This is a genomic window from Enterobacter sp. T2, from assembly GCF_010692925.1.
GTDB classification, from domain to species: Bacteria; Pseudomonadota; Gammaproteobacteria; order Enterobacterales; family Enterobacteriaceae; genus Enterobacter; species Enterobacter kobei.
Genome location: NZ_CP048736.1, coordinates 2,749,385 through 3,672,130 on the forward strand (window position 1 = coordinate 2,749,385; position 922,746 = coordinate 3,672,130).

Here is a 922,746-nt window from a genome sequence, read left to right on the forward strand (position 1 = left end):
GGCTGGTTCTGCAAGGCTTTGCTCTGCTGATCCAGCAGCGGCACCTTCGCATCCACCTCTTCCAGATAGGCCTTATTTTTGGCATAGCTGGTCAGCCACAGTCCGCCGAGTATCACCAGCAGGGCCAGCAGCGCCGCATAGCCGGACCAGATCACCGCCCGGTTACGCAGTTCCCACCAGCGGTTTTCTCCGGCAATGCCGGCTTCCTGGAAAATGACGTTTTGCAGCAGGTTTTTAATAAAGAAGCTTTGGCCTTTCGCCCCAGGGATCGGCGCGTCTTTACTTACCGAATCCCAGTTATCACTCTCTCCCCCTTCCGGCAGAGAGAGCGCACGGTTCAGTTCGCCCATGACGCGGTCAAACGGCATCCCTTCCTGGGTGCCGCTGGCAAAGTAGATCCCACGCGGAGAGAACTCGGTTTCAAAGTTGGAGCGGGCGAAGACCGTGCTCAGGTAATCCGCCAGCAGGGGACGCAATGCGGCGAACTCCTGCGGGAAGAGATACGCTTCGGCACGGGTTTTCGCGTCATGCTCTTTCAGCATGGTTTCCGGCAGCCCGGCATCGAGGCGCTGCTGCAAGAGCGAGAACTCTTGCTGGAAGTTGCCCATCAGGTCGTAATCGGCGTGTTTAGTCTGCTCCCACGGCAGCGTAAAGCCCCAAATCTGGTCCCGCTGCGCTTTGTCGTAGTCGGCAAACCACGCACGGAAGCCTTTGAGCAGGTCAGCTTTGGTGACCATCACGTAAACCGGGAAGCGGATACCCAGCTGCTCATGCAGCTCAGAAAGACGCTGGCGCAGATTCACCGCCTGCTGGCGTGACGCCTCGGCAGACTGGGTGAGCAGATCAGAGATGCTGATGGTGACAATGACGCCGTTGATCGGCTGACGACGACGGTACTTACGCAGTAACCCCATGAACTGCAGCCATTCACCGGCGTCCTGCACCTGCTCGCTTTCTTGCGTGGTATAGCGGCCCGCCGTGTCGAGCAGCACAGCCTCGTTGGTGAACCACCAGTCGCAGTTGCGCGTACCGCCGATACCGCGCAGCGCGGTCTTACCGAAACGGTCAGCCAGCGGGAATTGCAGTCCGGAGTTAACCAGCGCCGTGGTTTTACCGGAGCCCGGTGCGCCAATAATCACGTACCACGGCAGTTGATACAGGTATTGCGTGCTGAAGCGTTGCGTCCACTGGGCGCTCTGTCCTGCTTTGCTGAAGTGCGCTTTTTTGAGCATCTGCGCGGCTTCATCGAAACGGCTGGCAAGGATTTGCTCCTCGCTGTTCAGGCGTTTCTGCGGATCCGCCGCTTCCGGGCTGGTGGTGTTCTCGTTGAGCTTGTCCATCAGCTTGCGGTTCAGCCAGGCGTTATAAAGACGCGGCAGAATGTGTCCCTGCGCCCAGAGCAGATAGACCACAGCAATACTGATAATGCGGTTCTGTTCAGATTCCAGGGGTCGGGTATCCACAATGGACAACAGCGGACCAATCATCCAGATCACCGCCGCAAGCGCGGTTACGCCCAGGAAGCTCCACAGAATGCGGTTGGTCAGAATGGAAAGAAGTGTAGTCAGCATCCTTAGTTTCCTTGCGGCAATCCGTTCAGCTCAGCCTGAGTGTTTTCAGGCGACACCAGCAGAGTAATTTCCACACGGCGGTTACGGGCGCGGTTTTCCGGCGTCGTGTTCGGTGCTACCGGGTTAATCTCACCCCGCCCTTCCGCTTTCACGCGGTCTGGCTGAGAGAGGCTTCCTTGCAGCATTTTCTGTACCGAGCGGGCGCGTTCCAGAGAAAGCTCATAGTTGGAAGCGAAGCGCGCGCTGCGGATTGGAACGTTGTCGCTGTATCCCACCACCAGAATTTTGCCGCTGACGTTGTTCATCGCCTGCGCTATGCGGTTAATAACCGGTTCATAACGGTCACGCACCACCGTCGAGGCGGAGGCAAACAGCCCGTCTCCTTTCAGGATAACGACGCTGCGATCCGCTTCATCTTTTACCGCGACCAGACCTGCCTCGATTTCAGGCTTCAGGAAGCCGCGCAGGTTTAGCACTGCGGGCAACTGACGGGCCGGTTGCTGAATGGTGGTTTCCGGCAACTGGGACTGATAAATCTTCGCCAGGACCGGACTGGTGTTATCGCCAAGACGCCAGTTAAGGACGATATAAAACAGGCAGGCGATAAACCCGGCCAGCGCCACGCAGGCCCACAGGGGAACCATCGGCCGCCACAGCTTACGCAGCACCGGGCGATCTTCCGGGTGGGGAGACAGCGGTGGCGGATAGCTGCCCCGCACGCCGCGAATCATCTGCCACAGCCGCTGCTTGATGGTCTCAAGCTGGGTGCGACCATTGTCCAGCACACGGTAACGCCCTTCGAAACCGAGCAGCAGGCAGTAGTTGATCATCTCCAGCAGGAGGATATGTTCGCGCGGGTTCTGCGACAGACGCGCCAGCAGCTGGAAAAACTTCTCGCCGCCCCAGGTTTCGTTATGGAACGTCACCAGCAGGCCATTGCTTGACCAGACGCCGCTGCTGCCCCAGGGGGTAAGCGCAGCGGCCTCATCCAGCGCCGTGCAAAGGCAGTAACGCGCCCCGACGATCACTTCGTAGGGTAGCCCCGCCTGCTGACAGCGGACTTCAAAACGGCGAATCTCATCGATCAGGCGCTGGCGTAACGCCACCTGATCGTCATGTGAAACCGAATGACGGATCTGCGGAATCGCATTGAGCAGCGGATTAGCGGCCGCCACCAGCTGATTGTTGCTACTGGCTCCGGTAAACGCGGCATCACTGCCGGTATCCTGTCGTTCCTGCATATTAAGCGCTCGCTTTATTATTCTGTCGGGCTACGGATGGCCCAAAACTCCATATCCAGCCCCGGGAACTCCCCTGCCAGGTGCAGGGCGAAGGCGCCGGACTTATCCATCTCGTGCCACAGCTCGCTGCCCTTCTCCAGCTCGAAATAGCTGTAGCCTGCATGCCACGGGATCTGCGGCGGCGCGACCGGCATGGCGCGCAGCATAATGCCCGGCAGCTGAAGCTGGACCAGATCGCGGATTTTCGACACCGGCGCGATTTTCATCTGCGCAGGGAAATGGGTTTGCAGGTGTTCGCCGGGCACATTCGCTTTGACGGCCAGCACGAAGCCAAACTCGCGTACCATGCTGGTTTCAGGAACGGTGGCAATGTTAAGACCATGCGAGCGCTCGTTAAGCGGCAGCTGAATAGCGTGGTCTTCCATCACCAGCGACAGCCCCTGACGCAGCATCAGCATCAGCTTACTGAAGCAGTTCGCCAGATCGTCGTGATCGTAGACCGGCAGCACGCTCTCCGTGGTCCGTTGCGGGGTCCAGGTGGCGAGCTCGGACGCAAACGGCAGCCAGCTGCGCCAGAGGGTTTCCGGGTGCAGCAGCGGCAGCGTTTTTAAATGCGAAACCTCGCCAAGATGACGGTTCACCAGCGACAGTAACGTAAATTCAATCAGTTCCGAGGTGTTAAAACGGCCAGGCTGGCGCAGACGGCCGCCGATCTGCTGGCTGCGCTGCACCAGTAAGCCGTGCAGATCGTTAATCATGCTGTAGATCTGCGGACTGTTATTGGCGTTCAGCATCGGCGGGATGTAGCTGTTATCGAGCCGGACGTGGTTGTCGTGGCGTTTTTCAGTGACAAACGCCACGCCGATAGCGGTCCATTCTGCCGTGAGATCTTTTTCCAGCATCAGCGTCAGGCGCAGGCGGCCAAACTGTACGGTGGCATCCCCCACCGACATGGCGTTATCGTCTTCGACCTCTTGCTCGAACGCGATGAAGCGCGCCAGCGAGGCCGGCTCTTCGCTAAAGATCACCTCTTCCCGCTCGCCACGACGTACCGGCAGCGCGAGCACCACCTTTTCGTTGATGAGATTGTCAGGGATTTTAAGCGGCACAGGACCATTGCGTCCGTTGCGCACCTGGAAGAAGGTCCCGTCTGGCAGAAGCCCACTGCAGTAGCTCAGGGCAATGCATCCCTGACGAAGCATCGCTTCGTCGAGTTCAACATCAAGAAAGCCCCAAAGATAGGAACGCTGCAACGCACCCCATTCACGAACGTGGTTGAGCAGATAACTTTCAGTCCGCTGAAAATGGTGTGGACGCAGGAACATGCCTTCGGTCCAGACGACCTTTTCTGCTTTCGTCATGATGATGTGTTTCCTGTTGTGAAGCGCGTTACTGGCTGATGACCCGAATGCCATTTACGTCGAGAAAAACGTTGGCCTGGAGTTCATCCGCGGACCATTTCCAGAACTGGTAGATATGATTGTCGCCTGGCACAGGCAGAGGGAGAGACACGCGCCATTTTTTACCATCCAGCTTCTGATATTCCGCCATCACGCCGATGTAGCGCGCCTCGGGATCGCTCTGACCGCTGAGGGTTTTCGACAGCTGTCCCGGCATCAGGAAGAACACATCGCTGTTCAGCAGATTCGCGCCAAGGGTTGCTGACGCGTTGTTCTGCAGGGAATAGAAGTCGCTGGACATGAAATCCGCATCGGATTTCAACAACAGCACACGGACTTTAAGCGGCGCAGAATCATTGATTTGTGGATGAGCCTGAAACTGCAGATTGTAGCGGGAGGGGTCGCTGTGTGAAGACGACGTACAACCACTCACAAGGGCGAAAAACGCCGCGTAAAAGACCAACCACAGCTTATGAAAATTTTTATTATTCATAAAAATACGCCCACGAAAGCCGTTTAGTTCAGGATCCAGGTACCGTTAGCGCTGTCTTTGCAGGCTTTGCTGTTGCCATCGACATCAACGCAGGTCGCTTTTTTACGCGCCTTAGGACGAATGGCCTGTTTACGGACGGTCGCTTCATACTGGTCGGCTTTGATAACTGCACGCATCGGGACGTAACCAATCAGTTGGTCATTACCCTCATCGGCAAGCGCCATCCAGTAGTGTTCAACCTGACCCAGCACCACGTAGGTTTTTCCGGTTTCCAGCGTACGGATAACCTTTCCGCCAAAGTCAGGACGGCTCATCAGGGAAGCCGGATACATGGCACGATAAGGCTCGTTGAGCGGAGTGAATTCCGTCGGCGGCAACACGGCGTGACGGTGCGTTAAGGTGACACCGTTGACCTGACTGGTCACGATCGTGTCGTCGTTGATTGCAGGTTTCTGTGGCGCTTTACAGCCCGCCACCGCCATGACAAACAGAAGTGAAAACAGTACGCGCATTTTCATATGCTTTTCCGTAGCGATATTTCGATAATGGAGATAAGGGGATGAAATTTGACTTAGGTGCTATTGTTAAAATAGTCAGGATAATTTCGGGGTGTTACTATTTTGAGGGCATAGCTACCGCACGAACCTTTCAGAATAAGGCCCAGCGTCTTCCTGACATATTTTGACAAACGGTAAACAAGTTTACATGAGCTTCGCATCAATTCAATATTTACCGCTACGTAAGTGGCGGTTAATGAAGCAGTCGAAACATTATAGGATTTATCTGATAAAAAAACCCGACATGGCCTACTTTCACTTATTTTCACTCCACACACAGACTTAAGTTATTGTTTTAAAAATAAAAAACACAAAAGAGAACGACTTTCATTAACGCAATAAAGCTATTATCGCCACTACCATAATTAGTAGAATTCTCCTATTGGTGATGTCAAAACAATATATCGCCGATGAATTATTTGTTGCACTAACAGGGTATCTTTAATATTAACCGTACTGTCCGCTCGCAGGACGCCTATTTCACTTATGACGCGGGCGTTAATTTTACTACTCAAAATAACTTTATATTTCACGCTGTGATAATTACCGCATAAGACTTCAAAACAGTCATTAATCATTAAGCGAGAATAAACATTCAGGTCCCTATTTTAATCCTGAAGGTGCTATACCCCCTGCCAGCCGTGGCATTTCTGTTTCTGATCGACCTGAGCCTTCATTCGAAATTTTATCGGTGCTACATCCTTCCTCGCCCACCGCTATCTACCCCACCTACTGGATGATAGATATAATTTATTATTAAAATGATAAAAAAACGTTATAATTTCATTAAATATTTAAGCCGCCTGTCAAGTAAGCCGCTGTAATAAATAGCATTTAAGATAAGCAATTATGTTGCGTCGCGTGCACTTCCCCACCCAACCCTCATTGCTTTAACTTATTGCCCTTTGCAGTGGATTGACGGGCGCAGGCGCGGTATGACCGAACAAGTCAGGAGTAGGTATGAACAAGAAAAGACGCTCAGTTCCCGGTATCAGACACTATGATGGCCCTGCCGGCGGCTGGGGTGCGCTAAAAGCGACAGCCATTGCGGTACGAACCCAGATGGATACCTTTGATGCCCCCGCCACGCTGCTGCGCACCAACCAGCCTGATGGTTTTGACTGCCCGGGCTGCGCGTGGCCCGATAAAGAACACAAATCGACCTTCCAGTTTTGTGAGAACGGCGCCAAAGCGGTAACCTGGGAAGCCACCAGCAAGCGCGTTACCCCCGCGTTCCTGGCGGAAAACACCGTCTTTTCTCTGCTGGCTAAATCTGACTTTGAGCTGGAAGGGTATGGTCGTCTGACGCATCCTCTGCGCTATGACCGGGTAAGCGACACGTTCAAACCGGTTGAGTGGGACGAGGCGTTTCAACGTATCGGCGAGGTGTTGCGCGAGCTTGAACCGGACCAGGTCGAGTTCTATACCTCCGGGCGAGCCTCTAATGAAGCGGCATATCTTTTCCAGCTGTTTGCACGCGAATACGGCACCAATAACTTCCCCGACTGCTCGAATATGTGTCACGAGGCCACCAGCGTCGGTCTACCCCGCTCCATCGGGATCGGGAAAGGCACCGTCTCACTGGACGACTTCGATAACACCGAGCTGGTGATCTCCATCGGCCATAACCCCGGCACGAACCATCCGCGGATGATGGGTACGCTTCATGAGCTGGCGCGACGCAACGTGCCGATTATCGTCTTTAACCCGTTACGCGAGCGCGCCCTGGAACGTTTTGCTGACCCGCAAAGCGTCATTGAAATGGCAACCTATAGCTCAACGGACATCGCCTCGACCTACTTCCAGGTGAAGGCCGGAGGCGATGCCGCCGCGCTGAAAGGTATGGCCAAACACCTGCTGGAAATGGAGGCCGAACGCGGTAACGTGCTCGACCACACGTTTATCGCAGAACACACCCAGGGCTTTGATGACTTTGCCGCCGACATCGCGCAGACGCGCTGGGATGACATTGAGCGCGAGTCCGGGCTCAACCAGGCTGCGCTCAAAAAGGTGGCCGAGGCCTATGCGAAATCCAACGCCACCATCATTACCTACGGGATGGGGATTACCCAGCACAATAAAGGCACGGCAAATGTCCGGCTGATCGCTGATGTGCTGCTTCTGCGCGGAAATATCGGCAAGCCCGGTGCGGGAATATGCCCTCTTCGCGGCCACTCTAACGTTCAGGGGAACCGTACCGTCGGGATTAGCGAGAAGCCCACCCCGGCCTTCCTGAACCGTCTGAAAGAGGTGTTTGGCTTTGAGCCGCCTTCTCACCATGGGCATGATGCGGTGCAGGCGACCCAGGCCATGATCGACGGTCGGGCGAAAGCGCTTATCTGCCTCGGCGGTAACTTTGCCGTCGCGATGCCCGACCACGAGAACGGCTTCCCGGCAATGGGTAACCTTGATTTGAGTGTTCACGTTGGTACTAAGCTGAACCGTACCCATCTGCTGGTGGGTAAAGAGACGTTTATTTTCCCGTGCCTTGGCCGTACCGAGCTGGATGTTCAGGCCACCGGTCGTCAGTCCATCACCGTCGAAGACTCCATGTCGATGGTGCACGCCTCCTCCGGCAAGCTGAAACCCGCCTCACCGTTACTCCGTTCAGAACCCGCCATCGTCGCCGGCATGGCGAAAGCCACCCTGCAGGAGACCCGCGTGGACTGGATGACGCTGGTTGAAGATTACGACCGTATCCGCGATCTGATCGAGCAGACCATCCCGGGCTTTGAGGACTACAATGCGCGGATCCGTATTCCGGGCGGCTTTCGAATGCCGCTTCCCCCAACGAAACGCGTCTGGCCAACGGCGACGGGAAAAGCGATGTTCTCCGTATTCGACGGCGTACACGAGAACGCCAGCGGTGAAGGCGAGCATGTTCTGCGTCTGATTACGCTGCGCAGCCACGATCAGTACAACACCACCATTTATGCTCTGGACGACCGCTACCGTGGCGTGTTTGGCCGCCGCGACGTGCTGTTTATGAACGAAGAGGATATGGCCCTGTCAGGGCTGGAACACGGCGACCGCGTGGATATCGAAACCGCCCTGCCCGGCAGCGTTCAGCGTCTGGAAGACATTACCGTAGTGGCATACCACATCGCGCGGGGTTCAGTCGGGGCTTATTACCCGGAGGCCAACGTGCTGGTGCCGCTCGATTATCTGGATAAGGACAGCGGTACACCGTCTTACAAATCCGTTCCGGTTCGCATCATCCTGCGCTCGAAAGAGATCCGCATGCTGTAAGGCTGTTCGCGAAGAGTCATCCATGGATATTAAACAGTTAAAATACTTAATTGCGCTCGACGAGACCCGCCATTTTGGTAAAGCGGCCTCGCAGTGCAACATCACCCAGCCGACCCTCTCCATGCGCATCCGCAACCTGGAAGAGGAGCTCGGTCTGGTGCTGATTGCGCGCGGGCAGCGCTTTGAGGGTTTTACGCCAGAGGGCGAACGGATCCTGGCGTGGGCGCGTGCTCTGCTTGCCGCTCACGACGGACTACAGGCGGAAGCCGCGCTGTGCAAAGGCCAGGTGGTGGGTGAATTACGCCTGGGGATGGTTCCGCTGGCGAGCGTCGATCCGATGATCTTTATCCGCCAGTTGACGCAAAAATACCCGGAGCTGACCTACAGCCTCTATTCCATGTCCTCTGCACACATTGCCGATGGCGTCAGCCGCAACCAGCTGGAGCTGGGTATTTGCTATCTCAACAGCATCGATACCAGTCTGTTTGACATTATTCAGTTGCCTGAGACGAAGATGGGCCTGCTGCATGATATTCGTCATTTCCAGCTGGACCCGACGCCGCTGACCTGGCAGGACCTGACGGATTTTCCGCTGGGGTTCCTGACAAAAGGGATGCATTACCGGGCGCATATGGAGGCCAGCTTTGCCGCCGCCGGAATCGAACCCAGATCCGTTTTCGAGAGCGACTCTACGTTCCAGATCATTCAGGCGGTTCAGAGCGGCGTTTGCTGCGCCGTGATGCCGCTGAACAACGGGCTTGAGGCGCTAAACAACCATTTCAGGATTGTCCCCATCGCCGACGCGAACATTGAGGCACCCATCGGCCTGATAATGCGCAGGCAAAAACCCCTCTCCTCCCTGGCGCTGCGCTGTTTTACCGACGCGCAGGAGATTTATCATGCGGACAATGACGCATAAGCCTGGCGCGTGACCACGCTAAACCCGCCGATCAGCACCGCATCACAGACCGCCCGGTGCTCCGGGACGGTTACCAGCGCGTGAAGCGCATCGCGGATGGCGTTAAGCGTGTCAGGAGGTGTATGAGGCGACGTGATTAAGGGCAGGCCCGGCGTTAGCGGAGTTTGGTCAATCACCGTCAGACCCGCCAACGCTTCCGGCTCATGACGCTGCAGGAGTGCCCAGGTGACACAGTCGATAGCGGCGATATCACCCTTCCCACGTTTGACGTCAATCAGCGACTGACGGTGGCTGCCGCTGAATGACGTTTGCGAAAAGAAAGGGGCGCGGGTCACCCACGGTGCCACTTTTTTTCGCAGCGCGTGATAGCCGGACTGCGAGTCAGGAGAATTACAGACCGCCCGGCGTCCGCGAAAATCCGCCAGCGTAAGAGGCCGCTCCTCCGAGCGCGTCACCAGAAAGCTGCGGTAGTGGCTCCCTTCGCATCCCGCTGCCGTGTAGTGAAAACAGCCCACCACCTGCACCTCCGGGAGCTGCGTGACCAGCGGGTAGCCGCAGGTCTGGCTGAGAATCAGCGCCGGCTGCTGCCAGTGGTTCAGCAGGTCCGATTCGGGCCAGCGGGGGACACGCTCAACGTACACGCCCCGGTCGGCCAGACGTTGTTGTACCGCCAGCCAGAGCGCTCGAGTGTCGGCGCGATCCACGGCATACATGGGAAACGCCAGCAGGTTACTCATATCTTTCCTCTTGTTTTCCGGGGTGAACGGTGACCGCCACTGGCCGGGTCGAGAACTGGCGTAGCCATTCGCCATAGCCCCTGACTACAAAACCGTGGTTACGCTGCCGGTACGCCTCGCGGTTTTGGTGGTAGATCGTCTGTAACCCATACCAGGGAACGCCCGGTAAATCGTGGTGAATGGAATGGTAGTTGAGATTTAAAAACAGTACCCGCCAGAATAGCCCAGCCTCGTTAATGACGGAACGCGCCAGCGGATCGTCCGCCGCGCGATGTTCGTAAAAGGAACGGACCTTGGTCAGCGCCAGCGCCGGATAGCTTACCGCCAGCACAAACCAGACGGGTGAAAAGCCGTTATGCGTCATCCAGGTGAAAAGCGCCGCCAGAAGCACAGCGTGAACCAGCCACATCGCCATCGCCCGCCGTTGACGCTGACGAAAGGCCGCCACGGCGATCCCCAGCGTCTGCAAAATATCCAGCAGCGGTGCCAGCACTATCCGCCCGCAGAAGGTATTGCGAGCCTGGATCATGCGCTTCTGCCAGGGGGAAAAGCGCGCCCAGCTCGCCTCTGTAAAATAGTACGACTCCGGGTCATCCACCGGGATGGTCAGACTGTCGTGACGATGATGCGCCAGATGGGAATCCCGGTACAGGCCATAGGGATACCAGACCGCCAGCGGGAGCGTGCCAAACAGCTGGTTAAGCCAGGCAAAACGCGTGGGATGCCCGTGGATCAACTCATGCTGCAGGGACATGTACCAGGCGGTAAACCAGATAAGCAGCAGCGTGGCGGGCAGCAGGCCGAGCGTTTGCCAGAACGTCAGCGTGGTAAACCAGCCAGCGTAAATCGTCAGGATCAGCAGCCATGTGGGCAATTCGCTTCGCCACAGAAATCCTGAGGCAAGATGGTGGATGCGATCGCGCTGTTGCGGATGCAAATAGAGAGATCTTCGTTTACCCATTCCTTCAGACGCCGTTTCGCCAGAGACACTACCCTGACGATCGGGGATAACGTCTGAAATGACAAAGAACTTAAATCGCTTTGCTTTGCCAGAAACAGAGGCCCACGCTCGGCTTGACTTATTCTGTGATAAAGGTACTTTTCAGGACATGAAGAAGATCTTAATTATCGTCCCTGACGGCGGCATGCTGTTTGAAGCCGCCGGTATCGCCGACATTCTGATGCAGGCTAACCGGCTGCACCCGGAAGGGCTTGCGCACCCCCGCTACCGCATTATTATCGCCACCACGCAGCCGCACCAGGTGATCCACGGTCAGTCCGGCCTGAATCTGCTGGCGGATTATCGTCTGCCTGAACTGGATCCGCGTGAACCGCTGGACACCATTATCATCACCGGACGCGGGATGAACGAGCAGGAGAGCACGGCGGTGGTGGACTGGCTGCACCTTGCTGCGCCGCATGCCCGGCGGATAGCCTCCATTTGCGGCGGCGCGATGCTGCTGGCCCAGAGCGGCCTGCTGGATGGTCGTCGCGCAACCACCCACTGGCGGTTGCTGGAGACCATGCAAACCCAGTATCCGGCTATCCGCGTCGAAGGCGGTCCACTGTATATTCAGGATGGTCCCGTCTGGACCTCCGGCGGCGTGAGCTCGGGGTTTGATCTCACTCTGGCGCTGGTGGAGGATGACTATGGTTTCACCCTCGCCCGCGACGTGGCGCAGGATATGGTGATGTACCTGCGCCGCCCCGGCGGTCAGCTGCAGTTTAGCCGCTATAGCCTGCAGCCGTCCGGCGCGTCCGGGCCAATAAGCGACCTGCAGGGCTGGATACTACAGAACCTCACTGCCGACCTGTGCGTAGAAAATCTGGCCGAGAAAGTGGCGATGAGCCCGCGCAATTTCACCCGGGTCTTTACCCGGGACACAGGCGTTCCACCTGCCCGCTACGTAACCGAAGCGCGCCTGGCCGCCGCCAGACAGCTGCTTGAGCAAACCCCTGATTCCCTTGAGCGCATTGCTGAGCAAAGCGGGTTTGGCACCAGCATTAACCTGCGCCGCGTGTTTGAGAAACAGCTCCAGCTTACCCCGGGCGAGTACCGCCAGCGCTTCCACTGTCGCAAGATGGCGTAATCTGATCCTTTTTTGTCGTTTACGCCAATCGGCCTGACGCCTACAGTGACTCCAGACAACAGAGATAAGGAGTGCACCATGGTTAAGGTCGGTATTAACGGTTTCGGCCGAATCGGACGTAATTTCCTGCGCGCAGCGCTGGGTAACCCGGCTCTTCAGATTGTGGCCATTAACGATCTGACGGACAGCAAAACCCTCGCCCACCTGCTGAAACACGATTCCCTTCTGGGTAAATTGCCCGCACCGGTTGAAGCGGCTGACGGCGCATTGCAGGTTGATGGCCAGCGGATCGTGGTGTTTAGCGAACGCGATCCGGCAAATATTCCGTGGCGTGAAGCTGGCGTGGATGTGGTAATTGAAGCCACCGGCTTCTTTACCGAGCGGGAAAAAGCGGCGGTGCACGTCACGCACTGTGGTGCAAAGCGCGTCATCATCTCCGCGCCCGGCAAGAACGACGATCTGACCGTCGTCATGGGCGTGAACCATGATCGCTATGATCCGGCTCAGCACGTTGTCGTGAGTAACGGGAGTTGTACCACGAACGGTCTGGCTCCGGCCGCGCAGGTACTGCATCAGCAGTTCGGGATTGAGCATGGCCTGATGAATACCACGCATGCCTATACCAACAGCCAGGCACTGCACGATCAGCCGGAAAAAGATCTGCGCGGTGCACGCGCGGCGGCGCTGTCGATTGTGCCCTACTCCAGCGGCGCGGCAAAAGCGCTCGGCAAAGTCATCCCCTCTCTGGACGGTAAGCTGACCGGGTATTCCCTGCGCGTGCCGGTTCCGGTGGTATCGATCGTCGATTTGACGGTCACCCTGAGCCGTAACGTGACTGCCGAAGAGGTGAATGACGCATTCCGCAGTGCGGCAGCCAGTGGGCCACTGAAAGGCATTCTGGGGTATAGCGATGAACCGCTGGTTTCCAGCGATTATCAGGGCGATCCGCGCTCCTCCATTATCGACGGGCTTTCCACGCTGGTGATTGGCGGGAACATGGTGAAGATCCTGGCGTGGTATGACAACGAGTGGGGATTCTCCAACCGCCTGGTGGACTTGGCGGTGCTGATGGATAAAAAAGGGCTGTAAGCCTCAAGCCGGGTGGGATAAGCACCCACCCGGCATAAAATCACGCCGCTTTGACCTTCACGCCCATAAATACAATGACCATCGCCGTCACCAGCAGGAAACCACTTCCGGCAAACACGCCGCTGGCCCCGTTGAGGTCAAACACCACCCCGCCCCCGGCCGCGCCAGCGCTAATCGCCAGCTGAATGGACGCCACCAGCAGCCCTCCGGCACTTTCCGCTTCATCCGGAACGGTGGTGGCAAGCCAGGTTGACCAGCCCACCGGCACCAGACCGAACGCAAAGCCCCACAGCGCCACCAGTAATCCGTCCAGCATCGCCAGATGACCAAACGCCACCATCATCAGCGCGAGTATGCCCATGCCGAACGGCACGAGGGCCAGCGTCAGGCGCAGATTACGGGCCAGCAGATGCCCGGCAATGGAGGTGCCGACAAAGTTGGCAAGCCCGAAGCCCAGCAGGATCAGCGAAATGGTTTCAACATTTGCCTGTCCGACGGTTTCAAGGAACGGGCGCAGGTAGGTAAAGAAGGCGAAATGGCCGCTAAAGATCAGAATGGTCGCCAGCATGCCGCCAATCATGCCAGGACGGCGCAGCACGCGGAACAATGTGCCAAGGCTACCGCTACTCTCTGGCTTCATGGACGGCAGCACCCAGATCTGCCACAGCAGCGCCAGCATGCTCGGCAGAATGCAGAGAATAAAGACGTTGCGCCAGCCTATCAGGCTTCCCAGATAGCTCCCCAGCGGGGCCGCGACCACGGTGGCGATCGACACGCTGGAGAAGATCACCGCCAGCGCTTTCGGCACTTTGTCCGCCGGAACCAGACGCATTGTTGTGGCCGTCGACATCGCCCAGAACCCACCGATGGCAACCCCTAACAGCAGACGCCCCATCAGCAGAACGTGCAGAGTGGGCGCAAAGGCTACCAGCAGGCTGGAGATAATTTGCAGCACGGAGAAAAACATCAATACCCAGCGACGATCGATTTTCCGGGTCGCCGGGGTGATCAGCAGTCCGGTGACTAACGCCACCAGCGCAGTGGCGGTCACGGCCTGCCCGGCCATCCCCTCACTGACGCCCAGGCTCGCGGCCATCGGCGTCAGCAAACTGGCGGGCAGGAACTCCGCCGTTATCAAACCAAAAACCCCCAGCCCCAGTGAATAGACGGCTCGCCAGGCGGGTTTGGCAGGCGCGACGGCCTCTCTCGCCTCGACACATGCATTCATCTGTTGATCTCCCGTTATAAAAGTGTGACAACTGTCGCAAAAGCATAGAGGGTTCACCCTGGACGATCTATGACATATAATCTCCACTTATTGATTATTCGTCCGGAGTTACGCCATGACCGCACAGTCACCCGATTTGATCAGCGAACTTTTACGCGGCATGCGTCTGTCGGGGGTGAAATACCGCCGGATTGAAGCCAGTGCACCGTTTGGCGTCGCGTTCCATCAGGCACCGGGCAAGGCGCAGTTCCATTTTGTGAGCCACGGCAACGCCCTGCTGCGAATGGACAGCGGTGCAACCTTCGAACTGAGCAGCGGCGATGCGCTGTTTATTCCTGGCGGTAATGCCCATGCCCTGCTCTCTGACGAAAAGGCAACCATCACTCCAGTCAACGCTTTCCCCAGCGAGCCCATCTGTAGCTCGGTCTGTGCCATTACCTGTGAGCCCTGCCCGGAGAGCGAAAACACCATCATCTTTAGCGGGTGTATGGATTTTGAGCTAGGCGGCATGCAGCCGCTGATCAAAGCGATGCCGGAAGTGATGATGGTCAGCCGGTTGATGTCCACCTGGCCGGAAATTCATCCGCTACTGGCCGCGATGGAGCGCGAGTCAATGACGCGTCAGGTCGGGTTTGCCGGGATCCTCGCCCGTCTGGCTGACGTGGTGGCGGCATTGATTGTTCGGGGCTGGGTTGAAGCAGGCTGTGGTAAAGCGACGGGCTGGGTGCAGGTCTTACGCGATCCGCGTCTGAGCCGGGCCATCTACGCCATGCACCAGCAGCCGGGCCTGAACTGGAGCGTGGCGGATCTGGCGAAAGAAGCGGGCACCTCCCGCTCCGTGTTCGCTGAACGGTTTCTGGCGGCGACGGGGACGACGCCGGCAAAATATCTCAGCGAGCTCAGAATGCGACTGGCTATTCAGTATATTCGCCATGAAAATCAACCGATTGAAACCGTCGCGCTGCGGCTCGGTTACGGGTCTCTGGCGGCGTTTAGCCGGGCATTTAAGCGCATCATCGGCCATGCGCCGGGCACGCTTCGGGAAGTCAGCCAGACCCCTGAAGAGGTCTGACCGACTGACAGGACATCAGAAATAGTATTTAAAGCGCACGCGACCACCGTAGCGATCGTCATTTTTATTGTCACCCTCTTTCGGGGATGCATTGACCCATGACGCATACGCGCCCAGATAGATGTTGAAGTTTTTCATCTTCATGACGTTCGGGATCAGGTACGAGGTATGAATAGTATGGATGTCATACTCGCCCGGGTCGGTTATCCAGCAGTCGTTTTCACACTCTGCGTCAAACGTTGAGGAATTAAACTCGTCGATTTCGTTATGGGCATAGATGTAACCCAACTCAAAATTACGCCAGAGGGCATTAATAGCTGAGGTAAAGTCGGTTTCGCCCGTCGCGTCCAGATAAGCCGTGTTGAGATTCATGACCACTCCGTTTTCCGGATCGGTTTTGAGCCCGTCCCAGGTCATCGTGAACCCGTAGCCCGTTCTCTCTGACTGGTCTACCCAGCGCCCGGCATCGTCGCGATAGCCATAAGCGTTGTTGACCAGGTTGGTCTCCATGGCAACCGCGCTGGAAAACGGCCCATTCTGCCACGAGATGACCGGGCGCACGTAGGCCACATTTTTGTCGTTCTCAAGTTCTGCACCGTGATAACGCTGGTCGACATACAAATCGCTGCCGTCTTTAAACAGGGTATTCAGCTCAAAATACCAGTTATCCAGCGTCTTGTTCATCAGGAAGTTGCCCCCGCTGTCGGTTCGCCCACGCCCCTCCTTCAGCATATAGATATAGCCGTAGCCGTCGCTGTAGAGATCGTCTGCGGTATTCCCGGAGTATTCCACAAACGTATCCTGGTTGAGCGGGAACATGTCATAGGCCTCAAAGCGTCCGACTTTTATTTCCCAGTCATTCTCAGTGCCAAAGAAGAATACCGCATCATCCAGGTACATTTGCCCGGCGAGGTCGCCGAGCGGCTGGACGGAGAATCCGGCAAAATTGCCGTTATCCATTTTACGATAACCATCAAAGCCTAATAAAATACGCCCGTTAATATCCCAGCGTTCTTTATCGCCCGGCGCCCAGTCGCTATTAGCACTTTGCTTAACAGACGTGAGGCTACCCGTTTTACTGGCGGCATCCATATTAAATTCCACATCACCGTAGAATTTAATATCACCAAACCCTGAGAGCGTCAGTTTTGGCGGAGCGGTTTTGCTCACCGGCTCTTCCGACTGCACCACAACGGCTGGCGCAGCCTGCGTCGCGGCGGCCTGCTGCTGTTTAAGCTCCTGAATTTGCGCTTCCAGTTGCGCCAGCTTTTCTTCCACGTTCATTGAGGGTTGTGCCGCCAAAAGTGCACCGGAGTAGAATGCGCTTATCAGAATTACCGTTTTCTTTAATTGCATAGAATCCATCCTGATTATAAAAGTGAATACCCAAATATCGAGCACAGCCATTTCCACCAAATACCCTCAACGGTGCTATTATGTTTTTTCACAACGTAATTATGATTTTTAACTTGTGTGATCGGCACAGAGAAAACTTGCGGTAATGAAGAGAAGAAAGACCACCCGCTTCACACTCTTATTTCATTAAGTTTATGTATATTTTAACGTGCAATATATATGATTATTTAAAGGCATAATTCTTTTAATTTCATTTGCACAACAAATTTCTCCCGACAGACCTGGACGGGCGAAGCGGTAAATTGTCTGGTTCTGCGCAAAATGGGATATTGAACACGCGAAGCGGGCGATATTCGTCTAAGGTTTTCAGGTGATTGATAACAGCGGTCACGCTGCTGAGCGAATACAGGAGACGAACAGATGATAAGACCTCGCACTTTACGCCCTGCTCTTTTGCACCTCGCGCTGGGAGGCGCGCTGCTCGGTGCGACGACATTGAGTTATGCTGATGAACAGCCTGCGTTCCAGAAAAATTCCCCCGATATTTTACTTGGCCCTCTCTTTAATGATGTGCAAAGTGCCAAACTGTTTCCCGATCAGAAAACCTTCGCTGATGCCGTCCCCAAAAGCGATCCGCTGATGATCCTGGCGGATTACCGGATGCAGCACACCCAGTCCAGCTTTGATCTGCGCCACTTTGTAGAGATGAACTTCACGCTGCCTGCGGAAGGCGAAAAGTATGTTCCGCCCGCAGGACAAAGTTTACGCGAGCATATTGACGACCTCTGGCCCGTACTAACGCGTACCACCGATAAAGCCAGTAATAAATGGGATTCCCTGCTGCCGTTACCGAAGCCTTACGTTGTGCCCGGCGGACGCTTCCGCGAGGTCTACTACTGGGACAGCTATTTCACCATGCTGGGTCTCGCGGAAAGCGGCCACTGGGACAAAATCAGCGATATGGTGGATAACTTCGCCTGGGAGATTGATACCTTTGGACATATCCCCAACGGCAACCGCAGCTACTACCTGAGCCGCTCCCAGCCGCCGTTCTTCTCCATGATGGTGGAACTGCTGGCGACGCACGACAGCGATGCGCTAAAGAAATATCGCCCGCAGATGGAAAAAGAGTACGCCTACTGGATGGAGGGCGTCGATTCTCTTCAGCCAGGGCAAGCTAACCAGCGCGTGGTGAAGCTGGATGACGGTTCGGTGCTCAACCGCTACTGGGATGACCGCGATACTCCGCGCCCCGAGTCCTGGCTTGACGACGTCAATACCGCCAAAAACAACCCTAACCGACCCGCGACTGAGATCTACCGTGATTTGCGCTCCGCAGCGGCCTCGGGCTGGGACTTTAGCTCTCGCTGGATGGACGATCCGCAAAAACTCGGCACGATCCGCACCACCAGCATCGTGCCCGTCGATCTGAACGCACTGATGTTTAAAATGGAAAAACTGCTCGCGCGGGCAAGCCAGGAGGCAGGCGACAGCGCCGCGGCGAGTAAATACGAGGCGCTGGCAACCGCGCGTCAGAAAGCCATCGAGAATCACCTGTGGAATGATAAAGAGGGCTGGTATGCCGATTACGACCTCAAGAGTAAGAAGGTGCGTAATCAGCTTACCGCGGCCGCTCTCTTCCCGCTCTACGTGAAGGCGGCGTCGCAGGAGCGTGCCGATAAAGTTGCCGCGGCGACCTCCGCGCGCCTGTTGAAACCGGGCGGCATTACCACCACCACTATCAACAGCGGACAGCAGTGGGATGCGCCAAACGGCTGGGCTCCGCTGCAGTGGGTGGCGACGGAAGGGTTGCAGAATTACGGGCAGAATAAGGTGGCGATGGATGTCACCTGGCGCTTCCTGAAGAACGTGCAGCACACTTACGACCGCGAGAAGAAACTGGTGGAGAAATATGACGTATCAACAACCGGTACGGGCGGCGGCGGTGGCGAGTACCCGCTGCAGGATGGGTTCGGCTGGAGTAATGGCGTGACGCTGAAAATGCTGGATCTGGTCTGTCCGAAAGAGAAACCGTGTGACAGCGTACCGGAAAATCAGCCTGCGGCGAATGACGAGGCGGCGCCGGTGAAAGCGACGGCGCAGTAAGTAGGTATTGCCGGGTGGCGGCTACGTCTTACCGGGCCTGCGTTGGGTTTGCAGGCCCGGTAAGCGCAGCGCCACTGGGCAGTCAGAAGCTGTAGCTCGCCCCTAGCTGATACGTCCTGTCACGCCCAATCCAGCAGTTGGTTGCGTCGTAGCAGGTCAGCGTCTCTTTATTGGTGATGTTCTGCATACTCGCCTTAAGCGTCAGTCCCGCCAGCGAAGGCAGGATTTCGCCCATCCGGTACGAGGCCGCCAGATCGTACTGCGTGGTGCCGCCCAGTTTATCCGCATCGTTAGCCGGTGAAATTTCCATCGGACCGGTGTAGCGTGCCCCAGCCCCCAGCATCAGCCCTTTCAGCGGCGTACTCTCGAAAGTGTAGTCCCCCCACAGATTGAAAGCGTTCTCCGGCACCTGAGTTGGACGTTTACCCTGGTATTTATCATCTTCGGTATTGATCGCATGGGTGTAGGCATAGTTGGCAATCAGCGTCAGGTTGTCCGTCGGACGGCTGATGGCGGAGAGCTCTGCCCCTTTGGATTCCACTTCCCCGGTCTGACGATAATTCAGGAAGCCCGGATCGGAGGTGACAACGTTTTTCTGCCGGATGTTAAACACCGAGGCGGTAAAGGTGGTGGCGTATTCAGCCAGCAGATATTTTACCCCGCCTTCCACCTGCTTGCTGGTGGTCGGTTTGACGTCTTTTGCCGTAAGCGTTCCCTGCGGTGACACCGGTGCAAAACCTTCGGAATAACTGATAAACGGTGAAATACCGTTATCGAAGGCGTAAAGCGCGCCCAGACGTTTGGTGACGCGGTCCTGCGACACCCAGGCTTTATCCCCGTTTTTCAGGTAATCGGTGGTGACGGAGCGGTAATCGTCGTAGCGCAGGCTACCCAACAGATTTAAGCCACCGAATTCCACCTGATCCTGCAGGTAGTAACCGTTCTGCTGATAGCTGAGGCGATTCTTCTGGGCGGTGTAGAGCCCCAGTGCGCCTTCGCTGATTTGCGCATAGTCAGGATCGCGCATATCCATGCCTGGCGTGGCCGATGCGTAACGATAGTGGAAATGAGAGTTCATCTTCTGATAGTCAAACCCGGCCAGCAGATGGTGCTGCCATTCACCCAGCGCAACGGTTTTCGTCACCTGGTTGTCGATGTTGAAGCTCTTAAGATCTTCAGCGGTGGTGTAAGCAAAGCGGTTGAGCTGATAAACCTCACTCCCCGTTCCTGTCGCATAGACGCTGCGCTGGTGGGTATCGACGTCAAAATAGCGCGCTTTCTGGTTAAAGCCCCAGCCGCTGTCAAACTCGTGTTCAAAGCTATAGCCCAGCATCCACTGGCGCTGCTTAAACCCACTCCATTCATCTCCGGCGTAATCACGGCGATCGGCATATTTCGAGCGCAGATAAGACAGCGGGAGCGGATTTGACGGCGTCAGGCTCGGGGAGTTTTGCGCCAGCGCATCCAGCGTGAGACGGGTTTTGCTGTCGGGCTGCCAGGTGACGGACGGGGCGACCAGGTAATTTTCATACCGGGTGGTGTGCGGCTGATCGTCATTCTCCGTCGCCTTGCCCAGCAGACGGTAATTCCAGTCGCTGTCGGCTATCTGCCCCGTTGAGTCGAGATAGCCCTCTTTCAGGTTGCGGTTACCGGTATTAAAACCGACCTCCGTTCGCGCTTCCCGCTGCGGTTTTTTACTTTGAATATTCACCAGCCCGCCCGGCGAACCACCGCCGTAAAGCACCGATGAAGGCCCTTTCAGGATATCGACGCTGTCAATCAACAGCGGATCGATACGAGCCTTGGTATTGCCGGTGACGTTATAGGGCAACTGCAATCCGTTATAGAACTCCTGATCGACGGTAAAGCCACGAATTTTGTATTCGCTCATGTAGGAGGTATTACCGCGCACTTCGGTTGAGACGCCCGGGGCATAGCGCAGGATTTCATTCACGGAGTTCGCATGACGCTTTTCAATTTCCGGGGCAGAAAGCGTATTGATGACCTGGGGCGTTTTACTTTCGGCAACGGCCGATTTCGTGGCGCTGTTCGTCCAGGCCGGCAGCGCGCTGCCCTGCTCTGAGCCCGTGACGACGATGGTAGATTCTTCGGCGAAAGCCTGGACCTGCAATGCCAGCGTGACGGCACCGGCCAGAGCGCATAACGTAAAACGTGAGGAGTTCATAATGTCGTCTTATTGTTAGATGCAATACGGAACGACAATTATTATCATTTCGATTAACAAATCAAGATTCAGGCAAAAAAAACGGCCCTCCGCAGAGAGCCGCTATGTCATTTTAGGCTCGTCGCAGTAACCTGAATATGCCCAGCACAACAATGGCGCCGACGACAGCAACGAGGAAACTGTGCATGTCAAAACCACTGATATTGCCTCCAAAGCCAAACATCGTCGCCAGCCAGCCGCCCACAACCGCACCAACAACCCCGAGAACACAGGTCAAAATGAAGCCGCCGCCATCGTTTCCCGGCATGATGAGTTTAGCGATAGCGCCAGCGATAAGACCAAAGATAATCCAGGCGATGATACCCATAGCGATGCCCTCTTTCAGGTTTAACGCATGTGCAGAAAACCTTCTGCGCAGCTAAGGTAAGTATAGGTCATCAGCATAAAACCATTTTCCTCTCACCGACTTATCTTGCGTGCAGCAATAAAAAAAACTCACCGGTTTGTATTAAGTTTGAGTGTGGATTGCCGATAACGCTCAGACAGTCTGTCATTAATCAAGGAGCCATCCGGCGTGAGTCATTACAGTGAGCAGTTCCTCAAGCAAAATCCGCTGGCTGTATTAGGGGTATTACGCGACCTGCAAAAAGGCGAAGTGCCGTTGCGCATCAGCTGGTCAAATAATCAGTTTATCAGCAAGATCCTTGACGTTTCGCAGGAGCGACTGATTGTAGACTTGGGCAGCCAGGAGTATGAAAACCGCGCTGCGCTCAGAGCGGAACATATTGCGGTGATGGCCGAAACCCATGGAGCCAAAGTGGAGTTTGTCCTGCCGCGACTGGAACTGAGCGAATATCAGGGACTTCCCGCTTTTGTGACCCCTCTTCCGGGCAACCTCTGGTTTGTCCAGCGTCGTGAATACTTCCGCATCAGCGCCCCGCTTCACCCTGCCTATTTTTGTAAGGCCAAAATGCCGGACAAAAAAGAGCTTCGCTTCCGTCTCTTTGACCTGTCGCTGGGCGGTATGGGCGCGTTGCTGGATTCAGCGAAACCGGACGGACTGGTAGAAGGCATGCGTTTTACCCAAATTGAGCTCGATATGGGCGGCTGGGGTCGCTTTTATTTCGATGCACAGCTGATTGCCATCAGCGAGCGCACGGTGGTGGACAGCAAAAACGAAACGATTACCACGCCGCGTCTGAGCTTCCGTTTCCTGAACGTCGGGCCAGGCGCTGAGCGCGAGCTGCAGCGTATTATCTACTCGCTGGAGCGTGAAGCACGGGAACGTGCAAATAAAGTCTTGTGAAAAAATCGGGCAGCGCAACCGCCGCCCGTTTGCGGCATTACATGGCATCCATCGCTTTCTGTACTTTCCAGATATAACGAGGCGCCTGTGGTGCCGGATGATTTTTCGCGACATGCTCGACGAACTCATCTTTGTCCATGCCGTTGATCTCGTCTATCGCCTCTTTGCGGTCAGAGGAGAAAGTTCTGAGCAGCGCCCCTGCACCGTTCACGTATGAGACCACCAGCGCGTATTGCATCACTTCCGGATCCTCGATGCCCTTAAGCACGCCATGTTCCAGAATGCTCAGATACGCGGTACCCATGGAAATGTTGCGTTCCGGGTTCTTCAGCTCGCTGGTCGACGGCTGTCCGCTCCAGCCCATGTAGCGGTAGACCTCTCTCCCCGCCGTTGAAGCCTTAAGCTGCATCAGTCCCACCGCGTTGGATTTGCTGACGAGCGTAGGATTACCGCCGGACTCCACCGCAATAATCGCGGTGATCAGACGCGGGCTCACGCCCCAGGCCTTCCCGGCTTGTTCACTGATTGGCATCCACTGCATAGCCCGTTTCACCGGCACTTCCGGGTTCCAGGGCGGGTTTTGATAATCATGTTTTGAACTACAGCCAGCCAGCAGCACAATCAAAAAAGCAAACCATCTCAATTTCACGTCATCTATCCTTATAGCCGGTCATCGCGGTGCGCCGCCCTTGAAGCAGGCAGCGTATACGCGGCATGATATAGACAATTAGTTTCTCATTCAGCAAGGAATTGCCATGTCTCAGTTTCATCTCATCGCGCCGTCGGGCTACTGCATTAACCAGGACGCGGCACAGCGGGGCGTTCAGCGCTTACTGGAATCTGGCCATCAGGTAGAAAATCAGACAATTATCCCCCGCCGCCAGCAGCGTTTTGCCGGAACGGAAGCGCAGAGGCTGAATGATATCAATAGCCTGGTGAGTCTGAAGGGTAAGGATCGCATCGTCCTTGCCGTGCGCGGCGGCTACGGGGCGAGCAGGCTGCTGGAGAGCATTGACTGGCAGGGCCTGGCGCAGCGCCAGCAGCAGGATCCGCTGCTGATTTGCGGCCACAGCGATTTCACCGTCATCCAGCTAGGTCTTCTGGCCCTGCATAATGTCATCACGTTTAGCGGCCCAATGCTGGTCGGTAACTTCGGCGCGCCAGAGCTGGATGCGTTTACCATGGAACACTTCTGGCGCGCGCTGCGTAATCCTGCCTACAGCGTGGAGTGGCAAGGCAATGGACCGCACTGGGAGTGTGAAGGCCAGCTCTGGGGCGGAAACCTGGCGATGCTGGTCTCGCTCATCGGCACGCCGTGGATGCCGGATATCGAAGACGGCATTCTGGTGCTGGAAGATATCAACGAACATCCGTTCCGCGTCGAGCGCATGCTCTTGCAGCTCTATCATGCCGGTATTCTTGCGCGTCAGTCCGCGATTGTGCTGGGCAGCTTTAGCGGCGCTGCCCCCAATGACTATGACGCGGGCTACTCGCTGGAAACCATGGTCGATTTCATCCGCTCCCGGCTGGACATTCCCGTCATCACCGGGCTGGATTTCGGCCATGAGCAGCAAACCGTTACTCTTGCGCTGGGGGCGCACGCCAGGCTGAAGCATGATGATGGCGGAAGCCTGCTCACCATCAGCGGCCATCCGGTCATAAAGGGGTAAAAAATCCGTTAAACCGCCTTAATAAAACGCTGTTACCGACGTTAATATGTTAGGGTTTTAGTAACAGCGTTAACATTGAGGTGGGAGTAAGAGAACATTGGATGCCGCAGCGATAATCAGCCTTTTCATTTTGGGTTCTGTCCTTGTAACCAGCAGTATTTTATTAAGTTCATTTTCATCGCGTCTCGGCATACCTATTCTTGTTATTTTCCTTGCTATCGGCATGCTGGCTGGCATTGATGGCATCGGCGGTATCCCATTCGATAACTACCCTTTTGCCTACATGGTGAGTAACCTCGCCCTGGCGGTGATCCTGCTTGACGGCGGCATGCGTACGCAGGCGAGCTCCTTCCGTGTGGCCCTGGGGCCTGCGCTTTCACTTGCCACGGTCGGCGTGTTAATTACCTCTGGCCTCACCGGGATGATGGCTGCGTGGCTTTTCCATCTGAATATCATGGAAGGTTTGCTGATTGGCGCGATTGTCGGCTCAACCGACGCGGCAGCCGTGTTTTCCCTGCTCGGTGGAAAAGGGCTTAACGAACGTGTCGGCTCAACGCTTGAGATTGAATCCGGCAGTAACGACCCGATGGCGGTGTTCCTGACCATCACGCTGATCGAGATGATTCAGCAGCACGAGACCGGGCTGAGCTGGATGTTTGCGTGGCATATCCTGCAGCAGTTCGGCCTGGGGATACTGATAGGTCTGGCGGGGGGTACCTGTTACAGCAGATGATTAACCGCATCTCGCTCCCCTCGGGGCTGTACCCACTGCTGGCGCTGAGCGGCGGGATCCTGATTTTTGCCGTGACCACCGCTCTGGACGGCAGCGGTATTCTCGCGGTCTACCTCTGCGGATTCCTGATGGGTAACCGCCCTATCCGCAACCGTCACGCTATTTTGCAAAACTTCGACGGTCTTGCCTGGCTGGCACAAATCGGCATGTTCCTGGTGCTGGGCCTGCTGGTTACGCCCTCGGATCTGCTGCCGATTGCCATTCCGGCGCTGCTGCTGTCTGCGTGGATGATCTTCTTCGCCCGTCCGCTGTCGGTGTTTGCCGGTCTGCTGCCGTTTCGCGGCTTCAACCTGCGCGAGCGTGTCTTTATCAGCTGGGTGGGCCTGCGTGGCGCGGTGCCGATCATCCTTGCCGTCTTCCCGATGATGGCCGGGCTGGATAACGCACGACTGTTCTTTAACGTGGCGTTCTTCGTGGTGCTGATTTCACTGCTGTTCCAGGGGACGTCGCTCGGATGGGCGGCGAAAAAAGCCAAAGTGGTGGTCCCGCCCGTGGGCTGGCCGGTGTCCCGCGTGGGGCTCGATATTCATCCGGAGAACCCGTGGGAACAGTTCGTCTATCAACTGAGCGCCGACAAGTGGTGCGTAGGGGCATCGCTGCGCGATTTGCACATGCCGGCCGAAACGCGTATTGCCGCGCTGTTTCGCGATAATGTCCTGCAACACCCTACCGGCAGCACCCGGCTTCGCGAAGGGGATATTTTGTGCGTGATTGGCCGCGAGCGCGATCTGCCCGCGCTGGGCAAGTTGTTCAGCCAGTCGCCTCCGGTGGCGCTGGACCAGCGTTTCTTCGGTGATTTTATTCTGGAAGCCAGCGCCAAATTTGCGGATGTGGCGCCGATTTACGGTCTGGATGAAGGTGCTGAAGACGGTGATAACCAGCAAACGCTGGGCGAAATCATCCAGCAACGACTTGGCGCTGCGCCGGTCGTCGGCGATCAGGTGGAATTTGCCGGGATGATCTGGACCGTTGCCGAAAAAGAAGATAACGCGGTGCGGAAAGTCGGTTTGCGGCCGATGGAAGAGGACGCAGAGTAGCGGGTTTATGCCGGGTGGCGGCTGCGCCTTACCCGGCATAAGAACACGTTACACCGTTACAACCGGCACTCTCGGCGCCAGGGCGCACATGAGTTCATACCCCACCGTTCCCGCCGCCGCGGCCACGTCATCAATTTTGACTTCATTGCCCCACAGCTCAACCGGTGAACCGATGCCCGCCTGCGGACACGGCGTGAGGTCAACCGCCAGCATATCCATTGACACGGTCCCCACCGTGCCCGTACGGACGCCGTCCACCCAGACAGGCGTACCGGTTGGCGCGATGCGCGGATAGCCGTCGGCATACCCGCCTGCCACAATACCAATTCGCTGTTCGCCCTGCGCCCGGTAGCGGCTGCCATAGCCCACCGTGTCGCCCGCCTTCAGCGTCTGCACGCCGATTATCTCACTGCGTAGCGACATCACCGGCTTCAGGCCGCTGTTGGCGATATCCTGCCATTGACCGGACGGGGATGCACCATACAGAACGATCCCCGGACGCACCCAGTTATAATGCGCTTCGGGATGCCAAAGCGTCGCCGCAGAGTTCGACAGCGAGCGCGGACAGTCCAGCCCTTCTGCCGCCTGCTCAATGCGGACCATGGCATCGGCAATGCCGTCCGGTTTTTCCGCATCGGCAAAGTGCGCCATCAGCGTCATTTCGCCCACATTTTTCAGGGCGCGCAGCTGTTGCCAGACCGTATGCACCCGCTCAGGCTGAAAGCCCAGACGGTTCATGCCGCTGTTTACCTTGAGATAGATATCCAGCGGCGCGTGGAGTTTTGCATCCTGAATCGCTTTAATCTGCCAGTTGCTGTGAACGCTGGTGGTCAGACGATACTTATCCAGCAACGGCAGATCCTCGGGATGGAAGAACCCTTCCAGCAGCAAAATCGGCCCTTTCCAGCCGCGTTCGCGCAGCAGGATAGCCTCTTCCAGATTGAGCAACGCAAAACCGTCGGTGGCGCTGAGCGCGCTCCAGATACGGTCAATACCGTGGCCGTAGGCATTCGCTTTGACTACCGACCAGACGCGCGAACCAGGTGCTGCCCGGCGAACAATTTGCAGGTTTTCCTTCAGGGCCTGCAGATCCAGCTGAGCCAGAACAGGACGGGACATGACAACTCCTTAGTTATGCGCGCCGTGCAGATGTTGTGGACGCGATGGCGTGAACCCTGATTGATAGCGCGCCGCACTTAAATCGTCAAATGGAATGGCTGGCGTGCGCCCGGAAATCAGGTCGCTCAGCAGCTGGCCGGATCCGCAGGCCATCGTCCAGCCCAGCGTGCCGTGTCCGGTATTGGTCCACAAATTTTTAAACGGCGTACGGCCAACAATCGGCGTACCGTCCGGGGTCATCGGACGCAGACCGGTCCAGAATGTCGCCTGCTCAACAAAGCCCCCGCGCGGGAACAGGTCCCCCACCACCATCTCCAGCGTTTCACGACGCGGCTGCAGGAGGTCGGTGTTGAAGCCGACAATTTCCGCCATGCCGCCCACGCGGATGCGGTTATCGAAGCGGGTAATGGCGATTTTGTAGGTTTCATCCAGGATGGTTGATACCGGGGCGCCGCTCTCTTCTTTCACCGGAATGGTCAGCGAGTAGCCCTTCAGCGGATAAACAGGAATATCGAGAATGCCTTTCAGCATGGCGGTGGAGTACGAGCCAAATGCCATCACGTAGGCATCCGCTTTGATCACCTCGTCGCCACACTTCACGCCGTAAATTTTTTCCCCTTCCGACAGCAGCTTGTCGACAGCGGTGTTAAAGCGGAATTTCACCCCCGCCTGCTCGCACATGTGCGCCAGACGCTGGGTAAAGAGCTGACAGTCGCCGGTTTCGTCATTAGGAAGACGCAGGCCGCCCGTCAGTTTATGCGCCACTTCCGCCAGGGCAGGCTCCACCTGCCCCAGCTGGCTGGCCTCCAGCAGCTGGTAAGGTACGCCGGCATCTTCCAGCACGGCGATATCGCGGGTGGCGTTTTCATACTGTTGCGCGGTGCGGAACAGCTGCAGCGTGCCGCCCTGACGGCCTTCGTACTCAATGCCGGTCGACGCGCGCAGGGTCTTAAGACAGTCACGGCTGTATTCCGCCAGGCGCACCATGCGCCCTTTGTTTTCCATGTAGTGGCGGGTATCGCAGTTGCGCAGCATCTGCCACATCCACTTCAGCTGGAACGGCGTGCCATCAAGGCTGATGGCCAGCGGCGCATGGCGCTGGAACATCCATTTGATCGCCTTCAGCGGTACGCCAGGGGCTGCCCACGGCGCCGCATACCCCGGAGAGATTTGCCCGGCATTCGCCGCACTGGTTTCAAGCGCCGGGCCGGATTCACGATCGATAACGGTAACCTCATGTCCTGCCTGACTTAAATACCAGGCGCTGGTTACGCCAACGACACCACTTCCCAGTATGACAACACGCATAGCCACTCCATAATGTGCAAAAGAACAATCTTCTAATTACAGATTGATAACCTAGTTGAAAATATTATTCAACATACGACTTTTTTATGGTGACTTGCCTCACACATCCCCCAGTATCAGGCGACGGTGCTAATTTGGGATCTCATGCTGAGCTTTATTTTTAACCAGCATAAAATGCTGAAGGAATCGCTTTTTTTGCCGTATCAAAAACGGGAAATCGCAAAGAAAAAATTTCTTGTCGGGCACGCTTTTTAACACGTTGATCTATGCTTGAAAGGAGGCTCTCCAGACAGAGAGAGCACCCACAACGAGGGCGCGCTAATGGCTACTATTGATTCCCTGAACAAGGACAACACACGTCTGAGCGATGGACCCGACTGGACCTTCGAGCTGCTGGATGTCTACCTCGCCGAAATCGACCGGGTGGCAAAACTGTATCGCCTGGATACCTATCCCCATCAAATTGAAGTGATTACCTCTGAACAGATGATGGACGCTTACTCCAGCGTCGGGATGCCGATCAACTATCCGCACTGGTCGTTTGGTAAAAAATTCATTGAAACGGAGCGCCTGTATAAACACGGTCAGCAGGGGCTGGCGTATGAGATTGTGATTAACTCCAATCCGTGTATTGCGTATTTAATGGAAGAGAACACCATTACCATGCAGGCGCTGGTGATGGCCCACGCCTGTTACGGCCATAACTCGTTTTTCAAAAATAACTATCTCTTCCGAAGCTGGACGGATGCCAGCTCCATCGTTGATTACCTGATCTTCGCGCGTAAATACATCACCGACTGCGAAGAGCGTTATGGCGTGGATGAGGTGGAGAAACTGCTCGACTCCTGCCACGCCCTGATGAACTACGGCGTGGACCGCTACAAACGCCCGCAGAAAATCTCCCTGCAGGAGGAGAAAGCCCGACAGAAAAGCCGCGAAGAGTATCTGCAAAGCCAGGTGAACATGCTGTGGCGCACCCTGCCGAAGCGTGAGGAAGAGAAAGCCGTCGCCGAGACGCGTCGTTATCCCTCCGAGCCGCAGGAAAACCTGCTCTACTTTATGGAGAAAAACGCCCCGCTGCTGGAGCCGTGGCAGCGTGAGATCCTGCGCATCGTGCGCAAGGTCAGCCAGTATTTCTATCCGCAGAAACAGACGCAGGTGATGAACGAAGGCTGGGCGACATTCTGGCACTACACCATCCTCAACCATCTGTATGACGAGGGGAAAGTGACCGAGCGGTTCATGATGGAGTTTCTCCACAGCCATACCAACGTCGTGTTTCAGCCGCCTTATAACAGCCCGTGGTACAGCGGGATTAACCCGTATGCGCTTGGCTTTGCGATGTTTCAGGACATTAAGCGTATCTGTCAGTCGCCAACGGAAGAAGACAAGTACTGGTTCCCGGATATCGCCGGTTCAGACTGGCTTGAAACGCTGCATTTTGCGATGCGCGATTTTAAGGACGAGAGCTTTATCAGCCAGTTTATGTCGCCGAAGATCATGCGTGATTTCCGCTTCTTCACCGTGCTGGACGATGATCGTAACAACTACCTGGAGATTTCTGCGATTCATAACGAAGAGGGGTACCGCGAGATCCGCTCACGGCTCTCTTCTCAGTACAACCTGAGCAACCTTGAGCCCAATATTCAGGTCTGGAACGTCGATTTACGCGGTGACCGTTCTCTGACGCTGCGTTATATCCCGCACAACCGCGCGCCGCTGGATAAAGGACGTAAAGAGGTGCTGAAGCATGTTCACCGCCTGTGGGGCTTTGACGTGCAGCTGGAACAGCAGAATGAGGACGGCAGCGTAGAACTGCTGGAACGTTGCCCTGCGCGGTTGAATACGTTGTAATGTTTTTTGCCGGGTGGCGGCTACGCCTTACCCGGCCTACGGGTTTTGTAGGCCCGGTAAGCGAAGCGCCACCGGGCGAAAAAAAACCTCTCACTTGAGAGGTTTTTCTTTCAGCGACTCTGAATCGCTAAATCGCCCGGCAGCGTTTTTTGCATGCGATGCCAGATTTCACCGGAATCATGACCGTAGCGACGCACGGTTTCATAAACCTGATCGTGCAGCCCTTCAGTGCAGAGTTTGCTGAGCTTATGGTAGAAACCCAATGCCAGACTGCGCGCTTCGGGATTGGCAAAGTAGTGACGACCAATGCGGGTATAGAGCCCTTTCATCCCGTTGAGGATAAGACCGTAAATCGGGTTGCCGGAGGCAAACGCCAGACCGCGGAAGACGTTGTAATCGAGGGTGGCAAAGGCATCGGCATGATCTTCGACCTCGTTTGCGCTGGCCAGCACTGCAAGCGCATCTTCCGGGTGCTGACGGAAAGCGGTACGAATAAAGATCGTCGCGATGTTGGTACGCACGGAGAGCAGATTATCAATGAGCTGCGGTACGCTTTCGTGGTCGAGGCGCGCCAGCGTTTCAAGAATGTTCAGCCCCGAGGTTTCCCAGAAGTTGTTTACTTTTGTTGGCTTGCCGTGCTGGATCGTCAACCATCCATCACGCGCCAGTCGCTGAAGCACTTCACGCAGAGTGGTGCGAGTGACGCCAATCAGTTCAGAGAGTTCGCGTTCAGCCGGAAGAATGGACCCTGCAGGGAAGCGATTATTCCAGATGCTTTCAATGATGTACTCTTCCGCGAAACCCGCCGGGCTCTGCGCCTTAATGACCATAGTGAGATTTCCATTACACAGCTTTAGCAAATTGCACTCATCATACCAGAGGCATGCAGCGGCAGGTAGCGCGGTAAAGAGAGAAAAGAGGGATCGCCGTTTCATTTTATGAAATTTACAATGCTCGCTTATCCGTCGCCGGGCCGCAATTTTGCGTATACTGATGTTTTGTTTTACGTGACGGGGAAGGACGTCTGTTGTGGAAATTTCTTTTGGGCGCGCGCTGTGGCGCAATTTTTTAGGTCAGTCTCCTGACTGGTACAAACTGATACTGCTGGTTTTCCTGGTCGTTAACCCCCTTATTTTTAGCATGAACCCGTTTATCGCCGGATGGCTGCTGGTGGCGGAGTTTATCTTCACCCTGGCAATGGCGCTAAAATGTTACCCTCTGCTGCCTGGCGGTCTGCTGGCTTTTGAAGCAGTGGTCATCGGGATGACGTCCGCTGAGCATGTAAAAGCAGAGCTGGCGTCAAATCTGGAAGTGCTCCTGCTGCTGATATTTATGGTGGCCGGGATCTACTTTATGAAACAGCTGCTGCTGTTTATCTTCACTCGCCTGTTGCTCAGCATTCCGTCTAAAACGGTATTGTCGCTGGCGTTTTGCCTTGCTGCTGCCTTTCTTTCGGCCTTCCTGGATGCCCTGACCGTTGTTGCGGTGGTGATCAGCGTCGCCGTCGGGTTTTACGGGATTTATCACCGCGTGGCCTCGTCCCGCCCGGGCGAAGACTTGCAGGATGACAGCCACGTTGAGGCGCATAACCGTGAGGTGCTGGAGCAGTTCCGCGCGTTTCTGCGCAGTCTGATGATGCATGCTGGCGTAGGGACTGCGTTGGGCGGCGTGATGACCATGGTGGGTGAGCCGCAAAACCTGATCATCGCCAAAGCGGCTGAATGGCATTTTGGCGAGTTTTTCCTGCGCATGGCCCCCGTGAGCGTGCCTGTCCTTATCTGCGGGTTAGCAACCTGCATTCTGGTCGAAAAGTTCAGGGTATTCGGCTACGGCGCGCAACTGCCTGAGCCGGTCCGCAGTGAGCTGCATAAATTTGACGAGCAGAGCCGCAAACAGCGCACCCGGCAAGAGACGCTGCGTCTGATTGCGCAGGGTATCATTGGCGTCTGGCTTATCGTCGCGCTGGCGTTGCATCTTGCAGAGGTTGGGTTGATTGGCCTCTCCGTCATTATTCTTGCGACCACCTTTAGCGGCGTAACGGATGAGCATGCTATTGGCAAAGCGTTTACGGAAGCCCTGCCATTTACCGCGCTGCTGGCCGTCTTCTTCGCGGTTGTGGCGGTGATTATCGATCAGCATCTGTTTGCCCCCATAATTACCTTTGTGCTGCAGGCTGCACCAGACGCGCAGCTTACGCTCTTCTATCTGTTTAACGGCCTCCTGTCGTCCATCTCCGATAACGTCTTTGTCGGGACGGTCTACATCAACGAAGCCAAATCCGCGATGGAAGAAGGCATTATTAACGCAGGACAGTTTGAGCTGCTGGCCGTGGCCATCAATACCGGCACTAACCTGCCGTCGGTAGCGACGCCAAATGGACAAGCCGCCTTCCTGTTCCTGCTGACCTCTGCCCTTGCGCCACTGATACGTCTTTCTTATGGAAGAATGGTCTGGATGGCGCTGCCCTATACGCTGGTACTCACAATTGTGGGATTGCTTTGCGTCAAAATTACCCTCATTCCCTGTACGCAATGGCTGATACAAGCGGGTATACTTGCGGCGCACTAAATGAGGCCTCTCGGGCAGTTCGCTGCCCGTTTGCCTTTTCGCACGATAAACATCCGATTACGTTTTATTTCGTCAGGTACAGGTGGCGCGAAAAACGAATTCGTTTACACTGCGCTTTCTAAGCATGTTCCAGGGAAATGATTATGTTGAGATTTTTAAACCAGTGCTCTCGCGGTCGCGGAGCGTGGTTGTTGATGGCCCTGACCGCCTTTGCGCTGGAAATGGTCGCGCTGTGGTTCCAGCATGTGATGGGGCTGAAACCCTGCGTGCTCTGTATCTACGAGCGCTGCGCCCTGTTTGGCATTATGGGTGCGGGCCTGGTAGGCGCCATCGCCCCGAAATCGCCGTTGCGCTACGCGGGTATTGCAATCTGGCTGTACAGCGCCTGGAAGGGAATTGAACTCTCCTGGCAGCACACCATGATGCAGCTGCATCCGTCACCGTTTATGACCTGTGATTTTGCCGCCCGCTTCCCGAGCTGGCTGCCGCTGGATAAATGGCTGCCGCAGGTGTTTGTCGCATCCGGTGACTGCTCTGTCCGTCAGTGGGAATTCCTGACGCTGGAGATGCCACAGTGGCTGGTGGGGATTTTTGTCGCCTACTTCGTCGTGGCGTTGCTGGTGCTGATTGCCCAGCCGTTCAAGCCGAAGAAACGTGATTTGTTCGGAAGGTAAAAGCAAAACGGCAACGTCAGTTTTGTAGGTCGGGTAAGCGCAGCGCCACCCGACACAACAGCGCACAATAAAAACCCCGCCTCGGCGGGTTTTTTATTGTCACCGATTAGGGTGATTCATAATATGGTCTTCCCAGTCCCGCACCTCGGACTCTTTCACCGCGATGTGGCGCACCGAAATGCGCTCGCCGTGCATCGCCGCTTTCGAACCGGTCAGCAACGGATGCCAGTCTGGTAACCCTTTCCCTTCCGCCAGCAGGCGATACGCGCAGGTATGGGGCAGCCATTCAAAGGTGGGCAGATTATCACGGGTTAACTTGATGCAGTCCGGCTCAAATTCGAACCGACGTTCATAGTTGCGGCACTGGCAGGTTTTAATGTTCAACTGCTTGCAGGCCACGTTTGTGAAGTAGATTTCGTCCGTATCTTCATCCATCAGCTTATGCAGGCAGCACTGCCCGCAGCCGTCGCACAATGATTCCCATTCCGCGTCAGTCATGTCGTCAAGAGTTTTGCTTTGCCAGAAAGGGATGTCGTTCATCAGGATGTCCACACGTCAAAAGAAAGCGCACCTTATAACGAGTCTGGCACGTTGTTGCAAGTTTTGCCGCCCTCTTCAGGCGGCAAGATGTGGTTACAGCACGCGGGTTTTCAGCGACAGGCCGTTAAAACCGACCTCCAGCTCATCGCCGCTGAGGAGCGGGCCAACCCCTTCAGGCGTACCGGTCAGGATCACATCTCCGGGTTTCAGGGTGAAGAAGCGGCTCATGTAGGCGATCAGCGGCACAATCTTATGGATCATGTCCGCGGTGGTGCCCTGCTGGCGGATCTCGCCGTTAATCTTCAGGCTGAGCGGCGTGTCCTGCGGATCGCCGGTAAATTCGCTCACCGGCACAAACGCCGAGATGGGGCAGGAATTATCAAACCCTTTGGCTTTTTCCCACGGCTGCCCTGCTTTCTTCATTTTGCCCTGCACGTCACGCAGGGTGAGGTCCAACGCCACGCCGTATCCGGCAATCGCTTTTTTAACATGTTCTTCTGAGGCCTGGCGCAGCGTCGCGCCGATCAGCACCGCGAGCTCAACTTCGTGATGCACCGACCCCAGCCCCTGCGGCAACGCCAGCGGCTGGCGGATATCGCAAAGCGCCGTCTCTGGCTTAATAAACAGAACCGGCTCTTCTGGTGTTGCGCTGCCCATCTCCTGAATATGCTTTGCGTAGTTACTGCCCACGCAGACCACTTTGCTGACGGGATAATCCAGTAACGCACCTTGCCAGTTATGATGTTGATACATGCTCGACCCCTAATCGGTTGATGTGATGCGCCCGAAACAGCTGAGACTATTTTTTCCCGTTCGCCTCAAGGTGCTGTTTTAATAAATTCTCAGGCGGTGGTGGAAGCTGTAAATAATAGCCTTGCTCGGCTAATGCCGTTTTCACTTTATCCAGATCGGCATTGACCAGTTTCTTACGACCATCCAGCGGCAGCAGCATCGCCAGCTGTGGTCGGCCAAAGCTCTTCATTAATTCTTCAGGCACGCGTGAAAAATCGTCTTTCTTTTCGACATAAAGATAGGTCTGGTCACGGCTTGTACTTCTGTAGATCACACAAAACATGTTTTTACTCTGAATTAATGGGTGGTTGCTTGCCTCAATATACTCCTGACTATAACATGCCTGATACTCTTCGGAATATCGCAGCGAATGGTTGCGGTTAATAGCAAATTGAGTAAGGCCAGGATGTCAAACACGCCCATCGAGCTTAAAGGCAGTAGCTTCACCTTATCAGTGGTACATTTGCATGATGCAAAACCCGAGGTTATTCGTCAGGCGTTAGAAGACAAAATCGCGCAGGCTCCCGCTTTTCTGAAACACGCCCCTGTTGTTATCAACGTGAGTGGTCTTGAGGCTCCGGTTAACTGGAAACTTCTCCAGCAGGCCGTCTCCTCTACTGGCCTGCGAATTGTCGGCATCAGTGGCTGTAAAGATAGCGAGCTGAAAGCGGAAATCGACCGTGCCGGGCTGCCCCTTCTTAATGAAGGTAAAGAAAAAGCCCCGCGTGCAGCCTCTGCTGCCGTGCAGGCGCCCCCTCCTGTAGTGCAAAACGTTACTCCCGTCACAAAAACGCGAATGATTGACGTACCGGTTCGTTCCGGTCAGCGCATTTATGCACCAAACTGTGATCTGATTGTTACAAGCCACGTCAGTGCTGGCGCAGAGCTTATTGCAGATGGCAATATTCACGTTTACGGTATGATGCGTGGACGTGCGCTCGCAGGCGCAAGTGGCGATCGGGACGCGCAAATATTTTGTACTCACCTGACGGCGGAACTGGTGTCCATCGCAGGTGAATATTGGCTGAGCGACAAGATCCCAGCCGAATTTTATGGCAAAGCGGCTCGTCTGCGACTGGCAGACGACGCGTTGACCGTTCAACCGTTGAATTGATCCCTTTTTAACAAGGAATTTCTATGGCACGCATTATTGTTGTTACTTCGGGTAAAGGAGGCGTTGGCAAGACCACCTCCAGCGCGGCCATCGCTACTGGTTTGGCCCAGAAGGGAAAGAAAACCGTCGTTATCGACTTCGATATCGGTCTGCGTAACCTCGACCTGATTATGGGATGTGAGCGTCGCGTCGTGTATGACTTCGTCAACGTCATTCAGGGCGATGCCACGCTGAACCAGGCGCTGATTAAAGACAAGCGCACCGAGAACCTCTACATCCTCCCGGCCTCTCAGACGCGTGACAAAGACGCCCTGACCCGTGAAGGTGTCGAAAAGGTACTCGAGGAGCTGAGAAAAATGGAGTTCGACTTCGTTGTCTGTGACTCCCCTGCCGGCATCGAAACCGGTGCCCTGATGGCACTCTACTTTGCTGATGAAGCGATCATCACCACCAACCCTGAAGTCTCATCCGTGCGTGACTCCGACCGTATTCTCGGCATCCTCGCCTCCAAATCCCGTCGTGCGGAAAATGGCGAAGAGCCGATCAAAGAGCACCTGCTGCTGACCCGTTATAACCCGGGTCGCGTCAACAAAGGTGACATGCTGAGCATGGAAGACGTACTGGAGATCCTGCGCATTAAACTGGTGGGCGTCATCCCGGAAGACCAGTCCGTGCTGCGCGCCTCTAACCAGGGCGAGCCCGTGATCCTTGATACGACGGCAGATGCAGGTAAAGCGTATGCTGATACTGTTGACCGTCTGCTGGGAGAAGAACGTCCTTTCCGCTTCATTGAAGAAGAGAAGAAAGGTTTCCTCAAACGCCTGTTCGGAGGATAAGTTATGGCATTACTGGACTTTTTTCTCTCGCGGAAAAAGAACACCGCCAACATCGCAAAAGAACGTCTGCAAATCATCGTTGCGGAGCGTCGTCGTAGCGACGCCGAGCCTCATTACCTGCCGCAGCTGCGTAAGGACATCCTGGAAGTGATCTGTAAGTACGTACAGATTGACCCGGAGATGGTCACGGTGCAGCTGGAGCAAAAAGACGGGGATATTTCGATTCTGGAGCTGAACGTGACGCTACCGGAAGCGGAAGAGTCGCGCCCGTAGGGTTGTGATTTTGTAGCCCCGGTAAGCGCAGCGCCACCGGGGGAATATGCCGGGTATATCGCCCGGCATATTTTTTACCGCGGATACCCTTCCAGCAGGGTATTCAGACGATCGGCCATCAATTCCCCACGCCAGCCCGCCATCAGTTCCGGCAGGCCATTCTGCGGTTTCAGCTTCCAGTGCCAGTTCAGCAGCTGGTTAATCTGACGACGCGATGCCAGCAGCTCAGCACTCAGCTTACTTTCAGTGGCGACGTTCTGCACCAGCGCTTTGATATCCTTAAACGCTTTGCGGTAACCCGGCATATCCATCAGATTCAACAGCGGTTCCGGCAGCGTATCTTCCGGCAACGCCTGCGCTTTTGCGACCAGCGCCAGCAGGGTTTTACCGTGGAAACGGATCTCACTGCCCGAAAGCCCAATGCTGTCCAGCTCCCCCAGGCTACCCGGCATATAGCGCGCAACTGCCCAGAGATGTTCCTCGCGCACCACAAAGTTAACCGCCAGATCGCGCTCGCGCGCTTTGCGTAAACGCCAGTCAGCTAACAGCTGCAGGCACGCCAGCTGACGCGTACGCAGCTGCCAGGCGTTGCTGATATCACGCCAGGCGTCTTTCGGATCAACCACTTCCTGGCGACGCAGCTGCGTCATACGACACTCGTCCAGCGCGGCAGAGAGCCAGCCGGAGGCCTCCGCCTCTTTCATCAGTTGTCCGGCAATCGGCAGCAGGTAAAACACGTCTGCCGCCGCATATTCCAGCTGACGTTCGGTAAGCGGGCGCGCCAGCCAGTCAGTACGGGATTCACTTTTGTCCAGCGTCAGGCCCGTATACTCCTCCACCATGGCGGCAAAGCCCCAGGAGAGCGGACGACCGCTAAAAGCCGCGAGGATCTGCGTATCGATCAGCGGCTGAGGCATGATGCCAAAGGTATTCAGAAAAACTTCCAGATCTTCACTGCCTGCGTGCAGGTATTTTGTTACTGCCGTATCCAGCAGCAGGTCACGCATCGGCGTCCAGTCGGTGATGCCGAGCGGGTCGATCAGCGAGACGTGCTTGCCGTCATACATCTGAATCAAACCCAGCTGCGGATAGTACGTCCGGGTACGGACAAACTCGGTATCCAGAGCGATGGCAGGAAAGTCGCGCGTCACTTCGCACAGCGAAGCCAGCTCGTCGTTGGTCGTGATCATCTGGTAATTCAAATCGGATTCTCTTTTGTTTGCGCCCATAAAAAACGCCGGCTTAACCGGCGTCAGGGCGATTAACGTGAAGCTCAGGCCTTATTGTCTACTTTGGCACGGGCTTCGTCACGTAATTCTCGTCGTAATATCTTCCCGACGTTGGATTTCGGCAGCTCATCGCGGAATTCCACCAGCTTCGGCACTTTATAGCCCGTCAGTTGACGACGACAGAACGTTATCAGCGCTTCCTCGGTGAGTGAAGGATCTTTTTTGACCACAAATATCTTCACCGCTTCCCCGCTGCTGCCGGAAGGCACGCCCACTGCCGCAACTTCCAGCACGCCGCTGTGCTGCATGACCACGTCTTCGATTTCGTTCGGATAGACGTTGAAACCGGAGACCAGAATCATATCTTTTTTGCGATCGACGATGCGCAGGAAGCCTTCGTCATCCATCACCGCAATATCGCCGGTATGCAGCCAGCCGTCTTTAATGATTTCGTCTGTTGCATCCGGGCGTTGCCAGTAGCCCAGCATCACCTGCGGCCCTTTCACGCACAGCTCGCCCGGTTCGCCCGGCGCGACTTCGTTATCGTTGTCATCGACCAGTTTGGCCTCCGTGGAGGGAACCGGCAGGCCAATGCTTCCGCTGTGGTAGTCAATGTCATGCGGGTTGACGCTGACCAGCGGTGCGCATTCCGTCAGGCCATAACCTTCCAGCAGATACTGCCCGGTGAGTTTCACCCAGCGCTCGGCGACCGCCTGCTGAACCGGCATACCGCCTCCCGCAGAGAGGTGCAACGTTGAGAAATCCAGCTGCTGGAATTCTTTATTGTTGAGCAACGCGTTGAACAAGGTATTTACCCCGGTCATGGCGGTGAAGGGGTATTTTGCCAGCTCTTTCACCAGCCCCGGAATGTCTCGCGGGTTAGTGATCAGGACGTTTTGACCGCCCAGCTCGATAAACAGCAGGCAGTTCATGGTCAGCGCGAAAATGTGATACAGCGGTAGCGCCGTGATCACCAGTTCTTTGCCCGGATGCAGCAGCGGCCCGTAGGTGGCATTGACCTGTTCAAGGTTTGCCAGCATGTTGCGGTGGGTTAGCATCGCCCCTTTGGCCACGCCGGTTGTGCCACCGGTGTATTGCAGAAAAGCGAGGTCCTCAGAGACCACTTCCGGTTTGACGTATTGCATGCGATAGCCCGCATGCAGCGCACGGCGGAAGGAGATGGCATCCGGCAGATGGTATTTTGGCACCAGGCGCTTGACGTATTTAACCACAAAGTTAACCAGCGTCCCTTTGGCGGTGGACAGCTGATCCCCCATGCGCGTCAGGATGACGTGTTTAACCTGGGTTTTGTCGACCACTTTTTCCAGGGTATGGGCAAAGTTAGAAACAATAACTATCGCCACCGCACCGCTGTCGTTGAGCTGGTGTTCCAGCTCGCGCGGGGTGTAAAGCGGGTTGACGTTGACGACAATCATCCCGGCACGCAGGATGCCGAACAGCGCCACCGGGTATTGCAGCAGGTTCGGCATCATCAGCGCGACGCGGTCTCCTTTTTGCAGCCCAAGCCCTTCCTGCAGATAGGCCGCAAACGCCCGGCTACGCTCCTCAAGCTTACGGAACGTCATTACCTCGCCCATATTCACAAATGCGGGCTGGTCTGCGTAACGCCTTACCGAGTGTTCAAATAATTCAACCAGGGATTGATAACGGTCAGGATTGATCTCGGCAGGAACATCTGCGGGATAACGGTTAAGCCAAACCTTTTTCAATGCATCACCTCTGAAATGAGTGTTCGTCGTCATCACAACCCCGATAATAAACAGTTTGTTAACATTATATTAACTCAGCGTACCAGTTTATTAATTGTTCAGATTTAAGGTTGCGAAGCGCGTCACTCTTTTTTTTCGTATTATCCGTAAAAAAACAGAGACAGCGGCTAAGCCGCTGTCTCTTTCCTAGCAATAACAGTAAGTTACTCAGTTACGATCGTCTGGACCTGCGCAGGACCGGGGTTATACCAGCCCCAACCCGGGTAACCATAACGATAAGGATGCGGACCCCACATCCACGGGTCAATCGGCTGAGGCGGCATGATCACCTGCTGTGCCAGACGCCAGCGTTTATACCCACTGACCTGCATGGTCATGAATTTATAAGGCGTGTTACCGATTTTACCCTGCACGGCGCCGGTTATCGGTCCGACGACGGTCACCAGTTGCCCACGGAAATCAACGGGATCGAGGAAACCACTGACATCCGCATAGATGCGTCCCCGGGAGGCCTCACCCAGTACGGGTCGCGCACCGCTGTCCAGCGGCACGGTAGCAATCTCCAGCCGGGTTTTCCCCTGCTGGTTCTGCACCTCGATCACTTTCCCGCCGAAGCGCGCTTCCTGGCCGACGTAAAGCTCAGGCGCATTCATCACCCGAACCAGATCCTGCTGGGGCGTCGGGCTACTGCCCTTGATCGCATCAGGGACGGATACGCATCCGCTCAGTGCTATGGCAACCGCGCCTGCCATAAAAAGGCGTACTACTTTAGTCTGAACCGCCATGATGCGACTCCTTTTTCTCAGTTCCTGTTACTGAGATTCACTCGCGGCCCGGAAGTTTCTTCCACGCGACGGTGTTTCGCAAATAAACCGGCTCCGCGTGTTCAACGGCAACGGTTTTTCCTGCTGCGAGCAGCTGAGTGGCAATCGGAAGCATGTCTTCCGCCGCTGGCAGCAGCATGTTGCCGTCCACCAGCGTCACGCCAGTGTCGTTCGCCATGTCTGGCCATGCCGGCCAGCCCGTCCCCACGGTCGCCCACTCGCCGGACAGTTGCTTAAGACGTTCAGTGACCGCGTCAGGTTTAAGTACCGCTTCCGTCTCTTCGCCGTGCCAGACGCCGTTCTCATCACGGGTATATTCCGCCCAGTAAACTTCCCCCATGCGGGCATCAATGGCAGCCAGCACGCGGGTGGCGCCCATCATACGCCAGGCCCCCTGCGCCATCGTCGCAAGCGTAGAGACGCCGATCATCGGCAGGTCAGCGCCCAGCGCCAGTCCCTGAGCAATGCCAATACCAATACGGACGCCCGTAAAGCTGCCGGGCCCGCGGCCAAAGGCCAGGGCATCAAGGTCGGTTAAGGCGGTGTTGCCCTGAGTTAAAATGTCTTTTACCAGGGGCAGAATACGTTGGGTGTGTTCCCGTGGGCACTCTTCGAAATGAGCAGAAACAGCACCATCACTCAGCAGAGCAACAGAGCAAGCCTCTGTTGCGGTATCAATAGCCAGAATTCGCATCAGTCGTCGCGCTCTCGCAAGGGTCAGTCACAAAATGGCGCGCATCTTAGCACACTCCGGGGCAAATTACTCCGCCGTTGGGTTTGCCAGAAAACGCACCGCGCGTTTTATATCCCGCGTCCGTGGCGCTGGAGGGAGGCTCGCAAGGAAGGTTGCGCCGTAAGGGCGCATGACCAGCCGGTTATCGCAGATAACCAGCACGCCGCGATCGGTCACGTCGCGGATTAAGCGCCCTACCCCTTGCTTGAGCGTGATGACCGCCTCAGGCAGCTGAACCTCGTCGAACGGATCGCCTCCGCGCAGGCGGCAGTCTTCCATCCGCGCTTTCAACAGCGGGTCATCCGGGGAGGTAAACGGTAGTTTGTCGATAATGACCAGCGAGAGCGTATCGCCACGCACATCCACCCCTTCCCAGAAGCTGCTGGTCGCCACCAGCAGGGCATTACCGGCGCTGACAAACTGCTGGAGCAGTTGTCCTTTGCTGGTTTCCCCCTGCAACAGCACCGGCAGGGTCATGGTGGCACGGAACTGCTCGGCGAGGTCACGCATCATGGCGTGCGACGTGCAAAGCATAAAGCAGCGGCCGTTGTTGGCCTCAATCATGGGCTTTAGCATCGCCGCCAGATGACGCGCCGCACCCGGCTGGTTTGGCAGCGGTAAATTGCGCGGGACGCAGAGCAGCGCCTGCTTTTCATAATCAAACGGGCTTGGCAGCAGCAGCGACTCCGCCTGCTCAATGCCGAGGCGCTCGGTAAAGTGGTGCAGATCGTCATTCACCGACAGGGTTGCCGAGGTAAAGATCCAGCTTCCCGGTTTCTGCGCCATCACCTCTTTAAATTTATCGGCCACGGTCAGCGGCGTAAGCGCCAGGGTGAAGTGGCGCGAGGTGCATTCATACCAGTAGCTGTACCCTGGCTGGTTGATTTCTTTCAGCCGTTTCAGCCGTCCGCGGTACAACGTGGCGCGTTCGAAGGCGGCATCCAGCAGTGCGGAGCGACCAAGCGACAGCTTCGCGACGTCATAACAGAGTTCAAGGGCATCGTCGAGCAGCAGCAGCGCGCGCTGGATGTTTTTGTCCGCCAGCAGCTCGCGCAGGTTACCGCGATAGCCGGGTTCACCAAGCTGTAAACGGAAATCCTGCGCGCTTTGCGCCAGGCGGTCGGCACACTTCTGCAACTGCTGGGTATCTTTGAGTTCGGTCCGGTAGGCGATGGTGAAATCTTTTGCCAGGTCCTGCAGCTGGCGGCTGGAGAGCGACTGGCCAAAATACTGGCTGGCGATATCCGGAAGCTGGTGGGCTTCATCGAAGATCATGACATCCGCTTCAGGGATCAGCTCACCGAAGCCGCTGTCCTTAACCACCATATCTGCGAGGAACAGATGGTGGTTGACCACCACCACATCGGCATCCATCGCCGTTTTACGCGCTTTCACCACAAAGCAATCTTTATACAGCGGACAGTCGCTGCCGAGGCAGTTGTCGTTGGTGCTGGTCACCAGTGGCCAGGCAGGAGAGTCTTCCGGCACGCTCGCACAGGTGCTGATATCCCCCTCTTCCGTCTGGTTGGCCCAGGCGCGAAGGATAATCACGTCGCTCAGGGTCTGAACCGGCAGATCGCCGCCCGCCAGCGCCTGCTGTTCAAGGCGTTCCAGGCAAAGGTAGTTAGAACGGCCTTTCAGCAGCGCCAGTCGGCCCTTGTATTTCAGCGCTTTCGCCACGGTGGGCAAATCGCGGCTGTAGAGCTGATCCTGCAGCGCTTTTGAACCGGTGGAGATAATGACCTTCTTTTTTGCCCGCAGCGCCGGAGCGAGGTACGCGTAGGTTTTCCCCGTGCCGGTACCGGCCTCGACCACCAGCGGCTGCGCCTTGTCGATAGCGTGCGCTACGGCATGCGCCATCTGCCGCTGAGGTTCACGCGGTTTGAAGCCGGGAATCGCTTGTGCTAACTGACCTTCAGGGGAAAAATCGTCTGCCACGGTGCTCTCTCACTGTATTTTTGCACAGGGATTATGTCAGTCCCGCCTCTCCAGTGCCACCCCAAATAGTGACGACGCCGGCACAATATGGCAGTCTTGCCGCCTGATGACGAAAAATAACGAGGAAACGTTTATGACGATTAAGCGCATTGATGCCGAAGCCCGCTGGTCTGATGTGGTGATCCACAACCAGACGCTCTACTACACTGGCGTACCGGCTAACCTGGACGCGGATGCCTTCGAGCAAACGGCCAACACGCTGGCGCAAATTGATGCCGTGCTGGAAAAACAGGGCAGCGATAAATCCCGCATTCTGGATGCGACCATTTTTCTGGCCAATAAAGATGATTTTGCGGCGATGAACAAAGCCTGGGATGCATGGGTGGTGGCGGGTCACGCGCCTGTACGCTGCACTGTACAGGCCACGCTGATGAAACCGGAGTATAAGGTCGAAATTAAGATTATCGCGGCGGTTTAAGCCCGATCACTCCTCTTGATCTTCTGGATCATCATCTTCGAATCGCGCCACAATCCGCTCGCCGGAATGACTGGCGCGAATCTCCTGAGCGACGACGGTAATCGCCTGTCCGCTGCTCATTCCCTGGGACATCAGTTCCTGAATTCGCTCAACCGCTTTCTGCTGCTGTTCATGGCTCAGAGAAGGTAAACCTGCAAACATCGTCAACTCCTGCTAAATTATTCGCGCTAATTATTTCACGCTGCCCGGTAGTATGCCACACATGAACATGCGCTTCCCCACTGTATTGACGTTGCCCTGGCGTGCTGACGCCGCGGAGTTCTGGTTTGCCCGCATAAGCCACCTTCCCTTTGCCATGCTGCTGCATTCTGGCCATGCGGATCACCCCTACAGCCGCTTTGATATTCTGGTTGCCGACCCGCTTAAAACGCTGACAACCGATGACCTGGCGCCGACGGATGATCCCCTGATGCAGCTTCAGCAAGCGCTCAACGCGTTGGGCTTATCCGCCACCCCAGACCCGGATCTCCCTTTTCAGGGTGGCGCGCTTGGTCTGTTTGGCTACGATTTGGGTCGCCGTTTCGAAACGCTGCCCGAGCATGCGCAGGCTGATATTTCCCTGCCAGACATGGCCGTGGGGCTGTATGACTGGGCGTTAATTGTCGATCACCAGAAAAAAACGGTTTCTCTGCTGAGCCATAGTGACGTGCAGGCGCGACTGGCCTGGCTTGAAGCGCAACAGCCCGCCCCGGCCCAGACGTTCAGGCTGACCTCCGGCTGGCGCTCGAATATGAGCGAGACGGAATACGCTGAAAAATTCGCGCGCGTTCAGGCGTATCTGCAAAGCGGCGACTGTTATCAGGTGAACCTTGCCCAGCGTTTCCAGGCGACTTATCACGGAGATGAGTGGCAGGCGTTTTCCCGACTTAATGCCAGCAACAAGGCGCCGTTCAGCGCATTCGTACGTCTGCCTCAGGGCGCTATCCTCAGCCTGTCGCCAGAGCGCTTTATTCATCTGGCCGAAGGGGTCATTCAAACCCGCCCGATTAAAGGCACACTACCGCGTCTGGCGGACCCCAACGCCGATCGCCAGCAGGCGGAGAAACTCGCCGCATCGCCGAAAGATCGCGCCGAGAACCTGATGATCGTCGACCTGATGCGTAACGATATTGGCCGCGTCGCCGAACCCGGCAGCGTGCGCGTGCCGGAGCTGTTTGTCGTCGAGCCTTTCCCGGCGGTACATCATCTGGTCAGCACCATTACCGCGCGCCTGCCCGCCACGCGCACCGCCTGCGATCTGCTTCGCGCAGCGTTTCCGGGCGGCTCCATCACCGGAGCCCCCAAAATTCGCGCGATGGCGATCATCGACGAACTGGAACCGCACCGCCGCAACGCCTGGTGCGGCAGTATCGGCTATATCAGCCTGTGCGGCACCATGGATACCAGCATCACCATTCGTACCCTGACGGCCTGCGACGGCAATCTGTACTGCTCTGCAGGCGGTGGCATTGTGGCGGATAGCCAGGTCGAGGCGGAATATCAGGAAACCTTTGATAAAGTTAACCGTATCCTGAAACAACTGGAGAACTAACGGTGGAGAAAGAGAACCTGACGCTGGATGATTTTCTGTCGCGCTTTCAGCTTTTGCGACCGCAGGTCAACCGCGCCACGCTGAATCAACGTCAGGCGGCGGTGCTGATCCCGGTGGTGCGCCGGGAGCAGCCGGGGCTGTTGCTGACGCAGCGCTCGCCGCATATGCGTAAACACGCCGGTCAGGTTGCTTTTCCCGGAGGCGCGGTGGACAGCACTGATGCGTCGCTGATCGCCGCCGCGCTGCGGGAAGCCCAGGAAGAAGTGGCCATCCCGCCTGAGGCGGTCGAGGTGATAGGCGTGCTGCCGCCGGTCGACAGCGTGACCGGTTTTCAGGTCACGCCCGTGGTGGGTATTATCCCGCCGGGCCTGCAGTATCACGCCAGCGTCGATGAAGTGTCAGCCGTGTTTGAGATGCCGCTTGAAGAGGCGCTCCGGCTGAGCCGTTATCATCCGCTGGATATTCAGCGTCGAGGGCATGATCATCGGGTCTGGTTGTCCTGGTATCAGCATTATTTTGTCTGGGGCATGACGGCGGGGATCATTCGTGAACTGGCGCTGCAAATCGGCCTGAAACCTTGACTATACTTTACATTCCATCCTTTTTTGCAGGTTTGCGATCCGCGTCGCGCTATTAGCAAAACCCATCGTTAACCATTAGTTTAATTCATGTGAATAGTTAAGCCGAGGTCGGTGTTCCCTCTTACACTATGCGCAGTTATAACATCGTTACTGGAACCCCGGTAACCCTGTCAGGAGTGTGAAAGTGATTAGTATATTCGACATGTTTAAAGTGGGAATTGGCCCTTCGTCTTCCCATACTGTTGGGCCTATGAAGGCCGGTAAACAGTTCGTCGATGATCTGGTCGAAAAAGGATTACTGGAAAGCGTTACCCGTGTCGCCGTAGACGTTTACGGATCACTGTCATTAACGGGTAAAGGCCACCACACCGATATCGCCATTATTATGGGTCTGGCAGGCAATATGCCGGACACTGTTGATATTGATGCCATCCCGGCATTTATCCGCGACGTGGAAACGCGCGGACGCCTGCTGCTGGCTAACGGCCAGCATGAAGTGGATTTCCCGCAGGATGACGGCATGCGTTTTCGCAGCGACAACCTGCCGCTGCATGAAAACGGCATGACCATTCATGCCTGGAGCGGTGAAAAAGAGATTTACAGCAAAACGTACTACTCCATCGGCGGTGGCTTCATCGTGGATGAAGAGCATTTTGGCAAAGACAGCGTTGGCGACGTCAGCGTCCCGTATCCGTTTAAGTCGGCTACCGAGATGTTGGGGTACTGCAAAGAGACCGGTCTTTCCCTGTCCGGTATGGTTATGCAGAACGAACTGGCGCTGCACAGCAAAAAAGAGATTGAAGACTATTTTGCTAACGTGTGGCAAACCATGCGCGCCTGTATTGACCGCGGGATGAACACCGAAGGCGTATTGCCTGGGCCACTGCGCGTGCCGCGTCGTGCCTCTGCCCTGCGCCGTATGCTGGTGACCACGGATAAATTCTCGAATGATCCGATGAACGTGGTCGACTGGGTAAACATGTTTGCCCTGGCGGTTAACGAAGAGAACGCCGCCGGTGGCCGTGTCGTGACGGCGCCAACCAACGGTGCCTGCGGCATCGTTCCAGCGGTACTGGCCTACTACGATCACTTTATTGAGCCTGTCACGCCCGATATCTACATCCGCTATTTCCTCGCGGCAGGGGCCATCGGCGCGCTGTACAAGATGAACGCGTCCATCTCCGGTGCGGAAGTGGGCTGTCAGGGTGAAGTGGGCGTTGCCTGCTCGATGGCTGCCGCCGGTCTGGCTGAACTGTTGGGTGCAAGCCCTGAACAGGTTTGCGTGGCGGCAGAGATTGGTATGGAGCATAACCTCGGTCTGACCTGTGACCCTGTCGCGGGCCAGGTACAGGTACCGTGCATTGAGCGTAACGCGATTGCCTCTGTCAAAGCGATCAACGCCTCACGCATGGCGATGCGCCGTACCAGCGAACCGCGCGTGTCGCTGGATAAGGTCATCGAAACCATGTACGAAACCGGCAAAGACATGAACGCGAAGTACCGTGAGACGTCTCGTGGTGGTCTGGCTATTAAGGTGCAGTGCGACTAATACTCGCTTTCGCCCATCTGCAACGGATGGGCGAATTTCCCCCCTCTTTCTCGTCTCCTTTCGCTTTCCCCACTACACTTTTACTGTTGCGTCCGGCTTTTGGGGCTGGTGGCTTATCAGGCGACCGTTCATGCAAACTGCACAAACGATCATTAAACACTACCGCCGAAAACGCGTTATCGTCTGTGTGACGGTTGCGATCCTTACGCTCATTCTGACCCTGGGCGCTCGCTTTATTTCTCAGCGCAACGTTAACCAGCAGCGGGTACTCGACTTCAGCAGCCATACCGTTCGCTCTCTGGATAATCTTCTCCTTTCGCTGGAAAAACGCCGCAGCGTGTTCCAGCAGCTGGTGGGTCAGCCCTGCCCTCAGGCACATTTGGCCCTGCGAAAACAGGCGGCCATTTTGCAAACGGTACGCTCCATTGCCCTGATCAAAGACGGTATCCTGTATTGCTCCAGCGTTTTCGGCAGCCGTAATATTCCCATCCGCGACTTTCTCCCGGAATTACCCGCCAGCACGCCGAAGCTGATTTTATCGACCGATCGGTGGCTGATGAAGGGCAGTCCGATCTTGATCCAGTGGAACCCGGTGTCCCAGGACGGGGAAGATGGCGTCATTGAGATCATTAATATTGATTTGATCACCAGAATGATACTGGAGCCCGAGCGTCCACTTATTGATGATGTGGCGTTATCCGTGGGCGATCGTTTTTTGCGCTATGGTCAACGGGTCACCGATAGCCTGACTTTCGGAAAGGCTGGCGCGCTTGTTCAGCTGTCATCCACCCACAACCCCTTCTCCATCATCGTCAGCGGGCCAGGTCCAGGAGAGCTGGCCCTGAAGACCCTGCCCGCGCAGCTTCCGTTGGGTCTTATGCTGAGCCTGCTGCTGGGCTATCTCGCCTGGCTGGCGACGGCGAACAGGATGAGTTTCACGTGGGAGATTGATATGGGCATTGCGGCCCGGGAATTCGAGCTTTTCTGCCAGCCGCTGGTGAATGCCCGTACTCAGGCGTGCGTCGGCGTTGAAATTCTGCTGCGCTGGAATAACCCGCGACAGGGGTGGATCTCCCCGGAAGTGTTTATTCCTCTGGCGGAAGAACATAATCTGATTGTCCCTCTGACACGCTATGTCCTCGCCGAAACCGTACGTCAGATAGGCTACTTTCCTTCCAGCGCCGGTTTTCACATCGGCATTAACGTCGCAGCCAGCCATTTCCGTCACGCGGTGTTGTTACAGGACCTGAACCGCCTCTGGTTCAGCGCTAACCCGCGTCAGCAGCTGGTGATTGAATTAACGGAACGGGATGCCCTTCCGGATGCGGAATATCGTATTGTGCGCGAACTGCATCGCAAAGGGGTGAAGCTTGCCATCGACGATTTTGGTACCGGAAACAGCTCCCTCTCCTGGCTTGAAAAGCTGCACCCGGACGTACTAAAAATCGACCAGTCGTTTATCACCGCCATTGGCACCGACGCCGTGAATTCAACGGTGACGGATATCATCATTGCACTGGGTCAGCGACTCAATATCGAACTGGTGGCTGAAGGGGTCGAAACAGAGGAGCAGGCGCGATATCTGCGCCGCCATGGCGTATCGGTCCTGCAGGGATTTTACTATGCGCGGCCGATGCCGCTGAGAGACTTTCCACAATGGCTGGCGGGAAGTGCTCCCCCGCCATCACAGCATAACGGACACATTGTGCCCTTAATGCCCCTGCGTTAAGCAGAGCTATTCTTCTTCATCGTGGACAGATTGTTCTTTAACAATACGGACCATATCAACGCGATAGTCGTTGGCTTCAACAATGGTAATGTGCAGCGGCGGCAACTCAATCACATCCCCGATACGCGGGATTTGCCCGTTCACGGCGATAACCAGACCGGCAACGGTCGCGATGTCTTCTTCATCGTTGACCACGTTTTCCACCCCGAGCGTGTGCGAGAGCGCGTGCAGGTCGGTCGTGCCTTTAACCAGCCAGCCTTCGCCGTCGGCGACGATCTCAGGCGTTTCGTCGGCATCCGGGAACTCACCGGCAATCGCTTCCAGCACGTCCAGCGGCGTGACCAGCCCCTGCACCACACCGAACTCGTTGGTGACGATAACGAAGCTACCGCGTGCGCGTCGCAACACGCCCAGCAGGTTGATCGGATCCAGCGTTTCCGGCACGACAATCGCAGGCGATGCAGCCGCAATGGCTTCGACGTTGACGCCCTCTTCCAGGGCCACCAGCATCTCTTTCGCGCGCACGACGCCGATGATCTCATCCAGCTCACCGCGACACACCGGGAACAGGCTGTGCGGTGAAGAGAGCAACTGCTGACGAATTTCATCCACGCTCAGGTTCGCATCGACCCAGCTGATTTCCCCGCGCGGGGTCATGATTCCGCGCAGCGAACGGGAAGCAAGGGAGAGCACGCCGTTGATCATGTAGCGCTCTTCTTCTACAAACGCCCCTTCCGGAACCGGCACCGGATTACGGTTTTCAGTATCAGACTGAACGTTCACCTGGCGACGACCGCCCATCAGACGCAGAATGGCATCCGCGGTACGGGCACGCAGCGGCTGATTCGACTGCTGCTTAATAAAGTTCCGGCGCGCAATCTGGTTGAACAGTTCAATCAGGATCGAGAAGCCAATTGCGGCGTACAGATAACCTTTCGGAATATGGAAGCCAAAACCTTCCGCTACCAGGCTCAGACCAATCATCAGCAGGAAGCTCAGACAGAGCACAACCACCGTCGGATGTTGGTTGACGAAACGCGTCAGCGGTTTCGACGCCAGCAGCATGACCGCCATTGCAATGACCACAGCCGCCATCATCACCGGGAGATGGTTCACCATGCCGACCGCCGTGATTACCGCATCCAGCGAGAAGACCGCATCCAGCACGACGATCTGCAGCACCACCACCCAGAAACTGGCGTAGCCCTTACCGTGTCCATCGTCGTGCTGACGGTTTTCCAGCCGCTCGTGGAGTTCCGTGGTCGCTTTAAAGAGCAGGAATATCCCCCCGATCAGCATGATTAAATCACGCCCGGAGAAGGTGTAATCCATGACGGAGAACAGCGGTTTTGTCAGCGTGACCATCCAGGAGATGACGGAAAGCAGTCCCAGTCGCATGACCAGCGCCAGCGAGAGGCCAATCAGACGCGCTTTATCACGCTGTTTTGGCGGCAGCTTATCCGCAAGGATGGCGATAAACACCAGGTTATCGATGCCGAGAACGATCTCCAGCACCACCAGCGTGAGCAATCCCACCCAGATTGACGGGTCCATTAAGAATTCCATGACAAGCTCCTGCTAAAGGAATGACGAAACGGTGCCCCACTCAACGTGGGCAAAACAGAGGAAGACAGAGTCGTTACATGGCGAGGATCGCCGGTGAAAAAGGCGCAAATTGGCCTGAAAGATGACTGACGTCGGTGACGGTCCATATAGTGGGCTGTAGCCCTATACTCCTGAACAGGTAAACGGAGGCTAAACATATCAGAGACACCAGGTTTTAAGCAAAGATTTACGTTCTTTTGCAAAAACGCAATAAGACTAAATTTGTGTTGAGAATTTTCTCGATCGGGAAAGCTAAATTACGGATCTTCATCACATAAATTATTTTTTCACTGTCTAAAATAATTCGCGGAAGTCTTAGTTTTTTGAACTCTAACCCTTATCTGAATCGATTCGGTTCGCCAATACGATTCTCAGTACGTCTGCCCGGCAGGCGTATTAATGATAATAAAAGGAGGTAGCAAGTGACCATTGCTATTGTCATAGGCACACATGGTTGGGCTGCTGAGCAGCTACTCAAAACGGCAGAGATGCTGTTGGGCGAGCAGGAAAACGTCGGCTGGATCGATTTCGTTCCCGGTGAAAACGCCGAGACGCTGATTGAGAAGTACAACGCTCAACTCTCGAAGCTGGATACCAGCAAAGGCGTGCTGTTTCTCGTTGATACATGGGGCGGCAGCCCGTTCAATGCTGCCAGCCGTATTGTCGTCGATAAAGAGCATTATGAAGTCGTCGCCGGCGTTAACATTCCCATGCTGGTGGAAACCTTTATGGCGCGCGACGACAACCCGACGTTTGATGAGCTTGTCGCCCTGGCGGTTGAAACGGGCCGTGAAGGCGTGAAAGCCCTGAAAGCACAGCCGGTTGAGAAACCCGCTCCCGCGGCAGCAGCACCGAAAGTGGCTACACCGGCAAAACCCATGGGTCCGAATGATTATATGGTCATCGGCCTTGCACGTATTGATGACCGCTTAATCCACGGCCAGGTGGCAACGCGCTGGACTAAAGAGACCAACGTTCGCCGCATTATCGTCGTCAGCGACGAAGTTGCCGCCGACACCGTACGTAAAACCCTTCTGACTCAGGTTGCTCCTCCTGGCGTCACCGCGCACGTGGTGGATGTCGCCAAGATGATCCGCGTTTACAACAACCCGAAATACGCGGGTGAACGCGTAATGCTGCTGTTTACTAACCCGACAGACGTTGAGCGCATTGTTGAAGGCGGCGTGAAAATCACCTCCGTGAACATTGGGGGTATGGCGTTCCGTCAGGGCAAAACGCAGGTCAACAACGCCATTTCAGTCGATGCGAAAGATATCGAGGCATTCAACAAGCTGAATGCACGCGGTATTGAGCTGGAAGCCCGTAAAGTTTCCACTGACCAGAAACTGAAAATGATGGATTTGATCGGTAAAGTTGGGAAATAAGCCCGCGCCGGTTTTTCACATAAAGCTTATGTAATAGGAGAAGTACAATGGAGATTACCACTCTTCAGATTGTGCTGGTGTTCGTCGTCGCATGTATTGCGGGTATGGAATCCGTACTTGATGAATTTCAGTTCCACCGTCCTCTGGTGGCCTGTACGTTGATTGGTGCCGTACTGGGTGATATGAAAACCGGTATCATCATCGGGGGTACGCTGGAAATGATCGCCCTCGGCTGGATGAACATCGGTGCTGCCGTTGCGCCAGATGCCGCGCTGGCCTCCATCATTTCGACCGTTCTGGTTATTGCCGGTCATCAGAGTATCGGTGCAGGTATCGCTCTGGCCATCCCTCTGGCCGCAGCAGGCCAGGTTCTGACCATTATCGTACGTACCATCACCGTTGCTTTCCAGCACGCGGCGGATAAGGCGGCCGAAAACGGCAACCTCACGGCACTCTCCTGGATCCACGTTTCATCCCTGTTCCTGCAGGCGATGCGTATCGCCATTCCGGCGGTTATCGTTGCGATCTCAGTCGGTACCAGTGAAGTCCAGAGCATGCTGAACGCCATTCCAGAAGTGGTCACCGGCGGTCTGAACATCGCGGGCGGTATGATCGTGGTCGTTGGTTATGCGATGGTCATTAACATGATGCGCGCAGGCTACCTGATGCCATTCTTCTACCTTGGCTTCGTGACCGCAGCATTCACCAACTTCAACCTGGTTGCACTGGGTGTCATTGGTGCCGTCATGGCGATTCTCTACATCCAGCTCAGCCCGAAATATAACCGCGTTGCGGGTACCCCAGCGCAGGCTGCTGGTAACAACGATCTCGATAACGAACTGGACTAACAGGTGAGCGAAATGGTTGATATGACAAAAACTACCACCGAGAAAAAACTCACTCCGGGTGATATTCGTGGCGTGTTCATCCGTTCTAACCTGTTTCAGGGTTCATGGAACTTCGAACGTATGCAGGCGCTGGGCTTCTGCTTCTCCATGGTACCGGCGATCAAGCGCCTGTACCCGGAAAATAACGAAGCACGACGTCAGGCGATTAAGCGTCACCTGGAATTCTTCAACACCCATCCATATGTAGCCGCGCCGGTTCTGGGCGTAACGCTGGCGATGGAAGAGCAGCGTGCCAACGGCGCAGAGATTGACGATGGTGCGATCAACGGTATCAAAGTCGGTCTGATGGGTCCTCTGGCCGGTGTAGGTGACCCTATCTTCTGGGGTACGGTTCGTCCGGTCTTTGCAGCACTGGGGGCGGGGATCGCCATGAGCGGCAGCCTGCTCGGTCCTCTGCTGTTCTTTATCCTGTTCAACGCGGTGCGACTGCTGACACGTTACTACGGCGTGGCCTACGGCTACCGCAAGGGCGTGGATATTGTTAAGGATATGGGCGGCGGCTTCCTGCAGAAACTGACCGAGGGGGCGTCAATCCTCGGCCTGTTTGTGATGGGGGCACTGGTGAACAAGTGGACGCACGTGAACATCCCGCTGGTGGTATCGACCATCACCGGCCAGGATGGTCAGACCCGCGTCACCACCGTGCAGACTATCCTGGATCAGCTGATGCCGGGCCTGGTACCGCTGCTGTTGACCTTCGCCTGTATGTGGCTGCTGCGTAAGAAGGTGAACCCGCTGTGGATCATCGTTGGCTTCTTCGTCATCGGTATCGCGGGCTACGCTGTCGGCCTGCTGGGTCTGTAAAGCAGTAACGTGAGACGCCGGGGGCTTGCCCCCGGTTTTTTATCGGTTATCCGGAGGATGAATGACTGTCACGGACATCGTACTGGTTTTATTTCTTGTTGCCCTTCTGGCTTACGCTATCTATGACGAGTTCATTATGCCTCGCCGCCACGGCGAGACGCTGCTGACCCTTCCCCTCTTACGCCGCGGACGCATTGATGCGTTTATCTTCGCGGGTCTGGTGGTCATTCTGATTTACAATAACGTCACCAGCCACGGTGCAATATTAACCACATGGTTATTATGTGCGCTGGCATTAATGGCGATTTACCTTTTCTGGATCCGTTCGCCAAGACTCATTTTTAAAAAACACGGATTCTTCTTCGCCAATGTATGGATAGAATATAACCGCATTAAAGAGATGAATTTATCCGAAGACGGTGTGTTAGTGATGCAATTAGAACAACGCCGCCTGCTCATCCGGGTTAAGAATATTGATGACCTCGAGAGAATTTACACATTACTTCTTAAAACTCAATAAGTTAAATTTATAGCATCGGCTATGTATTACGCTATTTTCTCACCAGGAATATAGCCGTTGCTATATCTGCCTTCCTCTTTTTACTTATATTCATTAACGATATTTTCACGCATAAACCCAAATGAAAATCGTTATCAAGAAAGCGAGTAAATTAAGCCTTCCTCGATGTTGTTTTATATTCTCAAAATATGTTAAGGTTGCGCCCGTCGTTGGGGAGTAGCCGATTTCCTGCACGCAGGAAATGTACGTGTCAACATACTCGTTGAAAAACGTGGCACGTACGGATCGCTTTCAGCACGCTTACGGTGCAAAAGAGATCAGGCGAGACCATAGATACATCAACTGCTGTTTACTGGGGGCAGTGATGTGTCATATGGATATCCCCGGTCTGGACGCTGTTATGAATATCTCCGCTACGATCCTTCTCGCTTTTGGCATGTCCATGGACGCTTTTGCTGCCTCCATTGGCAAGGGTGCCACGCTCCACAAACCTAAATTCTCAGAAGCACTGCGTACCGGGCTGATTTTTGGCGCCATCGAAACGCTGACACCGCTCATCGGTTGGGGTCTGGGTATGCTCGCCAGCCAGTTCGTGCTCGAGTGGAATCACTGGATCGCGTTCGTTCTGCTGGTGTTTCTCGGTGGCCGAATGGTCATCGAGGGTTTTCGCGGCGGGGATGATGAAGATGCGGAACCGCAATACCGCCATGGATTCTGGCTGCTGGTGACAACCGCTATCGCCACAAGCCTTGACGCCATGGCCGTCGGGGTGGGTCTGGCTTTCCTGCAGGTTAACATTATCGCCACTGCGCTGGCCATTGGCTGTGCAACACTTATTATGTCCACGCTGGGCATAATGGTCGGACGCTTTATCGGCCCGCTACTGGGTAAACGCGCCGAGATCTTAGGCGGTATCGTTTTGATCGGCATTGGTGCCCAGATCCTCTGGGCACACTTCGCGGGTTAAGCGTCGCGCTGCCAGACATGGATACTGAAATCTGTCTGGCAGCTAAACGTCGTCCGGGCCGCTAGCGCCGCCCAAACTTCCGGTTTTGCCCGCCACGCGAACGGCGTCATCTGCAACAGTGCTACCGCCTCCTGCCCCTCCAGATCCATTTGATACGCCACTGACTGCTCCTGCTTCAGCGTAAAACCGGCCAGCTGTTCAGAATGGGGGGCATGCAGACGCACGTCATCATAGATGAGCCCTTTCAGTTCCATCAGGTGACGCGGGCCGGGTGTGACGGTGATGACCCATCCGCCGGGTTTCACCACCCGTGCAAGCTCTTGCGCTTTACAGGGAGCATAGATGCGGATGATAGCGTCCATACTGGCATCTTCGAACGGCAACCGGTGGCTTGAAGCCACGCAGTACGTCACGCCAGCGTAGCGTTTAGCCGCCGCGCGAATGGCCACTTTCGACACGTCGAGACCGAATGTTACGGCCCCCTTCTCACGCGCCACTTCCGCAAACCGCGCGGTGTAGTATCCTTCTCCACAACCGATATCCAGCATGGCGGACGCCGAATCAGGCAACATATCATCCAGCATCTGCGCAACTGTCTCCCGCAGCGGCAGATAGTGTCCGGCATCGAGAAATGCACGGCGTGCCTGCATCATCTCCGCACTATCGCCCGGATCGCGGGAGCGCTTATGCTGCACCGGCAGAAGATTCACATATCCTTCTTTCGCCATATCAAACTGATGTCCCTGCGGACAACGATAACTTTTATCTGAGCGCATCAGCGACGCATGACAAAGGGGGCAACTGAAGGACATGGCAACTCCGGGGCATAAACCAAAGGGCGAAGTGTACCGCTATTCGCCCCGCTATAAAACGGCTGGATTACCGCATGACGATAAGGTGGTCAGAACCGGCCGGGAGGCCATCAGGTTTTATATTCTCCAGGCGCAGCACGTTGCCCATGATTTCGCTGAAAACCGGCGCTGAAACCGCCCCACCGTAGTACGCCCCGTTTTGAGGCTCGTTAATCACCACGACCAGCGCAAAACGCGGATCGCTCGCAGGCGCGACGCCCGCGGTATAGGCGACATATTTATCGACATATTTGCCGCTGTCATCAATCTTCTTCGCCGTACCGGTTTTTACCGCCACGCGGTAATCACGCACCGCGGCCTTAACGCCACCGCCACCGGGTAGCGCAACGCTCTCCATCATATGCTCCACCTCATGCGCGATCTCCTCCGGCATAACGCGGTGCCCGATAACGGGGGGATCGATGCGGGTGATCGACAGGGGACGCTCCAGTCCAAATCCGCCAATCGTCGCATAGACGTGGGCAAGCTGGAGCGGCGTCACCATCAGGCCATAGCCGAAGGCAAAGGTCGCGCGGTCGAGCTGGCTCCAGTACTTACGCTGTGGCAACAGGCCCGCGCTCTCCCCCGTTAAGCCAAGACCCGTGTTCGTGCCAAAACCAAAGTTCCGGTAGGTATCAAGAAGGTGCTGTATGGGCATCGCCAGCGAGAGCCGGGAGACTCCGGTATCGCTCGATTTCTGCAGGATCCCGGTCATCGTCAGCTCCGGGTAGTAGCCCACGTCGCGAATACGGTGTCCATCAAGTGTATAAGGATGGGTGTCAATCACGCTGTCCGGCTGGACCAGCCCCTGCTGCAGCGCCGTCATCAGCACCAGCGGTTTAACGGTCGAACCGGGTTCGAACGTATCGCTAATAGCCCGGTTACGAAAATCGTTAATTGTCGCGCCTTCCCGGTTATTGGGGTTGAAGTCCGGGTAACTCGCCATGGCGAGTATTTCGCCGGTTGGGATATTGATCAATACCGATGCCCCTGACTCGGCCTTATTCCAGGCCACGGCATTATCCAGCGCGTCTTCGGTAATGGTCTGTAGCCGCTCGTCGATGCTGAGCTGAATGTTATGCGCTGGCGTGGGCGCAACTTCCGTCAGGTTTTCAACCACCCGGCCGTAGCGATCCTCCCTTACCTGTCGGACACCCGCTTTACCCGTCAGCTGAGTATTAAAGCTTTTTTCCACCCCTTCAATGCCCTGCCCGTCAATATTGGTGAAGCCAATCAGATTGGCCGCCACGTGGCCTGCCGGGTAAAAACGGCGCGATTCATCACGCAGGTTAATTCCCGGCAAATTCAGTTTATCAATCCATTTGGCCTGCGCAGGATCAACCTGACGAGCCAGGTAAATGAACCGGCCCCTGGGATTGGCGTTAATGCGCGAAGAGAGGGTATTCAGGGAGAGGTGAAGCGCGCTCGCCAGCGCCTGCCAGCGATCGTCAAAACCAACGCCCCCTTTTGCGAGTACCGTTTTAGGGTCGGCCCATACGGCTCTGACGGGCACGCTGACCGCCAGAGGTCGGCCTTCACGATCCGTGATCATCCCTCGTGGAGCATCAATCGTCAGCTGACGCAGCGATCGCATATCTTCCTGCTTCACCAGGTTGTCTGGTTTGATGATTTGTAGCCAGGCAACACGACCCAGTAAAAAAGCCAGACTGCAGAAAATAGCAAAACAGAGCAGCGCAAAACGCGCTGGTGTGAAATTGCCAGCGCTCATAATTAATTTCTTTTTCACCTGAACCCCAGAGCTGTTAAACAACGCTCTGATTTAACGGGAAAAGATGCGCTGAGGGAGGCGAAACTGTGCTTCTAACCTCGCAGCTTTGCAACAAGTTGCTAACGAGACAGAGGATAGTCATATTTTGAAAGATAAGGGCATAAAAAAGCCCCGCATTGTGCGAGGCTTTATGTCTGAGATTGAAGTGCTACGCGCTTCAGTCAGCAGCGGTTCGATCAGATAGCAGTTACGTTAACTGCAGCTGGGCCTTTCTGGCCGTCCTGAATTTCGAACTCAACGTTCTGGCCTTCAGCCAGAGTTTTGAAGCCGTTACCCTGGATTGCAGAGAAGTGTACGAACACGTCTTTGCTGCCGTCAGCAGGAGTAATGAAACCAAAACCTTTAGACTCGTTGAACCACTTAACTTGACCTTTAATCTTTGCCATTTGCAAAATTCCTTAGAGTGTTTTCTTAGCCCGCAGGCATTGACTGAGATAAAACTGAGACATTACTGCATGAGGCACTAATATAAGGTTCGGCAGAGAAGCGGTATTCAACGACAACGTGTTTACTCAGGACTTCTTTACTGAAAATGCCACACATAAACAGAACTGTACCTCGTTTGACCCAAAACGTGTTATCACACACTATGTTTAATATGGCAAGCCATTTTTAAACATGTCTCGATCCGCCGCACAAATTCGAACACTGTCTGTAAGGATTTGCACAATTATGCGCGATACACACAGACAGCTTAACGCCCTTACACAGGCTCTACGGTGCTTTCGCAAGCACTGTAATCTAAGACTTTTTTAACATAGCTCAATCATTACAATGCGTCCAGCAACCGTGAAAAGAAATCTTCGGAATTGATTGAGTTAGAACAAATTGTGAAAACTTATGCTTAAATCATTGCAACGGGGGCGTATTGTTTCAGGAAAAACTCAATGTTAATAATCCGCACCGAACTGTATTAAAATGCAGCAGGTAATAAGGAGGGTTATGCACCAAAATAATGAAATTTTTATGACGCTGCATCAAAACAAGGCAAGCAAAACGTTTCGATAAAAATAAAACATTTTTGAGCTTAGATACATACAGAATATATGCAACAATTCATCGCTTCGTTTATAAGGATAAATAATCGCCAGTTTTCAGTATCCTGAAAGTACTATTAACTGGTGCTAAATTATCTGCCTTACCACTTAACGCGTTTTCAGGGAGGGATTACACCTGGACTGAACCAGACCACAGTCCCTCCCGGGACACGGCAATCAGCGCTCAGCCACCAGACGGATAAAATCGTCCTGATCCTGGTTGTTTTCAGCGACAGCCTCTTTTGACTCGTCTTTCCCTTCCGGTTCGTTAGCCTCGCACAGACGACGCAGCAGCGCATTCTGACGCTTTTGCTGATCGAGCAGCGCTTCCAGCAGTTCAATCTGCTCGTTTGTACGGGAACTGGCACGGTTCACGAAAAACCACATGACCAGACCCACCAGCAGAACAACCAAAGAGATCATCAGGGATGCTACATTCAGCAACCCTGAGTTCAGTAACTCGCCCATTTCACCACCTCAATAAAAACGCCTATTTTACCACTGGTGCGAAGGAAGGAAATCACCTTAAGAAAAAATGCGTGCTACCACGGGATAAACTTATTGATTGCGCAAACGCCGCTAAAAAACTGTACATCCTGATCGCACATCACATTGATCGTCTGCGTCCATAACACCACGCACGCTATCAGTACGACAATCAGAATCACCCAGCGTATTTTTTTCACTCCACACTCCGTCTAAAGACCTGATACAACCAGGTTATCACGGTGACCTTAAACAAGGACTAACTGTACCAACATCAGGTCTTTTTCAGAATCCTGCACTTGTTTCATTACGTAAACCGTTTAGGCTAGCCTCATGATAACAACGATAAAAGAGGTAACAATGCGCGTAATCATTCGAACGATTATAGTACTGGCGATACTCTGGATTGGACTTTTGTTAACCGGCTACGGTGTGCTTGTGGGAAGCACCGAAAATGCAGCAGGCTTAGGTATTCAGTGTAAGTACGTAACAGCACAAGGCGTAAGCACGGCGCAGTATCTCCATTCTGACAGCGGCATCATTGGTTTAACCAACTGCCCGGTACTGAGGAAGATGTCCGTCGTGGTTGATAATGGCTAACTGGCCTGGTTAACCACTGACGAAAAACGCCGCAAAAGATGCGGCGTTTTTTTATGCTAAAACGCGTTAAAAGGGATAGTCGTGATAGCCCATCTGCTCGGAAATCTTACGCGCGGCAGTGTGCAGAACAGCCACATACTCGTGCAGACGCTCTTCTGAGAAGCGCAGGGTTGGGAAAGAGATACTTAAACCCGCGATCACCACGCCAAACCGGTCAAACACCGGAACGCCGATGCAGCGCAGCCCTTCTTCCTGCTCTTCGTTATCTTCGCCGTATCCTTGTTCACGCACCTTGTCGAGTACCGTTAATAGTTCATCAGTATTGGTAATGGTTCGTTCCGTACTGCGTTTATATTCCACACCATCAAGGATCTGCTTCACCTCTTCGCGATCGCGCCACGCCAGCAGAACCTTGCCAATTGCCGTGCTATAAAGCGGGTTGCGGCGGCCAATGCGCGAATACATACGCAGGTTGTACATGGAGTCGATTTTATGGATGTAAACAATGCTGTCTTCATCCAGTGCACCCAGGTGGATGGTCTCTTTGGTCAGACGGGAGATCTCACGCATCTGAATGTCCGCGCTGCGGATCAAATCAACGTTTTGCAGCGCCCGGGCACCCAGTTCGAACAGCTTTAGCGTCAGAGAGTATTTTTCAGACTCTCCTTCCTGCGCTACATAACCCAGTGACTTCATGGTTTGCAAAAAGCGGTAAACGGTGCTTTTCGACATCATCACACGCTGCGACAACTCTGTAATACCAATTTCACGCTCTTCTCCGAGCGCCTGTAAGATGCCAAACACCTTCAGCACGGAAGAAACAGAATCTGGCTGTTTATCCAAATCCGCAATTGCCATTTACCACCTCATAGAGAGTGTTTTATAAAAATCAGAACCGGTTTTTATTATAAATTCCTGTGATGTTACCTGCAATCAATGCGCGTTTGTTTCGTTACAAATCTGCGACATATAACGGCGTTAACAGTGCTAAAATCGTTACCCTGAGAATAATTTCACCCTGAGCTTTTTATCCCCGATGGAAAAGAACCTTTCCGATGGTCTGCCTTTGCCCCTGCGGTATGGCGCCATTGCTACGATTATTATTGGGATCTCAATGGCCGTCCTCGATGGCGCGATTGCGAACGTTGCCCTGCCCACTATCGCCAGCGACCTGCAGGCATCCCCGGCCAGCTCGATATGGATTGTTAACGCCTATCAGATTGCGATTGTGATTTCCCTGCTCTCCTTCTCTTTCCTCGGCGACATGTTCGGCCACCGTCGGGTCTATCAGTGCGGCCTGGTGGTGTTCACCTTTACCTCGCTGTTATGCGCCCTGTCTGACTCATTGCACACGCTGACGCTGGCGCGCATAGCGCAGGGCTTTGGCGGTGCGGCGCTGATGAGTGTAAATACGGCATTGATCCGCTTGATCTATCCGCAGCGCCACCTTGGACGCGGGATGGGGATAAACTCGTTTATTGTCGCGGTTTCCTCCGCCGCCGGACCAACAATTGCAGCAGCCATACTTTCTGTCGCCTCATGGCAATGGCTCTTTGCCATAAACGTGCCGCTGGGTATCGTGGCTATCTTCTTTGCCCTGCGTTTTCTTCCTGCTAACGGCCCCAAAAGTACCATGCCGCGTTTTGACGTCCCCAGCGCAGTGATGAATGCACTGACCTTTGGTCTGCTGATTACAGCCCTGAGCGGCTTTGCTCAGGGGCAATCCATGGCGCTTACCGGCATCGAGCTTATCGCCCTGCTGGTAACAGGATTCTTCTTTGTTCGCCGTCAGCTCGCCCTGCCCGTTCCTTTGCTGCCGGTAGATCTGCTGCGTATCCCCCTCTTTTCGCTCTCCATCTGTACGTCCATTTGCTCGTTCTGCGCTCAGATGCTGGCGCTGGTTTCTCTGCCCTTCTTTCTGCAAAGCGTGGTAGGACGTTCGGAGGTGGAGACCGGGCTGCTGCTAACGCCCTGGCCACTGGCGACGATGGTGATGGCGCCGCTGGCGGGTTACTTAATTGAACGTATCCATGCCGGTTTGTTGGGTGCGGTGGGACTGGCCGTCATGGCAACCGGCCTTTTCGCGCTGGCACTGTTACCGTCATCACCCAGCGATCTGGACATCGTCTGGCGCATGATCCTCTGTGGTGCGGGGTTCGGCCTGTTTCAGTCCCCCAATAATCACACCATCATCACCTCTGCGCCCCGTCACCGCAGTGGCGGCGCCAGCGGGATGTTGGGAACTGCGCGCCTTCTGGGGCAAAGCAGCGGCGCGGCGCTGGTTGCCCTGATGTTTAACCTTGCCGGGCAAAACGGTAACCACGTTGCGCTGCTCACCGCCGGCGCGCTTGCCACCCTCGCGGCCATCGTCAGCGGTCTGCGCGTTACCCAGCCCAGGGTTCAGGCATAAAAAAAGCCGGGCGGAGAATACGCCTGCCCGGCTTATTGTGACGCTTCGCGTTACTTCAGGTATTCCCCACTGCGCAGCGCTTCAATACGTTTATCCAGCGGCGGGTGAGACATAAACAGCTCACTGAGCGACTTTGATTTACCGTTGATGCAGAAGGCCATCATGCTGTTCGCTTCCTGCGGCTCGTAGCTGGTTTTCAGGCGCTGCAGGGCAGCAATCATCTTCTCGCGTCCCACCAGTTTCGCAGAGCCGGCATCCGCGTGGAATTCACGGTGGCGCGAGAACCACATGGTGATAATACTCGCCAGAATACCGAACACCAGTTCCAGCACCATCGACACGGCGAAGTAGATCAGCGGGTTACCGTTGCTCTCTTCACCTTCATCACGGTTGCCGCCCATAAAGCCCGCCGCAATCTGCGCCAGGATACGGGAGATAAAGATAACGAAGGTGTTCACCACGCCCTGAATCAGCGTCATGGTCACCATGTCGCCGTTGGCAATATGGCTGATTTCGTGAGCGATGACCGCTTCGGCTTCGTCACGGCTCATGTTTTGCAGCAACCCGGTGCTGACAGCAACCAGCGATGCATCACGACGGGCACCCGTGGCAAACGCGTTAATATCGGGCGCATGATAAATGGCCACCTGCGGCATGGCGATCCCGGCCTGACGGGATTGCTGAGCCACCGTATTCATCAGCCACTGTTCCATATCGTTACGCGGCTGCTCAATCACCTCACCGCCGACGGATTTCAGCGCCATCCACTTTGACATCAGCAGGGAAATGAACGAGCCACCAAAACCAAACAGCAGCGCCATAATCAACAGACCCTGAACGCTGCTCGACTGAATTCCTGTCAGGCTTAGCACGAGCCCGAAAACCACCATCACCGCCAGGTTGGTGAGCAGGAAGAGCGCGATTCGCATCATAATTTTCTTTTAACCTCAGTTTAACAAAGCGCACTATGCGATTACCCACATCGTATGGGTATTGCGGCTATTTTCAAGCATCCGGAGGGCGTAAGTCACCAGAAAGACACAACTTTACACAATTGGAAATCTGCCTGACGGAAGGATGCGGAACAAAAAGAAACAGGCACAATTTCTTGTGCCTGTTGGGGGATTATTTCGCCGGAGCGGGTTGCTCGGCAGGCTTATCTTTTTCCAGATTCGCCAGGTCGAGGGCAATATGCACCGTCTCGTCCAGGTAAGGATCCGGCTCCTGGTAATCTTTTGGCAGATCGTCCAGTTTCTTGAGCAGAGGCTTACCTTCACGCTTGAAGCGGTCGTTGATGCGGGCCAGACGCGTGGCATCGTCTTCGTTGTTCTCTTTCTCACGCTGGGCGTAGTTCAGAGAAACAATATTCCGTTTATCCTTCAGGGCATTGAAACGCGCAATGTCCTTCATGATGTACTGGAATTCCGGATCTTTCGCGATGCGGTCGTTATGCGCTTTCAGCAGTTCAGGGCCAAATTGCGTCATATCACCCGCTTTCACGTAGGTCGCAGCATTGATGCTGTCCCACGGTAACGCGTTATCTTCAAACTTCTCGCCAGTTTCGGTCTCTTCCGTTCCTGTCGGCATCATGATATCCGGCGTGACGCCTTTACGCTGCGTACTGCCGCCGTTGACGCGGTAGAACTTCTGAATGGTGTACTGCACTGAACCCAGCGCAGGCCATTCCGGACGCAGCATCTGATCGTAGATACGGTTCAGCGATCGATACTGCTGAACGGTGCCTTTACCAAAGGTTGGCTCACCCACGATCAGCGCACGGCCGTAGTCCTGCATTGCCGCGGCAAAGATCTCAGACGCAGACGCACTGAAGCGGTCGACCAGCACGACCAGCGGGCCTTTGTAGTAGACCACACCATCGTTGTCGGCATCTTCACGGACTTTACCGTTGTTATCACGCACCTGAACCACAGGGCCAGACGGGATGAAGAGGCCAGAGAGCGATACCGCTTCTGTCAGCGCACCACCGCCGTTGCTGCGCAGGTCAATGATGACGCTGCTGACGTTCTGTTTCTCAAGTTTCTGCAGCTGAACCTTCACATCGTCGGTCAGCCCTACGTAGAAGCCAGGGATATCCAGGACACCCACCTTCTCTTTACCCACGGTTTTCACCGACATTTTCACCGCGCGGTCTTCCAGACGGATACGCTCACGGGTCAGGGTAACGATACGGGTTTTAGTGCCTTTACCCGCTGGCAGAATTTCCAGACGAACTTTGCTGCCTTTCGGACCTTTAATCAGTGCAACCACGTCGTCAAGACGCCAGCCAATGACATCGACCATGCCTTTACCGGTTTGTCCGACCCCGACAATGCGGTCGCCTACGCTGATCGCTTTGCTTTTGGAGGCAGGGCCACCCGCCACCATGGAATTGATCACGGTGTAATCATCATCCATCTGCAGTACCGCACCGATACCTTCCAGAGACAGGCTCATTTCGGTATTGAACTGTTCGGTGTTGCGCGGGGAGAGATAGTTGGTGTGCGGATCGATTTCGTGCGCAAAGGCCGTCATTGCCAGAGAGAAGACATCCTCACTGTTGGTCTGCGCCAGACGACGAATGGCAAATTTGTAACGACGCGTCAGCGTGTCACGGATCTCTTTTTCATCTTTGCCGGTCAGCTTGAGACTCAGTTCGTCGTATTTAACCTTTCCGTCCCACAGCGCATTCAACTCGGCTTCATCTTTCGGCCACGGCGCTTTGCTGCGATCAAGATTGAAATTGTCGTTGCCGGTGAAGTCCATCGGACGTTCGAGCACTTTCAGGGCGTACTGATAGCGTTCAAAGCGGCGCTTTTGCGACAGGTTGTAGAGGTCGTAGAAAAGATCCAGCTTGCCTGACCGCAACTCATCACCCACCTCGGATTTGCGCTTAGCGAATTGCTCGACATCACTGGCGAGCAAAACGTTATGGCTGTAATCCAGCAAGTTCAGATAGCGGTCAAAGATTTTGGCCGAAAAGGCCTGATCGAGATCGAACTGACGATAGTGCGAGCGGGTGAAACGAGACGTCACGCGCTCGCTCACCGTCGCGTGCTGCGTCTCTTCCTTGAGTACCGGAATTTGATCAACACGCGTGATATCGTCCACTGCGAAAGCATGGCCTGTTATAGCAAACAGACCCGCCAGCGCGGTGAGCTTAAAAAAAGTGTTCATGCCAGGCTTGGCCTCCGTTTCAGAACAACAAGTGTTCTGCGCGTACAATCATTGACATACCAGAAGTCAGCTGTACACGAACGCCATCTTTGGTGATTTCCAGTACGGTGGCGTCCATAGCATTGTTGCCCGCTTTGACCTTCAGCGCCTGACCCACGCTCAGCGCGTTGATGTCAGAAACCGGGGTATGGCGCGGCTCTTCACGAGGCGCACGTGGGGCTTTGGCTGCTGGTTTGTCTGCACGCGGTTTGCGATCGTTATTATCGTGACGACGCGGCGCAGGGCGCGGTTTACGCTCACGACGAGGCGCTTCTTCCTGGCCGTTTGCCGCTGCGGCTTCGCGTTTTTTCGCTTGCTGTTCTGCACGTTGTGCCTGAACGCGTGCTTTGGCTTCTTCAAGCTGCTTGCGTGCGTGTTCAACGTGCTGCTCGTCCAGCTCACCACAAGGGTTGCCGTCGAGATCCACGCGAGTTGCGCCCGGTTTGATACCGTACAGGTAACGCCAGCTCGAAGTATAAAGACGTAAGGCAGAACGCAACTGAGTTTTGCTGAGGTTCATTTCCCCCTCAACGCGCGCTACCAGATCCTGAAAAATACCGACTTTCAGGGGACGAGCTTCACCTTCCGCGCTGAAGCACTGCGGGAAACGCTCGGCCAGAAATGCGATAACTTCTTTACTGCTATTCAACTTAGGTTGATTTTCCATGAAATTTCCTGATTACAACGGACGTTGCCAACAAGCGCAGGCATGAACAGGCGTCATTATAATGACGCTATCAGTAAATGCTACGTTATCCGTTGATTATCCTGCGACGCTCGCAAAGAATTTTTGATAATCGGTGCCGGCAAGGACGTTTTCCAGATTCGCCACCAGCTCGCGCAGCCCTTGCTCGTCCTCGGTTGTGAAGCGACTGAAGACGGTGCTGTCGATATCCAAAACGCCAATAATCTGATTTCTTACCACCAGCGGCAGTACGATCTCAGAATTACTGGCGGCATCACAGGCGATATGCCCGTCAAACGCATGAACATCTTCCACACGCTGTACCTGATTCTCGGCCACCGCAGTACCGCATACACCGCGCCCTACCGGAATACGCACGCAAGCCAGTTTGCCCTGGAACGGGCCAAGTACCAGCGTGTCACCTTCCAGGAGGTAAAAGCCAGCCCAGTTCACGTCAGAGAGACGTTCGAACAACAATGCGCTAGTATTTGCCAGAGTGGCTAAGAAGCTGGTCTCACCCGCCATCAATGCCTTAAAATCGCGGTTCAGATCCGCGTAGAATTCTGTTTTGTTCATTATTCAATCACTTAGTTGTCTTACAAAATTACCGCATAGCCTATTAAAATAAGCATTAAATGCGCTCATGCTCAAGATGAATCCGTTCATGAGTTAATATAACGTTCAACAATACTTATTTGTGCGCAGCTGATGGCCTTAAAAACAACCAAAATTACGCCGACAAAAAAGATAACGGTCCATACGGTAAGAGACGCTTTGCCTCGTGCACATTATCAGCGTTGCCCCCAGTGCGATACGCTTTTTATGTTGCCGAAGATGAAATCGCACCAAAGTGCCTTTTGCCCCCGATGTGACGCGAAAATTCGTGACGGCCGAGACTGGTCGTTAACCCGTCTGGCCGCCATGGCCGTCACCATGCTGCTGCTGATGCCCTTCGCCTGGACCGAGCCCCTGCTGAAGCTCTACCTGCTTGGCGTACGCATTGATGCCAACGTGCTGCAGGGGATCTGGCAGATGACCCGCCAGGGCGATCCGATTACCGCTGCCATGGTGCTGTTTTGCACCGTTGGCGCGCCACTGGTGCTGGTTGCAGCCATTGCCTATCTGTGGTTTGGCAACATCCTGGGGATGAATCTTCGCCCGGTGCTGCTGATGCTGGATAAACTCAAAGAGTGGGTGATGCTGGATATCTATCTGGTCGGTGTGGGCGTGGCATCAATTAAAGTGCAGGATTATGCTTTTCTGCAGCCGGGCGTCGGGCTTTTTGCCTTTATCTGCCTGGTGCTGCTCAGCATCCTGACGCTGATCCACCTGAACGTTGAGCAACTCTGGGAGCGTTTTTACCCTCAGCGCCCTGCCACCCGTCCGGATGAGAATCTCCGCGTCTGTCTGGGATGCCATTACACCGGGTTGCCCGATCCCCGTGGGCGCTGTCCGCGCTGCCACATACCCTTGCTGCATCGACGCAATAACAGTCTGCAAAAATGCTGGGCGGCGCTGATTGCCTCCCTGGTGTTCTTGATCCCCGCCAATATGCTGCCGATTTCCATCATTTACGTGAATGGTGCCCGTCAGGAGGATACAATCCTCTCCGGCATTATCTCCCTGGCACACAGCAACGTTGGGGTGGCGGCCATCGTCTTTATCGCCAGTATCCTGGTTCCTTTTACCAAAGTCGTGGTGATGTTCACCCTGCTCATCAGCATTCACTTTAAGTGTGAACAAGGATTACGAACCCGAATACTGCTTCTGCGATTTGTCACCTGGATTGGCCGCTGGTCCATGTTGGATCTGTTTGTGATTTCGCTGATGATGTCGCTAATAAATCGCGACCAGTTACTTGCTTTTACTATGGGACCCGCAGCTTTTTATTTCGGCTCTGCGGTGATATTGACTATTCTTGCTGTGGAATGGCTGGATAGCCGCTTACTTTGGGATGCACATGAGTCAGGAAACCCCCGCTTCGCCGACTGAAGCGAGAATTAAAACTAAACGCCGCATTTCGCCATTCTGGTTGCTGCCTGTCATCGCCCTGATGATTGCAGGCTGGCTTATCTGGACGAGCTATGAAGATCGCGGAAGTACCGTCACCATTGATTTCCAGACCGCCGACGGCATCGTCGCCGGACGAACCCCCGTTCGTTTTCAGGGGGTTGAAGTCGGTACGGTTCAGGACATCTCACTCGGAAAAGGGCTGAACAAAATTCAGGTGCGGGTCAGCATTAAATCGGACATGCAGGACGCGCTGCGCAGCGAAACGCAGTTCTGGCTGGTCACGCCGAAGGCGTCTCTGGCGGGTGTCTCGGGGCTGGATGCGCTGGTTGGCGGTAACTACATCGGTATGATGCCAGGCAAGGGCGAACCGCAGGATCACTTTGTCGCGCTGGATACGCAGCCAAAATATCGTCTCAATAACGGCGATCTGATGATCCATCTGCAGGCGCCGGATCTCGGCTCACTGAACAGTGGCTCGCTGGTCTATTTCCGAAAAATTCCGGTGGGTCGCGTTTACGATTACGCCATCAATCCGAACAAACAGGGCGTGACCATCGATGTGCTGATCGAACGCCGATTCACCAACCTGGTGAAAAAAGGCAGCCGCTTCTGGAACGTGTCTGGCGTAGATGCCGACCTCAGCCTGAGCGGTGCTAAAGTGAAGCTGGAGAGCCTGGCCGCGCTGGTAAACGGGGCGATTGCCTTTGACTCCCCGGAGAACTCCAGCCCTGCTGCTGCCGATGATACGTTCGGGTTGTATGCTGATCTGGCGCACAGCCAGCGAGGGGTGATCGTCAAACTTGTTCTGCCCGATGCGAAAGGTCTGAAAACCGGATCAACACCGCTGATGTATCAGGGTCTGCAGGTAGGTCAGCTCACCAAAATGACGCTCAACCCTGGCGGCTCGGTGACGGGCGAAATGACCGTCGACCCCAGCGTGGTCGATCTCCTGCGCGAGAAAACGCGTATCGAGATGCGCAGTCCGAAGCTCTCTCTGAACGATGCCAGTCTCAGCACTTTGCTGACCGGCAACACGTTTGAACTGATCCCCGGTGAAGGAAAGCCAAGCAACAACTTCGTGATCGCCCCGGCGGATAAAGCCCTGCTGCAAAAACCGGGCGTTGTGACGGTTACGCTAAATGCACCCGAAAGTTATGGTATTGAAGCCGGTCAGCCGCTAATCCTCCACGGTGTCCAGGTGGGTCAGGTTCTGGAGCGAACGCTTTCCGAAAACGGCGTGAGCTTCTCGGTAGCGATCGATCCGCAATACAGCAACCTCGTCCATGGCGACAGTAAATTCGTGGTAAACAGCCGCGTCGATGTAAAGGTAGGCCTGGACGGCGTAGAGTTCCTTGGTGCCAGTGCCAGCGAATGGGTTAACGGCGGCATTCGCATTTTGCCGGGCGATAAAGGCCCCATCCGCGAAAATTACCCGCTGTATGCCAACCTGGACAAAGCGATTGAAAACAGCCTGAGCGATCTGCCGACGACCACGCTGACCTTGAGCGCCGAGACGCTACCGGACGTCCAGGCAGGTTCTGTGGTGCTGTATCGCAAGTTTGAAGTCGGGGAAGTGATCGCCGTTCGCCCGCGTGCGGACGCGTTTGATATCGAACTGCATATCAAGCCGGAGTATCGCAAGCTGCTGACGCCAAACAGCGTCTTCTGGGCCGAAGGCGGCGCGAAAGTTCAGCTTAACGGTAACGGGCTGACCGTGCAGGCATCCCCGCTCTCACGCGCGCTGCGCGGCGCCATTAGCTTCGATAACCTCAGCGGTGCAGGCGCAAACCTGCGTAAGGGCGATAAGCGTATTCTCTTCCCGTCCGAAACCGCCGCGCGTGCCGTGGGTGGGCAGATTACCCTGCACGCGTTTGATGCCGGTAAGCTGGCGGAAGGCATGCCGATTCGCTACCTGGGCATTGATATCGGCCAGATCCAGAAGCTGACGCTGATCACCTCCCGCAACGAGGTACAGGCCACCGCGGTGCTCTACCCGGAATATGTGCAGACCTTCGCCCGCACCGGTTCCCGCTTCTCGGTGGTGACGCCGCAGATTTCGGCCGCAGGCGTTGAACATCTCGACACTATTCTGCAGCCCTATATCAACGTCGAACCCGGCCAGGGCAATGCACGGCGTGATTTCGAACTGCAGGAAGCCACCATCACCGATTCGCGCTACCTCGGTGGCCTGAGCATTGTGGTGGAAGTCCCGGAAGCAGGCTCACTTGGCATCGGCACGCCGGTTCTGTTCCGCGGTATTGAGGTAGGTACTGTAACGGGTCTGACGCTTGGTACGCTCTCCGATCGTGTGATGGTGGCGTTACGTATCAGCGACCGTTACCAGCACCTGGTACGAAATAACTCGGTATTCTGGCTGGCATCTGGCTACTCGCTGGACTTCGGCCTGACGGGGGGCGTGGTGAAAACCGGTACCTTCAACCAGTTCATCCGTGGTGGTATTGCGTTTGCCACCCCGCCGGGCACGCCACTGGCGCCAAAAGCGCAGTCAGGGAAACACTTCCTGCTGCTCGAAAGCGAACCGAAAGAGTGGCGTGAATGGGGAACGGCCCTGCCGCGTTAATCTGAAAGGCTCCGGTGTCAACGCGCCGGAGCCTTTATGTTACACTGCACACCTGAACTTTTCCCTGTGGTGTGCACGTGGCTCAAAACTCCGTATTTCTTCCTGAACAATTCCTTGCGCAAATGCGCGAGGCGCTTCCCTCTCACCTGTCGTTAGATGATTTTATCGCCGCCTGCCAGCGTCCGTTACGCCGGAGCATTCGCGTCAACACGCTGAAAATCAGCGTCGATGATTTTCTGACGCTGGTTTCCCCCTACAACTGGCAGCTTACGCCGGTGCCCTGGTGTGCAGAGGGGTTTTGGATCGAGCGCGATGACGAAGATGCCGTGCCGCTGGGAAGTACCGCAGAACATCTGAGCGGTCTGTTTTATATTCAGGAAGCCAGTTCGATGCTGCCGGTTGCCGCCCTGTTCGCAGAAGGCAACGCACCTGAACGCGTGATGGACGTTGCCGCCGCGCCCGGCTCGAAAACAACACAAATTGCCGCCCGGATGGGTAATCACGGGGCGATTCTTGCCAACGAATTTTCCGCCAGCCGCGTGAAAGTCTTGCATGCCAACATCAGCCGCTGCGGTATCCAGAATGTCGCCCTGACGCATTTTGACGGACGCGTGTTTGGCGCCGCCTTGCCGGAAGCGTTCGATGCCATTCTGCTCGACGCCCCCTGCTCCGGTGAGGGGGTGGTGCGTAAAGATCCCGATGCGTTAAAGAACTGGTCTGTGGAAAGCAATCTTGAGATCGCTGCCACGCAGCGCGAACTGATCGACAGCGCCTTTCACGCCCTGCGACCCGGCGGCACGCTGGTGTACTCCACCTGTACCCTCAACCGCGATGAAAACGAAGACGTCTGTCTGTGGTTGAAAGCGCAATACCCGGATGCCGTTGAGTTCCTGCCACTTAACGATCTGTTTGCCACGGCAGATGAGGCCGCCACGCCGGAAGGTTTCCTGCACGTGTTCCCACAGATTTACGACTGCGAAGGGTTCTTTGTGGCTCGTCTGCGCAAAACTCAGGCGGTGGCTCCCCTGCCAGCCCCGAAATTTAAGGTCGGCAATTTCCCGTTCGCCCCGCTGAAAGGCCGCGATGCTGTGCAACTTAAAGCCGCCGCCAATAAGGTTGGGCTGATCTGGGATGAGAATCTGCACCTCTGGATGCGTGATAAAGAGATATGGCTGTTCCCGGCACCCATTGAGCCGCTTATTGGTAAAGTCCGTTTTTCACGTATCGGGATCCGCCTGGCGGAAGTGCATAATAAAGGGTACCGCTGGCAGCACGAAGCGGTCATCGCCCTGGCGGACAGCGATAACACGTTTGAACTGACGCATCAGGAAGCCGAAGAGTGGTATCGTGGTCGCGACGTTTACCCGGAAACTACCCCGTCTCAGGATGAGGTTATTGTGACGTATCAGGGCTTCCCGTTGGGTCTGGCGAAAAAGGTCGGCTCGCGGCTGAAAAATAGTTATCCGCGGGAGTTGGTCCGCGATGGCCGGTTGTTTACGGGTAACAGTCCCACCGACTAAAAAAAAGCGCATTTTTTTACTGGCGATTTTGCTCTCCTTGTCTACGATCAAAAATGGATGCCCATACTGGTCATACCAGATTCTGAAAACCGACCCGGAGAGCACTATGACGAAAACCAGCGTGCGTATTGGCGCTTTTGAGATCGACGACGCAGAGCTGCGCGGCGAAGCACAAGGCGATCGAACGTTAAGTATTCCCTGCAAATCCGACCCGGATTTGTGCATGCAACTCGACGCATGGGATGCGGATACCAGCGTCCCGGCGATACTTGATGGCGAACACTCTGTTCTTTACCGTGAGCATTACGATAGCAAAACCGATGCCTGGGTCATGCGCCTTGCCTGACCTAAAGAGAACCCGCCCGAAGGCGGGTTATTTATTACTGTAGCTGTGCCAGCGTGAAGTAACCGTCGAACACCGCTCCGGTATCAATATAGTGCAGGTTATCAAAATCATACCGCCTGTCGACGGGCGTATGCCCGAACCAGAAATGATCCGCACCGCTAATCCCCTGCCCTTTGCCCACCATAAAGCCCATCAACCTGTCGCGGTCCCACAGCACGCGCTGGGCGCTCACCGGTTTTTGCCAGCAGTATTCCGCGGCCGGGTAATCTGCGTGCGCAATAACATTGAGGCCGTTTGCGCAGGTTATCTCGATAATATGCGGCAATTCGCGGCAGGCGTTTAGTAACGTTCGCGCCAGCGCCTGCTGCTCGCGATCAAGGCGCGTAAACCACACTCCACCATTCATCGCCCACAGCGCAGAATCGTTATTGTCCAGACTATCCATTGCCATTTGCTCATGGTTACCCCGCACGGCTCTGAACCATTTCTCATTGATGAGCTGCAGTGTTTTTACGCTGTCAGGACCGCGATCGATCAAATCGCCAACGGAAATAAGCAAATCCTCATACGGATTAAAATGGCGGCGTTTCAGTTCGTCCATAAGCCAGTGATAACAGCCATGTATATCGCTGACAACCCAGACGTGACGCCACATCCCACCCTCTATTCGCTGATACATAAGGCCTCCTTTAAACAGTATAGCCGCCGTATAAAAAGCAAAAGACGGGAGCGGTTCTTACAAAGTCAAACAAACGGTAAACCAACCAGAAATAAAGATCCTCACACTATTAATCCCTTATTCCTGGCTCCTTAGAATAGAGGCAGAAAAAAACGAGGGATCTTCACGTGTCTAATACACACCTGCATAACGATGTGTTCTACCCACATCGCACAAATATTATTTCCGAGCTGGTGAACGGCGAACGTGTCCCGGGACCCATCTGGCGAAAACGCGATTATCGGCTGAAGTTCCTTTTACGTTCGCTTCTGTTCTGGTCTTCCACCCGTCGCATGCTGGAAGCCCTTTCAGGGCGTGACGATTTCGACAAACTGCTCGCCGCTCAAATTACATTGCCCAGCAAGACCCATCGGCAGTATCTGATGCGTGGCCTGACCGCGAACGATCGCGCCGACGCTATCGTTAACCATTATTACTGGATCGATAGCCTGAAAGAGCGCGCCCTCGCCCAGGCGCTGACCAGCCCGCAGGAACAAACCGTTGTTCAGTTCCATGCAAAAGAGGGCGTGATCTATACGGTTAATGCATCCTCTGCCGGGAAAGCCGAGCGCGAAGGTGAGAGCACGCTGTGGCTGCGCGATAACGAGGATACGCTGCTTGCCAGCCTGACCTTTAGCGTAGCCCGCAGCAACGGACAACGCGTAATAGTGATTGGCGGGCTTCAGGGCCCCCGCCGCTGCGTGTCGCGGGACGTCATTAAACAATCCACCCGCGCCTGTCACGGCCTGTTTCCTAAACGCGTGCTGATGGAAGTTCTTTTCCAGCTGGCCTTACAGTCATCTGTTAAGGCGATTTTTGCCGTCAGCGACGAGGGACACGTTTTCCGCGCATTGCGCTATCGCCTCAGCAAAGGCCGCCATTTCCACGCCAGCTATGACGAATTCTGGGATTCTCTGGGCGGTAAAAAGGTCTCCGGCTTCTGCTGGCAACTCCCGCTGCAGATGGAACGCAAATCTCTCGACGAGATCGCGAGCAAGAAGCGTGCGGAATACCGCCGTCGTTTTGAATTGCTTGATGAAATTGAGGCGTCGGTAAAATCCCGCTTTTAAGCACGGCGCTGACTTTCCTTAATTGCTCACAAAAATTTAACAAAACAGGCAAAAAGGGCTGGACTTCCGCCTGCGGTGTTGTGATATGTTTTACGAAGTCGCACAGGATGCATCCGCTGCATAAAGATGATAAAAGGCGTAACGTATTGTCTTTCATACAGATAAAAAGAGACCGAATACGATTCCTGTATTCGGTCCAGGGAAATGGCTCTTGGGAGAGAGCCGTGCGCTAAAAGTTGGCATTAATGCAGGCTAAGTCGCCTTGCCTTTTAAGAATAGATGACGACGCCAGGTTTTCCAGTCCACAGTTAAAGCGGCCAGAAAAAAAGCGTTAAATCATCATCAAAAACAAAAAACCGCAGTGCTTTCGCGAGCATCTGCGGTTTTTTATTGGAAACCTGAACGCTAGCAGAGCTTGTCAGCGCGTTCGATAAATGGTGTCAGGCTCATCTTCTGCCCTGGGTGAGCCGGGTCATCAATCTGGATCACGCTGATGGGCTGGCCGCTGCTCTTGCCGCTGGCCACCTGCTGCTCTGCAACCTCATTCAACGGGTATTGCACCAGCGTACTCGGGTTGATCGCGTATAACGCATGGCCCGGACGACAGGTCAGCATCACCTCTTCGCGATTAAACGCCCACTTGTCTTTACCCACTTCAAAACGGCTGACGGTGATCACCTGCGGCGCGGCCAGAGCGCTCCCCGTGCAGGCCAGCAATAAGAGCGAAAGTACTGTTTTTTTCATATATTAGTTAACCTTGTCAGAAGGGTTCCCAGGTGGCGAACAGGCTGACCGCTGCCAGAACCAGCGCTCCCAGCACCACTTCTGCCTGTGTCATCCTGATAAAAAGCTGTTGTGCCCACCCGGAATCCGGACGAAACCGTGGCACCAGAAAATACCGATTTGCCAGCGCAATTGCCACCATCAACGCCACCAGCGCACATTTGAACAATAAAAGCTGCACGTAGCCAGCCTGCCAGGGAATATGGACGCCCAGAATCAAGAGCGAATTGATCGTCCCTGTGAGCAGCACGCCCGCGACGGCATAGTGGCCTACGCGTGAGAAACGCATCATGGTGTAGATGGCCGCGTTCTGCCAGCGCCCTTTTGCCAGACGCATGCAGAATAGCAGCGGCAGTAATCCGCCGAGCCAGGTTGCGGCACATAACAGATGAACGGCATGATTGAGACGCTGCACAGCCCCCAACGGACCTTCGTTCATCGTCGCGTGGCCTACCCCTGCCAGCAGGACAAACTGCCCCATTGCGAGCAGTAGCAGCCGGGAGCCTTTCAGCGGCGCAAGCCACGCGGCTGCAACCGTAATAGAAGCCAGGATAATTTGCCACAGCCAGACGCTGCCAAACTGCGTCCCCAGTACGCCGTGCCAGACTTGCGGGTTAAACACATCTCCCCAGCCATCGCCCATTAATCCGCCCTGAAGCATGAACATCAGAAGCGCAGCGGCCAGGGTGATTAAAGATGCCACCCGCTGCTGTAGCGCGAAACGCAGAGCCATCAGACGATGGAGAGAGGAAGGCGCCAACCAGACGCTGTATAGCGCATTACCAAAAACGAGCATCAGCGCCGCAAAATGGATAAAGCGAAACCCAACATAGACCAGTGCCAGCATGCTATTTCACGCTAAAGTGATAGCTGCCTTTGGTTTTGTGGCCGTCGACGGAAACCACATGCCAGTCCACCCGGTAGGTTCCGGTCACCAGCGTTTGCGCCAGCGGAACGATCAGTTGAGCCTTGTTCTTTTCGTCTCGCGTTACGGCTCCCGTTTTGACGACCTGCTTGTGCGCATCCGTCACCACCACACCGCTAAATCCCGGTTCGATACCTTCCGAAAAATTCAGCGTCAGTGACTGCGGAGCGCTCACCACGCTGTCTGCTGCCGGGCTCTGCTGTTTAAGATGCGCATGCGCCAGCACAGTAGGTGAGATAACGACTGATGCCAGAAAAACCAGCGCGCATACCGTGCGTGAAGTGGATAATCCCATCGCGATCATTCCTTTTTGTTATGTCTGTATGCTAAAGAATAACGCTGTATAATAGACGAGTCGAGGATCATCCCACCTCCGCTTGTCATCGTCGCGCAATCGCGGTAACGTTGCCGCCGCATAAACAGGAGAAGGAAATGAAAATCAATCTGGCCGCCCTTCCTCAGGACGAGATGGATAAAGTGAATGTCGATCTCGCAGCCGCTGGCGTTGCGTTCAAAGAGCGTTACAACATGCCCATCGTGGCTGAAGTTGTGGAACGGGAACAACCCGCCCATTTGCGCGACTGGTTCCGGGAAAGATTAATTGCTCACCGTCTCGCTTCGGTCAACCTCTCTCGTCTGCCGTACGAGCCTAAAGTTAAATAAGCTTAACGAGTCGTTACACTTCCTTACGCGAAATCTGGCAGGATAAGAAAACCCTGATTAAATTAGGTGTATTCTTAAATCCCTGCGACTCAGTGTATAAGGAAGTCACGATGTCACAATGGAATATAGCGGCAGCCCAGTATGGCGGGCAGTATCACAGTGTTGATGAGCACGTTACCCATCACCTACGCTTCATTGCCGAAGCGGCACAGCAGCAGTGCGATCTGCTGGTCTTCCCGGAACTCTCCTTAACCGGCTCAGGCACAACGACGTTACCTCCCCCACCGTGCGACGCGCAGCTGGAACCCTTGCTTGATGCGGCACATTTGTACCAGATTAGCGTTATTGCCGGGCTTCCCCTTGAGCGGAATGGCCAGCGTCAGAAAGGTCTCGTGCTCTTTACGCCCTCTCGGCCGAGCATCGTGCGCTATCCGCAAGGCGGCGGTGCGAGCCTGGTTCCGGGGGATAAACAGCTCACCATCATTGATGCGCAGGGCGATTCCCCCAATCTCGATCCGCAGGCAACGCTGTTCACCAGCAGCCAGTCGGTAAGGGACAACCGCTGGCGGCAGTCCATCAGCACCCTGCAACGCTTTGCACACAAATATGCCATTGCGGTATTAATGGCGAACGCCAGCACCGGCAGCGCATTATGGGATGAAAAAGGCCAGTTGATCGTGCGGGCGGATAAAGGCGAGCTGCTGTTGACCGGCACGCTTAACCGACAGGGTTGGCAAGGCGATATCATTCCTTTAGGCTAAGCGTTTTAAGCTCAGGAGATTTTCATGCTGCGCGTCATTGATACCGAAACTTGCGATCTTCAGGGCGGAATTGTGGAGGTGGCCTCGGTCGACGTCGTTGACGGAAAAATAGTCAACCCGATGAGCCATCTGGTGCGGCCCGATCGCCCTATTAGCCCGCAGGCCATGGCTATCCATCGCATCACTGAATCAATGGTGGCGGATAAACCCTGGATAGAAGACGTTATCCCACACTACTATGGCAGCCCGTGGTATGTCGCCCACAATGCCAGCTTCGACCGTCGGGTTCTCCCCGACATGCCCGGGGAATGGATTTGCACCATGAAGCTGGCGCGTCGCCTGTGGCCGGGGATCAAATACAGCAATATGGCGCTGTATAAATCCCGCAAGCTCAGCGTCAGAACGCCTGAAGGGCTGCACCATCACCGCGCCCTGTATGACTGCTATATCACCGCTGCGCTACTGATCGATATTATGAATACTTCCGGCTGGACACCGGATGATATGGCGACGATTACCGGCCGTCCTGCACTGCTGACGACGTTCACCTTCGGAAAATACCGCGGGAGAGCAGTATCGGATATTGCAGATAAAGATCCGGGCTATCTGCGCTGGCTGTATAACAACCTCGACAAGATGAGCCCGGAGCTACGCTTAACCCTGAAGCATTATCTGGGTGAAGATTAACGTTCAGCCTGGCCTGGAAGCGTATCCTGCGCCAGGCCGATCAAAAAGGCGTATTCCAGCGCCACCCCTTCATAAGATTTAAACCGCCCCGACTTCCCTCCGTGTCCGGAGTCCATATCGGTACAGAGCAGCAGCAGGTTGTCGTCGGTTTTCAGTTCCCGAAGCTTTGCCACCCATTTCGCCGGTTCCCAGTACTGCACCTGTGAATCGTGCAAACCGGTGGTCACCAGCATGTGCGGGTAGGCTTTCGCTTCCACGTTATCGTACGGGCTGTACGCTTTCATATAGCGATAATAGGTTTCATCCTGTGGATTCCCCCACTCTTCAAACTCCCCGGTCGTGAGCGGGATAGATTCGTCGAGCATGGTGGTGACCACATCGACAAACGGTACCTGCGCAACGATGCCCTTAAAACGCTCGGGACGCTGATTGATCACAGCGCCCATCAGCATGCCGCCCGCGCTGCCGCCCATGCCAAAGCAGAGCTGCGGATCGCCATAGCCTTGTTCAATTAAGGCGTCGCAAACGTCGAGATAATCATTGAACGTGTTTTGCTTTTTCAGAAATTTCCCGTCTTCATACCAGTGCTGGCCCAGCTCACCGCCGCCGCGAATATGAGCGATGGCAAAAACAAAGCCGCGATCGAGCAGACTTAATCTGCTGCTGCTGAAGTCGGCATCCATGCTGGAACCATAGGAGCCGTAGCCGTAAACCAGGACAGGGTTTTTACCTTTCTGAAAATGCGCCTTGTGATACACGAGCGAAACCGGCACCTCGACACCATCGCGCGCGGTAACCCACAGGTGTTCGCTACGATAATTGTCGGATTCAAATCCCTTCACTTCTGTTTGCTTCAACACCTGGCGCTGGCCGGTATCCATATCCAGTTCGAACAGCGTATCCGGCGTGGTCATCGACGAGTAGCCATAGCGCAGCCGGGACGATTCAGGCTCAGGATTAAAACCAATCCAGGTGACGTAGGCCGGGTCGTCAAACGCGATCCCTATCACCTCGCGCGTTTTGCGGTTGATTTGCCGGATACTGGTCAACCCCCGCTGACGCTCTTCCACCACCAGCCAGTCGGTAAACAGCGTGAACCCTTCGAGCATCACCTGCTCCCGCGCGGGAATAAGCACCTCCCACTTGCGCTCGTCGCGCACCTTGGTCTTATACAGGCCAAAGTTTTTTCCCTCGCGGTTTGAGCGCAGATAAAAGCTGTGCTGGAAGTGATCCAGACTGTACTCATGGTCTTTTCGGCGCGGCAGAAAGCAGAGCGGCTGGGCATCAGGCAGCTCGGCATCCAGCAGTAGCACCTCTGAGGTGGTAGCGCTGGCAAGGAAAATAATCACATAGTGGCGTGAGGACGTTTTATGCAGGCTGACATAAAACGTTTCGTCTTTCTCTTCATAGACCAGTTCGTCATCGGCGGAGTCCGTGCCTACACTGTGGCGCCACACCTGATAAGGCAGCAGCGTGGCGGCGTGCTTTTTAACGTAGTAGACCGTCTCGGAATCGTTCGCCCAGACAAAATCCGGGGAGACGTTTTCCAGCATTTCCGGATACCAGTTACCGGTTTCCAGATTGCGGAATCGCAGGCCATACTGACGACGGGAGAGATAATCCTCCGCCAGCGCCATAATGGTGTTATCCGGGGAGATGGACATACCGCCCAGCGTATAAAACTCGCTGTGGGCGGCACGCTGGTTGGCATCCAGCAGAATATCCCATTCATCCCACTCGGCGCTTAATACCGACTGTCGCTGATAGATGGGATATTCACTGCCGGGCTCGTAGATATGCCGATAACGATAGCCGTTTTTGGTCCAGGGCGCGGAGATATCGCGCTGAGGAATGCGCTGCACCATTTCGTTCAGCAGTTGGTCCTGAAGCGCCTGCTGGCTGGACATGACCTTGCGACCGTAATCGTTTTCTTCATGCAGGTAGTCGAGTACCTCTGGGCGGGAACGTGAATCGTCCCGTAGCCAGTAATAGTTATCTATACGCGTATCGCCATGGGTGGTAATCGCATACGGAGTACGTCGGGCTTTCGGTGGCATGACATCATTCTTTTAAGTTTTACACCCTATAAGGTTGGCAAAACCCGCGCATGATGCAAGCGAAACATGGCTACATCAGCGATAGCTAGCCCTGTAGCGTCTGTTTTTGCTCCCGGATATCCTGCTCGATCCCCTCGCGAACATCCTGAGGAATTTTCAACGCATCGCCCAGGGCGTTGAGATAGCTGCGTTCCATAAAGTGGTCAATATCAATGGTGGCACAGCTCAGGAAATAGAGTTCCAGCGCCTCTTCCTCATTCTGCACGCTTTGCGCCAGACGCTGCGGATCGAGCGGCTGCTCAATGGCCTGCGCCACCAGCGTTCTGCCCTGCTCCTCCACGCCGGCTTCTCGCATCTGCTGCTCGATAGCCGCTCGTTCTTTATCATCAATATGCCCGTCGCTTTTTGCGGCAAACACCAGCGCAAGAATGAGCCGCTCCGTACGCAGATCCAGCGGCGAAGTCTCCTCCCCAAAGTGGGGTTCATCCTGGTGCGCCGCGCGTACCCTGTCCTTGTACTTATTCCACAGCACGGTACCGGCGATAGCGCCGCCACCGGCCAGCAACGCGCCGGTACCGTACTTTGCCAGCAGCTTACGTGAGGATTTATTGGCGACCAGCAGCCCTGCCAGCCCTCCGAGCGCCCCCGGTACCAGCAGTTTGCTGAGCCCCTGGTCGCCTGAACCTGATGTTTTCTGCCCTAACATGGATTGCAGTTGATTTAACCAGCCTGACATGGTTTCCCTCACTTAACGGTTAACATTTTCACAGCGTAAGCGAGCAGGCGTCAGGAAATGTCCGTCGAGGCTAAAGAAGCGCAAATTTCTCGTCGGCCCTTTTGCCCTGCGCAAGACAGACGCAAACGTTTTCGTTTATACTGCGCGCATCTTTTTCAGGGGGAATGTTATGACTCGTTTAGGAACCGCGCTGCGACCTGCGGCGACGCGTGTGATGCTGTTAGGATCGGGCGAGCTGGGGAAAGAAGTCGCCATTGAGTGCCAACGTTTAGGGGTAGAAGTGATTGCCGTAGACCGCTACGCCGACGCGCCCGCCATGCATGTTGCCCATCGTTCTTATGTGATTAACATGCTGGACGGAGAAGCTCTGCGGACACTCATCACGCAGGAGAAACCGGATTTTGTGGTGCCGGAGATTGAAGCTATCGCGACCGATACGCTGATCGCGCTTGAGCAGGAAGGTCAGCGCGTGGTGCCTTGCGCCAACGCAGCGAAACTGACCATGAACCGCGAAGGCATTCGCCGCCTGGCGGCAGAGGAGCTGGGGCTGCCCACTTCAAGCTACCGTTTTGCGGGCGATAAAACCGCATTCCTGCAGGCCGTCGACGAGATGGGTTACCCGTGCATCATTAAGCCGGTGATGAGCTCCTCCGGAAAAGGACAGAGTTTTATCCGCGACAGCAGCACGCTGGACAAAGCCTGGGATTATGCGCAACAGGGTGGCCGTGCCGGAGCAGGCCGCGTGATCGTCGAGGGGGTGGTGAAGTTTGATTTCGAAATCACCCTGCTTACCGTCAGCGCCGTGGATGGCGTCCATTTCTGCGATCCGATCGGTCACCGCCAGGAGGATGGCGATTACCGCGAATCCTGGCAGCCACAGCAGATGAGCGCCCTGGCGCTGGAACGTGCCCAGGATATCGCCCGCAAAACCGTTCTGGCGTTAGGTGGTTACGGTCTGTTCGGCGTGGAGCTGTTTGTCTGCGGCGACGAGGTGATTTTCAGCGAAGTCTCCCCTCGCCCGCATGACACCGGGATGGTGACGTTGATATCGCAGGATCTCTCCGAGTTCGCCCTGCATGTTCGCGCCTTCCTTGGCCTGCCGGTTGGCGGTATTCGTCAGTACGGCCCGGCGGCCTCGGCGGTGATCCTGCCGCAGCTGACCAGTCAGAACGTGACGTTTGATAACGTCGAGGGCGCAACGGGCGCCGGGTTACAGGTACGTTTGTTCGGTAAGCCCGAGATCGACGGCACCCGTCGTCTGGGCGTGGCGTTAGCAACCGGGAATAACGTCGACGAGGCCATCGCACGCGCTAAAGCGGCGGCAGCGAACGTTAAGGTAGCAGGATAAAAAAAAACGGGCCGAAAGGCCCGTTTTTCATACGATAAAAAACTTATTGCTTCGCGCCTTCAACCGCTTCGCGAGCCAGTTTCGTGATGCGATCCCAGTCGCCCGCTTCCAGCGCATCCGCTGGCACCAGCCATGAACCCCCAATGCACAGTACGCTTTTCAGCGCCAGGTAGTCACGGTAGTTCGCCGGAGAGATACCGCCCGTCGGGCAGAAACGCACCTGAGAGAATGGACCTGCAATCGCCTGCAGCGCTTTGGTGCCGCCGTTGGCTTCTGCCGGGAAGAATTTGAACTCTTTCAGGCCGTAGTCCATACCCAGCATCAGTTCAGACACGGTGCTGATACCCGGGATCAACGGAATAGTGCCTTCGGTCGCTGCTTTCAGCAGCGGCTCGGTCAGGCCAGGGCTGATAGCGAACTGAGCTCCGGCCTCCGTGACTTCTGCCAGCTGTTGCGCGTTGAGAACAGTGCCCGCACCGATGATGGCGTCCGGCACTTCTTTGGCGATAGCGCGAATCGCATCCATCGCGCAGGCGGTACGCAGGGTCACTTCCAGAACACGAACGCCACCCGCAACCAGCGCTTTCGCCATTGGCACAGCGTGCTCCAGCTTGTTTACCACGATAACCGGCACGACAGGGCCAGTGGTCAGGATTGCTTCTGCACTTGTTTTCCAGTTTTTCATCAGAGTTTTCTCTCGCCAGATCGTTAAAATCAAGTCGTCTTAAAACGTAATACAGGTCGCGCCCTGCTCCGCACCGGAGAGTTTCTCACGCAGCGCGCTGAACATTTCGCGTCCGGTCCCCACGCGCGATGCGCTCAGGTCAGGAATATGTGGCTGACGTGCCGCCAGCTCTGCCTCATCCACCAGCAGGGTTAACTCACCTGTCTGACCGTTCACGCGGATCATGTCACCGTCGCGCACTTTCGCCAGCAAACCGCCGTCATAAGCTTCCGGCGTGACGTGGATAGCTGAAGGCACTTTGCCGGATGCACCGGAGAGGCGTCCATCGGTCACTAACGCAATTTTGAAACAGCGGTCCAATAATACACCAAGTGGTGGCATAAGTTTATGTAATTCTGGCATGCCGTTCGCTTTTGGCCCCTGATGACGCACTACCACCACGCAGTCTTTATCAAGCAGACCCGCGTCAAAAGCGGGTAATACGTCGTGCTGGCTTTCAAACACCACAGCCGGCGCTTCAATAACCTGGTTCTCTTCCGGTACAGCAGACGTTTTCATCACCGCACGACCGAGGTTGCCGCTCAGCACTTTGGTGCCACCATGAGGAGAGAACGGTTTGTCGATGGTGGCAATCACCTGCGCATCGAGAGATGCGGTCGCCCCGTCGCGCCAGTCCAGCTCGCCATTGTTCAGCCACGGCTCCTGGGTATAGCGCTGCAGGCCAAAGCCTGCCACGGTGTTGACGTCTTCATGCAGCAAACCGCCTTTCAGCAGCTCGCGCATCAGCAGCGGTACGCCACCCGCAGCCTGGAAGTGGTTGATGTCCGCCGGACCGTTCGGGTAAAGACGTGCCATCAGCGGCACCACGGAAGAGATCTCAGAGAAATCATCCCAGTTGATCAGAATGCCCGCCGCGCGCGCCATGGCCACCAGGTGCATGGTGTGGTTGGTCGAACCGCCGGTGGCCAGCAGAGCCACGATACCGTTGACGATCACTTTTTCGTCGACCATTTTGCCCATCGGCATCCATTCATTGCCGTTTCCGGTCAGACGCGTCACCTGACGGGCTGCGGCCTCAGTCAAGGCCTTACGCAGTGGTGCATCCGGCTGGATAAAGGACGAGCCCGGCAACTGCATGCCCATAAATTCCACCACCATCTGGTTGGTGTTGGCCGTGCCGTAGAATGTACAGGTACCCGGCGCATGGTAGGACGCGGCTTCCGCCTCCAGCAGCGCCTGACGGTCTGCTTTTCCTTCCGCATACAGCTGGCGGATACGCACTTTTTCTTTGTTCGGCAGGCCGCTTGCCATCGGGCCAGACGGCACAAAGATCGCGGGCAGATGGCCAAACGACAGCGCTGCCATCACCAGTCCCGGAACGATCTTGTCGCACACGCCCAGGTACAGTGCGCCATCAAACATGTTGTGTGACAGGCCTACTGCAGCAGACATCGCAATCACTTCGCGGCTGAGCAGCGACAGCTCCATACCATCCTGCCCCTGGGTCACACCGTCGCACATTGCCGGCACGCCACCCGCGACCTGACCTACCGCATTCACGCTGTGCAGCGCGTTACGAATGATATTGGGATAGACCTCATACGGTTGGTGGGCGGAGAGCATGTCGTTATAGGAGGTAATAATGGCGATATTGTTACGCAACATGCTTTTCAGGGAGGCTTTATCATCGGGCTGGCAGGCCGCGAAGCCGTGCGCCAGGTTACCACAGGCCAGCTGGGAGCGATGGACGGTATTGCTCTTTGCCTGTTCAATCCGGGCGAGGTAGGCCGAACGGGTCTCCTTCGAGCGCTCAATAATGCGTTGTGTTACGCGTAACAATGTCGGATTCATAAAAGCTCCTCTAATTTATCTGTCCGGGCTCAGGAGTTTACAACGTCGCTGGCAGTTGTTAACACCGCTGAAACGCTTGCCGTCCGGAGCTCTGGGGCAAAATCACTTCCGGCAGTGTAATAAAAAAAGCGCCGCGGGGAAATCCACGCGGCGCTTAAAAGAATAAAAATTGTGCCACTAGCTGTGTTAGATCATGTTACCGGTAAAATAACACTTTCGGGCTAGTGGATTATCCTACTCAAACTCGTTCCAGGAGCGGCCATCACGGGTGATCATGGCCACCGATGCAACCGGACCCCAGGTGCCCGCCTGATACGGTTTTGGCGCATCCTGATCGGCTGCCCAGGCTTCGGTAATGGAATCGACCCATTTCCACGCCTCTTCCACTTCATCACGACGCACGAACAGCGCCTGGATACCACGCATGGTTTCCAGCAGCAGACGCTCATAAGCATCCGCGAGGTGCGTCTGGTTGAAGGTTTCGGAGTAGCTCAGATCCAGTTTGGTGGTCTGCAGGTTATGCTTGTGATCCAGGCCCGGCACTTTGTTGAGGATCTGGATATCAACCCCTTCGTCCGGCTGCAAACGAATGGTCAGTTTGTTCTGCGGCAGTTCCTGCCAGGACTCTTTAAACAGGTTCAGTTCCGGGTTTTTGAAGTAGACGACGACTTCGGAACATTTGGTTGGCAGACGTTTACCGGTACGCAGGTAGAACGGCACGCCCGCCCAGCGCCAGTCATCGATGTCCACGCGGATCGCTACAAAAGTCTCGGTGTTGCTGGATTTGTTCGCGCCCTCTTCTTCCAGGTAGCCCGGCACTTTTTTGCCTTGCGCAAACCCGGCGGTGTACTGGCCGCGAACGGTCTTCTCACGCACGTTGGAGCGGTCAATGCGGCGCAGCGACTTGAGCACTTTGACTTTGGCGTCGCGAATGCTGTCTGCCGTCAGGTCAGACGGCGGTGACATGGCGATCATGCACAGAATTTGCAAGAGGTGGTTCTGGATCATGTCGCGCATTTGGCCTGCCTGGTCAAAGTAACCCCAGCGGCCTTCGATACCTACCTCTTCCGCCACGGTGATTTCCACGTGGTCGATAGTGCGGTTGTCCCAGTTATTCACAAACAGGGAGTTAGCAAAACGCAGCGCCAGCAGGTTCAGTACCGTCTCTTTACCGAGATAGTGGTCGATACGGTAAACCTGGCACTCTTCGAAGAACTCTCCCACCTGGTCGTTGATTTCACGCGAGGTTGCCAGAGAGGTACCCAGCGGCTTCTCCATTACCACGCGCGCCGGTTTGGCGTTCAGTTTGGCTTCGCCGAGACCTTTGCAGATGGCGCCGAAAGTGCTTGGTGGCATGGCGAAATAGTTAATGGTGACACGGTTTTTCTGATCCAGCATGGCGCCCAGGCGGTTAAACGCGCTGACGTCATTGACGTCCAGGTTGCAGAAATCAAGACGACCGCTCAGGGTATCCCACAAACTTTCATCAATTTTTTCCTTCATGAAAGTTTCGAGCGCCTCGCGGACGACTTTGGTATAAGCGTCCTTATCCCAGTCGGCGCGCCCTACCCCCAGGATACGGGTATCCGGATGAATTTGGCCCGCTTTCTCCAGTTGATACAGGGAAGGCAGCAATTTTCGGCGTGCAAGATCGCCTTTCGCGCCGAAAATGACCAGGTCACATGCCTGGGCTGTTTGCGTTACCGCCATGTCATTCTCCTCAGTTGGATCACCTGGTACTTCTGCCAGGTATCGTTGTAATTTTATTACAATGCACTGTACTGCTTTTACGTCATTCCCGAAACCATTAGCACTTATCGTCTCGTGCGATACGGCAATTTTTCGCCTTGCAGCCGATTAAGGGGGCATTATGACGCAACAAGCGTCGATAATTTGCGCAACAGGGTCATAGCAAAACCCGACATCGATCAAGTAATGAAAAAAAACAACAACATTATCTTGTCGACTGTTACCCTTTATGGAAGCCACAGGGGTAATATCGGCTAATCGAATGAAGATTTCATCCATTTATGAAATCGTTTCCACCCCCACGAGCGCCCTGTTAACAATGAATATGCTTGAAAAAATCCAGTATCAACTGGAACACCTTAGCAAATCCGAGCGAAAAGTGGCTGAAGTCATTCTTGCCTCTCCCGCTCAGGCGATTCATTCAAGCATCGCCGCGCTGGCTCAGGAAGCAGGCGTTAGCGAACCGACCGTTAACCGCTTCTGCCGTAGCCTGGAAACGCGCGGCTTTCCTGATTTTAAACTGCATCTGGCACAAAGTCTGGCAAACGGCACCCCTTATGTTAATCGTAATGTGGATGAAGACGACAGCGTAGATGCCTACACGGCGAAAATTTTTGAGTCAGCTATGGCCACGCTTGACCACGTTCGTCAGTCTCTGGATATGAGTTCGGTGAACCGTGCGGTGGATTTACTTACCCAGGCCAAGCGGATCGCGTTCTTCGGACTTGGGTCGTCGGCCGCCGTGGCGCACGATGCCATGAATAAATTCTTCCGCTTCAACGTGCCGGTGATTTATTCCGATGACATTGTGCTGCAACGCATGAGCTGTATGAATTGCAGTGAAGATGACGTCGTGGTACTCATTTCGCATACTGGCCGCACCAAAAGTCAGGTGGAACTGGCGCAGTTGGCCCGTGAAAACGATGCCATGGTGATCGCCCTCACCACCGCCGGTACGCCGCTGGCACGAGAGGCGACGCTCGCCATTACGCTGGACGTCCCGGAGGATACCGATATGTATATGCCTATGGTTTCCCGTCTGGCACAGCTCACGGTTATAGACGTGCTGGCGACCGGTTTTACCTTGCGCCGGGGCGCAAAATTCAGAGATAACTTGAAGCGAGTCAAGGAAGCGCTGAAGGAATCGCGTTTTGATAAAGAATTGCTCATAAAGAGCGATGTTTCCTTAAAGTAGATAACGAAGACGTAACCAATAATTACGATGTAATGATTTACGGCATTCGGTCCACTCTTTGCTGCCTTGCGGCAGATGAAGGCCGATTCAATGTTCACGCAACACCAAAGTTGTTTCAGTCAACGGAGTATTACATGTCCAGAAGGCTTCGCAGAACCAAGATCGTTACCACCTTAGGCCCGGCCACCGACCGCGATAATAACCTTGAAAAGATTATCGCCGCGGGTGCCAACGTGGTGCGCATGAACTTCTCTCACGGTACGCCAGAAGACCATAAATTACGTGCCGACAAAGTGCGTGAGATCGCCGCTAAACTGGGCCGCCATGTCGCTATCCTCGGCGATCTGCAGGGTCCTAAAATTCGTGTCTCCACCTTCAAAGAAGGTAAAGTTTTCCTCAATATCGGCGATAAATTCCTGCTGGATGCCAACCTGGGCAAAGGCGAAGGCGATAAAGAAAAAGTCGGGATTGACTATAAAGGCCTGCCAGCTGACGTGGTGCCTGGCGATATCCTGCTGCTCGACGACGGACGCGTACAGCTGAAGGTGCTCGAAGTTCAGGGGATGAAAGTGTTCACCGAAGTCACCGTCGGCGGCCCGCTCTCCAACAATAAAGGTATCAACAAACTGGGCGGCGGCCTCTCTGCGGAAGCGCTGACCGATAAAGACAAAGCGGACATCGTTACTGCGGCTCTGATCGGCGTTGACTACCTGGCAGTCTCCTTCCCACGCTGTGGCGAAGATCTGAACTATGCACGCCGTCTGGCCCGTGATGCAGGCTGTGATGCCAAAATTGTTGCCAAGGTTGAACGCGCGGAAGCCGTTTGCGATCAGGACGCCATGGACGATGTGATCCTGGCTTCTGACGTGGTGATGGTGGCCCGCGGCGATTTGGGTGTGGAAATCGGCGATCCTGAGCTGGTTGGTATCCAGAAAGCGCTGATTCGTCGCGCACGTCAACTGAACCGCGCGGTGATCACCGCGACCCAGATGATGGAATCCATGATCACCAACCCAATGCCAACCCGTGCGGAAGTGATGGACGTCGCTAACGCCGTGCTGGATGGTACCGATGCGGTAATGCTGTCTGCGGAAACCGCTGCGGGCCAATATCCTGCTGAAACCGTGGCCGCGATGGCGCGTGTCTGCCTGGGCGCAGAGAAGATCCCAAGCATCAACGTCTCTAAACACCGTCTGGACGTGCAGTTCGACAACGTGGAAGAAGCGATTGCGATGTCTGCCATGTACGCGGCAAACCATCTGAAAGGGGTTACCGCGATCATCACCATGACCGAATCAGGCCGTACCGCGCTGATGACTTCCCGTATCAGCTCCGGTCTGCCGATCTTCGCCATGTCCCGTCATGAACGTACGCTGAACCTGACGGCGCTGTACCGCGGTGTGACGCCGGTGCACTTCGACAGCACCAATGACGGCGTGGCAGCCGCGCACGATGCCGTCAATCTGCTGCGCGACAAAGGTTACCTGGTGTCCGGTGATATCGTTATCGTGACGCAGGGTGATGTGATGAGCACCATTGGCTCAACCAACACCACCCGCGTTATGACCGTCGAGTAACAACGTCTGTGTTAAAAAGCCCTCTCCAGATGGAGAGGGCTTTTTTTATTTCCTCGGATAAAGCTCTTTGCGTTTATAAGGTTCCGTTTCACCCGGCTTTCGCGTTTTAAGCAGCTTCAATATCCACGTGTACTGTTCGGTATGCGGCCCCACCAGGATTTCCACCTCTTCGTTCATGCGACGCGCAATGGTGCGATCGTCAGCGGTCAGCAAGTCATCCATCGGCGGGCGGACTTCAATGCTCAGACGGTGCGTTTTACCATCATAAACCGGGAAGAGTGGGATCACGCGGGCGCGACACACCTTCATCAGGCGGCCAATCGCCGGAAGTGTGGCTTTGTAGGTCGCAAAGAAGTCGACAAACTCACTGTGCTCCGGTCCGTGGTCCTGATCCGGCAGATAGTAGCCCCAGTATCCCTGACGTACGGACTGAATAAACGGCTTGATACCATCGTTACGCGCATGCAAACGACCGCCAAAACGACGACGTACGGTATTCCAGACAAAGTCGTAGATTTTGTTGCCCTGGTTATGGAACATGGCCGCCATCTTCTGACCCTGAGAAGCCATCAGCATCGCCGGAATGTCGACACCCCAACCGTGAGGAACGAGGAAAATCACCTTCTCGTCATTGCGACGCATTTCGTCAATGATTTCCAGCCCTTTCCAGTCAACACGGTCAACGATTTTTTCCGGCCCTTTCAGCGCCAGCTCTGCCATCATTGCCATTGCCTGCGGCGCGGTGGTATACATCGCATCGATGATAGCCTCGCGCTCGGCATCGCTTTTTTCGGGAAAACAGTAATAGAGGTTGATCTGCGCACGGCGACGCGCGCTTTTGCCTAAACGCCCGGCCAGACGGCCAATTTTCCCCAGCAGGGGATCGCGCAGCGCAGCAGGCAGCATAGCGATGCCTGCAAAGGTGTAGACCCCGAGCCAGGCGCCCCAGTTGCGCGGATGGCGAAAGGATTTTTCAAACTCAGGAATGTATTCAATATTATTTTTTTTTGTTTCCATGCTGGTTCCAGGGTCTGGTGACGCAAAATTTTATTGATAGTGTAGCGAGGCAGTCGTCCACGCACAAAAGAAAAAGCCGGCGCATACTGACACCGGCTTTTTTCACAAAAACAGAAGGCTTAGTTTAAGCTCAGCTGCGGTATCACCTCTTTCACCTGCGCCAGGTAATCAGAACGATCTTTACCCGTCAGGCCTTCGGTGCGTGGCAGTTTCGCCGTCAGCGGGTTTACGGCCTGTTGGTTAATCCACACTTCATAGTGCAGGTGCGGGCCGGTCGAGCGTCCGGTGTTGCCGGAGAGCGCGATACGGTCGCCACGTTTCACTTTCTGTCCAGGCTTAACCAGCAGTTTACGCAGGTGCATATAGCGGGTGGTGTAGGTACGACCGTGACGCACCGCGACATAGTAGCCTGCGGCACCGCTACGTTTAGCCACGACCACTTCACCATCACCCACAGCCAGCACCGGCGTGCCCTGCGGCATGGCAAAGTCAACGCCACGGTGTGGTGCGACGCGCCCGGTAACCGGGTTCAGACGACGCGGGTTAAAGTTAGAGGAAACGCGGAACTGTTTAGCCGTCGGGAAGCGCATAAAGCCTTTCGCCAGTCCCGTACCGCTGCGGTCGTAGAACTTACCGTCTTCGGCACGGATGGCGTAGTAATCTTTGCCATCAGAGCGCAGACGTACGCCCACCAGTTGGCTCTGCTCACGCTTGCCGTCGAGCATTTCGCGAGACATCAGCACGGAAAACTCATCGCCCTTCTTCAGCTTGCGGAAATCCATCTGCCACTGCATGGCTTTGATCACCGCACTGATTTCAGAGCTGGTGAGACCGGCATCACGGGCGCTGGAAACGAAGCTTCCGCCTACTGTGCCTTTCATCACGCTGTTCACCCAGTCGCCCTTCTGCATTTCACTGGTCATTTTGAAACCGTTTGCAGTGCGATCGTAGGTGCGGGTTTCACGGCGGGACATCTCCCAGGTTAACCGCTGGAGATCGCCATCCGCCGTTAAGGTCCAGGAGAGCTGTTGCCCTATTTTCAGGTTACGCAGGTCTTTATCTGCAGCAGCGAGCTGACTGATATTCCCCATGTCGATACCGTACTGATTGAGCACGCTGCTCAGCGTGTCACCGGTAGAGACAACATACTCGTGGATCCCGGCCTCGTTCTCGATTTTATCGTCCAGCTCATCCTGGGGAATCGCTTCATCTTCCTGAGCAGCCTGGTCGATAGGCTCACTGGCTTCAGGCAGTAAAGAACGGATCTCGCTCTTTTCAAGCTCGATGGTTTTGATGATAGGGGCAGAACTCGGGTGGTAAACATAGGGCCGCCAGACGGCGACCGCTAAGGTGAGTACTGTAAGCGACCCCAGCATAACGCGGTGGGGTCGAGGCAGATTGTTAAATGCCAGGGCGACAGAGCGGGCTATCTGTTGCACGTATTCACTTCCTCGTTAATCTCCTTTCAGGCAGCTCGCATACTGGTCCGCCAGTTGGCTGAGGAACTGCGAATAGCTCGCTTTGCTCAACTGGATATTCGTTCCTAGCGGGTCAAGGGTCCCCATGCGCACGGATGTCCCCCTGGCCACGGCTTCTACGACCGCTGGCCTGAACTGTGGCTCAGCAAAAACGCATGTCGCTTTTTGCTCAACCAACTGTGTTCTGATTTCATGTAAACGCTGCGCACCAGGTTGAATTTCAGGGTTGACGGTGAAGTGCCCAAGCGGGGTCAAACCATAGTGTTTTTCATAGTAGCCATAGGCGTCATGAAAAACGAAATACCCTTTTCCTTTCAACGGTGCGAGCTCATTACCTACCTGCTTATCGGTTGCGGCTAATTGCGCCTCAAAATCCTTCAGGTTGGCGTCTAGTTTGGCTCGACTTTGCGGCATAAGTTCCACTAATTTGTCGTGGATTGCAACCGCTGAAAGCCGCGCTATCTCTGGGGAAAGCCAGAGATGCATGTTGTACTCACCATGATGGTGATCTCCATCACCTTTTTCACCCTCTGCCGCGTGATGGTCATGTTCATCACCGTCGTCATCCGTGCCTTTCATGAGCAACGGTTTCACGCCGGAAAGCCCGGCAATCGCAACCTGTTTATCGCCTGAAATCTGTTTGGCCGACTTCTGCATAAACGCTTCCATCTCTGGTCCAATCCAGACGACTAAGTCCGCGTTTTGTAAGCGTTTTACATCTGAAGGGCGAAGAGAATAGTCATGCTCAGAGGCCCCGTCAGGCAGCAAAACCTGGGTTTCCGTCACCCCATCGGCAATGGCCGACGCGATGAATCCAAGCGGTTTAAGCGAAGCGACAACCGCCGCGTTAACATCTTGTGCGGTTGTACCCCAAAGGGCAGCGGATAATGCTGCGAAAAGAAGCGTATTTTTATGTAACATAATGCGACTAATCATCGTAGTGAATGCGTGGAATGTGATATTATAACATTCGTTGACTTCTTCAAGCTTAAATTGACATGACGACACTGGTTTCTCTCGATAATATTTCGGTCTCTTTCGGCCAGCGCCGCGTCCTCTCTGACGTGTCGCTGGATCTGAAGCCCGGCAAAATTCTGACGCTGCTTGGTCCTAATGGCGCAGGTAAATCCACGCTGGTACGGGTTGTACTGGGTCTGGTGACGCCCGATGAAGGTGTTATCACCCGCGAGGAAAAATTGCGTATCGGCTATGTGCCTCAGAAATTACATCTGGACGCCACGCTGCCTTTAACGGTGAGTCGCTTTCTGCGCCTGCGCCCCGGCACGCGGAAAGCCGATATTCTCCCGGCGCTGAAACGCGTACAGGCGGGCCACCTGATTGACGCGCCGCTGCAAAAACTTTCCGGGGGTGAGACGCAGCGCGTTTTGCTGGCGCGCGCGCTGTTGAGCAGCCCACAACTGCTGGTGCTTGATGAGCCTACCCAGGGGGTGGACGTTAATGGTCAGGTCGCGCTTTATGATTTGATCGATCAGCTTCGCCGTGAGCTGAATTGCGCCGTGCTGATGGTCTCCCACGATCTCCATCTTGTCATGGCGAAAACGGACGAAGTGCTGTGCCTTAACCATCATATTTGCTGTTCCGGCACGCCTGAAGTGGTCTCGATGCACCCGGAGTTTATCTCCATGTTTGGCCCTCGTGGCGCTGAACAGCTGGGAATTTACCGTCATCATCATAATCACCGCCATGATTTACAGGGACGAATTGTCCTGCGCCGGGGAAATGGACACTCATGATTGAACTGTTACTGCCCGGCTGGCTGGCCGGGATTATGCTTGCCTGCGCCGCGGGTCCACTCGGCTCATTTGTGGTCTGGCGCAGAATGTCCTATTTCGGTGATACCCTCGCGCACGCCTCTTTGCTGGGCGTGGCTTTTGGTTTACTGCTGGATGTAAATCCCTTCTACGCGGTGATTGTCGTCACCCTGCTGCTGGCAGCCGGGCTGGTCTGGCTGGAGAAACGTCCGCACCTCGCCATTGATACGCTGCTTGGCATTATGGCCCACAGCGCGCTCTCGCTGGGTCTGGTGGTGGTGAGTCTGATGTCGAATATCCGCGTCGACCTGATGGCCTATCTGTTTGGCGATCTGCTTGCCGTGACGCCGGAAGATTTAATTTCCATCGCCTTCGGTGTGGTGGTGGTACTCGGTATTCTGCTCTGGCAGTGGCGTAACCTGCTGGCGATGACCGTCAGCCCGGACCTGGCCTTCGTCGACGGCGTGAAGCTGCAGCGGGTTAAGCTACTGCTGATGCTGGTGACGGCATTAACCATCGGCGTGGCGATGAAGTTCGTCGGGGCGCTGATTATTACCTCGCTGCTGATCATCCCTGCCGCCACGGCGCGCCGTTTTGCCCGCACGCCGGAGCAGATGGCCGGTGTGGCCGTGATTATCGGGATGATTGCGGTAACGGGTGGGTTAACCTTCTCGGCGTTCTATGACACGCCTGCGGGGCCGTCAGTGGTGTTGTGTGCGGCGGTGTTGTTTATTTTTAGTATGATGAAAAAACAACCGAATGCCTGAATGAACGCTTGGCGCTTCCACAGAGGGTGGCGCTTCGCTTCATGTGCTGTGATCAACGCATGGCGGGACTTAAACCTCTGGAGTGCGCCCATGTTGGGTGCCAACGTAAATAAGCACCGATAAAATTATCGGTGCTTATTTTATTACCTGGTACACGTTGCTAAATGCAATTTGGCACCTGGGACGTTTATACCGCCTTCCATATCAAGACACTTGACAATACCATCGGTATCAACTTTTTTCAGCTGTCCGTTAACATAGTCCCAATGACTCGCAATAGGTTCATATTCGCGTATATAAACTTTGCCGCTTGCTGGTGCGAAGGCATATTCTGGATATGTTTCAAGCATCAGCATCCCATTCATAGCGAAATTGAGCTCACGAATATTCTGCAATTCTGGATTAGAACCACATGGCTCCATCACCGCCTGCTGGTAAGCAATGCCAGTCATACATAATTTTCGTCCGTTACTGGTATTTTCAAGTTTATTATCCACCATTTTCCATGTTTGGGTTCCGGAAATAGCGGCATTCGCGGCGCCAGACAAAGCCGCCATAGTCAGAGCGGCAATAGTCAGAGCCGTCATTGTTTTCATTTTGTTATTCCTGATGTGATGATGAAATTTATTCATAGCATGGATATCGCTATAAATTCATCATAGAGGGAATAAGCGAATTATCTAAAATGATAGGTAGGATAAATTTATCCAAAATAATATGGATGATAAATCAGATGAGGTAACTAATCGGTCAGCGTCGCAGGCGAAATTTAACATCCCGCCTGCTCATCATTACGGCATTGACGGTGGCGTAATGCCGAAATGATTCCACGCCCGCACCGTCGCCATACGACCACGCGGCGTACGCTGTAAGAATCCCTGCTGGATCAAATACGGCTCCAGAACATCCTCGATAGTTTCACGCTCTTCACCGATCGCCGCCGCCAGGTTATCCAGGCCGACCGGGCCGCCAAAGAATTTATCCAGCACCGCCAGCAGCAGTTTGCGGTCCATATAGTCAAAGCCTTCGGCATCGACGTTAAGCATATCCAGCGCCTGGGCGGCAATCTCTGCCGAAATGGTGCCATCGTGCTTCACTTCGGCAAAGTCGCGCACGCGACGCAGCAGGCGGTTGGCAATACGCGGCGTACCGCGCGAACGCTTCGCCACTTCAAAAGCGCCCTCTTCGCTCATCTCCAGCCCCATATAGCGCGCGCTACGACCGACAATATGCTGCAGGTCCGGCACCTGATAAAACTCCAGACGCTGCACGATACCGAAGCGGTCGCGCAATGGAGAGGTCAACGATCCGGCACGGGTCGTTGCGCCAATCAGGGTAAACGGCGGCAGATCGATCTTGATGGAGCGAGCAGCCGGGCCTTCACCAATCATGATATCCAGCTGGTAATCTTCCATTGCCGGATAGAGCACTTCCTCTACCACCGGAGACAGACGGTGGATTTCATCGATAAACAGTACGTCATGCGGTTCAAGGTTGGTCAGCATCGCCGCCAGATCGCCGGCTTTCTCCAGCACCGGGCCGGAGGTCGTGCGCAGGTTGACGCCCATTTCATTGGCAACGATATTCGCCAGCGTGGTTTTCCCCAACCCTGGCGGGCCAAAAATCAGCAGGTGATCGAGCGCATCGCCGCGCAGCTTTGCCGCCTGGATGAAAATCTCCATCTGGGAACGTACCTGCGGCTGGCCGATATACTCATCAAGCAGTTTCGGGCGGATCGCACGATCCACCACGTCTTCTGCCTGAAGGGTGCCTGCCGATACCAGGCGGTCTGCTTCAATCATCCTTTACCTCACAATGCAGCGCGCAGCGCTTCACGAATCAGGGTTTCACTGCTGGCATCCGGTTTGGCAATTTTGCTTACCATCCGACTGGCCTCCTGAGGTTTATAGCCCAGCGCCACCAGCGCGGCAACCGCTTCCTGCTCAGCGTCATCATCTGTTGACGGCGCCCCCGGTGACGTCAGAACCAGATCGGTCGCCGGGGTGAACAGATCGCCATGCAGACCTTTAAAGCGGTCTTTCATCTCAACAATCAGACGCTCGGCGGTTTTCTTACCAATCCCCGGGAGTTTAATCAGCGCCGCAGGATCTTCGCGCTCAACGGCATTCACGAACTGCGGAGCAGACATACCGGACAAAATCGCCAGCGCCAGCTTCGGCCCCACGCCGTTGGTTTTAATCAGCTCGCGGAACAGAGTACGTTCCTGCTTGTTGTTGAAGCCGTAAAGCAACTGAGCATCTTCACGCACCACGAACTGTGTAAAGACAATCGCCTCTTTACCCGCGTCCGGCAGCTCATAGAAGCAGGTCATTGGCATGTGGACTTCATAGCCCACGCCACCCACTTCCAGCAGCACTAACGGGGGTTGTTTTTCAATGATGATGCCTCTGAGTCTGCCTATCACGTGACGCTCCTGCGTTCTGGAAAATGTTTGACTGGCGACATAATAAAAAAAGGCTGGATGTTTATCCAGCCTGATTTCTCTTTATCGTAACCTGCCTCGCGCCAGATTGAGCCGCGATTCACTCATTTGCATCGCGTTCTGGCTGACGTGACAGTGGGTAATCGCAATGGCCAGCGCATCGGCGGCATCGGCCTGCGGGTTCGCGGGAAGCTTCAGCAAGGTACGCACCATATGCTGCACCTGGCTTTTCTCCGCGCTACCTATCCCCACCACCGTCTGCTTTACCTGACGTGCGGCATATTCGAACACCGGAAGATCCTGGTTCACGGCGGCAACAATCGCCACGCCGCGCGCCTGCCCCAGCTTTAGCGCCGAATCGGCGTTTTTTGCCATAAAGACCTGCTCAATGGCAAAAAAATCAGGCTGAAACTGGGTGATGATTTCCGACACGCCCGCATAAATCAGCTTCAGGCGCGACGGCAGATCGTCCACTTTGGTGCGAATACAGCCGCTGCCGAGGTAGGTTAGCTGGCGTCCCACCTGGCGGATAACGCCATAACCGGTGACGCGCGAGCCGGGGTCAATCCCAAGGATAATCGACATCACGCGTCTCCCGTAAACGGCTTATACGCTCTCATCAGAGAGTCGCTGCAACCTCATCAGAGATTTCACCGTTGTGATACACTTCCTGCACGTCGTCGCAGTCTTCGAGCATGTCGATCAGACGCAGCAGTTTTGGTGCAGTTTCCGCATCCATGTCCGCTTTGGTGGACGGGATCATGGAGACTTCAGCGTTGTCCGCTTTCAGACCCGCGGCTTCGAGTGCATCGCGCACGGCGCCCATCTCTTCCCACGCGGTGTAAACGTCAATTGCGCCATCATCGTAGGTCACCACGTCTTCCGCACCGGCTTCCAGGGCGGCTTCCATGATCACATCTTCGTCGCCTTTCTCGAAGGAGATGACGCCTTTTTTGCTGAACAGGTAAGAAACGGAACCGTCGGTACCCAGGTTGCCGCCGGTTTTAGTGAATGCATGGCGCACTTCCGCAACGGTACGGTTACGGTTGTCGGACAAACACTCAACCATTACGGCAGTACCGCCAGGGCCGTAACCTTCATAAATGATGGTTTCCATGTTCGCGTCTTCATCACCGCCTACACCACGTGCGATGGCACGGTTCAGGGTGTCACGCGTCATGTTGTTAGACAGCGCTTTGTCCACCGCCGCGCGCAGACGCGGGTTAGAGGCCGGATCGCCGCCGCCCAGACGTGCCGCTGTCACCAGCTCACGAATGATTTTGGTAAAGATCTTACCGCGTTTGGCATCCTGTGCCGCTTTACGGTGTTTGGTGTTGGCCCACTTACTATGACCTGCCATAAAAAGTTCTCCAAAAATCGCGCCTTCTCAGGCAGCGTTAATTACAAATTCTTCAATCGCCTGCCGGTTGCTCCACGACTTGGTCAGTGCGGCGGCATCCGTCGCATCCACCCAGCGGTAGTTCAGGTGTTCGGTAAACACGATCTCCCGCTCATGGGGGAGCGCGAGACAGAACCACGATTCCGTATTGCGCTCAATACCCGGCGCGTAGCGATGACGTAAATGGCTAAAAATTTCAAACTCCACCGTGCGCTGACAGTCCTTCAGGGTCAGTTGCTCGCGAACAACATCAATGGTGACCTCTTCCTTTACTTCACGCGCGGCGGCCTGCGGCGCGGTTTCCCCCTCTTCCAGGCTGCCGGTAACCGACTGCCAGAAATCAGGATCGTCGCGCCGCTGCAACATTAGCACCCGCTTCGTGTCCTGGGCATAAATGACAACTAAGACAGAAACGGGAAGCTTGTATGTCATATCAGTTTTTCTCTTCCTTCTTCACCACCTCAATGCCCAGCTCAGCCAGTGCAGTCGGGTTAGCAAAGCTTGGCGCTTCGGTCATCAGACACGCTGCGGCAGTGGTTTTCGGGAAGGCAATAACATCACGAATGTTATCGGTGCCGGTCAGCAGCATGGTCAGACGGTCAAGACCGAAAGCCAGACCTGCGTGTGGCGGTGTACCGTATTTCAGGGCGTCCAGCAGGAAGCCAAATTTCTCGCGCTGCTCCTGTTCGTTAATGCCCAGGATGCCGAACACGGTCTGCTGCATTTCGCCGCTGTGAATACGCACGGAACCCCCGCCCACTTCGTAGCCGTTGATCACCATGTCGTAGGCGTTTGCCACCGCATCTTCCGGAGACGCTTTCAGCTCTGCCGCCGTCATGTCTTTTGGCGAGGTGAACGGGTGGTGCATCGCGGTCAAGCCGCCTTCACCGTCGTCTTCAAACATCGGGAAGTCGATAACCCACAGCGGTGCCCATTTGGTTTCGTCGGTCAGGCTGAGGTCTTTGCCCAGCTTCAGACGCAACGCGCCCATCGCATCGGCAACCACTTTCTTGTTGTCTGCGCCGAAGAAGATCATGTCGCCATCCTGCGCGCCGGTGCGCTCAAGGATCGCTTCCACGATGTCCGCATTCAGGAACTTCGCAACCGGGCTGGTGATCCCTTCCAGACCTTTCGCACGCTCGGTTACTTTAATATAGGCCAGACCTTTCGCGCCGTAGATCTTAATGAAGTTGCCGTAGTCGTCGATCTGCTTACGGCTCAGTGCCGCACCGCCCGGTACGCGCAGGGCTGCAACACGGCCTTTCGGATCGTTAGCCGGGCCGGCGAATACCGCGAACTCAACGGATTTCACCAGGTCTGCAACATCCACCAGCTCCATCGGGTTACGCAGGTCTGGTTTGTCGGAACCGTAACGACGCTCGGCTTCGGCGAAGGTCATGATCGGGAAATCGCCCAGCTCGACGCCTTTCACGTCATTCCACAGGCTACGCACCAGCGCTTCCATCACTTCACGCACCTGCTCGGCGGTCATGAAGGAGGTTTCCACATCGATCTGGGTGAATTCTGGCTGACGGTCAGCACGCAGGTCTTCGTCGCGGAAACATTTGACGATCTGATAGTAGCGATCGAAACCGGACATCATCAGCAGCTGTTTGAACAGCTGTGGAGACTGTGGCAGCGCGTAGAATTTGCCTTTATGTACGCGGGATGGGACCAGATAATCGCGCGCACCTTCCGGTGTGGCTTTGGTCAGCATCGGGGTTTCGATATCGAGGAAACCGTGGTCATCCATGAAACGGCGCACGAGGCTGGTGATTTTCGCACGGGTTTTCAGGCGCTGGGCCATCTCCGGACGACGCAGATCCAGGTAGCGGTATTTCAGACGCGCTTCTTCCGTGTTGACGTGGTTGGAGTCCAGCGGCAGCGCTTCAGCACGGTTAATGATAACCAGATCGGACGCCAGCACTTCAATGGCACCCGTCGCCATGTCTGCGTTGACGTTTTTCTCGTCACGCGCACGCACGGTACCGGTGACCTGAATGCAGAACTCATTACGCAGCTCAGAAGCCAGCTTCAACGCATCCGCACGATCCGGGTCGAAGAACACCTGAACGATACCTTCACGGTCGCGCATATCGATGAAAATAAGGCTACCAAGATCACGACGACGGTTGACCCAACCACACAGGGTGACCTGCTGTCCGACGTGGGACTGACGCAGCTGCCCGCAATATTCTGTACGCATGAGATATCCCTTAATTAGCCGCAGGCTAAATGTCGCCTGGAATGCAGGCTACTATGTCGCAGCTTTCTGTATGTCACAACTGGATGAAAAAAGGCGGCTATTATACTGGAAATTCCGCCGGACGATAAGAGCGAACCACGGCCTGACGGTCGTTTGCTGCACTCTTATTGCGCATTCTCACAAAAATTAACAAAATTATCCGACCCATTACAGGTCATCACGTCGTATGGTGTTACGGAAGTGATTCATTTAACGGGAGTAACGATGTTAACACTGGATGCCAGCAAAACCGCGCTTGTGGTGATTGATTTACAGGAAGGGATCCTGCCCTTTGCCGGTGGCCCGCACGCTGCGGATGATGTGGTTAGCCGCGCCGCTCGTCTGGCGGAAAAATGCCGTGCCAGCGGTGCCCCTGTAGTCATGGTGCGCGTCGGCTGGTCCGCTGATTTCGCCGAGGCGTTAAAACAGCCCGTTGATGCACAGGCGCCCGCCCATGCCCTGCCGGAAAACTGGTGGACGTATCCGGTGTCGCTAGGCAAACGCGACAGCGATATCGAAGTGACCAAACGTCAATGGGGCGCATTCTACGGAACCGATCTGGAACTGCAGCTCCGCCGTCGTGGTATCGACACCCTTATCCTGTGCGGCATTTCCACCAACATCGGCGTGGAGTCTACCGCCCGTAACGCCTGGGAGCTGGGCTTTAACCTGGTCATTGCAGAAGATGCCTGCAGCGCGGCTTCCGCGGAACAGCATCAGGGCAGCATGACCCATATCTTCCCGCGTATCGGACGCGTGCGCAACACGGACGAGATCCTCAGCGCGCTATGATGTATGTGGGGTTACCCCAGTGGTCGCACCCGAAATGGGTGCGCCTGGGCATCACCGGCCTGGAAGAATATGCCCGACACTTCAACTGTGTCGAGGGCAACACGACCCTCTACGCGCTGCCTAAAGCGGAGATTGTTGAACGCTGGCGGGAGCAAACGACCGACGATTTCCGGTTCTGCTTTAAGTTTCCGGCGACCATCTCCCACAACGCCGCGCTGCGCAACTGCGGGGATTTAACCGAAGAATTCTTTTCGCGCATGTCGCCACTGGCGAACCGGATTGGGCAATACTGGCTCCAGCTTCCCGCCACGTTCGGCCCTCGCGATCTGCCTGCCCTGTGGCAGTTTCTGGATAGCCTGCCCCGCGAGTTTACCTACGGCGTGGAGGTCAGGCATGCTGAATTTTTTGCCAAAGGTGAAGCAGAAATAGCGCTCAACCGCGGCCTGCTGGAACGTGCGGTCAACCGTGTCATTCTTGACAGTCGCCCCGTCCACAGTGCAATCCCGCACAGTGAAGCGATTGTGGATGCACAACGCAAAAAACCGAAAGTGCCGGTCCACGCCATCGTCACCGCGCAAAACCCGATGGTCAGGTTCATCGGTAGCGACAACATGCAGCAAAATCAGGCGATGTTCGCCGTCTGGCTGCAAAAATTAGCAAAGTGGGAGCAAACCACTACGCCCTATCTCTTTTTGCACACACCGGATATTGCGCAGGCACCCGAACTGGTCGATGCTCTCTGGCAGGCCTTGCAGGCCGCGGTTCCCGCCGTGGGCAACGCCCCCTCCATTCCACAACAATCTTCTCTTTTCTGATATCACCCCCTATCATAGTGAAGTGCCATCTGCCAAAAACAGGGAGTTTGTATGGTCAGCGCGCTGTATGCGGTGTTAGGTGCATTACTGCTGATTAAGTTTTCATTTGATGTTGTGCGTCTGAGAATGCAGTACCGCGTTTCTTATGGTGACGGCGGTTTTTCGGAACTGCAAAGCGCTATCCGCATTCACGGTAATGCGGTCGAATACATCCCCGTCGCCTTGATTTTACTGCTGTTTATGGAGATGAATGGCGCAGAAACCTGGATGGTTCACGTCTGTGGCCTGCTTCTGATTGCTGGCCGGCTAATGCATTATTATGGCTTTCACCACCGCTTATTCCGCTGGCGTCGTTCCGGCATGAGCGCGACCTGGTGTTCGCTTTTGCTGATGGTGCTGGCTAACCTTTGGTATATGCCGTGGGAGTTGGTTTTCTCCCTCCATTAGCGCACAATACGCCACTTTATTTTTCCCGGATTTTTACGTTATGTCAGATCGCGACACGCTTTTTTCCGCGCCTATCGCCAGCCTGGGCGACTGGACCTTCGATGAACGGGTAGCCGAAGTCTTCCCGGATATGATCCAGCGCTCTGTTCCCGGTTATTCCAATATTATCTCTATGATCGGTATGCTGGCTGAGCGCTTCGTTCAACCCGGCACGCAGGTCTATGACCTGGGCTGCTCGCTCGGCGCGGCAACGCTGTCGGTACGTCGTAACGTTCATCATGAAGATTGCCGAATCATTGCCGTCGACAACTCCCCGGCGATGGTAGAACGCTGCCGTCGCCATATTGATGCGTATAAAGCCCCTGTACCGGTGGACGTCGTCGAAGGCGATATTCGTGAGATTGAAATTCACAACGCGTCGATGGTCATCCTGAATTTTACCCTGCAGTTCCTGGTGCCTGAAGACCGTCAGCTGCTGCTGGACAAAATTTACCAGGGGCTAAATCCCGGCGGCGCGCTGGTGCTTTCCGAGAAATTCAGCTTTGAGGATGCCGACGTTGGCGAACTGCTGTTCAATATGCACCACGATTTTAAACGTGCGAACGGTTACAGCGAGCTGGAGATCAGCCAGAAGCGCAGCATGCTGGAAAACGTGATGCTGACAGACTCCGTAGAAACCCACAAAGCACGCCTGCGCAAAGCCGGATTTGAGCATAGCGAACTGTGGTTCCAGTGCTTTAACTTTGGCTCACTGGTGGCGCTAAAAGCCGGAGATGCAGCATGATTGAGTTCAGTAATTTCTATCAGCTGATAGCTAAAAACCATCTGTCTCACTGGCTGGAAACTCTGCCCGCGCAGATTGCCGCCTGGCAGCGCGATCAGCAGCACGGCCTGTTAAAGCAGTGGTCAAATGCGGTGGAGTATCTGCCAGAGCTGACCCCGCATCGTCTGGACCTGCTTCACAGCGTCACCGCAGAAAGCGAAGCACCGCTCCCGGCCGGGCAGATCAACCGCATCGAAACGCTGATGCGTAACCTGATGCCGTGGCGCAAAGGGCCTTTCTCGCTCTACGGGGTGAACATCAACACCGAATGGCGCTCCGACTGGAAATGGGATCGCGTTCTGCCTCATCTGTCTGACCTGACCGGGCGCACTATTCTGGACGTGGGCTGCGGCAGCGGTTACCACATGTGGCGCATGATTGGCGCAGGCGTGCATCTGGCAGTCGGTATCGACCCAATGCAGCTGTTCCTTTGCCAGTTTGAAGCAGTGCGTAAACTGCTGGGCAACGACCAGCGCGCCCACCTGCTGCCGCTGGGAATTGAGCAACTTCCTGCCCTGAAAGCGTTTGATACCGTATTTTCCATGGGCGTGCTCTATCATCGTCGCTCCCCGCTTGAACATCTGTGGCAGTTGAAAGATCAGCTGGTCAGCGGCGGCGAACTGGTACTGGAAACGCTGGTGATCGAAGGTGACGAACATGCTGTTCTGGTGCCGGGCGATCGCTACGCCCAGATGCGTAACGTCTACTTTATCCCGTCCGCGCTGGCATTGAAGAACTGGCTGGAGAAGTGCGGTTTTGTGGATGTGCGGATTGCCGATGTCAGCGTGACGTCACTCGAGGAGCAGCGCCGCACCGACTGGATGATCACCGAGTCGCTGGAGCAGTTCCTTGACCCGGCCGACCACAGCAAAACCATCGAAGGCTATCCGGCGCCGATGCGTGCGGTATTGATCGCGACGAAGCCGTAACCCTTTAGCTGGGTGACGGCTACGCCTTACCCGGCCTACGCGTCGCACGTTTTCTCCAAAATAGTTCAAGTTGCAGCAAGGCGGCAACGCAGCGAATCCCCGGGAGCTTACATCAGTAAGTGACCGGGGTGAGCGAGGCGGCCAACGCGGCTGCGGCTTGAAATATGAAGGAGAAAAAAAGGCCCCTGTGTAATTTGCAGGGGCCTGGTACAAGCAAGCATCATATTGGGCGACATGATGCGCGGTAAAAATCGGTACGTTGCTACACGTGATAGCGCTCAATCAGCGACTTCATTTCCGCAACCGACTCTCCATCTACACCGTAGCGTGAATACTCATCCGCTTCAGCATCCGTCGACATTGACAGCCCTGTATTGCGATAACGCATGGGTGAAGGTATCCATTTCCCCGCAGAGCTGTGAAGCTCTTCCACCCCGGCGTTTAAAAACCGTTCCAGATTGCCGGCACGGACTCCCGCACCCGCCATTATTATTGGAACACCGGAATGGGCTTTTAGTTCCATAATTAATTGCAGACCTTTTTCAGCAGAAGACTGTTGCCCTGATGTCAGAACGCGCGCCACACCCAGTTCGGCAAGGGTATCAAACGCTTGCAGTGGGTTTTTGCACATATCAAACGCACGATGAAACGTCACGGCCATTCCTTTTGCGGCGTCCATCACCTGACGCATACGCGGCAGATCGACCTCACCGTCTTCATCCAGCAGGCCGGTCACCAGCCCGGGGAACCCGAGGTCACGAACAAGGGCGATATCTTCAAGCATGGCACTGAACTCACCCGACGTATAACAAAAATCACCGCCGCGAGGACGAATAATGGGGTGTACCGGAAGGGTGACGGCCTTACGGGCCGACGTCAGCACGCCGTATGAGGGCGTTAACCCTCCTTCTTTCGGGGCGGCGCACAGTTCAATGCGATCGGCCCCTTTCCGTTGCGCGGTGACGGCACACTCCACGCTATAACAACAAATCTCCAGCAGCGCCATCGACTCCTCCTTAAAATCGGCTTAACGCGCCATCATGGCACGCCTCTTGTTTTGGGTCTCAGCGACGAGTCACAACTCTCAGGCTTCGCTGGCAACGATCTGCTCAATGGTCCACGGATGAAATTTCACCGTCACCTGCCCGTCAGTCACGGCCAGCGTCGGATTAGGCAGACGCTCACGCTCGCCTTTGGGCGAACTTGTCTTCACAAAAATGCCCGGCTGGCTTAAGCCCTCGTCTGAGAGCAGGGCCAGCGCGCGCGCGTTCAACGTTTCCGGCTCACCCGGCAGGACGATTTCGATATGCTCCCAGCCTTCGTGCGGGTAACGTTTTTCACCCGGCCATGGCAGTTCTACAACGGTGAATTGCCAGTGCGCCACGCAGACCGGTTCATGCAGTTTGAACAGACAAATGGGACGACCATTAATCATGTTCTCAGAAAGCAACTCACCACACTGTTCAAACCCGCGACGCCAGCGCTCGGCAGTCGCATTTTGATGGCAGCGCAAAGAGATGTGATCGGCCTCAAGCGGCGCGATATCCAGACCAAGACGGGTGGCAAGTTCTGTGAACGCCTGGGTGAAGCGCGGTAAATCTGCGGAAATATCATGCAGTTCGTCAATGGATTGCCAGTTCGCCATACGTCAGTCTCTTTTCATGTCGCAAAGCCGCTAATTTACTCTGTTGCCCTGTTTCGACCAACCTCTGAATCGCGGTTTTTACGACTGCATGTTTATGCACCTCTTCTCTGGCTGGATTCTGAGCAATCTTCGGGCCCCGCAATGCTGACGGCAGAAGGCATTTGCAGTATACTCCCGCCCTAAATTCTTTAACTGGCGCGGGCGGTTGTAGGCCCGCATCAAAAACGTAAGGTATCCAGGTGAATATTCAGGCTCTTCTCTCCGAAAAAGTCAGTCAGGCACTGATTGCCGCAGGTGCGCCTGCGGATTGCGAACCACAGGTTCGTCAGTCAGCAAAAGTACAGTTTGGCGACTATCAGGCTAATGGCGTGATGGCAGTGGCTAAAAAACTGGGCATGCCGCCGCGACAGCTCGCTGAGCAGGTATTGACGCATCTGGATCTCACCGGTATCGCCAGCAAAACCGAAATCGCTGGCCCGGGCTTTATCAACATTTTCCTGGAGCCTGCATTCCTGGCAAGCCACGTTGACGCGGCGCTGAAATCAGACCGTCTGGGTGTCTCCCGACCACAAGCGCAGACGGTGGTGATCGACTACTCTGCCCCGAACGTGGCGAAAGAGATGCACGTTGGCCACCTGCGTTCCACCATCATTGGTGATGCCGCGGTGCGCACGCTTGAGTTTCTCGGTCACAAGGTAATCCGCGCAAACCACGTTGGCGACTGGGGTACCCAGTTCGGCATGCTGATTGCTTACCTGGAAAAACAGCAGCAGGAAAACGCGGGCGAAATGGCGCTGGCGGACCTGGAAGGGTTCTACCGCGAAGCGAAAAAGCATTACGACGAAGACGAAACCTTTGCCGAGCGCGCGCGCAGCTACGTCGTCAAGCTGCAGGGCGGGGATCAATACTTCCTCGAGATGTGGCGCAAGCTGGTGGACATCACCATGTCCCAGAACCAGCTTACCTATAACCGTCTGAACGTGACCCTGACCCGTGATGATGTGATGGGTGAGAGCCTTTATAACCCAATGCTGCCGGGCATTGTGGCGGACCTGAAAGCGAAAAACCTGGCGGTTGAGAGCGAAGGTGCAACGGTCGTGTTCCTTGATGAGTACAAAAACAAGGAAGGTGAACCGATGGGCGTGATCATCCAGAAAAAGGATGGCGGCTATCTCTACACCACCACCGATATCGCCTGCGCGAAGTACCGTTACGAAACCCTGCATGCTGACCGTGTGCTGTACTACATCGACTCCCGTCAGCACCAGCACCTGATGCAGGCCTGGACTATCGTGCGTAAAGCCGGTTACGTACCGGATTGCGTTCCGCTGGAACACCACATGTTCGGCATGATGCTCGGTAAAGACGGCAAGCCGTTCAAAACCCGTGCGGGTGGTACCGTGAAGCTGTCTGACCTGCTGGATGAAGCGCTGGAGCGCGCCCGTCGTCTGGTGGCAGAGAAGAACCCGGACATGCCTGCCGACGAGCTGGAAAAACTGGCTAACGCCGTCGGTATCGGCGCGGTGAAATACGCGGATCTCTCTAAAAACCGTACCACCGACTATATCTTCGACTGGGATAACATGCTGGCGTTTGAAGGCAACACGGCGCCTTACATGCAATATGCTTACACCCGCGTGCTCTCGGTGTTCCGTAAGGCGAACATTGATGAAAACGTGCTGGCGAATGCGACCGTGACCATCACGGAAGATCGTGAAGCCCAGCTGGCGGCGCGTCTGCTGCAGTTTGAAGAGACGCTGACGGTTGTCGCCCGTGACGGTACGCCGCACGTTATGTGCGCTTACCTGTACGATCTGGCGGGTCTGTTCTCCGGCTTCTACGAGCACTGCCCTATTCTGTCTGCGGAAAATGAATCGGTCCGCAACAGCCGCCTGAAGCTGGCGCAGCTGACGGCGAAGACCCTGAAGCTGGGTCTGGATACCCTGGGTATCGAAACCGTAGAGCGTATGTAATACAAAAAACCCGGCAGCCGCCGGGTTTTTTATTATCAGAAATACTTCCGCAAATACTCCGTCAGACACAGAATCGCCATGGCCTGTCCGTAGGGCATCGACGTCAGCGGGATTTGGCGATAAAACGCCTGGTCACTGCCCATCCCCGTGCCGAACGAGGTTTGCAATAACTCCCCTTCCGGCGAGATATTTTTCACGATGCCGCGAATCGCTTTTTCAGCAACGTCAGCATACGCAGGCGCAACATAGCGCTTACGCACCGCTTTCAGGATCCCGTAGGCAAACCCGGCCGTCGCGGACGCCTCCAGGTACGAGCCCGGATCGTCCAGCAGGGTATGCCACAAGCCGCTCTCGTCCTGACACTTTGCCAGCGCGGCAATTTGCGCATTCAATACCTGCACCAGATAACGGCGCACGGCGTTGTTTTCCGGCAAATCAATCAGTTCGAGGAAATCCGGAATCACGATGGTGAGCCAGCTGTTGCCCCTCGCCCAGCGGGCATGAGCAAAGTTATGGTTGCCGTCGTAACTCCAGCCGTGGAACCACAGGCCCGTCTCCCGGTCCATCAGGTTCTGCACGTGCAGCAGGAACTGATACACCGCCTCTTCAACGTACTCCGGTTTGTTGAGCAGTTTGCCGATTTTCGCCAGCGGCAACACCGTCATCATCAGCGTGTCATCCCACATCTGCTGATGATTCTCTTCCGCCAGGGTGATGTGCTGCATGCCACCGTGATCGGTGCGCGGCATCTCGGTCATCGCCCATTCCGCCCAGCTTTCCAGCCACGGCAGCCAGGCCGAGTTTTTGGTCTCTTCATAACGACAGGCCAGCGTCAGGAACGGCGACATCGTATTGACGTTTTTGGTGGTGGCACCTTCAGCAAAACGGTCAGCAAACCAGCTGTCGATAATGTCGCGCATGCCTGCGTCACCGGTCTGGCAGTAATACTGCCAGATACCGTACAAACCAACGCCGTGCGTCCATTCCCATCCGGCCCAGCCTTTGGTGTCGATCACGCGCCCGTCGTCCAGCCGCAGCAAAAACTCACCCGTCTTGTCGTGGATATTGACCAGGTTATGCGTCACCTTTTGAATCAGTGCTTTCAGCTCATCTCTGGCAATAAAGCGTTCAGGTTGACGCAATAACGGGCTATGTTTGACAGGCCAAACTTTCATCATCTTAACCTCTGTTGTATGTCGAATTCAGTACTTCACGATCCTTCAGCGAAGGTGCGGCTGGCTTATTGCGATTCAGATAACCGATGTTGTTATTACCCCACAGTGACGCATACGGCATACCGGCCAGCATCTCGACAGTGGCGCGGGCGTGCGGCGTCGCTGATTCCGGTATCGCATGACCCCACGCACGCATTTTCGCGGTCTCCTCGCGCAGCGTGCTGTGGGTCTGTAAATTCAGTCTGAAGCGCAGAGAAACGAGGAATCCGCAGAACAGCACCAGGAGGGTGCCCACACTCAGGATCATCAAAATGGTATGGCTCACTTCCGCAGGCTGTACTTTCTGACCGCTGACAAAGCCGGACATCTGCATCACGATGCCCACCAGCATCACCGCACCGGCCTGAGAGGCTTTACGGGTGAGGGTCATGATGCCGGCGAAGATCCCTTCGCGGCGCTGACCGGTGATCACTTCGTCCACATCAGCGATGTAGGTATAGGTATTCCACGGCACGTAGTTGATACCGCCGCGGCCAAGACCGGCAATGGCAGAAACCAGCAGCAGCAGAGAATAGATGTCGCTCAGCCCGGCATAATAGAGGACGGCGTAAGAAAGAGAGGCCAGGCCAAACAGTAACACCACCATGCGGTAGGACGGCGCAGGACCAAAGCGAATGCACAGCGGGATCATCCCGAGCACGGCGAGAAACTGGAAGATGGCCATCGTACCGAGCAGGTTAGAGGCCATTGAGGCTTCCTGCATCAGCACAAACACCACGTAGTAGGTGAAGACCGCGTTAAATACATCCTGCGCAATGTAGCCGCCGAGATACATCCCCAGATGCTGGCGGAAAATTTTAATTCGCAGCGTAGAACTCAATTCCACGAACAGACGATTGAGGCTCTGGCCCAGCGTCAGCTTCTTCTTCTCTTCTTCAGCCCGCAGCGCCGCTTCGGACCATTCCTCACGCGGACGTTCCCAGGTAAAGCACCAGACGAAAATGAGCATCAGGGCGCACAGAACGGAGAAAACCAGGCTTGAATAGAAGAAGGAGACCGCATTGTCTTTACCGAAATGCGTGAGCAATATCCCGGGCAGAAAGGAGGCCAGAATGGCGGACATCTGCGCCATGGAGATACGCGCCCCGGAGAACTTGGTTTTCTGTTTGAAGTCATCGGTCATTTCCGGCACCAGCGTCTCGTACGGCACCAGAATCATGGTGTAGACAATATCAAACACCAGATAAGTCAGCAGGTAATACCAGAAATTCATGTCCCCCACCCACATCAGCGAGTAGCTGAACACGCACGGGATCCCCAGCAGAATAAAGAATTTACGGCGACCAAAGCGCTTTCCGAGCCAGGTCGTACCGAAGTTGTCCGTCAAAAACCCCATTAACGGACTGACAACGGCATCCAGCACCCGTGCCGCGGCAAAAATGAACGTTGCTTCAATCGGTGTGAGTCCACAGAAGGTGGTGTAAAAATACAAAAGCCAGGCCGCCGTCAGGGCGGTGGTACCCGCCCCGAGGAAATCACCTGACCCGTATGCAAGATAATTTGCGAGTCCAATTTTACGTGTTTTCATTGCCGTCAACCCTAATCAATGTTGGGAGACTCCCTGTAAGCAAACCTCGTCCGGGAGCTTTTACACGGCTACAGTAAAGGCATCGACTTCCTGATACCTTTCTGTTTCTGCCATCACGCAGGGGGTGAATGGCAAAAATGCAAAGAGTATCGTCACGCGTGTCACTGATTTATAAAACAGCGTTTCTTTTTCATCAAAAGGTGAGGTCAGTTTTGCGAGCCAGCCATCAGTATTCCCTGATGGCTGGTGAAAAAGCGGGCAGTTAGCGGTAGTTTACAATGACAGAATTGCTCTGCACTTTTAGCGCCGGGATCAAACGTCCCCCGCCCGGCACTTCCCAGATAAAACGCAAAGGTTCAATGGCGGGCACGCCGTTGAACGCCTGCGTCGTGCCATTCTCTCCGTCGATTTCCGTACAGCGACTCTGGGAGCAGAGCCGCACCCGCAGTCCGGCTGGCGTTGGGCCAATCAGTTTGTAATTCCAGACCACCATCCCCATCAGACCGGCAACCGCTTCAGAGGGCGACAGCGGAGTAGAAGACATGGCGACACCCCGGTTGCTCAGGGTCACGCCCATGCTGCTTGCCTGCCAGGCGCCTTCCCCGGCCGCCTGTGCCGCCAGCGGGAAGAACATAATCCAAAGCCATTTAGCCATTATTTTCCTCCAATCGTCGCCGTCATGCGGATATGACGGTTATCCGATAACTCCATATTCGACAGCACCACCAGCTGGTTCAGGCTGCGACGCAGGAAGCGCGACAGCAGCGGACGCAGCGCATGGTTGACCAGCAGCACCGGTGGCGCCCCCAGCATCTCCTGACGTGCCAGCGCCTCCTGGGTCTGCTCCAGCAGGCGATCCGCCAGACCTGGCTCCAGGCCGCCCCCGCCCTGCAGAGCCTGCAGCAGCAGACGTTCAAGCGGCGTGTCGAGGCCAATCACCTGCACTTCTCCGGTTCCCGGGAACCACTGCTGCGTGATTGCGCGCCCCAGCGCCACGCGCACCACCGCCGTCAGCTCGTGCGGATCGCTTTGCAGCGGCGCATGCTCGGCTAGGGTTTCCAGAATGGTTCGCATATCGCGAATCGGCACTTTTTCCTCGAGCAGGTTTTGCAGCACCTTGTGCAGCGTGGTTAACGTCAGCACGCCCGGGACCAGATCTTCCGTGAGCTTCGGCATCTCCTGCGTCACGCGGTCGAGAAGCTGCTGCGCTTCCTGACGACCAAACAGCTCTGCCGAGAATTGCCCAATCAGATGATTAAGATGGGTTGCCACCACGGTACTGGCTTCGACTACCGTATACCCCTGGATTTGCGCCTGCTCTTTCAGCGCACTTTCAATCCAGATGGCCGCCAGACCAAAGGCCGGATCGACGGTTTGCTCGCCCGGCAGCGTGCCTGCCGCGGTGCCAGGGTTAATGGCCAGCCAGCGCCCCGGGTAGGCATCGCCGCTGCCAATTTCAACCCCTTTCATCAGAATACGGTAGCGCGCAGGCGGCAGATCCATATTGTCACGGATGTGAACCACCGGCGGCAGGAAGCCCATATCCTGAGCGAATTTTTTACGGATACTGCGGATACGGCCAAGCAGCTCGCCATCCTGCTGAAAATCCACCATCGGGATCAGGCGATACCCCACTTCCATTCCCAGGGAATCTTCCAGCTGCACGTCGTTCCACGTCGCCTCGACGGCCTGAGTATTCTCCGGCATTTTCACCGGAACCGGATCCGCCGCCGGTTGGGTTTCACGGCCACGCATCCACCAGGCAAGGCCCAGCAGACCCGCAGTGAACAGTAGGAAGACGAGGTTTGGCATGCCCGGTACCAGACCAAGCAAACCCAGAACGGCAGCGGCCAGCAGCATTACGCGCGGGTTACTGAAGAGCTGGCCAACCATCTGCTCGCCAACGTCCTGATCGGTACTCACGCGGGTGACAATCACGCCCGCCGCCGTGGAGATGACCAGCGCCGGGATCTGCGCGACCAGACCATCTCCAATAGTCAGCAGCGTGTAGCTTTCCGCCGCGTGGCCCATGTCCATGCCGTGCTGCAATACCCCCACCAGAAGGCCGCCCACCACGTTAATCACCATGATCAGAATGCCCGCGATGGCATCACCGCGCACAAACTTACTCGCACCGTCCATGGATCCGTAGAAGTCCGCTTCCTGAGTGACTTCCGCACGGCGTTTTTTGGCTTCATCTTCCGCGATTAACCCGGCATTCAGATCGGCGTCGATCGCCATCTGCTTGCCCGGCATCCCGTCCAGCACAAAACGGGCGCCCACTTCCGCAATACGTCCGGCACCTTTGGTGATAACCATAAAGTTGATGATCACGAGGATAACGAACACCACGATACCGATAGCGAAATTACCGCCGACCAGGAAGTGGCCGAAGGCCTCCACCACTTTACCTGCTGCTGCCGCGCCGGTGTGTCCTTCCATCAGAATGATACGCGTGGACGCCACGTTCAGCGCCAGTCGCAGCAGAGTGGTAAACAGCAGAATGGTCGGGAATGCGGCAAACTCCAGGGTCCGCTGAGTGAACATCGCCACCAGCAGCACCATAATGGAGAGCGCAATATTAAACGTGAACAGCAGATCGAGGATGAATGCCGGGAGCGGCAGAACCATCATCGACAAAATTAACAGTATGAGAATCGGCCCGGCGAGGATCTGCCATTGGGTCGATTTCAGGTTGCCGGGCAGGCGCAACATTGCCACCAGATTAGCCATCAGTGTCCTTCTCGTTCATAAAATCCAGCGCGGCAGGCACCGGAAGGTTCTCAGGTTTCACAGGCCGTTGACCCCCGGCCAGACGCCAGCGTTTCAACTGCCATACCCAGGCCAGCACTTCCGCCACCGCGGCGTAGAGTTGTCCCGGGATCTGTTGTCCGATTTCCGCATGGCGATATAAGGCACGCGCCAGCGGTGGAGCTTCCAGGATCGGCACGCGGTTTTCGGTGCCAATTTCCCGGATACGAAGTGCGATCAGCCCCGCCCCTTTCGCCACCACTTTCGGCGCGCTCATCTTGTTTTCGTCGTAGCGCAAGGCAACGGAATAGTGTGTCGGGTTGGTGACGATGACATCTGCCTTCGGCACATCCTCCATCATGCGCCGACGAGCGGCAGCACGCTGCATCTGACGGATACGCCCTTTAACGTGCGGGTCACCTTCCATCTGCTTATATTCGTCACGGATATCCTGACGTGACATCCGCAGTTTCTTGAAATGGCTATAAAGCTGGAAGATAACGTCAAAACCGACCATCGGGATAATGCTGAGCACCACCAGCAGCGCGCAGAGCCCAACCAGATTCAGGGCGTTACTCATGGCAGTAAGGGGCGACTCGCTGATGAGGCGCATCATTTCGGGCCAGTGATACCAGAGGAAGAACCCGGCAGAACTGCCCATCAGCACCGATTTGAGAATAGCCTTGAGCAGCTCGGCCCCGGTCTGCGCCGAAAACATTTTCGCAATGCCCGGCAGTGGGTTCAGCTTCGAAAATTTGGGCTGCAGTGATTTTCCGCTAAACACCAGACCGCCCAGCATGACTGGAGAGACCAGCGCCACCAGCACCACGCCGGTAATTAAGGGCAGCAGCGCAACCATGGCCCCTTTTATTAACTGAATAATCTGGCTGAGGATCAGATTCGGGTCATTGACCATACAGTGGTCAAAACGTAAGCCAGTTGAGAGCATTCCCGCCAGCTTGCGGGCGAGCGACTCCCCACCCCACCAGATAATGCACACCCCTACGACAAGGATCAGCAGGGAGGTCAATTCTCGGGATCGGGGGATCTGCCCTTCCTCACGCGCTTTTTCAAGTCGGTGGGGTGTGGGGGCTTCCGTTTTGTCGTCGTTCTCTTCTGCCACAGTGCATGCTCAGCCCATTACGTCACGGTTATCTTGCCACGGGAGGTTATCGCCAATGGGTAGATAAACCCCTATAATCATGCCCTGTTAACCACTTTAACGATTAAACGCTGTAGCGAGGCTGTTTGCCGTTCAAAAAACGCACAACTCAGGTTTGGCAATCACTTTTTAATACTGATTATTTTTTAAAAGTGTTTTTAATAAAAATAAATATAAAATTTTTAAAAACTGAGTTGGCCTGTTTCATCATCAAAATACGTTTATTTTTTGATCAAAATATACTTATGGATAATATTAAATCGAAAAAATTATAATTGATTTATATCAATGATGGTTTTTCTCCAGTATTAAAATATTTTTCATGACGGTTATAATAATTAATATTAATCTTGACCCGCAATTACTTGAAGGAAATTACCCGCTATACTTCTGCACGGTGTCAATTGAGCCAAAATATTAAATTGAATACCTAACGTGTTTTTAAACTCAGGAGTTTTTGCAGATGGATTTCAAAAATAACTTTATGGCTGGCGCAGTACTTGCGGCCATTTCGATGGGCAGTTTTGCTGCCGAAATGAATGCGGGGACGGTCCACTTTACGGGAGAAATTATTGAACCGAGCTGCACCATTCAGGGTGATAGCGGCACGGACAGTACGGTCCCTCTGGGGACGTACCCTAAATCTCTTTTTAAGGCGGTCGGAACTGAATCTTCCCTGACCCCGTTCTCGATTACGCTCGCAAACTGCCCGGTAAAGAGCGATGGGCTGCCGGCAGTACAGCTCACCTTTAACGGTACGACGACCCTGACCAATACCTCTACGCTGCTGGATGTCAGCAAAATCACCACCACCGGTGAGACCGCCGCTACCGGTATCGGCGTCGCCGTTAGCCCGGCGGGAAAAGACACTCAACTTATCACCATGGATGGGGCAGAAGGACAGGTTTATATTCAACTGGCCACCCGTACTACCGATACCATTAAAGCCGACTTTAACGCCCGCTATAAGTCATTTGCCGCAACGGTGACCGCTGGCCCTGCCGATGCGGATATGACGGTGAATATTTTATACCGTTAATACCTGTTTATCTAATATTCAGCATGCCACTGATTAGATAATGACACGTAATGCGTCATGCTCCGATAATAGTCCGAAAGCGGACTATTATCATTATTTCAACCTGCTCCAATAAGGGTTTCCCGTGCGCACATCCCTGCTGTTTTTATTATGCCTTCCCGTCATAACAAGTTCGTTTTGTCACGCCGCGGGAATACAAATCGGCCGCACCCGCATAATTTACGATGCTGCAAAAAAGGAAGTTGCCCTGCCGCTTACGAACAGTGAAAAAGAATTGCCCTGGCTGATCCAGACCTGGACAGACACTGGCGATGGCAAAACGCGTGGGCCCTTTATTGTCACGCCCCCCCTCTTTCGACTCGATCCTCAAAAAGAGCAAAGCCTGCGAATCACCTGGAACGGCAGCCCGTTACCGAAAGAAAAAGAGTCGCTGTTTTATTTGAATGTCCGCACGGTGCCCGCAACCGCCGCAGAGGATGCCAATAAAAACGTGCTACGACTCATCTACAAAACGCGACTGAAGCTGTTCTGGCGTCCCGTGGGGCTCAACGGGACGCCAGGCGAGTCCTGCAAGAATCTGCGCTTCGTTCGCCAGGGTCAGCAGCTGACGGTGATAAACGACAGTGCGTTTTACACCGTTTTTGACTCTCTCTCGCTAGGCTCGCAGAAGCTCGAAAGCGCCGATATGGTGGGGCCAGCATCACGCGTTGATATCCCTCTTCCAGACGCTGCACCGGCGAATGACGTCAGTTGGCGGTGCATTACCGATTACGGCAATGCCTCCGAAAAATACACGTTCCATCTGACCAGGGGATAAACGACAGAATGATTGCAGGACGTAATTTCTTGCCTGTTGGGGGAACCTTTCGGCTGAATTCGGTTACCCGCTGTCTGGCGAGTACCCTGATGATAATGATTTTTTCCGCAGATGCCCGGGAGTATCTCTTTTCCCCTTCCTCACTCGAAGGGGACATGCTGACGCAGCAGGATATCGACCTCTCGCTTTTTACAAAATCGAATGCCCAGTTGCCCGGCACCTACTCTTCCGTCATCACAATCAACGATCGCAGGCTGAAGGATGCCAACATTCGCTACGTCAGCAGATCTGACGGGCGCCTGATCCCCCAATTGAGCCCCGCGATGCTGCGCGCCTGGGGCATTAATATCGACCGTTATCCTCCGTTGCTGAAGCGTCCGGCGGAGGAAACGCTCCCAGAGTCGCTGGATAACTATATTCCACAGGCGTCTGCAGAGCTTGATTTCTCAACAATGACGCTTAGGTTGAGCATCCCCCAGGCCGCGCTGGCTGATAACGGTCGCGATTTTATCGATCCCTCGCGCTGGGACGATGGTGTTCCCGTCCTGTTCAGCGATTATTCGCTGTCGGGCTCGCAAAGCAAAGAAGATCGCGAGGACAGCACAGACAGCCGCTATCTGAATTTGCGTACCGGGGCGAACCTGGGCGGCTGGCGTCTTCGAAACTACTCAACGTGGAGCAAATCGGACGGCGATTCACAGTGGGATAACATCAACACGTTCCTGCAGCACGACATCGACGCGCTGAGAGCGCAGTTCACCGCGGGCGAGAGCAGCACGCGCGGCGAAGTGTTCGACAGCCTGCAGTATCGGGGCGTCAATCTCGCCACGGACGAAGAAATGTTGCCCTATAGCCAACGCGGCTATGCACCGGTCATTCGCGGCGTCGCCAGCTCGAATGCGGTCGTCTCGGTGCGCCAGAACGGATATCTCATCTACCAGCAGAACGTAGCCCCCGGGGCGTTTGAGATCAACGACCTTTACTCCACCACCAACAGCGGCGACCTGGAAGTGACGGTGAAAGAAGCCGACGGCACCGAACATCACTTTACTCAACCCTACTCAAGCATCGCCATTATGCAGCGCCCGGGACACATGAAGTATGAATTGACGGCGGGCCGTTATCGCGCAGACAGCGGGAGTGACCAAAAGGAGCCCGACTTCCTTCAGGGAAGCGTCATCTACGGTGTCAACAATCTGCTGACCTGGTTTGGCGGGCTAACCCTTTCGCAAGACTATAATGCCCTCAATACGGGCGCTGGCATCGCGCTGGGGCCGCTGGGTTCGCTCTCTACAGACGTCACCGCCGCCGATACCACGCTTGACGACGGCAGCAAGCATGTCGGCCACTCCTGGCGCGTACTCTATTCGGGGAAAATTGACGCCACCGATACCAATTTCACGCTTGGCAGTTATCGCTACTCGAGTCGCGGGTATTACAGCTTTGCTGACGCTAATCAGAAGCAGGACGGACACGATAATGATTTGCTCTTCCGCTATAACAAACGCAACCGCGTTCAGGCCAGTATCAGCCAGAACCTCGCTGGCGTCAGTCTCTATCTTAACGGCTACCAGCAGGACTACTGGGGGACGTCGAAAAAAGAACGCAGCCTGTCGTTAGGTTTTAATACCGTTCTGTCTGGGGTGAGTTATCACCTGGCATATACCTACAGTAAAACGAACGACGAGGAGGCCGACCGGATGGTCTCCTTCGGCTTTAGCGTGCCGCTAACTCGCTGGCTCCCCCGCGCGTGGAGTAGCTATAACATCAGCAACACCAAAAATGGCTACACCCGACACAATATCGGCGTCAACGGAACGCTGCTGGACGACGAACGTTTAAGCTATTCGCTGCAGCAAAGTCATTCTAATCACGATGGGGAGGATACCAGCAGCGTATATGGTACCTATCGTTCTCAATACGCCAACCTGAATGCCGGTTATTACGCCTCTTCCGGCAGCGCGGAGCAAATGAACTACGGGATCAGCGGGGCCATTGTTGCACACCCGCGCGGCGTTACGCTGGCGCAGCCGTTAGGGAGCCAGTTTGCCATTGTCAATGCCAACGGCGCCTCCGGTGTACGCTTCCAGAACCAGCAGGGTATTCAGACAGACTGGCTGGGTAACGCCGTTATCCCGTCCCTGACGCCGTATCAGGAAAATACGATTCGTATCGACACCGCAAGCCTGCCCGAAAACGTGGAGAGCAGCGATACGTCAATCCGGGTGATCCCTTCACGTAATGCCGCCGTTGAAAGCCGGTTCGATGCGCACGTTGGTTATCGGATGCTGATCGCATTAACCCGCCCCGGCAATCAACGCGTCCCCTTTGGCGCAATCGTCACCAGCGCGAACGCGGACCTGAGCGGCATCGTGGACGATACCAGCACGGTATACCTGGCCGGCGTCGGCGAGCCCACACAGCTCACAGTGAAATGGGGAAAAGCGCCAGACCAACAGTGCGTCGCCCATATTTTACAGCAGGCAGAGGGATACACGGAGAGCCCTAACGGTATCCGTTCAACCCGCGCGCTTTGTCAGCAGGAAACAGCTTATGCTCACTAAAATGAAAAGACGAACCCTTACGGTTTCTCTGACCAGCACGCTGATGCTGGTATCGACGGGGTCTTTCGGCGCCGTCACGGTACTCAAAAATTGTTTCGGAGCCCCACAGACGTATTCCATTGATTACCATCATGAATTTACATCGACAGAAAACGTTGCAAACAACGATTATGATATTCCGGGTCACCTGGTCGGCGCAGGTGCCGACCTGGAAGCAAACTGCACGTGCCCGGGAAACATGTTTTCGTCAAGCACCGTCTACGAAAAAACCCTGGCTGGCAGCCCCCTTAACCCCGGCACCAGCGGTACTGGCTATCTTACGGATAAAATTGATGCCCACATTACTGGCTATGCGGATGCGATTAACTCCCCGGACGGCAGCTCGCTCACCCCAATCCCGATCAATGAGTACCCGACCCCGCGGGGAAATATGCTTACCGTGCTCGAATCGAGCCTGTCTAAAACAGAAGAAGAAAGCGACGTATGCAGCAATGACTCCCGGCCTGACGGTGGTGCCGCATCGAAACGCAAGTTTCGCTGGAACGTCGTGGCCGTGCTGCTGCACATAAAAAAACCGATACTGGGTGAAGAGGTGATCCCGGCGACGCTCATCGCCCAAAACTACGCCTGCCTTTATATTGGCACCGGTGGAAGCTGCGACGCCACTCAGGCAGAACACGTCTCTGATATCTGGTTTGGCGGCACCCTTTCTGCACCGCTGAGCTGCACCATCAACGCAGGCAGCACGATTGAAGTCCAGTTTGGCAGCATCGTCAGTAAACAGTTTACCCGCAAAGGGCAGCCGCCTCAGGGCTATGCCCTAAAAAGCGTCGATATTAACTACCACTGTGACGATAACGCCGTTGGTAATAATGACCGGATAAAGCTCACCCTGACGGCCGACCAGGGCATAGTGGATAGCAGTACGCCCTACATTGCTAAGCTGCTTGAAAGGGACGATCTGGGCGTGCGGGTGTACGACGAAAATAGCCAGAACGTGGCGCTGGATGGGACTTATGCATTTCCAGTAAACCTGGACGAGCAGGGAAACGGCAGCGTTAAAATACAGGCGGTTCCCGTCAGTACTACGGATGCCACGCCCGCACCGGGGAGCTTCGAAGGAAACGTCACGGTGAAGATGGATCTGCGCTAGAACAGACCCTCAGGTTACGCAGGCAACCTGAGGGTAACGGCACCAATCAGAAGCCGAGGCTGTCCAGCAGATCGTCAACCTGATCCTGGCTTGCCACCACGCCCGCTTTGCTGGCGTCGAGCTGTGGGCCATTGAGCAGGCTTTCGTTCTCGCGTTTTGGACGGGCTGCCGGTTCCGGGATGTTCTCCAGCAGAACCATCAGCAGCTGGCGTTCAATCTCCTGAATCACATCCATCATGCGCTTGATCACCTGACCCGTCAGGTCCTGGAAATCTTGCGCCATCATGATATCCAGCAGTTGGGCGTTGGTGAAGCTGGTGTGGCCCGGCACATCCCCCAGGAACTGACGGGTATCGGTCACCAGCTCGCGGGCATTCGCCAGCTCAATCGGGTTCTCGAACCACTCGTCCCAGCGTTGGGTCAGCGCTTTCGCGCCTTTTTCCATCGCATCCTGATGGGGCTGCGACGCTTCAACGCTGTTCAGCGCACGTTCTGCCGCCTGGGCGGTCATCTGCACAACGTAGTCCAGACGATCTCGCGCGTCAGGAATCGCTTCCGCCGCTTCCGCAATCGCCTGATCCAGACCCAGCTCACGCAGGCTGTCACGCAGCATGCGCGTCAGGCTGCCAATACGGACGATGATATCGCTCGGCGAGTGTTCTTCAACGGGTTTCATAGCAGGTTGCAACATTTCCATCACCTCACATGCCGAGTTTCTCGAAGATCTTACCGAGCTTCTCTTCCAGGGTTGCCGCGGTGAATGGCTTCACCACATAGCCGCTTGCGCCCGCCTGTGCAGCAGCAATGATGTTCTCTTTTTTCGCTTCTGCGGTGACCATCAGAACCGGCAAGGACGCCATTCCCGCATCGGCACGAATGGTTTTCAGCAGCTCCAGACCGTCCATGTTTGGCATGTTCCAGTCGGAGATAACAAAACCAAACCCACCCGCCTGCAGTTTGTTCAGCGCATCAACGCCGTCTTCTGCTTCTTCAACGTTGTTGAAGCCCAGCTCTTTCAGCAGGTTGCGCACAATGCGACGCATGGTGGAAAAGTCATCCACAACCAAAAACTTAAGCTCTTTATCCGCCATAAAATAATACTCCTGAGTCAAATACGTATTGCCTGTCCGGCACTGATTTTCGCCAGCATCTGCTGGCTTACCTGGCTAAGATCGACCACTTCGCTCACGCCACCCATATTGATGGCCTCGCGCGGCATGCCGAACACCACACAACTTGCTTCATTCTGCGCAATCGTCCAGGCGCCAGCCTGGTGCATTGCAAGCATTCCGGCGGCACCATCGTTGCCCATCCCAGTCAGGATCACCCCAACGGCGTTGCGCCCCGCATGTTTCGCCACCGAATGAAACAGCACATCCACCGACGGACGGTGCCGGTTGACCGGCGGTCCGTCATGAATTTTGATTTGATAGTTTGCACCGCTGCGCGCCAGCTCCATATGCTTATCACCCGGGGCGATATAGGCATGTCCCGGGAGCACGCGCTCGCCGTCTTCCGCCTCTTTCACGCTGATCTGACACAGCTTATTCAGGCGTTCGGCGAACGAGCGGGTAAAGCCTGGCGGCATATGCTGGGTAATCAGAATACCCGGACTTGAAAGCGGCAATGGCTGGAGTACATGACGAATTGCCTCTGTTCCTCCGGTTGACGCCCCAATCACCAGCAGTTTTTCCGAGCTGAGTAACGGGCCGGCCTTCAGGGTTGCCGGGGCGGCCATTGGCTTATGGGCCGCCAGTTTTGCCCGCGATGCGGTACGAATTTTCTCCGCGATCATCTCGCTATACGCCAGCATCCCCTCGCGAATACCGAGCTGCGGTTTGGTGACAAAATCTACCGCCCCCAGCTCCAGCGCGCGCAGGGTGATTTCCGATCCTTTCCCGGTCAGGGAGGAGACCATCACCACCGGCATCGGCCGCAGCCGCATCAATTTCTCCAGGAAATCGATGCCATCCATGCGCGGCATCTCGACATCCAGCGTGAGCACGTCGGGGTTATATTTTTTAATTAAATCCCGCGCGACCAGCGGATCGGGCGCCGTTGCTACCATCTCCATGTCGCTGTGGCTATTGATGATTTCAGTCATGATCTGACGCATCAGCGCTGAATCGTCGACAGACAATACCCTGATTTTACTCATGCTTTTTCCTTACTCAGCGCATATACCGTTTGCCCACGCAGGCTAAACTCTCGCGCGAGGTTGCTGAAGTTTTCCGAGTGCCCGGCAAACAGTAAACCGTCAGGCTTGAGCAACGGAACAAACCGACGCAGAATGTCCTGTTGCGTCGTTTTATCAAAATAAATCATGACGTTACGGCAAAAAATGGCGTCGAATGGCCCCGGCACGTTGTACTGCTTGTCCAGCAGGTTAACGGGCGCGAATTCGACGCAATTCGCCAGCTCCTGGCGTACGCGTACCAGGCCTTCATGCGGGCCTGTCCCACGCATGAAATATCGCTGCAACTGCTGCGGCGACAGCGTTTTCAGTTCGTCCTGCCGATACACGCCGTTGCGCGCCTTCTCCAGCACCTCGGTGTCGATATCGCTGGCGTAAACCTTCCAGCGCCCGGGCGCCATCCCAAGCGTGTCGGCAAGTGTGATTGCCAGCGAGTACGGCTCTTCACCGGTCGAGGCGGCCGCACTCCAGACGCGATACTCCCCGGTACGACGCCGCGCGTGCTCTGCCAATACCGGGAAGTGGTGGGCTTCGCGGAAAAAGGCCGTCAGGTTAGTGGTTAACGAGTTGATAAAAGCCTGCCACTCTGCGCTGTTCTGGTTGGCTTCGAGCATGCTCAGATAGCGACCAAAATCATCCAGCCCCAGCGTACGCAAGCGCCGCACCAGACGGTTGTAGACCATGTCCCGCTTATGATCCGCAAGCACGATCCCTGCACGCTGGTAGATTAACTGACATATCCGACGAAAATGCGCGTCGGACAGCGCGAGGCGCTGTGTCATCTGCAACAATAATGACGTTTGCCCAGGGGGCATTGGTGATGTCATAGCGCCTTCTTAATTACATTCAGGATACAACTGGCACGGCCTGCGACCGCCCGACTTCTGTTACTGCTTCAACGTGCTCTTTCACATTAAATACCGCGACCAGCCCGGTGAGACGATCCGCCTGGCTGGCCAGCTGATCGGTTGCCGCTGCCGCTTCCTCAACTAACGAGGCATTCTGTTGCGTCACCTGATCCATCTGGCTGACGGCCTGAGCAACCTGCTCAATGCCGCGACGCTGTTCGTCCGACGCAGACGCAATCTCGCCCATGATGTCGTTAACCCGCGTGACGGAGGTGACGATTTCATGCATGGTATGCGCCGCCGTATCCACCAGGGCTGAGCCTTGCTGGACGCGTGATACCGACTCTTCAATCAGGACCTTAATCTCTTTCGCCGCGTTGGCACTGCGGCTGGCCAGGTTACGCACTTCCCCCGCCACGACCGCAAACCCACGCCCCTGTTCACCGGCGCGCGCCGCTTCAACCGCGGCATTCAGCGCCAGAATGTTGGTCTGGAACGCGATACCGTCGATCACGCTGATGATGTCACCAATCTTTTGCGAGCTGGTGGCAATCTCCTGCATGGTGCTGGCAACGTGAGAGGCCTGATCGCCCCCTTTTTTCGCCGTCATTGCCGCCTGTTTTGACAGGTCAGACGCCTGACGCGCGTTATCGGCGTTCTGGCTGACCGTCGCGGTCAACTGCTCCATGCTGGCCGCCGTCTGCGCCAGCGAGGCCGCCTGCTGCTCGGTGCGGGAAGAGAGATCGTTGTTGCCTGCCGCAATCTCTGAGATCCCGGTGTGCATGGCATAACTGCCCTGACGCACATCGGAGACGGTTTCCCGCAGTGCACCCTGCATCGCCTTCAGGCTGGCAAAGATCGCCGAAATTTCGTTCTTACCGAACACCGCCACCGGACGCGCCAGATCGCCCTTCGCAATACTGTCGAAGTGGCTGCTGATAATCGCCAGCGGCTGCACAATCATTTTGCGTGACCAGAGCAGTGCCCCACCGGTCAGTAGCCCCGCCAGAATCACGACGACGCCAAAGATCACACCCGACATGTGATAGCTGATACGGCTGTCTTCCTCTGCACGTTGAACAGACTGGTTAATATCCTGCTGCCACGCGTTAAAGCTGCCGTCGAACGCATCCTGTGAGGCCTGCACCGGCGCGGTCATAAAGTCCGAGAGCTGGTTGTTCTCAAGCCAGGTCGCCTGGTGATCCAGATCGCTGTACCACTGTTCAAAGTTCTTCTTCATGGCGGCTTTCAGCGCTTGCTCTTTCTCGCTGCCCGCCGCCTGCGCCGTGAAAGCGTTAAACTGTGCGCCAGCCTGTTTCAGGCTGCTTCGCGCGGTGGCCATCAGCGCTTTAATGTCATCCGGCGGATAGCTCAGCGCGGTTAAGGTGCCCGCCTTGTTCAGCGCAGTGCTTGCCTGCAACAGCACGGCACGCGTTTGTGCCAGTGCGGAGCGCTGCTGATTACTCGCCTCAACATCCTGCAAATTCTGATAGCCATCGCGAAACGCCCAAAAAGACAACCCGTTACTGCCAACCTGCAACACACCGCAAAGGATCAGAATCAAAAACAGTGTGGTCGAGATACGAATACGATTTAACATCCACGCTCCCATCAAGCGGCAAGCAGCCGCGGTTTAATTGTCAGTCAAAATGTTTCCCAGTTTTCATCTTGTCCGGCCGGTGCAGCACGCAGGCGAGTTGCCGTCGATTCGGCGGCAGGCGCTTTATACGTGGCTTGCGCAGTGACCGTATTTCCAGCGAGTGAAGCGAGACGAAACGCCGAGACGGCCATCTTCAGACGGCTCGCCTGGTCTTCAAGGGCAGCGGCCGCGGCCGCGGACTCCTGCACCAGCGCGGCGTTTTGTTGTGTCACGCGATCCATTTCCGATACCGCCAGGGCAACCTGGTCGATACCACGACTCTGCTCATCAGATGCAGAGGCGATTTCACCCATGATGTCCGTTACGCGGGTAACAGCATTCACGATGTCATTCATGGTCTCCCCGGCGCTTTCCACCAGTACCGAGCCGGTATCCACGCGGGAGACGGAGTCTTCAATCAGGGCCTTAATCTCTTTCGCCGCGTTGGCGCTGCGGCTGGCCAGGTTGCGCACTTCCCCGGCAACCACCGCAAACCCGCGACCCTGCTCACCCGCCCTCGCCGCTTCCACGGCGGCGTTCAGCGCCAGAATATTGGTCTGGAAGGCGATGCCGTCGATGACGCTGATGATGTCGGCGATTTTCTTCGAGCTGTCGGCAATTTCGTGCATGGTTTTCACCACGCCATCCACCACGCGGCCGCCGCGCTGCGCCGTCTCGGAGGCGCTTTCAGCCAGCTGAGAGGCCTGACGGGCGTTATCGGCGTTCTGCTTCACGGTTGCGGTGAGCTGCTCCATGCTGGCAGCGGTCTCTTCCAGCGCGGACGCCTGCTGCTCGGTACGGGATGAGAGATCGTTATTCCCCATCGCAATTTCGCTGGTGCCGGTATAGATGGCATCCGTGCCGCTACGCACGTTGGCGACGGTATCGATGAGCGAACGCTGCATATGGTCAACGCTGTTAGCCAGTTCGGTAATCTCATTGCGCCCGGAAACGGCCAGCGTTTTGGTTAGATCGCCACTGGCAATTTCACGAATGTGGGCAATGACGCGACCGAGAGGATTCAGCAGGATGTGGCGAATGCCGTACCACACCGCGACCAGGACAATAACCAGCGCCAGCGCCATCGCCGCCATCTGCCATTTCGCAAAGCGGTAGTCATTCTGGCTTTCCGTAAAGGCCGAGTGATACAGATCGCCACTGGCCTTCGCATATTCCCCGAGCGCGGCGCCGAGTGCGTTTTGCATCCCCTGCGTGGGCTGTGCGAAATAGGCGTCCATGTTGCCGCTCTCCAGGAACTGGATCAGCTCCGTCAGGCCAGCAAAGTAGGCAGTGTATTTTTCATCAATATTCTGGCTAACCTGCGCCATAGCAGGCTGCGGCGCGATCTGTTTGAAGGCGGCGTAGTGTTTTGCGGCGTCAGCCAGCGTGGCGCGGGCATTTTTCAACAGATCGGTCTTCGCGCTGCTCTGCTGATTGTTAGGGTCCATCATCATGCGCGCGGACGAGCGGCTCAGGTTGATACGCGTTTGCAGCATCAGATCCCACGTCGAGGTGAGTTCACTCTGCTGCAGGCGAAGATCGTTCGAGGCGGCGAAACTGTCCTGGTTCTGTTTTAATGACGAGAAAAAAAGCCCGCCGGAGATAAGCTGAAGTAGTGCGAAAATGACCAGCACCATCATAAGCATTGTGACAACGCGGATACGGTTCAACATACAACACCTTCTCATAGATTTATTAACGGTGTTATCGGCACAGGCCACAGGAACTTTACATTTGCGAAAGGGAAAAGCGTGGACTAAAACGCGACGTCAACAATCAGCGTATCGGTGTAGGTACCTGCGGGGGTGTGGCCTGACTGGTCAGGACCTTCGCGGTGTAGTTGTAGGTGCGCAGTAAACCGTCGGTGCTGACCTGGGACGCGGTCGCGCTGGTCCAGCGTTCGGCGCCGCTGCCGCCCCAGCGGTTGGTGGTGGCTTCTTTATAGATGTCGTAGCTCATATAGTTACTGCCGCTCACCATCCGCCGCACGTTGTTCAGGGCGTTGGCACCATTATTAATGCCAATGGTGTAGGTGCTGCCTTTAGTACAGGTCACGGCAATGGCCTGCGAAACGGTAGGGAAACTTTGTACCAGCGGCGCGCTGTTGAAGTTTACGTCCGGCGTGGTCATGGCACTGCAGTCGTTGGTGACGGTCATGTTCAGCAGAATAGTGGTTGTTGCTGTTCCCGACTGGGGAGATGTACAAAGGCTTCCAAGACCGACGGCGCAGACGTTGTAATTGATGCTGAAGGTCAACAGCACCTGGTAAGGCCCCGCCGTCACGTTTTGTCCGGCGACGGTGCGAAAATAGAGCGGTATGTTGTACCGCTTTGAGCCAAGCAACCCCAGCAGGGTGCTACTGCCCCAGGTATACGATTTACTTATCTGCACTTCACTACTGCTCGCACAACCCGATAATCCACACAGCCGGGTGGGGATCACATCCGCGATAGTTGTGTCGTCGGTGCGTTTCAGGGTGGCGCGGCTGTTGCCCGAAACCGACGCCGCGGTGTAATTCAACGTCACCGAGTCGTTGGTCAGAACATTCAGTACCGCATCGCACGCCACCACCAGCGTGCCGGTGGTTTCCACCTCCCCGGTGCCGCTAAGCGCAAACGACGTGACGCTGCCAAACGAGGCATTGACCGTACTGACGGTACACGCCGCCCAGCCCTCGCCGGAGAACAGCAGCAGCATCAACAGCAGCCAGCGTTTCACGGGCCCTCCCGACAGACCAGCGGACCGTAGGTTTGCAGCTTATGCTGCGGATTAGGCCCCACGTTCAGGGTCGCCGTGCAGCGCTTCCCGGCAGGCGTGATCACCTCAAGCGGATTGACGTCGCTGAGATTCTCCAGCCAGGCGATCCCGTCATAGCCCACCACCGCATTACTGCGCGAGGCTCGCCGCACCTGGCTTCCAACCGGAATCGCTTGCCCGCGCGCATCATGCAGAATAACGCTTGCCACTCTCTCCTGCTCCATCGGGAAATCCACCAGATAACCGCTGTGACGACGGATGGCAATCCGCCGCTCTGTCTCTTTCAGCCGGGTATCCGCAGGCAGATTCAGCGTATCAATCCGGTAGCTTGCCGGGTAATACGCCGACACCCCGCTGACCAGCAGGTAACCGTTGTCATTCGTTTTACCCACGGGCTGGTTCTCATAGCTGACGGGCACGTCCGGATGACCGTCGGTGCTGATCACCACAAACGCATCGTTGATTTTGTTCGCCGCAAACAGCTCTCCGTCCATCAGGACAATCGCGCCCATTGCCTCGCCCCACCAGGTCATGGTGTCTCTTTCGCCGTAGCCGCCGCCCTGCAGTTCGATGTTGTTATTGCGCCAGCCCAGCGTACCTTGCTGATAATCACTGGATTTTGACTGGTTTGCCCAGGCCATGTTCCAGCTAAAACCGCCGTCAGAAGGCATGGAGTGGTTATAGTTAATCCGCTGCGTGCTGCCCGCATCTGGGGTGTTCTCAACGGTGACGGCAGCGCTGTCGCGTGCGCCCAGCGGCACCTGCAGCGAGAGCGCAACCGTCCAGTCCCCCCGCTGCTGGTCCCGGCTGCCGGCCAGGTAAATACTGCTTGCGCCCCACAGATTTCGGCTCCATGAGAGATTCAGCAGCTCCGTTTTTTGGCCGTCAAAGCTCTCTACGCCGATCCAGGCCGCGCCAATATTGCCGTACTGCCCCATGTTAAACGTCAGGGAATACTGGTCCGTATTGCGGCTAAAGCTGGCGATGGGTTTGTCGTTTTCGTCATACACCGTCGGCTGGTCATAAAGGGCAAGATTGCCAAAACCGCGATCGCGACGCGTGTGCTGGGTGGCCACGCTGAACTCGCTGGTATTGTACTGGTAACCCCAGTTGATTTGCCCGCCGTTGTCTCCGCGCATGCGGCTTTGTGAGTAAGAGGTGTTCACTACGCCAAACTGGCCGAGTTTGATCACCGTCCCTGCCCCGCCCAGCGCCAGCTCCTGCGCCCCTTCCGCATGGCCCTCCAGCGTCAGCCAGTCGGTCACCCCGTAGCGATACGAGCCGCTACCGGCAGCAGGACCGTAGTCAAAGTTCCTGATGCCATAGTTACGGCGCAGGCTGCCGAGCGTCACGGCGCCGTCACTCAGCCCTTGTTTGAGCAAATCGCTGGTGACATAAAACGGTAGCGTGGTACTCACCTGACGGCCCAGCGCATCGGTGGTGACCAGCACCGCATCCCCGGCACCGTTGATATAGGGCAGATTGGTCAGGGTGAAGGGGCCAGGCTGAAGCTGGGTTGAGCCAGAGCGATAGCCGTTGATAAACAGATCCACCGAGGTAGGCACCGCGGCTTCACCCGAAAACTCCGGCAGCGGCCATGTCACCAGGTCCGGGCGCAGGGAGAAATCACGTCCGTAGCTAATACCGCCCATCCGCACGCTGGAGGTCCAGCTCAGGGCATCGCTGATCACGTCCCCCGCGCTCAAGGTGGTCGCGTCATCCTCACGGGTTATCAGCAGCGTCGTGTCATAGCGAACATACCCTTCCTGTTGACCGTCGTTTCCGGTGAAATTTTTCCGGGCGTAGCCGGTGGAGGAGAACGAGCCGTTCTCGTTGAAGTAGCGGAATTCATGCCAGAGCGACGCCTGACCGCCGATATGTTCCGTGTGGTTGGTATACAGATCGTAATTCAGCAGCGCCCCGCGCCCATAGTGCGGTTTGGTCTGCGCCGTTTGGGCACTGAAAGGCGTCACCCGGGCACTGATCCAGTCGCGGGGAACGGTCAGCAACAGGCGCTGTGCGGCACTGTCATACGCCACACGAACCTGACTCAGTGAGGCGAGATTCACCTCGCCGGCGGGCACATGCTCCGGGGGGAGCCCCGCGCGCAGCAAATCGGCGCTGGAGATAAAGAAAGCGCCGTTACGTTGCGTCACGGGTACCACCAGACCGGTGTCGTAGTGGTTGAGCACGAGGGCAAGCTGGAAAACCGCCTCATCATTTACCGCCTGCGCCTGAGGAGGCGGCGGTAAACTGTCGTCACCGGGATCGGCCCAGGTTGTGGTGCTGACGCAAAGCAGTAGCATCATTGCCGGCTTCAGTTGACGGGCGTCGACTGCCATTGTTCATCCCTGGCATTAATCTGCGCGCTCATCCGGTCCGGCTGACGAACGCCAGCGGGTATTGGCCAGCTGCGGGTGCTGCCCGGGAGGACGTAACCCAGTAATCCCTCCGCTACGGTGCGTTTCTGTCCGCCCTGCTCCAGTGACACCTGGCTTAATCTGACGTGCACATCCCCCTGATTACGTACCTGTAATGCAGGCTGTCCTCCCTCGTGGGTCACGCGCCAGCTCAGGTTTCGGGTCTCGGCCAGGGCATGATGCGCCCCCTCTTTAAGGGTCGGGATACCCTGTCCGTAGACAAACAGCGGAATGGAATAGCGCATCTGTAATTTAAGGCCGATGGAGGGTTCGGCTTTCGCGTCGGGCTGGGGAATTTCATCAACAATAATGCGGTAGGCTTGTTCGACCCCGACAGGGACTGCGCTCTGTTTGATAAGGCGAATCAGCTGTTTATTGCCTTTCTGAATGGTGACAATGGGCGGGCTGGCGACCACGTCCTGCTGCGCGCTGTAGCGTTCGTATCCCCCTTCCTGCTTCCAGCGCACAATACGCACCTGCATCGTCGTTGCGCTGTTTCCCTGGTTCTGGATCCACAGCTCCGTGGCGTTGGCATCTGCGGCAAGCCAGGGATCAATGGGCCAGAGCAGAATGGTGGCCGCCGCCTGCGCCTCGCCTGTGCCCGCGACGCCTGATAAAACACCCGCCAGACACAACTGCCGGAACAATGGCTTCATCGACTCTCTCCCTTTATTACCATGACAAGGTCACGGTGAGCTGATCGGTATAGGTTCCTGCCGGGCTAAAGCCGGTCAGTAGCGCAACGCCAAACAGCGGCAGCGCGATGTTATTACTGTTGGTATAGGTCACCGGTATTGCCTGGTTAACGCCAATTTCGCTGTTGGCGGCCAGCGAGCTGCTGCTGTAGAGCCGGTACGGCACCAGTTCTGTTCCTCCGGACCGCTTCATCCGACGGACGGATGAATAATTTTGACCGCCATTAATGCTCATGCTCAGCGCCACGCCAGGCGTACAGGCGATAGACAACGCCCCGTTTGGCACAAAGCTGGTACTGACTGGCGCGCTTTCCACCCCGTTATGGGTGCCAAAATCCAGCGTACCGAGAAGCCCCCCGCCACCGGTGGCCACCGCGCAACCCGGTACAATGGTCGCGCTGACCTTAAAGGACTGCGATGTCACCGCCCCCGCAGCAGGTATCAGCAACAGCCCGACGATCAGCGCGAAAAAAGGCTGCACGCTTCCCTCTGCGCGTTTGCGCAGACCTGTAAAAGGGGCCTTCATGGCAGTGCAGATCTAATAGGTCACGCTGACGTTAATCGTGTCGGTATAGGTGCCGGGTACCACCGTTACGCTGTTCCCGCCTCCGGTAATGCGGCCGTACAGGGTATAACTGTCGACCCCACCTGCCGTAGACGCGATCGGCAACGCGGTGTTATTGGCAATCACAGAGTTGAACCCGCTGTCGCTGTACAGGCTATAAGCCACACCCTGTGCCGCGTTGGCCGTATTGACCAGGTAGCGCTCAGGCGTCCCTGGCGACCCCACCACGGAGCCAGGGGCGGTGGAATGGGTATTGCCGGTTATCGCGACCGTATAGCTGGCGGTCGTACACTGGACGGTAAAGGTGTTTCCGCCGCTGGCGCCGCTCAACTGCGTCGTAAGGGTGGAAAACGTTGCGGGATGGGTACCAAAATCGAGCGTCCCGAAGTTAATACCACTTTGCGTGGGCGATCCGTTTATCAGGCAGCCGTTTGTCAGCGTCAGCGTCGCCCCGATGGTGCCGCTGCTGGTAACGGCCAGTGCCTGATGAACTACGGTCGTAGTCAGTAATGTGCCTGCACAGATCAAAAGGAGTTTTCTTTTCATTTACCACCCTCCAGAAGACGTCTCCGTTCCCTTGCAACATTTTATTTTTAACGTTCAAGATGTTAGCCCCGCTTAACGTTCCTCTGAGGGGGTTATTGAGAATTTAGTTTACGGATATCGCTTCGACCACCCGACGCAGGGTAGTCACAACTTATGTCTTATTGACAGCATTTATATTTTAAAAACAGAAGGTTAGACCGAAATAAAAGAATATTCGTGCGCGCAGGCTGAGGATATATCCGCAAAAGTGTGATAAGCATCACAATATATCGTCTGCTCATTAACAACAAAATTAATAAAACTTAAAAACTTGTTGTATCCCCCTACACTTTGCGTCAATTTATGTGCCGAATAATTTCCCGCGCAGTAATAAAAAATCTATATGTATCGGCGCGGGCAACATCTAAAGCGCATAGAGGGTCTTTTTTCGTGGCAAGTGCAAACAAACTCACACTCTTCATCGTGATATTCATGCTGGCGGGTATTCTTTCAGGGGCAGCAATTCATGAATACGCATCTGCGGATGCCATTAAAGCCTGGTCGGATAATATTACCCTGCTGACCGACATTTTCCTTCGTCTGATCAAAATGGTTATTGCGCCCTTGGTCTTCAGTACGCTGACCGTCGGCATTATGAAACTGGGCGAAACCTCCACCATTGGCCGCGTTGGCGGTAAAGCGATGGTGTGGTTTATCAGCTCATCGGTGCTCTCCATTCTGGTCGGACTGTTTATCGTCACGCTGGAGCATCCGGGAAGTGGTCTGAACCTGACGATCCCAACCGAAGCGGTAGATACCGGTCTTGCCGTTGGAGGCATGACGCTGAAAGCGTTTCTGTCTCACACTATTCCAACCAGTATCGCAGGCGCGATGTCGAACAATGAGATCCTGCAGATTGTGGTGTTCTCAATGTTCTTCGGTATCGGCGGTGCGTCGCTGGGGCAGAAATTCAACGCGCCGCTGGTTGCCGCGCTGGATGTGGTTTCCCATATCATGCTGAAGGTAACCGGTTACGTGATGTACGTTGCGCCGCTGGCCATCTTTGCGGCGATCTCCTCCGTCATTGCCACTCAGGGCTTAGGCATTCTGTTGAACTATGCCTCCTTTATTGGCGGTTACTATGTTGCCATCCTTCTCACCTGCCTGGTATTGCTCGCCGTGGGCTATATGGTTTTGAAAAAAGAGGTGTTTCGCCTGGTCAGCATGTTGAAAGACCCGGTACTGGTGGCGTTCACCACCAGCAGTTCTGAAGCCGCCTACCCTAAAACGCTGGAGCAACTGGAGCGTTTTGGCTGCTCACGCAATATCGCCTCTTTTGTTCTGCCAATTGGCTACTCCTTCAACCTGGTGGGGTCGATGGTATACTGCTCGTTCGCGTCGATGTTTATCGCCCAGGCGTATAACATTCACCTGAGTTTCTCAGAGGTAACGGTACTGATGTTAACCCTGATGCTGGCGTCAAAGGGGATTGCGGGCGTACCGCGTTCGTCCCTGGTGGTGCTGGCTGCGACCATTCCAAGTTTTAATATCCCGGTAGCGGGCATTCTGCTGCTGATGGGGATCGACCACTTCCTGGATATGGGGCGTTCAGCCATTAACGTGCTGGGGAACGGGATTGCGACCGCGATGCTGTCGCAGAATGAAGGGGCGCGGGAAGCAGAAGCTGAGCTGGTAAAGCAGGAAGCGTAAGGATATGAAAGGGGTGAGGCCTGATGCCCTCACCCCGACCCTCTCCCACAGGGAGAGGGAGCAAACATAAAAAACGGCAACCGGGTTGCCGTTTTGCTTTTACCTACGCTACGTGATTCGCCGCGATATCCAGCAGCGCCATCTCTTCGCTGTTCAGCAGCTTCTCAATGTTCACCAGAATCAGCATACGCTCGCCGAGCGCACCCAGACCGGTCAGGTATTCGGTCGACAGGGTGACCGCAAACTCCGGCGCAGGGCGAATCTGGTCAGAGGTCAGAGAGAGCACGTCAGATACGCCATCCACCACGATACCCACCACGCGCTGCCCCAGGTTCAGGACGATCACCACGGTGTTGTCATTGTAGTCAACGTCGCCCTGGCTGAACTTCACGCGCAGATCGACGATGGGCACAATGACGCCGCGCAGGTTGGTGACACCTTTAATAAAAGCAGGTGTGTTAGCGATGCGGGTAACCTGATCGTAACCACGAATTTCCTGCACTTTGAGGATATCGATGCCGTACTCCTCATCGCCTAAAGTGAATACCAGGAATTCCTGCCCTGATGGCTCGCCCGCCAGTTTCGTTACATTACTCATACCGGTCATGTTTTTACCTTCTACTTAATCAGGCGGCTGTGTACGCCACACGTTGTTCACGATTTAATCCCTGAAGCGCCGACACATCGACGATCAGCGCCACGCTACCATCACCCAGAATGGTCGCGGCAGAAATACCAGGCACTTTGCGGTAGTTGCTTTCGAGGTTCTTCACCACCACCTGATGCTGACCAATCAGCTGATCAACCAGCAGCGCATAGCGACGGCCCGCACTTTGCAGGATCACAACGATGCCCTGCGTGGCCTCTGTCTTCGCGCCGTCCACTTCGAACACTTTCCACAGTTCCACCAGCGGCAGATATTCCCCGCGCACTTCGAGCACGCGCTCACCGCCCGCCAGCGGATGCAGATCTTCTTCACGTGGCTGCAGGGATTCCATCACCGCGTTCAGCGGAAGAATGAACACTTCGTCTGCCACTTTCACGGACATCCCGTCGAGGATCGCCAGCGTCAGCGGAAGCAGGATGCGAATGGTGGTGCCGGAACCCTGCTTAGACTGGATCTCAACGTGGCCGCCCATCTCCTGGATGTTACGTTTCACCACGTCCATGCCGACGCCGCGCCCGGAAACGTCAGTCACCTGCTCTGCGGTAGAGAAGCCGGGCGCGAAGATCAGCATCCCCACTTCTTCATCGGTCATGTTTTCGTTGACCGCCATGCCCTGCGAAATCGCCTTCGCCAGAATACGCTCGCGGTTAAGACCCGCGCCGTCATCGGTCACTTCGATGCAAATATTCCCGCCCTGATGTTCCGCAGAGAGAATCAAATTGCCCACCGGCGATTTTCCGGCAGCAATGCGGTTTTCCGGCAGTTCAATACCGTGGTCGAGGCTGTTACGCACGAGGTGCGTTAACGGGTCGATAATGCGCTCGATCAGGCTCTTATCCAGCTCGGTGGAGCTACCCATCAGCGTCAGTTCAATCTGTTTATTCAGTTTACTCGCGAGATCGCGTACCAGGCGCGGGAAGCGGCTGAAGACATATTCCATCGGCATCATACGGATGGACATGACCGATTCCTGCAGATCGCGGGCGTTACGTTGTAACTGACCCATGCTGGTGATCAGATCGCCATGGGTAACCGGGTCCAGTTCATTAGAACGTTGTGCCAGCATCGACTGGGTGATCACCAGTTCGCCCACCAGGTTGATCAGCTGGTCAACCTTCTCAACGGCAACGCGAATACTGGTGGATTCGCTGGAGCGCGCGGCCGGTTTTTCACCACGTGCAGGTGCAGCAGCGTCTTTTGGCACCGCTTTCAGCGCCGGGGCCGCAGGCGCGACAGCCGGGGTCGGAGCCTGAGCGATGACGGCCACCTCTTCCTGCGCTACTGGAGCTTCCGCTTCGGCGGTTTCGGTTTCGAAGGCAATCTGGTCGGCTTCAATCACAAAGCACAGCACCGCCACGATATCGTCCTGACCAATCCCGTCATCAAGCGTAGCGGCGAGGCTGTCTTTGCCTTTCACGACATTGCTTAACGTCGCCAGGTTACCCAGCTCTTCTTCCAGCAGGTTAACCTCATTCTCTTTCAGGCGTGAAAGCACAACACGCAATTTGCCCGCTTGCGCAGCGGCTGGCGCGGTTTCACCGGCACCAACCGCATCGACAACGCTCAGTTTTGCAGCAGGGACAACGGCTGCTGCGACCTCACCTTTTGCTTCCAGAGCGAGCTGGCGAAGCGCATTGCAGATATATTCAAAGCTGGCGGCATCAGGCTCTGCCGAACTTTTATAGGCGTCGAGCTGTTCCTGCATAATATCTTTGGTTTCCAAAAACAGGTTGATAATGTCGGTATTGAGCTGCATCTCACCGCGTCGTGCTTCATCCAGCAGGTTTTCCATTAAATGGGTTGTTTCCTGCAGGATGGTAAATCCAAACGTTCCGGCTCCGCCCTTAATGGAATGCGCCGCACGGAAGATGGCATTGAGCTGCTCGGAGTCCGGTGCTTCGGGCACCAGGTCGAGCAAATGTTGCTCCATATCGGCCAACAATTCGTCGGCTTCATCAAAGAATGTCTGGTAAAAATCGCTAATATCCATGCTCACGCTATCACCTCGGATTGGCTGGTGGCGATGTTGGAACGGCAGCCGAAGGAACGGCCCCAGGCTGTTTTAAATCGTCCAGTGACTCATTCTGACTTTCGGCGTTTTCATGCAGGATGGCCTGCTCCGCCTGCTGGTTCAGCACTAAAAGACTGATACGACGGTTGATGGCGTCATCCGGCCCGCGGTCGGAGACGCGCATGGTTGCTGCCATGCCGACCACGCGCAGTACCTTGCCATCATCAAGCCCACCGGCCACCAGCTCGCGACGCGAGGCGTTGGCACGATCGGCAGAAAGCTCCCAGTTGCTGTATCCCTTCTCCCCACTGGCGTACGGGAAATCATCCGTGTGGCCTGACAGGCTGATTCGGTTAGGAATGCCGTTCAGCACCGGTGCAATAGCGCGCAGAATATCGCGCATGTACGGCTCAACCTCGGCGCTGCCGGTTTTAAACATCGGACGGTTCTGGCTATCAATGATCTGAATACGCAACCCTTCCTGCACCAGATCGATTTTCAGGTGCGGTCGCAACGCACGCAGTTTGGGGTCAGCCTCAATCAGCTGATCGAGATCGCCACGCAGTTTTTTCAGACGCGCCTGTTCCATCTTCCTCTTCAGCTCGTCGATGTTCGGCTCTTTTTTCACCTCACCCTTCTGCTGGGTGTAATCATCACCGCCGCCAGGAATGGGGCTGTCGCTGTTAGAGATACGCGGCCCACCGGTCACTGCCGTCGCCAGCGGCGTACGGAAATATTCGGCAATCTGGATCAGTTCTTTCGGGCTGGAGATGGAGATCAGCCACATCACCAGAAAGAACGCCATCATTGCAGTCATAAAGTCGGCGTAAGCGATTTTCCACGAGCCGTGCGCGCCATGCCCACCGCCCTTGTGCTTGCGTTTTTTTACGATGACGATCGGATGGGACTGATTTTTCATGCGTCCTCAGTTGTCGTCTGTTGGTTTGGGTTTTTCACCGCGCGCACGTGTTCTTCAAGTTCGATAAACGACGGACGCTCGCTGGAGTAAAGCGTTTTACGGCCAAATTCAACCGCGATCGGCGGCGCATAACCGTTGAGGTTTGAGAGCAGCGTGATCTTCACGCACTGCATCATTTTGGTGGTTTCCGCGCTCTTCTGGCGCAGGACGCTGGCCAGCGGAGAGATAAAACCATAAGCCAGCAAAATACCGAGGAAGGTCCCTACCATCGCATGGGCAATCAGCGCGCCCAGTTCGGCCGCCGGACGATCCGCCGACGCCAGGGCATGTACCACCCCCATCACCGCCGCAACGATACCGAAAGCCGGAAGCGAGTCACCCACCAGCGCCAGGCTGTTGGCCGGCACTTCAGATTCGCTTTCGTGGGTTTCGATCTCTTCATCCATCAGCGCTTCGATTTCGAAGGTATTCATATTGCCGCTAATGATGAGTCGCAGATAATCGACGATGAAATCCAGCATCATGGCATCAGCCAGAATGCGCGGATAGCTGGCAAAAATTTCGCTCTCTTTCGGGTTTTCAATATCCCGCTCAAGAGAGAACATCCCCTGCTGACGTGACTTCGCCATCAGGCGATAGAGCAGCGCCAGCAGATCCATATACATGCTTTTGGTATATTTCGAGCGACGGAACAGCAATGGAATGGCTTTCAACGTGCCCTTGATGGATTTGCCGTTGTTACCAACGATAAAAGCCCCTACCCCTGCGCCGCCGATGATAATAAGTTCAGCCGGTTGATAGAGTGCTCCAAGGTGCCCGCCGGTCATCATGTAACCGCCGAAAACTGTACCGAGAACTACCAGGTAACCTAATAAGATAAGCACGACATCATCCTTCCGCTAGTGACTATGGCAAGGACGTTCAGTTCGTAGCGTTTACCGTTTGAGGGGTAAAAAAAAGCAGCGGTAATGACTTACCGCTGCTGGAATCTTGCCCACACGTTCGGGTTAAACAGCTTGTTCGATCTGTTCATCCAGCAGTTGTGGAATAATATCGGCAGCATCCCGGGAAAGTTTACGTCTTTTTACTGCGCGGGATGGAGGCTGGCATAAACTACAGGCGAAGCTGCCAACAGGCTGATGAGCATGGGTAATAAAATTGCCATCGCAGCAATTACAGCGCGACAATTCAAGCATTCCGCTCTCAACAAAACGTACCAGCGTCCATGCGCGGGTCAGTGCCAGCAGGGGGCCTTCGTCCTGCTGCGGGCATTGTTCAAGGTAAAGTTTATACGCTTTGATCACGGCGTCGACGCCGCTACACAAACCGGTTTTCAGAAGGTATTGCCAGGCGTTACAGAACATCGATGCGTGGATATTTTGCTCCCACGTCATAAACCAGTCTGTCGAAAACGGCAACATGCCTTTCGGCGGGGGACTACCACGTAACTCTTTATACAGTTTAATGAGGCGACCACGGCTCAGCTGAGTCTCGCTTTCCAGCATTTGTAAACGAGCACCCAGCGTAATCAGCTCCATGGCAAGCTGTATGTCACGCGCTTCCTGAACAATGCTTTTCTCGCTCATTGCTAGGCCCTTTTCTTACGGGCTGCGTCATCAGGCTGGCTGATTTCGTTAAGCAAGCGAGTGGAGAGAAGAATACCGGTATGGATCTGTTGCAGATCGTCAACACGGGACTCCTGCGTCAGACGCGTGATCGTCTGCGGATTGTCAAAACGGAACTGGCAAACCAGTTGATTCGTTTCGGCCAGTTTTACCATCTGCGGGAGGGTTAAACCACCCAGCATGGTTGCCATTTCTTCGTTAATACCCAGACGAAACATCGCGGACGCTTTGTCCTGACTAATTAAACGCTGCGCGAGCAGTAAATATGACAAATTGATGTCATAGATATGTTTTAGCAACTCGGATGTATGCATTGTTCCCATCCCGAATAACCAACTATTATTTTTATGCGGAAAGACCGCACCCCGTGATGTCGCCGGGAAATCACCCGGTATAAAAAGAAAAGGCTAAATGCATAGTTGAATCTAGGTTTGTATTCATCGAAACGCGCAAGAGTCGAAACGCAGTAACGTCTCTTACGTGGTTTATCATTTCTTACAAATAACTAAGATTTTTCCTAATTCGACGCAAACTCTACTCGTCAGATTTGCCACATACAATGCAGCCACCCTCAAATTTAAAAAAAATGTGATCCACGTCACACAATTTAAGTGAATATCCTCCATAAATCCATCAGTATGACTTGTAGTTTGTTCATTTTTTGCCCAATTGGCACAGTTTTGTATTCTTAATCGACGAATAGTCATGCAGAAGGGTGAAGCGAACTGGCATGTATCGTGCTTTTCCTGCCGTGAGCGCGCCCCGGAAACCTTCACAAGATGCTCATCTTAAGGAAACATTTTTCTTACCGTGAAAAAACATAGAGTTATGCAAGCCGCCCACAAAAATTGTTTCAGAGCGTGATCATTCGAAATATGTTTATAACGGGTTAAAACGATTTAACGGTAAAAGAGGGAAATTGTGTGATTTACGTTAAGTTGTTAATTTTTTTCATTTAGACGCGTTTTTCAGTTATTCTTCTTATAAGAATAATTAATGAATAATTATGATAAGCTTCACACTAATGTCGTAATCCCCTCTTGCAGATCCTGGTCATTCGCGGTAATGGTGATCACACGCTGTCTTTCAGACATCTAAGGAGTGCGACATGAGTTACTCCCATCTGCTTGTATCTGTTGCTGTTTCCCCCGAAAGCCATCTGCTTGTTTCCCGGGCCGTGTCCATCGCCAGGCCCAGCAATGCGCGCATTAGCCTCATCACGCTTGCAGCCGAACCCGAGATGTATAATCAGCTGGCAGCCCCCATGCTGGAAGATATTCGTGAGGTATTGCAGGAAGAAACACAGCAATTTCTGCGAGAGTTGGTAGAAAAGGCACAATATCCTGTTTACGAGACCGTAATTGCGACCGGTGAACTTAATGCTCATATTCTCGACATGTGTCGCAAACAGAATATTGATTTAGTGATTTGCGGGAACCATAACCACAGCTTTTTATCGCGCGCAGCTTGCGCGGCAAAATCTATTGTCGCGTCAAGCCAGGTTGATGTGCTGTTAGTGCCGCTTGGGGGGTCGTAACCCCCCGGAGGAATATCAGGCGAGTTTAGGGAATGTTGCGATCTTTTTTTGCAGATCGCCCTCATGGCTTTGCGGCGTTATTTCGCGGAGATCCTGAATAAAACGCGCCTGCCAGTGATTAATATCGTTCTTACGGATCGTCTCCATCATCTCAGCATGGCGTGAAATGCGCTCCGTCAGCGGCATGGTCAACGCGCGGTTGAGGGCATTAGCCACATCATCCCGATCGTAAGGGTTCACGATAAGCGCTGACGTGAGCTCATTCGCCGCCCCGGCAAACTGGGAAAGCACCAGCACCCCCGGGTCCGCCGGGTCCTGAGCCGCCACATACTCTTTTGCCACCAGGTTCATCCCGTCACGTAACGGGGTGACCAGCCCCACGTCTGCATAGCGGAAGACTTTCATCAGGATTTTGCGGTCAAAATGCTGATTCAGGTAAAAGAGCGGCGTCCAGCCAAGCTGACCATAGCGACCATTGATGCGCCCCGCTTCCGTTTCCAGCTGGTGACGAATATCCTGGTAGGCCTGAACTTCACCGCGCGACGTTGGCGCTATCTGGGTATAACGAATTTTACCGTGGTGCTGAGGGTATTTATCCAGCAGCGTTTCATAGGCCAGGAAGCGTTCCGGTAGCCCTTTGGAATAATCCAGACGCTCTACCGAGAAGATATTCTTCACATGCTTGAGTTCATTCTTCAGCTGCGCCAGCTTCGGCGGCAGCGGGCCGGAAGCCTGATCCGCAATCTCGTCAGGTTCAATCCCAATCGGATACACTTCGGTGTGGAAGGTTTTCCCCCACGCCGTATGGGTCTTGCCGCCTTTTGTCATCAGTCGCGTTTTACCTGACACCGAATCCAGGAACGCGAGGCGGTCATTTTCGGTCTGGAAGCCCAATAAATCGTAATCACACAGCCCCTCCAGCAGCGCTTCATGCGGCGGCAGTGCGGTAAAGATCTCCGGCGTCGGGAACGGTATGTGCAGGAAGAAGCCAATCCGGTTGTTTACTCCCCTTTTACGCAGCTCTCGGGCGAAGGGCAGCAGGTGGTAATCGTGGATCCATAAAATATCGTCTTCCTCTATAAGAGGCAGCAGTTTATCCGCCAGCAGCGCGTTGACGCGCGAGTAGCCTTCGAAGGATTCACGCTGGAATTTGACCAGGTCAAGACGATAATGAAACGCAGGCCACAGCACGGCGTTGGAGAATTGCGAGTAATACTCGTCATAGTCTTTCTCTTTCAGCGCAAAGGATGCCCACGTGATATTCCCACGCGTCACTTTGTTAAGCGGTTTCTCTTCTTCACTGATTTCACCACTCCAGCCAAACCACAGCCCACCAGCAGCTTTCAAGGCACCTAACACCCCTACCGCCAGGCCACCTGCACTGGATTTTTTATCATCAGGCGGTGCAATTCGGTTAGAGACGACGACTAAGCGACCCATAATGGTTTCCCCCTTTGTTTTGCGCTATTTGTTGTTGTTGCTGGTTAGCGATATCAGATATCCACTGCCAGACGGCGTCGACATTTGCCAGACGCCATTCTGCGTCAGTGTTACCAGGCCCCACCTTAACGGCGATCCCTCCGGCCTGATTCACCACGCGAAATCCGGCCTCGTCGGTCAGATCATCGCCTAAAAATACCGGTATACGTCCCTTAAATGGCGGTTCCGCCATAAACGCCGCAATAGCAGCACCTTTATTAATGCCCTCAGGTTTTATCTCAACGACACACTTCCCCGGCTGCAGCGCGAGCTGCGGGTGTGCATCGACCACGCTACGGGCAATCGCAAATATCGCTGCTTCGTGATGCGGTGCCTGCCGATAGTGCAAGGCGAATGCCATGCCTTTCGCTTCCAGTTCCGTACCCGGGAGTGACGCCAGCGCCGAGGAGAGTTCAGTGTGTAACGCCTGAATTAAGGTATCGGGGAGTGATACAACATGCAGTTGATCATGGATATCGCGGCGCTCCGCTCCGTGTACACCGGCTAGCGGAAAGTGGTAAGGACTGGCGAGCACATCCAGCTCGGCCATTGAGCGCCCTGAAATCAATGCCAATGCGCCCTCGTTCAGTCGAGAGAGCTGCTGCAAATTCTCTAACACCGTATCCGGTACGACCACGTCGTCAGGATGCGGCTGGATCCCGGCGAGTGTCCCGTCGAGGTCAAAAAAGAAAGCATATTTTCCGGGCAGTACAGGCGGTGCGGTTAACGAGTCAGCCACCCTTTTCCTCCTTACAGTTGATGAGAGATAAACGCCTTTACCTCTTTCATAGCCATGTAAGTATAGACAGTGTGATGGGGCTCGCCATTTGACAACCGCCCCGCCAGCAAAACTGGCGAGGCGGTTCAGGGGTCAACTATGGTTATAAGTTGAGCAATAAAAAGTCAGCGTCGGGGTTACACGGTACGCTTTGCTTTTTGCTTGTAACGGTCGAATATCACCGCCGCCAGCAGGATCAGACCACGCACCACGTACTGAGAGAACGGCGAAATATTCAGCAGGTTCATGGCGTTCTCTACCGTCCCTAAAATCAGGATACCGGCCACCACATATGAGATTTTTCCGATGCCGCCCTTGAGGGAAACACCCCCTAAAACGCAGGCAGAAATGACGATCAGCTCATAACCAATCGAGGTCATTGGCTGGCCGCTGGTCATACGCGAGGCCAGAATAATCCCGGCGGCGGCAGAAACCAGTCCCGAGAGGACAAAGATAATAATCTTGGTGCGCACCACCGGCACACCGGCCAGACGTGCGGCTTCTTCATTGCCCCCGATCGCCAGAGTATTGCGGCCAAACGTGGTCCGGTTGAGCAGGAAGCCGAACAGGATCAGGCAGGCCACGGTGAGCCAGATTGGCGCAGGCAGGCCCAGCCAGTTGGCGTAACCCAGCGTAAAGAAGCGCTCGTCTTCAATCCCGACCGCTTTACCGTCGGAGATGATATAGGCCAGACCTCGCACAATTTGCATCGTCGCAAGCGTGGTTATCAGGGCGTTAATCTTCAGACGAGCAATGACAAAACCGTTCACCAGGCCGCTAAGCACGCCGAGTAACAGACCCGCCAGCACGCCAATCCACAGGCTTTCTGTCATGTTGATCACCACGGCGGTGGTCACGCCCGCACAGGCGATAACAGAGGCCACCGACAGGTCGAAATCACCGGAGGCCAGACAGAACAGCATACCGCAGGCCACCATGCCGGACATGGAAATGGCCAGGCCCAATCCTTTCATATTAATGAAAGTGGCAAAGTTAGGGACGAAGATCGCACAGGCGACGAAAAGTGCGGCAAAGACCACCAGCATGCCGTACTGATCCCAGATACGACCAAAACTAAAAGCCGACTTCGGCGCTCCGGATGTAGTAACAGAGGACATCATTAACTCCTTACTCAGGCGACTGCCTGGCTGACTTTAGGCATGGCGAGGTTCAACGCCTGTTGTTCATTCGCCTGTTCATGAAGTAATTCACCGGCGATTTCGCCTTCACGCATCACCACAATGCGGTCGGCAACGCCAAGCACCTCCGGCAGATCGCTGGAGGCGAAAAGTACCGCCACGCCGCGTTTTGCCAGTTCATAGATCACGTTATAAATCTCGTGTTTTGCGCCCACATCGATACCGCGCGTCGGCTCATCCAGCAAAATGACCTTCATGTCTTCCGACAACCAGCGGCCTAAAATGGCCTTCTGCTGGTTCCCCCCTGACAAATTCATAATCAGCTGTTCCGGGCCGGGCGTTTTAATATTCAGCGAGCGAATATGGTGGTCGGCATTGCTCGACTCCCAGCTGTCGTTTATCAGGCAACCCGCGCGAATAAACTTACGGCGGGCGGAAATATTGATGTTGTCACGCACCGAATGCACCGGAATGATCCCTTCCGCTTTACGGTCTTCCGGACAGAGCATCATTCCTGCCCTGATTGCGTGGGCGGGTTTCTGGATATCAACCTGCTCACCGTCGATGGAGACCCGCCCTGCGGAAATGCGGGTACCCCCGAACAAGCCTTTCATTAATTCGCTGCGCCCAGCCCCTACCAGGCCAAACAGCCCGACGATCTCGCCGCTGCGGACGGATAATGAAACCGGTGTTCTCACGCCTGGCGCTTTCACGTTTTCTAGCCGCAGGCGTTCAGGGCCATACTCGCGCGGCTTCCAGTGATAGATATCGCCCAGATCGCGTCCGACCATCGCCTGAACAAGCTGGTCATGGTTAACCTGCTGCATATCGCTAAAGGTGCGCACATAGCGCCCATCTTTAAAGACGGTAATGGCATCGCTCAGGGCAAATATCTCTTCCATGCGGTGCGAGACGTACAAAATGGTGCGTCCTTCCTGTCGCAACTCGCGGATCACGCGGAACAGGTTTTCGATTTCACGCTTGGAGAGCGAGCTGGTGGGTTCATCGAAAGCAATAATTTTGGCGTTGCGCGCCAGCGCCTTGGCAATTTCAACCATCTGCCACTGGCCGATGGAGAGATATTTCAGCGGCGTCTGGGGATCGACATCCAGACCAAGATGTTTAAGCTGCAGCCCCGCTTCATAATTAAGTAGCGAACGGTTCACCACGCCGCCTTTGTGCGGAAGCTGGCCTAAATAGATATTTTCCGCCACGGTCATCTCGGGAATAAGGTGCAATTCCTGATAGATAATGGCCACCCCGGCATTAAGCGCCGCCGTGGTATCGGCAAAGGCCATCTCTTCGCCGCGAATAGCCAGCGTGCCGGTTGTTGGCGCGTAGTTGCCGCTGAGGATTTTTAACAGCGTGGATTTCCCCGCTCCGTTTTCCCCCATCAGGGCGTGAACCTGTCCGGCATAGCAGTCAAAGCTGATATCGGTCAGCGCATTAACACCGGGGAACGTTTTCCCGATGCCGCGAAAAGAGAGATAGGGATGAGACTGTTGCATAACGACTCCGTGATTCCTGTAGTCTGTACGTCTGGCCCCTTACGGCGAGTAAGGGGCACAATCACAGCGTATTACTTACCGCCCAGTCCTTTTTTCGCCAGTTCCTCTTTGAAGTTGTCGCGGGTGATCAGCACCACGTCGGTCACTTCGGTAAATTTCGGCGGTTCAGCGCCTTTGGTTACCCAGTTGTAGAGCATTTCGCTGGATTTGTAGCCGTGGACATCCGGGCTTGGCAGCAGAGAACCGTAGAAGCCGGTGGCCTGCGCTTTGGAAAGCTCACTGACGGCGTCAACGCCGTTGATGCCAATTCCGATCACATCGGGCGCTTTAAAGCCCTGGCCTTCTGTCGCACGGACCCCACCCAGCACGGTGTTATCGTTCATACCGACCACCAGCCAGTGCTTCACTTCCGGGTGCTGAACCAGCATGGAGTTCGCGGCGTCAAATGCCCCTGGGATATCGTTGGATTTGGTCGGGACTTTATAGATCTGTTTCTCCGGGAAACCGGCCGCTTTCAGCGCGTCCATTGAGCCCGTCGTGCGACGACGTGCTGTGTCCAGCTCATCAGCGGTAATGGCCATGACGGCGGTCTCTTTCACATCCCAGCCGCGTTTCTGCATTTCTTTATAGAGTTCCTGACCCTGACGTTCGCCGATTTTGGTCGCCGCCATCATGACCAGCGGCACGCTGTCCATCGGTTTGCCTTTGGCATTCACGAACTGATCGTCAACGGCAATGACTTTCATGTCGTAACCGCGGGCTTTCGCCGCAATGGCGGACCCCAGTTTCGGATCCGGTGTACAGATAACAAAACCTTTTGCACCGCTGGCCGCCAGGCTGTCGATGGCGTTCAGCGTTTTCTCACCGTCGGGCACGGCGATTTTAATCACTTCAAAACCTAAATCTTTCCCGGCTTTATCTGCGAATTTCCACTCGGTCTGGAACCAGGGTTCTTCGGGCTGTTTTACCAGAAAACCGAGTTTTAAATTCTCAGCGATAGCGGATTGTGACATAACGGCAGCCAGACCGATGGCCGCCAGCGCTTTAGTAAATTTGTGCATGGTAAACTCCAGCTTTAGCATTCTTTTCTGTAGGGAATATTTGCGTGCTTCTTATTTAATCGGACTTAAAACAAGGCATTAGCGCTTACCTCGTCATAAGCGTTATTGCTGGTGATAGTTTTAGCGGGAAATTAATCATCCATAAGAGAGCCCCATCACACCGCAGAATTACAGTAATTGCGTACATAAATTCAGCGAAAAATGACATAAAAAAGGCAGGATTTATCAGACAAATAAAAGAGGGGTGAGCAGAATTATCCATAAGATTAGCTAAGAAGTCCCTGATGCCATTAGACCTGTCACGCCGGGGTTAAGGGTTGAAAGGAACATCCTGCTTTCCATCAAAAAAACACTCTCGCGCTGAAAATATATTTCCCGGCAAAAATTGATTTAGCGCAATTTTAATGAAACATCATATATGCGAAATGAATTATCTGTATTTATTGCTTTCCCAGATAATTATTCCGGCGCAATACTCCCGAAACACAAACCGTAGCACTAAAAACAGACTATCTCTTTATTATCAGTAAGATAGCGAGATTTCATTTCATGGGAATCTATTTGCATATTTGTACTATATTAAATTTTGTAATGTATGGTAAAAACAGCAGGATTAAGACTTTTCTTAAATTAAAGACAACGGTATGCTTATTTATATCGAACACAGGAAGTGAATTTCGGTCAGCTTTGGCACTGCAGAATCTCTTTTTCTGCTCTATTTCTTCGTATTTGCCTGGCGCTCAGGTTAAGCAACGGACATCACGTCCCACAGTCTATAAGGATATGAGTATGGCTACCCAAACGATGATGCAAAAACTTAACGCGCAGATGAACCTTGAGTTTTACGCCTCAAATCTGCACCTTTACCTCAGTGCGTGGTGTTCCGAGAAAAGCCTTACGGGCTCTGCCACGTTCTTTCGTTCACAGGCCCAAAGCAACGTCACCCACATGATGCGCGTCTTTAATTTCCTGAAAGCGGCGGGGGCAAACCCGGTTGTTAAAGCCCTGGAGGGGATCAACGATAATTACTCTTCTCTGGAAGAATTGTTTGAAAAGACGCTGGAAGAGTATGAACAGCGTTGCACGACGCTCAACAAGCTGGCCGATGAAGCCAGAGCGCAGCATGACATGACCACGCTGAAATTCCTGCGCGATATGGATAAAGAGCAGCAGCAGGACGGAATGCTGCTGAAAACCCTTGCGGACGAGATCCATAATGCGCAACAGGCAGGTTTGTGCCCGGAACAAACCGATCGCCACCTGCTCGACATTGTCACAGTGCAGCATCACTGACGCTTTTGACCTGCTCCCGTTTGGAGCAGGTTACCTTCCCTGCGCCAACCTTCTGCTTTTGCTAAGATTTAACAAATCAGATCTCGCTCCCAATGATTAACCACACAACATGTAATGATTTATTTAATTACATAATCATTGACGAGGGAGCAGCATGATCACCATTGAGTTTATTGTCATTCTCCTCTGCCTGCTGACGGGTACACGTTTTGGCGGCATGGGGCTTGGGTTAATCAGCGGGATTGGCCTTTTTATTTTGTGTTTTGTCTTTGGTCTCCAGCCCGGCAAGCCGCCGGTTGACGTGATGTTGACCATTCTCGCCGTGATTGGTTGTGCAGCCACCCTGCAAACGGCCGGTGGGCTCAATGTCATGATGCAATTTGCCGAACGCCTCCTGCGCAAACATCCGCAGCACATCACGCTTCTCGCCCCGTTTACCACCTGGATGCTGACCTTTCTCTGCGGTACCGGCCATGTGGTCTACACCATGTTCCCCATCATTGCGGATATCGCCCTGAAAAAAGGGATCCGACCCGAGCGTCCAATGGCCGTGGCATCGGTAGCATCGCAGATGGCAATCACGGCATCACCGGTTTCCGTCGCCGTCGTGTCGCTGGTCTCCATCCTGGCCGCCCAGCATGGGATCGGTCACGCGTGGGGGATCCTGGAAATACTCGCCGTGTCGGTTCCCGCTTCACTTTTTGGTGTCGCCATTGCTGCCCTGTGGAGTTTACGCCGCGGGAAAGATTTGTCTGACGACAGGGAGTTTCAGGAAAAACTAAAAGATCCAAAGCAGCGCGAGTTTATCTATGGCGGTACGGAGACGTTAATGAATCAACGTTTTCCGAAGCAGGCTTACTGGTCGACCTGGATTTTCTTTGCCGGTATTGCCGTGGTTGTCCTGCTCGGGGCCTTCCCCGAACTGCGCCCCGCCTTCGAGCTGAAAGGCAAAATGACGGCGCTGTCGATGAACCTGGTCATTCAGATGATGATGCTCATTGCCGGTGCCGTGATGCTGATGGCCTGCAAGGTCAATGCCTCAGCCATTTCTAACGGCGCGGTATTTAAGGCCGGTATGGTGGCGATTTTCTCGGTGTTCGGGGTGGCGTGGATGAGCGATACCTTTTTCCAGGCGCATCTCGACGAGTTAAAACTGGCGCTGGAAGGCGTGGTGAAAAGCCATCCGTGGACATATGCCATCGTGCTTTTCCTGGTGTCGAAACTGGTGAACAGCCAGGCGGCTGCCCTGACGGCCGTGGCGCCAATGGGGCTGATGCTGGGGATCGATCCAAAAATGCTGATCGCCTTTTTCCCGGCGTCATACGGCTATTTTGTTCTGCCGACCTATCCCAGTGATTTAGCCTGCATCGGCTTCGATCGCTCAGGAACCACCCGCATCGGCAAATTCATCATTAACCACAGCTTCATTCTGCCCGGGTTAATCGGTGTGAGCTGCGCGTGTGCGGCGAGCTACCTGCTGGTACAGACTTTCTTTTAAAGGCATCAACGGGCGACTTACGCGGTCGCCCGTTTGCAGATATTAATGCGACTCGCCCTGCGGGGTGAAGCGCAGCTCAATCAGCGCGATGGCTTTCTGGATCGCACGAAGCGTCACCGGGTCAGCGGCGGCAGGATGGCTGGTGAAATCAATGTTTCTCAGCTGCGTGGACATCTTCTCGCGGACTTCAACCGGGGCAATGACATCCAGAACATCAAGGATTTGCTTAATAACCAGCTGACAGGCAACAACGTCAGAGACCAGTTCCTGATCGGCGCTCAGGTTTTGTGACATGGGGCTTCTCCTTATTTAAAGGCCGCCATAGTATCAAAACGCAGCCCCTGACATCTCCCCTTCGTCACCAGCAGGGACAAAAAAACCCGCCGAAGCAGGTTTTTTTTTATCAGAACATGGCGCCCGGCGGCACGTCTTTAAAGGTGCGGCAGTAATTGGCCCACATACTTTTGAGGATTTTGCGCAGTTTCATTGTGATGCTCCATTAACTTGTCATACAGCTTTATCGTCAATGCGCCTATAATATGACCACCATCACAAAAATCAATGTTTTTGTGACATGCATCACAATTCAATTTACTGCAACACCTGTTAGCCAGCAAAACCGCGAACAAAATCAAAGAGAGAAGGCAGATCGTCCGGCTATTCCTGGCATTGGGCTACGTCTCTGCGGGTACGATAACGTATCTCCATCCACTCAGAGCGAACCATGAAAAGAGTCATCGTAGCCGGTACGATCCTGCTGCTCGCGGGATGCAGCGTTAACCGTCAGGCGGAAATCAGTAGCCTCGACGCACCAAACGGCATTGTCCGCCTCGATTACGGTCAGGCCGTGCTGCAAAATGCCTGGTCTGACGAATATGTAAATAACGGCACCGCAGTGAAAGCCTGTCAGGGTATGGGGTATGCCACCGCGTCTGCCTACGGGCAACCCGTCAAAACCTGTACGCTGATAAGCGGCTCTTTGTGTCTTAACGAAAGCGTGACCATTCAGTATAAATGCATGGGTTATGCCGTTAACCCTAAGTCAAATAATCCCTGGTATTAATCCAAGCTGCCAGCGTTTGCTGGCACTTTATTTAACTAAGAACAAAAACAATTCGCATTAATATAAAACCGACAATGCGTTTTATTCCCATTCGTATTTTAAAGTAATGAATATTTATTTTACGTTTTGCAAATAATTAAATAACAAATTATAGTGTCGCTCATTGTGAACCAGTAATAATAACCCGGAGCGTCACCATGCTGAAAACTGAAATGATCGACAAGCTCAATGCGCAAATGAACCTTGAGCTCTTTTCATCCCTTCTCTACCAGCAGATGAGCGCCTGGTGCAGCTACCACAGCTTTGAAGGTGCGGCCGCGTTTCTGCGTCGCCATGCGCAGGAAGAGATGACCCACATGCAGCGCCTGTTTGATTATCTGACCGACACCGGCAGCCTGCCGCGCATTGAGACCGTGGCCTCGCCTTTTGCCGAGTATAATTCTCTCGATGAACTGTTCCGCGCCACCTACGAGCACGAACAGCTGATCACGCAGAAAATTAACGAACTGGTTCATGCGGCAATGACCAGCCAGGATTATCCAACCTTTAATTTCCTGCAATGGTATGTGGCAGAACAGCATGAAGAAGAGAAGCTGTTTAAATCCGTGCTGGATAAATTATCCCTGGTGGGTAAATCAGGTGAAGGTCTTTACTTTATTGATAAAGAACTTTCCACTCTCGATACACAGAATTAATTTCAACGCGGTGCGGGTTTCCTGCACCGCGTTAATTTACATACATCCTGCGCAGCTGGTACAGCGCCAGTCATAGGGATTGACGGCCTGATAAAAATAGCGGTAGCTGGCCGTCTCAAGCGGAATACCCACCTCGAAAAACAGGTCTGTCAGCCAGTCAACGTTTTCGATAATCCACTCATCTTCCTGTAAGCCTTGTGCAAAGGTTTCATCTTCAGGATCAATAACCGAATAGATTGCCCAGGTGCCCATATCCTTTTCGCGGCGGGACTCAGGCAGCGTCAGAGGCTGGTTCTGCCAGCTTATTATCCAGTGTCCATGGCACAACAGATTACCTCCCCGGCTCCATGCCGCCGTAAATGGATTCTCCCCCGCCATAAAAAACCCTCACATTATTTTATTATTTGCACGAGTTGTTTACGTTACGCCTGAAATTTGCGCCGTGACATTGCTCTTATGAAGTAGGTATCGCCCCATTAAGGATCACAGTACGCCTAACCTGTAAATATTTAATTACACACCTTGTAACGGTGATTTGACGAATTACTGCTTTTCCCTTACTCTGCGCCGCAGAAATTGTCGCGATTCACCATCGTTGTAGAGGAAAGCGTGAAAAACAGAACCCTGGGAAGTATTTTTATCGTCGCCGGAACGACGATTGGCGCAGGAATGCTGGCAATGCCCCTGGCTGCTGCAGGTGTGGGATTCGGGATGACGCTGCTGCTTCTTGGCACACTCTGGGCGCTGATGTGTTACACCGCGCTGTTGTTGCTTGAGGTTTACCAGCACGTGCCCGCCGACACCGGTCTGGGTTCACTGGCGGCGCGCTACCTGGGACGCTACGGTCAGTGGATAACCGGCTTTAGCATGATGTTCCTGATGTACGCCCTGACTGCCGCGTATATTAGCGGGGCCGGGGAGCTCATCGCCTCCAGCGTCAATGACTGGTTTGGCTCTGACATTACCCCGGCGACGGGGGCAATCTTCTTTGCGCTCATCGGCGGCGGCGTGGTCTGCGTGGGGACCTCGCTGGTCGATCTGTTCAATCGTTTTCTCTTCAGCGCCAAAATTCTGTTTCTGATTGTCATGCTGGTCCTGCTGGCACCTCATGTGCACAAGGTTAATCTGCTGACGTTGCCGCTGGAAAAAGGGCTCGCACTTTCCGCTATCCCGGTGATTTTCACCTCGTTTGGCTTCCACGGCAGCGTACCGAGTATTGTCAGCTATATGAACGGTGATATTCGCAAGCTGCGCCGCGTGTTTGTTATCGGCAGCGCGATCCCGCTCATCGCCTATATTTTCTGGCAACTGGTGACGCTGGGCAGCATTGACTCTTCAACCTTTATTGGACTCATGGCGCAGCACGCTGGCCTGAATGGTTTTCTGCTGGCACTGCGCGAGGTCGTCACGTCTCCTCACGTGGAGCTGGCGGTCCACCTGTTTGCCGACCTGGCGCTGGCGACCTCGTTCCTGGGCGTGGCGCTCGGCCTGTTTGATTACCTGGCCGACCTGTTCCAGCGTCGCAATACGGTTAGCGGGCGGTTACAGACGGGGGTAATTACTTTCCTGCCGCCGCTCGCGTTTGCGCTGTTTTACCCACGCGGGTTTGTGATGGCGCTGGGTTACGCCGGCGTGGCGCTGTCGATCCTGGCACTGTTACTCCCTTCCCTGCTGGCATGGAAGAGCCGCCAGCAGCATCCTCAGCAGGGGTACCGCGTGGCGGGAGGAAAACCGCTGCTAGGCATTGTGTTTAGCTGTGGGGTGGTGATTATTCTGGTGCAGGTATTGATTGCCGCCGGCATGTTGCCGGAAGTGGGTTAAATAAAAAAGGGGCTATCTTTAGCCCCTTTTTTATCAATGCAAACAGCAGCTCTTAAACTTCTTCCCGCTGCCGCAAGGACACGGATCGTTACGCCCGACCTTCGTACCGTTCACAATCGGCTTCTTTGCTTCCGGCTGCTGCGGGTTATCTACCCAGTATTGATATAAACGCAGTGCCGCTGGCTGGATGCGCTCAATGCTGGCGATATAGTCTTCTTCGCTCAGTTCATCCAGCTTCTCGCTGTTCTCTTCCGTACCGTGCAGGGCAATCACCTCGAGATCGGCCTTCAGAGACTCCGGCAAGGCTGACCAGTCCGTCAACGCCACGCCGCGCATATAGCCATAGCACCACTCTTCCACCACGGTGTAGCTCTCACCATCGACGTCATTATATCCAAACATCGGCTCAAACTGGTCCGGGTATTCGCTCAGCCGCTCAGCAATGTCGTTCATATGCTTAAAGCAGAGATCGATAAAACGGTTCATTTCACGATCGTTTTTCCAGCGCGGAATGTATTTCTCCCCGCCCCACACGGCCACCAGCCAGGTATCTGGCTCAACGACAACAGGGCCGGAAAGCACTGCGGTAAGCATGCCGTCCAGTTCGGATACGTCAATCACGGACGCATCGTCATGGCCGTAAGACATGAGAGTCTCTTCCAGCCATGCCATTTCGCTTTCATTTAATGGACCTTCTGTCATCGCGGACACTCCTGATAAAAAGGAAAAGATCCTAACACAGTTCTCACGCCGTTCCCGGCTGAAGTTTAGGTCTTTATTGCTGCAAAAGTGTGCAAATCGTGACCCTTGCACAACTTATGGGCTTTAATGTTAACGATATGTGATCTCCGCTGTAATTTCTTCTCCTGCCGCAGGGCGGCAGAACGCGGCGCTCTATACTCAAAGATGTCATAACCCCGTCAAGGGGTTAACCATTCTGGCAACGTTTTTGCTTGCTGTTCTTCGCGCGACGCTGCGCATGGAAACCTCGCCGTATCATGCAGGATGCCGTTCGTTTAGTGCATTTTGTTCTTGCCCGTGTTTTGGATTGGCTGCGCCCTGGGCGTTCAGGTTTACGCCGTGGTGCAAAAACCTCTTTGCTAAGGAACATAATAATGTCGCTGAAATTAATCAGAACTCCCCTGTCTCTTGTGTTAGCTGGTTGTCTGGTGACGGCGTTTTCCGCCCGGGCAGATATCGTGATTGGTGTCGCCGGGCCGTTTACGGGACCCAATGCCACCTATGGCGATCAGTACTGGCACGGCGCAACGCAGGCCGCTGAAGATATTAACGCTGCCGGCGGGATTAACGGTGAGAAAATCAAGCTGGTTCAGGGTGATGATGCGTGCGAGCCTAAACAGGCCGTGGCTGTCGCCAACCGCTTAGTCGACCAGGATAAAGTCAACGCCGTTGTCGGCCATTTCTGCTCCTCATCGACCATGCCCGCCTCTGAGGTGTATAGCGATGCGGGGATCATTTCCATTACCCCCGGCTCGACGAACCCGCTGATCACCGAACGCGGTATGAGCGATATGTTCCGCATGTGCGGCCGCGATGACCAGCAGGGCCAGGTTGCCAGCGACTTCATCATCGATAAGCTGAAAGCCAAACGCGTGGCGATCATTCACGATAAAGACACCTATGGGCAAGGGCTGGCAGACGCCACCAAAGCGGCACTGGCGAAACGCGGGGTCAAGGATGTGATGTACGAGGGGTTATCGCGCGGTGAAAAAGACTTTAACGCGCTGGTGACGAAGATTGGCGCGCAAAAACCGGACGTGGTGTTCTTCGGTGGCTGTCACCCGGAAGCCGGTCCGCTGGTTCGCCAGATGCGTGAACAGGGCGTGCAGGCGAAATTCTTCTCCGGCGACTGCATTGTCAATGAAGAGATGGTGACGGCGGCGGGCGGCCCACAGTATACCAACGGCATTTATATGACTTTCGGTAAAGATCCTCGCCTGATCCCGGACGGTAAAGCAGTGATTGAGAAATTCCGCGCCGCTAAATTCGAACCGGAAGGTTACACCCTCTACTCCTATGCTTCCGTGCAGGCCATTGCTGCTGCGTTTAAAGCCACGGGCGGCAAGGACTCCGCCAAAGCCAGCGAGTGGCTGAAAGCGAATACGGTCGACACGGTGATGGGTAAAAAAGCCTGGGACAGCAAGGGCGATCTGAAAGTCTCCGACTACGTGGTTTACCAGTGGGACGACAAAGGAAAATATAAGGAAGTGCAGTAACGGGACGGAATCACGCTCAACGTCGGCGGGCCTGCCTGCCGGCGCGTAATAAACATCAGGCTGCGCACCACGTGCAGCCTATAAAACGAGCGCGCTAAGATGAGTACATTCTTCCTGCAGCAGTTAATCAATGGCTTAACGCTGGGCTCCGTCTACGGCCTCATCGCCATCGGCTACACCATGGTGTATGGCATTATCGGGATGATCAATTTCGCCCACGGCGAAGTGTATATGATTTCCGCTTACCTCTGCGCCATTGGCCTGGCGCTACTCTCTTTCTTCGGCCTGCAGTCATTCCCCCTGCTGATACTGGGAACGCTGGTATTCACCATTGTCGTTACGGGGGTGTACGGCTGGACCATCGAGCGTATTGCTTATAAGCCGTTGCGGAACTCTACGCGCCTGGCGCCTCTTATCTCTGCCATCGGGATGTCGCTTATCCTGCAAAACTACGCGCAGCTGAGCCAGGGGCCGCGCCAGCAAGGAGTGCCAACCATGCTCGACGGCGTACTTCGTCTGCATCTGGGCGCGGGTTTTGTGCAAATAACTTATACCAAAGTATTTATCCTGGTCGCCTCGTTTGCCGGCATGCTGGTGCTGACCTGGATAATCAACCATACCCGGCTGGGGCGGATGTGCCGCGCGGTACAGCAGGACCGTAAAATGGCCTCCATTCTGGGGATCAACACCGATCGGATTATCTCCCTGGTCTTTGTCATTGGTGCGGCCATGGCGGGCCTGGCAGGTGTGCTCATTACCATGAATTACGGCACCTTTGATTTCTACGTCGGGTTTGTGATTGGCATTAAGGCGTTTACCGCAGCGGTGCTCGGCGGGATTGGCTCCCTGCCGGGCGCGATGCTCGGCGGGTTGATTCTGGGCGTCGCCGAGGCGCAATTTTCCGGCATGGTGAACTCCGATTATAAAGATGTGTTCTCGTTTGGCTTACTGGTTTTGATCCTGATTTTTCGCCCTCAGGGTCTGCTTGGCCGCCCGATTGTCGCCAAAGTGTGAAGGAGAATACGATGACCTCTCACGGCTTTTCGCTTAAGCGCTGTATTCTGGACGCCATTTTTTCCGGCCTGATTGCGTTAATCATTTTTGGCCCGATTGCCGGCGTGGTGCTGGACGGATACAGCTTTAACTTCGCCGGGCAGCGACTCGCATGGATAGTCGGCATCGTTATGCTGGGTCGTTTTCTGCTGAGCGCTTTTTTAGGTACCGCCCCAGGCGCACGTTTCCAGGCACGTTTTGAAGCCGACAGCGCAGGTGTTTATGTCCGGCCACCGGAATACAAAAGCCGCATGCGCTGGATTATTCCCCTGGTGATTGCCGTTGCCATTTTCTTCCCGTTTGTCGCCACCAAATATGTGCTGACCGTCGCCATTCTCGGGCTGATCTACGTGCTTCTCGGGCTGGGGCTGAACATCGTCGTGGGTCTGGCGGGTTTGCTGGATCTGGGGTATGTCGCTTTCTATGCGATTGGTGCGTACGGCCTGGCGCTGGGGTATCAGTATCTCGGCTTAGGCTTCTGGAGCATGCTGCCGCTGGCGGCCATTATGGCCGCTGCCGCGGGCGCCCTGCTCGGTTTTCCAGTACTGCGCATGCACGGCGACTATCTGGCCATTGTCACCCTCGGGTTCGGGGAGATCATTCGCCTGATCCTGAACAACTGGCTGACGTTCACCGGCGGGCCTAATGGCGTGTCGGCCCCTCCTCCTACCTTTTTCGGCCTTGAGTTTGGACGACGCGCAAAAGAAGGCGGCGTGCCTTTTCACGAGTTTTTCCACCTCACCTATAACCCGAACATGAAGTTTATCTTCATCTATACGGTGCTGTTTCTGGTGGTAATGCTGGTGCTCTATATCAAGCACCGCCTGACGCGGATGCCGATCGGCCGGGCGTGGGAAGCCCTGCGGGAAGACGAAATTGCCTGTCGCTCCATGGGGCTCAATCATGTGCTGGTCAAGCTTTCGGCCTTTACGCTGGGCGCATCGACTGCGGGCATCGCCGGGGTATTCTTCGCCACCTATCAGGGGTTCGTGAACCCGACATCGTTTACCTTCTTTGAATCCGCGCTGATCCTCGCCATTGTGGTACTGGGCGGCATGGGGTCTACGCTTGGCGTGGTGCTGGCCGCCTTTGTGCTGACGGTCACGCCGGAACTGCTGCGCAGTTTTGCCGAGTACCGGGTCCTGCTGTTTGGCATGCTGATGGTGGTGATGATGATCTGGCGTCCACGCGGTTTGATCCGCATTAACCGCAGCGGATTTGCCGTGCGTAAGGGTGTCGCGCCATGAACGAAACGATATTGCGCGTTGAACATCTGATGATGCACTTCGGCGGGATTAAGGCGCTAAACGACGTCAACCTGGACGTGCAGCGCGGTTCCATTACTGCCCTGATTGGGCCAAACGGGGCGGGAAAAACCACCGTATTTAACTGCCTGACAGGCTTCTACAGAGCCTCCGGCGGCAATATTTTATTTACCAGCCGCAATAAGACGACCAACGTCATTCAGGTACTCGGGCAAAAATTTCAGCCGGGTGACTGGATTAACCCCGCGCAGTTCGGGCAGCGTCTGTTCTATAAAATGTTTGGCGGAACCCACCTGGTCAACCGCGCCGGGCTGGCGCGCACCTTCCAGAACATCCGTCTGTTTCGCGAGATGTCGGTCGTGGAAAATCTGCTGGTCGCACAGCATATGCGCGTTAACCGTAATCTGCTCGCCGGGATCGTTAATTCCCCGGCCTACCGTCGGGCGGAAAGCGACGCCCTCGACAGAGCTTTCTACTGGCTGGAAGTGGTCGATCTGGTGGACTGTGCCAATCGCCTGGCGGGGGAGATGTCGTACGGTCAGCAGCGGCGCCTGGAGATCGCCCGGGCAATGTGTACCGGACCGGAGATGATCTGTCTCGACGAACCTGCCGCCGGGCTAAACCCGGTTGAAACGCATAAGCTGAGCAGCATTATTCGTTTTCTGCGGGATCATCATGACATCACGGTATTACTGATTGAGCATGACATGGGGATGGTGATGGAGATTTCGGACGATATTATCGTGCTCGACCACGGTGACGTGATTGCCAGGGGGAAACCCGCGCAGATCCAGCATGATGAAAAGGTCATTGCCGCCTATCTGGGCACGGATGAAAGCGAGGTCACCCTATGAGCGAACCGCTGCTGGCCTTCCGCGAGGTGGATGTGTTTTACGGCGTGATTCAGGCGCTGAAACAGGTCTCACTTGAGGTGAATACAGGAGAAACCGTGGCTCTGATTGGCGCAAACGGCGCGGGTAAATCGACATTACTGATGTCCATCTTTGGCCAGCCGCGTATCCGCAACGGACAGATCCTTTATCGCGGCGAAGACATCAGCCATAAATCCACCCACTACGTCGCCTCCGGCGGCATTGCGCAGGCACCTGAAGGCAGACGTATCTTTCCGGATATGACCGTCGAAGAGAACCTGCTGATGGGGACCATCCCGATTGGCAACCAGTTTGCGGCCGAAGATATGCAAACGATGTTCGATCTGTTCCCTCGCCTGAAAGAACGGCGTAAACAGCGCGCGATGACCCTGTCCGGCGGAGAACAGCAAATGCTGGCTATTGCCCGGGCGCTGATGAGCCGTCCGACGCTGCTGTTGCTGGATGAGCCCAGCCTGGGCTTAGCCCCGATTGTGGTGAAACAGATTTTCCAGACGCTGCGCGAGCTGGCCCGCAACGGGATGACGATCTTCCTAGTGGAGCAGAATGCGCACCACGCGCTGAAGCTTTCCGATCGCGGGTATGTGATGGTTAACGGGCAGATCCGCCTGAGCGGCAGCGGCGAGGAGCTGCTGGGCAATCAGGAGGTGAGGAAGGCGTATTTGGGTGGGGTGTGACGACACGATGTTCATGCACCATTGAACCAGCTTTATACTGTAACATCGGCAATTCAGCGGCATTTCATGACGTATATCGCTGCACTTATCCTCATTTAAGCCACAACAATGCTTTCACTGAAACAGTGATAAAATAATTTACTCGCGTAAATTCTTTTTATAGGCAATAAGCGTCCTTATGCGATAAAGTAATAAGGTGAAATTCTCACATTATTTTCGCAGCAAAACTATTAGGGAAGGTGCGAATAAGCAGGTCATTTCTTCCCAAGCTGACTCGCTGATTAAAATTTCGCGGATCTGGGCCGATTTTTTTCCCGCAAACACATCGAATCAGCCTATTTAGGCTATTTTTTCCACCATTTCTGGCGTTATTTCCGGTTTTTACTGAGATCTCTCCCACTGACGTATCATTTGGTCCACCCGAAACAGGTTGGCCAGGGTGAATAACATCGCCAGTTGGTTATCGTTTTTCAGCAGCCCTTTGTATCTGGCTTTCACGAAGCCGAACTGCCGCTTGATGATGCGAAACGGGTGCTCCACCCTGGCACGGATGCTGGCTTTCATGTATTCGATGTTGATGGCCGTTTTGTTCTTGCGCGGATGCTGCTTCAAGGTTTTTACCTTGCCGGGACGCTCGGCGATCAGCCAGTCCACATCCACCTCGGCCAGCTCCTCGCGCTGTGGCGCTCCTTGGTAGCCGGCATCGGCTGAGACAAATTGCTCCTCTCCATGAAGCAGATTACCCAGCTGATTGAGGTCATGCTCGTTGGCCGCGGTGGTGACTAGGCTGTGGGTCAGGCCACTCTTGGCATCGACACCAATGTGGGCCTTCATGCCAAAGTGCCACTGATTGCCTTTCTTGGTCTGATGCATCTCCGGATCGCGTTGCTGCTCTTTGTTCTTGGTAGAGCTGGGTGCCTCAATGATGGTGGCATCCACCAAAGTGCCTTGGGTCATCATGACGCCTGCTTCGGCCAGCCAGCGATTGATGGTCTTGAACAATTGACGGGCCAGTTGATGCTGCTCGAGCAGGTGGCGGAAATTCATGATGGTGGTGCGATCCGGCAGGGCGCTATCCAGGGATAATCGGGCAAACAGGCGCATGGAGGCGATTTCGTACAGGGCATCTTCCATGGCACCGTCGCTCAGGTTGTACCAATGCTGCATGCAGTGAATACGCAGCATGGTCTCCAGCGGATAGGGCCGTCGGCCATTGCCCGCCTTGGGATAAAACGGCTCGATGACTTCCACCATGTTTTGCCATGGCAGAATCTGCTCCATGCGGGAGAGGAAAATCTCTTTTCGGGTCTGACGGCGCTTAGTGCTGAATTCACTATCGGCGAAGGTGAGTTGATGGCTCATGATGTCCCTCTGGGATGCGCTCCGGATGAATATGATGATCTCATATCAGGAACTTGTTCGCACCTTCCTTAGCTAACAGGTGATTTCATGAAGAAATTTATTAAATGGATTTTTTATATCTTTATTGCTTTGATGATTCTGGGATATATCGTCGGTAAAAACGACAAATCGGAAGCAGGCGCGACTTCGTCTTCTGCACCAGTTACGGATACGCAGAAGTCAGTACCGCAAAAAGAAGTGTTTACGACCTCCGCAAAACAGCTTTTTAAAGCTTATGAAGAGAATGAAGTCGCAACCGATGAAAACATGAAAGGTAAGCTCATCTCAGTCAACGGGGTTGTTCAGTCCATTGATAAAGATTTTACAGACTCAATTATCATCGGCTTACAAACAGACAATCAGTTCATGCCTGCACGAATGGAGATGGAAAACTCAGAAAAGGCTACTGCCGTAGCATTGAAAAAAGGACAGCAGGTCACTGTGATTTGTAAAAAAATGATCCGAGTAATGGGTGCACCTTCTGGGCGAGATTGTATATTCGCAAAATAACGAATCGGGAGGGTTACCCTCCCATTCCATTCTTCCGAACGCCTGCTGTCGCCCACATCATGCCATTCACCAATACCTGACATGTTTATATAATCCCCCTTATTCCACACACCAACTCCGTTGCAGTATCGGGGCAACATAACAATATGTAGACGCAATGATGTAATCGGTAAGCTGTACTTGCGAAAAGTGGGAATAATGGGAGAGTGAAATTAGAAAATAAAAAAACCACCTTTCGGTGGTTTATACGACACTGCTTATTGCTTTGATTATTCTTTGTTTCCCATGGTAGCCGGAGTGGGACTTGAACCCACACAGCGCGAACGCCGAGGGATTTTAAATCACGCGTGTTATCTATGATAATCATGCACATACGTGTATTTTTCGCCATTAATTCATAATTTTAAGATCAAATGAATCAATAGCTTACGGTTATCAAAATGTCATAATGGCGAAAATTTTTCGCTCCGCGAACCGAAATTTGGTGTGGGGAGAATGGGGGTTACACCCATACCTTAAATGGCTGGGCAATCATCGTTCCAAACCCGGTTGAGACTGTGCGTTAGCACTCCAAAAACCTCAACGGCATCCAACGCATCCCCTTCTATCGCTTCACCATCTTGAGTAATCAGCGCGTGGCCCATTAGCTTCACGAACTGGTTTCTCCCGTCCATGCTAACCAGCAACGTATCCCCTCCTTCAGGTTTCAGACTGACGTTAATAACGGCCCAGCCGCATGAAGTTTCAATAACCCGGCAGTTGTTATCCACACCGCAGATAACATCTATCGTCATGCGCTGCTCCTGATAATCCATGGCTGGCGATGGAAATCCCATTAGAAAACCCTCCCCATGTTACGCAGGATCCAGTATCGGTTCTCACTTCCGTTTGTTGTCTTATCGGCGAAGTCCGGCTGGTATCGCTCGATCCATGAATTTGCATCCTCCTGGCTGAAATGCCAGTGCCTCTCCTGCAGTTCGGCGATGAATTTGCCTGTATGCAGGCAGAGATAGCCCTTCGGGTTTTGCTGTATGGCCGCAATAAAAGCGGAACGAATATCTGGTTGACGAGGCATGAACGAACCCTCATTCGCACATTGACTGTATGCATATACAGTAGTATTTTTATGAAAACAGATCAAGCACAGGCAATTTTCACTTAAGAGGGGATCGGTATGTTTGTTGAACTGGTTTATGACAAGCGAAATGTTGAAGGGCTAGAAGGGGCCAGAGAAATCATACTGGCAGAGCTGACGAAGCGGGTGCATCAGATTTTCCCTGATGCCGAAGTGAAGGTGAAGCCGATGCAGGCAAACGGCCTGAATAGCGACGCCAGCAAAAGCGATCGGGAAAAACTGAACCGCATGCTGGAGGAGATGTTTGAAGATTCTGACATGTGGCTGACCTCTGAGTCTCCTACTGTTCGCCAGGTTGGGCTTTAACTATCTATCGTGTAATATTCCCCACGTTTGCTCGGGCATGAACACTGAGCAACCAGCCGCCGCCCGTTCTTTCTTAAGATGGGCGGCGGTTTTCTTAGCGAAGCCGTTTCAATATGCTGTCTTCAGGTATATCAAGCTCCCCCCCGTTTCAGCTCATCAACCTGTTCACGAAGTTCAACTACCATTGCATTAAGTGCCTTTATGGCTGCCAGGGCATCCATCATCAGTGGGTTAAGGTCAAGCGTCATTTTCCCTACGCCCTCAGCAGAGTGAACATATTGCTTGTCGATTTGTTCGATCTGCTGAGCAATTACGCCACGGCGCTCTGTCCGCTCATCATCATCAAGATAGTAGAATCGCTTAAACTCCATCTGACAGATGTTTTCAAGAGAAACATCAACATCGAGATCGCCATTGACGTGCTTGAAATTAATATCTGATGTTCCAACAGACTGCATCTGTGTCCATGGAATGGTGGACGAAGCTGTATTCATAGCAGCACTAGCCAGGTTCCGGACAAAAAGATTGCCGGATGCTCCTGTAAATATTTGCTGTCGGCGAGTTGGGTCATACCCGCATACAATTCCAGATCCTGCTTGCGGCGCCCAGGAAGTACCAGAGCCGTCAATACCATAAAACCCTGATTCTGTACTTCCTAAAACGTTAATAGTTGGAGTTCCGAAACCAAAATATCCAACTCCCAGGACATTACCAGTATTGGGGCCAACATCTTTGGTGGCGGCACTTCCCAAACCGAGGTTTGTGCGAGCGTCAGCAGCATTCTTTGCACCTGTACCGCCCTGGCTGATACTGAGCGCGGTAGTCAGGCCGCTTAGGCTGGTTATATCGCTGTTAGCCCCTTTCTTCGCCAGTGATTTCTGGCCCGATACGGTAACGGCCACACCGTTAATCGTGATAGTGACGTCTGTAGTACCGTTCATCACATCAGCAAATCCGCTCATGTAGCGCTGGTACATCGTGAAGGTTTCAGCAATGTCCTGCGCCAGGCCATCCACACTCAGGCTGTCGCTCAGCAAAATCGAATACTTCGTTCCAGCAGGAATTGCTGGGCTTGCCGCAGGTGTCACGGTAAGAGAAGTTGCGCTTCCAATCGCGGTGATCTGGAAAACCTGCGCTGGGCTTGTCAAGGCGATAACAGTGCAGCCGTTACGAATGAGTGAGCCAGCAGCGGTGAAGTTTGTTCCCGTACCTGTAAGGCTATTTCCGTTTATGGCGATTGTGCCGGTGTTATAAATCATATTTTCTCCAGACAATAAAAAACCCCGCCTGAGCGAGGTTGATTTGAATAGACACTGAATTCAGACGTACATATCAGGCAAGACGGGAAGGCTGAGCGGAGTAATCGTGTTATTACCGAATATGGCATACTGCTCGCGTCCAAGGTATTTCCCGCCCTGAACTGAAGCGCTGCCGTTCTGTATCTTTATTCCGAACATCCGATACACGTACATGCCATTTACCATATGAATCATCAGACCAAATCTGCCCAGCGGTACATAGCCGCTGCCGATGCTCACGGCACTTGTGGAAGGTGACCAGAGTTGATTGAGGTATACGAAAGGTCGCTTTGTAGTTGAAAACGTACAGGCCCCGGCTGCATTGAAGATGTTTAGCCCCGTTCCCGGCTGCGGCGTCACACCACTGGCGAAGATAACGATGTCTATCGTGCCGGTTGTGGGAGCGTCATCATTAGTTGACGGAGGACTGAAGAATCTTACTGTGTTGCCGTCGAAGTCAATCGTATTACCGCTATTACAGCGTCCGAAAACGATATATTTCGACTTGTCATAACCTGCTATCGTCGGAACCGCCCAGCCCCCGGTTGGAACATTCACAGTACCTTTCCAGATACACTGGCCTGACTGAGTAGCATTAGTTATTGAAGTGAAGTCTGTGCTGTCGCTTATGAGCAAGCCCACACCACTACGCTGGCCCGTCGGAAATATCTGCCAGAGGCTTCCGGGAAACGTGTACGTGCTTTCTCGTTCGCTGATACTGTTGTCTTTCATCGTTGAGTTCTGCGTGACTCGCGCTCCCGATATGGTGACCGAGTTCATTTTATGAAGCAGCCCTGAATCAAGATAAGCCGTCGCGTGGGGGATAAACAACACCTGCGAACCGGATACATAACCGGAAATATCCGCGTACTTGGCTTTCTGATATCCACTGTCAAAACTTGCTCCAAATGACGGGCATCTCAGCCCCGCCGTTATCTCCATACGTTTCCCGCCGTCGTTCAGCTCTATCAATAACCCTGTCGGCATATTATCACCATGTCCCAAGTACGATCCGGCCACCACCCGGAATATTGATGGTGACGCCGTTGCCATTAATGACTGTGGTATTCCCGGACCCGTTAAATGAAAAATTACCGTTGGTTGCATAAATCGAGCCACGAACGGTCACATTATTGAACGTCGCGTAGCCAGACTTGTTGATGTGCCAGCCAACATTTCCGGTGCCGTCCCAGGTTGAAGACTGAATGTAGTTTCCTATTTTGGCATTGCTGATGGTACCGTCCTGGATGAACGTATCCCGGATGAAGGTCTGTCCGTTCTGGATCACAAATGGCAGCGTAACTGTACCGCCAGCCTGAGTCATCACAGCGAAGCGGTCTGCCAGGAAGAGCACCTGCGACTGCATACCCGCTGGCGTATTCTGAACACCAATCCCCATCCCTGCTGCATACTGATTACCATTAGAATCAACAGCGACCTTGATGCTGTACATCGCATTCAGGTTGTTATTGATGTCCGCTGATACCTGGCTGTTCTGGACAATCGCTGCAGACTGACCGTTAACCGTGACCTTTAGCGAATTGATTTGCGTAGCAGACGCCTGGGTAAAATCAGCAAGTGTCTTCGACAAGTCAGTGACATTCGCCGTGTTCCCACCGGTGCTGGAATCCAAAACGCGCAATGACTCAGCGACAGCTTTACTGGCGTCGGCCATCACATTGTCGACTCGCTCAATACTGGCTTTGTTATCTCCATACTGGACGCTCAGGAGGTTGCGCTGGTTAACCTGCGCGATCGTACTGGTGATCAGCGCGATAGCATTGTTCTGAATACCGCCGCTGGCCTTATCAGTTTGTGCACCCAGCTCTTCCAGGCGTGATGCCATTGAGGAATCGAGGTCCGTGACAACCTGGCTAAGGTCAGTGATTGATGCTGTATTCTGAGCACCTACAGCAGCTGCTGAATCAGCTTTGTCAGATGCGGCCTGAGTGGCAGCCGTCAATTGACTTACCGCAGAAGCGCGAGCTTCAGTTTCCGTAGCTAACGCCTGGCGAACATCAGTAATACCCGCTTCATTCTGTGCAGTTTTCGCCTCTAGACGAGTAACATCCGTGACGCGCGCTTCCGTCTCAGTAGCGATCACCTCCCGGAGCTGTTCGAATTTCGCAGAGTTAGCCCCCTGCTGCGCAGTCTGGCGCACAACAACATCAGCAATAGCCAGGGCGTTGCCAATGATTGCTTCTGCTGTCTGCTTATTCGAACCTACTGCTGCAGCCAGACCATCGGCGTTCTCCTTAATCGCATCAGAAAGTTCGGCCAGTTTCTCGCTACTTTCTACGGCACTCTCAATCAGATCCTTGAATACCTCAGAATCTTTAATCTCCTCCAGGATCACATCGGTGATATCGGATACATCGATGCTGGCCTGCCCGCGCACCCATTCTGTGTAACCTGATTCGTTGCCGCTGCGGTCCACCAGCTGAGCGCGGTACCAGAAAATCTGCCCAGCCTTAAGGCCCATCTGCTGATATTTGCGCTGCGGGTAAGGCACATCGGCCAGCAGCATCGCATCGTCTTCGGTACCGGTCAGGCTGTACTGAATTTCCGTCTTCAGCGTGTCGTCGGTATTCGCCGGGAATCCCCAGTTCAGCTCGATACCGAATACCACATTATCGGAAGCGATGAAGCCGACCGGTTTCGGCGGATTGCCCACTTTACCCGTCAGAGTTTTCTCTTCTGAATAGCCCCACCCGGATGAGATTTCTGCGGCATTGATTGCGCGCACGCGCACCAGGTAGCGCCCTGCATAAATCCCCGGGACATCGAATGACGTGGTGGAGCTGCGCGGCACGTTAACCCAGTTCCCGTCGTTGCGGCGCCATTGCGCTTCATAGGCGATAGCGTTCTGCGCCTGGTCCCAGCTCACGCGCATTGTTTCGACGCTGATATTTTGCTGAACCACGGAAAACGAGCTGATCACGATATTCGCAGGCGGCGACTGGTTGCCCGGCGGGATCACGCTCACCGGCCGTTGGTCAATGATGGCTCCGGTATCGATACGGGCATATTTATCCTGGTCGTGCCATGCGCCGGTAATCGAGAAAGTGCCATCATCGTTATCGGAAACGCTGACAACTCGATACTGCTGCGCGTAGAGCTCGTCAGATTCAACCACCCAAACAGCTTCGGCCTGTGGCGTCTCACTGTATGCCGTGGTGACTGTGACTGATTCCCCGTTCACGGCCTGAATGGTCCTGCTCTGCGACGCTCCGGAAGGCAGGTTGAGAATAAGGCGATCACCTGCTGCTGCATCTGCCACGCGGTCAAGTTTGATAACGCGACCGTTAACGGCGCTGATGCGGCCGCCCATAACCTTTCCGGAAAGCAGCTCGTCTGCCACAGCGATGATATAGCCAGGCTGCGGTATGTTTCCGTCCAGCCCGACATCGAACGAAACAACGCGATCCTTGTTGTTGGTGAGAATACCCCAGCGCCCCTTTCGGTTCGCTTCTGACTGTCTGGTACAGCCGATGGCTGTCATTTCCAGCTGATTGAAGCCGTACCGCGCCACCAGCGCCTGCTCGAATACGGGTTCCATCGCGTCAGCGTAGGCGTTACCGGGATCGGACCATGAAACCAGCGCTGTAGTGTAGCGGGTTTTCGTGGTGCTGCTTGAATAGGTGAAGCGACCGCCAACAACGTTAGCGCGCGTGTAGCTGTAATCCACATCACGGGGCATATCGGCCAGAGCAACGATCTGATCGCCACCCCAGTACGTCATGCCACGGAATATGGCCGCAAAATCACGCAGGACTGTATAAGCGTCGTTTCGGTCCTGGATGTACACGTTGCAGGTGTAACGTGGCTCGGTACCGTTGCCTCCTTTGCCGTCTGGTACCATCTGATCACAATACTGAGCAACCTGATAAAGAGTCCATTTATCAATATTCGCAGCGGTCAAACGGTGCCCAAGGCCGAACCGGTCAGAAACAACCAGGTCGTAAAAAATCCACGCAGGGTTATCCGTCCATGCCCACTTAAACGCACCGGTCCATGTACCGCTATAAGTGCGGGTTTCAGGGTCGTAGGTATCTGGAACGCGGATAACGCGGCCGCGCGGTTCGCATGAAATTTGAGGAATTGAGCCGTTGAACTGGCTTGAGTCGAATTCGATGTAGAGCAGCGCGGTGTTCGGGTAGCGCAGTTTGGCGTCAATCACCTCGGTGAAGCTCTGCAGCGTCATCGTGTCGCCGATCTTCGCGCTGTTGGCGTCAGAGGTAATCTTACGCAGACGTATTGTCCAGGTGCTGCCAGCCTGCGGTAAATCGATACGGTGGCTGCGCTCATAACCTGAGGTCGTTTTCCCGGTCACACTGGTATTGAGGACTGTCTGCCATGTCCCGCCGTCCGTCTGCAAGTCAATCGCATAATTAACCGAGTAACCAACCAGATCGCCATCGTCCTCCTGCTTGAAAAGCGAAGGCCATTTCAGGCGTAAACGAACCGCCGAAAGCTGTGTATTGGTGAAGGTTCGTGTCCACGCTGTAGCGCTCGTTACCTCGGTTCCCACGCTGATTTCGTTTTCGGTACCGGGAATGCCCTGAATGTACTTCTGGGCCTGTGTACCCGCGCGAAATTCCCACGTAACGCCGCTGAAGTTTTGGGAGCCGTCGGCGTTCTCCAGCGCCGTTCCGTCCAGGTAGATATCCTTCCCGGTGAGCTGTCCAGCAAACTCCCCTTCCCCAAGCGCAACGAGGATCTTTGCCTTCGCTACAGATTGCAGATCATCAGGCTGTTCGGTAGGAGTTCGGGAACTGGAGCTCCCCCCTTTTCGTCCGGTAATTTTATTCGCCATATCGCGCCCATAAAAAAAGCCACCCGAAGGTGGCTTGTAAAAAGGTATGTTATCTACTGCTGATCTTCGACATAAATCCCGGCGGAAATAATCGCTCCGCCGATTCGCCGGCGGCCGTAAAGGAGCGGAACCGGGTAACCCTGTTCGGCGGTATTTGTCACCCCGCCAAACGCATACGATGCACGGTTATCTGCGCTTTGTTTGCTAGCTATGCCTGATGGCTGTGGTGAAAGAAGCTGAATAACCCCACCGAGGACCAACGAGGCGCCAGTTGCTGCAGCAAACCCCGTCAATCCACCAGCAGCGAAAGCAGCGCCAATACCGCCGGGGCCAGTCAACACAGCTGCAGTAATAAGCACGGCCCCCAGGATCGTCTGCAAAAGACCAGCCTTTTTACTCCCTATTACTACAGGGACAATCCGGATCACTTCGCCGGTGACGGGAAAGCCGAAATCATCAACGCCAATATTCTTTTTATCTCTATAAACGGCATACGTCAGCCCTCGGGCTTTGCTTGTGTTTAAGAATTTCTCGAATCCATTGATGGTTTTCGCGAGTGCATTAATGGCTTCAGCAGTAGTGCGAACCAGGCGGTGATGAACCCTTCCATATGTCTTAGCTAGCACGCCACTTAGCTCAATTCTTGTCATTACCTCTTGCATGCTGCCCCCATAAAAAAACCACCCGTAGGTGGTTTGTTAATTTACGCTCTCAAAGCCCAGCTTTTTTCCTTGCTTCTTCAAGGTAGTTTTCTTTCGACTGGTCTTTGTTATTTGCCTCGAAGTTTGGATCTACTATTTTTGATAATTTCTGGTCGATAGACTCAAGTAATTCAACCTGCCTGTTCGCTCTGACGCTGGCGCGGTTGATGAAAAACCAGAGAATTAACCCAATAAAAATACCGACGAAGATCCAACCAAACCCAACTGTATACATATCGTTCTCCTTGCTGTGTACTGCACGACAGTATCAGTGACAGTTTGTTAAATAAAATTCTGATGTCTAAGAATCTTCATCGTCCTTTCCTGCCAGTAGCCCCCATACGGCACGCGCTGGCTCAGGTGTCCGTAAAGATGGTGCAGCAGCATATTGCCCTCCAGCAGAATTCCCGCGTGGTTCCACTTATCAGCCTGGACCTGCATGATCACCATATCGCCGGGTTTCGGTGGCCCGTCAAATTCCCGGAATCCGCACTCATACCAGCAATCCTGATAGAAGTTGTCCGGATATTCGTTTTCCCACCATGGATAATCCACACGGTAATCGTGGAGCTCGATACCATGCGTTTGCCGGAAATAGCTCATTACCAGCCCCCAGCAGTCGAAGTGTCCAAGCACAAACGGACGCTCCAGCAGCGGCAGTTCTCCGCGCGGCTGGATGGTGCGTAAATCCCCCTCCGGCCAGCTCACAATATGCCAGGGTAAAAGCGTTGCGTCGCATTGCGCTTTATCCAGTTCGCTCGGTTGCGTTGTGGCATTAGGGTGACTGTGAACGATGGCGATCACCGTTCCCCAGTCCTCAGCAGCTGCGTAGTCTTCGGGGCAAAGGACAAAATTGTCCTCCGGCGCCGCGGCAAGATTCCGGCACGGGAAATAACGTTCAACGCGGCTTTTCTGCGCCACCACGCCGCAACACTCAAGAGGATATTCAGCGGCAGCATGCGCCATGATCGCATCGATGGTTTTCTGACGCATATCAACTCCTGATCAAAGACGTGCCCGGGAAGCCACCAAACGAGAGTTCGTTATTTTCGCCGAATCGGAGTTTGCAGGCCGTCAGCGTGCCGTTGCATTCATCCAGCGACGGATCGCTTACCGGGTTGTTGTTTTTGTCGAAATAGCGGGTGCCGGCATAGTCGCAGCCGTCGCCGGTACGATATTTATTCCGGATGCACCAGGTACACAGCGAATGAAGCTGTCGCGTCGGAATCATTTGCCCCTGCAGATCCATCGGGCTGGACAGAACAAATTCAACGGTTTCACCGGCAAGCTCGCCCGTTTTACCGTCGATATACCAGACCTGCAGCTTTTCCTGAGTCGGGTCTGCTGTGGAGTTGCCGTCTGCGAAATTTCTGGCATCGAGATATTTCTCTTTTGTGTCGTGAATAGTGACTTTCGCCTGCAGCAGATCGTCATACGCAAGACACAGGGCTGAAATGGAGCTTTCGATGTTCGCAACCGTCAGGGATGGCGTTGCATTGCTCCCACTGGTTGATTTCTCCAGACCTTCCAGTTGATATGGCCAGGCGGCATATTCATTTCCCTGCCACCAGATTGGTTTCGCCGGAAGCCTGGACTCATCCCCACCAGCGGCGATGATTTCCGCTTCTGTGTGGGGAATGTTGTAATTGTGAAAGCGGAGAACGTCCGTTAGCCCAAAGGAAGAACCGTCCACCTCAATCAGACGAACATCGTTTCCGGATTCCAGCTTCTGATAATCTGCGTTTAAGCTCATGGTTTAAATGCCTGGATGAATGTTGCTTCAAGGTTGAATTTCCCCGCACCCAGCCCGGTGGGTTTATACGTTTCGCAACGATACAAACCCAAGGGCTCTAGCGGCGGCTTCCACTGAAAGGCTTTCGTTCCTTCATGCCTGTCGAGAAAAGACTTAATGGCAGAAATGTAGGTTTCGTTGCCAGTGAAGTTAAGCGTCCACTGCTGAGTTCTGGTGTTCAATCCATCTCCTGAAACCTGCTCATATCCATCGCCAAACTGGGCTTTCCTGACGCGGAAACTTGTATCAGCCTCCGCGTTAATCCGTGGGCACCAGGTGAAAGTTTCAATGGCCATAATTATCGCGTTCCTTTCATTGCGTTCCAGATGTCGCCGCCGGGACGAATGTCACGCATCACATTTTGCTTATAACGTCGATCAACAAATTCCCCGACCTCGGCACCAAATTGCTCAAGGCCTGGCGAGGCCTGTGTTTGAGTGTTGCCGTTGCCATCGATGGTGATATAAACCTGTGGCGCCGAAGATACAGACTGACCTCCGCCACCTCCGACCGCACGAACGCCCAGCGAACCATCAGCGGCGCGCGTAAGCGGCATAATGGCTTCCGGACCAGCCTCGGCAAAAACCCCTGCGCCTTTAGCAAAAGCAAACAGCTGAGGCGTCTGAAAAACGCCATTGCTGTAAGCGCTCAGGGACGGAGAGTCGTACACATTACCCTTCGCATTAAATGTGAAGTTCGCGCCAGCATTCTGAATAGCGGTACCGCTGCTGGCGGTTGCGGCTGACGAGGCACCAAAACTGAACAGTGATCCAATTGAGCTGACGCCATTAGCAACAGCCATGTTCACCAGAACGTTCTGGATAATCTTCAGTACGCTCACGCCCCAGTCCTTCCAGCTGTCAACGTTGCCATTGAGCATGTCGGTGATCGTGGTGACCGCGCCACCCATGGCCTGCTTCATGCCGTCAGCGGCCATGGAAGAATAATCAGTAGCTTCGTCCACCCAGTTCGCATAACCCTCAGACAGTCCCGTCATCCAGTCGTCACGCTGCGCATCAGAAGCTGCGTAATATCCCTCCTGGTCGCGCAGGCGCTCTTCGAGGTAGCGCTTATTAAGTGCCAGCCCCTGCTGATAGAACGTCTCGTCGATTTCACCAGCCTGACGCTGGCGGAGAAGATCGGTATTCTTCTGCTCAAACTCCTTACGCAGATTGAACTGCTCCTGAAGTCTTTCACGGAACCTGGTTCCCTGCCCGTATCCCAGCAGTTGCGCTTCATTGGCTGCTCGGGCGCTGGCGTTACTGTCGGCAAGGTTGGCTTCGTAATTTCGCAGTTGCTCACGCAATTTAACCTGGTCAATCAGTGCAGCATTCTGCAATACCGTCTTTTTCTGGGCTTCCGTCAGAGAAGCAAGTTCCCCCTGGCTGACCTGGTATTTAACCTTCGCCAGCTCAGTATTCTGGCCTTGCAGGGCAATCTGCTCTTTTTGCTGCTTGATAAGGCGCTTATACACATCCTCGGTTTTCTCGCCTTCGGTTTTACCGCCCTTCGCCTTAGGTTTGTTGGCCTCATTATTCCGCCATTCAGCAAGACCGTTATTAATCAACTCCTGACGGCCTGTCTGGAATTGCGGATCACTGGTTAACCCCAGGTCATCGGCTGCATAACTCAGTCGCAGGCGCTCTTTTGCTTCACCCTTCAGGCGTGACAACTCCAGATCCCGGCGGCTCTTTTCGAGGGCATCAGTTTGCTTTTTGTCGAGGTCGGCCTGAGGAAGTCTGAGCGGGACGTTAGCCAGCCCTTGCCGGGCCATTAATAGCTGATTTCCCAGCCCCAGCAGACGGTTAAATTCAGTATGCTGACCATTCATCATGATCATCGACTGATATACCGCATTCTGTCGCCAGGCTTGTTCGCGTATTAAATCATTGCGACGTCGCTCAATTTCTTCGAGAGCCTGCTGTATGCCGCGAGATTTATCTCGCATGTCATTTAATTTTCCCTCTTCAACAGCAAGTTGATCCGTAACGATAGCTATCGCTCTCAGTATATTTGCATCGTTCTCGCTGGTAATGCCCGGTTTTCCACGCGATGCATTCAAATCGTCGATCTGGTTCTTCAGCTCACCAACCTTTTTGGCTTGCTCATCAACCAAACGATTTTGCTCTACCAGAGCACCAACAGTTCTCCCCCTATTGTCGTCTGTTTCAGACAAAGACATGCGGGAAGTTTTTTCTCGTATTTCGTCGATTTGACTGGCGTATTCCTGGGCAGAGCGACGTGCCTGCTCCTGGTTTTGATACATCGCATACCAGGCTCCAGCACCCAACATAACTAAACCAGGAACTCCACCGATGAGACCAAGTGCACCACTCATGAGCCGAGTGCCGACGGATGTCACGCTATTGAGATTGCTTTGAGCCGAAACACGGTTTGCAAGGTTCCGGTTTAAGGAAGCCTGGGTCGCGGACAGACGCCTTTCTGCAGCAGCTTGAGCGTCAGAATTTTTTGCAGCCACCAGCCCTGCCTGTGCACGCTCAAGTGCAGTTCTGGCCCTGACTTTTTCCGTAGCAGTGCCACTTGCAAGAGCGGTAGTCAGTCTGGCTTGAGCTGCTGTAACTTTTGCCTCTGCTGCCGCAATTTTCTCTTGCTGGGCGGCCTGAACATCTGCGCTTCGTGATCGCTGAACAGCTTGCTGAGCTCGATAAACTTCAGCCCTTGAAGCTGCAACAGCAGACTGAGCCGCTTTGTCCTGTGCGACAGCAAGAGCAACCTCTGATTTCGCGGCTGAAATTAGCGCACCTGTTGCACTGGTGGCGCTGGTTACAACTCCGCTTAGGTAGCGTGCCAGCCCCACGCCAACAAGCGCCCCTGCCACAGTTGTTATTGTGGACATATTGTCAGCAACGTCATTCAAGGCACCGCTAACAGCTGAAGAAGTGAACGCATCCAGAGTTTGGGCTAAACTATCCAACCCGCCAGACAAACCTGCCGTTGCGCCGGTAGCCTGATCAATACCGCCAACCCATTGCATGAATGAGTTAGTAACCTTCTGCAAGGAACCAGAAACCGTTTGTGGTAAGCTTTTGAACTCATCTTGCAAATTATCTAACTGGCCTACCAGTGCTGGAACAACCTTATCAATCGTAAGTTGCCCCTGATCGGCCATGCTCTTGAGGTCTTTGCGGGCCACGCCCATTCCTGTGGCAAGTGCGCGGATAACGCGATCACCAGATTCGTTAACAGCGTTAAACTCCTCGCCACGAAGAACGCCCTGTGCCAGCGCCTGGCTGAATTGAGTGATAACAGAACTCGCTTCCTGGGTGTTAGCCCCCGAAAGTTTGAGGCCAGTAGAAACAGCTTCGGTAATTTTCAGGACTTCATCGGAGCTATACCCGTATTCACGCATTGAAGCAGCAGCGCGGGAAAAAAGGTTTGCATTATCTGCGAACGCCGTGCCAGTTCTTTGGCTTATCTCCATCAACTGACGCTGAGAAGCAGCAAAATCGTCAGCTGAGGATGATGCCTGCTTGAGTCGCGCGTTTACGGAGTTCCACTCGTCAGCGATCTGAACAATTTTCCCGGTAGCAAACGCTGTGCTAGCAGCCGCGGCGGCTTTCCCTGCTGATGCAAATCCAGTAGTAAGATCAGAAAGTGCACTCTCGCTTTCGCGGGCGGCGGCTGCTGCTTGCCTCCCTCCATTTTGCATAGTTCGGTAATAATCTGCACCCATTCGTGAGGCGCGAGCAATCTCACTCTGGAAAGACTGAGAGTTCGCGGAGATTTTAATTATTAGTTCGCGTAGAGCCGCCATCTCTTGTACCTTAATAATGAAAATAGAATAGCCACTCGGACTAACACCTGAGAGGCTTGATTTTTTTTGCACATGGAGACATATATGTTGAGCTTGAACTTTGAAGTTCCCGGCAACCCGGATGACTACTACGAAGTTAGGGAAAAGGAAGATGGAACGCTTTCCTATAAGCCTAACCGCCTAAAAATAAGGGGGTTAGCAAAAACTCAGTGTGACTATTTTGATTATATATCCTCTTTAGGTGAGAATATTCATATAGCCACACTTGAGAGCAATGATGTCATCAACGATTTTTTTGAAAATGAGCCGGAAGAGGCTCAAGTTTCTATTTACAATACTCTTTCCGAAGAATTTAACGCAATTACTGATACCATTTTAGATAAAACTTCAGAATTGAATGCGCAGGCACAACAGACAGAAAATGTAGCAGAGAACATTGGTAAAGTTATAGGGGCTATAGTTCTTATAGGCTTTATAGTTTTTATATTATCGCAAATAAACTAAGTTACGGGCGGTTTACCGCCCTAATTTGATGCAGCCATTAAAGCAGCCTCAAGTCCCGCAAACGGATCCTTCGGTGCTGATTGCTCGTCACCACCCCAGCGCAGGATCGCATCGTCCAGCGGTACTTTTGCCCCCTGAGAGCCGTAGATGGCAGAGACGAGCTGGGCTGCCTGAATGTCGCCACGGATATCGCCAACCGGACTTTGCCTGTCGTACTCAATCCACATCAGAAGCTCGCTTGCCGTCATATTCTGCCGAAGCTCTGAGAGCGTGCGCCCCATCCGGAGCGCAAGCGACATCAGAAACTTTACGCCGGGGGTTGAGACTTTTCCCGCGCTTCGTCCGCATTGTTGATCAGGTCAAGCGCCTGTTTGAGCAGGCGTGAATGGACGGGGCCGTAGATTTCACGCACCTGCTCTTCTTCGTCTACGCTGAATACCGGCTGCTTATCGGTGTCACACAGTACGTCAATGAAGAGAACCACGTCAGCGCAAAGATTACGGTGTGCCTTTTCCGATACCGACACATTTTCATCATCAGCACCCGCTTTCACCACTTCCTGCCAGCGCAGCCAGGCTTCACCTGACGGCTCACGGAGAACCACTTTGACGCCTTCCCACTCAGGAACGGCGACCGTCTTATGACGAAAACCCGACATCTTAGCCAGGGCGAGATTTTTAATATTCTTCATGCGACCTCTCAGGAGCCAGACTCGATGTTTTCAGGCTTACCTTTCAGGCGCAGGGAGAACGTTGCCGCCACTACGCCGTTGGTACCGGAAGACCAGGTGTGCTGGCGGATTTCAGCCAGGAACTTAAAGCCTTTGCCGGACGGGAAAATGACCTGGAAAGCGTAGGTCGTATCGTTGTCATACGCATCACGCAAGGCGTCCTGCGCCGGATTCTTGTAGAAGTTGCCGGACAGAGAGATTTCTGACGGAGAAGGCAGGCCGTTGATGTTCTCCTGCTCGGTAGAGCAAAGTGTTGTTACGTCGATATCCTGCTTCTGACCACCGGTGAACTGAATTTCTTTGATGGTGCAACTCAGATCGAGGAAGGTTGCGGAATCCATCGTTTCTTTGGTGGCTGGCAGGGAGGAAATAAGGATCTTCGTCAGCTGCGATTTTTCATAAAGTGCAGACATAGCTGTCTCCTGGAAAAAGAAAACCCGCCATTAAGCGGGTTCGTTGGGTGAATTAATTGTCAGGGGGTAACTTTAAAATCCAGGGTGGCACGGTAGAGCCGATAATCTGGCTCGTAACCGGGGATTTTTACCACCTCTGTAGGGTTTAAGGGCTTAAGCGAAGCGAGCGCCAAATCTCTCAGGGTGCGTGATTCAGTGATCGTAGTGGAATACACATCTACCTGAATGGAAACCCTGCTCTCTGCCTGGCCGCACAGCACGTCAGCGGAAACATCATCGACGATGGAAAAAATAATCCAGGGTGGCGAGACAGACGGTTTTCCGTCACTACCTAATGGCGCAACGTAGGGATATACCCGCCCTTCTGCCAGGGAAGAAAGCAAAGCGTAGATATCATCTTCATTCACTTGCTCAACACCTCATCAATAGCCTGATTCATCCTGGCAATGGCGACGCTGGCGGCCTCTTCCTCGCGCGTATCGTAAGCGGGTCGCACAAAAGGATGCGCAGGCATGTTCGCAGTGCCAAGCTCCACAAAGCGCCAGTAAAAGGCGTTTCTCGGGTTATTCGCCTTCATCGTGTTATCGCTGTTGCCGGTGCGCGGGTTAACGCCACGAATATGGACGCCGGAAGAAATTTCCCCGCGGCGGCGGCTTTTTTGGGTCACCACCACCACGTTTTTTTTCAGTTTCCCGGTAAGCACCGGCGCGCGAGCGATCACTTCTTCCTTAAGCACTTCGGCGCCGGCGCGCGTGGCATCACGCAGAGCCTTGTTGTTTTCAGCGCGGCTAAGCGCCTCCAAATCCTTTGCGATGTCATTTAACCCGGAAAAATCGAGGCTCGTCTCAATCATTTTTCAGCTCCCGTTTTGCAAAGAATTTCCAGGCGAGTGCCGGTCGCATTTGCCACAGGAGGACCGATGATATTTAGCACCTGACCTTTATACGGGCCGCTGAGCACTTCCAGACGAGAAGAGGCATTCAGCTCTGACCTGAAGCGCATCCAGACGCGAATGGTTGCCTGCGCCGTTTCCGCACCGCCAGACATCTGCTCTCTGCCGCTGATCCCCTTCACCTCAGCCGGGACCGGGTTGCCACCACTCCACGATTCAACCGGCTGACCAGATGGATCGCGCGAAGTCGTGAAGGTGAGAATTTTTACCCTGTGCCTGAATCGTCCAGGTTCCATCAGGAGCCCTCCTCAGGTTCAGATTTACCGCGCCAGTTGCGATGGATGAACATCATGCGTTCTGCTGCAGCGTTCTCATATAGCTGTACTTCGCTTTGCGCGGTGCGGTGTTCAAACATGTCAGCAAAGACAAGGAGAACGGCGCCCTTAACGGCTGCAGGAATATCAGCTGCAACTTTCCATGCTGGTTCATCGCACCAGCGTATGCAGTAGTCAAAAGCTGCCTGAGCGTACAGGGTAATCAGCTCGTCCCTGTCGTCTTCCTCAAATTCAATCTGCTGCTTAAACAGGCGGAGGCCAATTACATCCAGAACATCTATCGCCATACGTTAAAAGGGCGGGTCTCCCCGCCCCCTCCATCATGAGCCAGAAGAGAAACTGCCCTTGATGATTGCCGTCGGGCGATAGTGCGCCAGCGCCAGGCGCTCTTCACAGAGGATGGTCAGCATGTTTTTCACGAAGTTATCGCGGTCTTCACGGCTGACTTCCACGGTGGCATCCATGCGATCCCACACCTGTGAGGCCATATCAAATCCGCCCACCGTAAAGGTGCCTGCGGCCTGCGCCTTAGTCGGAACCACTGGCAGGCCCCACATGATGTTGCTGGTAAACGCCTGAGGACCACCGAAGATATAGCGGCCTTCGTTGTCTTTCAGCAGCGCGATGTTGTGCCAGTCGCGCGGGTTCAGGACGATACCGGAAGCGCTAAACTCAGACTCTGTCACCTGGTAAATAGCGTGAGCGATAATGTCGGCGCGGGTGTCGCCGGTGGCATTCAGCGAGGTGTCGTAGGCGGTTGCCACTTTGTTCAGACCTTCCAGGTTATCCCCGGTGCCGTCGCCGTTCAGCAGCTGACCTTCTTCCTTCAGTGCCAGACCGTACATGAGGCGGTTGTTAACGTAGGACTGCAGCATTGGCGCATCGTCCATCACCTGACGTGATGCCTGCACCCAGTGCGCGATGGTCTTTACGTTCGCGGTCTGTTTGCTGAAGGTGATATCCGACTCTGGCTTAAGCGCCTTCTCTGCCACTACGTCGGCGTTATTGGTAAACACCTCTTCACGCACGTATTCGAGAGCGTTGCTGGAAATTCGGCCCTGAGCCAGCAGGTCACGGATAGTCAGACGGCGCAGACCAGGCATGATGATGCCAGGCATCTGCATCGGCTGGATCAGTGAGCCAGCAGAATCAGCGTCACTGCCGAGAGACTTGTTAAACGTCTTCGCGTCGAAGGTGCCCTGTTTGCCGTCCCATGACTTGATGAGCTCTTCAGCAGCACGTTCAGAGAAGGATTTCTTCTCACCCGGATTTTCAGCACCGGAAGCCAGTTTCTGTTCCAGATCGAAAAGACGCGTACCGGATTTGGTCAGTTCATCCTGCACTTTGGCCAGGTCGGACTGCAGCTGTTTGGAAACCTGGCCCGTGCTTTCGATTTCAGCTTTTTGCGCATCGAACAGCTGGGTCATTTTCTGCTGGGATTCTTCGATTGCTTTTTGAATGAGAGCGAGTTCAGACATAATTAATTACCTAAATTAGAAGGGAAAGATTTAATGCTCTGAAGCAGAGCTTTGATTTGTGCTTCGTTTCCGTCGCCCTCGGACTCGCTCCGAATCGCTGACTTAAACCGGGCTATTAACCCAACTGCCTGTGATTTGGTGAGCCCGACTGAATCCCTCAGCCAGTTCTCCACATCACGGATAGTTTCAATGCCATCGACACTTTTCATGGCTGCGATGCCAGCCTGTTCGTTGGCGGGGAAAGTGCAGACGCTGATTTCGCGCAGAGCCTGGATATTCTTAAAAATGCGGCCTGTTGGAATGATGGTGTAATCGTCTTTCGCAACTGAAAAGCCAACCGACATACCTTCAACCGTACCGTGCTGCATTGCCGCTTTCAGGTCGGCAGCGCCGCTGTGCCCTGGGGTAAGTTGACCGCGCACATAAAGGCCTTTTTCGTCTTCGGCCAGGCTGTCCCATTTACCAACCGGCAGTTCCCAAGTCTTGTGGTTGAAGAACATCGCCACTTTGCGGGTCTGGTTCGCCAGTGCGTTTTTAAACGCCCCGGGCAGAATGATGTCGCCATCTGAATCGGTGTTATTGAAGACAGAGGCGTAACCTTCGAAAATCCCCTGTTTCCCGTCACCGGTGAATTTGATTTCTGTCTCGTCGAAGGACAGCGTTTTTACGATCTCAGGCATTACGGCCCCCATAAAAATTAAGCCCCGTTATTACGGGGCTCTTTGTTGGTTCCTAAATCGGTGATCGGCACGTATTGCGACTGGCGCATAGCCACATCGCCACCCGGCAATGGCGGGAGGTTGTCCGTTCGTCGCATCTCGTTGATGGTGCGTAATCCTGCCTCTCCCATTGCCTTCATAAAGGCAGCGCGGGATGCCGAATCGCCCCTCAGAAGGCCGTCGAGATTGTGCTCAGCATGAATGCGGCCAACATCCTTAGCAGGAATAAGCCACCGCTGAATGCTGTTTTCCCACCGGGAGATATAGGGCTGCAGGGTGTACTGCAGGAAGCCGAGATTCTGCTGCTCGATGCCCGATCCCCAGCTCGTTGATTTCTCTACGTCGCCGACAAGGTGAGGCGGTACGCCAAAGAATCGCGCCAGTTCACTTACCTGAAATTTTCGGGACGCCATCATTTCGGCATCCTGCGGCGTTACGCCAATTGCCGATGTGGAAAAGCCCGCCTCCAGAATCCAGAGGCGTTTTTTAACCGGACCGCCGGCTATCTCTTTGAAGTTCTCTTCGACCTGCGAGCGCTGCTGTTCAGTCAGCACTTTTTCGCCGGTTGAGAGGATTTGCGGAGACTTGGCGCCGTTGGCAAAGAAATCTCGCTGCTGGTCCTCCATCGCAACTGCCACACCTGCCGATTTACAGGCAAAAGCAATGGGTGACAGGCCGACCAGCCCGGTAAAGCCGAAGCCTTTAAGGTGAAAAATCTCTCTCTGCGAAAAGTCGGCGTATTCGCTGTCGCGCTGATAGCGATAAACCACTTTTTTTCCGACGAGTTTCACATCCATATTGGCAGACTGAAGCGGGAGAAGGCTTATCACGTCACCCGCGCTGTTGCGGTCCACCAGTGCATACGCGTTACCGTAGAAACAGAGCTGCATCGTCATGGCCTCCCTGAATTCCTGGGCGGTCATGTACTGATTCGGTGAGTAGCGCAGCAGTCGCGCCAGCGGATTGCTCAAACCCACTTTTTTGCGGTTGTCATTCTGGTCTGTTTCGAAGACATCAAGCGGCAAGCATGCCGTGAGCGTTGAAATCAGGCTCACGCAGCGCCAAACCGTCGAAATTTGCAGTATCCGTTCATCGTTAATGGATGAATCGCCCAGGTGTCCGTGGGCCGAAACAGGCCCCGTCTGTGAGCCCTGATTTGGGGTGACTAAACGCCCGCCGACAAACCAGGACTGCAGCCTTGCCCACCAGCCGTTATTGGTGCGCAGGTCAATCGTGTATTTAGGTTCTTCCATCACATGCTCAGCGGTCGGAAAATGAAGTCATCGAAGTCACCACCCTGTTCGGTAACTTCCCCATTAGCAGCACCAACGGACATTGTCATTGCGACCATGCCATCAATACGGCCTGTTGCTTTGGACTTATCGAGCTTGCGGTTGCCAGCAGCATCTTTCACCACCACCGCATTCACAGCACACATCGTTAATACGGGGTGCATGCCATGCCTCACCCGCCCGTTAAGCATCAGAGACTCCAGCGTGTCTACAGCTGGCCCCATATCCTTAAAACCCTGTCCGAACTCGACCAGCGGGAGGCTCAGCCCAATGGCATCGGCATCCTTCCTGAACTGGTCAATGCGCCAGCGGTCAAAAGCCATCGAGGTAAGGTCGAAATCACCGATAATTTCAGCGATATCCGCAACGACAAATGAGTAATCCACTGAAGCGCCTGGCGTGGTGCGCAGCAGCCCCTCTCTAACCCAAACGTCATAGGGTGCGCGGTCCGTTTTGGTTCGCTCTTCAAGAGTCTTTTGCGGTGTCCAGAAGAAGGGGAAAACATCCCAGACACCATCATCTGCTTCACCAGCGATAACCAGCGCCGTTAAGTCGTTCCTGGCTGACAGATCCAGCCCCGCGTACCACTTCCTCGGGGTGTTAATCGGCATCTCTCCGCAAAGCTCCCACACACTGCGGGAGATAAACGGCGATACGGTAGACACTCGCTGATTGAGGTTGAGGTTTCGGAAGGTATTTTCGAAGCTTGGCATTCGGCCAGCTTTCTCAGCCTGGCGCGCCATGTCTTTTTCTGACCTGAATGTGCCCAGCGCCGGGTTCGCGGCCAGCCAGGACTCGCGTTTACTGATATCAGCGTCTTTTGGCGCTTCATAAACGTGGCACACGATGTGCGGGTCTTTCGATTTGACTGCATCATCAATCCAGATGCTCAGCAGGTCGGCGTCATTTGCTGCCTGCGTACTGATAACAACCAGCAGCGGGTTCTCATGCGCCCCCTGCGCGGTAGTTATTGCATCGATAAAATCATCCTGCGGCCCCCTGACCTGCCCGGTTTCATCGAGAATGGCCAGAATGGGGGAAAGGCCGTGCGTCGTCTTACCTTCTGCGGATAAAGCCTTGTATTCGACGTTACACGGCAGGCCGATCAGCTTTTTACCGCTCGGCGTAATGTGCACAATCTCCTGCAACTTAGGGTTCAGGTTGACCATCTTCACCGCGAGGTTAAAAACGATGGCAGCCTGTTCCCGGCTAAGTGCACCGCTGACAATCTGCGTGTTCTGGACCGCTTCAGGCCCCACCAGGTGAGCCAGCAGGATTCCAGCGATTAAGCCTGTTTTACCGTTTTTTCGGGCGATGCTGAGGATCGCCATATCCGTTCCGGCTGGATTGTCGTAAACCGCCAGGATGAAATCTTTCTGAAAGGGGTCCAACCGCATAGGCTGGCCGATAAGCTTGCCTTCCGGCACGATGCAAAAGCGCTCAATGAACGCTATTACACGCTCACCTCGCGTCATAGTCTTTTATCCGTGCTTGGGAAAGGCGATCAGGTTGTCGTCCTGGTCCTGATGCTCGGTTTTGGTGTTTCGTGCATCACGATCATTCTGATTGCGTTTCTTCTGGTCGCGGCTTTCGCCGTTGGTTGCGTGGGAATGGATCTGGAGGTCACGGCGCTGGGCCAGAATAGTTCGCTGTAGCTCAACAATTTGTTTGCGGAGGTCTTTGATAAGCCCTTCGTCGCGGCCCTCTCCGCGTGTTCGCTCTTCTTTGCGTAAATCCTTACGTAAAACCGTTATATAGAGCTGGTTATTTGCCAGTTCTACAGCGGCCAGAAGGTCGGCCGGCGTCCAGCTGTCCAGAGCTTTTGATCTGATATTGTCATGCCAGAATGGTTCGGCTTTTTTTTCCAAACCTGCATGGGACGGAGGATCGATGGTGTCCACTGCTGCATTTTTCATAGCCTGAACCGCTGCCGCCGAACTGTCGGAACGGGTTCGTTTATCTGCCATATGTCAACACCTTAAAACTAAAAAAATCGGGTTAGCGTTAAAATCAAACTTTGGCGGCGGTCATTTGGGGCAAAGGTTTTGAAGATTTGATCCCCCCCTGCCCTGATGCGATTCATTCTCATTTGATATCGTTGCATTTGAAATGATTTCACATAATTGGTAATCGACTTGCCGCCGCCGCGCTATGCCGAATGTTTGTCTACCTGTTCGAGTTTCTGAGTGCCTTTCCCACGCCCGGAGACAACATGCCCTGAGACGGTCACTGTCGGCACCTCCTGCCCTACAGCGTGCGAGAACTGAATGGATGTCACGTTCTTCATCTCCACGCCATCAATCGCCAGCTGAACAAACTTACCGTCGCGATATTCAATGATGAGGTCTTTCATTACGTGCTCCAGTGAGACGCAGGATCGAGCGGGTAGCCGTTGGCATCACAGCCTATTACCGCGCCGCTCTTCTCCATTCTCTGTTTCGTTGAGTCATGATGCGCTTTGCACAGTGGCTGCCAGTTCTCTTTACTCCAGAACAGGAGTTGTGCTTTCGATATGGCCAGCGCGTTACCTGACTTAAGCGCATCTTTGAGTTTGTGGGGCTCGATATGGTCAACCACCGTTGCTGGGGTAATGCGCCCCTGCTGCTCGCACATCACACATAGTGGGTGCTGCTGCAGGAAACGCAGACGGGCCTTATCCCATCGGCTGCCATATACGCGGGGCTCTTTGTTCATGCCAGTCTCCATGCGCGGCGGCGTTCCGTCCTCGGCTCGTTGTCAGGGTGACGCTCAACCGTCGGGAGGTCAGCGTGATCCACCAGCGAGTAACACGGATACACCACAGCGCCGCCATAGGCATCACCCACGGCATAATCGGCAGGCTTGCTGCTGTCCCACCGAGCCAGCACACGTTCAATGTGTTGCTGTGGGACGCTGTAGCAGACACCGTGTATCAGTCGCGACAGCGTGATGTAGTCAGACCGTGTCTTATCAGCAACAATCAGCCGTTCGGCTATCTGCATTTGATACTGAGGTGGGCGGCCGGTACCGAGATAAAAGCTCAGCATGTAGTCAGGGAAGCGCACCAGCCAGTCAGTCACCTTATCGGTGAAACCCTGCACAGGAACCGCGTCGTCCTCACACACCACTACCCGGCATGGTTGGCAGGTAGCCCATTCAAGTGCACGGCGATGGTTAGCATTGGCCCCACCGTCGCCTTCATCAATTAGAAGATGGGCACTGATGCTTAAAGCCAGCGCTTCCGCCTGTTGCCGACGGGCGTGATGGCCTACAACGCAGAACTTAAACTCTTCAGCCACCAGCAAATCTCCATAAAAAAAGCCGCACGATGGCGGCTACTGTCTATATATCAGGGTGTTGCTTCGTTTTAACCCTGGTTAAGGTAAGCATTCAGCCCGTCAGTGGTGGGACACTGGCGCATTCAACGCGGAGGGATGGCTGATTACCTCTCAGCAAAAGGATATGTTATGTCTAATCATGAAATTAAGGTTAAACCCAAAGCAAATACAAAGAGCTTCGAGGAAGTTAATGAGGAATTGGCCAGATTGAAGTTTGTTGTCGGAGTTCTACTTGCTAAATTTCCACCACTCCAACGCAATGAATTCATCAAAGATTTGGAACGGTTCGGTCTGAAAGAAGAAGCGGCTCTTTATTCGCACTTCAACCCTCAACCTGAACAATAAACTGTTCACATGTACAATTTAGGGACTGACCACCAGCTTAAGTTACATTAATTTCACCTTCAAAAACTTTAGCGGTCTGCTCTTGGGCCGCTTCTACAAGCTTCGATACCACAGCTTCGGCATGAAGCGTTGCGCGCTGCTTGTAACCTTCAAGAGTGAAGTCTGCCGTAATGTCTTCACGATAAGGCACAGTCAGCATTGTTTTCTTATCGAGTTGAACTTTGACATCACCGCCAATTGTCTCAACTATTTTACAGCCCAGCCCTTCTGCTGAAGAGTAACCATCAATTTTGAAACCTACAGACTTTTGAGTCGGAAACTCAACCATATACGAAATCATAAGACCTCCTGTTATTTATGTTTCCACCAGGCGCACTCTGTGCCGATACCATCAGTTTTGAAAACAGTGTGAACCAGAGGGCCGGTGACCAGCCTGTCAGCGAATGATTGCGCAACAATACCGAACGCCAGCATGTCACCCACCGCAGCGCCAGCCTGTTCTTTCTTCCAGAAACGATAACTCTCGATCCGGTAGTAAAGACGGATAATGCCGTGAGCGAACGCCATTACATCAGTGCGGGTGCCACCCAGCAGGCCAGCGTTAAGCATCACATCGTTGCGGTGCGCTTCGATGAACTCCTGATAGATACGCTCAGGATGATTCTGCTTTGCCCATGCGTCGGCGTATGTCTTCGGTTCTGAACCGACATAAACATTACCGCTCTGCATTTCTTCCCACGGTGCGCGAAGCATTTCGACATCGGTCCCATCAGTACACCAGACGAAACGGTATTCAGGATGATCTCGCAGATGCTGCCAGACGTGCAGCCAGCGCCGGAAATAGACATTCATCTGCACGTCAGGGACGCGGTGAAGTTCAACATCTGCCGGGGCTGTCTGCAGTTCATCCACCAGCGTGATACGGCCGCAATTCCGAAGCGATGAGGCCCATTTAGCCAGCATGTCAGGAGAGGCGGTCATTTTCGTACCGCGCTGAGGGTCAGGCTGGCTGGTCAGTAACGTAGTGATAACCACGTCGCGCTGACGCCGATATTCAACGTAACCGGTAAAGCCGGTATCACGTCGTGCGTTGTGGATCTTCACATTACGTTCCACCAGCGCCTGGCGGTCGGGCCTCGGTACCGAACGCTCCACCGCTTCATGCTCATCAAGAGAATGAATCAGCTTTTCTGAACCGACGACATCAGCGTAAGCCCACGTCGTGAGGCCAGCGTTATGAATCCGCAGGGCGAGGTCGCTGTGTTCGTACATGCCGCGACCGTAAACCGGATCGAATCCGCCCACCTTCTCGATGGCGCTGCGGTGGTAGTACAGCATCACGCCGCGCTGCCCGGTATACGCCACATGCTGATCGTCACGGTATAGCACCGAAAGGTCATTCAGCTTATTGCGGCCAGCCAGATCGAGAAACTGATAAGCCAGATGCGGCTCCGGTGATTCGATGTAAGGGAGGTGCCAGTTATCTGCGATGGGCCAGGCGTCATCATCCCACAAGAAAAGATGCTCGCACCCGGCATCCATCAGAGCTGACAGGCTGGCATTCTTCGAAGCAACAATGCCGAGTGATGTTTCATGTCGAAGCAGCTGCACGCCGTTGGTAACTAACGCTGCAGGTTTTGAACCATCATCGACAACAACCAGCAGCGCTCCGGCTGGCAGGTGTTTCATGTGCTGTTCAAGCGCTCTTTTCAATACGTCGGCGCGCTGGTGTGTCGTTATTGCAATCCCAATCCACGATGAAATGGCGCAGGCAGGCGCATACGGAACACCATCAATAGTGACCTGCATATAAACCTCATTGAATAATGTTAAATGAAGCGCTAATTTGAATGCACTTATCTATCTTCAAAAAGTGGTGAATGAAAATGGATCTTGCTCCAGCCAAGAAAGAGTTAAACAGGGCAAAACGATGTATTGAGCGTATGAAAGCGGCAAAATCATATGATGAGTATGATGAGGCATGGAGTGATTTTTTAAGCCGAATTGAAAACATTTTCAGCAGGATTAAAGTTGCCGCTGAACCTCACAAGAAATACCCATCATTCTCATCTAGAGCAAATCATCTTCGTGCTACAGATAGTTTGCTTATCTATCTCAAACAGGCACGTAATTCTGTCCACCATGGAATTGCAGATATTTCCAAGTATGTTTCCGGTGGATTTGGCATAAATCCTGCCATACCAGGAGGCATACTTAATCTTGATTCATTAAGCATTGATGAAAATGGTAATGTTAATATTGTATCCAGTTCACCCATCAGAATTGATGTTATTCCTGGTTCAGTAGAGGCCATTCCATGCAGAAATAGAGGCGTTACCTACAACCCTCCGAACTCACATTTGGGTGAAGACCTGAAAAGTAAAAACCCTATAGATATAGCTGAATTAGGAATTAAATTTTACGAATCATACCTTTTAAGTGCTGAAGAAACGTTTCTTAAAAAATAGATTTCAGCTTAATGCTTTAAATTAGATGCATGGCAGTTCGCCTGCCACGCTTTGTTATGCGCCAGGATGTCTTTCTTCGTCTGGCGGTCCATAACGTCGATGTCGTGATCGGTCAGGTAGATTGGTTTTACCCAGTCACAGGCAGTATCAACCACCACCGGGACGCTTCCACGTGTTACGCAGCTCGCGATCAACATCGTCATCAGGCATGCGGTTAACAGTCTGCTGTACATGGCTGGCCTCTTTCGTTGCTTCTACCCGGCGTTCGGCTACAGCTTCAGTGGCTGCGGCTTTTTCTTCGGTATTTTGCTTCTGAAACTTCGCTTCCGTTTTTGTTGTTCCTGAAGCATGACCAAAGCCGAAAGCAGCAGCTATAGCACCGAGAACAGCAACAGCCAGTCCAATAATCAGTTCCATAGTCATATGGCCACCCGTTCCCTTACCCATCCGTAAACAAACGTCTCATTAGCGCTGCGCTGTTCTGCCAGTTCGAGATAACGCTGACCCTGGCTACAATTCAGGGCCCGAAGCATAACCAGCTCACCCTCTTTTCCTCGCCGGGAAAGATAGCTTTTTAACGCGCTGATAGTTCGCGGACCAATAAAACCATCTGCAATCAGATCGGGATAGAGCGCGCCCTGAATGTTGAACACGTTAAGCCAGCGCTGAAACCATTTGGTCTGAACCGATGGGCCCATGTTAACGCCGGTATCGCACAGTTCTGCGGCGATGGCTGGAGATACCTCAGAAACAAGATCGAAGCGTGGACCTGTCCAGTAGTCAGCAGTCAGGATATCCAGCGCCTGTTGGCGGGTCAGGTTTCGCATATCCCCGGTGAATCCGTGGGCGCGAGCTACCGCTTGTGTGATTCCCCAGTTAGTTGGGCCGCCCTTATCGTCAGGGTGATTAACGTAGCCGCCCTCTTTACCGAGGATGGCATTAAAAATTTCGTCTTTGGTCATGCGAATGCCTCAGGACGTCAATGATTCGTGCTACGTTTCCCCGAGCCCAGAGAACGGCGGCGCATATCAGGACATTCACCAGCACCACGAACCAGTGCGATTCATGGTACAGGCCGAACAGGTAACGGAAAGGGACGCTGGCGTATACCAGCACCGTGAAATAAGCCATCAGCGATATCAGAGGGCGATGTCTCGCCCCGCCGCGCTGGTAGAACATCAGTGCAATAACGATAACAGCAGAGATAATTGCGTTTGCCATCGCACTCGGATCACTTGTTACCATTGCTGGCCCCTCCACCACGTAAACGCGAGAGAATTCCAAACAGGCTACCCAAATCCTGACTGTTGACGAACGTCAGCAGCTTAATAGCAATAGCGGCTACGATTACCGCGCCCAGCGCATCAAGTGGCCTGTCGCTATACCCCGTCCATTTGGAGAAGTAAGAGCCAAGCAGTGGCGCGCCGATAACGCCGAAGATGAATGAGGTGATGAAGTAGCCCACCAGCTTAAGGCGACTGATATTAACCGCCGTAGCGACGTAGAACACCGCACCAGCGAATGCGCCAAACACCACACCGTAATCTATGCCGGTTGCCAGGCCGAACATGCTGGCCCCCATCAGACCACCAGCCGCTACTGTCGTGCCAGAAACAGGATCGGACATCTAGTCCCCCTCTTATTGCCGTGAATCCTCTCAGTGATGAGGGGAATAAAAAAAGCCCGCTTTTGAAGGCGGGCTAATGAGTGACTATTAGTAAGTAAGGTAGGTAGTCGTGAGTCTTGCTAACTGACCTGAGTGAGACAGTATCGGGCTGGTTCACAACGGTTCAGGAGAACCATCAGGCAATTACCTTCAACACACATTTCAAGCGTAGCAGCAGTTTGCAAATTCATAAAAAAAGGCCTGCTTTTTACGGCAGGCTCTCAAGGAATTTGAAACTGTATTGTTGTTGTCATGGTGCCGGGTGCCTCCCGGTGACTCTACCCCAGTCAGCAAAGCCGCGCGCATACCTGCAGATAGCAGTTGACTGGAACGCCCTTTCGCTTAGAAAGGATTCACCACAATAATAAGTTACGTCTAATCCATTCTAGCGGTCAATACATCATCGCCATGAGTCCTCTCAGAACGAGGGGAAACAAAAAAGGCCACCCGGAGGCAGCCCTTAAAATAAAAAACCCGCAGCAGTGGCGGGTTTATGTTTTGATTTGTTGCTCAGTACGCTTTACTGTCCCGAGCCTACCACAATTTAAGCACTTTCTTGCTCACTATGCAACTTAAATCTGTCGCTATTTGTGCCAAACGCGTCACAAAGTGGAGCGTACAGGATCGATTCTGCTAAACTTACCCATGTGTCGATTCGGCGTCGGCATGTGATAAGTGTCCAGTCAGGGTGTTTTGCATTCAGCTCGTTGGCCATCTGCAGTTTGCTCTTACGCAGCCGGTGACGGTCAACAATTACGCCATACAACCCACGGTATTCATCATTCATCAGGATAGAAGCAATAACACCATCCACCTTAAGGCCCTCTTCGTCGGAGCAGAACACCAGGCCGCTTTTGTTTTTGCTGTCGAGTATTTCACGCAGATAAGCTTCCAGTTCAGGTTTAGTGATGCCGGATTTCTTCATGCGGCGAAGCGCATCGTTGATAGCGGTCTTTGTGATTTTCCCCGATGCCAGCAGCTGGTTGAACATGTTTCCACCAGAGCCGCCACCGATATAAGACCAGCGGCCCCACATACGGAGCTTACCCTGTACCCAGATGCTTTCGAGAGTGCGAAGGCGAACCATCTCGCCGGATTTGCCAACTTCTGAAGGATTGATCATGTTGCGTCTCCACTTACGCCAGTGCGCCGATTGCCAGCGCACGATCTAAAAACCGAAACAACAGCACCAACTGGTCGCCGTGCTTCGCTTCAAATGCCACAGGATCAGCGTGCAACTCATCGTGATGCGCTCTGCACAGCGGTATCACAAACAGGTCATGCGCTTTGGTACCCATTCCACCCTGCCCGTGGCCTATCAGGTGGTGGGGGTCATCTGCCGGGTTATTGCAGCAACTGCACTGCTGCGACTTCACCCAGCGGGTGTACTTATCGTTCTCCCAGCGGCGGCGCTTTGGCCTCAGCATGAAAGATTCCGGTGATTCAGGGTCTACCTTAACGGAGACAACCCTCTTCACCTTCTCCTGGAGGATTTCAGTCGCCGGTAACGAAGGAACAATGTCGCTGTCCCGCATCACGGAACTGTGCTTTTCTGGCTTAATCCTTAGTGCCTGGCTCGCCACAGATTCAGGAATCAAGTCAGCCAAATCGTTGCGTACCATCCACCAGCAGAACTCCGGCAGCGTCAGGGTGTGGTCAGCGCTAAAGCCCAGCATAATATTCACCCTTTCGAGTAGCCATTTTACCAGGTTCTGCATGGCAATTCCTGCCAGTCTTTCAGTGGTTTGTTCACGCAACTGGTTATCGCAACCCCAGCACAGGCGAATGCTTCCTGGGGCGTGACGCATTACCGTAAAGTCCTTTGAGTGCCATTCGTTGTGCGGCCACTGACATTCGAATTTACGTTCCAGCCAGGCATCAAGGCCACTCAGTCCACCAGCACGCTGAATAACTCTCTCATTCAGGAAAAGCCCCCTCATACTGACATCATCTGTCAGTGGCTGGTGCGCTTCCGGAATAAGACCTGATGGCAGGTGCTGGATTGCTTCGGAAGGCGTTTCAATCACAACACGGCCACGACGAAACAGCCATAGCAACTCGTTACCTGGGCGGAACAGTACCACCCCGGAAATTGGCGCAACTTCAGGTGTCAGTATGGCTCTCACGCAATTTGCCCCTTAGCGATATGTTCAGCCCACAGGCCGCCGATCCAGCGAACCCCCTTTGCTGTAAAGCGCGACTGATTGAATGCGTAGTTGGTCTGGTTGGTTGTGCCGGTCTTAACTTCAAAGCGCCCTGCTTCGATGTGTTTGCTCTTCGGAGTAAGCACGCGGTTTAACCGGTACATGATTCCGTTCTCAATGAGGAACATCGCGAACTCTGGCTCTTTGGCATTAAGAAGCTTGGCAACCTGCCGGAACGTCATTGAGCCAGTGGCCTTGACATAGCGATCAACAAATTCTGCCTTGGGCGCTGCTATAGCCAGTTCTTCACTCAGGCGTTGCTTCTGCTCAGCAAGGTCGGCGGCAAGGCGGAGTGCTTCAGGGAGTGTTTGCGGTACCGCCATTCCTGCCCCGCTCTCAAGTTCCTGCCAGCGGTCAACTAGACGGGCGGTAAACTCCGGGCACAGCTGGGCGACGATTACATAGCTATCTCGCTTGTTAACTTCGTAGTAGTGGTAAACCTGCTGGTTCTGTGGATGGGTGTACTGCATTGCAGCATACCCCCCAATTACGCCCGAGTTCATCAGCCGCTCGATGGTCACACACACATTGCTGTGCCGAGAGTCGACCAGCTTTGCAATCTCACGGCTGGACATTGTTATCTGCTGCCCCATCGCGGCTGCGTGGTGAGTCGGGCACATTACGGTGATATTCATCTGATTCATGCTCTTCTCCACTTATCAGGCGGCTGCACCCGCCAGAGGTTCATGTTTCTTGATCGATATCTCTACTCGTCCACCAGGTACTTTCGGGCCCCACTCCACCAGCATTCGCTGCACCTGGCTGTCATCCTCCCAGATGCCAGCGTAAGTAAGCGCGTCAAACAGAGCCTTGTTGTAGTTGTCGATATCGCGGCGGCGTGCATCTGGTGGAAAGAGAAGTATCTCCACCGCAGCTGGTGACGTTGATGGTTTTGGAAGGCAACGCAGTTGCTCAATAATCGCTGCGCATGCCGCACTCTGATATGCCCTGCCTTTCGCACTGATAAGATGGCGGCCTTTTAACGGCCCCTTATTCGGGGCTCGCCAGTAGGTGTTTACGCTCGGAGGGAACGGGAGCACCAGTTTCATACAGTCACTCCCTGTTTTTTCAGCCATTCAACAGCGTTAACTCTTGCCTTGTCTCCACCGGATAACAGACCTTTAATGATCGCTACCGGATCAGCATCCAGTTCTGTTTTGACGACGGTAATGCCCCTGGCAGCGCCAGGAGCAATGGAGAGGTAACCTTTTTTCTTTAGCGCCTTCACATGCTCAGCAGCTGCGTTCTGCGATGAGCAACCAATCAGTTCAGCAAGCTCTATCAACGTTGGTGGAAAGCCAACTTTTTCAATGTGAACCTTGATAGCTTCATAAACTTCATTCTGACGCGGCGTTAATTCAGGTTTCATGCGGCGCGCTCCTGTTGTTTTTCCATGGGAACGGCAACTGCCGGTATAAGCTCAACAGCTGGTAATTCAGATTGATTTCCCCAATGGTCCCAGCCTGGCGCACCGCAGCGGCTGAAGAGTTCGATGCGCGGAACGTCACCGTACAGTTTTTCAAGACGGTGACGCGCTTCCCATGGCTTTTGGCTATGCTCGCCGAGTGGGCTGTAAATAACCTGCTTGATGCTTGCGCACTGCCGCTCAAGTCCATTTCCCCTGGTGGCTATCAGCAGGTCTTCAGTATTGGCTCGGGTGTAGTTGCCACCGTTCATGCGGGTCTGCGTGTTCAGCAGGTCGAGGAAGTCGTAAAAGTCCTCCACACGGCCAGACTGGAGTGCTTTGTTGATGTGCTGCTCTGCCAGCGGGTTGAACTTAACCCAGGTGAAGCCCTTCATGGTGCGGACCTTAAATCCCCATGCTTCAGCCAGCTCAATGGCTTCGCGGGTATGCGTACCGGTGAACCACATAGCCAGAACAGCATCATCGGCAGCAAGGTCCCAGATCGGAAGACGCTTCATGTCGATAAGCTTCATTGTGCCGTAGTGGTTAGTAGCCGCGCCGTTGCTGACGGTGTTGCCATATTCCCAGGCTGGGTCAGCGTAAATCAGAGAGTATTTCATCAGACGTTCCTCGCTCGGCCAGCCAGACACCAACCATCACCGGTTGTTTTAACCCTCGGCGCCATATTCAGGCAGCGCTTACGCTCTTTGAGAATTTTTGCTCGCACGGTTTCGTTCTTTGAGCGATTGAATGCCTCCATCAGAACGGTAGCTGCACGCAGATAAAGCCCCTTGTCAGATAGCTCTTTAGCCTTGTCCATCATCGCAATGACAGCTGGGTTTTGTGCGGCTTCCTGCTTTGGCTCAGGTATTACTTCTGCTTTCTCAACCGGCATCCGTGGGATGATCGGACCAATAGGACCTTCCGGCGCTTTCGCGTAGTAACGGAAGTTATGGCGTTCGCCTTTGCGCTCAGCACGATTAAGCATGACAAGGCGACATACAGCACGCTGAACACTGTGCAACGCATACTCCGGCAGTGCTGCAGCGATCTCTCTGTTCGTCAGCCCAGGGTTATTGGCAACGAACAACTGAATTGTTTTGAGAAAGCTCATGAGTTAGCTCCTCTGAAACCGTTAGGGACTTTGCTGTAGTCAGTGTTCTGGAAGCTGGAACGGAAAACGCCATCTTCTCGGGCCCACTCTCCGTTGACGCGAGGAGGACGCCCAGCTTTGGCCCAGCTGTTGGCTGACTTCAGGTAGCCAGGAAATTTTGTTGGCTGGAAAAGAGTCTGTGGGCGAAGGTAAGCCGACATAGTGAGGTCTTCGCTCCACTTCGCGTTGCAGTAATCCACCACCAGCGATAACTCTTCAACGGTGTAACCTTCCCCGATTCGGGCACGAATGTTTTGCAGCGAGGTTGTTGAAACCTGATAACGCGAACTGGTTACCTGGTTCAGATGGGTCAAAACCTGTTTAGCCTGATCGGTGATCAACACATCACCGTCTGGTTGCGGCGCAACCGGACAAATAGGTTTTTTAATATCTGTAGTATTCTCTGTTGTATTCTCTGTAAGAACATCAGTGCAATTTGACCTGATGAGAGCGGTTCGTTTTGACCTGATGGAGCGTTCCACTTTGACCTCTTCCATCGGTTCATTTTGACCTGATGGAAGAGTGCAATTTGAACTCTTCGATTTAGTCACTTTGACCTCATCTAAAAGCTCGCTTTCGTAGTTGATCGTGTAGTAGTTCGTCATGTCGCGCTGAGACTTGTTCAACTGCTCAACTTTGAGCACGCCGAGGTTCTTCAGGCGGGTGAATGTGCGCTTCAGCGTAGACTCTGACCAGAACGGGAACTGCTCCAGCCACTGCTCGTTGGTGTTGTAAATCCAGCGCACGCCGTCACGCTCCAGTCCGGAGGTGGTTTCTTTAAGCCAGTAATTAACCTGCTGCAACGCAATAGCCTCGTTCAGGCCAATGCTGTATGCAAGGTCAGGGTTTATCACTATCGGCCGGGATGGCATCAACAGGCTCATGGTCGTCCTTTAACTCTGTAAATTTACGCTGGAATTGCTCAAGAGGGCTGAAGCACTCATGATCGTACCCTTCGCGAAGGTATATAACGCGTCGAGTCTCGGGCTCCCATCTGATGACGCGGACCGGGACGCCGTAGTGGTCTTTGAATCGCCGGTTAACTTCAGCCATTCTTCACGCCCCTTCTCGTTCATCTGAGCAAAAGCCTCTACCATCGCGTTCTCTGGCTGGTAGTTGTTCTCACCAGGCTGGTCGTTTAATCTCTCCACATAGCCGAACGGGGAGTCTTTTCCCACCAGTGGAAGGCATCTGAATTGCTTCGCTGGTCTCAATCGGTTTAAACTGTTCATGCGTTAGTTTCTCCACTGAATACGACACGCCAAGACGCCAGGGGCCTGCACGCCCGCTGGCGTCACTTTTTTGGGCTTTTCTTACGGCTAAAAAGCGCGACAATCGCGCGGATTTCTTCTTCACGCGCAGCCAGGTGACGGCGGTGATGCTCGTTAATCTCTTCGGCTTCATGCGGCTCAATCACTCCGTCTTCCAGGGCTTTCTGGATAATCTGATCCACCTGACCGCGTGCTGCTGCAGTTCTCATAGCGCGGGTAAACAGGTCTACGCGATCGAGGTCTTCCAGTTGCGGAACGTCCACCAGCAAAGCTCCGCGACGCTGAGCGAAGTAATCAGCCAGGAGAGACGTGTTAGAAATGTCTTCCATCGCTTCCAGCTCGTTCACTTCGAAGAATCGGCAGCCGTTCTTCTCGTACAGGTTGTTATTGAATTGCGTTACTGACATGCCAAGAGCACCGGCCATAGCCTCACGGCCACCGGGATACGCTTTGCACATCGCTTTCACTACTTCTTTCAGGCTTGGCTCTACCATGTTGTTTTTCCTTTGGTAGTTACGTAATGCTGGTTGCTGGGTTACGGTGTTACTGCAACGTCAGGATCAACAGGTTTGTTTTTGTTAGGGAATGGTCGAACTTCCTCGGCTTCAATTTTCCCGTCTTCGTTTACCAGGATATTTACCCGGCGATTACGCTTGAGGGCTTTACTGATGGCGCTTTGGTATACCCCAAGAGCCTCAGCGGTTTTGGCCTGACCGTTTTCCAAAACATATTCAGAGAGCGGAATAATCTTCATTGGTTTTCCTCGTGGTTTGCACATAAGGAGTATCACTGTTAGTGATAAATATGTCAACACTAGCGGTGATTGGTGATTATGCCGTGCGGTGATAAATTATGAGAATGAAAAAGAAACCATTGACCGCCGAACAAATCGCCGATGCCAACAGGCTGAAAGCTATCTTTGAGTCCAAGAAAAAAGCGCTTGGGCTCTCACAGGAGACTTTGGCTGAGCAAATGGGTATGGGACAAAGTGGTGTCGCTCAGTTACTGAATGGCACAAATGCTATCAACGCTACTCATGCCGCGCAGTTCGCTAAAATTCTCGGAGTAAAAGTCGATGATTTCAGTCCTTCCCTTGCAGCTGAGATATCAGCTATGTTTGAGGCGATTGCGAACGGAAGGAATCATTCCTCTGTTTATGAGTACCCACTGTTAACTGAAGTGCAGGCGGGCTCATTTTGCCCTGTTAATTCATACACAGAACGCGACGCGAAGGAATGGGTCTCAACCACAGTTAAAGCCAGTGATTCTGCCTTTTGGCTTGAGGTATCAGGCCATTCAATGACTGCGCCTCCAGGAGTAAAGCCAAGCTTTCCTGAGGGAATGCTTATACTCATAGATCCAGAACAGGACGTTGAGCCTGGTGATTTCTGCGTTGCTGGTATATTCAACGATTCAGAGGTCACTTTTAAAAAATTTGTTCGTGAAGACGGTAAGCCTTGGCTCGAACCTCTTAACCCCAGCCCTCGCTATCAGGCCATTGAATGTAATGAGAATTGCAGGATAATAGGCAAAGTTGTCAAGGCCCAATGGCCTGAAACTATCTTCGAATAAGGAGCCAATCGGCTCCTTTTTTTTGCATCTTTTTTCAGCTTAATAATCATAAAGTTAACACTATTCGTTATATTTTTATCACTAGAGGTGTTGACCATTTAATTACTATTGGTGATACTCATTATGCGCCGGGGTGATGATGTTTAACACCATCGGTTGGTAAGCAGTACGGCATATGGCACATGTGCCGCAGCGGTCCGGGGATTCCTTTCAGTATCCAGATCCAGCGGGTAGCCGGAATGTGCAAGCCAGGCAAGTACGACAGCCAGAGACGCTTCACCAGCGTGGCGATCAGGTGACAGCCCAGACGATATCTGAGTGGCTTAAAAAACAGATGGGAGCCGGTGGAATCCCGGCACACAACATGAAAGCGCACTCCATCAACTATCGGTTGTGGATGGCAGGTAAGTAAACGAACGGAGTGTGCTTCCAGTTGTGGTAAACCCGTAGTAGCTGTACCAGATGCTGTGTGTAGTCTTGGCGGTGGCAGTGCTTTGTTTATTTTCCTTACTCGCCACCGCACTTTTTTCACAACTGAAAGCGCGTTCGGCCAGTTCCTTGAGAGGCCTCAGTCGTTAAATCAACCTCAGGGGAACGCGCTCCCAATTGTGGAGAAGCTAACTGGCGGTGGCAGCCGCCCGTTTCACTAAGTGCCCTGGTTGGGTGCTTACTAAAACGAAACCTCATTATTTTTTGTCGCCATCCGGCGAGGGATTCGTGCAACCAAAAATCAGCGCTGTGCAGAGCGCTTATAACACGGAGAAACTATCCATGACGAACACACAGAACGTCACCGAGTTACAACCACGCATGACCAGAGAGCTGCTTATCGACGCAGCTCGTAAGGCCGCCCCTCTCCTTCCTGCCGCTTACGGCTGGATGGTTAACGAACTGGCTACACGCCTTGATGTTACCAGCGTCGCGCTCTGTGAAGCGATGGCGCAGCGTAAAAAACTGGCTGAGCAGAACGCCACCCTGCTTGAGGATGTTACCAGTTGGGCCAAAGAGTGTGACCGCATCGAAGAGCGCCACACCAAAACGCCTACCAACATGCACCTGCTGGAAGCTCAGCGAGAACTGCGTGAGCTCACTCCTGTTGTCATTTCCCTGAATAACGAGGTTGCTCTCTAATGGCTAACTCATTCAAGCAGATGACCAAGGCCGGGGTCATTAAGCGCACCGATACGGGGATGTTTATCGATCTTTCCGATATCCATGTTCGTGAAGGTTTTAACAAGCGTGAAGACGATGACCGCACCCGCCAGGCTGATGATGACCTTTTCAACTATTTGATTAACGGCGGATCAGTTCCACCACTGGAAGTTATTGCCCGTGATGAAGGTGGCGTATGGGTTGTCGAAGGTCACCGCCGTCGCCGCTGCTATGCACGCTGCGCTGAAGCTGGAAAGCCAGTAGACCGCATCCACATCATGCCATTCAACGGTAGCGATGTTCAGCGCCTGGCGCGCATCATGACCAGTAACAACCAGTTGCCGCTCTCCGATATGGAACAGGCTGCAGTTATTCAGGAGCTGCATAACGCTTTCAACCAGACCACCAGCGAGATCGCAAAACTGGTAAACAAGTCTGTTCCTACAGTCGAAAAGCTACTGCTTCTTAGCACAGCAAACCACGACGTTCAGAAAGAAGTTAAATCCGGAACCGTGTCCGTAGATGTGGCCGTTGACCGAGTAAAAGAGTTCGGCGAAAAGGCAGGTGAGGTTCTTCAGAAGGATAAAGCTTCCGCTGCCGCAAAGGGCAAGAAGAAAGTTACCCGAAGCGTCATAGCTCCTGAAATTAGCGTTAAGAAAGCGCGTCGCCTTGTAGAGCTGATCAGCCTGGCAGGTATAAGCGACACCGGTGTTATATCTCTCGAAGGTTTGGCCCATGCAGAGGCCCTTCAAATTATCGACGAGCACAAAGCTATCGCCGATCAGCGTCATGGAGAAGCATCATGATTACTGGAACATCTAATTACGACGAAGTGCCAATGGTGCCATGCACAATCTGCGGCGGCTACTACAAGGCTGATGAGCCTGAAATGCACGTCTGCGAGGAGTCCGCCCAATGAGCAACATCGACAAACAGCAGATACGCGCCGAAGACGTTGAACCTGGCGATGTGGTTATCACCTCTCATGGTAAGCGCTACACGGTCAAGTCATTCTGGATGGAAGATGACACCGTTACCCTGTTCGGTACTGATGGTTCTGAAACCGAATATGACTACGACGAAATGCTAGACGTTGAGAGGGGGATGATCATGAGCACTATTACCAGAGGATTCACCAAAGAGCAGCTGCAGCAAATTGAAGCAGCTGCTAAAGAAGTCTTGTGGCCTGTCGTGTGGTCGGACAAGAAAGCACGAGAGCACTTCAGTGAAAAAATAACTCCCAAAGTGGTACTGAAGCTGGCGCGTATCGCGCTGGCATCGCTCGAAGAAGGCGCCGAACTTCAGCGCAAAGCAGCAATCCACGATTTACTCTGCAAAAAGTACAACGTCGAGTCACTTGCTGACTTCGTCGACTGGCAAAGGAATCACATTGCAGAACTTGAAATTGCACCACCTGCTCCAGTAGGTGAAGGCGATGCTGCTGTAATGCCGGATTATCCCGGTTACGTGATGACGCAGCGTGAGTGCTTTCAGGCTGGCAAGAAAGCTGGGCAGGCTGAGAATGGTAACTCTCCGGTAATTCCGGATGGTTTTGTGATGGTTCCGATTGAGGCAACACTTGATATGGTCAAGGATGGCGCTGTCGCCGCATCCACAGGAATGCTTATTCCTGGAATATACAAGGCCATGGTTGCAGCAGCACCGCAGCATGAGGTGAAGCCGTGACCTTCAACCGCTACGTAATCACCATAGTGCTGCCGAACCTGATTCTGTGCTCATTGCTAGGCAAACCCGCTCTTACGATCGAGAAAGTTGCTCGCAAGGTTCGCCTGGCGTGCGGCCGTCGTATGGAGCGTGTCATGTTGGATGCTCCTCCGAAGGTGAAGCGCGATGCCTAACCCATTCGACGCGATTATGTTCGTGCTGCTGGTTATAAGCGCACTTAAGGGAATGGGGTGGCTGCCATGGTGAGCAAACTCAAACAGCGGCGCATACGCCGCCTCAAAGCGGACGTGAACTGGTGGCGTGAAGAGGCGGAATACGGCAACCGCCGCATCCTCGAACTGGCCGGGGAAATAGACAGGCTCAAAAAGCTGGTTATCCGCGTGCCGATGCCGGTTCTCATGCCAATGGAAATGGTCCACCAGCTTTATTACACCGAAACAAAAAGATGTCGTACCTGTAATGATGGGATCCGTGGTGGTTGCTCATCATGCATTTTCTATAAGAGATAGCCGGGTGCAGCCGGTTAAGTGGAGAGCTATACGATGAGCGGACAAAGCCAACGTTTTCTTACCCCTGATGACCTCTATCAGCTTACTGGTTATCGTCGCCCTTCCCTTCAGTGCCGCGCGCTGAAAGAAAGCGGTGTATTTTTCGTGCCACGAAAAGACGGCAGACCAGGCACTACATGGGATCATGTAACTAACCCTGCTGGCATGAAGTTGATAGTGAACAATCCAGAGGAAGAAGAACCAAACTTTAAGGACATGTAATGCCCAGAACCCGCAAAAACCCAGAAGATAACTGGATGCCGCCCCGCGTTCGTCGGGGCAAATCAGCTTATGAGTTCAGAACTCCAGACGGGAGAACGGTGAGATTGTGCAACCACGATCTCACAAAGTCTCAGGTCTGGGCTGCCTATGAGAACTTCATAAACGATATCAAGGTTGGCTCAAATTTCCACGCACTCTGTGAAGAGTTTTTTAACTCTGGTGACTTTCATGAGTTAGCAACAGAAACAAGAAAGGACTACCGAAAATATGGTTCAAAGGTAAATATCGTTTTCGGGAAGATGAAGCCAGACAATATCAAGCCTGAGCATATCAGGAAGTATATGGATAAAAGAGGTGTTAAAAGCAGAGTCCAGGCGAACCGAGAGAAAGCGTTTATATCGAGGGTGTTCAGGTGGGCATATGAGCGCGGAAAAGTGAAGATGAATCCTTGCCAGGGTGTGAAGCAATTTAAGGAACAGGCGCGCACCCGCTATGTTACGGACAAAGAATATGATGCACTATTCAGCGTTTCTACGGTGCCGGTTAAAATCGCTATGGAGTTAGCTTATTTATGCTGCGCACGTCAGGGTGACATTCTTGACCTTAAGAAAAGTCAGATCCTTGATGAAGGAATTCTAATTCAGCAAAGTAAAACAGCAGTTAGCCAGATAAAGGCCTGGACTGAACGACTGTCAAAAGCGATTAACATGGCAGATAAACTACCATTAAACAGCGGTATGGTTAGCCTTTATGTAATTCATCAGCAATCAGGATCTCGTTATACGCGTGATGCGTTCAATGCTCAATGGATGAAGGCAAAAAAGGCTGCTGCTGAAAAATATCCTGACCTTGAATTCAACTTCACGTTCCATGATCTGAAAGCTAAAGGGATATCTGATCTGGAAGGAACGCTGCATGAGAAACAGGAAATATCAGGCCACAAAAATGCTTCGCAGACTGCAAGATATAACCGAAAAATATCTGTAGTGCCGGTGGTTGGGGGGCAGTAATGCCCTCTTTCTGTGGCGAAGTCGAATGGCGAAACAATGGCGAATGGCGAAAAATAGACAATAAAAAACCACCTTTCGGTGGTTTATACGACACTGCTTATCATTGATTTTATTCTAGTTTTCCCATGGTAGCCGGAGTGGGACTTGAACCCACACAGCGCGAACGCCGAGGGATTTTAAATCCCTTGTGTCTACCGATTCCACCATCCGGCCAGGGAAGAAAGTGGAGGCGCGTTCCGGAGTCGAACCGGACTAGACGGATTTGCAATCCGCTACATAACCGCTTTGCTAACGCGCCGTAAAACTTTTCTAACTGACACCCGCTACTGCGCATGTCTTTAATCTGGAGCGGGAAACGAGACTCGAACTCGCGACCCCGACCTTGGCAAGGTCGTGCTCTACCAACTGAGCTATTCCCGCATGTCATCAAGTCAACTTCTAAACACTTGATTTCATTATCGTCCGGCTTGCTGTGCCGCCGTTCGATGCGTTGCATTCTACTGATATGACGTTATGAGTCAACGTTATTTTTTGCTTCCCTGGATCGTTTGCTGAAAATTACGGCGAAACGATCACTGATCAAGCAAATCCCCGCGCGCAGCGTTCAAATATTGCAGCATTGACCACAACGTCAGCACTGCCGCTACCCACAGCAGACCAATTCCCGCCCACTCAACCCAGGCGTTTGGACGCCAGAGCATCCAGACCAGCGCCGCCATCTGTGCGGTCGTTTTCACTTTCCCGATCCAGGAGACCGCCACGCTGCTGCGTTTACCCAACTCCGCCATCCACTCACGCAGCGCAGAAATGATGATTTCACGGCCGATCATGGTTGCCGCAGGCAGCGTCACCCACCAGGTATGATAGTGTTCAGCCACCAGCACCATCGCGATAGCAACCATGACCTTATCCGCTACCGGATCGAGAAACGCGCCGAAGCGAGTGCTTTGATTCCAGCGACGCGCCAGATAGCCATCAAACCAGTCCGTTACCGCTGCGATAAGGAAGATCAATGCGCAGGCAAAAGGTGCCCACACAACCGGCAGATAAAACGCCAGCACGAAGAACGGAATGAGTACAACACGAAAGAGAGTGAGCAACGTAGGGATATTATATTGCATAGTGACGGTAACTATTTGTTGTCAGTAAAATTTAGCTCTATGTTGCTACAGAGCCCTCAATGTTTCAACGAGTAGTAGATCTTTTCTGCCAGCCCTTGCGAAATACCCGGCACTTTTGCAATTTCCTCCATGCTGGCGTTGAGTAATCCTTGCAATCCGCCCATATACTTCAGCAGCATCTGGCGACGTTTTGGCCCGACGCCCTCAATGGTTTCCAGAGTACTGGTATTTTTCACCTTCGCCCGTTTTTTACGGTGCCCGCTGATAGCATGGTCGTGCGATTCATCGCGAATATGCTGGATGACATGCAGCGCCGGGGAGTCTGGCGGCAGACTGAAGCCCTCACCTTCCGGTTCGAAGAACAACGTCTCCAGACCCGCCTTACGATCGGCCCCTTTCGCCACACCTAACAGCAGCGGATGGTTTTTGTCCCACTCAACGTCGAGCGATTCAAATACCGCTTTCGCCTGGCCAAGCTGGCCTTTACCACCGTCAATCAGGATCACATCCGGGATCTTGCTCTCTTCAATCGCTTTACCGTAACGACGACGCAGCACCTGATTCATGGCGGCATAGTCGTCCCCCGGCGTAATGCCGGTGATGTTATAGCGTCGATACTCGGCGCGCAGCGGGCCATTAGCATCAAACACGACGCAGGATGCTACCGTCTGCTCACCCATCGTATGGCTGATATCGAAACACTCCATACGTTTCACTTCCGGCAACCTCAGGAGCGTTGCCAGCGCGGTTAACCGCTGGCTGACCGTCGATTGCTGAGACAATTTTGTGGTCAGCGCCGTCGCCGCATTGGTCCGCGCGAGCTTCAGATAACGCGCCCTGTCGCCGCGGGGTTTGGTTTGTACGTTGACCCGACGGCCCGCCAGCTCGGAAAGCGAATCGGCCAGCAGGGTTTTATCGTCAAGGTTGAAATCGAGCAGGATCTCCGAGGGGAGCGTGCGCATCTGGCTTCCCTGTAGATAGAACTGGCCGACAAAGGTTTCCACCACTTCCCCCAGCTCGGTGCCACCAGGCACTTTGGGGAAATAGCTGCGGCTGCCGAGTACTTTGCCCTGGCGGATAAACAGCACGTGAACACAGGCCATTCCGGCGTCAAAGGAGACGCCGATAACGTCGAGATCGTCACCGGTATTCGAGACAAACTGTTTCTCGGTGACCCGGCGCACCGCCTGAATTTGGTCACGGATCCGTGCGGCCTCTTCAAACTCAAGTGCGGCGCTGGCTTTTTCCATCCGCGCGATCAGCTGGGTTAACACCTGATCGTCTTTTCCGGCTAAGAACAGGCGTACATACTCCACCTGCTGGGCATACTCATCTTCACTGACCAGCCCGGCGACACAGGGGCCCAGGCAGCGACCAATCTGGTACTGCAGACACGGACGCGAGCGGTTACGGTAGACACTGTTTTCGCACTGACGAACCGGGAAGATTTTTTGCAGCAGTGCGAGCGTCTCCCGCACGGCATAGCCATTCGGGAAAGGACCAAAATATTCCCCCTTCGCGTGTTTTGCACCACGGTGCATCGCCAGACGCGGATGGGTATCGCCACTCAGGAAGATAAAGGGATAGGATTTATCGTCCCGCAACAGCACGTTATAGCGCGGCTGATAGAGCTTTATATAATTGTGCTCAAGCAGCAGGGCTTCGGTTTCGGTATGCGTGACGGTGACATCAATATTATGAATGAGAGAGACCAGCGCTTCAGTCTTACGGGAGGCAAGGTTGCTGCGAAAATAGCTGGAAAGGCGTTTTTTAAGGTCTTTCGCCTTCCCCACATAGATAACCGTACCGCCAGCGTCATACATCCGATAGACGCCAGGCTGGCTGGTTACCGTTTTCAGAAATGCTTTTGAATCGAACACATCACTCACTGACTTAACAACGTCTCCGCATTACATAAACCATGTCGGATGGCCAGATGAGTCAGTTCAACATCACCATGAATGTTCAGTTTACTGAACATTCGATAACGATAGCTGTTCACCGTTTTCGGGCTAAGGTTCAGCTGTTCCGAGATCTCATTTACCTTCTGACCTTTCGTGATCATCAGCATAATCTGCAATTCGCGCTCAGACAAACTGGCAAACGGGGACTCGTTTTTCTCGGGTTCGATCTGGCTCAAAGCCATCTGTTGCGCAATGTCAGAGGCGATGTAACGCTGCCCGGCAAACACGGAGCGGATGGCATTGACGACCTCCTGCGGAGCGGCACCTTTGCTCAGGTAACCGGCCGCACCCGCCTGCATCACTTTCGCAGGCAGTGGATTTTCAGTATGCACGGTCAGCATGATGACTTTGGTATCTACGAAGGTACGCGCAATTTTGCGCGTTGCCTCAAGGCCACCGATGCCGGGCATGTTCATATCCATCAGCACCACATCGGCGGAGTTTGTGCGGCACCATTTTACGGCATCTTCCCCACAGCACACCTCTCCGGCAACTTTAATCCCTTTTATATCTTCAAGAATGCGTCGTATCCCTGCGCGCACCAGTTCGTGGTCATCAACAAGAAGGACGTTGATCAAAGGAAATGTCTCCAGAATAGGGATAACGCTACTGAGTGATAATTTGGTTTATATTAACGGTTTTCCTCACAAGATTAAAACGTTAAAAAATCGGCTATTCGATTTTGCTCTCGTTTTTGGAAATTAGCCTGTACAGTCCGTGGAAAGAGAGTCCTTGCCATCAGGGCTTTTGCGCTTTTTTTTAAGCATCCGTATTCAAAAAGTTACAAAAACCTTGCTCCTTTTCCTCGGGGAAAACAGTTTTCAGATTTTTGTAACAATAATTAACGGTAAGCAAACCACTCATAAACAATTAATAGTCATACCAGGGCATCAGTCTACCGCCTGGCGGAGTTTACGCAAATAAACAGCGCAGTAAAAGTACGAAAAACAACCGCTGCATTTTTTGCTACAGCTTGTGGTATACTCCGCCGCCTTGACTTTCGTCGTCGCGCTTTAGCGCCGTTTAATAATGAGGAAAATAAATGAGCACACCTGAATTTGCCACTGCGGAGAATTACCAGGAACTGGCACAGGAAGTAAACTGCCTGAAAGCACTGCTGACGCTGATGCTGCAGGCGATGGGCCAGGCTGATGCTGGTCGTGTGATCATTAAAATGGAAAAGCAAATCGCGCAGATGGAAGACCAGGCGGAATCGGCTGTATTTGCAAACACCGTTAAGCAAATTAAACAAGCGTACCGCCAGTAACAAAAAACGGCTGGATGCACTGCATTCAGCCGTCCGCTCGTCTGTCACGCAGAACGTACTCTCTAATCAGATCAGTCCCGTTGCCGCCGCGTAACAAGCAATCTGGGTTTTGTTGGGTGCATTGAATTTTTTCTGCATATTCTTCTGATGGAAGTTAACCGTATTCTCTGAAATGGAGAGAATGATCGCTATTTCCGCTGACGTCTTCCCTTCCGCAGTCCATTTCAGAATTTCCCGCTCACGCTTGCTGAATTTCATCTCTGGCGGCATCACCATCCCATCTTCAAAACGCAACAGCGTGGTTAATGCCATTTGCACCAGCATTTGCAACCGTAGTTCTATTTCTTCCTGCCTGTACGGCACATCCTGCACACTCGTACGGGAAACCGAGAGGAAACCGAGCGCGTGATTAGGCAGCATCAGACACTGCGTTATTCCCGTGCGTAAACCGTGATCCTGTGCGTTATGCCATAACTCCTGCGCATCCGCGAATAATGCGTCCGTCCAGGGAAGATGACCCTGAATGAAATTCTCCGGCTTTAAAACCGGATCAATCGCGAAATAGTTCGCGGATTGATATTGCGCCATCCACTGCTTTGGATAAGTGGTTTGCAACGAGACCTTGGGTCGCGTAAATGGCACGGGATGGCGCACGCAGAGCGCGTAATAATCGAATTCAAGCGCCTGCGTTTGTCGCTGAAGTTCCTGATATACCTCGTCGGCACAGGTCAATTCCTGAAACCGGAGGAAGCAATCCCGTCGCCAGGTGAAAAAGTCTGAATCCTTCATACTTACTAAAAGAAGCCTCTGAAAAGATAATCATTATTATGGTGAATATAACCTAACACATAAAACTTATTTCTAACCACAAAATATCGGCAATAGCACAATTAACTTTACTATTGATAAGGCTTATCTGCGTCGGGTGGAATAAAAAAGCAGACGCTCGGGGCAACAGGGAGAATAATTTGCTCCAGAAAAGATTTCCGGAGCAAATAAGGACAAAAATGCTACTGCATGAGGAATTTTTCAAGGAACTGGCGGGTTCGTGGCTGTTGAGGATCCGCAAATAAACTTTTCGCCGGCCCCTGCTCCACAATCCGCCCCTGGTCCATGAAAATGGCCCTGTCCGCCACGTCACGAGCAAAGCTCATTTCATGGGTCACGATGACCATCGTGCGCTTTTCCTGTGCCAGCTGGCGAATGGTGTTCAGCACTTCGCCCACCAGCTCGGGGTCGAGCGCGGAGGTCGGTTCATCAAACAGGATCACGTCAGGGCGCATCGCCAGCGCACGCGCTATCGCCACGCGCTGCTGCTGGCCTCCTGACAGGCGGCGCGGATAGCTGGTCTCTTTACCTGCCAGCCCAACTTTAGCGAGCAGCTCGCGGGCACGCGCCGTCGCGTCCTCTTTTGGCTCACCTTTTACGATGACCGGCCCTTCAATAATGTTTTCCAGTACCGTGCGGTGCGGAAAAAGATTGAAGTTCTGGAACACAAAGCCCACATGCTGACGCAGACGGCGAATTAATCCTTTCTGCTGGCTGATGGATTTACCGGTATCAATCGTAATCTCCCCGACCCGGATGGTGCCCCCTTCCGGCTGTTCAAGCAGGTTAATACTGCGCAGCAGCGTCGTTTTTCCCGACCCGCTCGGCCCGATAATCGCCACCACTTCGCCCTGCTCCACTTCCAGATCGATCCCGTGGAGCACCGTTTGACCATGGAATTTTTTCACCAGGTTTTTAACGTCGATAGCACTCATTTTGGATCACGCTCCTGGCGGTTAAGCTGGTTTTCAAAATAGTTTTGCAGAGCAGACAACACCGTTGCCATCACCCAGTAAATCAGCGAGGCAGCCAGATACATGGTGAAGACTTCAAGGGTGCGCGAGGTAATAAGCTGCGCCTGACGGAACAGTTCAGGCACCTGAATCGTTGCGGCCAGAGAGGTATCTTTGACCAGGCTGATGAAGCTGTTGCTCAGCGGCGGAAGCGCCACACGCGCAGCCTGCGGCAAAATAGCGCGACGCAATGTTTGCCACGGCGTCATCCCGATACTGGCCGCCGCTTCCCACTGACCTTTATCAATGGACGAGATTGCCGCGCGCAGGGTTTCAGAGGTATAGGCCGCCGTATTGAGCGACAGACCAATCATCGCCGCCGGGATCGGATCCAGCTCGATACCGAATTGCGGTAGACCGTAGTAGATCATAAAGAGCTGAGCAATGAGTGGCGTACCGCGAAACACGGAGATATAGAAGCGCGCCAGCCAGCGTACCGGCAGAATGGGCGACATACGCATTAAGGCCAGCACGAAGCCCAGCACGAGGCCGAAGAACATCCCGCCAATACTCAGCTGGAGCGTGAATACCGCACCTTTCAGCAGATACGGCAGTGAATCAATAACCAGTTGTATACTTTCTTGCATTATTATTTTTCGACCTGATTTTTAGACATGAGGATGATAAGCAAACAGCGCGGGCGCCCCGCCGGTGTGCACAAATAAAATCGGCCCTTCATCCTTAAAGCGTTTCTGCGTAATGCCATCTATAAGCCCGGCCATCGCTTTACCCGTATAAACCGGATCAAGCAGTATACCCTCAAGGCGCGCCAGCAGTTTAACCGCCTCCATCCCCTCTTCATTAGGCGTGCCGTAGCCCGGCGCAAAATAGTCATCCCAGAGCAGAATATCGGCTTTTGCCTTAAGCGCCAGCTGCTCTGCCACCGCCTGCTGTAACGTGACCACTTTCGGCTTTTGATCCGCAACGCTGCGGGACACCGTCACGCCTATCAGTTCCACCTCGGGCATCAGCTGCTCCAGCCCCACCGCCAGCCCGGCGTGCGTGCCCGCACTGCCAGACGCGACAACCACGGAGGAGAGGCTCACCGCCCCCTCACACTGCTGCGCGATCTCCAGCGCACTTTCCACATAACCCAGCGCGCCCAACGCATTCGAACCGCCGACAGGGATAACATAAGGACGGAAACCCTGCGCTTCGAGGCGCGTAGCCAGTTCGTCTAGCTGCGCAGTCGGGTCGGTCAACGCATCGACCATCTCCACCTGCACATTAAACAGATCCAGCAGCAGACGATTACCGTTGGTGAGATAGTTTTCTGCCCGCGTGCCAATTGGGTTTTCCAGCAGTGCCACGCAATGGAGACCAAGCTTCGCCGCCACTGCCGCCGTCTGACGAACGTGGTTGGACTGGATTGCCCCGGCGGTGATGAGCGTGTCCGCCCCTTCACGCAGTGCATCCGCGGCCAGAAACTCCAGCTTACGCAGCTTGTTGCCCCCCATCGCCATCGGCGTCACGTCATCGCGCTTAATGAAAATATCGCGTCCTACGTAATCAGAAAATCGCGGCAGATACTCCAGCGGAGTCGGCGCGCCGATAAACTCCAGGCGGGGAAAGCGCGTTAAATTCTGTAGTGACATGGGTTCTCCGGTAACTCAGACAAAATGTGATATTTTTCATTATGCACGCAGACGCGTAAGAAATAAAAAAGGCGCTTTTAAAAGCGCCTTTTTTTCACGTCAAAGACTTATTTGGTGACGTCTGCGCCGAACCACTTCTCGGAGAGCGCCTTCAGGCTGCCGTCTTTTTGCATATCAGCAATCGCAGCGTCGATCGCTTTCACCAGGTCTTCGTTACCTTTACGGACCGCAACACCGGATTCCTGACGAGAGAACGCATCACCGGCAACCGCCAGAGTGTTGTTGGTTTTCTTCACCAGATCCAGCGCGGCCAGGCGGTCAACCAGAATGGCGTCAATACGGCCTACGCGCAGATCCTGGTATTTCGTCGGGTCATCATCATAGGTACGGATGTCCACGCCCTGAACGTTCTGGCGCAGCCACTCTTCGTAGTTCGTGCCCAGGCCGACACCCACTTTTTTGCCTTTCAGGTCGGCCGCGGTTTTGATGGTGCCTTCGTTACCTTTCTTCACCAGCGCCTGAATACCGGACACGGTGTACGGCGTGGAGAAGTCATACTTCTTCTTACGCTCGTCAGAAATGGTCACCTGGTTAATCACCACGTCAATGCGTTTGGAATCCAGCGATGCCAGCATACCGTCCCATTTTGTCGGTTTCAGGGAGGCTTTCACGCCGAGGTGTTTTGCCAGTTCTTCGGCAAATTCCACTTCAAAACCGGTCAGTTTGCCGTCGTCGCCCTGGAAGCTGAACGGAGGATAGGTTCCTTCCAGCCCCACCAGCAGCGTTCCACGCTCTTTTACTTTGTTCAGCAGATTTTCTGCAGCGAACGTTTTCACGCTCATACCCGCAACCAGCGCCACGGCCATAACGCCCATCAACGCCTGACGACCCAGAAGTGCTAATTTCATAAATACCCCGATAGCGTAGAATTTTTACGTAGTGTAGAGAAATCGCCTGCGACGTCAAAGGCGACTGCGCTACATCTTATTCTTTTTTAATATATATCAGAAGTTGTTCCGGCGTGGCCTTTCTGCTTCATCGCACCCGGCATTTGTACCTTATATTGCGCATACTTGCGCAGCGCAATACGGTAGTTGTTGGTGCTGGTGGCAGGCAGCCACGGCTCCAGATTCTCATCCAGATAACCGGTTTTTAGCAGATCGCGAGAGATGTTGTTAACGGTCAGATGCTGTCCAAGGCGGCGCAGGCGAACCACATATTCGCGCACGGTGCCGTGGCTCATCTCCGTTTGTTCAAACAGGAATTGTTTGAAGCCGATAATGTCGAAGAAGTCGCTTTGCTCTTTGCAATGGAGATCGCCACAGAAACGGCAAAGCGCCACCCACTCTTTCTGCTCTTCGAGCCACGCCGCTTCGTCCATCAACGTGTCGAGGCGAGAGATCGCGATTTTATTCACGATCTCGCCACGGCGAACCAGCGTGATACGATCGAGTAGTTTCTTACAGTGGGCGCAATGCGTCTGGCTGTGTTTAAAGTCTTTCAGGTAGCGGCTTAAAGGCCGTCTTTTTGATTGCTGCACCGTCATGATAACTCCTGGTTGTCAATACGTTGTGCGGCATTTTTCGGGTGAAAAAATCACCTATAACTTACCCAGCTTGGTTCGTAAGCGTTTAATGGCCTGGCTGTGCAACTGGCTCACCCGCGACTCCCCCACCTCCAGAACAGCGCCAATCTCTTTGAGATTAAGCTCTTCCTGATAATAAAGGGTCAACACCAGCTGTTCGCGTTCAGGCAGCGCTTCAATCGCTTCCATTACGCGCTGGCGTAAATTCCCTTCCATTAAATGGTGTAACGGGTTTTCCTGCTGGTGCTCATCCGTCACCAGCTCGATGCTATCGCCATGCTCTTCGCGCCACTCGTCATAAGAGAAGAGTTGGCTATTATTGGTATCGAGCAACATCTGACGATACTCTTCAACAGCAATGCCAAGACGTTCCGCCACTTCGGTTTCCGTTGCGTTGCGTCCCAGTTCCTGTTCCAGCTGCCCCATCGCATGCGCCACTTCGCGGGCGTTGCGGCGAACACTTCGCGGCACCCAGTCACGGCTGCGCAGTTCGTCCAGCATCGCACCACGAATACGCTGAACTGCGTAAGTCGTAAATGCCGTTCCTTGCAGAGCGTCGTATCGGTCAACTGCATTCAATAACCCGATACCGCCCGCCTGTAGCAGATCGTCAAGTTCCACGCTCGCCGGCAAACGCACCTGGAGGCGCAATGCTTCGTGACGCACCAGCGGGACATAACGCTGCCACAGCGAGTGTTTATCCATTACACCTTCAGCGGTATAGAGTGAATTCACGATAAACAGCCCTGCGTTAATTGAGTTATCGGCATGATTATCCGATTCTGCAGGGGTTTCAATTGGGTGAATAGTGGGTGAAATGAGGGGTTATTTGGGGGGTTATGCGAATAGCGCTAAATAAAAAACCCCGCCGAAGCGGGGTTTGAGCATTATCAGGCGATTAGCCCTGCAGCAGAGACAGAACCTGCTGAGGAACCTGGTTAGCTTTAGCCAACACGGAGTTACCCGCCTGCTGGATGATCTGCGCTTTAGACATATTGGACACTTCGGTCGCATAGTCGGCGTCCTGAATACGGGACTGCGCTTCAGACAGGTTGGTGGTAGTGTTGTTCAGGTTGGTCACCGCGGAATCCAGACGGTTCTGGATAGCACCCAGTGAAGAACGGAACTTATCGATGGAGCTGATAGCGTCGTCCAGGGCTTTCAGTGGGTCCTTAGTGGTAGTGGTAGCAGTTTGAGCGTCGGTGGTGATTTTACCATTTGCATCTTTATGCGCAACTTTGCCAGAACCATTGGTGATAGAGCCATCAGTCTGAACGAAATAAGTAGCTGTATTTGTGGTAGTTAATGCAGCGTCATTATCAACATAAACATCGGCAGCACCGCTTTTAACAGCACCGGCGTTATCAACGGTATAGCCGGTAGATGTGGTGTAACCTGCTGCAGCGGCACCGCTCTGCAGTTTGTCAGCGCTGATAGAGGCATTGGTAACATCGATAGTACCAGCCGTACCGCCTGTCAGAGTCAGGGTTTCGCCAGATGCAGTGGTGATAGAAGAAGCAATCGCAGTACCACCGCCGTTAGCCTGCAGACCAGCCAGTGTTGCAACCGGTGGGGTACCCGCGCTGTTCTTGGTCAGGTTGCCGGTAGTATCCAGATACAGAGCGGCACCATCATCTTTAGCGGTTAAAGTACCGTCTTTAGCAATAATGACGTCTTGTTTAGTTGTACCGATAGTAACGGTAGCTGAGGTAGTATCGCCCGCAGCTGGGTTCAGATAGCTCAGAACCTGAGCAGAGGTTGCGCCTGTTACACCAAAAGTAAACTTGTCGTTTGCTTTATCGTAGGTGTAGGTATTTGCTGCACCTGAGAGACCATCAGCAACAGTGCCAGTACTGGTGACGGTTGCACCATTTGCCAGGCTACCCAATACGTCGGCAGAAGATGCAGCTTTAAAGCCTGCAGAACCTGTATACGTATTACCAGCTAAAGTAAAGCCAGCAGCGGTCATATCAGCAGCAGTTGCAACTGCGTTGGCTACGCCACCTTTACCGTTAACGTTAAAACCGCTCAGTTTCAGAGTATTAGAGTCGATTTGTTTCAGGTCGATAGTGATGGTCTGACCATCGTTCGCGCCAACCTGAATTTTCATGGAACCGTCTTTTGCCAGCACATTCACGCCGTTGAACTGGGTCTGACCGGATACGCGGTCAATTTCATCCAGACGGGATTTGATTTCGTCCTGGATGGAGTCCAGGTCAGATTGGGAGTTAGTACCAGTAGAGGACTGAACGGTCAGTTCACGGATACGCTGTAAGTTGTTGTTTATTTCAGACAGTGCGCCTTCAGTGGTCTGCGCAACGGAGATACCGTCGTTGGCGTTACGTGCAGCCTGGGTCAGACCTTTGATGTTAGAGGTGAAGCGGTTAGCAATCGCCTGGCCAGCTGCGTCATCTTTTGCGCTGTTGATACGCAGACCGGATGACAGACGCTCAATGGCAGTAGACATTGAAGACTGGTTCTTGTTGATGTTGTTCTGAGTGATCAGCGAGAGGCTGTTGGTATTAATGACTTGTGCCATGATTTCGTTTCCTGTTGTTCATCAAATCTGTGGATTAGATTTGGGTTTCCACCCTTCGGCTTCATCGCCGTCAAAGGTGTTATCGTCTGGTCCAAAACAACCTTTAGAATTTTTTTCAGGATCGCATCATTTTTTTTAGCCACAGAAATACTCTTCTCTATTAGCGCTATTCTCGCCATTAAAAAAAAGAATCTAACCGTAAACTTTCCTGAGTTGAGGCCGATAACCCCACTATTCGTTCTACGTGTCGTTACATTAAGGAATAAATATGGCAAGTATTTCTACGTTGGGAGTCGGCTCAGGTCTGCAGTTAGGAGACATTCTGGATAGTCTTACCGCTGCACAGAAGGCTCAGTTAACGCCAATCACTAAACAGCAGTCTTCCTACACAGCAAAACTGAGCGCCTACGGCACGTTGAAAAGTGCTCTGGAGTCCTTCCAGACGGCGAATACTGCTTTAAGTAAAGCGGACCTCTTTACTGCAACCACCACTGTCAGCAGCTCAACGGCGTTTAGCGCAACCACCACCGGCAGCGCAATCGCGGGTAAATACACCATTAGCGTGTCGCAGCTCGCTCAGGCCCAAACGCTGACCACATCTAAAACGCAAAGCGACAGCAAATCGGCGATTGCAACCGCGGACAGCAAGATCACCATTCAGCAGGGCGGCGATAAGAAACCCGTCACTATTGATATCAGCGCAGCAAACTCGTCTCTGACCGGCATCCGCGACGCAATCAATAAAGCGGATGCGGGCGTAAGCGCCAGTATTATTAACGTTGGAAACGGTGAGTATCGTCTGTCCATTACCTCTAAAGAGACTGGCGAAGACAATGCGATGACCATCAGCGTCAGCGGCGATTCGGCGCTGCAATCCTTTATGGGTTACAACGGCACGAAAGGTGATGCCAGCAACGGCATGCTGGAAAGCGTTAACGCGCAAAATGCAATGTTGAAGGTAAACAACGTCGACATTGAAAACAGCAGTAACACAATCAGCGATGCGCTGGAAGATATCACGCTAAATCTGAATGATATTACGAGCGGCAACCAGACATTAACCATCACCAACGACACCAGCAAAGCAACCAAAGCGATTAATGACTGGGTTACTGCATATAATTCTCTGCAAGACACCTTTAGCAGCCTGACAAAATATACAGCGGTGGATGCAGGCTCAGACGCACAGAGTAACAGCAACGGCGCGTTGTTAGGTGACAGTACCCTGCGCACTATTCAAACCCAGTTAAAAAGCGTTCTTAACAACCCTCTCTCCAGTTCCAATATCAAAACGCTGGCCCAGGCGGGGATTACCACCGATCCGAGCACCGGCAAGCTGGAAGTTGATAATGACAAGCTTAACGAGGCAATGAAAAACAGCGCGGCCGGTATCAAAGATCTGCTGGTCGGCGACGGTAAAACATCTGGTATCACCACCTCCGTGGGTACAAACCTGACAGGTTGGCTTTCCAGCACCGGCATCATTCAGGCCGCCAAAGATGGCGTCAGCAAAACGCTTAACAATTTAACCAAGCAATATAACGCAGCCAGCGATCGCATCGACACTATGGTAGCACGTTATAAAGAACAGTTTACGCAGTTGGACGTCATGATGAACTCCCTGAACTCCACCAGCAGCTACCTAACACAACAGTTTGAAAATACGTCTTCCAACAAGTAGTAACCGTTAATCAGACCCGAGGGGGATAACATGTACGGCGCAAAAGGCACGCAAGCCTACGCAAAAATAGAAGTTGAAAGCGCGGTGATGAGCGCCAGCCAGCAACATCTGGTTATCATGCTATTTGATGGAGCCCTCAGCGCGCTAGTTCGCGCGCGTCTGTTCCTGCAAGACGGCAATATCCCGGCAAAAGGACTGGCGCTCTCCAAAGCGATTAATATCATCGAAAATGGCCTGAAGGTCGGATTGGATGAAGAGAGTAAAGACGAGCTAACACAGAACCTGATAGCTCTCTATGCCTATATGGTTCGTCGACTTCTGCAGGCCAACCTTCGCAATGATGCCAGTGCCATCGAAGAGGTGGAGAATTTACTGCGCAATATTGCGGATGGATGGAAGGAGGCAGCAGGTATTCCAACTCTTGTCCAGGACGCCGTCTAATGAGTAATGCACCGCAGCTCTATACCCTTTATCAGCAACTCCTTGAGCAGAGCCAGTTGATGTTGCGACTGGCCCGGCAGGGGCTATGGGATGATCTGATCATCTGTGAAACCGACTATGTTAATGCGGTGCACTCACTGGCTCGTCTCACTCAGGAAAGTGAACCTTCGATGCAGATTCAGGAGCAGCTTCGCCCGACGCTGCGGGTGATCCTGGACAACGAAGGCCAGGTAAAAACATTGCTGCAAGCCAGAATGGATGAGCTGGCGAAGCTAGTTGGGCAATCCTCCATCCAGAAAACCGTTCTCTCCACCTACGGTAATCAAGGCGGCCATGTCCTGGTTCCGCAAAGTAATAGCGATATAAGTTAGCCATTTTACTGGCGTACGAGCATTAACCGTTTCGTACGCCAGCATTTCTGCCAAACCTGCGCCATACTTGAGTCTCGCGACCTCATGGAGATGGTGCATGCGCAACCCAACACTTTTACAATGTTTTCACTGGTATTACCCTGCTGGCGGTGAATTGTGGCGCGAAGTCACGGCGTTAGCCCCTAATCTTAATGAAATCGGCATCAATATGATCTGGCTTCCCCCCGCGTATAAAGGTGCGTCCGGCGGGTATTCGGTTGGCTATGACTCATACGATCTGTTCGATCTCGGCGAATTTGACCAGAAAGGCAGTATTGCCACGAAATACGGTGACAAAGCGCAGCTGCTGGAGGCCATAGAGGCGCTGAAAAGCAATGATATCGCCGTGCTGCTGGACGTCGTGGTGAACCACAAGATGGGGGCAGACGAGAAAGAACCTGTCCGCGTTCAGCGCGTGAACGAGCAGGACCGCACGCAAATTGATGATGAAATCATTGAGTGTGAAGCCTGGACCCGCTACACCTTCCCTGCCCGTGCCGGGCAATATTCCCAATTCGTCTGGGATTACAAATGCTTCAGCGGCGTGGACCATATTGAAAACCCGGATGAAGACGGCATTTTTAAAATCGTCAACGACTACACCGGCGAAGGCTGGAACGATCAGGTTGATGATGAGATGGGTAACTTCGATTATCTGATGGGCGAGAATATTGATTTTCGCAATCACGCGGTCACCGAAGAGATCAAATACTGGGCCCGCTGGGTGATGGAACAGACGGGCTGTAACGGTTTTCGTCTGGACGCGGTGAAACACATTCCCGCCTGGTTTTACAAAGAGTGGATTGAGCATGTCCAGGACGTCGCTGACCAGCCGCTGTTTATTGTGGCGGAATACTGGTCCCATGAGGTGGATAAGCTGCAGGCCTATATTGACCAGGTCGACGGTAAAACCATGCTCTTTGATGCTCCCCTGCAGATGAAATTCCACGAAGCGTCTCGTCAGGGACGGGATTATGACATGAGCCAGATCTTCACCGGTACGCTGGTGGAGGCGGATCCGTTCCATGCGGTCACTCTCGTCGCTAACCACGACACCCAACCTTTGCAGGCGCTGGAAGCACCGGTAGAAGCCTGGTTTAAACCGCTGGCGTATGCGTTGATCCTGCTGCGGGAAAACGGCGTGCCGAGCGTGTTTTATCCGGATCTCTTCGGGGCGAGCTATGACGATACGGGTGGAGATGGCGAGACCTACCACATCGACATGCCGGTCATTGAGCAGCTTCACGAACTGATCCTCGCCCGGCAGCGTTTTGCCCACGGCGTGCAGACCCTGTTTTTTGACCATCCTAACTGCATCGCCTTCAGCCGCAGCGGTACGGAAGACGATCCCGGCTGTGTGGTAGTGATGTCGAACGGCGACGACGGCGAGAAAGTGATTTGTCTTGGGGAAAATTACGGCGACAAAACGTGGCGTGATTTCCTCGGCAATCGCGAAGAAACGGTCACCACCGCGGCAGATGGCGAAGGCACCTTTACCTGTAATGGAGGGAGTGTCAGCGTTTGGGTAATAGAAGATGCGCTGTAGAAACAATGCCGGGTGGCGCTGACGCTTACCCGGCAACAAACGGCTACGGTAGTTTACTCTCCAGCGGGTTTTTGCTCAGGTAATCAGCACATTCCACCGTTGGGCGGTCAACCTTCTGCAGCTCCATCCCGTCATACTCAAGCGTCGCGCCATCGCGCTCCAGCGGATAGATATCCAGCTTGCGGGTAACGTTGTAGTAGCTGTCTGAACGCAGCATGATTTTACCCGGCACGGCAATCACGCGCTGCCACTGTCGGCAGTCCAGCGTATCGCCCTCTTCGGTCACCACCAGCGTGGCAATCGCTTCAGGACTGACCAGGCTACTCTGCGGTCCTTTTGACTGCCAGTATCCCGCCAGATGCGCCGGGACAGGATGCTTGATCACATCCTGATAGTTATCGACCTGTACGCACCCGGTCAGTGCCAGCAGCGCGCCAGCAATTGCTATTTTTTTCATCATCTTTCCTGCTTTCGAAGAAAAAAATATTGTGGCATTAAAGCGCTGCGGCTGCCAGCGAAGATAAAAGGCTTAAACCTGCATGCCCATCACATGAGCATACATTTTTCATAATCGACAAAGATCGTCCAAGAGCGCACCAAATAACAGATGGTTAGAGTCGTCGAAAACATCAGTCGTCTAAGTTCACCTTAGAGCGAGTGCTGTTTTGTGTCCCATCCATGCCCCACCGCCAAACTTTGCGTAGCTCCTTCCAGTTTCACGAAGCCCCGCTTTACCGCCTCGCTGACTTCCATCATGATGCCCCTGCTTCAAAATCATAAAGTTTCGGTGCGCACCTGTTTTTTCTCCCTGCCCTATACTTTCAGTCTGACATCTGGCTGGAGGTTTCTATGTGTGGACGTTTTGCACAAGCCCAAACCCGTGAAGAATACCTGGCTTACCTGGCCGACGAAGGCGATCGCGACATCGCCTATGACCCTGAACCTATTGGCCGGTACAACGTCGCGCCCGGTACCAAAGTCCTGCTGCTGAGCGAACGAGACGAGCAGCTGCATCTTGATCCTGTCCTGTGGTCATACGCGCCAGGGTGGTGGGATAAAGCCCCACTGATTAACGCGCGCGTCGAGACGGCGGCCACCAGCAGAATGTTCAAACCTCTCTGGCAGCATGGCCGGGCTATCTGTTTTGCGGATGGATGGTTCGAATGGAAGAAGGAAGGCGACAAGAAACAGCCCTACTTCATCCACAGGGCCGACGGGCATCCAATATTCATGGCAGCGATCGGCAGCACGCCGTTCGAACGCGGTGATGAAGCGGAAGGCTTCCTGATTGTGACGTCTGCAGCTGACAAAGGCCTGGTCGATATACATGACCGCCGACCGCTGGTTCTGTCGCCAGAAGCTGCAAGGGAATGGATGCGTCAGGACGTAGGCGGGAAAGAAGTTGAGGAAATAATTGCCGACGGCACAGTGGCCGCCGACAAGTTTATCTGGCACGCAGTGTCGCGTGCCGTTGGTAATCCAAAAAATCAGGGTGCTGAATTGATTGATAATATTCAGTGATATCCTGACAGATATTACCAGAGTTTTACGCTTCCATCTGGCTGCTTACCACCCACTGGAGACATGTCGTACACCTTATTTACACATTTTTGGATGCCGTCTTTAAGATGCTTTACCATTTTCTTGTCTGAATTATTCTGACCAAAATAATTCACAGTGGTAACGTTATTTTTCTTGTAAATTTCAGCTTCGCCATATTGCCCGGCGGAATAATTAATTTTATAACCCCAGAATTCTTCTTTATAGCGAGCTTTGATGAAAGGGTCGTAATCTGCAAAGACATCAGCAATGCATAATGCAACGCTTTTTGCATCGCTCTTAGTCGTATATACAGCGTCAGGAGTGCCATGTTTTGGAGGCTCTTGGATAATTGCACACCCAGATAAGGTAAGAACTGCTAATGCGAGAATAGGTTTTAACATATCAATTCCATTTAAGTATTTATAAGTGCCTGAATAAGATACTTTATTTTGACCATAATGTCCTGCATTTATTTAACAATTAATAAATCCTGGAAGCGGGTCGTATACCGCGGAGAAAGCATTTCTCGCTTCATCTGCCATTGTTGCTGAATTCCCTGCCCTGCAAAGTAGAGTGTGCCCTTTCCTCCTTTGGCATTGAGCTGGTCAAGGATCTGCATCAGCTGCGCGCTGTCTTCGCGCGGCGCGTTCTCATCGAACAAGTTGAGTTGAGCCACGCCATGGCTGAAAAAGTCACCCAGCATAATGCCGGCTTTCTGGTACCGGTGACCATCCTTCCATATTGCATCCAAGCAACGTGTGGCCGCATTGATTATGTCGCGGCTATCCTGCGTCGGGGTCAGCAGCTTCACGGATGCACTGTTGCCGTAATATGGTTCGTTCAGGGCAAATGGTGACGTTTTCACAAACGCCGATATGTACCGGCAATACTGATGCTCCCCGCGTAGCTTCTCGGCGCCGCGCGCGGCATAGCTGCAGATTGCCTGGCGCATCTGTTCGTATTCGGTCACGCGTTCGCCGAATGACCGGCTGCAGACGATTTCCTGCTTTGCCGGTGCAAACTCTTCCAGATCAAGACATGGCTCGCCGCGCAACTCACGGACCGTTCGCTCGAGTACCACGTTAAAGTGCTTCCTAATAATCCATGTGCTTTGTTCTGAGAGGTCCAGAGCCGTTTTAATGCCCATAGCGTTGAGCTTCTTACTGATGCGCCTGCCCACGCCCCACACATCCTCAACGGGGACCAGGGCAAGGAGTCGGCGCTGGCGATCGATATTGGACAGGTCCACTACCCCGCCCGTCTGGCGCTGCCATTTTTTGGCGGCGTGGTTTGCCAGCTTGGCGAGTGTTTTTGTCTGGGCAATGCCAACACCAACTGTAAGGTGTGTCCGCTTCAGAACGGTAGCGCGAATTTCTTTGCCGAACTCTGTAAGGTCCCGGCAGTTGCGAACGCCAGTCAGGTCACAAAAAGCTTCATCGATACTGTAGATTTCGACGCGAGGGCTCATTTCCTCCAGCGTCGTCATTACCCGGTTCGACATGTCAGCGTAAAGCTCGTAATTGCTACTGAAGCAAACAACTCCAGCGCGCCGGAATAGGTCCTTTTGCTTGAAGAATGGCTCCCCCATTGTAATTCCAGCGGCTTTGGCCTCGGCGCTGCGTGCGATTACACAGCCATCGTTATTCGAGAGAACGACAACTGGGCGCCCTCTCAGATCTGGCCTGAACACCGTCTCGCATGATGCGTAGAACGAATTCACATCACAGAGCGCAAACATATTCAGCTCGCAGATTTAACGATGAAAGTCACGACGCCGAACACGTCGAGAGTGTCCTCGCTACCGACAATAATCGGCGAGTAAGCGCTGTTCATGGGAATCAGTTGAACGGTTGGGCGTAACTGCAGACGCTTAACAGTGAACTCTCCATCTACCGCGGCGATTACGATATCTCCATGCTCAGCTGTGCGCGAGCTATCTACCACCAGCAGATCGCCGTCGCTGATCCCGGCCTCAATCATTGAGTCGCCGGCCGCCTTAACGAAATACGTCGAACTGGGATGGGACACTAGCAACTCATTGAGATCGATGCGCTGCTCAACGTAATCAGCAGCCGGGCTGGGGAACCCGCATTGCACCAAATCGCTGAACAGCGGGATAGCAATAATTTCGCGTAATTCTGCCGGTCTGAAGAACTCCATGATGCATACCTCTGATACTGTTTTTATATACAGTAGTTTTAACCGAGATACTGATCAAGATGGCCGTTTGTTCCTGAGTGGCTACTTCCTGGCCGCTTCGTTTCTAACCCTGTAACGCTATTGGTTTTTTGGTATTTGTAAATTTCCGGAGAAAAAGTGCTGATTGCTCACTTTGAATACTACATGAAGGGATTTTCGTCTGTGTACACCCGGTGAATGGTATGGGTAACTACACCAACCAGGCGAACGTCATCCAGCGCATCTCCTTCGATGGCTTCGCCAACATCCGTGATAAGCGCGCTACCCGCCCAATAGGCGTGCTGCTGGCGCCCGCAAAACCAGATCAGCAATGTATCTCCGCGATTGAATGACAATGCTTTATCAATGACATCAAAGCCTTCCTGCGTTTCAACGATACTTGCAGAAGGAGGAAGGGATGGCTCTGCGACCGCTACAAAGGGGGCGCAAATATCTGCTGTTCCTGGCATGTTTACCTCACAAATTAAGCTGTATATAAATACAGTATCGTCAATATTGAGGGTCGATCAAGTGATCATCTGATGCTACACTTCAGGCCTTTCAGAATTGACTGATTTTTCTAATGTTAAAGCTATTTACTCGCTATGTTTCTGTGGGGGTTGTCAACACTGCTCTTCACTGGTTGTGTTTCGGTGCACTCATGCATTTTTTTGGGGCTACGCAGGCCGTTGCGAACTTAATTGCGTTCTGCATTGCTGTGACGTTCAGTTTTTATGCAAATGCAAAGTGGACATTCAATTCTCAGGCTACATCTGGGCGCTATGTTGCATTCGTATTATTCATGGGCATTATGGCTGCACTAATCGGATACGCTGCAGATTCTATTGGTGCCCCACCAGTTGTAACTCTCATAGCTTTCTCGGCATTTAGTCTTGTTGCCGGATTTATATACTCAAAGTTCATTGTCTTTAGGGATGCGAAATGAAAATTTCTCTGGTCGTTCCGGTATTTAATGAAGAGGAAGCGATTCCAATCTTCTATAAAACGGTGCGGGAGTTTGAAGGGCTTCAGCAGCAGGAAGTCGAGTTAGTCTTCATAAACGATGGCAGCAAAGACGCTACAGAATCAATTATTAACGCGCTTGCTGTTTCAGATCCGCTTGTTGTCCCGCTGTCATTCACAAGAAACTTCGGTAAAGAGCCTGCGCTATTCGCTGGCCTGGACCATGCAACCGGTGAGGCAATAATCCCAATTGATGTTGACTTGCAGGACCCAATAGAGGTCATTCCACACCTGATTGAGAAGTGGCAAGCTGGGGCAGATATGGTGCTGGCTAAACGTACTGACCGCTCCACAGATGGAAGGCTGAAGCGTAAGACCGCTGAATGGTTCTATAAGCTCCACAATAAAATCAGTAACCCGCAGATCGAGGAAAACGTTGGTGACTTCCGCTTGATGTCTCGTCAGGTGGTTGAGAACATCAAACTAATGCCAGAGCGAAATCTGTTTATGAAGGGCGTTTTGAGCTGGGTTGGTGGCCGCACAGATGTCGTTGAATATGCCCGAGCACAGCGTATTGCTGGGGATTCTAAATTCAATGGATGGAAGTTGTGGAACCTTGCACTTGAGGGGATCACCAGCTTCTCTACGTTCCCGCTGCGCATGTGGACATATATTGGTTTAATTGTTGCAAGCCTAGCTTTCGTATACGGGGCATGGATGATAATTGACACGATTGCTTTCGGTAACCCGGTTCGCGGCTATCCATCAATGCTTGTTTCAATACTTTTCCTTGGTGGGATTCAGTTGATAGGCATAGGTGTTCTTGGGGAGTATATCGGAAGGATTTATGTTGAAGTTAAGGGAAGACCGCGATACATCATCAAAAATGATGAACCAACAAACAAGTCTTAAGGTGTTAAAATGCTTCGTTTCAATTTAGACAAAAAGCTTTTTTCAATGATATTGCTTATATCATTGATATTCTTCTTACCAATTATCTTATCAAGTCACTATTACGTTGATGATTTAGGTCGTTCTATTTACGGATATTCAAAGTGGTCTGAGAACGGCAGGCCTCTTGCTGATCTTTTATTCCTATCTTTGAGCTTTGGGCCTCAGTTGCCAGACATATCTCCACTACCGCAATTGCTTGCCTTGAGCATCTTATCGCTGAGTGTTTACTTTTCTGCAAAAGCATTTCTCACTGAATTTGATGGGTACGTTGCTGCCATAATTTCAATGGTTGCAATTTCAAGTCCATTCTTGTTGGAGAATATATCATATAAATACGATGCTTTCCCAATGTCGATATCCGTGTTGTGTGCAATAATTCCTTTTGCATTCAAATCGGTAAAATTAAAAAAACAATTTCTATATTGCCTCATTTCTGTAATTTTAATTTTGTGCATCTATCAGGCATCAATTAATATATATATAATATTCGCTATTTTATACGTATTAAATCTATTCAGATTAGGCGAAACTCGCAATGGATTGTTATCAATAGTAGCATCCATTGGCGGATTAGGTATTAGTTATCTTATATATTCAACTTTCATTTCACCATATTTTTTAGTTGGCAGTTATAATTTAAGACATAGTGAACTTGCAACTTCAGGAATAAATGATGCCTTAACGGTTATATCACGCAATATTTACGAATTTGGAAAATTAATAAGTCTTGTTGTTACCACACCATTTATAATCTTTTGTGTAGTGGTGTTAACATTATCTTTAATTGCGTTAATAAAGATCTCGCTTGTTAAATGCAGTTACTCTAAGCCTGAGAAAATAATGAAGCTTTTAGTCATTGTATTTTCTCCATTTGCAGTTTTGTGCATGATAACAGGACCCATGATGCTCCTGAGGGACCCAGTACTATCTCCCAGGGTTCTAATGGCATTTGGAACTGCGTGCTTCTTCTTTGCGGTTCTTTCCACCTGGGCCTTCTCTCGCACAAAGCTTTATAAATCATTATGCGGTATTTTATTTACAGTCTACGCCCTATACTCTTTAGGGGTTGCCTATGCTTACGCGAACTCACTTAACAATCAAGAAAAGTATGAGAATGCGATAATTCAATTAATGATGTCTGACTTAAACAGCCTTGGCTTGAGCAGTTATGAATTTATTGCTTTCAAAGGTGGAGTGTCGTTGTCACCAGAAGTTAGGATGGCAGCAAAAAAATATCCAATAATTTCAAAACTTATACAGCCGACAATAAATAATCAATGGGTGTGGGGCCATACCCAAATGATGCATTTCGATTTGGATAAAAAATTTCAAAGCTTTGATTATCACATGTCGCTTAAATCGAGTTTATGTACATTTGAAAATGTCAGAAACTCTAATAACTATAACATTTTAATTGATAAAAAAAGCTCAACTATTGTGTTTGATTTCACGAAGACAGAGTGTAAATAGTTTTTGAAAGCCCCCCCCCACATAATCTGCAGGGGGGGGTATGTTTAAATGCTACTGGTATAAGTGGCCGCAGTATAGATATGTTTCCATATCTTATTCTGCACGTTTACCATACCAACACCACACGACAGGCTAGCGTTAGAATTATAGCACCCTGAGTTATCAACGGATGTTAATTTTGTTAAGTCACAAGCTATGTTGTGAATCCCCCGCATTAACCTGATAGTTCCAGCATTTGATGTCGCTAAAGTATTAGAACCATCGGTATCAACATCACCACTTATGTAGTATGTTCCAGCATTCGATGAAAATGGAACGAACCCAGAAGCAATCGGTGCTTTTACGTTTCTACAGTAAACTTTAGCTGTAGTCCCAGTTAGATCGACAACGCCTGTGCTTCCATCAAATGTTGCATTGCTGATATAAATTTCCGGTTGTGTAGCCATTGCGGCAGTTGAGTAGAAAGCTGCAAGCCCGCGCAATTGGGTTAGGTTGTTTACGTGCATCTTCGTAAGGCTATTATTTCCAATACCTCGATAAACTCTCCCTTGAGTAGTATCAGTGAAAGAAGCCTGGATATTATTCAAGAAAACCTGCCCTAAAACGCCTCTATTCTGAACGAGTGATGAATTGGCATTTACAGGAAAGATTGTTCGACAGTTGTTGATGATTAGTGTTTCACAGAATGTAGTGTTGGCATTGTTCAGCGCTACCAACCCAAGGCCATTACGTGGACCATTGTTTATAGTTAACTGATGCACCATCGTCCCGTATGTACCTGAAATACCAACAACGGGCGCTACGTCGTTTCGAGTATAAACATTCTCAATGGTTAAATCGTCAATCTCCACTCCATATAAGTTAGGAGAAGCACCATATCCACGGTCATTAATTTCTATGATTGGGTAGGCGTTTGCAGGGTTAGGAACTGCATAAATTTCGCTAACATGTAAATTATTGACCTTTGTATATGTCAAGCCGTTGGTGTCAGCATTAAATCGTGCCACAGCGTGATTAGTGTTGCCATACAAGCCAGCAATTTTCATGCGCACATAAACCCCGGACCCGTCGCCACCGAAGGTCAAAAGCGTTGTAGTTGTCGTTCCTTCATCGTTGGCCTGGTTCAGGCTATAAATCCCAGCGATATCTACGTTAGAGAAATCACCTGGCTCACTGATGTCGTAAGACGGATAGTCTCCCACTGTGAGAGCGCACATATCATCGCCTGTTACACCGCTTAGGTTTCTGATGTAAACATTCTGACAAGGATTCTGTAAATGAATACCGTCTGAGATGGTATTAAAACGCAGACCATCTACATGCAAATTCTGAATTTTAGCTATCAGCCAACAGTATTTACGGGCGTTGCGAACGAGAATGCCGCCACCGATACGTAACGTGGTTACGTTTTTGAATACTGAAGCCATGCTCCCGGTGCCATTAAATCCTTTTGCCAGACCATTAAAATCAATGGTACCCGGCCCCCAAACTTCAATGAAGTCGTCTGCTGTTCCCGCACCGGCGTTAACGGCGTAGCTGTAATTCTGAAGAATATTGCCGTTGTAACTATCAACAGCTTTAAGAATAACACCTGCGCCAATCCATAATCGCGTACCTGAGCGCAATACCCAAGCACGATCTGTAAGATATGTACCCGGCTTCTCGAAACGAATATCCCCGCCCGCGGCAAACATAGCATCCAGACCGGAGCCAATGATGTTTGTGGTGCTTGGTTCAATACCATACATCTGAGGGGTGCGGTATTGAATGGCAGAACCGACTGTACCAGCAGGATAGACAGATCCTACCGACAATCCAACCAACCCGGCACCACTTGTAGCCGCCAGCGCAGCACGCAGAGAAGCATCCCCTACTCCGATCCACGCTCCAGGCGCAATACCACCAGTGCTGGCTGGTGTTGAATTGGCCGGAACTACTTTCGGGCCGGATGCAAACGAACCAGTCCATTTGTAATATTCGCCGTCGGCAGTGTTCAGCAGCACCTCATTTGGGTTGTTGATAGTCGCGCCGGTGGTGAAGGTCTTCCCGGTAAGAATCACGTAACCATAGGCGGCCATGGCCTGCTGAGAAAGATAGTTCATTCCCTCAATGGTGTAGTGTTTCACACCAAAGCGATCAGTGTAGGTCCATCCCATCGAAGTGACGAACTCGTCAATTTTCCCTGCGTTGAACTTAAGGTCGCGAGGAGATTCACTTGGTACTGCGTCTTGAGTTGGTTGCGTAGCCATATTTATTCCATAAAAAAACCCGGCGCGATGGCCGGGTTCGGTTGGTCGGGGATGGTTCTTATTGATAGATGGCGTCGCTGTATTCCGCGACTGTCAGAGATACCGTGTTATCGGTGTTCGGCTTGATGCTGTTGACTGTCCATAGCTGACTGTCCAGTTCTTCCACTGTCGCGATGAGATAGCGTGACGGGAGTTGCACAGTGTCTCCGTTCCATATGTTGAGCTGAATGTCGGGTATTGCTGCGGTAAACCCGTACTTCGTATCGCTGCGTGCGGTTGCTGGGTAGCGCAGCGTGGGATTACCCAGGCTGTCGGTCACAAGCACATACATCGAACCAGTAAACGTGATCGGCTCGCTGGTATCGAAGTTATTCCCGGCACGACCGGTGATGTATCCCTGTTGCTGGTTACTGTCGTAGATGTCAGGCATCTGAATGACGCTGCCTACCTGGATAATGCCGTCCTCAAACACTTTGGCGTTCATCTTCACCCTGGAGTAGATCAGGCGTTTAGTTTCGCGGAGCGCGCGCTCCCGCGCCTGGTACTCGTTGCGAAAGCCGACAATCTCAAGCTTGTTCGGGTTCTCCGCTTCCTGCTCGACGATAGCGCCGTTCAGTACGCGGTAGTTGATGTACGTCTTGTTGTTCGTGGTTGGGTGAACATAGGACACCTGCACGCCGTCGTATCCGCCTGGAAGAGTGGCTTCATACGTCATTTTGTACTCCTCCGTCTTCATGTTGGCCCGGTTGAATACGGCCGCCGGGTAATCAACTTTCTGATCCCGGGTGAACGTCAGCACGCCGTCATCCCAGTACGCCACCACTGAAGCCGCATTACAGATCGCCTGCACGCGGTCACCGAGAGAGTCATTCTCATCGTCAAACGTGTAGTCGAAGTAACCCAGACGCTCGTCAGGCAGGCTTTCGGCGATTGAGTACAGCCCGTACAGGTCAATGCTGCTTACCGGCTGCTCGCCCATAATGAGCCAGGTATGCGCCACCGCATCAGCGAACGAGCGCGACGGACGCAGCGTGTAATCCACCGTCTGTGTGTCCAGGTCGTATGTGATGGTGTGGCGGGTCACCAGCGCGTTATATTTGCGCTCACGGCTGCCCAGGGCGTTCTCTGTCGCCCTCACCTTCACTCGTACCAGGGTGTCTGTCTGGTGAACGACATTCGTCCGGATGTTGATGCTGTGGATCTCTTCAACCTTCAGAAGGCTGGCATCGCTGGAGTTATCTGTGCGCTGGAAGCTGACGGCGTATTTCCCGAAGCCGCCGGTCGGCGTGATTTTGTCAGTACGGTAGAACACCTCACTTGTGGAATCATGCGGAGTCGTCTGCCAGTATGTGAAAGTCTGCTGCGTACCAGGAACCTGGTTGTAGTCGTCGTCGATCTTCCAGATGACAACTTTCCAGTTGGTCTCCTTCTTTGGTCCAAGGCTGGATTGAGTGTGCAGCCATAGCTGCGTCGACTCGACCGGGGAGAAGAACGGGCCGACCACCAGCGCCTCGTTATCGTTCAGGATGAATTTTGTGGTGTTGATCGTGGCATTCGCCGGGATGTCCTGCGGGCCTTCGAGCTGGTTCATCGTAAACGTGTACCAGCGCACCGGGTTAACCACGTCACCGTCGTTCGTTTCAACGGCGGAGATCAGCGTGCCGGAGAATGTCGCATCGGTAGTAACGCTGCCTGATGCTGTGCCGTACGTCACGTTGATGGTGAAAGTCACTGCATGCGGCAGCACCAGCCCCATAAAGTAATCGAACTCGGCCTGCTTAATGATTTTCATCGCAATCTGGCCGCCGGAATACGTTCCGCTGACAACTGTGTTAGCCGTCGCTGTCTCCACAGGAAAGTCGCTGGCCTCGTTCTGCCCGGGAACCTCTTGCCCGTCAACGTCATCAAAGCCATATCCCTCGACGATCTGGGGGATGACAACACCAGGCGGATAGAACTGGAATTCTGCACCGGCCAGAGAGCCAAGGCTTGATTCTGAGTAGCGCACAGACTCGTAATCGTATTTGCCGATCCCGATGCACATCCACTCTGTAACGTACTTTAGTCCTCCGTCTGTAGACGTCTGGTGAACGTACTCGAATACCGATTCTTGGATCAGGTCCGGGAAAGAGCGAATCTGTCCGTAGATGTCCGGTTTGGCCTTGTAAACGCGCGCGGTGTTTGTCTGACCGGTCAGGCTATTGTTGGGCGAGTCGACAGAATTTCCACCGGTGTTTGCGATGGCCGGCTTCGGTGCCAGGAAAGAAAATACCTGACCAACCACTTTGAAGATCGGGCTGAGGATGTCGCCGACAATACCCTTCGGCTGGTCGAAAATCTGAACGTGGTCCAGCTCGCTCAGTTCAAACGCCAGCTCGTCATCGTCGCCCAACTTTACGCCGTTGCGGACGATCAGCAGATCGCGGTGAAAGGTAGCGTCATTGGCCACCAGCCAGTCATAAAAAAGGGTGCCGTTTGGCACCCTGCAACGCAGCTTAGGCGTTCCAGGAAAGTTCGATATCTCAACCAGCGCCATATTCGAAAAACTCCACTTTGGTGAATGCCCGCTGAATGACCAGCAACGAGTCCATGCGTACGCTTCCGTTCTCTCCGCGCGAGTGCAGCGCATGTCTGTTAAGCACCAGGCCAACGTGTGCCGGTTGCGCGCCGCGGTAGCCGACAAATATCCCGCCTTCGACCGGCTTATCGACCTGGCGCCAGAAAACAACATCACCCTGATAGCAGGTGAAGAAGTCCTCACCGGCTTCGTAGTCCGGTGTCTGGTGCAGTTCAATTCCGAGAACGTGCCGGTAATACAATACGCACAAGCCCCAGCAGTCGACTTTCTCGAACGAACAGGCCCGGTTAGCCCACGGCACGCCGATCACATTCCGAACAAAATCAGAGGTACTGAAGTCCCGTGTATTCGACTGGATCATAAAGGCGACCAATGTTGTTGTTCAGAGGGTTGGTGACAGAAAGGGTTACCGATGCGGCATCAGCGTCGATGTCCACCGTCTTGACGTATAACTGCCAGGACTTAATCGGCACCGACACATCGCCGCTGTCGAAGATCTGCCGCGTGGCCGTGATGGCCGTCAGTCGGGCCGTTCCCTTCCACTGCTTCATCAGCGCTTTGATATCCGACGACAGCCGCCCAAGCTTCACCGTCGCGTCTATCACCGGCGTGCCGCTCTGCTGACTCTCTTCGATTTCAAAGCGCGCTGGCGTGTACGTCTGGCCGCCAAGGGTCTTCGGGAAGAACTGCTTATCGACCAGGCGCACATAGCCAAAGGATGGATGGTAGAACGTGATGGTGTCGTACAGACCGCGCGTCGGGCGCTGCTGTTTATACTCCCTGAAGCTCGGCATTACGGCATCCTCGGTAGTGATTCCGGATCGCGCCCATCCGGATAACCAGTGACAACGATATCCAGCCACGAATCCCACGGCGGCGGCAGCTCAACAATGATGTCGTCGAATTCGTCGTCGGCGTTGTAGAGGTGGTTCGCAATAACGGTCCCCGTCCATGTCACCACCCCTCCGTCGATGCTGGTTTGCACCGGCATCTGAGTGAAGTGAAGCTGCTGCAGCTGCAGGTCACTACCGCCCAGATTGATATTCATCCTGAACCAGTTAAGGCCCCGGTTGAGATAGTTCGGGCTGCGCAGCCATTGCTGGAACGCGCGCTCCTGGTCCAGCGTGAAAATCCATGTCAGTGACCAGGTTGCTTTCAGGTCGTCAGTAAGGCTCTGGAAGATAGCTGGGCCGACCGCTGGCTGATCGGTCTGGAACCCGGTATCGAGCGTCATGTTTTTGCTTGCCTTCTGCGCCAGTGGCAGCCAGTCGGGATAGTCGATAATTGGCATCAGCCCTGCCCCCTTGGCGTACGTTTAACGTTCATGTTGCTGGTAATGGCGTTACTGATTGGGCCGCCGTTATTCAGGTCTGCCACGATGACATCAACGGTAAGCCCACCGTTTGCATCGGTACCAGCCTGAGCATCAACAGAGGATGACGTGTAGTTCTGAATGTTGATAACCACCCCGCCACCGCCCCCGGCAGTCATTTCCTTGTTGCTGATAACCCTGCCGTTATCGCCCGGTATCATGTACTGCTTACCGGTACTGGCCTGGTAAATCTCCGGCATGCCGCCTTCGCCGACCTGGTACATTCCGCCAGCCGTTACCGGACCGCCGTTCTTACGTTTACCGAGAAGGTTCGCGCCAATAACGCCGGCCACCGCGCCGAGACCGATCGCTGCAGCCGTACCCATTGAGGCTATTGAGGAAAGGATTGCCGCCGGGGTCCATGCCGCCGCAGTCGTTGCCGCCGCCGCTGTGCTGGTAGCAGTCTGTGTTGCCACTGCTGCCGTCTGTACTGCCGTCACCGTGCCGATAGCCGCCGTTTGTGCCGCCTGGCCCATGATGGCTGACTTAACCCACTCAATTCCCATCTGGACGAATGAGTTAACCACGCTGTTCAGGACCGTAATGCCTATACTGCGCATTGCATCGCTGGCAGACATGCTGCCTGTTATGATTCCTGTCAGCGCGTTACTGGCTACAGAACCAAGAGAGTCGAAAGCCGCCGCCGCTGCCTGCGTGGCAGCATTCTTCTGCGCCCACTCTTCCCACATCGCCGCGTTACGCTGATCCCGGTATTGCTGTTCGATAGCAGCGCGCGCCGCCTCAGCCTCACCTATCTTCTGCGGGTAAAGCTGAGCATATTGCTGGATATCAGCAATGTCTTTCTGGTACTGGCTATCCAGCCCGGCGGTTTTACTGGTTTTGCCCTGGATGGCGCTGAACTTATTGGAAGCCTCTGTGCGCTCCCGTTCAGCCTTTGCCTGCTCACGCAGTGCGTTGGCATTATCCCAGGCTTTCCCGGCAAGTTGCCCGGCAAGTATGAGTTGATCCTGCGTGGCGGTATTACCGAGAGACTGCTGTGCATTAAGGACAGCCTGCGCTCGCGATAACTCACCAACACTCCCAGCTGACAGCTCTGCCTTCTGCCGCAACTCATCCAATTTTTGGTTAACAGTCTCCTGCGCTTTAGCGTACTGCTCCGCCTCTTTCTGAGCCTCTGATTTACCGCCTTTCGCTTTGCTGCCAGTAGCCGTGCCAGTGGTTTTAATCTCGATTGGCTTTGTGTTAGCGGCAGTCTGCGAAGCTTTGGTTACAGCAGCGAGATCTCCAACCAGCATGGCAGCTTTATTGCTCAGCCCGGCCAGTGCTTTGTTTTGTGCCTCCCAGCCGTCTAGCCCAAGCCATGACCAGGTGCGGGCCCGGCGGGTAAACATTTCCGCAGTACTGTTCAGATCAGAAATCTGTGCATCGGCAGAAATTGCCTTCCCGGCCAGCCTGTCGATCGCGGCTGTCAGTGAGTCAATCACAGCGACCATGCCTTGACTTGCGCCGGTCGCCTGATTTACAGAGTCAATCATCGACAGGAATGAGTTAGTCAGTGCGGTATTTGCCTGGGAAAGAGTGCGCGGAAGCTTCTCGAACTCAGCATTAACCGATCCGGTTTGCTTCTGGATAGCGTTGAGAGCATCTTCTGCCGTCAGTTTCCCGTCCAGCATCAGCTGTCGAAGTTCTCCAATGCTTACACCCATCCCGACGGCAATCTGGCGCGCCAGTTCTGGCATTTGCTCAAGGATGGAGTTAAATTCTTCAGCCCGTACAGTGCCTGATGAAATTGACTGACCGAACTGACGAAGAGCATTCGCCATTTCTTCGGAAGAGGATCCGCCGATACGCCCAATTTTTTGAAGAGTCTCGGTGAGCTGGATTATCTGGCCGTTAGTCGCGCCGGTATCGCGCAACGCCGTGCTGAGAGTCTCCCAGAGCTTTTCTGTATCCTGCAGCGAACCACCCGTTGCCGAACTTATACGCATCAGGCTCTGCATTGTCTGCGACGCTGCCGCAGCGCTACCGGTCAGACGCTCAATGCGCGCGTTTAACTGACTCATATTGTCAGCGGCAACGAGAAACGCCTTACCCCAGTCAACAACGAGTGACGCCGCAATAGCGCCGGCTACACGGTTGATATTGGTCTGCAGCTCATCCATCTTTTTGGCTGCATTCGTCGCGGAGTTGCCGATTGAGTCGAGTGACTTATTGGCCTTTCCCTGCGCCTTCAGCAAGCCAGAAACATCGGCCTCGATGTCGTAATAAATCTCGCCTGCTTTTTCAGACATCAGTTTTCTCCGGGCATAAAAAAACCCGCCGTAGCGGGTCAGGTTTTTGACTTGTGCCTATGAATCTCTTCCTTGAAGAAATCAAATGTCCCTTTATTTGGGTCAATATTCTTTCTACAAGTGGTGAAGTCTTTTGAAAGTTGACTTCCATCGCCTTGTTCACTTAACGATTTTTCGGTTAATTCGATGACAGCTTGTGATGCATCAGAAAGGCAATTTACTTGTTGCTTCGCGAATTTAGTTAAAGTCCATTGGATACCATAAATGCTGGTAGGTACGCCAAAAATGATACCTAAAGCCCAGATGATAGCCTTTTGCTTAGGAGTTAGCATTTTATAACCCTGAGGAGGAAAGTTCAGATTATTCTAATCTTTCAAACACAATTAATTAACTCCTACAATTCGCAGTTCAGGTTTTTAAAAGGTTACGTTCGCGCTCAATCATTGCCTTCCATCGACGATCATCATCATCCATAACCGCGTCATACTCTTCCCTGGTGAAGCCTTTCTGGTCCGGGTATTTGGCGTTCAGCATCATGGCGAATTCGGTCATGGTTAACTCCATCGCCTCTTCCTTGCTGATGCCAAAATGATTGCGGGCGGCCATGATATATTCAGTCGCATGAAACTCAGAAGTCGTTTCCTTACTTTCGTTCTTCTGCAGCGTCCTGACTCTGGCCCGTCCAATAATGCCATGCATCATCAATGACTGGGCTATCAGAATGAGGTTCTCAGGAGGTAGCGAACCGCGGTGCCATACAAATGTACGTCGTCCAGTACGGGATAGCTCATGCCATCCAGTAAGCTCAGAAACATCCTCATCGCAGCAAGACTGGATGACGTTGATCGCTGATAGAAGCGCCTCACGCACAAACGCGGCAGAGGCTGCTGCATCGAGCGCCCATTGTGGCAGGGAAACGTCACCGAAATAGTAAGCGTAGAATTTGCGCTGATGCTCAGGTATAGCGCTGTGAATTTCGCGCGCTGCCTTAAGCATCTTCGCCACGTCGTCATTGAACAGCGCATAGAAAGTCCTGACGATATGGTCTGGCTCGCCGATCCGAGTCATGTTACGGAACGATGGACGGAAGAAGTATTCTCGCTCACCAGCACCTATCACGCACTCGCCTATCTCTTTCAAAGGTGTCATATCGTCCTCCATAACCAGTATCAAGGGCAGCACGCCGCCCTTTGTAGTGATTACGGCGCGGCAGTTACGGTAACAGCGCAAGTGTCAGTAAAGTCACCGTCCGCCGTAGTTGCCGTAATAGTCGCGGTACCAGCAGCAACGGCAGTAACCAGACCGGTTGAAGTGACTGTCGCGATGGAAGGTGCCGAGGTCGTCCATGTGATCGACTTATTCGTTGCATCAACTGGCTGAACTGCGCCGCTGAGTTGCTGGGTTGCCCCGACGACCAGAGATGCAGTTGCCGGGGTTACTTCCACACCAGTGGCTGCGATGGAATCAGCAACTTCAAACACAACGGTGTCAGCGTCGTAGACTTTCCACTCGCCGGAGAAGGTTGAGATATCGTTGGTACCGAAATCAGCGGACCATGAAGTGGTGTTCATGAACCCCTGGATATAGGTACCGGCGTTCTCACCCGCGAAGTCAAAGCGGACCCAGAGATTCGGCTGCCGACCAGCCTGGACTTCATCGAAAATATATTTCGAAAGCCTGAAAGCGCCGATCTCGTTGTCTTTATCAGACTTTCGGAGCTCCCCTTCACCGGAGATCGTCAGATCCATATTGTTGACCAGGTTTTCCACCAGTCCTTTAGCATCATCTGCCTCAGAGTTGATGGTGTTCATCGAATAGTCGATGCCCTTGGTCGTCATAGCGCCGAGACGCTTCCACTCGGAAAGCGCGGGCACTGCGTCGGGGCAGCCAAAGGCCATGCGTAGCACAGCTACTTTCCCGATCAGCTTGCCAAAATCATTAGCACAGCCTTGCATGTGTACCTCTCAAATAAAAAAGGCCGCCTGATGGCAGCCTGATGGGTTGGTGATGGGGTTATTCGCCGTAGACGCACATGAACTGGAGCCGGAAGACCAGGCGGCCCTCTTCGGTCAAGATAGGCGCAGGCATATTGCCGAGGTTTTGAATCAGGCCAAGGCATTCGTCGGTAATGTCGTTTTGTTCGACATAATTGATGATTTCCTGAGCCTTTTCTGCTGCTGCGCGGCGCTTATCCTTGGCAGAAATGACATCCACCAGCACGTAGTGATCAGATCCGAGGTCATTTCGGATGTCGGTACCGCCATTAGGTCTGAACACTATGAATGCGTCGGTTAACTTCTTTGTGTCATCCCACGCCAACAACTGAACAATGAAGCCAGTGGTAAGCCCGGCATCAACGAAGTAGTTACGCGCGCGCTCATACATGGCTGGTGTCATACTGAAAGCTCCTTGCGCATTACGGCATCAATCTGGCTGCGGGTGTCTTCAAAGCCTTTGGTGAGGAACTCTTTCTGCGCGGTGGCGCGGCGGAAGGTTTGAGGAACATTCGGATCGTGAACGAACACAGCGTAGTTCGCGGTGTATCCCACCCGACCTGTCAGCCGAACGCCGTTGTTAATCAACTCCCGATACTGGCTATTAAGCAGCGTTGAGGTGTCGATAGGCGAATAAAGAGCAGCCTGTGAGCTGCCGATTATCATTGCTGACTGAAGCGCCCGGACAACCTTTCGCCCTTTCACGTCGTTGATGATGCGGTTGAGCCCGGCTTTCGACTGCTTAACGCCGCGCACTTTGATACCCATGGTTGTCTCCAGGCAATAAAAAACCCCGCCTGAGCGAGGTTTGATTTCATTTAAAGATGAATCAAAAAGGGAGCATTGCGCGGATTTCAGTGTGCCACTTATGAAAGGCAGGCAGGTCATCTAATAACCAGAATCCAAATCCAATCATTACAACGCCAATAATCATTTGAGCAATAACGCTGAACCAGTATTCAATAGGCTTGCTGTCTTTATGGATGTACTCCTTTCGCGTCGTCCCCTTAAATGTCTTTGTATAGACACCTCGTCGCAAAAAGATAATCGACTGAACAAACGCAAAGGGGCCGGTCAGAAAAATTCCACATACCGCAAGCCAATATTGAAATCCCATTACCTTTCAATCCACGTAATTTTTCCCCATATTATTGCACAGGTTTATCAGATTCCAGTAAGGATGGCGTAATCATCAGTCACACGCTCGAAAGTGTCGGCATAACGGATAACCTGCCGCACCTCGTCGGCACCGGCTACAACCGGGTCGGCTTCGGTCGATACGCCAATCAGCAGGTAATCACCCGCGGCAGCCAGCGCAAACTCTGTCCAGACGGTATTCTTCACAACGATTTCAGCACCCAGGCTGGCTAACTTCTTGCTGAGGCCGCCCTCGTAGTCGCAGAGGATTGGCTCAGGCTCGGCATAGCCCAGCGGGTCACCGCATTCGTCATTGCCTTCCAGCTTTCGCCAGATGGTCGCCGTGGCTGTGTATGACCAATTCGCAACGCTAGACATCGCTACCCCCTCAAAGCTCTGGTAGCGGCACCGTCATGCCTGCCATGCTATGCGTACAGTCATTCAGATATTGAATCTGCCCATCTGTCACAAATGAATGGCAGGTAAACGGCTTGTCTTTTGTGGCGTCGTCAAACTGTTCTGGGTCATCGCTGGGCATGAAGCCAGTAACCAAAACGCTTGGAGTCAGCGTCGGCTTATCAACGCTTCCATTCCATCCCCATCGCGGACCATTGCCAATGCCAACCTGCACCACATGGCGACTACCGCACCCGGGGCACATGAACGATAAACGGTTATCGCTCGCCTTCTTCACTCGCTCTGTCATTCTTTCCACCTCAGCACCTTCGCGCCGGTCGCCCGGATGCGCTCACAGTTGATATGCCACTCGCCGTCCGACTTAACGTAGCCGGTAGTCTCCCGTCCGGTGTCGGTCATCACCCATACTCGGGTAAATGAGCGCGGCAGGCCTTGCTTAACTGATTTGTACGTCATCAGCAGCCCCCGACCACCATGAACAGGCCGACACTGTTACCGGCGCTGATAGGCAACTCACCAGTGCAACCGCTGGTATCGAGTTTCGCCAGCGAATCGCGCAGCCAGGTGATGCTGTCAGCATCGTAATCGAACGAACGGGACGCGCCGGACGGCGCACCCTGCGATTTGATTCGGCGAGCCCCGGACGACGTGGCCATCAACGCTGCGGCGTACATCATGATCAGCTTTGCGGTGCAGTCGTCATACCCTGCGCCATCGAGGCACGGGATAATCTTGTTCACCGCACAGAGGATCGGCTCCAGCAACGCGCCCGGGATGGAATAACCCAATTCACCGAGGTATGCCTGCACTTCTGCCGCTGTGATTGGGTCAGCCATGGTTATTTCGCCTTTTTGATTGCTTCTGCCAGTGCGGTTTCGGCCTCATCAGCGCGTTTTTTTTCTGCTGCCAGTGCATCGGCGTGAGCCTTGTCTTTTGCTTCACCATCGGCGATTAGCTTTTGGTTCTGCTCCAGCGCGTCGGCGAGTTGCTTTTGCAGGCCAGACGGGTCGGCCGTCTGCGCGGACGGAGTTGCCACTTCGAAGGAAAGCTTCTCGCCTTTCTTCTTGTCGGTTTCCTTCGCCTTGCCAGCGCTGATCCAGCGCTCAGCCGTTGCGTCGTCAACATCCACCACCGAACCAACCTCCAGTTTGCGGAGATTGGCACCGGCGTGCAGGTTACTTGCCACGATTTCTACCAGTGCCATGATTTATCCTTAGCTTGATGCGTGAATGACAGAGTATTTGTTGTTGATGTCCTGTTTGACCATCAGCCCCATTGCACCCCATGTGCGCCAGATGTAGTCGCTGTTGTACTCCGGACGCGGAGAGGCAACAGTACCGATAGCCTGGCCGACGATCGGAGCGATAACACCAGCGCCCAGTGGCACGATGACGATTTCGTTACCTGACAGCTGGCTGTCTTCTTTAATCGCCGCAACACCAGTCAGTTTCAGGATTTCATCCATGATCGTTCCGGACTGGAAGTTGTCGGAGAAATAGCGCTCCAGGTTGGAGATGATTTCACCGGATACATACCAGGTTTGCTCTGCATACTGGTTATTCACGCGACGCATCTGATCGCGCAGCGCGATTGCGCCTGCTCGGATGGCCTGCGACGTTGCTGTACCGGAGGTGAAATCGATGTTAAGTCCTGAAGCTCCAAGGTCGATCTGCGCTACACGCTCATCGTCACGCAGACCTTTCCAGGTCAGGCCATCGAACACTGCAAAGTTACCTGCTTTATCGCGGAAACCGTTGAAGATGTAATCGACGTAGCGGCGCTGCACGTCTTCTACCGACCCGCGCTGAGCATCAGCCTGAGACTGAAGCGCAGACGGGCTGTTGAAGATCGGGTCACGCCATTCGAACTTGAATCCGGAATCGTGGATCGGAACCATCGTACCGTCGAAGGTATAGCTGCGGGCATCAAGCGCCGCGCCGACCTGGCCGGACATGGAGGTATGTGCCCAACCGCGACCGCCGGTGCGAGCGTAGTCGTAGCGAGACTGCTCAATGCGTACTGAGCGGGATAGTGGCATCAGATCGTTCAGCAGAGTGAACTCTGTATTCGGCTCGAACTGCTGCAACACAGTGGTATCGAAAGCGCGATACAGGCGGCGGATATCATCAACCGCGTTCACGGCGTCGAGATAAGGAGCATTTTCTGCATCGCCACGGAACTGAGTGCGCGCGAGAAAATCCGCTGCTGCCTGAGCACTGGCATTTCGCTCAACTTCGAGAGCGCGCCATTGCGCCTGGTTAACTGCGAGGTTACCGGTCTTTTCGCCGATAGACTTGGAGAATACAAACATTAAGTGCTCCTTACTTGAACACAACGCGAATCAGATCACCGGCCGCCGCTGTGACAGCTTTATCTTCTTCGACATAAGCGAATACAACCGCATCAGCCACTACAGCCGTGACGCGACCATTTGCAACAGCCACCGGCTGCCCCTTTGTGTAAGTGCCAGCAGCAGCGCGCACGTTAAGGAACATGCCAGGAAGTGGATGAATGCCTACAACCAGCTCATTGGTTGCGATCGCATCATCAACGCTCAGGCAGCGCAGGTAGTCTTTGTTAGCCACGTACTTAATCGCAGCTTCCGCCCCCGCTACCGATGCAGTGAACTTGTCAGTAGTGCTGAAGAACCCAACGGTGCCAGGCAGAGTAGATGCAGCAGCGCCGCCTTCTCGGTTGAGCAGCGGATTAGGGAATACGCCACCCGCGTGGATGATATGCTTTCCATCTTTAGCCATTATTTACTCCGGCATTTCGCTAAAAGATTGAGAGGAATTGACCTGGCGGAATGCACCATTCAGGCCGGTGGATTTTTGGCTGTTGGCATACAGACGGTCGAGCGCCTTGCCGTCCAGATCTGCGACTTCTTCATCGCTCATGTTCATAGCCAGCTTCACAGCCGCGCGCTTTTCGCCTTTCTCTTTATCAGCGTTCGCGTTCAGGCTGTTGAAAACGACGTCCACGCGTTCGGCTAGTTTCTGCGCCCACGCTGGCATCTCTTCGTTATTGGTAGCCTGCTCTTTTTTCTTGGGCTTGCCGGTTGCCGGGTCGATTTCTTCGTCGCCATTTTTCTTGGCGGCGGCTTCGTCGGCCTTCATCTGGTTGTATGCGTCCATCAGCTCGGCGTCGGACTTGCCTTCGGTCGGCTTACCAGCGGCTTGCAGCGCATTGATAATCAGTTCTTTCATCGGATCGTTCTCTCCGTTGGTTTTAATCTCGTACTCAGTGGGTTTGCGCACGACTTCTACAGGTTCGCCGACGAACACGGCCTTGCCGTCGTCATCGATGAGGTACTTCTGTTTCAGGTATTTGGTGTCATTGCGGTAGATGAAGCTGTCCGGCCACACCGTTTCAGGCCAAAGCCACTTATCTTCGGTGTCACCCTCGCGCAGCTTGTCGCTAATAGCGCGGGAGATGTCGTCGAAAGAGAAGTTGGAGGCATTGGTGAAGAAAAATTTTGTCTTGTTGAGCAGGCCGTCGCGGGTGCAGTCGATACCATCAGCAAGGCGGGCAACTTCAATCTGCTGCTCATTGCCTTCAGAGTTAACGAAGATGCCTACGCCCTCCTCCGGCGTTCCGGCGCCAGGCTCATCAAGCAGAACCGCCACATGGTCAAACATCATGTTGGTGGCGATCTCGTTGTATTTCTTACCCTTCGACTCGCCGTTGGCGGCAATACCGGAATACAGCAGGCCGGTGGAAATGTGGATAGGGTCCGAGTTGGTACCGGCCAGCATCTCATCCAGACGGTTGATCAGGCGCTTGCCCTTATCGCTCGACTCGGCGTACTGGCGGTTGACGTACATATCGCCCGTCACCTTCCCGTCTTTATGGCCGACGTTTTGCAGCCAGGCACCGACGTGGTACTCGTTCACCGCCCGAACATCGCGCGCCGAAACATGCTTGCCATCCACTTTCGGGTGGCCCAGCGGCATCGGGTTACGCTCGAGCGTGTTGTAGGCCTTTTCGATTTCTGCTGCCGGGTACAACTTCCGGTTCATCACGATATCGTCCACGACAGGCGTTATGCCGCGAACCACGATATGTGGCTTGCCGTCGATGGTTTCAGTGGTGATGTTTGAAGCGGAGTTGACGACGGTCAGCACGTTAACGCGGTTGCGTTTCATGCTGGGTCCTCATAGGTTGATTTCAGGCAATAAAAAAGGCCGCCGTGGCGACCTATTTGATGTGTTTAAATTCCCATCGGAATGAGCTGTAAATGTACTCGCCACCATCTTCCCTATCGGTAAGCTTGGCGGTAATTTCAAATTGGCTGCCAATTGGGTAAACCTTCACATCTGACAACTTTTTAGAACACTCAACAGCAAGTGAGGTACTCGCCCATTGTCCTGGAATCGGCCTGATATGAACTTTACCCTTCCTGCCTGACATGCTGGCTGGGTAAAAGCTCTCTACTATCAACTTACGATACAGCTCTTCTGGTTTTGCCATAATTCCTCCGCAAAACCACTTTGTATCATGCCGCTTCGTCCAGTTTCCACTGCTTGCGCTCTTTCTTCAGCTTATCCGCCAGCCCCTCGTTGAAGATACTGCCGTCGTCGTTGAGCAGCGCCGGAATCTGACTGCAATAGCAGTTGTACCGGTTGCCATTCTCAGCGTAGAAATCGCGTACCTCTTCTGTGGTGTAGACCTTGCCGTGACGGCTGGCGTGCCAGCTGCGCGTCGTTGGCTTGAGCGCAGACAGCCACAGCAGGCCGGTATTCAACCCAAGCCTATCAGCAGCCCAGTCTGTTTCATTCCACTGAGCCTGCCGCAGCGCGCCGACCTGCTCAGTCTGAGCGATGGTCTTTGCCTTCGACATCGACACATCGAGGCGCTTGCTGATGACGCTGGCCGTCTCGCGAGGATTCACGCCGCGCGCTACCGCATCGGTGATGATGTTTGTCAGGTCGCCGCGGGCGGTGTCGCTGATGACCTTCCAGTCACTGAACGTTGTCAGCCTGGCAGCCGCTATCTGGTTCAGGTATCCCGGGGTGCTTAAAAGCTGCTGTAGCGTAGTCTGACTGGCATACACCTGCGACTGGACCGACAGATTGGTGAAGGCGTTTAGCGTGCCGCGGTCATATTCCGCAATGACGTAGTCCATCGCCCATAGGTTCTGGCTGCCGCCTTCAAGAAGCTCATCATCCAGAATCGACTGCACCACCTGGAGCAGATCGGCCAATTCAGCAGCTGTCATGTCATAGACGAACTTACCGGCATTGACCTGATACAGCGAAGGTTCTGCGCCCTCGTTGTTGCACATCATCCAGGACTGCTGTGCGTTCGCCTCACGCTGCTGTCCAGTCAGCCGCAGCTCAAACAGAGCCTTAAGCCTGCGCTTGATGTTCAGATACCGATCTTCGATATCGTTGAACATCCGACTGACCTGCCGCGATGATTGCGTCGGGTCAGCTTTATTGCGCGGTACGATTGGCGTTCCGATTCTGGTTTGCGCTGTCATCATCATCTGTCAGCGGATCCTTATCGGTTTGCTTTTTATCAGGGTTAGGTGGCTGAACGACCTTGCGAGGCTCCAGTTCACCAACTGCGCGAATTTCGTTTTCATCCACCGCCGGTGTGCCGTATGCCTGCTGGGTATCCTTCGCCACGACAGCCATTGCCTGCATGTTGGCTATCTTCTCTTTTTCGCTCGGCGCGAGCAGATCAGACCATGCCAACGTGACCTCTCCGGATGATGGCGGGTCAATGACGCCTACGGTCCAGAAGCGCTCAAGCACGCTCTCGATCACCGTCGACTGGAATCCCCAGCGGCGGCCGTTACAGCGCTTCGCCCAGTCTGTTTTGTCCTCATCGGAGGCAAGGCGCCCCGTCTGCTGGCCAAACAAGATTGTGAATGGGCACTGAATCGAAGATGCAAACTCGTTAGCGGCCACTGTCCATGTTGGAGATGGATCGGCGGCTGCCACGGAGAGAACCGACGGAGTGCCAGCCTGCATTACCAGGGCCGCATCCGTGCCACGATTCATCTTTGCGACTTTGTCGTTAAGCGCCTCGCCCAGGTCTTTGTAGCCAGATTCTGTGGCTTGCTTTGACAGGTTCGCAATGTTGGTTTCTTTGTCGAACGCAATCCCGAGCTGGCGACTGGCATTCTTCAGGAACCCTTCAGCACTACCACCCGATACCTTTTCGAGGTCGAGCAGTTTGTTGTAGCCCGCACGCAGGAAAGGCACGCCAGAGAGCATGTTCTCGTCTTCAGAGCCTTCGCAGAGAATGATGATTCGCTCGGGGTGTACGGTAACGCCGCGCACCGGGCCATACGTGCCATCATCACCAACTGGCTGCTCGTTGAAGTTGTACGAAACTGGCTGGCCGTACGTTTCTGAAAGCGTGTCGGTATCGAAGTTGCCTGGCTTGATCTGCGATTCCCATGCGGGGATCAGCTTAACAATGGGTCCGTTACCGATATTCCGTAGAGATTTAACCTTCGCGCGGTCGACTGGCTCGTGCCATTCCCTGCCGTCACGGAACTGAATGAGCAATGCCGAGTACCGACCGACAAGATTACGGCGATCCGCATCCTTAATTTTCGGCCAGTGTTTCTTCAGCAGCTTAGTGGCTGACTTCTCCCAGTCCGTTGTCTCAGTTGACTCCTTACCGTCGTCGCCGTCGATGATCGTCGGGTTATCAACCCAGCACGAATCAAGAAGCTTATGAACGGCGGCAAACGCCACCGCGTTGCGCTCGTATGCCCGGTAGTAGCGGTCGAACTCGAGACTGTTTGGATAGCCGAACTCGTCCCACAACTTCGTGCGCTTGGTGTTTCCCGGCTGGCCTGCGTACAGCATGCGCTGCCGCCCAATAGCATCAGCAAGGGCATTAACGAGGAATGAAACCTCGCTTTGTTGTTCACTCACTGATGAGCTCCTCAGAAGAATACTGCGCCGACCTGCTTGTGGTTGTTCTTCGCTACTGCAAAGTAACGGAAGCCGTCAGCACCGTGTGATGTGAAGTCATGAAGCGGTTTGTCTTTCCAGCACCCGCGCTTATCGTCCCACTCCTTGCGGTAGCCTTCGAGGTGAGATATTCCCTCAGCACATTTCTCCTCATCGAAGACGCAGGACGGGAGGATTTCACGCACCGACTCAATGCCGGTATCGACACCCGTTTTGGGGACAACATTGAAGGTCATCGAGTAAACCTGGCCGTCGATTTCATAGCCTTCCTGCGCAAGTTCTTTACGCGATTTGGCATCAGCGCCGAATTCACGGTTCTCAATGTCGTGCGGACCCCAGTGCTCGCCGTACTCATAGCCGCGGTCTTTCAGCACCTTCATGTAGTGCCTCAGACCTTCGCCGGAGTTTTCGTAGTAGTCGATGATATGGAACTCTTCGCCAACCTCGCGAACGAACCAGATGGCCGTGGAGTCACCCACTCCGATATCCCAGAACGTATGCACCGGCAGGTGTGAGTTATCCGGGATTTGGCCGATCCGCTTGTTGGTGTAAAGCCAGCGGAACTGCTTGGCGTAGTACGCGCCCTCGACCGACTGCTGGAACGCCTCGGCCGGAATGGTCGGGTATTCGCGCTTCATGTCGTCGCCGAGGGTTTTCTCTTTGGCGTAATACCATGCCTTTTGGCGCTCGTTGACGACTACGCCGTGCTTCGCTTCCATCTCAGCGAAGTATTCCAGCAGGCGCACCGGCAGCGCTTCGACCGGGTCGATTGCGTATTGAGGATTCTTCCACCAGGAGAAGAAGAAAAACTTCCAGTCCAGCGCGGATAAGGCTTTGCCCTGGAGCAACGCTTTCTCTGCCGTCTGGCAGTAATCGAAGAAGTAACCCGCCCGTCCCTCTGCCGTGCTCTCGATAGTAGCGAAGCATCCAGTCGATACCGCCTCAAACGCACCAGTGACGATTTCACGGGCTTTATCCGGATACTTGGCGCATATCTTCCCGAACTCGGAAACGTGCAGGTAACGCAGCGTACCGCCACGGAATGACGTGCTGACGTAGAGTGATCCGCCCTTCTTAAAGACGAGCTCTCCGGAAGAGTCATTGCTCGCCGGGTTGGCCGCCTTTATCTCGGCGGGCAACTTGTCGTATGCGTATTTCACCTTTTCGCGAAACAGGCGCTTTGCGTCATTCAGCGTGTGGGCAATCAGCGCGCACTTAGCCGACTCGAACAGGGCCGCGTCGAGCTGGATGATGCACACCTCTGTGGTAAACCCGAGCTGGCGAGCTTTCAGAATGATGTTGCGGGTGTGGATCCCCTCGAAGTATTCCCGCTGCTCAGGTGTCATCCTGAAGCGCGTAGGCTTTCCCTCTTTGTCGGTGATCCAGTAAAGGTTATTAAGCCGCCAGTCTTTATTGGACAGCAGCTTGATGTGCTCAGGTTTCATTACGCCCCCTGAGACAGTGAATCCATCAGGTTAGACAGGTCATCAACCGTCTTATTACCTTCCTCTGTGTCGAGGTTATACGCCTTGCGCTCAGCGTTTATCACTTTGATTTGAGCATCAACACCGGCAGTGATCGAGCGAGACATTGAGGCGTGATTCTCTTCAGTGATATCTGCATCTTCGAGGAAGTCTCGGAGCTTATTGGTGATACCGCGCCATGCCGCCAAACTTTCCCGATGAGCCATGACTACAGCGGCGGCCTCGTCAGATGCCTGGTCAATAATCTGCTCATCAGTAACCACTGGTGCCTGGTTACCGTCTTTGGTTACCGACTTGGTTACCTTGGCCTTGGTTGCCGCCCTGACCTTTTCAGTCAGATCGCGCTGCCATCCCTCTTTGTTTGCTCTCTTCAGGATGGTAGCGTGGTTAACGCCATGCTTTTCACCGATGGCCCTTACTGATAACGAACCAGCCCGGTAAGCCGATTCGATGGCCTCCCAATCTGGTTTGGTCATTCGTTACTCCGTTGTTTGTTCTGCTGGCTGTTCGGTCTGCTCTTCCGGTACTGGCGTGAACTGCACGCGCTTCACATCAGCAGGAGCGAAATACAGCCACTCGCCCGTCTCGGTCGCCAGCGGCACAAAGCCGTTAACCAGCTCAGGCTGACGTCGTGACATCTTGCCCGTGAAGGTTTCGCCTGTTTGGGTTGTTAGCGTGATTTGGTAGATGTCGGACATGATTTACCTCTTTGCCTTGTCGCAGCTGATGCCCTGCTTCTCAGAAGTGCTTAGCCACTTACGGCTTACCCGTCAGCAAGATGCAGATCACCGCCTTATTGGGGTTGAGCATTCTTTCCTTGTCGGGAGGATTCGATTTTGCGGATTGCCGCCTTATCCAGATTGCACTGCCCCAGCGCCATATAGAGCTGAGCGTTTAACTCCAGACTTGCCTGCCATGTAAACGGAACCACCATTCTGGGGATCGGCGTGTCTGCTGTCAGGTCAGCGCTTATCGGCACCACCGGGGCCGGAACGTAAACTGTCTGCGTATTCCCGCAGGCTGTCAGCAGCGGCAGCAGGAACAAGCTGGTTAGCGCACGGATCTCCTTTAAGCGCCTGCCTGATGTAGACAATGCGCGTTTCGCCTTTCTTGGCCAGTTCGTTCTTAGCATTCTGGGTAGCCTGTGAGATATCACGGATGAGGTTCATCGTGGTGATCACGTTGCTGGTGATCGCCTCTGATGTGTCTGCCCGGACCGTCGCTTTATCGCGCTGGTCTTTGTAGGTGATGGCGTTGTCGCGGTAGTGGTTCACGAAGAACGCCAGCACGCCGATTAATGCCACCACCATCAGCTGCAACCAGTAACGTTTAACCAGCGCGCCAATCATGACAGGAACAGAGCCCGCTCTGCCTCCCGGCGACGTGTGAGTCCATTCAGGACTTTGCCACCAGCTTTATTCCAGCTCAGGAACTCATCGGCAGCGCCAGCGTAATCACCAACGTTGAGTTTTCGCAGAAGGGTTGATGTCGACAAAGACCGGGCGCCGAGGTTATACGTGAAGGACACCAGAGCATCGAATTGCCCCTGAGTCAGCCCGACTTTAACCAGGCGGGACACGTCACTTTCGTAGCTGACAAGTCCGGTCTTCAGTAGACGCTCAGCCGTTTCCTGCTTAATCGTCATCCCGGCGCGGATTGGTTTGCCGTCGACATGCTGAGTCCATCCGTATCCGATCGTCCACACTCCGACGCTGTCCTGGTACGCGGTGAGCTTGCAGCCTTCGAACTGCTTGATCAGGGCAATGCCTTTCTCACTGGTTTGCATTCTTCATCCCCGTCAGGCGCTCCCAGAAGTACGTCAGTGCTACGGAGCCCATTGCCCCGCTGATACCAGACGTAACCAGAATCATGTAAAGACTCAGCCCACTTTCTACGCTTATCAGGCCACCAATAAGACCGGTAAAGCCGGACACTGCAATTTGTGCCAGTGCGTTGATCCAGCTCCAGGTGGCTTTATTCTGCTTCACGTCAATAAGGTATCGGACCAGGCCGCCCCAGCATGACAGAGCAAGGACAATCAGCCATGACACTCCGGCAATGCTTTCTTTATCTTGCATACGTTTAGCCATATCACCTCCGAAAAACGGGGTGCTGTTTGTGTAGTGGGAAAGGCCGTCAGACACGATAGCTACGTGGCATCTGGAATTGATTGTCTGCGGCCTGAATAAAAAACCCGGCGACAGGCCGGGAATATGAGGGTGTGGCAATGTCGGCTCTCTGGCCGAAGGGTCCCAGGTAGTGGGTTTGGTTTGTGGTGGCTGAAGTCGCGTTTTTGCCGTCCCCATTAGACCCGGCTCAAGGGTTTTGATGTCCCCGATTCATCAGCACTGTCATCTTGTGCTTCACCACAACGGTCAGAGCACTGCGCGGCACCTTTCACCAATCCGCGAGGTCTACGGGTTCAATGCTCTTACCTGTTGTGTAGATACGAAAAAGCCCAAGGCGTTAACCTCGGGCTTGTATTCTTTGTGTCGACAATCAAAGCTATGGCGACGATATCAGATTTACATGAAATATATGCGTTTCAATCCAGTTTTGCAAGACTTGAGTCTAAATTTGTCGCCTTTTGTTGTGAACGTGATCGCGTAACCTGCAACAAAGCTCCACTGTCCAGGCGCAGGAAGATGCGGCGCATCTCTACCCAGCGGTCCGTAAAGGTCTCTGACCAGTTCTTTGGTGTTACGCCAACCAGATCCGCCAGCGCCTGATATTCGTACGTATCACGCCCTGCCAGCTCTGCTTTGACGTCCTGCGCCGCCAGCCAGATAAGCTTCTTCAGTCGCTCCATCGTCTTGCCGGCCACCTTCTTCGCGCCGAGCTGCTCCCGGAACTCTGCCCACGCCCACTGAGTGATCGCCACCTGGTACTCGAAGCGTATGTTCTCGCTGTAGTTCCAAAGCAGCCATGCTTTCTGGTGCTCTTCCAGCGACAGGACGGCGCGGCGCCACGATGCGGTAACGAACTCAACCGGACCCACCAGTGCGATGGATGAGCCTTTGGCTCGGGACTGACTTCCGCTCATCGCAGGGCCATCAGGGTTAACTTTACGGCCGGTGACCGGGTCGGTGATTTTCTTCCTCCCCCGACTGCGGGCCGTCGCGGTGAATTGCGCGTTCTCGGCGAAAGCTACCAGTTGCCCTTTCGTCGCCCCGCTGAGATCTGCGGTCGCCACAATGAGCTGCTGACGTACGTATTCCAGTTGCTGACTGTTCATGCGGCTTCCTTCTGTGGCTGGTTGTTTTTTGTCTGGCTGTGCTTTGCTATTGGCGGCAGACTGGCACGCTTAACGCTTTCGGCCTGGTACCGGAGGAAGTCGGTATAGTTCATGCTGCCTCCCGCTGTTTCAGTGCCTTGAGCTTGGCGCGGTACTCATCCCGGATCCGGATGAAGTCTTCACGGCGGTAGTTGGTCATTTCGTGGGGACCATTGAGCCAGTCGACGTATTCCTGGCCGTAACGAGCGACCAATCCAGCTTCGTATTGCTGCGCGACCGTCGCCTCTTTGGCGGTGTACTTGCCGGCCCCGGCATTGCAGGATTTGCACTGCTTATGCGCGTTGCGTTCTTCAAATCGCAGCTCAGGGTTAGCACCGACCGTCTTGAAGTGGCCGCAGTCCCACTGGCCGCCGTGCAGATCGGGAGGATTAGTCTCACCGCAGCTGATGCATGGTAAATCGGCATCACGCGCGCGGATGTAGGCATTGAATGCCTGCTGAGCCTGCGCTTTGTAGTAACCGGCAGGCCGTAGCTCTGCCAGGCGTTCCTTGCGGCGTTTGCGCCCGGCCTTCTCTGCCTCTTTCTGCTCCTTGATGCGCTTAGCGGCGGCTTTCACCTTCTCCTTCTCGCGTTCTTCCATTGCGAGGATTGCGCCGTGTTCCGGGCTGCACCAGCGGATCCGAATATCGTGGAATTTCGGCACGAAGTATTCACCGCATACTTTGCACTTACGGCGGGATGGTTTACGCATGGTTCCTCCGTGCCGCGAGACGCAGCCATTTCTGATCCACCAGGCGGGCGGTGTAGTCTTTCATGGTCGGGATGTCGGACGGCTTAACCTCTGGCTTGCGCTGGCGGCGCGCCGGGACGCGGAAGATTTCGTTTGTGATGACGCGAGAAAGTGGAGTAGACATCAGGCCTCCTGCTTATCGCGCAGCTGCTGGTATTCGCAACCGTTCGGGATTGTTAGGGCCAGGCCGAACTGGGCACACCACATTTCAACCTTCACCAGGAAGATATGCATTTCGCCTGTATCGAGGTCGGCGGTGTGGCGCGGCTCCCAGGTCGTGGTTTTCTCACCGGTGATAAAGTCGGTGTAGGTCACCTCTTCGCAGCCGAGATAGGTTTTTTTGAGGTTGCGCTTAACCCAGTCTGGAGTGGCGTCTGTGCGGCCGGAGTTAATCAGGTATTCGCTGATTTCCGTGTACCACATGTGGCTGAGCGCGTTCTGCGACAGGCTGCGCTTCTCGCGCCACGGTTTGACTTGCAGGCGGAAACATTGCCCGGCATCCAGCAACGGCTGAATCTGCTGGCCGATGGCCGCGAAGTTACCGCGATGGAGTTTGATGCCGTCTACTGGCAGAGTCATACGGCCTCCTTAACGGAAACCGCAGAATGCAGAAAATCGCAGGTGCATTTCTGCATCTGTGACAAGGTGAGGAGTTCAGATTGTGGTCGCATTTAAGTCCCCTTAAATGCGCAGAAGTCACCGGAGTTGTTCAGGCTCCGATGACATGATTATGGCTGGTTGATTGCTGGAAATCAAATTGCTTTCACGGCTTCAAATAACCCTTCAATTTTTCGATTTGGCTTTTTCTGTAAGCTATCTCTTTATGGATTTCATCCAGGCGCTCTTGGTTGTAATTACCATCAAGAGCGTCATCACATATAGCGGTTTCTTCTGCCAAAAGTTCTTTTATTTTCCGCTCATGTTCAGCAATCCCCTGCCTTGCACCTTCTGGCGAAGATTCAAATTCTATCGTCACTTTCCATCCTCCTGTTTCAGGTAAACCGGATCGCTACCTTTCGGTAAAGTTATCGACTTCTCACGATAAAACTTCAGGCGCTCAAGGAAGTAATCGCGAAAATGCTCGGGCTGATCGCGCATCACTACCTCAGCGATAACCGGCATGTTCAGGCGCTCTTTGTATGCCACGCCAGAGGCTGCCAGGTCAACGTTAACCTTGTCGCGTTCCTCCTGCGGCTTCGCTGCTATGTTCCAGTCAGACATAAAAAATCCCCTCGATGATTTGAGGGGATTATAGGTCAGGCTCCAATTTGTATCGTCTGACCTCGCCAGGGATGATTAATCCTCATAGTCGGAATACTGGCTTCGCCGTTCTTCGGCTCCATCCTCGTACCCTGACTCAAAGTGCCCTTGATAGTCGTCTGATTTGTAGTAACGCTTAAATGCTTCTTTTGGCAAGCCATAAAATCCGGCATGCTGGCCTAGCGATAAAAAAACAAAAGGTGTTCCACCGCCCTCGTACTCAGCTCTGGCGAGGCAATACCCAACCATGAACTCATCTTTGAACTGTGAACCTTCGAAATCAGACATCTTTTCCTTTCCGTAGGAGGCTTCTCCGGCCTTGTACCCGTTATCAAAAATTTCTGACATACATCTATCCCCAAGTTGACAGTTTATCTATGTAACATACAAATCATCCCTTCGAACTTCAACGCATAAGTAGTCAAGATGCTAGTTGTGCCTACAATTTAAAATCATTGCCAAATAGCAGACCTTCAATGCTCTGCCCATGAAGCGCCTGTTTGTCGCTGTTGCTCACTGGGCTGCCTCCTTCTGCGCAATTTCACCCCATATTTTCAGGCTATCCGTTTGAACAACGACGCCAAGCAGCGCGAGAATTTCCTCAGGTGTTTCTCGTACAACTATCTTTTCGCCCGAGGTCATTTTGATGTGGCTTACTCCAGCAAACAAAAACGACTCAATATGCTCAGCCACAATAAAAATTGGCTCGTAGATTGTTTTCTCTTCCCAACCGATAATCGAATCGACCTGACGAGAAACTGTTGCCTGCTGACTCAGTTTTAAAATTTTCATACCCCTACCCTCCCCCAAACCATCAATACCCTTCTCATCGCCGGACTGTTGCGGCACTCCTGAAATATTCCGTTGGTGCAGCTGCGCGCGGTACCGTCCTGCTCTTCCGACGTTGCCAGGCGATAAGTCACCGTTCGCCATACCTTGCTCACACGCACAATCTTGCGGGCCCGCTCCAGGTCGATAGCGTTCTTCGTGATGCAGTTGATGGTCATGCCACACTCGGCGGCCACATCTTTCGCAGTGAAGGTCCGGTGCGTTTCGAGATAACGCAGAATTGCCTGTTTGCCTTTCATCAGAATCCCCCTTTCTTTTTCGGCTGCTGCTCGCGCCCGCGGCGTTCTGCGGCGGCTGCGTGCTGGTCTGTGTCGTAAATTGCCCCGTTGATCTGATTGCAATAAACCGTTCCGGTACTGCCGTGGCGGTTGAGTCGCAGGATTAACTCGGTTTCTCCCGGCGGCACGCTGTCATCGAATGCGCCCTCACGGTGAATCCCGACCCAGTAATCGCAGTCCTGCTCAATCTGGCCTGTGTCGCGGGAATCGCTCGGTAGCGGGCGTTTATTCACTCGCTTCTCCAGTTCACGGTTGAGCTGGGTCAGCAGCACGACGACACAACCAAGCTCTTTGGCGAGATTCTTCAGTCCTTTGGTGATCATCCCGTAGGCCAGGTCATTACGGTCGGCTTTTTCGGCGGTCATCAGCGTCAGGTAGTCAACCAAAATCATGCCTACGCAGCCCTTCTCGCGTTTGATTCGGCGGCTTTCGCTAACGATGTGCGCCAGTGACAGGCCGGGGGTGTCGTCGATGTACAGCATGTCGATTTCACTCAGTCTCCCGGCTGTAGCGATCGCCTTCTTAAAGTCGCCGTCGTAATCGCCCTGGTACTGATCATCGGCATCATCCGTTGCGGGCATGTAAAAGATGCTCGGGTTAATGCCCGATTTCTGACCAACCAGCTTTTCAAGGATCTGGTCTCCAGGCATTTCAAGGCTGAACATCAGCGCTGGCTTATTCTCACGAACCGCGCAGTTGATCGCCATCTGCCCGTACAGGGTTGTCTTGCCCATCTTTGGCCTTGCGCCAATCACGAACAAAGAGCCTTTAACCAGACCTTTCGGCGCCAGCAGCCGGTCGAGTGACGGGATACCGGTACTCATACCGCGCTGTTCGCCTGTAGGGTCAAACCGTTTCTCCAGATCCGCTACCCAGTCATCCATAACCTCGCCGAAAGACCTCAACCCACGACGACTGCCGGTTTTTGAATGGTCTGCGAGCTGGGTGAAAATACCCTGAATGGCCTCGTACTTCTGCGTAGCGCTCATGCCGTTGCGGGAATACAGCAGTTCAGTAGCTTCGGTCAGGCGGTTGATACCGTAGCGCTCCATTGCGGCTTCCCGGACTGATGCAGCGTATGCCACGATGTTTGCAGCACTGGGAGTGTTCTTGGCAATCTCCGCCAGGTAAGCAAAGCCACCTACCTGCTCCGCGAGCCCTTTGCCTTCAAGCGCGTCGAACAGTGTCAGACCATCGACTGGCTTGTTGTCGCGGAACATCTGGCGCATCTCGGCAAAGATCAGCTGGTGAGGTCGGCTGTAGAACGACTCAGGCTTGAGCATCGCCAGAACCTTCTGGACTCGCTCGCTGTTGTCATCATCCAGCAGCAGGCCACCGATAACGCTCTGCTCTGCTTCGAGGTTTTGTGGTACAGCCATAAATTCAGCGGTCATCACGATCCCCCTCGCGCACTTCGATGTAGAGCTTTTCGGTCAGGAACTTATCGAATTTCATGCGGCGCCAGGTCTTACCGGATTTCTGGTCTGGTCGGTCTTCAAGCATCCAGCGGCAGTTCTGAGCGATGTAGCGCAGATAGCTTCTGAAACCGTCCATATCCATCGGCTTGCCGTCCAGGTTGCGGGCAATCTTGTTAGCCTTACCCCAGAAGGTGCGGATCAGATTGCGTCGCTCATCAGTGAGGCATCTCCATCCCCGGGCTTCAGGCAGCTCGTCTTTCAGGCATTGCCATACTTCATCGCATGACAAACGGGACTTTTTCTCTTCAGCGGGTTTTTGGTCATTTGCGACATACTTACTACCGTTAGGTAGTAAGTTATTTAATATATTGTTATCTGTGGACACTGGCTGGACATCGGCTGGACACTCCACCCCCGCAGGCATTTGTACGACTGCGTTTGCGCTGGACACCGGCTGGACATCGGCTGGACAAAAATTTGACTGATATTCGTCATATTTGACCACTTTTAGAACAGTAAAACGGTTGTTCGATTTAGTGGTGATCATGCCCAGGCCCTGGAATTTACGGAGCAGTGATTTAACGCGATCAGCGGTCAATCCCGTTTCCAGCGCCAGCGTGTTTCGCCCAGTAATGAACTCTCCGCGCTCGCAGATCACATCGCCAACATCAGTAGATACCAGTGTCTGTTCGTGATTAGCGCGCAGGAGCAGGTGAACCCATAAATGAGCCGCCTCAGCGTCCTTGTAGAACGGCACATCCATAATTTTACGGTGCAGCAAGGCAAACCCCTTACCGTCATTCGTGCGCGGTTTCTGGAGCCTTCTGGCCTCTCTGGCTTCGGCTAAATTGGATACGTTACCCACGGCCACTCTCCTTACGTTTCAGCTCTTCCAGGATGGCGCGCATCTTCTCTGCCACAATCGGATTAACCGAGCGGATGAATCGGTCGCGGGTTATGTTTTTATGTACAGCGGTATGGAAATAGCGTGGTTTTTTTGCCATTATTCCTCCTGCAACTACTCTCGTTTTTGCACTTGAAAGTCGGTTCTGTTCGCGCAGACCGGCTTTCGCCATTTCTGAAGTCTTCACATAACCCCCAGCATCGATGTGACCATCGTCATCAGCGGCCCTACCTGCTCCGGCATAAGTCGGAACAGCGACGCTATACCCTCGCTCACCTCTTTCAGCTTCTGATGCTCTGGAGCGTCCAGCAGCACGGCCTGCTTAGCCTCAGCACACTCTTTCATCGCGGCGGCGATCAGCGACATCGTGTCGTTCTGCGGCGCCAGGCGGTTGCGGTACTCCAGCGGCAGGACCGACATGATTGCTGGCGCCAACTGGCGAATGTTGTTGGCGGCGTATTCGGTGTCGCCGTCGATCCAGCGGAACACTTTCTGCATCTGGCGGTGCGAGTCAGTCGGGATATCAAGACCGGTGCCGCCGGTAGCCCGCCACTCCTCAACAATCAGAGCGGCGACAAATTCACGGCTGCGGCAATCAGCTGCCCAGGCGCGAACAGCTGCGCGGATCCCATCGATATTTAACGCCGTGGAATCAGGTTCCCGGCGATTCTGGTAAATCATCGCCGTTGGCGAAAATTTGTTACCTTGTTGATACGCAAGTGAATGCATTGCTTTCCCTTTCGTTGTTAAAGCCGCCGTTAAGCGGCTGTGTTATTCGCCCCAAGCAACTGGGCGAGATCTGGACGGATATCCGCCGGTTTGAGCTTGCCGTTGGTTGCAGTGACAATCTTCATTACGTAGCGGGCATCAATGCCGCCACCGTGCAACCAGCGCCATACCGTCGGCTGCGCTACGCCGCACAGGTCGGCTAATTTCTTCTGGCTACCAGCGATATCAATGGCGCGCTGGATGGTTTTGTTCGTCATTTTCCAATTCCTATGAGTATTGGTGTGAATTGATAATAGCAATGCGTATTGATTTAGGCAATAGCTAAACGTGTTTTGACCATCAATACGCAAGCGTATAAATTTAAACTCATGAAAAAAGAAACTCTTGCAGAACGCCTGAATCAGGCAATGGAACTATCTGGCATGTCTCAGGGCGCTCTGGCTAAGGCGTCTGGCGTCGCTCAGCCAACTATCTGGCGGCTGACCAGCGGCAATGCCCGCGGCTCAACTAAAATCGTTGAGATTGCCAATGCGCTTGGCGTTCGCTCTGAGTGGCTTTCAACCGGAGTTGGGCCGATGCGTGACGATGGTCAAATGCCCGCGATTTCGCAGCCAAAAACAGAGCTGGCGCCTACTGACACATTCCGCATTGAAGCGCTAGACTTTTACGTGAGCGCTGGGCCAGGAGCCATCAACAGCGAGTTCGTAGAGGTGCTTAGATCCGTGGAATATTCAGTCGAAGACGCTCGCCGGATGTTTAATGGCAGGAAGGCTGAGCAGATCAGAATCATCAATGTTCGCGGAGACAGCATGTCCGGGACCATTGAACCAGGTGACTTACTGTTCGTCGACATCAGCGTCCAGCACTTTGATGGTGATGGGATCTACGCCTTCATATACGACGACACATCTCACGTGAAGCGCCTTCAGAAGATGAAGGATAAGCTACTTGTCATTTCAGACAACCAGACTTACCGTCCATGGGATCCTATTGAAAAAGAAGAAATGAACAGGATACTGGTGTTCGGAAAAGTGATAGGCAGCATGCCTCAAACATATAGAAAACACGGTTAACTTTTAGCCTAACGGCTTTTCACAGCAAGGATCATCATGAAAAAGCTCTTTATTGCAGCGACTGCAGCTGCGCTTCTCTCTGGGTGTGTGTCCATTCCTAAACCAGTAAATCTTCCGCCGTTCCCACAGGCAGAGTATGACAAGTTGAAACTGGATGGCTCCGAGAAGCTGACTGGCCAGGCCTTCCTTAAGACAATGGGCGGAGACGTGAAAGTGGCAGCTGGCAGTCAGGTTATCCTGATGCCAAAAACCTCTTATACCGATTTCCAGTTCGCCACCTGCATGGGGCTTACCCGCTGTGACAAAGAAGATATGCGCGCAGCGAAATATGAGAAAATCACTATTGCTGATGCCCAGGGTAAGTTTGAGTTCGATAACATTGCGCCTGGCGAATATTACGTCCAGACCAGCGTTACTTGGATGCGCCCATCCACGTACGGCCTGGTAACTGAAGGCGGTGCGCTGATGTCAGCAGCCTCAGTAAAAGCAGGCCAAAACAATACCGTAATGGTTACCCGGTAACCTTCACATTCCTGAAGAACCCAGCCATAGTGCTGGGTTTTTTATTGGCCGCAGCCAGTCCATTCGTTACAGCTACACTCGCCGCAGTAAAAAAACGATCTGAATCCCAACCTTTCTAAAAAATATCAAAATAAATTCCTTTAGCTATCAACACATTAATAGCAATTGCTATTATTTAATATCAATACGTATTGCTATAAACAATACTCATCGCTATTATCAATCCATCGAAACGAAACATCGACAGCTGAGCGAAGTTAGCCAGCGGCGGACAGCAAGTCGCCTGCTTTTTAACAACATGCAGATTTACAGCGTCAATGACCTGTTAAGACCCCTACACGTAAACGTGCTGTATCACCGGGTGCGATCCGGTCGGTGAGAGAGTATCCCCGCGCGAGAGCGAGAACGGCGTGAGAACGGGCAACACTGGCAGGGAGTTGGCGCTGACCAATACAGGGAATGTTTTGGGATTGGATGAATGCGCAGGCTGATGCGCACCGAGATCGCAACGTAAGCCGCTATGCGCAGTGATAGATGGTATGCGCGGTGTATACCGCACAAGGTCTGGTTAGTGCCATCCAGAAAGCAGGAAGAAGTCAGCACCTGCCATCCAATCGCCAAAGCATTTCGAAAGTTCCTGGCTAGCCGCTGCCACCCTTTTCGACGCGGCACACCTTATCGGAGGAATTATGTAACAGGTAACAGTGACGACTGAAAACCAAAATCGAGGAATAACTTAAAGCTCCAAACAGGAAGAACATGCAAAGCCTGCTCATCCTGTCCCTATTGCTAACGGTATGGCTTAGCCGTAACGCTAGCACGCAGCGAGAACCTTCAGAAAGCAAGCAGATCGCTATCTCAACCAGCTTAATGCGCTCAAGTGTCGCAGAGGCACATCATTTCAGGTGATGGGTTGTGGGGACATATAAATCTGATTTAAGCCCGGTCGCCCATGCCGATTCATGGGCAGTTATACCTCTGTCGCTTCACAGAGGCGGCTTAGTTATGGCAACCGGCGGCCATCCACCGCCCATTAGCGCAGAAGTCTTGTTTAACGTTCCGTTCGCCGCGATAAGGCCAAGAGGAAATCATGGTAAACCAGCAGCAGATCAGAGAGGCCCAACGGCTCGCGTCGTTCGCGGTGCTCCATCGCAATGCTCCGGCGTGGGAAGAAGCTAAGCGCCTTTACGCCGTCGCCATCGGGAGGACTCTTCACTGATGGAAACTTTATTCGCACTCGTCCTGACTGTGGCAATGACCAACAGTGATTACCAGGACGTCATTCTCGGCGTTTACGACAGCGCGCAGGAATGCAGCCAAGCAGCAACAGAGCAGAAAGTAACAGCAGAATGCTGGCCAGTAGAAAGCATCCTCCGCAACGGCGAGTTCTCGGCGAAATCCATCGCGCAGCAGTAACCACCCTATTCAACCGATCGGCCTGGCATTACGCGGGCGGGATCTGCACATCCAAATTTCAGGAGTTCAGCCATGAACGCATACCTCACTTACGATCGCATAGAAGATCGACGCTGGGTTGAGCAGCAGCTCACTGACGAGAAAGAGAAGTGGATCGACGACCGGGCGCAGCAAATCATCGACATGATGCCAAAAGAGCCGTCCGGCCTCTTCCACTTCTCGGTCCCGATTGACTCCAGCCCATACGAAGGACTTCGCAGCGATAAAGCTGGCGAAGCCTACAACGATTTCATTTCGGCAGTTGCTTACGCCCAGGCGGAATACGACTGGGAACACCGTACCGGCTGCCCGTTTTAAGGAGAGAGTTAATGGCCCGCAGAAATTTACTTCACAAATCGAAATTAGCCGACTTTAAGGAGTGGCTCTCGATGAACGGAATTCAGTGGAGAGATGGGAAAGGTAGTTACCAGGTGATCCAGGTGAATACGGGATGCGGCTGGACACCGATTTATGACAGCAGCAAAGAGCGACGCGAGCATTTCACCATTCAGGATGCTCTCAGGCCTTTGGTAAACAGATTCATCAGAGAGGCTGCAAAATGACAGATTCAAAAACTCATTACCGCAAGGCATTTGACTCCCCTTACCTTAGCAGCGCCGACATCGTTGAGCCAACAGTGCTGACGATCGCCCGGGCGACGTTAGAAAACGACAAAACAAAAAAATCTAAAGACGTTTTTAACACCGCCTATTTTGAAGAGCGCGAGCTGCGTCCCGGCGAAAAGCTCAAGCCGATGATTCTGAATGCCACCAACAGCAAGATGCTGAAAAGCATTACCGGATCCCCCTTCCTTGAGGATTGGGTTGGCGTGAAGGTAACGGTTTACGTCGATAAAAATGTCCGGTTCGGAAAGGAATCGGTTGAAGGCCTCCGCTTAAGCCCGGCGCGCGTTACAAAGCCGGTACTTTCTCCGGAAAAAACACAGGCATGGAATAACGCTAAGGCCGCCTTCAAGCGCGATGGCAACCTTGATGCAGTGCTGGCGAGAATGGACATTTCTCCAGAACATCGCCGCCAGCTTGAACAGGAGTGTTCATCATGATCTGGCACGACGTCGAGCAAAATGGTGAAGAGTGGGACGCTCTTCGCCTGGGTAAGGCCACCGCGTCAAACTTCGGCCTGATCATGGCTAACGATGGAAAGGCGTTTGGAGAACCAGCCAAGCGTTATGCCCTTCAGTTGGCTCTTGAGCAGATTAAGGGATGCAAGTCTGAGTTCGGCTTCTCAAACGAACACATGGAACGTGGGCACGAGCAGGAGCCAATTGCCCGCATGCTCTACGAAGAGATGAACTTCGTCGACGTGGATAACGGCGGGTTCTTTGATCACGTAACGTACGGTGACAGCCCCGACGGCCTCGTTGGCCAGGACGGGCTCGTTGAAATTAAGTCTGTCATTGCCGCCACTCACTACTCCACCCTCACCCGCGGCTCCTTCGATCCAGCATACAGATGGCAACTGGTCGGTCACCTTGATTGCTCTGGCAGGGATTGGGTGGACTTCATCAGCTACTGCTCAGACTTCCCGGAAGGTAAACAGCTCATCGTCTATCGCCTTACGGCTGCTGAATGTGAAACAGAAATAGCCCGGCTTCGCGCTCGCCGAAAAGACTTCCTCGAACTTGTTGCGGACACGAAGCGCCGCATCCTGGAGCTCGAATGAAACGCACACCATTTTACCGCAGGCCCGGGCGAACCGGGCAATTCTCCGGTCTCCGTGAACGCGTTATCTGGATGATTCAGACGCGCGGCCGCCCGGTAACCGGCAGCGAAATCGCCGAGAAGTTTGGCGTAACGCTCATTGAGTTTAACCGGGTCGCCAACGGCATCACCCGCGGCTCCGGACAGATAGCTCAGATCGTTAAGTCGGAAAAGTGGATCAACGAGGACGGCATCTGCGACCGGACTTTCGACCTGGTAACGAAGCCAAAGGTCATTACGCCTCAGGGTAAATCGCGGCTGTTCACCCGGCGTGCCATAGAGCAGTCGCAGGAAGGTAGGCGGCAGGAATGCATCGAACGTGCCGCCCGCCGTCGCCGCCTTATTGCTCAGGGCCTCTACATCGACGAAATGGAGTCCATCCTATGACTCACGCTCACGACGACATCAAGGTAGGCACTCTGTGCCTTCCCTTCATTGGTAACGGCTGGCTAATGCCATGGGGTGAAGTGGTCAGCAATCCATTAAAGGCGCAGCGGCTCGCTGAGGAATATCGGGAAAGGCAGGAGGCGGCATGAGTAAAGTAGGCGATTATTTCTTTGAGTTCCCGGCGTCGCGCGGCACGCAGGGCGGAACGGTAACTTACATGATAACGGCCCCTGCTCGCGCGCTGACGCGCATACTTGCCTCCGACAATCACGGCAGCACGCTCGAGCGTTCTCAACGCGAAATTAACCAGGCGCGCGTGAAGAAGTTTTACCAGTACCTCGTCAATGCCTACCAAAATAAAGAGCCCTTCATCGTCCCGCCGCTGGTCGGCAACTGCGACGCTGATATTGAGTTTGAAGAGTTCGGTAATACGAATGTGGGCGTCGCGCGTTTCCCGATGGATGCGGTGATCAAGCTGTTCGACGGCCAGCACCGCGCCGCCGGGTTAGCTGAGTTCTGCCGGACTTACGGAGAGCCGATCAGCATCCCGTTGATGCTGACACATAATCTCCCACTGAAGGCACGCCAGCAGTTCTTCTCCGATATAAATAACAACGTCTCGAAACCTTCCGCTGCGATCAACATGGCCTATGACGGGCGTAATGATGTGGCCCAGGGGATGGTGACGTTCCTGTCTCAGCATGACACCTTCGCAGAGGTGACAGACTTCGAGCACAACATCGTTCCGGCGAAAAGTAAGTTGTGGGTGAGCTTCAAGGCGCTTAGCGACGCGACGGCCAAGTTTGCCAGCGCGGGCAATAAGCCGCTGGAAATGGGTGACATCGAATCCATCTGGGAGGCCTGGTTGGCCCTGACGCAGATCGAAGCGATTCGCCACGGCACAAGCCAGGCAGACTACAAGCGCGACTACATTCAGTTCCACGCAGTGATGATTAACGCCTTCGGCTATGCCGTTCAGCGGCTGATGGCTGACCACTCAATCGTCGATATCGTCCAGATGATTGAGGATCTGGAGAGCTGTGCGGGCTCCTCTGAGATGGAAGACTTCTTCCTGATTTCACGCTGGGGTGGAATCTGTGTGAATACCGAAAAAGACCGGCCAACGATCATTGCCTCCGTTCCGGCGCAGAAATCGGCTGCTGAGCGGCTCGTCAAAGTTATCCTGGCGAAAAGCCTTGAGGAGTAGTTATGACAATGCAGATGCACTCAATGCCCTGGCCTGAATCTCAGGCCATTTTTTTGTCGAAAACTTATCTGTACATGGATATGGATGATCTGTGCGCAACGTTACAGCGCACCAAAGCGTCTATCCAGATGAAAGCCAGCAGCATGGGCCTTTATCGTTGTGGGAAATTAACAATCGACGATCTGCAATTGATTGAAGCCCTGCTTGATGCCGGTCTTGAGCATGCGTCTATCGCCAGAAAGTTCGAACTCACCGAGCCTCAGCTAATGAGGGTTCTGGAAACAGAATCCTTTCATTGCGATATCTGCGCCACGTTCTCCGCCTCTATGCGTTCCTCTTACTGGAAATTCGACGGAGAGCCGCAAAGGACTTATAGCTGCTGTCCGGCGTGTTGCCGGGCGATGGTTGAAAGCTTTAGCGCAGGACACGACGGGCCGTTGCTGGCACGCAGACGGGAGGCGGCATGAATGAGCTGGCTCTTTTCGCAGGCGCTGGCGGAGGAATACTCGGAGGACACCTCCTTGGCTGGCGAACAGTTTGCGCAGTTGAACGTGATGCCTACGCAGCGCAAGTTCTCGCGCAACGACAAAACGATCGAATTCTCCGACCTTTCCCGATTTGGTCTGACGTGCGTAGTTTTGACGGAAAGCCATGGCGAGGAATTGTTGACGTCATTTCTGGCGGGTTTCCCTGCCAGGACATCAGCGCAAATGGTAATGGCGCCGGCATCAACGGACATCGTTCCGGACTGTGGACAGAAATGGCGAGAATCGTCAGTGAAGTACGACCTATATTCGTCTGCGTGGAAAATTCGCCGCGACTCAGGGGAAAAGGTCTTGCCGTGGTCATCGGTGGCCTTACCGAAATGGGGTATGGCTGCGAGTGGTTTCGTGTTTCAGCATCGAACTGCGGCGCGCCCCATGAAAGAGACAGGATGTGGATTGTGGCCTACAGCGAAGGCAACGATCCGCGGCGACTGTCCAAGCGAGCGGCTGCGCAGGACTCCAGACTTACCGAGTGCGATAAAGATGCGTCCATTGCCGGATGGGTCGCAGCCACTCCAGGATGGACAGCTGAGCCCGGAATGGGTCGAGTGGTTCATGGGATGGCCCATAGGGTGGACCGAATTAAAGCCCTTGGCAATGGACAGGTTCCTCGAGTGGCAGCGGCAGCATTCTCCATCCTCAAAAATTCATAGTGAGGTGAAGATGGATTACGTATACGAAACAAAAACACCAGCGGATCAGCGCGACCTTTGGCGAACTCCACCAGCCCTCTTCGCTGCATTGGATGCTGAGTTCTGCTTTCAGTTGGATGCCGCCGCAGCGTCGCATAACGCGCTATGCCGCGAGTTCATTACAGCCGAGCAGAACACACTGGAAACGCCCTGGGCTGATTATCTGAGCATTCCCGGATACGTATGGCTGAACCCGCCATACAGCGACATCACGCCATTCGTGAAGAAGGCCGCAGCCGAGAGCGCCAATCAGATCGGCACGGTCATGCTGGTACCGGCAGACACTTCCGTAGGCTGGTTTAAAGAGGCTATCCAGACCGCCAGCGAGGTTCGCTTTATAACTGCCGGGCGGCTGGCATTTATCAACCCGGTCACCGGTAAGCCGGTAAGCGGCAACAACAAAGGGTCGATGCTCATCATCTGGCGACCGTACCCGCGTACACACTGCCACTTCGCAACTGTGGACCGGGACGAGCTAATGGCTTTCGGGGCGAAACTTCTCGCCCGCAGGGAGGCCGCATGACGCCAGAAACAGACAACGCCATCCGCGCCGCCTGCCGCCGCTGCACCGAGGAAATCCAGCAGGCCATGCGCAAGAAGCCAAAGCCTAACTGGAACGAAACGGTGCCTCCCATCATCAACAAGCATCACAAGAAAATTGAAGCTCTGGGAGTTAGCCTTCTGGAGTTCGTCGTCAAAACTGGCCGCCTTAACGGGCGGTTTGGAGCCGAACAATGAATATGAAAACTGAAAAAATCGTGATGATGGACAGCGACGAAGCGGCCAGCATCCAGACTGTAACTGGTTGGGTAGACCGCCAAGGTCGTTTCTGGGGCGGTGACGAGCACCAGGCGCGTTGGTGCGGCGCCACTCATCGTAAGTGCAAAAACAAACCTGAAGAGCACCCCATTCATAGCACTAATGGCTATTGCGAAGTATGCCACCGCGAAAGCCGCCAGGCTAAGTTCGCCACCTTTGAGCGCGTGGTATGGGCGGGAGAGCCGCTCGTTATCTTTGATGATGACCAGTACTTTTTCGACGCTGAATCGCTGGCTGATTATTGCTGTGAGCACTCCCTGCTGCCTAGCGAGTTGCAGTTAATGATTTGCGAGCCTAACTACCCTCCGGAGTTCGACCTGGAACAGCACTGCGAAGAGATAATGCCTGATGGTGATGACTATTACTGCTTGCCGCAAGCTGTGTGTGATGCTGCTGAGGCGCTGAATAAGGCGCTGAAAGAAAGTGCTCCAGTATCGTGGAGCGCAAGTAACCGAGTGGCGATCGTCTCAGACGACATGCTCAACGATGAGCAGAAGGCCGAAATTATGGCGGAGCGCGCCGCATGAACCGAGCCTCGCCCGTTGATTTGAGGAAAAGCCTCGAGATTGCAAATAACCTCGCACACATCGGGATTCGCTTTGTGCCGATCCCGGTGGCGACCGATGAAGAGTTCCAGACTCTGGCCGCCGAGTTATCGCGACGGCTTGAGCAGATGGCTGTCGAAGCCGAGAAGAATGATGGCGGTGCAGCATGACGGCACTAATCACCCAGGAGCTTAAAGCTCCTTTTTTATTGCTGGCGTTCACCTTCAACCGAATTAATCGACAGTTCCGGGAGCATTGACCATGGCCGACATCATCGATACCGCAGCAGAGATAGAAGAGCTTCAGCGTAACGCTGCCCTTTCCGCTCACCGTCTGAACCGTAACGCCGTATCAGCTGAGCATTGCGCAGAGTGCGGGGAAGACATCCCGGCGCCTCGGCGCGCTGCCGTACCCGGCTGCCAGACGTGCGCTGAGTGCCAGAGTGTTATCGAATTGAGGAATAAGCAGAGGGGTATCCAGTGAAAGAGCGTGGAATGATTTTTAACGCCGAGATGGTGCGCGCCATTCTCGATGGCCGGAAGACGCAGACGCGGAGGATTATGAAGGTTCAGCCAGACACTCCAGAGTTTGGCGTGCGACGCATCATTGAGTCTTCGATATCCAAAGAGATCGGAATGTATTTCTGGTCTCAGGAAGATGCCCGGGGTATTAAATCACGCTCAAAGCAGTTTTCTTGCCCATACGGTGACGTCGGAGATCATATCTGGGTGCGCGAAACATTCAGCGCGGTTCCGGACCATGACTAGCCCACTGGTTGTTCAGCTCTTCTTTATGCGTCAGACGGCAACGGCCCGTATGGTAAATGGACGCCTTCGATTCACATGCCGCGCTGGGCGAGTCGTCTAACGCTGGAGATTACCGGCGTGCGTGTTGAGCGACTTAGAGATCTGAGTGAGGACGATGCAAAGTCTGAAGGCATCACGCCGCCTTCTGGCGGAGTTCTTCCCGGCTGGGAATATCGCATTAACTTCCGTGACCTTTGGATGAGCATCTACGGTGCCGATAACTGGGAGGCTAACCCATGGGTCTGGGTAATCGAATTTAAGGTGGTGCCCAATGTTCAGGATAATCCAGCCTAATACCTGGTATGCCGATCCCCACGGCGCGCCCTGCAAAATCCTGCGCGCTACCCACGAAGTAATCCACTACATCCGCAACGGTCGCACTTGCATCGCCAGCATGGGCCGCTTTAACCAGGATTTCGAACCGCTGACCAAAGCACAGGCTGAGCGGATCGCCGAAGAAATCGAAACAGCAGAACATCTGAAGAAGCTGCGCGCCCAGCGCGCGGCGTAAGGAGAACTATGAGCACCATTCAGGACATCAGAAACCAGCTATCAACTCTGGTCACAGAGGCGCACAAAGTGGCGTGCTCCCTCGATATTGGTGATGAGCGAACCGAGGCTTTCGAGCTATACGAAGCACTTCGTCGACTTCAGCGACAGGGTGCAGCCGGAGAGATTCTCTCAGCAACTAACCCACTTCTCGCCTCGCCATATTACGACGAGGACTGGGACGAAGATGAAGACGGCTGACGCAACTTATAGCCAGTTATGAGCTGGCTATTGGGTGCGAAAGCACTGCCACGTAATCCCTTTTGCCCGGCCCCGCGCCGGGCTTCTTTTTGGGAGTTAACCATGCAATCAAATCCCATGACCTGGCTCATCGCCGCACTTATGGCGCTGGGCGCTCTCATATCATTTCTTCACGAACCGGAAGGTGTGCAATGGCTGCTTTTAATGTGGGCGCAATAGTCCAGAAGAAAACCGGCGGACTGACGGGGATAGTCGAAAGCCTGCTGGAGCCGGAAAACGATAAGCCGCGGGTTTATGTCGCATGGGACGGCGGCACTTATCAGATTCATTACGAATACGAATTACGCGCGGCCACGCCAGACCAGCCGCAGTTCTATAAAACGATGTCATAGGAGCGACCATGAGCGAAATGATCTTAATCGTGCCCAACGACTGGGTAACCGAAGAAAAGCTCGTCGAAATTACCGGCCTGCGCCCGGGCACTATTGAGCGGGCCCGTAAAAATTGCTGGATGGTCGGTCGGGAATATCTGCATGTTTCCCCGGACGGCGTGCCGAAGAAAAACAGCGAATGCATGTACAACCGCAAGGCTGTCGACCAGTGGGTTGAGAGCATGTCAAAGAAACAGCCGGGTGCGCGCCAATGAAGATCCGTTTATGCTTAGCGGGCTCTTGGACGTCAGGAGGGAATAATGGCTAAGTCAGCATACCCAACAGGCGTGGAGAATCATGGCGGCACGCTCCGCATATGGTTCATCTATAAAGGCAGCCGGGTGCGTGAAAGCCTCGGCGTGCCGGATACACCAAAAAACAGAAAGGTCGCTGGCGAGTTGCGCGCGTCGGTGTGCTTTTCGATAAAGACTGGCAACTTCAACTATGCCGCTCAGTTCCCGGACTCACCGAACCTTAGAAAGTTTGGGGTGGAGAGCAAGGAGATCACCGTGCTGGAGCTGGCGAATAAGTGGCTGGAACTGAAACGCATGGAGATCAGCACCAACGCTATGTCACGCTATTCATCTATAGCGCGCAACATGGTGCCAAGGATCGGAGGTGACAGGCTGGTATCTGCAGTAACGCAGGAAGACCTGCTGTTTATCAGAAAGGAATTGCTGACCGGTTATCACACCCTGAAAGCTGGGCAGAAAACGCCGGTTAAAGGCCGCTCGGTCAGAACGGTCAACAACTACATGAAGATAATGGGCGGGATGTTTAAGTTTGCTGCTGACAGCGGGTATGTCAGGGTGAACCCGTTCACCGGGATCGCCATGCTTAAGCGGTCGCGCTGCGAACCTGACCCGCTGACGCGTGAGGAGTTTGTCAGGATGATTAACGCCTGCGCTCACCAGCAGCTGAAAAACATGTGGTCTCTGGCTGTGTACACCGGAGTTCGCCACGGCGAACTTGTGTCGCTGGCCTGGGAAGATATCGACCTGAAAGCGGGCACGATGATGATCCGCCGGAACCACACGTTAACGAAGGAATTCACACTTCCGAAAACGGAGGCAGGAACGGACCGCATCATTAACCTCATTCAGCCAGCGATCGACGTGCTGAAGAGCCAGGCCGAATTAACACGCCTGGGTAAGCAGTATCAGGTCGAGGTGAAACTGCGCGAGTATGGCCGTACTGATGTGCATCCGTGCACGTTCGTGTTCAACCCGCAGATCGCATCACGTAATGGCCGTGCCGGGCATCATTACGCAGTGGGGTCGATTAACCAGTCGTGGGAAGCGGCAATGCGACGCGCCGGGATTCGCTATCGCAGAGCATATCAGTCCCGACACACGTATGCATGCTGGTCGTTAGCTGCCGGTGCAAACCCGAACTTCATCGCGAAGCAAATGGGCCACACCGACGCGCAAATGGTTTACCGGGTGTACGGATCCTGGATGGCTGAAAATAACCAGGACCAGGTACTCATCCTCAACCAGAAATTGAGTGAGTTTGCCCCATCCATGCCCCACACCGTGGGATCGGATGGTTATTAATTATAAATATCATTAGGTTAGACAACCTAAACTTGCATGCCCATCACTTCCTGATACGCCGACACCAGTTTATTCCGCACCTGAATCCCCATCTGGAGGGAAACCGTGGCTTTCTGCAAATCGGCCATCACATCATTCAGCGCCACGCCCGGCTCACCGAGGGTGAATTTCTCCGCCTGGGTACGCGCCGCGGTCTGGGTATCGCTGATACGGTCAAGAGCGGCATGCAGTTGCCCCGCAAAGCTGATGGTCGGCTGTTGTTCTGCCACATTCTGATTACGGGCCGTCATCGCCGTTGCCTGCAACTGACTGATTACCCCTTCAATGCCCTGTATAGCCATGACTCTCCCCTGGATGGTTTTTTACGCGGTCAAGACTAACAGCTTGTCAATAAGATAATGGCGGTAAATAGCGTGAAAAAACCAGGTTATTTGACGCATAGAAAATCCGGAATCATCAAATAATGGCAGGGCCATCAATATGGAACTTTTGTCGTGTTTGCCGACCCGGGAGTCAGTTTTGTTTCTCTACACGAATAACGTAAACCACCAGGATTTAAGAGGTGCGCAATGAGTGCAACAGCATCGACAGCGCCACAAAATAAATCACTCGAGTGGATGAACCGCCTTCGCGCGAATCCTAAAATCCCGTTGATCGTGGCAGGCGCTGCCGCTATTGCCATCCTTGTAGCGATGGTTTTATGGGCAAAAAGCCCTGATTACCGCACGCTCTACAGCAACCTTTCCGATCAGGATGGCGGAGCCATCGTCACCCAGCTTACCCAGATGAACATCCCTTATCGCTTTGCCGATAACGGCGGTGCCCTTGAGGTGCCTGCTGATAAGGTCCACGAGCTGCGTCTGCGTCTGGCTCAGCAGGGCCTGCCGAAGGGCGGTGCGGTCGGTTTTGAGCTGCTGGATCAGGAAAAGTTCGGTATCAGCCAGTTCAGCGAGCAGGTGAACTACCAGCGTGCGCTGGAAGGTGAACTGGCCCGCACCATTGAAACGTTAGGCCCGGTGAAGAGTGCCCGTGTGCATCTGGCGATGCCTAAGCCTTCTTTATTTGTTCGCGAACAGAAATCCCCTTCAGCTTCCGTGACCGTGAACCTCGAACCTGGCCGCGCGCTGGACGAAGGGCAAATCAGCGCGGTGACGCATCTCGTCTCCAGCGCCGTCGCCGGTCTGCCACCGGGTAACGTGACGGTGGTCGATCAAAGCGGACACCTGCTGACCCAATCCAATACCGCCGGGCGTGACCTGAACGACGCGCAGCTGAAATATGCCGCAGACGTAGAAAACCGTCTCCAGCGTCGCATTGAAGCGATCCTCGGCCCGGTTGTCGGTAACAGCAACGTGCATGCGCAGGTGACCGCGCAGATTGACTTCTCTAATAAAGAACAAACCGAAGAGCAATACAGCCCGAACGGCGATCCGGCTCAGGCGGTGATGCGCTCGCGTCAGATCAACTCCAGCGAACAGGTGGGCGGCGCCTACCCTGGCGGCGTGCCGGGTGCGCTCTCTAACCAGCCGGCTCCGGCAAACGCGGCACCGATTTCCACGCCGCCGGCCAATCAGCAGAACGGTCAGCAAAATAATCAGCAGACCACCTCAACGACCAGTAACGCCGGTCCACGCACCAGTAGCCGTAACGAAACCACGAACTACGAAGTGGATCGGACGATCCGCCACACTAAACTCAACGTGGGCGATATTCAGCGTCTCTCTGTTGCGGTGGTGGTGAACTACAAAACGCTGGCGGATGGCAAACCGTTGCCGTTAACCGCCGAGCAGATGAAGCAGATTGAAAACCTGACCCGCGAAGCGATGGGCTACTCCGAGAAGCGTGGCGACACCCTTAACGTGGTGAACTCGCCGTTCAACGCGGTTGAAGAGACCGGCGGTGAACTGCCGTTCTGGCAACAGCAGGCGTTTATCGACCAGCTGATGTCCGCAGGACGCTGGCTGCTGGTGCTGATTGTCGCGTGGCTGCTGTGGCGTAAGGGCGTTCGTCCACAGCTCCAGCGTCGTGCTGAAGCAGAAAAAGCCGCTCGCGAACAGATGTCTACGCGTCAGGAAACGGAAGAAGCGGTTGAAGTTCGCCTCAGCAAAGATGAGCAGATGCAGCAGCGTCGGGCTAACCAGCGCATGGGCGCCGAAGTGATGAGCCAGCGCATTCGCGAAATGTCAGATAACGATCCGCGCGTCGTGGCGCTGGTCATCCGCCAGTGGATGGGTAACGAACATGAGTAATACGCTTACAGGCACCGATAAAAGCGTCATCCTGCTGATGACCATTGGCGAAGACCGCGCGGCAGAGGTGTTTAAGCACCTCTCCCAGCGGGAAGTGCAAATCCTCAGTGCGGCCATGGCCAACGTGCGTCAGATCTCCAATAAACAGCTGACCGAAGTGCTGTCGGAATTTGAGCAGGAAGCCGAACAGTTTGCCGCGCTCAACGTCAACGCCAACGACTACCTGCGCTCCGTCCTGGTCAAGGCGCTGGGCGAAGAGCGTGCCGCCAGCCTGCTGGAAGACATTCTGGAAACGCGCGATACCGCCAGCGGGATCGAAACGCTTAACTTTATGGAGCCGCAGAGTGCCGCCGACCTTATTCGCGACGAGCACCCGCAGATTATCGCCACCATCCTTGTCCACCTCAAACGGGGTCAGGCTGCCGATATTCTGGCCCTGTTCGAAGAGCGTCTGCGTCACGATGTGATGCTGCGTATCGCAACCTTCGGTGGCGTCCAGCCGGCCGCGCTGGCGGAGCTGACCGAAGTACTGAACAACCTGCTCGACGGTCAGAACCTCAAGCGCAGCAAAATGGGCGGCGTGAGAACGGCGGCGGAAATCATCAACCTGATGAAAACGCAGCAGGAAGAAGCGGTTATTACCGCGGTTCGCGAATTCGACGGCGAGCTGGCACAGAAAATTATCGACGAGATGTTCCTGTTCGAAAACCTGGTCGAAGTGGACGATCGCAGCATCCAGCGCCTGCTCCAGGAAGTGGACTCCGAATCGCTGCTTATCGCCCTCAAAGGTGCCGAACAGCCGCTGCGCGAGAAGTTCCTGCGCAACATGTCTCAGCGTGCGGCGGATATCCTGCGCGACGACCTTGCCAACCGCGGTCCGGTTCGTCTGTCTCAGGTAGAGAACGAACAGAAAGCCATCCTGCTTATTGTTCGTCGTCTGGCGGAAACCGGCGAGATGGTGATTGGCAGCGGAGACGACACCTATGTCTAATGAGCTGTCGTGGAAGCGCTGGACGCCAGACGATCTGGCCCCTCCCCTTTCTGAATTCACGCCCGCGAAGGTCTCACCCGCAGAGCCTGACGTCGACGTCGGGCAGCCCGAGCTGAGCGAGGAGGAGAAGCAAGCGCAGATGCTGGCGCAGCTGCAAATGCAGGCGCATGAGCAGGGCTACACTGCCGGTCTGAATGAAGGCCGCCAGAAAGGTCACGATCTGGGCTATCAGGAAGGTCTGGCGAAAGGATTAGAGCACGGTATCGACCAGGCGCGTCAGCAGCAGGCGCCGATCCACGCCCGCATGCAGCAGCTGGTCAGCGAGTTCCAGCACACGCTGGACGCGCTGGACAGCGTGATTGCATCCCGTCTGATGCAGATGGCGCTGGAAGCTGCGCGTCAGGTCATTGGCCAGACGCCTGTGGTGGATAACGCGGCGCTGATCAAACAGATTCAGGGGCTTCTGCAGCAGGAGCCGCTGTTCAGCGGCAAACCGCAGCTGCGCGTTCACCCGGACGATCTGCAGCGCGTTGAAGAGAGTCTGGGGGCAACCCTCAGCCTGCACGGCTGGCGTTTGCGCGGCGATCCGTCGTTACACCACGGCGGCTGCAAAGTCTCTGCCGACGAAGGTGACCTGGATGCCAGCGTCGCCACACGCTGGCAGGAACTGTGCCGCCTGGCGGCACCGGGAGTCGTCTGATGACCGCACGCCTCACCCGTTGGCTCAACACGCTCGACAACTTTGAGACGAAGATGGCGCAACTGCCATCCGTTCGTCGTTATGGACGACTGACGCGCGCGACCGGTCTGGTACTGGAAGCCACCGGCCTGCAGCTTCCGCTGGGCGCAACCTGTGTGATTGAGCGTCAGGATGGCTCGGAAACGCGTGAAGTCGAAAGCGAAGTGGTTGGGTTTAACGGTCAGCGACTGTTCCTGATGCCGCTTGAAGAGGTGGAAGGTATTCTCCCCGGCGCCCGCGTCTACGCGAAAAACATCAGCGGCGACGGCCTGCAAAGCGGGAAACAGCTGCCGCTTGGTCCGGCCCTGCTCGGCCGCGTGCTCGACGGCAGCGGGAAACCGCTGGATGGCCTGCCTGCGCCGGACACCACCGAAACCGGGGCGTTGATCACCCAGCCGTTTAACCCCCTGCAGCGTACCCCTATCGAGCATGTGCTGGATACCGGCGTACGGCCGATTAACGCCCTGCTCACGGTAGGACGCGGACAACGTATGGGTCTGTTCGCCGGCTCCGGCGTGGGTAAATCGGTCCTGCTCGGCATGATGGCGCGTTATACCCAGGCCGACGTGATCGTCGTTGGGCTGATCGGTGAGCGTGGCCGTGAAGTCAAAGATTTCATCGAAAACATTCTGGGTGCGGAAGGCCGGGCCCGTTCAGTGGTAATCGCCGCCCCGGCGGATGTGTCACCCCTGCTGCGTATGCAGGGTGCCGCCTACGCCACCCGTATTGCCGAAGATTTTCGCGACCGCGGCAAGCACGTGCTGCTGATCATGGACTCCCTCACCCGCTACGCGATGGCACAGCGTGAAATTGCGCTGGCTATCGGTGAGCCACCGGCCACCAAAGGCTACCCGCCTTCGGTCTTTGCCAAACTTCCTGCGCTGGTTGAACGCGCAGGGAACGGCATCAGCGGCGGTGGCTCCATCACTGCATTTTATACGGTACTGACCGAAGGCGATGACCAGCAGGACCCGATTGCCGACTCCGCGCGCGCCATTCTCGACGGTCATATTGTGTTATCGCGTCGTCTGGCTGAAGCCGGACACTACCCGGCGATTGATATTGAAGCATCCATCAGCCGCGCAATGACGGCGCTGATCACCGAGAAGCATTACGCCCGCGTGCGTAACTTTAAACAACTCCTCTCCAGCTTCCAGCGCAACCGCGATCTGGTCAGCGTGGGGGCGTATGCCAAAGGCAGCGATCCTATGCTCGACAAAGCGATTAGCCTGTGGCCGCAGCTGGAGGCGTTTTTACAACAGGGCATTTTTGAACGTGCCGACTGGGAAGATTCAATCCAGGCTCTGGAGCTGATTTTCCCGCAGGTGTAACACAGGTGGAGGGCGAAGGTCATGGCGCAAAACAGCGCGTTATCAACGCTGAAAGATCTGGCTGAAAAAGAAGTTGATGATGCCGCATTGCAGCTTGGCGCAATGCGACGCGGGTGCCAGCAGGCTGAAGAACAGTTGAAGATGTTAATCGACTATCAGCATGAGTATCGCACCAACCTCAATACCGATATGACCCAGGGCATTGGAAGCCAGCGGTGGATTAACTATCAGCAGTTTATCCAGACGCTGGAGAAGGCGATAGAGCAGCACCGCCAGCAGCTTAACCAGTGGACCCAAAAAGTCGATACCGCGCTGAATTTCTGGCGTGAGAAAAAACAGCGGCTGCAGGCCTGGCAAACCTTACAGGACCGGCAGATCGCAGCCGCGACCCTGGCGGAAAACCGTCTGGATCAGAAAAAAATGGATGAGTTTGCCCAGCGCGCATCAATGAGGAAACCGGAATGATCACACTGCAACAACTGCTGATGAGCGACAGCGACCTGTCGGGCGGGATGCAAACAGGGAAAGGCACCGACGGTGCGCAAGACTTTCTCTCCCTGCTGACGGGTGCCCTGACGGACGCGACGGGCAAGGGCAAAGATGCGCCGCTGACCCTGGCTGACCTGAAAGCCGCTGGCAGTAAGCTGTCAAAAGTCGCTCAGGACGCCAAAGGCGATACCGCGCTGCAGGCCAAAATTGCCGACCTGCTAGCGCGTCAGCCAGCCCTGAGTGGCGATGAAACGGCGCAGCTTGCCACGCCTGAAACCCTGATTTCCGGGCTGGTGCCGCTGTCAAAGGGCGATGCCCTGAAAACGCTCAATGCGGCCAACAGCAAGGATGACAGCAAAAGCGAACTGAGCGAAAAAGAGCTGGCCGGATTAAGCGCGCTGATGGCAATGCTGCCGCACCAGCAGACCAGCACGCCTCACGCGGCGGGCAGTAACGGCGTTTCCGCAACCTCAACATTGAGTTCAGCGACGCTTTCGCCAAACGCAGCGGGCCACTCCCCCTGAACGCGGCAGCGGGAGACCACGATAAAGCGCAGCTTTCCGCACCTTATCAGAGTCATGCGAAAAACAACGGCCCGGATCTCTCCGCCAATGCGCCAGTCACTCCGGTCGTGGCCGCTGCGGCAGAGAAGCAGGAATTCGCCAGTTCCTCTTCATCATCCTCACCCACGGCTACCCTGGCGCCGATCATGTCCAGTCATGCCACCAGCCAGCCTGCCGCCACCGTTGCCACCGCGCCGGTGTTAAGCCAGCCGCTGGGTACTCACGAATGGCAGCAGTCCCTGAGCCAGCACATCACGCTGTTCACTAAGCAGGGGCAACAGACTGCGGAGCTGCGCCTGCACCCGGAAGATCTGGGCCAGGTGCAAATCTCGCTTAAACTGGATGATAACCAGGCGCAGCTGCAGATGGTCTCGGCACACAGCCACGTGCGCGCGGCGCTGGAAGCGGCACTGCCTGTCCTGCGGACGTCACTGGCAGAGAACGGTATTCAGCTCTCTCAGAGCAGCGTCAGCAGCGAAAGCTTTGCCGGGCAACAGCAATCCTCATCGCAGCAGCATCAGGCTTCACGTTCCGGTCACAACGGCGGATTTAATGAAGAGAGCGAGGAGCTACTGCCCACCCCTGCCGCCCTGCAATCCGCGGCGCGCGGTAACAGCGCCGTAGACATCTTCGCCTAAACGCCAGAGGTAGCGTGATTATCCCCGTCTTTTCCACGCTTTGACGACGGCAGGACACGGGATAATCACCTTATTAAGCTGTACCGAAACAGGAAGCTCGTATCAGATGACAGACTCCGCTATCACCAAAAAAAGTAAGCGTTCCATCTGGATCCCGCTGCTGGTGTTGATCACGCTCGCCGCCTGCGCTACCGCGGGCTATAGTTACTGGCGTATGCAGCAGGAACCTTCAACCGCTGCCGCCAAAGCCGAACCCGCACCGCCGCCGGCGCCGGTCTTTTTCCCTCTGGACACCTTCACCGTTAACCTCGGTGATGCGGATCGTGTGCTGTATGTCGGTATTACGCTGCGCCTGAAGGATGAAGCCACCCGCGCGCGCCTGAATGATTATCTTCCGGAAGTGCGTAGCCGTCTTCTTCTGCTGTTCTCTCGTCAGGACGCCTCCGCGCTGGCCACCGACGTGGGTAAGCAAAAGCTGGTCGACGCCATCAAAGAGACGCTGGCCACTCCGCTGGTAAACGGCCAACCTAAGCAGGAAGTCACTGACGTTCTGTATACAGCCTTCATTCTGCGGTAACGACATGGGCGACAGTATTCTTTCTCAGGCAGAAATCGATGCGCTGCTCAACGGCGACAGCGATAAAAACGATGATCCGCAACCGGGCCTAACGGGTGACGACAATATTCGTCCCTATGATCCGAATACCCAGCGCCGCGTAGTTCGTGAACGTCTGCAGGCGCTGGAGATCATTAACGAACGTTTTGCACGTCAGTTCCGAATGGGGCTGTTCAACCTGTTGCGTCGTAGCCCGGATATCACGGTCGGTGCGATCCGCATTCAGCCGTATCACGAGTTTGCCCGCAACCTGCCGGTGCCAACCAACCTTAACCTGATTCATCTGAAGCCGCTGCGCGGCACCGGTTTGGTCGTGTTTTCGCCAAGCCTGGTGTTCATTGCGGTGGATAACCTGTTCGGCGGCGACGGGCGTTTCCCGACCAAAGTAGAAGGTCGTGAATTCACCCACACCGAACAGCGCGTCATCAACCGCATGCTGAAGCTGGCGCTGGAGTCCTACAGCGACGCGTGGAAAGCGATTAACCCGCTGGAAGTGGAATACGTTCGTTCCGAGATGCAGGTGAAATTTACCAATATCACCACCTCCCCGAACGATATCGTCGTCAACACGCCGTTCCACGTTGAGATCGGTAACCTGACCGGCGAGTTCAATATCTGTCTGCCGTTCAGCATGATTGAACCGCTGCGCGAGTTGCTGGTTAACCCGCCGCTGGAAAACTCACGCAACGAAGATCAGAACTGGCGTGAAAACCTGGTTCGCCAGGTCCAGCACTCACAGCTTGAGCTGGTGGCTAACTTTGCCGACATCTCAATGCGGTTATCCCAGATCCTGAAATTACAACCCGGCGACGTTTTGCCGATAGACAAACCCGACCGCATTATTGCCCATGTGGATGGTGTCCCCGTGCTGACAAGCCAGTACGGCACGATTAACGGTCAGTATGCGTTACGCGTTGAGCACTTGATCAACCCGATTTTGAATTCGCTGAATGAGGAACAGCCCAAATGAGTGACATGAACAATCCGTCCGATGAAAACAGCGGAGCACTGGACGATCTGTGGGCTGACGCGTTAAACGAACAAAAAGCGACCCCAACGAAAAGCGCAGCGGATGCGGTATTCCAGCAACTCGGCGGCGGTGACGTCAGCGGCACGCTGCAGGATATCGACCTGATTATGGACATCCCGGTCAAGCTGACCGTTGAACTGGGACGCACCCGGATGACCATTAAAGAGCTGCTGCGCCTGACGCAGGGTTCCGTCGTGGCCCTTGACGGTCTGGCGGGTGAGCCGCTGGATATTCTGATCAACGGTTATCTGATTGCTCAGGGTGAAGTGGTGGTGGTTGCCGATAAATACGGCGTGCGTATCACGGACATCATCACCCCGTCTGAACGTATGCGTCGTCTGAGCCGATAAGTATGAAAACCCAGGCAACACTATCGCAACCGTCTGCCGTTCCCGGTTCCCCGCTGCTCCAGGTGAGCGGGGCGTTGTTCGGTATTATTGCCTTTATTCTTATCGCCGCCTGGCTGGCGAAGCGTTTTGGTCTGGCGGGTAAAACCGCCGGAACCCGCGGCCTGAAGGTGAGCGCCAGCACCACGCTGGGGCCGCGTGAACGCGTGGTTATCGTCGAGGTGGACGATGCGCGTCTGGTTTTGGGTGTCACCGCCTCGAACATCAACGTATTACATAAACTGCCGCCCGCCCCTGTCACGGTGGAGGAGCGCGCACAAGCCCCTGCGGATTTTCAGTCCGTCATGAAGAGTTTGCTTAAGCGTTCCGGGAGATCCTGATGCGCCGTTTGTTATCCCTTACGCTTGCGGGCATTGGCCTGTTTGCTCCCGCGGTTTATGCGCAACTGCCCGGTCTGGTCTCAACGCCCATTGCCGGTGGCGGTCAGAGCTGGTCGCTCCCGGTACAGACGCTGGTATTCATCACCTCGCTGACCTTTATCCCGGCCATCCTGCTGATGATGACCAGCTTCACCCGCATCATTATCGTCTTTGGTCTGCTGCGAAACGCGCTCGGTACCCCTTCCGCGCCGCCAAACCAGGTGCTGCTGGGGCTGGCGCTGTTTTTGACCTTTTTCATTATGTCGCCGGTCATCGATAAGATTTATACCGACGCGTACCAGCCGTTCAGCGAAGATAAAATCTCCATGCAGGAGGCGCTGGATAAAGGCGCACAGCCGCTGCGGGAATTTATGCTGCGCCAGACGCGCGAAGCGGATCTGGCACTCTTTGTTCGCTTGTCCAATACCGGCGAATTGCAGGGGCCGGAAGCGGTACCCATGCGCGTTTTGCTGCCAGCCTACGTCACCAGCGAGCTGAAAACGGCGTTTCAGATTGGCTTTACCATCTTCATTCCGTTCCTGATTATCGACCTGGTGATCGCCAGCGTCCTGATGGCGCTCGGGATGATGATGGTGCCGCCCGCAACCATTGCCCTGCCCTTTAAGATCATGCTCTTTGTACTGGTCGATGGCTGGCAGCTTCTGGTCAGTTCGCTGGCGCAGAGTTTCTACAGTTAAGGAACGGCAATGACACCCGAATCGGTCATGATGATGGGCACGGAAGCGATGAAAATCGCCATTGCCGTTGCCGCTCCCCTGCTGCTTGTCGCGCTGGTTACCGGTCTGATTATCAGTATTCTGCAGGCCGCCACGCAGATTAACGAAATGACGCTGTCCTTCATTCCGAAAATCATCGCCGTATTCGTGGCGATTATCGTGGCCGGACCGTGGATGCTGAACCTGTTGCTGGACTATATGCGCAACCTGTTTACCAATCTTCCGTATATCATCGGCTGACCTGACGATGCTGCACTTCACCAGCGACCAGTGGGTTCAGTGGCTCGGCGTCTATTTCTGGCCGATGCTGCGCATTCTGGCACTGATCACCACCGCCCCGATTTTCAGCGAGAAATCGATCCCCAAGCGTGTCAAAGTGGGGCTGGGCATTATCATCACCATCATCGTCGCCCCTTCCCTTCCCCCGGTGGATATTCCGATCTTCTCCGCGAATGCGGTGTGGGTGGCATTACAGCAGGTGATGATTGGCGTTGCCGTAGGCTTTACCATGCAGCTCGCCTTTGCCGCCGTTCGCACGGCCGGGGAACTGATTGGCCTGCAGATGGGCTTATCGTTCGCCACGTTTGTTGACCCCGGCAGCCACCTCAACATGCCGGTGCTGGCGCGCATTATCGATCTGCTCGCCATGCTGCTGTTCCTGTCGTTTAACGGTCATCTGTGGCTTATCTCCATGCTGGTGGATACTTTTCATACGCTGCCGATTGGTGAAAACCCGGTCAACAGCAATGCCTTTCTCGCGCTCACCCGCGCGGCGGGGCTGATCTTCCTCAACGGCCTGATGCTGGCGTTGCCGATTATCACCCTGCTCCTGACCGTCAACCTGGCATTAGGTCTGTTGAACCGCATGGCACCGCAGCTCTCCATCTTTGTGATCGGTTTTCCGCTGACGTTGACGGTCGGAATTTTATTAATGTCATTACTGATGCCCCTTATCGCCCCCTTCTGTGAACACTTATTCGGCGAGATATTCAATCTGTTAGCAGATATTGTCAGCGAGCTGCCACGTAAATAATAGTCCTCACGATTGATATTGTCTTTCTGAGGATATTCCTAAAATAAAACATGAAAAACATCTTCCAGGATATATCTGACGGGGTTTAATTGTTTCTAACCACCTCACAATACTTAATATTTACTTTACTTTAAGAAGATTCCTGGCAAATTATACGTAACTTTACGGGATAGTGAGTCCGCCTGAAAGTCTTTGTCATGCTCACAGGTTTATTATTTTTTTCCATCCCGTATGGCTGTTTTGAGCTCTCAGGCAGATGGTGAATTATCGTTACGCATTGAGTGAGGGTATGCCATGTCAACGATCATTATGGATTTATGCAGCTACACCCGGCTAGGGTTAACCGGGTACCTGGCAAGCAGAGGGGTAAGAAAGAGAGACATCAACGATGCACACACCGTTGACGAACTCGCAGCCGCTTGTGACGAACTAAAACCAGGCGTGGTGTTTATTAATGAGGACTGTTTCATTCACGATCCAGCCAACAGTCAGCACATTAAGCAAATCATTAATCAGCATCCAAAAACTCTGTTTATTGTTTTTATGGCGATCGCGAATATCCATTTCGATGAGTATTTGTTGGTCCGTAAAAATTTATTGATCAGTTCTAAGTCGATTAAGCCCGAGTCGCTGGATGACATTCTGGGTGATTATTTGAATAAAGAAGTTAAAAATGTAGGAGCGGTTAACTTACCCACCCTATCATTAAGCAGGACTGAATCAAGTATGCTGCGAATGTGGATGGCAGGACAAGGAACTATTCAGATCTCTGACCAGATGAATATTAAAGCAAAAACCGTTTCATCACATAAAGGAAATATTAAAAGGAAAATTAAAACGCATAATAAGCAAGTGATCTATCACGTGGTACGTTTGACCGATAATGTGACGAACGGGATTTTCGTCAACATGCGTTAGTGGCTTAAACCCCTTTGCACCCTACCTTTGATCTCTGGCCAGGCCAGAGATTTTTGCTTATGTGGGCGTTGTCGGGCAACCGCAATGCCACCCGACGCTGTGTTACTCCGCTTTTTCGACAAAAATGCCGTCCGGATGCCCCAGTTCATTAAAAAACCAGATGCCGAGCGGGTAGTCTTCCAGTGATACCAGGTACATTGTCCCCTCACTGAACTCTTCAATTGCCAGTACCACCCCCGGGCGGCGCGGCCCACCGTCCGTTTTAACGGTAACCCGATCGTTGACCTTCATACATTCCTCCTCTGGTTTTGAGCCAGTGTAGAACAAAACGCATGCGCTGACATCGCTGACGGATGCGAATGCCGTTTTTGTGTGCGGTCTATACTTAACCGTGGACACGTTTATATGAGGTACCCCGTAATGAAGACCAACAAAGCGTATAGCGACACCATCAAGCGCGAAGTCGAAGTGGATGTCGATGCCCTGCTGGCCGCCATCAATGAGATCAGTGAATCCGAAGTACGTCGTGCAGAGGATGATTCCGAGAGGGTGATGGTGAACGGGAGGGATTACCATACCTACCGCGAACTGGCGGAGGCCTTCGAGCTTGATATACACGACTTTAGCGTGTCTGAAGCCAATCGATAGCGCGAAAAAAATCCCGGTCATGGGGATGGCCGGGATCAAAACTTGCTTATGCAAGAAGCACTTGAAAATTCGTTACACCAGGAAATCTGATGTACAAACCACACTATCCCCAACGATTTTGTCTGACAAGCATATATTCTTACGGCGAATATAATATTTTTAACATAATCATTTTTGTTATGAGCAATAACGCACGGTGAATGCGGCTTTGGCTGAATCGCGTCTTATAAAGACGGTTTTCCCTTCAGTATTTTTTTAAGAATATTCTTAGATAGAGGCGCGTGCGCTTTCAGGAGTCATCATGCTTTCACTTCAGGGTCCCCTGCTGGTTTTTTCCGATCTGGATGGATCGCTTCTGGACATTCATACCTACGAGTGGCAACCCGCGATGCCATGGCTGGACAAACTGCAGGATTATCAGGTGCCGGTGATTCTGTGCAGCAGCAAGAGTGCCGCAGAGATGCTGGATATCCAACAGGATCTGGGCCTGGAGGGGTTACCTTTTATTGCTGAGAACGGCGCGGTCATTCAGCCTGATGTGCGCTGGGAGAGGGGGCAGCGCCAGATCACAGGGATGACGCATCGGGAAATTCATCCGCTTATTGAGCAAATCCGCCAGCAGGCAGGCTTTAAATTCGTCACGTTTGATGACGTGAACGAACGCGTCATCAGCGAATGGACCGGGCTGACGCGCTACCGTGCGGCGCTCGCACGCAAACACGACGCCTCTGTCACGCTCATCTGGCGTGATACCGACGACGCAATGGTCCGCTTTGAAGAGGCGCTGGCGCAAAGGGGTCTGAAATGTCTACAGGGGGCTCGTTTCTGGCACATTCTGGATGCCCGCTGCGGTAAAGACGTGGCGGTTAACTGGCTGATTGCGCAGTACCGCGAGCAGGAAGATTGTGTCCCCACCACCCTGGGGCTGGGGGATGGCCCAAACGATGCGCCGCTGCTGGACAGCGTCGACTTCGCCGTGGTGATTAAAAGCATAAACCGCCAGGGCATTACGCTACAGAATGATAGCCCTGAACGGGCTTATCACACGCAGCTGAGCGGTCCCTTAGGCTGGCGGGAAGGGATGGATCACTTTTTCTCCTGATCGCTCCAGCACACCCGGTTACGCCCGCTCTGCTTGGCCTGATACAGCCTGTCGTCCGCGGCAGACTGCAGCTGTTCAAAAACATAGTTCTCTTTTTCCTGCGCGCTGGCGACGCCCAGCGAGGCGCTGATGCGAACAGCCGTGCTCTTTTTCACCAGGATCTCCCTGCTGTTGATGCGTGACCGGATGCGCTCCGCGACCCTCCTCCCCTCTTCCTGGCTGCTCCCCGGCAGGACGACGCAAAACTCTTCCCCGCCCACGCGCCCGGCAACGTCATTTTTGCGCAGCACGCTGGCAATCAACCCTGCGGCATGGGACAGCACTTTGTCACCCGCCTGATGCCCGTACTGGTCATTAATGCATTTGAAATGGTCAAGATCGATCTGTATCACCGTAAACGGCTGACCCTGTTGTCGACAGTTCTCCGCAATCACTTTTGCGCGCTCAAACAGCGCGCCGCGGTTATTCAGACGCGTGAGCGGATCGTGCCAGGCCTGCCACTGCAGGGAGTGCTGCAGGGTGTACATATTGCTGACCATCCTGCGGATGACCAGCCATGAAACAAGCAGCATGGCGGTAAAGAGCGCCCATAGCAGGGCCAGCACAATACTGATGCTGCCAAAGTCACCCTGTACGCCTTCGTGCAGCGTATGGACGCGTAAGATCACCCCGTCAAAATGATCGAGTCGCTCCCAGCTAATAAAACGGCTTCCAAGGCGAATACCGCCTCGGGTGTCGTGCTCAATCGCGTGAGCAATTTGCGCCGTTTCAACCTCGTCAAAGCGGTTCACCTGACTGCCGTCCACTTCTGACGTGGCAATCATGTTCAGACGCGTGTCATACAGTTGATACTCGCCCTCCGTCCGCTCCTGCGTCGCTTCAGTCAGCAGGCGTTTCATGGTGTGTATGGAGAAATCCATCGCTACCACGCCATACCAGTAATGCTCAAAATAGATGGGCACGCTCGCCGTTATCGTGCGCTCCCCATTGCTCCAGGGCGACGGCGCCGAAATAAACCAGCGCACCGCGCGCGCGCGATTGTGGCGTTCTGAGTGCAAGGTAAACCAGGGTTGAGTCACCAGAAAGTAATAGCGGGCGCTGATATCGTCAGCCATATCAGGCGTGTCTGTCGAAAGATAAAACCCCGCGCGGGAAACGTAGATTATCCGCTCTTCACTTTGCACACCCGACGAGGCCAGGCGCAGTAAATACCCCACTTCCAGCGCGGCAGAGATCTCATTACTGATACGCTCACTATCACGGTTAAGGAGCGTGGACTTTGCAACGAAGGCATCTGACACGCCGTTCAGGGGAAGGGTGCGTTTTTTATCAACGGCCAGCTGCCAGGTTTCATCCGTCCGCACGGCGCTAAAACGAGACACCGCATCGCGCAGGACATCAAACCCCAGGGGGGTCTGTAAGGCATCATGCATGCTGGTGCGAAAAAACAGCATTTTGTCCACGCTGTACTGCAGCTGACGGTCCAGCGACGTGGCGACCGTTTCGAGATGGTTGCGCTGGCTGGAGATATACGCCTCCTCCAGGACCATCACCTCACGCCAGGTCAGGAGGGTGGAAAAGACAAGGACGACAAGAAAACAGAGATTAACGATTAACCCCGGATTGCTACGCTTATGCAGCCATTGCAGAAAATATTGTTTTACAACAAAGGTATCGCGCTGCACACACACTCCCTGATTACTGCCTTACACCCGGTACATGAGATAAAAACGCCCGGCAAAGCCGGGCGTTATGTGATTAAGCCTTGTCCCGCTTGTGCTGCCCGTCGCCCGGCTGAAGCTCATCTTCACGAAATGCTTCCCGCTTGATGCTATAGCCATCGTGCCACCGACACTCCACCATTCCGCTGGAATAGCCTGTGACAATCATACTTGGGCCACCTTTCTTAGGCTTAACTTCATCACTGACCAAAAAGACCATACCTGCCTCCTGTATCAGGGTGAAACTGTTTCAATTTAGACGAGGAATAGTCTTTTTGCATACCACAACAGGTAACAATTAGTGCGCAGAACCGCGCATTTTTTCGACCAGTTTCACCGCCGCCACCACGATAGCGCCAACGATAAAGCCCAGCACAAGATTCAGCAGCGTCGGCAGAATAGCGGCCACCACGCTCCCCTGCGCCGAGGAGAACTGTTCGATCGCATGGTGCAGCGGAGCAATGCCGTGGACCACAATACCGCCCCCCACAAGGAACATTGCCAGGGTGCCAACCACCGACAAGCTCTTCATCAACCACGGTGCCAGCGTCAGTAAGCTTTTACCGATGCCTTTTGCCACCGCGCTTGATTTCTCCTCCAGCCAGTAGCCGATATCATCCAGCTTCACGATCAATCCGACCAGACCGTACACGCCGACGGTGACCAGAATGGCGATGCCGGAGAGGATCAACACCTGATTGAGCAGCGGCGCATCGGAGACAATACCCAACGTAATGGCGACGATCTCTGCCGAGAGAATAAAGTCGGTCCGAATGGCGCCTTTGACTTTATCGCGCTCGAAGGTTTTCGGATCCTGCGCGGCCAGCGCGTCCAGACGCTGCTGGCGCATCTCCGGCGTGTCGTTCTGCTTGCGTGCGCTGAAGGAGTGCAGGACTTTCTCCACGCCTTCAAAGCATAAAAATGCCCCGCCAATCATCAGCAACGGCGTGATAGCCCAGGGAATAAATGCACTGATCAGCAGCGCCAGCGGCACCAGGATCACTTTATTCAGAAACGAGCCTTTTGCCACGCCCCACACCACCGGCAGTTCGCGGTTAGCCCGTACACCGCTCACCTGTTGAGCGTTAAGCGATAAATCATCCCCCAGCACACCCGCGGTTTTCTTCGCCGCCAGTTTCCCCATCACGGAAATATCATCCAGTAAGGTGGCAATATCATCCAGCAATGTTAATAAGCTACTTCCTGCCAAAATCGTGATCCTTCTTTTTTTGGTAATTAAGTGAATAGTATGGAGCAAAAGCGCAAACGCGGAAACAGGCACCTCACGTCAACAAAAAATTCACATCAACTACACAATTAAAGGGCTCGCCAGCACGATAGTTTTCGCGTTTACTATCAGCGACCTTTTTATTTCGTCGTGAGGGATTATGCGTTTCCGGCAACTGCTACCGCTCATCGGGGCACTTTTTTCGCTTTATATCATCTGGGGTTCGACCTACTTTGTCATTCGCATCGGCGTGGAAAGCTGGCCGCCGCTGATGATGGCGGGCATTCGTTTCCTCTCGGCGGGCGTGTTGCTGCTGGCCTTTCTGCTGCTGCGCGGTCATAAGCTACCGCCGCTGCGCCCGATGCTCAACGCCGCCCTGATTGGCCTGCTGCTATTGGCGGTAGGGAATGGGTTTGTGACCATTGCCGAGCACCAGAACGTACCGTCGGGGATCGCCGCCGTGGTCGTTGCCACCGTACCGCTGTTTACCCTCTGCTTCAGCCGTCTTTTTGGCATCCGTACCCGCAAGCTGGAATGGGTGGGGATTGGCATCGGCCTGGCGGGCATTATTCTGCTCAACAGCGGCGGTAACCTGAGCGGCAATCCGTGGGGCGCGATCATTATTCTTATCGGCTCAATGAGCTGGGCGTTTGGTTCGGTATACGGTTCGCGTATCGAACTGCCAACCGGCATGATGGCGGGGGCGATTGAGATGCTTGCCGCGGGGATCGTGCTTCTGATTGCCTCTACGCTGTCGGGTGAAACGCTGACGACCATGCCAGGTCTGTCGGGTTTCCTGGCGGTCGGGTATCTGGCGCTGTTTGGTTCGCTCATTGCAATCAATGCCTACATGTTCCTGATCCGCAATGTGTCTCCGGCAGTTGCCACCAGCTATGCCTACGTCAACCCGGTCGTGGCCGTGCTGCTCGGTACCGGGCTCGGCGGGGAAACACTCTCTCCGGTTGAGTGGTTAGCATTAGGGGTGATTGTTTTTGCCGTCGTGCTGGTCACGCTGGGCAAATATTTACTGCCGGCGAAGCCCGTGATTACGCCTTGCGGGGTGGAGAAACCGTAAGCGCGTGGATCCCCTGTGTGTCGATCTGCGCGGTGTGTCCGCCGCCGCAGATCCACTCTTCCAGCCGTTCGCGCAGATCGGCATCGTTCAGTTTTCGCCGCCCTCTCAGCGCACACTCCCAGACGATCAGCACGCGCCAGCCCTGCGCGATAAGCGTGGTGAGATCACGCGCGTCGCGCGCAACGTTCTTGCCAATCTTCTCCAGCCAGAAATCAGTGCGCGTTGCCGGAACTTTAAACAGGTAACAGTCGTGATGATGCCAGAAACAGCCGTGGGTAAAGATAATGCACTGATACGCGTCGATGACGAAATCCGGTCGCCCCGCCAGCGCGGCATCCTGCACGCGGAAATCAAACCCCGCCTGCGTCAATAATCCGGCCAGACGCTTTTCAATGGCGGTATCACGCGTGCCGATGGCACGCATGTTTTTGCTGCGCGTTGCCTTATCGTGAACGTCCGTCATTGACGGCCTCACTCTGGCGGAGTGCCACCGCCTGCCGGATACGTGAGGCCAGCAGTTTTGCCACCGCCGCAAACGCGGGCACCACCACCGAGTTACCAAACTGACGGTATGCCTGAGTGTCCGACACCGGAATACGGAAACTGTAGCCCTGCGGCGTTTCAAAGCCCATCAGCCGGGCACATTCCCGTGGCGTGAGGCGTCGTGGACGGTGGAGCTGGTTTTGCGGATCGTCGAAATCCCTCTCGCCCAGCGCTTTATCCCAGCCTCTGTCGATCAGGATTTCCGCGCCGTCTTTATAATAACGAGCGGACAAGGTGCGGGTCACGCTGTGCGGATCGTGAGGATTAACCATGCCAAATCCGAAGCCGTTGCCTTTTGCCTGATGCTTTTTGGCATAGCGGTAGAGGTATTTCCACAGAACGGGCGTAAGGATAAATTTCGCGTCGACCACAGGCTCCAGCAGGTCGGCGACGGTTGGACGACGCTCGGGATACAGAGACGGGATATCCCGCAGGGTAAAATCTCCCTTCAGATTGAGATCGCGGCGGAAGCCGACCAGCACAATGCGCTCGCGATGCTGGGGCAGGAAATGTTTCCCGTCAATGATTTTTGGGTCATCCGCGCCCATATCCTCAGAATCGGCCACGTCGTAACCCAGCTCATCCAGGGTCTGCATAATAATGCGGAAGGTTTTTCCGCCGTCATGGCTCTTTAAGTTTTTGACGTTTTCCAGCACAAAAATGGCCGGACGGCGGGCGTCAATGATGCGGGCCACATCAAAAAACAGCGTTCCCTGCGTATCGCAGGCGAAACCGTGGGCGCGACCGAGGGCATTCTTTTTCGATACGCCGGCCAGCGAGAAAGGCTGGCAGGGGAAGCCAGCCAGCAGCACGTCGTGCGCCGGGATCGTCTGACGAATATGCCCGGCGGCCTGTTCATCCGTGACGCCGCTTTTATGGCTCAGGGTGACATCACGGATATCGGCGTTGAAGTGATGTTCGTGCGGATCGCAGTACCAGTTCGCTTTATAGGTGCGTACCGCATGTTTGTTCCACTCGCTGGTAAACACGCACTGACCGCCGATGGCTTCAAAACCGTGCCGGATCCCACCGATACCGGCGAACAGATCGATAAAGCGGAATGCATAGTCCGGGTGCGCGGCAGAGGGACGCGGAAGCAGGTTTTGCAGATAACGAAACTCACCGTCGCTCAGGCGACGCCCTGCCCGCTCGCTGGTCAGCAGTCGCTTAAGGATGGCCGGGCTCCAGTGGCTCTCACCGTGCGCTATCAGCTGGTTCGCCAGCGTTTTGACATCATAAATATCCAGCAGCTGGCGCAGTAATGCCTGCACCGTTGCCGTTGATTTCTCAGCCTGCTCTGGCGCGGGCCCTGTCACTGATCGATTTTCCTGCATTCTTTTAACCGGAGAATAAAGACTGGGAACAGATTACCACAGTTCAGTTGGGCAAACTGCGACAGAAGCGGTGCTGAATCTGGCTATCCAGCCCGATGCAGTCGCCCTGTAATTCGGCACTGAGTTTCGCCATAAAGTGAACGAGAAAATCGGCGTTATGTTGCGCGAGCTCGCGCCCGACGTCGGTTTGCATTGTATCAGGCAAGCGCAGCAGCTTAGTCTGAAAATGATCGAGGGCAAATGCCCGGTCATCCAGCGAGCGCGCATCGGCAAAGGGATCTTCCGCGTCAAACAGTGCCACGCCCAGCGCCCCCGAGACGGCAAACACGCGCGCCAGGCCAATCGCGCCCAGCGCTTCGAGACGATCGGCGTCCTGGACAATTTTGGCCTCGATACTTTGCGGCGCAATACCCGCGCTGAAACTGTGCGCCTCGATGGCATGCTCCACGGCGGCAAAGCGATCCGGCGGAAAGTCCGGGAAATCGCGGTGCAGAATGTCCCGCGTTTTGCGCGCCGCCAGACGCGATGACTGACTGCGTTCAGGATGATTTTTCGGCAGGCTAACGATGTCGTGAAAATAGCAGGCGGTCAGGACCACCAGCGGATCGGCCTGATGATGAATCATTATTTTGCGGGCCGTCATCCAGACGCGTCGGAAGTGCGAAATATCATGCGCACTGTCTTCGCTGGCGTGATGTTCATCAAGCCAGGATTCAAAACGCTGCTGCCACTGTATGGGTTCCATCATTCTATCCTGTGACGAAAACAGGCTGTGGATTATAACACAGCCGAATTAAATGATTTAAAAAATAGAAATGAGAAATACTTAATAATAATTATGCGCAATGAATTCAGTTCATTAATTCACATGAAAAATAATGAGAGCTTTAGAAATATTTTGTAATATTTTTACTGATTTAATTACATTTATTTTTGAACCAAAATAACAATCCATAGAATAGTATCAAAATCGTAATTACGGAGGGTGATTACATATATTCATATAAATTATCTTTAAAGGGAATATATAATGAAAAGAAAAGTTCTGGCAATTCTGGTACCCGCATTATTAATGGCTGGCGCAGCAAATGCGGCTGAAATCTATAATAAAAACGGCAACAAAGTTGACCTGTATGGCAAAGTTGATGCGCGTCATACCTTCTCTGACAACCCTGGTGACGACGGCGATGAAACCTATGTACAGGTGGGTTTCAAAGGCGAAACTCAGATTACTAATGAGCTGACGGGTTACGGCCAATGGGAATATAAAACCTACGCCAACGATACTGAAAACGCAGGTGGTAACTCTTTCAACCGTCTGGCGTACGCTGGCCTGAAATATGGCGAATACGGTTCATTTGACTATGGCCGTAATTATGGCGTGGTGTATGACGTTGAAGCCTGGACCGATATGCTGCCAGTATTCGGCGGTGATTCTTACACCTGGACCGATAACTTCATGAACGGCCGTGCTAACGGTCTGGCAACCTACCGTAATAGTGATTTCTTCGGTCTGGTTGAAGGTCTGAATTTCGCGCTGCAGTATCAGGGGGCGAATGAAGGTGCTAACGCGAATGAAGATCAGGAAGGCACCAAAAACGGTCATAACAAAGTACGTTTCCAGAACGGTGACGGCTTCGGTATGTCTACCTCCTATGATTTCTCTGGCGACCTGTCCGGCCTGAGCCTGGGTGCGGCGTACTCGTCTTCTGACCGTACCAATGAGCAGGTTGCAAACGGCAAACGCTTTGAAGGTGTCGGGTTTGCGGATGGCGAAAAAGCCGAAGCCTGGACTGTTGGCGCGAAATAGGATGCAAACAGCATCTACCTGGCGATGATGTATGCGGAAACCCGCAACATGACGCCATTCGGTGACGTTGGTGTCGCAAACCAGACTCAAAACTTTGAAGCGGTTGCACAGTACCAGTTCGACTTCGGTCTGCGTCCTTCCCTGGCATGGGTTTACTCAAAAGGTAAAGACCTGGATGGTCAGGGCTTCAACCAGGATCTGGTTAACTACATTGACCTGGGCATGACTTACAGCTTCAACAAAAACTTCTCCACCTATGTTGATTACAAAATCAACATGCTGGATCAGGATGAAGCGCTGTATGATGCGTACGGTATATCTACCGACGACATCGTTGGCGTAGGCATGACCTACCAGTTCTAATCCCCAAAAATACTAAAGCCCGCACTCGCGGGCTTTTTTTCATTTATAAGAGCCGAATTTACGGCGCTTCCTGCAACGCCACGCGAATAAACCCGTTATTCTGCGCCAGCAGTTCGTGGGCTTTCCATGCATCCAGCCCGGTCAGTACCATCAGGACTGCCGTTTTACAGTTATGGTTACAGCTCTCCAGCGCGGCTTTTGCCTGCGCCCGGGTGCAGCCCCCCGCCTCCATCACAATGGCAATTTGTCGTTCGGCCCATTTGGTATTGCGTGCCTCCAGATCCACCCGCAGGTTGCTGTAAACGCGCCCGGTCCGCACGGCCAGCCCGGTGGTGACCATCGAGAGGATCATTTTTTGCGCAATACCCGCTTTGGTATTGCTAAAGCCTGCCACCACATCAGCCCCCAGCGCCGGGGCAATCACCATGCTTGCCAGCTGCGCCGCTTCACTTTGTGCATCACCGGTAATGATGGCGACCATAGAGCCCAGCGACCATGCATGGCGCATTGCCCCCCAGACCCACGGCGTTTTTCCGCTAACGGTAACCGCCAGCATCATATCGTGTTCACCAAACTTAATGGCCTGCAGATCGGCAACGCCACGCTCGTAGCTCCCTTCCCCTTCCTGTGCCGTCACGGCAATCACGGGGGTTTTGCCCGGCGCATATTCATCGGCAGCCTGTTGTGCGACACGGCCAGACGGCCCCGCCCCAACAATAACCAGACGGCCCCCGTGACTAAGCGTCGCCGCGGCGTTATCCACCACGCGGGCGATCGTCGTTAAACAGGGGGATATTGCAGCGGAAATGAGTGCATCTTCCTGGTGAATGACCTTCAGCATGTCCAGCGTGGACAATCTATCAATATTCATCGTGCTGGCGTGCCGTCTTTCCTTGACCGAACCGGTAAGCATAATGCTCATAAACAGCCTCCTTATTATGAGTACCCACACACTATAAAGTGTTTTATATGGATGACCTGCGAGGAGGGTCACGAAAAGAGGACCAAATCCACGCCTTTACATGGCTTTAAGAAACGCGCGTCATCAGCGATAATTACCCCTTTGTTAATCATCGCGGAGTATTGATGAGCGATTTGCAGCCTTTCCTTCTGACGCGCAAGCGCCCCATGAAACTGAACACGCTGGTCACGTTGATGGTATGCGCGATTATTGCCTCTGTGCTGCTTCTGGTCTTTGCGCTCTACTCCGTTCAGATCACCCGGGCCACCCGCGATGATGTCAAAGACACCGCACTGGGTATCGCCCGCACGCTGGCCGACAGCCCGGAGATCCAGCGAGGCCTGATGCAGTCTCCGCAGGCCGACATCATTCAGCCCATCGCCAAAGCAGTCACCCAACGCAACGATCTGCTGCTCACCGTGGTGACCGACATGCGCGGTATTCGTTACTCGCACCCGAACGAAGCACTGATTGGCCTGCATTTTATTGGTAACGATCTGGAACCCGCCCTGGAAGGTAAAGAGAATGTCTCGGTTAACCGGGGTGCCCTCGCCGAAGCGCTTCGCGTCTTTACCCCGGTTTATGACAGCCAGCACGATCAGATCGGGGTGGTGGTGGTCGGTATCTCCCTCAAAAAGGTGGAAGACCAGATTGCCCGCGGGCGGCTGAATGCGCTCTGGACGATATTATTCAGTATCTTTATGAGTTCAATGGCGATTTGGGGCCTGGTGCGGGTGCTGAAGCGCATTCTGTTCGGCCTCGAACCCTACGAGATATCCGCCCTTTTCGAACAACGTCAGGCGATGCTGCAGTCGCTTCGCGAAGGCGTACTGGCCGTCGATATTCACGGGCGCGTGACGATGATCAACCACACCGCCAGAGAAATTTTACTCCTGCCCTCCGGCAAGCAAACGGAAAACGCCAGCGCACCACTTTTAGCCAGCCTGCGTGAGATTTCAAAAACCGGCGTCGCGCGCCAGGATCAGGAGATCAGCTGTAACGGTCGGCTGTTGCTGTGCAACATGGTGCCGGTCAAAAGCCAGGAGCAGGTCATCGGGGCGATCGCCACCTTCCGCGATAAAACGGAAATCAGCCAGCTGATGCAGCGCATTGATGGCATGGTCAACTACGTCGACGCCCTGCGCAGCCACACGCACGAGTTTATGAATAAACTGCATGTGATCCTTGGCCTGCTGCATATGAAGCGCTATGACAAGCTGGAGGAGTACATCATCCAGACGGCGCATAATTACCAGACGGATATCGGTACGATCCAGAGCAAGGTAAAATCGCCGGTCATTGCCGGGTTCCTGCTGGGTAAAATCAACCGGGCAAAAGAGGCGGGCGTCACCCTGACGCTGGCGGACGAGAGCCAGATACCGGATACCGCCAGCGAAGAGCAGGCCGCGGTGTTGATCACCGCGCTGGGTAACCTGATTGAAAACGCGCTCGACGCGATGGAAGGACAGCAGGAGGGCGAGATCGGCCTGCTGCTGCATTATCAGAATGGCTGGCTCAGTTGCGAAGTCAGCGACGATGGCCCCGGCATTGATCCCACTCAGCTGGAGGCTATTTTTACTAAGGGCTTCTCAACGAAAGGTGAAAACCGCGGCGTTGGGCTGTTCCTTGCTCGCCAGCAGATTCAGAACCTGGGCGGAGAGATCTCCGTGGAGTCTGAGCCTGGCGTCTTTACCCAATTTTTTGTTCACATCCCCTGGGATAGCGAGAGGAATATCGCGTGATAAATGTATTAATTGTCGATGATGACGCCATGGTGGCCGACCTCAACCGTCTGTATGTCAACCGTGTTGAAGGCTTTAGCTGCTGCGGTGTCGCCTCCACGCTCAACCAGGCGAAGGCCATGATTAACGACCCCGGTCAGCCGGTCGATCTGGTGCTACTGGATGTCTATATGCAGCAGGATAACGGGCTGGATCTGCTGCCCGTGATTCGCGCGTCCGGCCGCCCGATCGATGTCATTATGATCTCCTCGGCCGCCGATGCCGCCACGATCCAGACCTCTATCCACTACGGCGTGGTGGATTACCTGATCAAACCCTTCCAGTTCCCGCGCTTTGAAGAGGCGCTTAACGGCTGGAAAGCGAAGCATAACCTGATGGAATCGCATCCGTATTATGAACAGGCCGACGTTGACCGCCTGATCCACGGCGGAGCGCCGGAGCTGGCGGACAGCAAAAAGCTGCCGAAAGGGTTAACGCCGCAGACGCTGCGCACGATCTGCCAGTGGATTGACGCCCACCCGGAGATGGAGTTCTCCACCGATGACCTGGCGAGCGCGGTGAATATCTCCCGCGTCTCGTGCCGCAAATACCTGATCTGGCTGGCGCAAATCAACATTCTGTTCACCAGCATTCACTACGGTGCCACCGGGCGGCCAGTGTATCGTTACCGTCTCCAGCCGGAACAGACGGGGCTGCTTAAGCAGTACTGTCAGTAACGCGGTAGGTATTATCCAGCAACGTAAAGCGGAAGTGGTGCATCGATGAGATCACCACTTCTTTTGTTTTGGTCACAAAAATGGCTTCAATATCCGGGCGAGAGCGCAGCACCGCGCAGCCCTTCTCTATGCCCATGCCGTACATCAGCGTGGTCCAGATATCGCCGTCGATAGACTCTTTTGACACGATGGTGACGCTGTCCAGCGCGTTGTCCAGCGGGTATCCGGTGCGCGGATCGAGAATATGGTGATAGCGCTTGCCGTTTTGCTCAAAGAAGCGCTCGTAGGTTCCTGACGTCACCACGGAGCGGTTTTCCACCGTCATCGCGCCAATCAGCGCGTCGCTGACGAACGGTTTTTTCAGCCCGACGCTCCAGCCCCCTTCCGGTGAGCCCAACGTCTGGATATTCCCCCCAGGTTGATGAGTCCCCGCTCGGTCCCCTCTTTGTGCAGGTAATCCCGCACCCGGTCAGCGATATAGCCTTTGGCGATGGCGCCCAGGTCGATCTCCATGCCTGCTCTCGCCAAAAACACGCTGCTCTGCGCCTCATCAAGGATGACATCCTCAGGACGGGTAATCGCCAGCAGCGCCGCAATGTCATCAGCAGGCGGAACGCTGTCACCCCGGAAACCAATTTTCCAGCGCTTCACCAGCGGGCCTATCGCCAGGTTAAAAGCGCTGTCCTTGAGCAGGCTTGCCGCTTTTGCACAGCGGATCAGCTCGAACACCGGTCGGCTGACGATGACCGGATGCTGACCAGCCGCGTGGTTGATGTCCATCACCTGCGAGTGGGCACGGTTGACGGTAAGCAGATCTTCATACTGTTTGATGAGTCGAAACACGCGGGAGGCGAGGGCTTCGTCATGGGAGAAGAGTTTCAGGAGGATGGGGGAACCCATCAGGACGGCGGAGTAACTGTAAACTCGGTTATCTGACATGCATGTTTCCTCAGATGTAGCCCCGGCAAGCACCGCGCCGCCGGGGAAATCGCCGGATAACGTTGCGTTTATCCGGCCTACAACACAGGTGCTTTATGCCATTTTTGCGCGCATCGCCGCCTGATGTCCGGCAAGGGTACCAAAAATAATGATGTCTGCCACCGCGTTACCACCGATACGGTTACCGCCGTGGATCCCGCCGACCACTTCACCCGCAGCAAATGCCCCTGGCAGCACGTTGTGGTTGCTGTCCAGCACGCAGGTTTCAGTGTTGATGGTCACACCGCCCATGGTGTGGTGCACGCCCGGCGCAATCTGAATGGCGTAGAACGGCCCTTCATTGATTGGCGCACGCAGCGCGGTGGTACGGCCAAAATCATCGTCGTGCTGTTTCTCCACAAAGCCGTTGTAGCGTTCCAGAGTTGCCAGGAAGGCGTGATGATCCATGCCCAGCGCTTCGGCCAGGGCTTTTGGTGAGCTGGCGCTGGTCACGAACCCTTTGGCGATGTACTCATCCGCAGCTTTGTTTTTGGCGCGTACGTGTTCATCAAAGACGATGTAAGCGTATTTCTCTGGCAGCGCGATGATCTGCGCGGAGACTTTGTCGCGGGTCGACATTTCGTTGTAGAAGCGCTCCCCTTTCTGATTGACCAGAATCGCCCCGCCGCCGCGGATGGATTCGGAAATCAGGTACGAGGTTTTCTGCTCCACGGTGGGGTGAATCTGAATTTCGCCCATATCCACGGTGCCCGCCCCGATGCGCTCCAGCAGTGCGATACCGCCGCCGGTGGCCCCTTTATGGTTGGTGGTGACGAATCCTTCCAGGTCCGGACGGTATTTCACCACCATCTGGCTGTTGGCGCTGAAGCCGCCGGTCGCCACAATCACGCTTTTGGTTGCCACGATGACGGTTTCATTCTCTTCGGTCGTCAGGCGCACGCCGGTCACTTCGCCGTTTTCGAAAATAATGTCACTGACGGAGGTATCCAGCATCACCTCGATGTTGCGTTTGTTGACGTTACGCACCAGACCGCTGATCAGATAGCCGCCTACTGCAGAACCGTCTTTTGGACGGTGAGTACGGTCGATGCTCATCCCGCCGGTGGTGGTGATGTCGTTGAGCATAATGCCGCGGGTTGCCAGCCACTCAATTGCTTCCGGTGCGTTCTCGACAAAGCGACGCAGCAGTTCCGGGTTGTTCTTGTTACCGCCGCCTTTCAGGCTTTCCTGGTAGAACAGCTCTTTGCTGTCCTGAATACCCTTCACGCGCTGGAAGCGGGTTTCAGCGGCGTTCATCCCGGCAGAAGCTTTGATGGTGTTACCGCCGATGGTTGGCATTTTCTCGACAATCAGCACGCTTGCGCCTTCGTCGTGCGCCTGAATCGCCGCCGCCAGACCGGCACCGCCGCTGCCCACGACAACCACGTCAACGCTGCGGGTTTCGTTCGGGTCAACGCCCTCCTCTGCCGCCAGCGCTTTACTGGATTTCAGCATCGCTTTAGAAACCGCTTTTTTCACCGCTTCACTCTGGCTGGTTGCGCCGGTGATGGCATCCACGTGCGGGGTGTTGGCATCCAGAATGCGGGTGCGGATCTCTTCGAAGCTGGTCACAAACTCAACGTCTTCGCTTGGGCCGGAGGCCAGCGCGATGTCCGCAATGCGGTCGGTTTCCAGGCTGACGTTAATCACCAGCTCGTTAGCGTCGTCCTGCACTTTCTCGACGAAGGTGCCCGGTTTGAATTTAGACTCGCCCATGCTCATGTCGCGGATCATCGCTTCCACCAGCGAGAAACGCCACAGCGGTTCCGGAATGTTCAGTTCCTCGCGTTTGGTGCTGTCCATAAACAGCTCAAGGCTTTCGCCAGCCGCGATGCGGTCTGTCCAGTCCGGATAAGCGATGGTGGCGCGGCCAACGGCAATCAGGTCGTAACCGTGGTCCAGCGCGTCAGTCACGTCTGAAGCATTCACCACGCCGCCCACGCCCATGACCGGAACCTGCGCCAGCGTTTCTGAACGCATCGCGCAGTATTTTTCGATGAGCGGGGTCGGGTCCTGGGTGTCAACAATCGAAGGACGCAGAGTTGCACCGACGGAGAAGTGCAGGTAATCCACGCCGCGCGCGGCCAGTTTCTCCAGCAGGTACATGGTGTCTTCAAAACGGATGCCCGGGACTTCCAGCTCTTCAGGGGAGAAGCGGTAACCAATGATGAAGGCATCATCCGCGTACTGGCGCACCATTTTGTGCGTAATGTCCAGCACGGCCAGCGGGAACTTCGCGCGGTTGTCGCGGCTGCCGCCCCACTCGTCATCGCGCTGGTTAGAGTTCGGTGAGTAGAACTGCTGAATCAGGTAGGTGTTGGCCCCGTGGATTTCCACGCCGTCGAAACCGGCCTGAATGGCGCGACGCACAGCTTCCCCAAACTTGCCGATCATTCCTTCTACTTCTTCGGCGGTCAGTGCAACCGGCGTTGCGGCACCGTCACGCGGTGCGGCCACCGCGCTTGGGCCAACCGGGGTACGGCCACCAATCAGTTTTGGGTCAACCATACGGCCGCCGTGGTAGATCTGCAGCAGCGCTTTCGAACCTTTGGATTTAATCGCCTCTGCGATTTTCGCCAGCCCGGCAATTTTCTCGTCGTTATCAATACCGATGGCGCCCGGGAAGGCGAGACCGAGATCGTCAACGAAGCAGCACTCCACGATGATGGTACCGATGCTGCCGGAGCGAGCCCGGTAGTACTCCACCAGCTCACTGGTGACAGTACCGTCATAGTAGCCGGTACAGGTGGTCATCGGGGCCATTAACAAACGGTTTTTCAGTTCGGTGCCATTCGGTAATGTGAAGGGGCTAAGAATGCGTTCGTTAGTGCTCATAATAGAAACTCCAAACTTTTAAAATTAAGAATTCGTTATCGGGTTTAATTTTTAAATTGGTTGTTATTTGCCGATGTCATGATACTAATATAATGATTTTTTTAGTTTCTAAAGCCATTACGTTAGTTAAAAAACTATTTAATCCCTGAGATAACAGAAATAACACAATGGTGTTAGTGATAATAATTCACCCGTTTACAATAATTTAAAATACGTTAAATAAATATTGGTCATACCAATTTCACTTAACCATAAAAAAATCAATAAAATCAAGCAATAAAAATAATACCAGATTTTGGATTGTTACAAGAATGATAAAGAAAACGATAAAAATAAATAATAACCCCATACGCCAGAGTGGTTATTAATAAAAGCACGAAAATAACGCTGCACTTCTGTTTTTTTGATCCTGATCAATAGTTGCAGCATCCAAAAGCGCAATATAAAAACATCATCAATTTTTAATTTAACGCACACAGAAAAGCGTTAAATCGTTATTAATGAAAAAACCAAACCGCACCTTTAATAACTAAAAAAAGCAAAGAAACTTAAAAAAACGCATTTGGTTTTTTCTGCACCACCGAACTTTTGACAACTTAAGACGTGAAACTATGAATACAAAAACTGCTGTAACGCCCCCAGTGGCGAACCAGGCATCAAATGGAAAAGCGAAACGACTGCTGATGATGGCGTTGCCCGTCATCGTCGCCGTACTGCTGCTGTTTGTTCCGGTACCGGAAGGTTTACCGCCTTACGCGTGGCACTACTTCGCTATCTTCGTTGGCGTGATCGTCGGGCTGATCTTCGAACCACTGCCTGGCGCGGTGATTGGCCTGACCGGCGTGGTCGCCATTGCGCTGTGTAGCCAGTGGGTGCTCTTCAGCCCGGACCAGCTGGCAGATCCAAAATTCAAGCTGGCAGGCGCCTCCTTCAAATGGGCGGTGAGCGGGTTCGGTAACTCAACGGTCTGGTTGATTTTCGGTGCCTTTATGTTTGCCGCAGGCTATGACAAAACCCGCTTCGGCCGCCGTCTGGCGCTGATTCTGGTAAAATATCTCGGCCGTCGCAGCCTGACGCTCGGGTATGCTATTACCTTTGCGGACCTGCTGCTGGCACCGTTTACCCCGTCCAACACGGCGCGCAGCGGCGGGACCATCTACCCGATTATCGCTAACCTGCCGCCGCTGTACGGCTCAAAACCCAACGACCCAAGCGCGCGCAAAATTGGTTCTTATCTGATGTGGGTGGCTATCACCGCGGCCTGTATCACCAGTTCTATGTTCCTCTCCGCTCTGGCGCCGAACCTGCTGGCGCTGGCGCTGGTGAAAAGCACCGTTGGGATTGATATCTCCTGGGGCACCTGGTTCCTCGCGTTCCTGCCGCTTGGCATCCTGTTGATTCTGACCATGCCGCTGCTGGCCTACTGGTTCTACCCGCCTGAAGTGAAAGTGAATAACGAAGTACCGCTGTGGGCGACCCGCGAGCTGGAAAAACTTGGCAAACTGTCGCGCAATGAGATCCTGCTGCTGGTCTTCGTGTGCTGTGCGTTGCTGATGTGGATCTTCGCCGCCGCGTGGATTGAACCGGCCATGGCTGCCCTGTTAATTGTCGGTCTGATGCTGTGGACCGGTGTGCTGGAGTGGAACGATATCACCGGTAACAAAGCCGCGTGGAACACCTTCGTCTGGTTCGCCACCCTGGTGGCGCTGGCGGATGGCCTCTCCTCTACCGGCTTTATCAGCTGGTTAGGTAAAGAAGGCGGTCTGCTGATGAGCGGTATCTCTCCGGGCGTGGCGACTATCGTCCTGCTGCTGGCGTTCTACCTGCTGCACTACCTGTTTGCCAGCACCACCGCACACACCACCGCGCTGCTGCCCGCGATGCTGACCATCGCCTCCACCATTCCGGGCATGAATATGGAAGTGTTCGTCCTGCTGATGGTGACCTCGCTGGGTGTAATGGGGATCATCACCCCATACGGTACCGGCCCAAGCCCGATTTACTACGGTAGCGGCTACCTGCCAACCAAAGACTACTGGCGCCTGGGCACTATCTTCGGTGCCATCTTCCTGGCGGCCCTGCTGCTGATTGGTTATCCGTGGATGTCGATGATGTTCTGATTTCTGACCGCCGGGGTCTTCCTCCGGCGGTTTTATTTTTGTGGAGCAAGCTATGTCAAACAAACCGTTTATCTACCAGAACCCCTTCCCTCTTTCCCATGACGACACCGAATATTATCTGCTCACCAAAGAGCACGTCTCCGTTGCCGAGTTCGAGGGGCAGGAAATCCTGAAAGTCGAGCCGCAAGCCCTGACGCTGCTGGCGCAGCAGGCCTTCCACGATGCCGCCTTTATGCTGCGTCCTTCTCATCAGAAACAGGTTGCCGCCATTCTTAACGACCCGGAAGCCAGCCAGAACGATAAGTACGTCGCCCTGCAGTTCCTGCGCAACTCTGAAATTGCCGCAAAAGGCGTCCTGCCGACCTGTCAGGATACCGGCACCGCGATCATCATGGGCAAGAAAGGCCAGCGCGTCTGGACCGGCGGCGGTGACGAAGCCGCCCTGAGCCAGGGCGTGTATAACACCTACATTGAAGACAACCTGCGTTATTCCCAGAACGCCGCGCTGGATATGTATAAAGAGGTGAATACAGGCACCAACCTGCCCGCGCAGATTGACCTCTACAGCGTGGACGGTGATGAGTACAAATTCCTGTGCATGGCAAAAGGCGGCGGTTCCGCGAATAAAACCTATCTCTATCAGGAAACCAAAGCGCTAATTACCCCTGCGAAGCTGAAAAACTACCTGGTTGAGAAGATGCGCACGCTCGGCACCGCCGCCTGCCCGCCTTACCATATCGCGTTTGTGATCGGGGGAACGTCGGCTGAAGCCACGCTGAAAACCGTGAAGCTGGCCTCTACCCGCTACTATGACGCGCTGCCAACCGAAGGTAACGAACATGGCCAGGCGTTCCGCGACGTTAAGCTGGAACAGGAACTGCTCGAGGAAGCGCAGAACCTCGGCCTGGGAGCACAGTTTGGCGGTAAATATTTTGCCCACGACATCCGCGTGATTCGCCTGCCGCGCCACGGCGCGTCCTGCCCGATCGGCATGGGGGTTTCCTGCTCCGCAGACCGCAACATCAAAGCGAAAATCAACCGCGACGGGATCTGGATTGAAAAACTGGAACACAACCCGGGCCAGTATATTCCTGAATCACTGCGTCAGCAGGGTGAAGGCGACGTGGTGAGCATCAACCTGAACAAGCCGATGAATGAAATCCTGGCCCAGCTCTCCGCGCACCCGGTCTCTACCCGACTGTCGCTGAACGGGACCATCATCGTGGCACGCGATATTGCCCATGCGAAGCTGAAAGAGCTGCTGGATAACGGCGAGGAACTGCCGCAGTACGTTAAAGATCATCCGATTTACTACGCAGGTCCGGCAAAAACGCCGGAAGGTTACGCCTCTGGCTCACTCGGCCCGACCACCGCGGGACGTATGGACTCGTACGTAGACTTACTGCAATCCCACGGTGCGAGCATGATCATGCTGGCGAAGGGCAATCGCAGCCAGCAGGTGACCGACGCCTGCCATAAGCACGGCGGCTTCTACCTCGGCAGCATTGGCGGTCCGGCGGCGGTACTGGCGCAAAACAGCATTAAGAGCCTGGAGTGCGTGGCGTATCCGGAGCTGGGTATGGAAGCCATCTGGAAAATCGAAGTGGAGAACTTCCCGGCGTTCATCCTGGTGGATGACAAAGGCAACGATTTCTTCCAGCAGATCCAGAATCAACAGTGTAAAGGCTGTTCACAGCGCTGAGGCCTTCCACAACGCCGGTAATCGCGACAGCGTTTCATTGATAAGCCCGCGCTTGTCGCTGCCCGGTTTCCAGATGGTCACCATCGTCTGAGCTATCCCCTGGCTGCCCACCTCGGTGGGCAGCCTTTCTACATTTTTCCACTGCGCCGCATGAAGATGCGTCGGCAAAAATCCCCAGCCGCACCCCTTTTCCAGCAGACCGCGCAGCATCTCAAGTTCGTTGGTAAAAAGGGTATGTCCGGAGATTTGCAGACGGCGCGCGACCGGCTCGTCAGACGCCGCATGCATAATGACCTGCGGCACCAGAGAGAGATCGAGTAGCGAAACCGGGGAGGCGTTATCCCTGAACAGCGCTTTCGAGGCGTAAAAATCCATCTCAATGGACCCTAACGCCCGCCATTCCATCTCATTGCCTACGCTGCGATTACGTGCCTGACAGATCCCCACATCGGCCTCACCGCTGGCGAGCATCGCTTCCGCTTGATCACGCGAGGTGCTGGTCAGGCTCAGCCGAATATTCTGGCTCGCCATTTTTGCTATCAGCGCCTGCAAAAAAGCGCGCGGGGTGAACGGATCGTAGACGAGCGCAATATCCTGCGTCGCGCTTTGCGGAACGGCTCTGGCGAACGCCTCAAAGGCTTTTACCTGACGCATCAACAGATGCGCCTGCCGCTGTAACTGCTCCCCCTCCAGCGTTAACCGCAGGGTTCGCCCCTCGCGCAGGAACAACGCGTAACCCAGACCATCTTCCAGAAAATCAATCAGATCGCGCAGGGTCGTGCGGTCTTTACCCAGTTTAGTGGCCGCCTTCACCAGGCTGCCATGTTCAGCCACGGCGGTGAACGCCTCAAGCTGGGCAAACGAATAGATCAATGACGCCACGCGATCCTCCACAGTTCCTTTTCGGGGGATTTTCCCCCATAACGCGTTTTTTATTATAGGCCGCGGGTTCGTAAACTGAAGTCCTTCCTGAGCCATACGAGAAAAACATGAAAAACAAAACAAACCGCACTCTGCTCGCGGCGCTGATTGTCAGCAGCCTGCTCTCTCCTGCCGCCATGGCTGCCTGCAACGGTACCGTTCTCGACACCTGTCCTGCCCCTTTTGATACAAAACTGCCGGACGCACATACGATGCTCACCTGGAGCCAGGCCGACCGCGTCGTGGGTTTCCGCAACGACTACCGCAACTATGCGGGCGACGTGTTCCATCACGGCAACGCCTCGCCGTTGCTGGCCGCAGAAAAACCGCTGACCGATGCCCGTTATCAGGTGAATGGCAAGACCTACGATCTCCATGATTACCTGAAACGCCAGAACGTCAGCGGCATGCTGGTATTAAAAAACGGCCACGTTGCCTATAAGTATCTGGGTGAAGGGAATACCGACAGCACGCTCTGGACCTCACGCTCTGTCGGTAAATCGGTGGTCTCTGCGCTGGTTGGGGTAGCGATTAAAGAGGGAAAAATCCACTCCCTCGACGATCTTATTACCCAATATGAACCTGATTTGAAAGGCACCGCCTGGGACGGTGTGACGCTGAGACAGCTTATTACCCACACCTCCGGCGTGGCGTGGAATGAGGACTACACGAATCCGGGATCTGATTTCGCAAAGCTGACAGAGTGCGAAGCCAAACCGGGCACCTATGACTGCGTGCGGACATTAGTAAAAGGGTTACACCGCGCGCACCCTGCGGGCGAAAACTGGTCCTATTCCTCGGGCGGCGCGTGGCTGCTGGGTGACGTGCTTGAACGCGCAACCGGCATGACGCTCGCGGCGTATCTGGAGAAAAGCATCTGGCAACCCTACGGCATGGCCAGCGACGGCGTATGGCATGCCTACAGCAAAGGCCAGCATGATGTCGGCGCCCACGGCTTTAACGCCACGCTGGAAGACTGGGGCCGCTTCGGTCAGTTCATCCTTCATAACGGCACATTGCCCGGCGGGAAGCAGATCCTGCCCGAAGGCTGGGTAAAACAGTCCTCAGACTGGACGCAGGCAAAAGGTTCGATGTCCGCCGCGCATCCGAACGGGTTGTATGGCTATCAGTGGTGGAACAACGAAGTGCCGGTTAATGCCACCCACGTCGCGCCAAAGGTCGACAATTCACTTAAAGGGTCGCTCTGGGCGCTGGGGATCTTTGGACAGATGATTATGGTGAATCAGAAAGAGAACCTGGTTATCGTCCAGTGGTCCACCTGGCCGCAGGCGGAACCGTCCTTCAGCGCTCAGCCGCTGGAAGCATCGTTAATGTTTAGCGCAATCGCGAACGCGCTGCGCTGATTTTTAGAGCCAGGCGCTGCCTGGCGTCTCCTCTGCGCGATGTCACAAAACAGCGATATCAGCAACTTAGCGAATTAGCGTGAATAAAAAATCACACGATTGTTAAGTTATTGTTAGGTATGTAAATCCTGGTCAACATCCTGTCATTGATGCACAACGCGCATCAGTTCATTCACTCTTTGCGCTTATTAATTTCCGTTTCCTGATCCAGTTTTCAAAAACAGACGAGCATAACGTCACGATAAAAACTGGAGATAATCATGGTTTCCTCAACCTCACCTGCAACGGTCCGTGCGAAAGCGGGCGCGATTTTTCGCGTCACCTCGGGCAACTTTCTTGAGCAATTCGACTTCTTTCTGTTCGGCTTTTATGCCACCTACATCGCGCATACGTTCTTCCCGGCGAGCAGTGAATTTGCCTCGCTGATGATGACCTTTGCCGTCTTTGGCGCGGGCTTTTTGATGCGTCCGATCGGCGCTATTGTGCTCGGCGCTTACATCGATAAAGTGGGTCGTCGTAAAGGGCTGATTGTCACCTTGTCGATCATGGCTGCCGGAACATTCCTGATTGTGCTTATTCCGTCGTATCAGAGCATTGGGCTGTGGGCACCGCTGCTGGTGCTGACGGGCCGTTTGCTGCAGGGCTTTTCCGCCGGTGCGGAGCTTGGCGGCGTCTCGGTCTATCTGGCAGAAATCGCCACGCCGGGCCGCAAAGGTTTTTACACCAGCTGGCAGTCCGGCAGCCAGCAGGTTGCCATTATGGTCGCCGCGGCGATGGGCTTTGCCCTGAATGCCCTGATGGAGGAGAGCGCCATTCGCGAGTGGGGCTGGCGCATCCCGTTCCTGTTTGGCTGTTTAATCGTGCCGTTCATCTTTTTCCTTCGTCGTAAGCTGGAAGAGACCGAAGAATTCAGCGCGCGCCGTCATCACCTGGATATGCGACAGGTCTTTAACACATTACTCGGCAACTGGCAGGTGGTGGTCGCAGGTATGTTGATGGTAGCGATGACCACCACCGCGTTCTACCTGATCACCGTTTACGCGCCAACCTTCGGCAAAAAAGTGCTGATGCTGAGCGCGTCGGACAGCCTGCTGGTCACGCTGCTGGTGGCCGTCTCTAACTTCATCTGGCTGCCGATAGGTGGAGCCCTCTCGGACCGCTTCGGTCGTAAACCGGTGCTGGTTGTCATGACGCTGCTGGCGCTCGCCACCAGCTACCCGGCACTGACGATGCTGGCGGCGGCCCCCAGCTTCTCCATGATGCTGAGCGTCCTGCTGTGGCTCTCTTTCCTCTACGGCCTGTATAACGGCGCGATGATCCCGGCGCTGACGGAAATCATGCCTGCTGAAGTCCGCGTGGCGGGGTTCTCGCTGGCTTATAGCCTGGCTACCGCCGTCTTTGGCGGTTTCACTCCCGTGATGTCCACCGCGCTGATTGAATACACGGGTGACAAAGCCTCGCCGGGATACTGGATGAGCTTTGCGGCGGTCTGCGCGTTGCTGGCAACGCTCTACCTCTACCGTCGCCGCGCGGCATCACTGCAAAACACCGTTAAGTCACAGGGGGCCGCATGAAACGTACGTCTCGCTCTACCGCCATCGCGCTAATGGCAATGTTCCTGAGCGTCAATGCCTGCGCAGAGGACGTGAAGGTCATGATTTCGGGCGGATTCAAGGCCGCCCTGGAAAAGCTGGCTCCGGAGTATGAACGCCGGACCGGGGATAACATTGTGATCATCCCCGGTCCCTCAATGGGCACTACGCCGCAGGCAATCCCAAACCGGCTCGCGCGCGGAGAGAAAGCCGACGTGGTGATTATGGTGGGCAATGCACTGGCGAAGCTTGAACAGGCCCGTCTGACCCGGCCGGGTACGCGGACTGAACTCGCGGACTCTCGCATCGGCATGGTCGTGAAAAAAGGTGCGGATATCCCTGATATCAGCAGCGAGACGACGCTGCGTAATACCCTGCTGCAGGCTCGCTCCATCGCCTACTCAGACAGTGCCAGCGGCAGGTATGTCAGTGAAGAATTGTTCAAAAAGCTGGGGATTGAAAAGGAGGTGACGAGCAAAGCGACAAAAGTCGAGCGCATTCCGGTCGCATCAGAAGTGGCGAAAGGAAAATACGCCGTCGGGTTCCAGCAGGTCAGCGAGCTGCTGCCGATTCAGGGGATCACCTTTATCGGTAAAATCCCGGATAATTTGCAATACATCACGCGCTTCGCTGGCGCGGTCACCCGTGACGCGGAACATCCCGCGGAGGGAAAAGCGCTGCTGAACTATCTCGCCTCACCGCCCTCAAGGGAAGTCATCCGCGAGACGGGGATGATCCCCGTTACGTCCGGCGATACTGCTCGGTGATCTGTTTTTCAAGCTCAGCCGCAATATAGGACTGGATGCGCCCCCGGCGCCGGATAAGCCCCACGGTACGCTTCACCTCCGGCGCCACCAGCGGCAAAGGGGTCAGCAGCGTGTGCTCTGACGTCGGCATCGACATGGCGGGAACGGCAGCAATGCCGATCCCCGCCTCTACCATACCGAGCATCGTGGTGACATGACGCGTTTCGCAGACGCTGGGACGCTCGGGAATGATATCCCCCAGCAGGCGATCGAGCAGGTTGCGATTGCCGGACGTTTTATCGAGAGAGATGTAATCCTGCTGGAAAAATGCCTGCCACGTCAGCTGGCTCTTCTGCGCCAGCGGGTGATCCTTTCTGCATGCTGCAACATACACATCCTCCACCAGCGGGAAGAATTCGATTTCAGACGACAAGTTTCCTGCGAAGCAAATACCAAAATCCGCCTGGCTTCGGGCCACGGCGTCCATCACGTTGCCCGCGCTACTGTCGATGAGCTTAATGCGAACGCGCGGATAGCGCGACTGAAAGCGACGGATCACATCGGGCATAAAGTAACAGGCTGCGGAAGGTACCGTAGCCACCGTGATCAGCCCCGTCCGCTCTTCGCTGGCTTTATCGACATCCGCCAGCATTGACTCTACGTTATCGAGCAGCTGCGTGGAGCGTTCAGCAAAGTTTTGCCCGTATAACGTCAGGGAGACGCGGCGGGTGGTTCGGTCAAAGAGTCGGTTCCCCAGCGCGGCTTCCAGCTTTTCAATCCTGCGGCTCAGCGCCGACTGGGACAGACAGATAGATTCAGCGGCGACACGGAAGTTACCGTATTCCACTAACGCTCTGAAGGCATAGAGATCGTTGAGGTCGAAATTCACGGGCATAGTGTCTGGATGTCCTGTCAGGGGTCAGAGTTCGTTGAGATTAAGGCGGATGTACTCAGCGCGTTCGGCAATGGCCTGCCGCTCCTCGTCCTTCATGTCCGCAAGCTGTTTAAAAACAATGCCCAGCCGGGGATTGTGACCCAGACGCGCCTGGTTACGCAAAAAGAAATCCCAGTAAAGCGCATTGAAGGGACACGCCAGCTCGCCGGTGCGTTGATTGTGTTGATACCGACATCCCTGACAGTAGTTACTCATCTTATGGATGTAAGACGCGCTTGAAACATAAGGCTTACTGGCCAGTAAACCGCCATCGCCAAACTGGCTCATGCCGAGAGTATTGGGCAATTCCACCCACTCAAACGCATCAATATACACGCCCAGATACCATTCATGTACCGCCTGCGGCGAGAGACCACCGAGCAGGCTAAAATTCCCGATAATCATCAGGCGCTGGATATGGTGAGCGTAAGCCTCAGTGAGCGACTGTCCAATGGCGTGCGCCAGGCAGCGCATTTGCGTCTCGCCCGTCCAGAACCACTCCGGCAGCGGGGTGTGCTGCTCTAACGCATTCAGCTCCCGATAGCCCGGCATTTGCGACCAGTAGATCCCGCGCACATACTCCCGCCAGCCAAGAATTTGCCGGATGAACCCTTCGACAGCAGGCAACGGCGCATCACCCGAGCGCCATGCCTGCTCGGCGGCGGCAACCACTTCACGGGGATTGAGCATTTTGGTGTTCAGCGCAAATGAAATTAAAGAGTGGAAAAGAAAAGGTTCTTCCGTGTGCATTGCATCCTGCCAGTTACCAAACTGGGGCAGGACGTGCGAAATAAACGCATCCAGCCGGGCTTTAGCTTCAGCACGGTCGACTGGCCAGCGAAAAGTGTTGGCCTGCGGTTCGCCAAAGGTACGTACGCCGCAGCGTTGGATCTCTTCCCATAATGCTGAGCGATCGTGGCAGATGCGAGAGTCATCCGGAGCCGGCGGTTCACCGGACCAGCGCTTGCGGTTTTCAGCATCGAAATTCCATTTCCCCCCTTCGGGCTCGCCTTCCGGGGTCAACAGCACGCCATGCTGACGACGCATTTCCCGATAAAAATATTCCATTCGCCAGCTTTTACGCGATGCAAAGAACGCGCTCACCTGCTCCCGGGAGGTGAAAAAATGCTCGCTGCTGACGCAGGTCGTCTCGACGGTCGCCGTTTTCGCCCACGCCTGCAACTGCGCATCAAGGCGCCATTCATCGGGCTCCTGCCACATCACCCTGCCAGCATGGTAATGTGCGATAAGCGCGTTGAGATTATCTTCCAGCGCGCCGCGATTTGAACCCTCAGAGAGCCGGACATACCTTACCCGATGCCCCTTCTCTTTTAACTCAGCAGCAAACGCGCGCATGGCTGCGAAGATAGCGATGATTTTCTGAGCATGATGAAGGACATACGCGGTTTCTGCCCGCAGTTCCAGCATCACGTAAATGACATTCGGGCTGCAGGTATCAAACCAGCTGTGATGTGGATTGAGCTGATCGCCCAGAATCAGGCGTAGTTCGGTCAACGGTGGCTCCTGCGACAGCGCTCAGAACAGTATTTGACCTCATCCCAGCATTTCGCCCACTTCTTGCGCCACGTCATGGGCCGCTGGCAGTGCACACACGCTCGACTGGGCAGGTTCTGCTTGTTACCTTTGAAATCACTCATCTTTTCAATACCGGACTGATTTATTCATTCGGGCTGCGGATAAAGGCTACGACAGACATCACAAAATGAAGGTGATGCCTGCAAAGCGCTACCCACTGCTCTGTACGAAATGATAGTTTATTCAGGCTGGAAGTGTAGAAATAAGCCATTTTCTGGCATCTTAACTGAACCTGACTTTCCCATTTTTGTTCAAGTGACGAGTTTGCGAGCAAAGCGATGATTAAGTGGCCCTGGAAAACGAATGAGGCTGGCCGGGATATGGCGCTGCCGTGGGATGACGCGCTGGCGATCCCTGTTCTGGCGAATCTCCAGCCGGACGAACAGTCAAAACTGGTTCAGCTGGCGGATCGTTTTTTGCAGCAAAAACGCCTGGTTCCTCTGCAGGGGTTCGAGCTGGATCCCCTGAAAAACGCGCGTATCGCCCTGCTTTTCTGCCTGCCGGTGCTTGAACTGGGTATCGAGTGGCTGGACGGCTTCCACGAAGTGCTGATCTACCCGGCGCCCTTCATCGTCGACGATGAGTGGGAGGATGACATCGGCCTGGTACACAACCAGCGGGTGGTACAGTCCGGACAAAGCTGGCAGCAAGGGCCGATTATCCTGAACTGGCTCGACATTCAGGACTCATTCGACGCGTCAGGCTTTAATCTGATTATTCATGAAGTCGCGCATAAGCTGGATACCCGCAACGGCGACCGCGCCAGCGGCGTTCCGCTGATCCCGCTGCGTGAAGTCGCAGGATGGGAGCACGATCTGCATGCGGCGATGGATAACATCCAGGACGAGATCGATCTCGTGGGCGAAAGTGCCGCCAGCATTGATGCCTACGCGGCGACCGACCCCGCAGAGTGCTTCGCGGTGCTTTCAGAGTACTTCTTCAGCGCCCCCGAACTCTTCGCCCCGCGTTTCCCGGCGCTATGGCAGCGTTTTACCCAGTTTTATCAGCAGGATCCGCTTAAGCGTCTGCGTCAAAATGAGGCGGTCGGCCCTTCCCCTCACCAGGTACATTAATTTTTTTCGACAGGGGTGCGCCCGGTTAACCGTACCCCGATGCTCAGTACGAAAAACAGCACCGCCATTCCCCCTGCCGCCATCGTTAAATACTGCTCACCGAAAAAGCGCGTGACTACGGGCACCAGCAGCGCGCTGATGCCGTAGCCTAACGTATGGCTGGTGGCGATCGCGCCCGCGCCTTTCCCCGTGGTCAGCCGATCGTTCAACAGTAGCTGATAGCCCGGTGTAGCCATCGCTGCGCCGAGCGAGGTGACAGCAATTCCCACGTAGAACAGCGCCAGCCCGGCAATACACATCAACCCAAGTCCTGCCACCATCAATACCGCCGCCATACAGAGCAACGTCAGCGGGCTGAAGTGCTGCGGGCGAACAATCAAAAATTGCGCCGCGAGCGTGGCCAGCGCGGCCAGGCTCAGCAGGAGCGCAACATGGTGGCTGATCTCACGGGCGTTGCCCTCCAGCAAGGGGCTGAGATGCGGCGTGAGGCCAAGCTGCATCAGGCTCACCAGCGCCGCCAGCAGCATCGCCAGCAGCAGGAACGGCAGCATAGAGACCTGCAGACGGGTCGCCTGATGCGCCACCGGCGGCAGCGGAGGGTCGGCCACTTCTCGCAGCACCAGCAGCAGAGCCATAAACGGCGCAATCGCCATGAGCCAGAGCGGTGCCACCGGGTTAATGCTGAGCATCATTGCTGCCAGCGGTGGCCCCAGCAGACGGCCGCAGCTCAGGCCGGAGCTGATGGTGGCCAGCGCCGCCATGCGTTTGTCCAGCCCCGCACGCTGAATAGCCCAGGTCTGGGCTGCAGGCACCATCCCCGACACGGTTAAACCGTAGAGCAGGCGCGAAAAGATCAGCCCCGCCAGCCCCCAGGTGCTCTGGAGCAACCCGGCCGCCATTGCCCAGACCACCACAGCCATCACGGCGAAGCTGGCAAGATAGCCGCTGAGCGAGGCCACCATCACGACCTTACAGCCGCGTCGCTCGCTCTGACGCCCCCACCAGGGCGATGCCGGTAAAAAAAGCATGGAGCCGAACATTAACAGCCCGGCCCAGACCGAGAGCGACAGCCCGGTCAGGTTCACCAGCTGCGGGAGCATGACCAGCAAACCGTTCTGCCCGATGCCCAATAAACCTGCACAGAGTGCCAGCGGCCAGTTGGCTTTAGAGGTGACGTTTTCAGTCAGCGTTTCTGAGTTAGCGCGCATGAGAATGTGAACATAGTGTCAATAAATGTGTGGAAATTATGAAGTTTATGAAAACAAATATTGCAAAAATGGTTGCGAGTGTAAATAGAATGAATATCATAACGAGAATTATTATCAATCATGGAATGAGGTACATCTATGCGTACTCTGCCCCGCTCCGCCGGTACAGACGTTGCGGCCCAGTGTTTTTTAAACGCCCTGCTGCGCGAAACGACGGACTGGCGCTATCTCCCCGCAGCCGCTGCGGATGAGCTGGCGCATATTCATATCCCGCTTTCTCCCGCTCAGGCCCTGCGGGTACCGGTACGCTATTTCTCCCCCACCCAGCACCATCAGTACTGTTTCCCGGCAACGCTTATCCAGAGCGATAGCGACTGCGGTGACGCCGTCACATATACCCAACTGGTTGATTTACTTCTTGAAAAACCATCAGTAAAAGGCGTTCTTGATGCCGATACGCTGGCGCGTTTTAAGCAACGCGTGCTGGAAAGTCATGCGCATACCTGGCAGGCGATCGACCTGCGCCACAGCTGGTCCACGCTGCGTGATAAACCGCTGACGTTTGCTGAAGCGGAACAGGCGCTGCTGGTCGGCCACGCATTTCACCCGGCACCGAAGTCGCACGAGCCATTCAACGAAACCGAAGCGCGACGCTATCTGCCTGATTTTGCCTCCCGTTTCCCGCTGCGCTGGTTTGCCGTTGAGAGCACGCGCATTGCCGGTGACAGCCTGAACGTCTCCCTGCGCGAACGTCTGCTGCGCTTCGCCGCCCAGAGCGCGCCTGAGCTGCTCGGCCACTTCACCGACACGCGCTGGCTGTTGCCTATGCACCCATGGCAGGCAGAGCATCTGCTGGGTCAGGCCTGGTGCCAGCGTCTGGTGGAAAACGGTTCATTGCAGGATCTGGGCGAAGCGGGCGCACAGTGGCTGCCCACCAGCTCGTCCCGCTCGCTGTACAGCGAAACCAACAGCGACATGATTAAATTCTCCCTCAGCGTGCGCCTGACCAATTCCGTGCGCACGCTGTCGGTGAAAGAAGTTAAGCGCGGGATGCGCCTGGCGCGCCTGGCGAAAACGGAACGCTGGCAAACGCTTCAGGCACGCTACCCGACGATGCGCGTGATGCAGGAAGACGGCTGGGCGGGGCTGCGTGACGAAAACGGCGTGGTGCAGGAAGAGAGCCTGATGGCCCTGCGCGTCAATCTGCTGTTTGACACGCCGGACACGCAGACCAACGTGCTGGTCAGCCTGACCCAGGCCGCCCCGGATGGCGGTGACAGCCTGCTGGCTGCGGCAGTGCGTCGTCTGAGCCAGCGTCTGGATTTACCCCTCGCTCAGGCCGCACGCTGCTGGCTGGACGCCTATTGCGACCGTGTGTTACTTCCCCTGTTCAGCGCCGAGGCGGACTACGGCCTGGTGCTGCTCGCCCACCAGCAAAATATCCTGGTTGAGATGCAGCAGGATTTCCCCGTCGGGCTTATCTACCGTGACTGCCAGGGCAGCGCCTGGACCGAAGGAGCCGACGGGTGGCTGAAAGAGGCGGGTGAAACTGACGTGGAAAACCGCTTCGGTGAGAGCCAGCTGCTGCGCTACTTCCCTTACTACCTGCTGCTGAACTCCACCCTTGCGGTGACTGCCGCCCTTGCCGCCGCCGGTTTCGACAGTGAAGAGCGCCTGATGGCGCGCGTGCGTGACGCGCTAATCGCGCTGCGCCGTACGGCGAAGCAGACCCGCTGCCTTGACTACGTGCTGGACAGCCCGACCTGGAACTGCAAAGGCAACTTCTTCTGTTATCTGCACGATCGCAACGAAAACACCATCGCCGATCCGGCGGTGATCTATTTCGACTTTAGCAACCCGTTCTACAAGGAGAAGGCGTAATGGCCATCGCGAATATCGTCCATTCTGGCTTCGGCTTTCGCTGCACCGCAACGGATACCGCGCTGCCGCTGACGTTAGGTCTCGACGGCAGCGCGGTGCTGGAGCGTCTCGGGGCTATCCCGGCGGGCTGGCTGGTGGAAGCGCTGGATCAGCTGTTTGTCGCCGCCCCCACGCTGACCGGCATTACGCTGCCGTGGGCAACCTGGCAGGATGAACCTCAGGCAAAGGCGCTGTTTAGCCTGGCCCACGGGGATTACCTGGCGCGTGAAACCTTCTGGCAATTGCCGCTCTGGCTGAAAGGCGAACGACCGCAGGCGAGCAACGGTATGCAGTTTGATGAGAGCCGTCAGCTGTACTTCCCGCAGCGCCCTCGCCGCCCGCAGGGTGAGGTGTATCGCCGTTACGATCCGCAAATTAAACGCACGCTGAGCTTCCGCGTGGCCGACGTGGCGCTGGACGGCGAACGATTCACGCAATGGATGAACAACCCGCGCGTGAACGCCTTCTGGGAGATGGCCGGCCCGCAGGCCGAACAGGAAAACTACCTGCGCCGTCAGCTTGACTCGACCTACTGCTACCCGGTTATCGGCTGCTTCGACGACCAGCCGTTCGGCTACTTTGAACTCTACTGGGCACCTGAAGACCGCATTGGCCGCCACTACCGCTGGCAGCCGTTCGACCGCGGGCTGCATATGCTGGTGGGCGAAGAGCGCTGGCGCGGCGCGCAGTACATCCGCAGCTGGCTGCGCGGTCTGAGCCACTACCTGTATCTGGATGAACCGCGCACGACGCGCATTGTGGCCGAGCCGCGCTTCGACAACCAACGCCTGTTCCGCCACCTGGCGTCCGCCGGTTTCGACACCGCAAAAGAGTTCGACTTCCCGCACAAGCGCTCGCGCCTGATCGTGAGCGAGCGTCACCGCTTCTTCCATGAGGTGGAACTGTGAACGCGCTCTGGCAGAAAGTAAACCGCGAGATGGTGGCGAAGATCCTCGCCGAGCTGGAATACGAACGTACCCTGCGCGCTGAGCCGGTTTCATCGGACGGCTGGCGCATCACCATGGGCACGGAGTCCTGGCAGTTTCGCGCCACGCGCGGGATCTGGGGCTGGCTGCATATCGATCCTGATACCCTGACCACCGCCAGCGGCGCCGCCGTGGAAGCGGAAAGCGCGCTGCTGCAGCTGGCGACCGTGCTGGAGATGAGCGACGCGCAAACGGCGGAGCATATGGAAGATCTTTACGCCACGCTGCGCGGTGATATTCAGCTGCTCCAGGCGCGTGAAGCGCTGGATGCCGACGCGCTGATCCACCTCGACCCGGATGAATTACAGTGTCTGATGAGCGGTCATCCTAAGTTTATTTTCAACAAAGGCCGCCGCGGATGGGGGCTGGATGCCCTGCATCAGTACGCGCCTGAGTATCGCGGACGTTTTCGTCTGCACTGGGTTGCCGTTCAGCGTGAACACCTGGTCTGGAGCAGCGACGCCGATTGCGACATTCAGAATCTGCTTGCCAGTACCATGGACAACGCCGAGCGCGTCCGGTTTGAGCATCGCTGGCAGGCGCTGGGGCTCGACGAAAGCTGGCTGCCCGTGCCGCTACACCCGTGGCAGTGGCAGCAGAAAATTGCCATTCACTTCCTGGCGCAGCTTTCGCGTGGTGAGATGGTGGAGCTGGGCGAGTTTGGCGATGAATATCTGGCGCAGCAGTCCCTGCGCACGCTCACCAACGCCAGCCGTCGCGCGCCGTTTGACATCAAGCTGCCGCTGACCATCTATAACACCTCCTGCTATCGCGGCATTCCGGGCAAATACATTGCCGCCGGGCCGCTGGCCTCGCGCTGGCTGCAGCAGCAGTTCGCCTCTGACGCCACGCTGATTCGCTGCGGCGCGCAGGTACTGGGTGAACCCGCCGCCGGATATCTGTCGCATCCGGGCTATGCCGCATTACCGAAAGCGCCCTACCGCTATCAGGAGATGCTGGGGGTTATCTGGCGCGAGAATCCGTCCTGTTATTTAGAAGACGGTGAACAGGCGGTGCTGATGGCGGCGCTGATGGAAACCGATAACGCCGGGCGTCCGCTGATCGACGCGTGGATTAAGCGCTCGGGGCTAAGCGCCGACGCCTGGCTGGAAAAGCTGTTCGACGCGACGGTGATCCCGTTCTATCACCTGCTCTGCCGCTACGGCGTGGCGCTGATCGCCCACGGTCAGAACGTGACGCTGGTGATGAAAAACTACGTGCCGCAGCGCATCCTGCTGAAGGATTTCCAGGGTGATATGCGTCTGGTGGACGAAGATTTCCCGCAGGCGCAGAGCCTGCCGGCGCAGGTGAAGGACGTTACGGCACGTCTGAGCGCGGATTACATCATCCACGACCTGCAAACCGGCAACTTTGTGACGGTGCTGCGCTTTATCTCGCGTCTCACCCTGCAATGCGGCGTGAGCGAAATCCGTTTCTATCAAATCCTGGCGGGGGTATTGCGCCGGTATATGGCTGCGCACCCCGAGCTTGCGGAACGTTTCGCGATGTTCGACCTGTTTAAGCCGCAAATTATTCGCGTGATCCTCAACCCGGTCAAACTGACCTTCTCCGAGCATGACGGCGGCAGCCGCATGCTGCCGAACTACGTTACCGACCTTGATAACCCTCTTTTTCTGGCCTCCCGGGAGTCAGCGCAATGAAAACCTATGATTTCATCGGCATTGGTATTGGCCCGTTTAACCTCAGCATCGCCGCCCTGGCAGAAGGACTGGACGGTTTTAGCTCGCTGTTCCTTGAGCGCAAGCCGCACTTCTCCTGGCACCCGGGGATGATGGTGCCGGACTGCCACATGCAGACCAGCTTCCTGAAAGATCTGGTCAGCGCCGTAGAGCCCACCAACCGCCACAGCTTTCTGAACTACCTGGTGCAGCGTAAAAAGTTCTACCGCTTCCTGACCACCGAACAGCGCACGGTGTCTCGCGAAGAGTTTGCCGATTACCTGTGCTGGGCGGCAGAAAACCTCACCAATCTCGCCTTCAGCCAGCAGGTGCAGCAGGTGAGCTTTGATGAGACACGCGGTCTGTTTGAGGTCGTGACCCAGCGGGATCGGTTCTTTGCCCGCCACGTCTGCGTGGGGATTGGCAAACAGATTAACCTCCCGGATTGCGTGACGGTGCAGGACGACACCTGTTTCCACGCCAGCGAGATGATGCTGCGCACGCCAAATTTAGCGGGCAAGCGCGTGACCGTCGTCGGTGGCGGCCAGAGCGGTGCCGACCTGTTCTTAAATATCTTCCGCGGGGAATGGGGCCAGCCGCTAAGCCTGAACTGGGTGTCGCGCCGTAACAATTATAACGCGCTGGATGAAGCCGCCTTCGCCAACGAGTACTTCACGCCGGAGTATGTGGACAGCTTCTCCACGCTCGGCGAAGAGGCCCGTCGTCAGATGCTGCACGAGCAGAAGATGACCTCTGACGGCATTACCACCGAGTCCCTGCTGGCAATTTACCGCGCCATGTATCACCGCTTTGAGGTGCTGCGCGAAAAACCGTGGGCGCACCTTCTGCCGTCCCGCTCGGTGACGTCACTGGCGCGTCAGGAAAACGGTCAGCGTCTGAGCATACAGCATCATCTCGACGGCGGTCGCGAACAGCTGGATACCGACGTGGTGATCTTTGCCACCGGTTACCGCGCCGTGCAGCCTGCGTTCCTTGCCCCGCTGTCTCACCGCCTGCATCTGGATACGGGCGAAGCCTTCTGCATCAACAACGATTTCACCCTCGAATGGGACGGCCCGCAGAGCAACCGCCTGTTTGCCGTCAATGCCGGGATGCACCGTCTCGGCATTGCTGAACCCCAGCTCAGCCTGATGGCCTGGCGTGCCGCACGCATTCTTAACCGCGCGCATCCTGACGAGCCATTTGAGCTGGCTACCACACCCGGCGTTATCCACTGGCGCACCACCGCCAGCCAGGACAGCAGCCCGGTTTTTAACGCGTTAGAGAAAACGACCGAGTACTGACACACACAATCAGGATCAACATAACAATGAAACGTTCTCATCTTTGGGTTTTAAATCCTTGCTTGCTTGCAATGCTTTCTACCTCTGCGTGGGCGGAAGAACAAAAGGAAGAAAATATCGTGGTCTCCGCCAGCCGTGCACACCGCAGCGTGGCCGAGATGGCGCAGACCACGTGGGTTATTGAACGGTCTGAAATTGAGCAGCAGGTTCAGGGCGGAAAGGAGATTAAAGAAGTCCTGGCGCAGCTGATCCCGGGCATGGACGTTAGCAGCCAGGGGCGTACCAACTACGGTATGAACCTGCGCGGCCGCTCGATGATGGTGATGGTGGACGGCGTGCGCCTGAACTCCTCCCGCAGCGACAGCCGCCAGCTCGACTCCATCGATCCGTTCAACATTGACCGTATCGAAGTGATCTCCGGCGCCACGTCCCTCTACGGCGGCGGCAGCACCGGCGGCCTGGTGAACATCGTCACCAAAAAAGGCCAGCCTGAGACCGAAGTTGAGTTCCAGACCGGAGCAAAAAGCGGCTTTAACAGCCACAACGACCACGATGAGAACGTGTCGGCGGCGGTCAGCGGCGGCAACGACAACGCCTCGGGTCGTCTGTCGGTGTCGTATCAGCGTTACGGCGGCTGGTATGACGGCAACGGCGACGAGGTGATCATTGATAACACCCAGACCGGCTTACAGTATTCCGACCGTATTGATGTGATGGGGACCGGCACCCTCAACATTGATGAACACCAGCAGCTTCAGCTCACGACGCAGTACTATAAGAGCGAGTCCGACGGCAAGCATGGCCTGTATCTCGGGAAAAACTTCTCGGCGGTCACGGGCGATGCGACTGCCTATAACAAAGGTAATCTCGATTCTGACCGTATACCGGGTACCGAGCGTCATCTGATTAACCTGCAATACTCCAATACCGACTTCTGGGGCCAGGATCTGGTTGCGCAGATTTACTATCGTGACGAAAGCCTGACCTACTACCCCTTCCCGACCCTGACCAAAGGCGTCGTGAGCAGCATCGGTGCGTCGCAGCAGAAAACCGATTTTTACGGCGGCAAGCTGACGCTGAACAGCAAACCGGTGGATGATTTAACCCTGACCTGGGGTGTGGATGCCGACCATGAAACCTTCGATGCCAATCAGCAGTTCTTTGATCTGAGCAAAGCAGCGGCGAGCGGCGGCATGGAGCTTGATAACGCCTATAACGTGGGCCGCTACCCGGGTTACAGCATTACCAACCTCGCCCCGTTCCTGCAGGCCAGCTACGACATTGACGCCATCACCCTGAGCGGCGGCGTGCGCTACCAGTACACCGAAAACAAGGTGGACGATTTTGTGGGTTACGCCCAGCAGCAGGCCATTGCAACCGGGAAAGCCACCTCCGCAGACGCGGTGCCGGGCGGGAAAACCGATTACAATAACTTCCTGTTCAACGCCGGGATCCTCGGTCGTCTGACCGAACAGCAGCAGCTGTGGTTTAACTTCTCCCAGGGCTTTGAAATTCCGGATCTGGCGAAGTACTACGGTTCCGGGACTTATCAGCTCAGCAACGGTCACTATCGCCTGCTGAATAGCGTGAACGTGAACGACTCGACGCTTGACGGCATCAAGGTCAACGCATACGAGCTGGGCTGGCGCTACACCGGCGATAACCTGCGTACCCAGGTCGCGGCGTATTACTCGCTCTCGGACAAAACGATCACCATCAACAAGACGGACATGACCATCAACCTCGAAGACGACAAGCGTCGTATCTACGGGATTGAAGGCCAGGTGGACTATTTCTTCACCGACAGCGACTGGAGCACGGGCGCGAACTTTAACGCCATTAAGTCTGAAACCCGCGAAAACGGCAAATGGGAGAAGCTGACGGTAGACAGCGCCAGCCCGTCTAAAGCCAGCGCATGGGTCAACTGGGCGCCGGGCGACTGGACCCTGCGCGTGCAGAGCACGCAGACCTTTGACGTGTCAGATGCGGACGGCAAGAAGATCGATGGCTATAACACGGTCGACTTCCTGGGCAGCTACGCCCTGCCGGTGGGTAAAGTGAGCTTCAGCGTGGAAAACGTGCTGGACAAGGACTACACCACCGCCTGGGGCCAGCGCGCGCCGGGGCTGTATAGCCCAACCTACGGTGCGCCAGGTCTGTATACCTATAAAGGCCGTGGCCGTACGTTTGGTCTGAACTACTCCGTACTGTTCTAATCCTGTGCGCCGCCTGCGGGCGGCGCAATTTGCTGCGTAATTTCAGCACGAATTTGCTATAAAATCAGCGATTTGCTGAAATTGTCGGCAAACGAACGAAAAGTACGTTTTCCCCCTTTGACAAGACGAACTGAGGTCGCTACTATTCGCCTCGTTCACACGATTCCTCTGTAGTTCAGTCGGTAGAACGGCGGACTGTTAATCCGTATGTCACTGGTTCGAGTCCAGTCAGAGGAGCCAAATTTGAAAAGCCTGCTTTTAGAGCAGGCTTTTTGCTTTTCTGTTAGCCGTTACTTTCCACTGCCCCTGTCAACTGACGCCAGGCCGCCACTTCCTCATCCAGCCACTCACTAAAGAGAGCCACCTCCGGTTTCGCTTCCGTTAACTGCGATGTCACCAGCCAGTAAGGCCAGGGATAAGGTGCAGTGAAAGGGGTAAGCTGGACCAGTTCGCCCCGGGTGATGGCATCCTGTACCAGAGAGCGACGTTCCAGCGCGATACCTTTACCGAGTCTGACAGCCTCAAGGACTAAATTTGAGTCGTTAATGCATAACCCGCCGGGCACAATATCTTTTTCCAGTCCCGCATTGAAACACCAGGTTTTCCACGACTCCATGGAGAATATGATTTTACTCTTTGCCACCTCTGCTGGCGTTGCCGGGAGGATGCCGCCGTTATAACCGGGTGCTGCAACCACAATCAGTTCATCTGAAAACAGATAATGGCAGTCGCTTCCTTCCCAGTTACCTTTCCCCATGCGTATCGCCACATCTATCCCTTCCTGCTGCATGCTGGTGATCGTCAGACTGGCCTGGATCCGCAGCGTGATGTGTGGATATTTTTCCCGAAACCGCTCCAGACGCGGCAACAACCAGTGACAACCAAAAGACGGCACCATCGCCAGCGTCAGTTCCAGTATTCTCGGTTTCACCTGCACTAACCGGGTAGCATCTGCGATATGATTCAGCGCTTCGCGCACCTGTAACGCGTAGAGACGCCCCTCTTCGTTGATCTGCACCCCTCGCCCATGACGGATAAACAGCTTCACCCCCACCATTTCCTCCAGCACTTTAATCTGCTGGCTGATGGCGGAATGGGTAACGTGAAGCTCTTTCGCCGCAAGCGTTACGCTGCCAAGGCGAGCCACAGCTTCAAAACTACGCAAACTTGCGATAGGTGGAAAATCCGACATGAAACCACTCCCTCATAGACTGAATCTGATAAACGCTAACCGGCCAATCTGTCAGTAATACTAACTCAGGCCGTAAGATACTGATGATATTCGCCATAACGAATTTATTGTAATGTCTGTTTATCATCTTCAATGAAGCGTTTTTTCACACAGACAGGAAAACTGGAATCATGATAAAGCTGATTGGCATGATGGATTCTCCTTATGTACGCCGCGTGGCGGTCTCCCTGGAACTTTATGGCGTTGCGTTTGAAAGCCAGCCGTTGTCCGTATTCAGCACATTTGAGGAATTTTCCCGGATTAACCCTGCGGTAAAAGCGCCAACGCTGGTTCTGGAGAATGGAACACGTCTGATGGACTCGTCTCTCATACTGAATTATTTTGAGGCTCAGGCCGCGCCTGAACGGAGACTCCTGCCCGTGACGCCGGATGCACTGGCGAACGATCTCCAGACGCTGGGCTTTATCCTCGCCGCCGCGGAGAAAGCTGTGCAAAATGTGTACGAACACAACCTGCGCCCGGCGGAGAAACAACATAATCCGTGGATAGAACGTATTACCGTCCAGCTGCTGGCTGCCTGTCGGGAATGGAACGCGCTGCTGGAAGCCCGTCCGGAAAATGCGGTGGCCGATCAGGTTGCTGTCACCAGTACGGTTATCTGGACATTTATTCAGTCAATGATCCCTCACGTCGTTAACGCCGGGGATTTTAAAAAGATTCAGGCGGTTGCCGACGTTTTCGAAAACCAGGCGGCATTTAAGAAATACCCTTTTAGTTAACGCTTCGCTCGGCGTGTTATGGGGCTTTTCAGCCCCTTTTTTTTAGGCAGGAATCGACAGACCCGCGGTGGTGGCATAGCGACCGTTGAAAAAGATGAGCGGTTCACCTTCAGTATGTAACGAATCCACCACCTCACCGATGAATATCCAGTGATCGCCACCGTCTACCTGACGCCACATTTTGCATTCAAGATGCGCGAGTGCCCCGTCAATCAAAGGCAGTTTAAAGCCGCTGACCCGGTGGTCTACGCGATGAAATTTGTCGCTCCCCGCGCTGGCAAAAATATCGCTAACCTGATGCTGATGGCCCGACAGGACATTTATCGCAAAGGCGTCCGCCTCCAGAAAATGCTGAGCGTACCAGGATTGCTTGCGCAGGCTCCAGAGCACCAGCGGGGGTTCCAGGGAGACGGTGTTAAAGCTGCTGATGGTTAGCCCATGGAAATTGTTATTTTTATCCATCATGGTCACGACACACACGCCAGTTGCGAATTGACCAAATACGTTCCGTAATGTTCGGCTATCAAACTGCGCCATATTATTTCACCTCTGCTAAGCCTGAAGACGCGACCTGCTGCTGCAGCGCGCCGGCAAAAATTGTCAGCCCTTCATCCAGAACGCTGTCTTCAATCGTTAGCGGCATTAAAAAGCGGATAGCATTTGCCTGTTTGCCGCATTTAAGAAGAATAAGCCCCTCACGGGCACAGCTTTTGACTAACCGATCGATAAGCCCGGTCGCCGGCGTTCGCTCTCCATGCTCCAGAGAAAAAAGCTCCAGTGCAATCATGGCGCCAGTCCCGCGTATCTCATAGCCAATCGACAGAGGGCTGACAATGGACACTAAGGCGGAGCGCAGACGTTGACCCAGACGCCGGGCTGCGCCCAGCAGGTCCGTCTCTTCAAAGAGCTTAAGTACCGCCAGCGCCGCCGCGCAGGAAAGCGGGTTGCCTGCCCAGGTTCCACCAAGACCGCCCGGTGCCACCTGGTTGATAAGCGACTCACGGCCCACCACGCCAGACAGCGGAAGCCCGCCGGCAACGGATTTACCGAACACAATTAAATCGGCGTCAACACCGGTTTGTTCCATAGCAAAGAACGTCCCCGTGCGCCCCGCGCCAGACTGAACTTCATCCGCGATTAACACGATGCCTTCCCGGTCACAGAGTTCACGCAGAGCACGCATAAACGCAGGCGGAACGACGTAAAACCCGCCCTCTCCCTGAACGGGCTCAATGACGATGGCGGCCACATCCTGGGGGGCAATGTCGCTCGTTAATATCGTCTTGAGGCCCGCCAGCGCCTGAGCAATATCACGCTCCGTCTCTCCCTGCGGGAAGGGTGCCCGGAAGACCGGGCCGGGCATGATCCCCATCCCCTGGCTGTAGGGCGCAATTTTACCGTTCATCGCGAGGGTCATAAACGTACGCCCGTGATAGGCACCGCTGAAAACAATCACACCGCTTCGCCGCGTGGCCGCGCGGGCAACCTTAAGCGCGCTTTCCACCGCTTCGGACCCCGTCGTCAGGAGAAAACTCCGTCGGTCAAAATCTCCAGGCATTAAGGCGTTAATACGTTCACACACCGCGATATACGATTCATAAGGGGTGGCGGCAAAACAGCTGTGGGTAAACTGGTGCAGCTGGCGCTCAACGGCCGCGATGACGTTGGGATGAAGATGGCCGGTATTGAGCGCGGCAATGCCGCCGGAAAAATCAATGTAGCGACGGTTGTTGACGTCATACATCACCGCATTTTCCGCTCGTTGAATATAAACCGGATGCATCTGGTTAATACCACGGGCGACGGCACCCTCCCGTCGCTGCAAAAGCTGCTCGACTACAGTATCCATAACGCTCTCCTCAGGGGGCGGTCGGAACAACCGCCCGTCAGGTTATTGATGACGCGCCTGTTGCAACATGGCATCTGCATGCTGGTTTAACTGCTGACGATCGCCATAGCGGTAAGGATCGAGGAAATCGAAACGGACCGGTTTATCTCCGCGGTCGAACAAGTGCCCGATTCCGCCAGGCGCGTTATGAGCCCAGTAGAACAGAGAATCGGCAAATTCCTCCGTTGCCCGGGACAGGTAACGATTGGTGAAATCAGAGAAATCGATGGGGAAATGCTCGCGGTTGTCAGCAAAAAGCGAATGAAGCGTAGCGATTACCTCTTTTTCTGGAAGGTTACCGGCGCGATAGGCTTCCATTGTTTCGCAGGCCTTATCGAAAATAGCCTCATAGTAAGGGCTCTCAATGGAAAGATGTCCCGGATAGGTTGCGCTTTCAAATTCCTTCTCAAGCCGCTCGTCATCACCGTGCTGCTGATAGTCGCTGAGGATTTTACGCAGACGCAACACGCCGATGTAACTGCCGCTAATCCAGATACGGAACCACGCATTCCACAGTGGGAAGCTATCAAATGCGGTGAATGAATTTGCCACCAGCCTGTCGTTTACCTTCACCACTTCCAGGCTGTAATCCTGATAGCTGGCGAAATTCGCTGCTGACCAGTCATCCTGTCTGACGGCACGAACAATTTTAGGCGCGACGCGCAGAATCGATTCGAACGTATTCACCAACCCGCGCGAGAACAGCGGATCGACAAAGCCCACTGCATGGCCTAAAAGGCAATAACGCTCCCCTACGCTTTCGCGGCTGGTGTAATTCAGACGAGGTGCAACGGTCCATTCGCGTACCCGTGCCGCGCTCTCAAAGTGACGGGCAACGGAGGGGTGCTCATCGAGAAAACGGGTAAACTCTTCTTCCGGATCGCCTGCGGGACCATGTTTATCAATATCGAACTGCAGGCCGACGCTGCATAAGGTATTGGTCGAATAGGGGTGGTTGTTGAACGGAATAATCCACAGCCATCCGCCTTCAAACATGTGGTGCAGCGTGCTCTGTGAGAGCGGGGTCGGCGAACCGGTCACGTCCGTTGAGGCGATGACATCTTCATACAGTTTGACCCCTGTCATATGGGTGAACAACGAACGCGTACGGCTCTGCATCTCACGTGCACCTTCGCGCAGGCCAAACTTATCGGCAACCGGTGAACGATAGCCTGCTGCATCCACGACGTACCTGGCTTTTATCTGCTCTTTTCCCAGCTCCAGCAGCATCCCGTCGCCGGTTTCTTCAATCGACTGGATGCGGGTTTGTTGGCGAATATCGGCCCCCAGACGTGCGGCCAGCGCCAGATAATAGGCATCAATATCCTGACGGAACAGATGCGCTTCCGGCGACAATACCGGTGTCGACACAACGTCCTGGGGATTATGCGCTTTATTCTTACCGTTCCATGCAAAGCTGAACGCCAGTTTAATACCGGCGCTCGACGTACCAATATTTTCCATCAGCGCGTGAATTTCCCCCGGCCACGCCAGCTCAGGAATATTGTACTGACGCGCCAGAATTTTCAACAGTACAGCACTTTCCGGCACCATCGATTCTCCGACGGCAAAGCGAGGATGGGTACCGGCATCAATAATTACCACGTTTAATTTCTGTTTTGCCAGAATAGCGCCGAGCATGGTTCCTGCAATACCGCTCCCGATGATGGCCACATCATAATGACTTTGTTTCATTGCTTTACCCTTAATAATATTACTGAGTGACTAACTGAGTTGTTATTTCGATTTCATGTTCACGCGTGTGATCTGCCTGAATCAGAAAAAGATATATTGCCTGTTGTGTTAACCATTCTCGCGCCAGAGACAGGGCAATTTCTTTGCCAGTGCGCTGCGGCATTGTCAGCACCATGGTGGGTCCCTGAAAGCGATAGCGCGTACAGCAAATGGAAATAGGTGCCCCAACATTGGCATTAATAAAATCGACCGGAGAGACGCGCGATTTTATTGCCATGTCATGAATAATTTTCTCGCTGGTATTCACCGGGAATGCCGTGCCAAACTGAATAACCCCGACGCTTTCAAGATGATTATCCAGCAATGCCTGGTGCTGTTGATAAAGTTCATCGACAGTAAACAGCACATTTAAAGACAATGGGTCGGCTGTTTTTAGCCCCCGGCGCAAGGTCTCATCTAAATCTGACCAGATTAATGAGCGTGCGGTACTCGTAGAAACGATCTTCATTAGCTGCCCCACCTTTTACATTACGGTAAATATCAGGCAGGTGTTAAAACCACCAAACCCAATCGTCATGCTTAACCCGGTCTTTCCCGTTAAGGGCTGAGGCTGCGCGGCAGGTAAATTAAAACGCAGGCCATCAATCGGCTTTTTCAGTTCATACACCGGGGGGATCGTGCCCGCATTGAGGCTATGAATGAGCGCGATGGCTTCCAGCGCCCCTGTCGCCCCCAGCGTATGGCCAAAATTGCCCTTCGTCGCGAAGACCCAGGGACGATGTGTGAAAAACTGGTTATAGGCATTGCTTTCAACCCGATCGTTGGTCAGGGTGCCCGAACCGTGCGCATTAATAAGCGCAATATCGCCAGGTTCAAGTCCCGCCTGCGTCAGGGCACGCTGCAATGCCAGGCGGATGCCATTGCCTTGCTCATCCGGCGCGGTCAAGCCTGCCGCATCGTTAGACGCCCCGGCACCGACAAGCCTTGCCAGCACGCGTGGTGCAGAGCCGCCTTCTCGTTGCAGCACCAGAAAACCGGCCCCTTCTCCGAGAATGGTTCCTTCGTGTGTAGCATCGAACGATTTCAGGGTAGAAAGTGAGAGCGTGCCTAATGCGCTATGGGCCAGACGTTTTGAATCAGTAAGAATATCGGCGCCGCCGCACACGCACAGATCGGCTTGCCCCGTTGCAATTAAATGCGCCCCCAGAAGAAGAGCATCCGAGCCCGAGGAGCAGGCGGTAGAAAGGGCTATCCCTTCCATTCCCAGCGACTCCGCCACCTCGTTGACCCAGCCGTCGAGCGGCTCCCGGCAAAACGCCTCGCTGTCGAGGCGGAATCCCAGACTGGTTCCGACAATCAAAAAGCGTCGCTCCTCCGGCACAGGTTCTGCTGCACCCGAATCCTCTAGCGCCTGGCGGGCCGTGCGTTTCGTCAGAGCGATCAATTTTTCGCGCATTTCGGCAGGCCATTCACCCGGCAGCATGGCGGCCAGATCGGTACGCAAGCTTCGATCCGATGGCGCAGGCGCAATACCGGTTTGTTTTTCCAGTAAAGTCTGGAAAACATCCTCGATACGATCGCCAGACGCAGTTGTCCATCCCATGCCGACAACATTGGCGACATACGTTGTAGTAGTCATCATTTTTTCCTTTACCGCAAAATAGTACGGTAAGCTGGTTAAAGTGAATTAACGATATATCAGTGGAACGCGCGCAAAAATTCGTTTGAAGGTTTATCTTCAAGCGGAGAAGGAGAAAAATTATCTTTAATCTCGCCTGCCGTTAATTCTATCTTTCGTTGATAAGGTTCTTTTTGTAGCCAGCGTGGACTTTCAATAAAATCAAATGCGATGTCTGTCGCATCAAATCCTTCGAGCTCGGCAGGCTTAACCACTTTCCTTCTTTTACGGTCCAGAACCTGTGCATAAGCAGAAATATCAAAATATCGAATGCGATCATCTTCCACCACTGCATTAATACAATGCCAGGGGCGGGGCAAATAAAGATAATTCACAAAAATATTCCGAAGAGAATACACTGGCTTGTTGATTATCTGGCTATACAGTATTGCCGAGACATCGGCCATTTCCGAACAGAAGCAGGGCAAGCGCTGTGTTTGACCCAGCATTTCACGAAGATAATCCTGAGGTGTCAGGTTACGTATGACCTCGTCGCGAAAATGCTCGTAACGTGAAATATAATAATCCCAATGCTCCTCAGGAAATTTGAGGCGAACGATGTCTGCCGGCCATGTTTCAAACACATCTGATTCCTGAAGGACATGGCACATTGTTTTTGGAACTTCACGTAGAATATCATCAAGGCTCGCCAGGTGATATTTTTCAATGACTGCCCGTGCCAGTTCCCGAAGTTCATCATTCATAACATCACCTTACTTATATTGTGTTAAAGAGGCCGCGCCACAATAAACAAAGTTTATATTACGTGGCCGTTCGTGGCGTTTGAGCTTTTTCAGCAGGCTGGCACTGTGCTGCTGGCAATTGGTTTCATTGATCACTGATTCATCGCAGGTCAAAACAATATCGAATCCCGCAATTTGATCCCCTTCATTGACAATTTGGGTCTTGCAGGTCATCACCCCTTTAATTTCCCGGCACAGCTGCTTAACGGCGCCGATATTGACTTTCTCATCCCTGATAACGATAAAATCACTGATTCTGCCTTTGAAAAACAGGAACCCATCAGCGTCCTGGAAGAAGATGTCTCCGGTGCGAAGCCAGCGTTTGCCATCAAGCTCAATGAACGTTTGTCGGTTACCGCGCCCAATGCGCTTGACGAGCAACGTATCAGAACTAATTAGCAACTCCCCCTGCCCGTCCTGGCCGTCTGCACAGGGCAGGATACGGACGTCCGTCTGGTCAATAGGACGTCCGGCTGACGCATAATATCCTCTCCCCAGCAGATGAGCCGGGCATGTCGACACCCGCGGTCCGGCCTCACTGATGCCATAAGTCAGATATAACTCAAGCCATGGCTGTCGGAGTAAAAAGGCTTCCACCTCATTCGGCGCAGCCAAATCGCCCCCAATCGTCAGTTTGTTTAACCCCGGCGGAAGCGTTGTTTCCCAGGCGTTCAACTGTCGCAGCAATACGGGCGTGAGCGAACTGAGGGTCACGCCGTATCGCTGTAAATCATCCAGATAATGGGGTACAGAAAACGGAGGTCCACTGATAACAATTTCGCAGCCCGTCTCCAGGGCAGCAATCATCTGGGCAACCAGCGCGGTGGAATAGCACATCGGCAAACTGATCAATACCCTGTCGCTGGCGCTCATGCCGATACTTTTGGCATGACGCAGCGCGTTACGCCGCAGCGAATCAAAATGATGGACACAGCCGCTGCTGAACGACGACGACGTGCCGGACGTGGCTATCACGACCTGCCCCGGCTGTGTCTGTACGGGTCCGCCATCACGGCATTTTCCCACCTGCCAGCGCCCGAGGGGTTCAGCTGCGCTTACGCCCAGCTCCTGCCATCGTCCTGGCTGAACCGGCGTACGCACCAGCGCCCCCGCCGCAAAGTCCTCAAGCATCTGCAGGATGCGTTCTGCTGGCGTGAGCGGCGGGATCAGCGCAGGCACAAAGCCACTGTTGAGGACAGCAAAGAACATATACATCAAGTCCGGGCAGTTCGGCATCGCTATCAGCACCACCCGACCGGGTTCCAGACTCTGCCGCTGCCAGTAATCGACATAGTATTGATAACTCTCTCCTTCAGTGCCGCTGGTCCCCACCGCAGACGTTGCCTGCACCGGAGAAAATAAACCGGCAGGCTCATAGGGAACAAATGCGGCACATTCTTCTGCTCGCGTTAACATTCTCAGGCTCCAAGCTTATTCATAATGAAACGCGAAAGGGTTTGGCACGAATAAAAATTCGCGGGCGAAAACTCTTTATCTTCAACTTTAATATTAAACTCTTCCTCACACTGGAAGCGTAATTCTACAAATCCAATAGAATCCATTCCTACCATTGAGGCGAGACCGGTCTCGTCAGCAATATCTTCGCGCTCGACATCCAGACCAATACGTTCAGCGATGATTTCTTTAATACGATCGACAATTACAGGCATATCCAGTTTCATAATTTTACCCTTTAATGTTTTCAAGTGTTTTATTTACTACAGCGGAAGATGATTCTTTATTTAACCAACGTAATATTGGCGGTGTGGTTGCCGTTACCACGAGCGCCACGATAACCATAATGGAGTAGATGCGTTGTGAAATAAGATGCAATTCGAGCCCGATAGACAGCACAACCAGCTCCATCAGACCACGCGTATTCATGAGCGCGCCAATCATAGAGGCTTCACGAAGGGAATATCCTGAAATACGCGCCCCGAGCAGAGCACCACTGAATTTGGTTATAAATGCCAGTAAGGTGAACCCAATTATCCAGGCAATGTCCTGCGTTGCCATACTGAAGTCGAAATGCGTTTTCAGACCGGCGCTGACAAACAACACGGGAAGTAAAAGATAGTGCATGAAACCGTTCATACTCGCATGCCATTGCTTCGCTAACCCGGGGATCCGCGCGAACATGCTGCCCGCCAGCAAGGCACCGAAACCACTGTGCAGGTGAAGATACTCCGCTCCCCACGCGCTGACCAAAATCCAAAAAATGATTGCCGGAAATCTCATCTCCGGCCTGTGCGCATACCGTATAAGCAGGGGGACCACGACTTTGCCGGTCACCACCCCATAAAGTACCAGGGCTGCCGTCACGACCGCCAAATACGACCACAGCGAATCAGATTTTCCTTCAACCGCGGCAAATACGCTGTCCAAAGCCAAAATCCCCCAGCCTGTCACATCGGTAAGAATGGCAGCGGTAATGACGGGAGGAATGATGGCCAGGTGAAGCATTTTTAAATCTTCAATGATTCGCACAATGACCGGCAGAGCGGATACCGCCAGCGCCGTCCCCATAAAGATATTAAATAAAAGACGATCGGTTTGTGGCGCCAGTTCGGCATGTACCGAATTTCCCGCTAACATGCCACCGATAAACGGCAGCAGCATGCCCAGGAACGCTATTTTCAATGCAGCGATAGTCTGCTTTCGACGGCCATGATTATGACCATGAAAATGCGACAACCCAATATCGAACATGAGCAGAATCATGCCCAGATTCGCCAGCTTATCTATGGTGGTCAGCGACTCCTGGCTAAATAAAGACGTTTGAAATGAGAACAGAGACATTATCCCGGGAAAGAAAGTCGGTCCCAATAAAACGCCTGCAGCAATATGGCCAATAACCTGTGTTTGACCTATTTGCTCCATAAGTTTGCCGACGACATAGCAGGCAAAAACAATGACCGAAAGCTGAATAATAAACATGGGTATCCCCGCCAATGCTAGCGTTGAGTTTATTGATATTAAAAGTGTTTAGTTCGAAACGTGGGCGACGCTGTTCTCGTTAAAATACCCCATCGTGGTGGTTATCATCGCTATCATCACCATAACGAGGCTCAGCAAACAGATGCCCTGCCAGTCCCACCTTTCATAAACCCACGGACCGGTAACGGATCCGGCTGCGCCCAATGCATAATAAAAGAACATATAAAGCGCATAGAGGCTGCTTCTTTTATCCGGATGTAATCCGAGAACACGCGTCTGGTTAGCCACCTGCGCGGCAAAACACCCTAAATCGAATAATATAATGCCCAGCGTAATTCCCGGTAAGGACGCAGGAAAGAGAAACAGTATGGCTATTCCCGCAACCACAAATACCATTCCGCCAAAAATCACGCTGCGACACCCGAAGCGGTCAGCCAGTTTCCCCGCATAGTTCGCCAGTACAAGACCGACGATACCCGCCAGGCCAAATAATCCGGCTGTTCCCGCTGGCAGATGGAGTGGCGGTCTTTGCAGATGAAGCATGATGGTCACCCATAACAGGCTAAAGACGAAAAACCATGCCCCTCCGGTGACGGCAGATTCAATAAGCCGCACGTTACGCAGCAAGCCCGGCAATTGCGCCATGACGCTCAGATACCCCGTCTCCCTTGCGGGTTTAACATCAGGCAGGCATCTGATGGCCAGTAGCGCCATGGAGGCCATAACGGCTGCGACAATAGCCAGCATCCCTCGCCAGCCAAGCGCATCGGCCAGACTGCCGCCCACGAGCCTCGCGAGCAATATTCCTGCCGAAATGCCCATGGTGATCAGTCCGACCGTTGCGCCTTTTGGCGTAATGTGAAATCCAAGCGCATTCAGTTGCACTGCGCTTGTCGCCATGGCGCCTGTCACTATTCCCGCGCTAAAAAGGAGCAACGGCTGACGGGTCAGGGAAGCGGCGAAGAGCGCAAGTGAGAGGAAAATAAACTGAGAAATAATCAGTTTCTTACGGTTAACGCTGTCTCCAAGCGGAACAAGAAACAGTATTCCCAGCATATAACCTATTTGCATGCTCGCCGCAATGAAGCCGGTATAAAACAGAGGCAACTGCAAAGATGCCGCGATAGCGGGCAATACGGGCTGAAGAATATAGTTATTTGCCATAGCCGTACCCGCCGCGATGCTGGCGAACCAGATAAATAACGGCGAAACCGGATTTTCTTGCGCGATATCACTCATTAATCGCCCCCTGTCTTTTTTTTGCCACAATATCAATTGCTACTTTCATTTTTTTCTCGGGAAACGGTAAGACATGCAATAACGTAAATGCAGGTCGGGAATCACGGAAATAGTGCCCATGGATACGCGCTACCTGCTGCCATTCTTCAATTTCAGTCAGATACAGCCTGCTTTGTATTACATCGTCTATTGCATAACCACTGGATTCAAGTATCCCCTTGATCTTATTCAGAACGCATTCAGTTTGCAGTGAGATATCATCAGATTCAATCTCACCACAAGAATTAAGAGGTCCCGTTTTCGAAATATATAGCCAACCGTCTGCTTCTACCGCTCGCGAGAAACCGAAAGCCTCCTCCCAGCTGCTGCCAGAAGTAATAAGTCTTTTTGATTCCACAATGTCATGCCTTTCATCACAGGGTGAAACAAACATATTACAACCCAATCAAATTTGTCCAGAAAAAATAACAAAAAATTGACCTGAAATTTAGCAGGTAATTAAGTAAGCATTTCCTGGATAAGCTGTAAGCACAGCTAACCAATCAATATCTAAATTAATAAATTTAAATGATAAATAAGGCAGAAAATTTCCCGCAGATAACGGCAATTAAATGAGTTGAGTTTTAAAATAATGACTCTTTTATTTAACCGCGAGTTTTACCGCACGCAAATATTACCCTCACCTAAAAGAATCATATTTCGTTATTTATTTTTATATGTAACTCAATGGAAAATATGAGAAATATTTAAATATAAGACAACCTTATGACGTTACAAAGTATCGTTGTTAATCAGGGTATTCTTAAGAATAAGCGGTCAGGAAATTAAACGGTTTCAATAAAAAAGCCTGCTTTAATTGCAGGCCTTTGCTTCTTGTCGACGGAGACGGGTGCTATAAAGGGCTTAAATCTGATAATCAATCGCCACTTCTTCTGGCTCCATCACCTGACGTTTAATCTCATCAACGGACAGCCCGGCGTTGCAAAGTTCGATAAAACGCCACACATAGTTGCGCTGCAGCTGTCCACGCTTCAGGCCGAGCCATACGGTATTAGCATCAAACAGATGACGTGTATCAAGACGCACCAGATCTCCCCCCTCGCGTTCGCCACTGGACTGTTCTGCCACCAGACCTATGCCCAGCCCGAGCTCGACGTAGGTTTTGATTACATCAGAGTCCTGTGCGCTCAGCACCACGTCCGGCGTGAGCCCTTTGCGGTTGAAGGCTTCATCAATGCGCGAGCGTCCGGTAATGCCCTGGCGATAGGTAATCAGCGGCCATTTGGCAATGTCTTCCAGCGTCAGGGGCGAAACCTGATTCAACGGATGATCGGCGGGGAGCAACAAACTGTGATACCAGCGGAACCAGGGAAAAGCCACCAGCAGCGGGTCGTTGCTCAGGCGTTCACTGGCAATGCCGATATCTGCCCCACCGTTTTGCAGCAGCACTTCAATTTCCTGCGGCGTCCCCTGGATAAGCTCCAGGCGGACGTCAGGAAAAAGTTCACGGAAGGCTTTAATCACTGGCGGCAGGCTGTAACGCGCCTGGGTGTGGGTGGTGGCGATGGTGAGGACGCCCGAGGCGTCATTCGTGAAGAGATCCGCCAGGCGGCGCACATTGCTGGCTTCGTTGAGGATCCGCTCCGCAATGGTCAGCAAGGCTTTGCCCGGCTCCGTCATGCCAAGCAGACGTTTGCCGCGACGGATAAAAATCTCTATCCCCAGTTCTTCTTCCAGCTCGCGGATATGGCGACTGACGCCGGACTGAGAGGTATAAAGCATATTGGCGACCTCGGTCAGGTTGTAATCCCGCCTGGCCGCCTCACGGATAATTTTAAGTTGCTGGAAATTCACGATTCACTCCGGCGCATCTGACATAACGCTATTGTTAGAGTCAGCAGCACTGCAGAACAAATAATAAAAACCCGCAACTTATGCTTTTATGGAATATCAGCTCACGAGCTGGAGTTCACGGTTCTCAAGCGATGGCTTGCTGACCAGCGACATCAAAATCTCTTTTACCGCCTGCGCCTGTGGCGTCAGCGAGCCGCGTGCGGACATGTTGAGCGACAGCGGCAGGCTCATCGAAGGCGTGGTGATCCGTGCCATCCAGCCATTTGCCGCACTGCAGAGCGAGCGCGCTGCGGATTCTGGCAACACGGTGACGCCCATTCCGCTGGCAATGGCCGCGGTCAGCGTGGAGAGTGAGTCGATCTCGCCGATGATTTTGGCCGTCAGGCGACGCAGGGAGAATGCTTCATCCACGCGCACACGCACGGCGCTGTAATCACGCGGCAGATAGAGGTTCATTTCTGCCACGGCGGTAAGATCGACGCTCTGCCCCGGACAGTCGCGGGTGCCCACGAGGTAGAGATCTTCTTTCAGCAGCGGCTGGCTGGTGATCCCGGCGACCGGAGAACGATCGTAAAGGACCGCCATATCCAGCTGGCCATTGAGCAGTTTGTCATTGAGTACCGAACCGCTGTTCTCGTGCAGATAGACCAGCACTTCCGGCAGCTCAGCACGAACGGCCTGCAGCAGCGGCATGGTGATAGAAGACGCCGCAGTGCCCGGCGCAAGACCAATGGAAACGTGCCCGCTGAGGGTCTGGCCGACGTTGTTGACCGCCAGTTGCGCCTGTTCGCACTGGCGCAGAATAGTGCGGGCATGGGTATAAAGAATTTTTCCGGCTTCCGTTGGCGTGACGCCGCGTTTGGTACGAATCAATAATTGCTGATCCATCTCGCCTTCCAGAGTAGCCACCTGCTGGCTCAGCGCAGGCTGCGCGATATGCAGCACTTCTGCCGCTTGAGTCAGGCTGCCGATATCGACGATTTTTACGAAGTATTTCAGTCGTCTTAAGTTCATTTTGCCCCCTGTTCGAAATGCTTTGCCGGTACTGGCTATCGTTGTTGAACAGGTTTTGCAATATGAATGCCACTTTTACCGGGCGGTCTGAATTCCTCGCTAAGCGCCTGAAAATAAGGAAACCTAATCATGGAGGGGGGTTTTATTACTGAAACAGCAGTTTATGATCTGCCCCATTAGAGGTATATACGCACCAAAGCGGTGCATTACGCTGTCAAAAACATCACATTGCCGATTTTGTCAGCAAACGATCAAAAGGCGTTGATCCACCCTTTGACAAGCGCGGCTGACGTCGATAATATGCGCCCCGTTCACACGATTCCTCTGTAGTTCAGTCGGTAGAACGGCGGACTGTTAATCCGTATGTCACTGGTTCGAGTCCAGTCAGAGGAGCCAAATTTGAAAAGCCTGCTTTTAAGCAGGCTTTTTGCTTTTCTGCATCTGGTAAAATTGTCGGGTGGCGGCTTCGCCTTACCCGACCTACAAAAACCCCGAATCGTAGGCCGGGTAAGGCGAAGCCGCCACCCGGCGAAAATCACCTCACATACCGATCTTAACCGGCAACCCCGACCGACGTTCCAGCTCCGCTCCCGCGCCCTCGTTAATCAACTGCGTCCGCTGCGCGGCCGAAATGGGCAGAGGCACTTTCCGGGTTGACTCGAATTCCGCCCGATTGCGTGATAGCGGTTCGTGAACCTCCACCCACCGGCTACCGTCCGGCTCTGTCGTCACTTTAACGGGGCGATCGATAATCTGCACACGGGTGCCCACGGGAACATTATCGAAAAGATATTTGATATCGGCGTTACGCAGACGAATACATCCCTGGCTAACCCGTAGCCCGATACCGAAATTCGAGTTGGTGCCGTGAATCGCATACAGCCTGCCGATATATATCGCATACAGGCCCATCGGGTTATCCGGCCCGGCGGGCACGAAGGCCGGAAGCGTTTTCCCCTCTGCCGCATAGGCACGACGCGTATTCGGCGTCGGAGACCAGGTGGGGCCTTCCTGCTTACGCTCAACGGCCGTTACCCAGTTTCGCGGAGTTTCACGCCCGGCCTGACCGATGCCGATGGGCAATACGTCAACGGTATGACTGCCCGGTGGATAATAGTAGAGACGCATTTCCGCCACGTTAACGACAATCCCCTCGCGGACGGTGTCGGGCAAAATCAGTTGCTGGGGGATCACCAGCCGGGTGCCGGACGTAGGCAGAAAAGGATCCACGCCCGGGTTTGCTTCAAGCATATTGCTTAGGCCCTGTCCGTGCTGCGCGGCGAAAGCCTCCAGAGGCAGCGTGTTGCCCTGCGGAACGGTGACGATAATCGGCGTTCCCACCAGACGACTGCCTTCCGGCGGTAGGGTATAGGTTACGGCAAACGCACCGGGAACAGCGGCACACAGCGTAAGGACGAACCAGATAAATCGAATCATAGTTTCCTGCGCTCAAAAAAGAGAAAGCCCGATCTCCGTCAGGCTTTCTCAGCATATACTATCTCACCTCGGTTTTGCGCCACCTGCGTGTCAGCACCTTTTCCGCCTCGACAATCAGGAACATCACAAAACCAATCAGGAAGGTAATGACCCAGTAGCGGAACGGCAGCGCTTCGGTGCCAAACAGCATCTGCATGAACGGCGCGTAAATAATAAGAAGTTGTAGCGCCAGCAGTACGCCGCTCACGATCCAAATCCCTTTATTCTCCAGCAGGCCTTTGCTCAGTGAGAAGCCGTCATTAACGCGGCAGTTAAGCATGTAGAACCACTGCGCGGTCACCAGGGTTTGCAACAGCACGGTGCGGATAAATTCCGCCGAGTAACCGCGCGGCTGTAGCCAGGCTTCCAGCACGAAGGCGCTGATGGCAATCATCAGGCCGACAAACACTACGCGCCAGATGGCATAGCCGTCCATCACATGCAAATTCGCCTTGCGCGGTGGCCGGTTCATGATGTCCTTCTCACCCGCTTCAAACGCCAGGCCAAACGACAGCGTTGCCGATGTTGCCATGTTCATCCACAGGATCAGAACCGGCGTCAGCGGGATGAGGTTCCCCGCCAGCAGCGCAATGATGATCAGCAGGGCCTGGGCGATGTTGCTGGGGATAACGAACAGGATGGTCTTTTTCAGGTTATCGTAAACCCGACGACCCTCGTGCACCGCGCTGGCAATGGTGGCAAAGTTGTCATCCGTTAACACCATGTCCGCGGCTTCCTTGGTGACTTCAGTCCCCTTAATCCCCATGGCGATCCCCACATCCGCCCGCTTGAGCGCCGGAGCGTCATTCACGCCATCCCCGGTCATCCCTACCACTTCCTGTTTACTTTGCAGGGCCTGCACGAGGCGGAATTTATCCTCCGGGCTGGTGCGGGCGAAAATATCGTACTGTTGCGCGGCGTCGCTCAGCTGACGATCGTCCATCGCCTCCAGCTCACGTCCGGTAATAGCGCTTGCGGCGTTACCAATCCCCAACATTTGCCCAATGCTCATCGCCGTTTGCGGGTGGTCGCCGGTGATCATTTTCACGCGGATCCCGGCCTGCAGGCAGTCGGCAATGGCGGTAATGGCCTCCGGACGCGGGGGATCCATCATCCCGGCGATACCGAGCAGAATAACACCATCCTGCAGGTCAGGGTGATCCAGCTCACGCTGTCCCTCGCGGGCGGGTTTCCAGGCCGCAGCCACCATGCGCAGCCCCTCGCGGGCATACTCTTCAATCTTCCCTTCCCAGTATGGCTGATCGAACGGCTGCAGTCCGTCATTCGTCTGCTGGTACTGGCAGAGACGGAACAGGACGTCCGGCGCGCCGGTGAGTAAAATCACCTCTTCTTCGCCCAGACGGTACAGCGTGGACATGTATTTATACTGCGAATCAAACGGGATTTTACTGCGCATTTCGGTATCCAGCGCGGGAAGCGGGATTTTCGCCGCCAGCACCTTCAGCGCGCCTTCGGTCGGGCCGCCGGTTATTTTCCACAGTCCCTGTTCGTCTTTGATCAGCTGACTGTCGTTACAGAGGTCGATGGTCCGCAGGTAGCGTTCCAGCACGGAACCCTGCGTCACGCTGACGGGCGTCGGATCATCTACAGGGTGAATATTGCCGACCGGCTCGTAGCTTTCTCCCTCCACGCGATAGATCGTATCAGCGGTAATCACCGCCTTGACCGTCATTTCGTTCATGGTCAGGGTGCCGGTTTTATCCGAGCAGATGACCGTCATTGCGCCCAGGGTTTCCACCGTAGGCAACTTACGAATGATGGCCTTACGGCGCGCCATGGCCTGCACGCCAAGCGAAAGGATAATGGAGATGATGGCAGGCAGGCCTTCCGGCACGGCAGCAACGGCTAAGCTGATAAGCGACAGCACCAGTTCAGAAACGGGCATATCCCGGAACAGAAGGCTAAAAACAAACAGCGCCACCATCATCACCAGAATGGTAATGAAGATGGTTTTTCCAAGCTTATCCATCTGCACCATCAGCGGCGTGCGGTGCTTTTCAATGTCGGACATCATCTGATTGATGTGGCCCAGCTCGGTCTCGCCCCCGGTCGCCACCACCACGCCTTTACCGCCGCCAGAGCTGACGGTTGTCCCTGAATAGAGCAAATTGTAGCGATCGCCCAGAGGCAGTTCCCCGCTTAACGCATCGCTGTTTTTCTCAACAACGGTGGATTCACCGGTGAGGATGGCCTCCTCCACGCGAAGGTTATGCGCTTCAATCACGCGCAGGTCCGCAGGGATGCGATCCCCGGCGCGGATCACCACGATATCACCCGGTACCAACGCCGTGGTGGGGATTGTTTCATGATTCCCCTGTCTTACCACCACGGCTTCGCTGGAGAGCATATTACGAATACTCTGCAACGATTTTTCAGCATTGCTCTCCTGAATATGGCCAATCAGCGCGTTGACGATCGCAACCCCAAGGATCACCAGCATGTCTACCCAGTGGCCCATAAAGAGCTTAAGCAACGCGGCCACCAGCAGAACGTAAATCAACACATCGTTAAAATGTGCCAGGAAGCGCAGCCAGGCAGGCTTGCCCTCTTTTTGCGGTAACGCATTCTCTCCATGCTGCTGAAGTCGGACGGATGCCTCAGTGCCGCTAAGCCCTTCCAGGGTGGAGTGAATATTCGACAGGGTTTCGTCAACGGTTTGTTGATAATACGGACGGTCAGGTTTTCCTGTTTTCATCGTTCCTTCCTCAGGTTCTATTCAGAAATCACCTTGCTTTCATGTAATTAACGAATAACGAAAACAGGAACATGGGCGTAACGAACAATACTTGCCGCCTCTGAGCCTAACAAATGGGTTTGAATATTGGGGTTTCGAGAGCCGACAATAATCGCGCCGACGGCAAGTTCATCCGCCAGCTTAATCACCTCATCACGAACATTCCCGCTCCGGACATGGAGGTGAACGCGTTCTTCTGGCAAATTCAATTTTTTGACCAGGTCAGACAGTTTTTCCTTCGAATTATTAATCATATATTCATCCATCTTACGCGCATCTGAAATAAAACCACGCGTCAGTTCGGCTGAAAATTTTGGCATAACGTGCAGCAAATGAATGTCACCCGATGCGCTTTGCGCCAGGAAATGGGCATGCTGCAACGCTTTATCCGCCAGGCTTGTCTCGTAGACATCCACCGGAACGAGAATGTTTTTGTACATATCGAGCATCCTTTTTATAACCAACACGAGAGTGAGAGAAGCAAAAAGCGCATTAAATGCAGGGGGTTGCCCTTAATGCCAGTTACGGTAAAAAGAGATGATTGATATTAAACGTAGCACATGAATATCAGGTTTAGCGCCACCCACTGATAATGGTTATTTAACATTTATCTTTTCGCCGACTATGCTCATAGTCAGCCACCTCTTCCGGCTCATGGAGGAATTTATGTATGGTTTAAGCCTGCTCCGCCTCGGTCTGTTTATTGCGCTTGCCATTATCGCCAGTACGGCGATTGGTTTATTTACCTATATGGTCGTCACTGTTCTGGCAGAATAGTGTCACCCCTGCCCAGGTTATGGAATAAATAAAACAGTTATTTATTAGGGGAATACAGTGAACCGCTACCTCTCTCTTTTACCATTCGTTTTGTTAATGCTCACGGCATGTGACCCGAAACCTAAGCAAGCTCCCCCTCTGCCCAGAATGGTAAAAGTGGCGGAGGTGACGGTCCCCGGTCACGCCCAGCAGCGCGTTTTTCCCGCACGCATTGAATCGGGTGATGCCACAGACCTTTCCTTCAAGCGCGCAGGTCAAATTGAGGCACTCGATATACGTCAGGGTGCAGCCATCAAGCAGGGTCAACAGCTTGCGAGATTAAATGCCCGTGAAGCCCAGCAGCGGGTTAACGACAGACAAACAGCGGCGACGCTGGCCCAGCGGCAGTTCGATCGCTTTCAGACGCTGGCGGGCCGCCAGGCTATCTCTAAAGCAGAGATGGACGTACAGCGCGCGAACCGTGATTCGGCGAATGCGGCGCTAAAGATTGCCCGTGAAGAGCTCAATCAGATGACGCTCGTCGCCCCCTTCAGCGGAACGGTGGCCAGCGTGCATGTCCGAAACCATCAGGTGGTGTCTGCGGGTCAGCCTGTTGTGACTTTAACCCGCACAGACCTGCTGGATGTGGTGTTTAGTATTCCTGAGAACCTGTTCAGGACCTTTGATATTCGTAACGCGCAGTATCGCCCCGTGGTGAGAATTAACGCCTTCCCGGATCGGGAGTTTACCGCCGTCTATAAAGAGCACTCGGGTAGCAGCGATAGCAACACCCTGACCTGGCAGGTGATCCTCACCATGCCGCGCCCGGATGATTTTCCCGCCGTGGGAGGCGTCAGCGGTACGGTGACAATCAATTTAACCAATCTCCCGGCAGGTGCGGGCGCTGAGGCACTGGTCGTCCCGGTGGAGGCGGTCTTTAACCCAAACAACAGCCCGCGCAATGAGCCGCACGTCTGGGTCGTCGTGAGAGAAGGCGACGCGCTCCATCTTGAAGACCGCAAGGTCAGCGTGGGGCAAGTCACCACTGAGGGCGTTGTCATTACGCATGGGCTCAAGGCGGGCGAACGCGTGGTGGCTGCAGGCGTGGGTGAGCTTCATGCTAACCAGCCGGTGCGTATCTGGACGCGTGAACGGGGACTATAATGGATATCTCTCGCCAGTTTATTAATAACCCCATTCGCGTCTGGCTAACGATCCTGCTGCTCGGCGTGGGGGGCATTTTCGCCCTGCTGAACATTGGCAGACTGGAAGATCCGGCCTTTACCATCAAAACGGCCGTGGTCATTACCCACTATCCTGGGGCCTCTGCTCAGCAGGTGGAAGAGGAGGTCACGCTGCCCCTCGAGAATGCCCTTCAGCAGCTGCCCTATCTGGACAATGTCAGCTCTATCTCATCAAACGGCTTGTCGCAAATCACCGTGAACATTGCCTCGCGCTATCATTCGAACGAACTGCCGCAGATTTGGGACGAATTGCGCCGTCGCGTGGGCGATGCCGCGCGCCAGTTCCCACCCGGCGTCGTGACGCCCTTTGTAAATGATGATTTTGGCGATGTCTTCGGCTTTTTCTTCGCGATTTCCGGGGATGAATTCAGCAATCCTGAACTGGTGAGGTATGCCGAGCAGCTGCGTCGTGAACTGATTCTGGTCCCCGGCGTCGGTAAAGTTGCCATCGGCGGGGCCATCAGCCAGCAGGTCAACATCGATATTTCCCTGACCAAAATGGCCGCGCGCGGCATCACGCTGAACCAGCTTTCCGCCCTGCTCGGCAGGCTGAACGTGGTATCCAGCGCCGGAGAAATCACCTCGGGAACGGAATCTATTCGCCTGCATCCAACCGGTGAGTTTGAAAATCTGGATGAACTGGCCGATCTCATCATCACCCCTCCCGGCACCGGGGCAGCGACGCGTCTACGGGATATCGCCACGCTGTCGCGCGGGCTGAACGAATCGCCCGCCAGTATCTACCATGCTAACGGCAGAAAAGCCGTCACGATGGGCGTCTCGTTTATTCCCGGCGTGAACGTGATCGACGTGGGCCACGCGCTGGAGGCGAAGCTAAACCAGATGTCAGCGGAAAAACCGGCGGGGATACACATCGACCTGTTCTACGATCAGGCCGCCGAAGTGGGCCACTCTGTTAACGGTTTTATCATTAACTTTCTGATGGCGCTGGCGATTGTCATCGGCGTGCTGCTGATCTTTATGGGCGTACGCAGCGGGATTATCATCGCGTTTTCCCTCGCGCTTAACGTGCTGGGCACGCTGCTGATCATGTATCTGTGGGGCATTGAGCTGCAGCGTATCTCGCTCGGCGCGCTGATCATCGCCCTCAGCATGCTGGTGGATAACGCCATCGTGATAGTTGAAGGGGTACTGATTGCGCGTCAGCAGGGCTCGCCACTATTGACCGCCATTAGCTACATCATCCGTCGCTCCGCCCTGCCGCTGCTGGGGGCAACGGTGATCGCCATCCTGGCTTTTGCGCCTATCGGGCTGTCGCAGGATTCTACCGGGGAATATTGTAAATCCCTGTTCCAGGTGCTGCTGATTTCCCTGATGCTGAGCTGGTTCTCTGCGCTTACCATCACGCCGGTGCTGATTAAGTGGTGGTTGTTTAAAAACGACGGCGCAGCTGTGAAACCCGACGAGTCAAATCCTTATGACAAACGCCTCTACCGACTTTATCAGCGTCTCCTGAACGCGCTGCTGTTCCAGAAAACGCCGACACTCATCGTGATGGCTGCGCTGCTGGTCGCGTCAGTCTGGGGTTTTGGCGCCGTGCGGCAAAACTTTTTCCCCTCGTCTAATACGCCGATTTTCTTTGTCGACCTGTGGTTACCGTATGGCACCGATATCAAATGGACCGAGAAGATGACCAGTGATATCGAAAAAACCATCAACGGCCAGCCCGGCGTGGAAACCACCGTTTCAACCATAGGTCAGGGCAGCATGCGGTTTATTCTGACCTACAGCGGACAGCGGCAGTACAGCAACTACGCGCAGATCATGGTGCGCATGGATGACCAGCGCAACATCTCCGCATTGACGCGTCACGTCGATGAGTACATTGCGCGAAACTATCCGCAGGTTAACGCCAGCACCAAACGCGTGATGTTTGGCCCCTCCGGGTACAGCGCCATTGAGGTGCGCATCAAGGGTCCCGATCCTGACAGGCTGCGCCTGATTGCCAGCCAGGTGGACGATATTCTGGCGCGCGACCCGGCGACAAGCAGCGTGAGAAACGACTGGCAAAACCGCAGCAAGGTGATCCGTCCGCAGTACGTCGCCGCGCTTGGACGCGAGCTTGGCGTGGACAAGCAGGACGTCGACAACGCGCTGGAGATGAATTTTTCCGGCAGCCGGGCAGGATTATATCGGGAAGGCAGCGACCTGCTCCCTGTCGTGGTGCGCCCGCCGGAGAGCGAACGGCTGGACGCCAATCACCTGAACAACGTGCTGGTCTGGAGCCAGACGCGGCAGCAGTATATCCCGCTAAGTAACGTTGTTAGCCGTTTCTCGCTGGAGTGGGAAGATCCGCTTATTCTGCGCCGCGACCGCTCGCGGGTGCTGACGGTTATGACCGACCCCGATCCCCTCAGCCAGCAAACCTCCGGCGATATTCTCGCCCGGGTGAAGCCGCACATTGACGCCCTCCCTCTGCCCCACGGCTACAGCATCGAGTGGGGAGGCGATGCAGAAAACTCCAGCGAAGCCCAGCAGGGGCTCTTCACCACGCTGCCGATCGGATTCCTGGTCATGTTTGTTATCACAGTGTTGATGTTCAGCTCGGTGAAAAACGCCGTCGCCATCTGGCTGACCGTGCCGCTGGCGCTGATTGGCGTTACGCCGGGATTCTTAATTACCGGGATCCCGTTCGGCTTTATGGCGCTGATTGGTCTCCTGAGCCTGAGCGGAATGCTCATTCGCAACGGCATCGTGTTGGTGGAAGAGATCGAGCAGCAGAAGGCGCATAAAGGTCAGCACGAGGCGATCGTTTACGCCGCCACCTCGCGCCTGCGGCCTATCCTGCTTACCGCATTTACGACCGTACTGGGCCTGGCGCCGCTGCTGCTGGATGTTTTCTTCCAGAGCATGGCCGTTGTGATTATGTTTGGACTGGGGTTTGCGACTATCCTGACGCTGCTGGTTCTTCCTGTAATATATGCATGTTTCCATCGTAAGGACGAAGCCAGACAACAATGAATGCGACAGGACTGAACATTATCAAGACGCTGGGCTGTATGACGGCGGTTACCTTCTTCACCATCTACAACACCTGGGATCGTTATGATTATGACTATCACTGGATCCTGGGGTTTTTAACCTTTATCTCGACGATTGCCACACCGTTGTTTTTTGTGGTGTCAGGCTATCTCGACGGACAGTCCCGGCACGGCAGCCACTGGCAGCTGGGCAAAATTAAAAGCCTGGTGACCGTCTTTCTTTTCTGGATAACGATCTACTACCTGTGGGAGCCGTATCAGCGCGGGTATTTAATCCAGCCGTGGTTCGTGTTTGCGTTTGTCGTGATTTACGCCTTCCACCCTGCGGTGGAATGGCTCAGCCAGCGGCGAGCGTTGTTCTGCACCGCGATTGCTGCACTGCTGGTCTTTTCTTACGGATACGACCTATTATCGGCGCTTTATCCTGACGCGCACGTCCTCTCTCTGTCACCGCAGTATCGGCTGTGGACATGGCTGCTGTTTTATCTGACGGGGCAACTCTTCTGCGACCCCAAAATAGCCGAGTGGATAAGCCGCAAATCGGTGGTTCGGGCAGCGGTTATTGCCATCCCGTTCATCTACCTCTTTACCTGGTTTTACGAGCGCCACTTCTTTTTTGCCCTGTTTAAGGCCGACAGGAACGCTTTTATCCTCACCGGCTCTCAAATTTACATTCTGATCGTCGCGCTGGTGATTGCGGCGAACGGCGTACGCTTTCGCCGCAATGCTGAACTGAAGGAGTCCATCCTGGCCGCCATCAGCAAAACGATGACCGGCGTGTACATTGTGCACTACTCGGTATTTCATCTGCTGACGGCGCTGATACCGGTGACGTCTCTCGGCATGAAGCTGACGCTGATTGTGCTCACGTTCGTCAGCTCAGTTCTCTTCTCCATGCTGGTACTGTCTAACGCTGTGGCAAAAAAGGTGATCACCCTTTAAAAGCCTAAGCGCAGCCAGGCAAAAAGCACGTTCCCGTTGTTATAGGTTCCGGGAATATAGGTGAACTGAACGGTAACGCGCTTATAGCTGGCCGAGAACAGCGGGAAGATGAACGGTAGCGGTACATAGTTTGCAAAATCATCTCGCGCCGTGATCCCCGCCGCGGCGCCGAGCCCAAGCCGGAAATCGTTGGCGTCATCCAGATACCAGCCCTTCTCCCAGCCATAGCCCATTGCGGGCTGCCATTCGTTGTGCGAGTCTTTGAACATCATTGCGAAAAGCGCGCTCCAGTTGCCCTCTTCGTTATAGCGGGAGACGCCCAGGCCACCGCCCCACGGCATTTCATTGTAATTGTCGGTTTTTTCTTTGTCGTACATAAAGCGGGCATGCCAGCTCAAAAATGGCAGGTACAGATCGTAACGTTGAGGCTGCTCCCAGGTTTGCGAAATATCATCCGTCAGCGCATTCCACCAGCCGCTGATGCGCTGTTCACCGTAGACGTTGGGCTCCGCGTGAAGCGGTGCGACGAATAAAAACAGGATCATCCAGATTGCCGAAAAGGTGCGTTGCATCGTGATTCCCTCAGCTTAACTCACGCAGCGGTCACTATTACTGTAAACCATTCAGCAGATAACCGCGTCAAGCAGACATAATTATATCGCTGAAGGTGTTGATGAAATTTCTTTATTCAGCGCCATCCGGAAAGATAAAAACGTTTTCTCAGACGTTCTGTCGCGGTAGTCTCATAGGTTCCGTTTATATGACGGCTGCTATGTGAGTGACCTTTTCTTATACCAATAATTAAAATCAGTATGGACAGGACAACTATGGACTCCACCCTCATCTCCGAACGTCCCGGCGAGGAGACCCCTTCGCTCAATCGTGCCCGTCGTGCCGCCCTCGGCAGCTTCGCGGGCGCCGTCGTCGACTGGTATGATTTTCTGCTCTACGGTATCACCGCCGCGCTGGTGTTTAACCGTGAATTCTTCCCCCAGGTCAGCCCCGCGATGGGCACCCTCGCCGCATTTGCCACCTTCGGCGTCGGGTTCCTGTTTCGTCCGCTTGGTGGGGTGATCTTCGGCCACTTCGGCGACCGGCTGGGCCGCAAACGCATGCTAATGCTTACCGTCTGGATGATGGGGATTGCCACTGCGCTGATTGGCATTCTCCCTTCGTTTTCCGCCATTGGCTGGTGGGCACCGGTATTGCTGGTGATACTGCGCGCCATCCAGGGCTTCGCCGTAGGCGGCGAATGGGGCGGTGCGGCGCTGTTGTCCGTTGAGAGCGCACCGAAAAACCGGAAAGCGTTCTACAGCAGCGGCGTACAGGTGGGATATGGCGTGGGGCTGCTGCTGTCGACCGGGCTGGTGTCACTCATCAGCCATTACACCACCGACGAGCAGTTCCTGAGCTGGGGCTGGCGCATTCCGTTTATCTTCAGCATCGTGCTGGTCATTGCCGCGCTGTGGATCCGTAACGGGATGGAGGAGTCGGCAGAATTCGAAAAGCAGCAGGAAAAGCCTTCCGTCAAAAAACGCCTTCCGGTTATGGAAGCCCTCGTCCGGCACCCTGGCGCTTTTCTGAAAATTATCGCCCTGCGCCTGTGTGAGCTGCTGACGATGTACATCGTCACCGCGTTTGCCCTGAACTACTCGACGCAAAATCTCGGTCTGCCGCGTGAGCTATTCCTGAATATTGGTCTGGTGGTCGGCGGGATCAGCTGCCTGACTATCCCCTGTTTCGCCTGGCTGGCGGACAAATTTGGCCGCCGTCGCGTCTATATCACCGGCGCGCTGATTGGTACCCTCAGCGCCTGGCCGTTCTTTATGGCGCTGGAGGCGCAGTCTGTGTTCTGGATTGTCTTCTTCGCCATTATGCTCGCGAACATCGCTCACGATATGGTGGTCTGCGTACAACAGCCGATGTTTACCGAACTGTTTGGCGCGAGCTATCGCTACAGCGGCGCGGGCGTGGGCTACCAGGTTGCCAGCGTGGTCGGCGGCGGCTTCACGCCGTTTATTGCCGCCGCGCTGGTGACCTTCTCCGGGGGAAACTGGCACAGCGTGGCGATTTATCTGCTGGCAGGATGCCTGCTGTCAGCGGCGACGGCGCTACTGATGAAAGAGACGCGCCACAGCTGATCTCCCTTTTGTTTCACAGGCGTGTGACATACTATCGGGTAGAGTCGCACACCTGTGGAACAAGGAGACAGAGATGAATAATAAGGGCTCCAGCCTGACCCCGGCTCAGGCGCTGGAAAAACTCGACGCACTGTATGAACAGTCCGTCAACGCGCTGCGTAGCGCCATCAGCGAATATATCGAAACAGGGAAACTTCCCGACGAAAAGGCCAGAAGTGAGGGCCTTTTTGTTTATCCATCGCTCTCTGTGACCTGGGACGGCAGCGCCAGCACGACGCCAAAAACCCGCGCCTATGCCCGTTTTACCCACTCCGGCTGCTACAGCACCACCGTCACCCGCCCTGCACTGTTCCGCCCTTATCTTGAAGAGCAACTCACGCTGTTATACCAGGATTACGGCGCACACATTGCCGTAGAACCTTCACAGCATGAGATCCCGTATCCTTACGTGATTGACGGTTCGGCGCTAACCCTTGATCGTTCCATGAGCGCGGGACTGACCCGCCATTTCCCAACCACCGAGCTTTCACAGATTGGCGATGAAACGGCAGACGGGATTTATCACCCGGCAGAATTTTCTCCCCTCTCGCACTTTGATGCCCGCCGGGTGGATTTCTCGCTGGCACGCCTGCGCCACTACACCGGCACGCCCGCCGAGCATTTCCAGCCGTTCGTGCTGTTTACCAACTACACCCGTTACGTCGATGAGTTTGTCCGCTGGGGCTGCAGCCAGATCCTTGACCCGGAAAGCCCGTACATCGCGCTCTCCTGTGCGGGCGGGATCTGGATCACCGCAGAGACCGAAGCGCCCGAGCAGGCCATTTCCGACCTGGCATGGAAAAAGCACCAGATGCCTGCCTGGCACCTGATCACCGCCGACGGCCAGGGCATCACGCTGATCAACATCGGCGTGGGGCCGTCGAACGCCAAAACCATCTGCGACCATCTGGCGGTACTGCGCCCGGACGTCTGGCTGATGATCGGCCATTGCGGCGGCCTGCGCGAAAGCCAGCTGATTGGTGATTACGTGCTGGCCCACGCCTACTTACGCGACGACCACGTTCTCGACGCCGTGCTGCCGCCAGACATTCCGATTCCGAGCATCGCTGAAGTGCAGCGCGCGCTGTATGACGCCACCAAAGAGGTGAGCGGCATGCCCGGTGAAGAGGTTAAGCAGCGCCTGCGCACCGGTACGGTGGTCACTACCGATGACCGTAACTGGGAGCTGCGTTACTCCGCCTCCGCGCTGCGGTTCAACCTGAGCCGTGCGGTGGCGATTGATATGGAAAGCGCCACCATTGCCGCGCAGGGGTATCGCTTCCGCGTGCCTTACGGCACCTTGCTCTGCGTGTCCGATAAGCCGCTGCATGGCGAAATCAAGCTGCCGGGTCAGGCCAACCGCTTCTATGAAGGGGCGATATCCGAACACCTGCAAATTGGCATTCGTGCCATTGATTTGCTGCGGGCGGAAGGTGACAAACTGCATTCCCGCAAGTTGCGTACCTTCAACGAGCCACCGTTCCGCTGATAACTATTAAGGAAAATGCATGTCCACCTCATCACCCTTAGCGGCCCTGCGCCAGTGGCTTCAGGAAAACCATCTCGACGGGATAATCGTCCCGCGCGCGGATGCCTGCAGAGTGAATGCTGCGCGCCGTATGATGAAAAACTGGCCTGGCTGACGGGCTTTGACGGCTCGGCTGGCCTGGCGCTGGTTCTGAAAGACAAAGCGTTGCTGTTCGTCGACGGGCGCTATCAGGTGCAGGCCCGCGTTCAGGTCAACCTGGATGAGATTGAAATTCATCATCTGCACAATGAACCGCTGGCAGCATGGCTGGTGGCAAACGTCGAGCCCGCCACACGCATCGGTTTTGATCCACTGCTGATGACAAATACCGAGTTTACGCAACTTTCTGCCACGCCGTGTCAGCTCGTCCCGCTGAATGCCTCACCGTTTGACACGCTCTGGATCGATCGTCCTGCCGCACCGGCGGGGCCGATCCGTGAAATGCCGGTTGCGGTAAGCGGTGAAAGCAGCGAAGACAAACGTCAGCGCGTTGCCGCCGTGCTGGCCGCGAACAATGCTGATTATCTGGCGGTTACGCTGCCGGATAACATTGCCTGGCTGCTCAACGTACGCGGGTCAGATATCCCCACCAGCCCGGTACCGCTCTCTTTTGCCCTGTTGCGTCGCGACGGTCACGTGGAGTGGTTTGTTAACGACACTAAGCTCAGCGCCCTGCCCGAAGCCGTGCGTAACACGCTCGCCACTGCGCCACAGGACGCCTTTATCGAACGCTGCCGAGAAATTGCAGAAGGTAAACGAGTCATGGTCGATGCCGATTCAGCACCGGTAGCCCTGCGCTTCGCCATTGAACCCCAGGGGGAGATCGTCTGGCAGACCGATCCGATCACCCTGCTGAAAGCCACCAAAAACCCGGTCGAGCTGGCAGGGTATCGTGAATGTCATCACCAGGACGGCGCCGCGTGGGTCAACTTCCTGGCCTGGCTGAGCCGTGAAGTGCCGCGACGTGAAGCGGCTGGAAATCCGTTAACCGAGCTCGAAGTACAGGCGCAACAGCTCGCGTTCCGTAAACAGCAGCCCGGCTTTATCGAGCAGAGCTTTGCGACCATTTCCGCCTCTTCGAGCAACGCGGCGATGTGCCACTATCACTCCAGCGAGGCCAGCAACAAACCCATCGGCCACGATCATTTTTACCTGAATGATTCTGGCGGTCAGTACACTAACGGCACCACCGACGCCACGCGCACGCTTGCCTGGGGTCATGTTCCCCCGCAGCAGCGTATGCATTATACCGCCGTACTGAGAGGCTTTCTGTCGCTGATAACCCTGCAGTTCCCATCCGGCACACACGGGCATCAGCTGGACGCTTTCGCGCGACGTCCGCTGTGGGAAATGGGGCTGGATTACGATCACGGCACGGGACATGGCGTGGGGCATCAGCTTCTTATCCATGAAAACCCACACCGCATCGCCAAAAAGGTTAACCCCTGGCCACTGGTGGCGGGCAATATCATGACCATTGAACCGGGGTATTATCTGGGCGGCAGCCACGGTATCCGCATTGAAAACCAGGTGGAAATTGTTGAAAGCCGCCCGGGGTTCTGCACGTTTTCTTCGCTAACGCTGATCCCGATTGATTTAAGCCAGGTGGAATTGCAGCTGTTGACCGGGCAGGAAAAGCAGTGGCTGGATGAATATCATCAGCAGGTTCGCGAGGCGCTGTCACCGCTGGTGAATAGCGAGGCGCGTCCGTGGCTGATTGAGGCGACGGCGCCGATTAGTTTGGCTCGATAGTGCGGCTTTTGCCGGATGGCGGCTTTGCCTTACCCGGCCTACGGAACAAGTAGGCCCGGTAAGCGCAGCGCCACCGGGCAATACTTCCAGAGATTAAAAAGCAAAAAGCCTGCTTTAAAAGCAGGCTTTTTAAATTTGGCTCCTCTGACTGGACTCGAACCAGTGACATACGGATTAACAGTCCGCCGTTCTACCGACTGAACTACAGAGGAATCGTGTGAACGGGGCGCATATTATCGATGCTCCCCCGGGATGTCAAAGGCAGAATGCAGATTTCCGATCGTTTGCCGATTTATTCTCCATTTCGCGCATTTGTCAGGCATTTTGGCGCGGATATTTCCATAGCCAGCGCCCGCTGACCATACGCCAGTAGAACAGCGCCCCGCGCACGGCCCAGTCAAGGAACATTCCCAGCCAGACACCCACCACGCCCCAGCCAAGCACTACACCTAACGTATAACCCGCCACAACCCGACACCCCCACATGCCGAGCATCGACACCCACATCGCAAAACGAGCATCACGCGCCCCTTTCAGCCCCGCGGGTAGCACCCATGAGGCCGCCCAGATGGGCATAAACGCGGCATTGAGCCAGATAAGGATCTTAACAACCTCTTTCACATCCTGTTCATGGGTATAAAACGCGGCCATCAGCCCGGCAAAGGGGGCGGTTCCCCAGGCGATCGCCGTCAGGCCAATCGTTGACAGCCAGAACACGTGGCGCAGCTGACGTTCCGCCTGGCCTATCTGCCCTTTCCCGAGCCGTTTGCCCGTGATGATGGTCGAGGCTGAACCCAGCGCGTTACCCGGCAGGTTAATCAGCGAGGCGATGGAGAAGGCGATAAAGTTACCGGCGATAACGTCGGTCCCCATACCGGCGACAAACATCTGCGTCAGCAGCTTACCGCCGTTAAACAGCACTGATTCAATACTGGCGGGAATACCAATCCCCATCACTTCCCAGATAATGGCGAAGTTAAAGGGTCGGAAGTAGCTTTTCAGCGTAAGCCGCAGCGAAGGCGTGATGCCCGTCATCAGCACCCCGATAATCGCCGCAGCACCAATGTAGCGAGAAATGGTTAGCCCCAGACCGGCACCGACGAACCCCAACCCTTCCCATGAAAACACGCCGTAGATCAGCACGCTGCTGATGATGATATTCAGGATATTCATCCCGCCGTTGATCAGCAGCGGGATTTTGGTGTTACCTGCCCCGCGCAGCGCACCACTGCCAATCAGCGCGATAGCCGCGGCCGGATAGCTTATGACGGTCATTTCGAGGTAGGTTAGCGCCAGGTCCTTCACCTCGTTCGTGGCTTCCCCGGCGACAACGTCGATAATCTCTTTACCGAAATAGTGGATCACCGCCGCCAGAACGATCGAAAAAATGGTCATGATCATCAGCGACTGGCGAGCCGCCTCGCGGGCCCGTTTGGGGTCAAGCTTGCCGAGGCTGAAGGCCACCACGACGGTTGTCCCAAGGTCGATAGCCGCGAAGAAGGACATCACCACCATGTTGAAGCTGTCCGCCAGCCCAACCCCCGCCATCGCCTCTTTCCCCAGCCAGCTGACAAGGAAGGTGCTCAACACCCCCATCAGCAGTACGCAGGTATTCTCCAGAAAGATAGGCACCGCAAGGGGGGTGATTTCACGCCAGAAGAGGACACGATAGCTTTTACGTTTTGCGTACCAGGGCGTGCGCATGATCGCCTGGCGCAGAGGAGCAGTGACGTTCAAAATGGACCTTAGCGAGAAAAGTTGAAACTCCATTTCAAATGATGGGGGAGAAATGCTCATCCTGCAAAGTATTTTCCTGAAAAAGATGTGTGGATTTACAACAAACTGACGACAGATTCAGCAGTCAGTCGATTTTCTCTAAGATCAGGTTTGACAAAAGTTTTTTCGCCGCTAAGATAAGCCTCCACAACGATTCCTCTGTAGTTCAGTCGGTAGAACGGCGGACTGTTAATCCGTATGTCACTGGTTCGAGTCCAGTCAGAGGAGCCAAATTTAAAAAGCCTGCTTTTAAAGCAGGCTTTTTGCTTTTCTGTGCCTGATAAAATTGTCGGGTGGCGGCTTGCGCCTTACCCGACCTACTAAAATAAAAAAGGCTCTCTGTCACCAGAGAGCCTTTTTCACCATTCATTGCGATTACTCGCTTTTTGCTTCGCCGTTTTTGATTTCGCCCATCACTTTCAGCTTTTTAGAGATATCGCGACGCTCTTTGGACAGCTCAGCATTTTTGATGATGTAGTCATCCACGCGGTCTTCATAGTCGCTCTTCATGCTGGCGATGATGCCCTGAATAGCTTCAACGCTCATGCCTGGCTTGATGTAGTCGCTCAGGTTGTCGAGCAGCAGGACACGTTTCTGGTTGTCACGGATCTTCTTCTCAACGTCCTGGATTTCACGCTGCAGTTTGTTTTTGCGGCGGAACAGGCGGACGAATTCCAGAACATCCTGGAACGAAGGCTTGGTAGTTTCCATTTTTACACCCCTGATAATGTGAGATTCGGATTCGTTAAAGCAACCGTTGTATCAATAACCTTACTGACAGCGGCTGCGAATGACAATGACTATATCGTTTAAAGCTATCATAACCCCAATTGCTGCTGAATCGAAGCAGCAGGCGTCACATCCGCGTTTTATTTGCGCAGCGCCCGGCAAATGAGGTGCGATAACAGTTCAAGCTGCCGAGCCAGTTCCAGGCTCAACCAGACATAGCCATGAATGGGCGTTTCCGCCACGTTATCACCCTGCCGCTCGCTGATAAGCGTTTTCAGCTCCGCCACAATGTCATTCAGACGCTCGCTGTTCGCCAGTATCGGCTGCGGGTTGCCTTCATAGAGCGCATGAGCGATGGTCAACAGGGTTTGCTGCGTCATCTGCTGTGTCTCTTTCAGCGTATGTGCGTTGAGCATCAGCAGATGGCTTGGGCGAGAAGCCCAGTGCGCGTTAATCTGCAGCTCAAGCATGCAGACCAGATTGCGGCTTACGGTCTGAATAGCCTCAAAAATCGCTTTCTGAATATGGGTCTCTTTGCTCGCGGGGGTAATCAGGCCGCGCATTTTGACCACGTCATTAAGGATGGTTTGCAGATGCTTTTCCAGCCGGGGGCGCTCAACCAGATTGGGGGAGAAACCGGCCTGGTAAACGCGGTTAAACGCGGTAACATAGCTGGCCATCTGGATACGCCAGTGCAAAAAAGCACGCTGCGGCCAGATGCCGGTAAACAGCATGGCAAGCAGCGAGCCCAGGATGACATCCCCGCTTCGCCAGAGCGCCGTAGTCATATCCCCGGCCGGTGCGCCGACCACCACTGCAAGGGTGATACCAATCAGCAGCGCCTGATAGGGGCGTTTGCCCAACGCCAGCCAACCGCAGAGGAACATGGCCGCACCGCACCATGCCAGCATGACCGGAAATGAGATAAGCTCCAGCTTCAGGGCAATAAGCCCCAGCGCAGAGCCAAGAACGGTACCGCCGATCCGCTCGAAGGCGCGAGGAACAACGTTCCCCCAAAATGAGATAGGCCCCATCACCACCACCAGCGTGATCAGCGGCCACGTCCCCTCCGGAACATCCAGCAGTCGGACCAGTATAAAGGTCAATACGAACGCCAGCGCAATGCGGCACCCATGCACCACGCGGTAATGTTTGTATAGACGAATTTCAAACGGCGTTAATGATTTGTCGGGACGCACACCCGCTCTCCAGCTACACGGCAAATCACAATTGTACTGTGTTTTCAGCCGGGCGGATCACACCCGGCTGAAAAACCCTTCATTTAGCAGGCTTAAGCCGTTTTGTGCTCTACCGCGATAAACATTTCGATATCCCAGTAACCGTCCGCGTTGCCATCATTGAGATAGCGTTCGAAGCAGGGTTTGAGCGCCATCTGGTATTTATTGTCCTGCAACAGGGAATTGAAGAACTGATACCACGGTGTTGCAAAGTCGTAGTTTTCCACACGCGCCGTGGCCACGGCATAATCACCCGCCGCGATTTCCGTCATCATGACGCCTTCGCTGTTATCCGGGATAACAAAATCCTCCGGTACCGTAACGGCCGTATCACAGCGCAGTTTTTCCGCCGGGACCTCATCAGGATTATCGTAGTAGACCGCCACCCACTCCAGCGGCTCAATGTGACGTCCGTCCACCCACATGACCAGCTGTTCAAATCCCTGCTTAACCGTTTTTTCCCACGGCCCAACAAGATGAAAACCCGCAATCTTACGCTTCTGTTGCTGCTTGATGCTGTAGTCCATACTGCCTCCGCTTATTACTGTATATTTATACACTATAAAACAGGAACAATATTATCGGCAAACGAGGAGTGTTTATTATGTGAGCAGACTCGCAACCCTGCCAGTCTGCTCAGAAAGGTTAGATTTTTTGATGCAGGTAATCACTTAGGCGAGAGAAAATCCCACCCTTATCAACACGTTCCAGGGTGACCAGCGGCCAGTGTGCCACCACTTTGTCGCGGTCATAGAGCTGGATCTCCCCAACCCGCTGATGTGCGGCAATCGGCGCTTCCAGCTCTTTTTTATCCAGAACGTATTTCGCCTTAATGTTCGCCACTTCCGCTTTCGGTAAAGCCAGCCAGAAGTCCTGATCCGTACCCAGATTTACCTGTTCTTTATCACCGTACCAGATACGTTCTGTCCCTACTTTTTTACCGCTGTGCAGAATCTGCACCGTATCGAAATTCTGCTGACCCCAGTGCAGCAGTTTCCGGGCCTGGTCTTCGCGCCCTTTCGGGCTGTCCGCCCCCATCACCACCGCGATTAAACGGCGCTGACCGTCAACGGCGGAAGCAATCAGGTTAAAGCCCGCGCCAGAAGTGTGCCCCGTTTTGAGGCCATCCACGTTCATGGTTTTATCCCACAGCAGGCCGTTACGGTTTTGCTGGGTGATCCCGTTCCAGGTGAGGCTCTTTTCGCTGTACATATGGTAAAACTCAGGCTCACCGTGAATGATAGCCCGGGAGAGAACGGCCAGGTCATAGGCCGAGCTGTGTTGACCCGGCGCATCAAGCCCATGGACGGTTTCAAAGTGCGTATCGCGCAGGTTCAGCTTCTGCACATAGTCGTTCATCATCTTCACAAACTGCGGCTGCCCACCCGCTACGTGATCGGCCAGCGCCACGCAGGCGTCGTTGCCGGAATCCACAATCAGCCCGCGGCTTAAGTCCCGCACGGAGACGCGATCGCCCTCTTTCAGGAACATCAGGGATGATCCGTCAAAAACCGGGTTCCCTTTGGCCCATGCGTCACGGCCTACGGTGACAATGTCATCCGGCGTAATGCGATGGCTATCAATGGCCCGATCAACCACATAACCCGTCATCAGCTTAGTAAGGCTCGCCGGATTACGTTGTTGATGTTCGTTGCCCACCGTTAAGATCTGACCAGTCGTGTAATCCATCAGCACCCACGAGCCCGCCTGAATGGCCGGAGGCTGCGGGGAAAAATCCAGCGGTTCGGCCGCAAAAGCAGATGAGATACTCGAAGCGAGTAAAGAAACAGCAATAAACAGACGGCGTTTCAACGGTATATCCTCAGGTCATTAAAAATCGATGACCTTTTTACGGGAGTTCTGATGTCGTTACCTGGCTTAATTGCAAAAAAATGTGACAGAACGCAGGTTTCACGCTGAATCTGTCTCGCAAATTTGCACCACGGCGGCGCTTTTTATTCGGTCTGACCCGCACGATCGTTTACCATAGTGGCGTCATTTTTTAACAGGATGGTATTACTGGTGTCTGACTCTGCCGCACGCCCCACTTTTTTATTCCACGACTATGAAACCTTTGGCACGCACCCGGCGCTGGACCGACCGGCGCAGTTTGCCGCCATCCGTACCGACGACGAATTCAACATCATTGGCGAGCCTGAGGTCTTTTACTGCAAACCTGCTGATGACTACCTGCCGCAGCCAGGCGCGGTCATGGTCACCGGGATCACCCCTCAGGAAGCGCGGGAGAAAGGGGTGAACGAGGCGGAATTCGCCCGCCGCATCCACGATCTGTTTACCGTCCCCAATACCTGCGTGGTCGGTTACAACAACATCCGTTTCGATGACGAAGTGACCCGCAACGTTTTCTATCGCAACTTCTACGATCCGTACGCCTGGAGCTGGCAGAACCGCAACTCGCGCTGGGATCTGCTGGATATCATGCGCGCCTGTTATGCCCTGCGTCCTGAAGGCATCAACTGGCCGGAAAATGAGGAAGGTCTGACGAGCTTCCGCCTGGAACACCTGACGCGCGCTAATGGCATTGAGCACAGCAATGCCCACGACGCAATGGCGGACGTCTATGCCACTATTGCCATGGCGAAGCTGGTGAAAGCCGCGCAGCCCCGGCTGTTTGAGTATTTGCTGAGCCATCGCAGCAAGCAGAAGCTCATGACCCTTATCGACGTGCCGCAGATGAAACCCCTGGTGCATATCTCCGGTATGTTCGGTGCCTGGCGCGGCAATACAAGCTGGGTGGCACCGCTGGCGTGGCATCCGGACAACCGTAACGCCGTTATCATGGTGGATTTAGCGGGCGATATTTCGCCGCTGCTGGAACTTGACAGCGATACCCTGCGCGAACGGCTCTACACCCCGAAAAATGAGCTTGGTGACCTGCCCGCGGTGCCGGTCAAACTGGTGCATATCAATAAATGTCCGGTACTGGCGCAGGCGAATACGCTGCGCCCGGAGGATGCTGACAGGCTGGGCATTAACCGTCAGCACTGCCTGGATAACCTGAAAGTGCTGCGCGAAAATCCGCAGGTACGCGAGAAAGTGGTCGCGATCTTCGCCGAAGCGGAGCAGTTTGTGCCGTCGGAAAACGTCGATGCACAGCTCTACAACGGCTTCTTCAGCGATGCCGACCGTGCAGCGATGAATATTGTCCTGCAAACCGAGCCGCGGAACCTGCCGGCGCTGGACATCACTTTCGCCGATAAACGCATCGAAAAGCTGATGTTTAATTACCGCGCACGTAACTACCCCGGCACGCTGGATGAAACAGAGCAGGAGCGCTGGCTGCAGCATCGTCGTAACGTGTTTACGCCAGAGTATCTGCACAACTACGCCCAGGAGCTGGAGATGCTTTACGGTCAGTACGAAGGGAATGCAGAGAAACAGGCGCTGCTGAAAGCGCTGTTCCAGTACGCACAAGAGATAGTCTGAAAATCAGACATAAAAAAAGCGGAGACGATGGTCTCCGCTTTTTTTTGCCCGGTGGCGCTTCGCTTACGCGGGCCTACAGGAGTGATGTTTTGTAGGCCGGGTAAGCGCTAGCGCCACCCGGCGAGTCATCACGCAACGTCTTCGTACTGAGGAACCGGGTTACGGAAGCTCTTCGTTACGCAGGCCAGGTAAACCAGGCCGATACCGCCCCAGATCAGCCCCAGAATCATAGAGCTCTCTTCAAGGTTGATCCACAGCGCACCCACCGTCAGCGCACCACACACTGGCAGCACCAGATAGTTGAAGTGGTCTTTCAGCGTTTTGTTGCGCTTCTCACGGATCCAGAACTGCGAAATCACGGAGAGGTTAACGAAGGTGAACGCCACCAGCGCACCGAAGTTAATCAGCGCAGTTGCAGTCACCAGGTCGAATTTAATCGCCATCAGCGCAATCGCGCCAACCAACAGCACGTTCCACGCCGGAGTACGCCATTTTGGATGCACATAACCGAAGAAGCGAGTCGGGAACACGCCGTCACGGCCCATAACATACATCAGACGAGAAACGCCTGCGTGTGCTGCCATACCGGATGCCAGTACGGTCACGCTGGAGAAAATCAGCACGCCCCACTGGAACGTTTTACCCGCAACATAAAGCATGATTTCAGGCTGCGACGCATCCGGATCTTTAAAGCGAGAGATATCCGGGAAGTACAGCTGCAGGAAGTAGGAGGCACCGATGAAGATCAGGCCGCCAATCAGCGCCGTCAGGAAAATCGCTTTCGGGATCACGCGCTCAGCATCTTTGGTCTCTTCTGACAGAGAAGAGATACCGTCAAAGCCCAGGAACGAGAAGCACAGAATCGTCGCACCGGTAATCATCGGCACAACATGTGCGCCTTCAGACCAGAATGGACGCGTGCTGGTCAGCGTGCCCGCACCTTCACCGTGAGAAACACCGTAGATGATCAGGCCGACGATAACTGCCACGATGCCCATCTGCAGAATAACAATCAGGGTGTTGAAGTTTGCCACGGTCTTGATGCTGCGCAGGTTGGAAATGGTCATAAAGGCCACCAGCGCGACAACAAAGATCCACGACGGCACGGAAGGCACCAGCGCTTCAAAGTAAATTTTTGCCAGCAGAATGTTGATCATCGGCATGAACAGGTAGTCCAGCAGAGATGACCAGCCCACCATAAAGCCAACTGCCGGGCTAATGGATTTCTGAGCATAGGTGTACGCAGAGCCTGCTGACGGGAAACGGCGGACCAGTTTTCCGTAGCTCAGCGCGGTAAAGAGGATCGCGACCAGTGCGAAGGCGTACGCCGTCGCAACGTGACCGTTGGTGAGGCCCGATACGATACCGAATGTATCGAACAGCGTCATCGGTTGCATATAGGCAAGGCCCATCATAACAACCGGAATCAACGTAAGCGTTTTACGTAATTCCACGCGAGAGGTGTTTGGAGTTGCGTTATGCGACATAGTTATTCTCCTTTACGGTGATAACCGCCACGTAAGCGAAAAATTGCCCCATTTCTTTCTTCCTCAGCGACAACAACTGTCGGATTTTAGTAAATATCTATCCGGTACGAAGCCCGGCCTCTTGGTTTTTAGTTTCGTTTCGTACATGCAAAAAAAAATAACCGACGCCTTTTATATCGTCGATTATTCATTTGGTTGCAGCGGCGGCATTTTGCCCCACATCGGATACAAAAGGCAATACTTTGCAACGCACCGGGCCGTTTTCTTTCTGCTAACTGGCTGATTTCTGGACGCCGGGCTGAGAGTAAATTGCAGCGATAGCACTATTTGCTAAAATTTCATCCCGCCACCAGGCGCTCGCAAGCCCGGCGGTTTGTTCATTCCAGCCCATCCATACCGATTCGTTACTGCTTTGAGCAAGTACCTGTTTTTCAACAAGCGCACCGCTATCAATAAACCGCTGCGCCAGATAGCGCGGTAAGTAGCCGCAGCCGAGTCCACTAATTTGCAGTTCCAGCTTAGTTTTAAAATCAAAAACCGTGATGGCTTCCTGCTCATCAAGCAGTTGCGAGGAAACCGAACATTCCGGGCGAGCGCTATCCCCCACCACGATGGCGCGATAGCCTTTAATCACGCGACGGTTAAGGGGCTCTGGCTCCTGAGCCAGCGGATGATGAGGCGCCACGGCGAACACCTGCTCCAGCACGCCAAGTCGGGCAAAGCCAAATTCACTCAGCTGGGGAGGCTCATGCAATGCCCCGACAAAAATATCTGCCCTGCCCTGCGTTAAGGCATCCCAGGAGCCGCCAAGCACACCGTTGATGAAGATAAGCCGGGTGACGCTATGATGTTGATAAAACGCTTCGATCAGCGGGGTCAAAAGAGAGAACGGGAAGGTATCATCCACGCCAATGACCAGCTCGTTCTCCCATCCCTGGTGGAGCTTGACGGCCTGTTTTTCCAGTTCACGAACGGTGTGCAGGACTTCGCGGCCTTTTTCCAGCAGCATCTGTCCGGTACGGGTAAAACGCGCGCGATGTCCGGTGCGATCGAGGATTTGGATATTAAGATCGCTTTCCAGTTTTTGAACGGTGTAACTCAATGCCGAAGGGGTTTTATAGAGCTTTGCTGAAGCAGCCGCAAAGCTCCCCTCTTTTTCCAGTGCATCCAGAATAATAAGAACATCCAGCAGCGGTTTCATGCTCGCCCCCTTCCGGTGTGCGATCGTTTCCGCTGCGGGACTTATTCCATGGGCATCACCAGCGGATCGGGATATTGATACTCAAACCCCAGCTCATGACAAATGCGATTGCCATCAACAATTTTGCCTTTGCTTTCGTCCTTTGCCTCAGCAAAAACCGGCGGAGCCAGGCCAAGCTGACGCGCCATCAGCGGGTAAAACGTGCTGCGCGAAGGATGAGAAGGTGCACATATATTATAGATGTGTCCACCTTTTGGAGCTTTTAAGAGTAGCTCAATCGCGCCAATAACATCCTCAAGATGAACAAGATTGACGACATGCTGCCCGTCCGGCGCCGATTTCCCGGCAAAAAAGCGTCCCGGATGCCGCCCGGGGCCGACCAGCCCCGCCAGACGGACGATATCCACCTGCGTGCCGGGCAAATTATGCAGCCAGTCTTCCAGCTCTTTAAGGACCTTGCCACTCGCGGTCACCGGACGGCGCTCAGTTCCTTCTTTCATTACGCCCGGAGCATCGCCATAGACCGACGTCGAACTGGTAAAAATGATACGCGGAACATGGTGCGCAAGGGCACTGTCGACAATCTCCTGCATCGCCTGCAGATAGAATGATTCACCCGGGCCGCTGCGCCGCGCGGGTAGCGTAATCACTAGCGCATCGACGTTCATCAGCGTGTCCAGATCGTCCGCATCACACACCAGCTCCGGTTCCAGACGCAGTTCGACGCCATCAATACCGCACATGCGTGCCGCTTCGACCCCATCCCTCGTCGTTTTGCTCCCGGTCACCTGCCAGCCTTTCGCGGCTAATGACATCGCCAGCGGCATTCCCAGCCAGCCCAAACCGACAATCGCGACCTTTTTCATGCGAATTCTCCTGACTCTCACTCGTCTTTCATAAGGCTACGCCAGCCTGGCAGAACACACAATTCATAGCATCAATATGAAATGAATTAATGATCAAAAAAAGCCCTTGCAATCTGTCACACAACTGGTTTAGGTTAAAAGACATCAAATGAATAAGCATTCATCGAGAATTTATATGACACGCGTTCAATTTAAACACCACCATCATCACCATCATCCTGACTAGTCTTTCAGGCGATGTGTGCTGGAAGACGTTTGGATCTTCCAGTGGTGCATGAACGCATGATAAAGCCCCCGGAAGATCTTCTTCCGGGGGCTTTTTTTTGGACCAAATTCAGACAGGTTAAAACAGGTTAACGAGGAATAAAGAATGTTAGATAACTCACGCTTACGCATAGCTATTCAAAAATCAGGTCGTTTGAGTGATGATTCACGCGAACTGCTGGCCCGCTGCGGGATTAAAATCAACCTGCACACCCAGCGCCTGATTGCTCTGGCTGAAAACATGCCGATCGACATTCTGCGCGTGCGTGATGACGATATTCCAGGCCTGGTCATGGATGGCGTCGTTGATCTCGGGATTATCGGTGAAAACGTGCTGGAAGAAGAATTGCTGACCCGCCGTGCGCAGGGCGAAGACCCGCGTTACTTCACCCTGCGTCGTCTGGATTTTGGCGGCTGCCGCCTGTCGCTGGCAACGCCGGTTGATGAACCCTGGGACGGTCCGGCCGCGCTGAATGGCAAACGTATCGCCACCTCCTACCCTCACCTGTTAAAGCGTTATCTGGATCAGAAAGGCGTGCAGTTTAAATCCTGCCTGCTGAACGGCTCGGTTGAAGTGGCACCGCGTGCGGGTCTGGCGGACGCTATCTGTGACCTCGTCTCTACCGGCGCGACGCTGGAAGCGAACGGCCTGCGCGAGGTCGAAGTGATTTACCGCTCCAAAGCGTGTCTGATCCAGCGTGATGGCGATATGGCCGATGCCAAGCAGCAGCTCATCGACAAACTGCTGACCCGTATTCAGGGCGTGATTCAGGCACGTGAATCCAAATACATCATGATGCATGCGCCGACCGAGCGTCTGGATGAAGTGATTGCCCTGCTGCCGGGCGCAGAACGTCCAACCATTCTGCCGCTGGCGGGCGATCAGCAGCGCGTGGCAATGCACATGGTCAGTAGCGAAACCCTCTTCTGGGAAACCATGGAAAAACTGAAGGCGCTGGGCGCAAGCTCCATTCTGGTGCTGCCAATTGAGAAGATGATGGAGTAACGGCCATGCGTTTTAACACAATCATCAACTGGAATACCTGTAGCGACGCACAGCAGCGCGAGCTGCTGATGCGCCCGGCGATTTCCGCCTCCGAAAGCATCTCCCGCACCGTGGCGGAGATCCTTGATAGCGTCAAAACGCGTGGCGATGACGCGCTGCGTGAATACAGTGCAAAGTTTGATAAAACCGAAGTTGACGCGCTACAGGTCACCGGGCAGGAAATCGCGGAGGCGGAAAGCCGCCTCGGTGACGACATCAAACAGGCGATGGCCGTCGCGGTGAAAAACATTGAGACCTTTCACGTCGCGCAGAAACTGCCGACCGTGGACGTGGAAACCCTGCCCGGCGTGCGTTGTCAGCAGGTGACTCGCCCGGTGGCGTCAGTCGGGCTTTATATCCCTGGCGGTTCAGCGCCGCTGTTTTCAACCGTATTAATGCTCGCAACCCCGGCGCGTATCGCCGGATGCCAGAAAGTGGTGCTGTGCTCTCCGCCACCGATTGCCGATGAGATCCTTTATGCGGCAAAGCTGTGCGGCGTACAGGCAGTCTATAAAGTGGGCGGTGCCCAGGCCATTTCGGCCCTGGCGTTCGGGACTGAGTCAATTCCGAAGGTCGACAAAATCTTTGGACCGGGCAACGCGTATGTAACCGAAGCAAAGCGCCAGGTCAGCCAGCGTCTGGACGGTGCGGCAATTGATATGCCAGCCGGCCCTTCTGAGGTACTGGTGATTGCCGACAGCGGCGCAACGCCGGATTTCGTGGCGTCTGACCTGCTTTCACAGGCAGAACACGGCCCGGACTCCCAGGTCATTTTGCTGACACCGGACGCCGATATGGCTAAACGTGTGGGTGAGGCCGTTGAGCGTCAGCTTGCCGACCTGCCCCGTGCCGACACGGCACGCCAGGCATTATCCGCCAGCCGCCTGATTGTGGCGCGTGACCTGGAGCAGTGCATTGCTATTTCCAACCAGTACGGCCCGGAGCATCTGATTATTCAGACCCGCAACGCCCGCGATCTGGTCGACAGCATTACCAGCGCTGGCTCGGTGTTCCTCGGCGACTGGTCACCGGAATCCGCGGGCGACTACGCTTCTGGTACCAACCACGTTCTGCCGACGTATGGCTATACCTCAACCTGTTCCAGCCTGGGCCTGGCGGATTTCCAGAAACGGATGACCGTGCAGGAACTTTCCCGAGAAGGGTTTGCCTCGCTGGCTTCAACTATTGAGACGCTGGCCGCCGCCGAACGTCTGACTGCCCATAAAAATGCCGTTACGCTGCGCGTTGCTGCGCTGAAGGAGCAAGCATGAACATTGAAGAATTAGCCCGCGAAAATGTCCGTCGCCTGACGCCTTATCAGTCCGCGCGCCGCCTGGGTGGCAAAGGCGATGTCTGGCTGAACGCCAACGAATTCCCGACGGCGGTGCAGTTTGAGCTGTCGCAGCAAACGTTGAACCGTTATCCGGAGTGTCAGCCGAAAGCGGTAATCGAAAACTACGCCCAGTACGCAGGCGTGAAGCCGGAGCAGGTGCTGGTCAGCCGTGGGGCAGACGAAGGCATTGAACTGCTGATCCGCGCGTTCTGCGAGCCGGGAAAAGACGCAGTAATGTACTGCCAGCCGACCTACGGCATGTACAGCGTCAGCGCCGAAACCTTCGGCGTGGCGTGCCGCAACGTGCAGGCGCTGGAGAACTGGCAGCTCGATCTGCAGGGGATTGCCGACAATCTTGACGGCGTAAAAGTCGTGTTTGTCTGCAGCCCGAACAATCCAACCGGGCAGATTATCACGCCACAGGATATTCGTACCCTGCTGGAAATGACGCGCGGTAAAGCGCTGGTGGTCGCGGACGAAGCCTATATTGAGTTCTGCCCACAGGCGACGCTGACAGGCTGGCTTGAGGAGTATCCGCATCTTGTTGTGCTGCGCACACTGTCGAAGGCTTTCGCCCTCGCGGGCTTGCGCTGCGGATTCACCCTGGCGAATAAAGCGGTCATCGACCTGCTTTTGAAAGTCATCGCCCCGTATCCACTCTCCACGCCGGTTGCGGATATTGCGGCACAGGCGTTGACGCCTCAGGGCATTAATGCGATGCGCGAACGCGTGGCACAGATCCTGGAAGAACGCCAGTACCTGGTCACCGCCCTGAAAGATATTGCGTGTGTGGCGCAGGTGTTTGACTCGGAAACCAATTACATCCTGGTGCGTTTTACCGCCTCGAGTGCCGTATTTAAATCTTTGTGGGATCAGGGCATTATCTTACGAGACCAGAATAAACAACCTTCCCTGAGCGGCTGCCTGCGCATTACCGTAGGCACCCGCGCAGAGAGCCAGCGCGTGATTGACGCCCTGAAAGCGGAGAAAGTATGACCCAGAAGATCCTTTTCATCGATCGTGACGGCACCCTTATTTCGGAGCCACCAGCCGATTTTCAGGTCGATCGTTTCGACAAACTGGCTTTTGAACCGGACGTGATACCGGTGCTGCTTACGCTGCAAAAAGCCGGTTATAAGCTGGTGATGATCACCAACCAGGACGGTCTGGGTACCGACAGCTTCCCGCAGGCAGACTTTGACGGCCCCCATAATTTAATGATGCAGGTGTTGACCTCTCAGGGCGTAGTGTTCGATGAGGTACTGATTTGCCCGCACATGCCAGCCGATGAGTGCGACTGCCGTAAGCCAAAAGTGAAGCTGGTTGAGCGCTATCTGGCTGAGGATATGCTGGATAAAACCAACAGCTATGTCATCGGGGATCGCATCACTGATATTACGCTGGCGGAAAATATGGGCATTGCGGGGCTTCGCTACGACCGCAACAATCTTAGCTGGGCAAAGATTGGCGAACAGCTGACAAAACGTGACCGCTACTCGCACGTTGAACGCAACACCAAAGAGACACAGATTGATGTGAAGGTCTGGCTGGACCGTGAAGGCGGCAGCAAGATCCACACCGGTGTCGGTTTCTTTGACCATATGCTGGACCAGATTGCCACCCACGGCGGTTTCCGCATGGAAATCTCGGTGAAGGGTGACCTTTACATTGACGATCACCACACCGTAGAAGATACCGGTCTGGCGCTGGGTGAAGCCCTGAAGCTGGCGCTCGGCGACAAACGCGGCATCAACCGTTTTGGTTTTGTTCTGCCGATGGACGAATGTCTGGCGCGCTGCGCGATGGACATCTCCGGTCGTCCGCACCTGGAATACAAAGCCGACTTCACCTATCAGCGCGTGGGCGATCTCAGCACCGAAATGGTGGAGCATTTCTTCCGTTCCTTGTCCTACACCATGGGCCTGACGTTGCATCTGAAAACGAAAGGCAAAAACGATCACCACCGCGTGGAAAGTCTGTTTAAAGCCTTTGGCCGTACGCTGCGTCAGGCGATCCGCGTGGAAGGTGACGCCCTTCCCTCGTCGAAAGGAGTGCTGTGATGAACGTGGTGATTCTGGATACCGGATGCGCCAACCTGAACTCCGTCAAATCGGCCATTGCGCGCCACGGCTACGAGCCGGTGGTGAGCCGTGATCCGGACGTGGTATTGCGCGCCGACAAGCTTTTCCTGCCCGGCGTAGGCACCGCCCAGGCGGCGATGGATCAGATCCACGAGCGCGAGCTGGTCGATTTGATCAAAGCCTGTACCCAACCGGTACTGGGGATTTGCTTAGGCATGCAGCTTCTGGGTCGCCGCAGCGAAGAGAGCAACGGCGTTGACCTGCTGGGTATTATTGACGAAGACGTACCGAAAATGACCGACCACGGCCTGCCGCTACCGCATATGGGGTGGAACCGCGTTTACGCGAAAGCAGGTGACCGTCTGTTTCGCGGCATCGAAGACGGTGCGTATTTTTACTTCGTGCACAGCTACGCCATGCCGGTGAACGCCCATACCATCGCCCAGTGCAACTACGGCGAGGCATTTACTGCCGCGGTGCAGAAAGACAATTTCTTCGGCGTGCAGTTTCACCCGGAACGTTCGGGCGCCGCGGGCGCGCAGTTGCTGAAAAACTTCCTGGAGATGTGATGATCATTCCCGCTTTAGATTTAATTGACGGCACGGTTGTCCGTCTGCATCAGGGCGATTACTGCCAGCAGCGTGACTACGGGAACGACCCGCTGCCGCGTCTGCAGGATTATGCGGCTCAGGGCGCGCAGGTATTGCATCTGGTGGATTTGACGGGCGCGAAAGATCCGGCGAAACGCCAGATCCCGCTGCTGAAAAACCTGGTTGCTGGCGTTAATGTGCCCGTACAGGTCGGCGGCGGCGTGCGTACGGAAGAGGACGTTGCGGCACTGCTGGATGCAGGCGTGGCGCGCGTGGTGGTAGGCTCAACCGCGGTCAACGATCCTGAGACCGTGAAAGGCTGGTTCCGCCGCTTCGGCGCCGATGCGCTGGTGCTGGCACTGGACGTTCGCATTGACGAACAAGGTAATAAGCAGGTGGCGATCAGCGGCTGGCAGGAAAACTCCGGGGTAACGCTGGAAGAACTGGTCGAGATGTATCTGCCCGTTGGCCTGAAGCACGTGCTGTGCACCGATATCTCTCGCGACGGTACGCTGGCAGGCTCTAATGTCTCGCTGTATGAAGAGGTTTGTGCACGTTATCCGCAGGTGGCGTTCCAGTCTTCAGGCGGCATCGGCGATATAGACGACGTGGCTGCGCTGCGCGGTACCGGTGTAAAGGGTGTGATTGTAGGCCGTGCCCTGCTGGAAGGTAAATTTACTGTAACGGAGGCGATTCAATGCTGGCAAAACGGATAATCCCTTGTCTTGACGTACGCGACGGTCAGGTTGTGAAAGGCGTGCAGTTCCGCAACCACGAGATTATTGGCGACATCGTTCCGCTGGCAAAACGTTATGCCGATGAAGGCGCAGACGAGCTGGTCTTTTACGATATCACCGCCTCAAGCGATGGTCGCGTGGTCGACAAAAGCTGGGTCGCGCGCGTGGCGGAAGTGATTGATATTCCGTTCTGTGTCGCGGGCGGGATTAAGTCCGCTGACGACGCGGCCAAAATTCTCTCTTTTGGTGCCGACAAGATTTCCATCAACTCCCCTGCCCTGGCCGACCCGGAGCTGATTACCCGTCTGGCCGATCGCTTTGGCGTGCAGTGCATTGTGGTTGGGATCGACACCTGGTATGACGCTGCAACCGGTAAATATCACGTCAACCAGTATACCGGTGATGAGAGCCGGACGCGTATCACCCAATGGGAAACGCTGGACTGGGTGCAGGAAGTGCAGAAGCGCGGCGCGGGTGAGATTGTGCTGAACATGATGAACCAGGACGGCGTGCGTAACGGGTATGACCTCGAGCAGCTGAAAAAAGTCCGCGCGGTCTGCCACGTGCCGCTGATTGCCTCCGGCGGTGCGGGCACCATGGAGCACTTCCTGGAAGCTTTCCGTGATGCGAACGTAGACGGTGCGCTGGCGGCGTCCGTGTTCCACAAACAGATTATTAATATTGGTGAGTTAAAGACGTACCTGGCCGACCAGGGCGTGGAGATCAGGGTATGTTAACAGAGCAACAACAGGCGCAGCTGGACTGGGAAAAAACTAACGGATTACTGCCGGTGGTTGTACAGCATGCCGTCTCAGGCGAAGTGCTGATGCTGGGGTATATGAACCAGGACGCGCTGGCGAAAACGATCGACAGCGGCAAGGTGACGTTTTTCTCACGCACGAAACAGCGTCTGTGGACCAAAGGTGAAACCTCAGGTCATTTCCTGAATGTGGTCAGCATGGCGCCAGACTGCGATAACGACACCCTGCTGGTGCTGGCCAATCCGATCGGGCCGACCTGCCACAAGGGCACCAGCAGCTGCTTCGGTGAGACGAGCCACCAGTGGCTGTTCCTGTATCAACTGGAACAGCTGCTGGCAGAGCGTAAAACGGCGGATCCTGAAAGCTCTTACACTGCGAAGTTGTACGCCAGCGGAACCAAGCGTATTGCGCAAAAGGTAGGGGAAGAAGGCGTTGAGACCGCGCTGGCTGCGACGGTGCATGACCGCGAGGAGCTGACCAATGAGGCATCGGATTTGATGTATCACCTTCTGGTACTGCTGCAGGATCAGGAGCTGGATTTGACGGCGGTGATCGAGAATCTTCGTAAGCGCCACAAATAAAAAAACCGGGGAATTTCCCCGGTTTTTTTATATCCAATGTGGTTCAGGATTTGGGTTTGTAGTTACGCAGTGCATTGCGGCCCAGGACCACACCAGAACCAATAATCCCGCCCAGCAGAACCGCCAGAATTAAGGTGATCGCCTTTTTCGGGCTATCACGACGGACAGGGAGATCCGGCTTCATGACGTAACGATAGACGTGAATCGTGTCTGGATTCACATTCAACTTCTCGATATCCAGTAAGTTTTGTTTCGTCTGATAGTAAGCAGGAGAGAACACTAACGGGCGAGACGCTTCGTTATCAATCATCGATTTCAGCGCTTCACTACCCAGCAGGAACATAGTTTCCTGGGTCACATCCTGAGTTTGCTGGATCTGTGGGGTCGCGATTTTTGCAGCTTCCGCATTTTTAAGCGCCTCAGTGATCTGTTTGATTCGCAGATCTTTCTGCTCCTGAGCAACCTTTTCCTGGTTTTCCAGAGAGTCATTTAGCGTGGTAATTTGCTGCTTGATATTATCTTTGAGGTCGAGAGAAAGTTCTTTCGCTGTTTGCTGATCAACCTGCTGTATGTATTGCGCCAGCTGTTTTTGAGCCGCTTCTGCAGACTCCCCCTGATAGGAGACGCTTAACGGCAGCGGTTGCCCCTTAACGGTGGTGTCGATAGTCAGCTTTTCTGGAATGTCCTGGTTTTCGAGAGCCTGAGCTAAAGCAGAAAACGAGGAATTGAAACGATTAATAGCACGGTTCTGGATATCCAGCATTGAAGGTGCAGCGCTACCGTAAAGGATATTCAGTGCATTGGCGTAAGTGGCGATCTGCGCCGCATCTGGCTGAGCAATAATGGCGGAGGAGGTCCATTTCTCTTTCGCGACTGTAATGTATACGCCCGCTAATACGATAAAAACCGCAATAAATGCCCCAATTACCCACTTTCCGCGCCAAAGTTGCAGCACTAAATCAAGTAAATCAATTTGCTCCGGGTCAGTACTGCGCGTGACCAGGCTATTGTTGTTTTGCGTCATACAATCCCTAACAGATGAAAAAGGGCAAAAAAAAATTATGTTTACGTAGTTTATCTGTTGCTGAGGATTTTTCTATAGGAATTCGATGAGTTATATCGGAAAGATGGGTTATGTATCGGGTGTGCTACGCGCTATCATAGACAAATTCGAATGCCTTATGCATCACAAGAACGAAGCGTTAACGAGGAAAGATATGAAATTTTTGGTAACGGGCGCAGCAGGTTTTATCGGTTCACATGTCAGCAAGCGACTGCTGGACGCAGGCCATCAGGTTGTCGGTATTGATAATCTGAATGACTACTATGACGTCAATCTTAAGCTGGCACGTCTGGACTTGCTCAAATCTGACAATTTCTCTTTCCATAAACTTGATTTAGCCGACCGTGAAGGGATGTCTGCGCTCTTCGCCGATGAGCAGTTTGATCGGGTGATTCATCTGGCCGCGCAGGCAGGTGTGCGCTACTCGCTGGAAAATCCGCACGCCTATGCAGAAGCCAACCTGGTGGGTCATCTCAACGTGCTGGAAGGCTGTCGCCATAATAAGGTTCAACACCTGCTTTACGCCTCATCCAGCTCCGTTTATGGGCTCAACCGTAAGATGCCTTTCTCTACGGACGATTCAGTGGATCACCCTGTTTCGCTGTATGCGGCAACTAAAAAGGCCAATGAGCTGATGTCGCATACCTATTCTCATTTGTACAACCTGCCAACGACCGGCCTGCGCTTCTTTACCGTGTACGGCCCGTGGGGGCGACCGGACATGGCCTTGTTCAAATTTACCAAAGCAATGATCGAAGATAAGCCGATTGATGTTTACAACTACGGTAAGATGAAACGAGACTTCACCTACATCGACGATATCGCCGAAGCCATTATTCGTCTGCAGGATGTCATTCCTCAGGCCGATGCAGACTGGACCGTCGAGACCGGTTCCCCGGCGACCAGCTCCGCGCCTTATCGCGTTTACAACATTGGTAATAGCTCTCCGGTCGAGCTTATGGATTACATCACGGCGCTGGAAGAAGCTCTCGGCAAAGAAGCAGAGAAAAACATGATGCCGATTCAACCGGGTGACGTGCTGGAGACCAGCGCGGATACGAAAGCGTTGTATGACGTTATTGGCTTTAAACCGCAGACGTCGGTCAAAGACGGAGTGAAGAACTTTGTCGACTGGTATCGCGCTTTCTACAAGGTCTGAAAATAAAAAACCCGGCTACATGGCCGGGTTTTTTACGTGCGTTAAGAGTAATCAATCGCTTCCGAACAGATCGCGGGTATAGACTTTATCCGCCACGTCCGCCAGCTCTTCCGCCATGCGGTTAGAGATGATCACGTCCGCTTCCTGCTTGAATGCATCCAGATCGCGAATCACGCGGGAGTGGAAGAACTCATCTTCCTGCATCGCGGGTTCATAAATAATAACCTGCACTCCTTTAGCCTTAATGCGCTTCATGATGCCCTGAATGGAAGAGGCACGGAAGTTATCTGAACCGCTCTTCATGATCAGACGATACACGCCCACAACTTTAGGCTGACGCGCAAGGATAGAGTCAGAGATGAAATCTTTACGCGTGCGGTTGGCATCTACAATGGCTGAAATCAGGTTATTCGGTACAGCCTGATAGTTGGCCAGCAACTGTTTGGTATCTTTTGGCAGGCAGTAGCCCCCGTAACCGAATGACGGGTTGTTATAGTGGTTGCCGATGCGAGGGTCGAGGCACACGCCTTCTATGATCTGACGGGTATTCAGGCCCAAACTCTCTGCGTAGCTGTCCAGCTCGTTGAAGTACGCTACACGCATCGCTAGATAAGTATTGGCGAACAGCTTGATGGCTTCGGCTTCCGTGGAGTCGGTAAACAGAACCGGAATGTCTTTCTTGATTGCGCCTTCCTGGAGCAGCGCGGCAAAACGCTCCGCCCGCTCAGAGCGCTCACCGATCACGATACGCGAGGGGTGCAGGTTATCGTATAGCGCCCTGCCCTCGCGCAGAAACTCTGGCGAGAAGAAGACATTATCAATACCCAACTCTTCTTTAATCGATTTGGTGAAGCCTACCGGAATGGTCGACTTAATGATCATCACTGCTTGAGGGTTGATTGCGATAACGTCTTTGATCACGGCTTCAACAGTAGAGGTGTTGAAGTAGTTGGTTTTGGGATCGTAATCTGTTGGTGTCGCGATGATGACGAAATCTGCACCACGATAGGCATCTTCTTTGTCCGTCGTCGCACGAAAATTCAGAGGTTTGTTGGCAAGATAGTCCTGGATCTCTTTATCGACAATCGGAGACTGCTTCTGATTGAGCATATCTACTTTGGACTGAACGATATCCAGCGCCACCACTTCATGGTTTTGTGCAATCAGGATGCCGTTTGAAAGCCCAACATAGCCCGTTCCGGAGATAGTTATTTTCATTCGTTCAACTTCTTCAAGTTTTGAGTTTCAGGAGGCATAAACACCCCACCGCAATAAACAACTGTTGAGGTTTTTACCTCTTATGTTGAGCGGCTGTCAAGGCGAATGCCTGGCTACAGAAATGAGAAAATGCAGTGGTTTATATGGTGTTAAACGATGCTCGTTGAGCAAAGCAAGTCCACATGGGCGTAAGCGCGATAAAAAAAGCCCGATGAGGTTCATCAGGCTTTGTTATCAGACGGAGTTAAATCAGATTAATCCAGCCATTCGGTATGGAACACACCTTCTTTATCGGTGCGCTTATAAGTGTGCGCGCCGAAGTAGTCACGCTGTGCCTGAATCAGGTTCGCTGGCAGTACGGCAGCACGGTAGCTGTCATAATATGCCACGGCAGCGGAGAAGGTCGGAACCGGAATACCATTCTGTACAGCGTAAGCAACCACATCACGCAGCGCCTGCTGGTATTCGTCGGCAATCTTCTTGAAATACGGTGCCAGCAGCAGGTTCGCGATACCCGCGTTTTCTGCATAGGCATCGGTGATTTTCTGCAGGAATTGCGCACGAATGATGCAGCCCGCACGGAAGATCTTCGCGATTTCGCCGTAGTTCAAATCCCAGTTGTTCTCGTCAGACGCTGCACGCAGCTGTGAGAAGCCCTGCGCGTAGGAAACGATTTTACCCAGGTACAGAGCACGACGAACTTTCTCAACGAATTCCGCTTTGTCACCCGCTGGCTTAGCCTGCGGACCAGAGAGCACTTTAGATGCCGCAACGCGCTGCTCTTTCAGAGAGGAAATGTAACGTGCAAACACAGATTCGGTGATCAGGGACAGAGGTTCGCCCAGATCCAGAGAGCTCTGGCTGGTCCATTTACCGGTACCCTTGTTCGCTGCTTCATCCAGAATCACATCAACCAGGTATTTACCCTCTTCATCTTTTTTAGTGAAGATATCTTTGGTGATGTCGATCAGGTAGCTGTTCAGCTCACCTTTGTTCCACTCGGTGAAGGTTTCAGCCAGCTCTTCGTTAGAAAGGTTCAGACCGCCTTTGAGCAGGGAGTAGGCTTCTGCAATCAGCTGCATATCACCGTATTCGATACCGTTGTGAACCATCTTAACGTAGTGGCCCGCACCGTCCGGACCGATATAGGTCACGCACGGTTCGCCATCTTCGGCAACCGCTGCGATTTTGGTCAGGATAGGTGCAACCAGTTCGTAGGCTTCTTTCTGGCCACCAGGCATGATAGATGGGCCTTTCAGGGCGCCCTCTTCACCACCGGAGACACCGGTACCGATGAAGTTAAAGCCTTCAGCAGACAGTTCACGGTTACGACGGATGGTGTCGTGGAAGAAGGTGTTGCCGCCATCAATGATGATGTCGCCTTTATCCAGATACGGTTTCAGGGAATCGATAGCAGCATCGGTACCCGCGCCCGCTTTCACCATTAACAGGATACGACGAGGCGTTTCCAGAGACTCAACGAACTCTTTAACCGTATAGAAAGGAACCAGTTTCTTGCCTGGGTTTTCGGCAATCACTTCTTCAGTTTTTTCACGGGAGCGGTTGAAAACGGAGACGGTATAACCACGGCTTTCGATGTTGAGCGCCAGGTTGCGCCCCATCACTGCCATACCGACAACGCCGATCTGTTGCTTGGACATTACATACTCCTGTCTTAGGGATAATCACTGCGATGCGATGCAGTTTGAATGTATCTATGATGTTAACTCATGCATGTGAGTTTTAGATAGCCTTTGGTGCGCTTACCACTGCGAGATAAGCAAACTGGCTATCAATTAGTCAAAATACACGGCGTCGGCGAAGGGCTTACCCTCTCGATCCTTGGATGAGAGCACAGGTAACTCACCCTCGGTAAGAGGCCATGTGATCCCGATAGAATCATCGTTCCACAATAAAGAATGCTCGGACTGCGGGTTGTAATAATCAGTGCATTTATAGACAAACTCTGCACTTTCAGACAAAACGTAGAAGCCGTGAGCAAAGCCTTCAGGGATCCAGAGTTGTCGTTTGTTTTCGGCGGAAAGAATAACGCCGACCCACTGTCCGAAAGTGGCTGATGATTTTCTCATGTCGACCGCAACATCAAATACTTCTCCACTGACGACACGGACTAATTTACCCTGCGGATTTTGAGTCTGGTAATGTAAGCCTCTCAAAATGTTCTTTGCAGATTTCGAGTGATTGTCCTGCACGAAGCTGCGATTACAAACCAGCTCACAAAACTTTTTCTGTTGCCATGTTTCCATGAAGAAACCGCGTTCATCGCCAAAAACAACTGGCTCAATGATTTTGACATCAGAAATGTCAGTATCAATAACTTTCATTATTCACTCTTTATTTACCTAATACTTCAACAACCACGCGCTCAACCCCTTTTTTCCAGTCAGGAAGCTTCACGCCAAAAACACGCTCAAATTTTTCGTTAGAAAGGCGTGAATTCAATGGTCGGGTAGCCGGTGTTGGATATTCGCTGGTCGGTATGCCAATAACATCATTCACAGCAAGCGATTCACCGTGAGCCTTAGCGACATTGAATACAAAACTGGCATAATCAAACCATGTCGTTTCCCCGCTCGCAACCAGATGGTAGCTACCGGCGACATTTTTATTACGTTGCTCTTCACGAATGGCCAGAGCAGTACAATCGGCAAGCAGTTCAGCACTTGTCGGAGCACCGTGCTGGTCGTTGATAATAGAAAGGGTTTCTTTTTCACGCGCCAGGCGCAGCATCGTTTTCGCAAAATTATTCCCGCGCGTGGCGTAGACCCAACTGGTGCGGAAGATAAGATGACGAGGATTAAGACGGGCAATCGCTAATTCTCCCGCTAATTTGGTCTCACCATAAACATTCAGCGGTGAGGGGTTCTCATCCTCTAAGCGATAATGTTCACCCTCTCCGTCGAACACGTAGTCAGTAGAATAATGGATAAGAAGCGCACCGATCTTCGCTGATTCCTCAGCCAGCACTGCGACGCCTTTATGATTCAGTAATTCTGACAACTCGCGTTCTTGCTCCGCTCTGTCAACGGCAGTATGTGCTGACGCATTAACAATAACGTCAGGTTTTACGGTTCGAACCGTCTGTGCGATGCCCGGTAAATTCGTCAGGTCACCACACAAATCCTTATCAAAATAATCGACTGCGATGACGTCGCCAAGGATAGAAAGAGAACGTTGTAATTCCCATCCGACCTGACCATTTTTTCCAACAAGTAATATTTTGAGTGCCATAACCGATTATTGTCCAATCAACATTTTCAAATACTGACCATAGGCGGTTTTCTGAAGCAGTTCGGCCTGGATAGCTAATTGGTCAGCACTTAACCATTTATTCCGGTAGGCAATTTCTTCAAGACACGCCACTTTCATACCCTGCCGTTTTTCGATGGTGTGGATAAACTGAGAAGCTTCAATTAAACTGTCGTGCGTTCCTGTATCAAGCCAGGCAAAGCCACGGCCAAGAAGTTCAACATCAAGCTTACCGAGATCAAGATACATCTGATTCAATGTGGTAATTTCAAGTTCGCCGCGCGCAGAAGGTTTGATTTCTTTAACCATATCCACAACATTGTTATCGTAGAAATAAAGCCCCGTCACTGCCCAGTTAGATTTTGGCTTCAGCGGTTTTTCTTCAATAGATAACGCTTTGAAATGTTCATCAAACTCGACGACACCAAAACGCTCGGGATCCTGAACCTGATAACCAAACACAGTCGCGCCTGTAGTTTTCTTAGCCGCTGCATTTAACTTCATTCCAAAACTTTGGCCAAAGAAAATATTATCACCAAGAACCAAAGCACAAGGATCGTTACCAATAAACTTCTCACCGATAGTGAAAGCCTGAGCCAGACCATCAGGTGAAGGTTGGACTGCATAAGTGAAATTTACGCCAAACTGAGAGCCATCTTTCATTAAGCGTTGAAAAGCAGGCATATCCTCAGGCGTCGTAATAATCAGGATATCCCGAATACCGGCAAGCATAAGCACCGATACTGGATAGAAAATCATAGGTTTGTCATATATTGGAAGCAACTGCTTTGACACACCTTGGGTAATGGGGTACAAACGCGTGCCTGAACCTCCAGCTAAAACAATGCCTTTCATAACTCTGTACCTCGATTATTTATTCAGTCCAAGACGTTCGCCAGCATAAGAGCCATCAAGAACGCGCTGCCACCAACCCTGGTTGTTTAAATACCAGTGAATCGTTTTTTCAATACCGCTTTCAAACGTTTCGAGAGGTTCCCAGTGAAGAGCATTCTTCATTTTGGTAGCATCAATGGCATAGCGAAGATCGTGTCCAGGGCGGTCAGCCACAAAAGTAATAAGGTCGGCGAAACTGGAAATTTCTTTGGGTTTTTTATCGATAATTTTATCAAGTATTGCACAAATGGTTTTTACAACATCAATATTTTTTCGTTCGTTATGGCCACCTATACAATAGGTTTCACCATTCTCGCCCTCTGTCGCTACTTTATACAGTGCCCGGGCATGATCCTCGACATATAGCCAGTCACGAATTTGCTCACCATTCCCATAAACGGGAAGCGGTTTTCCTGCCAGTGCGTTAAGGATGATGAGAGGAATTAATTTCTCCGGGAAGTGGTACGGACCATAGTTATTCGAACAGTTAGTGATCACCGTTGGTAAACCATAGGTACGGTTCCAGGCGCGAACTAAATGATCGCTTCCCGCTTTGGATGCAGAGTAAGGGCTACTTGGTGCATAAGGTGTCTCTTCAGTAAAGAGGTCATCTGCATCGTGCAGGTCACCAAATACCTCATCGGTAGAAATATGATGGAAACGAAAAGCCTTTTTACGCTCATCATCAAGTGATGCATAATATTGGCGTGACGCCTCAAGTATAATAAATGTGCCGATTACATTGGTCTGTATGAAAGCTGCGGGTCCATCTATCGAGCGGTCAACATGACTTTCGGCCGCTAAATGCATTACGATATCGGGCTGAAAGGTATTGAAGACATCTGCCACACCTTTTGCATCGGTAATATCAGTTAGAGAAAATGAATAGCGTGGATTGTCCTGAACCGGAGCCAGGGACTCTATGTTTCCGGCATACGTTAAACAATCAACAACACAAACCACATCCTGAGTATTGTTTATTATATGACGGACCACGGCTGAACCAATAAAACCCGCACCACCAGTGACAAGAATTTTCATAATTTTCACTTTCAATTAGTTAATTTTAAGATTATGCAATCATCATATTGCTATAAAATAAATAAGGAAAATACAAGAATTACATTTTTCTTAGTAATTTATCTACATGTAACGCGAGTATGTCTTCCGTACGGGCAAAATCACATTTCGCTTTAAATACCTTCAAGGCATTTTTAGACATTTGCTCTACCAACGCCGGATTATTATTCAACTGTTCAAGAGCTCGCAACCACTCACTCTCTGAATTGTTTCTAATATAAATACCGCAATTTTCTTTCTCGATATCGACGTACCAGTATGGATTATAGGTTGCTATAACTGGAACTCCCAGAGATATTGCTTCAATCAACGAAGATAATCCGACACAATAATTTACCTTAGAAAGTTTAAGCGGAATTATCATACATTTTGAAGCACTTACTTTTTCAAGTAATTCTTTATATTCCCATCTTCCTTTATTTACATCAACCTTTCCTGTTGCATTAACATAACTATCCTGTAATGACAAATCGCTGGTATAAATATCTATCGTAACGTCGCTATTTTTTAACGCATTCATTACTGCCGGGAGATCCCTATTCTCTCGCCCTGTAGAAATGATTTTATCATCATGGCGCATTTTAACAAAGGGGGCGTAAAAATTCGCCTCCCCCCCCAGGGAACAAAATGACATCGGTCCTGAGGAAGCTGTCTTGATAGAATGATTTCTTCGCGAGTTTTATCAGAAAGAAAGAAAATGGCATCAATGCGTTTAACATATAGCTGCAAAAAAGGCAGCAGCAGTGAATGAATCATTCTTTTGAGTCTGGAACCTGGTGGCGAAAAGACGTCGAGATGCATCCAGCCCGCGAATTTTGTTGGGAACATGAAAATTTTTGCCAGAATGAAATAGAGCATCGTCTTTCTTTTGAGAAATGGCATAAAAAACAAGTCAGGCTTAAATTTCCAGAAGGAGACTAAATCTTTGAATAAGCGTCCTTCGCCAACCTTTACCTCAAATCCCATTTTTTCCAGTTTTGATACACCATACACAAACTGTGCAGGTATCTCATTTTTAGCATAGCGACAATAGGCCGCACCATTATCATTAACAAAAACAAAAGCTTTCATTAAAACTCCGTATTACCGATCACATCCAGGTATGAAAATTAATAAGCACCTTTTCTAAAAAGAACCACGCTAACCGTTTTAAACAAAATCACTATGTCATTCCATAGAGACCAGTTTTTGACATACCAGGAGTCAAAATAGACACGGGTTGTGTAATCTACGTCGTTACGGCCACTGACCTGCCATAGCCCGGTCATTCCTGGCTTAACCATCAGATAATAATCAACATCATCAGCATAACGTTCCAGCTCTTCATGAATGACTGGACGAGGGCCAACGAGACTCATTTCCCCTTTGAGCACATTGAACAATTGAGGTAATTCATCGAGGCTGGTTTTACGAATAAAGTGGCCAATAGGTGTAATCCGGGGGTCGTTTTTGAGCTTAAAATCTTTTTCCCATTCCGCCCTGGCTTCTGGGTCATTTTCTAGCAAACGCGCAAGAATTTCTTTCGAATTGATATTCATCGAGCGGAATTTGTAACAGTCAAATTTTTCACCCCGACGACCTATCCTTGTATGTGCATAGATTGCAGGGCCGCCGTCGCGGGAGACTTTATACCAGAGATAAACAAACAAAGGTGACGAAACAACGAGAATACCCAGACTACAGACAATATCGAACGTCCGTTTGATGAAGCGTGACGTTGCTTTGGAAAGATTATTGTGAACCTGCAACAGTAATACTTCATGACTGAATATAAAGGACATACTAGTGCCGTATAAAGGGAATCCTCTCAGGGAAGGAATAATAATCACATTTCGGCACTTATGTTTCGCCAGGAACCTTAACCAGTTTTCAAACTTATCTTTTTCATCAAAATCACACGCCACAACAAACTGCGTTGAAAATGAATTATAAGATGTGAGTAATGTCTCCTCGTCTTTGACTATGGGACATTCTTCCATCATATCGTCAGTTGCATCAAAATCACAAAACGCATCAATTTTAAAACCTGAGACTTCGTGGCTCTGTAAAGCAAAATAGGCTTCACGCGCATTCCTGCCTGAACCTAGAATAACCGTACGTTTTTTCCAGTAGCCCAACTTGTTAAGAATAGATTTGGTGATTTCACGCGATAATGGAACCATGATAATGGCGTATAACCAGCAATAGGCCCAAATATAGCGAGAAAAATGCCATTTGGAGAATGCAACCAATGCAAGATCGAAGATCGAAAAAATGACGATAGTTCGTAATGTTTCTTTTAGCTCTGACCAGAACGGCTTTTTTTGTGCATAGTGGCGAAGGCGGACGCCAAACCAGAAAACACACAACGCAGTGAGAATAACGTGTGATAAAACACGCACATCTATCTGACGGATCGGCATGAAGGTATTCAGGTCGCCAATAAAGAACATGACGGTTAGAAACGAGAGTCCTAAAGAAGCATTTAGCCAAAAAAAGTCTGACGCCATTAGGGCGCTACGGCAAATAAATTCTTTCTTTTGATCTTTAAATACGCTGATTTTCATTATTTAATCCCTGGCATAAATCATTTGATCTATGCCGTGGTCATTATTTTTCCGAATGAGTATAGCTGTTCTGTAGTCTTGCAGCCTGAGTATTAATTAAGGACTCAGAGTATTGCGCCCAGGCGCTTTCAACATATTGACTAAGTTGGTCACGGAAGCGCTGCTCCGAGAACGTTAAAGCATGTTCGCGACAATCTTCCGGCTTAATCTCGCTCGCATATTTTTCAAAGGTATTCACTGCTTCACAAATGGCATCTGCGGTTTGTTCAAAGAAGAACACGCCGGTCGCTTTCTTACTACCCAGTGGTTTAACCGTTTCGAGGCAACCACCTTTACCGTAGGTGATGACCGGAGTGCCGCTTGCCTGCGCTTCAACAGGTGATATGCCGAAATCTTCTTCTGCGGCAAAAACATATGCCTTAGCACGCTTCATAAAATCAACTAGTGCAGCATCGTCCTGATATCCCAGAAGCGTAACGTTATCCGTAGCCAGCTGTTTAATCTTCTCCATTTCAGAGCCGTCACCGATAACAATTAATTTCTTTTCTGGCATATTAGCAAATGCGCTAACAATGAGATCAACCCGCTTATAAGGCACCATACGACACGCGGCCAGGTAGAAATCTTCTTTACTATCGCTAAATTCGAATTTTTCAGTATTTACAGGAGGATAAATAACATCAGCTTGTCTTCCATAAACTTTGTTAATACGCCGTGCGATAAAATTCGAGTTGCCAATAAAATGATTAACACCCGCAGCAGTACGGTAATCCCAAATACGGATTTTATGTAGCAAATATTTTGCAAGTAAACCCTTCAGACCCTTATCCAGTCCAGATTCGCGCAGGTATTGGTGTTGGAAATCCCATGCGTAGCGGATAGGAGAATGAACATATGAAATATGAATTTGATCCGGCCCAGTGATAACCCCTTTAGATACAGCGTGGCTGCTTGAGATAATAACATCGTATTCAGACATATCAAGCTGCTCAATTGCCAGCGGCATTAATGGAAGATATGACTGGAATTTTTTAGATGCAAATGGCAAACGCTGGATAAATGTTGTGGTGACCTTTTTATTATTTAAAAAGTGGCGGTCATTTGGTTTTAAGAAATCACAGACAGCGAACACATCCGCATCAGGATAGCAATGAAGGATTTGCTCAACGACTTTTTCAGAACCTGCATAGGAACTGAACCACTCATGTACGATTGCTACTTTCATTACGCTTCTCATCAATTAACTTGAACATTTTTTCAGTGCGTGACTGGTATGTATATTCCCGAGCGAGTTCCTGACACTTTTCTACCGAAATCCGGTTTCCAGAAGTGATATCTTCTAGCGCAGAAATAAATTCAGAGGGACTGTGGGCGATACGAACATAGTCCGTAAAGTCACAAAGCGAGGCTAAATCCACACTCACTACAGCTTTTCCCGCAGCCAGATACTCAAAGAATTTCATTGGGAACATCGAAGCTGTATATTCATTTAGGTTATTCGGAAGCAATGTCGCCGTAAATCCTTTCAGATAACCAGGCAGTTCCTGATAGGCTCTCGGTCCAAGAAGATGAATATTTTTATGCCGAGTAAGCTGTGTTGCGTCGGTGTCTGGATCCCCCTCTCCTATATCCCCAATCATCACTATTGACCATTCAGGATGAGCTTCCGCAATTCTTTCAAGTAACGAGAAATTTACCTTATAGCCACTGATTGCACCGATAAATCCCATTCGTGGTTCTGGAATGTTGCTCAAGTCGACAGGTATCGGCAAATGTTCATCCAGCGCCTTTGAGAAATGGTTATAATCCGCGACGTTGGAGAAGTAATAGACTTCATCACTCCATTTCTTCCTTGTTTTAAGCAACGTCAATGACGTAACAAACGTAATATCAGCGCGTCGCACTAATTCTTCTTCAGCATTTTGAAGAATGTCAACTGGCATCCCAGGTTGGGCCTTAATTTCATCAACGCAATGGTATACTACGTAACTGAAATTATCGGGTTCAAGAAAACGCGTTGTCAAAGGATTATAAGTCCATAGCGTTTCATTCTTGAATTTTAAGCGCCAACACCAGTACTTAAGAGCACTACTTAGAATGAGTTTGTTTAGCTTGCGAACAAATGCATAGCTGTTGAACGGGATAGAAATTGGCGACCATACCCAAATATTATCGCGAACTTTTCGCGGCGCCTTAATTGCTTTAATTATGCGGCGAAGAATTCGCGATAGATCTTTCTTGTTTACGCTGGGTCGACGTAATCCCAAAGATTCAATATAAAGAACACGATGACCACGTTTCGCCAGTTCTAAAGCAACATGCTGTTTGTTGGTCCAGAAAGGATTATCCCAGTCAGCAGTAGATAAAACGATAATATCTTTAATGTCTGTATTTTTCTTCATAAATTATTACGCTATCGTAGTCCTTTCTTAGTGAGAATCCCTTTAATACCATTTCTGTACATAGGGAATGACATAGCCCATATTAAGCTAAACATCACGAAAATTGAACCATTCATCATTATCCGGAGAATCACATTATCTGGTTCAACTAAATAATGCCCAAATGCAAGAATGAGTGATGTATAAACAACAAGACCAATAGATATTATAATGAGTACCGGGAGGAGATCTTTTGCAATTTTCAAATAACAGGCGCTAAGAATGAACATCATTAAACTGTAAATTGAGTTCCCCAAACCTAAACCGAAAGCGCCCCAGACTTTGTAAGTCACCAGATTTACAATAGCATTACTGAGCAGAGCAACCATCATAACAATTAGTACCTGCTTATTTTTAAGGTGCGCACTGAGTGCTTTTATAAATATATAGCCAATTACCTGTGCCCAGAGTCCTATACACATACCCTGGATAATATCTGTAGTCACCGCTACAGAATGGTGGTCGAAAGCACCGCGCATAAACAGGAGGATAACAAGGTCTTTCGCATAGAAAAAGATGAAAAAAGATATGTTAATTACTAATAAAGCCAACCATTTATAAATAACTTTGATCTTGTCTCTGACAACCTCTGGTTTCTGTGAGGACCATTCGGACAAGCCCGCAAAAGCTATTGGTACAGATAAAATAAAAACGACAGTATCGGTGATAAAACGCGCATAATCCAGACCAGATACCACATCAATACTAATAAATGATGCAAGGGCTCTTTCAAGAGTAATATTTCCCTGCAAGATTAACGGCAATATAAGCAAAGGGCGCAGAGTTATCCAAAAGCTCTTCGTTACCAACTTAACTTCTACAATATCAAAACGGTGTGGGAGAGTTAATATGGTACTTTTTCTGGCACGTAAAAGCGCCCATATACTGAAAATGATATAACTGCCGGTAAATCCCCAGGCTAAATATAAATAATTGCGAAAATAGTATGCAGCGACCACCCCTAACAGCATTCCAACATTCTGGATAGAAGCTCGCATCGATATGGGTTTGTAGTCCCCATGTGCCATTGAGAGGTAGTTTATTAATGCTGAAAAAAGATAAAATGGGCAGCAAATTGCCATTATCTTTAGTAGTTCGGTCGACATCTCACGTGCGTTCCCGCTAATTCCAGGTGCCATGATGCCAACCCAATAGTCTGACAAAAAGTAGAGAACTATAAATATCGCTATCGATACCAACGCAAAGAAAATAAACATACATAACTTGAATGTTGATGCACGAAATTCATTTTCTGTTAAATATTTTTTGTATAAGGGAATAAACGCTGAATTAAGGCTATCACTTGTCATAAAATTAATTGGCACTAAAGTTCCTGTCTGGGCAATACGGTAGGCCCCATTAACATCACCTGTGCCAAAAAACTTAGCCATTAAAACTTCCCTGACTAATCCAAGTACCTTTGAGAGCATATTTCCACTAAGCAATTGGCTTATGGCTTTTTTCATTTGGATGCTCTAAGAAATAATGAAATGTATTCGTTAACCGCATGACTTAATGTATTCTGCTTGGATATATATGATTTTCTTTCTTTACAACTAATCATATCTATATAACCTAATAAATCATTAATTGATATCTCACTCGGATTGCACTTAAATACTTTCTCTCCAGCAGTGAAAGTGAGATGTTCAGAGATGACAATTGGTACCCCAGCACTCATGGCTTCCAGCACGTTTAAAGGTAACCCTTCAACCCTTTTCGTCAGGAATAAAAATATATCAGCACACTGCATAAGCTTCGCTAAATCATAGCGACTTTTAGCGCCAAGGAACAATACGTCATTGTTCAGGGAAAGGTCATCAACTCTCTTTCGCAATTGTGGTTCGTAGGGACCGTTGCCACATATGAGAAGTTTTGCATTAGGTTTTGATTTTTTAATTTTCGCAAAAACATCAATATTGTTATCGATACCTTTCTGCTCATGTAAGCGTGAAGCCGAAAGAAACACCAACGCATCAGAATCGATTTTCAATTCTGCCCGCAATGCCGCTCGATTTGATGTTTCATCAGAGAATAATATTTCATCAATGCCATTCTCGATCTTTACAACTTTTTCTTTTTGGCAGATCAGCGTAGTAGGAAAATGTGTTAAATCAGTCTTTACCGCTTCACCGACAGCAACAATCCAGTCAAACTGAGAATAATGTTTTGCATCAGCATAAAAACCTAAAATATTTTTTACACTGGACAGAATTTTTTTAAGCTGTCGGGTTTTGAGCTTTGAAATCATCTCACCTACAGATGTTCCGTGCGCCTGCATGATAAACTTAGCATTCTGGAAGCATTTTTTATACTGCAAGACACTGAACGCACCTGCGCTGATACTTATTACAGCAACTACGTTATCTTTATTACGCCAGGAATTGGCCAGTTTTTCAGTCTCAGACCACCACTCCTTAGAATAGACTGCCTGCGGTATATTTTTAATCTTGATTATTTCAGGACTGTTTACTGGTAATATTGTTTCCGCATCAAAATTAGTTGTAACAACTTTTACATCAAATCCTTTTGCTTGCAACTCAACAGCTAAATCCCATGCCACCACTTCCATCCCACCAAGATGATGAAATGGAAGAGAGCGGGAAAAAATAATTACTTCTTTAGCCATGAATCAGTTCCTGGTAAATTTTTTCTAATTTCAAGGTTTGTTCTGAGAGATTAAATTTTTCGCGAATAAAGTTGCGCGCATTATCGCCCATTTCAAAAGATGTTTGTTCGTTGTTCAATAAGTAGTCTATTCTCTCAGCAAGCTGATTAGCATCTCGTTCCCTGACCAAAAATCCAGTGTGCTCGTCGATTATCGCTTCAGGAATGCCTCCATGCCGGGTACCAATAACGGGTACACTTGTCACTGCCGCTTCGAGAAGTACCATCCCTAATCCTTCTGCATCCCCTGTCTTCGCTGTAATGCTTGGTAGAACCAACATACTTGCTTTACGCATCCACGTCATCACGTCACCGTGCGAAAGCGCACCAGTGAATGTCACATTCCGTTCGAGCCCTAGCGATGAGACCTGAGCTTTAAGCTCCCCCATCAAAGGACCATCACCGATGATAACGAGTTTTACGTCAGCATTTCGTTCTTTCACATGCTTAATGGCGTTGATTAATACGGCAGTGCCTTTCTTCTCAACCAAACGAGCTACATGCAGGATGATACCTTGATAGTCTTGTCTTTCACGCGGCTTATATTTGTCAATGTCGATACCAATGTAGTGCTGAACGATCTTATTTTCAGGGAAGCCATGGCGCAAAGCCTGTTGGGCAATAAAATCAGAAACACAGATAAATTTATCACCCTGACTTTTAAGTTTCTTCTGATGAAGAAAATAGCTAATCCAGGCTGGAGACCGTGATGTTAGTAAATCTTTGTTACTCACGGTCACATCAAATCCATGCAGCGTCGTACACAGTGGAATTCCTTTCAGCTGCGCCAGTTTTAACGCATATAGTCCATCTATCGCAAAATGTGCATGAATAAGATCAAGGGGTTGAGCTTTTAGCACTGTTTGATAGGGCAGCGCGGAGGTTGTGAATGCGTTCGCAATCTCAGAAATTTTACCCGCAAGGTCTCCGCGTTCATTTAAAACGTGTGCGACAGCCCCCTCTGGTTTTTTGCCAATGACTCGTCTGCCGATATAGCACTTTTTGAAATTCTCGAGGGCTTCTGCCTGCTGTTGGATAAAAACTTCAGAACCCTTGAATAGTTGATTTCTGAAAATACCGACCGTGTTCATTCCTGTACCCTAAAATTCCTGTTTATCGGTAAATTTCCTGCCAGACAAAGCCCAAGCATTACTGCAAAAACAACCATCTGGTGTTGCTCACCAATCAAACCAAAGTTCTCACCAAAGCCATGTGCGAATAGCCATGAGATCACCATTAAAAATGAAAATCCGATGTTTTTCTGCTTTTCATCGATGCTTCGTATCGCCCGAAGGGCAATTCGAATGCAGCACAGAATAAAGCCGAGCCCCAAAAGAGAGGCGATCAAGCCTGACTTTGACCAAAGATAGATAAGTGTATTATGCGGTGGAAGGAAATAATCAGTATGTTTACTGTAATCGGCTTCCCATCCACCAAATCCTTGTCCCATCATTGGATTATCAGTAAACGCATTAAAAGCATAACTCCATATCTGGTAACGCGTTTCAGCGGTATCAGTTGATTCCTGTAAAAATCCGTTTTGTCCGATTACGCTAAAGATAACGCTGATAGCAATTAAGACGATGGCAAAAGAAGCGCCTGCTGTCACCACAATGACCTTAGTCGAGCGCTGCAATGTCAGGTAGAAAACGAATGCCGGGATAAGAATGGCAAAAAGGATGCCAGCTTTGGAGCCAGTAAAGAAAACAGTGGCCCACAACAGGATAGCCATTAATATCGTTATTTTCGCCTTTGAAACTTTATAGATACCCCATGCCATAAACGAAGAGATACCGACGTAACAGGCTGCCGCATTGGCATTGACGAACAACAGTCCCCCAGATTTTACCGGGTCGTAAAAGTTGTTTCTGGCACCATCTAACAAGCCCTGCAGCGTGTTCATCCCCATCGTAAACTTACTCACAGGTGAAAGAATAACTGCTAATTCAAGGGACTCATTAAACCGGAAAATGATTACTGTTATAGCCTGCAAGCAAACAAAGAACAGCATCAAATTAATAATCTTATATAATGCAATGCGATCTTTTAACGCCAGAACATAGATGGCGTTGGAAATAACGATAAACTCACACAAATAGGCAATATCACGGATGCCCATTGATTTCTCAACTGACCATGCCAGGCTTAAGAGGCTAATACCAATCAACCCAAGCAGCATCACATTTGCCGGTTTGCCTAAGAACCGATTGGCGTTAATGATAAATTCAGGAAGGAGTATAGCGGGCAAAAGAAAAGCCAGCGGGACATCCGCCCCACTTAATTGCACCAGGTAGAGCTGCGGGATGCTGCATACAAGCACCAGCAACAATCGGGTTCGTAAGGACAGCGCGAGGAAAACAAAATATACGAGTAAACCTACGACTGCTGCTAATAAGACTTCAATCATTAATTTTATCCCACGAGATTTAGCAACCCAAAACTATCTATTTATCAGCCCTAATAGTTCTTCTCGCTTTGTTTCCATTAATCTCTGATCTCCATTCGATTCAACATTCAGACGAAGCAGAGGCTCGGTATTCGATGTACGGATATTAAATCGCCACTCAGGAAAAGACATACTCAAGCCATCCGTATAGTCAATATCGGTAGCTTGTGAGGCATAGCGCTCCTCGATATCAGCGATTAATCTCGAAGCATTTATAACTTTTCTGTTTATCTCACCCGAGACAGGGAAACGCGCAATTCGCGACTCAACCAATGAGCCAAGAGAGTGGCCTGTTGTTAATACCAGTTCTGCCACAAGCAGCCAGGGGATCATGCCACTGTCGCAGTATGCAAATTCACGGAAATAATGATGGGCACTCATTTCTCCACCATAAACCGCGTTCTCAGCACGCATGCGTTCTTTAATGAAAGCGTGGCCTGTTTTAGACATTACAGGGATACCCCCAGCACTCTGGACGATATCAACCGTATTCCATGTGAGTCGTGGGTCGTGGATGATTTTTGACCCAGGCTCTTTGTTGAGAAACGCCTCAGCTAACAAGCCAACAATGTAATAACCTTCAATAAAATTGGCTTTTTCGTCAAAAAAGAAGCAGCGATCAAAATCACCGTCAAACGCAATCCCCATATCGGCCTGAGCAGCTAACACAGCATTAGCCGTATCCTGTCGTGCTTCTGGTAAAAGCGGATTGGGAATGCCATGTGGGAAGGTACCGTCCGGATCGTTATGAACTTTTATAAATTCTACCGGTACACCGGCCTGTTTGAAGCGTAGTTCGATTGCATCAATGACATGCCCTGCCGCACCGTTGCCGGAGTTAATGACTAATTTCATCGGTTTGATACGGAAATTATTGAGATTCACATAGCTTAATAAATGATCAACATACTCCCTGAGAATATTAATCTTCTTATAATTGCCTTTATGCTGTGTGGGCGCAAAATCATTCATTTCCGCTACGTGCTGAATCTCTTTTAAACCCGTATCACCACTGACAGGTCGCGCACCGCTACGAACAAGCTTCATCCCATTATAATCGATGGGATTGTGGCTCGCGGTGACTTCAATACCGCCGTCGACGTTCAAATGAAATGTGGCGAAATAGATCTCTTCTGTGCCCGACAGTCCAATATCAAGCACGTCGCATCCGCCAGCCATGAGCCCCTCAGCCAGAGCCAGCTTTAATGACTCACTGGTCAAACGAACATCCCCTCCAACGACAACCTGTTTCGGAGCAAGACATTGTGCGTAAGCACGGCCAATACGCCAGGCAATATCTTCATTAAGTTCTTCGCCCAATTTCCCACGAATATCATAGGCTTTAAAACAACTTAACTTATTATTATTTTTATTTACCATCATGAAATCCTTAGTACGTCATCTTCGCCTAAATAACTACCAAACTGAATTTCCAGAACCTCAAGATTTATTTTTCCTGGATTCGAGAGCTTGTGTTTTTTTCCAACTGGAATCGTCGTTGATTCATTCTCGGTAAGATAGATTTCGTTTTCTTCAACACCAATAAGCGCGGTTCCAGTGAGCACAACCCAGTGTTCAATGCGATGGTGATGCAACTGAAGGGAAAGCTCACCACCGGGTATAATAGTCACACGGTTAACTCTATATCGTGCGTCCCGAACCAGCGTTTCAACGTGGCCCCAGGGCATATAACGGGTAGTATGTTCACGGCATTCACTACGTGAATTGGCTTTTAGGTGTTCAACAACGACTTTCACATCCTGGACACTATCTTTATGGGATACCAGCAATGCATCTTTCGTATTGACAATAATAAGGTCTTCTAAGCCAAGTGCTGCCGTTAATTTATCCTCGCTACGGATATAACAATCCCGAGTTTGATGAGTAAAGATATCACCGATCAACGCATTACCTTCAGCATCGTGGGCAGACGTTTCCCATAGCGCTGACCATGACCCTACGTCATTCCAACCTGCATCCATTGCGGTCACAATCCCCAGTTCAGTATGTTCCATAACCGCATAGTCGATGGAGTCTGAAGGGCAACGGCTGAAAATCTCTTTGTCGAGCTTAATGAAGTCGAGATCGTTAACCGGCTGCTGCATAGCATTTTTACATGCTTCCAGAATCGACGGACAAAACTTAGCCACTTCGTTCAGATAGGACGAGGCCCGGAACATAAACATACCGCTGTTCCAAAGGTACTCTTTGCTTTCAAGGTAGGACATGGCGGTCGTCAGATCCGGCTTTTCCACGAATCGTTTGATTTTCCATGCTATAGACTGACCCGCATGCTGCACTTCACCGCGCTGAATGTATCCGTACCCCGTCTCTGGTTGCACAGGCACGATGCCAAAGGTAACCAGTTTACCCTCTTCAGCGAATGGAATAGCGTTGTTGATAACCGAATGGAAAGCCGCAGTATTCGCAATGAGATGATCGGCAGCAAGAATGAGCATGACAGGATCGTTGCCGGTTTCCAGCGCATGAAGAGCGGCAAGCGTGATTGCTGGCGCTGTATTTCGCCCAACGGGTTCGAGGATAATATTACCGGCCAGTTTATGCATTTGCCTTAACTGTTCGGCCACCAGAAAACGATGATCTTCATTACAGATGACAATGGGGTCGGCTACTTCCAGGCCATCAAGACGCGAGATCGTATTTTGAAGCATCGACCCTCCCTGATGGAATGAAAGAAATTGCTTGGGCTGCAATTCTCGAGACATCGGCCATAGTCGACTCCCTGTTCCTCCTGCGATCACCACTGGAAGTAACATCCTGCTTCTCCTGCTTTGCTCAATACGGTTTGTGTGTAAAAAAGCATGCTACCGCCCCTGGCCTACGCTACCAGAAGCAATACTCGCCATTAAAACTCTCGGACTGCATGTCGTTTCAGCAGTTGACGAGATGAATAATAAGTTTTTGGGCTGCTGTTTCGCCAGAAACTGAAATCAAATTTATTGGGTTTATATAAGACAAAAGACCACACTGATATTTCAGGGTAGTCTCCTGTTTTACTGGACTATCAAAGCTGACAATCAGTCATGCGTATCTAGCAGCTTTTTAATGGTCTCGCGGAACTTATGGCCCTCTTTGAGGTTACGCAGCCCATAGTTCACAAACGCCTGCATATACCCCATTTTCTTACCGCAGTCATAGCTGTCACCCGTCATCAGCATGGCATCCACAGACTGCTTCTTCGCCAGCTCAGCAATCGCGTCAGTCAGCTGAATACGGTCCCAGGCACCTGGCTCGGTTTTTTCCAGTTCCGCCCAGATATCGGCATTCAGAACATAACGACCCACCGCCATCAGGTCGGAGTCCAGCGTCTGCGGCTGATCCGGCTTTTCGATGAACTCAACGATGCGGCTCACCTGCCCTTCCGTCTCCAGCGCTTCTTTCGTCTGAATCACAGAGTACTCAGAAAGATCGCCCTTCATGCGTTTCGCCAGCACCTGGCTGCGACCGGTTTCGTTGAAACGCGCCACCATGGCCGCCAGGTTGTAGCGCAGCGGATCGGCAGACGCGGTATCAATGATGATGTCCGGAAGAACAACGATGAACGGGTTATCACCGACGACCGGACGGGCACACAGGATGGAGTGGCCCAGCCCCAGCGGCTGCGCCTGGCGCACGTTCATGATGGTCACGCCAGGTGGACAAATAGATTGCACTTCCGCCAGCAGCTGGCGTTTGACGCGCTGCTCAAGCAACGCTTCGAGTTCGTAAGAGGTGTCGAAGTGGTTTTCAACCGCATTCTTGGACGAGTGCGTAACCAGGACGATTTCTTTGATCCCTGCAGCAACAATCTCGTCGACGATGTATTGAATCATCGGTTTGTCGACGATCGGCAGCATTTCTTTAGGAATGGCTTTTGTGGCTGGCAGCATATGCATGCCCAGGCCTGCTACCGGAATGACTGCTTTCAAATTAATCATTATTTCTTCCACCTTAAAATGGTTGACGAATTATAGCTCTTAAACCTGTTTTCGCCAGCATGATTTGCCGTAATCCTGAGGTAATGTTACGCCTCAGCATCACAAATTTCTGTAGTTGTAATCTGATTCGATCGCGCTTTTGTGCCAGGAATAGTCTCAAAACAGACGATCGTCGATTATTTGCGCGGAAGTGCAAAGTTCAGCCTTTCCACATTCACCACCTGCTGGTCCACTCGGTCAATATCCACCGAGCTCTGCCCCTTCTCATTCACCGCTTTTATGTTCGCCAGTGACAGCAGGGTCTCATCTTTGGCCATAAATTTGCCCCGCACATCCTTACGTAAGTCAAAGTTTATCTTCAGCGCAGGACCGATAGCAGCCTCCTGCATCACGTTGATATTACGTAAGAAAAGATGCTGCGGCTTATTGTGCAGCTCAAGCGTCGCGCGCTTCATCTCGACGTTGGTGATCGCCACAAAGGAGGTGGCATTGCCGGATGATATTTGGATTCCGCGCAGCTTATACGCAAGCTGGCGATTATCCAGATGAATATTGTTGAGCTTGAAGTTCTGGGGAATGGACAAATAATCGCCTTTAATGACCCCATAGCCAATTAGCATTCCGGCGCTATTGACCATATCGACATTATCAATAATGAAATTATCACAGCCATAAATAGCTACCGTGGCGTTATCTATTCCCGCCTTTTTACTGAAGTCGGGGGTAATATTTTCGGCCTTTATATTGCGGATAACAAAGTGTTTACCGTTTTCAACATGTACCAGCTGGCGACAGTTGCTGCCGGTGATGTTGGCCACCACGAAGTTCTTAACGGTCTGTTTTTCAGGATAGTCGTTGTCGTAGGTGCTCCCGGCGAGGCCAATACCGATACCCCAGTTGATCTTGCCGTTGGTGCAGTTGATGTTGTCGATGACGTGATCGGAGATCAGGATATTGCGGTCATTGATCGCCACATTCCACTCAATCGCATCGCCCTGCAGGTGGCTGAATTTGCTGTTGGTAATACGGGCCCCATCGATCTGGTTATGAAAACCCTGACGCAGGATAGCGTAGTTAGCCTGGCTCACGCTGATATTATCAATCAGCAAATTGCGCATCACTTTGGGTTTCTTACCGCCAATGTAGATCTGCGTTACCGGGCCAAATCCACTCATTGCCAGCCCTTTAATCACACAATCTGAGCCACGAACGTCGAGCGTAATGTTCTCCGTGCGCCCTGCCCCTTCGCCAATGACCTTGCAGCCTTCCTGCAGAACAAAGCGGCCGCGCCCGTTGCCGGTTAACGCCCCGCGGATCAGCAGCGTTTTACCGTCAGGAATGAAAATGCCCGTATTGATGTTCTCGCAGGTGAGTCCCGCCGGGACAACGACGATGTCACCTTCTTTAAACGCCTGCTTAAAGGCAGCGATCCAGTCGTTGTTATTGTACTGATTAACAGAGACCGTCTTTCCGCCTGCCGCCCGCGCGAGGCGGGACGACAGCAGCGGCGTGGCCGCCAGAACGGACAGAGAAGAGACAAAAGTGCGTCGGGTAATCTTTTTCAGCATACAACCTCGGCGTTACAGCGTTTGCAGCAGGCTCGCTAACTGGCGATTAATCACCTGCTGGTTAAAATCGGTTTCTACTTTTTGTCTGGCATTGTGAAGCACGGGCTCCAGCGCCTGCTGGTCGATGTCGCTGAAGGCCGCTAACCGGTCAGCAAGGGCCATCGCGTTATTCTCCGGCACCAGCCAGCCGGAATGGTCAGATTTAATCAGCTCCGGGATCCCGCTGTGCAGGGTCGATACCACCGGAATACCCACGGCCATCGCCTCCATCAGCGCCACCGGAATGCCTTCCATGTCACCATCGGCGCCCGTCACGGAGGGCAGCAGGAACACGTCCGCCTCATCGAGCATGGCCTTAACTTCATGGCTCGGCTTAAAGCCCGGCATCTCCACGACATCGTCCAGCTGATACTGTTCGATAAGCGTGCGCAGACGACGTTCCCACGGCCCAATGCCGAGAATGCGATAGTGGAACGCCACCCCGCGCGCTTTTAGCTGACGGCAGGCCTCAATGGCCACATGCAGACCTTTCTTTTCGGTCAGACGTGCCACAGAGATGATCTGTAGCGGTTTTCCCGGCACCTTCACCGGACGACGCGTAAAGCGCGTTAAATCGACGCCCATGCGCGAAACGGCAATCTTCTCACCCGGGCAGCCCATACTTTTCAGGCGTCCGGCCCACAGGTCGCTGATGGGCAGCATCATGTCACCGCGGCGGAAAAGCTGCTGATACTCTGGCGTATAGTGGTTCAACACTTCACGGCTTGAGATGTCGATTCCGTGGAAAATAGTCGCAATCTTGCCGTCTATTACCCCCAGTTCGCGCAGCTTCGCGGCAGTGACACCCGCCGGGCCGAAGTGGGCGATAAACACATCGGCACGATACGGCTGCGCCGTTTGCCCGCAGATGGCCGACAGGATCAGATTGCGAGATTCGGACCCATAGCGGGAAACATTCAGCGCCCGCCAGGTCTGCGGCCGATGGATCCCGCGTAAGGTCTGGCTGGCCCGGTGGCGCAGCTTGCTCAACTTCCCGGAAGGCTCATCCTGCAGCCAGCGGGTTTTCGCCTCCAGCCCATACTGGGTATAGGCCGCATGGGTGTTTTGGGTATCGCCCTTTTGCAGGGCGATAATCTCCACGTCATATCCCATATCGATAAACGCGGTAATTTGGTTCAGCACAAAGGTCTCGGACGACAGCGGAAATTTCAGTAAGAAGAAACCAACCTTCATTTCCCCTCCCGTACGCGGTCGAGTACCGATTTCACCATGCCAATGCCCTTCTCGCGCTCGGCTTTCACCGCCACGGCCAGCCGTTCGTTGATGGCGGGCAGTTGACCCAGTGTGTCCCCCACCATCGCACCAAGCGAACCATCCAGCAGATGACGGATATCCACGGCCATTTCCGGCATGCCAAGCTGCTGCATAATCCCGGCGGATTTGTGTTCGTAGTTAATGGCGATGGCCGGCGTACCGAAGTTCATGGAGATAATGGCCGAATGCAGGCGGGTGCCGACGGTCAGGTCACAGGCGCCGAGCAGCTTGCCCATTTCAAGGTCGTTCAGCTCATCCATCACAACGTGATAACGGGACGGATCGTTAACCAGGTTGCGCAGGTTCAGCGCCACCATGCGGTCATCTTTGTTGTAGCTGTCGATGCCGGTACAGGTGGAAAGCGCCAGTACCTGATAGCCGCTGTCCAGCACGCGGTTTACCACGTCGGCAAAGGCTTTCTCATACGCCGCCTGGGTGGTGCCTAGGCGTTTATCAAAGGGAGCCAGTTCACGCAGCGTGATGGCGACCGTTTTTTGTTTTGCCGCCACGTCCAGCCAGTGCTGTACCGCGTAGCTTGCCTGGAAGCTGTCGTCCTGATGATCCACCAGCCAGGCGGTGTCCACGCCGTGTTCTACTTTAGACGTGTCAATTTCGCTGCGCTTCATCATATCCAGACTCACCGACTCACGCAGGATCAGCGCGTCGCAGTGCCCAAAGACATAGTTCGCCAGCTGGTTAAACTGCGGATCCTGGAAAGGTCCGACGCTGTGGCCAATCATAAACAACGGCTTTTTGGCCATAAACGTGCAGAGCGCATGTTCAAACTGAGGTACGCCGTAGAGATCGACGAAGAACGAACCGCCAACCTGAATAATCGCGTCGTAGCCGGACAGCAGCCGCACGAAATCGGTAAAGCCCTGCGCAATCGCAATGTTGCGCAGCTTGCCGGTATCCGTCACGCGGGAAAGCAGCACCTGGTGCTGGTAGCGACGACGCAGGACTTTCTTCACCCGCCCCATCACGCCTGCGGCGTTGTTATGCTGTTTCATCTGGCTGTAGAGCGGGTCGCCCATTACCGGGCGGTTCAGTAACCAGGATGAGCTGACCGGATAACGGCTCATCACGTCCACTTCGGTCTCAGGCTTAAGGGTGTTAATTGCATCCAGTAAACCGCGCAGGATGGCGCTGTCGCCACGGTTGCCGCAGGTATGGTTGCCAAGAATTAATAATTTCATAATGGCCTCTTAAATAACTAGCCTGCGCGAAGCAGCGTTTTCATTTTTTCGTTACGGCAAAACTGGCGCTTCATTTCGACCACCAGCGCATTGCGTGACAGCACAATCATCACGCCAAATGCCAGCGCGCCTGCGGCCACCTGCACCGCCAGCAGTGCGGCCAGCGGCAGATGGCCGCGAAGGATAATGCCCAGACCGTAGCTCACAGCCAGGGTTGGCAGTGAGAGGTAAAACGGCAGCCACAGACTCAAAATGTACTGACGGTAGCTGGAGCCCAGCACCGGCTTAATCATGATGAAGTAGCTCAGAACGGTATTGACTACCTGCACCAGCAGGAAGCCCAGCGTGACGCCGATGGCGCCCGCCATATGGCCGCCGACGATAATTGCCGGAATAAACAGAAAGGTTTTGAACACGTTGAACTTGAAGCTGATATCCACCCGCGCCTTCGCCATCAGCAGCGAACCAATCGGATTCCCCACGGAGCGCAGCAGCCCCACCACGCAGAGCAATTGCAGGATTGGGATAATGCCGTTCCACTTCTCGCCAAACACCAGCGGTACGAAGTTGCTCGAGACCACCATCAGCCCCAGCAGCACCGGGAAGTTGATGATCCCTACCACGGACAGCAGCTTGTAAAAATTAACGCGCAGCTTTTCGGTATCGTCCTGAATCTTGGCAAACGCCGGGAACAGGACGCGGGTGATAATCGGGTTCAGCTTCATCGGCGGTACAACCGCAACGTTATAGGCCAGGTTGTAGCCCCCCGCGACGCTCGCCCCAAGAATACGTGCCAGCACCAGCGTTGAGAGGTTGGTATTCACATAGTTAATGATGCTGTCCGCCGTCAGCCACGCGCCAAAGCGCAGGTTAGACGAGACGGACGCGAGGGAGAAATGCAGTCCCGGGCGATAAATTTTGCGGCCAAAATAGCCAAAGAGCAGCGTCCGCACGGCGGAGTTGACCAGGTAACCGAGGATGGCGGTCATCGCCAGCGGCCAGAAATGGGCGCTGACCACGGTGAAGGTAAAGCCCGCCAGCACGGCGCTGGTTTCGATCATGCCGATTTTGTTGAACTCCAGCTCTTTCTGCATCAGCGCGCGGAACTGCTGCCCGTGTGGGATCACCACGAAGGCAAAGGACAACGTTCGCATCAGCGGGGCGAGATCCGGGTTGTGCAGCACGCTGGCGATAGTACCGCTTAGCAGAAAGACCAGCACAAACACGAAAATACCCAGCCCCACATTCAGCCAGTAGAGCGTAGTCAGCTCCAGATGGCTGATCTCTTTACGCTGGATAATCGAGTTGGCGATACCAAAGTCCGACAGCGTGTCGGCCAGCGCAATAATCACCAGCGAGACGGTCAGCAGGCCGAACTGGTGATTATCAATAATGCGCGCCAGCACCGTCATCTGCACCAGGCCGAGGCCAATGATGACGATGGTCGCCATCGCTGACCACTTGGCGCCGCTGATGGTTTTTTCACGTAAGCTCATCTTAGTACGCCGCTTTGTTCACGAAGCCTTTGAAAATGGTCAGAAAAACAATCTTGATATCGAACCAGAGGCTCCACTCGCGGATGTACTCCAGATCGAACTCGATGCGTTTTTCCATTTTTTCCAGCGTGTCGGTTTCACCGCGCCAGCCGTTGATCTGTGCCCAGCCGGTGATGCCCGGCTTCACCTTATGGCGCAGCATGTAGCCTTCAATCAGCGAGCGGTACTGCTCGTTGTGCGCCACGGCGTGCGGACGGGGGCCAACAATCGACATGCCGCCGGTAAAGACATTGATAAACTGCGGCAGCTCGTCCAGCGAGGTGCGACGCAGGAAGTTACCTACGCGGGTGACGCGCGGATCGTTCTGCGTCGCCTGGGTGACCACCTTGTCGTTCTCCATCACCTTCATAGAGCGGAATTTCCAGACCATGATCGGCTTACCGTCCATGCCGTAGCGGGTCTGACGGAAAATGACCGGGCCGGGGGAGCTCAGCTTCACCGCCAGAGCGATGCAGCACAGTACCGGGGAGATGAGGAGTAAAATCAGCGAAGAGAGCACGATATCTTCCACGCGCTTGAGCACGCGGTTAATGCCCGACAACGGCGTATCGTACAGCGGTACCACCGGCACGCCGTTCACCTCTTCAATACGGGAATGCAGAATGTTGAAGGTAAACACATCCGGGATGAGGATCACCGAGCAGGTGGTATCCGCCAGCTCGCGCATCAGCTGCTTAATGCGGGATTCGTCTTTCATCTGCATGGCGATATAAACGTTGTGAATTTTTCCGGCTTTCGCGTCTTCAATCAGCTGGACGTAATTCCCCGCCCAGTCCGACGGCACGCCGCCCGGTTTCGCGTCGTGATAAATACCCACCACTTCAAACCCTAACCACGGCTCTTTGCGGAAGCTCTCGAGCAGAACCCTTCCAACCGGCAAATCCCCTGCCACCGCCACAAAGCGACGGTTATAACCGCGGTTACGCAGCCAGCCCGCGCCAAAGCGGATCAGGGAGCGGCACACCACCATGCCGACGCTGGTCAACAGATACCAGCTGAGATAGGTCACGAGGCGATTATCGAAATCATGGCTGAACGCTACCAGGCCCGCGCTGAAGATCAGACTCAGGGTCCAGTTCTGCAGCAACAGCATCAGTTCGGTAGTCATTTTCACGCCGCGCCACGAGCGGTAGAAATCGGTCATCCCGCCGATCATCTGAAACACGACCAACGCAATCAGCGCCATCAGCAGATGCATATATAAAAACGGCAGCCCGCCGATCCGACACACCGCCCACAGTCCGCCGACCATGATGGTGATATCAGAAAAACGCTGCACCATAGAGATTAACGATGCATTCGTTCTCGCTCGTTCGCGTTTTTTTAGATTCGTCATCGTTGTTCCTGTATTCGGTTTCCCCTCCTCCCGGAGGGGCAATTGTTACTGATTCAACAGCGCCAGAATGTCCTTCGTTCGGGCTTCCATCAGCGCCGTATCCGCGCGGGATTCCACGTTCAGGCGCACCACCGGCTCGGTATTGGAGGAGCGCAGGTTAAAGCGCCACTGTGGAAACGCCATGCTGATGCCGTCGGTGCGGTCAACTTCCAGCGCGTGAATGGCAAAGTGTTGCTCCACGCGGGCAATCGCCTCGGCGGGCTGCGCCAGCTTGCTGTTGATCTCCCCGCTCGCCGGGAACGCCGCCATGCGGTCGCGCACCAGCTCACCCAGCGTTTTCCCTTTCAGACACAGGAGTTCAGTCACCAGCAGCCACGGGATCATCCCGCTGTCGCAGTAGGCAAAATCACGGAAGTAGTGGTGGGCGCTCATCTCGCCGCCGTAGATAGCGTCTTCTTCACGCATGCGCTCTTTGATAAAGGCGTGACCGGTTTTGGACATCACCGGCGTGCCGCCTGCCGCTGACACCACATCGACGGTGTTCCAGGAAAGACGCGGGTCATGAATGATTTTCGCACCCGGGTTTTTCTCAAGGAACGCTTCCGCCAGCAGGCCGACAATGTAGTAGCCCTCGATGAACTGCCCTTTCTCGTCGAACAGGAAGCAGCGGTCGAAATCGCCGTCAAAGGCAATGCCCATATCCGCGCCGTGCTCAATCACCGCGTTACGGGTGTCGTCGCGGCACTCCGGCAGCAGCGGGTTAGGAATACCGTTCGGGAAGTTGCCGTCCGGGGTGTTGTGCACTTTGATGAAGGTCACCGGCACGTTCAGCGCTTTAAAGCGAGCTTCCAGGGCATCCACCACCGGGCCGGCCGCGCCGTTACCGGAGTTGATGACCAGCTTCAGTGGCTTGAGGTTCGCCACGTTGATGTAGCCCAGCAGGTGATCGATATACTCTTTTTGCAGGTTGATTTGCTTATAGCTGCCGCGTTTCGCGTCGTTCACCGGCGGGAAATCGTTGGCTTCCGCCAGACGCTGCACGTCGCGCAGGCCGGTGTCGCCGCTGATAGGACGCGCACCTTTGCGCACCAGCTTCATGCCGTTGTAGTCCATCGGGTTGTGGCTGGCGGTCACTTCGATACCACCGTCCACGCCCAGGTGGAAGGTGGCAAAGTAAATCTCTTCGGTCCCGGAAAGTCCGATATCCAGCACGTCCACGCCTGCGTCCTGCAACCCTTTCGCCAGCGCCAGCTTCAGGGATTCACTGGTCAGACGCACGTCGCCGCCCAGCACGATGGTCTGCGGCTTCAGGTATTCGCCATAGGCGCGGCCAATGCGCCACGCGATATCTTCATTCAGCTCTTCGCCCAGCTTGCCGCGAATATCGTAGGCTTTAAAACAGGTTAATTTTTCCATGATGACCCCTTTTTCAGGCAACAGTCGGCCCTGACCACTAAATGGCCAAATTGATTTTTTTGTCATTCGTAGGCCCGGTAAGCTCAGCGCCACCGGGCATATTGCAGAGTGCTACACCCGGCCGTAGCGATCCTGGAAGCGCACGATATCGTCCTCTTCCAGATACGAGCCGGAACGCACCTCAATTAAATCGAGAGGAATTTTCCCCGGGTTCTCCAGACAGTGCGTGGCCCCCAGCGGAATATAGATGGACTCGTTTTCACCCAGCAGTTTGACTTCACCGTCGATGGTGACTTTAGCCGTGCCTGCCACCACGACCCAGTGCTCGGCGCGGTGATGGTGCATCTGCACAGACAGCCCTTCGCCCGGCTTCACGGTAATGCGTTTCACCTGATAACGCTCACCTGCATCGATGGAGTCATATTTGCCCCACGGACGGTACACTTCGCGGTGAATGTGGTGTTCGTGTCGGCCATCGGCCTTGATTTGCTCGACCACTTTTTTAACGTCCTGCACGGCGTTACGGTCGGCAATCAGCACGGCGTCTTTGGTCTGGACAACCACCAGATCTTTCACCCCGACCGTGGTCACCAGGCCGGACTCGGCGTAGACGTAGCTGTTTTCCGTTTTGTGGCTAATGACATCGCCGTGATGGACGTTACCCTCCGGGGTATGGGCGCTGATCTCCCACAGGGAGGACCAGGAGCCCACATCACTCCAGCCCGCATCCATCGGAACCACAACGGCGTCGGCCGTGCGTTCCATCACCGCATAGTCAATGGACTCTTCCGGGCAGGCGAGGAACGCCTCCTCATCCACGCGGATGAAGTCGAGATCCGGGTCCACCACTGCCATCGCCTTCTCACAGGCATTCAGAATATCCGGACGGTATTTGCGCAGCTCTTCCAGATAGCGCCCGGCACGGAACAGGAACATCCCACTGTTCCAGTAGTACTCACCGCTGGCGACGTAGGCCTGAGCGGTTTCCAGATTCGGTTTTTCGACAAACTGCGCCACATCAAACGCCACGCTGTCGCCTTCGCCAGGCGTCACATTACCGCGGCGAATATAGCCATAGCCGGTTTCTGGCAGATCCGGCACGATGCCGAAGGTCACCAGTTTGCCGCTTTCGGCGTAAGGGATCGCTGCACGCACCGCCTCGCGGAACGCCTCTTCCTGCTGGATAACGTGGTCTGCCGCCAGCACCAGCATCAGCGGGTCACAGTCAGGACTGCTGCGTTTTGCCGCCAGCGCCGCGAGGGCGATAGCAGGCGCGGTATTACGTCCGGCAGGCTCCAGAATGATGTTTTCTGTGAGTTTATTCAGCTGGCGCAGCTGCTCGGCAACAATAAAGCGGTGCTGTTCGTTACAAATCACCACCGGGCTTTCACACTCCACACCGTGCAGACGGTTTACCGTCGTCTGCAGCATGGTGAGGTCACCCTTCAGACACAGAAATTGTTTTGGATAAAGCACGCGGGACAGTGGCCACAACCGGCTCCCGGATCCACCCGCCATTACGACCGGATACAAAGTGGTTTGACTCATGATTTATCCCCGTATATCTGCAATAAATTGACTCAGCACGTTCTCTTTCTCGAGCGTGCGTTCGGCATATTCACGTGCCACCGTGTTCACTTTTGGCATGGCAAGTGCCTGTTCAATGCCAGTGACCAGTGCCGGGACCGATTCCGGTTCGACGCACACGGCAATCCCCGGATAGCTGTCACACAGCTGGCCTAATTCAGTTTCGGCCTCTGCCGTGATCACCGCGTTGCCGCCCACCGCCAGAATATTTGTCAGCTTGGAAGGCAATACCGCATCCGCCGCGCCACGTTTTTGTACCACCAGATGGCAGTCGCCCATCTTCAGCAGCGCAGGTAACGCCTCGTAAGACTGAAGCGGGAAGAATTTCACGTTGCTCAGGCCGCGTTCGCTGACCATCTTTTCCAGCCGCGCTTTCCCGCCGCCCTGCCCGACAATCACAAACATCCACGGATGCTCGTTAAGCTGCTGAGCCGCTTCAATCACGCTTTCCAGCCCTTGCTTTTCGCCGATGTTGCCTGAGTAAAGAATGATTTTTTGGTCTTCAGGCAAACCGAGTTGGGCGCGTAGCGTCTGAGCGTCCTGCTCCGTCACGTCGCGAAAACGCGCCACTTCGGACCAGTTCGGGAAGAAGATCACCTTCCGGGCAGGTACGCCCTTCTCTTGCGCCTTGTTCATCATCGAGCGTGAGATGGTCGAAACGTAATCCACGTTATGCAGACCGCTACGCTCAAAGGCGCTGGCGAGCTTCGCCACTTTTCCACCCTTGCCTTTGCCTGCCATCCCCAGGCCCAGCATGGCGTCCACTTCATAATCCTGTATGTGCAGCAGGGTGCGTGCGCCGGAGAGTTTGCCCAGAAGGCGCATGCCCGGCGTGCAAAACAGCGTCGGCACCACACCAATGATGCGATCCGGCTTCCAGCGACGCTGCGCCATCAGCGGGAAAAAACTGCTCAGGGCAAAGCTGCCGAGATGCAGTAGCCGTTTCAGCGTCGAGGGCTGCTTAGGTACATAAAGCGGGCAGCGCCAGACGGTTGCCGCCCCCTCTTCACGACGGTAGCGCCAGCTTGAGTAGCGCTCACCGACTTTCCATTCCGGGTAGTACGGCGGCGCGGTAATGACCCGCACGTCATGTCCCTGGCTCGCCATCCACTCGACCATCTCGCCGGTATATTTTCCGATACCGGTTAATTCCGGCGAGTAGTTAATTCCGTATACGAGGATTTTCATATGCCTGGCACCTCGGCCTGACGATCCGCCAGGAAATACGCCCGACTGTTGTCATGGACGTTCTCGCTTGCCAGAAGCGGCTCCGGTGCCAGCCAGCGGTAGTCGTCATGCTGAGCATCAGGCAGACGCAGGTCTGCCTGAGTCACCTTCAGGCGGAACCCCAGCACGATGTAGTGCGTGGTGAACCCGGTGCCTGAAAAGTTATCGTCATAGAAGTGCTGCCAGACACCGTAAAACTGGCCCGCCGCCATCGGCAGCTGGAGGCCCAGTTCCGCCAGAGTGAGACGCTCAAACGCATCATGAAGCGTCTCATCCTTCTGCACGCGCCCGCCGGGCACGAACCAGAAGCCCTGTGCAGGACGGTTGGTTCGTTTCCCCAGCAAGAACTCGCCGCGTTCGTTCTCCACGATCAAATCAATCGAGATGAGCGGAGTGGAACGCACCACCGTGGCAAAATCTTCCTGACTTAAAAACATCGTTACCCCCGGAAGCGGTGCTGGTTTTCCAGGAACCACTGGTAGGTGCTGGCCAGCCCCTGCTCCAGTGATACCTCGTGATACCAGCCCAGCTGATGCAGACGGGTCACGTCCAGCAGTTTGCGCGGCGTGCCGTCCGGTTTCGTCGCGTCAAACACCACGCGGCCTTTGTAGCCCACCACCTGCGCGATGGTTTGCGCCAGCTCGCGAATGGTGCAGTCCACGCCGGTTCCCACGTTGATGTGCGACAGCATCGGCTCGGTGTTCTCCTGCCACACTTCGCGATCCAGCTCCATCACGTGAATGCTGGCGGCAGCCATGTCGTCCACGTGCAGGAATTCGCGCATCGGCGTGCCGCTGCCCCACACCACCACATCCGGTGCGTTCTCGGCGGTCGCCTCGTGGAAGCGACGCAGCAGCGCCGGGATCACGTGCGAGTTGCTCGGGTGGAAGTTGTCGTGCGGTCCGTACAGGTTGGTCGGCATCACCGAGCGATAGTCGCGGTTGTACTGACGGTTGTAAGATTCGCAGAGCTTAATCCCGGCAATCTTGGCAATCGCGTAAGGCTCGTTGGTTGCCTCCAGCGTGCCCTGCAGCAGTTCGCTTTCCGCGATCGGCTGTTTTGCCATTTTCGGGTAGATGCAGGATGAACCGAGGAACAGCAGCTTATTCACGTTGTGCAGGTGCGCCGCGTGAATGATGTTGCTCTCAATCATCATGTTCTCGTAGATGAAATCCGCCGGGTAAGTGTTGTTGGCGACAATGCCGCCCACTTTCGCCGCCGCCAGATACACCTGGTCAATGTGTTCGTTAGCAAAGAAGTCCTGCACCGCACGGCTATCGAGCAGGTTCAGCTCGTCGCGCGTGCGGACAACCACTTCTACGTCACCGCGCTGTTCCAGCTGGCGAACAATCGCGGAACCCACCATTCCGCGATGACCGGCGACAAAAATACGTTGTTTTGTCATTCTCAGGACTCCAGCGCGATGGCAACCTCGTAGCCATGAGACTTGAGCAGGGAGTGTTTTTTCGCTGCTTCAAGATCTTTGGCGACCATCTCGGAAACCATCTCCTGCAGAGTGATTTCTGGTTTCCAGCCCAGTTTCTCGTGCGCTTTGGTTGGGTCACCCAGCAGGGTTTCCACTTCAGCAGGACGGAAGTAACGTGGGTCAACCTGAACAATGACGTCGCCTGGTTTCACGCCTGGCGCATCATGGCCGGTTACGGAAACAACGATACCTTTCTCTTCCACGCCGGTACCTTCGAAGCGCAGCTTGATGCCCAGCTGTGCAGCGGCCATCTCAACGAACTGACGTACGGAGTATTGAACGCCGGTTGCGATCACGAAGTCTTCTGGCTGTTCCTGCTGCAGCATCATCCACTGCATTTTCACGTAGTCTTTCGCATGGCCCCAGTCACGCAGGGAGTCCATGTTGCCGAGGTGCAGGCACGATTCCAGCCCCTGGGCGATGTTCGCGATAGCGCGGGTGATTTTACGGGTAACGAACGTTTCACCGCGACGTGGGGATTCGTGGTTGAACAGAATGCCGTTACAGGCATACATGCCGTAGGATTCACGGTAGTTCACGGTGATCCAGTAGGCGTACAGTTTTGCGACCGCATACGGAGAACGTGGGTAGAACGGCGTGGTCTCTTTCTGTGGGATTTCCTGCACCAGACCGTACAGCTCAGAGGTAGAGGCCTGATAGAAACGGGTTTTCTTCTCCAGACCCAGGAAGCGAATCGCTTCCAGCAGACGCAGAGTACCCATGGCGTCAACGTCAGCGGTGTATTCCGGGGATTCGAAGGAGACCGCCACGTGGCTCATCGCGCCCAGGTTGTACACTTCATCCGGCTGGACTTCCTGCAGGATACGGGTCAGGTTGGAGGTATCGGTCAGGTCGCCGTAGTGCAGGTGGAATTTCGGGTTTGCCGCGTGAGGATCCTGATAAATATGATCGACACGTTCGGTGTTGAACGAAGAGGCACGACGTTTAATACCGTGTACTTCATACCCTTTTTCCAGCAGGAACTCTGCCAGATAAGAACCATCCTGCCCGGTAACGCCGGTGATGAGAGCGACTTTAGACATGTTTATATTCCTCTACTTATGAATTTAATCAGTTTCAACGCGTTCGCGTATCACCACTGCGGGGTTGCCACGGCAAACTTTATTTGCCGGTAGCGATTTAAAAACGCTGCTGCGGGCACCCACTACCGTGCCATCGCCAACAGAAACACCTGGTGCAACAAAAACATCCGTTGCCAGCCAGCATTTTTCACCAATCACAATAGGCGAAGCGGTAATATCAAAATGCTGACTCATAAAATCGTGGCTGCCGGTGCACAAATAACACTTCTGTGACACCACCGAATTTGCGCCAATCGTAATTTCGCCAAGGGTATATAACACCGCGTCATCCCCTACCCAGGCGTAATCCCCAAGCGTTAATTTCCAGGGATAGGTAATTTTTACCGAAGGTCGAATGACTACGTTTTTTCCGATTTTTGCGCCAAACAGACGCAATAAGAATGCTCGCCAGCGGTACAATATTTGTGGTGACCAGGCAAATAACGTTGCCTGAACGGCCCACCACAGCTGCACTTTAATACCGTTGCCGCCCCGAAAGCCTTTCGGCACGGAGAAACCCTTCAAATCCTGCATTGCGTTTCCTTATATTCAGGCTTTGTTATATAAGGTTTTCGTTTTACCTGTCGTCCGCAGGCGTAATAAATAAGACAATTCCGCCCAGAACCCCGGCACGCGTAATATTTTGCGCTGCACGTTTTTGGCATCCTGGCACAATTCCAGATTATTCGATGTTGACACGCCACCCATTGAGAATTCAGAGACCAGCCCTTTAATTCGGCGGAACGGATAGCCTGATTTATACAGGCTGGCGGCCAGGGCATAATCCGATGACACTTTATACTGCAAATCGTATGGCTGTTTTTTCAGACCGTTTACCGGGAAGAAAATGGCCTGATGGCTGGCGGGCAAACTGTGGTAGATATACCAGCCTGGCTTTGCGCTGCGGCACACTTTATGCCCATCACCAAAATCAAGCAGTGCATCGCCAATATACATGGCCTCCTCTTTCTGACGCGCCAGCTGACGGGCAAACAGCGCCACGTCATCATGGAAAACATCGCCAGAATTGAGGAAGATGGCATAACGACCCTGGGCCATGTTAATGCCCTTGTTCATCGCATCGTAAATGCCTTTATCTTTCTCGCTGATGTAACGTAAGTTGAACTCACCGTTGAGTTTTTCCAGAAACTCCGCCGTGCCATCGTTCGAGCCGCCGTCGACCACAATCCACTCAAAAGTGAGGCTTGGATCGCGCGCCAGGTTGCGCAGCGAGCGCCAGGTTTTTACCACCCCTTCGTAATTACGAAAAGCGACAGTAATGACGCTAAGAAACATAAATCACCTCATTTCGTCATACGTTCGTAATATTAAGCGCTTTGCGCAAAATAAACGGACAGACAATCAAGAAAGCATATTCCGGGCTAAATATTGACCCGGTAAAAAACAGCGACACCGGTGTAAACAGATAAAGTTGCACGCGAAAGTTCTGGTTATCACCAAACGCGTTAATCATCATTTTGAAAACTTTAAACAGATACCACAGCGTCAACAGTACGGCGAACCACGAAAAATAAATAATTAACAGATACAGACCATTGTCTATGGTTTTACCGACATCCGCACCGTTAAAGATTCCGAATGATGCAACATATTCGTAAAGTGAGCCGAATCTTACTACACCATCAATATGGGTTAAGGAATAACCCACCATCACCAGCGGACCAATGATGCGATAATAGGACGATGAGCCTTCTGTTCCCAAATCTCCCAGACGTTCTGAGATGTACGGGAACGCAAATATCACGCCGACCAAAAATACCGTCAGGGAGATAATCGCCAGCGGCAGTTTTTTCTTAATCGCATCTTTGTTCAGGTACTGGAACGCCCACTCCAGCAGGTAAAACAGGATAAATGTCATTACCCCTGAGAACGATCCAGACAGAACAATTCCTGCAAGAATCATAGCATCGGTCTTAGGTGTTTTGATACCAAACTGTTTGATGCTGAGCCAAATTGAGATTAACGCCAGAGCGAAGAACGCCGGTTCAAAATAGAGCGCCGTGGTACGCTTTCCGCCAAACTTAATGAAGTTCAATACATAGCTGTTGCTGTAAATGAGATATTTCGAAATTATCTCCATCAGGCTGCTGCCACCGGTGAGAATAATTTGCGCCATTTCCAGTGCAGCAAGCATAACAATTAACGCAACGGCAATATAAAAGAACCTGAGGATTTTCCGATAATTGTGCGGAGAAATCGTTTTAAACCGAATACTCCAGACCATGCCGATAATAATGACAATATAGACAAACAGCATGGTGGAGGTGACGTATTTACTGGCATCCAGTGACTGGCCAAAGATGTAGTTAAACAGCGTCAGGCCCGTGCCCAACCCCAGGGCAATCATCAGCTTCTTCAGGTTGATTTTATCGACATACAGCAGAAGCAGAACGGGCAAGAAGGTGACGATGGTTATCGGGAAGCTTTCGCCAAGCTGGGCAATTTTGACGTTGACCAGCAGGTAGATCAGCGGCAGCAGCAGATAACTACAGATTCTGATAGAACGAGACATACTCCTCCAGCATCTGTTGTCCACTGTAGGCCTTGCGGCTGCGGTTGCGGAACGATTCCAGGTCAGTGCCAAAAACAGTCTCAGCGATCTGCACTTTCGGCATCTGCACCAGCGGCAGCACTTCCCCTTCCGAGAACGTTTTACCGCCCGACTTTTCCAGCACTTCACGCGCGGCATCGCTGTGGGTGGCAATCACCGGCACGCCGATGGAAAGCGCTTCGCAGAGGATCAGCGGGTAGTTATCCACGCGGGAGCTGAACACCAGCGCATCCATGCCGTTCAGCGCGCTCATCAGTTTGCGCTTGTCGGTTTCAAACCCGTGGTTCACGACGTTCGCCCCTTCGAACGGGGAAAACTTGCCGAAGGTATGCAGTTCAATCTTGTCACCGAGCGCCATCATGTCGCGCACCAGCTGCTGGTTGGTTTTGCCGTCGTAACGCAGGTCATGCGCAACGATGGCGATTTTCGGTTTACCCGCGGTGTCCGCCACCGGCGTCAGCTCCGCCAGAATGGCTTCCGTCGCCACGTCGATACCGTTGTTGATAATCTGGCAGCGCCCTGCCCCGTAAAGGCTGTTGAAGGCATCGGCCACGTGCTGGCTCGGGGAGATAAACGTGCAGCCGAGCGAGAGCATGTCGCGGAACAGTTTGCGCTTGCCGGTTACCAGCTGGTGAGCACGATCCACTTTCACCGGCGGGTAGTTGCTTAACGTCGGGCATTTCTGGCAGTTATCCTTCCAGCCTTCGCAGCCGTCGGTAAATGCGCAGCGTCCGGTCACGCTCCAGTGATCGTGCAGCGTCCAGACGAAGCGTGTATCAGGCTTGTGCGCCTGCACCTTCTGACAAAACGCCACCACCTCTTCCAGATTCAGCCAGTAGCTGTGCAGGACGTGGAAATGCAGCACAACCGGGCCCGTGGTTCGGGTCACAGTGCGATAAAGATTATTCAGGTTGCCAAACAGATCGCGGTTAAACAGGCGGAACAAGGCAATGTTGGCCATCGAGGTCAGACGCGGCGTGTGCTTTTGCACCTGCGGGAAGTTATCGTGACTGACGCTTTTCTTGCCGCCTTTGCCGTAGCCATAAATAAAACGAGACTGAAGTCCTTTTTGCAGTGCGCGCTGGTGCAGATCCAGGGCCACGCCTGCCGCTCCGCCTTCAGCGAGGCGGACGTTAAATTGCAGAATGTTCATTTAATCACCTTCACGCGGGCCTTTTCTCCCACCACCAGCGCGTTGTCCGGAATGCTGTCCAGCACCACGCTGCCCGCACCAATCGTCACGTTGTTACCGATGGTAATGTCACCAATGATCACCACGTTCGCGCCCAGCTCGACGTTATTGCCGATAACCGGGCAGGCCAGGCTGTCTGGCCCTCGGTTGCCAATGGTGACCGCATGACGAATGGTGAAATCATCCCCGGCGACCACGAACTTATTGATCACCACCGCATAGCCGTGGTGAATGGTAAAGCGGCGGCCAATGGTGGCAGCGGCCTGAATTTCATAACCAAAAAAGCATTCAGTAATAATGCGGTACAGCACCAGAACCGGCGCTGCCCAAAGGTTGTTCAGCACGTTTTTCTTACGCCACACCGAACAAAAATGCGCGATACGGTACGCCAGGACCATGCAGCATGGGCGCAGGCTCCAGCTGTTTGCGCGGCAATCTTCAAGAAACATTATTTCCCCCGAAGTCCATCAGCCAGACGTTTGCCGTTACGGACGGACAGCAGCGTCAGCAGCGTGCGCCAGTTCATGCGCTTATTGCGGATCTGATAGAGGGTAAAGAGCTGATACTTCCGGCTGGCACGGTCGAACTTGTCCTTGTGCTTGCGGTAAAAATGGAAGTAGCCCGAGAACTTCTTCGGCGAGGAGGTAATTTGCATCTCCCCGTGATTGATGTGCAGGATCTGCGTGGCCTCTTCCACTTTCCACGGTTCGCCATACTCAACCACCATCCGCAAGAAGATGTCGTAATCCTGCGCGGCTTTCAGTTCGGTATCGAACAGGCACTCCTTAAAGCGCCATGCCCAGGTGAAAACCTGATTGCCGATAATATTGCGCTTGTAGAACAGGCGGCGAGAATAGGGTGATTTCGGGTACAGCGGCAGGCTGGCAGGCTGCGAATAAACTTCACCCTGACAGACATAGTCGTTGGCATACAGGAACGCATGCGTCACCAGCTGTGCTTTATGTGAAAGGAAGACAGACAGTCGGTTCGGGGTCCATTCGTCATCGTCGTCGATGCCGGTCAGATACTGCCCTTTGGCCTGCATAATCGCCTGGTTACGCACCGCGCATGCCCCGGAGTTAATCGGGTTATGGGTGTACATCACGCGCGGATCATTGAGATCGGCGACAAATTTTTGCAGCTGTTCATACGAAGAAGAACAGTCATCCACGATGATCAGTTCCCAGTTGTCATAATCCTGACGTAACACCGACTTGATTGCGCGGATCGCCAGCTGCTGACGATTCCATGTCGGCATATAGATAGAAATCAAAGGGCGTTGTGTGGTCATTTCTTTCTCCTACCCCTCACCCCGGCCCTCTCCCCTGAGGGGATAGGGTGAAAGCGGCACCGAACAGTCCCCTCTCCCCTCAGGGGAGAGGGTTAGGGTGAGGGGTGTAAGGGTATGTTTTGGCTGTTATTTACTGTCAGACTTATATTCGTACTCGTAATAACCGTAATCCTGATACCCGGTCGCGCGGCGGAAGATGGAGTTCAGGATCACCCCTTTCACCTCAATCCCGTTCTGCTCAAAGCGGCTCAGGCTGGTTTCCACTTCTTTCAGGGTGTTCACCGCGTAACGTGCCACCATCAGGGTGGTACCCGCATGGCGACCTACCACGGCGGCATCGGTCACGGCCAGAATCGGCGGCGTATCGATCAGCACCAGGTCATAGTGTTTGCTCGCCCACTCAATCAGCTGGGAGAAGCGTTCGCTCATCAGCAGTTCCGACGGGTTAGGCGGTATCTGACCACGTGGGATCAGATCGAATCTCGGAATCGAGGTCGGCTTGGCGCTCTGGCTAATCTCCCCCTGCCCCAGCAGGATTTCCGACAGACCGTTAACGTTGTTGGTGCCCAGCAGCTCGTGGGTATAACCCTTGCGCATATCGCAGTCGATCAGCAGCACGCGTTTATTGGTCTGGCTGACGACGGCCGCCAGGTTGGCGCAGACAAAGGTCTTACCGATTGACGGACTGACACCGGTTAACATCAGGACGTTGTTTTTGGCCTGCATCATGGCGAAGTGCAGGCTGGTACGCAGACTACGTATCGCTTCAATCGCCAGGTCCGTCGGGTTACCCACGGCCAGCAACTGGCTCTGTTTGTATCGCTTAACGCCTTTAATGGTTTTGACGCTGTCACGGGATTTTTGCCACTCGGAAAGCGGGATGCTGGCATAGACGTTGATACCACTCTCTTCCAGCGCCTGCGGGCTTTCGATTCCGCGGTTGAACAGCGAGCGCAGCAGCACACCGACAATGGAGAGCATCAGGCCGAGAATAATGCTGCCGAGAACGATCAGCGCTTTCTTCGGTTTCAGCACGCCGGGCTGGGTAATCGCCGGGTCGACGATGCGCACATCACCCACGGTACTGGCTTCGGTGATTTTCAGCTCCTGCTGTTTGTTCAGCAGCTGCATGTACACCTGCTGGCCAGATTCCACGTCGCGGGTCAGACGCACAATTTCCTGCTGCGTTTTCGGCATCGCGGTCACGCGGTCGTTCAGCTTCGCCTTCTCTTCTTCCAGCGTGCGACGTTTTTCCAGCAGCGTCCGGTAGGCCGGGTGGCGTTTGGTGTACAGCTTGGAAATCTCCGCCTCTTTGAAAGTCAGCTCGTTGAGCTGGGCGTCGATGTTAACCATTGAATCAAGAACAGACTTCGCCTCCAGCGGCAGGTCAACAGAGTCTTTATCCTGACGGTAAGCGTTCAGTTTATTCTCGGCATCATCCAGACGGGCCCGCACTTCCGGGAGCTGTTTAGCAAGGAAAGCCAGGCTTTTCGCCGCTTCCGCCGACTTACGCTCAACGTTCTGCTCAAGATAGTTGCGGGTGATGCTGTTCAGGATGTCGCGGATTTGATCTTTATCTTCACCGGTAAAGGTCATGCTCAGCACGCCGGTGTCCTTACCGTTTTCAGTCACGGTGAGGTTGTTTTGCAGATTGTTGATCATTCCCAGCGTGGAGAATTTGGTCACGGTGAACTCGCCGCCCTCCTGGGCATGAATGGCGCTCACCATCATGCTGACGCCATCTTTCGTCAGCATCTGGCCCACTTCGCCGCGGGCGCTGAATCCCGCATCGCTGGTCAACTGGTACTGTTTCGGACCCAGCACCGTCAGGGTAAAGGTTTGATCGCCCGCCCCTTTCGGCAGCACAAAGTCAGTCACCTTTACCGTATCGTTGCTTCGTCCCATCAGGCGATCCCAGCCGGCACCAAAGATCGGGAAGGTATTTTTGGTGACGGAGATATCGAGACCGAGGTCGTGAACCGTTTTCCCCAGTACCAGACGTGACTGAATCAGCTGAATTTCAGCGTCGGATGCCGGTGGTTTGTTCGCCAGCGCAGAGCCAATATCCTGCACCAGCGAGTTGCCGGTATTTTGCTCAATCTGCACCAGCGCGTCGGCGCTGTAGATAGGCGTGGCGAACAGCGTGTAGACGACGGCTGCCGCGGCAAACACAGCGGTAATGCCAAGCACCCACCACTTTGCCTCGATAACCGTGCCGACCAGGCGACCAATATCAATTTCATCACTGCCCGAAGTCGGGGCGGCAGAAGGTCTTGTTTTTTCTGTCATTGTTATCCCTGCTGAGCTTTCAGTGCCTGCGCCCACTGTTGGGCAGACTGGTCAAGTAAGGTGTAAACCGCCTCGAAGGCCTCATGGCTTTTGCGATACGGATCGGGGATTTCGCGTTCATTGTCCCAGTGACCAAACAGCATCACCTTGCCGCGCATCTCCGGTGCGATATCGCATAGCGCATGAATATGGCGTTTTTCCATTGCCAGGATCAGGTCATATTCCCGGCACATGCGGCCGGTGACCTGGCGGGCAATATGCCCGTCAAGGGAGAGATTATGATCGCGGGCCACGCTCGTTGCGCGCTCATCGGCCGCTTTACCGACCAGCGCGCCAAGGCCTGCGGACTCGACGGTCAGTTCAGGCTGGTAGTGTTTCAACAACCGCTCTGCCGTCGGGGAACGGCAAATGTTCCCCACGCATACCACCAGAATTTTGTTAAACATCGCGGATTACCAGGTATGAATGTCGCGCGCCGTATCCGTCATGTAGCGAACGCCACTGATGGTTGGCAGCAACTGGTTGATCAGACGGTTCCAGCGGGCAACCGGCGCGGTAGTGACATACACCACATCGTATGGCTGGAGGCGGAACGACGTTGCCATCACCAGCGAGGTGGCGTCGGACATATCGAGCTGGTAAATGTTGGCAATCTTGCCTTTGTTGCTGGCGTCGTCCTTAAGTGGGCGAATCACGAAGATGCCGCTGGCGTTGGAGGAGGTCAGATCGATGCCTTCCGCATTGCCCAGCGCTTCGGTCAGCGTCATGCCGCTGAAGTCCATTTTGAGGGTGCTCTGTTTCTTCACTTCACCCATCACGAAGACTTTCAGATCGTCATTACGCGGTACGTAGAGAATATCGCCCGGATAGAGCAGGCGGTTCTGGGTCAGATCGCCGTTTTGCATCAGCGCCTGCAGTGAGATGCGCTGCTCTTTGCCATTGTGGGTCAGGACCACGTTGCGCCAGTCGGCACCGTCGGTTAACCCGCCTGCGGCGTTAATGGCATCCAGAACGGTTAACGGTACGTTGGTGATGGCCTGCTGGCCGGATTTATTGACCTGGCCGGAAATGTAGGCTTTTTGCGAGCGGAATGCGGCAATATTAACGTCCACCTGCGGATCGGCGATGTACTGCGCTAAGCGGCCGGTAATATCACTCCGGATCTCGGCAAGGGTTTTCCCGGCAACATGGACTTTACCAATGTAGGGGTAGAACATCGTGCCATCTGACTGTACCCAGTTCCCGGTGTCGCTTGAGCTACGATACTGGCCCGCTGGCGTGGTCAGTTCGGGGTGGTCCCAGACGGTCACGTTGATCACGTCACCCGGCCCCACGCGATACTGATAAGCGGCGATTTCCTGGTCCAGAGACATATTCGGCTGAGCAACATTCGGACGTGGGCGTAATTGTTCGACCAGACGTGGCGTAAGTGGATAAACATTCACCATTTTGTCGAGATCAAAATCGGCATCCTGTTGCTTGATCACATCCTTACCCATTGTTGACATATTGCTGCCGGGAAAGACCGTGCAACCACTCATCAAGGTCACAGACACCAATAATGGCATCAATTTCATTTTGGATTTCATCATTGATTATTTATCACTTTGGCAGAGTAATTATCCTGTGCAATTTAAATAAGCTTGGGTCGTATTGGGTTTCAGCATGCAGTTAATCAAATAGAAATATAACTGGCATCAGTCCTAAAAAAAGCTTATTCATCCATTGGCTATTGACAGAATAACCGAGGCTGATTCACACGCTTTCAGGCACGCTACCGCCCTTGGCTTTCAGTTACCAATCCACTGACTAAACAATGTGTTATGGATAGACACCCTCTTGAGCAAGGCCTTCTGGAAATATATCAGCCGGGTGAGACACCCAACGGATAATGAATAACCATCCAGGAAGACCAAAACAAAAATAGCAACAACAAGATTTAACATTTGATGCTGGGAGAATTGTTGCAGCTAACCTAATAGCAGGCAAGGAGACAACTGTCCTAATATCTGTTTTTAAGATTAATATTAAGAGCAAAGTTTTGACCTTTTAGGATTTTCTTTATATTGACAAGGCGGGAGTAAAAACCATTATCTGCGATATATCCTAAAACGTTCTCTTTGTAATTAAATATACGTATTTTGCTTATTTACACCCCGATGAGTTTGCTCTCTTTTAAGCGTTTCGTATTAAGAGAAATCTCAGCCCGGCATTGCAATTTTCCCCGGCTTTATCCATGATCGAAGTGTGACAATCGTCATATAACAGAAGGTATTGCTATTACTATGGAATGGATTGCCGATCCATCAATCTGGGCCGGGCTGGTGACGCTGGTCGTCATCGAATTAGTGCTCGGGATTGATAATCTGGTCTTTATTGCCATCCTCGCTGAAAAACTGCCCCCTTCCCAGCGCGATCGCGCGCGCGTAACGGGCCTGCTGCTGGCGATGGTGATGCGTTTACTGTTGCTGGCCTCTATCTCCTGGATGGTCACACTCACGCAACCGCTGTTTTCCGTTCACGGCCTCAGCTTTAGCGCCCGCGATCTGATCATGCTCTTCGGCGGGTTGTTCCTGCTGTTCAAAGCCACGGTAGAGCTCAATGAACGGCTCGAAGGTAAAGACAGCGAGAACCCGACCCAGCGACGTGGCGCGAGATTCTGGCCGGTGGTAGCGCAAATCGTGGTGCTGGATGCCGTCTTCTCCCTGGATTCGGTGATCACCGCCGTCGGGATGGTGGACCATCTGGCCGTTATGATGGCAGCGGTGATTATCGCCATCACGCTGATGGTGATGGCGAGCAAGGCACTCACCCACTTTGTGAACAGCCACCCGACCATCGTGATCCTCTGCCTGAGCTTCCTGCTGATGATTGGCTTTAGTCTGGTGGCCGACGGTTTTGGCTTCCACATTCCGAAAGGCTATTTGTACGCCGCCATTGGTTTCTCCGTCATGATTGAAGCGCTTAACCAGCTGGCGATATTTAACCGCCGCCGCTTCCTTTCCGCTAATCAGACCCTGCGTCAGCGCACGGCCGACACCGTTATGCGCCTGCTGAGCGGTAAAAAAGAGGATGCAGAGCTGGACGCCGAATCTGCTGCCATGCTGGCCGATCACAGCGACGGGCAGATCTTTAACCCGCAGGAGCGCCTGATGATTGAGCGAGTGCTTAACCTTAATGAGCGCACGGTCAGCAGCATCATGACTTCCCGGCATGACATTGAGCATATCGATCTGACGGCACCCGAAGAGCACATCCGCGCCCTGCTGGATAAAAACCAGCACACGCGCGTGGTGGTAACCGGCGGTGAAGAGGAAGAAGAATTACTGGGCGTCGTGCACGTTATCGACCTGCTCCAGCAGCAGCTGCACGGGGAGGCGCTCAATCTGCGCGCCCTGGTACGCCAGCCCCTGGTCTTCCCGGAAGGATTGCAATTGCTCTCTGCCCTTGAGCAATTCCGAAATGCGCGAACGCACTTTGCCTTTGTGGTGGATGAGTTTGGTTCGGTTGAAGGACTGGTCACGCTCAGCGACGTGATGGAAACCATTGCCGGTAATTTGCCAAACGAAGTGGATGAGATTGATGCCCGCCATGATATTCAGAAAAATGCCGACGGCTCGTGGACGGCCAACGGCCATATGCCGCTGGAAGACCTGGTGCAGTATGTGCCGCTGCCGCTGGATGAAAAGCGGGAGTACCACACCATTGCGGGCCTGCTGATGGAATACTTACAGCGTATCCCGCAGCCAGGTGAAGAGGTTCAGATAGGTGACTATCGGCTTAAAACGCTGCAGATTGAAAACCATCGCGTGCAGAAAGTGCAGCTCATTCCACTGCGGGATGAGGAAGAACTGGATTTTGAGGTGTAGGTAAAAGCAAAACGGCAACCCCGTTGCCGTTTTTTGTGTTTGCACCCGGCAAAAACAGCATCAAAGCTTATCCAGCAGTTTCTTCACATCCTTGCCGTTCTGGGAATCTTTATTACGATCTGCCCAGCTATTAAGCCGACGTTTCGCTTCATCCTGCAGATGCTTACGCAGGATCTGATCCACCTGAAGGCTGTAATTCAGCGCCTGCCATTTACCATAGACGCTAAGCGGCACTGGCGTCTCTTTCAGGAAATCAATCAGCTTACTTTCGCCCTGCCAGCCGGAAAGTACCCGGACGTTAAAGCGCGTGTCCGCCGTCTCTTTGACCAGATCCAGCGAGCCTTCTCCGGTCAACGACAGCATAGAAGAGGTTCCCTGCATAGCTGCCAGCGTCAGTTGCCCGTTATCCAGCGTCAGATCCGTGGAGAAACTGTCGAGGCGCGTGACGCTATCGTAGTTTTCCTGCGCTTGGACGTCACTGCTGCGCTCCACTGCCTGCTGTACCAGCTGCTGGAAGTTAAGACCTTCCATACGGGAGTCTTTCAGGTCCACGTGCGCCTCGCCCTGCCATTCACGGCGGAAAGCTTCGGCATCAATTTTTGTGCCTGAGAAATCCCCCGCCAGCGTCAGCTGCCCTGTCAGGGATATCGGATAGTTAAAGGCTTTGAGGATGGTACCAATCTCAACGTTGTCGAGACGCGGCTGGAATTGCGCGCGGGTTTCGTCCTTACGCACGTCCAGCGTGCCAGGCAGTGAAAGATGCCCTGCCCCCATTTTGCCGCTCAGCTCGGAGATCACCAGCAACCCGTTGTGGTTAAACATCTGGCCGCTCACGTCGGTGAAGTCCATACCGCGCCAGCGCAGGCTGTTGGCTTTCAACAGGATATCGGCCGTGAATCCGCGCAGGGCGTTATAGTCAGGTTGATCAAGATTCGACGAGATAACCGGACGCGACACCGGCGGCTGGCTTTGTCCTGTCTGCACAGCGTCGCTGTCCGTTGTGCCAGCCGGTAGCGGCGGCAGGATGTTTTCCAGGTTGAGCTTGTCAAACTGCAGGTTCAGCACCCACTTCGGCTTTTCTTCGAGCGTGACGCTCGCCTGCCCCTTCAGGCTGCTGTCATTGGCCTGCAGGTTGAGGTTATCCAGCTCCAGCTGTTTTTGTTCTTCGCGCCAGACGGCCTGCATCGTTCCCTGTCCGGTGATCCCCTGGGTCGGAAGATCTGCGCCCGTGAGCTGCCAGTTGAGCTGCTGAATATCGGCCGTCAGCTGATGGGGATAGTCTGACGCATTGACCCTGGCATTTAGCGAGAGGGTCAGATCGCGCTGGTCGCGATTCATTCGCCCGCTGAATTCCAGCGACGCAAGATGATGCGCATCCTGTTCCATCTGCAGATTAATATTGCGAACCGTAACCTGCTCTTGATCCTCATGCTGGAATACCAGCACGCTATCGGCAACTTTCAGTTTGGCAATATCAAAGGACCAGCCCGTATCGGACGGCTCATCCGGTAAGGTATTCTCACGCGGTGCAACCGGCGCATTCGCGTTGCGCACGGCTTCAGTCTGCTGGGTAAGCTGAATGACCGCCCCTTTGAGCATCACCTGGTTTACCTGCAACTGGTGAGAAATGAGGGGGATGAGCGCCACATCGAGACGCATATTGTCCGCAGACACGATCGGCTGGGCAGCGCCCGGTGCCGTTAACGACATGCGGCCAGAGAGAATGCTGAGCTGTGGCCAGACGTGCCAGCGTAGCGGCCCGTCGAGCTTCAGTTGGTAACCACTGCGCGCCTCGACCTGCCGCACCATGTAAGCGCGGAAATCGTTAGGGTTAACCAGCAGAACCAACGCCGAAAGGCCAGCAACCAGCACGACCAGCAAAATCATCAGCGTTGTCAGAACTCTTCTCATGGCATCCTCAATGGACTAACGATCAGTCTTTATCAATACGGCTGGCAACCGCACCCTGCTGGTCGCGGTATTTTGCGTCCTGCCGGCGGTTATAAGGCCTGTCTGCCGGGCCGGTTAGCGGTTCAAAGCTTAACGCACCAATCATCATGCCGGGGCGCAGCGCCAGCGGCAGTTTGCCGGCGTTGAAGAACTCCAGCACGATACGGCCCGACCAGCCGGGATCGATACGGTGCGCGGTCACGTGCACCATCAGCCCCAGACGGGCCAGAGAAGAACGGCCGTCCAGCCAGCCGACGAGGTCAGCAGGCAGGGTCACGGATTCGAACGTCACCGCCAGCGCCAGTTCACCTGGATGCAAATAAAAAGCGTCACCTTCGTCAATGACGATTTCGTCACTCATCACGCGATCGAGCGCGGCGCTGACTTCATCCTTCGGCCCGCTGAGGTCGATGAACGGTGCAGTATGGCCACTAAAGGTGCGGAATTTATTCCCCAACCGTACATCAACGGTCACCCCATTGATACGCTCTACAGGAGGACGTGGGGTAATAGACAAACGGCCTTCATCCAGCCAGGCTTCAATATCGCGATCACAAAGACGCATGGCACTTTCTCCTTTCATGCATCGACCCCTGAGACCTTAACATCTCAGGGTAAAACCAGGTTATCTCTGAACGGTACACAATTCGCGCGGCTTATTCAAAAAACTGGCTGATTTTCGCTTTTAAGATATCAATGGCAATGCGGTTTTTGCCTCCGCGCGGCACGATGATATCGGCGTATTGTTTGGAGGGCTCAATAAACTGCAGGAACATCGGACGGACCGTTTTCTGGTATTGCGCCATGACGGAATCCATCGAACGGCCGCGCTCGTTAACGTCTCGCTTGATGCGGCGCATCAGGCAAATATCCAGCGGGGTATCGACGAAAATCGAGAAGTTCATCGATTCACGCAGGCGAGCATCGGTCAGGAGCAGGATACCTTCAAGGATAATCACCTTTTTCGGCTCGATGCGGATCGTCTCCTGGGTGCGGGTGTGTTCTACGTAACTGTAAACGGGCAGCTCAATCGCCTGGCCGCTTTTGAGGGCTTCTAAATGCTGGAACAGTAAACTGTGATCCATTGCATTCGGGTGGTCATAGTTGGTTTTTACGCGCTCTTCCATCGACAGATGGGATTGATCTTTGTAATAGCTGTCTTCGGGAATGACGCCGATGTGCTCATCACCTACTTGTTCACGCAGTTCGCGATAAAGCGTACTGGCAATTAGACTTTTACCTGAAGCCGATGCGCCGGCGATGCCTATAATGACGCACTGATGAGACTTATCAGTCATAAATTTAGCGACCTGATTAACCTGGATGTTAAGGAAGGACGACGCCGGAGCGTCAAACGCGGCAATTATAGGGATTTCGCGGGCGTGATACCAGTCGAAAGCGCAGGTAATGCGAGACAGCCTGTAAAGTTGTGAATTGTTCCCTGAGTGAAATTTTAATGCGCGTTTTTTCAGCGTTTCACAGCGATTTTTTAACCTGTAACTATTTAATAAGTCTATGATGTCAAATTATGAGCAGTCGCCATATGAATTGTAAATTGTTTGTACTAGCATAAACCAAATTATCAAATTCACTCGTACGGACTTCTCTCCTGACGGCACGGCGTCTCTGGATAAAGCGGTAATGAATAAACAATACCAGCGGGTTTTGGTTACCACCCCACATCCTTTATTACGACTTGTCTGTCTGGGCCTGGTCACCTTTATCTTTACCTTATTTTCGCTGGAGCTTACCCGCTTCGGCACCCTGCTGGCGCCGCTCTGGTTCCCCACCGCCATCATGATGGTGGCGTTTTACCGCCACGCGGGAAAAATGTGGCCGGGCATTGCCCTGGCCTGTTCGTTCGGCAATATTCTGGCCTCGTGGATGTTGTTCTCGTGGGGGGCGATTAACCTCACCTACACCGCCATAAATGTGATTGAGGCCGTCGTCGGTGCATTACTACTGCGCAAACTGCTCCCGTGGTATAACCCGCTGCAAAATTTAAGTGACTGGATCCGTCTGGCGATGGGCAGCGCGCTGGTGCCGCCGCTGGTGGGCGGTATTCTGGTGATTTTTCTGGTTCCCGGCCCTGAGCCACTGCGCGATTTCATAGTCTGGGTGTTATCTGAATCCATTGGCGCGCTGGCACTGGTGCCGCTGGGATTACTGTTTAAACCCCACTACCTGCTGCGCCACCGTGATCCGCGACTGCTGCTGGAAACGCTGCTCACAATGGCCGTGACGTTGGCCCTGAGTTGGGCAGCCATCACCTGGCTTCCATGGCCATTTACCTGCGTGATCGTCCTGCTTATGTGGAGCGCCGTGCGCTTACCGCGAATGGAAGCGTTCCTGGTGTTTCTGGTCACCGTGATGGTCGTGTCCCTGATGATTGCCCATAACCCTGAGGCGCTGACCACCCAACACGAAGGGCCGATGATCAACGCGCCCTGGCTGCCGTTCCTGATGCTGCTTCTCCCGGCGAACGTGATGACCATGGTGATGTATGCCTTCCGTGCCGAACGCAAACACATCACTGAAAGCGAAGCGCGTTTTCGTAATGCGATGGAGTATTCCGCCATCGGGATGGCGTTAGTCAGCATTGAGGGGCAGTGGCTACAGGCCAACAAAGCGCTGTGCAATTTCCTCGGTTACAGCCAGTCCGAACTACAGTCACTGACCTTCCAGCAGCTCACCTGGCCGGAAGATTTGCACACCGACCTCGAACAGCTGGAGCAGCTGGTCAACGGCGACATCAACACTTATACCCTTGAAAAGCGCTATTACACGCGCAACGGTGAAGTGGTCTGGGCGCTGCTTGCCGTCTCCGTTGTGCGCCATACCGACGGCTCGCCGCTCTATTTTATCGCCCAGATTGAAGACATTAACGACCTGAAGCAGACCGAGTGGGTCAACAAACGCCTGATGGAGCGCATTACGCTGGCCAACGAAGCGGGCGGCATCGGCATCTGGGAGTGGGATCTGGAGCCTGACATCATCAGCTGGGATAAGCGGATGTTCGAACTGTATGAAATCCCGCCGCACATCAAGCCCACCTGGCAGCTCTGGCACGACACGATGCTGCCGGAAGACCGCGCCCATGCAGAACAGGTGCTGCGGGATTCACTGATCTCACGTCTGCCGTTTAAGCTGGAATTCCGTATCCGCGTGAAGGAAGGCGTGCGCCATATTCGCTCCCTGGCAAACCGGGTGTTGAATAAAGAGGGTGAAGTCGAGCGTTTGCTTGGCATCAACATGGACATGACTGAGGTTAAGCAGCTTAACGAGGCGCTGTTCCAGGAAAAAGAGCGTCTGCATATCACGCTCGACTCCATCGGCGAAGCCGTGCTCTGTACCGATATCGACATGAACGTCACCTTTATGAACCCGGTCGCCGAGAAGATGAGCGGCTGGCTACAAACCGAGGCTATCGGCCAGCCGGTTCTCAAGGTATTACACATCACGTTTGGGGAGCGAGGGCCGCTGATGGAGAACATCCACAGCGGGGATATGTCACGCTCAGATATCGACCAGGACGTGGTGCTGAACTGCCGCACGGGTGGAGCGTTTGACATCCATTACAGCATTACGCCACTCAGCACGCTGGATGGACAAAGTATCGGCTCGGTTATCGTTATTCAGGATGTCACCGAGTCGCGCAAAATGCTGCGTCAGCTGAGTTACAGCGCGTCGCACGATGCCCTGACCCACCTGGCAAACCGGGTCAGCTTTGAAAACCACCTCAAACGACTCCTGCAAACGGTTCGTGAGACGCGGCAGCGTCATGCGCTGGTCTTTATCGATCTGGACCGCTTCAAAGCCGTCAATGATACCGCAGGCCATGCGGCGGGCGATGCCCTGCTGCGGGAACTCTCTTCCATGATGTTAACCATGCTGCGCTCCAGCGATGTGCTGGCGCGTCTGGGGGGTGATGAGTTTGGGCTCTTGCTCCCGGACTGCAATATTGAGAGCGCACGCTATATCACCGGTCGTCTGGTCCATAGCATCAACGACTATCACTTTATGTGGGAAGGCCGCCTGCATCGAATTGGCGCCAGCGCAGGGATCACGCTAATCGATGAACATAACCACCTGGCGTCAGAAGTGATGTCACAGGCAGATATTGCCTGTTATGCCTCGAAAAACAGCGGGCGCGGCATCGTGACGGTTTACGAACCGCAGCAGGAGCGGGATCACAGCACGCGCAGCATGATGTCGCTGGACGAACAATGGCACATGATCAAAGACAATCACCTGATGATGATAGCCCGCAGCGTCGCCTCCCCTCGCATACCGGAGAGCTGTAATTTCTGGCTGATTTCGCTGCGCCTGTGGACCAGCCAGGGCGAAGTCCTGGAGGAACACGCCTTCCGTTCTGGCCTGGCAGAGCCGGAACTGCTGCACGCCCTCGACAGACGCATCTTTAGCGACTTCTTCCGGACATCTGCCGCCAGGATCGCCAGTAAAGGCATGGGGATCGCATTGCCGCTTTCGGCAGCCGGTTTAGCCAGCGTGACGCTGGTCGACGAACTTCTCGATCTTCTTGATAAAAGCCCAATGCCGGGCCGTCTGCTGCATCTGGTGATCCCTGCCGGCGTGGTGTGTGATTCGGATGAGAATCTGCAGCGGGGTTTACAAAAGCTTCGCCAGGCGGGCTGCCGCGTGATCCTCAGCCAGATAGGCCGCGACATGGACATTTTCACCCACCTGAGTCCGAACATGGCCGATTACCTGATGCTGGATGCCGAAGTCGTGAGCAACGTCTATGGCAACCTGATGGATGAGATGATGGTGACCATCGTTCAGGGCCATGCCCAGCGTCTGGGGATGAGAACCATCGCAGGCCCCTGCAACCAGCCCATCATGATGGATACGCTTTCCGGCATTGGCATTGATTTTATCTATGGTGACACCATCGCCGAGCCGCAGCCGCTGGATCTACTGCTCAACACCAGTTATTTCGCCATCAACTGACGGCGCCCAGCCGTCGGTATACCAGATGTGCAGCAGCGCGTAGGAACGCCACGGCTGCCAGCGCTCGGCATAGCGACGAATTTGCGCAGGCGTCATTCCGGCGAAACGTTGCTTAATCAGATAATCATCCGGAAGAAACACATCTTTCGCCTGCCAGCCGCGAAGGGCGAGGTAATTTGCCGTCCAGCGGCCAATACCCGGCCGTTGTTGTAACGCCTTCATGCCTGCCTCAACGTCCTCAGGCGGCGTGAGCGGAAACGTCCCGTCGACGACCGACTGTGCCAGATGAATCAGCGATTCCGCGCGTTTGACCGGCATCCCGAGCGCTTTGAGCGCCAGCGGGTCAGCAGCCGCCAGGGCTTGTGGGAAGGGAAAGCAGACATAGCCCGGCGCATCCTTGACCGGCTCACCGCACAGGGCGACAACGCGTGAAGCCAGTTTAGCCGCCATCGCCACGCTGACCAGTTGACCCAGAATGGCCCGCACGCCCTGTTCGTAGGCATCCATCGCCCCGGGCAAACGCAGGCCTGGCCGCGCGGCGCCGAGATCGCCCAAAGTCCGGTGGACGTCCTGCGGATCGCAGGCAAGATCGAACAGACGCCCGATACGCTCAAGGCAAAGTCCGGCCACCGGCGTTAACCCCGGGCTCAGCGTGACCTGTAGCGTATGGGTTTGCGTGTCCGGCGTAACGCGGAAGATCCCCTGACGCCCTTCACAGGCAAAACTGCGCTCGTAATAGCTTTCCGTGACCGTCTCAACCCCCGCCACCGCACGGGCGCCAAGAAAGCTAAACATCCATTGCCAGTCGTAAGGGGGGTGCCAGGTCAGGGTATACATTGTCGCTCCTTTTTTGTTCCCCTCAGGATAAACTGAAAAAGCGTGTTACGCCTTGCTTTCATATTCCTGTTGTCGCCGGACAGGCATTCCGCTAAAGTCTCGCCCCTTCTCACTGGCATGGGGATTTATTGTGTTTATCGGATTCGACTACGGTACGGCAAACTGCTCGGTTGCAATTATGCAAAACGGGCAACCACAGCTCCTGAAAATGGAAAAAGAGAGCACGCTGCTGCCGTCAATGCTCTGCGCGCCGACGCGTGAAGCGGTGAGCGAGTGGCTGTTCCGCCACCATCAGGTTCCGGCGACTGCGGCAGAAACTCAGGCGCTGCTGCGCCGGGCAGTGAGCTTTAACCGCGAGGAAGATATCGACGTTACGCCTTCCAGCGTGCAGTTCGGCCTCTCTTCACTCGGGCATTACATTGAAGACCCGGAAGAGGTCTACTTTGTTAAATCGCCAAAATCTTTCCTCGGGGCCAGCGGCCTCAAGCCGCAGCAGGTGGCGGTGTTTGAAGACCTGGTATGCGCCATGATGCTGCATATCCGTCATCAGGCGCAGACGCAGGTCCCCGAGACGATTACCCAGGCCGTGATTGGCCGCCCGATCAACTTCCAGGGGCTGGGCGGCGATGAGGCCAACCAGCAGGCGCAGGGGATCCTTGAGCGCGCGGCGCACCGGGCAGGCTTTCGCGACGTGGTGTTCCAGTATGAGCCGGTTGCGGCGGGGCTGGACTTTGAGGCCACGTTGACGGAAGAAAAACGGGTGCTGGTCGTGGATATCGGCGGGGGTACAACGGACTGCTCGCTGCTGCTGATGGGGCCGCAGTGGCATCACCGCCGCGACCGTGAAAATAGCCTGCTGGGGCACAGCGGCTGCCGCGTGGGCGGTAACGATCTGGATATCGCCCTGGCATTTAAGAGCCTGATGCCGCTGCTCGGCATGGGCGGGCAAACGGAAAAAGGCATCGCCCTGCCGATCCTGCCGTGGTGGAACGCGATTGCCATCAACGACGTCCCGGCGCAGAGTGATTTTTACAGTACCGCCAACGGCCGCTTCCTGAATGACCTGATGCGTGATGCGCAGGACGCCGAGAAAGTCGCCCTGCTGTATAAAGTGTGGCGTCAGCGCCTGAGCTACCGCGTGGTACGCACCGCCGAAGAGAGCAAAATTGCCCTTTCAAACCGCGCTGAACATGCGGTGTCCTTGCCATTTATCAGCGACGATCTGGCCACGGCGATTTCACAGGAGGGGCTGGAGACCGCGCTCGCGCAGCCGCTACAGCGCATACTGGAACAGGTGCAACTCGCGCTGGAGAACGGCAAAGAGAAGCCGGACGTCATCTACCTCACCGGTGGAAGCGCCCGTTCACCGCTGATCAAAAAAGCGCTGGCGGAACAGCTGCCGGGTATTCCTATTGCCGGTGGAGATGACTTTGGTTCCGTTACCGCGGGGCTGGCGCGCTGGGCGCAGGTGATGTTTAGCTAGTGCCGCTGTGCCGGGTGGCGGCTTCGCCTTACCCGGCCCACAAAACCCTCGCACCGTAGGCCGGGTAAGCGAAGCGCCACCCGGCGAAAAAAAGCACCACACTCAGACAATTCCAGACAGTCTTCCATATTTCCTCCATTTTTCCGCTGTGTTGCCTGACTAAACTAGTATCATTCCCCGAAGTATTCAGGATGAGAACGTATAACGATGAAAGGCCGTAATAAATCCCGCTGGGCAATCGCCGCTGGCATCATTGTGGTGGCACTTGCCGCCGCCTGGTACTGGCACAGCCAATCCGCAAACTCTGGCGCACCCGCCGGTGCCAACAGCGCATCACAGCGCCCGGCAGGTGGCGGCCGTCACGGTATGCGAGGCGGTGCGCTGGCGCCGGTTCAGGCAGCTACGGCGGTGAGTAAAGCCGTTCCGCGTTATCTGACGGGGCTCGGAACCATTACCGCCGCTAACACCGCCACGGTGCGTAGCCGCGTCGATGGCCAGCTCATTGCAATCCACTTCCAGGAAGGTCAGCAGGTTAAGGCCGGTGACTTACTGGCAGAGATCGACCCAAGCCAGTTTAAGGTGGCCCTCGCCCAGGCGCAGGGACAGCTCGCGAAAGACAAAGCCACCCTTGCCAACGCCCGGCGTGATTTAGCGCGCTATCAGCAGCTGGTAAAAACCAATCTGGTCTCCCGCCAGGAGCTGGACACACAGCAGTCGCTGGTTAGCGAAACGCAGGGCACCATCAAAGCCGACGAAGCCGCCGTGGCCAGCGCCCAGTTACAGCTCGACTGGAGCCGCATCACCGCACCGATTGACGGGCGGGTTGGTCTGAAGCAGGTCGATATCGGCAACCAAATCTCCAGCGGAGATACCACGGGCATCGTGGTGATCACTCAGACTCACCCGATTGATTTAGTCTTTACCCTGCCGGAAAGCGACATTGCGACGGTCATTCAGGCGCAAAAAGCCGGGAAAGGCCTGGTGGTGGAAGCCTGGGACCGCACCAATAAACAGAAGCTCAGCGAAGGAACCCTGCTCAGCCTGGATAACCAGATCGACACCACGACCGGCACCATTAAGCTGAAGGCGCGCTTTAACAACCAGGACGATGCCCTCTTCCCGAACCAGTTCGTCAACGCGCGAATGCTGGTCGCGACCGAAGAGAACGCGGTGGTGATCCCCACCGCCGCGCTGCAGATGGGTAACGAAGGCAACTTTGTCTGGGTACTGAACAGTGAAAACAAAGTCAGTAAGCATCTGGTGAAAACCGGGATTCAGGACAGTCAGACGGTGGTAATCAGCGCCGGGCTTTCCGCTGGCGACCGCGTGGTCACCGACGGTATCGACCGTCTGACCGAAGGGGCGAAAGTGGAAGTGGTTGAACCTGCGAAACAGGGAGCGGCCTCCTGATGCAGGTTATGCCTCCCGTCGCTACAGGTGGGCCGTCACGCCTGTTTATCCTCCGTCCTGTCGCCACCACGCTGCTGATGGTGGCGATCCTGCTGGCCGGGATTATCGGCTACCGCTTCCTGCCCGTCTCGGCGCTGCCGGAAGTGGATTACCCCACCATTCAGGTGGTGACGCTTTATCCCGGCGCCAGCCCGGACGTGGTGACGTCCGCCATCACCGCCCCGCTGGAGCGCCAGTTTGGGCAGATGTCGGGCCTGAAGCAGATGTCCTCCCAAAGCTCCGGCGGGGCCTCTGTCGTGACGCTACAGTTCCAGCTGACGCTGTCGCTGGATGTCGCCGAGCAGGAAGTTCAGGCCGCCATCAATGCGGCCACCAACCTGCTGCCGTCGGACCTGCCTAACCCGCCGGTCTACAGCAAAGTAAACCCGGCGGATCCGCCGATCATGACGCTTGCCGTCACCTCCTCCGCCATGCCAATGACGCAGGTGGAAGACATGGTCGAGACCCGCGTGGCGCAAAAGATTTCTCAGGTCTCCGGCGTCGGTCTCGTCACGCTGGCGGGCGGGCAGCGCCCGGCGGTGCGCGTTAAGCTTAATGCGCAGGCGATTGCCGCACTGGGGCTGACCAGTGAAACCATCCGCACCGCCATCAGCAGCGCCAACGTTAATTCGGCAAAAGGCTCGCTGGACGGCCCAACCCGCGCCGTCACGCTCTCTGCCAACGATCAGATGCAGTCCGCGGATGAATACCGTCAGCTGATTATTGCTTACCAGAACGGCGCCCCGGTGCGTCTGGGCGATGTGGCGACGGTGGAGCAAGGGGCGGAGAATAGCTGGCTTGGCGCATGGGCGAACAAGCAGCAGGCGATCGTAATGAACGTCCAGCGCCAGCCGGGCGCCAACATCATCGAAACCGCCGACAGCATTCGCACCATGCTGCCGCAGCTGATCGAAAGCCTGCCGAAGTCGGTCAGCGTGAAGGTGCTTTCCGACCGCACCACGAACATTCGCGCGTCGGTCACCGACACTCAGTTCGAACTGATGCTGGCGATTGCCCTGGTCGTGATGATTATCTACCTGTTCCTGCGCAACGTCCCGGCAACCATTATTCCCACCGTCGCCGTGCCGCTCTCGCTGGTTGGCACGTTTGCGGTGATGGTGTTCCTCGATTTTTCAATCAACAACCTGACGCTAATGGCGCTCACCATCGCCACCGGCTTCGTGGTGGACGACGCCATCGTGGTTATCGAGAACATCTCGCGCTATATCGAGAAAGGCGAAAAACCGCTGGCGGCGGCGCTGAAAGGGGCGGGTGAGATCGGCTTTACCATTATCTCGCTGACCTTCTCGCTGATTGCCGTGCTGATCCCGCTGCTGTTTATGGGCGATATCATCGGGCGACTGTTCCGCGAGTTTGCCGTCACGCTGGCGGTGGCCATTTTGATCTCCGCCGTGGTGTCATTGACCCTGACGCCGATGATGTGCGCCCGCATGCTGAGCCACGCGTCCCTGCGTAAGCAAAACCGCTTCTCGCGCGCCTCCGAGCGGATGTTCGAACGGATCATTGCGGCGTATGGTCGCGTGCTGGCCAAAGTGCTGAACCATCCATGGGCCACGCTCGGCGTGGCGCTTGGCACGCTGGCGCTCAGCGTGATGCTGTGGATTTTTATCCCGAAAGGCTTCTTCCCGATTCAGGACAACGGCATTATTCAGGGAACCCTGCAGGCGCCGCAGTCGGTCTCCTTCGCCAATATGGCGCAGCGTCAGCAGCAGGTGTCTGAGATCGTCATGAAAGACCCGGCGGTAGAGAGCCTGACGTCCTACGTTGGCGTCGACGGCACCAACCCGTCGCTGAACAGCGCCCGTCTGCAGATCAACCTCAAACCGCTGGATGAGCGTGACGATCGCGTCAATGCCGTTATTGAACGGCTGCAAAGCGCCGTCGCTCGCGTCCCGGGCGTGGAGCTTTATCTGCAACCGATACAGGATTTGACCATTGATACCCAGGTCAGCCGCACGCAGTACCAGTTTACGCTGCAGGCCACCACGCTGGATGCCCTCAGCACCTGGGTGCCGCAGCTGGTCGATAAGCTAAAAACCCTGCCGCAACTTAACGATGTAAGCAGCGACTGGCAGGACAAAGGGCTGGCCGCCTATGTGAACGTCAACCGCGACACGGCAAGCCGTCTCGGCATTACCATGGCGGACGTGGATAACGCCCTGTATAACGCGTTTGGGCAGCGACTGATCTCCACCATCTACACCCAGGCGAATCAATACCGCGTGGTACTGGAGCACAACACGGAAAATACACCCGGTCTGGCCGGGCTGGATTCGGTGCGCCTGACCAGCAAAGACGGGGGGATTGTGCCGTTAAGCGCTATCGCCACGGTGGAAGAGCGCTATACCCCGCTGTCGATTAACCACCTGGATCAGTTCCCGTCCACCACGATTTCCTTCAACGTGTCGGACAATTATTCGCTCGGCGAAGCGGTGGAGGCGATCCAGGCGGCTGAAAAAGCGCTCAGCTTCCCGTCCGATATTCAGACCCAGTTCCAGGGCAGCACGCTGGCGTTCCAGGCCGCACTGGGCAACACCCTCTGGCTGATTGTCGCCGCCGTCGTGGCAATGTACATCGTGCTCGGCGTGCTGTACGAAAGCTTTATCCACCCGATCACCATCCTCTCTACCCTGCCGACGGCAGGCGTGGGGGCGCTGCTGGCATTAATGCTGGCGGGCAGCGAGCTGGACGTGATTGCCATTATCGGCATCATCCTGTTAATTGGGATCGTGAAGAAAAACGCCATCATGATGATCGACTTTGCGCTGGCCGCCGAACGTGAGCAGGGCATGTCGCCGCGTGAGGCTATCTTCCAGGCTTGTCTGCTGCGTTTTCGTCCGATCCTGATGACCACGCTGGCGGCCCTGCTTGGCGCACTGCCGCTGATGCTCAGCACCGGTGTCGGCGCGGAGCTGCGCCGCCCGCTGGGAATAGGCATGGTCGGCGGTCTGCTGGTGAGCCAGGTATTGACCCTGTTCACCACACCGGTGATTTATCTGCTGTTTGACCGTCTGGCGCTGTGGACGAAAAGCCGCTTCCCGAAACGTGAAGAGGAGGCGTAAGTGAAGTTTTTCGCCCTCTTCATTTATCGCCCGGTGGCGACAATATTAATCTCGCTCGCCATCACCCTCTGCGGCGTGCTCGGTTTCCGGCTACTGCCGGTGGCCCCCCTGCCGCAGGTGGATTTCCCGGTGATCATGGTCAGCGCCTCGCTGCCGGGCGCCTCACCGGAAACCATGGCGTCATCCGTCGCCACGCCGCTGGAGCGCTCGCTCGGGCGGATTGCAGGGGTCAACGAGATGACCTCCAGCAGTTCACTCGGCAGTACGCGCATCATTCTGGAGTTCAGCTTCGACCGGGATATTAACGGCGCAGCGCGCGACGTGCAGGCCGCCATCAACGCCGCGCAAAGCCTGCTGCCGAGCGGGATGCCGAGCCGCCCGACCTACCGCAAGGCCAACCCGTCCGATGCGCCGATCATGATCCTGACGCTGACCTCCGATACCTATTCTCAGGGGCAGCTTTACGACTTTGCGTCCACCCAACTGGCGCAGACGATCTCACAGATTAACGGCGTCGGTGACGTGAGCGTCGGCGGCAGCTCCCTGCCCGCCGTGCGCGTGGGATTAAACCCGCAGGCGCTGTTCAATCAGGGCGTGTCGCTGGACGATGTGCGATCCGCCATCAGCAACGCCAACGTGCGCAAACCGCAAGGGGCGGTTGAGGACAGCAGCCACCGCTGGCAGATCCACACCAACGACGAGCTGAAAACTGCAGCTGAATATCAGCCGTTGATTATTCACTACAACAACGGCGCGGCGGTACGCTTAAGCGATGTCGCCAGCGTGACGGACTCCGTGCAGGACGTACGCAACGCCGGGATGACCAACGCCAAACCGGCTATCCTGCTGATGATTCGCAAGCTGCCGGAAGCGAACATTATTGAGACGGTGAACAGCATTCGCGCCCGCCTCCCGGAGCTGCAGGAGACTATCCCGGCCGCGATCGATCTGCAAATTGCCCAGGATCGTTCCCCGACCATTCGCGCCTCGCTTGAGGAGGTGGAGCAGACGCTGGTGATCTCCGTCGCGCTGGTGATCCTGGTGGTATTCCTGTTCCTGCGCTCCGGTCGGGCGACGCTGATCCCGGCGGTGGCCGTGCCGGTGTCGCTTATTGGCACCTTTGCCGCCATGTACCTGTGCGGGTTTAGCCTCAATAACCTGTCGCTGATGGCCCTGACCATTGCGACGGGTTTTGTGGTGGATGACGCTATCGTGGTGCTGGAGAACATTTCCCGCCATCTGGAAGCGGGCGTGAAGCCGCTTCAGGCCGCGCTGCAGGGGACGCGCGAGGTGGGCTTTACGGTGCTCTCCATGAGCCTGTCCCTGGTGGCGGTGTTCCTGCCGCTACTGCTGATGGGCGGCCTGCCGGGTCGGCTGTTGCGGGAGTTTGCCGTCACGCTTTCGGTCGCCATCGGCATCTCGCTGCTGATTTCGCTGACGCTCACGCCGATGATGTGCGGGTGGATGCTCAAGCGCAGCAAGCCGCACTCCCAGCCGCGTCGCAAAGGCTTTGGCCGTTTCCTGATGGCGATGCAGGAAGGCTATGGCAAATCGCTGAAGTGGGTGCTCAACCATACCCGGCTTGTCGGCCTGGTGCTCATCGGCACCATTGTGCTCAACGTCTGGATGTATATCACCATCCCGAAAACCTTCTTCCCGGAGCAAGATACCGGCGTGCTGATGGGCGGCATTCAGGCGGACCAGAGCATTTCGTTCCAGGCGATGCGCGGCAAGCTGCAGGACTTTATGAAGATCATTCGTGAAGACAACGCCGTGGATAACGTCACCGGCTTTACCGGCGGATCGCGCGTCAACAGCGGGATGATGTTTATCACCCTCAAACCGCGCAGCGAGCGCAATGAAACCGCCCAGCAGGTGATCGACCGCCTGCGGGTCAAGCTCGCCAAAGAGCCGGGTGCCAACCTGTTTTTGATGGCCGTTCAGGATATCCGCGTCGGCGGGCGTCAGGCTAACGCCAGCTATCAGTACACGCTGCTCTCGGATGATTTGGCCGCCCTGCGCGAGTGGGAACCGAAGATCCGCAAGGCGCTGGCCGCCCTGCCGGATCTGGCGGACGTGAACTCCGATCAGCAGGACAACGGCGCCGAGATGGCCCTGACCTACGACCGCGAAACCATGTCGCGGCTGGGCATCAACGTTGAGGCCGCCAACAGCCTGCTAAACAACGCCTTCGGCCAGCGCGAGATCTCGACCATCTACCAGCCGATGAACCAGTACAAGGTGGTGATGGAGGTGGATCCGCGTTATACACAGGACATCAGCGCCCTGGACAAAATGTTTGTGATTAACAACGATGGAAAGGCGATACCGCTCTCCTACTTTGCCAGCTGGCAGCCAGCCAACGCGCCGCTGTCGGTAAACCACCAGGGGCTGTCAGCGGCGTCGACCATCTCCTTCAACCTCCCCGCCGGTTCGTCGCTTTCCGAAGCCAGCGATGCGATCAACCGTGCGATGACGCAGCTCGGCGTGCCGTCCACCGTGCGCGGCAGTTTTGCCGGCACCGCGCAGGTGTTCCAGGAGACGATGAACTCGCAGGTGATTTTGATTCTGGCCGCCATCGCCACGGTCTACATTGTGCTGGGTATCCTGTATGAGAGCTACGTTCACCCGCTGACTATTCTCTCGACGCTACCCTCCGCGGGCGTGGGGGCACTGCTGGCGCTTGAGCTGTTTGGTGCGCCATTCAGCCTTATCGCGCTCATCGGGATCATGCTATTGATCGGTATCGTGAAGAAAAACGCGATTATGATGGTCGACTTCGCGCTGGACGCCCAGCGTAATGGCAATCTCTCCCCGGAAGAGGCGATCTTCCAGGCGTGCCTGCTGCGTTTTCGTCCGATCATGATGACCACCCTGGCGGCACTGTTTGGTGCGTTGCCGCTGGTTGTCTCGGGCGGCGACGGGTCTGAACTGCGCCAGCCGCTGGGGATCACCATTGTCGGCGGCCTGGTGATGAGCCAGCTGCTGACGCTGTACACCACGCCGGTGGTCTATCTTTTCTTCGACCGCCTGCGGCTGCGTTTTTCGCGTAAAAACAGATCCACGGTGACCGAGTAAATGACCGACCTCCCCGCTAACGTTCGCTGGCAGTTATGGATAGTCGCCTTCGGCTTCTTTATGCAGTCGCTGGACACGACCATCGTCAACACCGCCCTCCCCTCCATGGCGAAAAGCCTGGGGGAGAGCCCGCTGCATATGCATATGGTGATTGTCGCCTACGTGCTGACGGTTGCCGTCATGCTGCCTGCCAGCGGCTGGCTGGCGGACAAAGTGGGCGTGCGAAATATCTTCTTTACCGCCATCGTGCTGTTCACCACCGGCTCGCTGTTTTGCGCTCAGGCCAGTACCCTCGACCAGCTGGTCATGGCGCGCGTGCTGCAGGGTGTTGGCGGGGCGATGATGGTGCCCGTCGGGCGGTTAACGGTGATGAAGATTGTCCCGCGCGAGCAGTACATGGCGGCGATGACCTTTGTCACCCTGCCCGGCCAGGTGGGGCCGCTGCTGGGCCCGGCGCTGGGCGGGATGCTGGTGGAGTACGCCTCGTGGCACTGGATTTTCTTAATCAACCTGCCGGTAGGCATCATCGGCGCGATTGCCACCCTGGCGCTGATGCCGAACTACACAATGCAGACGCGTCGCTTCGATTTCTTCGGTTTCATTCTGCTGGCAGCGGGCATGGCCACGCTCACCCTCGCGCTCGACGGACAAAAGGGGCTGGGGATCTCTTCCCTCATGCTCGGTGTTCTGGTCGCCCTCGGCATCACCGCGATTCTGTGGTACCTGTGGCATGCCAGAGGAAACGATCGGGCCTTGTTCAGCCTGAATTTGTTTAAAAACCCGACCTACCGTCTGGGACTGCTGGGAAGTTTTGCCGGACGTATTGGCAGCGGCATGTTGCCGTTCATGACCCCCGTTTTTCTGCAAATCGGGATGGGATTTTCACCGTTTCACGCGGGCCTGATGATGATCCCGATGGTGCTCGGCAGCATGGGCATGAAGCGCATCGTAGTGCAGGTGGTGAACCGTTTTGGCTATCGTCACGTGCTGGTGGCCGCCACGCTGGGGCTGGCGCTGGTGAGCCTGCTGTTCATGGCCGTGGCGTTAATGGGCTGGTTCTACATTCTGCCGCTGGTCCTGTTCTGCCAGGGAATCATCAACTCCATGCGTTTCTCGTCGATGAATACCCTGACGCTGAAAGATCTGCCGGACGAACTGGCGAGCAGCGGCAACAGCCTGCTGTCGATGATCATGCAGCTCTCCATGAGCGTGGGGGTGACGATCGCCGGACTGCTGCTCGGCATGTACGGCCAGCACCATCTCAGCGTCGATACGCCGGTGGCGCATCAGATCTTTTTATATACGTATTTCAGCATGGCGGTCATCATCGCCCTGCCCGCATTCATCTTCGCCAGAGTGCCGGATGATACCAGCAAGAACGTCGTGATTAGGCGCGGCAAAAGGAGTGGCTCATGAAATTCTGGCGACCGGGGATCACCGGCAAGCTCTTTGTGGCGATCTTCGCCACCTGTATCGTCCTGCTGATCACCATGCACTGGGCCGTGCGGGTCAGCTTTGAGCGAGGTTTTATTGATTACATTAAGCACGGCAACGAGCAGCGTCTGCAGGGCTTAAGCGATGCGCTGGGCGAGCAGTACGCCCAGCACGGCAACTGGCGTTTTCTGCGCAACAATGACCGATTTATTTTCCAGATCCTGCGCTCGCTGGAGCACGATACCGGGGACGATCGTCCCGGCCCGGGCATGCCGCCGCACGGCTGGCGCACCCAGTTTTGGGTCATTGACCAGGAGATGCGCACGCTGGTTGGCCCGCGCGCGCCGATTCCGCCTGACGGTACCCGGCGGGCGATTAAGGTCAATAACGCCACCGTCGGCTGGGTTATCGCCTCCCCGGTGGAGCGCCTGACGCGCAATACCGACATCAACTTTGACCGCCAGCAGCGCCGGACCAGTTGGCTGATTGTCGCCCTCTCCACCCTGCTCGCCGCGCTCGCCACCTTCCCGCTGGCGCGCGGTCTGCTCGCCCCGGTAAAGCGGCTGGTGGAAGGGACGCACAAGCTGGCCGCCGGGGATTTCACCACCCGCGTCGATACCCGTAGCCAGGACGAACTCGGCCGGCTGGCGCAGGACTTTAACCAGCTCGCCAGCACGCTGGAGAAAAACCAGCAGATGCGACGTGACTTTATGGCCGATATTTCTCACGAACTGCGCACGCCGCTGGCGGTCCTGCGCGGCGAGCTGGAAGCCATTCAGGACGGCGTGCGTCAGTTTACGCCTGAATCGGTGGCCTCTTTGCAGGCGGAAGTGGGCACACTCACCAAGCTGGTGGATGACCTCCACCAGCTCTCTATGTCCGACGAAGGTGCACTGGCCTACCAGAAGGCGCCGGTTGATGTGATTAACGTGCTTGAAGTTGCCAGCGGCGCCTTCCGGGAACGGTTTGCCAGCCGCAACCTGAAGATCGATCTCTCCCTGCCGGACAGCGCGGTGGTGTTTGGCGACAAAGACCGTCTGATGCAGCTCTTCAATAATCTGCTGGAAAACAGCCTGCGCTATACCGACAGCGGCGGCGGGCTGCATATCTCCGGCAGACAAGAAAACGGGCGCTTTGCCCTCACCTTCGCCGATTCCGCTCCAGGGGTGCAGGATGCACAGCTGGACAAGCTGTTCGAACGTTTTTACCGGACCGAAGGCTCCCGCAACCGCGCCAGCGGCGGATCCGGCCTGGGGCTGGCGATTTGCGTTAACATCGTCGAGGCGCATAATGGGACGATCCGCGCCGCCCATTCGCCTTTTGGCGGGGTTAGCATTACAGTAGAGTTACCTCTGGAACGGGATTTATCGAGAGAAGCATGACCGAGTTACCGATTGACGAAAACACGCCACGTATTTTGATTGTCGAAGACGAACCCAAGCTGGGGCAACTGCTGATCGACTATTTACGCGCGGCCAGCTATGCCCCGTCACTGATAAGCCACGGCGACCAGGTATTGGCGTACGTGCGCCAGACGCCGCCGGACCTGATCCTGCTGGACCTGATGCTACCGGGTACCGATGGCCTGACCCTGTGCCGGGAAATTCGTCGCTTCTCCGACGTGCCGATCGTCATGGTCACCGCCAAAATTGAAGAGATTGACCGCCTGCTGGGGCTCGAAATCGGCGCGGACGATTACATCTGCAAGCCCTACAGCCCGCGTGAAGTGGTCGCCCGGGTGAAAACCATTCTGCGCCGCTGCAAACCGCAGCGCGAACTGCAGGTGCTGGATGCACAAAGCCCGCTGATTGTCGACGAAAGCCGTTTCCAGGCAAGCTGGCGCAGTAAGCTGCTGGACCTGACGCCTGCCGAATTCCGCCTGCTGAAAACCCTCTCTCATGAGCCCGGGAAGGTATTTTCCCGAGAACAGCTGCTGAACCATCTGTACGATGATTACCGCGTGGTGACTGACCGCACCATCGACAGCCACATCAAAAACCTGCGCCGCAAGCTGGAGGCGCTGGACGCCGAGCAGTCGTTTATCCGCGCGGTGTATGGCGTGGGGTACCGCTGGGAAGCGGATGCGTGCAGGATAGCCTAGTCCGCCGCGGGTCAACGTAAGCCGGGTAAGGCGAAGCCGCCACCCGGCACAATCACTTTACCTCCCTGCCCCTCAGCGCTACAATGCCCGCCCTTAAAGTGGGGGATCTCCCCTTACCGCTGCACCTGGTGCATGCGGATCTGACCTGTCATCAGAACGAGAACAAACATGTTTAAACCGGAACTCCTTTCCCCGGCGGGAACGCTGCAAAATATGCGTTACGCTTTCGCCTATGGTGCCGACGCCGTTTACGCGGGCCAGCCTCGCTACTCGCTGCGCGTGCGTAACAACGAATTCAACCACGAGAACCTGCAGCTCGGCATCAACGAAGCGCACGCCCTTGGCAAAAAATTCTACGTGGTGGTCAACATCGCGCCGCACAACGCCAAGCTGAAGACGTTCATCCGTGACCTGAAGCCGGTGGTGGATATGGGGCCGGACGCGCTGATCATGTCGGACCCGGGTTTAATCATGCTGGTTCGGGAGAACTTCCCGGAGATGGATATTCACCTATCGGTACAGGCTAACGCCGTCAACTGGGCGACGGTGAAGTTCTGGAAGCAGATGGGGCTGACCCGCGTTATCCTGTCTCGCGAATTGTCCCTTGAAGAGATCGAAGAGATCCGCACTCAGGTGCCGGATATGGAAATCGAAATCTTCGTTCACGGCGCGCTGTGCATGGCCTACTCCGGCCGCTGCCTGCTTTCCGGCTATATCAACAAGCGCGACCCGAACCAGGGTACCTGCACCAACGCCTGCCGCTGGGAATACAACGTCCAGGAAGGCAAAGAGGACGACATCGGCAACATCGTCCACAAACATGAGCCGATCCCGGTGACCAACGTTGAGCCGACGCTGGGCATCGGCGCACCAACCGACAGCGTGTTTATGATTGAAGAAGCCAAACGTCCGGGCGAGTACATGACCGCCTTTGAAGACGAACACGGCACCTACATCATGAACTCGAAAGATCTGCGCGCTATCGCCCACGTTGAGCGCCTGACCCAGATGGGTGTGCACTCCCTGAAGATCGAAGGCCGCACCAAATCCTACTACTACTGCGCGCGTACCGCGCAGGTCTACCGCAAAGCCATCGACGATGCGGCAGCCGGTAAACCGTTCGATACCAGCCTGCTGGAAACCCTGGAGGGTCTGGCGCACCGCGGCTATACCGAAGGCTTCCTGCGTCGTCACACTCACGATGACTACCAGAACTATGAGCACGGCTACTCGGTTTCCGAGCGTCAGCAGTTTGTCGGTGACTTCACCGGCGAGCGTAAGGGCGCACTGGCGGCCGTGGCGGTGAAAAATAAGTTCACCAAAGGCGACAGCCTGGAGCTGATGACCCCGCAGGGCAATATGAACTTCACGCTGGAGCATCTGGAAAACGGTAAAGGCGAAGCGATTGAGGTTGCCCCGGGTGACGGTCATACCGTCTGGCTGCCGGTTCCGGAAGAGGTGGAGCTGAAATTCGCGCTGCTGATGCGTAATTTCAACGGTGAAAGCACCCGAAACCCACACGGTAAATAGTTAATCAGGGGAATTTTTTCACGGTGGGATAATTCTTAGAATCGGATCACATACCGCTTCGTTCAATACGGGTATTATCCCCCCGCTGAAAAACATAACCCATAAATGCTAGCTGTACCAGGAACCACCTCCTTAGCCTGCGTAATCTCCCTTACGCGGGCTTATTTTTTGCCTTTCATCCTGTTCTTACCCGCTTTTTGCCGCTCTGCTATACACTCTTACTAACGCTAAAAAAGGGAGCAGCGCGGATGGCAACCTATCCAGACAGTTTATTGATTCTCAATGGCAAAAGTGCAGGCAACGATCTGTTGCGTCAGGCAATTCAGGGGTTGCGTGACGATGGCGCACGTATCCACGTGCGGGTAACCTGGGAAAAGGGCGACGCGGCACGCTATATCCATGAAGGCTTAACGTTAGGCGTCAGCACTATTATTTCCGGCGGCGGCGACGGCACCATCAATGAGATCGCCTCTGCGCTTATCGACCTTCCCCCGGCTGACCGCCCGGTGATGGGCATCTTACCGCTCGGCACCGCCAATGATTTCGCCACCAGCGCCGGGATCCCGGAAGATTTAGAGAAAGCACTCCAGCTGGCCATCCTTGGCAAAGCCACCGCGGTGGATATTGCCCAGGTGAATGACAAAACCTGCTTTATTAATATGGCGACGGGCGGATTTGGCACGCGCATCACCAGCGAAACGCCGGAAAAGCTGAAGGCGGCGCTGGGCGGCGTGTCTTATCTGATCCACGGTCTGATGCGCATGGATACCCTTAAGCCAGACCGCTGCGAAATTCATGGCGAGGATTTTCACTGGCAGGGAGATGCGCTGGTGATTGGGATTGGCAATGGCCGTCAGGCAGGCGGCGGACAGCAGCTCTGCCCAGAGGCGCTGATCAATGACGGTCAGCTCCAGCTACGTATTTTCACAGGTGACGGCCTGCTGCCCGCGCTGTTTACCACGCTGACGCAGCCCGAAGAGAGCCCGAATATTATTGCCGGGAAATCGGCATGGTTTGAGGTGAATGCCCCGCACGGGATGACCTTTAATCTCGACGGCGAACCGCTGAGCGGGACGCAGTTCCGCATTGAGGTATTGCCCGGCGCGCTGCAGTGCAGATTGCCGCCGGACTGTGTGCTTTTGCGCTGATTGTATTGCCGGGTGGCGGCTACGCCTTACCCGGCCTACGTTTCGTCCTCAGATCAGGCAATCGTTACTTTGCTGTCCAGATAGACGTCCTGAACCGCATTGATCAGCTTCACGCCGTCGGCCATCGATTTCTTAAACGCCTTACGGCCCAGGATCAGCCCCATGCCGCCCGCGCGTTTGTTAATAACCGCTGTACGCACCGCATCTGACAGGTCAGTGTCGCCCCCTGCAGCCCCGCCGGAGTTGATCAGCCCCGCGCGGCCCATATAGCAGTTCGCCAGCTGGTAGCGCACCAGGTCGATTGGGTTTTCGCTGGTCAGCTTGCTGTAGACGCGATCGTCGGTATAGCCGAAGTTGACCGCTTTATAGCCACCGTTATTCTCGGCCATTTTCTGCTTCACAATATCCGCGCCGATGGTCGCGGCCAGATGGTTCGCCTGCCCGGTCAGGTCAGCGGAGACGTGGTAATCTACCCCGTCTTTTTTGAACGCTGAGTTACGCAGGTACGCCCACAGCACGGTGACCATACCCAGCTCGTGCGCACGCTCAAACGCCGCAGAGATCTCTTCAATCTGACGGCGGGACTGTTCAGAGCCAAAGTAAATCGTCGCGCCAACGGCCACCGCCCCCATATTGAACGCCTGCTCGACGCTGGCGTAGAGGGTCTGGTCATATTCGGTTGGGTAGCTGAGGGTTTCGTTGTGGTTCAACTTCACGAGGAACGGAATGCGGTGGGCATAGCGACGCGAGACGGAGGCCAGCACGCCGTAGGTGGACGCCACGCAGTTACAGCCCGCTTCTATCGCCAGTTCAACGATGTTCTTCGGATCGAAATAGAGCGGATTCGCGGCAAAGGAGGCACCCGCCGAGTGTTCAACGCCCTGGTCTACCGGCAGAATAGAGAGATAGCCGGTGCCACCCAGTCGTCCGGTGTTATAGAGCGTTTGCATATTTCGCAGAACCGCTGGCGGACGGTTGTTATCCACCATCACCCGGTCAACATAGTCATGACCAGGCAGGTAAAGCTGGTCGGCTGGAATGGTCATACAACGATGCTGTAAAAGGCTGTCGGCGTCTTTGCCAAGCAACTGCGCAATATCAGTCATGTGATACTCCCGTAAATCCGACATCGTGTCGGTGTGTGTTTATCCCGTCCCATTTTTTATGGGCAGACTAAGCCTGGTACCGACTTAACCGATTTTCCACCCTTTGCATTTTTTTTCAGCACAATCTGCTGGCTCGATTCGTGTACAACAAAACTGTTACATTGATCAAACAATCGCCACAAAGGTATTTAAAAGGTATTATTGAGTGGTATGTTAAAGGCGTACCCTCACTGACATGCAGGATTAAAAAATGAAAACGAAAGTCCAACTGTCATTCATGATGTTCGTTGAATGGTTTATCTGGGGCGCCTGGTTTGTGCCATTGTGGCTGTGGCTGAGTAAAAGCGGGTTTACCGCCGGGGAAATCGGCTGGTCTTATGCCTGTACCGCCATTGCCGCTATTCTCTCGCCTATTCTGGTCGGCTCGCTGACGGACCGCTTCTTCGCCGCCCAGAAAGTGCTGGCGGTACTGATGTTTGCCGGTGCCATTCTGATGTACTTCGCCGCGCAGCAAACCCAGTTCAGCACCTTCTTCCCGCTGCTGCTGGCTTACTCCCTGACCTATATGCCCACCATCGCACTGACCAACAGTATCGCCTTCGCCAACGTGGGCGATGTCGAGGCCGATTTCCCGCGCATCCGCGTGATGGGAACGATCGGCTGGATCGCCTCCGGGCTGGCGTGCGGATTCCTGCCGCAAATGCTGGGCTATAGCGACATCTCGGATACCAATATTCCGCTGCTGATGACGGCAGCCAGCTCCGCCCTGCTCGGTGTCTTTGCCCTGTTCCTGCCAGACACGCCGCCGAAGAGTACCGGCAAGCTGGATTTCAAAGTGATGCTGGGTCTGGATGCCCTTATCCTGCTGCGTGATAAAAACTTTCTGGTGTTCTTCTTCTGCTCATTTTTATTCGCCATGCCGCTGGCCTTCTATTACATCTTCGCCAACGGCTATCTCACCGAAGTGGGAATGAAAAACGCCACCGGCTGGATGACGCTCGGTCAGTTCTCCGAAATCTTCTTTATGCTGGCCCTGCCGTTCTTCACCAAACGCTTTGGTATTAAGAAGGTCTTACTGCTGGGTCTGATTACGGCCGCCATTCGCTATGGATTCTTCGTTTACGGCGGCGCGGAACAGTACTTCACCTATGCCCTGCTGTTCCTCGGTATTCTGCTGCATGGCGTGAGCTACGACTTCTACTACGTCACCGCCTATATCTACGTGGATAAAAAAGCGCCGGCGCATATGCGCACCGCCGCGCAAGGCCTGATTACGCTGTGCTGTCAGGGTTTTGGTAGCCTGCTGGGTTACCGCCTGGGCGGCGTGATGATGGAAAAAATGTTCGCCTACAAAGAGCCGGTGAATGGGCTGACCTTCAACTGGGCCGGAATGTGGACATTTGGTGGGATCATGATTGCCGTGATCGCCGTGCTGTTTATGCTGTTTTTCCGCGAATCGGACAAAGAGATCACTGCAATTGAGGTGGTTGATGGCGATGCCGCGCTGACACAAGGGGAAGTTAAATGAAGCAAAACCGTATTCTCGGTGCCCTTTACGGGCAGGCATTAGGCGATGCGATGGGCATGCCGTCAGAGCTGTGGCCGAGAAAGCGCGTTAAGGCGCACTTCGGCTGGATCGACCGCTTTTTACCCGGCCCGGCAGAGAATAATGCAGCCTGTTATTTCAGGCAGGCCGAGTTCACCGATGATACCTCGATGGCGCTGTGTCTGGCGGATGCGATTATCGAATGCGACGGACAGATTGATGCGGAGGTTATCGGCAAACATATCCTGAACTGGGCGCTCGATTTCGACGCGTTTAATAAGAACGTACTCGGCCCGACATCGAAAATCGCGCTAAACGCGATCCGTGACGGTAAACCGGTCAGTGAACTGGAAAACAACGGCGTGACCAACGGGGCGGCGATGCGAGCCTCCCCGCTGGGCTGCCTGCTCCCGGCCACGCGTCTGGAACATTTTGTGGAGCAGGTGGCACTGGCCTCCAGCCCGACCCATAAATCGGATCTTGCCATCGCCGGTGCGGTGGTGATTGCCTGGGCGGTTTCCCGCGCCATCGACGGGGAACGCTGGCAGAACATCGTCGATGCCCTGCCGGGTATCGCCCGCTATGCGCAGGAGGCGAAAACGACCACCTTCAGTGCATCGCTGGCAGCGCGTATTGAGCTGGCGCTTAAGACAGTGCGGGAAGCTAACGGCATCGACTCCGCCAGCGAGCAGATTTATCAGCTCACGGGCGCGGGAACCAGCACCATTGAATCCGTTCCGGCGGCCATTGCGATGGTGGAACTGGCGGGAACCGACCCGAACCGCTGCGCGGTCCTGTGTGCCAACCTGGGCGGCGACACCGACACCATTGGCGCGATGGCAACGGCCATCTGCGGGGCGTTGCATGGCGTGCAGGCGATTGATCCGGCGCTCAAGGCCGAGCTCGACGCCGTCAACCAGCTCGATTTCGGCCACTATTGCGAAAAACTGCTGCACTACCGGGAGCAAAGGGAGGGCGTATGAACTCGTTTGCCCGACGTCTCGAAACCTTGTATGCCACACGCCCGGTGACGGTGCTGGGCGCGGCGGTGATTGACGTCATCGCCGACGCCTACGCCCTGCCCTGGCGCGGGTGCGATATCGAACTTAAACAGCAGGGTGTGAATATCGGCGGCTGCGCGCTGAACATTGCCATCGCTCTGAAACGACTCGGCATTGCGGCACAAAACGCCCTTCCCGTCGGCCACGGCGTGTGGGCGGATATTATCCGCAACGCGATGGCAAAACAGGATCTGCACAGCGCCGTGGAGGCCGAAACCGGCGACAACGGCTGGTGCCTGGCGCTGGTAGAGCCTGACGGCGAGCGCACCTTTATGTCGTTTAGCGGGGTGGAGAACCAGTGGCAGCCGGGCTGGCTTGATACGCTGTCTGTACCATCACACAGCCTGGTTTATTTGTCCGGATATCAGCTGGCCTCACCGTGCGGCGAGCTGCTGACGAGCTGGCTGGAAGGGTTACATGAGGTGACGGCCTTGATCGATTTCGGCCCGCGCATCGGGGATATTCCCGCCCCCCTTATGGCGCGGATTATGGCCTGCAGGCCGATCGTGTCGCTTAATCGTCAGGAAGCAGAAATTGCGGCAGAAAGACTGGGGGTGAAGCCTGAAAACCTCGGCGTGGAATGGCAGCGGCGTTTCGGCGCCGCGCTGATTGTCCGTCATGATAAAGACGGCGCAGCCTGGTATGACGGCGATGCTTCAGGCGTTGTTCCGGCGTTTCCGGCCACGGTCGTGGATACCATTGGCGCAGGCGACAGCCATGCGGGCGGCACGCTCGCCGGGCTGGCGGCAGGATGGTCACTGGCAGATGCCATTCTGTTGGGGAATGCCGTGGCGTCCTGGGTGGTCAGCCACCGCGGCGGTGATTGCGCCCCCACTCGCGAGGAACTACTCCTCGCACACAAAGACGTATAGATCGCTACGACAGTAGCTGATGCTGTACTCAATCGGCCGGTGTTGCTGGTCAAGCGCAACCTGCTTGATCACCAGCACCGGTATTTTTTCGTCCATCTTGATGTGCGCCTGAAACTCGCTGTCCGGCATACGGGCGCTCACCCGTGAACGGGTACGCTGCGGGAAAATATTCTGACTGCGGAAGTAATCGTACAGCGAAATACCAATCGCATCCGGATCGGGAATTAACCCGACCGGCACCCAGGACTCTTCAATCGACACCGCGTCGTCGTCAACATAGCGAATGCGTTTCAGCATGAACACCTCGCTTTCAGGCTCAAGCGACAGCTGGCTGGCCACCTCTTCCGGGCATTTTACCACCCGTTTATTGACCCACAGCGTGTTGGGCGTTTTACCGCGCAGCACCACCTGCTGAGAAAAACCGCGCGCCTCTTTCAGCGAATATTCGAAGATGTTGTGGATTTGCGTTCCGTAACCCCGGGCGCGCGTTACAACGCCCTCGGCTTCCAGCGCCTGCATCGCTTTGCGCACGGTGATGCGCGACACGCCGGTTAACTGGCTGAGATCGCGTTCGCCGGGCAGAATATTCCCGTGCTCCAGCCCCCCGCTGCGCACCGCGTTTTTTACCGTTTCGGCAAATTTCAGGTACAGCGGTGTGTTATCGGCCGCGGCGATCCGTTCATTCAGTTGAGCGATTAATCGGGTATGCGCTTGTTCCATCTCTGTTTTCTCAGACGTGGTGTTTCCTGCCAGTATACTGGCTTACCACCATGCATGAAAATGATGAACCGGCCCAATACCGTGACCGACTTCCAGAGTATCGGCTTTTGCCAGCGCCGCCGAGAGCCAGGTCTTCGCTTCGCGTACCGTATCGGCCCAATTGTCATGCCGTGGACGCAGCGCCGCCAGCGCGGCAGAGAGCGTACAGCCCGTGCCGTGGGTATTTTTTGTCTGTACGCGCGGGGCGGTAAAACGCACTTCTCCGTCGCGGGTAAAGAGCCAGTCAGGGCTTTCAGCATCATCGAGGTGCCCACCTTTCATCAGCACCGCGCCACACCCCATCGCCAGCAGCGCGTTTCCCTGCGCTTTCATTTCACGTTCAGTTTGCGCATGCGATGTGCCTAACAGCGCGGCGGCCTCCGGCAGATTAGGGGTAATGAGCGCCACCTGCGGCAGCAATTTCTGGCGCAACGTCTCAACCGCGGAAGCGGAAAGCAGAGGATCGCCACTTTTTGCCAGCATCACGGTGTCCAGCACCACGTTTTGCACCTGATAACGCTTCAGTCGTTCTGCCACCGCTTCAACAATGTCCGTTTCGGCCAGCATGCCGATTTTGGTGGTATCAATGCGCACGTCGCTGAACACCGAATCAAGCTGCGCGGCAACAAAATCCGGTTCGATTCGGTAAACCGACTGCACGCCGCGCGTATTTTGCGCCACCAGCGCGGTAATCACTGAACAGCCGTACGCGCCGAGGGCCGAGAAGGTTTTCAGGTCAGCCTGGATACCCGCGCCGCCGCTGGGGTCGGTACCGGCAATGGTCAGGGCGTTAATCCGTTTCATGCCTGCTCCTCCAGCGTATAAAGCGCATCAAGGAACGCGCTGGCAAAACTGCCTGGCCCGCGAGCGTGCGTAACGGCAATCGTTCCGGCACGCTTCATCCATCCGCAGGCGGCGGCAACGTTATCCAGCCTGTCGCCCGGCAGCGAACAGCAGGCCGCGACGACGGCGGAGAGCGCACAGCCCGTACCCACTACGCGGGTCATCAGCGGGTCGCCGCCCGCAACCGTTCGGGTGCGCTGTCCGTCAGTGATGTAATCTATTTCCCCCGTCACCGCCACAATGGTATTAGTCTGACGGGCCAGCGCCTGTGCAGCTGGCACCGCGCTGACCGCGGTATCGGTGGTATCAACGCCGCGCCCACCGGCGCTCATTCCGGCAAGGGCAAGGATTTCGGAGGCATTGCCGCGAATGGCGGCCGGTTTAAGGGCAAGAATTTGGTGGCAAAAGCGGGTGCGGAACGTCAGCGCGCCCACGGCCACCGGGTCCAGCGTCCAGGGCTTTCCTGCCGCCACCGCGCTTTCAATCGCCCGACGCATCGACTGGGCGCGTGGCGAGGTCAACGTGCCGACGTTTATCAGCAGGGCATCGGCAATCCCGGCAAACTGTTCAGCTTCTTCGGCCTCAATCACCATCGCAGGGGATGCGCCAAGCGCCAGCAACACGTTAGCCGTGAAGGTCTGTACGACATCGTTGGTCATGCAATGGGTAAGCGGAGAACGGATACGGAAATGATGTAAAACGTGTAAATCGAGCAGGTCAGGCTGCATGGGTTCGCTCCTGCCTTGCGTGAAGAAGCGATGACCGGTGAGGCATCTGACTTCCCTACGCTGGCATTATCCAGATCAGGTAATACGGGTATTTCTCAGCCTTCACAAAGAAGGGCACCCCGAGTCAAAATACTTTTGAAACAATGAGTTAATTAACGCTTATTGCTGTTGTTTAGTGTAACCGCGGCGGCGTGCCAGGCGCAAGGGGTTTCGATTTATCGCGGTACTCATCACAGCAGAGACCGGGAAAGGAATCACCTGTTCATCTTCGTTTATTACTCTGTCAGAGCAGATCGGCGGTGAGTAAAGAAGCAACGTAAAACAAAGGCGTCGCCTGTCGCCTTTTTATTTGCAGACCATACGGATTATGACGTCAGGAAATTCAGGACGTTATTCCTGACGTCATTCGTTTACCCTAATTGCCATGCTCCGGCATCGATAAGCGAAGCGGCCCCGGTCCACGCGAACAACGCCAGTTCGCGACACTCTGCATCAGGGTAAATACGGCTGCTAAGGCACGCCTCCCCTTCATTGACAAACACTTCTACCGATGAATTGTCAAAGAACAGGCGCAGGTTTAGCGTGTCGTTCATATCAAGCGCGACGCTTCGGGTACCGCACAGGCCATACTGCGGATAATAACGCTCCAGCACCAGGCGCTGCATCTGCGCATCAACATAGACGCGTAAGCCATCTCCAAAACGAATGCCGTATTGCTCTGCACCGCTGTTGGCGCAATCCCACTTCAGCATGACCTCCATCGCGTCGCAGTGTTCCACCAGAGTAATCTGCTGGTTTTTAAGAGTACTTACTGGCCAGGGGAACCACTCTCCCCGGAGGCCTTCGACCTCTCTGGCCGGTCGCATCTGCAGGCGGTTATCCGCACTCAGCGTCAGTTCGCGCGGTAAAGAGAGCATGCCAGCCCATCCATCTTCCTGCTCCGGCAGTGGGGATTCCCACATGTCCAGCCAGCCGATAACGATGCGGCGGCCATCAGGGGTCAGGAAACTTTGTGGCGCATAGAAATCATGTCCGCGATCCATCTCCACAAACTCACCTTCTCGCACAAAAGGCTGACCAGGCTGCCACTCGCCCAACAGATAGCCACTCTGAAATAGATTACGATTTTTGTATCCTTCAGCCACCACTCCCTGAGGTGAAAACATCAGTACGCGCTTGCCATTGAGAGTGAAAAAGTCAGGGCATTCCCACATATACCCCATCTCTTTTTCTGCCACCGCAAGCACGCCCATATCCTGCCACGCGTGCAGATCTTCAGAGCGATACACGCGCACCTGACCCGTTTCGCCGTCCCGCGCACCGACGACCATGTACCAGCTCTCCCCCTCACGCCACACTTTCGGGTCACGGAAGTGATGCAGGCCAGGCGGCGTGTCAACAACCATGCCTTCCCGGCTAAAATGAATACCATCACGGCTGGTCGCCAGACACTGCACCTGGTAAAGATTTGCCTCATCATCAGGATCGCCGTGGAATTTATGTCCGGTGTAAATCAGCGCAAGCGTATCGCCATCCACCACTGCCGATCCGGAAAAACAGCCATCCTTGTCTTCTGCTCCTTCTGGCGCCAGTGCAACCGGGAGATGTTCCCAGTGAACTAAATCCTTGCTGCGCGCATGGCCCCAGTGCATCGGGCCCCACTGGGTCGAATACGGATGATGTTGATAAAAGGCGTGATACCAGCCATCAAACCAGACCAGGCCATTAGGGTCGTTCATCCAGCCAGCGCGTGCAGCGAGGTGGTAACGCGGATACCAGCGCAGGTTAAGCCCCTCGCGTCTGGACTGAAGTTCCTGCTCTGCTTTCGTAATGGAATACGTCATTGCTCTACTCTTTCGATCAGATAGTGGAAGGTTGCGGCATGAGCGGGTCAGAAGAGGACTTACCCGAGCGCAAAAGGAAGATGGAGATAAACGTGGTGCTGAACACTAACAGCCCCATAATCAGATAAGACTGGGCAAAACCGTATTTCTCATAGCTGTAACCTGCCAGCGGCGACAGGACTGAGGCAATTACCGAGCTTGTACAGGCGAAGCCCACCAGATAAAGGGTGGAAGAGAGCCGCTTATCAAAATGTAAACTGTTGTATTTAAAGATTGAGACCAGCAAAACAGGCAGTTCTACTGCGTGCAATAGTTTGGTTATGGAGATCAATACCGGCCCCTCAACCAGTCCCGATGCCACCATACGCATCGCCATCACCATTCCCGCGAAAATCAGGCCATTCTTCGCGCCGAGGCGATTCACCAGCCAGGGAGCGCAGAACATCCCCGCCGCTTCAAGGAAAACCTGGAAGGAGTTGAGGTAGCCGTACATGGCGTTCCCTTCCTGCAACGTCGGGAACTGGGAGGAGAAATAGACCGGAAACTGCTGGTCGTAAACGCCGTAAATACAGGTCCCGATTACGAAAAACACCAGCGCCCAGAAGCGTGGCAGCGTCAGCAGGCGCAGCGCGTCTTCCAGCGTGACCTTGCCGCCGGAGACCGCTTCCTGCATGGCGTGCGGTGCCGAAGAGACCCTGAGACGCGCCAGCAAAATAAAAAACACCAGTCCTGCGCAGCTCGCGACGGCGAAATTCAGCTTCGGATCGATGTTAAACAAGAGTCCCGCAAAAAAGGTCGCCACTGCCCAGCCAAGCGATCCCCACATCCTCGCTTTGCCGAATTCAAACTGGCTTTGGCGTGCCACGCGCTCGGTATAGGATTCCAGTACCCCTATCCCGCCGTTAAACGTCAAACCGATAAAAACCCCGCCGAAAATACTGCCGAGTAAAACGTTAATCTGCAGCAGATAACCAAACAGCAAAAACGCCGGACCCGAAAGAATGAGCAGACTGGTCAAAAACCAGAGCAGGTTTTTTCGCAGACCGAGCTTGTCCTGAATGAATCCATAGCAGATTTGAGCAAACAGCGCAGAGACTGAAAGCACGGCATAGATAATGCCGGTATCCCCTGCCTTTAAGCCCACTTCCTGGTGGAGCCAGATAGAAAGCAACGAGCCGGAAGACGACCAGGTCACAAAAAAGAAAAACAGTAATGCGCTCAATAAAGGGTAGCTGTGAGAGTGATGCGTTTTCATCATGACATTCTCATGTTGGAGTAATGACGCAATGGTAACGTTAACATAATTTTATTCTCATGCTGTTTGACTAAGATTTATGATGTTAATCACGAAAGTTAACGTTAACATTGAAGGAGTGCGATCGCGATCAAATATTCATCTGTGATCGCTGCACGACACTACCCCAGAACAGGATTTCCTTTTACATCATTTACTTAGTTGTATATTCTCTCTTACAGATCATTGACGGAGTAAGAAAATGGCTTCCCTGAAGGACGTCGCAAAGCTGGCGAACGTGTCTCTGATGACTGTATCACGTGCGCTTAACAGCCCGGAGCGCCTAAAACCGGAAACGCTGGCGCGCGTACATCGGGCCATCGAGCAGACCAACTATGTGCCCGATCTGTCCGCCAAGAAGATACGTGGTGCACATGCCTCACCTAAAACCATCGGCGTGCTGGCCCTTGATACGGTGACGACACCTTTCTCGGTGGAGATTACGCTGTCCATTGAAGAGACCGCCAGGATGCACGGCTGGAACAGCTTCGTGATGAATATGTTTAGCGATGATAACCCGGACGCCATTGTCGACCTTCTCCTGTCTCATCGGCCTGACGGGATTATTTACACCACCATGGGGCTACGTCAGGTTCCTCTCCCGGCTAAGTTGCTTACCCTACCCTGTGTGTTGGCCAACTGCGAAAGTGACGGTGAACGGGTAGCCAGCTATATTCCGGATGACGAACTGGGGCAGTACACCGCCGTGCGCGCGTTGCTTGCGGAGGGCTATCAACAACCACTCTGCCTGCATTTGCCTGCGGGCCACCTGGCCACAACCCGACGCCGTCAGGGGCTGGAACGCGCATGCCTTGAAGCGGGAATCGACCCGGATAGCCTGGAGCACAACTATATGGCGCCCGGCGATGAGCACTATCGTGACATTCCCTCAGTGTTGCTGGCGCGCATCCAGAATGGTGTCCCACGGTTCGACGCCGTGATCTGCGGCAACGACCGCATCGCGTTGATGGTCTATCAGACGCTACTGGCGCAAGGGCTTCGCATTCCCGAGGATGTCGCGGTTATCGGCTACGACAATATGGTCGGCATTGGGGAACTCTTCCTCCCTCCGCTCTCTACGGTTCAGTTGCCGCATTATGAAATTGGTCGCCTGAGCGCCCTGCATATTATTAACGGTGAGCAACACCTGGAAACCACACGTGTTGAAAGTCCATATTTAAAGCGTGATTCCGTTGCGCATGCATCCTGACCGCAGCTTTTTGCACAGGTCGCAGAAATAAGCGTGCAAAGGAGGCGGCTTACCTCCTTTTCATCAAGCGAATCGCACAATTTGCCACACTCTTTTTTATGATTTTACAATCAGGGCGTAAAGTACGTAACAGGCTGTTTTTATTTACCATAAAGTGTAATTTCCTCTCCTTAAACGGGGATAAACCCGCCCCTGTAACCCATGTCACAAAACAGTAAACAAATTAACCATTGAGCCCCGTGGCAAAAGGCTCTATATTGGCGGCGTTTTTTTCAGGCCCCATCTGTTTTTTAACTTTTTATTCAATCGTGGCTCATAACGAAGCGGCGGTTGTAGGAGTGATATGATGACGGATAAAGTCCGTATTGACACTGTAGATGCCCACAAAAGCAACGAAACCTATCTGGCCCGTCAGGCCGAGTTTGAATCTAACGTCAGGAGTTATCCGCGCAAACTGCCTTTAGCGATCACTAAAGCAGAAGGCGTGTGGATCACCGATGCAGATAATAAAGAATACCTTGACTGTTTAGCAGGTGCAGGGACCCTTGCGCTTGGACATAACCATCCTGATGTGCTGAAAAGCATCCAAAATGTCATTACCAGCGGCTTGCCGTTACATACACTGGATCTGACGACGCCTCTGAAAGACGCGTTTTCTGAATACCTGCTCTCTCTGCTGCCGGGTCAGGGCAAAGAGTACTGCCTGCAGTTCACCGGTCCATCCGGTGCTGACGCCGTTGAAGCGGCGCTGAAGCTGGCGAAAAAAGTGACCGGCCGTAGCGGTATCATCAGCTTCTCAGGTGGTTACCACGGGATGACCCACGGCGCACTGTCCGTGACGGGTAACCTCTCTCCGAAAGAAGCAGTTGACGGTATGATGCCAGAAGTGCAGTTCATGCCTTATCCGCACGAATACCGCTGCCCACTGGGTATCGGTGGTGAAGCGGGTGTTAAAGCGCTGACCTACTACTTCGACAACCTGATTAACGACGTTGAAAGCGGCGTGCGTAAACCTGCAGCGGTGATCCTCGAAGCCGTTCAGGGTGAAGGCGGCGTGAACCCGGCTCCGGCTGAGTGGCTGCAGCGCATCCGTAAAGTGACGCAGGAACATGGCATTCTGCTGATCCTCGACGAAGTTCAGGCAGGCTTTGCCCGTACCGGTAAATTCTTCGCCTTCGAACACGCGGGCATTGAGCCAGACATTATCGTGATGTCTAAAGCCGTTGGCGGCGGTCTGCCGCTGGCCGTGCTCGGTATCAAAAAGCAGTTCGACGCATGGGCACCGGGTCACCACACCGGCACCTTCCGCGGCAACCAGCTGGCGATGGCAACCGGTCTGACGACGCTGAAAATCCTGAAAGACCAGAACATCGCAGGCAAAGTGGCTGCACAGGGCGAATGGCTGAAAGGCCAGCTGAAAGAGATGGCGAAACGTTATCCGGTCATCGGCCACGTTCGCGGTCTGGGCATGATGATCGGTATTGAGATCGTTAAGCCACACGAAGCGGCTGACCACATGGGTTGCTTCCCGGGCGACGGCGAGCTGTCTGCACTGATTCAGAAGAAATGCTTCGAAGCGGGTCTGATTCTGGAACGTGGTGGTCGCAACGGTATCGTTCTGCGTCTGCTGCCTTCTCTGCTGATCAGCGATGAAGAGCTGAAAATCTTCCTGGATAAATTCGAGCAGGCACTGCTTGCTGCGGGCGTTCGCCCGGCGTAACCGGAGTAGTTGATTACGATGTCAGATTCAAACCCAATTTTGTTCTCCTCTGCGCAGAGCATTGACGCTTATCAGCAGGCGATTGAACAAAGCACTCAGGCTGTGATGCAGTGGCTGAAACAGCCTGAGATGTACCAGGGCAAAACGGTCGCGGAACTGCGCGACCGTATTAAGCTGGATTTCAACCCGAAAGGGCTGGGCAACGAAGCGGCGATTGAACGCGCCGTGGAGTTCTTCCTGAAAGACAGCTTGTCCGTTCATCACCCACAGTGTGTGGCGCACCTGCACTGCCCAAGTCTGGTCGTAAGCCAGGCGGCAGAAGTGCTGATTAACGCCACTAACCAGAGTATGGACTCCTGGGATCAAAGCCCGTCCGCAACCATCATTGAGATCAAACTGATCGAATGGCTGCGTACCCGCGTGGGTTATCAGGCTGGCGACGCAGGTGTTTTCACCAGCGGCGGTACTCAGAGCAACCTGATGGGTCTGATGCTGGCCCGTGATGCGTTCTTCGCGCGTCAGGGTCACTCCGTTCAGCAGGACGGTCTGGTGGGCGATCTGCGTAAGATCCGCGTACTGTGCTCCGAAAACGCGCACTTCTCCGTGCAGAAAAACATGGCGCTGATGGGTCTGGGCTACCAGTCCGTGGTGCAGGTGAAAACGGATGAATTCTCCCGTATGGATCTGTCCGATCTGGCGGCGAAAATTGCGCAGTGCAACGCGAACGGCGAGCAGATTCTGGCGATCGTCGCGACAGCCGGTACCACCGATGCCGGTGCTATCGACCCGCTGCGTGCGATTGCTGAACTGGCGGCGAAGCAGAACATCTGGGTACACGTTGATGCGGCCTGGGGCGGCGCGCTGCTGATGTCTGAGCAGTATCGTCATTACCTGGACGGTATTGAGCTGGTGGATTCCGTCACGCTGGACTTCCACAAGCAGTTCTTCCAGACCATCAGCTGCGGCGCGTTCCTGCTGAAAGAAGCACGTCACTATGAACTGATGCGCTATCAGGCTGCCTACCTGAACTCTGAGTTCGACGAAGAGGCGGGCGTGCCAAACCTGGTGTCCAAATCTCTGCAGACGACCCGTCGTTTCGACGCGCTGAAGCTGTGGATGAGCCTGGAAGCACTGGGTCAGGAGCAATACGCCGCGATCATCGATCACGGCGTGACGCTGGCGCAGCAGGTTGCCGCCTACGTGAAAGAGCAGCCTGCTCTGGAACTGGTTATGCAGCCACAGCTGGCAAGCGTGCTGTTCCGCTTCCGTGGCCAGGTGCAGATGGACGATGCGGGTATCGCCCTGCTGAACCAGAAAATTGGTGATGCGCTGCTGGAGTCTGGTCGCGCGAACGTCGGTGTGACCGAGCATAACGGCGTTACCTGCCTGAAGCTGACGCTGCTGAACCCAACCGTGACGCTGGAGGATATCAAAACCCTGCTGTCTTTGGTTGAGCGCACCGCGCAGGAAGTTCTGGCTAAGTAATCCAAAACCCCTCTCCCGCCGGGAGAGGGGTTATTTTTACAGACCTGCCCACCACATCCTGACTTTTAATCCCCAGTAGCTCGTCCAGCCCGTTGTGGTACTGACCACATTCCCCTTCGATACAATCACCAGCGTCGGCGTTACGCTCACCTGCCACTGTTGTGACACCGCACCGTTTGGATCGTTAATCACCGGCATACTCAGGCTTTTCTTCTCGACCCAGCGAGCCAGCTTCGCATCATCACCAGAACGCATGGCAATACTGATGACGTTACCGCCCTCTTCTGCCAGCTTATCCACCGCCGGTGTCGTATAACGGCAGATGCTACACCAGGTGGCCCAGACGTAGATCAGCAGTGGCCGCTCCTGGCTGAGCGCTTCGATATCGTGGCGCTTTCCGTCAATGCTTTGCATTCGGGTGGCGCTAAAACTGGCGGGGAGTGTGGGCTTGCGGTATTGATCCACGCCCCACATCACGGCCAGCGCGAGCAAAAAGAAAATGATCCCTTCCCGCGCCCAACGGCGCAGTCGACTCAATTTACGGTTATCCATTATGACCTCTCGTTGTAACGGAGGTCATCTTAACGGGCTGTTCGGCACGGTGCTGTAAAGAAGTGTCGCGCGATGCTTATTCCTGAGTGTAGCCGTAGTCGTAGTGGCTATAGCCCGAGTTGTAATAGAGCGCAGCGGATTTCACGATATCGTTGAGGATAGCGCCATTCACCTGCACGCCCGTTTGCCGCAGACGCTTCAGTGAGTGCTCGACCTCTTTACCGCTGGTTTTTCCAAAACGGGCAACCAGTAGCGTGGTGGCCGCGGCTCTGGTGATCAGCAATGCATCCGTCACGGCAAGTACGGGTGGGGTGTCGATAATGACGATGTCATAAAGTGTGTCGATCCGTGACATTACCGCCTGGAAGCGTTCACTCATGAGCAAATCAACGGGATGTGAAGGCCGGGGTCCGCAGGTCAGGACATCAAAACCGCCTTTCTCAAAGCGTTGAACCGCGTCCTGCCATTCTACGTTTCCTCCGAGCACGCTGGACAATCCAAGATGATTGTTCAGTTTGAAAATATTGTGGACATACCCCTTGCGCATATCCGCATCAATAAACAAGACTCGCTGTCCCGCCTGAGCCGCAATCGACGCCAGTGAGGTACTGACCAGGGTCTTTCCACAGTCCTGCGTAGGGCCTGACACCACTACGATCCGGTTTGTTGCATCCATCATTGTAAAATGCAGACTGGTACGGAGCCCGCGCACCGCTTCGATAAACATATCGGTCGGCCGGTCAACTGGCAGGAAAGGTACGTTTGATGTTCTGTGTTTCCAGTGGGAAGCAAACAGGTTCCGCCTGCGCAGATGCGTCTTTTTCCAGAGCCAGACTGAACGCGGGAGCGTCGCCAGAAGCGGTATTCCCTGCATTTCAAGTTGCTCAGATGACGTAATGCCCCGCTTAAAGGCCGAACGCACGAAAACCGTTCCGGTCGAGAGCATTAACCCCATCAGCATGCCCAGCACAATAATAAGCGCTTTACGCGGTTTAATCGGAATGGGCTGCGTCACGGCCGGGTCAATGATCCGCACGTTTCCAATCGCGCTGGAGCGGGAGATATTCAGCTCCTGCTGCCGCGTCAGAAGCTGCAGGTAGATGGTACGCCCGGATTCCACGTCACGACTCAGGCGTAATATTTCCTGCTGCGTGGAGGGCATGGCTGAAACGCGTTTGTTGAGGCGCGTACGTTCCTGCTCAAGCGTTTGTTTCTTTTCCCGTAACGCGCGGTAAGTGGGGTGATCCTTCTTGAAAAGCTGAGAAACCTCTGCTTCACGGAATGTCAGCTCGTTAAGCTGGTTTTCCACATTAACAACCTGATCAAGAACCGACTTCGCCTCCAGAGACAAGTCGACAGAATCCCGCTTTTCTCTGTAGGCATTCAGTCGTGCTTCGGCTTCATCCAGCTCCCGACTGATCTTCGGTAATTGAGTCTGTAAAAACGTCAGGCTCCGGGTATCTTGAGCTTCCTGACGCGCGATATTCTGGCTGAGATAATTTTCAGCGATTGTATTAAGCACTCTGGCGATCTTACTGGGGTCTTCACCCGCTATGGTTAACGCGATCATACCGCTCTGTTTCGCCGATTCAGCAACCGTAAGCCTCTTTTGAATGGCGTTGATCGCTTCAAGTTTCGTGACGGTTTTGAGGATAAATTGGGTACCCGGAACCGAATCGAGGGATGTCACCAGCAGAGATACCCCATCTTTAACCAGCGCTTTTCCCACAACGCCGTCTACAGCCAGCGTCTTTCCCTCAAGATGAAATCGCCCCTGGTCCTGTACGGTGAGTAAAAGCGTTTGTGGCTCACCTTCCAGAAGCGGAATAGTCAGTGCGCCAATCGTTATTTCATCAGATTTTCGTCCCCGAATCTGTTCCCACACAGGACCGATAACAGGGAGTACGCGCCGCTTAACGTGGTATGTTAGCCCGAGTTGATCAACGGTCTCTCCCAGAATCATCCGTGATTTAAGGAGCAGAAGTTCTGGGGCGACATCGGGGGAGAGATCGGACCCGAACTGGCTTAAGCTTTTAAGTAGCGAGTTATCCTGCTTCGCCTCGACCTGCACCAGGGCATCAGCCTGATAAACTGGCGTGGCGCTGAATGCATAAATCCCCGCACATACCGTGAACAGGAGTGTGATACACGCAATCATGATCCGGTGATCAAACATCTCAGCAAGCAACTGAATGAGATCGATTTCATTATTCTGCGGTGTCGCAGCACCAAATTTGTCTGATTTAGAAGACGACATTACTGCTTCATTCCTTGTTGACTCAAACGACGAGCCCATTCCTGACTGGCTTTTCCCAATTGGTTGAAAACATATTCGAAGGCTTCACGACTTTTGTGATACGGGTCGGGAATGTCCTTGGTTTCCAGCCATTGTCCAAATAGCAGCGATTTTCCCCGGTTCTCCGGGGCCATAGTGGCGATAAAACGAAGGTGTTTCGGCTCCATCACCAGAATCAAATCGGATTTTTGTAACAGGCTACGCGTCACCTTGCGGGCAACATGCCCCTCCAGCGAAATACCATGACGCCAGGCCACGGCCTGCGCAGCGGCATCCGCCGGGCATCCTTCGAGACCGAAGATACCTGCCGAGGTCACCTGCCTGCCGGGTAGCTGCTGGCGCAACAGCCGTTCACCCATTGGCGAACGGCAAATATTGCCTGTGCAAACCACTAAGATTGAATTGAACATTATTGCGGCCACGATCTGATATAGCGGACGGTTTCGGTCAGATCGTGAACACCTGTGATAGTCGGCACCAGTTGGGTAATGACGCGATTCCAGCGTGAAAGCGGTGCGGTGGTCACATAGACAATGTCATACGGCTCCAGCTGAAATTCCGTGCTTAGTACCATGGCTGACGCATCTTCTGCATTCAGTTGATAGATGTTGGCAATTTTGTCCGCGTCGCCTTTTTTCGCTACCTGTCGAATAACAAAAATGCCGGTGGCATCGGCCATGTTCTGGTTTAAGCCGCCAGCATTTCCCAGCGCTTCGGCCAGCGTCATGCCGCTACGATCCATTTTAAGGGTGCTCTGTTTAACCACCTCCCCCATCACGAACACTTTCAGCGCGTCGTTTCGGGGAACAAACAAGATATCGCCAGGATAAAGCAGCTTGTTTTGCGTTAAATCGCCGTGCTGCATCAGGGCATAGAGGGAAAGACGTGAGTCCTGACCATTATGCGTGAGTACCACATTCCGCCAGTCGGCATCCGCAGATAGCCCACCAGCAGCGTTGACTGCATCCATCACCGTCAGTGGAATATTGGTAATGGGCTGCTGGCCCGATTTCTCTACCTCACCAGTGATATAGGCTTTTTGCGAACGGAAGGAGGCTATGCTGACATCCACCTGAGGGCTCTCAATGACCTTATCCAGTCGCGCGGTAATCTCTTCACGTATCTGTGAAACTGTTTTGCCCGCTACGTGCAGCTTACCGACATAGGGGTAAAAAAGCGTACCGTCGGCGTTGACCCAGTTGCCCGCATCGCTCGCGCTACGATACTGCCCGGCAGGCGTCGTTAATTCAGGGTGATCCCAGACGGTGACCGTCAGGATGTCGCCTGTGCCAATACGGTATTCCCAGTTTTTGAGCTGCTCATCCAGATTAGGATTCGCCTGAGATTTCGATACGGGCGGACGCAGTTTTTCAATCAACCCAGGGGTCACTGGAAAAATTTCTACACGTTTATCCAGTTGATGATTAATTCCTTCACTCGGCGTAACTTTTTTTCCAGACAGACTTAAGTGCTGACCCGGTGAAAATACACACCCTGTTAACTGGCTAAGAAAAAGAAAGAGTAGTGGGAATGCAGTTGTGTTTTTCATTTATATAAAATGTTGGTTTATCGTTGCGCCAGGCGTTACATCTGCAAAAAGAATGCAACTAACACCATGAAATATAATTAGTTATTATTTTAATGGCATTACCATGAAATTCTAAAAACGAATACATTCGCTTTAAAAAACTGAGCCGATGCACAATCGTCTAATAAAATCAAAAGTAATATCACTTCATCCGAAGGCGATACTAAAGGGTATTCCTCAGTAAAGCATTCGCTTAACCGCGCAATTTTGATGCTAAAAGTTATTTTCAGAATAGATTAATAAAAATAACAAATATTAGTAATGGTAAATATCGACCACACAAATAAGACCCACACGGTTCGACTACACAAAACTGTCCATTTTTGTTACATTTTTTTCATACACGGCTTGCGTTGATCCTTAAAATGGACTGTCTGCCTTGCTTCATACGCGCGCCCGCAGACAAAACATCTGTAACGATATCACTGGAGAAAAAATGGCTAAGCGTAAATTGCTGCTTCTGGGTGTATTACTGTCTCTGGCGGGATCCGCATTTTCTGCCCCGCAAACCGCCGCTGCGCCATCAGGCATCAAAGCCTATGAGGAACAAGAGTTCATCGCTGATTTCACTAAGTTCAAAATCGGCGATACCGCACCGGCGCAGTATCAAACGCCCGAATACACCATCAAACAGTATCAGTTGCGTAACCTGCCGGCACCAGATGCAGGGACCCACTGGACCTACATGGGCGAAAACTACGTCCTGATTGGCGATGCAGATGGCAAAATCTACAAAGCCTATAATGGGGATATCTTCTATCATCGCTGATACGATCGTCATCCGTCCGTGGCAGGAGAGCGATCGGCCTTTCCTGCGCACGCTCTATCTCCACGCCCGACGCGATGCCTGGCCCTGGCTTGATGACTCTGGCTGGCATCTGGAAGATTTCGACGCCGCTACCCGGGACGAAGCCATCTGGGTTGCGGAGCAGGACGGCCATCGCCTGGGGTTTGCTTCCGTCTGGACCAACGATAATTTTCTGCACAACCTGTTTGTTGATCCGCAGTATCAGAGCCTGGGTGTCGGACATCTGTTACTTGAGCACGTACAGAAAACGTTTACCAGCACGGGTGCACTGAAGTGTCTGGTGAAGAACAGGCGGGCTATTGCGTTTTACCAGCGACATGGCTGGCACATTGAGGCAACGGGTGATTCTCCGGACGGAGAGTACTATCTGATGCATTATCGGCTGAGTTAACGTCGGGTGGCGGCTTCGCCTTACCCGACCTACGTGATGGTGCCATTTGTAGGCCGGGTAAGCGAAGCGCCACCCGGCATTAAAGTGCAGAGGAATTACACCGCGCGGAACGCGATTTCGCTCGGAATGACTTCGCCCTGCCAGTAAAGCTGCGCCGCAACGCGCCCCGCCAGCTGACGATACATATCCGCAAATTCGCTGTCCGGACGGCTAACAACCGTCGGTTTTCCGCTGTCCAGATCTTCGCGCAGGGTGATATGCAGCGGCATCTGACCCAGCAGTTGGGTATGATACTGTTCGGCCAGCTTTTCTGCGCCACCGGTACCAAAGATTGGCTCGTGGTGCCCACAGTTGCTGCAGATGTGCATGCTCATGTTCTCAACGATACCGAGTACCGGCACCTCCACTTTTTCGAACATGACGATGCCTTTTTTGGCGTCGATCAGCGCGATATCCTGCGGTGTGGTCACCACCACAGCGCCCGTTACCGGAATGTTCTGCGCCAGCGTCAGCTGGATATCACCGGTACCCGGCGGCATATCCAGCACCAGATAATCGAGATCCGGCCACATGGTTTCCTGCAGCATCTGCATCAGCGCTTTGCTGGCCATCGGGCCGCGCCAGACCATGGCGTTATCGTCAGTCACCAGGTAACCGATTGAGTTGGTCGCCAGCCCATGCGCCACGATCGGCGCCATATGCGTACCGTCCGGCGAGGTTGGACGCTGGTTTTCCGCACCCAGCATGTTTGGAATGGACGGACCATAGATATCGGCATCGAGAATACCCACCTTCGCCCCTTCCGCCGCCAGCGCAAGCGCCAGGTTTACTGCGGTAGACGATTTGCCCACCCCGCCTTTACCTGAGCTCACGGCGATGATGTTTTTCACACCGTTCACGCCAGGCTGATTCTTCACACGCTTCAGCGTGGCGATGCTGTGGCTCAGCTTCCAGTCGATCGCTTTCGCTCCGGTAATGCGCAGCAGCTCAGAGCTGGTCTGCTCTTTCAGCGCATCAAAGGCGGTGCTCCAGACGAAGGGCATCTGCAGCTCAATGTGCAGCGTATCGTCCAGCCACGCAACGTGGTGTAACGCTTTCAGCGTCGTGAGATTATGTTTCAGGGTTGGATGCTGAAAGTTAGCCAGCGTCCCGGCGACCATTGCTCGTAAGGCTTCCGGTGATTTGGCCTGGGATTGAGAACTCATCCCGACTCCTTTGTTCTTGTGAATAAGACCTTAGACAACAAGTTTACCTGAAAGGCCGCGGTTTGTGCTTACTTAATAATGCCCCTTTTGGTAATATCGAAAACCCTTTTCACAGTTAAAAGAAGTAATGCCTACTATGACTCAAGTCGCGAAAAAAATTCTGGTAACGTGCGCCCTGCCGTACGCCAACGGCTCAATCCACCTCGGCCACATGCTGGAGCATATCCAGGCTGATGTCTGGGTCCGTTACCAGCGAATGCGCGGCCACGAGGTAAACTTCATCTGTGCAGACGATGCTCACGGCACGCCGATCATGCTGAAAGCGCAGCAGCTGGGTATCTCCCCGGAGCAGATGATTGCCGAAATGAGTCAGGAGCATCAGACCGATTTTGCTGGCTTTGACATCAGCTATGACAACTATCACTCCACCCACAGCGACGAGAACCGTGAGCTGTCGGAGCTAATATACACGCGTCTGAAAGAGAACGGTTTTATCAAAAACCGCACCATCTCTCAGCTGTACGATCCGGAAAAAGGCATGTTCCTGCCGGACCGTTTCGTCAAAGGCACCTGCCCGAAATGCAAATCACCGGATCAGTACGGCGATAACTGCGAAGTGTGTGGCGCAACTTACAGCCCGACTGAGCTTATCGAGCCGAAATCCGTGGTGTCCGGCGCTACGCCTGTGATGCGTGATTCCGAGCACTTCTTCTTTGACCTGCCATCCTTCAGCGAAATGCTGCAGGCGTGGACCCGCAGCGGCGCGCTGCAGGAGCAGGTGGCGAACAAGATGCAGGAGTGGTTCGAATCCGGTCTGCAACAGTGGGATATCTCCCGCGATGCGCCGTACTTCGGCTTCGAAATCCCGAACGCACCGGGCAAATACTTCTACGTCTGGCTGGACGCACCCATCGGCTACATGGGCTCCTTCAAGAACCTGTGCGACAAGCGTGGCGACACCGTCAGCTTCGACGAATACTGGAAGAAAGATTCCACTGCCGAGCTGTATCACTTCATCGGTAAAGACATCGTTTACTTCCACAGTCTGTTCTGGCCGGCAATGCTGGAAGGCAGCAACTTCCGCAAGCCGACCAACCTGTTCGTGCACGGCTACGTGACGGTTAACGGCGCGAAGATGTCTAAATCTCGCGGGACGTTCATTAAAGCCAGCACCTGGCTGAACCACTTCGACGCGGATAGCCTGCGCTACTACTACACGGCGAAGCTCTCCTCTCGCATCGACGACATTGACCTGAACCTGGAAGATTTCGTCCAGCGCGTGAACGCGGACATCGTCAACAAGGTGGTGAACCTGGCGTCCCGTAACGCAGGCTTTATCGCCAAACGCTTTGACGGCGTGCTCTCCGCAGAGCTGGCCGATCCTGAGCTGTATAAAACCTTCACTGACGCCGCCGCTGCGGTTGGCGAAGCGTGGGAAAGCCGTGAATTCGGTAAAGCCATTCGTGAAATCATGGCGCTGGCAGATGTTGCCAACCGCTATGTAGACGAGCAGGCGCCATGGGTGGTTGCCAAACAGGAAGGCCGCGACGCCGACCTGCAGGCGATCTGCACCATGGGTCTGAACATGTTCCGCGTGCTGATGACCTGGCTGAAACCGGTTCTGCCGCAGCTGGCCGCGCGTGCTGAAGCCTTCCTGAACACCGAACTGACCTGGGATGCTATCCAGCAGCCGCTGCTCAGCCACAAGGTGAACACCTTCAAAGCGCTGTATAACCGCATTGAGATGAAGCAGGTTGAAGCCCTGGTCGAAGCCTCTAAAGAAGAGGTGAAGGCCGCTACAGCACCGGTGACCGGCCCGCTGGCGGACGATCCGATTCAGGAAACCATCACCTTTGACGATTTCGCCAAAGTTGACCTGCGCGTAGCGCTGATTGAAAACGCGGAATTCGTGGAAGGCTCTGACAAGCTGCTGCGCCTGACGCTGGATCTGGGCGGCGAGAAGCGCAACGTCTTCTCCGGAATCCGTTCAGCCTACCCGGATCCACAGGTGCTGATTGGCCGTCAGACCGTGATGGTGGCGAACCTGGCACCGCGTAAAATGCGCTTCGGCATCTCTGAGGGGATGGTGATGGCCGCAGGCCCCGGAGGGAAAGACATTTTCCTGTTAAGCCCTGACGAAGGCGCGAAGCCGGGTCAGCAGGTGAAATAACAAAAAAGCCGGAGATTATCTCCGGCTTTTTTGTTCTCCCTCTCCCTGTGGGAGAGGGTCGGGGTGAGGGCATCAGGCCGCACCCATGCCGTCTTTACGCTTTAGGGTGATGCACCCGGTGGGTCAGCCCGCGCAGAAAATTACGCAGAAACTGATCGCCGCACTCGCGGTAGTTTTTGTGGTCCGGCGCGCGCATCATGGCAGTCACTTCCGGCACGGATACGCGGTATTTTTGCTCCGTCATGATCGCCACAATATCGTCCGTTTTCAGCGAGAACGCGATGCGCAGCTTTTTCAGTACCGTGTTGTTGTTCACGCGACGCTCCAGCGCCAGCTCCGGGGCGGACTCATCTTTGCCACGCTTGTCATAAATCAGACCGTTCAGGAAACCCGACAGAATGATGTCGGGGCAGCGCACGAAGCCCTCTTCATCCTCTTTGGTCATCCAGGTGTCAAAACCTGCAGACGTGGATTCCATGTCGGACAGTGCAAGAATGCGCACCATATCGTTGTTGTTTGCTTTCAGGGTGTAGCGCAGGCTACGGAGAATATCGTTACTGAGCATAGAGCCTTCGAATGTCGATGATGCAATGGCGCGCAGTGTACCAGCTTTACAGGCCAATCGCCTCTTTCAAACTTTTCAGATAGCGGCGGCTGACGGGAACAGTCTGCCCGGCGCGCAGGACCAGCTCGGCCTGGCCGTTGTCTTCCAGGCGGATCTCTTTCAGATGCGCCATGTTCACCAGATACTGGCGATGACAGCGGATCAGCGGCGTGCGGCTCTCCAGCGTGCGCAGAGTCAGTTCGGTAAATCCTTCATTTCCCTCTGCACTGGTGACAAACACGCCGCTCAGTCGGCTACTCACGAAGGCCACATCATCCATCTGCAAAAGATAGATTCGGCTGTGCCCGGTGCACGGGATAAATTTCAGCGGCTGCTGGTTCTCTGGCAGCAGCGTGACATCCTGGACGGTTCGCTCCTGGCGTAACCGGTTCAGGGTCTTTTCCAGTCGCTTCTCTTCAATCGGCTTGAGTAAATAATCAAACGCGTGCTCCTCAAAAGCCTTAACGGCATACTCGTCGAAGGCCGTCAGAAACACGATGTAGGGACGATGCGCCGGGTCGAGCATACCAACCATCTCCAGCCCGCTGATACGCGGCATTTGAATGTCGAGGAACAGCACGTCAGGGCGCAACTTATGCACGGCACCAATGGCCTCAATGGCGTTCGCACACTCTCCCACAACCTCAATATCTGGCTGCTCCTGCAGCAGAACGCGCAGGTTTTCCCGTGCCAGCGGCTCATCATCCACAATCAGCACTCTTAACATGCGTTTTCCTCCAGCGGCAGTCGAACGGTAATACGGGTAAATCGATCCGGCTCACAGGCCACGGTAATACCGCAGTCGTCGCCAAAATGGGCACGCAGACGTTTATCCACCAGGCTCATCCCTAGCCCGCCCGACGTGGAAGGCTGATAAAGCCCGGCATTATCTTCAATATCCAGCACCAGATGATGGTTAAAACGGCTGGCAGCAATCGTGATCTCTCCGATCCCGAGCAGCTGCGAAGTTCCATGCTTGATGGCATTTTCCACGATAGGCTGCAGGGTAAAGGCCGGAAGATGCTGATACGCCAGGTCATCCGGGACGGAAAGCGACACCTGCAGGCGAGACTGGAAACGCGCCTGCTCAATCTGCAGATAGGCGTTCACGTGCTCAATCTCATCGGACAGGGTCACTATCTCTGACGGACGTTTCAGGTTCTTGCGGAAAAAGGTCGACAGAAACTGCACCAGCTGCGCGGCCTGATCGCTGTCGCGGCGGATCACCGCTTTAAGCGTATTCAGGGCATTAAACAGGAAATGCGGATTAACCTGCGCATGCAGGAGCTTAATCTCAGACTGCGTTAACAGGGCTTTCTGCCGTTCATACTGCCCGGCGAGGATTTGCGCTGACAGCAGCTGAGCGATCCCCTCCCCCAGCGTGCGGTTGATGGAGCTGAACAGGCGGTTTTTCGCCTCATACAGCTTGATGGTGCCCATCACCCGCTGATTTTCACCGCGCAGCGGAATGACCAGCGTGGAGCCCAGCTTACACTGCGGATGCAGCGAGCAGCGATAAGGCACTTCGTTACCATCGGCATACACTACTTCGCCGGTTTCAATGGCCCGCAGCGTATAGGTTGAGGAGATAGGTTTGCCCGGCAGATGGTGATCGTCTCCGGTGCCGGTAAACGCCAGCAGCTTTTCGCGGTCGGTGATGGCGACCGCGCCGATATCGAGCTCTTTGTAGAGCACCTGCGCCACCTTCATGCTGTTCTCCTCGTTGAACCCCTGGCGGAGGATCCCTTCGGTCGAGGCGGCAACCTTCAACGCCGTGGCAGAAAAGGCCGAGGTGTACTTCTCAAACATGGCGCGTTTATCAAGCAGAATGCGCATAAACAGCGCCGCGCCGACGGTGTTAGTCACCATCATCGGGGCCGCAATACTGCTGACCAGGTGCAGCGCATCGTCAAAGGGACGGGCAATCAGCAGGATGATCGCCATCTGCGCCATTTCGGCAACAAAGGTGATCGCCCCGGCAGTGAGCGGGCTAAAGACTTTATCCGGGCGACCACGCTTGATCATGTAGCTGTGTACCAGGCCGCCAAGCAGCCCTTCCACGATCGTAGAGATCATACAGCTGAGCGCCGTCATCCCGCCCATGGAATAACGATGCAGCCCGCCGGTTAACCCCACAAGGCCACCGACGACGGGGCCGCCAAGCAGCCCACCCATCACCGCGCCGATCGCGCGCGTATTGGCGATAGAGTCTTCGATATGAAGACCAAAATAAGTCCCCATTATGCAAAAAATAGAGAAGGTGACGTAGCAGAGCAGCTTATGCGGCAGACGTACGGTGACCTGCATCAGCGGGATAAAAAGACGCGTTTTGCTCATCAGCCAGGCGATGACCAGAAACACGCACATCTGCTGAAGCAACAGCAGCACCAGATTAAACTCGTACATACTCAAAACCGCACACGCTAAAAACGCGTAACATACACTGTTGCAGGTTTGCTTTCTTTGAAGCATCCCAAAAAAGCGCAAAATCGTGTCCGTTATCACACCTTTTTCCGATCATCGCGCATCCTTCGCATTATTTGTTCAAAAATCAATCAATCCTTCCTGGTTCGGCAAAGTGGGTCTACAGTTAAGCTGGGAACGCGTAAGCCAGGGGGCAAATATGGCGCTTTACACGATAGGTGAAGTGGCACTCCTTTGTGATATCAATCCCGTTACCCTACGGGCGTGGCAGCGACGGTATGGATTGCTTAAACCGCAGAGAACGGACGGCGGACATCGCCTTTTCAACGATGCCGATATCGACCGGATCCGCGAAATCAAAAGCTGGATAGACAACGGCGTGCAGGTCGGTAAAGTGAAGTCCTTGCTGAGCCACGACGACCCGGACACGCAGCACCTCTGGCGCGAACAGCAGGAAACCCTGCTGCGGCTCCTGCAGGCGGGTAATGTGCAGCGCCTGCGCGCATGGATCAAAGAGCAGGGCCGCGATTATCCGGCACAGACGCTCATCGCCCATCTTTTCATTCCGCTCCGCCGACGCCTGCAATGCCAGCAGTCCACCCTGCAGGCGCTGCTCAGCATGCTCGACGGCGTGCTGATTAACTACATTGCCGTCTGCCTCGCCTCGGCGAAGAACAAGGCCGGAAAAGATGCGCTGGTGGTCGGCTGGAACGTGCACGACACCACCCGCCTGTGGCTGGAAGCGTGGATTGCCACCCAACAGGGCTGGCGCGTGGATGTCCTTGCGCACTCGCTGGCGCAGCTTAAGCCTGAGTTTTTCGACGGCCAGACTCTGCTGGTCTGGTGTGGCGAAGTGCCGTCCGCCACGCAGCAACAGCTGCTGACGGAATGGCGTGAGAATGGGTATCCGGTTTATTCCCTTGGCCCGGATGAGCCATAACGGCATTTAATGGTTCATTAACAGCCGCGCTTCACCGTATAATTGTTCCGTTAACAACAGGAGCACATGATGAAGGCAACCAAACTGGCCGTGATTACCCTTTTTGTCCTGATGGCCGTAAGCGGTATCGGCGGCGTAATGCTGGCAGGGTACTCGTTTATTGTTCGTGGCGGTGTCGGCTGAGGTACATCGCCAGCCGCTCGAAAAGGCGATCGACGACGATAGCCGCCAGCGCGACCAGCACCGCCCCCTGCACAATATAAGCCGTGTTAAACCCGCTTAAGCCGATAATGATCGGCGTTCCCAGCGTATTGGCCCCCACCGTAGACGCAATGGTCGCCGTCCCGATGTTAATAATCACCGACGTGCGGATCCCGGCAATGATAACCGGTGCTGCAAGCGGCAGTTCCACCTTGCGCAGCCGCTGCCAGCGACTCATCCCCATCCCTTCTGCCACGCTTAACACCGATGCCGGGACAGCCGCAATACCCGCCAGCGTGCCCTGCAGAATGGGCAACACCCCGTATAAAATCAGCGCGATAAGCGCAGGCTGCTGACCAAATCCCATGACCGGCACCGCAATGGCCAGCACCGCCACCGGCGGAAAGGTCTGTCCAATAGCCGCGATGGTTTCCACCAGTGGACGAAACTCCCGCCCGGCAGGCCGGGTCACCGCGATACCCGCACCTGTGCCCAGCACAATCGCGACAGTGCTGGAGAGCGCCACCAGCCAGAGATGCGCCACGGCGAGATTAATAAAGCTCTCCTGCTGGTACACCGGGCGCGGCAGCCCAGGGAAAAGTGCGCTGAACAGTACCGCGCTGTGAGGCATCAAAAACAGTAAGGCGACAAACAGCGCTACCAGCCAGAGGAGCGGATCACGCAGAGCCTTCACGCGTCACCTCCCCGGCCAGCAGATCGCGAAAATGTAAGCTTCCGCACGGTGCCCCCCGGGCATCCGAAACGGGTAGCACTTCACACTGGCGCGCCACAAACGCGGAGAGAGCATCCCGCAGGGTCATTTGCGCCTGTAGCGGTTCACCGGCGAGCGACGTATCCTGTCGACGCATATAGTCACCGACCGTGCGCAGGGAGAGCAACCTGACGCCCAGCTCGCTGCGGCCAAAAAACTCACGCACAAAGTCGTTCTTCGGGCTGGTCAGCAGCGCGAGCGGCGCGCCCTGCTGCACCACTTCGCCGTGATCCATCAGGACCAGATGGTCAGCCAGACGCAGAGCTTCATCAATATCGTGCGTCACGAGGACAATCGTCCTTCCGAGAATGCGGTGAATACGGGTCATTTCCGTCTGCAGCGCCCCGCGCGTTACCGGATCCAGCGCACCAAAGGGTTCGTCCATCAGCAACACCTGCGGATTGGCCGCCAGCGCGCGCGCCACGCCCACGCGCTGCTGCTGCCCACCGGAAAGCTGGTGCGGATAGCGGTCGCGCAAGGCAGTCTCTAACCCCAGCAGAGACATCAGTTCCTCCACCCGGTCAGCCGTTTTAGCCCGCGACCATTTCTCCAGCTGCAGCACAGTGGCAATGTTTTGCGCCACCGTCCAGTGGGGAAACAGTCCGATGGACTGAATGGCATAGCCCATCCGACGGCGCAACTCCAGCACCGGCAGACTGCGGATCTCTTCCCCGGCAAAGCGGATCAGCCCACTGTCATGCTCGACCAGACGGTTGATCATCTTCAGCGTGGTGGATTTTCCCGACCCTGACGTACCAATCAGCACGGAAAACGCGCCCTCGGCAAAGTTCAGGTTGAGATGGCTCGCCGCCGGGCGACCCGCAAAGGTTTTACTGACATCATGAAATTCAATCATTGGCGCTTCTCCTGAGCAGCGCGAGCCATAAGGCAAACAGCGCGTCGACAACCACCGCCAGCGCAATCGTGGGCACCACGCCCAGCAACACCAAATCGAGAGCACTGCTCAGCAGCCCCTGGAACACCAGCGCACCAAAGCCACCCGCGCCAATCAGCGCGGCGATCACCGCCATGCCCACGGTCTGAACGGCAACTACCCGCAGGCTGCGCAGCAGCAGGGGTAGCGCCAGCGGGAGCTGTATCTTCCAGAAACACTGCCGCGCGCTCATCCCCATGGCATGGGCGCTTTCCAGCACATCCGGCGCGACCTGGCTTAACCCCGCGACCACGCCGCGCACCAGCGGCAACAGTGCATAGAGCACCAGCGCGATAAGCGCCGGGGTTAATCCCGTTCCGGCGATGCCTGCCGCGCCCAGCACCGGAAACGACTTCACCAGCCCAGCCAGCGGGGCTATCAGCAGGCCAAACAGCGCAACGGAAGGAATCGTCTGGATGACGTTGAGCACGGCAAAAATGCTGCCCTGGCGGGAAGGATGGCGGTAACACCACATGCCCAGCGAAATCCCGAGCAGAAGCGCCGGAAGGAGCGTGCCGAAGAGGATCGTCAGGTGTTGCGCCAGGGCATCATCAAATACCTCCTGGCGGTTGGCGTACTCTTTTAACAGCGAGAGATTGTTCAGCTCCCCGCTGAACAGCAGGAACAATGGTATACACCAAATCTGCGCATTCAGTACCCAGCGCCAGACGGCACTGGAGATGAGTCGACGAATCGCATCGCTGCAGGCCAGCAAACAGAGCGCCAGCCACAGCCAGAGGCCGCTGCCTATAGAGGTCCTCGCCAGTGGACTTTCCGCCGACGCCATATGCGTCGCCGCCAGTCCGGCGCTCCAGAACAGGAGAATAAACAGCCCTTCGGAGAGGAGCAGCGTCAGCCACTGCGCCGGGCGTCCCTGCCAGAGCGACAGGATCACCCACGCGCCCAGCGACGCCGCCAGCCACCCCGGCGTAAACGGCCAGACCTGCCAGAGCGCTTTGCCCTCCCCCGACATCAGGCGGTTAGGGGCGACATTCACAAACGGTAACGCGACCGCCGCGATGGCCGTGCAGGCCAACAGCAGCAGTACGCGGTTATGACATTTTATTGGCACAGCCCTTTCCCGTTACTTCACAAGCCCTTGTTGTTTCAGGAAGTCGGCGGCCACTTTTTTGGCATCCAGTCCCTCGACGGCAATGCTGGCATTCAGCTGCTGCAGCGTTTTTTCATCCAGCTTTTCGAAGACCGGCTTGAGCCAGTCGGCAATCTCCGGATGGGCTTTCAGCACCGCCTCACGCACGACCGGGGTCGGGGCGTAAATCGGCTGAACGCCTTTAGGATCGGTCAGGGTCTGCAGGCCGAGCGCCGCCACCGGGCCATCGGTACCATAGGCCATGGCCGCATTAACACCCGAGGTTTGCTGCGCTGCGGCTTTGATGGTCACCGCAGTATCCCCGCCCGCCAGAGAGAGCAGCTGCGCCTGGTCGAGTTTGAAACCGTAGGCTTTTTCGAACGCGGGCAGCGCGTCAGGACGCTCGATAAACTCTGCGGACGCCGCAAGCTTAAAATCACCCTTCTCTTTCAGGTAGCGGCTAAGATCCGTCAGTGAGGTCAGCTTACCTTTCTCCGCCACATCTTTGCGCACAGCGATGGTCCAGGTATTGTTGGCCGGAGCCGGGGTCAGCCAGACCAGTTTGTTCTGTTCCGCGTCGAGTTTTTTGACTTTCTCATACCCGGCTTTGGCGTTTTTCCATGCCGGATCGTTTTCATCTTTAAAGAAGAATGCCCCGTTGCCGGTGTATTCCGGGTAGATATCCAGTTCGCCGGAGGTAATCGCCCCGCGCACCACGGGCGTGGTGCCGAGCTGGACTTTATTGACGGTTTTCAGACCGTGGCTTTCCAGCACCTGCAAAATAATATTCCCGAGCAGCGCGCCTTCGGTATCGATCTTGGAACCCACTTTTACCGGCTCCGCCGCCTGTAACGGCACACTCAGCGCCGCCAGTAATGCCGCCGATCCCAACATCCCCTTAATAATCGTCATTCCGCTATCCTCATTTTTTTGCTGCCTTTTTCAGAGGCTTGAGAGAAAAGCGTAGCTTAAAACGGCAGAATTAACCGTCAAAATGCCTTTTTAGCATAAGGTAAGATGCATCCCCCGCAGGACGGGGGGATGCAAAGGCAGGAAAGGTTACAGCAGTTCGAACTCGCCTTTATTCACGCGAGCGGAGTCCACCCCGATAAAGACGTTAAATTTGCCGGGTTCCGCATCGTATTTCATCTGCTGGTTCCAGAACTTCAGCGCATCCACGTCAATCGGGAAGCTGATGGTTTTGGTTTCACCCGGTTTCAGGTCAACCTTTTCGAAACCACGCAGCTGCTTCACGGGACGACTCATCGACGCAGTGACATCCTGCACGTACATCTGAATCACCGTTGCCCCTTCGCGCTTGCCGGTGTTGGTCACCTCGACGCTGGCGGTCACTTTGCCATCACGCTTCAGGGTCGGGGCCGACATTTTCACCTCGGAGACCTTGAAGGTGGTGTAGCTCAGACCATAACCAAACGGATACAGCGGGCCGTTGGCTTCATCGAAGTAACGTGACGTGTACTTGTTCGGCTTGTCGGCGTTGTACGGGCGACCGGTGTTCAGGTGGCTGTAATAAACCGGGATCTGCCCGACAGAGCGCGGGAAGGACATCGGCAGCTTGCCGGACGGGTTGTAATCGCCAAACAGCACGTCGGCGATAGCGTTACCGCCTTCGGTACCGGCGAACCAGGTTTCCAGAATGGCATCTGCCTGCTGGTCTTCTTTCACCAGCGCCAGCGGACGACCGTTCATCAGCACCAGCACCAGCGGCTTGCCGGTGGCTTTCAGGGCGGCAATCAGATCGCGCTGACTCTGCGGAATAGTGATATCGGTACGGCTGGAAGCTTCATGCGCCATCCCCTGCGCTTCGCCCACGACCGCGACAACAACGTCCGACTGCTTAGCCGCGTTTACCGCTTCGTCGATCATCTCTTTCGGCGTGCGCGGATCGACCTTCACCGCTTCCTCGTACTGGTTGAGGAAGGTGACGATGTCTTTATCATTGGTGACGTTTGCCCCTTTGGCGTACACCACTTTGGCGTTTTCACCGACGGCGCTCTTGATACCGGTCAGCACGGTCACGGACTGATCGGCGACGCCTGCCGCAGACCAGCTGCCCATCACGTCGCGTTTGCTGTCAGCCAGTGGGCCCACCACGGCAATGGTGCCGGACTTTTTCAGCGGCAGCGTGTCGAGGCGGTTCTTCAGCAGCACCAGGCTTTCGCGCGCCACATCACGCGCTTCTTTGCGGTGCAGGCGGCTTTCAGCATTGGTGTCCGCCGGGTCGGAATCCTTTGGCCCCAGGTGGCTGTAAGGATCGTTAAACAACCCCATGTCATATTTCACGTTCAGCACGTGGCGCGTGGCATCGTCCAGCTCCGCCATCGTCACCTTGCCGCTCTTCACCAGCCCCGGCAGGTATTTGCTGTAGTATTCATCGCTCATGCTCATGTTAATGCCAGACTTCAGCGCCACGCGCACGGCGTCTTCCGGGTCGGATGCAGTGCCGTGTTTGATCAGCTCTTTAATCGCGCCGTGGTCAGACACGGTGATGCCCTTAAAGCCCCACTGGTCACGCAGCACGTCTTTCAGCAGCCACGAATCGGAGGTCGCCGGCGTGCCGTTCAGCGAGTTAAGCGCCACCATCACCGCGCCGCTGCCTGCATCCAGCCCTGCCTTGTACGGCGGCATATAGTCGTTGAACAGGCGCTGCGGGCTCATGTCGACAGTGTTGTACTCTTTACCGCCCTCCACTGCGCCATAGGCCGCGAAGTGTTTGACGCTGGTCATCACCGAATAGCGGTCTGCCGGGCTTTTGCCCTGCATCGCTTCCACCATGGTTTTGCCCATCGTGGCGGTTAAATACGTATCTTCACCGAAGCCTTCCGATGCACGGCCCCAGCGCGGATCGCGCGAGACATCGACCATCGGGGCCCAGGTCATGTTCAGGCCGTCATCCGCCGCTTCATAAGCCGACACGCGACCGACGGTTTTCACCGCATCGAGGTTAAAGGAGGAGGCCAGGCCGAGACTGATAGGGAAGACGGTGCGCTGGCCGTGTACCACGTCATAGGCGAAGAAGAGAGGGATCTTCAGGCGGCTAAGCGCCATTACCTGATCCTGCATTTTGCGGATATCCTGGCGGGTGACGGTGTTAAAGATGGCGCCCACCTGGCTTTCTTTGATCATCTCCCGGATGGCCTCTTTCGGGTTATCCGGGCCGACGCTTATCAGACGCAGCTGGCCGATCTTCTCATCAACCGTCATCTTTTTAAGCAGTTCCGTGACAAATGCGTCTCGGGCTTCAGGCGTAAGCGGGTGATTGCCAAACAACTCATCTGCCAGCGCAGGCTGCAGCGCCAGGCTGACGGCGACACCTAAAGAACATATCCATCTCATGTCGTTACTCTCTCATCATTAACCGCCGGAAGAAGGCCACCGGTCCGGGCGAAAAGCGCAGTGTGCCATAAACCCTCTTTTGCTTGCAGGGTTATTCTCTGATTTTTCTCATGAATAGTAGACCGCGAAACTGTTAATCGCGCTATGCTTTACAGCGAGAAATTTGCCCCACCACAAGGAGTGGAAGATGTCTTCTGTTCGAACTGACGATAACAAAACATTCATTAACGAACTGTCGCGCCTGGTTGGCTCCTCTCACCTGCTCACCGACCCGGCTAAAACCGCCCGCTACCGTAAGGGTTTCCGCTCCGGTCAGGGCGAGGCGCTGGCGGTAGTCTTTCCGGGCACGCTGCTGGAACTGTGGCGCGTGCTGAGCGCCTGCGTTGCCGCCGACAAGATTATATTAATGCAGGCGGCCAACACCGGCCTGACCGAAGGTTCTACGCCGAACGGCAACGATTACGATCGTGACATCGTGATTATCAGCACTCTGCGCCTCGACAAGCTGCATCTGCTGGATAAAGGCGAGCAGGTACTCGCCTTCCCAGGTACCACTCTTTACTCGCTGGAAAAAGCGCTTAAGCCGCTGGGACGCGAACCGCATTCGGTGATCGGCTCCTCCTGCATTGGCGCCTCGGTCGTCGGTGGGATCTGCAATAACTCCGGCGGCTCGCTGGTGCAGCGCGGCCCGGCTTACACCGAGATGTCGCTGTTTGCCCGTATCAATGAAGACGGCAAGCTGACGCTGGTGAACCATCTGGGAATCGATCTCGGCGTCACGCCGGAACAGATCCTCAGCAAGCTCGACGACGATCGCGTGAAGGATGAAGACGTTCAGCACGATGGCCGCCACGCGCACGACCATGACTACATTACCCGCGTGCGCGATATTGAAGCCGATACGCCGGCGCGCTATAACGCCGACCCGGACCGTCTGTTTGAGTCCTCCGGCTGTGCGGGCAAGCTTGCCGTTTTCGCGGTGCGTCTCGACACCTTCCCGGCAGAGAAAAAGCAGCAGGTGTTTTATATCGGCACCAACCAGCCTGAAGTGTTAACCGAAATCCGTCGTCATATTCTGGGCGAATTCACCCACCTGCCGGTGGCGGGCGAATATATGCATCGGGACATTTACGACATTGCCGAGCGTTACGGCAAAGATACGTTCCTGATGATCGACAAGCTCGGCACCGACAAAATGCCGTTCTTCTTCACCATGAAAGGCCGCACCGATGCGATGCTGGAGAAAGTGTCGCTGTTCAAACCTCACTTCACCGACCGCTTTATGCAGAAGCTGGGCAACGTTTTCCCGGCGCATTTGCCGGAGCGAATGAAAACCTGGCGTGATAAGTACGAACATCATCTGCTGCTGAAAATGGCCGGGGACGGGATTGCCGAAGCGCAGGCCTGGCTGGCCGACTTCTTCAAAACCGCCGAAGGGGATTTCTTCGCCTGTACCCCTGAAGAGGGCAGCAAAGCCTTCCTGCACCGTTTTGCCGCGGCGGGAGCCGCTATCCGTTACCAGGCAGTACACTCCGACGAGGTGGAAGATATCCTGGCGCTGGATATTGCCCTGCGCCGTAACGACACCGAGTGGTTTGAGCATTTGCCGCCGGAAATCGACAGCAAGCTGGTGCATAAGCTCTATTACGGCCATTTTATGTGCTATGTCTTCCATCAGGATTACATTGTCAAAAAAGGAGTTGATGCCCACGAACTGAAAGAGCAGATGCTCGCCCTTCTTCACGAGCGTGGCGCACAATATCCTGCGGAACACAACGTCGGGCATCTTTATAAAGCTCCTGACGCACTTAAGCAGTTTTATCGCGAGAATGACCCTACAAACAGCATGAACCCCGGCATTGGTAAAACAACGCGGAAGAAATACTGGAAAGAGAGCCCAGACGCGGAGCAGCACTTAACGCAAGCGTCTGATTAATTCCTACAGCCAAATTTGAGAGATTGTTTAGCGCTTGTTAATCGTAATAGAGTAACGGTCTGTCGCCGGAGAAACGTTTCTCCGGCATGCGATCACGAGGAGCAGGCACATCATGTCGGCTGTTGACGTTTTATCCGAAACCGAACTGGAAGTGCGCGACGCCCTTCCCGATGATGTGCATGCCATCACCGCAATTTATGCCTGGCATGTGCTTCACGGACGCGCGTCATTTGAAGAAGTCCCCCCGACTATCGACGAAATGCGCCAGCGTATGAAAAGCGTGGCTGAGAACGGTTTACCGTGGCTCATCGCGCTGTATCGCGGCATCGTGGTGGGTTACTGCTACGCCAGTCCTTACCGACCGCGACACGCCTACCGCTATACCCTGGAAGAGTCGATTTACGTGGACGCCAGCACCACCGGCCGCGGTTTTGGCACGGCATTAATGGATGCGCTTATCGCACGCTGCGAACAAGGCCCGTGGCGGCAGATGATTGCCGTAGTGGGAGATGGCAATAACAACGCCGGTTCGTTGCGGCTGCATAAAAAGCATGGCTTCGAGATTGTCGGTCAGCTGCGCAGCGTGGGATACAAGAAAGGCGACTGGCGGGATACGGTGATTATGCAGCGCCCGCTCAACGACGGGGACTGGACGCTGCCGGAATAAAAGCAAAACGGTAACCTGGGTTACCGTTTTTAGTGTGTTCTCCTCTCCCTGTGGGAGAGGGTTGGGGTGAGGGCATCAGCGCGCAGAGGTACTTAATCGTTCTGCGCCGTCGCCATCTGCTCCGCTTTCTGCTTTTTATACGTCAAAGCTGCGGCCGGTACAGGCTGCACTTTCCCGGTCTCAATCCAGGTCCGCAGGCGGCTCGCATCCGCAAAGTGAGTATATTTCCCGAAGGCATCCATCACCACCAGCGCCACCGGCTTACCGTTAAACACGGTGCGCATCACCAGACAGTGTCCTGCCGCGTTGGTGAATCCGGTTTTCGTTAGCTGAATGTTCCAGTTATCCCGGTAAACCAGATGGTTAGTGTTGCGGAACGGCAGCGTATAGGCCGGGTTGGCAAAGGTCGCCATCTCTTCACGGGTCGTGCTGAGCTGGCCAATCAGCGGATACTGCTTGCTGGCAATCAGCAGTTTCGTCAGATCGCGGGCCGTCGAGACGTTGTTAATCGACAGACCCGTCGGTTCAACATAGTGCGTATTGTTCATCCCCAGCGCTTTGGCTTTAGCGTTCATCGCGCGAATAAACGCGTCGTAACCGCCAGGATAGTGGTGTGCCAGGCTCGCGGCCGCACGGTTTTCGGATGACATCAGCGCCAGCAGCAGCATGTTTTTACGGCTGATTTCGCTGTTCAGGCGCACGCGAGAGTAGATCCCTTTCATCTCTGGCGTGTGGCTGATATCCACTTTCAGTTTTTCGTCCAGCGGCAGATGGGCATCAAGCACCACCATCGCGGTCATTAATTTGGTTATTGAAGCGATCGGGCGCACCAGGTCCGGATGGCTGGCGTAAATCACCTTATTGGTGTTGAGGTCGACAATCATCGCGCTGCCGGATGCAATTTGCGGCTGGGCAGCAGCAGTGGTCACCGCGGGCGTTTTAGCGACGGCTGGCACAGCAGCGGACGCCCCCAGCAACAGCGCCAGGCTAAGTAAAGAGACTCGGAATTTCAGCATGGTGAGACTTCTGATAATTATTCACGCACGTAATGACGTACACCGCCTGCGTCGACGGATAAACGCAGGCTGGCTTCGGCATCATAGCCGTCACAGTGCTTTGTCGCCAGCGGATAATCGTGAACAGATGCTGCATTGCTGGCATTTACGCCAGCAATGCAGTGAGCTTAGAAGAGACGGTATCCATAACCCCAAAGAATAACCGTCAGTGCCAGTAACGCCTCCAGCACCAGCACACCGATAGCCAGTGTGGAGCTGGAGAAGCTCAGCCCCTCTTCTTTGTTGATATTCAGGAAGGTTGGAACCCCCAGATACAGCAGATAACCTGTGTAACAGAGAGCAATCGTACCGATCAGTGCGCACAACCAGACCAGTGGATACAGTGCAACAATACCGCTTAAGAACAGCGGGGTCGCGACGTATCCAGCGAAGACCATACAGCGCGCCAGCGATGGACGTTGCGGATAGTTACGTGCCATCCAGTGAATGACACGCCCCATGACCGCCACGCCCGCCAGCATCAGGCCATAAAAGAGAATGGCAAGATAAAGCCCGGTAAACCAGGAAAGCTGAACCACGGTGCCGTCACCGAAATTCCAGCCGATTTGTGTTGTGCCAATAAACGCGCATATTACCGGCACCGCGGCCATCAGCAGCACATGGTGGGTGTAATGATGCGAGACCGTTTCGTTCTCACTTTTGATGACATGCATTTCACGATCGGGATGGGAGAAAAGTCCCCAGACATGGTTCATAGCGCCCCCTTGTTGTCGGCCCGTCAGCGATACCTTAAGTATAATGCAGGCTTTAGATTATTTTATGTACAGTGGGAAATTTCCGTTGATTTCTCCGCTGTTGATTCATGGGGTATATGATTAAACGAGGTACGCTGAGGGAGATAACATTTACGTAATGGATATTAACGCACTCATTGAACAATATGGCTATGCCGCGCTGGTCATTGGTAGCGTGGCAGAAGGTGAAACCATCACGCTGTTAGGCGGCGTCGCCGCGCATCAGGGCTTACTGAAATTTCCGCTGGTCGTCGCTGCGGTCGCGCTGGGCGGCATGATTGGCGATCAGCTACTCTACTTTCTGGGTCTGCGCTTTGGTCCGACGCTTCTCAAGCGTTTCGCTAAACACAAAAAGAAAATTAACCGCGCGCAGCGCCTGATCCAGCGCCACCCTTACCTGTTCGTTATAGGCACCCGTTTTATGTACGGCTTCAGGATAATCGGGCCGATACTGATTGGCGCCAGCCGTCTGCCCCCGAAAATTTTCCTGCCGCTGAATATTCTTGGCGCCGTTGCCTGGGCGCTGATCTTTACGACGCTCGGTTACGTGGGAGGCGAGGTGATAGGTCCGTGGCTGCATAATCTCGACCAGCATCTGAAGCACTGGGCATGGTTGCTTGTCGTGGTTGTGGCGGTGATTGGCGTCAGGCTGTGGCTGAAACATCGGGAAAAGGCGCGGGATGAGGCGTAGCCGGATGCGGCCTGATGCCCTGCCCCTCACCCTCTCCCACAGGGAGAGGGTAAAAAGTAGCTATCCCTCCGGCTTAAACTGCGGATTCGCCAGCATAAAACCCCCGTCAACGATAAACGATTGCCCGGTGGTATAGCTGGCGTCGCTGTCGCACAGCCACGCCACCAGGCTGGCGATTTCTCTCGTATGCCCGGGGCGCGCCAGTGGGATTTCCGGCATTGAGCCTTCTTTCACTTCGCAGTCGTCCATATCGTTCATGGGTGTGGCAATGGCACCCGGCGCAACGGCGTTCACCAGAATGTTGTGCTTAACCAGTTCTATCGCCATGGATTTGGTCAGGCCGCCGAGCGCATGTTTCGCAGCGGTGTAGGCGCTGGCCTCCGGCAGCGGCGTGTGCTCATGCACCGAGGTAATGTTGACAATTCGCCCTCCTTCCCCCTGCTTCACCATCTGCCGTGCCGCAATCTGCGAACAGAGAAACGCACCGTCCACGTCGACGGTGAAGATGTTCCTCCAGTCGTCAAACGGCATCTCCAGGAAGGGCGCTTTGGTCATCGCCCCGGCATTGTTAACCAGCACGTCCAGCCGACCGAAACGCGCAATCAGCACGTCAATGGCTTCAGCACCTTCCGGGAGCGTACTTAAATCGAGATGGACAGCCTCTGCTCGCTGCCCCTTCGCTTCCACTTCACGGCAGGTTTCCAGCGCACCTTTTTCATCAGAATGCCAGGTAATGCCAATATCAAACCCGCGCTCTGCCAGCATCAGGGCCGTGGTTTTACCAATCCCGGAATCCGATGCGGTAACAATCGCTACTCTGGTCATACTCACCTCCTGAAAAACAGCAAAGAGATAAGTATAGATAACGCATCTTTTTAGCCGTGATGATAGCCGCCCCCCAGCGCCGACGTCAGTTGCAGCGTGGCGTCGATATACTGTCCTTTCAGCATGACCGTCTCAAGGTGTTCTTTAAGCGCCGGGATTCTGGCTTCGCTGACCCGCGACCCCGCAAGGATACCTGCCCTAAAACGAGCCTGCGCCAGCGCCACTACTCGTGCCGCGTCTTTTTCGACCTGCTGCTGGTGACGGTTTTTTGCCGTCAGGGTTTCGACTTCGCTGGCCGTACGCGCCACCTGATTCACCGCCTCCACCACCGCTTTGTTGTAGTTCGCGACAGAGAGGTTATTCTGCGCCTGGGCACTATCCAGATTGGCGTTCAGCCTGCCGCTGTCGAAAATCGGCAGGGTCAAACCGGCGGTCACGCCCATCTGCTGAGCGGAAGAGCGGAACAGATCGCTGAGGTGCAGGGCATCCTGCTGTAAGAAGGCCATCAGATTCACGTCAGGATAGAACGCGGCTCTGGCGGCCTCCACCTCGCTCAGGGAGGCTTCGATATACCAGTGCGCCTCCTGAAGATCCGGGCGGCGCGCCAGCAGTTCATATCCCAGCGTTGAAGGGAGCGAGGCTTCTGTCGCAGGCAACGCATGGCGCGTAAGCGCTATGGCCGATGTACCAGTCAACGCAGTCAGTCGCGCCTCAATGGCCTTCATTTTGCCCTTCACGTCCGCTAACTGTTCATCCGTTTTGCTGGCATAAATATCGGTTTCGACGCCCTCCACCGAGGAGGTAATACCGTGCTGATACAGTTCACGGTCGGCATCGATAATATTTTTCTGCTCCTGCTTAATTTGGGAAAGGACATCCCCGGCAGCGGCCTGGGTCTGCCACGCCCAGTAAAGGCGCGCAACGCTGCTGGCAAGCAGCTGGCGAGTCTGCTCCAGCTCCGCTTTTTGCGCATTCACTTTACCGATACGCGCGGCAATCCGGGCGCGATTTTTCCCCCAGAGATCCAGATCCCACCCCGCCGTCAGGCCAAAAGTGCCATTGGTGTACCATGGGCCGGTCGTTCCCGCTGCCGGATCGGTCAGCGCGAACGGGCCCATCAGGCCTTCTGCCGACATTTTCTGACGTTCAACATCCGCAGAAAAATCCAGTTGTGGGCCATCGGCAGCAATAGCGGCCTTCGCCTGTGCTTCCGCGAGCGTAATACGTTGCCGGGCAATTTGCATATCCGGGGCATCCGCTATCGCTTTCGCAATAAGCGCATTTAGCTGCGGGTCGTTATACTCTTTCCACCATTCGTTTTTCGGCCAGTCCGCATGGTTAAGTCGGGTATTTACAGATGCAGCTGTCGCCTGCGTTTTTATTGGCGCTACCGTGGAATGTTCCGGTGCGCACGCAGCCAGCATAAAAACAAGGGGAGCACTCAGAGATAAAATAGGAAAACGTTTCATTACGCCATGCACTCAAAAAATAAAGGCGCAACTTACGCTTGATGACTTTCCGTTTTTTAGTAACGCGTGGCAATCCGCAAATTGTTATACATTTACATAATTAGCAAAATATTCACCTAGTGAATTATTTAAATTTAAATATTACCGCTAGTTATTTTGACTGAATGACCCGCGCAATTTCAGCCGACGTCTGGAGCGTGCGGATCGCCTGAAATAACCCCAGCGCTTCGCTGTATTCTTTACGTAAATAGCTCAGCCACTGCTTGATGCGCGCGACGTGATACAAGCCGGTATCACCCTGCTTTTCCAGACGGCTGTATTTTTGCAGCAGCGTCACCACGTCAGCCCATGGCATACGCGGTTCGTTATATTTCACGACGCGACTGAGGTTGGGCACGTTCAGCGCACCGCGGCCAATCATCACCGCATTGCAGCCCGTCTCTTTCAGGCATGCCTGCGCGCTTTCATAATCCCAGATTTCGCCGTTGGCGATCACCGGGATAGTGAGCCGTTTGCGGATCTCGCCAATCGCCTGCCAGTTAATCCGCTCAGCTTTATAACCATCTTCCTTGGTGCGGCCATGCACCACCAGCTCGGTGGCCCCAGCCTGCTGCACCGCATCGGCAATTTCAAACTGCTTATCTCCGCTGTCCCAGCCCAGACGAACTTTCACGGTGACCGGCAGATGCGAGGGTACCGCCTCGCGCATGGCTTTTGCGCCGCGATAAATCAGCTCAGGATCCTTGAGTAGCGTTGCCCCGCCGCCGCTGCCGTTGACCAGCTTTGACGGACAGCCACAGTTGAGATCGACGCCATACGAACCCAGCGCCACGGCCCTGGCGGCGTTTTCCGCCAGCCATTCAGGATACTGGCCTAACAGCTGGATCCGCACCAGCGTACCGGAAGGCGTCCGGCTCTGGCGGTGCAGTTCAGGACAGAGACGGTAGAAAGACTTTTCTGGCAGCAACATATCGACCACGCGCAAAAACTCCGTCACGCAGAGATCGTAATCGTTCACCTCGGTAAGCAGCTCGCGCACAAGAGAATCGAGCACGCCTTCCATCGGGGCCAGTAAAACACGCATTCTGAGTACCTGTGAAAAAAGACGCGCTATAGTAGCTGCTCTGTATGTATGTGGAAAGCCCGGCGTTCCATTCCGGAATGTCTGGTATGCTCAAAATTCATGATGTGATCCGTGGCACATTTTCAGGTTTAATTGTATGATGAATGCGTTTCATCAAGGACTATCACCATGAGCAAATCATTGAACATTATCTGGCAATATCTGCGCGCATTCGTCCTGATTTACGCCTGCCTGTATGCCGGGATTTTTATCGCGTCGCTGCTGCCTATCACCATTCCTGGCAGCATTATCGGCATGCTGATCCTCTTTGTTTTACTGGCGCTGCAAATTCTGCCCGCAAAGTGGGTTAACCCCGGCTGTTTCGTCCTCATCCGCTATATGGCGCTGCTTTTCGTGCCCATCGGCGTCGGGGTCATGCAGTATTTTGATTTGCTCAAAGCCCAGTTCGGCCCGATTGTGGTCTCCTGCGCGGTTAGCACGCTGGTGGTTTTCCTTGTTGTGAGCTGGAGTTCACATCTGGTACATGGCGAACGTAACGTCATCGGGGAGAAAACAAAAAAATGATGGCTAATATCTGGTGGTCTCTGCCGTTAACCCTGCTGGTCTTCTTCGCCGCGCGTAAACTTGCCGCACGCTTCAAAATGCCGCTGCTCAACCCCCTGCTGGTGGCGATGGTGGTAATTATTCCTTTCCTGCTGCTCACCGGCATCCCTTACGAACGTTACTTTGCCGGCAGCAAAATTTTAAACGACCTGTTGCAACCCGCCGTTGTGGCCCTCGCCTTTCCTTTATATGAGCAGCTGCACCAGATCCGCGCCCGCTGGAAATCCATCATTACTATCTGTTTTGTGGGCAGCCTGGTGGCGATGATCACCGGCACGTCGGTGGCGCTATTGATGGGCGCTTCGCCACAAATTGCGGCCTCTATTCTGCCTAAATCGGTGACCACACCTATCGCAATGGCGGTAGGCGGCAGCCTCGGCGGGATCCCGGCCATCAGCGCGATGTGCGTCATTTTCGTCGGTATTCTCGGCGCGGTGTTTGGTCACACCCTCCTGAACGCGATGCGGATCCATACTAAAGCGGCGCGGGGATTGTCGATGGGTACCGCCTCGCACGCCCTGGGTACCGCCCGCTGCGCGGAGCTGGACTATCAGGAAGGGGCTTTTAGCTCCCTGGCGCTGGTGATATGCGGGATTATCACCTCCCTGCTCGCCCCGTTCATTTTCCCGTTGATACTGGCGGTGATGGGCTAAAATTTGCGATGCGTCGCGCAAATTTCATTTTGATTTCATAAGTTGCATACATAATGAGAAGTGGATCACATATAAAGCCCCAGCGGCTCCGTAAACTACCGATCCATTAACCTTTATGAGGCAAACGCCATGCACCCACGTTTTCAAGCTGCCTTCGCTCAGCTTGCAGAGAATTTGCAATCAGCCCTTGCTCCCGTCCTGGCAGATGCACATTTCCCCGCCCTGCTGACGGCAGAGCAGGTCACCATGCTGAAACAAGCAGCGGGACTGGACGAAGACGCGCTGGCTTTCGCACTGCTGCCCCTGGCTGCCGCCTGCGCGCGTGCCGATCTCTCCCACTTCAACGTCGGCGCTATTGCGCGCGGCGTCAGCGGAACCTGGTACTTCGGTGGAAACATGGAGTTCCTGGGCGCAACCATGCAGCAAACCGTTCATGCGGAGCAGAGCGCTATCAGTCACGCCTGGTTGCGCGGTGAAAAGGCCTTGAGCGCCATCACCGTGAACTACACGCCGTGCGGCCACTGCCGTCAGTTTATGAACGAGCTGAACAGCGGGCTGCAACTGCGCATCAACCTGCCGGGACGTGCGCCACATACGCTGGGCGATTACCTGCCGGATGCCTTCGGCCCGAAAGATCTGGACATTAAAACGCTGCTGATGGACGAGCAGGATCATGGTTTCGCCCTGTCCGGCGATGACCTGAGCGAAGCGGCCATTCGTGCGGCTAACAAGAGCCACACTCCGTACAGTAACGCCCCAAGCGGCGTGGCGCTGCAGTGCCGCGATGGCCGTATCTTCACCGGCAGCTATGCGGAAAACGCCGCGTTTAACCCAACGCTGCCGCCGCTGCAGGGTGCGCTCAACCTGCTGAGCCTGAACGGCTACGACTACCCCGACATTCAGCGCGCAATTCTGGCCGAAAAGGCCGATGCGCCACTGATTCAGTGGGATGCCACCGCTGCGACGCTCAAGGCGTTAGGCTGCACGACGATCGACCGCGTACTGCTGGCATAAATCCTTCCGGCGGACTGAAATGTCCGCCACATTGCTGAAAAACCCCTCAGTTGAGTCGCTGTTTCTTGCGCTAACCAGACGGGTAAAGTAGCCTGAGTGAACTTTCATCCACGAACGAGCCATCTCCATGTTAAAGCGCGTTTTTTACAGCCTGTCTGTCCTGGTCGGCATACTGCTGTTGATCGTGCTGGGTCTCGACCGCTGGATGAGCTGGAAAACCGCCCCTTACATCTTTGATGACCTGCAGGACCTGCCCTATCGCCAGGTGGGCGTGGTACTCGGCACCGCCAAGTATTACCGCACCGGGGTGATCAACCAGTATTATCGTTACCGAATTCAGGGCGCGCTGAACGCTTACAACAGCGGCAAGGTGAACTATCTGCTGTTAAGCGGTGATAACGCGCTGCAAAGCTATAACGAACCGGTGACGATGCGTAAGGACCTGATTGCCGCAGGCGTGGATCCTGCCGACATCGTGCTCGACTACGCAGGCTTCCGCACCCTCGACTCCATCGTGCGCACCCGCAAAGTGTTCGACACCAACGACTTCATCATCATCACCCAGCGTTTCCACTGCGAGCGCGCGCTGTTTATTGCGCTGCATATGGGTATTCAGGCGCAGTGCTACGCGGTGCCGTCGCCTAAAGATATGCTGAGCGTGCGCGTGCGCGAATTTGGCGCGCGCTTTGGCGCGCTGGCGGACCTCTACATTTTCAAACGTGAACCGCGCTTTTTAGGCCCGCTGGTGCCGATTCCGGCGATGCATGAAGTACCGGAAGACGCGCAGGGTTACCCGGCTGTGACGCCGGAGCAACTGCTTGATATGCAGAAGAAAGAGAAAAAATAGCCCGCCTTTATACTTTCTTTACGCCGGGCCTGCTGCTTTTTATCCCCCATTTACGCCGCCCCATTTAAGCTGAGTTCACTGCCGCTACGGCTTCATTGAAGAACGACTATGAACTCGATAATGATTGCGTTTTTCCTCAAAAGTATCCGTCCGTATTTTAGCTTTCCCGGTTTATCACTCCCCGGCGCACTCAACTCAGGTCTGTGGCTTGATGAAAAAATTGATGCCCTGCAGCACAACATTTCCGTGGAAGTGGCGGATTATCTGGAGCGTTACCCGCAGACGAAACATGTTGACGTTTACCTCAACGATATCAACGGCATTATGCGCGGCAAGCGTCTCTCGGTAGAGAGCATGTTGAATCTGGAAAAAGGCTGCTACTTTCCCCTCTCTGTCTACGCGATGGATCAGAAAGGGAAAATAGCCGCCCTGCTGGATGATGAGCCGGATCGACTCTGCATCCCTGTCGCCGGTTCCCTGCGCCCCTCTGCACAAGATCCGCAGCACAACGCGCAGATCCTGTTGACGATGAAAGACAGCGATGGCGCCCCCTGCCCGCTTGAGCCGCGCGTGATACTGCAGAACGTACTGGCCCGCTTCCACCAGCACGGGCTGTTCCCGGTGATTGCCCCGGAAATTGAGTTCTACCTGACGGGGCAGGATACCCATGAGCCGCAGAATCAGGGCTGCTTTCATATGGATACTTCGGCAGAACATACGGCGCTGTTTGACGAACTGGAACAGCTGGCACACCTTCAGCGCATCCCGCTGACAGGGATCGTCGCGGAAGCCGAGTCCGGGCAGTTCGAGTTAAACCTGAAGCATAGCCACCGCGTCGTTGAGGTCTGCGATAACGTACTGGCCCTGCGCCGCCTGACCCGCTACGTTGCCGAAGAGCACGGCCTGCAGGCCAATTTTATGGCCAAGCCTTTCAGCCAGCAGTCCGGCAGCGGTTTGCATTTTCATTTCAGCCTGAACAATAGTCGGGGCGAAAACGTCTTCGCTTCACCAGTGAATGCGCTTAACAGCATGATGCGTTTATGTATCGCAGGTCAGCTGGCGCTAATGCCCGCCTCCATTGCCATTCTGGCGCCGGGTGTGAATGCGTTTCGCCGCCTGCGTAAAAACCTGACGGAACCCGTCTTTAACTCCTGGGGCTATAACACCCGCTCCGCCGCATTGCGTATTCCCTGCTCGGATGACAGCAACCGTCGTATTGAGTACCGACTGGCCGGAGCTGATGCCAATCCGTATCTGGTCGCCGCAACTATCCTCACCGGCATGCTGTACGGGCTGGAAAATATCGAGGAGGACGATTTACCTGAACCTCAGCATGATGAACCCGCACTGCCGCTGTTTCAGCAGGAGGCGATTGAGACATTTTCCCGCTGTCAGTATCCCACCGACAGCCTGGGAGACGCCTTTTCTGAACAGTGGGTAGCCTGCAAGCTTTCAGAGCTCGACTGGTTTGAAAGCATTGTAACCCGTGAAGAGTCACGTCTTGCGTAGGACAAAAAAAGCCCGCTCGGTGAGCGGGCCAGGTAAAGCGAGTGACGATTATTTCTTACGTGCGTACTTCAGTGAATCCAGCGCAACGGCGAAGATAATAATCGCGCCTTTAATGATGTACTGCCAGTACGGGTTCACGCCGATGTAGGTCAGGCCGTAGTTGATCACGGTGAAGATGATCACACCGGTGACCACACCGAGTACGGTACCCACGCCGCCGCTGAAGGAGACGCCGCCGACCACACAGGCTGCAATCGCATCCAGTTCGTACATAAAGCCGAGGTTGTTGGTTGCAGAACCGATACGACCGGCTTCCAGCATCCCACCGAAGGCGTAGAACACCCCGGACAGGGCATAGATCATCAGCAGGTTCAGGGCCACGTTGACGCCGGAGACTTTCGCCGCTTCCGGGTTACCGCCGATAGCAAAGATGTTTTTACCAAAGCGCGTTTTGTTCCACAGGATCCAGACAAACGCCACCGCGATCAGCGCATAGAAGGTGATATACGACAGGCGGAAACTGCCCAGCGCGATAAACCCTTGCGTGAAGGTTGAGAAGCCGCTGTCAAAGCCCGAGATAGGAGACGCGCCCACGAAGTCGTAGTAGAGGGAGTTGATACCGTAAACGATGATCATCGTACCCAGCGTGGTGATAAATGGCGTCACGTTCAGGTAAGCGATGATGATACCGTTGATCAGACCAATCACCGCGCCAATAGCGCAGACAATCAGGATCACCACGAAAATCGGCATGGTCGCCATTTCCGGGAAGACCTTGTTGGCGTTTTCCATCGACTGCAGCAGGGTTGCCGCAATAACCGCCGCCAGGCCGACCTGACGACCGGCAGAAAGGTCAGTACCCTGGGTGACGATAAGGCCCGCCACGCCCAGCGCAATGATAATACGCACGGAAGACTGGGTCAGAATGTTACTCAGGTTCAGCAGACTTAAGAACGTAGGGTCCTGGAAAATGATAATGGCCAGCAGGACTAAAAGAACAACGTAAATTCCGCCTTCTTTCAGGTAAGTGAGAAAACTTTTTTTATTTAACGCACTCATGAGGAGCCCCTGATCTTAAAGGTGCAAAGACGCAAGACGCAAAATTTCGTTTTGCGTTGTCGTTTTGGTGTCAACAATACCGGCAACGAGACCATTGCTCATAACCAGAATACGGTCTGTGATCCCTAACAGTTCCGGCATTTCGGAAGAAATAATAATGATCCCTTTATTCTTTTTCGCCAGCTCGGCAATCAGCTGATAAATTTCAAACTTCGCGCCGACGTCAATGCCACGGGTAGGTTCATCCAGCATCAGAATTTCTGGCTGGGTTAATAACCAACGTCCGATAATGACTTTTTGCTGGTTACCCCCCGAAAGCGAACCAATTTGCGTGCGGTGGCCAGGCGTCTTCACGCGCATGGAGTCAATCACCCACTGGGTATCGCTCTTCATGCGGGAGTTATCCAGCAGTCCGACTTTATTTTTGTAATTACGAATATTAGAAATTAACGAGTTAAAGTTAATATCCAGATAAGCATAAATACCCGTCGAACGACGTTCTTCCGTTACCAGCGCAAAACCGTTATTAATGGCTTCGTTGGCATTGTGGTTGTTAATTTTCTTTCCGTGCAGCGTAATGGTGCCCTGGGCCTTCTCACGGATACCAAACAAGGTTTCCACAATGTCGGTACGCTTTGCCCCCACCAGACCGGCAATCCCCAGGATTTCGCCTTTGTGCAGGTCGAAGGAGACATCGCGGATGGACGGCTGACGCAGCGAGGTGAGATTGCGCACTTCAAGAATCACTTCACCCGGCTTGTTCTCTTTGTCCGGGAAGCGCTGGTTAAGGGAGCGGCCAACCATCATGGCGATGATCTTGTCCATATCCAGCCCTTCCAGCGGCTGCGTGGCAATCCACTGGCCGTCGCGCAGGATGGTAATCTCATCGCACAGCTGGAAGATCTCTTCCATTTTGTGAGAGATGTAGACAATGCCGCAGCCGCGTTCTTTCAGCTTACGAATAATGGTAAAAAGGTGATTAACCTCTTTTTCCGTTAATGACGATGTCGGTTCGTCCATGATGACGATTTTCGCATCATAGGAGAACGCTTTGGCAATTTCGATCATCTGCATTTGTGAGACGGATAAGGTTCCCACGCGAGCGCGCGGATCGATATCAATATCCAGCTCATCAAAAATCGCTTTGGTGTCACGATACATTTTGTCCTGATCGACAAAGACACCTTTGGTTGGATAACGCCCCAACCACATGTTATCCATAACGGAACGTTGCAGTACCAGGTTTAATTCCTGGTGAACCATCGAGATACCGTTTTCCAGTGCTTCTTTCGCTGAATGGAAATCGATCTCTTTCCCCTGAAAAAGAATGCTGCCAGAATCTTTTTGATAGATCCCAAAAAGACATTTTAATAATGTTGATTTACCCGCACCGTTCTCCCCCATTAATGCATGAATAGAGTGAGGACGGACTTTTAAATTAACATTATCGAGTGCCTTAACACCGGGAAATGACTTGTTAATACCGTTCATTTCCAACAAGTATTCACCGGTTGACTGAGTAGTTGTGCTGACCATAATTATACCTTGTTGGCCTCGCATATCGCGTTATAAAAGGGCGCAACGAATTGCGCCCAGTGGAGACAGGTTAACTCACTTATTTACCGATAAACTCAGCCAGGTTGGACTGGTCTACGCCCACGTAAGGTACGCGAACGATTTTGTTGTCAATTTTCCAGCTGGTGCCATCTGCCGCGCCTTTACCGTCAGCGAGGTTTTTCGCCAGATCGAAGGTGGCTTTCGCCTGGTTATTGGCATCGTTCAGAACGGTACCGGCCATCGCGCCAGATTTAACCAGCGCCAGCGCTTCTGGCAGGGCATCCACACCGAATACCGGAATGGACGATTTATTGTGGGCTTTCAGCGCTTCTACCGCACCCATTGCCATCGCATCGTTGTTGGCGATAACCACTTCGATTTTGTTCGCGTTAGGGCCGGACAGCCAGGCATCCATCTTATCTTTCGCCTGGGCGGTATCCCACATCGCGGTATCTAATGCCAGCTGCTGGGTTTTCAGGCCCTTATCATTCAGCTCTTTGATAACGTAAGTCGTACGCGCTTCAGCATCCGGGTGACCAGGTTCGCCTTTCAGCAGAACGAACTGGATCTGACCGTCTTTGTTCAGGTCCCAGTTCGGGTTCGCTGCCCAGTGTTTCGCGATCAGATCGCCCTGAATAATGCCGGACTCTTTGGAGTCAGTACCGACGTAATACGCTTTGTCATAGCTATCCAGCGCTTTACGGGAAGGTTCTTTGTTGAAGAAGACGATTGGCACATTCTGGCCGCGCGCTTTTTCAATTACCGTGCCTGCTGCAGCCGGGTCAACCAGGTTGATCGCCAGGGCTTTCACGCCTTTCGCCAGAAGAACGTCGATCTGGTCGTTCTGTTTGGACTGGTCATTCTGGGAGTCATTCATCAGCAGCTGTACGTCTGGCGCTGCTTTCGCATCTTTCTCGATAGCTTTACGTACAACAGACATGAAGTTGTCGTCGTATTTATAAATCGTCACACCAATACGGGTATCCGCAGCGTGCGCTGCTGCACCAAAAAGCATGCTTGCCATTACAGCAGACAGGGTCAACACCTTCTTATTCATGGTATCTCCGGTTTTTTTTATGCAGGGTAGTTCTGGTGAATAACGAGCGGCAGGCAGATGTTAATAAAACGTTACTGACAGCCGACGTTCACTTATAAAATTTCTCTCTTCCGTGGTCGGTAACGCTCCAGAAATGCGTTTTATTCGTTGTTTGCGGCACATTGGCTACTGTTAAAGTGAATAATCACCGTTACATAGCGTTTCAGCTGCTAAAACGCTGACATCATAGTCAGCGCCTTGTTAAGATACTGTGAATTTACTCACAGATTGAAAACGGTTACATCACCTCATGTAATCAGTTAGTGATCGGAGCCACAATTTGCCGCGACGCGACGGAATGCCGACGCACCAGGGTTGGCATGAAGCAATGCGTCGCCCCAGGATCCAGCAGCCCTGCGGCTCCCTGTAACGCCAGTTCAGTAGCCAGTTTTGCCATAGAAGCAATGGGATAGCGCACCGTGGTCAGCTGCGGGTCGGTGTAACGGGCGATCGGAATGTCGTCAAAGCCAATCAACGACAAATGCTGCGGCACCGCAATGCCGTTATCTTTCAGTGCCGTCAGCGCGCCCGCTGCCATGCTGTCGTTATACGCAAACACCGCAGAAAGCTGCAGATTGCGGCCCAGCAACTCCACCATTGCCGCCTCACCGCCCTGCATGTCAGGCGTACCGGTGCCGATCCAGCTCTCTGATGCGGTAATGCCGTGTTCTTTCAGGGCGTTTTGCCAGCCCTCACGCCGGTACGCGTCATCTTCAATTTGATGGCTGGAGGCAAGATAACCGATCCGCTGATGGCCGTTATTGATAAGCATTTTGGTGGCCATCATGGCGCCGCTGACGTTATCCAGCCCAACACAGCGGTGGGCATAGCCCGGCACAATTCGGTTAATCAGCACCATGCCCGGAATCTGTTCCATAAACCCGGCAAGCTCTTCATCACTTAAGGCTTTGGAGTGAACAATCAGGGCGTTACAGCGCTGGCGAATCAGTACTTCGATGGCATGACGCTCTTTCTCCGCCTCATGATAGCTGTTGCCAATCAGCACATATTTTTGATGCTGCTGGGCAACCACATCGACCGCTTTCACCAGCGCACCGAAAAAGGCGTCTGAGACATCCATCACCACCACGCCGATGGTATCGCTGACCTGCGTGGCAAGCGCCTGCGCGTTGGCATTTGGCCGGTATCCGAGCTGGGTCACGGCTTTCATTACGGTTTCACGGGTTTCAGGGCTCACCAGCGCACTGTTGTTCAGCACGCGGGAGACGGTAGCCACAGAAACGCCCGCCAGACGGGCGACATCACGAATGGTGATCATATTCACCATCCTTCAAAGGATTGCAGCAACTCACAGACACCCCCTGTGTTTAGCAAGGTGGCTATTTTGGCAGCGAGAGAAAAGGGACTACGTGAAGAAGCTCACAGTCATGAAAACGCTTACATCCGTTTTGTTAATGATTGTGATCCAGATCGTTATCTGGATGTATTACTCAATGATACCCCTGAAGCATGTGCGGTTAACTGACGCCACACCCACTCCAGCGGCCCCTGACGGAAATAACGCAGCCAGATAACGGAAAACGCCAGATTAACCGCCCAGATCGGAATAACAAACGCCAGCAGCCCGAGGCGGTCGAATTTCATAAACAGGCCAAAGCGATAGAAAATCGTGGTGCATATCAACGTTTGCAGGAGGTAATTGCTTAACGCCATGCGCCCGACGCAGGCGACTGCGCTGACAAGCCACAGGCGAGAAAGCTGCGGCCAGAAGCCATATATTAGTGCCGCGTAGCCGATGGTCTGGAATGGCGCGCTCAGTTCACGCGGTACCTGGAGCAGGAAAGCGCACCAGCGATAATCCCAGTGAATGTGCCACTGTGTCATCACCGCCGGGAGGTTTATCAGCACGCCGAGCAGAACCAGCCCCGCCCCGGTGCGACGATAATGACGCAGGCTGAACTCCCCTTTCAGCCACCCGGTGCGCATCAATGACGCCCCCATCAGCATCATCCCTGCCAGCTGCCAGCCGTATTGCGCCCCCAGCGCAAGAAGGTTATCCCCCAGCATATCCGCCCGGTTGCTAATGGCTTCCGTACCGCCTTTTAGCTTCCAGAACTGCTCGTACTGCAGGTTTGCAGCATCCGGGATCCAGGAACGGTTGGTCGCTTCGCCAGAGATCATCCCCAGCAGCAGCAGCACCCCAAGCCCCATGAGATAGAGCATCACGCCGGTGTTAAACAGGCTTTTAACGCTGTGCGCATCACGAATGAGACGCCAGCAGATAAGCCCGACTAACCCATACGCGAGAAGAATATCGCCGTCCCAGAAGAACAGACCGTGGATAAAACCGAGGATCACCAGAAGGGTTAAGCGCGACTGGATCCAGCGGGTGCCGCGTTTAAGCAGAAGCTGTAGTCCTGCGCCAAACAGCAGGGCAAAGAGCGTGAGGAATTTAACCTGGGCAAACAGATCAAGGATTGCCCAGGTCCAGGCATCGCTTCGGGTGATGTCGCCGTACCAGGCGGGATTGAGATAAGCGGCCTTCGGCAGACCGAAGGCGCTGATATTCAGCAGCAGGATACCCAGTATGGCGACGCCGCGAACAAAATCGAGCGTGACGTTTCGCTCCATGGTCCCTGCCCTGTGAGATTAGTTGTGGTGACGCACGGCGCGCAGGAACTCCTGGCGGGTGTTCTGGCTCGATTTAAACAGACCGCCCAGCGAAGTGGTGGTGGTTGCACTGGTCGCATCACGTACGCCGCGGGCTTTCACGCAGTAGTGAACGGCATCGATGGAGACCGCCACGTTATTGGTGCCCAGCAGCGTTTGCAGGGCAATCAGGATCTGCTGCGTAAGACGCTCCTGAACCTGCGGACGCTGCGCGAAGAACTGCACAATACGGTTGATCTTCGACAGACCAATCACCGTATCTTTCGGAATGTAAGCCACGGTCGCTTTACCGTCGATAGTGACGAAGTGATGTTCGCAGGTGCTGGTCAGCGTTATATCACGTACCGTGACCATCTCGTCCACCTTCATCTTATTTTCAATAACGGTAATTTTCGGGAAGTTGGCGTAATCCAGGCCAGAGAAAATTTCGTCGACGTACATTTTCGCGATGCGCTTAGGCGTCTCCATCAGACTGTCATCGCTCAGATCGAGATTCAGCAGTTGCATGATCTCGGTCATATGCCCGGAAATCAGACTTTTACGGGTTTCATTGTCCATATCCTCAACGGGCGGACGCAATGGCGTTTCGAGACCGCGCGCAAGCAGGGCTTCATGGACCAGGGCAGCTTCTTTACTGAGTGATGACATTTTCTTCTCCTGCAGGTGTGGCGTCTTTCGCCCTCGTTGTGGCAAAAGTATGCGCTCATTGTGCGTGAGGCGACGCACATAATCCAGTATTCACGACGATAATTATTGCAATTGCTGTTGCCTTTCAGCGTGACGATTCCAGACCAGGGCGCCGCCGATGAACAACGCGACGCCCGCCAGCCCCAGCGCAGGCTCCAGCCGGTGGGTTAGCCAGGTCGATAATGCCGACGTCACCGGGCCAATCAACTGCCCGATGGCATACCCGGTGGTGAGCAGTCCCGCCATATAACGCGTGTGGTTCGGTGCCAGCTCTCGGCCGTATAAAAGAGAGAGTTGCACGGCGCAAAGGAACCCGCCACCTACCAGCAGCCCGCCCGTCAGCAAACCGCCGATGCCCGGCAGCAGCCAGGCCGCCAGGACACCCGCGCTCTGAAGCCACAGCACGATAGCCAGCCTGCGGTTAGCCGTGGAGATATGTCGCAAGGCAATGCTGAGCGCAATCCCCACCACAGCGGCGAGACCAAAAATCGGCCAGACAAACTGGGCAAACAGGCTGCCGGGAAAGCGCACGGCGGCCATTTGCGATAAAAAGGTCGCCGGAAGGATATAGCCAAATCCCGCCAGGCTGTAGCTCCAGACCAGGCGCTTTAAATCCGCGGTCAGCCGCAGCGACTCAGGCGCAGTCCCCGGGCGATGAAGCTGACCCGCACGCGGCAGATAGCGTGCCACCAGCGCAATCAACACGAGCGCCAGCACGCCGTAGATCTGCCACGCCGCACCGGCCGAAAGGGATTTCGCCTGAATATAGACCGCGAGCAGGCCGCTCAGGGCGATACCCGCGCCGGGGCCGGCAAACACCGCAGCACTGAGCCCCGGTTTACCTAGTTGCCCCAGCCGCTCGTTGGTCCAGGCGGCAATCAGCACCATTGACCAGCCACTCATGCAGCCGATCGCAAAGCGCAGCAGGCCGTGTATGACGGCGTTATCCGCCGCCGCGGAGAGCAGCGTCAATGCAACCGCACCCGTAATGCCGAGCCAGAGCCGCGTTTCAACAAAGCGGCGCGCGCGCATGGCATCCCATGCTCCCACCAGATAGCCAAGATAATTCATCGCCGCCACCAGGCCTGCGCTGGTGAGCGTGAGTTGCCCGGCGGCAATCATCAGCGGTACCTGAGGCGTAAAGGCAAAGCGCCCTATCCCCATCGCCACCACCAGCACGACAAACCCACTAAGCGCAATACGCAGCGCCATGACCGCTCCAATTGTTAAAGAAAAGTAAATTTATGATGCAGCATCTTGCCGTTCCGCGAAAGTGAAAGTTGCTCACAGGTAAATGAAAACGCTGTATTATGATGCTAATGAATAGCTATTCTCATTAAGGAGCCTTGCATGGAACTGCTCGAAGAGCACCGTTGTTTTGAAGGTCGACAGCAGCGCTGGCGGCACGACTCCACCACGCTGAACTGCGCCATGACGTTCAGTATTTTCCTGCCTCCGGCAGAGAATCCGCCTGTTCTGTTCTGGCTTTCTGGCCTGACCTGCAACGACGAAAACTTCACAACCAAAGCCGGTGCGCAGCGTATTGCGGCCGAGCTGGGTATCGCGCTGGTGATGCCCGATACCAGCCCCCGTGGGGACGATGTGGCGGATGATGCAGGATACGACCTGGGTAAAGGCGCCGGGTTTTACCTGAATGCGACCGAGCAGCCGTGGGCGAGTCATTATCGTATGTATGACTACATCCGTGACGAGCTGCCTGCGCTGATTCAGGCCGAATTCGCGGTAAACGATCGCTGCGCCATCAGCGGACATTCCATGGGCGGACACGGGGCGCTAATCATGGCGCTGAAAAACCCCGGGAAATATACCAGCGTCTCTGCGTTCGCGCCGATTGTTAACCCAACGCAGGTACCGTGGGGACAAAAAGCCTTCACCCACTATCTGGGCAAAGATGAAACGAAATGGCAGGAATGGGACAGCTGTACGCTGATGCTGGCGAGCGACTCAGCGAATGCGATCCCGATGCTTATCGATCAGGGCGATGCGGATCAGTTCCTCGCCGGGCAACTCCAGCCCGCCGTTTTAGCTGAAGCGGCACGTCAGAAGGACTGGCCGCTCACGCTGCGCATTCAGCCAGGATATGACCACAGCTATTACTTTATGGCCTCCTTTATTGAGGATCATCTCCGCTTCCACGCGGCGCATTTGTTCGCGTAATTTTCGCTATTTGCCCGATAGCCTCTCGCCTGTCGGGCTTTTCCCCTTATTGACATAATCCTATCCGCTTGAAACCAGGCTATTTTCTTGCCAACACATTAAACACAAATGATTTCAATTATCATTTGTGTTTACAATTATACATTCTTTTGTACAATTCCAGACTCTTCTCCATCACAAAGAGTTCTTACAAGACAAATACATACAGTTCTCAGGGTTATCCCGATGGAGTTTTTTTCTTTTTATATGGAATGTACAAATGACAATACCACGCGTTAAATTGCTGGCCGCCGCCATTGGCGCCGCCACACTTTCCTCCTTCGTTCACGCAGCCGATCAGGACACCGTTGTCGTCACTGCGACGGGTTTTGAACAAAAAATCCAGAATGCCCCCGCCTCCATCTCGGTGATTTCAAAACAGCAGATTGAAGATAAAGCCTACCGTGATGTCACCGATGCCCTGAAAGACGTCCCGGGCGTCGTCGTTACTGGCGGCGGGAGCAGCAGTGATATCAGTATTCGCGGCATGGCGTCGCAGTACACGCTGTTCCTGGTGAACGGCAAACGCGTGAGTACGCGCAGTACCCGCCCAAACAGCGACAACTCGGGCATTGAACAAGGCTGGCTGCCGCCGCTGGAGTCCATTGAGCGTATCGAGGTTATCCGTGGCCCGATGTCCTCACTTTACGGCTCTGATGCTATGGGTGGAGTCATCAACGTCATTACCAAAAAAGTGTCGAACACCAAGGCCTGGACAGGTTCGTTGCATGGCGATGCAACCTTCCAGGAAAACAATGATTCCGGTGATATCTTTCAGACCAACGCCTACGCTTCAGGTCCCCTGATTGACGGGCTGCTTGGCGCAAAAGTGACGGGGCTTTTGTCACGCCGCGCAGAAGATAAGATTGTGAACGGGTATAACGAGCAGAAAATGCGTAACGGCGGTATTACGTTGAATTTCACGCCGGACGAGCAAAATGATTTCGACCTCGACTTTGCCCGTGAACTTCAGGACAGAAACAGCACGCCGGGGATGTCGAAAGCGACGGAAACCTGCCGTGGAACGACCTGTACGCCAAATACCAAAAGCGAAACCCGCTATGAACATACCACCTACTCATTAACCCACAGCGGTTATTACGACGACTTCAATACCACCAGCTATATCCAACAGGAAGAGACGAATAATCCGGATCGTGAAATGCGCTCGTACAACACCACCTTCAACAACCAGAACCAGATCTTCCTCGCCGATCATACCCTGACTCTCGGCGGGCAATATCGCTATGAGAAACTGCGCGACAACGGCAATCAGCTGGAGGCTGCCGATGGCCTGAACAAACTGACACGCTGGAGTTGGGCACTGTTTGCCGAAGATGAATGGGCAATGACGGAAAGCTTTACGTTAACCGGCGGCCTGCGCATGGACAAAGACCAAAACTATGGTACTAACTGGACGCCACGTGGTTACGGTGTATGGCACCTCGCCGATCAGTGGACATTGAAAGGCGGGGTTTCTGCGGGCTACCGTGCACCGGACCTGCGTCAGTCGTCTGCCAGCTGGGGGCAGGTAACGGGTGGTGGCCGTCTTGACGGTATCATCGTTGGCAACCCGGACCTGAAACCAGAGAAGAGTCTGAGTGAAGAGATCGCCCTGCTCTGGGATAATAACGACAATCTTAATGCCGGTGTGACGCTGTTCAATACCGACTTCAAAGACAAAATTACTGAAGTTCGCCGCTGTAACAGCAGTTCCGATCCCGCCTGTACGATTGGCGATCATAGCTATGATTTCGTGAGCGACCGCGTCAACGTGGACAAAGCCAACATGCGCGGCGTGGAGTCTACCTTCGGCTGGAAAATCACGCGCGATGTGAACTGGACTGCCAACTACACTTATACGGAATCCGAGCAGAAGAGCGGCCAGTTCTCCGGTAAGCCGTTGAACAAAATGCCAAAACATATGTTCAATACCACCCTGGACTGGCAGGCGACACCAGACGTCGGCTTCTGGAGTCGTCTGAACCTACGCGGTAAAACGTCTGAGTATCTGAGCCGTACATCGATGTCCCAGGGTACACCGTCCTATACCCAGGTGGATGTGGGTCTGCGCTACAACGCGAACAAAAACCTGCTTGTGACTGCCGGTGTGTATAACGTGCTCGATAAGCAAATTGATTACGATACGTATGACACCGTGCTTGATGGACGTCGTTATACCGTGGGCATGACTTACAGCTTCTAACCGCCCCATAAAAAAGCCCGCTCGAATGAGCGGGCTGAAAGAGAGGAATTGCGGTTATTGTTTAAATCGTTCCGGGAATTCCATTTCACTGTAGCGAACGAAGTGTGTTCCTTTCGTCAGTTTGTAACCAAACCAGATGATCAGGAACAGCGGAATACCAATGTAGGTTGCCGTGACGGCGCCCCAGTCGATAGTATCCGCGAGGAACGCTTCATAGTTCTGGCCCAGCGTAATAATCAGACACAGAATGAAGGCGAAAATTGGCCCCAGCGGGAAGAACCCTGAGCGATACGGCAGGTCGTTCAGATCATGACCTTGCATTACGTAACCGCGACGGAAGCGATAGTGGCTGATGGCAATGCCCAGCCAGGCGATAAAGCCCGTCATCCCGGAGGTGTTAAGCAGCCACAGGTAAACCGTCTGGTTGCCGAACATGGAGGTCAGGAAGCACAGACCGGCAATCACCGTGGTGGCGTACAGAGCGTTACGTGGCACACCACCGCGAGACAGTTTAGCGAAGATGCGCGGCGCTTTACCGTCGCAGGCCAGGGTGTAAAGCATACGGGTGGACGCGTACATACCGGAGTTACCCGCAGACAGCACTGCCGTCAGGATCACCGCATTCATTACCGCCGCCGCAGAGAGCAGTCCCGCGTGCTGGAAGACCAGAGTGAACGGGCTGACGCTGATGTCTTTCACATCGTTACGCAGCAGGCTTGGATCGGTATACGGAATGATCAGGCTGATAATCAGGATCGCGAACACGTAGAACAGCAGGATACGCCAGAAGACCTGACGCACCGCGCGAGGAATGTTCTTCTCCGGGTTTTCAGATTCACCGGCCGCAATACCAATCAGCTCAGTGCCCTGGAAAGAGAAGCCGACAATCATCGCCACGCCAATCATGGCCGAGAACCCACCGGCAAACGGCGCATCGCCTATTGTCCAGTTGCTCCAGCCCGCAGGCTCTGCCCCTTTGAAAATACCAACGATCATCGCCACACCGACGACGATAAAGATGATGACGGTTGCCACTTTGATCAAAGAGAACCAGTATTCCGCTTCACCAAACCCGCGTACGGAGATGTAGTTCAGCAGGAAAATGACGACCAGGAACAACGCGCTCCAGATCCAGCCCGGCGTGTCCGGGAACCACCAGGTCATCACCAGCTGTGCGGCGACGAGGTCAACGGCAATGGTAACAGCCCAGTTGTACCAGTAGTTCCAGCCCAGCGCGAAGCCGAAGCCTTCTTCCACATATTTTTGTCCGTAGGTCGAAAACGAACCGGATACCGGCATGTATGCCGCCAGTTCACCCAGGCTGGTCATAAGGAAGTAGACCATCAGGCCAATCAGGATATAAGAGAATAATGCCCCACCCGGGCCAGCTGCCGAAATCGTTGCGCCAGAGGCAACGAAAAGACCTGTACCGATGGAGCCGCCAATGGCGATCATCGTCAGGTGACGCGCCTTGAGTTCACGACGTAGCGTGGGCGCTTCTGTGGTTTTAGTTTCTGAAACCATGTGAAAATGCTGTCCATTCAATAAATGAGGCGCGATTGTAGCAGACGATCGGCGTTCCTTCCGGCAGAAATACTCAGTTATAAGAGAGCTTCATGACGCGGCCAGGATTATAAGTAAAGCATCATTTTTCCCTCCCCCTTTTGGGGAGAGGGCCAGGATGAGGGGCAATTTCACATCTCGCAATAGCGCAGAAAACGCTGCAGCGAACTGGAAAGGTGTTTCTGACGATGATGGATGCACCACAGCGTGCGCACCAGTTTCGGCAATGGAACAGGAATTTCCACCAGCGATCCCGTCTCAAGCTGTTCGGCAATCACGCGTCGGGAAAGGCAGCTGATACCCAGTCCATGACGCACCGCATGCTTAATCGCCTCCGAGTTCCCCAGCTCCATTCCCAGCTGGAAATGCGGCAAATGAGACAGCAGCAGGTAATCGACAATTTCACGCGTGCCGGAACCCTGCTCGCGCAGGATCCACTGAGCCTGCGCCAGGCGCTCCAGCGTCACCTCGCCCTGTAATAAAGAAGAGGCCGGGGAGGCAAACACCACCAGCTCGTCTTCCAGCCAGGGCTCTGCGATGATATCGACGTTGTGGCACGGACCTTCAATGAGACCGATATCCACGCGAAAATCGATCACCGCGTTGATGACGTCCTGGCTGTTACCCACGCTCATCTCCAGCGGCAACGAGGGAAAATCCCGGCGATAGCGGGCAATCACTTCCGGCAGGATGTAGTTACCGATGGTACTGCTGGCAAAAACGCGGATCGCGCCGTTGTCTTCGCGGAACAGCTGTTCAATTTCGATAGCCTGCTCCAGCAGAGCCAGCGCGCGCGGGTAAAGCAGGCGGCCATGCTCATTGACCACCAGACGCTTCCCTACCCTGTCGAAAAGCTGAACGCCTAACTGTCCTTCAAGATCGGTCAACGCCGCGCTAACGGCAGACTGAGAGAGCGCCAGCATTTGTGACGCCTGAGTCGTAGAGCCGCTCTTCAGCACTTCGGCAAACACTTCCAGCTGACGCAATGTAATGTGCATGGTCACTTACCACTTATATAGATTGATTATAAGTATATAATCAATTTTATTTTTAAGCCAGATCGCCGTAACCTTTAGCCAGACAAAGGAGAAGGTTATGTCAGAACTCACCTTACAACATCATCGTACAGTGTGGCACTTCGTGCCGGGTCTCGCGCTCAGCGCCGTCGTCACCGGTGTGGCCTTATGGGGCGGCAGTATACCGGCAGTGGCCGGCGCCGGGTTTAGTGCCTTAACGCTGGCTATTTTGCTCGGCATGGTGGTCGGGAATACCGTCTACCCGCACATCTGGAAATCCTGCGACGGGGGCGTCATTTTCGCCAAACAACATTTATTACGTCTGGGCATTATTCTTTACGGTTTCCGCCTGACCTTTTCGCAGATTGCGGATGTCGGCGTGAGCGGGATTGCCATTGATGTCCTGACCCTTTCGAGCACCTTTATGCTGGCGTGCTTTATCGGCCAGAAGGTGTTTGGCCTGGACAAGCAGACCAGTTGGTTAATTGGCGCAGGCAGCAGCATTTGCGGTGCGGCAGCGGTACTGGCAACGGAACCGGTCGTTAAAGCTGAAGCCAGTAAAGTGACGGTGGCCGTCGCGACGGTGGTTATCTTCGGTACGCTGGCAATCTTCCTTTATCCGGCTATGTATCCGCTGGTGGCGCACTGGTTTAGCCCGGAAACCTACGGCATCTATATCGGTTCGACGATGCACGAGGTGGCACAGGTGGTCGCAGCAGGTCACGCCATCAATCCGGAAGCGGAAAATGCCGCGGTCATCGCCAAAATGCTGCGCGTCATGATGCTGGCCCCGTTCCTGATTTTCCTGGCCGCGCGGGTTAAGCAGCTGGCTCCGGCAGGTGGCAGCGAGAAAAGCAAAATCACCATCCCGTGGTTTGCGATCCTGTTCATCGTGGTCGCTATCTTTAACTCGTTCCACCTGCTGCCAAAAGCGGTCGTGGATATGCTGGTGACGCTGGATACGGTGCTGCTGGCCATGGCGATGGCGGCTCTGGGTGTGACCACGCACGTCAGCGCCCTGAAAAAAGCCGGTGCAAAACCGCTGCTGATGGCGCTGGTGCTCTTTATCTGGCTGATTGTGGGCGGCGGCGCGATTAACCTCGCCGTACACAGCCTGATGGCATAAACCCTCTCGTCGTTCTCCTGTTAACCCGTTATGATAAGCGTTTCGGGTTAACAGGAGTCTTTTTATGAAATATGTTGGAGCGCACGTCAGCGCTGCAGGTGGCCTTGCAAACGCCGCCATTCGCGCCGCCGAAATCGAGGCAACCGCTTTCGCCCTGTTCACCAAAAATCAGCGCCAGTGGCGCGCCGCACCGCTCACCACCGACGTGATTGATGATTTCAAAGCCGCCTGTGAAAAATACCACTACGGGCCGGGCCAGATCCTTCCCCACGACAGCTATCTGATTAACCTCGGTCATCCGGTTCAGGAAGCGCTGGATAAATCCCGCGAGGCGTTCCTTGATGAAGTGCAGCGCTGTGAACAGTTGGGGTTGACGCTGCTGAACTTCCATCCGGGTAGCCATCTGATGCAGATCGACGAAGACGCCTGTCTGGCGCGTATTGCTGAGTCCATCAACATCACCCTGGAGAGAACCAACGGCGTGACCGCGGTGATCGAAAACACTGCCGGTCAGGGCAGCAATCTCGGTTTTAAGTTCGAACATCTGGCGGCGATCATCGACGGCGTGGAAGATAAATCCCGCGTGGGCGTGTGCATTGATACCTGTCACGCGTTTGCGGCCGGTTACGATCTGCGTACAACCGAGGCAACGAAAAACACGTTCGATGAGTTTGAGCGCATCGTTGGCTTCAAGTACCTGCGCGGTATGCACCTCAACGATGCGAAGAGCGCCTTTGGTAGCCGGGTTGACCGCCACCACAGCCTGGGCGAAGGCAATATCGGTCACGATGCATTTCGCTTTATTATGCAGGATGCCCGTTTCGACGGTATCCCCATGGTGCTGGAAACCATCAATCCGGATATCTGGGCGGAAGAGATCGCGTGGCTCAAGGCACAGCAGACCGCTGAACAGGCGGCATAAAAAAAGCCGGGTTGCTTAGCACCCGGCTTTTTTGTTGCTTATCGCTTACGCTGCTTTTGCAACCCCTTCCGCTTCCGGACGTTTCAGCACCGCGTAAGAGAGACCCGCCACCAGCGTACCGGCAATGATTGCCAGCAGGTAACCCAGTACCGGGGTGATTGCGCCTGGGATCAGCAGGACGAACAGACCACCATGTGGTGCCATCAGCTTCGCGCCAATCGCCATGGAGATGGCCCCCGTCACCGCACCGCCCACGATACAGCATGGCAGCACACGCATTGGATCACGCGCCGCGAACGGGATTGCACCTTCGGTGATGAAGCACAGACCCAGCACCAGCGCCGCTTTACCACCTTCCTGCTGCGCTTTGTCGAACTTACGACGGGCGATAATGGTCGCCAGGCCGAGCGCCAGAGGTGGCACCATACCGGCCGCCATGATCGCCGCCATCGGCGCGTAGGTCTGGGTACTCAGCAGGCCAACGCCAAACGCGTATGCCGCTTTGTTCACCGGACCGCCCATATCGGTACACATCATACCGCCGAGGATTGCGCCCAGCAGAACCGCGTTCGCCGTACCCATGGTTTGCAGCCAGTGGGTCAGACCCGTCAGGATGCCCGCTACCGGTTTACCGATGAGGTAAATCATCGCCAGACCCACCACCAGGCTGGAAATCAGCGGGATGATGAGAATCGGTTTCAGCGCTTCCATACTCTGCGGCAGCTTCAGCTTCGAGCTGATCAGCTTCGCGACGTAACCGGCCAGGAAACCGGCAATGATACCGCCGATAAAGCCGGAACCGGTGCTGACGGCCAGCATACCGCCGATAAGACCCGGCGTCAGGCCAGGACGGTCAGCGATGGAGAAAGCGATAAAGCCTGCCAGAACCGGCACCATCAGCGCGAATGCTGACCCCCCGCCGATCTGCATCAGCGCAGCCGCAAGCGTACCTTCTTCTTTAAATGCTGTAATACCAAACGCAAACGACAGCGCGATACACAGACCACCCGCCACCACCATCGGCAGCATGTAAGACACACCCGTCAGCAGGTGACGGTAGGCCCCCGCAGACTCTTTCTTCCCTTCGGTGGCGGTTTTAGCCGCACCGGTAGCCTGGTAAGGTTTGGCTTCCGCCAGCGCTTTATCAAATTCCTGAGCGGTCTTTTTCAGCGCCAGGCCGGTTGAGGTGCGGTACATCGGCTTACCGGCAAACTTCGCCAGATCGACTTCGATATCGGCCGCCACAATCACCAGATCGGCTTCCGCCACTTCTTCCGGGGTGATGGCGTTACCGGCACCCACGGAGCCACGGGTTTCGACTTTTACCCACCAGCCGCGTTTTTTCGCTTCGGTTTCAATGGCTTCAGCCGCCATAAAGGTATGCGCTACCCCGGTTGGACACGCCGTTACCGCCACAATGCGTTTCGGCCCGGTGGCCGCAGTCGCGGTCGGTGCTGTCGCGACAGGTGCGCTGTAAACCGACGCGTGGCCTTTCGCTTCACTCAGGAACAGTTCTGGATGTGCCACCGCGCGATTAATATCGCCCAGCCACACTTTTTTGCCGTTCAGCGCACTGTCCGCAGGGATTTTATCACCCAGAACAATCGCCAGTTCAGCATCACCCGGGTTATCAATGATGTCCAGGTGTGCTTTTTGTGCCGCCGCGCCCAGCAGGGTCTTCGCCATATAGGCGCGAGCCTGTCCGAGACCGGAGTCAATGATCAGCAGCGTTTTCATTATTCCTCTCCTGCTGTTAGTTAAAAGGTTTTAAGTCAACGCGCGCCATCATCGCGGCTAACTGGGTACGATCGGTAATACCGACATTGCTCTGGCTCACGGCCAGGGCTGCAACGGCGGTGGCAAGACGTAACGTATGTTCACTGGATTCACGCATCAGCAGGCCGTAAATCAGGCCGCCAACCATCGAATCCCCAGCGCCAACGGTACTCACAACTTCCATTGACGGCGGTTTGGCAATCCATTCGCCAGAAGCGTTAACCCACAACGCGCCTTCTGCACCCAGCGAGATCACGACGTGCGCGATACCCTGCTCACGCAGGGCATGGGCTGCATCAATCACATCTTTTAATTCTGGCAGCTTACGGCCAGCCCAAATCTCCAGTTCGCGGCGATTCGGCTTCACCAGCCATGGAGACGCTTTCAGACCCGCAACCAGTGCGTCACGGCTGCTGTCGAAAATAATGCATGGGCACTGGCTACGCAGGCGCGTCATCCAGTCGGTAAACGCTTCCGGGCTCACGCCGGACGGCAGGCTGCCGCTGACGCACACCATGTCGAACTGACCGAGCCAGGTGAGGGAGTCGTTAACAAAGCGCTCCCAGTCTGACGGGGTGACTTCGAAGCCAGAGAAGTTCAGGTCGGTCACTTCACCGTCTTTCTCCGTCAGCTTGACGTTGATACGGGTACGGCCCTGAACGACCTGGAAGCGGTTAGCAATGCCCAGCTCGCTGAACAGCTGCTGGAAACCGTCCTGGTTATCTTTACCGAGGAATCCACCCACGGTGACATCGATACCGAGATCCTTGAGCACTTTCGCGACGTTAATCCCTTTGCCCGCAGCATGCAGGCCAGTGGTACGCACGAGGTTTACTTCGCCGCGCTCAATCTCCGGGCAAAACCCCACCAGGTCATATGCCGGGTTCAGCGTAATAGTCGCAACACGTCTGCTCATTATGCGCCCTCCCCCAGACCTGCCGCGATGGCGTCGCCAATCGCTTTCAGCGCCTGTTCAGCATCAGCACCCTGCGCGGTGAAACGCAGACGGTGACCTTTCTTCACGCCCAGCGCGACCACTTTCATCAGACTACGGCCGTTGGCCGGTTTGCCCGTGCCATCAAGGTTAGCCACGGTGATCTCACTTTCGAATTGTTTAATGGTATTCACCAGCATGGTGCCTGGACGGGCGTGCAGGCCGTGTTCGTTACGTACCACGAACTCAGCGGTCAGCAGGTCATCCGTCAGCGCATCATCACTGGTCAGCAGAGCCAGCACGGTGGCAGCATCCGCGTTCAGCAATTTTTCAGCTTTATTATTCAGCAGCAGATCGCCCAGACGCTTCAGCACCGACACTGGCTGCTCATCGTTCATCGCCACGGTGACCAGCATGGCGGCAGGCTCACCCTCAACGTCAAACGCTGTGGCTGCACGGCTCACCGCGATAGCACTGCGCAGGTTGCCTTCAGCACTGTCGTTCAGCCAGATACCCTGGCCAAGATTCAACGGTTTGTCGTTAATCACGCGCGTCACAAAGGTGGCATCAGCCGCCCCGGCTTCTTTAAGACGACCCGCGTTCAGCGCCTGCAGCGTGACCAGATCCGAAGCCACTACATCCAGCGTCAGCGTGTCATTATCCAGTTTCAGCGCTTCACTCTGTTTTTCACCCATCAGCAAGGCACGCAGCTCTTCAGCGGTTGTCGCAGACTTCAGCTGTTCCGCCACGGCGTCATCACTCAGGACATGCGTTAGCTGACGCAGCAGGCCTAAATGTTCGTCGCTGCTCGCCGCAATGCCGATAGCCACATACGCTACCTGACCTTCGCCCCAGAGCACGCCCTGCGGGAACTGATAAACCTTCACGCCGGTTTTCAGCACCTGGTCGCGGGTGTCTGTTGTACCGTGCGGAATGGCAATCCCATTACCGAGGAAGGTGGAGGTCTGCTGCTCGCGCGCCAGCATACCGTTTACGTAGCCATCCACGACGTTGCCTGCCTGCACAAGGGCAGCGGCGACCTGACGAATAGCCTCTTCTTTATCCCCGGCCTGAGCGCCCGGGTGAATATCCTGAACAGATAACTGGAACATGGTTCTCCTCTCCTGCTGAAAGTGAATCGTTTCAGCTTACATGAGAAAAAATACGCTAGCCTGCTCCGTTTGCTAAAACAAGATAGCGCTGAAACGTTTCAAAAAGTCTTGCGCTTTCTGCAATGTCTTGCAAGAAAAGTCGTATTTCCGATCTCAGAATTTAGAGATGCAGCACATTTCTTCCGCATTCAGCTGAATTTTGCTGAAGTTCAGCAAATCAGTTTCAGCTAAGTTCAGCCAGCAGGGTGAGAAGTTGAAATGCCATTTTGATTTTTCGTGGCATCATTGACCTCGTCCACTGTTTATTTTTTAGCTAACGGCGTAAACTCCGCCCCTCTCTGTTACTCGCTAATTATAAAACATGCATAACACCCCTGCGGCCACCTCGCCGAAGCCCTTCGATTTGACGTCAACGGCGTTCCTGATTGTTGCCTTCTTCACGGGCATTGCTGGCGCGTTGCAAACCCCAACGCTGAGCTTATTCCTGACCAACGAGGTTCACGCCCGTCCCGCGATGGTTGGCTTCTTTTTTACCGGGAGCGCCATTATCGGCATCCTGGTAAGCCAGTTCCTGGCGGGCCGTTCCGACCGAAAAGGCGATCGTAAAAGCCTGATCGTTTTCTGCTGCCTGATGGGCGTCCTGGCCTGCGTTTTGTTTGCCTGGAACCGTAGCTACTTCATTTTATTGTTCGTGGGGGTTTTTCTGAGCAGCTTTGGCTCAACCGCCAACCCGCAGCTGTTTGCCCTCGCCCGCGAGCATGCCGACCATACCGGGCGTGAAGCGGTGATGTTCAGCTCGGTCCTACGTGCTCAGGTGTCGCTGGCGTGGGTGATTGGCCCGCCGCTGGCTTACGCGCTGGCGATGGGGTTTGGCTTTACGGTGATGTACCTGAGCGCGGCGGTCGCGTTTGTGGCGTGCGGTGCGATGGTGTGGTGCTTCCTGCCGTCAATGCGCAAAGAGCCCAAAGTGGCGACAGGCGTTCTGGAGGCCCCGCGCCGTAATCGTCGCGATGCCCTGCTGCTGTTTATTATCTGCACGCTGATGTGGGGCACCAACAGCCTGTATATCATTAACATGCCGCTGTTTATTATTGATGAACTGCATCTGCCGGAGAAACTGGCCGGCATAATGATGGGCACCGCTGCCGGTCTGGAGATCCCGACCATGCTGATAGCGGGCTATTACGCGAAGCGTTTCGGAAAACGTTTTTTGATGCGCATCGCGGCCGTCGCCGGGCTGCTGTTCTACGTCGGTATGCTGACGGTCCATACGCCGGGGCTGCTGCTGGCTTTACAGCTGCTGAACGCCATCTATATCGGGATTCTGGCGGGGATTGGCATGCTCTACTTCCAGGATCTGATGCCGGGCCAGGCAGGCTCAGCGACCACCCTTTATACTAATACCACGCGCGTGGGCTGGATTATTGCAGGCTCCATGGCCGGGGTCGTTGCTGAGATCTGGAACTACCACACGGTGTTCTGGATTGCGCTGGTGATGTGTACGCTGACCATTGGCTGTCTGGCGAGAATCAAAGACGTTTAAGGCGCGGTGAGCGCTTCCAGCTCAAGCAGATAGAGCATCGCCTGCGCACGCGAACTGCCACACATCTCGACCCCAGGCTGTAGCCCGGAGCAGACCTTCGGGCGCAGGGGCGAACCAAAGATCATACACAGGTTGGATTCAGAGAGCTGAACACAGCGGGTATTGGCGGGCTTGCCCTCCGGCATTCCGGGTATCGGGCTTGAAATGGACGGAGCGGTACAGCACGCGCCGCAATCTGGACGACAATCCATACATGCTCTCTCAGTGACGAAGCCCGTGCAGTCGGGCATCGGGCGCACAGTAACACCTTTTGTGCGTTGATAGCAAAAGCCACGAATTCCGCTTGCCTGAAAGGCCGCGCACGAGTAATTTGGCGCGATATTTTTTACCTCCCGTAAACAGGATTATTGCAATGCCAAGAGCGAACGAAATTAAGAAAGGTATGGTACTGAATTACAACGGCAAACTGCTGATTGTGAAAGACATCGACATTCAGGCTCCCAGCGCCCGTGGTGCTGCCACGCTGTACAAAATGCGTTTTGCCGATGTGCGTACCGGCCTGAAAGTGGAAGAGCGCTTTAAAGGTGACGATATTGTCGATACCGTGACCCTGACCCGTCGCTATGTTGATTTCTCTTACGTCGACGGCAACGAGTACGTGTTCATGGATAAAGAAGATTACACCCCGTATATCTTCACCAAAGATCAGATTGAAGAAGAGCTGCTGTTCATCCCTGAAGGCGGTATGCCTGACATGCAGGTTCTGACCTGGGATGGCGTGCTGCTGGCGCTGGAACTGCCTCAGACCGTCGATCTGGAAATCGTTGAGACGGCACCTGGCATCAAGGGCGCATCCGCAAGTGCCCGCAACAAACCTGCCACTCTGACCACCGGTCTGGTTGTGCAGGTGCCGGAATACCTCTCCGCAGGCGAGAAAATCCGCATCCATATCGAAGAAAAACGCTATATGGGTCGCGCTGACTGATAGCGGCGTTTGTCGGGTGGCGGCTTCGCCTTACCCGACCTACAAAAACACAAAAACCGGCTCTCAGGCCGGTTTTTTTGTAGGCCCGGTAAGCGTAGCGCCACCGGGCAACAGAGCTTAAAGAAGCTCCGGGTATTTCGTCATCTTCAGCGCCAGCTCAACGCCGCGCACTTCCGCCATCCCTTTCAGTCGGCCTATCGCCGAATAGCCAGGGTTGGTTTTCTTGCGCAGATCGTCCAGCATCTGGTGCCCGTGGTCCGGGCGGAACGGAATAGGACGGACATCGCCAGCCTGCTTACGACGCGCCTCTTCTGCCAGGATGGCATCGACCACCGCGACCATATTGACGTCTCCGCCCAGGTGCGCGGCCTCGTGGAAGGTCTTAGGATTATCCTCCCGGCAGGTTGCGCGCAAATGCGTGAAGTGAATGCGATCGCCAAAGGCTTCAATCATCTGCACCAGGTCGTTATCCGCGCGAACACCGTAGGAACCCGTACACATGGTAAAGCCGTTATAGATGCTGTTGACCGTCTCTTTCAGCCACTGCATATCTTCGATAGTGGAAACGATGCGCGGCAGACCGAGGATAGGACGCGGTGGATCGTCCGGATGCACGGCCAGACGCACGCCGACTTCTTCCGCAACCGGTACGATAGCGCGCAGGAAATAAGCCATGTTTTCACGCAGCTGGTTCTTATCAATATCGCCGTATTCCGCCAGACGCGCGCGGAACTGGTCCAGCGTGTATCCCTCTTCTGCGCCCGGCAGGCCCGCAATGATGTTGCGGGTCAGCTTTTCAATATCCGCTGCACTCGCGTCATTAAACCATTGAAGCGCCTGCTGCTGCTCTTCAGCGGTGTAATCCGCGTCGGCGCCAGGGCGTTTCAGGATGTGCAGCTCAAATGCAGCAAAGGCAATCTGGTCGAAACGCAGCGCTTTTGAGCCGTCCGGCATCGGGTATTCCAGATCGGTCCGCGTCCAGTCCAGAATAGGCATGAAGTTATAGCAAACCGTATCAATGCCGCAGGCCGCCAGGTTGCGAATGCTCTGCTGGTAGTTCGCAATCCAGGTCTGGTAATCCCCGGAATGGGTTTTGATATCTTCGTGGACCGGAATGCTCTCCACGACAGACCAGGTTAATCCCTTCTCCGCCAGCAGCGCCTGGCGCTGTTGAATTTCCTCAACCGGCCAGACCTGGCCGTTAGGAATGTGATGCAGCGCCGTCACGACACCCGTTGCGCCAGCCTGACGCACATCATCAAGAGAAACCGGATCGTTCGGCCCGTACCAACGCCAGGTTTGTTCCATTGCCTCACCCTCTAAAGTTATTATACCAATATGTGTTACTGCAATGACGACTACCATACATGTTTAGCGTACAGGGTCAACATACCGCCACACGTTGATTGATCTAACTCACAGAACGGGGATATTTACGGCTCACCAATTTTATTTGCTGTCATATAACTTTACACTGGCATTGTTAATTAATGGTTAATCAGGTGTGTATTTCATGAAGACAATTGCCTCCACCTCGCTTCCTGCCCATGTTCAGCAACCTCGCTACGATCGCAAGCAATTACGCTCCCGGATCGTCCATTTTGGCTTTGGCGCATTTCACCGCGCGCACCAGGCGCTGTTAACAAACCGGGTGCTGAATGAAAAAGGCGGCGACTGGGGGATTTGTGAGATTAGCCTCTTTAGCGGCGATGTGCTGATGGGCCAGCTGCGCGGGCAGGATCATCTGTTTACCGTGCTGGAGAAAGGTGCTGAAGGAAATCAGCCAATCATTGTCGGCGCCGTTCATGAATGCCTGAATGCAAAGCTTGACTCGCTGTCCGCCATTATTGAGAAATTTTGTGAGCCCCAGGTGGCGATTGTATCGCTCACCATCACTGAGAAAGGCTACTGCATCGATCCCGCGACCGGTAAGCTGGATCGACAAAACGCGCGGATCCAGCACGACCTGGACAACCCCGCCGAACCGCATTCTGCGCCTGGGATCCTGGTCGAGGCGCTACATCGCCGCCGCGAGCGAGGTTTGCCAGCGTTTACCGTGCTTTCCTGTGACAATATTCCTGACAATGGCCACGTGGTGAAAAATGCCGTGCTTGGCATGGCGCAGAAACGTTCCCCGGCCCTGGCGGAGTGGATCGAAGGCCACGTGAGTTTTCCGGGCACGATGGTCGACAGAATTGTTCCCGCGGCGACGGAGGCCTCGCTTGCAGAAATCGCCGATGCGCTCGGCGTCGACGATCCGTGTGCCATCAGCTGCGAGCCGTTTATTCAGTGGGTGGTGGAAGATAATTTTGTTGCCGGGCGTCCGGAGTGGGAAGTGGCAGGTGTCCAGATGGTGCAGGACGTTCTGCCGTGGGAACAGATGAAATTACGCATGCTCAACGGCAGCCACTCTTTCCTGGCGTATCTGGGATACCTCGCCGGGTACGCGCATATTAATGAATGTATGGAGGATGCCGCCTTCCGTGAAGCCGCCCGGCGGTTAATGCTGGAGGAGCAGGCGCCTACGCTGCGTATAAAAGATGTGGACCTGACCGCCTATGCCGACAGCCTGATTGCGCGCTTCGCCAACCCGGCGCTGCAACACCGGACCTGGCAGATTGCGATGGACGGTAGCCAGAAACTGCCGCAACGGATGCTGGATGGCATCCGCATCCACCTTGAGCGAAATACCGACTGGCCTCTTCTGGCACTGGGCGTTGCCGGCTGGATACGGTACGTCAGCGGTACCGACGAACGCGGCAACGCGATTGATGTTCGCGATCCCCTCAGCGATAAAATTCGCGCGATTGTCGGGGCCAGCCGCGACGCTGACCGCGTTAACGCGCTGCTGGGGCTGAGCGAAGTCTTTGGCCACGATCTCCCCCAGAATAGCGTATTTGTTGAGGCGGTAAGCGAGGCATACGCGCGCATCACCCGCCGCGGCGCCCGTCAGGCTGTTATAGAAACGTTAAATATTTAACGATTATTGCGCTTAACGCGAACGGACGTCGCCTCCGTTCGCCCTTCCCCTTCTCATTGGGTACGTTTTTCGCCAGGATAAGAGAATAGTGTTATAGCATCACAATTCTCGACTGGAGTGCATGTGACCAAAACGAACCTCATCACCGGTTTTCTCGGCAGCGGTAAAACCACCTCAATTCTCCATCTGCTGGCGAATAAAGATCCGGCAGAAAAATGGGCCGTACTGGTCAATGAATTTGGCGAAGTGGGCATTGATGGTGCGCTGCTGTCAGAGAGTGGCGCAATGATTAAAGAGATCCCCGGCGGGTGCATGTGCTGCGTCAATGGCCTGCCGATGCAGGTCGGGCTCAATACGCTGCTGCGTCAGGGTAAACCGGACCGCCTGCTGATTGAGCCTACCGGTCTGGGCCATCCGAAGCAGATCCTCGATTTGCTGACCGCACCGGTCTACGAGCCGTGGATCGATCTGCGCGCCACCCTGTGCCTGCTCGACCCGCGTCTGCTGCTTGATGAAAAAGCGGTGGCCAATGAGAACTTCCGCGATCAGCTCGCCTCGGCGGACGTTATTGTCGCTAATAAAGAAGATCGCGCCACGGCGGAAAGCCAGGCCGCGCTGGAGGCGTGGTGGCAACATTTCGGCGGCAATCGTACCCGCGTGCAGACCACCCAGGGAAAAATCGATAGCGCCCTGCTCGACCTGCCTCGCCAGAATCTGGCGGAACTCCCGGCCAGCGCAGAGCATGCTCATCACCATCCCGTTAAACAGGGACTGGCGGCGCTTAGCCTGCCAGAGCACCAGCGCTGGCGACGTAATCTGAACAGCGGCCAGGGATATCAGGCCTGCGGATGGATTTTCGATGCCGATACGGTTTTCGACACCATAGGCATCCTTGAGTGGGCCAGACTTGCGCCGGTTGATCGCGTAAAAGGCATTATGCGCACGCCAGACGGGCTGGTGCGGATCAACCGTCAGGGCGAGGATTTCTTTATCGAAACGCAAAACGTCGCGCCGCCGGATAGCCGAATAGAGTTAATTAGTGCGGTTAACGCCGACTGGAATGCCCTGCAGTCCAGCCTGTTGAAGCTTCGTTTAAGTTCAGGCGGCTAACGTTGCCCCAGTTTTCACTCTATGCTGAACGTTATGACAACTCGATTTCCCCTGATATTACTGCTTAATGTCGCCGGTCTGGCGCTCTTTTTCTCCTGGTATATCCCGGCGAATCACGGTTTCTGGTTCCCGCTGGATTCAGGCCTGTTTCATTTCTTCAACCAGGCGCTGGTGAAGAGCGATGCGTTCCTGTGGCTGGTGGCAATCACCAACAACCGCGCCTTCGACGGCATTTCCTTGCTGGCGATGGGTGGTCTGATGCTCTCTTTCTGGCTCAAAGAGGATGGCACAGGGCGTCGCCGTATCCTGATCATCGGTCTGGTGATGCTTCTGGCTGCGGTGGTTATTAATCAGCTGGCGCAACATCTGATGCCGGTAAAACGCGCCAGCCCGTCGCTCTCTTTCCCGAATATTTACCGCGTCAGCGAATTGCTGCATATTCCAACGAAAGATGCGTCGAAAGACAGTTTTCCGGGCGATCACGGCATGATGCTGCTTATTTTTTCGGGTTTCATGCTGCGCTATTTCGGCAAGAAGGCATTCACTATTGCCCTGCTTATTGTGGTGATATTTGCCTTCCCGCGCGTGATGATTGGCGCTCACTGGCTGACGGATATTGTCGTGGGTTCTCTTTCAGCAGTGCTGATTGGTCTGCCGTGGGTGCTGATGACCCCCTTGAGCGATCGCCTGATTGCCGTTTTTGATCGCTATCTCCCGCGCAGAAAGCAACAAGTATTAAACAAATAACTACCGTTTTTTAACGTTAACCGTCAGGGATCATTGCGATCCCTGATAGATCACGTCCCCCGATCCTTTCACGCTGTCATATTCTCGTCATCGTATTCATGATAAAAATGAAGCAATTGCGCGATAACGCTGCGGATCTGACGCTATTTTGAGCAATTGCCCATTTTTACTTTCTGTATCACAATTTCTTATAAAAAAAACGGTTTTTTTACTCGCAATACCCCAGGCAATCGGTTAATCTCGAACTCGTTTTGCCCCATAGGGATAATTATTTCGATGGTTAATAATTTTGTGCGCTGTGCCACAAATGTCATCAGAAACAATTGTCTCATTGTGTACAGATAATTAGTCTCGTCACGTTTGGCATTTTTATAACGATATTTGTCGTTAAGGACTTCAAGGGAAAATAAACAAAATGGTCAAATCTCAACCGTTTCTGAGATATATCTTACGGGGGATCCCGGCGATAGCAGTCGCGGTACTGTTATCTGCATGTAGTACATCGAACACCGCAAAGAATATGCATCCTGAGACGCGTGTTGTGGGAACGGAAGATTCCTCTTCACTGCAAGCTTCTCAGGATGAATTTGAAAATATGGTACGTAATCTGGACGTGAAGTCCCGTATTATGGACCAGTATGCTGACTGGAAAGGCGTGCGTTATCGTCTTGGCGGCAATACTAAAAAAGGTATTGACTGTTCCAGTTTTGTACAACGTACGTTCCGTGAGCAATTTGGATTAGATCTTCCGCGTTCGACCTACGAACAGCAGGAGATGGGCAAGTCAATTTCCCGCACCAAGCTGCGCACCGGTGACTTAGTTCTGTTCCGTGCTGGTTCAACAGGTCGACACGTTGGCATCTACATTGGTAATGACCAGTTTGTACATGCCTCCACCAGCAGCGGCGTCACCATCTCCAGCATGAACGAACCGTACTGGAAGAAGCGCTACAACGAAGCGCGCCGCGTACTGACACGCAGTTAATATCATGATTGTATCGCTGGTTATCCCTTGGCTGGCGATATAATAAAAAAAAGCACTGCTTAGGCGGTGCTTTTTTTTGCCCGTTACACTGAATATAATCAGCGGCAATTCAGGAATCACGACGTTTATGCTCACCCGCTACTTCGCCAGTCATCGCAAGATACTGTTCTTCAGCATTATTACCGGCCTGATCGCGGCTATCCTACTGGGCTCATTGCAATTTTTCTGGAGCTACCATAAGCGGGAAATCCGATTCGATACGCTAATTAAGGATGTGAGCATCTACATGGAGAACTATTTCGAGGAGCTGAAAACCTCGATCGACGTACTCCAGCCGCTCACGCTGAATAATTGCCAGGACGTTAACGCGGAGCTTACCTCGCGCGCGGCCTTCAGCATCAACGTGCGCGCCTTTCTGCTGGTCAGAAACAAAATGGCGTTCTGCTCGTCAGCCACAGGGCCGATGAATACGCCGATGGAGGAGCTGATACCCGAACTGCACATCAACAAGCAGATTGATATCGCACTGCTGCCCGGCACGCCCATGCTGCCCAACAGACCCGCCATTGCCATCTGGTATCGTAATCCGTTAGTGAAGGACGGCGGCGTATTCACCTCGGTGAATCTCAACCTGACGCCGTACCTGCTTTATACCGCGCGCCAGGAAGAGTTTGCCGGCATCGCGATTATCATCGGCGACAATGCATTATCCACCGCCTCAAGCACCCTCGTCAGGGCGCGTGATTTACATCAAACGCCTGCGCGCACCGCGACGCTCACAGAGGTCCCTCTGACCATCAAACTGTACGCCAGGGAGTGGACGAGCGACGAGATCCTCTTCGCCCTGTTCTTCGGACTGTTATGCGGGATTGCGGCAGGGTCGCTTAACTTCTACATCCTCACCCTGCGTCTCAACCCGGGCAAAGAAATTCTGAGCGCCATCAAGCGCGGTCAGTTTTATGTGGTTTATCAGCCAGTGGTGGATACGGATGCACTTCAGATGCGGGGCGTTGAAGTGCTGATGCGCTGGAAACACCCGACCATGGGTGAGATCCCACCGGACGCCTTTATCAATTTTGCCGAAGCGCAAAAACTGATTGTCCCGCTGACGCTGCATCTGTTTGACCTCATCATTCGCGATGCGCCGGTGTTACAAACCGTGCTGCCGCCGGGCGCAAAACTGGGGATCAATATCGCGCCGGGGCATCTGCATGCGGAAAGCTTCAAAGATGATATGCGCACCTTCAAAAGCTTACTGCCGCCAGATTACTTCCAGATCGTGCTGGAGATCACCGAGCGCGACATGCTTAACCATCGGGAAGCCAGCAGCCTCTTCGAATGGCTACATAACGAAGGATTCGAAATCGCCATTGATGATTTCGGTACCGGCCACAGTGCGCTGATCTACCTTGAACATTTCACCATGGACTACCTGAAAATCGACCGTGGGTTTGTCAACGCAATTGGCACCGAAACCGTCACCTCTCCGGTGCTGGATGCTGTGCTGACGCTGGCAAGAAAGCTGAATATGTTAACCGTTGCGGAAGGGGTGGAAACGCCGGAACAGGCTGCCTGGCTGCGTGAGCATGGCGTCCACTTCCTGCAGGGGTACTGGATTAGCCGTCCTATGCCGCTGGAACAGTTCCGCACCTGGCAAAATAAGGTGTCGTCTCAGGCCGAATAATTTCACATTGCCTGTGACGTCACTTATTATTCAGCTTAACTGAGCCGGTCTGTAAAAAAGGGAGCCGCCGCGAGATGTTTATGCGCTTCATGTTGCTTTTGTTGGTATTAGCAAGCCTGTCGAGCCAGGCGCAAACCATCAAAGAAAACATCGCGTTCGCCGTGATTGGCGAGCCAAAGTACGCGGTCAATTTTACGCACTTCGATTACGTCAATCCTGCCGCCCCCAAAGGCGGAAAGGTCACGCTCTCCGCCACGGGAACATTTGACAACTTTAACCGCTTCGCCCTGCGTGGCGTCGCCGCGGCGCGAACGGAATCCCTTTACGATACGCTTTTTGTGACCTCCGATGATGAACCCGGCAGCTACTATCCGCTGATTGCTGATAATGTCCGCTATGCGGATAACTTCGCCTGGGCCGAAATTTCGCTCAACCCCCGGGCCCGTTTTCACGATGGCTCGCCGGTTAAGGCCAGCGACGTGGCCTTTACGTTTCATAAATTTATGACCGAAGGCGTACCCCAGTTCCGCATTGTGTATAAAGGCGCAACGGTGCGCGCCATTGCCCCCCTGACCGTGCGCATCGAGCTGAGCGAGCCGAATAAAGAGAATATGCTCAGCCTGTTTTCGCTGCCGGTTATGCCTGAATCGTTCTGGAAAAAGCATAAGCTCAGCGACCCGCTCTCCACGCCGCCGCTGGCCGGCGGCCCCTACCGCATCACCGACTGGCGCATGGGGCAGTACGTGGTCTATTCCCGGGTGAAAGATTACTGGGCGGCAAACCTGCCGGTAAACCGTGGGCGCTGGAATTTCGACATCCTTCGCTATGATTACTACCTTGACGATAATGTCGCATTTGAAGCGTTCAAAGCGGGCGCCTTCGATTTACGCGTGGAGAGCAGCGCGAAAAACTGGGCGACCCGTTATATCGGCAAGAATTTCGCGAAAGGCTATATCGTCAAAGACGAGCATAAAAACGAATCCGCCCAGGACACGCGCTGGCTGGCGTTTAATATTCAGCGTCCGGTATTCGCTGACCGCCGCGTTCGGGAAGCGATTTCCCTGGCATTTGATTTTGAATGGATGAACAAAGCGCTGTTTTACGGGGCTTACAGCCGTGCGAACAGCTATTTCCAGAATACGGAATATGCCGCGCGTGATTATCCGAAAGCCGACGAACTGGTTCTGCTGGCCCCGCTGAAGGCGGAAGTGCCGCCGGAGGTGTTTACCACGGTCTTTCAGCCCCCGGCCTCAAACGGTGACGGCTACGACCGCGACAACCTGCTTAAGGCCAGCAAGCTGCTGGATGAGGCGGGCTGGCACCTTAAAAATCAAAAGCGCGTGGATGCCAAAACGGGTAAGCCTCTCAGCTTTGAGCTGCTGCTCTCATCCGGGGGCAACGATCAGTGGGTACTGCCGTTTAAGCACAACCTGGAGCGACTGGGGATTACCATGAACATTCGCCAGGTCGATAACGCGCAGATCACCAACCGCATGCGCAACCGTGATTACGACATGATGCAGCGTCTGTGGCCGGCTCAGCCGTGGCCGAGCTCGGACCTGCAAATTTCCTGGGCTTCCAGCTACATCGACTCCTCATACAATGCGCCAGGCGTAAAAAGCCCGGCGATTGATGCGCTGATTGCGAAAATTGTGGCGGCGCAGGGCGATAAAGAAAAACTCCTGCCGCTCGGCCGTGCCCTCGACAGGGTCTTAACCTGGAACTACTACATGCTGCCCATGTGGTATATGGGCGAAGACCGCCTGGCTCGCTGGGATAAATTCTCCGTACCTGCCGTGCGCCCTGTCTACTCGCTGGGCTTTGACACCTGGTGGTATGACGTTAATAAAGCCGCCAGACTGCCCGCTGAGCGGCGATAAGGAATCATCATGGGTGCCTATCTGATTCGCCGTCTGCTGCTGGTCATTCCCACGCTGTGGGCCATCATCACCATTAACTTTTTTATCGTGCAAATCGCCCCCGGCGGCCCGGTGGATCAGGCGATTGCTGCTATTGAGTTTGGTAACAACGGCGGCATGCCCGGCGGCGGCGGAGAAGGCATGGGCGCGAGCCATGCGCGTACCGGCGTGGGGAATATCAGTGAAAGCCACTATCGCGGCGGGCGCGGGCTTGATCCTGAGGTGATCGCCGAGATCACCCACCGCTACGGCTTCGATAAGCCGATTCACGAGCGCTATTTCAAGATGCTCTGGGATTATATCCGCTTTGATTTTGGCGATAGCCTGTTTCGCAGTGCGTCAGTGTTAACGTTGATAAAGCAAAGCCTGCCGGTTTCGGTCACGCTGGGGCTGTGGGGAACGCTGATTATCTACCTGGTCTCTATCCCGCTCGGGATCCGTAAAGCGGTTTACAACGGCAGCCGCTTCGATATCTGGAGCAGCACCTTCATCATCATCGGCTATGCCATCCCGGCGTTCCTGTTTGCCGTCCTGCTGATCGTCTTCTTTGCCGGGGGCAGCTATTTCGACATCTTCCCGCTACGAGGTTTAGTCTCCGCCGATTTCAGCACGCTGCCGTGGTATCAGAAAATCACCGACTATCTCTGGCATATCACGCTGCCGGTTCTGGCCACGGTGATCGGTGGGTTTGCCGCTCTGACCATGCTGACCAAAAACGCGTTTCTCGATGAAATCCGCAAGCAGTATGTTGTCACGGCCCGCGCCAAAGGGGTCAGCGAGAAGCAGATTATGTGGAAACACGTCTTCCGCAACGCCATGCTGCTGGTGATTGCCGGATTTCCCGCCACGTTCATCAGTATGTTTTTTACCGGCTCACTGTTGATAGAGGTGATGTTCTCGCTCAACGGTCTGGGGCTGCTGGGCTATGAGGCCACCGTGTCGCGTGATTATCCGGTGATGTTTGGCACACTCTATATTTTCACCCTGATTGGCCTGCTGCTGAATATCGTCAGCGATATCAGCTATACGCTGGTCGATCCCCGAATTGATTTTGAGGGCCGCTGATGCCGCGTTTAAGCCCCGTCAACCAGGCCCGCTGGGCCCGTTTTCGCCACAACCGTCGCGGCTACTGGTCGCTGTGGATTTTTGCCGTCCTGTTTGTCCTGAGCATGTGTTCGGAGCTTATCGCCAACGACAAACCGCTGCTGGTGCATTTTAACGACCGCTGGTATGTGCCGGTGCTGGCTAACTACAGCGAAAGCGACTTTGGTGGCCCGTTTGCAACACCGGCGGAGTATCAGGATCCGTGGCTGCGCCAGCAGATTGAGCAGCACGGCTGGGCCCTCTGGGCGCCGGTGCGTTTTGGTGCGAACAGCATAAACTTTGCTACCACGACCCCCTTCCCTTCCCCGCCCTCGACGCAAAACTGGCTGGGGACGGACGCTAACGGTGGCGATGTGCTGGCACGCATTCTCTATGGCACACGGATTTCAATTCTCTTTGGGCTGATGCTGACACTCTTCTCCAGCGTGATGGGCGTGGTGGCGGGTGCCGTTCAGGGCTACTACGGCGGGAAAATTGACCTGTGGGGCCAGCGTATCATCGAAGTCTGGTCCGGTATGCCAACGCTATTTTTGATCATCCTGCTGTCCAGCGTGGTACAGCCGAACTTCTGGTGGCTGCTCGGCATCACCGTTCTGTTCGGCTGGATGGCGCTGGTAGGTGTCGTGCGGGCGGAGTTCCTGCGCACCCGTAATTTCGACTATATTCGCGCCGCGCAGGCGCTTGGGGTGAGCGACCGGGGGATCATCTTCCGCCATATGCTGCCTAATGCCGTCGTGGCCACGCTCACCTTCCTGCCGTTTATTCTGTGCAGCTCCATTACCACCCTCACCTCGCTGGATTTTCTGGGCTTTGGCCTGCCGTTGGGCTCACCGTCGCTCGGCGAACTGCTGCTGCAGGGCAAGAATAACCTTCAGGCACCGTGGTTAGGCATCACCGCCTTTCTTTCCGTGGCCGTGCTGCTTTCGCTGCTGATTTTTATTGGCGAAGCCGTGCGCGATGCCTTTGACCCCAATAAGGCGGTATAAGATGACCCAGCCTCTTCTCAGTATTGATAACCTGTCGATTGCTTTCTCGAAACAGGGTGAGACGCGCACCGTGGTCACCGATTTGTCGCTGCAGATCCAGCGCGGTGAAACGCTGGCCCTGGTGGGGGAATCCGGTTCAGGTAAGAGTGTTTCAGCGCTCTCTATCCTGCGGCTGCTGCCTTCACCACCGGCGAGCTATCCGCAGGGGGATATTCTTTTTCACGGCAGTTCACTGCTTCATGCCGACGAACATACCCTGCGCGGTATTCGCGGCAATAAAATTGCCATGATCTTCCAGGAGCCCATGGTCTCTCTCAACCCCCTGCATACCCTGGAGAAACAGCTCTATGAAGTCTTGTCTCTGCACCGGGGCATGCGCAAAGAGGCTGCGCGAGGGGAAATACTGGATTGTCTTGAACGGACGGGCATACGCAATGCGGCCAAACGGCTGAATGATTTTCCGCATCAGCTCTCCGGCGGTGAACGCCAGCGAGTGATGATTGCCATGGCTCTGCTCACCCGGCCCGAACTGTTAATTGCCGACGAGCCGACGACGGCGCTGGACGTGACGGTGCAGGCGCAAATATTGACGCTGCTGCGGGAGCTGCGCGACGAGCTGAACATGAGCCTGCTTTTTATCACGCACAACCTGAGTATTGTGAAAAAGCTGGCGGACAGCGTCGCGGTCATGCAAAACGGCCGATGCGTTGAACAGAATAGCGCATCCACGCTGCTGAGCGCGCCACAGCACCCTTATACGCAACGTCTGCTCAACAGCGAACCTTCCGGCGACCCGGTTCCGCTCACGGCGGACAGCACTCCGCTGCTGCGCGTTGAGGATTTGTCCGTCTCCTTCCCGATACGCAAAGGCATTCTGCGGCGTATCGTCGACCCAAACCCGGTCCTGAAAAATATCCGCTTCTCGCTGCGTCCCGGTGAATCCCTGGGGCTGGTGGGCGAATCCGGTTCGGGTAAAAGCACCACCGGTCTGGCACTGCTGCGCTTAATTGCCTCTCAGGGCGAGATCCTTTTTGACGACATGCCGCTGCACCGCTGGAACCGCCGCCAGATGCTGCCGGTGCGCCCGCGTATGCAGGTGGTGTTTCAGGATCCCAACTCCTCGCTTAACCCGCGGCTCAGCGTATTGCAGATTGTCGAAGAGGGTTTGCGCGTTCACCAGCCCGGCCTGAACGCGCAGCAGCGTGAGCAGGAGGTCATACAGGCGATGGCCGAAGTGGGCTTAGATCCCGATACCCGTCACCGTTATCCTGCGGAATTTTCCGGCGGGCAGCGCCAGCGTATCGCCATCGCCCGTGCGCTGATCCTGAAACCGGAGCTGATTATTCTGGATGAACCCACCTCCTCTTTGGACAGAACCGTCCAGGCGCAGATTCTGGCATTGCTGAAAGGACTACAGGAAAAGCATCGGCTGGCCTATATCTTCATCAGCCACGATCTGCAGGTGGTGCGGGCGCTATGCCATCAGGTGATTGTTTTGCGACAGGGTGAGGTGGTCGAACAGGGGGAATGCCAGCGCGTATTTACTGCGCCAACGCAGAGCTACACGCGCCAGCTGCTGGCAGCAGACTAGCGCTCAGAACGGGTACTGGCCGGAAAAAGGCTCAGCAATCGCAACACCAAAGTTTTTCAGACGGCAGGTGGCGGCAAATTCATCCTGGCTTTTAACAAACAGGCACGGCTCGCCTTCGCACTCCAGTACGGAGCTGTCCACTTCGATATCCGTCAGGGCCTGACTGAGACGCTCCATCACCCGCCACGCATTTTCGTCGCTTGGGCTCAACAGTTTGAGCGCCACGAGGCAATTGTCACTGCCCGCGCCGTTTTGCGGAATCGGTTCAACTTTCGAACCTGCAAAACCCGCCGACCAGCGATAGCTCTGGGGCAAGCGATGGACAATGGAGAGTTGTAATGTATTCACGTTCGTTCCCCGGAAGCAAAATTTACTTCACAATTTATTTACATTTATAGTAACACATCATCGCTAACCTGCACTATTCAGCGCTTTTTTATCGGTATAGAGGTTCGCGTCGGCGCTATATGTACCCGTTTCTGCGATCTAACTCAACCTTTTTGAATACAATGATGTGACTTTTTACATAAATAGATTTTACATAAAATAAACAAACACGGGATAAACGAACGCGGGTTTGGTTGATATGTATCAACAAAAAAGGCCCTGTCGGGCCTTATCTGCTCATCAATGAGCCGCTTTCCGTGGCCGGCTGGCATAAAGACAGAAGAGGACGGAGCTGGTTGCGCAAAACGCCATCGCCCATAGCATAGGCCAGGCCGTGGTGAAGGTCGCCATAGACAGTAATGCCCCGACGATGGCGCCAATGCCGAAGCGGAACGTCCCCGCCAGTGACGATGCAGTTCCCGCCATATGCGGGAATTCATCGAGGATCACCGCCATCGCATTTGAGGATATCATCGACACGCAGCCCACAAAGGCCGCCACGCCAATCACCAGCGCCCAGAAGCCCACGCCCAGGAATGCACTGACCACCAGCCAGACAGCCATCACAAACTGGATCCACAGCCCGGCGCGGAACATGTTCAGCGCGCCGACCCGCCGGACAAAGCGGCTGTTAATAATAGTCAGTACAAACAGGAAGACGATATTGAGCGCAAAATAATAGCCGAAGTGCTGCGGAGAAACATGGTTCAGCTCGATATAAACAAACGGCCCGGCGCTCAGGAAGGAGAACATCCCGGCGAAGCTGAACCCGCTTGCCAGCATATAGCTCAGCACGCGCTTGTGGCGAAACAGCGAGGCAAAGTTACCTATTGTGGTGCGAATGTGGAATTTCTGGCGGTGCTCGGCAGGAAGCGTTTCATCAATAAAGAAGAAAATCATTGCAGAGGCCAGCAGTGCAGCCAGCGCCAGGATCCAGAAAATCGCATGCCAGCTAAACCACACCAGAACCGCCCCACCGGCCATCGGAGCCATCAGCGGCGCAATCGTCGTCACCAGCATGACAAACGACATCATGCGGGAGAACTCTTCTTTCGGGTAGATATCACGCATCAGGGCGTTGATCACCACACTCGCTGCAGCAGCGGCCAGACCGTGCAAAAATCGCATGAAAATCAGATGATCGATGGTTTGCGCCAGCGCGCAGGCCACCGCCGCCCCGGCAAAGACCAGCGTTCCGCCCAGAATAACCGGTTTGCGCCCCAGGCTGTCGGCCATCGGGCCGTACAATAACTGGCCGAGAGCAAAGCCGAGAATATAAGTGCTGAGCGTCATCTGTGCGCTGCCTGCCGGTACGCCAAACTGCGCGGAAATGACCGGCAGCGCGGGCAGATACATATCTATAGACAGCGGCATCAACATGGCCAGCAGGCCAAGAATGAAGACAATTTTGAACGACGAGTGTGGCCTGGTGGTCACAGAAATCTCCTGAAATTAGTGCGAAGGCAGACCGACGCTGGCGATCTCTTCTTCCGTCAGCGGGCGATATTCGCCAGGCGCCAGGTCGGGATCGAGCGCGATTGCGCCAATACGTTCGCGATGCAGACCGACAACGCGGTTACCCACTGCGGCAAACATGCGTTTAACCTGATGGTAACGCCCTTCGCTGATGGTAAGACGGACTTCCGTCGGCGTGATCACGTCCAGCACCGCCGGTTTAGTCAGGTCTTTTTCATTATGCAGCTGAACGCCTTTCGCGAATTGCTCTGCCGTGTCATCCGCAACCGGCGACTCCAGCGTGACCAGATAGGTTTTCTCGCAGTGGTGACGTGGGGAAGTAATACGGTGTGACCACTGCCCGTCGTCGGTCATCAGCACCAGCCCGGTGGTGTCGATGTCGAGGCGGCCCGCGGCATGCAGCTTATGTGCCACCGGTTCGTCGAGGAAATAGAGTACCGTCGGGTGATCGGGATCGTCCGTTGAGCAGACGTAGCCTTCCGGCTTGTGGAGCATGAAGTAGCGCGGGCCGTTCTGCTGGGTCAGCGGATTGCCGTCGTATTCAACCTGATGCTCAGGTTGAAGTTTGAAAGCGCTGTCTCTCACAATGTCGCCATCCACGGTAACGCGGCTGGCGCGAATTTCGCGCCCGGCAATAGCGCGGCTTACGCCGAGTTGCTGAGCGATAAACTTATCAAGTCGCATGAAATCTTTTTAGCCTTAATGGTGCTGGAAGTCGGACCGTGCGTCCGAAAAAGAAGCAGTCAGGAACGGTTCAGTATAATGGTCTGGTTGCGCCACTCAAGGGAAAAAGTTTCGTGGCATACTATATGCGGATTAACGAAACTGAGACACCATGACTTTTACACTTCGTCCCTATCAGCAGGAAGCCGTTGACGCCACCCTCGCCTGGTTTCGCAAACACCGGGAACCGGCGGCGATTGTCCTCCCGACCGGCGCAGGCAAAAGCCTGGTCATTGCCGAGCTGGCCCGCCTGGCGCGTGGCCGCGTGCTGGTGCTGGCGCACGTCAAAGAGCTGGTCGCGCAAAACCACGCCAAGTATTGCGCGCTGGGGCTGGAGGCCGATATTTTCGCCGCCGGGCTCAAGCGTAAAGAGAGCCACGGTAAGGTTGTCTTTGGCAGCGTGCAGTCGGTCGCCCGCAACCTGGATCTGTTTCGCAGCGAATTTTCGCTGCTGATTGTCGACGAGTGTCACCGCATCAGCGATGACGACGACAGCCAGTATCAGCAAATCCTCACGCACCTGAAAGAGGTGAACCCTCACTTACGCCTGCTGGGCCTGACGGCAACCCCGTTTCGCCTGGGCAAAGGCTGGATTTACCGCTTTCATTATCACGGCATGGTGCGTGGCGATGAAAAAGCGCTGTTCAGCGACTGTATCTACGAACTTCCGCTGCGCTACATGATTAAACACGGCTACCTGACGCCCCCCGAGCGGCTGGATATGCCGGTGGTACAGTACGACTTCAGCCGGTTACAGGCGCAGAGCAACGGCTTATTCAGCGAAGCGGATCTCAACCAGGAGTTGAATAAGCAAAAGCGCATAACGCCGCATATCATCAGCCAGATTGAGGAGTTTGCCGCGACGCGCAAAGGGGTGATGATCTTTGCCGCGACAGTCGAGCACGCGCGAGAAATTACCGGACTGCTCCCCGCTGACGACGCTGCGTTAATTACCGGCGAAACGCCCGGCCCTGAGCGTGACAGACTGATTGAGGCGTTTAAAGCCCAGCAGTTCCGCTATCTGGTGAATGTTTCCGTGCTAACCACCGGTTTTGACGCCCCGCACGTCGACCTGATTGCGATTTTGCGCCCGACGGAATCCGTCAGCCTGTATCAGCAGATTGTCGGTCGTGGTCTGCGCCTGGCACCGGGCAAAACTGACTGTCTGATCCTCGATTACGCCGGTAACCCGCACGATCTTTACTCTCCCGAAGTGGGCACGCCAAAAGGCAAAAGTGACAACGTGCCGGTACAGGTGTTTTGTCCAGCCTGCGGGTTTGCCAACACCTTCTGGGGGAAAACCACCGCCGACGGCACGCTGATCGAACACTTTGGCCGCCGCTGTCAGGGCTGGTTTGAAGATGATGACGGGCATCGCGAGCAGTGCGATTTCCGTTTTCGTTTCAAAAACTGTCCACAGTGCAACGCCGAAAATGACATTGCCGCCCGCCGCTGCCGTGAGTGCGACACGGTGCTGGTCGACCCGGACGACATGCTGAAAGCGGCGCTGAAGCTGAAAGATGCGCTGGTGCTGCGCTGTTCCGGCATGGCCTTACAGCCGGGCGCGGATGAAAAAGGCGAGTGGCTAAAAATTACCTATTACGACGAGGACGGCGCTGACGTCAGCGAGCGGTTCCGGGTACAGACGCCAGCCCAGCGCACGGCATTTGAGCAACTGTTTATCCGCCCGCATACCCGCACGCCTGGCGTGCCGCTGCGCTGGATCACCGTGGCAGATATCGTGCATCAGCAGGCGCTGCTGCGCCATCCGGATTTTGTTGTCGCCCGCAAGAAAGGCCAGTTCTGGCAGGTACGTGAGAAGGTCTTTGACTATGAAGGTCGCTATCGTCGGGCAAACGAATTGCGTGGTTAGCAGGACTTTTCATTGATGTGAGCGGCGTTTGAGTATAAAATGCCGCCCGCTTCACATCCGTGGGGCAGAACACTCACCTGCTGCTGGGTCGCCTGTAGTAGGGTTTTAAATACAGAGAGAAATCAATGTTCACTATCGAAGCAGAAGTACGTAACGTGCAGGGTAAGGGTGCGAGCCGCCGCCTGCGTAACGCTAACAAGTTCCCGGCTATCGTTTACGGTGGCGAAGCTGCTCCAGTTGCAATCGAACTGGATCACGACAAAGTATGGAACCTGCAGACCAAAGCTGAATTCTACAGCGAAGTTCTGACCATCGTTGTTGGCGGTAAAGAAGAAAAAGTGAAAGTTCAGGCTGTTCAGCGTCACGCGTTCAAGCCAAAACTGACTCACATCGACTTCGTTCGCGCGTAATCGCAAACCTGTCGAGAAAAACCCCGCTTCGGCGGGGTTTTTTTATGGCGATTATTTACCGCCTGAGGTGCGACGCTGAAGCTGATCGCGCAGGTTTGGAGGCGTGCCTTTGATGGTCAGCGTATCGGTGGCAGGATCCCAGAAGATACGTTCCCCCAGCAGCATGGCATCGAAGTTGATGGTTAACCCACCGCCGCTCCCGGCAAATTTGGTTAACTGACGCAGCGTACTGCGATCCGCCGGGAAGCTTTCTTCAAGCTCATAGCCTTTCTCTGCGGTGAACGCCTGGAAGCTGACTTCACTAACGCCCGCCAGCTCTTTTGACAGCGACTCCAGCTCAATCTCTTCCCCCGCCTGCAGCTGTTCGTTGCAGTAGCTGTAAACCTGCTGACGCACGTTCTGGCGTTCAGATTTATCGAGCTGCGCCTCAGCCGTAAAGTCATCTACCGCCTGCAACAGCCCTTTGTTCTGCGCTTTGGCGTTAAGTCCTTCGCTGGCGCCGAGGAAATCCATAAAGAAATCGGCCACTTTACGGCCCACACGCCCTTTCAGGAAGGTCAGGTAGCGGGTCGATTCCGGGTTGGTTTCCCACTCGGTCAAATCAATCCGCGCCACAATATCCGCATGGTTGATATCCAGATAATGCGTCGAGCTGATATCCAGTTGCTCATTCACGCGCATGCTGCTCAAGTTATTCAGCACGGTAACCAGCAGATACTCTACCGCCAGGTAGCGATAGTGGCAGAACAGGACGATGCCGCCGTCGGCGAACGGATATTTTGCCAGCTCGTCGCGCAGACGCCCGGTGGCCGCGCGGCTAAACGCCAGGAAATCCTCTTCCCCCTGACGCTGCAGGCGCAGGCTATCAGCCAGTTCACTCTCTTCGCTGAACAGACCATAGGCTTTATTTTTGGCGCTGTAGACGCGATGCAACTCAGCCATCATTTCCACAACGGTCGCCGTGGGTTCCAGTAACGAATCGCGTAGCACCACTTCAAGGGTTTGCTCATCACGCTTGATAAGCTGGTGCAAGGCAATCTGGTTGATTTCCAGACTCATGATAAACTCTCCTTTTAGACCGGGCGGTATTCAACCACCACCAGGACATGTGTGCAACAACAGATAAAAAAGGGGAAAAAAAGCTGTTGCTACGGTAATATGTTGCCCTTTCATCAACAAACTGATTTTGATTTATGCCACAACATTCCCGCTACAGTGATGAACACGTTGAACAACTGCTCAGTGAGCTGGTCAACGTACTGGAAAAACATAAAACGCCGACCGATCTCTCCCTGATGGTTTTGGGAAATATGGTCACCAACCTTATCAACACCAGCGTTGCTCCGGCTCAGCGTCAGGCGATCGCAAAATCTTTCGCCCAGGCGTTACAGTCATCCGTCAGCAACGACCAGGCCCATTAAGGGAAACGAACAACAGTTTATGGTGACGAATCGTCAGCGCTACCGTGAAAAAGTCTCCCAGATGGTCAGCTGGGGACACTGGTTTGCCCTGTTTAACATTCTGTTAGCGGCGGTGATTGGCTGTCGTTATCTGTTTGTCGCAGACTGGCCAACCACGCTAACCGGGCGTATCTACTCCTGGATAAGCGTTGTCGGTCACTTTAGCTTTTTGGTATTCGCCACCTATCTGCTGATCCTGTTTCCTCTGACGTTTATCGTCATGTCGCAGCGTCTGATGCGGTTCTTATCCGCGATCCTTGCCACAGCAGGGATGACGCTGCTGCTTATCGACAGTGAAGTGTTCACCCGTTTCCACCTGCATCTTAACCCTATCGTCTGGGAACTGGTGATCAACCCTGACCAGAACGAAACGGCCCGTGACTGGCAGCTGATGTTTATCAGCGTCCCGGTGATCCTGCTGATTGAGATGTTGTTCGCCACCTGGAGCTGGCAAAAGCTCCGCAGCCTGACCCGACGCCGCCACTACGCGAAGCCCGTCGCCGCACTCTTTTTCATCTCATTTATCAGTTCGCACATCATGTACATCTGGGCGGATGCGAACTTCTATCGCCCTATTACGATGCAGCGTGCCAACCTGCCGCTCTCGTACCCAATGACGGCCCGTCGCTTCCTTGAGAAACACGGCCTGTTAGATGCCCAGGAGTATCAGCGTCGTCTGGTCGAACAGGGTAATCCGGAAGCGGTCAGCGTTCAGTATCCGCTGAGTGAACTGCGCTATCGCGATATGGGCCGCGGACAAAACGTCCTGCTGATTACCGTCGATGGTCTGAACTATTCCCGTTACGAGAAGCAGATGCCTGCGCTGGCCGATTTCGCGAGTCAAAACGTCTCGTTCACCCAGCATATGAGTTCCGGGAACACTACCGATGCGGGCATCTTTGGCCTGTTCTATGGCATTTCTGCCGGATACATGGATGGCGTTCTGGCTGCACGCATTCCTGCGGCGCTAATTACCGGACTGAATCAGCAAGGCTATCAGTTAGGGTTGTTCTCATCCGATGGCTTTAACAGCCCACTCTACCGCCAGGCGCTGTTGTCTGATTTCTCGCTGCCTGCTGCGCAGAGCCAGTCTGATACCCAGACCGCAAACCAGTGGATAAACTGGCTGCAGCGCTACGCCCAGGAAGATAACCGCTGGTTCTCGTGGGTGGCCTTTAACGGCACCACGCTTGACGACAGCAACCAGACTGGCTTTGCCCGCCGATACAGCCGTGCGGCCAGCAATGTTGACGCGCAGATCGGCCGCGTTCTTGACGCGCTACGCGAATCAGGCAAGCTCGATAACACTGTCGTGATTGTGACCGCAGGCCATGGTGTACCGCTCGGCGACGAAACGAAGAGCATGAGCTGGTCACGCCCGAACCTGCATGTACCGCTGGTGATCCACTGGCCGGGAACGCCTGCGCAGCGCATCAATATGCTCACTGAACATAAAGATGTTATGACGACCCTGATGCAACGCCTGCTGCACGTCAGTACGCCAGCAAACGAGTATTCTCAGGGGCAGGATCTCTTCAGCGCCGCGCGCCGCCATAATTGGGTGACATCAGCAGACGGTAACACGCTGGCGGTGACCACACCGACGCTGACGCTGGTGCTGAACAGTAACGGAAATTACCAGACGTATAATCTGCAGGGTGTACGGTTGAAGGACCAGAAACCGCAGCTGAGCCTGTTGCTGCAGGTCCTGACGGATGAGAAGCGCTTTATCGCTAACTGATTAATTATAAACCAGTTAGCGACAGATTCTCTTGCATTCGAAACGGAATCGAGTAGTATCTTTTTATGCGTCGGCACGTAGCGCAGCCTGGTAGCGCACCGTCATGGGGTGTCGGGGGTCGGAGGTTCAAATCCTCTCGTGCCGACCAAAAATACATTGAAAACCAGCCTCTTATGGCTGGTTTTTTTTATGCATAAAAAAGCCACCCCGCAGGATGGCTTCCTTATCGCACGTCGGCGCTTAGTGCTTCTCACGTCCACCCAGGAAGAAAATACCCAGCGGGATGGCAAGCAGAACGGTGAAGACAAGGCTGTAAACGAAGATCATCGCCGATTGCAGAACATACATGCTGGTGGTCCAGGCGGAGAGAGGAATGTTGTACTGTTCGATAACGCCAACAATGGTTGCCCGCCCCACGCACGCGGCCGCAATCATAAACACAACCAGTAGCGCCAGGAGGAACTTGCGGCCTTCAGGTGTTTTCAGTTTTGCACGAACCATCTCTCTTCCCTTTACAGATGAATAACATTATGTGGCGTTCAAAATAACACGATCTGCCGCCAGATACCATTTCAGCACAAAAAACTGGATTTATAGTGCAAGTCAGGTTCATTACACCACTTATATTGAAAATGTAAGTAAATGACGCTAATCATTCATAAGTGTTATGCTAATCTGATTCGGCTCGTTTTGACATAAAGGAATGACAATGAAAAACGCACCTAAATTTGCCATCGCCCTGATTGCCGCGTGCATCAGCACCGGCGCTTTCGCCAGCGAAACCCAAAAAGAGCAGCCGCTGGAAAAAGTTGCCCCCTATCCGAAAGCGGACAAAGGGATGAAACGTCAGGTGATTCAGCTACCGGTTCTGCAGGACGAAGCGAACTACAAAGTGGAGCTGTTGATTGGTAAAACGCTGGAAGTGGATTGTAACCAGCACCGACTGGGCGGCCAGCTGGAGAGCAAAACGCTGGAAGGTTGGGGCTACGATTACTACGTCTTCGACAAAGTGACCTCCCCCGTCTCCACCATGATGGCGTGCCCGGACGGCAAGAAAGAGAAGAAATTTGTAACGGCATATCTGGGTGATAACAGTCTGCTGCGCTATAACAGCAAGTTGCCTGTCGTGGTGTATACGCCTGAAAACGTAGAAGTGAAATACCGCGTATGGAAAGCGGATGAGAATGTCGGACAAGCGGTAGTACGTTGAAATTAAGTCGGGTGGCGGCTTCGCCTTACCCGACCTACAACACTAAAAACGGTAACGAATGTTACCGTTTTGCTTTTACCTTACAGGGCGATATCCGCAACCGGTTTGTTTTCAGCCTGAGGCTTCAGTTCCGCCTTTGGCGCAGCATCCGCTGCCTGCGGCTTCACATATTGCAACTGCAATACGCGGCTGGTGTATTCCAGCTCCTGCTCCGTCGCGTCGACATTCCCGTTCAGCTTCGTACCGTAGGATGGAATAATCGTTTTCAGCTTCGCCTGCCATTCCGGGCTGGCAACTTTATCTTTAAACACTTTTTCCATCAGGTGCAGCATGATTGGCGCAGCAGTAGATGCACCCGGTGACGCGCCCAGCAGCGCGGCAATCGTGCCATCCTTATCGCTCACCACTTCCGTACCCAGACGCAGCACGCCGCCCTCTTTCGGGTCACGCTTGATGATCTGAACGCGCTGTCCCGCCTGCCACAGACGCCAGTCTTCTTTCTTCGCCTGCGGATAGTACTCTTTCAGCGCCTCGAAGCGTTCCTCGTCAGAGAGCATCACCTGGCTGATGAGATATTTCACCAGATCGAAGTTATCCAGACCCACGTCCATCATCGGCTTGACGTTAGAGGTGGTCGTGGCGCTGAGCAGATCCCACAGGGAGCCATTTTTCAGGAACTTGGTGGAGAAAGTCGCGAACGGTCCGAACAGCACCACGCGCTTACCGTCAAGCATACGGGTGTCGATGTGCGGAACAGACATCGGCGGTGCACCGACGGAAGCCTGACCGTACACTTTTGCCAGATGACGATTCACCACTTCCGGATTCTCGGATACCAGGAACTGACCGCCAACCGGGAAGCCCGCATAGTCGTCAGCTTCAGGAATACCGGACTCCTGCAGCAGTTTCAGCGCCGCCCCACCGGCACCAATAAAGACAAACTTCGCCTTGATGACGTGCTCGGCTTCGTTGTTTTTCAGATCGGCAACGGTCACGCTCCAGCTGTTATCCGCGTTGCGCTTAAAACCACGCACTTCGGTGCTGAGCTGCAGGTTGAAGTTCTCTTTCTTCTTCAGAGACGTCACCAGCTGACGGGTAATTTCGCCATAGTTAACGTCGGTACCAATTTCGGTCCGGGTCGCGGCCACTTTCTGATTCGGGTCACGACCTTCCATCACCAGCGGCGCCCACTCTTTGATCTGAGCGTGGTCTTCAGAGTATTTCATCCCACGGAAGAGCGTGCTCTGCTGCAGCGCAGCGTAACGCGCGCGCAGGAAGTTGACGTTCTGCTCGCCCCACACAAAGCTCATGTGCGGTACGGTGTTAATGAAGGAGTGCGGGTCATGCATCACGCCGCTGTTGACCTGGTGAGACCAGAACTGGCGTGAGATCTGAAACGCTTCGTTGATCTCTACCGCCTTCTCGATACTAATGGAACCGTCCTTTTTCTGCGGCGTATAGTTCAGTTCCATGAGTGCCGAATGTCCGGTACCGGCGTTGTTCCAACCGTTCGAACTTTCCTGCGCCACGCCATCAAGGCGCTCGACCATGGTCATGGACCAGTCCGGCTGAAGTTCTTGCAGATAGGTTCCCAGCGTGGCGCTCATGATACCGCCACCAATTAAAAGGACGTCCGTTTCCTGCTCTTTAGGGGTGTCAGCTTTCGCCGCCATAGAGACGGTGTTAAGCCCCACGGCCAGAGAAAAGAGCATGGCAGTCATTTTTTTCATAATTTATGCCTTAGTGTAAAAGTGCTTGATGCGTGGAAATTGCAGGTGAAAAAAGCTGCGGAGGCACGGTAACAACTTTTAAATATTGTTTAAAGGTTACGAAATTATTGTAATTGTGAAATTTAATGGTGGGTTGTTTGTAAGGAATTATCGATGTGGCTGGTAAATCGTGGGTTTACTGGCTAGTATGTGGCGTTTTGTGATCGCGCGCACGGAAGCCTGCCCTAATCTGCGAAGAGTTATGTCCTTACCCCATTCTGCTGTACCCGGCGAAGACCGCGTCACCACGGTCCTTAGCTCGCCAAAACTTCTGATGCGTGAAACGCTGGCGGGCGTCATTACCGCCCTGGCCCTGGTCCCTGAAGTGATCTCATTTTCGGTGGTTGCAGGCGTTGATCCCAAAGTCAGCCTGATCGCCTCCGTGGTGTTGTGTTTTGCTTTGTCTGTGCTGGGCGGTCGTCCGGCGATGGTCACGGCGGCAGCCGGTTCCGTGGCGCTGGTTATTGGCCCGATGGTGCACCAGCACGGCGTGCAGTACATTCTTCCGGCGGTTCTCATGGCGGGGGTGATCCAAATACTGTTTGGCGCACTGGGCATGGCAAGGCTGATGCGCTTTATCCCTCAGTCGGTGATGACCGGGTTTGTTAACGCCCTCGGCATCTTAATTTTCTTTGCTCAGGTTCCGCACTTCTGGAGCCGAAGCCCGTTAATCGTCGGCCTGTTCGTGCTCACGCTGCTTATCGTGCTGTGGGTGCCGCGCTATATCAAAAGCATCCCTTCCCCGCTGATTGCGATAGTGGTGCTCACGTTGTTTACCGTTACCAGCGGGCAAATTCTGCCGACGGTGGGTGATGAAGGCTCGATGAGCGGCGGGTTACCGGGACTGACGGAACTGCTGGTCCCCATGAACATAGAAACGTTAAGCATTATCTGGCCGTGCGCGTTAAGCATTGCATTCGTCGGGCTGCTGGAGTCACTGCTGACGGCGAAGCTGGTGGATGAACTGACCGTCACCCCGTCCAGTAAACGCCGTGAAAGCATCGGGTTGGGCGTGGGCAATATCCTGGCCGGGCTCTATGGCGGGATCGCAGGCTGCGCGATGATTGGACAAACCATCGTCAACGTGGAGATGGGGAAAGGCCGAAGCCGTATTTCAACGTTAGCGGCTGGCATCGTTTTACTGGTGCTGGTGACGGCGCTGAGCGACGTGATGGCTAAAATTCCGATGGCGGTGCTGGCAGGCATTATGGCGATAGTCGCCATCAAAACCTTCAGCTGGCACAGCATTCAGCCCGCAACGGTAAAAAATGCACCGGTTGCGGAAACCGTCGTGATGCTGGTGACGGTCGCCGCAACGGTATCAACCGGTAACCTGGCGATTGGCGTGCTGGGGGGGATTATCGTCATGGCACTGCTTCCCGCCCGCATTAAACGTCGTCTTAAAGCAGAAAAAGCGTTGCAAGCCCAAGAAAAATAAAGAAACCACCGGTATCGGTGATGGCAGTGATCATCACGCTCGACCCCACCGCGGGGTCGCGCCCCAGTTTGGTCATGGTCAGTGGAATAATGACCCCCATCATCGATGCCACCAGTAAATTCAGCACCATCGCCAGCATCATCACCCCGCCTAAGGCCATATCGTCATACAGCCACCAGGTGATGCCCCCCATAATGCCGCCCCACACCAGGCCGTTGATCAGCGCCACCCCCATCTCCCTGAAGATCAGAAAGGCGAAATTGCCGGGCTGAATATTTTCCAGCGCCAGCGCGCGGACGATCATCGTGATGGTCTGGTTTCCGGTGTTGCCGCCAATCCCGGCCACAATCGGCATCAATGACGCCAGGGCCACCAGCTGTGAAATGGTGTGTTCAAAGCCATCGATTACGCGGGAGGCGATAAAGGCGGTACACAAATTAATGGCAAGCCACGCCCAGCGCGTTTTCACCGCCTTACCGACGGAGGCGTGGACGTCATCTTCGGCGCTGATCCCCCGAGCGCGCGCAGGTCGTTATCGGTCTCTTCGTAGACCACGTCAACGATCTCATCAACCGTCAGACGGCCCATCAGCTTGCCGACGGAATCCACGACGGCCGCACTCACGAGGTCGTCACGTTCGAAGGTACGTGCCGCTTTTTCAGCATCGTCTTCCGGAGAGAAGACCATCGGCTCGTTTTCCATCACCTCACTGACTCGCCGCTGGGTGCTGTTAAGCAGGATCGTTTTCAGCTCCAGCTCGCCCAGCAGGGTTTTATCCCGCGAGGTGACGAACAGTTTATCGGTGTTATCCGGCATCTTGCCCATGCGACGCAGGTAGCGCTGCACGGTACCGAGCGTGACGTCCGGACGCACAGTGATAACGCCAAACTCCATGATCGCGCCGACGCTATTTTTCTCGTAGTGCATCACCTGACGGACACGCGCGCGCTCATCGGCAGGCAGGGAGGCCAGCAGGCGACCGGTCAGGTTACGCGGCAGGTGTTGTACAAGGTAAATCTGTTCGTCGATATCCAGCGTTTGCAGCGCATCGAGGATGTCCCGGTCGCTCATCTCGTCGATCAGGTCATCCCAGACGTTTTCCGAAGCTTCAAGCAGTACCTGCCCGCGCTCGTGATCCTGCACCAGACGCCACAGGGCATGACGCTCTTCGGAGGGAAGTGCTTCGAGCGTATCCGCCAGATCCGGCGGGGGTAAATGAGCAACCAGCGCACCTACCTCAGCAATATCGTCGGCTAAAGTGCCGACATCATATTGCTCAGCCAGGGTCAGTTTGCCTAATAACGTAGAAGTGACCGCTTTATCGGTCGTGAGAAGCCAGATGAGTCGCGCACGCTCCTGATCGCGCTGCCTGGCGCTGTTTTTCTTTAATACCGACATCAATCATAAATCCATTAAATGAGTTGGCGTTAAGCATAGCGCGAGGATATGTAAATAAGAATAAACAACGGGACGGGATGAAGAAAAAAACGGCATTACGGCCACGATCTATCCCCTCTCCCTGTGGGAGAGGGTTAGGGTGAGGGCATCAGGCCGTGCGCGCCACCGCATCACGCGAGGCCGCCTCACGCTCGTCACCGGTCAACTCGCTCAGCTTGCCATCGCGCATCTCCAGCAGACGGTCAGCGTGAATGAAGTAGTGATCGTCGTGGCTAATGGCGAAAATGGTTTTGCCCATCTCCTGCATCAGCGGCAGCAGCACCTGATAGAACTCACGGCGGAAGTGGGGATCCTGATCCGCCGCCCATTCGTCCAGCAGAACGATGTCGCGCTCTTCCGCCAGCGCCAGCAGCAGCGCCACGCGCTTCTTCTGCCCTTTAGAGAGCTTCAGGTTAAGAATTTTACCGTCCTGCAGCTCCAGCTTGTGCGACATCTGCAGCTGTGCCAGCCATTTTTCCACCAGCACAGGATTGGCCTGCTGCCCTTCAGGGCCGAGCAGCCGATCGAACAGCCAGACGTCGGTAAATACCGCAGAAAAGAGCTTGCGGTAGTCCTCAGGTTTCCCGGCACTCAGCGCCTTACCGTCCAGCAAAATCTCGCCCGACTGCGGCTGGTAGAGTCCGGTGAGCAACATCGCCAGCGTGGATTTACCGCTGCCGTTACCGCCGATGAGGAACAGCAGTTCACCGCGGTGAATCGTCAGGTTGACCGGCCCCACGGAGAAGGCGTTGTCCTGATAGCGGAACGTCACGTCGCGCAGCTCCAGCGTATGCCAGTCCGGGAAGGCTTGCGGGCGCGGGAATTCCGCCTTAAATGGCGCGAGGTCGAATTTTTTGAGCTTGTTAAACGCCACCTGCGCACTCAGCAAGGTGGGCAATGCGCCGACCGCCGAGAGCAGCGGCGTGCGTAAAAACAGCAGCGTCAGTGAGTAGGTTGCCGCCACGTTGGTGTCCGCCCAGCCCAGGCTGTTCGCCATCCAGAATACCAGGCCAATGGCACCCAGCATCATGATATTTGACCAGTTCACCGCGCTCAGGTGGAAAGTATCGGCGCGGATGATGTGATGCCGATATTCGCGCGCGTCCGGGATATAGAGGTGATTGAAGATATACTCGGCGCGCTCGCGGTTCAGGGTCAGCTCCTTGCGCCCTTCCAGCACCGTCTGGTAATCGTTATACAGTTTATCTTCCGTTTCGCGCAGCACCGCCATGTGTTTATAGACGCGTGACACCAGCACAAAGCCGCCCCAGATGGTAATGGCAATCCACAGAGCGGTCACCGCCAGCATTTTACTGGAGAGCCAGGCAAGATAAGCCGCCGAGCCAAAGGTCAGAATGATCCCCTGCACCAGCTCCGGCAGACGAACAAACGCGATGGTGATAGCCCGCACGTCACTGGTCAGCCCCGCCAGCAGGGAGGCGCTGCCAAGCTGCTCCACCCGTTCAACCTGAGTGTCCAGGATCCGCTTGATAAATTCGCTGCGCAAACGGAAAACGAAATGGTGGCCGAGGGCGGTTAGCGCCAGCTGAGAGCCAAGCGTAACCGCCATCAACAGCAGCAGCAGGCCGAGAAACTCTGGCAAAACAGAGAGTGAGGTATCGACCATTTCAATCAACCGCACGTTAATAAACGCGATCAGGCCAATACCCAATGCGGCGCTGGCAAGGCTTAACGCCATGACGGCAATGAAGGGCCAGCGATACTGACGCCAGACAAGGAGAAGTAGTTGCATGCAGGCAATCCGGACAATAAAAATCAGCCAGCAGTGTAAACTGCCCGGCGTGTACATCAAGAATAATTCTTATTTTTGTTTACTAAACCCTGCCTGGCGAAACGTCAGGTTAAAACGGTACTCGCCAGTGAGGGGATGCACCCCGGGTTTCAGAGGCTGAATGCCGTGATAATACAGCCGCGATTCCCTGCCCCACACCACCACGTCGCCATGCTCCAGCATAATGCGTTTGAGCGGATCGTTACGGCGTAATCCGCCAAACTGGAAGACGGCAGGAAGCCCTAACGATACCGAGACGATGGGCGCGCGGAGATCGGGTTCATCTTTATCCTGATGCAGGGAGAGTTTCGCGCCGACGGCGTAGCGGTTAATCAGGCAGGCATCCGGTCGGAAGTCAGGATAATCAGCGGCAACGGCAGCCTCGTGGCAGAGAGCCTGAAAAACCGCAGGCATCGGGGGCCACGGCTGGCCGGTCGCGGGATCGTTAGGCGCATACAGGTAGCCTCGTTCATTCGTCGCCCACCCTAATTCGCCGCAGTTCGCCATGGCCACCGACATCGTGTAACCGCCCGGCGTGACCATATGGCGAAACGGGGAAACCGCCGTCACCTCTTCTATACCCGCAAGCAGCGCCGCCGCACGGGAGAGCGCGAAGCGACGCAAAATAACCGCCCCCGGTGCCAGTGGTTCCTGCCAGGGTTCCGCATCCGCAAAAAGATCGAGCATTATCCCTCCTGGCGTTTCGCCTCACGTTTTAGCAATAGCGCTTTTCGCGCCGTCCCCCATCGGTAACCCGACAGTGCGCCATCGTTACGGACAACGCGGTGACAGGGGATCACAATCGCCAGCCTGTTTGCCGCACAGGCACCCGCGACGGCACGTACCGCGTTGGGTTGTCCAATCGCCTGCGCCACCTGCTGATAACTTGCCGTTTCACCGCAGGGAATTTCACGAAGGGCCTGCCAGACTCGCTGCTGGAACGCGGTTCCGCGTATATCCAGCGGCAGTTCAAGCGGCGCTGCGCGGTTATCAATACTGGCAATCACCTGGCGGATACGCTGCGCGAAGGCATCTTCCTGCGGCGCGGGCTCTGCTTTTGGAAACAGCGTCGCCAGCTCCCCGGCTAATTCGGCATCGTCATCACCGAGCAGTATTGCGCAAATCCCCCGCTCGCTTTCAGCGACCAGACAGCGTCCTAATGAGCAGTCATCGATGGCGTATTGCACCGCCACGTCGCCTTTGCGGTACTGCTTCGCCGTCATACCCAGCGCATCCGTGGCTTTACGATAATAGCTGCTGCTGTCGGGAAAGCCTGCGGCCAGCACGGCATCGGTAACGGTATCCCCCTGGGCAAGCGCCGTGCGCAGACGTTGACCGCGCGCCGCCTGCTGCCAGGCTTTTGGCGTCATTCCGGTGACGGACTTAAACAGCCGGTGGAAGTGAAAAGGACTCATGGCCACCTGCTGCGCCAGACCGTCCAGCGTTAACGCAGGATCCTGCTCCAGAAGGCGACAGGCGTGCTCCACTTTCGCCAGCTTCTGCTGCTGCGGATCGCGTTTATCCGGCATACAGCGCTTGCACGGGCGAAACCCTGCCTCAATGGCATGGTGAACATCAGGATAAAAGTGGACGTTTTTACGCAGGGCGTGACGTGCCCGGCATGACGGACGACAGACAATCCCCGTCGTTTGCACGGCAAAGACAAACTGATCGTCAGCACGCGGATCGCGAGCCAGTACAGCCTGCCAGCGATCCTCATCGGTCATATAGGTTGGATTTTTCATCATCAGCTCCTCTTACAAGCATACCTGTAGCGTGCCTGAGTGCCACTGATAAAAAACCCGCAACCTTGCTTTTTAATTTTTGTCGCTCACCAGGAAACTGTTGAACTGCGGCGAGCTCCAGGTTTTAAACTCGTCGCCCTCTTTGGTGATCATGTACACCGCCAGCCCTTCCTGACGAACCACCTCTTTCGCTTTTTCCGGGCCGAGGACCATTAAGCCGGTATCCCAGGCATCGGCTTCCAGCGCCGTCGGCGCAATCACCGTCACCGAGACCAGATTATGCGCGATCGGCCGCCCGGTCTGCGGATCAATAACATGCGAGATGCGCTTCCCGTCAAGCTCGTAATAGTTACGGTAACTCCCGGAGGTGCTGATGCCATGTCCGTTGATATCGACTATCGCCTGCACGGCATTTTGCCGATCGGTCGGTTTTTGAATCGCTACGCGCCACGGTTTATCGCTGGCGTTCATGCCCCGGCTGACTAACGCACCGCCCACGGAGACCAGATAGCGCGAAATGCCTTCCTGCGTCATCAGCGCGGCAAGGTGATCCGCCGCGTAGCCTTCCCCTACCGTCGACAGATCGACAAACAGATCGGGGATATCTTTTTGCAGGTACTGTTGGCCGTACTGATTGATCACCGTCAGATGCTGCAGCCCTGTCCGGGCACGGGCATCATCAATAGCCGCCTGATCGGGCGTCGCCACCGGCTGTTTATTCGGGCCAAATCCCCAGAGGTTCACCAGCGGCCCGACGGTCACGTCCATCGCACCGTTGGTTTTATATCCCACGCGAATGGACTCGGTGACGATATCAGCCATCGCTTCACTCACCGGCCACAGAGACGTACTGGTGGAGAGGTTAAAGCGCATCAGCGCCGAGTCATTTTTGTAGGTCGACAGCAGCTGATCGTCGGCGTCCAGCTGAGCCTGGATTTTGCCGCGAAGCTCTTCCGTGCGCGTTTTATCGAGGTTCATCACGCTGACGCGCCAGAAGGTGCCCATCGTTTTGCCTTCGAGCACCGTGGCAGCGGGTGCGTCGGTTTTCGCCACGGGGGCGGGATCGTTACATGCGGTCAGGAAAAAAAGCATAGCCAGAAAGCTGGCGCGTAAAAAAGTCATATCCATTCATTATTATCCTCATGCCAGGGCGGCAAGAGTACACCAAAACGGGTCAATTGTGAGATCCAAAAACACGCACAAAAAAGGGGCCATCAGGCCCCTGAGTCATACTACGACGCGATTAGAACTGGTAAACCAGACCCAGCGCGACGATATCATCAGTACCGATACCGGCCTGACGGGTGAACTCATTTTCATCAACCAGGTTGATTTTGTAATCCACGTAGGTAGACATGTTTTTGTTGAAGTAGTAAGTCGCACCCACATCAACATATTTCAGCAGATCCTGGTCGCCATACCCTTCGATGTCCTTACCTTTAGACTGCAGGTAAGCCACGGATGGACGCAGGCCGAAGTCGAACTGGTACTGAGCAACCACTTCGAAGTTCTGCGCTTTGTTAGCGAAACCGTAGATATCGCTGCTGCTCTGAGAGTTGCCGAAACGTGTTGCGTTATAAGTCTGAGAGTACTGCGCGGCCAGATAGATGTTGTTGGCATCGTATTTCAGGCCACCCGTATAGACTTCGGCATGATCGCCTTCGCCTTTCAAGGCTGGGTTAGCCGTGTTGTTCTGATCGGCGGTACGTTTGGAAGAAGACATTGCACCACCGATGCTGAAGCCTTCGCCCAGGTTATAGGTCAGGGACGCACCGTAACCGTCGCCGTTCTGTTTCAGGGTGCTACGACCGGTGTCGTTTTCACCGCTTACGCTACCGTTTTTACCCTGATACTGCAGAGCAAAGTTCAGGCCATCCACCAGACCAAAGAAGTCCTGGTTACGGTAGGTTGCCACGCCGTTAGCACGAGATTGCAGGAAGTTGTCTGCACCGTATGTATCACCACCAAATTCTGGCAGCACGTCAGTCCAGGATGTTACGTCGTAGATCACACCGTAGTTACGACCGTAATCGAAAGAACCCGCTTCAGCGAATTTCAGACCAGCAAACGCCACACGGGTCCAGGCCTGGTTGTCGCTTTCTGTTGTGTTGCCCTGGATCTGGTATTCCCACTGGCCGTAACCGGTCAGCTGATCGTTAACCTGAGTTTCACCTTTGAAGCCAAGACGCATGTAGGTCTGGTCACCGTCAGCACTCTTGTCGTCAGAGAAATAGTGCAGACCATCAACTTTGCCGTACAGATCTAATTTGTTGCCATCTTTGTTATAAATTTCAGCCGCATTTGCTGCGCCTGCTACCAGCAGTGCTGGTACCAGGAGGGACAGTACTTTAACTTTCATTTTATTAACCCTCTGTTATATGCCTTATAATTGCCACTGCTTACTGGCTAACCCTCATTAACCAGTCGGCAATTTCATTCTCCGCAAAATTACAGAATAATCCAATGCGAATATGATACGAAAACTTTGAAGATGTTTCATTCATCTATCAACATGTTTCAGAATGTTAATATCAAGGAACTTTTACAAAGCACAAATAGCTTAGAAAATTAGCATTTATTATCAAAATTAATATTATTCCATTAAATTTCAATGAGTTGGGATATAAATCGTTACAGCACTGAATGACAAAACAAGATCGCTCCTAATCTCTAAAATAGCTCTCGCTATCATCATTAACTTTATTTATTACCGTCATTCAGTTTTGAATGTCTGTTTATCCCTAATTGAGCCGAATGCATCGCATTCGGTTTTTTTTTACCCTTCTTTACGTAACTTTTCTTTTTATGTGCTACCAGCACGAAATTGTAACGACTATTAACTAATCCCGTTACGAGGGTCAACCAACGTGCAAAAATTCAGAAGAAACTTAATTTCTTGTTAATTCGTGCTATTTACTGGCGAGAAGTTTCTTTTATTTGTACACGCATCGTGAACTTGTACACTTTTAACGCACATCGCCTCTTCCTCAGTGTTCCCTGAAAAAGTCGCCTGTTCCAGGCCAGTGGCGCTGGAAATTCAGGTATTACCCTTTATACTGCCCTATCGCCACAGAGCACGACCATTACGGGTTAAAGATATCAATGAGTCAGACTGAAACTACCGCCCCGAGCAAATTCTCCCTTCTTCCCGGGAGCATCACCCGTTTCTTTCTTCTTTTGATCGTTGTGTTATTAGTCACCCTGGGCGTGATGGTGCAGAGCGCGGTAAACGCCTGGCTGAAGGACAAGAGCTACCAGGTGGTTGATATCACTCATGCCGTCCACAAGCGCATTGATACCTGGCGCTACGCCACCTGGCAGATTTACGACAATATTGCCGCAGCGCCTGCAAGCGCATCCGGGGATGGGCTTCAGGAGACCCGGCTTAAGCAGGATGTCTACTATCTCGAAAAACCGCAGCGTAAGACTGAGGCGCTTATCTTTGGCTCTCACGACAGCGCAACGCTTGAGATGACGCAGCGTATTTCAACCTATCTGGATACCCTCTGGGGTGCCGAGACGGTGCCGTGGTCGATGTACTATCTGAATGGTCAGGACAACAGCATGATCCTGATCTCGACGCTGCCATTGAAAGATCTCTCTTCTGGTTTTAAAGAGACGACCGTTGGCGGCATCGTCGATTCCCGCCGTGCAGAAATGCTGCAGCAGGCGAATGCTCTTGATGAGCGTGAAAGTTTCTCATCGCTGCGCCGCCTGGCCTGGCAAAATGGTCACTATTTTACCCTGCGTACCACGTTCAACCAGCCGGGACATCTGGCGACGGTCGTGGCGTTTGATTTGCCTATTAATGATTTGATCCCGCCGGATATGCCGCTCGACAGCTTCCGTATGGAGCCAGACAGCAGTACCCAGAACATGCGCGCGGCGTCGGACAAAGAGGCCGCAGAGAGCGTCACCATCTCCTTTAACGGCTCGAAAATTGAAATTGCCTCGTCACTGAACTCAACCGGCATGCGCCTGGTGTGGCAGGTACCGTTTGGCACCCTGCTGCTCGATACCCTGCAAAATATTTTGCTGCCGTTGCTGCTGAATATCGGCCTGCTGGCGCTGGCCCTGTTTGGCTACAGCACCTTCCGCTTCCAGCCGGGACGTCAGAGCGACGCCTCTGCGGTCACCGCGGGCAACACGAATGAACTTCGCGTGTTACGCGCGCTCAATGAAGAGATTGTTTCCGTGCTGCCGCTGGGCGTGTTAGTCCACGATCAGGAAGCGAACCGCACGGTGATGAGCAATAAAATTGCAGACCATCTGCTGCCGCATCTTAACCTGCAGAACATCACCACCATGGCGGATCAGCACCAGGGGGTTATTCAGGCCACCATCAATAATGAACTGTACGAGATCCGTCAGTTCCGCAGTCAGGTGGCCCCACGCACGCAAATCTTCATTATCCGCGACCAGGATCGCGAAGTGCTGGTGAATAAGAAACTCAAGCAGGCGCAAAGGCTGTATGAGAAGAACCAGCAGGGGCGCGCCGCCTTTATGCAGAATATTGGCGACGCCTTCAAACAGCCGTTAAAAACGCTGGCAACCCAGGCGGCGGCGTTAAACACCTCTGAAAGCCACCAGCTTGCCTGCCAGGCCGACTCGCTGGTTCGTATGGTGGATGAGATCCAGTTAGCGAACATGCTGGAGAATGATTTCTGGAAAGGTACGCCTTCCCTCTTCTCCATTCAGGATCTGATCGATGAAGTGGTTCCGGAAGTCCTGCCGGTGATCAAGCGTAAAGGTCTGCAGCTGCTGATCAACAACCATTTACCGGCGAATGACGAACGCCATGGCGATCGCGAAGCGCTACGTCGCATTCTGCTGATGATTATTCAGTATGCCGTGACCACCACGCAGATCGGCAAGATCACCCTCGAAGTGAGCACCGACGAGTCGGCAGAAGATCGCCTGACGTTCCGCATTCTGGACACCGGTGAAGGCGTCACGACGAGTGAAATTGATAATCTGCACTTCCCGTTCCTGAATGACACACAAAGCGATCATTACGGTAAGGCTAATGCCCTGACCTTCTGGCTGTGCGATCAGCTGGCGCGTAAGCTCGGCGGCCACCTGAATATCAAAGCACGTGAATCGCTCGGCACTCGCTACTCTCTGCACGTGAAAATGGCCGTCAATCCGCAGGAAGAAGATGAAGAGCGCCTGCTGGATGACGTGGTGGCGATGGTGGATGTGACCTCAAACGAGATCCGCAACATCGTGGTGCGTCAGTTAGAAAACTGGGGCGCGGCCTGCATCACGCCGGATGAACGACTGGCAAGTCAAGAATTTGATCTGTTTTTAACGGATAATCCGTCTAATCTTACTGCCTCGGGCTTGCTTTTAAGCGATGATGAGTCAGGCGTGCGGAAAATCGGCCCTGGCCAGCTGCGCGTCAACTTTAATATAAGCAATGCGATGCAGGAAGCTGTACTACAACTAATAGAAGAGCAGCTGGCGCAGGATGAGATAACGGAATCCCCGTTAGGCGGCAATGAAAACGCCGAGCTTCACGCCAGCGGATACTATTCACTCTTTGTTGATACAGTACCAGATGATGTTAAGCGGTTGTATACTGAGTCCGCTGCGAATGATTTTGCAGCGCTGGCGCAGACAGCACACCGGCTTAAAGGGGTGTTTGCCATGCTTAATCTGGTTCCCGGCAAGCAGTTATGTGAAACGCTGGAACATCTAATTCGTGAGAAAGATGCCTCTGGCATTGAAAAATACATCAGCGACATTGACGACTACGTCAAAAGCTTGCTGTAGCAAGGTAGCCTTATACATGAACAATATGAACGTAATTATTGCCGATGACCATCCGATTGTACTGTTCGGTATTCGCAAATCGCTTGAACAGATCGAGTGGGTGAATGTAGTCGGTGAATTTGAAGACTCTACAGCACTGATCAATAACCTCCCAAAGCTTGATGCGCACGTGCTCATTACCGATCTCTCCATGCCTGGAGATAAGTACGGTGATGGGATTACGCTCATCAAATATATCAAACGTCACTTCCCGGACATCTCGATCATTGTTCTGACCATGAACAACAACCCGGCGATCCTGAGCGCCGTGCTGGATCTGGACATCGAAGGGATTGTGCTGAAACAAGGCGCACCGACCGATCTGCCAAAAGCGCTCGCTGCGCTGCAGAAAGGCAAGAAGTTCACGCCTGAGAGCGTCTCTCGTCTGCTGGAAAAAATCAGCGCGGGTGGCTACGGTGACAAACGTCTGTCACCGAAAGAGAGCGAAGTTCTGCGTCTGTTCGCTGAAGGTTTCCTGGTGACCGAGATTGCCAAGAAGCTGAACCGCAGTATTAAAACCATCAGCAGCCAGAAGAAATCCGCAATGATGAAGCTGGGTGTGGACAACGATATTGCCTTGCTGAACTATCTCTCCTCCGTGACGCTGAGCGCAACGGACAAGGATTGATCACCGCAGTAAATGCCGGGTGGTGTTCGCGCAAGCGAAGCGCCGCCGGGCAAATAAAAAAGGCCCGAAAGGGCCTTTTTTAGATCCTCGTTTTCCTGACGCGTTCCGCATAGACCGACAAGGTCTGCTTCAGCACGTCCAGCGTGACCGGTTTCGACAGACAGCTGTCCATGCCTGACTCCAGGCATCGCTGTTTCTCTTCCGCCAGCGCGTTCGCCGTGACGCCCACCACCGGCAACGTCAGGCCAAGCTGGCGGATACGTTGCGTCAGACGGTAGCCGTCCATGTTAGGCATGTTGACGTCACTGAGAACGATATCAATATGATTTTTACTCAGCACATTCAGCGCATCCACGCCGTCATTGGCCGTTTTGCACTGGTAGCCAAGCGACCCGAGCTGGTCTGCCAGCAGTCGGCGGTTAATCGGATGGTCATCCACGACCAGAATCATCATATCGTCATTCACTGACGCCAGACCTTCCGGTGACGGCAATTCACCGGCTCCGTCGTTCTCTTCCAGCTGCACTTTGTAGATGCGTGCCAGCAGGCTCAACAGCTCATGCGGCGTGGCGACACTGTGTACCCACTCTCCCGGCGCACGTTCAACCGGTATGCCAATGTGGCGACGACAGAAGAGTACCGTTCCTCTCCCCTGCCACGCCTGTTCCGGCATCTCGTCGGCGATCAGCACGTCATCCGCGTCCGGCGTCTGGTCTTCATAGCGGCACACCCTCACGCCGCTATGGGTAAGCAGCGCCGTCAGGTAATCATTCAGCGAAGCGTTATTCACCGCCAGCCAGCAGCGCTTATCGCTCAGCCCGTCAACCGTCGCTTTTGCCGGATACTGCGCCGAATAGAGCGGAATACGGATGGTGAACTGGCTGCCCATGCCGGGCTCGGTATCCACCGAGATATCACCGTCCATCATGCTGACGAGCTTCTCACAAATCGCCAGCCCCAGACCGGTGCCCTGGAAGTTACGCTGCACGCCGGTGCCGACCTGGAAGAACGGGTCGAACAGGCGAACCACTTCCTTCGCCGGGATGCCCACACCCGTGTCACGGACGCGAATGCTCAGGTAATCCCCCGCCCGGCAGACGTGTAACACGATACAGCCAATATCGGTGAATTTGATGGCGTTGCTAAGCAGGTTAGAGATGACCTGCTGCAGGCGCATCGGATCGCCGTGCAGCGTCAGCGGCACATCCGGTTCAATAAAGCAGTAGAGCCCCAGCTGTTTACGCACCACCAGCGGCAGATAGTTGGCGCTGATGTGGTTCATCACTTCACGCGGCGAAAACTCCCGCGGTTCGATTTTCAACTGCTCAGACTCAATTTTAGAGAAATCGAGAATATCGCTGATGATTTTCAGCAGCAGACTGGAGGAGTTGTTCATCGCCGTCACCAGCCTGTCGACCCCTTTCGGCAGCTCTTTCGTCTGCAACAGGTCGAGGTTACCGATAATCCCGTACAGTGGCGTACGCAGCTCGTGGCTGACGGTGGCAAGGAACATAGATTTCGACTGGCTGGCCTGCTCCGCCGCCTGCGCCATCTCCTGCAACGACTCCTCCATCTTCACGCGTGCGGAGACATCCACCAGCACGCAAATCGCCACGTTTTCATTACGATAGCGGGAGTGAACAAAGCTGATCTGCAGGTTGGTATGGGTGCTGGTGAGCACGTCGACAAAGTTTACCTGCTGACCGCAGATGATTTGCGTCAACCTTTGACGATCCTCATGCGTCAGCATGTTCAGATAGTTGTGCGCCAGCTCGTTACTCAGGATGTTGGTCCCGTCCTGAGTACGCAGAATACAGATCCCCACCGGTGCCGAGGCGACTATCTTACGGTTAAACTGCTCGTGCTCTTCCAGACGCTGGGCGTCGCTTTCGGCGGGAATAAAGATTCTTCGCTCATACATGCGCGCCAGCGTAAACAGCGCCCCTCCCACCAGCAGGTTGAGCAGAATTGCATTCATAATCAGAATGCGTATCCGCTCCAGCACCATATCGACCGGCAGCGAGTAGACGATACTCAGCGACGACGGTGGCAGGCTTTTTTTCAGCACCAGCTCACGAAAGCCGGAGGTGTAACCAAACCACGAGCGTTCCTGCATCCAGTGCGGATCGACGTTCAAACGGTTATCCGGCCCGGCAAGCGAGATCAGCTGATGTCCGTTTTCATCCAGAATGGTCACACCCATCGGCAGGCTGCCTGGCGTGAAGAAGTTTTCCATGCGGATAGTCTGCTCAATGCCCAGCAGCGCCTGCAGGCGGTTACCGAGGTAAACCGGCGTCAGCGCGTAGAAATAGCCCACGCCCATGCGCGGCCCCTGGCTAATCCAGAAGATGTTATTCCCGCGCTCGTCCTGCGGCGCATTGCGATATTTCACAATACGCTCATGCAGGCTTTTCAGCGCATCATCACGCTCGACGGGCACGTCGCGCAGGCCGAAGTCAGCCATGCAGAGATTTTCGCTGCCAATCAGGAAGACGCGATTGAGATCGTAGGCGGCGGAAAAATTGTCGCGCCAGTAGCGCATAAACCAGGCGAGGGATTCCAGCGACCCGCGCCAGGTGTTGCTCATGGTGGAGCAGTCGGAGTCCGGGAACAGCGGCTGGAAGTCCGGCACTTCGGTTTTGTCATTACGCCCGCGAAGCGCCAGGATGCCGTTTTCCGCCGTCAGTCGGTTTTCGGCAATATACTTCAGCTCCTTCATTACATCAGATGTTCGCTGAATGTAACGCTGGGCCTGATCGGAGCTTAAATTAAACTCCTGGCGGATCTCCGCTTCTTTCTTGTGCAGCGCGTTGACGATGTAGAACACCGACAGCAGGACCACCAGCAACCAAAGCAGGAGCGCCAGCGCCCGGAACAGATAGCGAGAAACTTTCAGCGTGGTACGAAAGGAGACGAGGTATTTCAAAGGGGCGAGGCTCCGCCGTCGGGGTCAAAAGAATGTGGTTAAGGTAGCGGTAAACGCGGCTTGCCGCAACGTTCACTTGTCTGCTTACGTAAAAGAAAAGGGCCGGAATCCGGCCCTTTTTGCGTCAGGAGACATTACTCGTCAGCGTCATCCGCTGCATCATCGTCGGTGTCCGCTTCCGGCGCGATTTCATCGTCACCTTCCGCAACGCTACCGTCGATGGAATCGAGCTCTTCGTCATCCACCGGCTCAGCCACGCGCTGCAGACCCACCACGTTTTCATCTTCCGCAGTACGGATGAGGATAACGCCCTGGGTGTTACGACCCACCACGCTGATCTCAGATACGCGTGTACGCACCAGCGTACCGGCATCAGTGATCATCATGATCTGGTCGGCATCATCGACCTGTACCGCACCCACAACGGAACCGTTGCGCTCGGTAACCTTAATAGAGATAACGCCCTGCGTGCCACGTGATTTGGTCGGGTATTCGCTTTCCGCGGTACGTTTACCGTAACCGTTCTGGGTGACGGTCAGGATTGCACCTTCGCCGCGAGGAACGATCAGGGAAACAACGGAATCTTCACCCGCCAGTTTGATACCGCGTACACCGGTCGCTGTACGACCCATTGCGCGCACGGCGTTCTCTTTGAAGCGCACCACTTTACCGGCCGCAGAGAACAGCATGACTTCATCAGAACCGGAGGTCAGATCCACACCGATCAGCTCGTCGCCTTCGTTCAGGTTCACCGCGATGATCCCGGCGGAACGTGGACGGCTGAACTCGGTCAGCGCGGTTTTCTTCACGGTACCGCTGGCGGTCGCCATAAAGACGTTCACGCCCTCTTCGTACTCGCGTACCGGCAGAATGGCGGTGATACGTTCGTTCGCTTCCAGCGGCAGCAGGTTGACGATTGGACGACCACGCGCGCCACGGCTCGCTTCAGGCAGCTGATAGACTTTCATCCAGTACAGACGGCCACGGCTGGAGAAGCAGAGGATCGTGTCGTGGGTGTTGGCCACCAGCAGACGGTCAATAAAGTCTTCTTCTTTAATACGTGCCGCAGACTTGCCCTTGCCGCCACGACGCTGTGCTTCATAGTCGGTCAACGGCTGATACTTCACATAGCCCTGGTGAGACAGGGTGACCACCACATCTTCGCGGTTGATCAGATCTTCAATGTTGATATCAGAGCTGTTCGCGGTGATTTCGGTGCGGCGCTCGTCGCCAAACTGGTCGCGGACCAGCTCCAGCTCTTCGCGGATCACTTCCATCAGGCGCTCTGCGCTGCCCAGAATGTGCAGCAGCTCGGCAATCTGCTCCAGCAGCTCTTTGTATTCGTCGAGCAGTTTTTCATGCTCAAGGCCGGTCAGTTTCTGCAGACGCAGATCCAGAATCGCCTGGGCCTGCTGTTCAGTCAGGTAGTACTGACCGTCACGTACGCCGAACTCAGGTTCCAGCCACTCAGGACGCGCCGCGTCATCACCCGCACGCTCCAGCATCGCCGCCACGTTACCCAGATCCCACGGACGGGATACCAGTCCGGCTTTTGCTTCTGCCGGGGTTGGCGCGCGACGGATCAGTTCAATGATCGGGTCGATGTTGGCCAGCGCAACCGCCAGCGCTTCAAGGATGTGCGCACGGTCGCGCGCTTTGCGCAGTTCAAAGATGGTACGGCGGGTCACCACTTCGCGGCGGTGACGCACGAACGCGCTCAGGATCTCTTTCAGGTTCATGATCTTCGGCTGACCATGGTGCAGTGCCACCATGTTGATACCGAAGGAGACCTGAAGCTGAGTCTGGGAGTACAGATTGTTCAGTACAACCTCACCCACCGCGTCGCGTTTGATCTCAATCACGATGCGCATACCGTCTTTGTCAGACTCGTCACGCAGCGCGCTGATGCCTTCAACACGTTTTTCTTTTACCAGCTCGGCGATTTTTTCAATCAGACGGGCTTTGTTCACCTGATACGGGATCTCGTGAACAATAATGGTTTCACGGCCGGTTTTAGCGTCCGCTTCCACTTCGGCGCGGGCACGGATGTAAATCTTGCCGCGACCGGTGCGGTACGCTTCTTCAATACCGCGACGACCGTTGATGATCGCCGCCGTCGGGAAGTCCGGGCCCGGGATGTGCTCCATCAGCCCTTCAATGCTGATGTCTTCATCTTCGATATAGGCCAGGCAGCCGTTGATCACTTCCGTGATGTTGTGCGGCGGAATGTTAGTTGCCATACCCACGGCGATACCGGACGAGCCGTTCACCAGCAGGTTAGGGATTTTCGTCGGCATGACGTCAGGGATTTTTTCCGTGCCGTCGTAGTTATCAACGAAATCAACCGTCTCTTTTTCCAGGTCGGCCATCAGCTCATGGGCAATCTTCGCCAGACGGATTTCCGTATAACGCATTGCCGCGGCGGAGTCGCCGTCGATAGAACCAAAGTTACCCTGACCATCTACCAGCATGTAACGCAGCGAGAATGGCTGCGCCATACGGACGATAGTGTCGTACACCGCGGAATCACCATGGGGATGGTATTTACCGATTACGTCACCAACGACACGGGCAGATTTTTTGTAGGCTTTATTCCAGTCATTGCCCAATACGTTCATGGCGTATAGTACGCGACGGTGTACCGGCTTCAGGCCATCGCGGACGTCCGGCAGCGCACGGCCAACAATGACCGACATCGCATAGTCCAGATAGGAGCTCTTCAGCTCTTCCTCGATGTTAACCGGTGTAATTTCTCTCGCAAGGTCGCTCATCTAACCGCTATCCCTCTACTGTATCCCGGATTCAAAGGTCGCAAATTATAACACAGCCGCGGTGATTGAGGTAAACCTATACGCTTTATTCATGGGGATTGCCTGATATACTCCTTTGTCTTGCTAAATAAGGAGTAAAAGCGCCCATGAATGCCGAAAAATCCCCGGTGGCTCACAACGTTGACCACGAAGAGATTGCCAAATTTGAAGCGGTGGCGTCCCGCTGGTGGGATCTCGAAGGTGAGTTCAAACCGCTGCATCGCATTAACCCGCTGCGTCTGGGCTATATCGCGGAGCGTTCCGGCGGCCTGTTCGGTAAGAAGGTGCTTGATGTCGGCTGCGGCGGCGGCATCCTGGCGGAGAGCATGGCGCGCGAAGGCGCGACGGTCACCGGTCTGGATATGGGCTTTGAACCCTTGCAGGTGGCCCGTCTCCATGCGCTGGAGTCAGGGATCCAGGTTGAATACGTGCAGGAAACCGTGGAAGAACACGCGGCAAAACATGCCCACCAGTATGATGTGGTGACCTGCATGGAGATGCTGGAACACGTTCCCGATCCGCAATCCGTGGTGAACGCCTGCGCAAAACTGGTGAAACCGGGCGGTCAGGTCTTCTTCTCAACCATCAACCGTAACGGTAAAGCCTGGCTGATGGCCGTCGTCGGCGCGGAATATGTGCTGCGCATGGTGCCAAAAGGCACGCACGACGTGAAGAAATTCATTAAGCCTGCTGAATTACTGAGCTGGGTTGATCGGACGTGGCTTAAAGAGCAGCACATTACCGGCCTGCACTACAATCCGCTGACCGATAAATTCAAACTCGCCCCGGGCGTGGATGTTAACTATATGTTGCATACAACCGCCAAAAACGACTAACGTCATTCGTTATTCTTATAAAGATTGCGCGACATCATGTTGCGCAATTCTGCCCTCCCGTTGAAGAAATCAGCACTCGATCAAATTTTGAATTTTTTTTCTTAATTATTGACATGTCGTCCAGGCCTTACGGTACGAGGACTTAGCCTTTTTTACCCTTTCACAACCTCAATTTAACGTCAAAATCAACCCTTGTGCTGAAAAGATTCGATACTAGAATACTCACCATATAGCGTTTTTCTTATCGCAAACCCCCTATATGTAGTATTTATCCACAGAGTTAGTCACAAGACGATTCTGTGGATAAGCGGGGGATATTTTTTATTTCACGGACAGGTAAAACCCACATGAATCAGAGTCTGCTGGTGACAAAGCGCGACGGGACGACCGAGCGTATCAATCTGGACAAAATCCATCGAGTTCTCGACTGGGCAGCAGAAGGACTGAACAACGTATCTATCTCCCAGGTTGAACTGCGTTCCCACATTCAGTTCTACGACGGCATCAAAACGTCTGATATCCACGAAACGATTATCAAAGCAGCGGCAGATCTGATCTCCCGCGACGCACCGGATTATCAGTACCTTGCTGCACGTCTGGCGATTTTCCACCTGCGTAAAAAAGCCTACGGCCAGTTTGAGCCGCCTGCGCTTTACGATCACGTGGTGAAAATGGTTGAGCTGGGCAAATACGACACGCATCTGCTGGAAGACTATACGGAAGAAGAGTTCGAGCAGATGAACGGGTTTATCGATCACTGGCGCGATATGAATTTCTCCTATGCGGCGGTGAAGCAGCTCGAAGGCAAATACCTGGTTCAGAACCGCGTTACCGGTGAGATCTACGAAAGCGCCCAGTTCCTCTATATTCTGGTGGCCGCCTGCCTGTTCTCAAACTACCCGCGTGACACCCGTCTGGATTACGTGAAGCGTTTCTACGATGCGGTATCGACGTTCAAGATTTCTCTGCCAACGCCAATCATGTCTGGCGTGCGTACCCCTACCCGTCAGTTCAGCTCCTGCGTACTGATCGAGTGTGGCGACAGCCTGGATTCCATCAATGCGACCTCCAGCGCCATTGTGAAATACGTCTCCCAGCGCGCCGGTATCGGCATCAACGCCGGTCGTATCCGTGCACTGGGCAGCCCGATTCGCGGCGGTGAAGCGTTCCACACCGGCTGTATCCCGTTCTACAAGCACTTCCAGACGGCAGTGAAATCCTGCTCTCAGGGCGGCGTGCGCGGCGGTGCTGCGACCCTGTTCTACCCAATGTGGCACCTGGAAGTGGAAAGCCTGCTGGTGCTGAAAAACAACCGTGGCGTGGAAGGCAACCGCGTGCGTCACATGGACTACGGCGTACAGATCAACAAACTGATGTACACCCGTCTGCTGAAAGGGGAAGACATTACCCTGTTCAGCCCGTCCGACGTCCCGGGCCTGTACGACGCGTTCTTCGCCGATCAGGACGAGTTCGAGCGTCTGTACACCAAATATGAAAAAGACGACAGCATCCGCAAGCAGCGCGTGAAGGCGGTCGACCTGTTCTCCCTGATGATGCAGGAGCGTGCCTCTACCGGCCGTATCTACATCCAGAACGTTGACCACTGCAACACCCATAGCCCGTTTGATCCGGTGGTTGCGCCAGTACGCCAGTCTAACCTGTGCCTTGAGATCGCTCTGCCGACCAAGCCGCTGGAAGACGTGAACGACGAAAATGGCGAAATTGCGCTGTGTACGCTGTCTGCGTTCAACCTGGGTGCAATTAAAAGCCTGGACGAGCTGGAAGAGCTGGCCGTGCTGGCGGTTCGTGCGCTCGACGCCCTGCTGGACTACCAGGATTACCCAATTCCGGCCGCTAAACGTGGCGCGATGGGTCGTCGTACCCTGGGTATCGGCGTGATTAACTTCGCCTACTGGCTGGCGAAAAACGGTAAGCGTTACTCCGACGGCAGCGCCAATAACCTGACGCACCAGACGTTCGAAGCCATTCAGTATTACCTGATGAAAGCGTCTAACGAACTGGCGAAAGAGCAAGGCGCATGCCCGTGGTTCAACGAAACCACCTATGCAAAAGGCATTCTGCCGATCGACACCTACAAGAAAGACCTGGATGCGATCGTCAGCGAGCCGCTGCACCTTGACTGGGAAGGCCTGCGCGAGTCCATCAAGACTCACGGTCTGCGCAACTCCACGCTCTCTGCCCTGATGCCGTCTGAGACCTCTTCGCAGATCTCCAACGCCACTAACGGTATTGAGCCGCCGCGCGGCCACGTCAGCATTAAAGCGTCGAAAGACGGCGTGCTGCGTCAGGTGGTACCGGACTATGAAACACTCGGGAACAACTACGAGCTGCTGTGGGAAATGCCAAACAACGACGGCTACCTGCAGCTGGTGGGTATCATGCAGAAGTTTATCGACCAGTCGATCTCTGCCAATACCAACTATGACCCGACGCGTTTCCCGTCTGGCAAGGTACCGATGCAGCAGCTGTTGAAAGACCTGCTGACCGCCTACAAATTTGGCGTGAAAACGCTGTACTATCACAACACCCGTGACGGTGCAGAAGACGCGCAGGACGACATGGTACCGTCAATTCAGGACGATGGCTGCGAAAGCGGCGCATGTAAGATCTAAGCACTTCGCCGGGTGGCACTAAGCTTACCCGGCCTACGGTTTTGTAGGCCCGGCAAACGCAGTGTTGCCGGGCAATAAAATCTCAACAGGACTCACCGCAATGGCATACACCACATTTTCACAGACGAAAAACGACCAGCTCAAAGAGCCGATGTTCTTTGGCCAGCCGGTCAACGTGGCACGCTACGATCAGCAAAAATATGACATCTTCGAAAAGCTGATTGAAAAGCAACTCTCCTTCTTCTGGCGTCCGGAAGAAGTAGACGTCTCCCGCGATCGCATTGATTACCAGTCGCTGCCGGATCACGAAAAGCATATCTTCATCAGCAACCTGAAGTACCAGACGCTGCTGGATTCCATTCAGGGCCGTAGCCCGAACGTGGCACTGCTGCCGCTGATTTCCATTCCCGAGCTGGAAACCTGGGTGGAAACCTGGGCATTCTCCGAGACGATTCACTCCCGCTCTTATACACACATCATCCGCAACATCGTGAACGATCCGGCGGTGGTGTTTGACGATATCGTCACCAACGAGCAGATCCAGAAGCGTGCGGAAGGCATTGCGCACTATTACGACGAACTGATTGAGATGACCAGCTACTGGCACCTGCTGGGTGAAGGTACGCATAACGTGAACGGTAAAACCGTTACCGTGAACCTGCGCGCGCTGAAAAAACAGCTGTACCTGTGCCTGATGAGCGTCAACGCGCTGGAAGCGATCCGCTTCTACGTGAGCTTCGCCTGCTCCTTCGCCTTTGCCGAGCGCAAGCTGATGGAAGGCAACGCCAAAATCATCCGTTTGATCGCCCGTGACGAAGCCCTGCACCTGACCGGCACCCAGCACATGCTGAACCTGCTGCGCAGCGGTACGGATGACCCTGAAATGGCGGAAATCGCCGAAGAGTGCAAGCAGGAGTGCTATGACCTGTTCGTGCTGGCGGCTCAGCAGGAGAAAGAGTGGGCAGACTACCTGTTCCGCGACGGTTCCATGATTGGCCTGAACAAAGACATTCTCTGCCAGTACGTTGAGTACATCACCAACATCCGTATGCAGGCTGTCGGTCTCGACCTGCCGTTCCAGACGCGTTCTAACCCAATCCCGTGGATCAACACCTGGCTGGTGTCCGATAACGTGCAGGTTGCGCCTCAGGAAGTGGAGGTGAGTTCTTACCTGGTCGGTCAGATTGATTCTGAAGTCAACACTGACGACCTGAGCGACTTCCAGCTCTGATGTCACGCGTCACGTTAAGTCTTTCCGGCACTGAGGTGCTGTGTCGGGAGGAGCACCCTTCTCTGCTGGTGGCGCTTGAGGCGCATCAGGTAGAAGTAGAGTACCAGTGTCGTTCCGGCTATTGCGGCTCCTGCCGCTGCCGTCTGGTCGCCGGCCAGGTGGACTGGCTGACTGAACCGCTGGCCTTTATCAACGAAGGGGAAATTTTGCCCTGCTGCTGCCGGGCAAAAGGCGATATTGAGATCGAGATGTAATTGCCCTGGTTCCCTCTCCCTGTGGGAGAGGGTTAGTTCGTAGGCCGGGTAAGGCGCAGCCGCCACCCGGCAATTCCAGTGTTAATCCTTCAAAAAACTCACTGCTTTATCCGGGAAATCCGTAAACAACCCGTCCACGCCCGCCTGGTTATACAACACCTCATAAAGCTGATTCACGTCCGTGGCATACGGCGGCAGCTGGTCTGCGCGCACGGTATACGGATGAACCTGCATCTTGCTGGCATGCGCCTCTTTCACCATCGCCGTCAGCTTCACGTGACCCGGCGTGGAGCCTTCTGCCACCAGCATGTGGTAATCCGGTCCGATGCCGTCAGCGTACTGAGCAATCTGCTTCATCGCGCCCGGCTTAAACATCCAGTCGTAGTTGTAGTTCACCCACTTCCCGTCCGGCTGTTTCTCCTGGGTTTCATTCCAGTCGGTGTAGGCAATCAACTGCACCAGATTGAGCTCCATCCCCATCTTCGGCTCCAGCTCGGTTTTAATGCGCTTCAGCTCGGCGGCGTCAAAACACTGCAGGTAAACTTTGTCCTTCTTGCTGGTGTAGCCGTACTGTTTCAGGACCTCCAGGGTTTTCGCGGCAATATCCTTCCCTTCCTGATGATGGAACCACGGCGCTTTGATTTCCGGGTAGATACCGATATTTTTACCGGTCGAGTGGTTCAGCCCCTGAACAAACTCTATCTCCTCCTGGAAGGTGTGAATACGGAAGTCAGATTTGCCCATCGGGAAACGTCCCGGATAGACCTGTACCTTCTTGCCGTTTTCAATCTCGAACCCTTCGGTAAACTTCAGGGAGCGGATCTCCGCCAGGGTGAAATCAATGGCGTAGAAACGACCATCTTTACGCGCGCGGTCCGGGAAACGCTCCGCTACGTCCGTTACGCGGTCAAGATAGTGGTCATGCAGGACGACCAGCTGGTCGTCCTTCGTCATTACCAGATCCTGCTCCAGATAATCCGCGCCCTGCGCATAGGCCATCGCTTTCGCCGGCAACGTATGCTCCGGCAGATAGCCGCTCGCGCCGCGGTGGGCAATCACGATTTTATCCGCCGCCAGCGCGGAGCCTGTCATCAGGCCCGCCAGCAGCAGACCGGTGGTTAAATGAGATAATTTCATGGGCATGTTCCTTATTGACGACGCGCCAGCACTTCAGCGTGGTGACGTTTCTCACCGATCATTACGACAATCAACAGCAGTACCGCCAGCACGCTACCGCCAATCATCACCATAAAGCCGCCGTCCCAACCGAAGAAGTCCACGGTGTAGCCCACGATGGCGCTCGCCGCGACTGAACCGCCCAGGTAGCCGAACAGGCCGGTAAAGCCTGCCGCCGTGCCCGCCGCTTTTTTCGGTGCCAGTTCCAGGGCATGCAGGCCAATCAGCATGACCGGGCCATAAATCAGGAAGCCGATGACGATCATACAGGCCATGTCTACGCCCGGGTTGCCCGGCGGGTTGAGCCAGTACACCACGGTGGCGATGGTCACCAGGGTCATGAAGAACACGCCTGTTGCACCACGGTTACCTTTAAACACTTTGTCCGACATCCAGCCGCAGATCAGCGTGCCCGGGATCCCCGCGTATTCATACAGGAAGTAGGCCCAGGAGGATTTATCCAGCGCGAAGTGCTTCACCTCTTTCAGGTAGGTCGGTGACCAGTCCAGAATGCCGTAACGCAGCAGATAAACGAACACGTTGGCCACCGCGATGTACCACAGCAGTTTGTTAGGCAGCACGTACTTCATGAAGATCTGCTTCGCGGTCAGCTCTTCTTCGTGCTTCTCGCTGTAATCATCCGGATAGTCGTCTTTATACTCTTCAATCGGCGGCAGGCCGCAGGATTGCGGCGTATCGCGCATCAGCGCGAAGGCAATAATCGCCACCAGAATGGCGCCAAACGCAGGCATGTAGAGCGCAGCGTGCCAGTCGTTGAACCAGGCCATCCCCAGCAGGAACAGCAGCGGCGGAATACCGCCACCCACGTTATGCGCGCAGTTCCACACCGACACAATGCCGCCGCGCTCTTTCTGCGACCACCAGTGCACCATGGTACGTCCGCATGGCGGCCATCCCATCCCCTGGAACCAGCCACAGAGGAACAGCAGCACGAACATAACGGCAATGCTGGAGGTTGCCCACGGCACAAAACCCATGAACAACATCACCGCAGCCGCCAGAATCAGACCGGCGGGCAGAAACACGCGCGGATTCGAGCGATCTGACACGGACCCCATAATGAACTTGGAAAAACCATACGCGATAGAGATCCCCGACAGCGCGAACCCCAGATCGCCGCGTGAAAAGCCCTGCTCCACCAGATACGGCATGGCGAGCGCAAAGTTTTTACGCACAAGATAGTACGCCGCGTACCCGAAGAAGATCCCCAGGAAAATTTGCCAACGCAGACGACGGTATAGCGGATCAATCTCTGCCTCTGGCAGACGCGCCCGATGCGGCGCGGGTTTGAAAATACTGAGCATGACAGCCTCCGTGGCCTTGAATTGAATGAGCAGGTGGCTCGCACCTGAATTCCAGAGCCGGGGATGTTAAGAAATCATGGTGATTGTTACTGTGAATCAACGCACATATTGTTACAGAAATATGACAGAATGCGCAAAAAAGCGCATGAAATCACGTTTCACTTTCGAATTTCGCGCGTTTATGTTCGAAATCAAACAAACCACAGTTTTCATGTGGCTAAATGATAAAAAAACGAACATTAAGGGAAGACAATGACAATTCACGATCCTCGCTACAGCGATGTGATTATCATTGGCGGTGGTGCCACCGGCGCCGGTATCGCTCGCGATTGCGCCCTTCGCGGATTAAGCGTCACGCTTCTGGAACGCCACGATATTGCCACGGGCGCGACCGGGCGTAACCACGGCCTGCTTCACAGCGGCGCACGATACGCCGTCACTGACGGTGAGTCGGCACGGGAATGTATTGCGGAAAACCAGATCCTCAAGCGTATCGCCCGCCACTGCATTGAACCGACCGATGGCCTCTTTATCACCCTTCCCGAAGATGACCTCGCCTTTCAGGAAACCTTTATCACCGCCTGTAACGCAGCAGGTATTCAGGCGGAGGCCATGGATCCGGCGCGGGCACGGCAGCTGGAACCGTCGGTCAACCCGGCGCTTATTGGCGCAGTGAAAGTCCCGGATGGCACCGTCGATCCGTTCCGCCTGATCGCCGCCAATATGCTGGATGCCCGGGAACATGGGGCGCGCATTCTGACCGGACATGAAGTGACCGGACTTATCCGCGAAGGCCATCGCGTCTGCGGCGTGCGGGTGTTTGATACGCAATACCACGAACACAGCGAGCTGTTTGCCTCCGTCGTCATTAATGCCGCGGGGATCTGGGGGCAGCGCATTGCAGAATACGCTGACCTGTCGGTGCGCATGTTCCCGGCGAAAGGCTCGCTGCTGATCCTCGACCATCGCATCAATAACCATGTGATCAACCGCTGCCGCAAACCGTCTGATGCCGATATCCTCGTGCCGGGCGATACCATTTCGCTGATTGGTACGACCTCAACCCACGTCGACTACAGCGACATTGACTACAACCGCGTGACCGCCGAAGAGGTGGATATCCTGCTGCGTGAAGGCGAGAAACTGGCCCCGGTGATGGCCCAGACGCGTATTCTGCGTGCCTACGCGGGCGTGCGTCCTCTTGTCGCCAGCGATAACGATCCGAGCGGACGTAACGTTAGCCGGGGCATCGTGCTGCTCGACCACGCCGAACGCGACGGCATGGACGGATTTATCACCATTACAGGCGGCAAATTAATGACCTACCGCCTGATGGCCGAATGGGCCACCGATGCAGTCTGCCGCAAGCTGGGGAATACCAAGCCGTGCGTGACGGCAGAACAACCGCTGCCAGGATCGCGTCAGTCCACCGAAAAAACGTTGCAAAAAATCATCTCCCTGCCCGCCCCGCTGCGCGGTTCCGCGATTTACCGCCACGGGGACAGAACGCCGGTCTGGCTCGGCGAAGGTCGGCTGAGCCGCAGCCTGGTGTGCGAGTGCGAAGCCGTCACCGCGGGCGAGGTGCAATACGCGGTGGAGAACCTGACGGTCAAGAGCCTGCTCGATCTCCGCCGTCGCACCCGCGTCGGCATGGGAACCTGCCAGGGTGAACTGTGCGCCTGCCGTGCGGCGGGTCTGCTGCAGCGTTTTCATACCACGACTGCCACCCAGTCGCTCGATCAGCTCAGCGCCTTTTTAAACGAGCGCTGGAAAGGCATTCAGCCTGTCGCCTGGGGCGATGCCCTGCGTGAGAGCGAGTTTACCCGCTGGGTCTACCAGGGGCTTTGCGGTCTTGAGAAGGAGCAACACGATGAAATTTGATACCGTGATTGTCGGCGGCGGGCTGGCGGGCTTGCTCTGTGGCATCAAGCTCACGAAGCAGGGGCTGCGCTGCGCCATTATCACCCGGGGGCAGAGTGCCCTGCACTTCTCGTCGGGATCGCTGGATCTGGTGGACGACACGTACCGCGACAAACTGCCGCCGGAGCACCCGTATCATCGGGTTGGCGCGCAGCATATTGACCGCTTTGCGCTGGAAACCGAAGCGCTGCTGGCTGACTGCGGTGCGCGTCTGAAGGGGAGCGCCAGGCAAAATCATCAACGCATCACGCCGCTTGGCACCCTGCGTTCCGCATGGCTCAGCCCGGAGGAGGTCCCCGTTGCCCCTGTGAGCACAGGACGGGTACGGGTCGTGGGTATTAGCGGCTTTCTGGATTTTCAGCCCCATCTTGCGGCGGCGTCACTGTGTCGCCAGGGCGTGAACGCCGAGACGGCAGAGATAGAACTGCCTGAACTGGATGTCCTGCGCGAAAACCCGAGCGAGTTTCGCGCGGTGAATATCGCCCGCTTTCTGGATAACGAAGACAGATGGCCGCTGCTGTATGAGGCGCTCAGACCGCTCGGTGAAACCTGCGATACGCTGTTGATGCCTGCCTGCTTTGGACTCAGCGATAACCGCCTGTGGCGCTGGCTGTCGGACCGTCTGCCCTGCTCGCTCGGCCTGCTGCCAACGCTTCCCCCTTCCGTGCCCGGCATTCGCCTGCATACCCAGATCCAGCGCCAGTTTGTGGCGCAGGGCGGCGTGTGGATGGCGGGTGACGAGGTGAAAAAAATCACCCTGACGGACGGCGCGGTGAGTGAAATCTGGACCCGCAACCACGGTGATATTCCGCTTCGCGCCCGCTATACGGTGCTGGCAAGCGGCAGTTTCTTCAGCAACGGGCTGCTGAGCAGCCGGGAGGGCATCCGGGAAGCCATTATGGGGCTTGATGTCCGGCAAGGCGCGTCCCGCGCGGACTGGTATCAGAGTGATTTCTTCTCGCCGCAGCCCTGGCAACAGTTCGGCGTGATGGTTGATAACCAACTGCACCCGCAACTGTCCGGTAAGCCCGTCAGGAATCTCTTTGCCATTGGCTCGCTGTTGGGCGGGTACGATCCCATAACTCAGGGGTGCGGTGGCGGGGTCTGCGCCGTCACGGCGCTGTATGTGGCAGAGCAGATTAGCCAGCGCGCGGAGGCGGAACAATGAACGATACCCGTTTTGAAAGCTGCATTAAATGCACGGTCTGCACAACCGTCTGCCCGGTCAGCGGCGTGAACCCGCGCTATCCCGGACCGAAACAGGCCGGGCCTGACGGCGAGCGTCTGCGCCTGAAGGACGGTAAGCTGTACGACGAGGCGCTGAAATACTGTATCAACTGCAAACGCTGCGAAGTTGCCTGCCCGTCGGATGTGAAAATCGGCGATATCATCCAGCGCGCCAGGGCGCGCTACAGCACGCAAAAGCCGTCCCTGCGCGATGCCATCCTCAGCCATACCGACCTGATGGGCAGCGTCTCAACGCCGTTTGCCCCGCTGGTCAATGCCGCGACCGCCCTCAAACCGGTGCGCCAGCTGCTGGATGCCACGCTGAAGATAGACCATCATCGCAGCCTGCCGAAATATTCTCACGGCACCTTCCGCCGCTGGTACAAATCCGTCGCGGCGGAGCAGGCGCAGTACGCCGACCAGGTGGCCTTTTTCCACGGCTGCTATGTGAATTACAACCACCCGCAGCTGGGCAAAGATCTGCTGAAGGTGCTAAACGCCATGGGAACGGGCGTTCAGCTACTGAACAAAGAGAAGTGCTGCGGCGTACCGCTGATCGCCAACGGGTTTACCGATAAAGCGCGCAGGCAGGCTCAGAGCAATGTCACGTCACTGCGCGAAGCGATTGTCGATAAAGGTATTCCGGTGCTGGCGACCTCGTCCACCTGTACCTTAACCCTGCGCGATGAGTACCCGCATCTGCTGGACGTGGATAATACCGGCCTGCGCGAGCACATCGAGCTGGCGACACGCTTCCTGTGGCGCAAGCTCGATAGCGGGCAGACGTTGCCGCTGGGGAAATTGCCCCTGAAAGTGGTGTATCACACCCCGTGTCATATGGAGAAAATGGGCTGGTCGCTCTATACGCTTGAGCTGCTGCGGTTAATTCCCGGACTTGAGCTGACGGTGCTGGATTCGCGCTGCTGCGGGATTGCGGGAACCTACGGCTTTAAGCGCGAAAACTACGCAACCTCCCAGGCGATTGGCGCCCCGCTGTTCCGACAGATCGAAGAGAGCGGCGCGGATATCGTGGTGACCGACTGCGAAACCTGTAAATGGCAGATCGAGATGTCCACCAGCAAGCGCTGTGAGCATCCGATTACCCTGTTGGCGAACGCGCTGGGCTGAACATGGCCGGGGCGAACGCCCCGGCACAAACATTACTCGACGAACAGCGACTCAACAACGTTAATCCAGCCGTGCTCGCTGGCGACCTCTTTGCCATTGAGCCAGCGGCGCAGCATATTCAGCGCCATCATGGCGCAGACTTCCTGACGCACCGCCAGACTGTGGCGAGTGATGCTCATTTTGCCCCTCAGAGCCCAGGTCCCCTCCGGCGTCGCCAGCGCGACGTTAAGGTGTTCCTCATCCAGCCCACCCACGAACAGCGCCAGACCGGCAAAATGTTTAACCCGTCGCTCCGAGGCCCAGCGGGCGGTTTGCGCCAGGGTCTCCTGCTGGAACGGCACCACTTCGCTGGCCAGCAGCGGCGCGCTGGCGCGCGACAATTGCAGCGCCAGCAGGCCACCGGTGAACTGCTCGCTTAAGGTCACGCTCAGCTGACGATCCTGCAGGTGCTTCGCAATCTGCGCAGGCAACCCCTCCGTCCCTTCAAAGATCAGGCTTTCGCCCGCCACGCGCTGCACTTCGGGCCACAGGGCCAGCATCGCCGCTTTCTGCGTCGCCGGTCCTGTCAGCTTGAGCTCAATGATCGGCATAGAGGAGCGATAGCCCATGGACACGCCCGGCGGCAATTGCAGGTGGTCAAGACTCTGGGCCAGATCGCTTTCAGAACGGCCAAACGTGGTCAGTCGCAGGCACAGCGGAGGTTCAGGCAGGGTAAAACGGTCGCGAAGGCGCGGCAGGATCTTCTGCTCAACCATCACTTTAAATTCGGAAGGTACGCCGGGCGTGAAGAACATCAGGCAACGGTTCAGCTGCAGGGCAAACCCGCACGCGGTGCCGACCGGGTTATCAACCAGCTCAGCACTGGCGGGGATTTCAGCTTGCTTGCGGTTGCTGGGGGCCATAACGCGGCCACGTTCGGAGAAAAAGCGTTCCATCTGTGAAAGCCATGCCTCATGCAGCACCAGCCCTTCACCTTTTGCGGTTGCGGCGGCCAGCGCGCTGAGATCGTCACTGGTAGGACCGAGTCCGCCATTCACGATCAGCACATCGCAGTGTTCGCTCCGCTCACGCAGAATGCTGACCAGCGACTCAAGATTGTCGCCTACCGTATTGCGACGCGTTAACGGTAATCCTTGCTCAAAGAAAAGATCGGCAAGCCAGGCAGCATTGGTATCAATAATTTGTCCATGCAGCACTTCGTCGCCGGTGGATAACATCTCCACGTTAATCATTGTGTTCTCCCGCTTATTTGGTGAAAACACTATAGCGCAAACGCGGGAGGGAGAAGAGAGAAACTGGCGCGACGGAACGCCGCGCCGACAGGATTAGAAGCCTGCGCTTACGCCCACATAGGGACCGTCGGCCAGCGCGTTGTCGCGGTTGCCGTCTTTGCCCGCCAGGTTCAGGTAGCGATAGCCCGCCTCGATGGTAATCGGACGCATGATGGTCCAGCGCGCGCCGGCGTTGGCTTCTTCATAGCTGTCGATACCGCTGGAGAGCGAGTCCGGAGAGTAGTAATACTCGCCAAACAGACCGAAGCTGTCGCCAATTTTCCACTGCAGGCCGCCACCCACCGCTGCCGCATACCCTTCGTCACCGTCGTTCGGGTTGGTATAGATACCTTTACCGCCGACGGTCGCCAGGAATGGACCAAGAGGAATGTTCAGACCCAGACCGAGGCTTGCCGCATCGCCGTCGTCATCGTTATGCGTCCAGCCACCGGTCATCGCCAGACCGGAAGTCTCTGTTCCCAGGCCAAAGCCCAGGTGGGTATAGTCCTGACCCGCCGAGCCGTTGAAGCTGATGGCGTTAGCCGCCGCAGATACAACCATCAGGCCGAAGCCCAGTAATGCCACTTTTTTCATTGTCATGATCCCGCGCAATTTTATAGAGAAGTCCCAAAACCGCGAGATTTTAACCTGAGTCTCCCGGGGATCAAGCACTCTGCGTGCGGCGGGGGGGAAGATTGTAACGATTTGAAACTTGCGGCTTTTTTATGCAAGCAACAGAAAGCGCATTTTGACACACAGGCCACCCAGGGATTCACTGCGGTTGAGTTGCAAATGGCTGCGGTGCAGCCGGGCAATGTCACCCGCCAGTGCCAGCCCGATCCCGGAACCGGCAGCGTCCCCAACGTTGTCCAGGCGGTGGAAAGGGAGCATTGCCTGGTGAATTTGATCCTCTTCAATACCGGGGCCGCTGTCTTCAACGCGCAGCTCAACGGCACCGGCCTCTGCGCGCAGGAAAACGGTCACGGTCCCGCCTGCTGGGGTATATTTAATCGCGTTCTCCAGCAGGTTAGCGCACAGTTCGCCCAGCAGGACGTCATCGCCTTCGATCATGACCGGCTGCTCCACACCGTCATAACCCAGATCGATCCCTTTGCTCCGCGCCTGCGCCAGTCGGGAGAAGCAGCAGTTCTGCACCACCTGAACCAGATCCACAGGCGAGAACTGACGATCGCCCTGCTCTCTCCCCTTCACCGCCGAAAGCTGCAACAGCCGCTCGGTGAGTACGATAGTCTCATCCAGCGTGGCGTTCATTGCCCGCAGACTCTCCTGCCACAAAGCGGGATCCTGGCGAGTAAGCGCGACAGACACCTGTGTTTTAAGTACCGCCAGCGGCGTTTTGAGCTGGTGCGATGCATCCGCGTTGAAACGTTCCTGACGCGAAAGCACGCCGCGCAGACGGTCGATATAGCGGTTAAAAGCCACAATCAGCAGCCGGGTCTCGGACCAGGGCAACAGCTCCGGCAGCGGTGCCAGCAGGCCCGGCTCGCGCCGCACCATCAGCGAGGAGAGCTGGCGCATCGGACGCAACACGCGGCGCAGCATCCAGGCGGTTAGCACCAGCGTCAGCAGCACCAGCAGCCCCTGCGAAACCCAGGATGAAAAGAGCAACTGGCTGGCGAGATAGCGGCGTGACTGGAGCGTCTCCGCAACGTATATTTCCGCCATGCCAAAAATAGAATCTTGATTCACGGGCTGCAGCAGACGCGCCACCCGAATCGCCTGCCCGCGATATTCGGTATGGTAAAACCACGCCAGCGCGGGGTAGAGCGTGGTACGCGATGTTGCAGGCGGCATCTTCGGCAGATCGTCATAGCCGGAGATCACCCGCCCGTCGGGGTCGACCACCTTGTAATAGAGCCGGTCGTTCATGTTGAGCTCAAAGCTATCAAGCACCACCCAGGGCACGTCCACCGCCAGCTTGCCGTCGCGTACCTCCAGCCGTTCCGAAATGGTGCGGGCAGAGGATAACAGCGTGCGGTCGTAAGCCTGCGTGGCCGCCTGCAACGCGCTGACGTAGCTGTTAAAGGCTGACAATCCCCACAGCAACAGTAGCGGCAGGCCAAGGAAAAGCAGCAGTTGCAGATAGAGCGACTGCGGCTTAAACCCTCTCATCGCCGCACTCCAGCACGTATCCCAGCCCCCGTAACGTGGTGATCCGCACGCCGCTGCCGGTGAGCTTCTTTCGCAGGCGGTGAATATAAAGATCGATACTTTCAGGGCTGACGTCGTCGTTCAGGCTGAACACCTGGTCAAAAAGCTGCTGCCGCGAAACCGGACGGGTGCGGCGGTGCATCAGCACTTTCAGCAGAGAGAGCTCGCGCGGCGTCAGGGAAAGCGGTTCATCGCGGAGCAGGAAAAAGCCCTCGTCGTCATACTCCAGTTCCCCAAGACGCTGGCGTTCCTGCGTGCGCCCCTCGCTTCTGCGCAACAGGGCACGCAGCCGGGCGTCAAGCTCCTCCAGCTCAAACGGTTTTGGCAGATAATCATCCGCCCCGGCGTTCAGGCCCTTTACCCGGTCCGCCACGTTGCTGCGCGCAGTCAGGAACAGGACGGGCAGCGTCTGCCCCCGTTTTCTGAGGCGATGGACCACTTCCAGGCCGTCAAAACCGGGCATGCCGATGTCCAGAATAGCAACCGCGTAATGTTCTCCCTGCAGCAGATGGTCGGCGGCACGCCCGTCAGACACGCAATCCACGGCGAAGCCCTCCTGCACCAGTGCTTTCTCCAGCCAGTGAGCCAGCTCACGATTATCTTCTGCCAGTAAGAGACGCATGTCACATCCTGTAAAGTTGGTTCCCCATTGAAAGGGAAATGAAAGGTTATTGTTTTAACAATCACGCAACGGAACCGCTACAAGGCGGTTCACATAATCAGAAAAAAGACCCATACCCGTACCCCGGCGTGAGGATAAACGATGAAAAAACACTTACTTTCTACCCTTGCTGCAAGCGCATTCCTGTTGAGTACCTCTGTCGTTCAGGCGCAGGACGCCCCGTCCCGTACCGAATGTATCGCCCCGGCCAAACCGGGTGGCGGTTTCGATCTCACCTGCAAATTGATTCAGGTCAGCATGCTGGAGACGAAGGCCATCGAGAAACCGATGCGCGTGACCTACATGCCCGGCGGCGTGGGCGCGGTGGCCTATAACGCCATCGTCGCACAACGACCTGCGGAAGCGGGGACGGTGGTGGCCTTCTCCGGTGGTTCACTGCTGAACCTGTCTCAGGGCAAGTTTGGCCGTTATGGCGTGGATGACGTGCGCTGGCTGGCGACCGTCGGTACCGACTACGGGATGATTGCCGTGCGTGCCGACTCACCGTGGAAGTCCCTGAAAGACCTGCTCACCGCCATGGAAAAAGATCCGAACAGCGTGGTGATTGGCGCAGGCGCGTCGATCGGTAGCCAGGACTGGATGAAAGCCGCCCTTCTCGCGCAACAGGCGAAGGTTGACCCACACAAAATGCGCTACGTGGCCTTTGAAGGCGGCGGCGAGCCGGTTACGGCACTGATGGGCAACCATGTTCAGGCCGTTTCCGGCGATCTCAGCGAGATGGTGCCTTACCTGAACGGGGACAAAATCCGCGTGCTGGCGGTCTTCTCGGAAAACCGTCTGCCGGGACAGCTGGCTAACGTGCCGACCGCCAAAGAGCAGGGTTACAACCTGGTCTGGCCGATCATCCGCGGGTTCTTCGTCGGGCCAAAAGTGACCGATGCCGAGTACCAGTGGTGGGTCGACGCGTTCAACAAACTCCAGCAGACCGAAGCGTTTAAGAAACAGCGCGATTTGCGCGGGCTGTTTGAATTTAACCTGACCGGTAAGCCACTGGATGAGTACGTCAAAAAACAGGTGAATGACTACCGCGAGCAGGCGAAAGCCTTTGGCCTGGCGAAATAACCGGAGGCGCTATGAGCGATCGTATTTTTGCCGGGATATGGCTGCTGCTCTGCGTTGGCGGGATGTTTGTCGCCTGGCAGATCCACAGCGAATACAGCTATGAACCCGTAGGGCCACGCCCCTTCCCGATGGGCATTGTCGGCCTGATGCTGCTCTGCTCGGTGGCGCTGCTGTTGCGCCACCCGGACACCGTCGAGTGGCCACCGCGTCGCATTCTGCAGCGTCTGCTGGTGATGGTCATTGTCCTGCTGATGTACGCCTGGGGCTTTGAATGGCTCGGCTTCCCGGTGGCGACCGCCATCCTGACGATGGTGATCGGCATGCTGTTTAACGCCACCCTGCCTGCGGCAGGGATCTCAGGCGTGGTGATGGGGATTTTACTGTGGTACGCCTTTGACCGCCTGCTGGACGTGACGTTACCGCTCGGCGCCTGGCTTAATTAACGGAGCACGCTATGGATACCTGGATTTACCTCTCACAGGGGTTCGCCGTGGCGATGACCCCGGAAAACCTGGTGATTGCCCTGATCGGCTGTTTCGTGGGCACGATTGTCGGCCTGCTACCGGGTCTTGGACCGATCAACGGGGTAGCAATTTTACTTCCGCTGGCCTTTGCCCTGCATCTGCCTGCGGAATCGGCGCTGATCCTGCTGGCAACGGTCTATATCGGCTGTGAATATGGCGGGCGCATCTCGTCGATCCTGCTTAACGTGCCGGGAGATGCGGCGGCGATCATGACCGCGCTGGATGGCTATCCGATGGCGCGACAGGGTCGTGGGGGCGTGGCGCTCTCCATTTCAGCGGTCAGTTCGTTCTTTGGCTCGCTGGTTGCCATTGGCGGCATCATTCTGTTTGCGCCTGCGCTGGCCCAGTGGTCGCTGGCGTTTGGTCCGGCAGAATATTTTGCCCTGATGGTGTTTGCCATAGCCTGTCTCGGCAGCATGATGGCGCAAAATCCGCTCAAGTCGTTTTTGTCCGCGCTGATTGGCTTAGGGTTAGCCACCGTCGGCGTGGATGCCAACACCGGGGTCTATCGCTTTACCTTCGACAGCGTTCACCTGTCCGACGGCGTGCAGTTTATCGTGGTCGTGATTGGTCTGTTCTCTGTCTCTGAAATCTTACTGATGCTGGAACATACCAGCAGCGGGCAGACGCTGGTGCGCAAAACCGGCCGAATGCTCTTTAGCGCTAAAGAGGGCGCGCAGTGCATCGGCACCACGCTGCGCTCATCGGTAATTGGCTTCTTTGTCGGCATCCTGCCGGGCGCCGGGGCCACCATCGCCAGCGCCATTACCTACATGACCGAGAAAAAGCTCAGCGGCAACAGCGACAGCTTTGGTAAAGGCGATATTCGCGGCGTGGCGGCGCCTGAGGCGGCCAATAACGCCTCGGCCTGTGGCTCGTTTATCCCGATGCTGACCCTTGGCGTACCGGGCTCCGGCACCACGGCGGTGATGATGGGCGCCCTGACGCTCTACAACATCACGCCGGGACCGGCAATGTTTACCGAGCAGCCGGATATTGTCTGGGGGCTGATTGCCGCCCTGCTGATCGCTAACGTGATGCTGCTGGTGATGAATATCCCGCTGATTGGGCTGTTCACCCGCATGTTGACCATTCCCCTGTGGTTCCTGGTCCCGGCGATTGCCGCCGTCTCTGCTGTAGGGGTGTACGCGGTGCACAGCACCACGTTTGACCTGGTGCTGATGGTGGTCCTGGGCGTGCTGGGATACATACTCCGTAAGATGCACTTCCCGATGTCACCGCTGATTCTGGGGTTCGTGCTTGGCGAGATGCTGGAGCAGAACCTGCGCCGCGCGCTGTCCATCAGTAACGGCAATATGTCGATCCTGTGGGACAGCAGCGTCGCGAAGGTCCTGTTAGCGCTGGCAATCATGGTGATTGTGGTGCCGCCGGTATTACGCCTGCTGCACCGTCGCCAGCGCAAACCGGAGCCGGATATCGGATAATTACGCCGACAGCTGGGCATTCACCCACTGTTTTAACGCCTGGCGGGAGATCTTAATCCCGCCATTTTTTAGCTCCGCCGGCAGTACCAGCCAGTGGACCGGCTGCTCAAAGCGCGCCAGTCTGCCCTGGATCCAGTCAGGAAATTGCGCGATATCCGTTCCCGGCTCGCACTCCACCACCGCCACCGGACGTTGTCCAAACTCGGCATCGTCCAGCGGGACGATAAACACCTGGTTAATCTGCGGGTGTGCGGCGATAACACGTTCCAGCGATTCCGGCTGGATCCCCTCTCCTCCGCTGAAAAAGAGATTGTCTATGCGGCCTAAAATCGTCAGTCGCCCGTTATGCCATTCCCCACGGTCGCGGGTGGCGAACCATCCCTGCGCATTGGTCAACGGCATCAGCGCATCGTCCCGCCAGTAGCCGGAAGCCATACTTTCAGCCCTGATCCAGACTTCACCGTCAACGACCTGCACCTCTCTGCCCGGCAGCGCATACCCTACGTCCGGCTCTCCGTCTGCCTCTTTCGCACAGACGGTAGAGGCAAACTCGGTGAGGCCGTAACCGCAGAAGGAGTGAATACCCTGTTCGCGCGCCTGCTGTGTTAAATCAACGGGGATTGCAGCCCCGCCCAACAGCACCGCTTTCAGTGCAACAGGCTTGTGACGATTAAGCAGACGCCAGAGCTGGGTCGGCACCAGCGAGGCGTGGGTGCAGCCGCGTAACGCCTGTTCCAGAGGTTGTTTCTCGCGCACCGTTAAGCGTGCCCCGGCCACCAGCCAGCGCCATAAAATTCCCTGACCGGAAACGTGAAACAGCGGCAGCGAAAGGAGCCAGTCGTCGTTGTCCCCATAGGGCATCAGCGACAACACGCCGCGTGCGCTGGCAAGGTGGGCGGCACAGGTATGCACCGCCGCCTTCGGTAGCCCGGTCGAGCCGGAGGTGAGCGTCATCGAGGCCAGCCGCGCCGGTTGCCATGCAACGCGGTACGCGTCGGCTGGCTCACGCATGCTCAGGGCAGGAAGAGCGTCGTAGCTGCCGTCCAGCACCAGCGCAAAGCGCAGGGTCATCTGGGGGAGCAGCACGTCCAGCAGCGGACGCGGCAGCTGTGGATTCACTGGAAGAATACGCGCGCCGCACTGGAGCAGCGCCAGCCATGCCATCAGCGTTTGCGGGTGGTTATAGGCCAGCAGCAGAACACCGTCACCCTCCTCCACCCCCTGCTGATGAAAGCCCGCGGCAAGGCGATCGATACGCGTGCACAGCTGTTGCCAGCTCAGCGCGTCGTCGTTCAGCCTGAGAGCAGGTTTATCGGCAAACTGCGCACACCAGTGCCGCCATGGCCAGTCGGTAAAACTCATAGCAGCGGCTCCAGCGCCTCAACGCTGAGGCACGGCAGCGCGCTGTCCGGCCACTGGCGGAGAAGCTGAGCCTGCATCAGGTTCAGCGTATCGAGGCCGGGGACAGCGTCAGGCGTTAACCAGGCGGCAATACGTGCCAGTTGGGTCAGCCCAAGGCTGGACTCAATCGACGAACTGATCACCGCCGTCAGACCCAGCGCATGCGCCGCGGCAACCTGCTCGCGGACCTTCGCCAGGCTGCCGGTTAACGTCGGTTTAATCACCACTGCGCTGACGCCCGGCTCGGCAATAAATTCAAAATCGTCTTCGCGCAGGCTTTCATCCCAGGCGATAGCAATCCCCGTTTCACGAGCAAACGCGCGCGAATCGTCGCGGGTTTTGCACGGCTCTTCCAGGAAGGCGATGCGGCTGCGGTACGCCGGGTTGACGTATTTCGCAAACTGCTGCGCCTTAAGCGGCGTCCAGGCGCGGTTTGCGTCAAGACGCAGGTGCAAATCGGGAATCGCTTCCAGCAGCAGGTTGGCAACCATTCCGTCGCGCACCGCTTCGTAGAGACCGACCTTAATTTTCGCCACTTTCTCGCCCGGCATGGTGGAGAGCAACGCAAAGAGCTCGTCCGGGTCGCCCGTGCACAGCGGTGCCGCGCGGTAATTGCCCTCTTCCGGCAGGCTGCCCTCCAGTTCTGCCAGCGCACAGCTGATACCAAAGGCCGCAGAAGGCACGTCCGGCAACGCCGGGTTCGCGCCCTCGCGCCACGCACCTGCCCACGCCAGCAGCGCAGCCTTTGCATCATCGAGCGATTCCAGGCTAAAGCCCGGCAGCGGCGAAATCTCGCCCCAGCCTTCTCGCTCACCCTGCTGGAGATGCACAAAGAAGCCATCACGGGTTTTTAACCGCCGTTCACGCAGCACCACGCCCGCGTCCATCGGTATCTGCCAGCGGTAAACCTGCGCGCGACGCATTACGGGTTCCGTTTGTATTTGCTGAAATCAGGCTGGCGTTTTTCGTTAAACGCGTTGCGTCCTTCCTGACCCTCTTCGGTCATGTAGAACAGCATGGTGGCGTTGCCCGCCAGCTCCTGCAGGCCCGCCTGACCGTCACAGTCAGCGTTGAGTGCCGCCTTCAGGCAGCGCAGCGCCATTGGGCTGTTTTGCAGCATTTCACGGCACCAGCGGACGGTCTCTTTTTCGAGATCGGCAATCGGTACCACGGTATTCACCAGGCCCATATCCAGCGCTTCCTGGGCGTTGTACTGACGGCACAGGAACCAGATTTCACGCGCTTTTTTCTGCCCGACGATGCGCGCCATGTAGGAAGCGCCCCAGCCGCCGTCGAAAGAGCCCACTTTCGGACCGGTCTGGCCGAAGATGGCGTTCTCGGCGGCAATGGTCAGGTCACACATCATGTGCAGCACATGACCGCCGCCGATGGAGTAACCCGCCACCATCGCCACCACTGGTTTCGGGCAGGTGCGGATCTGGCGCTGGAAATCGAGCACGTTCAGGTGATGCGTACCCGCATCGTCCTGGTATCCGCCGTAGTCACCGCGCACTTTCTGATCGCCACCGGAGCAGAAGGCTTTCTCACCTTCGCCGGTCAGGACAATCACGCCGATGTTATCGTCATAGCGAGCATCCGCCAGGGCCTGGATCATCTCCTTGACGGTCAGCGGACGGAAGGCGTTACGCACCTGCGGACGGTTGATGGTGATTTTGGCGATGCCGTCAGCGGATTTGTGGTAACGAATGTCGGTGTAGCCTTCGGAGCAGTCTTGCCATTCGACCGGCGCGTAAAGCATGTTTTCATCAGGATAGATCATAGAGTGTCCTTTGTTCGAAGACGCAGTATCTGAGCCAGACTCGCGGCGACCGCAGCGGGGTTTTCCCGGTGGGCGTTGTGTCCGGCGTTTGGAATTTCATGGCGAACGGCGTGCAGTTCAGCGGCAAGGGCCGCGAACTTTTTATCACGTTCGCCATAGAGGTAATCAAAAGAGAAATGGCGGGTGCTGAGCGCGGGACGTAAATCCGGCTGCCCGGCCAGCGAGGTCGCTTCAAGCATTTTCGCCAGCGTTATGCCGTTGTTTTGGCTGCGCAGGGTAATAAGCGCCTTCCGCTCAGCGTCCGGGAGAGAGGCAAACACCGGCTGCTGGTACCAGTCAGCAAAGACCTTATCCAGCGGTTCGGTGCGAAAACGTGTCGCCCAGCGGTGGTCGGATACCCGCCGCGCATGGCGATCGTCGGCGTTCTGCAGGCCCGGATGTCCGCCCTCAACCATCACGCCCAACAGCCCCTTCGGCTGCTGGCAGGGGTGAAACATCGCAATGCGGCCGCCGAGGGAGTACCCCACCAGCCAGAAATTCAGTATGTTGTAACTAAGCAGAGTCCGGGTCAACAAATCGCTCATCTCCTCGAACCCCGTCACGGTAATATTCCGGGATTCACCGTGCCCCGGCAGGTCAAGATAGAGCCGGGGATACTCGCTCAGCGTCTCCCCGACAACCTGCCACTCGCGGCAGTCTCCGGAAAAACCGTGCAAAAAGACCAGCCAGGGATAGCCTGGTTCTCCGGTCTGCTGCACGCCTGCGAGGATCACAGCTGGCTCACCTGTGCCAGCAGGCTTTGCAGGCTCTGCGCACCGTCGGCATCGTTCACGACCAGCTCAATCAGCGTCGCGCCCGGTTGCTTCCAGGCGCTGCTTAGCGCTGTTTCCAGCTGTTCCCAGCTCTCCGGGCGGTGATATTTCAGGCTGAACATTGCCGCAGCATGTTCAAACTGCACGTTCTGCGGCATCAGATAGAAACGCTCACGCTCGCTCTGGGGCGTTGGCAACAGAGAGAAAATCTGCCCGCCGTTGTTGTTCACGACGATCAGCACAAACGGTGCGGAAGCCTGACGCAGCAGCGCCAGCGCGTTGAGATCGTAGAGCGCGGAGAGATCGCCCACGATCGCCAGCGTCGATTTCGCGCTGGCGCGCTGCACGCCCGCCGCCGTCGAGATCAGCCCGTCGATGCCGCTGGCGCCGCGGTTGCTATAAACCGGGTAGCCCGCAGGCAGCTTCGAAAAGGCATCAATCAGACGCACCACCAGGCTATTACCGACAAACAGCTGGCCCTGTTCAGGCAGATACTGACGAATACGGTGCGCCAGACCGGCTTCGCTGAATGTCTCACAGTGCGCTTTGGTGATTTCCCACGCCTGACGAGATAATTCGGGGATTGCCACCGCCCAGGGTTGACGTTTTTCCGCCGGATGCAGTTCCAGCCAGCTCTCAATGTTGCTCACCAGACGGCGGCCGCGATGGTGCGCCGGGTCAAGCCGCCCTTCCAGCGGGTCGACCAGCCAGTACTCTTCCGGCGTGCAGGTCGCCTGCCACTGCAGCAGGCGTTTCCCGGTCAGGCTGGCGCCGATCTGGACCACTATCTGCGCCTGTGAAAGCTCAGTGACCGCCTTCGCATTCCCGAGCCAGAGATCGGCGCACGGCAACGGCTGACCGGTCTGGGAAAGCACATCGCCAATCAGCGGCCAGCCGAGGGTTTGCGCCCATTCGGCGACCCGCCGGCCTTCGGCGGCGCTCATGCGCCCGGCAATAACCACGCCGCGTTTTTGGCGCCAGAAGAACCAGTCGCGCTGTTTCGCGCTCTCAAGATGCGTTTGCCCGCGCAGCCACGGTTTTTCACTCTGCCACCAGTTACCGAGGGAGCGCTGCCAGTCAATGCCGGTATCGTCCAGTTCGCCATACAGCGGCTCGGCAAATGGACAGTTAATGTGCAACGCCCCGCTGCGCAATGTCTCCATGGCGTGATCGACCGTGGAGACCAGCCAGCTTGCCGGAATATCCTGGGTAGGACGCGGCAGCGAAACCGTCTGCGAAGGATGCGAAGAAAAGAGTCCCGGCTGACGAATGGCCTGATTCGCTCCGCAGTCGATAAGCTCAGGAGGACGGTCGGCCGTCAGCAGGATCAGTTTTTCACCGGTTAGCCCCGCTTCAATCAGGGCCGGGTAGAGGTTCGCCACGGCGGTACCGGAGGTGACAATCACCGCCACAGGTTCTTTGCTGACCTTTGCCAGCCCAAGCGCCAGATGCCCAAGGCCACGCTCATCAAAATGGGTGTGGTGAATCAACGCCCGGTTTTCGGCGGCCGCCAGCGTCAGCGGCGTTGAGCGAGAACCCGGTGCAATACACACGTGCCTGACGCCATGGCGCGTCAGGGCTTCAAGGATCACCGCCGCCCAGCGTCGGTTAAAAGAACTTACTGACATGAGATTGCCCGGTATCAAGAATGCGACACAGTATAAATAATAGAAAAAATTGGAATTTTGATATGAATCGGGATTGCGCGAATCAGTATTAATCCCTAAGGAGCAGAGAGCGCAAGCCAGCAGCTTTGTTTTCGATCTCCTGCCACTCCTGCTCCGGGTCAGATCCGCTGACGATGCCCGCCCCGGCGTAGAGCCGCAGGGCGTCATCCTGGACGCGCGCCGAGCGCAACGCCACACAGAACTCGCTTTGATCGGGCGATAAATACCCGGCCGAACCGGCGTACCATTCGCGGTTGAAAGGCTCAACGTTGTGGATAAACGCACGCGCGGGCTGTCGCGGAAGGCCGGCAACAGCGGCTGTCGGCTGGAGCACATGCAGACACAATTCGTCATCGGCCTGTTTTAGCTCCGTCCAGATACAGCGTCGTAAATGCTGTACTTTACGCAGCCGGACGACCTGAGCAGGCAATACCTCAAGCGTCTGCGTATGGTGCTGAAGACGCTGACAGATATCTTCCACGACCAGCATATTTTCACGCTGGTTTTTATCATCATTCAGCAACCACTCGCCCAGGCGCTGCGCCTGTTTATCATCCGTATGGCTGGCGACGGTGCCCGCCAGCGCTTCGGTGCGCAGCAGCTTGCCACGTCGCCGCCAGAGGCGCTCGGGCGTGGAGCCGAGGAACGCGTTGCGGGCGTCGAATACCATGCAGAAATGATAGCAGTTGAGATTCAGGGCGCGGCTGGCGGCCATCAGAGCGACAGGATTAACCCGCTGTTTACACTGCAGATCGGTGGCCCGGGCAAGCACGACCTTTTCGAAATCGCCGCGCGCGATAGTCTCCGTCGCCTTGCCGATAAGGGTCAACCATTCCGGTTTTTGCGGCAGATGCGTTTCGCGCTCAACCTGGACAGACAGCGGACGAATGGCTCTGGCTGGACGGAGTTGCTGGAGTAATTCCAGGGCAGTGCACGCGTCGTCCTGAAGCGAGCTATCGCTCCACAGCTGCAGGCGCAAGGTGGCGTTGCCAGCGGTACGTCGCCAGAGCAGGCGCGGCAGAAAAAGACTGCCCTGCTCCGGGCTGAATGCGTTGAGGCCGCAGATGCGAGTCTCTTTTGGCGCATGTTCTGCACGCAAAAACTGTGAGGCCAGCGCCAGAGAGGAAAATTGGGTGACCGCCCCCAGCGCAGCCAGCTCTTCATCACCGTTACGCTGCTGCCAGTAAAATTGCGGATAGCACTGCTGCTCGCCAAGCCAGGCGAGAGGATCGAAGGCGTCGTTTAACGGGAAAGAGACGTCGAAATGACGCAGGCCGGGTGTGGCGGGTAACGCTTGCGAAAGCTGGGTTTGCAGTTGCTCCAGCGCAAGGAAAATCGAATTCACGCGAACCTCTCCCTGTTAAAACCGCATATTATACGGGGTACTGAACATAAATAGCAGTACCCACGTATAGGGAGTGGTTAAGCGGCTTAACGACGGGCCAGCAGCAGGCCCAGCACCAGCCCTACGGCAGCACCCACCCCAATGCCCTGCCACGGTTTTTCATGGACATAGTCATCGGCACGATAAACCGCTTTTTTGGCACGGTAGTAGTAAGTATCAGACGCATGGCTGACGCGGTTTTTCACTTCATGCAGCGCCTGTTCAGCACGGGCTTTTAACTCAATATATTTCTGATCGGCAGGGTCGCCCGAGGAACGTAACACCTCTTCCAGCGTTTCGCTCAGCAAAGCCAGGTCGTCGTCGATACGGGTATCCCAGGATTGAAATGACATATTTTTCTCCATGTTAGTACACCAGTCCGCTAACTATAGACAACGACGTGCCATTACGCCTGTTTCACTTCCCGTGCCATGCCGATGTGCGGGATGCCATCTTCGTCATAAACGTCGGTAACCGGCGTAAAACCAAAATGGCCGTAGAAGGGTTGCAGGTGCGCCTGCGCGCCCAGGTATAACGCCTTGTCCGGCCACTGTTTCCGACACGCATCCAGCGTTTTTTCCATCAGCTGATAGCCGAGTTTTTCGCCCCGTGCTTTGTTGCTGACAATGACGCGACCTATCACGACGGGCTCAAAATCGTCCTCGCTTTTCAGAATCCTCGCATACGCCACCAGCTCGTTATCCTTCCAGCCGAGAATATGACGGTTTTCCCCTGTGAGATCATCACCGTCGATATCCTGATACGGACAGGTTTGTTCAACCACAAACACTTCGCAGCGCAGTTTGAGCAGCGCGTAGAGCGACTGAACGGTGAGCTCACTATGGTGTAAATCTTGCCACTGGATCATCTCTTTCTCCTTCCTGGGGTTCATCACGTTATACTAAACCCCTCCCCGTTCGGCAAAGGGCTGATTGCATTATGGAACTGATTTTTCTGGGGACGTCTGCTGGCGTGCCAACCCGATCACGAAATGTGACCGCGATACTGCTGGATCTTAAACATCCCACCCGTGGCGGGCTATGGCTGTTTGACTGTGGTGAAGGGACACAACATCAGCTTTTACATACCGCTTATCACCCCGGCAAGCTGGATAAAATTTTCATCACTCACCTGCATGGCGACCATCTTTTTGGCCTTCCCGGCTTGCTTTGCAGCCGCTCAATGGCCGGTAATGCCAACCCGCTGACGATTTATGGGCCTGTGGGAATCCGGGAATTTGTTGAAACCACGCTACGCCTCAGCGGCTCCTGGACCGACTATCCGCTTGAGGTCGTTGAGATTACCGAAGGCCTGGTTTTCGACGATGGGGATTATCAGGTCACCGCCCGACCGCTTAATCATCCGGTGGAGTGCTATGGCTACCGCATTGAGGAACACGACAAACCCGGCGCGCTGGATGCCGCCGCGCTCATCGCCGATGGCGTAAAGCCTGGACCGCTGTTCCAGCGCCTGAAGCACGGACAGCACGTTACGCTGGAGGACGGGCGCATCATCAACGGCCAGGATTATCTCGCCGCACCTCAGCCGGGCAAAAAACTGGCCATTTTTGGTGACACGGCACCGTGCCCTGCCGCCGTTCAGCTTGCTAAGGGCGTGGACGTGATGGTGCATGAAGCCACGCTGGAGACGGCGATGGAAGAGAAAGCCAACAGTCGGGGCCATAGCTCAACGCGTCAGGCGGCGCTGCTTGCCCGTGACGCAGCTGTCGGCAGGCTCATTATCACCCATGTCAGCTCGCGTTACGACGCGCGGGGGTGCGAAAGCCTGCTGGCAGAGTGTCGGGCGCTGTTCCCGGAATGTGAGCTGGCCGAAGATTTCGCTAAGGTCAGCGTTTAGCCCTTCATTTTTCCCTCAGGATGCCGATAACGATTAAAAGGCCAGCATTTCTCTCGAGGGTAGAATGGATAATTTCCAGAAAGATATTGATGACAGGGCGAATCTGACCCTGTCGAACCGTTTTGAACTGTTGCTGTTCCGTCTTGGCACCTCTCTGAACGACAACAAATCCGAGCTGTTTGGTATTAACGTTTTCAAGCTGCGCGAAATTGTACCGATGCCGGAGTTCACGAAACCTGCCGGCATGAAGTCTCCGCTGATGGGGATGGTGAATATTCGCGATCAGGTGATCCCGGTGATCGATCTGGCCGCCGTGGCGGGCTGTAAACCCACTACCGGGCTGAACATCCTGCTGATTACCGAATATGCCCGCAGCGTGCAGGCGTTTGCCGTGGAGTCGGTTGAGAACATCATGCGTCTGGACTGGAAGCAGGTGCACGCGGCGGAAACTGCCGTCAGCGGGCGCTACATCACCAGTATTGCCTGCCTGGACGAGAAGGCCGATACCAACGAACTGGCGATGGTGCTGGACGTTGAGCAGATCCTGTATGACATCACCCCGGCGAACCACGACCTGCACGCCACGAATCTGAAGACCACTAAATTCAACATCAAGCCGGGTTCTGTGGCGATTGTGGCGGAAGATTCCAAAGTGGCGCGCTCGATGCTTGAGAAAGGTTTGCAGGCGATGGAGATCCCGGCGCAGCTGCATATCACCGGTAAAGATGCGTGGGAAAAAATTAGCCTGCTGGCCGCTCAGGCGCAGGCCGAAGGTGTGCCGATCACCGATAAGATTGCCCTGGTGCTGACCGACCTCGAAATGCCGGAGATGGACGGTTTTACGCTGACGCGCAAAATCAAAACCGACCCGGTACTGAAGGATATTCCGGTGGTGATCCACTCTTCCCTTTCCGGCAACGCCAACGAAGACCATATTCGCAAGGTGAAGGCGGACGGGTACGTGGCGAAGTTTGAGCTGAACGAGCTGTCGTCGGTGATTGAAGAGGTGCTGGATCGCTCGATGAAGAAGATTGATGGGCCGTTGATTAGCCGCAAGCAGCTGGCTTAGGTCTGGTGCGGGCTGGTGCCCTCACCCCGTCCCTCTCCCACAGGGAGAGGGAGAAAACCATAAAAAAAACCCGCCGAGGCGGGTTTTTTGTTTTTACATCAACGGCATCGCTCGCTGCACGATATCAATCAGCGGCTGCGGATAGATACCGAAGATCAGCACCAGCAGGGCTGAGATAAGCACTACGATACCACCGGCGCTGTACTGCCAGTTAGATGGCGCATCGCGGTTGAGCTGCTGAGGCGCGCTCAGGTAGAGGCTCACGGCAACGCGCAGGTAGTAGTAGAGACCAATCGCGGAACCGATAACCACACCGGCAGTCAGCCACCACAGGTGTGCCTGCACACCGACGGCCAGCACGTAGAATTTACCGATAAAGCCCAGCGTCATCGGGATACCCGCCAGAGAGAGCATCATCACGGTCATGACCGCGGACAGGATCGGACGGTGCCAGAACAGACCACGGTAAGAGAACAGTGAGTCGGCATCCGGGCCACGGTATGGGCTGGACATCAGGCTCACCACGCCGAAGGCGCCGAGGCTGCTGAACAGGTAACCGGCCAGATACACGCCCACGGCTTCCATCGACATTTCACCGCTCTGCAGCGCAATCAGCGCCACCATCAGGTAGCCCAGATGAGAGATGGACGAGTAGCCCAGCAGACGCTTGATGTTGGTCTGGCTCAGCGCCATCAGGTTACCGAAGATGATGGAGACGAACGCGATGATGCCCAGCACCACGCGAACCGCTTCACTGTCACCCACCGGCGCGTACAGGAACAGACGCATGACCACACTGAAGATAGCGATTTTGCTCGCTGTCGCCAGGAAGGTCGACACCGGCGCAGGCGCGCCCTGGTATACGTCTGGTGTCCACAGGTGGAACGGAACCAGTGAGAGTTTAAAGCCAAGGCCTACAATCATCATGCCCAGACCCGCCAGCAGCAGCGGCTCGTGGAGCATGCCGTCGCCGAGGCTCTTGCCGAGCGCCATGAAAGAGAGGTTACCGGACTGTGCGTACAGCAGCGCAATACCAAACAGCAGGAACGAGGACGCAGCAGCAGACAGGATGGTGTACTTGATGCTTGCTTCCAGAGAGCGCTTTTGACGGAAGGCGTAACCAATCAGACCGAACAGCGGCAGAGAGATCAGCTCAATACCGAGGAACAGCGCGGCCAGATGGTTAGCATTCGCCAGCAGAATGCCGCCCAGCGCGGCAATCAGAACCAGCAGATAAAACTCTTCTTTGTTGTCGTTGTAGCCTTCGAGCCATGGGTACGCAAAGGTACAGGTCGCCAGGCTCGCCAGCAGCACCAGACCGGTGTAGAGCATGGCATAGCCGTCAACGCGCATCAGCGGCGTGACGTCCATCGCACCGCCCTGGCCAACAAACCAGAGAGAGACTAACGCGGCGTTCAGGCCGATGACCGACAGCGTGGCATTCAGGAAGTGATTGCGTCGCCACGCAATGGAGAGCATCACAACCACCACCGTCAATCCGACGATCAGCAGCGGTAGCAGCGCAATCAGTTGTTGTGGAGTTATTGTCATGGCGATTTACGGCCTTGTAGTAGAAGCAGAATTAACAAACCACTGCTGGATGTTGCCCATCGCACTGTGCGAGGTATCCAGAATCGGCTGCGGGAAGAAGCCCAGCAGCACCAGCAGTACGACCAGCAGCAGGATGATGAACAGCTCACGCAGCGACATCCCCGGCAGTTCTTGTGCAGCAATTTCGCTCTTCGCTTTACCGAAGTAAGCGCGGTGCAGCATCGCCAGCGAGTAGACGGAAGCGAACACCAGACCAAAGGTGGAGATCACGGTGATCACCGGCACCACTTTGAAGCTGCCGAACAGAATCATAAATTCGCCGACGAAGTTACCGGTGCCTGGCATCCCCAGGGTGGCAACCGCGAAGAACATGGAGAGCGCTGGCAGCCATTTAATTTTGCTCCACAGACCGCCCATCATGCGCATGTCACGCGTGTGCAGACGTTCGTACAGCTGACCACACAGGATGAAGAGGCCGGCAGCGGACAGACCGTGCGCAATCATCTGGATCACCGCGCCCTGGTACGCCAGCTGGCTGCCGGTGTAGATGGCAATCAGCACGAAGCCCATGTGGGAAACGGAGGTGTAGGCAATCAGACGCTTGATGTCGTACTGCGTGAAGGCCATCCAGGCACCGTAGAAGATACCGATCACACCGAGCCACATGGCAATCGGGGCAAACTCAGCGGACGCATTCGGGAACAGCGGCAGCGCGAAGCGCAGCAGACCGTAGGCCGCGGTTTTCAGCAAGATGCCCGCCAGGTCAACGGAACCCGCAGTGGGTGCCTGAGAGTGCGCGTCTGGCAGCCAGCCGTGCAGCGGAACCACCGGCATTTTCACCGCGAATGCGATGAAGAAGCCCAGCATCAGCAGGTATTCAACGCCGTGTGACATCGGGGTTTTCAGCAGATCTTCGTAGTTGAAGGTCCAGATGCCCGTTGCGTTATGGTGAACAAACACCAGTGCCAGAATGGCAATCAACATCACCAGACCGCTCGCCTGGGTGTAGATGAAGAACTTGGTCGCCGCCGTGATACGCGTTTTACCGTCGGATGCCTTGTGGCCCCACAGCGCGATCAGGAAGTACATCGGCACCAGCATCATCTCCCAGAAGAAGAAGAACAGGAACATGTCGATGGCAAGGAACACGCCGATCACGCCGCCCAGGATCCACATCAGGTTCAGGTGGAAAAAGCCCTGGTATTTTTCGATTTCTCGCCAGGAGCAGAGTACCGCCAGAACACCGAGCAGACCGGTCAGCACCACCATCAGCAGCGACAGACCGTCAATCGCCAGGTGGATGGTGATACCGAAACGTGGGATCCAGGGCAGGATGAACTCAGACTGCCACTGCGGGATGCCCGCAGACTGGGTCAGTGAGTAACCGCCCTGCAACCACAGTTGCAGGCCAAGCGCGAGCGTCAATCCCATGGTGATCAGCGCGATCCAGCGCGGCATCTTCACGCCAAAGCGTTCAGTCTGCCAGCACAGGAAGCCGCCGATGAAGGGAATTAATATTAGCCAGGGTAGTAACATGGCGATTTACATTCCTTTTTAAGGCCCCCAGCAGGGGCCTGATTTTCAACGAATTCGAATAAAATTCACTTAACGATCAACGCAACACCATCAGCAGCGCCAGCACGACAACCGCACCGATGCTCATGGACGCCACATACCAGCGCAGGTAACCGTTCTCGCTGTACAGCAGGCCTTTACCTGCAAAGCGGGAGAGGATCGCCGGGATATTCATCAGGCTGTTCAGTGGGTCGCGCTTCAGCAGCCACGCAATGCCCAGGAACGGCTTAACGAAGATCATGTCGTACAGCCAGTCGAAGCCCCACGCGTTGTACCACCAGGTGCCCAGCAGACGGCCAGGCGCGCTGTTGGCAACGGCGGTCACCAGCGTGCGTTTGCCCAGCCACAGCCATGCCGCAATCAGGATGCCCGCAATAGCGACTACACCGGAGGTGATTTCAAGCGTCAGAACGCGACCGTGCTCAAGCTCGGTGGTGTCTGGCAGTACGCCCTGCAGCGGCGGCACAATCATTGCGCCAACGAAGGTGGACAGTACCAGCAGCACAATCAGCGGCAGGTGGTGGGTAATCCCCTTCCCTGCGTGAGCGTGAATTTGTTCTTTACCGTGGAATACGATGAAAATCATACGGAAGGTATACAGGGAGGTCATGAATGCACCGACCAGACCCGCAACCATCAGATTGATATGACCATTCGCCATGGCACCCGCAAGGATTTCGTCCTTACTGAAGAAGCCCGCGGTGATCAGCGGCAGTGCCGCCAGCGCCGCGCCGCCCACCAGGAAGCAGACATACACCAGCGGAATGGACTTACGCAGTCCGCCCATCTTGAAGATGTTCTGCTCGTGGTGGCAGGCCAGAATCACCGAACCGGATGAGAGGAACAGCAGCGCTTTAAAGAACGCGTGCGTCATCAGGTGGAAAATGGCCGCGTCCCACGCCTGAACGCCCAGCGCCAGGAACATATAACCAATCTGGCTCATGGTGGAGTACGCGAGAACGCGTTTGATGTCGGTCTGTACCAGCGCAGCAAAGCCTGCCAGCACCAGCGTGACCGCACCGACGATACCCACCAGATGCAGAATTTCCGGGGTCATCAGGAACAGGCCATGGGTACGCGCAATCAGGTAGACACCGGCGGTGACCATGGTCGCGGCGTGGATCAGTGCGGAGACAGGGGTTGGACCCGCCATCGCGTCGGCCAGCCATGTCTGCAACGGCAGCTGTGCGGATTTACCCACAGCGCCACCCAGCAGCATCAGCGTTGCCCACCACAGCATGTTGTTGCCTGCAGCGAAGTGCGCTGGCGCCAGTTCCACCATTTCGCGGAAGTTCAGCGTGCCCAGTTCGTTGTAAAGAATGAACAGCGCGAAAGCGAGGAAGACGTCACCCACGCGGGTCACGACGAACGCTTTCATGGCCGCTGCGCCATTCTTCGGATCGGTGTAGTAGAAGCCAATCAGCAGGTAAGAACACAGACCCACGCCTTCCCAGCCCAGATACATCAGCAGCAGGTTATCGGCCAGCACCAGAACCACCATGCTGGCGATAAACAGGTTGGTGTAGGCGAAGAAGCGGGAGTAACCCTCTTCACCGCGCATATACCAGGAGGCGAACATGTGGATCAGGAAGCCAACGCCGGTGACCACGGAGAGCATGGTCAGCGAGAGGCCGTCCAGCACCAGGTTGAAGCCGATGTTGAAATCACCGACCGACATCCAGGTCCACAGCGGCACGCTGAAAGGCTGACGTCCGTTGTTAAAGAAGTCGATCCCCGCATACGCTGTGACCAGCGCAGCCAGACCGATTGAGCCAATGCCCACGGTCGCAGACAGATTCTCAGACCAGCGGCCGCGAGAAAACGCCAGCAGCACGAAGCCAATCAGCGGAAAAATAATGGTTAAGGCAAGCATGTTCATCCACGCAACTCACTTACTGAATCGATGTTCAGATTCTGGCGGCGACGATGGAGCTGCAGCAACAGCGCCAGGCCAATACTCGCTTCGGCAGCCGCGAGGCTGATGGCGAGAATGTACATCACCTGACCATCGGTCTGGCCCCAGTAGCTTCCGGCGACCACGAAGGCCAGCGCGGAGGCGTTAATCATGATTTCCAGACCGATCAGCATAAACAGCAGATTGCGGCGGATAACCAGACCGGTCAGACCCAGAACGAATAAAATCGCAGCGAGGATCAGTCCATGTGTTAAGGGGATCATGCGCGCTCCTCCGTTTTTCTTTTCGCGCGGTCGTCAGTGCGGTTGCTCAGCACCTCGCCAGCACGCTCTTCGCGACCAACGTGGAAAGCAACCACCAGGCCTGCCAGCAGCAGCATAGAGGCCAGTTCCACCGCCAGAACGTATGGGCCAAAGAGCGTGATACCCACCTCTTTAGCGCCGATCGGCGTGCCGTCGATGCCCTGATCGTTCACGCCCAGAATGGCGTAAACAATCACCACCAGCATGATGGCCGACAAAATTGCCGGGCCAATCCACACCTGCGGTTTTAACCACTGACGTTCCTGCTCAATTTCAGAGCCGCCCAGGTTCAGCATCATCACCACGAACACGAACAGCACCATAATGGCCCCGGCGTAGACGATGATTTCCAGCGCACCGGCGAAGTGTGCGCCCAGTGCGAAGAACACCCCGGAGATAGCCAGTAGCGAGATGATTAAGTACAGCAGCGCATGCACCGGATTGGTGTGCGTAATCACTCGCAGCGTAGCCAGGATGGCGATAAGGCCACAGATATAAAAAGCGAATTCCATTGCCCTCTCCTTACGGTAACAGGCTCTTGACGTCGATAGGCTTAGCTTCGTTCTCTGCTTCGCCCTTATCTTTGCCGTCGATTGCCATACCCGCCATCCGGTAGAAGTTATATTCCGGGTATTTGCCCGGACCGGAAATCAGCAGATCCTCTTTCTCGTACACCAGGTCCTGACGCTTGTACTCACCCAGCTCGAAGTCTGGAGTCAGCTGAATCGCCGTGGTTGGGCACGCTTCTTCACACAGACCGCAGAAAATGCAGCGTGAGAAGTTGATGCGGAAGAACTCAGGGTACCAGCGGCCATCTACCGTCTCTGCTTTCTGCAGAGAGATACAGCCGACCGGACACGCTACCGCACACAGGTTACAGGCAACGCAGCGCTCGGAACCGTCCGGGTCGCGCGTCAGCACAATACGGCCACGGTAGCGCGGCGGCAGATATACCGGCTCTTCCGGGTACATCCGGGTTTCGCGTTTGGCAAACGCGTGCAGGCCGATCATCCAGATACTGCGTACCTGGGTACCGAAGCCTACCAGTAATTCTTTTAAGGTCATGGTCTATAGCCCCTTATGGCTGCTGCCAGAGAATGACAGCTGCCGTTACCAACAAGTTGACGAGCGTCAGCGGCAGGCACACTTTCCAGCCGAAGGACATTACCTGGTCATAACGTGGACGCGGTAACGCTGCGCGAATCAAAATGAACATCATCATGAAGAACGCGGTTTTCAGCGCGAACCAGATGAACGGCGGTAAGAACGGGCCATGCCAGCCACCAAAGAACAGCGTTACCATCAACGCGGAAATGGTGACGATACCGATGTACTCGCCCACGAAGAACAGACCGAACTTCATACCGGAATATTCAATGTGGTAACCGTCGGCCAGTTCCTGTTCGGCTTCTGGCTGGTCAAACGGGTGACGGTGACACACTGCCACGCCCGCGATAGCAAAGGTAATAAAACCAAAGAACTGCGGGATAACGTTCCAGATGTCAGCCTGGTTGTTGACGATGTCGGTCATATTGAATGAACCGGCCTGCGCCACCACGCCCATCAGGGAGAGTCCCAGGAACACTTCGTAGCTCAGCGTCTGCGCGGAAGCACGCATTGCACCCAGCAGCGAGTATTTGTTGTTACTGGACCAGCCTGCGAACAGGACCGCGTAAACCGCGAGGCCTGCCATCATCAGGAAGAACAGAATGCCAATGTTCAGGTCTGCGACCACCCAGGTCGGGCTAACGGGAACGATAGCAAATGCCAGCAGCAGCGAGGTGAAGGCGATCATCGGCGCCAGCGTAAAGATCACGCGGTCCGAGAAGCGCGGGATCCAGTCCTCTTTAAAGAACATCTTGATCATGTCCGCGACCAGCTGGAGTGAACCACCCCAGCCCACGCGGTTCGGTCCGTAACGGTTCTGGAACAGACCGAGCAGACGACGTTCACCGAAGCTCATGAACGCGCCGCAGGTGACCACCACCAGCAGGATAACAATCGCTTTCAGAATGCTCAGCAGGATGTCGATAAGATCCGGCGTTAACCAACTCATGCTTTTGCCTCCTGCAGATTATCAAGACGCGCACCCGCCAGAACCGGCGCGATGCCTGGCATACCCATCGGCAGACCCACCTGCCCTGCTGTCAGACTTTCAGAGATAATCAGCGGCAGGCTGATGGTCTGGCCGTCATAGCTAAAGGCAATATTCGCACCCGCGTTAACGCCAAGCTTTGCGGCATCCGCCGGGTTGAGCTTGATATACGGCTGCGGCATACGGGTCTGGAAGACAGGTGAACGCTGGGACAGCTCGTCGCTACCGAACAGATGGTAGTACGGCGCAATACGCCAGCTACCGTCCTGGGCCTGGAAGCTTGCTGGCACGGTCGTGAAGAAATCCAGACCGGTTTCAGACGCTTCAATCAGACGCACGCCCGGATCGCCGTGGCGCAGGGAACCGCCCACTTCAGCCTGGAACTTGTTCCACGCCTGCGGGGAGTTCCAGCCCGGAGCCCATGCGAACGGGATTTGCGAACGCGGCGCAGACGGCTGGTTGTTCCCTTCCATTGAGAAGGCGAACATGGTGTCTTTATCCTGCGGCTGACGCGGTTCGTGTACGCTGATGTTGGCACGCATTGCGGTACGGCCACTGTAGCGGTGCGGTTCACGTGCCAGTTTCTGGCCGCGAATACGGAAGCTTGCTTCAGGGGCTGCATCTTTAATGCCCGCCAGCTGAGGCAGTTTTTCCACCACCGCGTCGATAACGTGGTCAAGCTGCGTCCAGTCCACTTCACGGCTCTGTACGGTGCTGTGCAGGGAGTGCAGCCAGCGCCAGCTTTCCAGCATCACGGTGTTGCTGTCGTAGTACGCCGGATCATAGACCTGGAAGAAACGCTGTGCGCGACCTTCGTTGTTGATAACGGTACCGTCACTTTCTGCGAAGCTTGCCGCAGAGAGCACCAGGTGTGCTTTGTCCATGATCGCGGTGCGCTGATGGTCGATGACCATGACCAGCGGTGCTTTGGAGAGCGCGGCGTCAACGCGAGCGGCAGAAGCATGGCGATGCAGGTCATTTTCCAGCACTACAACGGCATCCGCAGAACCAGACTCCAGTTCGCTTAACGCCGCTTCCAGCGAGCCGCCGCCAATCATACCCAGACCAATGCTGTTCACCGCACGGGCAATCATGGTCACACCAACATCTGCACCACGGCCTTTCAGCGCTTTAGCCACGTTAGCTGCCGCCTGAATGATCTCCGCGCTACCGGCGTTGGTACCGGAAATAATCAGCGGTTTCTTCGCACCTGCCAAAGCCTGAACAATCACGTCAACCTTGTTTTGCAGATCGCGATCCAGTTCAACGGCGGGAGAGTTGTTGTCCAGCGCGTGGGCGATGGCAAAGCCAAGGCGTGCCTGATCTTCAACCGGCGCGCAGTAGGTCCACGCAGCGATATCGTCCAGACGGGTATTGTCGACGTTGGTCACAAACAGAGGATGCTTCGCACGCTGACCAATGTTCAGGATCGCCGCAATCTGCCAGTCAGCCACTTTCTGCGCGGCAGCCATTTCACGTGCTTTTCCTTTCACCGCCTGACGAACCGCCAGAGCCGCGCGTGCGCCGGTCTGAGTCAAGTCTTCACCCAACACCAGAACCGCATCGTAGGATTCAATTTCGCGCAGCGCAGGGGTATGAATACCGCCTTCACGCAGCACTTTCAGAACCAGCTGGAGACGTTCCTGCTCGCCCTCGGCGATGCCGGTATAGAAGTTCTCAGCCCCAACCAGCTCACGCAGCGCAAAGTTGCTTTCGATGCTGGCGCGCGGGGAACCGATACCGATCACTTTCTTAGACTGACGCAGAATATCTGCCGCGCCCTGCATCGCCTGCTCAGCGTTCAGGGTAATGAAGTCGTCGCCACGGCGCTGAACCGGCTGACGCGGACGGTCTTTCAGGTTCACATAGCCATAGCCGAAACGACCGCGGTCGCACAGGAAGTAGTGGTTAACGGTACCGTTGTAACGGTTTTCGATACGACGCAGTTCGCCGTAACGCTCACCCGGGCTGGTGTTACAGCCGAGGGAACACTGCTGGCAGATGCTAGGCGCAAACTGCATGTCCCATTTACGGTTGTAACGCTCGGAGTGGGTTTTATCCGTGAATACGCCGGTCGGGCAGATTTCTACCAGGTTACCGGAGAACTCGCTTTCCAGCGTTCCGTCTTCCGGGCGACCGAAGTAGACGTTGTCATGCGCGCCATACACGCCCAGATCCTGACCGTCTGCGTAGTCTTTGTAGTAACGCACGCAGCGGTAGCAGGCGATGCAGCGGTTCATTTCGTGAGAGATGAACGGCCCCAGATCCTGGTTACGGTGGGTACGTTTAGTAAAGCGATAGCGACGGAAGCTGTGACCGGTCATTACGGTCATATCCTGAAGGTGGCAGTTACCGCCCTCTTCACAGACCGGACAGTCGTGCGGGTGGTTGGTCATCAACCACTCCACCACGCTTTCGCGGAACTGTTTGGCTTCTTCGTCATCAATCGAAATAAAGGTGCCTTCGGTGGCTGGCGTCATACAGGACATCACCAGGCGACCACGCGTGTCTTCCGCGTTTTGATATTGCTTCACCGCACACTGGCGGCAAGCACCGACGCTGCCCAGCGCCGGATGCCAGCAAAAGTACGGAATATCGAGGCCAAGAGACAGACAAGCTTCCAGAAGGTTGTCCGCCCCGTTGACTTCGTATTCTTTGCCGTCTACATGAATCGTAGCCATTAGCATGCTTCCAGTTGGCTCGGTCGTAACCGAGCGTTAATCAAAATTCTGTCTTTACCAGCGTGCTTTCAGCAGGTTCGGCTGAATCCCATTGATAGAATGGGTATTGCTGAACGGCTGCTTGATGCCTGCTTCGAATTCGTCGCGGAAATATTTAATCGCGCTCTGCAGCGGCTCGACGGCACCCGGTGCGTGGGCACAGAAGGTTTTACCAGGGCCAAGGAATCGACACAGTTGCTCAAGTGTCTCGATATCGCCCGGCTGACCTTCGCCACGTTCGATAGCACGCAGGATCTTCACGCTCCACGGCAGTCCGTCACGGCAAGGTGTACACCAGCCGCAGGACTCGCGGGCAAAGAACTCTTCCAGGTTACGCACCAGCGAAACCATGCCGATCTCGTGGTCGACGGCCATCGCCAGCGCCGTACCCAGACGGCTGCCTGCTTTACCAATGCTTTCGAATTCCATCGGCAGGTCAAGGTGGGCTTCGGTCAGGAAGTCTGTCCCTGCCCCACCCGGCTGCCAGGCTTTGAATTTCAGGCCATCACGCATGCCGCCAGCGTAGTCTTCAAGAATTTCACGTGCGGTGGTACCGAACGGCAGTTCCCAGACGCCAGGATTTTTAACGCGACCGGAGAAGCCCATCAGCTTGGTACCGGCATCTTTGCTTGAGGAGATGCCCTGATACCACTCCACGCCGTTGGCGAGGATAGCCGGAACGTTGCACAGGGTTTCAACGTTATTGACGCAGGTCGGTTTACCCCATACGCCGGAGCTTGCCGGGAACGGTGGCTTGGAACGCGGGTTCGCGCGGCGGCCTTCCAGGGAGTTAATCAGCGCGGTCTCTTCACCGCAGATATATCGCCCGGCACCGGTGTGCACAAACAGTTCGAAGTCAAAACCCGTGCCCAGGATGTTTTTACCCAGCAGGCCGGCTTCGGTGGCTTCGGCAATCGCACGACGCAGGTTTTCTGCCGCTTCGATGTACTCACCGCGCAGGAAGATATAGCCACGGTACGCTTTCAGCGCGAAGGCGGAGATCAGCATGCCTTCCACCAGCAGGTGCGGCAGCTGTTCCATCAGCAGGCGGTCTTTATAGGTGCCCGGCTCCATTTCATCAGCGTTACACAGCAGGTAACGGATGTTCATGGATTCGTCTTTCGGCATCAGGCTCCACTTCAGACCGGTGGAGAAGCCCGCACCCCCGCGACCTTTCAGGCCGGAGTCTTTCACCGCGTTAACGATGTCGTCCGGCGCCATGCCGCCAAGGGCTTTACGCGCACCGGCATAGCCGTTTTTGCTCTGGTATTCGTCAAGCCATACCGGCTGTTTGTCATCACGCAGACGCCAGGTCAGCGGATGCGTCTCAGCAGTACGAATTACAGTTTTCATTTGTACTGCTCCAGCAGGTCAGGAATCGCTTCCGGCGTCAGATGGCTGTGAGTATCCTCATCAATCATCATGGTCGGCCCCTTGTCGCAGTTACCCAGGCAGCAGGTTGGCAGCAGAGTAAAGCGACCATCGAACGTGGTCTGGCCCGGCTTGATATTGAGTTTCTTCTCAATGGCAGCCTGAATGCCCTGATAACCGGTAATGTGGCAGACCACGCTGTCACAGTAGCGGATCACATGGCGGCCCACCGGCTGACGGAAGATCTGGCTGTAGAACGTGGCTACGCCTTCTACGTCACTGGCCGGAATACCCAGCACTTTTGCGATCGCGTAGATCGCCCCATCCGGCACCCAACCACGCTGTTTCTGTACGATTTTCAGCGCTTCAATGGACGCCGCACGCGGGTCTTCGTAGTGGTGCATCTCGTGCTCAATGGCGGCACGCTCTGCGTCACTCAGCTCAAAAGCCTCGGTTTGTGGTTGTTGATTCTCGTGCATAATTAGCGGTCCACATCTGACATAACAAAATCGATACTACCCAGATACACAATCAGGTCGGAGACCAGACTGCCGCGAATGGCGGACGGGATCTGCTGCAGGTGCGCAAAGCTCGGCGTACGCACGCGGGTACGGTAGCTCATGGTGCTGCCGTCACTGGTCAGGTAGTAACTGTTAATACCCTTGGTCGCTTCAATCATCTGGAAGGATTCTTGCGCCGGCATGACCGGGCCCCAGGAAACCTGCAGGAAGTGAGTGATCAGGGTTTCGATATGTTGCAGCGTGCGCTCTTTCGGTGGCGGCGTGGTCAGCGGGTGATCCGCTTTGAACGGGCCTTCCGGCATATTGTTGAGGCACTGCTCAAGGATGCGCAGACTCTGGCGCAGTTCTTCCACTTTCAGCATCACGCGGGTGTAGCAGTCGGAAACACCGCCGCCCACCGGGACCTCAAAGTCGAAGTTCTCATAGCCAGAGTAAGGACGGGCTTTACGCACGTCGAAATCAATACCGGTCGCACGCAGACCTGCACCTGTCGTCCCCCACTCCAGCGCTTCTTTTGCGCCGTAGGCAGCAACGCCCTGGGAACGGCCTTTCAGGATGGTGTTGCGCAGTGCGGCTTTCTCGTAAGAGGCCAGACGTTTCGGCATCCAGTCGAGGAATTCACGCAGCAGACGATCCCAGCCGCGCGGCAGATCGTGTGCCACACCGCCGATACGGAACCAGGCCGGGTGCATACGGAAACCGGTAATCGCTTCCACCAGATCGTAGATTTTCTGACGATCGGTAAAGGCGAAGAAGACCGGGGTCATCGCGCCGACGTCCTGAATGAACGTGGAGATGTACAGCAGGTGGCTGTTAATACGGAACAGTTCTGACAGCATTACGCGAATCACGTTAACGCGATCCGGCGTAACGATACCCGCCAGTTTCTCAACGGCCAGCACGTAAGGCATTTCGTTGACGCAACCGCCGAGGTACTCGATACGGTCGGTATACGGAATGTAGCTGTGCCAGGACTGACGCTCGCCCATCTTCTCAGCACCACGGTGGTGGTAACCGATGTCAGGAACGCAGTCGACAATCTCTTCGCCATCAAGCTGAAGAATAATACGGAATGCACCGTGCGCAGACGGGTGGTTCGGACCGAGGTTGAGGAACATGAAGTCCTCGTTTTCGGTACCGCGCTTCATGCCCCAGTCTTCCGGCTTGAAGGTCAGTGCTTCCATCTCCAGATCCTGCTTGGCTTTGGTCAGCTCAAACGGGTCGAATTCGGTTGCACGTGCCGGGTAGTCTTTACGCAGCGGGTGGCCGGTCCAGGTCTGCGGCATCATGATGCGCGTCAGATGTGGGTGGCCGTCGAAGGTCATGCCGAACATTTCCCAGGTTTCACGCTCATACCAGTTCGCGTTCGGGAAAAGTTTGGTGATCGTCGGCAGATGCATGTCGTTTTCAGACAATGCCACCTTGAGCATAATATCCGTGTTGCGGTCTATTGAGATCAGGTGGTAGAAAACGGAAAAATCCGCAGCAGGGAGACCCTGGCGGTGAGTACGCAGACGCTCATCCATGCCGTGTAAGTCAAACAGCATGACGTAAGGTTTTGGCAATTTCTTGAGGAAATCGACCACTTCCAGTAATTGTTCACGCTTCACCCAAACAACGGGTACCCCGGTGCGGGTCGCCTGAACGGTAAAGGCATCCGGCCCAAAACGGTTGCGCAGTTCGCCAATGACGGGGTCATCCAGATGATCCCGGGTCTGCCATGCGGCTTCTTGCGCGGTTAAGTCGGTCATATTGTTCACCATTGCAAATGGTCCGTGGTGACTGTTAAGCCTGGCTTCGCGCTATTTGAGTAGTGATATGCGAAGGTGTTCTCCAGGCCCACAGGCGCAAATTAAATTTCGTCAGGCGTACGCAGGTTGGTGACGGCAATACGTTCACCACGTTTACGCTCGCGCTCAGATTGCATGTTCGCGCGGTAGACACCCTGATCGCCAACAACCCATGAAAGCGGACGACGCTCTTTACCGATAGACTCCTGCAGCAGCATCAGCGCCTGCATATAGGCTTCTGGACGCGGCGGGCAGCCCGGGATGTAAACATCCACCGGAATGAACTTATCAACGCCCTGCACAACGGAATAAATGTCGTACATGCCGCCAGAGTTTGCACATGCGCCCATGGAAATAACCCATTTTGGCTCCAGCATCTGGTCATAAAGACGCTGAATAACAGGTGCCATCTTGGTAAAGCAGGTACCGGCTACCACCATTAGGTCAGCCTGACGCGGGGATGCACGCAGTACCTCGGCGCCAAAACGCGCAACGTCATGCACCGCAGTGAATGACGTCACCATTTCAACGTAGCAGCAAGAAAGGCCAAAGTTGTAGGGCCAGATAGAGTTCTTACGACCCCAGTTGACCATATCGTGCATGGCATGTTCGAGTTTGCCCATGTACACGCTTTTGTTGACTTCTTGCTCCAGGGGGTCGGTTACGATCTCCTGTTTTTGCAGGGGGTAACGGTCATTCTCACCGTTAGGATCTATGCGGGTGAGCGTATAATCCATCTTATTGCCTCGCTGTTACTGCTGACGATTAGAGATACTGTTTTCCGGGTTGATGTGTTCACGACGTGAACGCGCAGGCGTCCAGTCAAGCGCGCCAATACGCACCAGATAAACCAGACCGGCCAGTAACACTAAAATGAAAATTGCGGCCTCGACAAAGCCCACCCAACCACTTTCGCGGATGGAGGTCGACCATGCGAACAGGTAGAGCGCTTCCACGTCGAAGATGACGAAGAACATCGCTACCAGATAGAACTTGGCAGACAGGCGTAAGCGAGCGGAACCTACTGAATCAATACCTGATTCGAAAGGTGTGTTTTTGTGCCTTGCACGGGCGCGACCGCCCAGGAACCAGCCGCCGACTAACATCAGGCAGCACAGGCCAATGGCTACAATAAGAAAGATTGCGAATGCCCAGTGATGAGCGATGACTTCTGTGGATGTTGACATACTCATTGCTTACTCATCAAAAGTGATACCGACGACACTGCTCTTGCTGGCAGATAGGCATCACATCGATTCATGGGGAGGAACAAATAACCTTACACTAACTGTCTGAAATGAGACGTAGACAGCAAAATGATGGGGTTTTTTACTCCTTTCTATAACCTTTTGTCAACTTTAACAAAGGTTTCTTCACATTAAATTACATCGAGCGATTCTCATTAACATTTGGTGCCCTTTAACCCTGGTGGGTACATGACTTTCCGTCAAATGCAGGTTGTTGAATCGTGTCCGTTTTGGAAGTAAAAAAAATAACCCTCCTATTTTGACAGGATTTGCCAACGATTCCTCCCCCCAAATAGGAGTATTTTCTTGATCTGAGACACGCTTTTGTTAATTCAACCAAAAAACCAGCAACATATTTGCTGTTTTTTTAACATCGTTAGGTTATGGATGAAGTTAGAACTGAAAACGAACAAGATTTAAGCAAAAGCATTTATGACATTGATAAATAGACTCTATTTATGAAGCCCCTTCGTCAAACAGGGATAATATTGACAAAAAAAAGCCACTGCGTGCGAAAACGACACGAGTGGCTTTTTTTTACACTTACATTTTGTTACCAGAATTTTGAGCGTTTGATCACTCAAAGTCACCTTCAACGATCAGGGAATCATCCCCTCCTTCGGAGGTAACATGCTCGTACTGCCACGGGTTATGGTAGTTTTCCATCGCCTCGAACACCACTTTCGCCAGCTCGTTGTGACTGGACGCATTATGGCAAAGCAGATACTCAGTATCTGGCAGCGCAGGAAGACCATCAGATTTACCGAGAACGCGCAGGTCAGGGCTCATCATCTCCACCGGACGGGCCGTTACGCCAAGTCCTGCTTTGACGGCGGCACGCACCGCAGGCAGCGTGGACGCTACATACGCCAGACGCCATGGAATATTGGCTTCATTTAATGCCGTCAGCACCATATCGCGGAAAGGGCTCGGATCGTCCAGTAAAACCAGTGGAACGGGCTCCCCTTTTGGCAACACATATTCAGCCGCGCAATACCAGTGCGTTGGCGATCTGCGCAACGTCAGGCAATCAAACTGCCCGGGACGATGCGTGGTGACCACCAGATCGACCTTATTCTCATTTAACATCTCAACCATAAAAGCATTGCGCTTGACGCTCACATCCAGCGCAAGTTTCGGATAAACCGAACTAATTCGGTTGAGAAGAAACGGTAATATTGTATCCGCTGACTCATCAGATGCCCCTAAGGTTAACACTCCCTGAAGGTTGCTAAACATAAGTGACATACATGCTTCATCATTAAAGCGAAGAATTTTCCTGGCATAACCCAGTAGCTGAATACCGTGTTCCGTTAAGAGCTTATTGCGTCCGTGACGGGCAAAAAGCTCTTTACCGACCAGTTGCTCCAGCCGCTGCATTTGCTGGCTAACGGCGGACTGAGTTCGGCAGACGGCGGCAGCAGCTGCTGCAAAAGTGTTGAGATCGGCGACCGCAACAAACGTTCTCAGCAGATCGAGGTCGAGATTCATTATCGGACGATTTGCATTTATCATATCTATTCACTTTCAGGTTGCTCGTGCGGAGCTGCCCGGGTTGAAGCTGTGTGTGTAACAGTTAAGCAATTCCCTCTGAAGATTTTCCCTCGCATCCCGGCCCGGCAGACTGCCTGACAGATAGTTATTGTGCTGCTTTATATCAACAGTCAGAAAGCACGTTTCATGACGATATTTTTATTCTCTTAAACGTTCAGGATATTTAGATGTTCGCAGGTTTATGTAAATTACATTAAAGGCGTGACACCTTTTCTGCCATCTTTATCGCAGCGCTGTCAACGTAGCAGGAGATGTTTTACACATTCCAGCCAGAGATAACTCTAACAATAACAATCAATTAAATCGGAAAACCAGTTTCAGATATACAACATTTGGGTATCTTTCATCTGCTTTACCTAAAGACATCTTAACCCAAATCCACTTTATTTATAAGTCTTATTGCAATATTAAGGAGTAAAGCGCTTTGTTAAGCTTCTCAACTAATTTTATTAAAATTAACTAAAGTTGCATTTTGTTGGTTAATAATAAATAAATTTTAATTTCGATTAAGGTCATTCATTAATAACACTTAACATTATTTTCACATGAGTAACTTTTAGCCGCTGCAGGCTATTACTGCAAGATTTTTTCAACACTCAGGTTTTACGAAAAGTCACGCAGCGTGACTTCTGTCTCTCCTCTACGGGTCATTTATTTCACACCGGGATAATATCCATTTTTTATAATGATTTTCAGCACAATCACCCTTAACTAGCGCATTTTACCTTACGTTACAACAGTAAAAGCGTCAACAAACAGCAAAAAAGATTCACCAGAATTTCACAACATGCACAAAATCTTCTACTGCACACCCTTCAAAACGAAGCGTGGGGGGAGTACATTATTCCGTGCTGACTTCCACGGCAGGGAGTGGCAATAATAGCGAAAAGGTTAAAGGTTCATGTCCCCTATCGAAAAATCCAGCAAGCTAGATAACGTCTGTTATGACATCCGTGGCCCGGTTCTGAAAGAGGCAAAACGCCTTGAGGAAGAAGGCAATAAGGTTCTGAAGCTCAACATTGGTAACCCTGCGCCATTTGGTTTTGAAGCGCCGGATGAGATTCTGGTTGATGTGATCCGCAACCTGCCCACAGCGCAAGGCTATTGCGACTCAAAAGGACTTTATTCCGCACGTAAAGCCATTATGCAGCACTACCAGGCTCGCGGCATGCGTGACGTTACCGTAGAAGATATCTACATTGGCAACGGTGTCTCTGAACTGATCGTCCAGGCCATGCAGGCGCTGCTGAACAGCGGTGACGAAATGCTGGTTCCCGCGCCAGACTATCCGCTGTGGACGGCTGCCGTATCACTGTCCAGCGGTAAAGCTGTCCATTATCTTTGCGACGAATCCTCTGACTGGTTCCCGGATCTGGATGATATTCGCGCGAAGATTACCCCTCGCACGCGCGGCATCGTAATTATCAACCCGAACAACCCGACGGGCGCGGTCTACTCAAAAGAGCTGTTGATGGAGATCGTTGAGATCGCCCGCCAGCACAACCTGATCATTTTTGCCGACGAAATTTACGACAAGATCCTCTATGACGCGGCGCAACACCACTCCATTGCCGCGCTGGCCCCGGACCTGTTGACCGTTACCTTCAACGGCCTGTCTAAAACCTACCGTGTGGCCGGTTTCCGCCAGGGCTGGATGGTACTCAACGGCCCGAAAAAGCAGGCCAAAGGCTATATTGAAGGGCTGGAAATGCTGGCGTCTATGCGTCTTTGCGCCAACGTGCCGGCACAGCATGCAATCCAGACCGCGCTCGGTGGCTATCAGAGCATCAGCGAGTTTATCGTCCCTGGAGGCCGCCTGTATGAACAGCGTAACCGCGCGTGGGAGCTGATCAACGATATCCCGGGCGTCTCCTGCGTGAAGCCAAATGGGGCGCTCTATATGTTCCCGAAAATCGACGCGAAGCGCTTCAATATTCACGACGATCAGAAGATGGTGCTCGATTTCCTGTTGCAGGAAAAAGTGCTGCTGGTTCAGGGGACGGCATTTAACTGGCCGTGGCCGGACCATGTGCGTATCGTGACGCTGCCGCGCGAGGACGATCTCGAAATGGCTATCAGCCGCTTCGGGCGATTCCTCTCCGGTTATCATCAGTAACGTTGCCATTCTGCCGGGTGGCGCTGCGCTTACCCGGCCTACAAAATCCGCAAATTTGCATCTTGCCTCCCCTCCCCGCACAATGAAGTCCTGTCGCAGTGAAGACAAAAGGTAACCTATGAGTCAGAGTCATTTCTTTGCCCACCTCTCCCGCCTGAAACTTATCAACCGCTGGCCGCTGATGCGCAACGTGCGAACAGAGAACGTATCAGAGCACAGTCTTCAGGTTGCCATGGTCGCGCACGCGCTGGCCGCCATTAAAAACCGCAAATTTAACGGGCAGGTGAATGCCGAGCGCATCGCATTGCTGGCGATGTACCACGACGCGTCAGAAGTGTTAACCGGGGATCTGCCGACGCCGGTGAAATATTTCAACTCACAGATTGCGCAGGAATATAAGGCCATTGAGAAAATCGCCCAGCAGAAGTTGATCGACATGGTGCCGGAGGAGCTGCGCGATATCTTTGAACCGCTCATCGACGAGCATCAGTATACGGAAGATGAAAAGTCGCTGGTCAAACAGGCCGACGCGCTGTGCGCCTATCTGAAGTGTCTTGAAGAGTTGTCTGCGGGCAATAACGAGTTTTTACTGGCGAAAACGCGTCTGGAAAAAACCCTGGCATCCCGCCGCAGCGACGAGATGGATTATTTTATGCAGGTATTTGTGCCGAGCTTCCATTTATCGCTGGATGAGATTAGCCAGGATTCACCGTTGTAATTTTAGCCGGGTGGCGGCTTCGCCTTACCCGGCCTACGTTTCTGCGCTCACCCTAAAACGGGAATAAAACCGGAATTAACACCACGCACACCACCATCACCAGCACGGTGAATGGCACGCCAATCTTTACAAAATCACTGAATTTATAATTTCCCGGCCCCAGCACCAGCGTATTGACCGGGGATGAAACCGGCGTCATAAATGCCGCTGAAGCCGCCATCGCCACCATCATCGCAAACGGGTAGGGCGACACGCCCATGGATTTCGCCATCGCCAGCGCAATGGGTGCCATCAGCACCGCCGTGGCGGTATTGGAGATAAACAACCCGATCGTGGCGCACATAATGAACAGGCACACCATCATCAAATACGGTCCGTACCCGCCGCCCATGTCCATGAGCCCTTTAACGATTAAATCTACCCCGCCGGTTTTTTGCAGCGCGAGGGCAAAAGGCATCATCCCCACGATAAGAATGATGCTCGGCCAGTGAATGGCTTTATAAGCGCTCTCGGCGTCGATACAGCGGAATTTACCCATCAGCAGACAGGCTATGATGGCGGCTATGGGGTTTGGAATTTCATCGGTCAGCATCAGCGCGACCATCAGCACCAGACAAAAAATCGCGTGCGGCGCCTGGCTGTGCGCCGGAGACGCATCGCTCTCCTCAACCGGCATGTTGAGCACCACAAAATCACGCCCTTTTTGCCCGAGTTGGCTAATCAACTTCCAGTTTCCCACCACAAGGAAGATATCCCCCAGCAGGATCGGTTCATCCACGACGGCCCCTTCCATCGCCACGCCGTCGCGCTTCAGCCCCACGACGTTCAGGCCATACCGGGTGCGGAACCCCATTTCGCGCACGGTTTTGCCCAACAGTTCGGACTCGGGGATCAGCGAGACTTCAGCCATACCGACATCCAGCGCCTGATCGGAGAAATACTCCCCACGCAGCACCATTGGCTCCAGCAGTTGTTCGCTGCAGAACTCGCGCAAATCCACATCCGCACTGGACATATCGATCAGCAGGACGTCACGCGCCCGAAATTCCGATACGCCATTGACGTTGACGATCACCCGGCGAAAACGGCGCCAGCGTTCCACGCCGATCACGTTCGCCCCATAGCGCTCGCGCAGTTTCAGGTCGTCAAGACGCTGGCCGACCATCGGCGAGCCGGGGCGAATGGCCAGACGCCGTGCCCGCCCGGTGAGGCGGTACTCTTTGATGAGATCGCGGAAAGTGCGCCGCTTCCACCCGTCTTTGTTTCTGTCCTGGTTCTCGCCTTTCAGGGCAAAACGGGTCAGCAGCATATAGACCACGCCCATCGCCAGAATCACCAGACCCAACGGGGTGACGCTGAAAAAGCTGAAGCCCTGAAAACCTTCCCGCAGCAGCTCACTGTTTACGACAAGGTTCGGCGGCGTCGCCACCAGCGTCATCATACCGCTTATCAAACCGGCAAAACTCAGAGGCATCATCAGTCGCGATGGCGAGCTTTGCATCCGCATGGAGACGCTCAGTACCACCGGGATAAAAATAGCGACCACGCCCGTTGAGCTCATAAACGCCCCCAGCCCGGCAACCGTCAGCATCAGATAGATCAGCATTTTGGTTTCACTGCTGCCGGCCACTTTAACCAGCCACGTGCCCACGATGGTCGCCACACCGGTGCGCACCAGGCCGTCGCCAATAATAAACAGGGCGGCAATCAGGATAACGTTAGGATCGCTGAACCCGGAGAAAGCTTCCGGTAGCGTAAGCGTGCCGCTCAGCACAAACGCGACGATGACAAACAGGGCAACGGCATCCATACGCACCTTGCCTGTGGCGAAGAGAATAATGGCGATTAAAAGCAGGCTCAGGACCCAAATCAGTTCACCGTTCACAACCTATCCTTGTCAGTGGAAGATGAGGAATTTTGCCATAAAAAAGCCCCAGCAACGTGGGGCTAAATCATGGGATTACATTTTTAGCGAGACGGTTACAACGCCATCGGGCGCCTTAGACACCGCCAGTGCCGTCAGGGAATCCAGCACAAAGTCCGCCTCACTCAGCCGGGGAGACCCCGCCGGAACGTTAACGGCAATGACGTGACTCCCGGCGTTCAGCCCGGCCAGCACGCCGGCCGCCGCGTCTTCCACGACCACGCACTCAGCGGGAGCGAGGCCCAGCAGTTCAGCGCCAAGCAGAAACGCATCCGGCTCTGGCTTGCCGCGTTTAACGCGTTCAGCGGTAATGAACACCTCGGGCTTCGGTAAACCGGCCGCTTTGTGACGGGCATGCGCGACCGGAACAGAGCCGGACGTGACGATAGCCCACGGGATCTGCGCTTCGTTAAGATGTTCAAGCAGTTCGCGTGCGCCAGGCAGTGCAGTGATACCCTCCGTATCGGTGGCCTCAATCTGCTCCAGGTATTTGAACTCCGCCTGAATCTCCTCCTCAGAACGCCCCGCTAAGAAGTGCCGCAATGAGGTTATGGCCTGCTTGCCATGGATGAAATTCAGTACGTCCTGATGGTCGATACCATGCCTGTCAGCCCAATGGCACCATGAACGCTCCACAACCGGCAGCGAATCCACCAGCGTACCGTCCAGATCAAACAGAAAACCTCTACACTGCACACGCACCTCCGTCAGGCATTAATGATTTGTTGAATTTCGTTGCTGCTTAAATGGTACTGACGCGGGCAGGCGTGCCACGCGCTCAGCATGCGCTGGTATTTATCCCACATTGGGGTCTGCGCGTTAAAGCCGTGGGTACCCGCATCGAAGTGGGTATAACGCCCTTCGGTATTCACCATAAAGCGGACATAGCTCAGATAACGCGCTTCCGTCGCTGCATCAAAGCCTAAGAAGGTGACACGGCGCTCGTCAATGGACTGCTGATCTTTGAGATTAGTCCAGGAAACATGCAGGGCGTGGTACATCTCCATAATGTCGATCACGATGCGGCAGGTTTCTTCTTTCAGCTCACCAAACTCGCGGTCCAGTTCGCGCATTTGCAAACCAAACCCCCGTTCGACGATAGTCTGCAGGCGGCTGTAGCGCGCAGCGTTATCGGGATCAAGCATTGTCATCATTTTGTACTGGTTAGACAAAATCAGACGTTGAGCATGGGTCATTTCCATCTTTCGACTCCTGTAGCGCATTGCACTGTAAAAAAAAGACACGGTAACGGTTTGTTACTGTGCCTTTTTTTGTTAGTCGTTTCGATGATCAATCACAAGTCATCGAGGAATGTTTTATCCAACTGCTTAAAAGCGCGCTTTAACGTATCCGCCAGCGCCTGGTAATCCGGCTTGCCTTCAACCGGAGCAAGCGCCTGCCCGGCCTCCTCCAGTTTTCCACGGACTTCATAAAACCAGTGTAAAATAGAAGGTGGCAGTGGCGTGATGGACCGTTTTCCTAACCACCACAGCCCCTGCATCGGCAGGCTTAACGCAAAGAGTGCTGTCGCCACGGCCGGGCCAAGCTGTCCGCCTAACGCTATTTGCCAGCACAGGGTAAAAATGGCGACAGGGGGCATAAAGCGAATCGCGTAGCGCGTGGCGCGGATGGTGCGATTCTCAATAAACATTGGCGCAAGGCGCTTTTCCATCGGCCACGTCTTTGCGTAATGCTGTCCCCGACGAAACAGACTGAAGAAATTCACGGTAGGGGTTTCGGGTGTCGACATGGCTGTACCTCAACTTCACGTATAAAAATTAAAATTTTTGTGCAAAACCACAACAGGCTATGACAACGTTCAAAATATTTTGTCATCGCTACCCCGTATCGGGTATCCTGTGCCAGCCTGATTGGGCCATAGACGAGAATCATTCACTCGTCAAATTATCGCACATTATGCCATTGGCTGAAAATTGTGCAAAATGGCATAAAATCATAGTTATTTCTTCCATCATGCCACAATGTTCGTTTGGCATGATGTTAATCATAAATGTCCGAGTCATCATGCGTTACGCTGTTAGACTCACTGACGTTTTTTTAGCCACGTATCAATAATAGGTACTTCCATGTCGAGTAAGTTAGTACTGGTTCTGAACTGCGGTAGCTCCTCACTGAAATTCGCCATCATCGATGCGCTCAACGGTGACGAGTACCTCTCTGGTTTGGCCGAATGTTTCCATCTGCCTGAAGCACGTATCAAGTGGAAGATGGACGGCAGCAAACAAGAAGCGGCTTTAGGTGCAGGCGCCGCTCACAGTGAAGCGCTGAACTTTATCGTTAACACTATTCTGGCACAAAAACCAGAACTGTCTGCTCAGCTGACTGCGATTGGTCACCGTATCGTCCACGGCGGCGAAAAATACACCAGCTCCGTCGTGATCGACGAATCTGTTATCCAGGGCATCAAAGATTCTGCCTCTTTTGCTCCGCTGCACAACCCGGCGCACCTGATCGGTATCGCTGAAGCGCTGAAATCCTTCCCGAATCTGAAAGACAAAAACGTGGCCGTGTTCGACACCGCGTTCCATCAGACCATGCCGGAAGAGTCTTACCTCTATGCCCTGCCATACAGCCTGTACAAAGAGCACGGCGTACGTCGTTACGGCGCGCACGGCACCAGCCACTTCTTTGTGACTCAGGAAGCCGCAAAAATCCTGAACAAACCTGTTGAAGAAGTGAACATCATCACCTGCCATCTGGGCAACGGTGGTTCTGTTTCTGCTATCCGCAACGGTAAATGTGTTGATACCTCCATGGGTCTGACCCCGCTGGAAGGTCTGGTGATGGGTACCCGTTCCGGTGACATCGACCCGGCGATCATCTTCCACCTGCACGACACTCTGGGCATGAGCGTTGACGACATCAACAAAATGCTGACTAAAGAGTCTGGCCTGCTGGGTCTGACCGAAGTCACCAGCGACTGCCGCTATGTTGAAGACAACTACGCAGAGAAAGCAGACGCTAAACGTGCAATGGACGTTTACTGCCACCGTCTGGCGAAATACATCGGTTCTTACACTGCGCTGATGGACGGTCGTCTGGACGCGGTTATCTTCACCGGTGGTATCGGTGAGAACGCGGCTATGGTTCGTGAACTGTCCCTGGGCAAACTGGGCGTTCTGGGCTTCGACGTTGATCACGAGCGTAACCTGGCTGCGCGTTTCGGCAAGTCTGGCTTCATCAACAAAGAAGGCACCCGTCCGGCTATCGTTATCCCAACTAACGAAGAGCTTGTCATCGCGCAAGACGCACACCGCCTGACTGCCTGATTCCACACCGCCAGCAATGCTGGCGGTGCTGTTTTGTAACCCGCCCCGTGTCGGCGGTAACGAAAGAGGATAAACCGTGTCCCGTACTATTATGCTGATCCCTACCGGAACCAGCGTCGGCCTGACCAGCGTCAGCCTTGGCGTAATCCGTGCTATGGAACGCAAAGGCGTTCGTCTGAGCGTCTTTAAGCCAATCGCCCAGCCTCGTGCCGGTGGCGATGCGCCTGACCAGACCACCACCATCGTTCGCAAAAACTCCAATCTGCCAGCGGCTGAACCGCTGAAGATGAGTCACGTTGAGTCGCTGCTCTCCAGCAACCAAAAAGACGTGCTGATGGAAGAGATCATCGCCAACTACCATGCAAATGCGCAGGACGCAGAAGTGGTGCTGGTTGAAGGTCTGGTCCCGACGCGCAAACACCAGTTTGCTCAGTCTCTGAACTTTGAAATCGCGAAAACCCTGAACGCAGAGATCGTTTTCGTCATGTCCCAGGGCACTGATACCCCGGAACAGCTGAACGAGCGTATCGAACTGACACGCAGCAGCTTCGGTGGCACGAAAAACACCAACATCACCGGCGTGATCGTGAACAAACTGAACGCCCCGGTTGACGATCAGGGCCGTACTCGCCCAGACCTGTCTGAGATCTTCGACGACTCTTCCAAAGCGAAGGTCATCAAAGTTGATCCGGCGAAACTGCAGGATTCCAGCCCGCTGCCTGTTCTCGGCGCGGTACCCTGGAGCTTCGATCTGATTGCCACCCGTGCAATCGATATGGCGCGTCACCTGAACGCGACCATCGTTAACGAAGGCGATATCAATACCCGCCGCGTGAAGTCCGTGACCTTCTGTGCGCGTAGCATTCCGCACATGCTGGAACACTTCCGCGCTGGTTCCCTGCTGGTAACGTCTGCCGATCGTCCTGACGTGCTGGTTGCAGCGTGTCTGGCGGCGATGAACGGCGTAGAGATCGGTGCCATCCTGCTGACCGGCGCTTACGAGATGGACCCACGCGTGAGCAAGCTGTGCGAACGCGCGTTTGCCACTGGCCTGCCGGTCTTCATGGTGAATACCAACACCTGGCAGACCTCCCTGAGCCTGCAGAGCTTCAACCTGGAAGTGCCGGTTGATGACCACGAGCGTATCGAGAAAGTTCAGGAATACGTTGCAGGTTACATCAACGCAGACTGGATCGAATCCCTGACCGCGACCTCCGAGCGCAGCCGCCGTCTGTCTCCTCCTGCATTCCGTTACCAGCTGACCGAGCTGGCGCGTAAAGCGGGCAAACGCGTTGTTCTGCCAGAAGGTGACGAACCACGTACCGTTAAAGCGGCGGCTATCTGTGCAGAGCGCGGCATCGCGACCTGTGTGCTGCTGGGTAACCCGGATGAGATCAACCGCGTTGCGGCGTCTCAGGGCGTTGAGCTGGGTGCGGGCATCGAAATCGTTGACCCTGAAGTGGTTCGTGAAAGCTACGTTGCCCGTCTGGTTGAACTGCGTAAGAGCAAGGGCATGACCGAAGCCGTTGCGCGCGAGCAGCTGGAAGACAACGTGGTGCTGGGTACGCTGATGCTGGAGCAGGACGAAGTTGACGGTCTGGTTTCCGGTGCAGTTCACACCACCGCAAACACCATCCGTCCACCGCTGCAGCTGATCAAAACCGCACCGGGCAGCTCTCTGGTCTCCTCCGTGTTCTTCATGCTGCTGCCTGAACAGGTTTATGTTTACGGCGACTGCGCGATCAACCCGGATCCAACCGCAGAGCAGCTGGCTGAGATCGCTATTCAGTCCGCAGATTCCGCGACTGCCTTCGGCATCGAGCCGCGCGTTGCGATGCTCTCCTACTCCACCGGTACTTCTGGTGCAGGTAGCGACGTAGAGAAAGTGCGTGAAGCGACCCGTATTGCTCAGGAAAAACGTCCGGATCTGATGATCGACGGTCCGCTGCAGTACGACGCCGCCGTGATGGCTGACGTGGCAAAATCCAAAGCGCCGAACTCTCCGGTTGCAGGTCGCGCTACCGTGTTCATCTTCCCGGATCTGAACACCGGTAACACCACCTATAAAGCGGTACAGCGTTCAGCAGACCTGATCTCCATCGGGCCAATGCTGCAGGGTATGCGCAAACCTGTGAACGACCTGTCCCGTGGTGCGCTGGTTGACGATATCGTCTATACCATCGCGCTGACGGCGATCCAGTCTTCACAGCAGCAGTAATTGTAAGGTCTTGCCGGATGGCGCTTCGCTTATCCGGCCTACAGGACCGTAGGCCCGGTAAGCGCTAGCGCCACCGGGCAACAAAAAGGCGACCACAAAGGGTCGCCTTTTTTATTACAGCAGCTCTCGCGCCGCCGACACGATGTCATGTGCCGTCAGGCCGTACTCCTTCTGCAGGAAGTCCTGCGTCCCCACCTGACCGTAACGCTCTTTCACCCCCACGCGGCGCATTGGCACCGGGCAGGTTTCCACCAGCACTTCCGCCACCGCCGAGCCAAGGCCGTTGTGAATGCTGTGGTTTTCACAGGTCACGATGCGCCCGGTTTTCTCAGCGTAGTTTTTCACCAGCATGCGGTCGATGGGCTTCAGGGTGAACATATCAATAACCGCTGCACTGACCCCCTCCTGCTCCAGCTGACGCGCCGCCTCCAGCGCTTCCGCTACCATAATGCCATTGGCGATAAGCGTTATATCGCTTCCCTCACGCAGCACGTTGCCTTTGCCGATGGTGAAGGTTGAGCCCGGCGCATACACGCTCGGGGCCTGCTTACGGATGGTGCGTACCCAGTAGAAGCCTTCCAGATCGATAAGCTGGCGCAGCACATCGTCAAACATCACCGCGTCGGTCACCTCCAGCACCACCGAGTGCGCCAGACCGCGCACGATGCCCATATCCTCGAACGACATATGCGTCCCGCCGTTGTGACAGGCCGTCACGCCAGCATCCGAGGCTATCACCTTCACGTTGTTACGCTGATAGTCCAGGGACATAAACAGCTGGTCGAAGCAGCGTCGGCTGGCAAACGCGGTGAACGTATGCACGAACGGTTTGCGACCGGTGAGCGACAGCCCGGCAGCTGTACCGATCACGTTGGCCTCCATGATGCCGCAGTTAATCACGTGCTGCGGATAATCGCGCGCCACGCCGTCCATCGCCATCGAACTCATCAGGTCCGCTTCCAGGGCGATAATCTCGCTTCCGGCCTCAATCTGCTTTGCCACGAAGCCCGCGTAGACCTTGCGCATCTCAACGGCGTCTTTCTGTCCTGCCGGTGCAACCTTAATCATGTGAAGCCTCCAGTTGGCGAATCGTCTCGTTGAGGGCCGCTTTGCTCTCCGCGGTCAATCGCAGGTGGTGCGAATTGCTGAGCTGTTCGAGATACGGCACCCCCTGCCCTTTGATGCTGTCGAGGATCACCACCTGCGGGCGGGCGTCTTTCGCCGGCACGCGCGACGTCACGTCCAGCAGCGCCGAAATGTCGTCTCCCTTCACGGTCACCACGTCAAAACCAAAGGCACGGAATTTCCCTTCGAGGTCAAACGCGCAAATGATTTCATCCAGTTCGCCATCCAGCTGCTGTTTGTTCCAGTCGACGAATACCGTCAGATTGTTCAGACGATGGTGGGCAATAAACTGGAAGGCTTCCCAGCACTGTCCCTCGTTCAGCTCGCCGTCACCGACAATGCAGAAAACCCGATTCGGTCGCCCCGCGAGCTTGTGCGATAGCGCCATCCCGCCAGCAATGGAAATCCCCTGCCCCAGCGAACCGGTGGTCGCATCCACGCCGCGTGTTTTCAGGCGATCCGGATGGCTCGGCAGGCGCGTACCGTTCTGGTTCAGGGTGCTCAGTTCCTCCACCGGGAAGTAGCCCTTGATCGCCAGCGTGCTGTACAGCGCCGGGCCCGCATGGCCCTTTGACAGGACAAAATAATCTCGCTCTGGCCAGTCCGGATCCGCCGGGTCGATTTTCATCACCGCGCCGTACAGCACGGCCAGCGTTTCGACCACCGACATGCTGCCGCCGTAGTGTCCAAATCCGAGCTGCGTCAGCGATTTCAGCGTCTCAAGGCGAATCTGGCGCGCCAGCTCGGTTATCTCATTCTCATTCATGATTTGGCTCCGGTATTTTCCTGCGCGTTACCGCCCGCAGGTTTGTTTTTCGCAAACAGGTTGTAGGCCACCAGCAGCGCGAACAGCGCCACGACCAGCCCGGTGATGGCAAGCGGTGACAGGAAGCGCGCCAGGTTACCGAGCACAATCCCCACCGCGCCGAAATCGGCGTCCGAGAAGGTGGTGTTAGCAAAGCCAATCGCGCCCAGCACCGGCAGCAGCAGAACCGGCAGGAAGGTAATCAGCAGACCATTGGCGAAGGCGCCTATCATTGCCCCGCGACGTCCGCCGGTGGCATTACCGAACACGCCCGCCGTTGCACCGGTAAAGAAGTGCGGCACGACGCCCGGGAGGATCAGCACCCAGCTGAACTGCCCGCAGATGAACAACCCGACTATTCCCCCGAGGAAGCTGAACAGGAAGCCAATCAGCACGGCATTTGGCGCATAGGGGTAGACCACCGGGCAGTCCAGCGCGGGGCGTGCGTTCGGCACCAGTTTTTCAGAGAAGCCGGTAAAGGCCGGGACGATTTCCGCCAGAATCAGGCGCACGCCCTGCAGGATGATGAAAACGCCCGCCGCGAAGGTGATCGCCATGATAATGGCGTAAACCAGGTAGTTCTGACCGCCGCTGAAGGTGGCTTCGACGTACTCCCGCCCGGCGCTCACCGCCATGATCAGGTAGATAATCATCATCGTCAGGGAGATAGAGATCGAACTGTCGCGCAGGAAGCTCAGGTTCTTCGGCAGGTTCATCTCTTCGGTTGAACGAGAGCCTTTGCCGACCTTGCTGCCAATCCAGCCGGACAGCACGTAGCCCAGGGTGCCGAAGTGGCCGAAGGCGATCTCATCGTTACCGGTGATGCGCTTCATGTAACGCTGCGCAATGGCCGGGAAGAAAGCCATAATCAGGCCGAGGATCAGCGATCCGGTAAAGACCAGCCCTACCCCCTCAAAGCCCGCCACGGTGAGAATTACGCCAATCATGCACGCCATGTAAAACGTGTGGTGCCCGGTCAGGAAGATGTACTTCAGACGGGTAAAGCGCGCGACGATAATATTCGCTACCATCCCAAACGCCATAATCAGCGCGGTAGAGGCTCCGTATTTTTCCAGCGCAATCGAAACAATCGCTTCATTATTGGGAATGATGCCCTGAATATTAAAGGCGTGCTCGAACATACCCCCCAATGGATTTAATGACCCCACCAGCACCGTGGCGCCACCGCCCAGCACAATAAAACCAAGAATCGTTTTAATGGTTCCCTTCACCACATCTGAAAACGCTTTTTTCTGCGCAACCAGACCGATCAAGGCAATTAATCCGACCAACACCGAAGGGACTTTTAAAATATCAACAACGAAATTCAGCGTTTCAAGGATAAACATATCCACCTCGCCTTATCAGGATTATTGTCTTTCGAACCAGGCGCGCAGTTGCGCTTCAAGTTCGTTGATATCAATGATGTTATTGATCACCACCAGTTGGCTTTCCGGTACGCTGGCGCTGGCGGCAATATCTTTTGCCATCACGAACAGGTCAGCCGCGCCCGGCGTGGCGGAGGAGAGATCGGAGTGTTCAACCTCGGCGTCAATTTCCAGCTTTTTGAGCACCTTTTTAATGTTCATTTCGACCATAAAACTGCTGCCCAGGCCAGACCCACAAATAGCCATGATTTTCATTGTTGTCCCCTTTTATGAGTAGAGCACGCCCCATCACGCTGGCGCGTAATGTTGTGAATAATCGGATTAAAGAATTAAATCAGAAGCGGTCAATAATGGTTTTAATGTCCTCCAGGGTATTCGCCTGATGTAATTTTTCCATATCTTCGTCGCTGGAAAATAACTCTGCCAGCGATGAGATCATCCCGATATGGCTATGTTTGTCCGGTGCCGCGAGCATAATAATGACATCGACAGGGTCAAACTCCCCGGCACCAAAAGAGACACCCTGTTTTAGTTTTAGTAATGACAACCCCAGTCCTTTGGCGCCTTCTTCCGGCCGCGCATGCGGCATGGCCAGCCCTGGTGCCAGCACATAATACGGTCCTAAAGCATGGTGCTGCTGAATGATTGCCGTCACGTATTCCGGTTCAATCACCTGCAGCTCCAGTAACGGTTTCGCGCATATCTCCAGCGCCTGAGGCCAGCTTTCAACGCTCTCCTGAAGCGTGATGGTTGTATCATATATCCACTTTTTGAGCACTTTTCACTCCGTCGTCACGCCAAAGATGAGCAAACTTTATTCAACCCATCAATCCTTGACTGCGATCCCGGTCACAAAGATAGCGCTATCAACGATTAACATGCAGAAGTGTGATAGCGCTATCAAAATGCTATCATCGTGTGAAATCACAGCAAAAAAAGGGATTTAAGGCGTATACTGCCTGTCACCTGGAGTGAAGGAAATAAGAACGCGTCTGGTCAGCAGGAAGGTGTATGTCTTTAACCCGAAAACGGCGCAGTACCGGAAAAGTCACGCTCGCGGATGTCGCACAGCTTGCCGGAGTTGGCACGATGACCGTCTCCCGTGCGCTCCGCACGCCGGAACAGGTTTCCGATAAACTGCGTGAAAAAATTGAAGCTGCGGTGCAGGAACTGGGTTATATGCCCAATCTCGCCGCCAGCGCACTGGCATCGGCGTCGTCATGGACGATCGCAATGGTTGTTCCTAATCTTTCCGAAGCTGGGTGTTCAGAGATGTTTGCCGGGCTACAGCAGGTGCTTCAGCCTGCCGGATACCAGATCATGCTGGCCGAGTCTCAGCATCGTCTTGAACAGGAGGAAAAGCTGCTGGAAACGCTGCTGGCGTCAAATATTGCCGCCGCGATCCTGCTCAGCGTGGAGCATACCGACACCGTTCGCCACTGGCTGAAAAATGCCTCCATCCCGGTGATGGAGATGGGTGCTATGCGCGCCGACCCGATTGATATGAATATCGGGATTGATAACGTGGCGGCCATGTATGAGCTAACAGAAATGGTTATTAAGCGCGGCTACCAGAATATCGGCCTGCTGTGCGCCAACCAGGAACAGTGGATTTTCCAGCAGCATTTGCAGGGCTGGTACAAAGCGATGCTGCGCCATCATCTGTCGCCGAACCGGGTAATTAACGCCGCCATGCCGCCGAGCTTCTCGACCGGTGCGGCGCAGCTGCCTGAGTTTCTGCTGGCGTGGCCGGAGCTGGATGCGCTGGTATGCGTTTCAGACGAACTGGCCTGCGGTGCGCTGTATGAGTGTCAGCGTCGGCGAATCAAAGTGCCGGACGATCTTGCCGTCGTAGGCTTTGGGGATAGCGACGTCAGCCGCGTCTGTCAGCCGCCGCTGACGACCATGGCGGTACCGCATCGAAAGATTGGAATTGAGGCCGGGAAAGCGTTACTGGAACGTCTGAATGATGGAGACTGGCGCGACCATAAACCTATCGCGTCCAGCCTGTGTCTGCGGGAAAGCTGTTAAGGCTTATTCAGCCTCTTCCTCTTTTTCCGCTTTATTTTCCGGCTTAGCGGATTCGTTTTTGGCGTTGCGGGTCATCCACAGCGCCAGTGCTTTTAACGAATCCGGCGTGAACTCGTCGCAACGCGCGGTAATCTCTTCCGGCGTCATCCAGCAGACTTCGCTCACTTCCTCTTCCTGCAGGGCGAAAGGCCCGTGGGAAACGCAGCTAAACAGTCCGCCCCAGACGCGGCAATGCTCGTCTTCGAAATAGAACTGCCCGTGTTCAGCAAATGGCACACCGGCAATCCCTAACTCTTCTTCCGCTTCACGACGCGCGGAATCCAGCAGCACTTCATCGGCCTGCACGACACCACCCGCTGTGGCATCCAGCATACCTGGCAGAAAATCTTTCGTGTCCGTGCGACGCTGAACCAGAATCTTGCCCATGCCGTCATGCACAACAATGTAGGTTGCACGGTGACGCAGACGCTCTGCACGCATTTGTTCGCGGCTGGCCTGCGCGATCACTTCATTTTCTTCGCTGACAATGTCAACCCATTCAGTACTTGCCAAATGATTCTGCTCCACCATCGGGAAACCTTCTCGTCTAAGCGCTCTTTCGGCGCGTTTGCAGTTGGGGTGTAACTTACGGATTAATCGCTACCTGCGCAATAACTTGCTGATCATTAAGTGCGATAACGCTCAGGGTATTTCCATCCAGCATGCCATAGCTCGCAGGATATCCGCCTTTCGGTATGCTGACCGACCCCGGGTTAACGTGATAAATTTCACCGCGTTTTTCAGCCACCGGAATATGAGTATGACCGTAAACCAGTACATCGCCAGCCGCGAGTGCCGGGAGATTATCCGGGCCGAAAAGGTGCCCGTGGGTCAGGAACAGGCGGCTGTTTTCCAGCAGTACCTGTTGCCACGGAGCGGTAAGGGGAAAGTGCAGTAGCATCTGGTCGACTTCGCTGTCGCAGTTACCGCGCACGGCAATGATGCGCGAGGCAAACGGATTGAGCTTCTCCGCGACCTGCGCAGGGGCATAGCCTTCCGGCAGCGCATTGCGCGGGCCATGGTTTAACACATCCCCCAGAATCACCAGCCATTGCGCGCCGCTTTGCGCAAACAGAGAAAGCACGCGCTCGGTCGCGGGCAGCGATCCATGGATATCCGACGCAAACATCAATTTCATTCGTCTCTCCCTCGGAAAACTCACTGCCCTTATCATACCTGAAGCGTCAGGGCTTATCAGCCCGCGCGCTTAGCGGAGAGTGCCACATAGCGCTGCACAGAGGCGCGCTGCCACTGGAACGCTGCATAATCCACCAGCAGCTGAGGGACTTCATCGCCGTTGAGGATCAGGCGGTTCAGCATCAGCGCCAGGTCGGTATCGGCAATGCACCATTCACCAAACAGGTTCGGATTGCCGTGCGCGAGTAGCGACGTGGCCGTTTCAATCAGTTTTTGGGCGCTGTGCGTGCCTTCCGCGCTCAAAGCTGGCTTTTTCACCCCAGCAAACACGACATCCGTCGAGCGCTCTACACGAATCGGCACCAGGTCGCTACGTAGCCACGCCTGGATCTGCCGCGCACGGGCGCGTTTTTGCAGATCGTGAGGATAGATCCGTTCCCACTCGGGCGGCGCAAAACGATCTTCCAGGTATTCATCGATCGCTGATGATTCGCTCAGCGCAAAGCCGTCAACCTCCAGCACCGGTACGCGTCGGGTGAGATCGTAACCCTGCCACTGCGGTTTGAGATGTTCCCCGCCGTCGAGATCAACGGTCTTCAGCGTAAAAGTAAGCCCTTTTTCAGCCAGCGCAACGTACACGCTCATGACATAGGGGGAAAAGAAATTCGCATCGGACCACAACGTGATTAGGGGCTGGTTCATAACATCCTCATCGGCTGATCGGTTTTTTACTCAACATATAATCTCTTTGCCCCGCTGTCACTTGATGAAAACTCACGATTTACAACAATTACCTATACTCAGTTGTCGTGGCACTACTATTCGCATGGACAGGAGTTGAGAATGATTGACCTTTATTACGCCCCTACCCCAAACGGCCATAAGATCACCCTCTTTCTCGAAGAAGCCGAACTGGATTACAGAATCATTCGCGTGGATATCAGCAAAGGTGAACAGTTCAGTCCTCTCTTTCTGGCTATCTCGCCGAACAATAAAATTCCGGCCATTATTGATAATCAGCCGGCCGACGGAGGAAGACCGTTGAGCCTGTTTGAATCCGGCGAAATTTTGCTCTATCTGGCGGAGAAAACCGGCAAACTCCTGAGCGGGGAGCTGCGTGAACGTCACCATACCTTGCAATGGCTCTTCTGGCAGGCGAGCGGACTTGGGCCCATGCTGGGACAGAATCACCATTTTACCGCTTACGCCCCGCAGCCCATCCCTTATGCGATAGAACGCTATCAGGTGGAGACGCAACGTTTGTATGGCGTGCTAAACCAGCGGCTGGAAAAAACGCCGTGGCTTGGGGGAGATCATTACAGCATTGCCGATATCGCCTGCTGGCCGTGGGTGAATACCCATGAAAAACACCGGATTGATCTCGCGTCCTACCCGGCGGTGAACAACTGGTTTGAACGTATCCGTACCCGCCCGGCCACCGAACGCGCACTGCAAAAAATCCAGCAGATTTAACCTTATAGGAGGCTGTGTGCCTGCAAGCCTCTCATGTATTATGGGCGGCAATTACTGACACGGAGAAGACCTGCAATGTCACAGCCAGACGCTATTATTCGTATAAAAAATTTACGCTTGCGTACCTTCATCGGTATCAAAGAGGAAGAGATTGCCAACCGTCAGGATATTGTCATTAATGTGGTTATTCACTATCCCGCCGACAAAGCGCGGGCCAGCGAAGACATCAATGACGCGCTGAACTATCGCACGATAACCAAAAACATCATTCAGTACGTGGAGAACAACCGCTTCTCTCTGCTGGAGAAATTAACTCAGGATGTGCTCGATATCGCACGCGATCATCACTGGGTCACTTATGCTGAAGTAGAGATCGATAAACTTCACGCCCTGCGCTACGCCGACTCCGTCTCTATGACGTTAAGCTGGCGACGCCAGGGATAAACCTGGAGGTTGTATGAAGATTTTGCTGACCGGCGGTACGGGTCTGATTGGTCGCCATCTCATTGCGCGTCTTCAGGCGCTGCATCATGACATCACCGTGGTGACGCGCAGCCCGGAAAAAGCGCGTCAGGTGCTGGGCGCAGGCGTCGACATCTGGAAAGGGCTGGCTGAGCAGCAGAATCTGGACGGCTTTGATGCCGTCATCAACCTCGCGGGTGAACCCATTGCCGATAAGCGCTGGACCGAAGAGCAGAAACAGCGGCTCTGCAGCAGCCGCTGGAACATCACCGAGAAGCTGGTTGAGCTGATTCGCAACAGCCACACGCCGCCGTCGGTGCTGATTTCGGGCTCAGCGACGGGCTATTACGGCGATCTTGGCGAAGTGGTGGTGACCGAGGAAGAGCCGCCCCACAACGAATTTACCCATAAACTCTGTGCCCAGTGGGAACGCATCGCCTGTGCGGCGCAAAGCGATCGTACCCGCGTCTGCCTGCTGCGTACCGGTGTGGTACTGGCGCCGAACGGCGGTATTTTGGGCAAAATGCTCCCGCCTTTTAAGCTGGGACTCGGTGGACCGATTGGCAACGGCCGTCAGTATCTGGCGTGGATCCATATCGACGATATGGTCAACGGCATTCTCTGGCTGCTGGATAACGACCTGCGCGGACCGTTTAATATGGTCGCGCCATATCCCGTGCGTAATGAACAGTTTGCTCACGCTCTGGGGCACGCCCTGCATCGCCCGGCGATATTGCGCGTACCTGCCACGGTGATTCGCCTGATGATGGGTGAAGCGTCCGTGCTGGTATTAGGCGGACAACGGGCGCTACCCAAACGGCTGGAAGCGGCGGGGTTCGCGTTCCGCTGGTATGACTTAGAAGAGGCGCTGGGGGATGTGGTGCGGTGAATATGTTACAGTTGTACGCCATGTTCCGATGAAATGGCGTAACAATGGCAACCATCACCACTCCCCGGCTTCATCTCACCCCTTTCGAACCCACCGACTGGGCCTTCTTCCGCTCGCTGCGTGAAAACCGCGACATCATGCGCTATATGTCCGCCATCGCGCCGGAAAAAGAGACCCGACGCGTGTTTGCCGCGCGCCTGATGGCCGAGCATGTTTTCGTGATCCGTTTTCGGGATGAGGAGACCCCGCTTGGCGATATTGGCCTGCAAATCAGCCCGGCGAATCATGAAGAGGCAGATATCGGCTATACGGTTGTGCCTGCTGCGCAGGGGAAAGGTATTGCCAGCGAGGCGCTGCGCGCGGTGTGTGATTACGCCTTTAACCAGACCGGCGTGAAGGCCATTAACGCGTTTGTGCTGGCGGATAACGGCGGGTCGGTGCGCGTGCTGGAGAAAGCCGGGTTTGTGCGTACGCAGGTACTGGAAAAGGCATATGAAATTAATGGGGTGCGGTATGACGACTGGGTCTATCGGCTGGAGTGTGGTGCGGTCTGAATGCCGGGCGGCACTGCGGTTTTTGTAGGCCCGGTAAGCGAAGCGCCACCGGGCGATTGGGCTGTACTGCGGTCTGATGCCCTCATCCCCGCTCCTCTCCCACAGGGCTGAGGGATCCCCAGTAATTTTTTTCCTGAAGCGATGAACGCTTCTTATGAGAAATGAATAACTTACAGCGACGCCCTGGTCCGGCTGTAAATCGCTGAGGCGTTTCCTGTAGGCCGGGGCGAGGCGCATGGATGCGCCGAGAGGGCGGGCTTTACAGGGACGTTGCCTCCGCCCGTACCCGATAAGCCGGAAGGAATAAGCCGAGGGCACCGCAAAGCGGCGATTTACCGCCGGGAGCCCGGGTCGCCAGGGTGGTGGCGACTGAGCCACCCTGGCACGTTCACCGGTCATGTCGTTACAGAGTAGCATGGTACATAAAGTGAACGGAATGACCACTACAGCCGTATGTTCCCCCTCATCCCAGCCCTCTCCCTCAAGGGAGAGGGAAAACCCCCGCTATTTCAGGGAGCCTTTCAGGAACTGCTGCAGACGCGGGCTTTGCGGATTCGCTAAGACGTCGTCCGGATGGCCCTGCTCTTCAATTTTGCCCTGATGCAGGAAGATGACGTGGTTAGAAACGTTACGGGCAAAGCCCATCTCGTGCGTCACCACCACCATCGTTTTGCCCTCTTCGGCCAGCTTCTGCATGATGCGCAGCACTTCGCCAACGAGTTCAGGATCCAGCGCTGAAGTCGGTTCATCGAACAGCAGCACTTCGGGTTCCATCGCCAGCGCGCGGGCGATGGAGACACGTTGCTGCTGACCGCCGGAGAGGTGCACCGGGTATTTCATCTGCTGACGCTCGTCGATACCCACTTTCGCCAGGTATTTCACCGCGCGCTCGCGGGCTTCCTGTTTGCTCAGGCCCAGCACCTGAATCGGCGCTTCCATCACGTTCTCCAGCACCGTCATATGGCTCCAGAGGTTGAAGTGCTGGAACACCATGGTCAGACGCGTGCGCAGCAGGCGCAGCTGATTCTTATCCGCCACCTTCAACTGGCCGTCTTTATCGCGTATCAGATTAATATTCTGCCCGCTCACCACAATCGAGCCTTCACTCGGTTTTTCGAGGAAGTTAATGCAGCGCAGGAAGGTACTTTTACCCGAGCCGGATGAGCCGATGATACTGATTACGTCGCCTGCATTCGCCTGCAGCGACACCCCTTTCAGCACTTCATGTTCGCCGTAGCGTTTGTGCAAATCAATAACGTTTAATTTGTTCTCAGCCATCATCTTTCTCAGTGCGTCGAAGAAGGTTTTATATGCTGCAACCAGCGTTTTTCAGCCTTGCGGAACAGGCTAATCAAGACATAAGAGATAATTAAATAGAGCACCGCCGCAATGCCAAACGCGGTAAACGGCTGATAGGTCGCGGAGTTAATATCGCGCGCGATTTTGAGCAGATCCGGCACCGTCGCGGTAAAGGCAAGCGCAGTGGAGTGCAGCATCAGAATCACTTCGTTGCTGTATGCAGGCAGCGCAATACGCAGCGCCGATGGCAGAATAATGCAGCGGTAAAGTTTTACCGACGAAAAGCCATACGCCCGCGCCGCTTCAATCTCACCATAAGGCACGGAACGAATAGCCCCGGCAAAGATCTCGGTGGTATAGGCACAGGTGTTGAGCGTCAACGCCAGCACCGTACAGTTCAGGCCGCTACGGAAGAACGCATTCAGCATTTCCGTGCCTTTTACGATTTCCAGCGTGTACATGCCTGAATAGAAGACCAGCAGCTGCACGTACAGCGGCGTACCGCGAAAGACGTAGGTAAACAGCCAGATGGGGAACTGAATAAATTTATTGTTCGACACGCGGCCAATGGCGAGAAACACCGCCAGAATGCCGCCCATCACCACGGACGAAATCAGCAGCCACAGCGTGATCGCCACGCCGGTAAAGCGATAGCCATCCGTCCACAGCAGGGATTTCCAGTATTCCTGAATAATCTCAATCACAGGTCAGCCCTCTTCACACCCACGGAGTAGCGACGCTCAAGCAGAAGCAGCACACCATTGGAGACGGTCGTAAAGACCAGATAGATCACGCCACAGACCACCGCAAAGTAGAAGGGCTCCCAGGTGCTTTTACCTGCCAGCTGAGTGGCTTTGACCACATCTTCCAGACCGAGCAAAGAGACCAGCGCCGTCGCTTTGAGGATAACCTGCCAGTTGTTACCAATGCCCGGCAGCGCATAGCGCATCATGGCCGGGAACATGATCCGGCGAAACGTTTGTGAAGAGGTAAAACCAAATGCGGTTGCCGCCTCAATGTGACCTTTCGGCACGGCCATATAAGCACCGCGGAAGGTTTCGGTGAAGTAGGCACCGTAGATAAAACCGAGGGTAATAATACCGGCCACCATCGGGTCGATATCAATTTGTCCCAGTCCCATCGCATCCGTTACGCTGTTTAACGCAATCTGCAGACCATAAAAGATGAGCAGCATCAGCACCAGATCGGGTACGCCGCGAATGAGCGTGGTATAGCCTTCAAAAATGAGCGCCAGCGGTTTGTTAGCCGAAAGCTTCGCCCCTGCGCCCGCCAGACCTATCAGCACAGCCAGCACCACGGAGCTGATAGCCAGCTCAAGGGTGACAAGCGCGCCCTGTAAAATGACGCCAGAAAATCCGTACAGCATACCGCGAGCCCTGTCGTATCGTGAGTGGTGAAACCGTGTCTTTTCCCCTCCCGCATCGGGAGGGGCCGCACGTTATTTGACGGAGCGATTAGCCGCCGTACACATTGAAATCAAAGTACTTTTTCGCCAGCTTGTCATAGGTACCGTCAGCGCGCATTTCCGCAAACGCTTTGTTCAGCGCTTCGCGCAGTTCGTTGTCTTCTTTGCGAAGGCCCATACCGGTACCCACACCGAACAACTTCACATCCTTAATGGACGGACCGCCGAACTTGTAATCTTTGCCCACCGGCGTTTTCAGGAAGCCTTCGCTTGCCGCGACTTCATCCTGGAATGCCGCATCAATACGGCCGGCCGTCAGGTCTGCGTAAATATTTTCCTGGCCCTGATAGGAGACAATTTCGATCCCCTTCGGCGCCCAGTGTTCGTTACCGTAGGTTTCCTGGGTGGTGCCCTGCAGCACGCCCACGCGTTTGCCCTTCAGCGACTCAAGCGTTGGCTGAATATCAGAAGACTTCGCCACTACGAGACGTGAATCGGCCGCGTAGAGTTTGTCGGTGAAGGCAATCTCCTGCTGGCGTTTTTCAGTGATGGAGAGCGAGGACATAATTACGTCGATTTTTTTTGCTTTCAGGGATGGGATCAGCGCGTCCAGCGGGTTCTCAACGTAGGTACATTGCGCTTTGATGCGTTTGCACAGCTCATTGGCCAGATCGATGTCAAAACCCACCAGCTCACCCTTTGAATTCTTCGATTCAAACGGCGCATAGGTTGGATCGGTACCAATACGGATTTTCTGCGGAATGGCTGCGAATGCCGCGGTAGCGCTGGAAAAGGCCAGCACCAGAGATAGTGACAACACGAGTTTTTTCATATTTGTCCTCAACAAACTGTCTTCATACGGGATTTTTACGACGACGGGGTGGTGCTAATGTGCCATTAATCCCCACCTTCAGGCAAAGATTAATGCCTTCGGGCCGGGATATTTTGCATTATAAATGCGTAAGTATGCACAAAGCGATCCAATATAGTGCATTTAACGCACCATACTGGATCACCCCTTCGCCTGATGCCTCTTTTCAGTGCATCACCGTCAGGTCTCAGTCACCGTAGACGTTGAAGTCGAAGTATTTCTTCGCCAGTTTGTCGTAAGTACCGTCTTTACGCAGCTCTGTAAACGCTTTGTCAAAGGCGGCTTTCAGCTCGGTATCATCCTTACGCAGGCCAATACCGGTGCCGTCACCAAAGTATTTTTTGTCTTTCACGGACGGGCCTGCAAAAGCGTAGTCTTTCCCGGCTGGCTGCTTCAGGAAGCCTTCGCTCGCGGCGACTTCATCCTGGAATGCGGCATCCAGACGGCCCGCCGACAGGTCAGAGTAAATCAGATCCTGATTCTGATAGGCAACCACGTCGACACCCTTCTCGCGCCAGTTGGCATTGGCATAACCTTCCTGCGTTGACCCCTGGAGCACGCCAACATGCTTGCCTTTCAGCGAGTCGATGGTCGGCTGGATCGGGGAGCCTTTAGCAGCAATCAGACGTGAATCAGCGGCGTAGAGCTTGTCAGAGAAGGCAATCTCCTGCTGACGTTTTTCGGTGATAGAGAGAGAAGAGATAATGGCGTCGATTTTCTTGGCTTTCAGCGACGGAATTAATGCGTCAAAGTCGCTGCCCACCCATGTGCATTTTACCTGCATGCGTTTGCACATTTCATTTCCCAGATCGATATCAAACCCCACGAAATCGCCTTTCGCATCCTTGGAAGAGAATGGCGCGTAGGTTGCGTCTGTACCGATACGAACCGTCTGTGGAAGCGCTGCATAGCTACCTGCCGCCGCACTTAACCCCACCAGCAAAGACAGAGCCAGAACCGTCTTCTTCATACATTTACCCTCAAGTACCGTGATTTTATTATGTATTGTGTTGTGTGTTGTGTTGCAGGCTTCTCTTGCAGGTCTTATGCCACATTGCCGTCTGGTCAAAACTTCGACGTTAAATATGTTAATAAAACGTTGCAATATTGCCTTAATGGTGAAAGATAGCAGGTCTGCCGAACGAACCGGAGAGAGAAAAAGGGAAAAAACGAATTAAATGTCGAGGATATGATCGCCGTTGCATAATTGCCCTGAAACAGGGCAACGTCTCTTTTCATGCACAGCATGTGTGCACAGAATCAGGCTCCCTGCCAGCGGGTGAAGAGATCTTCCGGCAGGTCGATATCAAACTGATCCAGCACGCGGTTGACGGTCTGGTTGATCACATCATCCAGCGACTGCGGGCGATGATAAAACGCCGGTACCGGCGGCATGATCACGGCGCCCAGCTCGGCGGCCTGGGTCATCAGGCGCAAATGCCCCAGATGTAGCGGCGTTTCCCGCACGCAAAGCACCAGCGGGCGACGTTCCTTCAGCACGACATCCGCCGCGCGCGTTACCAGCGTGTCGGTATAGCTGTTCACAATGCCGGAGAGCGTTTTAATTGAACAGGGCAGGATCACCATGCCAGCGGTTTTAAACGAGCCTGAGGAGATGCTGGCGGCGATATCGCGCGCGTCGTGAACGACGTCGGCCAGTGCCTGAACATCACGCAGGGAGAGATCGGTTTCAAGGGAGAGGGTTTGTCGCGCCGCCTGGCTCATCACCAGATGGGTTTCGACTTCCGCTACGTCGCGCAAAACCTGCAGCAGACGTACGCCGTAAATGGCGCCACTGGCACCGCTGAGCCCAACAATGAGTCGTTTCATGATTTTCGCCCTTACTGATTTCAGGGCAGACTGTGCAGGATTTCGCGGGGAGTTGCAAGTGAGGGCGAGCGCCCTCACCTGCAGAGAGATTAACCTTCGTTGTGCATCTCTAAACTTTCGAGATCGTTTTGCAGCTGAACGGCTTTCGCATCGTCGTTGCGCAGCGAATCAAGATAGTCAAGGTACTGCTGGTCGACGTCTTTGGTCACATAGACGCCGTTAAACACGGAGCATTCGAACTGCTGAATCTCCGGGTTCTCGGCGCGCACCGCGTCGATAAGATCGTTCAGATCCTGGAAAATCAGGCCATCGGCGCCGATAATCTGACGAATTTCGTCCACTTCGCGACCGTGCGCAATCAGCTCATTGGCGGTTGGCATATCGATGCCGTACACGTTCGGAAAGCGAATTTCCGGTGCGGCAGACGCCAGATACACTTTCTTCGCCCCCGCTTCGCGCGCCATCTCGATAATCTGCTCAGAGGTGGTACCACGCACGATGGAGTCATCCACCAGCAGAACGTTCTTATCACGGAATTCGGCGCGGTTGGCGTTCAGTTTACGACGTACAGACTTACGGCGCAGGTGCTGGCCCGGCATGATGAAGGTGCGGCCAACGTAGCGGTTCTTCACGAAGCCCTGACGGTAAGGTTTATCCAGAATACGGGCAATTTCCAGAGCGATATCGCAGGAGGTTTCCGGGATAGGAATAACCACGTCGATGTCGAGATCGTCCCATTCGCGAGCAATCTTCTCGCCGAGCTTCGTGCCCATATTTACGCGCGCGCTGTAGACGGAAATCTTGTCGATGAAGGAGTCCGGGCGGGCGAAATAGACGTATTCAAACAGGCACGGGTTGCTGACCGGGTTGTCGGCACACTGACGGGTAAACAGCTGGCCCTTCTCGGTGATATACACCGCTTCGCCCGGCGCAACGTCACGCAGGAATTCGAAGCCCAGGGTATCCAGCGCCACGCTCTCAGAGGCAACCATATATTCGGTACGGCCATCGCCAAGGTCGCGCTTGCCCAGCACCAGCGGACGAATGCCGTTTGGATCGCGGAAGGCAACCATACCGTGACCGATAATCATCGCCACGCAGGCGTATGCACCGCGGATCTGGCGATTGGTCGCAGCAATGGCAGCAAAGATATTGTCTGCTTCCAGCGGGTAGTGACGGAAGTTATCCAGCTCGCTGGCGAACACGTTGAGCAGGATTTCAGAATCAGAGGTGGTGTTAATGTGGCGACGTTTCTCTTCGAACAGCTTTTTACGCAGCTCATGGGCGTTGGTCAGGTTGCCGTTATGGGCAAGGGTGATGCCATACGGTGAGTTGACGTAGAAAGGCTGTGCCTCAGAGGCGCTGGAACTGCCAGCAGTAGGATAACGAACGTGACCGATCCCCATATTACCTTGCAGACGCTGCATATGGCGGGCTTCAAACACATCGTTTACCAGGCCATTCGCCTTACGTAAACGGAAGCAGTTGTTTGCATCAATGGTGATGATACCCGCAGCATCCTGCCCACGGTGCTGAAGCACCGTTAACGCGTCATAAATCGACTGGTTTACCGGCATGAAACCGGCGATACCGACAATACCGCACATTCGTCTTTTCCTCGTTAAGCCACATCTCAGGGTTTATGCCCTGGGCAAAAAACTCGACGAGCTTTGCAGATAGTCAAAGAACCATCTGATGATGAAGCTGAACTCAGGAATGAGCTGCGATTTCTGCCAGTCTTCACTTTTGGAGAACCCGGTGAAGGTATCCAGGAAGAACAGGATGGCGGCCACAATCAGCACACCTCGCAACGCCCCGAAACAGATCCCGAGTACCCTGTCCGTTCCTGACAGACCGGTTTTCTCGACCAGCTGACCTATCACGTAATTGACGATAGCACCAACAATCAGCGTCGCGATAAACAGCACCGCGATGGCGATTCCATTTCGGACCAGTTCATCTTCAAAGCCCGTGAACCAGACAGACAGGTAAGTGTAGTAATGACTGGCAACAAAGAAAGCACAACCCCAAGTCACCAGCGATAACGCTTCACGAACAAAGCCACGGATCAGGCTAACCAGACAGGAAAAACCAATCACCGCAATGATGGCGTAATCAATCCAGACCATATGTGTCCCACGATTTAACGCCCTGTCATCCAGTTCGGGGCGAATTCTAACAGAAAAAGAAAACGTTTGCGTAGGGATTTCCTTCCCGCGCGTAAATAAAAAAGGCGCTGAAAAAATAATCAACGCCACGGTCCTTTTGACATCTCTGTGGACGTCTTCTCCCCCTCACCCCGGACCTCTCCCTTGAGGGGCGAAGGTTAGAGTGAGGGGGAGATCTTATCAGTTCGCGCTATAGTTCATCACCACACCGCTCAGACCGGAGATCTGCTTCAGCTCACCCAGCGAGCCTTTCAGCTTATCTTTAGACGCTTCCGGCCCCACAAGGATGCGGGTAATTTTACCCTGCACCGGCGTGGAAGGTGAAGTGTAAACACGATAGCCCGCGCTGCGCAATTTACCCACGACCTCGTTAACTTTATCGGCGTTTTTCAACGCGCCCAGTTGCACAACATAGGCTTTGCCGGTCGGGGCTGCGTCTTGCTTCGCTGGCGGAGGGGTTTCTGACGCTGCAGCCAGTTGCTCTGCCGCTTTATCACGCGGTGGCTTCGGCTGCGGTTTCTCTACCGGCTTCGGTTTTTCAACAGGCTTCGGCTTCTCTACCGGTACCGGATCAATCTCGATGTTGTTATTCGCCGCCAGACGCGACGGGTCGAGCGACGGTGCAGCGGCATCGCCCGCGCGAACTTCTTCAGCCGCCCCTTCCGGCGGCTGGGCAGGCAGCGCCTGTGTCGCCGCAGGCAACATATCCGGTTCATCACGGTCGCCCGGTTTCGGCACCAGCGGAATGGCTGCAAACTCGTCCTGATAATGCTTTTTCTGCCCGTCGAGCAGCCCGGGAAGAATAATCACCCCGAGCGCGACCAGCACAATGGTTCCTGTTAAACGGTTCTGAAACTTACTCGCCACCGGTTCTCCCCGCGTCCATCACTTCCATGACATGTGCCACCGTGTGGAAAGAGCCACACACCAGCACGGTATCTTCTGGTTTAGCATCCGCCATCGCGGCATGCCAGGCCTGAGCCACGCTACTATAGATTGCGCCTTTGCCGAGATGTTCCATCAACTGCTCGGCCGTCGCACCACGCGGCCCCTCAAGAGGAGCACAATACCAGCTATCGACCACACTCTCCATGCAGGCCAGCGTGCCACCGATATCTTTATCATGAAGCATACCGATAACCGCCAGCACGCGCCCGGTTTTTGGTAACGATTTGAGACGTCCTGCGAGGTACGCCGCTGCGTGTGGGTTGTGCGCCACGTCCAGGATCAGGCGCGGTGACTCACTCACTATCTGAAAACGTCCCGGCAGCAGCGCATTCTGAATGCCGTCGCGGATCGCCTGATCGCTGACCGCTAATCCGCTGGCGCGCAAGGCCGCCAGCGCGGTTGCCGCGTTAGGCTGTGGCACCTGCGGCAGCGGCAGGTTGTCCAGCACTCCCTGCGCATCGCTAAAGCGCCAGCCGTTATCCTGAACCTGATATTGCCAGTCAACGCCACGGCGCAGCAACAGAGCGCCCTTCTCCTGGGCCACGTCAGCAATAGTGTGCGGCATATCCGGCTCACCGACCACGGCGGGTTTATTCGCCCGGAAAATACCGGCCTTCTCGCGACCAATGCTTTCACGATCCGGCCCCAGCCAGTCGATATGGTCCAGCGCGATACTGGTGACCACCGCCACGTCCGCATCCACCATATTGGTGGCATCAAGCCGCCCGCCAAGACCCACTTCCAGAATCACCACATCCAGCTGCGCCTGTTTGAACAGCCACAATGCCGAAAGCGTGCCGTACTCGAAATAGGTTAACGAGATATCACCTCGCGCGGCTTCGATTTCCGCGAACGACGCCGTATGCGCCGATTCCGGCAGCTCGCTGTTCTGCACGCGAACCCGCTCAGTGTAACGTACCAGGTGTGGTGAGCTGTAAACGCCTACCTTGTAACCCGCCGCCATCAGGACGGATTCCAGCGTACGGCAGGTAGTGCCTTTACCGTTGGTGCCTGCGACGGTGAAAACGAAAGGCGCAGGTTTCAGCACGCCCAGACGCGCGGCAACCTGGCTTACGCGCTCAAGCCCCATATCAATGGTTTTACTGTGCAGGTTTTCCAGATAAGAAAGCCACGCGGCCAGGGGCGACGTGGCTTGAGGAATGCTTTTATTTTCCATGATGCCCGGTTGTCATTAGCAGGTTATAAAGCAAAAGGGCAGCGCCATCTGGCCCTGCCCTTTTCAGTTATCAGGCCTCGGGTTCCTGATCCGGTACCACCACGCCTTCGCGCGGCTCATCCGGGTTTGGCGCGGGCAGATTCATCAGCTTCGCCAGAACGCTTGCCAGTTTCAGGCGCATTTCCGGACGGCGGACGATCATATCGATGGCGCCTTTCTCAATGAGGAACTCACTGCGCTGGAAGCCCGGCGGCAGTTTTTCACGAACGGTTTGCTCAATGACGCGAGGACCAGCGAAACCGATCAGTGCTTTTGGCTCAGCAATGTTCAGATCGCCCAGCATCGCGAAGCTTGCAGAGACGCCACCCATGGTTGGGTCGGTCAGCACGGAAATGTAAGGCAGACCGCGTTCCTGCATTTTCGCCAGCGCCGCAGAGGTTTTCGCCATCTGCATCAGAGACATCAGCGCTTCCTGCATACGTGCTCCGCCAGAGGCAGAGAAGCAGATCAGCGGGCAGTTATCTTCCAGCGCTTGCTCAACGGCACGCACAAAACGTGCGCCCACGACAGAGCCCATTGAGCCACCCATAAAGGAGAACTCAAACGCCGCGGCGACAACCGGCATTTCATGTAGGGTGCCTTTCATGACGATCAGCGCGTCTTTCTCGCCAGTCTCTTTCTGCGCAGAGGCCAGACGATCTTTGTATTTTTTGGAGTCGCGGAACTTCAGCACATCTTTTGGCTCAAGCTCGCTGCCCAGTTCTACCAGTGAACCTTCGTCCAGCAGGCTATGCAGGCGGTTACGCGCCGACATACGCATATGGTGGTCACACTTCGGACACACTTCAAGATTGCGTTCCAGCTCTGCACGGTACAGAACCTGGCCGCAGCTATCACACTTCGTCCATACCCCTTCAGGAATGCTCGCTTTGCGCGTTGGGGTAATGTTGCTTTTAATTCGTTCAATCCAGCTCATTGATAACCTTTCTGCCTGAACCTGGTCGTATGCCAGTTTTGCTATAAGAGGCGAATAATGCCATTTTTGCCTCCAACAGACCATGAATGTTGCACATTAAAACATAACAGCCCGAAACTTTGGATAAAAAAGTGGTCGAACCGCCAGCGTGCATTTACTTCGCTTGCTTTGCCGCCGCGCGTTTGTGACGAATAATCTCGATAACGCCAGGCAGTACGGAAAGCACAATAATCGCTACAATCAGTAACTTAAGGTTTTCCTGAACCACCGGCAAGTCGCCAAACAGGTAGCCTGCATAGGTAAACAACAGCACCCACAGCAGCGCGCCCACGACGTTATACATCGCAAAATGACGATAGGACATATGCCCCATTCCCGCCACAAACGGTGCAAATGTGCGCACAATAGGCACAAAACGCGCAAGGATAATGGTTTTTCCGCCATGACGTTCATAAAACGCATGGGTTTTATCTAAATAGCTGCGACGGAAAATTTTCGAATCAGGATTGCTGAACAAGCGCTCACCGAACACCCGGCCAATGGTATAGTTGACGGCATCCCCGATAATTGCGGCAATCACCATCAACACCACCATCAGATGCACGTTCAAATCATTGGTCGGTAGGGCCGATAACGCACCCGCAACAAACAGCAGGGAGTCCCCCGGCAGGAAGGGGGTAACGACCAGACCGGTTTCACAGAACAGAATGAGGAACAGGATGGCATAAACCCAGACGCCATACTGCGCGACCAGTTCCGCCAGGTGAACATCAATATGCAGAATGAAATCAATCAGAAAACGTATTACGTCCATATTGTCTAAGCCTTAATTGCACCTTTGTTTAGTCCGCTAAAAACAGCGGGCCCATTGGCGGTTTTGGCAGGTCAAACCGATCCGGATAGTCTACCGCAACCAGATACAGTCCTTCTGCTTTCGCCGTGGCTGCCGCAAGCGTTCTGTCCTTCGCTGCCAGCAGGTCTGCAATCCAGCTCTCCGGCTGGTGTCCGGCACCCACTTCCATCAGGCTGCCTACAATATTCCGCACCATATGATGTACAAAGGCATTGGCTTTGATATCCACCACCACATACGCGCCAAAACGGCTGACGTTTATGTGCATAACGTTACGCCACGGCGTACGGGACTGACATTGCACCGCACGAAACGACGTAAAGTCATTTTCACCAATCAGACACTGCGCGGCACGATGCATGCGTTCAGCATCGAGCGGTTCATAAAAATGCGTTACGCCCTGGCTTAGCACCGCCGGACGCAGACGCTGGTTGTAGATGACATAGCGGTAGCGACGCGCCGTCGCGCTGAAGCGCGCGTGAAAATCATCCGGCACAGCTTTCACCCAACGCACCGCAATGTCACCAGGTAAATTCGCATTTACACCCAGCGTCCAGGCGGCATCTTTGCGCACGGCAGTGGTTTCAAAGTGGACCACCTGCCCGGTACCGTGAACACCCGCATCCGTACGGCCTGCGCACAGAACGTTAATCGGCTCGTTTGCCACCTGAGAGAGCGCTTTCTCCAGCTTTTCCTGGACGCTACGCACCTCATTCTGACGCTGCCAGCCATAATATTTACTGCCATCGTACTCGATACCGAGGGCAATTTTATGAACCGGCTTTTGTTCCACTTCTGACATCAGTACAGGTACTCCTGCACCAGTTTCTCAGCAATTTTGACCGCCATCAGCGCGCCGCCAAAACGAACGTTGTCCGCAACGGACCAGAACTGAACCTGCTCCGGCATACCGTAATCGTTCCGCACGCAACCGACTGAAAGATGGGCGCTACCGGTGGCGTCACCCACCTGCGTCGGAAACTCGCTCTCTTCGGAAAGTACGATATCTTCACCGCGGCCAAACGCATCGCGCGCTTCTTCCGCCGCCAGCGGGCGCAGGGCTTCAAAACCTACCATCTGCGCGTGACCGTAGAATACCGGCGACTGCACGACGTTTACGGAGATCATCAGCCCCTCATCCTGGAGAATTTTGCGCGCTTCATCGACGATACGGCGCTCTTCGCGCACGGAACCTTCACGATCCGGCAGCAGTGGCAGCATGTTGAACGCCAGTTGGCGACCGAAGAAATCATCCTCATCAATCGGGATACCGTTCAGCAGCTTCGCGCTCTGCCCGGCCAGCGCATCGACGGCCTTTTTGCCATTTGCGGAGGCAGACAGCAGGCTGGTGACGGTGATACGCGACAGGCCACCGTCGTCAATCAGCGGTTTCAGCGCGGTCAGCAGCTGGCTGGTCAGACTGTTCGGTACCGCGATGATATTACGGTTACGGTAGTCAGCCAGGACATACGGGTTGACGTCCGGCACCACCAGCGGCACGTCCGGCTCCATGGCGAACAGACCGCTCAGGTCGATCACCAGACAACCTGAATTAGTCGCCTCTTCGATGTAAGACGCCGTGGCTTCAGCACCCGCGGCGAAAAATGCCAGCTGCGCCAGGGTCCAGTCAAACGCAGCCGCATCCTGGACCATGACGGATTTACCGTTAAAGCGCAGATGCTCACCCGCGCTATCGGTACGCGCCAGCGCATAGATATCGCCCACCGGGAACTGACGCTCAGCAAGGGTTTCGAGCAGGGCTTCGCCCACGGCACCGGTGGCACCTAAAATGGCAATGTTCCAGCCTTCAGACATGGTGGTTTACTCCAGAAATAAAAAAGCGTCCCTGCCGGAGTATCCGACAGGGAGCATTAAGAAGACATTAATGCGCCGGGTGATGAACGGCGTTAAAACCCAGTTTTTTCAGCAGCGTCGCGGCCGTTGCGTCGTCGCACATCACATACAGGGACGACCACTCGCGGCGCTCAACATAGTTCTTACGCAGCTTGTCAAATTCACCCGGGATCCCCGCCACTTTACGCAGCAGCGCATCATCGCGGCGCACATCATACACCAAATGCACCAGCCTTTTCAGCGTTGCCTGATCGAGCGGGCCATGCAGGGTAATGCGGCCAAATTCAGGTGCGGGAAGTAAGGTATCCAGCGCCACCTGCTGCGGATGGCCAATAAACGTGCTGTAGGCTTCAAACACCTGCGTTGTGCCGCGGGCTTTGCCTTCAAGCGTATAGCCCGCGATATGCGCAGTGGCTACGTCCACCTTGTTAAGCAGTTCAACGTTAAGATCCGGCTCCGGCTCCCAGACGTCCAGCACAACGCGGAGGTCTTGTCCTTCATTCAGACATTTCAGCAGCGCGGCGTTGTCCACCACCGGGCCACGGCAGGCATTTATCAGAATAGTGCCAGCCTTCAGACGACGGATCAGTGCTTCATCGGCAAGATGCAGGGACGTATAGGGACCCTCTTTAAACAGCGGCGTGTGGAACGTCAGCACATCGCACTGTTCAACCAGCTCATCCAGCGAGCGGAAATCCCCTTCCTCACCGTTGTCTTTACGCGGCGGGTCGCACAGCAGCGTGCGAATACCTAACGCCTCCAGGCGCTTTTGCAGGCGTCCACCCACGTTACCCACCCCGACGATCCCCACGGTGCGGTCTTTCAGCACAAAACCGTCGCGCTCGGCCAGCATCAGCAAAGAGGAGAAGACATATTCCACGACGGCAATAGCATTACAGCCGGGCGCGGCGGAAAAGCCGATCCCCGCCTGCTTCAGCCATTGGTCATCCACATGATCGGTCCCTGCCGTTGCGGTTCCGACAAACTTAATCGCTTTTCCGGCGAGCAACGACGCATTTACTTTGGTCACCGAGCGCACCATCAGCGCGTCTGCGTCATCCAGTTCGTTGACCGGGATCGGGCGACCAGGGACAGCCTTAACGTTACCCAGGCGGCTAAACAGCTCACGGGCATAAGGCATATTTTCATCAACGAGGATTTTCACGTCTGAGTACCTGTTTGAGAGGAAGTAAACCTGCCAAGTGTGCCATAATCTGGCCGCCAGGCATATACGTCTGCCAGGTTTACGCTGAGTTTTGACTTTAAGGATTTTTGACGATGCAGCCCATTTCAGGTACGCCGCCACGCCCTCCGGGTGAAGGCCCTGTCACGCCAAACGTTGCCGGTGAACAACCGCTATCCACGCAACAGCGCACCGTGCTGGAGCGACTGATCACGCGCCTGATTGCGCTGACTTCACAGCAAAACGCGGAAGTCTGGGCCGGGGTAAAGCATGATTTAGGCGTCAGGAACGACGCACCGCTGCAGTCGCGACATTTCCCTGCTGCCGAGCAAAATCTCAACCAGCGTATTACGACCGCACAGCAGAACCACACCACGCGGCAGATTGTCACGCAACTGACCGAGCTGCTCGGCCAGGGAAATAACCGTCAGGCGGTCAGCGACTTTATCCGCCAGCAGTATGGCCAGACGGCCCTGAGCCAGCTGACGCCAGACCAGCTTAAAACCGTGCTGACGCTGTTGCAGAACAATCAGCTGTCGATCCCACAGCCGCAGCTGCGGCCAGCGACCGAGCGTTCGCTGCTGCCTGCTGAGCACAACACGCTGAATCAAATGGTGACCAAACTGGCCGCCGCCACCGGCGAGTCAACAAAGCTTATCTGGCAATCCATGCTCGAACTGTCCGGCGTAAAGGCGGGCGAGTTGATCCCGGCCAAACAGTTTCCCCATCTGGTGACCTGGCTACAGGCGCGCCAGACGCTCAGCACCCAGAGCGCCCCTACCCTGCATACCGTTCAGGCTGCGCTTAAACAGCCGCTGGAACCGCACGAGTTCGAGGCGATTCGGGATTACGCCCAGCAGAACTGGCAGGCGACACCGCAAACGGTACTGACCACCGCGCAGGTGCAGGATGTGCTCAATCAGATCTTCGTGCGCCGCGCCGAGCGGGAAGGCGGCGTACCGGAGGCAAGAAACATTCAGCCGATCTACAGCCCGCTTTTTGCGCCCGTTGTGGAGACGTTCAGAACGCTTTCTGCCCGTCCGGGATTGTTGTTTATTGCGTTACTGATTGCACTGGCGATTTTCTGGCTGGTTACTTAACACTGCCGGGTGGCGGCTTCGCCTTACCCGGCCTAAGGCCAGTGCGGTTGTAGGCCCGGTAAGCGAAGCGCCACCGGGCAAAAACTACGACCGGCGAAACGCCACCAGCGTCACCACAATACCCATCACTGCAGAAACAGCACCGGCCAGGAAGACGGACGGATAGCCAAACGAGGTGGCCAGCAGTCCGGCCAGCGGTCCGGTTACTCCGTATGAGATATCCTGAAACGCCGCATAGCCGCCGAGTGCTGTGCCACGCACCTGCGGGGCCACACGCTTCACGACTTCCACGCCAAGCGCCGGGAAAATCAACGAGCAACCGCAGCCGGTGAGTGCTGCGCCAATCAGCGCGACAGAGGCGACCGGTGCGTGCCACAGCAGCAGCAGGCCAACGGTCTCTATCATCAGCGATGCCACCGCCACCTTCACGCCACCAAAGCGATCCGGCATCCAGCCGAAGAACACGCGCATCAGCACAAACGCCCCGCCAAACGCGGTGAGCGTAAATCCGGCCATCGCCCAGCCGCGGCTCATAAAGTAGAGCGAGACGAACGTGCCAATCACCGCAAAACCTACGCCCTGCAGCGCCAGGCCCAGACCCGGCTGCCAGATTTGGCCGATCACGCTCCACAGGGAAGGACGCTCCCCTTTGTGAGCGGGTACCTTACGTACCGAGCCGTTAAACGCCCACGCCAGCAGCGGCAACACCATGGTGGTGGCTGCCAGCGCCGCAAAACCAAACTGGCTGTTGATCAGCAGTCCCAGCGGTGCACCAGCGGCCAGCGCGCCATAAATAGCCATGCCGTTCCAGGACATCACTTTGCCCGAACGAGCAGGCCCCACCAGACCCATTCCCCAGGTCAGGGTACCGGTCAGCAGCTGGCTTTCACCAAAGCCAAGGATTAAACGTCCCAGCACCAGCAGCGCAAATTTATACCCTGCGTCTACCGGCAAAAGCGCGGCTAACAGCCATGCCCCGCCCGCCAGACCACAGGCAAACATCCCCTGTAACGCCGAGCGTTTTGCACCATGCTGATCTGCCAGCCGTCCGGCGTACCCGCGGGTTAGCACCGTGGCTAAAAACTGAATGCCCACGGCAATGCCGACCATGGTGTTGCCATAGCCGAGTTCCTGATGAACGAACAGTGGGATCACCGGCAGCGGCAGGCCAACGGTCATGTAGGTCAGAAATACCGCAAAGGCGATTCGGAAAAGGGAAAGGTTACCGGAAGGGGCGCTCTTCTCTGGGATAACAGCCTTCATGCATAACTCCGTGTTGAGGCATAAAAAAAGGGAACCTTCCGGTTCCCTTCTACTATACATTCAAACGCTTATGCTTTGTACTTACGCATTACCAGCGTCGCGTTCGTGCCGCCGAAACCGAAGCTGTTAGACATGACGGTGGTCAGTGTCGCTTCCGTTGGTTTCGTCACGATATTCAGGCCAGCAGCCTGCTCGTCCATCTCATCAATGTTGATGCTTGGGGCGATAAAGCCGTTTTCCAGCATCAGCAGAGAGTAGATCGCTTCCTGCACGCCCGCAGCACCCAGAGAGTGACCGGTCATTGCTTTGGTGGCAGAAATTGCCGGGCTGTTGTCGCCGAAGACTTCGCGGATTGCACCCAGCTCTTTCACGTCGCCTACCGGAGTAGAGGTACCGTGAGAGTTCAGGTAGTCGATTGGCGTATCAACGCCGTGCATCGCCATCTTCATGCAGCGCACCGCACCTTCACCGGATGGCGCAACCATGTCAGCGCCATCAGACGTTGCGCCGTAGCCCACGATCTCAGCGTAGATATGCGCACCACGTGCCAGCGCGTGCTCCAGCTCTTCAACCACAACCATACCGCCGCCGCCTGCGATGATGAAGCCATCACGGTGCGCGTCGTAAGTACGGGACGCTTTTTCCGGGGTTTCGTTGTACTTGGTGGACAGAGCGCCCATCGCGTCGAACTCACAGGCCATTTCCCAGCCCAGCTCTTCGCCGCCGCCAGCAAAGACGATGTCCTGTTTACCCAGCTGGATCTGCTCAACCGCGTTACCGATGCAGTGTGCGGACGTCGCACACGCGGAACTGATGGAGTAGTTCACACCGTGGATTTTGAACGGAGTGGCCAGGCATGCGGAAACCGCAGAGCCCATGGCTTTGGTGACCACGTACGGACCTACCGCTTTCAGACCACGCGGGCTACGCATTGCGTCAGCACCGAATACCTGCGCTTTAGATGAGCCGCCGGAACCAGCGATAAGACCTACGCGGGGATTGTTCTGGTAAACTTCCGCGCTCAGACCTGCATCTGCAATCGCTTCCTGCATGGAGAGATAAGCATAAATAGAGGCATCGTTCATGAAACGAACCACTTTGCGGTCAATCAAACCGGTGGTGTCCAGTTTGACGTTACCCCATACGTGGCTACGCATACCTGAATCTTTAAACTCTTCAGAGAAAGTGATCCCGGAGCGTCCTTCACGCAGAGATGCCAGGACTTCCTGCTGGTTATTACCGATGCTGGAAACAATGCCCAGGCCAGTAATCACTGCACGTTTCATTCAATACCTCTGTAAGTCGCACTATAGTAAGTTTCGAGTCGCACAATAGCGTACACTTGTACGCCGAACAAGTCCGATCAGACATTTTCTGCGGAAATTTGCACCGATGGACTCACATCGTTAAGATCGTGCCACTGCCTGTCAGACGAGTAACTTACGTGAAACAAAACGCTATACAACCCGCCAACCTCGAATTCAACGCTGAGGGTACACCTGTTTCCCGAGATTTTGATGACGTCTATTTTTCTAATGATAACGGACTCGAAGAAACTCGCTATGTTTTCCTCGACGGAAACCAGCTCAGCACCCGCTTCCCGGAGCATCCGCGGAGCCTGTTTGTGGTCGCGGAAAGCGGATTCGGCACCGGGCTCAATTTTCTGACCCTCTGGCAGGCGTTTGACCAGTTTCACGCTGCCCACCCTGAGGCTACGCTACAAAGATTACATTTCATCAGTTTCGAAAAATTCCCGCTCACCGAGCACGATCTGCGCCAGGCCCATCAACGCTGGCCGGAGCTTGCCACCTGGGCTGAACAGCTTCAGGCGCAGTGGCCGCCTCACATTGGGGGCTGCCACCGTCTGATTCTGGACGGCGGACGCGTGACGCTGGATTTGTGGCTGGGCGACATCAACGACCTTACCGATAAGCTTGATGATACGATGAATCAGACGGTGGACGCGTGGTTCCTGGACGGTTTTGCGCCTGCCAAAAACCCGGATATGTGGAGCCAGCATCTGTTTAACGCGATGGCGCGACTAGCGCGTCCGGGCGCAACGCTCGCCACCTTCACCTCAGCAGGCTTTGTTCGTCGCGGCTTGCAGGAAGCGGGCTTTACCATGCAGAAAACTAAAGGTTTTGGCCGCAAGCGCGACATGCTGGTCGGCAGGATGGAGCAGACGCTGGACATCCCCGCCAGTGCACCCTGGTTTGCGCGCAGCGCCGGCGCGTCACGGGAAGTGGCGATAGCAGGCGGAGGGATCGCCAGCGCACTGCTGTCTCTTGCGCTTATCCAACGTGGCTGGCAGGTGACGCTTTATTGTGCTGACGATGCGCCAGCAGGTGGGGCCTCCGGCAACCGCCAGGGGGCGCTCTATCCCCTTTTAAGCGCGCACGATCCGGCACTGTTCCAGTTTTTCCCAGCGGCCTTTACCTTTGCCCGTCGCCTGTATGATGCCCTGCCGGTGACGTTCGATCATGAATGGTGCGGCGTGACGCAGCTCGGCTGGGATGAGAGAAGTCAGCAAAAAATCGCGCAGATGCTGTCCCTGGGACTGCCGGAAGACATTGCGCGGGCGGTAAGCGCGCAAGAGGCCGCCGACACCACCGGCGTTGAAACCGGCTGCGAGGGCATTCAGTATCCGCTCGGCGGCTGGCTGTGCCCGGCTGAACTGACCGCTGCGGCGATTGACCTTGCGCAGTCACGCGGGCTGACGGTCTACTATGCCCACAAGGTTGAATCGCTGTCTCGAACAGAACGCTGGAATTTGCGTTTTGCTGATGGCAAAGAGGCTAGCCATGCCAGCGTTGTGCTGGCGAACGGACATAGCATCAACCAGTTTATCCAGACAGAATCCGTGCCGGTTTATCCGGTCGGCGGCCAGGTGAGTCATATCCCTACTACATCCGAACTGGGCAAACTGCGTCAGGTGCTGTGCTATGACGGCTATCTGACGCCACAAAATCCGTCTAATGGTCATCACTGCATCGGGGCGAGCTATCATCGTGGCGAAGCGGATATGCGCTACAGCGAGGCGGATCAACAGCAAAACCGCCAGCGCCTGATTGACTGCTTCCCGGATGCAGCGTGGGCGAAAGAGGTTGACGTCAGCGAAGGCGCGGCCCGCTGTGGCGTGCGCTGCGCAACACGCGATCATCTGCCGATGATGGGGAATGTGCCGAACTATGAGGCAACGCTTGAAGCCTATCACGACCTTGCAAACCACCAGGAAACGGCGGTAGCTGCACCGGTTTATCCCGAACTGTTTATGCTGGGTGGGCTGGGTTCGCGTGGATTGTGTTCTGCACCGCTACTGGCTGAAGCCTTAGCCGCACAAATGAGCAACGAGCCGCTACCGCTGGACAGAACAACGCTTGCGGGGCTGAACCCGAATCGATTGTGGGTGCGAAAACTGCTGAAGGGGAAGAAGGTTAAGTAGGGTGCGGACGGGTGCCCTCACCCTAACCCTAACCCTAACCCTCTCCCACAGGGAGAGGGGATATTCGTAGGCCCGGTAAGCGCAGCGCCACCGGGCGAAATACGATGACTTAGCGTTTAGCCTGCTGGAACAACGTGTCCCACATGCCCAGCACCAGAGACTGGTCGCGCGGGGACAGTTCACCCGCCTGAATCGCCTTTTCCAGGCTGCGGGTGACTTCATCATGCACTGCTTCGGCAGAATGATCGTCTCCTGCCTCCAGCTCGGCAACAGCCAGCGTCAGGTGACCACGCAGATAACCGCTGGCGAACAGCTCATCATCACTGGCGTGTTCCACCATGTCATCAATTAACGCCAGAATGCGTGATTCAAATTCTGCGATCATCTTTTTTCCTCAGTTAAAGATCTTCCGGCCAGGGGAAGCATTCCGCCGTGATCACCGGCGTGTGGTAATAATTCTGTAAAGCCTCGATCAGGCGTGCCGGACGTTCCGGGATGCCTTTCTCAAGATATTCCATCACCTGTGCATGCACGCGGCGCTGGAAGACGATACGGTCTGGCTCGAAGTCGCCTTCGAGGTTGTCACAGCTGACGTTGAACGGGAAACCCGCCGCGACACAGAATAGCCATTCCAGCGCCTGCGGTTTCACTTCCACATCTTCAAACTGGCCCTGGGTTGCGGCGTCGCGTCCGTCCGGACAGTACCAGTAGCCGAAGTCCACCAGCTCGCGACGCGCTTTCCCCGCAATGCACCAGTGCGAAATTTCATGCAGCGCACTGGCGTAAAAGCCGTGCGCAAAGACGATCCGGTTGTACGGCACTTCGGCATCAGCAGGAAGATAGATCGGTTCGTCGTCGCCTTTAATCAGACGGGTATTAAAATCATCACCAAAGCAGCCGTTAAAAATCTCAATCAGCTGTTCGTAGTTATGCGTACTGTTCATTAGTTCATCCCCAACCAGTGGAGGATCTCCTGTCCATGGCTGTCATAAAGAAGCTTTGCGCTCATGACCGCCGAAACGATGACGATCATCGGGCGAATCAGCTTCTGTCCTTTGCTTAATACCAGGCGCGAGCCCGCGCGCGCGCCCAGGAACTGCCCTGCCATCATGACAAAACCGGTTGCCCAGATGACCTTGCCGCCAATGATAAACAGCAACAGGCCACCAAGGTTAGAGGTCGCATTAAGCACTTTGGCATGGGCGGTAGATTTAGCGAGGTTAAACCCGGCCAGCGTCACAAACGCCAGCGCGTAAAACGAGCCTGCGCCCGGGCCAAAGAAGCCGTCGTAAAAACCGACGCAGCCCCCGGCTATCAGGGCAAACGGCAAGCCATGCAGGCGACGCTGACGGTCTTCTTCACCGAGCTTTGGCATCAGCAGGAAGTAGAGACCGATGCAGATAACCAGAATCGGCAGGATCTGGCGCAAAATATCGGACTGTACGTGCTGCACCAGCAGCGCGCCCGACGTCGAGCCGATAAAGGTCATCAGAATATTGAGCTTCTGATCGGCGAGGCTCACCACCTTGCGGCGGATAAAATAGAGCGATGCCGAAAGCGAGCCGCCGCAGGCCTGAAGTTTGTTGGTGGCCAGTGCCTGAGCGGGGCTCATGCCCGCCGCCAGCAGTGCGGGTACCGTTAACAACCCGCCGCCGCCAGCAAGCGCATCAATAAACCCGGCTAACATGGCAACAAAAAACAGCACCACCAGCAGCAGCGGGGACACCATAAACAGATTGACGAAATTATCCATTAAAGTACATGCTCATCCAGTAGCGCCTGGCAGGAAGGCGGCAACGGAGGCGGTGTCTTCTTCTCAGGCTTAGAGGTTCCAGGTTTTGCCGGTTCAAACCAGCTCTGCAGCTCCGCACCGCAGCCATCGCCTGGCGGAGGTAACGGCTGATCTTCACATTCCAGGCTGTTTGCCGGGCAACGCAAACGAACGTGCATGTGCGCACGATGCTGGAACCACGGGCGCACTTTGCGCAGCCAGTCGCGGTCAGTTCCGGCATCCAGGCAGAGCTGTTGTTTGATGGCCGGATTCACAAAGATCCGCGTGACGTCGTTATCTTCTGCTGCCAGCTTGATCATGCTGGACACATCCCGCGTCCACAGGGAGGGCACCACGCGCTTACCGTCACTCGCCACCAGATCCAGCGCCTGCGGTTTCAGAAGTTGCGCGGACGTCCAGCGTGTTTTCGGTAGCTGCAGGAAGATATCGACATCCAGTCCGGTCTGGTGGCTGGCGTGCCCGCCGTTAAAGCGCCCGCCCGCAGGCATGCCCATATCGCCAATCAGCATCGTCCCCAGCCCCAGGTTATTTACCTGGTTTCCCAGTCGCTGAATAAACAGCACCAGGTCAGGGTGACCGAAGTAACGGCGCTGGTCGGTACGCATCACCTGATAAGTATCCGATTGCAGCGGAAGTGCCTGCGCGCCGACGATACAGCCGTTCGAAAAGGCGCCGATAGACTGCGCGCTGCCCGCCACCGGATGGGTGATCTTTTGCCACGGCGTGGCGGCCAGACTGGCTCCACTGGCGAGCAGCGCCAGCAGAGCAATTGCGGTTTTTTTCATGGTTACCAGCGTGGAATGGTGGTCGTCACATCCGCATTCTGCGCGCGCTGGCGCAGGAAGTGATCCATCAGCACGATCGCCAGCATCGCTTCTGCTATAGGCACCGCACGGATCCCCACGCAAGGATCGTGACGTCCTTTGGTGATCATCTCAACTTCTTCGCCAGAGCGGTTAATCGTGTGGCCCGGCACGGTAATGCTGGAGGTTGGCTTCAGGGCAATATTCGCAACAATCTGCTGCCCGCTGCTGATCCCGCCGAGGATGCCACCCGCATGGTTGCTCTGGAAGCCCGCTTTCGTGATTTCGTCGCGGTTCTGGCTGCCGCGAAGCTGAACCACGTCAAACCCGTCGCCAATCTCTACGCCCTTCACCGCGTTGATGCTCATCAGCGCGTGCGCAATGTCAGCGTCGAGACGGTCAAACACCGGCTCGCCCCAGCCTGGCGGCACGCCGTCGGCCACCACGGTGACCTTCGCCCCAATGGAGTCACCCTCTTTTTTCAAGCCACGCATCAGCTCGTCCAGCGCATCCAGCTTGTCGGCATCGGCGCAGAAGAACGGGTTTTGCTCAACCTGGTCCCAGTCTTTAATGGCCAGCGGAATATCGCCCATCTGGGTCAGACAGCCGCGAATGACGATGCCAAATTTCTGCTGCAGGTATTTTTTGGCAATGGCACCCGCCGCCACGCGCATCGCGGTTTCACGCGCGGAAGAGCGTCCGCCGCCGCGATAGTCGCGGAAACCGTACTTTTGCTCGTAGGTATAGTCAGCGTGGCCCGGACGGAATACGTCTTTAATAGCGCCGTAGTCCTGAGAACGCTGGTCGGTGTTTTCGATCAGCAGACCAATGCTGGTCCCGGTGGTGCGGCCTTCAAAGACGCCAGAGAGAATTTTGACCTGATCCGGCTCGCGACGCTGCGTGGTGTAGCGAGAGGTGCCCGGACGACGGCGGTCAAGGTCGTGCTGCAAATCAGCTTCAGTCAGTTCGATGCCGGGCGGTACGCCGTCAACGATACAACCTAAAGCCAGCCCGTGCGACTCACCAAAGGTGGTCACGCGGAATATCTGTCCAATACTGTTTCCTGCCATCACGGCTCCGATGTTGTTGTTTGTGTTTGAGCGTTGTGAAACGGGCCGAAGCCCGCTGGATTAATCTTTATAGATACTGAAGTATTCGCGCGCATCGAGCAGCTGCGCTTTGGTCAGCATAAAGACGCCGTCACCGCCGTTATCGAACTCAAGCCAGGTGAACGGCACATCCGGGTACTGCTCTATCAGATGTACCATGCTGTTGCCCACTTCACAAATCAGAACACCGTCGTCGGTCAGGTAATCCGGCGCGCAGGCCAGAATGCGACGAGTCAGCTTCAGGCCGTCAGTGCCTGACGCCAGACCCAGCTCCGGCTCATGACGGTATTCATTTGGCAGATCGGACATGTCTTCCGCGTCGACGTACGGCGGGTTAGTGACGATCAGGTCGTACTGCAGCGTCGGCAGGTCGCGGAACAGATCCGAGCGGATTGGCGTAACGTGATGGATCAGGCCGTGCTCTTCAATGTTGTGCTCGGTGACGGCCAGCGCGTCGGTAGAGATATCGACGGCGTCCACTTCCGCTTCCGGGAAGGCGTAGGCGCAGGCAATCGCGATACAGCCGCTGCCGGTGCACATATCCAGAATGTGCTGCGGCTGATGGTGAATCAGGCCTTCAAAGTGGTTGTTGATCAGCTCACCAATCGGTGAACGCGGCACCAGCACGCGCTCATCAACATAGAATTCGTGGCCGCAGAACCAGGCTTTGTTGGTCAGGTAGGCGACCGGAATGCGTTCGTTGACGCGGCGGATCACCCGCTCAACAATGCGGTGTTTTTCACTGGAGGTCAGGCGCGCGGTGCGCATGTCTTCCGGAATATCCAGCGGCAGATAAAGAGACGGCAGCACCAGCTGAACGGCCTCATCCCACGGGTTATCGGTACCATGACCGTACCAGATGTTGGCGGCGCTGAAGCGGCTAACCGACCAGCGCAACATGTCCTGTATGGTATGCAGCTCGTTTACTGCTTCATCGACAAATATTTTATCCACTCTTTCCTCCAGGGCATGCTCGCATAATTTTCGGCGGCTAGTTTGCCATGAAGACGGCGATAAATCAGCAATGACGCGTCGCGCTTGAGGTTAAAAAATGCGTTTAGTCGGGTACACTATCGGAAATACGAGATGAGAATGACGAATGAAAAAGAAAACATCGCTCAGCGAGGAGGATCAGGCTCTCTTCCGCCAGCTGATGACCGGGACGCGTAAAATCACGCAGGACACCATTGTCCATCGCCCGCAGCGTAAAAAAATCAGCGACGTTCCGGTCAAACGACTGCTGCAGGAGCAGGCGGATAACAGCCACTATTTTTCAGATGAGTTTCAACCGCTGCTGAATACGCAGGGCGCGGTGAAATACGTGCGCGAGGACGTCAGCCACTTTGAACTGAAAAAATTACGTCGCGGAGATTATTCACCGGAGCTGTTTCTCGATCTGCACGGGTTAACGCAGATGCAGGCGAAACAGGAGCTGGGGGCACTGATCGCCGCCTGTCGCCGCGAACACGTGTTTTGCACCTGCGTGATGCACGGCCATGGGAAACATATTCTTAAGCAGCAAACGCCGCTGTGGCTGGCTCAGCATCCACATGTTATGGCGTTTCATCAGGCACCCAAAGAGTACGGCGGAGATGCCGCATTGCTGGTGTTGATAGAAGTTGAGGAGTGGCAACCGCCTGAGTTGCCCTGACAGCATGGCGGGAAGCACATTTGCACCCCGCCCTGTCGCACGTCACGTCAGATAGCTTTTGCCATCTTCAGGTTGCACGGACTCATTTGCCAGTTAAAGACCCCTTTGCCGGTTTCGTCGAGGGTGACGTTGGCAATGGCGGATGTGGTGAACATTGGCGGCGTTTCGCCCGGGCACAACTCAGAAACCAGATAGCCAACCAGTGGCAGGTGGGAAATGACCAGTGCGGAAGCGACACCTTCATTGCACAGTGCCTGAAGGTAGGCGCTGACAAGGCCGACATCACCGCATGGCGTCAGTTCAGGAAGAACATCGACACTGGATGGCAGGTTCATACACTCCCCTACCACGTCCAGCGTCTGTTCAGCACGCAGGAACGGACTCACCAGAACGCGTTCGATATCCACTTTTTGGCCTTTAAGCCAGGTTGCCATCAGACGAGATTCGTCGCAACCACAGACTGTTAAAGGACGTACTGAGTCACTGGCGGCATCGAGTGCCGCGTCGCCGTGACGCATGATAAAAACTTGCATATTGCACCGCTTTTGTTAACCAGAATCACCGGCGTTGACTACCCGCGATAAATGCTCTGAGGTAGAAAACCCGATGGCCGGGCATTGTGCCTGATCCATTCGGTGAATGAAACGCTGTTTTTTACCTCAATGGCGTAAGTATAGTCAATCTCTGTTTACAAAATCGCCAGAACAGGTTCATTCACGTCGGGATTTACCCTTCTTTGACCTCAGCTTACGAGGACAGTTTCTCTTGCAGGCCAAAATGTCTGGCCCCGTTCCGCCATCTGCAATAATTCGTCACACGGTGTAAACCGCGGGCCATATTGCGATGCCAGACGTTGCAGAATAGCCACCACTTCACCCGCGCCGAGTGTATCCATGTAACGGAACGGGCCGCCAAGGAACGGCGGGAAACCAATACCAAATACGGCGCCGATGTCGCCATCCCGTGCGCTCTTGATCACCTGCTCACCAAAGCAGCGTGCCGCTTCATTGAGCATCATCATCACACAACGTTCAGCACACTGAACGGCGGAGAGTCTCCCCTGACCTGAGGTCGGGATAAGCCCATAAACAGAAGGGTCGACCTGTTTCTTGCTTTTACGCCCTTTCGCGCCGTAAAGATAGAAACCGCGTTCATTTTTTCTGCCTTTGCGATCGTCCTTCAAAATTGCAGAAACAATATTTGCAGGCGGCGCAAAACGATCGCCATAAGCGGCTTCCAGTACAGGTATAATTTTAGTGCCGGTGTCTATTCCCACCTCATCCAAAAGTTGGATAGGACCAACGGGGAAGCCAAACTTTACCAGTGCCTCATCGACGTGATCAATCTTCTCCCCTTCCGTCAGCAGCCGCATCGCTTCGTTGATGTACGGCGCCAGAATACGGTTGACGTAGAAGCCGGCTTTGTCCGCAACCACGATGGGGGTTTTGCCCTGTTTTTTCGCCAGCTTCACCACGGTAGCGATGGTTTGCGGGCTGGTTGTGGCGTGAGGGATCACCTCCACCAGCGGCATTTTTTCTACCGGGCTGAAAAAGTGCAGACCAATCACCTGCTCAGGACGCGCGGCTTTCGCTGCGATATCGCCGATGGGTAATGACGACGTATTCGAGGCAAAAATGGTATGCGGCGCGCAATGCTGTTCAACGTCCGCCACCATCTGCTGCTTGAGCGCCAGATCTTCAAATACGGCTTCAATCACCAGATCGCGGTGCGCAAAACCGCTGTAGTCCGTCGTGCCGGAGATCATCGCCAGGGTTTTATCACGTTCGCTTGCCTTGATATGGCGGCGCTTGACCTTTTGATCAAGGTTCTGCCAGCTGTACTGCAGCGCGTGGTTGATTCCCTTAGGGTTAATGTCTTTGATGCGTACCGGCAGTTTCCCTTTACTTGCGGTAACGAAAGAAATGCCGCCGCCCATCAGCCCACCCCCGAGCACGCCAATTGCACGCAGCGGAGCAGGCTCAGCCTCGCTGCCCGGATCTTTTTTCACCTCTGTGCTGGCGAAGAAGATGCTGCGCAGCGCCCGTGACTGCGGCGTCATCGCCAGCTCGCCAAAGGCTTTGGCTTCAGCGGCATAGCCGCTACTGCTTCCCTGTGACAACCCGGTTTCAATCACCTCCAGGATCCGTTTCGCCGCCGGGTAGTTGCCTTTGGTTTTTTGTTCGGTCTTTTTGCCCACCATGTTGAACAGGATCGTCCTTCCCAGAGGACCCGCCAGCACACGCTCTCGCACCGGAAGAGGACGTTTTGGCTGGCGACCTTTCAGCGCCAGTTCTACAGCAGCTTCCAGTAAAATCGCGTGGGGAACGACATCGTCAACCAGACCGGCTTTCAGCGCCTGACGCGCGCGCAGCTGCTTGCCGGTGAGAATCATTTCCAGCGCGGTGCTAACCCCTACCAGGCGCGGCAGACGCTGCGTGCCACCGGAACCAGGAAGGAGACCTAATTGCACTTCCGGCAGGCCCAGAACGGTTTTCGCATCGTCAGTACAAATGCGGCTGTGGCAGGCCAGCGCCAGCTCCAGTCCACCACCCAAACAAGCACCGTGGATCGCGGCAATCACCGGGATCGGCAGCGCGTTGATCTCGGCCATTACCTGCTGCCCCTGACGCGCAAGATCTTCCGCTTCCTGCGCGCTTTGCGCCCGGGCGATCATGTTAATGTCGGCCCCGGCAATAAAGTTATCCGGCTTGGCCGAGATAAACACCAGACCGCGAATGGCCTTGTTTTCGCGGATCTGCCTGAGCATCGCGCGAACCTGAGTGCCAAACTCCGCCTTCAGGGTATTCATTTTTTCGTCAGGCACATCAATGGCGATTACGGCGACATTATCGAGGCGAACCGTCAGGTTAAATGCAGATGTCATTTCCATTATTCAGCCTCCAGAACCATTGCAGCACCCAGGCCACCCGCCGCACAGGCGGTCACCAGGCCAAACCCGCCACCGCGGCGACGTAGCTCGTGTAATGTCTGAGTAATCATCCTCGCCCCAGTCGCCGCAAACGGATGACCATAGGCAATCGAACCACCCAGCACGTTGAATTTGCTTTGATCCACTTCACCCGTGGCATGGGCGCGCCCCAGCACATCACGTGCAAAACGCTCGCTTGCCAGCAGCTGTACGTTTGCCAGGGTTTGTGCGGCGAAGGCTTCGTGCATATCAATCAGGGTTAAATCAGCCAGCGTCAGCCCTGCGCGATCCAGTGCCAGCGGCGTGGACCAGGCTGGACCTAACAACATGTCCTGCCAGACATCAATGGCGGTGAAGGCATAGCTGCGCAAATAGCCCAGAGGGGTGATGCCCAGCTCTTTCGCGCGGGATTCGGTCATAAGGATCACGGCGGCTGCCCCATCCGTCAACGGTGTACTGTTGGCCGCAGTCACGGTGCCATGTTTACGGTCGAACGCCGGACGCAGTTTGGCGTAATCCGCCAGCGTCGAGGTACCGCGGATATTGTTGTCTTCAACCAGAGGTTCCCGATAAGGAGGCGTGTAAGCGGTCATCACCTCGTCGGTGAGCTTGCCCTCTGACCAGGCTTTCGCCGCCAGCTGATGTGAACGATGCGCCAGCGCGTCCTGCTGCTCACGGGTAATGCCGTAGGTTTTCGCCATCTGTTCCGCGGTATCGCCCATGCGCAGGCCGGTAGAATATTCTGCGACAGCAGGGGGTACAGGCATCAGGTCGCGCAGACGTAAACGCGAGAAGAGTTTGAGCTTCTGACCGGTCGTGCGGGCTTTGTTTGCATCCACCAGAATACGGGCCAGCTTTTTACTGACGCCAATAGGCAGTACCGAAGAGGAATCGGCGCCTCCGGCGATCCCGGCGCGAATGGTGCCCGCCATGAGGCTTTCCGCCACGTTAGCCACCGCCTGGAAACTGGTCGCACAGGCGCGACTGACACTATAGGCATCCGTATGAACGCTCATCCCGGTGCCGAGGACAATTTCTCGCGCAATATTGGGAGCTTCAGGCATCTGAACCACCTGGCCGAAAACCAGCTGTTCAATGACCTCAGGCGGAATTTCGCTGCGAGCCAGCATCTCCCCCACCACCATTTTCCCCAGATCGACAGCCGGTATGCCATGAAACGCCGTTGCCTGACGCGCAAACGGCGTACGCAAACCACTGACAATGGCAATGCGATCGCCCTGACGGGTAATAAGCGGTAATGCCTGACTCATAACACTCCCCTGTAAAAAATTGACGCAAACGTTAAGTGGTCTGACCTGATAATAGTCTTAACCATTTTTTTACATTCAGCCAATTGGGGAAACGAAAAAGTGCGAGGTAAGACACAGAGAAGAAAAAGAAAATGCCCCGAGGTAAAAGCAAAACGGTAACCCGTAGGTTACCGTTTTTAGTGTTTGCACCCTCTCCCGTGGGAGAGGGTCGGGGTGAGGGCACCAGCCCGCAGGAATTAACGCAGGCCCAGCTGGAAAATCAGCGTTTCTGCTTCGCAGGCAAACACGAAGTCAATATCCAGCTTCACGCCGCCGTCCACCTCGGTGAAGGTAGATTTGATTTCGCACGGATCGGATTCAACATCACGCGCACGCTTGCTCAGCGCGGACAGGGTTTCTTCCGCTTCAGCGCGGTTGGTGAACACACGGCTGTAAGACGCTGTGCAATCGGAGTTGTCCATGATGGTGCCAACATCCATACAGCAGCAAACCGGGGTTTCATCAGCACTGCATTTACTCATAGCTCAATTTCCTCTGTATTCGCGCAGCGCGCGAGATTAACACGATGCTGCTATTTTACGCCCCGGCGCAGGCTCTCTCCAGCCGTTAATGGCGCAAAATCGGATAAGTGACCAATATCACACTAAAAAATGATCTAAAACAAAAACCACCCTTTTGACTGAGTCGCGATGGTCACATTTTTGCCAACCAGATCTCGTTTCATGAAACATGTTTGAAAATATTAATAAACAAACTTGCAACATCCCAGCTGGTCAGACCTATACTCTGGCCACTGGTCTGATTTGTCTGTCAAACCTCAGACCCTACACTTCGCGCTCCTGTTACGGTATGTAACAATTATTGAATAAAAATAACTCAATGAGGTTATGGTCATGAGCCAGAAAACCCTGTTCAACAAGACTGCGCTGGCAGTCGCAGTGGCAATCGTCTCCACTTCCGCCTGGTCAGCGGGCTTTCAGTTAAACGAATTTTCTTCCTCTGGCCTTGGCCGCGCGTATTCTGGGGAAGGTGCAATTGCTGATGATGCAGGTAACGCCAGCCGTAACCCTGCACTGATCATGATGTTCGATCGCCCGACCTTCTCTGCGGGTGCGGTATATATCGATCCTGATGTCAACATTTCTGGCAAGTCGCCTTACACAGGTGCGAGCCTGAAAGCGGACAATATTGCCCCGACCGCATGGGTACCCAACCTGCACTTCGTTGCACCTATTAATGAGCAATTTGGCTGGGGGGCGTCCGTCACGTCCAACTACGGCCTTGCAACTGAATTCAATAACAACTATCCGGCAGGTGAATACGGCGGTAAAACCGATCTGACGACGCTGAACCTTAACCTGAGCGGTGCTTATCGTCTGAACGACAGCTGGAGCTTTGGTCTGGGCTTTGATGCCGTCTACGCTGATGCAAAAATTGAGCGTTACTCCGGCGAGCAGACTGCCAGCCTGCCGAAAAACAGCAATAAAATTGCCAGCCTGAAAGGTGATGAGTGGGGCTATGGCTGGAACGCCGGTATCCTGTATGAGCTGGACAAAAACAACCGTTGGGGCCTGACCTATCGTTCCGAAGTAAAAATTGACTTTGACGGCGATTACAAGAGCGGCATCCTGGCGCCAGTCAACAACCTGGTTCCAGGCGCGGGTACCACCATTCCATGGGGTACTTCAAACCAGACAGTTCCAGGTTCACTGTCGCTGCATTTACCAGAAATGTGGGAAGTCTCCGGTTACAACCGCGTGGCACCACAATGGGCTATTCACTATAGCCTGGCCTACACCAGCTGGAGCCAGTTCCAGGAGCTGAAAGCAACCGGCAACAATGGTCAAACGCTGTTCTATAAGGATGAAAGCTTCCACGACGCCTATCGTATTGCGTTGGGTACCACCTACTACTACGATAAAAACTGGACTTTCCGCTCCGGTATCGCATTTGACGACAGCCCGGTTCCGGCAGACAAACGTTCCATTTCCATTCCGGATCAGGACCGCTTCTGGTTAAGTGCTGGTGCGACATATGCGTTCAACGAGAATGCGTCCATCGATGCGGGCGTATCTTATATGCACGGTCAGAAAGTGACGTTCCAGGAAGGTCCGTACGAGTTTACCTCTGAAGGTAAAGCCTGGCTGTTCGGTACGAACTTTAACTACGCGTTCTAAGCGCACTGAAATCGAAAAAGGTGAGCATCGCTCACCTTTTTTATTTATTCCGAATCGATATCTTTGAGTTCGTTTTCGATAGCCTTCGCGTTTGGATTCTCCTCCGGCTTCAGCTTGCCACCGTTGGCAATAAAATCGTGATTCTGGAAGTATGCTTCGCGCACCATAATGTAAGGATCGGAAGACTGGCGCAGCAGACCGTCTGAGTCGAGCAGTTGCGCACGGGTTTCAATCCCTTCCACCGTCCATTTACCAATCGACAGCGGCCAGGTCAGCCACGACAGGACCGGATACAGCGTATCGACCATATCGCCACCATCATCACGCACGGTGAAGCTGCCATAGAACGGCAGGTGGACATACGGACCATAACCTACGCCATAATGCCCCAGGGTGCTGCCGAAGCGGTGCGGTTGTTCACGCTGCAGTTTCGGGTTTGCCATGCCAGCGACATCAATAAAGCCGCCCATCCCCAGCAGGGAGTTCAGGAAGAAGCGAGTAAAGTGCACCATCCCCTGATACGGATCGCCCTGCAGGAAGTAGTTCACCATAACCGCGGGCTCTTCGAGGTTGCTGGTAAAATTGCTTAGCCCGTTACGCGCAGGCTGTGGAACATAATCGCGCCATGCCACTGCCACCGGCCGAACCACATACGGATCCAGCACGTTGTAGTTGAAGCTATACATGGAGCGGTTAAATCCTTCGAGAGGATCGGAGCGTCCCGTTTGCTCCCCGGAGCTGGCGCAGCCCACAAGCATCGTCATGCCCAGCGCAAGCGCCGACAGCCGAAGTTTCATAAATATCTCCCTGTTCAGTATGGCTATCGTTGATTGCCATCCGTAACGAAGCATCTGGCGCTCCGTCTGTAAACGTGCAAGTGATTGTAACAGCACGTTTACCGATGTCTATGAGCACAAGTACGGGCAATAAACACCGTGGCTCTGATCTCAGCATAGCCTGGCTTTTGGAATTCGTTTCGCTGGCAATTTTATAATGCCTTTGAAAGAGATGTCTCACCTTTGTTGTCATTGCCGCCAATTTAAGAGCATCCCCACAGGCATCCTGATAAAAGCCGCTACGCTTAAAAGAAAGATCAACCTCCGGGAGCCGTTATGAAAGAAGTGGGTGAAGACAAAATTGCAGAGAGCAAAGAGGATATTGAAATTGAGAGCGAGGAGAAAGCGCGCGGCGAGAAGATAGAAGTTGATGAAGATCGCCTCCCCTCCCGCGCGATGGCAATTCACGAACATATACGCCAGGATGGCGAAAAGGAGATGGAGCGCGATGCCATGGCCCTCTTCTGGTCAGCCATCGCTGCGGGACTGTCAATGGGCGCGTCACTGCTCGCAAAAGGGATATTTCATGTTCAACTTGAGGGTGTCCCCGGCGGTTTTTTACTGGAGAACCTCGGCTATACCTTCGGCTTTATTATTGTCATCATGGCCCGCCAGCAGCTGTTTACTGAAAACACGGTGACTGCCGTTCTGCCAGTGATGCAAAATCCAACTCTCGGCAATTTCGGTTTATTGTTGCGTTTGTGGGGCGTGGTCCTGCTGGGTAACATTATCGGCACGGGTATCGCCGCCTGGGCGTTTGAATATATGCCGATCTTTGATGAACCTACACGGGATGCGTTTGTGAAAATTGGCATGGACGTGATGAAAAACACGCCGGCCGAAATGTTCGCAAACGCCATCATCTCCGGCTGGATTATCGCCACGATGGTGTGGATGTTTCCTTCCGCAGGCAGCGCCAAAATTGTGGTGATCATACTGATGACCTGGCTGATTGCCCTGGCGGACACCACGCATATTGTGGTCGGTACCGTTGAAATACTTTATCTGGTCTTTAATGGTACGCTTCACTGGACTGATTTTTTCTGGCCGTTCGCCCTTCCGACGCTGGCCGGGAATATCTGCGGCGGAACGTTTATCTTCGCGCTGTTAAGCCATGCCCAAATCCGTAACGACATGTCTAACAAACGCAAAGCTGAGCTAAAGGCGCAGGAGAATGAGGGCAATTCGGCAAAAAAAACGGGCTGAATGGTGACTCTTTGAGCAGTCAGGCGGCGATGCGCTTAACGCAAAGTGTAAATAACGCTATACTCGTGCCGCCTCGTCCCCTTAGTTAAATGGATATAACGAGCCCCTCCTAAGGGCTAGTTGCAGGTTCGATTCCTGCAGGGGACACTTTGACCTTTCTCTCTTTTTTCAGCCAATTTCGCCCCATCAACTCATTGAGCAGAGGCGTCCTGTTTTATTTGAGCATAACGCGTTGCCAGTTGTTTTAAATGCAGCTCAAGTTGAGTCTTCTCCCCTTCAGGAAGTACATTTCCAGCAGGATACTGCGACAGTCGTCGGAGCTGTTCTTCAGCCGGTATCGATTGATTAAATGACTGCATAGCGGAAAAAACCACTGACTTCAGCTCACTGACGGTCATGTATTTCCCCTTCTGCTCATCCAGGCCGTTCAGGCGGTGACTCAACTTCTCCAGCGTCACCATTCCCTGATGCCAGCCGTTCAGTTGTTCTGTTGGTAACGCCGCGGCATTCCGTTGCTGCTGCCACTGCTGAACCAGAGGCTTAGCCTGCTCCGGCCACAACATCTCAGCCTGTTCCGTGAGTTTTCGGCTGTAAGTCATACTCCAGTCAGGAGGCAATTTATCCAGCAGGGCAAGTTGCTGCTGCGTTTGCGCGATCGCCGTTTTCGGTAACGAAGATTGCTGGCGCAACGTTTTAAGCTGTTCTGGTGACAGCGGTACAGGCAAAGGTGACAATGAGGCTGCAAGCTGAGCCTGTAGCGGGTCAGTACGGTGAAGATACTGCCAACCCCATAGTGCAAGTGCGCTTATCACCAGCATGGCCCCCATCCCGGCGACGAAAGATTTCCACTTTTTCATCGGACCGGGTATTGCCGTCTGAACGTCAACATTCGCCGGGTACTCCGACTGTGCGACATACACCCATTTTACTGCTTCGTTCCGGGCGTTATCTTCTTCAACAGGACTACTGGCAGAGACGGTTGCTCCCTCGCTGTTTTCCAGCCGGACAGCACTGTTGTGCATCAGGGTACGCAACGTCTCCAGCTGGCTATGATGCTTAAGCTCCAGGCGCTGCAGCACCTCCCCCAGCGCGGTGAGCCGTTGCTCAGCCTGGTACAGCTGGCTGAGGTCGCTGTAATTGAGCGGGAGCGAGCGCATCCGTTGCTGCAGACGCTGACTCAGACTGCTGAGGATTTCCATGCGGGCATGCACCGGCTGTGGCCACATCGCCCCCCACTGATGACTAATCAGCGCCTCCAGTATCGCCAGGCCTTCATTGAGCCCGAATAATCCGGCCAACTGCGTCCGAGCCAGCGTGTACCAGGCCAGCGTCTGAAGCTCCACGCCGTTCTGCTCAAACAGTGAAAGACAAAGTTTCTCGACATGCTGCCAGTTAACGTCTGGACGCGCCGGATGGGTGAGCTTACTCAGTTCATCACGCAGGGCGGTATAGTCCGGTAGCGTGCGCGGGTCGCCGCCGGTTTTGATTTTACGTGGGATAATGTCATTCATGGCCAGTCGTCCATTTGGCGTATCAGGAGTGAGTGAAGGTCGTCGTTTATGCGGCTTCGCGTGCTGCATATTCAGAGGGTGCTGCAGTACCCGCAGCTATGGCAGAAGCGCCAGAATCAGACCAAAAAATGTGCTCTCATCAAAACGCTGTCCAGAACGTGATAATGCACCCGCCGGAGTATAGGTCCAGTCGCTCACCGTACCTGAACGCATAAATAAACGCCCCAGTGACGATATGCTTCCTTTATTGTGAAAGGCCGCTTCCACACATCCGGTCACGCCCTGACCGTACAAAAATACCGGCGTAAACGTTACAGACCGGTCGTCGTAATGCAGGACGATACCGGGAATGTCAAAAGCCCCGCCCTCCACCAGCAGGTCCGTGACCGATGCAGTGAACAGCTCCATATTCAGTCCGGTACCTGCCAGCCACGCGTCCATTTGCTCCTGAAGCTGTGCCATTCGCTGGCGGAACGCTGCAATATCGGCCTGAGTTTTGCTGGTAAACGAAACCGGAACTGGCTGTCTGGCCTGTAGTTTTTTGAGGAACTGTGATTTTACTGACATGGTGTTTTCTGGCCTTACAGACGAGTTTTCGTATCGAGATATTGCTGTTGCTTAAGATGCCGCAGGAGAACCCGCCCTTCCGGCATAAACTCGGTGCCGTAGCGCACCAGGCCGATACCTTTGAGCTCAGCATCAATGGCATAACGCAACTCGCCAGGTACGTTTTGCTCCAGCAGTACTACATCTATCCTTTTCAGGCGGGGTTCATATTTGAGCAGGACAGCCGACAGGGTGCCCATCAGTTCATGGGCGGTACCTGGCATACCCTGGAGGATTTTGGTCATATCCGGCAGGCCATAGTCGGGCAGATGCGCCAGCGTGCCGGCGCGGCAGTTGAGAACGCGCTGCATGTTATCCAGTACCGACAGAATGACCTGATTTTCCTCGCTGACCTGGCAGAGGTTGAGGCCACCGGTGAAATTTCCGGTTAGCATTTCATACAGCGACGGCGTGTTATGTCCCTGGGGCATTAGTCGTCCTTAAGTGGTTGCAGTGTCAGAGAGTTATCGCCAGCCTCCAGAATGCGGGGTTTGTCCGGATCCAGTTCGCTGCGGTTGATTACCTGCTTCCAGGTATTGTTGGTCATATCCGGATGGCGAAACAGCCCCACCACAGCAACAAACTGTGCCGCTTCTTCCATGGGCATATCGAGGTTTGCATCACCGCCCGGTTTCACTACGACATCACGACTCGCCAGCAGGTCCTCTTTCAGAAGGGTGGCATCATCCTGAAGCAGTTGCTGATAGACCGTCTTATCAAAGGTTTTGCGGTCTTTGAGCTGGTAAATCCGGACCACCACAGGTTCAGACAACGAATGATTTTCCCGGGAGTCGGTGTTCAGCGCCTCGCGTGCGGTGAAGTCCAGATGCAGTACTTTAATTTTTTTATAGAACACGGCATTAAACGCTGACCTGGTACCGTCAGTAACGCTTTGCGTCACTCCGCAGCCCGTCAGAGAGAGTGCCATCAGGGGCAACAGCCAGCGCGTGGTCTTAGTTAAACTTGTACGTAACACGTCGGTTTCCTTGTTGTGGTTTCGCAGGCTCCAGCCCGCGGTAATAACCCAGCTCTGTCGTAAAGGTCTCAGGAATATCATCAGGAAGGCTGTCAGCTTCAGCTCCCAGCACGCCGTTCATTCCCAGCCAGAAAGGATTTTCGCCTAAAGGAGGGGCGGCCAGCAGTCGGACAGGCGTGGTCAGGGTGATCCTGGCCTTAAACCGCCATCCCAGGTACACCCGCAGCATCACCAGAAAATCCTGATAAAGCAGACCATCCGGTTTCCAGCCCTGCGCTTCCTGTTCGTTATCGGTCTTGAGCGCGACCAGCAGCTGGCTGCCCGCATCCATTGCTTCGTCCCCTAAAGGCGTATTGCCATCAAGCAGGAAATCGTCATCACCGTAAAAACCCAGCGGCTTACCGATCTCCACCGGTCGAAGGCAGTACGGGCTGACCTTTACGCGGGTATCCGGAGCAAGCAGGCTCACCAGCGCCTGCATCCCTTCCTGGGTTTTGCCTGGCTGCTGCAGAACGCCCAGCAGCGCCAGAAAGCGCGACACTGGCGTGGCAATATGGTTTGCCGTACCCGGTATACCCAGCCCCACCAAGCCCAGCAGCGACTGTGAAATGCTGTCGCTACCGCCCGGTTCAAACGTGGCAGGATAGGAGTATTTACGCCAGATGCGGTAAAACTGCGTCAGGATGCGGTGACTGAAGATATCCAGAAAGCCCTGCAGCGCCTCATGCCCTTCCCGTCGCTGCGTAATGTCATCGAGATAGGCCGTCGGTAACGGTGAGTCGACGCCGTACATCCCCATAAACGTGGTGCGAATAACCGGCGGCTTGCCGCTATCATCCTCGTCGTATTCAACCGCTTTCAGCTCGCTGGCCGGGAACCCCATCCCCGGATGCGGCGCAAAGCGTACCGGGTCATCCGCCGGATGGCTGGTCGATCCCATCAGCGGTCTGCCAGGATAACGTTTCTCCAGCAGCTGGCATAAACGGTAAAAGTTGATGCGGTGAAGTTCGGCTTCCAGCCGCGGAGTCAGCCGGGAATGCGCCGGTTGTGCTTCTCTTCCCATTCCAGGCGTTCTCCGGTCGGTTGCAGAATAATAATCAGGCGGTTAAACAGATAGATATCGGTATAGAGCGCAAAGAAGCGGCTCAGCATCTCACCGAACAGACAGATGTCGCCGCGCCCGGCAAAACCATGGCTATCGAGCGTGACTTCAATCTGCACGCCGCGAACAAGGTAACCCTGCTCGAAGCGCTCGGTTTCGCTGTGCTTCACATCAATGATCGCTTCCAGGCGACGGCGATTCATCTCGCTGTCGGTCCACTCATAGAGCGCCAGAGTGCCGCGCAGCACGTCGGCGTTGTCCATCATCGACAGGAAACCGCTGCCAAGGTGGCTCAGCACGCGCCAGTGGAAACGGTCCTGGGCCGGGGGATAACAGGGAAGCGTTGGCGCACAGAGGTTACGTACGGCGATGCTGGCTGACGTGGTTTTCATCACCGTATCGAGCACGGTGCTTTGCAGCGCCCGTCGCGGAAGCTGGCCGTTGGTGCCGGTGAGCGTCAGGGACAGGCTCTCGTCTGCCGGTACCGTGTGGTTATCAAACGCTTCACCGCCAAGAATAAGCCAGGTATTGTGCAGACCCGACGGGCCGCGACGCACGCGAGTGTGATAATAATATTCCGGCGCTTCATGGCGCATCATGCCGCCTTTGTGGCGGAAGCTCGAAAACGGCACGTAGGTATGCTGACTCGATGACATCACTGAATCGACCGCGTAAATCTCTGTATGACCGTCCTGCACGCGCATCGGCCGCAGCAGGTATTCAGTTTGCAATGAGTTGAGCGTCAGCGGGTCAGATTCCAGCGGGAACAGGTTTATCACCGGCACGCAGTTCAGGCGCAGATGCTTTTCGGTAAAGCTGAAGTCATACTCCCAGCGTTCCGCCAGCACCACGTCGATTTCAAACCAGGGAAGTTCAGCCGGAAAGACCACGCTTTCCAGACCACGCAGGCCGGTGAACATGAATTTCTCGCGGAAGGTGAAGTACTCCAGCAACAGCTGATATCCGCTAAAGCTGCTGCTGCCCTTCGGCCACAGGTCGTCGTCATCACCAAATCCCAGCGCGGTGAAATACCCGTCGAGCGGTCTTCTGTCCATGTCGCCTGGCATCCGTAGCCACAGGCGAGCAACATTCATGGTAAAAGCTTCATGCATGGCGCAGGCGAGTGGTGCATCAGCGTTAAAGTAAAGCGGGATCAGGCTGAGATCGACACGGCTCCAGTCGGCAAGAGGGCTGCAGTTGAAGCGCAGGCTGATAACTGAACGCCCATCAGGATCGGTCGACAGGCGGGCGTGCTCCAGCGACAAGGGCTGAAGGGTAATCTCTTTGGTGGTGGTGTACCGGCAGCGCGTGCCCTTCTCGCCGATTGGCCGTGAATTAACCTCGAAGCCTTTGACAATACGCATCTGCTCTTTCATTTCACGCCAGTCAGGGGTGAATTCCACCACCGACATCGACGGAATCGTACGCAGGTAATGCGGCCATAACAGGCTGACCAGCCCTTCGGTCAGTTCGGGCAGATCATCGTCGAGTTTCTCACGCAGCCGACCCATCATGAAGGCAAAGCCTTCAAACAGGCGCTCCACGTACGGGTCCCGCGCGCCCGCTTTATCGAGGTTGAGCATTGCCGCCTGCTCGGGATGAGCACGGGCAAACTCTTCTCCGGCTTCCAGCAGATAGCGCATTTCGGCGTCGTAATAACGCAGGGTTAAATCGTCCATATTGATTTCTGCTTAGTAAATTGCTGCGTGTTAAACACTTAAGCAAACTCTGGGAGTCTGACATGGGGAATCAAATAGAAAAAAGAATCATCACTGCTGGGTACAAAAGGACGGTTTTATGGCGTATTTTTTTGCCATGCCAGGCATCCAGCCCACAGGGCTCCCCTGGCATTCTATATAACCTTTATCCATTAAAGATATCGTGTATCTTTCTGAAAAGATGAACATTCCCAGGACAGTCAACGCTAAGAGGATAAACGTAGTTTTCAATAATTTTTTACCCGATGTAACGGTTATCTGCCTTCCGGCAATAATAACAGGGAAGATCATAGCCAATAACGGTGAGAAAAAAAAGAAAAATGCAGCAGCAAAAACCACCCAAAATGTGAAATTAACGACATCGGGGTATGAAAGATATTCACGTAACTTATAAATACCGAGATATGAAATCCCGATGGAAACCACCAGGAAGAATGCTACGCCGAAAAATGCAATAACTCGTTGTTTAAAAGGATACATTATCAATAATCCATCGGAATAATTTCTTGTAGCGTTTCACGCAAGTATTTTCTGGTTTCAGCAATCACGAACTCTTTCCCGGTCCGTAGCATCCCATCCAGATACATAGCACCAAGATCCCAGAATCCATCCTCGATCTCGCGAGCTTTATCTATAAACTCCTGTTGTGCATTCTCAATTAATTCAAAAAGTTTATCCGTCACTTTAAAATGATCGTCCAGCACGTTCAATGCGATGCTTGCCCCGAGACCAACAAGTACGACAGCCACAAGTGGGCCAATAACAAATGGAGTCATTGTCAATAAAGCACCAGCCCCCCAACTGATAGTAGAAGCAATACCAATTTTTACGACATCTGTTGCCAGTGAGCCTATAAATTCAGCCAGACTGGTACCGTCATTCATTATGAAATCAATGGTACGATACGCGAGAGCAAAATAGAAAGTTATTACAGTGCCTTTTACAATGGTATTTTTAACACCAAACTTCCCAATTCCCAAACTGACCACCTTGGGATTTTTAAGAGCATATACAGGTGCATTTAATATTTTTCGCACCCCTGCATATCCAGTAAGCTTTATAAGCTCAGTTCCATTTTTATTCACGTACACAGTAGATTTAATATCATACAATTTTAAATCTGCAATAAGCATAGTTGTTGTAATGGCATCTTTAATACCCAAGCCATAATTTACTGCAATCTGTCCTGGCTGGCTTTGTGTGAGCTCCACCCAACCATTTTTGTAAAATCCCCATGATGACAGTATTTCATATACTTCGCCGAGCGTAAGTAACATAACTTCTTGGCTATTGGCCTGAAGCATAGCCCTTAACTTATTATCCGGGAAGTTACGTGTGTTACGTAGAGCCGGGTAGTCTGGCACAAAAACCGATGGTTTTTGCTCACCAGTCAAATAACCAGGCACTTCAGGGGAGGTTTGCGTCCCGCCAGCCGTAAAACCGGCTGCCGATTCTTTAGCGGAAGCTCCACTGCTCTTCTCGTACGTATCATCCATCATTGACGGAATAAACTTCGCCTTACAGGGGCAGGTACTGTAACTGTCGAGGGTTCCGGCCATTCGCCTGTCGTGTATGGTGTCATTGTCGATGCCGCCGGCGATCTTGAAAATCCCGGCATGTTTACCGCAGGTGACACTGTCCTGCTCCCGGGCTACAGGTTTATCAAACAGTGTGTGATCCTCTGCGCCCGTGGTGATTCTCCCGCCGCAGGTCGTCTTATCGCCCTGCACCAGATAAAAGCCTTCTGCAGCCATATTTTTCCCTTACTTACATCCAGTTTCGGTTATCCGCAAAGCACCGCACTGCTTGCCGGATCGAGCGCAATCAGACCGGACAGAAGCAAATCCATCTCAGGCTGAAGCCGAGATTTATCGGTTTCGCTGCGCGAGGCTTTCATGCGCAGCAGTCTGAGTCGGCGGGATTTGACTTCAAACAACAGCGCCGGTGTCCACTGCGTGAGGGTGATGGACTGTGCTGTACTGTCCAGCTCGCCCAGCAGATGGAGGGCAAGTTCATTTTTGCCCTTCTGCTCGGCTATACGCGCCATCAGCAGGCGCAGCAGCCATTTGTCTTTTATGGCGTCGGTGCCCGGGCGGGTCTGCAGCCAATGGAGTGCCGCGTCCAGACCGTCCGTGTCCGCTTTCTCCAGCGCTTCCGGCTCGAGGGTCAGGATATCGTTATCCTCTCCACTGCCGGCACTGACCGGCTCATCCCGCCAGCCGGACATATCGTCCAGTACGCTCTGATTAATCCAGTTCAGCGTGACCTCATCGGCAAATGGCGTCCCGTCATTAAAAGCCAGGGTTTCCAGTCCGGTAAGGCGGCGCAACAGCCCTTTCAGGTCGGCGTTGATGATGTCGGCCAGCACATCCTGCCCCAACTTCACCAGCGCCTGATGGATATACCACTGCAGATCCAGCCAGAGGTGATTAGCGCCACGCGAGAAGGTGCTGTCCGCCTGCTCCAGTATCTCCAGCCAGCTCTGCTGCAGGTACAGGCGTTTCAGCATCGCCCGCTGGTCTGCCCGGGGTGGTTCAATGCGTGTTTTCCCTTCGGCATCCGGTGCAGGAATAGCGCTCAGGGTGTCATGCCTCAGGCTCTTCATCAGCCGGTGAGCGGCAAGCCAGCCATCGGGTTGTTCACGCAGATACCCGGTCAACGTGCGTGCCTGCGCCAGCAGATCCTGACCGGACGTGATGCGGCTCATAACGGGTGCGTCAGACTCCGTCGAGTACGAAGCCGGGAGTTGGGACTGATTACCGGCATTCTGAGGTACCACGGCATCCACGCCCCCCGCCTTCATCAGGCGGGATTCCAGCGCGCTGTACAGGGCATTCAGCTCGGGTCGTGACGTTTCCGGCTCTGTTTGCAGAGCGTCATGGATGAGCAACAGCGCGCCTGCCGTGCGAAGGGCATCATCGCGGACCACTTCTGGCCAGAGTGACAGGCTGTCAAGCAGACGAGAACCTGCAAGCCACTCAAGCGCGGGCTTACGGCTTCGCTCCCGCTGCGGATGAAGTTGCGTTCCGTAGCGCTGCAGCAATCCCGCCACTAACTCAAGCCCTTCGGCAAAGCCTGTTTCACCATCCTGGTGCAATCGCGCCCAGCAGTAATAGGTCGCAATGCGGATATCTTTGGCGGTAGTCGTCAGCAGTTTTTCGGCAAGCGTACAAATCAGTCCCGTATCGATACCGGAGAGTTTATTCACCTCCTCTCTTATACGCTGGAAATCATCGTCATACCCGGGATCTTCTCCTGTTACACAGGCCTCATTTACCGGGGCAAGCCAGGGTTGCCAGCTTTCCGCGCGTGCCTGAGCCTGCTTTCGCAGCTGGGTTTCGTCCGCCTGACAGGCGGCAATCAGATTCTGCAGAGTGTCCATTATTCGCTTTCGTCCATGTCATTGTCTTCGGTGTTCGCCATCAGCGCCTGAGCCGTGGCCGCGCTGTCGACGCTAAAGATCTCATCCGGCAGCGTGAAGCCGCGCAAAGCCAGTAGCGCCAGCGGCCCACTGCCAAGCTGTGAACGCAATACCCATTGCAGGGTGCGACCATCCGGGGCGGTGAAATTCATCATCCACTGACTGCGGTCGAGCTGCTGGCGCTTGCTCTGATCCAGCCAGCGAATAAAGCCCCAGGTTCCGCTGTAGTCGCCGAAGAGACGCGCCCCTGCGTTAACCGTGGTCCAGGTCACCATGGTTCCCGGCTTATAAGTCTCTCCCGGCCAGCGGAAGGACTGCCAGTCAGCCATCTGGTTAAAGTAATGCAGCTTTTGCCCATCAATCGTCAGTTGCGTTTCCACAACCTGTGGTACCGGACGTGCCTGCAGTTCAAAGCTGATGCCCTGACTGCCATCGGTAAACAGAATGTCCGACAGCTGGGTCAGCTGATTAATGGCGCGCAGAAACGCCGGGTTAAAGTTTAACCCCTGACTGTTGACCTTATCCGGCACCCACTGGCTGCCTTCTTTGTGCAGCACACCGCTAAGTTCCGTATTCAGAAAGCGTTCAATACGCCCGCTGTCCTTACGTATAAACTCGGCAAGCATCGGCAAGGAAACATCACTCTTACTCGCCGCAAACGGGAAGCGTCCGTCAAATGCCGTGTGCCAGTTCGCCACGACTGAACGGCTCCACTTATCATTCAGGCTGGCCGCAGACGGCTGAAGCACGGTCTCCCAGGCCTGAGTCAGCGGCTGCACAAACATCGTGCTGCCAAACCCGCTCCACTCTTCGCCAAGGCTTGCCGAAATCAGGCTGCCATACTGCTGAGTGTCAGTCAGATCCACGCTTTTGCCCTGGAACACGGTCTGCGCCAGGGTTTGCATCATCTCCTGCGGATCCGAGGCGTTTGCAACCTGCTGCAGACGCAGGCGTACTCGGGTGATGCGGGTCAGGTACGTCTGCAGGCTCAGCGAGTTGTCAGCCGACATGACGTTGCTGCCTTTATTTTTACCCAGCAGCTGAAGCAGCGGTCCGAAGGTTTCATCCAGCGGCCCCTGCGGTCCTGACGCAGACTGGTCAATCGCAGGCTTGTCTTTTCCGCCTACCAGATCCTTAGCCGATTTGAGGATCGAATCCGAAAGACCTTCGCTTTGCTGGCCGGTCTGTCCCTGCCAGGCGAGGGTATTCATCAGGGCAATCATCGGAGACTGGCGGACATCACTCATCAGGGTCAGCTGGTCCGTCACATCGGCAATATTGTTTGTCGGGTTGAGTTGCAGGCTGTTGAGGAAGCTCAACCAGCTGCCAGCAAAGTCGGTAAAGTAACGTTCTGTCAGACGGGCTTTGAGCGCTTCCGGCGACAGGTCAGCCGATACAGCCTTGTGTGAATCACTGAGTACCCAGTCGATTACATCCCGACGTGAACGGGCTGCTTTCTCTATGGCCTGCTGAACGCCACCTTCCCATGCCTGACGAGAGAACATGCCCGGCACCACCTCCTCGGTGGTGAACAGTCGTCGCGCATCGGTACCGCTGGTCATGTCTTCCAGAGAGATATCTGCAAAGTTACGACGCACGGATTTGAGCATGTTCTCATACAGCGTACTTTCTGCATTGCGGCGGCCAATCTGCTGGAGCAGCACCTGACGACTCTGGCTGACCAGCTGCGCATCCGGCGTGATTTTCCACTGTGGCTGCTCAGGCAGTTCGGTGATGTAAAAGGCCCACAAGTCCGGCGACAGGCTTTGCCACAGGCCGGTTGAAATGCCCATGCGCGTAGGCTGCACGCTTTTCATCGTCTGGGCGTAATACGCGCCGTCGGCTTTATCCGGGCGAGCCATCATCAGCCAGGCTTTCAGCTGGTCATACCCCGGCTTCGCCAATTGCGCCCGCTGATCGCTGCCGGGCGCTGAGCCTACCAGCGCAGTGAGCTTCTGTGCCAGGGCGGCATTTGCCGGGTCGCGAATCAGGCGGTTGTTCGCCACGCCGTACCAGGGCAGCAACGCATCGAGCAACTGCTGGTTATGGTCAAGGCCAAAGCGCTGATACCAGGGCGTGCCCACCTGAACATTGTGCAGCAGGCGGCCTGCGTCATTTCGCAGGTCATGGAGTCCCGTCAGCTGATAGTCGGATACGGAAGGATGTTCAACCAGGTTGCGGGCTTTTCCTGCGACAGAGGAGATTTGTCCGTAGTTCATAGCAAAGGAGAGCAACAGACCAATGCCCCAGAGACCCACAGCCGTCATGATGCTCCATGCCAACGTGCGTTCCCAGGCAATACCAACGCGGTGACCGCGGACGCGCATGCAACCTTCAGTAATCCCAATCCATGTTGCTGGCAAAGTTAGCGCATGTTTGTGTAATGACTGCACATGCTCGTGATCCAGATCCCTTCCAGAGTCATCATTAAAAAGTTCAGGCTTATTTATCTGACTGAACATCAGCCCCCGCAATGGAACACGTTGCTGAGAACTGTGCAGCCACGGCGTCAGACGAGTTGCCCATAATTCGCTTCCCCCTTGTTCAAGCTCCCGGGCAAGACGCAGCAGGAAATCATTTTGACGATTTTCAGCAATCTGCAAAAGTCCCTGTTCCCGTAGCTGTGGCAGTAATTTTCTGAGTTGTGTTGCTACAGTGTCTGGCATCGCCCGTGACGGCAGAGTGATACCAACCGGTTGCTGATCACGTCCAACCTGAGACCACTCACTACTACATAACCGCCACAACCAGACTGGAGCAGAATAACGCAGCACTTCGCTGATTTTCTCCAGCCCACGTAAATCGTTGTCGCTCGTCTGGACCGTAAGATTCAGCTCTTCATTAACCACACAGATAATTCCGTCCAGCGGACGGCCACGTCGCAATTTGCGAAGTGCGGTGTATTTTTCAACATCAACGTCCGAGGACAGGCTCCCACCATAAATCAATACCGTACGGTCACCTTCCTGCCAATGGCTGCTTTGTAGGCCGGGAATCAGTTTTTCGATGGCTGTCTCATCACCAGTAACTAACAGTAGACGGACTTTATTTTGCCATAAGTAGCCATAGCGTCGGCATAGATGAACTTTTATAGGATCCTTTTTACTGTTTTTTTTATACTTATTTTGAAAATTAACTGCGAGAGACTTCCCACTCCTGATAGATTGAAACCAAGGCTCCCTGTGATAGAACCATACACCGAAATTCATCAACATAAGAAATACGGAAAATAAAAACATGCATAAGAACCAAAGGCTCACCTTTTCCTTAGATGATACCCACCCAAATTTTTCTCCATAATAGTAAGCCCCTATAGCAGTCAGCATACCAAAGATAAAAAGACATGAAATAAGGCCAATAACCCTCCATTTCGCTGGGATGCTCAATTTAACGCTCCTTGTTATTATCAAACTGTTTTATAACATTAAAGACATAGTCATCACCAACGCTGGCGACCATCAAAACCGGCTCATCGTTTGTTTCTGATATCAATAACGATAAAACAAACGCCAACCACAAATGGGTATCACCTAACTTACCCAGCATCAAATTTAAATGTTTTACCTCATAATTCCATTCAACATTCATAGATGCAGATGAAGCCCTGAATATTTCTAAAACATCCAAAGCATTCTTTTCGCTCATATTACTAAAAACTAATTTTGTCGTTCTTAGAACATCTGGCTGATAAGCTATCATATTTACGAAATTTTGTTTGGCTTGATTTTTATTGCATGCCATAGTTCGCAAAGCCACATTATTATTTTCTTTTCCTGGTATTTGCTTTTGATGAGTCACTATAAATATTGAGGCAAATTCTGATGAGTCAGGGCAATATCCATCAACACCCTCAATGTTTGCAGATATGATTATTATTGCTCGATTCAACGCGATATCAGATAAAGTCTCAAATTCTTGCTCTAATGCTTTACTACAATAATAAATATCCCCCAAACAATCATCATTAAAACCAACTGCTGCCCAACATTCTTTAAAGATCGAGAAAGTAATATAACTATTGCCATATGTAAACATGACATCAAAGATACAGAGTTCTTTCAATCCTAACAGCCTTGCTCTGACTGATGACAATAACTCATAAATCAATTGTTCTTCAGAGTATATCGTTCCATTATGACCACGTAGTTTCAATTGCTGATCTTTATATATTTCAACAGGATTGGACAATGCTATATCGGTCTGTATTACTGCAGATGGAAGAAATAAATTATAAGCGGACACATAAAACTTTTGATTGGCCCATTCAGTCCAATTTTTTCTGGTTAATTCTGCTTCATGCTCTCTTGCTTCAGCCACTGACAAACATAACCCATAGTAATATGTTCGAACTGCAATAATTAAAAAAAAGGCAAACATTCCCCAAAAATACAGAAATGCAGATAATTTTAATAGCTCACCACTTTCAACAGGAGCAATAACTTTAGCCCCCACCCAAAATACTGCCATAGACAATAAAAGACATAAAAGAGATAAAAACCACTTATTCCATTTCATTCCATGAACTTTATCGCATGGAGGAATTATTTGCACAGGCCAACTCATATTGCACCCCACAATTGTTAATGGCACCTTTCCAGATTTTATTGTATTTTGATTAGTAGATTTGACCATCAATTTTTAATTTAACATCTATATATGTCGAATGTTCTTTGCCACGTCTGTTAAGCATATATTTACAAAATAACCCATCCTGATAAAATAATTTCTGTGCGCTCAGTACATCAAGCCCAAACTCAACAACATCATTTTCCGATGGGGAGAACGATGAATAATAATAACCCAGTGCAGGACGCAATAATTTCACTGCTTCACACTCACTGAGTTTGTGGGCAACATCAGCATTTCGATACACACGCAAAATTTTATTCACAACCAATATAAGCTTAATTTCACATACATTTGAATCTGTTAACCCAAGTGAATGGCTTAATCTTTTTCTGCATTCACCATCGCCATTCACTGAATGAACCACCCCGTCTCCGTTAATATAAGACCACGTATTGACATTGCTTAATAACTGCTCCTTTTGCCATTTATCCAGAGCAGGAATCAATAGACCAAATACTGAGGGATCAAAATAACGAAGTAATATATCACCGAGTGATTTAATTGACTGTACAGCGGACAAAGCTATTTGTTCAGCAAGCTGTTCCCCTGTTAAATTCGTCGAAATCCACGCACAGACACTGCGCCCCTCCCCCGCCGCAAGCTTCTCGTTTTTTATCTCGCTCAAAGAATGGTGAATACTATTATTAAACAATTGGTCATCCTTTTCGCTTAACTTACTAAGAGGAAACAGGTAAAGAGGTAAAGTACCTTGAAGTTCTTTGTGCTGAAATATTACAGGGTAAGATTTATAAACTTTTAGGGTATCGTGTAAAAAATATCCTGTTTGATATTCTTTCAAGGATGCATCTATCAGTAGAAAGCAACATCCATTTGTACCAAAAGCAGCACGTGTGATTTTTTCTTTTATATCTTTAAAAGAGTCACCATCCATCATTTACCCTTGCAGACTAATATTAAAAATAAACATAAGGTCATTAGCATCCATTTCACGCCAAAACCAACACCCTCTTGAGTAAACCAACCCAGCACCAGGGCAAGAGGGTTTATTTTCGTTATCGGGATTGCACTATTTCCCCTCCCCCATGAAACATCACGAATATTATTCTGCTATTTTATTAAGATCACATTTTTGACATACCCTACATTTCAAAGATATTCTCTAAATCTCTCAGAGCGAAAAGACTCCAATTGTCCTGATATTTTCTCCAGAGGACCATAAGGCGGCAAGACCGGCGGCGGGGGAAGCTCACGCGTCCACGGTCTGCCGTTCATCACCTCAATCTCCCGCTTTGTACGCAGATCTGCTAATTTCTCTGGCTCAACAAACCGGGAGCATACCTGCTGATTTTCAACTGAATTCATGAAATATCCTTTATCGCCGATTCCAGGGCTTTATTCTGGTCAGCCACGCTGCGGTTGAATGGCGCTGTGCCAAATACGCATTTCTCACACCATATCTGAAGCTCGTCATCCGACATCCAGGTCACTACCACCTGCAACAAAGTTATCGCCACCATCGCCTCCCAGGTCATCAGTACTGCAAGCACCCGAATGCCTAATACCTCAACTGCCAGACCACGAGCGATTAAATCAGCCCCATCCTTTGCGAGAGGTTTACCAATAAGCTCCAGCAGAAGACCGACTGATTTTGTGACAGCCAGGACATCCACAACTGTTTTCAATCCCATCACACCCATCAGGAAAAAACGATTATTCTTAAATTCATCTACACTGCTGAAGCTCCATCAGTAAACACCGAAATCGCCGAAGCAAACCCACCCGCTACCGCCCCAACGCCCTTGACCCATGCTACCGTCAGCTTACCGGCTTCCAGCCCTTTTTCTACTGCCGGCAAAATAACCGTCGTCCCCTGGCTCACCATCGCCAGACCGCTGGCCAGCAGGCTCGCCAGCGGCTTCTTATCATCCCTGAACTGTCCGTACAGGTAGATAAAATCGAGCGCATTCAGCACCAGCAACAGGCTGTTTATCCCTGCCAGCCGGTATTCACTGCCCTTTTCTGAGGCAAAGTACTCTTCCAGCCTGCTGCTCATCCTCTGCCTGTTCGCGGTGACTTCATTCCGGTTTGCCATAAAGCGTTCGCTGTGGCGGATACCTTCCAGCACCGTCTGGCGCAGGGCCGGGGCATCTTTCAGATAGTCATTCACCAACCCGTGAACGGTCTCGGACGGTATCCCCGCTCTTACCATAAATATCAGCCTGACCTGTCCACCCGCAGAATGCGGCTTACCCTGTCTCCCACCGTGACGATAAACGCATCCGTACTGAAGAGCTGTACTTCCAGTTTGCTGGCATTTTTCCGCAGCCCCTTCACCACCGTGGACAGCGATTTGTGGTATTACCCCTCCAGTTTTTTCAATTTGTGCAGGTGTTACCGCGAACGACAAAATTCAATACTGTAATCCATTTAATTAATAGTAAAACCACCACTCCCCTGAATAAATAAATTTAGAACTGGGACAAGCAATTTTACTTACATCATCCGAGCCGTGCCCCTCTTTATTTCCCAGCTGTTGCTCACGCTTTTTTGTTATTTTATTTAAATTGACCATTGCAACATTCCTCATCCCCAGCAACTGAAATATTTCCTCAGCTAACTTGCAACAATTATTTGCATGAGCCTTATATGCAAAAAAAGCAATCAACCCAGAGAGAACTAATGATATAGCGAATAGCACATACAACGAATATTGATATGCCTCCCAATAATCAGAAATTCTCCTGTCATTTAAAACATCATGAAGCATAAACATAAACATGCAAACAAACATTATTATCGCGGTAAGAATAAACATATTTTTAATTCGCCAGAGCATATGTGCAATATGCCCCATATCACATTTCGGACACATCGAAACTATACGATCTTCCGGTAACGCAATGGCATAGACTTCATAATGGTCATGCTGCCATTCAACAATCATGTCCACCTCATCGCCAGCCTGAACACGGGTAACACCCACCCAGCCGCGGAATGGCTGACCATTAATCATCCCCTGCACATATTCCGCCGAATTATTCGAAGATTCGCTTTCTGCCATCATGACAGCACCGAGCCCGGGGCTGCCTGCAAAAATCGCTGCAGCGGCAGCCGTACCTCGCTGCCCATCAGTTATCTCCGGCACAGAGTGGCTCGGGTAGGCATCTGCATCAAAATATTCCCTGAATCTCTCATAGCGGAAAGACTCCAGTTTCCCTGAGATTTTCTCCAGAGGACCATTAGGTGGCAATACCGGCGGAGGGGGAAGCTCCCGCGTCCACGGCCTGCCGTTCATCACCTCAATCTCCCGCTTTGTACGCAGGTCTGCTAATTTCTCTGGCTCAACAAACCGCGAACATACCTGCTGATTTTCAACTGAATTCATGAGATATCCTTTATTGCTTCTTCCAAAGCTTTATTCTGGTCTGCCACACTGCGGTTGAAAGATGCTGTGCCAAATACGCATTTCTTACACCATATCTGAAGCTCGTTGTCAGAAATCCAGGTCACCACTACCTGTAACAACGTTACCGCCACCATAGCTTCCCAGGTCATTAAAATCGCCAAAACTCTGACTCCAAAATATCTGTCTGCCAATTTTATAGAAACATATTCCGCACCAGATGCCATTTTGGCGGCTAACTCAACTTTTCCCATTATTTTTACGACTGGATTCATTGCCTCCAGCAGAAGACCAACTGATTTTGTGACAACAAGGACATCTACAAATGTTTTTAACCCCAAAACTCCAACAAGGAAAAAACGATTATTTTCTATTTCTGCTTTGACAGCGAGAACGTCTGAATACACCGACATTAAAGACGCCCCCCCACCCGCTGCCGCCCCAACGCCCTTGACCCATGCTACCGTCAGCTTACCGGCTTCCAGCCCTTTTTCTACTGCCGGCAAAATAACCGTCGTCCCCTGACTCACCATCGCCAGACCGCTGGCCAGCAGGCTCGCCAGCGGCTTCTTATCATCCCTGACCTGTCCGCACAGGTAGATAAAATCCACCGCGTTCAGCACCAGCAACAGGCTGTTTATCCCTGCCAGCCGGTATTCCCCCCTGCCCTTTTCTGTTGCAAAGTACTCTTCCAGCCTGCTGCTCATCCTCTGCCTATTCGCGGTGACTTCATTCCGGTTTGCCATAAAGCGTTCGCTGTGGCGGATACCTTCCAGCACCGCCTGGCGTAACGCCGGGGCATCTTTCAGATAGTCATTCACTAACCCGTGCACGGTCTCTGACGGTATCCCCGCTCTTATCATAAATATCAGCCTGAACGCCGTGGTCGCCAGCTTCTCCCCTGCCTTATCCACCCGCAGAATGCGGCTCACCCTGTCGCCCACCGAGACAATAAACGCATCCGTACTGAAGAGCTGTACTTCCGGTTTGCTGGCATTTTCCCGCAGTCCCTTCACGACGGTGTTCATCGATTTCTGGTAATACCCCACCAGTTTTTTCATGTTGCCGACCTGCTGCATCAGGGTGGCCGTCATGGCGGTCGCCGTCAGCGGTGTCACATCTTCGTCTTTTTTCGCCTTCACCGTTGCCAGATACGGCTCCAGCTCGCTGATTAACTGCGGGTTGTTGGCCGCCACGTGCCGCCACAGCAGGTTCTCACGGTTTTTTGTGCTGTATTCATTCCACCAGCCGTCTATCTTTGCGGCACCTGCCGGACAGCTGTTAATCCCGTGCATCGCCATTCCCACCGCTGACTGGTAGAACAGCCCTGCCCGCTGCACCTCACAGTGGAAATCATCCAGCACGGCCAGCAGCACCGGCGCACTGAGCCAGTTCACCACGCTGACGATACGCTTCTGGAAGATAGCGTTAACCGTGTCAACCAGGCTCGTGTAGCAGGTATCAAAATTCGCCTGTCGGGCTGTGTTGAGCTTTTTCTGATAGGGTGCCCAGCTTCTGGCCCGGGCATCAGTGAAGTTCTGTGGGCGTTCCGCCAGCTCCTTGTCGACCTGCGCTTTAATGGCTGCTACCTTCTGCTGGTGAAGCGCCAGCGGCTCCGGCGGATCCAGCAAAACATTTTCTGGATAAGAGACTGTCACATTTTGTGCATGCCACGCCCTGACCAGCCTGTCGTCAGCTCTTATTTGCGCCAGCACGTCTGGCTTGCCCTGAAAACGTTGCTCCAGTGTTTTCAGACGGGCATCAAGATATTCATCCGACAACATCGCGTTTTCAGGCTGAGCAAATCGCTCCACCACCTCCTCACCGCGTGTCTGCGCTTTGTCAGTCAGTATCGTTTTTAATGCATCAAGACTGGTTTTTGTGGCAAATTCAAGCTCCCGCTCGTGCAGAAACTGCCCCTGACGCCCCAGTACATCCTGGCTCCAGCCGTTGAGTTCATGAACAATCCCTACCGGATCCCAGAGTGGAAGCAGCAGCGGCGTCATCCCCTCACTCCGGTTCTGCATGGCCGTAACCGTCGCGGCAGCCCTGCCGCTGCGTTTTTTTGCCCACGGGTACAGGCTGGACTGCATTTTCACCACATCATCACTGACCCGCCAGGGGTCATCCACCGTCGGATCCCAGAGCGACGATACCCGGCTGACATTTACTACTTTTGCATCATCCGGGCCGGGCAGCAGGCCTGAAACAGATGGCATCTGATAGTCCAGCACCTGATTCAGACTCGCTTCGGTGACATTGGTCCCTGTTTTGGTGCGCTGGGCCCCCGACGCTGAGGGTATTACTTTCTGCATTCTCTCACTGCGGGCTCTGGCGTCTGAGCTGTACCGTTCAAGCGTCTCCTTTTCCCACGGATACTGGCTGAACGCAAACCACACATTGCCGCACTTATCCGGTGATTCAATGCTCATAAACTCAACGTTTTGCGCAATATGCTCTCCCGTTTCACACAGCGCCTTATCCACCGGGGCAGGGTTAGACGCCACCTGCTGCAGCCACAACGAGCCGTCCGGCGCAACGCTGTAGCACTGCCAGTAATTCGCGCCCTGTTTTCCTTTTTCATAGAATACGTAAAGGTAACCCTGACGAAGCGCACGGAGGGTGTACTTTTCATTATTGCCGAGCGTTACCCCGGTGATGCAAGGATCCTTCGCCCACTCCGGTAAACCGGTATTAATATTTTCCGGCACAACGGCATAGCGCACGGGCAGTACCGTCAGGCCTTTCGTTGTGCATAATCCCTGGCATGCCATATTCACGTCCTTTTTCTATTAAGCCTGCAAAAAAGGCATATTTAGCGGGTGAAAAAATGAGAACCTGCGAACACTTTATGATCGGAACACTGGCAGAGCACACGGTCCTGATCCTTTACAAGAAGTATGCCATTACTGACAATACTCACGGCAGTGGCCTGAATGGGAAATGTTCCTTTGCAAACAGTACAGATGGCTTTATCATTATTTTGCGCCACCTGTTTTCCCTCACTGAAATAATTTGCAGTTGCAGAAATTATTTTTCCATTACTCGTCCTGTCTCCCAGGACAGCTAATTTTATAGTCATCTCTATTCCTCACATATTAGCTAAGCATCACCACGGCCCCTTGCTGTTGGGCGGCAGAAATGACCCCAGGTTTGCAGCCAGAAGATAACGAAAGCGTTGAGTTTAAAGTTTCCGCAGACTGTTGTTGAACAGCAATACATTTCAACGTTACGTTTTTGCCAGTACCCACTTCCACCCCTGCATCACTTAACCGTATAAATGCCCCTCCGCAAACCAAAACGATTTCTTTCTTAGCTGAGATAACAATACTATTCTCTGAACTGGCGACAGAAAGCTTTTCTTTAGCAAATAAATTCAACGCGTCCGATTGTGCCTGAATATCGACTTTGCCCTCGGAGGCATACATCTTTATTCCCAATTTGTGTGCGAATAAGCTCAGAATATCGCCCACTGCGAGAGTAAATTTTTTGGCTATGCTAATGTCAGTATTTTGACCAGCAGTAACAATTATATTTTCCCCCGCCGAGACTTGTACACTTGCTGGGGTGACCTGCGCAATTCCAGAAGGGGCAGACAGAAGTAACGCTTGCTGCTTAAGATCACTAAGCGTTTGATTCATTAATGTTGTCTGCTTCTCAAGGTCGGCTAATTCCGCCTGAGCTGCCTGAGCTGCGTGACGTAATCCAGAAGTCACCTCTCTTGCAGCATCAAGTTCTTTGAGCGCGGCCTGCATTTCGCGCTGTAGCCCCTGCGCTTTCGCCTGACCATCCGCCGAGATAAAAATCCCTTTCTGCGCCCGGATGGCGCCCCAGCTGTCCGTCCGGAGCTCAAAACCCTCCCCGCGCGGTTGTTTTTCAGCATCCACTAAATGCCCGAGGTTCAGCTGGCTCTTGCCGCCGTACTCCGTGCTGACCTTGATGTGCTCTTTCCCGCGCTCGTCGTCGAGGCGGATTTTATTGTTCGCCGGGGTACGCAGCACGTTACGCTTATAGTTGCGGATGGTGACGTGGTCCCCGTGCGCCGAGTCGTGCAGCACGCCGGTAATGTACGGACGGTCCGGGTTACCGTCCTCAAAGCCAATCGCCACTTCGGTACCCGCCAGCAGCGGCAGATGCAGGCCGTAGGTGTCCCCGGCATACGGGCGGGACTGGCGCACCCACAGGCTCTCGAACCCGGTCTCCCAGCTGTCACGGTCAAACAGCATGTTCACGCGATAGCGGCCGTCCTTATCAATATGGCCGTAGGTGTCATTTTCGGTGGTGCTGGTGACGCGGGCCGGCAGCGTACCGGCCATCACCGGACGCGTGCCCGGCTCCGGGCGGAAGCTGAAATCTGCACTGTCCGGAATACCGTCAAAATGAATGCAAAAATCTTCATCCCGCCGCGCATGGCTGCGCATCGCCGTGATGACCACACCTCGGGCAAACACCTCTGCCACTTCATACCCGCCGGTGACCTTCAGCACCTGGCCGGGAGAGAGCGCCGGGCTGCTGGTGATGGCCCGGGTCTGCGTCTGACCATTCAGGTAGCGCTCATGCCGGATTCGGGCATAAAACGCCCCGGACTCGGGTGCCGGATGACGCTCATACGCGATGCCCGGCGTCAGATAATTGTCGGCATAGTGGTACGCTTCCCCGTAAGTGGTCGTATCCCCGCGGGTCACATCCACCTGCGCGTTCATGTCCTGCGTGGCCTGCTGGTAGTTGTAATCCCGGGTGCTGACCTGCTTCTGCACCACGCTGTGATGGCTCTCCATCCCCCACACTGCATCCACGCCCTGAGAGTGCTGCCCTGAAGGCGGGACCGACGGCAGGGTCAGGCCTTTCTCATACCCCTGCTGACCGTCGTAAAACTCCACCACGTCGATGTTCAGGCGCGTGTCGGTGGTGAAGCGGAACCAGATACCTACCTCACCCAGCAGGCGGGTGATGAAGTGCAGGTCGTTCTCGCCGTACTGCATCACCTGCTCGCGGCGCGGGTAGTCTCTGGTCAGCGAGAACAGAAAATCCTGGCCGCGCATGCCGTGACGCTCGCGCAGGATTTTTTCCACGATTTGCGGTACCGACATGTCCTGGTAAATCGCGTTCTGGTGCGAACGGTCCAGCAGCGCCAGGCGTGGCCGCAGCGTCAGGGCGTAATGCGTTTCATCCTTCGAGGTGCCGAGCCGCTCAAAACCGGTCACCACGCCCTGAATCACCCGCAGCGGCTGCTGTATTTTAATGCCGTAACCCTGGTCAACCGGGGCCTGCAGCGTCAGCGAGCCGGGCTTCATCAGCATCATCTCTTTGCTGATGCCGTGGTCGCGGCTGGTAAACTCAATGCGGTAGCGGAACGGTCGGCTCAGGGCTTCGTCGCCGTCAAAGGCCAGCACGTCGGGTTCGGCCTCACAGCCTTTTATCGCCAGAAGGTGGTGGTTGTGACTGTATCTGATCGGTGGAGTGTTACTCATACGTAGTCTCCCTGTAGCCAGTCAAACGCCAGGCCGATCCCCTCCTCTTCGCTCCAGCTGAGGCAAAGCGACTTTGGCTTTTGTTTTGCGGCCATGTGAGAGAGCAACTGCTGACTCAGCACCGGCAAAATCTGTTGATTCAGCAGACTGTCGACGTTGCGCGCGCCCGTATCCGGCAGCAGGCAGGCTGCCGTCAGCGCGTCGTAAAGGCTCTCATCGATATGTGTGGCCAGACCATAGTGACGGTCTAAACGCCTGCTCACCTGCGACAGCTTCATTTCAACAATGGTGCGCATAGCTATCTCGTTGAGCGGTCGGTAAATCACGGTCTGGAAGCGGGCCAGGAGTGCCGGCTGGAAGTGGTCGCGTAATATCGGGCGCAGCAGTTCGTGCAGGTCGCCTTCGGTGGCGTCAGGCTGTTCTTCCAGCAACTGCATCAGGTGGTCACTGCCGAGGTTGGAGGTCATCAGAATAACGGTATTGCGGAAGTCGATTTCACGACCTTCCCCATCACGCATAAAGCCGCGATCGAAGACCTGATAGAACACATTCATGACATCGCGGTGGGCTTTTTCCACTTCATCCAGTAGCACCACGCTATATGGTCGTTTTCGCACGGCTTCAGTCAGAATACCGCCCTGGCCGTACCCGACATAGCCCGGAGGCGAGCCTTTCAACTGCGAAACCGTATGCGGCTCCTGGTATTCTGAGAGGTTAATCGTGATGAGTGACTTCTCGCCGCCATACATGACATCGGCCAGCGCAAGCGCGGTTTCAGTTTTCCCGACGCCACTCGGCCCCACCAGCAGGAATACGCCCTGCGGGCCGTTCTCGGACGTGAGGCCCGTTTTTGCCGCGCGCAGACGCTGAGCGACGGCCTTAAGCGCCGTATCCTGCCCGACCACGCGCTTCCCTATTTCATTTTCCAGCATCAGCAGTTCGGTTTGCTCGTCTTTCATCAGCGATGACAACGGCACACCTGTCCAGTCGGCTATCACATTGGCTACGGTGCGTACATCCACATCCAGGGAGAGCAGCGGGTTACCGTGCTGCATCTCGTTAAGTTCCTGATGCAGCTGGTGAGTCTCGCTCTGGCGCGAGATATCCTGACGGCTTTCGAGCAATTGAGCGGTCAGCTTCAGTTCCTGACCATACTGGCTTTCGAGTTCATCGAGCGCCACAATCAGGTTTACCTCTTCCTGCTCTATCGCGCTCAGACGTCCAGCATGACTCTGATTGCCAATCGCGATATCTTCCAGCAGCGCCTGCTTCTCCATGTCGAGCGCGGTGATAGATGCGCGATAACGAATAAGCTGCTCCGGAACCGTGTCGATGCTCATGCGTACGCGGGCGGCAGCGGTATCCAACAGATCCACCGCTTTATCAGGAAGTTGACGCCCCGTCAGATAACGGCGCGACAGGGTAACTGCGGCACGAACCGCATCATCGGTAATGTGCACATGGTGATGTTCGGCGTAGCGGGATTTCAGGCCACGCAGCATCAGGCAGGCGGTATCGTCATCCGGCTCATCGACTTTTACCATCTGGAAGCGGCGCTCCAGGGCTGCATCGCGCTCAAAGTATTGTTTGTATTCAGACCAGGTGGTGGCAGCAATTGTCCGCAGTTCACCACGCGCCAGCGCGGGCTTCAGCAGGTTGGCTGCATCCGCGCCACCGGCCTGGTTGCCAGCACCGATGATGGTATGCGCTTCGTCGATAAACAGCAGAACGGGTACCGGGGACTGCTGTACTGCATCAATGACGTTTTTCAGACGCTGTTCGAACTCCCCCTTCACACCCGCACCCGCCTGCAGCAGGCCGAGGTCAAGCGTACGTAGCACCACGGTTTTGAGCGATTCAGGCACATTGCCTTCGGCAATTCTGAGCGCCAGGCCTTCAACCAGTGCGGTTTTGCCCACGCCCGGCTCGCCAACCAGGATCGGGTTGTTTTTGCGTCGACGGGAAAGAATGTCCACCATCTGACGAATTTCGGTGTCACGACCAAACACCGGATCGATTTTGCCTTCTTTCGCCTTCGCAGTGACATCAAGGGTGAATTTATCCAGCGCATTCTGCAACGCAGGGTTGAGTTCTCCCTCTTTTACTTCTGCACCCACAGGGCGCCCGACGAACTCGACTTCTCCGCCATGGCTTTGCGCCAGTTCCGCTTCCTGCTGCACTTCCGGACGTTCATCTGACTGCGCATCAAGCAACGGTCGAAGACGCTCAAGCTGACTCTGGCCCAGGGTCAGCAAAGGCCACAGACCGTTGCAGCGCACCAGGTTTTGTTTCTCAACCAGTGCCATCAGTAAATGCACACTGCGGATATGTTCTTCACCCGCCAGTGAGGCTATCAGCCAGGCTTGCTGCATCAGAGACTGGATGTTTTCTGAAAGCTGCGGCCGGTGGCGTACCGAGCGCGGCTGTTTATCCAGCCAGCCCAGTAAATCCTGCCAGATGCCGTCCATATCCCATTCGTAGCGGCGAGCCAGCACCGTCAGGTCACCTTCCCCCTGCTCCAGCAGCTTCAGCAGCCAGTGCTCCGGCAGAATTTCTGCATGCGCGCGAGTCTGGCAGAGCGAAGCTGCACCTTCCATTGCCCGCGCGCAGTATGGATTAAGACGTCGAAGGAGGATTGCCGGGTTTTCCATGTTGGTTTTACTCACTGTTGTGGACCTTTCGGACACGCTACCGCCCCTGGCCGTTACCGAGGCCCATAAGGTCTGTTTCCGGGATGTAATGTTTTCTTTGCTCAGCGCCCGCAGCGGCAGACGTTCAGCAAAGAGAAAAGCGGACAGGAAAACCTGCCCGCTTGCGACTTACGCAGTAGCGCGTTCGTTCCAGGAGTCGGAATGAATGATGTTGCCGTCTTTGTAGGTCCAGGTGATTTTTTCGTAACGCAGTTCAACGCGCTCAAGGTGGTTGTGCTTCTCTTTAGAAGGATCCTTAACGTCATACATTTCAGGATTCACCTTCACCACCTTCACGTTTTCCAGTTTGGTGTTGAAATACTCCACTTCCTGGCCCGCGTCGTTGATTTTGTACCACTTGAATTCCGCAGACTTCAGGGTCTGACCCGTGGTCACAGCCTTATAAAGATATGGGCTGGAGGAATCGATTTCTTTGGTGAACAGGAATGGCGTGTGGATACGCGTCCCGGTCAGCTTGCCGGTATTGTTATCGGTCGGGATGTACAGGTTGTGTTCCTGAGCCACCACTTCGATGCTGCCTTCACGGTCCTGAACGTCTACAGACCCTTTAATGTCCGCGCCGCCATCGTCTTTCAGCCAAAGATAAACAGGAATTGCCATGGAATTACTCTCCATTTAATTGTGATGCGCCATCATCCTGCGATGGCGCCGGGTGTTTGCCGGGTAGCTGACAGGCGTTCGCCTGCGGCACCAGACTGATTTCGACACGACGGTTGAGCGCACGCCCTTCCGGGGTGTCGTTGGTTGCAACAGGACGGCTTTCGCCATAGCCCTGCACAGCAAAACAGCTTTCAGGTACGTCGCCGGTGTCTCGCATCCAGTTGCGCACTGCCTCGGCACGTTTCAGCGAGAGCATCTGGTTCAGTTGCGGATTTCCGGTGTTATCAGTGTGGCCAGATACGACAATCAGCCAGCCCGGCTTCGCTTTGATGCCCACCAGAGAATTCACCAGCATTTTGGTGGAACCCGCTTTGAGCACGAATTTTCCGGAGTCGAACAACGACATGCTGTCGAGACGCACAATTTTCGGTACCGGTTTGGGTTTCGGCTGTGGTTTAGGAGGCGGTGGCACATACGAGCGGATCGCTTCCAGCACCGGCATCCGGAGACGTTCGCCCTGATAAAGCCCCAGGCCCAGCCGGGCCGGTACGCCGTTACGCGCCAGATCATCCAGCAGCACAGCATCCGCACGCAGGATCGCAACCGCGCTGGCTTTCTGGTCATAGTTATCCATAGAGATGCTGTCGTAACGGGCAATATCGAAGCTCACGCGATGCACTAGCTGGCGATTGTTCCAGCCGCTACTCAGCAGCGCGGCGATCGCCGCCAGGGTGAAAAGACTCAGGACGCAGCGCCAGGTGCGGGCTTGCGATGTGAGCCCGCTCCCTTCCGGTAGCAGCGGCAGGATAAAATCCGGGAACGGGGAAATAATCGTACTGTCCGTTCCCACTGGCTGCCAGCCCGTCACCCGCTGCATCGCAGTGTGACGAGAAAGCCATGCCGTCCAGACCGATGTGGCCAGACTGCCGGCCAGGATCGGTCCCATACCCCACAGCACCGCAACAGGTGCAATGACAGGAACATCGGGGTTTTCATCCATAAAGACAGCTTTGACGTGCTTATGGAACCAGCCCATCAGGCTGTTCATGAGTACTTGCTGTTGCATCGCAGGCGAACCACCCGTGGTGACCCACGCAGCGATTGAGCTCGGCGCTGAAGACTCACGCCAGACCCTCATTCCCTCTCCGGCGATAGCCGCCTGCCAGAGCATGTCATTCGTCATTGCGCTACCAACCTGGCCATTCAGAACCAGCGGCACAGAATGACCCGTTTCCTTACGCAGCTGGCTGATTTGCCAGCGCAGGGCCAGCAGGCGGCTGGTAAGTCGCTCGCTGTCGGCGTGTTTCTGTGGACAGACACTGACCATCACCGACAGCTGACGCCCCCAGTCAGGTCGCAGCCACAGCACCTGCCGGGCGACCTGCTCAAGATCCTGATGATCTTCAACGCGGATCCAGCACCCTTGTGTGACGGTGAGCACCGGAGACGACTGCGGCCAGGTCAGAGGTAGATCGCCACAAACCAACACCACGGGTTGACGGTAAGTGGCTTCAGGAAGGTCATCCAGATGTAAGGTGACGTCAGGTTCAGCACGACGGCTGGCGATATACCAGAACGCGATGATAAGGCCGATCATCGCCAGCATAACGAGCCCCGAAACCAGTCGGGATACTGGCAGAAAACCCAGGCAGACCACAGCACTCAGCAGGGCAGCCCACAGCGCAATCCCGCGCTGTTGTGCAGGACTCATTTTACGACTCCCGGCAACAAGGACTGCAGCAGTTGATCGAGCCAATGATCCAGCCCCCACCAGAGCGCAGCAAGAACCACCACGCTAAGGCCAATACGCATGGACCATGATTCAAGCCACCCTCCCATTCCCCGCCCGACACGGCTCTCTGCCAGCACAGGATGCGTCTGCGGATAGCTAAACGGCGCCACCCGTTCATTCAGGGCTGTGACGAGCTTCTGACGTTCCGGATCGTTTAGCGAGCGGAAGTTCCCCAGAAAACCCAGCATCATGACTCGCTGGAAGCAGGTCAGCACGGCGCAGTCTGGTGCTGGCTCACGCAGCACATCGCGCATCTTGTCGCACAGGGTGTCACCCGCATCCATCGTGCCAAGAAAATGCCCCTGCAGCGGTATGTCATACCACTCCACACAGGCATCGTCCTCCACACCACGACCTTTTACCGCCTCATCAAGCAATGCACATTGAGCGGAGAGGATATGCTGACAACTGGTCTCATCCAGCTCACTGGCTTTCAGTTCACGCTGAACGCGCTCCACATCCGCGATACAGCGCTCCCACAGAGCCCGCCCTTCTCCTTCCAGAAACTGCGGACCATGGCGAAGGCTGATAACCTGAAGCCAGGTATCCTGCAGCAATGCATCAATATCCACTGACACGGCAGTGCCATGTTTACGTTCATTCATGTTCGCAGTACCGCAAAGAGTTCAAGTTCAGGCTCGCCAAGCATGCCCGGGACGTAAAACATGCATGTTCCGCTCTGGAGCATTTCTGTCGCCAGAGGATGGGAAAGATCGAGACTGAAATACTGGTTTTCCAGGCGCAATGGAATGGCGGCTGGCACATGGCGCAGTGGGGTTAATGGTACGCCCACACGTGAAGAGTTGACGATCCCCCGCACATGGTCAGGACTGCCCACCTTACACTGGCGCGGAAACTGTTCCTGCAGTTGGGCAACCGGTATCGGTGAACGCACGGAAAGGTAGTAATCGGCCCCTTCACGCAGACGTGGGTCATGCAGACGCGCCTGCCAGAAGTGCAGCCGTGGGTCATAGTCGAGTGACAGGGCCACCACGCGGGACGGCAGGCTCGCTTCAAGCAGATCGCCAAGCAAATCAAACAGCGGTGGAAATACCGCATTGAGTTGCTCGTGCTGCCAGACAGGTATGGCGCTCACCTGATGCTCCAGAGAGAAGGTCAGCAGGCTCCCGGCCAGGCGAGAAAGTTCCGGATACAGACGTTCCGGCGGGCTTTGCAGGTTACGCTGGAACTGACCAAGCACGGGCTCGGCACTGTTCAGCGCGTTGAGCAGCCAGAACAGAGATACATCCGCCACGGCGAAATCAGCCATGCGCTCATTGCTTTCACGACGCATTGCCATCAGACGGCAGAGGCGAACTCGCAGCTGGGTCAACAGCTGTTCCAGTTGAGTCACCAGCCAGCGGCTGCCCTGGATAGTCAACAGAGGAGGGAGAAACGTCTCATCTAATTGCCATGAACCCTGTGAATCTTGCTGCAGTCGGGCGACAGGGCAAGTCAGATAATCGCTGTTATTCTGATGATCAAAACGCAGCGTCAGCTCCGGCTGCAACACCGCTATCTGACGGGTATCCTCACCAAAGGCATTGCGAACATCCCGCCAGCTCTGGCGATATCGCACCGGACGCTCAGCGACTTCATCAGGCTTTAAACAGTTGCCGCCGTTCGCCCGCAGCAGCGGAAGCGCCAGCACCACCGTCACCTCCTGTGATTCACTCTCAAGCGACAGCACCGGCGGCAGAGGATCAGCATTGTCGGTATCAATCAGCGTGCCGTCCTGGAAACGGACGTGGAGATGCCGGGCCTGAATACGCCCTAGTTTGAGAGATTCCGGTTCAAAGGTGGCATCAATGACCCCCCACGGGCACGAAAGACCCAGTCGGGCAATACATTCCGCAGACCAGGCCGCATACGCGACCTGTTGCTGAAAATGCTGGGGAGAGACCAGAATGCCCCTGCCCCATAACGGTTGTTCCGTTTTCATCAGCTTCCTGCCTGTTTTACGATTTCGCCTTCGGCATCTGGGAAACCAGTGACAGGTTGACGTCCATGCCTTCGACCTGGAAGTGAGGGATCGCGTAGAGCTTCACACGGAAGAAGCCCGGGTTGTCTTCAATATCTTCGACAACCACTTTCGCATCACGCAGCGGGTGAGACGCCTGCAGTTCATCGCCCGGATCGGTCATTTCAGTGACCAGACTGCGGACCCAGGTGTTCAGCTCCAGTTCAAGCAGGCGACGATCCTTCGTGGTACCGATGTTTTCGCGCTGAATCAGCTTCAGGTAATGGGCGATACGCGACAGCAGGAAGATATACGGCAGACGCGCGTTGATGCGGCTGTTAGCCGTTGCATCTGCGGTGTCATACAGCGCCGGTTTCTGGCTTGAGTTAGCCGAGAAGAAGCAGGCATAGTCGCGGTTTTTGTAGTAGGACAAAGGAATGAAGCCCAGATTCGCAAACTCAAATTCGCGGGTTTCGGGGATCATGACCTCGCTCGGGATTTTTACCTGATTGCCGGTACCGAGATCGTAAAGATGGATAGGCAGGTCCTGAACCGCACCACCGGCCTGCGGACCACGAATCTGTACGCACCAGCCATTATTGATAAAGCTACGCACCATGTTGGACGCAAAGGCAAAGGAGGCATTCGTCCACAGGTATTTGTCGTGATCCGGACCTTTGACCTCTTCGACATAATTGAAGCTGCGAACGGGAACGGTATCTGGCCCGTACGGTAAACGTCCCAGTACGCGCGGCATGACCAGGCCGATATAGCGAGCGTCGTCGGTATCGCGGAACGATTTCCACTTGATGTACTCTGCGCGGTCAAAATAGTTACCAATATCTTTTATCGCAGCGACGTCTTCCATGGACTCTTTAAGGAAGAATTTTGGACCTGCTGAGCCGATAAACGGCATGTGCGCAGCAGCGGAGACTTTAGAGATGTTGCGCAACAGCGCGACATCCTGCGCTGAAGCATCGAACTCGTATGCGGAAATCAGTGCCGCAATTGGCTCGCCGCCTGGGGTATCATATTCATCAATATAGGTGTGTTTATACAGACCACTCTGGATGATTTCCGGGCTGTCTTCGAAGTCCTGACGCAGGTCTTCTTTAGACATACTCAGCAACTCAATTTTCACGTTCTGGCGAAAATCTGTTTTATCAATCAGCGACTTTACTCCGCGCCACAGACCTTCAACTGCCTGAAACTCCTCATGGTGCATTACCGCGTCCAGCTGACGGCTGATCTGGTAATCGAGTTCAGCAATGTGTTGATCAATCAGGCTTTTATCCAGTTTTTCGACTTTCGCACCGGCTTTGGTCAGACATTCCAGGAAGACCTGCATACCTGCCGTCAGACGTTCATCAGCGGTCGCATCCGACATCGCCTGCGCGTCCTGCCAGATATCCAGGGCGCTCAATTCAGAGACGGGACTTAAGTTGATTTTCTCAAACAGGGAGGCGTAAACCCCACCCGTAGCAGGACGTTCCAGCACCATGCTTTCACCGCCAGCAATATTATTTTGTACAGACATGAGCATTCCTTGATTAATCCGTTAAAACATCGTGATGGTTAAGCTTTTTTGGGTGCCAGTGCGGATAATTCATTGCGCAATTCAGCGCTAAGCGACTGGTCAAGAACGATTTTTTCCAGCTCTTTTCGGAAAGTCTGGTTATCCAACAGGTTGGCCTTAAGATCGCGGAGTAAGTTGCGCATCGCCAGCATCGCCTTCAGCTGTGGTATCTGGGCAGCCACCTGCTCTGGCGTGAAATCTTTCATGCTCTGGAAAGTCAGCTCAATATTGTCCTCACCACCATCATCTGACAGTGTGTTTTTGACGCTCAGATTAACTTTTGGGGAATATTCGGAAAGAACACTGTCGAAATTATTTTTGGTGATATTAACTTTTTCACGCTCAGATATTGGCGCAGCATCCTGACCATTACTGAAATCACCGGCAACAAGCAGTTTTAAGGGTAATTCCATTTTCTTGCTTGCTCCGCCAGTATGCAGGTCAAGCTTCAGGTTAATACGTGCCTTAGGCACTTCATTCTGAAAACTGTCAGACATTTGATCATCCCTCTTTGTTTTGCGATGCAAACTTCACGGTATCGTTCTTGATGCGCAATATTAGAACAATGATCGACCTCAAATCAAATACACAGATCATTTATCCGCAATTAGAAAATTCTTAAGAATTTTCCTCTAAGATATTATTGCAACTTATCAGACCAACCCAGAAAAAGAAGCTACTCTTTTTCTGTAAAACAAATATTTGTATCGTAAAAGGGATTGCAGCCAGTCAGATGCTAAAAAAACAATATTGTTTTGATTTGCATCACAGCACTATATCAAAAACACAGGAGAGAACTACTTTAGACTCGATAAAAAGAAAGGTGAATAAATTATGGACTCAGGCACTTCATTCATTGGGTGAATAATAAATAAGAACTTTCACAAAGAAAATTCTTATTTGTTAAACGAAGAGGTACAAAAAAAATTTGAATACGGAATCTGCCACAAAAAAATAGCGCTTTTAATCCTTCCTCTCTTGAAGAGGCTTCCTGCCCGACTCAGGTGGAAGGTGTTCTCATGACTGACTGCCTATAAAAACTGTAAAATCAACCACCTCCTTGACTGCCGCTTTTTTAATCAAAAACGAGTAATAGCACATAACGTATAACGGTGCTACATTACGCCGCCCACCCAAATCAGCAGTGGTCAGGCAACGCCGTAAAGTTCGGTAAAGCCTGAAACCATCACCTTGAAGAACGGTCTTAATGGCACGTCGTATCGCACACGCTGCGCTACCTTTACAGGCTTCACATAGGTTTTACTATCTTGTCTCAATCCAAATTTGAACGTGCGTTTTTACACCCGCGTTACTGGTTTACATGGTTTGGTCTTGGCGTACTCTGGCTGCTGGTGCAACTTCCCTACCCTGTGCTGCGTTTGCTGGGGTCGAAACTGGGCAGCGCCTCTCGCTATTTCCTGAAAGGTCGCGAAGCCATCGCGCGCAAAAACATCGAGCTTTGCTTTCCTCAGTACAATGCTGAAGAGCGCGAAAAATTGATCTCTGAAAACTTTAAATCTATCGGTATGGCGCTGCTCGAAACCGGTATGGCCTGGTTCTGGTCGGATGAACGCGTCCGCAAGTGGTTTGATGTCGAAGGGCTGGACAACCTTAAACGCGCGCAGTTGCAAAAGCGCGGTGTGATGGTTGTGGGCGTTCACTTTATGTCGCTGGAGTTGGGTGGCCGGGTGATGGGTCTTTGCCAGCCAATGATGGCGACCTACAGACCGCACAATAGTCCAGTAATGGAGTGGGTACAGACGCGCGGCCGCATGCGTTCCAATAAAGCGATGATCAGCCGTAATAATCTGCGTGGAATGGTCGGTGCCCTGAAGAAAGGTGAAGCCGTCTGGTTTGCCCCCGACCAGGATTATGGACGTAAAGGCAGCAGCTTTGCCCCCTTCTTTGCCGTTAAAGACGTGGCGACAACCAACGGTACCTTTGTGATTTCGCGGTTGTCAGGCGCCGCCATGCTGACCGTGACGATGGTGAGAAAAGCGGATAAATCAGGCTATCGTCTGCACATCTCTCCTGAAATGGCTAACTATCCTGAAAACGAATGCGAAGCCGCAGCGTTTATCAACAAGGTCATCGAAACTGAAATCATGCGCGCGCCAGAGCAATATCTCTGGATGCATCGCCGTTTCAAAACGCGCCCACTTGGCGAAGCCTCGCTCTATATTTAAGTCCCGCGTGACGGTTAGTTTCGATAAGAAACTAACCTTTTCAATCACCTGTAATAACCCCGTGTAACGGTTTTTCGTCGCGTCGCTCAAAGTGAATTTATTGCGTTGTGAAATCAAACTGTCGCCGTTCCACGACACCCGTAAGTGTCGGAAATTATTTAAAAAAATCCCTCTTGTCACCCCTCTTTTTTAGGCGTACATTAGCGCCGTCTGGCTACAGGAAAGCACAGAATTCTGAGCTGGAGTCGGCGGCATAGCGGGAAAATTCTCATTTCCGTTTTGGCCGGATTTCAGTTCTCTATACTCAGTTGGACTCTGTTTTTAAATGCGTACCACAAGATACGCGGAGCGATGAAACGTGAAATATTTCTTTATGGGCATTTCGGTGATCGTTTTAGTCTGGGCCGGAACCTTTGCCCTGATGATCTAGTGAAGAACATGCAGTCAAAAAGACAGGAGCCATAGGCTCCTGTCTTTTTATGTCATGATGATGCGGGGTGTTCGGAGACGCTCTTTGTTGAGAGCAGGCCATCGGCCCGGAACATACTCTTGATGCCCCTCACCGCCTGACGAATACGGTCGCTATTTTCGATTAAAGCAAAGCGCACATGGGTGTCACCGTAATCACCAAAGCCAATGCCCGGTGAAACACACACCTTCGCGTCCTGCAGCAGTTTTTTAGCAAACTCAAGCGATCCCATTGCCGCATACGGCTCCGGAATTTTCGCCCAGACGTACATGGACGCTTTCGGCATTTCCACCATCCAGCCCGCTTCATGTAACCCTTTTACCAGCACGTCGCGGCGGCGTTTATACTGGGCTGCAATGTCGTGAACGCATTGCTGATCGCCTTCAAGCGCCGCAATAGCGGCAACCTGTAGCGGCGTAAAGGTGCCGTAATCGTGATAGCTCTTGATTCGCGCCAGCGCACTCACCAGCGTTTTGTTACCCACCATAAAACCAATACGCCAGCCCGCCATGTTGTAGCTTTTCGACAGGGTAAAGAATTCTACCGCCACGTCACGCGCCCCCGGTACCTGCATGATTGAAGGCGCTTTCCAGCCGTCATAGACGATATCCGCATACGCCAAATCATGTACCACCAGCACGTCATAACGCTTAGCCAGGGCCACAACCTTCTCAAAGAAATCGAGCTCCACACACTGCGCCGTCGGGTTGGACGGGAAACCCAGGATCATCATCTTGGGTTTCGGATAGCTTTCGCGAATGGCGCGCTCCAGTTCGTTGAAGAAATCGACGCCTTCCACCAGCGGTACAGAACGTACCTGCGCCCCGGCTATCACCGCGCCGTAAATATGGATTGGGTAACTCGGATTGGGAACCAGTACCGTATCACCGTGATCCAGCGTGGCCAGCATCAGGTGCGCCAGCCCCTCTTTCGAGCCGATGGTCACAATGGCTTCACTTTCAGGATCGATATCAACCTGATAACGATCCTGATACCAGCGCGAGATCGCGCGGCGTAATCTGGGAATACCGCGCGAGGTTGAGTAGCCGTGCGTATCCGGACGCTGGGCAACCGTGCAGAGCTTCTCAACGATATGCGGTGGCGTTGGGCCGTCAGGGTTGCCCATGCTGAAATCAATGATGTCTTCGCCGCGCCGACGCGCAGCCATTTTCAGTTCAGCGGTGATATTGAAAACATAAGGGGGGAGACGATCGATACGCGTAAAACGGCGTTCAGGACTGAATTCAGCCATAGATTCCTCAGATTAACGTTAGCGCCCGGACCGTCCGAGCGACGCTGCCACTGATGTGACATGCTTAGAAAATAACCTGAAAAAAATCACGCTGTCGAGAGGGAAATGAAAAAAAAGAGAACCCCATGAAAACCGGAACACGGGTACGCCTTAAAGCGGAAGGAGGGGGACTCATATCGGCTTTCCGTTATCTATTGTTTAACACAATGATATCAAAATAGTTACCGGACGATGCGACAGCAGGAAAAGATCGGGAGGTATCAATCCTCATTCGATAATCCCCTTTCTAAAACAGGGTTTTTCCTCATTTGATAAACCTGACGGATAGCTGGTCAATATGCCCCAGGTTTTTTATCATGGTTCTTTCCCGTTTTCCCAGGTCTGCTCGTGCACGAAATATTCACTATGCTGCTGGCGGTTTTTGATCGCGCAGCATTAATGCTGATTTGCCTGTTCTTCCTTATTCGCATTCGCCTGTTTCGCGAGCTGTTGCATAAATCTGCTCACTCGCCGAAAGAGCTGCTGGCCGTCACCGCTATCTTTTCGCTCTTTGCGCTGTTCAGCACCTGGTCCGGCGTGCCGGTAGAGGGCTCGCTGGTTAACGTGCGGATTATCGCCGTCATGTCTGGCGGAATTTTGTTTGGTCCGTGGGTAGGTGTCATCACCGGCGTGATTGCCGGAACCCATCGCTACCTGATTGATATCGGCGGCGTCACGGCGGTACCGTGCTTTATCACCAGCATTATCGCCGGGGTACTATCCGGCTGGATCAGCCGTAAAATCCCGAAAAAGCAGCGCTGGCGCGCCGGGATCCTCGCGGGTATGGTGTGCGAAACGCTGACCATGATCCTGGTTGTCGTCTGGGCTCCCACGACCGCGCTGGGGCTGGATATCGTCTCGAAAATCGGTATCCCTATGATTCTGGGTAGCGTGTGCATCGGTTTTATCGTGCTGCTGGTGCAGAGTGTGGAAGGGGAAAAAGAGGCCAGTGCCGCTCGCCAGGCCAAGCTGGCGCTGGATATCGCCAACAAAACGCTGCCGCTTTTCCGCCACGTTAACGCGGAGTCGTTGCGTCAGGTCTGCGAGATTATTCGCCACGACATTCACGCGGATGCCGTCGCTATCACCAATATTGACCACGTGCTGGCTTACGTCGGCGTTGGCGAGCACAACTACCGCGACAATGATGACACGATAAGCCCGACCACCAGACAAGCGATTAACTACGGTAAAATCATTATTAAAAACAATGATGAAGCCCACCGAACGCCGGAGATCCACTCCATGCTGGTGATCCCGCTTTGGGAGAAAGGCGTGGTGACGGGCACGCTGAAAATTTATTACTGTCACGCGCACCAGATCACCTCAACGCTGCAGGAGATGGCGATAGGTCTGTCGCAGATCATCTCCACGCAGCTTGAGGTCTCACGGGCGGAACAGTTACGCGAGATGGCAAATAAGGCAGAGCTGCGCGCGCTGCAGAGCAAAATCAATCCCCATTTCCTGTTTAACGCGTTAAACGCCATCTCCTCTTCAATTCGTTTGAATCCGGACACCGCGCGCCAGCTGATTTTCAACCTGTCGCGTTATCTGCGCTACAACATTGAGTTGAAGGATGACGAGCAGATCGACATCAAAAAAGAGCTGTATCAGATTAAAGACTACATCGCGATCGAGCAGGCGCGCTTCGGCGACAAACTGACGGTCATTTACGATATTGATGAAGAGGTCAACTGCGTGATCCCGAGCCTGCTGATCCAGCCGCTGGTCGAAAACGCCATTGTTCACGGTATTCAGCCCTGTAAAGGCAAAGGTGTGGTCACCATTAGCATCACCGAAAGCGGCAACCGGGTGCGTATCGCCGTGCGCGATACCGGCCACGGGATTGACCCAAAAGTCATCGAGCGCGTGGAGTCTAATGAGATGCCGGGGAATAAAATCGGGCTGCTGAATGTGCATCACAGGGTCAAGCTGCTCTACGGCGATGGGCTGCATATTCACCGTCTTGAACCCGGCACTGAAATCGCTTTTTACGTCCCGAATGAACGCTCCCCTGTTCATGCGACGGCATCACTGTTACCTCAGGGTGAGTAATATGAAAGTCATTATCGTTGAAGATGAAATTCTGGCTCAACAGGAGCTCACCTGGCTCATCAAAACCCACAGTCAGATGGAGATTGTGGGTACCTTTGACGATGGGCTGGACGTGCTGAAATTTCTGCAGCATAACCGGGTCGACGCCATTTTTCTGGATATTAATATTCCTTCGCTGGACGGCGTCTTGCTGGCGCAAAACATCAATCAGTTTGCCCATAAGCCGTTTATTGTGTTCGTTACCGCCTGGAAAGAGCATGCCGTTGAGGCCTTCGAACTGGAGGCGTTTGACTATATTCTGAAACCTTACCAGGAGTCGCGGATTGTCAGCATGCTGCAAAAGCTGGAGGCCGCATGGCAGCAACAGAGCGCTCCGGTCACCGCCAGCCCGACGGTACGGGAAAACGACACCATTAATCTGGTCAAGGATGAACGCATCATCGTGACGCCAGTGAATGATATCTACTACGCCGAAGCGCATGAGAAGATGACGTTTGTCTATACGCGGCGGGAATCGTTTGTCATGGCGATGAACATTACCGAATTCTGCGGCAAGCTGCCGTCGGCCCACTTTTTCCGCTGCCACCGTTCGTTCTGCGTGAATTTAAATAAGATCCGCGAGATCGAGCCGTGGTTTAACAATACCTATATTTTGCGTCTCAAGGATCTGGATTTTCAGGTGCCGGTGAGCCGCAGCAAGGTGAAAGAGTTCCGTCAGCTGATGCACCTGTAAAACGCCCTCTCCCGGCGGAGAGGGCTCTGTGTCAGAGGATTTGCCCGAGAACCTGACGCAGATGGGCACCCGAACCCAGCAGGCCAGGGTTATCATGCACGATGAGATAAACAGGAATATCCTGCACGTAGCTTCTGAAGCGTCCTTTATCTTCAAACCCACCGCGGAAACCTGAAGCTTTAAAGAAGTCGAGGAAGCGTGGCACAATCCCGCCCGCAATATAGACCCCACCAAAGGTGCCCAGCGTTAGCGCCAGGTTGCCGCCGAAACGTCCCATGATCACGCAGAACAGCGACAGGGCACGACGGCAGTCAATGCAGCTGTCCGCCAGCGCGCGTTCGGTGACGTCTTTCGGCTGCAGGTTTTCCGGCAGACGTCCGTCCGATTTCACAATTGCACGGTACAGGTTCACCAGCCCGGGTCCAGACAGGACGCGCTCGGCAGAGACGTGACCGATCTCAGCACGTAACTCTTCGAGAATAATGCCCTCTTCTTCGCTGTTTGGCGCAAAGTCTACATGACCGCCCTCACCCGGCAGGCTTACCCAGCGCCGATCAACATGCACCAGATGCGAAACGCCCAGACCCGTACCGGCACCGTAAACCGCAATCGGCTTTCCCTCGACCGGTTCAGCACCGCCGAACTGGATCAGATGCTCTGGCTTGAGCATCGGGATCGCCATAGACACGGCGGTGAAGTCATTGATGATTTCCAGATGCGCAAAACCGAGATTCTTTTTCATCTCTGCAATAGAGAATGCCCAGGTATGGTTGGTCATGGCGACCCAGTCGCCAGTTATCGGGCAGGCAATGGCAATGCAGCCATCCTCGACGCTCACCTGATGTTCATCCAGATAGACGCGGACAACGGCCTCAAGGCTGGGATAATCTAACCCCGAGTAGGTTTTCGCCCGGGAAATTTCACCGCTACTTACATCGCATAATGCGAGGCGCGCGTTCGTGCCGCCCACATCACCTACCAAAGCATACTTTGTCATTCTTCTACTGCTCCGCTAAAGTCAGAATAAATCTTTGGGACACTGTAAATTCAAGGCGTGATAACAACAACGACTGGAAGGTGAATGCCCATGGATTATCGATCTTCGTCACAGAATAACTTTACCGTTTCAGCACCTTTTGCACTATTGCCATAAAGCTGATTGTGCAGAGTAACGTTATACCGTTTTGTACAAGGAAATCATCATGCTCCACCCGCGAGCCAGAACCATGCTGTTGCTGGCAATTCCGGCGCTCATCATTGGCGTGGCGTCAAGCCTGGTACTCATTGTCGTGATGAAAGTCGCGTCGGTGCTGCAAGCCCTGCTATGGACGGCGCTTCCGGCGAAACTGGGGATCACCGCTGATTCTTCAGCGTGGATCATTTTGATGCTGACGTTAACCGGTATTGCGGTAGGCCTGGTGATCCGATTCAGTCCCGGCCACGCCGGACCGGACCCGGCGCTGGAGCCGCTGATTGGCGCCCCGGTTCCGCCCTCTGCGCTGCCGGGGTTGATCATCGCGTTAATTGTGGGCCTGGCGGGCGGCGTCAGCCTCGGACCAGAGCATCCCATTATGGCGGTGAATATTGGTCTGGCGGTGTTCCTGGGCTCACGCATTTTACCGCGCGTGGGTGCGCTGGACTGGACGATCCTCGCCTCCGCAGGCACCATCGGGGCGCTTTTCGGGACGCCCGTCGCTGCCGCGCTGATTTTTTCACAGACGCTTACCAGCAACAATGATGTCCCGCTCTGGGACAAACTGTTTGCTCCCCTGATGGCCGCGGCGGCGGGCGCGCTAACAACCAGTCTGTTTTTCCATCCCCACTTTTCCCTCTCACTGCCCCACTACGGAGAGATGCGAATAGCGGATATTTTCAGCGGTGCCATCGTCGTTGCGATTGCCATCGCGCTGGGGATGGTCGCGGTATGGTGTCTGCCACGCCTGCACCGGCTAATGCATAAACTCAAGCATCCGGTGTTGATTCTGGGCACAGGGGGATTGATCCTCGGTATTTTAGGCACCATCGGCGGGACGGTGACGCTGTTTAAAGGCCTGGACGAGATGCAGCAGTTGGCCTTCAGTCAGGTATTTAGCGTTTCCGATTATCTGCTGTTTGCCGTCATCAAACTGGCGGCGCTGGTCGTCGCGGCTGCGTGCGGTTTCCGCGGTGGACGCATTTTCCCGGCAGTCTTTGTCGGCGTGGCGCTGGGGCTGATGTTGCACGAACATGTGGATGCGGTTCCGGCGGCAATTACCGTCTCCTGCTCGATTCTGGGTCTGGTTCTGGTGGTGACGCGTGACGCATGGCTGAGCCTGTTTATGGCGGCGGTTGTGGTGCCGGATTCGACGCTGTTCCCGCTGCTCTGCATCGTGATGTTGCCCGCCTGGCTCCTGCTGGCGGGCAAACCGATGATGATGGCCTGGCGAAACGATAAGTAATCAGGCGCTGTTGCGCGCTTCCAGCGCTTTGGTGAGCGCGCTCAGCAGCGGCGGTATGTCGGATTTCGGCAGCATGACCTCGATCAGCGAAAGCCGCTCGTGGTGCGCCACTTTTTCCAGCACATCCACCAGCTCGCCCGCCTCACTCACCTGCCAGCACTCGGCCTGAGGCGCGAGACTTAGCGCCTGAGGAAGGTGCGTCCAGTTCCAGAGCGCAATATCATTATACCGTTGCTCTGGTCCATGGATGGCCCTTTCGACCGTGTACCCTTCGTTGTTCAGCACCAGAATGATCGGACGTTGTTTATCACGCAACATCGACCCGAGCTCCTGAATAGTCAGCTGCGCCGCGCCATCCCCCGTCAGCACTATCACACGCCGGTTCGGGCAAGCCGTTTGTGCGCCAAACGCTGCGGCCAGCGTGTAGCCGATCGACCCCCACAGCGGCTGGACGATAAAATTCACGTCAGCCGGAAGGCGCAGGTCAATGGCGCCGAAGGCCGAAGTTCCCTGATCGGCAAGGATGATGTCTCCTGGGCGAATAAACGTTTGCAACGTTTTCCAGAAATTCTCCTGGGTCAGCGCGCCCTCCGGCTGAGGGAAGCTCATTGCGCGATGGTAAGCTGGCGCAGGTTTATCATGCACATGCTGTTTGCACAGTTCCACCAGCGTTTCGATTGCCTGAAGCATCGGGATGCCGGTAAACCAGACGTCACCGACGCGGGCAGCGTGAGGCTGAACTTCTATCGTTTGGGCCGGGGTTAACTGATGGGTGAAACCGGCGGTGAGGGTATCGGTAAAACGGGTGCCGATGCACAGTACCGTATCCGCCCCTTCAATCGCCTCTTTTACCGGGCCGGCGCTTGCCGAGCCGCTGTATGTGCCGTAAAAACCGGCATGACGTTCGTCGAATATCCCTTTACCCATTAGCATCGTGGCGTGCGCCATCGGCACGTCCTTCACCCACTTCTGTAGCGCATGCTTGTGTCCATGGCGCAGAACAAGGAAATCAGCTAACAGCGCGGTGCGCTTGCTGGTTGCCAGTTTATTTTCCGCAGCATCCCGAAACGCTTTCAGGCAGGCACTGTCGGCATGGGCATGGTGAAGTGTGAGAGCGTTTACAGGAGGCGTGGCGGCTTTTTTTGCCACGTCGGCAGGTAACATCAAATAGCCGGGGCGACGCTCCCGGAGCATGGTGGTCAGAACCCGGTCGATTTCATAGCAGGCGTTTTGTTCGGTCAGGATCGCCTGAGCGACGGTAATCGGCTCGCTCATATGATAAAAATGGCGGAACTCCCCATCACCCAGCGTATGGTGCAGCAGTTCCCCTCGTTGCTGTGACGCCGTCCCCGGCGCCCCGACAATATGCAATACCGGAACGTGCTCGGCATAGCTTCCCGCGATGCCATTCATGGCACTTAACTCGCCGACACCGAATGTTGTGAGCAGCGCGGCGAAGCCCTTGCAGCGGGCATATCCGTCAGCGGCATACGACGCGTTTAATTCGTTGGCACAGCCCACCCAACAGATGTCGGGGCTGTCTATTACATGGTCGAGAAACTGCAGGTTATAGTCGCCCGGCACGCCAAACAGATGATCGGCTCCACAATCAGTAAGACGGTCCAGCAGGTAATCGGCGACGCAGTATGGGGTACGCATGAACAGGTATCCTTCTAATGTTGACCTCACTTTGAGTATTAGAGAAGCGTGATGGCTGTCCAGAATCAGCGGTAAGAAGGGTATGGAAAGAATGCTTTACAAAAAAGGCTGCGCTATGCTGCTTTTTTTCACGTTAATGTAAACGCATACACTGATTTTTCTCATCTGCGCACGAGGTCATAAAATGGGTTATCAGCCGGATAAAAATCGTTACCAGACAATGCAGTATCGTCGCTGCGGTCAAAGCGGGCTCAGGTTGCCCGTCATATCGCTGGGTCTGTGGCATAACTTTGGGGACGCCACGCGTCTCGAAAACAGCCGTCAAATTTTACAGCGCGCCTTCGACCTGGGTATTACGCATTTCGACCTTGCCAATAACTATGGTCCTCCACCGGGGTCGGCCGAGCGTAATTTTGGGCGTATTTTGCAGGAGGATTTTCTGCCCTGGCGCGACGAGCTGATTATCTCGACGAAAGCGGGATATACCATGTGGGACGGCCCCTACGGCGACTGGGGATCGCGTAAATATCTGCTTGCAAGCCTGGATCAAAGCCTGAAACGCATGGGGCTGGAGTATGTCGATATCTTCTATCATCACCGTCCTGACCCGGAAACCCCGCTGATTGAAACCATGAAAGCGCTTGACCATCTGGTGCGCCAGGGAAAAGCGCTGTATGTCGGGTTATCCAACTATCCTGCAGAGCTGGCGCGAAAAGCGATTGATATCCTGAATGACCTTGGCACGCCCTGCCTGATCCACCAGCCGAAATACTCCATGTTTGAACGAGGACCGGAAGGGGGTTTACTGGCCGTGCTACAGGAAAAAGGCGTCGGCTGTATTCCCTTCTCGCCGCTGGCGGGAGGACAGCTCACCAACCGATATCTGAACGGTATTCCCGCGGACTCCCGTGCGGCAAGTGGCAGTCAGTTCCTCAACCCGGATCAGATCACCGAAGAGAAGCTGGAAAAAGTGCGTAAGCTCAATGCCCTGGCGGAAGACCGCGGCCAGAAGCTATCGCAGATGGCGCTGGCCTGGGTGTTGCGCCATGACGACGTGACGTCGGTGCTGATTGGGGCAAGTCAAGCGGCTCAAATTGATGACGCCGTTGGCATGCTGGAAAACCGCCATTTCTCCGCGGAAGAGCTGAACCTTATTGAAGAAATACTGAGTAGCTCAAAATAAAACCACTTTTAGCAAAAAGTGCTCTGAACCTGGAATTCGGAGTTGAGGCGATGAAACGAGGCTTTACCAACTCGTAATATTGCGTTAACAGGCCCCACAAAGGCCCCGATCGTGAAGGAGAAAGAGTATGTTCAGGTCACTGATTCTTGCAGCGGTATTACTGGCTTCCGCCCCGCTCATCGCCACTGCTGGCGAAATCACCCTGTTGCCATCAGTAAAATTACAAATTGGCGATCGTGACGACTACGGCAGATACTGGGACGGTGGCTACTGGCGCGACCGTGACTACTGGAACCGTCATTATGAATGGCGCGGTGACCGCTGGCGCAGGCACGATAATGGCCTGCATCGCGGCTGGTACAAAAACAACGCCTATGAACGCGGCTACCGCGAGGGCTGGAACGATCGTGACGACCGCCGCGGTGGCTGGGGTCACGGCCCAAAAGGACACGGTGGTCACGGCCACGGTCGTCATTAATGTAAAATGTAAAAAAGGAGCCTTTCGGCTCCTTTCTATTTTATAACCCCAGCGCTGTGCCAATCAACAGCCATAAATTTAGCGCCACAACCACTACTACAATTGCCCATCCTGTCCGTTTCACCAGCGTCGAGTTAACCAGATCGCCCATCAGGGCTGGATTGCTGGTAAAAATCAGCAGAGGAACCAGCGCCAGTGCGATACCAAAACTCAGCAGCACCTGACTCATCACCAGAATTCGCGTGGGATCAAGCCCCATCAGAATCACAACAAACGATGGCAGCATGGTGACGGAACGACGAACCCACAGGGGAATATGGAAACGCACAAATCCCTGCATCACCACTTGCCCCGCCAGCGTGCCCACCACCGTGGAAGAGAGACCGGCAGCCACCAGGCTCAAACCAAAAATCGTGGCAGCAGCATGGCTCAGTAACGGCTCCAGCGTGAGATACGCCTGGTCGAGATCGGCAATACCGGTATGACCGTTAAAGTGAAAAGCGGCGGCTGCGGTGGCCATCATCGCCAGGTTCACAAAACCCGCGATGGTCATGGCAATCGCCACATCCCATTTGGTTGCCGAATAACGTTCTTTACACGTCCCACCGTGAAGATGCTGGGTCAGCGAAGAGTGCAGATAAATGACGTGTGGCATAATGGTCGCCCCAAGCACCCCGGCAGCCAGGAAGACGGCTTCCGACGTTGGCAGGCTGGGGATCACCATGCCTTTACCAAGCTGTACCAGGTTTGGCTGGGAGAATATCAGCTCGACAATATAGGCCGCCGCGACAAACAGCAGCAGCCCACCAATCACCTTTTCAAGCGGCTTTTGCCCCCGACGCTGTAACATCAGGATCAGGAAAGTGGCAATCCCGGTCAGGACCGCCCCTTGCAATAGCGATACGCCCAGAATCAGCTTAAAGCCGATCGCCGCACCGATAAATTCAGCGAGATCGGTTGCCATGGCGATGATTTCAGCCTGCACCCAGTAGAGCCAGACGGCCGGACGTGGGTAGTGGTCGCGGATTTGTTCTGCCAGGTTTTTGCCCGTAGCAATCCCCAGTTTTGCTGAGAGCATTTGAATCAGCATCGCCATCAGGTTCGCCCAGACGACCACCCACAGCAACTTATAGCCGAAGCTGGCCCCGGCCTGAATATTGGTCGCAAAATTACCCGGATCGATATAGCCAATGGCAGCAATGAACGCAGGTCCCATTAATGCGAACCGCAGCTTGCGCGCCGCTCTGCCACTGCTACCCTCTACGCGACTGTTAGTCATTATCTGCCTCTGGAAATATAGCCTTTGCTATGTTTAATGCTATCAAAATGAGAATGATTATCAAGATCATTTAAGTGGTTAAACATGATTTCTCTGATAGCTAAGAACGATAGATGGGCAGGTGGTGCGACATCACAGAATGTGAAAATGCGCAGTCATTTGTGAAGCGTAGCACACAAACTTAACTTTTCACTCATTTACCTAACATAACGAAAATGTATTGTGGATCACTATTTTTGAGACTCGTCACAGGATGTAACTATAGTGTGTCCTTGATCTCGTTTTCTTTTCGCTTGTTGCATAGAATGTGCACGAAAATTAAACCTGCCTCATATTTGGAGCAAATATGGACCGCGTCCTTCATTTTGTCCTGGCACTTGTTGTCGTTACTGCACTCGCATTGCTGGTCAGCACAGACCGCAAAAAAATTCGTATTCGTTATGTTGTCCAGCTGCTGGTCATTGAAGTTTTACTTGCGTGGTTCTTCCTGAACTCCAACGTAGGTCTCGGCTTCGTAAAAGGCTTCTCCGAAATGTTCGAAAAACTGCTCGGATTCGCCAACGAAGGGACCAACTTTGTCTTCGGTAAAATGAACGACGAAGGTCTGGCGTTCTTCTTCCTGAAGGTGCTGTGCCCCATCGTCTTCATCTCCGCGCTCATCGGTATTCTGCAGCACATCCGTGTTCTGCCGTTCGTGATTCGTGGAATTGGTTTCCTGTTATCCAAAGTCAACGGCATGGGCAAGCTGGAGTCTTTCAACGCCGTCAGTTCCCTGATCCTCGGTCAGTCTGAGAACTTCATCGCGTATAAAGATATTCTCGGCAAAATGTCGCGTAACCGCATGTACACCATGGCGGCAACCGCAATGTCTACCGTTTCCATGTCTATCGTGGGCGCGTATATGACCATGCTGGAGCCAAAATATGTTGTCGCTGCGCTGGTTCTGAACATGTTCAGCACCTTTATCGTGCTGTCGCTGATCAACCCATACCGCGTTGACGCCAGCGAAGAGAACATCCAGATGTCCAACCTGCACGAAGGCCAGAGCTTCTTCGAAATGCTGGGCGAGTACATTCTGGCCGGTTTCAAAGTGGCGGTTATCGTTGCCGCCATGCTGATCGGCTTCATTGCGCTGATCTCTGCGCTGAACGCCCTGTTCGCCGCGGTGCTGGGTATCTCCTTCCAGGGTATTCTGGGCTACATCTTCTATCCTGTTGCCTGGGTGATGGGTGTTCCGGCTCACGAAGCGCTGCAGGTGGGCAGTATCATGGCAACCAAACTGGTTTCTAACGAATTCGTTGCGATGATGGATCTGCAGAAAATTGCCAGCACGCTTTCTCCGCGCGCGGAAGGCATCCTGTCCGTGTTCCTGGTCTCCTTCGCGAACTTCTCATCCATCGGTATTATCGCCGGGGCGATTAAAGGCCTGAACGAAGAACAGGGTAACGTGGTTTCACGCTTTGGCCTGAAACTGGTGTATGGCTCCACTCTGGTGAGCGTTCTGTCCGCGTCCATCGCAGCGCTGGTCCTGTAACGTTTACTGCAAAACAAAAAACCGGGAGCAAGCTCCCGGTTTTTTTATGCCCGAATTTCTTCCAGCGGTTTGGGTTTACCTATCAGGTAGCCCTGCAGGTAATCCACGCCGAAGCGAAGCAACATCTCCCGCTGTGCGGGTGTTTCGACATACTCCGCCACCACACATAGCGATTTCGTCTTCGCCAGATTACACATCGACTGGACGATCATCGCATCCATGTCATCAGTACAAATGTCTTTAACAAAGCAGCCGTCAATTTTGATGATATCCGCCTGCAGACGTCTGAGACGCTCGTAGTTGGCGTACCCCGTACCAAAATCATCAATAGCAATCCGGAATCCACAATCCCGCAGTTGCTGAATATTATTGATGCTGCAACCTGAATTGGAGAAAGCCTGCTCTTCGGTGATCTCAATGACCACGGTTTGAGGGGCAACGCCGTACCGTTCAAACAGCGCACAAATCTCGGTCGCTACCTCTTTTTGCATCAGCGTGAGCGGCATCAGATTGACGGAGAAACGGGCCCCAGGCTGCGTCGCAGGATGATCGCGCAGCCACAGCAGTAATTTTTCCATAACGCACATATCAAACCGGTGGCTAAGGTTGAACTGAGCAATCAGCGGAATAAAGCGATCAGGGGTGATGATTTCGCCCTCGCTCTCCATACGCGTCAGAATTTCGTAGTAACCGCTACCGTCTGCCTTCTGGATCGGTTGCGCGTATAAATGGAACTGACCCGCCTCCAGGGCATGCTTAATCCGCGCTAACATCAGGACGCGCTCTGTTGTTTGTCCTGATGCAGCCTCCAGGCTATTCGTCAGCGCAAGTACGTTCTGTCCTGCACAAGATTGCTCAGCCAGCCAGCTTAGTTGCCCCAGCGTGTGATGCAATTTTTCACCGTTTTCGACCATCCCCCAGGAGGCACCAAACTCAATATCCAGCCCGGTGTTGTTCCAGAAAATTTTCCGGCTGTTCAACCGATCAACCATATGCTGGAGACGCTCAGCAATTTCCGGCCCCAGCAAGACCACCACCAGCTCGCTTCCGGGCAACTGGAAGAGCATCTCGTCCTTTTGCAGAAGGGGCTGCAGCGACGAGGCGATCGTGCGTTTGCAGTGGACCCGCATCAGGATCCCGTAATGGCGGCTCAAAAATTCCAGGTTATCCATGCGCAGAATGCACACTTTGGCATCCTGGTGAATCTCAAGATACTCCTCCAGCGCACGGATATTGGGCAAACCGGTCAGCGGATCGGTCAGCGCTCTGCCCTGCCATCCCCGCTTCAGCCACTCGCTACGCTGGTAAATCCGCGACATGTAAAGCAAGCAGATGGCAAACGAGATCAGCACGGACAGGATAAAGGAGAGTGAATGGCCCGACTCCACACCATTCAGGAAGTTATAGTTGTAGGTCAACAGCAGAAGCGCTGAAGCAGCCCAAAGCAGAGAGATAAGTGCATAGGTCAGGCGGCTTATCGCTAAGGTAAAGAGAATAAAAATCAGCGGCATTAAATAGCCCGCTATAACAGGGGATTCAAAAGGGCCACATAAAACAGCGAGAATGAAGCCTAGAAGCATGAGCCAGACAAATATAAACAATGAATTCTTATGGAAAAAAATGGGCTTCACGCTTCGTCGCCAGAAGGTAATGGCATAACGAGGATTAATTATCATTCTTAACGGGTAATAAAACATCATCGTAAAAATCAGCGCCGCGCCTATCAGACTTTGAATATCCACGACGTTATAAATTACCGTCCCTTCACCGAAGAAGGTGGAGATAGTTACCGGGAAATCAAACAAATAGCCCGCTAAATACATCGACATTTTAATGCCGAGTGGCACAATAAAACCGAGCCAGAATATCCGTAATCCAATGTGCTTGTTAGGAATGCAGTAGCGCCAGCGCCTGCCCAGCATAAGGCGCAACAAGCCGCACGCCGCGAACAACGCAAAGGTCTGACAAAACAGCAATACTGAATATTGTAGCGGTGCTAAATTAATATAGAATAAATTAGTGACAGTAAAACCTAACAGAATGGGAAGAATTGCCCGACGACCAAATAACAGAATTACCGCCAGCATAACGCTCAGGGGTAACCATGCTAAATAAACGTCGTGACCATTCACAATCGCGCGCGGGGAGAGATAACGGGAGAAAGGAACCGCGATCAGGCATATCGCCAGGGCAATTATAAATATCTTTACATTATTGTACGTTTTTCTATTCATTAAGCTGATGCGATTATTATCCGTTCATATCATTGACCGGATGGATAATAGGTTTATTAATTGTGCGAATCAAGTTGAAGTCTATTTATGGACAGGTTTATTGATTTCGATTGAGGTCAGGTACAGGAATACCTTCTTTTTGATAACAAAATGCGGTGGTGAACGTTACAAACAGATAAAAAAAACCCTCGTCTTTTGACGAGGGTTTAAAATTTTGGTGGAGCTAAGCGGGATCGAACCGCTGACCTCTTGCATGCCATGCAAGCGCTCTCCCAGCTGAGCTATAGCCCCACATGTGACTTTACTGACCGCACTCTGTTGGGTTCAGAGTTTGGTGGAGCTAAGCGGGATCGAACCGCTGACCTCTTGCATGCCATGCAAGCGCTCTCCCAGCTGAGCTATAGCCCCATCGTAAAGCTGTCATGTTGACGGGCGGCATAATATGAATTCCGCCGCGGAGTGTCAACGGCAAATTCATTGACCGTGATTCAATCGCCGAAAATTCATGCAAATGAATCACTTTGCGAGCCTGCTCGCAGTCATGAGTTAAGCCTGTCACGTTTTCACGTTAAACGGTGCTATAAAATGAGCCGTTAATTAACCCCACGAATATTCAGGAAATTGTATGATCAAGGAACGAATGACGCCGGAAGAGTTAGCCCTGCTCACCGGCTATAGCCGACAGACCATCAATAAATGGGTACGCAAAGAGGGTTGGATAACGTCACCAAAACCAGGCGTCCAGGGGGGCAAAGCACGCCTGGTACATGTGAATGAAAAGGTGCGTGACTTTATCCGCAGCGCGCGACGGGCAACGGAGACATCCGCAATGCCTGACGGCGTCAGCAATGAGCGTTCGCTTCATACCCTCCTCCTGACGCTGGCAAATGAAATGACGCCAGAAGAGCAGAAGCAGATGACATCACTGTTACTGCGGGAAGGGATTACCGGTTTGTTACAACGTCTAGGAATTCGCGACCAGAATTAATATGAAAAGATTACGTAGCAAAATGACCACGGAAGAGCTGGCGGAGAGTTTAGGCGTTGCCAGGCAAACGGTGAATCGCTGGATACGCCAGCAGGGATGGGAGACCGAAGGTCTCAATGGTGTGAAAGGCGGTCGGGCGAGGCTCATACACGTCGATGCGCGCGTGAAGGAACATATCATGCGCCTCCCGGCTATCCGAAACCGTCAGGCAGTATACCACCTGGCAGAGACAACAGCGCCATACATTGTCCCCTCCTCTACTCTGCGACCGGATATCATTGCGACGCTGGAAAACCTGACGCCGTCTGAACAGGAACGTCTGGATGCATTCCTGAAGCGCGAAGGGTTACGCGGCTTTCTTACCCGTCTGAATCTGGCTGAATATACGGCATAAAAAAACGGCAGGTCCCCCTGCCGTTCTGCCAGACTAAAATGTGATTACTGCTGGTTTTCACGTGCCGCAATAAAGTCCAGCGCTTTGTTAATACGCGCCACGCTGCGTGATTTACCAATTGCATGCACGGTCACATCCAGTGCCGGGGACTGGCCCGCACCGGTCACCGCAACACGCAGCGGCATACCGACTTTACCCATACCAACTTCCAGCTCGTCCGCCGTCGCCTGAATAGCGTGATGCACGTTCTCTGCGGTCCAGTCAGCGATCGCAGTCAGCTTGTCTCGCACCAATTCCAGCGGCTGACGCGCAACCGGGCGGAGGTGTTTCTTCGCCGCATCCGCGTCAAACTCATCAAACTCTTCATAGAAGTAGCGGCAGCTTTCAGCCATTTCTTTCAGCGTTTTGCAGCGCTCGCCGAGCAGTTTCACCAGGTCCGCCAGTTCAGGGCCTGTACGGGTATCAATATTTGCCTGCTCAATGTGCCACTGAAGGTAAGTCGCCACGTATTCTGGCGGCATGGTATTGATGTAATGATGGTTCAGCCACTGCAGCTTATCGGTATTAAATGCGCTCGCTGATTTGCTCACTGAGCTCAGAGAAAAGAGTTCGATCATCTCTTCGCGGCTGAAGATCTCCTGGTCGCCGTGGGCCCAGCCCAGACGCACCAGATAGTTCAGCAGCGCTTCCGGCAAATAACCGTCATCGCGATACTGCATAACGCTGACCGCGCCGTGACGTTTAGACAGTTTTTTCCCGTCGTCGCCGTTGATCATGGAAACGTGTGCATAGACAGGCACAGGGGCGTTCAGCGCTTTCAGAATGTTGATCTGGCGCGGCGTGTTGTTGATATGGTCTTCACCACGGACAACGTGGGTAATTTCCATATCCCAGTCGTCAACCACAACGCAGAAGTTATAGGTTGGGGAACCATCGGTGCGGCGGATGATCAGATCGTCCAGCTCCTGGTTGCTGAATTCGATCGGGCCACGGATCTGGTCGTCAAAGATCACCGAGCCATCCTGCGGGTTAGCAAAACGCACCACGCACGGTTCATCAGCAGCATGCTCGCTATGGTCATGGCGGCAGCGGCCGTCATAACGCGGCTTTTCACCGTTTGCCATCTGCTCTTCACGCAGCGCATCAAGACGCTCTTTGGAGCAGTAGCATTTATACGCCGTGCCCGCGACCAGCATCTCATCAATAACTGCGTTATAGCGGTCAAAACGTTTGGTCTGGAAATACGGGCCTTCATCCCACTCCAGGTTCAGCCAGTTCATCCCATCCATAATGGCTTCAATTGCTTCCGGCGTGGAGCGCTCAAGATCGGTGTCTTCAATACGCAGCACGAACTCACCTTTGTTGTGGCGTGCAAAAAGCCAGGAATAGAGAGCAGTACGAGCACCACCGACGTGCAGATAGCCTGTCGGGCTCGGCGCGAAGCGAGTTTTGATTTTCATGAAATGGCCTTACGTTATAAAGATGCCGGCAATCGGCAAATCCCGGGGAAAAAACAATGGGCAATATTCTATCACTGTGGGGGGATTCCTCAATGTTCATCCCTTTATCATGAGCGAGTTTGCTGTTTTTGTTTAGAAATCATGCGCCACCGCCCGTTTTGCGATCGTTTTGTTTAATTTTACGACGAACGAATAAAAACTTTAGAAAATGCGTTGACTCATTTTCAACTCTCCCTATAATGCGACTCCACACAGCGGGGGTGATTAGCTCAGTTGGTAGAGCATCTCCTTTACACGGAGGGGGTCGGCGGTTCGAGTCCGTCATCACCCACCATCTACTTCGGTAGACTCGCAGTATAGATAAGTTTTGAGATTGGGCGATTAGCTCAGTTGGTAGAGCATCTCCTTTACACGGAGGGGGTCGGCGGTTCGAGCCCGTCATCGCCCACCATTCTCATCTTATCGCAGTAGTTCCGAAATGGGCGATTAGCTCAGTTGGTAGAGCATCTCCTTTACACGGAGGGGGTCGGCGGTTCGAGCCCGTCATCGCCCACCATTTCGGGTCGTTAGCTCAGTTGGTAGAGCAGTTGACTTTTAATCAATTGGTCGCAGGTTCGAATCCTGCACGACCCACCAATGTAAAAAAGCGCCCTAAAGGCGCTTTTTTGCTATCTGCGCATCTGCAGTTTGTCTACTTTCCTGCCGTCAACGTCTCAATCAACGTCTTCACCGCCGGCGTCACCTGTTTCTCGTTATACACGACATACAAATCTGCCGGAATACGCTCTTTCAGCGGGCGAAACACCACGCCCGGCCACTGCATTTGCGCGTAACTGTCGGCAGCGAGCGTAATCCCCATCCCCATGCTTATCATCGCCAGTACCGTTTGTGGCTCTACGGCTTCGCGTACAATCATCGGTGAAAAACCGGCCTGCTGGCAGACGCGATGTAAAAATGCCCAGTCAGAATGTGCTGACGGCATCGTGACGAAATACTCGTCCTGTAAATCAGCAAGCGCAACGGAGGGTTCCCTAACCAGCCGGTGATCTTCCGGCATCGCCACAAGAAACGCCGCCTCGCGCAACCGCACGCTGGTAAACCCCGCGGTGGGTTCCGTTGCCATTCGCCAGATCCCAATATCCAGCTCCTGACGCTCAAGCAGCGCCATCTGCATGACCGGCGACTTTTCGCGAAAAACGACATCAACATTCGGATGTTCTTTCAAAAAAGTGCGCATAACCGTGCGCACCTCACTCCACATGGCGGTACCGACAATACCCAGCTCAATACGCCCTGCCTCACCCCGGCCAATTTGTTCGACGCGCGCCAGAGCCTGATTTGCGCTGGCAAGCAGCCGACGAGACTCTTCCATCAGCACTTTACCCGCATGCGTCAACGCGACGCTTCGCGAGTGGCGAATAAACAGTAACGTGCCCAGCTGGCTTTCCAGCTCTTTAATGTGCAGGCTTAATGGCGGCTGGGACATATTGAGACGGGCCGCAGCCCGTCCAAAATGCAGTTCCTCCGCCACGGCCAGAAAATAGCGCAGCAGCTTGAGGTCGGTTCGATAGACGCGTTCCATCAAAACATATCCTGGCGATAACACTTAAGCGCCTACCTTAAAGCCTTTCACCGCAGAGAGGGGAAATTTAGTGCGCAACTGTGCGCATCTCGCTGTTTTTACTGGCGTGGTGGTAGTTAAAGCTGAAATAAAACACTACGGCCAGTACCAGGGCATAGGCTGCAAACACCAGCCAGATCGTCTGCCAGTCTTTCACCCCATCCACCGAGAAATAATCAACTGCCATACCGCTCAATACCGATCCGAAATAAGCCCCAATACCGTTAACCGTCGTCATAAACAGCCCCTGTGCGCTGGCGCGAATATCGGTGCTGACCTCCTGTTCGACAAACACTGAGCCGGAAATATTGAAGAAGTCGAATGCACAGCCATAGACAATCATGGAAAGCATGAGCAGCACAAAGCCCGTTGCGGAGGGGTCGCCAAAGGCAAACAGACCAAACCGGAGCATCCAGGCCACCATGCTCATCAGCATCACGGCTTTAATACCAAACCGTCCGAGGAAGTACGGAATGGTCAGAATGAAGAACACCTCTGACATTTGCGAAACGGAGAGCAAAATGGACGGGTACCTGACGATAAAGCTATCTGCATACGCCGGATTACGGGCAAAATCATGCAGGAAGGGGCTACCGAAGGTATTGGTGATCTGCAGCACAGCACCCAGCAGCATCGCGAACAAAAAGAACACCGCCATGCGAGGCTGTTTAAAAAGAACAAAGGCATTAAGGCCCAGCTTGCTGGCCAGAGACTGGGACGTTTTCTGCTTCGCCACGGGAATGGCCGGCAACGTCAAAGAATAGAGCGCCAGCAGCAGAGACGCGCCAGCTGCAATATAAAGCTGCACGTTGCTTAGCTCCGCCCCCATCAGGCTTATGGCCCACATTGCCGCAATAAAGCCCACGGTGCCATACACCCGCACGCGCGGAAAATGGCTTACCGTCTCCAGACCCGCCTGCTCAAGACAGGAATAGGAGATCGTATTCGACAGCGCAATGGTGGGCATAAAGGCCATCGCATTGACCAGCATGACCCAGAACATCAGGCCGGGCTCATTCACCTGCGCGGCGTAACAGAGTGCGGCGGCACAGACGAGGTGGCAAATGACGTAGGCGCGGTCTGCCCGTAGCCATTTGTCGGCGATGATTCCCACCAGCGAAGGCATCACGATCGCGGCAAGGCCTTTGGAGCTGTAGACCATGCCCACGTCGGAGCCGGTAAAGTGTAGGGTGTTGATCATGTAAGCACCGAGGGTAACCAGCCAACTCCCCCAGATAAAATATTGCATAAAGGACATCATCTTTAAGCGAGTCGTGATGTTCATAGCCCATTCCTTATAGCAGTGTGGCCCTAACGGGCCACTTTATTGTTTTACTCAGGCAATATGGCGGAGAAAACCGCAGATAAGATTGATGAAGTTCTGGCGTGAGAGCTCAGCCGCCGCGAGCGTCTGCTCATGCGACAGCTTTACCTCGCCCAAACCTTCGGCGAGGTTGGTAATTGCAGAAACGGCTACAACCTTCAGGTCACAGTGGCGTGCGGAAATCACTTCCGGCACCACGGACATGCCGACCACATCACCGCCGATAATTTGCATCATGCGGATCTCTGCCGCCGTCTCGAAGTTCGGGCCCGGATAAGAGACAAATACCCCTTCATGCAGCGGGAAACCCTCTTTCGCCGCCACGGTTTGCAGCATCGCACGGTAATCCGCGTCGTAAGCATTGGCCAGGGAGAAGAAACGGTCGCCAAAGCGCTCATCGTTCAGCCCCACCATCGGCGTGCCAGGCATGGTATTGATATGGTCGCTCAGGGCAACCAGGCTCCCCGGCAGAACTTCCGGGCGCAATGAGCCTGCCGCATTGGTGCTAAACAGCAACTCACATCCCAGCAGTTTGAACGTGCGGATCGCATCGGTCATGATGGTCATCCCGCGCCCCTCATAGAAGTGCCCTCGCCCTTTCATACAGGCAACAGGCACCCCGGCAAGATGCCCCAGCACCAGCTCGCCTGCGTGGCCGTGGACGGTGCTCACCGGGAAGCCCGGCAGTTTTTCATAGCTCAGGGAAACGGCATCATCAATCTGGTCGGCGAGCGCGCCAAGGCCAGAGCCGAGAATAAACGCCACGCGAGGCGTGAAGTCAGGCTTAGCCGCACGGATAATATCGGCGCAGTACCACGGGTTATTTGAGAGGGTCATAGAGGCTCCTTGAGAATGAAGATCGCGATAGCATGGATCGCATGACCCTAGTCTTATATCCGGAGCCTGCGGGTGACCTCCAATACACTTTCCCGACACCATCAATACTGTTTTTGTATCAATGTAACGCCCTGCCAGATATGGCTGTTTTGCTCAAGCTAATCCCGTCAGTGCCGATACCTCTGTTTTATAACGCGAGGAAAAAGTATGACGACCATTCAGGCTTCAGCCCCACCCATTCAAACCAGCGGCGGCGGGAGTGGGGCTTCCGGCGGGAACGATATTGCTGCGCAAATCAGCCGTATTCTCGACAAAATCCAACAGCTGACTCAGCAGTTAAAAGAGCTGGCGGACAGTTCCGGCAGTGCAGATGAAAAGAAAAAGCAGCAGGAGCTCATTCAGACCCAAATCACCGTGCTACAGGCGCAGCTCGCCGCGCTGCAGCACCAGCAGGCTGAAGAGGAGCAAAAGAAACAGGAGCAAGCGCCGGGTAAAGTGGAAGGGGTGAATAGCCCGACAGACGATCATCAGATCGATATCTATATTTAATCGTCGGATGCGTTAAACAGTGGGTCGCGTATGCGGGCCTCGGTTAATCGCTGTGCCTGGATACGCACCACTTCCCATATAGCCTGCGCCGCCCCCGAGAGGGAACGATTTTTGCGCCGTACTAACATCAGTTTTCGCTCGACAACAGGCGTTAAACGCTTCACGGCCAGTCGGCTCCCCTGCGGCAGGGGGAGCGCCAGAGCGGGCAACACGCTGATCCCAATTCCGGCTTCCACCATTGGAAACAGCGTGGCCGGATGCCCAATTTCCTGCACGATGGTGGCCTTTACGCCCTGATTAACCAGCGCGGAATCGATCAGCGGACGGCTGCCGGAGGCATAATCCTGCAAAACCAGGTTCGCGCCCTGCAGGGACTGCCAGTTGACCGCCGGCAAGGTTGCCAGCGGATCGTCATCCCGGCAGAGCAGTAAAAAAGGCTCAGAAAGCACGCTTTCGCACGCCAGGTCGCTCACCTGGCCGGGGTCGATCACAATACCAAAATCCACATCTCCCTGACGGATGCTTTCCAGCACCCACTGCTGCGGCCGGTCATGCAACACAAAATCAATGTCCGGATAGCGGTGGTTTCCCTCCGCGATACACTGCGGGATAAGGTGTGCCGATATTGTCTGGCTGGCTGCGACCCGCACGGTGCCCGAAAGCTGCTGCCCCAGCCTTCCCACGTCTCTGAGCGTGCTGTTCAGTTCATCCAGCAGACGTTCGAGGCGCTGGGCCAGCTGCTGCCCTGCTTCGGTCAGCACCACTTCGCGTGTGGTACGGTCAAGCAACCGCACGCCGGTCTGATTTTCCAGCTCTTTCACGCTGTGGCTGACGGCTGACTGGCTGAGGCCAATCATCTCTCCTGCCCGGCTGAAGCTACGGGCATGGGCGACGGTGACAAAAATACGAAGCTGGCGTAAGGAGTAATTCATCTGTTTAATTCATGAATGAATGCAATAAATCAATTTTATTTCTCAAATGGAAAAAAGCACAATAGCGACATCTGTTTTCAGGAGTCATTATGAAACTATTTCGTATTGTTGATCCGTTTACGCTTACTCTGGTGGTCACCGTTTTACTGGCCTCGTTTTTCCCGGCCCGCGGTGGTTTCGTCCCGTTTTTTGAGGGGCTGACGACGGCCGCTATCGCGCTGCTGTTCTTTATGCACGGCGCAAAACTCTCCCGCGAAGCGATTATCGCGGGTGGTGGCCACTGGCGACTGCACCTCTGGGTGATGTGCAGCACCTTTATTCTGTTCCCCATCCTCGGGGTGCTGTTTGCGTGGTGGGCGCCAGTTAACGTCGACCCGGCACTCTATACCGGTTTTTTGTATCTCTGTATTCTGCCAGCCACCGTGCAGTCGGCCATTGCGTTTACCTCCCTCGCGGGTGGCAACGTTGCGGCCGCGGTCTGCTCCGCATCGGCATCCAGCCTGTTAGGGATTTTCGTCTCCCCGCTGCTGGTGGGGCTGCTGATGAACATGCATGGCGCGGAAGGTAACCTTGAGCAGGTGGGCAGGATCTGTCTGCAACTGCTGCTGCCCTTTGTCCTGGGCCATCTCTCGCGCCCGTGGACAGGTGCGTTTGTGACGAAGCATAAAAAGTGGATCTCCAAAACCGACCAGACCTCAATTCTGCTGGTGGTTTACTCCGCCTTCAGCGAAGCGGTCGTGAACGGGATCTGGCACAAGGTGGGCGCAGGCTCACTGCTGTTTATCGTGGTCGTCAGCATTGTCCTGCTGGCGATTGTCATTGCCGTAAACGTCTTTGTGGCACGTAAATGCGGCTTCAACAAAGCAGATGAAATTACGATTGTTTTCTGCGGTTCGAAGAAGAGCCTGGCGAACGGTATTCCGATGGCCAACATTCTGTTCCCGACCTCGGTAATTGGGATGATGGTATTGCCGCTGATGATTTTTCATCAGATCCAGCTGATGGTCTGCGCCGTGCTGGCGCGTCGCTATAAACGTCAGACGGAAAAACTGGCGCAGGAAGAGACCCGCGCCGCGAAGGCTTAAGGACGTTTCAGGGGCTGAACCAGCTGGGTCAGCCCCTCGGTTTTGATCAGCAGCGTGATAGCCATCAGCTCGCCCAGTCGCCCGGCCGGGAACTCATCCTTACGGGCAAACCACAGCAGATACTCCTCCGGCAAATCGATCAGCCTGCGGCCCTTATATTTACCGAACGGCATCTCCGTATTGGCGATCGCAACGAGCTGCTCTTTTTCCACGTTACTCTCCTAACAGACGCATCATTTCCGCTTCGTCGATAACCTCAATGCCGAGTTCCTGGGCTTTCGCCAGCTTCGAACCCGCTGCTTCCCCGGCAATCACCAGGTCGGTTTTCTTCGACACGCTGCCCGCCACTTTTGCGCCCAGCGCCACCAGACGCGCTTTCGCATCGTCGCGTGAAAGCTGGCTCAGGCTGCCGGTCAGCACCACCGTTTTACCGGCGAACGGACTGTCGATCTCTTCGGCATTAACCACCACCGGCGCGGGCCATTTGATGCCCTCTGCCAGCAGTTTGCCAATGACTTCGCGGTTGCTCTCTTCCGCAAAGAAGTTAAAGACGTGCGTGGCGACTACAATGCCGACATCCGGCACTTTCTGCAGCTCGTCGATGCTTGCCTTTTCCAGCGCCTCCAGCGTGCCAAAGTACGCCGCCAGACCTGCTGCCGTTGCTTCCCCCACTTCACGGATGCCCAGCGCGTAAAGGAAACGGGCGAAGGTGGTCTCTTTTGCGGCTTCCAGAGCGTTAACCACGTTCTGCGCCGACTTCGGCCCCATGCGATCCAGACCGGTCAGCTTGCCCGCCGTCAGTTTGAAGAGATCCGCTGGCGTATGCACATACTCTTTTTCAACCAGCTGATCGATAATCTTATCGCCCATGCCGTCGACGTCCATGGCGCGACGGGAGACGAAGTGCTTCAGTGACTCTTTACGCTGCGCGCCACAGATCAGGCCGCCCGTACAGCGCGCTACCGCCTCACCTTCAACACGCTCCACGTCAGAGCCACACACCGGGCAATGGGTCGGGAAGACCACTTCACGCGTATCATCAGGGCGTTCAGACTCAACGACGTTCACCACTTGCGGAATAACATCGCCCGCGCGACGAACCACCACTTTGTCACCAATCCGCAGGCCCAGACGTTCAATCTCATCGGCGTTATGCAGCGTGGCGTTACTCACCAGCACGCCCGCGACCTGCACAGGCTCAAGACGGGCGACCGGGGTAATGGCACCCGTACGGCCGACCTGGAACTCCACATCGCGAACGAAGGTCATCTGTTCCTGAGCAGGAAACTTAAACGCCACCGCCCAGCGCGGCGCACGTGCCACAAACCCGAGTTGCTCCTGAAGCGCCAGTGAGTTCACCTTAATGACAACGCCATCAATATCAAAACCGAGCGTCGGACGGTCCGCTTCCACCTTGTGGTAGAACGCGAGTACCGCTTCTGGCGAGTCACAGAGCTGTACGCGGTTACTCACCGGCAGACCCCACGCCTTAAACTGCATCAGGCGCCCGAGGTGCGTATCCGGCAGCTCGCCTCCCTCCAGGATCCCCACGCCATAGCAGAAGAAAGTGAGCGGTCGCTTCGCGGTGATACGCGGGTCAAGCTGGCGTAAAGAGCCAGCCGCCGCATTACGCGGGTTAGCAAATACTTTCCCGCCGGTGCGGCGCGCTTCTTCGTTGATTTTCTCGAAACCCGCCTGGGGAAGAAACACTTCGCCGCGCACTTCCAGACGCGCAGGAATGTTGTCCCCCTGCAGCTTCAGCGGGATCGCGCGGATGGTACGCACGTTGGTCGTAATGTCTTCACCCGTCGTGCCGTCGCCACGCGTCGCGGCACGCACCAGCACGCCGTTTTCGTAGAGAAGACTGACCGCCAGGCCATCAAGCTTCAGCTCGCAGCACCAGGTGAGAGCGTCGCTGCTTTTCAGACGGTCCTGCACGCGCTTGTTAAACGCGAGGAAGCTCTCTTCATCAAAGACGTTATCCAGCGACAGCATCGGTACTTCATGGCGTACCTGGCTGAACGCTCCCAGCGGCTCGGCACCGACACGCTGGGTGGGAGAATCCGGCGTAATGAGTTCCGGGTGCTGCGCCTCCAGTTCGCGCAGCTCGCGCATCAGGCGGTCATACTCCGCATCCGGCACCTCCGGCGCGTCCATAACATGATAGAGATATTCATGATGGCGAAGCGTGGTTCGCAGGTCAGTGAGTTGTTGTTCGATTGAGTCCATATCGCACCATCAATGAGAAAAAACCCCCGACATGCGGGGGTTGAGGAGGAGTTGACGTAAACGCGATGATTACGCGTTGGCTTCCTTAACTTCGCGGATGCGGTCCTGATACTCGCGCAGTTTCTGCGGGGTCATCATTCGACGCTGATCGTCGAGCACCACACCGCCTACTTCGTCAGCGATGTGCTGAGCGGATTGCAACATCAGCTTAAAGTTTTGCAGTTCATCACCGTAAGAGGGCACCTGCATAAAGATGGTGACACCTGGGGTCACGAAATCACCGGTCATTTCCGGATCAAAAGTACCCGGGTTGACCATATTGGCCAGGCTGAACAGCGCCGGGCCGCTACCGTCAGGGCTCAGGTGGCGATGGAAAATATTCATGTCGCCAAACTTGAAGCCTGCCTGTTGAATACTGTTAAGCAGCACATCACCGTTGAGATGGCTACCGTGATGCGCGGCCACGTTCATGATGATCACCGCTTCTTTACGCTGCGGTTTTTCAACAACCGGTTCTGGCTCTGCTACCGGTTCTGGCTCAACATGCTGTGCTGGAGCAGGCTGCGGCGCTGGCTGCACATGAACAGGCTGCTGCGGCTGTTGTACCGGCTGCGCGGGCTGTTGTTGCACAGGCTGCTGCACGGGTTGCGGTTGAACCGGCTGTGGCGCAGCAGGCTGCTGATGGACAGGCTGTTGCGGCGGCTGGCGCACAGGCTCTTCTACCGGCTGCGGCGCCTGCTGGCGCGGCTGAGCAGAGGCGTACGGCGGTTGATACTGGTGCTGCGCAGGACGGGGGGCTTCATGCTCCCCATGAGCCGCGCCGGGCGCAGTATTGACCCGATGAACACGAACTTCACCCACGCCGTCATCGTCGCGACCGTCGATGTCATCTTCAATGTCATCGTCATCACGACTGGACTTCATGCGCTTCAGTGGGCGATCGCGGAACATCGAAGAACGCTCTTTACGGCTGGTCCAGAAACCATGTACCAGTAAAGCGATTATGGCGATCGCGCCAACAATGATTAATATCAGACGCAAATCCTGCATCATTATATTCTCTGTTGTTCTAACACCTTGCCACCACGGCAAACATTTACTCACTAAGAGTATTTGCCGTTTACGTCAAGTGCAAGTGTGTGCAGAGCATTCACAGCATAAAGATGAAGGAAATCGTGCTTTTTGCTGGTTTTTCGAACATTTCCGAACTGGTCATTAGCCTACAAGTGGATAATATAGGCGGCAATTCCACTGGTTGTGAAAAAAGGAGTACAGCCTGGTTATGGTTTCAACATCGTCTTCTCCCCCACGCAGCGGCGTCTGGTATTTTTCTCAGGGCTGGAAACTGGTTTCACTGCCGGGTATCCGACGCTTCGTCATCCTTCCGCTGTTGATCAACATTCTTCTGATGGGCGGCGCGTTCTGGTGGCTTTTTACAAAGCTCGAGAGCTGGATCCCTGCGTTAATGAGCTATGTGCCCGACTGGCTACAGTGGCTGAACTATCTGCTCTGGCCGGTGGCGGTTATCTCCGTGCTGCTGGTGTTCGGCTATTTCTTCTCAACCATCGCTAACTGGATAGCCGCACCGTTTAACGGCCTGCTGGCAGAACAGCTGGAGGCGCGGCTTACCGGCGCGACGCCGCCGGACACGGGCGTGCTCGGGGTCATGAAAGATATCCCCCGCATCATGAAGCGCGAGTGGCAGAAATTTGCCTGGTACCTCCCCCGGGCGGTAGTGCTGCTTATCCTCTATTTTGTGCCCGGCATTGGCCAGACCGTGGCGCCGGTGCTGTGGTTCCTGTTCAGCGCCTGGATGCTCGCCATCCAGTATTGTGATTATCCGTTCGATAACCACAAGGTACCGTTTAAAGCGATGCGCAACGCCCTGCGTACCCAGAAGGTCGCCAATATGCAGTTCGGCGCGCTAACCAGCCTGTTCACGATGATTCCCTTCCTGAACCTGTTCATCATGCCGGTTGCTGTGTGCGGCGCGACGGCAATGTGGGTGGACTGCTACCGTGCTAAGCACGCGTTATGGAAATAATGCAAAAATGTGTAAAGCAGGGGTGGCTTATGCCGCCCCTTATTCCATACTGATCCCCATTATTTCCTTGCAGTATATAGATATGCGAATTCCTTACTTCCCCCTCCCTGCTTAGCAGGTATGCTGGGGCGGTATCCCAATTTCATACAGTTAAGGACAGGCCATGAGTAAGATTTATGAAGACAACTCGCTGACTATCGGTCATACGCCCCTGGTTCGACTGAACCGTATCGGTAATGGACGCATTCTGGCGAAGGTCGAATCTCGTAACCCGAGCTTCAGCGTAAAATGCCGTATCGGTGCAAACATGATTTGGGATGCTGAAAAACGTGGCGTGCTGAAGCCTGGCGTTGAACTGGTTGAACCGACCAGCGGTAACACCGGTATCGCTCTGGCCTATGTCGCTGCCGCGCGTGGCTACAAACTGACGCTGACCATGCCGGAGACCATGAGTATCGAACGCCGCAAACTGCTCAAAGCACTCGGCGCGAACCTCGTACTTACCGAAGGTGCGAAGGGCATGAAAGGTGCCATTCAGAAAGCGGAAGAGATTGTCGCCAGCGATCCGGCAAAATATCTGCTGCTGCAGCAGTTCAGCAACCCGGCTAACCCGGAAATTCACGAGAAGACCACCGGACCGGAAATCTGGGAAGATACTGACGGTCAGGTTGACGTGTTTATCTCCGGCGTTGGTACCGGCGGCACCCTGACCGGCGTGTCACGCTATATAAAAGGCACAAAAGGTAAAAAAGATCTGATCACCGTTGCGGTTGAACCCACCGACTCACCGGTTATCACCCAGGCACTGGCGGGCGAAGAACTCAAGCCGGGTCCGCATAAAATCCAGGGTATTGGCGCGGGCTTCATTCCGGGCAACCTGGACCTGAAGCTGATCGATAAAGTGGTCACCATCACTAACGAAGAAGCCATCTCTACCGCGCGTCGTCTGATGGATGAAGAAGGCATTCTTGCCGGTATCTCTTCCGGTGCTGCTGTTGCGGCAGCGCTCAAACTTCAGGAAGATGAAGCCTTTACCAATAAGAATATTGTGGTTATCCTTCCTTCCTCGGGTGAGCGTTACTTGAGCACCGCACTGTTTGCCGATCTGTTCACTGAAAAAGAGCTGCAACAGTAATGCCAGCATGTTAATAACGCGTAAAAAAGCACCTTTTCAGGTGCTTTTTTGTGGCCTGCTTCAAACTTTTGCCCCTCCTGGCATTGCTTCACCCCGTTGGGTCTGGTATTTAAACCAGCAATTATTTTGATGCGTGAAATTAATCAGTGAACGAAATAGCCTTGCTGAATCGATTTTATGATTTGGTTCAAGTCTTGCTTTCGCTGCATAATGTTTAATGACGATCGAAACGTCAGCGCTAACAATACAGGCTAAAGTTCAGTCGCCAGGCTAGACTTTAGTTCCACAACACTAAACCTATAAGTTGGGGAAATACAATGTTCCAGCAAGAAGTTACCATTACCGCTCCGAACGGTCTGCACACCCGCCCTGCTGCTCAGTTTGTTAAAGAAGCGAAAGGCTTCACTTCTGAAATCACTGTGACTTCCAACGGCAAAAGCGCCAGCGCAAAAAGCCTGTTCAAACTGCAGACTCTGGGCCTGACTCAGGGCACCGTAGTCACCATTTCTGCGGAAGGTGAAGACGAGCAGAAAGCAGTTGAGCATCTGGTAAAACTGATGGCTGAGCTCGAGTAAGTTTCCGGGTTCTTTTAAATATCAGTCACAAGTAAGGTAGGGTTATGATTTCAGGCATTTTAGCATCCCCGGGTATCGCTTTCGGCAAAGCACTGCTGCTGAAAGAAGACGAGATCGTCATCGACCGGAAAAAAATTTCTGCCGACAAGGTTGATCAGGAAGTTGAACGTTTTCTGAGCGGTCGTGCCAAGGCATCTGCGCAACTGGAAGCAATCAAAACTAAAGCTGGCGAAACTTTCGGTGAAGAAAAAGAAGCCATCTTCGAAGGGCATATCATGCTGCTCGAAGATGAGGAGCTGGAGCAGGAAATCATAGCCCTGATTAAAGATAAAGGCATGACGGCCGACGCGGCTGCGCATGAAGTTATCGAAGGTCAGGCAACTGCCCTGGAAGAACTGGATGATGAATACCTGAAAGAACGTGCGGCTGACGTACGTGACATCGGTAAGCGCCTGCTGCGCAACATCCTGGGTCTGGCCATCATCGACCTGAGCGCGATTCAGGATGAAGTGATCCTGGTTGCCGCTGACCTCACCCCGTCCGAAACCGCACAGCTGAACCTGAAAAAGGTCCTCGGTTTCATTACCGACGCGGGTGGCCGTACCTCCCACACCTCTATTATGGCCCGTTCTCTGGAACTGCCTGCCATCGTGGGTACCGGTAGCGTCACCTCTCAGGTGAAAAACGGCGACTATCTGATTCTGGATGCCGTAAACAATCTGGTTTACGTCAACCCAACAAACGAAGAGATCGAAAAACTGCGCGCGGTTCAGGAGCAAGTTGCGACTGAAAAAGCGGAACTCGCTAAGCTGAAAGATCTGCCAGCCATCACCCTGGACGGCCATCAGGTTGAAGTGTGCGCAAACATCGGTACCGTACGTGACGTTGAAGGCGCTGAGCGCAACGGTGCGGAAGGTGTGGGTCTCTATCGTACAGAATTCCTGTTCATGGATCGTGACGCGCTGCCTACTGAAGAAGAGCAGTTTGCTGCGTATAAAGCCGTAGCAGAAGCGTGTGGCTCTCAGGCGGTTATCGTCCGTACTATGGACATCGGTGGCGACAAAGAGCTGCCATACATGAACTTCCCGAAAGAAGAGAACCCGTTCCTGGGCTGGCGTGCAGTGCGTATCGCCATGGATCGCAAAGAGATCCTGCGTGACCAGGTGCGCGCAATTCTGCGTGCCTCTGCTTTCGGTAAACTGCGCATCATGTTCCCGATGATCATCTCTGTTGAAGAAGTGCGTGCACTGAAGAAAGAGATCGAAATCTACAAACAGGAACTGCGCGACGAAGGTAAAGCGTTTGACGAGTCAATCGAGATCGGCGTGATGGTGGAAACCCCAGCAGCCGCGACCATTGCGCGTCATTTAGCCAAAGAAGTTGATTTCTTTAGTATCGGCACCAATGATTTAACGCAGTACACCCTGGCAGTTGACCGTGGTAATGATATGATTTCACATCTCTACCAGCCAATGTCACCGTCCGTACTGAACTTGATCAAGCAAGTTATTGATGCTTCTCATGCAGAAGGTAAATGGACTGGCATGTGTGGTGAGCTTGCAGGCGACGAACGTGCTACACTTCTGTTGCTGGGTATGGGTCTGGACGAATTCTCTATGAGCGCCATTTCCATCCCGCGCATTAAGAAGATTATCCGTAACACGAACTTCGAAGATGCGAAGGTGTTAGCAGAGCAGGCTCTTGCTCAACCGACAACGGACGAGTTAATGACGCTGGTTAACAAGTTCATTGAAGAAAAAACAATCTGCTAATCCACGAGATGCGGCCCAAATTACTGCTTAGGAGAAGATCATGGGTTTGTTCGATAAACTGAAATCTCTGGTTTCTGATGATAAGAAAGACTCCGGAACTATTGAGATTGTTGCTCCGCTCTCCGGCGAGATCGTCAACATCGAAGACGTGCCGGATGTAGTGTTTGCTGAGAAAATCGTTGGTGATGGCATTGCTATCAAACCAACTGGCAACAAAATGGTTGCTCCAGTTGACGGCACCATCGGTAAAATTTTTGAAACCAACCATGCGTTCTCTATCGAATCTGATAGCGGTATCGAACTGTTCGTTCACTTCGGTATCGACACCGTTGAACTGAAAGGCGAAGGCTTCAAACGTATCGCGGAAGAAGGCCAGCGTGTGAAAGTTGGCGACCCGGTAATTGAATTCGATCTGCCACTGCTGGAAGAAAAAGCCAAGTCTACCCTGACGCCGGTTGTTATCTCCAACATGGACGAAATCAAAGAACTGATCAAACTGTCTGGCAGCGTCACCGTGGGTGAAACCCCGGTTATCCGCATCAAGAAGTAATTCTTGCCGTACAGAAAAATGGCGCCTTCGGGCGCCATTTTTGTTTATGCGGGAAGGATAAGCTCGTCGTACCCTTTCGACTGGGTGTACAACATCACGTCAGTCACCCGATCCCCCGCCATGCGGATAGCATCGGCAACGGTTTTCCCCTCAACGATACCACTGACCAGCTCGGAACAGAACAGATCGCCCGTCCCTTTCAGATCGGTTTCTACGCGCGGATGCGCGCTAACGGTAACGCCCTCTTTCGTCACCAGCACCACGTGGATGTTGTGCGGGTCGTCAGCGACCGGCGCGCTGGTAATCGCCACCCATTTCAGGGAATCGGAAAGCAGCCCCTGCGCTGCCGCGACGGCGCTTTCCGGCGTGCGGCACGGTTTTCCGCTTAATACTTCCAGTTCATAGACGTTTGGCGTAATGCCCTGCGCCAGCGGCAACAGGTGCTCCCGATACGCTTGCGGAATATCCGGCTTCACGTACATTCCACTGTCAATGTCGCCAATAACCGGGTCGACCAGTACCAGCAGGTCAGGATGGTGCGCTTTGACCGCCTTCAGCCACTGAGCCAGCAGGGCGATCTGGCTGGCGCTGCCCATATAACCGGTGGTAACCGCTTTAAGCTCGCGCAGGATCTCGCGTTCTTCCAGCGCCTTCAGGTAGCCGCTGAACCACTCATCGGGGATCACGCCGCCGTAGAAAGTGTCATAGTGCGGCGTATTGCTGAACAATACCGTCGGCACGGCGGTGACGTTCAGCCTGTGGGTACGAATATTCGGAACCGCAATGCTGTTCCCCACGCTGCCATAAACCACCTGCGACTGCACTGCGACAATATCGGTTTGCTGCGCCCGGGTGTTATCCCGGAATAAAATCATCTCCATGACGCTTAAATTCCCGCCCCCTGCGAATAACTCTCTTCACCAAAGACGCCGGTAGACAGATAGCGATCGCCGCGGTCGCAGATAATCGCGACCACAACGGCGCCTGGATTCGCCTGCGCAACGCGCAACGCCCCCGCTACCGCGCCACCCGAGCTGACCCCGCAGAAGATGCCTTCACGCACGGCCAGCTCACGCATGGTATTCTCCGCCTCGCGCTGGTGAATATCCAGCACCTGATCCACCAGCTGCGCATTAAAAATGCCCGGCATGTATTCTGCTGGCCAGCGGCGAATCCCCGGAATGCTGCTCCCCTCTTCTGGCTGCAGGCCAACGATAGTGACGGCTTTTTCCTGCTCGCGCAGAAAACGCGACACGCCGGTGATGGTGCCGGTGGTGCCCATGCTGGAGACAAAATGGGTAATACGTCCGTCGGTTTGCTGCCAGATTTCCGGGCCGGTGGTGGTGTAATGCGCGTAGGGATTATCCGGGTTGTTGAACTGATCGAGCAACTTACCTTCGCCACGCTCCGCCATTTCTAAGGCTAAATCGCGTGCGCCTTCCATCCCCTGCTCTTTGGTGACCAAAATCAGCTCGGCCCCGTAGGCGCGCATTGCGGCGCGGCGCTCCTGGCTCATGTTGTCCGGCATCAGCAGCTTCATGCGGTAGCCTTTCAATGCCGCAATCATTGCCAGTGCAATCCCGGTATTGCCGCTGGTGGCCTCAATCAACACGTCGCCGGGCTTTATCTCACCGCGTTTTTCAGCCTGGACAATCATCGACAGCGCCGCACGGTCTTTCACCGAGCCTGCCGGATTATTGCCCTCAAGTTTGACCCAGATTTCACTGCCGTTGTCTGGCCCCATGCGCTGAAGCTTGACCAGAGGAGTGTTGCCGATGGTGTGTTCGAGTGTAGTCACGATTTTTACTCAATAAAAAAGCCGGGGGCGCGCAGCGATCCCGGCCTACAAGACGCAGTGATAACTGTAGGCCCGGTAAGCGCAGCGCCACCGGGCGATAAACATCCTAATAACCTATCAGGCTGACTCCGCCAGAGCAATATCCTCGCGCGTCTCGATGCGCTCCTTCCCGTGATAAATACGGGCATGCTGCAGGCCGACAAACAGACGCTCGCCCCGGTGCGGCGGCACATCATCACGCATGACGACGGTCAGCGGCTCGGTATACCAGCCTAGCGGCTGTACCACCAATTGGGTGTAGTGCCCTTTAGGGCTAGCTTCCAGTACCTGCACTGGCAGCGGTGAATCCAGGCTGGTGCGGCGGCTCACGTCCACTTCCCACGGACGCAGGAACAGATCGACCGGCCCCTGATGCGCGGAGGTATAGCCCAGCGGCCAGCGGTGCGCGCCGACGTGGAACTGTCCACCGCGAATGGTGCCCTGCAGACGATTCACTTCACCCATAAATTCCAGCACGAAACGGGTCGCCGGTTCACGCCAGAGCTGCTCCGGCTCGTCAACCTGCTCGATGTTGCCCTGGCTCATGACCACCACGCGGTCCGCCACTTCCATCGCCTCTTCCTGATCGTGGGTCACAAAGACGCTGGTAAACTTCAGCTCTTCATGCAGCTGACGCAGCCAGCGGCGAAGTTCTTTACGCACCTGCGCATCCAGCGCGCCGAACGGTTCGTCCAGCAGCAGAATTTGCGGCTCAACGGCCAGCGCACGTGCCAGCGCGACACGCTGTTTCTGTCCGCCAGACAGCTGCGCCGGGAAACGATCCGCCAGATGTGCCAGCTGCACCATCTCCAGCAGCTTAGTCACTTTCGCTTTGATGGTGGCGGCATCCGGGCGTTCGCGACGCGGCAGCACGGTCAGGCCAAACGCAATGTTGTCAAACACGGTCATGTGGCGGAACAGCGCATAGTGCTGGAACACAAAACCCACTTTACGATCGCGGGCATGCAGGCGGCTCACGTCGGTGCCGTGAAAGCGAATGTGCCCGCTGGTCTGATGCTCAAGCCCGGCGATAATTCGCAGCAGCGTGGTTTTACCCGAGCCAGACGGCCCCAGCAGCGCCACCATTTGTCCGGAAGGGATATCCAGCGAGATATCATTCAGCACCTGGGTGCGACCAAAAGACTTCTTAATATTGGCAATCTCAATGCTCATGATTTCCCTCCTGATGCTGACGTTTTTCCTGATTCTCTAAACGCCACTGCACCACACTCTTCAAAAACAGGGTCAAAATAGCCATCAGCGTCAGTAACGCTGCGGCAGTAAAGGAACCGACGGTATTGTAGTCCTGTTCCAGTAATTCAATCTGTAACGGCAGCGACAGGGTTTCACCGCGGATGGAGCCAGAGACGACGGAAACGGCACCAAACTCACCAATCGCTCGGGCGTTGGTCAGCACCACGCCGTACAGCAGCGCCCAGCGGATATTTGGCAGCGTCACGCGACGGAACATCTGCCAGCCTGACGCGCCCAGCAGCACCGCCGCTTCGTCTTCGTTGCTCCCCTGGCTTAACATCACCGGCACCAGTTCGCGCACCACAAACGGACACGTCACGAAGATGGTCACCAGCACCATACCCGGCCAGGCGAACATGACCTGCAGGTTATGCTCATCCAGCCAGCCGCCCAGCGGGCCGTTAGAGCCGTAAAAGAGCAGGTACACCAGACCCGCCACCACCGGCGACACGGCAAACGGAATATCCAGCAGGGTCAGCAGCAGCTGACGTCCCGGGAAGTTAAAACGCGTCACCAGCCACGCCAGTAGCGTCCCGAACACCAGGTTCACCGGCACGGTGATCAGGGCAATCAGTACGGTCAGCCAGATGGCATGGAGCATGTCCGGATTCGCCAGGTTCTCCAGCGCGGGCATCAGCCCCTTGCTGAACGCCTGAACGAAGATATACACCGTCGGCACGACGAGAATGAGGGCGGACACCAGCACGCCCACACCAATCAGAAACCATTTACCCCAGTTGATACGGGGAGCATCGTATCGCTTCAATTGCGTAACTTCCGCCATCAGTGACCTACCACACGTCGACCAAAGCGACTTTGCAGAGTGTTAATTGAGTACAGCAGCAGCAGTGAGGCTGCGAGGATCACCGAAGCAATGGCGCTCGCCGCCGGATAATCAAACTCCTGAAGACGGATGAAGATCATCAGCGAGGTGACCTCCGTCTTCCAGGCAATGTTCCCGGCGATAAAAATCACCGCGCCGAATTCACCGAGGCTGCGGGTAAACGACAGCGCAACGCCCGCCATCAGCGCCGGGGAGAGTTCCGGCAACACGACCTTGCGGAAACTCTGCCAGCGCGAGGCCCCCAGCGTTTCCGCCGCTTCTTCATATTCCGGACCCAACTCTTCCAGCACCGGCTGCACGGTACGCACCACAAACGGGATGCTGGTAAAGGCCATCGCCACCGCGATACCAAGCCAGGTATAGGTGACTTTGATATCAAGCTTTGCCAGCCACTCACCGTACAGTCCGTTCACGGAGAAGAGCGACGCAAGGGTTAAGCCCGCAACAGCCGTCGGCAGCGCAAACGGCAGATCCATCAGTGCGTCAAGCAGCGTGCGGCCAGGGAAACGATAGCGGGTTAAGATCCACGCCATCAGCAGGCCGAACACACCGTTAAAAATGGAGGCGACAAACGCCGACAGCAGCGTCACTTTATAGGCGGCCACCACCTGCGGGTTGGTGACCACGTCCCAGTATTGCGCCCAGCTCATCTGCGCAAGCTGCATAACCAGTGCGCTGAGCGGCAACAACAGGATCAGGCAGACGAACAGCAGGCTGGTCCCCAGACTTAAGGTAAAGCCCGGCAGCACGCGTTTGGTCGAGACTGCAAACATTACTTACGCCCCGCCGCCAGCAACTTGTCTAACTCACCGCCGCTGGCAAAGTGCGTTTTCATCACCTCAGGCCAGGAGCCGAAATGATCTTCCACGCGGAACAGTGCGGTCTGCGGGAATTTATCCTTCAGTTTGTTCATCACGTCCGGGTTATTCACGCGGTAGTAGTAATCGGTAATGATGGTCTGCGCCTGCGGGCTGTACAGATAGTTGAGATAGGCTTTTGCCGCTTTCTCAGTACCGTTTGCCTTCACGTTTTTATCCACCCACGCCACCGGGAATTCGGCCAGAATGTTGGTTTTCGGGATAACCACCTCAAAGCCCTGCGCTTCATACTGTTTGCGGATGTTGTTCACTTCCGACTCAAAGCTGATCAGCACATCGCCCAGCCCACGTTCTGCGAAGGTGGTGGTTGCCCCGCGGCCGCCGGTATCAAACACTTCAACGTTTTTCAGGAACTGGGTCATGAACTGCTCGGTTTTGGCTTTATCGTTACCGTCGGCCTTGTCCGCCGCACCCCACGCCGCCAAATAGGTGTAACGCGCGTTACCGGAGGTTTTTGGGTTCGGGAAAATCAGCTTCACGTCAGAACGCACCAGGTCGCTCCAGTCGTGGATATTTTTCGGGTTACCTTTACGCACCAGGAAGCCCATGGTGGAATAGAACGGCGAGCTGTTATTCGGCAGACGGCTCTGCCAGTCAGCAGGGATAAGTTTGCCCTTGTCGTGCAGGATCTGCACGTCAGTAACCTGGTTGTAGGTCACGACATCCGCCTTCAGTCCCTGCAATATCGCCAGCGCCTGTTTGGAAGAACCGGCATGGGACTGTTTGATGGTCAGCTTATCGCCGTTATTGTCTTTCGCCCACTGCTGTTCAAACGGTGGGTTAAGGGCGGCAAACAGCTCGCGGGAGACGTCGTACGAACTGTTCAGCAGCTCAGTCGCCTGCGCCTGGGCCACCAGCAATAAACCTGCCAGCGCCAGAGTTCCTTTTTTCAGTACAGTAACGGCCATTGCGCACCCTTATAAATGTGATGACTATCTTATAGTCATAATATTTATAACGAGGTCGAAAGGAGTAACGGTTTTATATACCGTTTGGTGATTTAGAAGCAGAAAAGGGAATAAGGCTGCAATCCCCCTCTCCCCTGCGGGGAGAGGGTTCGGGTGAGGGGCGTTAAAGCGCCAGCAGACGCTCAACGGACGGCGCGAAGTAATAGCCGCCGGTTACCGGCTTGGTGAAGCGCAGCATCGCGTCGCGCTTGCCGTCAGTGTCGCCGAACATGCTCATCAACTGCTGCTCGATGTTATACAGGCGTGCGCAGTACGCGCAGAAGTAAAGACCATGGGTGCCGCTTGCGGTGCCATACGGCAGGCTCTGGCGGACAATCTTCAGCCCTTTGCCCTCTTCTTTGAGGTCAACGCGGGTCAGGTGAGAGGTCACCGGACGGTCATCGCCGTCGATCTCTTCGTTCGCCTCTTTGGTGCGACCAATCATCATCTCCTGGTCGTGCACGCTCATGCGGTTAAGCTGCTTGAGGTTATGCTCCCAGCGCTGCACGAACACGTAACTGCCGCCCGCGTCCACGCCATCTTTGATGACCGCCACGTCACGACGCGTCTCTTCACCCGCCGGGTTTTCCGTGCCGTCGACGAAGCCGCTCAGATCGCGCTCTTCTACCCAACGGAAACCGTGAACTTCTTCCTGCACCTCAATGCTGTCGCCGAATGCTGCCACCGCGGCCTGGGCAACGGAGAAGTTAACATCGTGACGCAGAGAGAGAATATGAATGAGCAGATCGTACTGGGTGGCCGGGGCCAGACCTTTACCGTAAGGGATAAAGTCTTTCAGCTCTTCCGCCCCTTCGCCGCCGCTCAGCTGACGCCAGACGTTATTGCCAAACGCAACAACGGCGCCGAGATGGGCATCAGGGAATTTGGCCTGGAACGTCGCCAGTTTATCAACAAACGCTTTACTGGCCGCACGCAGGGCATCCACGTCCCCTTTGACATTGGCTTCGATCCAAATCGCCGCGCGGCAATGTTCTGGCAAAATGCCACTCTGAACCTGAGACATCGCTCCTCCTGAAATAAAGATGCCACGTCAGCGTGGCATTGATGGCGGGTATTATACCCGGATTTCAGCGAGGCGGTTTGTTCAGGCGCAAATTACTGCTTCCAGACTATTTTGCTCACTTTCCAGCTTTTCAGCGTGTCGTCAGACGGCATTAATCCCTCCGGACCGCTCCAGGTACCGGTGAAGACATAGCTGATGTGCTGGCTGCCTTCCGCCTTACATTCCACCGCGACGCCCTCGTCGGAAGGCGCGCTGGTGCAGTTGCCAAAGGCTTGTTTATACAGATCGCTAAACGGCGTACCCACTTTCACACCGCTGGCGGTCGGGATTTCGTCGTCGAGCACCGCAATGCGGTTCACCGTGCCTTTATCGCCATTAATCACCAGCGCCAGTTTGTCCCCTTTTAGCGCTTCAAAGTACCGCACAATGTTGCCATTCTCGGTTTTCATGCCGCTACGCAGGCGGTAGTCACTGCTCAGGGCGTCCTGAATGGCATCCTGATCGAGCGCGGTTGATGCGGTAATTTTTCCTACGCCCTGCTCGGTCACTTCCGTGGACGCGCCAAACCAGTTCCACGGATAGGCTGCGGACCAGTTGATGGAGGAGAGCGTTGAACAGCCGGTTAATGCCAGCGGGAGAGCGCATAAAAGTAAACGCAGCGATTTCATTGAAACGTCCTTACGTGTTAAATCAACGCTTGTTGGAGTACGACTTCGGTAAAAAGTGCCGTTCTAATCTGACTCTTGCGTAAAACAGGCGCGTAGCCGGGGATTTGTCAGCAGCCACAGCAACGCCACAATATCCGCGATCACCAGCGCAATCCCGATACCCGTTAGCGGTTCACCGTACCACCAGAGTACAGGCTGCCAAAAGAGTAGCGCAGTCTGGGCAATGATCAGCAGCCAGCGAAGCGCGCCCCAAAAGCGTGGAATCAGATGCCGCCGTCCGCTGACCAAAAACGCCAGAACGGCGGGAATGCCCGGCAGTAAGCCAAGCCAGAAGGCATCGTGATCGGGATAGAAGAGATTCAGCAGCGTGTCGCCCTGCCCGCGCGACGCGCCAGCCATCACAAACAGCACCCAGGTTCGCGCCTGCAGCAGCAGAACGCACCAGAATAAAAAAGGCAGCCTGAGGCGGCCCTGCGCGTCATAGTCTCCCGGGAGGATCTCAGTACTCTTCATCTTCGATCAGGCGCTTACCTAAATTCAGCACGTCAGAGTGCTCATAGCCCAGACGTTCATACATGCCCAGCACCACATCGTTATCTTCCCGCACCATGATCTGAATTTTCGGGCAGCCGCGAGCAATCAGCTTCTTCTCAAGCCGGTTCAGTAACGCATTCGCGATGCCACGCCCACGGTATTCCGGATGGACCCCCAGATAATAAGCCGAGCCGCGATGGCCGTCATAGCCGCCCATGACGGTGCCGACAACCTCGCCATTCACTTCCGCGACCAAAAACAGACTGACGTCGTGATTCACCTTCCGTTCGATGTCCATCTCCGGATCGTTCCACGGACGCAGCAAATCGCAGCGCTCCCAAAGGGTGATCACCTCTTCGAAATCTTCCTGGCGAAAAACGCGTATCTCCATGGTATTAACCGCCTTTTCGGGTTCAAAAACAGTGATTATGGCGCGTACGGGACGTTTAGCCAATAACCGGGGAAAATCTCGCCAAAATTTGGCATAATGTCACTTTGTCACGTATTGAAATGAAAAGTAAAACAATTCTCAATAAGGACTGTCGTAACGGGAAACACGATACGATATAACACCAGGACCCCTTTTTTTAGTATTCAGGCCGCATGAGCACATTCAAACCATTAAAAGCACTCACATCGCGTCGTCAGGTTCTCAAAGCGGGGCTGGCGGCCTTAACGTTAACCGGTATTGCAAAGCAGGCTCAGGCGAAAGACGAGAGCACGCTCAAAACCAGTAACGGACACAGTAAACCCAAAACCAAAAAGCCAGGCGCAAAGCGTCTGGTGATGCTGGACCCGGGCCACGGCGGGATTGATACCGGCGCCATCGGCAAAAACGGGTCAAAAGAAAAACACGTCGTGCTGGCGATTGCAAAAAACGTGCGCGCAATTTTACGCAGCAACGGCATTGACGCCCGGCTGACGCGCTCTGGCGACACCTTTATCCCGCTGTATGACCGCGTGGAGATCGCCCATCAACACGGCGCGGATCTGTTTATGTCGATTCACGCTGACGGCTTTACCAACCCGTCAGCCGCGGGCGCGTCGGTGTTTGCCCTGTCCAACCGTGGGGCCAGTAGCGCCATGGCAAAATACCTCTCCGACCGTGAGAACCGGGCGGATGAAGTGGCCGGGAAGAAGGCCACGGACAAAGATCATCTGTTACAGCAGGTGCTGTTCGACCTCGTGCAGACGGACACCATCAAAAATAGCCTGACGCTCGGCTCGCATATCCTGAAACGGATTAAGCCGGTGCACCGCTTGCACAGTAAAAGCACCGAGCAGGCGGCGTTTGTGGTGCTGAAGTCACCTTCAATTCCGTCCGTACTTGTGGAAACATCTTTTATTACCAACCCGGAAGAAGAGCGGCTGCTCGGCACCACGGCGTTTCGCCAGAAGATTGCTAACGCCATCGCCTCCGGCATTATCAGTTACTTCAACTGGTTCGATAACCAAAAAGCGCACGCCAGGAAACGTTAATGAAACCCAATGCTCAACTGGTCAAAACGTTCCTGCTGCAACTGCAGGATGAGATTTGCCAGAAACTGGCCGCCGCAGACGGCGGTGAATTTCAGGAGGATAACTGGCTGCGTGAGGCAGGCGGCGGTGGCCGCAGCCGCGTATTGCGAAATGGCGGCATCTTTGAACAGGCGGGGGTGAATTTTTCCCACGTTCATGGTGACGCTATGCCCGCCTCTGCGACAGCGCATCGTCCTGAGCTGGCGGGCCGAAGTTTTGAAGCGATGGGCGTTTCGCTGGTGGTGCATCCGCATAATCCGTTTGTGCCGACCAGCCACGCTAACGTACGCTTTTTCATTGCTGAAAAACCGGGGGCCGATCCGGTCTGGTGGTTCGGCGGCGGTTTCGACTTAACGCCCTACTACGGTTTCGAAGAGGACGCCGTGCATTGGCACACCACCGCGCGCGACCTTTGTCTGCCGTTTGGCGAAGACGTCTACCCGAAATTTAAAAAGTGGTGCGATGACTACTTTTACCTGAAGCACCGCGACGAGCAGCGCGGCATCGGTGGACTGTTCTTTGACGATCTCAACACGCCCGATTTTGATACCGCGTTCAGCTTTATGCGCGCGGTGGGCGAAGGCTTTACTGAGGCCTATTTGCCCATTGTCGAACGACGTAAAGATATCGACTATGGCGTGCGCGAGCGCGAATTCCAGCTTTATCGCCGCGGGCGCTACGTGGAGTTTAACCTGGTGTGGGATCGCGGGACGCTCTTCGGCCTGCAGACCGGCGGGCGCACGGAGTCGATTTTAATGTCGATGCCACCGCTGGTACGCTGGGAATACTGTTACGAGCCAAAAGAAGGCAGCCCGGAGGCTGCCTTGAGTGAGTTTCTGAAAGTACGCGACTGGGTGTAATTGCCGGATGGCGCTGCGCTTATCCGGCCTGGTTAACCCGTAGGTCGGGTAAGCGAACGCGCCACCCGACGCACCGCCGCTACAGAGGCTGCGTCTGCGCCTCAACCACCGCCAGCGCCACCATGTTCACGATGCGTCGCACAGAAGCAATCGGCGTTAATACATGCACCGGTTTCGCCACGCCCATCAGTACCGGCCCTACGGTCACCCCTTCAGAGCTGGATACGCGCAGCAGGTTGTAGCTAATACGCGCCGCTTCCACGTTCGGCATAATCAGGATGTTTGCCGAGCCTTTCAGCGGGCTGTCCGGCATACGCTCGTTGCGGATGCTTTCCACCAGCGCGGCATCGCCGTGCATTTCTCCGTCAATCATCAGCTCCGGCGCACGCTCGCGCACCAGCTCCAGCGTCTGACGCATTTTGCACGCCGCCGCTGATTTAGACGAACCAAAGTTAGAGTGCGATAGCAGCGCCACTTTCGGCTCAATACCAAAGCGACGCACGGTTTCTGCCGCCATCACGGTGATCTCCGCCAGCTCGTCCGGGGTTGGATCGTCGTTAACGTAGGTATCGGCGATAAACGTGTTCCCGCTTGGCAGCAGCAGCGCGTTCATCGCTCCGGCGGCGTGAACCCCTTCGCGGTAGCCGAAGATCTCCTGCACCACGCTGAAATGCTCGTGGTAATCGCCGATGGTACCGCAGATCAGCGCATCCGCTTCGCCGCGATGGACCATAATCGCGCCGATCACCGTGGTATTGCTGATCACCGCCCGCTGCGCCTGCTCCTGGGTGATCCCACGACGCTTCATGATCGCGTAGTATTCGTTCCAGTACTCTTTAAAGCGCGGATCGGATTCGTTATTGACGATCTCAAAGTCCACACCCGGCTTAATCTGCAGCCCCAGTTTCTGAATGCGCATCTCGATGACGCTCGGACGACCGATCAGGATCGGCTTCGCCAGCCCGAGGCTCACCAGCTCCTGGGTGGCATGCAGCACGCGCGCCTCTTCCCCTTCCGCCAGCACCACGCGTTTTGCGTCCGCGCGGGCCTGAGAGAAAATTGGCTTCATAAACAGGTTGGTTTTGTAGACGAACTCGGTGAGTTTATCGACGTAAGCGTCGAAGTCCTGGATCGGACGCGTTGCCACGCCGGAGTCCATTGCCGCTTTGGCCACCGCTGGCGCGATCTTCACGATCAGTCGCGGGTCAAACGGTTTAGGGATGATGTAGTCAGGCCCGAAGCTCAGATCCTGATCGCCATAGGCAGAAGCCACCACTTCGCTCTGCTCGGCATGCGCCAGCTCCGCGATGGCGTGAACCGCTGCCAGCTTCATCTCTTCGTTGATCGCCGTTGCGCCAACGTCCAGCGCGCCACGGAAGATGAACGGGAAGCAGAGCACGTTGTTCACCTGGTTCGGGTAGTCCGAACGGCCGGTACAGATAATGGCGTCTTCACGCACCGCTTTCGCCAGCGGCGGCAGAATTTCCGGTTCAGGGTTCGCCAGGGCCAGGATCATTGGCGCACGCGCCATCTTCTTCACCATCTCCTGGGTCAGCACTTTCGGGCCCGAGCAGCCGAGGAAGATGTCCGCACCGTCAATCACGTCCTCAAGCGTGCGTTTGCCGTCATCGTCCACCGCATACGCCGCTTTGGTTTCCGCCATGTTTGGCTCACGGCCTTTGTAGATCACGCCTTTGGAATCGCAAACCACGATGTTGTGTTTCTGCATCCCCAGCGCCACCAGCAGGTTCATACAGGCGATGGCCGCCGCGCCCGCGCCGGAGACCACCATACGCACGTCGGAAAGATTTTTCTCGACCACGCGCAGGCCGTTCAGAATGGCGGCGGTGCTGATAATGGCCGTACCGTGCTGGTCGTCATGGAACACGGGGATGTTCATACGCTCGCGCAGCTTCTGCTCGATATAGAAACATTCCGGCGCTTTGATGTCTTCCAGGTTGATACCGCCGAAGGTTGGCTCCAGCGCGGCGACGACGTTAATGAATTTATCCGGGTCCAGCTCGTCCACTTCGATATCGAACACGTCGATACCGGCGAATTTCTTGAACAGAACGCCCTTCCCTTCCATCACCGGCTTACCCGCCAGCGCACCAATGTTGCCAAGGCCGAGTACCGCCGTACCGTTAGAGATCACCGCGACCAGGTTACCGCGCGCGGTGTACTTATAGGCCGCCAGCGGATCTTTTTCGATTTCCAGACACGGTGCCGCCACGCCCGGTGAGTAGGCAAGAGCCAGATCGCGCTGAGTCGCCAGCGGCTTGGTTGGGGAAACCTGGATTTTGCCCGGAACGGGGAACTCGTGAAAATCGAGGGCACTCTGTTTCAACTGCTCATCCATCTTATTTTTCCTTTCACGTATCGGTCAAAAGGGTGACGTTTGCGATCCTGATGCACACCCGGGTGTGCCGCCTAGTATCGCCTCAGGACAGCGCATAAACTTTGAAGGCTGCCAAACTCTCACCATCACACATTAAAAATTGTTATCAATTTATAACAGCCATGTTACCCGTCTCAAAAGCAATGCCTCCCCCGTCTGCTATGCTTTTTTGTTAAGTCCATCATGATTTTCTCAGAAGTGTGAACTAACGCACTCATCTAACTCTTTTATTTCCAAGGAGTAATGATTTATGAACCAGCTAGACGGCATCAAACAATTCACCACCGTGGTTGCGGACAGCGGCGATATCGAGTCGATTCGCCACTATCAGCCGGAGGACGCGACCACCAACCCTTCCCTGCTTCTGAAAGCGGCAGGGCTTGCCCATTTTAGCCATCTGATTGATGACGCGATTGCTTACGGCAAGAAGCGCGGCAAAACGCAGGAGCAACAGGTTGCCGAAGCCAGCGACAAACTGGCGGTTAATTTTGGTGCAGAAATTCTGAAAAGCATTCCAGGACGCGTCTCGACCGAAGTGGACGCCCGCCTCTCGTTCGATAAAGAAAAGAGTATTACGAAAGCGCGTCGTCTGGTTGAACTCTACCAGGAGCAGGGAATTGATACGTCACGCATTCTGATCAAGCTCGCGTCAACGTGGGAAGGTATCCGCGCGGCAGAGGTGCTGGAAAAAGAGGGTATCCACTGCAACCTGACGCTGCTGTTCTCGTTTGCACAGGCACGCGCCTGTGCTGAAGCGGGCGTGTTCCTCGTCTCGCCGTTTGTCGGGCGCATCTACGACTGGTATCAGGCGAAACAGCCCATGGACCCGTACGTAGTCGAGGAAGATCCAGGCGTGAAGTCAGTGCGAAATATCTACGACTACTACAAACAGCACCGCTATGAAACCATCGTGATGGGGGCCAGCTTCCGCCGTACCGAGCAGATCCTCGCCCTGGCAGGCTGCGACCGCCTGACCATCTCCCCTAACCTGCTTAAAGAATTACAGGACAAAGAAGAGACGGTGATCCGCAAACTGGTGCCAACCTCCACCGTCCTGCCGAAACCGAAGGCCATGACCGAAGCCGAGTTCCGCTGGGAGCACAATCAGGACGCGATGGCCGTGGATAAACTGGCGGAAGGCATCCGCCTGTTCGCCATCGACCAGCGCAAACTTGAAGACCTACTCGCCGCCAAACTTTAACCTTGCCATGGAGTGAACTATGTCCCGTAAAGAGCTCGCCAATGCCATCCGCGCCCTCAGCATGGATGCCGTGCAGAAAGCCAATTCAGGCCACCCTGGCGCCCCCATGGGCATGGCTGATATTGCCGAAGTGTTGTGGAACGACTTCCTGAAGCACAACCCCAACGATCCTGCCTGGTACGATCGTGACCGCTTTATTCTGTCTAACGGCCACGCCTCGATGCTGCTCTACAGCCTGCTGCACCTGTCCGGCTATGATCTGCCGCTTGAGGAGCTGAAGAATTTCCGCCAGCTGCATTCGAAAACCCCGGGTCACCCGGAAATCGGCTATACGCCGGGTGTCGAAACCACCACCGGACCGCTGGGTCAGGGGCTGGCCAACGCCGTCGGACTCGCGATTGCCGAACGCACGCTGGCGGCACAGTTTAACCAGCCGGACCACGAGATTGTCGATCACTACACGTACGTGTTTATGGGTGACGGTTGCCTGATGGAGGGGATTTCGCATGAAGTCTGCTCGCTGGCGGGCACGCTGGAGCTCGGCAAGCTGATCGGCTTTTACGACCACAACGGCATCTCCATTGACGGGGAAACCGAGGGCTGGTTCACCGACGACACGGCGAAACGCTTCGAAGCCTATCACTGGCACGTCGTGCATGAGATCGACGGCCACGATCCTGAAGCGGTGAAAAAAGCGATTCAGGAAGCGCAGAGCGTGAAGGACAAACCGTCCCTGATTATCTGCCGTACGGTCATCGGCTTTGGCTCACCAAACAAAGCAGGCAAAGAAGAAGCGCACGGCGCGGCGCTCGGCGAAGAAGAGGTGGCACTGACCCGACAGAAACTGGGCTGGAAATACCCGCCGTTTGAGATCCCGAAAGAGATCTACAAGGCATGGGATGCGCGCGAAACGGGTGAAAAAGCCCAGCATGCCTGGAACGAAAAATTTGCCGCCTACAAAAAAGCATACCCGGAACTGGCGGCTGAGTTTTCCCGCCGCATGAGCGGTGGACTGCCGGAAGACTGGGACGATAAAACCCAGGCACTGATTGAAAACCTGCAGTCTAACCCGGCGAAAATCGCCACCCGTAAGGCGTCGCAAAACACCCTGAATGCCATCGGCCCTATCCTGCCCGAACTGCTCGGCGGCTCGGCGGATCTGGCGCCGAGTAACCTGACCATCTGGTCGGGCTCGAAATCGCTGAAAGAGGACATCGCCGGAAACTATATCCACTACGGCGTGCGCGAGTTCGGGATGACCGCCATTGCCAACGGTATCGCCCATCACGGCGGCTTCGTGCCCTACACCGCCACCTTCCTGATGTTCGTTGAGTACGCCCGTAACGCAGCGCGCATGGCGGCGCTGATGAAGGCCCGGCAGATCATGGTCTACACCCACGACTCTATCGGGCTGGGTGAAGATGGCCCGACGCACCAGGCGGTGGAACAGCTGGCGAGCCTGCGCTTAACGCCAAACTTCAGCACATGGCGTCCGTGCGATCAGGTCGAAGCGGCAGTGGGCTGGAAGCTGGCGGTTGAGCGCCATAACGGCCCGACGGCGCTGATCCTGTCGCGTCAAAACCTGGCGCAGATTGAGCGCACCCCGGAGCAGGTGAAAAATATCGCCCGCGGCGGGTACATCCTGAAGGACAGCGGCGGCAAACCGGACGTGATCCTGATTGCCACGGGTTCTGAGGTGGAAATTACGGTGAAAGCGGCGGAGAAACTGACTGCCGAAGGTCACGCGGTGCGCGTCGTTTCCCTGCCTTCAACGGATATCTTTGATGCCCAGGACGAGGCATACCGTGAATCGGTGCTCCCCTCCAGCGTCGCGGCGCGCGTGGCGGTGGAAGCGGGAATTGCCGACTACTGGTATAAGTATGTGGGGTTGAAAGGGGCGATTGTCGGTATGCGGGGCTACGGTGAGTCCGCCCCTGCCGACAAGCTGTTCCCGTACTTCGGCTTTACCGTTGAGAACGTGGTGGAGAAGGCGTTGAGTGTGCTTTAGTGCGGTCTTCGTTGCCGGGTGGCGGCTACGCCTTACCCGGCCTACAACACCATCAAATCGTAAGCCGGACTACCGCGTGATCCACAGCGTGGGCCAGGCGTCCGGCCCGTTCCAGTTATCGCAGCTTGGCTCTTCCGCATACCGCACCAGGCGGAAGCGCTGGCCGTCGAAACGCCAGCGCGTCTGGATCCCACAATCACCGATCCCACGCCCCAGTGCGAGCGTCGTCAGCTCGCGTGCTTTTTCATCGAAGCTGGCGTTCATCAGTTCCATATCGCTACTCTGACTGGACGGGGTAAACGGCAGACGCAGCCTGACGCTGCGCGCGGTGAACGGTTTTTTACGCGATACCAGCCACGCCAGATCGACCGTATTGTAAGCCCCCGCCTCGCAGCTGACGATCAGCAGCGCTTTATCATCCGTTAATGCGGTGACGCGCACTTCGCGGCGGTTAGGATCCAGCGAGCACTGGCTGTTGTTCATCCGCCAGGTGCCGTAATCCAGCAGATCGTTCAGTTCAGCGTGGGAGAGTGGCGTTGGCGTGGGGTTCACCACGGCCACCTTTTTTAATGCCGGAGCTGGAGGCACGCTCAGCGGCGGGCTATCCCCTTTTTTAATCCATGCTGTTTCGCTCCCCACGCGCTTTTGCTGAGCGTCGATAAACAGCAGCGCCGCTTTCAGTCCGACCAGAGAGATCGTCTGCTTCCCTCCGCGCAGGGTCAGCCTCTGTCCTTCCTGAATCGTTTTCAGAAACGTGGTGAGGGTACCCGTATCGTCAGTCTTGAGATGCCAGGGCGTTAACTGCCAGTGCTGGGCATTGAGTTTTAAGGGAACGTCGTCGAGCAGCAGTCGGGGGGCGATGTCAGGCTCTTTTACCGGAGGAGCCGAAAGCCCGCCGAGATCGATACGCAGGCTGGCGTCCGTTTTTGCCCCAGCGCTACGGCTCAGCGTCATCACCAGCCCGCGGTGTTCACCGGTATTTCGGGCAACGCAAAAATTCTGGTTATTGCAGGTGACCTGCCAGTCAGAGAAAGACTGCTGCGCAGGTGCAGCCCACACCAGAGGTGCGGGTAGCACGCAAAAAAAGAAGAGAAGCAAAACGCAGTAGCGCATGAATGGCACAGCCCCGGAAACGAAAAGGTCAATCTGGGGCGTATCTTCGTGCCCTGGACGGGCGGGCTCAATCGGATTTATCGGATAGATTTATCTGAAATATAACTTATCACCGGACCTGCGCGGCGTTCATCACGCCGCTGGTTTGCAGATACTGCAGCAGGATCACCGCTTTACCGTCGCGTATCTCGCCGCTTTTCACCATTTCCAGCGCCTGAGCGAAGGGCATTTCAAGCACTTCAATATCTTCATCCTCGACCCCGCCGCCGCGGTGAGTACGCTGAGCGTCGGTGTATTCCGCAACGAAGAAGTGGACCAGCTCGGTCACCCCGCCTGGAGACATGAAAAGCTCAAAGACTTTTTGTACCGCACCCACCTCAAAACCCGTTTCTTCTATGGCTTCTTTGCGAATACAGACTTCCGGCTCATCGTCATCAAGCAGACCGGCGCAGGTTTCAATCAGGCGCCCGTCCGCGTTGCCATTGACCCATGTCGCCACCCGAAACTGACGAATCAATACCACGCTTTGCTTTTCGCGGTTATACAGCAGAATGGTAGCGCCATTGCCCCGGTCGTAGACTTCGCGTTTATGGCGAATAACGTCCCCGTTCTTACGGGTTAAATCGTAAGTGATGTTACGCAGGACAAAGTAATTTTCAGAAAGGATTTTGTCTTTGATAACGGTAATGTTCAGGGACATACGGGCTCCACGGCAAAATGAGTCTGTTTATACTACGCCGTGACGCTCGCTTTGTCGCCCGTGGGTTCAGACGGCGCGTTTCTCGCTGGATGATGTTTCCGGTTGCGCCAGGCGCAATAACCTTACTGTACGTATGAATAAAGTGTTTACTCATCACTGCGTTATCAGGCAATGTACACCTGCCCGAAATGTCTGATTATTTCTCCCAGAGAGCCGTTCTGTGACCGTTAAGCGACCCGTTTCCGGAAGCCTTGCCTGGGCTTTCTTTTCGATAATTGTTCTCTCCGTGCTGACCAGCAGCGTCGCGCTACTGACGCTTGCCAGCAGCCAGCGCGACGCTGAAGCCATCAACGTTGCGGGTTCACTGCGCATGCAGAGCTATCGTCTCGGTTACGAGATGCAGCGTAACAGCCCTTCCCTTATGGCGCATCGTGAGAACTGGCGGCAGACATTAAGCGCACCTTCCCTGCAAAAGCTGAACCGCTGGTACGTTCCGGGCAATGTCAAAACGCGCTACCAGCAACTGCAGTTTGCCTGGCTGGAAATGGATAAGCACATCGCCCGCGGTGACAGCGCATGGTATGCCGCGCATATTGAGGATTTTGTCGGCCGCATTGATGCCTTTGTGCTCGCCCTCCAGCATTACAGTGAACATAAAATCCAGACAGTGACCCTCCTCTCTCTGGCTGGCGCCCTCGGGATCCTGCTGCTGACGCTGTTTACCCTGCGGCGTATCCGCCGCCAGGTCGTATTACCGCTGAATAATCTGGTGGCGGCCAGCGAGCGGATTGAGCGAGGTGAATTTACGACGCCTGCGCCGGATACCGCCCTACCCAACGAGCTGGGCCAACTTTCCCGCGCTTTCAACCATATGTCGGGGGAGCTACACACCCTTTATCGGTCGCTTGAAGCTTCCGTGGCGGAAAAGACGCGACATTTGCACGAAGCCCACCAGCAGCTCGACATGCTGTTTAAATGCTCCCAGGCGTTGAATACGGGGCAGATAGACAGCCATTGTTTTCGGCACATATTGCAGATTGTCCATGAATACACTCAGATGAATTACCTGGAACTCCGCACCAGTGACGACTGGCGACTGTGTGAAGGGACCGCGTCGGGCAGCATCCCGATGCAAAATCTGCCGGTACTGATGCAGGACACCCTTTACGGTGAGCTGCGCTGGCAAAGCGAGACGGACAGCGTTCCCCTCCCGCTGATGAGAAGCGTGGCGACCATGCTCGGGCGCGGGTTGTACTTTAACCAGGCGCAAAAGCATTACCAGCAGCTGCTGCTGATGGAAGAACGCGCCACCATCGCCCGGGAACTGCACGATTCGCTGGCGCAGGTGCTGTCTTATCTGCGGATCCAGCTTGCCCTGCTTAAACGCGCGGTGCCAGCGGATAATGCTCCCGCGCAAACTATCATCACCGACTTCTCCCGCGAGCTGAACAACGCCTGGCAGCAGCTGCGCGAGCTGCTGACGACCTTCCGGCTGACGTTAAATCATGCGAATTTACCCGCGGCGCTGCAGGAGTCTCTCGATGCCCTGCAGAGCCAGACGCAGGCCAGGCTGCACCTCGACTGTCGTCTCTCCTCCCTGGCGCTTGACGCCCAGAAACAGGTGCATTTATTGCAGATCGTCCGGGAAGCCGTTCTGAATGCGATTAAGCACGCCCAGGCCAGCGAAATTACCGTTAGCTGCGTAACGGCGGTGGATGGCACGCACAGCGTCAGCATTCGCGACAACGGCATCGGGATTGGCGAGGCAAGCGAACCGCCTGGACACTACGGACTGAACATTATGCGTGAGCGCGCACAACGACTCGGAGGCATGCTGCACTTTTCGCAACCGCAAAACGGCGGCACGCTGGTCTGCGTGACGTTCCCGGTACCTGCGCCGTTAACGGGTAAATAACGGTAAAGAGGCAAGCGCAGGGAAAAGCGCATGATAATTTACACTATCTCCTTTATTTCTCCACGTTTGACCTGGGCCTTACCGCTAAAGTTAGGCGGGCAATAAACAATAATGACGTGCAGCAAAACGAGGTCACTTTTACATGGCGAATTTTTTCATCGATCGCCCCATTTTTGCCTGGGTGCTTGCCATCCTGTTGTGTCTGACAGGTGTCCTGGCGATTACTTCTCTTCCTGTTGAGCAATATCCCGATCTGGCACCGCCTAATGTGCGTGTCACCGCAAACTACCCCGGCGCTTCCGCACAAACGCTGGAAAACACCGTGACGCAGGTTATCGAGCAGAACATGACGGGTCTGGATAACCTGATGTACATGTCCTCGCAAAGCAGCGCCACGGGACAAGCGACGGTTACCCTGAGCTTTAAGGCGGGCACCGACCCGGACGAAGCGGTGCAGCAGGTACAAAACCAGCTTCAGTCGGCCATGCGTAAGCTGCCCCAGGCGGTGCAGAACCAGGGCGTTACCGTACGTAAAACCGGTGATACCAACATTTTGACCATCGCGTTTGTCTCCACCGATGGCTCAATGGATAAACAGGACATTGCGGACTACGTCGCCAGTAATATTCAGGACCCGCTCAGCCGTATTAACGGCGTGGGGGATATCGACGCCTACGGCTCACAATACTCCATGCGTATCTGGCTCGATCCCAACAAGCTGAACAGCTATCAGATGACGGCCACCGACGTGACGGATGCCATCAAAGCCCAGAACGCACAAATTGCCGTGGGGCAACTGGGAGGAACGCCTTCCGTTGATAAACAAGCCCTGAACGCCACCATTAATTCGCAATCCCTGCTTCAGACACCGGACCAGTTCCGCAACATCACCCTGCGCGTGAATCAGGATGGCTCAGAAGTGCGTCTGAGCGATGTGGCGACGGTGGAAATGGGTGCTGAGAAATACGACTACCTGAGCCGATTTAACGGCAACCCGGCCTCTGGCCTTGGGATAAAGCTGGCCTCCGGCGCAAACGAAATGGCGACGGCGAAACTGGTGCTGGACCGTCTGGATGAGCTGTCGCAGTATTTCCCGCACGGGCTGGAGTATAAAGTCGCCTATGAAACCACTTCCTTCGTAAAAGCCTCGATTGAGGATGTGGTAAAGACCCTGCTGGAAGCGATTGCCCTGGTATTCCTGGTCATGTATCTGTTCCTGCAAAACTTCCGCGCCACGCTGATCCCCACTATTGCCGTCCCCGTGGTGCTGCTGGGTACCTTTTCGGTGCTTTACGCGTTCGGGTACAGCATTAACACCCTGACGATGTTTGCCATGGTGCTGGCAATTGGCCTGCTGGTGGATGATGCCATTGTGGTGGTCGAAAACGTCGAGCGCATCATGAGCGAAGAAGGTCTTTCCCCGCGCCAGGCCACGCGAAAATCCATGGGACAAATTCAGGGGGCGTTAGTCGGCATTGCGATGGTGTTGTCGGCGGTCTTTATCCCGATGGCCTTCTTCGGCGGCACGACCGGCGCGATTTACCGCCAGTTCTCGATAACCATCGTCTCAGCAATGGTGCTCTCGGTTCTGGTGGCCCTGATCCTCACCCCTGCGCTTTGCGCCACCCTCCTCAAGCCGCTGCACAAAGGGGAACATCACGGTCAGAAAGGGTTCTTCGGCTGGTTTAACCGGATGTTCAACCGCAATGCCGCCCGGTATGAATCTGTGGTCGGTAAAGTGCTGCACCGCAGCCTGCGCTGGATGATGATTTACGTTGTACTGCTGGGCGGCATGGTGTGGCTGTTTCTGCATTTGCCCACCTCGTTCCTGCCGATGGAAGACCGGGGGATGTTCATCACCTCGGTGCAGCTCCCGAGCGGCTCAACGCAGCAGCAGACGCTGAAAGTGGTCCAGAACGTAGAGCAGTACTTCTTCACCCACGAGAAAGATAACGTTGTGTCGGTCTTCTCGACCGTTGGCTCCGGCCCGGGCGGGAACGGGCAGAACGTCGCCCGTATGTTTGTCCGTCTGAAAGACTGGAATGAACGGGACACCCAAACGGGAACCTCATTTGCCATCATTGAACGTGCCACTAAAGCCTTTTCCCGTATTAAAGAGGCGCGCGTCTTTGCGAGCAGTCCGCCAGCGATCAGCGGCCTGGGGAGTTCTGCCGGGTTTGATATGGAGCTGCAGGATCACGCCGGCGCGGGCCACGATGCGCTGATGGCGGCACGCGACAAATTGTTAGCGCTGGCAGGTAATGATTCTGGCCTGACCCGCGTGCGCCACAACGGCCTGGACGACAGCCCGCAGCTTCAGGTGGATATCGACCAGCGTAAGGCGCAGGCGCTGGGCGTCTCCATCGACGATATCAACGACACCCTGCAAACGGCGTGGGGCTCGAGCTATGTGAACGACTTTATGGATCGCGGTCGCGTGAAAAAAGTGTATGTTCAGTCCGCCGCGCCGTACCGCATGCTGCCGGATGATATTAACCGCTGGTTTGTTCGCAATAACAGCGGCGGGATGGTTCCCTTCTCGGCGTTTGCCACCTCGCGCTGGGAGAGCGGTTCGCCGCGTCTGGAGCGCTATAACGGTTATTCTGCGGTGGAAATCGTCGGGGAAGCCGCGCCGGGCGTAAGTACCGGCACGGCCATGGACACCATGGAAAAACTGGTGCAACAGCTGCCCGCCGGTTTTGGTCTGGAATGGACGGCCATGTCTTACCAGGAACGTCTCTCCGGCGCGCAGGCCCCCGCGCTTTATGCCCTTTCTCTGCTGGTGGTGTTCCTCTGCCTTGCCGCGCTGTATGAGAGCTGGTCGGTTCCGTTCTCGGTCATGCTGGTGGTACCGCTTGGGGTTATCGGTGCTCTGCTGGCAACCTGGATGCGCGGCCTGGAAAACGATGTTTACTTCCAGGTCGGGCTGCTGACGGTGATCGGCTTGTCGGCGAAAAACGCCATTTTGATCGTTGAGTTTGCCAACGAGATGAATGCCAAAGGCCACGAGCTGATGGCCGCCACGCTACATGCCTGCCGTCAGCGACTGCGCCCGATCCTGATGACCTCGCTGGCCTTTATTTTTGGCGTATTGCCAATGGCAACCAGCACGGGTGCAGGTTCCAGCAGCCAGCACGCGGTCGGTACCGGGGTAATGGGGGGCATGATTTCGGCCACCATCCTGGCCATTTATTTCGTGCCGCTGTTCTTTGTGCTGGTGCGTCGTCGCTTCCCGCTCAGAGAGCGGCAGGAATAACATTCAGCCATAAAAAAGGCGGCTTTATCAGCCGCCTTTTTATTGTGTGATTAATTCACACTATGATTATTTTACTTATTTAAGTGCTCTTGCAATTCTTACTGAATGTCATTTACGAAGCATGCCTTCGATAAAATCTTTCCAGTTCCCCAGTTCACGTTCAATCATAACAACCTCTCTTATTATTATGCGCATTCTACGAAAACGTATCATCATTGTGAAGACTATTTAACCAATTGCTGTGATTGTACCCCGCCACCGTTGGGGATTTATGATAAATATGAATGGAGAATCTTAAATTTTTTGTGACGGCCAGCAATATTTTGAAATAACCCTACGAACGGGTGAGCTTTATTTTACCCGCTGAGTTTGTTAGCAATTTATACCCGATGGACATCTATGCTTAAATGATGAAAGAATATTCAGCGTACAGATGTGCGTTGAATTAAGCAGACGTGTAAATCCAGAGTATTCCTGAATGTGTTATATTCTGCTTAAGGATATATCTTCGAATTTATTGAACATTTAATGGTCATAAGGACAAAAGGATTCACCATGGTTGTGATGTACGGCATTAAAAATTGCGACACCATCAAAAAAGCCCGCCGCTGGCTGGAAGCGAACCACATCGAGTACCGCTTCCACGATTACCGTGCCGATGGGCTTGATGCAGATTTTCTGCATAACGTCATCAATGAACTGGGCTGGGAGGCATTGCTTAACACCCGCGGTACCACCTGGCGTAAACTGGACGAATCCCTGCGCGCCAGCATCGTTGATGCCGACAGCGCGGCAAAACTGATGCGTGAAATGCCGGCAATTATCAAACGCCCATTGCTCTGCAAGCCAGGTCAGCCTATGCTGCTGGGTTTCAGTGAAACCCTTTATTCTGACTTTTTCGTTGAGGTGTAGTGTATGTCATGCCCGGTCATTGAGCTGACTCAACAGCTTATTCGCCGTCCTTCCCTTAGCCCGGACGACGCAGGTTGTCAGGCATTAATGATTGAGCGCCTGCGTGCCATCGGTTTTACCGTTGAACGCATGGATTTTGGCGATACTCAGAACTTCTGGGCGTGGCGCGGCCAGGGTGAAACGCTGGCGTTTGCCGGGCATACTGACGTCGTTCCCGCAGGTGACGCAGATCGCTGGATTAACCCGCCGTTTGAACCGACCATCCGCGATGGCATGCTCTTTGGCCGCGGCGCGGCAGACATGAAAGGCTCGCTGGCAGCGATGGTGGTCGCGGCTGAACGCTTCGTGGCTCAGCATCCGAACCACAAAAACCGTCTCGCGTTTTTGGTCACCTCCGACGAAGAAGCCAGTGCCCATAACGGTACCGTGAAGGTGGTTGAAGCGCTGATGGCGCGCAACGAGCGTCTCGACTACTGTCTGGTCGGCGAGCCGTCCAGTACCGAAGTGGTGGGCGATGTCGTGAAAAACGGTCGCCGTGGCTCACTGACCTGTAACCTGACCATTCACGGCGTTCAGGGACATGTTGCTTATCCACATCTGGCCGATAACCCCGTTCATCGCGCTGCGCCAATGCTGAGCGAACTGGTGGCGATTGAGTGGGATAAAGGTAACGAGTTCTTCCCCCCGACCAGTATGCAGATTGCTAACGTCAAGGCCGGGACCGGCAGCAACAACGTGATCCCGGGGGATTTCTTCGTCCAGTTCAACTTCCGCTTCAGCACCGAACTGACCGATGAGATGATCAAAGCGCGCGTTGTCGCGCTGCTGGAAAAATATCACCTGCGCTACACCGTGGACTGGTGGCTTTCCGGCCAGCCGTTCCTGACGCAGCGCGGCAAACTGGTTGATGCGGTAGTGAACGCCATCGAGCACTATAATGAAATTAAGCCACAACTGCTGACGACGGGTGGCACTTCAGACGGACGCTTTATCGCCCGTATGGGAGCTCAGGTTGTCGAACTGGGGCCAGTAAACGCAACCATTCATAAAATAAATGAGTGTGTTAATGCGGCAGATTTGCAACTGCTGGCTCGTATGTATCAACGTATTATGGAGCAACTCGTCGCCTGACGAATGCTCTGAGAGGAATAGCGAATGGATTGGCTTTCAAAGTACTGGTGGATTCTGGTGCTGGTGTTTCTGGTCGGCGTACTGCTCAACGTGATTAAAGACCTTAAGCGCGTTGACCACAAAAAGTTTCTTGCGAACAAGCCGGATCTCCCGCCACACCGCGATTTTAACGACAAGTGGGACGATGACGACGACTGGCCGAAGAAAGACCAGAAGAAGTAATTGTTAATCTCACCCCTCCCCCTAACCCTCGCCCCTGTGGGGAGAGGGGCTGGGGGTGAGGCTACATAAACTCAACAATATCATCGTCATTCGGCTTACCGCCGCTGAGCGCTTCATCAAAGTAGTGCTTCGGCACGGTATAACGCAGATGATCGAGCGCGAATTGCATGCTGCGGTCGTCAATCGCATGGCCCAGATCGTCAACGATATCCAGCGTCACATCTCCACCTTCACGAATCAATGCTTCCTGAGCGGCAACCGCATGTGAAAGCTCAATGACCCGGTCTTCACCACCGTGGATCAGATGGATCGTGGTCTGCGTGGTCGCACTCGTCGGCAGCGTCGCAAAGCGGCCGTTAAACGCGATCACCCGTGAAACCAGACCCGGCTGCGCTTTCACACTTTCCAGGGACATGATAGATCCCTGCGAGAAGCCAATCAGCGCGGTCGCGTCAGCACCCACGCCGCTCTGCTGCTGCCAGTAGCGTACGATGTCGATAAACGTGGGCATGATGGCATCAATGCGCGCCTGACGGTTCTCCTCCGTCACGCCCTGAACCGGGAACCACTGTCGTCCGTTCGGACCACACGGTTCTACGCCGCCGATGCTGACAATCAATGCTTCAGGGAAAACAGGCGCAAACCAGCTACCAATCTGCCCCATATTGACGGCATTATCGCCAACACCATGAAACAGAAGCAGTAACTGTTTAGCCGGTTTGTCAGGGCTTTGAACAACAAAATGGTCGTGTTTCATGGCGGTCTCCTTAATTGATGAGCAGGATTTTACGCCTCTGCGGGGTAATGACCATGCCACTTTACTGAAGAAGTCATTGAAAAAATTGCCATTGCAAAATGTCTGCTTTCAACTGCTGGCAGCGCGAATAATCAAGGCTCTCAAGCGCTTGCGCGGTTTCTTCGCGAAGCTTTGCCAGTAACGCTTTTCGCCCGACCGCTTCGCTTCTCCCCTCGATTTTCCCGCGCAGCGCGGGAAGCGGCATATCTGTGGCTAACAGCAACCGCGTCAGCGCGGCTACCGAGGTTGAAAACGCCCGGTGCGCAAAAGCAAACCCCGCCAGCTCCAGCCAGTCGTCACTATTAAGGGTAGCTTCCCAGGCATCAGTCACCGGGATCTTTTCGCCATTCCAGGCCGACAGGACGCGCATATCGCGGCATAAACGCCGATGTGCCTGCGTACACAGTTGATGCCCGGCTTCGCTCTGCGGCAGCAGCGCCATCGCCGTGTAACACCCGCTGCTGGCTTCCCGATGGCTGCCCATTCGCACCAGCACAAACCCGCACCGCTGCCAGAAACGCCACAGCTCGTCGGTATAACCAAAACTCACGGAGAGATAATCTTCACCGCTGGCGTTCAGGATCAGCCGCTGACCGATGCCTTCCCGCTGACGACGGGGATGAACCGCAATGCGGCTAATCCGTCGGCCTTTCAGCGTCGCCGCAAGAGGCGTTCCGCCGTGCGCCGCCAGCGACTGCGCCACAAGGTTCCCGCGTGGACGACGAGAGCCAGCCCACACCGCCCGGCTGAGTTCGGGGGACAATCCGCCCTCGTCCACCAGCCAGATCGCGCCCGCAATATCAGCCCCCGCGTCCGCAACAGCAAAGTGCTGGCCGGGGGCGTCCATCATCCGGCGTAAATCGAGCGGTGAGGTCCGGTAGTGGGCAGCACAGAGCAGTTCATAAACGCTTGCCACTCGTGCCGGGTCGCTCTCCCACTCTTGTGGCTCCAGAGACCTTACAGACACCTCACCTTCCGGTTTGTGGTCGATAAGCGCATCGTCAAACAGCAGCGTATTCGCCACGATCCGTTCAAGCGGACATCCGGCCGCCCAGCGAATGGGGACGGATAAGGTATAACGCTGCAACCCACTGAATCGGGCGCAGAACTTCAGCAGAAATCCCCTGCCCGTCCCTTCGTAACCCTGAACCGTAGTGGTCAGTAATACGCGGGGAAAACGTGTCACCAGCTTCTCCAACAGCGGGCCTGGGATGGCTGCCGCTTCATCGACAATCAGCCAGTCGGCCTGCAGCGTGGAGTCCAGCAGCGCATCGGGTGCCATAAAGTGAAAACGCTCGCCCGCGAAACGCGCGATGACATCCGCTGCGCCTTTCGCCGGGGCCGTCACCACCGCACTCCCCTGGATGCTGCCCAGCAGCATCCCCGCCAGCGCTGACTTTCCGCGTCCGCGAGGTGCCGTCACGGCAGCGATGCCCGCAGGCATGACCAAAAGCGCGTCGAGGATCGCCGCCTGCTCACGCTGCGGGTCGCCGCTGGCAGGCTGCCAGGCGGGTAAATCTGGCGCAGCGGGAAGCGTCAGGGGATGATGCTGTTGCCAGACGATCGCATCCGTATCGGCGGCAAGCGTCCGGCAAAAATGGTGAACAAAGTGCGGGGTAGCGATCGGCTCTGCGCTGTCACTCCAGCGCACAGAATCGCTGTCTGGCCTGTCGGCCCAGCCAGAGAACGGTGGTACTCGCAGTACGAGGAGGCTCCCGGCGCGCAACGTTCCGCTGAGTGCGGCGAAGGCGGAGACGTCAAACCCGGCATGCGCGTCAAACACAGCATGCAGGTATTCGCGTCCCAACAGTCCGCTGATGGCTTTAGACGGGTTTTCATTCAGCCACAGCCAGTCTCCCGGTAAAGCATCACGCAGGGCGGTGGCCTGGCTCAGCGTCCACGGCTCATCGCCCGTGAGCACCACCAGACGGCGGTGCCCGGTTCGCTCAAGCTCGCGTATCAGATGTGCAAACGACACCATCACATGGCTTTGCCGAAGGTATTACACTGGGCAGGATCACCGCTGTCAAAACCGCGTTTAAACCAGCTGTAACGCTGTTGCGACGTACCGTGAGTGAAGCTGTCCGGCACGACGCGTCCCTGGCTTTGCTGCTGAAGACGGTCATCGCCGATGGCCTGCGCCGCGTTTAATGCCTCTTCAAGATCGCCGGATTCCAGTACGCCCTGCTGCTGCATGCTGTGCCCCCAGACGCCTGCGAAGCAGTCCGCCTGCAGTTCCATCTTAACGGAAAGACGATTCACTTCAGCCTGAGACGCATTTTGCTGTAGCTGACGCACTTTTGGCTCAATGCCCAGCAGCTTCTGCACATGGTGCCCGACTTCATGCGCGATCACGTAGCCCTGGGCAAAATCACCGTCAGCGCCAAGCTTGCGTTTCATGTCATCGTAAAAAGAGAGATCGATATAGACGGTGCCATCTGCCGGGCAGTAGAACGGCCCCATCACAGATTGGCCGGTACCACATCCGGTGCGGGTTGCGCCCCGGTACATCACCAGTTTCGGCTGCTGATAGGTGCGCCCCATCTTCTCGAACTGCTGACCCCATGTATCTTCAGTGGTCGCGAGAATAACGGAGGTAAATTTGGCCGCTTCATCTTCGTTCGGGCTGATGGAGCGCGGAGACTGTGGTTGCTGTTGCAGCGGCTGACCGGTCATCAAACCGGTGAGGTCAACCCCGTAATAGCCAGCGACCAGCACCACAATCAGCAGGATGAGACCGCCCTTGCCGCTGGGTAGCCGAAAGCCGGGTCCCCCCATTGAAGGACCGCCGCCGCCATCACTGCGCCTGTCTTCTACATTGTCACTTTCACGACGCCCTTGCCAGCGCATAACCACCTCGAACTATTCCATTAATAATAGCTATGATCGTAGGCGGTTAACGGCAAGATTACCATAGGAAACAAAGGTAAGACGCCAAAGGATGAAAACATCCTTTGGCAAGTGAGGGAGTTAGTCGAGCTTAACGCCTAAACGGTGAGCAACCGCTTCATAGGCTTCAATCAGGCCACCCAGGCTCTGACGGAAACGGTCTTTGTCCATTTTATCCAGGGTTTCTTTGTCCCACAGGCGGCTACCGTCCGGGGAGAACTCATCACCCAGCACCACTTCGCCTTTGAACAGACCGAACTCCAGCTTGAAGTCGACGAGGATCAGGCCCGCATCGTCAAACAGCTTTTTCAGCACGTCGTTGGCTTTGTAGGTCAGCTCTTTCATGCGCGCCAGGTTCTCTTTATTGACCCAGCCGAAGGTTTCGCAGTAGGAATCATTGACCATCGGATCGTGCATGGCATCGTTTTTCAGGAACAGGTCGAACAGCGGTGGATTCAGTTCGATACCTTCTTCAATACCCAGACGCTTCACCAGGGAGCCCGCTGCACGGTTACGAATAACGCACTCAACCGGAACCATATCCAGTTTTTTCACCAGACATTCCGTATCGGACAGCAACGCTTCCATCTGAGTCGGGATACCCGCTTCGGCCAGTTTGGTCATAATGAAGTGGTTGAACTTGTTGTTCACCATGCCTTTACGATCGAACTGCTCAATGCGCGCGCCATCCCCTGCTGACGTATCATTGCGGAACTCGAGCACCAACAGATCCGGGTTTTCCGTGCTGTATACGGTCTTCGCTTTGCCACGATACAACTCAGCTTGCTTCTGCATCTTCATTACTCCTGGTGTGATGATTTGTGTTCAAAACTGGGCATATTATGCCACGCACACGTTTGCGTAGCACGAAAATAAAAAGGGCGGGATTAACCCGCCCTCGTATTTATTTGCTGAATGCTGCCTGGAAGACAGCGACCAGCGCATCGTTCTGCGACTGGGTCAGCGTGTGACCTTTTGGATCGATAAACTGCAGACTACTGCGGTTATCAAGGTCGCCTACCTGAATCTTGTAATCACCGGAGGCAAGCTGAGGATCTTTGGCGCCCAGCTCCAGCCATGCACTGTCGGACAGTGGCTTATAGGTTGCCGTCATGCTACCGGTTGAACGGGTGCTGTCGGTCACTTTCATGCCCACTTTTTCCAGCGTCGCTGGCAGACGCTGCCAGGTCTGGTTAAACGGTGCACGCACCACCAGCATTGGCAGGCCGGTATCGTCCGCGCCGCTCTGAACGTCGAAGGTGACGCCGTTACGGCTCTGCGCCGCATTTGCGGCATCAGTGGCAGTCTTATCCAGACCCGCGGCAATCACGTTCAGCATTTCAGTGCTGTAACGCTGCAGGGAGGCGGCATCCGCAACCGGTTTGCCCGCCTGCTCCAGGTTTAACAGCTTAACGTTAACCGCCTGCTGATAACCCTGTGGTTTAACGGAGACTTGATAACGTCCACGGTACTGCTGATCTTCATCCAGGCGGTTCCACTCGATCCAGTCGGTGGTTAAGGTCTGGCTGGCGTCATCGCGTTTATCAATGGTGTAGTTCTTCGCCTGAATAACGCTCACCACCTGTGGCCACAGATTGCTTCCGCGCGCGCTTTCAACCAGCAGAGACGCCGTATCACCGGTGAACTGGGTACGCGCTCCGCTGACCAGCGCCAGAGGCTGAGCTGGTGGACGAATATCAAGCGCTTTACCCACCAGGCCACTGCCATTGGTGACGGGGATATTATAATCGCCGTTCTGAATCGGCAGGATCATACCAGCCGGTGCATGAAGTTCAGCAAGCGGGGTCGCATCCAGATAGGATTCATCACCGCTCACCTGGCGCTTGTAGCGCGAGTCTGAACTACAGGCAGCGAGCAGCATAACAAGCGAAACACTCGCAACCTTCGCCAGGCGCGACTTCTGTACTGAATAAGCCATCAAATCTCCCTAAACTTTACAGCAAACCGGCATGCTTCAGCGCTGCCCTGACGATGTCGCGACCGTGGTCGGTAATCGGTGTCATTGGCAAACGCAGCGTATCGGATGCTACAAGTCCCAACTCCTTACACGCCCATTTCACGGGGATCGGATTGGGTTCGACAAATAATTTATTGTGCAGCGGCATCAGGCGCTGGTTAATGACGCGAGCCTCATCAAAGTGACCGGCTGCGGCCAGTTTGCACATTTCAGCCATATCGCGCGCCGCAACGTTTGACGTTACGGAGATCACGCCATGACCACCGAGCTGCATAAAGTCCAGCGCGGTCGCATCATCACCACTCAACAGGATAAAGTCGTCTGAAACCAGCTCTTTGATCTGATGAACGCGGCTTAAGTTCCCTGTCGCCTCTTTAATACCGATAATATTTTTTACTTCCGAGAGACGACCAACGGTTTCCGGCAGCATATCGCAGCCAGTACGGGACGGCACATTATACAGAATTTGTGGCAAGTCAGTATGTTCAGCGATGGCTTTGAAGTGCTGGAACAAACCTTCCTGGGTAGGACGGTTGTAATAAGGGGTCACCGTCAGACAGCCTACGATGCCGCTGTCATTAAAACGTTTGGTCAGGCTGATCGCTTCTGCGGTTGCATTAGCGCCTGTCCCCGCGATGACCGGAATACGTCCGTCAGCCAGCTCCAGGGTCAGCATAACCACATCGCCATGCTCTTCGTGGCTCAGCGTTGCAGATTCACCGGTAGTCCCTACCGAAACGATCGCCGAGGTTCCATTGGCGACATGGTAATCAATCAGCTTCTTCATGCTAGACCGGCAGACGTTACCTTTTTCATCCATCGGTGTTACAAGCGCGACAATACTTCCCGTGAACATGAGCCATCCTCTGTGCGAACAAGAGCCTCAATGGTACGTTTGGAACTGTAATAAAAGCAAGCGACCTGAGGCCCTCAGGCGGTTGTATGCATGTTTTTTTTATGCTTTCCTTAGGAAGACTTAACCATGCAAAGGAAGAACAGGTTTGACAACCTCATCACAACATTACCTGGTTATCACTGCGCTGGGTGCCGACAGGCCGGGTATCGTGAACACCATCACCCGTCACGTGAGCAGCTGCGGCTGTAATATCGAAGACAGCCGTCTGGCAATGCTCGGCGAAGAGTTCACGTTTATCATGCTGCTGTCCGGAACATGGAATGCCATTACCCTTATTGAATCCACCCTGCCGCTGAAAGGCGCGGAGCTGGATTTGCTGATCGTGATGAAACGCACTACCGCGCGCCCGCGCCCGGCCATGCCCGCTACCGTCTGGGTGCAGGTTGAAGTCACTGATTCCCCGCATCTGATCGAGCGTTTTACCGCGCTGTTCGACAGCCATCAGATGAACATTGCCGAGCTCGTTTCCCGCACGCAACCGGGCGACGAGAGCACCGTTCCCACGCTCTTTATTCAAATCACTGCACACAGCCCTGCCTCACAGGATGCGTCAAATATCGAGCAAGCGTTCAAAGCCCTCTGTACAGAATTAAACGCGCAGGGCAGTATAAGCGTCGTCAATTATTCGCAGCACGAACAGGATGGAGTTGAGTAATGAATCCACTGAAAGCCGGTGACATCGCACCGAAATTTAGCTTACCGGATCAAGACGGTGAGCAAGTAAATTTGACCGACTTCCAGGGACAGCGTGTTCTGGTCTATTTCTACCCGAAAGCCATGACCCCCGGCTGCACCGTACAGGCCTGCGGCTTACGCGATAACATGGACGACTTGAAAAAAGTCGGTGTGGAAGTGCTGGGTATCAGCACCGATAAACCAGAAAAGCTGTCACGATTTGCGGAAAAAGAGCTGCTGAACTTCACGCTCCTTTCCGACGAAGACCACCAGGTTTGCGACCAGTTTGGCGTCTGGGGTGAGAAAACGTTTATGGGTAAAACCTATGACGGCATTCACCGCATCAGCTTCCTGATTGACGCTGACGGTAAAGTTGAACATGTGTTTGACGACTTCAAAACCAGTAATCACCACGACGTGGTGTTGAACTGGCTGAAAGCAAACGCCTGATACTTTTGTGCCGGGTGGCGCTGCGCTTACCCGGCCTACATTTCGTGTGTAGGTCGGGTAAGGCGAAGCCGCCACCCGACAAAATCTACTTCTCTTCCACCGCCGGTACATCCGGCCATGCGTGCACCACCGCTTTAATCAGCGTGGCCAGCGGAATCGCAAAGAACACGCCCCAGAACCCCCACAGCCCGCCGAAAATTACCACGGATAAGATAATCACCAGCGGATGCAGGTTTACCGCTTCGGAGAACAGCACCGGTACCAGCAGGTTCCCGTCCAGCCCCTGAATAATCAGGTACACCGCGAAGCAGCTCCAGAACTCCGTCCCCAGACCAAACTGGAACAGCGCGACGCCCACCACCGGAATGGTGACCACAAACGCGCCGATGTACGGAATCAGGACCGAGAATCCCACCAGCACGGCCAGCAGCAGCGAGTAGTTGAGGCCGAAGATCACGAAACCAATCCAGGTTGCTACCCCCACCACCATCATCTCCAGCACCTTGCCGCGAATGTAGTTAGTGATCTGCTGGTTCATCTCTTCCCAGACCTGCCCCGCCAGCCCGCGGTTGCGCGGCAAAATACGCCGCACGGCGTTAAGCATCTGGTCTTTATCTTTGACCAGAAAGAAGACCATCAGCGGCACGAGCACGAGGTAAACGGCCAGAGTGAGCAGCCCCACCAATGAGGCCAGCGAATATTTCACCACCGAGTCGCCCATCGTCATGATGCGGGCACGTATGTTTTCCGCCATCGCGTCGATGATACCGGCGTCCATCAACGCGGGATAACGGCGCGGCAGGGTGGCGGCGAAATCAGAGAGCTTATTCAACATGCCGGGCATATCGCGGATCAGGTAGATCCCCTGCTGCCAGGCCACGGGCATCACCACGAAGGCCATCAACAGCAAAATGCCGACAAACAGCACCAGGACGATGCTTGCCGCCCAGCGACGAGAACAACCGATATGTTCCAGGCGCGCCGTTGGCCACTCCAGCAGATACGCCAGCACAATCGCCACCAGCAGAGGCGCGAGAAGGCCGCTGAAGAAGAACAGAATACCGAATCCGGCAACCAGAATAACCAACAAAGCAATGGCTTCCGGGTCACTGAACCGACGCCGGTACCACTGCATTAACATTTCGAGCATACAACCCTTCCCTGAATCGAATGGCGGGAGTGAGACGGTGAATTGTATCTAACTGTCACAAAAAAGACTTTCGCTTTTTGTATCCCTGTCACAATCCGCAAAAGCCTGATGAATGGGATTTTCTTCATGCTGTAACACAGCTACACTCGCAGGGCAGCAGAGATGAACGATATGGCGGTTCATCGGTCAAATTAGCACATCCAACATACAGGACAGTGGTTATGTTCAGGCAGTTGAGAAAAACACTGGTTGCAACACTGATTGCCGCAGTGACGGTCGGTCAGGTGTTGCCCGCTTTCGCTGACTCGTCCGACTCATTGCCGGACATGGGCACCACAGCAGGAAGCACGCTCTCTATCGGGCAAGAGATGCAAATGGGCGATTACTATGTTCGCCAGCTGCGCGGCAGCGCCCCGCTGATTAACGATCCTTTGCTGGTACAGTATATTAACGGGCTGGGGATGCGTCTGGTGGCGCACGCCGACTCGGTCAAAACGCCCTTCCATTTCTATTTAATCAATAACGACGAAATTAACGCCTTCGCCTTCTTTGGCGGGAACGTGGTGCTGCATTCGGCGTTATTTCGCTACTCTGACAACGAAAGCCAGCTGGCTTCGGTGATGGCGCACGAAATTTCACACGTCACCCAGCGCCACCTGGCGCGTGCAATGGAAGACCAGAAGCGCAATGCCCCGCTCACCTGGGTGGGCGCGCTGGGTTCTATTCTGCTCGCAATGGCCAGCCCACAGGCGGGGATGGCGGCACTGACCGGTACGCTGGCCGGAACGCGTCAGGGGATGATAAGCTTCACCCAGCAAAACGAACAGGAAGCGGACCGTATCGGCATTCAGGTTTTACAGCGTTCGGGCTTTGACCCGCAGGCCATGCCGACTTTCCTGGAAAAACTGCTCGATCAGGCACGTTATTCTTCCCGGCCACCGGAAATTCTACTCACCCACCCGCTACCGGAAAGCCGTCTGTCGGATGCGCGTAACCGTGCCAACCAGATGCGCCCGGTCGTCGTACAGTCGTCGCAGGACTTCTACATGGCGAAAGTGAGAACGCTCGGCATGTACAACTCCGGGCGTAACCAGCTTACCAGCGATCTGCTGGACACCCTGGCGAAAGGCAACGTGCGTGAAAAAAACGCCGCGCAGTATGGCCAGGCATTACAGGCGATGGAAGCCAGCAAATACGACGACGCGCGTAAAGCGCTGCAGCCCCTGCTGGCCGCAGATCCGAATAACCCGTGGTATCTCGATCTCTCGACGGATATCGATCTGGGGCAGAAGAAAACCACCGATGCGATTAACCGCCTGAAAGGGGCGAAAGACATACGCACCAACCCGGTGCTACAGCTTAACCTTGCTAACGCTTACTTACAGGGCGGTCAGCCAGCGGAGGCTGTGACCATCCTGAACCGCTATACCTTTAACAATAAAGATGACCAGAACGGCTGGGAATTGCTCGCCCAAGCCCAGGGACAACTGGGTAACCGCGATCAGGAACTGGCCGCGCGTGCTGAAGGCCTGGCGCTGGCGGGTCGCCTCGATCAGGCGATTTCCTTGTTGAGCAGTGCCAGCTCGCAGGTCAAACTCGGCAGCCTGCAACAGGCCCGCTACGACGCGCGTATCGACCAGCTGCGTAGTCTGCAACAACGCTTTAAGCCGTACGAGAAGATGTAACCAAGGAGAAGTCATGACAGACGCGGTAAAAATTTATCATAACCCTCGCTGCTCCAAGAGCCGCGACACGCTCAGCCTGCTGAAGTCTAACGGTATCGACCCTGACGTGGTGTTGTATCTCGACACACCGCCGGACGCGCAGACGCTTCGTCAGCTGCTGCACATGCTGGGAATGGGCAGCGCGCGCGAACTGATGCGCCAGAAAGAGGATCTGTATAAGTCACTGAATCTGGACGACACGTACCTCAGCGAAGACCAGCTGATTCAGGCGATGGTTGACAATCCAAAGCTGATTGAGCGACCGATTGTGGTGGCAAACGGTAAAGCACGCATCGGCCGTCCGCCGGAAGATGTCCTCGACATCCTCTAGTCCTTACGCCGCAGCGCTTCCAGAAACGCCTGCGGCGTACTTTCTCCCAGCTTTTTCTGCGTTTTACCCCGGTTATAAAACTCGCATAGCGTGATAACAACCTCTCCAGCCGGTTCATCATTCACTCGCGGAATAATATCCCGGAGCGGTAGCGCCACCTGCAGCGCATTGTGCTTGTGTGGATGAGCGTTAACAACAACGTCTTGTGCAGGCAGCGTCGGTTCAAAACCAAAAGTATCAAGAGATTGTATATCAGCAGGGCAGGCCTCCAGCAGCGCGCGCGTCCAGGTAGTGAGCAACTGCGGCGAAAGACCCGCATAGAGCCGGGCATAACACCAGCCGCTCACCGGTTCGCGCGCCCAGAGCAGGTGTTGTTCGCCACCATCATCCATATGCAGCGACAAAGGCTGATGATACAGCCGCAGCGTATGCGGCCTGATGCCAGCTTTCAGCGCCTTTTTTCCCTGCAACGAAGCCCCTTTTTGTTTCGCGGGTGCCGGTTTGAGATAGCGACTGAGCGTTGCCCGTGAGACGGGGATGCCCAGGATGTCGTTAACTATCTGCAGCAATTCATCTAATGGCGCACCTGATATGTCGCGCAGAGCATTAACCAGTGCAACCTGCTCTTGTCTCAGCACTTTGTGTATCACTTTTGGCGTAGTGTGGTTATCCGAAACCCGATCGCGGTTGCGCCAGCGCCTGACGGTAGTGACCGAGATCCCCAGCTCAACGGCCAGTTCCCGGTCGCTTTTATCAGACTGCTGAAGGTAGCGGCGGATGCGCGGCGTGGTGGTGGCATTGGCGTGCAGTTTGATTTCCATTCCAATCCTCCTGAAACCAATCTTATGAGATTTATATTATACAAGCGATTGCTTTGTGACCGATTTCACCTTTCGCTCACCGCGCTTCACTGATAATCCACAGACATAACATAAACAACACCCCTCAATCTTGTACGGAGTTCACAATGAACAATGTTCTGGGATTTCTTGAAGCAAAACTGATGCCGCTGGCGGCGAAAACGGCCCAGCAGCGCCATCTCGGGGCCATTCGTGGTGCCTACGTTTCATTCATGCCATTTATCATCGTCGGCTCCATTCTGCTCGTCATCTCGTCGTTCCCGAATCAAACCTATCAGCAGTTTATGTCTCAGGCCTTTGGTGAGAGCTGGAGCGCGATTATCGAAATTCCTTTCAATGCGGTCTTCTCCACCATGTCGCTGTTTATCAGCTTCCTGGTCGCCTTCCGCCTGGCCGAACACTATGGCGAGGACCGTATCTCCTGCGGCATCCTGGCATTGGTCGCATTTTTAATCCTGACGCCGTTTATCAAAGTGGCGGAAAACGGCGGCATTACCGTCATACCGGTAGAGTGGATTGGCAGCAAGGGGCTGTTTGTGGCGATGATCGGTTCGCTGCTGTGGACGGAACTGTTTTGCTGGCTGAAGCGCAAAAATCTGGTCATTAAAATGCCGGACGGCGTGCCGCCTGCGGTGCAGGAGTCCTTCGCAGCGCTGATCCCGGCCCTGCTGGTCATGATACTGGTGCTGGGTATCCGCATCATCTTCGAAAATACCCACTACAACACCATCCATCAGTTCATTTACGAGGTGGTCGCCACGCCGGTACGCCACTACGGCACCTCTTACTTTGGCGCGCTGATGACCGTATTCAGCATCACTATTCTGTGGTCAGTGGGGATTAACTCCGGCTCGATGATCAACGGCATCATTCGTCCGCTGTGGATGGAAAACCAGACCGATAACATCGCCGCCATTCAGGCGGGCACGACGCCGCCGCACATTATTACTGAACAGTTTTTTGACATGATCTGGATGGGGGGAGCGGGCGCCACGCTGTCGCTGGTGATTGCGATGCTGATTTTCGCCCGCAGTAAAAACATGCGCGAAGTGGCGCGCCTCGGCGCGGGGGCGTCGGTGTTTAACATTAACGAGCCGATCCTGTTTGGCCTGCCGGTGATCATGAACCCGATCATGCTTATTCCGTTCAACCTGGTGCCGCTGGTGCTGGTTACCGTGCAGTATGCGGCGATGAAAATTGGCGCGGTCGCCGTCACCACCGGGGTGTTTATCCCCTGGACGCTGCCACCGGTCATCAGCGGTTTTATCGTTACCGGGCACCTGAGCGGCAGCGTGATGCAGCTTATCAACCTGCTGATTGGCGCCATGTTGTACCTGCCTTTCATGCGTATCGTGGACAAACAGTACCGTGCTGCGGAGCTGAGCACGGTCACACAAACTGACACCACCCTTGCAAAACAGGAGTAAAGCATGTGGGGAATTATCGCAACCTGGCGAATGGCGCTTGAAGGCGTAACGGAATCTGCATCTGCCCTGGCGGCGGGAAAACCGGTCTCAGCAGCGGTGGTGGATGCCGTCGCTGCCGTGGAAGACTTCCCGCTGTATAAATCCGTCGGCTATGGCGGGCTGCCTACCGAAAATGGCGAAGTCGAGCTGGATGCGGCGTACATGGACGGCGACACGCTGGCGTTCGGTGCCGTAGGAAATCTGGTGGATATCGCCAATCCGGTGCGCGTGGCGCACGCGCTGAGCCGCCAGCGCTACAACAGCCTGCTGGTCGGCCAGGGCGCACGTGAATGGGCACTGAGCCAGGGCTTTGCCGACAAAACCATGCTCACGGAGCGCGCCATACAGCACTACCGCAAGCGCTGCCGCGAGACGCTGGATAAAGGCTTAAGCCCGTACGACGGACACGATACCGTCGGCATTATCGGTCTTGATAAGCAGGGTTCCATGAGCGTCGCCACCTCCACCAGCGGCCTGTTTATGAAAAAACGCGGCCGCATTGGGGATTCCCCTATTATCGGCTCCGGCTTTTACTGCGACAGCGAAACCGGTGCCGCTACCGCCACGGGCGTCGGTGAAGATCTGATGAAAGGCTGCACCAGCTACGAAATCGTTCGCCGGATGGCGCAAGGTATGTCGCCGCAGCAGGCCGCAGATTCAGTGGTGTTCGAGCTGGAAGATAAGCTGATGTCGCGCTTCGGTCGCGCGGGCGATCTCTCCGTGGTGTGCATGAATAACAAGGGCGAGTTCGGCGCCGCGACGAATATCAAAACCTTTTCGTTTGTGGTGGCGACGGCTCGACAGCCTCTCACCGTTTATCGCACAGAGCGTCTGCGGGAAAAAACGCATTATCACGCGGTAGACGATGAATGGATGCAGGCCTATGCCGCGCGGATCCGCGCCCCGATTGAGGAGTCATGATGATTACATATCAACTCATTACCGCACTTTCCGACGCAAAGCCGCAAAGCCATTTCATCGCCCGCACCGCCTGTGCGCATTTGCCGCAAACTGCGCTTATCGCGGAAATGCGCGAGTCCAGCGGCATCGCTGACGCCCGCTTTGGCTGCGCCCCTTTTGCCCGGATCACGCTGCTCCCCGATGCGCTCTGGCACGATAGCCTGACAGAAGGATTGCTCACGGCGCTGCGCCCGCTGCTGGCCTCACCCGTGAGTCCCGATGTGATGCTGGACGTGACAAATATCGACGACGTCGTGCTGGCGCAAGTGCTGCGTTTTCTCTTTAATCAGGCGCACCGGCTGAGCGATTTGCAGCTAAAGAAAACCGACGATGACGTCCGTATTGCGCATATCACCGCCTTCTGCCTGCCGGAACAACAGGCGAAGCTGGAGGGTGTTTTCCGCCAGCAGCAGGCTATCGCGCACGGCATGGTCGCGGCACGACGTCTGGCGGATATCCCCTCTGACCGGTGTACGCCGCAGTTTGTGGTAGAAGAGGCACTAAAGCTCTGCGCCCTCTTCCCCGCCCTGCGCTGCGAAGTGCTCAACGAAAAAGAGATTGTTGAGCACGGCCTGGGTCTACTGCACGCCGTCGGCAAAGGAGCCACCTGCCCGCCACGTCTGCTGGCGATGCATTATGATGGCACTCACGACGGCCCGGTGCGCTGCTATGTGGGAAAAGGCATCACCTTTGATACCGGCGGTCTGTGGCTGAAAGAAGGTGCGGGCATGTACACCATGAAATATGACATGTGTGGGGCGGCTAACGTGCTGGGGCTGATGCTCACCGTGGCAGAGCTGGGATTACCCGTACGCATCATGGGCGTGCTGGCACTGGCAGAAAATGCCATCGGCCCCAATGCGATGCAGCCCGGCACGGTGGCAACAGCCTGCAACGGCACCACGGTTGAAATCAACAATACCGATGCTGAAGGTCGACTGGTGCTGGCGGATGCCATCGCCTGGGCCAGCCAGCGGCATCCGCAGACGCGCTATATTATTGATATGGCGACCTTAACCGGTGCAGTCGTGAAGGCGCTGGGGTATGAGCTAAGCGGGCTAATGACGCAGGATGAACCGCTGCGCAGTGCGCTGACGCAGGCAGGGAAACAGAGTGGCGACGAAGTGTGGTCCCTGCCGCTGGATGCGCGGTTGAAAAAGCAGACCGACAGCGCCATCGCCGATCTGTGCAACACGCCAACCAACAATGCGGCGATAAGCGCCTCGGCGGCGTGGTTGCTGCATCACTTCTGCCCGCCAACCATTCCGTGGGCGCATCTGGATATCAGCGGCACGGCGCTGTGGCGTGAAGGTGGACGGAGCGTGGCATCAGGACGGCCGATTCCACTTCTGGTAGAGCATCTGTTGGGGGATCTTTAGCCGGGTGGCGGCTACGCCTTACCCGGCCTACAAAGAGCACCTGTAGGCCCGGTAAGCGTAGCGCCACCGGGCGAAAACACTCAAAGCTTAAGGATATCTTTCACAAACGGAATGGTCAGCTTGCGCTGGGCGGTAATGGAAGCGCGATCGAGCTGATCGAGCGTATCGAACAGGGTGCGCATTTCCCTGTCCAGGCGCTTGAGCAGGAAACGGCCCACGTCTTCCGGCAGCTCAAAGCCACGCTGCTTTGCGCGCAGCTGTAATGCCTGAAGCTTATCTTCATCCGACAGCGGCTGGAGCTTGTAGATTTGCCCCCAGTCCAGACGTGACGCCAGATCCGGCAACCCAAGATTGAGCTGGCGCGGTGGACGATCGCCGGTGATCAGCAGTCGGGTTTTGCCCGACTCCAGAATGCGGTTATAGAGGTTAAAGATCGCCATTTCCCACGGCTCATCCCCCGCCACGCATTCGATATTATCGATGCAGACCAGGGAGAGATGTTCCATTCCCTCCAGCACGTCAGGCACGAACCAGGTACGTTTATCCAGCGGCACATAGCCTACCGCATCACCGCGCGCCGAAAGCTCCGCGCAGGCGGCATGCAACAGGTGGCTGCGCCCCGCGCCTTCGCGTGACCAGATATAGATGTATCCGCTGTGCTCCTGGCGCAGCACGTTTTGCAGTGCAGCCAGTAAAGAGGGGTTATCACCCGGCCAGAAACTCGCAAAAGTTTCATCGTCAGGGAGATAGAGTGGCAGAGAGAGCTGTGCCGGTCCGTTCAGAAGTACCTCAACCAGATCTTACGTAAAATCGGAACGGAGTTTAACACGGAACCAGCAAGGAGAGAACCGGGCGGATCGTCCACCCGGTTAAAGGATCAATGTGGCGCTTTTTCGCTTTCGTCAGCGTCCAGGACCACCTCTTCCGGGCGGATCACCGAGATCAGCTTGAAAATCAGGCTCAGGCCCACGCCGACGATGGTCGCCAGCGCCATGCCTTTCAGCTCGGCCGCACCGATGTGCACCTTCGCACCGCTCACGCCGATAATCAGAATGACCGAGGTAAGGATCAGGTTCTGCGCTTTGCTGTAATCCACTTTCGATTCAATCAGCACGCGAATCCCGGAGGCACCGATTACCCCATACAGCAGCAGCGAGACGCCGCCCATGACCGGCACCGGGATGATCTGAATCGCTGCCGCCAGCTTACCCACGCAGGAGAGCAGAATGGCAATAATCGCCGCGCCGCCAATAACCCAGGTGCTGTAGACGCGGGTGATTGCCATCACGCCGATGTTCTCACCGTACGTGGTGTTTGGCGTGGATCCGAAGAAACCGGAGATGATGGTGGAGAAACCGTTCGCAAACATGGAGCGGTGCAGACCCGGGTCGCGGATTAAATCACGCTTAACGATGTTCGCCGTTACCACCAGGTGGCCGACGTGCTCCGCAATCACGACCAGTGCGGCGGGCAGAATGGTGAAGATAGCAAACCACTCGAAGCGCGGGGTGTAGAAGGTTGGCAGCGCGAACCAGTGCGCCTCGGCAATCGGTGTGGTATCCACCACGCCCATCACGAAGGAGAGCGCATAGCCCGCCAGCACGCCGATCAGGATCGGGATAATCGCCATAAAGCCGCGGAACAGCACGGAGCCAAACACCGTCACGCCCAGCGTCACCATCGAGATAATGATGGTTTTAGAATCCGGCGATTGCCCGTCCGCAGGCAGCAGACCGGCCATATTCGCCGCCACGCCCGCCAGTTCGAGACCGATGACGGCAACGATTGCGCCCATCGCCGCAGGGGGGAACATCACGTCCAGCCAGCCGGTACCGGCTTTCTTCACAATGAAGGAGACCAGGCAGAACAGTACGCCACACATGATAAAGCCGCCCAGCGCCACTTCATAACCCAGCGGCAGCAGCAATAGCACCGGAGAGATAAAGGCGAAGCTCGACCCGAGATACGCCGGGATTTTGCCTTTACAGATAAAGAGGTACATCAGCGTACCGATGCCGTTGAACAGCAGCACGGTAGCCGGGTTAATGTGAAACAGGATTGGCACCAGCACGGTTGCGCCAAACATGGCGAACAGGTGCTGCAAACTAAGCGGGATAGTCTGTAAAAGCGGCGGTCTTTCACTCACCCCGATAGCACGGCGCGTCATAGTGTTTTCCTCTGAGTTTTGTTGTTGGTGTTTTATTCAAAAAAAAGCCGACTATCAAAGTCGGCTTTTTTATCGTTATTCGATTATTTCGTACCAAAGATCTTATCGCCGGCATCGCCGAGCCCCGGGATGATGTATCCGTGCTCGTTAAGACCCTGGTCGATAGAGGCGGTGTACAGCTCGACGTCCGGGTGCGCTTTTTCCAGCGCCGCGATCCCTTCCGGTGCCGCAACAAGTACCAGCACCTTAATGCTGCTGCAGCCCGCTTTTTTCAGCAGGTCGATGGTGGCGATCATTGAACCGCCGGTCGCCAGCATAGGGTCAACCACCAGCGCCATACGTTCGTCGATGTTGGACACCAGCTTCTGGAAGTAAGGAACCGGCTCCAGCGTCTCTTCATTACGGTAGATACCGACCACACTGATGCGCGCGCTTGGTACGTGCTCCAGCACGCCTTCCATCATACCCAGACCGGCACGCAGGATAGGCACGACGGTAATTTTCTTCCCTTTGATCTGCTCAACCTGCACCGGGCCGTTCCAGCCTTCGATGGTGACTTTTTCCGTTTCCAGATCAGAGGTTGCTTCGTAGGTCAGCAGGCTGCCCACTTCAGAAGCCAGTTCGCGAAAACGCTTCGTGCTGATGTCATGCTCACGCATCAGGCCCAACTTGTGTTTAACGAGTGGGTGTTTCACTTCCACAATCTTCATTCTCTTTCTCCTCTGAGGTGGCATCCGCAAAAAAATCGCGGGATTATACCGCTTTTTTCGGATTGCGCCATACCCATCTTGCTTGACATATGTCAATCAAAGACAAAAAAGCCGGAGGCTGGGCTCCGGCTTGGGTGCGGGGTTCTGCCGGGTGGCGCTAACGCTTACCGGGCCTACACGTCCCGTAGGCCCGGTAAGCGCAGCGCCACCGGGCAATTATAGCTGCTCGCCGTTGCTCGCAATCACCTGCTTATACCAGTCGAAGGACTTTTTCTTGCTGCGGTTCAGCGTGCCGTTCCCTTCATTGTCTTTATCGACAAAGATAAAGCCGTAGCGTTTTTTCATTTCACCGGTGCCGGCAGACACAAGGTCGATACAGCCCCACGGGGTGTAGCCCATCAGGTCTACGCCATCTTCCACCACCGCTTTTTTCATCTCGCGGATGTGCGCAGAAAGGTAATCAATGCGGTACTGATCGTTTACCGTGCCGTCACTCTCCTGCACGTCAATCGCGCCAAAGCCGTTTTCAACAATGAACAGCGGCAGCTGGTAGTGATCCCAGAACCAGTTCAGGGAGTAGCGCAGCCCAACCGGGTCAATCTGCCAGCCCCAGTCGGATTTCTGCACATACGGGTTAGAGACCAGGCTCTTGCTCTCGTCGTAATCAAGCTGCGGGTTGTCCGCCGTCGCCTTGGTGGCAAAGGACATGTAATAGCTGAAGCCGATATAATCAACGCAACCCTGGCGCAGCGCTGCTTTATCCTCGTCGGTAATATCCAGCGCGAACCCGCGACGTTCAAAGTAGTTGAGCAGATGTTGCGGGTACTTACCGCGGACGTGCACGTCGGTAAACCAGTAGCGACGGTGCATCGCATTCATCGCCATCATCATATCGTCCGGCGCGCAGGTCAGCGGATAGATAGGACACATAGCAATCATGCAGCCGATCTGCAGCGACGGATTAATTTCGCGTCCCGCCTTCACCGCCAGGGCGCTGGCCACCAGCTCGTAGTGCGCGGCCTGGAACATGACCGGCTCACGGTTTTCACCCGGCGCATACTTCAATCCGGAGTTGGTGAACGGCGCAAAATCTTCGTGGAAGTTAGCCTGGTTGTTGATCTCATTGAAGGTCATCCAGTACTTCACTTTATGCTGATAGCGCTGGAAGACCACTTTTGCAAAACGAACGAAAAAGTCGATCAGCTTACGGTTGCGCCAGCCGCCGTATTCCGTCACCAGGTGGAAAGGCATCTCGAAGTGAGAAAGCGTAATAACCGGTTCGATGCCGTACTTCAGGCATTCGTCGAACAGATCGTCATAGAATTTCAGGCCAGCCTCATTAGGCTCCCGCTCGTCGCCTTTCGGGAAGATACGCGTCCAGGCGATGGAGGTACGGAAACATTTGAACCCCATCTCGGCAAAGAGTCTGATGTCTTCTTTATAACGATGGTAGAAATCAATGGCTTCATGGTTAGGGTAATTCTTCCCTTCCAGCACGCCGTTGGTGATTTCACGCGGTACGCCATGCGCACCCGCCGTCATGACGTCGGCAACGCTTACGCCCTTGCCGCCCTCTTTCCAGCCGCCTTCCAGCTGATGCGCCGCAACGGCACCACCCCACAGAAAATCTGCTTTAAATCCTGACATTCGCTTTCCCTCATTCTGCGTTATTTTCTGCAAAAACAATTACAGAAACCGGTTTCAGTTCGATGATGTGCAAAGGGGTTATCCGTTGCAAGCAGATCGCCGAAACCGGTTTCATTTTCGTGAACAGAGTCAAGTTTGTTGCCCCGCAATGGCCAGAGAGAAAAAAAGATCCCTGCACCGAGAATAGGCTCGCAAACGTTTGCCTGGACTGTTAGAATTGCGCCGATTTTTCTTACTAGCTATGCAATCGCGTGGGGACTTGAGCCGTGACCAACAAAACTTCTCTCAGCTACAAAGATGCCGGTGTTGATATTGACGCAGGTAATGCGCTGGTTGACCGAATCAAAGGTGTGGTGAAAAAAACCCGCCGCCCGGAAGTGATGGGTGGTCTGGGTGGATTCGGCGCACTGTGCGCGCTGCCGCAAAAATATCGTGAACCTGTTCTGGTCTCGGGAACTGACGGCGTAGGCACCAAACTGCGCCTGGCGATGGATTTAAAACGTCACGACACGATCGGTATCGATCTGGTTGCGATGTGCGTGAATGACCTGGTGGTTCAGGGTGCAGAACCCCTGTTCTTCCTCGATTACTACGCGACCGGCAAACTGGATGTGGATACCGCAGCCAGCGTCATTAACGGTATCGCCGAAGGCTGTCTGCAGTCCGGCTGCGCGCTGGTGGGCGGTGAAACCGCGGAAATGCCTGGCATGTATCACGGCGAAGATTATGACGTCGCAGGCTTCTGCGTCGGTGTAGTAGAAAAATCAGAAATTATCGACGGCAGCAAAGTGGCTGATGGTGATGTGCTGATTGCGCTGGCTTCCAGCGGCCCACACTCCAACGGCTACTCTCTGGTGCGTAAAATTCTCGAAGTCAGCGGTTGCGACCCACAAACCACTGAGCTTGAAGGTAAACCGCTGGCTGACCATCTGCTGGCCCCGACCCGCATCTACGTGAAAAACGTACTGGAGCTTATCGAGAACGTTGACGTTCACGCCATTGCCCACCTGACCGGCGGCGGCTTCTGGGAAAACATTCCGCGCGTCCTGCCGGATAACACCCAGGCGGTGATCGACGAATCCTCATGGCAGTGGCCGGCAGTCTTTAACTGGCTGCAGACCGCAGGCAACGTGAGTTCTCACGAAATGTACCGCACCTTTAACTGCGGCGTGGGCATGGTTATCGCCCTGCCAGCAAGCGAAGCCGATAAAGCGGTTAAGCTGTTGACCGAGAAAGGTGAAAACGCGTGGAAAATCGGTACGATTAAAGCCTCCGATTCCGAAGAGCGTGTGGTCATTGAATGAAAAACATCGTGGTGCTCATTTCCGGCAACGGAAGTAATTTGCAGGCCATCATAGACGCCTGCAAACAGAAGAAAATTAACGGCACCATTCGGGCAGTATTCAGCAACAAGGCCGACGCGTTCGGCCTTGAGCGCGCGCGGCAAGAGAGCATTCCCGCGCACGCGCTGGAAGCCAGCCAGTTCGCCGGGCGTGAAGCCTTCGACCGCGAACTGGTTAACGAGATTGATGCCTATGCACCGGACGTGGTCGTACTGGCGGGCTATATGCGTATTCTGAGCCCGGCGTTTGTCGAACACTTCGCCGGGCGACTGCTGAATATCCACCCTTCCCTGCTGCCAAAATATCCCGGCCTGCACACCCACCGTCAGGTGCTGGAAAATGGCGATGAGGAGCACGGTACCTCTGTGCATTTCGTCACTGACGAACTGGACGGTGGCCCGGTGATCCTGCAGGCGAAAGTCCCGGTCTTTGATGGCGACAACGAAGACGACGTGACCGAGCGCGTGCAAACCCAGGAACACGCCATCTACCCGCTGGTGGTCAGCTGGTTTGTTGACGGGCGTCTTGAAATGCGCGACGGTGCAGCCTGGCTGGACGGCGTTAAGCTTCCGCCTCAGGGTTATGCGGCCGAAGAGTAGTTTGTTATGTCGGGTGGCGCTACGCTTACCCGACTTATTGCATTACCCGATATTGCCTCCCCCAACTCTCTAAAATCCCCAACAAAAAAAATAACTGTCATACTTTTCTGGCACTGTTGGACATATCGTGGAAATGCTCGCCATAATAAGGACGAGACGGATTTACCACGTCCTGTGATTGAACTGGAGTGTGAGCTGTAATGGGTCAGGAAAAGTTATATATCGAGAAAGAGCTAAGCTGGTTAGCATTTAACGAACGTGTACTCCAGGAAGCGGCCGACAAAAGTAACCCGCTGATCGAACGCATGCGTTTTTTGGGCATTTATTCCAACAACCTGGATGAGTTCTACAAGGTTCGCTTTGCCGAGCTGAAAAGACGGATCATCATCAGCGAAGAACAGGGCTTAAATTCTCACTCGCGTCATCTGCTGGGTAAAATCCAGTCCCGCGTGTTGAAAGCCGATCAGGAGTTTGACGGCCTGTATAACGAACTGCTGCTGGAGATGGCGCGCAATCAAATCTTCCTGATTAACGAACGTCAGCTTTCCGTTAACCAACAAAACTGGCTGCGCCACTACTTCAAACATTATCTCCGCCAGCACATTACCCCGATTCTGATTAACCGCGAAACCGACCTGGTGCAGTTCCTGAAGGATGACTACACCTATCTGGCCGTGGAAATTATTCGCGGTGAGTCCATCAGCTACGCGCTGCTGGAGATCCCGTCCGACAAGGTGCCGCGCTTTGTGAACCTGCCGCCGGAAACCCCGCGCAGACGCAAGCCGATGATACTGCTGGATAACATCCTGCGTTACTGTCTGGACGACATCTTCAAAGGCTTCTTCGACTACGATGCGCTAAACGCCTACTCGATGAAGATGACCCGTGACGCCGAATACGACCTGGTCCACGAGATGGAAGCCAGCCTGATGGAGCTGATGTCCTCCAGCCTGAAACAGCGCCTGACGGCCGAGCCGGTCCGCTTTGTTTACCAGCGCGATATGCCGGACGCCATGGTGGAGATGCTGCGCGAGAAACTGACCATTTCGCGCTATGACTCCATCGTACCCGGTGGCCGTTACCACAACTTTAAAGACTTTATTGGCTTCCCTAACGTTGGCAAAGCCAACCTGGTGAACAAGCCGCTGCCGCGCCTGCGACATCTCTGGTTTGATAAATTCCGCAACGGGTTTGACGCCATTCGCGAACGTGACGTCCTGCTCTACTATCCGTACCACACGTTTGAACACGTGCTTGAACTGCTGCGTCAGGCCTCTTTCGACCCGAGCGTGCTGGCGATCAAAATCAACATCTACCGCGTGGCAAAAGATTCCCGCATCATCGACGCGATGATCCATGCGGCGCACAACGGCAAAAAAGTGACCGTGGTAGTAGAGCTGCAGGCACGTTTCGATGAAGAAGCCAACATTCACTGGGCGCGCCGTCTGACAGAAGCGGGTGTGCACGTCATCTTCTCCGCGCCTGGGCTGAAAATTCACGCCAAGCTGTTCCTGATCTCCCGTAAAGAGGGCGAAGACGTGGTGCGTTATGCCCACATCGGAACCGGGAACTTCAACGAGAAAACGGCGCGGATTTACACCGACTACTCGCTGCTCACCGCCGACGCCCGCATCACTAACGAAGTGCGCCGTGTATTTAACTTTATTGAGAACCCGTACCGCCCGGTGAGCTTTGACTATCTGCTGGTCTCGCCGCAGAACTCGCGCCGCCTGCTGTACGATATGATCGATAAAGAGATCGCCAATGCCCAGAAAGGTTTGTCATCTGGCATCACGCTGAAGCTTAACAACCTGGTCGATAAAGGTCTGGTGGACCGTCTGTATGCGGCGTCCAGCTCCGGCGTGCCGGTTAACCTGCTGATCCGCGGCATGTGCTCGCTGATCCCGGAACTGGAAGGCATCAGCGACAATATTCGCGTTATCAGCATTGTTGATCGCTACCTGGAACACGATCGGGTCTATATTTTCGATAATGCGGGTGATAAACAGGTCTATCTCTCTTCGGCAGACTGGATGACGCGCAATATTGACTATCGAATTGAAGTCGCGACCCCGCTGCTGGATCCGCGCCTGAAACAGCGTATCCTCGACATTATCGAGATCCTGTTCAGTGATACGGTGAAAGCGCGCTATATCGACAAAGAACTCAGTAACCGCTATGTACCGCGCGGCAATCGTCGTAAAGTGCGGTCGCAACTGGCGATTTACGACTATATCAAATCACTCGAGCAACCCGATTAACCTATGCCGATAAATGATAAGACCCCACGCCCGCAGGAATTCGCCGCGGTCGATCTTGGCTCTAACAGTTTCCACATGGTCATCGCCCGTGAGGTGGATGGCGCGCTGCAGATCATCGGTCGTCTGAAGCAGCGCGTACACCTGGCGGATGGTCTTGATGAACGCAGCATGCTGAGCGAAGAGGCGATGGAGCGCGGCTTAAACTGCCTGTCCCTGTTTGCTGAGCGCCTGCAGGGCTTCTCGCCTTCCAGCGTTTGCATTGTGGGGACCCACACGCTGCGCCAGGCGCTGAACGCCCCGGAGTTCCTCAAGCGAGCCGAAAAAGTGATCCCCTACCCGATTGAGATCATCTCCGGTAACGAGGAAGCGCGTCTGATTTTCATGGGTGTTGAGCACACCCAGCCGGAAAAAGGGCGCAAGCTGGTTATCGACATTGGCGGGGGTTCTACGGAACTGGTGATCGGCGAAGACTTTGAGCCGCGTCTGGTGGAAAGCCGCCGTATGGGCTGCGTCAGCTTCGCGCAGATGTATTTCCCGGGCGGCGCCATCACCCGTGAAAACTTCCAGCGGGCGCGTATGGCCGCGGTCCAGAAGCTGGAAAATCTGGCCTGGCAGTACCGTATTCAGGGCTGGAACGTGGCGCTGGGCGCGTCGGGTACCATCAAGGCGGCGCATGAAGTCCTGCTGGCAATGGGTGAAAAAGACGGGTTTATCACGCCTGAACGCCTGACCCTGCTGACCGAAGAAGTGCTGAAGCATAAAAGTTTTGACGCCCTAAGCCTGCCGGGTCTTTCTGACGAACGTAAGGCGGTATTTGTACCGGGTCTGGCTATCCTCTGCGGCGTGTTTGATGCGCTTGCCATTAAGGAGCTGCGTCTCTCCGACGGTGCGCTGCGTGAAGGCGTGCTGTATGAGATGGAAGGCCGCTTCCGCCATCAGGACATTCGCAGCCGCACCGCGCAAAGCCTGGCCAACCAGTACAACATCGACCGCGAGCAGGCGAAGCGCGTGCTGGAAACAACGGTCCAGATGTACGAACAGTGGGAAGAACAGAATCCTAAGCTCGCGCACCCGCAGCTTGCCGCCCTGCTGAAATGGGCCGCGATGCTGCACGAGGTGGGGCTGAACATTAATCACAGCGGAATGCACCGCCATTCGGCCTATATTCTGCAAAACAGCGATCTGCCTGGCTTTAACCAGGAGCAGCAAACCATGATGGCGACGCTGGTGCGTTATCACCGCAAGGCCATCAAGCTCGACGATCTGCCGCGCTTCACGCTGTTCAAGAAGAAGCAGTTCCTGCCGCTCATCCAGCTGCTGCGTCTGGGCGTGCTGCTCAATAACCAGCGTCAGGCCACCACGACGCCGCCGACGCTGAAGCTGACAACCGACGATCACCACTGGACGCTGAGCTTCCCGCACGACTGGTTCAGCCAGAACGCGCTGGTCCTGCTGGATCTGGAAAAAGAGCAGCAGTACTGGGAAGCGGTCACCGGCTGGATGCTCAAAATCAAGGAAGAGAGCGCCGACGTCGCCGCATGATGACTCAGGCGTCCGCGGTGGACGCCTCAGTTTCCGCCAGTGACTCAAGTGCAACCGGCTTGCCAATCAGATAACCCTGCACATAATCGATGCCTAGCGCGTGAACCGCGCTACGTATCTCTTCGGTCTCGACATACTCCGCCACCACCAGCATCTTCTTCATGCGTGCCAGATGGCAGATAGACGCCACAATCTGATAGTCCAGACTGTTGTTGACGATATTACGGATGAAGCTGCCGTCAATCTTGAGAATGTCGGCATCCACGCTTTTCAGCCGCGCATAGCTCGCATAACCGGTACCGAAATCATCAATCGCAATGCGTACCCCCATTTTCTGCAACTGCCTGAGGATGTGTAGCGCCTGTTCCGCGTTGCAGAAGGTGCTGCACTCCGTCACTTCAAAGATCAGCTGCCACGGCTCGATGGCATAGTGGGTCAGCAGACGACTCACCTCGAGCGGGAACTGCACCCGACACACCGTTGAAGGGGCCAGATTAATGGCAAAGCGCTGGCCGGGCAGTTTCTCGCGGTGCGCTGCAAGGAAGCGCAGCGTGTGGTCCAGTACCCACAAATCCACCCGCGAAGAGAGTCCAAACTCCTGGGCAACGGGCAGGAATTGTTCAGGCGAGATTAACAGCCCGTTTGCATCGGTCATGCGCAGCAGCACTTCGTGATAGCTGTCCCCCCGCAGGCCGCGCACGGGCTGAACCAGCAGCGTGAATTCGTTGTTATCCAGCGCACGCTGCAGGCGACTCATCACCGCGACTTTATCCTTCAGGCTACGCTGCAGGTGGACGGCACCACGTTGCTGAAGGTTTTCCGGGTGGTTAGAGGAGAGCGACAGGTCAGCCACTACCCCCAGCTCGCCCAGCACCAGATAGAGGTGGTTGACGGGCGAACGTACATAGCAGTAGCTCACGCCCACCTGCGGCTGCAACGGTATGCCATCCCAGATAAAGCGGAACTGTTTGATATGCTCGTCCAGAGTTTCAATCCGCTGCTGGTGCGATTCCGCGTTAAGGCGAATCGCCAGGTCACAGCCCGTGAGGTGATAAACCTTTTCGTTGGACTGGAGCCTGGCATTAATCCATTGCGCCAGCCGCTGTTTGTACTGAATGCGCAGCAACACGCCATAGTTACGCCCCAGAATCTCCAGCTCAGGAATACGCACTAAACAGAGCGCCGACCACGGGTTTTTCGCCAGATCGCGCGACAGCGCCCGCAGGTTAGGCATATGCATAACCGGGTCGAGTAACGCCAGCCTGCGGGCACGCTTGTTCACCGCGCGCTGACGGGTCGCCAGCATCGACATGTAAATCACCACGAACGAAAAGACCAGGTAACTGGAAGAGGTGATCGCCAGCTGAATGTCGTATCCCTGGTTCATTGGGATATAGCGGTAAAAATAGTGGATAGACACCAGCAGTATCGGCGTCCAGATAAGCGAAATCAGCTTATAGCCAAAGCGCATCGCCCCCCAGAGCATCACCGGCATCAGCAACGACAGGGTATAGTTGGTGGTGAAAATGGAACTGTTTTCATTCATCGGGAGCAGCAGCAGCGAAATCAGCCCGCCGAGCGCAACAGCCCAAATCAGAAACTCAGCGGGCGTCACTTTTGCGTCTATCTGGCTACGGATCTGCGAGATGAGACTGTTGAGATAACGCGGATGGCGAATCAGGCGGATCAGCAGATAACATAGCGGCACGCCCGTCAGCCCGCTGACCAGCAGGGCCTGATAGTTAATCAGCGTGCGAATATTAAAAGGGTTCAGCCCCGCCAGACTCTGACGACTCTCATATATGCCGAGATACACCGCAAACTGGAACAGCACCAGAAACAGCGTCGCAGGGCAGAAGGCCTGCCAGAACATACGCTGCGCCATCAGCCGCACGTCGCCATAGGCCGTCATATTTCGTCTGGGCGCAAAAACCCGATAGCCGCCCCAGCTGAGCACTAACGGGACGATAAAATGGAACACACCGGCGACGGTTTCGAACAGCCCGACCGACGGGTAATAGCGAATAAACAGCGCCAGTACAATACCGGGCAGGGCTTCCAGACCAAAAAACATCATCAGCGAAAGCAAAAAAGAGAGCGGTAAATAATAGAGCGCCGCAATGCCGTCGCCCAGCTGCGTGAACGTATTCGCCACGCTCAGCACGGGCAGTAACCCCACCGGCAAAATAAGCGGCAATGCCCACCAGCGGTTTTTATTGTTTTTAAGAAAAGCGAAAATGTTCATAGATGCCCGGTTAAACCCCTTTTACTCCAGAGGGAAAATAAAGACAGGCATCCAACCTGACCTGACGCTGCCCCGGTGATGTGCAGGGCGAACAGTGTGGAGGAGGGATTTTAAATACCAGAGCCGGGAATCCGTTGACTTAAATCAAACTATTTTATGCAAATAAGCCTTACATGCGTTTTTTTTGAAATAATTTTCCTCATATTATCAATATGGTAAATGCAACAATCAATTTCAATAACAATAATTAATGTAAACACTGACGGTTATTTACACATTGCGGAATTGACCCTGTCTTTCCGCTGTGCCTTAATATCCCCATCGCCCAAAAGGGCATGCCCAGGAAAAAGAGAGTGAGTCAGGCCACGCGTATGCGCAAACGACACCGTTTTAACACCCGAATGACCCGCATCATACTGCTCATCAGCTTTCTGTTTTTCTTTGGCCGCTTCGTTTACTCTTCCATTGGCGCCTGGTATCACCATCAGGACAAGATCCAGTCGCAGCAGTCCAGCCTGAACGTCGACGCCGCTGACCGCTAGCCCGCCGGATGGTTTTGCACCAGCCGAATAATTCCTGCTATCCCTTTGCTAAGGATCTTATCCTGCCGCATTACGATAGCCAGCTGCCGCTGCAGCATGGGCGTCAGCGACATCACGCACAGCCCTTCACGGTCAGCCTCATGCGCTACCGCCATTCCTGGAACGATACTGTAGCCCAGCCCCACGCGAACCATACGCTTAATCGCCTCAATGCTGCCAAGCTGCATCACCGGTGCGATCGTTAATCCGCTGGCAGCAAACCAGCCATCAATGAGCGTCCGGGTACTGCTGCCTGACTCAAAGGCGATCAGCGACTGAGCATGGAGCACCTCCGGGGTTAAGTGCCTGAAAGCGTCCTGCTGCGCCTGCGAAGCAATAAAGACAAACTCCTCGTCCATCACCGGCATGACGTCCAGCGCTTTGCCGCTGACCGGCAGCGTCACCAGCCCCATATCGAGACGGTTCTCTTCGATAGCCCGGACGATGTCGAGCGTGTTGCCCGTGGTTACGCCCACCCGCAGGAGCGGATAGTCGCGGCGCAGTTGCTCCAGTAACGGCGGCAAAAGATGGATACAGGCCGTCGCCCCCGTGCCAAGCGTAATGGTCCCGCTAACATCGTGTCTGAACGCACCCACGGACTGGAGGGTTTCATCCACCACCTGCTGAATGCGTTCCCCGTGGGCCAGCAGGGCCTCTCCGGCGGCCGTCGCCTTAATGCCTCGCCCGGTACGTTCCACCAGGCGCGTTTGCAAAAACTGCTCCAGCTGACGTACCTGCATGCTGACAGCGGGCTGGGAAATGCCCATCAGATCCGCCGCAGCGGAAAAACTGCCGCGCTGGATCACCAGCCGGAACGTCGCGAGATAGCCCAGATTAAGCGTCGTCATTCAAAGTTTCTCTTATACCGCGCATAAGGTTGCAGACCTGTTTGCACAATACCTCGCTCGCTATGCTGGGGACAACTGCATAACGGAATGAAACAATGGAAACTCCTGCCCTGCCTCGTCGACTCGCCCTCACTGCCGGATGTCATCAACTCATCAACTGGGGGATCTCGTTTTATATGCCCGGTACCTTCGCGCTGGCGATATCAGCCGATCGGGGGTGGTCATCACCACAGATTTACCTCGGCCTGACGCTGGCAATGCTGGTGATGGCGGCGGCTTCCCCTTTCGTCGCCCACCTGCTGGCACGCTTTGGCGGCCAGAGGGTGGTGATGAGTGGCACGTTGCTGATCGCCGCAGGCTGCGCGGGTATGGCATATACCCAGACGTTATTTGGTTGGTATTGCGTCTGGCTGATCACCGGCATCGGGATGCGCCTGTCGCTGTACGATGCGCTGTTCGCCGCGCTGGTGAACCTCTACGGTCAGCAGGCGCGAAGAACAATCTCACGCGTCACGCTGGCGGGCGGGCTGGCATCCGCCGTCTTCTGGCCGCTGGGTGATGGCCTGCTCCACCTTATGAGCTGGCAAGAGGCGCTAAGGGTTTATGCCCTCTTTGGCCTGCTGAGCGCGGCGCTGATCCGCTCGCTTCCCCGGCAGCGGCTAACGGTGACGACAAAGGTCACCGCGCCACCTCTGCGCAACGAACGACGAAACGGCTGGCTTTATGCAGCCTTCATCGCCCTTTTCACCTTTGTCTCCAGCGGTACGTCTACCCATCTGCCGGAGTTTATCGCCAGCTTTGGCCTGCCGGTCACGATCGGCATCCTGTGGGGGATAGGCCAGACGGGGGCTCGCTCGCTGGAGGTGCTGGCGGGTGCCCGCTTAACTCCGTTCAAACTGACCCTTTTTACCACCCTTGCCATGCCGGTCTGCTTTCTGATTGGGCTAAGCAGCACCCGGTTTGCCTGGTGTGCCGCCGGGTTTGTGCTGGGTTTTGGTGCCATCAACGGGCTAATGACGATAGTCAAAGCGAACCTGCCGCTGGAGCTGTTTAGCGTGGAGAGCTATGCCCGCCGCACCGGTATGCTGCTTATTCCTGGCCAGCTCACAGCAGCGGCTTCACCGTTTGCCTGTGCATGGTTAAACAAAACGCTGGGGATCGCCGGAACAATGTGGGTATCAACGGGACTGACGCTGGTGATTGCCGGGCTGGCGATAGCGATTGTGCGCCGTCCCGGCAGGCAAACTGTAACGCACTGTATCCAGCGCACCACGCAGACAAACGGGTACAAAACACCGCCTCAGGCAAATATCACCGATACATAAAAATGGTTTTCTTTCCCTGTCGTCATTCATAACCGGAGGAGAGAGACCGATGATTCGTCGATATGTACTTTTACCCGTACTCGCCCTGGCATCTGTAGCGCATGTCCAGGCCACACCGCTGGGCAACCTCAGCGCCGCCGATGTTAATGGCCCAGCCGCCGTTGCGCCGTTGGCACAGCCGCAGCCGCCCGCAAAGCTGATAGTCGATCCACCGCTTGCCGGGCCGCTGAGCAAAGGCGCGGTGTTTATTCAGTACCGGGCCGAAAACCTGCGCATTGAACCTGTATTTGGGCCCGACGCGCTGAAAGTCACACCTCGCATCGGCCACATCCACGTCGTGGTAGATGACGCGCCGTGGCACTGGGCTGACGCCAGCGGAGAGCCGGTGATTCTGGTGGGTCTGCCCGCCGGTAAGCACAAGGTGACGATTATTCTGGCCGATCCGACGCATAAGCCCCTCGATCACAAAACCATCGAATTCACCGTGCCGCCCCACGCGGCGATCCACCATTTTTAAGGAGTCTGAAGATGAAAGCACTGTCTGTACTGACAGCAGGCCTGCTGGCGCTTTCGGCCAGCGCTTTTGCGGAGAATAAAACCAGCGTCGTGCTGGTACATGGCGCGTTTGCCGACGGCAGCAGCTGGAATAAGGTGATTACCCGGCTGCAAAAACACCATACCGAGGTCATCGCCGTTCAGCTCCCGCTTACGTCGCTAAAAGATGACGTTGCGGCCACCCAGCGCGCCATCGCCCGTGCTAAGGGGGACGTCGTGCTGGTCGGTCACTCCTGGGGTGGCACCGTGATTAGCGAAGCGGGCAACGATGCACGGGTTAAATCGCTGGTTTACGTGGCGGCGTTCGCGCCGGATTCCGGCCAGTCGACGGCAGAGCTGGCGAATACCTTCCCGGCCCCGCCCGGAAGTGCAGGCATCGCTAAAACGGCTGACGGCGACTTATACCTGCCGACCGAAGCCGTCAGGAAGGATTTCGCACCGGATGTGAAACCGGCTGAACAACTGACCATCGCCGCCACGCAGGGGCCAATTAAAGCCGATGCATTTGGCGAAAAGGTCACTCACGCCGCGTGGCACGATAAACCGAGCTGGTATGTAGTGAGTGAGAATGACCGGATGATTAACCCCGCGCTTGAGCGCGCGATGGCGAAGACGATCCACGCGAAAACCACCGGGGTCGCGGCGAGTCACGTGTCGATGGTGAGCCAGCCAGAGGCCATCGCCCGAACGATTGAGCAGGCGTTAGAAGCAAGGTAAGCGTTTCACAGGCCGGGTAAGCGCAGCGCCACCCGGCAAAAAACCCGCTTCAGTGCTTGCCTGTAGCGGGATAATCCTGATTAATCCACGCGTGGTCTTCTTCCCAGGTAAACATCCATTTGCGTACCGGGCCGGCCATCACGTTGAGGTAATAGCTGTCGTACCCGGCCATCGTCGCCACCGGGTGATATCCCTTCGGCACCATGACCACATCACGGTCGTAGACCGCCATGCACTCGTCCAGCGTTCTGTCGTCGGTGTAGACGCGCTGCATGCAGAACCCCTGCTCCGGGTTGAGGCGATGGTAGTAGGTCTCCTCCAGATAGGTTTCCTGCGGCGGATTATCCGTGTCGTGCTTGTGGCTCGGGTAGGAACTGGTACACCCTTCGTTGGTCCAGACCTCCACTACCAGCAGGCTGTCGGCAGATTTACCTTCCGGCAGAATGTTATGCACATAGCGCTGGTTGTGCCCCTTGCCGCGCGCCTCGCCGTCGATGTCCTGCGGCGCAATCAGCCGCGTCGGGTATGTGCCTTTGCCCGGCGCAGCGCAGACGGCCAGCTCCAGCGTCGTCAGCGCCGTCACCTGCACCGTCTCCTGCGGGGTGACGTACACCGCCCACGGCTTAATGCGCTCAAACGGGCTCATCCGCTCGCCAATATCGTTAAACTGCGCGGAGGGCGTGCTGATGGAGGCGCGTCCGGCGACCAGCACCAGGCAGCGCTCTTCGTTGATGGCGGGCAGCGTCAGCACCTGCCCCTCCTGCAATTCATATGCCTCAAAACCGACATATCCCCATCCCGCACTTTCCGGCGTAACGGACTGGGTGCGCCCCTCAGCATTCGGCTGTTGCCAGCGTGATAACAGACGTGACATGTCACCTCCTCAGATAAGCCCGGCGTCGTGCGCCAGGCGGCTCAGGTTGTTATACCCCAGACGGGCATAGGTCAGCGGATGGGCAATCGCCGGATCCTGCTCCGCCTCGACCACCAGCCAGCCGTGATAATCCTGCGCTTTCAGCAGCCGCATGATCGGCGGGTAATCGACGCATCCGTCACCCGGTACGGTAAATACGCCGCTTAGCACCGCATCGAGGAAGCTGGTTTTGCGGTTTTTAACGTCCGCCAGCACGTCGGCACGCACGTCTTTGCAGTGAACGTGGTTGATGCGCGACGCCCAGCGCTGCGCCACCGCCAGCGGGTCGGCTCCGGCAAAGGTCAGATGGCCGGTATCCAGCAGTAACCCCACTTCCTCACCGGTGTGGGTCATCAGGTTGTCCACGTCGTCGGCGGACTCAATCACCGTGCCCATATGGTGATGGTAGGCAATCTGCACCCCCTGCTGCTGCGTATAGCGGGCAAATTCGCTGAGCTTCTCCCCGTACTCCTTCCAGCGTTCCTGCGGGAAGCGCGGGCGCAGATGCACCGGGGTCTGCTGCTCGCCGTGAATACAGCCGCTCACTTCCGCAAAGACCAGCACCTTCGCCCCCAGCTCGCGCAACAGCGTCAGGTGGGGCTGCACGGCGGCGATCTCCTCCTCCACGCTGCGCTCCAGCAGGCGGCCAGAGTACCAGCCGGAGACCAGCTTCAGGTCGTGGCGCTGTAAAATCGGGCCGAGCAGGCGCGCCTCGCGCGGGAATTTATTGCCCAGTTCGAAACCGGCAAAACCGGCCTCTTTGCCTTCGCTCAGGCAGGTCTCCAGCGACGTCTCCGCGCCGAGGGAAGGCAGATCGTCGTTCGTCCACGTCAGCGGGTTAATGCCCAGTTGTACACTCATTGTCGTCTCCATTATGCGTGTCCGCGCTCGCGCCACCAGGCGATAAGCTGCAGGTAGTTGTCCCGGATGCGCGCCACCAGCTGCGCATCGTCAATATCGTGTTTCAGCCACGCGCGGGAGGCGTCGCCAAACAGCGTGCGCCCCACGGCGAAGCCTTTAACCAGCGTCTGCCCTGCGGCGGCTTTGAAGTCGGCACGCAGCTGCTCTGCCGGGGCATCCAGACCGAGGATCACCACCCCGCGGCAGTGCGGGTCCCGACGTTCGATAATCTCGTTCAGTGCCGTCCAGCCGCTGGCTGAGAGCGGCGGCAGTTTCCACCAGTCAGGGTAAATCCCCAGGTTGTAGAAACGGGAGATGGCGCGCAGGTAGAGCGCGTCGCTGCGCGGCATGCTGGCGGGCAATATCACCTCCAGCAGCAGTTCATGCCCGGACTGGCAGCAGGCGTGGTACACCTCGGCGATTTTCTGCTCCTGCTCAAGGCGCAGGCCGTGGGCATCTTCCGGATGGAAAAAGACCAGACATTTCACCACGTGCTCCTGCGGCCAGCTGATGAGCTGGGTGCCGATGTTACCGTGCTCCATCTCCAGCGGCCGGGAGCCCGGCAGCTCAATGGGACGACCAATCCACCACCCTTCCCCGGTGATAGCGTTTAGCGCATCCTGACCAAAGGTGCCGTCGCACAGCAGACCGGCTTTACCCTCCAGCCCGGCGCGGTTTGCCGCCTCGCGGCTGGCCTGGAGGATCAGCTGCTTCAGTTCCGGAATGCGCCCGATCGACGCACCGCACTGCAGCGCCATCTCTTCCAGCTGGCTGCGATGGTCGAAAGCCATCACGCACAGCTCCGGCCATTCGCGGCGGCGGGTCGTCACCCGGTGGAGATGGTTAAGACGCGGGTCAAGATCCGGGCGCGGAACACGTGCGGCGCGGGAAAGATAATCATCCAGCTCTGTTTTGCTCGGCATCGCCGGAGCGCAGCCGTGGCGGGAGACCACCAGCGCACCGCAGGCATTGGCATAGCGGCACGCCTGCTCCCAGCCTTCGTCGTTCAGGTAACCGCGCAGCAGGCCGGACATAAACGCGTCCCCTGCGCCGAGGACATTCAGCACCTCGACGCGCACGCCGGTCACCGTCAGGCCGTCGTCCAGACGAGGCGGAATGGCATCGGTATAGACCGAACAGCCCAGCGCGCCGCGTTTGCAGACCAGCGTAGCCTGACTCACGCCACGCACCTGCGCCAGCGCCAGCAGGGTATCGGTGCTGCCGCCCGCAATGTGGAACTCCTCCTCGGTGCCGACAATCACGTCGAAGAGGTGCAGCACCTCCTGCAGCTCGCGGGTCACCTTATCGGCGGCGATAAAGCGCGTTTCCCCGTCGCCTAAGGAGGTCAGCCCCCACAGCACCGGACGGTAGTCGATATCCAGCACCGTGCGCACGCCGTGGCGGCGGGCATAGCCCAGCGCCGTCAGCACCGCCTCGCGGGTCTGGGGATGAGAAAGGTGAGTCCCGGTGATGGCAAGACACCGTGCGGAGGCAATGTAGCTTTCGTCCACATCGCTGGCGGTAATCGCCATATCCGCGCAGTTATCGCGATAAAAAATCAGAGGAAAAGTGTCCCGGTCTTTAATGCCGAGTAGCACCAGCGCCGTGAGGCGTTCTTTGTCGGTAATCAGATGGCTGGTATCGCAGCCCACCTGGTTTAACTCTTCCCGCAGGAAGCGGCCCATATGTTCATCGCCGACGCGCGCCAGCATCGACGAGCGTAACCCCTGGCGCGCGGTGCCGTACGCCACGTTGCCGGACGACCCGCCAAGATATTTGGCGAAGCTCGACACATCTTCCAGACGGGCGCCAATTTGCTGACTGTAGAGGTCTACCGCCACGCGGCCCATGCATATCACATCAAACTGCTTTTCCACGTTGAACCCTCTTCAGACAATGTCGTTCACGTTCAGCCAGCGGCCTTCCAGGTGTGAGAGTGCTATCGCGTCCAGCACGCGAGACACCTTCCAGCCCTCTTCGAAGTCCGGCCACATCGGCGCGTCGGCGGCAATCCCGTCCACCAGGTCACGCACCTCCACCGTTTTTTGATCGTTAAAGCCAATCCCATGGCCTGCCCCCATGCAGAACGCACCGTAGTCCGGGTGAGCCGGGCCGACGAGCAGCGTGCGGAACCCCTGACGGTTCACCGGGTCGTCATGTAGATAGAGCTTCAGCTCGGCCATGCGCTCCTGAGTGAAACTGATGGCACCTTTCGTCCCGGTGATGACATACGACAGCCCCATCTTGCGGCCGCAGGCGACGCGGGAGGTTTCAATGACGCCCTGCGCCCCGCCCGCAAAACGCACCATCGCGTGGGCCTGATCCTCGTTTTCGACGGCAATCATCTCTGCCGAACCCGCCTTCGCCGGACGTGCCGGGACCACGATCTTCAGGTCGCCGCAGACCTGCTCGATATCTCCCACCAGGTACTGGGCCATATTGACGATATGCGCCGCGAGGTCGCCCAGCGCCCCCAGGCCTGCGGTCTCTTTGAAGCAGTGCCAGTGAATGGGCGAGAGCGGGTCGGCCATATAGTCTTCGTTGTGAGTGCCGTAGAAGTGGATCACCTCGCCAATCTCGCCGCGCGCGATAATCTCCTTCGCCAGCTGCGCGGTCGGGTTTTTCATGTAGTTGAACCCCACCAGCGTTTTCACCCCTGCCCGCTTTGCGGCGTCGACCATTTCACGCGCGTCATGGGCGTTGAGCGCCAGCGGCTTTTCGGAGTAGACGTGTTTGCCGTGACGGATCGCCTCCAGCGCCATCTCTTTATGCAGATGGTTGGGAGAGCAAATATCCACCACATCAATGGCCGGGTCGGCCACCAGCGCCCGCCAGTCCCCGGTGGAGCGGTTGAAGCCAAACGCCTGCGCCCGCGCTGCCGCCAGTTCCGGCGTAACTTCCGCCACCATCTCGCGCACCAGCCTGCCGCGCAGGTTGAACACCGTCGGGGCCTGGGCATAGGCGATGGCGTGCGCCTTGCCGATATACCCGGTGCCAATCAATCCAATACGAACCTCTTTCATCATGATCCTCACAGTGCGCCGCGACGGCTCTTGGCGTAGGTGTCAAACGCCACCGCCAGAACGATAATTAATCCGGTGATAATTTGCTGGTAGTAGGCTGAGACGTTCATCAGCACCAGGCCGTTAATCAGAATGCCCATGATGATGGAGCCGATAATGGTGCCGCCAATACGCCCGTAACCGCCCATCAGCGAGGTACCGCCGATCACCACCGAGGCGATGACGCGCAGCTCAAAGGAGATCCCGGCTACCGCCTCGGCGCTTCCCAGACGCGCGCTCAGAATGAAGCCCGCCAGCCCCGCCAGACAGCCAATCAGCACGTAGACGCTGACCAGCACGCGCTTGACGTTCACCCCCGCCAGGCGTGCCGCCTCCGGGTTTCCGCCAATGGCGTAGACGAAACGGCCCCAGCGGGTTTTATGCAGCGCCAGATACCCCCCCAGGGCGACGAGGGCGAATATCCAGATAGGAATGGAGATGCCGAGCAACTCCCCGCGCCCCCACCAGCGGTAACCCGGGTCGAAACCGGCAATCGGCGCGCCGTCGTTAATCACCAGCGTCAGGCCACGCCAGATGGTCATCCCGCCGAGGGTGACTATAAACGGCGGCAGGCGCAGGCGCGTGACGCCCAGACCATGCAGGAAGCCAATTGCCGTGCCCATCGCCAGACAAATCCCCAGCCCAATCAGCCAGCTCATGCCTCCCCAGGCGTTCGGGTCGACGGTGGTGAAGTTGTCGCCCTTGATCACGTACGCCGCAGTCATGGCGCACACCGCCAGAATGGAGCCGACGGAGAGATCGATCCCGGCGGTCAGGATGACGAAAGTCATCCCCACGGCCATGATCCCGTAGATGGAGACTTCAGTTAATATGTTGAAAATATTGCGTTCAGAGAAAAAGTTGCTGTTCTGCGACTGGAAGAAGATCAGCAGCAGGATCATGAAAATCAGCACCCCGAATCGCTCGAAGAAGGCGATGGGATCGATGCGTCCGGCGCGTTTGACCGGGGCCTGCGTTTTAGAAATCATCTGCGTCATGAGAAACTCCGTTATGCCGCGTTCAGGGCGTTGTGGTTGATGGCCATCATCGTCATCAGCCGTTCTTCGTTAGCGTCGTCACCGTGGATCTCGCCGGTCACCCGCCCTTCACTGAGGGTGATGATCCGGTCAGATACCGCCATCACTTCAGGCAGATCGGAGGAGATCACGATCACCGCCACGCCCTTTTTCGCCATCTCAAACAGCACCTGGTGCACTTCCGATTTGGTGCCCACGTCGATACCGCGCGTCGGCTCATCGACAATCAGCACGCGAGGATTGAGCGCCATGCAGCGCGCGAGGATCACCTTTTGCTGGTTACCGCCGGAGAGCTTGCGCACCTCCTGCGCGCTGTTGACCATTTTGATCTGCAGCGCCTGGCGGTAGGACTCAATCAGATCGTCCTCTTTGCGGGTATTCACGAACCAGCGCCACTGCAGCAGCGAGGAGAGGCAGGAGAGCGACAGGTTGTCGCGAATCGACAGCCCCAGCACCGCCCCCTCTTTTTTACGGTCTTCCGGTACCAGCGCCACGCCCTGATCGAGGGCGTAGAGCGGGTCGCGCGGCTGGTACGGCACGCCGTCCAGCTCAAAGCTGCCGGAGGTAAAGGCATCTGCGCCGAACAGACAGCGCGCCACTTCGGTACGCCCCGCGCCCACCAGGCCAGCAATCCCTAACACTTCCCCGGCGTGAACGTGGAAGCTGATGTCGTGCAGGGCAATGCCGTGGGGATCGAGCGGCGGCTTCTCGCGGCTCAGCCCCTTCACCGCCAGGCGGACGGGTTTATCTTCATGATGCGTTTCGCTGGCCGGACGACGATTAAAGGCCACGTCGCGCCCGACCATCAGGCGGATCAGCTGCTCAACGTTGGTTTCCGCCACCGCACCGGTACCAGTGAAACGGCCGTCCTGGAAAACGGTGAAGCGGTCGCAGAGCTGGAAAACTTCATGCAGACGGTGGGTAACGTAAATAATGCTCACCCCGCGGTTTTTCAGCTCACGCACCACGCGGTGCAGGCTTTCCACCTCGCTGTCGCTCAGCGCGGCAGAAGGTTCATCCATGATAATCAGCCTGGCGTTGAGGGTCAGCGCCCGGGCAATCTCCACCATCTGCTGCTGGGCGACGCTCAGGCGGGCCACCGGCGTGGTTGGCGCAACGTTCAGCTGCAGGTAATCGAGAATGACCTGCGCCTCCTGGTTAACCGCTTTTTCGTCGACGATCAGGTTACGTTTGCGCGGTTCGCGCCCGAGAAACATGTTTTCCGCGACGGTCATATTGGGCAGCAGGTTAAATTCCTGATAGATGGTGATAATGCCCTTGTTTTGCCGCTCAACGGGGGAATCATCCACCGGCAGCATTTCGCCGTTAAACCAGATATCCCCCGGGTTTGCGGCTGCGCGCCCGCGAGCGCCTTCAGCAGCGTGGATTTTCCCGCTCCGTTTTCCCCCAGCAGGGCATGGATCTCCCCCGCGCCGACGGTCAGCTGAGCGCTGCTCAGCGCCCAGACGCCGGAAAAACTTTTGGCCAGGTCGGTCACTTTCAGTAAGGGTTGCGACATCGGTCTGCTCCTCCTTTAGAGTGCGCCGCCGCTCGCGCGGCGGCTGCGGATACGTCAGTTACCGGCCTCACCGATACGTTCAGCCTGCTGCAGATTCTCTTTGGTGATCAGCGTCGGCGGGTAGTCGGCCCCGGTGATGGCTTTCTTCTCGCGCACGTTGGCCACCAGCTGGCTCATCGCCGTCTGCACCGCAAAGCCCGGACGCTGATCCGCCGTTACCGCCAGCCAGCCGTCGCGCACGCGGGCCAGCGCTTCCGGTACCGCATCAAAACCGGTGACCAGAATTTCGCCCGGCTTCACGCCCTGGCTCTGCAGCGCTTCAATCGCGCCCAGCGCCATATCGTCGTTAGCGGAGAGGATCACCTGCGGGCGTTTCGGCAGAGAAGGCAGAACGCTTTCCACGATGCGCATCCCTTCCGAACGCATCCAGTTTCCGGTCTGATCGGCGACGATCTTGTATTTATCCCCACCCGCCTTCAGGCTGTCGCGGATCCCTTTGGTGCGTTCAATATTGGAGGAGGAGCCCGGCTGACCGGTCAGCAGAATAATCTCCGCCCCGTCGGGGAATTTGGTTTTCACGAAGTCGCCAATCGCCTGGCCGCCTTTGTAGTTGTTAGCCCCGAAGTGCGGCACTTTTTTCTGGCTGTCGACGGAGCGGTCAAGGGTCACCACCGGCAGCTTCGCATCCTGAATTTCATCTACCGCGCTGGAGACGGCGTTTACGTCATTCGGGGAGACGATAAAGCCCTGCGCCCCACGGGTGATGGCATTTTCCAGGTCAGCCACCTGTTTCGGTGAACTGCCCTGCCCGTCCAGCACCTGAAGCTTCACGCCCATCTCTTTTGCGGCTTTCACCGCCGTGCGCTGCATGTGTACTTCAAACGGCATGGCCAGGTTTGGCGTACTGAAAACAATTTGCTCGTTTTCGGCGAGGGCAGCCCCGGACGTCATGGCGATGAGGGCGGCTACGATCAGTTTTTTCATTATTATGTCTCTCTGTGTAGGGTGGTTGTGTTTAGAGGACGATCTCGCGCTGGCTACGCAGCGACTCCAGCGCTTTATCCGCGAGGTACAGCGCACGTTCACCATCATCACCGCTGCAGTCAGGCACCGCTTCGCCGCGCAGGACCGCAACAAAGTGTTCCCATTCCGCGGCGTAAGCGGATTTGTAGCGCTGCAGGAAGAAGTGTTCCGGCAGCGCGCTGGTGCAGCCCTGTTTGCCGTAGTGCTGCACCTGGTTTTCCAGAATATTGCCCGCGCACAGCAGCCCTTCGGAGCCGTGCAGCTCCAGGCGCTGGTCGTATCCGTAAGATGAGCGGCGGCTGTTGACGATGGTCGCCATCGCGCCGGAGGCATATTTCAGAACGATAAATGCGGTGTCGATATCCCCCGCCTCGCCAATCGCCGGATCGACCAGGTTACTGCCCTGGGAATAGACCGACACCGGCTCTTCGCCCATGATGAAGCGCGCCATATCAAAGTCGTGAATGGTCATATCGCGGAACATGCCGCCGGAGACACGCACGTACTCTGCAGGCGGCGGAGACGGGTCGCGGGAGATAATCAGCAGCGATTCCGGCTTGCCGATGCGCCCGGCCTGGGCGTCGGTTTTCACCCGGCGGAACTGCGGGTCAAAGCGGCGGTTAAAGCCGATAAACAGCGGCACGTCGTACTCTTTGACCACTTTCAGGCAGTCGCGCACGCGGGCAAGGTCGAGGTGTACCGGTTTTTCGCAAAAGATGGCTTTGCCATGGCGGGCGGCCATTTCAATCAGATCGGCATGGGTGTCGGTCGCGGAGGCAATCAGCACGGCGTGAACGTTAGGGTCGGTCATCGCCTCAATCAGGCTCTGCTGGCGGGCCTGATACTGCGTGGCGAGACGGGTGGCAAATTCCTGATTCGGGTCAACCACGGACCAGAGCGTGGTCGCGCCGTGGCTGGCGATGTTAGCTGCATGTACCTGGCCAATTCGGCCAGCGCCCAGTAAAGCAATGTTAAACATAACGGCTCCCGGTGTTGGTGAATGCTGTGAACTAACGACCCTATAAATAAAACATTTATTTCATTTTTATAAATAGTGAAAATTATGTTTTTGAGTGCGGGTTAACACTTTTGAGATGAATGAGATAAATTTTGTTATCAATCTCACAACATAGGAGAACAGCCATTTCCCCCTCACCCCAGCCCTCTCCCTCAGGGAGAGGGAGTAAAAACCGCACCGATTCGTCCCCTCTCCCTGAGGGAGAGGGTTAGGGTGAGGGGAAACAAAAAAATGAAATGAAAATTTCGTTACGGCGGGAAAACTTAATACTGGCGGGCTTTTTTCACCTGCGCCTGCGTTTGCAGAGCGGCTTCACGCACGGCAGAAGACGCCGCCACCTGCGCGTCGCCGGTTCGCCACCACGAGGCGTAGTCATGGGTCATGGTCTTCGGCAGCACCTTGATGTCCAGCAGCGTCGGGCCCGGATGCGCGCGTGACGCCTCCAGCGCTGCCAGCAGGCTTTGCTCATCGTTTACCCTCCACGCGCGGCAGCCGTAACTTTCCGCGTTTTGGGCAAAATCGACCTTCACCAGCGGCCCGTCCAGCCGTCCGGTTTCCGGGTTGCGATGGCGGTTTTCGGTACCAAAGCTCCCCATGCCGTGCCCCATCTGGAGGTTGTTAATGCAGCCAAAGCTGGCGTTATCAAACAGCAGAACGGTGACCTTAATCCCCTCCTGCACCGCGGTTTGCAACTCGGAGTGCAGCATCATGTACGAGCCATCCCCCATCATGGCGTACACCGGCTGGTCGGGTCTGGCGAGCTTCGCACCGATGGCCGCCGCAATCTCGTAGCCCATGCAGGAGTATCCGTATTCCAGGTGATAGCTGTCCGGCGTTTTGACCTGCCAGAGCCGCTGTAAATCGCCCGGCAGCGATCCGGCCGCCCCCACCACGATGGCGCTATCTTCAATATGCTGGTTGATCAGCCCCAGCACCCGCGTCTGGGTCAGGCGAGTGTTGAGCGTTTCGCCATATTCCACCAGCTGGCTATCCAGGTGCCCCGCCACTTCGGGCGCATCAGCAGGATGCCACTGGCGCTCCCACAGGCGGCGGCACTCGTCGCGCCACGCGGATTTCGCCTGGGCGATCGCGTCTCCCCAGCTGCTGCGATAATCCCTGAGCGCGTGGGTTAAGGCCTGAAGCCCAGTTTGGGCATCGGCGATCAGTGCGGTGGCGTCCAGCTTCAGGGCGTCAAACTCCGCCACGTTCAGCAGCAGAAATTCGACGTCCGGATGGGAAAAGAGCGCCTTGGAGCCAGTGGTAAAGTCCGTGAGACGCGTGCCGATGCCAATCACTAAATCCGCCTGGGGCGCGAGCTGGTTGGCCGCCAGTCCCCCCGTCACCCCAACGCCACCCAGGTTAAGTGGGTGGTCACTTACCAGCGCCCCCTTCCCGGCCTGGGTTTCGGCAAACGGCAGTTGCAGCGTCTCGACAAATTCGCGAAACGCCTCATGCGCGCCGGAATAGCGTACGCCGCCGCCGCACACCACCAGCGGACGACGCTTGCGGGCGATCAGCGCCCGCGCCTGCGCCAGACGCTGCGGGTCAGGCGGACGACGTTCGATGTGGTGCACGCGGCGCGCGAAGAAGCTCAGGGGATAATCCCAGGCTTCCCCCTGCACGTCCTGCGGCAGGCAGAGGGTCACCGCCCCGGTATTGGCGGGGTCAGTAAGCGTTCGCATCGCGCTTAGCATGGCGCTCATCAGCTGCTCGGGACGGTTGATGCGGTCCCAGTAGCGAGAGACAGGACGGAAGCAGTCGTTGGTACTGATGCTGAGATCGTGATACTGCTCGATCTGCTGCAGCACCGGGTCCGGCTGGCGGCTGGCGTAGATATCGCCCGGCAGCAATAGCAGCGGAATGCGGTTCGCCGTAGCGGTTGCCGCCGCGGTCACCATATTGGCGGCGCCCGGCCCGACGGAGGAGGTGACGGCGAAAATGCGCTGACGGCGGTGCTGTTTGGCGAATCCCGTCGCCATATGGGCAATGCCCTGCTCGTTGCAGCCCTGCATCACCTGCAAATGGCCCGGATCTTGTTCCAGCGCCTGGCCGATGCCGAGCACGTTACCGTGCCCGAAAATAGTCGCCACGCCCTCCACGAAGGGCATTTCGTCGCCATCCACGCTGACGTATTGTTGATTAAGGAACCGGACCAGCGCCTGGGCCATAGTCATACGTTCGGTTTGCATAACGCCTCCTGTCAGCCCAGCGTTGGCATGGAGAACGCAGCGCCTGTCTCCTGCTGCATTTCCGGCCAGCGTGCGGTGATGGTTTTCATTCGGGTGTAGAAACGCACACCGTCGTTGCCGTGGACGTTGAGCGCACCAAAGATAGAGCGCTTCCAGCCACCGAAACTGTGGAATGCCATCGGCACCGGGATCGGCACATTGACCCCGACCATGCCCGCCTGCACCTCTTCGCAGAAGCGACGCGCGCAGCCGCCGTCACGGGTGAAGATTGCCGAACCATTACCATATTCATGGCGGTTAATCAGGTCCACCGCGCTGGCGTAATCTGCTACGCGCACCACAGAAAGCACCGGGCCGAAAATCTCTTCTTTATAGATGGTCATCTCCGGGGTGACGTTATCAAACAGCGTCGGCCCGACGAAATAGCCCTGCTCGTGCCCCTGCACGCTGAAGCCGCGACCGTCCACGCGAAGTGTCGCGCCCTGCGCTTCCCCGCTGTCGATGTAGCCCAGCACCTTGCTGCGGTGCGCCGAGGAGATGAGCGGCCCCATTTCGTTTTCCGGCGTCTGGTCCAGACCCGGCCCGACGCGCAGGGCGGCAATCTGTTTTTCCAGCCGGGCGCAGAGGTCATCGGCGGTTTTATCCCCCACTGCCAGCACCACCGAGAGCGCCATGCAGCGCTCCCCCGCCGCACCGAAGCCTGCGCCCATAATGGCGTTGGCGGCCATTTCCATGTCGGCATCCGGCATGAGAATACAGTGGTTTTTCGCGCCACCCAATGCCTGACAGCGCTTTCCGTGGGCGGACGCGGTCTGGTAAATGTATTCGGCAATCGGCGTCGAGCCGACAAAGCTCACCGCCTGCACGCGCGGGTCGGTCAGGAGCACGTCAACGGACTCTTTGTCACCCTGCACCACGTTGAACACGCCGTCCGGCAGGCCAGCCTCTTTCAGCAGCTGCGCCAGCGCGAGCGCCAGGGAGGGATCTTTTTCTGACGGTTTCAGCACGAAGGTGTTTCCGGTCGCCAGCGCAATCGGGAACATCCACATAGGCACCATCGCCGGGAAGTTAAACGGCGTGATCCCAACGCAGACCCCGAGCGGCTGCATCAGCGAGTGGCTGTCAACGCCGGTGCCGACGTTGGCTGAGTGCTCACCTTTTTGCAGATGCGGGATACCGCAGGCAAATTCCACCACTTCCAGACCACGGGTGAGTTCGCCCACCGCGTCGGAGAAGACCTTGCCGTGCTCTTCGCTGATGAGACGGGCCAGGCGATCCATGTTCTCTTCCAGCAGCGCCTTGAAGCGGAACATCACGCGCGCGCGCTTAAGCGGAGCATGACGCGCCCACGCAGGAAACGCCTGCTGCGCGGCGGCAATTGCCTGCTCCGTTTCCTGTGCCGTACTCATCACCACCTGGCGGATCTGCTTGCCGGTGGCCGGGTTGAAGATCGCCTGAACGCGCTGGCCTGAACCGGTGACACATTCGCCGTGAATAAAATTCGCTACCGTCTCCATCCTTAACCTCTCGCTGTTGATACGTGACTGTTACCTGAACACTGTGTACCGAACACTATATATGAAACAAATATTCCATTTTAAGTTGAAATAAAATAAATGATGATTATTGTGATCAAGGATGGATTTTTATGTTAACAGCCAACAATACTGACGCAGCGTGCGCTATTAAGGCATTTCGGGCGTGGGAATGACTGAAGCTTCTGTTTCATTTTTGCTGCCAGATGGATGGCCGACATTTAAAAGACGCGGTTTTGCGTTTAGAATCACAGGACTGTATTTGGGGGATAACATGACGACAGCAACCAGCCTGAACGAACTGCAGCAGCAAATCCGCGATCGCTACGATAGCCTGAGCAAGAGGCTGCAGCAGGTCTCCCGCTACGTGCTGGATAATACGAACAGCGTGGCCTTTGATACGGTTGCCGTGATTGCCGAGCGCGCCGACGTGCCGCCCTCGACGCTGATCCGCTTCGCCAACGCCTTTGACTTCACCGGCTTCAACGAAATGAAACAGCTGTTTCGCATGAACCTGGTGGAGGAGACCGCCAGCTACAGCGACCGTGCCCGGCTTTTCCGCGAAATGGAGAGCGAGGCCGTGCCCGAAACCCCGCTCGATATCCTGCAGGAGTTCGCCCGTTCTAACGCCCAGGCGCTACAGCAGCTGGCCGCCCGCGCCGAACCGGAAATGCTGGAGCGCGCGGTACAGCTGCTGGCCGACGCCGACACCATCTACATCGCCGGACTGCGCCGCTCCTTTAGCGTCGCGGCCTACCTCACCTATGCCCTGAGCCACCTGGAGTGTCGCCCTATTCTGCTCGACGGTATGGGTGGCATGCTGCGCGAGCAGATCAGCCGCATTAAGGCGCGCGACATCGTAGTGTCGATCAGCTTCTCGCCGTACGCGGAAGAGACGGTGATGGTCAGCGAAACCGCCGCCAGCGTCGGCGCGCGGCAGATTGTGATTACGGACAGCCAGATCAGCCCGCTGGCGACGTTCAGCGATCTTTGCTTTGTGGTGAAAGAGGCACAGGTGGACGCGTTTCGGTCCCAGTCGGCAACGCTGTGCCTGGTGCAGTCACTGGTGGTGGCGCTGGCGTATCGGTTGGGTGAAGGAGAAAAATAACAATTTAGTCGCCATAAAGTCTTCGCCGATACTTACACGTGAATGTTTAATGCCATATTAGCGACACTCGTTCAATATGGCTTACCCATGGCATATCGACATTTGATTATTCCCCGGATTTTTTAACGAACGCTTCATTTTTCGACGACTGTGTTTTTCTGAAGGTATAGGGCTTTCACATTTTAATTTGCGCTGCTCGCACATTCCGTACAGGATACCTTAAAAGGTTCAATTATTAGGTGTACCTATTTATTTGATGTAGATCTACTTTCTAAAACATCACAATCACTTTCTGAGCTAACATCTTTAAATGCGCACTTTTTGTATGGTTTAATTTTTGATACATGCCCTGTTTGCAGATAAGATTGATAAATATCTATACAAGAAAGGATGACACATGACTTTACATGGAAAGTTTACAATAAATGATGCTGACTACTCACCACTTGCATTTGATGGTATTGGTGTCTTTATGGCATTTTCTGGTAACGGTGCATACAGGAACAAAGGAGCATGTGGAATTATCCCAAACGTTGGGCCACTACCAAAGGGTAAATATTATATCGTAGACAGGCCTAAAGGAAGTATGGCTAACAGGTTTAGAGCCTGGGGTGTCGATACATATAAAAGCATTTTTAGTTATCATGTTGATCATTCAGAATGGTTTGCTTTGTTTCGCGATGATGGAAATTTAGATGATTCAACATTTTACGAAAGCGTAGCCAGAGGTGGATTTAGGTTACATCCGGGTCAGATATCAGAGGGGTGTATAACACTATCTAGCCAATCAGATTACAGCAGGCTAAGAGATGCCCTGTTAAGAACGAAGAAAGAGAAAATAAAAGGTCATGATTTAGAATCGTATGGAACAATTGAGGTCATTATTGGTGGTTATCAAAAAACTTGCCCTTAGTTCCCTTAGAATGCTTCTTCTCATCGCGATATTCGCTATTGTGTCATGGTTAGATGTTGGTTACTTAACTGAGCATCCATTAATAAGTAATGAAACAGCCATTAAAATTTCCTATTTGTTTAGCGACAACCCAGCACCCGAAGATATTTACTATAGTTATGATTATGCATTGATTGCGTCCAACGTTCTTATCTCTCTCTTTTTATACGTTGTAACAATGAAGTTAATTAAATTAACAAGGAGTAAATAAAATGCCTATCCCTCCCTATCTGTGGCTAAAAGATGATGGCGGCGCAGATATCAAAGGTTCTGTAGATGTCCAGGATCGAGAAGGCTCTATCGAAGTAATCAGTATGGGTCATGGTGTTAATCTTCCCGTCGATACGGCCAATGGAAAGATCACCGGAACACGTCAACATTCATCATTTAATTTTGAAAAAGAAATTGACAGCTCTAGCCCTTATCTCTACAAGGCTGCTGCCACAGGACAAACATTAAAAAGTGCCGAAGTGAGGTTTTACCATATCAGTGATGCTGGACAGGAGGTGTGTTACTACACCGTATTAATGGAAAATGTAAAAATAACGGGTGTTAATTGTGGTGTGCCCAATGTTAAATTATCAGGTAATGATAAGTTAAATCATATGGAATCCGTCTCTATGCAATATGAAAAGATTACATGGCGTATTGTAGATGGAAATATCCAATTCTCTGATTCGTGGTACGAGAGGCCAACAGCATAAATTTCAGTCTCGTTCTGTGCCACATTGCATTGTAGAAACTATACATTTCGTTGCTAATAGCTGCCAGAAAGTACCAGATAAACAAAAAACGCCCGCAATTACGCGGGCTTAGGGTGTTTTATTGTTTTACGCACAGGCTGTTGCCAGCTGTAAAATCATTCCATGAAGGGTAAATTTTGGCGATATTCTCACCTTTAATGCCTTAACCGACGTCGGATACCTGCTTCAGTATCCTGTTGTTCAGCTTCCCGCTCATACGTTTTGACCATCGACATCAACAACGATGACGACACAAAAGGGTGCGTGAATTGCAGGGCGTCGGCCCAGGCGCGATACTTGTCTGCTAGCTCTCGCTCTTGACCACCACCTTCCCCACGCCAATGGGCACCGCGCGCGTTGTACAACCCCGTATGTGCCCCGCTGCTAATATCCTCAGACCGCAAGTCCTCCATCACATCGCGAACGGCTTCGTTCGGCCACACGCCATCCTCTCCAGCCGGAGCGTGAGAAAATAACTTTCCAAGGCACACATCCGCAACCTCCGCACGGTCGAGTTCAGCACTAGATCTCCTTATCGTTGCAACCCATTCCGCGAGTTTTTCATGCTGTTCCTCTTTAGTTGCCTTATCTTGACCAGGGATGCGCGTAATGGCATCAAGGAGGCGATATCCGCGCTTTGCCAGATGCTCGCGTTCATCCGTAATACGAAACTCGGGTGGATCTTCGCCACGGTCCTTGCGCATATAAACCCATACTAAAGCCTGTACAAACAGTTCAGGATGTTCCTCAATATAACGCTCAAGGTTTGGAATCTGATGCTGACCCTCCTCTCGGAAAGTGCGAGACAGAACCTCTAAATATGCGAACTCCAGTCCAGCCTTTTCCTCTAGAGTGAGGTCTGAGTTGAGATTAAGCAGTTGAAAGGCTTGCTGCACATCGTAGTCGTGCAGCTGGTACTCTCCAGCTTTATCCTTACTATTTTTCGCCATGCCAGATAACATCCGCACAAGAAGGGACGGGTTTATTTCTTCAAGCTTGAAATGCATCGATGCGAAGGCTGCCCTAGGGCGTTCGACTTCAAGCAGGCGGAGAACGCTTTCGTTGTTTTCCTCAGGCGAGTCAAATATATATTGCGGAACCACTTCAACCCAGTACCGATTGCGAGATTCAGCCGAAAGTTGATCCACTAGTTCCCAGGTAGAAGCTAGGTATGGTGAAAGAAGCAGTAGATGGAGCGCTTCTTCTTCGGAAACTTTGCGCTGCAGGCTCGCATACATGGCCTTTCTTCTCCCCTCGTCCAACGACCATAGCGCACCAGCGACGATGCCGTCACGACTCGAATCTTTTTCTGCCCGACGCAGGCATTGTAAGATCAAATCTTCAATCTGCTCGTTGTCAAATATGCCTGACACTAGGTGAGCGCCAATTTGGCGTTGGGAATTTCCTTTTTCTGAGAGCGCAAGAATGCCCGGAATACCTCGTTCTTGCGCAATGTCTGTCAAGGCTGCCACGCGGAGTTTTTCTATGCGTTGTTCACGAGCACGGAAGTCCATCTCGTCTCCTGCGAGTTCGTCCGCCGACTCCTCAACCCATCCCTGGCGAAATAGCCACTCATACTTATTCACAATGTCCTTGGGCTGCAACTCGGCATAGACTGCTTTGGCTTTTTCCGTAAGCCTCGCTTGACCTTCCTCATTGACCTTTTTACGCCCCCGACGAGAGAGGACAATTACACGAATTTTCTCGCGTATCATTGCAACATCCTCGTCAAGAGCACCTGCATTGCGCCACTCGTCGATGATCTCCCATACGCGCACCTGGTCCTCCGACGCGAGTGCATGTAGCCTTGACACAAGATCACATAACATCTCGACCGTATAGGACGGCCTGCTTAGCGCGACTTTCACCATCTCTCTGACGAAAGCATGGATCGGTCCCCATGTATTGAAGGGCTCCCCAAACCCGTACCCGTCCGGACGCCACTTCGGCTTATGAGTATAGTCGCCGACCCGACTCCCGTAATCACCAAACTGCTGGAGACAAACCCTCCACCCGACCATCGGATGCTTATCCAAAAGCATACTGACCGCCTTGAGGCGCATCTCGTGGCTAGCAGCCGTCTGCGGCATCCATGCACGCAGTATGGAACCAAGCGATTCGATAGGTTTATTAACCCAGTTATCGCTAATCTCTACCTCAGAAAGCTGACCCAAAATTTTCACTACCCGTGGGAAGGTAGTCGGATTCCAAGCAAGCCCTTCGAGCGCCCAAAGCAGTCCAGTGCGAGGACATGAACCAAATAGCCCCGTATCGACAGGTCTCAGCAAGCCCATGACTTCTGACTTTTCTGATCGCAGATCACGCTCGATGATATCAAGGAACTCGGCAGGAGCCGCTTCTGCATAAAGTGGAAGGTCACGCCCGTTAGCCTCTAACTTTCTAGTCGTTACAGGTACAAGAAGATCACGCACAATTTTCGCAGCTTCAAGTTCCCCATCAAAGCCAAGGTGCTTCCCGAAGAGATTCTTGCCGTACACAGCTAGCAAAACCAAAGTCTCGGAAATACCTTCTCGTACAGCACCGGAGTACTCCCGTCTTTTGTCATGCATGGCCGCCGCCCAGCGATCTTCTTCTGGCAAGTCGAGAGCAGGATCATCTTCACCCAGTACAGTCCTCGCAACATCAAGAAAGCGGTCAAGATCGGTCTTGGAAACCGTGCCGGAAATTGCAAAGAGGGAGTCGATTTTCGAAATCACCCCCCGGAACCCTCCAATTGACCAAACGGGAGAGTCGTTGAGCCGCAACAAATCAAGAATGCGCTTTTCCAGCACCTCAAAAGGAGCCTCAGCCAGATGGGACAGGATAGTTCGGTCCGCCTTGTTCTGTGTGTCCCATGCGCCAATAAATACAAGCGGAACAAGCCCCGATGCGATTTTTGGGTCCTCAGCCCAAGCAGGTGTATGGATTGCAGGTATATTCGAAAGTTGACGTCGAAGAACTGTCAACGAACGCCCCGAAGCGTTAGTTAGTTTCGCTATGTCATCGCGCGATTTGCCCATCGTTTCCAGAGCTCTAGTGAATGGCTCGAACCCGAGTGGCTCCAATACGACATGCGGTTCCACGCTAGTAGCATTGCGGGGATAAACAACAATGGTTCGCAGCGATGAGCTGTAGGGCCCAAGCTCGCGTTCCACTTCCCGTGTATGGGCTACTGCAATGAAATCGGTAGTACCTTGGGCGAGTTTCGGCAGTACTCCTGCCTTGTCAAAAACCAACACCCGATCCCTATACTGTTCAAGCTCGGAGGTTGCCAGGACCTGACTTAAAAACGCAAGCACCTCTTCCACGGAGTCAGCCGCTACCACTAAGGGGTGTGCATCGTCTTTCGACAAGAAGGATTTGATCCTGCCGTTCCACGCCTCGTTCGCCGTAGCAAAAAGAGAAGGATGAAGCGCGGGGGCTGCTACGTTTGCCCAATCGCTCCAACAACGATCCAGTGTTCTGACACCATTAGAGGGACGATCCGTCTGGTTCGCAAACCAGGTCTGGGCCGCGAGTGATTGCTCCATCCACTGCTCAAGATCGCTGGCATCATATGCACGAATGTCTTTCCAGAGATTCTTGGCCTTCATTTCCGCGACCCAAGCAACCTTACCCAGCCATCGTCTTGGAGTGACAAAGACATACGTAATATTTGCCCTTTCAGCGCTATTAAGCGCCCGTATGCTTTTTGCAAAATCCCCGTCTGCCTTGACCTTAATGTCCGCGGTGACACCGAACTCCCACCCAGAAATACCAGAAGGTATCCAAGGTGTGCCGGAACTGGCCTCAATAAAGCCGTCCCAGCCAGCACGTTCGGCATCGTCGTTGCCGGGGAAGTCCACTTTCTGAAGGTCGCGTCCTGTGGAGTGAATGAGCGTTCTTAGCAGTACTGAGAGTTTAGTGCGTGCAAGAATTGTCGTTGTGAACCAACTTACAAGATCGTTGGCTTGGATGTTTAGAAAAGGAGGCACGTAAGTACGCGCCTTTTGAGCTGCATCAGCCGTTTTGTCAGCTTGCGCGTCATATGCTGTCTGCAAATCGAGGATAGCTTTGGCGGAAATCCCGAAAGCTCGCTCAAAACGTGCTGCCATATCGGGCGTTGCAGATACCTTTCCATTAAGGAAATTTGATACCCCAGGTCGGCTAACGCCGATCAACTTCGCTACTTCTGTAACTGTAAGATTCCGAGACTTGAGAACATTTTTCCGAACATATGAGCCCGGATGAACGGGGGATGAATCATCAGCCATGGCAGGTCACCTCAATGAAAAGTGTATTGTGTAAGGTAACACCTTACACAAGCTAGCAAGCATCCAGGCAATTCGCAACAGGTTTGACTCTTTTTTAAACAACTCGATAAGAGCTCACTTAAACGCTATAAATCACTTTCGGACGAACAAATTAAGAAATAAACGTACATCGTTAATAGATAAAAAAGCCCGCAATTACGCGGGCTTAGACATCGTACTATCGAGTGCCGGTTAATACCGGACGCGGGATTACTCCCACTCAATCGTAGCCGGTGGCTTACCGCTGATGTCATACACCACGCGGGAAATACCGTTCACTTCGTTGATGATGCGGTTAGACACGCGGCCTAAGAAGTCATACGGCAGGTGCGCCCAGTGCGCGGTCATGAAGTCGATGGTTTCTACCGCACGCAGGGAAACAACCCAGTCGTACTTACGGCCATCGCCCATCACGCCGACGGAGCGAACCGGCAGGAATACGGTGAACGCCTGGCTTACTTTGTTGTACAGGTCAGCTTTGTGCAGCTCTTCGATGAAGATCGCGTCTGCGCGACGCAGCAGGTCGCAGTACTCTTTCTTCACTTCACCCAGTACGCGCACGCCGAGACCCGGGCCCGGGAACGGGTGACGGTAGAGCATGTCGTACGGCAGACCCAGTTCCAGACCGATCTTGCGTACTTCATCTTTGAACAGCTCGCGCAGCGGTTCAACCAGACCCATCTTCATCTCTTTCGGCAGGCCGCCCACGTTGTGGTGAGATTTGATGACGTGTGCTTTACCGGTTGCTGAAGCAGCTGATTCAATCACGTCAGGATAGATAGTGCCCTGTGCCAGCCATTTAACGTCTTCCAGCTTCAGCGCTTCTTCGTCGAACACTTCCACGAATACGCGGCCGATGATTTTACGCTTGGCTTCCGGATCGTTCTCGCCTTTCAGCGCGTCCAGGAAGCGCTGCTCGCCTTCCACATGAACGATGTTCAGACCGAAGTGGTCACCGAACATGTCCATCACCTGCTGGGCTTCGTTCAGACGCAGCAGACCGTTGTCCACGAAGACGCAGGTCAGGTTTTTGCCGATGGCACGGTGCAGCAGCATCGCGGTCACGGAGGAGTCGACGCCGCCGGAGAGGCCGAGGATCACTTTGTCATCACCAACCTGCTGGCGGATACGCTCCACGGCGTCGTCGATGATTTTTGCCGGGGTCCACAGCGCTTCACACTGGCAGATGTCGCGCACGAAGCGCTCCAGCATGCGCATACCCTGACGGGTGTGGGTCACTTCCGGGTGGAACTGCACGCCGTAGAAGCGCTTTTCTTCGTTCGCCATGATCGCGAACGGGCAGCTTTCGGTGCTGGCAACGGTCACGAAGTCAGACGGGATAGCGGTGACCTTGTCGCCGTGGCTCATCCACACGTCCAGCAGCGGTTTGCCGTCAGCGGTCAGGGAGTCTTCGATACCACGCACCAATGCGCTGTCGGTGACGACTTCTACCTGTGCATAGCCGAACTCACGCTCGTTAGAGCCTTCTACGTGGCCGCCCAGCTGCATGGCCATGGTCTGCATACCGTAGCAGACGCCGAATACCGGCACGCCTGCTTCGAACACGTACTGCGGCGCGCGCGGGCTGTTCTCTTCGGTGGTGCTTTCCGGGCCGCCGGACAGGATGATGCCGCTTGGATTGAATTCGCGAATCTGTGCTTCCGTGACATCCCACGCCCACAGTTCGCAGTAAACGCCCAGTTCACGTACGCGACGCGCCACCAGCTGAGTGTACTGAGAACCAAAATCGAGGATGAGGATGCGATGTTTATGAATGTTTTCCGTCATTGACGCTAATTCCGAGGCAAGTGAAACAGATTAAATAAATCGCCCGACACGAGGTCGGGCGAAGAAAAATCAGGAGCCCAGACGATAGTTCGGGGACTCTTTGGTGATCGTCACGTCGTGAACGTGGCTCTCCTGGATACCCGCACCGCTGATGCGTACGAATTCCGCTTTGGTACGCAGCAGGTCAATGGTACCACAGCCGGTCAGACCCATACAGGAGCGCAGGCCGCCCATCTGCTGGTGAATGATCTCTTTCAGACGGCCTTTATAAGCAACGCGGCCTTCGATACCTTCCGGCACCAGTTTGTCAGCGGCGTTATCGGTCTGGAAGTAACGGTCAGAGGAACCTTTGGACATCGCGCCCAGGGAGCCCATCCCACGATAGGATTTGTAAGAGCGGCCCTGGTAGAGTTCGATTTCACCCGGGGATTCTTCGGTACCGGCCAGCATGGAGCCCACCATCACGGCAGCAGCGCCCGCGGCGATGGCTTTCGCGATGTCGCCAGAGAAGCGGATACCGCCGTCAGCGATAACCGGAATACCGGTGCCTTCCAGCGCTTCAACCGCGTCAGACACCGCGGTGATCTGCGGAACGCCCACGCCGGTGACGATACGGGTAGTACAGATAGAGCCTGGACCGATACCTACTTTCACCGCGCTGCAGCCGGCATCAGCCAGCGCACGAGCGCCTGCGCCTGTTGCCACGTTGCCGCCGATGATCTGCAGGTCCGGGTACTTAGCACGGGTGTCACGAATACGCTGCAGAACGCCTTCAGAGTGGCCGTGTGAGGAGTCGATCAGCAGGACGTCAACGCCCGCAGCCACCAGCGCATCAACACGCTCTTCGTTACCGGCACCGGCACCAACCGCTGCACCCACGCGCAGACGGCCATGCTCGTCTTTACAGGCGTTAGGTTTACGTTCTGCTTTCTGGAAATCTTTCACGGTGATCATGCCGCGCAGATGGAAGTTCGCATCCACAACCAGCGCTTTCTCAACGCGTTTTTCGTGCATTTTCGCCAGCACTACGTCGCGGGTTTCACCTTCGCGAACGGTCACCAGACGCTCTTTTGGCGTCATGTAGACGCTGACAGGCTGGTTCAGGTCAGTCACGAAGCGCACGTCACGGCCGGTGATGATGCCAACCAGCTCGTTATCTTCGGTCACAACCGGGTAACCGGCGAAGCCGTTACGTTCGGTCAGGGCTTTCACTTCGTGCAGGGTGGTGGTTGGCAGAACGGTCTGAGGGTCAGACACAATGCCGGATTCATGTTTCTTCACGCGGCGAACTTCTTCCGCCTGACGCTCGATAGACATGTTTTTATGGATAAAGCCAATGCCGCCTTCCTGTGCCAGGGCGATAGCCAGGCGCGCTTCAGTCACGGTGTCCATTGCCGCGGAGAGCATAGGAATGTTCAGACGAATGGTTTTCGTCAACTGCGTGCTGAGGTCGGCAGTATTCGGCAGAACGGTGGAATGAGCGGGAACGAGGAGGACGTCGTCAAACGTCAGTGCTTCTTTAGCGATACGTAGCATGGGCAATATCTCTGACCTGGGTGGTTAAATATTGCCGTGGCATTATACAGAGCGTAACCGATTGCATCTACACTTTTTTAAAAAAAATGCTTGCGATTGCCTCTCAGCAGGTTACTATCGACTGAATAACTTGCTGATTTAGAATTTGATCCCGCTCACATGTTATCCTCTCAATCCCCCTCAATTTATACCGTCAGCCGCCTGAATCAGACGGTGCGTTTGCTGCTTGAGCAGGAAATGGGGCAGGTCTGGATCAGCGGTGAGATCTCTAACTTCACGCAGCCCTCTTCCGGCCACTGGTACTTTACCTTAAAAGACGACACCGCCCAGGTGCGCTGCGCGATGTTCCGCAACAGCAACCGCCGCGTGACGTTTCGTCCGCAGCACGGCCAGCAGGTTCTGGTTCGCGCCAATATTACCCTGTATGAACCGCGCGGTGATTATCAAATTATCGTCGAGAGCATGCAGCCTGCGGGCGAAGGGCTGTTGCAGCAGAAGTATGAGCAGTTAAAAGCAACGCTTTCTGCCGAGGGGCTTTTCGACCAGCAGTTTAAAAAACCGCTGCCCTCTCCTGCCCACTGCGTTGGGGTTATCACCTCAAAAACCGGTGCGGCACTGCATGATATTTTACACGTCCTCAAGCGTCGCGACCCTTCCCTGCCCGTCATCATCTACCCGACCGCCGTGCAGGGCGACGATGCGCCGGGCCAGATTGTGCGCGCCATTGCGCTGGCGAATGCGCGCCAGGAGTGTGACGTGCTCATCGTCGGGCGCGGAGGCGGCTCGCTGGAAGATCTGTGGAGCTTTAACGACGAGCGCGTGGCGCGGGCAATCTTTGCCAGCCTTATCCCCGTCGTGAGTGCCGTCGGGCATGAAACGGACGTAACGATAGCCGATTTTGTCGCGGATTTACGTGCGCCTACGCCTTCCGCGGCGGCAGAAGTGGTGAGTCGTAACCAGCTGGAGCTGCTGCGTCAGATCCAGAACGGCCAGCAGCGCCTTGAAATGGCGATGGATTACTTCCTCGCCAACCGTACCCGTCGCTTTACCCAGCTTCATCATCGTCTGCAGCAGCAGCACCCGCAGCTGCGCCTGGCGCGTCAACAGACGGTGCTGGATCGTCTGCGCCAGCGCATGAATATCGCGCTGGATACTCAGCTGAAACGCGCGGTTTCGCGCCAGCAGCGCGTGACGCAGCGCCTTAACCAGCAAAATCCGCAGCCGAAAATTTACCGCGCGCAAACGCGGATTCAGCAGCTGGAGTTTCGTCTGGCGGAGACTCTCCGCGCCCGGCTGAGTACCACCCGCGAACGTTTTGGCAATGCGGTGACCCATCTTGAAGCGGTCAGCCCCCTCTCCACGCTGGCGCGCGGCTATAGCGTCACCACCGCGACGGACGGGAAAGTGCTGAAACAAACCAAACAGGTCAAAGCCGGGGATGTGCTGACCACCCGCCTGTCTGACGGCTGGGTAGAAAGCGAAGTGAAATCAATTAAACCGGTGAAAAAGACGCGTCAGCGCAAAACCGGATAATTCTTCGCCGGTTACTTACTATACTGCAGCTATTCCCTTTTTTGATAAGGAGAGCTGCATGATCCATCTTTATAGCGTTATTCCCCCTTATATTCTGCGTCGTATTATCGAAACGGGCTCCGAGCCGCAGCAGCGCTGCGCCCGTCAGACCTTAACCCACGTGCAGACGTTAATGGCCCATATGCCGGGCAAGCCCGCCGCGCCGCACGTGAATAAAGCCGGACAGCTGGAGCGAGACATCTACGATGCGAAGCAAACTCAGGAGCTGCCGGGTACCCAGGTGCGTTATGAGGGCCAGCCGTCGAATGGTGATGTCGCGGTTGATGAAGCCTACGATTATTTAGGGGTTACCCATGATTTCTTCTGGAAAGAATATCAGCGCGATTCACTCGATAATAAAGGGCTTATTTTAACCGGGACCGTTCACTACGGCCGGGAATATCAGAACGCCTTCTGGAATGGTCAGCAGATGGTATTTGGCGACGGCGACGGGGAAATATTTAATCGCTTCACGATTGCCATTGACGTGGTGGCGCACGAGCTGAGCCACGGCGTAACCGAGACCGAGGCCGGACTGATCTATTTTGAACAGTCGGGCGCGCTAAACGAGTCTCTCTCTGACGTGTTTGGCTCGCTGGTGAAACAGTATCATCTGAAGCAAACCGCCGATAAAGCAGACTGGCTGATTGGTGAAGGGCTGCTGGCCGCAGGAATTAACGGCAAAGGGCTGCGATCGATGTCTGAACCCGGCACCGCCTACGATGACCCGCTGCTCGGCAAAGATCCGCAGCCCGCGCACATGAAAGATTTCATTAAAACGCGCGAGGATAACGGCGGCGTGCATCTGAACTCCGGTATCCCCAACCGGGCGTTTTATCTGGCCGCGACGGCGATCGGCGGTCACGCCTGGGAAAAAGCGGGTTATGCCTGGTACGACACAGTTTGCGATCGCAATCTGGCGCAGGATGCTGATTTTGAGGCCTTTGCAAAACTGACGATCGCGCACGGAGAGAAACGCTCCGGTAGCGACGTCGGAGCGGCCATAAAACAAGCCTGGGAACAGGTGGGAGTGCTGTAAATGCAGGTTCCGGAACTGACGGATGACGCCGTAGTTGAGCTGGCCCGGGAAGGCGGCGTCGCTTTTATTCCTAAGCTGAGCGGTCAGCGCACCATCGCGCTGTCCTCGCTCAATGAGGCCCAGCGCCAGCGCCTGGTGAGCATCCTGGAGCAGGCGTTTCCACGCGGCCAGCCGCCCGGGCAAGCCACGTCCCCCGGCAGCGGTGACCAGCGCTATTTCCGCATCCAGATTATCTGGACCGGGCAGAATCAGGCACATTATGCCGATATCATCGTGCTGGTGCCCGAGCAGGAAGCACCCGAGTCGCTGGTCGAACTGTGGCAGAAAGGCGAAGGCTGCGTGTGTGATTAACGTTCTGCCGGAATAAACTCCACGCGCTTTTTAGAGATTAAGCCGTGGCCGTTCTGGCAGAAATAATCCACCGCGCCACAGGCTTTTAAAACCTGGAGCGGCTGATGGCACTCCGGGCAACGGGCTTCAAGCGCAATGTCTTTGTTACAGTTCTCGCAGTGCGCCCCCCCATTCTGGGGCTCCAGCGTTGCCTGGCAATCCGGGCAGGTAATCGTCATGGTGACTCCTTCAAAGCATTCAGGTCTGGGGTAATTTTACCACGTTGCGTTCAGTGCGGACCACGCAACTGTTGCTGCAAGGTCAGCAGCAGCGCAACTTCCTCGATCCGACGGCGCGTGGTACGGCTCACCTCCTGCGGATCCCGCTCAAACAGACTTTTATCGCCAAGAATATGCCCCGCAAGACAGTGCTCGTAGATTGTGCCGGGGAGAGACCAGCGCTGAATATCATCCCCCTCAATGGCCTCCAGCACATCTTCCGCGCCGCGCCGGTCGTGACTGATGATGCGCCCGTCACGCAGATGCAGACGCAAGCCTTTTTGTCCGCCCGCAGGTCCTGCGTATTTGTTAAGCCAGATGTCTACCTGTACGCCGCTGATGCTTCCCTGAAGATGCGCCTCACCTTCCGCCGTGGTCAGGTCTCCCTTTGCAATAGCGCGACCCAGACGGTCTTTAGCGGCAACGACCTGTAGCGTCATCTCGTCATGGCCCCCCAGAAAGCGCATCGTTTCACGCAGCATCGCCAGCACATGCGTACCGATATCCAGAATCACGCCATCAGGGTGACGAAGCGTTCTGGTATCCGGTTCACCGGTGGAGAAATTAAGCGCGATGGGTTCGCCGACAGCGTTATACCCGCTTGGCTCCTGCAAAAAGCCTTCGATTCTGACGACGTCAGAAAAATGATTGACCAGCGAGCGCTTCGCCGTTTCGGTGCGCGCCATCCAGTGGTCGAGCGCCAGCACGCGCGATGCCGCACCGGGCGTGGTCAGCAGCGCATTAAGCTTATCTATTTGGGGAAGCGTGGCGACAATCGGTTTTTCTATCACAATCCGGGAGATCGGTGAGGCGATCGCCTGCTCAAGCACCTCAAGATGGTGCAGCGATGCGGTAGTGATAAAGAGGGTATCAAGCGGGGTGGCAAGCAGTTCCGCAAGCGAGGCGCAGCGCGTCACGCCTTCAGGGTGTTTTGCCGGGAGAACATCAAACCCGAAACAACGAACCGGGCGGCCTTACAGGTTACGCAATGCGGGCAGATACGCTGTCTCCACTACCGCACCAAGACCAACAAATCCTAACTGCATATTTTCACCTCAGGGAATAACGTGCCGGGGCGTAACGCCAGCCCCGGCACACTGAGGTTTATGAGGCGCTAGCTGCCGGTTTCGTTTGCGCATTTTCCAGCATACGACGCACCGGAACAATGAGGACGATCAGCACCGCGGCACAAATCAGCAGCGCGATGGAGCAGCGGGCGAAGAGATCCGGCAGCATATCCAGCTGGTCGGCCTTCACGTGACCGCCGATCAGGCCGGCCGCCAGGTTACCCAAGGCACTGGCGCAGAACCACAGACCCATCATCTGGCCGCGCATTCTTTCCGGCGCCAGCAGGGTCATGGTCGCCAGACCGATCGGGCTCAGGCACAGTTCACCCAGCGTCAGCATCAGGATACTGCCCACCAGCCAGAACGGCGACACCCCCGCCCCACCATTGCTCAGTACATTCTGTGCCGCCATCATCATCAGGCCAAAGCCCGCTGCCGCACACAGAATACCGATCACGAATTTGGTGATACTGCTCGGGCGGATGTTCTTCGTCGCGAGTTTCGGCCATGCCCAGCTGAACACCGGGGCCAGCAGGATGATGAACAGCGCGTTAATCGACTGGAACCAAACCGCCGGGATTTCAAAATCACCGATCATGCGGTTAGTGTAGTCGTTGGCAAACAGGTTGAACGAGGTTGGCTTCTGCTCAAACGCAGACCAGAAGAACGCCGCTGAGACCAGCAGAATAAAGCACACCAGCAGTCTGGCGCGTTCTTTACGGTTCAGGCCAGCAAAAACAAACAGATAAATAAAGTAGAGGGCAACAGACGCCGCAATCACGTAGACCAGCACGCTGGCTACCGCGACCGGGTTAATCACAATCACGCCCTGCGCAATCAGCGTCACGAGCGTTGCCACACCTGCCGCCAGCACCAGCAGCCAGATGCCCACGCCATTACGCTTCACCACCGGACTGTTCCAGGTGGAATCCAGACCGACTTTGCTGTCGTAGCGTTTCATCGCCGGAACCGCAAACACGCGGAAGATAATCAGCGCCACCAGCATCCCGATGCCGCCAATACCAAAGCCCCAGTGCCAGCCGTGGGTTTTAATCAGCCAGCCGGAAATCAGCGGGGCAATGAACGAGCCCATGTTGATGCCCATATAGAACAGCGAGAAACCGCCGTCACGACGCGCATCGCCTTTTTTATACAGAGTCCCCACCATGACCGAGATACAGGTCTTGAACAGGCCAGAGCCGAGCACGATGAACATCAGGCCGATAAAGAACAGGTTGTCACCCATGATGGCCGACAGCGCAATCGACAGGTGGCCGAGCGCAATCAGAATTGAACCGTACCAGACGGCTCTCTGCTGCCCAAGCCAGTTATCCGCCAGCCAGCCCCCCGGCAGCGCGGCCAGGTACATGGTCCCGGCAAAGATACCGACAATCGCTGAGGCGTTTTCACGGGCCAGACCCATCCCGCCGTCATAGACGGTGGCGGCCATAAACAGGATCAGTAACGGACGAATGCCGTAAAACGAGAAACGCTCCCACATCTCGGTGAAAAACAGTGAACCGAGCGGATACGGATGGCCGAAGAACGTTCGGCTCTCTTTTTGATTAACAGAGGATTGCATAATTCTCCCGAAAGGTATGTGTCGTGCTTGTAAACACCAGCAAGTACGCCGGCCAGTTACGTATCTGACCGATTTTTTACATGCGGCGAAAAGTTAGTTAACCATTTGATAACCAGATGCTAGTTTTGTCTAGTACCGGGCCCGGGACTTTAAGACGAAAATTCGACGATTGTCTACTTTCTTAGTTTTAAACATGGTTAAAAGTGAATAGTGATTGACATCACACAGAGAAAACCGGCGGTATGATTGGGCAAAAAAAAGCCCGCGACATGCGCGGGCTTTTGTGAGTTCAGCAAAGCTTATTTGCTTTTCTTAATGTGCTTAATCAAACGCTTACGCTTACGCATCTGGTTCGGCGTCAGGGTGTTGCGCTTGTTAGCGAACGGGTTTTCCCCTTCCTTGAACTGGATGCGGATAGGCGTGCCCATCACGTCCAGCGATTTACGGAAGTAGTTCATCAGATAGCGCTTGTAGGAATCCGGCAGGTCTTTCACCTGGTTGCCGTGGATCACCACGATTGGCGGGTTATAACCCCCGGCGTGAGCATATTTCAGCTTCACGCGGCGACCGCGTACCAGCGGCGGCTGATGGTCTTCCGCAGCCATATTCATGATGCGGGTCAGCATGGCGGTGCTCTGACGGCGGGTGGAGCTGTCATAGGCTTCACGCACGGATTCGAACAGGTTACCGACGCCACTGCCGTGCAGGGCAGAAATAAAGTGCACGCGCGCAAAGTCGATAAAGCCCAGACGGAAGTCGAGGGTCTCTTTCACCTGCTCGCGCACTTCATTGCTCAGGCCATCCCATTTGTTGACCACGATAACCAGTGAGCGCCCACTATTGAGGATAAAGCCGAGCAGAGAGAGATCCTGATCGGAGATTCCTTCGCGTGCATCAATGACCAGCATGACGACGTTGGCATCTTCAATCGCCTGCAGGGTTTTGATAACGGAGAATTTTTCCACCACATCGGTGATTTTCCCGCGCTTACGTACCCCGGCGGTGTCAATGAGGACATACTCACGTTCATCGCGCTGCATCGGGATGTAGATGCTGTCGCGCGTGGTGCCAGGCATGTCGTAAACGACCACGCGCTCTTCACCCAGAATACGGTTAGTAAGTGTAGACTTACCTACGTTTGGACGCCCCACGATAGCCAGCTTGATTGGCAGATCCTGCGGATTGAAGTCGTCTTCAGGCTCTTCTTCGCCCTCAACGCCCTCTTCAAACTGCGCCCAGTATTCAGCGTCTTCGTCTACCTCTTCCGGCGGGTTAACTTCATCAACCCATGGCAGCAGAACGGTTTCCAGCAGGCTGGTCACGCCGCGACCGTGCGATGCCGCAATGGGATAGATTTCACCCAGGCCTAAAGACCAGAAGTCCGCAACGGCCTGATCGGCATCGATGCCGTCAGTTTTGTTCGCCACCAGGAAAGTGGGCTTTTCACGCGAGCGCAGGTGTTTGGCGATGGCGGAGTCTGCCGGCATCAGGCCAGCGCGCGCATCCACCATAAACAGCACCACGTCCGCTTCTTCAATCGCCAGCAATGACTGTTCCGCCATGCGGGTTTCAACGCCGTCCTCTGTACCGTCAATACCACCGGTATCAATACAGATGAACTCGCGTCCTTCCACCTCTGCACGACCGTACTTACGGTCACGCGTCAGCCCCGGGAAATCCGCAACCAGCGCATCACGGGTGCGTGTTAAACGGTTAAAAAGAGTGGATTTTCCAACGTTAGGGCGCCCGACAAGCGCGACCACAGGTACCATGTTTGAAGCCTCATAAAATTCAAATAAACGTCGCATTCGCGGCGTTTTTAAAAATGTCAAAACGGCTCCTGAGTGAACAGGAGCCGTTTAGTATACTACAACCGCCGGGTAATTAACGCGTGATCGCGTACAGCGTACCGTCTTTTGCCTGAATCAGCAGTTTGCCGTCAGCCACAACCGGATCGGTCAGGAAACCAGAGCTGTCGACTTTTTGCTGTGCAACAAAGCGGCCGTTATCCGGATCAATCCAGTGCATATACCCTTCGCTGTCGCCTACCACCAGGCTGCCGTTGTACAGTGCTGGCGCGGTCAGCAGACGGTGCAGCAGATCGCTTTGCGTCCACAGGGTCACGCCGCCTTCAGTGCTCAGCGCCAGCAGACGGTCGTTCTGGTCAACCATATAGATACGGTTACCGTCCACGATGAAATCATTTACAGAACCCAGTTCACGTTTCCACATGATCTGGCCGCTGCGCAGATCCAGCGCGGTCAGGTTACCGTTATAGGCCAGCGCGTAAACCACACCGTCTACAATGACCGGCGTTGTGTCGACGTCGCTCAGACGGTCAATTTCCGTTGAGCCTGTAGCCTGAGAGATACGCTGCTGCCAGATCATCTGACCCTGCTGCATCAGCACGGCACTCACGCGACCGTTATCACCGCCTACAATTGCTGCACCGAATGCGGTAGCAGGCGCAGATTCACCGCGCAGAGAGAGCGCAGGCATGTCAAGGTTAACGGTCCATTTCACCAGACCGTCCGCTTCGTTCAGCGCCTGCAGCTGGCCGTTGCTGGTATGAATCAGCACCAGGCCGTCGCTCACGACCGGGCGAGACAGGGATTCACCGGCCACGGTGGTTTGCCAGGCAATGGAGCCGTCGCTGGTGTTCAGGGCATAAACCTGCGCCTTTTCGCTACCCACGTAGACATGACCACCGGCAACCGTCAGGCCGCCAGACAGCAGTGCAGGTTTACGGGAGAACCAGCCATCTTTTTCCGCCAGGTTAACAGACCAGACTTCTTTTCCGTCATCAGCATTGACCGCTTTCACGGTACCTTTACGATCGGCGGCATAAACAACGCTGTCCGCAAAGGCCGGATGAAGGTTGGAATAAAAGTCACCAATACCATTACCAACGGAGACATCCCACGCGGTAGAAGGGGTAAACTGGTTTTCAACCGTCGGCAGTGGGGACATTTTTACAACGTCTTCTTCGCCACTGAACAGTGAACAACCACTCAATAACGTAACAGAAAGCAGTCCTGGCAGAAGTAATTTACGCAATTGCATCGGGTCCCTCTCAGACGGACAAATTATTTATTTTCATCTGCATCATTTCGCTCAGCGCAGGTGAAGCTTTGCTATCCACGCCAGCTTGCCACGCTTTACGCGCGCCCGCTTTGTCACCTTTGCTCAGCAGCGCTTCACCGCGCAGATCGGCAACGATGGCAGCAAAACCTTCGCCTTTAACGGTATCGAGCGTTTTCAGCGCATCGTCAGCTTTTTTCTGCTGAACCTGAATACGTGCCAGGCGCAGATTAATCACTGCTTTCAGGTTTTCATCGCTGGCAGCAGCAAGACCCTGAGTCAACTGAGCAACAGCTTTATCCAGTTCGTTCTTATCAACGTACTGCTGAGCCACTTCCAGCGCAGCCAGCGCGCCGTAGGTGTTTTTGTTGTCAGCAGCAAATTTCTCTGCCGCAACCAGCGTTTGTGGCTGATCGGCACGGATCGCGCTCACGGTATTTTCATAGGTCAGAGACGCGCCGCGCGCGGTATCCGCCTGATGATTGTTCCAGTAACGCCAGCCAATCAGCGCGCCCACACCTAAAATCACCCCAACAACCAGCGCTTTGCCGTTCTCAACAAAGAAGCGTTTAATCGCGTCGACCTGATCGTGTTCGTTCTCGTAAATTTCCACGCAGTCTTTCTCCTTAGCCCAATAGAGTGCGCAAATGCGCCGCAACGCCGTCCTGCGTTACCGTTGTTTGCTCACCAGAGCGCAGGTCTTTAACTACCACTTCGCCGTTAGCCACTTCGGACTCACCCAGCACCAGTGCAATACTTGCGCCCCACTTATCGGCACGAGCAAACTGTTTTTTGAAGTTGCCGCCGCCATGATTGGTCATCAGCTTAACGCCCGGCAGCGCATCGCGCACGCGTTCGGCAAGCTGCATCGCCGCAGACTGCGTTTCCGCGCCTGAGGCCACCAGGTATATATCGACAACGGAATCTGCTTTAAATTCCGGATTAACAGCCTGAACTAACAAAACAAGTCGCTCAAGGCCCATCGCGAAGCCAACGCCAGGTGCTGCACGGCCACCCAGTTGCTCAACCAGACCGTCATAACGACCGCCGGCACACACGGTGCCTTGTGAACCGAGGCTGGTGGTCACCCACTCAAACACGGTGCGGTTGTAGTAGTCCAGGCCGCGCACCAGACGCTGGTTCACGGTGTAGGCAATGCCCGCCGCTTCAAGCAGCTTGCACAGGCCGGTAAAGTGTTCGCGAGACTTGTCGTCCAGGTAGTCACCCAGTGCAGGTGCATCATTCAGCAGCGCCTGCACATCCGGGTTTTTGGAATCCAGCACGCGCAGCGGGTTGCTGTACATGCGGCGTTTGCAGTCTTCGTCCAGCTTGTCTTTATGCTGTTCCAGGAATGCAACCAGCGCATCGCGATAGTTCGCACGCGCTTCCAGAGAACCGATAGAGTTCAACTCCAGCGAAACGTGCTCAGCAATACCGAGCGCGCGCCACCAGCGGGCCGTCAGCATAATCAGTTCGGCGTCGATGTCCGGACCCTGCAGGCCAAACACTTCCACACCCAGCTGGTTGAACTGACGATAACGACCTTTCTGCGGACGTTCGTGGCGGAACATCGGGCCGATATACCACAGGCGCTGCTCCTGATTGTACAGAAGACCATGTTCGATGCCGGCGCGTACGCAGCCCGCCGTCCCTTCCGGACGCAGAGTCAGGCTGTCGCCGTTGCGGTCCTCAAAGGTGTACATCTCTTTTTCAACCACATCGGTCACTTCGCCGATCGCGCGTTTGAATAACGGGGTCTGCTCTACAATCGGCAAACGGATTTCGCTGTAACCGTAGCTGCCGAGCACCTGCTTCAGTGTGCCTTCAATGCGCTGCCAGATGGCGGTTTCGCCAGGCAGGTAATCGTTCATGCCGCGGATGGCTTGAATGTTTTTTGCCACGTTTATTCTCTTTCTATATACAAAAAAAACCCAAAGAATGGGTTCAATCATACATGGGAAGCGGCACGCTTCCCATCACGTTATTTTTCAACCTGCTGAACGCTGATACGCTGTGTCTCGTCCATCATCGCGGCTTTAGCGCGGATGCGAGCTTCGAGCTGGTCGATCATGTCACTATTATCCAGACGATCTTTACGAACGCCATCTTCATAGAGACCACTTTTCTTGTTACCGCCGGTCACGCCCAATGTGGACACCAGCGCTTCACCCGGACCGTTCACCACGCAACCGATGATGGAGACGTCCATCGGGGTGATGATATCTTCCAGACGCTGCTCCAGGGCATTCACCGTACCGATCACATCAAATTCCTGACGCGAGCAGGTTGGGCAGGCAATGAAGTTGATCCCACGCGCACGAATACGCAGTGATTTCAGGATATCGAAACCGACCTTGATCTCTTCTACCGGATCGGCCGCCAGCGAAACGCGCAGGGTGTCACCGATCCCTTCAGAGAGCAGCAGTCCCAGACCGATCGCGGATTTGACAGAACCGCTACGCAGGCCACCCGCTTCGGTGATCCCGAGATGCAGAGGCTGATCGATCTGTTTTGCCAGCAGGCGGTACGACTCCACCGCGAGGAATACATCGGACGCTTTTACGCTAACTTTGAACTGATCGAAGTTAAGACGATCGAGATGATCGACATGGCGCATCGCGGATTCGAGCAGCGCCTGCGGCGTGGGTTCACCGTATTTTTCCTGCAGATCTTTTTCCAGCGATCCCGCGTTGACACCGATACGGATAGGGATATTTTTGTCACGGGCGCAGTCCACCACCATGCGGATGCGCTCTTCGTTACCGATGTTGCCCGGGTTAATACGCAGGCAATCAACACCGTATTCGGCCACTTTCAGCGCGATACGGTAGTCGAAGTGGATATCCGCTACCAGTGGAACGCTAACCTGCTGTTTGATCAGCTTGAACGCCTCTGCGGCATCCATGGTGGGCACGGAGACGCGAACAATGTCCGCGCCTACACGCTCTAATGCTTTGATTTGGTTGACCGTTGCTTCCACGTCCGTGGTGCGCGTGTTGGTCATCGACTGAACGGCGATGGGTGCTCCATCGCCGACTGGCACATTCCCAACGTAAATCCGTTTCGATTTTCTACGTTGAATCGGAGCCTGGTTATGCATGAAAAATCTCCCGCGTTGCCCGTCTGTTACTGTGCTGCTGATTGTTCGGCATTAACGGTAAGACGTGCAACCTGGTTAGTTCTGATAAAGCGGCTCAGGTCGACAGGTTTTCCTTGATACTGGATCTGTACCGCTGCCGGAGCGCCGATTTTAAGTTTGTAAGGTGCCTGACCCGTTAGGTTTAACGTGCCATCTTTCCGCTGCAGGCCGCTAAACAGTTTTTTACCTGTCGCGTCAGTGACTTCCAGCCAGCAGTCGGCAGTGAAGTTCATCACCAGCGCGTTTGGATCGGCTGCTGGTGCGGCAGTAGCCGCCGGGTCGGTTGGCAGGGATGCCGCGGTATTGTCCGCTGGCTGAGTCGCCGCAGGCGCGTTCGCCGCAGTATCAACATTCGCCTGAGAAGGGGCAACGACCGCGTTCTGATCCTGAGCCTGAGGCGCAGCAGTGTTAGCCGTGGCTGCCGGAGCCTGCGCCGCATCGGTTGCCGGAGCCGTTGTTTGCGGCTCGCTTGAGGTGGCTGCACCGTCGGTGTTCAGCGGGACGCTCTGAGCGCCACCATTCCCTGCCTGATTGAGTTCAGCAGAGGATTGATCGGCCATGGTGGTGATCTCTTCCTGCTGCGCCTTATGGTTTTGCCACCACCACGCGCTGGTCAGGCCGATCACCACAAACAGCACCAGCCAGGTAAAGCTCATCAGCCAGCCATCACGTTTTTTACGACGTTTCCCCAGGGAGAAAGTTTGCATCGGCGCCACTTTCGCTGCGCGAACCGGTGCCTGCTTCTCCATCATTGGCAGTAATTCGTTTTCGGGGATGTGCACCAGTTTTGCGTAAGAGCGGATATAACCGCGCAGAAATGTTGAAGCCAGATCGGCAGGCGCCTTATCTTCTTCAATATCGCGAACCGTGGAAACCTTCAGGCACAAGCGTTCTGCAACGGCTTGCTGGCTGAGTCCGAGTTGTTCACGGGCGTTGCGAAGACGAACGCCAGTGGAGAGTGCTTCATGTTGGTCGTGAGTGGCTTCAGTATTCATTCGCTACAACTACTGGTACGTGAAAAAAAGGGTTCAGGTGCCGGTGAGTCACAATGCCACCCGCACCGCGAAACTTCAGGTCAGTTAACCTTGAACAGACAGTATAAGACTGTCAGCCCGGAGATGACAGTACAGCCCTGCCCGAACGGCTAAACTGTTGTTACGTCGTTACATACTGCCCGAAAGTCGGATGAAACGCACCGTAATTATTGATCAGTCTTCACGAATCTGACTGATTATTCAGTAAGATTATGCATCACGGCGCAGATAATGCGCCGTGAGTGCATAATAATCAAACAGCTTTGACCGCAATCGTCTCACCCTGCATGCGTTTACGCAGGGTACGTTTGGTTCGGTCAATGACATCGCCAGCCAGTTGTCCACACGCTGCATCAATATCATCACCACGGGTTTTACGCACGATAGTGGTGAAACCATACTCCATCAGTACCTTGGAGAAACGGTCGATACGGCTGTTCGAACTACGGCCATACGGCGCCCCCGGGAACGGGTTCCATGGGATCAGGTTGATTTTGCATGGCGTATCTTTCAGCAGCTCAGCCAGTTGATGCGCGTGCTCGGTACCGTCGTTAACGTGGTCAAGCATCACGTACTCGATGGTGACGCGGCCCTGGTTGGCGTTGGATTTCTCCAGGTAGCGGCGCACGGCAGCGAGGAAGGTTTCGATATTGTACTTTTTGTTGATCGGTACAATTTCGTCACGAATTTCATCGTTTGGTGCGTGCAGGGAGATAGCCAGCGCAACGTCAATCATGTCGCCAAGCTTATCCAGCGCAGGGACAACGCCTGACGTCGACAGCGTCACACGGCGCTTGGACAGGCCAAAACCGAAGTCATCCAGCATGATTTCCATTGCCGGTACCACGTTAGTCAGGTTCAACAGCGGCTCACCCATCCCCATCATCACCACGTTGGTGATAGGACGCGTACCGGTCACTTTTGCCGCACCGACGATTTTCGCCGCACGCCAGACCTGGCCGATAATTTCAGAGACACGCAGGTTACGGTTGAACCCTTGCTGTGCGGTAGAGCAGAATTTGCACTCCAGCGCGCAGCCCACCTGGGAGGAGACACACAGCGTGGCGCGGTCTTCTTCCGGGATGTAGACGGTTTCAACGCGCTGATCGCCTACGGCAATCGCCCATTTGATGGTGCCATCGGCAGAGCGCTGCTCTTCCACCACTTCCGGGGCGCGGATTTCAGCCACTTCTTTGAGCTTGTTACGCAGCACTTTGTTGATGTCAGTCATTTCATCAAAGTTGTCGCTGCAGTAGTGGTACATCCATTTCATCACCTGATCGGCACGAAACGGCTTCTCACCCATATCTTTAAAGAACTCGCGCATCTGCTGACGGTTCAGGTCCAGCAGGTTAATTTTTCCATTTTTATTGGGAACCGCAGGAATGGCGACTTCGGAGGTATTCACTAATTCAGACATAATATTTTCCGGCCTCGTTGTTACACGTTGTGGCCCCTGGAGGGTTGAATAGAAACGCCCCGGACAGCGGTCTGCTCATCCGGGGCGTTGCATTGTACAAAGTCTGGCGCAGGGATGCCACGTTTGCACGTGGCATTTACGAAATTAATGTGTAAACGAAACCGTTAAATTAACGGGTGCGTGGACACACTTCGCCTTCTGCGAAGAAGAAGGCGATTTCGCGTGCAGCAGATTCAACGGAGTCAGAACCGTGGGTGCCGTTCTCGGTGAAGCTGTCCGCGTAGTCAGCGCGCAGGGTACCGGCCAGCGCGTTGTCCGGGTTGGTTGCACCCAGCAGATCGCGATGGCGCTGTACTGCATTCTCGCCCTCCAGCACGGATACAACGATAGGACCGGAGGTCATGAACTCAACCAGACCGTCAAAGAATGGACGGCCTTCGTGCTCAGCGTAGAAACCGCGAGCCTGCTCAACGGTCAGGTGCAGCATTTTGGTGCCAACAATTTTGAACCCTGCTGATTCAAAGCGAGCGAAGATGCTGCCAATAACGTTTTTTGCCACCGCGTTTGGTTTGATGATGGAAAAAGTACGTTCAATAGCCATGATAACCTCTGTCAATGTTCTGTTGTTTTGCATACCTGAGTATGGTGTGGCGCGGATTATAATGAGCAATAGCGCCATTGCCTATGGTTCTGCATAACATTTTTTTAAAATGAGACGAAGATTAGCAACAGGATGAATCGCGCATAGCGAAGTGATGGCGTGAACAGAGCGGGCAGTGCTTTTCATCCATCCTGAATGACCAGAAATGACGATGACACGTCAGGCAAACAGCCTCACTGGCAGGCGTCACGCTGCTTTTCGCTCTCTGTTCTGTCTGCGTTATGCTTATCGCGCCATGCTGACACACCGCTTCGCACCCCCCACACCCGGTACAGCGTCCGGTTTCCACCACCAGCGTGGCATTCTCAAAACGAATTGCGTTTTCCGTGCAGCTTCGCCAGCATGCCCCACACAACATACATTTTCCGATGTCGAGAACGATATCTGACTCACTAAATCCTGCGAATGCCCTGCGCAGCTGACGCTGGCCCGGCACGACGTTACAGCGGCGCACATCCTCCCGCGGAACATACATAAGCGCACGGCGGGCAATATTCACCTCGTTGATCGGGTCAGGCTTAAAAGCCCATACCGCTTCACCCCGTCGACGAAGCACAAGATTAAGCCGGGCAAGCGCCAGTAACCAGGCCGGGTAGTGTTCCGCTTCAATACTGATAAAACGCACGCCGTGTTGCGCGTGCCATAGCAGCAGCTCATTCACCCCTGGGGCATGTTCAGTAAAAGGCCCAACGAGGGTATCGCCACGCAGAAAGCGTTTTCGCGGCGTGATGTCGGTAATGGCCTCGGTGGGACAGACGAACAGGCAATCACCGCAGCCTATACAGCGCTGTTCATCAACCGAGAGGCCCATTTCAGTAAAAGAAAAAACCTGCGCGGGACAAACGTCCGCGCAGGCACTGCAGGCAGCATGGCGAAAACGGCGACGCACGCACGCATGCGTCACCTCTATCGCCGGGGATAATGACAATTCGCCCATCAGCCAATACTGAAGAAAACGAAGCGCAGCATAAGCTCACCCACGATCAACAGCGCACTGCCCAGCAGCATTGGGCCTCGCGCCGCTTTCAGACCGCCCGCGGCAAAGCACAACATACCTGCAACCGAAACGCACCAGCTCAGCAGATGTACCGTGCGCAGTTGCTCCAGCATCTGCAACGGTGCGTGAGGGAACGTCACCACGGTGTTATCCATGGTCACAATGTCTGCCAGCCAGACGGGCTGCATGACCAGACGCACAAGCACCAGCAGCGCGACAATGACAACCGCCGCACGCACGGAAGTTTGGCAGCGCAGCCCAACGGCCATGCAGGCTGAACCTATGATCCCCACCGAGCCGATGAACAGCACCAGAGTGTTAATGTGCTGCCAGGTCACCACCGACGTATGCATGTAGATCTGCGCCATGCAGAACACATCCACCAGCCCGGCAACACCGGCCACAACCAACAGCAGCTTCCAGCCTGGTTTTTTGGCAAACATCAGCAGCGTCGCAAGGCCCAGTGCCGCAAGGTAAAGGCTGGCAAAGACGATCTCACGGCTCAGCCAGGAGCTGGAAACATGGCGCAGCGCGTTAAGGGCGTTGAGCGGATAGCCCATGTGCAGCGCCGAGGAGAGAAGCCCCAGACTGGCCAGGACAAACGCCCCGGCAGCGGGCAGCAGCAGACGAGAGTGCGATGCACGCGCCTCGCCAAACGCCAGCCAGAGGGTCACGCCTACCGATCCCTGCAGGAACAGCGTAAATATCAGCAACGGTAACTCATGCATGACGCTTCCCCTCTTTCTCTGCACCCTGATGCGCTTTGATTACCAGGTTCGGTTTTGTGATGGAAGAATCAGGCAAACCTTTCACATCGCAGACCGCGCCGTATTTCTCCCGAAGTTCATCAATGGGTCCGAATTTGATCGCTTCGAGTGGACAGGTCGCCACACAGGCTGGCTGCTTCCCCTTTGCCTGGAGATCCACGCAAAAATCGCATTTTGACATCTGTCCGGTCTGCTCATTGAGCTGCGGCGCGCCGTAAGGACATGACCATGCGCAGTAGCCGCAGCCAACGCACTTGTCCGTATCGACGCGCACGATGCAGTCGCCCGGACGCTTGTGCATCGCGGTAGTCGGGCAGTTTTTGGTGCAGACCGGGTCCGCACAGTGGTTACAAGAAATAGAGAGCGTGTAAGCAAAAACGTTATTGCTGACGCCCCCCTGCCCGGTTGGGATGAAATTTCCGCCATTGACTTCATAAACGCGGCGGAAACGACGTCCAACCTCAAGGTTATTTTTATCTTTGCACGCCACCTGACAGGCCTTGCAGCCCGAACAGCGGGAGGAGTCGATATAAAAACCCAGCTGTTTATCGCTCACCGGCGCGTAGTGTTTAAACTGACTCATGCTTTCGCTACCTCCACCAGCATGGTTTGATGAGAATTCCCTTTCGCAAGCGCGGTAATACGGGCTGAACTGAGGACGTTCGCGCAACCGCCTTTATCAATACCCTGCTCGTCCGGCTGCCACCAGGCACCTGCCTGCATGGCAACGACGCCTGGAATGATGCGCGGCGTCACCTCGGCCGGGATTTCACAAATGCCACGCGCGTTATGGATGCGCACGGTATCACCCTGCGCAATGCCGCGCTTTTGCGCATCCTGCGGGTTAATCCACAGCTTTTGCTGCTGGGCTTCAATTAACCACGGGTTAGCATATTGGGTTGAGTTGGCACGGTTTTTCCCTTTCCAGGTAATCAGCTGAAGCGGGAAAGTTTTCGCCAGTTCATCTTCCGGGCCTTCATGAGCGGGAACGTAGTGCGATAGCGCCGGAATTTCCGGGTGATGCATGTCGTACAGACGCTTCGAGAAGATCTCAATCTTCCCGGACGGCGTCGGGAACGGATGATTTTGCGGATCGCGAATGTTGTCTTCAAAGGCAACGTACGGCGCGCTTTTGAAAAGATGCTGACGCGTTTTCTGTAGCGTCGTGAAGTCCGGCAGATTTTCCTCCGGCATCGCCAGCCGCGTCTGCTCCCAGATGTGCTCAATCCACGCTTTTTCGTCACGGCCCTCGCTGAACGCGGGTTCAATGCCGAGCTTCGCGGCAACCTCACGCAGCCAGTCGTAATCTGAACGGCGCTCAAACTCAGGCTCAATCAGCTTTTCCGACAGGATCAGATAGCTCGCGGTCCCCCAGGTTTCGCCAATATTCCAGCGCTCCATAAAGCTGGTTTCCGGCAGAAGAAGATCGGCGTATCTGGCGCTCGGCGTCATAAACAGATCGCTTGCGACAATAAACTCGATTTTCGACTCGTCTTCCAGCACGCGGGTCGCCTGATGGAGATCCGGATTCTGGTTAGCCAGGTAATTGCCGGCCAGCGAGAACAGGATGCGGATATTGCTGTCCAGCTTGTCAGCCTCTTTCAGACCAACATCCGCCGTCACCTGAGAAGCATCGTCGGCGGCCTGCACCCAGTTCATCACCGATATTTTGGCTTTTACAGGGTTATCCGGCATTTCGGGCCCAACGGCAAATTTGCGGTTAGCGCAGCCGCCATAGCCTGCCGCCCAGCCGCCTTTTACGCCGACGTTACCCGTTAGCGTCGCCAGTAACGTTGAGCCGCGCGCGGTGCGCTCGCCGCAGTTGTGACGCTGCGGCCCCCAACCCTGGATCAGTGCAGCAGGTTTAGTATTTGCGTAGTCGCGAGCCAGCTGACGGATAGTCTGCGCAGGCACATGGGTAATTTTCTCGGCCCACTCAGGGGTTTTCGCCACGCCGTCTTTTGCCCCGCTCAGGTAAGCCATCAGGGATTCATTGGCCGGAACGCCTTCCGGCATTGATGCTTCGTCAAAGCCCAGGGTATAGCGCTGAATGAAGTCGCGATCGTGCAGATTCTCTGTGACGATCACGTACATCATGGCATCCATCAGGGCATTATCAGTGGCAGGAAGCAACGGGATCCACTGTTCGGCAAGGGAGGAAACCGTGTCTGAATAGCGCGGATCGACAACGATAAAGCGGGTGCCGTTTTGCTTCATCTTCTGGAAGAAGTAGTTGCTGTGACCAAAAATCGTCTCCGTCGGGTTATGCCCCCAGAGGATGACCAGTTTCGTATCAAGCAGTGTATCCAGAGAACTGCCGCTGGCGGCGGTGCCATAGGTATACGGCGTGGCTGCCGCCGTGTTGCCCATACTGACCGAGTGATAGCTTTCGAGGTAGCCGCCGGTTAAGTTGAGCAGACGACGAACCATTTTATCGCCGGAAAACGTTCCGCCAGAAACTGCGGTACCCACATGAACATAGCGTGAAGCCGCACCGTATTTTTGCGTAATCGTTTTTAATTGATTCGCAATCAGCGTCGTGGCTTCATCCCAGGTAATACGTTCGAATTTTCCTTCGCCACGTTTACCTGTACGCTTCATTGGATATTTAAGCCGATCGGGATGATAAACAAATTTCCGATACGCTCTGCCACGAACGCAGGCACGCATAACCGGCATCTGCGGATCCAATGCATTATCCGGGCGCGTGGAAATTCGGGTGACGACGCCTTCGCTGACGTGAGCTCGAATATCACACTTCCCCCCGCAGTCAAACGTGCTGCAGGTTTGCACCACTTTTTCTTCCGGCGCCGCACGTGTAGCCGCGGCGTCCTGGGCCTGTACGTTGCGGGTTGTCACAACAAGCGGAAGGGCGGCAAGCGCCGATCCTGCCTGAATAAAATGACGTCGGGATATCTCGGGAATAAAACCCTCTCCCTGATTTTTATTTTTTTTCATTGCTCGTTCCTTCAAATAAAAACGCATTCTCGTTTTTTTTCAGGAACGAATGTTGATAATTATCAAGCTAACGCTTTAGGGGTAAAACTTAACGGCCCAGCTCGAAATTTACCGTCGCCGTTTGTCCTGCCTCATCCATCACAAATAATTGATAATTACCCGGCAAATATAATTTTAATGAATAATTATAATTCCGTCCTTTTAACGGTTCTCCGTTTAAAAACCACCAGCGCTCACCTTCTCCACCTGTCGTACTGACAGAAAGCGTCACCTTTTCTTCACCCGGGAGTCGCTTAATCACGGCTCCCTCTCTGATTCCCGAAATCATCAGCGGTGCCGCATTGTTATTATCCAGAGGCGGACAGACTGTTGATTTCGCAGGAAGACGCGCCGCCCTTTTTTCTGCTGCAGGCAGCCACGACTCCAGCGGCAGCGGCCAGACATCGAGGATTTTCTCCGTGGCATCCGGGCAATCTGCTGCAACGCGCTTACCCGTTTTATCAAGCCAGACCGGGAAACGAATGCCGCGAATACCTTCCTGTTCCGGTAAAAGCAGCGTAGGCGGCTCACTTCCTTCCAGCAACCATGTGGAAAGGCGACGCCGACAGTTTTCACTGCCTTCCGGCAGCGACTGACCGCCAGGCCAGCAGATCACACCCTGCCCGACGCTCTCCGGACGCGGATCGCGCGGCAGGCGGGCTTCGTCTACCGTCGAGCGAGACTGAAGCAGGTTATTTACCTGATTCAGGAGCGGCACCGCGCTGGCAAAACCAAACTGCCCGGCCACGGGCGTGCCGTCCGGTCTTCCGGTCCAGATGCCAATGACGTAACGGGCGTTCAGACCTATTGCCCAGGCATCACGGTAGCCGTAGCTGGTGCCGGTTTTCCACGCCAGCGGCGCAATTTGCGGTAGCGCACTGTCCGGCAGCGGCTGCGCCTCGTTGGCGAGAATACGGCGAATAATCCACGCTGAACCTGCCGATAACAGCGGGCGCTCAACAAGCGCGTCGCCAGGCTGGAAGCGCAGCCTTCCCGCCTTGCCGTGTCGGGCAAAGGCGCTATAGGCAGCGGCGATATCGGCCAGCCGCGCGCCTGCACCTCCCAAAATCAGCGACAAATTCGGTTGTGCCCCCGCAGGCAGGATCAGCGGTAGCCCGGCATTGCTCAGCATTCCGGCAAAACGCTTTGGCCCGTAGGCTTCCAGCACCTGCACCGCCGGCAGATTGAGGGAGCGTACCAGCGCTTCACTCATGCTGACCGGCCCGTGGAAGCCGCTGTCGAAATTTCCGGGGCGATAATCACTGGTTTTTCGAGGAACGTCCTGAAGCAATGAGGCGGGATGGATCAGGCCATCATCCAGCGCCATACCGTAAATAAAGGGTTTCAGCACCGATCCCGGCGATCGGATCGCATTGACCATATCAACATGGCTAAATCGACTGTCGTCGTTAATATCCACCGAACCGACCCAGCCGCGCACTTTCATATCCGTATGATCCACGACGATCATCGCCAGCGAGCTGCGTGCCGGCAGGCGGGATTTCCAGTTCATCGCCAGCTCTTCCAGCTGTCGTTGTAGTCCGGCATCCAGCGTGGTGACAATTTTTGTGTCGCGGCTTTTGCCGAGCATCATGCGAGCAAAAAGCGGCGCCAGCTGCGGCATCTGACGGGGAGCCAGCCATACCGGCTCTTCACGGGACTCTTTTACCTGTTTTTCTGACCAGACGCCCTGGGTCATCATGCGGTCGAGCACTTTATTGCGTGCCGCTTCGGCCCGCTCCGGCCAGCGGTCCGGGCGCAGACGACTTGGTGCCTGCGGCAGTACGGCCAGCAGCGCTGCATCGGAGTAGCTAAGCTGCGAAGGTGGTTTCCCCAGATAGGTCCAGCTTGCTGCCCCTACCCCCTGCAGCGTGCCGCCAAACGGGGCACGGTTGAGATACAGCGTAAGAATATCGCGTTTGGAGAGATGCCACTCCAGCTGCATCGCCCGCCAGAGCTGACGGATCTTTCCACCGAAGGTGCGCGGATGCGGATCCAGCAGGCGCGCCACCTGCATGGTAAGCGTACTTCCCCCCGAGACCACTCTCCCGGAGGTGAGATCCTGCCAGGCGGCGCGCATGACAGAGAGTGGGTTTACGCCGGGATGATCCCAGAACCAGCGATCTTCATACTGGATTAGCGCCTCAAGATAGCGGGGAGAGACCTCTTCAATGGTCACCGGATAGCGCCAGATGCCCTCCGCGTCAGCAAAACGCCACAGCGGCGTGCCGTTCTCATCCACCACCACCCGGGCGGGGTTAACCTCTTTCAGAGGTAACGGCCACAGGCGGTCGGCGGCGAAAACCAGCCCCCATAAAATGAGAAGCGCTCCCGCCAGCCAGAGCCAGCGGGAGCGTGTCAGACGTGCTTTCAGCATATTACGGAACAACAATCAGCGGGCCGCTGGCCGCACCCGTTGCCCGCCACTGCGGAACGTACATAGACTCCACCATCGGGACCGGCACCTGGTAAGTTCCCGGTGTGACGGCGCGCGCCAGGTAAACCAGCGTGACCGGCTGACCTTCGTTGACCGGCACAGCGGCCACAAAGCGGTCGTCGCGGAACTCCATATGCTGAATATCCGCCTGCTGCATCTGGCTCAGCAGGTTTTGCACCTCGCTGCCGCTGTCCTGCAGGCTGGCGCTGCTGCTCGCCAGGTTCTGGTTTTCCAGCTCCAGACCCGCCGGGAGAAGATCCACCACCAGCGCATCCGGCACGTTCTGGCTGGCTTTCACCTCAAGCCACACCAGTACCAGTTCACCACTCTTCAGAGATGAGAGCGATTTACTGCTGCCGTCGGTTGCCAGGATATGACGTTCAATCTGCAGCACGTTCGAGCTCGGCTGAGGCGCATATTCCGGATAACCCGTGCTGTCCAGGCGAACCCACAGTGGCGAAGTGCCGGTATTGGTCACCTGCAGCGCACCAAGCTGGTCGCCGTTGACGTTTTGTACCAGCGATGTATCACCGCCTGAGGCGGTATCAGACAGCGAGGTTTTCGCCTGCCATGCACCTGACAGAGTTTGCAGCGAACGTCCGGCCAGGAAGAGGGCATTACTCTCCTGAGTAGACAGCCAGCGCTGGCTGAAAGCCTGTTCAGACAGCGCATTCAGCAACGTATTTTGCGCATCCGGCAGCAGCTTGTACTCTTCCAGCAGGGAGAGCATCAACGCGTTATCGCGCAACTGACTACCGTAATCGGCCATCCAATTTTTGCTGTCGTTACGCGGCGTTTTGAGCGCCAGGTCCAGTGCCTGCTGGCTGCGTGGGGCATCGCCCATCAGTTTGAGCGCCATACCCAGCTGCATCAGCGGCAGCCCGGAAGCAGCCTGAGCGTGACGATCCCAGATTTCGCGCAGCGCACCCAGAGGTGCTTTTTGCTGGCGCGCCAGCACCAGAGCGGCATAAGCCTGTACGGCAAATTTGCTGGCCTGGGTGTCGTCGCTGTAGCGAATGGACATCATGCCCGGATCCTGCAGGTAGCGCAGCAGGCGGCTATTGGCGTAATTTACGGCTTCGGCAGGCACGCTGTAGCCTTGCTCGCCTGCACGCACCAGGAAGTCAGTGACATAGGCGGTTAACCAGTACTCTTCCGGGCCGTTTTTATCCCACAACGCAAAACCGCCCTCCTCGCGCTGCATCTGCAGCAGACGCGAGATCCCAATATCAATGGCAGCACGGCGCTTGTCATCCGTGTCGCCCTTAATACCAAGCGCGGTGAGCTGCGCCGCGTTGGTGTAGAGCGACGGGAACAGGCCACTCGTGGTTTGTTCCAGACAGCCATACGGATACGCCTGCAGTTCACGAATATAGCGAGCCAGGTTTAGCGGTGGTTTACCGCTCAGCAGGAGTTGCCCCTGCAGAGTGGCTGGAGAGAAACCGCTACTATGCTGCGCCGGTGCGGTCCAGGATTCACCCGGGTTCAGCATCGCTCCGGTATTGACCGTCTGTGCCGGGAATGCCGGACGTACACCGATTTTCCAGCTTTTCTGCTGCGGTGCGAAGGTTTCGCCCGGAAGCTGCAGGCCGGTAACCTGTGCCGTCACCTCACCGTCGCCATAGCCTTCCAGCGCACGTACTGGAATAAACAGGGTGCTACGCGCGCCCGGCGGCAGCTGAACCGGCTGCGGCGGCGCGCCCTCCAGGGACAGTTTGCCTGTCGCAGTCAGGGCAACGTTCAGCGTTTGCGGCTGGTCGGTCAGGTTGGTCAGATCCAGCGTCAGGCGCGAGGTATCTCCACTCGCCAGGAAACGCGGGGTGTTCAGCTCGGTAATGACCGGTGCGGCCACCACAACCTTGCTTTCACTGCTGCCAAAATCATCTTCCGTCCAGGCCTGTGCCATCAGGCGCAGCTCGCCGTTGAAGTCTCCAATCGGCAGCGTAACGGTACCTTCCCCGTTAGCATCCAGCGTAACCGGCTGAGCCTGCTGGGCAATAATGGTGACGTGGTTCACCGGCGGTTTGCCGCCGCGCTTCAGTTCATCGCCATCACCGCCGAAGCGCAGCGCCGCCATGCGGCCCTGTCCTTCAATGACCTGGCCGTAGATATCGTAGATATCCGCGCCGTAGCGCTTCTGGCCGAAGAACGCCTGCCACGGATCTGGCGTAACGTAATCGGTAATGTTCAGCACGCCGCTGTCCACTGCCGAAGCCAGCACGTTCACTTTCTGTGGAACCGCCCCCTCTTTCACGCTGGCTTTCACCTTCACAGAGAGCGTCTGATTTGGCCGCATTTTCTGCGGGTTATCGAGCGCAATGTTCAGGCGACGATTTTCGTCTCCCATCGGCAGATGCAGCAGACCAACCGCGCGTTTCGGCGTAGCGGATTTCGATTTATCCCCAGGGCGCACCACCAGTGTGCTGAGGTAGAGATCGTGACGTTTCCAGGCTTTATCGACCGGAATCGAGAGATCGAGCCCGTTTGCCGGTACGTCGATCTCTTTCCACCACAGCGGCCCTTCGCTGGATTCGATCATGGCATAGCCCTTGCCTGCGGCGGGTGCAGCGATATGCAGCTGGATGGTATCGCCTGGCTGATAAGCGGGTTTATCCAGCTTCAGCGTCACGCGGTCAGGGCGTGCTGCCCCCGTGCCATCGCTGTTATCCTGCCAGCTGTATCCCGCCCAGAAGCGCACGCTACTGACCATCTCATCAGGCGCTTTCACCTCCAGACGGTATGAGCCCCACTCCACCGGGAAAGTGACCTTGCCGGTTTCATCGGCCTTGAGGCTAAGCTCCTGTTCACCTTCAACCAGATCTTTTTGATCGAACTGAGACTGCCAGCCTTCGCTCTCAGACCAGTTCCAGAAGTAGTCGCGGCGCTCGCGGATCAGGCGCACCTGTAAGCCTGATACCGCTTTTTTCGCCCCGCTGGCATCGGCATAAACGATGTCAAAGCTGGCATTACCGTTTTCGTCAACAATGGGTTGGTTGACGGTGGTATCCGTGCGGTAGTCGTATACGGCCTTGCTGGCGAACTGAGGACGGATACCCGGCAGTTCAGCCGCCGGCCAGATGGCCTGCTCAGCGCGACGCGTCACCGGGCGACCGCCCGACTCCAGCAGGCTGGCCTGCAGGATCAGCTGTAGCGGCGAGTGCACTTCTTTCCACTGGCTTTCAGTCGTAACCTGCCCGCGCCCCTGTTCGTCCAGCGTAAGCTGCACTTCATCCAGACTGCGGCTCAGGTTTTCCTCAGCGATGTCCCCAAACTGGAAGCCTGGCAGTGCAGGCACGGCCTCACGCAGTGGGCGGAGGAAAAGCTGGCCCTGCAGTGAATTCCCATTAGCCGGCGCACCGTACAGGTAATAGCCTACTACGTTAAAGTCCACGTCATCCTGCGGGGAAACCGGTGCTTTTTGACCCGTCAGATTCAGCGCCATACGCTCAGGCATGAAATCTTCCACGTGGAAATCCCACAGACGCTGCTGGTTATCACCTGTGTTCGCGCGGATATGCCACATGCCGGTCTGCGCACCGCTATCCAGCGGATAGTTAAAACGATAGAGCCCGTTTTCTGGCTTAACGACCATCGTGCGCGCCACCTGTCCATCCGGACGCAACACGTCAAGCTTCACAGGCTGGTCGGGGAGCGGCTTTCCGTCGCTGTCGCGCAGTAAGCCATTGAGGATCACGGTTTCACCCGGCCGATAGAGATCGCGCGGACCAAACATAAAGAACTGCTTGCTGTAGCCCGGATTACCGGCGATATCAAACTCCGCCAGGTCGAGCGCCGGAAGTTTGAGATCAAGCAGCGTGGTCTGGCCATCTTTGCTCGCCAGAATCAGCGCGACCTCTTTGTCGGTTTCAAGCGTCGCATGACCGTCCGCATCGCTTTTCGCCTCGGCAAGGGTCTGCCCTTTGTCATTCAGCAGCGTGACGGTGACACCGGACTGCGCCGCACCGTTTTCCAGACTCTGGGTAAAGATGTCCAGGCGGTTGTGGTAACGGTGAGCGGATAACCCGACATCGCTCAGGGTAAAGAGGGTTGCGGCATTGCTGTAGTTGTAGTGTCCGGCTTGGTTCATGACCGCGATATAGACGCCAGACTGCTGGAGCGGCTTGATATCCTTGAGCGGCAGGAGCAGTTTTTCACGGGTATTGCGCGCCGGATTGAGATCAAAGCGACCGGTATAAACCAGTTCCGCCATCTTCAGCAGGTTGTCGGATTCCCAGTTGGTCAGGGAGTTACGGTACTCCCACTGACTGACAAAGGAAGCCAGCGATTCCGGCTTCACGCGGTAGAAATTGACGTCCACATTGTTGACGTTGAGCGCCATCACCGGCAGCCCTTCCACCACTTTGCCCGGCAGCAGCGATCCGCGGCTGGCAAAACCGACCGTCGGTTCGACATCCCGGGTGGTGATCGCTTTTTCATAATCAATGTCGAACGTTGCTTTGTTCAGCGCCTGTAAACCACGTTCGACGGTGACAACCAGATTACGGTTGGGCTCCAGATGACGCAGGCGAAGCTCTTTCAGGTTAGGCGCAAGTTCCCACGCCCCGTCAACCTTGCCACTTTTCTTATCCACGACATGCACTGTTTTCGCGAAATCCTGGTCGGGATTCAACGGAACAGAGAAGGTCAACACCAGCGTGGCGGCGCCGTCCAGCTGTACTTCAGAGGCATCCAGTAGGGTTAATGCTTTGCCCTGGCTCTGTGCCGCCAGTTTTGCCAGTTTTTCTGCATCAGGCTTTTCAGCCGCTTTCGGGGTTGATGTGGTGGATGCTGCGGGAGCCGCAGTCTGAGATTTATCGTCGCTGTTGTCACAGCCGACAAGCGTAAATGTGGTAAGCAGCGCGAGAGAGATCGCGGCTAAGCGAAACGGTTTCATCCTTTGTCCCTGGCCTGAGGGGGCCTGTTGGTCGTCGTCCGGATAAGTATTATCCGCAAGTTTCGTTAATACAAAAAGTCCAATTTTAGAATCTGGAAAGCGCCTCGTAGAATCGCCATGTCCGGCGGCGTGGAGGTGGAACCGCGATCACAGAGCATAACGTCACATGTTACCTTTCACGTCATTTGTTTTTAAAACAATAAGATAGCTGGATAAAAGCATCAGGAGCCTGCTAGTTTTATGACCATGACGCACCCCGAGTGCGCGGTTCAATAAGAGAGAAAGCCATGAAACGAGCCGTGAACGCCCTACAAAATTTTGGAAAATCATTGTACGGCCCCGTACTTATCTTACCGATCGTCGGTCTGTTTATCGCCTTTGGTAACGTATTGGGTAACGGCAACCTGGCCGAGTACCTGCCGTTTCTTGGCCATCCGCTCATTCAGAGTATCGGCCAGCTGATCGCCAAATCCGCCGTGTCGGTGCTGGTCAACCTGGCGCTGGTGTTTGCCGTCGGGATCCCGATTGGCCTGGCAACGCGCGATAAAGGCTACGCGGCGCTGATTGGTCTGGTGACCTTCGTGGTGTTTATCAACGCCATGAACGTAACGTTACAGCTTCAGGGTGAGCTGGCGCCTGCCGGGCAGATGAAAGCCGCGGGTCAAAGCATGGTGCTGGGCGTTCAGGTGCTGGAGATGGGTGTTTTCGCCGGGATCCTGACCGGGGCGCTCTCCGGCTACCTTTACAACAAATATTCCGGCGTACAGTTTAACGGTGCGATGGCGATTTACTCCGGCCACTGCTTTGTCGCGATTGTGATGCTGCCCGTCTCCATGCTGCTCGGCGTGGTAATGAGCGAAATCTGGCCGTACGCTCAGCACGGGATTAGCGCGCTGGCGCTGGCCATTAAAGGCTCAGGTCCGTTCGGCGTAGCCATTTACGGTTTCCTTGAGCGCATTCTGGTACCGACTGGCCTGCATCATCTGGTTTATACCCCGTTCCTCTATACCGAACTCGGGGGACGCAGGAGGTGTGCGGCGCAACCTATCAGGGCGCGCGCAATATCTACTTCGCCGAAATGGCCTGCCCGGAGGCGAAGCAGCTCAGCAGCACCGTGGTGTGGGACGCGCGCGGCATCAGCAAAATGTTCGGCCTGCCCGCCGCCGCGCTGGCGATGTATATGACCGCAAAACCGGAACGCAAAGCCGTTGCGAAAGCCATTTTGATCCCGGCGGCGCTGACCTCGCTGCTGGTCGGCGTCACCGAGCCGATTGAGTTCTCCTTCCTGTTCGTCGCGCCGCTGCTGTTCGTGGTTCACGCGGTGCTGACCGGCATCGGCATGATGCTGTTCTCGCTATTTGGCGTTCACGCCATCGGTGCCAACGGGATCATTGATTTCATTCTCTACAACCTGCCGCTCGGCACGGAGAAATCTAACTGGCCAATGTACATCCTGGTAGGGCTGATCATGTTTTCCCTCTACTTCACGGTGTTCCGCTTCCTTATTCTGCGCTTCAACATGAAGACCCCAGGCCGTGAGGATGAGGATCAGGAGACACGTCTCTACAGCAAGCAGGAGTACCAGGCGAGGGGCAATAACGACGGGCTGGGTGAGTCCATCGTAGTGGGCCTCGGCGGCAGGGAGAATATTGAGGTTGTGGATAACTGCTATACCCGCTTACGCGTCACGGTGAAGGACGTCGACATCATCGACGAGCCGCGCCTGAAAGCGACCGGCGCGAAAGGGGTCATCAAACAAGGTAACAACGTTCAGGTGGTCTACGGGCTGCATGTCAAAAAAATGCGAGAAGCCGTTGAGACGTTTCTCTGAAAGGAGCTAAAGATGTTTACACCCCCCTTTATTCTGTCGATTGCCGGTGGCGGCAGCACCTACACGCCGGGTATTGTGAAAAGCCTGATGGTACGTCTGCATGACTTCCCGCTGGCCGAAATCCGCCTCTATGACATCGACGAGGCGCGTCAGAACACCATCGCGCCGGTGGTTGAGAAAGTGATTCGCGACCACAGTGAAAGCATCAAATTCACCGTCACCACTGACCCGGAAGTGGCGTTCAGCGGCGCACATTTCGTCTTCGCCCAGATGCGGGTCGGTCAGTATAAAATGCGCGAGCAGGATGAGAAGATCCCACTGCGGCACGGCGTGGTCGGCCAGGAGACTTGCGGTCCCGGCGGGCTGGCGTACGGACTGCGCACGATCCTGCCGATGGTCGAGCTTATCGATCGGGTGGATCGCTACGCACATGAAAAAGCCTGGATCGTGAACTACTCCAACCCGGCAGCGATCGTGGCGGAAGGCGTGCGCCGCCTGCGCCCGAACGCGCGGGTGCTGAACATCTGCGATATGCCCGTCGCCGCAATGCGCAATATGGGTGCCATTCTGGGCGTGGATCGCCACAAGCTGGAGGTGGACTATTTCGGCCTGAACCACTTCGGCTGGTTTACCCGCGTGCTGGTGGACGGCGAAGACAAGCTGCCCGAACTGCGCAAACATATCGCGAAGTTTGGCCTGTTGACGGAAGACGCCGCTAAAACCGATCCGCAACATTCCGATCCCTCCTGGGTGAAGACCTGGCGCAACATCAAGCCCGTCATGGATAACTTCCCGGAGTACCTGCCGAACCCGTATCTGCAGTATTACCTGATGCCAAACCAGATTGTGGAGCATCAGAACCCGGACTATACCCGCGCTAACGAAGTGATGGACGGGCGTGAGAAAAAACTCTTTGCTGCTGCGCAAGAGTACAAGCGCACCGGGATCCTGCCGGATGCTTTCCACGTGGGCGTCCACGGCGAGTTTATCGTCGACGTGGCCTGCTCGCTGGCCTTTAACCTGCGCAGCCGCCATCTGGTGATGGTGGAAAACCGCGGGGCGATTACCAACCTGCCATACGATGCGATGGTGGAAGTGCCCGCCTATATCACCTCCGAAGGACCAGAGCCTGTGCGCATCGGTCGGGTGCCGCTGTTCCATCAGACCCTGCTGCAACAGCAGCTGGCATCCGAACAGCTGCTGGTGGAGGCGACCATCGAAGGCAGTTATGAGAAAGCCCTGCAGGCCTTCACCCTGAACCGCACCGTGCCGACCATGGCGCACGCGAAAGCAATTCTGGATGAGATGATCGAAGCCAACCGCGACTACTGGCCCGCGCTGCAAAAGGCCTGGCAGAATGGCGAAACGGTGAAAAAATAGGGGCTTGCTCGCGAGTTGAACGTGGTTTGCTTGTCGGTGTCATAAAAAACACCGACAATCCTTTTTTACGGAAAAGAATGGAGGCATCCCATGTCCACCTCATATTTTGTCGCCGCCGACTGGCTGATTGAGCACGGCGACGACCCGGAAGTCCAGATTATTGACGCGCGGATGGCCCCAACCGGGCAGGAACATCTTCGTGATATGCTCGCTGAATACCGTGCCGGCCATCTGCCTGATGCGGTGTTTTTTGATATTGAAGCCCTCTCCGATCACAACTCTCCCCTGCCGCACATGCTGCCGCGCCCGGAAGCCTTTTCCGTGGCGATGCGCGAGCTGGGCGTGAGCCGCGACAAGCATCTGGTTGTTTACGATGAGGGCAACCTCTTTTCCGCACCGCGCGCGTGGTGGATGTTAAAACAGTTTGGCGTAGAGAAAGTGTCAATTCTGGCAGGCGGTCTGGCGGGCTGGAAGCGTGATGACCTGCCGCTTCAGCAGGGTGATGTCACGCTGCCGGAAGGCGATTTCGATGCCACGTTTGACGCACACGTCGTCAAACGTCTGACTGACGTACTGGTCGTTAGTCACGAGAAGACGGCGCAAATTGTCGATGCCCGTCCTGCTCCTCGCTTTAATGCCGAAGCGGATGAACCGCGTCCGGGTCTGAAGCGTGGACATATTCCGGGCGCGCTGAACGTGCCGTGGGGCGATCTGGTATTTGAAGGGGAGCTGAAAACCACCGATGAACTGCGCGCCATTTTTGACCGTGCGGGTGTGGATTTACATCGTCCGATCATTGCCAGCTGCGGTTCCGGCGTAACGGCCTGCGTGGTGATTCTGGCACTTGCCACCCTCGGGGTTAACGACGTCACTCTTTACGACGGCGCCTGGAGCGAATGGGGTGCGCGAGACGATCTGCCGGTTGAACCGGCAAAATAATGGATAACCGCCTGGCCACGCTGTTAACGCGCGGGGCGTCACTGACCCGCGCGGAGTATCGCGTCCTCGCCCACCTCACGGAGCATCCGCTGCTGGTGGGCAATATCACGGTGCGCGAGCTGGCGCAGGCGACATTTGTTTCTACCGCCACCATTATGCGGCTGTGTCAGAAGCTGGGGTTCAGCGGTTTTAGCGAGTTTATCTGGCACTGCAAGCAGCTGCTTTCTGACACGCCGCATATCGCCGTGCAGGGGCAATCGCTCCCTGAGCTGCCTGCCCTTTTTAATCAATTCATCGCCAACTATCAGCAAACTTTTCAGTGGGTCACCCAGGACAAACGCCAGCATTTTGCCAACCTGCTGCGCCAGAAAGAGAGCTTTTTTCTCTACGGTGCCGGGTTTTCCTATCTGTTTGCCGAGTACCTGACCAAGAAATTGCAGGTATTGGGCAAAACGGCATTTATCTCCGGGCCGGGGGACAGCCGGAACATTTTTCTCAGCAACGCCGCCCGCTATCAGGTGTTCATTGCCGTTTCACGCAGCGGCGAAACGGAGCAGGTGCTGGATAAAGCGCGAATTGCCAAAAACGTCGGGATGACCGTCGTCGCGTTTACCCGCGCCTCGGCCAATACGCTGGCGGGGATGGCGGACGTACACTTTGCCCTCTATGACGAAGCGGTACATTTCGCTGCTGAAGCAGCAGGCGTGACGTCATTTGAGTCGAATCTGGTGCTGCTGATGGATTTACTGCTGCTGGAAGCAACGGGGTGAAGTTCACCCCGCGTCATCAGATAATGCGGTTGGTTTTGAGATCGCGCAGGAACCCGCCCCAGCGACGCTCATAAAACGGCGTGATGTGCTCGGTAATAAAATGGCTGATGCCCTTCTCACCTTTCGTCACCTGGCAGATATCAATCGGCTCGTCGCCCGGCAGCGTGTCGGTCGCCACGCTTCCCGCCGCCTGAATGATGTCGTCGATATCGCCATCTGCTTCAATACCGATCAGCAGCACTGGTTGCTCGTCGGCATTCTCTTTAATGGAGCAGAGGAATGCGCGCCTGACGGGCTTGAGCGTTTTGAAGAGCGTGGTCAGGGAATCAATCATCTGCGCGGGCGGCTCGGCCACTTCGGAGAGCAGCAGCGTTTCCCCCCCTTCCAGCACTTCCTGAGTGCTGAGCGGATTGCCCTCTTCACCCATCAGGTGACTGATTTCACGCGGGGTGAACTCTTTCCCGGTTGGCAGTTTGGCGTTGAGGAACAGGGTCTGGCCCAATGTCATTTCAAACAGCGTACGCACCGGCATCACCACGAATGCCTGTTCATCTTCCACGGCTTCCTGCAGCGCTTCCAGTGAGGTAAAGAACGGGATCACTGAAGAGCCGTCGTCTTTCTCCCAGTGCAGCAGATCCAGCGCGCTGTCTTCCACAACCTGCTCACCTTCCGCCGCGGTGCCTGGCACCCAGACGGTAGATTCCAGCAACGTGCGGAAAAATGCCGGACGGTGAGCGGGCTCGGTGGCCGCCTGTTCCAGCAGAGTTTCTAATTCGTTTTTGGTTTCGGACATAGTTTGGCTACTTCACAATTGCCCGGCGGCGCTACGCTTGCACGGGCCTACGGGTTTTGTAGGCCGGGTAAGCGTAGCGCCACCCGGCAAAAAAGGTTACTCAGCCGTCAGCAGGTTCGCCACGGTACGCACGCCCAGACCGGTCGCACCCGCGGACCACTGTTCTACCGCTGCTTTACGGTAGGTTGCGGAGCAGTCGATGTGCAGCCAGCCTTCGTGATAGTTCTCAACGAAGTGAGACAGGAAGCCTGCTGCGGTACTTGCCCCTGCCGGATACGCCGCGCTTGCGGTGTTATTCAGCTCGGCAAAGTTGGACGGCAGCTGGCTGCGGTGGAACTCGGCCAGCGGCAGACGCCAGAATGACTCGTTTTCCGCCGCGGCGCTTGCCAGCAGGCGTGCGGCCAGCTTGTCATCGAAGCTGAACAGCGCATGGTAGTCGTTCCCCAGGGCGGTTTTCGCCGCACCGGTCAGGGTCGCCATGTCGATAATCAGCTCAGGTTTCTGCGCAGAGGCGTCAATCAGGCCATCAGCCAGCACCAGGCGGCCTTCGGCATCGGTGTTCATCACTTCAACATTTTTGCCGTTGCGATAGCGAATGATGTCACCCAGCTTGAAGGCATTGCCGCTGACCATGTTGTCGGCGCAGCACAGGTAAAGCTTCACGCGCTTGTTCAGGCCGCGGGTAATCGCGAACGCCAGCGCACCAGTGATGGTTGCCGCGCCGCCCATGTCGGACTTCATGGAGTCCATGAAGGCGCTCTGCTTCAGGCTGTAGCCGCCGGTGTCAAAAGTAATGCCTTTGCCGACCAGGCAGGCAAAGACAGGCGCTTCTTTATCGCCGGTTGGGTTGTAATCCAGCGCCAGCAGGACCGGAGGTCGCTCAGAGCCACGGCCTACGGTGTGGATACCCATATAGTTCTGCTCGCGCAGGTCTTCACCTTTGGTAATACGGTAGGACATTTTGTCGCCCGCCACGCCGCACAGCAGGTCAACGGCGCGCTGCGCCAGCTGCTCAGGACCTAACTCTTCCGCCGGGGCGTTGATGGTGTCGCGTACCCAGTCGATGATCTGCAGGCGGCTTTCCAGCTCTTTCTGACCGGCTTCGTCGAGGTTTGCCCACTCAATTTTGCGGGTGCCTTTCGGACCTTTGTACCCCGCCCAGAATGCCCAGCTGCGGTCGGTGTCCCAGCCTTCGCCTTCCAGCGAGACATGTTTGATCCCCAGACCGTCGATTTTGCGCGCGGCGCGCTGGATCAGGCCCAAATCATCGTTGCCCGTCAGGTGCAGGGTAATACCGTCGTTATTGATGCTGTAGCTGGCTTTCTCGCCCCAGCGCGCGTCGGCAGGCTGCGTAGAGAGCGTAATCTTCATCGCTTCGGTCATTTTATTTATCCTTATTAGCAAACGGGCCGCCTGAAGGCAGCCCGTTAAGTGATTTACTCTGCTTCATCTAACCAGACTAACAGAATCGCCTCCAGAATTTTTTCATTGGATGCGTTTGGATCGTCGTCGAAATCGTCTAAATCGCAGATCCACTGGTGCATGTCGGTGAATCGTACGGTTTTCGGATCGAGATCCGGGTTCGCGTCGTAGAGCGCTTCGCCGATCTCACGGCTGTCTGTCCACTTCAGTCCCATATTAATGCTCGCGTGCGTGGTTGATGGTGTAGCGTGGGAATTCCACGACCAGATCTTCGTCGGTCACCGCGGCCTGGCAGCTTAAGCGGCTGTCTGGCTCCAGACCCCATGCTTTATCCAGCATGTCGTCTTCGTCTTCGGTGCTTTCGGCGAGCGAGTCAAAACCTTCACGCACGATGCAGTGACAGGTGGTGCAGGCACAGGATTTTTCACAGGCGTGTTCCACTTCGATACCTGCGCGCAGGGCAACATCGAGAATGGTTTCGCCAGTCTTCGCTTCCAGAACAGCGCCATCCGGACAAAGGTCCGCATGAGGCAAAATAACAATCTTTGGCATATTAAACCTCGTCCACGGACTGGCCTTTCAGCGCGACGCGGACGGATTTGTCCATGCGGCGAGCGGCGAAGTCCTGGGTTTGTTTATCAACGTTTTTAATGGCTTCTTCTATTGCGTCAGCATCATTGCCCATGGCGACAACGCTTAAGTGCGCGGCAGCCTCGTCAATCACCTGACGCTCAGCGGCGCTTAACAGCGCGGCATCGGCATTGAGTGCACCGGTCAGGCTTTCCAGCACGCGTGCGGCTTCCACTTTCTGTTCCGCCAGCATACGCGCCTTCACATCCTGCTCGGCGTAGCTCATTGAGTCCTGAATCATGGAGGCGATCTCGCCATCGGTCAGGCCGTAGGACGGCTTCACCTGGATGGATGATTCCACGCCGGTGGATTTTTCCATCGCCGTGACGCTCAGCAGGCCGTCCGCATCAACCTGGAAGGTAACGCGAATATGCGCCCCGCCCGCTGGTAATGCCGGGATACCGCGCAGTGCAAAGCGCGCCAGAGAGCGGCAGTCCTGCACCAGTTCGCGTTCGCCCTGCATGACGTGGATGGACATCGCAGTCTGGCCGTCTTTAAAGGTGGTGAACTCCTGCGCGCGCGCCACCGGAATGGTGGTGTTACGCGGGATGACTTTCTCCACCAGGCCACCCATGGTTTCTAAACCAAGGGACAGCGGGATAACGTCCAGCAGCAGCATTTCACTGTCCGGCTTGTTGCCGACCAAAATATCGGCCTGAATGGCCGCGCCCACGGCAACCACTTTGTCCGGATCGATGGCGGTCAGCGGCGTGCGGCCAAAGAACTCACCTACACGTTCGCGCACCAGCGGCACACGGGTAGAACCGCCGACCATGACCACTTCCAGCACCTCGTCAGCCTCAACGCCCGCATCTTTCAATGCGCGACGGCAGGCCAGCAGCGTGCGTTTCACCAAAGGTGCGATCAGATCGTTAAACTGGTCACGGGAGATTTCACCCTGCCAGCCCGCCACGTTCACGGTAACCGTCTGCGCATCGCTGAGGGCAATTTTGGCGTCGATGGCGGCATCCAGCAGTTCACGCTGGACGCGCGCATCGCTGCGATCGGCAATCCCCGCCTGCTCACGAATGTAATCCGCCAGCAGATGGTCGAAGTCATCGCCGCCCAGCGCGGAATCCCCGCCGGTCGCCAGCACTTCAAATACGCCACGGCTTAAGCGCAGGATGGAGATATCAAAGGTACCGCCGCCGAGGTCGTAAACGGCAATCACCCCTTCCTGACCGGAGTCGAGGCCATAGGCAATGGCCGCCGCCGTCGGTTCGTTCAGCAGGCGTAATACGTGCAGGCCCGCCAGACGGGCGGCGTCCTTGGTGCCCTGACGCTGTGCATCGTCAAAATAGGCCGGAACGGTAATCACCACGCCGTCGAGATCGCCGCCGAGCGTCGCCGTAGCGCGCGCTGCCAGCGCCTTCAGGATGTCCGAAGAAACACGGATCGGGTTAAGCAGACCGGCCTCGGTCGCGATCATCGGCAGGCCGTTTTCACTGGCCTGAAGCTGATACGGCAGATGCGGGTAACGGGTCTGAATATCGGCCAGCGAACGGCCCATCATGCGCTTAACCGAGCTGATGGTGTTGGCCGGATCGCGCGCGGCGTTGGCGCGCGCGTCGTAGCCTACCGCGTGACCCTGCTGCTGGTAATGGACCACGGAAGGCAGCAGATGGCGGCCCTGCTCGTCAGCCAGCGTTTCCGCCTGGCCGCTACGCACGGTCGCCACGAGAGAATTGGTGGTGCCCAGGTCAATACCCACCGCCAGACGACGCTGGTGCGGTGCGGCACTTAAGCCAGGCTCACTAATTTGTAATAAGGCCATAATTGCTTCCGAAATTAAAAATCGAGCAGCTTTTCTTCGAGTTGTTCAGCACTGCTTCGCAGTTTATCGAGAAAACGGAGTTTGCGCACAGTGTCTGCCGCCACGTCCCAGGTCTCGTTGTTCAGTTGCTCCACCATCTGCTGATGGCGGCTATCAAACATACCCTTCACGCGCGTGATAAAGCTTTCCAGGCGCGCTTCGTCTTTAGCCTGTTCAATCTCATCCAGCTCTTCGCGCAGCTCCAGCTGTTCCATCAGAAACGCCGTATCGCGAACGGTATGCTGTTCGCTCGCCAGATCAAAACCGTGGAGCGAGAGCAGATATTCAGCACGCGCCAGCGGATGACGCAGCGTCTGCCAGGCCTGGTTAATGGTGGCAGAGTGCGAAACTGCAGCCAACTGCTCGGCCTGCGTCCCGCTGGCGAATTTATCCGGATGGTACTGACGCTGCAAATCCTGAAAACGGACCGTCAGCGCCTGAAGATCGATCGGGTATTGAGCGGGTAGTCCGAAGAGAGTGAAGTAATCCATAACAATCTCAGGGGTAGCCTGTTAGAACAAACCCCACGCGCAGCAAAGCCACGGTGGGGTTTCGGATGACGCGCGGTTAAACGTGGAAGCTTTCGCCGCAACCACACTCGTCTTTGACGTTCGGGTTCGTGAATTTGAACCCTTCGTTCAGGCCTTCTTTGACGAAGTCCAGCTGAGTGCCGTTGAGGAATTGCAGGCTTTTGCCATCGACCACCACCTTCACGCCCTTGTCTTCAAACACGGTGTCATCAGACGCCGGCTCGTCAACAAACTCCAGTACGTAAGCCATACCAGAACAGCCGGAGGTACGTACGCCCAGTCGCAGGCCAAAGCCTTTACCACGGTTCGCCAGAAAAGAGCTTACTCGCGCGGCAGCGCTGTCGCTAAGGGTAATCGACATACTCAAACCTCAATTATTTTGCTTCACGTTTGCTTTTGTAATCCGCAATGGCGGCTTTGATCGCGTCTTCTGCCAGAATAGAACAGTGAATTTTCACCGGTGGCAGTTCGAGTTCTTCAGCAATATCCGTGTTCTTGATTGCCTGTGCTTCGTCCAGAGACTTGCCCTTCACCCATTCAGTGACCAGGGAGCTGGACGCAATGGCAGAACCGCAGCCGTAGGTCTTGAAGCGCGCGTCTTCAATGATACCTTCATTGTTGACTTTAATCTGCAACTTCATCACGTCGCCACACGCCGGTGCACCCACCATGCCGCTACCAACAGATTCGTCGCTGTTGTCAAAAGAGCCAACGTTGCGCGGGTTTTCGTAATGATCGATGACTTTTTCGCTGTATGCCATGATTGAATTCTCCTTATGTACCGATTAGTGATGTGACCATTCAATGCTGTTCAGATCCACGCCCTGCTTAAACATTTCCCACAGTGGAGAAAGGTCACGCAGACGGCCGATGGAGTTACGAACCAGCTTGATGGTGTAGTCAATCTCTTCTTCGGTAGTGAAACGACCTAAAGAGAAACGGATAGAGCTGTGTGCCAGCTCGTCAGTCATACCCAGCGCGCGCAGCACGTAGGATGGCTCCAGGCTTGCAGACGTACAGGCAGAACCGGAAGAAACGGCCAGGTCTTTGAGGGCCATGATCAGCGACTCGCCTTCAACATAGTTGAAGCTGACGTTGAGGATGTTTGGCGCGCCCTGCTCGAGATCGCCGTTCAGATACACTTCTTCCATACCCTTCACGCCGTCCCACAGACGGTTACGCAGCGTGCGCAGGCGTGCCATCTCGGTTTCCATCTCTTCTTTCGCAATGCGGTATGCTTCGCCCATGCCCACGATCTGGTGTACAGGCAGCGTACCGGAACGCATGCCGCGCTCGTGACCGCCACCGTGCATCTGTGCTTCGATGCGGATACGTGGCTTACGACGAACGTACAGCGCGCCGATCCCTTTCGGGCCATAGATTTTGTGGCCGGAGAAGGACATCAGGTCCACTTTCAGCTGGCTCAGGTCGATAGGCAGTTTACCCACGCTCTGGGTCGCATCTACGTGGTAGATAATACCGCGCGCACGGCACATTTCGCCGATGGTGGCGATGTCCTGAACGACGCCGATTTCGTTGTTGACGTGCATGATGGAGACCAGAATGGTGTCATCACGCATCGCTGCTTCGAGCTCTTTCAGGTCGATGATACCGTTGCTCTGCGGCGCCAGGTAAGTCACTTCGTACCCTTCACGCTCCAGCTGACGGCAGGTGTCCAGCACGGCTTTGTGTTCGGTTTTGCTGGTGATAATGTGCTTGCCTTTTTTCTGATAAAAGTTGGCTGCACCTTTGATCGCCAGGTTGTCGGATTCGGTCGCACCGGAGGTGAAAACAATCTCACGCGGGTCGGCACCCACCAGGTCAGCAATCTGATTACGGGCGATATCAACCGCCTCTTCAGCATGCCAGCCAAAACGGTGTGAACGGGAAGCTGGGTTACCAAAGTTTCCGTCCAGGGTCAGACACTGCATCATTTTCTCGGCAACACGCGGGTCCACCGGCGTGGTTGCGGAGTAATCGAGATAAATCGGTAATTTCATTGCTCTATAAACTCCGTACATCGCTTCAATGCAAGGAATCAGGCAACCGGCTGGATGTACGACCGAGTACGCGGGGCGCGGTGCCCCGGCCTGATTCTGAAATACTTATCGTTTTATTACGCGCGCAGTTTGACGTCGATGGCGTCCTGCGCGCGGGTGCTGCGTTGGGAATCATGGCTGTGCTGACGGCCTGATACATCCAGAACTTCCTGGTTATTCACCAGCTCACCGAGGGTGATGTTGTTCAGGAAGCCGGTCAGACGGTCGCTCAGATCGCGCCACAGCGCGTGGGTCAGGCACTTATCGCCGCCCTGGCAGCCGCCTTTACCCTGGCAACGGGTCGCGTCGACGGATTCGTCAACTGCGCTAATCACTTCACCCACTGCAATACTGCCCGCGTCTTTACCCAGCAGATAACCGCCGCCCGGGCCACGAACGCTGGAAACCAGTCCATTTTTACGCAGTCTGGAGAACAGCTGTTCCAGATAGGAGAGGGAGATCCCTTGTCGTTCAGAAATATCAGCCAACGGAACCGGGCCCGCTTCGGAGTTGAGCGCAACGTCCAGCATCGCGGTCACGGCATAACGCCCTTTAGATGTCAGTCTCATGTCTTACTTAACCTCAAACTCGCCCCTGCCCGGGGTTTTTTATTGTAAAATGGGGGTATTGCATAGCAGGGCCAAGTCTGACATTCCTGACTAAAATGGTCAACTATTTACTTGACTGTTTTAGTCAGGTATTTAACCTTCTGTGCCGTATCCTTTTGCCCGGCGGCGCTTCGCTTACCCGGCGAACAGACGACACTACTCTTTATTCTTCTGCTCAATCGACGCCAGAATGCCGCGCAGGATGTTTAGCTCCTGGCTTTCCGGGCGCGCGCGGGTGAACAGACGACGCAGCTTGTTCATCACCTGGCCTGGATGGCCTTCACGAATAAAGCCGGTCGAAAGCAGCGTCTGCTCCAGGTGACCATAGAAACGCTCAAGGTCATCCACCAGCGGGTAGGCCGTCTCTTCTTTCTGCTCTACCTCTTTCTCCTGCGTCGCCAGCCACGCCATACGCACTTCGTAGGCGATCACCTGCACTGCCATCGCCAGGTTCAGCGAGCTGTATTCCGGGTTGGCGGCAATCGCCACATGGTAGTGGCATTTCTGCAGTTCATCGTTGGTCAGGCCAACACGCTCACGGCCAAACACCAGCGCAACTGGCGCCTGTTCTGCCTCAGAGACACTCTTCAGACCGCATTCGCGCGGGTCCAGCATCGGCCACGGCAATGTGCGGGAGCGAGCGCTGGTGCCGACCACCAGGCTGCAACCTGCCAGCGCTTCGTCGAGGGTATCGACGATCTGCGCGTTGCCAATCACGTCGCTGGCTCCGGCGGCCAGGGCGATGGCCTGCGAGTCTGGCTTCACCAGCGGGTTAACCAGCCACAGGTTCGTTAAGCCCATGGTTTTCATAGCGCGGGCAACGGAGCCCATGTTGCCGGTGTGCGATGTTTCGACCAGCACGATTCGAATGTTTTGCAGCATAATTTTTAGTGTCTGAATTCAGCGTCTGAAGAATATTCGGGCATATTATCATAAACGAGAGACATAATCCGATCCCGCTGCTATACTCTGCGCCGATTTTCCTGTTCTTTAACATCCAGTGAGAGAGACCGATGCATCCGATGCTGACCATCGCCGTGCGCGCAGCGCGCAAGGCGGGTAATGTAATTGCCAAACACTACGAAACGCCAGACTCCGTAGAAACCAGCCAGAAAGGCAGCAATGATTTCGTGACGAATGTCGATAAAGCCGCAGAAGCGATTATTATCGAAACGATCCGCAAATCTTACCCGCAGCACACCATCATCACCGAAGAAAGCGGTGAACATGAAGGTACCGATCAGGATGTTCAATGGGTTATCGATCCACTGGATGGCACCACCAACTTCGTCAAACGCCTGCCACACTTCTCTGTGTCTATCGCCGTACGCATCAAAGGCCGTACTGAAGTCGCTGTTGTCTACGATCCAATGCGTAACGAACTGTTCACCGCTACCCGCGGTCAGGGCGCACAGCTGAATGGCTACCGTCTGCGCTGCAGCAACGCTCGCGATCTGGACGGCACCATCCTGGCGACCGGTTTCCCGTTCAAGGCGAAACAGCACGCAACCACCTACATGAATATCCTGGGCAAACTGTTCACCGAATGCGCGGACTTCCGTCGCACCGGTTCTGCTGCGCTGGATCTGGCTTACGTGGCGACCGGCCGCGTTGACGGATACTTCGAGCTGTCTCTGAAGCCATGGGATTTTGCCGCGGGCGAGCTGATCGCACGTGAAGCAGGTGCCATCGTGTGTGATTTCACCGGCGGCCATAACTATATGTCTACCGGCAACATCGTTGCCGGTAACCCACGCGTCGTTAAAGCCATGCTGGCAAACATGCGTGATGAACTGAGCGACGCGCTGAAGCGTTAATCCCGGTCATTCCCTCTCCCTGTGGGAGAGGGAATCCCAACTAAAACGGCCGCAATCCCCTTCCCACCGGTACCACACTGTTCCACATCGTCACCGCCGCCACCAGCAGAATCACCCCGCCCGCCAGCGCGAGCGTTGTCCATCCGACCTGTCGCCACAGCACCGGCGTTTTATTGCCGCTGAGTTTAACCGCCAGCTGACGGAAGCTGTGCACCAGCAACGCCAGCGAAGAAATCGTCAGTGACGTTCCAGCCGCCATCGCCAGCGCAGAAAGCATTCCCCAGCCAAACACGCCAATCACCTTGCTGAACAACAACACCATGATTGCCCCCGAGCACGGGCGCATCCCCATCGAGAGCACAATCATCAGCCGCGCACGCCAGTCATCACCGTTCTGTAGCTGTTCCTGCGTCGGCAGATGCTGATGTCCGCAGCCACAGTTTTCATCGTGAACGTGATGCGGCGTAAAAGTCCTGAATTGCGGTTTTTGCAACAGCGCGCGCAGTTTTTTCAGTGCTCGCCAGCAGAGGATCAGCCCCAGCACGCCCACCAGCGCATAGCTCCCCTTTTCCAGCCAGAAGCTACTCATGTGCAGCTGCCGGGCTGGAAGCTGAAGAAGTGAAAGCACCACGACAACCAGCCCAATCGCCACGCCCCCCTGAAGCAGCGAGGAGGCCAGCGTAAGACCCATGCTCGATTTCAGCTTCGACGGATGGGTCGCAAGCCAGGTGGTGATAACGATTTTGCCATGCCCAGGCCCCAGCGCATGCAGCACCCCGTAGATAAAGCTGAACGCCAGCAGGGAACCGCCCGCTTTCGTTGGGTTCTCCGCCACCGCTTTCAGTAAACCACTCATCTGCTGGTTCACCTCGCGTTGCCAGATGATGCTTTTCATCATCACCTGCGGCCAGGCCTGCCACAGCCAGAGCGAACCGCCAATAGCTAACAGTATAAAAAGCGCCAGCGGCCAAAGATGAAGCCAGCGGCGAGATTTGCGGGACGGAGAAGCGATCACTGACATTGTAACGTCACCTCCTGCGCGAACTGTTTACCCAACTCCATGTCCTCCGGTGGCGCATCTTCTTTATCAAGAGAGACGGCAAAGTTCAGCGTCTCTTCGCTGGGCTTCGGTGTGTGAACCGCCATTTTGCAGGTTTTCTGCAACGAGGCCGGCAGCTGTACATCGCTCTCGTCGGCGTAGTGCATGTCGACGTAGTAGGTGGGGTCAAAAGTGGAAAAAGTATATTTTTGCCCTGCCAGCGGCTGCGGGTGCGCCAGCGGAAGGACGAACGTCAGCACCGCCTGATGCCCGTCGCGTGACATACCATACTCCGTGGGTCGGTTAAGAAACTTCACCTTCTGGCCGTTATGCCAGAACTCGGTGAAGTAGTGCTGACCCAGCACGTTAGCCATCACTTCCGCCGCCAGCTTTTTCCAGATTTCATCGCCGGGCTTCGCATTTCCCGCATCATAAAGCAGGTCAGCCGAGGTGATTTCATCCATCGTCCAGCGCATCTTCAGGCCACTTAACTGCGTGCCGTCGGTGACCAGTTCGGTTTTCAGGCTGATAAAACTGTGAGGATGTGCGCAGGTGGTGAAGGAGATAACCGCCAAAAATAACGCCATCGCACTGTGTTTAACTGTCTGCATCAATTCCTCACGTCAAAAATTCTGTGATGTTCTCCAGCAATCCTGAGTGAAAGGCCTGCCGGTGCGCTTTTCAGCCCCCATCCTTTAGCTATTCTTATCAAACATTCACACTGGATACCCGACAGATGATGACGACGCTTGAAATTCCATCTGTGCTTTCCAGTTCGCAGCGCCGTTGCCAGGTGCTTTTAATGCTTTACCTGCCCGATGCTGCCGTCACCGCACAGAGCATAATCGCAGCCAACGGCGTGGACGACGTCCTGGCACGGCAAGATATAGCCGAGACGCGCGATGAAATCCAGCGCTATCACCGGCTGGATATCGTCACGCACCACGACGGCAGCTACCGGATTGAAGGCACTGCCCTGAACCAGCGTTTATGCCTGCTGCACTGGCTGCGCAGGGCGCTCCGCCTTTGCCCGCAGTTTGTCTCGCACCAGTTTACGCCAGCGTTAAAAACCGCGCTTAAACAACACGGCATCGCGCGGCCACTTTACGACGATGCTAACCTGCGGGCGTTAATCAACTTCTGCTCGCGCAAGCTGCAGCGGCAGTTTGAGTGTCGCGACATCCAGTTCTTACAGCTCTACTTACAGTACTGCCTTATCCAGCACCACCTGGGGAATACGCCACAATTTTCCCATGCCCAGCGCAGCTGGACGCAGTCGCGGGGAGAGTATTTTACGGCGCAGGAGATCGTCCGTCACTGGAAGCGGCGCGTTCCTCAGGGCGCGCATGTGGATGAGCAGTTGTTTCTGGCGCTGCTGTTTATGATGCTCCGCACGCCCGATCCGGTGCTGGATAAGCACCAGCAGGATGAGCGTTTGCGTCGCGCCATCGTGCGCATGGTGGCCCGTTTTCGCTCGCAGACCGGGATGAACTTCAGCGACGAGCAAGGGCTGACCGATCAGCTGTATATCCATCTGTCTCAGGCGCTGGACCGTTCCCTGTTTGAAATTGGCATCGACAACAGCCTGCCAGAGGAGATCCATCGTCTCTATCCCCGGCTGTTACGCACCACGAAAGAGGCGTTGTTTGAGCTGGAAGCGGAGTTTGGCCTGCGTTTTTCCGATGAAGAGATGAGCCTGGTCGCGGTGATTTTCGGCGCCTGGCTGATGCAGGAGTCCGATCTCCATGAAAAGCAGGTGGTGCTGTTGACCGGGGAAGATAAATCCTGTGAGGAGCTGATTGAACAGCAGCTGCGCGAGTTGACGCTGCTGCCGCTCAATATTCGCTATCTGACGTTGCAGGCTTTTCAGAAAGAGGGCGCGCCGCGCGAAGCCGCGCTGGTGGTCACCCCCTATCCTGTTGCCCTGCCGCTGTTCTCGCCGCCGTTGATCCACGCGGTTGAATCACTGAATGCGCAGCAGCAAGAGCATATTCGCGCTATGCTGGAGTCGTAGTTACGCGCGTGCGGCCACTTTTGGTCGAACAAACATCGCCGGTAGCGCCACCAGCGCCATTACCCAGAAGACGCCGTGCCCGAGGTGTTGATACAGGAAACCGGCAAAGACCGTCATCACCGCAATACTGCCGCCCATTGCTACCGCGGAATAGACCGACTGCAGACGAATCACATCCCCGCCCTCACGCGCAGCGATATAGCGCATCGCCGCCAGGTGACATACGGTGAAGGTGCCGCAGTGCAGAATTTGCGCCACGATCAGCCATGGCAGATCCGTCGTCCAGCCCATAATACCCCAGCGTGCCACGCCGCAAATCGCCGAAAGCAGCAGCAGATCGCGCGCGCCAAAACGGCGGAACAGCTTTTTGCTCAGGGCGAAAATAATGACTTCGGCCACCACGCCCAGCGACCAGAGATAACCAACCGCAGAGGCAGAGTAGCCCGCCCCCTGCCAGTAGATAGCGCTGAAGCCATAGTACGCCGCATGCGCCCCCTGAAGCAGACAGACACACGCCAGAAAGCGCCAGCTCTGTGCGACCAGGCTCCGCCAGGCTGGCCAGCCCGCGCTCTCCTGATGGCGACTTTCTCCCTGCGGCATCACGGATGGACGTAACAGCATTCCCAGCAGCATCGACGCTATCCCGATGCTCAGCAGAGCCAGAATCGCACGGTAGTCGTAAAGGCTGACCAGTTTCCCCACCAGCGCGGAACCGATAACAAAAGCAATAGAGCCCCACAGGCGCACGCGGCCATAGTCCATGGTGATCTGCTTTTGCCAGGTGTTCGCCAGCGCATCCGTCAGAGGAACTAGCGGAGAGAAGAACAGGTTAAAGCCGACCATCACCACCATCAGCCAGGCAAACTGATGGCTTACCCAGAAGCAGGCGACAAAGACCAGGGTGAGCAGCGCGAGAATGCGTACAGCCTTGATCAGCAGAGAGGGATCGCTGACGCGCGGGGCAATCAGCAGGCTGCCAAGAAAACGCGCCACCAGTCCGGCCCCCAGCAGAACGCCGATGGTCTCTGGAGTCAGGCCGATTCCCTTGAGCCAGACGCTCCAGAATGGCAGAAAAATACCGTAGCTAAAGAAATAGGTGAAATAGCTGAGCGCCAGCCAGCGCGTGGAATGCAAGACCATGAATCCCTCCCGAAATGGAGGCCATAGTCTGGCGAGAATAGAAAAATTAAGCAAGTAGATAGCCTGCTATAAATTAACGAAAAATTAACATATCGTGCAGTCGTCAGGCTTATGGCAGGGAATGAAAATGTGTATTACGTTTAAATTACTCCACTTGCAGAGGTTTTCTGCCATGAACTCACTACGTTATCTCGATTTTGGTCAGTCACGCCATCTGTTGTTGTTGATTGCCCGTATCGCGCTTGTCGTCCTGTTTATTATCTTTGGTTATCCGAAACTGACGGGGTTTAGCGGCACCGTACAATATATGACCTCGCTGGGGACACCGATGCCCATGCTGGCGGCCATTATTGCGGTGGTGATGGAGGTGCCAGCCGCCATCCTGATCGTACTGGGCTTTTTCACCCGCCCTCTTGCCGTGCTGTTTGTGTTCTACACGCTGGGCACGGCGGTGATTGGTCACCATTACTGGAATATGACCGGTGACGCGGTCGTACCGAATATGATTAATTTCTACAAGAATGTCAGTATTGCGGGCGCATTTATATTGTTGGCGATTGTGGGTCCAGGCGCAATATCCCTTGACCGCCGTTAAGCCATAAAAAAAGGCCGCACGCGCGGCCTTTTAACGTTCTGCTGAGCAGAGGAATTATGCGTATACCGGGAAGCGTGCGCAGATATCCAGAACTTTACCTTTGACGCGCTCGATAACCGCTTCGTCATTGATGTTGTCCAGAACGTCACACATCCAGCCAGCCAGCTCTTTCACTTCCGCTTCTTTAAAGCCGCGACGCGTCACAGCCGGAGAACCGATACGGATACCGGACGTCACGAACGGGCTCTTCGGATCGTTTGGCACGCTGTTTTTGTTCACGGTGATGTTAGCGCGGCCCAGGGCAGCGTCAGCTTCTTTACCGGTCAGGTTCTTATCAACCAGATCCAGCAGGAACAGGTGGTTTTCAGTACCGCCAGAAACCACTTTGTAGCCACGGTTCAGGAACACTTCCACCATCGCTTTGGCGTTCTTAGCAACCTGCTGCTGATAAACCTTGAACTCTGGCTCCATCGCTTCTTTCAGCGCTACCGCTTTTGCCGCGATAACGTGCATCAGCGGGCCGCCCTGCGCGCTTGGGAACACGGCAGAGTTCAGTTTTTTGTACAGCTCTTCGTCACCGCCTTTCGCCAGGATCAGGCCACCGCGTGGACCCGCCAGGGTTTTATGGGTAGTGGTGGTCACAACGTGAGCGTGCGGAACCGGGTTCGGGTAAACGCCAGCGGCAATCAGACCCGCTACGTGCGCCATGTCGACGAACAGGTAAGCACCGATGCTGTCTGCGATTTCACGCATTTTTGCCCAGTCAACGATACCGGAGTAAGCAGAGAAGCCACCGATGATCATCTTCGGTTTATGCTCTTTAGCCTGCTTCGCCATGTCTTCGTAGTCAATTTTACCGGACTCATCGATACCGTAAGGGATGATGTTGTACAGTTTGCCGGAGAAGTTCACCGGGGAGCCGTGAGTCAGGTGGCCGCCCTGCGCTAAGTTCATACCCAGCACCGTATCGCCCGGCTGCAGCAGCGCGGTGTAAACGGCGAAGTTAGCCTGAGAGCCGGAGTGCGGCTGCACGTTCGCGTAGTCAGCGCCAAAGAGTTCTTTCGCACGGTCGATTGCCAGTTGCTCAACGATATCAACGTACTCGCAACCGCCGTAGTAGCGCTTGCCTGGATAACCTTCAGCGTATTTGTTGGTCAGCTGAGAACCCTGTGCCTGCATGACGCGCGGGCTGGTGTAGTTTTCGGAGGCGATCAGTTCGATGTGCTCTTCCTGACGTACTTTTTCCTGCTCCATAGCCTGCCACAGTTCGGCATCATAATCGGCAATGTTCATTTCACGCTTTAACATCCGCATCTCCTGACTCAGCTAACAAGTAAATTTTGGCCTGAAAAGGCAGTCCTGTTGGACGACGGGCAACAGTATAACTGAATAGTTCTTTGATAACAGGTCTTGACAAACGATTTTACGCAAACGTTTTCCTTCACGCCACGCAAGGGTTTGAGGAATAAAGCGCTCCCCTGTTTCAACGGATTTCTTTTCAGGTTTGTGATGCATATTTTTCATCTTGCAAAGAACCATTTACAACGCAGGGGTATTTTTTATAAGATGCATTTAAAATACATCATTAAGGTTACATCAAAAGGACGCGCTCATGCTCGACGCTCAAACCATCGCTACCGTTAAAGCCACCATCCCCCTGCTGGTGGAAACCGGTCCTAAACTCACCGCTCATTTTTACGATCGCATGTTCACGCATAACCCAGAGTTGAAAGAGATTTTCAACATGAGTAACCAGCGTAATGGCGATCAGCGTGAAGCCCTGTTCAACGCCATCGCGGCCTACGCCAGCAACATTGAAAACCTGGCGGCATTACTGCCTGCGGTGGAAAAAATCGCGCAGAAGCACACCAGCTTCCAGATCAAACCCGAGCAGTACAATATTGTCGGCGGCCACCTGCTGGCAACGCTGGACGAAATGTTCAGCCCGGGCCAGGAGGTACTGGACGCCTGGGGTAAAGCCTACGGCGTGCTGGCAAACGTCTTCATCAACCGTGAAGCACAGATCTACAGTGAAAACGCCAGCAAGAACGGCGGCTGGGAAGGCACTCGCGCCTTCCGCATCGTTGAGAAAACACCGCGCAGCGCATTGATCACCAGTTTTGAATTTGAACCGGTGGATGGTCAGCCGGTAGCGGATTATCAGCCAGGCCAATATCTCGGCGTGTGGCTGAAGCCTGAAGGTTTTCCGCATCAGGAGATCCGCCAGTATTCCCTGACCCGCAAACCCGACGGCAAAGGCTATCGCATTGCGGTGAAACGCGAGGACGGCGGCCAGGTTTCCAGCTGGCTGCATAACGAAGCCAGCGTGGGTGACGTCGTTCACCTGGCCGCACCGGCGGGTGACTTCTTCATGGCGGTAGACGCTACTACCCCGGTAACGCTGATCTCGGCTGGTGTCGGCCAAACGCCAATGCTGGCGATGCTGGATACGCTGGCGAAAGCAAACCACAGCGCACAGGTCAACTGGTTCCATGCCGCAGAGAACGGCGAGGTGCATGCCTTTGCGGACGAAGTGAAAACGCTGGGCGCGACGCTGCCCCGCTTCACCGCGCATACCTGGTATCGCTTGCCAACGGAAGCAGACCGCGCAGCTGCACGTTTTGACAGCGAAGGGTTGATGAATTTAAGCCAGCATGAAGGGGCGTTCAGCGCGCCGGATATGCAGTTCTACGTCTGCGGACCGGTGGCGTTTATGCAATATGCCGCGAAGCAGCTGGTGGCGCTGGGTGTGAATAAAGACAACATTCATTACGAATGTTTCGGCCCGCATAAAGTGCTGTAATGCAAAAAGCCCCTCGAACGAGGGGCTTTTTTTTCGCCGGCTGGCGGCTACGCCTTACCCGGCCTACAAAACTGTTGGCATCGTTAAATCGCGGCGTCGTCTTCTTCGCCGGTACGGATACGGATCACGCGCGCCACGTCAAAGACGAAGATTTTACCGTCGCCAATTTTGCCCGTCTGCGCCGTGCGGATGATGGTATCCACGCAGGTATCGACGATGTCATCGCTGACCACGATTTCAATTTTCACTTTCGGCAGAAAGTCGACCATGTACTCTGCGCCACGGTAAAGCTCGGTGTGGCCTTTCTGACGACCAAAACCTTTCACTTCCGTCACGGTCATCCCGGTGATGCCGACTTCCGCCAGCGCTTCACGCACATCATCCAGTTTGAAAGGTTTAATAATCGCATCAATCTTTTTCATGGTGGGTCCTTAAACGCTTGCCTGTAAGCTGCCTCGTAATCGATTGCTCACAGTACCATACGGCATTACTCTTTAAAATCGTTTGCTTCCAGCTCGTGGCGTGAGAGCAGCTTGTAAAACTCGGTGCGGTTGCGTCCGGCCATTCGCGCTGCGTGGGTCACGTTGCCTTTGGTGATCTGCAGCAGCTTGCGCAGATAGTTCAGCTCGAACTGGTTACGCGCTTCGGCGAACGTCGGCAAGGCCGTGTTTTCCCCTTCCAGCGCCTGCTCCACCAGCGCATCGCTGATAACGGGCGATGACGTCAACGCCACACACTGCTCAATCACGTTTACCAGCTGGCGAACGTTACCCGGCCAGCTGGCCGCCATCAGCCGTTTCATCGCATCGGTGGAAAACGCGCGGACAAACGGTTTATGGCGATCGGCCGCCTGGCGCAACAGGTGATTCGCCAGCAGCGGAATGTCTTCAGCACGCTCTGCCAGTGCCGGGATTTTGAGATTCACCACGTTCAGACGGTAGTAGAGGTCTTCACGAAACTCGTTGCGCGCCATCACTTTTGGTAAGTCGCGGTGGGTGGCGGAAATAATTCGTACGTTAATATCAATATCGCGGTTGCTGCCCAGCGGGCGCACTTTACGTTCCTGAAGCACGCGCAGCAGTTTGACCTGTAGCGGCGCAGGCATGTCACCAATCTCGTCGAGGAACAGCGTGCCGCCTTCCGCGGCCTGGAACAGCCCTTCCCGGCTGCTTACCGCGCCGGTGAAGGCGCCACGGGCATGACCAAACAGTTCGGACTCAAGCAATTGTTCCGGAAGCGCGCCGCAGTTAATGGCAATAAAGGCATTTTTGCTGCGCGGGCTGGCGTTGTGGATCGCCTGCGCCAGGATCTCTTTCCCGGTTCCACTCTGGCCGTTAATCAGCACGCTGACATCGGACTGGGCGACCATCCGCGCCTGCTCAAGCAGACGTAACATGATCGGGCTGCGGGTCACAATGGATTCACGCCATGCGTCGTCGCCAGAGGGTGCCGCGTGCTCCAGCGCGCTGTCGATGGCTTTGTAGAGTGCGTCTTTATCTACCGGCTTGGTGAGGAAGCTGAATACGCCCTGCTGGGTTGCGGCGACGGCATCCGGAATTGACCCGTGTGCCGTCAGGATAATCACCGGCATGCCCGGCTGCTGCTTCTGGATCTCCGCGAACAGCTGCAGGCCGTCCATTTCGTCCATCCGCAGATCGCTGATGACCAGATCAATTTTCTCGCGGCTAAGGACTTTCAGCCCTTCCTGTCCGCTTTCCGCAGTCACTACGCTGTAGCCTTCACTCACCAGACGCATCCCCAGCAGCTTTAACAGCCCGGGGTCGTCATCCACCAGTAAGAGATGGGCTGGTTTACGGCTCGTCATGCTTCACATCCTCTTGTTTCTGCGTGTCGCTGTCCGGTGCTGCAGATGCGCTACCAGGCTGATATTTGCGCGACGAGAGCTGTCTTTCGATATCGGTCAGGTTTTCCAGCTTGCGCGTCGTGGTATCCAGCTGAGTGCGTAAATGCTGTTGCTGTTGACGCAGCGTATCAAGTTCGCTGTCGGTGGACTGCTGGAGCTTACTGTAGCGAGAGCGCTCTTCAGACAGCTGAAGCTGTAATGTCTGACCATCCCGCCAGAGCTGGTATACCGGTCGTACCTGTACCGGGAGCGCGATCGTAAAGGTATCCAGCCGGGTCACATTAGCCCGGCGTTCGACGGGGGTGATTTTCGCATCGGCCAGTAGAATTCCACGCTTGAAAGCGTCCTGCCAGGTATCGTCATCCAGCATCGCCGCTTTCGAACGGGCGTCCACCGGCGCAAGACGCTGGGCACAATCTATTCCGCGCAGCCAGAACAGCGGATTATTTTCGACATCATGCCCTGACAAATTCCAGATGTCGTCACAGCGGGTAGAGAGGAAATCCGCCAGCTGGTTATCCGGCCATTTATCTTCTTGTTTACCGCTTATCGCACTTTGTGGCGCATGGGAAACGCACCCTGCCAGAAATAAACAAGGTAAACCCAGGCGAAATTTGTTGCTGGAAAACACCGCACGTACGGCGCGGAAAAAGACGTGTGACATACTCACCAGACTTAGATTCATTTTATTGGTTTTTCCGGCTCAGGGGCAGTTCAATACGGAAGCAAACATCCGCACGTTCGTCCGTGGCAATGTTTAGCTCACCCTGCATGCGTCGTATGCAGTCCCGGGCGATGCTTAAGCCCAGACCACTTCCTTTTACCGCACCCTTCCGCTGATGACTCCCCTGGAAAAAGGGTTCGAAGATCATGGTTTTTTCGTCATCAGGGATCGGGGTGCCGGTGTTAGCGACGTCAATAAACACCCGGGAACCCATCGTATAACTTCGGATATAAATGTTACCGGATTCAGTACCATAGTGCACCGCATTGGAGTAAAGATTATCCAGAACGCTCATTAAAAGCATCGGTTCAGCGAGACAGGCAGGCGCACTCAACTCCACCCCGGTATGCATCATTTTAGCTCTTGCTGGCAAGCTATGGGCGGAGATCACCATATCCACCAGCGGCGCAATCTCGACCTCTTCAAGAACGACCGCCCCGTCAGCCAGCTTGCGGTTGTAATCCAGCAGTTGTTCAATCAGCTTTTGCAGGTTGCGGCTGCTGGCATCCAGAATCTCAACAATTTCTTTCTGTTCTGGCGTTAGCGGCCCTGCCACCTCATCTGCCAGCAGCTCCGTTCCTTCACGCATGCTGGCGAGCGGCGTTTTCAGTTCATGGGAAATATGGCGCAAGAACTGATGACGCTGGGATTCCAGCCACGCCAGACGCTCAGACAGCCAGATAATACGCTGACCAACGGAGCGCAGCTCGCGAGGGCCTTTAAAGGAAACCGAATCCCCGAGCGATTTCCCCTCTCCAAGACGGTTGATCATACGCTGAATGCCCTTCACCGGGCCGATGATCATACGGGTAAAGAGCAGAACCAGCCCGAGACTCACCAGGAAAAGCACCAGTGCCTGCCAGCCGAAGAACTGCCCGCGTTCGGCTATCTCCTGCTGCAGCTGCTGACCGCGAGAGAAAATGACCGTGCGGGTTGACTGCACCATCTCGGTGTTGGCGGCAGCAAACGCTTCAAGACGCGCGGCGGCGGCGGCATCCGGCCCGCTATTGTGGCATTGCAGCTGCGCAAGATCGTTCAGATCCTGACGCAATGCCTGGTACAGCTTGTCGTCGGGCAACACGCCCGCATGCGCGTCCAGCATCTCGCTGTAGCGCTTGCGCTGACTCTGGTAAACCTTTTCCAGCGTCCGATCGTCAAGCACGCAGTACTGGCGATAGCTACGCTCCATCTCCAGCGCGGCGTTGGTCATCGCTTCACTGCGTCTGGCGTCGATAAGCGTGGTGCGGTTAGTCAGTGCGGCCTGAGCGCTCAGCGCGTTAAGGCTTTGCCACGCCTGCCAGGCGAGGATCAGCAATGGCAGCAGGATTAGCAGGAAGGCCATCATCACGAGCTGTCGCAGGGAGCGGGGAAAAACGGGCCAGCGTTTCAACGCATTACTCTCTTCATGGGGGTTTACGCAGAGCGTAACTGAGTCTGCCCTTCAGATACAACAAAGCCGGGTAAAAACCCGGCTTTGTTATGGAATAAGGCGGTGCCTAACTCGACGTTTCGCCCTGGCCTGATAAAGCATCGCTATGATCAGTAGTTGGACGGCAGGCACCTTTTTGTGCGTCATTCGAAGTTTATGTAGCACGTCCCGAAGGGGCTGACATAAGAAGGTGAATGAGCCACTGGTTAATATTATGCAACACCCGTGCCAGAATGCAAAACAAAACATTAACACATTGATATATAAACATTTTACCAACTTCACCTGTTCATTATCGTTTGAATGATTTCCAGGCTAAGTGTCGCTATTAAGCAACACCTTAACAGGAACCTGTTCTGCCATATATAAATCAATGAGTTAAATGTCTCCTTTTGGAGACAGTCGCAAACCGTCTTTGTCGCAATTTTGCGACACGCATAAAAAAGCCCGGTGCGCTACGCTTACCGGGCCTGGAAGGTACCTGCTTTACATCTTAACCCAACTGTTTACGCGCATTGCGGAAGATACGCATCCACGGGCTGTCCTCGCCCCAGTTTTCCGGGTGCCAGGAGTTGCTCACGGTACGGAACACGCGCTCCGGGTGCGGCATCATAATGGTTGCACGACCACTTTCGCTTGTGACTGCCGTAATACCGTTGACCGAGCCGTTAGGGTTAGCCGGATAGGTTTCGGTGACCTTGCCGAAGTTATCGACAAAGCGCAGCGCCACCAGACCTTTGCTTTCAAGCTGAGCCAGATGTGCTGCATCACGCACTTCTACCTGACCTTCACCGTGGGACACGGCGATTGGCATCTGTGATCCGACCATGCCCTGCAGCAGCAGAGATGGGCTTTGTGTCACTTCCACCAGGCTGAAGCGCGCTTCAAAGCGGTCAGACTGGTTACGCACAAAGCGCGGCCAGGCTTCGCTGCCCGGGATAAGCTCGCGCAGGTTGGACATCATCTGGCAACCGTTACACACGCCCAGCGCCAGCGTCTGCGGACGGTGGAAGAAGGTTTCGAACTCGTCGCGCACGCGGCTGTTAAACAGAATGGACTTCGCCCAGCCTTCACCGGCGCCCAGTACGTCACCGTAAGAGAAACCACCGCAGGCCACCAGCGCCTGGAAATCTTCCAGACCGGTACGCCCGGCCAGCAGATCGCTCATGTGAACGTCGATGGCGTCAAAGCCCGCACGATGGAAGGCAGCCGCCATTTCAACGTGGGAGTTAACGCCCTGCTCGCGCAGCACGGCCACCTTCGGACGTGCACCCGTCGCAATGTACGGCGCGGCGATGTCTTCGTTGATGTCGAAGGAGAGCTTCACGTTCAGGCCTGGATCGCTGTCGTTAGCCTTCGCGTTATGCTCCTGATCGGCACATTCCGGGTTATCACGCAGGCGCTGCATCTGCCAGGTCGTTTCCGCCCACCACATACGCAGCGTGGTGCGGCTTTCGCTGAAGACGGCATGACCGTCAGCTTCAATGACAAAGCGGTCGCCCTGTACGGCTTTACCCAGATAATGTACGCAGTCTGCCAGACCGTGCTGCGCAAGAATGGCTTCAACCGCATCGCGGTCTGCCGCACGCACCTGAATCACCGCGCCCAGCTCTTCATTGAACAGCGCTGCCAGGCGGTCTTCACCCAGAGAGGCAATATTCGCCTCCACACCACAGTGGCCGGTGAAGGCCATCTCTGCCAGCGTGACCAGCAGTCCGCCGTCGGAGCGGTCGTGGTAGGCCAGCAGCTTACGCTGCGCGACCAGCGCCTGAATTGCATCGTAGAAGCCTTTTAACTGGGCCACGTCACGCACATCGGCCGGTGTATCACCCAGCTGACGATAAACCTGCGCCAGCGCCGTGGCACCCAGCGCGTTGTGACCTTTACCCAGGTCAATCAGCAACAGGGCGTTGTCTTCGGTCGCAAGCTGCGGCGTCACGGTGTGACGTACGTCTTCCACGCGCGCAAAGGCGGAGATGATCAGCGACAGCGGAGAAGTGATCTCGCGCTGCTCGTTGCCTTCCTGCCAGCGGGTTTTCATCGACATGGAGTCTTTGCCCACCGGAATGGTCAGCCCAAGCGCAGGACACAGCTCTTCGCCCACCGCTTTCACGGCTTCATACAGGCCCGCATCTTCGCCAGGGTGACCGGCAGCGGCCATCCAGTTAGCGGAGAGCTTGATACGTTTGATATCGCCAATCTGCGTCGCGGCAATGTTGGTCAGCGCTTCACCCACAGCCAGACGGGCGGACGCGGCGAAGTCCAGCAGCGCCACAGGCGTGCGTTCGCCCAGGGCCATCGCTTCACCGTAGTAGCTGTCGAGACTCGCGGTGGTTACGGCACAGTTCGCGACCGGGATCTGCCACGGGCCGACCATCTGATCGCGCGAGACCATACCGGTTACGGTACGGTCGCCAATGGTGACCAGGAAGGTTTTCTCTGCCACCGCCGGCAGGTGCAGCACGCGGTTGACCGCTTCTGCAACGGTGATGCCCTGGCGATCCAGCGCTTTGCCCGCTGCTTTACGCGTTTGCACGTCGCGGGTCATCTTCGGCGTTTTACCGAGCAGAACGTCCAGCGGCAGATCGATCGGCTGGTTGTCGAAATGGGTGTCGCTCAGGGTCAGGTGCTTCTCTTCGGTCGCTTCGCCGATGACGGCATACGGCGCGCGCTCACGGCGGCACAGCTCGTCAAACAGCGGCAGTTGATCCGCTGCAACCGCCAGAACATAACGTTCCTGGGATTCGTTACACCAGATTTCCAGCGGGCTCATGCCTGGCTCATCGCTCAGGATATCGCGCAGGTTGAAGCGGCCACCGCGTCCGCCATCGCTCACCAGCTCCGGCATGGCGTTAGACAGACCGCCCGCGCCCACGTCATGGATAAAGAGAATCGGGTTCGCGTCGCCCAGCTGCCAGCAGCGGTCGATGACTTCCTGGCAGCGACGCTCCATTTCCGGGTTGTCGCGCTGAACGGAAGCAAAGTCGAGATCCGCATCTGACTGACCGGAGGTCATGGAGGATGCCGCGCCGCCGCCCAGGCCGATGTTCATCGCCGGGCCGCCCAGCACGATCAGCTTCGCGCCAACCACGATCTCGCCTTTCTGGACGTGATCGGCACGGATATTGCCGATCCCACCCGCCAGCATGATCGGTTTGTGATAGCCACGCAGCTCTTCGCCGTTATGACTGTCCACTTTCTCTTCATAGGTACGGAAGTAGCCGTTCAGTGCCGGACGGCCAAATTCGTTGTTGAATGCCGCGCCGCCCAGTGGACCGTCGGTCATGATATCCAGCGCGGTCACAATGCGCTCTGGCTTGCCGAAATCCTCCTCCCATGGCTGCTCAAAGCCCGGGATGCGCAGGTTGGAGACGGAGAAACCAACCAGACCCGCTTTTGGTTTCGCACCACGTCCCGTTGCACCTTCATCACGGATTTCACCGCCTGAACCGGTGGCCGCACCCGGCCACGGGGAAATTGCCGTCGGGTGGTTGTGGGTTTCCACTTTCATCAGGATATGCGCAGGCTCCTGATGGAAGTCGTAACGACCGGTAGCGTGGTCAGCAAAATAGCGCCCAACCTCGGAGCCTTCCATCACCGCGGCATTGTCTTTATAGGCAGACAGCACGTGGTCGGGGGTTTGCTCCATGGTGTTTTTGATCATTTTGAACAGCGATTTAGGCTGCTGTTCGCCGTCAATAATCCAGTCGGCGTTGAAAATTTTATGGCGGCAGTGCTCGGAGTTGGCCTGCGCGAACATGTAGAGCTCGATGTCGTTCGGGTTGCGGTTCAGCTTAACAAACGCATCCTGCAGGTAGTCGATTTCGTCTTCTGCCAGCGCCAGGCCGAGACGCAGGTTAGCGTCAATCAGCGCCTGACGGCCCTGCCCCAGCAGGTCTACGCTTTGTACCGGCGCAGGCTGATGGTGGGAGAAGAGCTTCTGTGCGTCATCAAGAGAGGCAAACACGCTTTCCATCATGCGGTCATGCAGCTCGGCGGCAACCGCCTGCCACTGCGCGTCGCTCAGGGTCGAGGCGTCAACGTAGTAGGCCACGCCGCGCTCCAGACGGTTAATCTGGCTCAGGCCGCAGTTGTGGGCAATGTCGGTGGCTTTAGAAGACCAGGGGGAGATGGTGCCCGGACGCGGCGTCGCAAGGATCAGTTTGCCGGTTGGCGTATGGCTACTCAGATTTGGGCCATACTTGAGCAGGCGTTCCAGCTGTACGCGCTCCTCTGCATTCAGGGGGGCATTCAGGTCAGCAAAATGGACATACTCAGCGTAAATATTGCTTACCGGAAGGTCGGCCGCCTGAAAACGTGCCAGCAGTTTGTTAATACGGAAGGCAGACAGTGCAGGCGAACCACGCAGAATTTCCATCATAAGTCTCTCGTCTTCGAAGCGCCGGGGCGCTTTCAGTGTGCGCAAGGGGGGAAAACGGGCGTCATTATAGAGAATCCTGAGCGCCGACGAAACCGTTTGCGTGGAAATAAAATTGGCCGAGACATTTAGCAATAGATGTGACCTGTCTCTCTAATTGGTTGCCAAGTGGCGCAAGTTTACGCAAAATGCCGCTCATTCAATGGCAAACCTGATTATCAAACATGGCTACAGCATACTGAGGCAACCGGCGTCGCAGAGAATTAACTAATTGAAAAAATTAAAGATTAATTATCTGCTCATCGGCATTGTTACGTTGCTGCTGGCAGTGGCCCTCTGGCCTTCCATCCCCTGGTTCGGTAAAGCCGAAAACCGTATCGCCGCCATTCAGGAGCGGGGGGAGCTGCGCGTCAGTACGCTCAACTCTCCGCTGATTTACAGCGACATTAACGGCAAAATTATTGGCCTTGATTATGAACTGGCGCAGCAGTTCGCCGATTATCTTGGCGTGAAGCTTAAAATTACCGTTCGCCAGAATATCAACCAGCTGTTCGACGACCTTGATAACAACGATGCCGACATACTGGCAGCCGGTCTGGTCTATAACAGTGAGCGTAGCAAAAACTATCAACCGGGCCCGACCTATTACTCCGTTTCGCAACAGCTGGTCTATCGCGTCGGGAGTCTGCGGCCACGCACGCTGGCCTCCATTAACGATCAACAGCTGACCATTGCGCCCGGCCATGTGGTGATTGAGGATCTGCGTGAGCTGAAAGAGAAGAAATACCCCGACCTGAGCTGGAAGGTTGATTCGAAACTGGGCACAACGGAGCTGCTGGAGCAGGTAAAAGATCAGAAACTGCCCTACACCATTGCCGATTCGGTTGCGATCAGTCTGTTCCAGCGCGTGCATCCTGAAATTGCCGTAGCGCTCGACGTTACCGACGAGCAGCCGGTGACCTGGTTTAGCCAGCTCGATGACGATCAGACTCTTTCTGCGGCCATGCTCGATTTCTACAACACCATCAATGAAGACGGCACGCTGGCACGCCTGGAGGAAAAATATCTCGGCCACGGTGATGACTTTGACTATGTTGACACCCGCAGCTTCCTGCGCGCGGTAGATAGCGTCCTGCCAGACCTGCAGCCATTATTCGAAAAATACGCCCAGGAGATTGACTGGAAACTGCTGGCGGCTATTTCGTATCAGGAGTCCCACTGGGACACCCAGGCCACCTCCCCGACCGGCGTGCGTGGCTTAATGATGTTAACCAAAAATACCGCGCTGAGCCTGGGCGTGAATGACCGTACCGATGCGGAACAGAGCATCAGCGGCGGGGCTCGCTATCTGCAGGATATGATGGCCAAAGTGCCGGAAACGGTGCCGGAAGAGGAACGGATCTGGTTTGCGCTGGCAGCCTACAATATGGGCTACGCGCATATGCTTGACGCGCGGGCGCTGACCGCGAAAACGAAAGGTAACCCGGACAGCTGGTCAGACGTAAAGCAACGTCTGCCGCTGCTAAGCCAGAAGCCGTGGTATAACAAGCTGACTTACGGCTACGCGCGCGGACATGAAGCCTACGCCTACGTGGAAAATATCCGTAAGTATCAGATTAGCCTGGTCGGCTATCTGCTCGAGAAAGAAAAAGAGGCGACAGAGGCAAGACAGCTGGCTGAGAGTTATCCGGTTGTGGCGCCGGACGAGCTTAATCGTCCGACAACTTCAATTCTGCCTTTTGTTGCTTTTTCTGCTGACGGCGCATTCGAAAGAAATCGCTTAATAGCGCCGAACACGCTGGTGCAAGTACCCCACCGATAGTTTTCACCTGGTGATTCATCCCTGGATGACCCAGCACGTCCAGCAGAGAACCGGCCGCACCGGTTTTTTCATCCCGCGCGCCAAAGACCAGCGTACCAATCCGGCTGTGCACCATCGCGCCGGAACACATCACGCACGGCTCAAGCGTGACATACAGCGTGGTATCAAGCAGACGATAGTTTTGCAGCACCATTCCGCCCTGACGAAGGGCCATGATTTCAGCGTGCGCAGTCGGATCGTGACGGCCAATCGGGCGGTTCCACCCTTCCCCTATCACCTGGTTATTGTGGACAAGCACGGCACCCACGGGCACTTCTCCCTCGTCCCAGGCGCGCTGGGCAAGCGTAAGCGCATGGCGCATCCAGTATTCATGATCGCGTTCAGGGTTGCACAACGGTTGATACTCCAGTCTAAAAGCGGGCGGCATTATACACACCCGCTATAGATAAGACTATTCGAGTTGCTGAAGTTCGCCTGCGGGCGTGACGCGCCAGCGATGCTGGCAAAAATAGAGCAGCGGGTTGTCCTGTTTGCTGTCGCTGTAGCCGCTGTAGAGACGCAGCGGCGTGCCGATTCGTTTCTCCAGCTGCACCACTTTTTCATGCCCCAGGCAGCGCATACTCAGTACCCAGCCGCCGTAACCACGGGCAATTTGTGTGGCGATAAGATTCACGCGCGGCAGCCAGGGCGTATCAAAATAAACCTGTTCAACCAGCGTCTGCGGGGAGCCCGTGATCAACCAGATGTCGGCATCGTTGGCGTCGAGGTAACTGGTGAGGCGCGCCTGTACAACCGGGAACGCGGCGACATGACCGCGAAACCAGTGCGCAAACTCCTTTTCTAGCTGTTTTAGCCGCGCTTCGCTGTGGCCAAACGTACATCCCCAGAGCAGCAGGCTCATCGGCCAGCGCGCCGCCCGGCCTTTCACCAGCAGCGCGATGCCGATCGCCGGTAACAGCGGTAAGACGAGCAGCGCATTCAGAGGCTGGCGCCGCAGCAGGTAGCGCATAAACGTACCAAACATATCCTGCTGATGCAGCGTTCCATCCAGATCGAAAAAGACAACGCGACGCTCGTGATTTGCCAAACCTTACTCCTCTGGGTCGTTGAATCCTAACAGCCAGGTAAACAGGAACCCGGCGATCACCGCTACAGAATAGCCTAACAGATAGAGCATCACTTTTCCGGTCACGATAGTTAACGCCAGCGGCAAACCGGAGAGACCAAACGTAATGACGGTAGCAACTTTCCAGTAGCTGATGAGCGCCCCGCCGACCGCGCCGCCCAGACAGGCAGCCAGGAACGGTTTACCCAGCGGCAACGTGACGCCAAAAATCAGCGGTTCGCCAATGCCGAGCAATCCAACCGGAAGCGCGCCTTTAATCACTTTTTTCAGGCGTGCGTTGCGGGTTTTCAGCAGTACGGCAATCGCCGCACCGACCTGCCCCACCCCCGCCATTGAGAGTATAGGCAGCAGCGCGTTGTAACCGTGCGCCTGCACCAGTTCGACGTGGATCGGCACCAGTCCCTGATGCAGACCGGTCAGCACCAGCGGCAGGAAGGTGCCTGACAGCACCGCCCCCACTAACAAACCGCCGCGGTCAATGGCCAGAGACGCGCCATGAGCGATGGCATCAGAGATCCATCCCCCTAATGGCTGAAGAACCACAATCGCCACACTACCGGTAATTAACGTGGTCAGCAGGGGGTTGAGGATGAGTTCAATCGAGCCGGGCAATACCGCGCGAAGTCTTTTCTCAATCCAGCACATCAGGATGACCACCAGCAGCACGGCAATCACCCCGCCGCGACCAGGCTGGAGCGCCTCGCCAAACAGCGTAATTTGCGCCAGCTGCGGGCTGGAGAGAATGCCCGCCATCACGCCCCCCATCGCCAGCGAACCGCCAAACACTTTGGCAGTATTCACCCCGACCAGAATGTTCATAATGGCAAACACCGCGCTGCCGAAGATCCCCAGAATACCCAACAGGTTCGGATACTGGGTGGCAAAGTCCCCGACGATATCCGGACGCTTGAGAATATTGATAATCCCGGTGATCAAGCCGGAAGCAATAAACGCCGGGATCAGCGGGATAAAGACATTTGCCAGCTGTCGTAGCGCGTCGCTCATGGGGGCTTTGTATTTCGCCTTCGCCTGCGCTTTGGTGCGCGCAGCATCGTCGAGCGTCACACTCGCGCCGCCGCCCATCAGCGCGCGCATGGCATCAACCACCTGCGCCGCTTTCCCCGGCCCGACGATCAGCTGGTGTTGCTGCCCCTGCTTCACGTAACCGCTGACACCGGAAAGCTTCTTCAGGCCCGGCACATCCAGCTGGTCGTCGTTATGCACCTCGACGCGCACGCGCGTCATGCAGTTTTCCAGACGCTGAATATTCTCTTCTCCGCCGATCCCTCGCAGGATATCGCTGGCGAGCGCTGCTGTTTTGTCCATACACGCCTCTGTTAGTTTTCTAATGCCGCCCGTAAGAAGCCATTATGCGCATCGAGTCTGGCTCGCGCGGCTGCCGCATCCAGCCCGCTTAAGATCATCAATATGGCGGGTTTGACATCGTGATCGGTCTGTTTAAGCACTGCTTCTGCCTCTTCACGGCCTGCGCCTGTCGCCTCCATCACCATACGGCAGGCTCTGTCCACCAGCTTGACGTTAGTGGCCTGCATATCCACCATCAGGTTCTGATACACCTTGCCGAACTTCACCATCGCACCGGTGGAGATCATATTGAGCACCAGCTTTTGCGCGGTACCGGATTTCAGGCGCGTGGAGCCGGTGAGCGCTTCTGGCCCGACAACCGGGGAGATGGCGATGGCGGCCACCTGAGCGATTGGAGAGCCGGGGTTACAGGAGATGGCGACCGTCGTGCAGCCGGTCTGGTTGGCGTATTCCAGACCGCCAATGACGTACGGCGTGCGCCCGGATGCCGCCAGCCCGACGACCAGATCCTTCGCCGTCAGAGTAAGTGCCTTCAGGTCATCCTCACCCAGCTGTTTGTTATCTTCCGCCCCTTCAACGGCTTTCAGCAGTGCACCAGGCCCCCCCGCAATCAACCCGACCACCAGCCCATGCGGCACGCCAAACGTTGGCGGACATTCGGAGGCGTCCAGCACGCCGAGACGGCCGCTGGTACCGGCGCCCATATAGATAATGCGGCCACCCGCTTTGAGGGCTTCCGCCGCCGCATCGACCGCTTTCGCTACCTCAGGTAATGTCTCTTTCACTGCCTGCGCGACCAGCGTATCCTGTTGATTAAAGCGGTTAACCAGCTCCAGAGTAGAGAGCGCATCCAGATCCATGGTTTGCGGGTTACGCGTTTCAGAAACAAGTGAGCCAAGATTCATTTTTTGTACCTCAAGAATTTTTAATTCATAATAATCACACTATAATGGAATATAAAATTCATTCAGGCGAGCAAAATTCGTATTTGCGTAGACAATCACATTTCCGCCGGGAGTACTTATGAACTGTTTAATTCGCATTCGCCAGCGCTACGCCGGCTTTGCTCAAAGCGACAAAAAACTGGCGGACTTTCTGCTTTCTCAGCCTGACCGCGCCCGTCATCTCAGCTCGCAACAGCTGGCAAGCGAAGCCGGGGTAAGTCAGTCAAGCGTTGTGAAATTTGCCCAGAAGATCGGTTTTAAAGGCTTCCCTGCCCTTAAGCTGGCAATTAGCGAAGCGCTGGTGAGTAATCCCAATCCGCAATCTATGCCGGTGCATAACCAGATCCGCGGGGATGATCCAATGCGTGTGGTCGGGGAAAAGCTGATTAAAGAGAACGTTGCGGCCATGCATGCCACCCTCGACGTGAATACCGAAGAGAAGTTACTGGAAAGCGTGGCGATGCTGCGAGCGGCGCGGCGTATTATTTTAACCGGTATTGGCGCATCCGGCCTGGTGGCGCGTAATTTTGGCTGGAAGCTGACTAAAATCGGTTTTAACGCGATTGTCGAGCAGGATATGCACGCCCTGCTGGCGACCGTGCAGGCGATGGATCCTGAAGATCTGCTGCTGGCCATCTCCTATTCCGGTGAGCGCCGCGAGATTAACATGGCAACGGACGAAGTGCTGCGCGTCGGCGGCAAAATCCTCGCCATCACCGGGTTCACCCCGAATGCCCTGCAACAGCGGGCCACGCGCTGTCTGTATACCATTGCCGAAGAGCAGGCCACGCGCAGCGCGGCGATCTCGTCAACCAGTGCGCAAATGATGCTGACGGACCTGCTGTTTATGGCGCTGGTGCAGCAGGATTTAGAGCGGGCGCCAGAGCGCATTCGCCATAGTGAAGAGCTGGTAAAAAAACTGGTCTGAGTAAGGAATGAGCGTATAATGCCCGCCCTGTTTGTGATGTTTCTGAGAATTTCCTGATGGCGCTGTTAATTACCAAAAAATGCATCAATTGCGATATGTGCGAACCGGAATGCCCGAACCAGGCGATTTCGATGGGCGACAGCATTTATGAGATTAACAGCGACCGCTGCACCGAATGCGTCGGCCACTATGAAACGCCGACCTGTCAGAAAGTGTGCCCGATCCCGAATACCATCCTGAAGGATCCGGCACACGTTGAGAGTGAAGAGCAGCTGTGGGATAAGTTTGTCCTGCTGCACCACGCGGACAAACTCTAGCTTTCAATAATCACCGTTGCGCAGGCGTAGTGACGTTCGTCCGCGAGCGTCACATGCATGTGATTCACGCCCAGTTTCTCAGCAAGCTTTTGCGCCTCGCCCCATAACCGCAGGCGCGGCTTGCCCAGTTCGTCGTTAAATACTTCAAACTGATTAAACGCCAGGCCGTTACGAATGCCCGTACCGAACGCTTTGGCTGCCGCCTCTTTTACCGCAAAACGTTTTGCCAGAAAGCGCACCGGCTGCTGATGCGCTTCCCAGATGGCCCATTCGTTATCGCTGAGCACGCGTCTTGCCAGGCGCTCGCCGCTACGGGCGATCACCGCTTCTATGCGGGCTATCTCAACGATATCAGTGCCTAAGCCCAGAATGGCCATTACTGACGCGCTTCCAGCATCAGGCGTTTCATTTCTGAGACCGCCTCTTTCAGGCCGCTCATCACCGCACGACCAATAATCGCATGACCGATATTCAGCTCATGCATCTCCGGCAGGGCAGCGATAGCCTTAACGTTATGGTAGGTCAGGCCGTGTCCGGCGTTAACCTTCAGCCCCAGGCTCGCCGCGTAGGTGGCCGCTTTGGCAATACGCTCCAGCTCTTTGGCTTGCTCAGCATCGTTTTTGGCATCGGCATAGCAGCCAGTATGAATTTCGATATACAGCGCGCCAACGTCCGCTGCGGCTTTGATCTGCGCGAAGTCGGCATCGATAAACAGGGAAACCAGGATACCGGCATCCGCCAGACGTTTGCAGGCATCGCGCATTTTATCGATCTGCCCAGCCACATCCAGACCGCCTTCGGTGGTCACTTCCTGACGCTTTTCCGGCACCAGGCAGCAGAAATGGGGTTGAGTCTCACAGGCAATGGCCAGCATCTCTTCCGTGACCGCCATCTCCAGATTCATGCGCGTATCCAGCGTCTGACGCAGAATACGCACGTCGCGGTCCGTGATGTGGCGGCGGTCTTCACGCAGGTGAACGGTAATGCCGTCGGCGCCAGCCTGTTCGGCGATAAATGCCGCCTGAACCGGATCGGGATAAGCCGTGCCGCGTGCGTTACGCAGCGTGGCAATGTGATCAATATTGACGCCTAACAGTAATTCAGCCATGACAATCCTCGGTATTTTGGTTCATTTCCCTTCCCCCTCCGGGAGAGGGCAACGTTAACGTTTCGGCATAAACTGCCTGAATAATTCGCGGCTCTTTAAGGGCTTGCCGCCAAGATACGGCTTGAGGGCGATCCGGGTAAAGCGTTTTGCTGCGCGCAGGGTGTCCTGATCGGGAAACTCGCGCGCATAAAGCGCCCGAAGCTGGCGCCCGGTAAAGGTACTGTTATCAATCACGATACTGGCGATAAACCCTTTTTCTTCCCGATAGCGGTAGGTCATCGCGTCTTCGACCTCGTCTCCGCTTCCCGCACAATGCAGAAAATCGACGCCGTATCCCAGATGCCCCAGCAGCGCCAGTTCAAAACGTCGCAAGGCAGGTTCAGGCGTGCCGGTTGCCCCTGCGAGGGCCTGGATACAGTGCAGATAATCGAAGAAAAGTTCAGAGAAGCGAGTCTCATGTTCAAGAACCCGTGAGATGAGTTCATTGACATACAGACCGCTGTACAGGGTGATACCAGAAAGAGGAAGCGCCAGGGAGACGGCTTCAGCGCTGCGCAGGGTTTTCACTTCCCCTCGCCCACCAAAGCGGACCAGCAGCGGCGTGAAAGGCTGTAGGGCACCTTTCAGATTAGAACGTTTGGAACGTGCGCCTTTCGCTACAAGGCGCACGCGACCGGACTCTTCCGTGAAGACGTCCAGCATCAGGCTGGTTTCGCTCCAGGGACGACTATGCAGGACGAAGGCGCGCTGCCATCCTTCCATCATACTCGTCGTCTTAGGTTACTGGTCTTCGCCGTAACCGAGGCTGCGCAGAGCACGCTCATCATCGGCCCAGCCAGATTTCACTTTCACCCACAGCTCCAGGTGAACCGGCGCTTCAAACATCTCCATCATGTCTTTACGGGCTTCAATACCGATGGTTTTGATCTTGGCACCTTTGTTGCCGATCACCATCTTCTTCTGCCCCTCACGCTCAACGAGGATCAGGCCGTTAATGTCGTAGCCGCCGCGCTCGTTGGTCTGGAAACGCTCGATCTCCACCGTCACAGAGTACGGCAGTTCCGCGCCCAGGAAACGCATCAGCTTTTCACGGATGATTTCAGACGCCATAAAGCGCTGAGAACGATCGGTGATGTAGTCTTCCGGGAAGTGATGAATCGCTTCCGGAAGATGCTTACGCACGATGCCCGCGATGGTATCGACGTTCAGGCCAGTCTCTGCAGACAGCGGAACGATATCGAGGAAGTTCATCTGGCTGCCCAGCCACTGAAGATGCGGCAGCAGGTCAGCCTTTTCCTGCACGTTGTCAACTTTATTGACCGCGAGGATGACCGGCGTTTTGCCGTCACGTAGCTTGTTCAGCACCATTTCGTCGTCCGGTGTCCAGCGGGTGCCTTCCACAACGAAAATGACCAGTTCTACATCACCAATCGAGCTGCTCGCCGCTTTGTTCATCAGACGGTTAATGGCACGCTTCTCTTCCATGTGCAGGCCCGGAGTATCGACGTAGATCGCCTGATACGCGCCTTCAGTATGGATGCCGACAATGCGGTGACGCGTGGTCTGCGCCTTACGCGAGGTAATAGAAATCTTCTGCCCAAGCAGATTATTCAGCAGGGTGGATTTGCCGACGTTCGGACGTCCGACGATGGCAATAAATCCGCAATACGTTTTTTCTTCGCTCATTCCAGCTCCAGCATTTTTAACGCCTGTTCGGCGGCAGCCTGTTCAGCCTTACGACGGCTTGAACCTGTGCCCACCACCGGTTCACTCAGGCCACTGACCTGGCAATGGATGGTAAATTCCTGATCGTGCGCTTCACCACGTACCTGCACCACCAGATAAGATGGCAGCGGCAGATGACGGCCCTGCAAATATTCCTGCAGACGCGTTTTCGGATCTTTTTGTTTATCGCCCGGGCTGATTTCGTCCAGACGGCTCTGATACCAGTTGAGGATCAGCTTTTCTACGGTCTGGATATCGCTGTCCAGGAACACACCACCAATTAATGCTTCGACCGTATCGGCAAGAATAGATTCACGACGGAAGCCGCCGCTTTTCAGTTCACCCGGCCCAAGACGCAGACATTCGCCCAGTTCAAATTCGCGCGCGATTTCCGCAAGGGTATTCCCCCGAACCAGCGTGGCACGCATGCGGCTCATATCCCCCTCGTCAACACGCGGGAAACGATGATAAAGCGCATTCGCAATCACGAAACTTAAAATTGAGTCGCCTAAAAACTCAAGACGCTCATTATGCTTGCTGCTGGCACTGCGGTGGGTTAATGCCTGTTGCAACAACTCCTGATGATGAAAAGTGTAGCCCAGCTTCCGTTGAAGCCGATTAATTACGATGGGGTTCATGCGATACCAATAAATGAATGCGTCAAAAATGCAGCACACGAAACCGACCTGAGAAAACCAACGCGGTTTCGTGTGCCGTGGCACCCTTGCAGGGCCAACCTTAAACTTCGGGGGAATATTCTATACACAACGACAGGGGATGTCGTTAGTTCAAAGAGATTTATCGAGGAAATAATTCACGTAGCCGCTAATTAAAGCGGCTACGCGTTCATTTATTAAGAATTAATGGATTCCGCCAATGCGATTCAGGCGTACACCGGTCGGCCATTCGCCTTCCTGTTTCTCAAAACTCATCCAGATTGCGGTGGCTTTACCGACCAAATTCGCTTCCGGCACAAAGCCCCAGTAACGACTGTCCGCAGAATTATCGCGGTTATCACCCATCATGAAGTAATGTCCCGGCGGTACAATCCAGCTCGCCAGCTGCTGACCCGGCTGCTGATAATACATACCCACCTGATCCTGCGCGATTGGCACCGTGAGGATACGGTGAGTCACATCACCCAGCGTCTCTTTGCGCTCGACCAGACGAATACCGTTCTCTTTGGTTTCGCCTTTTGGCACCTGGAAGAACCCGCTGGTCGCTTCACCGCCGTTACGACGGGCAAAGGTCTGCACAAAATCACTCGGCTCAACGTTTGAGTAGGTGATGGGCAGTGCGTTTTCACACGCGGTGCCAGAACTGCAGCCAGGCTGAACGGTAACTTCCTTGGCGACCGGATCGTAGGTCACTTTATCACCCGGCAGGCCAACCGCACGCTTGATGTAGTCCAGACGCGGATCTTCCGGGTATTTGAACACCACGATGTCGCCACGCTTCGGATGACCGGTTTCGATCAGCGTTTTCTGGTAGATAGGATCTTTAATGCCGTAGGCAAACTTCTCTACCAGAATAAAATCACCAATCAGCAGCGTTGGCATCATTGAACCGGATGGGATCTGGAACGGCTCGTAAATAAACGATCGCACCACCAGAACAATGGCCAGCACCGGGAATACCGAGGCGCCCGTTTCCAGCCAGCCCGGTTTCGGGCCGACTTTTTTCAGGGTTTTCGCATCCAGCTGGTCGCCAGTGGCTGCCTGTGCGGCAGCCTGACGCTCACGGCGTTTTGGGGCGAAGATAAACTTATCCAGACACCACAGCAGACCTGTCACCAGGGTAGCAATGACCAGGATCAGGGCAAACATGTTCGCCATGCCAACTCCTTAAAGGTTATTTGCCGTCTTTACCAACATGAAGAATGGCAAGGAATGCTTCCTGTGGCAGCTCAACGTTACCGACCTGCTTCATACGCTTCTTACCTTCTTTCTGCTTCTGCAGCAGCTTTTTCTTACGACTGACGTCACCGCCGTAGCACTTCGCCAGAACGTTTTTACGCAGCTGTTTCACCGTAGAACGCGCGATAATGTGGTTACCAATGGCCGCCTGAATCGCGATGTCGAACTGCTGACGCGGGATCAGATCTTTCATTTTCTCAACCAGCTCGCGACCACGGTACGGCGCATTGTCGTTGTGGGTGATCAGGGCCAGCGCATCCACACGCTCACCGTTGATCAGCACGTCCACACGCACCATGTTGGAGGCCTGGAAACGCTTGAAGTTGTAATCCAGGGACGCATAGCCACGGGAGGTAGACTTCAGGCGATCGAAGAAGTCGAGTACCACTTCCGCCATCGGGATTTCATAGGTCAGCGCCACCTGGTTACCGTGGTAGACCATGTTGGTCTGCACGCCACGCTTCTCAATACACAGTGTAATGACGTTGCCCAGGAACTCCTGTGGCAGCAGCATGTGACACTCTGCAATCGGCTCTCGCAGTTCGTGGATATTGTTCAGCGGCGGCAGCTTGGACGGGCTATCGACGTAGATCACTTCTTTCGAGGTGGTTTCTACCTCATACACAACAGTCGGTGCGGTGGTGATCAGATCCAGATCGTATTCACGTTCCAGACGCTCCTGAATGATCTCCATGTGCAGCAGGCCGAGGAAGCCACAGCGGAAACCGAAGCCCAGCGCCGTTGAGCTTTCTGGCTCGTAGAACAGGGAAGCATCGTTCAGGCTCAGTTTACCGAGCGCATCACGGAAGTTTTCATAGTCATCTGAGCTGACCGGGAACAGACCTGCGTAAACCTGCGGTTTCACCTTTTTAAAACCTGGCAGCGCTTTATCTGCCGGATTACGCGCACCGGTCAGGGTATCGCCCACTGGCGCGCCGAGGATGTCTTTAATGGCACAAACCAGCCAGCCTACCTCGCCGCATTTCAGCTCGGTACGGTCAACCTGTTTTGGCGTGAAGATACCCAGACGGTCGGCGTTGTAGACCTGTCCGGTACTCATCACCTTGATTTTGTCGCCTTTACGCATGGTGCCGTTTTTAATACGCACCAGAGAGACAACACCAAGGTAGTTATCGAACCAGGAGTCGATGATCAGCGCCTGCAGTGGGCCATCCGGGTCACCTTCCGGGGCCGGGATGTCACGTACCAGGCGTTCCAGCACATCGGTCACGCCCACACCGGTTTTCGCGGAGCAGCGCACGGCATCCGTCGCGTCAATGCCGACAATATCTTCAATCTCTTCCGCGACGCGTTCAGGATCGGCAGCTGGCAGGTCGATTTTATTCAGAACCGGCACAACCTCGAGATCCATTTCCATCGCGGTATAGCAGTTTGCCAGGGTCTGGGCTTCAACACCCTGCCCGGCATCGACGACCAGCAGCGCACCTTCACAGGCCGCCAGCGAGCGTGATACTTCATAGGAGAAGTCAACGTGGCCTGGGGTGTCGATAAAGTTCAGTTGATAGGTTTCACCATCAGCCGCTTTGTAATCCAGCGTAACGCTTTGCGCCTTAATGGTGATACCGCGTTCGCGTTCCAGGTCCATGGAGTCCAGAACCTGGGCTTCCATTTCACGATCAGACAGGCCACCGCAAATCTGGATAATACGGTCAGACAGCGTCGACTTACCGTGGTCAATGTGAGCAATGATCGAAAAGTTACGTATGTTCTTCATATAGTTAAATAATTATGCCTTACGAATTCCTGGAGGCCGCTGTTCTTAGCCTGACGTTTTTCAGTGCGAAAACGCAGCATTCTACACTACATCCTCGCTACCTGGAAATGCACTTAGAGACAGGTATAGCGTGAAGAAAGGGCGTTTTCTGTATTAGGACGTAAAAATTGATAAAGCCCGATGGATCATCGGGCCTCAGAAGAGAGCGTATCGACACGAAGCTGGTCTGGTGCCAACCCAACGCTGAGAATGACAGGCTGCCACTCTTCGCGCGCGGCAAGCTTCGGTGAGAGACCTTTAGCAAGCCAGAATCCCCCGATGCCCCCCAACGCGGCACCACACATGGCGGCCACATCGGTACCAAATAGGGTCTGGAAAAGGCCGCCCATGATAAATAACCCGACCAACGGAGAGAGATAGACCAGCATCGCGGAACCGAGCAGACTGCCTTCCGCAATCCCCAGTTCAACCTTCTGCCCCGCCACCAGCGGCTGTTCACTTGGCACAGAGATAGTATGCGACGTTTGCGGCCCAAGCTTGTTCAGCACGCGGCTGCCGCACCCGGCACGGGATGCGCAGCTATTGCATGAGGCTTTGACATCGCAACTGACTCGCGCAACGCCATTTTGCCACGAGACGACGGTTGCCCACTCTTTAATCATTGCGCGGCCCTGAATTTAATGCTGTCTGAAATGCGCTTCGCCGTCTGCGGAGGTAATTCACCCACAATCGTGATCTCTGCGTTATCACGTACCGTGGTGCTCACCGTGCGACGTCCGGTACGAAGCATTTGCTCAGAGCTGTTTGCCGTTGCGCGGTTGATATTCACCGAGAAACTGAACAAACCGTCGGAATAGAGGCGCGACTCAACGGGCGTGTCAATAGTTGGCAACTGACGACGGCTGCTGGACACTTCGCTAAAGCCTTGCGGGATCCAGGAAGGAACCCAGTTGAAGTTAACGGAATCCCCTGCCGGAACAGAAAGCAGCGGCGGCAGGCTGGCTTTGGCCAGATTCTGCATGCTGTTGCCAACCTGATTGTTCACGCTGAAGGAGATCACGCGGAACTGTTCAAGCGTTTCACCGTCGCGGTCAAGCAGGTCCACACGCATCGGCAGCTTGGTTTCCGCATCAATCCAGACGATATAGCTGTAGCGCGTGCCATCGCGAGCAACCACGCGGATCACTTCACACAGTCTGTCTGCGATGCGCGTACGCCCTACCGAAATAAAATCGTAGTAAGGGGCCAGCCGCTTGAAGTCGGTATAGATGAGTGATGGCAGAGAATCAACGATATAGTCGCCATTGAGCGTGAAAGGCTCCAGGCCAGGCTCGAAATAGCTGATTTCGTTGCCTCGCTGGACAACTTCCCGACGCGGACCATCCATCTGTAAAAGCTGGGCGAGTGGCTGATTATCAAGACGGGCATGACGATAGCGTAACGACTCGACGCCCTGCTTATTGATGCTAATAAATGCCAACTCGTAATTGAGTGACTGGCTGGCCAGATTCATTTGCTGCAACAACGCCCCGGATGAAACATCAGCCGAGGCGTTGGCAGAGAAGAACAGGCTACCCGCCATCAGAGACATGGCGAACCAAAGTTGCTTCATTACTGCGATTGCGTTCCTAAAGTTTGGTTTCCGGGCACCTGCACAGCAGCTTGCTGGGTTTGGGCCTGCTCAAACTGAAGCTGTTCAGAGTGCAGACGACGCTGCAACTCGTAATCCTGCAACATCGCATTAATGCGACGGCGCTGCTCCTGCACCTGCTGTTGCTGACCGCCGCTGGCGGAAGCATCAGCCGGTACGCCCAAGCTAACCGGGCTCGCTTTGCCCATCATCGGCAGTGTGTTAAACACTGGCGCTTCTGGCTGCTGATTAGTTTCAGACTGAGTATTATAGTGCTGGACGCCAACGATAACTGCAAGCGATACGCATGCAGCAACCCCCATTTGGGTGAGCTGGCTGGCCCACGGACGCACCTTTTGCCAGAACGGCATTTTCTGCCACTGGTGAGGTGCAGGTTGAGCTTCAGGAATCAGCGGAGTGGTCTGATGAACAGGCTCATTCTCAATGGCCGCCATCACGCGGGCAGAGATATCGAAATGGAGAACCTCGCCGGTATCGCCGCGCAGCGTGTCACGGATGAGATGGTAACTCTCCCAGGTCTCTTGCATTTCGGGAGAATGAGACAGCTCGTTGAGCAGCTCACTATCCAGCGTCTCACCATCCATTAAAGCGGAAAGTTTTTCTTTCTGCATGCCTAATACCTTTTCCAGTATCCCGCTATCGTCAACGCCTGATAAGCGGTTGAACTTTATTATCAATAGCTTCTCGCGCACGGAAGATTCGTGAACGCACCGTGCCGACCGGACAATCCATGATAGCGGCTATCTCTTCATAGCTCAGACCATCAAGCTCCCGTAACGTAATTGCCATGCGTAAATCTTCCGGGAGCGACTCGATCGTGCGAAAAACAATTTGTCTCAGTTCTTCTGACAACATTAAGTTCTCAGGGTTCGAAATTTCTTTCAGCGCACCGCCACTTTCGAAGTTTTCGGCGTCGATAGCGTCTACATCACTGGACGGCGGACGACGCCCCTGAGCAACCAGATAATTCTTTGCCGTATTAACAGCAATACGGTACAGCCAGGTATAAAAAGCACTATCTCCCCGGAAAGAATCCAGCGCGCGATAGGCCTTAATAAAAGACTCTTGCACCACATCAGGCACATCACCTGACGGTACATAGCGGGAAACCAGACTCGCCACCTTATGCTGGTAGCGCACCACCAGTAAGTTAAAGGCTTTCTGATCTCCCTTCTGGACCCGTTCAACCAGGACCTGGTCCGTTAACTGCTCGCTCATCCGAGGTAATGTCTCCCCAAACCTAAATTCCACGCGTTATCGAAACGCCACTCTAAAAACACCGCACTTTGAGCAAGCACCGAGTTAGAGTGTCCGATCGTCAATAAGTTCCGTAACGCCTTTGTTTTTGTTCATCGCGCCGCAGACTGTTCATTTTCTCTCATTATAAGTCTGTTCACGATACGCACCACTTTCTGACAAGAAACATCTTTTTTCCCGCGAGAAGAGTAACGCAACCCAGTCTTTATTTCACCACAAAATCTGACGCTAACGATCTGCTTCGCAAAATAATTTCATTCCTTTACCCGCTATTTACTCCGTCTTACGAGTTTAGCCATTGCAACAACCTTTAAAAAAAAACGTGCGATAAATCGCACTCAGGTGCTATTCTGACCCAACAATGTTTAGTAAATTAAACAACAATCATGAACACAACATCTGAACTCCATTGTGATGTCCTGATCATCGGTAGCGGCGCTGCCGGTCTCTCTCTGGCGCTGCGCCTGGCCGAGCATCAAAACGTTATCGTTCTGAGCAAAGGACCGATTAGTGAAGGTTCCACATTTTATGCCCAGGGCGGCATTGCCGCCGTGTTTGACGAGACCGACAGCATAGCGTCGCACGTAGAAGATACGTTGATTGCCGGCGCCGGGATCGTGGATGCGCACGCCGCAGAGTTCGTTGCCAGCAATGCCCGCCATTGCGTTCAGTGGCTCATCGATCAGGGCGTATTATTTGATACCCAGATTCAGCCTAACGGTGAAGAGAGCTACCACCTCACGCGCGAAGGCGGCCATAGCCACCGCCGCATCCTGCACGCAGCGGATGCCACCGGTAAAGAGGTGGAGACCACGCTGGTGGGTAAAGCGCTTAACCATCCTAATATTCGGGTTCTTGAGCGCAGTAATGCCGTTGACCTGATTATTTCCGACAAGATTGGCCTGCCTGGTCCGCGTCGCGTGGTGGGTGCATGGGTCTGGAACCGTAATAAAGAGAAGGTTGAAACCTGTCAGGCGAAGGCCGTTGTACTGGCGACGGGCGGCGCCTCAAAGGTGTATCAGTACACCACTAACCCGGACATCGCTTCCGGAGACGGTATCGCCATGGCCTGGCGCGCAGGCTGCCGCGTGGCGAATCTCGAATTTAATCAGTTTCACCCCACCGCCCTGTTCCACCCTCAGGCGCGCAACTTCCTGCTGACGGAAGCCCTGCGCGGTGAAGGCGCTTATCTGAAACGCCCTGACGGTACCCGCTTTATGCCGGACTTTGACGCGCGTGGCGAGCTCGCCCCTCGCGATATCGTTGCCCGCGCCATCGACCATGAAATGAAACGTCTGGGCGTGGACTGCATGTATCTCGATATCAGCCATAAGCCAGCCGCATTCATTCGCCAGCATTTCCCGATGATTTACGAAAAGCTGCTGAACCTGGGGATTGATTTGACCCGCGATCCGGTGCCCATTGTGCCTGCGGCCCACTATACCTGCGGGGGCGTGATGGTTGACGATCACGGGCGCACCGACGTAGAAGGTCTGTATGCTATCGGCGAGGTGAGTTATACCGGCCTTCACGGCGCGAACCGTATGGCGTCGAACTCGCTGCTTGAGTGTCTGGTGTACGGCTGGTCAGCGGCCGAAGACATCACGAAACGCATGCCTTACGCCCGCGAGACTGAGCACTTACCTGCCTGGGATGAAAGCCGCGTGGATAACCCGGACGAGCTGGTCGTGATCCAGCACAACTGGCATGAACTACGGCTGTTTATGTGGGACTACGTAGGGATTGTGCGCACCACAAAACGTCTGGAACGTGCGTTGCGCCGCATTACTATGCTGCAGCAGGAAATTGATGAATATTATGCCAATTTCCGCGTATCCAATAATCTGCTGGAGCTGCGCAATCTGGTGCAGGTTGCCGAGCTGATTGTTCGCTGTGCCATGATGCGTAAAGAGAGCCGCGGCTTGCACTACACCCTGGACTACCCGGATCAGCTTGCTGAATCCGGCCCGTCGATACTGGCTCCGCAGGTTCACATAAACAGATAAAATGCCTGGGTCAGAGCAGTGTAATCTTCGGAATAACGCTGGTCTGGCCCTCGAATCACCATACGGTCATTAAAGCATTCACCTTCTTTTGGCGAGAGCGCCAGCAGCACGCGGTGCGGCAGTCGTCCTTCCGTATCAGAAATGTCAGTTCGCAAACGTAATGTCCAGCCAATCTCCTGCGCCAGACCAATAAATGTATTACCCGTGCTTTCTGGCAACACTACGCAAAAAAAGCCCTCTTCAGAGATGAGTTCAGCCGCGCTGGTAAGCAGTGCTTTATGATCGAGTGAACCGGTATAACGCGCCTGTTCACGTTCAGGAGTACCACACTCGACACCGGGCGCGTAGTAAGGAGGGTTGCTGACGATAAGATCGTAACGCGCAGTTTGTTCAGGCGCCCAGACCAGCACATCCGCACATTGAACGCGAATCCGGGCTGCCCAGGGGGATTCGGCCGCATTTTCACTCGCCTGCCCTGCAGCCTGCGCATCGAGCTCAACGGCATCAATCGTGACATGCTCTTCCGTACGCTGGGCCAGCATCAACGCCACCAGCCCGCTGCCGGTACCGATATCAAGAATACGTTTAACACCTGCGACAGGGGCCCATGCTCCCAGTAAAATACCGTCGGTGCCGACTTTCATGGCACAGCGATCGTGGGCGACAAAAAACTGTTTAAACGTAAAACCATCGCGGCGCAACTGCGCTTTGAGTTGAGACATGTCAGGGCAACCTTCTAAGTGAAACTGGAGTAGCATAGGGGAAAGCGAAGGCACCGCAAAGCGATATCCATACAAACAGATGAAGATTACAGCCGTAACGTCTATAATCAGCGCCCCACACAGAGGTAGAACATGACTGTAACGACTTTTTCCGAACTTGAACTCGATGAAAGCCTGCTCAATGCACTTGAGAGCAAAGGCTTTACACGCCCGACCGCCATTCAGGCAGCGGCCATTCCGCCTGCGCTTGAGGGCCGCGATGTGCTCGGTTCTGCGCCAACCGGCACGGGGAAGACAGCAGCCTATTTGCTGCCTGTGTTGCAGCACCTGCTCGACTTTCCACGAAAAAAATCAGGCCCACCGCGTATTTTGATCCTGACGCCTACGCGCGAGCTGGCCATGCAGGTTGCCGATCACGCGCGTGAGCTGGCGGCTAACACCCATCTGGATATCGCCACTATTACCGGCGGCGTGGCGTATATGAACCACGCCGAAGTGTTCAGCGAAAACCAGGATATCGTTGTTGCGACGACGGGCCGTTTGCTGCAGTACATTAAAGAAGAGAACTTCGACTGCCGCGCGGTAGAAACGCTGATTCTGGATGAAGCCGACCGCATGCTGGACATGGGCTTCGCACAGGATATCGAACATATTGCGGGCGAGACGCGCTGGCGTAACCAGACGATGCTGTTCTCTGCCACCCTTGAAGGGGACGCGATTAAAGATTTCGCCGAGCGTCTGCTGGAAGATCCGGTTGAAGTCTCTGCGACGCCCTCTACGCGTGAGCGCAAGAAGATCCATCAGTGGTATTACCGTGCGGACAACCTTGAGCACAAGGTCGAATTACTGAAGCACCTGCTGAAGCAGGAAGATGCTCTGCGTACCATCGTCTTTGTGCGTAAACGCGAGCGCGTGCACGAGCTGGCAGAAATGCTGCGTAATGCGGGCATTAATAACTGCTACCTCGAAGGTGAGATGGCGCAGGTTAAGCGTACCGAAGGCATCAAACGCCTGACCGATGGCCGCGTGAACGTGCTGGTGGCGACAGACGTTGCCGCGCGTGGGATCGACATTCCGGACGTGAGCCACGTGATCAACTTCGATATGCCGCGCAGTGGTGATACCTATCTGCACCGCATTGGCCGTACCGGTCGCGCCGGACGTAAAGGTACTGCGATTTCACTGGTTGAAGCGCACGATCACCTGCTGCTGCAAAAAATTGGTCGCTATGTTGATGAGCCGCTGAAATCTCGCGTCATTGACGGCCTGCGCCCAACTACCCGCGCGCCGAGTGAAAAAATGACGGGCAAACCGTCCAAGAAAGCACTCGCAAAACGCGCTGAGAGAAAAGAGAAAGAAAAAGAGAAGCCGCGCGTTAAGCAACGCCACCGCGATACCAAAAACATTGGTAAGCGTCGTAAGCCAAGCGCAGCCGCGCAGGATACGAAAACTGAAGAGTAAGAAAAAGCCGGGGATTTCCCCGGCTTTTTTATTCACCCCCGAAACTGGAACCTTACAGGCTTTCAGTAAAGGTACGCGCGATAACGTCGCGCTGCTGCTCTGGGGTCAGTGAGTTAAAACGAACCGCATAGCCAGACACGCGAATAGTCAGCTGTGGGTACTTTTCAGGGTGCTCAACGGCATCCATCAGCGTTTCGCGACGCAGAACGTTAACGTTCAGGTGCTGACCGCCTTCCACGCGCACTTCCGGCTTCACTTCCATTGGGATTTCACGATATTCGATTTCGCCCAGTTTGCTCACTGGCACGATCTCATCTTCAGTAAAACCGGCTTTTGCCACCACGCAGCGTGCTTCGTTTTTCTCGCTGTCCAGCAGCCAGAAAGAATTGAGCAGATCGTCATTTGCAGCTTTAGTAATCTGGATACCTGTAATCATGTGTTGCCTCCCTTAGGCTACATTAACTGATGTCGGCCTCACACGGCCAATTGGTAAAACCATTGTTTCTTGTGTGTATATATATCACTCGCACCCCGGCGATTTATTGATTTAAATCAACAAAAACACCAACCACATAAAGAGTGTGGTTTGAATTTATTGTTTTAGATCAATTTCAGCACCTTACCAATTCAACTGGCTGTGTATCTTTTCAAAATAAATTTAGTTACTTAGCGCACGTTTCAGCGCGTCATTTTGCTCACTGGCGTTTAACAGGTAAGCTAGACACAGAATGAGATTCGCAGGAGAGCGAGATGACCACACCGTTGACATGGCACGATGTGCTGGCAGAAGAAAAACAACAACCCTATTTTATCAATACACTCAGCACCGTTGCAGCTGAACGTCAGTCCGGGCAGACGATTTATCCGCCGCAGAAAGATGTGTTCAACGCCTTTCGTTACACTGAGCTGAGCGATGTGAAGGTAGTCATTCTTGGCCAGGATCCGTATCACGGCCCGGGTCAGGCACACGGGCTGGCGTTCTCCGTCCGTCCGGGCGTGGCTATTCCCCCTTCTCTGCTCAATATGTATAAAGAGCTTGAGGGAACCGTTCCTGGCTTTACCCGCCCCACCCACGGTTACCTGGAAAGCTGGGCGCATCAGGGTGTGCTGCTGTTAAATACGGTACTCACTGTACGGGCGGGTCAGGCACATTCTCACGCCAGCCTGGGCTGGGAAACCTTTACCGATAAGGTTATTAGCCTGATCAACGAACATCGTGAAGGCGTGGTGTTTTTACTGTGGGGTTCTCACGCGCAGAAGAAAGGGGCGATTATCGACCGTCAGCGCCATCACGTTTTAAAAGCGCCGCACCCGTCTCCGCTGTCGGCACATCGCGGTTTCTTCGGCAGTAATCACTTTGTTCTGGCGAATGAATGGCTGGAAAAACGTGGCGAAACGCCAATTGACTGGATGCCAGAGTTACCGGCAAAGAGCGAGTAGGATTTGAATGTGCCGGGCCAGACCCGGCACATTGAGAGGCTTATGCCTTATTCTGACGCCACCATTCCGCCAGCAGTACGCCGGTCGCAACGGACACGTTCAAACTTTCTACATTACCTGTCCCGTCGATAGAGACGCTCAGATCAGCGCTGGAAAGCGCCGCGTCAGACAGACCGTCACGTTCCTGACCTAATACCAGCACCATTTTACGCGGCAGCGTCGCTTTAAACAGCGGCGTACCAGCATGGCTCGACGTGGTCACGATGGAATAACCCGCTTTACGGAACTGCTCAAGGGCGTCCAGCACGCTGTCGCCGGTGATCGGCTGCACATGCTCCGCTCCGCCTTCTGCAGTGCGGATAGCGGCACCGGATTCCAGCAGTGCGGCATCCTGTAACAGCACACCCTTCACGCCAAAGTGCGCGCAGCTGCGCATCATCGCGCCCAGGTTGTGCGGGTTGCCTACATCTTCCAGCGCCAGCACGCAGTCATCGGCATCCGCCTGGCTGACCCACTGCTGCACGGTGGTGCCGTTACGTTTTTTAATCAGGAAGCAGACGCCGCCGTGGTGCTCGGTACCGGACGCTTTGGTCAGCTCGGCATCATCCACCACGTGGTAGGCTTTACGGTTCGCAGCCATCCAGCGCAGTGCTTCTTTAAAGCGCGGGGTCACGCTCTGGATAAACCAGGCGCGGACGATACACTCAGGGCGGCTCTGGAACAGCGCCTGGCAGGCGTTCTCGCCATACACGCGGGTCTCTTCCGCACGCTGACGGCGCAGCACTTCCGGATCGATAAAGCTTTTGCCGCTGATACCGCCGTGATCGGCTTTCTCTGGCGTCTCATCGCCCGGGGCGCGAGAAACGGTGCGCCACGGGGAGGCGTTGTCACGCGAGAAGTCATCACGCGGACGATCGTCGCGTGGACGGTCACTGCGTGGGCGGTCGGAACGCGGACGGTCATCGCGTTTGCGATCGTCACGTTTGCGGTCATCACCGCGGGTGTTTCTGTCATCGCGGGCGGGGCGACGGCCACCGTCTGCACGAGAAGACGCCGGACGCCCGCCACCTTTTCCGGTACGCGGATTTTGGGTGCGTTTATCAGAGTCATCATCACTGCGGACATACATCACTTTGACCTTGCCGCTTTTATTTTTCATTTCGTCGTTCATGCTTTTCTCCACCAGCGCTGCGCGAAGCGCGCAGATTACCCGATGTGCCAGCGCATAGCCATAATTTCGTACAAAAGCCTGTGACTATTGTTCTCATTGAATAAAACGCATTGTTGTTTCAAACAGGCTCATTGATAATATGTAACATATTAGAAACATTATCAGCGTTCTGCCGCTGTCCCACGGCTCTATCAGAGGTTAGTTATGAATACCGTATGTGCCAACTGTCAGGCTCTTAATCGCATTCCCGACGATCGGATTGACGATGGTGCGAAATGCGGACGTTGTGGCCACGAACTGTTTGATGGCGATGTCATTAACGCGACGGGTGCTACGCTGGACAAACTCCTCAAGGACGATCTCCCGGTGGTGGTCGATTTCTGGGCACCGTGGTGCGGTCCATGCCGAAGCTTCGCGCCAATCTTTGAAGACGTGGCCGAAGAGCGCAGCGGTAAGATGCGTTTTGTTAAGGTGAATACCGAGGCGGAACGCGAGCTTAGCGCACGTTTCCGCATTCGCAGCATCCCTACCATTATGATCTTTAAAAACGGTGAAGTCGTCGACATGCTCAATGGCGCAGTACCGAAAGCGCCGTTTGACAGCTGGTTAAACGAATCACTGTAACTTTCACGGGGCACATCTTGTGCCCCGCTCCCGCCTCTGCGAAAATGGCGTTTTTCCTTCACTTCGCCCATGACCGATAACGCTGTCCTCCTGTTACGCGCCGAACGCCTTGCGCGCGCCACTCGTCCTTTTCTTGCCCGTGGCAATCGCATTCGTCGCTGCCAGCGCTGCCTGCTTCCGCTTAAAGTTTGCCTGTGCGAAACGCTGGCACCCAGTACGGCTAAAAGCCGTTTTTGTCTGGTCATGTTTGATACCGAGCCGATGAAACCCAGTAATACAGGGCGGCTGATTGCCGATATTCTGCCGGATACTGCCGCGTTTCAATGGTCCCGCACCGAGCCGCCACAGGCCCTGCTCGATCTGGTGACAAACCCGGACTATCAGCCGATGGTCGTTTTCCCGGCCTCTTACGCAGGCGACAATCGTCAGGTGCTTTCGGCGCCACCATCCGGTAAGCCACCGCTGTTTATTATGCTGGACGGCACATGGACCGAAGCGCGGAAAATGTTTCGCAAAAGCCCTTACCTTGACGCGCTGCCGGTCATTTCTGTCGATCTTTCCCGCGTCTCGGCTTATCGCCTGCGTGAAGCGCATGCTGACGGACAATATTGCACCGCCGAGGTGGCCATCGCGCTGCTGGATTTAGCCGGGGATACCGCAGCAGCCGGCGCCCTGGGCAACCATTTCTCTTGTTTCCGGGAACGCTATCTGGCGGGAAAAACCATTCATAAGGGCAGCATCACAGCAACAGCGTCAGAAAGCGTTTAAAATCATCAGGTCGCTTGCAATCACGGGAGACTTGCATGAGCCAGCGAGGGTTAGAAGCGCTATTACGTCCTAAATCCATTGCCGTTATCGGCGCATCCATGAAACCGGATCGGGCAGGCTATCTGATGATGCGCAACCTGCTCGCGGGAGGATTTAATGGCCCCGTCATGCCCGTCACGCCGGCTTATAAGGCCGTTCAGGGGGTGCTGGCATGGCCAGATGTGCAGAGCCTGCCTTTTGTGCCGGACCTCGCCGTGCTGTGTACGAATGCGAAACGCAATCTGGAACTGCTGGAAGCACTTGGCAAGAAAGGGTGTAAAACCTGCATTATTCTCTCGTCTCCACCTGAACAGCAACCCGAACTGCTCGCCTACGCCAGCCGCTACCAGATGCGTATCCTTGGCCCGAATAGCCTGGGCCTGCTCGCCCCCTGGCAGGGGTTGAATGCCAGTTTCTCCCCGGTACCGATCCGCAAAGGCAAACTGGCGTTTATCTCGCAGTCGGCTGCAGTATCGAACACTATCCTCGACTGGGCGCAACAGCGCGAAATGGGGTTCTCCTACTTCATTGCCCTGGGCGACAGCCTGGATATCGACGTTGATGAGCTTCTGGATTTCCTGGCTCGTGACAGCAAAACCAGCGCGATACTCCTTTATCTTGAGCATCTGAGCGAAGCCCGTCGTTTTGTATCGGCTTCACGAAGTGCTTCGCGCAATAAGCCGATCCTGGTTATCAAAAGCGGTCGCAGTCCTGCTGCCCAGCGTCTCCTGCAGTCTCATTCCGGCATGGATCCCGCCTGGGATGCCGCCATCCAGCGCGCGGGGTTACTGCGGGTGCAGGATACGCACGAGCTTTTTTCCGCCGTTGAGACGCTCAGCCACATGCGCCCACTGCGTGGCGAGAAGTTAATGATTGTCAGCAATGGTGCGGCCCCTGCTGCGCTTGCGCTGGATGAACTGTGGCTGCGCAACGGAAAGCTGGCAACGCTGGGTGAAGAGACGCTTCAACGCCTCAGAGAGGCGCTTCCGACAAGCGTGATGCCCGGCAATCCGCTTGATTTGCGCGATGACGCCAGCAGCGATCGCTATATTCGGGCTATCTCAATTTTGCTGGATAGTCAGGACTTCGATGCATTGATGATTATCCACTCCCCCAGCGCAGTCGCGCCGGGCAGTGAAAGTGCGCGCGCGTTAATTGAAGCTGTACGCAACCATCCGCGTGGCAAATATGTCACTCTGCTGACAAACTGGTGCGGTGAGTTTTCATCTCAGGAGGCACGACGTCTGTTCAGCGAAGCCGGTCTGCCAACCTACCGTACGCCGGAAGGGACTATCACCGCATTTATGCATATGGTGGAATATCGCCGCAATCAGAAGCAGCTACGCGAAACCCCGGCGCTACCTGGTAACCTGACGGCGAATACCGTCGACGTTCATCGACTCTTGCAGCAGGCTATTGAAGAGGGCGCGACATCGCTTGATACGCATGAAGTGCAGCCCATTCTGGGCAGCTACGGGATGCAAACCCTGCCAACCTGGATCGCCAGCGACAGCGCCGAGGCAGTACATATTGCGGAGCAGATTGGCTATCCGGTCGCTCTTAAGCTGCGCTCTCCCGATATACCGCATAAATCAGATGTTCAGGGTGTCATGCTGTATCTGCGTACGGCAACGGAGGTACAGCAGGCAGCTGATGCCATTTTTGACCGCGTTAAGATGGCCTGGCCGCAGGCCCGGATCCACGGACTGCTGGTACAAAGCATGGCTAACCGCGCAGGCGCTCAGGAACTACGAGTCGTGGTAGAGCACGATCCCGTCTTCGGCCCGCTTATTATGCTGGGAGAAGGTGGCGTGGAGTGGCACCCGGAGGAACAGGCTGTCGTTGCTTTACCGCCGCTGAACATGAACCTCGCGCGCTATCTGATCATTCAGGCGATTAAAAGCAAAAAGATCCGTGGCCGCAGTGCCTTGCGTCCGCTCGATATTGCCGGGTTAAGTCAATTCCTGGTGCAGGTGTCTAATCTGATCGTGGATTGTGCCGAGATCCAGCGGCTGGATATCCATCCGCTACTCGCTTCCGGCAATGAGTTTACGGCGCTGGACGTGACGCTGGATATCGCGCCCTTCGAAGGGGACAGAGAGAGTCGCCTGGCAATCCGTCCATATCCTCTGCATCTGGAGGAGTGGGTAGAGATGAAAAACGGGGAACGCGTCCTGTTCCGCCCAATTCTGCCGGAAGATGAACCCCAGCTGCGGGCCTTTATCTCTCAGGTTACGAAAGAAGATCTCTACTACCGCTATTTTAGCGAAATCAACGAATTTACCCACGATGATTTAGCCAATATGACCCAGATCGACTACGATCGAGAAATGGCGTTTGTTGCAGTGCGTCGTGCAGGTCATGATGATGAGATCCTCGGCGTCACGCGAGCCATTTCTGACCCGGATAATGTCGATGCGGAGTTTGCCGTGCTGGTGCGCTCCGATCTTAAAGGCCTGGGGCTGGGTAGACGACTGCTGGAAAAACTCATCAGTTATACGCGAGATCACGGATTGTTGCGCCTGAATGGCATTACTATGCCAAACAATCGCGGTATGGTGACCCTGGCGCGAAAACTCGGATTTGACGTTGATATTCAGCTGGAGGAAGGTATTGTTGCCTTGTCCCTCATCCTGACATCAGCAGACAAACACGAGTAACCTACTGGAAATGTTACCCACTTTGGACGGGACTGGTGGTATCATTGTCCGCTTATGTTGTTTGCATGGTACAGACAACCCTTCAATGAACAGAGAAGAAACGCACTGTGATGTTGTCAAAATTTAAGCGTAATAAACATCAACAACACCTTGCTCAACTACCGAAGATTTCTCAGTCAGTTGATGATGTAGAGTTCTTTTATGCTCCCGCTCATTTTCGGGAAACGCTTCTGGAAAAGATTGCCAGCGCCACGCGACGCATTTGCATTGTGGCCCTGTATCTTGAACAAGATGAAGGCGGTCGTGCGATCCTCAACGCACTCTATGAAGCTAAACGTCAGCGTCCGGAACTGGATGTTCGCGTACTGGTTGACTGGCATCGCGCTCAGCGTGGCCGTATCGGCGCAGCCGCTTCCAATACTAATGCAGACTGGTATTGCCGCACGGCGCAGGAAAATCCTGGCGTCGATGTCCCTGTTTATGGCGTACCCGTTAATACCCGTGAAGCACTCGGTGTCCTTCATTTTAAAGGGTTCATCATTGATGACAGCGTCCTGTACAGCGGCGCAAGCCTGAATGATGTCTACCTTCATCAGCTCGATAAATATCGCTACGACCGCTACCACCTGATTCGTAATCCACAGATGGCCGATATCATGTTCAACTGGGTTGATAAAAACCTGGTACACGGTCGTGGTGTTAATCGCCTTGACGATCCTGAGCGTCCTAAAAGCCCGGAGATCAAAAATGATGTTCGCGCTTTCCGCCAGGAGTTGCGCGATGCGGTCTACCATTTCCAGGGCGATGCGAACAACGAAGAGTTATCTGTTACCCCGCTGGTAGGGCTCGGCAAATCAAGCCTGCTGAACAAAACGATCTTCCATTTGATGCCATGTGCAGAGCAGAAACTCACCATCTGTACGCCATACTTCAACCTTCCTGCCGTGCTGGTGCGAAATATCATTCAGCTACTGCGCGACGGTAAAAAAGTGGAAATTATCGTCGGCGATAAAACAGCAAACGACTTTTTCATCCCTGAAGACCAGCCGTTCAAAATCATCGGTGCGCTGCCTTATCTTTATGAGATTAACCTGCGTCGTTTCCTGAGCCGTTTACAGTATTACGTCAACACTGACCAGCTGGTTGTGCGTCTGTGGAAAGATGAAGACAACAGTTACCACCTGAAAGGAATGTGGGTCGACGATGAGTGGATGCTGCTGACCGGTAACAACCTTAACCCACGCGCCTGGAGACTGGATCTGGAAAACGCCATTCTCATCCATGACCCGCAGCATGAGTTAGCCGCCCAGCGTGAACGTGAGCTGGAGTTGATTCGCACGCATACTACGGTGGTTAACCATTACCGCGAACTACAGAGCATTGCCGATTATCCGGTGAAAGTCCGTAAGTTGATCCGCCGTTTACGTCGTATCCGTATCGACCGACTTATCAGCCGTATTCTGTAATGTCAGAGCCCTGTCACCCGCAGGGCTTTTTTATGGAGCCCGTTGATGCGTACTTCTCTGCTACTGAGCGTCCTCTTTCTGAGTGGCTGCAGCCATATGGCCAACGATAGCTGGTCCGGACAGGATAAGGCTCAGCACTTCCTCGCCTCCGCAATGCTGTCTGCAGCCGGTAACGAATATGCACAGCATCAGGGATACAGCCGGGACCGGAGCGCAGCGATAGGATTGATGTTCTCAGTAAGCCTTGGAGCATCAAAAGAACTGTGGGATAGCCGCCCCGCGGGGAGCGGCTGGAGCTGGAAAGATTTCGCCTGGGACGTCGCCGGTGCAACCACCGGCTATGCCGTCTGGCAGATGGCGCATTATTAAAGACGAATGCCCTTCCCTTTGCGATGCAGCATCAGGGAGACAATAAAGGCCAGCGCCCCCATTACCGTCACGTACCAGAAGAATGTCGTTTCACTTCCCCATGATTTAAGAGACAACGCTACATACTCCGCCGATCCGCCAAACAGCGCATTGGCTACCGCATAAGAGAGCCCTACCCCTAGCGCTCGTACCTGTGCCGGGAACATTTCGGCTTTCAGTATTCCGCTGATCGAGGTGTAGAAACTGACAATCACCATCGCCAGCATCACCAGTGCAAATGCGGCATATGGCGAGGAGACATGCTGAAGGGCTGTCAAAATAGGGACAGTACACAGCGCTGACAGCCCACCAAAGATCAGCATTGACGTACGGCGACCAATCTTATCGGAAAGCGCACCGATAATCGGTTGTATGAGCATAAAGACAAAAAGTGCCACTGTCATAACAACGCTGGCGACGTTTGCGTGCATTCCGGTGGTGTTCACCAGATACTTTTGCATATAGGTGGTGAAAGTGTAAAAACTGAGAGAGCCGCCCGCAGTGAAGCCCAGCACCATCAGGAAAGCTTTGCGGTTTCGCCATAATCCTTTGAATGTTCCCGCCTCCTTTAGCGTCCTGACCTCTTTCTGCGAGGTTTCATCTAACTGACGGCGTAACCAAAGTGCGACAATCGCCAGTGCTGCGCCCAGTGCGAAAGGAATTCGCCATCCCCATGTGTGAAGTTGTTCGTCTGTCAGGATCTGCTGCAGGATCACCACCACAAGAATCGCCAGCAATTGACCACCAATGAGTGTGACGTACTGGAATGAGGCGTAAAAACCTTTGCGGCCTTCCAGGGCAACTTCACTCATGTAGGTCGCACTGGTACCGTATTCACCGCCCACCGATAGTCCCTGGAATAAGCGAGCCAGCAAAAGCAGCGCAGGCGCCCATGTCCCGATCGATTCATACCCTGGTAAGCAGGCGATCACCAGAGATCCAAAGCACATCATACAAACCGAGATCAGCATGGAGGCCTTGCGCCCGCGACGATCCGCAATACGCCCAAACAGCCAGCCCCCAATGGGTCGCATTAAGAATCCGGCGGCAAATACCCCTGCCGTTTGTAGTAGCTGTGTTGTGGTGTTGCCGGACGGGAAGAAGATATGTGCGAAGTAGAGTGAACAGAATGAGTAGACGTAGAAGTCAAACCATTCAACCAGATTCCCGGAAGAGGCGCTGACGATTGCCCATACCCTTCTTCGGGTATCACTGTTAGCCAGCGTCCCGTTTGATGTAATACTTTCTGTCATTGCGATTATGCTCCTGCCATAAACAGCGGTGTATTGAGCCAGGAGACTCAATTACCTCGTAAATGAAATGTTATAATTTTGTTATAAATAACATTGAGACAGGGATCACACATTCCATTAGCAGGGTAAGAGATTAAGAGAAAGGCCAGGGGAAAAAAACCCAAAGCAAAAAACCCCGCACCTTACGGTACGGGGTTCTTCTTGATTGATGCCTGGCAGTTCCCTACTCTCACATGGGGAGACCCCACACTACCATCGGCGCTACGGCGTTTCACTTCTGAGTTCGGCATGGGGTCAGGTGGGACCACCGCGCTAAAGCCGCCAGGCAAATTCTGTTATCTGTATCAGGCTGAAAATCGTCTCTCTTCGCCAAAACAGCTTCGGCGTTGTAAGGTTAAGCCTCACGGTTCATTAGTATCGGTTAGCTCAACGCATCGCTGCGCTTACACACCCGACCTATCAACGTCGTCGTCTTCAACGTTCCTTCAGGAGACTTATAGTCTCAGGGAGAACTCATCTCGGGGCAAGTTTCGTGCTTAGATGCTTTCAGCACTTATCTCTTCCGCATTTAGCTACCGGGCAGTGCCATTGGCATGACAACCCGAACACCAGTGATGCGTCCACTCCGGTCCTCTCGTACTAGGAGCAGCCCCCCTCAATTCTCCAGCGCCCACGGCAGATAGGGACCGAACTGTCTCACGACGTTCTAAACCCAGCTCGCGTACCACTTTAAATGGCGAACAGCCATACCCTTGGGACCTACTTCAGCCCCAGGATGTGATGAGCCGACATCGAGGTGCCAAACACCGCCGTCGATATGAACTCTTGGGCGGTATCAGCCTGTTATCCCCGGAGTACCTTTTATCCGTTGAGCGATGGCCCTTCCATTCAGAACCACCGGATCACTATGACCTGCTTTCGCACCTGCTCGAGCCGTCACTCTCGCAGTCAAGCTAGCTTATGCCATTGCACTAACCTCCTGATGTCCGACCAGGATTAGCTAACCTTCGTGCTCCTCCGTTACTCTTTGGGAGGAGACCGCCCCAGTCAAACTACCCACCAGACACTGTCCGCAACCCGGATCACGGGTCTACGTTAGAACACCAGCCATTAAAGGGTGGTATTTCAAGGTTGGCTCCACGCAGACTGGCGTCCACGCTTCAAAGCCTCCCACCTATCCTACACATCAAGGACCAGTGTTCAGTGTCAAGCTATAGTAAAGGTTCACGGGGTCTTTCCGTCTTGCCGCGGGTACACTGCATCTTCACAGCGAGTTCAATTTCACTGAGTCTCGGGTGGAGACAGCCTGGCCATCATTACGCCATTCGTGCAGGTCGGAACTTACCCGACAAGGAATTTCGCTACCTTAGGACCGTTATAGTTACGGCCGCCGTTTACCGGGGCTTCGATCAAGAGCTTCGCGTTGCCGCTAACCCCATCAATTAACCTTCCGGCACCGGGCAGGCGTCACACCGTATACGTCCACTTTCGTGTTTGCACAGTGCTGTGTTTTTAATAAACAGTTGCAGCCAGCTGGTATCTTCGACTGATTTCAGCTCCACCCGCAGGGGCTTCACCTACATATCAGCGTGCCTTCTCCCGAAGTTACGGCACCATTTTGCCTAGTTCCTTCACCCGAGTTCTCTCAAGCGCCTTGGTATTCTCTACCTGACCACCTGTGTCGGTTTGGGGTACGATTTCGTGTTACCTGATGCTTAGAGGCTTTTCCTGGAAGCAGGGCATTTGTTACTTCAGCACCGTAGTGCCTCGTCATCACACCTCAGCGTTAATAAGGTACCGGATTTACCTGGAACCTCCGCCTACATGCTTAAACCGGGACAACCGTCGCCCGGCTAACATAGCCTTCTCCGTCCCCCCTTCGCAGTAACACCAAGTACAGGAATATTAACCTGTTTCCCATCGACTACGCCTTTCGGCCTCGCCTTAGGGGTCGACTCACCCTGCCCCGATTAACGTTGGACAGGAACCCTTGGTCTTCCGGCGAGCGGGCTTTTCACCCGCTTTATCGTTACTTATGTCAGCATTCGCACTTCTGATACCTCCAGCAACCCTCACAGGCCACCTTCAACGGCTTACAGAACGCTCCCCTACCCAACAACGCATAAGCGTCGCTGCCGCAGCTTCGGTGCATGGTTTAGCCCCGTTACATCTTCCGCGCAGGCCGACTCGACCAGTGAGCTATTACGCTTTCTTTAAATGATGGCTGCTTCTAAGCCAACATCCTGGCTGTCTGTGCCTTCCCACATCGTTTCCCACTTAACCATGACTTTGGGACCTTAGCTGGCGGTCTGGGTTGTTTCCCTCTTCACGACGGACGTTAGCACCCGCCGTGTGTCTCCCGTGATAACATTCTTCGGTATTCGTAGTTTGCATCGGGTTGGTAAGCCGGGATGGCCCCCTAGCCGAAACAGTGCTCTACCCCCGAAGATGAGTTCACGAGGCGCTACCTAAATAGCTTTCGGGGAGAACCAGCTATCTCCCGGTTTGATTGGCCTTTCACCCCCAGCCACAGGTCATCCGCTAATTTTTCAACATTAGTCGGTTCGGTCCTCCAGTTAGTGTTACCCAACCTTCAACCTGCCCATGGCTAGATCACCGGGTTTCGGGTCTATACCCTGCAACTTAACGCCCAGTTAAGACTCGGTTTCCCTTCGGCTCCCCTATACGGTTAACCTTGCTACAGAATATAAGTCGCTGACCCATTATACAAAAGGTACGCAGTCACCTAACAAGTAGGCTCCCACTGCTTGTACGTACACGGTTTCAGGTTCTTTTTCACTCCCCTCGCCGGGGTTCTTTTCGCCTTTCCCTCACGGTACTGGTTCACTATCGGTCAGTCAGGAGTATTTAGCCTTGGAGGATGGTCCCCCCATATTCAGACAGGATACCACGTGTCCCGCCCTACTCTTCGAGTTCACAACCTGTGCATTTTCGTGTACGGGACTATCACCCTGTACCGTCGGACTTTCCAGACCGTTCCACTAACACACAAGCTGATTCAGACTCCGGGCTGCTCCCCGTTCGCTCGCCGCTACTGGGGGAATCTCGGTTGATTTCTTTTCCTCGGGGTACTTAGATGTTTCAGTTCCCCCGGTTCGCCTCGTTAACCTATGTATTCAGTTAACGATAGTGTGTCGAAACACACTGGGTTTCCCCATTCGGACATCGCCGGGTCAAAGGTTCATATCACCTCGCCGGCGCTTTTCGCAGATTAGCACGTCCTTCATCGCCTCTGACTGCCAGGGCATCCACCGTGTACGCTTAGTCGCTTAACCTCACAACCCGAAGATGTTTCTTTCGATTCATCATCGGTTTGCGAAAATTTGAGAGACTCGAACACACATAATATGTGTGTCGTTTCAATTTTCAGCTTGATCCAGATTTTTAAAGAGCAAATATCTCAAACGTCACCCGAAGATGAGTTTTGAGATATGGGGGTCGGCGACTTTCACTCACGAACCAGCAAGTGGCGTCCCCTAGGGGATTCGAACCCCTGTTACCGCCGTGAAAGGGCGGTGTCCTGGGCCTCTAGACGAAGGGGACACTGAAGTCTCAATCGCAAGACGCCTTGCTATTTACTTTTCATCAGACAATCTGTGTGAGCACTGCAAAGGCAGGTTCTTTAAGGTAAGGAGGTGATCCAACCGCAGGTTCCCCTACGGTTACCTTGTTACGACTTCACCCCAGTCATGAATCACAAAGTGGTAAGCGCCCTCCCGAAGGTTAAGCTACCTACTTCTTTTGCAACCCACTCCCATGGTGTGACGGGCGGTGTGTACAAGGCCCGGGAACGTATTCACCGTAGCATTCTGATCTACGATTACTAGCGATTCCGACTTCATGGAGTCGAGTTGCAGACTCCAATCCGGACTACGACGCACTTTATGAGGTCCGCTTGCTCTCGCGAGGTCGCTTCTCTTTGTATGCGCCATTGTAGCACGTGTGTAGCCCTACTCGTAAGGGCCATGATGACTTGACGTCATCCCCACCTTCCTCCAGTTTATCACTGGCAGTCTCCTTTGAGTTCCCGGCCGGACCGCTGGCAACAAAGGATAAGGGTTGCGCTCGTTGCGGGACTTAACCCAACATTTCACAACACGAGCTGACGACAGCCATGCAGCACCTGTCTCAGAGTTCCCGAAGGCACCAAAGCATCTCTGCTAAGTTCTCTGGATGTCAAGAGTAGGTAAGGTTCTTCGCGTTGCATCGAATTAAACCACATGCTCCACCGCTTGTGCGGGCCCCCGTCAATTCATTTGAGTTTTAACCTTGCGGCCGTACTCCCCAGGCGGTCGACTTAACGCGTTAGCTCCGGAAGCCACGCCTCAAGGGCACAACCTCCAAGTCGACATCGTTTACGGCGTGGACTACCAGGGTATCTAATCCTGTTTGCTCCCCACGCTTTCGCACCTGAGCGTCAGTCTTTGTCCAGGGGGCCGCCTTCGCCACCGGTATTCCTCCAGATCTCTACGCATTTCACCGCTACACCTGGAATTCTACCCCCCTCTACAAGACTCTAGCCTGCCAGTTTCGAATGCAGTTCCCAGGTTGAGCCCGGGGATTTCACATCCGACTTGACAGACCGCCTGCGTGCGCTTTACGCCCAGTAATTCCGATTAACGCTTGCACCCTCCGTATTACCGCGGCTGCTGGCACGGAGTTAGCCGGTGCTTCTTCTGCGGGTAACGTCAATTGCTGTGGTTATTAACCACAACACCTTCCTCCCCGCTGAAAGTACTTTACAACCCGAAGGCCTTCTTCATACACGCGGCATGGCTGCATCAGGCTTGCGCCCATTGTGCAATATTCCCCACTGCTGCCTCCCGTAGGAGTCTGGACCGTGTCTCAGTTCCAGTGTGGCTGGTCATCCTCTCAGACCAGCTAGGGATCGTCGCCTAGGTGAGCCGTTACCCCACCTACTAGCTAATCCCATCTGGGCACATCTGATGGCAAGAGGCCCGAAGGTCCCCCTCTTTGGTCTTGCGACGTTATGCGGTATTAGCTACCGTTTCCAGTAGTTATCCCCCTCCATCAGGCAGTTTCCCAGACATTACTCACCCGTCCGCCACTCGTCACCCGAGAGCAAGCTCTCTGTGCTACCGTTCGACTTGCATGTGTTAGGCCTGCCGCCAGCGTTCAATCTGAGCCATGATCAAACTCTTCAATTTAAGTTTGATGCTCGTGAATTAAACTTCGTAATGAATTACGTATGTTCACTCAGAGACTTGGTATTCATTTTTCGTCCGAGGACGTTAAGAATCCATGTCACTTTGAGTGCCCACACAGATTGTCTGATAAATTGTTAAAGAGCAGTGCAACGCGGCTTTCGCTCACCGTTGCGAGGTGGCGTATATTACGCTTTCCTCTTTCAGAGTCAAGCGTTTATTTTGCTTTTCTCTGCTGACCCGGCGGCGTATGTGCCGTTGTTCCGTGTCAGTGGAGGCGCATTATAGGGAGTAATTCCGAACCTGCAAGGATAAAGTGAAAATTATTTACTGACTGCTCACTTTCCAGGCAAAACGCTTCCCAGACCTCAATTCTCGCCTGGTTTTTAAACAAAAACGAGCCGCAAGCGGCTCGTTTTTGCGTTTTGTGACTTACTGCACTGCCACAATGCGATCGTCGTTGGCTTCCAGACGGATAACTTTGCCCGGAATCAGCTCCCCGGACAGGATCTGCTGCGCCAGCGGGTTTTCGATCTGCTGCTGGATAGCACGTTTCAACGGACGCGCACCATACACCGGATCATAACCGTTCTCGCTCAACAATTTCAGCGCATCGTCAGAGATGTGAATTTCATATCCACGCTCTTCCAGACGTTTGTACAGACGCTGCAGCTGGATCTGCGCAATCGACGCAATGTGTTTCTCACCCAGAGGATGGAACACCACCACTTCATCAATACGGTTGATGAACTCTGGACGGAAGCTATGGCTGACAACCCCCATCACCAGATCCTTCATATGGCCGTAGTCCAGCTCACCGAAACGTTCCTGAATCAAATCAGAACCCAGGTTCGATGTCATAATGACGACCGTATTACGGAAGTCGACCGTTCTCCCCTGCCCGTCAGTCAGACGGCCATCATCCAGCACCTGAAGCAGAATGTTGAACACATCCGGGTGCGCTTTTTCCACCTCATCCAGTAAAATGACGGAATAAGGACGGCGACGCACCGCTTCTGTCAGATAGCCACCTTCTTCATAACCGACATATCCCGGAGGCGCCCCGACCAGACGCGAGACGGAGTGTTTTTCCATAAACTCGGACATGTCGATGCGCACCATCGCATCGTCGCTATCGAACATAAAGTTAGCCAGTGCTTTGCACAGCTCGGTCTTACCGACACCGGTCGGCCCCAGGAACAGGAACGAACCAATCGGGCGATTAGGATCGGACAGCCCCGCACGGCTACGGCGGATGGCATTGGAGACGGCCTCAACCGCCTCGTCCTGACCGATCACGCGCTGATGCAGATCCTGCTCCATACGCAGCAGTTTATCGCGTTCGCTTTCCATCATGCGCGCCACCGGAATACCGGTCCAGCGAGCCAGCACTTCCGCAATTTCTGCATCCGTCACTTTATTACGTAACAGACGCATGGTTTTGCCTTCCGACTGCGTGGCGATCTCAAGCTGTTTTTCCAGCTCAGGGATTTTGCCGTACTGCAACTCGGACATTCGCGCCAGATCGCCCACACGGCGAGCCTGTTCGATGGCAATTTTCGCCTGCTCAAGTTCCGCTTTAATGGTCTGCGTGCCAGACAGTGAAGCTTTCTCGGCTTTCCACTCTTCTTCCAGCTCAGAATACTGACGCTCTTTGTCGTCCAGTTCTTCGTTGAGCATATCGAGGCGTTTCTTACTGGCTTCATCAGACTCTTTCTTCAGCGCCTGCTGTTCCAGCTTGAGCTGAATGATACGACGGTCGAGCCTGTCCAGCTCTTCCGGTTTCGAGTCAATCTGCATACGAATGCTCGACGCCGCTTCATCAATCAGGTCGATCGCTTTATCCGGCAACTGACGGTCAGCAATATAACGGTGCGAAAGCGTCGCCGCCGCCACAATCGCCGGGTCGGTGATTTGCACATGGTGATGCAGCTCATAACGTTCTTTCAGACCACGCAAAATCGCGATGGTATCTTCAACGCTTGGCTCGGCAACAAACACTTTCTGGAAACGACGTTCCAGAGCAGCATCTTTCTCAATGTACTGGCGGTACTCATCCAGCGTCGTGGCGCCAACGCAATGCAGTTCACCACGTGCCAGGGCTGGTTTCAGCATGTTCCCGGCATCCATCGCGCCGTCGGCCTTACCGGCCCCCACCATGGTGTGCAGTTCGTCAATAAACAGAATGACGTTGCCTTCCTGTTTAGCCAGGTCGTTAAGCACACCTTTCAGACGCTCTTCAAACTCACCGCGGTATTTCGCCCCGGCCACCAGCGCCCCCATATCCAGTGCCAGCACGCGGCGACCTTTCAGCCCTTCCGGCACTTCACCGTTTACGATACGCTGCGCCAGCCCTTCAACAATGGCGGTTTTACCCACACCGGGCTCACCAATCAGAACCGGGTTGTTCTTGGTACGACGCTGCAATACCTGAATCGTACGGCGGATCTCTTCGTCACGGCCGATGACCGGGTCAAGTTTGCCCTGCTCAGCACGTTCGGTCAGATCGACCGTAAATTTCTTCAAAGCCTGACGTTGGTCTTCGGCTCCCTGATCGTTCACGCTTTCACCTCCGCGCATTTTCTCAATCGCCTGAGTCACATTGGCGGTGGTTGCACCGGCAGATTTCAGCAGGTCGGTTAAGGTACCGCGTGATTCAAGCGCCGCCAGAACAAACAGCTCTGACGAAATAAAGTTGTCCCCACGTTTTTGCGCCAGCTTGTCGCAAAGGTTCAGCACGCGCACCAGATCCTGAGACGGCTGAACATCACCGCCGGTACCTTCTACCTGCGGTAAACGGCTCAGTGCCTGATCGATAGCGGTGCGTAACTGGCCAGCATTAATGCCAGCAGACGTTAATAAAGGACGTACCGATCCCCCTTCCTGATTCAGCAAGGCGCTCATTAAATGAAGAGGTTCGATGAATTGGTTGTCGTGCCCCAGCGCGAGCGACTGGGCATCGGCAAGAGCAAGCTGGAATTTATTAGTAAGACGATCCAGACGCATAACTCCTCCCATAAACAGGTCAAATTTGCTACTGGAGATTAAATGAGGTCATCCCTCAATTATTCAAGGTTAATGATCTGAATTATGTGAAAAGAAAACGGCACGTTCCGGATCGTCTTGATTCTTTAGGTTATATCAGCCAAATAAAACTTGCCATACGACCCGTAGTCTTGTCGCGGCGATAAGAGAAAAAATCACCCTTTTCGGTGAAAGTACAGCGATCTCCGCCGAAGATCTGCGTGACACCGACGCTATTCAGGCGCTGACGGGCAAGCTGGTAAATATCTGCCAGATATTTTTCACCGGAAGGCTGAAAAGCCTCAGCGGCTTGCGGATCTTTTTCCATGAATGCTTCGCGAACTTCCGGCCCCACTTCAAAAGCACGAGGGCCAATCGCCGGGCCCAGCCAGGCCATGATATTGGCGGAATCATCGTTAAAGCAGGCGACGGTCTCTTCCAGCACGCCCTCACACAATCCACGCCAGCCTGCATGCGCGGCAGCCACTTCAGTACCTACCCGGTTACAGAACAAAACCGGCAGACAATCGGCGGTCATAACGGCACAAACCGTGCCCGGAGTATTGCTGTAAGAGGCGTCTGCGCGTTTAGAAGCGTAAGGTTCTCCCGTCAGCTTCAGCACCGCTTTACCATGAACCTGTTCCAGCCAGACCGGTTTCGAAGGCAGATTCCCCGCAGCAAACAGACGCCTGCGGTTCTCTTCTACATGATCCAGGTTATCGCCACAGTGTGCTCCGAGATTCAACGACTCCCACGCGCCCTGGCTGACTCCGCCAGTACGGGTTGAGCTGCAGGCGGCCACGCCTTCAGGTAGTGGCCACTCCGGGACAATCAGTTTGGTCATAACCAGTCCACATGGTCCTTATGTTCTTCGAAATCAGCACGCATGGCGTCAATCAGTTCCACCATATCCTGTGGGAGAGGCGCATGCCACTCCATCTGAATACCGGTGATGGGGTGATAGAGACGCAGCATGGTCGCGTGCAGCGCCTGACGATCGAACTTGCGCAGTACGCTGATGAACTCATCCGATGCGCCTTTTGGCGGACGCGGACGACCACCGTATACCTGATCCCCCACCAGCGGATGGGTAATGTGGGCCATATGAACACGGATCTGGTGCGTACGACCGGTTTCCAGGCGCAGGCGCAGGCGCGTATGAATACGGAAGTGCTCCATAATGCGATAGTGCGTCACCGCTGGTTTCCCCATCGGGTGCACCGACATATGAGTGCGTTTAGTTGGGTGACGGCTAATCGGTTCTTCTACCGTACCGCCAGCGGTCATGTGGCCAATGGCTACCGCTTCGTATTCACGGGTAATTTCACGCAGCTGCAGTGATTCCACCAGACGGGTCTGAGCAGGAACGGTCTTTGCCACGACCATCAGACCGGTGGTGTCTTTATCCAGACGGTGAACGATACCCGCGCGCGGGACATCAGCAATCGGCGGATAGTAATGGAGAAGCGCATTAAGTACCGTACCGTCAGGGTTCCCCGCCCCCGGATGAACAACCAGGTCGCGCGGCTTGTTGATTACCAGAATGTCATCATCTTCATAGACGATGTCCAGTGGGATATCCTGCGGCTCGAAGCGGATTTCCTCTTCGATTTCAGCATTGATGGCAACAGCTTCCCCACCAAACACTTTCTCTTTTGGTTTGTCCCAGATCTTGCCGTTTACCAGCACGCGCTGGTCAAGGATCCATTCTTTTATGCGTGAACGCGAATAATCAGGGAACAATTCGGCCAAAGCCTGATCTAAGCGTTGACCGAGCTGATTTTCGGAGACTGTTGCGGTGAGTTCTACTCGTTGTGCCATAAACTGCTTCTTTGTTTAACGTTGGGTTTTACGGCTTTGCCGTTTAATATAGTGTGCTATTGTAGCTGGTCTTAATCGGGAGCAGGAACAGAGTTTCTCCCGGACAAACATTTGAGGAAAGTCAAAACGTCATGACGCGCATGAAATATCTGGTGGCAGCGGCCACGTTGAGCCTGGCTTTGGTGGGCTGCTCCGGTTCGAATGAACAGGTCCCTGACAATCCGCCGAATGAAATCTATGCGACTGCACAACAAAAGTTGCAGGACGGTAACTGGAAACAGGCGATAACGCAACTGGAAGCGTTGGATAATCGCTATCCATTTGGTCCGTATTCGCAGCAGGTACAGTTAGATCTTATCTACGCCTACTACAAAAATGCCGACCTGCCGCTGGCTCAGGCAACTATCGATCGTTTCATGCGTCTGAATCCGACTCATCCTAACATCGATTACGTCATGTATATGCGCGGTCTGACCAACATGGCGCTGGATGACAGTGCTCTGCAGGGCTTCTTCGGCGTGGATCGTTCCGATCGTGATCCCCAGCATGCGCGTGATGCCTTCAATGACTTCTCCAAACTGGTGCGCGGCTATCCAAACAGTCAGTACGTGACCGACGCGACCAAACGTCTGGTGTTCCTGAAAGATCGCCTGGCGAAGTATGAATACTCCGTTGCGGAATACTATACCCGCCGTGGCGCATGGGTTGCCGTGGTTAACCGCGTAGAAGGTATGCTGCGTGATTACCCGGATACTCAGGCAACGCGTGACGGCCTGAAGCTGATGGAAAATGCTTACCGTCAGATGCAGATGACCACTCAGGCTGAAAAAGTGGCGAAAATTATCGCCGCGAATAGCAGCAACACCTGATAGTGCTTCAATGCAAAACGGCAGCCCGAAGGCTGCCGTTTTTGTATCTATTTCTGATATTCGCTGAAGCGCTTTATCTCAACTCATCCCGTCAACTATGACCGCAATTTTTGCCTTCCACAAGGTAAATCTCACCTCTTCCTGCCCTGCCTCACAAAAAAGATTCCCTGACAAAAACCGACAAAATAACGTGACCTAAATCACACATTTTGACATTAGGTCGGGTATGCTGGAATCACCAAGACGGAAAGACAAGAGGTAAAATTTATGACAATGAACATTACCAGTAAACAAATGGAAATTACTCCGGCAATTCGCCAGCACGTCGCAGACCGTCTCGCCAAACTGGATAAATGGCAAACTCACCTGATTAACCCGCATATCATTCTGTCTAAGGAGCCACAGGGTTTCATCGCTGACGCAACTATCAATACTCCAAACGGCCATCTGGTCGCCAGCGCAAAACATGAAGATATGTACACGGCTATTAACGATTTGATCAACAAGCTGGAACGGCAGCTCAATAAAGTGCAACACAAAGGTGAAGCCCGTCGCGCCGCATCCTCGGTGAAAGACGCCAGCTTCGCGGAAGAAGTTGAAGAAGAGTAATCCTTTAAATTGAGTGTACCGCCAACGCGCCTTCGGGCGCGTTTTTTATTGACAGGGTGAAAACAGTACAGGTACTTTAACGATATCAATCACAGGATGATGTTATGAAACTTACGCCGTTCTTCTTCGCATTCTTTTTTACCTTCCCCTGACCGGGAGGCGTTTCGTCGTGTGATAAAGAATGCGAAGACGAACAACAAGGCCTCCCACACCGGGGGGCCTTTTTTATTGATAACGATAAAATGAGACAGGCGACACTATGACACCGGAAAACCCGTTACTGGACCTGCGCGTAAAAATCAGCGCGCTGGATGAGAAATTACTGGCACTGCTGGCCGAACGTCGCATGCTCGCCGTTGAAGTGGGGAAAGCCAAGCTGGACTCCCATCGTCCGGTACGTGATATTGACCGCGAACGCGATCTGCTGGAACGTCTGATCCAGCTCGGCAAAGCGCACCACCTCGATGCCCATTACATCACCCGGTTGTTCCAGCTCATCATTGAAGACTCCGTTCTCACTCAGCAAGCGCTGCTCCAGCAGCATCTGAACAAAACTAACCCGCATTCTGCGCGTATCGCCTTCCTCGGCCCGAAAGGCTCTTACTCTCACCTGGCCGCACGTCAGTATGCCGCTCGCCATTTCGAAGAATTTATTGAGAGCGGCTGCGCAAAATTTGCCGATATCTTTAACCAGGTCGAGACCGGCCAGGCGGATTACGCCGTCGTGCCCATTGAAAACACCAGTTCGGGTGCCATCAACGACGTTTACGATTTGCTGCAGCACACCAGCCTGTCGCTGGTTGGCGAGCTGACGATCCCTATCGATCACTGCGTGCTGGTTTCCGGCTCAACCGATCTGAGCAAGATAGAAACCGTCTACAGTCATCCCCAGCCGTTCCAGCAGTGCAGCCAGTTCCTGAACCGCTATCCGAACTGGAAAATCGAGTACACCGAAAGCACCTCCGCGGCAATGGAAAAAGTGGCGCAGGCTAACTCGCCAGCCGTCGCTGCACTCGGTAGCGAGGCGGGTGGCGCGTTGTATGGCTTACAGGTGCTGGAGCGCAACCTGGCAAACCAGACGCAAAATATTACCCGTTTCGTGGTGCTGGCGCGCAAGTCCATCAATGTGTCAGACCAGGTGCCAGCGAAAACCACGCTGCTGATGGCGACCGGACAACAGGCGGGTGCACTGGTTGAAGCCCTGCTGGTGCTGCGCAACCACAACCTGATCATGACCAAACTGGAATCGCGTCCAATTCACGGTAACCCGTGGGAAGAGATGTTTTATCTCGATATCCAGGCCAACCTGGAGTCTGCCTCCATGCAGAAGGCCCTGCGTGAACTGGGTGAGATTACCCGTTCCATGAAAGTGCTGGGCTGCTATCCGAGCGAAAACGTCGTGCCTGTCGATCCAAGCTAACGTTCGATAAAGCGACTTTTCTTCATCCCTGCCACATTTACGGGCAGGGTGAAGATGGCGCCGGAGAGCGGATACTCAGCCACCTCTTCTGCATCCATATTTTCCCGCGTGGTCGTAATGAACAGCGTTTTCATATCATCGCCGCCAAAGCAGACCATCGTCGGGCAACGTACAGGCAAGCGATACTCTTCCAGCTGCTCCCCTTGCGGTGAAAAACGCGCGATACGCCAGCCGTCAAACAGTGCGCTCCAGTAGCAGCCTTCCACATCGACTGCCGCGCCGTCCGGTATCCCTTCGCCCTCTTTAAACTGACGAAAGATCTCGCGTCTGCCGGGTTCACCCTGCTCATCAACCGGAGTGCGATAGATCACCCCATTGGGCGTATCGGAGGTATACATCCACCGCTTATCCGGACTAAACGCCAAGCCGTTATGCCCGTGAATATCACACTGGATTACTTTCGGTGTCAGATCGTTGTCGATACGCATCAGCAACGCGCCGTTGTAATCCCCCGGCCCCCAGAACGTCCCCGCATAGAAACGCCCCATACTGTCGGTTCCCCCATCATTAAAACGCGCCAGCTGTGGGTTAGAGGGGTTATCGCACACCTTACGCTGCAGGAGGCCATGCTTATCGGCAAGCCAGATGCCATTGCGCATGGCCACGATAAACCCGCCGCGTTCACGCAACGCAAAACAGCCCACTTCCTCATGGAAAGAGAGCACGGTGTGTTCTGCCGTTGGCAGATGATATCGGTGGATTTCGCCTTCCAGGATATCGGCCCAGTAGAGCGCATGCTCTTCAGCGCTCCATGTCGGACACTCAGGCAGGTGCCCGGTGTAATTCAACAGCAGCTGCGGTTCAGCCATGACAGTTCCCCAAAATGAAAAAAGCCAGCAATGCTGGCTTTCAGTATATACATCATCGGATTACTGGCGACTGTCATTTGCCTGGCGCAACAGCGTGCGGCTCTCGCTCTGGAAACGCGTGGCGTAATCACCGAACCAATGCTCCACTTTACGGAAACTGTCGATAAACGCCTGCTTGTCGCCATGCTCCAGCAGCGTAATGGCTTCGCCAAAGCGCTGATAGTAACGTTTGATCAGTGCCAGATTATTTTCGGACGACATAATAATGTCGGCGTAAAGCTGGGGATCCTGCGCAAACAGACGTCCAACCATCGCCAGTTCCAGACGATAGATCGGTGATGAGAGCGCCAGCAGCTGTTCAAGCTGCACGTTCTCTTCCGCCAGATGCAGACCGTAGGCAAAGGTCGCAAAGTGGCGCAGTGCCTGAATAAACGCCATGTTCTGATCGTGCTCAACCGCGCTGATACGGTGCAGTCGTGCGCCCCATACCTGAATCTGTTCGAGGAACCACTGATAGGCTTCCGGCTGACGCCCGTCGCAGTAAACCACCACTTGCTTCGCCAAGCTGCCGCTGTCCGGGCCAAACATCGGGTGCAGACCCAGTACCGGACCCGTATGCGCGGCCAGCATTGCCTGCAGCGGACCATTTTTGACAGAAGCAAGGTCCACCAGGATGCAATCCTGCGGTAAAGGCGGAAGTTTTCCGATGATCTGCTCCGTCACGTGGATCGGCACGCTGACGATAACCATTCCCGCGTCTTTCATCAGTTCTGGCGCCTGGGCCCAGTCCTCTTTCTCCAGAATGCGCACCTGGTAGCCAGAAAGCGTCAGCATTTTTTCAAACAGACGCCCCATCTGCCCGCCGCCGCCGACAATCACCACCGGACTCAGGGACGGACAGAGGGTTTTGAAGCCTTTGTCGTTTTCGCTGGAATAGGATTCGCGCATTACGCGACGCAGCACATCTTCAATCAAATCCGGCGAAACACCCAGCGACTGGGCCTCTTTACGACGGGAAGCCAGCATTGAGGCTTCCCGCTCCGGAACGTAAATCGGCAGGCCGTATTTACTTTTTACTTCACCGACTTCAGCAACCAGTGCCATACGGCGCGCCAGCAGATCCAGCAGCGCCTTGTCCACTTCATCAATTTGATCGCGTAATGCGGTCAATTCAGCAACCATAGCTAACCTCTTAAGCCAGACGCGTCGCCAGCTGGCCATTTAAATCTTTATGGATCTCACGCAGCAGCGCATCGGTGGTTTCCCAGCTGATGCAGGCATCCGTCACGGAGACGCCGTGCTTCATCGCACTGCGCGGTTGTTCAGATGACTGATTACCTTCATGAATGTTGCTCTCAATCATCAGACCGATAATCGAACGGTTGCCGTCTTTGATCTGTGCGACCACGGATTCGGCAACCGCGGGCTGGCGACGATAATCTTTATTCGAATTACCATGACTGCAATCTACCATCAGTGCCGGGCGCAGTCCCGCCTGCTCCATCTCTTTTTCACACTGCGCCACATCTGCCGGGCTGTAGTTTGGCGCTTTACCGCCTCGCAGGATCACATGACCGTCCGGGTTACCCTGAGTTTGCAGGAGGCACACCTGGCCCGCCTGGTTGATACCCACAAAACGGTGCGGCATTGCGGCGGCGCGCATAGCGTTGATCGCCGTCGCCAGACTGCCATCGGTACCGTTTTTAAAACCAACCGGCATCGACAGACCAGACGCCATCTCGCGGTGGGTTTGCGATTCCGTCGTCCGCGCACCAATCGCAGACCAGCTGAACAGATCGCCCAGGTATTGCGGGCTGTTCGGATCAAGCGCTTCGGTTGCCAGCGGCAGCCCCATGCTAACCAGTTCCACCAGCAGGCGACGCGCAATCTTCAGCCCTGCTTCCACATCAAACGAGCCATCCATGTGCGGATCGTTAATCAACCCTTTCCAGCCCACGGTCGTGCGTGGCTTCTCAAAATAGACGCGCATCACCAGATAGAGGCTATCGCTGACCTCCTCCGCTAATGCTTTAAATCGCTGAGCGTACTCAATGGCGGTTTCAGGATCGTGAATAGAGCAAGGACCACAGACCACCAGCAGGCGCGGATCGCGACCCGCGATAATGTCAGAAATGGTCTGGCGAGAGTGCTCAATTTGAGCCTCCTGCGCGGCACTCAGCGGGAATGCAGCTTTCAGTTGCTCCGGGGTAATTAAAACCTGTTCGTCAGTGATATGTACGTTGTTCAGCGCGTCTTTTTGCATGATGGCGATCCTGTAATGCTCGTTTGCGATAGTTGTTATCCTCGATGAGGTGAAGCAACGATACCACAACAAGTAAAGATTTCAATCCAAAATCCGTAAATATTAATTTACAGAAGCTAATTATAAGCAAAAAATAGCCGTTAAATACGTAAACTTTAAATTACACTCCGATTTTCTTCCGCCAGGCTATGCTGAAGAAAAAAGGAGAATCGCTATGCGCTCAATTGCTCTGGTGCTGTTGTTGCTGTTTTTATCGGGCTGCCAGATTAATCCTTACACTTTTCAGCCCCACTGGACGACTCCGGACTGGTTCAGTGCCGGAAAAGAAGACGCCATGAATGGCTTGCCGGTTAAAGATAACCAGACCCTGGCCGATAGTTTTAATGACCCTCATGTTGATCGTAGCGAATATCTCCGCGGCTACGCTGATGGTCAGAAGAAAGTATGCGAAGAGGGTTTTATTCATGCCTGGGGATTAGCGGGCAAATCTTATCCAGCCAGTTGTGATAGTGTTGAAAATGCTGTGAAACTCCGTGCGTCATGGCAAAAAGGAATGGACGAAAGTATGCGTTCCAGCAGACTTAATTAAGTCTGTGTTTATCCCCTGGAAAATAAACCACTGTAGGATTTAGCTTAGGTCAGCCGAAGGCTATTTCTGACATAATGACGGCTCAGACAAACAATGGTATTCTGCCCGCATCTCTTAAGGACATCTATTTCCGGAGCGGTACGGCGGATTCTGGTGAGAAATTCATACTTGATCTCTTTGTTCCGACTCACTCTGGTGTTAATGCTGTTTCTTATGGTGGGCCCGGCGACGGCAGGCGCGCTCACGGAGACGGATAAATCGGTACGTTCGATTGTCTCGGGGATTGTGAGCTATACGCGATGGCCGTCCCTTTCCGGACAGCCCAGGCTTTGCATTTATGCCACCTCTCACTACACGCACGCACTCAGCGGCAATGAAGGGCATACCGAGTTACCCTACACTCCCGTTATTGTCCGTAACGATCGGGAAGCCCTGGACGCGACGTGCGATGCTGTTTATTTCGGGTCTGAACCGCCGGCAAAACAACTTGAATTAATAAGTCAATATCAGGGCAGAGCATTGCTTTTAATCTCAGAGCAAAATCCGGAATGTGTTATTGGCAGTGCTTTTTGCCTGATAATCGAACGTGGCCAGGTGCGGTTTTCCGTCAATCTGGATGCATTGTCGCGCAGTGGTGTCAGGGTCAATCCCGATGTATTAATGCTTGCACGGAATAAGCAGCATGGATAAAGATTTCACCTCGATGCCACGTCCAACGTTTAAAAGAACGCTGAGGCGAAACAGCATGATAAGCGTCATCATCACGATGACGCTTATATGGCTGTTACTCTGTTTTGCTTCCGTCGTGACGTTAAAACAATACGCGCAAAAGAATCTCGAATTAACCGGCGCCACCATGAGCCACAGTCTTGAAGCCTCTCTGGTTTTCAACGATTCGTTGGCCGCCAACGAAACCCTCGCAGCCCTGGGTAAGCAGGGGCAGTTTGCCGTAGCAGAAGTCATTAACGTACACAAAAAGCGTTTTGCATACTGGTCCTGGAATCCGAAGGATAATAACGACACGCTGGGGGCGCTGGTCAGCCGCTGGCTTTTCCCTGTACCGATTGCACAGCCAATCATGCATAACGGTTCGATGATCGGCGAAATTCGCCTTACCGCGCGTGACAGCCTGATTAGCCACTTCATCTGGATGTCGTTTGCCGTTCTTACCGGCTGTATTCTTTTTGCCACTGTCGTCGCGATCGCCATTACCCACTCTCTGCATCACGGCATGGTCACTGCCCTGCAAAACATCACCGATGTGGTGCATGACGTCCGCACAAACCGTAATTTCTCCCGACGGGTGAAAGATGGGCGTATCGAAGAATTTCACCAGTTTGGTGAAGACTTCAACAGCCTCCTGGATGAGATGGAGGAGTGGCAGCTTAAGCTTCAGGCGAAAAATGCCCAACTATTGCGTACCGCCATGCACGATCCGCTCACCGGCCTTGCTAACCGCGCAGCGTTTCGTAACAGCATTGCGGCACTGATGAACGACCCTTCGGCGAGAATAAATTCGGCCCTGCTCTTCCTTGATGGTGATAATTTTAAGTTTATCAATGACACCTGGGGACACGCGGCAGGAGACTGCGTGCTGATTGAAGTCGCCAGCAGGATGGTGGAATTTGGCGATAAGCGCCATCAGTCCTATCGCCTTGGCGGTGACGAATTTGCCATGGTGCTGTACGGCGTTCATTCTGAGCTTGAAGTTCAACACATTTGTGCTGCGTTATCACAGCAGTTTATCCGTCCGTTTGATCTGCATAACGGACAAAAAGCATCGATGTCACTCAGCATTGGCTTTGCTCTGGCGTGGGAAAATGCGTCCGTTGAAGCATTACTGGAAAAAGCCGACCGCAATATGTACCAGGTCAAAAACCAGCGTACAAAAACAATAAGTTAGAAAGGATATACTATGTTAAAACGATACTTCGCGCCGTTAGTCCTGGCCTCACTGGTTCTGGCAGGCTGTCAGTCGCCGCCTGAAGGTAAATTCACGCCAGAACAAATTGCAGCGATGAAGTCCTACGGTTTTAACGAACTGAACGGCGACTGGTCCCTGGGATTATCGGATACCATTCTGTTTGATAAAAATGACGCCAGACTCCGTTCCGAAAGTGAAACACAGATTCAATCCATGGCCGCTCGTCTGGCGAAAACCGGCCTGAATCACGCTCGAATGGATGGTCATACGGATAATTACGGCGAAGAAAGTTACAACGAAGCGCTGTCGTTAAAACGTGCCAATGCCGTTGCCGACGCATGGGCGAAGGGAGCGAATATCCCGCGCGAGAATCTCACCACCCGGGGATTAGGCAAAAAATACCCGATTGCGAGCAACAGTACCGCGCAAGGGCGCGCTGAAAACCGCCGGGTATCAGTGGTTATCAGCACGCCATAGGGTTATTTAGCGGATGATTCGGCGAGCGACACGCCTGTTGCCGCTCGCCAGCGTAGCCAGTCGATCAGAATAAACAGCGCCAGACTCATCCCCATAACAGGCAAAGCCAGCCCCAGTAGCACGCTGATGATGAGCGTAACACCTCTTCCCCATCCTGACAGCGCCAGCCAGCACTGACAAAGCGTTTGTACCGGATTGACTGTCGATTGTGCCGGGCGACGCATCCACCACATCCGGTACCCCCAGATGATAAGCACGCACAGGGCAAGCCCGAAGGCAACGAGCAGCAGCTGATTCACCAGCCCGAATAAAATCCCCATATGGAAATCTACGCCCCAGCGGGTCAGTTTTGCCATTAGCGGGAAATCCTCAAAACGGGTTCTGTCCAGAACCTGCATCGTACCGGGATCAACCGCAACCGCATCCACCTGAGTTGGCCAGCTGCGATCGATTTCCGTCACGGTCCAGGCACGGTCCGCCGTTTTCGCCGGGCGGATCTCAAGCTTGCTGGCATCAATCCCCGCTTTACGCGCCGCGCTTAATACGCCATCAAATTGCGTCAGATCCATCGCCATTTCAGGCATCATCATGCCAGCATGGTGACCGCGATGCTCCGCGTGTTCGTCCATCATGGCAGGCGCACCTGAAAGCGTAGTGTTCACCTGAGGCGTAAGCCAGTTCATTTGTGCCCGGAGTTTATCGACGTTTCCGCCCGCCCACTGCGACCACGTCAGGCCGGTTGCGGAGAACAACAGCATTCCGCCCAGCAGGATCCAGCCTAATACCACATGCACACGACGACGGTTCTGGAAGCGGTTGTTAATTCGCCGTTTCGGTCGGGTATAAAACCACAGGGCAATACCGCCCAATGCGGCAACCCACATCCACGACGCGGCCAGTTCGCTATAGAGACGCCCGATATCACCCAGCATCAAAGAGGTATGCAAATAATCAATGGTCTGGCGCAGCGGTAAAATCCCGCTGGTGCCGTACACCGTCATATCCCCCAGCACCGCCAGATTTACCGGATCGACAAAGATAGCCCGGTTTTCCGATGGCCCCAGCGTCGGGTCAGCAAACATCACGCGGGTGGTTTCGCCTTCAACCAACCCCGGACGAACGGCGTGCAAACGCAAATCTGAACCCACGATTTTTTCCGCCACGGCAATTTGGTTCGCCAGCGGATGCGGCTCGCCCGCGGAATCGGTGTGGAGCGCGTGCCGATAGAGGACATTTTCCAGCTGTGGCGTCGCCACATACAGCGTACCGGTTAACGCAGCGAAGAAGATAAACGGGCCAACAAACAGCCCGATGTAGAAATGGAGGCGACGCAGCAGGTTTCCCCATGCCGCGCGCGGTGTGCAGGTAGTCATACTTTTCCTTTTTAAGGCAAAAAGTTATCGATATTTTTTTAAAGGGAGAAAGCAGACTGCCGCGGCGGCGCGCGGGTATCGGGGTAAAGCCAGGGGAAAAAGTGCCAGTGGCTGACCGCCTGACGCGGCGGCTTAAGGCGAAGCCGTTGCAGCACCACGCAGAGCAGGACGATCAGCGCCAGCATCATGCCAGGTACATGCGCTAACAGCACGCAGTAACCGCACGCTTCCGCATGGTCGACAGGCATCGTATGCGGCGTATCGCCATGATGCGCGTCCATCGACATCATGCTCATGTCATGATGCATGCCCGGCATGGCACTCATGGGATCTTTCTGCAAGGAGACGGAGATAAGCGGCGCGATCACGATCAGCAGGATCGCAAACAGCGCGGTCAAGGCCGCTGCGCGTTTCCAGGTGTGCTGATGCAGTACGTTGCCCACTTTCCCTCCATTCAAGAGGCAAGCATTGTAAATGATTTATGACAAAAGGGTTAATGCGAGAGGTGCGATGCGATAAAAAAAGGGCCGGCCTTTCGGCCAGCCCTTTCTAACAGGATGTCGCTTAAGCGAATCTTAGTTCAGACGCTCTTTAATACGAGCAGACTTACCAGTACGCTCACGCAGGTAGTACAGTTTAGCTTTACGTACAGCACCACGACGTTTAACAGCAATGCTGTCAACTACCGGAGAGTGAGTCTGGAAGACACGCTCAACGCCTTCGCCGTTGGAAATTTTACGAACAGTGAATGCAGAGTGCAGACCGCGGTTACGAATAGCGATAACCACGCCCTCGAATGCCTGCAGACGTTTTTTGGAACCTTCAACAACCCATACTTTCACTTCCACGGTGTCACCTGGACGGAAGGAAGGTACGTCCTGCTTCATCTGCTCTTGTTCAAGTTGCTTAATAATGTTGCTCATAATTTAATCTCTTATCCTGGGTAAACTGATATTCGGGAGCGTATTACGCCTTCCCATCATGTTCATGCTGCTGGTTCGCGTGTTCAGTTTTGAACTCGGCCAGCAACTTTGCTTGCTCTTCAGTCAGAGCCAGGTTTTCCAGAAGTTCAGGTCTTCTAAGCCAGGTTCGGCCCAGCGACTGCTTCAAACGCCAGCGACGTATCTCGGCATGGTTTCCAGACAGTAACACCGCCGGGACTTCCATCCCTTCTAACACTTCAGGACGAGTATAGTGTGGGCAGTCCAGCAACCCATCGGCAAAGGAATCTTCCGTTGCCGAAGCTTCATGGCCCAGTACACCCGGAATGAACCGGGCAACGGAGTCAATCAGCGTCATCGCTGGTAACTCACCACCGCTGAGAACGTAATCGCCGATAGACCATTCTTCGTCAATCTCGGTTTGAATTACGCGCTCATCTATCCCTTCGTAGCGACCACAGACCAGAATCAGCTTTTGATTCGTCGCCAGTTCGCTCACGCCCGCTTGATCAAGCTTGCGTCCCTGAGGTGACAGATAAATCACCTTTGCGCCTTCACCTGCCGCGGCTTTTGCTGTGTGAATGGCATCCCGCAAGGGTTGCACCATCATCAACATCCCCGGTCCGCCGCCGTAAGGACGATCGTCCACGGTACGGTGCCGGTCATGCGTGAAGTCACGAGGACTCCAGCTCTGGATGCTCAGCAGGCCATTCTTTACTGCCCGGCCAGTTACCCCGTAATCGGTAATCGCGCGGAACATTTCAGGAAACAGGCTAATTATGCCAATCCACATAGCGCCGTCTTTTACCGTTTATCCGGAGAATTTAAAAACCAGGATCCCAATCTACTTCAATGGTTTGAGTAGCGAGATCGACTTTCTTGATAACCTGTCCATCGAGGAACGGAACCAACCGCTCCTTGATGCCAAATGCATCTTTCAGGTTTGCCTTAATGACGAGAACGTCATTTGACCCGGTTTCCATCATATCGATGACTTTTCCCAGGCTGTAGCCTTCGGTAGTGACTACCTGGCAACCCATAAGGTCTTTCCAGTAGTAGTCGCCCTCTTCCAGCTGCGGCAACTGCGACGAATCCACGACAATTTCACAATTAGTCAGCGCATTCGCGGCATCACGATCGTCAATGCCTTTCAGCTTGATGATGATGTCCTGATTGTGGTGACGCCAGCTTTCCAGCTCGACCTCTTCCCACTTACCGGCTTTCTGGATAAACCAGGGCTGGTAATCAAAAATGCTATCAGCGTCTTCAGTGGAGGAAAACACTCTGAGCCAACCACGGATACCGTAGCAAGAACCCATTTTTCCCAATACGATCGGTTCAACAGGTGCTTTATTGCTCATCATGACCACCGTGACAGATTAAGCTGCTTTGTTTGCTGCTTTGATCAGCGTAGCAACGCGATCGGAAACAGTAGCGCCCTGGCCAACCCAGTGAGCGATACGATCCAGATCCAGACGAGTTTCTTCTTCTGCGCCAGCGGCCAGTGGGTTGAAGAAACCAACGCGCTCGATGAAGCGACCGTTGCGTGCATTACGGCTGTCAGTGACAACAACCTGGTAGAACGGACGCTTTTTAGCGCCGTGACGAGCTAAACGAATAGTTACCATAACATCCTCTTGTGTGAATAAAACAACCGGGCCCCATCGAGGAACGGAGCCCGGGTGTCATATTAAAAGCCCGAAAATTTTACTCATTTTCGGGCAAAAAGCAATCTCAAAAGCGATTATCGCCCAGGAAAGCCGGGTGGCATCATGCCTTTCATCCCGCGCATCATCTTCGCCATGCCGCCTTTCTTCATTTTCTTCATCATGCGCTGCATGTCGTCGAACTGTTTCAGAAGGCGGTTAACGTCCTGCACCTGCATGCCGCAACCGGCTGCGATACGGCGTTTACGGGAACCTTTGATGATGTCCGGGTTAGCGCGTTCTTTCAACGTCATCGAGTTGATGATCGCCTCCATACGCACCAGCACTTTGTCATCCATCTGCGCTTTCACGTTGTCTGGGATCTGCCCCATGCCCGGCAGTTTGCCCATCAGGCTGGCCATGCCGCCCATGTTTTTCATCTGGCGCAACTGCTCAAGGAAGTCGGTCAGATCGAAACCGTCGCCTTTTTTCAGCTTGCTGGCGAGTTTTTCCGCCTGCGCACGGTCAACCTTACTCTCGATATCTTCAATCAGCGACAGCACGTCGCCCATGCCGAGGATACGTGAGGCAATACGATCCGGGTGGAACGGCTCCAGCGCTTCGGTTTTCTCGCCCACGCCGAGGAATTTAATCGGCTTACCGGTGATATGGCGAATCGAGAGCGCCGCACCGCCGCGGGCGTCGCCGTCCACTTTGGTCAGCACCACGCCGGTTAACGGCAGCGCTTCGTTAAACGCTTTCGCGGTATTCGCCGCATCCTGACCGGTCATGGCGTCGACAACAAACAGGGTCTCTACCGGGTTGATAGAGGCATGCACCTGCTTGATCTCATCCATCATCGCTTCGTCAACGTGCAGACGACCGGCGGTATCCACCAGCAGCACGTCGTAGAATTTCAGCTTCGCCTCTTTCAGCGCGGCGTTAACGATGTCGACAGGCTTCTGGGCCACGTCTGACGGGAAGAAATCCACACCAACCTGCTCGGCCAGGGTTTCCAGCTGTTTGATCGCCGCCGGGCGATAGACGTCCGCAGAGACCACCAGCACTTTTTTCTTGTGCTTCTCACGCAGGAATTTACCCAGCTTACCGACGCTGGTCGTTTTACCCGCCCCCTGCAGGCCCGCCATCAGCACCACGGCCGGTGGCTGAGCCGCCAGGTTAAGCACCTGGTTCTCTTCGCCCATCGCCGAAACCAGTTCGTTACGAACGATTTTGACGAACTCCTGACCCGGGGTCAGGCTCTTGTTAACTTCATGACCAACCGCCTTCTCTTTAACGCGGTTGATAAAATCACGAACAACCGGCAACGCGACGTCTGCTTCCAGCAGCGCCATGCGCACTTCGCGCAGCGTTTCCTTGATGTTCTCTTCAGTAAGGCGTCCGCGGCCGCTGATGTTGCGCAGCGTGCGCGACAAACGATCGGTTAAATTATCAAACATTGTCTCTCGCCTGAGTAGAAACGTTGGGCCGCATTGAGCGACACATACACAGAATTTTGCCGGAGTATAACATGAAGGCGTCTTTGTTGTTATGCAACGGTTGGAGCAGGCGTCACGTAACGTTATACTGCTTCTCTTTCTTATTAAGACAACTGTCGATGCCTATATGCCTGTTTTCGCACTGATCGCCCTTGTTGCCTACTCTGTCAGCCTCGCGCTGATCGTTCCCGGACTGCTGCAAAAAAACAGCGGCTGGCGGCGCATGGCTATTCTTTCCGCGGTGATCGCACTGATAAGCCACGCGTTTGCGCTGGAATCACGTATCATCCCCGGCGACGGCAGCGTGCAAAACCTGAGCGTCCTCAACGTCGGCTCGCTGGTCAGTTTGATGATCTGTACGGTAATGACCATCGTGGCGTCTAAAAATCGCGGCTGGCTGCTGCTACCGATTGTCTATACCTTCGCGCTGATCAATCTGGCCTTAGCCACCTTTATGCCCAATGAATTCATTACGCATCTGGAAGCGACGCCGGGGATGCTGGTGCATATCGGCCTGTCGCTGTTTGCCTACGCGACGTTAATCATCGCGGCGCTTTACGCCATGCAGCTCGCCTGGATTGACTACCAGTTGAAAAACAAAAAGCTGGCGTTTAACCATGAAATGCCGCCGCTGATGGTCATTGAGCGTAAGATGTTCCACATCACCCAGGTCGGGGTGGTGCTGCTGACGCTCACGCTCTGCACAGGCCTGTTCTACATGAAGAACCTGTTCAGCGTGGAGAATATCGATAAAGCGGTGCTCTCCATCATCGCGTGGTTTGTCTATATTGTCCTGTTATGGGGCCATTATCATGAAGGCTGGCGCGGTCGCCGCGTGGTCTGGTTCAACGTCGCGGGGGCGGGCATTCTCACCCTTGCCTATTTTGGCAGCCGCTTCATACAGCAATTTGCTGGCTAAGAAACAAAGGAGTTCCCCCTGGAACACATCTCTACCACCACGCTGATCGTTATCCTGATCGTCATGGTGGTCATCTCCGCCTATTTCTCCGGCTCGGAAACCGGCATGATGACCTTAAACCGCTACCGGTTACGTCATCGTGCCAAGCAGGGTAACCGTGCCGCACGTCGCGTTGAAAAACTGCTCCGCAAGCCGGATCAACTGATAAGCCTGGTGCTCATCGGTAACAACCTCGTCAATATTCTTGCCTCTGCTCTGGGCACCATCGTCGGTATGCGCCTGTACGGCAACGCCGGGGTCGCTATCGCCACCGGTGTGCTGACGTTTGTGGTACTGGTGTTTGCTGAAGTGCTGCCTAAGACCATCGCCGCGCTTTACCCGGAGAAAGTCGCCTACCCGAGCAGCTTCCTGCTGGCGCCGCTGCAAATCCTGATGATGCCGCTGGTCTGGTTGCTGAATATGGTGACGCGCGTACTGATGCGCATGGTGGGCATCAAAGCCGATGTCACCATCAGCAGCGCGCTCAGCAAAGAGGAACTGCGCACCATCGTGCACGAATCCCGCACGCAGATTTCCCGGCGCAATCAGGACATGCTCCTGTCGGTGCTGGATCTGGAAAAAGTGAGCGTGAACGACATCATGGTGCCGCGGAACGAAATCGTCGGCATTGATATCAATGACGACTGGAAAGCCATCGTCCGCCAGCTGACGCACTCCCCGCACGGGCGCATCGTGCTCTATCGCGACTCGCTGGATGACGCCATCAGCATGCTGCGCGTGCGTGAAGCGTATCGTCTGATGACCGAGAAAAAAGAGTTCACCAAAGAGGTTATGCTGCGCGCCGCCGACGAAATTTACTATGTGCCGGAAGGAACGCCGCTCAGCACGCAGCTGGTTAAATTCCAGCGCAACAAGAAAAAAGTCGGCCTGGTCGTCAATGAATACGGCGACATTCAGGGACTGGTGACGGTCGAAGATATTCTGGAAGAGATAGTCGGCGACTTTACTACGTCAATGTCGCCTTCCCTCGCGGAAGAGGTCACCCCGCAAAACGACGGTTCAGTGCTGATTGACGGGAGCGCGAACATTCGCGAACTCAATAAAGCCTTTAACTGGCATTTGCCGGAAGATGAAGCGCGTACGATTAACGGGATGATTCTGGAAGCGCTGGAGGAGATCCCGGCGGCAGGCACGCGGGTGCGCATTGAGCAGTACGATATTGATATCCTGGACGTGCAGGATAATATGATTAAGCAGGTGAAGGTTCTGCCCGTCACGCCGCTTCGGGAAAGTATTGCCGAATAAAATTGTAGGCCGGGTAAGGCGAACGCCGCCACCCGGCACTACAGGTAGCAAATTACGCTTTCGCTTTCGCCACGGTCACCATCGCAGCGCGAATGGTACGGCCGTTCAGGGTATACCCTTTCTGCATCACGCCCAGCACTTTACCGGCTTCAATCTCTTCAGATTCGACCATCGCAATCGCCTGGTGGACGTTTGGATCCAGCGGAACGTTGGTATCGGCAATCACTTCCACGCCAAACTTACGCACCACGTCGAGCATGGATTTCAGCGTCAGTTCGATACCTTCGATCATCGCCGCATTGTCCGGGTTCGCTTTATCAGCCACTTCCAGGGCGCGATCGAGGCTATCAATCACCGGCAGCAGTTCGTTGACGAATTTCTCCAGCGCGAATTTATGCGCCTTCTCAACGTCCTGCTCGGTACGACGACGCAGGTTTTCCATTTCCGCCTTAATGCGCAGAACACTTTCGCGTTCGCGATTCTGTGCTTCTACCAGTTGGGCTTCCAGATTCGCAATTTTTTCATCGCGCGGGTCCACCTGCTCAGCAGATGCGTCTGGCTCTACTGCCTCAACTTCATCGTGCTGTTCCGTGATAATTTCTTCAGGGGCTTGCCCCTCAGGCGTTTTCTGTTCTTTACTACTCATGAATTTCTCCGCGTTTTTCTGCATTCATCTCGCTAACTTCGCTTATTATGGGGATCAGTTTCCTGGATTCAAGGGAACAAGAGAGATTGTCATCATTCATCAGGCACAAGGACCTCCAGAAAATGAATAATCATTTCAGGTGTATTGGGATCGTCGGGCATCCGCGTCACCCTACCGCATTGACGACACATGAAATGTTGTATCGCTGGTTGTGTAGCAAAGGCTATGAAGTGATGGTCGAGCAGCAGATTGCGCAGGAGCTGCAGCTCAAGAGCGTCAAAACCGGCACGCTGGCAGAGATTGGTCAACAGGCCGATCTCGCCGTGGTGGTGGGCGGTGACGGAAACATGCTCGGTGCCGCACGCACGCTGGCGCGCTATGATATCAAGGTTATCGGCATCAACCGAGGCAATCTCGGCTTTTTAACCGATCTCGACCCGGACAACGCGCAACAGCAACTGGCTGACGTGCTGGAAGGTCACTATATCAGCGAAAAGCGCTTCTTACTGGAAGCGCAGGTGTGCCAGCAGGACTGCCAGAAGCGCATCAGCACCGCGATTAACGAGGTCGTACTTCACCCCGGTAAAGTGGCGCATATGATTGAGTTCGAAGTCTATATCGACGAAATCTTTGCCTTCTCGCAGCGCTCTGACGGGCTGATTATCTCCACTCCAACCGGCTCAACCGCCTACTCACTTTCTGCGGGAGGCCCCATTTTGACCCCCTCGCTGGATGCCATTACCCTGGTGCCAATGTTCCCGCACACGCTCTCCGCCCGCCCGTTGGTCATCAACGGTGACAGCACGATACGTCTGCGCTTCTCGCACCGCCGTAACGACCTGGAGATCAGTTGCGACAGCCAGATTGCGCTGCCGATCCAGGAAGGTGAAGATGTTCTCATTCGCCGATGCGATTACCACCTGAACCTGATTCACCCGAAAGATTACAGCTATTTCAACACATTAAGCTCGAAGCTCGGCTGGTCAAAAAAATTGTTCTGATTTTACATCCAGGACTTTACTGTATAAAAAACCAGTTTATACTGTATGAAAACACAGTCATGGTTTTTCATACAGGAAAACAATTATGCTGGCACAACTGACCATCAGCAACTTTGCCATAGTTCGTGAGCTTGAGATCGATTTCCACAGCGGCATGACGGCGATCACCGGGGAAACCGGTGCGGGTAAATCCATTGCCATTGATGCCCTCGGCTTGTGCCTTGGCGGCCGCGCCGAGGGAGACATGGTGCGCAGGGGCGCAAACCGCGCCGACCTGTGCGCCCGCTTCTCCCTGAAAGACACGCCTGCCGCCCAGCGCTGGCTCGAACAGAACCAGCTTGAAGATGGGCGTGAGTGTTTACTTCGCCGCGTGATCAGCAGCGACGGCCGTTCCCGTGGTTTTATCAACGGCACGGCGGTCCCCCTCTCTCAGCTTCGCGAACTCGGCCAGCTGCTTATTCAGATCCACGGTCAGCACGCGCATCAGCAGTTAGTCAAACCAGAACAGCAGAAAGCATTGCTTGATGGCTATGCGGGTGAGTACGCGCTTACTCAGCTCATGGCAGAACACTACCGTCTGTGGCATCAGAGCTGCCGGGAGCTGGCTCAGCATCAGCAGCAAAGCCAGGAGCGCGCCGCGCGTGCGGAGCTGCTGGCGTACCAGCTTAAGGAGCTGAACGAATTCAATCCCCAGGCGGGTGAGTTTGAGCAAATCGACGAGGAGTACAAGCGCCTCGCCAACAGTGGCCACCTGCTCTCAACCAGCCAGAATGCGCTCAATATGCTCGCTGATGGCGAAGACGCGAACCTGCAGAGCCAGCTCTATAGCGTTCGTCAGCTGATCACCGAGCTGGCTGGCATGGACAGCAAACTCTCTGGCGTACTGGATATGCTGGAAGAGGCCGCGATTCAAATCTCAGAAGCCAGTGACGAACTGCGCCACTACTGTGAGCGTCTGGATCTCGACCCGAACCGTCTGTTTGAACTGGAACAGCGCATCTCCCGTCAGATCGCCCTGGCGCGTAAGCACCATGTTACGCCGGAAGAGCTGCCGGGCTACTATCAGGCTCTGCTGGAAGAGCAGCAGCAGCTTGACGATCAGGCTGACTCGCAGGAAACCCTTTCTCTGGCGGTGAACCTGCATCATGAACAGGCGCTGGCCACAGCGCAAAAGCTGCATGAAATCCGTCAGCATTACGCTCAGGAACTCAGCCAGCACATCACCGACAGCATGCATACCCTGGCAATGCCGCACGGTGTATTCACCATTGATGTTCGCTTTGAAGAGCATCACCTGACGGCGGAAGGTGCGGATCGCATTGAGTTCCGTGTCACCACCAACCCGGGCCAACCGCTACAGGCTATCTCCAAAGTCGCCTCCGGCGGCGAGCTGTCGCGTATTGCGCTGGCGATTCAGGTTATTACCGCGCGTAAAATGGAAACCCCGGCGCTGATTTTCGATGAGGTGGATGTCGGGATCAGCGGTCCAACGGCGGCGGTTGTCGGCAAACTGCTGCGTCAGTTAGGCGAATCAACGCAGGTGATGTGCGTCACTCACCTGCCGCAGGTTGCGGGCTGTGGTCATCATCACTTTATTGTCAGCAAAGAAACCGATGGCGAAATGACGGAAACGCACATGATGCCGCTCGATAAACGTGCACGTCTGCAGGAGCTGGCACGCCTGCTCGGCGGCAGTGAAGTCACGCGTAATACGCTCGCGAACGCGAAAGAACTGCTGGCGGCATAAACTTTTTCGGGATCTCAGGGTCATAGAGAACAACAAAAACGCCGCCAGACCGGTTTCAAAGTGGGGCAAGGTCTATTATCATCGGCATATTACATATGAGCCGCGTTCTGCTCGGGCCCGAAAAGGAATCAAATCACTATGCGTTGTAAAATGCTGACCGCTGCCGCAGCGGTTCTTCTGATGTTGACCGCAGGCTGTTCCACTCTGGAGAAAGTGGTTTACCGTCCTGACATCAACCAGGGGAACTACCTTACCCCTAACGATGTGTCCAAAATCCGTGTGGGGATGACACAACAGCAGGTCGCTTATGCACTGGGAACCCCGATGATGTCCGATCCGTTCGGCACTAACACCTGGTTCTATGTATTCCGTCAGCAGCCAGGCCACGAAGATGTGACCCAGCAGACCCTGACGCTGACTTTCAGCAGCGCCGGTGTGTTGACCAACATCGACAACAAACCTGCCCTGACAAAATAATCAGGCGTCAGAAATGCAAAAAGGTGCTCAATGAGCACCTTTTTTGTATCTGAATTCTTACGCAGAGTCGTAGCCCCGGTAAGCGCAGCGCCACCGGGGGAGAAAGCGCTACTTACTCGCCTTCTCGGCACGCTGGCGACGCAGCTCTTTCGGGTCGGCAATCAGCGGACGATAAATCTCCACCCGATCGCCCTCTTTCAGCACGTCACCCAGCTTCACCGGACGGCTGTAAATACCGACCTTATTTTTCGCCAGGTCGATATCACTGCGAAGCTCAAGGATGCCGGACGCGCGGATAGCCGCTTCTACGGTCGCGCCCTCATCCAGCATCACGCGCTGCAAATACTGTTTCTCTGGCAGCGCGTACACCACTTCCACAGCAATCTTATGCGACACTGTAAACCTCTTTGGCGCGGGTCGTGAACGCCTGAACCATATTCGAGGCCAGCTCTTTAAAGATGCGGCCAAACGCCAGCTCAATCAGCTTATTGGTAAATTCAAAGTCCAGATGGAACTCAATACGGCAGGCGTCCGCGCTCAGTGGGGTAAACTTCCAGCCCCCCATCAGCGTTTTAAACGGACCATCGACCAGATGCATCAAAATACTCTGATTGCTGGTCAGCGTATTGCGGGTGGTGAACGTCTTGCTGATCCCCGCTTTGGAGACATCCACCGCCGCGGTCATCTGCGTCGGGCCAGACTCCAGAACGCGGCTTCCGGTACACCCCGGAATAAATTCTGGATAAGACTGAACATCGTTCACTAACTGATACATCTGTTCCGCGCTGTAAGGCACAAGCGCAGTACGGCTAATCTGAGGCATAGCATTTTCCATGGTCACACAACGGACAAATAATAACATTTATCACCTGTTAAAAAAACGCTAAGCCTCATCTCGTGCTAAGATAGCGCGTTAGACCTCACAGGACGCAATGAGGTGACTTTTTGAAATCAGATTACCGACGGCTTTACGACACTTATGACGAAGAAAAAAGCACATAAACCAGGCTCGGCGACCATTGCGCTCAACAAGCGTGCGCGCCACGAGTATTTCATTGAAGAAGAATTCGAAGCTGGCCTTGCGTTGCAGGGCTGGGAAGTAAAATCGCTGCGCGCCGGGAAAGCCAATATCGGCGACAGCTACGTGATCCTGAAAGATGGCGAAGCTTTCCTGTTCGGCGCGAACTTTACGCCGCTGACCGTCGCCTCGTCACACTACGTGTGTGACCCAACGCGCACCCGTAAGCTGCTGCTAAATAAGCGTGAGCTAGAATCTCTCTACGGACGCATCAACCGCGAAGGTTTCACCGTGGTCGCCCTGTCGCTGTACTGGAAAAACGCCTGGTGCAAGGTGAAGGTTGGCGTCGCGAAGGGTAAAAAGCAGCACGACAAACGTACTGACCTGAAAGAGCGCGAGTGGCAGCTTGATAAAGCGCGCATCATGAAAAACGCAGGACGTTGATTCTGCACACTTATTGTACTATTCAATAAGTTAGCGTTCCGGGCTGGTATCCAGGAAGTAAAATCTGGTATACTCAGTTCAACACTATTGGGGCTGATTCTGGATTCGACGGGATTTGCGAAACCCAAGGTGCATGCCGAGGGGCGGTTTGCCTCGTTAAAAGCCGCAAAAAAATAGTCGCAAACGACGAAAACTACGCTTTAGCAGCTTAATAACCTGCTCTGAGCCCTCTCTCCCTAGCTTCCGCTCTTAAGACGGGGATCAAAGAGAGGTCAAACCCAAAAGAGATCGCGTGGAAGCCCTGCCTGGGGTTGAAGCGTTAAAACTAATCAGGCTAGTTCGTTAGTGGCGTGTCTGTCCGCAGCTGGCGTGCGAATGTAAAGACAAACTAAGCATGTAGTACCGAGGATGTAGAAATTTCGGACGCGGGTTCAACTCCCGCCAGCTCCACCAAAATTCTCCATCGGTGATTACCAGAGTCATCCGATGAAGTCCTGAAAGCCCGCACGGCGCAAGCCCTGCGGGCTTTTTTGTACCTGTTTATTGTCTTCACTGCTGTATAGATTGAATCCACACAGTATCCACCGGCCAGTAGTTTATGTTGTACTCCTCTGGCATTGACAAGCATCAACACTCTCCCCTATCTCCTGTGGAAAATAACCTACACCACCCAGCGCTACGGATTAGCAACTCAGCCCGGAAGGAACCCCACCATGTACAGACCCATAACCGTCATCATCTTCATTCTCCTGACCCTCGCCGCCCTCGCAGAAATAGGCGTTTTATCCTTTGGATAATCCTCAGGCAAAATACCCCGCGTCAGGATGCATTGATCTCATTACAGTTTTTTCCTAAAGCCATCCCGCTTCGCCTGTGCCATGCTGAATCACGCTCATAACCGAAAACGTTAAATGAGGATATTATGAAAAAAACAATTATCGCATTATCTGCCGTTCTGCTGGCTTCCCCAGTATTTGCTGCGACCACACATGCAACTGATGATACCGTCGCGGCAGCGAACGCAAACGCCAATGAGGCAAAGCAAAAACTGCACGAAGAGCAGAACAAAGGTGAAGAACTGAAGCTGAAACAGCAGCATGCTGCGGAAGGTAAAAGCGAGAGCCTGGGCAGCAAGGTCAGCGAAGATTCCCAGAAAGCCTGGCATAAAACCAAAGAAGGCACCGAGAAAGGGTGGGATGCCACTAAAGAAGGCGCTGAGAAAGGCTGGAACAAAACCAAAGAAGGTGCCAGCGAGCTGGAAAAGAAAGTCACTGAGTAATCTTTACGCTCAAAAAAAGGCCGCGCTTGCGGCCTTTTTTATTTCTTCGAATACAATTAGCCCCTCAGGCGTTTACGCAGTGCGCGTTTATCGGAGAAACCACTATGTATCGCCTTTTAGCCATTCTGACCGCCCTGCTGTTATGCCCGTCCCTGTACGCCGCCCCAAAAAGCTATCTTATCGACAGCGATAACACCGCCATTCGGCTATCGTGGCATGCCTTCGGCGGCATTCTCTCCTGGGCGACGTTCAGCGACGTGACGGGTGCCGTGACGCTCAACCCGGATAACGACGTCGACGACCATATTCACGTCACCATTCCCGTATCAACTCTGATGGCTTCTAACAAATTGCTCACCTGGCAGCTGAAAAGCGACATGTTTTTTGAATCCGAGCGCTACCCGACCATCGAGTTCATTAGCTCACGCGTGGTCGCTCTGAGCGCCGGGCGGTTCAGGGTATTCGGCACGCTGATCGTACGAAACATTGCCCGGCCGGTGATCCTGGAGGCCGTGTTGAAAGACCCGCATGCGCAGGCCCCCCGGCTTGATGCCACCACGGTGATCTCCCGCGCCTCTTACGGGATGGATAAGTTTGCGCTGGTCGTGGACGATCGTATAGCCATTGCCATTGCAATCAAGACGAACGAGGTGCCGTCATCCTGAGATGAGGCGCTGTAGCTGCTCCGCGTTTGCCCGCAGGTGAGACGGCGGATTGCGGCCAATCAGGACAAACTGATATCCCGCATCCTGCCACCACGCCAGGTTCATGCTGTGCCGCTGCTCCTGGCGGAGCGAGGCCGTCGCCTTCTCATCGACAGGCGAGATACAGAGCGCCATTGGCCCGTAGTCGGCGTTGAGCCAGGCAATCTGCGCGATAGAGGTCGTTTCATAGCGCAGCATGCGCACCATTTTAAGCTCTGCCCCTCGCACAATAAGCTGCGACATAGTTAGCTTCATGCCGATATCCTGCGCCGCCCGTTCGAGCCCGCGCTGCAGGACCGGCGCTGCGCTGTCCATATCCAGCAGCGTCTCGACGCTGTACAGGGACATATATTGCGCTTCGAGGTCGCGAATATGGGCGTTCTCATCCGCTGGCGCGGAAGCGGGCCGCAACAGGTAGCCCAGCCCGGAGCCGACCATCAAAAAGCTGACCGACGCGGCAATCAGCGCCCGCCTGCTGACGCCAACCGGCGTGGAGGGCCGTGGGTCAGGAAGCGCCGTCAGACGCGCCTGCATCGTCTCAAGAGGCGCATCATCCAGCAGGGAGGCAAACGCCCCGGCGTAATCCTGGCTGCTTTTCATCAGTTCGGCGGTTCGCCCGGAGAGGCGTTCGTCACTGTTTAAATGCTCTTCAAATTGCTGTGCGTCGGCGCGGCACATCTCGCCATCTATCCATGCCACGATAGCGTCGTCGTTATAGGGCGGTGCAAAACGGTGCGCGTTCAAGAACGTTTCTCCTTTACCGGAGGCAGTGCGTCGGCGGACCTGGCAAGCCGAGCCCGTGCCGTGGCCAGCCGGCTCATCACGGTACCGATCGGCACTGCCAGCGTGTCCGCCGCCTCCTGGTAGGTAAAGCCTTCGACATAAACCAAAAATACCGCGTTACGCTGGGCTTCGGGCAAGGCGTTAACGCGCTGCATCACCTTCAGATAATGCAGGCGCGTCTCATCCTGTTCGCGGGTATCCGGCGCGAGGAGTTCGTCGCTGGCCACAAATCCCTGCCCCTGACGCACGTATCGCGCCCGAAGTTCAGAGATCCAGATTGAGTGCAGGATCGCGAACAGCCACCTGTCGATGCGTGTGCCCGGCGTATACTGGCTGCTTTTTTCAAGCGCACGCACGCAGGTGGACTGAACCAGCTCTTCGGCGATATCCCTGTTGCGCGACAACACCAGCCCATAGCGCCAGAGACGCGACAGGTGTGCGGCTAACTGTTGACGAACCTCACTGGTTGCGATGAGTTTTCCCTCCACGAGAAAATCAGGATTCCGGATGTCCGTTGATGGCGGCCTGCAGGTCGCGATACTCCTCGCAGGACTGGCCACAAATACCGGCAATCACCTTCAGTTGTTCTTTCGCGAGATCGGGTCGTCCTTTTACCATCCACGCTTCACCGAGATACTCCCGGGCTTTGGCATAATCCGGTGCGATAGCCAGCGCGCGCTGGTAGTAACCAATGCCTTCGTCCGTACGGCCAAGTTTGCGCGTGGCGAACCCGCGATAGTTCCACGCTTCAGCCGTATTGCTATTTTTCAGTGAATCAAGCAGATTCAGCGCCGCCTGGTACTCCCCTTTCTTCGCGAGATGGTACGCATAGTTGGTTTTGTCCTGATCGCTGAGGCTGCTGCTCTTGTCCGGCACGCATTTCTGGGTGGCGCTGTCATACACCTGTCCGGAAGGACAGTCGGGCGTTTTGCTCTCGGTACTATTATCGCCCATTGCCAGCGCCAGCGGAGACAGCAGGGAAAAAATCAGCACCGGGATCAGGCGAAACGAGGTCGTGTTCATATAAAGCTCCTGGGTTAGAAGGGAGTGACGTCAGTAAACGCCCGACCGGCGGTTTTTATTCATTCTTCCGCGATTTTTTACCGTCCAGAAAATCATGCCTGCGACGTAATCACATTGAAAATAAATCAGGTTATTTTATATCTATCTTCCCATTATTATTATCCTGCAACCGCTAGCAGAGTTTTAACCCCCTATAAGAATATATTTTATTACACCGGTGATATAATATATCTTATATCAAAAACGTTACCCTAACTTAAACACACATTAAGCACGATTAAATAATCACAATTTAAATTATATTTAAAACATCTCCCACCAATAATTACACTGCATCTTCAGGATGACTAAGTCACAACACACGGAAAATAAAAAGACATTAAAAACATAACGATAGAAAAACACATCAATAAACACCATCAATACATTAATGCCCTCTTCATTGTTTACCCCTTTATTTACGCAAGCTTAATTTGCACATTCAGAGTTTTCTGGCTATATCATTTTTATCTCCTCAAAACGAATTCCTCTATTAATTACAGGGTTTTAAAAGACGCAAAACACAAATAAAACGTATTTCTTTCATATGTAATTAGATTCGCTCTGATGTTGCCACTCTGAATTCTGGCGGGCATCGTTCGCTCTAAAAAAGACGGTGAGGACTGTTTAATTAACAGTCACTCCGCCGGGGGCGCCCTTTACCTTCTACAGAGATGGCTCGTCTTGCTCGCCGTTCACGGTAACTCTGCTGGAGTCATAACGAAATGAGCCAAATCTCTGTTATATCAAAACTTACTGGCGTGGAAACTACGACGGAAGGCACACAGGTTACGCTGAGCCATTCCTCTATCGTTGAGCTTCATGTAGAGCGAGCTGATGTCTCCCATTTCGCGCGAAGTGGTAACGATCTGGTGGTGACACTGCACTCAGGGGAAGTAATAACCCTTAAAAATTTCTACGTCACGGACGCGCAGGGCGTAAGCCAGCTGGTACTCCAGGACAGCGACGGTGCGTTATGGTGGATAGAAGATACTGCCGGGGCCGCCACGTATGAATCTATCGCGTCGACAGACGTGCTGCTAGCGGCATCCGGAAGTGATACCGGTGGCGCGGCCATCTGGCCATGGGCGCTGGGCGGTATTGTTGCCGCAGGCGGCATCGCGGCGGCGGCAAGCTCCGGTGGTGGCGGGGGGGTGACGATGATGACAACGGCAGCAACCCCGGCACGCCGACAAACCCTTCCGATCCGGATACCACTCCTCCGAATGCGCCATCCGGCCTTCAGTTCTCGCCGGATGGTAAAACCGTCTCCGGTACCGCCGAACCGGGCAGTACCATCACGCTGAAAGACGCCGACGGCAACGTCATCGGCACCGGTAAAACCGGCAGCGACGGTAAATTCACCATCGACCTGGGGACGCCGCTGACTAACGGCGAACAAATTACCGCCACCGCGACGGATTCCTCCGGGAATACCAGCCCGGGCACGACCGTAACCGCTCCGGACACCACCGCGCCGGATGCCCCGGACATCCTGCTGGTAAATGACGATGCCGGCGACAAAGCGGGCCCGCTGGAAAACGGCCAGCGCACCGATGATGCCCGCCCGACCTTCAGCGGTATCGGCGAGCCAGGCAGCACCATCACTCTCTACGATAACGGCAAGCAGATTGGCACCACCACGGTGGATGCTAAAGGTAGCTGGAGCTTTACCCCCACCACCGATCTCGCCAACGGCAGCCACACCATTACCACAACCGCGACCGATGCGGCAGGCAATACCAGCCCGGCATCCGCTGCCGTCAGTTTTGTTGTCGATACGGTTGCGCCCGGCGCGCCCACCATTAGCAGCGCAACGGACGATATTGATCCCGGCAAAGGAACAGTAAGCAGCGGAGGCAGCACTAACGATCCGCGTCCTCAGCTCTCGGGTACCGCCGAACCAGGCTCCACCGTAACCATCTATGACGGCTCTGTCGCTATTGGCACGGCGGTCACCGGCAGCAACGGCACGTGGACCTTCACGCCATCGGTCAATCTTGGTGAAAGCACCCACCAGTTCACCGTTCGGGCAACCGATGCCGCTGGCAACACCGGACCCGCCTCTCCGGTATTCACCCTCACCGTGGATCTCACCCCTCCGGCAACGCCCACGGCGATTGTACTGAGCGATGAGACCGGGGCCATTAAAGGCGCAATTACCGCAGGCCAGTTCACCGACTCCTCTGAACCACTGCTGGCGGGACGGGGAGAGCCTGGCGGCACAATCCAGGTCTATGACAATGGTGTGCTAATTGGGCAAACCACCGTGCTGCCAAACGGCACCTGGAGTCTCAGGCCAGACAACCCGCTCGCGGAAGGCCCGCACTCAATCACCATTAAACAAACCGATGCGGCGGGCAACCAGAGCGCAGAATCGCAGCCGGTGAACTTTACCGTGGATACCACGCCACCGGCGCTGCCCGTTATTGCCATTAACCCGGTGGGAACCCAGGTTACCGGCACCGCCGAGCCAGGCAGCAAAATCGTCATCACCAACAGCAACGGCGACGTGATTGGCCGCGCCACCACTGACGGCAACGGTAACTTTGTTGCGACCCTTTCGCCTGCACAAACAAACGGCGAGCAGCTTTCGGTGGTAGCCACTGACGCGGCGGGCAACCAGAGTCCGGCTGCGTCCCTCACCGCACCGGACACAACACCCGAT

General features: G+C 54.7%; 861 protein-coding genes, 16 tRNA genes, 3 rRNA genes, 1 other RNA gene, 19 pseudogenes, 2 riboswitches and 2 other annotated features (2 of these 904 only partly in view). Of the genes and pseudogenes, 333 read left to right on the forward strand and 567 right to left on the reverse strand.

Annotated elements, in window-relative coordinates; translation table 11 throughout:
* The 5 genes in view from tssM to G0034_RS13180 are tightly spaced (at most 28 nt apart) and all read right to left on the reverse strand, a layout consistent with a single transcriptional unit that may run on beyond the window.
* Nucleotides 1–1,571, reverse strand: partial view of a type VI secretion system membrane subunit TssM gene (gene tssM, locus G0034_RS13160; RefSeq protein WP_059372663.1) — the beginning only. 2,050 nt of this gene lie to the left of the window's left edge; 1,571 of the gene's 3,621 nt are visible here — the first part of the coding sequence; the start codon lies at nt 1,569–1,571; its stop codon lies off the left edge, out of view.
* A gap of 2 nt (nt 1,572–1,573) precedes the next feature.
* Entirely contained in the window at nt 1,574–2,812 is a 1,239-nt protein-coding gene (locus G0034_RS13165) for a DotU family type VI secretion system protein (protein ID WP_045134169.1), read from the reverse strand.
* Nucleotides 2,813–2,829: 17 nt separating this feature from the next.
* On the reverse strand, nt 2,830–4,173 hold the full coding sequence (gene tssK, locus G0034_RS13170; protein ID WP_179120940.1) for a type VI secretion system baseplate subunit TssK: 1,344 nt from the start codon (nt 4,171–4,173) through the stop codon (nt 2,830–2,832).
* Nucleotides 4,174–4,201: 28 nt separating this feature from the next.
* Nucleotides 4,202–4,705, reverse strand: a complete 504-nt coding sequence (gene tssJ, locus G0034_RS13175) for a type VI secretion system lipoprotein TssJ (RefSeq protein ID WP_179120941.1) — start codon at nt 4,703–4,705, stop codon at nt 4,202–4,204.
* A 23-nt stretch (nt 4,706–4,728) separates the two neighbouring features.
* On the reverse strand, nt 4,729–5,223 hold the full coding sequence (locus G0034_RS13180; protein ID WP_014884240.1) for a hypothetical protein: 495 nt from the start codon (nt 5,221–5,223) through the stop codon (nt 4,729–4,731).
* Between the two features lie 999 nt (nt 5,224–6,222).
* Here G0034_RS13180 and G0034_RS13185 point away from each other — a divergent pair.
* Complete coding sequence (locus tag G0034_RS13185) at nt 6,223–8,511, forward strand: FdhF/YdeP family oxidoreductase (protein ID WP_179120942.1); 2,289 nt, start codon at nt 6,223–6,225, stop codon at nt 8,509–8,511.
* A gap of 22 nt (nt 8,512–8,533) precedes the next feature.
* Nucleotides 8,534–9,430 carry a LysR family transcriptional regulator gene (locus G0034_RS13190; protein WP_045269557.1) on the forward strand — a complete coding sequence of 299 codons (897 nt, stop codon included), beginning with the start codon at nt 8,534–8,536 and terminating at the stop codon, nt 9,428–9,430.
* Here the strand turns inward: G0034_RS13190 and G0034_RS13195 are convergent.
* Nucleotides 9,409–10,167 carry a phosphate/phosphite/phosphonate ABC transporter substrate-binding protein gene (locus G0034_RS13195; RefSeq protein WP_179120943.1) on the reverse strand — a complete coding sequence of 253 codons (759 nt, stop codon included), beginning with the start codon at nt 10,165–10,167 and terminating at the stop codon, nt 9,409–9,411. The two genes, G0034_RS13190 and G0034_RS13195, sit on opposite strands and share 22 nt — an antisense overlap.
* Nucleotides 10,160–11,128 carry a fatty acid desaturase gene (locus tag G0034_RS13200; RefSeq protein WP_045134173.1) on the reverse strand — a complete coding sequence of 323 codons (969 nt, stop codon included), beginning with the start codon at nt 11,126–11,128 and terminating at the stop codon, nt 10,160–10,162. Before G0034_RS13200 ends, G0034_RS13195 begins: the two co-directional genes overlap by 8 nt.
* 148 nt (nt 11,129–11,276) lie before the next feature.
* On the opposite strand from G0034_RS13200, the gene G0034_RS13205 reads away from it, so the two are divergent.
* Nucleotides 11,277–12,257, forward strand: coding sequence for a GlxA family transcriptional regulator (locus G0034_RS13205; protein ID WP_179120944.1), 981 nt, complete (start codon nt 11,277–11,279; stop codon nt 12,255–12,257).
* Between the two features lie 78 nt (nt 12,258–12,335).
* Nucleotides 12,336–13,346 (forward strand): type I glyceraldehyde-3-phosphate dehydrogenase, encoded by a 1,011-nt coding sequence (gap, locus tag G0034_RS13210; RefSeq protein WP_179120945.1) that lies wholly within the window; start codon nt 12,336–12,338, stop codon nt 13,344–13,346.
* A 40-nt stretch (nt 13,347–13,386) separates the two neighbouring features.
* On the opposite strand, the gene G0034_RS13215 is transcribed toward gap, so the two are convergent.
* Nucleotides 13,387–14,574 (reverse strand): MFS transporter, encoded by a 1,188-nt coding sequence (locus G0034_RS13215; RefSeq protein ID WP_014884246.1) that lies wholly within the window; start codon nt 14,572–14,574, stop codon nt 13,387–13,389.
* 115 nt (nt 14,575–14,689) lie between these two features.
* On the opposite strand from G0034_RS13215, the gene G0034_RS13220 reads away from it, so the two are divergent.
* A complete protein-coding gene (locus tag G0034_RS13220; RefSeq protein WP_023337412.1) occupies nt 14,690–15,646 on the forward strand; it encodes an AraC family transcriptional regulator in 957 nt (318 codons plus the stop codon).
* Between the two features lie 15 nt (nt 15,647–15,661).
* Here the strand turns inward: G0034_RS13220 and G0034_RS13225 are convergent, their stop codons facing one another.
* Entirely contained in the window at nt 15,662–17,002 is a 1,341-nt protein-coding gene (locus tag G0034_RS13225) for a carbohydrate porin (protein WP_179120946.1), read from the reverse strand.
* Nucleotides 17,003–17,422: 420 nt separating this feature from the next.
* Here G0034_RS13225 and G0034_RS13230 point away from each other — a divergent pair, with 420 nt between their 5' ends.
* Nucleotides 17,423–19,108, forward strand: coding sequence for an alpha,alpha-trehalase (locus G0034_RS13230; RefSeq protein WP_179120947.1), 1,686 nt, complete (start codon nt 17,423–17,425; stop codon nt 19,106–19,108).
* An 82-nt stretch (nt 19,109–19,190) separates the two neighbouring features.
* Here G0034_RS13230 and G0034_RS13235 read toward each other — a convergent pair whose 3' ends face one another.
* Both G0034_RS13235 and G0034_RS13240 read right to left on the reverse strand, forming a co-directional pair.
* Nucleotides 19,191–21,293 (reverse strand): TonB-dependent siderophore receptor, encoded by a 2,103-nt coding sequence (locus G0034_RS13235; RefSeq protein ID WP_179120948.1) that lies wholly within the window; start codon nt 21,291–21,293, stop codon nt 19,191–19,193.
* A gap of 112 nt (nt 21,294–21,405) precedes the next feature.
* The gene (locus tag G0034_RS13240) at nt 21,406–21,660 is read right to left on the reverse strand and encodes a GlsB/YeaQ/YmgE family stress response membrane protein (RefSeq protein ID WP_014884251.1); all 255 of its coding nucleotides are present in this window, start codon (nt 21,658–21,660) and stop codon (nt 21,406–21,408) included.
* Nucleotides 21,661–21,867: 207 nt separating this feature from the next.
* Between G0034_RS13240 and ycgR the strand changes: the two genes are divergently transcribed.
* Complete coding sequence (gene ycgR, locus G0034_RS13245; protein WP_014884252.1) at nt 21,868–22,599, forward strand: flagellar brake protein YcgR; 732 nt, start codon at nt 21,868–21,870, stop codon at nt 22,597–22,599.
* A gap of 37 nt (nt 22,600–22,636) precedes the next feature.
* On the opposite strand, the gene emtA is transcribed toward ycgR, so the two are convergent.
* Nucleotides 22,637–23,248, reverse strand: a complete 612-nt coding sequence (gene emtA / locus G0034_RS13250) for a membrane-bound lytic murein transglycosylase EmtA (protein ID WP_014884253.1) — start codon at nt 23,246–23,248, stop codon at nt 22,637–22,639.
* Between the two features lie 106 nt (nt 23,249–23,354).
* Between emtA and ldcA the strand changes: the two genes are divergently transcribed.
* Nucleotides 23,355–24,269: a muramoyltetrapeptide carboxypeptidase gene (gene ldcA, locus G0034_RS13255; protein WP_179120949.1), complete on the forward strand. Its 915-nt coding sequence runs from the start codon at nt 23,355–23,357 to the stop codon at nt 24,267–24,269.
* 130 nt (nt 24,270–24,399) lie between these two features.
* A pseudogene (locus tag G0034_RS13260) lies at nt 24,400–26,033 on the forward strand (potassium/proton antiporter); the annotation flags it as partial.
* A gap of 3 nt (nt 26,034–26,036) precedes the next feature.
* Here the strand turns inward: G0034_RS13260 and G0034_RS23665 are convergent.
* The 3 genes and pseudogenes from G0034_RS23665 to G0034_RS13270 form a co-directional block, all read right to left on the reverse strand.
* A pseudogene (locus G0034_RS23665) lies at nt 26,037–26,138 on the reverse strand (hypothetical protein); the annotation flags it as partial.
* A 9-nt stretch (nt 26,139–26,147) separates the two neighbouring features.
* The gene (gene dadX / locus G0034_RS13265) at nt 26,148–27,218 is read right to left on the reverse strand and encodes a catabolic alanine racemase DadX (RefSeq protein WP_014884256.1); all 1,071 of its coding nucleotides are present in this window, start codon (nt 27,216–27,218) and stop codon (nt 26,148–26,150) included.
* A gap of 9 nt (nt 27,219–27,227) precedes the next feature.
* Nucleotides 27,228–28,526, reverse strand: a complete 1,299-nt coding sequence (locus G0034_RS13270; RefSeq protein ID WP_014884257.1) for a D-amino acid dehydrogenase — start codon at nt 28,524–28,526, stop codon at nt 27,228–27,230.
* Nucleotides 28,527–28,847: 321 nt separating this feature from the next.
* Here G0034_RS13270 and G0034_RS13275 point away from each other — a divergent pair, with 321 nt between their 5' ends.
* Entirely contained in the window at nt 28,848–30,380 is a 1,533-nt protein-coding gene (locus G0034_RS13275) for a SpoVR family protein (protein WP_014884258.1), read from the forward strand.
* A gap of 110 nt (nt 30,381–30,490) precedes the next feature.
* Here the strand turns inward: G0034_RS13275 and fadR are convergent, their stop codons facing one another.
* Nucleotides 30,491–31,210 (reverse strand): fatty acid metabolism transcriptional regulator FadR, encoded by a 720-nt coding sequence (gene fadR, locus G0034_RS13280; RefSeq protein ID WP_014884259.1) that lies wholly within the window; start codon nt 31,208–31,210, stop codon nt 30,491–30,493.
* 199 nt (nt 31,211–31,409) lie between these two features.
* Here fadR and nhaB point away from each other — a divergent pair, with 199 nt between their 5' ends.
* Together nhaB and dsbB are read left to right on the forward strand one after the other, a co-directional pair.
* Complete coding sequence (gene nhaB, locus G0034_RS13285; RefSeq protein ID WP_179120950.1) at nt 31,410–32,948, forward strand: Na(+)/H(+) antiporter NhaB; 1,539 nt, start codon at nt 31,410–31,412, stop codon at nt 32,946–32,948.
* Between the two features lie 143 nt (nt 32,949–33,091).
* The gene (gene dsbB / locus G0034_RS13290; protein ID WP_032641201.1) at nt 33,092–33,622 is read left to right on the forward strand and encodes a disulfide bond formation protein DsbB; all 531 of its coding nucleotides are present in this window, start codon (nt 33,092–33,094) and stop codon (nt 33,620–33,622) included.
* A gap of 99 nt (nt 33,623–33,721) precedes the next feature.
* Here dsbB and ycgN read toward each other — a convergent pair whose 3' ends face one another.
* The 3 genes from ycgN to G0034_RS13305 form a co-directional block, all read right to left on the reverse strand.
* Complete coding sequence (gene ycgN / locus G0034_RS13295; RefSeq protein ID WP_014884262.1) at nt 33,722–34,162, reverse strand: cysteine cluster protein YcgN; 441 nt, start codon at nt 34,160–34,162, stop codon at nt 33,722–33,724.
* A gap of 93 nt (nt 34,163–34,255) precedes the next feature.
* Nucleotides 34,256–34,915 (reverse strand): fumarylacetoacetate hydrolase family protein, encoded by a 660-nt coding sequence (locus G0034_RS13300; RefSeq protein ID WP_179120951.1) that lies wholly within the window; start codon nt 34,913–34,915, stop codon nt 34,256–34,258.
* Between the two features lie 46 nt (nt 34,916–34,961).
* Complete coding sequence (locus G0034_RS13305; protein ID WP_014884264.1) at nt 34,962–35,237, reverse strand: YcgL domain-containing protein; 276 nt, start codon at nt 35,235–35,237, stop codon at nt 34,962–34,964.
* Between the two features lie 123 nt (nt 35,238–35,360).
* Here G0034_RS13305 and minC point away from each other — a divergent pair, with 123 nt between their 5' ends.
* The 3 genes from minC to minE are packed head-to-tail and all read left to right on the forward strand — an operon-like array spanning nt 35,361 to nt 37,177.
* Nucleotides 35,361–36,068, forward strand: coding sequence for a septum site-determining protein MinC (gene minC / locus G0034_RS13310; RefSeq protein WP_014884265.1), 708 nt, complete (start codon nt 35,361–35,363; stop codon nt 36,066–36,068).
* 23 nt (nt 36,069–36,091) lie between these two features.
* Nucleotides 36,092–36,904 carry a septum site-determining protein MinD gene (minD, locus tag G0034_RS13315; protein WP_014884266.1) on the forward strand — a complete coding sequence of 271 codons (813 nt, stop codon included), beginning with the start codon at nt 36,092–36,094 and terminating at the stop codon, nt 36,902–36,904.
* Nucleotides 36,905–36,907: 3 nt separating this feature from the next.
* A complete protein-coding gene (gene minE / locus G0034_RS13320; RefSeq protein WP_008500504.1) occupies nt 36,908–37,177 on the forward strand; it encodes a cell division topological specificity factor MinE in 270 nt (89 codons plus the stop codon).
* A 74-nt stretch (nt 37,178–37,251) separates the two neighbouring features.
* Here minE and rnd read toward each other — a convergent pair whose 3' ends face one another.
* The 5 genes from rnd to yoaA form a co-directional block, all read right to left on the reverse strand.
* Nucleotides 37,252–38,367, reverse strand: a complete 1,116-nt coding sequence (rnd, locus tag G0034_RS13325) for a ribonuclease D (protein ID WP_165765181.1) — start codon at nt 38,365–38,367, stop codon at nt 37,252–37,254.
* 83 nt (nt 38,368–38,450) lie between these two features.
* Nucleotides 38,451–40,136, reverse strand: a complete 1,686-nt coding sequence (gene fadD, locus G0034_RS13330; RefSeq protein ID WP_014884268.1) for a long-chain-fatty-acid--CoA ligase FadD — start codon at nt 40,134–40,136, stop codon at nt 38,451–38,453.
* Nucleotides 40,137–40,339: 203 nt separating this feature from the next.
* The gene (locus G0034_RS13335; RefSeq protein WP_179120952.1) at nt 40,340–40,921 is read right to left on the reverse strand and encodes a Slp family lipoprotein; all 582 of its coding nucleotides are present in this window, start codon (nt 40,919–40,921) and stop codon (nt 40,340–40,342) included.
* Between the two features lie 37 nt (nt 40,922–40,958).
* Nucleotides 40,959–41,654: a tRNA (adenosine(37)-N6)-threonylcarbamoyltransferase complex dimerization subunit type 1 TsaB gene (tsaB, locus tag G0034_RS13340; RefSeq protein ID WP_179120953.1), complete on the reverse strand. Its 696-nt coding sequence runs from the start codon at nt 41,652–41,654 to the stop codon at nt 40,959–40,961.
* 66 nt (nt 41,655–41,720) lie between these two features.
* A complete protein-coding gene (yoaA, locus tag G0034_RS13345; protein WP_023330632.1) occupies nt 41,721–43,631 on the reverse strand; it encodes a DNA repair helicase YoaA in 1,911 nt (636 codons plus the stop codon).
* 133 nt (nt 43,632–43,764) lie between these two features.
* On the opposite strand from yoaA, the gene G0034_RS13350 reads away from it, so the two are divergent.
* The gene (locus tag G0034_RS13350) at nt 43,765–44,109 is read left to right on the forward strand and encodes a RidA family protein (RefSeq protein ID WP_014884272.1); all 345 of its coding nucleotides are present in this window, start codon (nt 43,765–43,767) and stop codon (nt 44,107–44,109) included.
* A gap of 6 nt (nt 44,110–44,115) precedes the next feature.
* Here G0034_RS13350 and G0034_RS13355 read toward each other — a convergent pair whose 3' ends face one another.
* The gene (locus G0034_RS13355; RefSeq protein WP_014884273.1) at nt 44,116–44,310 is read right to left on the reverse strand and encodes a YoaH family protein; all 195 of its coding nucleotides are present in this window, start codon (nt 44,308–44,310) and stop codon (nt 44,116–44,118) included.
* Nucleotides 44,311–44,371: 61 nt separating this feature from the next.
* Here G0034_RS13355 and pabB point away from each other — a divergent pair, with 61 nt between their 5' ends.
* The 4 genes from pabB (at nt 44,372) to pdeD (ending at nt 49,559) form a co-directional block, all read left to right on the forward strand.
* Nucleotides 44,372–45,700 (forward strand): aminodeoxychorismate synthase component 1, encoded by a 1,329-nt coding sequence (gene pabB / locus G0034_RS13360; protein WP_014884274.1) that lies wholly within the window; start codon nt 44,372–44,374, stop codon nt 45,698–45,700.
* A 2-nt stretch (nt 45,701–45,702) separates the two neighbouring features.
* Nucleotides 45,703–46,281, forward strand: a complete 579-nt coding sequence (locus tag G0034_RS13365; protein ID WP_014884275.1) for a CoA pyrophosphatase — start codon at nt 45,703–45,705, stop codon at nt 46,279–46,281.
* A 184-nt stretch (nt 46,282–46,465) separates the two neighbouring features.
* A complete protein-coding gene (sdaA, locus tag G0034_RS13370) occupies nt 46,466–47,830 on the forward strand; it encodes an L-serine ammonia-lyase (RefSeq protein WP_023330634.1) in 1,365 nt (454 codons plus the stop codon).
* A gap of 130 nt (nt 47,831–47,960) precedes the next feature.
* Nucleotides 47,961–49,559, forward strand: a complete 1,599-nt coding sequence (gene pdeD, locus G0034_RS13375) for a cyclic di-3',5'-guanosine monophosphate phosphodiesterase PdeD (protein ID WP_179120954.1) — start codon at nt 47,961–47,963, stop codon at nt 49,557–49,559.
* 6 nt (nt 49,560–49,565) lie between these two features.
* Here pdeD and yoaE read toward each other — a convergent pair whose 3' ends face one another.
* On the reverse strand, nt 49,566–51,125 hold the full coding sequence (gene yoaE, locus G0034_RS13380; RefSeq protein ID WP_014884278.1) for a CNNM family cation transport protein YoaE: 1,560 nt from the start codon (nt 51,123–51,125) through the stop codon (nt 49,566–49,568).
* Between the two features lie 461 nt (nt 51,126–51,586).
* Here yoaE and manX point away from each other — a divergent pair, with 461 nt between their 5' ends.
* The 5 genes from manX to mntP all read left to right on the forward strand — a co-directional run bounded on the left by manX (nt 51,587) and on the right by mntP (nt 55,748).
* On the forward strand, nt 51,587–52,549 hold the full coding sequence (gene manX, locus G0034_RS13385; RefSeq protein ID WP_014884279.1) for a PTS mannose transporter subunit IIAB: 963 nt from the start codon (nt 51,587–51,589) through the stop codon (nt 52,547–52,549).
* 47 nt (nt 52,550–52,596) lie between these two features.
* On the forward strand, nt 52,597–53,397 hold the full coding sequence (locus G0034_RS13390; RefSeq protein WP_047624830.1) for a PTS mannose/fructose/sorbose transporter subunit IIC: 801 nt from the start codon (nt 52,597–52,599) through the stop codon (nt 53,395–53,397).
* Nucleotides 53,398–53,409: 12 nt separating this feature from the next.
* A complete protein-coding gene (locus G0034_RS13395; RefSeq protein ID WP_006810994.1) occupies nt 53,410–54,261 on the forward strand; it encodes a PTS mannose transporter subunit IID in 852 nt (283 codons plus the stop codon).
* 61 nt (nt 54,262–54,322) lie between these two features.
* Nucleotides 54,323–54,781, forward strand: coding sequence for a DUF986 family protein (locus tag G0034_RS13400; RefSeq protein WP_179120955.1), 459 nt, complete (start codon nt 54,323–54,325; stop codon nt 54,779–54,781).
* 199 nt (nt 54,782–54,980) lie between these two features.
* A riboswitch (yybP-ykoY riboswitch) is annotated at nt 54,981–55,171 on the forward strand.
* Between the two features lie 10 nt (nt 55,172–55,181).
* Complete coding sequence (mntP, locus tag G0034_RS13405) at nt 55,182–55,748, forward strand: manganese efflux pump MntP (RefSeq protein WP_032629253.1); 567 nt, start codon at nt 55,182–55,184, stop codon at nt 55,746–55,748.
* Here mntP and rlmA read toward each other — a convergent pair.
* The 6 genes and pseudogenes from rlmA to mgrB all read right to left on the reverse strand — a co-directional run bounded on the left by rlmA (nt 55,745) and on the right by mgrB (nt 60,111).
* Nucleotides 55,745–56,560, reverse strand: a complete 816-nt coding sequence (gene rlmA, locus G0034_RS13410) for a 23S rRNA (guanine(745)-N(1))-methyltransferase (protein ID WP_045134181.1) — start codon at nt 56,558–56,560, stop codon at nt 55,745–55,747. The two genes, mntP and rlmA, sit on opposite strands and share 4 nt — an antisense overlap.
* A gap of 67 nt (nt 56,561–56,627) precedes the next feature.
* Nucleotides 56,628–58,346 (reverse strand): peptidoglycan DD-transpeptidase FtsI2/PBP3(PARA), encoded by a 1,719-nt coding sequence (gene ftsI2 / locus G0034_RS13415; RefSeq protein WP_032629033.1) that lies wholly within the window; start codon nt 58,344–58,346, stop codon nt 56,628–56,630.
* Between the two features lie 218 nt (nt 58,347–58,564).
* Nucleotides 58,565–58,774, reverse strand: a complete 210-nt coding sequence (cspE, locus tag G0034_RS13420; protein WP_001062678.1) for a transcription antiterminator/RNA stability regulator CspE — start codon at nt 58,772–58,774, stop codon at nt 58,565–58,567.
* Nucleotides 58,775–58,786: 12 nt separating this feature from the next.
* Nucleotides 58,787–58,931 (reverse strand): annotated as a pseudogene (locus G0034_RS13425) (DUF2627 domain-containing protein).
* A gap of 671 nt (nt 58,932–59,602) precedes the next feature.
* Complete coding sequence (locus G0034_RS13430; RefSeq protein WP_045134182.1) at nt 59,603–59,893, reverse strand: YebO family protein; 291 nt, start codon at nt 59,891–59,893, stop codon at nt 59,603–59,605.
* Between the two features lie 74 nt (nt 59,894–59,967).
* The gene (gene mgrB, locus G0034_RS13435; protein WP_014884286.1) at nt 59,968–60,111 is read right to left on the reverse strand and encodes a PhoP/PhoQ regulatory lipoprotein MgrB; all 144 of its coding nucleotides are present in this window, start codon (nt 60,109–60,111) and stop codon (nt 59,968–59,970) included.
* A gap of 160 nt (nt 60,112–60,271) precedes the next feature.
* On the opposite strand from mgrB, the gene G0034_RS13440 reads away from it, so the two are divergent.
* The gene (locus G0034_RS13440) at nt 60,272–60,511 is read left to right on the forward strand and encodes a YobH family protein (RefSeq protein WP_014884287.1); all 240 of its coding nucleotides are present in this window, start codon (nt 60,272–60,274) and stop codon (nt 60,509–60,511) included.
* Nucleotides 60,512–60,577: 66 nt separating this feature from the next.
* On the opposite strand, the gene kdgR is transcribed toward G0034_RS13440, so the two are convergent.
* Nucleotides 60,578–61,369, reverse strand: coding sequence for a DNA-binding transcriptional regulator KdgR (gene kdgR, locus G0034_RS13445; RefSeq protein ID WP_179120956.1), 792 nt, complete (start codon nt 61,367–61,369; stop codon nt 60,578–60,580).
* Nucleotides 61,370–61,547: 178 nt separating this feature from the next.
* Between kdgR and G0034_RS13450 the strand changes: the two genes are divergently transcribed.
* The gene (locus G0034_RS13450) at nt 61,548–62,921 is read left to right on the forward strand and encodes an MFS transporter (RefSeq protein ID WP_014884289.1); all 1,374 of its coding nucleotides are present in this window, start codon (nt 61,548–61,550) and stop codon (nt 62,919–62,921) included.
* Between the two features lie 50 nt (nt 62,922–62,971).
* Here the strand turns inward: G0034_RS13450 and htpX are convergent, their stop codons facing one another.
* The 4 genes from htpX to msrC form a co-directional block, all read right to left on the reverse strand.
* Nucleotides 62,972–63,853, reverse strand: a complete 882-nt coding sequence (gene htpX, locus G0034_RS13455; protein WP_014884290.1) for a protease HtpX — start codon at nt 63,851–63,853, stop codon at nt 62,972–62,974.
* A gap of 193 nt (nt 63,854–64,046) precedes the next feature.
* Nucleotides 64,047–66,095, reverse strand: a complete 2,049-nt coding sequence (prc, locus tag G0034_RS13460; RefSeq protein WP_014884291.1) for a carboxy terminal-processing peptidase — start codon at nt 66,093–66,095, stop codon at nt 64,047–64,049.
* A gap of 19 nt (nt 66,096–66,114) precedes the next feature.
* On the reverse strand, nt 66,115–66,801 hold the full coding sequence (proQ, locus tag G0034_RS13465) for an RNA chaperone ProQ (protein ID WP_014884292.1): 687 nt from the start codon (nt 66,799–66,801) through the stop codon (nt 66,115–66,117).
* A 96-nt stretch (nt 66,802–66,897) separates the two neighbouring features.
* The gene (gene msrC, locus G0034_RS13470; protein WP_014884293.1) at nt 66,898–67,395 is read right to left on the reverse strand and encodes a free L-methionine (R)-S-oxide reductase MsrC; all 498 of its coding nucleotides are present in this window, start codon (nt 67,393–67,395) and stop codon (nt 66,898–66,900) included.
* Nucleotides 67,396–67,527: 132 nt separating this feature from the next.
* On the opposite strand from msrC, the gene yebS reads away from it, so the two are divergent.
* The 4 genes from yebS to G0034_RS13490 all read left to right on the forward strand — a co-directional run bounded on the left by yebS (nt 67,528) and on the right by G0034_RS13490 (nt 73,279).
* Nucleotides 67,528–68,811, forward strand: a complete 1,284-nt coding sequence (gene yebS / locus G0034_RS13475) for a membrane integrity lipid transport subunit YebS (RefSeq protein ID WP_023337425.1) — start codon at nt 67,528–67,530, stop codon at nt 68,809–68,811.
* Complete coding sequence (locus G0034_RS13480; protein ID WP_179120957.1) at nt 68,780–71,413, forward strand: PqiB family protein; 2,634 nt, start codon at nt 68,780–68,782, stop codon at nt 71,411–71,413. The genes yebS and G0034_RS13480 overlap by 32 nt, the downstream gene beginning before the upstream one ends.
* A 77-nt stretch (nt 71,414–71,490) precedes the next feature.
* Entirely contained in the window at nt 71,491–72,933 is a 1,443-nt protein-coding gene (gene rsmF / locus G0034_RS13485; protein ID WP_045134186.1) for a 16S rRNA (cytosine(1407)-C(5))-methyltransferase RsmF, read from the forward strand.
* Nucleotides 72,934–73,039: 106 nt separating this feature from the next.
* Nucleotides 73,040–73,279, forward strand: a complete 240-nt coding sequence (locus G0034_RS13490; RefSeq protein ID WP_008500472.1) for a YebV family protein — start codon at nt 73,040–73,042, stop codon at nt 73,277–73,279.
* 34 nt (nt 73,280–73,313) lie between these two features.
* Here the strand turns inward: G0034_RS13490 and pphA are convergent, their stop codons facing one another.
* Nucleotides 73,314–73,958 (reverse strand): protein-serine/threonine phosphatase, encoded by a 645-nt coding sequence (pphA, locus tag G0034_RS13495; protein ID WP_179120958.1) that lies wholly within the window; start codon nt 73,956–73,958, stop codon nt 73,314–73,316.
* Between the two features lie 167 nt (nt 73,959–74,125).
* Here pphA and G0034_RS13500 point away from each other — a divergent pair, with 167 nt between their 5' ends.
* Nucleotides 74,126–75,067, forward strand: a complete 942-nt coding sequence (locus G0034_RS13500) for a VirK/YbjX family protein (RefSeq protein WP_014884298.1) — start codon at nt 74,126–74,128, stop codon at nt 75,065–75,067.
* 405 nt (nt 75,068–75,472) lie between these two features.
* Here the strand turns inward: G0034_RS13500 and G0034_RS13505 are convergent, their stop codons facing one another.
* The 3 genes from G0034_RS13505 to yobA are packed head-to-tail and all read right to left on the reverse strand — an operon-like array spanning nt 75,473 to nt 77,070.
* A complete protein-coding gene (locus tag G0034_RS13505) occupies nt 75,473–75,811 on the reverse strand; it encodes a YebY family protein (RefSeq protein WP_014884299.1) in 339 nt (112 codons plus the stop codon).
* 16 nt (nt 75,812–75,827) lie between these two features.
* Nucleotides 75,828–76,697 (reverse strand): copper homeostasis membrane protein CopD, encoded by an 870-nt coding sequence (gene copD / locus G0034_RS13510; RefSeq protein WP_179120959.1) that lies wholly within the window; start codon nt 76,695–76,697, stop codon nt 75,828–75,830.
* Between the two features lies 1 nt (nt 76,698).
* Nucleotides 76,699–77,070: a CopC domain-containing protein YobA gene (gene yobA, locus G0034_RS13515; protein WP_179120960.1), complete on the reverse strand. Its 372-nt coding sequence runs from the start codon at nt 77,068–77,070 to the stop codon at nt 76,699–76,701.
* Nucleotides 77,071–77,207: 137 nt separating this feature from the next.
* Here yobA and G0034_RS13520 point away from each other — a divergent pair, with 137 nt between their 5' ends.
* From G0034_RS13520 to exoX, 3 genes are all read left to right on the forward strand, one after another.
* Nucleotides 77,208–77,438, forward strand: coding sequence for a DNA polymerase III subunit theta (locus G0034_RS13520; protein ID WP_013096102.1), 231 nt, complete (start codon nt 77,208–77,210; stop codon nt 77,436–77,438).
* Nucleotides 77,439–77,548: 110 nt separating this feature from the next.
* The gene (locus G0034_RS13525; protein ID WP_050861725.1) at nt 77,549–78,199 is read left to right on the forward strand and encodes a carbon-nitrogen hydrolase family protein; all 651 of its coding nucleotides are present in this window, start codon (nt 77,549–77,551) and stop codon (nt 78,197–78,199) included.
* 24 nt (nt 78,200–78,223) lie between these two features.
* Nucleotides 78,224–78,886 (forward strand): exodeoxyribonuclease X, encoded by a 663-nt coding sequence (gene exoX / locus G0034_RS13530; RefSeq protein ID WP_179120961.1) that lies wholly within the window; start codon nt 78,224–78,226, stop codon nt 78,884–78,886.
* Here the strand turns inward: exoX and ptrB are convergent.
* Together ptrB and G0034_RS13540 are read right to left on the reverse strand one after the other, a co-directional pair.
* The gene (ptrB, locus tag G0034_RS13535) at nt 78,883–80,943 is read right to left on the reverse strand and encodes an oligopeptidase B (RefSeq protein WP_045268896.1); all 2,061 of its coding nucleotides are present in this window, start codon (nt 80,941–80,943) and stop codon (nt 78,883–78,885) included. The genes exoX and ptrB overlap by 4 nt on opposite strands.
* A gap of 85 nt (nt 80,944–81,028) precedes the next feature.
* A complete protein-coding gene (locus tag G0034_RS13540; protein WP_179120962.1) occupies nt 81,029–81,679 on the reverse strand; it encodes a tellurite resistance TerB family protein in 651 nt (216 codons plus the stop codon).
* Nucleotides 81,680–81,848: 169 nt separating this feature from the next.
* Here G0034_RS13540 and purT point away from each other — a divergent pair, with 169 nt between their 5' ends.
* Nucleotides 81,849–83,027 carry a formate-dependent phosphoribosylglycinamide formyltransferase gene (gene purT / locus G0034_RS13545; protein ID WP_023330716.1) on the forward strand — a complete coding sequence of 393 codons (1,179 nt, stop codon included), beginning with the start codon at nt 81,849–81,851 and terminating at the stop codon, nt 83,025–83,027.
* A 43-nt stretch (nt 83,028–83,070) separates the two neighbouring features.
* On the opposite strand, the gene kdgA is transcribed toward purT, so the two are convergent.
* The 3 genes from kdgA to zwf all read right to left on the reverse strand — a co-directional run bounded on the left by kdgA (nt 83,071) and on the right by zwf (nt 87,273).
* Nucleotides 83,071–83,712 carry a bifunctional 4-hydroxy-2-oxoglutarate aldolase/2-dehydro-3-deoxy-phosphogluconate aldolase gene (gene kdgA, locus G0034_RS13550; protein WP_014884307.1) on the reverse strand — a complete coding sequence of 214 codons (642 nt, stop codon included), beginning with the start codon at nt 83,710–83,712 and terminating at the stop codon, nt 83,071–83,073.
* Nucleotides 83,713–83,751: 39 nt separating this feature from the next.
* On the reverse strand, nt 83,752–85,563 hold the full coding sequence (gene edd, locus G0034_RS13555; RefSeq protein WP_179120963.1) for a phosphogluconate dehydratase: 1,812 nt from the start codon (nt 85,561–85,563) through the stop codon (nt 83,752–83,754).
* A gap of 234 nt (nt 85,564–85,797) precedes the next feature.
* On the reverse strand, nt 85,798–87,273 hold the full coding sequence (gene zwf, locus G0034_RS13560) for a glucose-6-phosphate dehydrogenase (protein WP_014884309.1): 1,476 nt from the start codon (nt 87,271–87,273) through the stop codon (nt 85,798–85,800).
* 358 nt (nt 87,274–87,631) lie between these two features.
* Here zwf and G0034_RS13565 point away from each other — a divergent pair, with 358 nt between their 5' ends.
* Together G0034_RS13565 and pyk are read left to right on the forward strand one after the other, a co-directional pair.
* Complete coding sequence (locus G0034_RS13565; RefSeq protein ID WP_032629265.1) at nt 87,632–88,507, forward strand: MurR/RpiR family transcriptional regulator; 876 nt, start codon at nt 87,632–87,634, stop codon at nt 88,505–88,507.
* A gap of 134 nt (nt 88,508–88,641) precedes the next feature.
* Nucleotides 88,642–90,084 carry a pyruvate kinase gene (gene pyk / locus G0034_RS13570; RefSeq protein WP_008500455.1) on the forward strand — a complete coding sequence of 481 codons (1,443 nt, stop codon included), beginning with the start codon at nt 88,642–88,644 and terminating at the stop codon, nt 90,082–90,084.
* 45 nt (nt 90,085–90,129) lie between these two features.
* Here the strand turns inward: pyk and lpxM are convergent, their stop codons facing one another.
* The 3 genes from lpxM to znuA form a co-directional block, all read right to left on the reverse strand.
* Nucleotides 90,130–91,101, reverse strand: a complete 972-nt coding sequence (lpxM, locus tag G0034_RS13575) for a lauroyl-Kdo(2)-lipid IV(A) myristoyltransferase (protein ID WP_023330719.1) — start codon at nt 91,099–91,101, stop codon at nt 90,130–90,132.
* Nucleotides 91,102–91,220: 119 nt separating this feature from the next.
* Complete coding sequence (gene mepM / locus G0034_RS13580) at nt 91,221–92,540, reverse strand: murein DD-endopeptidase MepM (RefSeq protein WP_014884312.1); 1,320 nt, start codon at nt 92,538–92,540, stop codon at nt 91,221–91,223.
* A gap of 15 nt (nt 92,541–92,555) precedes the next feature.
* On the reverse strand, nt 92,556–93,500 hold the full coding sequence (gene znuA, locus G0034_RS13585) for a zinc ABC transporter substrate-binding protein ZnuA (RefSeq protein ID WP_179120964.1): 945 nt from the start codon (nt 93,498–93,500) through the stop codon (nt 92,556–92,558).
* A 77-nt stretch (nt 93,501–93,577) separates the two neighbouring features.
* Here znuA and znuC point away from each other — a divergent pair, with 77 nt between their 5' ends.
* A complete protein-coding gene (gene znuC / locus G0034_RS13590; RefSeq protein ID WP_014884314.1) occupies nt 93,578–94,333 on the forward strand; it encodes a zinc ABC transporter ATP-binding protein ZnuC in 756 nt (251 codons plus the stop codon).
* Complete coding sequence (znuB, locus tag G0034_RS13595) at nt 94,330–95,118, forward strand: zinc ABC transporter permease subunit ZnuB (RefSeq protein WP_014884315.1); 789 nt, start codon at nt 94,330–94,332, stop codon at nt 95,116–95,118. Before znuC ends, znuB begins: the two co-directional genes overlap by 4 nt.
* Nucleotides 95,119–95,261: 143 nt before the next feature.
* On the opposite strand, the gene G0034_RS13600 is transcribed toward znuB, so the two are convergent.
* The 7 genes from G0034_RS13600 to aspS all read right to left on the reverse strand — a co-directional run bounded on the left by G0034_RS13600 (nt 95,262) and on the right by aspS (nt 101,166).
* On the reverse strand, nt 95,262–95,714 hold the full coding sequence (locus G0034_RS13600; protein WP_014884316.1) for a hypothetical protein: 453 nt from the start codon (nt 95,712–95,714) through the stop codon (nt 95,262–95,264).
* A 195-nt stretch (nt 95,715–95,909) separates the two neighbouring features.
* Nucleotides 95,910–96,920, reverse strand: a complete 1,011-nt coding sequence (gene ruvB, locus G0034_RS13605) for a Holliday junction branch migration DNA helicase RuvB (protein WP_014884317.1) — start codon at nt 96,918–96,920, stop codon at nt 95,910–95,912.
* A gap of 8 nt (nt 96,921–96,928) precedes the next feature.
* Nucleotides 96,929–97,543, reverse strand: a complete 615-nt coding sequence (ruvA, locus tag G0034_RS13610; protein ID WP_023330723.1) for a Holliday junction branch migration protein RuvA — start codon at nt 97,541–97,543, stop codon at nt 96,929–96,931.
* A gap of 81 nt (nt 97,544–97,624) precedes the next feature.
* Nucleotides 97,625–98,146, reverse strand: a complete 522-nt coding sequence (gene ruvC / locus G0034_RS13615; protein WP_014884319.1) for a crossover junction endodeoxyribonuclease RuvC — start codon at nt 98,144–98,146, stop codon at nt 97,625–97,627.
* A 34-nt stretch (nt 98,147–98,180) separates the two neighbouring features.
* The gene (locus tag G0034_RS13620) at nt 98,181–98,921 is read right to left on the reverse strand and encodes a YebC/PmpR family DNA-binding transcriptional regulator (protein WP_014884320.1); all 741 of its coding nucleotides are present in this window, start codon (nt 98,919–98,921) and stop codon (nt 98,181–98,183) included.
* Between the two features lie 27 nt (nt 98,922–98,948).
* Nucleotides 98,949–99,392: a dihydroneopterin triphosphate diphosphatase gene (gene nudB, locus G0034_RS13625; protein ID WP_047625630.1), complete on the reverse strand. Its 444-nt coding sequence runs from the start codon at nt 99,390–99,392 to the stop codon at nt 98,949–98,951.
* A 1-nt stretch (nt 99,393) separates the two neighbouring features.
* Complete coding sequence (gene aspS / locus G0034_RS13630; protein WP_014884322.1) at nt 99,394–101,166, reverse strand: aspartate--tRNA ligase; 1,773 nt, start codon at nt 101,164–101,166, stop codon at nt 99,394–99,396.
* Between the two features lie 264 nt (nt 101,167–101,430).
* On the opposite strand from aspS, the gene G0034_RS13635 reads away from it, so the two are divergent.
* From G0034_RS13635 to cmoB, 5 genes are read left to right on the forward strand one after another with little or no spacing between them, the layout of a single operon-like run.
* Nucleotides 101,431–101,997 (forward strand): hydrolase, encoded by a 567-nt coding sequence (locus G0034_RS13635; protein WP_045268901.1) that lies wholly within the window; start codon nt 101,431–101,433, stop codon nt 101,995–101,997.
* Complete coding sequence (locus G0034_RS13640) at nt 101,994–102,812, forward strand: DUF72 domain-containing protein (protein ID WP_045268902.1); 819 nt, start codon at nt 101,994–101,996, stop codon at nt 102,810–102,812. The genes G0034_RS13635 and G0034_RS13640 overlap by 4 nt, the downstream gene beginning before the upstream one ends.
* 51 nt (nt 102,813–102,863) lie before the next feature.
* Entirely contained in the window at nt 102,864–103,259 is a 396-nt protein-coding gene (locus G0034_RS13645) for an MAPEG family protein (RefSeq protein ID WP_014884325.1), read from the forward strand.
* Between the two features lie 40 nt (nt 103,260–103,299).
* Complete coding sequence (gene cmoA, locus G0034_RS13650; RefSeq protein WP_014884326.1) at nt 103,300–104,043, forward strand: carboxy-S-adenosyl-L-methionine synthase CmoA; 744 nt, start codon at nt 103,300–103,302, stop codon at nt 104,041–104,043.
* Nucleotides 104,040–105,011: a tRNA 5-methoxyuridine(34)/uridine 5-oxyacetic acid(34) synthase CmoB gene (cmoB, locus tag G0034_RS13655; RefSeq protein ID WP_045268903.1), complete on the forward strand. Its 972-nt coding sequence runs from the start codon at nt 104,040–104,042 to the stop codon at nt 105,009–105,011. Before cmoA ends, cmoB begins: the two co-directional genes overlap by 4 nt.
* Nucleotides 105,012–105,273: 262 nt before the next feature.
* Here the strand turns inward: cmoB and cutC are convergent, their stop codons facing one another.
* Both cutC and G0034_RS13665 read right to left on the reverse strand, forming a co-directional pair.
* Nucleotides 105,274–106,017 carry a copper homeostasis protein CutC gene (cutC, locus tag G0034_RS13660; protein ID WP_045268904.1) on the reverse strand — a complete coding sequence of 248 codons (744 nt, stop codon included), beginning with the start codon at nt 106,015–106,017 and terminating at the stop codon, nt 105,274–105,276.
* 78 nt (nt 106,018–106,095) lie between these two features.
* A complete protein-coding gene (locus G0034_RS13665) occupies nt 106,096–106,656 on the reverse strand; it encodes a VOC family protein (RefSeq protein ID WP_014884329.1) in 561 nt (186 codons plus the stop codon).
* Nucleotides 106,657–106,895: 239 nt separating this feature from the next.
* Here G0034_RS13665 and argS point away from each other — a divergent pair, with 239 nt between their 5' ends.
* The gene (gene argS, locus G0034_RS13670) at nt 106,896–108,629 is read left to right on the forward strand and encodes an arginine--tRNA ligase (RefSeq protein WP_023330729.1); all 1,734 of its coding nucleotides are present in this window, start codon (nt 106,896–106,898) and stop codon (nt 108,627–108,629) included.
* A gap of 35 nt (nt 108,630–108,664) precedes the next feature.
* Here argS and bglB read toward each other — a convergent pair whose 3' ends face one another.
* From bglB to flhB, 5 genes are all read right to left on the reverse strand, one after another.
* Nucleotides 108,665–109,804, reverse strand: a complete 1,140-nt coding sequence (bglB, locus tag G0034_RS13675; protein ID WP_045268917.1) for a beta-galactosidase BglB — start codon at nt 109,802–109,804, stop codon at nt 108,665–108,667.
* Nucleotides 109,805–109,808: 4 nt separating this feature from the next.
* Nucleotides 109,809–111,392 carry an MFS transporter gene (locus G0034_RS13680; RefSeq protein ID WP_045268905.1) on the reverse strand — a complete coding sequence of 528 codons (1,584 nt, stop codon included), beginning with the start codon at nt 111,390–111,392 and terminating at the stop codon, nt 109,809–109,811.
* 262 nt (nt 111,393–111,654) lie between these two features.
* Nucleotides 111,655–112,047 carry a flagellar protein FlhE gene (gene flhE, locus G0034_RS13685; protein WP_045268906.1) on the reverse strand — a complete coding sequence of 131 codons (393 nt, stop codon included), beginning with the start codon at nt 112,045–112,047 and terminating at the stop codon, nt 111,655–111,657.
* Nucleotides 112,047–114,125, reverse strand: coding sequence for a flagellar biosynthesis protein FlhA (gene flhA / locus G0034_RS13690; RefSeq protein WP_014884334.1), 2,079 nt, complete (start codon nt 114,123–114,125; stop codon nt 112,047–112,049). Before flhA ends, flhE begins: the two co-directional genes overlap by 1 nt.
* On the reverse strand, nt 114,118–115,266 hold the full coding sequence (gene flhB / locus G0034_RS13695) for a flagellar biosynthesis protein FlhB (protein WP_179120965.1): 1,149 nt from the start codon (nt 115,264–115,266) through the stop codon (nt 114,118–114,120). The genes flhA and flhB overlap by 8 nt, the downstream gene beginning before the upstream one ends.
* A gap of 502 nt (nt 115,267–115,768) precedes the next feature.
* On the opposite strand from flhB, the gene G0034_RS13700 reads away from it, so the two are divergent.
* From G0034_RS13700 to G0034_RS13715, 4 genes are all read left to right on the forward strand, one after another.
* A complete protein-coding gene (locus G0034_RS13700; protein ID WP_014884336.1) occupies nt 115,769–116,344 on the forward strand; it encodes a fimbrial protein in 576 nt (191 codons plus the stop codon).
* A 124-nt stretch (nt 116,345–116,468) separates the two neighbouring features.
* On the forward strand, nt 116,469–117,161 hold the full coding sequence (locus G0034_RS13705; protein ID WP_179120966.1) for a fimbrial biogenesis chaperone: 693 nt from the start codon (nt 116,469–116,471) through the stop codon (nt 117,159–117,161).
* Between the two features lie 89 nt (nt 117,162–117,250).
* The gene (locus G0034_RS13710; protein ID WP_179120967.1) at nt 117,251–119,725 is read left to right on the forward strand and encodes a fimbria/pilus outer membrane usher protein; all 2,475 of its coding nucleotides are present in this window, start codon (nt 117,251–117,253) and stop codon (nt 119,723–119,725) included.
* Complete coding sequence (locus tag G0034_RS13715; protein WP_014884339.1) at nt 119,715–120,878, forward strand: fimbrial protein; 1,164 nt, start codon at nt 119,715–119,717, stop codon at nt 120,876–120,878. Before G0034_RS13710 ends, G0034_RS13715 begins: the two co-directional genes overlap by 11 nt.
* A 46-nt stretch (nt 120,879–120,924) precedes the next feature.
* On the opposite strand, the gene cheZ is transcribed toward G0034_RS13715, so the two are convergent.
* The 11 genes and pseudogenes from cheZ to G0034_RS13770 all read right to left on the reverse strand — a co-directional run bounded on the left by cheZ (nt 120,925) and on the right by G0034_RS13770 (nt 132,542).
* The gene (gene cheZ, locus G0034_RS13720; RefSeq protein ID WP_014884340.1) at nt 120,925–121,569 is read right to left on the reverse strand and encodes a protein phosphatase CheZ; all 645 of its coding nucleotides are present in this window, start codon (nt 121,567–121,569) and stop codon (nt 120,925–120,927) included.
* 10 nt (nt 121,570–121,579) lie between these two features.
* Nucleotides 121,580–121,969, reverse strand: a complete 390-nt coding sequence (gene cheY, locus G0034_RS13725) for a chemotaxis response regulator CheY (protein WP_000763862.1) — start codon at nt 121,967–121,969, stop codon at nt 121,580–121,582.
* A gap of 17 nt (nt 121,970–121,986) precedes the next feature.
* Nucleotides 121,987–123,036, reverse strand: coding sequence for a protein-glutamate methylesterase/protein-glutamine glutaminase (locus G0034_RS13730; protein WP_014884341.1), 1,050 nt, complete (start codon nt 123,034–123,036; stop codon nt 121,987–121,989).
* Nucleotides 123,033–123,899, reverse strand: a complete 867-nt coding sequence (gene cheR / locus G0034_RS13735; protein ID WP_014884342.1) for a protein-glutamate O-methyltransferase CheR — start codon at nt 123,897–123,899, stop codon at nt 123,033–123,035. Before cheR ends, G0034_RS13730 begins: the two co-directional genes overlap by 4 nt.
* Nucleotides 123,900–123,918: 19 nt before the next feature.
* Nucleotides 123,919–125,520 (reverse strand): methyl-accepting chemotaxis protein IV, encoded by a 1,602-nt coding sequence (gene tap, locus G0034_RS13740; RefSeq protein WP_023338441.1) that lies wholly within the window; start codon nt 125,518–125,520, stop codon nt 123,919–123,921.
* A 44-nt stretch (nt 125,521–125,564) separates the two neighbouring features.
* Nucleotides 125,565–127,232: a methyl-accepting chemotaxis protein II gene (gene tar / locus G0034_RS13745; RefSeq protein ID WP_045281170.1), complete on the reverse strand. Its 1,668-nt coding sequence runs from the start codon at nt 127,230–127,232 to the stop codon at nt 125,565–125,567.
* 83 nt (nt 127,233–127,315) lie between these two features.
* A pseudogene (locus G0034_RS13750) lies at nt 127,316–128,277 on the reverse strand (Csu type fimbrial protein).
* Nucleotides 128,274–130,658 carry a fimbria/pilus outer membrane usher protein gene (locus tag G0034_RS13755; RefSeq protein ID WP_108444027.1) on the reverse strand — a complete coding sequence of 795 codons (2,385 nt, stop codon included), beginning with the start codon at nt 130,656–130,658 and terminating at the stop codon, nt 128,274–128,276. Before G0034_RS13755 ends, G0034_RS13750 begins: the two are co-directional and overlap by 4 nt.
* Nucleotides 130,634–131,392, reverse strand: coding sequence for a fimbrial biogenesis chaperone (locus tag G0034_RS13760; protein ID WP_179120968.1), 759 nt, complete (start codon nt 131,390–131,392; stop codon nt 130,634–130,636). The genes G0034_RS13755 and G0034_RS13760 overlap by 25 nt, the downstream gene beginning before the upstream one ends.
* 16 nt (nt 131,393–131,408) lie before the next feature.
* Nucleotides 131,409–131,957 (reverse strand): Csu type fimbrial protein, encoded by a 549-nt coding sequence (locus G0034_RS13765; RefSeq protein WP_179120969.1) that lies wholly within the window; start codon nt 131,955–131,957, stop codon nt 131,409–131,411.
* Nucleotides 131,958–131,969: 12 nt separating this feature from the next.
* A complete protein-coding gene (locus tag G0034_RS13770) occupies nt 131,970–132,542 on the reverse strand; it encodes a Csu type fimbrial protein (RefSeq protein ID WP_014884349.1) in 573 nt (190 codons plus the stop codon).
* Nucleotides 132,543–132,971: 429 nt separating this feature from the next.
* Here G0034_RS13770 and G0034_RS13775 point away from each other — a divergent pair, with 429 nt between their 5' ends.
* A complete protein-coding gene (locus G0034_RS13775; RefSeq protein WP_014884350.1) occupies nt 132,972–134,231 on the forward strand; it encodes a dicarboxylate/amino acid:cation symporter in 1,260 nt (419 codons plus the stop codon).
* A gap of 103 nt (nt 134,232–134,334) precedes the next feature.
* Here the strand turns inward: G0034_RS13775 and cheW are convergent, their stop codons facing one another.
* The 6 genes from cheW to flhD form a co-directional block, all read right to left on the reverse strand.
* Nucleotides 134,335–134,838: a chemotaxis protein CheW gene (cheW, locus tag G0034_RS13780; RefSeq protein ID WP_014884351.1), complete on the reverse strand. Its 504-nt coding sequence runs from the start codon at nt 134,836–134,838 to the stop codon at nt 134,335–134,337.
* Between the two features lie 19 nt (nt 134,839–134,857).
* On the reverse strand, nt 134,858–136,894 hold the full coding sequence (cheA, locus tag G0034_RS13785) for a chemotaxis protein CheA (protein WP_014884352.1): 2,037 nt from the start codon (nt 136,892–136,894) through the stop codon (nt 134,858–134,860).
* Between the two features lie 4 nt (nt 136,895–136,898).
* Nucleotides 136,899–137,828 (reverse strand): flagellar motor protein MotB, encoded by a 930-nt coding sequence (gene motB, locus G0034_RS13790; RefSeq protein ID WP_014884353.1) that lies wholly within the window; start codon nt 137,826–137,828, stop codon nt 136,899–136,901.
* Nucleotides 137,825–138,712 carry a flagellar motor stator protein MotA gene (gene motA, locus G0034_RS13795; protein ID WP_008500417.1) on the reverse strand — a complete coding sequence of 296 codons (888 nt, stop codon included), beginning with the start codon at nt 138,710–138,712 and terminating at the stop codon, nt 137,825–137,827. The genes motB and motA overlap by 4 nt, the downstream gene beginning before the upstream one ends.
* Before the next feature lie 123 nt (nt 138,713–138,835).
* A complete protein-coding gene (gene flhC, locus G0034_RS13800; RefSeq protein WP_014884354.1) occupies nt 138,836–139,414 on the reverse strand; it encodes a flagellar transcriptional regulator FlhC in 579 nt (192 codons plus the stop codon).
* 2 nt (nt 139,415–139,416) lie between these two features.
* The gene (gene flhD, locus G0034_RS13805) at nt 139,417–139,767 is read right to left on the reverse strand and encodes a flagellar transcriptional regulator FlhD (protein ID WP_013096050.1); all 351 of its coding nucleotides are present in this window, start codon (nt 139,765–139,767) and stop codon (nt 139,417–139,419) included.
* Between the two features lie 794 nt (nt 139,768–140,561).
* Here flhD and uspC point away from each other — a divergent pair.
* Nucleotides 140,562–140,990, forward strand: a complete 429-nt coding sequence (gene uspC / locus G0034_RS13810) for a universal stress protein UspC (protein WP_014884355.1) — start codon at nt 140,562–140,564, stop codon at nt 140,988–140,990.
* Between the two features lie 15 nt (nt 140,991–141,005).
* On the opposite strand, the gene otsA is transcribed toward uspC, so the two are convergent.
* From otsA to araF, 5 genes are all read right to left on the reverse strand, one after another.
* Nucleotides 141,006–142,430: an alpha,alpha-trehalose-phosphate synthase gene (gene otsA, locus G0034_RS13815; protein ID WP_014884356.1), complete on the reverse strand. Its 1,425-nt coding sequence runs from the start codon at nt 142,428–142,430 to the stop codon at nt 141,006–141,008.
* The gene (gene otsB / locus G0034_RS13820; protein ID WP_179120970.1) at nt 142,405–143,208 is read right to left on the reverse strand and encodes a trehalose-phosphatase; all 804 of its coding nucleotides are present in this window, start codon (nt 143,206–143,208) and stop codon (nt 142,405–142,407) included. The genes otsA and otsB overlap by 26 nt, the downstream gene beginning before the upstream one ends.
* A 176-nt stretch (nt 143,209–143,384) precedes the next feature.
* Nucleotides 143,385–144,365, reverse strand: a complete 981-nt coding sequence (araH, locus tag G0034_RS13825) for an arabinose ABC transporter permease AraH (protein WP_014884358.1) — start codon at nt 144,363–144,365, stop codon at nt 143,385–143,387.
* Between the two features lie 14 nt (nt 144,366–144,379).
* On the reverse strand, nt 144,380–145,894 hold the full coding sequence (araG, locus tag G0034_RS13830) for an L-arabinose ABC transporter ATP-binding protein AraG (protein ID WP_014884359.1): 1,515 nt from the start codon (nt 145,892–145,894) through the stop codon (nt 144,380–144,382).
* 71 nt (nt 145,895–145,965) lie between these two features.
* Complete coding sequence (gene araF, locus G0034_RS13835; RefSeq protein ID WP_008500409.1) at nt 145,966–146,955, reverse strand: arabinose ABC transporter substrate-binding protein AraF; 990 nt, start codon at nt 146,953–146,955, stop codon at nt 145,966–145,968.
* A gap of 789 nt (nt 146,956–147,744) precedes the next feature.
* Between araF and G0034_RS13840 the strand changes: the two genes are divergently transcribed.
* Entirely contained in the window at nt 147,745–148,248 is a 504-nt protein-coding gene (locus G0034_RS13840) for a non-heme ferritin-like protein (protein ID WP_014884361.1), read from the forward strand.
* Between the two features lie 154 nt (nt 148,249–148,402).
* The gene (locus G0034_RS13845; protein ID WP_014884362.1) at nt 148,403–149,746 is read left to right on the forward strand and encodes an anaerobic C4-dicarboxylate transporter; all 1,344 of its coding nucleotides are present in this window, start codon (nt 148,403–148,405) and stop codon (nt 149,744–149,746) included.
* A gap of 42 nt (nt 149,747–149,788) precedes the next feature.
* Here the strand turns inward: G0034_RS13845 and G0034_RS13850 are convergent, their stop codons facing one another.
* Nucleotides 149,789–150,040, reverse strand: coding sequence for a DUF2766 family protein (locus tag G0034_RS13850; protein WP_014884363.1), 252 nt, complete (start codon nt 150,038–150,040; stop codon nt 149,789–149,791).
* Nucleotides 150,041–150,149: 109 nt separating this feature from the next.
* The gene (gene azuC / locus G0034_RS13855; RefSeq protein ID WP_014884364.1) at nt 150,150–150,233 is read right to left on the reverse strand and encodes a stress response protein AzuC; all 84 of its coding nucleotides are present in this window, start codon (nt 150,231–150,233) and stop codon (nt 150,150–150,152) included.
* Nucleotides 150,234–150,470: 237 nt separating this feature from the next.
* Between azuC and yecR the strand changes: the two genes are divergently transcribed.
* The gene (gene yecR, locus G0034_RS13860; protein WP_014884365.1) at nt 150,471–150,809 is read left to right on the forward strand and encodes a YecR family lipoprotein; all 339 of its coding nucleotides are present in this window, start codon (nt 150,471–150,473) and stop codon (nt 150,807–150,809) included.
* A gap of 197 nt (nt 150,810–151,006) precedes the next feature.
* Complete coding sequence (gene ftnA / locus G0034_RS13865; protein WP_014884366.1) at nt 151,007–151,504, forward strand: non-heme ferritin; 498 nt, start codon at nt 151,007–151,009, stop codon at nt 151,502–151,504.
* 36 nt (nt 151,505–151,540) lie between these two features.
* Here ftnA and G0034_RS13870 read toward each other — a convergent pair whose 3' ends face one another.
* Nucleotides 151,541–151,882, reverse strand: coding sequence for a PM0253 family protein (locus tag G0034_RS13870; RefSeq protein ID WP_179120971.1), 342 nt, complete (start codon nt 151,880–151,882; stop codon nt 151,541–151,543).
* A 231-nt stretch (nt 151,883–152,113) separates the two neighbouring features.
* On the opposite strand from G0034_RS13870, the gene tyrP reads away from it, so the two are divergent.
* The gene (tyrP, locus tag G0034_RS13875; RefSeq protein ID WP_023338447.1) at nt 152,114–153,325 is read left to right on the forward strand and encodes a tyrosine transporter TyrP; all 1,212 of its coding nucleotides are present in this window, start codon (nt 152,114–152,116) and stop codon (nt 153,323–153,325) included.
* 33 nt (nt 153,326–153,358) lie between these two features.
* Here the strand turns inward: tyrP and G0034_RS13880 are convergent, their stop codons facing one another.
* Entirely contained in the window at nt 153,359–154,027 is a 669-nt protein-coding gene (locus G0034_RS13880) for a YecA/YgfB family protein (protein WP_014884369.1), read from the reverse strand.
* Between the two features lie 413 nt (nt 154,028–154,440).
* Here G0034_RS13880 and G0034_RS13885 point away from each other — a divergent pair, with 413 nt between their 5' ends.
* The 5 genes from G0034_RS13885 to G0034_RS13905 all read left to right on the forward strand — a co-directional run bounded on the left by G0034_RS13885 (nt 154,441) and on the right by G0034_RS13905 (nt 159,447).
* Nucleotides 154,441–155,562 carry a branched-chain amino acid ABC transporter substrate-binding protein gene (locus tag G0034_RS13885; RefSeq protein ID WP_014884370.1) on the forward strand — a complete coding sequence of 374 codons (1,122 nt, stop codon included), beginning with the start codon at nt 154,441–154,443 and terminating at the stop codon, nt 155,560–155,562.
* Between the two features lie 99 nt (nt 155,563–155,661).
* Nucleotides 155,662–156,576 carry an ABC transporter permease subunit gene (locus tag G0034_RS13890; protein WP_179120972.1) on the forward strand — a complete coding sequence of 305 codons (915 nt, stop codon included), beginning with the start codon at nt 155,662–155,664 and terminating at the stop codon, nt 156,574–156,576.
* 11 nt (nt 156,577–156,587) lie between these two features.
* Nucleotides 156,588–157,862 (forward strand): high-affinity branched-chain amino acid ABC transporter permease LivM, encoded by a 1,275-nt coding sequence (gene livM, locus G0034_RS13895; RefSeq protein WP_179120973.1) that lies wholly within the window; start codon nt 156,588–156,590, stop codon nt 157,860–157,862.
* Nucleotides 157,859–158,734 (forward strand): ATP-binding cassette domain-containing protein, encoded by an 876-nt coding sequence (locus G0034_RS13900; protein WP_014884373.1) that lies wholly within the window; start codon nt 157,859–157,861, stop codon nt 158,732–158,734. The genes livM and G0034_RS13900 overlap by 4 nt, the downstream gene beginning before the upstream one ends.
* A complete protein-coding gene (locus tag G0034_RS13905; protein ID WP_045135357.1) occupies nt 158,731–159,447 on the forward strand; it encodes an ABC transporter ATP-binding protein in 717 nt (238 codons plus the stop codon). Before G0034_RS13900 ends, G0034_RS13905 begins: the two co-directional genes overlap by 4 nt.
* 381 nt (nt 159,448–159,828) lie before the next feature.
* Here the strand turns inward: G0034_RS13905 and G0034_RS13910 are convergent, their stop codons facing one another.
* Nucleotides 159,829–160,809, reverse strand: a complete 981-nt coding sequence (locus G0034_RS13910; protein WP_000019473.1) for an IS5-like element ISKpn26 family transposase — start codon at nt 160,807–160,809, stop codon at nt 159,829–159,831.
* Between the two features lie 87 nt (nt 160,810–160,896).
* On the opposite strand from G0034_RS13910, the gene G0034_RS13915 reads away from it, so the two are divergent.
* A complete protein-coding gene (locus G0034_RS13915) occupies nt 160,897–161,358 on the forward strand; it encodes an OB-fold protein (protein WP_179120974.1) in 462 nt (153 codons plus the stop codon).
* A 515-nt stretch (nt 161,359–161,873) separates the two neighbouring features.
* Here G0034_RS13915 and G0034_RS13920 read toward each other — a convergent pair.
* Entirely contained in the window at nt 161,874–162,194 is a 321-nt protein-coding gene (locus G0034_RS13920) for a hypothetical protein (RefSeq protein ID WP_063666318.1), read from the reverse strand.
* Nucleotides 162,194–162,433, reverse strand: coding sequence for a hypothetical protein (locus G0034_RS13925; RefSeq protein ID WP_045621393.1), 240 nt, complete (start codon nt 162,431–162,433; stop codon nt 162,194–162,196). The genes G0034_RS13920 and G0034_RS13925 overlap by 1 nt, the downstream gene beginning before the upstream one ends.
* Nucleotides 162,434–162,532: 99 nt before the next feature.
* On the opposite strand from G0034_RS13925, the gene G0034_RS13930 reads away from it, so the two are divergent.
* Nucleotides 162,533–162,799: a DinI family protein gene (locus G0034_RS13930; protein WP_023296458.1), complete on the forward strand. Its 267-nt coding sequence runs from the start codon at nt 162,533–162,535 to the stop codon at nt 162,797–162,799.
* Nucleotides 162,800–162,930: 131 nt separating this feature from the next.
* On the opposite strand, the gene G0034_RS23420 is transcribed toward G0034_RS13930, so the two are convergent.
* From G0034_RS23420 to G0034_RS13980, 9 genes are read right to left on the reverse strand one after another with little or no spacing between them, the layout of a single operon-like run.
* The gene (locus G0034_RS23420) at nt 162,931–164,058 is read right to left on the reverse strand and encodes a tail fiber domain-containing protein (RefSeq protein ID WP_286079217.1); all 1,128 of its coding nucleotides are present in this window, start codon (nt 164,056–164,058) and stop codon (nt 162,931–162,933) included.
* Between the two features lie 60 nt (nt 164,059–164,118).
* Nucleotides 164,119–165,084, reverse strand: coding sequence for a DUF6453 family protein (locus G0034_RS13945; RefSeq protein WP_032636937.1), 966 nt, complete (start codon nt 165,082–165,084; stop codon nt 164,119–164,121).
* Between the two features lie 4 nt (nt 165,085–165,088).
* Nucleotides 165,089–168,913 carry a TipJ family phage tail tip protein gene (locus G0034_RS23670; RefSeq protein WP_179120975.1) on the reverse strand — a complete coding sequence of 1,275 codons (3,825 nt, stop codon included), beginning with the start codon at nt 168,911–168,913 and terminating at the stop codon, nt 165,089–165,091.
* Nucleotides 168,914–168,966: 53 nt separating this feature from the next.
* Nucleotides 168,967–169,575 (reverse strand): tail assembly protein, encoded by a 609-nt coding sequence (locus tag G0034_RS13955; protein ID WP_179120976.1) that lies wholly within the window; start codon nt 169,573–169,575, stop codon nt 168,967–168,969.
* 49 nt (nt 169,576–169,624) lie between these two features.
* Nucleotides 169,625–169,849 (reverse strand): YebO family protein, encoded by a 225-nt coding sequence (locus tag G0034_RS13960; RefSeq protein ID WP_015980116.1) that lies wholly within the window; start codon nt 169,847–169,849, stop codon nt 169,625–169,627.
* Between the two features lie 47 nt (nt 169,850–169,896).
* Nucleotides 169,897–170,607, reverse strand: a complete 711-nt coding sequence (locus G0034_RS13965; protein ID WP_179120977.1) for a C40 family peptidase — start codon at nt 170,605–170,607, stop codon at nt 169,897–169,899.
* 1 nt (nt 170,608) lies between these two features.
* Nucleotides 170,609–171,367: a phage minor tail protein L gene (locus G0034_RS13970; RefSeq protein WP_179120978.1), complete on the reverse strand. Its 759-nt coding sequence runs from the start codon at nt 171,365–171,367 to the stop codon at nt 170,609–170,611.
* Entirely contained in the window at nt 171,364–171,702 is a 339-nt protein-coding gene (locus G0034_RS13975; RefSeq protein WP_000963855.1) for a phage tail protein, read from the reverse strand. Before G0034_RS13975 ends, G0034_RS13970 begins: the two co-directional genes overlap by 4 nt.
* A gap of 2 nt (nt 171,703–171,704) precedes the next feature.
* Nucleotides 171,705–175,181: a phage tail tape measure protein gene (locus G0034_RS13980; protein WP_179121333.1), complete on the reverse strand. Its 3,477-nt coding sequence runs from the start codon at nt 175,179–175,181 to the stop codon at nt 171,705–171,707.
* Between the two features lie 84 nt (nt 175,182–175,265).
* On the opposite strand from G0034_RS13980, the gene G0034_RS13985 reads away from it, so the two are divergent.
* A complete protein-coding gene (locus G0034_RS13985; protein ID WP_063154039.1) occupies nt 175,266–175,685 on the forward strand; it encodes a hypothetical protein in 420 nt (139 codons plus the stop codon).
* A 20-nt stretch (nt 175,686–175,705) separates the two neighbouring features.
* Here G0034_RS13985 and G0034_RS13990 read toward each other — a convergent pair whose 3' ends face one another.
* From G0034_RS13990 to G0034_RS14060, 15 genes and pseudogenes are all read right to left on the reverse strand, one after another.
* A complete protein-coding gene (locus G0034_RS13990; RefSeq protein WP_063408024.1) occupies nt 175,706–175,984 on the reverse strand; it encodes a phage tail assembly protein T in 279 nt (92 codons plus the stop codon).
* Between the two features lie 8 nt (nt 175,985–175,992).
* A complete protein-coding gene (locus tag G0034_RS13995) occupies nt 175,993–176,376 on the reverse strand; it encodes a phage tail assembly chaperone (RefSeq protein ID WP_001549114.1) in 384 nt (127 codons plus the stop codon).
* Between the two features lie 32 nt (nt 176,377–176,408).
* A pseudogene (locus G0034_RS14000) lies at nt 176,409–176,828 on the reverse strand (phage tail tube protein); the annotation flags it as partial.
* Nucleotides 176,829–176,887: 59 nt separating this feature from the next.
* Entirely contained in the window at nt 176,888–177,235 is a 348-nt protein-coding gene (gene gp17, locus G0034_RS14005; RefSeq protein WP_157507927.1) for a tail completion protein gp17, read from the reverse strand.
* Nucleotides 177,232–177,681, reverse strand: a complete 450-nt coding sequence (locus tag G0034_RS14010) for an HK97-gp10 family putative phage morphogenesis protein (RefSeq protein WP_179120979.1) — start codon at nt 177,679–177,681, stop codon at nt 177,232–177,234. Before G0034_RS14010 ends, gp17 begins: the two co-directional genes overlap by 4 nt.
* Entirely contained in the window at nt 177,678–178,016 is a 339-nt protein-coding gene (locus tag G0034_RS14015) for a phage head closure protein (protein ID WP_088569472.1), read from the reverse strand. The genes G0034_RS14010 and G0034_RS14015 overlap by 4 nt, the downstream gene beginning before the upstream one ends.
* Entirely contained in the window at nt 178,016–178,342 is a 327-nt protein-coding gene (locus G0034_RS14020) for a head-tail connector protein (protein WP_016063563.1), read from the reverse strand. The genes G0034_RS14015 and G0034_RS14020 overlap by 1 nt, the downstream gene beginning before the upstream one ends.
* A gap of 33 nt (nt 178,343–178,375) precedes the next feature.
* A complete protein-coding gene (locus G0034_RS14025) occupies nt 178,376–179,533 on the reverse strand; it encodes a phage major capsid protein (RefSeq protein WP_179120980.1) in 1,158 nt (385 codons plus the stop codon).
* 2 nt (nt 179,534–179,535) lie between these two features.
* Nucleotides 179,536–180,213, reverse strand: a complete 678-nt coding sequence (locus tag G0034_RS14030; RefSeq protein ID WP_059453314.1) for an HK97 family phage prohead protease — start codon at nt 180,211–180,213, stop codon at nt 179,536–179,538.
* Between the two features lie 17 nt (nt 180,214–180,230).
* On the reverse strand, nt 180,231–181,505 hold the full coding sequence (locus G0034_RS14035) for a phage portal protein (RefSeq protein WP_032624427.1): 1,275 nt from the start codon (nt 181,503–181,505) through the stop codon (nt 180,231–180,233).
* Nucleotides 181,505–183,019 carry a terminase large subunit gene (locus tag G0034_RS14040; RefSeq protein ID WP_060578665.1) on the reverse strand — a complete coding sequence of 505 codons (1,515 nt, stop codon included), beginning with the start codon at nt 183,017–183,019 and terminating at the stop codon, nt 181,505–181,507. Before G0034_RS14040 ends, G0034_RS14035 begins: the two co-directional genes overlap by 1 nt.
* Before the next feature lie 6 nt (nt 183,020–183,025).
* On the reverse strand, nt 183,026–183,511 hold the full coding sequence (locus G0034_RS14045; RefSeq protein WP_049121647.1) for a phage terminase small subunit, hendrixvirinae-type: 486 nt from the start codon (nt 183,509–183,511) through the stop codon (nt 183,026–183,028).
* Between the two features lie 182 nt (nt 183,512–183,693).
* Entirely contained in the window at nt 183,694–183,897 is a 204-nt protein-coding gene (locus G0034_RS14050; RefSeq protein WP_047362834.1) for a hypothetical protein, read from the reverse strand.
* Complete coding sequence (locus tag G0034_RS14055; RefSeq protein WP_058651208.1) at nt 183,897–184,238, reverse strand: HNH endonuclease signature motif containing protein; 342 nt, start codon at nt 184,236–184,238, stop codon at nt 183,897–183,899. The genes G0034_RS14050 and G0034_RS14055 overlap by 1 nt, the downstream gene beginning before the upstream one ends.
* A complete protein-coding gene (locus G0034_RS14060) occupies nt 184,235–184,825 on the reverse strand; it encodes a hypothetical protein (protein ID WP_062676948.1) in 591 nt (196 codons plus the stop codon). The genes G0034_RS14055 and G0034_RS14060 overlap by 4 nt, the downstream gene beginning before the upstream one ends.
* Nucleotides 184,826–184,990: 165 nt before the next feature.
* Here G0034_RS14060 and G0034_RS14065 point away from each other — a divergent pair, with 165 nt between their 5' ends.
* On the forward strand, nt 184,991–185,206 hold the full coding sequence (locus tag G0034_RS14065; RefSeq protein ID WP_112000974.1) for a hypothetical protein: 216 nt from the start codon (nt 184,991–184,993) through the stop codon (nt 185,204–185,206).
* Between the two features lie 37 nt (nt 185,207–185,243).
* Here G0034_RS14065 and G0034_RS14070 read toward each other — a convergent pair whose 3' ends face one another.
* Together G0034_RS14070 and G0034_RS14075 are read right to left on the reverse strand one after the other, a co-directional pair.
* The gene (locus G0034_RS14070; protein ID WP_062676939.1) at nt 185,244–185,546 is read right to left on the reverse strand and encodes a hypothetical protein; all 303 of its coding nucleotides are present in this window, start codon (nt 185,544–185,546) and stop codon (nt 185,244–185,246) included.
* 11 nt (nt 185,547–185,557) lie between these two features.
* On the reverse strand, nt 185,558–187,015 hold the full coding sequence (locus G0034_RS14075) for a glycosyltransferase family 2 protein (protein ID WP_179120981.1): 1,458 nt from the start codon (nt 187,013–187,015) through the stop codon (nt 185,558–185,560).
* A 71-nt stretch (nt 187,016–187,086) separates the two neighbouring features.
* Between G0034_RS14075 and G0034_RS14080 the strand changes: the two genes are divergently transcribed.
* Complete coding sequence (locus G0034_RS14080) at nt 187,087–187,674, forward strand: hypothetical protein (protein WP_148369445.1); 588 nt, start codon at nt 187,087–187,089, stop codon at nt 187,672–187,674.
* An 8-nt stretch (nt 187,675–187,682) separates the two neighbouring features.
* Here the strand turns inward: G0034_RS14080 and G0034_RS14085 are convergent, their stop codons facing one another.
* The 16 genes from G0034_RS14085 to G0034_RS14160 all read right to left on the reverse strand — a co-directional run bounded on the left by G0034_RS14085 (nt 187,683) and on the right by G0034_RS14160 (nt 196,127).
* The gene (locus tag G0034_RS14085; protein WP_148369449.1) at nt 187,683–187,871 is read right to left on the reverse strand and encodes a hypothetical protein; all 189 of its coding nucleotides are present in this window, start codon (nt 187,869–187,871) and stop codon (nt 187,683–187,685) included.
* Nucleotides 187,822–188,097, reverse strand: coding sequence for a hypothetical protein (locus tag G0034_RS14090; protein ID WP_179120982.1), 276 nt, complete (start codon nt 188,095–188,097; stop codon nt 187,822–187,824). The genes G0034_RS14085 and G0034_RS14090 overlap by 50 nt, the downstream gene beginning before the upstream one ends.
* The gene (locus tag G0034_RS14095) at nt 188,094–188,636 is read right to left on the reverse strand and encodes a glycoside hydrolase family 108 protein (protein WP_062939319.1); all 543 of its coding nucleotides are present in this window, start codon (nt 188,634–188,636) and stop codon (nt 188,094–188,096) included. The genes G0034_RS14090 and G0034_RS14095 overlap by 4 nt, the downstream gene beginning before the upstream one ends.
* On the reverse strand, nt 188,614–188,919 hold the full coding sequence (locus G0034_RS14100; RefSeq protein ID WP_049110993.1) for a phage holin family protein: 306 nt from the start codon (nt 188,917–188,919) through the stop codon (nt 188,614–188,616). Before G0034_RS14100 ends, G0034_RS14095 begins: the two co-directional genes overlap by 23 nt.
* Nucleotides 188,906–189,301, reverse strand: coding sequence for a phage holin family protein (locus tag G0034_RS14105; RefSeq protein WP_022648767.1), 396 nt, complete (start codon nt 189,299–189,301; stop codon nt 188,906–188,908). The genes G0034_RS14100 and G0034_RS14105 overlap by 14 nt, the downstream gene beginning before the upstream one ends.
* Nucleotides 189,302–189,884: 583 nt before the next feature.
* On the reverse strand, nt 189,885–190,463 hold the full coding sequence (locus G0034_RS14110; RefSeq protein ID WP_179120983.1) for a DUF1133 family protein: 579 nt from the start codon (nt 190,461–190,463) through the stop codon (nt 189,885–189,887).
* A gap of 13 nt (nt 190,464–190,476) precedes the next feature.
* Nucleotides 190,477–191,466 (reverse strand): DUF968 domain-containing protein, encoded by a 990-nt coding sequence (locus G0034_RS14115; RefSeq protein WP_179120984.1) that lies wholly within the window; start codon nt 191,464–191,466, stop codon nt 190,477–190,479.
* The gene (locus G0034_RS14120) at nt 191,463–192,179 is read right to left on the reverse strand and encodes a phage antirepressor KilAC domain-containing protein (RefSeq protein WP_353505765.1); all 717 of its coding nucleotides are present in this window, start codon (nt 192,177–192,179) and stop codon (nt 191,463–191,465) included. Before G0034_RS14120 ends, G0034_RS14115 begins: the two co-directional genes overlap by 4 nt.
* A gap of 24 nt (nt 192,180–192,203) precedes the next feature.
* Complete coding sequence (locus G0034_RS14125; RefSeq protein ID WP_179120986.1) at nt 192,204–192,593, reverse strand: RusA family crossover junction endodeoxyribonuclease; 390 nt, start codon at nt 192,591–192,593, stop codon at nt 192,204–192,206.
* Nucleotides 192,590–192,913: a LexA family protein gene (locus tag G0034_RS14130; RefSeq protein WP_023338484.1), complete on the reverse strand. Its 324-nt coding sequence runs from the start codon at nt 192,911–192,913 to the stop codon at nt 192,590–192,592. Before G0034_RS14130 ends, G0034_RS14125 begins: the two co-directional genes overlap by 4 nt.
* On the reverse strand, nt 192,910–193,569 hold the full coding sequence (locus G0034_RS14135; protein WP_179120987.1) for an MT-A70 family methyltransferase: 660 nt from the start codon (nt 193,567–193,569) through the stop codon (nt 192,910–192,912). Before G0034_RS14135 ends, G0034_RS14130 begins: the two co-directional genes overlap by 4 nt.
* Nucleotides 193,569–194,063 (reverse strand): hypothetical protein, encoded by a 495-nt coding sequence (locus G0034_RS14140; RefSeq protein ID WP_179120988.1) that lies wholly within the window; start codon nt 194,061–194,063, stop codon nt 193,569–193,571. Before G0034_RS14140 ends, G0034_RS14135 begins: the two co-directional genes overlap by 1 nt.
* Nucleotides 194,060–194,986 carry a conserved phage C-terminal domain-containing protein gene (locus G0034_RS14145; RefSeq protein ID WP_179120989.1) on the reverse strand — a complete coding sequence of 309 codons (927 nt, stop codon included), beginning with the start codon at nt 194,984–194,986 and terminating at the stop codon, nt 194,060–194,062. The genes G0034_RS14140 and G0034_RS14145 overlap by 4 nt, the downstream gene beginning before the upstream one ends.
* Nucleotides 194,943–195,155, reverse strand: coding sequence for a DUF4222 domain-containing protein (locus G0034_RS14150; RefSeq protein WP_071788893.1), 213 nt, complete (start codon nt 195,153–195,155; stop codon nt 194,943–194,945). The genes G0034_RS14145 and G0034_RS14150 overlap by 44 nt, the downstream gene beginning before the upstream one ends.
* A 241-nt stretch (nt 195,156–195,396) precedes the next feature.
* A complete protein-coding gene (locus tag G0034_RS14155; RefSeq protein ID WP_086527742.1) occupies nt 195,397–195,867 on the reverse strand; it encodes a YmfL family putative regulatory protein in 471 nt (156 codons plus the stop codon).
* A 41-nt stretch (nt 195,868–195,908) separates the two neighbouring features.
* Entirely contained in the window at nt 195,909–196,127 is a 219-nt protein-coding gene (locus G0034_RS14160) for a Cro/CI family transcriptional regulator (RefSeq protein ID WP_023337114.1), read from the reverse strand.
* 98 nt (nt 196,128–196,225) lie between these two features.
* On the opposite strand from G0034_RS14160, the gene G0034_RS14165 reads away from it, so the two are divergent.
* From G0034_RS14165 to G0034_RS14200, 9 genes are all read left to right on the forward strand, one after another.
* Nucleotides 196,226–196,945 (forward strand): LexA family protein, encoded by a 720-nt coding sequence (locus G0034_RS14165; RefSeq protein WP_032645236.1) that lies wholly within the window; start codon nt 196,226–196,228, stop codon nt 196,943–196,945.
* Nucleotides 196,946–197,186: 241 nt separating this feature from the next.
* The gene (locus G0034_RS14170; RefSeq protein WP_179120990.1) at nt 197,187–197,357 is read left to right on the forward strand and encodes a hypothetical protein; all 171 of its coding nucleotides are present in this window, start codon (nt 197,187–197,189) and stop codon (nt 197,355–197,357) included.
* 359 nt (nt 197,358–197,716) lie between these two features.
* The gene (locus G0034_RS14175; RefSeq protein ID WP_286079218.1) at nt 197,717–198,076 is read left to right on the forward strand and encodes a hypothetical protein; all 360 of its coding nucleotides are present in this window, start codon (nt 197,717–197,719) and stop codon (nt 198,074–198,076) included.
* Entirely contained in the window at nt 198,076–198,903 is an 828-nt protein-coding gene (locus tag G0034_RS14180; RefSeq protein ID WP_179120992.1) for a ParB-like helix-turn-helix domain-containing protein, read from the forward strand. Before G0034_RS14175 ends, G0034_RS14180 begins: the two co-directional genes overlap by 1 nt.
* A 109-nt stretch (nt 198,904–199,012) precedes the next feature.
* Nucleotides 199,013–199,783, forward strand: a complete 771-nt coding sequence (locus G0034_RS23425; protein WP_286079219.1) for a hypothetical protein — start codon at nt 199,013–199,015, stop codon at nt 199,781–199,783.
* The gene (locus tag G0034_RS23430; RefSeq protein ID WP_286079220.1) at nt 199,780–199,956 is read left to right on the forward strand and encodes a hypothetical protein; all 177 of its coding nucleotides are present in this window, start codon (nt 199,780–199,782) and stop codon (nt 199,954–199,956) included. Before G0034_RS23425 ends, G0034_RS23430 begins: the two co-directional genes overlap by 4 nt.
* Nucleotides 199,957–200,022: 66 nt before the next feature.
* Nucleotides 200,023–200,292 carry a hypothetical protein gene (locus G0034_RS14190; protein ID WP_179120993.1) on the forward strand — a complete coding sequence of 90 codons (270 nt, stop codon included), beginning with the start codon at nt 200,023–200,025 and terminating at the stop codon, nt 200,290–200,292.
* Between the two features lie 33 nt (nt 200,293–200,325).
* Nucleotides 200,326–200,553: a DUF4224 domain-containing protein gene (locus G0034_RS14195; RefSeq protein ID WP_179120994.1), complete on the forward strand. Its 228-nt coding sequence runs from the start codon at nt 200,326–200,328 to the stop codon at nt 200,551–200,553.
* A complete protein-coding gene (locus G0034_RS14200; protein ID WP_179120995.1) occupies nt 200,553–201,563 on the forward strand; it encodes a tyrosine-type recombinase/integrase in 1,011 nt (336 codons plus the stop codon). The genes G0034_RS14195 and G0034_RS14200 overlap by 1 nt, the downstream gene beginning before the upstream one ends.
* Nucleotides 201,564–201,689: 126 nt before the next feature.
* On the opposite strand, the gene G0034_RS14205 is transcribed toward G0034_RS14200, so the two are convergent.
* The 6 genes from G0034_RS14205 to uvrY all read right to left on the reverse strand — a co-directional run bounded on the left by G0034_RS14205 (nt 201,690) and on the right by uvrY (nt 205,226).
* A tRNA-Leu gene (locus G0034_RS14205) sits at nt 201,690–201,776 on the reverse strand.
* An 11-nt stretch (nt 201,777–201,787) separates the two neighbouring features.
* Nucleotides 201,788–201,861, reverse strand: a tRNA-Cys gene (locus G0034_RS14210).
* A 46-nt stretch (nt 201,862–201,907) separates the two neighbouring features.
* Nucleotides 201,908–201,983 (reverse strand) — tRNA-Gly (locus tag G0034_RS14215).
* A gap of 152 nt (nt 201,984–202,135) precedes the next feature.
* Nucleotides 202,136–202,684 carry a CDP-diacylglycerol--glycerol-3-phosphate 3-phosphatidyltransferase gene (gene pgsA / locus G0034_RS14220; protein ID WP_008500348.1) on the reverse strand — a complete coding sequence of 183 codons (549 nt, stop codon included), beginning with the start codon at nt 202,682–202,684 and terminating at the stop codon, nt 202,136–202,138.
* Nucleotides 202,685–202,740: 56 nt separating this feature from the next.
* The gene (uvrC, locus tag G0034_RS14225) at nt 202,741–204,573 is read right to left on the reverse strand and encodes an excinuclease ABC subunit UvrC (protein WP_179120996.1); all 1,833 of its coding nucleotides are present in this window, start codon (nt 204,571–204,573) and stop codon (nt 202,741–202,743) included.
* Nucleotides 204,570–205,226, reverse strand: coding sequence for a UvrY/SirA/GacA family response regulator transcription factor (gene uvrY / locus G0034_RS14230; RefSeq protein WP_023330806.1), 657 nt, complete (start codon nt 205,224–205,226; stop codon nt 204,570–204,572). The genes uvrC and uvrY overlap by 4 nt, the downstream gene beginning before the upstream one ends.
* A gap of 370 nt (nt 205,227–205,596) precedes the next feature.
* Here uvrY and G0034_RS23675 point away from each other — a divergent pair.
* Nucleotides 205,597–205,665: pseudogene (locus tag G0034_RS23675) on the forward strand (hypothetical protein); the annotation flags it as partial.
* Between the two features lie 25 nt (nt 205,666–205,690).
* Nucleotides 205,691–205,915: a DUF2594 family protein gene (locus G0034_RS14235; protein ID WP_179120997.1), complete on the forward strand. Its 225-nt coding sequence runs from the start codon at nt 205,691–205,693 to the stop codon at nt 205,913–205,915.
* Between the two features lie 66 nt (nt 205,916–205,981).
* Here the strand turns inward: G0034_RS14235 and sdiA are convergent, their stop codons facing one another.
* The 8 genes from sdiA to G0034_RS14275 all read right to left on the reverse strand — a co-directional run bounded on the left by sdiA (nt 205,982) and on the right by G0034_RS14275 (nt 213,475).
* Nucleotides 205,982–206,704 carry a quorum-sensing transcriptional regulator SdiA gene (sdiA, locus tag G0034_RS14240; RefSeq protein ID WP_014884378.1) on the reverse strand — a complete coding sequence of 241 codons (723 nt, stop codon included), beginning with the start codon at nt 206,702–206,704 and terminating at the stop codon, nt 205,982–205,984.
* 221 nt (nt 206,705–206,925) lie between these two features.
* The gene (gene tcyN / locus G0034_RS14245) at nt 206,926–207,678 is read right to left on the reverse strand and encodes an L-cystine ABC transporter ATP-binding protein TcyN (RefSeq protein WP_014884379.1); all 753 of its coding nucleotides are present in this window, start codon (nt 207,676–207,678) and stop codon (nt 206,926–206,928) included.
* On the reverse strand, nt 207,675–208,343 hold the full coding sequence (gene tcyL / locus G0034_RS14250; protein ID WP_014884380.1) for a cystine ABC transporter permease: 669 nt from the start codon (nt 208,341–208,343) through the stop codon (nt 207,675–207,677). The genes tcyN and tcyL overlap by 4 nt, the downstream gene beginning before the upstream one ends.
* Before the next feature lie 21 nt (nt 208,344–208,364).
* The gene (gene dcyD / locus G0034_RS14255) at nt 208,365–209,351 is read right to left on the reverse strand and encodes a D-cysteine desulfhydrase (RefSeq protein WP_023330807.1); all 987 of its coding nucleotides are present in this window, start codon (nt 209,349–209,351) and stop codon (nt 208,365–208,367) included.
* Nucleotides 209,352–209,458: 107 nt separating this feature from the next.
* Nucleotides 209,459–210,259, reverse strand: coding sequence for a cystine ABC transporter substrate-binding protein (tcyJ, locus tag G0034_RS14260; protein WP_014884382.1), 801 nt, complete (start codon nt 210,257–210,259; stop codon nt 209,459–209,461).
* A gap of 86 nt (nt 210,260–210,345) precedes the next feature.
* The gene (fliZ, locus tag G0034_RS14265; RefSeq protein ID WP_014884383.1) at nt 210,346–210,897 is read right to left on the reverse strand and encodes a flagella biosynthesis regulatory protein FliZ; all 552 of its coding nucleotides are present in this window, start codon (nt 210,895–210,897) and stop codon (nt 210,346–210,348) included.
* Between the two features lie 54 nt (nt 210,898–210,951).
* Entirely contained in the window at nt 210,952–211,671 is a 720-nt protein-coding gene (locus G0034_RS14270; protein WP_014170714.1) for an RNA polymerase sigma factor FliA, read from the reverse strand.
* A 163-nt stretch (nt 211,672–211,834) separates the two neighbouring features.
* On the reverse strand, nt 211,835–213,475 hold the full coding sequence (locus tag G0034_RS14275; RefSeq protein ID WP_071922100.1) for a FliC/FljB family flagellin: 1,641 nt from the start codon (nt 213,473–213,475) through the stop codon (nt 211,835–211,837).
* A gap of 268 nt (nt 213,476–213,743) precedes the next feature.
* Here G0034_RS14275 and fliD point away from each other — a divergent pair, with 268 nt between their 5' ends.
* From fliD to amyA, 4 genes are all read left to right on the forward strand, one after another.
* Nucleotides 213,744–215,156 carry a flagellar filament capping protein FliD gene (fliD, locus tag G0034_RS14280; RefSeq protein WP_179120998.1) on the forward strand — a complete coding sequence of 471 codons (1,413 nt, stop codon included), beginning with the start codon at nt 213,744–213,746 and terminating at the stop codon, nt 215,154–215,156.
* Nucleotides 215,157–215,186: 30 nt separating this feature from the next.
* Complete coding sequence (fliS, locus tag G0034_RS14285; RefSeq protein ID WP_047027682.1) at nt 215,187–215,597, forward strand: flagellar export chaperone FliS; 411 nt, start codon at nt 215,187–215,189, stop codon at nt 215,595–215,597.
* Nucleotides 215,597–215,968, forward strand: coding sequence for a flagella biosynthesis regulatory protein FliT (gene fliT / locus G0034_RS14290; protein ID WP_014884388.1), 372 nt, complete (start codon nt 215,597–215,599; stop codon nt 215,966–215,968). Before fliS ends, fliT begins: the two co-directional genes overlap by 1 nt.
* 97 nt (nt 215,969–216,065) lie before the next feature.
* Nucleotides 216,066–217,553 carry an alpha-amylase gene (gene amyA / locus G0034_RS14295; RefSeq protein ID WP_045135352.1) on the forward strand — a complete coding sequence of 496 codons (1,488 nt, stop codon included), beginning with the start codon at nt 216,066–216,068 and terminating at the stop codon, nt 217,551–217,553.
* 43 nt (nt 217,554–217,596) lie between these two features.
* Here the strand turns inward: amyA and yedD are convergent, their stop codons facing one another.
* Entirely contained in the window at nt 217,597–218,010 is a 414-nt protein-coding gene (yedD, locus tag G0034_RS14300; protein ID WP_045135351.1) for a lipoprotein YedD, read from the reverse strand.
* A gap of 392 nt (nt 218,011–218,402) precedes the next feature.
* Between yedD and G0034_RS14305 the strand changes: the two genes are divergently transcribed.
* Nucleotides 218,403–219,074: an SOS response-associated peptidase gene (locus G0034_RS14305; RefSeq protein ID WP_179120999.1), complete on the forward strand. Its 672-nt coding sequence runs from the start codon at nt 218,403–218,405 to the stop codon at nt 219,072–219,074.
* A 14-nt stretch (nt 219,075–219,088) separates the two neighbouring features.
* Here G0034_RS14305 and G0034_RS14310 read toward each other — a convergent pair whose 3' ends face one another.
* From G0034_RS14310 to G0034_RS14320, 3 genes are all read right to left on the reverse strand, one after another.
* A complete protein-coding gene (locus G0034_RS14310; RefSeq protein ID WP_047361774.1) occupies nt 219,089–219,496 on the reverse strand; it encodes a hypothetical protein in 408 nt (135 codons plus the stop codon).
* Nucleotides 219,497–219,564: 68 nt separating this feature from the next.
* Nucleotides 219,565–220,833: a Y-family DNA polymerase gene (locus tag G0034_RS14315; RefSeq protein WP_047361776.1), complete on the reverse strand. Its 1,269-nt coding sequence runs from the start codon at nt 220,831–220,833 to the stop codon at nt 219,565–219,567.
* A gap of 2 nt (nt 220,834–220,835) precedes the next feature.
* Nucleotides 220,836–221,255, reverse strand: coding sequence for a translesion error-prone DNA polymerase V autoproteolytic subunit (locus tag G0034_RS14320; RefSeq protein WP_047361778.1), 420 nt, complete (start codon nt 221,253–221,255; stop codon nt 220,836–220,838).
* 221 nt (nt 221,256–221,476) lie between these two features.
* Between G0034_RS14320 and G0034_RS14325 the strand changes: the two genes are divergently transcribed.
* The 4 genes from G0034_RS14325 to G0034_RS14340 all read left to right on the forward strand — a co-directional run bounded on the left by G0034_RS14325 (nt 221,477) and on the right by G0034_RS14340 (nt 224,660).
* Nucleotides 221,477–221,626: a hypothetical protein gene (locus tag G0034_RS14325; protein ID WP_179121000.1), complete on the forward strand. Its 150-nt coding sequence runs from the start codon at nt 221,477–221,479 to the stop codon at nt 221,624–221,626.
* 230 nt (nt 221,627–221,856) lie between these two features.
* Complete coding sequence (locus tag G0034_RS14330; RefSeq protein WP_108444028.1) at nt 221,857–222,219, forward strand: GtrA family protein; 363 nt, start codon at nt 221,857–221,859, stop codon at nt 222,217–222,219.
* The gene (locus tag G0034_RS14335) at nt 222,216–223,148 is read left to right on the forward strand and encodes a glycosyltransferase family 2 protein (RefSeq protein WP_108444029.1); all 933 of its coding nucleotides are present in this window, start codon (nt 222,216–222,218) and stop codon (nt 223,146–223,148) included. Before G0034_RS14330 ends, G0034_RS14335 begins: the two co-directional genes overlap by 4 nt.
* Before the next feature lie 9 nt (nt 223,149–223,157).
* Complete coding sequence (locus G0034_RS14340) at nt 223,158–224,660, forward strand: glucosyltransferase domain-containing protein (RefSeq protein WP_108444030.1); 1,503 nt, start codon at nt 223,158–223,160, stop codon at nt 224,658–224,660.
* A gap of 44 nt (nt 224,661–224,704) precedes the next feature.
* Here the strand turns inward: G0034_RS14340 and G0034_RS14345 are convergent, their stop codons facing one another.
* From G0034_RS14345 to G0034_RS14555, 46 genes and pseudogenes are all read right to left on the reverse strand, one after another.
* The gene (locus G0034_RS14345) at nt 224,705–226,909 is read right to left on the reverse strand and encodes a tail fiber/spike domain-containing protein (protein ID WP_108444031.1); all 2,205 of its coding nucleotides are present in this window, start codon (nt 226,907–226,909) and stop codon (nt 224,705–224,707) included.
* Nucleotides 226,910–226,967: 58 nt separating this feature from the next.
* A complete protein-coding gene (locus tag G0034_RS14350; protein ID WP_179121001.1) occupies nt 226,968–229,445 on the reverse strand; it encodes a host specificity factor TipJ family phage tail protein in 2,478 nt (825 codons plus the stop codon).
* A complete protein-coding gene (locus G0034_RS14355) occupies nt 229,432–229,848 on the reverse strand; it encodes an NlpC/P60 family protein (protein ID WP_047361786.1) in 417 nt (138 codons plus the stop codon). Before G0034_RS14355 ends, G0034_RS14350 begins: the two co-directional genes overlap by 14 nt.
* Entirely contained in the window at nt 229,811–230,281 is a 471-nt protein-coding gene (locus tag G0034_RS14360; RefSeq protein WP_047361788.1) for a hypothetical protein, read from the reverse strand. Before G0034_RS14360 ends, G0034_RS14355 begins: the two co-directional genes overlap by 38 nt.
* Entirely contained in the window at nt 230,281–230,778 is a 498-nt protein-coding gene (locus G0034_RS14365) for a hypothetical protein (RefSeq protein ID WP_047361790.1), read from the reverse strand. Before G0034_RS14365 ends, G0034_RS14360 begins: the two co-directional genes overlap by 1 nt.
* Nucleotides 230,778–233,111 (reverse strand): tape measure protein, encoded by a 2,334-nt coding sequence (locus G0034_RS14370; protein ID WP_179121002.1) that lies wholly within the window; start codon nt 233,109–233,111, stop codon nt 230,778–230,780. Before G0034_RS14370 ends, G0034_RS14365 begins: the two co-directional genes overlap by 1 nt.
* A gap of 38 nt (nt 233,112–233,149) precedes the next feature.
* On the reverse strand, nt 233,150–233,443 hold the full coding sequence (locus G0034_RS14375) for a hypothetical protein (RefSeq protein WP_014883990.1): 294 nt from the start codon (nt 233,441–233,443) through the stop codon (nt 233,150–233,152).
* Between the two features lie 76 nt (nt 233,444–233,519).
* Nucleotides 233,520–234,260 carry a DUF6246 family protein gene (locus tag G0034_RS14380; protein ID WP_179121003.1) on the reverse strand — a complete coding sequence of 247 codons (741 nt, stop codon included), beginning with the start codon at nt 234,258–234,260 and terminating at the stop codon, nt 233,520–233,522.
* Nucleotides 234,261–234,310: 50 nt separating this feature from the next.
* Complete coding sequence (locus tag G0034_RS14385) at nt 234,311–235,066, reverse strand: Ig-like domain-containing protein (protein ID WP_014883992.1); 756 nt, start codon at nt 235,064–235,066, stop codon at nt 234,311–234,313.
* A 58-nt stretch (nt 235,067–235,124) separates the two neighbouring features.
* A complete protein-coding gene (locus G0034_RS14390; RefSeq protein ID WP_014883993.1) occupies nt 235,125–235,508 on the reverse strand; it encodes a phage tail termination protein in 384 nt (127 codons plus the stop codon).
* A complete protein-coding gene (locus G0034_RS14395; RefSeq protein WP_049012426.1) occupies nt 235,505–235,873 on the reverse strand; it encodes a hypothetical protein in 369 nt (122 codons plus the stop codon). Before G0034_RS14395 ends, G0034_RS14390 begins: the two co-directional genes overlap by 4 nt.
* Before the next feature lie 61 nt (nt 235,874–235,934).
* On the reverse strand, nt 235,935–236,222 hold the full coding sequence (locus G0034_RS14400; protein ID WP_014883995.1) for a hypothetical protein: 288 nt from the start codon (nt 236,220–236,222) through the stop codon (nt 235,935–235,937).
* 47 nt (nt 236,223–236,269) lie between these two features.
* The gene (locus tag G0034_RS14405; protein ID WP_047028458.1) at nt 236,270–236,620 is read right to left on the reverse strand and encodes a hypothetical protein; all 351 of its coding nucleotides are present in this window, start codon (nt 236,618–236,620) and stop codon (nt 236,270–236,272) included.
* A 10-nt stretch (nt 236,621–236,630) separates the two neighbouring features.
* Complete coding sequence (locus tag G0034_RS14410) at nt 236,631–236,948, reverse strand: ubiquitination-like system serine protease family protein (RefSeq protein WP_039079611.1); 318 nt, start codon at nt 236,946–236,948, stop codon at nt 236,631–236,633.
* The gene (locus G0034_RS14415) at nt 236,945–237,115 is read right to left on the reverse strand and encodes a 50S ribosomal protein L13 (RefSeq protein WP_179121004.1); all 171 of its coding nucleotides are present in this window, start codon (nt 237,113–237,115) and stop codon (nt 236,945–236,947) included. Before G0034_RS14415 ends, G0034_RS14410 begins: the two co-directional genes overlap by 4 nt.
* Nucleotides 237,115–237,495: a DUF7370 family protein gene (locus tag G0034_RS14420; protein WP_179121005.1), complete on the reverse strand. Its 381-nt coding sequence runs from the start codon at nt 237,493–237,495 to the stop codon at nt 237,115–237,117. Before G0034_RS14420 ends, G0034_RS14415 begins: the two co-directional genes overlap by 1 nt.
* 2 nt (nt 237,496–237,497) lie before the next feature.
* Nucleotides 237,498–237,863, reverse strand: a complete 366-nt coding sequence (locus G0034_RS14425) for a hypothetical protein (protein ID WP_006176155.1) — start codon at nt 237,861–237,863, stop codon at nt 237,498–237,500.
* Nucleotides 237,864–237,872: 9 nt separating this feature from the next.
* Entirely contained in the window at nt 237,873–238,970 is a 1,098-nt protein-coding gene (locus G0034_RS14430) for a major capsid protein (RefSeq protein ID WP_179121006.1), read from the reverse strand.
* A 10-nt stretch (nt 238,971–238,980) separates the two neighbouring features.
* Nucleotides 238,981–239,415 carry a hypothetical protein gene (locus G0034_RS14435; RefSeq protein WP_179121007.1) on the reverse strand — a complete coding sequence of 145 codons (435 nt, stop codon included), beginning with the start codon at nt 239,413–239,415 and terminating at the stop codon, nt 238,981–238,983.
* Between the two features lie 3 nt (nt 239,416–239,418).
* Nucleotides 239,419–240,804: a DUF2213 domain-containing protein gene (locus G0034_RS14440; RefSeq protein WP_179121008.1), complete on the reverse strand. Its 1,386-nt coding sequence runs from the start codon at nt 240,802–240,804 to the stop codon at nt 239,419–239,421.
* Between the two features lie 52 nt (nt 240,805–240,856).
* The gene (locus G0034_RS14445; RefSeq protein WP_179121009.1) at nt 240,857–241,129 is read right to left on the reverse strand and encodes a hypothetical protein; all 273 of its coding nucleotides are present in this window, start codon (nt 241,127–241,129) and stop codon (nt 240,857–240,859) included.
* 25 nt (nt 241,130–241,154) lie between these two features.
* Nucleotides 241,155–242,141 (reverse strand): phage minor head protein, encoded by a 987-nt coding sequence (locus G0034_RS14450; protein WP_286079250.1) that lies wholly within the window; start codon nt 242,139–242,141, stop codon nt 241,155–241,157.
* Nucleotides 242,095–243,555, reverse strand: a complete 1,461-nt coding sequence (locus G0034_RS14455; RefSeq protein WP_179121011.1) for a DUF1073 domain-containing protein — start codon at nt 243,553–243,555, stop codon at nt 242,095–242,097. Before G0034_RS14455 ends, G0034_RS14450 begins: the two co-directional genes overlap by 47 nt.
* An 11-nt stretch (nt 243,556–243,566) precedes the next feature.
* Nucleotides 243,567–245,039, reverse strand: coding sequence for a terminase large subunit (locus G0034_RS14460; protein ID WP_179121012.1), 1,473 nt, complete (start codon nt 245,037–245,039; stop codon nt 243,567–243,569).
* The gene (locus G0034_RS14465; RefSeq protein ID WP_114647268.1) at nt 245,039–245,554 is read right to left on the reverse strand and encodes a hypothetical protein; all 516 of its coding nucleotides are present in this window, start codon (nt 245,552–245,554) and stop codon (nt 245,039–245,041) included. The genes G0034_RS14460 and G0034_RS14465 overlap by 1 nt, the downstream gene beginning before the upstream one ends.
* A gap of 3 nt (nt 245,555–245,557) precedes the next feature.
* The gene (locus G0034_RS14470) at nt 245,558–245,776 is read right to left on the reverse strand and encodes a hypothetical protein (RefSeq protein ID WP_179121013.1); all 219 of its coding nucleotides are present in this window, start codon (nt 245,774–245,776) and stop codon (nt 245,558–245,560) included.
* Nucleotides 245,777–245,871: 95 nt separating this feature from the next.
* Entirely contained in the window at nt 245,872–246,060 is a 189-nt protein-coding gene (gene lysC, locus G0034_RS23680; RefSeq protein ID WP_502706667.1) for an Rz1-like lysis system protein LysC, read from the reverse strand.
* Nucleotides 246,041–246,427 carry a DUF2570 family protein gene (locus tag G0034_RS14475; RefSeq protein WP_179121014.1) on the reverse strand — a complete coding sequence of 129 codons (387 nt, stop codon included), beginning with the start codon at nt 246,425–246,427 and terminating at the stop codon, nt 246,041–246,043. The genes lysC and G0034_RS14475 overlap by 20 nt, the downstream gene beginning before the upstream one ends.
* Nucleotides 246,424–246,864 carry a lysozyme gene (locus G0034_RS14480; protein WP_179121015.1) on the reverse strand — a complete coding sequence of 147 codons (441 nt, stop codon included), beginning with the start codon at nt 246,862–246,864 and terminating at the stop codon, nt 246,424–246,426. Before G0034_RS14480 ends, G0034_RS14475 begins: the two co-directional genes overlap by 4 nt.
* Nucleotides 246,851–247,156, reverse strand: coding sequence for a phage holin family protein (locus G0034_RS14485; protein ID WP_122008274.1), 306 nt, complete (start codon nt 247,154–247,156; stop codon nt 246,851–246,853). The genes G0034_RS14480 and G0034_RS14485 overlap by 14 nt, the downstream gene beginning before the upstream one ends.
* Nucleotides 247,157–247,623: 467 nt before the next feature.
* A complete protein-coding gene (locus G0034_RS14490) occupies nt 247,624–248,313 on the reverse strand; it encodes a bacteriophage antitermination protein Q (RefSeq protein ID WP_179121016.1) in 690 nt (229 codons plus the stop codon).
* Nucleotides 248,310–248,426: a PPVAKH motif-containing phage-derived small protein gene (locus tag G0034_RS23440; protein ID WP_113771609.1), complete on the reverse strand. Its 117-nt coding sequence runs from the start codon at nt 248,424–248,426 to the stop codon at nt 248,310–248,312. The genes G0034_RS14490 and G0034_RS23440 overlap by 4 nt, the downstream gene beginning before the upstream one ends.
* Complete coding sequence (locus tag G0034_RS14495; protein WP_059294224.1) at nt 248,423–249,064, reverse strand: recombination protein NinG; 642 nt, start codon at nt 249,062–249,064, stop codon at nt 248,423–248,425. Before G0034_RS14495 ends, G0034_RS23440 begins: the two co-directional genes overlap by 4 nt.
* Complete coding sequence (locus G0034_RS14500; RefSeq protein WP_126811148.1) at nt 249,057–249,227, reverse strand: NinE family protein; 171 nt, start codon at nt 249,225–249,227, stop codon at nt 249,057–249,059. Before G0034_RS14500 ends, G0034_RS14495 begins: the two co-directional genes overlap by 8 nt.
* Nucleotides 249,227–249,682, reverse strand: a complete 456-nt coding sequence (locus tag G0034_RS14505; protein ID WP_126811151.1) for a YbcN family protein — start codon at nt 249,680–249,682, stop codon at nt 249,227–249,229. Before G0034_RS14505 ends, G0034_RS14500 begins: the two co-directional genes overlap by 1 nt.
* A gap of 184 nt (nt 249,683–249,866) precedes the next feature.
* Nucleotides 249,867–250,079 (reverse strand): hypothetical protein, encoded by a 213-nt coding sequence (locus G0034_RS14510; protein ID WP_126811154.1) that lies wholly within the window; start codon nt 250,077–250,079, stop codon nt 249,867–249,869.
* A complete protein-coding gene (locus G0034_RS14515; protein WP_126811157.1) occupies nt 250,076–250,324 on the reverse strand; it encodes a DNA polymerase III subunit theta in 249 nt (82 codons plus the stop codon). The genes G0034_RS14510 and G0034_RS14515 overlap by 4 nt, the downstream gene beginning before the upstream one ends.
* A gap of 75 nt (nt 250,325–250,399) precedes the next feature.
* Nucleotides 250,400–250,711 (reverse strand): hypothetical protein, encoded by a 312-nt coding sequence (locus G0034_RS14520; RefSeq protein ID WP_049011254.1) that lies wholly within the window; start codon nt 250,709–250,711, stop codon nt 250,400–250,402.
* 165 nt (nt 250,712–250,876) lie between these two features.
* Nucleotides 250,877–251,155, reverse strand: a complete 279-nt coding sequence (locus G0034_RS14525) for a flagellar FlbD family protein (protein ID WP_240618728.1) — start codon at nt 251,153–251,155, stop codon at nt 250,877–250,879.
* Nucleotides 251,152–251,451 carry a protein ren gene (locus G0034_RS14530; RefSeq protein WP_179121017.1) on the reverse strand — a complete coding sequence of 100 codons (300 nt, stop codon included), beginning with the start codon at nt 251,449–251,451 and terminating at the stop codon, nt 251,152–251,154. Before G0034_RS14530 ends, G0034_RS14525 begins: the two co-directional genes overlap by 4 nt.
* Complete coding sequence (locus G0034_RS14535; RefSeq protein ID WP_179121018.1) at nt 251,451–252,884, reverse strand: DnaB-like helicase C-terminal domain-containing protein; 1,434 nt, start codon at nt 252,882–252,884, stop codon at nt 251,451–251,453. The genes G0034_RS14530 and G0034_RS14535 overlap by 1 nt, the downstream gene beginning before the upstream one ends.
* Nucleotides 252,874–253,773 (reverse strand): DNA replication protein, encoded by a 900-nt coding sequence (locus tag G0034_RS14540; protein WP_179121019.1) that lies wholly within the window; start codon nt 253,771–253,773, stop codon nt 252,874–252,876. Before G0034_RS14540 ends, G0034_RS14535 begins: the two co-directional genes overlap by 11 nt.
* The gene (locus G0034_RS23445; RefSeq protein ID WP_502706672.1) at nt 253,766–253,867 is read right to left on the reverse strand and encodes a hypothetical protein; all 102 of its coding nucleotides are present in this window, start codon (nt 253,865–253,867) and stop codon (nt 253,766–253,768) included. Before G0034_RS23445 ends, G0034_RS14540 begins: the two co-directional genes overlap by 8 nt.
* A gap of 9 nt (nt 253,868–253,876) precedes the next feature.
* Nucleotides 253,877–253,999 (reverse strand): annotated as a pseudogene (locus tag G0034_RS23685) (replication protein); the annotation flags it as partial.
* On the reverse strand, nt 253,996–254,541 hold the full coding sequence (locus G0034_RS14550; protein WP_179121020.1) for a toxin YdaT family protein: 546 nt from the start codon (nt 254,539–254,541) through the stop codon (nt 253,996–253,998). The gene G0034_RS14550 and the pseudogene G0034_RS23685, both read right to left, overlap by 4 nt.
* A 29-nt stretch (nt 254,542–254,570) precedes the next feature.
* Nucleotides 254,571–254,798 carry a helix-turn-helix domain-containing protein gene (locus G0034_RS14555; protein ID WP_045348771.1) on the reverse strand — a complete coding sequence of 76 codons (228 nt, stop codon included), beginning with the start codon at nt 254,796–254,798 and terminating at the stop codon, nt 254,571–254,573.
* A 111-nt stretch (nt 254,799–254,909) separates the two neighbouring features.
* On the opposite strand from G0034_RS14555, the gene G0034_RS14560 reads away from it, so the two are divergent.
* From G0034_RS14560 to G0034_RS14675, 24 genes and pseudogenes are all read left to right on the forward strand, one after another.
* Nucleotides 254,910–255,614 carry an XRE family transcriptional regulator gene (locus G0034_RS14560; protein ID WP_047345900.1) on the forward strand — a complete coding sequence of 235 codons (705 nt, stop codon included), beginning with the start codon at nt 254,910–254,912 and terminating at the stop codon, nt 255,612–255,614.
* Nucleotides 255,615–255,650: 36 nt separating this feature from the next.
* On the forward strand, nt 255,651–256,136 hold the full coding sequence (locus tag G0034_RS14565; RefSeq protein WP_179121021.1) for a lipoprotein: 486 nt from the start codon (nt 255,651–255,653) through the stop codon (nt 256,134–256,136).
* 1,218 nt (nt 256,137–257,354) lie between these two features.
* A complete protein-coding gene (locus G0034_RS14570; RefSeq protein WP_047361862.1) occupies nt 257,355–257,552 on the forward strand; it encodes a DUF1482 family protein in 198 nt (65 codons plus the stop codon).
* Between the two features lie 72 nt (nt 257,553–257,624).
* Nucleotides 257,625–257,909, forward strand: coding sequence for a host nuclease inhibitor GamL (gamL, locus tag G0034_RS14575; protein WP_022651075.1), 285 nt, complete (start codon nt 257,625–257,627; stop codon nt 257,907–257,909).
* An 11-nt stretch (nt 257,910–257,920) separates the two neighbouring features.
* Entirely contained in the window at nt 257,921–258,154 is a 234-nt protein-coding gene (locus tag G0034_RS14580) for a hypothetical protein (RefSeq protein WP_023328770.1), read from the forward strand.
* A pseudogene (locus G0034_RS14585) lies at nt 258,151–258,349 on the forward strand (hypothetical protein). The gene G0034_RS14580 and the pseudogene G0034_RS14585 overlap by 4 nt, the downstream one beginning before the upstream one ends.
* A complete protein-coding gene (locus G0034_RS14590; protein WP_162184608.1) occupies nt 258,346–258,654 on the forward strand; it encodes a hypothetical protein in 309 nt (102 codons plus the stop codon). The pseudogene G0034_RS14585 and the gene G0034_RS14590 overlap by 4 nt, the downstream one beginning before the upstream one ends.
* Nucleotides 258,651–259,274 carry a lambda exonuclease family protein gene (locus tag G0034_RS14595; protein ID WP_108444070.1) on the forward strand — a complete coding sequence of 208 codons (624 nt, stop codon included), beginning with the start codon at nt 258,651–258,653 and terminating at the stop codon, nt 259,272–259,274. Before G0034_RS14590 ends, G0034_RS14595 begins: the two co-directional genes overlap by 4 nt.
* Nucleotides 259,271–259,699, forward strand: coding sequence for a regulator (locus tag G0034_RS14600; protein WP_179121022.1), 429 nt, complete (start codon nt 259,271–259,273; stop codon nt 259,697–259,699). The genes G0034_RS14595 and G0034_RS14600 overlap by 4 nt, the downstream gene beginning before the upstream one ends.
* Entirely contained in the window at nt 259,696–259,848 is a 153-nt protein-coding gene (locus G0034_RS14605; RefSeq protein WP_044856901.1) for a DUF1317 family protein, read from the forward strand. The genes G0034_RS14600 and G0034_RS14605 overlap by 4 nt, the downstream gene beginning before the upstream one ends.
* Complete coding sequence (locus G0034_RS14610) at nt 259,845–260,906, forward strand: DGQHR domain-containing protein (protein ID WP_179121023.1); 1,062 nt, start codon at nt 259,845–259,847, stop codon at nt 260,904–260,906. The genes G0034_RS14605 and G0034_RS14610 overlap by 4 nt, the downstream gene beginning before the upstream one ends.
* Before the next feature lie 2 nt (nt 260,907–260,908).
* The gene (locus tag G0034_RS14615) at nt 260,909–261,373 is read left to right on the forward strand and encodes a hypothetical protein (RefSeq protein WP_179121024.1); all 465 of its coding nucleotides are present in this window, start codon (nt 260,909–260,911) and stop codon (nt 261,371–261,373) included.
* A complete protein-coding gene (locus G0034_RS14620; protein ID WP_179121025.1) occupies nt 261,370–262,104 on the forward strand; it encodes a DNA cytosine methyltransferase in 735 nt (244 codons plus the stop codon). The genes G0034_RS14615 and G0034_RS14620 overlap by 4 nt, the downstream gene beginning before the upstream one ends.
* Nucleotides 262,105–262,114: 10 nt before the next feature.
* Complete coding sequence (locus G0034_RS14625) at nt 262,115–262,666, forward strand: phage N-6-adenine-methyltransferase (RefSeq protein ID WP_179121026.1); 552 nt, start codon at nt 262,115–262,117, stop codon at nt 262,664–262,666.
* Nucleotides 262,663–262,881 (forward strand): hypothetical protein, encoded by a 219-nt coding sequence (locus tag G0034_RS14630; protein WP_023300422.1) that lies wholly within the window; start codon nt 262,663–262,665, stop codon nt 262,879–262,881. The genes G0034_RS14625 and G0034_RS14630 overlap by 4 nt, the downstream gene beginning before the upstream one ends.
* The gene (locus G0034_RS14635; protein ID WP_179121027.1) at nt 262,878–263,489 is read left to right on the forward strand and encodes a hypothetical protein; all 612 of its coding nucleotides are present in this window, start codon (nt 262,878–262,880) and stop codon (nt 263,487–263,489) included. Before G0034_RS14630 ends, G0034_RS14635 begins: the two co-directional genes overlap by 4 nt.
* Nucleotides 263,486–263,677: a DUF1382 family protein gene (locus tag G0034_RS14640; RefSeq protein WP_148400007.1), complete on the forward strand. Its 192-nt coding sequence runs from the start codon at nt 263,486–263,488 to the stop codon at nt 263,675–263,677. The genes G0034_RS14635 and G0034_RS14640 overlap by 4 nt, the downstream gene beginning before the upstream one ends.
* A 91-nt stretch (nt 263,678–263,768) precedes the next feature.
* On the forward strand, nt 263,769–263,990 hold the full coding sequence (locus G0034_RS14645; RefSeq protein WP_179121028.1) for a TraR/DksA family transcriptional regulator: 222 nt from the start codon (nt 263,769–263,771) through the stop codon (nt 263,988–263,990).
* Between the two features lie 11 nt (nt 263,991–264,001).
* Nucleotides 264,002–264,607, forward strand: a pseudogene (locus G0034_RS14650) (hypothetical protein).
* Nucleotides 264,585–264,824, forward strand: coding sequence for a DUF4222 domain-containing protein (locus tag G0034_RS14655; protein WP_129318017.1), 240 nt, complete (start codon nt 264,585–264,587; stop codon nt 264,822–264,824). Before G0034_RS14650 ends, G0034_RS14655 begins: the two are co-directional and overlap by 23 nt.
* 8 nt (nt 264,825–264,832) lie before the next feature.
* Nucleotides 264,833–265,063, forward strand: a complete 231-nt coding sequence (locus G0034_RS14660) for a hypothetical protein (RefSeq protein ID WP_023306352.1) — start codon at nt 264,833–264,835, stop codon at nt 265,061–265,063.
* Between the two features lie 191 nt (nt 265,064–265,254).
* Nucleotides 265,255–265,455: a hypothetical protein gene (locus G0034_RS14665; RefSeq protein WP_047748000.1), complete on the forward strand. Its 201-nt coding sequence runs from the start codon at nt 265,255–265,257 to the stop codon at nt 265,453–265,455.
* Nucleotides 265,456–265,463: 8 nt separating this feature from the next.
* Complete coding sequence (locus G0034_RS14670; protein WP_179121029.1) at nt 265,464–265,709, forward strand: excisionase family protein; 246 nt, start codon at nt 265,464–265,466, stop codon at nt 265,707–265,709.
* 45 nt (nt 265,710–265,754) lie between these two features.
* Entirely contained in the window at nt 265,755–267,050 is a 1,296-nt protein-coding gene (locus G0034_RS14675; protein ID WP_179121030.1) for a tyrosine-type recombinase/integrase, read from the forward strand.
* Between the two features lie 26 nt (nt 267,051–267,076).
* Here G0034_RS14675 and fliE read toward each other — a convergent pair whose 3' ends face one another.
* Nucleotides 267,077–267,391, reverse strand: coding sequence for a flagellar hook-basal body complex protein FliE (gene fliE, locus G0034_RS14680; RefSeq protein WP_014884391.1), 315 nt, complete (start codon nt 267,389–267,391; stop codon nt 267,077–267,079).
* 228 nt (nt 267,392–267,619) lie between these two features.
* Here fliE and fliF point away from each other — a divergent pair, with 228 nt between their 5' ends.
* From fliF to rcsA, 14 genes and pseudogenes are all read left to right on the forward strand, one after another.
* Nucleotides 267,620–269,299: a flagellar basal-body MS-ring/collar protein FliF gene (gene fliF, locus G0034_RS14685; RefSeq protein ID WP_023330812.1), complete on the forward strand. Its 1,680-nt coding sequence runs from the start codon at nt 267,620–267,622 to the stop codon at nt 269,297–269,299.
* Nucleotides 269,292–270,290: a flagellar motor switch protein FliG gene (gene fliG, locus G0034_RS14690; RefSeq protein WP_008500327.1), complete on the forward strand. Its 999-nt coding sequence runs from the start codon at nt 269,292–269,294 to the stop codon at nt 270,288–270,290. The genes fliF and fliG overlap by 8 nt, the downstream gene beginning before the upstream one ends.
* The gene (fliH, locus tag G0034_RS14695) at nt 270,283–270,990 is read left to right on the forward strand and encodes a flagellar assembly protein FliH (RefSeq protein ID WP_071922097.1); all 708 of its coding nucleotides are present in this window, start codon (nt 270,283–270,285) and stop codon (nt 270,988–270,990) included. The genes fliG and fliH overlap by 8 nt, the downstream gene beginning before the upstream one ends.
* A complete protein-coding gene (gene fliI, locus G0034_RS14700) occupies nt 270,990–272,360 on the forward strand; it encodes a flagellar protein export ATPase FliI (RefSeq protein ID WP_179121031.1) in 1,371 nt (456 codons plus the stop codon). The genes fliH and fliI overlap by 1 nt, the downstream gene beginning before the upstream one ends.
* 21 nt (nt 272,361–272,381) lie before the next feature.
* Nucleotides 272,382–272,825 carry a flagellar export protein FliJ gene (fliJ, locus tag G0034_RS14705; RefSeq protein ID WP_014884395.1) on the forward strand — a complete coding sequence of 148 codons (444 nt, stop codon included), beginning with the start codon at nt 272,382–272,384 and terminating at the stop codon, nt 272,823–272,825.
* Nucleotides 272,822–274,050 (forward strand): annotated as a pseudogene (gene fliK, locus G0034_RS14710) (flagellar hook length control protein FliK). Before fliJ ends, fliK begins: the two are co-directional and overlap by 4 nt.
* A gap of 106 nt (nt 274,051–274,156) precedes the next feature.
* On the forward strand, nt 274,157–274,627 hold the full coding sequence (gene fliL / locus G0034_RS14715) for a flagellar basal body-associated protein FliL (RefSeq protein WP_014884397.1): 471 nt from the start codon (nt 274,157–274,159) through the stop codon (nt 274,625–274,627).
* 4 nt (nt 274,628–274,631) lie between these two features.
* The gene (fliM, locus tag G0034_RS14720; protein WP_014884398.1) at nt 274,632–275,636 is read left to right on the forward strand and encodes a flagellar motor switch protein FliM; all 1,005 of its coding nucleotides are present in this window, start codon (nt 274,632–274,634) and stop codon (nt 275,634–275,636) included.
* Complete coding sequence (gene fliN / locus G0034_RS14725; protein ID WP_014884399.1) at nt 275,633–276,046, forward strand: flagellar motor switch protein FliN; 414 nt, start codon at nt 275,633–275,635, stop codon at nt 276,044–276,046. The genes fliM and fliN overlap by 4 nt, the downstream gene beginning before the upstream one ends.
* A 2-nt stretch (nt 276,047–276,048) precedes the next feature.
* A complete protein-coding gene (gene fliO, locus G0034_RS14730; protein WP_014884400.1) occupies nt 276,049–276,423 on the forward strand; it encodes a flagellar biosynthetic protein FliO in 375 nt (124 codons plus the stop codon).
* Nucleotides 276,423–277,160: a flagellar type III secretion system pore protein FliP gene (gene fliP, locus G0034_RS14735; RefSeq protein WP_014884401.1), complete on the forward strand. Its 738-nt coding sequence runs from the start codon at nt 276,423–276,425 to the stop codon at nt 277,158–277,160. Before fliO ends, fliP begins: the two co-directional genes overlap by 1 nt.
* A gap of 9 nt (nt 277,161–277,169) precedes the next feature.
* Nucleotides 277,170–277,439 carry a flagellar biosynthesis protein FliQ gene (gene fliQ / locus G0034_RS14740; protein ID WP_008500315.1) on the forward strand — a complete coding sequence of 90 codons (270 nt, stop codon included), beginning with the start codon at nt 277,170–277,172 and terminating at the stop codon, nt 277,437–277,439.
* A 7-nt stretch (nt 277,440–277,446) separates the two neighbouring features.
* Nucleotides 277,447–278,248, forward strand: a pseudogene (gene fliR / locus G0034_RS14745) (flagellar biosynthetic protein FliR).
* Between the two features lie 278 nt (nt 278,249–278,526).
* A complete protein-coding gene (gene rcsA / locus G0034_RS14750; RefSeq protein ID WP_008500313.1) occupies nt 278,527–279,150 on the forward strand; it encodes a transcriptional regulator RcsA in 624 nt (207 codons plus the stop codon).
* 102 nt (nt 279,151–279,252) lie between these two features.
* Here the strand turns inward: rcsA and dsrB are convergent, their stop codons facing one another.
* Nucleotides 279,253–279,441 carry a protein DsrB gene (gene dsrB, locus G0034_RS23450; RefSeq protein WP_013097741.1) on the reverse strand — a complete coding sequence of 63 codons (189 nt, stop codon included), beginning with the start codon at nt 279,439–279,441 and terminating at the stop codon, nt 279,253–279,255.
* A gap of 129 nt (nt 279,442–279,570) precedes the next feature.
* Between dsrB and yodD the strand changes: the two genes are divergently transcribed.
* Nucleotides 279,571–279,798 (forward strand): YodD family peroxide/acid resistance protein, encoded by a 228-nt coding sequence (gene yodD / locus G0034_RS23455; RefSeq protein ID WP_014884403.1) that lies wholly within the window; start codon nt 279,571–279,573, stop codon nt 279,796–279,798.
* Between the two features lie 301 nt (nt 279,799–280,099).
* A complete protein-coding gene (locus tag G0034_RS14765) occupies nt 280,100–280,900 on the forward strand; it encodes a mannosyl-3-phosphoglycerate phosphatase-related protein (protein ID WP_063433526.1) in 801 nt (266 codons plus the stop codon).
* Here G0034_RS14765 and dgcQ read toward each other — a convergent pair.
* The 3 genes from dgcQ to G0034_RS14780 form a co-directional block, all read right to left on the reverse strand.
* On the reverse strand, nt 280,885–282,585 hold the full coding sequence (dgcQ, locus tag G0034_RS14770; protein WP_179121032.1) for a cellulose biosynthesis regulator diguanylate cyclase DgcQ: 1,701 nt from the start codon (nt 282,583–282,585) through the stop codon (nt 280,885–280,887). The two genes, G0034_RS14765 and dgcQ, sit on opposite strands and share 16 nt — an antisense overlap.
* A 73-nt stretch (nt 282,586–282,658) precedes the next feature.
* Nucleotides 282,659–282,841, reverse strand: coding sequence for a YodC family protein (locus tag G0034_RS14775; protein WP_179121033.1), 183 nt, complete (start codon nt 282,839–282,841; stop codon nt 282,659–282,661).
* A gap of 78 nt (nt 282,842–282,919) precedes the next feature.
* A complete protein-coding gene (locus tag G0034_RS14780) occupies nt 282,920–283,834 on the reverse strand; it encodes a DUF808 domain-containing protein (RefSeq protein ID WP_349675070.1) in 915 nt (304 codons plus the stop codon).
* Nucleotides 283,835–284,009: 175 nt separating this feature from the next.
* On the opposite strand from G0034_RS14780, the gene yedA reads away from it, so the two are divergent.
* Nucleotides 284,010–284,924 (forward strand): drug/metabolite exporter YedA, encoded by a 915-nt coding sequence (gene yedA / locus G0034_RS14785; protein WP_179121034.1) that lies wholly within the window; start codon nt 284,010–284,012, stop codon nt 284,922–284,924.
* Here yedA and G0034_RS14790 read toward each other — a convergent pair.
* From G0034_RS14790 to G0034_RS14800, 3 genes are all read right to left on the reverse strand, one after another.
* Nucleotides 284,896–285,387, reverse strand: a complete 492-nt coding sequence (locus G0034_RS14790; RefSeq protein WP_014884408.1) for a very short patch repair endonuclease — start codon at nt 285,385–285,387, stop codon at nt 284,896–284,898. The genes yedA and G0034_RS14790 overlap by 29 nt on opposite strands.
* Complete coding sequence (locus G0034_RS14795; RefSeq protein WP_014884409.1) at nt 285,368–286,783, reverse strand: DNA cytosine methyltransferase; 1,416 nt, start codon at nt 286,781–286,783, stop codon at nt 285,368–285,370. Before G0034_RS14795 ends, G0034_RS14790 begins: the two co-directional genes overlap by 20 nt.
* 61 nt (nt 286,784–286,844) lie before the next feature.
* The gene (locus G0034_RS14800; protein ID WP_032636112.1) at nt 286,845–287,546 is read right to left on the reverse strand and encodes a phosphohydrolase; all 702 of its coding nucleotides are present in this window, start codon (nt 287,544–287,546) and stop codon (nt 286,845–286,847) included.
* 285 nt (nt 287,547–287,831) lie between these two features.
* Here G0034_RS14800 and ompC point away from each other — a divergent pair.
* Nucleotides 287,832–288,974, forward strand: a pseudogene (ompC, locus tag G0034_RS14805) (porin OmpC).
* 58 nt (nt 288,975–289,032) lie between these two features.
* Here the strand turns inward: ompC and G0034_RS14810 are convergent.
* A complete protein-coding gene (locus G0034_RS14810; protein ID WP_014884412.1) occupies nt 289,033–289,896 on the reverse strand; it encodes an N-acetylmuramic acid 6-phosphate etherase in 864 nt (287 codons plus the stop codon).
* Nucleotides 289,897–290,060: 164 nt separating this feature from the next.
* On the opposite strand from G0034_RS14810, the gene G0034_RS14815 reads away from it, so the two are divergent.
* Nucleotides 290,061–291,677 (forward strand): sensor histidine kinase, encoded by a 1,617-nt coding sequence (locus tag G0034_RS14815; protein WP_047626507.1) that lies wholly within the window; start codon nt 290,061–290,063, stop codon nt 291,675–291,677.
* Nucleotides 291,674–292,393: a two-component system response regulator DcuR gene (dcuR, locus tag G0034_RS14820; protein WP_014884414.1), complete on the forward strand. Its 720-nt coding sequence runs from the start codon at nt 291,674–291,676 to the stop codon at nt 292,391–292,393. Before G0034_RS14815 ends, dcuR begins: the two co-directional genes overlap by 4 nt.
* On the opposite strand, the pseudogene G0034_RS14825 reads toward dcuR, so the two are convergent.
* Together G0034_RS14825 and G0034_RS14830 are read right to left on the reverse strand one after the other, a co-directional pair.
* Nucleotides 292,374–293,332: pseudogene (locus tag G0034_RS14825) on the reverse strand (FAD:protein FMN transferase). The gene dcuR and the pseudogene G0034_RS14825 overlap by 20 nt on opposite strands.
* A 93-nt stretch (nt 293,333–293,425) precedes the next feature.
* A complete protein-coding gene (locus tag G0034_RS14830; protein ID WP_179121035.1) occupies nt 293,426–296,206 on the reverse strand; it encodes a flavocytochrome c in 2,781 nt (926 codons plus the stop codon).
* Between the two features lie 611 nt (nt 296,207–296,817).
* Here G0034_RS14830 and G0034_RS14835 point away from each other — a divergent pair.
* Both G0034_RS14835 and fumA read left to right on the forward strand, forming a co-directional pair.
* Complete coding sequence (locus tag G0034_RS14835; protein WP_014884418.1) at nt 296,818–298,326, forward strand: anion permease; 1,509 nt, start codon at nt 296,818–296,820, stop codon at nt 298,324–298,326.
* A 52-nt stretch (nt 298,327–298,378) separates the two neighbouring features.
* Nucleotides 298,379–300,028, forward strand: a complete 1,650-nt coding sequence (gene fumA, locus G0034_RS14840; RefSeq protein WP_032636107.1) for a class I fumarate hydratase FumA — start codon at nt 298,379–298,381, stop codon at nt 300,026–300,028.
* On the opposite strand, the gene G0034_RS14845 is transcribed toward fumA, so the two are convergent.
* Nucleotides 300,017–300,922, reverse strand: coding sequence for a LysR family transcriptional regulator (locus G0034_RS14845; protein WP_069602212.1), 906 nt, complete (start codon nt 300,920–300,922; stop codon nt 300,017–300,019). The two genes, fumA and G0034_RS14845, sit on opposite strands and share 12 nt — an antisense overlap.
* A gap of 95 nt (nt 300,923–301,017) precedes the next feature.
* On the opposite strand from G0034_RS14845, the gene G0034_RS14850 reads away from it, so the two are divergent.
* The 3 genes from G0034_RS14850 to G0034_RS14860 all read left to right on the forward strand — a co-directional run bounded on the left by G0034_RS14850 (nt 301,018) and on the right by G0034_RS14860 (nt 304,672).
* A complete protein-coding gene (locus G0034_RS14850) occupies nt 301,018–302,313 on the forward strand; it encodes a serine hydrolase domain-containing protein (RefSeq protein WP_179121036.1) in 1,296 nt (431 codons plus the stop codon).
* A gap of 260 nt (nt 302,314–302,573) precedes the next feature.
* Nucleotides 302,574–303,887 (forward strand): MFS transporter, encoded by a 1,314-nt coding sequence (locus G0034_RS14855; protein WP_179121037.1) that lies wholly within the window; start codon nt 302,574–302,576, stop codon nt 303,885–303,887.
* Nucleotides 303,884–304,672, forward strand: coding sequence for a substrate-binding domain-containing protein (locus tag G0034_RS14860; RefSeq protein ID WP_179121038.1), 789 nt, complete (start codon nt 303,884–303,886; stop codon nt 304,670–304,672). The genes G0034_RS14855 and G0034_RS14860 overlap by 4 nt, the downstream gene beginning before the upstream one ends.
* Here the strand turns inward: G0034_RS14860 and psrA are convergent.
* The 3 genes from psrA to G0034_RS14875 are packed head-to-tail and all read right to left on the reverse strand — an operon-like array spanning nt 304,647 to nt 307,243.
* Entirely contained in the window at nt 304,647–305,546 is a 900-nt protein-coding gene (gene psrA, locus G0034_RS14865) for an L-proline-binding transcription factor PsrA (RefSeq protein ID WP_057057779.1), read from the reverse strand. The genes G0034_RS14860 and psrA overlap by 26 nt on opposite strands.
* Before the next feature lie 24 nt (nt 305,547–305,570).
* Nucleotides 305,571–307,100 (reverse strand): cryptochrome/photolyase family protein, encoded by a 1,530-nt coding sequence (locus G0034_RS14870; RefSeq protein WP_179121039.1) that lies wholly within the window; start codon nt 307,098–307,100, stop codon nt 305,571–305,573.
* On the reverse strand, nt 307,097–307,243 hold the full coding sequence (locus G0034_RS14875; RefSeq protein WP_014884425.1) for a DUF2256 domain-containing protein: 147 nt from the start codon (nt 307,241–307,243) through the stop codon (nt 307,097–307,099). Before G0034_RS14875 ends, G0034_RS14870 begins: the two co-directional genes overlap by 4 nt.
* 216 nt (nt 307,244–307,459) lie before the next feature.
* On the opposite strand from G0034_RS14875, the gene mtfA reads away from it, so the two are divergent.
* Entirely contained in the window at nt 307,460–308,254 is a 795-nt protein-coding gene (gene mtfA, locus G0034_RS14880; protein WP_014884426.1) for a DgsA anti-repressor MtfA, read from the forward strand.
* Here mtfA and G0034_RS14885 read toward each other — a convergent pair.
* Entirely contained in the window at nt 308,251–309,462 is a 1,212-nt protein-coding gene (locus G0034_RS14885) for an MFS transporter (protein WP_179121040.1), read from the reverse strand. The two genes, mtfA and G0034_RS14885, sit on opposite strands and share 4 nt — an antisense overlap.
* 138 nt (nt 309,463–309,600) lie before the next feature.
* Between G0034_RS14885 and G0034_RS14890 the strand changes: the two genes are divergently transcribed.
* The 6 genes from G0034_RS14890 to G0034_RS14915 all read left to right on the forward strand — a co-directional run bounded on the left by G0034_RS14890 (nt 309,601) and on the right by G0034_RS14915 (nt 317,807).
* Complete coding sequence (locus G0034_RS14890; protein ID WP_023330836.1) at nt 309,601–311,343, forward strand: IucA/IucC family protein; 1,743 nt, start codon at nt 309,601–309,603, stop codon at nt 311,341–311,343.
* Complete coding sequence (locus G0034_RS14895; RefSeq protein ID WP_045281557.1) at nt 311,343–312,290, forward strand: GNAT family N-acetyltransferase; 948 nt, start codon at nt 311,343–311,345, stop codon at nt 312,288–312,290. Before G0034_RS14890 ends, G0034_RS14895 begins: the two co-directional genes overlap by 1 nt.
* Complete coding sequence (gene iucC / locus G0034_RS14900; RefSeq protein WP_179121041.1) at nt 312,287–314,029, forward strand: IucA/IucC family protein; 1,743 nt, start codon at nt 312,287–312,289, stop codon at nt 314,027–314,029. The genes G0034_RS14895 and iucC overlap by 4 nt, the downstream gene beginning before the upstream one ends.
* Nucleotides 314,026–315,351, forward strand: a complete 1,326-nt coding sequence (locus G0034_RS14905) for a lysine N(6)-hydroxylase/L-ornithine N(5)-oxygenase family protein (RefSeq protein WP_179121042.1) — start codon at nt 314,026–314,028, stop codon at nt 315,349–315,351. The genes iucC and G0034_RS14905 overlap by 4 nt, the downstream gene beginning before the upstream one ends.
* A gap of 26 nt (nt 315,352–315,377) precedes the next feature.
* On the forward strand, nt 315,378–317,567 hold the full coding sequence (locus G0034_RS14910; protein WP_045281560.1) for a TonB-dependent siderophore receptor: 2,190 nt from the start codon (nt 315,378–315,380) through the stop codon (nt 317,565–317,567).
* 164 nt (nt 317,568–317,731) lie between these two features.
* Nucleotides 317,732–317,807 (forward strand) — tRNA-Asn (locus G0034_RS14915).
* A 43-nt stretch (nt 317,808–317,850) separates the two neighbouring features.
* On the opposite strand, the gene G0034_RS14920 is transcribed toward G0034_RS14915, so the two are convergent.
* Nucleotides 317,851–318,759: a LysR substrate-binding domain-containing protein gene (locus tag G0034_RS14920; protein ID WP_014884433.1), complete on the reverse strand. Its 909-nt coding sequence runs from the start codon at nt 318,757–318,759 to the stop codon at nt 317,851–317,853.
* Nucleotides 318,760–318,929: 170 nt separating this feature from the next.
* Here G0034_RS14920 and G0034_RS14925 point away from each other — a divergent pair, with 170 nt between their 5' ends.
* Complete coding sequence (locus tag G0034_RS14925; RefSeq protein WP_014884434.1) at nt 318,930–319,538, forward strand: glutathione S-transferase family protein; 609 nt, start codon at nt 318,930–318,932, stop codon at nt 319,536–319,538.
* 42 nt (nt 319,539–319,580) lie between these two features.
* Here G0034_RS14925 and G0034_RS14930 read toward each other — a convergent pair whose 3' ends face one another.
* From G0034_RS14930 to nac, 13 genes are all read right to left on the reverse strand, one after another.
* A complete protein-coding gene (locus G0034_RS14930; RefSeq protein ID WP_179121043.1) occupies nt 319,581–320,075 on the reverse strand; it encodes a flavin reductase family protein in 495 nt (164 codons plus the stop codon).
* A gap of 1 nt (nt 320,076) precedes the next feature.
* Complete coding sequence (locus G0034_RS14935) at nt 320,077–321,387, reverse strand: aminotransferase class III-fold pyridoxal phosphate-dependent enzyme (protein WP_023338514.1); 1,311 nt, start codon at nt 321,385–321,387, stop codon at nt 320,077–320,079.
* Between the two features lie 42 nt (nt 321,388–321,429).
* On the reverse strand, nt 321,430–323,121 hold the full coding sequence (locus G0034_RS14940) for an NAD(P)/FAD-dependent oxidoreductase (protein WP_049010285.1): 1,692 nt from the start codon (nt 323,119–323,121) through the stop codon (nt 321,430–321,432).
* Between the two features lie 19 nt (nt 323,122–323,140).
* Nucleotides 323,141–323,629 (reverse strand): cispentacin moiety biosynthesis protein AmcG, encoded by a 489-nt coding sequence (gene amcG, locus G0034_RS14945; protein WP_127312423.1) that lies wholly within the window; start codon nt 323,627–323,629, stop codon nt 323,141–323,143.
* A gap of 15 nt (nt 323,630–323,644) precedes the next feature.
* Nucleotides 323,645–324,763 carry a cispentacin biosynthesis acyltransferase subunit AmcF gene (gene amcF / locus G0034_RS14950; RefSeq protein WP_023337501.1) on the reverse strand — a complete coding sequence of 373 codons (1,119 nt, stop codon included), beginning with the start codon at nt 324,761–324,763 and terminating at the stop codon, nt 323,645–323,647.
* A gap of 56 nt (nt 324,764–324,819) precedes the next feature.
* Complete coding sequence (locus tag G0034_RS14955) at nt 324,820–325,503, reverse strand: hypothetical protein (RefSeq protein ID WP_014884440.1); 684 nt, start codon at nt 325,501–325,503, stop codon at nt 324,820–324,822.
* A 9-nt stretch (nt 325,504–325,512) separates the two neighbouring features.
* A complete protein-coding gene (gene amcH, locus G0034_RS14960; RefSeq protein ID WP_179121044.1) occupies nt 325,513–326,958 on the reverse strand; it encodes an adenylate-forming 2-oxoglutaryl-ACP ligase AmcH in 1,446 nt (481 codons plus the stop codon).
* 2 nt (nt 326,959–326,960) lie between these two features.
* Nucleotides 326,961–327,224: a cispentacin biosynthesis acyl carrier protein AmcB gene (gene amcB / locus G0034_RS14965; protein ID WP_014884442.1), complete on the reverse strand. Its 264-nt coding sequence runs from the start codon at nt 327,222–327,224 to the stop codon at nt 326,961–326,963.
* Between the two features lie 4 nt (nt 327,225–327,228).
* A complete protein-coding gene (locus G0034_RS14970) occupies nt 327,229–328,479 on the reverse strand; it encodes a cation:proton antiporter (RefSeq protein ID WP_179121045.1) in 1,251 nt (416 codons plus the stop codon).
* Nucleotides 328,480–328,527: 48 nt separating this feature from the next.
* Entirely contained in the window at nt 328,528–329,718 is a 1,191-nt protein-coding gene (locus tag G0034_RS14975; protein WP_179121046.1) for an MFS transporter, read from the reverse strand.
* Complete coding sequence (locus tag G0034_RS14980) at nt 329,711–330,115, reverse strand: Rid family hydrolase (RefSeq protein ID WP_032629102.1); 405 nt, start codon at nt 330,113–330,115, stop codon at nt 329,711–329,713. The genes G0034_RS14975 and G0034_RS14980 overlap by 8 nt, the downstream gene beginning before the upstream one ends.
* A 506-nt stretch (nt 330,116–330,621) precedes the next feature.
* Entirely contained in the window at nt 330,622–331,572 is a 951-nt protein-coding gene (cbl, locus tag G0034_RS14985; protein ID WP_023330849.1) for an HTH-type transcriptional regulator Cbl, read from the reverse strand.
* 96 nt (nt 331,573–331,668) lie between these two features.
* The gene (gene nac, locus G0034_RS14990) at nt 331,669–332,586 is read right to left on the reverse strand and encodes a nitrogen assimilation transcriptional regulator NAC (RefSeq protein ID WP_014884446.1); all 918 of its coding nucleotides are present in this window, start codon (nt 332,584–332,586) and stop codon (nt 331,669–331,671) included.
* 320 nt (nt 332,587–332,906) lie between these two features.
* On the opposite strand from nac, the gene G0034_RS14995 reads away from it, so the two are divergent.
* Nucleotides 332,907–332,982: transfer RNA gene (locus G0034_RS14995), tRNA-Asn, on the forward strand.
* Nucleotides 332,983–333,126: 144 nt separating this feature from the next.
* On the opposite strand, the gene ldtA is transcribed toward G0034_RS14995, so the two are convergent.
* The 3 genes from ldtA to G0034_RS15010 are packed head-to-tail and all read right to left on the reverse strand — an operon-like array spanning nt 333,127 to nt 337,257.
* A complete protein-coding gene (ldtA, locus tag G0034_RS15000; RefSeq protein ID WP_179121047.1) occupies nt 333,127–334,023 on the reverse strand; it encodes a L,D-transpeptidase in 897 nt (298 codons plus the stop codon).
* Nucleotides 334,024–334,081: 58 nt separating this feature from the next.
* Entirely contained in the window at nt 334,082–336,778 is a 2,697-nt protein-coding gene (locus G0034_RS15005; protein ID WP_179121048.1) for a cation-transporting P-type ATPase, read from the reverse strand.
* A gap of 47 nt (nt 336,779–336,825) precedes the next feature.
* Nucleotides 336,826–337,257, reverse strand: a complete 432-nt coding sequence (locus G0034_RS15010; protein WP_014884449.1) for a universal stress protein — start codon at nt 337,255–337,257, stop codon at nt 336,826–336,828.
* A 394-nt stretch (nt 337,258–337,651) separates the two neighbouring features.
* On the opposite strand from G0034_RS15010, the gene G0034_RS15015 reads away from it, so the two are divergent.
* Genes G0034_RS15015 through G0034_RS15025 form a run of 3 tightly spaced genes read left to right on the forward strand, consistent with a single transcriptional unit; the run spans nt 337,652 to nt 342,761 of the window.
* On the forward strand, nt 337,652–338,737 hold the full coding sequence (locus G0034_RS15015) for an efflux RND transporter periplasmic adaptor subunit (RefSeq protein WP_047028203.1): 1,086 nt from the start codon (nt 337,652–337,654) through the stop codon (nt 338,735–338,737).
* Nucleotides 338,737–341,799 carry an efflux RND transporter permease subunit gene (locus G0034_RS15020; protein WP_179121049.1) on the forward strand — a complete coding sequence of 1,021 codons (3,063 nt, stop codon included), beginning with the start codon at nt 338,737–338,739 and terminating at the stop codon, nt 341,797–341,799. Before G0034_RS15015 ends, G0034_RS15020 begins: the two co-directional genes overlap by 1 nt.
* Nucleotides 341,796–342,761 (forward strand): acyltransferase, encoded by a 966-nt coding sequence (locus G0034_RS15025; RefSeq protein ID WP_014884453.1) that lies wholly within the window; start codon nt 341,796–341,798, stop codon nt 342,759–342,761. Before G0034_RS15020 ends, G0034_RS15025 begins: the two co-directional genes overlap by 4 nt.
* Here the strand turns inward: G0034_RS15025 and pagP are convergent.
* Nucleotides 342,758–343,333: a lipid IV(A) palmitoyltransferase PagP gene (gene pagP, locus G0034_RS15030; RefSeq protein WP_014884454.1), complete on the reverse strand. Its 576-nt coding sequence runs from the start codon at nt 343,331–343,333 to the stop codon at nt 342,758–342,760. The genes G0034_RS15025 and pagP overlap by 4 nt on opposite strands.
* Before the next feature lie 255 nt (nt 343,334–343,588).
* Here pagP and shiA point away from each other — a divergent pair, with 255 nt between their 5' ends.
* From shiA to G0034_RS15045, 3 genes and pseudogenes are all read left to right on the forward strand, one after another.
* Nucleotides 343,589–344,902 (forward strand): shikimate transporter, encoded by a 1,314-nt coding sequence (shiA, locus tag G0034_RS15035; protein ID WP_014884455.1) that lies wholly within the window; start codon nt 343,589–343,591, stop codon nt 344,900–344,902.
* 73 nt (nt 344,903–344,975) lie between these two features.
* Complete coding sequence (locus G0034_RS15040; protein WP_014884456.1) at nt 344,976–346,430, forward strand: AMP nucleosidase; 1,455 nt, start codon at nt 344,976–344,978, stop codon at nt 346,428–346,430.
* A 19-nt stretch (nt 346,431–346,449) separates the two neighbouring features.
* A pseudogene (locus G0034_RS15045) lies at nt 346,450–348,221 on the forward strand (aminopeptidase P family protein).
* A gap of 136 nt (nt 348,222–348,357) precedes the next feature.
* On the opposite strand, the gene G0034_RS15050 reads toward G0034_RS15045, so the two are convergent.
* Nucleotides 348,358–348,433 (reverse strand) — tRNA-Asn (locus tag G0034_RS15050).
* A gap of 103 nt (nt 348,434–348,536) precedes the next feature.
* On the reverse strand, nt 348,537–349,991 hold the full coding sequence (gene emmdR, locus G0034_RS15055; RefSeq protein WP_121496143.1) for a multidrug efflux MATE transporter EmmdR: 1,455 nt from the start codon (nt 349,989–349,991) through the stop codon (nt 348,537–348,539).
* Nucleotides 349,992–350,152: 161 nt separating this feature from the next.
* On the opposite strand from emmdR, the gene G0034_RS15060 reads away from it, so the two are divergent.
* Nucleotides 350,153–350,228, forward strand: a tRNA-Asn gene (locus G0034_RS15060).
* Nucleotides 350,229–350,372: 144 nt separating this feature from the next.
* Here G0034_RS15060 and G0034_RS15065 read toward each other — a convergent pair.
* From G0034_RS15065 to dacD, 4 genes are all read right to left on the reverse strand, one after another.
* On the reverse strand, nt 350,373–350,708 hold the full coding sequence (locus G0034_RS15065; RefSeq protein WP_008499467.1) for a DUF496 family protein: 336 nt from the start codon (nt 350,706–350,708) through the stop codon (nt 350,373–350,375).
* A gap of 158 nt (nt 350,709–350,866) precedes the next feature.
* Nucleotides 350,867–351,925: an FUSC family protein gene (locus G0034_RS15070; RefSeq protein WP_014884459.1), complete on the reverse strand. Its 1,059-nt coding sequence runs from the start codon at nt 351,923–351,925 to the stop codon at nt 350,867–350,869.
* Between the two features lie 92 nt (nt 351,926–352,017).
* Complete coding sequence (gene sbmC, locus G0034_RS15075) at nt 352,018–352,491, reverse strand: DNA gyrase inhibitor SbmC (protein WP_014884460.1); 474 nt, start codon at nt 352,489–352,491, stop codon at nt 352,018–352,020.
* Between the two features lie 118 nt (nt 352,492–352,609).
* On the reverse strand, nt 352,610–353,776 hold the full coding sequence (gene dacD, locus G0034_RS15080; RefSeq protein ID WP_179121050.1) for a serine-type D-Ala-D-Ala carboxypeptidase DacD: 1,167 nt from the start codon (nt 353,774–353,776) through the stop codon (nt 352,610–352,612).
* A gap of 198 nt (nt 353,777–353,974) precedes the next feature.
* Between dacD and sbcB the strand changes: the two genes are divergently transcribed.
* Complete coding sequence (sbcB, locus tag G0034_RS15085; RefSeq protein WP_407718888.1) at nt 353,975–355,411, forward strand: exodeoxyribonuclease I; 1,437 nt, start codon at nt 353,975–353,977, stop codon at nt 355,409–355,411.
* 128 nt (nt 355,412–355,539) lie between these two features.
* Here the strand turns inward: sbcB and G0034_RS15090 are convergent, their stop codons facing one another.
* The 4 genes from G0034_RS15090 to G0034_RS15105 form a co-directional block, all read right to left on the reverse strand.
* Complete coding sequence (locus G0034_RS15090; protein ID WP_014884463.1) at nt 355,540–356,898, reverse strand: APC family permease; 1,359 nt, start codon at nt 356,896–356,898, stop codon at nt 355,540–355,542.
* Nucleotides 356,888–356,950, reverse strand: coding sequence for a membrane protein YoeI (gene yoeI, locus G0034_RS15095; RefSeq protein ID WP_099458931.1), 63 nt, complete (start codon nt 356,948–356,950; stop codon nt 356,888–356,890). Before yoeI ends, G0034_RS15090 begins: the two co-directional genes overlap by 11 nt.
* 219 nt (nt 356,951–357,169) lie before the next feature.
* A complete protein-coding gene (locus G0034_RS15100) occupies nt 357,170–358,099 on the reverse strand; it encodes a LysR substrate-binding domain-containing protein (protein ID WP_023330855.1) in 930 nt (309 codons plus the stop codon).
* A 41-nt stretch (nt 358,100–358,140) separates the two neighbouring features.
* A complete protein-coding gene (locus G0034_RS15105; protein WP_023330856.1) occupies nt 358,141–358,965 on the reverse strand; it encodes an SDR family oxidoreductase in 825 nt (274 codons plus the stop codon).
* A 175-nt stretch (nt 358,966–359,140) separates the two neighbouring features.
* On the opposite strand from G0034_RS15105, the gene hisL reads away from it, so the two are divergent.
* From hisL to hisIE, 9 genes are all read left to right on the forward strand, one after another.
* On the forward strand, nt 359,141–359,191 hold the full coding sequence (gene hisL, locus G0034_RS15110; protein WP_001364200.1) for a his operon leader peptide: 51 nt from the start codon (nt 359,141–359,143) through the stop codon (nt 359,189–359,191).
* Nucleotides 359,167–359,290 (forward strand) — a sequence feature (His leader region). (Overlaps the previous gene by 25 nt.)
* A gap of 45 nt (nt 359,291–359,335) precedes the next feature.
* Nucleotides 359,336–360,235, forward strand: a complete 900-nt coding sequence (gene hisG / locus G0034_RS15115) for an ATP phosphoribosyltransferase (protein ID WP_023330857.1) — start codon at nt 359,336–359,338, stop codon at nt 360,233–360,235.
* A 5-nt stretch (nt 360,236–360,240) separates the two neighbouring features.
* On the forward strand, nt 360,241–361,545 hold the full coding sequence (gene hisD, locus G0034_RS15120) for a histidinol dehydrogenase (protein WP_179121052.1): 1,305 nt from the start codon (nt 360,241–360,243) through the stop codon (nt 361,543–361,545).
* Nucleotides 361,542–362,603, forward strand: coding sequence for a histidinol-phosphate transaminase (gene hisC, locus G0034_RS15125; protein ID WP_179121053.1), 1,062 nt, complete (start codon nt 361,542–361,544; stop codon nt 362,601–362,603). Before hisD ends, hisC begins: the two co-directional genes overlap by 4 nt.
* Complete coding sequence (hisB, locus tag G0034_RS15130) at nt 362,600–363,667, forward strand: bifunctional histidinol-phosphatase/imidazoleglycerol-phosphate dehydratase HisB (protein ID WP_014884469.1); 1,068 nt, start codon at nt 362,600–362,602, stop codon at nt 363,665–363,667. Before hisC ends, hisB begins: the two co-directional genes overlap by 4 nt.
* On the forward strand, nt 363,667–364,257 hold the full coding sequence (gene hisH, locus G0034_RS15135) for an imidazole glycerol phosphate synthase subunit HisH (protein WP_014884470.1): 591 nt from the start codon (nt 363,667–363,669) through the stop codon (nt 364,255–364,257). Before hisB ends, hisH begins: the two co-directional genes overlap by 1 nt.
* Complete coding sequence (gene hisA, locus G0034_RS15140) at nt 364,257–364,994, forward strand: 1-(5-phosphoribosyl)-5-[(5-phosphoribosylamino)methylideneamino]imidazole-4-carboxamide isomerase (RefSeq protein WP_179121054.1); 738 nt, start codon at nt 364,257–364,259, stop codon at nt 364,992–364,994. The genes hisH and hisA overlap by 1 nt, the downstream gene beginning before the upstream one ends.
* Nucleotides 364,976–365,752, forward strand: a complete 777-nt coding sequence (gene hisF / locus G0034_RS15145; protein WP_179121055.1) for an imidazole glycerol phosphate synthase subunit HisF — start codon at nt 364,976–364,978, stop codon at nt 365,750–365,752. The genes hisA and hisF overlap by 19 nt, the downstream gene beginning before the upstream one ends.
* On the forward strand, nt 365,746–366,357 hold the full coding sequence (gene hisIE, locus G0034_RS15150) for a bifunctional phosphoribosyl-AMP cyclohydrolase/phosphoribosyl-ATP diphosphatase HisIE (RefSeq protein ID WP_179121056.1): 612 nt from the start codon (nt 365,746–365,748) through the stop codon (nt 366,355–366,357). Before hisF ends, hisIE begins: the two co-directional genes overlap by 7 nt.
* A gap of 43 nt (nt 366,358–366,400) precedes the next feature.
* Here the strand turns inward: hisIE and wzzB are convergent, their stop codons facing one another.
* Nucleotides 366,401–367,381 carry an LPS O-antigen chain length determinant protein WzzB gene (gene wzzB, locus G0034_RS15155; protein ID WP_023337515.1) on the reverse strand — a complete coding sequence of 327 codons (981 nt, stop codon included), beginning with the start codon at nt 367,379–367,381 and terminating at the stop codon, nt 366,401–366,403.
* Between the two features lie 193 nt (nt 367,382–367,574).
* Here wzzB and G0034_RS15160 point away from each other — a divergent pair, with 193 nt between their 5' ends.
* On the forward strand, nt 367,575–368,579 hold the full coding sequence (locus G0034_RS15160) for an NAD-dependent epimerase (protein WP_179121057.1): 1,005 nt from the start codon (nt 367,575–367,577) through the stop codon (nt 368,577–368,579).
* Between the two features lie 51 nt (nt 368,580–368,630).
* On the opposite strand, the gene ugd is transcribed toward G0034_RS15160, so the two are convergent.
* The 38 genes from ugd to G0034_RS15350 all read right to left on the reverse strand — a co-directional run bounded on the left by ugd (nt 368,631) and on the right by G0034_RS15350 (nt 411,783).
* Nucleotides 368,631–369,797, reverse strand: a complete 1,167-nt coding sequence (ugd, locus tag G0034_RS15165) for a UDP-glucose 6-dehydrogenase (RefSeq protein WP_014884475.1) — start codon at nt 369,795–369,797, stop codon at nt 368,631–368,633.
* Between the two features lie 254 nt (nt 369,798–370,051).
* Nucleotides 370,052–371,458 carry an NADP-dependent phosphogluconate dehydrogenase gene (gene gnd, locus G0034_RS15170; RefSeq protein ID WP_014884476.1) on the reverse strand — a complete coding sequence of 469 codons (1,407 nt, stop codon included), beginning with the start codon at nt 371,456–371,458 and terminating at the stop codon, nt 370,052–370,054.
* A gap of 135 nt (nt 371,459–371,593) precedes the next feature.
* The gene (gene rfbC / locus G0034_RS15175) at nt 371,594–372,142 is read right to left on the reverse strand and encodes a dTDP-4-dehydrorhamnose 3,5-epimerase (RefSeq protein ID WP_179121058.1); all 549 of its coding nucleotides are present in this window, start codon (nt 372,140–372,142) and stop codon (nt 371,594–371,596) included.
* Between the two features lie 10 nt (nt 372,143–372,152).
* The gene (gene rfbD, locus G0034_RS15180) at nt 372,153–373,049 is read right to left on the reverse strand and encodes a dTDP-4-dehydrorhamnose reductase (protein WP_179121059.1); all 897 of its coding nucleotides are present in this window, start codon (nt 373,047–373,049) and stop codon (nt 372,153–372,155) included.
* 6 nt (nt 373,050–373,055) lie between these two features.
* Entirely contained in the window at nt 373,056–373,922 is an 867-nt protein-coding gene (gene rfbA / locus G0034_RS15185; protein ID WP_014884479.1) for a glucose-1-phosphate thymidylyltransferase RfbA, read from the reverse strand.
* 15 nt (nt 373,923–373,937) lie between these two features.
* Nucleotides 373,938–375,002, reverse strand: coding sequence for a dTDP-glucose 4,6-dehydratase (rfbB, locus tag G0034_RS15190; RefSeq protein ID WP_179121060.1), 1,065 nt, complete (start codon nt 375,000–375,002; stop codon nt 373,938–373,940).
* 79 nt (nt 375,003–375,081) lie between these two features.
* Complete coding sequence (locus G0034_RS15195) at nt 375,082–375,561, reverse strand: glycosyltransferase (RefSeq protein ID WP_127341535.1); 480 nt, start codon at nt 375,559–375,561, stop codon at nt 375,082–375,084.
* Nucleotides 375,561–376,112: a glycosyltransferase gene (locus G0034_RS15200; protein ID WP_179121061.1), complete on the reverse strand. Its 552-nt coding sequence runs from the start codon at nt 376,110–376,112 to the stop codon at nt 375,561–375,563. The genes G0034_RS15195 and G0034_RS15200 overlap by 1 nt, the downstream gene beginning before the upstream one ends.
* Nucleotides 376,113–376,150: 38 nt before the next feature.
* Nucleotides 376,151–377,587, reverse strand: a complete 1,437-nt coding sequence (gene wbaP / locus G0034_RS15205) for an undecaprenyl-phosphate galactose phosphotransferase WbaP (RefSeq protein WP_014884482.1) — start codon at nt 377,585–377,587, stop codon at nt 376,151–376,153.
* A 43-nt stretch (nt 377,588–377,630) separates the two neighbouring features.
* Nucleotides 377,631–378,812 carry a glycosyltransferase family 4 protein gene (locus G0034_RS15210; protein ID WP_014884483.1) on the reverse strand — a complete coding sequence of 394 codons (1,182 nt, stop codon included), beginning with the start codon at nt 378,810–378,812 and terminating at the stop codon, nt 377,631–377,633.
* Nucleotides 378,790–379,989, reverse strand: coding sequence for a glycosyltransferase (locus tag G0034_RS15215; protein ID WP_179121062.1), 1,200 nt, complete (start codon nt 379,987–379,989; stop codon nt 378,790–378,792). The genes G0034_RS15210 and G0034_RS15215 overlap by 23 nt, the downstream gene beginning before the upstream one ends.
* An 11-nt stretch (nt 379,990–380,000) precedes the next feature.
* On the reverse strand, nt 380,001–381,419 hold the full coding sequence (gene murJ, locus G0034_RS15220; RefSeq protein WP_179121063.1) for a murein biosynthesis integral membrane protein MurJ: 1,419 nt from the start codon (nt 381,417–381,419) through the stop codon (nt 380,001–380,003).
* A gap of 71 nt (nt 381,420–381,490) precedes the next feature.
* Complete coding sequence (locus G0034_RS15225; protein ID WP_179121064.1) at nt 381,491–382,657, reverse strand: glycosyltransferase family 4 protein; 1,167 nt, start codon at nt 382,655–382,657, stop codon at nt 381,491–381,493.
* On the reverse strand, nt 382,650–383,786 hold the full coding sequence (locus G0034_RS15230) for a glycosyltransferase (protein ID WP_179121065.1): 1,137 nt from the start codon (nt 383,784–383,786) through the stop codon (nt 382,650–382,652). Before G0034_RS15230 ends, G0034_RS15225 begins: the two co-directional genes overlap by 8 nt.
* The gene (locus tag G0034_RS15235) at nt 383,783–385,102 is read right to left on the reverse strand and encodes an O-antigen ligase family protein (RefSeq protein WP_179121066.1); all 1,320 of its coding nucleotides are present in this window, start codon (nt 385,100–385,102) and stop codon (nt 383,783–383,785) included. Before G0034_RS15235 ends, G0034_RS15230 begins: the two co-directional genes overlap by 4 nt.
* Before the next feature lie 33 nt (nt 385,103–385,135).
* The gene (cpsG, locus tag G0034_RS15240) at nt 385,136–386,521 is read right to left on the reverse strand and encodes a phosphomannomutase CpsG (RefSeq protein WP_179121334.1); all 1,386 of its coding nucleotides are present in this window, start codon (nt 386,519–386,521) and stop codon (nt 385,136–385,138) included.
* Nucleotides 386,521–387,918 (reverse strand): mannose-1-phosphate guanylyltransferase/mannose-6-phosphate isomerase, encoded by a 1,398-nt coding sequence (locus G0034_RS15245; RefSeq protein ID WP_179121067.1) that lies wholly within the window; start codon nt 387,916–387,918, stop codon nt 386,521–386,523. Before G0034_RS15245 ends, cpsG (G0034_RS15240) begins: the two co-directional genes overlap by 1 nt.
* Nucleotides 387,919–388,179: 261 nt before the next feature.
* Nucleotides 388,180–389,079, reverse strand: coding sequence for a GalU regulator GalF (galF, locus tag G0034_RS15250; RefSeq protein ID WP_014884491.1), 900 nt, complete (start codon nt 389,077–389,079; stop codon nt 388,180–388,182).
* A gap of 176 nt (nt 389,080–389,255) precedes the next feature.
* Nucleotides 389,256–390,647, reverse strand: coding sequence for a colanic acid biosynthesis protein WcaM (gene wcaM, locus G0034_RS15255; protein ID WP_032636057.1), 1,392 nt, complete (start codon nt 390,645–390,647; stop codon nt 389,256–389,258).
* A gap of 12 nt (nt 390,648–390,659) precedes the next feature.
* Complete coding sequence (gene wcaL, locus G0034_RS15260; protein WP_023330877.1) at nt 390,660–391,880, reverse strand: colanic acid biosynthesis glycosyltransferase WcaL; 1,221 nt, start codon at nt 391,878–391,880, stop codon at nt 390,660–390,662.
* Nucleotides 391,877–393,157 (reverse strand): colanic acid biosynthesis pyruvyl transferase WcaK, encoded by a 1,281-nt coding sequence (wcaK, locus tag G0034_RS15265; RefSeq protein WP_023330878.1) that lies wholly within the window; start codon nt 393,155–393,157, stop codon nt 391,877–391,879. The genes wcaL and wcaK overlap by 4 nt, the downstream gene beginning before the upstream one ends.
* 17 nt (nt 393,158–393,174) lie before the next feature.
* Nucleotides 393,175–394,653: a colanic acid undecaprenyl disphosphate flippase WzxC gene (gene wzxC / locus G0034_RS15270; protein WP_014884495.1), complete on the reverse strand. Its 1,479-nt coding sequence runs from the start codon at nt 394,651–394,653 to the stop codon at nt 393,175–393,177.
* Nucleotide 394,654: 1 nt separating this feature from the next.
* Nucleotides 394,655–396,049: an undecaprenyl-phosphate glucose phosphotransferase gene (wcaJ, locus tag G0034_RS15275; protein WP_014884496.1), complete on the reverse strand. Its 1,395-nt coding sequence runs from the start codon at nt 396,047–396,049 to the stop codon at nt 394,655–394,657.
* Between the two features lie 45 nt (nt 396,050–396,094).
* On the reverse strand, nt 396,095–397,465 hold the full coding sequence (cpsG, locus tag G0034_RS15280) for a colanic acid biosynthesis phosphomannomutase CpsG (protein ID WP_032636056.1): 1,371 nt from the start codon (nt 397,463–397,465) through the stop codon (nt 396,095–396,097).
* Between the two features lie 111 nt (nt 397,466–397,576).
* Complete coding sequence (gene cpsB / locus G0034_RS15285; RefSeq protein ID WP_014884498.1) at nt 397,577–399,013, reverse strand: mannose-1-phosphate guanyltransferase; 1,437 nt, start codon at nt 399,011–399,013, stop codon at nt 397,577–397,579.
* Between the two features lie 3 nt (nt 399,014–399,016).
* Nucleotides 399,017–400,240, reverse strand: coding sequence for a colanic acid biosynthesis fucosyltransferase WcaI (wcaI, locus tag G0034_RS15290; protein WP_014884499.1), 1,224 nt, complete (start codon nt 400,238–400,240; stop codon nt 399,017–399,019).
* Entirely contained in the window at nt 400,237–400,716 is a 480-nt protein-coding gene (locus G0034_RS15295) for a GDP-mannose mannosyl hydrolase (protein ID WP_014884500.1), read from the reverse strand. Before G0034_RS15295 ends, wcaI begins: the two co-directional genes overlap by 4 nt.
* Before the next feature lie 2 nt (nt 400,717–400,718).
* On the reverse strand, nt 400,719–401,684 hold the full coding sequence (fcl, locus tag G0034_RS15300; protein WP_014884501.1) for a GDP-L-fucose synthase: 966 nt from the start codon (nt 401,682–401,684) through the stop codon (nt 400,719–400,721).
* A gap of 2 nt (nt 401,685–401,686) precedes the next feature.
* The gene (gene gmd, locus G0034_RS15305; protein ID WP_014884502.1) at nt 401,687–402,808 is read right to left on the reverse strand and encodes a GDP-mannose 4,6-dehydratase; all 1,122 of its coding nucleotides are present in this window, start codon (nt 402,806–402,808) and stop codon (nt 401,687–401,689) included.
* A gap of 24 nt (nt 402,809–402,832) precedes the next feature.
* Complete coding sequence (wcaF, locus tag G0034_RS15310; RefSeq protein WP_023330881.1) at nt 402,833–403,381, reverse strand: colanic acid biosynthesis acetyltransferase WcaF; 549 nt, start codon at nt 403,379–403,381, stop codon at nt 402,833–402,835.
* A gap of 15 nt (nt 403,382–403,396) precedes the next feature.
* Complete coding sequence (wcaE, locus tag G0034_RS15315) at nt 403,397–404,143, reverse strand: colanic acid biosynthesis glycosyltransferase WcaE (protein WP_023330882.1); 747 nt, start codon at nt 404,141–404,143, stop codon at nt 403,397–403,399.
* 16 nt (nt 404,144–404,159) lie between these two features.
* On the reverse strand, nt 404,160–405,380 hold the full coding sequence (gene wcaD / locus G0034_RS15320) for a colanic acid polymerase WcaD (protein ID WP_014884505.1): 1,221 nt from the start codon (nt 405,378–405,380) through the stop codon (nt 404,160–404,162).
* Nucleotides 405,355–406,572, reverse strand: coding sequence for a colanic acid biosynthesis glycosyltransferase WcaC (wcaC, locus tag G0034_RS15325; protein ID WP_179121068.1), 1,218 nt, complete (start codon nt 406,570–406,572; stop codon nt 405,355–405,357). The genes wcaD and wcaC overlap by 26 nt, the downstream gene beginning before the upstream one ends.
* The gene (gene wcaB, locus G0034_RS15330; RefSeq protein ID WP_014170825.1) at nt 406,569–407,060 is read right to left on the reverse strand and encodes a colanic acid biosynthesis acetyltransferase WcaB; all 492 of its coding nucleotides are present in this window, start codon (nt 407,058–407,060) and stop codon (nt 406,569–406,571) included. Before wcaB ends, wcaC begins: the two co-directional genes overlap by 4 nt.
* Nucleotides 407,060–407,902, reverse strand: coding sequence for a colanic acid biosynthesis glycosyltransferase WcaA (wcaA, locus tag G0034_RS15335; RefSeq protein ID WP_045268756.1), 843 nt, complete (start codon nt 407,900–407,902; stop codon nt 407,060–407,062). Before wcaA ends, wcaB begins: the two co-directional genes overlap by 1 nt.
* Nucleotides 407,903–408,028: 126 nt before the next feature.
* Nucleotides 408,029–410,191 (reverse strand): tyrosine-protein kinase Wzc, encoded by a 2,163-nt coding sequence (gene wzc, locus G0034_RS15340; protein ID WP_045268757.1) that lies wholly within the window; start codon nt 410,189–410,191, stop codon nt 408,029–408,031.
* A 2-nt stretch (nt 410,192–410,193) separates the two neighbouring features.
* Nucleotides 410,194–410,637 carry a low molecular weight protein-tyrosine-phosphatase Wzb gene (wzb, locus tag G0034_RS15345; RefSeq protein WP_014884509.1) on the reverse strand — a complete coding sequence of 148 codons (444 nt, stop codon included), beginning with the start codon at nt 410,635–410,637 and terminating at the stop codon, nt 410,194–410,196.
* 6 nt (nt 410,638–410,643) lie between these two features.
* Nucleotides 410,644–411,783, reverse strand: coding sequence for a polysaccharide export protein (locus tag G0034_RS15350; RefSeq protein ID WP_014884510.1), 1,140 nt, complete (start codon nt 411,781–411,783; stop codon nt 410,644–410,646).
* A 693-nt stretch (nt 411,784–412,476) separates the two neighbouring features.
* Here G0034_RS15350 and G0034_RS15355 point away from each other — a divergent pair.
* A complete protein-coding gene (locus G0034_RS15355) occupies nt 412,477–414,060 on the forward strand; it encodes a TerC family protein (RefSeq protein ID WP_179121069.1) in 1,584 nt (527 codons plus the stop codon).
* Nucleotides 414,061–414,120: 60 nt separating this feature from the next.
* On the opposite strand, the gene asmA is transcribed toward G0034_RS15355, so the two are convergent.
* The 3 genes from asmA to udk form a co-directional block, all read right to left on the reverse strand.
* Entirely contained in the window at nt 414,121–415,971 is a 1,851-nt protein-coding gene (asmA, locus tag G0034_RS15360; RefSeq protein WP_179121070.1) for an outer membrane assembly protein AsmA, read from the reverse strand.
* Nucleotides 415,972–415,993: 22 nt separating this feature from the next.
* Entirely contained in the window at nt 415,994–416,575 is a 582-nt protein-coding gene (dcd, locus tag G0034_RS15365) for a dCTP deaminase (protein ID WP_014884513.1), read from the reverse strand.
* A gap of 91 nt (nt 416,576–416,666) precedes the next feature.
* Nucleotides 416,667–417,308, reverse strand: a complete 642-nt coding sequence (gene udk / locus G0034_RS15370) for a uridine kinase (RefSeq protein ID WP_008500855.1) — start codon at nt 417,306–417,308, stop codon at nt 416,667–416,669.
* Nucleotides 417,309–417,651: 343 nt separating this feature from the next.
* On the opposite strand from udk, the gene G0034_RS15375 reads away from it, so the two are divergent.
* The gene (locus tag G0034_RS15375) at nt 417,652–420,981 is read left to right on the forward strand and encodes a diguanylate cyclase (RefSeq protein WP_014884514.1); all 3,330 of its coding nucleotides are present in this window, start codon (nt 417,652–417,654) and stop codon (nt 420,979–420,981) included.
* Here G0034_RS15375 and alkA read toward each other — a convergent pair.
* Entirely contained in the window at nt 420,946–421,818 is an 873-nt protein-coding gene (gene alkA, locus G0034_RS15380) for a DNA-3-methyladenine glycosylase 2 (RefSeq protein WP_117581230.1), read from the reverse strand. The genes G0034_RS15375 and alkA overlap by 36 nt on opposite strands.
* A gap of 130 nt (nt 421,819–421,948) precedes the next feature.
* Here alkA and yegD point away from each other — a divergent pair, with 130 nt between their 5' ends.
* The 9 genes from yegD to yegS all read left to right on the forward strand — a co-directional run bounded on the left by yegD (nt 421,949) and on the right by yegS (nt 437,124).
* Entirely contained in the window at nt 421,949–423,301 is a 1,353-nt protein-coding gene (yegD, locus tag G0034_RS15385; RefSeq protein ID WP_179121071.1) for a molecular chaperone, read from the forward strand.
* Nucleotides 423,302–423,508: 207 nt separating this feature from the next.
* On the forward strand, nt 423,509–424,711 hold the full coding sequence (locus G0034_RS15390; protein ID WP_047027437.1) for an MdtA/MuxA family multidrug efflux RND transporter periplasmic adaptor subunit: 1,203 nt from the start codon (nt 423,509–423,511) through the stop codon (nt 424,709–424,711).
* Complete coding sequence (locus G0034_RS15395) at nt 424,711–427,833, forward strand: MdtB/MuxB family multidrug efflux RND transporter permease subunit (RefSeq protein ID WP_179121072.1); 3,123 nt, start codon at nt 424,711–424,713, stop codon at nt 427,831–427,833. Before G0034_RS15390 ends, G0034_RS15395 begins: the two co-directional genes overlap by 1 nt.
* Nucleotides 427,834–430,911 (forward strand): multidrug efflux RND transporter permease subunit MdtC, encoded by a 3,078-nt coding sequence (gene mdtC / locus G0034_RS15400; protein WP_117581226.1) that lies wholly within the window; start codon nt 427,834–427,836, stop codon nt 430,909–430,911.
* Nucleotides 430,912–432,327, forward strand: a complete 1,416-nt coding sequence (locus G0034_RS15405) for an MFS transporter (RefSeq protein ID WP_179121073.1) — start codon at nt 430,912–430,914, stop codon at nt 432,325–432,327.
* Nucleotides 432,324–433,727, forward strand: a complete 1,404-nt coding sequence (gene baeS, locus G0034_RS15410; protein WP_023330891.1) for an envelope stress sensor histidine kinase BaeS — start codon at nt 432,324–432,326, stop codon at nt 433,725–433,727. Before G0034_RS15405 ends, baeS begins: the two co-directional genes overlap by 4 nt.
* Complete coding sequence (gene baeR, locus G0034_RS15415) at nt 433,724–434,446, forward strand: envelope stress response regulator BaeR (RefSeq protein ID WP_014884522.1); 723 nt, start codon at nt 433,724–433,726, stop codon at nt 434,444–434,446. The genes baeS and baeR overlap by 4 nt, the downstream gene beginning before the upstream one ends.
* Before the next feature lie 168 nt (nt 434,447–434,614).
* Nucleotides 434,615–435,976, forward strand: a complete 1,362-nt coding sequence (trhP, locus tag G0034_RS15420) for a prephenate-dependent tRNA uridine(34) hydroxylase TrhP (RefSeq protein ID WP_008500866.1) — start codon at nt 434,615–434,617, stop codon at nt 435,974–435,976.
* A 248-nt stretch (nt 435,977–436,224) separates the two neighbouring features.
* Nucleotides 436,225–437,124, forward strand: coding sequence for a lipid kinase YegS (yegS, locus tag G0034_RS15425; protein ID WP_023330892.1), 900 nt, complete (start codon nt 436,225–436,227; stop codon nt 437,122–437,124).
* Between the two features lie 53 nt (nt 437,125–437,177).
* On the opposite strand, the gene fbaB is transcribed toward yegS, so the two are convergent.
* On the reverse strand, nt 437,178–438,230 hold the full coding sequence (gene fbaB, locus G0034_RS15430) for a class I fructose-bisphosphate aldolase (RefSeq protein WP_014170857.1): 1,053 nt from the start codon (nt 438,228–438,230) through the stop codon (nt 437,178–437,180).
* A gap of 250 nt (nt 438,231–438,480) precedes the next feature.
* Here fbaB and G0034_RS15435 point away from each other — a divergent pair, with 250 nt between their 5' ends.
* Genes G0034_RS15435 through G0034_RS15445 form a run of 3 tightly spaced genes read left to right on the forward strand, consistent with a single transcriptional unit; the run spans nt 438,481 to nt 441,709 of the window.
* On the forward strand, nt 438,481–439,758 hold the full coding sequence (locus G0034_RS15435) for a nucleoside permease (protein WP_014884524.1): 1,278 nt from the start codon (nt 438,481–438,483) through the stop codon (nt 439,756–439,758).
* On the forward strand, nt 439,755–440,759 hold the full coding sequence (locus G0034_RS15440) for an ADP-ribosylglycohydrolase family protein (protein ID WP_179121074.1): 1,005 nt from the start codon (nt 439,755–439,757) through the stop codon (nt 440,757–440,759). The genes G0034_RS15435 and G0034_RS15440 overlap by 4 nt, the downstream gene beginning before the upstream one ends.
* Nucleotides 440,756–441,709, forward strand: a complete 954-nt coding sequence (locus G0034_RS15445; protein WP_111969856.1) for a PfkB family carbohydrate kinase — start codon at nt 440,756–440,758, stop codon at nt 441,707–441,709. Before G0034_RS15440 ends, G0034_RS15445 begins: the two co-directional genes overlap by 4 nt.
* On the opposite strand, the gene G0034_RS15450 is transcribed toward G0034_RS15445, so the two are convergent.
* The 5 genes from G0034_RS15450 to G0034_RS15470 form a co-directional block, all read right to left on the reverse strand.
* Nucleotides 441,683–442,429: a GntR family transcriptional regulator gene (locus G0034_RS15450; RefSeq protein WP_179121075.1), complete on the reverse strand. Its 747-nt coding sequence runs from the start codon at nt 442,427–442,429 to the stop codon at nt 441,683–441,685. The genes G0034_RS15445 and G0034_RS15450 overlap by 27 nt on opposite strands.
* A gap of 42 nt (nt 442,430–442,471) precedes the next feature.
* Nucleotides 442,472–443,272, reverse strand: coding sequence for a bifunctional hydroxymethylpyrimidine kinase/phosphomethylpyrimidine kinase (gene thiD / locus G0034_RS15455; protein WP_023337531.1), 801 nt, complete (start codon nt 443,270–443,272; stop codon nt 442,472–442,474).
* Nucleotides 443,269–444,039: a hydroxyethylthiazole kinase gene (gene thiM / locus G0034_RS15460; protein WP_179121076.1), complete on the reverse strand. Its 771-nt coding sequence runs from the start codon at nt 444,037–444,039 to the stop codon at nt 443,269–443,271. The genes thiD and thiM overlap by 4 nt, the downstream gene beginning before the upstream one ends.
* Before the next feature lie 35 nt (nt 444,040–444,074).
* Nucleotides 444,075–444,171, reverse strand: a riboswitch (TPP riboswitch).
* Between the two features lie 278 nt (nt 444,172–444,449).
* Nucleotides 444,450–445,883 (reverse strand): glycoside hydrolase family 32 protein, encoded by a 1,434-nt coding sequence (locus tag G0034_RS15465; protein WP_176260743.1) that lies wholly within the window; start codon nt 445,881–445,883, stop codon nt 444,450–444,452.
* Between the two features lie 16 nt (nt 445,884–445,899).
* Nucleotides 445,900–447,141: an MFS transporter gene (locus tag G0034_RS15470; protein ID WP_014884531.1), complete on the reverse strand. Its 1,242-nt coding sequence runs from the start codon at nt 447,139–447,141 to the stop codon at nt 445,900–445,902.
* A gap of 238 nt (nt 447,142–447,379) precedes the next feature.
* Between G0034_RS15470 and G0034_RS15475 the strand changes: the two genes are divergently transcribed.
* From G0034_RS15475 to G0034_RS15485, 3 genes are all read left to right on the forward strand, one after another.
* Nucleotides 447,380–448,387, forward strand: coding sequence for a LacI family DNA-binding transcriptional regulator (locus G0034_RS15475; protein WP_014884532.1), 1,008 nt, complete (start codon nt 447,380–447,382; stop codon nt 448,385–448,387).
* 343 nt (nt 448,388–448,730) lie between these two features.
* Nucleotides 448,731–450,107 carry a diaminobutyrate--2-oxoglutarate transaminase gene (locus tag G0034_RS15480; protein ID WP_014884533.1) on the forward strand — a complete coding sequence of 459 codons (1,377 nt, stop codon included), beginning with the start codon at nt 448,731–448,733 and terminating at the stop codon, nt 450,105–450,107.
* Nucleotides 450,108–450,125: 18 nt separating this feature from the next.
* A complete protein-coding gene (locus G0034_RS15485) occupies nt 450,126–451,592 on the forward strand; it encodes a pyridoxal phosphate-dependent decarboxylase family protein (protein ID WP_014884534.1) in 1,467 nt (488 codons plus the stop codon).
* Nucleotides 451,593–451,628: 36 nt separating this feature from the next.
* On the opposite strand, the gene G0034_RS15490 is transcribed toward G0034_RS15485, so the two are convergent.
* From G0034_RS15490 to G0034_RS15505, 4 genes are all read right to left on the reverse strand, one after another.
* Complete coding sequence (locus G0034_RS15490) at nt 451,629–452,144, reverse strand: protein disulfide oxidoreductase (RefSeq protein WP_179121077.1); 516 nt, start codon at nt 452,142–452,144, stop codon at nt 451,629–451,631.
* A gap of 76 nt (nt 452,145–452,220) precedes the next feature.
* Nucleotides 452,221–454,401, reverse strand: coding sequence for a polysaccharide biosynthesis tyrosine autokinase (locus tag G0034_RS15495; protein WP_047027523.1), 2,181 nt, complete (start codon nt 454,399–454,401; stop codon nt 452,221–452,223).
* The gene (locus G0034_RS15500; RefSeq protein ID WP_023330908.1) at nt 454,401–454,850 is read right to left on the reverse strand and encodes an arsenate reductase/protein-tyrosine-phosphatase family protein; all 450 of its coding nucleotides are present in this window, start codon (nt 454,848–454,850) and stop codon (nt 454,401–454,403) included. The genes G0034_RS15495 and G0034_RS15500 overlap by 1 nt, the downstream gene beginning before the upstream one ends.
* Nucleotides 454,850–455,989: a polysaccharide export protein gene (locus G0034_RS15505; protein ID WP_023337539.1), complete on the reverse strand. Its 1,140-nt coding sequence runs from the start codon at nt 455,987–455,989 to the stop codon at nt 454,850–454,852. Before G0034_RS15505 ends, G0034_RS15500 begins: the two co-directional genes overlap by 1 nt.
* Before the next feature lie 475 nt (nt 455,990–456,464).
* Between G0034_RS15505 and G0034_RS15510 the strand changes: the two genes are divergently transcribed.
* Both G0034_RS15510 and G0034_RS15515 read left to right on the forward strand, forming a co-directional pair.
* Complete coding sequence (locus G0034_RS15510; RefSeq protein ID WP_008500887.1) at nt 456,465–456,797, forward strand: RcnB family protein; 333 nt, start codon at nt 456,465–456,467, stop codon at nt 456,795–456,797.
* Complete coding sequence (locus G0034_RS15515; RefSeq protein ID WP_014884539.1) at nt 456,772–457,227, forward strand: GNAT family N-acetyltransferase; 456 nt, start codon at nt 456,772–456,774, stop codon at nt 457,225–457,227. Before G0034_RS15510 ends, G0034_RS15515 begins: the two co-directional genes overlap by 26 nt.
* Nucleotides 457,228–457,322: 95 nt before the next feature.
* Here the strand turns inward: G0034_RS15515 and apbC are convergent, their stop codons facing one another.
* Complete coding sequence (gene apbC / locus G0034_RS15520; RefSeq protein WP_023330911.1) at nt 457,323–458,432, reverse strand: iron-sulfur cluster carrier protein ApbC; 1,110 nt, start codon at nt 458,430–458,432, stop codon at nt 457,323–457,325.
* Nucleotides 458,433–458,568: 136 nt separating this feature from the next.
* Between apbC and metG the strand changes: the two genes are divergently transcribed.
* Entirely contained in the window at nt 458,569–460,602 is a 2,034-nt protein-coding gene (gene metG / locus G0034_RS15525) for a methionine--tRNA ligase (RefSeq protein ID WP_023337540.1), read from the forward strand.
* A 94-nt stretch (nt 460,603–460,696) separates the two neighbouring features.
* On the opposite strand, the gene G0034_RS15530 is transcribed toward metG, so the two are convergent.
* The 3 genes from G0034_RS15530 to G0034_RS15540 are packed head-to-tail and all read right to left on the reverse strand — an operon-like array spanning nt 460,697 to nt 463,612.
* Nucleotides 460,697–461,167 carry a YehS family protein gene (locus tag G0034_RS15530; RefSeq protein WP_014884542.1) on the reverse strand — a complete coding sequence of 157 codons (471 nt, stop codon included), beginning with the start codon at nt 461,165–461,167 and terminating at the stop codon, nt 460,697–460,699.
* A 46-nt stretch (nt 461,168–461,213) separates the two neighbouring features.
* A complete protein-coding gene (gene btsR, locus G0034_RS15535; RefSeq protein WP_014884543.1) occupies nt 461,214–461,933 on the reverse strand; it encodes a two-component system response regulator BtsR in 720 nt (239 codons plus the stop codon).
* Complete coding sequence (locus G0034_RS15540; RefSeq protein WP_014884544.1) at nt 461,927–463,612, reverse strand: sensor histidine kinase; 1,686 nt, start codon at nt 463,610–463,612, stop codon at nt 461,927–461,929. Before G0034_RS15540 ends, btsR begins: the two co-directional genes overlap by 7 nt.
* 217 nt (nt 463,613–463,829) lie before the next feature.
* Between G0034_RS15540 and mlrA the strand changes: the two genes are divergently transcribed.
* Nucleotides 463,830–464,570, forward strand: coding sequence for an HTH-type transcriptional regulator MlrA (gene mlrA / locus G0034_RS15545; RefSeq protein WP_014884545.1), 741 nt, complete (start codon nt 463,830–463,832; stop codon nt 464,568–464,570).
* A gap of 69 nt (nt 464,571–464,639) precedes the next feature.
* Nucleotides 464,640–464,753 carry a protein YohO gene (locus tag G0034_RS15550; RefSeq protein ID WP_010433613.1) on the forward strand — a complete coding sequence of 38 codons (114 nt, stop codon included), beginning with the start codon at nt 464,640–464,642 and terminating at the stop codon, nt 464,751–464,753.
* Here G0034_RS15550 and G0034_RS15555 read toward each other — a convergent pair.
* From G0034_RS15555 to bglX, 5 genes are all read right to left on the reverse strand, one after another.
* The gene (locus G0034_RS15555; protein ID WP_023330914.1) at nt 464,728–465,465 is read right to left on the reverse strand and encodes an ABC transporter permease; all 738 of its coding nucleotides are present in this window, start codon (nt 465,463–465,465) and stop codon (nt 464,728–464,730) included. The two genes, G0034_RS15550 and G0034_RS15555, sit on opposite strands and share 26 nt — an antisense overlap.
* Nucleotides 465,449–466,399, reverse strand: a complete 951-nt coding sequence (locus G0034_RS15560) for an ABC transporter ATP-binding protein (RefSeq protein ID WP_045134295.1) — start codon at nt 466,397–466,399, stop codon at nt 465,449–465,451. Before G0034_RS15560 ends, G0034_RS15555 begins: the two co-directional genes overlap by 17 nt.
* Nucleotides 466,392–467,549 carry an ABC transporter permease gene (locus G0034_RS15565; protein ID WP_023338532.1) on the reverse strand — a complete coding sequence of 386 codons (1,158 nt, stop codon included), beginning with the start codon at nt 467,547–467,549 and terminating at the stop codon, nt 466,392–466,394. The genes G0034_RS15560 and G0034_RS15565 overlap by 8 nt, the downstream gene beginning before the upstream one ends.
* 12 nt (nt 467,550–467,561) lie before the next feature.
* A complete protein-coding gene (osmF, locus tag G0034_RS15570; RefSeq protein ID WP_014884549.1) occupies nt 467,562–468,479 on the reverse strand; it encodes a glycine betaine ABC transporter substrate-binding protein OsmF in 918 nt (305 codons plus the stop codon).
* Nucleotides 468,480–468,626: 147 nt separating this feature from the next.
* Nucleotides 468,627–470,924, reverse strand: coding sequence for a beta-glucosidase BglX (gene bglX, locus G0034_RS15575; protein ID WP_023337541.1), 2,298 nt, complete (start codon nt 470,922–470,924; stop codon nt 468,627–468,629).
* Nucleotides 470,925–471,111: 187 nt separating this feature from the next.
* Between bglX and dld the strand changes: the two genes are divergently transcribed.
* Both dld and G0034_RS15585 read left to right on the forward strand, forming a co-directional pair.
* Nucleotides 471,112–472,860, forward strand: coding sequence for a D-lactate dehydrogenase (dld, locus tag G0034_RS15580; RefSeq protein WP_059373549.1), 1,749 nt, complete (start codon nt 471,112–471,114; stop codon nt 472,858–472,860).
* Between the two features lie 112 nt (nt 472,861–472,972).
* Nucleotides 472,973–473,527 carry a GNAT family N-acetyltransferase gene (locus tag G0034_RS15585; RefSeq protein ID WP_014884551.1) on the forward strand — a complete coding sequence of 185 codons (555 nt, stop codon included), beginning with the start codon at nt 472,973–472,975 and terminating at the stop codon, nt 473,525–473,527.
* 92 nt (nt 473,528–473,619) lie between these two features.
* Here G0034_RS15585 and pbpG read toward each other — a convergent pair whose 3' ends face one another.
* Both pbpG and G0034_RS15595 read right to left on the reverse strand, forming a co-directional pair.
* Nucleotides 473,620–474,543, reverse strand: a complete 924-nt coding sequence (gene pbpG, locus G0034_RS15590; RefSeq protein ID WP_014884552.1) for a D-alanyl-D-alanine endopeptidase — start codon at nt 474,541–474,543, stop codon at nt 473,620–473,622.
* Between the two features lie 167 nt (nt 474,544–474,710).
* Nucleotides 474,711–475,298 (reverse strand): Yip1 family protein, encoded by a 588-nt coding sequence (locus G0034_RS15595; protein ID WP_014884553.1) that lies wholly within the window; start codon nt 475,296–475,298, stop codon nt 474,711–474,713.
* A 157-nt stretch (nt 475,299–475,455) separates the two neighbouring features.
* On the opposite strand from G0034_RS15595, the gene G0034_RS15600 reads away from it, so the two are divergent.
* Complete coding sequence (locus tag G0034_RS15600) at nt 475,456–476,028, forward strand: DedA family protein (protein WP_014884554.1); 573 nt, start codon at nt 475,456–475,458, stop codon at nt 476,026–476,028.
* Between the two features lie 60 nt (nt 476,029–476,088).
* Here G0034_RS15600 and G0034_RS15605 read toward each other — a convergent pair whose 3' ends face one another.
* The 3 genes from G0034_RS15605 to dusC all read right to left on the reverse strand — a co-directional run bounded on the left by G0034_RS15605 (nt 476,089) and on the right by dusC (nt 479,406).
* Nucleotides 476,089–476,853, reverse strand: coding sequence for an SDR family oxidoreductase (locus G0034_RS15605; protein ID WP_072205419.1), 765 nt, complete (start codon nt 476,851–476,853; stop codon nt 476,089–476,091).
* A 50-nt stretch (nt 476,854–476,903) separates the two neighbouring features.
* Nucleotides 476,904–478,322 carry a multidrug resistance outer membrane protein MdtQ gene (mdtQ, locus tag G0034_RS15610; RefSeq protein ID WP_023338537.1) on the reverse strand — a complete coding sequence of 473 codons (1,419 nt, stop codon included), beginning with the start codon at nt 478,320–478,322 and terminating at the stop codon, nt 476,904–476,906.
* Nucleotides 478,323–478,473: 151 nt separating this feature from the next.
* Nucleotides 478,474–479,406 (reverse strand): tRNA dihydrouridine(16) synthase DusC, encoded by a 933-nt coding sequence (dusC, locus tag G0034_RS15615; protein WP_023330920.1) that lies wholly within the window; start codon nt 479,404–479,406, stop codon nt 478,474–478,476.
* A gap of 168 nt (nt 479,407–479,574) precedes the next feature.
* Between dusC and G0034_RS15620 the strand changes: the two genes are divergently transcribed.
* The 5 genes from G0034_RS15620 to G0034_RS15640 all read left to right on the forward strand — a co-directional run bounded on the left by G0034_RS15620 (nt 479,575) and on the right by G0034_RS15640 (nt 484,032).
* Entirely contained in the window at nt 479,575–479,970 is a 396-nt protein-coding gene (locus G0034_RS15620) for a CidA/LrgA family protein (protein WP_014884558.1), read from the forward strand.
* Entirely contained in the window at nt 479,967–480,662 is a 696-nt protein-coding gene (locus tag G0034_RS15625; RefSeq protein WP_014884559.1) for a CidB/LrgB family autolysis modulator, read from the forward strand. The genes G0034_RS15620 and G0034_RS15625 overlap by 4 nt, the downstream gene beginning before the upstream one ends.
* A 129-nt stretch (nt 480,663–480,791) precedes the next feature.
* On the forward strand, nt 480,792–481,676 hold the full coding sequence (gene cdd / locus G0034_RS15630) for a cytidine deaminase (protein ID WP_014884560.1): 885 nt from the start codon (nt 480,792–480,794) through the stop codon (nt 481,674–481,676).
* A gap of 127 nt (nt 481,677–481,803) precedes the next feature.
* Nucleotides 481,804–482,523 carry an outer membrane permeability protein SanA gene (gene sanA / locus G0034_RS15635; RefSeq protein ID WP_014884561.1) on the forward strand — a complete coding sequence of 240 codons (720 nt, stop codon included), beginning with the start codon at nt 481,804–481,806 and terminating at the stop codon, nt 482,521–482,523.
* 120 nt (nt 482,524–482,643) lie between these two features.
* Nucleotides 482,644–484,032: a glutamine synthetase family protein gene (locus G0034_RS15640; RefSeq protein WP_179121335.1), complete on the forward strand. Its 1,389-nt coding sequence runs from the start codon at nt 482,644–482,646 to the stop codon at nt 484,030–484,032.
* Nucleotides 484,033–484,080: 48 nt separating this feature from the next.
* On the opposite strand, the gene mglC is transcribed toward G0034_RS15640, so the two are convergent.
* From mglC to G0034_RS15675, 7 genes are all read right to left on the reverse strand, one after another.
* The gene (gene mglC, locus G0034_RS15645) at nt 484,081–485,091 is read right to left on the reverse strand and encodes a galactose/methyl galactoside ABC transporter permease MglC (protein WP_013097952.1); all 1,011 of its coding nucleotides are present in this window, start codon (nt 485,089–485,091) and stop codon (nt 484,081–484,083) included.
* Between the two features lie 15 nt (nt 485,092–485,106).
* The gene (gene mglA, locus G0034_RS15650) at nt 485,107–486,627 is read right to left on the reverse strand and encodes a galactose/methyl galactoside ABC transporter ATP-binding protein MglA (RefSeq protein WP_014884563.1); all 1,521 of its coding nucleotides are present in this window, start codon (nt 486,625–486,627) and stop codon (nt 485,107–485,109) included.
* Nucleotides 486,628–486,706: 79 nt separating this feature from the next.
* Nucleotides 486,707–487,705, reverse strand: coding sequence for a galactose/glucose ABC transporter substrate-binding protein MglB (gene mglB, locus G0034_RS15655; RefSeq protein WP_014884564.1), 999 nt, complete (start codon nt 487,703–487,705; stop codon nt 486,707–486,709).
* A 295-nt stretch (nt 487,706–488,000) separates the two neighbouring features.
* A complete protein-coding gene (gene galS / locus G0034_RS15660; RefSeq protein WP_014884565.1) occupies nt 488,001–489,023 on the reverse strand; it encodes an HTH-type transcriptional regulator GalS in 1,023 nt (340 codons plus the stop codon).
* A gap of 155 nt (nt 489,024–489,178) precedes the next feature.
* Complete coding sequence (gene yeiB, locus G0034_RS15665; protein ID WP_023338540.1) at nt 489,179–490,336, reverse strand: DUF418 domain-containing protein YeiB; 1,158 nt, start codon at nt 490,334–490,336, stop codon at nt 489,179–489,181.
* Between the two features lie 18 nt (nt 490,337–490,354).
* Nucleotides 490,355–491,023 (reverse strand): GTP cyclohydrolase I FolE, encoded by a 669-nt coding sequence (gene folE / locus G0034_RS15670; protein ID WP_014884567.1) that lies wholly within the window; start codon nt 491,021–491,023, stop codon nt 490,355–490,357.
* 102 nt (nt 491,024–491,125) lie between these two features.
* Nucleotides 491,126–492,274 (reverse strand): YbfB/YjiJ family MFS transporter, encoded by a 1,149-nt coding sequence (locus G0034_RS15675; protein ID WP_117581200.1) that lies wholly within the window; start codon nt 492,272–492,274, stop codon nt 491,126–491,128.
* Between the two features lie 138 nt (nt 492,275–492,412).
* Here G0034_RS15675 and fghA point away from each other — a divergent pair, with 138 nt between their 5' ends.
* Nucleotides 492,413–493,240 carry an S-formylglutathione hydrolase gene (gene fghA, locus G0034_RS15680; RefSeq protein ID WP_045268786.1) on the forward strand — a complete coding sequence of 276 codons (828 nt, stop codon included), beginning with the start codon at nt 492,413–492,415 and terminating at the stop codon, nt 493,238–493,240.
* A gap of 259 nt (nt 493,241–493,499) precedes the next feature.
* Nucleotides 493,500–495,485: a ligand-gated channel protein gene (locus tag G0034_RS15685; RefSeq protein WP_045268787.1), complete on the forward strand. Its 1,986-nt coding sequence runs from the start codon at nt 493,500–493,502 to the stop codon at nt 495,483–495,485.
* Between the two features lie 54 nt (nt 495,486–495,539).
* On the opposite strand, the gene lysP is transcribed toward G0034_RS15685, so the two are convergent.
* Both lysP and yieE read right to left on the reverse strand, forming a co-directional pair.
* The gene (gene lysP / locus G0034_RS15690) at nt 495,540–497,009 is read right to left on the reverse strand and encodes a lysine-specific permease (protein WP_014884571.1); all 1,470 of its coding nucleotides are present in this window, start codon (nt 497,007–497,009) and stop codon (nt 495,540–495,542) included.
* A 170-nt stretch (nt 497,010–497,179) separates the two neighbouring features.
* Nucleotides 497,180–498,046: a DNA-binding transcriptional regulator YeiE gene (yieE, locus tag G0034_RS15695; RefSeq protein ID WP_014884572.1), complete on the reverse strand. Its 867-nt coding sequence runs from the start codon at nt 498,044–498,046 to the stop codon at nt 497,180–497,182.
* 97 nt (nt 498,047–498,143) lie between these two features.
* Between yieE and G0034_RS15700 the strand changes: the two genes are divergently transcribed.
* A complete protein-coding gene (locus G0034_RS15700) occupies nt 498,144–499,190 on the forward strand; it encodes a YeiH family protein (RefSeq protein WP_014884573.1) in 1,047 nt (348 codons plus the stop codon).
* Between the two features lie 64 nt (nt 499,191–499,254).
* Nucleotides 499,255–500,112: a deoxyribonuclease IV gene (gene nfo, locus G0034_RS15705; RefSeq protein ID WP_088127076.1), complete on the forward strand. Its 858-nt coding sequence runs from the start codon at nt 499,255–499,257 to the stop codon at nt 500,110–500,112.
* Nucleotides 500,113–500,157: 45 nt separating this feature from the next.
* On the opposite strand, the gene fruA is transcribed toward nfo, so the two are convergent.
* From fruA to fruB, 3 genes are read right to left on the reverse strand one after another with little or no spacing between them, the layout of a single operon-like run.
* Complete coding sequence (gene fruA / locus G0034_RS15710; protein WP_088127077.1) at nt 500,158–501,849, reverse strand: PTS fructose transporter subunit IIBC; 1,692 nt, start codon at nt 501,847–501,849, stop codon at nt 500,158–500,160.
* 16 nt (nt 501,850–501,865) lie between these two features.
* Nucleotides 501,866–502,804 (reverse strand): 1-phosphofructokinase, encoded by a 939-nt coding sequence (fruK, locus tag G0034_RS15715; protein ID WP_008500936.1) that lies wholly within the window; start codon nt 502,802–502,804, stop codon nt 501,866–501,868.
* On the reverse strand, nt 502,804–503,934 hold the full coding sequence (fruB, locus tag G0034_RS15720; protein ID WP_179121078.1) for a fused PTS fructose transporter subunit IIA/HPr protein: 1,131 nt from the start codon (nt 503,932–503,934) through the stop codon (nt 502,804–502,806). Before fruB ends, fruK begins: the two co-directional genes overlap by 1 nt.
* 361 nt (nt 503,935–504,295) lie before the next feature.
* Between fruB and setB the strand changes: the two genes are divergently transcribed.
* The gene (setB, locus tag G0034_RS15725) at nt 504,296–505,477 is read left to right on the forward strand and encodes a sugar efflux transporter SetB (RefSeq protein WP_047027536.1); all 1,182 of its coding nucleotides are present in this window, start codon (nt 504,296–504,298) and stop codon (nt 505,475–505,477) included.
* Here setB and G0034_RS15730 read toward each other — a convergent pair.
* Nucleotides 505,474–505,728 (reverse strand): YkgJ family cysteine cluster protein, encoded by a 255-nt coding sequence (locus G0034_RS15730; protein WP_023330932.1) that lies wholly within the window; start codon nt 505,726–505,728, stop codon nt 505,474–505,476. The genes setB and G0034_RS15730 overlap by 4 nt on opposite strands.
* 161 nt (nt 505,729–505,889) lie before the next feature.
* Here G0034_RS15730 and yeiP point away from each other — a divergent pair, with 161 nt between their 5' ends.
* Complete coding sequence (yeiP, locus tag G0034_RS15735; protein WP_014884579.1) at nt 505,890–506,462, forward strand: elongation factor P-like protein YeiP; 573 nt, start codon at nt 505,890–505,892, stop codon at nt 506,460–506,462.
* A gap of 117 nt (nt 506,463–506,579) precedes the next feature.
* On the opposite strand, the gene uxuA is transcribed toward yeiP, so the two are convergent.
* Nucleotides 506,580–507,770, reverse strand: a complete 1,191-nt coding sequence (uxuA, locus tag G0034_RS15740; protein ID WP_014884580.1) for a mannonate dehydratase — start codon at nt 507,768–507,770, stop codon at nt 506,580–506,582.
* A gap of 205 nt (nt 507,771–507,975) precedes the next feature.
* Between uxuA and G0034_RS15745 the strand changes: the two genes are divergently transcribed.
* The 9 genes from G0034_RS15745 to yejF all read left to right on the forward strand — a co-directional run bounded on the left by G0034_RS15745 (nt 507,976) and on the right by yejF (nt 519,568).
* Nucleotides 507,976–509,442, forward strand: coding sequence for a mannitol dehydrogenase family protein (locus G0034_RS15745; RefSeq protein ID WP_048997185.1), 1,467 nt, complete (start codon nt 507,976–507,978; stop codon nt 509,440–509,442).
* A gap of 123 nt (nt 509,443–509,565) precedes the next feature.
* The gene (locus G0034_RS15750) at nt 509,566–510,552 is read left to right on the forward strand and encodes a CobW family GTP-binding protein (protein WP_014884582.1); all 987 of its coding nucleotides are present in this window, start codon (nt 509,566–509,568) and stop codon (nt 510,550–510,552) included.
* Between the two features lie 33 nt (nt 510,553–510,585).
* Nucleotides 510,586–511,299 (forward strand): phosphatase PAP2 family protein, encoded by a 714-nt coding sequence (locus tag G0034_RS15755; protein ID WP_014884583.1) that lies wholly within the window; start codon nt 510,586–510,588, stop codon nt 511,297–511,299.
* A 415-nt stretch (nt 511,300–511,714) separates the two neighbouring features.
* Nucleotides 511,715–512,284 (forward strand): bifunctional murein DD-endopeptidase/murein LD-carboxypeptidase, encoded by a 570-nt coding sequence (gene mepS / locus G0034_RS15760; protein ID WP_014884584.1) that lies wholly within the window; start codon nt 511,715–511,717, stop codon nt 512,282–512,284.
* 127 nt (nt 512,285–512,411) lie between these two features.
* Nucleotides 512,412–513,968 carry a cyclic di-3',5'-guanosine monophosphate phosphodiesterase PdeN gene (gene pdeN, locus G0034_RS15765; RefSeq protein ID WP_014884585.1) on the forward strand — a complete coding sequence of 519 codons (1,557 nt, stop codon included), beginning with the start codon at nt 512,412–512,414 and terminating at the stop codon, nt 513,966–513,968.
* Nucleotides 513,969–514,042: 74 nt separating this feature from the next.
* Entirely contained in the window at nt 514,043–515,848 is a 1,806-nt protein-coding gene (locus tag G0034_RS15770) for an extracellular solute-binding protein (RefSeq protein WP_045281824.1), read from the forward strand.
* A 9-nt stretch (nt 515,849–515,857) separates the two neighbouring features.
* Nucleotides 515,858–516,952, forward strand: coding sequence for a microcin C ABC transporter permease YejB (locus G0034_RS15775; protein WP_032636009.1), 1,095 nt, complete (start codon nt 515,858–515,860; stop codon nt 516,950–516,952).
* Complete coding sequence (locus tag G0034_RS15780; protein ID WP_014884588.1) at nt 516,952–517,977, forward strand: ABC transporter permease; 1,026 nt, start codon at nt 516,952–516,954, stop codon at nt 517,975–517,977. The genes G0034_RS15775 and G0034_RS15780 overlap by 1 nt, the downstream gene beginning before the upstream one ends.
* Before the next feature lies 1 nt (nt 517,978).
* Nucleotides 517,979–519,568 (forward strand): microcin C ABC transporter ATP-binding protein YejF, encoded by a 1,590-nt coding sequence (yejF, locus tag G0034_RS15785; protein ID WP_047344819.1) that lies wholly within the window; start codon nt 517,979–517,981, stop codon nt 519,566–519,568.
* Nucleotides 519,569–519,571: 3 nt separating this feature from the next.
* On the opposite strand, the gene G0034_RS15790 is transcribed toward yejF, so the two are convergent.
* The 3 genes from G0034_RS15790 to rsuA form a co-directional block, all read right to left on the reverse strand.
* Nucleotides 519,572–519,916 (reverse strand): YejG family protein, encoded by a 345-nt coding sequence (locus tag G0034_RS15790; protein ID WP_014884590.1) that lies wholly within the window; start codon nt 519,914–519,916, stop codon nt 519,572–519,574.
* 279 nt (nt 519,917–520,195) lie between these two features.
* The gene (locus tag G0034_RS15795) at nt 520,196–521,392 is read right to left on the reverse strand and encodes a Bcr/CflA family multidrug efflux MFS transporter (RefSeq protein ID WP_179121079.1); all 1,197 of its coding nucleotides are present in this window, start codon (nt 521,390–521,392) and stop codon (nt 520,196–520,198) included.
* A gap of 15 nt (nt 521,393–521,407) precedes the next feature.
* Nucleotides 521,408–522,115: a 16S rRNA pseudouridine(516) synthase RsuA gene (gene rsuA / locus G0034_RS15800; protein WP_014884592.1), complete on the reverse strand. Its 708-nt coding sequence runs from the start codon at nt 522,113–522,115 to the stop codon at nt 521,408–521,410.
* A 151-nt stretch (nt 522,116–522,266) separates the two neighbouring features.
* On the opposite strand from rsuA, the gene radD reads away from it, so the two are divergent.
* Nucleotides 522,267–524,027, forward strand: coding sequence for a DNA repair helicase RadD (gene radD / locus G0034_RS15805; protein ID WP_045281821.1), 1,761 nt, complete (start codon nt 522,267–522,269; stop codon nt 524,025–524,027).
* 125 nt (nt 524,028–524,152) lie between these two features.
* The gene (gene rplY / locus G0034_RS15810; protein ID WP_063434011.1) at nt 524,153–524,437 is read left to right on the forward strand and encodes a 50S ribosomal protein L25; all 285 of its coding nucleotides are present in this window, start codon (nt 524,153–524,155) and stop codon (nt 524,435–524,437) included.
* A gap of 51 nt (nt 524,438–524,488) precedes the next feature.
* On the opposite strand, the gene yejK is transcribed toward rplY, so the two are convergent.
* Nucleotides 524,489–525,496, reverse strand: a complete 1,008-nt coding sequence (yejK, locus tag G0034_RS15815) for a nucleoid-associated protein YejK (protein ID WP_014884595.1) — start codon at nt 525,494–525,496, stop codon at nt 524,489–524,491.
* 134 nt (nt 525,497–525,630) lie between these two features.
* Here yejK and G0034_RS15820 point away from each other — a divergent pair, with 134 nt between their 5' ends.
* From G0034_RS15820 to G0034_RS15830, 3 genes are all read left to right on the forward strand, one after another.
* Nucleotides 525,631–525,858, forward strand: a complete 228-nt coding sequence (locus tag G0034_RS15820; protein ID WP_014884596.1) for a YejL family protein — start codon at nt 525,631–525,633, stop codon at nt 525,856–525,858.
* Between the two features lie 19 nt (nt 525,859–525,877).
* Entirely contained in the window at nt 525,878–527,638 is a 1,761-nt protein-coding gene (gene yejM, locus G0034_RS15825; protein WP_047027542.1) for an LPS biosynthesis-modulating metalloenzyme YejM, read from the forward strand.
* Nucleotides 527,639–527,709: 71 nt separating this feature from the next.
* Nucleotides 527,710–527,786 (forward strand) — tRNA-Pro (locus G0034_RS15830).
* A 92-nt stretch (nt 527,787–527,878) separates the two neighbouring features.
* Here G0034_RS15830 and G0034_RS15835 read toward each other — a convergent pair.
* Complete coding sequence (locus tag G0034_RS15835; RefSeq protein ID WP_008500962.1) at nt 527,879–528,139, reverse strand: DUF2534 family protein; 261 nt, start codon at nt 528,137–528,139, stop codon at nt 527,879–527,881.
* A gap of 208 nt (nt 528,140–528,347) precedes the next feature.
* On the opposite strand from G0034_RS15835, the gene eco reads away from it, so the two are divergent.
* Nucleotides 528,348–528,848, forward strand: a complete 501-nt coding sequence (gene eco, locus G0034_RS15840) for a serine protease inhibitor ecotin (RefSeq protein ID WP_045134317.1) — start codon at nt 528,348–528,350, stop codon at nt 528,846–528,848.
* Between the two features lie 80 nt (nt 528,849–528,928).
* On the opposite strand, the gene mqo is transcribed toward eco, so the two are convergent.
* On the reverse strand, nt 528,929–530,578 hold the full coding sequence (gene mqo, locus G0034_RS15845) for a malate dehydrogenase (quinone) (RefSeq protein ID WP_014884599.1): 1,650 nt from the start codon (nt 530,576–530,578) through the stop codon (nt 528,929–528,931).
* Nucleotides 530,579–530,765: 187 nt separating this feature from the next.
* On the opposite strand from mqo, the gene G0034_RS15850 reads away from it, so the two are divergent.
* The gene (locus G0034_RS15850) at nt 530,766–532,055 is read left to right on the forward strand and encodes a SulP family inorganic anion transporter (RefSeq protein ID WP_179121336.1); all 1,290 of its coding nucleotides are present in this window, start codon (nt 530,766–530,768) and stop codon (nt 532,053–532,055) included.
* On the opposite strand, the pseudogene mgtE reads toward G0034_RS15850, so the two are convergent.
* From mgtE to G0034_RS15880, 6 genes and pseudogenes are all read right to left on the reverse strand, one after another.
* Nucleotides 532,018–533,453: pseudogene (gene mgtE, locus G0034_RS15855) on the reverse strand (magnesium transporter). The gene G0034_RS15850 and the pseudogene mgtE sit on opposite strands and share 38 nt — an antisense overlap.
* Nucleotides 533,454–533,601: 148 nt before the next feature.
* Nucleotides 533,602–535,245, reverse strand: a complete 1,644-nt coding sequence (locus G0034_RS15860) for a multidrug ABC transporter permease/ATP-binding protein (protein WP_179121080.1) — start codon at nt 535,243–535,245, stop codon at nt 533,602–533,604.
* Nucleotides 535,246–535,314: 69 nt separating this feature from the next.
* On the reverse strand, nt 535,315–535,971 hold the full coding sequence (gene alkB / locus G0034_RS15865; protein WP_023330945.1) for a DNA oxidative demethylase AlkB: 657 nt from the start codon (nt 535,969–535,971) through the stop codon (nt 535,315–535,317).
* Nucleotides 535,971–537,029, reverse strand: a complete 1,059-nt coding sequence (ada, locus tag G0034_RS15870; protein WP_023330946.1) for a bifunctional DNA-binding transcriptional regulator/O6-methylguanine-DNA methyltransferase Ada — start codon at nt 537,027–537,029, stop codon at nt 535,971–535,973. The genes alkB and ada overlap by 1 nt, the downstream gene beginning before the upstream one ends.
* 72 nt (nt 537,030–537,101) lie before the next feature.
* Nucleotides 537,102–538,157: an FAD:protein FMN transferase ApbE gene (gene apbE, locus G0034_RS15875; protein ID WP_032635998.1), complete on the reverse strand. Its 1,056-nt coding sequence runs from the start codon at nt 538,155–538,157 to the stop codon at nt 537,102–537,104.
* 115 nt (nt 538,158–538,272) lie between these two features.
* Nucleotides 538,273–539,388: a porin OmpC gene (locus tag G0034_RS15880; protein WP_014884606.1), complete on the reverse strand. Its 1,116-nt coding sequence runs from the start codon at nt 539,386–539,388 to the stop codon at nt 538,273–538,275.
* Between the two features lie 743 nt (nt 539,389–540,131).
* Here G0034_RS15880 and rcsD point away from each other — a divergent pair.
* Both rcsD and rcsB read left to right on the forward strand, forming a co-directional pair.
* Entirely contained in the window at nt 540,132–542,804 is a 2,673-nt protein-coding gene (gene rcsD / locus G0034_RS15885; RefSeq protein WP_014884607.1) for a phosphotransferase RcsD, read from the forward strand.
* 16 nt (nt 542,805–542,820) lie between these two features.
* Nucleotides 542,821–543,471: a response regulator transcription factor RcsB gene (rcsB, locus tag G0034_RS15890; protein WP_003859405.1), complete on the forward strand. Its 651-nt coding sequence runs from the start codon at nt 542,821–542,823 to the stop codon at nt 543,469–543,471.
* Nucleotides 543,472–543,550: 79 nt separating this feature from the next.
* Here rcsB and rcsC read toward each other — a convergent pair whose 3' ends face one another.
* The gene (gene rcsC / locus G0034_RS15895; protein WP_023330948.1) at nt 543,551–546,397 is read right to left on the reverse strand and encodes a two-component system sensor histidine kinase RcsC; all 2,847 of its coding nucleotides are present in this window, start codon (nt 546,395–546,397) and stop codon (nt 543,551–543,553) included.
* 134 nt (nt 546,398–546,531) lie between these two features.
* Complete coding sequence (gyrA, locus tag G0034_RS15900) at nt 546,532–549,168, reverse strand: DNA topoisomerase (ATP-hydrolyzing) subunit A (protein ID WP_014884608.1); 2,637 nt, start codon at nt 549,166–549,168, stop codon at nt 546,532–546,534.
* Between the two features lie 146 nt (nt 549,169–549,314).
* On the opposite strand from gyrA, the gene ubiG reads away from it, so the two are divergent.
* The 4 genes from ubiG (at nt 549,315) to yfaE (ending at nt 554,161) form a co-directional block, all read left to right on the forward strand.
* Nucleotides 549,315–550,043 (forward strand): bifunctional 2-polyprenyl-6-hydroxyphenol methylase/3-demethylubiquinol 3-O-methyltransferase UbiG, encoded by a 729-nt coding sequence (gene ubiG, locus G0034_RS15905; protein ID WP_014884609.1) that lies wholly within the window; start codon nt 549,315–549,317, stop codon nt 550,041–550,043.
* 347 nt (nt 550,044–550,390) lie between these two features.
* Nucleotides 550,391–552,676 (forward strand): class 1a ribonucleoside-diphosphate reductase subunit alpha, encoded by a 2,286-nt coding sequence (gene nrdA, locus G0034_RS15910; protein WP_014884610.1) that lies wholly within the window; start codon nt 550,391–550,393, stop codon nt 552,674–552,676.
* Nucleotides 552,677–552,776: 100 nt separating this feature from the next.
* Nucleotides 552,777–553,907: a class Ia ribonucleoside-diphosphate reductase subunit beta gene (gene nrdB / locus G0034_RS15915; RefSeq protein ID WP_014884611.1), complete on the forward strand. Its 1,131-nt coding sequence runs from the start codon at nt 552,777–552,779 to the stop codon at nt 553,905–553,907.
* Entirely contained in the window at nt 553,907–554,161 is a 255-nt protein-coding gene (yfaE, locus tag G0034_RS15920; RefSeq protein WP_008500234.1) for a class I ribonucleotide reductase maintenance protein YfaE, read from the forward strand. The genes nrdB and yfaE overlap by 1 nt, the downstream gene beginning before the upstream one ends.
* Before the next feature lie 81 nt (nt 554,162–554,242).
* Here the strand turns inward: yfaE and glpQ are convergent, their stop codons facing one another.
* A complete protein-coding gene (gene glpQ, locus G0034_RS15925) occupies nt 554,243–555,298 on the reverse strand; it encodes a glycerophosphodiester phosphodiesterase (RefSeq protein WP_023337558.1) in 1,056 nt (351 codons plus the stop codon).
* Between the two features lie 11 nt (nt 555,299–555,309).
* Nucleotides 555,310–556,662 carry a glycerol-3-phosphate transporter gene (glpT, locus tag G0034_RS15930; protein ID WP_014884613.1) on the reverse strand — a complete coding sequence of 451 codons (1,353 nt, stop codon included), beginning with the start codon at nt 556,660–556,662 and terminating at the stop codon, nt 555,310–555,312.
* 252 nt (nt 556,663–556,914) lie between these two features.
* Here glpT and glpA point away from each other — a divergent pair, with 252 nt between their 5' ends.
* From glpA to glpC, 3 genes are read left to right on the forward strand one after another with little or no spacing between them, the layout of a single operon-like run.
* A complete protein-coding gene (gene glpA / locus G0034_RS15935; protein WP_179121081.1) occupies nt 556,915–558,543 on the forward strand; it encodes an anaerobic glycerol-3-phosphate dehydrogenase subunit A in 1,629 nt (542 codons plus the stop codon).
* Nucleotides 558,533–559,750, forward strand: a complete 1,218-nt coding sequence (gene glpB, locus G0034_RS15940) for a glycerol-3-phosphate dehydrogenase subunit GlpB (protein WP_014884615.1) — start codon at nt 558,533–558,535, stop codon at nt 559,748–559,750. The genes glpA and glpB overlap by 11 nt, the downstream gene beginning before the upstream one ends.
* Nucleotides 559,747–560,937: an anaerobic glycerol-3-phosphate dehydrogenase subunit GlpC gene (gene glpC, locus G0034_RS15945; protein WP_179121082.1), complete on the forward strand. Its 1,191-nt coding sequence runs from the start codon at nt 559,747–559,749 to the stop codon at nt 560,935–560,937. Before glpB ends, glpC begins: the two co-directional genes overlap by 4 nt.
* Nucleotides 560,938–560,969: 32 nt before the next feature.
* On the opposite strand, the gene G0034_RS15950 is transcribed toward glpC, so the two are convergent.
* From G0034_RS15950 to tctD, 4 genes are all read right to left on the reverse strand, one after another.
* Nucleotides 560,970–562,169 (reverse strand): nicotinamide mononucleotide deamidase-related protein YfaY, encoded by a 1,200-nt coding sequence (locus tag G0034_RS15950; RefSeq protein ID WP_179121083.1) that lies wholly within the window; start codon nt 562,167–562,169, stop codon nt 560,970–560,972.
* 93 nt (nt 562,170–562,262) lie between these two features.
* On the reverse strand, nt 562,263–562,802 hold the full coding sequence (locus G0034_RS15955) for a YfaZ family outer membrane protein (protein WP_023330955.1): 540 nt from the start codon (nt 562,800–562,802) through the stop codon (nt 562,263–562,265).
* 129 nt (nt 562,803–562,931) lie between these two features.
* On the reverse strand, nt 562,932–564,341 hold the full coding sequence (locus G0034_RS15960; protein ID WP_023330956.1) for a sensor histidine kinase: 1,410 nt from the start codon (nt 564,339–564,341) through the stop codon (nt 562,932–562,934).
* Nucleotides 564,328–565,002, reverse strand: a complete 675-nt coding sequence (gene tctD / locus G0034_RS15965) for a transcriptional regulator TctD (RefSeq protein WP_014884620.1) — start codon at nt 565,000–565,002, stop codon at nt 564,328–564,330. Before tctD ends, G0034_RS15960 begins: the two co-directional genes overlap by 14 nt.
* A 141-nt stretch (nt 565,003–565,143) precedes the next feature.
* Here tctD and G0034_RS15970 point away from each other — a divergent pair, with 141 nt between their 5' ends.
* Genes G0034_RS15970 through G0034_RS15980 form a run of 3 tightly spaced genes read left to right on the forward strand, consistent with a single transcriptional unit; the run spans nt 565,144 to nt 568,093 of the window.
* A complete protein-coding gene (locus G0034_RS15970) occupies nt 565,144–566,124 on the forward strand; it encodes a Bug family tripartite tricarboxylate transporter substrate binding protein (RefSeq protein ID WP_014884621.1) in 981 nt (326 codons plus the stop codon).
* An 11-nt stretch (nt 566,125–566,135) separates the two neighbouring features.
* Nucleotides 566,136–566,567 carry a tripartite tricarboxylate transporter TctB family protein gene (locus G0034_RS15975; protein ID WP_014884622.1) on the forward strand — a complete coding sequence of 144 codons (432 nt, stop codon included), beginning with the start codon at nt 566,136–566,138 and terminating at the stop codon, nt 566,565–566,567.
* Nucleotides 566,568–566,578: 11 nt separating this feature from the next.
* Complete coding sequence (locus G0034_RS15980) at nt 566,579–568,093, forward strand: tripartite tricarboxylate transporter permease (RefSeq protein WP_179121084.1); 1,515 nt, start codon at nt 566,579–566,581, stop codon at nt 568,091–568,093.
* Here G0034_RS15980 and menE read toward each other — a convergent pair whose 3' ends face one another.
* From menE to G0034_RS16020, 8 genes are all read right to left on the reverse strand, one after another.
* Nucleotides 568,094–569,455, reverse strand: coding sequence for an o-succinylbenzoate--CoA ligase (gene menE, locus G0034_RS15985; RefSeq protein WP_179121085.1), 1,362 nt, complete (start codon nt 569,453–569,455; stop codon nt 568,094–568,096). It abuts the gene before it with no gap.
* A complete protein-coding gene (gene menC, locus G0034_RS15990; protein ID WP_047344834.1) occupies nt 569,452–570,417 on the reverse strand; it encodes an o-succinylbenzoate synthase in 966 nt (321 codons plus the stop codon). Before menC ends, menE begins: the two co-directional genes overlap by 4 nt.
* Nucleotides 570,417–571,274 carry a 1,4-dihydroxy-2-naphthoyl-CoA synthase gene (gene menB, locus G0034_RS15995; protein WP_013098093.1) on the reverse strand — a complete coding sequence of 286 codons (858 nt, stop codon included), beginning with the start codon at nt 571,272–571,274 and terminating at the stop codon, nt 570,417–570,419. The genes menC and menB overlap by 1 nt, the downstream gene beginning before the upstream one ends.
* Nucleotides 571,271–572,047, reverse strand: a complete 777-nt coding sequence (menH, locus tag G0034_RS16000; RefSeq protein WP_179121086.1) for a 2-succinyl-6-hydroxy-2,4-cyclohexadiene-1-carboxylate synthase — start codon at nt 572,045–572,047, stop codon at nt 571,271–571,273. Before menH ends, menB begins: the two co-directional genes overlap by 4 nt.
* Nucleotides 572,044–573,714 (reverse strand): 2-succinyl-5-enolpyruvyl-6-hydroxy-3-cyclohexene-1-carboxylic-acid synthase, encoded by a 1,671-nt coding sequence (gene menD, locus G0034_RS16005; RefSeq protein WP_014884627.1) that lies wholly within the window; start codon nt 573,712–573,714, stop codon nt 572,044–572,046. Before menD ends, menH begins: the two co-directional genes overlap by 4 nt.
* An 88-nt stretch (nt 573,715–573,802) precedes the next feature.
* Entirely contained in the window at nt 573,803–575,098 is a 1,296-nt protein-coding gene (gene menF / locus G0034_RS16010; RefSeq protein ID WP_047344837.1) for an isochorismate synthase MenF, read from the reverse strand.
* Nucleotides 575,099–575,184: 86 nt separating this feature from the next.
* Complete coding sequence (elaB, locus tag G0034_RS16015; protein WP_008500219.1) at nt 575,185–575,490, reverse strand: stress response protein ElaB; 306 nt, start codon at nt 575,488–575,490, stop codon at nt 575,185–575,187.
* A 53-nt stretch (nt 575,491–575,543) separates the two neighbouring features.
* Nucleotides 575,544–576,005, reverse strand: a complete 462-nt coding sequence (locus G0034_RS16020; RefSeq protein WP_023338569.1) for a GNAT family N-acetyltransferase — start codon at nt 576,003–576,005, stop codon at nt 575,544–575,546.
* Nucleotides 576,006–576,076: 71 nt separating this feature from the next.
* Here G0034_RS16020 and rbn point away from each other — a divergent pair, with 71 nt between their 5' ends.
* Nucleotides 576,077–576,994: a ribonuclease BN gene (rbn, locus tag G0034_RS16025; RefSeq protein ID WP_096218061.1), complete on the forward strand. Its 918-nt coding sequence runs from the start codon at nt 576,077–576,079 to the stop codon at nt 576,992–576,994.
* Between the two features lie 64 nt (nt 576,995–577,058).
* Entirely contained in the window at nt 577,059–578,063 is a 1,005-nt protein-coding gene (locus G0034_RS16030; protein WP_014884631.1) for a chemotaxis protein, read from the forward strand.
* Nucleotides 578,064–578,156: 93 nt separating this feature from the next.
* Here G0034_RS16030 and nuoN read toward each other — a convergent pair whose 3' ends face one another.
* The 14 genes from nuoN to lrhA all read right to left on the reverse strand — a co-directional run bounded on the left by nuoN (nt 578,157) and on the right by lrhA (nt 594,665).
* A complete protein-coding gene (nuoN, locus tag G0034_RS16035) occupies nt 578,157–579,614 on the reverse strand; it encodes an NADH-quinone oxidoreductase subunit NuoN (protein ID WP_179121087.1) in 1,458 nt (485 codons plus the stop codon).
* Nucleotides 579,615–579,620: 6 nt separating this feature from the next.
* On the reverse strand, nt 579,621–581,150 hold the full coding sequence (gene nuoM, locus G0034_RS16040; protein WP_014884633.1) for an NADH-quinone oxidoreductase subunit M: 1,530 nt from the start codon (nt 581,148–581,150) through the stop codon (nt 579,621–579,623).
* 76 nt (nt 581,151–581,226) lie between these two features.
* Nucleotides 581,227–583,068: an NADH-quinone oxidoreductase subunit L gene (gene nuoL, locus G0034_RS16045; RefSeq protein ID WP_014884634.1), complete on the reverse strand. Its 1,842-nt coding sequence runs from the start codon at nt 583,066–583,068 to the stop codon at nt 581,227–581,229.
* Nucleotides 583,065–583,367, reverse strand: coding sequence for an NADH-quinone oxidoreductase subunit NuoK (nuoK, locus tag G0034_RS16050; protein WP_003861496.1), 303 nt, complete (start codon nt 583,365–583,367; stop codon nt 583,065–583,067). Before nuoK ends, nuoL begins: the two co-directional genes overlap by 4 nt.
* Complete coding sequence (nuoJ, locus tag G0034_RS16055) at nt 583,364–583,918, reverse strand: NADH-quinone oxidoreductase subunit J (RefSeq protein ID WP_008500212.1); 555 nt, start codon at nt 583,916–583,918, stop codon at nt 583,364–583,366. The genes nuoK and nuoJ overlap by 4 nt, the downstream gene beginning before the upstream one ends.
* Nucleotides 583,919–583,928: 10 nt before the next feature.
* Nucleotides 583,929–584,471 carry an NADH-quinone oxidoreductase subunit NuoI gene (nuoI, locus tag G0034_RS16060; protein WP_003861491.1) on the reverse strand — a complete coding sequence of 181 codons (543 nt, stop codon included), beginning with the start codon at nt 584,469–584,471 and terminating at the stop codon, nt 583,929–583,931.
* A 13-nt stretch (nt 584,472–584,484) separates the two neighbouring features.
* Complete coding sequence (gene nuoH, locus G0034_RS16065) at nt 584,485–585,462, reverse strand: NADH-quinone oxidoreductase subunit NuoH (RefSeq protein ID WP_008500211.1); 978 nt, start codon at nt 585,460–585,462, stop codon at nt 584,485–584,487.
* Nucleotides 585,459–588,182, reverse strand: coding sequence for an NADH-quinone oxidoreductase subunit NuoG (gene nuoG / locus G0034_RS16070; protein ID WP_023330966.1), 2,724 nt, complete (start codon nt 588,180–588,182; stop codon nt 585,459–585,461). Before nuoG ends, nuoH begins: the two co-directional genes overlap by 4 nt.
* Nucleotides 588,183–588,236: 54 nt before the next feature.
* Complete coding sequence (nuoF, locus tag G0034_RS16075) at nt 588,237–589,574, reverse strand: NADH-quinone oxidoreductase subunit NuoF (protein ID WP_006811381.1); 1,338 nt, start codon at nt 589,572–589,574, stop codon at nt 588,237–588,239.
* Nucleotides 589,571–590,071 carry an NADH-quinone oxidoreductase subunit NuoE gene (gene nuoE / locus G0034_RS16080; RefSeq protein ID WP_014884636.1) on the reverse strand — a complete coding sequence of 167 codons (501 nt, stop codon included), beginning with the start codon at nt 590,069–590,071 and terminating at the stop codon, nt 589,571–589,573. The genes nuoF and nuoE overlap by 4 nt, the downstream gene beginning before the upstream one ends.
* 2 nt (nt 590,072–590,073) lie before the next feature.
* Nucleotides 590,074–591,876 (reverse strand): NADH-quinone oxidoreductase subunit C/D, encoded by a 1,803-nt coding sequence (gene nuoC, locus G0034_RS16085; protein ID WP_014884637.1) that lies wholly within the window; start codon nt 591,874–591,876, stop codon nt 590,074–590,076.
* 89 nt (nt 591,877–591,965) lie between these two features.
* A complete protein-coding gene (gene nuoB, locus G0034_RS16090; RefSeq protein WP_003861482.1) occupies nt 591,966–592,640 on the reverse strand; it encodes an NADH-quinone oxidoreductase subunit NuoB in 675 nt (224 codons plus the stop codon).
* 15 nt (nt 592,641–592,655) lie between these two features.
* Nucleotides 592,656–593,096 (reverse strand): NADH-quinone oxidoreductase subunit NuoA, encoded by a 441-nt coding sequence (nuoA, locus tag G0034_RS16095; protein WP_014171000.1) that lies wholly within the window; start codon nt 593,094–593,096, stop codon nt 592,656–592,658.
* 630 nt (nt 593,097–593,726) lie between these two features.
* Nucleotides 593,727–594,665, reverse strand: coding sequence for a transcriptional regulator LrhA (lrhA, locus tag G0034_RS16100; protein WP_179121088.1), 939 nt, complete (start codon nt 594,663–594,665; stop codon nt 593,727–593,729).
* Between the two features lie 940 nt (nt 594,666–595,605).
* On the opposite strand from lrhA, the gene alaA reads away from it, so the two are divergent.
* Nucleotides 595,606–596,820: an alanine transaminase AlaA gene (gene alaA, locus G0034_RS16105; protein WP_179121089.1), complete on the forward strand. Its 1,215-nt coding sequence runs from the start codon at nt 595,606–595,608 to the stop codon at nt 596,818–596,820.
* Nucleotides 596,821–596,938: 118 nt separating this feature from the next.
* Complete coding sequence (gene yfbR, locus G0034_RS16110) at nt 596,939–597,538, forward strand: 5'-deoxynucleotidase (RefSeq protein WP_014884639.1); 600 nt, start codon at nt 596,939–596,941, stop codon at nt 597,536–597,538.
* Between the two features lie 52 nt (nt 597,539–597,590).
* Here yfbR and G0034_RS16115 read toward each other — a convergent pair whose 3' ends face one another.
* From G0034_RS16115 to yfbV, 4 genes are all read right to left on the reverse strand, one after another.
* Nucleotides 597,591–599,423 carry an SLC13 family permease gene (locus tag G0034_RS16115; RefSeq protein WP_179121090.1) on the reverse strand — a complete coding sequence of 611 codons (1,833 nt, stop codon included), beginning with the start codon at nt 599,421–599,423 and terminating at the stop codon, nt 597,591–597,593.
* 75 nt (nt 599,424–599,498) lie between these two features.
* The gene (locus tag G0034_RS16120) at nt 599,499–600,158 is read right to left on the reverse strand and encodes a sugar phosphatase (protein ID WP_059373646.1); all 660 of its coding nucleotides are present in this window, start codon (nt 600,156–600,158) and stop codon (nt 599,499–599,501) included.
* A gap of 11 nt (nt 600,159–600,169) precedes the next feature.
* Entirely contained in the window at nt 600,170–600,664 is a 495-nt protein-coding gene (locus G0034_RS16125; RefSeq protein ID WP_008502874.1) for a YfbU family protein, read from the reverse strand.
* Between the two features lie 92 nt (nt 600,665–600,756).
* Nucleotides 600,757–601,212 carry a terminus macrodomain insulation protein YfbV gene (gene yfbV / locus G0034_RS16130; RefSeq protein WP_014884642.1) on the reverse strand — a complete coding sequence of 152 codons (456 nt, stop codon included), beginning with the start codon at nt 601,210–601,212 and terminating at the stop codon, nt 600,757–600,759.
* A gap of 337 nt (nt 601,213–601,549) precedes the next feature.
* Here yfbV and ackA point away from each other — a divergent pair, with 337 nt between their 5' ends.
* Together ackA and pta are read left to right on the forward strand one after the other, a co-directional pair.
* Nucleotides 601,550–602,752 (forward strand): acetate kinase, encoded by a 1,203-nt coding sequence (ackA, locus tag G0034_RS16135; RefSeq protein WP_014884643.1) that lies wholly within the window; start codon nt 601,550–601,552, stop codon nt 602,750–602,752.
* A 76-nt stretch (nt 602,753–602,828) separates the two neighbouring features.
* Nucleotides 602,829–604,970: a phosphate acetyltransferase gene (gene pta / locus G0034_RS16140; RefSeq protein WP_014884644.1), complete on the forward strand. Its 2,142-nt coding sequence runs from the start codon at nt 602,829–602,831 to the stop codon at nt 604,968–604,970.
* Nucleotides 604,971–605,084: 114 nt separating this feature from the next.
* Here the strand turns inward: pta and G0034_RS16145 are convergent, their stop codons facing one another.
* From G0034_RS16145 to G0034_RS16165, 5 genes are all read right to left on the reverse strand, one after another.
* The gene (locus tag G0034_RS16145; protein ID WP_014884645.1) at nt 605,085–606,038 is read right to left on the reverse strand and encodes a transketolase family protein; all 954 of its coding nucleotides are present in this window, start codon (nt 606,036–606,038) and stop codon (nt 605,085–605,087) included.
* Nucleotides 606,031–606,861 carry a transketolase gene (locus G0034_RS16150; RefSeq protein ID WP_014884646.1) on the reverse strand — a complete coding sequence of 277 codons (831 nt, stop codon included), beginning with the start codon at nt 606,859–606,861 and terminating at the stop codon, nt 606,031–606,033. The genes G0034_RS16145 and G0034_RS16150 overlap by 8 nt, the downstream gene beginning before the upstream one ends.
* On the reverse strand, nt 606,858–608,249 hold the full coding sequence (locus G0034_RS16155) for a PTS ascorbate transporter subunit IIC (protein WP_014884647.1): 1,392 nt from the start codon (nt 608,247–608,249) through the stop codon (nt 606,858–606,860). The genes G0034_RS16150 and G0034_RS16155 overlap by 4 nt, the downstream gene beginning before the upstream one ends.
* Before the next feature lie 21 nt (nt 608,250–608,270).
* Complete coding sequence (locus tag G0034_RS16160) at nt 608,271–608,543, reverse strand: PTS sugar transporter subunit IIB (protein WP_014884648.1); 273 nt, start codon at nt 608,541–608,543, stop codon at nt 608,271–608,273.
* Between the two features lie 79 nt (nt 608,544–608,622).
* Nucleotides 608,623–609,066 (reverse strand): PTS sugar transporter subunit IIA, encoded by a 444-nt coding sequence (locus G0034_RS16165; RefSeq protein WP_045134515.1) that lies wholly within the window; start codon nt 609,064–609,066, stop codon nt 608,623–608,625.
* A 233-nt stretch (nt 609,067–609,299) separates the two neighbouring features.
* Between G0034_RS16165 and G0034_RS16170 the strand changes: the two genes are divergently transcribed.
* Nucleotides 609,300–610,319, forward strand: coding sequence for a LacI family DNA-binding transcriptional regulator (locus G0034_RS16170; RefSeq protein WP_014884650.1), 1,020 nt, complete (start codon nt 609,300–609,302; stop codon nt 610,317–610,319).
* Between the two features lie 3 nt (nt 610,320–610,322).
* Here the strand turns inward: G0034_RS16170 and yfcD are convergent, their stop codons facing one another.
* Genes yfcD through yfcF form a run of 3 tightly spaced genes read right to left on the reverse strand, consistent with a single transcriptional unit; the run spans nt 610,323 to nt 612,197 of the window.
* Nucleotides 610,323–610,889, reverse strand: a complete 567-nt coding sequence (yfcD, locus tag G0034_RS16175) for an NUDIX hydrolase YfcD (RefSeq protein WP_006811396.1) — start codon at nt 610,887–610,889, stop codon at nt 610,323–610,325.
* Between the two features lie 55 nt (nt 610,890–610,944).
* Nucleotides 610,945–611,496, reverse strand: coding sequence for a phosphodiesterase (gene yfcE / locus G0034_RS16180; RefSeq protein WP_014884651.1), 552 nt, complete (start codon nt 611,494–611,496; stop codon nt 610,945–610,947).
* 56 nt (nt 611,497–611,552) lie between these two features.
* The gene (gene yfcF, locus G0034_RS16185; RefSeq protein ID WP_014884652.1) at nt 611,553–612,197 is read right to left on the reverse strand and encodes a glutathione transferase; all 645 of its coding nucleotides are present in this window, start codon (nt 612,195–612,197) and stop codon (nt 611,553–611,555) included.
* Between the two features lie 141 nt (nt 612,198–612,338).
* Here yfcF and yfcG point away from each other — a divergent pair, with 141 nt between their 5' ends.
* The 4 genes from yfcG (at nt 612,339) to G0034_RS16205 (ending at nt 614,873) form a co-directional block, all read left to right on the forward strand.
* Nucleotides 612,339–612,968: a GSH-dependent disulfide bond oxidoreductase gene (yfcG, locus tag G0034_RS16190; protein WP_014884653.1), complete on the forward strand. Its 630-nt coding sequence runs from the start codon at nt 612,339–612,341 to the stop codon at nt 612,966–612,968.
* Nucleotides 612,969–613,043: 75 nt separating this feature from the next.
* Nucleotides 613,044–613,412, forward strand: a complete 369-nt coding sequence (folX, locus tag G0034_RS16195; RefSeq protein WP_023330977.1) for a dihydroneopterin triphosphate 2'-epimerase — start codon at nt 613,044–613,046, stop codon at nt 613,410–613,412.
* Nucleotides 613,413–613,425: 13 nt separating this feature from the next.
* Entirely contained in the window at nt 613,426–614,319 is an 894-nt protein-coding gene (locus G0034_RS16200) for a TIGR01777 family oxidoreductase (RefSeq protein ID WP_023330978.1), read from the forward strand.
* Nucleotides 614,320–614,363: 44 nt separating this feature from the next.
* Complete coding sequence (locus G0034_RS16205; protein WP_023330979.1) at nt 614,364–614,873, forward strand: GNAT family N-acetyltransferase; 510 nt, start codon at nt 614,364–614,366, stop codon at nt 614,871–614,873.
* A 504-nt stretch (nt 614,874–615,377) separates the two neighbouring features.
* Here the strand turns inward: G0034_RS16205 and hisP are convergent.
* The 15 genes from hisP to pdxB all read right to left on the reverse strand — a co-directional run bounded on the left by hisP (nt 615,378) and on the right by pdxB (nt 629,440).
* Complete coding sequence (gene hisP, locus G0034_RS16210; RefSeq protein ID WP_014884660.1) at nt 615,378–616,151, reverse strand: histidine ABC transporter ATP-binding protein HisP; 774 nt, start codon at nt 616,149–616,151, stop codon at nt 615,378–615,380.
* Nucleotides 616,152–616,159: 8 nt separating this feature from the next.
* A complete protein-coding gene (locus G0034_RS16215; protein ID WP_008502590.1) occupies nt 616,160–616,876 on the reverse strand; it encodes an ABC transporter permease in 717 nt (238 codons plus the stop codon).
* Nucleotides 616,873–617,559 (reverse strand): histidine ABC transporter permease HisQ, encoded by a 687-nt coding sequence (locus G0034_RS16220; RefSeq protein ID WP_014884661.1) that lies wholly within the window; start codon nt 617,557–617,559, stop codon nt 616,873–616,875. The genes G0034_RS16215 and G0034_RS16220 overlap by 4 nt, the downstream gene beginning before the upstream one ends.
* A gap of 88 nt (nt 617,560–617,647) precedes the next feature.
* Nucleotides 617,648–618,430, reverse strand: coding sequence for a histidine ABC transporter substrate-binding protein HisJ (gene hisJ / locus G0034_RS16225; protein ID WP_008502592.1), 783 nt, complete (start codon nt 618,428–618,430; stop codon nt 617,648–617,650).
* Nucleotides 618,431–618,656: 226 nt separating this feature from the next.
* On the reverse strand, nt 618,657–619,439 hold the full coding sequence (gene argT / locus G0034_RS16230; protein WP_014884662.1) for a lysine/arginine/ornithine ABC transporter substrate-binding protein ArgT: 783 nt from the start codon (nt 619,437–619,439) through the stop codon (nt 618,657–618,659).
* Between the two features lie 290 nt (nt 619,440–619,729).
* The gene (locus tag G0034_RS16235; RefSeq protein ID WP_014884663.1) at nt 619,730–620,299 is read right to left on the reverse strand and encodes a UbiX family flavin prenyltransferase; all 570 of its coding nucleotides are present in this window, start codon (nt 620,297–620,299) and stop codon (nt 619,730–619,732) included.
* Between the two features lie 89 nt (nt 620,300–620,388).
* Nucleotides 620,389–621,906, reverse strand: coding sequence for an amidophosphoribosyltransferase (gene purF / locus G0034_RS16240; RefSeq protein WP_014884664.1), 1,518 nt, complete (start codon nt 621,904–621,906; stop codon nt 620,389–620,391).
* Nucleotides 621,907–621,939: 33 nt separating this feature from the next.
* A complete protein-coding gene (cvpA, locus tag G0034_RS16245) occupies nt 621,940–622,428 on the reverse strand; it encodes a colicin V production protein (protein ID WP_000262116.1) in 489 nt (162 codons plus the stop codon).
* A gap of 219 nt (nt 622,429–622,647) precedes the next feature.
* The gene (gene dedD / locus G0034_RS16250) at nt 622,648–623,334 is read right to left on the reverse strand and encodes a cell division protein DedD (RefSeq protein WP_014884665.1); all 687 of its coding nucleotides are present in this window, start codon (nt 623,332–623,334) and stop codon (nt 622,648–622,650) included.
* A complete protein-coding gene (gene folC, locus G0034_RS16255; RefSeq protein WP_058691114.1) occupies nt 623,324–624,592 on the reverse strand; it encodes a bifunctional tetrahydrofolate synthase/dihydrofolate synthase in 1,269 nt (422 codons plus the stop codon). Before folC ends, dedD begins: the two co-directional genes overlap by 11 nt.
* Nucleotides 624,593–624,662: 70 nt before the next feature.
* Nucleotides 624,663–625,568: an acetyl-CoA carboxylase, carboxyltransferase subunit beta gene (gene accD / locus G0034_RS16260; RefSeq protein ID WP_014884667.1), complete on the reverse strand. Its 906-nt coding sequence runs from the start codon at nt 625,566–625,568 to the stop codon at nt 624,663–624,665.
* Between the two features lie 154 nt (nt 625,569–625,722).
* Nucleotides 625,723–626,382 (reverse strand): DedA family protein, encoded by a 660-nt coding sequence (locus G0034_RS16265; protein WP_014884668.1) that lies wholly within the window; start codon nt 626,380–626,382, stop codon nt 625,723–625,725.
* Nucleotides 626,383–626,410: 28 nt separating this feature from the next.
* Complete coding sequence (gene truA / locus G0034_RS16270; RefSeq protein ID WP_014884669.1) at nt 626,411–627,223, reverse strand: tRNA pseudouridine(38-40) synthase TruA; 813 nt, start codon at nt 627,221–627,223, stop codon at nt 626,411–626,413.
* On the reverse strand, nt 627,223–628,236 hold the full coding sequence (locus G0034_RS16275) for an aspartate-semialdehyde dehydrogenase (RefSeq protein WP_179121091.1): 1,014 nt from the start codon (nt 628,234–628,236) through the stop codon (nt 627,223–627,225). Before G0034_RS16275 ends, truA begins: the two co-directional genes overlap by 1 nt.
* Before the next feature lie 67 nt (nt 628,237–628,303).
* Nucleotides 628,304–629,440 (reverse strand): 4-phosphoerythronate dehydrogenase PdxB, encoded by a 1,137-nt coding sequence (pdxB, locus tag G0034_RS16280; RefSeq protein WP_045269240.1) that lies wholly within the window; start codon nt 629,438–629,440, stop codon nt 628,304–628,306.
* Between the two features lie 113 nt (nt 629,441–629,553).
* Between pdxB and flk the strand changes: the two genes are divergently transcribed.
* Nucleotides 629,554–630,558 (forward strand): flagella biosynthesis regulator Flk, encoded by a 1,005-nt coding sequence (gene flk / locus G0034_RS16285; protein ID WP_179121092.1) that lies wholly within the window; start codon nt 629,554–629,556, stop codon nt 630,556–630,558.
* A gap of 84 nt (nt 630,559–630,642) precedes the next feature.
* Here the strand turns inward: flk and G0034_RS16290 are convergent, their stop codons facing one another.
* Nucleotides 630,643–631,821, reverse strand: a complete 1,179-nt coding sequence (locus G0034_RS16290) for an MFS transporter (protein WP_014884673.1) — start codon at nt 631,819–631,821, stop codon at nt 630,643–630,645.
* A gap of 68 nt (nt 631,822–631,889) precedes the next feature.
* Nucleotides 631,890–633,107 (reverse strand): beta-ketoacyl-ACP synthase I, encoded by a 1,218-nt coding sequence (gene fabB, locus G0034_RS16295; RefSeq protein ID WP_014884674.1) that lies wholly within the window; start codon nt 633,105–633,107, stop codon nt 631,890–631,892.
* Nucleotides 633,108–633,265: 158 nt separating this feature from the next.
* On the opposite strand from fabB, the gene mnmC reads away from it, so the two are divergent.
* Complete coding sequence (mnmC, locus tag G0034_RS16300; protein ID WP_179121093.1) at nt 633,266–635,263, forward strand: bifunctional tRNA (5-methylaminomethyl-2-thiouridine)(34)-methyltransferase MnmC2/FAD-dependent 5-carboxymethylaminomethyl-2-thiouridine(34) oxidoreductase MnmC1; 1,998 nt, start codon at nt 633,266–633,268, stop codon at nt 635,261–635,263.
* A 109-nt stretch (nt 635,264–635,372) separates the two neighbouring features.
* Here the strand turns inward: mnmC and G0034_RS16305 are convergent, their stop codons facing one another.
* The 6 genes from G0034_RS16305 to prmB are packed head-to-tail and all read right to left on the reverse strand — an operon-like array spanning nt 635,373 to nt 639,921.
* Nucleotides 635,373–635,648 carry a YfcL family protein gene (locus G0034_RS16305; RefSeq protein WP_014884676.1) on the reverse strand — a complete coding sequence of 92 codons (276 nt, stop codon included), beginning with the start codon at nt 635,646–635,648 and terminating at the stop codon, nt 635,373–635,375.
* Between the two features lie 13 nt (nt 635,649–635,661).
* Complete coding sequence (locus G0034_RS16310; protein ID WP_179121094.1) at nt 635,662–636,207, reverse strand: elongation factor P hydroxylase; 546 nt, start codon at nt 636,205–636,207, stop codon at nt 635,662–635,664.
* The gene (locus tag G0034_RS16315; RefSeq protein WP_179121095.1) at nt 636,207–637,016 is read right to left on the reverse strand and encodes a sulfite exporter TauE/SafE family protein; all 810 of its coding nucleotides are present in this window, start codon (nt 637,014–637,016) and stop codon (nt 636,207–636,209) included. Before G0034_RS16315 ends, G0034_RS16310 begins: the two co-directional genes overlap by 1 nt.
* The gene (mepA, locus tag G0034_RS16320) at nt 637,016–637,840 is read right to left on the reverse strand and encodes a penicillin-insensitive murein endopeptidase (RefSeq protein ID WP_179121096.1); all 825 of its coding nucleotides are present in this window, start codon (nt 637,838–637,840) and stop codon (nt 637,016–637,018) included. Before mepA ends, G0034_RS16315 begins: the two co-directional genes overlap by 1 nt.
* Before the next feature lie 2 nt (nt 637,841–637,842).
* Nucleotides 637,843–638,928, reverse strand: a complete 1,086-nt coding sequence (aroC, locus tag G0034_RS16325) for a chorismate synthase (protein ID WP_014884680.1) — start codon at nt 638,926–638,928, stop codon at nt 637,843–637,845.
* A gap of 60 nt (nt 638,929–638,988) precedes the next feature.
* Entirely contained in the window at nt 638,989–639,921 is a 933-nt protein-coding gene (gene prmB, locus G0034_RS16330) for a 50S ribosomal protein L3 N(5)-glutamine methyltransferase (RefSeq protein ID WP_014884681.1), read from the reverse strand.
* Between the two features lie 145 nt (nt 639,922–640,066).
* Here prmB and smrB point away from each other — a divergent pair, with 145 nt between their 5' ends.
* Nucleotides 640,067–640,618, forward strand: a complete 552-nt coding sequence (smrB, locus tag G0034_RS16335; protein ID WP_045281766.1) for an endonuclease SmrB — start codon at nt 640,067–640,069, stop codon at nt 640,616–640,618.
* 47 nt (nt 640,619–640,665) lie between these two features.
* Here smrB and sixA read toward each other — a convergent pair whose 3' ends face one another.
* From sixA to G0034_RS16355, 4 genes are all read right to left on the reverse strand, one after another.
* Nucleotides 640,666–641,151, reverse strand: coding sequence for a phosphohistidine phosphatase SixA (gene sixA / locus G0034_RS16340; RefSeq protein ID WP_014884683.1), 486 nt, complete (start codon nt 641,149–641,151; stop codon nt 640,666–640,668).
* Between the two features lie 209 nt (nt 641,152–641,360).
* Nucleotides 641,361–643,508 (reverse strand): fatty acid oxidation complex subunit alpha FadJ, encoded by a 2,148-nt coding sequence (fadJ, locus tag G0034_RS16345; RefSeq protein WP_045281767.1) that lies wholly within the window; start codon nt 643,506–643,508, stop codon nt 641,361–641,363.
* Nucleotides 643,508–644,818: an acetyl-CoA C-acyltransferase FadI gene (gene fadI / locus G0034_RS16350; protein WP_032635967.1), complete on the reverse strand. Its 1,311-nt coding sequence runs from the start codon at nt 644,816–644,818 to the stop codon at nt 643,508–643,510. The genes fadJ and fadI overlap by 1 nt, the downstream gene beginning before the upstream one ends.
* 236 nt (nt 644,819–645,054) lie before the next feature.
* On the reverse strand, nt 645,055–645,339 hold the full coding sequence (locus tag G0034_RS16355; RefSeq protein ID WP_014884686.1) for a YfcZ/YiiS family protein: 285 nt from the start codon (nt 645,337–645,339) through the stop codon (nt 645,055–645,057).
* A gap of 372 nt (nt 645,340–645,711) precedes the next feature.
* On the opposite strand from G0034_RS16355, the gene fadL reads away from it, so the two are divergent.
* Nucleotides 645,712–646,995 (forward strand): long-chain fatty acid transporter FadL, encoded by a 1,284-nt coding sequence (fadL, locus tag G0034_RS16360; protein ID WP_014884687.1) that lies wholly within the window; start codon nt 645,712–645,714, stop codon nt 646,993–646,995.
* Between the two features lie 44 nt (nt 646,996–647,039).
* On the opposite strand, the gene mlaA is transcribed toward fadL, so the two are convergent.
* The gene (mlaA, locus tag G0034_RS16365; protein WP_023338584.1) at nt 647,040–647,792 is read right to left on the reverse strand and encodes a phospholipid-binding lipoprotein MlaA; all 753 of its coding nucleotides are present in this window, start codon (nt 647,790–647,792) and stop codon (nt 647,040–647,042) included.
* 315 nt (nt 647,793–648,107) lie between these two features.
* Between mlaA and G0034_RS16370 the strand changes: the two genes are divergently transcribed.
* Nucleotides 648,108–649,037 (forward strand): formate/nitrite transporter family protein, encoded by a 930-nt coding sequence (locus G0034_RS16370; protein WP_014884689.1) that lies wholly within the window; start codon nt 648,108–648,110, stop codon nt 649,035–649,037.
* 75 nt (nt 649,038–649,112) lie between these two features.
* Nucleotides 649,113–649,184, forward strand: a tRNA-Arg gene (locus G0034_RS16375).
* 44 nt (nt 649,185–649,228) lie between these two features.
* Here the strand turns inward: G0034_RS16375 and G0034_RS16380 are convergent.
* The 26 genes from G0034_RS16380 to tssB all read right to left on the reverse strand — a co-directional run bounded on the left by G0034_RS16380 (nt 649,229) and on the right by tssB (nt 680,971).
* Nucleotides 649,229–650,548, reverse strand: coding sequence for a VasL domain-containing protein (locus tag G0034_RS16380; RefSeq protein ID WP_179121097.1), 1,320 nt, complete (start codon nt 650,546–650,548; stop codon nt 649,229–649,231).
* A 96-nt stretch (nt 650,549–650,644) separates the two neighbouring features.
* On the reverse strand, nt 650,645–651,115 hold the full coding sequence (locus G0034_RS16385; protein WP_047344855.1) for a hypothetical protein: 471 nt from the start codon (nt 651,113–651,115) through the stop codon (nt 650,645–650,647).
* Between the two features lie 14 nt (nt 651,116–651,129).
* The gene (gene tssE / locus G0034_RS16390) at nt 651,130–651,585 is read right to left on the reverse strand and encodes a type VI secretion system baseplate subunit TssE (protein WP_045269247.1); all 456 of its coding nucleotides are present in this window, start codon (nt 651,583–651,585) and stop codon (nt 651,130–651,132) included.
* Nucleotides 651,585–652,130: a type VI secretion system lipoprotein TssJ gene (gene tssJ / locus G0034_RS16395; RefSeq protein WP_023338587.1), complete on the reverse strand. Its 546-nt coding sequence runs from the start codon at nt 652,128–652,130 to the stop codon at nt 651,585–651,587. The genes tssE and tssJ (G0034_RS16395) overlap by 1 nt, the downstream gene beginning before the upstream one ends.
* Nucleotides 652,108–653,193, reverse strand: coding sequence for a type VI secretion system baseplate subunit TssG (gene tssG / locus G0034_RS16400; protein WP_179121098.1), 1,086 nt, complete (start codon nt 653,191–653,193; stop codon nt 652,108–652,110). Before tssG ends, tssJ (G0034_RS16395) begins: the two co-directional genes overlap by 23 nt.
* Nucleotides 653,157–654,911, reverse strand: coding sequence for a type VI secretion system baseplate subunit TssF (gene tssF / locus G0034_RS16405; RefSeq protein ID WP_179121099.1), 1,755 nt, complete (start codon nt 654,909–654,911; stop codon nt 653,157–653,159). Before tssF ends, tssG begins: the two co-directional genes overlap by 37 nt.
* Nucleotides 654,912–655,001: 90 nt before the next feature.
* Nucleotides 655,002–655,430, reverse strand: coding sequence for a DUF1240 domain-containing protein (locus G0034_RS16410; protein WP_179121100.1), 429 nt, complete (start codon nt 655,428–655,430; stop codon nt 655,002–655,004).
* A 2-nt stretch (nt 655,431–655,432) separates the two neighbouring features.
* On the reverse strand, nt 655,433–656,704 hold the full coding sequence (locus tag G0034_RS16415; RefSeq protein WP_179121101.1) for a PAAR domain-containing protein: 1,272 nt from the start codon (nt 656,702–656,704) through the stop codon (nt 655,433–655,435).
* 29 nt (nt 656,705–656,733) lie between these two features.
* Nucleotides 656,734–658,332 carry a type VI secretion system protein TssA gene (gene tssA / locus G0034_RS16420; protein WP_117580771.1) on the reverse strand — a complete coding sequence of 533 codons (1,599 nt, stop codon included), beginning with the start codon at nt 658,330–658,332 and terminating at the stop codon, nt 656,734–656,736.
* Nucleotides 658,332–661,697, reverse strand: a complete 3,366-nt coding sequence (locus tag G0034_RS16425; RefSeq protein WP_232952249.1) for an ImcF-related family protein — start codon at nt 661,695–661,697, stop codon at nt 658,332–658,334. The genes tssA and G0034_RS16425 overlap by 1 nt, the downstream gene beginning before the upstream one ends.
* Nucleotides 661,698–661,758: 61 nt before the next feature.
* Entirely contained in the window at nt 661,759–662,934 is a 1,176-nt protein-coding gene (locus G0034_RS16430; protein WP_179121102.1) for a KPHS_23130 family T6SS system protein, read from the reverse strand.
* A 52-nt stretch (nt 662,935–662,986) separates the two neighbouring features.
* Entirely contained in the window at nt 662,987–663,895 is a 909-nt protein-coding gene (locus G0034_RS16435) for a DUF4123 domain-containing protein (protein ID WP_179121103.1), read from the reverse strand.
* A gap of 212 nt (nt 663,896–664,107) precedes the next feature.
* Entirely contained in the window at nt 664,108–664,323 is a 216-nt protein-coding gene (locus G0034_RS16440; protein WP_023338596.1) for a hypothetical protein, read from the reverse strand.
* Nucleotides 664,320–664,649, reverse strand: coding sequence for a hypothetical protein (locus G0034_RS16445; RefSeq protein WP_179121104.1), 330 nt, complete (start codon nt 664,647–664,649; stop codon nt 664,320–664,322). Before G0034_RS16445 ends, G0034_RS16440 begins: the two co-directional genes overlap by 4 nt.
* Before the next feature lie 38 nt (nt 664,650–664,687).
* The gene (locus tag G0034_RS16450; protein WP_179121105.1) at nt 664,688–665,170 is read right to left on the reverse strand and encodes a hypothetical protein; all 483 of its coding nucleotides are present in this window, start codon (nt 665,168–665,170) and stop codon (nt 664,688–664,690) included.
* Between the two features lie 222 nt (nt 665,171–665,392).
* Nucleotides 665,393–666,346, reverse strand: coding sequence for a putative type VI secretion system effector (locus G0034_RS16455; RefSeq protein WP_179121106.1), 954 nt, complete (start codon nt 666,344–666,346; stop codon nt 665,393–665,395).
* Complete coding sequence (locus tag G0034_RS16460) at nt 666,343–669,138, reverse strand: T6SS effector BTH_I2691 family protein (protein ID WP_179121107.1); 2,796 nt, start codon at nt 669,136–669,138, stop codon at nt 666,343–666,345. Before G0034_RS16460 ends, G0034_RS16455 begins: the two co-directional genes overlap by 4 nt.
* A gap of 41 nt (nt 669,139–669,179) precedes the next feature.
* Nucleotides 669,180–669,446: a PAAR domain-containing protein gene (locus G0034_RS16465; RefSeq protein ID WP_047625775.1), complete on the reverse strand. Its 267-nt coding sequence runs from the start codon at nt 669,444–669,446 to the stop codon at nt 669,180–669,182.
* 16 nt (nt 669,447–669,462) lie between these two features.
* On the reverse strand, nt 669,463–671,835 hold the full coding sequence (locus tag G0034_RS16470) for a type VI secretion system Vgr family protein (protein WP_179121108.1): 2,373 nt from the start codon (nt 671,833–671,835) through the stop codon (nt 669,463–669,465).
* Entirely contained in the window at nt 671,832–674,486 is a 2,655-nt protein-coding gene (tssH, locus tag G0034_RS16475; RefSeq protein WP_179121338.1) for a type VI secretion system ATPase TssH, read from the reverse strand. The genes G0034_RS16470 and tssH overlap by 4 nt, the downstream gene beginning before the upstream one ends.
* 168 nt (nt 674,487–674,654) lie before the next feature.
* The gene (gene hcp, locus G0034_RS16480) at nt 674,655–675,146 is read right to left on the reverse strand and encodes a type VI secretion system effector Hcp (protein ID WP_014884709.1); all 492 of its coding nucleotides are present in this window, start codon (nt 675,144–675,146) and stop codon (nt 674,655–674,657) included.
* 4 nt (nt 675,147–675,150) lie between these two features.
* A complete protein-coding gene (locus tag G0034_RS16485) occupies nt 675,151–676,857 on the reverse strand; it encodes an OmpA family protein (protein ID WP_047027330.1) in 1,707 nt (568 codons plus the stop codon).
* Entirely contained in the window at nt 676,854–677,543 is a 690-nt protein-coding gene (tssL, locus tag G0034_RS16490) for a type VI secretion system protein TssL, short form (protein ID WP_179121109.1), read from the reverse strand. Before tssL ends, G0034_RS16485 begins: the two co-directional genes overlap by 4 nt.
* Complete coding sequence (tssK, locus tag G0034_RS16495) at nt 677,540–678,883, reverse strand: type VI secretion system baseplate subunit TssK (protein ID WP_179121339.1); 1,344 nt, start codon at nt 678,881–678,883, stop codon at nt 677,540–677,542. Before tssK (G0034_RS16495) ends, tssL begins: the two co-directional genes overlap by 4 nt.
* Nucleotides 678,884–678,896: 13 nt before the next feature.
* Nucleotides 678,897–680,441 (reverse strand): type VI secretion system contractile sheath large subunit, encoded by a 1,545-nt coding sequence (gene tssC, locus G0034_RS16500; protein WP_032664902.1) that lies wholly within the window; start codon nt 680,439–680,441, stop codon nt 678,897–678,899.
* Nucleotides 680,442–680,473: 32 nt separating this feature from the next.
* Entirely contained in the window at nt 680,474–680,971 is a 498-nt protein-coding gene (gene tssB, locus G0034_RS16505; RefSeq protein ID WP_014884714.1) for a type VI secretion system contractile sheath small subunit, read from the reverse strand.
* 768 nt (nt 680,972–681,739) lie between these two features.
* Here tssB and lpxP point away from each other — a divergent pair.
* Both lpxP and ypdK read left to right on the forward strand, forming a co-directional pair.
* On the forward strand, nt 681,740–682,660 hold the full coding sequence (gene lpxP, locus G0034_RS16510; RefSeq protein WP_286079252.1) for a kdo(2)-lipid IV(A) palmitoleoyltransferase: 921 nt from the start codon (nt 681,740–681,742) through the stop codon (nt 682,658–682,660).
* Nucleotides 682,661–683,018: 358 nt separating this feature from the next.
* Complete coding sequence (gene ypdK, locus G0034_RS16515) at nt 683,019–683,090, forward strand: membrane protein YpdK (RefSeq protein WP_099458937.1); 72 nt, start codon at nt 683,019–683,021, stop codon at nt 683,088–683,090.
* A gap of 52 nt (nt 683,091–683,142) precedes the next feature.
* Here ypdK and alaC read toward each other — a convergent pair whose 3' ends face one another.
* Nucleotides 683,143–684,381 (reverse strand): alanine transaminase, encoded by a 1,239-nt coding sequence (gene alaC / locus G0034_RS16520; RefSeq protein WP_014884716.1) that lies wholly within the window; start codon nt 684,379–684,381, stop codon nt 683,143–683,145.
* 387 nt (nt 684,382–684,768) lie between these two features.
* Here alaC and G0034_RS16525 point away from each other — a divergent pair, with 387 nt between their 5' ends.
* Both G0034_RS16525 and G0034_RS16530 read left to right on the forward strand, forming a co-directional pair.
* Nucleotides 684,769–686,475, forward strand: coding sequence for a sensor histidine kinase (locus tag G0034_RS16525; protein WP_014884717.1), 1,707 nt, complete (start codon nt 684,769–684,771; stop codon nt 686,473–686,475).
* Between the two features lies 1 nt (nt 686,476).
* The gene (locus G0034_RS16530) at nt 686,477–687,208 is read left to right on the forward strand and encodes a LytR/AlgR family response regulator transcription factor (RefSeq protein WP_023338608.1); all 732 of its coding nucleotides are present in this window, start codon (nt 686,477–686,479) and stop codon (nt 687,206–687,208) included.
* Between the two features lie 31 nt (nt 687,209–687,239).
* On the opposite strand, the gene glk is transcribed toward G0034_RS16530, so the two are convergent.
* The gene (gene glk, locus G0034_RS16535) at nt 687,240–688,205 is read right to left on the reverse strand and encodes a glucokinase (RefSeq protein ID WP_014884719.1); all 966 of its coding nucleotides are present in this window, start codon (nt 688,203–688,205) and stop codon (nt 687,240–687,242) included.
* Between the two features lie 205 nt (nt 688,206–688,410).
* On the opposite strand from glk, the gene G0034_RS16540 reads away from it, so the two are divergent.
* Entirely contained in the window at nt 688,411–689,646 is a 1,236-nt protein-coding gene (locus tag G0034_RS16540) for an ion channel protein (protein WP_023338609.1), read from the forward strand.
* Here G0034_RS16540 and ipdC read toward each other — a convergent pair whose 3' ends face one another.
* Nucleotides 689,647–691,305, reverse strand: coding sequence for an indolepyruvate decarboxylase (gene ipdC / locus G0034_RS16545; protein WP_179121110.1), 1,659 nt, complete (start codon nt 691,303–691,305; stop codon nt 689,647–689,649).
* A 184-nt stretch (nt 691,306–691,489) separates the two neighbouring features.
* Between ipdC and mgrA the strand changes: the two genes are divergently transcribed.
* Complete coding sequence (gene mgrA / locus G0034_RS16550) at nt 691,490–692,488, forward strand: L-glyceraldehyde 3-phosphate reductase (RefSeq protein WP_179121111.1); 999 nt, start codon at nt 691,490–691,492, stop codon at nt 692,486–692,488.
* 127 nt (nt 692,489–692,615) lie between these two features.
* The gene (locus tag G0034_RS16555) at nt 692,616–692,966 is read left to right on the forward strand and encodes a DUF2502 domain-containing protein (protein WP_014884723.1); all 351 of its coding nucleotides are present in this window, start codon (nt 692,616–692,618) and stop codon (nt 692,964–692,966) included.
* Between the two features lie 40 nt (nt 692,967–693,006).
* Here G0034_RS16555 and G0034_RS16560 read toward each other — a convergent pair whose 3' ends face one another.
* Complete coding sequence (locus G0034_RS16560; RefSeq protein ID WP_023338612.1) at nt 693,007–694,245, reverse strand: Nramp family divalent metal transporter; 1,239 nt, start codon at nt 694,243–694,245, stop codon at nt 693,007–693,009.
* 346 nt (nt 694,246–694,591) lie between these two features.
* Here G0034_RS16560 and G0034_RS16565 point away from each other — a divergent pair, with 346 nt between their 5' ends.
* Nucleotides 694,592–695,779 carry a NupC/NupG family nucleoside CNT transporter gene (locus tag G0034_RS16565; protein ID WP_014884725.1) on the forward strand — a complete coding sequence of 396 codons (1,188 nt, stop codon included), beginning with the start codon at nt 694,592–694,594 and terminating at the stop codon, nt 695,777–695,779.
* A gap of 44 nt (nt 695,780–695,823) precedes the next feature.
* On the opposite strand, the gene G0034_RS16570 is transcribed toward G0034_RS16565, so the two are convergent.
* The 3 genes from G0034_RS16570 to G0034_RS16580 form a co-directional block, all read right to left on the reverse strand.
* Entirely contained in the window at nt 695,824–698,013 is a 2,190-nt protein-coding gene (locus tag G0034_RS16570) for a sensor domain-containing phosphodiesterase (protein ID WP_032635939.1), read from the reverse strand.
* A gap of 215 nt (nt 698,014–698,228) precedes the next feature.
* Nucleotides 698,229–698,304 (reverse strand) — tRNA-Ala (locus tag G0034_RS16575).
* Nucleotides 698,305–698,345: 41 nt separating this feature from the next.
* Nucleotides 698,346–698,421 (reverse strand) — tRNA-Ala (locus tag G0034_RS16580).
* Nucleotides 698,422–698,638: 217 nt separating this feature from the next.
* Here G0034_RS16580 and G0034_RS16585 point away from each other — a divergent pair.
* Together G0034_RS16585 and G0034_RS16590 are read left to right on the forward strand one after the other, a co-directional pair.
* Nucleotides 698,639–699,001, forward strand: coding sequence for a YfeC-like transcriptional regulator (locus G0034_RS16585; RefSeq protein ID WP_023338614.1), 363 nt, complete (start codon nt 698,639–698,641; stop codon nt 698,999–699,001).
* 1 nt (nt 699,002) lies between these two features.
* Nucleotides 699,003–699,395, forward strand: coding sequence for a YfeC-like transcriptional regulator (locus G0034_RS16590; protein WP_032629138.1), 393 nt, complete (start codon nt 699,003–699,005; stop codon nt 699,393–699,395).
* 44 nt (nt 699,396–699,439) lie between these two features.
* Here the strand turns inward: G0034_RS16590 and gltX are convergent, their stop codons facing one another.
* Nucleotides 699,440–700,855, reverse strand: coding sequence for a glutamate--tRNA ligase (gene gltX / locus G0034_RS16595; protein WP_032635936.1), 1,416 nt, complete (start codon nt 700,853–700,855; stop codon nt 699,440–699,442).
* Nucleotides 700,856–701,113: 258 nt separating this feature from the next.
* On the opposite strand from gltX, the gene G0034_RS16600 reads away from it, so the two are divergent.
* The 4 genes from G0034_RS16600 to G0034_RS16615 all read left to right on the forward strand — a co-directional run bounded on the left by G0034_RS16600 (nt 701,114) and on the right by G0034_RS16615 (nt 701,491).
* Nucleotides 701,114–701,189 (forward strand) — tRNA-Val (locus tag G0034_RS16600).
* A 41-nt stretch (nt 701,190–701,230) separates the two neighbouring features.
* Nucleotides 701,231–701,306: transfer RNA gene (locus G0034_RS16605), tRNA-Val, on the forward strand.
* Between the two features lie 29 nt (nt 701,307–701,335).
* Nucleotides 701,336–701,411: transfer RNA gene (locus G0034_RS16610), tRNA-Val, on the forward strand.
* Nucleotides 701,412–701,415: 4 nt separating this feature from the next.
* Nucleotides 701,416–701,491 (forward strand) — tRNA-Lys (locus G0034_RS16615).
* 55 nt (nt 701,492–701,546) lie between these two features.
* Here the strand turns inward: G0034_RS16615 and G0034_RS16620 are convergent.
* The 3 genes from G0034_RS16620 to xapA form a co-directional block, all read right to left on the reverse strand.
* The gene (locus G0034_RS16620; protein WP_032635933.1) at nt 701,547–702,437 is read right to left on the reverse strand and encodes a LysR family transcriptional regulator; all 891 of its coding nucleotides are present in this window, start codon (nt 702,435–702,437) and stop codon (nt 701,547–701,549) included.
* Between the two features lie 67 nt (nt 702,438–702,504).
* Complete coding sequence (locus tag G0034_RS16625) at nt 702,505–703,761, reverse strand: nucleoside permease (RefSeq protein ID WP_023331034.1); 1,257 nt, start codon at nt 703,759–703,761, stop codon at nt 702,505–702,507.
* A 51-nt stretch (nt 703,762–703,812) separates the two neighbouring features.
* The gene (gene xapA, locus G0034_RS16630; RefSeq protein ID WP_179121112.1) at nt 703,813–704,637 is read right to left on the reverse strand and encodes a xanthosine phosphorylase; all 825 of its coding nucleotides are present in this window, start codon (nt 704,635–704,637) and stop codon (nt 703,813–703,815) included.
* A 207-nt stretch (nt 704,638–704,844) separates the two neighbouring features.
* Between xapA and G0034_RS16635 the strand changes: the two genes are divergently transcribed.
* The gene (locus G0034_RS16635) at nt 704,845–705,186 is read left to right on the forward strand and encodes a FlxA-like family protein (RefSeq protein ID WP_014884732.1); all 342 of its coding nucleotides are present in this window, start codon (nt 704,845–704,847) and stop codon (nt 705,184–705,186) included.
* Here the strand turns inward: G0034_RS16635 and G0034_RS16640 are convergent.
* Complete coding sequence (locus G0034_RS16640; protein ID WP_014884733.1) at nt 705,183–706,118, reverse strand: LysR family transcriptional regulator; 936 nt, start codon at nt 706,116–706,118, stop codon at nt 705,183–705,185. The genes G0034_RS16635 and G0034_RS16640 overlap by 4 nt on opposite strands.
* Nucleotides 706,119–706,207: 89 nt before the next feature.
* On the opposite strand from G0034_RS16640, the gene G0034_RS16645 reads away from it, so the two are divergent.
* Nucleotides 706,208–707,203 carry a bile acid:sodium symporter family protein gene (locus G0034_RS16645; RefSeq protein WP_014884734.1) on the forward strand — a complete coding sequence of 332 codons (996 nt, stop codon included), beginning with the start codon at nt 706,208–706,210 and terminating at the stop codon, nt 707,201–707,203.
* Here the strand turns inward: G0034_RS16645 and G0034_RS16650 are convergent.
* The 3 genes from G0034_RS16650 to zipA all read right to left on the reverse strand — a co-directional run bounded on the left by G0034_RS16650 (nt 707,200) and on the right by zipA (nt 710,485).
* Nucleotides 707,200–707,415 carry a DUF3820 family protein gene (locus tag G0034_RS16650; protein WP_014884735.1) on the reverse strand — a complete coding sequence of 72 codons (216 nt, stop codon included), beginning with the start codon at nt 707,413–707,415 and terminating at the stop codon, nt 707,200–707,202. The two genes, G0034_RS16645 and G0034_RS16650, sit on opposite strands and share 4 nt — an antisense overlap.
* A 1-nt stretch (nt 707,416) precedes the next feature.
* The gene (gene ligA, locus G0034_RS16655) at nt 707,417–709,432 is read right to left on the reverse strand and encodes an NAD-dependent DNA ligase LigA (protein WP_045268310.1); all 2,016 of its coding nucleotides are present in this window, start codon (nt 709,430–709,432) and stop codon (nt 707,417–707,419) included.
* Between the two features lie 69 nt (nt 709,433–709,501).
* Entirely contained in the window at nt 709,502–710,485 is a 984-nt protein-coding gene (gene zipA / locus G0034_RS16660; protein WP_045134549.1) for a cell division protein ZipA, read from the reverse strand.
* Nucleotides 710,486–710,714: 229 nt separating this feature from the next.
* Here zipA and cysZ point away from each other — a divergent pair, with 229 nt between their 5' ends.
* The 5 genes from cysZ to crr all read left to right on the forward strand — a co-directional run bounded on the left by cysZ (nt 710,715) and on the right by crr (nt 715,508).
* Nucleotides 710,715–711,476, forward strand: a complete 762-nt coding sequence (gene cysZ, locus G0034_RS16665; RefSeq protein WP_179121113.1) for a sulfate transporter CysZ — start codon at nt 710,715–710,717, stop codon at nt 711,474–711,476.
* A gap of 163 nt (nt 711,477–711,639) precedes the next feature.
* Nucleotides 711,640–712,611 (forward strand): cysteine synthase A, encoded by a 972-nt coding sequence (cysK, locus tag G0034_RS16670; protein ID WP_014884739.1) that lies wholly within the window; start codon nt 711,640–711,642, stop codon nt 712,609–712,611.
* Nucleotides 712,612–712,928: 317 nt separating this feature from the next.
* Nucleotides 712,929–713,186: a phosphocarrier protein Hpr gene (gene ptsH, locus G0034_RS16675; protein ID WP_000487600.1), complete on the forward strand. Its 258-nt coding sequence runs from the start codon at nt 712,929–712,931 to the stop codon at nt 713,184–713,186.
* A 44-nt stretch (nt 713,187–713,230) separates the two neighbouring features.
* The gene (gene ptsI / locus G0034_RS16680; RefSeq protein ID WP_014884740.1) at nt 713,231–714,958 is read left to right on the forward strand and encodes a phosphoenolpyruvate-protein phosphotransferase PtsI; all 1,728 of its coding nucleotides are present in this window, start codon (nt 713,231–713,233) and stop codon (nt 714,956–714,958) included.
* Between the two features lie 40 nt (nt 714,959–714,998).
* Nucleotides 714,999–715,508 carry a PTS glucose transporter subunit IIA gene (crr, locus tag G0034_RS16685; protein WP_003861316.1) on the forward strand — a complete coding sequence of 170 codons (510 nt, stop codon included), beginning with the start codon at nt 714,999–715,001 and terminating at the stop codon, nt 715,506–715,508.
* 44 nt (nt 715,509–715,552) lie between these two features.
* Here the strand turns inward: crr and pdxK are convergent, their stop codons facing one another.
* The 10 genes from pdxK to G0034_RS16735 all read right to left on the reverse strand — a co-directional run bounded on the left by pdxK (nt 715,553) and on the right by G0034_RS16735 (nt 723,885).
* Nucleotides 715,553–716,389 (reverse strand): pyridoxine/pyridoxal/pyridoxamine kinase, encoded by an 837-nt coding sequence (pdxK, locus tag G0034_RS16690; protein ID WP_023338619.1) that lies wholly within the window; start codon nt 716,387–716,389, stop codon nt 715,553–715,555.
* Nucleotides 716,390–716,394: 5 nt separating this feature from the next.
* Nucleotides 716,395–717,306: a cysteine synthase CysM gene (gene cysM, locus G0034_RS16695; protein ID WP_045268314.1), complete on the reverse strand. Its 912-nt coding sequence runs from the start codon at nt 717,304–717,306 to the stop codon at nt 716,395–716,397.
* Nucleotides 717,307–717,423: 117 nt separating this feature from the next.
* Nucleotides 717,424–718,518, reverse strand: coding sequence for a sulfate/thiosulfate ABC transporter ATP-binding protein CysA (gene cysA, locus G0034_RS16700; RefSeq protein ID WP_008501607.1), 1,095 nt, complete (start codon nt 718,516–718,518; stop codon nt 717,424–717,426).
* Nucleotides 718,508–719,383 (reverse strand): sulfate/thiosulfate ABC transporter permease CysW, encoded by an 876-nt coding sequence (gene cysW / locus G0034_RS16705; RefSeq protein WP_023331041.1) that lies wholly within the window; start codon nt 719,381–719,383, stop codon nt 718,508–718,510. Before cysW ends, cysA begins: the two co-directional genes overlap by 11 nt.
* Nucleotides 719,383–720,216: a sulfate/thiosulfate ABC transporter permease CysT gene (cysT, locus tag G0034_RS16710; RefSeq protein WP_023331042.1), complete on the reverse strand. Its 834-nt coding sequence runs from the start codon at nt 720,214–720,216 to the stop codon at nt 719,383–719,385. Before cysT ends, cysW begins: the two co-directional genes overlap by 1 nt.
* Complete coding sequence (locus G0034_RS16715; RefSeq protein ID WP_023331043.1) at nt 720,216–721,229, reverse strand: sulfate ABC transporter substrate-binding protein; 1,014 nt, start codon at nt 721,227–721,229, stop codon at nt 720,216–720,218. The genes cysT and G0034_RS16715 overlap by 1 nt, the downstream gene beginning before the upstream one ends.
* A gap of 163 nt (nt 721,230–721,392) precedes the next feature.
* Nucleotides 721,393–722,292, reverse strand: coding sequence for a Dyp-type peroxidase (locus G0034_RS16720; RefSeq protein ID WP_023331044.1), 900 nt, complete (start codon nt 722,290–722,292; stop codon nt 721,393–721,395).
* 92 nt (nt 722,293–722,384) lie between these two features.
* Nucleotides 722,385–722,960: an RpoE-regulated lipoprotein gene (locus tag G0034_RS16725; RefSeq protein ID WP_014884748.1), complete on the reverse strand. Its 576-nt coding sequence runs from the start codon at nt 722,958–722,960 to the stop codon at nt 722,385–722,387.
* Nucleotides 722,961–723,023: 63 nt separating this feature from the next.
* Nucleotides 723,024–723,473 carry a DUF2919 domain-containing protein gene (locus G0034_RS16730; RefSeq protein ID WP_179121114.1) on the reverse strand — a complete coding sequence of 150 codons (450 nt, stop codon included), beginning with the start codon at nt 723,471–723,473 and terminating at the stop codon, nt 723,024–723,026.
* Nucleotides 723,460–723,885 (reverse strand): GNAT family acetyltransferase, encoded by a 426-nt coding sequence (locus G0034_RS16735; RefSeq protein WP_014884750.1) that lies wholly within the window; start codon nt 723,883–723,885, stop codon nt 723,460–723,462. Before G0034_RS16735 ends, G0034_RS16730 begins: the two co-directional genes overlap by 14 nt.
* Nucleotides 723,886–724,097: 212 nt before the next feature.
* Here G0034_RS16735 and amiA point away from each other — a divergent pair, with 212 nt between their 5' ends.
* The gene (gene amiA, locus G0034_RS16740; RefSeq protein ID WP_014884751.1) at nt 724,098–724,973 is read left to right on the forward strand and encodes an N-acetylmuramoyl-L-alanine amidase AmiA; all 876 of its coding nucleotides are present in this window, start codon (nt 724,098–724,100) and stop codon (nt 724,971–724,973) included.
* Nucleotides 724,973–725,872, forward strand: coding sequence for an oxygen-dependent coproporphyrinogen oxidase (gene hemF, locus G0034_RS16745; RefSeq protein WP_045268317.1), 900 nt, complete (start codon nt 724,973–724,975; stop codon nt 725,870–725,872). The genes amiA and hemF overlap by 1 nt, the downstream gene beginning before the upstream one ends.
* Nucleotides 725,873–725,951: 79 nt before the next feature.
* On the opposite strand, the gene maeB is transcribed toward hemF, so the two are convergent.
* Complete coding sequence (maeB, locus tag G0034_RS16750) at nt 725,952–728,231, reverse strand: NADP-dependent oxaloacetate-decarboxylating malate dehydrogenase (RefSeq protein WP_014884753.1); 2,280 nt, start codon at nt 728,229–728,231, stop codon at nt 725,952–725,954.
* Between the two features lie 289 nt (nt 728,232–728,520).
* Here maeB and tal point away from each other — a divergent pair, with 289 nt between their 5' ends.
* Together tal and tkt are read left to right on the forward strand one after the other, a co-directional pair.
* A complete protein-coding gene (gene tal / locus G0034_RS16755; RefSeq protein WP_179121115.1) occupies nt 728,521–729,471 on the forward strand; it encodes a transaldolase in 951 nt (316 codons plus the stop codon).
* A 19-nt stretch (nt 729,472–729,490) separates the two neighbouring features.
* Nucleotides 729,491–731,479 carry a transketolase gene (gene tkt / locus G0034_RS16760; protein WP_032635905.1) on the forward strand — a complete coding sequence of 663 codons (1,989 nt, stop codon included), beginning with the start codon at nt 729,491–729,493 and terminating at the stop codon, nt 731,477–731,479.
* Between the two features lie 69 nt (nt 731,480–731,548).
* On the opposite strand, the gene G0034_RS16765 is transcribed toward tkt, so the two are convergent.
* Nucleotides 731,549–732,592, reverse strand: a complete 1,044-nt coding sequence (locus G0034_RS16765) for a DUF1176 domain-containing protein (protein WP_045281124.1) — start codon at nt 732,590–732,592, stop codon at nt 731,549–731,551.
* A 109-nt stretch (nt 732,593–732,701) separates the two neighbouring features.
* A complete protein-coding gene (nudK, locus tag G0034_RS16770) occupies nt 732,702–733,292 on the reverse strand; it encodes a GDP-mannose pyrophosphatase NudK (protein ID WP_014884757.1) in 591 nt (196 codons plus the stop codon).
* Between the two features lie 220 nt (nt 733,293–733,512).
* Between nudK and narQ the strand changes: the two genes are divergently transcribed.
* Complete coding sequence (gene narQ / locus G0034_RS16775; RefSeq protein WP_023331048.1) at nt 733,513–735,207, forward strand: nitrate/nitrite two-component system sensor histidine kinase NarQ; 1,695 nt, start codon at nt 733,513–733,515, stop codon at nt 735,205–735,207.
* Between the two features lie 142 nt (nt 735,208–735,349).
* Entirely contained in the window at nt 735,350–738,463 is a 3,114-nt protein-coding gene (gene acrD, locus G0034_RS16780) for a multidrug efflux RND transporter permease AcrD (RefSeq protein ID WP_179121116.1), read from the forward strand.
* 108 nt (nt 738,464–738,571) lie between these two features.
* On the opposite strand, the gene ypfM is transcribed toward acrD, so the two are convergent.
* Nucleotides 738,572–738,631 carry a protein YpfM gene (gene ypfM / locus G0034_RS16785; RefSeq protein WP_015572204.1) on the reverse strand — a complete coding sequence of 20 codons (60 nt, stop codon included), beginning with the start codon at nt 738,629–738,631 and terminating at the stop codon, nt 738,572–738,574.
* A gap of 387 nt (nt 738,632–739,018) precedes the next feature.
* Here ypfM and G0034_RS16790 point away from each other — a divergent pair, with 387 nt between their 5' ends.
* From G0034_RS16790 to G0034_RS16800, 3 genes are read left to right on the forward strand one after another with little or no spacing between them, the layout of a single operon-like run.
* Nucleotides 739,019–739,375, forward strand: a complete 357-nt coding sequence (locus tag G0034_RS16790) for an ArsC family reductase (protein WP_179121117.1) — start codon at nt 739,019–739,021, stop codon at nt 739,373–739,375.
* Between the two features lie 3 nt (nt 739,376–739,378).
* Nucleotides 739,379–740,506: a succinyl-diaminopimelate desuccinylase gene (dapE, locus tag G0034_RS16795; protein ID WP_014884761.1), complete on the forward strand. Its 1,128-nt coding sequence runs from the start codon at nt 739,379–739,381 to the stop codon at nt 740,504–740,506.
* Nucleotides 740,507–740,530: 24 nt separating this feature from the next.
* Nucleotides 740,531–740,728 (forward strand): YpfN family protein, encoded by a 198-nt coding sequence (locus tag G0034_RS16800; RefSeq protein ID WP_014171111.1) that lies wholly within the window; start codon nt 740,531–740,533, stop codon nt 740,726–740,728.
* Between the two features lie 61 nt (nt 740,729–740,789).
* Here the strand turns inward: G0034_RS16800 and ypfH are convergent, their stop codons facing one another.
* The 6 genes from ypfH to dapA form a co-directional block, all read right to left on the reverse strand.
* On the reverse strand, nt 740,790–741,485 hold the full coding sequence (ypfH, locus tag G0034_RS16805; protein ID WP_023338628.1) for an esterase: 696 nt from the start codon (nt 741,483–741,485) through the stop codon (nt 740,790–740,792).
* Between the two features lie 73 nt (nt 741,486–741,558).
* Entirely contained in the window at nt 741,559–743,505 is a 1,947-nt protein-coding gene (locus G0034_RS16810; protein ID WP_179121341.1) for a tRNA(Met) cytidine acetyltransferase TmcA, read from the reverse strand.
* A complete protein-coding gene (gene ypfJ / locus G0034_RS16815; RefSeq protein WP_069602283.1) occupies nt 743,505–744,374 on the reverse strand; it encodes a KPN_02809 family neutral zinc metallopeptidase in 870 nt (289 codons plus the stop codon). Before ypfJ ends, G0034_RS16810 begins: the two co-directional genes overlap by 1 nt.
* A gap of 120 nt (nt 744,375–744,494) precedes the next feature.
* A complete protein-coding gene (gene purC / locus G0034_RS16820) occupies nt 744,495–745,208 on the reverse strand; it encodes a phosphoribosylaminoimidazolesuccinocarboxamide synthase (protein WP_008501631.1) in 714 nt (237 codons plus the stop codon).
* A 109-nt stretch (nt 745,209–745,317) separates the two neighbouring features.
* On the reverse strand, nt 745,318–746,352 hold the full coding sequence (gene bamC, locus G0034_RS16825; protein WP_014884765.1) for an outer membrane protein assembly factor BamC: 1,035 nt from the start codon (nt 746,350–746,352) through the stop codon (nt 745,318–745,320).
* 16 nt (nt 746,353–746,368) lie between these two features.
* Nucleotides 746,369–747,247: a 4-hydroxy-tetrahydrodipicolinate synthase gene (gene dapA / locus G0034_RS16830; protein WP_014884766.1), complete on the reverse strand. Its 879-nt coding sequence runs from the start codon at nt 747,245–747,247 to the stop codon at nt 746,369–746,371.
* A gap of 145 nt (nt 747,248–747,392) precedes the next feature.
* Between dapA and G0034_RS16835 the strand changes: the two genes are divergently transcribed.
* On the forward strand, nt 747,393–747,962 hold the full coding sequence (locus G0034_RS16835) for a glycine cleavage system transcriptional repressor (RefSeq protein ID WP_014884767.1): 570 nt from the start codon (nt 747,393–747,395) through the stop codon (nt 747,960–747,962).
* A complete protein-coding gene (bcp, locus tag G0034_RS16840) occupies nt 747,962–748,432 on the forward strand; it encodes a thioredoxin-dependent thiol peroxidase (RefSeq protein WP_179121118.1) in 471 nt (156 codons plus the stop codon). Before G0034_RS16835 ends, bcp begins: the two co-directional genes overlap by 1 nt.
* Before the next feature lie 85 nt (nt 748,433–748,517).
* Here bcp and G0034_RS16845 read toward each other — a convergent pair whose 3' ends face one another.
* The gene (locus tag G0034_RS16845; RefSeq protein WP_179121119.1) at nt 748,518–749,582 is read right to left on the reverse strand and encodes an AI-2E family transporter; all 1,065 of its coding nucleotides are present in this window, start codon (nt 749,580–749,582) and stop codon (nt 748,518–748,520) included.
* Nucleotides 749,583–749,803: 221 nt separating this feature from the next.
* Here G0034_RS16845 and bepA point away from each other — a divergent pair, with 221 nt between their 5' ends.
* The gene (gene bepA / locus G0034_RS16850) at nt 749,804–751,267 is read left to right on the forward strand and encodes a beta-barrel assembly-enhancing protease (RefSeq protein ID WP_023337587.1); all 1,464 of its coding nucleotides are present in this window, start codon (nt 749,804–749,806) and stop codon (nt 751,265–751,267) included.
* 13 nt (nt 751,268–751,280) lie between these two features.
* The gene (gene arsC / locus G0034_RS16855; protein WP_023337588.1) at nt 751,281–751,637 is read left to right on the forward strand and encodes an arsenate reductase (glutaredoxin); all 357 of its coding nucleotides are present in this window, start codon (nt 751,281–751,283) and stop codon (nt 751,635–751,637) included.
* On the opposite strand, the gene G0034_RS16860 is transcribed toward arsC, so the two are convergent.
* Complete coding sequence (locus tag G0034_RS16860; protein WP_179121120.1) at nt 751,634–752,458, reverse strand: XRE family transcriptional regulator; 825 nt, start codon at nt 752,456–752,458, stop codon at nt 751,634–751,636. The two genes, arsC and G0034_RS16860, sit on opposite strands and share 4 nt — an antisense overlap.
* Nucleotides 752,459–752,604: 146 nt before the next feature.
* Here G0034_RS16860 and celB point away from each other — a divergent pair, with 146 nt between their 5' ends.
* Genes celB through G0034_RS16875 form a run of 3 tightly spaced genes read left to right on the forward strand, consistent with a single transcriptional unit; the run spans nt 752,605 to nt 756,302 of the window.
* Nucleotides 752,605–753,924 (forward strand): PTS cellobiose transporter subunit IIC, encoded by a 1,320-nt coding sequence (gene celB / locus G0034_RS16865; protein WP_023337590.1) that lies wholly within the window; start codon nt 752,605–752,607, stop codon nt 753,922–753,924.
* 3 nt (nt 753,925–753,927) lie between these two features.
* Nucleotides 753,928–754,884 carry a glycosylasparaginase gene (locus G0034_RS16870; RefSeq protein ID WP_032635886.1) on the forward strand — a complete coding sequence of 319 codons (957 nt, stop codon included), beginning with the start codon at nt 753,928–753,930 and terminating at the stop codon, nt 754,882–754,884.
* The gene (locus tag G0034_RS16875; RefSeq protein WP_179121342.1) at nt 754,884–756,302 is read left to right on the forward strand and encodes a leucyl aminopeptidase family protein; all 1,419 of its coding nucleotides are present in this window, start codon (nt 754,884–754,886) and stop codon (nt 756,300–756,302) included. The genes G0034_RS16870 and G0034_RS16875 overlap by 1 nt, the downstream gene beginning before the upstream one ends.
* An 80-nt stretch (nt 756,303–756,382) precedes the next feature.
* Here G0034_RS16875 and G0034_RS16880 read toward each other — a convergent pair whose 3' ends face one another.
* From G0034_RS16880 to G0034_RS16895, 4 genes are all read right to left on the reverse strand, one after another.
* On the reverse strand, nt 756,383–757,084 hold the full coding sequence (locus G0034_RS16880; protein WP_213014348.1) for a DnaA inactivator Hda: 702 nt from the start codon (nt 757,082–757,084) through the stop codon (nt 756,383–756,385).
* 95 nt (nt 757,085–757,179) lie between these two features.
* Nucleotides 757,180–758,469, reverse strand: a complete 1,290-nt coding sequence (uraA, locus tag G0034_RS16885) for a uracil permease (protein WP_023337593.1) — start codon at nt 758,467–758,469, stop codon at nt 757,180–757,182.
* Nucleotides 758,470–758,552: 83 nt separating this feature from the next.
* Nucleotides 758,553–759,179: a uracil phosphoribosyltransferase gene (upp, locus tag G0034_RS16890; RefSeq protein WP_008501641.1), complete on the reverse strand. Its 627-nt coding sequence runs from the start codon at nt 759,177–759,179 to the stop codon at nt 758,553–758,555.
* Nucleotides 759,180–759,395: 216 nt separating this feature from the next.
* Entirely contained in the window at nt 759,396–760,826 is a 1,431-nt protein-coding gene (locus G0034_RS16895; protein WP_047027355.1) for a 6-phospho-beta-glucosidase, read from the reverse strand.
* Nucleotides 760,827–761,092: 266 nt separating this feature from the next.
* Between G0034_RS16895 and purM the strand changes: the two genes are divergently transcribed.
* The 4 genes from purM (at nt 761,093) to ppx (ending at nt 766,571) form a co-directional block, all read left to right on the forward strand.
* Nucleotides 761,093–762,130 (forward strand): phosphoribosylformylglycinamidine cyclo-ligase, encoded by a 1,038-nt coding sequence (purM, locus tag G0034_RS16900; protein WP_023331057.1) that lies wholly within the window; start codon nt 761,093–761,095, stop codon nt 762,128–762,130.
* Nucleotides 762,127–762,768 carry a phosphoribosylglycinamide formyltransferase gene (gene purN, locus G0034_RS16905; protein WP_014884779.1) on the forward strand — a complete coding sequence of 214 codons (642 nt, stop codon included), beginning with the start codon at nt 762,127–762,129 and terminating at the stop codon, nt 762,766–762,768. The genes purM and purN overlap by 4 nt, the downstream gene beginning before the upstream one ends.
* 200 nt (nt 762,769–762,968) lie before the next feature.
* Nucleotides 762,969–765,029, forward strand: coding sequence for a polyphosphate kinase 1 (gene ppk1 / locus G0034_RS16910; protein WP_014884780.1), 2,061 nt, complete (start codon nt 762,969–762,971; stop codon nt 765,027–765,029).
* A 3-nt stretch (nt 765,030–765,032) separates the two neighbouring features.
* Nucleotides 765,033–766,571: an exopolyphosphatase gene (gene ppx, locus G0034_RS16915; RefSeq protein ID WP_014884781.1), complete on the forward strand. Its 1,539-nt coding sequence runs from the start codon at nt 765,033–765,035 to the stop codon at nt 766,569–766,571.
* A 4-nt stretch (nt 766,572–766,575) separates the two neighbouring features.
* On the opposite strand, the gene G0034_RS16920 is transcribed toward ppx, so the two are convergent.
* The gene (locus G0034_RS16920; RefSeq protein ID WP_047344882.1) at nt 766,576–768,816 is read right to left on the reverse strand and encodes an EAL domain-containing protein; all 2,241 of its coding nucleotides are present in this window, start codon (nt 768,814–768,816) and stop codon (nt 766,576–766,578) included.
* Nucleotides 768,817–769,169: 353 nt separating this feature from the next.
* On the opposite strand from G0034_RS16920, the gene G0034_RS16925 reads away from it, so the two are divergent.
* The gene (locus G0034_RS16925) at nt 769,170–769,358 is read left to right on the forward strand and encodes a YfgG family protein (RefSeq protein ID WP_028014036.1); all 189 of its coding nucleotides are present in this window, start codon (nt 769,170–769,172) and stop codon (nt 769,356–769,358) included.
* Here G0034_RS16925 and G0034_RS16930 read toward each other — a convergent pair.
* On the reverse strand, nt 769,355–770,245 hold the full coding sequence (locus G0034_RS16930; protein WP_014884784.1) for a LysR family transcriptional regulator: 891 nt from the start codon (nt 770,243–770,245) through the stop codon (nt 769,355–769,357). The genes G0034_RS16925 and G0034_RS16930 overlap by 4 nt on opposite strands.
* Nucleotides 770,246–770,340: 95 nt before the next feature.
* Between G0034_RS16930 and G0034_RS16935 the strand changes: the two genes are divergently transcribed.
* The 3 genes from G0034_RS16935 to G0034_RS16945 are packed head-to-tail and all read left to right on the forward strand — an operon-like array spanning nt 770,341 to nt 772,842.
* A complete protein-coding gene (locus tag G0034_RS16935; RefSeq protein ID WP_045135495.1) occupies nt 770,341–771,570 on the forward strand; it encodes an MFS transporter in 1,230 nt (409 codons plus the stop codon).
* A gap of 49 nt (nt 771,571–771,619) precedes the next feature.
* The gene (locus G0034_RS16940; protein ID WP_014884786.1) at nt 771,620–772,087 is read left to right on the forward strand and encodes a DUF6130 family protein; all 468 of its coding nucleotides are present in this window, start codon (nt 771,620–771,622) and stop codon (nt 772,085–772,087) included.
* An 11-nt stretch (nt 772,088–772,098) separates the two neighbouring features.
* Nucleotides 772,099–772,842 carry an alpha/beta fold hydrolase gene (locus G0034_RS16945; protein WP_023331062.1) on the forward strand — a complete coding sequence of 248 codons (744 nt, stop codon included), beginning with the start codon at nt 772,099–772,101 and terminating at the stop codon, nt 772,840–772,842.
* Between the two features lie 49 nt (nt 772,843–772,891).
* Here the strand turns inward: G0034_RS16945 and iolB are convergent, their stop codons facing one another.
* From iolB to G0034_RS16995, 10 genes and pseudogenes are all read right to left on the reverse strand, one after another.
* On the reverse strand, nt 772,892–773,716 hold the full coding sequence (iolB, locus tag G0034_RS16950) for a 5-deoxy-glucuronate isomerase (protein ID WP_023331063.1): 825 nt from the start codon (nt 773,714–773,716) through the stop codon (nt 772,892–772,894).
* A gap of 9 nt (nt 773,717–773,725) precedes the next feature.
* On the reverse strand, nt 773,726–774,616 hold the full coding sequence (gene iolE, locus G0034_RS16955; RefSeq protein WP_023338642.1) for a myo-inosose-2 dehydratase: 891 nt from the start codon (nt 774,614–774,616) through the stop codon (nt 773,726–773,728).
* An 11-nt stretch (nt 774,617–774,627) separates the two neighbouring features.
* The gene (locus G0034_RS16960) at nt 774,628–776,532 is read right to left on the reverse strand and encodes a bifunctional 5-dehydro-2-deoxygluconokinase/5-dehydro-2-deoxyphosphogluconate aldolase (RefSeq protein WP_045135496.1); all 1,905 of its coding nucleotides are present in this window, start codon (nt 776,530–776,532) and stop codon (nt 774,628–774,630) included.
* Between the two features lie 12 nt (nt 776,533–776,544).
* Nucleotides 776,545–777,678 (reverse strand): Gfo/Idh/MocA family protein, encoded by a 1,134-nt coding sequence (locus tag G0034_RS16965; protein ID WP_014884791.1) that lies wholly within the window; start codon nt 777,676–777,678, stop codon nt 776,545–776,547.
* Between the two features lie 8 nt (nt 777,679–777,686).
* Nucleotides 777,687–778,715 (reverse strand): ABC transporter permease, encoded by a 1,029-nt coding sequence (locus tag G0034_RS16970; RefSeq protein ID WP_014884792.1) that lies wholly within the window; start codon nt 778,713–778,715, stop codon nt 777,687–777,689.
* An 11-nt stretch (nt 778,716–778,726) separates the two neighbouring features.
* A pseudogene (locus tag G0034_RS16975) lies at nt 778,727–780,273 on the reverse strand (sugar ABC transporter ATP-binding protein).
* A gap of 54 nt (nt 780,274–780,327) precedes the next feature.
* Nucleotides 780,328–781,257 (reverse strand): sugar ABC transporter substrate-binding protein, encoded by a 930-nt coding sequence (locus tag G0034_RS16980; RefSeq protein WP_008502118.1) that lies wholly within the window; start codon nt 781,255–781,257, stop codon nt 780,328–780,330.
* Nucleotides 781,258–781,288: 31 nt separating this feature from the next.
* Complete coding sequence (gene iolG / locus G0034_RS16985) at nt 781,289–782,275, reverse strand: inositol 2-dehydrogenase (RefSeq protein WP_179121121.1); 987 nt, start codon at nt 782,273–782,275, stop codon at nt 781,289–781,291.
* Between the two features lie 302 nt (nt 782,276–782,577).
* Nucleotides 782,578–784,503: a 3D-(3,5/4)-trihydroxycyclohexane-1,2-dione acylhydrolase (decyclizing) gene (iolD, locus tag G0034_RS16990; RefSeq protein WP_179121122.1), complete on the reverse strand. Its 1,926-nt coding sequence runs from the start codon at nt 784,501–784,503 to the stop codon at nt 782,578–782,580.
* An 11-nt stretch (nt 784,504–784,514) separates the two neighbouring features.
* Nucleotides 784,515–786,020, reverse strand: a complete 1,506-nt coding sequence (locus G0034_RS16995) for a CoA-acylating methylmalonate-semialdehyde dehydrogenase (protein WP_014884797.1) — start codon at nt 786,018–786,020, stop codon at nt 784,515–784,517.
* A gap of 292 nt (nt 786,021–786,312) precedes the next feature.
* Between G0034_RS16995 and G0034_RS17000 the strand changes: the two genes are divergently transcribed.
* The 3 genes from G0034_RS17000 (at nt 786,313) to G0034_RS17010 (ending at nt 788,802) form a co-directional block, all read left to right on the forward strand.
* Entirely contained in the window at nt 786,313–787,146 is an 834-nt protein-coding gene (locus G0034_RS17000) for a MurR/RpiR family transcriptional regulator (RefSeq protein WP_013098260.1), read from the forward strand.
* A 397-nt stretch (nt 787,147–787,543) separates the two neighbouring features.
* Complete coding sequence (locus G0034_RS17005) at nt 787,544–788,059, forward strand: DUF2778 domain-containing protein (protein WP_179121123.1); 516 nt, start codon at nt 787,544–787,546, stop codon at nt 788,057–788,059.
* Between the two features lie 251 nt (nt 788,060–788,310).
* Entirely contained in the window at nt 788,311–788,802 is a 492-nt protein-coding gene (locus G0034_RS17010) for an Hcp family type VI secretion system effector (RefSeq protein WP_087530113.1), read from the forward strand.
* A 194-nt stretch (nt 788,803–788,996) separates the two neighbouring features.
* On the opposite strand, the gene G0034_RS17015 is transcribed toward G0034_RS17010, so the two are convergent.
* The 3 genes from G0034_RS17015 to guaB form a co-directional block, all read right to left on the reverse strand.
* Nucleotides 788,997–793,094 (reverse strand): HigA family addiction module antitoxin, encoded by a 4,098-nt coding sequence (locus tag G0034_RS17015; protein WP_100124479.1) that lies wholly within the window; start codon nt 793,092–793,094, stop codon nt 788,997–788,999.
* A gap of 249 nt (nt 793,095–793,343) precedes the next feature.
* Nucleotides 793,344–794,921 carry a glutamine-hydrolyzing GMP synthase gene (guaA, locus tag G0034_RS17020; protein ID WP_006811514.1) on the reverse strand — a complete coding sequence of 526 codons (1,578 nt, stop codon included), beginning with the start codon at nt 794,919–794,921 and terminating at the stop codon, nt 793,344–793,346.
* 69 nt (nt 794,922–794,990) lie between these two features.
* Nucleotides 794,991–796,457 (reverse strand): IMP dehydrogenase, encoded by a 1,467-nt coding sequence (gene guaB / locus G0034_RS17025; protein ID WP_014884799.1) that lies wholly within the window; start codon nt 796,455–796,457, stop codon nt 794,991–794,993.
* A 159-nt stretch (nt 796,458–796,616) separates the two neighbouring features.
* Between guaB and xseA the strand changes: the two genes are divergently transcribed.
* Genes xseA through G0034_RS17040 form a run of 3 tightly spaced genes read left to right on the forward strand, consistent with a single transcriptional unit; the run spans nt 796,617 to nt 799,419 of the window.
* Complete coding sequence (gene xseA, locus G0034_RS17030; protein WP_023331070.1) at nt 796,617–797,990, forward strand: exodeoxyribonuclease VII large subunit; 1,374 nt, start codon at nt 796,617–796,619, stop codon at nt 797,988–797,990.
* Nucleotides 797,991–798,048: 58 nt separating this feature from the next.
* Nucleotides 798,049–799,068 carry a M4 family metallopeptidase gene (locus G0034_RS17035; RefSeq protein ID WP_179121124.1) on the forward strand — a complete coding sequence of 340 codons (1,020 nt, stop codon included), beginning with the start codon at nt 798,049–798,051 and terminating at the stop codon, nt 799,066–799,068.
* Nucleotides 799,069–799,419: a protealysin inhibitor emfourin gene (locus G0034_RS17040; protein ID WP_014884802.1), complete on the forward strand. Its 351-nt coding sequence runs from the start codon at nt 799,069–799,071 to the stop codon at nt 799,417–799,419.
* On the opposite strand, the gene G0034_RS17045 is transcribed toward G0034_RS17040, so the two are convergent.
* The 17 genes and pseudogenes from G0034_RS17045 to G0034_RS17125 form a co-directional block, all read right to left on the reverse strand.
* The gene (locus tag G0034_RS17045; RefSeq protein WP_179121125.1) at nt 799,416–799,637 is read right to left on the reverse strand and encodes a zinc ribbon domain-containing protein; all 222 of its coding nucleotides are present in this window, start codon (nt 799,635–799,637) and stop codon (nt 799,416–799,418) included. The genes G0034_RS17040 and G0034_RS17045 overlap by 4 nt on opposite strands.
* A gap of 50 nt (nt 799,638–799,687) precedes the next feature.
* Nucleotides 799,688–800,722 (reverse strand): annotated as a pseudogene (locus G0034_RS17050) (Gfo/Idh/MocA family oxidoreductase).
* A gap of 58 nt (nt 800,723–800,780) precedes the next feature.
* Entirely contained in the window at nt 800,781–802,325 is a 1,545-nt protein-coding gene (locus tag G0034_RS17055) for a peptide MFS transporter (protein WP_179121126.1), read from the reverse strand.
* 299 nt (nt 802,326–802,624) lie between these two features.
* Nucleotides 802,625–804,097: a ribosome biogenesis GTPase Der gene (gene der / locus G0034_RS17060; protein ID WP_014884806.1), complete on the reverse strand. Its 1,473-nt coding sequence runs from the start codon at nt 804,095–804,097 to the stop codon at nt 802,625–802,627.
* Nucleotides 804,098–804,209: 112 nt separating this feature from the next.
* Nucleotides 804,210–805,388, reverse strand: coding sequence for an outer membrane protein assembly factor BamB (gene bamB / locus G0034_RS17065; protein ID WP_014884807.1), 1,179 nt, complete (start codon nt 805,386–805,388; stop codon nt 804,210–804,212).
* A gap of 10 nt (nt 805,389–805,398) precedes the next feature.
* Complete coding sequence (locus G0034_RS17070; protein ID WP_014884808.1) at nt 805,399–806,019, reverse strand: YfgM family protein; 621 nt, start codon at nt 806,017–806,019, stop codon at nt 805,399–805,401.
* Between the two features lie 13 nt (nt 806,020–806,032).
* Nucleotides 806,033–807,307, reverse strand: coding sequence for a histidine--tRNA ligase (gene hisS, locus G0034_RS17075; RefSeq protein ID WP_179121127.1), 1,275 nt, complete (start codon nt 807,305–807,307; stop codon nt 806,033–806,035).
* An 80-nt stretch (nt 807,308–807,387) separates the two neighbouring features.
* Nucleotides 807,388–808,506: a flavodoxin-dependent (E)-4-hydroxy-3-methylbut-2-enyl-diphosphate synthase gene (ispG, locus tag G0034_RS17080; RefSeq protein ID WP_023337626.1), complete on the reverse strand. Its 1,119-nt coding sequence runs from the start codon at nt 808,504–808,506 to the stop codon at nt 807,388–807,390.
* Nucleotides 808,507–808,532: 26 nt separating this feature from the next.
* Nucleotides 808,533–809,540, reverse strand: a complete 1,008-nt coding sequence (gene rodZ / locus G0034_RS17085; protein ID WP_179121128.1) for a cytoskeleton protein RodZ — start codon at nt 809,538–809,540, stop codon at nt 808,533–808,535.
* Between the two features lie 292 nt (nt 809,541–809,832).
* Nucleotides 809,833–810,999 (reverse strand): dual-specificity RNA methyltransferase RlmN, encoded by a 1,167-nt coding sequence (gene rlmN / locus G0034_RS17090; RefSeq protein ID WP_014884812.1) that lies wholly within the window; start codon nt 810,997–810,999, stop codon nt 809,833–809,835.
* A gap of 169 nt (nt 811,000–811,168) precedes the next feature.
* A complete protein-coding gene (gene ndk, locus G0034_RS17095; protein ID WP_003860625.1) occupies nt 811,169–811,600 on the reverse strand; it encodes a nucleoside-diphosphate kinase in 432 nt (143 codons plus the stop codon).
* A gap of 121 nt (nt 811,601–811,721) precedes the next feature.
* Nucleotides 811,722–812,597, reverse strand: coding sequence for a 4Fe-4S binding protein (locus G0034_RS17100; RefSeq protein ID WP_179121129.1), 876 nt, complete (start codon nt 812,595–812,597; stop codon nt 811,722–811,724).
* Nucleotides 812,597–813,385 carry a dimethyl sulfoxide reductase anchor subunit family protein gene (locus tag G0034_RS17105; RefSeq protein ID WP_179121130.1) on the reverse strand — a complete coding sequence of 263 codons (789 nt, stop codon included), beginning with the start codon at nt 813,383–813,385 and terminating at the stop codon, nt 812,597–812,599. The genes G0034_RS17100 and G0034_RS17105 overlap by 1 nt, the downstream gene beginning before the upstream one ends.
* Nucleotides 813,378–814,007, reverse strand: coding sequence for a DMSO/selenate family reductase complex B subunit (locus G0034_RS17110; RefSeq protein WP_179121131.1), 630 nt, complete (start codon nt 814,005–814,007; stop codon nt 813,378–813,380). Before G0034_RS17110 ends, G0034_RS17105 begins: the two co-directional genes overlap by 8 nt.
* Nucleotides 814,004–816,382, reverse strand: coding sequence for a DMSO/selenate family reductase complex A subunit (locus G0034_RS17115; RefSeq protein WP_023338670.1), 2,379 nt, complete (start codon nt 816,380–816,382; stop codon nt 814,004–814,006). Before G0034_RS17115 ends, G0034_RS17110 begins: the two co-directional genes overlap by 4 nt.
* A gap of 88 nt (nt 816,383–816,470) precedes the next feature.
* Entirely contained in the window at nt 816,471–818,798 is a 2,328-nt protein-coding gene (gene pbpC, locus G0034_RS17120) for a peptidoglycan glycosyltransferase PbpC (protein ID WP_179121132.1), read from the reverse strand.
* A gap of 1 nt (nt 818,799) precedes the next feature.
* Entirely contained in the window at nt 818,800–823,752 is a 4,953-nt protein-coding gene (locus G0034_RS17125; protein ID WP_179121133.1) for an alpha-2-macroglobulin family protein, read from the reverse strand.
* 287 nt (nt 823,753–824,039) lie between these two features.
* Between G0034_RS17125 and G0034_RS17130 the strand changes: the two are divergent.
* The 4 genes and pseudogenes from G0034_RS17130 (at nt 824,040) to G0034_RS17145 (ending at nt 828,672) form a co-directional block, all read left to right on the forward strand.
* A pseudogene (locus G0034_RS17130) lies at nt 824,040–825,583 on the forward strand (PTS transporter subunit EIIC).
* A 12-nt stretch (nt 825,584–825,595) separates the two neighbouring features.
* The gene (locus G0034_RS17135; protein WP_023331083.1) at nt 825,596–826,963 is read left to right on the forward strand and encodes a 6-phospho-alpha-glucosidase; all 1,368 of its coding nucleotides are present in this window, start codon (nt 825,596–825,598) and stop codon (nt 826,961–826,963) included.
* Nucleotides 826,964–827,053: 90 nt separating this feature from the next.
* Nucleotides 827,054–827,902, forward strand: coding sequence for a 3-mercaptopyruvate sulfurtransferase (gene sseA, locus G0034_RS17140; RefSeq protein WP_179121134.1), 849 nt, complete (start codon nt 827,054–827,056; stop codon nt 827,900–827,902).
* Entirely contained in the window at nt 827,902–828,672 is a 771-nt protein-coding gene (locus G0034_RS17145; protein ID WP_045268350.1) for a MurR/RpiR family transcriptional regulator, read from the forward strand. Before sseA ends, G0034_RS17145 begins: the two co-directional genes overlap by 1 nt.
* 16 nt (nt 828,673–828,688) lie before the next feature.
* Here G0034_RS17145 and sseB read toward each other — a convergent pair whose 3' ends face one another.
* From sseB to trmJ, 11 genes are all read right to left on the reverse strand, one after another.
* On the reverse strand, nt 828,689–829,465 hold the full coding sequence (gene sseB / locus G0034_RS17150) for an enhanced serine sensitivity protein SseB (RefSeq protein WP_014884823.1): 777 nt from the start codon (nt 829,463–829,465) through the stop codon (nt 828,689–828,691).
* Between the two features lie 96 nt (nt 829,466–829,561).
* Nucleotides 829,562–830,848, reverse strand: a complete 1,287-nt coding sequence (gene pepB, locus G0034_RS17155) for an aminopeptidase PepB (RefSeq protein WP_179121135.1) — start codon at nt 830,846–830,848, stop codon at nt 829,562–829,564.
* Nucleotides 830,849–830,901: 53 nt separating this feature from the next.
* Nucleotides 830,902–831,102, reverse strand: a complete 201-nt coding sequence (gene iscX / locus G0034_RS17160) for a Fe-S cluster assembly protein IscX (protein ID WP_014171178.1) — start codon at nt 831,100–831,102, stop codon at nt 830,902–830,904.
* Between the two features lies 1 nt (nt 831,103).
* On the reverse strand, nt 831,104–831,439 hold the full coding sequence (fdx, locus tag G0034_RS17165; RefSeq protein WP_003860652.1) for an ISC system 2Fe-2S type ferredoxin: 336 nt from the start codon (nt 831,437–831,439) through the stop codon (nt 831,104–831,106).
* A 1-nt stretch (nt 831,440) separates the two neighbouring features.
* Complete coding sequence (gene hscA, locus G0034_RS17170) at nt 831,441–833,291, reverse strand: Fe-S protein assembly chaperone HscA (RefSeq protein ID WP_014884825.1); 1,851 nt, start codon at nt 833,289–833,291, stop codon at nt 831,441–831,443.
* A gap of 14 nt (nt 833,292–833,305) precedes the next feature.
* Nucleotides 833,306–833,821, reverse strand: a complete 516-nt coding sequence (hscB, locus tag G0034_RS17175; protein WP_014884826.1) for a co-chaperone HscB — start codon at nt 833,819–833,821, stop codon at nt 833,306–833,308.
* 76 nt (nt 833,822–833,897) lie between these two features.
* Entirely contained in the window at nt 833,898–834,221 is a 324-nt protein-coding gene (iscA, locus tag G0034_RS17180; protein ID WP_003860659.1) for an iron-sulfur cluster assembly protein IscA, read from the reverse strand.
* Between the two features lie 13 nt (nt 834,222–834,234).
* Complete coding sequence (iscU, locus tag G0034_RS17185) at nt 834,235–834,621, reverse strand: Fe-S cluster assembly scaffold IscU (RefSeq protein WP_003860661.1); 387 nt, start codon at nt 834,619–834,621, stop codon at nt 834,235–834,237.
* A gap of 24 nt (nt 834,622–834,645) precedes the next feature.
* Nucleotides 834,646–835,860, reverse strand: a complete 1,215-nt coding sequence (iscS, locus tag G0034_RS17190; protein WP_179121136.1) for a cysteine desulfurase — start codon at nt 835,858–835,860, stop codon at nt 834,646–834,648.
* A 116-nt stretch (nt 835,861–835,976) separates the two neighbouring features.
* On the reverse strand, nt 835,977–836,468 hold the full coding sequence (gene iscR / locus G0034_RS17195) for a Fe-S cluster assembly transcriptional regulator IscR (protein WP_008502158.1): 492 nt from the start codon (nt 836,466–836,468) through the stop codon (nt 835,977–835,979).
* Between the two features lie 195 nt (nt 836,469–836,663).
* The gene (gene trmJ, locus G0034_RS17200) at nt 836,664–837,389 is read right to left on the reverse strand and encodes a tRNA (cytosine(32)/uridine(32)-2'-O)-methyltransferase TrmJ (RefSeq protein ID WP_179121137.1); all 726 of its coding nucleotides are present in this window, start codon (nt 837,387–837,389) and stop codon (nt 836,664–836,666) included.
* Nucleotides 837,390–837,520: 131 nt separating this feature from the next.
* Here trmJ and suhB point away from each other — a divergent pair, with 131 nt between their 5' ends.
* Nucleotides 837,521–838,324 carry an inositol-1-monophosphatase gene (gene suhB / locus G0034_RS17205; protein WP_003860668.1) on the forward strand — a complete coding sequence of 268 codons (804 nt, stop codon included), beginning with the start codon at nt 837,521–837,523 and terminating at the stop codon, nt 838,322–838,324.
* Nucleotides 838,325–838,364: 40 nt separating this feature from the next.
* Here suhB and G0034_RS17210 read toward each other — a convergent pair whose 3' ends face one another.
* The gene (locus G0034_RS17210) at nt 838,365–839,345 is read right to left on the reverse strand and encodes a nickel/cobalt transporter (RefSeq protein WP_045135180.1); all 981 of its coding nucleotides are present in this window, start codon (nt 839,343–839,345) and stop codon (nt 838,365–838,367) included.
* A complete protein-coding gene (locus G0034_RS17215; RefSeq protein WP_014884828.1) occupies nt 839,336–839,974 on the reverse strand; it encodes a DUF1007 family protein in 639 nt (212 codons plus the stop codon). The genes G0034_RS17210 and G0034_RS17215 overlap by 10 nt, the downstream gene beginning before the upstream one ends.
* A 125-nt stretch (nt 839,975–840,099) precedes the next feature.
* Here G0034_RS17215 and csiE point away from each other — a divergent pair, with 125 nt between their 5' ends.
* Complete coding sequence (gene csiE / locus G0034_RS17220; RefSeq protein WP_023337632.1) at nt 840,100–841,377, forward strand: stationary phase inducible protein CsiE; 1,278 nt, start codon at nt 840,100–840,102, stop codon at nt 841,375–841,377.
* Here csiE and G0034_RS17225 read toward each other — a convergent pair whose 3' ends face one another.
* On the reverse strand, nt 841,378–842,517 hold the full coding sequence (locus G0034_RS17225; RefSeq protein WP_023338677.1) for a 3-phenylpropionate MFS transporter: 1,140 nt from the start codon (nt 842,515–842,517) through the stop codon (nt 841,378–841,380).
* 172 nt (nt 842,518–842,689) lie between these two features.
* Between G0034_RS17225 and G0034_RS17230 the strand changes: the two genes are divergently transcribed.
* The gene (locus G0034_RS17230; protein ID WP_014884830.1) at nt 842,690–843,112 is read left to right on the forward strand and encodes a DoxX family protein; all 423 of its coding nucleotides are present in this window, start codon (nt 842,690–842,692) and stop codon (nt 843,110–843,112) included.
* A 54-nt stretch (nt 843,113–843,166) separates the two neighbouring features.
* Here G0034_RS17230 and glyA read toward each other — a convergent pair whose 3' ends face one another.
* The gene (glyA, locus tag G0034_RS17235) at nt 843,167–844,420 is read right to left on the reverse strand and encodes a serine hydroxymethyltransferase (RefSeq protein ID WP_008502165.1); all 1,254 of its coding nucleotides are present in this window, start codon (nt 844,418–844,420) and stop codon (nt 843,167–843,169) included.
* A 304-nt stretch (nt 844,421–844,724) separates the two neighbouring features.
* Here glyA and hmpA point away from each other — a divergent pair, with 304 nt between their 5' ends.
* Nucleotides 844,725–845,915 carry an NO-inducible flavohemoprotein gene (hmpA, locus tag G0034_RS17240; protein ID WP_014884831.1) on the forward strand — a complete coding sequence of 397 codons (1,191 nt, stop codon included), beginning with the start codon at nt 844,725–844,727 and terminating at the stop codon, nt 845,913–845,915.
* A gap of 83 nt (nt 845,916–845,998) precedes the next feature.
* On the opposite strand, the gene glnB is transcribed toward hmpA, so the two are convergent.
* The 5 genes from glnB to purL all read right to left on the reverse strand — a co-directional run bounded on the left by glnB (nt 845,999) and on the right by purL (nt 854,313).
* Nucleotides 845,999–846,337 (reverse strand): nitrogen regulatory protein P-II, encoded by a 339-nt coding sequence (gene glnB, locus G0034_RS17245; protein ID WP_003860685.1) that lies wholly within the window; start codon nt 846,335–846,337, stop codon nt 845,999–846,001.
* Nucleotides 846,338–846,402: 65 nt separating this feature from the next.
* Nucleotides 846,403–847,740, reverse strand: coding sequence for a two-component system response regulator GlrR (gene glrR / locus G0034_RS17250; protein ID WP_014884832.1), 1,338 nt, complete (start codon nt 847,738–847,740; stop codon nt 846,403–846,405).
* A complete protein-coding gene (qseG, locus tag G0034_RS17255) occupies nt 847,727–848,464 on the reverse strand; it encodes a two-component system QseEF-associated lipoprotein QseG (RefSeq protein ID WP_032635835.1) in 738 nt (245 codons plus the stop codon). Before qseG ends, glrR begins: the two co-directional genes overlap by 14 nt.
* Before the next feature lies 1 nt (nt 848,465).
* Entirely contained in the window at nt 848,466–849,893 is a 1,428-nt protein-coding gene (gene qseE / locus G0034_RS17260; RefSeq protein ID WP_014884834.1) for a two component system sensor histidine kinase QseE/GlrK, read from the reverse strand.
* 532 nt (nt 849,894–850,425) lie between these two features.
* Complete coding sequence (gene purL, locus G0034_RS17265; RefSeq protein ID WP_023331091.1) at nt 850,426–854,313, reverse strand: phosphoribosylformylglycinamidine synthase; 3,888 nt, start codon at nt 854,311–854,313, stop codon at nt 850,426–850,428.
* 268 nt (nt 854,314–854,581) lie between these two features.
* Here purL and mltF point away from each other — a divergent pair, with 268 nt between their 5' ends.
* Complete coding sequence (mltF, locus tag G0034_RS17270) at nt 854,582–856,132, forward strand: membrane-bound lytic murein transglycosylase MltF (protein WP_179121138.1); 1,551 nt, start codon at nt 854,582–854,584, stop codon at nt 856,130–856,132.
* Here the strand turns inward: mltF and tadA are convergent.
* The 4 genes from tadA to murQ are packed head-to-tail and all read right to left on the reverse strand — an operon-like array spanning nt 856,020 to nt 859,489.
* A complete protein-coding gene (gene tadA, locus G0034_RS17275) occupies nt 856,020–856,559 on the reverse strand; it encodes a tRNA adenosine(34) deaminase TadA (RefSeq protein ID WP_014884837.1) in 540 nt (179 codons plus the stop codon). The genes mltF and tadA overlap by 113 nt on opposite strands.
* Before the next feature lie 24 nt (nt 856,560–856,583).
* Nucleotides 856,584–857,219 carry a phosphatidylglycerophosphatase C gene (gene yfhb / locus G0034_RS17280; protein WP_023331092.1) on the reverse strand — a complete coding sequence of 212 codons (636 nt, stop codon included), beginning with the start codon at nt 857,217–857,219 and terminating at the stop codon, nt 856,584–856,586.
* A 3-nt stretch (nt 857,220–857,222) separates the two neighbouring features.
* Entirely contained in the window at nt 857,223–858,584 is a 1,362-nt protein-coding gene (locus tag G0034_RS17285; RefSeq protein WP_014884839.1) for a PTS transporter subunit EIIC, read from the reverse strand.
* A gap of 11 nt (nt 858,585–858,595) precedes the next feature.
* Nucleotides 858,596–859,489: an N-acetylmuramic acid 6-phosphate etherase gene (murQ, locus tag G0034_RS17290; RefSeq protein ID WP_032635831.1), complete on the reverse strand. Its 894-nt coding sequence runs from the start codon at nt 859,487–859,489 to the stop codon at nt 858,596–858,598.
* A gap of 118 nt (nt 859,490–859,607) precedes the next feature.
* Between murQ and G0034_RS17295 the strand changes: the two genes are divergently transcribed.
* Nucleotides 859,608–860,456 (forward strand): MurR/RpiR family transcriptional regulator, encoded by an 849-nt coding sequence (locus G0034_RS17295; protein ID WP_014884841.1) that lies wholly within the window; start codon nt 859,608–859,610, stop codon nt 860,454–860,456.
* Nucleotides 860,457–860,512: 56 nt separating this feature from the next.
* The gene (locus G0034_RS17300) at nt 860,513–860,773 is read left to right on the forward strand and encodes a YfhL family 4Fe-4S dicluster ferredoxin (RefSeq protein WP_014884842.1); all 261 of its coding nucleotides are present in this window, start codon (nt 860,513–860,515) and stop codon (nt 860,771–860,773) included.
* Here G0034_RS17300 and acpS read toward each other — a convergent pair.
* From acpS to rseD, 12 genes are all read right to left on the reverse strand, one after another.
* Nucleotides 860,770–861,150 carry a holo-ACP synthase gene (gene acpS, locus G0034_RS17305; protein WP_014884843.1) on the reverse strand — a complete coding sequence of 127 codons (381 nt, stop codon included), beginning with the start codon at nt 861,148–861,150 and terminating at the stop codon, nt 860,770–860,772. The genes G0034_RS17300 and acpS overlap by 4 nt on opposite strands.
* Entirely contained in the window at nt 861,150–861,881 is a 732-nt protein-coding gene (pdxJ, locus tag G0034_RS17310) for a pyridoxine 5'-phosphate synthase (protein WP_179121139.1), read from the reverse strand. Before pdxJ ends, acpS begins: the two co-directional genes overlap by 1 nt.
* A 54-nt stretch (nt 861,882–861,935) precedes the next feature.
* Nucleotides 861,936–862,643 carry a DNA repair protein RecO gene (recO, locus tag G0034_RS17315; protein ID WP_023331096.1) on the reverse strand — a complete coding sequence of 236 codons (708 nt, stop codon included), beginning with the start codon at nt 862,641–862,643 and terminating at the stop codon, nt 861,936–861,938.
* Between the two features lie 18 nt (nt 862,644–862,661).
* Nucleotides 862,662–863,567 carry a GTPase Era gene (gene era / locus G0034_RS17320; protein ID WP_006176722.1) on the reverse strand — a complete coding sequence of 302 codons (906 nt, stop codon included), beginning with the start codon at nt 863,565–863,567 and terminating at the stop codon, nt 862,662–862,664.
* Nucleotides 863,564–864,244, reverse strand: a complete 681-nt coding sequence (gene rnc, locus G0034_RS17325) for a ribonuclease III (protein ID WP_010434072.1) — start codon at nt 864,242–864,244, stop codon at nt 863,564–863,566. The genes era and rnc overlap by 4 nt, the downstream gene beginning before the upstream one ends.
* Nucleotides 864,245–864,466: 222 nt before the next feature.
* Entirely contained in the window at nt 864,467–865,441 is a 975-nt protein-coding gene (lepB, locus tag G0034_RS17330; RefSeq protein ID WP_014884846.1) for a signal peptidase I, read from the reverse strand.
* A gap of 16 nt (nt 865,442–865,457) precedes the next feature.
* Nucleotides 865,458–867,257: a translation elongation factor 4 gene (gene lepA, locus G0034_RS17335; protein ID WP_014884847.1), complete on the reverse strand. Its 1,800-nt coding sequence runs from the start codon at nt 867,255–867,257 to the stop codon at nt 865,458–865,460.
* 185 nt (nt 867,258–867,442) lie between these two features.
* Nucleotides 867,443–867,919 (reverse strand): SoxR-reducing system protein RseC, encoded by a 477-nt coding sequence (gene rseC / locus G0034_RS17340; protein ID WP_179121140.1) that lies wholly within the window; start codon nt 867,917–867,919, stop codon nt 867,443–867,445.
* Nucleotides 867,916–868,869, reverse strand: a complete 954-nt coding sequence (gene rseB, locus G0034_RS17345) for a sigma-E factor regulatory protein RseB (RefSeq protein WP_023331097.1) — start codon at nt 868,867–868,869, stop codon at nt 867,916–867,918. The genes rseC and rseB overlap by 4 nt, the downstream gene beginning before the upstream one ends.
* A complete protein-coding gene (gene rseA, locus G0034_RS17350; RefSeq protein ID WP_014832926.1) occupies nt 868,869–869,519 on the reverse strand; it encodes an anti-sigma-E factor RseA in 651 nt (216 codons plus the stop codon). Before rseA ends, rseB begins: the two co-directional genes overlap by 1 nt.
* Before the next feature lie 31 nt (nt 869,520–869,550).
* The gene (rpoE, locus tag G0034_RS17355) at nt 869,551–870,126 is read right to left on the reverse strand and encodes an RNA polymerase sigma factor RpoE (RefSeq protein WP_006176728.1); all 576 of its coding nucleotides are present in this window, start codon (nt 870,124–870,126) and stop codon (nt 869,551–869,553) included.
* The gene (rseD, locus tag G0034_RS23570; RefSeq protein ID WP_223605340.1) at nt 870,123–870,206 is read right to left on the reverse strand and encodes a rpoE leader peptide RseD; all 84 of its coding nucleotides are present in this window, start codon (nt 870,204–870,206) and stop codon (nt 870,123–870,125) included. Before rseD ends, rpoE begins: the two co-directional genes overlap by 4 nt.
* 345 nt (nt 870,207–870,551) lie before the next feature.
* Between rseD and nadB the strand changes: the two genes are divergently transcribed.
* Nucleotides 870,552–872,171, forward strand: a complete 1,620-nt coding sequence (gene nadB, locus G0034_RS17365) for an L-aspartate oxidase (RefSeq protein ID WP_023331098.1) — start codon at nt 870,552–870,554, stop codon at nt 872,169–872,171.
* Here the strand turns inward: nadB and trmN are convergent.
* Nucleotides 872,156–872,893, reverse strand: a complete 738-nt coding sequence (gene trmN / locus G0034_RS17370; RefSeq protein ID WP_032635805.1) for a tRNA(1)(Val) (adenine(37)-N(6))-methyltransferase TrmN — start codon at nt 872,891–872,893, stop codon at nt 872,156–872,158. The genes nadB and trmN overlap by 16 nt on opposite strands.
* 132 nt (nt 872,894–873,025) lie before the next feature.
* Here trmN and srmB point away from each other — a divergent pair, with 132 nt between their 5' ends.
* A complete protein-coding gene (gene srmB, locus G0034_RS17375) occupies nt 873,026–874,354 on the forward strand; it encodes an ATP-dependent RNA helicase SrmB (RefSeq protein WP_014884852.1) in 1,329 nt (442 codons plus the stop codon).
* A gap of 52 nt (nt 874,355–874,406) precedes the next feature.
* Here the strand turns inward: srmB and grcA are convergent, their stop codons facing one another.
* Complete coding sequence (gene grcA, locus G0034_RS17380; protein WP_014884853.1) at nt 874,407–874,790, reverse strand: autonomous glycyl radical cofactor GrcA; 384 nt, start codon at nt 874,788–874,790, stop codon at nt 874,407–874,409.
* A 314-nt stretch (nt 874,791–875,104) separates the two neighbouring features.
* Here grcA and ung point away from each other — a divergent pair, with 314 nt between their 5' ends.
* Complete coding sequence (gene ung, locus G0034_RS17385; protein WP_063434667.1) at nt 875,105–875,794, forward strand: uracil-DNA glycosylase; 690 nt, start codon at nt 875,105–875,107, stop codon at nt 875,792–875,794.
* A 40-nt stretch (nt 875,795–875,834) separates the two neighbouring features.
* Here ung and G0034_RS17390 read toward each other — a convergent pair whose 3' ends face one another.
* Complete coding sequence (locus tag G0034_RS17390) at nt 875,835–876,965, reverse strand: tRNA/rRNA methyltransferase (protein WP_014884855.1); 1,131 nt, start codon at nt 876,963–876,965, stop codon at nt 875,835–875,837.
* A 204-nt stretch (nt 876,966–877,169) separates the two neighbouring features.
* Between G0034_RS17390 and trxC the strand changes: the two genes are divergently transcribed.
* The 5 genes from trxC (at nt 877,170) to G0034_RS17415 (ending at nt 882,891) form a co-directional block, all read left to right on the forward strand.
* Nucleotides 877,170–877,589 carry a thioredoxin TrxC gene (gene trxC / locus G0034_RS17395; RefSeq protein ID WP_014884856.1) on the forward strand — a complete coding sequence of 140 codons (420 nt, stop codon included), beginning with the start codon at nt 877,170–877,172 and terminating at the stop codon, nt 877,587–877,589.
* Between the two features lie 69 nt (nt 877,590–877,658).
* Nucleotides 877,659–878,357, forward strand: coding sequence for a tRNA-uridine aminocarboxypropyltransferase (tapT, locus tag G0034_RS17400; RefSeq protein WP_014884857.1), 699 nt, complete (start codon nt 877,659–877,661; stop codon nt 878,355–878,357).
* A 35-nt stretch (nt 878,358–878,392) separates the two neighbouring features.
* Nucleotides 878,393–881,056, forward strand: coding sequence for a bifunctional acetate--CoA ligase family protein/GNAT family N-acetyltransferase (locus G0034_RS17405; protein ID WP_179121141.1), 2,664 nt, complete (start codon nt 878,393–878,395; stop codon nt 881,054–881,056).
* A gap of 110 nt (nt 881,057–881,166) precedes the next feature.
* The gene (gene pssA, locus G0034_RS17410) at nt 881,167–882,522 is read left to right on the forward strand and encodes a CDP-diacylglycerol--serine O-phosphatidyltransferase (protein WP_023331103.1); all 1,356 of its coding nucleotides are present in this window, start codon (nt 881,167–881,169) and stop codon (nt 882,520–882,522) included.
* Between the two features lie 45 nt (nt 882,523–882,567).
* Nucleotides 882,568–882,891, forward strand: coding sequence for a YfiM family lipoprotein (locus tag G0034_RS17415; protein ID WP_014884860.1), 324 nt, complete (start codon nt 882,568–882,570; stop codon nt 882,889–882,891).
* On the opposite strand, the gene G0034_RS17420 is transcribed toward G0034_RS17415, so the two are convergent.
* From G0034_RS17420 to rluD, 8 genes are all read right to left on the reverse strand, one after another.
* Nucleotides 882,888–884,183 (reverse strand): MFS transporter, encoded by a 1,296-nt coding sequence (locus tag G0034_RS17420; protein ID WP_023331104.1) that lies wholly within the window; start codon nt 884,181–884,183, stop codon nt 882,888–882,890. The two genes, G0034_RS17415 and G0034_RS17420, sit on opposite strands and share 4 nt — an antisense overlap.
* A 210-nt stretch (nt 884,184–884,393) precedes the next feature.
* A 5S ribosomal RNA gene (gene rrf, locus G0034_RS17425) occupies nt 884,394–884,509 on the reverse strand.
* Nucleotides 884,510–884,573: 64 nt separating this feature from the next.
* A 23S ribosomal RNA gene (locus G0034_RS17430) occupies nt 884,574–887,479 on the reverse strand.
* Between the two features lie 192 nt (nt 887,480–887,671).
* Nucleotides 887,672–887,747, reverse strand: a tRNA-Glu gene (locus G0034_RS17435).
* 85 nt (nt 887,748–887,832) lie between these two features.
* Nucleotides 887,833–889,372, reverse strand: a 16S ribosomal RNA gene (locus G0034_RS17440).
* The 16S, 23S and 5S rRNA genes sit together here with 1 tRNA gene alongside, the layout of an rRNA operon.
* Before the next feature lie 429 nt (nt 889,373–889,801).
* Nucleotides 889,802–892,375, reverse strand: a complete 2,574-nt coding sequence (gene clpB, locus G0034_RS17445) for an ATP-dependent chaperone ClpB (RefSeq protein ID WP_014884862.1) — start codon at nt 892,373–892,375, stop codon at nt 889,802–889,804.
* A gap of 130 nt (nt 892,376–892,505) precedes the next feature.
* Entirely contained in the window at nt 892,506–893,237 is a 732-nt protein-coding gene (gene yfiH, locus G0034_RS17450) for a purine nucleoside phosphorylase YfiH (protein ID WP_045135202.1), read from the reverse strand.
* On the reverse strand, nt 893,234–894,214 hold the full coding sequence (gene rluD, locus G0034_RS17455) for a 23S rRNA pseudouridine(1911/1915/1917) synthase RluD (protein WP_014884864.1): 981 nt from the start codon (nt 894,212–894,214) through the stop codon (nt 893,234–893,236). Before rluD ends, yfiH begins: the two co-directional genes overlap by 4 nt.
* A 131-nt stretch (nt 894,215–894,345) precedes the next feature.
* Between rluD and bamD the strand changes: the two genes are divergently transcribed.
* The 4 genes from bamD (at nt 894,346) to pheA (ending at nt 897,112) form a co-directional block, all read left to right on the forward strand.
* Nucleotides 894,346–895,083: an outer membrane protein assembly factor BamD gene (bamD, locus tag G0034_RS17460; protein ID WP_014884865.1), complete on the forward strand. Its 738-nt coding sequence runs from the start codon at nt 894,346–894,348 to the stop codon at nt 895,081–895,083.
* A gap of 267 nt (nt 895,084–895,350) precedes the next feature.
* The gene (gene raiA / locus G0034_RS17465; protein WP_014884866.1) at nt 895,351–895,692 is read left to right on the forward strand and encodes a ribosome-associated translation inhibitor RaiA; all 342 of its coding nucleotides are present in this window, start codon (nt 895,351–895,353) and stop codon (nt 895,690–895,692) included.
* A gap of 103 nt (nt 895,693–895,795) precedes the next feature.
* Nucleotides 895,796–895,921 (forward strand) — a sequence feature (Phe leader region).
* Entirely contained in the window at nt 895,797–895,844 is a 48-nt protein-coding gene (gene pheL, locus G0034_RS17470; RefSeq protein WP_100249759.1) for a pheA operon leader peptide PheL, read from the forward strand. (Overlaps the previous feature by 48 nt.)
* A gap of 30 nt (nt 895,922–895,951) precedes the next feature.
* Nucleotides 895,952–897,112 carry a bifunctional chorismate mutase/prephenate dehydratase gene (gene pheA, locus G0034_RS17475; protein WP_023331106.1) on the forward strand — a complete coding sequence of 387 codons (1,161 nt, stop codon included), beginning with the start codon at nt 895,952–895,954 and terminating at the stop codon, nt 897,110–897,112.
* Here pheA and G0034_RS17480 read toward each other — a convergent pair.
* Genes G0034_RS17480 through aroF form a run of 3 tightly spaced genes read right to left on the reverse strand, consistent with a single transcriptional unit; the run spans nt 897,109 to nt 900,244 of the window.
* Nucleotides 897,109–897,981, reverse strand: coding sequence for an SMP-30/gluconolactonase/LRE family protein (locus tag G0034_RS17480; protein ID WP_023331107.1), 873 nt, complete (start codon nt 897,979–897,981; stop codon nt 897,109–897,111). The two genes, pheA and G0034_RS17480, sit on opposite strands and share 4 nt — an antisense overlap.
* A 60-nt stretch (nt 897,982–898,041) precedes the next feature.
* Nucleotides 898,042–899,163 carry a bifunctional chorismate mutase/prephenate dehydrogenase gene (tyrA, locus tag G0034_RS17485; protein WP_179121142.1) on the reverse strand — a complete coding sequence of 374 codons (1,122 nt, stop codon included), beginning with the start codon at nt 899,161–899,163 and terminating at the stop codon, nt 898,042–898,044.
* A gap of 10 nt (nt 899,164–899,173) precedes the next feature.
* Entirely contained in the window at nt 899,174–900,244 is a 1,071-nt protein-coding gene (gene aroF / locus G0034_RS17490) for a 3-deoxy-7-phosphoheptulonate synthase AroF (protein ID WP_100124639.1), read from the reverse strand.
* Between the two features lie 214 nt (nt 900,245–900,458).
* Between aroF and G0034_RS17495 the strand changes: the two genes are divergently transcribed.
* The 4 genes from G0034_RS17495 to G0034_RS17510 all read left to right on the forward strand — a co-directional run bounded on the left by G0034_RS17495 (nt 900,459) and on the right by G0034_RS17510 (nt 903,234).
* Nucleotides 900,459–900,833, forward strand: a complete 375-nt coding sequence (locus G0034_RS17495; RefSeq protein WP_014884871.1) for a DUF2799 domain-containing protein — start codon at nt 900,459–900,461, stop codon at nt 900,831–900,833.
* A 201-nt stretch (nt 900,834–901,034) separates the two neighbouring features.
* Entirely contained in the window at nt 901,035–901,523 is a 489-nt protein-coding gene (gene yfiR / locus G0034_RS17500; RefSeq protein ID WP_072093817.1) for a regulatory sequestration protein YfiR, read from the forward strand.
* Entirely contained in the window at nt 901,516–902,736 is a 1,221-nt protein-coding gene (gene dgcN / locus G0034_RS17505) for a diguanylate cyclase DgcN/YfiN (protein ID WP_063862288.1), read from the forward strand. The genes yfiR and dgcN overlap by 8 nt, the downstream gene beginning before the upstream one ends.
* Nucleotides 902,737–902,748: 12 nt before the next feature.
* The gene (locus G0034_RS17510) at nt 902,749–903,234 is read left to right on the forward strand and encodes an OmpA family protein (protein ID WP_014884874.1); all 486 of its coding nucleotides are present in this window, start codon (nt 902,749–902,751) and stop codon (nt 903,232–903,234) included.
* Between the two features lie 2 nt (nt 903,235–903,236).
* Here the strand turns inward: G0034_RS17510 and G0034_RS17515 are convergent, their stop codons facing one another.
* The 7 genes from G0034_RS17515 to ffh all read right to left on the reverse strand — a co-directional run bounded on the left by G0034_RS17515 (nt 903,237) and on the right by ffh (nt 908,654).
* Complete coding sequence (locus G0034_RS17515; RefSeq protein ID WP_179121143.1) at nt 903,237–904,607, reverse strand: PepSY-associated TM helix domain-containing protein; 1,371 nt, start codon at nt 904,605–904,607, stop codon at nt 903,237–903,239.
* A 38-nt stretch (nt 904,608–904,645) separates the two neighbouring features.
* Nucleotides 904,646–905,050, reverse strand: coding sequence for a DUF2946 domain-containing protein (locus tag G0034_RS17520; protein WP_014884876.1), 405 nt, complete (start codon nt 905,048–905,050; stop codon nt 904,646–904,648).
* Nucleotides 905,051–905,182: 132 nt separating this feature from the next.
* Entirely contained in the window at nt 905,183–905,530 is a 348-nt protein-coding gene (gene rplS, locus G0034_RS17525; RefSeq protein WP_002914145.1) for a 50S ribosomal protein L19, read from the reverse strand.
* 43 nt (nt 905,531–905,573) lie between these two features.
* Entirely contained in the window at nt 905,574–906,341 is a 768-nt protein-coding gene (trmD, locus tag G0034_RS17530; RefSeq protein ID WP_014884877.1) for a tRNA (guanosine(37)-N1)-methyltransferase TrmD, read from the reverse strand.
* Nucleotides 906,342–906,372: 31 nt separating this feature from the next.
* Entirely contained in the window at nt 906,373–906,912 is a 540-nt protein-coding gene (gene rimM, locus G0034_RS17535; protein WP_028014127.1) for a ribosome maturation factor RimM, read from the reverse strand.
* Between the two features lie 15 nt (nt 906,913–906,927).
* A complete protein-coding gene (rpsP, locus tag G0034_RS17540) occupies nt 906,928–907,176 on the reverse strand; it encodes a 30S ribosomal protein S16 (protein ID WP_003863133.1) in 249 nt (82 codons plus the stop codon).
* Nucleotides 907,177–907,292: 116 nt separating this feature from the next.
* Nucleotides 907,293–908,654 carry a signal recognition particle protein gene (gene ffh, locus G0034_RS17545; RefSeq protein ID WP_014884878.1) on the reverse strand — a complete coding sequence of 454 codons (1,362 nt, stop codon included), beginning with the start codon at nt 908,652–908,654 and terminating at the stop codon, nt 907,293–907,295.
* Between the two features lie 166 nt (nt 908,655–908,820).
* Between ffh and G0034_RS17550 the strand changes: the two genes are divergently transcribed.
* The gene (locus G0034_RS17550) at nt 908,821–909,612 is read left to right on the forward strand and encodes a cytochrome C assembly family protein (RefSeq protein ID WP_014884879.1); all 792 of its coding nucleotides are present in this window, start codon (nt 908,821–908,823) and stop codon (nt 909,610–909,612) included.
* An 18-nt stretch (nt 909,613–909,630) separates the two neighbouring features.
* Nucleotides 909,631–910,917, forward strand: a complete 1,287-nt coding sequence (locus tag G0034_RS17555) for an HlyC/CorC family transporter (RefSeq protein ID WP_032629440.1) — start codon at nt 909,631–909,633, stop codon at nt 910,915–910,917.
* Between the two features lie 52 nt (nt 910,918–910,969).
* Here G0034_RS17555 and grpE read toward each other — a convergent pair whose 3' ends face one another.
* Nucleotides 910,970–911,563 carry a nucleotide exchange factor GrpE gene (gene grpE / locus G0034_RS17560; protein ID WP_014884881.1) on the reverse strand — a complete coding sequence of 198 codons (594 nt, stop codon included), beginning with the start codon at nt 911,561–911,563 and terminating at the stop codon, nt 910,970–910,972.
* 122 nt (nt 911,564–911,685) lie between these two features.
* Between grpE and nadK the strand changes: the two genes are divergently transcribed.
* The 3 genes from nadK to bamE all read left to right on the forward strand — a co-directional run bounded on the left by nadK (nt 911,686) and on the right by bamE (nt 914,788).
* Nucleotides 911,686–912,564: an NAD(+) kinase gene (nadK, locus tag G0034_RS17565; RefSeq protein ID WP_008502500.1), complete on the forward strand. Its 879-nt coding sequence runs from the start codon at nt 911,686–911,688 to the stop codon at nt 912,562–912,564.
* A gap of 85 nt (nt 912,565–912,649) precedes the next feature.
* Nucleotides 912,650–914,311, forward strand: coding sequence for a DNA repair protein RecN (gene recN / locus G0034_RS17570; RefSeq protein WP_014884882.1), 1,662 nt, complete (start codon nt 912,650–912,652; stop codon nt 914,309–914,311).
* A gap of 138 nt (nt 914,312–914,449) precedes the next feature.
* Entirely contained in the window at nt 914,450–914,788 is a 339-nt protein-coding gene (bamE, locus tag G0034_RS17575; protein ID WP_014884883.1) for an outer membrane protein assembly factor BamE, read from the forward strand.
* 108 nt (nt 914,789–914,896) lie between these two features.
* Here bamE and G0034_RS17580 read toward each other — a convergent pair whose 3' ends face one another.
* Nucleotides 914,897–915,184, reverse strand: coding sequence for an RnfH family protein (locus G0034_RS17580; protein ID WP_023331115.1), 288 nt, complete (start codon nt 915,182–915,184; stop codon nt 914,897–914,899).
* On the reverse strand, nt 915,174–915,611 hold the full coding sequence (locus tag G0034_RS17585) for a type II toxin-antitoxin system RatA family toxin (RefSeq protein ID WP_014832955.1): 438 nt from the start codon (nt 915,609–915,611) through the stop codon (nt 915,174–915,176). Before G0034_RS17585 ends, G0034_RS17580 begins: the two co-directional genes overlap by 11 nt.
* Before the next feature lie 156 nt (nt 915,612–915,767).
* On the opposite strand from G0034_RS17585, the gene smpB reads away from it, so the two are divergent.
* From smpB to G0034_RS17605, 4 genes are all read left to right on the forward strand, one after another.
* Nucleotides 915,768–916,250, forward strand: coding sequence for an SsrA-binding protein SmpB (smpB, locus tag G0034_RS17590; RefSeq protein WP_008502505.1), 483 nt, complete (start codon nt 915,768–915,770; stop codon nt 916,248–916,250).
* Between the two features lie 89 nt (nt 916,251–916,339).
* Nucleotides 916,340–916,703, forward strand: a transfer-messenger RNA (tmRNA) gene (gene ssrA / locus G0034_RS17595).
* Between the two features lie 469 nt (nt 916,704–917,172).
* On the forward strand, nt 917,173–917,529 hold the full coding sequence (locus G0034_RS17600) for a KPN_00521 family repetitive protein (RefSeq protein ID WP_014884928.1): 357 nt from the start codon (nt 917,173–917,175) through the stop codon (nt 917,527–917,529).
* A gap of 104 nt (nt 917,530–917,633) precedes the next feature.
* Nucleotides 917,634–918,194 (forward strand): YceI family protein, encoded by a 561-nt coding sequence (locus G0034_RS17605; RefSeq protein ID WP_179121144.1) that lies wholly within the window; start codon nt 917,634–917,636, stop codon nt 918,192–918,194.
* On the opposite strand, the gene G0034_RS17610 is transcribed toward G0034_RS17605, so the two are convergent.
* The 3 genes from G0034_RS17610 to G0034_RS17620 are packed head-to-tail and all read right to left on the reverse strand — an operon-like array spanning nt 918,186 to nt 920,039.
* Nucleotides 918,186–918,977: an anti-sigma factor family protein gene (locus G0034_RS17610; protein WP_032635750.1), complete on the reverse strand. Its 792-nt coding sequence runs from the start codon at nt 918,975–918,977 to the stop codon at nt 918,186–918,188. The two genes, G0034_RS17605 and G0034_RS17610, sit on opposite strands and share 9 nt — an antisense overlap.
* Nucleotides 918,974–919,504: a sigma-70 family RNA polymerase sigma factor gene (locus tag G0034_RS17615; RefSeq protein WP_048996643.1), complete on the reverse strand. Its 531-nt coding sequence runs from the start codon at nt 919,502–919,504 to the stop codon at nt 918,974–918,976. The genes G0034_RS17610 and G0034_RS17615 overlap by 4 nt, the downstream gene beginning before the upstream one ends.
* A 7-nt stretch (nt 919,505–919,511) precedes the next feature.
* Nucleotides 919,512–920,039, reverse strand: a complete 528-nt coding sequence (locus G0034_RS17620) for a tetratricopeptide repeat protein (protein ID WP_014884932.1) — start codon at nt 920,037–920,039, stop codon at nt 919,512–919,514.
* A 764-nt stretch (nt 920,040–920,803) separates the two neighbouring features.
* Here G0034_RS17620 and G0034_RS23690 point away from each other — a divergent pair.
* Nucleotides 920,804–921,109, forward strand: a pseudogene (locus tag G0034_RS23690) (BapA/Bap/LapF family prefix-like domain-containing protein); the annotation flags it as partial.
* A gap of 53 nt (nt 921,110–921,162) precedes the next feature.
* Nucleotides 921,163–922,746: the start of a BapA/Bap/LapF family large adhesin gene (locus G0034_RS17625; protein WP_502706668.1), read on the forward strand. 8,688 nt of this gene lie beyond the right edge of the window; 1,584 of the gene's 10,272 nt are visible here — the first part of the coding sequence; the start codon lies at nt 921,163–921,165; the stop codon falls past the right edge of the window.

Bases quoted from the DNA above. Each gene is read 5' to 3' on its own strand.
- G0034_RS13165 (WP_045134169.1), bottom strand. From the start codon at position 2,812: ATGCAGGAACGACAGGATACCGGCAGTGATGCCGCGTTTACCGGAGCC.
- tssK (WP_179120940.1), bottom strand. From the start codon at position 4,173: ATGACGAAAGCAGAAAAGGTCGTCTGGACCGAAGGCATGTTCCTGCGT.
- tssJ (WP_179120941.1), bottom strand. From the start codon at position 4,705: ATGAATAATAAAAATTTTCATAAGCTGTGGTTGGTCTTTTACGCGGCG.
- G0034_RS13180 (WP_014884240.1), bottom strand. From the start codon at position 5,223: ATGAAAATGCGCGTACTGTTTTCACTTCTGTTTGTCATGGCGGTGGCG.
- G0034_RS13185 (WP_179120942.1), top strand. From the start codon at position 6,223: ATGAACAAGAAAAGACGCTCAGTTCCCGGTATCAGACACTATGATGGC.
- G0034_RS13190 (WP_045269557.1), top strand. From the start codon at position 8,534: ATGGATATTAAACAGTTAAAATACTTAATTGCGCTCGACGAGACCCGC.
- G0034_RS13195 (WP_179120943.1), bottom strand. From the start codon at position 10,167: ATGAGTAACCTGCTGGCGTTTCCCATGTATGCCGTGGATCGCGCCGAC.
- G0034_RS13200 (WP_045134173.1), bottom strand. From the start codon at position 11,128: ATGGGTAAACGAAGATCTCTCTATTTGCATCCGCAACAGCGCGATCGC.
- G0034_RS13205 (WP_179120944.1), top strand. From the start codon at position 11,277: ATGAAGAAGATCTTAATTATCGTCCCTGACGGCGGCATGCTGTTTGAA.
- gap (WP_179120945.1), top strand. From the start codon at position 12,336: ATGGTTAAGGTCGGTATTAACGGTTTCGGCCGAATCGGACGTAATTTC.
- G0034_RS13215 (WP_014884246.1), bottom strand. From the start codon at position 14,574: ATGAATGCATGTGTCGAGGCGAGAGAGGCCGTCGCGCCTGCCAAACCC.
- G0034_RS13220 (WP_023337412.1), top strand. From the start codon at position 14,690: ATGACCGCACAGTCACCCGATTTGATCAGCGAACTTTTACGCGGCATG.
- G0034_RS13225 (WP_179120946.1), bottom strand. From the start codon at position 17,002: ATGCAATTAAAGAAAACGGTAATTCTGATAAGCGCATTCTACTCCGGT.
- G0034_RS13230 (WP_179120947.1), top strand. From the start codon at position 17,423: ATGATAAGACCTCGCACTTTACGCCCTGCTCTTTTGCACCTCGCGCTG.
- G0034_RS13235 (WP_179120948.1), bottom strand. From the start codon at position 21,293: ATGAACTCCTCACGTTTTACGTTATGCGCTCTGGCCGGTGCCGTCACG.
- G0034_RS13240 (WP_014884251.1), bottom strand. From the start codon at position 21,660: ATGGGTATCATCGCCTGGATTATCTTTGGTCTTATCGCTGGCGCTATC.
- ldcA (WP_179120949.1), top strand. From the start codon at position 23,355: ATGTCTCAGTTTCATCTCATCGCGCCGTCGGGCTACTGCATTAACCAG.
- dadX (WP_014884256.1), bottom strand. From the start codon at position 27,218: ATGTCCCGTCCTGTTCTGGCTCAGCTGGATCTGCAGGCCCTGAAGGAA.
- G0034_RS13270 (WP_014884257.1), bottom strand. From the start codon at position 28,526: ATGCGTGTTGTCATACTGGGAAGTGGTGTCGTTGGCGTAACCAGCGCC.
- G0034_RS13275 (WP_014884258.1), top strand. From the start codon at position 28,848: ATGGCTACTATTGATTCCCTGAACAAGGACAACACACGTCTGAGCGAT.
- fadR (WP_014884259.1), bottom strand. From the start codon at position 31,210: ATGGTCATTAAGGCGCAGAGCCCGGCGGGTTTCGCGGAAGAGTACATC.
- dsbB (WP_032641201.1), top strand. From the start codon at position 33,092: ATGTTGAGATTTTTAAACCAGTGCTCTCGCGGTCGCGGAGCGTGGTTG.
- ycgN (WP_014884262.1), bottom strand. From the start codon at position 34,162: ATGAACGACATCCCTTTCTGGCAAAGCAAAACTCTTGACGACATGACT.
- G0034_RS13300 (WP_179120951.1), bottom strand. From the start codon at position 34,915: ATGTATCAACATCATAACTGGCAAGGTGCGTTACTGGATTATCCCGTC.
- G0034_RS13305 (WP_014884264.1), bottom strand. From the start codon at position 35,237: ATGTTTTGTGTGATCTACAGAAGTACAAGCCGTGACCAGACCTATCTT.
- minC (WP_014884265.1), top strand. From the start codon at position 35,361: ATGTCAAACACGCCCATCGAGCTTAAAGGCAGTAGCTTCACCTTATCA.
- minD (WP_014884266.1), top strand. From the start codon at position 36,092: ATGGCACGCATTATTGTTGTTACTTCGGGTAAAGGAGGCGTTGGCAAG.
- minE (WP_008500504.1), top strand. From the start codon at position 36,908: ATGGCATTACTGGACTTTTTTCTCTCGCGGAAAAAGAACACCGCCAAC.
- rnd (WP_165765181.1), bottom strand. From the start codon at position 38,367: ATGATCACGACCAACGACGAGCTGGCTTCGCTGTGCGAAGTGACGCGC.
- G0034_RS13335 (WP_179120952.1), bottom strand. From the start codon at position 40,921: ATGGCGGTTCAGACTAAAGTAGTACGCCTTTTTATGGCAGGCGCGGTT.
- tsaB (WP_179120953.1), bottom strand. From the start codon at position 41,654: ATGCGAATTCTGGCTATTGATACCGCAACAGAGGCTTGCTCTGTTGCT.
- G0034_RS13350 (WP_014884272.1), top strand. From the start codon at position 43,765: ATGACGATTAAGCGCATTGATGCCGAAGCCCGCTGGTCTGATGTGGTG.
- G0034_RS13355 (WP_014884273.1), bottom strand. From the start codon at position 44,310: ATGTTTGCAGGTTTACCTTCTCTGAGCCATGAACAGCAGCAGAAAGCG.
- pabB (WP_014884274.1), top strand. From the start codon at position 44,372: ATGAACATGCGCTTCCCCACTGTATTGACGTTGCCCTGGCGTGCTGAC.
- pdeD (WP_179120954.1), top strand. From the start codon at position 47,961: ATGCAAACTGCACAAACGATCATTAAACACTACCGCCGAAAACGCGTT.
- yoaE (WP_014884278.1), bottom strand. From the start codon at position 51,125: ATGGAATTCTTAATGGACCCGTCAATCTGGGTGGGATTGCTCACGCTG.
- G0034_RS13390 (WP_047624830.1), top strand. From the start codon at position 52,597: ATGGAGATTACCACTCTTCAGATTGTGCTGGTGTTCGTCGTCGCATGT.
- G0034_RS13395 (WP_006810994.1), top strand. From the start codon at position 53,410: ATGGTTGATATGACAAAAACTACCACCGAGAAAAAACTCACTCCGGGT.
- G0034_RS13400 (WP_179120955.1), top strand. From the start codon at position 54,323: ATGACTGTCACGGACATCGTACTGGTTTTATTTCTTGTTGCCCTTCTG.
- mntP (WP_032629253.1), top strand. From the start codon at position 55,182: ATGAATATCTCCGCTACGATCCTTCTCGCTTTTGGCATGTCCATGGAC.
- rlmA (WP_045134181.1), bottom strand. From the start codon at position 56,560: ATGTCCTTCAGTTGCCCCCTTTGTCATGCGTCGCTGATGCGCTCAGAT.
- cspE (WP_001062678.1), bottom strand. From the start codon at position 58,774: ATGGCAAAGATTAAAGGTCAAGTTAAGTGGTTCAACGAGTCTAAAGGT.
- G0034_RS13430 (WP_045134182.1), bottom strand. From the start codon at position 59,893: ATGGGCGAGTTACTGAACTCAGGGTTGCTGAATGTAGCATCCCTGATG.
- G0034_RS13440 (WP_014884287.1), top strand. From the start codon at position 60,272: ATGCGCGTAATCATTCGAACGATTATAGTACTGGCGATACTCTGGATT.
- kdgR (WP_179120956.1), bottom strand. From the start codon at position 61,369: ATGGCAATTGCGGATTTGGATAAACAGCCAGATTCTGTTTCTTCCGTG.
- G0034_RS13450 (WP_014884289.1), top strand. From the start codon at position 61,548: ATGGAAAAGAACCTTTCCGATGGTCTGCCTTTGCCCCTGCGGTATGGC.
- htpX (WP_014884290.1), bottom strand. From the start codon at position 63,853: ATGATGCGAATCGCGCTCTTCCTGCTCACCAACCTGGCGGTGATGGTG.
- prc (WP_014884291.1), bottom strand. From the start codon at position 66,095: ATGAACACTTTTTTTAAGCTCACCGCGCTGGCGGGTCTGTTTGCTATA.
- proQ (WP_014884292.1), bottom strand. From the start codon at position 66,801: ATGGAAAATCAACCTAAGTTGAATAGCAGTAAAGAAGTTATCGCATTT.
- msrC (WP_014884293.1), bottom strand. From the start codon at position 67,395: ATGAACAAAACAGAATTCTACGCGGATCTGAACCGCGATTTTAAGGCA.
- yebS (WP_023337425.1), top strand. From the start codon at position 67,528: ATGGCCTTAAAAACAACCAAAATTACGCCGACAAAAAAGATAACGGTC.
- G0034_RS13480 (WP_179120957.1), top strand. From the start codon at position 68,780: ATGAGTCAGGAAACCCCCGCTTCGCCGACTGAAGCGAGAATTAAAACT.
- G0034_RS13490 (WP_008500472.1), top strand. From the start codon at position 73,040: ATGACGAAAACCAGCGTGCGTATTGGCGCTTTTGAGATCGACGACGCA.
- pphA (WP_179120958.1), bottom strand. From the start codon at position 73,958: ATGTATCAGCGAATAGAGGGTGGGATGTGGCGTCACGTCTGGGTTGTC.
- G0034_RS13505 (WP_014884299.1), bottom strand. From the start codon at position 75,811: ATGAAAAAAACAGTACTTTCGCTCTTATTGCTGGCCTGCACGGGGAGC.
- copD (WP_179120959.1), bottom strand. From the start codon at position 76,697: ATGCTGGCACTGGTCTATGTTGGGTTTCGCTTTATCCATTTTGCGGCG.
- yobA (WP_179120960.1), bottom strand. From the start codon at position 77,070: ATGGGATTATCCACTTCACGCACGGTATGCGCGCTGGTTTTTCTGGCA.
- G0034_RS13520 (WP_013096102.1), top strand. From the start codon at position 77,208: ATGAAAATCAATCTGGCCGCCCTTCCTCAGGACGAGATGGATAAAGTG.
- G0034_RS13525 (WP_050861725.1), top strand. From the start codon at position 77,549: ATGTCACAATGGAATATAGCGGCAGCCCAGTATGGCGGGCAGTATCAC.
- exoX (WP_179120961.1), top strand. From the start codon at position 78,224: ATGCTGCGCGTCATTGATACCGAAACTTGCGATCTTCAGGGCGGAATT.
- ptrB (WP_045268896.1), bottom strand. From the start codon at position 80,943: ATGCCACCGAAAGCCCGACGTACTCCGTATGCGATTACCACCCATGGC.
- G0034_RS13540 (WP_179120962.1), bottom strand. From the start codon at position 81,679: ATGTCAGGCTGGTTAAATCAACTGCAATCCATGTTAGGGCAGAAAACA.
- purT (WP_023330716.1), top strand. From the start codon at position 81,849: ATGACTCGTTTAGGAACCGCGCTGCGACCTGCGGCGACGCGTGTGATG.
- kdgA (WP_014884307.1), bottom strand. From the start codon at position 83,712: ATGAAAAACTGGAAAACAAGTGCAGAAGCAATCCTGACCACTGGCCCT.
- edd (WP_179120963.1), bottom strand. From the start codon at position 85,563: ATGAATCCGACATTGTTACGCGTAACACAACGCATTATTGAGCGCTCG.
- zwf (WP_014884309.1), bottom strand. From the start codon at position 87,273: ATGGCGGTAACGCAAACAGCCCAGGCATGTGACCTGGTCATTTTCGGC.
- G0034_RS13565 (WP_032629265.1), top strand. From the start codon at position 87,632: ATGAATATGCTTGAAAAAATCCAGTATCAACTGGAACACCTTAGCAAA.
- pyk (WP_008500455.1), top strand. From the start codon at position 88,642: ATGTCCAGAAGGCTTCGCAGAACCAAGATCGTTACCACCTTAGGCCCG.
- lpxM (WP_023330719.1), bottom strand. From the start codon at position 91,101: ATGGAAACAAAAAAAAATAATATTGAATACATTCCTGAGTTTGAAAAA.
- znuA (WP_179120964.1), bottom strand. From the start codon at position 93,500: ATGTTACATAAAAATACGCTTCTTTTCGCAGCATTATCCGCTGCCCTT.
- znuC (WP_014884314.1), top strand. From the start codon at position 93,578: ATGACGACACTGGTTTCTCTCGATAATATTTCGGTCTCTTTCGGCCAG.
- znuB (WP_014884315.1), top strand. From the start codon at position 94,330: ATGATTGAACTGTTACTGCCCGGCTGGCTGGCCGGGATTATGCTTGCC.
- G0034_RS13600 (WP_014884316.1), bottom strand. From the start codon at position 95,714: ATGAAAACAATGACGGCTCTGACTATTGCCGCTCTGACTATGGCGGCT.
- ruvB (WP_014884317.1), bottom strand. From the start codon at position 96,920: ATGATTGAAGCAGACCGCCTGGTATCGGCAGGCACCCTTCAGGCAGAA.
- ruvC (WP_014884319.1), bottom strand. From the start codon at position 98,146: ATGTCGATTATCCTTGGGATTGACCCCGGCTCGCGCGTCACCGGTTAT.
- G0034_RS13620 (WP_014884320.1), bottom strand. From the start codon at position 98,921: ATGGCAGGTCATAGTAAGTGGGCCAACACCAAACACCGTAAAGCGGCA.
- nudB (WP_047625630.1), bottom strand. From the start codon at position 99,392: ATGACATACAAGCTTCCCGTTTCTGTCTTAGTTGTCATTTATGCCCAG.
- aspS (WP_014884322.1), bottom strand. From the start codon at position 101,166: ATGCGTACAGAATATTGCGGGCAGCTGCGTCAGTCCCACGTCGGACAG.
- G0034_RS13635 (WP_045268901.1), top strand. From the start codon at position 101,431: ATGTTAACACTGGATGCCAGCAAAACCGCGCTTGTGGTGATTGATTTA.
- G0034_RS13640 (WP_045268902.1), top strand. From the start codon at position 101,994: ATGATGTATGTGGGGTTACCCCAGTGGTCGCACCCGAAATGGGTGCGC.
- G0034_RS13645 (WP_014884325.1), top strand. From the start codon at position 102,864: ATGGTCAGCGCGCTGTATGCGGTGTTAGGTGCATTACTGCTGATTAAG.
- cmoA (WP_014884326.1), top strand. From the start codon at position 103,300: ATGTCAGATCGCGACACGCTTTTTTCCGCGCCTATCGCCAGCCTGGGC.
- cmoB (WP_045268903.1), top strand. From the start codon at position 104,040: ATGATTGAGTTCAGTAATTTCTATCAGCTGATAGCTAAAAACCATCTG.
- cutC (WP_045268904.1), bottom strand. From the start codon at position 106,017: ATGGCGCTGCTGGAGATTTGTTGTTATAGCGTGGAGTGTGCCGTCACC.
- G0034_RS13665 (WP_014884329.1), bottom strand. From the start codon at position 106,656: ATGGCGAACTGGCAATCCATTGACGAACTGCATGATATTTCCGCAGAT.
- bglB (WP_045268917.1), bottom strand. From the start codon at position 109,804: ATGAAAGTTTGGCCTGTCAAACATAGCCCGTTATTGCGTCAACCTGAA.
- G0034_RS13680 (WP_045268905.1), bottom strand. From the start codon at position 111,392: ATGAAAACACGTAAAATTGGACTCGCAAATTATCTTGCATACGGGTCA.
- flhE (WP_045268906.1), bottom strand. From the start codon at position 112,047: ATGGCTAAATGGCTTTGGATTATGTTCTTCCCGCTGGCGGCACAGGCG.
- flhA (WP_014884334.1), bottom strand. From the start codon at position 114,125: ATGGCTAATCTGGTGGCAATGTTGCGCCTGCCCGGCAACCTGAAATCG.
- G0034_RS13700 (WP_014884336.1), top strand. From the start codon at position 115,769: ATGGATTTCAAAAATAACTTTATGGCTGGCGCAGTACTTGCGGCCATT.
- G0034_RS13710 (WP_179120967.1), top strand. From the start codon at position 117,251: ATGATAATGATTTTTTCCGCAGATGCCCGGGAGTATCTCTTTTCCCCT.
- G0034_RS13715 (WP_014884339.1), top strand. From the start codon at position 119,715: ATGCTCACTAAAATGAAAAGACGAACCCTTACGGTTTCTCTGACCAGC.
- cheZ (WP_014884340.1), bottom strand. From the start codon at position 121,569: ATGTTGCAACCTGCTATGAAACCCGTTGAAGAACACTCGCCGAGCGAT.
- cheY (WP_000763862.1), bottom strand. From the start codon at position 121,969: ATGGCGGATAAAGAGCTTAAGTTTTTGGTTGTGGATGACTTTTCCACC.
- G0034_RS13730 (WP_014884341.1), bottom strand. From the start codon at position 123,036: ATGAGTAAAATCAGGGTATTGTCTGTCGACGATTCAGCGCTGATGCGT.
- cheR (WP_014884342.1), bottom strand. From the start codon at position 123,899: ATGACATCACCAATGCCCCCTGGGCAAACGTCATTATTGTTGCAGATG.
- tap (WP_023338441.1), bottom strand. From the start codon at position 125,520: ATGTTAAATCGTATTCGTATCTCGACCACACTGTTTTTGATTCTGATC.
- tar (WP_045281170.1), bottom strand. From the start codon at position 127,232: ATGTTGAACCGTATCCGCGTTGTCACAATGCTTATGATGGTGCTGGTC.
- G0034_RS13755 (WP_108444027.1), bottom strand. From the start codon at position 130,658: ATGGCAGTCGACGCCCGTCAACTGAAGCCGGCAATGATGCTACTGCTT.
- G0034_RS13760 (WP_179120968.1), bottom strand. From the start codon at position 131,392: ATGAAGCCATTGTTCCGGCAGTTGTGTCTGGCGGGTGTTTTATCAGGC.
- G0034_RS13765 (WP_179120969.1), bottom strand. From the start codon at position 131,957: ATGAAGGCCCCTTTTACAGGTCTGCGCAAACGCGCAGAGGGAAGCGTG.
- G0034_RS13770 (WP_014884349.1), bottom strand. From the start codon at position 132,542: ATGAAAAGAAAACTCCTTTTGATCTGTGCAGGCACATTACTGACTACG.
- cheW (WP_014884351.1), bottom strand. From the start codon at position 134,838: ATGACCGGTATGAGTAATGTAACGAAACTGGCGGGCGAGCCATCAGGG.
- motB (WP_014884353.1), bottom strand. From the start codon at position 137,828: ATGAAAAATCAGTCCCATCCGATCGTCATCGTAAAAAAACGCAAGCAC.
- flhC (WP_014884354.1), bottom strand. From the start codon at position 139,414: ATGAGCGAGAAAAGCATTGTTCAGGAAGCGCGTGACATACAGCTTGCC.
- flhD (WP_013096050.1), bottom strand. From the start codon at position 139,767: ATGCATACATCCGAGTTGCTAAAACATATCTATGACATCAATTTGTCA.
- uspC (WP_014884355.1), top strand. From the start codon at position 140,562: ATGAGTTACTCCCATCTGCTTGTATCTGTTGCTGTTTCCCCCGAAAGC.
- otsA (WP_014884356.1), bottom strand. From the start codon at position 142,430: ATGGGTCGCTTAGTCGTCGTCTCTAACCGAATTGCACCGCCTGATGAT.
- araH (WP_014884358.1), bottom strand. From the start codon at position 144,365: ATGTCCTCTGTTACTACATCCGGAGCGCCGAAGTCGGCTTTTAGTTTT.
- araG (WP_014884359.1), bottom strand. From the start codon at position 145,894: ATGCAACAGTCTCATCCCTATCTCTCTTTTCGCGGCATCGGGAAAACG.
- araF (WP_008500409.1), bottom strand. From the start codon at position 146,955: ATGCACAAATTTACTAAAGCGCTGGCGGCCATCGGTCTGGCTGCCGTT.
- G0034_RS13840 (WP_014884361.1), top strand. From the start codon at position 147,745: ATGGCTACCCAAACGATGATGCAAAAACTTAACGCGCAGATGAACCTT.
- G0034_RS13845 (WP_014884362.1), top strand. From the start codon at position 148,403: ATGATCACCATTGAGTTTATTGTCATTCTCCTCTGCCTGCTGACGGGT.
- G0034_RS13850 (WP_014884363.1), bottom strand. From the start codon at position 150,040: ATGTCACAAAACCTGAGCGCCGATCAGGAACTGGTCTCTGACGTTGTT.
- azuC (WP_014884364.1), bottom strand. From the start codon at position 150,233: ATGAAACTGCGCAAAATCCTCAAAAGTATGTGGGCCAATTACTGCCGC.
- yecR (WP_014884365.1), top strand. From the start codon at position 150,471: ATGAAAAGAGTCATCGTAGCCGGTACGATCCTGCTGCTCGCGGGATGC.
- ftnA (WP_014884366.1), top strand. From the start codon at position 151,007: ATGCTGAAAACTGAAATGATCGACAAGCTCAATGCGCAAATGAACCTT.
- G0034_RS13870 (WP_179120971.1), bottom strand. From the start codon at position 151,882: ATGGCGGGGGAGAATCCATTTACGGCGGCATGGAGCCGGGGAGGTAAT.
- G0034_RS13880 (WP_014884369.1), bottom strand. From the start codon at position 154,027: ATGACAGAAGGTCCATTAAATGAAAGCGAAATGGCATGGCTGGAAGAG.
- G0034_RS13885 (WP_014884370.1), top strand. From the start codon at position 154,441: ATGTCGCTGAAATTAATCAGAACTCCCCTGTCTCTTGTGTTAGCTGGT.
- G0034_RS13890 (WP_179120972.1), top strand. From the start codon at position 155,662: ATGAGTACATTCTTCCTGCAGCAGTTAATCAATGGCTTAACGCTGGGC.
- livM (WP_179120973.1), top strand. From the start codon at position 156,588: ATGACCTCTCACGGCTTTTCGCTTAAGCGCTGTATTCTGGACGCCATT.
- G0034_RS13900 (WP_014884373.1), top strand. From the start codon at position 157,859: ATGAACGAAACGATATTGCGCGTTGAACATCTGATGATGCACTTCGGC.
- G0034_RS13905 (WP_045135357.1), top strand. From the start codon at position 158,731: ATGAGCGAACCGCTGCTGGCCTTCCGCGAGGTGGATGTGTTTTACGGC.
- G0034_RS13910 (WP_000019473.1), bottom strand. From the start codon at position 160,809: ATGAGCCATCAACTCACCTTCGCCGATAGTGAATTCAGCACTAAGCGC.
- G0034_RS13915 (WP_179120974.1), top strand. From the start codon at position 160,897: ATGAAGAAATTTATTAAATGGATTTTTTATATCTTTATTGCTTTGATG.
- G0034_RS13920 (WP_063666318.1), bottom strand. From the start codon at position 162,194: ATGGGATTTCCATCGCCAGCCATGGATTATCAGGAGCAGCGCATGACG.
- G0034_RS13925 (WP_045621393.1), bottom strand. From the start codon at position 162,433: ATGCCTCGTCAACCAGATATTCGTTCCGCTTTTATTGCGGCCATACAG.
- G0034_RS13930 (WP_023296458.1), top strand. From the start codon at position 162,533: ATGTTTGTTGAACTGGTTTATGACAAGCGAAATGTTGAAGGGCTAGAA.
- G0034_RS23420 (WP_286079217.1), bottom strand. From the start codon at position 164,058: ATGATTTATAACACCGGCACAATCGCCATAAACGGAAATAGCCTTACA.
- G0034_RS13945 (WP_032636937.1), bottom strand. From the start codon at position 165,084: ATGCCGACAGGGTTATTGATAGAGCTGAACGACGGCGGGAAACGTATG.
- G0034_RS23670 (WP_179120975.1), bottom strand. From the start codon at position 168,913: ATGGCGAATAAAATTACCGGACGAAAAGGGGGGAGCTCCAGTTCCCGA.
- G0034_RS13955 (WP_179120976.1), bottom strand. From the start codon at position 169,575: ATGCAAGAGGTAATGACAAGAATTGAGCTAAGTGGCGTGCTAGCTAAG.
- G0034_RS13960 (WP_015980116.1), bottom strand. From the start codon at position 169,849: ATGTATACAGTTGGGTTTGGTTGGATCTTCGTCGGTATTTTTATTGGG.
- G0034_RS13965 (WP_179120977.1), bottom strand. From the start codon at position 170,607: ATGCGTCAGAAAACCATCGATGCGATCATGGCGCATGCTGCCGCTGAA.
- G0034_RS13970 (WP_179120978.1), bottom strand. From the start codon at position 171,367: ATGAGCTTAAACGCAGATTATCAGAAGCTGGAATCCGGAAACGATGTT.
- G0034_RS13975 (WP_000963855.1), bottom strand. From the start codon at position 171,702: ATGGCCATTGAAACTTTCACCTGGTGCCCACGGATTAACGCGGAGGCT.
- G0034_RS13980 (WP_179121333.1), bottom strand. From the start codon at position 175,181: ATGGCGGCTCTACGCGAACTAATAATTAAAATCTCCGCGAACTCTCAG.
- G0034_RS13985 (WP_063154039.1), top strand. From the start codon at position 175,266: ATGTTGAGCTTGAACTTTGAAGTTCCCGGCAACCCGGATGACTACTAC.
- G0034_RS13990 (WP_063408024.1), bottom strand. From the start codon at position 175,984: ATGTCGCTTGCGCTCCGGATGGGGCGCACGCTCTCAGAGCTTCGGCAG.
- G0034_RS13995 (WP_001549114.1), bottom strand. From the start codon at position 176,376: ATGAAGAATATTAAAAATCTCGCCCTGGCTAAGATGTCGGGTTTTCGT.
- G0034_RS14010 (WP_179120979.1), bottom strand. From the start codon at position 177,681: ATGATTGAGACGAGCCTCGATTTTTCCGGGTTAAATGACATCGCAAAG.
- G0034_RS14015 (WP_088569472.1), bottom strand. From the start codon at position 178,016: ATGGAACCTGGACGATTCAGGCACAGGGTAAAAATTCTCACCTTCACG.
- G0034_RS14020 (WP_016063563.1), bottom strand. From the start codon at position 178,342: ATGGCGATAGATGTTCTGGATGTAATTGGCCTCCGCCTGTTTAAGCAG.
- G0034_RS14025 (WP_179120980.1), bottom strand. From the start codon at position 179,533: ATGTCTGAACTCGCTCTCATTCAAAAAGCAATCGAAGAATCCCAGCAG.
- G0034_RS14030 (WP_059453314.1), bottom strand. From the start codon at position 180,213: ATGCCTGAGATCGTAAAAACGCTGTCCTTCGACGAGACAGAAATCAAA.
- G0034_RS14035 (WP_032624427.1), bottom strand. From the start codon at position 181,505: ATGGAAGAACCTAAATACACGATTGACCTGCGCACCAATAACGGCTGG.
- G0034_RS14040 (WP_060578665.1), bottom strand. From the start codon at position 183,019: ATGACGCGAGGTGAGCGTGTAATAGCGTTCATTGAGCGCTTTTGCATC.
- G0034_RS14045 (WP_049121647.1), bottom strand. From the start codon at position 183,511: ATGGCAGATAAACGAACCCGTTCCGACAGTTCGGCGGCAGCGGTTCAG.
- G0034_RS14050 (WP_047362834.1), bottom strand. From the start codon at position 183,897: ATGAAAGACCTCATCATTGAATATCGCGACGGTAAGTTTGTTCAGCTG.
- G0034_RS14055 (WP_058651208.1), bottom strand. From the start codon at position 184,238: ATGAACAAAGAGCCCCGCGTATATGGCAGCCGATGGGATAAGGCCCGT.
- G0034_RS14065 (WP_112000974.1), top strand. From the start codon at position 184,991: ATGTCTAATCATGAAATTAAGGTTAAACCCAAAGCAAATACAAAGAGC.
- G0034_RS14070 (WP_062676939.1), bottom strand. From the start codon at position 185,546: ATGATTTCGTATATGGTTGAGTTTCCGACTCAAAAGTCTGTAGGTTTC.
- G0034_RS14075 (WP_179120981.1), bottom strand. From the start codon at position 187,015: ATGCAGGTCACTATTGATGGTGTTCCGTATGCGCCTGCCTGCGCCATT.
- G0034_RS14080 (WP_148369445.1), top strand. From the start codon at position 187,087: ATGAAAATGGATCTTGCTCCAGCCAAGAAAGAGTTAAACAGGGCAAAA.
- G0034_RS14085 (WP_148369449.1), bottom strand. From the start codon at position 187,871: ATGTTGATCGCGAGCTGCGTAACACGTGGAAGCGTCCCGGTGGTGGTT.
- G0034_RS14090 (WP_179120982.1), bottom strand. From the start codon at position 188,097: ATGACTATGGAACTGATTATTGGACTGGCTGTTGCTGTTCTCGGTGCT.
- G0034_RS14095 (WP_062939319.1), bottom strand. From the start codon at position 188,636: ATGACCAAAGACGAAATTTTTAATGCCATCCTCGGTAAAGAGGGCGGC.
- G0034_RS14100 (WP_049110993.1), bottom strand. From the start codon at position 188,919: ATGGTAACAAGTGATCCGAGTGCGATGGCAAACGCAATTATCTCTGCT.
- G0034_RS14105 (WP_022648767.1), bottom strand. From the start codon at position 189,301: ATGTCCGATCCTGTTTCTGGCACGACAGTAGCGGCTGGTGGTCTGATG.
- G0034_RS14110 (WP_179120983.1), bottom strand. From the start codon at position 190,463: ATGATCAATCCTTCAGAAGTTGGCAAATCCGGCGAGATGGTTCGCCTT.
- G0034_RS14120 (WP_353505765.1), bottom strand. From the start codon at position 192,179: ATGAATATCACCGTAATGTGCCCGACTCACCACGCAGCCGCGATGGGG.
- G0034_RS14125 (WP_179120986.1), bottom strand. From the start codon at position 192,593: ATGAAACTGGTGCTCCCGTTCCCTCCGAGCGTAAACACCTACTGGCGA.
- G0034_RS14130 (WP_023338484.1), bottom strand. From the start codon at position 192,913: ATGAAACCTGAATTAACGCCGCGTCAGAATGAAGTTTATGAAGCTATC.
- G0034_RS14135 (WP_179120987.1), bottom strand. From the start codon at position 193,569: ATGAAATACTCTCTGATTTACGCTGACCCAGCCTGGGAATATGGCAAC.
- G0034_RS14140 (WP_179120988.1), bottom strand. From the start codon at position 194,063: ATGAGCTTTCTCAAAACAATTCAGTTGTTCGTTGCCAATAACCCTGGG.
- G0034_RS14145 (WP_179120989.1), bottom strand. From the start codon at position 194,986: ATGAGCCTGTTGATGCCATCCCGGCCGATAGTGATAAACCCTGACCTT.
- G0034_RS14150 (WP_071788893.1), bottom strand. From the start codon at position 195,155: ATGGCTGAAGTTAACCGGCGATTCAAAGACCACTACGGCGTCCCGGTC.
- G0034_RS14155 (WP_086527742.1), bottom strand. From the start codon at position 195,867: ATGGTAGAGCCAAGCCTGAAAGAAGTAGTGAAAGCGATGTGCAAAGCG.
- G0034_RS14160 (WP_023337114.1), bottom strand. From the start codon at position 196,127: ATGAAGATTATTCCGCTCTCTGAATATGTTTTGGAAAACGGTCAGGCC.
- G0034_RS14165 (WP_032645236.1), top strand. From the start codon at position 196,226: ATGAGAATGAAAAAGAAACCATTGACCGCCGAACAAATCGCCGATGCC.
- G0034_RS14175 (WP_286079218.1), top strand. From the start codon at position 197,717: ATGACGAACACACAGAACGTCACCGAGTTACAACCACGCATGACCAGA.
- G0034_RS14180 (WP_179120992.1), top strand. From the start codon at position 198,076: ATGGCTAACTCATTCAAGCAGATGACCAAGGCCGGGGTCATTAAGCGC.
- G0034_RS23425 (WP_286079219.1), top strand. From the start codon at position 199,013: ATGAGCAACATCGACAAACAGCAGATACGCGCCGAAGACGTTGAACCT.
- G0034_RS14190 (WP_179120993.1), top strand. From the start codon at position 200,023: ATGGTGAGCAAACTCAAACAGCGGCGCATACGCCGCCTCAAAGCGGAC.
- G0034_RS14195 (WP_179120994.1), top strand. From the start codon at position 200,326: ATGAGCGGACAAAGCCAACGTTTTCTTACCCCTGATGACCTCTATCAG.
- G0034_RS14200 (WP_179120995.1), top strand. From the start codon at position 200,553: ATGCCCAGAACCCGCAAAAACCCAGAAGATAACTGGATGCCGCCCCGC.
- pgsA (WP_008500348.1), bottom strand. From the start codon at position 202,684: ATGCAATATAATATCCCTACGTTGCTCACTCTCTTTCGTGTTGTACTC.
- G0034_RS14235 (WP_179120997.1), top strand. From the start codon at position 205,691: ATGAGCACACCTGAATTTGCCACTGCGGAGAATTACCAGGAACTGGCA.
- sdiA (WP_014884378.1), bottom strand. From the start codon at position 206,704: ATGAAGGATTCAGACTTTTTCACCTGGCGACGGGATTGCTTCCTCCGG.
- tcyN (WP_014884379.1), bottom strand. From the start codon at position 207,678: ATGAGTGCTATCGACGTTAAAAACCTGGTGAAAAAATTCCATGGTCAA.
- tcyL (WP_014884380.1), bottom strand. From the start codon at position 208,343: ATGCAAGAAAGTATACAACTGGTTATTGATTCACTGCCGTATCTGCTG.
- dcyD (WP_023330807.1), bottom strand. From the start codon at position 209,351: ATGTCACTACAGAATTTAACGCGCTTTCCCCGCCTGGAGTTTATCGGC.
- tcyJ (WP_014884382.1), bottom strand. From the start codon at position 210,259: ATGAAATTAGCACTTCTGGGTCGTCAGGCGTTGATGGGCGTTATGGCC.
- fliZ (WP_014884383.1), bottom strand. From the start codon at position 210,897: ATGACGGTGCAGCAATCAAAAAGACGGCCTTTAAGCCGCTACCTGAAA.
- G0034_RS14275 (WP_071922100.1), bottom strand. From the start codon at position 213,475: ATGGCACAAGTCATTAATACCAACAGCCTCTCGCTGATCACTCAGAAC.
- fliD (WP_179120998.1), top strand. From the start codon at position 213,744: ATGGCAAGTATTTCTACGTTGGGAGTCGGCTCAGGTCTGCAGTTAGGA.
- fliS (WP_047027682.1), top strand. From the start codon at position 215,187: ATGTACGGCGCAAAAGGCACGCAAGCCTACGCAAAAATAGAAGTTGAA.
- fliT (WP_014884388.1), top strand. From the start codon at position 215,597: ATGAGTAATGCACCGCAGCTCTATACCCTTTATCAGCAACTCCTTGAG.
- amyA (WP_045135352.1), top strand. From the start codon at position 216,066: ATGCGCAACCCAACACTTTTACAATGTTTTCACTGGTATTACCCTGCT.
- yedD (WP_045135351.1), bottom strand. From the start codon at position 218,010: ATGAAAAAAATAGCAATTGCTGGCGCGCTGCTGGCACTGACCGGGTGC.
- G0034_RS14305 (WP_179120999.1), top strand. From the start codon at position 218,403: ATGTGTGGACGTTTTGCACAAGCCCAAACCCGTGAAGAATACCTGGCT.
- G0034_RS14310 (WP_047361774.1), bottom strand. From the start codon at position 219,496: ATGTTAAAACCTATTCTCGCATTAGCAGTTCTTACCTTATCTGGGTGT.
- G0034_RS14315 (WP_047361776.1), bottom strand. From the start codon at position 220,833: ATGTTTGCGCTCTGTGATGTGAATTCGTTCTACGCATCATGCGAGACG.
- G0034_RS14320 (WP_047361778.1), bottom strand. From the start codon at position 221,255: ATGGAGTTCTTCAGACCGGCAGAATTACGCGAAATTATTGCTATCCCG.
- G0034_RS14325 (WP_179121000.1), top strand. From the start codon at position 221,477: ATGGGTAACTACACCAACCAGGCGAACGTCATCCAGCGCATCTCCTTC.
- G0034_RS14330 (WP_108444028.1), top strand. From the start codon at position 221,857: ATGTTAAAGCTATTTACTCGCTATGTTTCTGTGGGGGTTGTCAACACT.
- G0034_RS14335 (WP_108444029.1), top strand. From the start codon at position 222,216: ATGAAAATTTCTCTGGTCGTTCCGGTATTTAATGAAGAGGAAGCGATT.
- G0034_RS14340 (WP_108444030.1), top strand. From the start codon at position 223,158: ATGCTTCGTTTCAATTTAGACAAAAAGCTTTTTTCAATGATATTGCTT.
- G0034_RS14345 (WP_108444031.1), bottom strand. From the start codon at position 226,909: ATGGCTACGCAACCAACTCAAGACGCAGTACCAAGTGAATCTCCTCGC.
- G0034_RS14350 (WP_179121001.1), bottom strand. From the start codon at position 229,445: ATGGCGCTGGTTGAGATATCGAACTTTCCTGGAACGCCTAAGCTGCGT.
- G0034_RS14355 (WP_047361786.1), bottom strand. From the start codon at position 229,848: ATGATCCAGTCGAATACACGGGACTTCAGTACCTCTGATTTTGTTCGG.
- G0034_RS14360 (WP_047361788.1), bottom strand. From the start codon at position 230,281: ATGCCGAGCTTCAGGGAGTATAAACAGCAGCGCCCGACGCGCGGTCTG.
- G0034_RS14365 (WP_047361790.1), bottom strand. From the start codon at position 230,778: ATGCCAATTATCGACTATCCCGACTGGCTGCCACTGGCGCAGAAGGCA.
- G0034_RS14370 (WP_179121002.1), bottom strand. From the start codon at position 233,111: ATGTCTGAAAAAGCAGGCGAGATTTATTACGACATCGAGGCCGATGTT.
- G0034_RS14375 (WP_014883990.1), bottom strand. From the start codon at position 233,443: ATGCTAACTCCTAAGCAAAAGGCTATCATCTGGGCTTTAGGTATCATT.
- G0034_RS14380 (WP_179121003.1), bottom strand. From the start codon at position 234,260: ATGACACCTTTGAAAGAGATAGGCGAGTGCGTGATAGGTGCTGGTGAG.
- G0034_RS14385 (WP_014883992.1), bottom strand. From the start codon at position 235,066: ATGCAAGGCTGTGCTAATGATTTTGGCAAGCTGATCGGGAAAGTAGCT.
- G0034_RS14390 (WP_014883993.1), bottom strand. From the start codon at position 235,508: ATGACACCAGCCATGTATGAGCGCGCGCGTAACTACTTCGTTGATGCC.
- G0034_RS14395 (WP_049012426.1), bottom strand. From the start codon at position 235,873: ATGGGTATCAAAGTGCGCGGCGTTAAGCAGTCGAAAGCCGGGCTCAAC.
- G0034_RS14400 (WP_014883995.1), bottom strand. From the start codon at position 236,222: ATGGGATTTCAATATTGGCTTGCGGTATGTGGAATTTTTCTGACCGGC.
- G0034_RS14405 (WP_047028458.1), bottom strand. From the start codon at position 236,620: ATGTCTAGCGTTGCGAATTGGTCATACACAGCCACGGCGACCATCTGG.
- G0034_RS14410 (WP_039079611.1), bottom strand. From the start codon at position 236,948: ATGACAGAGCGAGTGAAGAAGGCGAGCGATAACCGTTTATCGTTCATG.
- G0034_RS14415 (WP_179121004.1), bottom strand. From the start codon at position 237,115: ATGACGTACAAATCAGTTAAGCAAGGCCTGCCGCGCTCATTTACCCGA.
- G0034_RS14420 (WP_179121005.1), bottom strand. From the start codon at position 237,495: ATGGCTGACCCAATCACAGCGGCAGAAGTGCAGGCATACCTCGGTGAA.
- G0034_RS14425 (WP_006176155.1), bottom strand. From the start codon at position 237,863: ATGGCACTGGTAGAAATCGTGGCAAGTAACCTGCACGCCGGTGCCAAT.
- G0034_RS14430 (WP_179121006.1), bottom strand. From the start codon at position 238,970: ATGTTTGTATTCTCCAAGTCTATCGGCGAAAAGACCGGTAACCTCGCA.
- G0034_RS14435 (WP_179121007.1), bottom strand. From the start codon at position 239,415: ATGGCTAAAGATGGAAAGCATATCATCCACGCGGGTGGCGTATTCCCT.
- G0034_RS14440 (WP_179121008.1), bottom strand. From the start codon at position 240,804: ATGAAACGCAACCGCGTTAACGTGCTGACCGTCGTCAACTCCGCTTCA.
- G0034_RS14445 (WP_179121009.1), bottom strand. From the start codon at position 241,129: ATGGCAAAACCAGAAGAGCTGTATCGTAAGTTGATAGTAGAGAGCTTT.
- G0034_RS14450 (WP_286079250.1), bottom strand. From the start codon at position 242,141: ATGACAGCGCAAACCAGAATCGGAACGCCAATCGTACCGCGCAATAAA.
- G0034_RS14460 (WP_179121012.1), bottom strand. From the start codon at position 245,039: ATGAAACCTGAGCACATCAAGCTGCTGTCCAATAAAGACTGGCGGCTT.
- G0034_RS14465 (WP_114647268.1), bottom strand. From the start codon at position 245,554: ATGACCAAACCAGATTGGGAGGCCATCGAATCGGCTTACCGGGCTGGT.
- G0034_RS14470 (WP_179121013.1), bottom strand. From the start codon at position 245,776: ATGTCCGACATCTACCAAATCACGCTAACAACCCAAACAGGCGAAACC.
- G0034_RS14475 (WP_179121014.1), bottom strand. From the start codon at position 246,427: ATGATTGGCGCGCTGGTTAAACGTTACTGGTTGCAGCTGATGGTGGTG.
- G0034_RS14480 (WP_179121015.1), bottom strand. From the start codon at position 246,864: ATGCAAACCAGTGAGAAAGGCATTGCCCTGATCAAGCAGTTCGAAGGC.
- G0034_RS14485 (WP_122008274.1), bottom strand. From the start codon at position 247,156: ATGCAAGATAAAGAAAGCATTGCCGGAGTGTCATGGCTGATTGTCCTT.
- G0034_RS14490 (WP_179121016.1), bottom strand. From the start codon at position 248,313: ATGAACAGTCAGCAACTGGAATACGTACGTCAGCAGCTCATTGTGGCG.
- G0034_RS23440 (WP_113771609.1), bottom strand. From the start codon at position 248,426: ATGAACTATACCGACTTCCTCCGGTACCAGGCCGAAAGCGTTAAGCGT.
- G0034_RS14495 (WP_059294224.1), bottom strand. From the start codon at position 249,064: ATGCGTAAACCATCCCGCCGTAAGTGCAAAGTATGCGGTGAATACTTC.
- G0034_RS14500 (WP_126811148.1), bottom strand. From the start codon at position 249,227: ATGTCTACTCCACTTTCTCGCGTCATCACAAACGAAATCTTCCGCGTC.
- G0034_RS14505 (WP_126811151.1), bottom strand. From the start codon at position 249,682: ATGACTCTGCCAGTAGACGGCATCAAACTCCATCGCGGTAACTTCGCG.
- G0034_RS14515 (WP_126811157.1), bottom strand. From the start codon at position 250,324: ATGTCTGACTGGAACATAGCAGCGAAGCCGCAGGAGGAACGCGACAAG.
- G0034_RS14520 (WP_049011254.1), bottom strand. From the start codon at position 250,711: ATGTCAGAAATTTTTGATAACGGGTACAAGGCCGGAGAAGCCTCCTAC.
- G0034_RS14525 (WP_240618728.1), bottom strand. From the start codon at position 251,155: ATGAAAATTTTAAAACTGAGTCAGCAGGCAACAGTTTCTCGTCAGGTC.
- G0034_RS14530 (WP_179121017.1), bottom strand. From the start codon at position 251,451: ATGAAAGGCAAACAGGCAATTCTGCGTTATCTCGAAACGCACCGGACC.
- G0034_RS14535 (WP_179121018.1), bottom strand. From the start codon at position 252,884: ATGACCGCTGAATTTATGGCTGTACCACAAAACCTCGAAGCAGAGCAG.
- G0034_RS14550 (WP_179121020.1), bottom strand. From the start codon at position 254,541: ATGCATTCACTTGCGTATCAACAAGGTAACAAATTTTCGCCAACGGCG.
- G0034_RS14555 (WP_045348771.1), bottom strand. From the start codon at position 254,798: ATGACGAACAAAACCATCCAGCGCGCCATTGATATCGCTGGTAGCCAG.
- G0034_RS14560 (WP_047345900.1), top strand. From the start codon at position 254,910: ATGAAAAAAGAAACTCTTGCAGAACGCCTGAATCAGGCAATGGAACTA.
- G0034_RS14565 (WP_179121021.1), top strand. From the start codon at position 255,651: ATGAAAAAGCTCTTTATTGCAGCGACTGCAGCTGCGCTTCTCTCTGGG.
- G0034_RS14570 (WP_047361862.1), top strand. From the start codon at position 257,355: ATGGAAACTTTATTCGCACTCGTCCTGACTGTGGCAATGACCAACAGT.
- gamL (WP_022651075.1), top strand. From the start codon at position 257,625: ATGAACGCATACCTCACTTACGATCGCATAGAAGATCGACGCTGGGTT.
- G0034_RS14580 (WP_023328770.1), top strand. From the start codon at position 257,921: ATGGCCCGCAGAAATTTACTTCACAAATCGAAATTAGCCGACTTTAAG.
- G0034_RS14590 (WP_162184608.1), top strand. From the start codon at position 258,346: ATGATTCTGAATGCCACCAACAGCAAGATGCTGAAAAGCATTACCGGA.
- G0034_RS14595 (WP_108444070.1), top strand. From the start codon at position 258,651: ATGATCTGGCACGACGTCGAGCAAAATGGTGAAGAGTGGGACGCTCTT.
- G0034_RS14600 (WP_179121022.1), top strand. From the start codon at position 259,271: ATGAAACGCACACCATTTTACCGCAGGCCCGGGCGAACCGGGCAATTC.
- G0034_RS14605 (WP_044856901.1), top strand. From the start codon at position 259,696: ATGACTCACGCTCACGACGACATCAAGGTAGGCACTCTGTGCCTTCCC.
- G0034_RS14610 (WP_179121023.1), top strand. From the start codon at position 259,845: ATGAGTAAAGTAGGCGATTATTTCTTTGAGTTCCCGGCGTCGCGCGGC.
- G0034_RS14615 (WP_179121024.1), top strand. From the start codon at position 260,909: ATGACAATGCAGATGCACTCAATGCCCTGGCCTGAATCTCAGGCCATT.
- G0034_RS14620 (WP_179121025.1), top strand. From the start codon at position 261,370: ATGAATGAGCTGGCTCTTTTCGCAGGCGCTGGCGGAGGAATACTCGGA.
- G0034_RS14625 (WP_179121026.1), top strand. From the start codon at position 262,115: ATGGATTACGTATACGAAACAAAAACACCAGCGGATCAGCGCGACCTT.
- G0034_RS14630 (WP_023300422.1), top strand. From the start codon at position 262,663: ATGACGCCAGAAACAGACAACGCCATCCGCGCCGCCTGCCGCCGCTGC.
- G0034_RS14635 (WP_179121027.1), top strand. From the start codon at position 262,878: ATGAATATGAAAACTGAAAAAATCGTGATGATGGACAGCGACGAAGCG.
- G0034_RS14640 (WP_148400007.1), top strand. From the start codon at position 263,486: ATGAACCGAGCCTCGCCCGTTGATTTGAGGAAAAGCCTCGAGATTGCA.
- G0034_RS14645 (WP_179121028.1), top strand. From the start codon at position 263,769: ATGGCCGACATCATCGATACCGCAGCAGAGATAGAAGAGCTTCAGCGT.
- G0034_RS14655 (WP_129318017.1), top strand. From the start codon at position 264,585: ATGTTCAGGATAATCCAGCCTAATACCTGGTATGCCGATCCCCACGGC.
- G0034_RS14660 (WP_023306352.1), top strand. From the start codon at position 264,833: ATGAGCACCATTCAGGACATCAGAAACCAGCTATCAACTCTGGTCACA.
- G0034_RS14665 (WP_047748000.1), top strand. From the start codon at position 265,255: ATGGCTGCTTTTAATGTGGGCGCAATAGTCCAGAAGAAAACCGGCGGA.
- G0034_RS14670 (WP_179121029.1), top strand. From the start codon at position 265,464: ATGAGCGAAATGATCTTAATCGTGCCCAACGACTGGGTAACCGAAGAA.
- G0034_RS14675 (WP_179121030.1), top strand. From the start codon at position 265,755: ATGGCTAAGTCAGCATACCCAACAGGCGTGGAGAATCATGGCGGCACG.
- fliE (WP_014884391.1), bottom strand. From the start codon at position 267,391: ATGGCTATACAGGGCATTGAAGGGGTAATCAGTCAGTTGCAGGCAACG.
- fliF (WP_023330812.1), top strand. From the start codon at position 267,620: ATGAGTGCAACAGCATCGACAGCGCCACAAAATAAATCACTCGAGTGG.
- fliG (WP_008500327.1), top strand. From the start codon at position 269,292: ATGAGTAATACGCTTACAGGCACCGATAAAAGCGTCATCCTGCTGATG.
- fliH (WP_071922097.1), top strand. From the start codon at position 270,283: ATGTCTAATGAGCTGTCGTGGAAGCGCTGGACGCCAGACGATCTGGCC.
- fliI (WP_179121031.1), top strand. From the start codon at position 270,990: ATGACCGCACGCCTCACCCGTTGGCTCAACACGCTCGACAACTTTGAG.
- fliJ (WP_014884395.1), top strand. From the start codon at position 272,382: ATGGCGCAAAACAGCGCGTTATCAACGCTGAAAGATCTGGCTGAAAAA.
- fliL (WP_014884397.1), top strand. From the start codon at position 274,157: ATGACAGACTCCGCTATCACCAAAAAAAGTAAGCGTTCCATCTGGATC.
- fliM (WP_014884398.1), top strand. From the start codon at position 274,632: ATGGGCGACAGTATTCTTTCTCAGGCAGAAATCGATGCGCTGCTCAAC.
- fliN (WP_014884399.1), top strand. From the start codon at position 275,633: ATGAGTGACATGAACAATCCGTCCGATGAAAACAGCGGAGCACTGGAC.
- fliO (WP_014884400.1), top strand. From the start codon at position 276,049: ATGAAAACCCAGGCAACACTATCGCAACCGTCTGCCGTTCCCGGTTCC.
- fliP (WP_014884401.1), top strand. From the start codon at position 276,423: ATGCGCCGTTTGTTATCCCTTACGCTTGCGGGCATTGGCCTGTTTGCT.
- fliQ (WP_008500315.1), top strand. From the start codon at position 277,170: ATGACACCCGAATCGGTCATGATGATGGGCACGGAAGCGATGAAAATC.
- rcsA (WP_008500313.1), top strand. From the start codon at position 278,527: ATGTCAACGATCATTATGGATTTATGCAGCTACACCCGGCTAGGGTTA.
- dsrB (WP_013097741.1), bottom strand. From the start codon at position 279,441: ATGAAGGTCAACGATCGGGTTACCGTTAAAACGGACGGTGGGCCGCGC.
- yodD (WP_014884403.1), top strand. From the start codon at position 279,571: ATGAAGACCAACAAAGCGTATAGCGACACCATCAAGCGCGAAGTCGAA.
- G0034_RS14765 (WP_063433526.1), top strand. From the start codon at position 280,100: ATGCTTTCACTTCAGGGTCCCCTGCTGGTTTTTTCCGATCTGGATGGA.
- G0034_RS14775 (WP_179121033.1), bottom strand. From the start codon at position 282,841: ATGGTCTTTTTGGTCAGTGATGAAGTTAAGCCTAAGAAAGGTGGCCCA.
- yedA (WP_179121034.1), top strand. From the start codon at position 284,010: ATGCGTTTCCGGCAACTGCTACCGCTCATCGGGGCACTTTTTTCGCTT.
- G0034_RS14790 (WP_014884408.1), bottom strand. From the start codon at position 285,387: ATGACGGACGTTCACGATAAGGCAACGCGCAGCAAAAACATGCGTGCC.
- G0034_RS14800 (WP_032636112.1), bottom strand. From the start codon at position 287,546: ATGGAACCCATACAGTGGCAGCAGCGTTTTGAATCCTGGCTTGATGAA.
- G0034_RS14810 (WP_014884412.1), bottom strand. From the start codon at position 289,896: ATGAGCATTATGCTTACCGGTTCGGTCAAGGAAAGACGGCACGCCAGC.
- G0034_RS14815 (WP_047626507.1), top strand. From the start codon at position 290,061: ATGAGCGATTTGCAGCCTTTCCTTCTGACGCGCAAGCGCCCCATGAAA.
- G0034_RS14830 (WP_179121035.1), bottom strand. From the start codon at position 296,206: ATGAGCACTAACGAACGCATTCTTAGCCCCTTCACATTACCGAATGGC.
- G0034_RS14835 (WP_014884418.1), top strand. From the start codon at position 296,818: ATGAATACAAAAACTGCTGTAACGCCCCCAGTGGCGAACCAGGCATCA.
- fumA (WP_032636107.1), top strand. From the start codon at position 298,379: ATGTCAAACAAACCGTTTATCTACCAGAACCCCTTCCCTCTTTCCCAT.
- G0034_RS14850 (WP_179121036.1), top strand. From the start codon at position 301,018: ATGAAAAACAAAACAAACCGCACTCTGCTCGCGGCGCTGATTGTCAGC.
- G0034_RS14855 (WP_179121037.1), top strand. From the start codon at position 302,574: ATGGTTTCCTCAACCTCACCTGCAACGGTCCGTGCGAAAGCGGGCGCG.
- G0034_RS14860 (WP_179121038.1), top strand. From the start codon at position 303,884: ATGAAACGTACGTCTCGCTCTACCGCCATCGCGCTAATGGCAATGTTC.
- psrA (WP_057057779.1), bottom strand. From the start codon at position 305,546: ATGCCCGTGAATTTCGACCTCAACGATCTCTATGCCTTCAGAGCGTTA.
- G0034_RS14875 (WP_014884425.1), bottom strand. From the start codon at position 307,243: ATGAGTGATTTCAAAGGTAACAAGCAGAACCTGCCCAGTCGAGCGTGT.
- mtfA (WP_014884426.1), top strand. From the start codon at position 307,460: ATGATTAAGTGGCCCTGGAAAACGAATGAGGCTGGCCGGGATATGGCG.
- G0034_RS14885 (WP_179121040.1), bottom strand. From the start codon at position 309,462: ATGCGCGCTAACTCAGAAACGCTGACTGAAAACGTCACCTCTAAAGCC.
- G0034_RS14890 (WP_023330836.1), top strand. From the start codon at position 309,601: ATGCGTACTCTGCCCCGCTCCGCCGGTACAGACGTTGCGGCCCAGTGT.
- G0034_RS14895 (WP_045281557.1), top strand. From the start codon at position 311,343: ATGGCCATCGCGAATATCGTCCATTCTGGCTTCGGCTTTCGCTGCACC.
- G0034_RS14905 (WP_179121042.1), top strand. From the start codon at position 314,026: ATGAAAACCTATGATTTCATCGGCATTGGTATTGGCCCGTTTAACCTC.
- G0034_RS14910 (WP_045281560.1), top strand. From the start codon at position 315,378: ATGAAACGTTCTCATCTTTGGGTTTTAAATCCTTGCTTGCTTGCAATG.
- G0034_RS14920 (WP_014884433.1), bottom strand. From the start codon at position 318,759: ATGTCGGATTTTCCACCTATCGCAAGTTTGCGTAGTTTTGAAGCTGTG.
- G0034_RS14925 (WP_014884434.1), top strand. From the start codon at position 318,930: ATGATAAAGCTGATTGGCATGATGGATTCTCCTTATGTACGCCGCGTG.
- G0034_RS14930 (WP_179121043.1), bottom strand. From the start codon at position 320,075: ATGGCGCAGTTTGATAGCCGAACATTACGGAACGTATTTGGTCAATTC.
- G0034_RS14935 (WP_023338514.1), bottom strand. From the start codon at position 321,387: ATGGATACTGTAGTCGAGCAGCTTTTGCAGCGACGGGAGGGTGCCGTC.
- G0034_RS14940 (WP_049010285.1), bottom strand. From the start codon at position 323,121: ATGAAACAAAGTCATTATGATGTGGCCATCATCGGGAGCGGTATTGCA.
- amcG (WP_127312423.1), bottom strand. From the start codon at position 323,629: ATGAAGATCGTTTCTACGAGTACCGCACGCTCATTAATCTGGTCAGAT.
- amcF (WP_023337501.1), bottom strand. From the start codon at position 324,763: ATGATGACTACTACAACGTATGTCGCCAATGTTGTCGGCATGGGATGG.
- G0034_RS14955 (WP_014884440.1), bottom strand. From the start codon at position 325,503: ATGAATGATGAACTTCGGGAACTGGCACGGGCAGTCATTGAAAAATAT.
- amcH (WP_179121044.1), bottom strand. From the start codon at position 326,958: ATGTTAACGCGAGCAGAAGAATGTGCCGCATTTGTTCCCTATGAGCCT.
- amcB (WP_014884442.1), bottom strand. From the start codon at position 327,224: ATGAAACTGGATATGCCTGTAATTGTCGATCGTATTAAAGAAATCATC.
- G0034_RS14970 (WP_179121045.1), bottom strand. From the start codon at position 328,479: ATGTTTATTATTCAGCTTTCGGTCATTGTTTTTGCCTGCTATGTCGTC.
- G0034_RS14975 (WP_179121046.1), bottom strand. From the start codon at position 329,718: ATGAGTGATATCGCGCAAGAAAATCCGGTTTCGCCGTTATTTATCTGG.
- nac (WP_014884446.1), bottom strand. From the start codon at position 332,586: ATGAACTTAAGACGACTGAAATACTTCGTAAAAATCGTCGATATCGGC.
- ldtA (WP_179121047.1), bottom strand. From the start codon at position 334,023: ATGATTCGATTTATCTGGTTCGTCCTTACGCTGTGTGCCGCTGTTCCC.
- G0034_RS15005 (WP_179121048.1), bottom strand. From the start codon at position 336,778: ATGAAAACAGGAAAACCTGACCGTCCGTATTATCAACAAACCGTTGAC.
- G0034_RS15010 (WP_014884449.1), bottom strand. From the start codon at position 337,257: ATGTACAAAAACATTCTCGTTCCGGTGGATGTCTACGAGACAAGCCTG.
- G0034_RS15020 (WP_179121049.1), top strand. From the start codon at position 338,737: ATGGATATCTCTCGCCAGTTTATTAATAACCCCATTCGCGTCTGGCTA.
- G0034_RS15025 (WP_014884453.1), top strand. From the start codon at position 341,796: ATGAATGCGACAGGACTGAACATTATCAAGACGCTGGGCTGTATGACG.
- pagP (WP_014884454.1), bottom strand. From the start codon at position 343,333: ATGCAACGCACCTTTTCGGCAATCTGGATGATCCTGTTTTTATTCGTC.
- shiA (WP_014884455.1), top strand. From the start codon at position 343,589: ATGGACTCCACCCTCATCTCCGAACGTCCCGGCGAGGAGACCCCTTCG.
- G0034_RS15040 (WP_014884456.1), top strand. From the start codon at position 344,976: ATGAATAATAAGGGCTCCAGCCTGACCCCGGCTCAGGCGCTGGAAAAA.
- emmdR (WP_121496143.1), bottom strand. From the start codon at position 349,991: ATGGAGTTTCAACTTTTCTCGCTAAGGTCCATTTTGAACGTCACTGCT.
- G0034_RS15065 (WP_008499467.1), bottom strand. From the start codon at position 350,708: ATGGAAACTACCAAGCCTTCGTTCCAGGATGTTCTGGAATTCGTCCGC.
- sbmC (WP_014884460.1), bottom strand. From the start codon at position 352,491: ATGGACTACAGCATCAAGCAGCAACAGAAGCGTAAGATTGCGGGTTTT.
- sbcB (WP_407718888.1), top strand. From the start codon at position 353,975: ATGGTATTACTGGTGTCTGACTCTGCCGCACGCCCCACTTTTTTATTC.
- G0034_RS15090 (WP_014884463.1), bottom strand. From the start codon at position 356,898: ATGTCGCATAACGCAACTCCAAACACCTCTCGCGTGGAATTACGTAAA.
- G0034_RS15100 (WP_023330855.1), bottom strand. From the start codon at position 358,099: ATGAAACCGCTGCTGGATGTTCTTATTATTCTGGATGCACTGGAAAAA.
- G0034_RS15105 (WP_023330856.1), bottom strand. From the start codon at position 358,965: ATGAAAAAGGTCGCGATTGTCGGTTTGGGCTGGCTGGGAATGCCGCTG.
- hisG (WP_023330857.1), top strand. From the start codon at position 359,336: ATGTTAGATAACTCACGCTTACGCATAGCTATTCAAAAATCAGGTCGT.
- hisD (WP_179121052.1), top strand. From the start codon at position 360,241: ATGCGTTTTAACACAATCATCAACTGGAATACCTGTAGCGACGCACAG.
- hisC (WP_179121053.1), top strand. From the start codon at position 361,542: ATGAACATTGAAGAATTAGCCCGCGAAAATGTCCGTCGCCTGACGCCT.
- hisB (WP_014884469.1), top strand. From the start codon at position 362,600: ATGACCCAGAAGATCCTTTTCATCGATCGTGACGGCACCCTTATTTCG.
- hisH (WP_014884470.1), top strand. From the start codon at position 363,667: ATGAACGTGGTGATTCTGGATACCGGATGCGCCAACCTGAACTCCGTC.
- hisA (WP_179121054.1), top strand. From the start codon at position 364,257: ATGATCATTCCCGCTTTAGATTTAATTGACGGCACGGTTGTCCGTCTG.
- hisF (WP_179121055.1), top strand. From the start codon at position 364,976: ATGCTGGCAAAACGGATAATCCCTTGTCTTGACGTACGCGACGGTCAG.
- hisIE (WP_179121056.1), top strand. From the start codon at position 365,746: ATGTTAACAGAGCAACAACAGGCGCAGCTGGACTGGGAAAAAACTAAC.
- wzzB (WP_023337515.1), bottom strand. From the start codon at position 367,381: ATGACGCAAAACAACAATAGCCTGGTCACGCGCAGTACTGACCCGGAG.
- G0034_RS15160 (WP_179121057.1), top strand. From the start codon at position 367,575: ATGAAATTTTTGGTAACGGGCGCAGCAGGTTTTATCGGTTCACATGTC.
- ugd (WP_014884475.1), bottom strand. From the start codon at position 369,797: ATGAAAATAACTATCTCCGGAACGGGCTATGTTGGGCTTTCAAACGGC.
- gnd (WP_014884476.1), bottom strand. From the start codon at position 371,458: ATGTCCAAGCAACAGATCGGCGTTGTCGGTATGGCAGTGATGGGGCGC.
- rfbC (WP_179121058.1), bottom strand. From the start codon at position 372,142: ATGAAAGTTATTGATACTGACATTTCTGATGTCAAAATCATTGAGCCA.
- rfbD (WP_179121059.1), bottom strand. From the start codon at position 373,049: ATGGCACTCAAAATATTACTTGTTGGAAAAAATGGTCAGGTCGGATGG.
- rfbA (WP_014884479.1), bottom strand. From the start codon at position 373,922: ATGAAAGGCATTGTTTTAGCTGGAGGTTCAGGCACGCGTTTGTACCCC.
- rfbB (WP_179121060.1), bottom strand. From the start codon at position 375,002: ATGAAAATTCTTGTCACTGGTGGTGCGGGTTTTATTGGTTCAGCCGTG.
- G0034_RS15195 (WP_127341535.1), bottom strand. From the start codon at position 375,561: ATGAATGCGTTAAAAAATAGCGACGTTACGATAGATATTTATACCAGC.
- G0034_RS15200 (WP_179121061.1), bottom strand. From the start codon at position 376,112: ATGAAAGCTTTTGTTTTTGTTAATGATAATGGTGCGGCCTATTGTCGC.
- wbaP (WP_014884482.1), bottom strand. From the start codon at position 377,587: ATGAAAATCAGCGTATTTAAAGATCAAAAGAAAGAATTTATTTGCCGT.
- G0034_RS15210 (WP_014884483.1), bottom strand. From the start codon at position 378,812: ATGAAAGTAGCAATCGTACATGAGTGGTTCAGTTCCTATGCAGGTTCT.
- G0034_RS15215 (WP_179121062.1), bottom strand. From the start codon at position 379,989: ATGAAGAAAAATACAGACATTAAAGATATTATCGTTTTATCTACTGCT.
- murJ (WP_179121063.1), bottom strand. From the start codon at position 381,419: ATGGCTAAGTTTTTTGGCACAGGTGATGTTAATGGGGCCTACCGTATT.
- G0034_RS15225 (WP_179121064.1), bottom strand. From the start codon at position 382,657: ATGGCTAAAGAAGTAATTATTTTTTCCCGCTCTCTTCCATTTCATCAT.
- G0034_RS15230 (WP_179121065.1), bottom strand. From the start codon at position 383,786: ATGAACACGGTCGGTATTTTCAGAAATCAACTATTCAAGGGTTCTGAA.
- G0034_RS15235 (WP_179121066.1), bottom strand. From the start codon at position 385,102: ATGATTGAAGTCTTATTAGCAGCAGTCGTAGGTTTACTCGTATATTTT.
- cpsG (WP_179121334.1), bottom strand. From the start codon at position 386,521: ATGGTAAATAAAAATAATAATAAGTTAAGTTGTTTTAAAGCCTATGAT.
- G0034_RS15245 (WP_179121067.1), bottom strand. From the start codon at position 387,918: ATGTTACTTCCAGTGGTGATCGCAGGAGGAACAGGGAGTCGACTATGG.
- galF (WP_014884491.1), bottom strand. From the start codon at position 389,079: ATGATTAATTTGAAAGCAGTCATTCCGGTAGCAGGCCTGGGCATGCAT.
- wcaM (WP_032636057.1), bottom strand. From the start codon at position 390,647: ATGCTGAAAAAGATTACCCGACGCACTTTTGTCTCTTCTCTGTCCGTT.
- wcaL (WP_023330877.1), bottom strand. From the start codon at position 391,880: ATGAAGGTTGGTTTCTTCTTACTGAAATTTCCGCTGTCGTCCGAGACC.
- wcaK (WP_023330878.1), bottom strand. From the start codon at position 393,157: ATGAAATTATTAATTCTTGGCAACCATACCTGCGGCAACCGTGGCGAC.
- wzxC (WP_014884495.1), bottom strand. From the start codon at position 394,653: ATGAGCTTACGTGAAAAAACCATCAGCGGCGCCAAGTGGTCAGCGATG.
- wcaJ (WP_014884496.1), bottom strand. From the start codon at position 396,049: ATGACGAATCTAAAAAAACGCGAACGAGCGAGAACGAATGCATCGTTA.
- cpsG (WP_032636056.1), bottom strand. From the start codon at position 397,465: ATGGAAAAATTAACCTGTTTTAAAGCCTACGATATTCGCGGCAAGCTG.
- cpsB (WP_014884498.1), bottom strand. From the start codon at position 399,013: ATGAGTCAAACCACTTTGTATCCGGTCGTAATGGCGGGTGGATCCGGG.
- wcaI (WP_014884499.1), bottom strand. From the start codon at position 400,240: ATGAAAATCCTCGTATACGGAATTAACTACTCGCCGGAATTAACCGGT.
- G0034_RS15295 (WP_014884500.1), bottom strand. From the start codon at position 400,716: ATGTTTTTAAGTCAGGAAGATTTTGCCACGGTGGTGCGTTCCACTCCG.
- fcl (WP_014884501.1), bottom strand. From the start codon at position 401,684: ATGACAAAACAACGTATTTTTGTCGCCGGTCATCGCGGAATGGTGGGT.
- gmd (WP_014884502.1), bottom strand. From the start codon at position 402,808: ATGTCTAAAGTCGCTCTCATCACCGGCGTTACCGGGCAGGATGGTTCT.
- wcaF (WP_023330881.1), bottom strand. From the start codon at position 403,381: ATGCAGGATTTGAAGGGTTTCTCCGTGCCGAAAGGCTTTCGGGGCGGC.
- wcaE (WP_023330882.1), bottom strand. From the start codon at position 404,143: ATGTTTCTTAGCGTCATTACTGTCGCTTTTCGTAATTACGAAGGGGTG.
- wcaD (WP_014884505.1), bottom strand. From the start codon at position 405,380: ATGTCTCGTTCTATCAGAATCTGTAGTTATCTGCTGCTGCCGCTGATC.
- wcaC (WP_179121068.1), bottom strand. From the start codon at position 406,572: ATGAACATTCTGCAATTTAACGTCCGCCTCGCTGAAGGCGGAGCGGCA.
- wcaB (WP_014170825.1), bottom strand. From the start codon at position 407,060: ATGTTTCTTGAAGATTGCCGCGCAAACAGCTGGAGCCTGCGCCCATGC.
- wcaA (WP_045268756.1), bottom strand. From the start codon at position 407,902: ATGACCACACAACGCCCTTTGATTTCTATCTATATGCCGACATGGAAT.
- wzc (WP_045268757.1), bottom strand. From the start codon at position 410,191: ATGACAGAAAAAACAAGACCTTCTGCCGCCCCGACTTCGGGCAGTGAT.
- wzb (WP_014884509.1), bottom strand. From the start codon at position 410,637: ATGTTTAACAAAATTCTGGTGGTATGCGTGGGGAACATTTGCCGTTCC.
- G0034_RS15350 (WP_014884510.1), bottom strand. From the start codon at position 411,783: ATGATGAAATCCAAAATGAAATTGATGCCATTATTGGTGTCTGTGACC.
- G0034_RS15355 (WP_179121069.1), top strand. From the start codon at position 412,477: ATGGAATGGATTGCCGATCCATCAATCTGGGCCGGGCTGGTGACGCTG.
- asmA (WP_179121070.1), bottom strand. From the start codon at position 415,971: ATGAGAAGAGTTCTGACAACGCTGATGATTTTGCTGGTCGTGCTGGTT.
- dcd (WP_014884513.1), bottom strand. From the start codon at position 416,575: ATGCGTCTTTGTGATCGCGATATTGAAGCCTGGCTGGATGAAGGCCGT.
- udk (WP_008500855.1), bottom strand. From the start codon at position 417,308: ATGACTGATAAGTCTCATCAGTGCGTCATTATAGGCATCGCCGGCGCA.
- G0034_RS15375 (WP_014884514.1), top strand. From the start codon at position 417,652: ATGAATAAACAATACCAGCGGGTTTTGGTTACCACCCCACATCCTTTA.
- alkA (WP_117581230.1), bottom strand. From the start codon at position 421,818: ATGTATACCCTGACCTGGCACCCCCCTTACGACTGGCAATGGATGTTT.
- G0034_RS15390 (WP_047027437.1), top strand. From the start codon at position 423,509: ATGAAAGGCCGTAATAAATCCCGCTGGGCAATCGCCGCTGGCATCATT.
- G0034_RS15395 (WP_179121072.1), top strand. From the start codon at position 424,711: ATGCAGGTTATGCCTCCCGTCGCTACAGGTGGGCCGTCACGCCTGTTT.
- G0034_RS15405 (WP_179121073.1), top strand. From the start codon at position 430,912: ATGACCGACCTCCCCGCTAACGTTCGCTGGCAGTTATGGATAGTCGCC.
- baeS (WP_023330891.1), top strand. From the start codon at position 432,324: ATGAAATTCTGGCGACCGGGGATCACCGGCAAGCTCTTTGTGGCGATC.
- baeR (WP_014884522.1), top strand. From the start codon at position 433,724: ATGACCGAGTTACCGATTGACGAAAACACGCCACGTATTTTGATTGTC.
- trhP (WP_008500866.1), top strand. From the start codon at position 434,615: ATGTTTAAACCGGAACTCCTTTCCCCGGCGGGAACGCTGCAAAATATG.
- yegS (WP_023330892.1), top strand. From the start codon at position 436,225: ATGGCAACCTATCCAGACAGTTTATTGATTCTCAATGGCAAAAGTGCA.
- fbaB (WP_014170857.1), bottom strand. From the start codon at position 438,230: ATGACTGATATTGCGCAGTTGCTTGGCAAAGACGCCGACAGCCTTTTA.
- G0034_RS15435 (WP_014884524.1), top strand. From the start codon at position 438,481: ATGAAAACGAAAGTCCAACTGTCATTCATGATGTTCGTTGAATGGTTT.
- G0034_RS15440 (WP_179121074.1), top strand. From the start codon at position 439,755: ATGAAGCAAAACCGTATTCTCGGTGCCCTTTACGGGCAGGCATTAGGC.
- G0034_RS15445 (WP_111969856.1), top strand. From the start codon at position 440,756: ATGAACTCGTTTGCCCGACGTCTCGAAACCTTGTATGCCACACGCCCG.
- G0034_RS15450 (WP_179121075.1), bottom strand. From the start codon at position 442,429: ATGGAACAAGCGCATACCCGATTAATCGCTCAACTGAATGAACGGATC.
- thiD (WP_023337531.1), bottom strand. From the start codon at position 443,272: ATGAAACGGATTAACGCCCTGACCATTGCCGGTACCGACCCCAGCGGC.
- thiM (WP_179121076.1), bottom strand. From the start codon at position 444,039: ATGCAGCCTGACCTGCTCGATTTACACGTTTTACATCATTTCCGTATC.
- G0034_RS15465 (WP_176260743.1), bottom strand. From the start codon at position 445,883: ATGACGTATTCCATTACGAAAGCAGAGCAGGAACTTCAGTCCAGACGC.
- G0034_RS15470 (WP_014884531.1), bottom strand. From the start codon at position 447,141: ATGATGAAAACGCATCACTCTCACAGCTACCCTTTATTGAGCGCATTA.
- G0034_RS15475 (WP_014884532.1), top strand. From the start codon at position 447,380: ATGGCTTCCCTGAAGGACGTCGCAAAGCTGGCGAACGTGTCTCTGATG.
- G0034_RS15480 (WP_014884533.1), top strand. From the start codon at position 448,731: ATGATGACGGATAAAGTCCGTATTGACACTGTAGATGCCCACAAAAGC.
- G0034_RS15485 (WP_014884534.1), top strand. From the start codon at position 450,126: ATGTCAGATTCAAACCCAATTTTGTTCTCCTCTGCGCAGAGCATTGAC.
- G0034_RS15490 (WP_179121077.1), bottom strand. From the start codon at position 452,144: ATGGATAACCGTAAATTGAGTCGACTGCGCCGTTGGGCGCGGGAAGGG.
- G0034_RS15495 (WP_047027523.1), bottom strand. From the start codon at position 454,401: ATGTCGTCTTCTAAATCAGACAAATTTGGTGCTGCGACACCGCAGAAT.
- G0034_RS15500 (WP_023330908.1), bottom strand. From the start codon at position 454,850: ATGTTCAATTCAATCTTAGTGGTTTGCACAGGCAATATTTGCCGTTCG.
- G0034_RS15505 (WP_023337539.1), bottom strand. From the start codon at position 455,989: ATGAAAAACACAACTGCATTCCCACTACTCTTTCTTTTTCTTAGCCAG.
- G0034_RS15510 (WP_008500887.1), top strand. From the start codon at position 456,465: ATGGCTAAGCGTAAATTGCTGCTTCTGGGTGTATTACTGTCTCTGGCG.
- G0034_RS15515 (WP_014884539.1), top strand. From the start codon at position 456,772: ATGGGGATATCTTCTATCATCGCTGATACGATCGTCATCCGTCCGTGG.
- apbC (WP_023330911.1), bottom strand. From the start codon at position 458,432: ATGAGTTCTCAATCCCAGGCCAAATCACCGGAAGCCTTACGAGCAATG.
- metG (WP_023337540.1), top strand. From the start codon at position 458,569: ATGACTCAAGTCGCGAAAAAAATTCTGGTAACGTGCGCCCTGCCGTAC.
- G0034_RS15530 (WP_014884542.1), bottom strand. From the start codon at position 461,167: ATGCTCAGTAACGATATTCTCCGTAGCCTGCGCTACACCCTGAAAGCA.
- btsR (WP_014884543.1), bottom strand. From the start codon at position 461,933: ATGTTAAGAGTGCTGATTGTGGATGATGAGCCGCTGGCACGGGAAAAC.
- G0034_RS15540 (WP_014884544.1), bottom strand. From the start codon at position 463,612: ATGTACGAGTTTAATCTGGTGCTGCTGTTGCTTCAGCAGATGTGCGTG.
- mlrA (WP_014884545.1), top strand. From the start codon at position 463,830: ATGGCGCTTTACACGATAGGTGAAGTGGCACTCCTTTGTGATATCAAT.
- G0034_RS15550 (WP_010433613.1), top strand. From the start codon at position 464,640: ATGAAGGCAACCAAACTGGCCGTGATTACCCTTTTTGTCCTGATGGCC.
- G0034_RS15560 (WP_045134295.1), bottom strand. From the start codon at position 466,399: ATGATTGAATTTCATGATGTCAGTAAAACCTTTGCGGGTCGCCCGGCG.
- osmF (WP_014884549.1), bottom strand. From the start codon at position 468,479: ATGACGATTATTAAGGGGATGTTGGGATCGGCGGCATTACTGGCGGCG.
- bglX (WP_023337541.1), bottom strand. From the start codon at position 470,924: ATGAGATGGATATGTTCTTTAGGTGTCGCCGTCAGCCTGGCGCTGCAG.
- dld (WP_059373549.1), top strand. From the start codon at position 471,112: ATGTCTTCTGTTCGAACTGACGATAACAAAACATTCATTAACGAACTG.
- G0034_RS15585 (WP_014884551.1), top strand. From the start codon at position 472,973: ATGTCGGCTGTTGACGTTTTATCCGAAACCGAACTGGAAGTGCGCGAC.
- pbpG (WP_014884552.1), bottom strand. From the start codon at position 474,543: ATGCTGAAATTCCGAGTCTCTTTACTTAGCCTGGCGCTGTTGCTGGGG.
- G0034_RS15595 (WP_014884553.1), bottom strand. From the start codon at position 475,298: ATGAACCATGTCTGGGGACTTTTCTCCCATCCCGATCGTGAAATGCAT.
- G0034_RS15600 (WP_014884554.1), top strand. From the start codon at position 475,456: ATGGATATTAACGCACTCATTGAACAATATGGCTATGCCGCGCTGGTC.
- G0034_RS15605 (WP_072205419.1), bottom strand. From the start codon at position 476,853: ATGACCAGAGTAGCGATTGTTACCGCATCGGATTCCGGGATTGGTAAA.
- mdtQ (WP_023338537.1), bottom strand. From the start codon at position 478,322: ATGAAACGTTTTCCTATTTTATCTCTGAGTGCTCCCCTTGTTTTTATG.
- dusC (WP_023330920.1), bottom strand. From the start codon at position 479,406: ATGCGTGTTTTACTGGCCCCGATGGAAGGCGTGCTCGATTCTCTTGTG.
- G0034_RS15620 (WP_014884558.1), top strand. From the start codon at position 479,575: ATGAGCAAATCATTGAACATTATCTGGCAATATCTGCGCGCATTCGTC.
- G0034_RS15625 (WP_014884559.1), top strand. From the start codon at position 479,967: ATGATGGCTAATATCTGGTGGTCTCTGCCGTTAACCCTGCTGGTCTTC.
- cdd (WP_014884560.1), top strand. From the start codon at position 480,792: ATGCACCCACGTTTTCAAGCTGCCTTCGCTCAGCTTGCAGAGAATTTG.
- sanA (WP_014884561.1), top strand. From the start codon at position 481,804: ATGTTAAAGCGCGTTTTTTACAGCCTGTCTGTCCTGGTCGGCATACTG.
- G0034_RS15640 (WP_179121335.1), top strand. From the start codon at position 482,644: ATGATTGCGTTTTTCCTCAAAAGTATCCGTCCGTATTTTAGCTTTCCC.
- mglC (WP_013097952.1), bottom strand. From the start codon at position 485,091: ATGAGTGCGTTAAATAAAAAAAGTTTTCTCACTTACCTGAAAGAAGGC.
- mglA (WP_014884563.1), bottom strand. From the start codon at position 486,627: ATGGTCAGCACAACTACTCAGTCAACCGGTGAATACTTGTTGGAAATG.
- mglB (WP_014884564.1), bottom strand. From the start codon at position 487,705: ATGAATAAGAAGGTGTTGACCCTGTCTGCTGTAATGGCAAGCATGCTT.
- galS (WP_014884565.1), bottom strand. From the start codon at position 489,023: ATGATCACCATTCGTGATGTCGCCCGTCTGGCGGGCGTTTCTGTGGCT.
- yeiB (WP_023338540.1), bottom strand. From the start codon at position 490,336: ATGGAGCGAAACGTCACGCTCGATTTTGTTCGCGGCGTCGCCATACTG.
- folE (WP_014884567.1), bottom strand. From the start codon at position 491,023: ATGTCATCACTCAGTAAAGAAGCTGCCCTGGTCCATGAAGCCCTGCTT.
- G0034_RS15675 (WP_117581200.1), bottom strand. From the start codon at position 492,274: ATGGCGCTGCGTATTGCGCTTAGTGGGTTTGTCGTGCTGGTGGTGGCG.
- fghA (WP_045268786.1), top strand. From the start codon at position 492,413: ATGGAACTGCTCGAAGAGCACCGTTGTTTTGAAGGTCGACAGCAGCGC.
- G0034_RS15685 (WP_045268787.1), top strand. From the start codon at position 493,500: ATGACAATACCACGCGTTAAATTGCTGGCCGCCGCCATTGGCGCCGCC.
- lysP (WP_014884571.1), bottom strand. From the start codon at position 497,009: ATGGTTTCAGAAACTAAAACCACAGAAGCGCCCACGCTACGTCGTGAA.
- yieE (WP_014884572.1), bottom strand. From the start codon at position 498,046: ATGCACATTACATTGCGTCAGCTGGAAGTGTTTGCCGAAGTGCTGAAG.
- G0034_RS15700 (WP_014884573.1), top strand. From the start codon at position 498,144: ATGTCAGAACTCACCTTACAACATCATCGTACAGTGTGGCACTTCGTG.
- nfo (WP_088127076.1), top strand. From the start codon at position 499,255: ATGAAATATGTTGGAGCGCACGTCAGCGCTGCAGGTGGCCTTGCAAAC.
- fruA (WP_088127077.1), bottom strand. From the start codon at position 501,849: ATGAAAACGCTGCTGATCATTGACTCCGGTCTCGGACAGGCTCGCGCC.
- fruK (WP_008500936.1), bottom strand. From the start codon at position 502,804: ATGAGCAGACGTGTTGCGACTATTACGCTGAACCCGGCATATGACCTG.
- fruB (WP_179121078.1), bottom strand. From the start codon at position 503,934: ATGTTCCAGTTATCTGTTCAGGATATTCACCCGGGCGCTCAGGCCGGG.
- setB (WP_047027536.1), top strand. From the start codon at position 504,296: ATGCATAACACCCCTGCGGCCACCTCGCCGAAGCCCTTCGATTTGACG.
- G0034_RS15730 (WP_023330932.1), bottom strand. From the start codon at position 505,728: ATGGATTGTCGTCCAGATTGCGGCGCGTGCTGTACCGCTCCGTCCATT.
- yeiP (WP_014884579.1), top strand. From the start codon at position 505,890: ATGCCAAGAGCGAACGAAATTAAGAAAGGTATGGTACTGAATTACAAC.
- uxuA (WP_014884580.1), bottom strand. From the start codon at position 507,770: ATGGAACAAACCTGGCGTTGGTACGGGCCGAACGATCCGGTTTCTCTT.
- G0034_RS15745 (WP_048997185.1), top strand. From the start codon at position 507,976: ATGAAGACAATTGCCTCCACCTCGCTTCCTGCCCATGTTCAGCAACCT.
- G0034_RS15755 (WP_014884583.1), top strand. From the start codon at position 510,586: ATGACAACTCGATTTCCCCTGATATTACTGCTTAATGTCGCCGGTCTG.
- mepS (WP_014884584.1), top strand. From the start codon at position 511,715: ATGGTCAAATCTCAACCGTTTCTGAGATATATCTTACGGGGGATCCCG.
- pdeN (WP_014884585.1), top strand. From the start codon at position 512,412: ATGCTCACCCGCTACTTCGCCAGTCATCGCAAGATACTGTTCTTCAGC.
- G0034_RS15770 (WP_045281824.1), top strand. From the start codon at position 514,043: ATGTTTATGCGCTTCATGTTGCTTTTGTTGGTATTAGCAAGCCTGTCG.
- G0034_RS15775 (WP_032636009.1), top strand. From the start codon at position 515,858: ATGGGTGCCTATCTGATTCGCCGTCTGCTGCTGGTCATTCCCACGCTG.
- G0034_RS15780 (WP_014884588.1), top strand. From the start codon at position 516,952: ATGCCGCGTTTAAGCCCCGTCAACCAGGCCCGCTGGGCCCGTTTTCGC.
- yejF (WP_047344819.1), top strand. From the start codon at position 517,979: ATGACCCAGCCTCTTCTCAGTATTGATAACCTGTCGATTGCTTTCTCG.
- rsuA (WP_014884592.1), bottom strand. From the start codon at position 522,115: ATGCGACTTGATAAGTTTATCGCTCAGCAACTCGGCGTAAGCCGCGCT.
- radD (WP_045281821.1), top strand. From the start codon at position 522,267: ATGACTTTTACACTTCGTCCCTATCAGCAGGAAGCCGTTGACGCCACC.
- rplY (WP_063434011.1), top strand. From the start codon at position 524,153: ATGTTCACTATCGAAGCAGAAGTACGTAACGTGCAGGGTAAGGGTGCG.
- yejK (WP_014884595.1), bottom strand. From the start codon at position 525,496: ATGAGTCTGGAAATCAACCAGATTGCCTTGCACCAGCTTATCAAGCGT.
- G0034_RS15820 (WP_014884596.1), top strand. From the start codon at position 525,631: ATGCCACAACATTCCCGCTACAGTGATGAACACGTTGAACAACTGCTC.
- yejM (WP_047027542.1), top strand. From the start codon at position 525,878: ATGGTGACGAATCGTCAGCGCTACCGTGAAAAAGTCTCCCAGATGGTC.
- G0034_RS15835 (WP_008500962.1), bottom strand. From the start codon at position 528,139: ATGGTTCGTGCAAAACTGAAAACACCTGAAGGCCGCAAGTTCCTCCTG.
- eco (WP_045134317.1), top strand. From the start codon at position 528,348: ATGAAAAACGCACCTAAATTTGCCATCGCCCTGATTGCCGCGTGCATC.
- mqo (WP_014884599.1), bottom strand. From the start codon at position 530,578: ATGAAAAAAATGACTGCCATGCTCTTTTCTCTGGCCGTGGGGCTTAAC.
- G0034_RS15850 (WP_179121336.1), top strand. From the start codon at position 530,766: ATGTGGCGTTTTGTGATCGCGCGCACGGAAGCCTGCCCTAATCTGCGA.
- G0034_RS15860 (WP_179121080.1), bottom strand. From the start codon at position 535,245: ATGCAACTACTTCTCCTTGTCTGGCGTCAGTATCGCTGGCCCTTCATT.
- alkB (WP_023330945.1), bottom strand. From the start codon at position 535,971: ATGCTCGATCTTTTTGCGGATGCGGAACCCTGGCAGGAACCACTGGCA.
- ada (WP_023330946.1), bottom strand. From the start codon at position 537,029: ATGAAAAATCCAACCTATATGACCGATGAGGATCGCTGGCAGGCTGTA.
- apbE (WP_032635998.1), bottom strand. From the start codon at position 538,157: ATGGATATGACTTTTTTACGCGCCAGCTTTCTGGCTATGCTTTTTTTC.
- G0034_RS15880 (WP_014884606.1), bottom strand. From the start codon at position 539,388: ATGAAAGTTAAAGTACTGTCCCTCCTGGTACCAGCACTGCTGGTAGCA.
- rcsD (WP_014884607.1), top strand. From the start codon at position 540,132: ATGAGTCAGACTGAAACTACCGCCCCGAGCAAATTCTCCCTTCTTCCC.
- rcsB (WP_003859405.1), top strand. From the start codon at position 542,821: ATGAACAATATGAACGTAATTATTGCCGATGACCATCCGATTGTACTG.
- gyrA (WP_014884608.1), bottom strand. From the start codon at position 549,168: ATGAGCGACCTTGCGAGAGAAATTACACCGGTTAACATCGAGGAAGAG.
- ubiG (WP_014884609.1), top strand. From the start codon at position 549,315: ATGAATGCCGAAAAATCCCCGGTGGCTCACAACGTTGACCACGAAGAG.
- nrdA (WP_014884610.1), top strand. From the start codon at position 550,391: ATGAATCAGAGTCTGCTGGTGACAAAGCGCGACGGGACGACCGAGCGT.
- nrdB (WP_014884611.1), top strand. From the start codon at position 552,777: ATGGCATACACCACATTTTCACAGACGAAAAACGACCAGCTCAAAGAG.
- yfaE (WP_008500234.1), top strand. From the start codon at position 553,907: ATGTCACGCGTCACGTTAAGTCTTTCCGGCACTGAGGTGCTGTGTCGG.
- glpQ (WP_023337558.1), bottom strand. From the start codon at position 555,298: ATGAAATTATCTCATTTAACCACCGGTCTGCTGCTGGCGGGCCTGATG.
- glpT (WP_014884613.1), bottom strand. From the start codon at position 556,662: ATGCTCAGTATTTTCAAACCCGCGCCGCATCGGGCGCGTCTGCCAGAG.
- glpA (WP_179121081.1), top strand. From the start codon at position 556,915: ATGACAATTCACGATCCTCGCTACAGCGATGTGATTATCATTGGCGGT.
- glpB (WP_014884615.1), top strand. From the start codon at position 558,533: ATGAAATTTGATACCGTGATTGTCGGCGGCGGGCTGGCGGGCTTGCTC.
- glpC (WP_179121082.1), top strand. From the start codon at position 559,747: ATGAACGATACCCGTTTTGAAAGCTGCATTAAATGCACGGTCTGCACA.
- G0034_RS15950 (WP_179121083.1), bottom strand. From the start codon at position 562,169: ATGATTAACGTGGAGATGTTATCCACCGGCGACGAAGTGCTGCATGGA.
- G0034_RS15955 (WP_023330955.1), bottom strand. From the start codon at position 562,802: ATGAAAAAAGTGGCATTACTGGGCTTCGGCCTGATGGTTGTATCTGCG.
- G0034_RS15960 (WP_023330956.1), bottom strand. From the start codon at position 564,341: ATGAGAGGGTTTAAGCCGCAGTCGCTCTATCTGCAACTGCTGCTTTTC.
- tctD (WP_014884620.1), bottom strand. From the start codon at position 565,002: ATGCGTCTCTTACTGGCAGAAGATAATCGTGAGCTGGCTCACTGGCTG.
- G0034_RS15970 (WP_014884621.1), top strand. From the start codon at position 565,144: ATGAAAAAACACTTACTTTCTACCCTTGCTGCAAGCGCATTCCTGTTG.
- G0034_RS15975 (WP_014884622.1), top strand. From the start codon at position 566,136: ATGAGCGATCGTATTTTTGCCGGGATATGGCTGCTGCTCTGCGTTGGC.
- G0034_RS15980 (WP_179121084.1), top strand. From the start codon at position 566,579: ATGGATACCTGGATTTACCTCTCACAGGGGTTCGCCGTGGCGATGACC.
- menE (WP_179121085.1), bottom strand. From the start codon at position 569,455: ATGAGTTTTACCGACTGGCCATGGCGGCACTGGTGTGCGCAGTTTGCC.
- menC (WP_047344834.1), bottom strand. From the start codon at position 570,417: ATGCGTCGCGCGCAGGTTTACCGCTGGCAGATACCGATGGACGCGGGC.
- menB (WP_013098093.1), bottom strand. From the start codon at position 571,274: ATGATCTATCCTGATGAAAACATGCTTTACGCGCCGGTCGAATGGCAA.
- menD (WP_014884627.1), bottom strand. From the start codon at position 573,714: ATGTCAGTAAGTTCTTTTAACCGACGCTGGGCGGCGGTGATCCTTGAA.
- elaB (WP_008500219.1), bottom strand. From the start codon at position 575,490: ATGTCATTTCAATCCTGGGATACCCGTATCGACGACGACCTGGCTTTG.
- G0034_RS16020 (WP_023338569.1), bottom strand. From the start codon at position 576,005: ATGATCCAGTGGCAAGATTTACACCATAGTGAGCTCACCGTTCAGTCG.
- rbn (WP_096218061.1), top strand. From the start codon at position 576,077: ATGGAACTGATTTTTCTGGGGACGTCTGCTGGCGTGCCAACCCGATCA.
- G0034_RS16030 (WP_014884631.1), top strand. From the start codon at position 577,059: ATGGATAATTTCCAGAAAGATATTGATGACAGGGCGAATCTGACCCTG.
- nuoN (WP_179121087.1), bottom strand. From the start codon at position 579,614: ATGACAATAACTCCACAACAACTGATTGCGCTGCTACCGCTGCTGATC.
- nuoM (WP_014884633.1), bottom strand. From the start codon at position 581,150: ATGTTACTACCCTGGCTAATATTAATTCCCTTCATCGGCGGCTTCCTG.
- nuoL (WP_014884634.1), bottom strand. From the start codon at position 583,068: ATGAACATGCTTGCCTTAACCATTATTTTTCCGCTGATTGGCTTCGTG.
- nuoK (WP_003861496.1), bottom strand. From the start codon at position 583,367: ATGATCCCCTTAACACATGGACTGATCCTCGCTGCGATTTTATTCGTT.
- nuoJ (WP_008500212.1), bottom strand. From the start codon at position 583,918: ATGGAATTCGCTTTTTATATCTGTGGCCTTATCGCCATCCTGGCTACG.
- nuoI (WP_003861491.1), bottom strand. From the start codon at position 584,471: ATGACCTTAAAAGAATTACTGGTAGGCTTCGGTACCCAGGTACGCAGT.
- nuoH (WP_008500211.1), bottom strand. From the start codon at position 585,462: ATGAGTTGGTTAACGCCGGATCTTATCGACATCCTGCTGAGCATTCTG.
- nuoG (WP_023330966.1), bottom strand. From the start codon at position 588,182: ATGGCTACGATTCATGTAGACGGCAAAGAATACGAAGTCAACGGGGCG.
- nuoF (WP_006811381.1), bottom strand. From the start codon at position 589,574: ATGAAAACTGTAATTCGTACTGCTGAGACGCATCCGCTGACCTGGCGT.
- nuoE (WP_014884636.1), bottom strand. From the start codon at position 590,071: ATGCACGAGAATCAACAACCACAAACCGAGGCTTTTGAGCTGAGTGAC.
- nuoC (WP_014884637.1), bottom strand. From the start codon at position 591,876: ATGGTGAACAATATGACCGACTTAACCGCGCAAGAAGCCGCATGGCAG.
- nuoB (WP_003861482.1), bottom strand. From the start codon at position 592,640: ATGGATTATACGCTCACCCGCATAGATCCTAACGGTGAGAATGACCGT.
- nuoA (WP_014171000.1), bottom strand. From the start codon at position 593,096: ATGAGTATGTCAACATCCACAGAAGTCATCGCTCATCACTGGGCATTC.
- lrhA (WP_179121088.1), bottom strand. From the start codon at position 594,665: ATGATAAATGCAAATCGTCCGATAATGAATCTCGACCTCGATCTGCTG.
- alaA (WP_179121089.1), top strand. From the start codon at position 595,606: ATGTCCCCTATCGAAAAATCCAGCAAGCTAGATAACGTCTGTTATGAC.
- yfbR (WP_014884639.1), top strand. From the start codon at position 596,939: ATGAGTCAGAGTCATTTCTTTGCCCACCTCTCCCGCCTGAAACTTATC.
- G0034_RS16125 (WP_008502874.1), bottom strand. From the start codon at position 600,664: ATGGAAATGACCCATGCTCAACGTCTGATTTTGTCTAACCAGTACAAA.
- yfbV (WP_014884642.1), bottom strand. From the start codon at position 601,212: ATGTCGACACCCGAAACCCCTACCGTGAATTTCTTCAGTCTGTTTCGT.
- ackA (WP_014884643.1), top strand. From the start codon at position 601,550: ATGTCGAGTAAGTTAGTACTGGTTCTGAACTGCGGTAGCTCCTCACTG.
- G0034_RS16145 (WP_014884645.1), bottom strand. From the start codon at position 606,038: ATGATTAAGGTTGCACCGGCAGGACAGAAAGACGCCGTTGAGATGCGC.
- G0034_RS16150 (WP_014884646.1), bottom strand. From the start codon at position 606,861: ATGAATGAGAATGAGATAACCGAGCTGGCGCGCCAGATTCGCCTTGAG.
- G0034_RS16155 (WP_014884647.1), bottom strand. From the start codon at position 608,249: ATGTTTATCCTTGAAACGCTGAATTTCGTTGTTGATATTTTAAAAGTC.
- G0034_RS16160 (WP_014884648.1), bottom strand. From the start codon at position 608,543: ATGAAAATCATGGCTATTTGTGGGTCTGGCCTGGGCAGCAGTTTTATG.
- G0034_RS16170 (WP_014884650.1), top strand. From the start codon at position 609,300: ATGTCTTTAACCCGAAAACGGCGCAGTACCGGAAAAGTCACGCTCGCG.
- yfcD (WP_006811396.1), bottom strand. From the start codon at position 610,889: ATGGTGGAGCAGAATCATTTGGCAAGTACTGAATGGGTTGACATTGTC.
- yfcE (WP_014884651.1), bottom strand. From the start codon at position 611,496: ATGAAATTGATGTTTGCGTCGGATATCCATGGATCGCTGCCCGCGACC.
- yfcF (WP_014884652.1), bottom strand. From the start codon at position 612,197: ATGAACCAGCCCCTAATCACGTTGTGGTCCGATGCGAATTTCTTTTCC.
- yfcG (WP_014884653.1), top strand. From the start codon at position 612,339: ATGATTGACCTTTATTACGCCCCTACCCCAAACGGCCATAAGATCACC.
- folX (WP_023330977.1), top strand. From the start codon at position 613,044: ATGTCACAGCCAGACGCTATTATTCGTATAAAAAATTTACGCTTGCGT.
- G0034_RS16200 (WP_023330978.1), top strand. From the start codon at position 613,426: ATGAAGATTTTGCTGACCGGCGGTACGGGTCTGATTGGTCGCCATCTC.
- G0034_RS16205 (WP_023330979.1), top strand. From the start codon at position 614,364: ATGGCAACCATCACCACTCCCCGGCTTCATCTCACCCCTTTCGAACCC.
- hisP (WP_014884660.1), bottom strand. From the start codon at position 616,151: ATGGCTGAGAACAAATTAAACGTTATTGATTTGCACAAACGCTACGGC.
- G0034_RS16220 (WP_014884661.1), bottom strand. From the start codon at position 617,559: ATGCTGTACGGATTTTCTGGCGTCATTTTACAGGGCGCGCTTGTCACC.
- hisJ (WP_008502592.1), bottom strand. From the start codon at position 618,430: ATGAAAAAACTCGTGTTGTCACTATCTCTGGTGCTGGCCTTTTCCAGC.
- argT (WP_014884662.1), bottom strand. From the start codon at position 619,439: ATGAAGAAGACGGTTCTGGCTCTGTCTTTGCTGGTGGGGTTAAGTGCG.
- G0034_RS16235 (WP_014884663.1), bottom strand. From the start codon at position 620,299: ATGAAACGACTCATTGTTGGGCTCAGCGGTGCCAGTGGCGCCATTTAC.
- purF (WP_014884664.1), bottom strand. From the start codon at position 621,906: ATGTGCGGTATTGTCGGTATCGCCGGTTTCATGCCGGTAAACCAGTCG.
- cvpA (WP_000262116.1), bottom strand. From the start codon at position 622,428: ATGGTCTGGATTGATTACGCCATCATTGCGGTGATTGGTTTTTCCTGT.
- folC (WP_058691114.1), bottom strand. From the start codon at position 624,592: ATGGAAAATAAAAGCATTCCTCAAGCCACGTCGCCCCTGGCCGCGTGG.
- accD (WP_014884667.1), bottom strand. From the start codon at position 625,568: ATGAGCTGGATTGAACGAATTAAAAGCAACATTACCCCAACGCGCAAA.
- G0034_RS16265 (WP_014884668.1), bottom strand. From the start codon at position 626,382: ATGGACGTAATACGTTTTCTGATTGATTTCATTCTGCATATTGATGTT.
- truA (WP_014884669.1), bottom strand. From the start codon at position 627,223: ATGTCAGAAGTGGAACAAAAGCCGGTTCATAAAATTGCCCTCGGTATC.
- G0034_RS16275 (WP_179121091.1), bottom strand. From the start codon at position 628,236: ATGTCTGAAGGCTGGAACATTGCCATTTTAGGTGCCACCGGTGCCGTG.
- flk (WP_179121092.1), top strand. From the start codon at position 629,554: ATGCAGCCCATTTCAGGTACGCCGCCACGCCCTCCGGGTGAAGGCCCT.
- G0034_RS16290 (WP_014884673.1), bottom strand. From the start codon at position 631,821: ATGAAGGCTGTTATCCCAGAGAAGAGCGCCCCTTCCGGTAACCTTTCC.
- fabB (WP_014884674.1), bottom strand. From the start codon at position 633,107: ATGAAACGTGCAGTGATTACTGGCCTGGGCATTGTTTCCAGCATCGGT.
- G0034_RS16305 (WP_014884676.1), bottom strand. From the start codon at position 635,648: ATGATCGCAGAATTTGAATCACGCATTCTGGCGTTAATTGATGACATG.
- G0034_RS16310 (WP_179121094.1), bottom strand. From the start codon at position 636,207: ATGAACAGTACGCATAACTACGAACAGCTGATTGAGATTTTTAACGGC.
- G0034_RS16315 (WP_179121095.1), bottom strand. From the start codon at position 637,016: ATGGATAATTTCGTCAATCTGTTTATGGTGTCCCCGCTGCTGCTGGTG.
- mepA (WP_179121096.1), bottom strand. From the start codon at position 637,840: ATGAAAAAAACCGCAATTGCTCTGCTGGCGCTGCTCGCCAGTGGAGCC.
- aroC (WP_014884680.1), bottom strand. From the start codon at position 638,928: ATGGCAGGAAACAGTATTGGACAGATATTCCGCGTGACCACCTTTGGT.
- smrB (WP_045281766.1), top strand. From the start codon at position 640,067: ATGAAAAAGAAAACATCGCTCAGCGAGGAGGATCAGGCTCTCTTCCGC.
- sixA (WP_014884683.1), bottom strand. From the start codon at position 641,151: ATGCAAGTTTTTATCATGCGTCACGGCGACGCGGCACTCGATGCCGCC.
- fadJ (WP_045281767.1), bottom strand. From the start codon at position 643,508: ATGGAAATGACATCTGCATTTAACCTGACGGTTCGCCTCGATAATGTC.
- fadI (WP_032635967.1), bottom strand. From the start codon at position 644,818: ATGAGTCAGGCATTACCGCTTATTACCCGTCAGGGCGATCGCATTGCC.
- G0034_RS16355 (WP_014884686.1), bottom strand. From the start codon at position 645,339: ATGAGTAAATGCAGTGCTGATGAAACCCCGGTTTGCTGCTGTATGGAT.
- fadL (WP_014884687.1), top strand. From the start codon at position 645,712: ATGAGCCAGAAAACCCTGTTCAACAAGACTGCGCTGGCAGTCGCAGTG.
- mlaA (WP_023338584.1), bottom strand. From the start codon at position 647,792: ATGAAACTTCGGCTGTCGGCGCTTGCGCTGGGCATGACGATGCTTGTG.
- G0034_RS16370 (WP_014884689.1), top strand. From the start codon at position 648,108: ATGAAAGAAGTGGGTGAAGACAAAATTGCAGAGAGCAAAGAGGATATT.
- G0034_RS16380 (WP_179121097.1), bottom strand. From the start codon at position 650,548: ATGAATGACATTATCCCACGTAAAATCAAAACCGGCGGCGACCCGCGC.
- G0034_RS16385 (WP_047344855.1), bottom strand. From the start codon at position 651,115: ATGTCAGTAAAATCACAGTTCCTCAAAAAACTACAGGCCAGACAGCCA.
- tssE (WP_045269247.1), bottom strand. From the start codon at position 651,585: ATGCCCCAGGGACATAACACGCCGTCGCTGTATGAAATGCTAACCGGA.
- tssG (WP_179121098.1), bottom strand. From the start codon at position 653,193: ATGGGAAGAGAAGCACAACCGGCGCATTCCCGGCTGACTCCGCGGCTG.
- tssF (WP_179121099.1), bottom strand. From the start codon at position 654,911: ATGGACGATTTAACCCTGCGTTATTACGACGCCGAAATGCGCTATCTG.
- G0034_RS16410 (WP_179121100.1), bottom strand. From the start codon at position 655,430: ATGTATCCTTTTAAACAACGAGTTATTGCATTTTTCGGCGTAGCATTC.
- G0034_RS16415 (WP_179121101.1), bottom strand. From the start codon at position 656,704: ATGGCTGCAGAAGGCTTTTATCTGGTGCAGGGCGATAAGACGACCTGC.
- tssA (WP_117580771.1), bottom strand. From the start codon at position 658,332: ATGGACACTCTGCAGAATCTGATTGCCGCCTGTCAGGCGGACGAAACC.
- G0034_RS16425 (WP_232952249.1), bottom strand. From the start codon at position 661,697: ATGCTGACTGCTATAGGGGCTTACTATTATGGAGAAAAATTTGGGTGG.
- G0034_RS16430 (WP_179121102.1), bottom strand. From the start codon at position 662,934: ATGAGTTGGCCTGTGCAAATAATTCCTCCATGCGATAAAGTTCATGGA.
- G0034_RS16435 (WP_179121103.1), bottom strand. From the start codon at position 663,895: ATGATGGATGGTGACTCTTTTAAAGATATAAAAGAAAAAATCACACGT.
- G0034_RS16440 (WP_023338596.1), bottom strand. From the start codon at position 664,323: ATGAATTCAGTTGAAAATCAGCAGGTATGCTCCCGGTTTGTTGAGCCA.
- G0034_RS16445 (WP_179121104.1), bottom strand. From the start codon at position 664,649: ATGGGATTGAAAACAGTTGTGGATGTCCTGGCTGTCACAAAATCAGTC.
- G0034_RS16450 (WP_179121105.1), bottom strand. From the start codon at position 665,170: ATGGTAAGAGCGGGGATACCGTCCGAGACCGTTCACGGGTTGGTGAAT.
- G0034_RS16455 (WP_179121106.1), bottom strand. From the start codon at position 666,346: ATGAATTCAGTTGAAAATCAGCAGGTATGTTCGCGGTTTGTTGAGCCA.
- G0034_RS16460 (WP_179121107.1), bottom strand. From the start codon at position 669,138: ATGGCATGCCAGGGATTATGCACAACGAAAGGCCTGACGGTACTGCCC.
- G0034_RS16465 (WP_047625775.1), bottom strand. From the start codon at position 669,446: ATGACTATAAAATTAGCTGTCCTGGGAGACAGGACGAGTAATGGAAAA.
- G0034_RS16470 (WP_179121108.1), bottom strand. From the start codon at position 671,835: ATGAGTAACACTCCACCGATCAGATACAGTCACAACCACCACCTTCTG.
- tssH (WP_179121338.1), bottom strand. From the start codon at position 674,486: ATGGAAAACCCGGCAATCCTCCTTCGACGTCTTAATCCATACTGCGCG.
- hcp (WP_014884709.1), bottom strand. From the start codon at position 675,146: ATGGCAATTCCTGTTTATCTTTGGCTGAAAGACGATGGCGGCGCGGAC.
- G0034_RS16485 (WP_047027330.1), bottom strand. From the start codon at position 676,857: ATGAGTCCTGCACAACAGCGCGGGATTGCGCTGTGGGCTGCCCTGCTG.
- tssL (WP_179121109.1), bottom strand. From the start codon at position 677,543: ATGAATGAACGTAAACATGGCACTGCCGTGTCAGTGGATATTGATGCA.
- tssC (WP_032664902.1), bottom strand. From the start codon at position 680,441: ATGCTCATGTCTGTACAAAATAATATTGCTGGCGGTGAAAGCATGGTG.
- tssB (WP_014884714.1), bottom strand. From the start codon at position 680,971: ATGTCTGACAGTTTTCAGAATGAAGTGCCTAAGGCACGTATTAACCTG.
- alaC (WP_014884716.1), bottom strand. From the start codon at position 684,381: ATGGCTGAATTCAGTCCTGAACGCCGTTTTACGCGTATCGATCGTCTC.
- G0034_RS16530 (WP_023338608.1), top strand. From the start codon at position 686,477: ATGAAAGTCATTATCGTTGAAGATGAAATTCTGGCTCAACAGGAGCTC.
- glk (WP_014884719.1), bottom strand. From the start codon at position 688,205: ATGACAAAGTATGCTTTGGTAGGTGATGTGGGCGGCACGAACGCGCGC.
- G0034_RS16540 (WP_023338609.1), top strand. From the start codon at position 688,411: ATGCTCCACCCGCGAGCCAGAACCATGCTGTTGCTGGCAATTCCGGCG.
- ipdC (WP_179121110.1), bottom strand. From the start codon at position 691,305: ATGCGTACCCCATACTGCGTCGCCGATTACCTGCTGGACCGTCTTACT.
- mgrA (WP_179121111.1), top strand. From the start codon at position 691,490: ATGGGTTATCAGCCGGATAAAAATCGTTACCAGACAATGCAGTATCGT.
- G0034_RS16555 (WP_014884723.1), top strand. From the start codon at position 692,616: ATGTTCAGGTCACTGATTCTTGCAGCGGTATTACTGGCTTCCGCCCCG.
- G0034_RS16560 (WP_023338612.1), bottom strand. From the start codon at position 694,245: ATGACTAACAGTCGCGTAGAGGGTAGCAGTGGCAGAGCGGCGCGCAAG.
- G0034_RS16565 (WP_014884725.1), top strand. From the start codon at position 694,592: ATGGACCGCGTCCTTCATTTTGTCCTGGCACTTGTTGTCGTTACTGCA.
- G0034_RS16570 (WP_032635939.1), bottom strand. From the start codon at position 698,013: ATGAATAGAAAAACGTACAATAATGTAAAGATATTTATAATTGCCCTG.
- G0034_RS16585 (WP_023338614.1), top strand. From the start codon at position 698,639: ATGATCAAGGAACGAATGACGCCGGAAGAGTTAGCCCTGCTCACCGGC.
- G0034_RS16590 (WP_032629138.1), top strand. From the start codon at position 699,003: ATGAAAAGATTACGTAGCAAAATGACCACGGAAGAGCTGGCGGAGAGT.
- gltX (WP_032635936.1), bottom strand. From the start codon at position 700,855: ATGAAAATCAAAACTCGCTTCGCGCCGAGCCCGACAGGCTATCTGCAC.
- G0034_RS16620 (WP_032635933.1), bottom strand. From the start codon at position 702,437: ATGGAACGCGTCTATCGAACCGACCTCAAGCTGCTGCGCTATTTTCTG.
- G0034_RS16625 (WP_023331034.1), bottom strand. From the start codon at position 703,761: ATGAACATCACGACTCGCTTAAAGATGATGTCCTTTATGCAATATTTT.
- xapA (WP_179121112.1), bottom strand. From the start codon at position 704,637: ATGACCCTCTCAAATAACCCGTGGTACTGCGCCGATATTATCCGTGCG.
- G0034_RS16635 (WP_014884732.1), top strand. From the start codon at position 704,845: ATGACGACCATTCAGGCTTCAGCCCCACCCATTCAAACCAGCGGCGGC.
- G0034_RS16640 (WP_014884733.1), bottom strand. From the start codon at position 706,118: ATGAATTACTCCTTACGCCAGCTTCGTATTTTTGTCACCGTCGCCCAT.
- G0034_RS16645 (WP_014884734.1), top strand. From the start codon at position 706,208: ATGAAACTATTTCGTATTGTTGATCCGTTTACGCTTACTCTGGTGGTC.
- ligA (WP_045268310.1), bottom strand. From the start codon at position 709,432: ATGGACTCAATCGAACAACAACTCACTGACCTGCGAACCACGCTTCGC.
- zipA (WP_045134549.1), bottom strand. From the start codon at position 710,485: ATGATGCAGGATTTGCGTCTGATATTAATCATTGTTGGCGCGATCGCC.
- cysZ (WP_179121113.1), top strand. From the start codon at position 710,715: ATGGTTTCAACATCGTCTTCTCCCCCACGCAGCGGCGTCTGGTATTTT.
- cysK (WP_014884739.1), top strand. From the start codon at position 711,640: ATGAGTAAGATTTATGAAGACAACTCGCTGACTATCGGTCATACGCCC.
- ptsH (WP_000487600.1), top strand. From the start codon at position 712,929: ATGTTCCAGCAAGAAGTTACCATTACCGCTCCGAACGGTCTGCACACC.
- ptsI (WP_014884740.1), top strand. From the start codon at position 713,231: ATGATTTCAGGCATTTTAGCATCCCCGGGTATCGCTTTCGGCAAAGCA.
- crr (WP_003861316.1), top strand. From the start codon at position 714,999: ATGGGTTTGTTCGATAAACTGAAATCTCTGGTTTCTGATGATAAGAAA.
- pdxK (WP_023338619.1), bottom strand. From the start codon at position 716,389: ATGGAGATGATTTTATTCCGGGATAACACCCGGGCGCAGCAAACCGAT.
- cysA (WP_008501607.1), bottom strand. From the start codon at position 718,518: ATGAGCATTGAGATTGCCAATATTAAGAAGTCTTTTGGTCGCACCCAG.
- cysW (WP_023331041.1), bottom strand. From the start codon at position 719,383: ATGGCGGAAGTTACGCAATTGAAGCGATACGATGCTCCCCGTATCAAC.
- cysT (WP_023331042.1), bottom strand. From the start codon at position 720,216: ATGTTTGCAGTCTCGACCAAACGCGTGCTGCCGGGCTTTACCTTAAGT.
- G0034_RS16715 (WP_023331043.1), bottom strand. From the start codon at position 721,229: ATGGCCGTTACTGTACTGAAAAAAGGAACTCTGGCGCTGGCAGGTTTA.
- G0034_RS16720 (WP_023331044.1), bottom strand. From the start codon at position 722,292: ATGTCTCAGGTTCAGAGTGGCATTTTGCCAGAACATTGCCGCGCGGCG.
- G0034_RS16725 (WP_014884748.1), bottom strand. From the start codon at position 722,960: ATGAAATCGCTGCGTTTACTTTTATGCGCTCTCCCGCTGGCATTAACC.
- G0034_RS16730 (WP_179121114.1), bottom strand. From the start codon at position 723,473: ATGAAGAGTACTGAGATCCTCCCGGGAGACTATGACGCGCAGGGCCGC.
- G0034_RS16735 (WP_014884750.1), bottom strand. From the start codon at position 723,885: ATGGAGATACGCGTTTTTCGCCAGGAAGATTTCGAAGAGGTGATCACC.
- amiA (WP_014884751.1), top strand. From the start codon at position 724,098: ATGAGCACATTCAAACCATTAAAAGCACTCACATCGCGTCGTCAGGTT.
- hemF (WP_045268317.1), top strand. From the start codon at position 724,973: ATGAAACCCAATGCTCAACTGGTCAAAACGTTCCTGCTGCAACTGCAG.
- maeB (WP_014884753.1), bottom strand. From the start codon at position 728,231: ATGGATGAGCAGTTGAAACAGAGTGCCCTCGATTTTCACGAGTTCCCC.
- tal (WP_179121115.1), top strand. From the start codon at position 728,521: ATGAACCAGCTAGACGGCATCAAACAATTCACCACCGTGGTTGCGGAC.
- tkt (WP_032635905.1), top strand. From the start codon at position 729,491: ATGTCCCGTAAAGAGCTCGCCAATGCCATCCGCGCCCTCAGCATGGAT.
- G0034_RS16765 (WP_045281124.1), bottom strand. From the start codon at position 732,592: ATGCGCTACTGCGTTTTGCTTCTCTTCTTTTTTTGCGTGCTACCCGCA.
- nudK (WP_014884757.1), bottom strand. From the start codon at position 733,292: ATGTCCCTGAACATTACCGTTATCAAAGACAAAATCCTTTCTGAAAAT.
- acrD (WP_179121116.1), top strand. From the start codon at position 735,350: ATGGCGAATTTTTTCATCGATCGCCCCATTTTTGCCTGGGTGCTTGCC.
- G0034_RS16790 (WP_179121117.1), top strand. From the start codon at position 739,019: ATGGTTGTGATGTACGGCATTAAAAATTGCGACACCATCAAAAAAGCC.
- dapE (WP_014884761.1), top strand. From the start codon at position 739,379: ATGTCATGCCCGGTCATTGAGCTGACTCAACAGCTTATTCGCCGTCCT.
- G0034_RS16800 (WP_014171111.1), top strand. From the start codon at position 740,531: ATGGATTGGCTTTCAAAGTACTGGTGGATTCTGGTGCTGGTGTTTCTG.
- ypfH (WP_023338628.1), bottom strand. From the start codon at position 741,485: ATGAAACACGACCATTTTGTTGTTCAAAGCCCTGACAAACCGGCTAAA.
- G0034_RS16810 (WP_179121341.1), bottom strand. From the start codon at position 743,505: ATGGTGTCGTTTGCACATCTGATACGCGAGCTTGAGCGAACCGGGCAC.
- ypfJ (WP_069602283.1), bottom strand. From the start codon at position 744,374: ATGCGCTGGCAAGGGCGTCGTGAAAGTGACAATGTAGAAGACAGGCGC.
- purC (WP_008501631.1), bottom strand. From the start codon at position 745,208: ATGCAGAAGCAAGCTGAGTTGTATCGTGGCAAAGCGAAGACCGTATAC.
- bamC (WP_014884765.1), bottom strand. From the start codon at position 746,352: ATGGCTTATTCAGTACAGAAGTCGCGCCTGGCGAAGGTTGCGAGTGTT.
- dapA (WP_014884766.1), bottom strand. From the start codon at position 747,247: ATGTTCACGGGAAGTATTGTCGCGCTTGTAACACCGATGGATGAAAAA.
- bcp (WP_179121118.1), top strand. From the start codon at position 747,962: ATGAATCCACTGAAAGCCGGTGACATCGCACCGAAATTTAGCTTACCG.
- G0034_RS16845 (WP_179121119.1), bottom strand. From the start codon at position 749,582: ATGCTCGAAATGTTAATGCAGTGGTACCGGCGTCGGTTCAGTGACCCG.
- bepA (WP_023337587.1), top strand. From the start codon at position 749,804: ATGTTCAGGCAGTTGAGAAAAACACTGGTTGCAACACTGATTGCCGCA.
- arsC (WP_023337588.1), top strand. From the start codon at position 751,281: ATGACAGACGCGGTAAAAATTTATCATAACCCTCGCTGCTCCAAGAGC.
- G0034_RS16860 (WP_179121120.1), bottom strand. From the start codon at position 752,458: ATGGAAATCAAACTGCACGCCAATGCCACCACCACGCCGCGCATCCGC.
- celB (WP_023337590.1), top strand. From the start codon at position 752,605: ATGAACAATGTTCTGGGATTTCTTGAAGCAAAACTGATGCCGCTGGCG.
- G0034_RS16870 (WP_032635886.1), top strand. From the start codon at position 753,928: ATGTGGGGAATTATCGCAACCTGGCGAATGGCGCTTGAAGGCGTAACG.
- G0034_RS16875 (WP_179121342.1), top strand. From the start codon at position 754,884: ATGATTACATATCAACTCATTACCGCACTTTCCGACGCAAAGCCGCAA.
- uraA (WP_023337593.1), bottom strand. From the start codon at position 758,469: ATGACGCGCCGTGCTATCGGGGTGAGTGAAAGACCGCCGCTTTTACAG.
- upp (WP_008501641.1), bottom strand. From the start codon at position 759,179: ATGAAGATTGTGGAAGTGAAACACCCACTCGTTAAACACAAGTTGGGC.
- G0034_RS16895 (WP_047027355.1), bottom strand. From the start codon at position 760,826: ATGTCAGGATTTAAAGCAGATTTTCTGTGGGGTGGTGCCGTTGCGGCG.
- purN (WP_014884779.1), top strand. From the start codon at position 762,127: ATGAAAAACATCGTGGTGCTCATTTCCGGCAACGGAAGTAATTTGCAG.
- ppk1 (WP_014884780.1), top strand. From the start codon at position 762,969: ATGGGTCAGGAAAAGTTATATATCGAGAAAGAGCTAAGCTGGTTAGCA.
- ppx (WP_014884781.1), top strand. From the start codon at position 765,033: ATGCCGATAAATGATAAGACCCCACGCCCGCAGGAATTCGCCGCGGTC.
- G0034_RS16920 (WP_047344882.1), bottom strand. From the start codon at position 768,816: ATGAACATTTTCGCTTTTCTTAAAAACAATAAAAACCGCTGGTGGGCA.
- G0034_RS16930 (WP_014884784.1), bottom strand. From the start codon at position 770,245: ATGACGACGCTTAATCTGGGCTATCTCGCGACGTTCCGGCTGGTGATC.
- G0034_RS16935 (WP_045135495.1), top strand. From the start codon at position 770,341: ATGGAAACTCCTGCCCTGCCTCGTCGACTCGCCCTCACTGCCGGATGT.
- G0034_RS16940 (WP_014884786.1), top strand. From the start codon at position 771,620: ATGATTCGTCGATATGTACTTTTACCCGTACTCGCCCTGGCATCTGTA.
- G0034_RS16945 (WP_023331062.1), top strand. From the start codon at position 772,099: ATGAAAGCACTGTCTGTACTGACAGCAGGCCTGCTGGCGCTTTCGGCC.
- iolB (WP_023331063.1), bottom strand. From the start codon at position 773,716: ATGTCACGTCTGTTATCACGCTGGCAACAGCCGAATGCTGAGGGGCGC.
- iolE (WP_023338642.1), bottom strand. From the start codon at position 774,616: ATGAGTGTACAACTGGGCATTAACCCGCTGACGTGGACGAACGACGAT.
- G0034_RS16965 (WP_014884791.1), bottom strand. From the start codon at position 777,678: ATGAAAGAGGTTCGTATTGGATTGATTGGCACCGGGTATATCGGCAAG.
- G0034_RS16970 (WP_014884792.1), bottom strand. From the start codon at position 778,715: ATGACGCAGATGATTTCTAAAACGCAGGCCCCGGTCAAACGCGCCGGA.
- G0034_RS16980 (WP_008502118.1), bottom strand. From the start codon at position 781,257: ATGAAAAAACTGATCGTAGCCGCCCTCATCGCCATGACGTCCGGGGCT.
- iolG (WP_179121121.1), bottom strand. From the start codon at position 782,275: ATGTTTAACATTGCTTTACTGGGCGCTGGCCGAATTGGCCAGGTACAT.
- iolD (WP_179121122.1), bottom strand. From the start codon at position 784,503: ATGCAAACCGAACGTATGACTATGGCCCAGGCGCTGGTCCGGTTCCTT.
- G0034_RS16995 (WP_014884797.1), bottom strand. From the start codon at position 786,020: ATGGAGACGGTAGCGAATTTTATTCACGGCGAATGTGTCACCGGTTCA.
- G0034_RS17000 (WP_013098260.1), top strand. From the start codon at position 786,313: ATGACGACAGCAACCAGCCTGAACGAACTGCAGCAGCAAATCCGCGAT.
- G0034_RS17005 (WP_179121123.1), top strand. From the start codon at position 787,544: ATGACTTTACATGGAAAGTTTACAATAAATGATGCTGACTACTCACCA.
- G0034_RS17010 (WP_087530113.1), top strand. From the start codon at position 788,311: ATGCCTATCCCTCCCTATCTGTGGCTAAAAGATGATGGCGGCGCAGAT.
- G0034_RS17015 (WP_100124479.1), bottom strand. From the start codon at position 793,094: ATGGCTGATGATTCATCCCCCGTTCATCCGGGCTCATATGTTCGGAAA.
- guaA (WP_006811514.1), bottom strand. From the start codon at position 794,921: ATGACGGAAAACATTCATAAACATCGCATCCTCATCCTCGATTTTGGT.
- guaB (WP_014884799.1), bottom strand. From the start codon at position 796,457: ATGCTACGTATCGCTAAAGAAGCACTGACGTTTGACGACGTCCTCCTC.
- xseA (WP_023331070.1), top strand. From the start codon at position 796,617: ATGTTATCCTCTCAATCCCCCTCAATTTATACCGTCAGCCGCCTGAAT.
- G0034_RS17035 (WP_179121124.1), top strand. From the start codon at position 798,049: ATGATCCATCTTTATAGCGTTATTCCCCCTTATATTCTGCGTCGTATT.
- G0034_RS17040 (WP_014884802.1), top strand. From the start codon at position 799,069: ATGCAGGTTCCGGAACTGACGGATGACGCCGTAGTTGAGCTGGCCCGG.
- G0034_RS17045 (WP_179121125.1), bottom strand. From the start codon at position 799,637: ATGACGATTACCTGCCCGGATTGCCAGGCAACGCTGGAGCCCCAGAAT.
- G0034_RS17055 (WP_179121126.1), bottom strand. From the start codon at position 802,325: ATGCAATCCTCTGTTAATCAAAAAGAGAGCCGAACGTTCTTCGGCCAT.
- der (WP_014884806.1), bottom strand. From the start codon at position 804,097: ATGGTACCTGTGGTCGCGCTTGTCGGGCGCCCTAACGTTGGAAAATCC.
- bamB (WP_014884807.1), bottom strand. From the start codon at position 805,388: ATGCAATTGCGTAAATTACTTCTGCCAGGACTGCTTTCTGTTACGTTA.
- ispG (WP_023337626.1), bottom strand. From the start codon at position 808,506: ATGCATAACCAGGCTCCGATTCAACGTAGAAAATCGAAACGGATTTAC.
- rodZ (WP_179121128.1), bottom strand. From the start codon at position 809,540: ATGAATACTGAAGCCACTCACGACCAACATGAAGCACTCTCCACTGGC.
- rlmN (WP_014884812.1), bottom strand. From the start codon at position 810,999: ATGTCTGAATTAGTGAATACCTCCGAAGTCGCCATTCCTGCGGTTCCC.
- ndk (WP_003860625.1), bottom strand. From the start codon at position 811,600: ATGGCTATTGAACGTACTTTTTCCATCATCAAACCAAACGCGGTGGCA.
- G0034_RS17100 (WP_179121129.1), bottom strand. From the start codon at position 812,597: ATGGGCGAATTGTCATTATCCCCGGCGATAGAGGTGACGCATGCGTGC.
- G0034_RS17105 (WP_179121130.1), bottom strand. From the start codon at position 813,385: ATGCATGAGTTACCGTTGCTGATATTTACGCTGTTCCTGCAGGGATCG.
- G0034_RS17110 (WP_179121131.1), bottom strand. From the start codon at position 814,007: ATGAGTCAGTTTAAACACTACGCGCCGGTGAGCGATAAACAGCTGGGT.
- G0034_RS17115 (WP_023338670.1), bottom strand. From the start codon at position 816,382: ATGAAAAAAAATAAAAATCAGGGAGAGGGTTTTATTCCCGAGATATCC.
- pbpC (WP_179121132.1), bottom strand. From the start codon at position 818,798: ATGCTGAAAGCACGTCTGACACGCTCCCGCTGGCTCTGGCTGGCGGGA.
- G0034_RS17125 (WP_179121133.1), bottom strand. From the start codon at position 823,752: ATGAAACCGTTTCGCTTAGCCGCGATCTCTCTCGCGCTGCTTACCACA.
- G0034_RS17135 (WP_023331083.1), top strand. From the start codon at position 825,596: ATGTTTACACCCCCCTTTATTCTGTCGATTGCCGGTGGCGGCAGCACC.
- sseA (WP_179121134.1), top strand. From the start codon at position 827,054: ATGTCCACCTCATATTTTGTCGCCGCCGACTGGCTGATTGAGCACGGC.
- G0034_RS17145 (WP_045268350.1), top strand. From the start codon at position 827,902: ATGGATAACCGCCTGGCCACGCTGTTAACGCGCGGGGCGTCACTGACC.
- sseB (WP_014884823.1), bottom strand. From the start codon at position 829,465: ATGTCCGAAACCAAAAACGAATTAGAAACTCTGCTGGAACAGGCGGCC.
- pepB (WP_179121135.1), bottom strand. From the start codon at position 830,848: ATGACCGAAGCGATGAAGATTACGCTCTCTACGCAGCCTGCCGACGCG.
- iscX (WP_014171178.1), bottom strand. From the start codon at position 831,102: ATGGGACTGAAGTGGACAGACAGCCGTGAGATCGGCGAAGCGCTCTAC.
- fdx (WP_003860652.1), bottom strand. From the start codon at position 831,439: ATGCCAAAGATTGTTATTTTGCCTCATGCGGACCTTTGTCCGGATGGC.
- hscA (WP_014884825.1), bottom strand. From the start codon at position 833,291: ATGGCCTTATTACAAATTAGTGAGCCTGGCTTAAGTGCCGCACCGCAC.
- hscB (WP_014884826.1), bottom strand. From the start codon at position 833,821: ATGGATTACTTCACTCTCTTCGGACTACCCGCTCAATACCCGATCGAT.
- iscA (WP_003860659.1), bottom strand. From the start codon at position 834,221: ATGTCGATTACCCTTAGCGACAGCGCTGCCGCGCGAGTAAGCTCTTTT.
- iscU (WP_003860661.1), bottom strand. From the start codon at position 834,621: ATGGCATACAGCGAAAAAGTCATCGATCATTACGAAAACCCGCGCAAC.
- iscS (WP_179121136.1), bottom strand. From the start codon at position 835,860: ATGAAATTACCGATTTATCTCGATTACTCCGCAACCACGCCGGTGGAC.
- iscR (WP_008502158.1), bottom strand. From the start codon at position 836,468: ATGAGACTGACATCTAAAGGGCGTTATGCCGTGACCGCGATGCTGGAC.
- trmJ (WP_179121137.1), bottom strand. From the start codon at position 837,389: ATGCTGCAAAACATTCGAATCGTGCTGGTCGAAACATCGCACACCGGC.
- suhB (WP_003860668.1), top strand. From the start codon at position 837,521: ATGCATCCGATGCTGACCATCGCCGTGCGCGCAGCGCGCAAGGCGGGT.
- G0034_RS17210 (WP_045135180.1), bottom strand. From the start codon at position 839,345: ATGTCAGTGATCGCTTCTCCGTCCCGCAAATCTCGCCGCTGGCTTCAT.
- G0034_RS17215 (WP_014884828.1), bottom strand. From the start codon at position 839,974: ATGCAGACAGTTAAACACAGTGCGATGGCGTTATTTTTGGCGGTTATC.
- csiE (WP_023337632.1), top strand. From the start codon at position 840,100: ATGATGACGACGCTTGAAATTCCATCTGTGCTTTCCAGTTCGCAGCGC.
- G0034_RS17225 (WP_023338677.1), bottom strand. From the start codon at position 842,517: ATGGTCTTGCATTCCACGCGCTGGCTGGCGCTCAGCTATTTCACCTAT.
- G0034_RS17230 (WP_014884830.1), top strand. From the start codon at position 842,690: ATGAACTCACTACGTTATCTCGATTTTGGTCAGTCACGCCATCTGTTG.
- glyA (WP_008502165.1), bottom strand. From the start codon at position 844,420: ATGTTAAAGCGTGAAATGAACATTGCCGATTATGATGCCGAACTGTGG.
- hmpA (WP_014884831.1), top strand. From the start codon at position 844,725: ATGCTCGACGCTCAAACCATCGCTACCGTTAAAGCCACCATCCCCCTG.
- glnB (WP_003860685.1), bottom strand. From the start codon at position 846,337: ATGAAAAAGATTGATGCGATTATTAAACCTTTCAAACTGGATGATGTG.
- glrR (WP_014884832.1), bottom strand. From the start codon at position 847,740: ATGACGAGCCGTAAACCAGCCCATCTCTTACTGGTGGATGACGACCCC.
- qseG (WP_032635835.1), bottom strand. From the start codon at position 848,464: ATGAATCTAAGTCTGGTGAGTATGTCACACGTCTTTTTCCGCGCCGTA.
- purL (WP_023331091.1), bottom strand. From the start codon at position 854,313: ATGATGGAAATTCTGCGTGGTTCGCCTGCACTGTCTGCCTTCCGTATT.
- tadA (WP_014884837.1), bottom strand. From the start codon at position 856,559: ATGCCGCCCGCTTTTAGACTGGAGTATCAACCGTTGTGCAACCCTGAA.
- G0034_RS17285 (WP_014884839.1), bottom strand. From the start codon at position 858,584: ATGGACAAAACAGCAGCGCTCGCCAGCGATATCCTGCGAGGGATCGGC.
- murQ (WP_032635831.1), bottom strand. From the start codon at position 859,489: ATGAATCTTGGCTCACTTGTTTCTGAAACGCGTAACCCGCAAACCATG.
- G0034_RS17295 (WP_014884841.1), top strand. From the start codon at position 859,608: ATGAACTGTTTAATTCGCATTCGCCAGCGCTACGCCGGCTTTGCTCAA.
- G0034_RS17300 (WP_014884842.1), top strand. From the start codon at position 860,513: ATGGCGCTGTTAATTACCAAAAAATGCATCAATTGCGATATGTGCGAA.
- acpS (WP_014884843.1), bottom strand. From the start codon at position 861,150: ATGGCCATTCTGGGCTTAGGCACTGATATCGTTGAGATAGCCCGCATA.
- pdxJ (WP_179121139.1), bottom strand. From the start codon at position 861,881: ATGGCTGAATTACTGTTAGGCGTCAATATTGATCACATTGCCACGCTG.
- recO (WP_023331096.1), bottom strand. From the start codon at position 862,643: ATGGAAGGATGGCAGCGCGCCTTCGTCCTGCATAGTCGTCCCTGGAGC.
- era (WP_006176722.1), bottom strand. From the start codon at position 863,567: ATGAGCGAAGAAAAAACGTATTGCGGATTTATTGCCATCGTCGGACGT.
- rnc (WP_010434072.1), bottom strand. From the start codon at position 864,244: ATGAACCCCATCGTAATTAATCGGCTTCAACGGAAGCTGGGCTACACT.
- lepB (WP_014884846.1), bottom strand. From the start codon at position 865,441: ATGGCGAACATGTTTGCCCTGATCCTGGTCATTGCTACCCTGGTGACA.
- lepA (WP_014884847.1), bottom strand. From the start codon at position 867,257: ATGAAGAACATACGTAACTTTTCGATCATTGCTCACATTGACCACGGT.
- rseC (WP_179121140.1), bottom strand. From the start codon at position 867,919: ATGATTAAAGAGTGGGCAACCGTCGTCTCGTGGCAAAATGGCGTTGCG.
- rseB (WP_023331097.1), bottom strand. From the start codon at position 868,869: ATGAAGCAACTTTGGTTCGCCATGTCTCTGATGGCGGGTAGCCTGTTC.
- rseA (WP_014832926.1), bottom strand. From the start codon at position 869,519: ATGCAGAAAGAAAAACTTTCCGCTTTAATGGATGGTGAGACGCTGGAT.
- rpoE (WP_006176728.1), bottom strand. From the start codon at position 870,126: ATGAGCGAGCAGTTAACGGACCAGGTCCTGGTTGAACGGGTCCAGAAG.
- nadB (WP_023331098.1), top strand. From the start codon at position 870,552: ATGAACACAACATCTGAACTCCATTGTGATGTCCTGATCATCGGTAGC.
- trmN (WP_032635805.1), bottom strand. From the start codon at position 872,893: ATGTCTCAACTCAAAGCGCAGTTGCGCCGCGATGGTTTTACGTTTAAA.
- srmB (WP_014884852.1), top strand. From the start codon at position 873,026: ATGACTGTAACGACTTTTTCCGAACTTGAACTCGATGAAAGCCTGCTC.
- grcA (WP_014884853.1), bottom strand. From the start codon at position 874,790: ATGATTACAGGTATCCAGATTACTAAAGCTGCAAATGACGATCTGCTC.
- ung (WP_063434667.1), top strand. From the start codon at position 875,105: ATGACCACACCGTTGACATGGCACGATGTGCTGGCAGAAGAAAAACAA.
- G0034_RS17390 (WP_014884855.1), bottom strand. From the start codon at position 876,965: ATGAACGACGAAATGAAAAATAAAAGCGGCAAGGTCAAAGTGATGTAT.
- trxC (WP_014884856.1), top strand. From the start codon at position 877,170: ATGAATACCGTATGTGCCAACTGTCAGGCTCTTAATCGCATTCCCGAC.
- tapT (WP_014884857.1), top strand. From the start codon at position 877,659: ATGACCGATAACGCTGTCCTCCTGTTACGCGCCGAACGCCTTGCGCGC.
- G0034_RS17405 (WP_179121141.1), top strand. From the start codon at position 878,393: ATGAGCCAGCGAGGGTTAGAAGCGCTATTACGTCCTAAATCCATTGCC.
- pssA (WP_023331103.1), top strand. From the start codon at position 881,167: ATGTTGTCAAAATTTAAGCGTAATAAACATCAACAACACCTTGCTCAA.
- G0034_RS17415 (WP_014884860.1), top strand. From the start codon at position 882,568: ATGCGTACTTCTCTGCTACTGAGCGTCCTCTTTCTGAGTGGCTGCAGC.
- G0034_RS17420 (WP_023331104.1), bottom strand. From the start codon at position 884,183: ATGACAGAAAGTATTACATCAAACGGGACGCTGGCTAACAGTGATACC.
- clpB (WP_014884862.1), bottom strand. From the start codon at position 892,375: ATGCGTCTGGATCGTCTTACTAATAAATTCCAGCTTGCTCTTGCCGAT.
- yfiH (WP_045135202.1), bottom strand. From the start codon at position 893,237: ATGACCAAACTGATTGTCCCGGAGTGGCCACTACCTGAAGGCGTGGCC.
- rluD (WP_014884864.1), bottom strand. From the start codon at position 894,214: ATGGCACAACGAGTAGAACTCACCGCAACAGTCTCCGAAAATCAGCTC.
- bamD (WP_014884865.1), top strand. From the start codon at position 894,346: ATGACGCGCATGAAATATCTGGTGGCAGCGGCCACGTTGAGCCTGGCT.
- raiA (WP_014884866.1), top strand. From the start codon at position 895,351: ATGACAATGAACATTACCAGTAAACAAATGGAAATTACTCCGGCAATT.
- pheA (WP_023331106.1), top strand. From the start codon at position 895,952: ATGACACCGGAAAACCCGTTACTGGACCTGCGCGTAAAAATCAGCGCG.
- G0034_RS17480 (WP_023331107.1), bottom strand. From the start codon at position 897,981: ATGGCTGAACCGCAGCTGCTGTTGAATTACACCGGGCACCTGCCTGAG.
- tyrA (WP_179121142.1), bottom strand. From the start codon at position 899,163: ATGGTTGCTGAATTGACCGCATTACGCGATCAAATTGATGAAGTGGAC.
- aroF (WP_100124639.1), bottom strand. From the start codon at position 900,244: ATGCAAAAAGACGCGCTGAACAACGTACATATCACTGACGAACAGGTT.
- G0034_RS17495 (WP_014884871.1), top strand. From the start codon at position 900,459: ATGCGCTCAATTGCTCTGGTGCTGTTGTTGCTGTTTTTATCGGGCTGC.
- yfiR (WP_072093817.1), top strand. From the start codon at position 901,035: ATGCTGTTTCTTATGGTGGGCCCGGCGACGGCAGGCGCGCTCACGGAG.
- dgcN (WP_063862288.1), top strand. From the start codon at position 901,516: ATGGATAAAGATTTCACCTCGATGCCACGTCCAACGTTTAAAAGAACG.
- G0034_RS17510 (WP_014884874.1), top strand. From the start codon at position 902,749: ATGTTAAAACGATACTTCGCGCCGTTAGTCCTGGCCTCACTGGTTCTG.
- G0034_RS17515 (WP_179121143.1), bottom strand. From the start codon at position 904,607: ATGACTACCTGCACACCGCGCGCGGCATGGGGAAACCTGCTGCGTCGC.
- rplS (WP_002914145.1), bottom strand. From the start codon at position 905,530: ATGAGCAACATTATTAAGCAACTTGAACAAGAGCAGATGAAGCAGGAC.
- trmD (WP_014884877.1), bottom strand. From the start codon at position 906,341: ATGTGGATTGGCATAATTAGCCTGTTTCCTGAAATGTTCCGCGCGATT.
- rimM (WP_028014127.1), bottom strand. From the start codon at position 906,912: ATGATGAGCAATAAAGCACCTGTTGAACCGATCGTATTGGGAAAAATG.
- rpsP (WP_003863133.1), bottom strand. From the start codon at position 907,176: ATGGTAACTATTCGTTTAGCTCGTCACGGCGCTAAAAAGCGTCCGTTC.
- ffh (WP_014884878.1), bottom strand. From the start codon at position 908,654: ATGTTTGATAATTTAACCGATCGTTTGTCGCGCACGCTGCGCAACATC.
- G0034_RS17550 (WP_014884879.1), top strand. From the start codon at position 908,821: ATGCCTGTTTTCGCACTGATCGCCCTTGTTGCCTACTCTGTCAGCCTC.
- grpE (WP_014884881.1), bottom strand. From the start codon at position 911,563: ATGAGTAGTAAAGAACAGAAAACGCCTGAGGGGCAAGCCCCTGAAGAA.
- nadK (WP_008502500.1), top strand. From the start codon at position 911,686: ATGAATAATCATTTCAGGTGTATTGGGATCGTCGGGCATCCGCGTCAC.
- recN (WP_014884882.1), top strand. From the start codon at position 912,650: ATGCTGGCACAACTGACCATCAGCAACTTTGCCATAGTTCGTGAGCTT.
- bamE (WP_014884883.1), top strand. From the start codon at position 914,450: ATGCGTTGTAAAATGCTGACCGCTGCCGCAGCGGTTCTTCTGATGTTG.
- G0034_RS17585 (WP_014832955.1), bottom strand. From the start codon at position 915,611: ATGCCTCAGATTAGCCGTACTGCGCTTGTGCCTTACAGCGCGGAACAG.
- smpB (WP_008502505.1), top strand. From the start codon at position 915,768: ATGACGAAGAAAAAAGCACATAAACCAGGCTCGGCGACCATTGCGCTC.
- G0034_RS17600 (WP_014884928.1), top strand. From the start codon at position 917,173: ATGAAAAAAACAATTATCGCATTATCTGCCGTTCTGCTGGCTTCCCCA.
- G0034_RS17605 (WP_179121144.1), top strand. From the start codon at position 917,634: ATGTATCGCCTTTTAGCCATTCTGACCGCCCTGCTGTTATGCCCGTCC.
- G0034_RS17620 (WP_014884932.1), bottom strand. From the start codon at position 920,039: ATGAACACGACCTCGTTTCGCCTGATCCCGGTGCTGATTTTTTCCCTG.